The 914,217-nt window shown below is 62.5% G+C and carries 845 protein-coding genes, 7 tRNA genes, 3 pseudogenes and 7 riboswitches (1 of these 862 only partly in view); of the genes and pseudogenes, 477 read left to right on the top strand and 378 right to left on the bottom strand.

Going from position 1 to position 914,217, the window contains the following annotated elements:
* The first annotated feature begins 107 nt into the window (after positions 1 to 107).
* Genes F0M17_RS15840 through F0M17_RS15830 form a run of 3 tightly spaced genes read left to right on the top strand, consistent with a single transcriptional unit; the run spans position 108 to position 4,184 of the window.
* A complete protein-coding gene (locus tag F0M17_RS15840; protein ID WP_149597530.1) occupies positions 108 to 1,604 on the top strand; it encodes a 4-hydroxyphenylacetate 3-hydroxylase N-terminal domain-containing protein in 1,497 nt (498 codons plus the stop codon).
* A 7-nt stretch (positions 1,605 to 1,611) separates the two neighbouring features.
* Positions 1,612 to 3,042 carry an MmgE/PrpD family protein gene (locus F0M17_RS15835; protein WP_149597529.1) on the top strand — a complete coding sequence of 477 codons (1,431 nt, stop codon included), beginning with the start codon at positions 1,612 to 1,614 and terminating at the stop codon, positions 3,040 to 3,042.
* On the top strand, positions 3,039 to 4,184 hold the full coding sequence (locus F0M17_RS15830) for a flavin reductase (RefSeq protein WP_149597528.1): 1,146 nt from the start codon (positions 3,039 to 3,041) through the stop codon (positions 4,182 to 4,184). The genes F0M17_RS15835 and F0M17_RS15830 overlap by 4 nt, the downstream gene beginning before the upstream one ends.
* A gap of 85 nt (positions 4,185 to 4,269) precedes the next feature.
* Here F0M17_RS15830 and F0M17_RS15825 read toward each other — a convergent pair whose 3' ends face one another.
* The gene (locus F0M17_RS15825) at positions 4,270 to 4,656 is read right to left on the bottom strand and encodes a nuclear transport factor 2 family protein (protein WP_168202042.1); all 387 of its coding nucleotides are present in this window, start codon (positions 4,654 to 4,656) and stop codon (positions 4,270 to 4,272) included.
* A 179-nt stretch (positions 4,657 to 4,835) separates the two neighbouring features.
* Between F0M17_RS15825 and F0M17_RS15820 the strand changes: the two genes are divergently transcribed.
* On the top strand, positions 4,836 to 5,378 hold the full coding sequence (locus tag F0M17_RS15820) for a hypothetical protein (RefSeq protein ID WP_149597526.1): 543 nt from the start codon (positions 4,836 to 4,838) through the stop codon (positions 5,376 to 5,378).
* A gap of 319 nt (positions 5,379 to 5,697) precedes the next feature.
* Here F0M17_RS15820 and F0M17_RS15815 read toward each other — a convergent pair whose 3' ends face one another.
* The 4 genes from F0M17_RS15815 to F0M17_RS15800 all read right to left on the bottom strand — a co-directional run bounded on the left by F0M17_RS15815 (position 5,698) and on the right by F0M17_RS15800 (position 10,898).
* Positions 5,698 to 6,720, bottom strand: a complete 1,023-nt coding sequence (locus tag F0M17_RS15815; RefSeq protein WP_246857088.1) for an MBL fold metallo-hydrolase — start codon at positions 6,718 to 6,720, stop codon at positions 5,698 to 5,700.
* A gap of 99 nt (positions 6,721 to 6,819) precedes the next feature.
* On the bottom strand, positions 6,820 to 7,950 hold the full coding sequence (locus F0M17_RS15810; protein WP_210416663.1) for an ABC transporter substrate-binding protein: 1,131 nt from the start codon (positions 7,948 to 7,950) through the stop codon (positions 6,820 to 6,822).
* A 69-nt stretch (positions 7,951 to 8,019) separates the two neighbouring features.
* Positions 8,020 to 9,159 (bottom strand): ABC transporter ATP-binding protein, encoded by a 1,140-nt coding sequence (locus F0M17_RS15805; protein WP_149597523.1) that lies wholly within the window; start codon positions 9,157 to 9,159, stop codon positions 8,020 to 8,022.
* A gap of 11 nt (positions 9,160 to 9,170) precedes the next feature.
* Positions 9,171 to 10,898: an iron ABC transporter permease gene (locus F0M17_RS15800; protein ID WP_210416662.1), complete on the bottom strand. Its 1,728-nt coding sequence runs from the start codon at positions 10,896 to 10,898 to the stop codon at positions 9,171 to 9,173.
* A 397-nt stretch (positions 10,899 to 11,295) separates the two neighbouring features.
* Between F0M17_RS15800 and F0M17_RS15795 the strand changes: the two genes are divergently transcribed.
* Positions 11,296 to 12,357 carry a sugar diacid recognition domain-containing protein gene (locus F0M17_RS15795; RefSeq protein ID WP_149597521.1) on the top strand — a complete coding sequence of 354 codons (1,062 nt, stop codon included), beginning with the start codon at positions 11,296 to 11,298 and terminating at the stop codon, positions 12,355 to 12,357.
* A 291-nt stretch (positions 12,358 to 12,648) separates the two neighbouring features.
* Positions 12,649 to 14,010: a GntP family permease gene (locus F0M17_RS15790; protein ID WP_149597520.1), complete on the top strand. Its 1,362-nt coding sequence runs from the start codon at positions 12,649 to 12,651 to the stop codon at positions 14,008 to 14,010.
* A 107-nt stretch (positions 14,011 to 14,117) separates the two neighbouring features.
* Here the strand turns inward: F0M17_RS15790 and F0M17_RS15785 are convergent, their stop codons facing one another.
* Entirely contained in the window at positions 14,118 to 14,474 is a 357-nt protein-coding gene (locus F0M17_RS15785) for an SdpI family protein (RefSeq protein ID WP_149597519.1), read from the bottom strand.
* Between the two features lie 216 nt (positions 14,475 to 14,690).
* Positions 14,691 to 14,781: riboswitch (SAM riboswitch) on the top strand.
* A gap of 54 nt (positions 14,782 to 14,835) precedes the next feature.
* Here F0M17_RS15785 and F0M17_RS15780 point away from each other — a divergent pair.
* The 3 genes from F0M17_RS15780 (at position 14,836) to F0M17_RS15770 (ending at position 18,341) form a co-directional block, all read left to right on the top strand.
* On the top strand, positions 14,836 to 16,068 hold the full coding sequence (locus F0M17_RS15780; protein ID WP_246857087.1) for an acyl-CoA dehydrogenase family protein: 1,233 nt from the start codon (positions 14,836 to 14,838) through the stop codon (positions 16,066 to 16,068).
* A 25-nt stretch (positions 16,069 to 16,093) separates the two neighbouring features.
* Complete coding sequence (locus F0M17_RS15775; RefSeq protein ID WP_073707087.1) at positions 16,094 to 17,323, top strand: acyl-CoA dehydrogenase family protein; 1,230 nt, start codon at positions 16,094 to 16,096, stop codon at positions 17,321 to 17,323.
* A gap of 91 nt (positions 17,324 to 17,414) precedes the next feature.
* Positions 17,415 to 18,341 (top strand): LysR family transcriptional regulator, encoded by a 927-nt coding sequence (locus F0M17_RS15770; protein WP_038993412.1) that lies wholly within the window; start codon positions 17,415 to 17,417, stop codon positions 18,339 to 18,341.
* 35 nt (positions 18,342 to 18,376) lie between these two features.
* Here F0M17_RS15770 and F0M17_RS15765 read toward each other — a convergent pair whose 3' ends face one another.
* Both F0M17_RS15765 and F0M17_RS15760 read right to left on the bottom strand, forming a co-directional pair.
* Positions 18,377 to 19,726, bottom strand: a complete 1,350-nt coding sequence (locus F0M17_RS15765) for an MFS transporter (RefSeq protein ID WP_073707086.1) — start codon at positions 19,724 to 19,726, stop codon at positions 18,377 to 18,379.
* A complete protein-coding gene (locus tag F0M17_RS15760; protein ID WP_149597518.1) occupies positions 19,723 to 20,769 on the bottom strand; it encodes an MBL fold metallo-hydrolase in 1,047 nt (348 codons plus the stop codon). The genes F0M17_RS15765 and F0M17_RS15760 overlap by 4 nt, the downstream gene beginning before the upstream one ends.
* Positions 20,770 to 20,918: 149 nt before the next feature.
* Between F0M17_RS15760 and F0M17_RS15755 the strand changes: the two genes are divergently transcribed.
* From F0M17_RS15755 to F0M17_RS15740, 4 genes are all read left to right on the top strand, one after another.
* A complete protein-coding gene (locus F0M17_RS15755) occupies positions 20,919 to 21,302 on the top strand; it encodes a YidH family protein (protein ID WP_066143268.1) in 384 nt (127 codons plus the stop codon).
* Complete coding sequence (locus F0M17_RS15750; protein WP_149597517.1) at positions 21,299 to 21,631, top strand: DUF202 domain-containing protein; 333 nt, start codon at positions 21,299 to 21,301, stop codon at positions 21,629 to 21,631. The genes F0M17_RS15755 and F0M17_RS15750 overlap by 4 nt, the downstream gene beginning before the upstream one ends.
* Before the next feature lie 151 nt (positions 21,632 to 21,782).
* Positions 21,783 to 22,193 (top strand): DUF6069 family protein, encoded by a 411-nt coding sequence (locus tag F0M17_RS15745; RefSeq protein WP_233125334.1) that lies wholly within the window; start codon positions 21,783 to 21,785, stop codon positions 22,191 to 22,193.
* 98 nt (positions 22,194 to 22,291) lie between these two features.
* Positions 22,292 to 22,729: a DUF6069 family protein gene (locus tag F0M17_RS15740; protein ID WP_038992912.1), complete on the top strand. Its 438-nt coding sequence runs from the start codon at positions 22,292 to 22,294 to the stop codon at positions 22,727 to 22,729.
* Positions 22,730 to 22,823: 94 nt separating this feature from the next.
* Here the strand turns inward: F0M17_RS15740 and F0M17_RS15735 are convergent, their stop codons facing one another.
* From F0M17_RS15735 to F0M17_RS15705, 7 genes are all read right to left on the bottom strand, one after another.
* Positions 22,824 to 24,125 (bottom strand): MFS transporter, encoded by a 1,302-nt coding sequence (locus F0M17_RS15735; RefSeq protein WP_149597516.1) that lies wholly within the window; start codon positions 24,123 to 24,125, stop codon positions 22,824 to 22,826.
* Positions 24,126 to 24,280: 155 nt separating this feature from the next.
* Positions 24,281 to 24,817: a hypothetical protein gene (locus F0M17_RS15730; RefSeq protein ID WP_073707081.1), complete on the bottom strand. Its 537-nt coding sequence runs from the start codon at positions 24,815 to 24,817 to the stop codon at positions 24,281 to 24,283.
* A gap of 33 nt (positions 24,818 to 24,850) precedes the next feature.
* Positions 24,851 to 25,651 carry a CoA ester lyase gene (locus F0M17_RS15725; RefSeq protein ID WP_073707080.1) on the bottom strand — a complete coding sequence of 267 codons (801 nt, stop codon included), beginning with the start codon at positions 25,649 to 25,651 and terminating at the stop codon, positions 24,851 to 24,853.
* On the bottom strand, positions 25,644 to 26,168 hold the full coding sequence (locus F0M17_RS15720; protein ID WP_149597515.1) for a MaoC family dehydratase: 525 nt from the start codon (positions 26,166 to 26,168) through the stop codon (positions 25,644 to 25,646). The genes F0M17_RS15725 and F0M17_RS15720 overlap by 8 nt, the downstream gene beginning before the upstream one ends.
* On the bottom strand, positions 26,165 to 28,213 hold the full coding sequence (locus F0M17_RS15715; RefSeq protein ID WP_149597514.1) for a biotin carboxylase N-terminal domain-containing protein: 2,049 nt from the start codon (positions 28,211 to 28,213) through the stop codon (positions 26,165 to 26,167). Before F0M17_RS15715 ends, F0M17_RS15720 begins: the two co-directional genes overlap by 4 nt.
* 15 nt (positions 28,214 to 28,228) lie before the next feature.
* The gene (locus tag F0M17_RS15710; RefSeq protein ID WP_149597513.1) at positions 28,229 to 29,833 is read right to left on the bottom strand and encodes a carboxyl transferase domain-containing protein; all 1,605 of its coding nucleotides are present in this window, start codon (positions 29,831 to 29,833) and stop codon (positions 28,229 to 28,231) included.
* Between the two features lie 4 nt (positions 29,834 to 29,837).
* A complete protein-coding gene (locus F0M17_RS15705; RefSeq protein WP_149597512.1) occupies positions 29,838 to 30,473 on the bottom strand; it encodes a TetR/AcrR family transcriptional regulator in 636 nt (211 codons plus the stop codon).
* Positions 30,474 to 30,702: 229 nt separating this feature from the next.
* Between F0M17_RS15705 and F0M17_RS15700 the strand changes: the two genes are divergently transcribed.
* The 3 genes from F0M17_RS15700 (at position 30,703) to F0M17_RS15690 (ending at position 33,489) form a co-directional block, all read left to right on the top strand.
* Positions 30,703 to 31,485 carry a carbonic anhydrase gene (locus F0M17_RS15700; RefSeq protein WP_149597511.1) on the top strand — a complete coding sequence of 261 codons (783 nt, stop codon included), beginning with the start codon at positions 30,703 to 30,705 and terminating at the stop codon, positions 31,483 to 31,485.
* Positions 31,486 to 31,624: 139 nt separating this feature from the next.
* Positions 31,625 to 32,845, top strand: coding sequence for an MFS transporter (locus F0M17_RS15695; RefSeq protein ID WP_149597510.1), 1,221 nt, complete (start codon positions 31,625 to 31,627; stop codon positions 32,843 to 32,845).
* Between the two features lie 50 nt (positions 32,846 to 32,895).
* Complete coding sequence (locus F0M17_RS15690; protein WP_149597509.1) at positions 32,896 to 33,489, top strand: GNAT family N-acetyltransferase; 594 nt, start codon at positions 32,896 to 32,898, stop codon at positions 33,487 to 33,489.
* A gap of 129 nt (positions 33,490 to 33,618) precedes the next feature.
* Here F0M17_RS15690 and F0M17_RS15685 read toward each other — a convergent pair whose 3' ends face one another.
* The 6 genes from F0M17_RS15685 to F0M17_RS17720 form a co-directional block, all read right to left on the bottom strand.
* Positions 33,619 to 34,374, bottom strand: a complete 756-nt coding sequence (locus F0M17_RS15685) for an ABC transporter ATP-binding protein (RefSeq protein WP_038992921.1) — start codon at positions 34,372 to 34,374, stop codon at positions 33,619 to 33,621.
* A complete protein-coding gene (locus F0M17_RS15680; RefSeq protein ID WP_052253974.1) occupies positions 34,371 to 35,405 on the bottom strand; it encodes an iron chelate uptake ABC transporter family permease subunit in 1,035 nt (344 codons plus the stop codon). Before F0M17_RS15680 ends, F0M17_RS15685 begins: the two co-directional genes overlap by 4 nt.
* Positions 35,406 to 35,409: 4 nt before the next feature.
* Complete coding sequence (locus tag F0M17_RS15675; RefSeq protein WP_143181085.1) at positions 35,410 to 36,390, bottom strand: ABC transporter permease; 981 nt, start codon at positions 36,388 to 36,390, stop codon at positions 35,410 to 35,412.
* A 93-nt stretch (positions 36,391 to 36,483) separates the two neighbouring features.
* The gene (locus F0M17_RS15670) at positions 36,484 to 37,470 is read right to left on the bottom strand and encodes a siderophore ABC transporter substrate-binding protein (protein WP_121867596.1); all 987 of its coding nucleotides are present in this window, start codon (positions 37,468 to 37,470) and stop codon (positions 36,484 to 36,486) included.
* 336 nt (positions 37,471 to 37,806) lie between these two features.
* Complete coding sequence (locus F0M17_RS15665; RefSeq protein ID WP_223308824.1) at positions 37,807 to 38,340, bottom strand: DUF488 family protein; 534 nt, start codon at positions 38,338 to 38,340, stop codon at positions 37,807 to 37,809.
* A gap of 34 nt (positions 38,341 to 38,374) precedes the next feature.
* Positions 38,375 to 38,587 carry a hypothetical protein gene (locus F0M17_RS17720; RefSeq protein WP_038992925.1) on the bottom strand — a complete coding sequence of 71 codons (213 nt, stop codon included), beginning with the start codon at positions 38,585 to 38,587 and terminating at the stop codon, positions 38,375 to 38,377.
* 176 nt (positions 38,588 to 38,763) lie between these two features.
* Here F0M17_RS17720 and F0M17_RS15660 point away from each other — a divergent pair, with 176 nt between their 5' ends.
* The 12 genes from F0M17_RS15660 (at position 38,764) to F0M17_RS15605 (ending at position 52,518) form a co-directional block, all read left to right on the top strand.
* Positions 38,764 to 39,450, top strand: a complete 687-nt coding sequence (locus F0M17_RS15660) for an SDR family oxidoreductase (protein WP_149597508.1) — start codon at positions 38,764 to 38,766, stop codon at positions 39,448 to 39,450.
* 85 nt (positions 39,451 to 39,535) lie between these two features.
* On the top strand, positions 39,536 to 40,219 hold the full coding sequence (locus F0M17_RS15655) for an HD domain-containing protein (protein WP_149597507.1): 684 nt from the start codon (positions 39,536 to 39,538) through the stop codon (positions 40,217 to 40,219).
* A 132-nt stretch (positions 40,220 to 40,351) separates the two neighbouring features.
* Entirely contained in the window at positions 40,352 to 41,179 is an 828-nt protein-coding gene (locus tag F0M17_RS15650; protein ID WP_052253976.1) for an IclR family transcriptional regulator, read from the top strand.
* A gap of 132 nt (positions 41,180 to 41,311) precedes the next feature.
* Positions 41,312 to 42,613, top strand: coding sequence for a cytochrome P450 (locus F0M17_RS15645; protein WP_038992926.1), 1,302 nt, complete (start codon positions 41,312 to 41,314; stop codon positions 42,611 to 42,613).
* 2 nt (positions 42,614 to 42,615) lie between these two features.
* Entirely contained in the window at positions 42,616 to 43,695 is a 1,080-nt protein-coding gene (locus F0M17_RS15640; RefSeq protein WP_038992927.1) for a PEP/pyruvate-binding domain-containing protein, read from the top strand.
* A gap of 56 nt (positions 43,696 to 43,751) precedes the next feature.
* Positions 43,752 to 45,617: a PEP-utilizing enzyme gene (locus F0M17_RS15635; protein ID WP_149597783.1), complete on the top strand. Its 1,866-nt coding sequence runs from the start codon at positions 43,752 to 43,754 to the stop codon at positions 45,615 to 45,617.
* Between the two features lie 98 nt (positions 45,618 to 45,715).
* Entirely contained in the window at positions 45,716 to 46,462 is a 747-nt protein-coding gene (locus tag F0M17_RS15630; protein ID WP_149597506.1) for an SDR family NAD(P)-dependent oxidoreductase, read from the top strand.
* A 51-nt stretch (positions 46,463 to 46,513) separates the two neighbouring features.
* Positions 46,514 to 46,834, top strand: coding sequence for a 2Fe-2S iron-sulfur cluster-binding protein (locus F0M17_RS15625; protein WP_066143457.1), 321 nt, complete (start codon positions 46,514 to 46,516; stop codon positions 46,832 to 46,834).
* A gap of 2 nt (positions 46,835 to 46,836) precedes the next feature.
* Positions 46,837 to 48,132 carry an NAD(P)/FAD-dependent oxidoreductase gene (locus F0M17_RS15620; protein ID WP_149597505.1) on the top strand — a complete coding sequence of 432 codons (1,296 nt, stop codon included), beginning with the start codon at positions 46,837 to 46,839 and terminating at the stop codon, positions 48,130 to 48,132.
* 7 nt (positions 48,133 to 48,139) lie between these two features.
* Positions 48,140 to 48,808: an HD domain-containing protein gene (locus F0M17_RS15615; protein ID WP_149597504.1), complete on the top strand. Its 669-nt coding sequence runs from the start codon at positions 48,140 to 48,142 to the stop codon at positions 48,806 to 48,808.
* Positions 48,805 to 50,298 carry an aldehyde dehydrogenase family protein gene (locus F0M17_RS15610; RefSeq protein ID WP_149597503.1) on the top strand — a complete coding sequence of 498 codons (1,494 nt, stop codon included), beginning with the start codon at positions 48,805 to 48,807 and terminating at the stop codon, positions 50,296 to 50,298. Before F0M17_RS15615 ends, F0M17_RS15610 begins: the two co-directional genes overlap by 4 nt.
* Positions 50,299 to 50,634: 336 nt before the next feature.
* A complete protein-coding gene (locus F0M17_RS15605; protein WP_149597502.1) occupies positions 50,635 to 52,518 on the top strand; it encodes an FAD-dependent monooxygenase in 1,884 nt (627 codons plus the stop codon).
* Positions 52,519 to 52,850: 332 nt separating this feature from the next.
* On the opposite strand, the gene F0M17_RS15600 is transcribed toward F0M17_RS15605, so the two are convergent.
* The 3 genes from F0M17_RS15600 to F0M17_RS17780 form a co-directional block, all read right to left on the bottom strand.
* Positions 52,851 to 53,597 carry an aspartate/glutamate racemase family protein gene (locus F0M17_RS15600; RefSeq protein WP_038992932.1) on the bottom strand — a complete coding sequence of 249 codons (747 nt, stop codon included), beginning with the start codon at positions 53,595 to 53,597 and terminating at the stop codon, positions 52,851 to 52,853.
* An 8-nt stretch (positions 53,598 to 53,605) separates the two neighbouring features.
* Positions 53,606 to 55,099, bottom strand: coding sequence for an NCS1 family nucleobase:cation symporter-1 (locus tag F0M17_RS15595; RefSeq protein ID WP_246857195.1), 1,494 nt, complete (start codon positions 55,097 to 55,099; stop codon positions 53,606 to 53,608).
* A gap of 182 nt (positions 55,100 to 55,281) precedes the next feature.
* The gene (locus F0M17_RS17780) at positions 55,282 to 55,407 is read right to left on the bottom strand and encodes a hypothetical protein (RefSeq protein ID WP_255372330.1); all 126 of its coding nucleotides are present in this window, start codon (positions 55,405 to 55,407) and stop codon (positions 55,282 to 55,284) included.
* Between the two features lie 366 nt (positions 55,408 to 55,773).
* Between F0M17_RS17780 and F0M17_RS15590 the strand changes: the two genes are divergently transcribed.
* The 7 genes from F0M17_RS15590 (at position 55,774) to F0M17_RS15560 (ending at position 62,762) form a co-directional block, all read left to right on the top strand.
* Positions 55,774 to 56,577, top strand: coding sequence for a hydroxypyruvate isomerase family protein (locus F0M17_RS15590; RefSeq protein WP_149597501.1), 804 nt, complete (start codon positions 55,774 to 55,776; stop codon positions 56,575 to 56,577).
* Between the two features lie 24 nt (positions 56,578 to 56,601).
* Positions 56,602 to 57,513 (top strand): 2-hydroxy-3-oxopropionate reductase, encoded by a 912-nt coding sequence (locus F0M17_RS15585; RefSeq protein WP_256370186.1) that lies wholly within the window; start codon positions 56,602 to 56,604, stop codon positions 57,511 to 57,513.
* A 317-nt stretch (positions 57,514 to 57,830) separates the two neighbouring features.
* Entirely contained in the window at positions 57,831 to 59,624 is a 1,794-nt protein-coding gene (gene gcl, locus F0M17_RS15580; protein ID WP_149597499.1) for a glyoxylate carboligase, read from the top strand.
* A 151-nt stretch (positions 59,625 to 59,775) separates the two neighbouring features.
* Positions 59,776 to 61,158, top strand: a complete 1,383-nt coding sequence (gene allB, locus F0M17_RS15575; protein ID WP_149597498.1) for an allantoinase AllB — start codon at positions 59,776 to 59,778, stop codon at positions 61,156 to 61,158.
* Between the two features lie 254 nt (positions 61,159 to 61,412).
* Positions 61,413 to 61,727 carry a hypothetical protein gene (locus F0M17_RS15570; protein ID WP_073707052.1) on the top strand — a complete coding sequence of 105 codons (315 nt, stop codon included), beginning with the start codon at positions 61,413 to 61,415 and terminating at the stop codon, positions 61,725 to 61,727.
* Between the two features lie 104 nt (positions 61,728 to 61,831).
* A complete protein-coding gene (locus F0M17_RS15565) occupies positions 61,832 to 62,362 on the top strand; it encodes an ASCH domain-containing protein (protein WP_038992938.1) in 531 nt (176 codons plus the stop codon).
* 103 nt (positions 62,363 to 62,465) lie between these two features.
* Positions 62,466 to 62,762 carry an antibiotic biosynthesis monooxygenase gene (locus F0M17_RS15560; RefSeq protein ID WP_149597497.1) on the top strand — a complete coding sequence of 99 codons (297 nt, stop codon included), beginning with the start codon at positions 62,466 to 62,468 and terminating at the stop codon, positions 62,760 to 62,762.
* Between the two features lie 71 nt (positions 62,763 to 62,833).
* Here the strand turns inward: F0M17_RS15560 and F0M17_RS15555 are convergent, their stop codons facing one another.
* Together F0M17_RS15555 and F0M17_RS15550 are read right to left on the bottom strand one after the other, a co-directional pair.
* A complete protein-coding gene (locus F0M17_RS15555) occupies positions 62,834 to 64,231 on the bottom strand; it encodes an MFS transporter (protein WP_038992940.1) in 1,398 nt (465 codons plus the stop codon).
* Complete coding sequence (locus F0M17_RS15550; RefSeq protein WP_149597496.1) at positions 64,228 to 64,662, bottom strand: MarR family winged helix-turn-helix transcriptional regulator; 435 nt, start codon at positions 64,660 to 64,662, stop codon at positions 64,228 to 64,230. The genes F0M17_RS15555 and F0M17_RS15550 overlap by 4 nt, the downstream gene beginning before the upstream one ends.
* Before the next feature lie 319 nt (positions 64,663 to 64,981).
* Here F0M17_RS15550 and F0M17_RS15545 point away from each other — a divergent pair, with 319 nt between their 5' ends.
* Positions 64,982 to 65,605, top strand: coding sequence for a cyclodeaminase/cyclohydrolase family protein (locus tag F0M17_RS15545; RefSeq protein WP_168202041.1), 624 nt, complete (start codon positions 64,982 to 64,984; stop codon positions 65,603 to 65,605).
* A complete protein-coding gene (locus F0M17_RS15540) occupies positions 65,602 to 66,489 on the top strand; it encodes a bifunctional 5,10-methylenetetrahydrofolate dehydrogenase/5,10-methenyltetrahydrofolate cyclohydrolase (RefSeq protein ID WP_149597494.1) in 888 nt (295 codons plus the stop codon). Before F0M17_RS15545 ends, F0M17_RS15540 begins: the two co-directional genes overlap by 4 nt.
* Before the next feature lie 299 nt (positions 66,490 to 66,788).
* On the opposite strand, the gene F0M17_RS15535 is transcribed toward F0M17_RS15540, so the two are convergent.
* Both F0M17_RS15535 and F0M17_RS15530 read right to left on the bottom strand, forming a co-directional pair.
* Positions 66,789 to 67,154: a hypothetical protein gene (locus F0M17_RS15535; RefSeq protein WP_149597493.1), complete on the bottom strand. Its 366-nt coding sequence runs from the start codon at positions 67,152 to 67,154 to the stop codon at positions 66,789 to 66,791.
* 213 nt (positions 67,155 to 67,367) lie between these two features.
* Entirely contained in the window at positions 67,368 to 67,817 is a 450-nt protein-coding gene (locus F0M17_RS15530; RefSeq protein ID WP_149597492.1) for a hypothetical protein, read from the bottom strand.
* A gap of 174 nt (positions 67,818 to 67,991) precedes the next feature.
* On the opposite strand from F0M17_RS15530, the gene F0M17_RS15525 reads away from it, so the two are divergent.
* Entirely contained in the window at positions 67,992 to 68,516 is a 525-nt protein-coding gene (locus tag F0M17_RS15525; RefSeq protein ID WP_246857086.1) for a MarR family winged helix-turn-helix transcriptional regulator, read from the top strand.
* Positions 68,517 to 68,605: 89 nt separating this feature from the next.
* On the opposite strand, the gene F0M17_RS15520 is transcribed toward F0M17_RS15525, so the two are convergent.
* Genes F0M17_RS15520 through F0M17_RS15510 form a run of 3 tightly spaced genes read right to left on the bottom strand, consistent with a single transcriptional unit; the run spans position 68,606 to position 73,872 of the window.
* A complete protein-coding gene (locus F0M17_RS15520) occupies positions 68,606 to 71,125 on the bottom strand; it encodes an FAD-dependent oxidoreductase (protein ID WP_149597491.1) in 2,520 nt (839 codons plus the stop codon).
* Between the two features lie 54 nt (positions 71,126 to 71,179).
* Entirely contained in the window at positions 71,180 to 72,571 is a 1,392-nt protein-coding gene (locus F0M17_RS15515) for a flavin reductase family protein (RefSeq protein ID WP_149597490.1), read from the bottom strand.
* Positions 72,568 to 73,872 carry an SRPBCC family protein gene (locus tag F0M17_RS15510; protein ID WP_149597489.1) on the bottom strand — a complete coding sequence of 435 codons (1,305 nt, stop codon included), beginning with the start codon at positions 73,870 to 73,872 and terminating at the stop codon, positions 72,568 to 72,570. The genes F0M17_RS15515 and F0M17_RS15510 overlap by 4 nt, the downstream gene beginning before the upstream one ends.
* A 152-nt stretch (positions 73,873 to 74,024) precedes the next feature.
* Here F0M17_RS15510 and F0M17_RS15505 point away from each other — a divergent pair, with 152 nt between their 5' ends.
* The 3 genes from F0M17_RS15505 to F0M17_RS15495 all read left to right on the top strand — a co-directional run bounded on the left by F0M17_RS15505 (position 74,025) and on the right by F0M17_RS15495 (position 78,399).
* On the top strand, positions 74,025 to 74,963 hold the full coding sequence (locus F0M17_RS15505; protein WP_149597488.1) for a LysR family transcriptional regulator: 939 nt from the start codon (positions 74,025 to 74,027) through the stop codon (positions 74,961 to 74,963).
* A gap of 130 nt (positions 74,964 to 75,093) precedes the next feature.
* A complete protein-coding gene (gene fdhA, locus F0M17_RS15500) occupies positions 75,094 to 76,308 on the top strand; it encodes a formaldehyde dehydrogenase, glutathione-independent (protein ID WP_149597487.1) in 1,215 nt (404 codons plus the stop codon).
* Positions 76,309 to 76,509: 201 nt separating this feature from the next.
* Positions 76,510 to 78,399: a BCCT family transporter gene (locus tag F0M17_RS15495; protein WP_149597486.1), complete on the top strand. Its 1,890-nt coding sequence runs from the start codon at positions 76,510 to 76,512 to the stop codon at positions 78,397 to 78,399.
* 27 nt (positions 78,400 to 78,426) lie between these two features.
* Here F0M17_RS15495 and F0M17_RS15490 read toward each other — a convergent pair whose 3' ends face one another.
* Positions 78,427 to 79,095: a GntR family transcriptional regulator gene (locus tag F0M17_RS15490; RefSeq protein ID WP_149597485.1), complete on the bottom strand. Its 669-nt coding sequence runs from the start codon at positions 79,093 to 79,095 to the stop codon at positions 78,427 to 78,429.
* A 438-nt stretch (positions 79,096 to 79,533) separates the two neighbouring features.
* Between F0M17_RS15490 and purU (F0M17_RS15485) the strand changes: the two genes are divergently transcribed.
* Positions 79,534 to 80,406 (top strand): formyltetrahydrofolate deformylase, encoded by an 873-nt coding sequence (gene purU, locus F0M17_RS15485; protein ID WP_149597780.1) that lies wholly within the window; start codon positions 79,534 to 79,536, stop codon positions 80,404 to 80,406.
* A gap of 92 nt (positions 80,407 to 80,498) precedes the next feature.
* On the opposite strand, the gene F0M17_RS15480 is transcribed toward purU (F0M17_RS15485), so the two are convergent.
* Positions 80,499 to 82,037 carry a PucR family transcriptional regulator gene (locus F0M17_RS15480; protein WP_149597484.1) on the bottom strand — a complete coding sequence of 513 codons (1,539 nt, stop codon included), beginning with the start codon at positions 82,035 to 82,037 and terminating at the stop codon, positions 80,499 to 80,501.
* A gap of 165 nt (positions 82,038 to 82,202) precedes the next feature.
* On the opposite strand from F0M17_RS15480, the gene F0M17_RS17775 reads away from it, so the two are divergent.
* The 4 genes from F0M17_RS17775 (at position 82,203) to F0M17_RS15465 (ending at position 85,516) form a co-directional block, all read left to right on the top strand.
* The gene (locus tag F0M17_RS17775; protein WP_256370183.1) at positions 82,203 to 82,331 is read left to right on the top strand and encodes a hypothetical protein; all 129 of its coding nucleotides are present in this window, start codon (positions 82,203 to 82,205) and stop codon (positions 82,329 to 82,331) included.
* A complete protein-coding gene (locus F0M17_RS15475) occupies positions 82,328 to 83,875 on the top strand; it encodes a sodium/proline symporter (protein ID WP_149597483.1) in 1,548 nt (515 codons plus the stop codon). The genes F0M17_RS17775 and F0M17_RS15475 overlap by 4 nt, the downstream gene beginning before the upstream one ends.
* Complete coding sequence (locus F0M17_RS15470; RefSeq protein WP_149597482.1) at positions 83,868 to 84,362, top strand: hypothetical protein; 495 nt, start codon at positions 83,868 to 83,870, stop codon at positions 84,360 to 84,362. Before F0M17_RS15475 ends, F0M17_RS15470 begins: the two co-directional genes overlap by 8 nt.
* Positions 84,363 to 84,439: 77 nt before the next feature.
* The gene (locus tag F0M17_RS15465) at positions 84,440 to 85,516 is read left to right on the top strand and encodes a M14 family zinc carboxypeptidase (protein WP_246857085.1); all 1,077 of its coding nucleotides are present in this window, start codon (positions 84,440 to 84,442) and stop codon (positions 85,514 to 85,516) included.
* 138 nt (positions 85,517 to 85,654) lie between these two features.
* On the opposite strand, the gene F0M17_RS15460 is transcribed toward F0M17_RS15465, so the two are convergent.
* From F0M17_RS15460 to F0M17_RS15450, 3 genes are all read right to left on the bottom strand, one after another.
* Entirely contained in the window at positions 85,655 to 86,620 is a 966-nt protein-coding gene (locus F0M17_RS15460) for a YeiH family protein (protein ID WP_246857084.1), read from the bottom strand.
* A gap of 189 nt (positions 86,621 to 86,809) precedes the next feature.
* Positions 86,810 to 87,427: a Fic family protein gene (locus F0M17_RS17770; protein WP_149597480.1), complete on the bottom strand. Its 618-nt coding sequence runs from the start codon at positions 87,425 to 87,427 to the stop codon at positions 86,810 to 86,812.
* A 332-nt stretch (positions 87,428 to 87,759) separates the two neighbouring features.
* Positions 87,760 to 88,728, bottom strand: a complete 969-nt coding sequence (locus F0M17_RS15450; protein WP_149597479.1) for a GGDEF domain-containing protein — start codon at positions 88,726 to 88,728, stop codon at positions 87,760 to 87,762.
* 239 nt (positions 88,729 to 88,967) lie between these two features.
* Between F0M17_RS15450 and F0M17_RS15445 the strand changes: the two genes are divergently transcribed.
* Both F0M17_RS15445 and F0M17_RS15440 read left to right on the top strand, forming a co-directional pair.
* On the top strand, positions 88,968 to 89,408 hold the full coding sequence (locus F0M17_RS15445) for a YiiX/YebB-like N1pC/P60 family cysteine hydrolase (RefSeq protein ID WP_149597478.1): 441 nt from the start codon (positions 88,968 to 88,970) through the stop codon (positions 89,406 to 89,408).
* Between the two features lie 75 nt (positions 89,409 to 89,483).
* Positions 89,484 to 90,653: a hypothetical protein gene (locus F0M17_RS15440; protein ID WP_149597477.1), complete on the top strand. Its 1,170-nt coding sequence runs from the start codon at positions 89,484 to 89,486 to the stop codon at positions 90,651 to 90,653.
* Between the two features lie 263 nt (positions 90,654 to 90,916).
* Here the strand turns inward: F0M17_RS15440 and F0M17_RS15435 are convergent, their stop codons facing one another.
* The 5 genes from F0M17_RS15435 to F0M17_RS15415 form a co-directional block, all read right to left on the bottom strand.
* Entirely contained in the window at positions 90,917 to 92,017 is a 1,101-nt protein-coding gene (locus F0M17_RS15435; protein WP_246857082.1) for an AI-2E family transporter, read from the bottom strand.
* A 432-nt stretch (positions 92,018 to 92,449) separates the two neighbouring features.
* Positions 92,450 to 92,836, bottom strand: a complete 387-nt coding sequence (locus tag F0M17_RS15430; RefSeq protein WP_073707028.1) for a hypothetical protein — start codon at positions 92,834 to 92,836, stop codon at positions 92,450 to 92,452.
* A 369-nt stretch (positions 92,837 to 93,205) separates the two neighbouring features.
* Positions 93,206 to 93,526: a hypothetical protein gene (locus tag F0M17_RS15425; protein WP_149597475.1), complete on the bottom strand. Its 321-nt coding sequence runs from the start codon at positions 93,524 to 93,526 to the stop codon at positions 93,206 to 93,208.
* Between the two features lie 289 nt (positions 93,527 to 93,815).
* Entirely contained in the window at positions 93,816 to 94,298 is a 483-nt protein-coding gene (locus F0M17_RS15420; RefSeq protein WP_149597474.1) for a hypothetical protein, read from the bottom strand.
* Positions 94,299 to 94,432: 134 nt separating this feature from the next.
* Positions 94,433 to 94,912 carry a hypothetical protein gene (locus F0M17_RS15415; protein WP_149597473.1) on the bottom strand — a complete coding sequence of 160 codons (480 nt, stop codon included), beginning with the start codon at positions 94,910 to 94,912 and terminating at the stop codon, positions 94,433 to 94,435.
* A 175-nt stretch (positions 94,913 to 95,087) separates the two neighbouring features.
* Here F0M17_RS15415 and F0M17_RS15410 point away from each other — a divergent pair, with 175 nt between their 5' ends.
* Together F0M17_RS15410 and F0M17_RS15405 are read left to right on the top strand one after the other, a co-directional pair.
* A complete protein-coding gene (locus F0M17_RS15410) occupies positions 95,088 to 95,636 on the top strand; it encodes a MarR family winged helix-turn-helix transcriptional regulator (protein ID WP_073707025.1) in 549 nt (182 codons plus the stop codon).
* 247 nt (positions 95,637 to 95,883) lie between these two features.
* The gene (locus F0M17_RS15405) at positions 95,884 to 96,183 is read left to right on the top strand and encodes a hypothetical protein (RefSeq protein ID WP_149597472.1); all 300 of its coding nucleotides are present in this window, start codon (positions 95,884 to 95,886) and stop codon (positions 96,181 to 96,183) included.
* Between the two features lie 88 nt (positions 96,184 to 96,271).
* Here the strand turns inward: F0M17_RS15405 and F0M17_RS15400 are convergent, their stop codons facing one another.
* A complete protein-coding gene (locus tag F0M17_RS15400) occupies positions 96,272 to 96,532 on the bottom strand; it encodes a GlsB/YeaQ/YmgE family stress response membrane protein (protein WP_066142438.1) in 261 nt (86 codons plus the stop codon).
* Positions 96,533 to 97,144: 612 nt separating this feature from the next.
* Between F0M17_RS15400 and F0M17_RS15395 the strand changes: the two genes are divergently transcribed.
* Positions 97,145 to 97,639, top strand: a complete 495-nt coding sequence (locus F0M17_RS15395) for a pyridoxamine 5'-phosphate oxidase family protein (RefSeq protein WP_246857081.1) — start codon at positions 97,145 to 97,147, stop codon at positions 97,637 to 97,639.
* Positions 97,640 to 97,886: 247 nt separating this feature from the next.
* Here the strand turns inward: F0M17_RS15395 and F0M17_RS15390 are convergent, their stop codons facing one another.
* Positions 97,887 to 99,053, bottom strand: a complete 1,167-nt coding sequence (locus tag F0M17_RS15390) for a hypothetical protein (protein ID WP_149597471.1) — start codon at positions 99,051 to 99,053, stop codon at positions 97,887 to 97,889.
* A 284-nt stretch (positions 99,054 to 99,337) separates the two neighbouring features.
* Here F0M17_RS15390 and F0M17_RS15385 point away from each other — a divergent pair, with 284 nt between their 5' ends.
* The gene (locus F0M17_RS15385; protein ID WP_168202039.1) at positions 99,338 to 101,224 is read left to right on the top strand and encodes a glycerophosphoryl diester phosphodiesterase membrane domain-containing protein; all 1,887 of its coding nucleotides are present in this window, start codon (positions 99,338 to 99,340) and stop codon (positions 101,222 to 101,224) included.
* A 10-nt stretch (positions 101,225 to 101,234) separates the two neighbouring features.
* On the opposite strand, the gene F0M17_RS15380 is transcribed toward F0M17_RS15385, so the two are convergent.
* Positions 101,235 to 102,464 carry a glutaminase gene (locus F0M17_RS15380; RefSeq protein ID WP_149597469.1) on the bottom strand — a complete coding sequence of 410 codons (1,230 nt, stop codon included), beginning with the start codon at positions 102,462 to 102,464 and terminating at the stop codon, positions 101,235 to 101,237.
* A gap of 350 nt (positions 102,465 to 102,814) precedes the next feature.
* On the opposite strand from F0M17_RS15380, the gene F0M17_RS15375 reads away from it, so the two are divergent.
* Both F0M17_RS15375 and F0M17_RS15370 read left to right on the top strand, forming a co-directional pair.
* On the top strand, positions 102,815 to 104,161 hold the full coding sequence (locus tag F0M17_RS15375) for a hemolysin family protein (RefSeq protein ID WP_128469491.1): 1,347 nt from the start codon (positions 102,815 to 102,817) through the stop codon (positions 104,159 to 104,161).
* The gene (locus F0M17_RS15370) at positions 104,158 to 105,201 is read left to right on the top strand and encodes a hemolysin family protein (RefSeq protein WP_073707019.1); all 1,044 of its coding nucleotides are present in this window, start codon (positions 104,158 to 104,160) and stop codon (positions 105,199 to 105,201) included. Before F0M17_RS15375 ends, F0M17_RS15370 begins: the two co-directional genes overlap by 4 nt.
* 88 nt (positions 105,202 to 105,289) lie before the next feature.
* Here F0M17_RS15370 and F0M17_RS15365 read toward each other — a convergent pair whose 3' ends face one another.
* Positions 105,290 to 106,510: a CynX/NimT family MFS transporter gene (locus F0M17_RS15365; RefSeq protein ID WP_246857080.1), complete on the bottom strand. Its 1,221-nt coding sequence runs from the start codon at positions 106,508 to 106,510 to the stop codon at positions 105,290 to 105,292.
* A 228-nt stretch (positions 106,511 to 106,738) separates the two neighbouring features.
* Entirely contained in the window at positions 106,739 to 107,173 is a 435-nt protein-coding gene (locus F0M17_RS15360) for a hypothetical protein (protein WP_073707246.1), read from the bottom strand.
* A gap of 331 nt (positions 107,174 to 107,504) precedes the next feature.
* Here F0M17_RS15360 and F0M17_RS15355 point away from each other — a divergent pair, with 331 nt between their 5' ends.
* Both F0M17_RS15355 and F0M17_RS15350 read left to right on the top strand, forming a co-directional pair.
* Complete coding sequence (locus F0M17_RS15355) at positions 107,505 to 108,545, top strand: iron-containing redox enzyme family protein (protein ID WP_168202038.1); 1,041 nt, start codon at positions 107,505 to 107,507, stop codon at positions 108,543 to 108,545.
* A complete protein-coding gene (locus F0M17_RS15350) occupies positions 108,542 to 108,757 on the top strand; it encodes a CDGSH iron-sulfur domain-containing protein (protein WP_038992980.1) in 216 nt (71 codons plus the stop codon). Before F0M17_RS15355 ends, F0M17_RS15350 begins: the two co-directional genes overlap by 4 nt.
* 45 nt (positions 108,758 to 108,802) lie before the next feature.
* Here the strand turns inward: F0M17_RS15350 and F0M17_RS15345 are convergent, their stop codons facing one another.
* The gene (locus tag F0M17_RS15345) at positions 108,803 to 109,177 is read right to left on the bottom strand and encodes a metalloregulator ArsR/SmtB family transcription factor (RefSeq protein WP_128469487.1); all 375 of its coding nucleotides are present in this window, start codon (positions 109,175 to 109,177) and stop codon (positions 108,803 to 108,805) included.
* Positions 109,178 to 109,333: 156 nt separating this feature from the next.
* Here F0M17_RS15345 and arsB point away from each other — a divergent pair, with 156 nt between their 5' ends.
* The 3 genes from arsB to F0M17_RS15330 are packed head-to-tail and all read left to right on the top strand — an operon-like array spanning position 109,334 to position 112,293.
* Positions 109,334 to 110,389, top strand: a complete 1,056-nt coding sequence (arsB, locus tag F0M17_RS15340) for an ACR3 family arsenite efflux transporter (protein ID WP_256370182.1) — start codon at positions 109,334 to 109,336, stop codon at positions 110,387 to 110,389.
* A gap of 11 nt (positions 110,390 to 110,400) precedes the next feature.
* The gene (locus F0M17_RS15335; RefSeq protein ID WP_066142401.1) at positions 110,401 to 110,814 is read left to right on the top strand and encodes an arsenate reductase ArsC; all 414 of its coding nucleotides are present in this window, start codon (positions 110,401 to 110,403) and stop codon (positions 110,812 to 110,814) included.
* Positions 110,815 to 110,856: 42 nt separating this feature from the next.
* The gene (locus F0M17_RS15330; protein WP_149597467.1) at positions 110,857 to 112,293 is read left to right on the top strand and encodes an FAD-dependent oxidoreductase; all 1,437 of its coding nucleotides are present in this window, start codon (positions 110,857 to 110,859) and stop codon (positions 112,291 to 112,293) included.
* A gap of 9 nt (positions 112,294 to 112,302) precedes the next feature.
* Here F0M17_RS15330 and F0M17_RS15325 read toward each other — a convergent pair whose 3' ends face one another.
* The 4 genes from F0M17_RS15325 to F0M17_RS15310 are packed head-to-tail and all read right to left on the bottom strand — an operon-like array spanning position 112,303 to position 117,067.
* Complete coding sequence (locus F0M17_RS15325) at positions 112,303 to 114,108, bottom strand: ABC transporter permease subunit (protein WP_149597466.1); 1,806 nt, start codon at positions 114,106 to 114,108, stop codon at positions 112,303 to 112,305.
* A 14-nt stretch (positions 114,109 to 114,122) separates the two neighbouring features.
* Positions 114,123 to 115,643, bottom strand: coding sequence for an ABC transporter substrate-binding protein (locus tag F0M17_RS15320; RefSeq protein WP_149597465.1), 1,521 nt, complete (start codon positions 115,641 to 115,643; stop codon positions 114,123 to 114,125).
* Positions 115,644 to 115,685: 42 nt separating this feature from the next.
* Positions 115,686 to 116,360: an ATP-binding cassette domain-containing protein gene (locus F0M17_RS15315; RefSeq protein ID WP_149597464.1), complete on the bottom strand. Its 675-nt coding sequence runs from the start codon at positions 116,358 to 116,360 to the stop codon at positions 115,686 to 115,688.
* On the bottom strand, positions 116,357 to 117,067 hold the full coding sequence (locus tag F0M17_RS15310) for an ATP-binding cassette domain-containing protein (RefSeq protein ID WP_149597463.1): 711 nt from the start codon (positions 117,065 to 117,067) through the stop codon (positions 116,357 to 116,359). Before F0M17_RS15310 ends, F0M17_RS15315 begins: the two co-directional genes overlap by 4 nt.
* A 179-nt stretch (positions 117,068 to 117,246) precedes the next feature.
* Between F0M17_RS15310 and pstS the strand changes: the two genes are divergently transcribed.
* Positions 117,247 to 118,389, top strand: coding sequence for a phosphate ABC transporter substrate-binding protein PstS (gene pstS, locus F0M17_RS15305; RefSeq protein ID WP_246857079.1), 1,143 nt, complete (start codon positions 117,247 to 117,249; stop codon positions 118,387 to 118,389).
* 53 nt (positions 118,390 to 118,442) lie between these two features.
* On the opposite strand, the gene nhaA is transcribed toward pstS, so the two are convergent.
* The 5 genes from nhaA to F0M17_RS15285 form a co-directional block, all read right to left on the bottom strand.
* Entirely contained in the window at positions 118,443 to 119,720 is a 1,278-nt protein-coding gene (nhaA, locus tag F0M17_RS15300; RefSeq protein ID WP_149597462.1) for a Na+/H+ antiporter NhaA, read from the bottom strand.
* An 85-nt stretch (positions 119,721 to 119,805) separates the two neighbouring features.
* Positions 119,806 to 119,967 carry a hypothetical protein gene (locus F0M17_RS17505; protein ID WP_168201907.1) on the bottom strand — a complete coding sequence of 54 codons (162 nt, stop codon included), beginning with the start codon at positions 119,965 to 119,967 and terminating at the stop codon, positions 119,806 to 119,808.
* 100 nt (positions 119,968 to 120,067) lie between these two features.
* Positions 120,068 to 120,316 carry a ferredoxin gene (locus tag F0M17_RS15295; protein ID WP_149597461.1) on the bottom strand — a complete coding sequence of 83 codons (249 nt, stop codon included), beginning with the start codon at positions 120,314 to 120,316 and terminating at the stop codon, positions 120,068 to 120,070.
* A 46-nt stretch (positions 120,317 to 120,362) separates the two neighbouring features.
* Entirely contained in the window at positions 120,363 to 121,409 is a 1,047-nt protein-coding gene (locus tag F0M17_RS15290) for an acyl-CoA desaturase (RefSeq protein ID WP_210416661.1), read from the bottom strand.
* 332 nt (positions 121,410 to 121,741) lie between these two features.
* Complete coding sequence (locus tag F0M17_RS15285) at positions 121,742 to 122,371, bottom strand: GntR family transcriptional regulator (protein WP_246857077.1); 630 nt, start codon at positions 122,369 to 122,371, stop codon at positions 121,742 to 121,744.
* 32 nt (positions 122,372 to 122,403) lie between these two features.
* On the opposite strand from F0M17_RS15285, the gene F0M17_RS17765 reads away from it, so the two are divergent.
* Both F0M17_RS17765 and F0M17_RS15280 read left to right on the top strand, forming a co-directional pair.
* Positions 122,404 to 122,538, top strand: coding sequence for a hypothetical protein (locus tag F0M17_RS17765; RefSeq protein WP_256370181.1), 135 nt, complete (start codon positions 122,404 to 122,406; stop codon positions 122,536 to 122,538).
* A 142-nt stretch (positions 122,539 to 122,680) separates the two neighbouring features.
* Entirely contained in the window at positions 122,681 to 123,235 is a 555-nt protein-coding gene (locus tag F0M17_RS15280; RefSeq protein ID WP_149597458.1) for a type 1 glutamine amidotransferase domain-containing protein, read from the top strand.
* A gap of 356 nt (positions 123,236 to 123,591) precedes the next feature.
* Here F0M17_RS15280 and F0M17_RS15275 read toward each other — a convergent pair whose 3' ends face one another.
* From F0M17_RS15275 to F0M17_RS15265, 3 genes are all read right to left on the bottom strand, one after another.
* A complete protein-coding gene (locus F0M17_RS15275) occupies positions 123,592 to 124,059 on the bottom strand; it encodes a DUF4383 domain-containing protein (protein WP_149597457.1) in 468 nt (155 codons plus the stop codon).
* Between the two features lie 154 nt (positions 124,060 to 124,213).
* Positions 124,214 to 124,912, bottom strand: coding sequence for a hypothetical protein (locus F0M17_RS15270; protein ID WP_073707005.1), 699 nt, complete (start codon positions 124,910 to 124,912; stop codon positions 124,214 to 124,216).
* Positions 124,913 to 125,090: 178 nt separating this feature from the next.
* Positions 125,091 to 125,885, bottom strand: a complete 795-nt coding sequence (locus tag F0M17_RS15265; protein ID WP_149597456.1) for a YsnF/AvaK domain-containing protein — start codon at positions 125,883 to 125,885, stop codon at positions 125,091 to 125,093.
* Positions 125,886 to 126,305: 420 nt separating this feature from the next.
* On the opposite strand from F0M17_RS15265, the gene F0M17_RS15260 reads away from it, so the two are divergent.
* Positions 126,306 to 127,391 (top strand): YbdK family carboxylate-amine ligase, encoded by a 1,086-nt coding sequence (locus tag F0M17_RS15260; protein ID WP_073707003.1) that lies wholly within the window; start codon positions 126,306 to 126,308, stop codon positions 127,389 to 127,391.
* Positions 127,363 to 128,007: an MFS transporter gene (locus F0M17_RS15255; protein WP_073707002.1), complete on the top strand. Its 645-nt coding sequence runs from the start codon at positions 127,363 to 127,365 to the stop codon at positions 128,005 to 128,007. Before F0M17_RS15260 ends, F0M17_RS15255 begins: the two co-directional genes overlap by 29 nt.
* Before the next feature lie 498 nt (positions 128,008 to 128,505).
* On the opposite strand, the gene F0M17_RS15250 is transcribed toward F0M17_RS15255, so the two are convergent.
* Positions 128,506 to 129,336 (bottom strand): hypothetical protein, encoded by an 831-nt coding sequence (locus tag F0M17_RS15250; RefSeq protein WP_143181082.1) that lies wholly within the window; start codon positions 129,334 to 129,336, stop codon positions 128,506 to 128,508.
* Between F0M17_RS15250 and F0M17_RS17865 the strand changes: the two are divergent.
* The 5 genes and pseudogenes from F0M17_RS17865 (at position 129,281) to F0M17_RS15220 (ending at position 136,729) form a co-directional block, all read left to right on the top strand.
* A pseudogene (locus F0M17_RS17865) lies at positions 129,281 to 130,444 on the top strand (ABC transporter ATP-binding protein/permease). The gene F0M17_RS15250 and the pseudogene F0M17_RS17865 overlap by 56 nt on opposite strands.
* Positions 130,445 to 130,489: 45 nt before the next feature.
* Complete coding sequence (locus F0M17_RS15235) at positions 130,490 to 132,103, top strand: amino acid ABC transporter ATP-binding/permease protein (protein ID WP_149597455.1); 1,614 nt, start codon at positions 130,490 to 130,492, stop codon at positions 132,101 to 132,103.
* A 578-nt stretch (positions 132,104 to 132,681) separates the two neighbouring features.
* Entirely contained in the window at positions 132,682 to 133,689 is a 1,008-nt protein-coding gene (gene sbnA / locus F0M17_RS15230; RefSeq protein ID WP_149597454.1) for a 2,3-diaminopropionate biosynthesis protein SbnA, read from the top strand.
* Positions 133,686 to 135,314 (top strand): FAD/NAD(P)-binding protein, encoded by a 1,629-nt coding sequence (locus F0M17_RS15225; RefSeq protein WP_083586723.1) that lies wholly within the window; start codon positions 133,686 to 133,688, stop codon positions 135,312 to 135,314. Before sbnA ends, F0M17_RS15225 begins: the two co-directional genes overlap by 4 nt.
* A complete protein-coding gene (locus tag F0M17_RS15220; RefSeq protein WP_210416660.1) occupies positions 135,311 to 136,729 on the top strand; it encodes an alanine racemase in 1,419 nt (472 codons plus the stop codon). Before F0M17_RS15225 ends, F0M17_RS15220 begins: the two co-directional genes overlap by 4 nt.
* A 152-nt stretch (positions 136,730 to 136,881) precedes the next feature.
* On the opposite strand, the gene F0M17_RS15215 is transcribed toward F0M17_RS15220, so the two are convergent.
* The 5 genes from F0M17_RS15215 to eat are packed head-to-tail and all read right to left on the bottom strand — an operon-like array spanning position 136,882 to position 142,804.
* Positions 136,882 to 137,682, bottom strand: a complete 801-nt coding sequence (locus F0M17_RS15215; protein ID WP_073706995.1) for a 3-oxoacyl-ACP reductase — start codon at positions 137,680 to 137,682, stop codon at positions 136,882 to 136,884.
* A 55-nt stretch (positions 137,683 to 137,737) separates the two neighbouring features.
* A complete protein-coding gene (locus tag F0M17_RS15210) occupies positions 137,738 to 139,138 on the bottom strand; it encodes an aldehyde dehydrogenase (RefSeq protein ID WP_073706994.1) in 1,401 nt (466 codons plus the stop codon).
* The gene (locus tag F0M17_RS15205) at positions 139,135 to 139,905 is read right to left on the bottom strand and encodes a gamma-glutamyl-gamma-aminobutyrate hydrolase family protein (RefSeq protein WP_246857075.1); all 771 of its coding nucleotides are present in this window, start codon (positions 139,903 to 139,905) and stop codon (positions 139,135 to 139,137) included. Before F0M17_RS15205 ends, F0M17_RS15210 begins: the two co-directional genes overlap by 4 nt.
* A gap of 19 nt (positions 139,906 to 139,924) precedes the next feature.
* Complete coding sequence (locus F0M17_RS15200) at positions 139,925 to 141,316, bottom strand: glutamine synthetase family protein (protein ID WP_210416659.1); 1,392 nt, start codon at positions 141,314 to 141,316, stop codon at positions 139,925 to 139,927.
* A gap of 51 nt (positions 141,317 to 141,367) precedes the next feature.
* Positions 141,368 to 142,804 (bottom strand): ethanolamine permease, encoded by a 1,437-nt coding sequence (gene eat / locus F0M17_RS15195; protein WP_149597453.1) that lies wholly within the window; start codon positions 142,802 to 142,804, stop codon positions 141,368 to 141,370.
* Positions 142,805 to 143,032: 228 nt separating this feature from the next.
* On the opposite strand from eat, the gene F0M17_RS15190 reads away from it, so the two are divergent.
* A complete protein-coding gene (locus F0M17_RS15190; protein WP_246857074.1) occupies positions 143,033 to 143,704 on the top strand; it encodes a FadR/GntR family transcriptional regulator in 672 nt (223 codons plus the stop codon).
* A gap of 231 nt (positions 143,705 to 143,935) precedes the next feature.
* Positions 143,936 to 144,148, top strand: a pseudogene (locus F0M17_RS15185) (IS110 family transposase); the annotation flags it as partial.
* 17 nt (positions 144,149 to 144,165) lie between these two features.
* Here the strand turns inward: F0M17_RS15185 and F0M17_RS15180 are convergent.
* Positions 144,166 to 145,833, bottom strand: coding sequence for an alkaline phosphatase D family protein (locus tag F0M17_RS15180; RefSeq protein ID WP_149597452.1), 1,668 nt, complete (start codon positions 145,831 to 145,833; stop codon positions 144,166 to 144,168).
* 107 nt (positions 145,834 to 145,940) lie between these two features.
* Here F0M17_RS15180 and F0M17_RS15175 point away from each other — a divergent pair, with 107 nt between their 5' ends.
* The 3 genes from F0M17_RS15175 to F0M17_RS15165 all read left to right on the top strand — a co-directional run bounded on the left by F0M17_RS15175 (position 145,941) and on the right by F0M17_RS15165 (position 150,787).
* The gene (locus F0M17_RS15175) at positions 145,941 to 146,387 is read left to right on the top strand and encodes an SRPBCC family protein (protein ID WP_083586722.1); all 447 of its coding nucleotides are present in this window, start codon (positions 145,941 to 145,943) and stop codon (positions 146,385 to 146,387) included.
* 886 nt (positions 146,388 to 147,273) lie between these two features.
* Positions 147,274 to 149,583 (top strand): AAA family ATPase, encoded by a 2,310-nt coding sequence (locus F0M17_RS15170; protein WP_143181080.1) that lies wholly within the window; start codon positions 147,274 to 147,276, stop codon positions 149,581 to 149,583.
* Positions 149,584 to 149,596: 13 nt separating this feature from the next.
* Positions 149,597 to 150,787: an McrC family protein gene (locus F0M17_RS15165; protein ID WP_149597451.1), complete on the top strand. Its 1,191-nt coding sequence runs from the start codon at positions 149,597 to 149,599 to the stop codon at positions 150,785 to 150,787.
* Positions 150,788 to 151,172: 385 nt separating this feature from the next.
* Here the strand turns inward: F0M17_RS15165 and F0M17_RS15160 are convergent, their stop codons facing one another.
* Both F0M17_RS15160 and F0M17_RS15155 read right to left on the bottom strand, forming a co-directional pair.
* Positions 151,173 to 152,150, bottom strand: a complete 978-nt coding sequence (locus tag F0M17_RS15160) for a hypothetical protein (RefSeq protein WP_073706987.1) — start codon at positions 152,148 to 152,150, stop codon at positions 151,173 to 151,175.
* A gap of 1,126 nt (positions 152,151 to 153,276) precedes the next feature.
* On the bottom strand, positions 153,277 to 153,804 hold the full coding sequence (locus F0M17_RS15155; RefSeq protein WP_210416658.1) for a hypothetical protein: 528 nt from the start codon (positions 153,802 to 153,804) through the stop codon (positions 153,277 to 153,279).
* A gap of 302 nt (positions 153,805 to 154,106) precedes the next feature.
* Between F0M17_RS15155 and F0M17_RS15150 the strand changes: the two genes are divergently transcribed.
* The 6 genes from F0M17_RS15150 (at position 154,107) to F0M17_RS15125 (ending at position 162,729) form a co-directional block, all read left to right on the top strand.
* The gene (locus F0M17_RS15150; protein WP_149597448.1) at positions 154,107 to 157,259 is read left to right on the top strand and encodes a DUF3427 domain-containing protein; all 3,153 of its coding nucleotides are present in this window, start codon (positions 154,107 to 154,109) and stop codon (positions 157,257 to 157,259) included.
* 74 nt (positions 157,260 to 157,333) lie between these two features.
* Positions 157,334 to 158,431: a nucleoside hydrolase gene (locus F0M17_RS15145; protein ID WP_246857073.1), complete on the top strand. Its 1,098-nt coding sequence runs from the start codon at positions 157,334 to 157,336 to the stop codon at positions 158,429 to 158,431.
* A 116-nt stretch (positions 158,432 to 158,547) separates the two neighbouring features.
* The gene (locus tag F0M17_RS15140; RefSeq protein ID WP_149597446.1) at positions 158,548 to 159,354 is read left to right on the top strand and encodes an ECF transporter S component; all 807 of its coding nucleotides are present in this window, start codon (positions 158,548 to 158,550) and stop codon (positions 159,352 to 159,354) included.
* A gap of 7 nt (positions 159,355 to 159,361) precedes the next feature.
* The gene (locus F0M17_RS15135) at positions 159,362 to 160,120 is read left to right on the top strand and encodes an energy-coupling factor transporter transmembrane protein EcfT (protein WP_073706982.1); all 759 of its coding nucleotides are present in this window, start codon (positions 159,362 to 159,364) and stop codon (positions 160,118 to 160,120) included.
* Entirely contained in the window at positions 160,117 to 161,511 is a 1,395-nt protein-coding gene (locus F0M17_RS15130) for an ATP-binding cassette domain-containing protein (RefSeq protein ID WP_073706981.1), read from the top strand. Before F0M17_RS15135 ends, F0M17_RS15130 begins: the two co-directional genes overlap by 4 nt.
* 144 nt (positions 161,512 to 161,655) lie before the next feature.
* Positions 161,656 to 162,729 (top strand): alkene reductase, encoded by a 1,074-nt coding sequence (locus tag F0M17_RS15125; protein WP_073706980.1) that lies wholly within the window; start codon positions 161,656 to 161,658, stop codon positions 162,727 to 162,729.
* Positions 162,730 to 162,814: 85 nt separating this feature from the next.
* Here the strand turns inward: F0M17_RS15125 and F0M17_RS15120 are convergent, their stop codons facing one another.
* The 4 genes from F0M17_RS15120 to F0M17_RS15105 all read right to left on the bottom strand — a co-directional run bounded on the left by F0M17_RS15120 (position 162,815) and on the right by F0M17_RS15105 (position 166,869).
* Positions 162,815 to 163,477, bottom strand: coding sequence for a GntR family transcriptional regulator (locus F0M17_RS15120; protein ID WP_073706979.1), 663 nt, complete (start codon positions 163,475 to 163,477; stop codon positions 162,815 to 162,817).
* A gap of 123 nt (positions 163,478 to 163,600) precedes the next feature.
* A complete protein-coding gene (locus tag F0M17_RS15115) occupies positions 163,601 to 164,593 on the bottom strand; it encodes a transketolase family protein (protein WP_149597445.1) in 993 nt (330 codons plus the stop codon).
* A complete protein-coding gene (locus F0M17_RS15110; protein ID WP_073706977.1) occupies positions 164,594 to 165,478 on the bottom strand; it encodes a transketolase in 885 nt (294 codons plus the stop codon).
* A 53-nt stretch (positions 165,479 to 165,531) separates the two neighbouring features.
* Positions 165,532 to 166,869: an MFS transporter gene (locus tag F0M17_RS15105; RefSeq protein ID WP_038993016.1), complete on the bottom strand. Its 1,338-nt coding sequence runs from the start codon at positions 166,867 to 166,869 to the stop codon at positions 165,532 to 165,534.
* Positions 166,870 to 167,114: 245 nt separating this feature from the next.
* Here F0M17_RS15105 and F0M17_RS15100 point away from each other — a divergent pair, with 245 nt between their 5' ends.
* Positions 167,115 to 167,888, top strand: coding sequence for an SDR family NAD(P)-dependent oxidoreductase (locus F0M17_RS15100; RefSeq protein ID WP_073706975.1), 774 nt, complete (start codon positions 167,115 to 167,117; stop codon positions 167,886 to 167,888).
* 104 nt (positions 167,889 to 167,992) lie between these two features.
* Here F0M17_RS15100 and F0M17_RS15095 read toward each other — a convergent pair whose 3' ends face one another.
* The 7 genes from F0M17_RS15095 to F0M17_RS15065 form a co-directional block, all read right to left on the bottom strand.
* Positions 167,993 to 168,832, bottom strand: a complete 840-nt coding sequence (locus tag F0M17_RS15095; RefSeq protein ID WP_210416657.1) for a transporter substrate-binding domain-containing protein — start codon at positions 168,830 to 168,832, stop codon at positions 167,993 to 167,995.
* A gap of 68 nt (positions 168,833 to 168,900) precedes the next feature.
* Positions 168,901 to 170,439, bottom strand: a complete 1,539-nt coding sequence (locus F0M17_RS15090) for an ABC transporter ATP-binding protein (RefSeq protein WP_073706973.1) — start codon at positions 170,437 to 170,439, stop codon at positions 168,901 to 168,903.
* The gene (locus tag F0M17_RS15085; RefSeq protein ID WP_073706972.1) at positions 170,432 to 171,283 is read right to left on the bottom strand and encodes an ABC transporter permease; all 852 of its coding nucleotides are present in this window, start codon (positions 171,281 to 171,283) and stop codon (positions 170,432 to 170,434) included. Before F0M17_RS15085 ends, F0M17_RS15090 begins: the two co-directional genes overlap by 8 nt.
* A complete protein-coding gene (locus tag F0M17_RS15080) occupies positions 171,276 to 172,229 on the bottom strand; it encodes an ABC transporter permease (RefSeq protein ID WP_246857072.1) in 954 nt (317 codons plus the stop codon). Before F0M17_RS15080 ends, F0M17_RS15085 begins: the two co-directional genes overlap by 8 nt.
* 1 nt (position 172,230) lies before the next feature.
* Complete coding sequence (locus F0M17_RS15075; RefSeq protein ID WP_073706971.1) at positions 172,231 to 173,775, bottom strand: ABC transporter substrate-binding protein; 1,545 nt, start codon at positions 173,773 to 173,775, stop codon at positions 172,231 to 172,233.
* 216 nt (positions 173,776 to 173,991) lie between these two features.
* Positions 173,992 to 175,275 carry an MFS transporter gene (locus F0M17_RS15070; protein WP_149597444.1) on the bottom strand — a complete coding sequence of 428 codons (1,284 nt, stop codon included), beginning with the start codon at positions 175,273 to 175,275 and terminating at the stop codon, positions 173,992 to 173,994.
* A 74-nt stretch (positions 175,276 to 175,349) separates the two neighbouring features.
* Positions 175,350 to 175,952: a very short patch repair endonuclease gene (locus tag F0M17_RS15065; protein ID WP_349362301.1), complete on the bottom strand. Its 603-nt coding sequence runs from the start codon at positions 175,950 to 175,952 to the stop codon at positions 175,350 to 175,352.
* A gap of 117 nt (positions 175,953 to 176,069) precedes the next feature.
* Here F0M17_RS15065 and F0M17_RS15060 point away from each other — a divergent pair, with 117 nt between their 5' ends.
* A complete protein-coding gene (locus F0M17_RS15060; RefSeq protein WP_073706968.1) occupies positions 176,070 to 177,131 on the top strand; it encodes a 2,3-butanediol dehydrogenase in 1,062 nt (353 codons plus the stop codon).
* A gap of 60 nt (positions 177,132 to 177,191) precedes the next feature.
* Here F0M17_RS15060 and F0M17_RS15055 read toward each other — a convergent pair whose 3' ends face one another.
* The 6 genes from F0M17_RS15055 to F0M17_RS15030 form a co-directional block, all read right to left on the bottom strand.
* Positions 177,192 to 177,866, bottom strand: coding sequence for a hypothetical protein (locus tag F0M17_RS15055; RefSeq protein WP_149597443.1), 675 nt, complete (start codon positions 177,864 to 177,866; stop codon positions 177,192 to 177,194).
* The gene (locus F0M17_RS15050; protein WP_066142563.1) at positions 177,863 to 178,273 is read right to left on the bottom strand and encodes a DUF4383 domain-containing protein; all 411 of its coding nucleotides are present in this window, start codon (positions 178,271 to 178,273) and stop codon (positions 177,863 to 177,865) included. Before F0M17_RS15050 ends, F0M17_RS15055 begins: the two co-directional genes overlap by 4 nt.
* A gap of 322 nt (positions 178,274 to 178,595) precedes the next feature.
* Positions 178,596 to 179,978, bottom strand: coding sequence for a deoxyribodipyrimidine photo-lyase (locus F0M17_RS15045; protein WP_210416656.1), 1,383 nt, complete (start codon positions 179,976 to 179,978; stop codon positions 178,596 to 178,598).
* 156 nt (positions 179,979 to 180,134) lie between these two features.
* Entirely contained in the window at positions 180,135 to 180,713 is a 579-nt protein-coding gene (locus tag F0M17_RS15040) for a DUF3618 domain-containing protein (RefSeq protein ID WP_066142303.1), read from the bottom strand.
* Complete coding sequence (locus F0M17_RS15035) at positions 180,710 to 181,129, bottom strand: phage holin family protein (RefSeq protein ID WP_066142299.1); 420 nt, start codon at positions 181,127 to 181,129, stop codon at positions 180,710 to 180,712. Before F0M17_RS15035 ends, F0M17_RS15040 begins: the two co-directional genes overlap by 4 nt.
* A gap of 9 nt (positions 181,130 to 181,138) precedes the next feature.
* The gene (locus F0M17_RS15030) at positions 181,139 to 182,011 is read right to left on the bottom strand and encodes a hypothetical protein (RefSeq protein ID WP_073706966.1); all 873 of its coding nucleotides are present in this window, start codon (positions 182,009 to 182,011) and stop codon (positions 181,139 to 181,141) included.
* Between the two features lie 431 nt (positions 182,012 to 182,442).
* On the opposite strand from F0M17_RS15030, the gene F0M17_RS15025 reads away from it, so the two are divergent.
* Positions 182,443 to 183,819: an NAD-dependent succinate-semialdehyde dehydrogenase gene (locus tag F0M17_RS15025; protein ID WP_073706965.1), complete on the top strand. Its 1,377-nt coding sequence runs from the start codon at positions 182,443 to 182,445 to the stop codon at positions 183,817 to 183,819.
* Positions 183,820 to 183,964: 145 nt separating this feature from the next.
* Here the strand turns inward: F0M17_RS15025 and F0M17_RS15020 are convergent, their stop codons facing one another.
* On the bottom strand, positions 183,965 to 184,288 hold the full coding sequence (locus F0M17_RS15020) for a hypothetical protein (protein WP_233125320.1): 324 nt from the start codon (positions 184,286 to 184,288) through the stop codon (positions 183,965 to 183,967).
* 622 nt (positions 184,289 to 184,910) lie between these two features.
* On the opposite strand from F0M17_RS15020, the gene F0M17_RS15015 reads away from it, so the two are divergent.
* Entirely contained in the window at positions 184,911 to 185,990 is a 1,080-nt protein-coding gene (locus tag F0M17_RS15015) for a YbdK family carboxylate-amine ligase (RefSeq protein ID WP_073706963.1), read from the top strand.
* 105 nt (positions 185,991 to 186,095) lie between these two features.
* Here the strand turns inward: F0M17_RS15015 and bcp are convergent, their stop codons facing one another.
* From bcp to F0M17_RS15000, 3 genes are all read right to left on the bottom strand, one after another.
* Positions 186,096 to 186,572 (bottom strand): thioredoxin-dependent thiol peroxidase, encoded by a 477-nt coding sequence (bcp, locus tag F0M17_RS15010; RefSeq protein ID WP_073707239.1) that lies wholly within the window; start codon positions 186,570 to 186,572, stop codon positions 186,096 to 186,098.
* A gap of 393 nt (positions 186,573 to 186,965) precedes the next feature.
* Positions 186,966 to 187,223, bottom strand: coding sequence for a DUF4235 domain-containing protein (locus tag F0M17_RS15005; RefSeq protein ID WP_022875705.1), 258 nt, complete (start codon positions 187,221 to 187,223; stop codon positions 186,966 to 186,968).
* Positions 187,224 to 187,262: 39 nt separating this feature from the next.
* Positions 187,263 to 189,761, bottom strand: a complete 2,499-nt coding sequence (locus F0M17_RS15000; RefSeq protein WP_073706962.1) for an ATP-dependent DNA ligase — start codon at positions 189,759 to 189,761, stop codon at positions 187,263 to 187,265.
* Positions 189,762 to 189,917: 156 nt separating this feature from the next.
* On the opposite strand from F0M17_RS15000, the gene F0M17_RS14995 reads away from it, so the two are divergent.
* Positions 189,918 to 190,943: a Ku protein gene (locus tag F0M17_RS14995; protein WP_371737251.1), complete on the top strand. Its 1,026-nt coding sequence runs from the start codon at positions 189,918 to 189,920 to the stop codon at positions 190,941 to 190,943.
* Between the two features lie 4 nt (positions 190,944 to 190,947).
* Here the strand turns inward: F0M17_RS14995 and F0M17_RS14990 are convergent, their stop codons facing one another.
* On the bottom strand, positions 190,948 to 192,120 hold the full coding sequence (locus F0M17_RS14990) for an alcohol dehydrogenase catalytic domain-containing protein (protein WP_073706961.1): 1,173 nt from the start codon (positions 192,118 to 192,120) through the stop codon (positions 190,948 to 190,950).
* 41 nt (positions 192,121 to 192,161) lie between these two features.
* A complete protein-coding gene (locus F0M17_RS14985) occupies positions 192,162 to 192,347 on the bottom strand; it encodes a hypothetical protein (protein WP_149597442.1) in 186 nt (61 codons plus the stop codon).
* A gap of 244 nt (positions 192,348 to 192,591) precedes the next feature.
* Between F0M17_RS14985 and F0M17_RS14980 the strand changes: the two genes are divergently transcribed.
* Positions 192,592 to 193,686: a hypothetical protein gene (locus F0M17_RS14980; RefSeq protein WP_073707237.1), complete on the top strand. Its 1,095-nt coding sequence runs from the start codon at positions 192,592 to 192,594 to the stop codon at positions 193,684 to 193,686.
* Between the two features lie 39 nt (positions 193,687 to 193,725).
* On the opposite strand, the gene F0M17_RS14975 is transcribed toward F0M17_RS14980, so the two are convergent.
* A complete protein-coding gene (locus F0M17_RS14975) occupies positions 193,726 to 194,742 on the bottom strand; it encodes an SDR family oxidoreductase (RefSeq protein ID WP_083586717.1) in 1,017 nt (338 codons plus the stop codon).
* 311 nt (positions 194,743 to 195,053) lie between these two features.
* On the opposite strand from F0M17_RS14975, the gene F0M17_RS14970 reads away from it, so the two are divergent.
* Genes F0M17_RS14970 through F0M17_RS14965 form a run of 3 tightly spaced genes read left to right on the top strand, consistent with a single transcriptional unit; the run spans position 195,054 to position 195,776 of the window.
* The gene (locus F0M17_RS14970; RefSeq protein ID WP_028268631.1) at positions 195,054 to 195,320 is read left to right on the top strand and encodes a Rho termination factor N-terminal domain-containing protein; all 267 of its coding nucleotides are present in this window, start codon (positions 195,054 to 195,056) and stop codon (positions 195,318 to 195,320) included.
* A gap of 24 nt (positions 195,321 to 195,344) precedes the next feature.
* Positions 195,345 to 195,500 carry a hypothetical protein gene (locus tag F0M17_RS17500; protein ID WP_158024677.1) on the top strand — a complete coding sequence of 52 codons (156 nt, stop codon included), beginning with the start codon at positions 195,345 to 195,347 and terminating at the stop codon, positions 195,498 to 195,500.
* A gap of 27 nt (positions 195,501 to 195,527) precedes the next feature.
* A complete protein-coding gene (locus tag F0M17_RS14965) occupies positions 195,528 to 195,776 on the top strand; it encodes a hypothetical protein (RefSeq protein WP_066142266.1) in 249 nt (82 codons plus the stop codon).
* 114 nt (positions 195,777 to 195,890) lie between these two features.
* Here the strand turns inward: F0M17_RS14965 and F0M17_RS14960 are convergent, their stop codons facing one another.
* Positions 195,891 to 196,307: a CBS domain-containing protein gene (locus F0M17_RS14960; RefSeq protein ID WP_073706959.1), complete on the bottom strand. Its 417-nt coding sequence runs from the start codon at positions 196,305 to 196,307 to the stop codon at positions 195,891 to 195,893.
* A gap of 199 nt (positions 196,308 to 196,506) precedes the next feature.
* Here F0M17_RS14960 and F0M17_RS14955 point away from each other — a divergent pair, with 199 nt between their 5' ends.
* Genes F0M17_RS14955 through F0M17_RS14940 form a run of 4 tightly spaced genes read left to right on the top strand, consistent with a single transcriptional unit; the run spans position 196,507 to position 197,901 of the window.
* The gene (locus tag F0M17_RS14955) at positions 196,507 to 196,716 is read left to right on the top strand and encodes a hypothetical protein (RefSeq protein WP_073706958.1); all 210 of its coding nucleotides are present in this window, start codon (positions 196,507 to 196,509) and stop codon (positions 196,714 to 196,716) included.
* Positions 196,717 to 196,756: 40 nt separating this feature from the next.
* Positions 196,757 to 196,963 carry a hypothetical protein gene (locus F0M17_RS14950; protein ID WP_073706957.1) on the top strand — a complete coding sequence of 69 codons (207 nt, stop codon included), beginning with the start codon at positions 196,757 to 196,759 and terminating at the stop codon, positions 196,961 to 196,963.
* A gap of 3 nt (positions 196,964 to 196,966) precedes the next feature.
* On the top strand, positions 196,967 to 197,572 hold the full coding sequence (locus tag F0M17_RS14945) for a cysteine hydrolase family protein (RefSeq protein ID WP_073706956.1): 606 nt from the start codon (positions 196,967 to 196,969) through the stop codon (positions 197,570 to 197,572).
* Entirely contained in the window at positions 197,563 to 197,901 is a 339-nt protein-coding gene (locus F0M17_RS14940; RefSeq protein ID WP_073706955.1) for a hypothetical protein, read from the top strand. The genes F0M17_RS14945 and F0M17_RS14940 overlap by 10 nt, the downstream gene beginning before the upstream one ends.
* Positions 197,902 to 197,980: 79 nt before the next feature.
* On the opposite strand, the gene F0M17_RS14935 is transcribed toward F0M17_RS14940, so the two are convergent.
* Together F0M17_RS14935 and F0M17_RS14930 are read right to left on the bottom strand one after the other, a co-directional pair.
* Positions 197,981 to 198,436 (bottom strand): DUF421 domain-containing protein, encoded by a 456-nt coding sequence (locus tag F0M17_RS14935; protein ID WP_073706954.1) that lies wholly within the window; start codon positions 198,434 to 198,436, stop codon positions 197,981 to 197,983.
* Positions 198,436 to 198,972, bottom strand: a complete 537-nt coding sequence (locus F0M17_RS14930) for a hypothetical protein (protein ID WP_073706953.1) — start codon at positions 198,970 to 198,972, stop codon at positions 198,436 to 198,438. The genes F0M17_RS14935 and F0M17_RS14930 overlap by 1 nt, the downstream gene beginning before the upstream one ends.
* A gap of 184 nt (positions 198,973 to 199,156) precedes the next feature.
* Here F0M17_RS14930 and F0M17_RS14925 point away from each other — a divergent pair, with 184 nt between their 5' ends.
* The 11 genes from F0M17_RS14925 (at position 199,157) to F0M17_RS14875 (ending at position 213,489) form a co-directional block, all read left to right on the top strand.
* Complete coding sequence (locus tag F0M17_RS14925; protein WP_073706952.1) at positions 199,157 to 199,807, top strand: 4a-hydroxytetrahydrobiopterin dehydratase; 651 nt, start codon at positions 199,157 to 199,159, stop codon at positions 199,805 to 199,807.
* A gap of 145 nt (positions 199,808 to 199,952) precedes the next feature.
* Positions 199,953 to 201,191, top strand: a complete 1,239-nt coding sequence (locus tag F0M17_RS14920; RefSeq protein ID WP_233125319.1) for an amidohydrolase — start codon at positions 199,953 to 199,955, stop codon at positions 201,189 to 201,191.
* Between the two features lie 64 nt (positions 201,192 to 201,255).
* Entirely contained in the window at positions 201,256 to 202,725 is a 1,470-nt protein-coding gene (locus tag F0M17_RS14915; protein ID WP_149597440.1) for an MFS transporter, read from the top strand.
* Between the two features lie 76 nt (positions 202,726 to 202,801).
* Positions 202,802 to 202,914: riboswitch (SAM riboswitch) on the top strand.
* 54 nt (positions 202,915 to 202,968) lie between these two features.
* Positions 202,969 to 203,547, top strand: coding sequence for a hypothetical protein (locus F0M17_RS14910; RefSeq protein ID WP_143181077.1), 579 nt, complete (start codon positions 202,969 to 202,971; stop codon positions 203,545 to 203,547).
* Between the two features lie 260 nt (positions 203,548 to 203,807).
* Positions 203,808 to 205,541 (top strand): ABC transporter ATP-binding protein, encoded by a 1,734-nt coding sequence (locus tag F0M17_RS14905; protein ID WP_149597439.1) that lies wholly within the window; start codon positions 203,808 to 203,810, stop codon positions 205,539 to 205,541.
* The gene (locus F0M17_RS14900; RefSeq protein WP_149597438.1) at positions 205,542 to 207,626 is read left to right on the top strand and encodes an ABC transporter ATP-binding protein; all 2,085 of its coding nucleotides are present in this window, start codon (positions 205,542 to 205,544) and stop codon (positions 207,624 to 207,626) included.
* 112 nt (positions 207,627 to 207,738) lie between these two features.
* Positions 207,739 to 208,650, top strand: coding sequence for a LysR family transcriptional regulator (locus tag F0M17_RS14895; RefSeq protein WP_149597437.1), 912 nt, complete (start codon positions 207,739 to 207,741; stop codon positions 208,648 to 208,650).
* Positions 208,651 to 208,771: 121 nt separating this feature from the next.
* Positions 208,772 to 209,830, top strand: coding sequence for an FUSC family protein (locus F0M17_RS14890; RefSeq protein WP_083586715.1), 1,059 nt, complete (start codon positions 208,772 to 208,774; stop codon positions 209,828 to 209,830).
* A 132-nt stretch (positions 209,831 to 209,962) separates the two neighbouring features.
* Positions 209,963 to 211,312 carry an SH3 domain-containing protein gene (locus F0M17_RS14885; RefSeq protein WP_158024676.1) on the top strand — a complete coding sequence of 450 codons (1,350 nt, stop codon included), beginning with the start codon at positions 209,963 to 209,965 and terminating at the stop codon, positions 211,310 to 211,312.
* A gap of 203 nt (positions 211,313 to 211,515) precedes the next feature.
* Complete coding sequence (locus tag F0M17_RS14880; protein ID WP_073706946.1) at positions 211,516 to 212,286, top strand: CPBP family intramembrane glutamic endopeptidase; 771 nt, start codon at positions 211,516 to 211,518, stop codon at positions 212,284 to 212,286.
* Between the two features lie 3 nt (positions 212,287 to 212,289).
* Positions 212,290 to 213,489 (top strand): MFS transporter, encoded by a 1,200-nt coding sequence (locus tag F0M17_RS14875; protein ID WP_073706945.1) that lies wholly within the window; start codon positions 212,290 to 212,292, stop codon positions 213,487 to 213,489.
* 42 nt (positions 213,490 to 213,531) lie between these two features.
* Here the strand turns inward: F0M17_RS14875 and F0M17_RS14870 are convergent, their stop codons facing one another.
* Positions 213,532 to 214,365, bottom strand: a complete 834-nt coding sequence (locus tag F0M17_RS14870) for a hydrolase (protein WP_246857071.1) — start codon at positions 214,363 to 214,365, stop codon at positions 213,532 to 213,534.
* Positions 214,366 to 214,555: 190 nt separating this feature from the next.
* On the opposite strand from F0M17_RS14870, the gene F0M17_RS14865 reads away from it, so the two are divergent.
* The gene (locus F0M17_RS14865) at positions 214,556 to 215,860 is read left to right on the top strand and encodes an MATE family efflux transporter (protein ID WP_073706943.1); all 1,305 of its coding nucleotides are present in this window, start codon (positions 214,556 to 214,558) and stop codon (positions 215,858 to 215,860) included.
* An 88-nt stretch (positions 215,861 to 215,948) separates the two neighbouring features.
* On the opposite strand, the gene F0M17_RS14860 is transcribed toward F0M17_RS14865, so the two are convergent.
* On the bottom strand, positions 215,949 to 216,584 hold the full coding sequence (locus F0M17_RS14860; RefSeq protein ID WP_073706942.1) for a GntR family transcriptional regulator: 636 nt from the start codon (positions 216,582 to 216,584) through the stop codon (positions 215,949 to 215,951).
* Between the two features lie 124 nt (positions 216,585 to 216,708).
* Here F0M17_RS14860 and F0M17_RS14855 point away from each other — a divergent pair, with 124 nt between their 5' ends.
* The 6 genes from F0M17_RS14855 (at position 216,709) to rraA (ending at position 222,426) form a co-directional block, all read left to right on the top strand.
* On the top strand, positions 216,709 to 218,028 hold the full coding sequence (locus F0M17_RS14855) for an MFS transporter (RefSeq protein ID WP_073706941.1): 1,320 nt from the start codon (positions 216,709 to 216,711) through the stop codon (positions 218,026 to 218,028).
* Positions 218,029 to 218,061: 33 nt separating this feature from the next.
* Positions 218,062 to 219,282, top strand: a complete 1,221-nt coding sequence (locus F0M17_RS14850) for an alpha-hydroxy acid oxidase (RefSeq protein ID WP_073706940.1) — start codon at positions 218,062 to 218,064, stop codon at positions 219,280 to 219,282.
* A 56-nt stretch (positions 219,283 to 219,338) separates the two neighbouring features.
* Positions 219,339 to 219,932, top strand: coding sequence for a DUF308 domain-containing protein (locus F0M17_RS14845; protein WP_073706939.1), 594 nt, complete (start codon positions 219,339 to 219,341; stop codon positions 219,930 to 219,932).
* A 38-nt stretch (positions 219,933 to 219,970) separates the two neighbouring features.
* Positions 219,971 to 220,264, top strand: a complete 294-nt coding sequence (locus F0M17_RS14840) for a hypothetical protein (RefSeq protein WP_223308794.1) — start codon at positions 219,971 to 219,973, stop codon at positions 220,262 to 220,264.
* Between the two features lie 90 nt (positions 220,265 to 220,354).
* The gene (locus tag F0M17_RS14835) at positions 220,355 to 221,866 is read left to right on the top strand and encodes an amino acid permease (RefSeq protein WP_143181074.1); all 1,512 of its coding nucleotides are present in this window, start codon (positions 220,355 to 220,357) and stop codon (positions 221,864 to 221,866) included.
* An 83-nt stretch (positions 221,867 to 221,949) separates the two neighbouring features.
* A complete protein-coding gene (gene rraA / locus F0M17_RS14830; protein ID WP_073706937.1) occupies positions 221,950 to 222,426 on the top strand; it encodes a ribonuclease E activity regulator RraA in 477 nt (158 codons plus the stop codon).
* A gap of 16 nt (positions 222,427 to 222,442) precedes the next feature.
* Here the strand turns inward: rraA and F0M17_RS14825 are convergent, their stop codons facing one another.
* Both F0M17_RS14825 and F0M17_RS14820 read right to left on the bottom strand, forming a co-directional pair.
* A complete protein-coding gene (locus tag F0M17_RS14825) occupies positions 222,443 to 222,751 on the bottom strand; it encodes a hypothetical protein (protein WP_038993088.1) in 309 nt (102 codons plus the stop codon).
* A 112-nt stretch (positions 222,752 to 222,863) separates the two neighbouring features.
* Positions 222,864 to 223,433, bottom strand: coding sequence for a CGNR zinc finger domain-containing protein (locus tag F0M17_RS14820; protein ID WP_073706936.1), 570 nt, complete (start codon positions 223,431 to 223,433; stop codon positions 222,864 to 222,866).
* 114 nt (positions 223,434 to 223,547) lie between these two features.
* On the opposite strand from F0M17_RS14820, the gene F0M17_RS14815 reads away from it, so the two are divergent.
* The 4 genes from F0M17_RS14815 to F0M17_RS14800 all read left to right on the top strand — a co-directional run bounded on the left by F0M17_RS14815 (position 223,548) and on the right by F0M17_RS14800 (position 227,811).
* Positions 223,548 to 224,525, top strand: coding sequence for a DMT family transporter (locus F0M17_RS14815; RefSeq protein WP_073706935.1), 978 nt, complete (start codon positions 223,548 to 223,550; stop codon positions 224,523 to 224,525).
* A 130-nt stretch (positions 224,526 to 224,655) separates the two neighbouring features.
* Positions 224,656 to 226,179, top strand: a complete 1,524-nt coding sequence (locus F0M17_RS14810) for a GMC family oxidoreductase (RefSeq protein WP_149597436.1) — start codon at positions 224,656 to 224,658, stop codon at positions 226,177 to 226,179.
* A 154-nt stretch (positions 226,180 to 226,333) separates the two neighbouring features.
* Positions 226,334 to 226,786, top strand: coding sequence for a MarR family winged helix-turn-helix transcriptional regulator (locus tag F0M17_RS14805; RefSeq protein ID WP_073706933.1), 453 nt, complete (start codon positions 226,334 to 226,336; stop codon positions 226,784 to 226,786).
* Complete coding sequence (locus F0M17_RS14800) at positions 226,783 to 227,811, top strand: FUSC family protein (RefSeq protein WP_143181073.1); 1,029 nt, start codon at positions 226,783 to 226,785, stop codon at positions 227,809 to 227,811. The genes F0M17_RS14805 and F0M17_RS14800 overlap by 4 nt, the downstream gene beginning before the upstream one ends.
* A gap of 13 nt (positions 227,812 to 227,824) precedes the next feature.
* On the opposite strand, the gene F0M17_RS14795 is transcribed toward F0M17_RS14800, so the two are convergent.
* Entirely contained in the window at positions 227,825 to 228,148 is a 324-nt protein-coding gene (locus tag F0M17_RS14795; RefSeq protein ID WP_083586714.1) for a 4a-hydroxytetrahydrobiopterin dehydratase, read from the bottom strand.
* A gap of 161 nt (positions 228,149 to 228,309) precedes the next feature.
* Positions 228,310 to 229,812, bottom strand: a complete 1,503-nt coding sequence (gene cycA, locus F0M17_RS14790) for a D-serine/D-alanine/glycine transporter (RefSeq protein ID WP_073706932.1) — start codon at positions 229,810 to 229,812, stop codon at positions 228,310 to 228,312.
* Between the two features lie 319 nt (positions 229,813 to 230,131).
* Positions 230,132 to 230,230, bottom strand: a riboswitch (glycine riboswitch).
* Positions 230,231 to 230,651: 421 nt separating this feature from the next.
* Here cycA and puuE point away from each other — a divergent pair.
* Positions 230,652 to 231,578 (top strand): allantoinase PuuE, encoded by a 927-nt coding sequence (puuE, locus tag F0M17_RS14785; protein ID WP_038993093.1) that lies wholly within the window; start codon positions 230,652 to 230,654, stop codon positions 231,576 to 231,578.
* A gap of 408 nt (positions 231,579 to 231,986) precedes the next feature.
* On the opposite strand, the gene F0M17_RS14780 is transcribed toward puuE, so the two are convergent.
* From F0M17_RS14780 to F0M17_RS14760, 5 genes are all read right to left on the bottom strand, one after another.
* Complete coding sequence (locus tag F0M17_RS14780) at positions 231,987 to 233,216, bottom strand: amidohydrolase (RefSeq protein WP_149597435.1); 1,230 nt, start codon at positions 233,214 to 233,216, stop codon at positions 231,987 to 231,989.
* A 56-nt stretch (positions 233,217 to 233,272) separates the two neighbouring features.
* Positions 233,273 to 233,947: a hypothetical protein gene (locus F0M17_RS14775; protein ID WP_223308793.1), complete on the bottom strand. Its 675-nt coding sequence runs from the start codon at positions 233,945 to 233,947 to the stop codon at positions 233,273 to 233,275.
* 118 nt (positions 233,948 to 234,065) lie between these two features.
* Complete coding sequence (locus F0M17_RS14770; protein WP_149597434.1) at positions 234,066 to 236,312, bottom strand: cation-translocating P-type ATPase; 2,247 nt, start codon at positions 236,310 to 236,312, stop codon at positions 234,066 to 234,068.
* Positions 236,313 to 236,375: 63 nt separating this feature from the next.
* Positions 236,376 to 236,690: a heavy-metal-associated domain-containing protein gene (locus tag F0M17_RS17700; RefSeq protein ID WP_083515604.1), complete on the bottom strand. Its 315-nt coding sequence runs from the start codon at positions 236,688 to 236,690 to the stop codon at positions 236,376 to 236,378.
* Positions 236,691 to 236,750: 60 nt separating this feature from the next.
* Entirely contained in the window at positions 236,751 to 237,080 is a 330-nt protein-coding gene (locus tag F0M17_RS14760; RefSeq protein ID WP_038993099.1) for a metal-sensitive transcriptional regulator, read from the bottom strand.
* 96 nt (positions 237,081 to 237,176) lie between these two features.
* Between F0M17_RS14760 and F0M17_RS14755 the strand changes: the two genes are divergently transcribed.
* Complete coding sequence (locus tag F0M17_RS14755) at positions 237,177 to 238,319, top strand: peptidoglycan bridge formation glycyltransferase FemA/FemB family protein (RefSeq protein ID WP_149597433.1); 1,143 nt, start codon at positions 237,177 to 237,179, stop codon at positions 238,317 to 238,319.
* A gap of 13 nt (positions 238,320 to 238,332) precedes the next feature.
* Complete coding sequence (locus F0M17_RS14750) at positions 238,333 to 239,607, top strand: carbamoyl-phosphate synthase (RefSeq protein ID WP_149597432.1); 1,275 nt, start codon at positions 238,333 to 238,335, stop codon at positions 239,605 to 239,607.
* Between the two features lie 10 nt (positions 239,608 to 239,617).
* Here F0M17_RS14750 and F0M17_RS14745 read toward each other — a convergent pair whose 3' ends face one another.
* Complete coding sequence (locus F0M17_RS14745) at positions 239,618 to 241,042, bottom strand: DUF4232 domain-containing protein (protein ID WP_149597431.1); 1,425 nt, start codon at positions 241,040 to 241,042, stop codon at positions 239,618 to 239,620.
* Between the two features lie 109 nt (positions 241,043 to 241,151).
* On the opposite strand from F0M17_RS14745, the gene F0M17_RS14740 reads away from it, so the two are divergent.
* The 4 genes from F0M17_RS14740 to F0M17_RS14725 all read left to right on the top strand — a co-directional run bounded on the left by F0M17_RS14740 (position 241,152) and on the right by F0M17_RS14725 (position 245,142).
* Complete coding sequence (locus tag F0M17_RS14740; RefSeq protein ID WP_149597430.1) at positions 241,152 to 241,610, top strand: GatB/YqeY domain-containing protein; 459 nt, start codon at positions 241,152 to 241,154, stop codon at positions 241,608 to 241,610.
* Between the two features lie 429 nt (positions 241,611 to 242,039).
* Complete coding sequence (locus F0M17_RS14735; protein ID WP_149597429.1) at positions 242,040 to 242,381, top strand: YciI family protein; 342 nt, start codon at positions 242,040 to 242,042, stop codon at positions 242,379 to 242,381.
* 297 nt (positions 242,382 to 242,678) lie between these two features.
* Positions 242,679 to 243,494 carry a dihydrofolate reductase family protein gene (locus tag F0M17_RS14730; protein ID WP_317628468.1) on the top strand — a complete coding sequence of 272 codons (816 nt, stop codon included), beginning with the start codon at positions 242,679 to 242,681 and terminating at the stop codon, positions 243,492 to 243,494.
* A 403-nt stretch (positions 243,495 to 243,897) separates the two neighbouring features.
* The gene (locus tag F0M17_RS14725) at positions 243,898 to 245,142 is read left to right on the top strand and encodes an MFS transporter (RefSeq protein ID WP_223308792.1); all 1,245 of its coding nucleotides are present in this window, start codon (positions 243,898 to 243,900) and stop codon (positions 245,140 to 245,142) included.
* Here F0M17_RS14725 and F0M17_RS14720 read toward each other — a convergent pair.
* On the bottom strand, positions 245,139 to 245,903 hold the full coding sequence (locus tag F0M17_RS14720; RefSeq protein ID WP_168202035.1) for a DUF2786 domain-containing protein: 765 nt from the start codon (positions 245,901 to 245,903) through the stop codon (positions 245,139 to 245,141). The genes F0M17_RS14725 and F0M17_RS14720 overlap by 4 nt on opposite strands.
* Before the next feature lie 409 nt (positions 245,904 to 246,312).
* Entirely contained in the window at positions 246,313 to 246,978 is a 666-nt protein-coding gene (locus F0M17_RS14715) for an IclR family transcriptional regulator (RefSeq protein WP_038993108.1), read from the bottom strand.
* Positions 246,979 to 247,145: 167 nt separating this feature from the next.
* On the opposite strand from F0M17_RS14715, the gene F0M17_RS14710 reads away from it, so the two are divergent.
* The 3 genes from F0M17_RS14710 (at position 247,146) to F0M17_RS14700 (ending at position 250,789) form a co-directional block, all read left to right on the top strand.
* The gene (locus F0M17_RS14710) at positions 247,146 to 249,044 is read left to right on the top strand and encodes an FAD-dependent monooxygenase (protein WP_149597426.1); all 1,899 of its coding nucleotides are present in this window, start codon (positions 247,146 to 247,148) and stop codon (positions 249,042 to 249,044) included.
* Positions 249,045 to 249,156: 112 nt separating this feature from the next.
* Positions 249,157 to 249,873, top strand: coding sequence for an AAA family ATPase (locus F0M17_RS14705; RefSeq protein WP_149597425.1), 717 nt, complete (start codon positions 249,157 to 249,159; stop codon positions 249,871 to 249,873).
* Positions 249,874 to 249,961: 88 nt separating this feature from the next.
* Positions 249,962 to 250,789, top strand: a complete 828-nt coding sequence (locus tag F0M17_RS14700) for a PspA/IM30 family protein (protein ID WP_149597424.1) — start codon at positions 249,962 to 249,964, stop codon at positions 250,787 to 250,789.
* 120 nt (positions 250,790 to 250,909) lie between these two features.
* Here the strand turns inward: F0M17_RS14700 and F0M17_RS14695 are convergent, their stop codons facing one another.
* Together F0M17_RS14695 and F0M17_RS14690 are read right to left on the bottom strand one after the other, a co-directional pair.
* On the bottom strand, positions 250,910 to 252,394 hold the full coding sequence (locus F0M17_RS14695) for a mannitol dehydrogenase family protein (RefSeq protein ID WP_149597423.1): 1,485 nt from the start codon (positions 252,392 to 252,394) through the stop codon (positions 250,910 to 250,912).
* A gap of 39 nt (positions 252,395 to 252,433) precedes the next feature.
* Positions 252,434 to 253,765: an MFS transporter gene (locus F0M17_RS14690; RefSeq protein WP_149597422.1), complete on the bottom strand. Its 1,332-nt coding sequence runs from the start codon at positions 253,763 to 253,765 to the stop codon at positions 252,434 to 252,436.
* Positions 253,766 to 253,939: 174 nt separating this feature from the next.
* Here F0M17_RS14690 and F0M17_RS14685 point away from each other — a divergent pair, with 174 nt between their 5' ends.
* Positions 253,940 to 254,755 (top strand): DeoR/GlpR family DNA-binding transcription regulator, encoded by an 816-nt coding sequence (locus tag F0M17_RS14685; protein WP_073706916.1) that lies wholly within the window; start codon positions 253,940 to 253,942, stop codon positions 254,753 to 254,755.
* Entirely contained in the window at positions 254,752 to 256,140 is a 1,389-nt protein-coding gene (gene xylB / locus F0M17_RS14680) for a xylulokinase (RefSeq protein ID WP_038993115.1), read from the top strand. The genes F0M17_RS14685 and xylB overlap by 4 nt, the downstream gene beginning before the upstream one ends.
* Positions 256,141 to 256,272: 132 nt before the next feature.
* On the opposite strand, the gene F0M17_RS14675 is transcribed toward xylB, so the two are convergent.
* The 3 genes from F0M17_RS14675 to F0M17_RS14665 are packed head-to-tail and all read right to left on the bottom strand — an operon-like array spanning position 256,273 to position 259,039.
* Positions 256,273 to 257,136 (bottom strand): DUF4097 family beta strand repeat-containing protein, encoded by an 864-nt coding sequence (locus tag F0M17_RS14675; protein WP_149597421.1) that lies wholly within the window; start codon positions 257,134 to 257,136, stop codon positions 256,273 to 256,275.
* Complete coding sequence (locus F0M17_RS14670) at positions 257,133 to 257,822, bottom strand: response regulator transcription factor (protein WP_149597420.1); 690 nt, start codon at positions 257,820 to 257,822, stop codon at positions 257,133 to 257,135. The genes F0M17_RS14675 and F0M17_RS14670 overlap by 4 nt, the downstream gene beginning before the upstream one ends.
* Entirely contained in the window at positions 257,810 to 259,039 is a 1,230-nt protein-coding gene (locus F0M17_RS14665; protein ID WP_246857070.1) for a sensor histidine kinase, read from the bottom strand. The genes F0M17_RS14670 and F0M17_RS14665 overlap by 13 nt, the downstream gene beginning before the upstream one ends.
* 188 nt (positions 259,040 to 259,227) lie before the next feature.
* On the opposite strand from F0M17_RS14665, the gene F0M17_RS14660 reads away from it, so the two are divergent.
* Together F0M17_RS14660 and F0M17_RS14655 are read left to right on the top strand one after the other, a co-directional pair.
* Entirely contained in the window at positions 259,228 to 259,836 is a 609-nt protein-coding gene (locus tag F0M17_RS14660; protein WP_149597418.1) for a GNAT family N-acetyltransferase, read from the top strand.
* Positions 259,837 to 259,907: 71 nt separating this feature from the next.
* Complete coding sequence (locus F0M17_RS14655; RefSeq protein WP_149597417.1) at positions 259,908 to 260,747, top strand: SGNH/GDSL hydrolase family protein; 840 nt, start codon at positions 259,908 to 259,910, stop codon at positions 260,745 to 260,747.
* A gap of 4 nt (positions 260,748 to 260,751) precedes the next feature.
* On the opposite strand, the gene F0M17_RS14650 is transcribed toward F0M17_RS14655, so the two are convergent.
* Together F0M17_RS14650 and F0M17_RS14645 are read right to left on the bottom strand one after the other, a co-directional pair.
* The gene (locus F0M17_RS14650) at positions 260,752 to 261,174 is read right to left on the bottom strand and encodes a VOC family protein (RefSeq protein WP_149597416.1); all 423 of its coding nucleotides are present in this window, start codon (positions 261,172 to 261,174) and stop codon (positions 260,752 to 260,754) included.
* Positions 261,175 to 261,373: 199 nt separating this feature from the next.
* Complete coding sequence (locus tag F0M17_RS14645; RefSeq protein WP_073706909.1) at positions 261,374 to 261,796, bottom strand: acyl-CoA thioesterase; 423 nt, start codon at positions 261,794 to 261,796, stop codon at positions 261,374 to 261,376.
* 209 nt (positions 261,797 to 262,005) lie between these two features.
* Between F0M17_RS14645 and glsA the strand changes: the two genes are divergently transcribed.
* The 7 genes from glsA (at position 262,006) to F0M17_RS14610 (ending at position 267,385) form a co-directional block, all read left to right on the top strand.
* Positions 262,006 to 263,034 (top strand): glutaminase A, encoded by a 1,029-nt coding sequence (gene glsA / locus F0M17_RS14640; RefSeq protein ID WP_149597415.1) that lies wholly within the window; start codon positions 262,006 to 262,008, stop codon positions 263,032 to 263,034.
* A gap of 338 nt (positions 263,035 to 263,372) precedes the next feature.
* Entirely contained in the window at positions 263,373 to 263,927 is a 555-nt protein-coding gene (locus tag F0M17_RS14635) for an alternate-type signal peptide domain-containing protein (protein WP_149597414.1), read from the top strand.
* Positions 263,928 to 263,952: 25 nt separating this feature from the next.
* On the top strand, positions 263,953 to 264,528 hold the full coding sequence (locus F0M17_RS14630) for a hypothetical protein (protein ID WP_149597413.1): 576 nt from the start codon (positions 263,953 to 263,955) through the stop codon (positions 264,526 to 264,528).
* Positions 264,525 to 265,112 carry a signal peptidase I gene (locus F0M17_RS14625; protein ID WP_149597412.1) on the top strand — a complete coding sequence of 196 codons (588 nt, stop codon included), beginning with the start codon at positions 264,525 to 264,527 and terminating at the stop codon, positions 265,110 to 265,112. Before F0M17_RS14630 ends, F0M17_RS14625 begins: the two co-directional genes overlap by 4 nt.
* Positions 265,091 to 265,756: a hypothetical protein gene (locus F0M17_RS14620; RefSeq protein ID WP_149597411.1), complete on the top strand. Its 666-nt coding sequence runs from the start codon at positions 265,091 to 265,093 to the stop codon at positions 265,754 to 265,756. The genes F0M17_RS14625 and F0M17_RS14620 overlap by 22 nt, the downstream gene beginning before the upstream one ends.
* On the top strand, positions 265,753 to 266,328 hold the full coding sequence (locus F0M17_RS14615) for a SipW-dependent-type signal peptide-containing protein (RefSeq protein ID WP_149597410.1): 576 nt from the start codon (positions 265,753 to 265,755) through the stop codon (positions 266,326 to 266,328). Before F0M17_RS14620 ends, F0M17_RS14615 begins: the two co-directional genes overlap by 4 nt.
* A 1-nt stretch (position 266,329) precedes the next feature.
* Positions 266,330 to 267,385 carry a signal peptidase I gene (locus F0M17_RS14610; RefSeq protein WP_149597409.1) on the top strand — a complete coding sequence of 352 codons (1,056 nt, stop codon included), beginning with the start codon at positions 266,330 to 266,332 and terminating at the stop codon, positions 267,383 to 267,385.
* A 38-nt stretch (positions 267,386 to 267,423) separates the two neighbouring features.
* Here F0M17_RS14610 and F0M17_RS14605 read toward each other — a convergent pair whose 3' ends face one another.
* On the bottom strand, positions 267,424 to 268,032 hold the full coding sequence (locus tag F0M17_RS14605; RefSeq protein ID WP_149597408.1) for a TetR/AcrR family transcriptional regulator: 609 nt from the start codon (positions 268,030 to 268,032) through the stop codon (positions 267,424 to 267,426).
* Between the two features lie 143 nt (positions 268,033 to 268,175).
* On the opposite strand from F0M17_RS14605, the gene F0M17_RS14600 reads away from it, so the two are divergent.
* Both F0M17_RS14600 and F0M17_RS14595 read left to right on the top strand, forming a co-directional pair.
* Positions 268,176 to 269,153: a nitrilase-related carbon-nitrogen hydrolase gene (locus F0M17_RS14600; RefSeq protein WP_149597407.1), complete on the top strand. Its 978-nt coding sequence runs from the start codon at positions 268,176 to 268,178 to the stop codon at positions 269,151 to 269,153.
* A complete protein-coding gene (locus F0M17_RS14595; protein ID WP_210416655.1) occupies positions 269,146 to 270,189 on the top strand; it encodes an agmatine/peptidylarginine deiminase in 1,044 nt (347 codons plus the stop codon). Before F0M17_RS14600 ends, F0M17_RS14595 begins: the two co-directional genes overlap by 8 nt.
* Here F0M17_RS14595 and F0M17_RS14590 read toward each other — a convergent pair.
* On the bottom strand, positions 270,182 to 271,345 hold the full coding sequence (locus F0M17_RS14590; protein ID WP_246857069.1) for an FAD-dependent oxidoreductase: 1,164 nt from the start codon (positions 271,343 to 271,345) through the stop codon (positions 270,182 to 270,184). The genes F0M17_RS14595 and F0M17_RS14590 overlap by 8 nt on opposite strands.
* A gap of 126 nt (positions 271,346 to 271,471) precedes the next feature.
* Here F0M17_RS14590 and F0M17_RS14585 point away from each other — a divergent pair, with 126 nt between their 5' ends.
* Positions 271,472 to 272,209: a sulfite exporter TauE/SafE family protein gene (locus F0M17_RS14585; protein ID WP_073707233.1), complete on the top strand. Its 738-nt coding sequence runs from the start codon at positions 271,472 to 271,474 to the stop codon at positions 272,207 to 272,209.
* Positions 272,210 to 272,288: 79 nt separating this feature from the next.
* On the opposite strand, the gene F0M17_RS14580 is transcribed toward F0M17_RS14585, so the two are convergent.
* Both F0M17_RS14580 and F0M17_RS14575 read right to left on the bottom strand, forming a co-directional pair.
* Positions 272,289 to 272,969, bottom strand: coding sequence for a cation transporter (locus tag F0M17_RS14580; protein ID WP_073706900.1), 681 nt, complete (start codon positions 272,967 to 272,969; stop codon positions 272,289 to 272,291).
* The gene (locus F0M17_RS14575; RefSeq protein ID WP_073707232.1) at positions 272,966 to 273,325 is read right to left on the bottom strand and encodes a helix-turn-helix transcriptional regulator; all 360 of its coding nucleotides are present in this window, start codon (positions 273,323 to 273,325) and stop codon (positions 272,966 to 272,968) included. The genes F0M17_RS14580 and F0M17_RS14575 overlap by 4 nt, the downstream gene beginning before the upstream one ends.
* 145 nt (positions 273,326 to 273,470) lie before the next feature.
* Between F0M17_RS14575 and F0M17_RS14570 the strand changes: the two genes are divergently transcribed.
* Together F0M17_RS14570 and F0M17_RS14565 are read left to right on the top strand one after the other, a co-directional pair.
* Positions 273,471 to 274,646 (top strand): hypothetical protein, encoded by a 1,176-nt coding sequence (locus tag F0M17_RS14570; protein ID WP_149597405.1) that lies wholly within the window; start codon positions 273,471 to 273,473, stop codon positions 274,644 to 274,646.
* Between the two features lie 60 nt (positions 274,647 to 274,706).
* A complete protein-coding gene (locus F0M17_RS14565; protein WP_149597404.1) occupies positions 274,707 to 275,369 on the top strand; it encodes a GPP34 family phosphoprotein in 663 nt (220 codons plus the stop codon).
* 36 nt (positions 275,370 to 275,405) lie between these two features.
* Here the strand turns inward: F0M17_RS14565 and F0M17_RS14560 are convergent, their stop codons facing one another.
* Complete coding sequence (locus tag F0M17_RS14560; RefSeq protein ID WP_168202033.1) at positions 275,406 to 276,071, bottom strand: GntR family transcriptional regulator; 666 nt, start codon at positions 276,069 to 276,071, stop codon at positions 275,406 to 275,408.
* A 165-nt stretch (positions 276,072 to 276,236) separates the two neighbouring features.
* Between F0M17_RS14560 and F0M17_RS14555 the strand changes: the two genes are divergently transcribed.
* From F0M17_RS14555 to F0M17_RS14530, 6 genes are all read left to right on the top strand, one after another.
* Positions 276,237 to 277,358 carry a type III polyketide synthase gene (locus F0M17_RS14555; protein WP_149597402.1) on the top strand — a complete coding sequence of 374 codons (1,122 nt, stop codon included), beginning with the start codon at positions 276,237 to 276,239 and terminating at the stop codon, positions 277,356 to 277,358.
* Positions 277,355 to 278,071: a methyltransferase domain-containing protein gene (locus F0M17_RS14550; RefSeq protein ID WP_073706895.1), complete on the top strand. Its 717-nt coding sequence runs from the start codon at positions 277,355 to 277,357 to the stop codon at positions 278,069 to 278,071. The genes F0M17_RS14555 and F0M17_RS14550 overlap by 4 nt, the downstream gene beginning before the upstream one ends.
* Entirely contained in the window at positions 278,064 to 279,197 is a 1,134-nt protein-coding gene (locus tag F0M17_RS14545; RefSeq protein ID WP_168202032.1) for an NAD(P)/FAD-dependent oxidoreductase, read from the top strand. The genes F0M17_RS14550 and F0M17_RS14545 overlap by 8 nt, the downstream gene beginning before the upstream one ends.
* Positions 279,198 to 279,438: 241 nt before the next feature.
* Entirely contained in the window at positions 279,439 to 280,035 is a 597-nt protein-coding gene (locus tag F0M17_RS14540; protein WP_143181072.1) for a hypothetical protein, read from the top strand.
* A gap of 111 nt (positions 280,036 to 280,146) precedes the next feature.
* Positions 280,147 to 281,445, top strand: coding sequence for a 23S rRNA (adenine(2503)-C(2))-methyltransferase RlmN (rlmN, locus tag F0M17_RS14535; protein ID WP_073706892.1), 1,299 nt, complete (start codon positions 280,147 to 280,149; stop codon positions 281,443 to 281,445).
* A gap of 94 nt (positions 281,446 to 281,539) precedes the next feature.
* Positions 281,540 to 282,025 carry a carboxymuconolactone decarboxylase family protein gene (locus F0M17_RS14530; RefSeq protein WP_073706891.1) on the top strand — a complete coding sequence of 162 codons (486 nt, stop codon included), beginning with the start codon at positions 281,540 to 281,542 and terminating at the stop codon, positions 282,023 to 282,025.
* A gap of 57 nt (positions 282,026 to 282,082) precedes the next feature.
* Here F0M17_RS14530 and F0M17_RS14525 read toward each other — a convergent pair whose 3' ends face one another.
* Positions 282,083 to 282,340: a hypothetical protein gene (locus tag F0M17_RS14525; RefSeq protein ID WP_073706890.1), complete on the bottom strand. Its 258-nt coding sequence runs from the start codon at positions 282,338 to 282,340 to the stop codon at positions 282,083 to 282,085.
* A 100-nt stretch (positions 282,341 to 282,440) separates the two neighbouring features.
* The gene (locus F0M17_RS14520; RefSeq protein ID WP_073706889.1) at positions 282,441 to 284,336 is read right to left on the bottom strand and encodes a metallophosphoesterase; all 1,896 of its coding nucleotides are present in this window, start codon (positions 284,334 to 284,336) and stop codon (positions 282,441 to 282,443) included.
* A gap of 239 nt (positions 284,337 to 284,575) precedes the next feature.
* On the opposite strand from F0M17_RS14520, the gene F0M17_RS14515 reads away from it, so the two are divergent.
* Together F0M17_RS14515 and F0M17_RS14510 are read left to right on the top strand one after the other, a co-directional pair.
* Positions 284,576 to 285,772: a pyridoxal phosphate-dependent aminotransferase gene (locus F0M17_RS14515; protein WP_073706888.1), complete on the top strand. Its 1,197-nt coding sequence runs from the start codon at positions 284,576 to 284,578 to the stop codon at positions 285,770 to 285,772.
* 105 nt (positions 285,773 to 285,877) lie between these two features.
* On the top strand, positions 285,878 to 286,234 hold the full coding sequence (locus F0M17_RS14510; RefSeq protein WP_066141960.1) for a DUF2695 domain-containing protein: 357 nt from the start codon (positions 285,878 to 285,880) through the stop codon (positions 286,232 to 286,234).
* A 3-nt stretch (positions 286,235 to 286,237) separates the two neighbouring features.
* Here the strand turns inward: F0M17_RS14510 and F0M17_RS14505 are convergent, their stop codons facing one another.
* Positions 286,238 to 286,912 carry a DedA family protein gene (locus F0M17_RS14505; protein WP_369826776.1) on the bottom strand — a complete coding sequence of 225 codons (675 nt, stop codon included), beginning with the start codon at positions 286,910 to 286,912 and terminating at the stop codon, positions 286,238 to 286,240.
* A 40-nt stretch (positions 286,913 to 286,952) separates the two neighbouring features.
* Positions 286,953 to 287,198: a hypothetical protein gene (locus F0M17_RS14500; protein WP_073706887.1), complete on the bottom strand. Its 246-nt coding sequence runs from the start codon at positions 287,196 to 287,198 to the stop codon at positions 286,953 to 286,955.
* Positions 287,199 to 287,257: 59 nt separating this feature from the next.
* Here F0M17_RS14500 and F0M17_RS14495 point away from each other — a divergent pair, with 59 nt between their 5' ends.
* Genes F0M17_RS14495 through F0M17_RS14480 form a run of 4 tightly spaced genes read left to right on the top strand, consistent with a single transcriptional unit; the run spans position 287,258 to position 290,680 of the window.
* Positions 287,258 to 288,175, top strand: coding sequence for an ABC transporter ATP-binding protein (locus F0M17_RS14495; RefSeq protein WP_149597400.1), 918 nt, complete (start codon positions 287,258 to 287,260; stop codon positions 288,173 to 288,175).
* Positions 288,172 to 288,927 carry an ABC transporter gene (locus F0M17_RS14490; protein ID WP_038993179.1) on the top strand — a complete coding sequence of 252 codons (756 nt, stop codon included), beginning with the start codon at positions 288,172 to 288,174 and terminating at the stop codon, positions 288,925 to 288,927. Before F0M17_RS14495 ends, F0M17_RS14490 begins: the two co-directional genes overlap by 4 nt.
* The gene (locus F0M17_RS14485) at positions 288,924 to 290,078 is read left to right on the top strand and encodes a sensor histidine kinase (protein ID WP_149597399.1); all 1,155 of its coding nucleotides are present in this window, start codon (positions 288,924 to 288,926) and stop codon (positions 290,076 to 290,078) included. The genes F0M17_RS14490 and F0M17_RS14485 overlap by 4 nt, the downstream gene beginning before the upstream one ends.
* Positions 290,075 to 290,680, top strand: coding sequence for a response regulator transcription factor (locus tag F0M17_RS14480; protein WP_073706883.1), 606 nt, complete (start codon positions 290,075 to 290,077; stop codon positions 290,678 to 290,680). The genes F0M17_RS14485 and F0M17_RS14480 overlap by 4 nt, the downstream gene beginning before the upstream one ends.
* On the opposite strand, the gene F0M17_RS14475 is transcribed toward F0M17_RS14480, so the two are convergent.
* The gene (locus tag F0M17_RS14475) at positions 290,677 to 291,177 is read right to left on the bottom strand and encodes a DUF456 domain-containing protein (protein ID WP_073706882.1); all 501 of its coding nucleotides are present in this window, start codon (positions 291,175 to 291,177) and stop codon (positions 290,677 to 290,679) included. The two genes, F0M17_RS14480 and F0M17_RS14475, sit on opposite strands and share 4 nt — an antisense overlap.
* A gap of 120 nt (positions 291,178 to 291,297) precedes the next feature.
* Here F0M17_RS14475 and F0M17_RS14470 point away from each other — a divergent pair, with 120 nt between their 5' ends.
* Positions 291,298 to 292,092 (top strand): enoyl-CoA hydratase/isomerase family protein, encoded by a 795-nt coding sequence (locus tag F0M17_RS14470; RefSeq protein ID WP_073706881.1) that lies wholly within the window; start codon positions 291,298 to 291,300, stop codon positions 292,090 to 292,092.
* A 6-nt stretch (positions 292,093 to 292,098) separates the two neighbouring features.
* On the opposite strand, the gene F0M17_RS14465 is transcribed toward F0M17_RS14470, so the two are convergent.
* A complete protein-coding gene (locus F0M17_RS14465; RefSeq protein WP_073706880.1) occupies positions 292,099 to 293,658 on the bottom strand; it encodes a long-chain fatty acid--CoA ligase in 1,560 nt (519 codons plus the stop codon).
* A gap of 191 nt (positions 293,659 to 293,849) precedes the next feature.
* Here F0M17_RS14465 and F0M17_RS14460 point away from each other — a divergent pair, with 191 nt between their 5' ends.
* A complete protein-coding gene (locus F0M17_RS14460) occupies positions 293,850 to 294,620 on the top strand; it encodes a VOC family protein (protein WP_073706879.1) in 771 nt (256 codons plus the stop codon).
* 10 nt (positions 294,621 to 294,630) lie between these two features.
* Here the strand turns inward: F0M17_RS14460 and F0M17_RS14455 are convergent, their stop codons facing one another.
* The 8 genes from F0M17_RS14455 to F0M17_RS14420 all read right to left on the bottom strand — a co-directional run bounded on the left by F0M17_RS14455 (position 294,631) and on the right by F0M17_RS14420 (position 301,152).
* A complete protein-coding gene (locus tag F0M17_RS14455; RefSeq protein ID WP_073707231.1) occupies positions 294,631 to 295,437 on the bottom strand; it encodes a GNAT family N-acetyltransferase in 807 nt (268 codons plus the stop codon).
* Positions 295,438 to 295,628: 191 nt separating this feature from the next.
* Positions 295,629 to 296,687, bottom strand: a complete 1,059-nt coding sequence (locus F0M17_RS14450) for an LLM class flavin-dependent oxidoreductase (RefSeq protein ID WP_073706878.1) — start codon at positions 296,685 to 296,687, stop codon at positions 295,629 to 295,631.
* A gap of 30 nt (positions 296,688 to 296,717) precedes the next feature.
* Positions 296,718 to 296,924 (bottom strand): tautomerase family protein, encoded by a 207-nt coding sequence (locus tag F0M17_RS14445; protein ID WP_149597398.1) that lies wholly within the window; start codon positions 296,922 to 296,924, stop codon positions 296,718 to 296,720.
* Positions 296,925 to 296,937: 13 nt separating this feature from the next.
* On the bottom strand, positions 296,938 to 298,422 hold the full coding sequence (locus F0M17_RS14440) for an aldehyde dehydrogenase (protein ID WP_073706876.1): 1,485 nt from the start codon (positions 298,420 to 298,422) through the stop codon (positions 296,938 to 296,940).
* Positions 298,419 to 299,171, bottom strand: a complete 753-nt coding sequence (locus tag F0M17_RS14435) for an alpha/beta fold hydrolase (protein WP_073706875.1) — start codon at positions 299,169 to 299,171, stop codon at positions 298,419 to 298,421. Before F0M17_RS14435 ends, F0M17_RS14440 begins: the two co-directional genes overlap by 4 nt.
* 34 nt (positions 299,172 to 299,205) lie before the next feature.
* Positions 299,206 to 299,757, bottom strand: a complete 552-nt coding sequence (locus tag F0M17_RS14430) for an amino acid synthesis family protein (protein ID WP_073706874.1) — start codon at positions 299,755 to 299,757, stop codon at positions 299,206 to 299,208.
* Positions 299,754 to 300,422, bottom strand: a complete 669-nt coding sequence (locus F0M17_RS14425; protein ID WP_084084077.1) for an amino acid synthesis family protein — start codon at positions 300,420 to 300,422, stop codon at positions 299,754 to 299,756. Before F0M17_RS14425 ends, F0M17_RS14430 begins: the two co-directional genes overlap by 4 nt.
* 31 nt (positions 300,423 to 300,453) lie before the next feature.
* Complete coding sequence (locus F0M17_RS14420; protein ID WP_141356368.1) at positions 300,454 to 301,152, bottom strand: GntR family transcriptional regulator; 699 nt, start codon at positions 301,150 to 301,152, stop codon at positions 300,454 to 300,456.
* A 128-nt stretch (positions 301,153 to 301,280) separates the two neighbouring features.
* Between F0M17_RS14420 and F0M17_RS14415 the strand changes: the two genes are divergently transcribed.
* The 7 genes from F0M17_RS14415 to F0M17_RS14385 all read left to right on the top strand — a co-directional run bounded on the left by F0M17_RS14415 (position 301,281) and on the right by F0M17_RS14385 (position 311,101).
* The gene (locus F0M17_RS14415; RefSeq protein WP_149597397.1) at positions 301,281 to 302,255 is read left to right on the top strand and encodes a flavin reductase; all 975 of its coding nucleotides are present in this window, start codon (positions 301,281 to 301,283) and stop codon (positions 302,253 to 302,255) included.
* 44 nt (positions 302,256 to 302,299) lie between these two features.
* Entirely contained in the window at positions 302,300 to 303,967 is a 1,668-nt protein-coding gene (locus F0M17_RS14410) for a BCCT family transporter (protein ID WP_073706872.1), read from the top strand.
* Positions 303,968 to 304,086: 119 nt separating this feature from the next.
* Entirely contained in the window at positions 304,087 to 305,523 is a 1,437-nt protein-coding gene (locus F0M17_RS14405; RefSeq protein WP_149597396.1) for a cytosine permease, read from the top strand.
* Positions 305,523 to 306,110 (top strand): cysteine hydrolase family protein, encoded by a 588-nt coding sequence (locus F0M17_RS14400; protein WP_073706870.1) that lies wholly within the window; start codon positions 305,523 to 305,525, stop codon positions 306,108 to 306,110. The genes F0M17_RS14405 and F0M17_RS14400 overlap by 1 nt, the downstream gene beginning before the upstream one ends.
* Positions 306,111 to 306,254: 144 nt before the next feature.
* Complete coding sequence (gene fdhD, locus F0M17_RS14395) at positions 306,255 to 307,082, top strand: formate dehydrogenase accessory sulfurtransferase FdhD (RefSeq protein WP_149597395.1); 828 nt, start codon at positions 306,255 to 306,257, stop codon at positions 307,080 to 307,082.
* 58 nt (positions 307,083 to 307,140) lie between these two features.
* Positions 307,141 to 309,462: an FdhF/YdeP family oxidoreductase gene (locus F0M17_RS14390; RefSeq protein WP_149597394.1), complete on the top strand. Its 2,322-nt coding sequence runs from the start codon at positions 307,141 to 307,143 to the stop codon at positions 309,460 to 309,462.
* A 157-nt stretch (positions 309,463 to 309,619) separates the two neighbouring features.
* Complete coding sequence (locus tag F0M17_RS14385; RefSeq protein WP_149597393.1) at positions 309,620 to 311,101, top strand: nucleobase:cation symporter-2 family protein; 1,482 nt, start codon at positions 309,620 to 309,622, stop codon at positions 311,099 to 311,101.
* Between the two features lie 70 nt (positions 311,102 to 311,171).
* Here F0M17_RS14385 and F0M17_RS14380 read toward each other — a convergent pair whose 3' ends face one another.
* On the bottom strand, positions 311,172 to 312,062 hold the full coding sequence (locus tag F0M17_RS14380) for an SPFH domain-containing protein (protein ID WP_149597392.1): 891 nt from the start codon (positions 312,060 to 312,062) through the stop codon (positions 311,172 to 311,174).
* A gap of 134 nt (positions 312,063 to 312,196) precedes the next feature.
* Here F0M17_RS14380 and F0M17_RS14375 point away from each other — a divergent pair, with 134 nt between their 5' ends.
* On the top strand, positions 312,197 to 313,186 hold the full coding sequence (locus F0M17_RS14375) for an aldo/keto reductase (protein ID WP_149597391.1): 990 nt from the start codon (positions 312,197 to 312,199) through the stop codon (positions 313,184 to 313,186).
* Between the two features lie 22 nt (positions 313,187 to 313,208).
* Here F0M17_RS14375 and nirB read toward each other — a convergent pair whose 3' ends face one another.
* Positions 313,209 to 315,824 (bottom strand): nitrite reductase large subunit NirB, encoded by a 2,616-nt coding sequence (gene nirB, locus F0M17_RS14370; protein ID WP_149597390.1) that lies wholly within the window; start codon positions 315,822 to 315,824, stop codon positions 313,209 to 313,211.
* Positions 315,825 to 315,972: 148 nt separating this feature from the next.
* Here nirB and F0M17_RS17695 point away from each other — a divergent pair, with 148 nt between their 5' ends.
* Entirely contained in the window at positions 315,973 to 316,560 is a 588-nt protein-coding gene (locus F0M17_RS17695) for a nitrite reductase (NAD(P)H) small subunit (protein WP_244213498.1), read from the top strand.
* Positions 316,561 to 316,968: 408 nt separating this feature from the next.
* Positions 316,969 to 317,511, top strand: a complete 543-nt coding sequence (locus tag F0M17_RS14360) for a dihydrofolate reductase family protein (RefSeq protein WP_149597389.1) — start codon at positions 316,969 to 316,971, stop codon at positions 317,509 to 317,511.
* Between the two features lie 42 nt (positions 317,512 to 317,553).
* On the opposite strand, the gene F0M17_RS14355 is transcribed toward F0M17_RS14360, so the two are convergent.
* Genes F0M17_RS14355 through F0M17_RS14340 form a run of 4 tightly spaced genes read right to left on the bottom strand, consistent with a single transcriptional unit; the run spans position 317,554 to position 322,832 of the window.
* Positions 317,554 to 319,044 (bottom strand): FAD-dependent oxidoreductase, encoded by a 1,491-nt coding sequence (locus F0M17_RS14355; protein WP_149597388.1) that lies wholly within the window; start codon positions 319,042 to 319,044, stop codon positions 317,554 to 317,556.
* Positions 319,041 to 321,179 (bottom strand): molybdopterin oxidoreductase family protein, encoded by a 2,139-nt coding sequence (locus F0M17_RS14350; protein ID WP_149597387.1) that lies wholly within the window; start codon positions 321,177 to 321,179, stop codon positions 319,041 to 319,043. Before F0M17_RS14350 ends, F0M17_RS14355 begins: the two co-directional genes overlap by 4 nt.
* A gap of 1 nt (position 321,180) precedes the next feature.
* On the bottom strand, positions 321,181 to 322,557 hold the full coding sequence (locus tag F0M17_RS14345) for an MFS transporter (RefSeq protein ID WP_149597386.1): 1,377 nt from the start codon (positions 322,555 to 322,557) through the stop codon (positions 321,181 to 321,183).
* Positions 322,558 to 322,574: 17 nt separating this feature from the next.
* A complete protein-coding gene (locus F0M17_RS14340; protein ID WP_149597385.1) occupies positions 322,575 to 322,832 on the bottom strand; it encodes a hypothetical protein in 258 nt (85 codons plus the stop codon).
* Positions 322,833 to 322,993: 161 nt separating this feature from the next.
* Between F0M17_RS14340 and F0M17_RS14335 the strand changes: the two genes are divergently transcribed.
* From F0M17_RS14335 to F0M17_RS14310, 6 genes are all read left to right on the top strand, one after another.
* Entirely contained in the window at positions 322,994 to 323,479 is a 486-nt protein-coding gene (locus tag F0M17_RS14335; RefSeq protein ID WP_149597384.1) for a nucleoside deaminase, read from the top strand.
* Between the two features lie 13 nt (positions 323,480 to 323,492).
* Complete coding sequence (locus F0M17_RS14330) at positions 323,493 to 324,995, top strand: NCS2 family permease (RefSeq protein WP_149597383.1); 1,503 nt, start codon at positions 323,493 to 323,495, stop codon at positions 324,993 to 324,995.
* A 271-nt stretch (positions 324,996 to 325,266) separates the two neighbouring features.
* Positions 325,267 to 326,769, top strand: a complete 1,503-nt coding sequence (locus F0M17_RS14325; RefSeq protein ID WP_149597382.1) for a xanthine dehydrogenase small subunit — start codon at positions 325,267 to 325,269, stop codon at positions 326,767 to 326,769.
* Positions 326,766 to 329,099, top strand: coding sequence for a xanthine dehydrogenase molybdopterin binding subunit (gene xdhB / locus F0M17_RS14320; protein WP_149597381.1), 2,334 nt, complete (start codon positions 326,766 to 326,768; stop codon positions 329,097 to 329,099). Before F0M17_RS14325 ends, xdhB begins: the two co-directional genes overlap by 4 nt.
* 2 nt (positions 329,100 to 329,101) lie before the next feature.
* Positions 329,102 to 329,974 (top strand): xanthine dehydrogenase accessory protein XdhC, encoded by an 873-nt coding sequence (xdhC, locus tag F0M17_RS14315; RefSeq protein ID WP_149597380.1) that lies wholly within the window; start codon positions 329,102 to 329,104, stop codon positions 329,972 to 329,974.
* 102 nt (positions 329,975 to 330,076) lie between these two features.
* A complete protein-coding gene (locus tag F0M17_RS14310; protein ID WP_149597379.1) occupies positions 330,077 to 330,814 on the top strand; it encodes a hypothetical protein in 738 nt (245 codons plus the stop codon).
* 54 nt (positions 330,815 to 330,868) lie between these two features.
* Here F0M17_RS14310 and F0M17_RS14305 read toward each other — a convergent pair whose 3' ends face one another.
* Both F0M17_RS14305 and F0M17_RS14300 read right to left on the bottom strand, forming a co-directional pair.
* Positions 330,869 to 335,323, bottom strand: a complete 4,455-nt coding sequence (locus tag F0M17_RS14305) for an FtsK/SpoIIIE domain-containing protein (RefSeq protein WP_149597378.1) — start codon at positions 335,321 to 335,323, stop codon at positions 330,869 to 330,871.
* Positions 335,320 to 336,366: an RDD family protein gene (locus tag F0M17_RS14300; RefSeq protein ID WP_149597377.1), complete on the bottom strand. Its 1,047-nt coding sequence runs from the start codon at positions 336,364 to 336,366 to the stop codon at positions 335,320 to 335,322. The genes F0M17_RS14305 and F0M17_RS14300 overlap by 4 nt, the downstream gene beginning before the upstream one ends.
* A 144-nt stretch (positions 336,367 to 336,510) precedes the next feature.
* Here F0M17_RS14300 and F0M17_RS14295 point away from each other — a divergent pair, with 144 nt between their 5' ends.
* The 7 genes from F0M17_RS14295 to F0M17_RS14265 all read left to right on the top strand — a co-directional run bounded on the left by F0M17_RS14295 (position 336,511) and on the right by F0M17_RS14265 (position 341,187).
* Positions 336,511 to 336,798 carry a WXG100 family type VII secretion target gene (locus F0M17_RS14295; RefSeq protein WP_038993214.1) on the top strand — a complete coding sequence of 96 codons (288 nt, stop codon included), beginning with the start codon at positions 336,511 to 336,513 and terminating at the stop codon, positions 336,796 to 336,798.
* Positions 336,799 to 336,916: 118 nt separating this feature from the next.
* Positions 336,917 to 337,240, top strand: coding sequence for a hypothetical protein (locus F0M17_RS14290; protein ID WP_073707728.1), 324 nt, complete (start codon positions 336,917 to 336,919; stop codon positions 337,238 to 337,240).
* Between the two features lie 123 nt (positions 337,241 to 337,363).
* Positions 337,364 to 338,704, top strand: a complete 1,341-nt coding sequence (locus F0M17_RS14285) for a hypothetical protein (protein ID WP_149597376.1) — start codon at positions 337,364 to 337,366, stop codon at positions 338,702 to 338,704.
* A gap of 5 nt (positions 338,705 to 338,709) precedes the next feature.
* Positions 338,710 to 339,366, top strand: coding sequence for a hypothetical protein (locus F0M17_RS14280; RefSeq protein WP_143181140.1), 657 nt, complete (start codon positions 338,710 to 338,712; stop codon positions 339,364 to 339,366).
* 11 nt (positions 339,367 to 339,377) lie between these two features.
* Positions 339,378 to 339,929, top strand: a complete 552-nt coding sequence (locus F0M17_RS14275; RefSeq protein ID WP_149597375.1) for a hypothetical protein — start codon at positions 339,378 to 339,380, stop codon at positions 339,927 to 339,929.
* Positions 339,930 to 339,961: 32 nt separating this feature from the next.
* Complete coding sequence (locus F0M17_RS14270; RefSeq protein WP_149597374.1) at positions 339,962 to 340,564, top strand: hypothetical protein; 603 nt, start codon at positions 339,962 to 339,964, stop codon at positions 340,562 to 340,564.
* 32 nt (positions 340,565 to 340,596) lie between these two features.
* Positions 340,597 to 341,187: a hypothetical protein gene (locus tag F0M17_RS14265; RefSeq protein ID WP_149597373.1), complete on the top strand. Its 591-nt coding sequence runs from the start codon at positions 340,597 to 340,599 to the stop codon at positions 341,185 to 341,187.
* Between the two features lie 28 nt (positions 341,188 to 341,215).
* On the opposite strand, the gene F0M17_RS14260 is transcribed toward F0M17_RS14265, so the two are convergent.
* A complete protein-coding gene (locus tag F0M17_RS14260) occupies positions 341,216 to 342,583 on the bottom strand; it encodes an FAD-binding oxidoreductase (RefSeq protein ID WP_149597372.1) in 1,368 nt (455 codons plus the stop codon).
* A 108-nt stretch (positions 342,584 to 342,691) separates the two neighbouring features.
* Here F0M17_RS14260 and F0M17_RS14255 point away from each other — a divergent pair, with 108 nt between their 5' ends.
* Entirely contained in the window at positions 342,692 to 343,375 is a 684-nt protein-coding gene (locus F0M17_RS14255; RefSeq protein WP_149597371.1) for a GntR family transcriptional regulator, read from the top strand.
* An 87-nt stretch (positions 343,376 to 343,462) separates the two neighbouring features.
* On the opposite strand, the gene purB is transcribed toward F0M17_RS14255, so the two are convergent.
* Complete coding sequence (gene purB, locus F0M17_RS14250) at positions 343,463 to 344,872, bottom strand: adenylosuccinate lyase (protein ID WP_066141859.1); 1,410 nt, start codon at positions 344,870 to 344,872, stop codon at positions 343,463 to 343,465.
* Here purB and F0M17_RS14245 point away from each other — a divergent pair.
* Both F0M17_RS14245 and F0M17_RS14240 read left to right on the top strand, forming a co-directional pair.
* Complete coding sequence (locus F0M17_RS14245) at positions 344,853 to 345,284, top strand: hypothetical protein (protein WP_149597370.1); 432 nt, start codon at positions 344,853 to 344,855, stop codon at positions 345,282 to 345,284. The genes purB and F0M17_RS14245 overlap by 20 nt on opposite strands.
* Before the next feature lie 155 nt (positions 345,285 to 345,439).
* The gene (locus tag F0M17_RS14240; protein WP_149597369.1) at positions 345,440 to 346,636 is read left to right on the top strand and encodes a hypothetical protein; all 1,197 of its coding nucleotides are present in this window, start codon (positions 345,440 to 345,442) and stop codon (positions 346,634 to 346,636) included.
* A gap of 162 nt (positions 346,637 to 346,798) precedes the next feature.
* Here F0M17_RS14240 and F0M17_RS14235 read toward each other — a convergent pair whose 3' ends face one another.
* Positions 346,799 to 347,185 carry a phage holin family protein gene (locus F0M17_RS14235; RefSeq protein ID WP_073707738.1) on the bottom strand — a complete coding sequence of 129 codons (387 nt, stop codon included), beginning with the start codon at positions 347,183 to 347,185 and terminating at the stop codon, positions 346,799 to 346,801.
* Positions 347,186 to 347,267: 82 nt separating this feature from the next.
* Here F0M17_RS14235 and F0M17_RS14230 point away from each other — a divergent pair, with 82 nt between their 5' ends.
* The 8 genes from F0M17_RS14230 to F0M17_RS17495 all read left to right on the top strand — a co-directional run bounded on the left by F0M17_RS14230 (position 347,268) and on the right by F0M17_RS17495 (position 357,700).
* On the top strand, positions 347,268 to 348,377 hold the full coding sequence (locus F0M17_RS14230; protein WP_052254042.1) for a histidinol-phosphate transaminase: 1,110 nt from the start codon (positions 347,268 to 347,270) through the stop codon (positions 348,375 to 348,377).
* Positions 348,378 to 348,504: 127 nt separating this feature from the next.
* A complete protein-coding gene (gene pdhA, locus F0M17_RS14225; RefSeq protein WP_038993236.1) occupies positions 348,505 to 349,647 on the top strand; it encodes a pyruvate dehydrogenase (acetyl-transferring) E1 component subunit alpha in 1,143 nt (380 codons plus the stop codon).
* Positions 349,648 to 350,625 (top strand): alpha-ketoacid dehydrogenase subunit beta, encoded by a 978-nt coding sequence (locus F0M17_RS14220; protein ID WP_038993237.1) that lies wholly within the window; start codon positions 349,648 to 349,650, stop codon positions 350,623 to 350,625.
* Positions 350,626 to 350,645: 20 nt separating this feature from the next.
* Entirely contained in the window at positions 350,646 to 352,061 is a 1,416-nt protein-coding gene (locus F0M17_RS14215; protein ID WP_149597368.1) for a dihydrolipoamide acetyltransferase family protein, read from the top strand.
* Between the two features lie 134 nt (positions 352,062 to 352,195).
* Positions 352,196 to 352,636, top strand: coding sequence for a carboxymuconolactone decarboxylase family protein (locus F0M17_RS14210; RefSeq protein WP_038993240.1), 441 nt, complete (start codon positions 352,196 to 352,198; stop codon positions 352,634 to 352,636).
* Between the two features lie 29 nt (positions 352,637 to 352,665).
* Complete coding sequence (locus F0M17_RS14205; protein ID WP_141357337.1) at positions 352,666 to 353,562, top strand: sigma-70 family RNA polymerase sigma factor; 897 nt, start codon at positions 352,666 to 352,668, stop codon at positions 353,560 to 353,562.
* A gap of 59 nt (positions 353,563 to 353,621) precedes the next feature.
* The gene (locus F0M17_RS14200) at positions 353,622 to 355,127 is read left to right on the top strand and encodes a hypothetical protein (RefSeq protein WP_149597367.1); all 1,506 of its coding nucleotides are present in this window, start codon (positions 353,622 to 353,624) and stop codon (positions 355,125 to 355,127) included.
* Positions 355,127 to 357,700 carry a hypothetical protein gene (locus F0M17_RS17495; RefSeq protein ID WP_168202028.1) on the top strand — a complete coding sequence of 858 codons (2,574 nt, stop codon included), beginning with the start codon at positions 355,127 to 355,129 and terminating at the stop codon, positions 357,698 to 357,700. The genes F0M17_RS14200 and F0M17_RS17495 overlap by 1 nt, the downstream gene beginning before the upstream one ends.
* A gap of 233 nt (positions 357,701 to 357,933) precedes the next feature.
* On the opposite strand, the gene F0M17_RS14190 is transcribed toward F0M17_RS17495, so the two are convergent.
* Together F0M17_RS14190 and F0M17_RS14185 are read right to left on the bottom strand one after the other, a co-directional pair.
* Positions 357,934 to 359,145, bottom strand: coding sequence for a hypothetical protein (locus F0M17_RS14190; RefSeq protein ID WP_210416654.1), 1,212 nt, complete (start codon positions 359,143 to 359,145; stop codon positions 357,934 to 357,936).
* A gap of 467 nt (positions 359,146 to 359,612) precedes the next feature.
* The gene (locus F0M17_RS14185) at positions 359,613 to 361,622 is read right to left on the bottom strand and encodes an alpha/beta fold hydrolase (protein WP_149597364.1); all 2,010 of its coding nucleotides are present in this window, start codon (positions 361,620 to 361,622) and stop codon (positions 359,613 to 359,615) included.
* Between the two features lie 254 nt (positions 361,623 to 361,876).
* On the opposite strand from F0M17_RS14185, the gene F0M17_RS14180 reads away from it, so the two are divergent.
* The 3 genes from F0M17_RS14180 (at position 361,877) to F0M17_RS14170 (ending at position 364,562) form a co-directional block, all read left to right on the top strand.
* Entirely contained in the window at positions 361,877 to 362,653 is a 777-nt protein-coding gene (locus F0M17_RS14180; protein ID WP_141357329.1) for a hypothetical protein, read from the top strand.
* A gap of 325 nt (positions 362,654 to 362,978) precedes the next feature.
* Positions 362,979 to 364,325 (top strand): TRAP transporter large permease subunit, encoded by a 1,347-nt coding sequence (locus F0M17_RS14175; RefSeq protein WP_073707747.1) that lies wholly within the window; start codon positions 362,979 to 362,981, stop codon positions 364,323 to 364,325.
* A 9-nt stretch (positions 364,326 to 364,334) separates the two neighbouring features.
* Complete coding sequence (locus F0M17_RS14170) at positions 364,335 to 364,562, top strand: hypothetical protein (RefSeq protein WP_066141823.1); 228 nt, start codon at positions 364,335 to 364,337, stop codon at positions 364,560 to 364,562.
* Here the strand turns inward: F0M17_RS14170 and F0M17_RS14165 are convergent.
* On the bottom strand, positions 364,559 to 365,284 hold the full coding sequence (locus F0M17_RS14165) for a GntR family transcriptional regulator (protein ID WP_066141818.1): 726 nt from the start codon (positions 365,282 to 365,284) through the stop codon (positions 364,559 to 364,561). The two genes, F0M17_RS14170 and F0M17_RS14165, sit on opposite strands and share 4 nt — an antisense overlap.
* Positions 365,285 to 365,392: 108 nt before the next feature.
* Here F0M17_RS14165 and F0M17_RS14160 point away from each other — a divergent pair, with 108 nt between their 5' ends.
* Positions 365,393 to 368,305: an FAD-binding and (Fe-S)-binding domain-containing protein gene (locus F0M17_RS14160; RefSeq protein WP_246857068.1), complete on the top strand. Its 2,913-nt coding sequence runs from the start codon at positions 365,393 to 365,395 to the stop codon at positions 368,303 to 368,305.
* A 71-nt stretch (positions 368,306 to 368,376) separates the two neighbouring features.
* On the opposite strand, the gene F0M17_RS14155 is transcribed toward F0M17_RS14160, so the two are convergent.
* The 8 genes from F0M17_RS14155 to F0M17_RS14120 form a co-directional block, all read right to left on the bottom strand.
* Positions 368,377 to 369,855, bottom strand: coding sequence for an amino acid permease (locus F0M17_RS14155; protein WP_149597363.1), 1,479 nt, complete (start codon positions 369,853 to 369,855; stop codon positions 368,377 to 368,379).
* 14 nt (positions 369,856 to 369,869) lie between these two features.
* Positions 369,870 to 371,285: an aspartate ammonia-lyase gene (locus F0M17_RS14150; RefSeq protein WP_149597362.1), complete on the bottom strand. Its 1,416-nt coding sequence runs from the start codon at positions 371,283 to 371,285 to the stop codon at positions 369,870 to 369,872.
* A 47-nt stretch (positions 371,286 to 371,332) separates the two neighbouring features.
* Positions 371,333 to 372,328: an asparaginase gene (locus F0M17_RS14145; protein WP_246857067.1), complete on the bottom strand. Its 996-nt coding sequence runs from the start codon at positions 372,326 to 372,328 to the stop codon at positions 371,333 to 371,335.
* Positions 372,325 to 373,029 carry a FadR/GntR family transcriptional regulator gene (locus F0M17_RS14140; protein WP_149597361.1) on the bottom strand — a complete coding sequence of 235 codons (705 nt, stop codon included), beginning with the start codon at positions 373,027 to 373,029 and terminating at the stop codon, positions 372,325 to 372,327. Before F0M17_RS14140 ends, F0M17_RS14145 begins: the two co-directional genes overlap by 4 nt.
* A gap of 68 nt (positions 373,030 to 373,097) precedes the next feature.
* Positions 373,098 to 374,126 (bottom strand): TIGR03086 family metal-binding protein, encoded by a 1,029-nt coding sequence (locus tag F0M17_RS14135; protein WP_256370214.1) that lies wholly within the window; start codon positions 374,124 to 374,126, stop codon positions 373,098 to 373,100.
* A gap of 48 nt (positions 374,127 to 374,174) precedes the next feature.
* Positions 374,175 to 374,591 carry an SRPBCC family protein gene (locus F0M17_RS14130; RefSeq protein WP_073707754.1) on the bottom strand — a complete coding sequence of 139 codons (417 nt, stop codon included), beginning with the start codon at positions 374,589 to 374,591 and terminating at the stop codon, positions 374,175 to 374,177.
* Positions 374,588 to 374,935, bottom strand: a complete 348-nt coding sequence (locus F0M17_RS14125) for a helix-turn-helix transcriptional regulator (RefSeq protein ID WP_210416652.1) — start codon at positions 374,933 to 374,935, stop codon at positions 374,588 to 374,590. Before F0M17_RS14125 ends, F0M17_RS14130 begins: the two co-directional genes overlap by 4 nt.
* Before the next feature lie 106 nt (positions 374,936 to 375,041).
* Entirely contained in the window at positions 375,042 to 375,992 is a 951-nt protein-coding gene (locus tag F0M17_RS14120) for a beta-ketoacyl-ACP synthase III (RefSeq protein ID WP_141357319.1), read from the bottom strand.
* A 250-nt stretch (positions 375,993 to 376,242) separates the two neighbouring features.
* On the opposite strand from F0M17_RS14120, the gene F0M17_RS14115 reads away from it, so the two are divergent.
* Together F0M17_RS14115 and F0M17_RS14110 are read left to right on the top strand one after the other, a co-directional pair.
* Positions 376,243 to 377,073: a metallophosphoesterase gene (locus F0M17_RS14115; protein ID WP_149597359.1), complete on the top strand. Its 831-nt coding sequence runs from the start codon at positions 376,243 to 376,245 to the stop codon at positions 377,071 to 377,073.
* A 64-nt stretch (positions 377,074 to 377,137) separates the two neighbouring features.
* The gene (locus tag F0M17_RS14110; RefSeq protein WP_149597358.1) at positions 377,138 to 377,698 is read left to right on the top strand and encodes a histidine phosphatase family protein; all 561 of its coding nucleotides are present in this window, start codon (positions 377,138 to 377,140) and stop codon (positions 377,696 to 377,698) included.
* Positions 377,699 to 377,836: 138 nt separating this feature from the next.
* Here the strand turns inward: F0M17_RS14110 and F0M17_RS14105 are convergent, their stop codons facing one another.
* From F0M17_RS14105 to F0M17_RS14090, 4 genes are all read right to left on the bottom strand, one after another.
* Entirely contained in the window at positions 377,837 to 379,006 is a 1,170-nt protein-coding gene (locus F0M17_RS14105; RefSeq protein WP_141357313.1) for an acetyl-CoA C-acyltransferase, read from the bottom strand.
* The gene (locus F0M17_RS14100; protein ID WP_038993255.1) at positions 379,003 to 379,653 is read right to left on the bottom strand and encodes a CoA transferase subunit B; all 651 of its coding nucleotides are present in this window, start codon (positions 379,651 to 379,653) and stop codon (positions 379,003 to 379,005) included. The genes F0M17_RS14105 and F0M17_RS14100 overlap by 4 nt, the downstream gene beginning before the upstream one ends.
* A gap of 2 nt (positions 379,654 to 379,655) precedes the next feature.
* A complete protein-coding gene (locus tag F0M17_RS14095) occupies positions 379,656 to 380,360 on the bottom strand; it encodes a CoA transferase subunit A (protein WP_149597357.1) in 705 nt (234 codons plus the stop codon).
* Between the two features lie 163 nt (positions 380,361 to 380,523).
* Positions 380,524 to 380,979, bottom strand: a complete 456-nt coding sequence (locus tag F0M17_RS14090; protein WP_121867382.1) for a VOC family protein — start codon at positions 380,977 to 380,979, stop codon at positions 380,524 to 380,526.
* Positions 380,980 to 381,083: 104 nt separating this feature from the next.
* Here F0M17_RS14090 and F0M17_RS14085 point away from each other — a divergent pair, with 104 nt between their 5' ends.
* Together F0M17_RS14085 and F0M17_RS14080 are read left to right on the top strand one after the other, a co-directional pair.
* The gene (locus F0M17_RS14085) at positions 381,084 to 381,872 is read left to right on the top strand and encodes an IclR family transcriptional regulator (protein ID WP_066141779.1); all 789 of its coding nucleotides are present in this window, start codon (positions 381,084 to 381,086) and stop codon (positions 381,870 to 381,872) included.
* A 108-nt stretch (positions 381,873 to 381,980) separates the two neighbouring features.
* Positions 381,981 to 383,081 carry an alanine racemase gene (locus F0M17_RS14080; protein WP_149597356.1) on the top strand — a complete coding sequence of 367 codons (1,101 nt, stop codon included), beginning with the start codon at positions 381,981 to 381,983 and terminating at the stop codon, positions 383,079 to 383,081.
* Positions 383,082 to 383,132: 51 nt separating this feature from the next.
* Here F0M17_RS14080 and F0M17_RS14075 read toward each other — a convergent pair whose 3' ends face one another.
* Positions 383,133 to 384,131: a DNA topoisomerase IB gene (locus tag F0M17_RS14075; RefSeq protein WP_149597355.1), complete on the bottom strand. Its 999-nt coding sequence runs from the start codon at positions 384,129 to 384,131 to the stop codon at positions 383,133 to 383,135.
* Positions 384,132 to 384,338: 207 nt separating this feature from the next.
* Here F0M17_RS14075 and F0M17_RS14070 point away from each other — a divergent pair, with 207 nt between their 5' ends.
* From F0M17_RS14070 to F0M17_RS14060, 3 genes are all read left to right on the top strand, one after another.
* On the top strand, positions 384,339 to 386,027 hold the full coding sequence (locus tag F0M17_RS14070) for a long-chain-fatty-acid--CoA ligase (RefSeq protein ID WP_149597354.1): 1,689 nt from the start codon (positions 384,339 to 384,341) through the stop codon (positions 386,025 to 386,027).
* Positions 386,028 to 386,132: 105 nt separating this feature from the next.
* On the top strand, positions 386,133 to 386,414 hold the full coding sequence (locus F0M17_RS14065; protein WP_038993261.1) for a type II toxin-antitoxin system RelE/ParE family toxin: 282 nt from the start codon (positions 386,133 to 386,135) through the stop codon (positions 386,412 to 386,414).
* Positions 386,389 to 386,703, top strand: a complete 315-nt coding sequence (locus F0M17_RS14060) for a HigA family addiction module antitoxin (RefSeq protein WP_121867377.1) — start codon at positions 386,389 to 386,391, stop codon at positions 386,701 to 386,703. Before F0M17_RS14065 ends, F0M17_RS14060 begins: the two co-directional genes overlap by 26 nt.
* Before the next feature lie 535 nt (positions 386,704 to 387,238).
* Here F0M17_RS14060 and F0M17_RS14050 read toward each other — a convergent pair.
* Entirely contained in the window at positions 387,239 to 387,484 is a 246-nt protein-coding gene (locus tag F0M17_RS14050) for a type II toxin-antitoxin system prevent-host-death family antitoxin (RefSeq protein WP_073707765.1), read from the bottom strand.
* A gap of 59 nt (positions 387,485 to 387,543) precedes the next feature.
* Here F0M17_RS14050 and F0M17_RS14045 point away from each other — a divergent pair, with 59 nt between their 5' ends.
* On the top strand, positions 387,544 to 388,164 hold the full coding sequence (locus tag F0M17_RS14045) for a M23 family metallopeptidase (RefSeq protein WP_149597353.1): 621 nt from the start codon (positions 387,544 to 387,546) through the stop codon (positions 388,162 to 388,164).
* Positions 388,165 to 388,370: 206 nt separating this feature from the next.
* Here F0M17_RS14045 and F0M17_RS14040 read toward each other — a convergent pair whose 3' ends face one another.
* The 5 genes from F0M17_RS14040 to F0M17_RS14020 form a co-directional block, all read right to left on the bottom strand.
* A complete protein-coding gene (locus F0M17_RS14040; RefSeq protein ID WP_149597352.1) occupies positions 388,371 to 389,966 on the bottom strand; it encodes an ABC transporter ATP-binding protein in 1,596 nt (531 codons plus the stop codon).
* Entirely contained in the window at positions 389,963 to 390,760 is a 798-nt protein-coding gene (locus F0M17_RS14035) for an ABC transporter permease (RefSeq protein WP_121867374.1), read from the bottom strand. The genes F0M17_RS14040 and F0M17_RS14035 overlap by 4 nt, the downstream gene beginning before the upstream one ends.
* Positions 390,757 to 391,689, bottom strand: coding sequence for an ABC transporter permease (locus F0M17_RS14030; protein WP_149597351.1), 933 nt, complete (start codon positions 391,687 to 391,689; stop codon positions 390,757 to 390,759). The genes F0M17_RS14035 and F0M17_RS14030 overlap by 4 nt, the downstream gene beginning before the upstream one ends.
* Before the next feature lie 6 nt (positions 391,690 to 391,695).
* On the bottom strand, positions 391,696 to 393,360 hold the full coding sequence (locus F0M17_RS14025; RefSeq protein WP_149597350.1) for an ABC transporter substrate-binding protein: 1,665 nt from the start codon (positions 393,358 to 393,360) through the stop codon (positions 391,696 to 391,698).
* Between the two features lie 131 nt (positions 393,361 to 393,491).
* On the bottom strand, positions 393,492 to 394,100 hold the full coding sequence (locus F0M17_RS14020) for an NAD(P)-dependent oxidoreductase (RefSeq protein ID WP_149597349.1): 609 nt from the start codon (positions 394,098 to 394,100) through the stop codon (positions 393,492 to 393,494).
* Between the two features lie 84 nt (positions 394,101 to 394,184).
* On the opposite strand from F0M17_RS14020, the gene F0M17_RS14015 reads away from it, so the two are divergent.
* Entirely contained in the window at positions 394,185 to 394,553 is a 369-nt protein-coding gene (locus tag F0M17_RS14015) for a helix-turn-helix domain-containing protein (protein WP_038993270.1), read from the top strand.
* On the opposite strand, the gene F0M17_RS14010 is transcribed toward F0M17_RS14015, so the two are convergent.
* The gene (locus tag F0M17_RS14010; RefSeq protein WP_038993271.1) at positions 394,550 to 395,059 is read right to left on the bottom strand and encodes a GNAT family N-acetyltransferase; all 510 of its coding nucleotides are present in this window, start codon (positions 395,057 to 395,059) and stop codon (positions 394,550 to 394,552) included. The genes F0M17_RS14015 and F0M17_RS14010 overlap by 4 nt on opposite strands.
* A 118-nt stretch (positions 395,060 to 395,177) precedes the next feature.
* On the opposite strand from F0M17_RS14010, the gene F0M17_RS14005 reads away from it, so the two are divergent.
* Complete coding sequence (locus tag F0M17_RS14005) at positions 395,178 to 396,314, top strand: acyl-CoA dehydrogenase family protein (RefSeq protein WP_038993272.1); 1,137 nt, start codon at positions 395,178 to 395,180, stop codon at positions 396,312 to 396,314.
* Positions 396,315 to 396,327: 13 nt separating this feature from the next.
* Here F0M17_RS14005 and F0M17_RS14000 read toward each other — a convergent pair whose 3' ends face one another.
* Entirely contained in the window at positions 396,328 to 397,032 is a 705-nt protein-coding gene (locus F0M17_RS14000) for an NUDIX domain-containing protein (RefSeq protein ID WP_052254047.1), read from the bottom strand.
* 248 nt (positions 397,033 to 397,280) lie between these two features.
* Between F0M17_RS14000 and F0M17_RS13995 the strand changes: the two genes are divergently transcribed.
* Together F0M17_RS13995 and F0M17_RS13990 are read left to right on the top strand one after the other, a co-directional pair.
* Entirely contained in the window at positions 397,281 to 398,051 is a 771-nt protein-coding gene (locus F0M17_RS13995) for a 3-hydroxybutyrate dehydrogenase (RefSeq protein ID WP_149597348.1), read from the top strand.
* Between the two features lie 64 nt (positions 398,052 to 398,115).
* Positions 398,116 to 399,048: a LysR family transcriptional regulator gene (locus F0M17_RS13990; protein ID WP_149597347.1), complete on the top strand. Its 933-nt coding sequence runs from the start codon at positions 398,116 to 398,118 to the stop codon at positions 399,046 to 399,048.
* A 69-nt stretch (positions 399,049 to 399,117) separates the two neighbouring features.
* Here the strand turns inward: F0M17_RS13990 and F0M17_RS13985 are convergent, their stop codons facing one another.
* Positions 399,118 to 400,458, bottom strand: a complete 1,341-nt coding sequence (locus F0M17_RS13985; RefSeq protein ID WP_121867369.1) for an MFS transporter — start codon at positions 400,456 to 400,458, stop codon at positions 399,118 to 399,120.
* A 152-nt stretch (positions 400,459 to 400,610) separates the two neighbouring features.
* On the opposite strand from F0M17_RS13985, the gene F0M17_RS13980 reads away from it, so the two are divergent.
* Genes F0M17_RS13980 through F0M17_RS13970 form a run of 3 tightly spaced genes read left to right on the top strand, consistent with a single transcriptional unit; the run spans position 400,611 to position 404,123 of the window.
* Positions 400,611 to 401,483: a shikimate dehydrogenase gene (locus tag F0M17_RS13980; RefSeq protein WP_073707776.1), complete on the top strand. Its 873-nt coding sequence runs from the start codon at positions 400,611 to 400,613 to the stop codon at positions 401,481 to 401,483.
* The gene (locus F0M17_RS13975; protein WP_141357277.1) at positions 401,483 to 403,333 is read left to right on the top strand and encodes a bifunctional sugar phosphate isomerase/epimerase/4-hydroxyphenylpyruvate dioxygenase family protein; all 1,851 of its coding nucleotides are present in this window, start codon (positions 401,483 to 401,485) and stop codon (positions 403,331 to 403,333) included. The genes F0M17_RS13980 and F0M17_RS13975 overlap by 1 nt, the downstream gene beginning before the upstream one ends.
* A 19-nt stretch (positions 403,334 to 403,352) precedes the next feature.
* Positions 403,353 to 404,123, top strand: a complete 771-nt coding sequence (locus F0M17_RS13970) for an IclR family transcriptional regulator C-terminal domain-containing protein (RefSeq protein ID WP_073707778.1) — start codon at positions 403,353 to 403,355, stop codon at positions 404,121 to 404,123.
* 108 nt (positions 404,124 to 404,231) lie between these two features.
* On the opposite strand, the gene F0M17_RS13965 is transcribed toward F0M17_RS13970, so the two are convergent.
* From F0M17_RS13965 to F0M17_RS13950, 4 genes are all read right to left on the bottom strand, one after another.
* The gene (locus tag F0M17_RS13965) at positions 404,232 to 405,182 is read right to left on the bottom strand and encodes an intradiol ring-cleavage dioxygenase (protein WP_073707779.1); all 951 of its coding nucleotides are present in this window, start codon (positions 405,180 to 405,182) and stop codon (positions 404,232 to 404,234) included.
* A gap of 114 nt (positions 405,183 to 405,296) precedes the next feature.
* Positions 405,297 to 406,538 (bottom strand): PLP-dependent aminotransferase family protein, encoded by a 1,242-nt coding sequence (locus tag F0M17_RS13960; RefSeq protein WP_121867364.1) that lies wholly within the window; start codon positions 406,536 to 406,538, stop codon positions 405,297 to 405,299.
* A gap of 151 nt (positions 406,539 to 406,689) precedes the next feature.
* A complete protein-coding gene (locus F0M17_RS13955; RefSeq protein WP_149597346.1) occupies positions 406,690 to 407,547 on the bottom strand; it encodes a hypothetical protein in 858 nt (285 codons plus the stop codon).
* On the bottom strand, positions 407,544 to 407,933 hold the full coding sequence (locus F0M17_RS13950; protein ID WP_066141726.1) for a helix-turn-helix domain-containing protein: 390 nt from the start codon (positions 407,931 to 407,933) through the stop codon (positions 407,544 to 407,546). The genes F0M17_RS13955 and F0M17_RS13950 overlap by 4 nt, the downstream gene beginning before the upstream one ends.
* A 380-nt stretch (positions 407,934 to 408,313) precedes the next feature.
* Between F0M17_RS13950 and F0M17_RS13945 the strand changes: the two genes are divergently transcribed.
* Together F0M17_RS13945 and F0M17_RS13940 are read left to right on the top strand one after the other, a co-directional pair.
* Complete coding sequence (locus F0M17_RS13945; protein WP_038993290.1) at positions 408,314 to 409,489, top strand: NADP-dependent malic enzyme; 1,176 nt, start codon at positions 408,314 to 408,316, stop codon at positions 409,487 to 409,489.
* Positions 409,490 to 409,626: 137 nt separating this feature from the next.
* Entirely contained in the window at positions 409,627 to 410,121 is a 495-nt protein-coding gene (locus F0M17_RS13940; protein WP_073707783.1) for a DUF4262 domain-containing protein, read from the top strand.
* 217 nt (positions 410,122 to 410,338) lie between these two features.
* On the opposite strand, the gene F0M17_RS13935 is transcribed toward F0M17_RS13940, so the two are convergent.
* Positions 410,339 to 411,820, bottom strand: a complete 1,482-nt coding sequence (locus tag F0M17_RS13935; RefSeq protein WP_149597345.1) for an amino acid permease — start codon at positions 411,818 to 411,820, stop codon at positions 410,339 to 410,341.
* A 608-nt stretch (positions 411,821 to 412,428) separates the two neighbouring features.
* Here F0M17_RS13935 and F0M17_RS13930 point away from each other — a divergent pair.
* Positions 412,429 to 413,274: a CoA ester lyase gene (locus tag F0M17_RS13930; RefSeq protein WP_038993294.1), complete on the top strand. Its 846-nt coding sequence runs from the start codon at positions 412,429 to 412,431 to the stop codon at positions 413,272 to 413,274.
* Between the two features lie 86 nt (positions 413,275 to 413,360).
* On the opposite strand, the gene F0M17_RS13925 is transcribed toward F0M17_RS13930, so the two are convergent.
* The 4 genes from F0M17_RS13925 to F0M17_RS13910 all read right to left on the bottom strand — a co-directional run bounded on the left by F0M17_RS13925 (position 413,361) and on the right by F0M17_RS13910 (position 417,220).
* A complete protein-coding gene (locus F0M17_RS13925) occupies positions 413,361 to 414,851 on the bottom strand; it encodes a sodium:alanine symporter family protein (protein WP_038993296.1) in 1,491 nt (496 codons plus the stop codon).
* A 228-nt stretch (positions 414,852 to 415,079) separates the two neighbouring features.
* A complete protein-coding gene (ykgO, locus tag F0M17_RS13920) occupies positions 415,080 to 415,202 on the bottom strand; it encodes a type B 50S ribosomal protein L36 (RefSeq protein ID WP_149597344.1) in 123 nt (40 codons plus the stop codon).
* Positions 415,192 to 416,253 (bottom strand): GTP-binding protein, encoded by a 1,062-nt coding sequence (locus F0M17_RS13915; RefSeq protein ID WP_149597343.1) that lies wholly within the window; start codon positions 416,251 to 416,253, stop codon positions 415,192 to 415,194. The genes ykgO and F0M17_RS13915 overlap by 11 nt, the downstream gene beginning before the upstream one ends.
* Positions 416,254 to 416,362: 109 nt before the next feature.
* The gene (locus F0M17_RS13910) at positions 416,363 to 417,220 is read right to left on the bottom strand and encodes a fumarylacetoacetate hydrolase family protein (RefSeq protein ID WP_149597342.1); all 858 of its coding nucleotides are present in this window, start codon (positions 417,218 to 417,220) and stop codon (positions 416,363 to 416,365) included.
* A 219-nt stretch (positions 417,221 to 417,439) separates the two neighbouring features.
* On the opposite strand from F0M17_RS13910, the gene F0M17_RS13905 reads away from it, so the two are divergent.
* From F0M17_RS13905 to F0M17_RS13890, 4 genes are read left to right on the top strand one after another with little or no spacing between them, the layout of a single operon-like run.
* On the top strand, positions 417,440 to 418,081 hold the full coding sequence (locus F0M17_RS13905; protein ID WP_149597341.1) for an ABC transporter permease: 642 nt from the start codon (positions 417,440 to 417,442) through the stop codon (positions 418,079 to 418,081).
* A 52-nt stretch (positions 418,082 to 418,133) separates the two neighbouring features.
* The gene (locus F0M17_RS13900) at positions 418,134 to 419,336 is read left to right on the top strand and encodes an ABC transporter ATP-binding protein (RefSeq protein WP_052254082.1); all 1,203 of its coding nucleotides are present in this window, start codon (positions 418,134 to 418,136) and stop codon (positions 419,334 to 419,336) included.
* Positions 419,333 to 420,061, top strand: a complete 729-nt coding sequence (locus F0M17_RS13895; RefSeq protein ID WP_038993301.1) for an ABC transporter permease — start codon at positions 419,333 to 419,335, stop codon at positions 420,059 to 420,061. Before F0M17_RS13900 ends, F0M17_RS13895 begins: the two co-directional genes overlap by 4 nt.
* Positions 420,058 to 421,035, top strand: a complete 978-nt coding sequence (locus F0M17_RS13890; protein WP_038993303.1) for a glycine betaine ABC transporter substrate-binding protein — start codon at positions 420,058 to 420,060, stop codon at positions 421,033 to 421,035. Before F0M17_RS13895 ends, F0M17_RS13890 begins: the two co-directional genes overlap by 4 nt.
* A gap of 149 nt (positions 421,036 to 421,184) precedes the next feature.
* On the opposite strand, the gene F0M17_RS17490 is transcribed toward F0M17_RS13890, so the two are convergent.
* Positions 421,185 to 421,343 carry a hypothetical protein gene (locus F0M17_RS17490; protein WP_158024707.1) on the bottom strand — a complete coding sequence of 53 codons (159 nt, stop codon included), beginning with the start codon at positions 421,341 to 421,343 and terminating at the stop codon, positions 421,185 to 421,187.
* A 222-nt stretch (positions 421,344 to 421,565) separates the two neighbouring features.
* Here F0M17_RS17490 and F0M17_RS13885 point away from each other — a divergent pair, with 222 nt between their 5' ends.
* On the top strand, positions 421,566 to 422,114 hold the full coding sequence (locus F0M17_RS13885) for a YceI family protein (protein WP_073707789.1): 549 nt from the start codon (positions 421,566 to 421,568) through the stop codon (positions 422,112 to 422,114).
* Positions 422,115 to 422,225: 111 nt separating this feature from the next.
* Here the strand turns inward: F0M17_RS13885 and F0M17_RS13880 are convergent, their stop codons facing one another.
* The 3 genes from F0M17_RS13880 to F0M17_RS13870 all read right to left on the bottom strand — a co-directional run bounded on the left by F0M17_RS13880 (position 422,226) and on the right by F0M17_RS13870 (position 425,989).
* Positions 422,226 to 422,669, bottom strand: coding sequence for a DUF4190 domain-containing protein (locus F0M17_RS13880; RefSeq protein ID WP_141357255.1), 444 nt, complete (start codon positions 422,667 to 422,669; stop codon positions 422,226 to 422,228).
* 125 nt (positions 422,670 to 422,794) lie between these two features.
* Entirely contained in the window at positions 422,795 to 423,913 is a 1,119-nt protein-coding gene (locus F0M17_RS13875) for an MFS transporter (RefSeq protein ID WP_233125396.1), read from the bottom strand.
* 162 nt (positions 423,914 to 424,075) lie between these two features.
* Complete coding sequence (locus F0M17_RS13870; RefSeq protein ID WP_073707791.1) at positions 424,076 to 425,989, bottom strand: FAD-dependent monooxygenase; 1,914 nt, start codon at positions 425,987 to 425,989, stop codon at positions 424,076 to 424,078.
* Between the two features lie 170 nt (positions 425,990 to 426,159).
* Between F0M17_RS13870 and F0M17_RS13865 the strand changes: the two genes are divergently transcribed.
* The gene (locus tag F0M17_RS13865; protein WP_149597340.1) at positions 426,160 to 426,954 is read left to right on the top strand and encodes an IclR family transcriptional regulator; all 795 of its coding nucleotides are present in this window, start codon (positions 426,160 to 426,162) and stop codon (positions 426,952 to 426,954) included.
* Positions 426,955 to 427,047: 93 nt separating this feature from the next.
* Here the strand turns inward: F0M17_RS13865 and F0M17_RS13860 are convergent, their stop codons facing one another.
* Genes F0M17_RS13860 through F0M17_RS13850 form a run of 3 tightly spaced genes read right to left on the bottom strand, consistent with a single transcriptional unit; the run spans position 427,048 to position 429,910 of the window.
* Positions 427,048 to 427,680, bottom strand: a complete 633-nt coding sequence (locus F0M17_RS13860; protein ID WP_038993305.1) for an LUD domain-containing protein — start codon at positions 427,678 to 427,680, stop codon at positions 427,048 to 427,050.
* Positions 427,677 to 429,128, bottom strand: a complete 1,452-nt coding sequence (locus F0M17_RS13855) for a LutB/LldF family L-lactate oxidation iron-sulfur protein (protein WP_149597762.1) — start codon at positions 429,126 to 429,128, stop codon at positions 427,677 to 427,679. Before F0M17_RS13855 ends, F0M17_RS13860 begins: the two co-directional genes overlap by 4 nt.
* A 17-nt stretch (positions 429,129 to 429,145) precedes the next feature.
* Entirely contained in the window at positions 429,146 to 429,910 is a 765-nt protein-coding gene (locus tag F0M17_RS13850; RefSeq protein ID WP_073707794.1) for a (Fe-S)-binding protein, read from the bottom strand.
* A 146-nt stretch (positions 429,911 to 430,056) separates the two neighbouring features.
* On the opposite strand from F0M17_RS13850, the gene F0M17_RS13845 reads away from it, so the two are divergent.
* Together F0M17_RS13845 and F0M17_RS13840 are read left to right on the top strand one after the other, a co-directional pair.
* Positions 430,057 to 431,733: an L-lactate permease gene (locus F0M17_RS13845; protein WP_149597339.1), complete on the top strand. Its 1,677-nt coding sequence runs from the start codon at positions 430,057 to 430,059 to the stop codon at positions 431,731 to 431,733.
* Positions 431,734 to 431,757: 24 nt separating this feature from the next.
* Positions 431,758 to 432,465, top strand: coding sequence for a FadR/GntR family transcriptional regulator (locus F0M17_RS13840; protein WP_149597338.1), 708 nt, complete (start codon positions 431,758 to 431,760; stop codon positions 432,463 to 432,465).
* 90 nt (positions 432,466 to 432,555) lie between these two features.
* Here the strand turns inward: F0M17_RS13840 and F0M17_RS13835 are convergent, their stop codons facing one another.
* Positions 432,556 to 433,101, bottom strand: a complete 546-nt coding sequence (locus tag F0M17_RS13835) for an OsmC family protein (protein ID WP_038993311.1) — start codon at positions 433,099 to 433,101, stop codon at positions 432,556 to 432,558.
* A gap of 31 nt (positions 433,102 to 433,132) precedes the next feature.
* Positions 433,133 to 433,254: riboswitch (SAM riboswitch) on the bottom strand.
* 140 nt (positions 433,255 to 433,394) lie between these two features.
* On the opposite strand from F0M17_RS13835, the gene F0M17_RS13830 reads away from it, so the two are divergent.
* Positions 433,395 to 436,610, top strand: coding sequence for a DEAD/DEAH box helicase (locus F0M17_RS13830; RefSeq protein ID WP_149597337.1), 3,216 nt, complete (start codon positions 433,395 to 433,397; stop codon positions 436,608 to 436,610).
* A gap of 63 nt (positions 436,611 to 436,673) precedes the next feature.
* On the opposite strand, the gene F0M17_RS13825 is transcribed toward F0M17_RS13830, so the two are convergent.
* Genes F0M17_RS13825 through F0M17_RS13815 form a run of 3 tightly spaced genes read right to left on the bottom strand, consistent with a single transcriptional unit; the run spans position 436,674 to position 439,373 of the window.
* Entirely contained in the window at positions 436,674 to 437,117 is a 444-nt protein-coding gene (locus F0M17_RS13825) for a MarR family winged helix-turn-helix transcriptional regulator (RefSeq protein WP_073707797.1), read from the bottom strand.
* A gap of 10 nt (positions 437,118 to 437,127) precedes the next feature.
* Positions 437,128 to 438,099: a 2-hydroxyacid dehydrogenase gene (locus tag F0M17_RS13820; protein WP_149597336.1), complete on the bottom strand. Its 972-nt coding sequence runs from the start codon at positions 438,097 to 438,099 to the stop codon at positions 437,128 to 437,130.
* Positions 438,093 to 439,373: a glucarate dehydratase family protein gene (locus tag F0M17_RS13815; protein ID WP_149597335.1), complete on the bottom strand. Its 1,281-nt coding sequence runs from the start codon at positions 439,371 to 439,373 to the stop codon at positions 438,093 to 438,095. Before F0M17_RS13815 ends, F0M17_RS13820 begins: the two co-directional genes overlap by 7 nt.
* A 103-nt stretch (positions 439,374 to 439,476) precedes the next feature.
* Here F0M17_RS13815 and F0M17_RS13810 point away from each other — a divergent pair, with 103 nt between their 5' ends.
* Positions 439,477 to 440,406, top strand: a complete 930-nt coding sequence (locus F0M17_RS13810; RefSeq protein WP_149597334.1) for a LysR family transcriptional regulator — start codon at positions 439,477 to 439,479, stop codon at positions 440,404 to 440,406.
* A 298-nt stretch (positions 440,407 to 440,704) separates the two neighbouring features.
* On the opposite strand, the gene F0M17_RS13805 is transcribed toward F0M17_RS13810, so the two are convergent.
* A complete protein-coding gene (locus F0M17_RS13805; protein ID WP_246857066.1) occupies positions 440,705 to 441,697 on the bottom strand; it encodes a 2-hydroxyacid dehydrogenase in 993 nt (330 codons plus the stop codon).
* A gap of 280 nt (positions 441,698 to 441,977) precedes the next feature.
* On the opposite strand from F0M17_RS13805, the gene F0M17_RS13800 reads away from it, so the two are divergent.
* The 6 genes from F0M17_RS13800 (at position 441,978) to F0M17_RS13775 (ending at position 448,643) form a co-directional block, all read left to right on the top strand.
* Positions 441,978 to 443,555, top strand: coding sequence for an ABC transporter substrate-binding protein (locus F0M17_RS13800; RefSeq protein WP_208644105.1), 1,578 nt, complete (start codon positions 441,978 to 441,980; stop codon positions 443,553 to 443,555).
* Between the two features lie 30 nt (positions 443,556 to 443,585).
* The gene (locus F0M17_RS13795; RefSeq protein ID WP_149597332.1) at positions 443,586 to 444,629 is read left to right on the top strand and encodes an ABC transporter permease; all 1,044 of its coding nucleotides are present in this window, start codon (positions 443,586 to 443,588) and stop codon (positions 444,627 to 444,629) included.
* Positions 444,626 to 445,615 (top strand): ABC transporter permease, encoded by a 990-nt coding sequence (locus F0M17_RS13790; protein ID WP_246857065.1) that lies wholly within the window; start codon positions 444,626 to 444,628, stop codon positions 445,613 to 445,615. The genes F0M17_RS13795 and F0M17_RS13790 overlap by 4 nt, the downstream gene beginning before the upstream one ends.
* Positions 445,612 to 446,646: an ABC transporter ATP-binding protein gene (locus F0M17_RS13785; protein WP_149597331.1), complete on the top strand. Its 1,035-nt coding sequence runs from the start codon at positions 445,612 to 445,614 to the stop codon at positions 446,644 to 446,646. Before F0M17_RS13790 ends, F0M17_RS13785 begins: the two co-directional genes overlap by 4 nt.
* Positions 446,643 to 447,716 carry an ABC transporter ATP-binding protein gene (locus F0M17_RS13780; protein ID WP_149597330.1) on the top strand — a complete coding sequence of 358 codons (1,074 nt, stop codon included), beginning with the start codon at positions 446,643 to 446,645 and terminating at the stop codon, positions 447,714 to 447,716. Before F0M17_RS13785 ends, F0M17_RS13780 begins: the two co-directional genes overlap by 4 nt.
* 129 nt (positions 447,717 to 447,845) lie before the next feature.
* Positions 447,846 to 448,643 (top strand): dioxygenase, encoded by a 798-nt coding sequence (locus F0M17_RS13775; RefSeq protein WP_141357227.1) that lies wholly within the window; start codon positions 447,846 to 447,848, stop codon positions 448,641 to 448,643.
* An 82-nt stretch (positions 448,644 to 448,725) separates the two neighbouring features.
* Here the strand turns inward: F0M17_RS13775 and F0M17_RS13770 are convergent, their stop codons facing one another.
* From F0M17_RS13770 to F0M17_RS13745, 6 genes are all read right to left on the bottom strand, one after another.
* Positions 448,726 to 450,675: a S8 family peptidase gene (locus F0M17_RS13770; RefSeq protein ID WP_149597329.1), complete on the bottom strand. Its 1,950-nt coding sequence runs from the start codon at positions 450,673 to 450,675 to the stop codon at positions 448,726 to 448,728.
* Positions 450,676 to 451,125: 450 nt separating this feature from the next.
* Positions 451,126 to 452,067 (bottom strand): AEC family transporter, encoded by a 942-nt coding sequence (locus F0M17_RS13765; protein ID WP_038993315.1) that lies wholly within the window; start codon positions 452,065 to 452,067, stop codon positions 451,126 to 451,128.
* A gap of 122 nt (positions 452,068 to 452,189) precedes the next feature.
* Positions 452,190 to 453,518, bottom strand: coding sequence for an enolase C-terminal domain-like protein (locus F0M17_RS13760; protein ID WP_149597328.1), 1,329 nt, complete (start codon positions 453,516 to 453,518; stop codon positions 452,190 to 452,192).
* A gap of 3 nt (positions 453,519 to 453,521) precedes the next feature.
* Positions 453,522 to 455,123: an aldehyde dehydrogenase (NADP(+)) gene (locus tag F0M17_RS13755; RefSeq protein WP_149597327.1), complete on the bottom strand. Its 1,602-nt coding sequence runs from the start codon at positions 455,121 to 455,123 to the stop codon at positions 453,522 to 453,524.
* 49 nt (positions 455,124 to 455,172) lie between these two features.
* Positions 455,173 to 456,111 carry a 5-dehydro-4-deoxyglucarate dehydratase gene (gene kdgD, locus F0M17_RS13750; protein WP_149597326.1) on the bottom strand — a complete coding sequence of 313 codons (939 nt, stop codon included), beginning with the start codon at positions 456,109 to 456,111 and terminating at the stop codon, positions 455,173 to 455,175.
* Between the two features lie 139 nt (positions 456,112 to 456,250).
* Positions 456,251 to 457,141, bottom strand: a complete 891-nt coding sequence (locus F0M17_RS13745) for a LysR family transcriptional regulator (RefSeq protein ID WP_149597325.1) — start codon at positions 457,139 to 457,141, stop codon at positions 456,251 to 456,253.
* Positions 457,142 to 457,293: 152 nt separating this feature from the next.
* On the opposite strand from F0M17_RS13745, the gene F0M17_RS13740 reads away from it, so the two are divergent.
* The 5 genes from F0M17_RS13740 to F0M17_RS13720 all read left to right on the top strand — a co-directional run bounded on the left by F0M17_RS13740 (position 457,294) and on the right by F0M17_RS13720 (position 462,652).
* Complete coding sequence (locus F0M17_RS13740; protein WP_128469213.1) at positions 457,294 to 458,292, top strand: tripartite tricarboxylate transporter substrate binding protein; 999 nt, start codon at positions 457,294 to 457,296, stop codon at positions 458,290 to 458,292.
* 50 nt (positions 458,293 to 458,342) lie between these two features.
* Complete coding sequence (locus F0M17_RS13735; protein ID WP_149597324.1) at positions 458,343 to 458,927, top strand: tripartite tricarboxylate transporter TctB family protein; 585 nt, start codon at positions 458,343 to 458,345, stop codon at positions 458,925 to 458,927.
* Between the two features lie 24 nt (positions 458,928 to 458,951).
* Positions 458,952 to 460,481 (top strand): tripartite tricarboxylate transporter permease, encoded by a 1,530-nt coding sequence (locus tag F0M17_RS13730; RefSeq protein WP_121867336.1) that lies wholly within the window; start codon positions 458,952 to 458,954, stop codon positions 460,479 to 460,481.
* The gene (locus F0M17_RS13725) at positions 460,478 to 460,870 is read left to right on the top strand and encodes a universal stress protein (RefSeq protein ID WP_121867335.1); all 393 of its coding nucleotides are present in this window, start codon (positions 460,478 to 460,480) and stop codon (positions 460,868 to 460,870) included. Before F0M17_RS13730 ends, F0M17_RS13725 begins: the two co-directional genes overlap by 4 nt.
* A gap of 423 nt (positions 460,871 to 461,293) precedes the next feature.
* The gene (locus F0M17_RS13720) at positions 461,294 to 462,652 is read left to right on the top strand and encodes a gluconate:H+ symporter (protein WP_149597323.1); all 1,359 of its coding nucleotides are present in this window, start codon (positions 461,294 to 461,296) and stop codon (positions 462,650 to 462,652) included.
* 74 nt (positions 462,653 to 462,726) lie between these two features.
* Here F0M17_RS13720 and F0M17_RS13715 read toward each other — a convergent pair whose 3' ends face one another.
* Together F0M17_RS13715 and F0M17_RS13710 are read right to left on the bottom strand one after the other, a co-directional pair.
* Positions 462,727 to 463,443 carry a FadR/GntR family transcriptional regulator gene (locus F0M17_RS13715; protein ID WP_121867333.1) on the bottom strand — a complete coding sequence of 239 codons (717 nt, stop codon included), beginning with the start codon at positions 463,441 to 463,443 and terminating at the stop codon, positions 462,727 to 462,729.
* 60 nt (positions 463,444 to 463,503) lie between these two features.
* Positions 463,504 to 464,637, bottom strand: a complete 1,134-nt coding sequence (locus F0M17_RS13710; protein WP_149597322.1) for a mandelate racemase/muconate lactonizing enzyme family protein — start codon at positions 464,635 to 464,637, stop codon at positions 463,504 to 463,506.
* 171 nt (positions 464,638 to 464,808) lie between these two features.
* Between F0M17_RS13710 and F0M17_RS13705 the strand changes: the two genes are divergently transcribed.
* From F0M17_RS13705 to F0M17_RS13670, 8 genes are all read left to right on the top strand, one after another.
* A complete protein-coding gene (locus tag F0M17_RS13705) occupies positions 464,809 to 465,738 on the top strand; it encodes an N-acetylglucosamine kinase (RefSeq protein ID WP_149597321.1) in 930 nt (309 codons plus the stop codon).
* 96 nt (positions 465,739 to 465,834) lie between these two features.
* A complete protein-coding gene (locus F0M17_RS13700) occupies positions 465,835 to 466,152 on the top strand; it encodes a bifunctional 3-phenylpropionate/cinnamic acid dioxygenase ferredoxin subunit (RefSeq protein WP_038993327.1) in 318 nt (105 codons plus the stop codon).
* Positions 466,153 to 466,161: 9 nt separating this feature from the next.
* Positions 466,162 to 467,286 (top strand): NAD(P)/FAD-dependent oxidoreductase, encoded by a 1,125-nt coding sequence (locus tag F0M17_RS13695; RefSeq protein ID WP_210416650.1) that lies wholly within the window; start codon positions 466,162 to 466,164, stop codon positions 467,284 to 467,286.
* A 7-nt stretch (positions 467,287 to 467,293) separates the two neighbouring features.
* Complete coding sequence (locus F0M17_RS13690) at positions 467,294 to 468,550, top strand: MFS transporter (RefSeq protein WP_149597319.1); 1,257 nt, start codon at positions 467,294 to 467,296, stop codon at positions 468,548 to 468,550.
* 152 nt (positions 468,551 to 468,702) lie between these two features.
* Positions 468,703 to 469,191 (top strand): Lrp/AsnC family transcriptional regulator, encoded by a 489-nt coding sequence (locus tag F0M17_RS13685; RefSeq protein WP_052254055.1) that lies wholly within the window; start codon positions 468,703 to 468,705, stop codon positions 469,189 to 469,191.
* Between the two features lie 199 nt (positions 469,192 to 469,390).
* Positions 469,391 to 469,636, top strand: a complete 246-nt coding sequence (locus F0M17_RS13680; RefSeq protein WP_073707819.1) for a hypothetical protein — start codon at positions 469,391 to 469,393, stop codon at positions 469,634 to 469,636.
* A gap of 359 nt (positions 469,637 to 469,995) precedes the next feature.
* Entirely contained in the window at positions 469,996 to 470,367 is a 372-nt protein-coding gene (locus F0M17_RS13675; protein WP_073707820.1) for a hypothetical protein, read from the top strand.
* A gap of 164 nt (positions 470,368 to 470,531) precedes the next feature.
* Positions 470,532 to 470,720: a hypothetical protein gene (locus F0M17_RS13670; protein ID WP_038993331.1), complete on the top strand. Its 189-nt coding sequence runs from the start codon at positions 470,532 to 470,534 to the stop codon at positions 470,718 to 470,720.
* Here F0M17_RS13670 and F0M17_RS13665 read toward each other — a convergent pair.
* A complete protein-coding gene (locus F0M17_RS13665; RefSeq protein ID WP_149597318.1) occupies positions 470,717 to 470,926 on the bottom strand; it encodes a DUF1049 domain-containing protein in 210 nt (69 codons plus the stop codon). The genes F0M17_RS13670 and F0M17_RS13665 overlap by 4 nt on opposite strands.
* Positions 470,927 to 470,928: 2 nt before the next feature.
* Positions 470,929 to 471,576, bottom strand: a complete 648-nt coding sequence (locus F0M17_RS13660) for a TetR/AcrR family transcriptional regulator (RefSeq protein WP_038993333.1) — start codon at positions 471,574 to 471,576, stop codon at positions 470,929 to 470,931.
* Positions 471,577 to 471,681: 105 nt separating this feature from the next.
* Between F0M17_RS13660 and F0M17_RS13655 the strand changes: the two genes are divergently transcribed.
* The 3 genes from F0M17_RS13655 (at position 471,682) to F0M17_RS13645 (ending at position 475,662) form a co-directional block, all read left to right on the top strand.
* A complete protein-coding gene (locus F0M17_RS13655) occupies positions 471,682 to 473,109 on the top strand; it encodes an NAD(P)/FAD-dependent oxidoreductase (protein ID WP_149597317.1) in 1,428 nt (475 codons plus the stop codon).
* Between the two features lie 3 nt (positions 473,110 to 473,112).
* Positions 473,113 to 473,985 (top strand): universal stress protein, encoded by an 873-nt coding sequence (locus tag F0M17_RS13650; RefSeq protein ID WP_073707823.1) that lies wholly within the window; start codon positions 473,113 to 473,115, stop codon positions 473,983 to 473,985.
* 153 nt (positions 473,986 to 474,138) lie between these two features.
* Complete coding sequence (locus tag F0M17_RS13645) at positions 474,139 to 475,662, top strand: APC family permease (protein ID WP_149597316.1); 1,524 nt, start codon at positions 474,139 to 474,141, stop codon at positions 475,660 to 475,662.
* 123 nt (positions 475,663 to 475,785) lie between these two features.
* On the opposite strand, the gene F0M17_RS13640 is transcribed toward F0M17_RS13645, so the two are convergent.
* Positions 475,786 to 476,034, bottom strand: a complete 249-nt coding sequence (locus F0M17_RS13640) for a hypothetical protein (protein ID WP_149597315.1) — start codon at positions 476,032 to 476,034, stop codon at positions 475,786 to 475,788.
* A 168-nt stretch (positions 476,035 to 476,202) separates the two neighbouring features.
* Between F0M17_RS13640 and F0M17_RS13635 the strand changes: the two genes are divergently transcribed.
* Both F0M17_RS13635 and F0M17_RS13630 read left to right on the top strand, forming a co-directional pair.
* The gene (locus F0M17_RS13635) at positions 476,203 to 476,607 is read left to right on the top strand and encodes a low molecular weight phosphatase family protein (protein ID WP_141357174.1); all 405 of its coding nucleotides are present in this window, start codon (positions 476,203 to 476,205) and stop codon (positions 476,605 to 476,607) included.
* A gap of 53 nt (positions 476,608 to 476,660) precedes the next feature.
* Entirely contained in the window at positions 476,661 to 477,815 is a 1,155-nt protein-coding gene (locus F0M17_RS13630) for an MFS transporter (protein ID WP_210416649.1), read from the top strand.
* Between the two features lie 74 nt (positions 477,816 to 477,889).
* On the opposite strand, the gene F0M17_RS13625 is transcribed toward F0M17_RS13630, so the two are convergent.
* A complete protein-coding gene (locus F0M17_RS13625; RefSeq protein WP_038993339.1) occupies positions 477,890 to 478,372 on the bottom strand; it encodes an Lrp/AsnC family transcriptional regulator in 483 nt (160 codons plus the stop codon).
* 227 nt (positions 478,373 to 478,599) lie between these two features.
* Here F0M17_RS13625 and F0M17_RS13620 point away from each other — a divergent pair, with 227 nt between their 5' ends.
* A complete protein-coding gene (locus F0M17_RS13620) occupies positions 478,600 to 478,806 on the top strand; it encodes a helix-turn-helix domain-containing protein (protein ID WP_149597313.1) in 207 nt (68 codons plus the stop codon).
* Between the two features lie 47 nt (positions 478,807 to 478,853).
* Here F0M17_RS13620 and F0M17_RS13615 read toward each other — a convergent pair whose 3' ends face one another.
* Positions 478,854 to 479,645, bottom strand: a complete 792-nt coding sequence (locus tag F0M17_RS13615) for a MerR family transcriptional regulator (protein ID WP_149597312.1) — start codon at positions 479,643 to 479,645, stop codon at positions 478,854 to 478,856.
* Positions 479,646 to 480,148: 503 nt separating this feature from the next.
* Between F0M17_RS13615 and F0M17_RS13610 the strand changes: the two genes are divergently transcribed.
* From F0M17_RS13610 to F0M17_RS13575, 8 genes are all read left to right on the top strand, one after another.
* Positions 480,149 to 480,958, top strand: coding sequence for a hypothetical protein (locus tag F0M17_RS13610; RefSeq protein ID WP_149597311.1), 810 nt, complete (start codon positions 480,149 to 480,151; stop codon positions 480,956 to 480,958).
* 512 nt (positions 480,959 to 481,470) lie between these two features.
* Entirely contained in the window at positions 481,471 to 481,818 is a 348-nt protein-coding gene (locus F0M17_RS13605) for a cupin domain-containing protein (protein WP_141357165.1), read from the top strand.
* 70 nt (positions 481,819 to 481,888) lie between these two features.
* Positions 481,889 to 482,542 (top strand): peptidyl-tRNA hydrolase, encoded by a 654-nt coding sequence (locus F0M17_RS13600; RefSeq protein WP_149597310.1) that lies wholly within the window; start codon positions 481,889 to 481,891, stop codon positions 482,540 to 482,542.
* Between the two features lie 145 nt (positions 482,543 to 482,687).
* Positions 482,688 to 484,643, top strand: a complete 1,956-nt coding sequence (locus F0M17_RS13595) for an SH3 domain-containing protein (protein ID WP_149597309.1) — start codon at positions 482,688 to 482,690, stop codon at positions 484,641 to 484,643.
* A gap of 78 nt (positions 484,644 to 484,721) precedes the next feature.
* Complete coding sequence (gene hutG, locus F0M17_RS13590; protein ID WP_149597308.1) at positions 484,722 to 485,687, top strand: formimidoylglutamase; 966 nt, start codon at positions 484,722 to 484,724, stop codon at positions 485,685 to 485,687.
* A gap of 112 nt (positions 485,688 to 485,799) precedes the next feature.
* On the top strand, positions 485,800 to 486,756 hold the full coding sequence (locus tag F0M17_RS13585; RefSeq protein ID WP_149597307.1) for a metal ABC transporter substrate-binding protein: 957 nt from the start codon (positions 485,800 to 485,802) through the stop codon (positions 486,754 to 486,756).
* Positions 486,753 to 487,508 (top strand): metal ABC transporter ATP-binding protein, encoded by a 756-nt coding sequence (locus F0M17_RS13580; protein ID WP_149597306.1) that lies wholly within the window; start codon positions 486,753 to 486,755, stop codon positions 487,506 to 487,508. The genes F0M17_RS13585 and F0M17_RS13580 overlap by 4 nt, the downstream gene beginning before the upstream one ends.
* Complete coding sequence (locus tag F0M17_RS13575; RefSeq protein ID WP_149597305.1) at positions 487,505 to 488,380, top strand: metal ABC transporter permease; 876 nt, start codon at positions 487,505 to 487,507, stop codon at positions 488,378 to 488,380. Before F0M17_RS13580 ends, F0M17_RS13575 begins: the two co-directional genes overlap by 4 nt.
* Positions 488,381 to 488,477: 97 nt before the next feature.
* Here the strand turns inward: F0M17_RS13575 and F0M17_RS13570 are convergent, their stop codons facing one another.
* Both F0M17_RS13570 and F0M17_RS13565 read right to left on the bottom strand, forming a co-directional pair.
* Positions 488,478 to 489,440: an HNH endonuclease family protein gene (locus F0M17_RS13570; RefSeq protein WP_149597304.1), complete on the bottom strand. Its 963-nt coding sequence runs from the start codon at positions 489,438 to 489,440 to the stop codon at positions 488,478 to 488,480.
* Positions 489,441 to 489,633: 193 nt separating this feature from the next.
* On the bottom strand, positions 489,634 to 490,314 hold the full coding sequence (locus F0M17_RS13565) for a metal-dependent transcriptional regulator (protein ID WP_149597303.1): 681 nt from the start codon (positions 490,312 to 490,314) through the stop codon (positions 489,634 to 489,636).
* Positions 490,315 to 490,553: 239 nt separating this feature from the next.
* Here F0M17_RS13565 and F0M17_RS13560 point away from each other — a divergent pair, with 239 nt between their 5' ends.
* From F0M17_RS13560 to F0M17_RS13530, 7 genes are all read left to right on the top strand, one after another.
* The gene (locus F0M17_RS13560) at positions 490,554 to 491,588 is read left to right on the top strand and encodes a LacI family DNA-binding transcriptional regulator (protein ID WP_038990901.1); all 1,035 of its coding nucleotides are present in this window, start codon (positions 490,554 to 490,556) and stop codon (positions 491,586 to 491,588) included.
* Between the two features lie 21 nt (positions 491,589 to 491,609).
* Positions 491,610 to 493,124: a sugar ABC transporter ATP-binding protein gene (locus F0M17_RS13555; protein ID WP_149597302.1), complete on the top strand. Its 1,515-nt coding sequence runs from the start codon at positions 491,610 to 491,612 to the stop codon at positions 493,122 to 493,124.
* Positions 493,124 to 494,092, top strand: a complete 969-nt coding sequence (locus F0M17_RS13550) for an ABC transporter permease (protein WP_038990903.1) — start codon at positions 493,124 to 493,126, stop codon at positions 494,090 to 494,092. Before F0M17_RS13555 ends, F0M17_RS13550 begins: the two co-directional genes overlap by 1 nt.
* A gap of 51 nt (positions 494,093 to 494,143) precedes the next feature.
* Positions 494,144 to 495,079, top strand: a complete 936-nt coding sequence (locus F0M17_RS13545) for a substrate-binding domain-containing protein (protein WP_066141556.1) — start codon at positions 494,144 to 494,146, stop codon at positions 495,077 to 495,079.
* Between the two features lie 76 nt (positions 495,080 to 495,155).
* A complete protein-coding gene (locus F0M17_RS13540) occupies positions 495,156 to 496,079 on the top strand; it encodes a ribokinase (RefSeq protein WP_149597301.1) in 924 nt (307 codons plus the stop codon).
* 36 nt (positions 496,080 to 496,115) lie between these two features.
* On the top strand, positions 496,116 to 496,499 hold the full coding sequence (gene rbsD, locus F0M17_RS13535; protein ID WP_149597300.1) for a D-ribose pyranase: 384 nt from the start codon (positions 496,116 to 496,118) through the stop codon (positions 496,497 to 496,499).
* 78 nt (positions 496,500 to 496,577) lie between these two features.
* The gene (locus tag F0M17_RS13530) at positions 496,578 to 497,402 is read left to right on the top strand and encodes an oxygenase MpaB family protein (RefSeq protein WP_149597299.1); all 825 of its coding nucleotides are present in this window, start codon (positions 496,578 to 496,580) and stop codon (positions 497,400 to 497,402) included.
* Here the strand turns inward: F0M17_RS13530 and F0M17_RS13525 are convergent.
* On the bottom strand, positions 497,391 to 497,876 hold the full coding sequence (locus F0M17_RS13525) for a DUF6328 family protein (protein WP_038990906.1): 486 nt from the start codon (positions 497,874 to 497,876) through the stop codon (positions 497,391 to 497,393). The two genes, F0M17_RS13530 and F0M17_RS13525, sit on opposite strands and share 12 nt — an antisense overlap.
* A gap of 168 nt (positions 497,877 to 498,044) precedes the next feature.
* Between F0M17_RS13525 and F0M17_RS13520 the strand changes: the two genes are divergently transcribed.
* Together F0M17_RS13520 and F0M17_RS13515 are read left to right on the top strand one after the other, a co-directional pair.
* A complete protein-coding gene (locus F0M17_RS13520) occupies positions 498,045 to 498,410 on the top strand; it encodes a hypothetical protein (protein WP_141357145.1) in 366 nt (121 codons plus the stop codon).
* 53 nt (positions 498,411 to 498,463) lie between these two features.
* Positions 498,464 to 500,917 carry an excinuclease ABC subunit UvrA gene (locus F0M17_RS13515; protein ID WP_149597298.1) on the top strand — a complete coding sequence of 818 codons (2,454 nt, stop codon included), beginning with the start codon at positions 498,464 to 498,466 and terminating at the stop codon, positions 500,915 to 500,917.
* A gap of 7 nt (positions 500,918 to 500,924) precedes the next feature.
* Here the strand turns inward: F0M17_RS13515 and panD are convergent, their stop codons facing one another.
* From panD to F0M17_RS13490, 4 genes are all read right to left on the bottom strand, one after another.
* The gene (gene panD, locus F0M17_RS13510; protein ID WP_022876070.1) at positions 500,925 to 501,347 is read right to left on the bottom strand and encodes an aspartate 1-decarboxylase; all 423 of its coding nucleotides are present in this window, start codon (positions 501,345 to 501,347) and stop codon (positions 500,925 to 500,927) included.
* Between the two features lie 110 nt (positions 501,348 to 501,457).
* Positions 501,458 to 502,999, bottom strand: a complete 1,542-nt coding sequence (gene hutH, locus F0M17_RS13500) for a histidine ammonia-lyase (protein WP_073707844.1) — start codon at positions 502,997 to 502,999, stop codon at positions 501,458 to 501,460.
* A 179-nt stretch (positions 503,000 to 503,178) separates the two neighbouring features.
* Positions 503,179 to 503,730, bottom strand: coding sequence for a DUF3060 domain-containing protein (locus tag F0M17_RS13495; protein ID WP_149597297.1), 552 nt, complete (start codon positions 503,728 to 503,730; stop codon positions 503,179 to 503,181).
* A 282-nt stretch (positions 503,731 to 504,012) separates the two neighbouring features.
* A complete protein-coding gene (locus F0M17_RS13490) occupies positions 504,013 to 504,378 on the bottom strand; it encodes a hypothetical protein (protein WP_149597296.1) in 366 nt (121 codons plus the stop codon).
* Between the two features lie 381 nt (positions 504,379 to 504,759).
* On the opposite strand from F0M17_RS13490, the gene F0M17_RS13485 reads away from it, so the two are divergent.
* Complete coding sequence (locus F0M17_RS13485) at positions 504,760 to 505,269, top strand: Dps family protein (RefSeq protein WP_038990915.1); 510 nt, start codon at positions 504,760 to 504,762, stop codon at positions 505,267 to 505,269.
* Positions 505,270 to 505,351: 82 nt separating this feature from the next.
* Here F0M17_RS13485 and hutU read toward each other — a convergent pair whose 3' ends face one another.
* From hutU to cobA, 5 genes are all read right to left on the bottom strand, one after another.
* On the bottom strand, positions 505,352 to 507,028 hold the full coding sequence (hutU, locus tag F0M17_RS13480; protein ID WP_149597295.1) for a urocanate hydratase: 1,677 nt from the start codon (positions 507,026 to 507,028) through the stop codon (positions 505,352 to 505,354).
* Positions 507,029 to 507,207: 179 nt separating this feature from the next.
* Positions 507,208 to 507,981 (bottom strand): IclR family transcriptional regulator, encoded by a 774-nt coding sequence (locus F0M17_RS13475; protein WP_149597294.1) that lies wholly within the window; start codon positions 507,979 to 507,981, stop codon positions 507,208 to 507,210.
* Between the two features lie 204 nt (positions 507,982 to 508,185).
* Positions 508,186 to 509,094 carry a carbohydrate kinase gene (locus tag F0M17_RS13470; protein ID WP_149597293.1) on the bottom strand — a complete coding sequence of 303 codons (909 nt, stop codon included), beginning with the start codon at positions 509,092 to 509,094 and terminating at the stop codon, positions 508,186 to 508,188.
* A gap of 46 nt (positions 509,095 to 509,140) precedes the next feature.
* Positions 509,141 to 510,241, bottom strand: coding sequence for a uroporphyrinogen-III synthase (locus F0M17_RS13465; protein WP_149597292.1), 1,101 nt, complete (start codon positions 510,239 to 510,241; stop codon positions 509,141 to 509,143).
* On the bottom strand, positions 510,241 to 511,227 hold the full coding sequence (gene cobA / locus F0M17_RS13460) for a uroporphyrinogen-III C-methyltransferase (protein WP_149597291.1): 987 nt from the start codon (positions 511,225 to 511,227) through the stop codon (positions 510,241 to 510,243). The genes F0M17_RS13465 and cobA overlap by 1 nt, the downstream gene beginning before the upstream one ends.
* A gap of 290 nt (positions 511,228 to 511,517) precedes the next feature.
* Here cobA and F0M17_RS13455 point away from each other — a divergent pair, with 290 nt between their 5' ends.
* Positions 511,518 to 512,192 (top strand): alpha-ketoglutarate-dependent dioxygenase AlkB, encoded by a 675-nt coding sequence (locus F0M17_RS13455; protein WP_149597760.1) that lies wholly within the window; start codon positions 511,518 to 511,520, stop codon positions 512,190 to 512,192.
* Here F0M17_RS13455 and F0M17_RS13450 read toward each other — a convergent pair.
* Complete coding sequence (locus F0M17_RS13450) at positions 512,189 to 513,130, bottom strand: endonuclease/exonuclease/phosphatase family protein (RefSeq protein ID WP_038993717.1); 942 nt, start codon at positions 513,128 to 513,130, stop codon at positions 512,189 to 512,191. The two genes, F0M17_RS13455 and F0M17_RS13450, sit on opposite strands and share 4 nt — an antisense overlap.
* A gap of 145 nt (positions 513,131 to 513,275) precedes the next feature.
* Here F0M17_RS13450 and F0M17_RS13445 point away from each other — a divergent pair, with 145 nt between their 5' ends.
* Positions 513,276 to 514,502 (top strand): MFS transporter, encoded by a 1,227-nt coding sequence (locus tag F0M17_RS13445; RefSeq protein WP_149597290.1) that lies wholly within the window; start codon positions 513,276 to 513,278, stop codon positions 514,500 to 514,502.
* Between the two features lie 9 nt (positions 514,503 to 514,511).
* Here F0M17_RS13445 and F0M17_RS13440 read toward each other — a convergent pair whose 3' ends face one another.
* The gene (locus F0M17_RS13440; RefSeq protein ID WP_066142508.1) at positions 514,512 to 514,937 is read right to left on the bottom strand and encodes a VOC family protein; all 426 of its coding nucleotides are present in this window, start codon (positions 514,935 to 514,937) and stop codon (positions 514,512 to 514,514) included.
* A gap of 189 nt (positions 514,938 to 515,126) precedes the next feature.
* On the opposite strand from F0M17_RS13440, the gene F0M17_RS13435 reads away from it, so the two are divergent.
* Positions 515,127 to 515,202, top strand: a tRNA-Ala gene (locus F0M17_RS13435).
* A 129-nt stretch (positions 515,203 to 515,331) separates the two neighbouring features.
* Positions 515,332 to 515,904 (top strand): dihydrofolate reductase family protein, encoded by a 573-nt coding sequence (locus F0M17_RS13430; RefSeq protein WP_149597289.1) that lies wholly within the window; start codon positions 515,332 to 515,334, stop codon positions 515,902 to 515,904.
* 16 nt (positions 515,905 to 515,920) lie between these two features.
* Here the strand turns inward: F0M17_RS13430 and F0M17_RS13425 are convergent, their stop codons facing one another.
* From F0M17_RS13425 to F0M17_RS13385, 9 genes are all read right to left on the bottom strand, one after another.
* Positions 515,921 to 516,508, bottom strand: coding sequence for an NADPH-dependent FMN reductase (locus F0M17_RS13425; protein WP_149597288.1), 588 nt, complete (start codon positions 516,506 to 516,508; stop codon positions 515,921 to 515,923).
* A gap of 57 nt (positions 516,509 to 516,565) precedes the next feature.
* Positions 516,566 to 516,982, bottom strand: coding sequence for a cupin domain-containing protein (locus F0M17_RS13420; protein WP_149597287.1), 417 nt, complete (start codon positions 516,980 to 516,982; stop codon positions 516,566 to 516,568).
* 2 nt (positions 516,983 to 516,984) lie between these two features.
* A complete protein-coding gene (locus F0M17_RS13415) occupies positions 516,985 to 517,758 on the bottom strand; it encodes an IclR family transcriptional regulator (RefSeq protein ID WP_149597286.1) in 774 nt (257 codons plus the stop codon).
* A 31-nt stretch (positions 517,759 to 517,789) separates the two neighbouring features.
* Positions 517,790 to 519,142 carry an MFS transporter gene (locus F0M17_RS13410; protein ID WP_084083831.1) on the bottom strand — a complete coding sequence of 451 codons (1,353 nt, stop codon included), beginning with the start codon at positions 519,140 to 519,142 and terminating at the stop codon, positions 517,790 to 517,792.
* 194 nt (positions 519,143 to 519,336) lie between these two features.
* A complete protein-coding gene (locus tag F0M17_RS13405) occupies positions 519,337 to 520,590 on the bottom strand; it encodes an aminopeptidase P family protein (protein WP_038991777.1) in 1,254 nt (417 codons plus the stop codon).
* Between the two features lie 295 nt (positions 520,591 to 520,885).
* A complete protein-coding gene (locus F0M17_RS13400) occupies positions 520,886 to 522,613 on the bottom strand; it encodes a BCCT family transporter (RefSeq protein ID WP_149597285.1) in 1,728 nt (575 codons plus the stop codon).
* Position 522,614: 1 nt separating this feature from the next.
* Positions 522,615 to 523,409 carry a creatininase gene (locus F0M17_RS13395; RefSeq protein ID WP_066141492.1) on the bottom strand — a complete coding sequence of 265 codons (795 nt, stop codon included), beginning with the start codon at positions 523,407 to 523,409 and terminating at the stop codon, positions 522,615 to 522,617.
* Between the two features lie 243 nt (positions 523,410 to 523,652).
* Positions 523,653 to 524,117: a nucleoside deaminase gene (locus tag F0M17_RS13390; protein WP_210416647.1), complete on the bottom strand. Its 465-nt coding sequence runs from the start codon at positions 524,115 to 524,117 to the stop codon at positions 523,653 to 523,655.
* 83 nt (positions 524,118 to 524,200) lie between these two features.
* Positions 524,201 to 525,811 carry a cytosine permease gene (locus tag F0M17_RS13385; protein ID WP_149597284.1) on the bottom strand — a complete coding sequence of 537 codons (1,611 nt, stop codon included), beginning with the start codon at positions 525,809 to 525,811 and terminating at the stop codon, positions 524,201 to 524,203.
* A gap of 190 nt (positions 525,812 to 526,001) precedes the next feature.
* On the opposite strand from F0M17_RS13385, the gene F0M17_RS13380 reads away from it, so the two are divergent.
* A complete protein-coding gene (locus F0M17_RS13380) occupies positions 526,002 to 527,534 on the top strand; it encodes a PucR family transcriptional regulator ligand-binding domain-containing protein (RefSeq protein ID WP_149597283.1) in 1,533 nt (510 codons plus the stop codon).
* A 216-nt stretch (positions 527,535 to 527,750) separates the two neighbouring features.
* On the opposite strand, the pseudogene F0M17_RS13375 reads toward F0M17_RS13380, so the two are convergent.
* Together F0M17_RS13375 and F0M17_RS13370 are read right to left on the bottom strand one after the other, a co-directional pair.
* Positions 527,751 to 527,939, bottom strand: a pseudogene (locus F0M17_RS13375) (IS1380 family transposase); the annotation flags it as partial.
* A gap of 120 nt (positions 527,940 to 528,059) precedes the next feature.
* Positions 528,060 to 528,719: a GntR family transcriptional regulator gene (locus tag F0M17_RS13370; RefSeq protein ID WP_038991784.1), complete on the bottom strand. Its 660-nt coding sequence runs from the start codon at positions 528,717 to 528,719 to the stop codon at positions 528,060 to 528,062.
* Positions 528,720 to 528,869: 150 nt separating this feature from the next.
* Between F0M17_RS13370 and glyA (F0M17_RS13365) the strand changes: the two genes are divergently transcribed.
* The 6 genes from glyA (F0M17_RS13365) to purU (F0M17_RS13340) all read left to right on the top strand — a co-directional run bounded on the left by glyA (F0M17_RS13365) (position 528,870) and on the right by purU (F0M17_RS13340) (position 536,247).
* Positions 528,870 to 530,186 carry a serine hydroxymethyltransferase gene (gene glyA / locus F0M17_RS13365; protein ID WP_128469153.1) on the top strand — a complete coding sequence of 439 codons (1,317 nt, stop codon included), beginning with the start codon at positions 528,870 to 528,872 and terminating at the stop codon, positions 530,184 to 530,186.
* Between the two features lie 2 nt (positions 530,187 to 530,188).
* Positions 530,189 to 531,406 carry a sarcosine oxidase subunit beta family protein gene (locus tag F0M17_RS13360; RefSeq protein WP_038991586.1) on the top strand — a complete coding sequence of 406 codons (1,218 nt, stop codon included), beginning with the start codon at positions 530,189 to 530,191 and terminating at the stop codon, positions 531,404 to 531,406.
* Between the two features lie 11 nt (positions 531,407 to 531,417).
* The gene (locus tag F0M17_RS13355; RefSeq protein WP_038991587.1) at positions 531,418 to 531,717 is read left to right on the top strand and encodes a sarcosine oxidase subunit delta; all 300 of its coding nucleotides are present in this window, start codon (positions 531,418 to 531,420) and stop codon (positions 531,715 to 531,717) included.
* Entirely contained in the window at positions 531,714 to 534,611 is a 2,898-nt protein-coding gene (locus tag F0M17_RS13350) for a sarcosine oxidase subunit alpha family protein (protein ID WP_149597282.1), read from the top strand. The genes F0M17_RS13355 and F0M17_RS13350 overlap by 4 nt, the downstream gene beginning before the upstream one ends.
* Entirely contained in the window at positions 534,604 to 535,212 is a 609-nt protein-coding gene (soxG, locus tag F0M17_RS13345; protein WP_149597281.1) for a sarcosine oxidase subunit gamma family protein, read from the top strand. The genes F0M17_RS13350 and soxG overlap by 8 nt, the downstream gene beginning before the upstream one ends.
* Positions 535,213 to 535,386: 174 nt before the next feature.
* On the top strand, positions 535,387 to 536,247 hold the full coding sequence (gene purU, locus F0M17_RS13340) for a formyltetrahydrofolate deformylase (RefSeq protein ID WP_149597280.1): 861 nt from the start codon (positions 535,387 to 535,389) through the stop codon (positions 536,245 to 536,247).
* Here purU (F0M17_RS13340) and F0M17_RS13335 read toward each other — a convergent pair.
* Both F0M17_RS13335 and F0M17_RS13330 read right to left on the bottom strand, forming a co-directional pair.
* A complete protein-coding gene (locus tag F0M17_RS13335) occupies positions 536,244 to 536,477 on the bottom strand; it encodes a hypothetical protein (RefSeq protein ID WP_038991591.1) in 234 nt (77 codons plus the stop codon). The two genes, purU (F0M17_RS13340) and F0M17_RS13335, sit on opposite strands and share 4 nt — an antisense overlap.
* A 4-nt stretch (positions 536,478 to 536,481) precedes the next feature.
* Positions 536,482 to 537,663, bottom strand: coding sequence for a S8 family serine peptidase (locus tag F0M17_RS13330; RefSeq protein ID WP_149597279.1), 1,182 nt, complete (start codon positions 537,661 to 537,663; stop codon positions 536,482 to 536,484).
* A 257-nt stretch (positions 537,664 to 537,920) separates the two neighbouring features.
* On the opposite strand from F0M17_RS13330, the gene F0M17_RS13325 reads away from it, so the two are divergent.
* The 3 genes from F0M17_RS13325 to F0M17_RS13315 all read left to right on the top strand — a co-directional run bounded on the left by F0M17_RS13325 (position 537,921) and on the right by F0M17_RS13315 (position 541,632).
* Positions 537,921 to 539,804 (top strand): BCCT family transporter, encoded by a 1,884-nt coding sequence (locus F0M17_RS13325; protein ID WP_073707881.1) that lies wholly within the window; start codon positions 537,921 to 537,923, stop codon positions 539,802 to 539,804.
* A 120-nt stretch (positions 539,805 to 539,924) separates the two neighbouring features.
* Positions 539,925 to 541,136 (top strand): NAD(P)/FAD-dependent oxidoreductase, encoded by a 1,212-nt coding sequence (locus F0M17_RS13320; RefSeq protein ID WP_149597278.1) that lies wholly within the window; start codon positions 539,925 to 539,927, stop codon positions 541,134 to 541,136.
* A gap of 46 nt (positions 541,137 to 541,182) precedes the next feature.
* The gene (locus F0M17_RS13315) at positions 541,183 to 541,632 is read left to right on the top strand and encodes a universal stress protein (RefSeq protein ID WP_052253793.1); all 450 of its coding nucleotides are present in this window, start codon (positions 541,183 to 541,185) and stop codon (positions 541,630 to 541,632) included.
* Here F0M17_RS13315 and F0M17_RS13310 read toward each other — a convergent pair.
* Positions 541,629 to 541,982 (bottom strand): CHY zinc finger protein, encoded by a 354-nt coding sequence (locus F0M17_RS13310; protein WP_038991595.1) that lies wholly within the window; start codon positions 541,980 to 541,982, stop codon positions 541,629 to 541,631. The genes F0M17_RS13315 and F0M17_RS13310 overlap by 4 nt on opposite strands.
* 171 nt (positions 541,983 to 542,153) lie before the next feature.
* Between F0M17_RS13310 and F0M17_RS13305 the strand changes: the two genes are divergently transcribed.
* Positions 542,154 to 543,533, top strand: coding sequence for an MFS transporter (locus tag F0M17_RS13305; protein WP_121867293.1), 1,380 nt, complete (start codon positions 542,154 to 542,156; stop codon positions 543,531 to 543,533).
* Positions 543,534 to 543,725: 192 nt separating this feature from the next.
* The gene (locus F0M17_RS13300; RefSeq protein WP_149597277.1) at positions 543,726 to 544,268 is read left to right on the top strand and encodes a hypothetical protein; all 543 of its coding nucleotides are present in this window, start codon (positions 543,726 to 543,728) and stop codon (positions 544,266 to 544,268) included.
* Here the strand turns inward: F0M17_RS13300 and F0M17_RS13295 are convergent.
* The gene (locus F0M17_RS13295; RefSeq protein WP_168202024.1) at positions 544,265 to 545,194 is read right to left on the bottom strand and encodes a LysR family transcriptional regulator; all 930 of its coding nucleotides are present in this window, start codon (positions 545,192 to 545,194) and stop codon (positions 544,265 to 544,267) included. The two genes, F0M17_RS13300 and F0M17_RS13295, sit on opposite strands and share 4 nt — an antisense overlap.
* Before the next feature lie 140 nt (positions 545,195 to 545,334).
* Here F0M17_RS13295 and mmsB point away from each other — a divergent pair, with 140 nt between their 5' ends.
* The 5 genes from mmsB to F0M17_RS13270 all read left to right on the top strand — a co-directional run bounded on the left by mmsB (position 545,335) and on the right by F0M17_RS13270 (position 550,176).
* A complete protein-coding gene (gene mmsB / locus F0M17_RS13290; RefSeq protein WP_149597275.1) occupies positions 545,335 to 546,279 on the top strand; it encodes a 3-hydroxyisobutyrate dehydrogenase in 945 nt (314 codons plus the stop codon).
* A gap of 2 nt (positions 546,280 to 546,281) precedes the next feature.
* The gene (locus F0M17_RS13285) at positions 546,282 to 547,400 is read left to right on the top strand and encodes an alcohol dehydrogenase catalytic domain-containing protein (RefSeq protein WP_149597274.1); all 1,119 of its coding nucleotides are present in this window, start codon (positions 546,282 to 546,284) and stop codon (positions 547,398 to 547,400) included.
* Between the two features lie 9 nt (positions 547,401 to 547,409).
* A complete protein-coding gene (locus tag F0M17_RS13280) occupies positions 547,410 to 548,474 on the top strand; it encodes an ROK family transcriptional regulator (RefSeq protein ID WP_073707889.1) in 1,065 nt (354 codons plus the stop codon).
* Positions 548,475 to 548,544: 70 nt separating this feature from the next.
* On the top strand, positions 548,545 to 549,354 hold the full coding sequence (gene ppgK / locus F0M17_RS13275) for a polyphosphate--glucose phosphotransferase (protein WP_038991604.1): 810 nt from the start codon (positions 548,545 to 548,547) through the stop codon (positions 549,352 to 549,354).
* 6 nt (positions 549,355 to 549,360) lie between these two features.
* Positions 549,361 to 550,176, top strand: a complete 816-nt coding sequence (locus F0M17_RS13270) for a Cof-type HAD-IIB family hydrolase (RefSeq protein WP_149597273.1) — start codon at positions 549,361 to 549,363, stop codon at positions 550,174 to 550,176.
* 83 nt (positions 550,177 to 550,259) lie between these two features.
* Here the strand turns inward: F0M17_RS13270 and F0M17_RS13265 are convergent, their stop codons facing one another.
* The 3 genes from F0M17_RS13265 to F0M17_RS13255 are packed head-to-tail and all read right to left on the bottom strand — an operon-like array spanning position 550,260 to position 552,955.
* Positions 550,260 to 551,468: an amidohydrolase gene (locus tag F0M17_RS13265; protein ID WP_149597272.1), complete on the bottom strand. Its 1,209-nt coding sequence runs from the start codon at positions 551,466 to 551,468 to the stop codon at positions 550,260 to 550,262.
* An 11-nt stretch (positions 551,469 to 551,479) separates the two neighbouring features.
* On the bottom strand, positions 551,480 to 552,199 hold the full coding sequence (locus F0M17_RS13260; protein WP_073707892.1) for a hypothetical protein: 720 nt from the start codon (positions 552,197 to 552,199) through the stop codon (positions 551,480 to 551,482).
* Between the two features lie 9 nt (positions 552,200 to 552,208).
* On the bottom strand, positions 552,209 to 552,955 hold the full coding sequence (locus tag F0M17_RS13255) for a DUF5058 family protein (protein ID WP_073707893.1): 747 nt from the start codon (positions 552,953 to 552,955) through the stop codon (positions 552,209 to 552,211).
* A 236-nt stretch (positions 552,956 to 553,191) separates the two neighbouring features.
* On the opposite strand from F0M17_RS13255, the gene F0M17_RS13250 reads away from it, so the two are divergent.
* Both F0M17_RS13250 and F0M17_RS13245 read left to right on the top strand, forming a co-directional pair.
* A complete protein-coding gene (locus tag F0M17_RS13250; protein WP_210416646.1) occupies positions 553,192 to 554,148 on the top strand; it encodes an Lrp/AsnC family transcriptional regulator in 957 nt (318 codons plus the stop codon).
* Between the two features lie 246 nt (positions 554,149 to 554,394).
* Positions 554,395 to 557,130 (top strand): aminotransferase class I/II-fold pyridoxal phosphate-dependent enzyme, encoded by a 2,736-nt coding sequence (locus F0M17_RS13245; protein WP_149597271.1) that lies wholly within the window; start codon positions 554,395 to 554,397, stop codon positions 557,128 to 557,130.
* A gap of 170 nt (positions 557,131 to 557,300) precedes the next feature.
* On the opposite strand, the gene F0M17_RS13240 is transcribed toward F0M17_RS13245, so the two are convergent.
* From F0M17_RS13240 to F0M17_RS13220, 5 genes are all read right to left on the bottom strand, one after another.
* The gene (locus F0M17_RS13240) at positions 557,301 to 558,536 is read right to left on the bottom strand and encodes a serine hydrolase (protein WP_149597270.1); all 1,236 of its coding nucleotides are present in this window, start codon (positions 558,534 to 558,536) and stop codon (positions 557,301 to 557,303) included.
* On the bottom strand, positions 558,526 to 560,151 hold the full coding sequence (locus F0M17_RS13235; RefSeq protein ID WP_073707895.1) for a biotin carboxylase: 1,626 nt from the start codon (positions 560,149 to 560,151) through the stop codon (positions 558,526 to 558,528). Before F0M17_RS13235 ends, F0M17_RS13240 begins: the two co-directional genes overlap by 11 nt.
* A 226-nt stretch (positions 560,152 to 560,377) precedes the next feature.
* The gene (locus F0M17_RS13230) at positions 560,378 to 561,781 is read right to left on the bottom strand and encodes an NAD-dependent epimerase/dehydratase family protein (RefSeq protein WP_149597269.1); all 1,404 of its coding nucleotides are present in this window, start codon (positions 561,779 to 561,781) and stop codon (positions 560,378 to 560,380) included.
* 171 nt (positions 561,782 to 561,952) lie between these two features.
* On the bottom strand, positions 561,953 to 563,458 hold the full coding sequence (gene putP, locus F0M17_RS13225) for a sodium/proline symporter PutP (protein WP_149597268.1): 1,506 nt from the start codon (positions 563,456 to 563,458) through the stop codon (positions 561,953 to 561,955).
* Positions 563,459 to 563,594: 136 nt separating this feature from the next.
* Positions 563,595 to 564,557 carry a LysR family transcriptional regulator gene (locus F0M17_RS13220; RefSeq protein WP_038991612.1) on the bottom strand — a complete coding sequence of 321 codons (963 nt, stop codon included), beginning with the start codon at positions 564,555 to 564,557 and terminating at the stop codon, positions 563,595 to 563,597.
* Positions 564,558 to 564,791: 234 nt separating this feature from the next.
* Here F0M17_RS13220 and F0M17_RS13215 point away from each other — a divergent pair, with 234 nt between their 5' ends.
* Positions 564,792 to 568,310: a bifunctional proline dehydrogenase/L-glutamate gamma-semialdehyde dehydrogenase gene (locus F0M17_RS13215; protein WP_149597267.1), complete on the top strand. Its 3,519-nt coding sequence runs from the start codon at positions 564,792 to 564,794 to the stop codon at positions 568,308 to 568,310.
* Positions 568,311 to 568,384: 74 nt separating this feature from the next.
* Here the strand turns inward: F0M17_RS13215 and F0M17_RS13210 are convergent, their stop codons facing one another.
* A complete protein-coding gene (locus F0M17_RS13210) occupies positions 568,385 to 568,984 on the bottom strand; it encodes a hypothetical protein (RefSeq protein ID WP_149597266.1) in 600 nt (199 codons plus the stop codon).
* A gap of 95 nt (positions 568,985 to 569,079) precedes the next feature.
* On the opposite strand from F0M17_RS13210, the gene F0M17_RS13205 reads away from it, so the two are divergent.
* The 4 genes from F0M17_RS13205 (at position 569,080) to F0M17_RS13190 (ending at position 574,285) form a co-directional block, all read left to right on the top strand.
* A complete protein-coding gene (locus F0M17_RS13205; protein ID WP_149597265.1) occupies positions 569,080 to 569,988 on the top strand; it encodes a LysR substrate-binding domain-containing protein in 909 nt (302 codons plus the stop codon).
* 162 nt (positions 569,989 to 570,150) lie between these two features.
* Entirely contained in the window at positions 570,151 to 571,497 is a 1,347-nt protein-coding gene (locus F0M17_RS13200) for an MFS transporter (protein ID WP_246857064.1), read from the top strand.
* Positions 571,498 to 571,532: 35 nt separating this feature from the next.
* A complete protein-coding gene (locus F0M17_RS13195) occupies positions 571,533 to 572,816 on the top strand; it encodes a M20 family metallo-hydrolase (RefSeq protein ID WP_121867283.1) in 1,284 nt (427 codons plus the stop codon).
* Positions 572,813 to 574,285: an amidase gene (locus F0M17_RS13190; protein WP_149597264.1), complete on the top strand. Its 1,473-nt coding sequence runs from the start codon at positions 572,813 to 572,815 to the stop codon at positions 574,283 to 574,285. Before F0M17_RS13195 ends, F0M17_RS13190 begins: the two co-directional genes overlap by 4 nt.
* 57 nt (positions 574,286 to 574,342) lie before the next feature.
* Here F0M17_RS13190 and F0M17_RS13185 read toward each other — a convergent pair whose 3' ends face one another.
* From F0M17_RS13185 to F0M17_RS13170, 4 genes are all read right to left on the bottom strand, one after another.
* Complete coding sequence (locus tag F0M17_RS13185) at positions 574,343 to 575,515, bottom strand: ABC transporter permease (protein ID WP_149597263.1); 1,173 nt, start codon at positions 575,513 to 575,515, stop codon at positions 574,343 to 574,345.
* Positions 575,512 to 576,393 carry an ABC transporter ATP-binding protein gene (locus F0M17_RS13180; RefSeq protein ID WP_149597262.1) on the bottom strand — a complete coding sequence of 294 codons (882 nt, stop codon included), beginning with the start codon at positions 576,391 to 576,393 and terminating at the stop codon, positions 575,512 to 575,514. Before F0M17_RS13180 ends, F0M17_RS13185 begins: the two co-directional genes overlap by 4 nt.
* 79 nt (positions 576,394 to 576,472) lie before the next feature.
* Positions 576,473 to 577,138 carry a response regulator transcription factor gene (locus F0M17_RS13175; RefSeq protein WP_128469126.1) on the bottom strand — a complete coding sequence of 222 codons (666 nt, stop codon included), beginning with the start codon at positions 577,136 to 577,138 and terminating at the stop codon, positions 576,473 to 576,475.
* The gene (locus F0M17_RS13170; protein ID WP_168202023.1) at positions 577,135 to 578,505 is read right to left on the bottom strand and encodes a sensor histidine kinase; all 1,371 of its coding nucleotides are present in this window, start codon (positions 578,503 to 578,505) and stop codon (positions 577,135 to 577,137) included. Before F0M17_RS13170 ends, F0M17_RS13175 begins: the two co-directional genes overlap by 4 nt.
* A gap of 150 nt (positions 578,506 to 578,655) precedes the next feature.
* Between F0M17_RS13170 and F0M17_RS13165 the strand changes: the two genes are divergently transcribed.
* Entirely contained in the window at positions 578,656 to 579,207 is a 552-nt protein-coding gene (locus tag F0M17_RS13165) for a thioesterase family protein (RefSeq protein WP_121867277.1), read from the top strand.
* Between the two features lie 23 nt (positions 579,208 to 579,230).
* On the opposite strand, the gene F0M17_RS13160 is transcribed toward F0M17_RS13165, so the two are convergent.
* The gene (locus tag F0M17_RS13160) at positions 579,231 to 579,839 is read right to left on the bottom strand and encodes a phosphoribosylanthranilate isomerase (RefSeq protein ID WP_149597260.1); all 609 of its coding nucleotides are present in this window, start codon (positions 579,837 to 579,839) and stop codon (positions 579,231 to 579,233) included.
* A complete protein-coding gene (locus F0M17_RS13155) occupies positions 579,836 to 580,822 on the bottom strand; it encodes an acyl-CoA thioesterase (RefSeq protein ID WP_149597259.1) in 987 nt (328 codons plus the stop codon). Before F0M17_RS13155 ends, F0M17_RS13160 begins: the two co-directional genes overlap by 4 nt.
* Positions 580,823 to 580,942: 120 nt before the next feature.
* On the opposite strand from F0M17_RS13155, the gene F0M17_RS13150 reads away from it, so the two are divergent.
* The 3 genes from F0M17_RS13150 to F0M17_RS13140 are packed head-to-tail and all read left to right on the top strand — an operon-like array spanning position 580,943 to position 586,269.
* On the top strand, positions 580,943 to 582,682 hold the full coding sequence (locus F0M17_RS13150) for an ABC transporter ATP-binding protein/permease (protein ID WP_149597258.1): 1,740 nt from the start codon (positions 580,943 to 580,945) through the stop codon (positions 582,680 to 582,682).
* The gene (locus F0M17_RS13145; RefSeq protein WP_149597257.1) at positions 582,682 to 584,442 is read left to right on the top strand and encodes an amino acid ABC transporter ATP-binding/permease protein; all 1,761 of its coding nucleotides are present in this window, start codon (positions 582,682 to 582,684) and stop codon (positions 584,440 to 584,442) included. The genes F0M17_RS13150 and F0M17_RS13145 overlap by 1 nt, the downstream gene beginning before the upstream one ends.
* Before the next feature lie 60 nt (positions 584,443 to 584,502).
* Positions 584,503 to 586,269 carry an FMN-binding glutamate synthase family protein gene (locus F0M17_RS13140; protein WP_149597256.1) on the top strand — a complete coding sequence of 589 codons (1,767 nt, stop codon included), beginning with the start codon at positions 584,503 to 584,505 and terminating at the stop codon, positions 586,267 to 586,269.
* Here F0M17_RS13140 and F0M17_RS13135 read toward each other — a convergent pair.
* The 4 genes from F0M17_RS13135 to F0M17_RS13120 all read right to left on the bottom strand — a co-directional run bounded on the left by F0M17_RS13135 (position 586,266) and on the right by F0M17_RS13120 (position 589,214).
* On the bottom strand, positions 586,266 to 587,330 hold the full coding sequence (locus tag F0M17_RS13135) for an enoyl-CoA hydratase/isomerase family protein (protein WP_149597255.1): 1,065 nt from the start codon (positions 587,328 to 587,330) through the stop codon (positions 586,266 to 586,268). The genes F0M17_RS13140 and F0M17_RS13135 overlap by 4 nt on opposite strands.
* Positions 587,331 to 587,389: 59 nt before the next feature.
* Positions 587,390 to 588,295, bottom strand: a complete 906-nt coding sequence (locus F0M17_RS13130) for a LysR family transcriptional regulator (RefSeq protein WP_038991624.1) — start codon at positions 588,293 to 588,295, stop codon at positions 587,390 to 587,392.
* A gap of 46 nt (positions 588,296 to 588,341) precedes the next feature.
* A complete protein-coding gene (locus F0M17_RS13125; RefSeq protein ID WP_149597254.1) occupies positions 588,342 to 588,605 on the bottom strand; it encodes a hypothetical protein in 264 nt (87 codons plus the stop codon).
* Positions 588,606 to 588,740: 135 nt separating this feature from the next.
* Positions 588,741 to 589,214, bottom strand: a complete 474-nt coding sequence (locus F0M17_RS13120) for an Lrp/AsnC family transcriptional regulator (protein WP_174520626.1) — start codon at positions 589,212 to 589,214, stop codon at positions 588,741 to 588,743.
* A gap of 218 nt (positions 589,215 to 589,432) precedes the next feature.
* Here F0M17_RS13120 and F0M17_RS13115 point away from each other — a divergent pair, with 218 nt between their 5' ends.
* Both F0M17_RS13115 and F0M17_RS13110 read left to right on the top strand, forming a co-directional pair.
* Entirely contained in the window at positions 589,433 to 590,698 is a 1,266-nt protein-coding gene (locus F0M17_RS13115; protein WP_371737250.1) for an MFS transporter, read from the top strand.
* A 21-nt stretch (positions 590,699 to 590,719) separates the two neighbouring features.
* Positions 590,720 to 591,199, top strand: a complete 480-nt coding sequence (locus F0M17_RS13110) for a hypothetical protein (RefSeq protein WP_038991626.1) — start codon at positions 590,720 to 590,722, stop codon at positions 591,197 to 591,199.
* Here the strand turns inward: F0M17_RS13110 and F0M17_RS13105 are convergent.
* From F0M17_RS13105 to F0M17_RS13095, 3 genes are all read right to left on the bottom strand, one after another.
* Positions 591,186 to 592,178, bottom strand: a complete 993-nt coding sequence (locus F0M17_RS13105) for an LLM class flavin-dependent oxidoreductase (RefSeq protein ID WP_149597253.1) — start codon at positions 592,176 to 592,178, stop codon at positions 591,186 to 591,188. The two genes, F0M17_RS13110 and F0M17_RS13105, sit on opposite strands and share 14 nt — an antisense overlap.
* A 127-nt stretch (positions 592,179 to 592,305) precedes the next feature.
* Positions 592,306 to 592,509: a cold-shock protein gene (locus tag F0M17_RS13100; protein WP_013349999.1), complete on the bottom strand. Its 204-nt coding sequence runs from the start codon at positions 592,507 to 592,509 to the stop codon at positions 592,306 to 592,308.
* Between the two features lie 292 nt (positions 592,510 to 592,801).
* The gene (locus tag F0M17_RS13095) at positions 592,802 to 594,319 is read right to left on the bottom strand and encodes an MFS transporter (RefSeq protein WP_149597252.1); all 1,518 of its coding nucleotides are present in this window, start codon (positions 594,317 to 594,319) and stop codon (positions 592,802 to 592,804) included.
* A 134-nt stretch (positions 594,320 to 594,453) separates the two neighbouring features.
* Between F0M17_RS13095 and F0M17_RS13090 the strand changes: the two genes are divergently transcribed.
* The gene (locus F0M17_RS13090) at positions 594,454 to 595,008 is read left to right on the top strand and encodes a TetR/AcrR family transcriptional regulator (protein ID WP_038991629.1); all 555 of its coding nucleotides are present in this window, start codon (positions 594,454 to 594,456) and stop codon (positions 595,006 to 595,008) included.
* Between the two features lie 17 nt (positions 595,009 to 595,025).
* Positions 595,026 to 596,282, top strand: a complete 1,257-nt coding sequence (locus F0M17_RS13085; protein WP_149597251.1) for a CynX/NimT family MFS transporter — start codon at positions 595,026 to 595,028, stop codon at positions 596,280 to 596,282.
* Here F0M17_RS13085 and F0M17_RS13080 read toward each other — a convergent pair.
* Positions 596,279 to 596,935, bottom strand: coding sequence for a trimeric intracellular cation channel family protein (locus F0M17_RS13080; RefSeq protein ID WP_038991632.1), 657 nt, complete (start codon positions 596,933 to 596,935; stop codon positions 596,279 to 596,281). The two genes, F0M17_RS13085 and F0M17_RS13080, sit on opposite strands and share 4 nt — an antisense overlap.
* A gap of 60 nt (positions 596,936 to 596,995) precedes the next feature.
* Positions 596,996 to 597,535 carry a DUF1697 domain-containing protein gene (locus F0M17_RS13075; RefSeq protein WP_073707914.1) on the bottom strand — a complete coding sequence of 180 codons (540 nt, stop codon included), beginning with the start codon at positions 597,533 to 597,535 and terminating at the stop codon, positions 596,996 to 596,998.
* Positions 597,536 to 597,610: 75 nt separating this feature from the next.
* Here F0M17_RS13075 and F0M17_RS13070 point away from each other — a divergent pair, with 75 nt between their 5' ends.
* Positions 597,611 to 599,560: a prolyl oligopeptidase family serine peptidase gene (locus tag F0M17_RS13070; RefSeq protein ID WP_149597250.1), complete on the top strand. Its 1,950-nt coding sequence runs from the start codon at positions 597,611 to 597,613 to the stop codon at positions 599,558 to 599,560.
* Here F0M17_RS13070 and F0M17_RS13065 read toward each other — a convergent pair.
* Together F0M17_RS13065 and F0M17_RS13060 are read right to left on the bottom strand one after the other, a co-directional pair.
* On the bottom strand, positions 599,557 to 599,967 hold the full coding sequence (locus F0M17_RS13065) for an RNA-binding S4 domain-containing protein (RefSeq protein ID WP_073707916.1): 411 nt from the start codon (positions 599,965 to 599,967) through the stop codon (positions 599,557 to 599,559). The genes F0M17_RS13070 and F0M17_RS13065 overlap by 4 nt on opposite strands.
* Before the next feature lie 44 nt (positions 599,968 to 600,011).
* Positions 600,012 to 600,314 carry a hypothetical protein gene (locus F0M17_RS13060; protein ID WP_223308772.1) on the bottom strand — a complete coding sequence of 101 codons (303 nt, stop codon included), beginning with the start codon at positions 600,312 to 600,314 and terminating at the stop codon, positions 600,012 to 600,014.
* A 126-nt stretch (positions 600,315 to 600,440) separates the two neighbouring features.
* Here F0M17_RS13060 and F0M17_RS13055 point away from each other — a divergent pair, with 126 nt between their 5' ends.
* The 3 genes from F0M17_RS13055 to F0M17_RS13045 all read left to right on the top strand — a co-directional run bounded on the left by F0M17_RS13055 (position 600,441) and on the right by F0M17_RS13045 (position 604,332).
* Complete coding sequence (locus F0M17_RS13055) at positions 600,441 to 602,873, top strand: Tex family protein (protein ID WP_371737249.1); 2,433 nt, start codon at positions 600,441 to 600,443, stop codon at positions 602,871 to 602,873.
* 145 nt (positions 602,874 to 603,018) lie between these two features.
* The gene (locus F0M17_RS13050) at positions 603,019 to 603,519 is read left to right on the top strand and encodes a ferritin (RefSeq protein WP_038991642.1); all 501 of its coding nucleotides are present in this window, start codon (positions 603,019 to 603,021) and stop codon (positions 603,517 to 603,519) included.
* Positions 603,520 to 603,618: 99 nt separating this feature from the next.
* Positions 603,619 to 604,332 carry an SH3 domain-containing protein gene (locus F0M17_RS13045; RefSeq protein ID WP_143181157.1) on the top strand — a complete coding sequence of 238 codons (714 nt, stop codon included), beginning with the start codon at positions 603,619 to 603,621 and terminating at the stop codon, positions 604,330 to 604,332.
* Between the two features lie 16 nt (positions 604,333 to 604,348).
* Here the strand turns inward: F0M17_RS13045 and F0M17_RS13040 are convergent, their stop codons facing one another.
* A complete protein-coding gene (locus F0M17_RS13040) occupies positions 604,349 to 605,014 on the bottom strand; it encodes a LuxR C-terminal-related transcriptional regulator (RefSeq protein ID WP_149597249.1) in 666 nt (221 codons plus the stop codon).
* A 407-nt stretch (positions 605,015 to 605,421) separates the two neighbouring features.
* On the opposite strand from F0M17_RS13040, the gene F0M17_RS13035 reads away from it, so the two are divergent.
* The 3 genes from F0M17_RS13035 to F0M17_RS13025 all read left to right on the top strand — a co-directional run bounded on the left by F0M17_RS13035 (position 605,422) and on the right by F0M17_RS13025 (position 610,662).
* A complete protein-coding gene (locus F0M17_RS13035) occupies positions 605,422 to 608,529 on the top strand; it encodes a choice-of-anchor G family protein (RefSeq protein ID WP_149597248.1) in 3,108 nt (1,035 codons plus the stop codon).
* Between the two features lie 190 nt (positions 608,530 to 608,719).
* Positions 608,720 to 609,523: a DUF5819 family protein gene (locus tag F0M17_RS13030; RefSeq protein WP_149597247.1), complete on the top strand. Its 804-nt coding sequence runs from the start codon at positions 608,720 to 608,722 to the stop codon at positions 609,521 to 609,523.
* A complete protein-coding gene (locus tag F0M17_RS13025; protein ID WP_149597246.1) occupies positions 609,520 to 610,662 on the top strand; it encodes an HTTM domain-containing protein in 1,143 nt (380 codons plus the stop codon). The genes F0M17_RS13030 and F0M17_RS13025 overlap by 4 nt, the downstream gene beginning before the upstream one ends.
* A 67-nt stretch (positions 610,663 to 610,729) precedes the next feature.
* On the opposite strand, the gene F0M17_RS13020 is transcribed toward F0M17_RS13025, so the two are convergent.
* The 3 genes from F0M17_RS13020 to F0M17_RS17485 all read right to left on the bottom strand — a co-directional run bounded on the left by F0M17_RS13020 (position 610,730) and on the right by F0M17_RS17485 (position 613,902).
* Positions 610,730 to 612,112 (bottom strand): NAD-dependent succinate-semialdehyde dehydrogenase, encoded by a 1,383-nt coding sequence (locus F0M17_RS13020; RefSeq protein ID WP_149597245.1) that lies wholly within the window; start codon positions 612,110 to 612,112, stop codon positions 610,730 to 610,732.
* Positions 612,113 to 612,384: 272 nt separating this feature from the next.
* Complete coding sequence (gene mgrA, locus F0M17_RS13015; protein ID WP_305794198.1) at positions 612,385 to 613,446, bottom strand: L-glyceraldehyde 3-phosphate reductase; 1,062 nt, start codon at positions 613,444 to 613,446, stop codon at positions 612,385 to 612,387.
* A 294-nt stretch (positions 613,447 to 613,740) separates the two neighbouring features.
* Positions 613,741 to 613,902 carry a hypothetical protein gene (locus F0M17_RS17485; RefSeq protein ID WP_168202021.1) on the bottom strand — a complete coding sequence of 54 codons (162 nt, stop codon included), beginning with the start codon at positions 613,900 to 613,902 and terminating at the stop codon, positions 613,741 to 613,743.
* A 150-nt stretch (positions 613,903 to 614,052) separates the two neighbouring features.
* On the opposite strand from F0M17_RS17485, the gene F0M17_RS13010 reads away from it, so the two are divergent.
* Both F0M17_RS13010 and hrpB read left to right on the top strand, forming a co-directional pair.
* Entirely contained in the window at positions 614,053 to 614,838 is a 786-nt protein-coding gene (locus F0M17_RS13010; protein WP_149597244.1) for an alpha/beta fold hydrolase, read from the top strand.
* Positions 614,835 to 617,393 carry an ATP-dependent helicase HrpB gene (gene hrpB, locus F0M17_RS13005; RefSeq protein ID WP_149597243.1) on the top strand — a complete coding sequence of 853 codons (2,559 nt, stop codon included), beginning with the start codon at positions 614,835 to 614,837 and terminating at the stop codon, positions 617,391 to 617,393. The genes F0M17_RS13010 and hrpB overlap by 4 nt, the downstream gene beginning before the upstream one ends.
* A 66-nt stretch (positions 617,394 to 617,459) precedes the next feature.
* Here hrpB and F0M17_RS13000 read toward each other — a convergent pair whose 3' ends face one another.
* Both F0M17_RS13000 and F0M17_RS12995 read right to left on the bottom strand, forming a co-directional pair.
* A complete protein-coding gene (locus F0M17_RS13000) occupies positions 617,460 to 618,692 on the bottom strand; it encodes an acyl-CoA dehydrogenase family protein (RefSeq protein WP_149597242.1) in 1,233 nt (410 codons plus the stop codon).
* Between the two features lie 101 nt (positions 618,693 to 618,793).
* Positions 618,794 to 619,483 (bottom strand): TetR/AcrR family transcriptional regulator, encoded by a 690-nt coding sequence (locus tag F0M17_RS12995; protein WP_073707925.1) that lies wholly within the window; start codon positions 619,481 to 619,483, stop codon positions 618,794 to 618,796.
* A 161-nt stretch (positions 619,484 to 619,644) separates the two neighbouring features.
* Here F0M17_RS12995 and F0M17_RS12990 point away from each other — a divergent pair, with 161 nt between their 5' ends.
* Together F0M17_RS12990 and F0M17_RS12985 are read left to right on the top strand one after the other, a co-directional pair.
* Entirely contained in the window at positions 619,645 to 620,076 is a 432-nt protein-coding gene (locus tag F0M17_RS12990) for a DoxX family membrane protein (protein ID WP_100339263.1), read from the top strand.
* A 94-nt stretch (positions 620,077 to 620,170) separates the two neighbouring features.
* Positions 620,171 to 620,353 carry a hypothetical protein gene (locus F0M17_RS12985; protein ID WP_066141310.1) on the top strand — a complete coding sequence of 61 codons (183 nt, stop codon included), beginning with the start codon at positions 620,171 to 620,173 and terminating at the stop codon, positions 620,351 to 620,353.
* Positions 620,354 to 620,424: 71 nt separating this feature from the next.
* On the opposite strand, the gene F0M17_RS12980 is transcribed toward F0M17_RS12985, so the two are convergent.
* The 3 genes from F0M17_RS12980 to F0M17_RS12970 form a co-directional block, all read right to left on the bottom strand.
* Positions 620,425 to 621,876 carry a DHA2 family efflux MFS transporter permease subunit gene (locus F0M17_RS12980; RefSeq protein WP_149597241.1) on the bottom strand — a complete coding sequence of 484 codons (1,452 nt, stop codon included), beginning with the start codon at positions 621,874 to 621,876 and terminating at the stop codon, positions 620,425 to 620,427.
* A 60-nt stretch (positions 621,877 to 621,936) separates the two neighbouring features.
* Positions 621,937 to 622,935 (bottom strand): PhzF family phenazine biosynthesis protein, encoded by a 999-nt coding sequence (locus tag F0M17_RS12975; RefSeq protein WP_246857063.1) that lies wholly within the window; start codon positions 622,933 to 622,935, stop codon positions 621,937 to 621,939.
* Positions 622,936 to 623,030: 95 nt separating this feature from the next.
* Positions 623,031 to 623,576 (bottom strand): hypothetical protein, encoded by a 546-nt coding sequence (locus F0M17_RS12970; RefSeq protein ID WP_149597239.1) that lies wholly within the window; start codon positions 623,574 to 623,576, stop codon positions 623,031 to 623,033.
* Positions 623,577 to 623,787: 211 nt separating this feature from the next.
* Between F0M17_RS12970 and F0M17_RS12965 the strand changes: the two genes are divergently transcribed.
* A complete protein-coding gene (locus F0M17_RS12965) occupies positions 623,788 to 624,882 on the top strand; it encodes a mechanosensitive ion channel family protein (RefSeq protein ID WP_052254100.1) in 1,095 nt (364 codons plus the stop codon).
* 71 nt (positions 624,883 to 624,953) lie between these two features.
* Here the strand turns inward: F0M17_RS12965 and F0M17_RS12960 are convergent, their stop codons facing one another.
* Both F0M17_RS12960 and F0M17_RS12955 read right to left on the bottom strand, forming a co-directional pair.
* Entirely contained in the window at positions 624,954 to 625,598 is a 645-nt protein-coding gene (locus F0M17_RS12960) for a YqaJ viral recombinase family protein (protein WP_246857062.1), read from the bottom strand.
* 64 nt (positions 625,599 to 625,662) lie between these two features.
* On the bottom strand, positions 625,663 to 625,923 hold the full coding sequence (locus F0M17_RS12955) for a thioredoxin family protein (RefSeq protein WP_052254101.1): 261 nt from the start codon (positions 625,921 to 625,923) through the stop codon (positions 625,663 to 625,665).
* 132 nt (positions 625,924 to 626,055) lie between these two features.
* Between F0M17_RS12955 and F0M17_RS12950 the strand changes: the two genes are divergently transcribed.
* The 3 genes from F0M17_RS12950 to F0M17_RS12940 all read left to right on the top strand — a co-directional run bounded on the left by F0M17_RS12950 (position 626,056) and on the right by F0M17_RS12940 (position 629,370).
* Positions 626,056 to 626,799 (top strand): ABC transporter ATP-binding protein, encoded by a 744-nt coding sequence (locus tag F0M17_RS12950; protein WP_149597238.1) that lies wholly within the window; start codon positions 626,056 to 626,058, stop codon positions 626,797 to 626,799.
* Positions 626,796 to 628,121, top strand: a complete 1,326-nt coding sequence (locus F0M17_RS12945) for an FtsX-like permease family protein (protein WP_149597237.1) — start codon at positions 626,796 to 626,798, stop codon at positions 628,119 to 628,121. Before F0M17_RS12950 ends, F0M17_RS12945 begins: the two co-directional genes overlap by 4 nt.
* Positions 628,122 to 628,311: 190 nt before the next feature.
* Positions 628,312 to 629,370 (top strand): ABC transporter substrate-binding protein, encoded by a 1,059-nt coding sequence (locus F0M17_RS12940; RefSeq protein ID WP_038993742.1) that lies wholly within the window; start codon positions 628,312 to 628,314, stop codon positions 629,368 to 629,370.
* A 7-nt stretch (positions 629,371 to 629,377) separates the two neighbouring features.
* On the opposite strand, the gene F0M17_RS12935 is transcribed toward F0M17_RS12940, so the two are convergent.
* Positions 629,378 to 630,163 (bottom strand): MBL fold metallo-hydrolase, encoded by a 786-nt coding sequence (locus F0M17_RS12935; protein WP_246857061.1) that lies wholly within the window; start codon positions 630,161 to 630,163, stop codon positions 629,378 to 629,380.
* A 35-nt stretch (positions 630,164 to 630,198) separates the two neighbouring features.
* On the opposite strand from F0M17_RS12935, the gene F0M17_RS12930 reads away from it, so the two are divergent.
* Genes F0M17_RS12930 through F0M17_RS12920 form a run of 3 tightly spaced genes read left to right on the top strand, consistent with a single transcriptional unit; the run spans position 630,199 to position 634,265 of the window.
* Entirely contained in the window at positions 630,199 to 631,248 is a 1,050-nt protein-coding gene (locus tag F0M17_RS12930) for an iron ABC transporter permease (protein ID WP_149597235.1), read from the top strand.
* Positions 631,245 to 632,354, top strand: a complete 1,110-nt coding sequence (locus tag F0M17_RS12925; protein WP_246857060.1) for an iron chelate uptake ABC transporter family permease subunit — start codon at positions 631,245 to 631,247, stop codon at positions 632,352 to 632,354. The genes F0M17_RS12930 and F0M17_RS12925 overlap by 4 nt, the downstream gene beginning before the upstream one ends.
* Positions 632,355 to 632,357: 3 nt before the next feature.
* Positions 632,358 to 634,265, top strand: coding sequence for an SIP domain-containing protein (locus F0M17_RS12920; RefSeq protein WP_149597234.1), 1,908 nt, complete (start codon positions 632,358 to 632,360; stop codon positions 634,263 to 634,265).
* A 72-nt stretch (positions 634,266 to 634,337) separates the two neighbouring features.
* Here the strand turns inward: F0M17_RS12920 and F0M17_RS12915 are convergent, their stop codons facing one another.
* Positions 634,338 to 634,814 (bottom strand): MarR family winged helix-turn-helix transcriptional regulator, encoded by a 477-nt coding sequence (locus tag F0M17_RS12915; RefSeq protein WP_149597233.1) that lies wholly within the window; start codon positions 634,812 to 634,814, stop codon positions 634,338 to 634,340.
* A gap of 106 nt (positions 634,815 to 634,920) precedes the next feature.
* Here F0M17_RS12915 and F0M17_RS12910 point away from each other — a divergent pair, with 106 nt between their 5' ends.
* The gene (locus tag F0M17_RS12910; protein WP_149597232.1) at positions 634,921 to 636,765 is read left to right on the top strand and encodes an ABC transporter ATP-binding protein; all 1,845 of its coding nucleotides are present in this window, start codon (positions 634,921 to 634,923) and stop codon (positions 636,763 to 636,765) included.
* Here the strand turns inward: F0M17_RS12910 and F0M17_RS12905 are convergent.
* Positions 636,762 to 637,247: a MarR family winged helix-turn-helix transcriptional regulator gene (locus F0M17_RS12905; RefSeq protein ID WP_149597231.1), complete on the bottom strand. Its 486-nt coding sequence runs from the start codon at positions 637,245 to 637,247 to the stop codon at positions 636,762 to 636,764. The genes F0M17_RS12910 and F0M17_RS12905 overlap by 4 nt on opposite strands.
* 141 nt (positions 637,248 to 637,388) lie before the next feature.
* Between F0M17_RS12905 and F0M17_RS12900 the strand changes: the two genes are divergently transcribed.
* Both F0M17_RS12900 and F0M17_RS12895 read left to right on the top strand, forming a co-directional pair.
* On the top strand, positions 637,389 to 637,964 hold the full coding sequence (locus F0M17_RS12900; protein ID WP_149597230.1) for an NADPH-dependent FMN reductase: 576 nt from the start codon (positions 637,389 to 637,391) through the stop codon (positions 637,962 to 637,964).
* 124 nt (positions 637,965 to 638,088) lie between these two features.
* Positions 638,089 to 639,198, top strand: a complete 1,110-nt coding sequence (locus F0M17_RS12895; protein WP_149597229.1) for a glutathione S-transferase C-terminal domain-containing protein — start codon at positions 638,089 to 638,091, stop codon at positions 639,196 to 639,198.
* Positions 639,199 to 639,269: 71 nt separating this feature from the next.
* Here the strand turns inward: F0M17_RS12895 and F0M17_RS12890 are convergent, their stop codons facing one another.
* The gene (locus F0M17_RS12890; protein ID WP_100339262.1) at positions 639,270 to 639,578 is read right to left on the bottom strand and encodes a hypothetical protein; all 309 of its coding nucleotides are present in this window, start codon (positions 639,576 to 639,578) and stop codon (positions 639,270 to 639,272) included.
* A 117-nt stretch (positions 639,579 to 639,695) separates the two neighbouring features.
* Here F0M17_RS12890 and F0M17_RS12885 point away from each other — a divergent pair, with 117 nt between their 5' ends.
* Entirely contained in the window at positions 639,696 to 640,604 is a 909-nt protein-coding gene (locus tag F0M17_RS12885; protein WP_149597228.1) for an RNase H family protein, read from the top strand.
* Positions 640,605 to 640,672: 68 nt separating this feature from the next.
* Here F0M17_RS12885 and F0M17_RS12880 read toward each other — a convergent pair whose 3' ends face one another.
* Positions 640,673 to 642,121: an APC family permease gene (locus F0M17_RS12880; protein ID WP_149597227.1), complete on the bottom strand. Its 1,449-nt coding sequence runs from the start codon at positions 642,119 to 642,121 to the stop codon at positions 640,673 to 640,675.
* Positions 642,122 to 642,384: 263 nt separating this feature from the next.
* On the opposite strand from F0M17_RS12880, the gene F0M17_RS12875 reads away from it, so the two are divergent.
* The 10 genes from F0M17_RS12875 (at position 642,385) to F0M17_RS12830 (ending at position 656,307) form a co-directional block, all read left to right on the top strand.
* Complete coding sequence (locus tag F0M17_RS12875; RefSeq protein ID WP_149597226.1) at positions 642,385 to 643,557, top strand: serine hydrolase domain-containing protein; 1,173 nt, start codon at positions 642,385 to 642,387, stop codon at positions 643,555 to 643,557.
* Positions 643,558 to 643,592: 35 nt separating this feature from the next.
* Positions 643,593 to 644,381, top strand: a complete 789-nt coding sequence (locus F0M17_RS12870) for an SGNH/GDSL hydrolase family protein (RefSeq protein ID WP_223308767.1) — start codon at positions 643,593 to 643,595, stop codon at positions 644,379 to 644,381.
* 102 nt (positions 644,382 to 644,483) lie between these two features.
* A riboswitch (glycine riboswitch) is annotated at positions 644,484 to 644,581 on the top strand.
* Between the two features lie 164 nt (positions 644,582 to 644,745).
* Positions 644,746 to 647,592 carry an aminomethyl-transferring glycine dehydrogenase gene (gene gcvP / locus F0M17_RS12865; protein ID WP_149597225.1) on the top strand — a complete coding sequence of 949 codons (2,847 nt, stop codon included), beginning with the start codon at positions 644,746 to 644,748 and terminating at the stop codon, positions 647,590 to 647,592.
* Positions 647,593 to 647,605: 13 nt separating this feature from the next.
* On the top strand, positions 647,606 to 648,733 hold the full coding sequence (gene gcvT, locus F0M17_RS12860) for a glycine cleavage system aminomethyltransferase GcvT (RefSeq protein WP_073707939.1): 1,128 nt from the start codon (positions 647,606 to 647,608) through the stop codon (positions 648,731 to 648,733).
* 60 nt (positions 648,734 to 648,793) lie between these two features.
* Positions 648,794 to 649,174, top strand: a complete 381-nt coding sequence (gcvH, locus tag F0M17_RS12855) for a glycine cleavage system protein GcvH (RefSeq protein ID WP_038993761.1) — start codon at positions 648,794 to 648,796, stop codon at positions 649,172 to 649,174.
* A complete protein-coding gene (gene glyA, locus F0M17_RS12850) occupies positions 649,174 to 650,496 on the top strand; it encodes a serine hydroxymethyltransferase (protein WP_149597224.1) in 1,323 nt (440 codons plus the stop codon). The genes gcvH and glyA (F0M17_RS12850) overlap by 1 nt, the downstream gene beginning before the upstream one ends.
* Before the next feature lie 188 nt (positions 650,497 to 650,684).
* Positions 650,685 to 652,094: an L-serine ammonia-lyase gene (locus F0M17_RS12845; RefSeq protein WP_066141240.1), complete on the top strand. Its 1,410-nt coding sequence runs from the start codon at positions 650,685 to 650,687 to the stop codon at positions 652,092 to 652,094.
* Positions 652,095 to 652,511: 417 nt separating this feature from the next.
* Positions 652,512 to 653,867: a magnesium transporter gene (gene mgtE, locus F0M17_RS12840; protein WP_149597223.1), complete on the top strand. Its 1,356-nt coding sequence runs from the start codon at positions 652,512 to 652,514 to the stop codon at positions 653,865 to 653,867.
* 59 nt (positions 653,868 to 653,926) lie between these two features.
* Positions 653,927 to 655,036 carry an NADH:flavin oxidoreductase/NADH oxidase gene (locus tag F0M17_RS12835; protein WP_073707991.1) on the top strand — a complete coding sequence of 370 codons (1,110 nt, stop codon included), beginning with the start codon at positions 653,927 to 653,929 and terminating at the stop codon, positions 655,034 to 655,036.
* A 140-nt stretch (positions 655,037 to 655,176) separates the two neighbouring features.
* Positions 655,177 to 656,307 carry a hypothetical protein gene (locus F0M17_RS12830; protein WP_073707992.1) on the top strand — a complete coding sequence of 377 codons (1,131 nt, stop codon included), beginning with the start codon at positions 655,177 to 655,179 and terminating at the stop codon, positions 656,305 to 656,307.
* A gap of 89 nt (positions 656,308 to 656,396) precedes the next feature.
* Here the strand turns inward: F0M17_RS12830 and F0M17_RS12825 are convergent, their stop codons facing one another.
* Entirely contained in the window at positions 656,397 to 657,527 is a 1,131-nt protein-coding gene (locus F0M17_RS12825; protein WP_073707993.1) for a CPBP family intramembrane glutamic endopeptidase, read from the bottom strand.
* A 196-nt stretch (positions 657,528 to 657,723) separates the two neighbouring features.
* Here F0M17_RS12825 and F0M17_RS12820 point away from each other — a divergent pair, with 196 nt between their 5' ends.
* From F0M17_RS12820 to F0M17_RS12810, 3 genes are all read left to right on the top strand, one after another.
* Positions 657,724 to 658,977 carry a YibE/F family protein gene (locus F0M17_RS12820; protein WP_073708013.1) on the top strand — a complete coding sequence of 418 codons (1,254 nt, stop codon included), beginning with the start codon at positions 657,724 to 657,726 and terminating at the stop codon, positions 658,975 to 658,977.
* Positions 658,978 to 659,045: 68 nt separating this feature from the next.
* Entirely contained in the window at positions 659,046 to 660,050 is a 1,005-nt protein-coding gene (locus F0M17_RS12815; RefSeq protein ID WP_168202020.1) for a metal ABC transporter solute-binding protein, Zn/Mn family, read from the top strand.
* 109 nt (positions 660,051 to 660,159) lie between these two features.
* A complete protein-coding gene (locus tag F0M17_RS12810; RefSeq protein WP_158024712.1) occupies positions 660,160 to 661,188 on the top strand; it encodes a CDP-glycerol glycerophosphotransferase family protein in 1,029 nt (342 codons plus the stop codon).
* 9 nt (positions 661,189 to 661,197) lie between these two features.
* Here F0M17_RS12810 and F0M17_RS12805 read toward each other — a convergent pair whose 3' ends face one another.
* The 5 genes from F0M17_RS12805 to F0M17_RS12785 all read right to left on the bottom strand — a co-directional run bounded on the left by F0M17_RS12805 (position 661,198) and on the right by F0M17_RS12785 (position 667,157).
* Entirely contained in the window at positions 661,198 to 662,688 is a 1,491-nt protein-coding gene (locus F0M17_RS12805) for a gamma-aminobutyraldehyde dehydrogenase (protein ID WP_073707996.1), read from the bottom strand.
* Between the two features lie 20 nt (positions 662,689 to 662,708).
* Entirely contained in the window at positions 662,709 to 663,077 is a 369-nt protein-coding gene (locus F0M17_RS12800) for a cupin domain-containing protein (RefSeq protein ID WP_149597221.1), read from the bottom strand.
* A complete protein-coding gene (locus F0M17_RS12795) occupies positions 663,077 to 664,522 on the bottom strand; it encodes an FAD-binding oxidoreductase (protein WP_149597220.1) in 1,446 nt (481 codons plus the stop codon). Before F0M17_RS12795 ends, F0M17_RS12800 begins: the two co-directional genes overlap by 1 nt.
* 276 nt (positions 664,523 to 664,798) lie before the next feature.
* Positions 664,799 to 665,251: a hypothetical protein gene (locus tag F0M17_RS12790; RefSeq protein WP_149597219.1), complete on the bottom strand. Its 453-nt coding sequence runs from the start codon at positions 665,249 to 665,251 to the stop codon at positions 664,799 to 664,801.
* On the bottom strand, positions 665,235 to 667,157 hold the full coding sequence (locus F0M17_RS12785; protein WP_149597218.1) for a primary-amine oxidase: 1,923 nt from the start codon (positions 667,155 to 667,157) through the stop codon (positions 665,235 to 665,237). The genes F0M17_RS12790 and F0M17_RS12785 overlap by 17 nt, the downstream gene beginning before the upstream one ends.
* A gap of 142 nt (positions 667,158 to 667,299) precedes the next feature.
* On the opposite strand from F0M17_RS12785, the gene F0M17_RS12780 reads away from it, so the two are divergent.
* The 4 genes from F0M17_RS12780 (at position 667,300) to F0M17_RS12765 (ending at position 671,887) form a co-directional block, all read left to right on the top strand.
* Positions 667,300 to 667,881, top strand: coding sequence for a TetR/AcrR family transcriptional regulator (locus F0M17_RS12780; protein ID WP_210416645.1), 582 nt, complete (start codon positions 667,300 to 667,302; stop codon positions 667,879 to 667,881).
* 105 nt (positions 667,882 to 667,986) lie between these two features.
* Positions 667,987 to 668,910: a helix-turn-helix domain-containing protein gene (locus F0M17_RS12775; protein WP_038990270.1), complete on the top strand. Its 924-nt coding sequence runs from the start codon at positions 667,987 to 667,989 to the stop codon at positions 668,908 to 668,910.
* 108 nt (positions 668,911 to 669,018) lie between these two features.
* The gene (locus F0M17_RS12770) at positions 669,019 to 670,449 is read left to right on the top strand and encodes an APC family permease (RefSeq protein ID WP_149597217.1); all 1,431 of its coding nucleotides are present in this window, start codon (positions 669,019 to 669,021) and stop codon (positions 670,447 to 670,449) included.
* Between the two features lie 25 nt (positions 670,450 to 670,474).
* On the top strand, positions 670,475 to 671,887 hold the full coding sequence (locus F0M17_RS12765; protein WP_149597216.1) for an aldehyde dehydrogenase family protein: 1,413 nt from the start codon (positions 670,475 to 670,477) through the stop codon (positions 671,885 to 671,887).
* Positions 671,888 to 671,961: 74 nt separating this feature from the next.
* Here F0M17_RS12765 and arr read toward each other — a convergent pair whose 3' ends face one another.
* The gene (gene arr / locus F0M17_RS12760; RefSeq protein ID WP_073708002.1) at positions 671,962 to 672,372 is read right to left on the bottom strand and encodes an NAD(+)--rifampin ADP-ribosyltransferase; all 411 of its coding nucleotides are present in this window, start codon (positions 672,370 to 672,372) and stop codon (positions 671,962 to 671,964) included.
* A gap of 141 nt (positions 672,373 to 672,513) precedes the next feature.
* Here arr and F0M17_RS12755 point away from each other — a divergent pair, with 141 nt between their 5' ends.
* Positions 672,514 to 673,329 carry a shikimate 5-dehydrogenase gene (locus tag F0M17_RS12755; protein ID WP_066141203.1) on the top strand — a complete coding sequence of 272 codons (816 nt, stop codon included), beginning with the start codon at positions 672,514 to 672,516 and terminating at the stop codon, positions 673,327 to 673,329.
* Between the two features lie 92 nt (positions 673,330 to 673,421).
* On the opposite strand, the gene F0M17_RS12750 is transcribed toward F0M17_RS12755, so the two are convergent.
* From F0M17_RS12750 to F0M17_RS12730, 5 genes are all read right to left on the bottom strand, one after another.
* Positions 673,422 to 673,898: an HtaA domain-containing protein gene (locus F0M17_RS12750; protein WP_149597215.1), complete on the bottom strand. Its 477-nt coding sequence runs from the start codon at positions 673,896 to 673,898 to the stop codon at positions 673,422 to 673,424.
* Between the two features lie 92 nt (positions 673,899 to 673,990).
* Complete coding sequence (locus F0M17_RS12745) at positions 673,991 to 674,428, bottom strand: hypothetical protein (protein WP_149597214.1); 438 nt, start codon at positions 674,426 to 674,428, stop codon at positions 673,991 to 673,993.
* A gap of 38 nt (positions 674,429 to 674,466) precedes the next feature.
* Positions 674,467 to 675,825 carry an FAD-binding oxidoreductase gene (locus F0M17_RS12740; protein ID WP_149597213.1) on the bottom strand — a complete coding sequence of 453 codons (1,359 nt, stop codon included), beginning with the start codon at positions 675,823 to 675,825 and terminating at the stop codon, positions 674,467 to 674,469.
* A 60-nt stretch (positions 675,826 to 675,885) separates the two neighbouring features.
* Positions 675,886 to 677,250, bottom strand: a complete 1,365-nt coding sequence (locus F0M17_RS12735) for an aspartate aminotransferase family protein (protein WP_149597212.1) — start codon at positions 677,248 to 677,250, stop codon at positions 675,886 to 675,888.
* Positions 677,251 to 677,255: 5 nt separating this feature from the next.
* A complete protein-coding gene (locus F0M17_RS12730) occupies positions 677,256 to 678,758 on the bottom strand; it encodes a CoA-acylating methylmalonate-semialdehyde dehydrogenase (protein ID WP_121867842.1) in 1,503 nt (500 codons plus the stop codon).
* A 111-nt stretch (positions 678,759 to 678,869) separates the two neighbouring features.
* Between F0M17_RS12730 and F0M17_RS12725 the strand changes: the two genes are divergently transcribed.
* Positions 678,870 to 680,396 (top strand): PucR family transcriptional regulator, encoded by a 1,527-nt coding sequence (locus tag F0M17_RS12725; RefSeq protein WP_121867224.1) that lies wholly within the window; start codon positions 678,870 to 678,872, stop codon positions 680,394 to 680,396.
* A 62-nt stretch (positions 680,397 to 680,458) separates the two neighbouring features.
* Positions 680,459 to 682,204, top strand: a complete 1,746-nt coding sequence (locus F0M17_RS12720; RefSeq protein ID WP_149597211.1) for an HNH endonuclease signature motif containing protein — start codon at positions 680,459 to 680,461, stop codon at positions 682,202 to 682,204.
* On the opposite strand, the gene F0M17_RS12715 is transcribed toward F0M17_RS12720, so the two are convergent.
* The 4 genes from F0M17_RS12715 to F0M17_RS12700 form a co-directional block, all read right to left on the bottom strand.
* Positions 682,201 to 684,123: an acyl-CoA dehydrogenase family protein gene (locus F0M17_RS12715; protein WP_149597210.1), complete on the bottom strand. Its 1,923-nt coding sequence runs from the start codon at positions 684,121 to 684,123 to the stop codon at positions 682,201 to 682,203. The two genes, F0M17_RS12720 and F0M17_RS12715, sit on opposite strands and share 4 nt — an antisense overlap.
* Positions 684,124 to 684,203: 80 nt before the next feature.
* Positions 684,204 to 685,262, bottom strand: a complete 1,059-nt coding sequence (locus F0M17_RS12710) for an ImmA/IrrE family metallo-endopeptidase (protein WP_038990281.1) — start codon at positions 685,260 to 685,262, stop codon at positions 684,204 to 684,206.
* A 157-nt stretch (positions 685,263 to 685,419) separates the two neighbouring features.
* Entirely contained in the window at positions 685,420 to 686,799 is a 1,380-nt protein-coding gene (locus F0M17_RS12705) for an aspartate aminotransferase family protein (protein WP_149597209.1), read from the bottom strand.
* A complete protein-coding gene (locus F0M17_RS12700; protein ID WP_066141175.1) occupies positions 686,796 to 687,263 on the bottom strand; it encodes an Lrp/AsnC family transcriptional regulator in 468 nt (155 codons plus the stop codon). Before F0M17_RS12700 ends, F0M17_RS12705 begins: the two co-directional genes overlap by 4 nt.
* 210 nt (positions 687,264 to 687,473) lie before the next feature.
* Here F0M17_RS12700 and F0M17_RS12695 point away from each other — a divergent pair, with 210 nt between their 5' ends.
* From F0M17_RS12695 to rpsN, 8 genes are all read left to right on the top strand, one after another.
* Complete coding sequence (locus F0M17_RS12695) at positions 687,474 to 688,697, top strand: PotD/PotF family extracellular solute-binding protein (protein ID WP_149597208.1); 1,224 nt, start codon at positions 687,474 to 687,476, stop codon at positions 688,695 to 688,697.
* A 117-nt stretch (positions 688,698 to 688,814) separates the two neighbouring features.
* Entirely contained in the window at positions 688,815 to 689,948 is a 1,134-nt protein-coding gene (locus F0M17_RS12690) for an ABC transporter ATP-binding protein (protein ID WP_149597207.1), read from the top strand.
* Positions 689,945 to 690,868 carry an ABC transporter permease gene (locus F0M17_RS12685; protein WP_052253594.1) on the top strand — a complete coding sequence of 308 codons (924 nt, stop codon included), beginning with the start codon at positions 689,945 to 689,947 and terminating at the stop codon, positions 690,866 to 690,868. Before F0M17_RS12690 ends, F0M17_RS12685 begins: the two co-directional genes overlap by 4 nt.
* A 1-nt stretch (position 690,869) precedes the next feature.
* The gene (locus F0M17_RS12680) at positions 690,870 to 691,667 is read left to right on the top strand and encodes an ABC transporter permease (protein ID WP_038990285.1); all 798 of its coding nucleotides are present in this window, start codon (positions 690,870 to 690,872) and stop codon (positions 691,665 to 691,667) included.
* 341 nt (positions 691,668 to 692,008) lie between these two features.
* On the top strand, positions 692,009 to 692,509 hold the full coding sequence (locus F0M17_RS12675) for a MarR family winged helix-turn-helix transcriptional regulator (protein ID WP_149597206.1): 501 nt from the start codon (positions 692,009 to 692,011) through the stop codon (positions 692,507 to 692,509).
* A 328-nt stretch (positions 692,510 to 692,837) separates the two neighbouring features.
* Positions 692,838 to 693,074 carry a 50S ribosomal protein L28 gene (gene rpmB, locus F0M17_RS12670; protein WP_013349911.1) on the top strand — a complete coding sequence of 79 codons (237 nt, stop codon included), beginning with the start codon at positions 692,838 to 692,840 and terminating at the stop codon, positions 693,072 to 693,074.
* 2 nt (positions 693,075 to 693,076) lie between these two features.
* Complete coding sequence (rpmG, locus tag F0M17_RS12665) at positions 693,077 to 693,247, top strand: 50S ribosomal protein L33 (protein ID WP_013349910.1); 171 nt, start codon at positions 693,077 to 693,079, stop codon at positions 693,245 to 693,247.
* 3 nt (positions 693,248 to 693,250) lie between these two features.
* Complete coding sequence (rpsN, locus tag F0M17_RS12660) at positions 693,251 to 693,556, top strand: 30S ribosomal protein S14 (protein WP_038990287.1); 306 nt, start codon at positions 693,251 to 693,253, stop codon at positions 693,554 to 693,556.
* A 61-nt stretch (positions 693,557 to 693,617) separates the two neighbouring features.
* Here rpsN and F0M17_RS12655 read toward each other — a convergent pair whose 3' ends face one another.
* Positions 693,618 to 694,199, bottom strand: coding sequence for a DUF1992 domain-containing protein (locus tag F0M17_RS12655; RefSeq protein ID WP_149597205.1), 582 nt, complete (start codon positions 694,197 to 694,199; stop codon positions 693,618 to 693,620).
* 219 nt (positions 694,200 to 694,418) lie between these two features.
* On the opposite strand from F0M17_RS12655, the gene F0M17_RS12650 reads away from it, so the two are divergent.
* From F0M17_RS12650 to F0M17_RS17855, 12 genes are all read left to right on the top strand, one after another.
* Positions 694,419 to 695,387, top strand: coding sequence for an SDR family NAD(P)-dependent oxidoreductase (locus tag F0M17_RS12650; protein ID WP_121867216.1), 969 nt, complete (start codon positions 694,419 to 694,421; stop codon positions 695,385 to 695,387).
* A 174-nt stretch (positions 695,388 to 695,561) separates the two neighbouring features.
* Positions 695,562 to 695,846, top strand: coding sequence for an HU family DNA-binding protein (locus F0M17_RS12645; RefSeq protein ID WP_013349906.1), 285 nt, complete (start codon positions 695,562 to 695,564; stop codon positions 695,844 to 695,846).
* Between the two features lie 274 nt (positions 695,847 to 696,120).
* Positions 696,121 to 696,405: an HU family DNA-binding protein gene (locus F0M17_RS12640; protein WP_013349906.1), complete on the top strand. Its 285-nt coding sequence runs from the start codon at positions 696,121 to 696,123 to the stop codon at positions 696,403 to 696,405.
* Between the two features lie 157 nt (positions 696,406 to 696,562).
* The gene (locus tag F0M17_RS17480; RefSeq protein WP_168202017.1) at positions 696,563 to 697,171 is read left to right on the top strand and encodes a hypothetical protein; all 609 of its coding nucleotides are present in this window, start codon (positions 696,563 to 696,565) and stop codon (positions 697,169 to 697,171) included.
* A 43-nt stretch (positions 697,172 to 697,214) separates the two neighbouring features.
* Complete coding sequence (locus F0M17_RS17475) at positions 697,215 to 697,805, top strand: copper resistance CopC family protein (RefSeq protein WP_168202016.1); 591 nt, start codon at positions 697,215 to 697,217, stop codon at positions 697,803 to 697,805.
* Between the two features lie 76 nt (positions 697,806 to 697,881).
* Positions 697,882 to 698,397, top strand: a complete 516-nt coding sequence (locus F0M17_RS12630) for a copper chaperone PCu(A)C (RefSeq protein WP_083586557.1) — start codon at positions 697,882 to 697,884, stop codon at positions 698,395 to 698,397.
* Positions 698,384 to 699,520, top strand: a complete 1,137-nt coding sequence (locus F0M17_RS12625; protein WP_121867214.1) for a Dyp-type peroxidase — start codon at positions 698,384 to 698,386, stop codon at positions 699,518 to 699,520. The genes F0M17_RS12630 and F0M17_RS12625 overlap by 14 nt, the downstream gene beginning before the upstream one ends.
* A 65-nt stretch (positions 699,521 to 699,585) precedes the next feature.
* Positions 699,586 to 701,637 carry a cytochrome c oxidase assembly protein gene (locus tag F0M17_RS12620; RefSeq protein WP_149597203.1) on the top strand — a complete coding sequence of 684 codons (2,052 nt, stop codon included), beginning with the start codon at positions 699,586 to 699,588 and terminating at the stop codon, positions 701,635 to 701,637.
* The gene (locus F0M17_RS12615; protein WP_149597202.1) at positions 701,630 to 702,385 is read left to right on the top strand and encodes a hypothetical protein; all 756 of its coding nucleotides are present in this window, start codon (positions 701,630 to 701,632) and stop codon (positions 702,383 to 702,385) included. Before F0M17_RS12620 ends, F0M17_RS12615 begins: the two co-directional genes overlap by 8 nt.
* A gap of 149 nt (positions 702,386 to 702,534) precedes the next feature.
* Positions 702,535 to 704,442, top strand: coding sequence for an NHL domain-containing thioredoxin family protein (locus F0M17_RS12610; protein WP_073705797.1), 1,908 nt, complete (start codon positions 702,535 to 702,537; stop codon positions 704,440 to 704,442).
* A gap of 154 nt (positions 704,443 to 704,596) precedes the next feature.
* On the top strand, positions 704,597 to 705,301 hold the full coding sequence (locus tag F0M17_RS17860; protein WP_371737248.1) for an MFS transporter: 705 nt from the start codon (positions 704,597 to 704,599) through the stop codon (positions 705,299 to 705,301).
* An 8-nt stretch (positions 705,302 to 705,309) separates the two neighbouring features.
* On the top strand, positions 705,310 to 705,834 hold the full coding sequence (locus F0M17_RS17855) for an MFS transporter (RefSeq protein ID WP_371737247.1): 525 nt from the start codon (positions 705,310 to 705,312) through the stop codon (positions 705,832 to 705,834).
* Here the strand turns inward: F0M17_RS17855 and F0M17_RS12600 are convergent.
* The 8 genes from F0M17_RS12600 to F0M17_RS12565 all read right to left on the bottom strand — a co-directional run bounded on the left by F0M17_RS12600 (position 705,831) and on the right by F0M17_RS12565 (position 712,533).
* Positions 705,831 to 706,853, bottom strand: a complete 1,023-nt coding sequence (locus F0M17_RS12600; protein ID WP_149597201.1) for a hypothetical protein — start codon at positions 706,851 to 706,853, stop codon at positions 705,831 to 705,833. The two genes, F0M17_RS17855 and F0M17_RS12600, sit on opposite strands and share 4 nt — an antisense overlap.
* A gap of 66 nt (positions 706,854 to 706,919) precedes the next feature.
* Complete coding sequence (locus F0M17_RS12595; RefSeq protein ID WP_149597200.1) at positions 706,920 to 708,458, bottom strand: helicase HerA-like domain-containing protein; 1,539 nt, start codon at positions 708,456 to 708,458, stop codon at positions 706,920 to 706,922.
* A gap of 18 nt (positions 708,459 to 708,476) precedes the next feature.
* A complete protein-coding gene (locus F0M17_RS12590; protein WP_149597199.1) occupies positions 708,477 to 709,244 on the bottom strand; it encodes an amino acid ABC transporter ATP-binding protein in 768 nt (255 codons plus the stop codon).
* Positions 709,231 to 709,896, bottom strand: coding sequence for an ABC transporter permease subunit (locus F0M17_RS12585; RefSeq protein WP_038990297.1), 666 nt, complete (start codon positions 709,894 to 709,896; stop codon positions 709,231 to 709,233). Before F0M17_RS12585 ends, F0M17_RS12590 begins: the two co-directional genes overlap by 14 nt.
* Before the next feature lie 72 nt (positions 709,897 to 709,968).
* Positions 709,969 to 710,790, bottom strand: a complete 822-nt coding sequence (locus F0M17_RS12580; protein WP_038990298.1) for an amino acid ABC transporter substrate-binding protein — start codon at positions 710,788 to 710,790, stop codon at positions 709,969 to 709,971.
* A gap of 86 nt (positions 710,791 to 710,876) precedes the next feature.
* Positions 710,877 to 711,806, bottom strand: a complete 930-nt coding sequence (locus F0M17_RS12575; protein ID WP_038990299.1) for an AEC family transporter — start codon at positions 711,804 to 711,806, stop codon at positions 710,877 to 710,879.
* Between the two features lie 66 nt (positions 711,807 to 711,872).
* Positions 711,873 to 711,943: transfer RNA gene (locus F0M17_RS12570), tRNA-Gly, on the bottom strand.
* Between the two features lie 104 nt (positions 711,944 to 712,047).
* The gene (locus tag F0M17_RS12565) at positions 712,048 to 712,533 is read right to left on the bottom strand and encodes an SseB family protein (RefSeq protein ID WP_038990300.1); all 486 of its coding nucleotides are present in this window, start codon (positions 712,531 to 712,533) and stop codon (positions 712,048 to 712,050) included.
* A 111-nt stretch (positions 712,534 to 712,644) separates the two neighbouring features.
* Between F0M17_RS12565 and F0M17_RS12560 the strand changes: the two genes are divergently transcribed.
* Positions 712,645 to 714,351: a fumarate hydratase gene (locus F0M17_RS12560; protein ID WP_073705802.1), complete on the top strand. Its 1,707-nt coding sequence runs from the start codon at positions 712,645 to 712,647 to the stop codon at positions 714,349 to 714,351.
* Positions 714,352 to 714,478: 127 nt separating this feature from the next.
* Here the strand turns inward: F0M17_RS12560 and F0M17_RS12555 are convergent, their stop codons facing one another.
* Positions 714,479 to 715,339, bottom strand: coding sequence for a D-alanyl-D-alanine carboxypeptidase family protein (locus F0M17_RS12555; RefSeq protein ID WP_073705803.1), 861 nt, complete (start codon positions 715,337 to 715,339; stop codon positions 714,479 to 714,481).
* Between the two features lie 190 nt (positions 715,340 to 715,529).
* Between F0M17_RS12555 and dcd the strand changes: the two genes are divergently transcribed.
* Positions 715,530 to 716,111, top strand: a complete 582-nt coding sequence (gene dcd, locus F0M17_RS12550; RefSeq protein WP_038991749.1) for a dCTP deaminase — start codon at positions 715,530 to 715,532, stop codon at positions 716,109 to 716,111.
* Positions 716,112 to 716,193: 82 nt separating this feature from the next.
* Here dcd and F0M17_RS12545 read toward each other — a convergent pair whose 3' ends face one another.
* A complete protein-coding gene (locus tag F0M17_RS12545; RefSeq protein WP_149597198.1) occupies positions 716,194 to 717,513 on the bottom strand; it encodes an MFS transporter in 1,320 nt (439 codons plus the stop codon).
* Positions 717,514 to 717,739: 226 nt separating this feature from the next.
* On the opposite strand from F0M17_RS12545, the gene F0M17_RS12540 reads away from it, so the two are divergent.
* From F0M17_RS12540 to mnhG, 6 genes are read left to right on the top strand one after another with little or no spacing between them, the layout of a single operon-like run.
* Complete coding sequence (locus F0M17_RS12540; protein ID WP_149597197.1) at positions 717,740 to 720,709, top strand: Na+/H+ antiporter subunit A; 2,970 nt, start codon at positions 717,740 to 717,742, stop codon at positions 720,707 to 720,709.
* Complete coding sequence (locus F0M17_RS12535; RefSeq protein ID WP_038991744.1) at positions 720,706 to 721,155, top strand: Na(+)/H(+) antiporter subunit C; 450 nt, start codon at positions 720,706 to 720,708, stop codon at positions 721,153 to 721,155. The genes F0M17_RS12540 and F0M17_RS12535 overlap by 4 nt, the downstream gene beginning before the upstream one ends.
* A complete protein-coding gene (locus tag F0M17_RS12530; protein ID WP_121867201.1) occupies positions 721,152 to 722,753 on the top strand; it encodes a Na+/H+ antiporter subunit D in 1,602 nt (533 codons plus the stop codon). The genes F0M17_RS12535 and F0M17_RS12530 overlap by 4 nt, the downstream gene beginning before the upstream one ends.
* An 8-nt stretch (positions 722,754 to 722,761) precedes the next feature.
* Positions 722,762 to 723,391, top strand: a complete 630-nt coding sequence (locus tag F0M17_RS12525; protein WP_083586559.1) for a Na+/H+ antiporter subunit E — start codon at positions 722,762 to 722,764, stop codon at positions 723,389 to 723,391.
* Positions 723,392 to 723,393: 2 nt separating this feature from the next.
* Complete coding sequence (locus tag F0M17_RS12520) at positions 723,394 to 723,660, top strand: monovalent cation/H+ antiporter complex subunit F (RefSeq protein ID WP_038991741.1); 267 nt, start codon at positions 723,394 to 723,396, stop codon at positions 723,658 to 723,660.
* A complete protein-coding gene (gene mnhG, locus F0M17_RS12515) occupies positions 723,660 to 724,061 on the top strand; it encodes a monovalent cation/H(+) antiporter subunit G (protein WP_038991739.1) in 402 nt (133 codons plus the stop codon). The genes F0M17_RS12520 and mnhG overlap by 1 nt, the downstream gene beginning before the upstream one ends.
* Positions 724,062 to 724,121: 60 nt before the next feature.
* Here the strand turns inward: mnhG and F0M17_RS12510 are convergent, their stop codons facing one another.
* On the bottom strand, positions 724,122 to 724,373 hold the full coding sequence (locus tag F0M17_RS12510; RefSeq protein WP_038991737.1) for a DUF4235 domain-containing protein: 252 nt from the start codon (positions 724,371 to 724,373) through the stop codon (positions 724,122 to 724,124).
* 75 nt (positions 724,374 to 724,448) lie between these two features.
* A riboswitch (TPP riboswitch) is annotated at positions 724,449 to 724,569 on the top strand.
* Between the two features lie 62 nt (positions 724,570 to 724,631).
* On the opposite strand from F0M17_RS12510, the gene F0M17_RS12505 reads away from it, so the two are divergent.
* Positions 724,632 to 725,240 carry an ECF transporter S component gene (locus F0M17_RS12505; protein ID WP_066141114.1) on the top strand — a complete coding sequence of 203 codons (609 nt, stop codon included), beginning with the start codon at positions 724,632 to 724,634 and terminating at the stop codon, positions 725,238 to 725,240.
* Complete coding sequence (locus F0M17_RS12500; RefSeq protein WP_149597196.1) at positions 725,237 to 727,564, top strand: ATP-binding cassette domain-containing protein; 2,328 nt, start codon at positions 725,237 to 725,239, stop codon at positions 727,562 to 727,564. The genes F0M17_RS12505 and F0M17_RS12500 overlap by 4 nt, the downstream gene beginning before the upstream one ends.
* Here the strand turns inward: F0M17_RS12500 and F0M17_RS12495 are convergent.
* Entirely contained in the window at positions 727,561 to 728,436 is an 876-nt protein-coding gene (locus tag F0M17_RS12495) for an aminodeoxychorismate lyase (RefSeq protein WP_038991732.1), read from the bottom strand. The genes F0M17_RS12500 and F0M17_RS12495 overlap by 4 nt on opposite strands.
* A gap of 165 nt (positions 728,437 to 728,601) precedes the next feature.
* On the opposite strand from F0M17_RS12495, the gene cls reads away from it, so the two are divergent.
* A complete protein-coding gene (gene cls / locus F0M17_RS12490; protein WP_256370177.1) occupies positions 728,602 to 730,098 on the top strand; it encodes a cardiolipin synthase in 1,497 nt (498 codons plus the stop codon).
* Between the two features lie 10 nt (positions 730,099 to 730,108).
* Here cls and F0M17_RS12485 read toward each other — a convergent pair whose 3' ends face one another.
* From F0M17_RS12485 to F0M17_RS12470, 4 genes are all read right to left on the bottom strand, one after another.
* Positions 730,109 to 732,034, bottom strand: a complete 1,926-nt coding sequence (locus F0M17_RS12485; protein ID WP_246857059.1) for a chorismate-binding protein — start codon at positions 732,032 to 732,034, stop codon at positions 730,109 to 730,111.
* A 73-nt stretch (positions 732,035 to 732,107) separates the two neighbouring features.
* The gene (locus tag F0M17_RS12480) at positions 732,108 to 732,617 is read right to left on the bottom strand and encodes a low molecular weight protein-tyrosine-phosphatase (RefSeq protein ID WP_038991730.1); all 510 of its coding nucleotides are present in this window, start codon (positions 732,615 to 732,617) and stop codon (positions 732,108 to 732,110) included.
* 139 nt (positions 732,618 to 732,756) lie between these two features.
* A complete protein-coding gene (locus F0M17_RS12475; RefSeq protein WP_066141102.1) occupies positions 732,757 to 733,380 on the bottom strand; it encodes a LysE family transporter in 624 nt (207 codons plus the stop codon).
* 9 nt (positions 733,381 to 733,389) lie between these two features.
* Positions 733,390 to 733,887, bottom strand: a complete 498-nt coding sequence (locus F0M17_RS12470; RefSeq protein ID WP_038991728.1) for a MarR family winged helix-turn-helix transcriptional regulator — start codon at positions 733,885 to 733,887, stop codon at positions 733,390 to 733,392.
* Positions 733,888 to 734,060: 173 nt separating this feature from the next.
* Between F0M17_RS12470 and F0M17_RS12465 the strand changes: the two genes are divergently transcribed.
* The 3 genes from F0M17_RS12465 to pulA all read left to right on the top strand — a co-directional run bounded on the left by F0M17_RS12465 (position 734,061) and on the right by pulA (position 744,105).
* The gene (locus F0M17_RS12465) at positions 734,061 to 736,157 is read left to right on the top strand and encodes an MMPL family transporter (protein WP_168202071.1); all 2,097 of its coding nucleotides are present in this window, start codon (positions 734,061 to 734,063) and stop codon (positions 736,155 to 736,157) included.
* Positions 736,158 to 736,458: 301 nt separating this feature from the next.
* A complete protein-coding gene (locus tag F0M17_RS12460; protein WP_149597193.1) occupies positions 736,459 to 738,033 on the top strand; it encodes a DEAD/DEAH box helicase in 1,575 nt (524 codons plus the stop codon).
* Between the two features lie 297 nt (positions 738,034 to 738,330).
* Complete coding sequence (gene pulA / locus F0M17_RS12455) at positions 738,331 to 744,105, top strand: pullulanase-type alpha-1,6-glucosidase (protein WP_149597192.1); 5,775 nt, start codon at positions 738,331 to 738,333, stop codon at positions 744,103 to 744,105.
* Positions 744,106 to 744,282: 177 nt separating this feature from the next.
* Here the strand turns inward: pulA and F0M17_RS12450 are convergent, their stop codons facing one another.
* Positions 744,283 to 744,591 (bottom strand): PLD nuclease N-terminal domain-containing protein, encoded by a 309-nt coding sequence (locus F0M17_RS12450; protein ID WP_168202015.1) that lies wholly within the window; start codon positions 744,589 to 744,591, stop codon positions 744,283 to 744,285.
* Between the two features lie 173 nt (positions 744,592 to 744,764).
* Between F0M17_RS12450 and dnaK the strand changes: the two genes are divergently transcribed.
* From dnaK to F0M17_RS12430, 4 genes are all read left to right on the top strand, one after another.
* The gene (gene dnaK / locus F0M17_RS12445) at positions 744,765 to 746,618 is read left to right on the top strand and encodes a molecular chaperone DnaK (protein WP_149597190.1); all 1,854 of its coding nucleotides are present in this window, start codon (positions 744,765 to 744,767) and stop codon (positions 746,616 to 746,618) included.
* A 13-nt stretch (positions 746,619 to 746,631) separates the two neighbouring features.
* Positions 746,632 to 747,213, top strand: coding sequence for a nucleotide exchange factor GrpE (locus tag F0M17_RS12440; protein ID WP_073705814.1), 582 nt, complete (start codon positions 746,632 to 746,634; stop codon positions 747,211 to 747,213).
* Positions 747,214 to 747,298: 85 nt separating this feature from the next.
* Positions 747,299 to 748,270: a DnaJ C-terminal domain-containing protein gene (locus tag F0M17_RS12435; protein WP_038991724.1), complete on the top strand. Its 972-nt coding sequence runs from the start codon at positions 747,299 to 747,301 to the stop codon at positions 748,268 to 748,270.
* A gap of 113 nt (positions 748,271 to 748,383) precedes the next feature.
* Positions 748,384 to 748,812, top strand: a complete 429-nt coding sequence (locus F0M17_RS12430; RefSeq protein ID WP_038991723.1) for a heat shock protein transcriptional repressor HspR — start codon at positions 748,384 to 748,386, stop codon at positions 748,810 to 748,812.
* Here the strand turns inward: F0M17_RS12430 and F0M17_RS12425 are convergent.
* Together F0M17_RS12425 and trmB are read right to left on the bottom strand one after the other, a co-directional pair.
* Positions 748,809 to 749,435, bottom strand: coding sequence for a GNAT family N-acetyltransferase (locus tag F0M17_RS12425; protein ID WP_198934338.1), 627 nt, complete (start codon positions 749,433 to 749,435; stop codon positions 748,809 to 748,811). The genes F0M17_RS12430 and F0M17_RS12425 overlap by 4 nt on opposite strands.
* Before the next feature lie 47 nt (positions 749,436 to 749,482).
* A complete protein-coding gene (gene trmB / locus F0M17_RS12420; RefSeq protein ID WP_038991722.1) occupies positions 749,483 to 750,340 on the bottom strand; it encodes a tRNA (guanosine(46)-N7)-methyltransferase TrmB in 858 nt (285 codons plus the stop codon).
* 126 nt (positions 750,341 to 750,466) lie between these two features.
* On the opposite strand from trmB, the gene F0M17_RS12415 reads away from it, so the two are divergent.
* The gene (locus F0M17_RS12415) at positions 750,467 to 750,877 is read left to right on the top strand and encodes a YccF domain-containing protein (RefSeq protein WP_038991721.1); all 411 of its coding nucleotides are present in this window, start codon (positions 750,467 to 750,469) and stop codon (positions 750,875 to 750,877) included.
* Positions 750,878 to 750,946: 69 nt separating this feature from the next.
* On the opposite strand, the gene F0M17_RS12410 is transcribed toward F0M17_RS12415, so the two are convergent.
* Both F0M17_RS12410 and F0M17_RS12405 read right to left on the bottom strand, forming a co-directional pair.
* Positions 750,947 to 752,131: a TerC family protein gene (locus F0M17_RS12410; protein WP_038991720.1), complete on the bottom strand. Its 1,185-nt coding sequence runs from the start codon at positions 752,129 to 752,131 to the stop codon at positions 750,947 to 750,949.
* A 382-nt stretch (positions 752,132 to 752,513) separates the two neighbouring features.
* Positions 752,514 to 753,008 (bottom strand): DinB family protein, encoded by a 495-nt coding sequence (locus F0M17_RS12405; protein WP_038991719.1) that lies wholly within the window; start codon positions 753,006 to 753,008, stop codon positions 752,514 to 752,516.
* Between the two features lie 170 nt (positions 753,009 to 753,178).
* Here F0M17_RS12405 and clpB point away from each other — a divergent pair, with 170 nt between their 5' ends.
* Positions 753,179 to 755,767 carry an ATP-dependent chaperone ClpB gene (gene clpB, locus F0M17_RS12400; RefSeq protein ID WP_128471269.1) on the top strand — a complete coding sequence of 863 codons (2,589 nt, stop codon included), beginning with the start codon at positions 753,179 to 753,181 and terminating at the stop codon, positions 755,765 to 755,767.
* A gap of 72 nt (positions 755,768 to 755,839) precedes the next feature.
* On the opposite strand, the gene F0M17_RS12395 is transcribed toward clpB, so the two are convergent.
* On the bottom strand, positions 755,840 to 756,511 hold the full coding sequence (locus F0M17_RS12395; protein ID WP_149597189.1) for a septum formation family protein: 672 nt from the start codon (positions 756,509 to 756,511) through the stop codon (positions 755,840 to 755,842).
* Positions 756,512 to 756,733: 222 nt separating this feature from the next.
* On the opposite strand from F0M17_RS12395, the gene F0M17_RS12390 reads away from it, so the two are divergent.
* Together F0M17_RS12390 and F0M17_RS12385 are read left to right on the top strand one after the other, a co-directional pair.
* Positions 756,734 to 756,952 carry a DUF3073 domain-containing protein gene (locus F0M17_RS12390; RefSeq protein WP_038991764.1) on the top strand — a complete coding sequence of 73 codons (219 nt, stop codon included), beginning with the start codon at positions 756,734 to 756,736 and terminating at the stop codon, positions 756,950 to 756,952.
* A 191-nt stretch (positions 756,953 to 757,143) separates the two neighbouring features.
* A complete protein-coding gene (locus tag F0M17_RS12385; RefSeq protein ID WP_149597751.1) occupies positions 757,144 to 758,034 on the top strand; it encodes a Sir2 family NAD-dependent protein deacetylase in 891 nt (296 codons plus the stop codon).
* 99 nt (positions 758,035 to 758,133) lie between these two features.
* On the opposite strand, the gene purM is transcribed toward F0M17_RS12385, so the two are convergent.
* The 4 genes from purM to F0M17_RS12365 form a co-directional block, all read right to left on the bottom strand.
* Complete coding sequence (purM, locus tag F0M17_RS12380; protein ID WP_149597188.1) at positions 758,134 to 759,276, bottom strand: phosphoribosylformylglycinamidine cyclo-ligase; 1,143 nt, start codon at positions 759,274 to 759,276, stop codon at positions 758,134 to 758,136.
* Positions 759,277 to 759,355: 79 nt separating this feature from the next.
* The gene (gene purF / locus F0M17_RS12375) at positions 759,356 to 760,879 is read right to left on the bottom strand and encodes an amidophosphoribosyltransferase (RefSeq protein WP_073705820.1); all 1,524 of its coding nucleotides are present in this window, start codon (positions 760,877 to 760,879) and stop codon (positions 759,356 to 759,358) included.
* Positions 760,880 to 760,984: 105 nt separating this feature from the next.
* Complete coding sequence (locus F0M17_RS12370; protein ID WP_190263852.1) at positions 760,985 to 761,263, bottom strand: hypothetical protein; 279 nt, start codon at positions 761,261 to 761,263, stop codon at positions 760,985 to 760,987.
* 52 nt (positions 761,264 to 761,315) lie between these two features.
* A complete protein-coding gene (locus F0M17_RS12365) occupies positions 761,316 to 761,696 on the bottom strand; it encodes a sterol carrier family protein (protein ID WP_084083820.1) in 381 nt (126 codons plus the stop codon).
* A 278-nt stretch (positions 761,697 to 761,974) separates the two neighbouring features.
* Between F0M17_RS12365 and purD the strand changes: the two genes are divergently transcribed.
* The 3 genes from purD to F0M17_RS12350 all read left to right on the top strand — a co-directional run bounded on the left by purD (position 761,975) and on the right by F0M17_RS12350 (position 764,654).
* Entirely contained in the window at positions 761,975 to 763,261 is a 1,287-nt protein-coding gene (purD, locus tag F0M17_RS12360; RefSeq protein ID WP_149597187.1) for a phosphoribosylamine--glycine ligase, read from the top strand.
* A gap of 15 nt (positions 763,262 to 763,276) precedes the next feature.
* Positions 763,277 to 764,182: a phosphoribosylaminoimidazolesuccinocarboxamide synthase gene (locus tag F0M17_RS12355; RefSeq protein ID WP_121867187.1), complete on the top strand. Its 906-nt coding sequence runs from the start codon at positions 763,277 to 763,279 to the stop codon at positions 764,180 to 764,182.
* 109 nt (positions 764,183 to 764,291) lie between these two features.
* On the top strand, positions 764,292 to 764,654 hold the full coding sequence (locus tag F0M17_RS12350; RefSeq protein ID WP_073705824.1) for an iron chaperone: 363 nt from the start codon (positions 764,292 to 764,294) through the stop codon (positions 764,652 to 764,654).
* An 11-nt stretch (positions 764,655 to 764,665) separates the two neighbouring features.
* Here the strand turns inward: F0M17_RS12350 and F0M17_RS12345 are convergent, their stop codons facing one another.
* The 4 genes from F0M17_RS12345 to F0M17_RS12330 form a co-directional block, all read right to left on the bottom strand.
* The gene (locus F0M17_RS12345) at positions 764,666 to 766,474 is read right to left on the bottom strand and encodes an ABC transporter ATP-binding protein (protein WP_149597186.1); all 1,809 of its coding nucleotides are present in this window, start codon (positions 766,472 to 766,474) and stop codon (positions 764,666 to 764,668) included.
* Complete coding sequence (locus F0M17_RS12340; RefSeq protein ID WP_371737246.1) at positions 766,471 to 768,306, bottom strand: ABC transporter ATP-binding protein; 1,836 nt, start codon at positions 768,304 to 768,306, stop codon at positions 766,471 to 766,473. The genes F0M17_RS12345 and F0M17_RS12340 overlap by 4 nt, the downstream gene beginning before the upstream one ends.
* A gap of 162 nt (positions 768,307 to 768,468) precedes the next feature.
* Positions 768,469 to 769,440, bottom strand: coding sequence for a metallophosphoesterase (locus F0M17_RS12335; protein ID WP_149597184.1), 972 nt, complete (start codon positions 769,438 to 769,440; stop codon positions 768,469 to 768,471).
* A gap of 120 nt (positions 769,441 to 769,560) precedes the next feature.
* Positions 769,561 to 771,768, bottom strand: a complete 2,208-nt coding sequence (locus F0M17_RS12330; protein ID WP_246857058.1) for a transglycosylase domain-containing protein — start codon at positions 771,766 to 771,768, stop codon at positions 769,561 to 769,563.
* Positions 771,769 to 772,095: 327 nt separating this feature from the next.
* Here F0M17_RS12330 and F0M17_RS12325 point away from each other — a divergent pair, with 327 nt between their 5' ends.
* Together F0M17_RS12325 and F0M17_RS12320 are read left to right on the top strand one after the other, a co-directional pair.
* Positions 772,096 to 772,572 (top strand): RidA family protein, encoded by a 477-nt coding sequence (locus F0M17_RS12325; RefSeq protein WP_073705829.1) that lies wholly within the window; start codon positions 772,096 to 772,098, stop codon positions 772,570 to 772,572.
* Between the two features lie 61 nt (positions 772,573 to 772,633).
* A complete protein-coding gene (locus F0M17_RS12320) occupies positions 772,634 to 773,548 on the top strand; it encodes an NUDIX hydrolase (RefSeq protein ID WP_038991698.1) in 915 nt (304 codons plus the stop codon).
* Between the two features lie 70 nt (positions 773,549 to 773,618).
* On the opposite strand, the gene F0M17_RS12315 is transcribed toward F0M17_RS12320, so the two are convergent.
* Positions 773,619 to 774,296 carry a Crp/Fnr family transcriptional regulator gene (locus tag F0M17_RS12315; RefSeq protein WP_022874282.1) on the bottom strand — a complete coding sequence of 226 codons (678 nt, stop codon included), beginning with the start codon at positions 774,294 to 774,296 and terminating at the stop codon, positions 773,619 to 773,621.
* Between the two features lie 204 nt (positions 774,297 to 774,500).
* Here F0M17_RS12315 and F0M17_RS12310 point away from each other — a divergent pair, with 204 nt between their 5' ends.
* Positions 774,501 to 775,691: a MarP family serine protease gene (locus tag F0M17_RS12310; protein ID WP_038991697.1), complete on the top strand. Its 1,191-nt coding sequence runs from the start codon at positions 774,501 to 774,503 to the stop codon at positions 775,689 to 775,691.
* Between the two features lie 9 nt (positions 775,692 to 775,700).
* On the opposite strand, the gene aroQ is transcribed toward F0M17_RS12310, so the two are convergent.
* Positions 775,701 to 776,153, bottom strand: coding sequence for a type II 3-dehydroquinate dehydratase (gene aroQ, locus F0M17_RS12305; protein ID WP_038991696.1), 453 nt, complete (start codon positions 776,151 to 776,153; stop codon positions 775,701 to 775,703).
* Between the two features lie 130 nt (positions 776,154 to 776,283).
* The gene (gene acs / locus F0M17_RS12300; RefSeq protein ID WP_121867181.1) at positions 776,284 to 778,260 is read right to left on the bottom strand and encodes an acetate--CoA ligase; all 1,977 of its coding nucleotides are present in this window, start codon (positions 778,258 to 778,260) and stop codon (positions 776,284 to 776,286) included.
* Positions 778,261 to 778,463: 203 nt separating this feature from the next.
* On the opposite strand from acs, the gene nth reads away from it, so the two are divergent.
* Positions 778,464 to 779,258 carry an endonuclease III gene (gene nth, locus F0M17_RS12295; protein ID WP_149597182.1) on the top strand — a complete coding sequence of 265 codons (795 nt, stop codon included), beginning with the start codon at positions 778,464 to 778,466 and terminating at the stop codon, positions 779,256 to 779,258.
* Positions 779,255 to 779,932: a CoA pyrophosphatase gene (locus F0M17_RS12290; RefSeq protein ID WP_149597181.1), complete on the top strand. Its 678-nt coding sequence runs from the start codon at positions 779,255 to 779,257 to the stop codon at positions 779,930 to 779,932. The genes nth and F0M17_RS12290 overlap by 4 nt, the downstream gene beginning before the upstream one ends.
* A 6-nt stretch (positions 779,933 to 779,938) precedes the next feature.
* Here F0M17_RS12290 and F0M17_RS12285 read toward each other — a convergent pair whose 3' ends face one another.
* On the bottom strand, positions 779,939 to 781,588 hold the full coding sequence (locus F0M17_RS12285; RefSeq protein ID WP_149597180.1) for a bifunctional 3'-5' exonuclease/DNA polymerase: 1,650 nt from the start codon (positions 781,586 to 781,588) through the stop codon (positions 779,939 to 779,941).
* Positions 781,589 to 781,735: 147 nt separating this feature from the next.
* On the opposite strand from F0M17_RS12285, the gene F0M17_RS12280 reads away from it, so the two are divergent.
* The 7 genes from F0M17_RS12280 (at position 781,736) to F0M17_RS12250 (ending at position 786,292) form a co-directional block, all read left to right on the top strand.
* Entirely contained in the window at positions 781,736 to 782,800 is a 1,065-nt protein-coding gene (locus tag F0M17_RS12280) for a hypothetical protein (protein WP_121867177.1), read from the top strand.
* Entirely contained in the window at positions 782,797 to 784,038 is a 1,242-nt protein-coding gene (locus tag F0M17_RS12275) for a TadA family conjugal transfer-associated ATPase (RefSeq protein ID WP_149597179.1), read from the top strand. Before F0M17_RS12280 ends, F0M17_RS12275 begins: the two co-directional genes overlap by 4 nt.
* 3 nt (positions 784,039 to 784,041) lie before the next feature.
* Positions 784,042 to 784,716, top strand: a complete 675-nt coding sequence (locus F0M17_RS12270; RefSeq protein ID WP_149597178.1) for a type II secretion system F family protein — start codon at positions 784,042 to 784,044, stop codon at positions 784,714 to 784,716.
* The gene (locus F0M17_RS12265) at positions 784,713 to 785,252 is read left to right on the top strand and encodes a type II secretion system F family protein (protein ID WP_149597177.1); all 540 of its coding nucleotides are present in this window, start codon (positions 784,713 to 784,715) and stop codon (positions 785,250 to 785,252) included. Before F0M17_RS12270 ends, F0M17_RS12265 begins: the two co-directional genes overlap by 4 nt.
* Before the next feature lie 126 nt (positions 785,253 to 785,378).
* Complete coding sequence (locus tag F0M17_RS12260) at positions 785,379 to 785,561, top strand: DUF4244 domain-containing protein (RefSeq protein ID WP_038991688.1); 183 nt, start codon at positions 785,379 to 785,381, stop codon at positions 785,559 to 785,561.
* A gap of 3 nt (positions 785,562 to 785,564) precedes the next feature.
* Complete coding sequence (locus F0M17_RS12255) at positions 785,565 to 785,900, top strand: TadE family type IV pilus minor pilin (RefSeq protein ID WP_052253803.1); 336 nt, start codon at positions 785,565 to 785,567, stop codon at positions 785,898 to 785,900.
* Positions 785,897 to 786,292, top strand: coding sequence for an Rv3654c family TadE-like protein (locus F0M17_RS12250; protein ID WP_149597176.1), 396 nt, complete (start codon positions 785,897 to 785,899; stop codon positions 786,290 to 786,292). The genes F0M17_RS12255 and F0M17_RS12250 overlap by 4 nt, the downstream gene beginning before the upstream one ends.
* A gap of 14 nt (positions 786,293 to 786,306) precedes the next feature.
* Here F0M17_RS12250 and F0M17_RS12245 read toward each other — a convergent pair whose 3' ends face one another.
* Both F0M17_RS12245 and F0M17_RS12240 read right to left on the bottom strand, forming a co-directional pair.
* Entirely contained in the window at positions 786,307 to 788,637 is a 2,331-nt protein-coding gene (locus F0M17_RS12245; RefSeq protein ID WP_149597175.1) for a DEAD/DEAH box helicase, read from the bottom strand.
* Positions 788,638 to 788,735: 98 nt separating this feature from the next.
* Positions 788,736 to 789,392: a GNAT family N-acetyltransferase gene (locus tag F0M17_RS12240; protein WP_038991682.1), complete on the bottom strand. Its 657-nt coding sequence runs from the start codon at positions 789,390 to 789,392 to the stop codon at positions 788,736 to 788,738.
* Between the two features lie 165 nt (positions 789,393 to 789,557).
* Between F0M17_RS12240 and F0M17_RS12235 the strand changes: the two genes are divergently transcribed.
* Positions 789,558 to 790,457 carry a rhodanese-related sulfurtransferase gene (locus F0M17_RS12235; protein WP_038991681.1) on the top strand — a complete coding sequence of 300 codons (900 nt, stop codon included), beginning with the start codon at positions 789,558 to 789,560 and terminating at the stop codon, positions 790,455 to 790,457.
* 51 nt (positions 790,458 to 790,508) lie between these two features.
* Here the strand turns inward: F0M17_RS12235 and F0M17_RS12230 are convergent, their stop codons facing one another.
* Entirely contained in the window at positions 790,509 to 791,087 is a 579-nt protein-coding gene (locus F0M17_RS12230; RefSeq protein ID WP_038991680.1) for a GNAT family N-acetyltransferase, read from the bottom strand.
* Positions 791,088 to 791,160: 73 nt separating this feature from the next.
* Here F0M17_RS12230 and F0M17_RS12225 point away from each other — a divergent pair, with 73 nt between their 5' ends.
* The 6 genes from F0M17_RS12225 to proC all read left to right on the top strand — a co-directional run bounded on the left by F0M17_RS12225 (position 791,161) and on the right by proC (position 799,140).
* The gene (locus F0M17_RS12225; protein WP_149597174.1) at positions 791,161 to 792,750 is read left to right on the top strand and encodes a methyltransferase; all 1,590 of its coding nucleotides are present in this window, start codon (positions 791,161 to 791,163) and stop codon (positions 792,748 to 792,750) included.
* A 23-nt stretch (positions 792,751 to 792,773) separates the two neighbouring features.
* Positions 792,774 to 793,424: a helix-turn-helix transcriptional regulator gene (locus F0M17_RS12220; protein WP_038991753.1), complete on the top strand. Its 651-nt coding sequence runs from the start codon at positions 792,774 to 792,776 to the stop codon at positions 793,422 to 793,424.
* A 149-nt stretch (positions 793,425 to 793,573) separates the two neighbouring features.
* Complete coding sequence (gene topA / locus F0M17_RS12215; protein ID WP_038991676.1) at positions 793,574 to 796,363, top strand: type I DNA topoisomerase; 2,790 nt, start codon at positions 793,574 to 793,576, stop codon at positions 796,361 to 796,363.
* A 32-nt stretch (positions 796,364 to 796,395) separates the two neighbouring features.
* A complete protein-coding gene (locus F0M17_RS12210) occupies positions 796,396 to 797,415 on the top strand; it encodes a Ppx/GppA phosphatase family protein (RefSeq protein WP_038991675.1) in 1,020 nt (339 codons plus the stop codon).
* A 53-nt stretch (positions 797,416 to 797,468) separates the two neighbouring features.
* Positions 797,469 to 798,293 (top strand): sugar phosphate isomerase/epimerase, encoded by an 825-nt coding sequence (locus tag F0M17_RS12205; protein WP_038991673.1) that lies wholly within the window; start codon positions 797,469 to 797,471, stop codon positions 798,291 to 798,293.
* A gap of 4 nt (positions 798,294 to 798,297) precedes the next feature.
* Positions 798,298 to 799,140: a pyrroline-5-carboxylate reductase gene (gene proC, locus F0M17_RS12200; RefSeq protein ID WP_149597173.1), complete on the top strand. Its 843-nt coding sequence runs from the start codon at positions 798,298 to 798,300 to the stop codon at positions 799,138 to 799,140.
* Positions 799,141 to 799,214: 74 nt separating this feature from the next.
* On the opposite strand, the gene F0M17_RS12195 is transcribed toward proC, so the two are convergent.
* Together F0M17_RS12195 and F0M17_RS12190 are read right to left on the bottom strand one after the other, a co-directional pair.
* The gene (locus F0M17_RS12195) at positions 799,215 to 799,871 is read right to left on the bottom strand and encodes a TrkA family potassium uptake protein (protein ID WP_038992348.1); all 657 of its coding nucleotides are present in this window, start codon (positions 799,869 to 799,871) and stop codon (positions 799,215 to 799,217) included.
* 7 nt (positions 799,872 to 799,878) lie between these two features.
* Positions 799,879 to 801,312 carry a TrkH family potassium uptake protein gene (locus tag F0M17_RS12190; protein ID WP_038992320.1) on the bottom strand — a complete coding sequence of 478 codons (1,434 nt, stop codon included), beginning with the start codon at positions 801,310 to 801,312 and terminating at the stop codon, positions 799,879 to 799,881.
* A gap of 205 nt (positions 801,313 to 801,517) precedes the next feature.
* Here F0M17_RS12190 and F0M17_RS12185 point away from each other — a divergent pair, with 205 nt between their 5' ends.
* The 5 genes from F0M17_RS12185 (at position 801,518) to F0M17_RS12165 (ending at position 805,478) form a co-directional block, all read left to right on the top strand.
* Positions 801,518 to 802,687 (top strand): acetoin utilization protein AcuC, encoded by a 1,170-nt coding sequence (locus tag F0M17_RS12185; protein ID WP_190265208.1) that lies wholly within the window; start codon positions 801,518 to 801,520, stop codon positions 802,685 to 802,687.
* A 95-nt stretch (positions 802,688 to 802,782) separates the two neighbouring features.
* Positions 802,783 to 803,226, top strand: a complete 444-nt coding sequence (locus tag F0M17_RS12180; protein WP_083515560.1) for a helix-turn-helix transcriptional regulator — start codon at positions 802,783 to 802,785, stop codon at positions 803,224 to 803,226.
* A 190-nt stretch (positions 803,227 to 803,416) separates the two neighbouring features.
* Positions 803,417 to 804,760 carry an NADP-specific glutamate dehydrogenase gene (gdhA, locus tag F0M17_RS12175; protein ID WP_038992317.1) on the top strand — a complete coding sequence of 448 codons (1,344 nt, stop codon included), beginning with the start codon at positions 803,417 to 803,419 and terminating at the stop codon, positions 804,758 to 804,760.
* 255 nt (positions 804,761 to 805,015) lie between these two features.
* Complete coding sequence (locus tag F0M17_RS12170) at positions 805,016 to 805,240, top strand: helix-turn-helix domain-containing protein (protein ID WP_013349804.1); 225 nt, start codon at positions 805,016 to 805,018, stop codon at positions 805,238 to 805,240.
* 139 nt (positions 805,241 to 805,379) lie between these two features.
* Entirely contained in the window at positions 805,380 to 805,478 is a 99-nt protein-coding gene (locus F0M17_RS12165) for a 30S ribosomal protein bS22 (RefSeq protein ID WP_005504750.1), read from the top strand.
* Positions 805,479 to 805,580: 102 nt separating this feature from the next.
* Here the strand turns inward: F0M17_RS12165 and F0M17_RS12160 are convergent, their stop codons facing one another.
* Entirely contained in the window at positions 805,581 to 806,387 is an 807-nt protein-coding gene (locus F0M17_RS12160; RefSeq protein ID WP_038992316.1) for an HAD family phosphatase, read from the bottom strand.
* A gap of 62 nt (positions 806,388 to 806,449) precedes the next feature.
* Between F0M17_RS12160 and F0M17_RS12155 the strand changes: the two genes are divergently transcribed.
* Together F0M17_RS12155 and F0M17_RS12150 are read left to right on the top strand one after the other, a co-directional pair.
* Positions 806,450 to 806,695 (top strand): glutaredoxin family protein, encoded by a 246-nt coding sequence (locus F0M17_RS12155; protein WP_307723203.1) that lies wholly within the window; start codon positions 806,450 to 806,452, stop codon positions 806,693 to 806,695.
* A 27-nt stretch (positions 806,696 to 806,722) separates the two neighbouring features.
* Positions 806,723 to 807,397 (top strand): redox-sensing transcriptional repressor Rex, encoded by a 675-nt coding sequence (locus F0M17_RS12150; RefSeq protein WP_223308761.1) that lies wholly within the window; start codon positions 806,723 to 806,725, stop codon positions 807,395 to 807,397.
* Positions 807,398 to 807,502: 105 nt separating this feature from the next.
* On the opposite strand, the gene F0M17_RS12145 is transcribed toward F0M17_RS12150, so the two are convergent.
* Complete coding sequence (locus F0M17_RS12145) at positions 807,503 to 808,282, bottom strand: hypothetical protein (RefSeq protein ID WP_210416643.1); 780 nt, start codon at positions 808,280 to 808,282, stop codon at positions 807,503 to 807,505.
* 171 nt (positions 808,283 to 808,453) lie between these two features.
* On the opposite strand from F0M17_RS12145, the gene F0M17_RS12140 reads away from it, so the two are divergent.
* Genes F0M17_RS12140 through ccsB form a run of 5 tightly spaced genes read left to right on the top strand, consistent with a single transcriptional unit; the run spans position 808,454 to position 813,197 of the window.
* A complete protein-coding gene (locus F0M17_RS12140; RefSeq protein WP_038992310.1) occupies positions 808,454 to 809,116 on the top strand; it encodes a histidine phosphatase family protein in 663 nt (220 codons plus the stop codon).
* Between the two features lie 5 nt (positions 809,117 to 809,121).
* Positions 809,122 to 809,745, top strand: a complete 624-nt coding sequence (locus tag F0M17_RS12135; protein WP_038992308.1) for a TlpA disulfide reductase family protein — start codon at positions 809,122 to 809,124, stop codon at positions 809,743 to 809,745.
* Positions 809,746 to 809,753: 8 nt separating this feature from the next.
* Complete coding sequence (locus F0M17_RS12130; RefSeq protein ID WP_073705841.1) at positions 809,754 to 810,509, top strand: cytochrome c biogenesis CcdA family protein; 756 nt, start codon at positions 809,754 to 809,756, stop codon at positions 810,507 to 810,509.
* Complete coding sequence (locus F0M17_RS12125) at positions 810,509 to 812,137, top strand: cytochrome c biogenesis protein ResB (protein ID WP_038992306.1); 1,629 nt, start codon at positions 810,509 to 810,511, stop codon at positions 812,135 to 812,137. Before F0M17_RS12130 ends, F0M17_RS12125 begins: the two co-directional genes overlap by 1 nt.
* Positions 812,130 to 813,197 carry a c-type cytochrome biogenesis protein CcsB gene (ccsB, locus tag F0M17_RS12120; protein ID WP_038992305.1) on the top strand — a complete coding sequence of 356 codons (1,068 nt, stop codon included), beginning with the start codon at positions 812,130 to 812,132 and terminating at the stop codon, positions 813,195 to 813,197. Before F0M17_RS12125 ends, ccsB begins: the two co-directional genes overlap by 8 nt.
* A gap of 267 nt (positions 813,198 to 813,464) precedes the next feature.
* Here the strand turns inward: ccsB and F0M17_RS12115 are convergent, their stop codons facing one another.
* On the bottom strand, positions 813,465 to 813,908 hold the full coding sequence (locus F0M17_RS12115; RefSeq protein ID WP_121867167.1) for a PLD nuclease N-terminal domain-containing protein: 444 nt from the start codon (positions 813,906 to 813,908) through the stop codon (positions 813,465 to 813,467).
* Positions 813,909 to 813,961: 53 nt separating this feature from the next.
* Between F0M17_RS12115 and F0M17_RS12110 the strand changes: the two genes are divergently transcribed.
* Positions 813,962 to 814,252, top strand: a complete 291-nt coding sequence (locus tag F0M17_RS12110) for a DUF4229 domain-containing protein (RefSeq protein ID WP_038992302.1) — start codon at positions 813,962 to 813,964, stop codon at positions 814,250 to 814,252.
* Positions 814,253 to 814,385: 133 nt separating this feature from the next.
* Here F0M17_RS12110 and F0M17_RS12105 read toward each other — a convergent pair whose 3' ends face one another.
* The 3 genes from F0M17_RS12105 to F0M17_RS12095 form a co-directional block, all read right to left on the bottom strand.
* The gene (locus F0M17_RS12105; protein WP_121867166.1) at positions 814,386 to 815,270 is read right to left on the bottom strand and encodes a 1,4-dihydroxy-2-naphthoate polyprenyltransferase; all 885 of its coding nucleotides are present in this window, start codon (positions 815,268 to 815,270) and stop codon (positions 814,386 to 814,388) included.
* Between the two features lie 75 nt (positions 815,271 to 815,345).
* A complete protein-coding gene (locus tag F0M17_RS12100; protein WP_149597170.1) occupies positions 815,346 to 816,473 on the bottom strand; it encodes an AMP-binding protein in 1,128 nt (375 codons plus the stop codon).
* 27 nt (positions 816,474 to 816,500) lie between these two features.
* Entirely contained in the window at positions 816,501 to 817,463 is a 963-nt protein-coding gene (locus F0M17_RS12095) for a 1,4-dihydroxy-2-naphthoyl-CoA synthase (RefSeq protein ID WP_174787668.1), read from the bottom strand.
* 184 nt (positions 817,464 to 817,647) lie between these two features.
* On the opposite strand from F0M17_RS12095, the gene F0M17_RS12090 reads away from it, so the two are divergent.
* The gene (locus F0M17_RS12090) at positions 817,648 to 819,087 is read left to right on the top strand and encodes an amino acid permease (protein ID WP_149597169.1); all 1,440 of its coding nucleotides are present in this window, start codon (positions 817,648 to 817,650) and stop codon (positions 819,085 to 819,087) included.
* A gap of 75 nt (positions 819,088 to 819,162) precedes the next feature.
* Here the strand turns inward: F0M17_RS12090 and F0M17_RS12085 are convergent, their stop codons facing one another.
* Positions 819,163 to 820,590 carry an MFS transporter gene (locus tag F0M17_RS12085; RefSeq protein WP_210416642.1) on the bottom strand — a complete coding sequence of 476 codons (1,428 nt, stop codon included), beginning with the start codon at positions 820,588 to 820,590 and terminating at the stop codon, positions 819,163 to 819,165.
* 336 nt (positions 820,591 to 820,926) lie between these two features.
* On the opposite strand from F0M17_RS12085, the gene F0M17_RS12080 reads away from it, so the two are divergent.
* Genes F0M17_RS12080 through F0M17_RS12070 form a run of 3 tightly spaced genes read left to right on the top strand, consistent with a single transcriptional unit; the run spans position 820,927 to position 823,822 of the window.
* Positions 820,927 to 822,150 carry a thiolase family protein gene (locus tag F0M17_RS12080; RefSeq protein WP_073705847.1) on the top strand — a complete coding sequence of 408 codons (1,224 nt, stop codon included), beginning with the start codon at positions 820,927 to 820,929 and terminating at the stop codon, positions 822,148 to 822,150.
* 2 nt (positions 822,151 to 822,152) lie between these two features.
* Positions 822,153 to 822,947: an enoyl-CoA hydratase/isomerase family protein gene (locus F0M17_RS12075; RefSeq protein ID WP_149597168.1), complete on the top strand. Its 795-nt coding sequence runs from the start codon at positions 822,153 to 822,155 to the stop codon at positions 822,945 to 822,947.
* Between the two features lie 2 nt (positions 822,948 to 822,949).
* On the top strand, positions 822,950 to 823,822 hold the full coding sequence (locus F0M17_RS12070; protein ID WP_038992296.1) for a 3-hydroxyacyl-CoA dehydrogenase family protein: 873 nt from the start codon (positions 822,950 to 822,952) through the stop codon (positions 823,820 to 823,822).
* Between the two features lie 54 nt (positions 823,823 to 823,876).
* Here F0M17_RS12070 and F0M17_RS12065 read toward each other — a convergent pair whose 3' ends face one another.
* Both F0M17_RS12065 and F0M17_RS12060 read right to left on the bottom strand, forming a co-directional pair.
* Positions 823,877 to 824,131 carry a LuxR C-terminal-related transcriptional regulator gene (locus tag F0M17_RS12065; protein ID WP_149597167.1) on the bottom strand — a complete coding sequence of 85 codons (255 nt, stop codon included), beginning with the start codon at positions 824,129 to 824,131 and terminating at the stop codon, positions 823,877 to 823,879.
* 145 nt (positions 824,132 to 824,276) lie between these two features.
* The gene (locus F0M17_RS12060; RefSeq protein WP_066140929.1) at positions 824,277 to 825,179 is read right to left on the bottom strand and encodes a serine protein kinase RIO; all 903 of its coding nucleotides are present in this window, start codon (positions 825,177 to 825,179) and stop codon (positions 824,277 to 824,279) included.
* Between the two features lie 140 nt (positions 825,180 to 825,319).
* Between F0M17_RS12060 and F0M17_RS12055 the strand changes: the two genes are divergently transcribed.
* The 4 genes from F0M17_RS12055 (at position 825,320) to F0M17_RS12040 (ending at position 830,807) form a co-directional block, all read left to right on the top strand.
* Complete coding sequence (locus F0M17_RS12055) at positions 825,320 to 826,048, top strand: tyrosine-protein phosphatase (protein ID WP_223308760.1); 729 nt, start codon at positions 825,320 to 825,322, stop codon at positions 826,046 to 826,048.
* Between the two features lie 31 nt (positions 826,049 to 826,079).
* Positions 826,080 to 826,448, top strand: a complete 369-nt coding sequence (locus F0M17_RS12050) for a VOC family protein (RefSeq protein ID WP_149597166.1) — start codon at positions 826,080 to 826,082, stop codon at positions 826,446 to 826,448.
* Positions 826,449 to 826,581: 133 nt separating this feature from the next.
* Positions 826,582 to 828,705, top strand: coding sequence for a phenylacetic acid degradation bifunctional protein PaaZ (gene paaZ, locus F0M17_RS12045; RefSeq protein WP_121867160.1), 2,124 nt, complete (start codon positions 826,582 to 826,584; stop codon positions 828,703 to 828,705).
* A 326-nt stretch (positions 828,706 to 829,031) separates the two neighbouring features.
* Positions 829,032 to 830,807: a carbohydrate-binding module family 20 domain-containing protein gene (locus F0M17_RS12040; protein WP_246857057.1), complete on the top strand. Its 1,776-nt coding sequence runs from the start codon at positions 829,032 to 829,034 to the stop codon at positions 830,805 to 830,807.
* Between the two features lie 57 nt (positions 830,808 to 830,864).
* Here the strand turns inward: F0M17_RS12040 and F0M17_RS12035 are convergent, their stop codons facing one another.
* The 6 genes from F0M17_RS12035 to F0M17_RS12010 form a co-directional block, all read right to left on the bottom strand.
* Complete coding sequence (locus F0M17_RS12035) at positions 830,865 to 831,578, bottom strand: nicotinamide mononucleotide transporter (RefSeq protein WP_143180981.1); 714 nt, start codon at positions 831,576 to 831,578, stop codon at positions 830,865 to 830,867.
* 214 nt (positions 831,579 to 831,792) lie between these two features.
* Positions 831,793 to 832,410, bottom strand: a complete 618-nt coding sequence (locus F0M17_RS12030; protein ID WP_038992289.1) for a TetR/AcrR family transcriptional regulator — start codon at positions 832,408 to 832,410, stop codon at positions 831,793 to 831,795.
* 32 nt (positions 832,411 to 832,442) lie between these two features.
* Positions 832,443 to 833,762: a phenylacetate--CoA ligase PaaK gene (gene paaK / locus F0M17_RS12025; protein WP_073705856.1), complete on the bottom strand. Its 1,320-nt coding sequence runs from the start codon at positions 833,760 to 833,762 to the stop codon at positions 832,443 to 832,445.
* Between the two features lie 32 nt (positions 833,763 to 833,794).
* The gene (gene paaI / locus F0M17_RS12020) at positions 833,795 to 834,241 is read right to left on the bottom strand and encodes a hydroxyphenylacetyl-CoA thioesterase PaaI (RefSeq protein WP_038992287.1); all 447 of its coding nucleotides are present in this window, start codon (positions 834,239 to 834,241) and stop codon (positions 833,795 to 833,797) included.
* A gap of 116 nt (positions 834,242 to 834,357) precedes the next feature.
* Positions 834,358 to 835,371: a GNAT family N-acetyltransferase gene (locus F0M17_RS12015; protein WP_121867158.1), complete on the bottom strand. Its 1,014-nt coding sequence runs from the start codon at positions 835,369 to 835,371 to the stop codon at positions 834,358 to 834,360.
* Between the two features lie 20 nt (positions 835,372 to 835,391).
* Positions 835,392 to 837,545 (bottom strand): S9 family peptidase, encoded by a 2,154-nt coding sequence (locus tag F0M17_RS12010; protein ID WP_149597165.1) that lies wholly within the window; start codon positions 837,543 to 837,545, stop codon positions 835,392 to 835,394.
* Between the two features lie 202 nt (positions 837,546 to 837,747).
* On the opposite strand from F0M17_RS12010, the gene F0M17_RS12005 reads away from it, so the two are divergent.
* From F0M17_RS12005 to F0M17_RS11965, 9 genes are all read left to right on the top strand, one after another.
* Positions 837,748 to 839,214 carry an amino acid ABC transporter substrate-binding protein/permease gene (locus tag F0M17_RS12005; RefSeq protein ID WP_121867156.1) on the top strand — a complete coding sequence of 489 codons (1,467 nt, stop codon included), beginning with the start codon at positions 837,748 to 837,750 and terminating at the stop codon, positions 839,212 to 839,214.
* On the top strand, positions 839,211 to 839,966 hold the full coding sequence (locus F0M17_RS12000; protein WP_038992283.1) for an amino acid ABC transporter ATP-binding protein: 756 nt from the start codon (positions 839,211 to 839,213) through the stop codon (positions 839,964 to 839,966). The genes F0M17_RS12005 and F0M17_RS12000 overlap by 4 nt, the downstream gene beginning before the upstream one ends.
* Positions 839,967 to 840,164: 198 nt before the next feature.
* On the top strand, positions 840,165 to 840,614 hold the full coding sequence (locus tag F0M17_RS11995) for a DoxX family protein (RefSeq protein ID WP_149597164.1): 450 nt from the start codon (positions 840,165 to 840,167) through the stop codon (positions 840,612 to 840,614).
* Positions 840,615 to 840,755: 141 nt separating this feature from the next.
* Positions 840,756 to 841,742, top strand: a complete 987-nt coding sequence (gene paaA / locus F0M17_RS11990; protein WP_038992281.1) for a 1,2-phenylacetyl-CoA epoxidase subunit PaaA — start codon at positions 840,756 to 840,758, stop codon at positions 841,740 to 841,742.
* Position 841,743: 1 nt separating this feature from the next.
* Positions 841,744 to 842,034 (top strand): 1,2-phenylacetyl-CoA epoxidase subunit PaaB, encoded by a 291-nt coding sequence (gene paaB, locus F0M17_RS11985; protein WP_038992280.1) that lies wholly within the window; start codon positions 841,744 to 841,746, stop codon positions 842,032 to 842,034.
* Positions 842,031 to 842,891 carry a 1,2-phenylacetyl-CoA epoxidase subunit PaaC gene (gene paaC / locus F0M17_RS11980; RefSeq protein WP_038992279.1) on the top strand — a complete coding sequence of 287 codons (861 nt, stop codon included), beginning with the start codon at positions 842,031 to 842,033 and terminating at the stop codon, positions 842,889 to 842,891. Before paaB ends, paaC begins: the two co-directional genes overlap by 4 nt.
* A 36-nt stretch (positions 842,892 to 842,927) precedes the next feature.
* Positions 842,928 to 843,425, top strand: a complete 498-nt coding sequence (gene paaD, locus F0M17_RS11975) for a 1,2-phenylacetyl-CoA epoxidase subunit PaaD (RefSeq protein ID WP_038992277.1) — start codon at positions 842,928 to 842,930, stop codon at positions 843,423 to 843,425.
* Positions 843,422 to 844,582 carry a 1,2-phenylacetyl-CoA epoxidase subunit PaaE gene (paaE, locus tag F0M17_RS11970; RefSeq protein WP_149597163.1) on the top strand — a complete coding sequence of 387 codons (1,161 nt, stop codon included), beginning with the start codon at positions 843,422 to 843,424 and terminating at the stop codon, positions 844,580 to 844,582. The genes paaD and paaE overlap by 4 nt, the downstream gene beginning before the upstream one ends.
* A gap of 18 nt (positions 844,583 to 844,600) precedes the next feature.
* Positions 844,601 to 845,386 carry an enoyl-CoA hydratase/isomerase family protein gene (locus F0M17_RS11965; protein ID WP_149597162.1) on the top strand — a complete coding sequence of 262 codons (786 nt, stop codon included), beginning with the start codon at positions 844,601 to 844,603 and terminating at the stop codon, positions 845,384 to 845,386.
* Between the two features lie 69 nt (positions 845,387 to 845,455).
* Here the strand turns inward: F0M17_RS11965 and F0M17_RS11960 are convergent, their stop codons facing one another.
* Entirely contained in the window at positions 845,456 to 845,908 is a 453-nt protein-coding gene (locus F0M17_RS11960; protein WP_038992273.1) for an Lrp/AsnC family transcriptional regulator, read from the bottom strand.
* Between the two features lie 225 nt (positions 845,909 to 846,133).
* On the opposite strand from F0M17_RS11960, the gene pdhA (F0M17_RS11955) reads away from it, so the two are divergent.
* From pdhA (F0M17_RS11955) to F0M17_RS11940, 4 genes are all read left to right on the top strand, one after another.
* Complete coding sequence (gene pdhA, locus F0M17_RS11955; protein ID WP_052253880.1) at positions 846,134 to 847,297, top strand: pyruvate dehydrogenase (acetyl-transferring) E1 component subunit alpha; 1,164 nt, start codon at positions 846,134 to 846,136, stop codon at positions 847,295 to 847,297.
* A gap of 1 nt (position 847,298) precedes the next feature.
* Positions 847,299 to 848,381: an alpha-ketoacid dehydrogenase subunit beta gene (locus tag F0M17_RS11950; RefSeq protein ID WP_038992271.1), complete on the top strand. Its 1,083-nt coding sequence runs from the start codon at positions 847,299 to 847,301 to the stop codon at positions 848,379 to 848,381.
* Entirely contained in the window at positions 848,382 to 849,803 is a 1,422-nt protein-coding gene (locus tag F0M17_RS11945; RefSeq protein ID WP_073705862.1) for a dihydrolipoamide acetyltransferase family protein, read from the top strand.
* A 242-nt stretch (positions 849,804 to 850,045) separates the two neighbouring features.
* Positions 850,046 to 851,074 (top strand): hypothetical protein, encoded by a 1,029-nt coding sequence (locus F0M17_RS11940; protein ID WP_149597161.1) that lies wholly within the window; start codon positions 850,046 to 850,048, stop codon positions 851,072 to 851,074.
* A gap of 37 nt (positions 851,075 to 851,111) precedes the next feature.
* On the opposite strand, the gene F0M17_RS11935 is transcribed toward F0M17_RS11940, so the two are convergent.
* Positions 851,112 to 851,768, bottom strand: coding sequence for a phosphatase PAP2 family protein (locus F0M17_RS11935; protein WP_168202014.1), 657 nt, complete (start codon positions 851,766 to 851,768; stop codon positions 851,112 to 851,114).
* A 287-nt stretch (positions 851,769 to 852,055) separates the two neighbouring features.
* On the opposite strand from F0M17_RS11935, the gene F0M17_RS11930 reads away from it, so the two are divergent.
* The 3 genes from F0M17_RS11930 (at position 852,056) to menD (ending at position 857,117) form a co-directional block, all read left to right on the top strand.
* Positions 852,056 to 853,051, top strand: a complete 996-nt coding sequence (locus F0M17_RS11930) for an o-succinylbenzoate synthase (protein ID WP_149597159.1) — start codon at positions 852,056 to 852,058, stop codon at positions 853,049 to 853,051.
* A gap of 125 nt (positions 853,052 to 853,176) precedes the next feature.
* Positions 853,177 to 855,270 carry a PhoX family phosphatase gene (locus F0M17_RS11925; RefSeq protein WP_149597158.1) on the top strand — a complete coding sequence of 698 codons (2,094 nt, stop codon included), beginning with the start codon at positions 853,177 to 853,179 and terminating at the stop codon, positions 855,268 to 855,270.
* Between the two features lie 155 nt (positions 855,271 to 855,425).
* Positions 855,426 to 857,117 (top strand): 2-succinyl-5-enolpyruvyl-6-hydroxy-3-cyclohexene-1-carboxylic-acid synthase, encoded by a 1,692-nt coding sequence (gene menD, locus F0M17_RS11920; RefSeq protein ID WP_246857189.1) that lies wholly within the window; start codon positions 855,426 to 855,428, stop codon positions 857,115 to 857,117.
* An 85-nt stretch (positions 857,118 to 857,202) separates the two neighbouring features.
* Here menD and F0M17_RS11915 read toward each other — a convergent pair whose 3' ends face one another.
* From F0M17_RS11915 to F0M17_RS11900, 4 genes are all read right to left on the bottom strand, one after another.
* Positions 857,203 to 857,985 (bottom strand): amino acid ABC transporter ATP-binding protein, encoded by a 783-nt coding sequence (locus F0M17_RS11915; RefSeq protein WP_066140860.1) that lies wholly within the window; start codon positions 857,983 to 857,985, stop codon positions 857,203 to 857,205.
* A gap of 13 nt (positions 857,986 to 857,998) precedes the next feature.
* Positions 857,999 to 858,790 carry an amino acid ABC transporter permease gene (locus F0M17_RS11910; protein ID WP_073705867.1) on the bottom strand — a complete coding sequence of 264 codons (792 nt, stop codon included), beginning with the start codon at positions 858,788 to 858,790 and terminating at the stop codon, positions 857,999 to 858,001.
* 99 nt (positions 858,791 to 858,889) lie between these two features.
* The gene (locus F0M17_RS11905; RefSeq protein WP_038992261.1) at positions 858,890 to 859,678 is read right to left on the bottom strand and encodes an ABC transporter substrate-binding protein; all 789 of its coding nucleotides are present in this window, start codon (positions 859,676 to 859,678) and stop codon (positions 858,890 to 858,892) included.
* Between the two features lie 167 nt (positions 859,679 to 859,845).
* Positions 859,846 to 861,183, bottom strand: a complete 1,338-nt coding sequence (locus F0M17_RS11900) for an isochorismate synthase MenF (RefSeq protein ID WP_149597156.1) — start codon at positions 861,181 to 861,183, stop codon at positions 859,846 to 859,848.
* 292 nt (positions 861,184 to 861,475) lie between these two features.
* On the opposite strand from F0M17_RS11900, the gene F0M17_RS11895 reads away from it, so the two are divergent.
* The gene (locus F0M17_RS11895; protein WP_066140850.1) at positions 861,476 to 862,573 is read left to right on the top strand and encodes a polyprenyl synthetase family protein; all 1,098 of its coding nucleotides are present in this window, start codon (positions 861,476 to 861,478) and stop codon (positions 862,571 to 862,573) included.
* 94 nt (positions 862,574 to 862,667) lie between these two features.
* Here the strand turns inward: F0M17_RS11895 and F0M17_RS11890 are convergent, their stop codons facing one another.
* From F0M17_RS11890 to F0M17_RS11880, 3 genes are read right to left on the bottom strand one after another with little or no spacing between them, the layout of a single operon-like run.
* Complete coding sequence (locus tag F0M17_RS11890; protein ID WP_149597155.1) at positions 862,668 to 863,180, bottom strand: HIT family protein; 513 nt, start codon at positions 863,178 to 863,180, stop codon at positions 862,668 to 862,670.
* Positions 863,180 to 863,614, bottom strand: coding sequence for a hypothetical protein (locus F0M17_RS11885; protein ID WP_038992256.1), 435 nt, complete (start codon positions 863,612 to 863,614; stop codon positions 863,180 to 863,182). Before F0M17_RS11885 ends, F0M17_RS11890 begins: the two co-directional genes overlap by 1 nt.
* 18 nt (positions 863,615 to 863,632) lie before the next feature.
* Complete coding sequence (locus F0M17_RS11880) at positions 863,633 to 865,036, bottom strand: PucR family transcriptional regulator (RefSeq protein ID WP_066140841.1); 1,404 nt, start codon at positions 865,034 to 865,036, stop codon at positions 863,633 to 863,635.
* Positions 865,037 to 865,150: 114 nt separating this feature from the next.
* On the opposite strand from F0M17_RS11880, the gene F0M17_RS11875 reads away from it, so the two are divergent.
* From F0M17_RS11875 to gabT, 3 genes are all read left to right on the top strand, one after another.
* Positions 865,151 to 866,758, top strand: a complete 1,608-nt coding sequence (locus F0M17_RS11875; protein WP_073705871.1) for a sodium-dependent transporter — start codon at positions 865,151 to 865,153, stop codon at positions 866,756 to 866,758.
* 2 nt (positions 866,759 to 866,760) lie between these two features.
* On the top strand, positions 866,761 to 866,904 hold the full coding sequence (locus F0M17_RS11870; RefSeq protein WP_073705872.1) for a methionine/alanine import family NSS transporter small subunit: 144 nt from the start codon (positions 866,761 to 866,763) through the stop codon (positions 866,902 to 866,904).
* A gap of 206 nt (positions 866,905 to 867,110) precedes the next feature.
* Entirely contained in the window at positions 867,111 to 868,454 is a 1,344-nt protein-coding gene (gene gabT / locus F0M17_RS11865) for a 4-aminobutyrate--2-oxoglutarate transaminase (protein ID WP_038992253.1), read from the top strand.
* A gap of 94 nt (positions 868,455 to 868,548) precedes the next feature.
* Here gabT and rarD read toward each other — a convergent pair whose 3' ends face one another.
* Positions 868,549 to 869,487 (bottom strand): EamA family transporter RarD, encoded by a 939-nt coding sequence (gene rarD / locus F0M17_RS11860; protein WP_038992251.1) that lies wholly within the window; start codon positions 869,485 to 869,487, stop codon positions 868,549 to 868,551.
* Positions 869,488 to 869,725: 238 nt separating this feature from the next.
* Here rarD and htpX point away from each other — a divergent pair, with 238 nt between their 5' ends.
* Positions 869,726 to 870,604, top strand: a complete 879-nt coding sequence (htpX, locus tag F0M17_RS11855; protein WP_073705873.1) for a zinc metalloprotease HtpX — start codon at positions 869,726 to 869,728, stop codon at positions 870,602 to 870,604.
* A gap of 182 nt (positions 870,605 to 870,786) precedes the next feature.
* A complete protein-coding gene (locus F0M17_RS11850; protein WP_038992248.1) occupies positions 870,787 to 871,380 on the top strand; it encodes a hypothetical protein in 594 nt (197 codons plus the stop codon).
* 118 nt (positions 871,381 to 871,498) lie between these two features.
* On the opposite strand, the gene F0M17_RS11845 is transcribed toward F0M17_RS11850, so the two are convergent.
* Positions 871,499 to 871,987 (bottom strand): YajQ family cyclic di-GMP-binding protein, encoded by a 489-nt coding sequence (locus F0M17_RS11845; protein ID WP_038992247.1) that lies wholly within the window; start codon positions 871,985 to 871,987, stop codon positions 871,499 to 871,501.
* A 182-nt stretch (positions 871,988 to 872,169) separates the two neighbouring features.
* Here F0M17_RS11845 and F0M17_RS11840 point away from each other — a divergent pair.
* A tRNA-Tyr gene (locus tag F0M17_RS11840) sits at positions 872,170 to 872,251 on the top strand.
* Positions 872,252 to 872,391: 140 nt separating this feature from the next.
* Complete coding sequence (gene trxA / locus F0M17_RS11835) at positions 872,392 to 872,766, top strand: thioredoxin (RefSeq protein ID WP_038992246.1); 375 nt, start codon at positions 872,392 to 872,394, stop codon at positions 872,764 to 872,766.
* 25 nt (positions 872,767 to 872,791) lie between these two features.
* On the opposite strand, the gene F0M17_RS11830 is transcribed toward trxA, so the two are convergent.
* Complete coding sequence (locus F0M17_RS11830) at positions 872,792 to 873,754, bottom strand: DNA-3-methyladenine glycosylase (RefSeq protein ID WP_149597154.1); 963 nt, start codon at positions 873,752 to 873,754, stop codon at positions 872,792 to 872,794.
* Positions 873,755 to 873,891: 137 nt separating this feature from the next.
* On the opposite strand from F0M17_RS11830, the gene F0M17_RS11825 reads away from it, so the two are divergent.
* Complete coding sequence (locus tag F0M17_RS11825; RefSeq protein ID WP_038992244.1) at positions 873,892 to 875,256, top strand: pyridoxal-phosphate dependent enzyme; 1,365 nt, start codon at positions 873,892 to 873,894, stop codon at positions 875,254 to 875,256.
* 27 nt (positions 875,257 to 875,283) lie between these two features.
* Positions 875,284 to 876,441 (top strand): cystathionine gamma-synthase, encoded by a 1,158-nt coding sequence (locus F0M17_RS11820; protein WP_038992243.1) that lies wholly within the window; start codon positions 875,284 to 875,286, stop codon positions 876,439 to 876,441.
* 90 nt (positions 876,442 to 876,531) lie between these two features.
* Here F0M17_RS11820 and F0M17_RS11815 read toward each other — a convergent pair whose 3' ends face one another.
* Complete coding sequence (locus F0M17_RS11815; protein ID WP_149597153.1) at positions 876,532 to 876,948, bottom strand: hypothetical protein; 417 nt, start codon at positions 876,946 to 876,948, stop codon at positions 876,532 to 876,534.
* Positions 876,949 to 877,256: 308 nt separating this feature from the next.
* Here F0M17_RS11815 and F0M17_RS11810 point away from each other — a divergent pair, with 308 nt between their 5' ends.
* The gene (locus F0M17_RS11810; RefSeq protein ID WP_149597748.1) at positions 877,257 to 879,149 is read left to right on the top strand and encodes a DEAD/DEAH box helicase; all 1,893 of its coding nucleotides are present in this window, start codon (positions 877,257 to 877,259) and stop codon (positions 879,147 to 879,149) included.
* A gap of 90 nt (positions 879,150 to 879,239) precedes the next feature.
* Here F0M17_RS11810 and thiC read toward each other — a convergent pair whose 3' ends face one another.
* Positions 879,240 to 880,982, bottom strand: coding sequence for a phosphomethylpyrimidine synthase ThiC (thiC, locus tag F0M17_RS11805; protein WP_149597152.1), 1,743 nt, complete (start codon positions 880,980 to 880,982; stop codon positions 879,240 to 879,242).
* Positions 880,978 to 881,085: riboswitch (TPP riboswitch) on the bottom strand. (Overlaps the previous gene by 5 nt.)
* A gap of 277 nt (positions 881,086 to 881,362) precedes the next feature.
* Positions 881,363 to 881,434 (bottom strand) — tRNA-Thr (locus F0M17_RS11800).
* Between the two features lie 551 nt (positions 881,435 to 881,985).
* Between F0M17_RS11800 and F0M17_RS11795 the strand changes: the two genes are divergently transcribed.
* Together F0M17_RS11795 and F0M17_RS11790 are read left to right on the top strand one after the other, a co-directional pair.
* Positions 881,986 to 882,057: transfer RNA gene (locus F0M17_RS11795), tRNA-Thr, on the top strand.
* Between the two features lie 47 nt (positions 882,058 to 882,104).
* Positions 882,105 to 882,181: transfer RNA gene (locus F0M17_RS11790), tRNA-Met, on the top strand.
* Positions 882,182 to 882,274: 93 nt separating this feature from the next.
* On the opposite strand, the gene F0M17_RS11785 is transcribed toward F0M17_RS11790, so the two are convergent.
* Positions 882,275 to 883,051: a GTP pyrophosphokinase family protein gene (locus tag F0M17_RS11785; protein WP_052253876.1), complete on the bottom strand. Its 777-nt coding sequence runs from the start codon at positions 883,049 to 883,051 to the stop codon at positions 882,275 to 882,277.
* A gap of 240 nt (positions 883,052 to 883,291) precedes the next feature.
* On the opposite strand from F0M17_RS11785, the gene F0M17_RS11780 reads away from it, so the two are divergent.
* The 7 genes from F0M17_RS11780 (at position 883,292) to F0M17_RS11750 (ending at position 888,474) form a co-directional block, all read left to right on the top strand.
* On the top strand, positions 883,292 to 884,233 hold the full coding sequence (locus tag F0M17_RS11780; protein ID WP_246857056.1) for a DUF2797 domain-containing protein: 942 nt from the start codon (positions 883,292 to 883,294) through the stop codon (positions 884,231 to 884,233).
* Positions 884,234 to 884,317: 84 nt separating this feature from the next.
* On the top strand, positions 884,318 to 884,593 hold the full coding sequence (locus F0M17_RS11775) for a hypothetical protein (RefSeq protein WP_038992239.1): 276 nt from the start codon (positions 884,318 to 884,320) through the stop codon (positions 884,591 to 884,593).
* 101 nt (positions 884,594 to 884,694) lie between these two features.
* Positions 884,695 to 885,141 (top strand): MaoC family dehydratase N-terminal domain-containing protein, encoded by a 447-nt coding sequence (locus tag F0M17_RS11770; RefSeq protein ID WP_149597151.1) that lies wholly within the window; start codon positions 884,695 to 884,697, stop codon positions 885,139 to 885,141.
* Between the two features lie 2 nt (positions 885,142 to 885,143).
* On the top strand, positions 885,144 to 885,584 hold the full coding sequence (locus F0M17_RS11765) for a MaoC family dehydratase (protein WP_038992237.1): 441 nt from the start codon (positions 885,144 to 885,146) through the stop codon (positions 885,582 to 885,584).
* 2 nt (positions 885,585 to 885,586) lie between these two features.
* Entirely contained in the window at positions 885,587 to 886,789 is a 1,203-nt protein-coding gene (locus tag F0M17_RS11760; RefSeq protein ID WP_121867140.1) for an MFS transporter, read from the top strand.
* Positions 886,790 to 886,844: 55 nt separating this feature from the next.
* A complete protein-coding gene (locus tag F0M17_RS11755; RefSeq protein WP_149597150.1) occupies positions 886,845 to 887,906 on the top strand; it encodes a UDP-N-acetylmuramate dehydrogenase in 1,062 nt (353 codons plus the stop codon).
* Between the two features lie 43 nt (positions 887,907 to 887,949).
* On the top strand, positions 887,950 to 888,474 hold the full coding sequence (locus F0M17_RS11750; protein WP_149597149.1) for a GNAT family N-acetyltransferase: 525 nt from the start codon (positions 887,950 to 887,952) through the stop codon (positions 888,472 to 888,474).
* 84 nt (positions 888,475 to 888,558) lie between these two features.
* Here F0M17_RS11750 and asd read toward each other — a convergent pair whose 3' ends face one another.
* The 9 genes from asd to F0M17_RS11705 form a co-directional block, all read right to left on the bottom strand.
* Positions 888,559 to 889,677 carry an aspartate-semialdehyde dehydrogenase gene (asd, locus tag F0M17_RS11745; RefSeq protein WP_141356541.1) on the bottom strand — a complete coding sequence of 373 codons (1,119 nt, stop codon included), beginning with the start codon at positions 889,675 to 889,677 and terminating at the stop codon, positions 888,559 to 888,561.
* Between the two features lie 112 nt (positions 889,678 to 889,789).
* Entirely contained in the window at positions 889,790 to 890,017 is a 228-nt protein-coding gene (locus tag F0M17_RS11740; RefSeq protein WP_038992232.1) for an NF038396 family protein, read from the bottom strand.
* 7 nt (positions 890,018 to 890,024) lie between these two features.
* Positions 890,025 to 890,600 (bottom strand): dihydrofolate reductase, encoded by a 576-nt coding sequence (locus tag F0M17_RS11735; RefSeq protein WP_149597148.1) that lies wholly within the window; start codon positions 890,598 to 890,600, stop codon positions 890,025 to 890,027.
* Complete coding sequence (locus tag F0M17_RS11730; RefSeq protein ID WP_149597147.1) at positions 890,597 to 891,406, bottom strand: thymidylate synthase; 810 nt, start codon at positions 891,404 to 891,406, stop codon at positions 890,597 to 890,599. The genes F0M17_RS11735 and F0M17_RS11730 overlap by 4 nt, the downstream gene beginning before the upstream one ends.
* Positions 891,407 to 891,515: 109 nt before the next feature.
* On the bottom strand, positions 891,516 to 891,848 hold the full coding sequence (locus F0M17_RS11725) for a GNAT family N-acetyltransferase (RefSeq protein ID WP_066140787.1): 333 nt from the start codon (positions 891,846 to 891,848) through the stop codon (positions 891,516 to 891,518).
* 139 nt (positions 891,849 to 891,987) lie between these two features.
* Positions 891,988 to 892,995, bottom strand: a complete 1,008-nt coding sequence (locus F0M17_RS11720) for an NUDIX hydrolase (RefSeq protein ID WP_246857055.1) — start codon at positions 892,993 to 892,995, stop codon at positions 891,988 to 891,990.
* The gene (locus F0M17_RS11715; protein ID WP_038992229.1) at positions 892,995 to 895,211 is read right to left on the bottom strand and encodes an RNA degradosome polyphosphate kinase; all 2,217 of its coding nucleotides are present in this window, start codon (positions 895,209 to 895,211) and stop codon (positions 892,995 to 892,997) included. The genes F0M17_RS11720 and F0M17_RS11715 overlap by 1 nt, the downstream gene beginning before the upstream one ends.
* 84 nt (positions 895,212 to 895,295) lie before the next feature.
* On the bottom strand, positions 895,296 to 896,252 hold the full coding sequence (gene mshD / locus F0M17_RS11710) for a mycothiol synthase (RefSeq protein ID WP_121867134.1): 957 nt from the start codon (positions 896,250 to 896,252) through the stop codon (positions 895,296 to 895,298).
* A 52-nt stretch (positions 896,253 to 896,304) separates the two neighbouring features.
* Entirely contained in the window at positions 896,305 to 896,973 is a 669-nt protein-coding gene (locus F0M17_RS11705) for a response regulator transcription factor (protein ID WP_073705886.1), read from the bottom strand.
* Positions 896,974 to 897,099: 126 nt separating this feature from the next.
* Here F0M17_RS11705 and F0M17_RS11700 point away from each other — a divergent pair, with 126 nt between their 5' ends.
* The 3 genes from F0M17_RS11700 (at position 897,100) to F0M17_RS11690 (ending at position 899,806) form a co-directional block, all read left to right on the top strand.
* A complete protein-coding gene (locus F0M17_RS11700; protein ID WP_210416641.1) occupies positions 897,100 to 897,840 on the top strand; it encodes a hypothetical protein in 741 nt (246 codons plus the stop codon).
* A gap of 266 nt (positions 897,841 to 898,106) precedes the next feature.
* Entirely contained in the window at positions 898,107 to 898,721 is a 615-nt protein-coding gene (locus F0M17_RS11695; protein ID WP_149597145.1) for an FABP family protein, read from the top strand.
* A 2-nt stretch (positions 898,722 to 898,723) separates the two neighbouring features.
* A complete protein-coding gene (locus F0M17_RS11690; protein ID WP_121867132.1) occupies positions 898,724 to 899,806 on the top strand; it encodes a folate-binding protein YgfZ in 1,083 nt (360 codons plus the stop codon).
* A 74-nt stretch (positions 899,807 to 899,880) separates the two neighbouring features.
* On the opposite strand, the gene F0M17_RS11685 is transcribed toward F0M17_RS11690, so the two are convergent.
* The 4 genes from F0M17_RS11685 to F0M17_RS11670 all read right to left on the bottom strand — a co-directional run bounded on the left by F0M17_RS11685 (position 899,881) and on the right by F0M17_RS11670 (position 903,025).
* On the bottom strand, positions 899,881 to 900,909 hold the full coding sequence (locus F0M17_RS11685) for a 6-phosphofructokinase (protein WP_038992222.1): 1,029 nt from the start codon (positions 900,907 to 900,909) through the stop codon (positions 899,881 to 899,883).
* 254 nt (positions 900,910 to 901,163) lie between these two features.
* Positions 901,164 to 901,406 carry a PspC domain-containing protein gene (locus F0M17_RS11680; protein ID WP_038992221.1) on the bottom strand — a complete coding sequence of 81 codons (243 nt, stop codon included), beginning with the start codon at positions 901,404 to 901,406 and terminating at the stop codon, positions 901,164 to 901,166.
* Positions 901,407 to 901,441: 35 nt separating this feature from the next.
* Positions 901,442 to 901,690: a hypothetical protein gene (locus F0M17_RS11675; RefSeq protein WP_141356555.1), complete on the bottom strand. Its 249-nt coding sequence runs from the start codon at positions 901,688 to 901,690 to the stop codon at positions 901,442 to 901,444.
* Positions 901,691 to 901,702: 12 nt separating this feature from the next.
* Positions 901,703 to 903,025 (bottom strand): PspC domain-containing protein, encoded by a 1,323-nt coding sequence (locus F0M17_RS11670; protein WP_149597144.1) that lies wholly within the window; start codon positions 903,023 to 903,025, stop codon positions 901,703 to 901,705.
* Between the two features lie 150 nt (positions 903,026 to 903,175).
* Here F0M17_RS11670 and F0M17_RS11665 point away from each other — a divergent pair, with 150 nt between their 5' ends.
* Positions 903,176 to 904,405, top strand: coding sequence for an ATP-binding protein (locus F0M17_RS11665; protein ID WP_210416640.1), 1,230 nt, complete (start codon positions 903,176 to 903,178; stop codon positions 904,403 to 904,405).
* 4 nt (positions 904,406 to 904,409) lie between these two features.
* Positions 904,410 to 905,078, top strand: a complete 669-nt coding sequence (locus F0M17_RS11660) for a response regulator transcription factor (protein WP_038992217.1) — start codon at positions 904,410 to 904,412, stop codon at positions 905,076 to 905,078.
* A gap of 79 nt (positions 905,079 to 905,157) precedes the next feature.
* On the opposite strand, the gene F0M17_RS11655 is transcribed toward F0M17_RS11660, so the two are convergent.
* Entirely contained in the window at positions 905,158 to 906,357 is a 1,200-nt protein-coding gene (locus F0M17_RS11655) for a pyridoxal phosphate-dependent aminotransferase (protein ID WP_073705892.1), read from the bottom strand.
* Between the two features lie 268 nt (positions 906,358 to 906,625).
* Here F0M17_RS11655 and F0M17_RS11650 point away from each other — a divergent pair.
* The 8 genes from F0M17_RS11650 to F0M17_RS11615 all read left to right on the top strand — a co-directional run bounded on the left by F0M17_RS11650 (position 906,626) and on the right by F0M17_RS11615 (position 912,190).
* Positions 906,626 to 906,698, top strand: a tRNA-Trp gene (locus F0M17_RS11650).
* 114 nt (positions 906,699 to 906,812) lie between these two features.
* Positions 906,813 to 907,061 carry a preprotein translocase subunit SecE gene (gene secE, locus F0M17_RS11645; protein WP_038992215.1) on the top strand — a complete coding sequence of 83 codons (249 nt, stop codon included), beginning with the start codon at positions 906,813 to 906,815 and terminating at the stop codon, positions 907,059 to 907,061.
* A gap of 71 nt (positions 907,062 to 907,132) precedes the next feature.
* Positions 907,133 to 907,951: a transcription termination/antitermination protein NusG gene (gene nusG, locus F0M17_RS11640; RefSeq protein ID WP_210416639.1), complete on the top strand. Its 819-nt coding sequence runs from the start codon at positions 907,133 to 907,135 to the stop codon at positions 907,949 to 907,951.
* A 129-nt stretch (positions 907,952 to 908,080) separates the two neighbouring features.
* Entirely contained in the window at positions 908,081 to 908,512 is a 432-nt protein-coding gene (gene rplK / locus F0M17_RS11635; RefSeq protein WP_038992213.1) for a 50S ribosomal protein L11, read from the top strand.
* Positions 908,513 to 908,647: 135 nt separating this feature from the next.
* Positions 908,648 to 909,349, top strand: coding sequence for a 50S ribosomal protein L1 (rplA, locus tag F0M17_RS11630; protein WP_038992212.1), 702 nt, complete (start codon positions 908,648 to 908,650; stop codon positions 909,347 to 909,349).
* 554 nt (positions 909,350 to 909,903) lie between these two features.
* On the top strand, positions 909,904 to 910,425 hold the full coding sequence (rplJ, locus tag F0M17_RS11625; RefSeq protein ID WP_038992211.1) for a 50S ribosomal protein L10: 522 nt from the start codon (positions 909,904 to 909,906) through the stop codon (positions 910,423 to 910,425).
* Positions 910,426 to 910,498: 73 nt separating this feature from the next.
* On the top strand, positions 910,499 to 910,873 hold the full coding sequence (gene rplL, locus F0M17_RS11620; RefSeq protein WP_038992210.1) for a 50S ribosomal protein L7/L12: 375 nt from the start codon (positions 910,499 to 910,501) through the stop codon (positions 910,871 to 910,873).
* A gap of 147 nt (positions 910,874 to 911,020) precedes the next feature.
* A complete protein-coding gene (locus F0M17_RS11615; RefSeq protein WP_149597141.1) occupies positions 911,021 to 912,190 on the top strand; it encodes an acyltransferase in 1,170 nt (389 codons plus the stop codon).
* Here the strand turns inward: F0M17_RS11615 and F0M17_RS11610 are convergent.
* The gene (locus F0M17_RS11610; RefSeq protein ID WP_073705895.1) at positions 912,144 to 912,641 is read right to left on the bottom strand and encodes an aminoacyl-tRNA deacylase; all 498 of its coding nucleotides are present in this window, start codon (positions 912,639 to 912,641) and stop codon (positions 912,144 to 912,146) included. The genes F0M17_RS11615 and F0M17_RS11610 overlap by 47 nt on opposite strands.
* 613 nt (positions 912,642 to 913,254) lie before the next feature.
* Between F0M17_RS11610 and F0M17_RS11605 the strand changes: the two genes are divergently transcribed.
* Positions 913,255 to 914,217: the 5' portion of a DNA-directed RNA polymerase subunit beta gene (locus F0M17_RS11605; RefSeq protein ID WP_073705896.1), read on the top strand. The gene runs 2,544 nt beyond the window's last position; 963 of the gene's 3,507 nt are visible here — the first part of the coding sequence; its start codon is at positions 913,255 to 913,257; its stop codon lies beyond the right edge, outside the window.

Here is a 914,217-nt window from a genome sequence, read left to right as displayed (position 1 = left end):
ATTTCTTCAGCGAATGACTTGATCTGAATCACAGAGGTTATATAAACTGATGCACAGAATATATTTTTGAACCCGCTTGGCGGGACGCCCGATAAGGAGCAGCAAAGATGAGTGCACGCACTGGAGAGCAGTACCTGGCAGGGCTCAAGGATTCCCGCGAGGTCTGGCTGGGAGATCAGCGCATTGACGTCACCGAGCATCCGGCTTTTGCCGGCTCGATCAACGGCATGGCAGCGTACTTCGACTACCAGCACAAGTATGCAGATGACTGCCTGATGGTCGATGAAGAGACCGGCGAGCAGCATAACGTCTCGCTGCTTCGTCCGAAGAACGCGGAAGACATCGCACGCCGCCACCGCGCATTCGACCGCCTGGCCCGCTACTCCAACGGCATGCTCGGCCGCACCCCGGACTATGTGAACGTCGTGCTGGCCGGCCATGCCTCGCGCCCTGACATCTTCGCGAAGTCCGGGGACCCGGTCTACTTCGAGCGCCTGCAGAACTACTGGCGCCTGGTCCAGGAGAAGGACCTGGCCCTGACCCACACCATCGTGCATGCGGCCATCGACAAGTCGGTCGGCGAGCTGCAGGGCATCAATGAAGAACTGACCCTGCGCGTGGTGGACCGCACCGAAGAAGGCCTGATCGTGCGCGGCGCGAAGATGCTCGCCACCCTGGGCCCCATCGCCGACGAGCTCTACGTCTACCCGGCCGTGCCGATCCAGAAGGGCTTCGAGGAATACGCGCTGTCCTTCGCCATCCCGGTCGCCACCAAGGGCGTGGTTTCGGTATGCCGCGACCACTACGGCGTGGACCAGCCAGTGGTGGACAAGCCATTCTCCTCGCGCTTCGACGAGCAGGATGCGGTCATCATCTTCGACGACGTGCTGGTTCCGTGGGACCGCGTCTTCATCGACGGCCAGCTGGATGTCTACAACTCCCTGAATGCCGGCACCGCCACCGGAAACACCCAGCAGCAGACCGCCATCCGCGCGTCGGTGAAGCTGGAATTCGCTTATGACCTGTGCGTGCAGATGGCCAAGGTCACCGCCACCGATACCAAGCCGGACACCGCTGCGATGCTCGGAGAAATCTACTCCTACCTGCGCATCGCCCGCGCCGTGATCCACTCGGCCGAGGTCAACGCCTCGGAATGGGGCGGCGGAGCGTTCTTCTGCCACGATGACATCTCCGCGCTGCGCACCATGATGCCAATCTGGATGGCACGCGTGAACGACATCATCAAGTCGATGGGCTCGCACAACCTGCTGGCCACCCCGACCGCGTCCGCCTTCGAGGATCCTCGCCTGGGCCCACTGCTGAAGAAGTACCTGCCAGGGGCCAACGGCATTGCGCCGGAGGAACGCGCCAAGATCTTCCGCACCGCGTGGGACTTCGCCGGATCCGCGCTGGGCAGCCGCATCGAGCTCTACGAGCGCTTCTACCTGGGCTCGGTGGGCCGTGCCCGCGGCCTGGACCACCGCAAGGCCCAGATGAAGGGCGAAACCGGTGCCTTCGAGGCGATGTTCGCGGAGTTGGGCATCGACCCGGTTCTGGCAGAGCAGTCCGGACTGGACCTCGACGCCGCGGCAACGCGCGCCTGAGGAAATCATGGCTAACCCGACGCCCGATGTGTTCGATGCGCTGCTGGAGCACTTGCTGGAAACCCAGTACGCCCAGCTGCCGGAGGAAACGATCCAGCGTGTGAACCAGCGCCTGCTCGACTCCGTGGGAGTCGGGGTAGCAGGCCACCGTGCCGATGATGCGGCGGGCCTCATCGAGGTAGCCAAAGCCTGGGGCAGCGGTGAAGAAGCCACCGTGCTGGGGACCGGAATCAAGCTTCCGGCCACCTCGGCGGCCTTCGTGAATGGTGCCTTGATCCGGTCTTTCGACTTCGAGCCGGTGGAAGCCGAAGGCCCAGCCGGCAAGCAGGTGGCAGCCCATATTTCCGGCACCACTGTGGCCGTCGTGCTGGCCCTGGCCGAAACGACCGGGGCGAGCGGCGAAGAAACCTTGGCCGCGCTGGCGCTGGGTGATGACCTGGCAGCCCGCTTGGCCATCGCCGGCGGCTTCGATGTGTACTCGGGGCAGGACAATACCGGTACGCTCAATACCCTGGCAGCCGCGTTCATCGCCAGCCGAATGCTCGGGCTGACCAAGGCCCAGGCGCGGCATGCAACAGGCATCGCGGTGAACCAGGCCGCGGGCAACGTGGCCGCCATCTTCGATGGCGCCAACGGCTTCAAGCTGCCCATGGCCTTCGCCGCGCGATCCGGAATCGCCGCCGCGCAGCTGGCCAAGGCCGGCCTGGAATCAGCCGCTGACCCGCTGACCGGCAAGCACGGCTACTTCCAGCTGTTCGGCATCGACGCGCAGCCGGAACTGGCAGTTCAAGGTCTGGGCGAAAGCTTCCATGGCGACTGCACCATCAAGCCGTATGCCAGCTGCCGGGCAGCGCAGCCCTCGCTGCAGGCCTGCGCAGAACTGGTGGCCGATGGCTCGGTGGACTACACGGACATCGAATGCCTCACCGTCCACCTGAGCGAGCGGACCTTGAACGGTTTCGTGGGGGCGCGCTTCGCGGCGGGGGATACCCGCACCGTGGCAGCGCTGTTCTCGGTGCATGCCACCGCGGCGATCGCCCTGATCCACGGAACCGTCCGCCCGGAGCACCTGACCGCCAGCGCGCTGGCCGATCCGGAACTGGCGCAGATGCTCGGACGGATCGAGCTGGTGGCCTCGCTGCCCAACAGCCAGCGCCTGACCGCTGAAATCACCGCACGGCTGCGCAACGGCGAAATACGCCACGTGCGCGTGGAACATCCGGACGGAAACATCCTGCGCACGCCCCTGGAGCATGACCAGGTCGTTGAGAAGTTCTCGAAGAATCTCGAGTTCTCCCATCCTGAGCTGGCAGCACGCAAAGACGCGTTGCTGCACCAGCTCGAACACCTCTCCAGCGCCCGCGATGTCAGTGAACTGATCGCAACGCTGGATCCTTCTAAAAACTTCACCCCGAATTACCAGGAGCAACTCTCATGAGCATCACCAACCTTGAATCGGTCACCCCGGTAGACATGAATATCTTCCGCAATGTCGTGGGGCACTTCGCCTCCGGCGTCACGGTGATCACCACCGCTGTGGACGGCCAGCTCTACGGCACCACCGCTTCGGCCGTGTCCTCGCTGTCGATGGAACCGCCCATGATGCTCGCCTGCCTGAACCGCTCCAGCTCAACCCACGACCGGGTGGTGGAAGCCGGCGTCTTCGGCATCAACATCCTGGCCGAGGACCAGGGGGCGCTGGCCTTCCACTTCGGCCGCAAGGGCGAAGACAAGTTCGCCACCGTGCCGCATACCCTCTCCGAGGAAGGCATCCCGCTGATCGACGGTGCCTTGGCCACGATCGTGTGCCATGTGGCAGAAACCCCGACCGGGGGTACCCACACGGTGTTCCTCGGCTTGGTCAGCCACGCTGAAGCGCATGACCGCGAACCGCTGGCCTACTACCGCGGAACCATGGGGCGCCTGGAGCCAACCAAGGAACTGGCCGCCTACCAGGCCACCCGCAACTGGGTGCTGCTGCGCACCAGCCCGCTGGGCGAGGACCTCGACATCGACGCCATCGCCGCGGCTTCCCGCGCCGAAGCAGATCATGTGGCCAACGCGCTGGTGAAGCTGGAAAGCGAGCACCTGGTCTTTCGCACCGAAACCGGAAAGTACCAGCCCAAGCCGATCACCGCAGAGCTGACCGACTCGGCCTATGATTCGCGTGCCACCATCGAATCCGGTGTGATCGCCTCGCAGCTGGGCAAGATCTCCGATCAGACCATTGCCACCCTGCGCGAAATTACCGCGAAGCTGGCGGACCTGCGCGAGACCTCGGAATCCGACCTGGAAGAGTTCTTGGCTTTGAATGTGGCCTACCACGATGCACTGGTTGGCGTTGCAGGCTCCAGCCAGCTGGTGGATTCCTTCCGTCGTCTGGGAATTGGCACCGTGTGGCGCCAGGCCCTGACCCCTGAACAGTGGTCGCGCCAGCTGGATCACCGCCACGTCGCAGAGCTGACCGAAGCGCTGGCCGCCGGCGATGCCCCAGCTGCCCAGGCGGCACTGGCGGCCCACACCGAGTTCGGCAAGACCCTGGCGCGTGAAGTAGTGGCACGCCATGGCGGCCAGGTCTAGGATCCGGTAAGTACTCACGTCAGCGGCGGCAAGCTGGAATCATCCAGCTTGCCGCCGCTGACGTTTAATTCCTTGCGCAGGCGCCCTATGCGGTTTTGGACCCAACAAAGAGCCGCAGTTTCCACTGTCCATCGGTGCAGGCCCACACCGTGCGATTGGCGGTTTCCAGCTGCTTCTCAACGCCGCCCGAAACCAGACGCATCGTCATGGTGCCTTCGACCACCGCCACCTCGCCTTCCTGGGTGATCGAATCGAAGTCGTGGTTGAGCGCCAAATATTCGACGGCCCCGGAACCCAGCAGTTCCAGCAACGAGTCGCGGTTATCGACCCGACCGTTGGAATGGGTGTACTGCAGTTCAGGATCCAGCAGGGTCTCCAAGGTTTCGAGGTCGCCTGCCAGCATGGCCGAGAGCCGTTGGCCTTCGGCTTCGCGCAGCTGCGCTTCCAGTTTCACCGGATCGAAAGTGCTCATTGGTGTCAGCTCCTTAAAAGGGGTCGAATTTGCAGGTGATTCGCCACGGGCAGGCAGCGAATCGTGGTTTCGGGTTGAGGCCATGGGGTGAATCCCTCAGACGAGGGGATGAGCAGGGCGCAGGACAGTTACCTCGCATCGCTGATGTCCAGGGCTGCTGATCTTTCTACGCTGTAACCATGCTCAAGAAAAAGTATCTCTCTGCCGGCGCGCTCGCCCTTCCCTTTGCCCTGCTGCTCACTGGATGCAGCGCTTCTGACCTCTTTGCCGACAAGTACGATGAATCCACCACGCGAACTGCCGAAACGTCGGCGCAGGCGGTTGCCGATGGCCTGCTGCCCGATTGGGTTCCCGCCGGCGGCACCGACGTGCAACTGGTCCAGCGCAACACCGGTGCCGAACGCATCTTCACGATGAAATACGACGGAAAGCTGGATAGCGGGCAATGCACGGCGCTGAAAACAGCAGGAGATCCAACCGCGGCGGAACTGGCCAAGGCTTATGCTTCAGATCCGCGCACCGAGAACTTCGAGCCTGATGAGATCTCAGATACCCGCACCTTGGATGCCGACTGGTGGCCAGCCGATGGCCAGGACAAGACAACTGACCTGTGCGGACGCTTCTGGGTGCATCAGTCAGATGGCGTGCTCTATGCCTTTGCGCCGGACAGAGTCTCCACCGTCCACGCTATAGAAAAGGAACGGGCGAAGCCGAACGGCTAGCGCGAGCCGCGCAATCCGGTTATTGGCTAGCCTTCGGAGTCACACGAGTTGCGTAGAAAACGCAGGCGGCCAGTCCGAGGAGACTGAAGACTACGGCCGCAATTCCAATCAAGGCCGGAAGGTACTGGGTCCAAGTCATGTTCAGGGAGACTAGCAGTGCTACCAGGAATCCGCCGGTCAGATAACTGATAGCTGAACTCATTATGAACCTTCCACGGGTGAAACTTGTTCCTGCGAGCCTAGCATCACCTGCGGCCTGCACCAAGGATTTGCCGGCATGTTCGACCGACTCGAAGGCTGCTTCGAGGTTCGCATCGTGCTATCCGTTCTCGTGATGGGACACCACCCCTGCATTGATCTCGAAGCTGTCGCCATCGCACGGAACGAACAGGTTTCCACCAAATTGCTCCTTGGCGCCTTGCCATGTTTCGGCAGGCGAACCAGCAGGGACCAAATGGTGCAGCGCAAGGTTTGCGGCGTTTGCCTGCTGTGCGATGGCGCCTGCATCCTGCGGTGTCGTGTGCGCCCGCCGATGATGTCCCATGCTGGCCTCGAGCTCTGCCGGGGTGGCGTTCGGGTAGCTGCGCGCCACAGCTTCGAGATCGATGGCTTCATGGAATAGCAAGTCACAGTGCTCGGCCAGCCGTACCAAGTTCTGGCTCGGTGCGGTGTCGCCCGAAACCACCACGGAACCGTAGGCGCTGTCGATACGGAACGCGAAAGCCGGAGCCACCGGACGGTGCTGTACCAGAATCGCAGTGACCTTCACGAGCTCGTCGGCATACACCTCGAATGGCTGCATCTGCGGGTGATTGGCATCGTTGGGGTGATAGCCGGCCTCGGCAGGAATTTCGATGTCCTCCCCAGTGAAGATCTTGGAGATATCCGGTGCGCCGGAGTCCCTGCGGCGGTCATTGAGGTCGGTGGCGTGTGCCTGTAGCAGCCGCTGGACCATTTCTGCTGTCCCAGGGGTTGGCGACTGCGGGAAGATCACCTCGACGTCTTTGTCGGCGTGCTGCACTTCGGGCAAGGCGCCGCGGTCTGCGGGACCGAACACGCGCACCCGCAGATCGGGCTTGCCCCGAAACGCCAAGCCGCCGAGCACCATCAGGGAGTTCAAATCGATGACGTGGTCGGAGTGCTGGTGGGTAATGAATACGGCGCGCAGGCTGGTGGGTGCCAGCCCGGCTTCAGCAAGGCCCAGCCCGACCCCGTGGCCGCAGTCGATGAGGTAGGTGTGCCCGTCGACCTCCACGGCAGTGGCGATTCCACGCCGGTGGCCGTTGGCGATGCCTCGGCGCAGCAGCGGTCCGCCCGCTGTACCCAGGGCATGGATTGTCATTCCGCTCTTCATCGGCGCGATCGCTTTCTATGGGAGGGATCCGATATGGAAAAACGATGGTGGGCATCGCCAGGCGATGCCCACCATCGTTGCAGGGTCTTATTTGTTGAAGACGCTGCTGACAGCCTTCTGTCCTTCGCGCTGGCGCTCGGTCACGTCGACAAGGTCAGGACGTGGGAACAATGGGACCTCTGCCGGGTTTTCAAACGGCAGATCCAGTCCTTCGGCATTCACGATCGGGCCGTGGCCGGCCTTGGCCTTGACTTCATTTGCCTCTGGGGAATTCAACCAGGAGACGAACAGCTCAGCCGCCTTGTTGTTCTCAGCTTCCTTGATGACGCCGGCATACCAGTAAGTCGCCCAGTTGCCGCCCTCGACCGGGTAGGAGATCCCCACCGGAGCACCGTCGTTGGTCAGGGTCAGGTAGTTGCCCATGGCGCCCATCAAGCAGACATAAGCTCGGCCCTGGACTACTGCGTTGTGGCATTCGGCCGTGCTGGAAGAGAAGATCGGATCCTGCGCGGCCAGCTTCTCGAGGTATGGCTTGCCCAGCTTGTCCGCATTCAAGACCAGGTCTGCCCACTGCATGCCGCCGCCGTCGGTGGTCGGGTCGGTCATGGTGATCTTGCCCTTGTAGGCAGGATCCAGCAGGTCATCCCAGCTGTCCGGGGTCTGGCCCAGATCCTGGCGGGTGTCGTAGATCAGGCCGCGAGGCGAAGCCGAGACCGCGGTCAGGGTGCCGTTCTCTAGCGAGAACTGCGGATCGCTGGTGACCTTCTCTGCATTTGCCGGGCGGTATTCCTCGAAGTAGTCGCGGTCCGCGAGGGAGACGGCGCCTACATCGCCGGTGATGACGATGTCTGCAATGCGCTGCCCGGAGGACTGCTCCTGGGAGATCTTCGTATCCAGTTCCGCGCCGACGATCTGCAACGGCGCAACCTCGATGCCAGGGAAGCGCTCGCCGAACGCTTCGAAGACCGAAGGCCAGGTGGCGGTCAACGGAGTGTAGATATTCAGGGACTCCTGGCCCGCTTCCAGGGCGGCCGCATACTGTTCTTCAAATTGGGCTTTGGCTTCTTCGCCGCCCAGGGCTTCAACGGTGTCGATGCCCTCGCGTTCGCCCAGGCCGTCAGCGCTGGCGGCGTCGTTGCCGCCACAGGCGCTGAGCAGGAGCAGGGACGACAGTCCCAGGGCTGCAACGATGGTTGCCTTGTTCTTCTTGATCCCCATGGTGGTGCCTTTCATTGTGATGGTCGAAAATAGCGTCTTGGCTGGTGTGGTGCCCGGCTGCGTCGTGTCTCAGGCCATGGCCGGGACGTTGGCATGCAGAGCAGGCAGGCAAGCCAGGGAGTCGGGCGAAATGGCGCCGGAGATGGTATCGCCGACTTTCGGTGCGCCGGTTGACCAAATGTTGGCGACCTCGGCGGTGCGAATGGAAACGGTGACCTTATGCGGGCCGAGCTGCAGCTCGTAGATGAAGTCATCGCCTAGGTACATCACGTCGGTAATCAGCCCCTCGAAGGCATTCGGCTTGTCGGCCGCGGGTGGGCCGAGAATGACCGAGGAGGAACGGACAGCGACATCGACACGCTGGCCCTCATGCACATCATTGCGCGGTGGGCAGACCAGGCGCATTTCGGTGCCTTCCAGCAGAACCTTGACTCCATATTGGTCGGCGCCGACAACGGTGCCTTCGATGAAGTTGTCGTATCCAACGAAATCGGCCACAAAGTGGGAGACCGGGTGCCAATAGATTTCGCGCGGGCTGCCGACCTGCTCAATCGCGCCCTTGTTAAGCAGCACGATTCGGGTGGACAGCGAGACCGCCTCTTCCTGATCGTGTGTGACGTAGATGGAAGTGGTGCCGACGCGCTTGTGCATTTCACGCAATTCCGAACGCATGTCTTGGCGCAATCGGGCATCCAGATTGGACAGCGGCTCATCGAAGAGCAGCAGCTGAGGGGTCGCCACGAGGGCCCGGGCCAAGGCAACGCGCTGCTGCTGGCCGCCGGAAAGATCGGTGGCCATGCGGCTGGAATATTCTGACAGGCCCACCATGTCCAGTGCTTCGCGGACGCGGCGTGCGCGTTCGTCGATGCCGATTTTGCGCATCTTCAGCGGGTAGGCGACATTGGAGGCCACCGACATGTGCGGCCAGAGGGCGTAGCTCTGGAAAACCATGCCGATGTCACGCTTGTCCGGCGCGATGTGGGTGCGGTGCGCCGGGTCGTCCACGACCTTGCCTCCGATGGAGACGCGGCCGCCGGTGGGGCGTTCCAGGCCAGCGACGCAGCGCAGGGTGGTGGTTTTGCCGCAGCCGGAGGGGCCGAGCAGGGTCAGGAATTCGCCTTCCTTGATTTCCAAGTCCAGTGATTCCACTGCAGCTGGCGCTTTGGGCGAGTACTTTTTTTCTAGCGACTCAATACTGACGTGTGCCATGGAATTTCCTATCACTTGGAAACGGAGGTCGGGACTCGACGCAAGGTGGTTGGATCGTTGTCTGCTTCGAGGGCCTTGGAAAGTGCTGGATCGAAGGTATCGGTGGGTGTTGCGGTATCGACAAGGCGTCCGCGGCGGGTGGTCCTGCTCTCGTTGGCCTTCTTGAACAGTGCGCCGATGGCCATGAGGAGACCGCCACCGACCGCGAGCAGGGCCAGCAGCAACAGCAGCAACGCTGCGGCAGTGGAGCCGTTGCCCAGTTGCGTGTAGTAGTTGTAGACCAGCAGCGATACAGTTTCTGTCTTGGCGCTGGAAAGCAGGATCGGAATATCCAGGCTGCCCGCCGCCATCACGCCGGTGATGAACCAGGAAGCCAGGAAGGTCGGGCCGATCAGCGGCACCACGATGGTCAGCAGCATCCTCGGCGCGGAAGCGCCGCAGATGCGGGCTGATTCCTCCAGCTCGACGCCCAACTGGCCCACCGGGCCTGAAGTGGCGCGCTGCGCGATGGGGGTGACCACGATGACCAGCGCAATCAGCACGATCCAGATCGAGCCATAGAGGCTTTTCAGGCCCGGGATGCTGAGGTATGCCCACGTGATGGCCAAGGCGAGGACGATGCCCGGCACCGCGACCACGGCCCAGACGATGAGTTCTGGCACCTGTGCCCAGCGGCTCTTGCTACGCAGGGCGACATAGGTAATCAACACGGCCAGGATTGTTGCGAGGAGCCCGCCGACAACACCCATGATCAAGGTATTTTCCAGTGCCCGGACGACTTTCGAGGACTCGAACAGTCCGATGTAGTGCTTGAAAGTGAAGCCGGCAACTCCCAGCACCGGTTGGAAGGAGCCGATGATCAGCTGGAGCAGCGGAAGCACCAGTGCGACACCGACGTATCCGATGAACAGGCTGAAGCCGACCCATTTCCAACGGCCGATCTCTTCCTTCTCAATGCGGAAGGCTTTGCCGGTCACAGTGATGAAGTTGCGGTTGCCGATGGCCTTGGAGCGGATGGCCACCAGAATGTAGATGACGGCGATCAGCAACAGTGCCAACGCGCTGGCCGAGTCGTAGCGGATGGGCGTTGTCGCCAGGAAATCATAAATCTGAGTAGGGAAGACATAGATTGCCGCTGGAACGCCGAGGATCAGGGCGACATCCAGCTGGCCTAGGGAGTTAACGAATCCGAGGATGGCCAGACCGGACAGGGTCGGCAGCAGAATCGGGATGTTTACATCCAGGAAGAGCCGGACACGGTTGGCACCAGAGAGCAGTGCGGCTTCTTCGAGCGAACGGTTCAGCGCACGAACCGGACCGAGCAGCAATAGGTACATCACCGAAAATGCCTTCAGCCCGCTGACGATGATCAAACCGGCCCAGGAATACGCATCCAGGCGTGGCGAGCCGTCTGCGGAGACACCGAAGAATTGGGTCAGCAAACCGGTAGGCGAGGTCATCATGCCCCAGCTGATCGCGAAGAAAAGCGTCGGTATGGCAAAAATGGTGACCATGACGGGGGTGATGGCCTTGCCGGCAGGAGTCTTGGTCCGCATGGAAATCCAAGCAAAGATGAATCCGCCAATGATGCCAATGGACTGCACCGCAACGGCATAGATGACCGAGGCCCACAGGGTCTCCCATGTCGCGGGATCACCGTAGGCATCGACGATGCCGGCGAGGCCGAACGAGCCTTCGGTGCCCGGTTGTCCGCTGCGGAAAGTGCCGTAAATGAGCATTGCCAGCGGATAACCGAAGAAAGCGCAGATAAACAAGAGAAAGAGGGCTAGCAATGCCCCGGACGACCTGATTTTTCTCACAACTTCTACTCCCCATGTCTTCTATCCGGGCAAGCGCAACAAATATCCGAGATGCTGTTTGGCCGAAAGCTTATAAACATATTGCGTGTGATCTAATGCACTGTCAAGCAATAAATGTATTTTCTGATTTGGAAAATTTTCTAGCTTTACCGCGGCGCATCGGTTCCCGCTGCTGGTGATGGCGATCACATGTCTGTGACTGCGGGTGGTTTATTGATGATGCTTCGAGTAACTGTTGCTGTCAGCCCGGAACCTTGATTGCTTGTGTGCGCTTATGTTTCATGTTGGTGCACTCCCGAGCCGATAGGATGAGCTCATGAGCGAAAAGGAGCAACCGCGGCTGGCCAGCGCATTGGCGCAGAAAGTTGTCGACACGATTGCTCCGACCATCAACCGCAACGTGAACATCATGAATGCTCACGGGGTCATCATCGCTTCGACCGATGCCGCGCGAATCGGCACCCACCACGACGGCAGCGCCGAGGCAATCAGTCGCAACGCCATCATCCGGGTCAGCCAGGCTGACGGTTCCGCGGGAACCCTGCCAGGGGTCAATGTCCCTCTGACCCTGAACGGCCAGCTGTGCGGAGTTGTCGGCGTGACCGGTGCTCCGCATGAGGTGGAGCCGCTGGCCGGCCTGATTGCCTTGACGGTGCAATTGCTCTTCGCCCAGGACTACGAGCACTCGCGCAGTGCGCGCCGCGAGACCGAGGCCCGAGACATCATTTCTGCGCTGATCGCAGGCCGCGTGGCCCCCGAAGTCATCGACCGCTCGCTGGCTGCCCATGGCTTGCGCGGGCCGAAGTGCATCGAAGCATGGCTCCCGCGAAGCGTCGAGGATCCGTTGCTCGAAGAACCCGCCAAGGAGCACCACCGCACGTCTTGGATCAGCCTGTCCGGTGCGTACTGGAGGCTGCGCGCAGCCCACGAGACTGCTTTCGCTGAAGAGCTCTTGAACGAGGAACGTTTCCTTGTGTCCATGCCGGTGGAAACTGCGGAGGAGCTCATGGCCGAAACCGAAGCGCTGCGCGTGCTGCTGGGGTACCCGTCGCTCGTGCCCCGCCATGCCCAGCGCGGAATGTGGAGCCGGGAAATTGCGGTGGCTATCGCCCGCACCCCAGCGCGCAGCCTGGAATATGCTGCTGCTCCGGCGCAACAGCTCAACGGGGAACAAGCCAAAACCCTCTTGGTGGTTTCGACGGCTGCATCGATGAGCCAAGCCGCCTCGGATCTGCATATTCACCGCAACACCTTGGTGCAACGGCTTGAGCGGATCAGCCAGATCACCGGTGTGGACATTCGGCAGTCCAGCGAGTCACTGAAACTCCAGCATGCGATTTACGCGAGAGAGGCCTTGGGGCAGCTGCATATTTTCTAGGACCCGGGAACTGGGTTGCGGTGACAGTTGTGGCAGTAGCCGGATATTTGCACACATTGACCCAAATCGAAAGTGGGCAAATATGGTCGTGTGCCCATAGGTAATCGGTGCGGGTTTTTCTAGTATTGGCAGGATGATCGATCTTTGCGCCCGAATTCCGTGGCGGCACGGAGGCATCTAGTCCAACAGCCAAGGCTTTGAGCAGCTTTGCCGACGGGGCGGATCCACCGGTTGTGCCATCGTGGGCCAGGCGCAGAGCACTACCGTTATTGGCAAAGGAGCCAACCCGCCGTGTATGAACTGCTTGTTCTGCTGATCCTTGTCGTGGCCATCGTGATGGTCACGGCACGCTTGAAGATCAGCCCATTCCTCGCCCTCATTGGCGCCGCCATCTTGGCCGCTTTCGCCTACCGGATTCCGTTGGCCGATGTGGCCTCGACGGTCACCACGGCCTTCGGCAGTACCATGGGCAACATCGGTCTGGTGATCCTGTTCGGAACAATGATTGGCGTCATCCTGGAGAAATCCGGCGCCGCGATCTCCATGGCAGATGCGCTGATCAAGGTGCTGGGCACGCGGTTCCCCAACCTGACGCTCTCAATCATCGGCTACATCGTTTCCATTCCCGTCTTCTGCGACTCCGGGTACGTGGTGCTCAACTCGCTGCGCAAAGCCATCACCCTGCGCACCGGAGTTTCCGCGCTGGCGACATCCATCGCATTGATGACCGGCCTGTACGCAACCCACACCATGGTGCCTCCGACTCCGGGACCGCTGGCCGCAGCCGAGAGCATCGGCGTTGCCGACAACCTGGGCCTGATCATCGCAGTCGGCTTGCCAGTTGCCGCCATCTCGGCGCTGGCCGGCTTGGCCTACGCCAGCCGTTTCAACAAGTCCAAGTGGACTCCGCTGCCCAGTGAAGGCGAAGACGACCTCTCCGAACTCGACTACGAGCAGCTGCGCGCAAGCTTCGGCAAATTGCCCCACCCGGCGTTGGCCTTCATGCCGATCCTGGTTCCGCTCGTGCTGATCTGCGCCGCCTCCATTGCGAAGCTGCCTTCGCTCCCGTTCGGCGAGGGCATCGCCCTGGAAATCCTTTCTTTCATCGGTACTCCGGTGATCGCGCTGATTTTCGGCTTGATCTCCTCGGCCTTCCTGCTCAGCGGCGACAGCAAGCTGTCGGTCTTCAACGAGCAGATGCATGAAGCCGTGCGCACCGCTGCCCCGATCTTGCTGATCACCGGCGCCGGTGCCGGTTTCGGCGCGGTGCTGGCGGCCTCGGATCTGACCACAATTCTTTCGGATTCGCTCAGCGGCCTGGGCTTGGGCCTGGCGGTGCCGTTCCTGATCGCCGCTGCGCTGAAGTCCGCGCAGGGTTCCTCCACCGTGTCCATGGTGACCACCTCCGCGCTGGTCGCGCCGATGCTCGGCTCCTTGGGCCTGGGCTCGGAACTGGGCATGGTGCTCACGGTACTGGCCGTCGGTGCCGGTGCGATGGTTGTCTCGCACGCCAACGACTCGTACTTCTGGGTTGTTTCGCAGCTCAGCCGCATTCCGGTGATTACCGCATACAAGACCTTGAGCGTGGCGACCGCCATTCAGGGTACCGCCGCCTTCCTGACGGTATTGCTCCTGGGAGCCGTGCTGCTGTAGCAGGACGCTGGCCCAGCAAGCAATGGATCGCACCATCTGCCGATGGCGCGATCCGTTGCTTTAAGGATGTGTCTGAAAGCGGTAGCCGAAGAGCGACGTCCTGCCCGCTAGATGCCTCGCGCGGCCTGGTTCGCTTTGGCAGCCGAGACCATCAGCAACACGATAATGGCCAGATAACCTGCGCCGGTCGTGGCGAAGGCGAAACCGAACTGGCCCAGCACGCAGAGGATCGCTGCACCGGACAACATGGCCCAGCCGGCCCAGGAAGCCGCGGCCACCAGCGGCGCAGCCCGCCGATGCCCTGCCAACCAGGCCTCGTTGCTGGCCAAGGTGTGGCGCGTCCTGATGCCGATGGCCGCATTGCGCGCGAGCTTTCCATCCCGGGCCATGGGTGCGAGGAGCGCTGCCACCAAAGTGATGGCCAGCAACCCGAACATGAAGGAGATGACGCTTGCTGGATCCACGTTCCACCTATCCTGCCTATTCGCCGTGAACAGCCATCCTATTCGGAAGCTGCGCAGTTCCCGAGTTCAAATTTCGTCATGCAAGTGTCATATGAAGGCCGCGCAGCCATCGATCAGGCAAGCAGGTGGCTCGAAGATGACGTATTTTGTCCTGCCGTTCCCTCGCATGACAGTGCCCTTCCGTGACTGCTGCCGGCAGTGGTTGACTCGGAGCACAACCCATCCAGAGCGGCTGAGAGACCTGGCTCCGCGACGCCGCAGCAAGCCTGCATCCCGCAGGTAGTGCTAACGCCAGGATCGATGGAATCGCAGGGACCCTGCGTCCTTCGGAACCTGCAACGCAAGGGAGAAGAAGATGACAGTGCAAGATACCGTACAAGACACCGGACTACGCCGAGTTCCCTACTATGGGAACGCCAGCGAAACCGAGCTGGAGCAGTGGCGCGAAGTTGCCCAGCAGGTGGCAGGCACGCTCGCACAAGACGCCCTGGAACGCGACCGCAAGAACCAGCAGCCATTCGCCGAGGTGCAGCTGCTGCGCGAAGCCGGCTTGCTGAACCTTTTGGTGCCTGCAGAATTCGGCGGAGCAGGAGCCCACTGGGAAACGGCATTCGACGTGGTCCGCATCCTGGCGGCGGCCGATGGATCCATCGCGCAGCTGCTGGCCTACCACTACATCAACCAGTCGGGCATTGCCTTCTATGCTCCGGCGGGGGCGCAAGGCAAGTGGTGGCAACGCACCGTGGAAGGCGGGTGGCTCTGGGGCGATTCGGTGAATCCGGTTGACCCGGATCTGACGCTGAGCGTCGAAGGGGATGGGTACCGGCTGAACGGGGCCAAGCGGTTCTCCACTGGTTCCGGTGTTGGCGAGGTCATCGTCATCAACGCGCTGGTCCAGGGCGGGGAATACGACGGGCAGATTCTCGCCTTCGTGCTGCCCCGCGACATCGAAGGACTGGAAATCGTTGACGACTGGGACTACCTGGGCCAGCGGCTCAGCGCATCCAACTCGCTGAAGTACCACAACGTCAGGCTTGAAGCCGAGGACTTGCTCGGATTCGTCACCGACGAACCGGTGTCCACCTTGCTCACCCCGGGCATCCAGCTGGCTTTCGCCAATTTCTACCTGGGCATTGCCGAAGGAGCGCTGGAGCGTGGCAAGCAGATCCTGCTGGGCCGCAAGAACGCCTGGCTGTTCTCGCAGGCCGACACCTACGCCCAGGATCCGATTTTCCAGCGGATCGTCGGGGAGCTCAAGGCCCGCACCGCCGCGGTGGCGGCGCTGACCGAGAAGCTCGGCCGGAAATTCGATGCCTTGCTGTCGAAGGCCGGAGACGTCACCCAGCCCGAGCGGGCCGCGCTGGCAGTGGAAATTGCCGAAGCCAAGGTGGTTTCCACCGAGGTGGGCGTCGAGGTGGCGAACCGGATCTTCGAGGTGACCGGATCATCCTCGACCGCGAGCTCGGTGGGCCTGGACCTGTATTGGCGCAATGTGCGCACCCACTCGCTGCATGACCCGGTGGACTACAAGAAGATCGAGGTCGGCGCGTACTTCCTGCGCGGAGAATCCCAGCCGCTCTCGCTCTACACCTAGAAATTCCCACGGATTGGACTGAACGATGACTGTACTTGCAACTGGCACTCGGCTTGCAGGGCTCAAAGCCCGTTTTGCCCCGCTCTTCGCGGACATCGCGCAGGGAGCTGCCGAACGCGACCGCACCGGCGAACTGCCCTACCAGGCAGTCGCGGACCTGGCTGCCGCCGGCTTCGGCGCAATCCGGGTTCCGGAATCGCACGGCGGGGCCGGGGCGACCCTGCCTGAGCTCTTCGAGCTGTTCGTGGATCTTGCGGCCGCTGATTCCAATATCGCCCAGGCGCTGCGCGCGCACTTCGCCTTCGTCGAGGATCGGCTGGTGGCAGAGCCGGGTCCGGGTCGTGACAAGTGGCTGGCCCGCTTCGCCGCCGGGGAACTGGTGGGCAACTCGTGGACCGAGGTTGGAACCGTGAAGGTCGGCGACGTGATCACCAAGGTCACCCCGGACGGCGAGGGAGGGTTCAAGATCAATGGAACCAAGTACTATTCCACCGGCTCAATTTTCGCTGACTGGCTGGACACCTATGCAGAGCGCACCGACACCGGAAAACGCGTGATCGCCGCGGTCAACCGCCACCAGCCCGGTGTCGAGCTGGCCGATGACTGGGATGGCTTCGGCCAGCGCACCACGGGTACCGGAACCTCCACGTTCACCGATGCGGTGGTGGCCGAGGAAGACCTGATCGACTTCGACACCCGTTTCAAGTACCAGACCGCGTTCTACCAGCAGGTGCTGCTGGCGGTCCTGGCCGGCTCCGCCAAAGCGGCAGAGCGGGACTTCGCCGCCGAACTGAAAGCGCGCAAGCGGACCTTCAGCCATGCCGCAGCCAATGTGGCGGCCGAAGACCCGCAGCTGCTGCAGGTGATCGGCGAGGTCTCTGCTGCATCCTTCGCCGCCGCGGCAACGGTTCAACGCGTTTCGGCGGCGTTGCAGGGAGCCTACGAAACAGCGCTGGCGCTGCACACCGGCCAGGCGAGCGCAGAAGAGGACGAAGCGGCCAATGATGCGGCCGAGTTGGCCAGCGCGCAGGCGCAGGTGGTGCTCACCCCGCTGGTGCTCAATGCCATCACACATGCCTTCGATGCGCTGGCTGCCAGCGCGACGAGCGTGAGCAAGAACCTTGATCGGCACTGGCGCAATGCCCGAACCGCGGGCAACCACAACCCTTGGGTCTTCAAGGCGCGGTTGATTGGCGACCTGGCGGTCAACGGCACCGAGCTTCCACGCGTGTGGGCGATCGGCGCCTCGAAGTAGCTTCCATTTCCGTAGCAGGCCCAGCATTCTTTGCCGATGCTGGGCCTGTTGTTTTGCGCCTGCAGAATCGCCCGCTGGCTAGACTGTGTGGGTGATAAATTACACCCTGCGCCAGCTGCAGTACTTCGTCGCCGTCGCGGAACTCGGCTCCATTTCCGCGGCGGCGAAGCAGTGCCATATTTCCCAGGCCGCCATGTCGCAGTCGATGGACGAGCTGGAGCGCGCCGTCGGCTCCCAGCTGCTGGTGCGCCGCCGGGCGCGCGGGGTGGTGCTCACCGCTGTCGGCACCGACTTCCTGCTGGATTCGCGGGCGCTGGTGCGCCATGCCGAAGAGGTGCAGGACCTGATTGTCGAACGCCAGACCAAGCTCTCGGGCCCGCTGGTGATCGGCTGCTATTCCTCGCTGGCAGCGTTCTGGATCCCGGTGATCTGCGAACGCTTCACCAATGTCCACCCGGACCTGCAGGTGACCTTGGTGGAAGGCGATGGCGCCGAGCTGCAAGAACGCATGCTCAAGGGCCACCTGGATGCGGTGCTCACCCATACCCGCCACCTGCTGCCGCAGGTTTCCTGGCGCCGGGTGATGTCGGGCCGTCCCTATGTGCTGGTGGGCGGGAACCACCGGCTGGCGGACCGCACCTCGGTTGCGCTCGCCGAGCTGGCCGATGACGATTTCGTTTCCCTGGACATTCCCACGGTGCGCGATAACCAGCTGGTGAACCTGCGCATGTCGGGTTTGGACCCGAAGGTGCGCTGGAGTTCGCAGAGCTTCGAGGCGGTACGCGGGATGGTGGCCCGCGGACTGGGCTACACCGTGCTGGTGCAGCGTCCGCCGGTCAACCTGAGCTATGACGGATTGCCGCTGTCGGTGCTGGAGATCGAAGGCGAGGTCGGGGTCAGCGACATCTGCGTGGCCTATACCGCCTCGGAACGCCTGAGCCTGCGGCTGCGCGCGTTCCTGGATTTCTGCGAGGAAACCGGTGCCGAGAAAGAGCGCGAGGCCGGCCGGAACCCATAGGTTCCAGCCGGCTCCGCGCTCCAGGCACCAAGGTTCTAGTGGCTCATCTCCTCGGCTTCGAGGTCGGCATCGCGGCCTTCCTTGATGCCGCGCATGGCCAGCGCGGCGACAATGAACGCGGCAGCCCAGACGGCGCCGGCGATCCACAGCGATCCGCCGCCCAGCAGCACCAGGCCGGCGACGATCATCGGGGTGAAGCCTGCGCCCACGGTGGAGGAGAGCTGGTAGACGAGCGAGGCGCCGGTGTAGCGGATGCGGGTGGGGAACAGTTCGGCGGTGAACGCGCCGAACGGCCCGAAGATGAACGCCTGGATGATGCCGTTGGCCACGAACAGGGCGATGGCGAACAGCCACAGCTGGCCCAGTTCCAGCATCCACATGATCGGCAGGGCGGCCACGGCGCCGGCGAGGATGCCGACCATCATGACCGGGCGGCGGCCCAGCTTGTCGGAGTAGCGCGAGGATACCCAGATGCCCACCACGGTCAATGCGGCACCGATGGCCTTGATGTTCAGCACCGCGGTGCGGTCCAAACCGACTTCCTCGACCACGTAGGAGATGGCCCAGACGGTCATCAGGCCCTGCACGGTGTAGGAGCTCATGCCCACCAGGGTTCCGCGGATGACCGACTTCGGGTACTTCGTGATGACCTCCATGAACGGGGTCTTGCGCTCTTCGGCCTTGTCTTCCAGGGCCAGGAACAGCGGGGATTCGGTGACCTTCAGGCGGATGACCAGCCCGATGCCCACCAGCGCGATGCTGATCAGGAACGGAATGCGCCAGCCCCAGGCCAGGAACTGCTCATTGGGCATGATGGAGACGGCGGAGACCGCCAAGGTAGCCATCACGGCGCCGGCCGGGCCGCCCATGTTCGCGAAGCTCGCGGCGAAGCCGCGGCGTTCCTTCGGCGCGTGCTCGAGAGCCATCAGCATGGCGCCACCCCATTCGCCGCCCACGGCCAGGCCCTGGACGATGCGCAGGGTAATCAGTGCGATCGGGGCCAGCATGCCGATCTGGGCAGTGGGAGGCAGCAGCCCGATCAGCGTCGAGGCGCCGCCCATCATGGCCATCGAGGTGATCAGCACGCCCTTGCGCCCGATCTTGTCGCCGAAGTGGCCGAAGATGATGCCGCCCAGAGGGCGGGCCAGGTAGCCCACGGCCAGGGTGGCGAAAGAGGCGAAGATTGCCACGCCTGGGGTCAGTCCCACGAAGAAGACCTTGTTGAAGACCAGCGAGGCCGCGGTGGCATAGAGGATGAAATCGTAGAATTCGATCGCGCTGCCAATGAAGCTGGAGGCCAGGATCCGGCGCATCTGCGGGGAGTTCAGCGAGGGGACCTTCATTGGCGCCTCCACGCTGCTGTGGTTATTCAGGGTGCTGCTCATCGTGCTGCCGCCATTTCACTAGTGACGCGGGAAAAGGATATCGTGTCCAGATCGTTGGGCACGCGGTAGTTGCCGGAGAATTTCTCGGCGTGGGCCTCCCAGACTTCCAGGGGTGTGGTTCCGGGGACCAGGTGGTGCAACGCAAGGGTGCGCGCCCCGGCTTCGTGGGCAATCGCGATCGCCTGTTCCGGCGAGGTGTGCGAAGCGCGGTGGTGGTCCATCGAGGCTTGGGCTTCCAAGGTGCCCACCGAACCGTACGCACGTTCCACCCAGTCGAAGTCAATGGCCTCATGCAGCAGCAGGTCGGTGTCCCGGGCCAGGGCCACCAGGTTCCGGCAGGGCGCGGTGTCCCCGGAAATGGTCACCGAGCCTTCGGCGGTGTCGAAGCGGAAGGCGAAGGCCGGGGCGATCGGCGGATGCTTGACCAGGGTTGCGGTCACCGTGACCAGCTCGTCGTGGTAGATCTCGAATGGCGCGAAGTCCGCCGGGGTCGGGTTGGCATTGGGGTGGTACCCGGTGCCGGCAGGGATTTCGATGTCCGAGGCGATGAAGTGGTCCAGCGGGGAGGGGCGCAGCGCGTCGATCACGCGGTCATTCAGGTCAGTGGCGTAGGCCTGCATCAGGTGCTCGAACATCGAAGCGGTGCCCGGGGTCGGGTTCTGCGCGAAGACCGGCTGCGGTGCGGTGGTGGCGCGTGGCGACGCTGGCGGCAGGGCGCCGCGGTCGCCCGGGCCGATGATGGAGATCGGGGCCTTGCCGGCTGGCAGGGTGAACATGCCGAAGATGGCCAGCGACGCCAGGTCGATGGTGTGATCCGAATGCAGGTGGGTGAGGAAGATGCCGCGAAGGTTAGCCGGGGTGAATCCTGCCTTCATCAGCTGGTTGCCCACGCCGGTTCCGGCATCCACCAGATAGACGCTGTCGCCCACGACGACGGCGGTGGAAATGCCTGCGCGCTTGCCGGCGTTCTCGCCGGTCCACCAGCGCGGACCGCCGGCGGTGCCCAGCGTCACGACGTGGGGATTGAGATTGGTGGAGGCCATGGAATGCGCCCTTTCTTTCGTTCAAGTGCTGCATTCAATTCTTATGCGCTGGATCACATCCGTAAAACTGTTTTTATCAACCAGCTAAATAGGTTTCACCGATGATTGGTTGGGTATGCTCATAGCATCGACGTACACCAAGGAGGGTCATGTCCGAGCCAGAACGCAGCCGGATCTCACGCTGGCTACTGCCGCACGGCAGCGAGCCCGACCCGCGCTTCACCCTTGCCAACGAGCGCACCTTCCTGGCCTGGGTCCGCACGTCATTGGCGTTCCTTGCCGGCGGCACCGCGCTGGAGGCCTTCGCCGCCGAGGCCTTCCCGTCGCCGCTCCGCACCTGGCTGGCGGTGCTGGTGATCGGCGTCGGCATCCTGATCGCCGCCGGGGCCGCGGTGCGCTGGGTCCGCGTGGAACGCAGCATGCGCACCGGCCGCCCGCTGCCGATTCCCGCCATTGTCCCGCTGCTTGCCTTCGGCGCGGTGGTCGCCTCGCTGGCGGCCATCGTCATGATCTTCTGGTCGCTCGGCTCGTGAAGAACGAACCCGTCGAGATCGCCGATGCGGGCCTGCAGCCCGAGCGGACCATCTTCGCGTGGAATCGCACGATGGTTTCCTTTCTTGTGGTCTCGGCCGTTTTCCTGCGCTGGCTGCCGCACTACGGCATCGGCATGATCCTGCTGATCGCGGTGTCCTCGTCGATGGCTCTGGGAATCCTGGTCTCGCAGCGTGCGCGCTATCGGCGCATGGCCCTCGGGGTGAAGCACGAGAAGGTCCAGGCGGACGTGGTGGCGGTGCTGATGACCACGCTGGCGCTCTGTGCGCTGGGCGGATATGCGCTGTTCCTGGTGCTCGGCCCGAACTAGGCAGGGCGCGGCCGTGTGCACGTGATGCCTGAAGCATCGGAAAATTGGCGGATCCATTTGCCGCCAGCGGGCGTACAGTGGAACTACCGGTTCAGCTCGAATTCGCCGTAAAAGGGGATGATTTGCGATGCAGGCTGAGGCTAGATTCAAGATGCCGTTCAATTTCGCCCAGGTGGTGATTGCGGCTTTCGGGGCCATGTCGCTGAGTGTCTTGGCCTACTTCATTGCCAGGGTCATCGGCGCATCCATGGAGTACTCCGGCGGCTTGTTCCAGAACCTGGACTTCATCCATATCGTGCGCTTTACCGCTCCGCCGATTCTCGTTCTCGGGTTTCTGACCTTCTTGATTGGCCGGGCCAAGCCGGGGTTCTGCCGCATCGCCCAGGTCATCGGCGTTGCAGTCGTGCTGGCCTCGGCGGTGGTGCAGTGGTTCTTCGCCGAGGACTGGGGGACCGCGTTGGCGGTGACCATCATGCACCTGGTGGTCGCGGCGTCCTGGTATATCGCGGTGAACTACTCGAACAGGAAGTTCAACGAGATCGCGGAGCTGGAAAACATATAGCCATGCTAAGTGTCGCGGTTCTCACGGGTTATTGAGAGCCGCGGCACAGGCGGTCAGGAATAGAATGGTTGAGAACTTTCAACAATTCTAGGAGTGCCATGACGGCTCAGGGACAGCCCAACAGCCCATTCAATTTCATCCAAGTGATTATCGGGGCGCTGGGCACCAGCTACCTGAACGTCATCATTTTCTTCCTGGCTGGCGCCGCTGGAGCATCCCGCCGGATCGGTCCGAATCCAACCGATGTTGTCGCCTTCGACCACCTGCTTCAGTTCACGTTGATCCCGATCCTGTTCTTCGGCCTGGTGGTATTCCTGATTGGACGGGCAAACAAGGGCATTTGCAAGATCGCGCAGTGGGTCGGCCTGGTTATAGCTGTCGCATCGATCGCCTTCCCGATCATGCACGCAGCGGATGCCGCTACCGCAGTGGGCCTGAGCCTGATCCATATCGTGACCGGCATCGGCTGGTTCTTCTCCGTGCACTACGGCAACAAGAAGCTGCACGTTCCTTCCAAGGACGTAGCAGTGGCTTGAGCCTGATGCGCAAAACCTCGCAGAACGATCAGCAATGATCTGCTCTGCGAGGTTCTTTGCGTTAAACGGATGTGCCCAAGTGTTGCCGTGAGGGCTATACCCGGACTTCCTCGAGCTGCGGATCCTCGTAGGCCTTGCGCATGCGCGGCAGGAACAGCAGGCTCACGGCCGCCGCGAAGCACAGCACCGCGGCGGTAATCCATGCGGCCAGGTAGCTGCCGGTGGTTTCCCGCGACAGCCCCGCGGTCAGCGAACCTGCGCCGGCACCGATCATGTGGAAGGCGAAGACCCAGCCGAAGACCACGGTGGCCTTGACCGGACCGAAGTACTGGCGGCAGAGCACCACCGTAGGAGGCACTGTGGCCACCCAGTCCAGGCCGTAGAAGATGATGAAGATCCACAGCAGCGGCTCGACGGTGGGACCCATCAGCGAATGCAGGAACAGCAGCGAGAGCCCGCGCAGCGCGTAGTACACCGCAAGCAGCAGCCACGGGCGTACGCGGTCGGTCAGCCACCCGGAGAACACGGTTCCGAGGATGTCGAAAATGCCAACCAGCGCCAGCAACCCGGACGCGGTCGTGGCCGGCATGCCGTGGTCGTGCGCCGCAGGGATGAAGTGCGTCTGCACCAGGCCGTTGGTTGACCAGCCGCAGATCCAGAAGGTCATCGCCAAGACCCAGAATGCCGGGTATCGCGAAGCCGAGAACAGGGCTTTGAGCGTCGCGGCGGCCATCGAACCCTGCCGGGGTTCGGCCTCCGGCGTGTCCACGGCATCGGTTGCGCCATAGGGCAGCACTCCGGCTTCGGCAGGGGAGTTGGCAAAGGGCCAGCGCAGCAACGGAATGATCAGCACCGCGAAGACGGCAACTACCAGGGCCGCGATCCGCCAGGAGTACTGCTCGATGATCACCACGATGCTTGGCAGGAACACCAGCTGGCCGGCGGCGTTCGCGCCGGAGAAGATACCCATCACCAAGCCGCGGCGTTCGGAGAACCAGCGGTTGGCCACCACGGAACCGAATACCAGAGCCATCGCCCCGGTTCCCAGACCAACCAACACGCCCCAGAGTATCCATAACTGCCAGATTTGGCTGATGAACACCGATAATCCGGCGCCAGAAGCCACCAGCGCCAGGGCAATGGCAGCCACCTTGCGCATGGAATAGCGTTCCAGCAAGGTCGCGGCGAAAGGTGCTGCCAGGCCGTAGACCACCAGGTTGATGGTCACCGCGGTTGACAGCTGGGAGCGGAGCCAGCCGAATTCGGATTCGAGCGGTTCGAAGAACGCGCCGGTGGTGGAGCGGAATGCCGCCGTGGCAACGAGTGCCAGTGTGGTCACGATGGCAACCAGCCACGCTCGGTGGATCCGCGATGGCTTCCGGGAACTCAATCGCACGCTCCTTATAGACGATGCTTAAAGCATTGCACCGGGGCCAACAGGCGTCGAAGTTCATGACACCCGCGGAACAAATATTGACTCCCCCGGTTGTGGAGCGCCTTGCATTACCGGGACTTGCTGCACTTGCCGAAGCGCAGTGGACGCAGGGTTCGCTAGGCGGGGTCGTCGCCTTTGCCGGAGTTCTGGCGCCGGTTGCGAGGACGCCGGTCCTGCGCGGGCAGTGCACCCAGCGCCTGCCGCGGGAAGGTTTTCGGCTTGGACCCGGAGGGCAGCTCATCCTTGCCCAGCGGATCCGCCAGGTCCGTCGGGCCAGCTGATGCGTGGCTTACTGGGCTCGTCTCGGAAGTCTGGGCGGTGACCGGGGCATCGCGGATCACCGGCATCCTGCGTGGAGGCAGCGGGCGTTGGTGGTGCACCAGATAGATCAGCATTGCCAGGGCCTTGTGCATGACCACGATGGTGAAAATCGCCGCTCCGGCATAGCAACCCCAGGCGACCAGGTGCAGCGTGGTCACGTTCAGGACGTTCAGCTCCAACGTGCCGTTTAGCATCATGACCGCGCCGATCTGCCCGATCACCACACCGAGCACGGCTAGTGAAATCGCAAACCAGAAGTACACCAGGGCATCGGCACCGGGTTTCTTCACCACAGCCATGTGAACCTCCGTTGGCCAGCTGTCGGCGGTCATTGCTACACACTTTAGTGCATGGCGGAAAACGGGTTATCTGCCCAAGGTGGCCCGGGCTTGGCGCAGCAGCGGTTCGTCGACCATCTGTCCCTCGAAGGCAAACACCCCCGGATTCTCCTTGGCCGCGTCAAGGATCCGCCGTGCACGATCCAGTTCCGCTTCAGTGGGCGCGAACGCCTCGCGGATGACCGGCATCTGGTTGGGGTGGATCGAGGCCTTTGCCGCGAATCCCGAGGCCTTGGCGTCGCGGGACTCTGCGCCCAGGCCTTCCAGGTCGGGGATGTCCAGGTACACGGAATCAACGGCGGCTTTGCCGTGGGTGGCCGCATGCAGCAGCACCTGCGACCGCGCGAACCGCGCCACCTCGCGGTAGCTGCCGTCCTCGCCGCGTGAGGAGGTGCCGCCGAGCGAGGCGATCAGGTCTTCGGCGCCCCACATCAGCGCGACGACATTCGGCGCCTCGGCAATCTGTCCGGCATTGGTGATGCCCTTGGCAGTTTCGCATAGCGCCAGCACGTCGTATCCGGCCAACGCGGACGGATCCTCCGCCGACTCGCACTTGGGCAGCATCACGGTGCGGTAGGCGGTCTGCTCCAGCGCTTCGAAGTCCTTGGCGAAGTGCTCGCTGTCCACCGGGTTCACGCGCACAATCACCCGTTCGGGATCCAGCGGGGTCTCCACCAAGGCTCTGCGGGCAGCGTCCTTGTTCGCGGGGGCCACCGCATCTTCCAGGTCGATGATGACCGCGTCGGCGCGCTGCGCCGCCTTGGCATAGCGCTCGGGCCGATCGGCCGGACAGAACAGCAGGGAAGGGCCCATCAGGAAGCTAGCCATTGGCATTTTCCCCCTTGGCTTCCAGTGAGTCCTGATGCGCTTGCCTGGTCCACATCAGGCAGGTGCGGGTGGCGGTTGCCACGACCTCGCCGTGCTGGTTGCGGCCCGTGTGCGTCATGGACGCCAGCCCCTGGCCGGGGCGCGACTTGGATTCGCGCAGCGCGGTGATCTCGGTTTCGGTGTAGAGCGTATCGCCGTGGAACATCGGGTGCGGGAACTTCACGTCGTTGATGCCCAGCTGCCCCACGATGGTGCCTTCGGTCAGCTGGCCCACCGACTGGCCGATCATGGTGCTCAAGGTCAGCAGCGAGTTGACCAGCGGCTTGCCGAAGGGCTGGGTGGAAGCCCACGCGGCGTCCAGATGCAGGCCCTGGTTGTTCATGGTCATCGTCGTGAAGGCGACGTTGTCCGCTTCGGTCAAGGTGCGTCCGGGCTTGTGCACGTAGGTGGCGCCGAGCTGCAGCTCGTCGAAGTAGAGGCCGCGCTGCTCGACGCGGGTGGGGGTTTTCTCGCTCATGCGTCCTGCTCCTGATGCTTCGCTTCGGTACTCTGCATTGCTTCCACGGTGGCCACGACCTGCTTGGCCTTGACCAGATCCCCGGACTTCAGGCCGGTCATCCGCACGATGCCATCGGCGGGGGATAGGAGCTGGTGTTCCATTTTCATCGCCTCGATGCTCAGCAGCAGCTGGCCGGCGGCGACCTCATCGCCATCGGCAACCTGCACGCTGATCACGGTGCCGGGCATGGGGGATTCGACATGCGGGGACAAGGTCCCGGACTCGATGGCGAGGGTGGCCAGGTGGCGTTCGAGGACTTCTTCGCGGGAAAGCTTGCGCACCGCCGCGGTCCACCCGTCCTCGCACAGCCACAGCGTGCCGTCTTCGGCGAAGGCATGCTGGAGTGCTGTGCGCTGGCCGTTGACGGACAGGGTTCCATCCGGCTCCTGGCGCACAGTGAAATCCTCGCCGCCTACTCGCACCAAGCTGGCATCCTGCTCCCTGAGCAGCGCGGTCTTGCCCTCGGCCGCCTCGGCATCGAAGTACTGGATGCTGGCCCGGCGATGCTGGGCCCGCCAGCCATCGCGCAGGCCCCAGGGTGTTTTCGCCGCAGGAATCCGCTGGTCCTCAAGGTGCGCCGCCAGTGCCAGTTCGCGCTCGCTGATCTGGCGGAAGGCGAACTGGTCCAGCTTCCGCTCGATCAGGTTGGTGTCCAGGCGTCCGGCCGCCACATCCTCGTCCGCCAGCAGCAGCCGCAGGTACTCGCTGTTGGCCAGCACGCCCAGCACCACGGTGCCGGCCAGCGCCTGATCCAGCCGGACCAGCGCCTCGGTGCGGTCCTCGCCCCAGGCGATGAGCTTGGAGAGCATCGGGTCGTAGTGGGCGCTGATCTCCAAGCCGTCGCGCAGCGAGGAATCCACGCGGACATTCTCCGGCTCGCTCACGCGCAGCACGGTGCCCACCGAAGGCAGGAAGCCCGAGGACGGGTCCTCGGCGTAGAGCCGGGCCTCGATGGCATGGCCGCACAGCGCCACCTGGTCCTGGGTGAAGTCCAGCGCCTGGCCGGCCGCGATGCGCACCTGCCACTGCACCAGATCCAGTTTTTCCCCGTTGACCCGTACGACTTCCTCGGTGACCGGGTGCTCCACCTGCAGGCGGGTATTCATTTCCATGAAGAAGAACTCGTCGGGGTTCTGGTCGCTGACCAGGAACTCGACGGTGCCCGCGCCGACGTAGTCCACGGACTGCGCGGCGGCTACCGCGGCGGCGCCGATGCGCTCGCGGATCTGCGCGCGGTGCTCCAGGTTCTCGAACAGCGGGGCCGGGGCTTCCTCGATGACCTTCTGGTGGCGGCGCTGCAAGGAGCATTCGCGTTCGCCCAGGTGCACGGTGTTCCCGTGCTTGTCGGCCAGGATCTGCACCTCGATATGACGCGGATTGCGCACCAGCCGCTCGAGGAACAGGGTGTCATCGCCAAACGCGCTGCGCGCGGTGCGCCGGGCGCTGGCCAGCGCCTCGGGCAGCTGCTCGGCGGATTCCACCGCGAACATGCCCTTGCCGCCGCCACCGGCCGAGGGCTTGATCAGCAGCGGGAAGCCGACTTCCTTGGCGGCCGCGAGCAGCTGCTCGTCGCCCAGGCCGGGTTCGGCGATGCCGGGAACCACCGGCACCTGGTGGGAGAGCACGTGGTTCTTGGAGCGGATCTTGTCGCCCATCAGGTTGATCGAGTTCACCGGCGGTCCGATGAAGGTGATGCCGGCGGCTTCCAAGGCGCGGGCGAAGTCCACGTTCTCGGAGAGGAACCCGTAGCCCGGGTGGACCGCCTGGGCGCCGGTTTGCCGGCAGGCGGCGATCACCGCGTCGATATCCAGGTAGCTTTCATTGGCCGGGGCCGCGCCGATGCGCACCGCGCGGTCGGCTTCGGACACGTGCAGGGCCCCGGCGTCGGCATCGGAGTACACGGCGACGGATTCGATGCCCAGGCGGCGCAGGGTGCGGATGATGCGCACCGCGATTTCCCCGCGGTTGGCAATCAGGACGGTATCAAAGAGCTTGGCAGTCATGGTTCTTTCCTCGCACTACATCCGGAAGAGGCCGAAGCTGGTCTCCGGCAGTGGCTGGCGGGCGCAGACATCCAGGGCCAGGCCGAGCACCCGGCGGGTATCGGCCGGGTCGATGACCCCGTCGTCCCATAGTCTGGCGGTGGAATAGTAGGGGTTGCCCTGGGTTTCGTATTGCTCGCGGATTGGCGCCTTGAACGCTTCCTCTTCCTCATCGCTCCAGTTGCCGCCGGCCGCCTCGATCCCGTCGCGCTTGACCGTGGACAACACGGATGAAGCCTGGGCCCCGCCCATCACCGAGATCCGCGCGTTCGGCCACATCCACAGGAATCGCGGGGAGTAGGCCCGGCCGCACATCGAGTAGTTGCCGGCGCCGAAGGAGCCGCCGATGATCACGGTCAGCTTGGGAACCCGGGCGGTGGCCACCGCGGTGACCATCTTCGCCCCGTGCTTGGCAATGCCATCGGCCTCGTAGTCGCGGCCCACCATGAACCCCGCGAGGTTCTGCAGGAAGAGCAACGGAATGCCGCGCTGGTCGCACAGCTCGATGAAGTGCGCCCCCTTCATCGCGGATTCCGAGAACAGCACGCCGTTATTGGCGATGATGCCCACCTGGTGGCCATGGATGTGCGCGAAGCCGGTGACCAGGGTGGTGCCGTATTCGGCCTTGAACTCGTGGAACTTGCTGGAATCGACAATGCGGGCGATGACCTCGTGCACGTCGTAGGGCGCGTTGACATCCACCGGCACCACACCTGCCAGTTCGCTGCCCGGGTACAGCGGCTCGGCCACCTGCTCCTCGATGCTCCAGGCAGGGGCCGGGTTGGCCGGCAGGGTCGAGACGATATCGCGGATGATCATCAGCGCATGCTCGTCGTTCTCGGCCAGGTGGTCCACCACCCCGGAGGTCTTGGCATGCAGGTCGCCGCCGCCCAGTTCCTCGGCCGTGACGATTTCCCCGATGGCCGCCTTCACCAGCGGCGGGCCGCCGAGGAAGATCGTGCCCTGGTTGCGCACGATCACCGTCTCGTCGCTCATCGCCGGCACGTAGGCGCCGCCGGCAGTGCAGGAGCCGAGCACCGCTGCCAACTGCGGAATCTTGGCCGCCGAAAGCTGCGCCTGGTTGTAGAAGATGCGCCCGAAGTGCTCGCGGTCCGGGAACACCTCGTCCTGCATCGGCAGGAACGCTCCGCCCGAATCCACCAGGTAGATGCACGGGAGCTTGTTCTCCAACGCGATTTCCTGGGCGCGCAGGTGCTTCTTGACGGTCATCGGGAAGTAGGTGCCGCCCTTGACTGTGGCGTCATTGGCGATGACCAGCACGTGCCGCCCATGCACCAGGCCGATGCCGGCAATTACTCCGGCACCGGGGCTCGCGCCGCCGTACATGTCCTCGGCGGCCAGCGGGGCGATTTCCAGGAAGGGCGAACCGTCATCCAGCAGCGCGTCTACCCGCTCTCGGGGCAGCAGCTTGCCGCGATCCACATGCCGCTGCCGGGATTTCTCGGAGCCGCCGCGCGCGGCGCGTTCGAGCCGTTCGTGCAGTTCGGCCAGCAGCGGAGCCTGGTCCGCGGCGTTGCGCTCGAACTGCTCGGGGTTCAGTTGGGAGGAAAGGGTCTTCACGAAGTCAGTCCTTGCTGGTCGGTTCGCTGGCGATTACCTGGGGTACGGGCAGCTGCTGCGGTGGCAGCGGGAATTCGACGGGCACGGCGAGGATGCGCATGGCCAGGGAAATGAAATTCAGCTGTACCTCGGCCAGCGAGAGCCGGCCATCTGGGCGGTACCAGTGCGAGACGCCGGTGCCCATTTCCATCAGTGCCAGGCGTGCGATGCCCAGGTCCGCGGTGCTGAAGCTTCCCTGGCGCTCGCCGGCCTTCAGCGTGACGGCGAAGAGCCGCTCGTATTCGTCGCGCAGTGCCTGCATCTGCTCGCGGGATTCGCCAGACAGGGCACGCATCTCATATTCGGTGACGCGTGCGGTGCTGGGGTTGGTGGCGGTGAATCCGACGTGGAAGGCCACGAGCAAGGCGAGCTGGCGCACCGGGTCGGTGCTGCCGTCCAGCGCCTGCTTGGCGCCGGAGATCATGGCGGTCAGGCAGTCGTTCATGATGCCCAGCAACAGGTCTTCCTTGCCGCCGACATAGTGGTAGAGGGTGGCCGAGTTCAGCCCCACCGCGCTGCCCAGTTCGCGGATGCCCGTGGCGGCGAAGCCGCGCTGGGCAAAGCAGGCTACGGCTGCTTGCTGGACCTTTCCCAGTTCCATGAACACCACCCTGTGCCTCAAGAATCAATCGATCGATTGACAGTGTCCATACAACCGAAGAAAAGTTGTGGTGTCAATCACAGCCTCCTGTTGCCGGCATATTAAAACTCGCCGAAATATGACGCCTGCTATTCATGAATCAAATGCATAACAATAGACTGCTTGATGTTATTTACTGACAAGCTATAGATAATCCGGCTTTTCAGCTCATCAGACGCCACAGGAAGGCATGATGCCGCAACCCGAATCAGCAACCCCCAAATGCAACGATGCAACCTCGACCGGCCCTTCGCGCCGCGGTCTGCTCGCCGGCGCTTCCGGGTTCCTTGCCCTGGCCGGACTGGCAGCCTGCGCTTCGCCGCAAGCCCCCGACGCGGATCGCGCACATCTGGCCGAACCGCCGCAGACCCCCGACGAAGTGCTGCAGGTGCTGCGCGCCGGAAACCGGCGCTATTGCGCCGGCAAGCCGGAGCACCCCAATCAGGCACTTGACCGGCGCAGCGATCAAGCCGAGCACCAGAGCCCCTTCGCATTGATTCACGGCTGCGTGGATTCCCGCGTCACCCCCGAGCTCCTGTTCGACCAGGGGATTGGAGACCTGTTCGTCACCCGGACAGCCGGTGCCGTGCTCGATGACACCTTGGTGGGCAGCATGGAATTCGCTGTCTCCAGTCCGTATTCGGCACCGCTGCTGGTGATCCTCGGGCACACCGCCTGCGGCGCGGTGACGGGCACGCTGAAGGCGATGGAGAAAGATGCCGGGAACCCGCAGTTGCCCGGGGAGATGGAAGACTTCGCCGCACAGATTGCACCCGTAGCCCGCACAGCAGGAGTCGAGGGATCGGGAAGCGAAGCGGTGGACACGGTGGTGCAGGCCAATGCCCGAGCCGTGGTTGAGCAGCTGCTCGAGCGCTCTGCCATCATCCGCAAGGCGGTGGAAGAACAGCGGACCCGGGTGGTGCCGGCGGTCTACGACCTGGAGACCGGAGAGGTGAGCTGGCTGGAGGGCTGACCATCCGGAGAAATCCAACTCCCGGGCTTATCGGCACGGTGCCGCCATGCAGCCGCAGCGGCACTGGTACTCTCGACGCTGGATGCCATTGCAGCATTCGCCAGTGACCAGTCCGCAGCCAGCTGCGGTGAAAGGCCCCATGACAGCCACCGAACCCAGTGCAAACTCCCGCGCCCGTGCAGCAGTCGCTGCCCTGTTCCTCACCAATGGAGCGCTTTTTGCCAATATGGCGCCGCGTCTTCCCGAGTTGAAGCGGGAACTGGGATTGGACACCGCAAGCTACGGCTTGCTGGTTACGGCGTGGCCCGTCGGGGCGATCCTTGCCGGGTTGGCCGCCGGTGCGCTGGTGCGCCGATTCGGTTCCGCGCAAGTTGCCGTCTTCGGCACGATGGCTACCGGTGCGGCATTGCTCGCCGCCGGCAGCGCCCCGGGGGTGCTCTGGGTGGTGCTGGCTTTCGCCGTGGGCGGTGCCATGGACTCGATTACGGATGTCGGGCAGAATGCGCACGGCTTGGTGGTGCAACGGCGTTATGGGCGTTCGATCTTGAACTCCTTCCACGCCTTGTGGTCTGTCGGAGCGGTGCTTGGCGGCTTGATGGCCGCCGGGGCGATTCGGCTGAACCTGGCGCTGCCGGTGCATTTGGGCATATCGATGGCGCTGTTCGCCGTGGTGGCGCTGATCGCATTGAAATTCTGCCTGCCCCGGTCCGCTGAGCAGGCGGCCATCGAACCCGTTGAGCCGCCGGCTGCCGAGGCCATCCGGACCGCGCGCCCAGCAGGGTCCCGCGGCCGGCTGCTGCTGATGATGAGCGCCTTGGTCTTGATCTCCGTGGCTGGAGTGATGGTCGAGGATGCCGGAAATTCCTGGTCGACACTGTATCTGGGTGAGCTCGGGGCACCAGCGGCACTGGCGGCCAGCGGGTTCATCGCCTTGGTTGGCGCCCAGTTCGTTGGCCGGATCCTCGGCGATGGGATGGTCAACCGCTTTGGCCAGCGCAGCATGGCCCAGTTAGGCGGCGCGCTGATAGCGCTCGGCATGGGCTTGGCTTTGCTGTTCCCCAGTGTGCCGGGCACCTTGCTGGGTTTCGCGGCGGCTGGATTCGGCTCGGCAACTCTGGTCCCGGCGGTGATGGACCAAGCCGACAAGCTGCCGGGCCTGTCCCCGGGAACCGGGTTGAGCATTGTCTCCTGGCTCATGCGATTGGGCTTCTTGCTCTCGCCGCCACTGGTCGGATTCCTTGCCGGGAATGTCGGGTTGCGGCTGGCCCTGCTGGTTTTCCCCATTGCGGGTCTGGTAGTGCTGATTTGCTCGCCGGTGCTGCGCGGAAAGAAATCACCTGAGGACGGGGACGTGCAGTAAAGCGGTCGCGACTAGCGCTCATCTCGAATACCTGCGGATAGGCTTGGAGCATGGAAGATGCGCTGAAGAAGATCAGCTGGCCGGTACGCACCGAGCGGCTGAGCTTGCGCCGGGTGACGCCGGATGATGTGGAAGCGCTCTGGCGCTACCGGCAGCTTGCCGAAGTTACGCAGTGGATCACCGCTGGCCCTGAATCACTGGAAGATTTCCGCGCCATGTTCATTGCGAAGGACTATCCGCTGAAGGACCTGGCGGTGGAACTGGATACCGGCCAGGGGACTGAGCTGATTGGCACGGTCATGCTGAATATCGTCGATGGCTGGGGGCAAAGCGAAATTGCGCAGCACGGCAAGGGCGTTGAAGGCAACCTCGGCTGGAGCTTCGACCCGGCCTACGGCGGCAAAGGCTACGCCACCGAAGCGATCCGTGCTGCCATCGGCCTGTGCTTCGGCCCTCTTGGCTTGCGCCGGATTACTGCCGAATGCTTCGCTGCCAATGAGCCATCGTGGAAATTGATGGAGCGCGTGGGGATGCGCAAGGAATTCTACGGCCGCAAGGACAGCCTGCACCGCAACGGGGAATGGATGGATTCCATGGCCTATGCGCTGTTGGCCGAGGAATGGACGGACTCGACTTCCTGCTGAAGGGGCTCTTCGAGTTTTAGCATGGGAACCTCATCAAAGTTGCCGAGACACAGCAAGACCCCGTGACCACTGACGGTCATGGGGTCTTGCTGTGCACATGGGGTCTTGCTGTGCAGAAGTTGCGCGGGCTCAGTAGTACACCGCCAGCGGGCCGCTGGGGCCCGGAACGACGTTGACCGGAGTCTCGAAAACTTCGCTGAGGATTTCGTCCTGCATGATCTGCGTCGGGGTGCCGAAGTGCACCACCTTGCCCTGCTTCATGGCGCAGATGTAGTCCGCGTAGTGCCCGGCGAAATTGATGTCGTGCAGCACGATCACGATGGTTCGGTTCAGCTCGCGGGCAGCGCGCTGCAGGTGCTGCATCATCACTACCGAGTGCTTCATGTCCAAGTTGTTCAGCGGCTCATCTAGCAGCACCGTGTCGGTGTCCTGAGCCAGAACCATGGCCACGTAGGCGCGCTGGCGCTGGCCGCCGGAAAGCTCATCCAGGTAGCGGGCTTCCAGTTCGCCCAGATCCAGGAAGTCGATGGAGCGCGAGATGATCTCTTCATCGGCCTGGGTCAGCCGGCCCTTGGAGTGCGGGTAGCGGCCGAAGCCCACCAGCTGGCGCACGGTCAGGCGGGTGACGAAGTGGTTCTCCTGTCGCAGGATCGAGACGATCTTGGCCAGGTCCTTGGAATTGGTCTTGGACACGTCGTAGCCGGAGACCTCGATGGAGCCCTGGTCGATGCCCAGCAGGCGCCCGACCATGGTGAGCATGGTGGACTTGCCAGCTCCGTTCGGGCCAACCAGCGCGGTGATCCCGCCGGTGGGGATTTCCAAGCTGACCGGGCCGATGGAGACCGTGGAGCTGTACTGCTTGCTGACGGAATTGAGGGTAATCACAGCCGGCCCTTTCGCAGGATGAAGATCAAGAAGGTAATGCCGCCGACGGCTTCGATGATGATGCCAACCACGCCTTCGGCGTAGAAGACGTTCTTCATGATGAAGTAGGCGCCGGCCAGGACCACGAAGCCGATGAGGAATGACATCGGGTAGATGAAGCGGTGGTCATAGGTGTCGGCCAGCTGGTAGGCCAAGGTGGCCACCAGGAAGCCGAGGAAGGTCAGCGGGCCAACCAGCGCGGTGGTGACCGCCATGAGGATGGAGATGAAGAACAGGGACTTCATGACTTCGCGGCGGTGGTTGATGCCCAGATTGATGGTGGTTTCCTTGCCCAGGGCGAGGATGTTCATCTTCTTGGAGGACAGCACCAGGTAGCCGCCGGCGATCAGCACCAGCGGGATGGCCACCGGCATGTAGCTCATGTCGGCGTTGGCCATCGAGCCGAACAGGCGTGCGGTGAGCACGTCGAATTCGCTCGGGGTCAGCAGGCGCTGCATGAACGTGGCGATGGAACCCAGCCCGGTGCCGATGATGATGCCCACCAGCAGCATGATCTGGATGTTGCCCAGCTTGCCGGACAGCAGCCAGCCGTACAGCGCCACCGACAGGCCCACCATGATCGCCACTTGCAACACGAACTGGCTGACCCCGGTAAAGAAGGTCACGCCGGCCACGCCCAGCACGAAGACCGCGCCGGTCTGCACCACGCGGTACAAGGCTTCGAAGCCCATGATCGATGGGGTGATGATGCGGTTGTTGGTGACCGTCTGGAAGGCGACGGTGGCGATGGCCTGGCAGGCCGCCACGATCACCATGGTCAGGATGTTGCTGGCGCGCAGCTTGGCGATGATCCAGAAGCCGTCGGAGCCGAAGGGCATGGGGTTGTCCCATGCGAGCAGGCCGATGCCGAAGAACAGGGCCAGCCCGATCATGATGGACAGGGTGATCCAGTAGCGCTTGCGGACCTGCTTGGTGGGAAGCGGGCCTGCCGAGCGTCCGGCGTGATGGGTGCCCAAGGCGGGGTGAGTCATGAGATTAGCCAATTTTCCGCTGCCTCAGGAGCAGGAAGATGAAAACGACGGCGCCGAGCACGCCCAGGATCAGCGAGACCGGAACCTCGAACGGCATGATGATGGTGCGGCCTACAAGATCGCAGATCGTGGTGATCGCGATGCCCAGCAGGCAGACCCAGGGCAGGTTGCTGCGCAGGTCGTCGCCGCGGACCATCGAGACGATATTCGGCACGATCAACCCGAGGAATGGCAGATTGCCAATCACCACGGTGACCACGCCGGTGGCGACCGCGATCAGCGCGGTGCCCAGCAGCATCACCTGGCGGTAGTTCAGGCCCACGTTGGTGGCGATTTCCTCGCCCAATCCGGCCACGGTGAAGCGGTCGGCAACGATGTAGATGGCTACTGCCACGATGGCCACGATCCACAGCACCTCGTACTGCCCGCGGATCACCGAGGTGAAGGAGCCGGCCAGCCAGATGCCCATGGACTGCAGCTTGTCGGTGGACAGGGCGAAGAAGGTGGAGAAGGCGCCGACGACGGAGCCGAGCATGATGCCCACGATCGGCACGGTCAGCGATGCCTTGAGCGAAACCCGCTGCAGGAACAGGAAGAAGATCATGGTGCCGATGAAGGCGAAGGCAATCGCCACGCTCATCTTGGCCAGCAAGGTGGCGGTGGGGAAGAAGACCAGCATGGTCAGCAAGCCCAGTCCGGCCCATTCGGTGGTGCCGGTGGTGGTCGGCTCCACGAAGCGGTTCTGGGTCAGCAGCTGCATGACCAATCCGCTCATGGCCATGGCGGCACCGGCGAGCACCAGTGCGATGGTGCGCGGAATGCGCGTGACGGCGAACATCATCGCGCCGTCGTCCTTGCCGAAGATGTCGTAGACGCCGGTGAACAGCGAGAACGCCAGCAGCACCAGCACCGCGAGGATGCCCAGTGCGAGTTTGCCGGTGAGGACCTTGCTCTTGGTCCGGGCCGGGAGGGTCGTGCTTGTCATAATGCCGCCGTGGAAATATGTGGTGGGAATGCGCCTCTAGTGGCGAAGCCGGAATCCGGCTTCGCCACTAGAGGCCAGGGGAGTTCAAGACGCTTACTTGGCAGCTTCCAAGGCGTCAGCGAAATCATTCAGGAACTCGGTGTAGGTCTGGATGCTCTCGTTGGTGTATGTGTCAGCCGGCATCACGATAACCTGGGCTTCCTTGGCAGCAGTGACGTTCTGCAACGCTTCGGAATTCTCCAGCAGTTCCTTGGCAGGCTGGTAGTCGGCACCATCAGCGGCAACAGCTGCGTCGCGGTCCATGACGATGATCCAGTCAGGGTTCGACTTGGCGATGGCCTCGACCGAAACGTCGTCGCCCTCGTGGTCGGTGGAGGACTCTTCGAGCTCCAGGGCCGGGGTCAGGCCCAGGAAGTCGAACATCGGGCCGACGGTGCGGCCGGTGGTCGGAGCCGAGTAGCCCAGCTCGCCGCCCGAGGCGATCAGGCCCATGACGGTCTCGTCCTTGTTGTAGGCATCGGTTACGCGCTTCTCGGCGGCCTGGAAATCCTCAACGAGCTTCTTGGCCTCGGCCTGCTTGCCGAAGATTTCGCCCAGGGTGGTGACCTGGCGTTCCAGCTCGGTGTTGAATGGCTCGCCTTCGCGTGGGTCGAGGGAAACGATGGTGGCCTCTGGTGCCAGTTCCTTGAACTTCTCGGCGTGCTGGGTGTAGCGCTGGCCGTTGATGATCAAGTCAGGGTCGACGGTGACTACCGATTCCAGGTTTGGTTCCTTATGGCTTCCCAAATCCAGGATCTTCTCGTCCTTGGTGTAGGAGATGGTGTCCGGCATCAGGGACACGGCGCCTGCGGTCAGCTCGATGCCCCAGGAATCGAGGGTCTCGAAGGTGCGGTTATCGGTTGCAACGACAGACTTTGCGGGAACCGTGATGGTCTTCTCGCCTTCGTTGTCGGTGATGGTGACAGTCTTGGCATCGCCGGCCTTGGCCTCGGCAGCGGTATCGGTTGCGGAACCGCAAGCGGTCAGGGACAGCGCGGCGATGCTCAGCAGTGCGGCAGCGCGAAGCTTCATGGAGGACATGTATTCCTTCTTCGAACAGCAACCGGCGTTGGTTGCGCTATTGAGTGATCTCATAATTAGCTTAGCCTTATCTGAGCGAATTAAGCTAAGCCGCCCTTATGTTAGGTAAATCACCCGAATGCCCGAACTACGCGCGGGGCACAGCAGGAAAATTTGGCACTTTCCGAGGTTGCCCCTAGTTGACTGGGCGATTTCCGGGGTAAATAACGACCGTCCACCTTGTTTAATTAGTCCATATTGCTTCGACGGCCGCGTCAGGGAACGTCATGAATTGCACCGGTAACGATTTCCATGACGGAATAAAGGGCATTATTGCCTAATCTTTCCCGCCGCGTATCAGGCGGCCGGGTAGGTAATCCTCAGCTGCGGGCCAATCACGGCGCCAGGGCTCAGCTCAGCGGCCTTGGCCTCGGGTCCATCAATGATATGGAGGACTTCGGCGCCGCGGGCCAAGAGGTAATCGGCAATGATTCGGCGGTGGCAACGCCACCACACCGCTTCGGCGCACATGATCGCAATCTTCTGGCCGACGGCCCGCTCTTGGAGTTGCTGGATTGCGTGGAGGAAATCATCGCCGAGTGCGTGGTCGGCGTAATTATGGAAGCTGCGGTTCCTCCACCACGCGTTGACCTCGAAATCGACGCTCTGGCTCACCGGGCGCCTGCCGGCCAGAGCCTCCTCGCGATGCAGGCCGATTCCTGCCGCTTTCAACGAGGCTTGCAAGGCATCGGAGTTGAACTGCGGGAACTTGCGGGATCCGGCCAGCTTGCGAACGTCCACCACCTGCATGATTCCGTGCTGCATCAACAGAGCGAGGAAATCCTCAATGGATCTTGTTGAGTGTCCAATGGTGAAAATCCTGGCGGGCAAAGTGCTGGCTCCCTGGAAGAGAATAGGAAACGGGCTAGTGCTGTTCGTGCTTGGCGGAGCTGAGCACCAGTTGTAGCAGCTCCTGGACCTCGGCAGCGCGCGACTGCCAGTAACCGGTATCGAGCCCGAAACCGAGGGACGCTTCATCGGCACGTTTCTTGAAGTAGTCCCGGTGGTCTTCCAAGGCATTGGCCAAATCTGCGAACTGGTCGTTGCTGAGTTCCAAATTCAGGGTTTTATGCTTCATGAGCTTCATCCTCGGTTGAGTGCGAATGCTATAAAGCAGAGAATACGCCGATTGCCAGCAAGAATGCTGTCAATTGAGCTGCCACTCAGGAAGAGGTCGGCGGCGCGGGTAAAGGGAATAGGCTCAAGGCAGGCCTCGTTGTGCCAGATACGAGCATCAACCAGAAGGAGCAATTCATGGCTGAAGGAAATCGAGTAGTACTCATTGGCGGACACGGGAAGGTCGCCCTGCTGGCGGCTCCCAAGCTGGCTGATCGCGGCTACGCGGTCGATTCGCTGATCCGCAACCCCGAGCACGCCGCCGACATCAAGGCAGCAGGTGCCAAGCCGGTGGTCCTCGATATCGAGAGCGCCGAGGTGGACCAGCTGGCGGAAGCCTTCACCGGTGCCAGTGCCATTGTGTTCTCGGCGGGAGCCGGCGGCGGCAACGAGCAGCGCACCCGCGCCGTGGATTACGAGGCGGCAGTGCGATCCATGAGGGCTGCCAAGCAGGCCGGGGTGGACCGTTTCGTGATGGTCTCCTACAGCCGTGCGCTGGTCGACGTGGATAACCTGGACCCGTCCAACTCCTTCTACCCCTATGCCAAGGCCAAGCACGACGCGGATGCCTTCCTGCGCGGCACCGACCTGGACTACACGATCCTGGGCCCGGGCGCGCTGACTTTGGAGCCTGCAAGCAAGCATGTGGTGCTGGCCGATGAGGCGGGGAACCTCAAGGATTCGGACGCTGACGGCGAGGGGATGCAGACCTCCCGTGAGAATGTCGCGGAAGTGATCACCCATGTGGTGGCCAACAATGCGGCGCGCCGGACCACGGCGAACTTCTACGACGGCAAGATGCCGATCGTCGAAGCGATCCTCTAGGGCGAGTGCGGGATAGAGGTCCGCGGCTTCCACTGAGTGGATGCCCGGGCTTCTGCCCGCGGACAACCGGTGGGATCATGTGACCATGACCAAACTAGAACCTGCAGCGAACCACTACGGACGCGATGTCTCGGCCAGGATTGGAAGCGCGGCTCCCAATCTGTTCGAGCAGTACCCGTTGCTGGAGGCGCTGTGGGAGGACGCCAAGGACCTTCTAGCGGTCCGGAGCAATGACACCCACACGCTGTATTCGGTGTCCATTGCCCATCAGCTGCTGGAGCACCACCCGCATGCGGAGGCCAAAATCGTGTTGCCGGCCATGCTGCTGCACGACATCGGCTGGTCTGCCGTTGATCCGGACCTCGTGCTCAGTGCGATCGCGCCGGGTGCGGGCAACCCGGAACTCGTGCTGCAGCACGAAAAGGAAGGCGCCAAGCTGGCGGCGCGGCTGCTGGAAAAACATGATGTGGCACAGGAAGATGTCGAGCGCATTATCCATATCATCGACGGACATGACTCCCGCGCCGAATCCACCAGCATCGAGGATTCCCTGGTCAAGGACGCGGACAAGCTCTGGCGGCTGACCGGCCATGGGCTGGACACCATCATGGACTGGTTCGGCCTGACCCGCGCCCAGGCGTTAACCCTGGTGGAATCACGGGTTGCCGGACAGTTGTTCACCGAGCCGGCCCGGAGCATGGCCAGCGGATTCATCGCGGTCCAGCGCGCCAGCATGCTGTCGCAACGGCTCGTGCTCGACGGGCAGTAGCCGCCCGAACCGCGGCGAGCCCGCAGCAGTGCGCCCGGCCGGTTGCCCAAGAGCGACCATGCCGGAGGGCTACTGTTGGGTTGTGCCAGCGGATTATGCGAGGGCATGAACAGATTTCCAACAGGAGGCATAATGGCCGGTGGCAGTTCGCAGCCGGGGCGCAGCGTCACATCGAAGATCCTCGCGATCCTTGCCGCCTTCGAGACAACCAGAAGGTCGCTGAGCCTGACCGAAATTTCCGCCGCGGCCGACCTGCCGCTATCCACCACCCACCGGCTGGTGGGCGAACTGGTGGATGCCGGGATGCTCAGCCGCTCCGCCAACGGCGGCATCCAATTGGGCCTGCGCCTCTGGGCGATCGCCCAGAACACCGGCCGGCAACTTCGCGACACTGCCCGCCCTTACGTGCAGGACCTGTTCTCCTTGACCGGCGAAACCAGCCAGTTGGCCATCCGCGACGGGAACATGTCCCTGTACATCGACCGCGTCTACGGCACCAAGCGCATTGCCCGGGCCTCGCGGGTCGGCGGGCGACTGCCGCTGCACGCCACCGCCGTGGGCAAGGTCATTCTCGCTTTTTCCGAATCGTGGGTCGCCGACGCCTATCTGGAACTGCCCCTGCAGCAAATGACCGCGCATACCCGCAGCAACCCCAAGCAGCTGCGCGAGGAGCTGGAGCGGGTCCGCGAGAAGGGGTATGCCACCACCAATGAGGAGGTCCGGCTGGGCACCTCGTCGATCGCGGTGCCGGTCTTCCACACCGGCCGCCTGGGCTGTTCCATCGGCCTGGTTATCCCGACCTCCCATGCCGCGAACATGGACCGTTTCCTGCCCGTGCTCCAGGGGACGTCCCGGCGGCTGGAAGCCGCGACCGTGCATATTCCGCTGGAAACCTTGCTGGGCATCGTATCCGGCCCCGACATGAATGTTCCCGAGGAAGATCCGTCGGAAGAAGGATAGCTGGGCAGGAAAGACAGCTTCCACTGGATGGAAGTTCCCGCTATGACGCGGGGTGTGGGATAGGTAACACTTGGGTTAGTGAACGTGGCGCGGAGCACACCGTGCCCCATCGATTTCCCAAGGAGCAGTTCCATGACGAGCACCCCAGCCATCTCGGGCGGATGCCCAATGGGCTTCGGCGCCGAAGCGCCGGCCGGCCATCACGGGTACGAGCCGTTTGCAATGGAGAACCCCTTCCCGTCCTACGCGAAGATGCGCAGCGAGCAGCCGGTCATGTTCGACGAGCGAACCGGCCTGTACGTGCTCACCCGCTATGACGACGTGAAGGCGGTCTTCGAAGACTGGGAGACCTTCTCCTCGGAGAACGCGCAGGCTCCTGTCCGCAAGCGCGGCCCGCAGGCCACCAAGATCATGAATGACGGCGGATTCACCACCTACTCCGGCCTGTCCGCCCGCCGCCCGCCGGAGCACACCCGCATCCGCGCGATTGCGCAGAAGGCCTTCACCCCGCGCCGCTTCAAGGCGCTGGAGCCGATGATCCGCGAGAACGTGCGCAGCGCCATCGAGCAGATGCTCGCCCGCGGCGACGGGCATGCGGAAATCGTGGCGGACCTGGCCTACTCGCTGCCGACCATCACCATCGTGACCCTGATCGGCGCCGACATCTCCAAGGTCGACACCTACAAGCGCTGGAGCGACTCCCGTGCGGCCATGACCTGGGGCGACCTCAGCGATGAAGAGCAGATCCCGCACGCCCACAACCTGGTCGAATACTGGGACGAATGCCAGAAGCTGGTCGCCGAAGCCCACGCAACGGAAGGCGACAGCCTGACTGCCGACCTGGTCAAGGCGCAGAACGAAGGTGCGGAGATCACCGATCACGAGATCGCCTCGCTGCTCTACTCGCTGCTGTTCGCAGGCCACGAGACCACCACCACGCTGATCTCCAACTGCGTGCGCGTGCTGCTTGAGCACCGCGACGCCTGGGACGCGCTGGTTGCCGAGCCCAAGCAGATCCCCAAGGCCATCGACGAAGTGCTGCGCTATTCCGGCTCCATTGTCGGCTGGCGCCGCAAGGCGCTGAAGGACACCGAGATCGCCGGCGTGCAGATCCCCCAGGGTGCAGAACTATTGCTGCTGATGGGATCGGCTAACCGCGACGAATCCCGCTTCGAGAACGGCGAGGACTTCGACATCACCCGCGCCAACGCCCGCGACCACCTGTCCTTCGGCTTCGGCATCCACTACTGCCTGGGCAATATGCTCGCCAAGCTGCAGGCGAAGATCGCGCTGGAGGAACTGGCCAGCGCGCTGCCGAACCTCCAACTAGTGGATGGCGATGCCATCACCTTCCGCAAGAACATTTCCTTCCGCGTCCCCGATTTCGTGAACGTCACGCTGAACGCGGATGCCGATTCGCTGAAAGAGGCCTAGAGATGAGCAACAACGAATTCATTGAGTTCTTCGACGGCGGCAAGGAACCGACCCTCGACTCGCTGGGCGGCAAGGGCGCCTCCCTGGTCACCATGACCGCAGCCGGCATGCCGGTTCCCCCGGGATTCGTGGTCAACACCGAAGCCTTCCGCACCTTCATGCACTCGGGCCTCTCCGAAGAGATCGCCGAGCAGCTCAAGGGACTGGACCCGGAGGACGTGCAGGCCGCTGACGCCGCCAGCGCGGCCATCCGCGAAATGATCATCTCCCGTCCGGTCCCCGAAGAGCTGGGCAACGCGACGAGGGAGGCCTACGCGCAGTTGCAGTCCCGCTTCGAGAGCGAGGTGCCGCTGGCGGTGCGTTCCTCGGCCACCGCGGAGGACCTGCCCGACGCCTCCTTCGCCGGCCAGCAGGACACCTACCTCTGGCTCAACGGCTACCGGGAGGTGGCAGACCATATCCGCGCCTGCTTCGCCTCGCTGTACACCACCCGTGCGATCATCTACCGGATCAAGAACCAGATCCCCGACGAAGGCTTGTGCATGGCGGTAGTCGTGCAGAAGATGGTCAACGCCAAGAGTGCAGGCGTGGCCATGACCCTGGACCCCACCAACGGCGACCGCTCCAAGATCACCGTGGACGCCTCCTGGGGCGTGGGCGAAATGGTGGTCTCGGGAACTGTCACCCCGGATAACATCCAGCTGGACAAGGTCACCCTGGCAGTGATCCACGAGCATATCGGCGACAAGCATGCCGAGATGGTCCCCGACGCGGCAACCAACACCCTGGTGGAACGCGACGTGGAGGAAGCACGGCGCACCGTGCGCTGCCTGTCCGATACCGAACTGGCAGCCGTGGCCCAGCTGGCCAAGCGCGCCGAGAAGCACTACAAGGCGCCGCAGGATATCGAATGGGCCATCGACGCCGACCTGCCCGAGGGCGAAAACCTGCTGCTTCTGCAGGCCCGTCCGGAAACGGTCCATTCGGCCAAGACCCCGGAAGCCAAGCCCAAGAGCACCGGCTACTCCTCATCCCTTGGATTCGGATCCATCACCGCATCGCTGACCAAGATCAGCGGCTAGCACGCATCGCAATTCCCACCCGAGCCTTCCCTTACCCCTTGAAAGGGTGCATGACCATGACAATGAAGTCGTTCCCCAAGCCATCCGATTTGCCGGTGCCAGCAGGTGCCGAAGGATGGGAAGAGATCTACCCGTACTACCTGGTGTTCCAAGACGAGCTCAAGGAGCAGGAAGACGCCAAGTTCTGGTTCTGCGACTCACAGCACTGGCCAACGGTCTTCAAGCCCTTCGAGACCATTGGCGGCGAATTCGCGGTCAAGTGCCTGGGCCAGTACAACGCCCGCCACCTGATGATCCCGAACGCCAACGGCATCGACTTCCGCATCCACCAGGGCTACCTGTACATGTCCCCGATCCCGGTGCCCGATGAGCAGATCGCCGCGCGCGTCCCCGAATTCGAAGCACGCATCGGCCACTACTTCGGCGACTGGGAGAACAAGCTGGCCGCCTGGCACACCAAGGTCAAGGGCACCATTGCCGATATGGAAGCGCTGCGCTTCGACCCGCTGCCCGAAATCGTCCCCTTCGAGGACATCGAGAACGGCGTGGGCAAGGACGGCTCGCAGGTCCTGCTGGAGAACTACGACGAGCTGATCTCGCTGACCTACCAGAACTGGCAGTACCACTTCGAATTCCTGAACCTGGGCTACATCGCCTACCTGGACTTCTTCAACTTCTGCAAGGAAGTGTTCCCCAACATCCCGGACCAGTCCATCGCCACCATGGTGCAGGGCGTGGACATGGAACTCTTCCGCCCGGACGACGAGCTCAAGGCGCTGGCGCTGCTGGCAGTCGAGCTCAAGCTGTCCGAGCTCTTCTCCAACACCGACGACCCGGCCGCCACCCTGGCCGCCATCGCCGCCGCACCCGGCGGAGAGCGCTGGATCGCGCAGTGGGAAGAAGCCCACGAGCCATGGTTCAACTTCACCATCGGCAACGGCTTCTACGGCCACGACAAGTACTGGAATGAGCACCCGGAAATCCCGCTGGGCTTCATCGCCGACTACATCCGCCGCGTCGAGGAAGGCGCGCAGATCCTGCGTCCCACCGAAAAGCTGATCGCGGAGAAGGAACGCATCGTCGAGGAATACGCCGACCTGCTCGACGGCGAGACCGCACAGGTCTTCGAGGCCAAGCGCGCGCTGGCAGCCACCGCCTACCCGTACGTGGAGAACCACAACTTCTACATCGAGCACTGGACCATGGGCGTCTTCTGGCGCAAGGTCCGCGAGCTCTCCCGCATGCTGGCCGATGCAGGGGTCTTCGAGGATCCAGGGGACCTGCTCTACCTGGGCCGCAACGAGGTGCGCGACGTGCTCTTCGACCTGGTCACCTCCTTCGGCATCGGGGCCGGCGAGCCGATCGCCGCGGTGGCCCTGCCCAAGAAGATCGCCAAGCGCCGGCAGATCGTCGACGCGCTGAAGACCGCGCGCCCGGCCCCGGCGCTGAACACCCCGCCGGAATCGATCACCGAGCCATTCACCCGCATGCTGTGGGGCATCACCACCGAACAGGTGCAGTCCTGGCTGGGCAATGACGAGGACGCCCAGGAGAACGTGCTCAAGGGCATGGCCGCCTCGCCAGGCACCGTCGAGGGCGTGGCACGAGTGGTCATGCACGCCGACGAGCTGGGCCAGATCCAGCCGGGCGAAATCCTGGTGGCGCCGATCACCGCGCCGAGCTGGGGCCCGATCTTCGGGAAGATCAAGGCCACGGTCACCGATATCGGCGGCATGATGTCGCACGCGGCGATCGTCTGCCGCGAATACGACCTGCCTGCGGTCACCGGTACCGGCAGCGCCTCGACCACCATCAAGACCGGCGACCGCCTGCGGGTGGACGGCGGCAAGGGAACCGTGGAAATCCTGGTGGACAGCCCCGTGCTGACCGGGCCTTCAGCCCATTCCCACAACCACGGCTAATTCCGTCCCGGTACCCCAAGCCGGGATCACCCCGGGTGCCGGCCCGTCCCAGGGCCGGCACCCGCCCAAGAATCTCCAACTGACGAAAGGCACGATCCATGAGCAGCTCACCTACGGTGCTGATCACCGGGGCCGCCGGCGGACTGGGCCGGGCCTTCGCCCTCGGGTTCGCCGAACGCGGCTACCAGGTAGCCGCCGCCGACATCGATTTGGCAGGCACCGAGCAAACCGTGCAGCTGGTCCGCGAAGCCGGCGGGCAGGCGCAGGCCTTCGAAGTGAATGTCACCGACCCGCAATCCACCGAGAAGATGGCGGCCGGCGCCGCGGAATTCGCCGGCGGACGCATCGACGTGCTGATCAACAACGCGGCGATCTACGCCACCGTGACCCGCTCGCTGTTCGAGGACATCGACCCCGGCGAATGGGACAAGGTCATGGGTGTGAACCTCAAGGGACCATGGATGGTCACCCGCGCGGCCTCCCCGTTCCTGGCCGCCGGATCCCGCGTGATCAACCTGGCCAGCGCCACCGTCTACTCCGGCTCCGAGCAGTGGGCCCACTACGTGGCATCCAAGGGCGGAGTCATCGCCCTGAGCCGGGTGATGGCCAAGGAACTGGGGCGGCGCGAGATCACCGTGAACACCATCGCCCCGGGGTTCACCCTCACCGAAGCCAGCCTGGGGCTGATGGAAGACGCCGCCAGCTACGGCGTGGACCGCGGAGCGCTGAAGCGGGCCAGCCAGCCGGCCGACATCGTCGGCGCCGCGCTCTTCCTGGCCGGCCAGGACTCATCCTTCATCACCGGGCAGACCCTCGTCGTCGACGGCGGACGCCAATTCATCTGACAACACGCTTCAACCCACAATACTTCAATCACTTAAAGAGGAGTGATCATCATGGCGACAGTCAATTTCACCGATTTCGAAGGCAACGCACGCAGCGTTGAGGCCAACACCGGCGATTCGGTGATGGAAACCGCTGTGCGCAACGGGGTCGAAGGCATCGTCGGCGAATGCGGCGGTTCGCTGTCCTGCGCCACCTGCCACGTCTTCGTTGCCGACAGCGATCTGGAATCGCTGGAGCCGATGAGCGAAATGGAAGACGAGATGCTCTACGGCACCGCGGTAGACCGCGAAGAGAACTCGCGCCTGTCCTGCCAGATCAAGCTGTGCGAAGGGCAGAGTATCAACGTCACCACCCCGGAAACGCAGGTATAGCCATGAACACCGCCACCGCAGTCTCCACCGCCGGCGCCCCGGCCCCGGCGGCGCACACCGCCACCGGCCTGCTGATCATCGGCGCATCCCAGTCCGGCGTCCAGCTGGCGATCTCGCTGCGCGCACTGGGCTATACCGAGCACATCACGCTGCTCGGGGACGAGGGCCACCGCCCTTACCAGCGCCCGGCGCTGTCCAAGGAATTCCTGCAGGACAAGATCGGCAGCGAGTCGCTGATCTTCCGTTCCAACGACTACTGGGACGAGCACAACGTCACCCTGGTCAAGGGCGAACGCATTCAGGACATCGACTCCAACCCGGATGGCTCCGGGGTTGCCGTGGGCAGCTCCGGCATCCGCTACCCCTACACCCGCCTCGCGCTGGCGGTCGGCGCCCGCCCCCGCCGCTTCGAGGCTGAAGGCAGCGACCTGCACGGCGTGGTGTACCTGCGCAACGCCGATGACGCACTGCATCTGAAGGACCTGGCCCCGAATGCCACCGATGTGGTGGTCATCGGCGGCGGATTCATCGGACTGGAAGCGGCCAGTTCGCTGCAGGCCATGGGCAAGAAGGTCACCGTGCTGGAATACGGCCCGCGCCTGGTCGGCCGTGCGGTCGGCGAAGACACCAGCGGCTACTTCCTGCGCAAGCACCGCGAACGCGGGCTCGACATCCATCTGGAAGCCCGGGTGCGCAAGATCCATGGCGCCGACGGCCAGGTGAGCGCCGTCGAGCTGGAAACCGGAGAGGTGATCGACGCGCAAATCGTGCTGGTCGGCATCGGTGTCATCCCGAACACCGAACTCGGCGAGAAGCTCGGCCTGGACATCGAGAACGGCATCGTTGTCGATCACGCGGCCCTGGCCTCGGATGGCCATACCCTGGTGGTCGGCGACGTGGCGAACATGCCCAACCCGGTCCCCTCAGCGCCCGAGGGCGAACGCATCCGTTTGGAGTCGGTGAACAACGCCGTGGAGCACGCCAAGGTGGCAGCCTACGCCCTGATGGGCCAGCGCGAAGCCTACGCCGGCATCCCGTGGTTCTGGTCAAACCAGGCCGACATGAAACTGCAGATCGCCGGCCTGTCCTTGGGCTTCGACTCCACCGTGAAGCGCGAAGTCCCGGAGAAGGGCAAATTCACCGTGCTGTACTACCGCGACGGCCGGATCATCGCCGCCGACTGCGTGAACGCGCCGCTGGACTTCATGGCAGTGAAGCAGGCTTTGGCCGCCGGGAAGAACATTGACCCGCAGGCCAGCGCCGATCCTGCCGTCCAACTCAAGACCCTGATTGCCTGAGGACATCATGACTACTTTGAATGACACCCGGCCACTGCCCGCGCAGGGCACCATCAACACCTCGCCGATTGCGCTCGATGAGCACCTCGACGGCGAGCTGGATGCGATCTGGGCCGCAGTGGAACCCGAAACCCGGGCCCGCGGCAACGACATCCACCTGCCGATTTCCCTGTCCTTCGCCCGCCGCCTGTGCGACGCCTACCCGGACGCGGACCGCACCCTGGTGCTGGTCTCCACCTTGCTGCACGACACCGGCTGGGCCCACGTGGATGAGGACAAGATCATCTCCGACGGCTTCCGCGGGGACTGGCGCAAGGCAGATATCCGCTTCCAGCATGAGCAGGAGGGCTGCGCAGTGGCCAGGCGCGTGCTGCCGCCGCTGGGCTATGACGCAGAATTCGTCGAGGCGGTCTGCGCGATCATCGACGGGCATGACACCCGTGCCGAGGCGTATTCGCTGGAGGACGCGCTGATGCGCGACGCGGATCGGCTGTGGCGCTTCGACCATGCGGGCATTGCGCTGGCTTCGGGCTGGTTCGGCCAGGACCCGAGCACCTACACCGACCGGCTGGAAACCGAGATCATCCCGGAGCTGATCACCGAGGCTGCGGTCGCCATGGCAACCGCCGACCTGGCCCGTTCCCGTTCGCTGCTGCGCACGAAGGTGCTGCGATGATTACGGCCGCAACCACGCGCGAGCAGCTGGCGATCCCGTACCGCCACGTCGACACGCATTTCATTGACGGTCAATGGGTCCGCTCCGCCGGAACCGAACGCATTGAAGTCACCGACCCGGCTACCGGGAAAGTCTGGGGTTCGGTGCCTGCAGGCAATACCCGGGATGTCGAGCGCGCGGTGGGAGCCGCGCACTCAGCCTTCCACGGCGAGCAGTGGCGAAGCTATTCGCCGTCGGACCGTGCGGCGCTGCTGCTGCGCATCGCCGAGGAAGTCGAAGCCCGGGCCACCGAGCTCTCGCTGACCAATACCTTGGAGAACGGCTCCCCGGTGTCCGAAACCGGTGGAGCGGCGGCCAATGCCGCTGGCATCTTCCGCTACTTCGCCTCGCTGGCACCGATGCTGGAAAACGAGGACTTGCGGCCCTTCCCGAACGGGGCAGGGGAGTCCCTGGTGCGCCGCGACCCGGTTGGGGTCTGCGCGCTGATTGCCCCGTGGAACTTCCCGATCAACCTGATGGTGATCAAGCTGGCTCCGGCGTTGCTGGCCGGGTGCACCGTGGTGATGAAACCGGCGTCGCCCACGCCGCTGTCCTTCCGCATCATCATGGATGCGATGGCTGCCGCCGGGGTGCCGGCAGGCGTGGCGAACCTGGTCACCGGGCCGGGCCGGATGGGAGATGAACTGGTCCGCCATCCGCTGGTCTCCAAGGTGGCCTTCACCGGGTCCACCCCGGTGGGGCGCAAGATTGCCGCGGCCTGCGGTGAGCTGCTTCGGCCGGTCACCCTGGAACTGGGAGGCAAGTCCAGCGCGCTGGTGCTGCCGGATGCGGACCTGGACGTGCTCAGCTCGCGGCTGATCCGCTCATGCATGCGCAACACCGGGCAGACCTGCTACATCTCCACCCGGATCCTGGCTCCGGCGCAGCGCTATGGCGAGGTCGTCGAGGCGGTGCGTGCAACGATCTCCGGCGGAATCCAGGGGGACCCGCTGAAGCCGGACACGGTGTTCGGCCCCTCGGCCAACAAGAGCCAGTTCGAGACAGTGCTCGGCTACCTTGAGGCAGGCCATGCCGAAGGTGCGCAGGCGGTCACCGGTGGACGCAAGGCCACGATGGGCGGAGACCTGGCCGGTGGCTACTTCATCGAGCCGACGGTCTTTGCCGACGTCACCCCGGATATGAGGATTTCCCGCGAGGAGATCTTCGGGCCGGTGATTACCGTGCTCAAGTACCAGGATGAGGCCGAGGGCATTGCGCTAGCGAACAACACCGAATTCGGGTTGGGCGGACTGGTCTTCAGTGCCGATGAGCAGCATGCGGTGCAGGTCGCTGACCGGATCGATTCAGGCAGTGTGGGCATCAACTTCTTCGCTTCGAACCATGCGGCGCCATTTGGCGGCCGGCACGACTCGGGCCTGGGCGCCGAATACGGTCCCGAGGGTCTCTCGGCGTACCTGAGCTACAAGTCGATTCATCGCGAGGTCCGCTAGCAAAACACCTACCGGAAAGCATGGCGGCAGGACGTTTCAGGCCCACTGGGTCTGAGGCGTCCTGTTGCCATTTTCGGGTGCTGGAACCGAATCGCGGATACCTGCGAAAATCGACAAAATTACAGGTCAAATACCATAAATGCGGTTTGCTAAGAGGGCTTCCGCTGGGTGGAAGATTGCCATGGTGCTTCGGCGTGGAAGGAAGCAGGATTGCTGTTAGCCCTCAACGTGTCCCGCATCACAATGACGCGTGGATGAGGAAACTTTTCCGGATCATCGGCAGCGACAGCGCAGTTGACGCTCGAAGATCACGCCACCCAGCTAAGGAGCCCCAGGATGCAGTACCACCACGACGGATATGTCGGCCGCAATCCCCGGATCAGGAATGCAGAAGGAACGGGCCTGAATCGCAGCGCCGAACTGCCTGAGACGATGGATGTGCTCATCGTCGGCGCCGGGCCGGCCGGCATTGTCCAGGCTGCCCAGCTGACCGAATACCCCGAAGTCCACACCCGCATCATCGAGGCCCGCCCCCAGCGGCTGGCCGCAGGCCGTGCCGATGGACTGTTCCCGCGCAGCTGCGAAACCTTCCAGGCCTTCGAGTTCTACGACGAGATTGCCCACGAGGCGGCGCATATGCGCGAGATGAGCTTCTGGGGACCGCACCCGGAGAACCCGGCAGAAATTGCCCGTGGAGCCCGCGCCGATGACCCGCCGGCCTATGTCAGCGAATTCCCGATCCTCACCGTCAACCAGGCCCGCGTCATCGACTACTTCGCCGAGCGCGCCGAAAACGGCCCGGCTCGCATCAGCATCAACTACGGCGTGGAGTTCCTGGACCTGGTGGTCCACGAAACAGGCGAGTACCCGGTTCAGGTGCGCATCAACGACGAGCACGGCATCGAACGCACCGTGCGCGCCAAGTACGTGGTCGGCTGCGACGGCGCACGCAGCAAGGTGCGCAGCTGCATCGACGTCGAGGTCGTCACCGACCCGGCCGACCAAGCCTGGGCGGTCATCGACATGCTGGCCAACACCGACTTCCCCGATTTCCGCACGCGCAGCGGCATCCAGTCCGACAAGGACGGATCGATTCTGCTGATACCCCGAGAAGGCGGCTTCCTGACCCGCTTCTACGTTTCGCTGGAAACCCCGAACGACGAAAACCGGGCACGGATCCGCGCCACCACCGCAGAAGAAGCCATCGCCCGCGCCAACCGCATCCTGCATCCATACTCGGTGGATGTGCGCGAGGTGACCTGGTTCAGCATCTACGAGGTGCGCCACTCGGTGGCCCAGAGCTTCGACGATGTTGCCGCGAAGAACGACCCGTCGCTGAACCCGCGGGTGTTCATTGCCGGGGACGCCTGCCATACGCACAGCGCCAAGGCTGGCCAAGGCATGAATGTCTCCATCCAGGATGGGTGGAACCTGTCCTGGAAGCTGGGCCAGGTGCTGACCGGGCGCAGCGACGAGTCCCTGCTGAAAACCTACAACGAAGAGCGCCAGGACGTTGCGCAGAAGCTCATCGACTACGACAAGGAATGGTCGGCGATGATGTCGCGCAGCCCGGAGGAAATGGAGGGCCCGCACGAGATCGTCGACTTCTTCGTGAATACCGCCAACTTCCCGGGCGGCTTCGACACCAGATACGAGCAGTCCTCGCTGACCGGCGGCACCGATCACCAGAAGCTGGCCGAAGGCTTCCCGGTGGGCATGCGCTTCAAGTCCGCGCAGGTCTCCCGCGTGTGCGATACCACCACGGTGCACCTGGGGCACCACTTCCGTGCCGATGGGCGCTGGCGGCTCTACGCCTTTGCCGACGAATCGGGGCAGGAGGTTGCCGCGCTCGCCGACTGGCTGGAGCATTCCGCCGATTCGCCAATCACCGCGTACACCGCTGAGGGCCAAGATATCGACAGCGTTTTCGATGCCAAGGTGATCTACCAGCAGGATTACCACGACGTGGACATCAACAAGGTGCCGCGGCGGTTCCTCCCGAAGGTGGGCCAGGCGCAGATCATGGACTGGGAAAAGGTCTACACGGCGATCGGGCACCAGGACATCTTCACCGAGCGCGGGATCGACCGGGCAGGTGCCCTGGTCGTCGTCCGCCCGGACATGTATGTAGCCCAGGTGCTGCCGCTGGCTGCCCGTGCGGAACTGGCCGAGTTCTTCGCGCAGAACATGGCATCGCCGAAGGTGCCTGAATTCTCCTGATCTTCGCCCGGCTGTGCAGCAGCAGGTTGCCCCGGTGTCCCTAGGGCCCGGGGTAACCTGCTGTCCAGAACATGTCGGGACTTCTTGGCGGCGTGGCGGTTGAAGATGACTGTTGCAGTGCGGGCAGATGCGTCTCCAGCGAGCAGGATGCAGGGGCTACTTCGTGGCAGTGTGCGGCCGGGGGCTGGGAAATGGTCCGAAAATCAAGGAAACCCCGGTGCCGAAGCACCGGGGTTTCCTTTTGTCATCACTCGCACCTTCATGAGGTACTTATTACTCTAGAACGGCTGACTGTGAGCTCGCTGGGTTGAGCCTGCCATTTGGCTTGGCATTCAGCGGCTCGCCAGGCCGGCGGTCGCCGGGACCATCGGAAAGCCGGTTACGGTCTTGGGCCGCGGGGGAGCGTAGGTGCGCACCTTGGAGGTGCTCAGCCCCATGCGAACCAGTGATTCGGCGATGGTTACCGCCGCACGCACGCCATCGACAATCGGCACGCCGGTGGCCAGCCGCACCTGGTCCTCCAGCTCGGCCATGCCGCCGCAGCCCAGGCAGATCACTTCGGCCTTGTCCTGCTCGACCGCTTGGCGGGATTGCTCGACAATGGCCGCCACCGCGCGCTGCGGATCGGATTCCAGTTCCAGCACGCCCAGCCCGCTGGCACGCACCGAGGCGAGCCGGTCGGTCAGGCCAGCCAATTTCAACCGGTCCTCGATCAGCGGCACCGTGCGGTCCAGCGTGGTAACCACCGAATACTTGTGGCCGAGGAATTGGGCGGTGGAGGCGGCGGCTTCGGTGATGTCCACAACCGGGACATCCAGCAGCTCCTGCAGGCCCTCGCGGCCGTGCTCCCCGTAGCCCGCCTGGATGACCGCGTCGAAAGGCTCGGTGTAGCGGACCACCTTGTCCATTACGGCGATGGCGGCCAGATAGCTTTCGAAATTGCCTTCGCAGGAATCGGCCCCGAAGTCCGGGGTCAGTTCGACGATTTCCGTGCCTGGCGAGGCGACCTGCCGGGCGGAATCCCCGATGGCGCGGGTCATGGATTGCGTGGTATTGACGTTCAGGATCAGAATGCGCATGAGTAGTCCTAGTGGGTTGGTGCCACGGCGATCGGCTCGCCATCGATGTCTGCCAAATCGTGCTGGCGCTTGGCCAGGGCCAGGTAGGCCAGGGCGCCGGCGCCCGAACCCAGGAACCAGGCGAACGGGCCAACAACGTGCAGGGCGGGAACGAAGGCCAGAACCAGTGCGATGATCGAGCTGATCACCAGCGCTCCGACGGCCCGGTAGTTCACGCCGCGGGTGAAGTAGTAGGTGCCATCGGCATCCGAGCGGTACAGGTCCATGACGTTGATCCGGGCTTTGCGGATCAGCCAGTAGTCGGCCATGATGATGCCGAACAGCGGGCCGAGCAGCGCGCCCAGGCCGCCCAGGAAGTAGTTGATGATCTCGGGGGAGTTGTACAGGTTCCAAGGCAGGATGACCAGTCCGATGACCCCGGAGATCAGTGCGGCGGCACGGAAGTTCAGCTTCTTCGGGAACAGGTTGGTCAACGCGTAGGTCGGTGCGACGAAATTGGCCATCAGGTTCACCGCGATGGTCAGCACCAGCAGGGCGGCGGAGGCCAGCAGCAGCAGCACGGTGTTCGGGATGGCTCCGACGATATCCGATGGCGAGGTGATGACCTGGCCGTTAATGGAGAACTGCGTGCCGGTGAGCACCACCACGATGGCACCGAAGAACAGCATGTTCAGCGGAATGCCGAAGAAATTCCCCTTGACGATGGCTTTCTTGGAGGATGCGCCGCGGGTGAAGTCGCAGAAATTCAGGACGAAAGTGCCATAGATCGAAACCCACAGGGCGGCCGCACCGAACATCGCGGTCCACATCTCGACGCCGGACTTCGGCTCGCCGGTGCTCATCGACACGTTGAAGCCGGATTCGAACAGCATCCAGATAGCCAGGCCCAGGAAGGTGACCAGGATGACCGGGCCGGCGAAGGCCTCGTACTTGCGGATCATTTCCATGCCGTAGCTGACGATCACCAGCTGCACGGCCCACAGGAACACGAAGCAGATCCAGCCAAGCGTATTCAGCCCCAGGAAGCTGGTCTGCTCCAGGGCCGCGGAGCCCGGCGCCACGGCGATCACCATGACCGAGAGGACCTGGGCGGCCAGGTAGGTCTGGATGCCGAACCAGGCGATGGCCACGGCCCCGCGCAGCAACGCCGGGATCTGGGCGCCGGTGATGCCAAAGGCGATGCGGCTCATCACAGGGAAAGGGACGCCGGTCTTCTCGCCCATGAACCCCGAGAAATTCAGCAGTGCGAAGAGCAGGACCGCTCCGATGCCCAAGGCGCCGAGGATCTGCCAGCCGCTCATGCCCAATGCGAAGAGCCCGATGGCGAAGGTGTAATTGCCCAGCGAGTGCACGTCGTTGGCCCACAGGGTGAAGATGCTGTAGGAGTTCCAGGTGCGTCCCTTGCGGGTGGCTGGTGCCAGGTCCTGGTTGTAGAGCGAAGCGCTCAGTTCGAAGGGATTGACCCGGTCGATAGCGGGCGGGTTTTCCTGCGGTGCGTCCATGGGCACCATTTCAGGGGTCTTTTGCGACATGATGGACATCCTTGTCAAAGGGTCATGAATCCGGGCACGGCGCATCCGGGCGCACTGCAGCAGGGAAAATGACAAATCTGGGGGAAGCGGAACGTTGAGTGCAACGGCCCGTGCCTGCCGTGCGGGGGCGCAAGGCAGCGAGGCGGGCCCGCTTACGGGTAGATCGGCTGTCCGAAATTAGCGTAGAACTCGGCCGGCGAGCCGAGAAGCGGCATGGCCGGGCGTGGTGCCGCGGCGAGCCGCTGCACGCTGTGCGTGAAGCACGATGGATAAAGCATGGCTGCTCCTGAGCTAGGTAGTCACTCCGAGATATGTGCCAGGTGAGTACCGACCACTGTATGCGCTGGATCACATTATCGCAATAGAAGATGATAATTTCGCAGGGCGATATTTCATGGGATTTCCGGAACACTCTTATTGATTCCGCAAACCCGCAGGTGGGCGACGCTTTGCCCGGGTTGCGCAGAATCCCGCGACCGCGAGAACGCTGTGAATTCAGGCTTTTGCGTACCTTTTTTACGCAGTGGCAAATTGCCGGGAAACCTTCTTGACAGTGATCGGCGTCTCGTTCTAGAGTTTTCATAAAGCAAAAGCTAACTTCCATAAAGCGGAATTATTGGAAGGCGTTCTTGAAGGGAAATCCAGTGTCCTACACTCTGAACTGCTCGATCCTCCTCACCGAGTTGCCCCTGCTGCAGCGCGCGGATGCCGCCAAGCAGGCAGGTTTCGACAGCGTCGAATTCTGGTGGCCATTCAACGAAGCAGCGCCTTCCGATAAGCAGATCGACGAATTCGTCGCCTCGCTGGCCAACGCCGGCGTCCAGCTCGACGGACTGAACTTCTTCGCCGGCGACATGCCGGCAGGCGACCGCGGCCTGGTTTCCTGGCTGGGACGCGAAGCCGAATTCAAGGACAACATCGATGCCGTAGTGGCCATCGCCGAAGCAACCGGCTGCAAGGCCTTCAACGCCCTGTACGGCAACCGCATCGAGGGTGCCGACCCGGCGGCCCAGGACGCACTGGCCTTGGAGAACCTGGTGGCCGCGGCCCAGGGCGTGGCCAAGGTGGGCGGCAGCGTGCTGATCGAGCCGGTCTCCGGCACCGAAGCCTACCCGCTGAAGACCGCGGCCCAGGCGCTCGCTGTCGTCGACGCCGTCAAGGCCCAGGGCGAAAGCAACATCGCGCTGCTGGCAGACTTCTACCACCTGTCAGTCAACGGCGATGATGTGCCCGCCGTCATCGAGGCGCATGCCAAGGACTTCGGCCACATCCAGATCGCCGACGCGCCAGGCCGCGGAGCTCCGGGCACCGGGAGCCTGCCGCTGCTGGACTGGATCGCCCGCTCCCGCGAGCTGGGCTACAGCGGCAACGTCGCCCTGGAATACAAGCAGGACGCCGCCACAGCCTTCGACTGGATGCAGACCGCCAGCAGCAACGCAACCGCCTAGAGAACACCTTTCGCACAAGACTTTTTGGAGAATCACATGTCGCAGAACATCGCCTTCATCGGACTGGGAATCATGGGCCTGCCGATGGCAAAGAACTTGGTCAACGCCGGCTACAACGTCACCGGCTACAACCGCAGCGACAAGGCCGGCAATGAGCTGGCAGCCGCTGGCGGCACCAAGGCCGCATCGATCGCGCAAGCAGTGGCCGACGCCGACGTCATCATCACCATGGTCCCGGACTCCCCGGATGTCCAGGACGTCACCCTCGGCGCGGAAGGCGTCTTCGCCAACGCGAAGCCCGGCGCCCTGTGGATCGACAACTCCTCGATCCGCCCGGACGTCGCAGTGCAGCTATCGGACGCGGCCCGCGAAGCAGGCGTGCGCCCGCTGGATGCCCCGGTCTCCGGCGGCGAAGCAGGAGCCATCGAGGGCGTGCTGTCCATTATGGTCGGCGGCGAGCAGGCGGACTTCGACGCCGCCAAGCCGGTACTGGAAGCAGTGGGCAAGACCATCGTGCTGGTGGGCCCCTCGGGCTCTGGCCAGACCGTCAAGGCGGCCAACCAGCTGATTGTCGCCGCCAACATCCAGGCATTGAGCGAAGCGGTGCTGTTCCTCGAAGCCTACGGCGTGGACACCGACGCCGCAGTCAAGGTCCTCGGCGGCGGCCTGGCCGGCTCCAAGGTGCTTGACCAGAAGGCCCAGAAGATCCTGGACCGCGAATTCACCCCGGGCTTCCGCCTGGCCCTGCACAACAAGGACATGGGCATCGTGACCTCCGCCGCCCGCGAAGCCGGCGTAGTGCTTCCGCTAGGTGCACTGGTGGCCCAGCTGGTTACCTCCACCGTCGCCTCCGGTGACGGTGCACTGGATCACTCCGGGCTGTTCCGCGGAGTGCAGCGCCTGGCCGGCAAGGTCGAGGCCCCGGTTCCTGCCTAGGGAATACCACCCCAGGGCACACTGACTTCCTGCGGCGGGGAGGCCAAGGTATCTCCGCTTCCTCGGATGCTGGCCGCGCAATTGCGGGCCCGGCCGATGCAGGCCGCTTGATGACACGGCAAGCTGCCAACGCAGGCCCCGCCCGCCGCGCAATGGGCTTTGTTCCAGCTCATTGCCGGCATCCGATGCTCAAGGAAACGGCGTTGTGGTGACTCATGCACCTTCCGCCCCGCCGCAGGTTTCCTTATCTTTCTCCCAAGCTTTCTCCCAAGCAACCCACCTGCACCCTTGCCGGTGCTCCTAAGGACGTGACTGAAATGCCAAAGATGCGCGCAGTAGATGCCATCGTACAGATCCTGCAGAAGGAGGGCGCCACCGAGGCCTTCGGCCTGCCCGGCGCCGCCATCAACCCGCTGTACTCGGCCATGAAGGCCCACGGCGGCATCCGCCACACCCTGCACCGCCACGTCGAGGGCGCCAGCCACGCGGCCGACGGCTATTCGCGGGCCACCGGCAAGATCGGGTTGTGCCTGGGCACCTCGGGCCCGGCCGGCACCGACATGATCACCGGCCTGTACGCCGCGATTGCCGACAGCATCCCGATGCTGTGCATCACCGGACAGGCACCCACCAGCGTGCTGCACAAGGAGGACTTCCAGGCAGTGGACATCGAGTCCATCGCCAAGCCGGTCACCAAGTACGCCTCCACCATCCTGGAGCCGGGCCTGGTGCCGGGCACCTTCGCCAAGGCCTTCCAGATCATGCGCTCGGGCCGTCCCGGCCCGGCGCTGATCGACCTGCCGATCAACGTGCAGATGGCCGAGATCGACTTCGACATCGACGCCTACGAGCCCTTGGCTTCATCCAAGCCGCAGGCCACCCGCGGCCAGGCCGAGAAGATGGTGGATTTGCTGCTCGGCGGCAAGAAGCCGATCATCATCGCCGGCGGCGGAGTGATCAACGCCAACGCGAGCGACAAGCTGGTCGAGCTGGCCGAAGAGCTGAACATCCCGGTCTCCCCGACCCTGATGGGCTGGGGCGCCATCCCTGATGACCACCGACTGCAGTCGGGCATGGTGGGCATCCAGACCCACACCAAGTACGGCAACGCGACCTTCCTGGAATCCGACGTGGTGCTGGGCCTGGGCAACCGCTGGGCCAACCGCCACACCGGCGACCTGGAGACCTACCGTGCCGGGCGCAAGTTCATCCACGTGGACATCGAGCCCACGCAGATCGGCCGTGTCTTCTCCCCGGATCTGGGGATCACCTCGGATGCCGGCGCCGCTATCGATGCCATCCTGGAAGTGGTGCGCGAGCGCAAGGCCGCCGGCACCCTGCCGGACTACTCGGCGTGGGCCGATGAGGCCACCGCCCGCAAGTCCACCGGGCACCGCAAGACGAACTTCGACAACATCCCGATCAAGCCGCAGCGCGTGTACCAGGAGATGAACGCCGCGTTCGGCCAGGACACCACCTACGTGTCCACCATCGGCTTGAGCCAGATCGCCGGCGCGCAGATGCTGCACGTCTACGGCCCGCGCAAGTGGATCAACGCTGGCCAGGCCGGCCCGCTGGGCTGGACCGGACCGGCCGCCCTGGGCGTGGTGCGCGGCAAGCCGGGCGAGAAGGTCGTGGCCCTCTCCGGCGACTACGACTTCCAGTTCATGATCGAGGAACTGGCCGTCGGCGCGCAGTTCAAGCTGCCGTACGTGCACGTGGTGGTCAACAACTCCTACCTGGGCCTGATCCGCCAGTCGCAGCGCGCCTTCGAAATGGATTACCACGTGTCGCTGGGCTTCGATAACATCAACTCCCCGGAAACCAACGGCTACGGCGTGGACCACGTGAAGGTCGCCGAAGGCCTGGGCTGTAAGGCGGTGCGCATCGAGGATCCAAGCCAGCTGGCTGCCGGATTCGCGCAGGCCAATGCGCTGGCCGAAGAGCACCAGGTGCCGGTCGTGGTGGAAGTGATCCTGGAAAAGGTCACCAACATCGCCATGGGCGCGCAGCTGGATGCCGTCAATGAATTCGAAGACCTGGCCCTGGATGCCGCGGATGCGCCCACCGCGTTGGTTCCGCTGGCAACCTCGGCCGCTGTGGGTGCCTGAAAGGGAAGTCGTCGCTGACCTGCACCCCGTAACGTTGGGCGCGAGGCACCGGTTCACCATTTCGGGTGTGCCTCGCGCCACAACAATCCAGGTTCGGCATAGAGCTGCCGAGCACCAAGAAACCTGAGCTATCAACGAGTAGGAACGCCTCATGAGCATCAACGAAGCTGTCGGACGCGCATCGACCCAAGACACTACCGGAACTATCTTTGACCTGGTGCTGCGCGGGCAGCAAGTGCTGGCCGGGCAGGACATCGCGCCGCGCGAAATCGGCGTGCGCGATGGGAAGATTGTCGCCGTTGAGCCCTACGGCACCGGTCTGTCCGGTACCCGCGTGATCGAGGTGGCCGCCGACGAGGTGCTGCTGCCCGGGCTCGTTGATACGCATGTGCACGTGAACGAGCCAGGGCGCACCGAATGGGAAGGCTTCGAATCGGCCACCAAGGCCGCGGCCGCCGGTGGCGTGACCACCATTGTGGATATGCCGCTGAATTCCATCCCGCCCACGGTGAACCTCGAAGCGCTGGAGATCAAGCGCGAGGCCGCTGGCAAGAACGCCTACGTGAATGTCGGCTTCTGGGGCGGCGCCATCCCGGGCAACAAGAAGGACCTGCGCGAGCTGCACGAAGCAGGGGTTTTCGGCTTCAAGTGCTTCCTGCTGCACTCGGGAGTGGACGAGTTCCCGTCCTTGAGCGTTGACGAGATGGAAGAGGACATGGCCGAACTGGCCTCCTTCGACTCGCTGATGATCGTGCACGCCGAGGACGCCGAGATCATCGACAACTCCCCGCAGCCGGTAGGCGGCAAGTACGCCGGATTCCTGGATTCGCGCCCGCGCGATGCCGAGAACACCGCCATCGCCCAGGTGATCGAACGTGCCCGCACCACCGGGGTGCGCGCCCACGTGCTGCACCTGTCCAGCTCGGATGCGCTGGAAATGATCCGCGAGGCGAAAGCCGAGGGCGTGAAGCTCACCGTGGAAACCTGCCCGCACTACCTGACCTTGCTGTCGGAGGACATCCCCGACGGGGCCACCGCTTTCAAGTGCTGCCCGCCGATCCGCGAGAATGACAACCGCGAGCTGCTCTGGAAGGGCCTGGAGGAAGGCGTTATCGACTGCATCGTTTCGGACCACTCGCCATCGACCATCGATCTGAAGGACGTGGAGAACGGCGACTTCGGTGTCGCCTGGGGTGGCGTGGCGTCGCTGCAGCTGGGCCTGCCGCTGATCTGGAGCGAGGCGAAGCAGCGCGGACTGAAGCTGGAACAGGTTGTGCAGTGGATGGGCGTCAACCCGTCCAAGCTCGCCGGCCTGGGCGCCAAGGGCAGCATCGAGGAGGGCAAGGACGCCGACTTCGCGATCTTCGCTCCAGAGGACACCTTCGAGGTGGACGTGCAGAAGCTTCACCACAAGAATCCGATCTCCCCGTACCAGGGCAAGACCCTGCACGGCGTGGTGCGCCGCTCGATCATTGCCGGCAATGACGTGGACTTCCAGACCCCATCCGGCCAGCTGATCCGCCGCGAGCACTAGGCACTGGGAAATGGCTTCGGCATCCTGCAAAAGGGCAGGATGCCGAAGCCTCTTTTGCGGGGAATTCCTAGTCGATCAGGCGCGACGCAACACCGGTGTTTGGCACGTATTCATCGCGTGGTTGCTGGGCGTCCGGGAAGTCCGTAACAAACGCATATCGATTGCCGTGTCCTGGCCCATTCCAACAACGCAGCCCATAGACTGGCAGCCACGCGGGGATGAAGCAGACGCAACTCTAGATACAGGAATTGGGTATGGACACGATTACTGTTGCATCGGTGCTGACCCAGGAAGTCGAAGACCTGTCCTTGGGCGAGGTTGTCCAGGCGTCGGTAGTCCTCGGCCTCGTGGTCTTGGCAGTGTTGCTGGCCTTCGGCATCAAGACCTATGTCCACTGGCGTCGCCAGTTGAAGAACGCCAAGCGTATCGGAGTTGCCCCGCCAGCTGGTTTCACTTGCCCCGGCAGCAAGGGGCATCAGCATCGGGCACCGCGACTGGACGTGCTCTCAACCCTCGGGGATCTGCGTCGGCCGGAAACCTTGAAACGCAGTTTCGAGGATGGCAAATGACGCCAGCGGTCCGGCCTGCCGCAACGCGGTGGTTAGCCAACGGCGGGATTGGCGACGGCCAGTTCATCGTCACGTTGGATGCTGTCCGCGGTTAGGATCTAGGCATGGCAGAAAATTCCGTTCCTGACTTGCCTCCTGTCAATGCTGAAGCTGCCCAGAAGATGTGGTCCGAGTATCTGGGGAGCAAGGGGATTCCGCTGGCTGATGCGCCGCATCATGTAGCCGAATCGTTCGGGGATAACCCTGCGCTTGCCGATGAGCTGCTACACGAAATGCTGCACGGAACCAAGCGGGCGACTTCATCTCTGGCTAGCGACTACGCCTATTACAACGAACGCGTCCCGCAGCCTGAAGACCACTGCATCGTTTGCGACGGCGACGGTCAGCCGCGAGCAATCTTGCGCGTGCTGTCCGTCGAGCGCGCATCGTTCTTCGAGGTGGATGCCCAGTTTGCCGCAGCTGAGGGCGAAGGTGATCTCTCGTTGGAATACTGGCGCGCAGAACATGAGAAATTCTGGCGCCGAACGCAAAAATCAATTGGTGTCGATTGGAAACCTGAAGACACGCTCCAACCCGGGGGAGAGCTGGTCCTGGAACGCTTTGAACTTTGCTGGCCAATGGAGCATGCCGACTAGCCGGACCAAGTTCGTCACGCCGGCCTGCGGTGAAGAATGCGCAGGCGTAGGGTGGAAGCAGAGGGTTTCCCTATCGTCGAAACCCGGTCACGAAAGGTTGAACATGTCGATTGCCGTCATCAATGCCCTATCGGTTCCCGGCGAAGCCGGACCGGAACTGGAGAAGCGTTTCGCCGCTCGCAAGCATTCGGTGGATTCTTCGCCGGGCTTCGAGGGGTTCAAGCTGCTGCGTCCGGTCAACGGTGGAGACAAGTACTTCGTGTACACCCAGTGGGCCACCCGCGAGGACTTCGAGAACTGGCGCGCGCAGCGCGCGGATGCGGCGCATGCCGGCAACGATGCCAAGAAGCCGGTGGCCACCGGCGCTGAACTGCTGGAATTCGAGATCGTAGAACTTTAGGCACTCCCGAATCCAGAAACGTCTCGATGCCATTGCGGTATCGGGGCGTTTTCTGCCTCCAGGATCGGCGACTATCTTTTCCACTTTTCCTGGCGCCGTGCGGAATCGGCCAGCAGTGCCACGCCGAGTCCGATGCACAGCAGGGCACCGAGCAGGAAAGTCATGTTGATGCTTTCGGGACTGGCCTCGCCGTTGAGTCCCGGGTGGGTGGCGATGATTGCCGCGGAAATCGCCGTGCCGAAGGAAGAGCCCACGGTACGCAGCACCTGGTTGAAGCTTACGGAGCTGCCCAGTTCCTGGGTCGCCACGCTGCGGGCAATCAATGCCGGCATCGCCGCGTAGCTTGCGCCCATGCCGATGCCGAAGACCAGCATGCTCAGCAAGATCTCCCAGAGCTCCGCATGGAGCAGCCAGAGCATGGTTCCAGCAGCTGCCATGATGATCGCCCCAATGGGAAGCATGACCTGCATGCCAACGCGCTTTGCCAATACCCGAACCGTGCGGTTGGCGGCCAAGCTGCCTACCGAGAGCGGGAAGATCACAAATCCTGCCCAGAAGACCGGGAGGCTCAGCCCGTATCCTGTTGCGGTATCCGCTTGGGCTACCAGTGACGAGACGGACATGGCGATATACAGTGCCGCGCCCAGGGCGATGGCCGAGATATTGGCCAGGAGGACTTCGCCCTGCTTCAGTGTGCGAAGGTTGATCAAAGGGTGGTCCAGGCGGATTTCCACCCGTACCCAAAGGGCCAGCACGATGATTGAAAAAGCGGCCAGTGCGAGGGTGGTCCCAGAGACCCAACCCCATTTGGGTCCCTCGGATATGGTCAGCAGCAGGGAACCGAGCCCCACCGCCAGCAAGCAGGAGCCGGCGAAGTCGAAGGGGTGCTGCTCTGCGCGGCCATCGGGGCCCGAGGGGACGACTTTCCATACAACGAAGATGGTGGCCAGCACGAATACCGCACCAAACCAGAAGGCGAAGGAGTAGTCGAAAATGCCGGCGATGATGCCGGTCAGCGGATAGCCGATGCCGATTCCGGAGGCAACGGTCACCGACAGGGTAGAGATGGTGTTCTGCGCGTGCTCGGGAGGCACGTAGCGCCGGGCAATGGCGATGGTGACAGGGACAATGCCGTAGGACAGGCCCTGGAGCACGCGTCCGGCAAGAAATACCCCGAAGGTTGGCGCGGCCGCCGCCATGACCGAGCCGACGAACATGGTTGCAAGCGAAGCGAGCAGCAGCCGCTTCTTATGCGGTCCATCGCTGAGTCGTCCCATGATGGGTGTTGCCACGGCGCCGGCCAGGAGATTCACGGTGAGCATCCACTGGGCGGTGGCAACGTCGACGTCGAAGCGCTGGGAAATCGAGGGGACCAGCAGCATGCCCAGCGAGGAGACGATGGCAGTGGCGAGCGCGGCAAAGACCAGCGTCGGCACCAGCGGATTTCGGGCGGTTGCGGTGCGATTCATGGGCGGACCGCCGTGTTGATCTTCTTCAGTGCAGGCAAGGCGGCACGGATCAGGGAAATCTCTTCATCGCTCAGGTTCTCGCCGATGGCTTGCATCAACGCTCTCTGGCCCAGCTGGATTTCATGCTCCAGCTTTTGCCGGCCAGCATCGGTGAGCTTGAACCAGAGCTTGCGCCGGTCGGCTTCATCCCGGTGCCGCTCAATCAGCCCGAGGCCTTCCAACTCCTTGGTGGTCAGCGAGATGGCTTGCTGGCTGACCCCGATGGCCTGCCGCATCCGGGCGGCACTTGCCCGGCCTTCGGTGGCCAGGGTGTGCAAAATGCCCAGCTTGCCCGGGGAAATGGACCGGGCTGTGCGTATCAGGCTCAGCAGCGGCGACAACGCTTCATACAACTGCTCTGGAAGGTCTGACGACTCTTGCTCAAATTCCATAGGTACAGAATACAATTAACTTGTACAAGCGTCTTGTGAAACTATTCGTGAGATAGGGCACCGCGTCCTGGGCTCGGGCAAACGCCTTCCAGATCCTGCGCATTAACGAAGGGGTGGCGCGAATGGGGTAGTCGCAAAACAGGGCGGCAAAAAATCCTTGACCCGAGTTCGGGAGGTGCCCTAAGCTTCAAGATAACCTGATATACCAGTCGGATACCAAGGGTTTTTGATGGCCCGGACCTGGCTTCTGCGCGCCTCGACATCCTGCCGAACGGTACAGGGACCACCTGCCACGTGTCCCGAGCGAGGGGAAATCCCATTGATCTCCAACGAAACCGTCATCAGCTATCTTCAGCGACTTGCCTCTGGCGCCCCGACGCCGGGCGGAGGCGCGGCCGCAGGATTGCATGCGGCGCAGGCCGCGGCCCTGGTCTCGATGGTTGCCGAATTCACCTCCGGGCCGCGGTATGAAGCAGTCCGGGAGCAAGCACAGCAGATTGCCCGGCAGGCCAAGGAGATGATGCGCCAAGGGCTCAGCGCCGCCGAGGAGGACGAACGGCTGTTCGGCGCCTTGGGCGCGGCCTACAAGCTGCCCAAGGACAACGCAGAGCAGAAGTCGCTGCGCAGTGCGGCGATCCAAGACGCCACCATCGCCGCGGCAGCGCCACTGGCGACCACCGTCGAGGCCTCCATTGAGGTGATCAAGCTGGCCCAGCGGCTGCTGCCCATTGGCAACCGCTCGGTTATCAGCGACGTGGCCGCCGCTGCCGAAGCCGCGCGGGCGGCCCTGGCCACCGCGCTGGCCACCTTGGAAATGAACATTGGCGCCATCAACAATATCGCCCAGCGGGACCGGCTGGTGCAGGTGGCCAACCAGGCCAGCGAGGCAATCGCCCGCGCCGAAGAGCTCAGTGCCAGCGCCCGGACGGCGGTGGCCGCATGACGGCACGGGACCTGTCCGGAGCGCCGGTGGCCGAAGCGATCCGCCAGCGCACCACGGAACTGGTGGGGCGCCTGGCCGGTGCGGCGGTCACCGTCCGTGTCGCGGTCGTGGTGGCCACCGGCAACGAGGCCACCGCCTGGTATGTGCGCTCCATCGAGCGTGCCGCCGCGCAATTGGGGGTGGAATGCCAGGTGGTGGACCTGGCCGGTGCAACGCACCAGCAGCTGGCCGAAACGATCACCGCATTGAACGAAGATGCCTCGGTGCACGGCATCATCTTGCAGACCCCCTTGCCGCCAGCGGTGGATGCGGCGGCGCTGGTGGCGCTGATCGATCCGGCCAAGGATATCGACGGGGCGAACCCGCTGAGCCTGGGACGGCTCAGTGTTGGGCAGCCGGCATTTGCCCCGGCTACCGCGCGCTCGGTCATCGAGATCCTGGAGCACTACCGGATTCCGCTGTCCGGGCAGCATGTCGCAGTGGTAGGGCGCTCCGCGGTAGTGGGCAAGCCGCTGGCCCAGCTGTTGCTGCACCGTGATGCCACGGTGAGCATCTGCCACTCCAAGACCGCCGATCTGGCACGAATCACCCAGTCCGCCTCGGTGATCGTGATGGCCGTGGGCAAGGCGAACCTGCTCACTGCCAACGAGGCCGGGGAAACTTCCGTGGTGATCGATGTCGGAACCAATGTCAATGCCGAAGGCAAGCTGGTGGGAGACGTCCATGCGGCCTCGGTGCGCCCACTGGTGCGGGCCCTCAGCCCGGTCCCCGGCGGGGTCGGCACGGTCACCACGGCATTGCTGGTACTTCATGCTGCGCAGGCCGCGGAGGCCAGCTTGCAACTGGACCCGGCGAAAGGAGCGCACATGGCCGGACGCCGGTAGCTGGCTGGCCGGCGTTCCGGGATCCGCGGCAGGCAAGCCAGCGTGCAGCGGGGGCCGGGATGGCGGAACCGCAATTGCCATGGCGAAGCGATACACGGGCACGGTGCATGCCGGCGGGGAACAAGAACTGGGATCTGCCGCCGGCTGGATGCACCGGTGCCGCCGCCGCATCATCGATAGGAGTGTCGACGATGCGGCGGCTTTCTCGTGCTTGCTGTGTTGAAGGCCCATGCTAGAACGATCTGGCCGCGGCTCCCTTCTCCGGTAGCGGCGGCCAGATGATCAGCAGACTTGCCCGGTCAGGGGAGCGCGACCGCTTGGACGCTGGTTGCAGGCGGCTGCTTGACCCGTGGGAAGCAACTGCCCCGGGAATCATGTCCATGCATCATGGCGGCGCACGGCGGGACCAGGTGCGCCACGGCAGTATGCTTCCAGAACTTGACGCGCAATTCGATGATCAGCGCCGATGCCAGCTGCTCGAACAGGTCGCCCATGGTGCGCCCCGGCGGGGTGGCTCCGACCTTTTTGAGTGCCGCCTGCGGGGTGGTCACATGGAGCATCCGCAGTTGCCCGGTCACCGGGTCGAGCATTGCCACCAGGGCGGCGCGTGAATGGATCGAGACCATTCCCATCGCGTCATTCACCGATTCCGTGGCTCGAGTCATCACGATGGGCATTCCGGGAGCCCACCCATACTGTGACAGGTGCGCTTTGCCCTCGCGCGTCTCGATGAAATCCGCAACTCTGAGAGCCGTTTCAGTTCTGGCAATCCTACCGGCCATTTCAGGTACTTCCCTTTCTTGCGTTGGGCACGAAAACAATGAAGTTCGCAGGGATCCGTCCCCCAAGAAGCGGATCCTGTGGCTGGCGGAGGCTGGCTAGATCAGTGCCAGATCCGTGCCGGCGCCCTGTGGGCCAGCATCGGCCGCAGCGGCCGGATCGGCAGATGGCTGCTTCAGCCAATTTATGGCGCCCGGGGAGCCATCCGGTTGCCCGGGCAGGGCTGCCGGAGTTTCCTTGCCGGCAACGGAGAATTGGAGGTTCCGTGTCTCGAACTGGACGCCGAGCGACTTCTCCATTTGCGGAAGCAGCGTGTCATTGACGTAGAGCATCATCATCGGGACCTGCGCTTCGGCCGTTGCGGTGCAAGCGAGATTCACGATGAGCTCGCCAGGGGATCCGGAAATGCTGCAGGCTGCCGAGTGGATGGCATCCTTCTGGCGGCATTGGCGGGTTGCCAGGTCAGCGACCTGCCTTATCCGGTTATCCCATGCCGGGTGGTGAACCGGACGTGCATCGGCGGGAACTGCCAAGGGATCTTTCATCATCTGCTCCGCTGCTTTGAGGTGTTTCGTAGTAGAATCTATTTAGACAAGCTAACTATTAGACAGGCTACATTTTTTTCTGCGATTCAGGCAAACGAAATGATCCACAGCAGCGACGAAAGGCCAATGGAGCCAGCGAGAACTACTGCCGTGTCCGGCGAAAGGGAATCCATGGGCATGGATAAGCCAACCGGCTACTGGTACGGCGAAGGCAAACCGGCACCTGAAGCTGTTCACCTGTTGGAATTGCTGCGCAGGTATGGCCAGGCCGAGCGAAAAATGCGCGCGGAAACCCGCGGGTCCATGGGGATGAATGAAACCGACCTGTCGGCCTTGCGTTTCCTGCTCGGCGCCCATCGAAGGGGCGTGGTGCCTCGGCAACGAGACGTCGCTGACGAACTGGGAATCTCCCACGCGTCGGTCTCGGCGTTGATCGACCGATTATGCCGCGGCGGGTACGCCGCGCGCGTAGCGCATCCCTCCGATCGCAGGTCGGTGGGCATCGTTCCGACGGAATACAGCGATGCGCAGGTCAGGGCAACGCTGCAGGACATGCACGGGAAAATGCTGGATGCGGTGAGCGCCCTGACGGCAGAGGAGCGGATTGCCGTGGCGAAGTTCTTGGAGGCCATCATCAACAGCGTCGAGCCCCAGGCGCCGCAGCGCGTGGGGCAGCAGGCGACGGACGCGAGCGGGCGCTGAGGCCGCGGCGAGCGCTGCGCGCCAGATGGCAAACGGCCGGGCACCGCTTCAATGAGCGGTGCCCGGCCGGTGCGCGCTGCGGTGTGGCGCTAGCTGGACGAGGTGGCCAGCGACAGTCCGCGCAGCCGTTCCATCTGCGGATCGTACAACGGATCTTCCACCACGGTGGCGGCGATGCGCTGGCCGAAGTACTCGATCGCCACCGCGTCCCCGGTTTCCACCGTTGTGGGCAGCCAGGCGTAGGCAATCGGCTTGCGCACCGTGTAGCCGTAGGCGGCGCTGGTGACGTAGCCGGCGGCCTGGCCGTCCACGTAGACCGGCTCCTTGCCCAGCACCACGGAGGTGCCGTCGTCAACGGTCAGGCAGCGCAGGCGCTTGGTGGCCGTCGCGGCGCGTTCGGCCAGGGCGGCCTTGCCTACGAAGTCTGCGGTCTTGGCGGCCTTGACCGCAAAGCCCAGTCCGGCCTGCTCGGGTTCGTGCTCGCTGGTCATGTCGGTGCCGAAGGAGCGGAAGCCCTTCTCCAAGCGCATGGAGTTGAACGCCGCGCGGCCGCCGGCGATGATGCCGTGCTCCTGCCCGGCCTCGAAGAGCACGTCCCAGAGCTTGGCGCTGACATCCGCTGACGCGTAGAGCTCCCAGCCGAACTCGCCGACATAGGACAGGCGCATCGCGGTAACCGGAATGCCGGCGATGGAGATCTGCTTGGTGCGGAAGTACTTCAGGCCCTCATTGCTCATGTCATCCGCCGACACCTTGGCCATGACCTCGGATGCCAGCGGGCCCCACAAGCCGATGCAGGAAGTGCCAGCGGTGATATCGCGCACCGCTGCCCACTTGCCCGGGTTGGCGGCATTGAACTTCTTCGCTTCGCGGTTCAAGTAGGCGACATCCACATTCGAGTTGATGCCGGCCTGGTAGACCTCGTCGGAAAGCCGGGCCACGGTGATGTCGCTGGTAATGCCGCCGGCGGCATCCAGCAGCAGGGTGTAGCTGACCATGCCCGGGGCACGCAGCATGTTGGCGGTGGTCAAGCCCTGCAGCAGCTCGCCGGCTCCGGAGCCGGTGACCTCCACGCGCTTGAGCGGAGTCATGTCGAACATGGCCACCGCGGTGCGGGTCTTCCAGGCTTCCGCCGCGGCGATCGGCGAATGGAACTTGGCGGACCAGGCATCGCGTTCCGGTCCGGCCCATTCGGCAGGCATTTCGTCGAGCAGCGCCGCATTGGCTTCGTACCAATGCGGGCGTTCCCACCCGGTGCCTTCCAGGAAGAATGCGCCCAGTTCCTGCTGGCGGGAGTAGAACGGGGAGGTGCGCACGGCGCGCGGCGTGGTGCGCGGTTCCAGCGGGTGGCGGACGTCGTAGATTTCCACGAAGTTCTGCTGCGAGGTCTCGCTGACGTATTCCCTGGTCGTCTGAACGTCCTCGAAGCGGTTCAGGTCGCAGTCGCCCAGGTCCGTCGTGGAGGTGCCGGTCGCGATCAGCTCGGCCACGGCCTTGGCGATGCCCGGCGCGTGGGTGACCCACACGGCTTCTGCCACGAAGAATCCGTCGACCTCGCGGGACTGGCCCACCAGCGAGCCGCCATCCGGGGTGAAGGAGAAGATGCCGTTGAAGCCGCGCTGGATCTCGGTGCTGCGCAGATCCGGCAGCAGTTCCTGGCTGGTCTCCCACTCGGCCGCGAAATCCTCAGGGGTGAAGTCCAGCGAGGAGGGCATGCGCTCATGGGTGATGTCCTCTGGCCGGTAGGCCGGCAGGGTGTCCAGGTCCACCGGCATCGGGCGGTGGGCGTAGGAGCCGATGCCGATGCGGTCTCCCCACTCGCGGTAGTAGAGGTCGCGGTCCTGGTAGCGCAGGATCGGGCGGCTGGCGCCGTCCGGGAGCTCGTTGACGCCGGCCAGCGATGGCACCGGGGTGCTCCAGGCGAACTGGTGGGCCAGCGGCAGCAGCGGAATCGGCGTGCCAACCATCTCGCCGATCTTCGGTCCCCAGAATCCGGCGCAGGAAACCACGATATCGGCCTCGAAGCGCTCGTCGCCGCAGAGCACCGCGGTGACCTTCCCTCCGGATTGCTCGATGCCGGTGACGATGGTGCGGTCGCGGAATTCAACGCCGGCGGCCTTGGCGCGTTCCATCACCAGCGCGGTGCCCTTGGCCGCCAGCGCGAGCCCGTCGCCCGGGGTGAATAGCCCGCCCAGGACCTTCTCAGGGTTGAGCATCGGGAATTTCGCCAGGCAGTCGGCCGCGTCGATGACTTCGGCCTGAACGCCGTAGGAGCGGTTCCATCCGGCGCGGCGGTGCAGGTCGGCCAGCCGCTCATCGGTGGTGGCGATTTCCAGTCCGCCCACCGGGAGGAAACAGCCGCGCCCGTCGGCACCGACCAGGCTGGTCAGCTTCTTGATGGTGTACTGCGCGAATTCGGTCATGGACTTGGACGGGTTGGACGAGAAGACCAGGCCCGGGGCGTGCGAGGTGGAGCCGCCGGGAAGGCCCAGCGGCCCCTGCTCGATGACCAGGGTATTGGCGTGGCCCAGGGCGGCCAGCTCATCGGCGAGGTTGGCGCCGACGATGCCGGCGCCGATGATGATGATCCGTGGGGAAAGACGGGACATGGGGGACTCCTTTTAAAGGCGTGTGGTGTGGTGGGGCGGAAGGGTGCGTGGCGGCTAGGCGTCGATGACCAGATCCGAGACGGCGGTGGAACAGCAGGGCAGGAACTTGCCTGCCTCGATTTCACGGGCGCGGATGCCGCCCTGGTGGTTCATCTCCACGTCGCCGTCGAGCTTGACGACCTTGCAGGAGCCGCACATGCCTTCCTGGCAGTTGGCGCCGATGCGCACCCCTGCCCGCTGCGCGACGCCCAGGATCCGCTCTTCGGAGCTGATCCGGACATTGAGCGCGGAGCGCAGGAAGGTCATGGTCAGCTCGCCGGTGCCCACGGTGGGGAAGGAACTGGCATCGGCGGCCGGGGAACCGGTGTCCGGCGCAGGCTCCGGGGCCAGCGGCGCGGCGGAATCGACGGCGACCAGCGGCTGGCCGGTAGCCTCGATGGTGCCGGTCTCGTCGTAGTCCGGTTCGTAGATGGCAAGTTCCGGCGGCTGGCTTTCGTAGAACTCTTCCACCGATTCGGCCACCTCCTCGGCGATGCCCTCGGCCAGCGAGATCTCCTGCTGGTATTCCAGCAGCGTCTTGCGGTCCCCGGAGAAGAACTCCATGAATACCGAGGTGTCATCCACGCCAACCTGGCGCAGCAATTCGGTGGCGGAATTCAGGTAGCCTTCCGGCCCGCAGGCAAAGACCTTCCGTCCGTTGGCATCGGGGGCCACCGCCTCGATCATCGCGGCGGTCAGCCTCCCGGAGAAGCCTTCCCAGTCCGCTGGCTTCTCGCGGTCGCCCAGCGAATAGAAGACCTGGATGCGCGAATCGACCTGCGCGATGTATTCCAGCTCGGGCCAGAAGGCGAAGTCCCCGGGCACCGTGCCGTGGCAGAGCACCACCACATCGGCCTGGCCGGGCAGCGAGTGGATGGTGCGCACCATCGACATGATCGGGGTGATCCCGGCACCGGCGGAAAGGAACAGGTAGCGGGCGCGGCGATCGGAATCCCCCAAATGGAATGCCCCGACCGGGCCGAGCATGTCCAGCACCATGCCCGGACGCAGGTTCTCATGGGCCCACCGGGACACCAGCCCCTTCGGGTCGCGCTTGATCCCGATGCTGAAGGTCCAGGGCACGGTCGGAGCGCTGGAGATCGAGTAGCTGCGGTCCACCATTTCCGCATCCTCGCCGTGCACCGGGAAGGCGATGTTCAGGTATTGCCCGGCGCGGAACGCCAGCGGGGCGCCGTCGAGGCGGCGGAAGACGAAGGTCATCAGCCCGCCGGCCTCCTCGATGGTCTGCACGCATTCGGCGAGGAATTCCTGCGGATGCCACGGGCCCAGGGCGCGGGCGGCGCTCGCCGGGCCTTCCTGCGAGCTGAGCACGCGGTTCCACGGCATTTCCATTCCGCGGATGCGCTGCGCGGCAGCGGTGCCGGCCTGCGTGGTGCCAGTGCTCATGCCAGGTGCTCCAGCACACGCTGGGTGTACCAGTTGATGAACGCCTCCACCTGGTATTCGCTCTTCATGTACGGGCCTGGCTGGTAGGCGGGGCTGGCCGCGCCCTTCTGGCACAGCTCCACAAACGCCTTGTCCTGCAGGTTGGTCTGCTTCCAGGTGTGGGTCAGCTGCTCCAGGTCGTAGTCGTCGCCTTCCACCGCGTCATCGGCCACCAGCCAGGTGGTGCGCACCAGGGTCTGGTGCTCGTTGATCGGGTAGGCGGAGAAGGTGATCACGTGGTCGGATTGGAAGTGGAACCAGCTGTTGGGCTGCAGGTGCATGGAGCAGCGGCCCAGCCGGAAGTCGCGCAGCTCGCCGAGCAGCTTCTTGGACAGGCGGTGCCCGTCGGCCGAGAAGGATTCGCCGTCGCCGTCCAGCGACTCGCGGGAAATGCGGATGCCCGCCACACGGGTGTCCAGCTGCTCGACGACCTCGTAGGGCATGCCATAGCGGCGGCAGCGTTCCTCCAGATCCGCCTGGGCCTTCTGGTTGCGAGCCCAGACCTCTTCCAGATGCGGCGGGACGGTCTCATCGCTCAAGCCCCAGGTGGGGAACAGCGAGCAGGCCAGCTCCGGGTGCCCGTCGCAGTGGTAGCACTCGCGGTTGTTCTCCATCACCAGCTTCCAGTTGCCTTCCTCGATGATGTCCTGCTGGTAGGCGACCTTGGTGCGGGAGATGTCGTGCGGGGCGAGGTAGGGCTGGAAGATTTCGGCGACCTCGTCGAAATCCGCCGGCGGCTCCTGGGCCAGGGACACGAAGATCAGCCCGGCGTGGATCCGTCCGTGGGCGCGCTTGAGCGCGAAGCAGTTCTTGTCGAAGTCGCCTTCGCCCGGGGCCGACGCGTGGATCAGGTCCCCCTCGGGGGAGTAGGTCCATGAGTGGTAGCCGCAGACCAGGTTGCCGGTGCTGCCCGAGGCGGCGGTCAGCACGCGGGCGCCGCGGTGCCGGCAGACGTTGTGCAGCACGTTGACCCCGCCGTCGTCGGTGCGCAGCACGATCAGCGAGTGCGGGCCGTAGTCCAGGGTCACGTAGTCCCCCGGCTCCGGGATTTCGGCGATGCTCGCGGCGAAAAGCCAGTGGGTTCCGAAGATGGCCTGCATCTCGACGTCGAAGATCGAGCGGTCGGTGTACAGCGGGGCTTCAAGCGAATAGCCCGTGCGCCGATTTGCGAAGAGCTCGGTGATCTCGGCGAGCTGCTCGTGGCTCATCGATGAAGCAAGTTTTCCGCGCGTGGTGTGCGGCGCGCTGGCCGAAGCGGTCATCTGGTACTCCTAGGGACAAGACGCGCCAGGCGTCCTCGGGATGTGGATTTTCGGTGAACTTGTGAGGCGAGTCACCGCATGAGTCGAGACTAGGAAGAAACCCCCTGCAAGAAAAGCGCAAGAAATTGGATCAAACCGTGCACAATTAGTGCATGATCGATCCACGCTTCTCCACCCTGCGGGTTTTCTCCTCCACGGGCTCCGTGGCCCGCACCGCGGAACTGACCGGATACTCGCCCTCTGCCGTCTCCGCCCAGCTGCGCGAACTGCAGCGCTCGCTGGGCATCAAGCTGATCGCCAAGGAGGGGCGCGGGGTGCGGCTGACCTCTGCCGGCCAGCAGCTCGTTTCCGGAATCGACTCGATTGTGACGCAGTGGGAGCTGCTGGCCGCCTCGGCGCGGTCCGCCTCGGGCCAGCTGCAGGCGCATTTCGGCCTCGGTGGATTCTCCACCGCGGCCGCGCAGCTGCTCGCCCCGCTGGCCGCGACCCTGCGCTCCACCCGGCCGGAGGTGGAGGTCCAGCTGATCGAGGCGCAGCCGCAGCGCTGCCTGGATCTGCTGCTGGCCGAGCGCATCGACCTTGCGGTGATCGTGGCCAGCCAGGCCCCGGGCGGCGGCGGTGCCAAGGACCGCTTCGAGCAAACCGTGCTGCTCGATGACCCGCTGGATGTGGTGCTGCCCGCGTCGCACCGGCTGGCGCAGCGCAAGTCCGTGGCCCTGGAGGACCTGGCCGATGACCCGTGGATCTCCGAATCCGGGCAGTCGGTCTACCGGGCACTATTCGTCGCGGCCTTCACCTCGCTGGGGGTCACCCCGCACATCGCCCACGAAGCGGTGGAATGGGAAACCATGATCGCCTTCATCGGCGCGGGCCTGGGCGTGGGGCTGCTGCCGCGTCTGGCGACCCTGGGCCACGCGGATGACGTGGTGCGCCGCCGGATTTCCGGGGCGGCCAAGCCCTCGCGGCGCATCGTCGCGGTGACCCGCAAGGGCAGCCGCGGTTCGCCGCTGATCGAGGAATCGCTGGAAATTTTGCAGCGCACCGCCGAACGCATCATTTCCCAGCGTTCTGCCGAGGAATTGGACGGGTAGCGGGCGCCGCAAAAGCCTGCCGGAGGGGGAGGGATTTCGAACCGGGCTATTGACATGGATCACACTCCATGCGCAGACTTGGGCACATCCAATTTGGTATCCAACTGATATTTCAAGGGAGAAGTGCGCCATGGGCAACTTGGCAGTGAGCTACGCCGGAGCCGGCAAGGTCGAATTGATCGACACCCCGTACCCCGAATTCGAATTGAAGGACGGTCCCGGGGTGCACCCGGCGAACGTCGGGCGGCAGGTGCACCACGGGGTCATCCTGCGCACCATCGCCACCAACATCTGCGGCTCGGACCAGCACATGGTGCGCGGGCGAACCACCGCCCCGGTGGGCCTGGTGCTGGGCCACGAGATCACCGGCGAAGTGGTGGAAGTAGGCCGTGACGTGGAGTTCCTCAAGGTAGGCGATGTCGTTTCGGTGCCCTTCAACATCTCCTGCGGCCGCTGCCGCAACTGCAAGACCGGGCAGACCGGCATCTGCCTGAACGTGAATCCCGACCGCCCGGGCTCGGCCTACGGCTACGTGGACATGGGCGGCTGGGTGGGCGGCCAAGCGGAGTACGTGCTGGTGCCCTACGCGGACTGGAACGCCCTGAAATTCCCTGACCGCGACCAGGCCATGGAGAAGATCCTGGATCTGGCCATGCTCTCGGACATCTTCCCCACCGGCTACCACGGGGCGATCGGCGCCGGGGTCACCGTCGGCTCCACGGTGTATGTGGCCGGAGCGGGGCCGGTGGGCCTGGCCGCCGCCACCTCGGCACAGCTGCTGGGGGCTGCCACGGTGATCGTCGGGGATTTGAACGCCGACCGGCTGGCCCAGGCGCGCAGCTTCGGCTGCGAAACCGTGGATGTCTCGCTTGGCGATCCTGCCGGGCAGATCGAGCAGATCCTGGGCGTGCCCGAGGTGGACTGCGGCATCGACGCGGTGGGCTTCGAGGCCCGCGGCCACGGGCATGATGCCGGGAAGGAGCAGCCTGCCACGGTGCTCAATTCGCTGATGGAAATCACCCGTGCCGGCGGCAGCCTGGGCATCCCGGGACTCTACGTCACCGGGGATCCGGGCGCCACCGACGAGGCGGCGAAGGTCGGCTCGCTGTCCATGCGCTTCGGCCTGGGCTTCGCCAAGTCCCACACCTTCGTCACGGGCCAGTGCCCGGTGATGAAATACCACCGCGGGCTGATGCAGGCGATCCTGGCGGACAAGGTCTCGATTGCCAGGAACGTCAACGCCACGGCCATCGGATTGGACCAGGCCCCGCAGGGCTACGCGGCCTTCGACGAGGGCGCCGCGCAGAAGTTCGTGCTCGACCCGCACGGCCTGATCAGCGCCTGACCGGCCGCGCAACCGCTGCCCGCCCGGCGGACCGGGAACCATTCCCGGCCCGCCGGGCGGCCTACCGGCCTTGGCCTTGAGCCAGGCCATCTCGCCGGCCCCGGCACCATTTAACGAGCAACCCCGGGACCCCGGCTGATTCGGCGCGCCCGCATGCCGTTGCCTGCGTGCCTCCTCTTGCCTTGATTGAAGGAAATCCACATGAAACGCACTGAGCAACCCGTGAACGATCTGGTCAGCGAGCTGCACTCGGCTCGCCGGCGCCGCCCTCGAAGGTATCTGGCTTCCGGCACCGACTACTGGGTCTTCGGCATCGCCGGAGTCCTCGCACTGGCCTTCATCGCCTGGGGCTTCGCCTCGCCCGCCGGACTGGGCTCCGCGGCAGGAAAGGCCTTGGACTGGGTCATCACGAATACCGGCTGGGTCTTCGTGATCGCCGCGACGGTGTTCACCGTCTTCGTGCTGGTGGTCGCGGCCAAGAGCTTCGGACGCATTCCGCTGGGCAAGGACGGGGAGAAACCGCAGTTCAGCACCGTCTCCTGGATCTCGATGATGTTTGCCACCGGCATGGGCATCGGGCTGGTCTTCTACGGGGTGGGCGAGCCGCTGTACTTCTACATGTCCCCGCCGCCGGAAACCGTGGGCGGGCAGACCTCGGCAGCGGTGGGCACAGCCATGGGCACCACGATGTTCCACTGGACGCTGTTCCCCTGGGCGATGTACGCGATTGTCGGGCTGGGCATGGCCTACAGCAGCTTCCGGCTGGGCCGCCCGCAGCTGTTCTCCTCGATGTTCAGCTCGATCTTCGGCGAGAAGGTGGTGCACGGCTGGGGCGGGAAGACGATCAACATCCTTGCCATCCTGGCCACGCTCTTCGGTTCGGCCTGCTCGCTGGGCCTCGGTGCGCTGCAGATCGGCGGCGGGATCCAGTCCGTCGGGCTGCTGCCCTCGGTGGGTTCGGGGATCCTGGTGCTGATCATCGCGGTGCTCACCGCCATGTTCGTGGCCTCGGCTGTGTCCGGAATCGAGCGCGGCATCCAGTGGCTGTCGAATATCAACATGGTGCTTGCGGTGATCCTGGCCCTGGTCGTGTTCATTGGCGGTCCGACGCTGTTCATCCTGAATGTCATCCCCAATGCAGTTGGTTCCTTCATTGCAGACCTGCCGGAAATGGCATCGCGGACCGCTGCCTCCGGCGACGGGGACATGGCCGCCTGGCTGTCTTCCTGGACGATCTTCTACTGGGCATGGTGGGTTTCCTGGACCCCGTTCGTGGGCCTGTTCATCGCGCGGATCTCGCGCGGGCGCAGCATCCGCCAGTTCGTCACCGGCGTGCTGCTGGTTCCTTCCACCGTCACGCTGATCTGGTTCGCGATCTTCGGCGGCGGCGCCATCGGCCTGCAGGAGCGGGCCGAGCGCAACGGGGACATGGGCCAGGCGCTGGCCAGGATGGTGGACGGGGCACCTGACATCGACTTCGACTCGGTGCTCTTCGAGCTGCTCGGCGCGCTGCCGTTCCCCGAATGGTTCTCCATTGCGCTGATGGGGCTGACCGTGGTGCTGATTGCCATCTTCTTCGTTACCGGGGCGGACTCGGCATCGATCGTGATGGGCGCGCTCAGCGAGCGCGGCGCCGAGGACCCGTCGAAGAAATCGGTGGTCTTCTGGGGCGTTTCGGTGGGCGCGGTGGCGGCGGTGATGCTGCTGGCCGGCGGGGACCATCCGGCGGAAGCATTGAACGGGCTGAAGAACATCACGATCGTCTCGGCGCTGCCATTCGTGCTGGTGATGCTGCTGCTCTGCGTGGCGCTGTGGAAGGACCTGAGCCGCGACCCGCTGGTGCTGCGCGGCAAGGTGGCCATGGAGGTGCTGGAGCAGGCAGTGGATGACGGCATCGACCGCCACGAGGGCGAGCAGTTCTGCTTGATGACCAGGGAGAACTCGATTGTCGCAGCCTCGGCGCCGGAAGCCGAAGCAGAAGAGCCGGAAGCACCTGCGGATGAGCCGGCGGACGATGGGCAACAGGCCGAGGTGCGCGAAGCCCGCCAGCACCCCGATGCGGATCTGGAACCCGAGGGTGCCGGACGCTAGCGTGACTGCCGCGTCCCGGAGCTGCGGCTACGGGGCGCGGCGCAGTGCCTGCTCGAAGTGGGCCACATGCTCGGAGACCAGCCGCGAGGCCAGCTCAGCGTCCCCGTCGAGGATGGCGCGCAGCAGGGCAGAGTGCTCGGAAATGTGCTCGGCGATGGGCGGCATCTGGTCGATGACCAGGCACCAGATCCGGGTCACCAGGTTATCCAGGCGCACCAGGGTTTCCTCCAGGTGCTTGTTGGCCGCGGCCTTGTAGATGAGCCGGTGGATGTGCACATCGAGCAGCAGCAGCGAACGCTGGTCCAGCGTAGGGTCCAAGGCATCGATTTGCTGCAGGGAGCCGGCCAGCTCCTCGCGGATCAGCGGGTCCTTGTTGGCCGCCGCGTTGCGGGCGGCCAGCGGCTCGAGCACCTGGCGCATCTCGGAGATGTAGTTCAGCTCGTGGAAATCCACGGCCGTGGCGAAGGTGCCGCGACGCGGATAGGACACGACCAGGTGGTCGGTTTCCAAGCGCTTGAGTGCTTCGCGCATCGGGGTGCGCCCGACGCCGAGCTCCTCAGCCAGCTGCGGCTCGTGGATCGGATGGGTCGGCGCGATTTCCAGCAGCACCAGCCGGTCGCGAAGTGCGTTGTAGGCGCGATCGGCCATCGAGCCTTGCTCCGTGGCGGTGCTGGTCAATCCTGTGGGCCTTGGCATATCGCTCTCTTCATTGCTCAAAAATCATTTGCCGACACACAAAGAGTATCGCCCCGGCTCCGAATTGGGCGCTTTTCCCGCGCAAATGCGCCTAATGCGCCGTGCCCCGCCGGTCGGCAACAGAGCTGAAAACCTGTTTGGAACCCTGCAGAAATACGGCAGGAAAATTCATTGACGCTGTGCTGGGGCACACATAGTATTGTGATCAGCAACTGATATATCAGAGACTGTCCAAGGGATGCCGGGCATGCCAGCATCCACTTTGAAGGACAGTGCAAGGCGCGGATACCCGGCAGGAAAACCCCTGGCCTGGCGGCCCGGATTCCGCGGGGCAACGCGGGCAAGCGGGCGCATTGCGCGACCGTATTCCTTTCATCTGAAAACCACACGAGCCATGGCGAAGCTATAGCCATCTCGGCGAAACCAAGGAGCGGCATGATGACCGAACCGAACAACAAATACGTCCTGACCCTCACCTGCGCCGAGCGCCCGGGCATCGTGCATGCGGTCACCGGTCTGCTGCTCAAGCACCACGGCGATATCCGGGAGCTGAAGCAGCATGATGACCAGCGTTCGGGAACGCTGTTCATGCGCATCGAGTTCGAAGTCGCCGAGTCGAAGGAAATTGCCGCGGAGGTCGCGGAGCTCGAAGCGAGCCTCGGCCAGCTTGCCGAAGAGCACGAGGCTACCTGGGGGCTGCGCCCGACGGGCCAGAAGAAGCGCGTGGTGGTGATGGTCTCCAAGTTCGGCCACTGCCTTCACGACTTGCTGTTCCGCGCCCGGATGGGGGAGCTGCCGGTGGAGATCGCGGCAGTTGTCTCCAACCACCCCGATCACCGCCAGCAGGTCGAGTGGAACGGGATCCCGTTCTTCCATATTCCGGTCAGCGCGGAGACGAAGCCCGAGGCCGAGTCCAAGCTGATGGACCTGGTGGAGCGCTTCGAGGTGGATCTGGTGGTCCTCGCCCGCTACATGCAGGTGCTCTCCGATGACCTCAGTCGCAAGCTCACCGGCCGGGCCATCAACATCCACCACTCATTCCTGCCCTCCTTCAAGGGCGCCAAGCCCTACCACCAGGCGTTCGAGCGCGGCGTGAAGACCGTGGGCGCCACCGCGCACTACGTGAATTCCGAGCTGGACGAGGGCCCGATCATCACCCAGCGGGTCCAGGAAGTGGACCACAGCTTCGAGCCCGAGCATCTGGTGGCCGCCGGCCGCGATACTGAGTGCAAGGCGCTGTCCGACGCGGTGCGATGGCACTGCGAAGACCGTGTCTTCCTCAGCGGCTCGCGCACCGTCGTGCTGCGCTAGCGGCGGCAATTCCTGGAAGCCAGCCACGTTGCCATCGCGACGTGGCTGGCTTTCTGTGCCAGGGGTCTTCTTGTGGCCGGCAGACCGGGGACTCAAGCTGACACGTTCTGCTGGTAGACGGCCAGGCCCAGCGACAGGACGGTCAAGGATTGGGCATCATTCAGATCCATGTCCAGCAGGGATTCGAGCAGTCCGAGCCGCTGGTAGAACACCGACCGGGAGAGCTGGCAACGGGTAGCCGCCTGGGATCGGTTGGTCGGTGAAGCCAAATAGGCCTTCAGGACCCTCAGGCATTCGGTGCGCCGGGCAGGATCCAAGGCCAGGATTGGCGCGAGCACCTGCTGCGGCAGGCGCTGCATTGCCGGTTCATGGCGCAGTTCATGGGCAAGCAGTGCCAGTGGATACTCCTCGGCCAGCACAACTGGCTGGTTTGCAGCCAGGGACAGTTCGCATCCGCCGATGGCTTGCCTGATGGAATCTGCCAGCAGGCCGAAGTCATTGACGGCCGCACCCAGATAGAGCGGTCCGTCAAAATATCCGGCCACCTCATCCAGGTGCAAGGTCTGGGGCCAGTCTGGCGGCAGTTTGCCGGGGATAGCGGAGAAGAAGCCGAAGAGCTTGGACGCGGGCGCATTCCGGGCACCGATCACCGGACGCAGATCCTTGCCGATAGTGCGCTCGATCTGCCTGGCTGCTGCTCTCAGGTCGGCGCACGAGTCCAGCGGGATCGCGAAACCACGCAGCTGCCGGTGGCGCACCGGGAACCCGGAGGCTTCGAATTTCCCGGCGAGCAGGTCCGAGTCCGCGTCCTTTCGCAGCATCAGGTCGTCAAGCAGTTCGCAGGCCGTATCGAAAGCCAACGAGGCAGGTTCCTGCTTGCGCAGGAGCTCGGTGCCCAGCGCAATGCCCGCCATTGTCAGTACATGCAGGGATCCTGCCGGATGAGTGGCAGTGTCCGGGGCGATCAAAGAACCGAAATGCCTGCCATGGATCTGCACCGGGATCACCTGGCGTCCAGCATTGCCTGTCACGTGCAAGCTGCGGGAACGGTCTTGCCAGTGCTCGAAGAAGTCCGCGGGCACCGGAACGGCGCTGGCATGGCGCAGCACGTTGTAGCCTGAATCCTCCAGCACCACCGTGGCATTCAGCAGCCTGGCGCAGTCCCGGAGTATGGTTTCGGCCGGAGCGCCGAGCTGCATCAGCGCGGTGAAATGGGCGGTGACCTCGCCGCCGGCCTCGATGCGCCGGGTCTGGGAGGAGAAGAGCAGCTGGTGCAGTGCCTCGGTGATCTCCACAAAAGCCACTGGTTCGTGCAATGCCACCAGCGGGAAGCAATGCTCCTTGCAGGACTGGATGAGCGCCGCCGGAACTGCGGGGCAATGGTTGCCGAGCTCTAGCAGCAGGCCGGCGGATTCCAGCTCGACCAATTCGGCCACATACTTCTCGAAGCAGGTTTCTGGACCCCACCCGATGCCAGTGGTCAGTACCAGTTCCTGGCCGCGCAGGTAGGTCCTCGGATCCGAGTTTTCCAGCACGTGGACCCAACCAATGTGACGGTTCAATGACGACTGATCGGCAAAGACCTGCGGATTGCCGGCCAGTACTGCGGGCAGCTGGAGCAGCTTTTCCATAGTGGCAATCGACTGCTCCGGACAGTCTGTCCGGACATCGCGTGTTTTCCCGACAAGTGTCACTGTTGATCGGCCTCCAGCTATGCAAAACTGTCAATCACATGGATCTATAGTGATTCGCTTCACACAATACAGAGTGTTTGGCTTTTAGGGGGGAATGCGTCGATGTTTGGACTTCCGGCGTTCACGACCATGGTCATCATCGGGGTTCCGGCCCTCTGGGTGATCTATACCGGAGTTTTCCTGTGGCTCAGCCGCGGCTGGAAGCATGAGGATACGGAGGAGCAGCGATGAGCATCGAGATCCTGTTCCTGGTCATCTACTTCGTCGCCATGGCAGGCATCGGTGTTTGGGCGATGAAGCGCGGAAAGCAGGATGCCGAGGGCTTCCTGCTGGGCGGACGCAGCCTCGGCCCGGGAGTCACCGCACTTCGCCTGCAAAGCTCCTCCATGTCCGGCTACATGTTCATGGGAGCTGGATCCATGGGCTACACCCAGGGCTATTTCAGCATGTGGTATGCGCTGGGTGACCTGGGCGGCGGCATCCTGAACCTTTCGGTCCTTGGCCGGCGCATGCGCAAGCTGTCCCAGATTCTTGGTTCCATCACATCCATCGAGTATCTGGAGCACCGCTACCCCTCGAAGTGGATCCGGCTCATTGCCGCTCCCGTGGCGTTGTTCTGCATGTTCTTCTACGTCCTCGCGCAGTTCATCGCCGGCGGCCGCGGACTGGAGATGGTCTCCGGAGTTTCCTTCCCGGTAGCCCTGGCCATCGCCATCGGCGTGATTGTCCTCTACACTTTCCTCGGCGGCTACCTGGCTGTGGCCTACACCGACTTCGTCCAGGCCATCATCATGGTGGTGGGCATGGTCTGGATCCTGGTTGCCACGCTGATGGCAGTGGGTGGTTTCACCCAGGGCAATGAAGCCGTGGGCGAGATCAACCCGAACCTGCTGACCATGTGGGGAGCGGACCTGGGCTACCAGGGCCAATGGGGAGTCATCCTCGGGGCGTTGCTGGTCTTCTCGATCGGCTACATGGGTTGGCCGCACGTGGTGGTCAGCCATATGGCCATGAAGAAGCCGTCGGTAGCACGCACCGCAGGTGTCTACTCATTGATCTTCAACCTCCTGTTCATCCCCGGCCCTTACCTCGTGGGCATGTTCGCGCTGATCTTGCTGCCGAATTTGGCCAACCCGGAAACCGCAATTTTCGAGGTTGCCGATGCGGTGCTGCCGACCTTTGCCGTAGGCGTCGTCATGGCCGCCATCATGGCAGCGATCATGTCCACCGCTGATGCGTTGCTGCTGCAGGCGGGAACCATTGCCAGCCAGGACATTTATGCCCGGTTCATCAACAAGAAGATGAACGATGCGCAGATGGTCTGGGTCTCGCGGATTACCGTGCTGGCCCTGGCCATTGTCGGCTATGCCATTGCCGCCTTTGACCCGCCCGCCGTGGCCGCAGTGGTCATCTTCTCCACCACCGTGCTGGGCAGCGCCTTTGTTCCTTCCTACATCTGCGCGGTGTGGTGGAAGAAGGCCAACGCTGTTGGAGCTGTTTCTTCGATGATCGCCGGGACCCTGGTTTCGGTGCTCTGGCAGGTTTCCGGGGCTCCTGATGCCACCGGCATCGATCCGATGGTCACCGGCATTCTGGCCTCCACCGCGGCCATGATCATTGGCAGCCTAGCCAGCCAGAAGTCGCATCCGGTGCCGGAACATATCGGACGGGCGCTGGATGAGACCGCGAAGATCGGGCCGATTCCGAAGAAGATGCTGATGGGCCAGGACGCCCTGCTGGCCAGCCAGGCTGAAATGGCGGGACGCCATGAGTGAACTTGTGCTGCGCACGCTGGTCGATGGCCAGGATGCGCAGCGCATCCTCGCCACCAAGGCGCCGGAGCTGGCGGTCACGTCGGCCAAGCTGCGGCATCACCCCTTCGCGGGGTTCGTCTTCGAGGTTCCGCAACTGGCCGGGCGAATCGCGCAAGCGCATGCTTTGGTGGACTACTACTCGGGCAAGGCCTTTGTCACCGACCCGTGGCAAGTCCAGGACGCCCAAGCTGGCCAGCGAATGGACCTCGTGGCGGATCCGAAGTGGAACACCATCGATTTCGACACTGCTCGCGAGCGGGCCAAGGCTTTGCTGTCCACAGCGGCGCTGCGCCGTGCCCGACTGGCCTGGCGCGGTGGAATCCGCGAAAAGAGCAGTATCGCCAAGGTCTGGAAACCCAACTGGGTGATCGAAGCGAAGCTGGAAGGAAAGTCCTACCGCATCATGGTGGATGGACTGAACGGCGGATACTTCTTCATCGGAAGTTGAAACCGGAAACGGCGCGCATCGGCGTCGAGACCCAAGAATCCACCCCCACCCCATCACAGGAAGACACTGGAGATTCAATGAAGAATGATTCACAGCAGTTCCCCGTCCGGATGCTGAAAAAGGGCACCTGTATCGTTGCCGGCTCGGCACTGTTTCTCGGCTTGGGGCTGGTCCCGGCCAACGCCGTGGGCAACGGACCCGATTACAACGGAAACGAAACCATCAATACCTCGATTCTGCACACGCACGAATCGATGGCCGCCGAACTGGAAAAGCAGGATGCCAAGCAGCCGGCGATGGAACTTGAAGTCATCGGCCAATCGGTCAAGGGGCGCGATCTGTTTCTTGCCAAATACTTGTCCGATCCGGACAACCCGACGATCATGTTCCTCACCCAGCAGCACGGCAACGAGCAGCTGACCACCGAGGGAACTCTGGAAGTCATCAAGCACCTGGGCAGCGGCCGGATGAAGGGCGTGCTGGAGAACGTCAACATCCTGATTGTGCCGATGCTGAACCCGGATGGCGCCATGGGAGATGTGGATTTCCCGCTCGATGACTACATCGCTTCGGGTGACCGCCACCTGACTCGTTACAACGCGAATAACCAGGACATCAACCGGGACCACGTCGCCAAGACCCAACCTGAAATCCAGGCGCTGCACAACAACGTGCTCTCCACTTACGACATCGACTACATGATCGACCTGCACCACCAGGGCGCTCGCTCGGGGGTGGACGGCAAGCTGGTTTCCGGCTCGATCCTCTACCCGACAACTCCGGATGTTTCTGAAGAAGTCCGTGAAGGCTCCAAGCGGCTGGGCGCAGTGGTCTACCAGAATGTGGACCGGACCGGTTGGGGGCATTTGGGCAAGTACGTGGGCGGAACCGCGAACACCATTGCGCGCAATGGCATCGCGGCCGAATACGGAATTTCCACGTTGCTCTTCGAAATGCGTGGAATGAGCGACCACAGCAATCCGGATTATGTGCTGGGGCAGAAGTCGAATGGCTATCTGCGTCAGCAAACCATCCTGACCTTGGAAAGCACTATCAAGGCGGTAGCCGACGGTTCCGTGGAAACCATCGATACCTCGATGTGGGACAGCTTGCCCGAGCAGGAGCGTCTGCCAGGCGAAGCGGACGACGAGTAGCTGGAACGGCCAATGGCGGACCCTTGAAGGTCCGCCATTTGCCTGTCTGGAGCAGGTTATCTAGTTGTAGTTCGGCCGATTCCAGCTTTGAAGATCAGAACCGTTCCCCGCGAGCGGAACGGCTGGTTGGCTTGCCGCTTACAGCGGGCGGTAGAGCAGCGCGCCGACCACCGCGATGACCAGGATGACCAGCGTGGACAGCAGCGCCAGGACCAGCGAGCGGCCACCGGATTTCACGATCCACTTCAGGTGCACGCCCAGGCCCAGAGCGAACATGGCGGCGGCCAGCAACACGGTCTGTGCGGTAGAGGCCAGCTGCAGCAACGACTCGGGCATGATGCCGGTGGTGCGGATCAGCATGGCGACCAGGAACAGCGCCACGAACAGCGGGATGATCGGCGGGCGCTTGCCGCCTTCGATGTTGTGCTTGCGGCTCATGTAGAGAGTCAGGCCAGCCATGATCGGGGCGAGCATGACCACGCGTGCCAGCTTGACCGTCACGGCCACGCCCAGCGCGGTGGCGCCCACGGCGCCGCCGGCGGCGACCACCTGGGCCACCTCGTGGGTGGAAGCGCCGATCAGCACGCCGATGCTGGTTTCACCCAGGCCCAGCAGTGCGCCCAGCGCTGGGGTCAGCGGGATCATCAGGGTGCCGAAGAGCACCACCAGGCCGATGGCCGTAGCCACCTGGTCCTGCTTGGCGCGGGTTGCGCCCTCCGCACCAGCCACGGCAGCAGCACCGCAAATGGAGAAGCCGGCGGCGATCAGCAGGCGCTGCGGCAGCTCAATGCCCATGCGTCCACCGATCCACATGGTGGCCAGGAAGGTCACGCCCACACAGAGCACCACGATGGCCAGCACGCCCGGGCCCAGGGCCAGGATGGCGCCGAGCGAGAGCTGGAAGCCCAGCAGCACGATGCCTGCGCGCAGCAGCTTCTTCGCGGAGAACGCCACGCCCTGCGCGAAGACTGCGGGCACCGGCGCCAAGTTGCGCCATAGCGCGCCGAGCAGGATGGCAATCAGCAGCGCGCTCATCCCGGGGATGAGCTTCGCCGCGGCCAGTGCCACGCCGCCCATCACCAGGCACAGGAAGATGCCGGGCATGAATCCGCCTACACGCGTCGACAGTGACGGCTTGGGCTCGCCGGAAGTCGGGGTTTGGGTTCGCTGTGAATGTTCAGGGGCCATGCTTTTGACTCTTCCATGACTGGCCAGTGAGCAGTGAGGCCCTCTTGGCTATCACTGTCATATCACATTCATATGGCCCGAGGCTTGTCGTATGGGCATCCGGGCTTAGTGCACCGAGTCCCGTCGAATCGTTGCTGCGTAGTCGTCCAGAATGCGCAGGATGTGATCATGCTGCCAGACGCGCTTTTTGCGCAATCCTGACTTCTCTTTCAGGACCCCGCGGTCGTTCAACGTTGCAAAGGCTCGGTGCGCGACGGCATCTGTGACACCCAAGGATGTTTTCACATAGTTGGAGCTGATCACGGGTTGCGCTATGAGCAGGGGGAGCAACTTGAACGCCGTCGAATTCGACCGAAGCCCCTGCAAGCGGTTGCGTGATTCTTCCAGCTCATCAGCGAGGGCATGCAGCAGCGCTTGACCCGTAGCAGCGGCATAGATCGAGACATCGATGAAGATCTTAACGATTGCAAGGGCGTTGCCTTGCCGGTAGGCAGTCAGCGCGTCGAAACAGCCAGGGATATCCCTCAGGATTCTCGCGGAGATCGGTGCGGTCGAATGGATGGTCACCTTGCGATGACGGAGCATTGCGTGGGCGGGGGCGCGCCCCGTTCTGCCGTTCCCGTCCACAAACGGATGGGTGCTCTCGAATTGGGCGTGTGCGACAGCTACCTGGATGAGAGTGGGGAGGTCATCGCGGTGGATGAACGCTTCAAGGTCAGCCAAGGCAGAGGGATCAGTTCATGCTGGGTCGCAACATGGTTCGCTCCGCGAGGTCCGGCGAAAATTTTGTAGCCGATCCATACGAGTTCTTGCCTGAACTTCCCAGCCTCATCGGCAACGTTGTCCTAGGTCCGTGCTTGCTCAGTCAGCAGCGAATTAGACGCTAGGAAATAACGACGGGTTGGTCGCAGATGAACAGGAAACACAATACAAGTAGCATTCGGCTAAAGAACCGTTTGTCCCTCAGTGAGCACAACCTTCGATCTCGAGATCTTCATGACAAGAGCGCATTTAGATGGATATAGCTCTTTAGAAGCCGTTGCAAGGATAGCCTGTTAGCTATTGTTATTGGAGCGAACGCGACGCTGATATTTCTGCTCATACATTAAAGCATCGGCCGCGGCAATACACTGATCAATGTTGGTACTACCTGGCTGAGCTGAATAGAATCCCATGGCTGCAGGAATCCCTGCTTCTTCCAAAGCCTCTTTGAATACTGAGAAATAAGCCTCTGTCTGGGATGGGGCTACTCCGTTGGCCAAAATCATGAACTCATCACCCCCGTATCGAGCGACGCGGCAGGACTCAGTGCTTTTACCTCTCAGGATCTCACCAGTGCGCTGCAACAATAAATCTCCAGCTGCATGACCTTGGCTGTCATTGACCTGCTTAAGCCCATTGAGGTCTATCACTGCAACCGAGACAGAATCGCCAAAAGCGTCGAGGCGTTCTTGCGCATCATTGGTGATCTTATCCCAGCCGCGTCGGTTCAACAGACCAGTTAAAGCATCTGTTTGCGCCAAGGCATCGGATAGCTCGCTATTTCTCCGTTCTCGATCAGCTACTCTTGCTAGCTTCAATTGGGCAGATAGAAGTGAACTGATAAGAGCAACGAGATCTTCATCTATTATTTCTCCTTCAGTGAGCGGATCGGTGCGCACGCCGCATAGGACCCCAAACATCTCATCCCGATCATCATTGATGGTGTACCCGGCATAGGCGCCCACCTTGGCTGAAGATCGCATACGCGAATAGTCAGGGTCTAGCTGCGTATTCTCCACAACATGAGCAGCACCTCTGGCCATTCGACTGCATAAAGATTCCTCCCACTCAACACGCTGACCAGTTTTGAGCAACTGACCCTGCTGCACGTGCAAATGGACCTGTTCTCCATCGATTACGCGAGAAACTGACCAATCCGTCAACGGAGTATGCCTTTTGAGGTAAGAAATAGCATGTTCGGCCGAATCGGTGAATATCTGAGCACCGTTAAACAACTGTGCATCTTTCGCAATGCGTGTCATCTTAGGCTCTAACCTCCGTGCAGCTCAGGCGATAATGCACTCAGAGCACAATTCGAAATTAAACAAACGTAAAATCCCCATGAGAACAGGAATCTTGTGCGAAACCGTTTCCTGATAAACAGGATAACAACCAGGTTCTGATTTGCTGAATGTTCTCTCTATATCCCACCAGAACCGTTTGGGTATTGGACGAATGATCGCGAGTTCATTGAGCCAAACATCGGCAAAGATTCAAAACTTTGGCATGTATCACTACCCCGTATTCGCTCTTAGCGGTCGCTACGGCACCCACTAGGATTTTCGTTCAGCATGGTCACACAGGAATTTACTACTCAACCGCAACCATTGTGGAAGCTCCCGGCACTGGAAAGAACAGTCGATCGATCGCTGGCAGCTCGGTGAAGGTAGGCAAGGGTGCAGTGAAGCAGTACGTATCGACTACATCGACCAACAGAGGCAAGGCTGCCAATCATGCCTTCAACAAATTGCGCGGCAAGGGATATAACTCCAACTTTGCCGTGAACAAGTCGACGACCGGTTCGAAGGTGAACTGTTCGCAGTTGGTGTGGGCGGCTTACAAGGCGGCGACGGGGATTGATCTGGACGGCAACGGCGGTTTGGGCGTTTATCCTTACAACATCAAGGATTCCTCAAAGACGGTGACGTACAAGACCCTCTAAGCGTACTGGAAAACTAGTATCTGGGCCGGCCTGAAATTGGGCCGGCCCAAACTCTGCACCAGAATGGAACATTCCATGATTCACACCCGTCGTATCATCACCGCAGCGGCAGTGGCGGCCACTGTTTTTACCCTGGTTAGCTGTTCACCAGCGGATCCCTCACCCCAAAAAACCGAGGCTCTAGGCGAGGCCACGTACGCACTGTGCTTCAGTGCTGCGAGCAGTGACATGGATGGGGAAAGCCAAGACGGAAAGGTTGTTCTGTTAAAGGATGATGGTGCTTTTACAGAGGTACAGACCTGGGGCATGGACATGTGCTCGATGAAGTGGACTGAGAAGGGGTTGTTCTTCAGTGATATGAAGACCGACTATCTGATTGATGGTGCCGGTTTGAAGAGTTTTGAGAATGCAAAAACTGATAGCCAATACGCCATGCTAGCCACAGCAGCGGATACTGCAGTGGGACTTTATAATCTGGGCTTCAGCGACGTGGGGTATACGACTCAGGTTGTGACCACTACCAGTTCCGGAACCTCTTTAGCCGAGGTTGAAGGTAGCTATTTCATTGCTGCTCAGTGCGAGGGGGAGGTCTTCGGAATTGGTTTGGCTACCGGCCCGTATTCGAAGACGGGGGATCCTGATACGGAGCCCATGGTTCTCAGCCAATTGACTGGCACGGAGGACGGCAAGGAAAAAGTTGTCGGCAGCAGTACACGGGCTAGAGAGGGCGCGGTACTCAATGATGCGCCATGCCATGATGGAAAAATCTACTACATCTCTGATGAGAGACGAGGTGGATTGGATGTTGCTGCTAAGGCCGTCTTATCGATATGGGACACCAAGACCGGTAAGTATGAGAGCAAGGCACTGATCTCAGATGAAGCGACTGAGCCTTTCATCAGTGAAGATGGTACGGGCCTTCCCCAGGTAACCCGCCAGTCGCTGAAGGACGGAAAGCTTGAATGGTACGGGGTTAAGGACTTGATCATGTCTACGGACATTCAGACGGGACAGACAGAACGCAAGTTTACGGTGGAAGCGTATAGCGATAATTCGGCTTCATCGAAGGCGATCTTCACTGATGCCGACGTTGTCATCATGGCGGATAACAATGATGGTTCTCCGTACAGGGTTTTGCGTTATGACCGGCACACCGGGGAAGAGGTGGGGCGGGCCGTGTTGGATGACGATCCCGCAAACCTCAGCAGTGGTTTCTTCTTTAGGGGATTTGCGGTGAAGCCGTGAGGGTCTACTTTGTTCTCGTTTAGCCGATTGTTTTGGTTGTGGAATTTCATTTCTCTGGTTGTGATGACCCGGGCTGATGACGGCTGGTTCTTATCGAGTTAGATCGACTTTCTGTGTAGATGACCAGCTTTTTCGTGTGATATCGACCTTTACGCAGCGGCCGGGGATAGCCGTCTCGCGGCAGGCTACCCTTCAGGGGCGACGCAGGTTGGTAGGGAACGGAAAATTGGCTCGGAGTCATAACGCCAGGACTCTGAACAAACCTAGTGATCAAGAACTGGCCGATGGCGGTTCGAGAAGCGATCACTGAACCATATTCTGCCGATGGCCCAGCTGACGGCCGCCAGCGGCACGGCAAGGATCGCCCCGATAATTCCAGCGAGCACGGCCCCGGCGCTTAACGCGATCAGAATAACCAGAGGGTGGATATGGAGGGTTTTCCCCATCACCAGCGGTTGGAGAAGGTTGCCCTCTAGCTGATTCACAGCGAAGCTGACGCCAATGATGATCAGTGCTGCCGTTGGGCCATTGGCCACGAAAGCGACCAGAGCGGCAAGAAGTCCGGTGGTGGTGGCGCCGAGTATTGGGATGAAGGCACCGATGAAGACCACGACAGCCAGAGGAAGCGCCAGGGGTACCTGCAAAATCCATAAGGCAAGGCCGATCAGCACGGAGTCAACCAGAGCTACGATGGCTGTGCCACGTACGTATCCGCCTAGCACCTCTATACCGTGTATTCCGGCGAGCCGGGCTTTTGCCAATTGTCGCCCTTTGAGAGGTATCAAGCAGAATGCCCACAACTTCTTGCCGTCTTTGAGGAAGAAGAACAAGATGACTGCCATGAGGATGAAACCAGTGAAGACCTGCGTGGCAACGAAGATGCTGTCTACCGCGGTGTTCCCTGCCGCCTTGCTGGTAACGAAATCGCTCGCCGCGTTGCGGGCATCCTGGATCATGGAATCATCTACGGGCAATGGTCCCTGTGCGATCCAGGCGTACAAACGGTCAAATTTTTTCACCGCCTGATCCACAAGTTCCGCCCACTGAGCACGGATGGTTACGACGACCCCGGCGATGACAGCCGCGAAACCGGAGAGTACGAGAATGTAGGCCGTCCCGCTAGCCACCGTGTTAGGCCACCCCTTGCCACGCAACCAATTCACCAGCGGTGCGATGGCTGCTGCCAGAATTACGGCCAGCAAGAATGGGATGACAACCAAAGTGACCTTGTGCAACCCGTAGACCGCAACCACAACCAAGGCAAGCAGCCATAGTATCTGGCGGGAGCGTTCACCAGCCCAGCTGAGGCTGTCGGGCCAGCGCATGCCCTCGGCCGGGTTCCGTTCATTATTTATCGTCTTCACGCGGGTCTCTTTTCTTGGGCAAGCTGCAGAAGGCCTCGTCAATTGCATTCAACTGCCCACGGCCGGTGCAAGATCTATGTTTCTTCGGGCGGGTAGCAGTGGTGCATGCTCCGCAGTTCTTGCAGCGCCAGAGGGTGCGGGCGGCACTGGTTTCGCCGTCTTGACGAACTTGTTTTCGCGTCCACCACAGCGGGGTTGATGCACAATTGTTGACCCGAGCACAGGCTTTCAAAGCATCTGCTCGTGGCGGTGTTGCTAGCAGGGAAGTGTTTCAGATGGATTCTATACATCTTTGGGCACTGGACTTGCGTTGGGTGAGCTGGCTGTCAGCATTAAACACTGAAGCATCCCGCGATGTCCATGGGATGCTTCAGTGCGAATAGGCTGATTTTCAGTTATACACAAGACCAGCTTAACTCTCCGCACCGCAGGTCAGTCAGCAAGTTCAGGATCATCCAGGGAATCTTCAGCTTGCGATTTACCTACTGCACCGAGGTGCGTGTTGTACGAGGTTCGATGTTCTAGGTCGCTGCACACGTAACAGGGGATTTCAAAAGTGATGGCACTGTGTGCCCAGTACCTGAACCGGAACGTTCTCGCCCCGTCAGGTGTGCCATGGGCGATGAATTCCCCCACTGTCTGGCCTTGTGGTTCGGCCAGTACGTTTTCCAATGCCGGGTTTGGCAGAAAGACGTACCAGAAGCTCAGGTGGTCCTCGGGTTCATCGTAGATCGCGACCACTGCGGATCGTCCGTGGATGGAGACCAGTCCCATGACGTCATCGAGTCGTTCGTGGGGTTCTGCCAGGACGATGGGCATCCCTTCCCTTCAGCCGTAGGAGGCCAGATGGATGCGGGCTTGGCGGGAGCCAAGAATATGCTTGACGTGTTCAGCGGTGTGGGATCTTGGGCTGTGGATGGACATGGCGGGCCTCCGCTCCTGCGGCTCTTGCGGTATTTCCAGTTAGAGCCATGCCGTGATGCGTTGTCGTGGATGGTGCAGGTGCCAGGTTTGCCACGGGTACTATCGCGGAGTGTTCTTCCGACGGTACGCGCAATTCCCTCATATGGATACCCGACAGTTGAGTGTTGCTCTAAATGAAGAGCTAGTTCGCGGGTGATAGCCCAAAGAATGATCAGCTTATTCTGAAATTCCTTCGCGGAGAAGAATCGAGCAAGGCTCGTGCTGCTAGTTATTATCGGTCACGTTCGCGGAGTTCAGCCAGGCTGCGTCAACCATGTCGAGCAGCCGGCGCATGCTGTGCAGTTCGGGCTGGTTTTGCTGGTCCTGTGCTGAAAGGTATCGAAGGTAATGCTGGAGCGCCTCGAAGAGGAAGTAGCTGTCTTCTTCGCGGTCGATATCGAGCACAACTCGGTAGGGGATAAAGGTTTTCGCTGAGCTCATCCAATTCATCCTGAAATGCCCAACTGCCGACATTGCGATGAAAGTCGGCAGTTGATTGAAGCGGATGCTGCGTCCCAGGCAGCTTTCCGCGCTGATGGTGAGCATTTCCTAACGCCTTTCACGAGAAGACGTCATTGAGAGGGGACTGGCAGGCAGCAGAGTCCGGTTCGAAGGCTACGAAGGGGGAGCGTCCTCGCTTCATGGGTGATGCCAACACGGTTTCGGGGCCTGTTTCTGGCCGCTGAGTTGTGACGGGTCCTGGTATCCGCAAACCTGGATAGAGGACCGAGGCCAACAACTAGCCCCCGACGGCGCCCGGTTCTGGCTCGCCAGCCGTTCCACGGGGTATTGGCTGGCTGGCCAGGGGAATGAGCCAGAACCGGGGTTAAGGTGTTTACCTGCTAGTGCCCGCCGCGACGCGCTCGGCTCCAGATTGGTGTGCTGGCATCGGGTATCGAGCCGATGAGGTGGTTCGCGACTGCATCGCGGGGCAGGCCGGGATCTTGTGGGCGACGGCAGTGTTCTTCCAGAATTTCACGCGGAACTCAGCAATGAGCTCGGTCGACAGGCGTTCGAAGAACTCTCCCATGGTGAGTCGATCGGCGCAGGCCTTGGTGACTTTCAGTGCTGCTTGGGGGACGGTGACGTGCATCATGTGCAGTTCCTCGGTCTGCGGATCGAGCATGGCCACCAGCACTGCGCGGCCATGGATCGATGCCATTCCCATGGCATCGTTGAGCGTTTCGGCCGGCTGGGTCATGACGATCGGCATTCCCTGCGCCCAGCCGTAGTCGGACAGGTGGGCTTTGCCTTCACGGGTGGCGAGAAAATCAGCGACTCTGACTGCGGTTCGGGTTCGTACGATTCGACCTGGCATTTTAGATACTTCCCTTTCTTGCACTGCTCATGAAAATAGCGATATTGACGTAAGGCTCCGCAGCGGGATGCGCTTTGGAAAGGTTCTTTCGTTTTGGTGCTGCCGCTCTTGGTGGGCGGCGGGTGCTGCAGGTCCTAGGCCATGCTCAAATCTGCATGGGATGCACCTGATTGACTTCCCGAACTGGCGGGTTCGAGACCTGACCCGGGGGTGGGGGTCTGCTTCGGAGCGGCGAAAGGCTGATCGAGCCAATGCGCGGGGAGTTCGGCCTCGGGTGCGTGCTCTGGTGCTGCGAGAAGGCTCTCCTTGCCCGCGACGGCGAACTGCAGATTCTTCACCTCGAAGCGGACACCGAGCGCTGTTTCCATCTGCGGCAGGAGGGTGTCGTTGACGTACTGCATCAACTCGGACACCTGGTCTTCGCTTTTTGCCGTGCATGCCAAGTTGATGACCAGCTGCTCTGGGGAGCCGGTAATGGTGCATATTGCTGAATGCACGGTATCCCGGCTCTGGCACTGTTCAGAGGCGAAGGTGGCGATCTTCTGGATTCGCGTGCTCCACGCGTTGCCTTGCTGCGGGGAGGTTTCTACGGGAACTGCTAAGGATTTTTTCATCTTTCACTCCGGTACTGATAGCTGTTTCGTAGTAGAATATCTTTAGACAGGCTAACTATTAGCTAGGTTACATGAATTTTTCGGTGTTGGGCAAGCTGGACCTCGCGGAAAAGGGCATTGGAAGCCCCGGGGGTTGCGGGCATGGCGTTCGTATCCGGCGGAAGGAGTTCTTCTCATGAGCAGCTATCAAGCCAGCGGGTATTGGTATGGCGAGGGCGGTTCGGTGCCCGAGGCAGTGGATTTGTTGAATCTGATGCGCAGGTACCGTGAGGCTGAGCGTAGGATGCGAGCTGCGACCCGCGGCTCGATGGGGATGAACGAGACCGATATGTCCGCGCTGCGATTCCTGCTCTCCGCGCACCGCAAAGGGGTGACTCCCCGCCAGCGGGATTTTGCTGAGGAACTGGGGATCTCCAATGCTTCGGTGTCGGTATTGATCGACCGGTTATGCCGCGATGGGTATGCCGAGCGTGTTGTGCATCCTGCGGATCGGCGGTCTGTGGGAATTGTGCCCACGGATTACAGTGATACGGAAGTTCGTGGAACGCTGCATCGGATGCATGAGCAGATGATGGATGCCGTAGGCACGCTCTCCGAGGACGAGCGGGTTGCGGCAGCCAAGTTCCTGGAGGCTATGATCCGCAGTGTCGAGATCGATGACGAGCCAAGCCGGCCGTCCGCGGGGAGGGGCGCGGTGAGGGAGAGCGCCCTGCCTTCGCGGTAGGCACAAGGCGCAGGGCATGTGATTCGCCCATGGTGCGCAGCGTGGCTGCCGGCTTGACTGCCAGCCTTGCCGCGGGGCGGTCCTGGCTGGTCGGCTAAGGCATTTATCGGGCGAGTGCCAAATGCGCGAAAGAGCCCATTTCCGGGTTTCTGGGGAAAAGCTTATGGCTACTGCCATGGATAACCCAGGGCCGTAGGGTGGGGGCAGCAAAATTATTTAGCCGGTCTAACAAGTTAGGATGATGCAAATGCGACGAAAGCACCTTGACGTCAGTGTCAGCCATGACGAGTTCGAAGATCTGAATAACGCTCTGGAGGACCATCGAGATGGTTTCAAGAGGATGGCCGAAGAGGCGGCCAATGGCTTCGGCTTGGAACCGGAATACTGGGAAGGGCGAGCTGCGGAAGTCGAGGGTCTGCGCGAGACGATTCACGAGCACAGTACTGACGAGCTCGAACAGGGCGAGTCTTCCACCAAAGAAGCGGACACTGGCCCCGAGGTCGATTCGGCTCGGGATCGGGACTTCGAGTCTGATTCTCGTCAATGAACATCCGGCGCAGGCATGCCAGATGCGCTTCCTCGCACGGCAACGGTCCACCGCGATTCCGTGGTGGACCGTTGCTCCGCGGGTGCAGTTAGGCACGCTTTCGCGTGAGCACTCCCCAAATGACCAGTACGATCAACGAACCGCCGATGGCCAGAAGCCAACTGGACAGGGACCAGAACTGATCCACTCCTTCACCGAAGACGGCTGAGCCGATCCAGCCACCTACGACCGCGCCGACGATGCCCAGCAGTAAAGTAGCGAGCCATCCGCCACCCTGCTCTCCGGGTTTGATGGCCTTGGCAATAGCACCGGCTATCAGTCCCAGAACGATCCAACCTAAAATACCCATGAGCTCTCCTCCATTATTTTGTATCGGGTCTTGTTCGTCGTCGGCGACACTCGCCCCTTGTCCCGTAAGCTACCCGCAAGTAAGAGCCACTGGCTGATTGCTGGAAGATTCCTGATGGCTGAGGGAATGCGATAGGGGCGAAAACGCCATTGCGTACTACCACGTTCAGAGGGTGGGAGGCAAAAGTCCTCACGCTGCAAAAAGAGCAACATGACCCGGCTGCCGGGCTAGCAGGACGCTATCTGGCTTTATCGGAAAAGAAAAGCACTGTGTGAGCCTGAGAATGATTCATAAAGAAGAATCCTGGCAGGCATGCTTTGATAGGTGGCCGATGCCGGGGGAACGATCACTGGTGCATGGAGGGAAAAATCAGCTCGCCCCTGTTCCTCGAGGGTGTTGCGTGCAAGCACCAACGCCGTTGACAGTTACACCTGGTCTGATGCCTCAGCATGAGTTGAGGCTAGCTTACTGCTTTCGACGCCGTTCCAGTGACTGATAGAAGTTCCGGTCCGGTACGAGAACCTGCGTTTTCGCTGGAAGTCCGTTGCGCGGTGCCAAGGGCCCGGTAGCGTGGCGTGTGTACCTGATGGACAAGTTGAACGGGAGATTGCCGTGGAGCACGATAAAGCAGCACACATTGATGAAGTGGAAAAGCTTGTGGAAACCATCAAGGACATCAAGATTGCGATGCTAACGACTCATGGACCGGACGGGTTGGAAAGTCGTCCGCTGAGTGTCACCGAGGTGGGCAACGACGCGGACGTGTGGTTCTTCACTGCTGCTTCTTCGGATGTTGCCGAGCAGGTCTCCAAGGACCAGGAAGTTAACGCCGCGTTCTCGAACGACAAGTTCTGGGTGTCGCTCAGCGGCAAGGCCAATCTGGTCACGGACGTTGCCAAGAAGAAGGAACTGTGGAATTCGGCGGTGGCAGCCTTCTTCAGCCAGGAGCCCGAATCCCCGGAGGTTGTGCTCATCCAGCTGAAATCCGACTCCGCGCAATACTGGGAAAACCCCGGCGGGGTACTGAGCCTGGCCGCCAGTTGGGTCAAGGGCAAGGTAACCGGAGAAGCCGCCCATCCCGGGGATTCGGCAACCGTAGATCTGTAGCCGTGAAGGTGTGAGCGACAAGGGCGCGGAATTCGCATGAACTGCGATTTGCGTGCCCTTGGCCGTTGTATGATGTTGCGGCTATGCGGACGGCTGTCTTTCGCTTTCGACGACCTATCTGCGGTTGGGCACCTTCATGCCGGATGTACCCCGCCGGGTATCAGGGGAGTGTATCCGAGGGGCAATTCAGGAAACGTGAACGGTAGGTTGCAAGGCATCTCATTGAGCCCAGGTCCCCCAAGAAACATTAGAGGAGATCTCGGCTAGTTTTCGCATTGCGGCCGGTTGCCGGCGCCAGCCTATCGCGGCACGCGCGGGTGGCGGTCTTGACCAGCATGAGCACGAGCAGCAGGATGCCCACATAGCCGTTGACCACGTACACCACGTTGACCATCTGGCTGAACGGCACCAACAGGCCGATGACGGTTCCAAGAACCGCGAGGCCGACGGTGCTGTAGCGGAATCGAGGAGTGTTGTCCGCGAAGAAGCGCGAGGAGACCGTCCACAACAGCGGAACCGCAGTTGTGTAGATGCCAGCGAGGATCATCACCGAGATTCCGGAGGCGAGCACCGGGCTGATATCGGTGGCCAGCACCAGCATCGGGATCTCGGTCCCGGCTACCTTGGTGATGTTGGCCAGCAGGCCCAGGCCCACGATGATGCATGCCAGCGAGAAGGCGATGGCGCCCAGGCTTCCCCCGGCGACCGCTTCCTTGCGGCTGCGCGCCGTCTTTCCCAAGGCAGTCAGGAACGCGGCCAACCACAGCATGCAGAACCCGACGTAGGACAGGGCGGAGAGCACCCAGTTGCTGGAAGCCTGGGTGACATCCAGGCCCGGCAGCAGCGCATTGCCCGCGCTGATGCCGTCGCTGCCGCGGACAATGCCCATGATGCCCAGGGCAATGGCAATCACGACAATGAGCGGGCCGATCTTGCCGATGATGTCCACCAGCGAGCGCAGGCCGAACCAGACGCTGGCACCGACCACGATGGCCAGGGCGCCGCCGCCGATGAAGCGCGAGAGTCCGTAGTGCTCCTCGAACACTGCGCCGGCGCCGGCGACCATGACGGCAAAGCTCAGGAAGACGAAGAGAATCGAGAAGTAGTCGAAGAAGCTGCCCAGGTGCTTCCCGCAGTAGTAGTGGAAGATCTGCGAGGGCTTGTCGAATTTCTTGGCTTGGCCCACCACGAAGAGCTCGATGATGACGTAGGACATGAGCGCCAGTACCAGGGCGCCGGTGCCGAAGATTCCCCAGTAGCCGTAGGACGTGAAGTACTGCAGGATTTCCTGGCCGGTGGCGAACCCGGATCCGATCAGGAAGGCAATAATTGCCCCCGCGAATGTCAGGACGCGCTTGGGGCTCAGCCTGCGGGTGCTGGCTCCGAGCGGTTGCACTGCGGTTCTGTCTGTCATGCTGAATCCGACCTGCCTTCTTCTAGTTGACTGGGGATATTGATTAATATCTTATTGATATATCAGTGATCTAGTTCACACAGTAGGGAAGATCGAGCTAGCGGTCAATGGGTCTGCGGAAGATTACGCGCAGGTGGTGCCAGCAGGGGAGGCGGCTCCCGCAGGCAGGGTGGCCTGGCCGTTCAGCTTCCATCCAGCAGGCGCACAGCGAACGGAAGATGGCGGCGATAGAATTGCAATTAGCCGCCGAAGCGTTCCCGGCGGACGGAAAGGCAAATCAAGCAGTGGCCCCCAGGATTCCATCGAGCAAGCACAGTGCGAACTTTCCTGCCGCTGCGCTGCCCTCGGGCCGCGGGTTGCCCTTCCTGAAGCAGATTTTCAGCTTCCTGCTGCGCGTGCTGAAGCTCAGCCACGTGCGCGTGCTCCGCTACCTCGCGGTGATCACCACTTTGCAGGCAGTTAACGGCCTGCTGGTGATCCCCGCGATCAAGTACCTCTTCGGGCTGGCGCTGGAAAATAGCAACCTGGGCAACGTCACCGACCGGACCTACACCGCGCTGCTGGCCCACCCGGTCTCGGTGCTGCTCCTGGTTGCCATTGCGGTGCTGGCACTGGGTGCGGTGAGCGTGCAGTTCGTGGCGCTGATAGTGATGGTCAACCGCCAGCAATCCGGGCAGCCTCCCAATCTTCGGGCGATATGCCGCGAAACCGCCTTCTGCCTGCGCCGGATGCTGTCCTATCCCTCGCCGCTGATGATGGCGTACTTCTTCCTCGCCCTGCCGCTGGGCGGCCTGGGCCTGTCGTCCGTGCTGATCCAAGGTGTGGGCATCCCGCCGTTCATCACCCGCGAATACCTCAAGGCGCCGTTGAGCACGGCCCTCTACCTGCTAATGATCGGCGCGATCATCTATGCCAACCTCCGCCTGGTGCTCACCTTGCCGCTGCTGGCCGTCGGCCCGAAGAAGCCGCTGGCCGCCCTGGGCGCCAGCCTGAAAGCCACCCGCCGCAACAGCCTGCGCTACCTGCTGCTGATCGGGATCCCGCTGGGTGCCAGCGCCTTATGCGCCTCGCTGCTGGTCGAGGCGCTGGTATGGATCTCGGATCTGGCCACCGGGCTGCTTAGCGAGCAGGATTCGGCGCTGGTGGCGACCCTGTGCATCGGCGTGGGCCACACGCTGGGCTTTTTGCTGATCGGGGCCGCTACCGTGATGGCGATCCAGGTCGTGGTGGCCCTGGGCCGCGAACACCTGCAGTTGCCGGTCACCCTGCAGGAACGCTCGCAACGGCATCGCCGGGCTCAGTCCCTCGTGCTGAAGGCAGCGGCCGGATCCGCGGCCGCCGCACTGGTGCTTTCGGGCAGCCTTGCCGCCTCCCCGGCCCTGGGACAGACCGCAACCGGAGCCGGGGAGGCCAAGATCCTGGCCCACCGCGGCTATTCCGCCGGCGGGGTGGAGAACACGCTGGCCGCACTGGACGCCGCGGCAGCGCATCAGGCCGATATCGTCGAGGCTGATTTCCAGGAAACCGCGGATGGGCATTTCGTCGCCAGCCATGACACCAACCTGCTGGTGGTGGCCGGGGTGAACCAGAACATCCATGAGATGACCCTGGCCGAAGTCCGGAAGGTCACGGTCCGCGAAGGCGGCTTCACCGGGCGCATCCCCACCATGCAGGAATATCTCCAGCGCGCCGAGCAGCTGGGCATCCAGGTGCTCGTGGAACTGAAGGTCACCGGACATGAATCCAAGGACTATCTCACGCGCTTCCTTGCGCAGGCCGCCGCCGCCGGAACCGCCACGGAGAACATCTACCATTCGCTGAACCCCCGCGCGGTCAAGGAAATCAAGCAACGGCGACCCGAGTTGCGGGTCGGGCTGACCGTGGCGATGAGCATGGGCGGACTGCCGAAGACGAAGGCCGACTTCTACACGCTGGAGCAGGCCTCCTTCACCCGCGAGTTCCTGGCCCAGGCCCATGCGCTGGACCGCGAGGTGCATATCTGGACGGTGAACGACGAGTCGACCATCCGCGAGCTGCTGGGCGCCGGCGTGGACGGCATCGTCACCGACAACGTCGAGCTGGCCATCCGCGACCGCTACCTGGTGGCCAACCACCCGGCCGCGGACTACCGCGTAGGCTCCACGCTGGCCTACTTGGACATCTTCCGCTAGCCTCCGCTGCTCAGGGTGTCTCCGGGTAGGTGCCATCACCCAGATCCGGATCTGCCAGGGACTGCAGCGGATCATGCAAGAACACCCGGCGCCCCTCATTGCGCAGCCGGCGCAGCCCCTCCAGGGTCATGCGGGCCACGTCGGTGAAGGAGAACACCCGGGAGATATCCACGTGCACCGGCCCGTCGAAATCCGATTCGGCGAACAGGTCGAGCAGCTCGGCGGCGGCGGTGAACTGCACATTGCCCTGCAAGGTGAACGTCTCGCGGGTGCCCCCGCGCCGCACATCGATGACATCGAGCCGTCCATGGCTCGGGGCCAGCAGGTGCATGCCCATATCCGTGGACAGCCGTTCGAAGGCCCGCCGCGACCGCTGGCTGTTGCCGTGCGGATCCAGCCGAGGCGAGAAGGCGCCGATGCCCACCTGGTTCGGCAGCACGCCCACCAGCCCGCCGGCCACCCCGCTCTTTGCAGGAATCCCGACCCGGGTCAGCCAGTCGCCGGCTCCGTCATACATGCCGGCCACCGCCATCACCGACATGACCTGCCGGGCCGTGTCCTCATCCATGATCCGCTCGTGCGTGCACGGCTGCACCCCGCCGTTGGCCAGGGTGGCGGCCATCGCCGACAGGTCGGCCACGGTGACCAAGATGGAGCACTGCCGGGTGTAGCCGGCCACCACCTCATGCGGGTCATCGGCAATGATCCCGTGCTTGCGCAGCATATGGGCCATGGACAGGTTGTGGTCGGCGGTGCCCAGCTCCGAGTTGAAGACCGCCTCGTCGATGCGCAGCTGCCGTCCGGCCAGTGCCGAGAACAGCTCAAGCGCCCGGGCGACCCGCTGCTCGCCGGTGGCGTCGGCACCGACCAGCAGCCCGTGGGCGGCGATGGCCCCGGCATTGATCATCGGGTTCTTCGGCCGGTTTGTGCTAGCCTCCAGCGACAGCTCGTTGAAGGCTTCGCCCGAGGGCTCCACCCCGATGCGCTCCAGAACCTGCTCCAGGCCGCGGTCCATGATGGCCGCGGCGTAGGCGAAGGGCTTGGAAATCGACTGGATGGTGAACTCGATGCCTGCATCCCCGGCGGTGTAGGTGCTGCCCATGGCGGTGGTCACGGCCAAGGCGAAATAGTCGGGATTGGCTTCGGCCAGCTCGGGAATGTAGCCGGCGCGCTCGCCGCTGGTGTCATCGCGCAACGCGTCGAGCACTTCGCGCAGGTAATCGGGAATCGGATTCTGCATGGGTGCAATCCTCAAGATCGAATCGGACGTCAGCTCCAGCGGTACCGGTGCTGACTCCAATCTAGCCGCCCGAGGCGGGTTGCGCGGTGTTCTCTTTGCTGAACCGGGAATCGGATGCGCCGCAATCTTGTGAAATTGCTATGCGGAGGCCGGGATCTGGCAAACAAATGGAACTTTCAAGCAAAATGGGCAGCAGCATGCTGGACAATTATTGGAACACAGCAGATCGGAGGAAGATACTCCGATCGGAAGGGAATGATGGACGCTTCAGGCGACAGTAGATCTCATAGTTCCAGCCCTCTGCCCGGCAGGATTGCCGGCCAGGCTTCGAAGGACAGGGGGTGCAGATAATGGAATGGATTTCTCTGGCTTTGGCCGTGCTCCTCATTCTCGGATGCGGGCTCTTCGTAGCCGCGGAATTCGCGTTGATCACGGTTAACCGAAATCAAGTCAAGCAGGCCGCCGCCGATGGCGACCGCCGCGCCCAAGGCGTGCTCAAGGGCATGAGCACCCTGTCCACCCAGCTTTCAGGTGCCCAGCTGGGCATCACCCTGACCAACCTCGGCATCGGCTTCCTGGCCGAGCCCGCCATCGCCGCCCTCGTGGTGGGCCCGCTGCAGGATGCAGGCCTCGACGCGGCCCTGGCCCGCACGGTCTCCGTTGCCATCGCGCTGGTGCTGGCCACGATCCTGACCATGGTCTTCGGCGAGCTGGTCCCCAAGAACCTGGCCATTGCCAAGCCCTTTGCCACCGCCAAGGCGGTGGTGGGCTTCCAGCGCGGCTTCAGCACCGTCACCAAGCCTTTCCTCTCATTCTTCAACGGCAACGCCAACTGGATTGTCCGCCGATTCGGCATCGAGCCCCAGGAAGAACTGGCCTCCACCCGCTCCGCCGAGGAACTCGTCGCGCTGGTGGGGCACTCCGCCCGCGAAGGCGTGCTGCCCTCGGAAACCGCGGAGATGCTGCGCCGCACCGTGGCCTTCGGCAACCGCCGTGGCCACGACGTGATGACCGCCCGTTCGCGGATGGCCACCGTGACCGCGCAGCAGAGCGTGGAAGACGTGCTGCAGCTGGCCGCGCAAACCGGCCATTCGCGCTTCCCGCTGGTGGCCGAGGACGGCCACCGGGTGCTGGGACTGGTGCATATCCGCGCCTTGCTCGCCGTGCCTTTCGAGCAGCGCGCGCACACCGCGGTGGGGGACTACGCCCAGGATGCACTGCTGGTCCCGGACACCATCGAGCTCGACGAGCTGATGGACCAGCTGCGCAGCGGCGGCATGCAACTGGCGGTGCTGATCGACGAGACCGGCGACGTCGCCGGCATGCTGACCCTCGAAGACCTCGTGGAAGAGATTGTCGGCGAAGTGCGCGATGAGCATGACCCGCAGGACTCCAGCGTCCAGGTTCTCTCGGAGAATGCCTGGCGGCTGGATGCGGCGCTGCGACCGGATGAAGCCAGCGAGCTGCTGGGCTGCCAGATCCCCGAGGACTCGGACTACGAGACCTTGGCCGGGTTGCTGACCGTGCAGCTGGGACGCTTCGGCCAGGTCGGCGACGTGGTCACCCTCGTGGTGCCCGGCGTTCCCGGCGGGCCGGACAAGCAGCTGGTATTCACCATCCACGCCACCGATGAGCAGCGGATCGCGATCGTTGACGTGGAAGTGTCCGAACTTGATGAGGAAGAGGCCGGGCGATGAGCGATCTTATCGGAATTCTTGTGACGGTCCTGCTGCTTGCGGCGAACTTCTACTTTGTCGGCGCCGAGTTCGCGCTGATCTCTGCGCGCCGAAGCATCATCGAGCCCAAGGCGCTGGCCGGCAGCCGCAGCGCCAAGCTGACCCTGTGGGCCATCGAGAACGTCTCGCTGGTGATGGCCGGCGCCCAGCTGGGCATCACCGTGTGCTCGCTGGCACTGGGCTACGTCACCAAGCCGCTGGTGAAGTACGCGGTAGCAGGTCCCTTCGAGGCCATCGGGATTCCGGAGGGCATGATCGATGCGCTGTCCTACGCGATTGCGCTGATCGTGGTGACCTACCTGCACGTGGTGCTCGCCGAGATGGTGCCGAAGAACATGGCCCTGGCCGGTCCGGAACGCATGGCGCTGATCCTGGGCCCGAGCATGGTGGTGCTGGTGAAGATCCTGCGCCCGGTGCTGTGGCTGATGAACGCCATGGGCAACCTGGTCCTGCGGATCTTCGGGGTGGCCCCGAAGAACGAGGTGGCCAGCACGTTCACCCGCGACGAGGTTTCCTCCATGGTGGCCGAATCCCGCGAGGGCGGTGTCCTGGATGAGCAGGACGAGCAGCTGCTGATGGGCGCCCTGCACTTCGATGCGCGCAGCATCGAGTCGGTGGCGATCAGCTTCGATGAGGTGCAGACCCTGCCGGTGGATTGCACGGTGGCCGGCATCGAGGCGGCGGCCGCGCATGGCTTCTCCCGCTTCCCGCTGGTGCAGGCCGATGGCACTCCAGTGGGCTATGTGCACGTGAAGGACGTGCTGGGTGCCGATGCGCAAACCCGCGAGCGCCCGCTGCAGCCCAGCGGCATCCGCGAGCTGCCGTCCTTCGCCCCGCAGCAAAGCGTGCGCACCGCACTGCAGGAAATGCAGCTCTCCGGTGCCCACTTGGCGCTGGTGCGCGAGGGCGGAACCGGAAAGGTCACCGGCATGGTGACCTTGGAGGACATGCTTGCCGAGCTGGTCGGCCAGATCAGGGACGAGCACCGCAGCGCGCACTAGCGGCGCAACGCAGAAAGAATGCAGGGAAATGGGGCTGGAGGCAGGACGGGAAACCGTTCAGCCTCCAGCCCCTTGCTGGTAGAGGGCGTCAGCGCGTTGTGGCGAACGGCGAATTCCGGCGCGAAAGCACCAGCGTCAGCGCCGCTCCGAGCAGTGCGAAGAACGTGGTCAGCCACCAGGTGGCATTCCAGCCTCCGGTCAGTGTCGCCGTGGCGGCCAGCAGCATCGGGCCGGTGAAATTGCCGATATTGAAGATCTGCTGGGTCAACCCCATCGACGCCGGCGCCGAGCCGCCGGGCGGTGCCAGGTCGACCACCACGCGGGTCATGGTGGTCGGGATGGTGGCCCCGGCCAGCGAGAAGAAGCCGACGCAGACCATCTGGATCAGCAGCAGCTCCGTAGGGTAGTCGATGGCGAAGGTCAGGATGGAGGTCAGCGACATCAGGGCGAAGCCGGTAAGCAGCAGGGTGCGCCCGTTGACCCCGCGCTGGAGCAGCCCGCCGCAGATGATCGCGCCCACCGCATTCAGCCCGCCGATCACGGCTGAGGCCAATCCACCGGCCACCGGATCCAGGCCGAATTCCTCGTAGATCGTGGGCAGGAACCCCACTACTGCCATCCATTGCACCGTATAGCAGCCGAAAATCAGCCCGCTGATCCACACGCGCGGTGCCCGGGCGGTGATGGCAATGCGCCGGGCAGCTTCGCGCAGGGCCGCTGAACCCGAGGGCCTGTCCGCTGCCACGAACTTCAGTATCAGCGGAATGGGCAGCAGGGTGATGAAGGCGAGCAGGCCCCACCACAGGTGCCAAGACAGGTGCTGGAGCACCAGTGCGGTGGAGAAGACGCCGATGAAGGTGGCCATGCCCATGTAGGCGGCCCACCACCCCACGGCCATGTTCAGGTTCCTGATCGGGGCATGCAGGCGCACGAGTCCGGGCCCCATGACGGTGGCCATGATGACACCCGCGCCTTCCAGGATGCGGGTGGCCAGCAGCAGCGGCGCGCTGGGGGATAAGGCGCCCAGCGTGCTGCCCAGCACCAGCAGCAGCAAGCCGAGGATCAACGTGCGGCGCTGGGAGATGACTTCCGAAAGCAGGGAAACGGCCAGGCCGCCGGCCATGCCGGCCACCTGGACCACGCCCAGCAGGACGCCGGAGAAGATCAGCGAGAACCCCAGTTCGTCCTGGATCACGGTCAGCGCCGGGGCGAGCTTCCAGATGTGCAGGCCTGCCACGACCCCGGAGGCCACGATGATGATCCAGGCCGCGTTGGTCCGCTGCTGGACCTGCTCCATGTTGGCTTGCACTGCTGCCGATGCCTCCTTGCCTCGGGCGCGCCGGCTGGTTCCGGGCGTAACTCTCCACTTCGGATTGTGGCACGGGCAGGGCAGCGAACGGGCATTCGTGTCATTGAACGGGAATGACCGTGCAGGGCGTTCCGGCCTGGACCCGGTAGCCCGGGGCGGAATCAGCAATCAGGCTGGCGCGTGGCGGGAGGGGAGTGCTCCGATGGCGGTCCGGGCTGGCCCGCCGAGCTAGCCGATGTCAGTCGTCGACCGGGTTGCCTGGACAGGCCTGTCGTTGCGGACAAAGCAGGGAATTTCGTGGAGTGCCGCGCTATGGGACCAAAAAGCTACGCGAAACGGCATCAATTTCTCCGTGCGGTGCATGTTGCACAGTTCGCTGATTGTGGTTCCTGCTGGCAGTGGCGGAACTTTCGGAAAAAGCGGGCTGGGCACCGTGATGTGCCATAGCTGCAGCTCATCGGTTTGGCCGTCATCGACAACCATGAGCACTGCCCGTCCATGGACCGATACGAAGCCCATGACTTCATCTACTGGATCGGCGTATTGGGCGAATACCACCGGCGTCCCCTCGAACCAGCCGTACGAGGTGAGAAGGGTTCTTGCCTCAGGGCAATGCAAAAGTTCTTCGACGCGTTGCATGGCGCGAATACGGCGTTCGGGCATGTTCATATAATCCTCCGCTGATGGCAGCTCTCCGAAAGGGGACCGCCCACGAAACCCTGTGGCGCGAAGCCGAGGGATCCCCGGGTTTCGCCATTGGCGCTCGGTGATCATCGTGGAGTGTTCTTCTGAGAATACCTCATGACAAGCAGGTAGACACGAATTCCGCGGAGCGCAGCCGCACCCGACTAGGTCGCAGAGTCCAATTGATTGCCTGCCTTGGCGGCTTACCTTGGCCTTTCCTCCTAATGGTGGTGATATCCGGGGGATGCTGGCACGATCATCCTCAAGCCGCTATTGCCGGCTATGCAACCAGCGACACCGAAGGAGCGTCATGCATTTGCCCGTACCCCGCGGAGACCTGTCCCGAGAGCTGGCCAACGCGTTGCTGTGCAATCCCTCGGGAGAACACGCAGCCTACCTGGCAACGGTCGCGACGGGACGGTTGGCTTCGGCTTCGGATGTGCTTGACGACGGGGACCTGCAATTGAGCCTTTTCATGCTCTATGAGCTGCACTATCGGGGATTCGCAGGCGTCGATGATCGCTGGGAATGGAACCCTGGGCTGATTTCGCTTCGGGCCCAGATCGAGGAGGCTTTCGAGCAAGCACTTCGCGAGGCTGCAGGCCCGGTTCCAAGCGTGGAACCCAGCTCCTCCGAGGTGGCCCAAGCCCTGTTCGCGCTCGCTGCGAGTGAAGCGGGGCCGTCAGTATCGAAATTCATCCAGCGCAAGGCCAATGCCGCCCAGGCCCGCGAATTCTTGATTCTGAAGTCGATCTACCAGCTGAAGGAAGCTGACCCGCACACCTGGGCGATCCCGAAACTCCAGGGACGTGCAAAAGCTGCAATGGTGGAGATCCAGGCCGATGAATACGGAAATGGGCATCTGCCTCGAATGCATAGCGAGCTGTTCAGGCAGACGATGAGGGGGATGGGCCTGCGTGATGACTTCGGCGCCTACATCGACCGCATTCCGGCGGTGACGCTGGCGGCGGTCAACATGATTTCGTTCTTCGGCATGCACCGGCGCCATCGGGGAGCCATCACTGGGCACTTGGCGCTGTACGAGATGACTTCCTCGATACCCCAGGCGGCTTATGCCCGCGGCTTCCGGCGCCTGGGCTATGGATCCGCGGTCACCGATTACTTCGATGAGCATGTGGAAGCTGATGCGGTCCATGAGCAGATCGCTGGCCGCGACCTGGCCGGGGGACTGGCCGAAGACGAACCGGAGCTGGTCCCCGGCATACTGTTCGGAGCCCAAGCCGCGGCGGCCGTTGACGCGTTGGCCGGCGCACAGTATCTGGACGCGTGGGAAGCTGGCAGCTCGGCGTTGCTTGCCGGGGCCGGGGCCGGAGCTGGGGCAGTCGCATGAGCGGCGGGGACTGCGCCTCGGAAGCGGCCACCATTACAGTGTGCCCGCAGGGACCATTGCTGCTCAGGGGAGATTTTGAAATCGTTGATGCCGAAGGGCAATCCATCGAAGCCCGGCAAGGGCCCGTAGCGCTATGCCGCTGCGGGGGCTCCGCCATCAAGCCCTTTTGCGATGGCACGCACAAGCTCATGAAGTTCGAGCGCCCGAAATAGGGCACTCGCCCGTGCCTGCAAGCAAGGGCCGCGTGGCAAACCCGCCTAGGGCTTAGGCGCCAAGCTGGCGCCCAGGGATTCCAAGGCGCCGGGGACCACGGAGAAGTAGGCCCAGACCCCGCGCTTCTCGCGGTGCAGGATCCCGGCATCCACCAGGATCTTCAAATGGTGCGAGACGGTGGGCTGCTTGAGGCCCAGCGGCTCGGGCAGGTCGCAGACGCAGGTTTCGGCAGACACGCTGCTGGAGACGATGGACAGGATGCGCAGGCGGTTGGGGTCGCTCAGCGCCTTGAATCGCAGTGCCAGCAGTTCGGCTTCCTCGGCGCTCAGGATTGCCTCCCCGGGGGATGGCACGCAGCAGGCATCGGCAGCCGGCGCGGTGCAGGTGCCGTCGGCAGGATTCGCGGTGGCTGTGCTCATGGACCTCGGCTCTTTTCTTGTCTTGGCGTCTTGGCCGGCGCCAGAGATTGACAAACGTCGATATGTTTCATCATACTCAAAACATCGATAATCGTCGATGTCAATTCTTGGAGTGATGATTCAGTGGCACCTGCCCCTGCGCTAGACACGGCCCCCGTGGCGGCCAAACTTTCCTTCCTGGACCGCTACCTGGCCTTGTGGATCCTGCTCGCCATGGCCGTCGGCCTGGGCCTGGGCCGTATCTTCCCGCAGCTCGGCGCCTTGCTGGACCGCTTCACCGTGGCCGGGGTGTCGGTGCCCATCGCCATCGGCCTGCTGGTCATGATGTACCCGGTGCTGGCCAAGGTGCGCTACAACGAAACCGGCCGCGTGCTGGCCGACAAGAAACTGATGGTCACCTCGCTGGTGATCAACTGGATCCTCGCCCCGGCATTCATGTTCGTGCTGGCCTGGATCTTCCTGGCCGACCTGCCGGAATACCGCACCGGGCTGATCATCGTGGGGCTGGCCCGCTGCATCGCCATGGTGTTCATCTGGAATGACCTGGCCTGCGGGGACCGCGAAGCGGCCGCCGTGCTGGTGGCCATCAACTCGGTATTCCAGGTCATCGCCTTCGGTGCCCTGGGCTGGTTCTACCTGCAGGTGCTGCCTTCCTGGCTGGGACTGGAAACCACCAGCGCGCAATTCTCCATTGCCGCGATCACCGCCTCGGTGCTGGTCTTCCTGGGCATCCCGCTGGTGGCCGGCTACCTGACCCGCACGCTGGGCGAAAAGGCCAAGGGCCGCGACTGGTACGAGGGCAAATTCCTGCCGAAGATCGGCCCGTGGGCGCTGTACGGATTGCTGTTCACCATTGTCCTGCTCTTCGCGCTGCAGGGGGACAAGATCATCTCCAAGCCGCTGGATGTGCTGCGCATGGCGATCCCGCTGCTGGTCTACTTCGTGGTGGTCTTCGGCGCCGGCATGCTCATTGGCCACTGGCTGAAGCTGGGGTACCCGCGCACCACCACCTTGGCCTTCACCGCGGCAGGGAACAACTTCGAGCTGGCCATTGCGGTGGCCATCGCCACCTTCGGCGCCAGCAGCGGACAGGCCCTGGCCGGGGTGGTCGGCCCGCTGATCGAGGTGCCGATCCTGGTCGCCTTGGTCTACGTGGCCCTGTGGGCCCGGAAATTCTTCCCCGCATCCAGCACCGTCACAACTTCTGCCTGAGGAAAATAACCATGACTGCAACCGAGAAGCCTTCAGTTCTCTTTGTCTGCGTGCACAACGCCGGACGCTCCCAGATGGCCGCTGCCTTCCTCTCCCACCTGTCCGAAGGGCGGATCGAGGTCCGCTCGGCCGGCTCGGCTCCCGCTGATTCGGTTAACCCGGCGGCGGTCGAGGCCATGAAGGAAGTCGGCATCGACATGTCGGCGGAAATTCCCAAGGTGCTGACCACTGAAGCGGTGCAGGACTCCGATGTGGTGATCACCATGGGCTGCGGGGACGCATGTCCATTCTTCCCGGGCAAGCGCTATGAGGACTGGAAGCTGGAGGACCCTGCAGGCCAGGGCATCGACGGTGTGCGCCCGATCCGCGATGAAATCCGCACCCGGATAGAGCAGCTCATCGCCGAATTGCTGCCAGCCAGCTAAGCGGCACCCGCCACCCGGATTCCAGCAGCAAAGGAGAAATCCATGAACCAGAACCTTCCAGTGATCGTCATCGGCGCCGGTCCCATCGGGCTGGCCACCGCAGCCAACCTGCGCGAGCGCGGGCAGGACGTGCTCGTCCTGGAAGCCGGGGACAGCGCCGGCGCCGCCATTGCCCAGTGGTCCCATATCAAGCTTTTCTCCCCATGGCGCTTCAATATCGATGCCGCGTCCCGACGGCTGCTGGAAACCCCCAGCGAAGGATATGCCGGGGATTGGGAAGCGCCGCGTATCACCAAGCTGCCCACCGGTGCGGAACTGGTCAGCGAGTACCTGCAGCCGCTGGCAGCCCACCCGGAACTGGCACCGCGCATCCGCTACGGCCACCGCGTGGTGAAGATCAGCCGCGTGCTGGCCGACGGCCGCGGCGCCGACAAGGCCCGCACCGCGAACCGCGACGACGCACCGTTTTTGGTGCGCACCGAAACCCCTGGCGGCCTGGTGGATCTGCTCGGCCGCGCCGTAGTTGACGCCAGCGGCACTTGGAACCAGCCAAGCCCGGTTGGCCGGGGCGGCATCGAGGCGATTGGCGAAGCCGAAGCGCGTGAGCAGGGTTTCATCACCGGCGGGCTTCCCGATCCACTGGGCGCTGATGAGCAACAGCTGGCAGGAAAGGACCTGCTGGTGCTCGGCGCCGGGCATTCGGCGGCGAACACCATCATTGCCCTGGGCCGGTTGCAGAAGCAGTACCCTGATACCCGCATCCGCTGGGGCCTGCGCGGGGACGCCAACCCGATCCGGATCTACGGCGGCGGAGCGGCCGACCAGCTTCCGGCCCGGGGCCAGCTGGGCACCTCGCTGCGCCGGCTGGTGGAAAACGGCCACGTGGAACTGCTGGAGAATGTCTCCGTCGCGTCGATGAACGCAGGGGAGCAGCTGGCAGTCGTGCTGGCTGATGGCCGCAAGCTGGCCGTTGACCGCATTATCGCCGCCACCGGTTTCCGCCCCGATCTGCAGATGCTTTCCGAACTGCGCCTGGAGCTGGACGAATGCGTCGAGGCCCCGCGCCAGCTCGGTCCCTTGATCGATCCGGAGTTCCACAGCTGCGGAACGGTCAGCGCGCACGGCGCCAAGGAACTGGCGCACCCGGAAAAGGACTTCTACATCGTTGGCATGAAGAGCTATGGGCGGGCCCCGACGTTCTTGATGGCTACCGGCTACGAGCAGGTGCGCTCCATTGCCGCCGCCCTCTCCGGTGATGCGGAGGCGGCCGGCCGGGTGGAGCTGGAGCTGCCGGAAACAGGTGTTTGCTCAACGGACCTGGGCGGCTCCTGCGACGCTCCGGCCAGCGAAAACTACTGCGGAACGGAACCGGCCGAGCCTGCCGAATCCAGCGGCTGCTGCAGTTCGCCGCAGCCGGTGAGCCTTGGGCTGTCCACCGGAACGCTGCACGGCAATAGCGAACTGGCGGCGGGACGGTAGTCCCGCCGTTCAGCTCACCGGCACCTGGGAGCTCCCGGACTGCGCCTCCAGCTTCTTCGAAGGGCCGCGGGAACCGGCACGCCGCGGCGCCGGAATCCCTGCCACTGCCACCGCGCACACGGAGGTCAGCACCAGTGCGGCAGCCGGGGCGATGGCTGTGAACGGAGCCCGCTCGACATAGCCGATGCCTTCGGCCAGCAGCAGACCCCACTCCGGGGTGGGCGGTTGCGCCCCGAGCCCGAGGAATCCCAGGGCAGCCAAGGCCAAAGCCACCCCGGGCAGCCGCAGCATCCCGTGCCGCAGCAATGCGGGAATCACCGCCGGCAGCAAATGCTGGATCCAGATCCTGCTCCGCGGCACCCGCGAGAGCGGAAGCCAGCGGATATGCGGCATGGCCCGCGCCTCATCAAGCAGCGAGGCCGCATGGGTGGCCAGCGGAGGCCAGCTCACCCAGAGCACGGCCAGCGCGGCACCGCCCACCGACGGGCCCATCAGGGCCGCGATAACCACCCCGGCAAGAATCGGCGGCGTCGCATTGGCAATCACCGCCGGCCCGCGCGAGATCTCGCCGGCCGCCGCCAGCAGCAGGCCGAGCAGGATCGCGCCGGCCACGATCAGCAGTGCCGGGCCCACCGTGCCCAGGGTTCCGTGGGCTACCCGTGCCAGCAGATCCCTTCCGCTGGCATCCGCGCCGAAAGGCAGGCCCGGTTCCGGGGCCTGCAGCCGCCCGAATGCAATGGCATAGGGATCGCGCGGCAACCCGGAAGCCAGGATGGCCAGCAGTGCGGCGCAGGTGATGCCCGCGGTCCAGCGCTGGATCCTGCCGGTGCCGCGGGCCTCGGGCGGGACCGGCAGCGACCCGGGCGGCAGGGCGCCTCCGCGCAATGCGCCCCGAGCCGCCGCGGTGAGCGCCCCGATCAGCACGGCCGAGACCGCCATCAGCAGCAGGCCTGCCTGCAGGGCGGGAATGTCCTGCGCATTGGCGGCCCCGAGCAGGTAGCGGCCGAGCCCGGGGATCGCGAAGACCTGCTCCACGGCCACCGCGCCGCCGAGCAATCCGATGAACGCCAGGCCAAGCTGGTCGATGATCGCGGCCGCGGCCCGGCGCAGCACCCCGGAAAGGATGGCCGGCGCCGGCGCCCCGGCAAGGTGCCAGATCCCGACCCAGCGTTCGCCGGCCACCGCGGCAATGGCATCTGCCAGCAGCCGGCCCAGCAACCCGCCGGCCGGGATGCCCAGCGCCAGCGCGGGCAGGATTGCGGTTTCCAGCCCGGTCCACCCATAGGGCGGCAGCCATTGCAGCTGCACCGCTACCAGCACCAGCAGCATGCTGGCCAGCAGGAATTCCGGCAACGAGGTCAGCGCCACGCCCAGCGGACCGGACCCGGTCTGCCGCTGGTTGCGCAGCACGCGCAACGCCGCCGGCAGCACCAGTAGCAAGGCCACGGCCAGTGCCACCAGGACGGCGAAGGCGGTGAGCGTGGCGGAGACCGACAGGGCCCGCCAGGCTCCGGGTGCGATCGGCGCCCCGCTGACCCAGGAGCTGCCCAGATCCCCGTGCAGCACCCCGGACCACCAGTGCCAGCTGGTGGCCAGCGGTCCGCGGTCAAGGGCCAGCTGCGCGCGCACGGCGGCCAGCGCCTGTGCGGTGGGTTCCAGTTCGGCATAGCGGGCACGGAGCACCGCCGCGGCCGGATCGGTGCGCGAAAGCCAGGGCAGGGCGCCAGCCACCAGCAGCAGCGCCAGCGCGCTGAGCAGGCAGGAGGCGAAGGACGCCCAGGCGCCGCGCCGCCAGTGGCGGGAGAACCAGTTCATCGGCAGCCCGGCCCCTACTCGGTGCCCAGGCGGGTCTGCGCGGTGACCAGCTCGCGTTCGCGCGGATCCTGCGCGGCGCCGTGCACGGCAGGGCTCTCGCCCTGGATCACCCGTTCGTGCAGCAGCGGGATGGCCGCGTCGGTGCCCAGGATGCGGGCCTCGGCGAGCATGATCTGCTGCTGGCGCTGCTCCCCGGCATCGGTTTGCGCGGCCCGGTCGATGGCCTGCTCCACGTCCTTGTCGCAGAGCTGGGCGATGGCGAAGCCGCCCTCGCAGGTGAAGTCCGAGGCGAAGTACGCCACCGGGTCCCCGGAATCGAGCACGGTGGCGCGGGAGAGGATGAAGGCATCGAAGGCCCCGTCCAGCGCATCGGCTTCGATGTACTGGTACTCGCGCACATCCTGCTTCACGATGAATCCGGCGGCTTCCAGCTGCTGCTGGAGGATCACCGCAACCTCTGGCAGTTCGGCGCGGTCGGTGAAGGTGCCCAGGGTGATTTCCACGTCCTGGACCTTCGCGGGTTCGGCGCGCTGGGCCAGCAGCTGCCGGTATTCTTCCGTTTCGCGCAGCCCGGCGGCGTAGGGCAGGGCCGGGCCGAGCAGGCCGTCGGCGCGGTCCGCCCGGTTCTCGTACACGGATTGGATGATGGCGGCCCGGTCAATGGCTTCGCGGGCCGCGGCGCGTACCGCCGGGTCGGCGAAGGGACCCTTGGCGGTGTTCAGGTACAGCGTATTGGTGCGCGGCATCGGCACTTCGGTGAGCAGCTCCTGGTCCACCGAGGCGGCCTGGCCGGCCGGGATGGCCTCGACGATATCCGCTTCCCCGGTGCGCAGCGCGGCGGTGCGCGCGGTGCCATCGGGCACGAACTTCACGTCGATGCCGGCAGCCGCGGCCTTGTCGCCCCAATAATCCTCGTAGCGATCCAGCGTGGCCCCGGACATCCCGTCTACCCCAGTGATCTGGAACGGGCCGGTGCCGTGGCCTGCCGGGTCAACCCCGCTGTCGGTGTAGGCCTCGGGCGCGAAGATGGCCAGCTGCGGGCTGGAGAGCCGCTGGGGCAGCAGCGGGTCGGGATTCGCGGTGGTGATCCGCAGCCCGTGCTCCCCGAGCACCTCGACGTCCAGCGCGGTGCCGTTCAGGATGCGCGGCACCGGGGTGGAATCGATGGCCCGCTGCAGGGAGTTCGCCACCGACGCAGCGCCCAGCGGCTGCCCGTTATGGAACGTGACGCCCTCCCGGATGGAGAATTCCCAAACCAGGTCATCGATGCGTTCCCAGCTGGTCGCCAAGGCCGGCTGGGCATCCCCGGACTCATTGAGGGTGACCAGGGTTTCGGCGGTGGACCAGCGCGAGAGCTTGAACGCGTCATCGCTCAGCGGGCTGAGCCCGGAGCGGGGAGGCTGCATGTGGGCCACGGAGATGCGGCCGGTGCTGCCGGCCTGCTCGGCCGCCGCGGAGAAGCAGCCGCTGAGGGCCAGCGTCCCGGCCAGCGGGATGGCGAGCAAGGCCAGTGTTTTCTTGCGGAGTCGATTCATGGGTGCGGTGTCCTTGGAAGATAAGGGGAGCGGTCAGGTGGCTTATTGGGCGGGCGGTTGGATGCTGATGGTGCGCGCGCAGCACGCCGCCAGCTGCGGGTCATGGGTGATCAGCAGCAGGGCAATGCCTGAAGCTGCGGCGGTGGAAAGCAGCTGGCCGGCAACGGCCTGGGCGGTGCCAGGATCCAGGGCGCTGGTCGGTTCATCAGCCACGAGCACGCACGGCTTCACCGCCACGGCGCGGGCCAGCGCGGCCCTCTGCAGCTGCCCGCCGGAGAGCTGATGCGGACGGCGGTCCAGCAGCCCGGGGTCGAACTGGGCCAGCTCGGCGGCCTCGGTAATGAGCGTTGCCGGGTGGGCGGAGGGGAGCAGCCGGGTGATGGCGTGCTGCAGCGAGGTGCGGATGCTCCAGCGCGGCACGAAGGCGGCGGCGGGATCCTGCGGCACGCCCTGGACCAGCCGGCGGCGTGCCGCCGCACGGCTGCGTTTCGGTGCGCTCCACGGCTCGCCCAGCACCCGGATTTCCCCGGAGTCCGGCAGCCCCAGGCCCAGCACGATGTCGGCCAGGGTGGATTTGCCGGCGCCGGAGGGCCCGGTGATGGCCACGGCTTCGCCGCGGGCCAGCGTGAATCCAATGGGATCCAGGACCAGGCGGCGGGCTTCGCCGTGCCCGCGCCGTGCGCTGAGGTTGGATGCTTCCAGTGCGGGGATGCTCAAGCTGGAACTCGTTCCCCGCGCGGTGCGCTCGCACTGGCACTGGCGATCTTTCCGGAGTCCAGAACGAGGTGCCGGGTGGCCAGTGCCCGGGCTGCGGCCGCGTCATGGGTGGACAGCACCAGAGCCTGCCGTTCATCCAGGACCGTACCCAGCAGGTCGAGGACCAGATCGCGGGAGCGGTCATCAAGTGCGCTGGTTGGTTCATCGGCAATGATCACCGGGGCCTCGCTGAGCACTGCCAGCGCTATGGCGGCGCGTTGCGCCTGCCCTCCGGATAATTCAGCGGGACGCCGTGCGAGCAATGACGGATCACCAAGTCCCACGGCGTCCAGCGTGCTGGCAACCTGCTGCGCGCTGGCGCCGGTGGCCTTGCGCAGCTGCCGTCCCAGCGGCAGCAGGGGGTGCAGGGCATCTTGGCCGCGTTGCGGTATGCAGCCAATGCGGGGCGAGCCGGCAATGCGGGTGCCGGAGAATTCCAATTCGGGTGCCCAGTGTCCGGTGATCATGGACAGCAGCAGCGACTTGCCAGCACCCGAGGGGCCGGTGATGACCACGCGCTCGCCGGGAAGAAGCGTGAACTCCTCGATTTCCAGCAGAGCGCGGTTCTCCGCGCGCAGTCCCAGGCGTGCGTTGCGCAGGCGGAACACCGGAGCAGGCGGCTGCTGGGCGCCAGGCTGGCCGGCCGATGGGGAATTCACATAAGTCATAATGAGAATCATTATCACTTAAGCTTTTGCGGCGAGGCAAATCACCCGAACCGGCGTAAGCGGCTGGGAATGCGGTGGGATAGGTGCCGACGGGTTTGAGAAGCGCAAAAATGTTGGGATGATGTTTGACTGGAGTTTACGAACTAGTTGAAATGCACCCCGATAACCCAGGAGCTGTTGTGCGCCCCACCCGCTTTGCCCCTCATTCACTTGCCCGCCGGGCAGGAGCAATCACCGCTTCCAGCCTTGGCCTGGCCTTGCTGCTCTCGGGCTGCGGTTCGGATTATCCGTTGGGGGAGGAGCAGCGCAAGGCCGCCGAAGCGAATACCTCCAACCTGGAAGGCACCCTGACCGGAGGCGGATCCACCGCGCAGAACTCGGCCATGAATGCCTGGAGCACCGAATTCTCCACCCTGCACCCCAAAGTGCAGGTGCAATACGCTTCGGTGGGATCCGGCGCCGGACGCGCAGGACTGCTGGCTGGCGGTACCGAGTTCGCCGGATCCGATGCGTATCTGAAGGACGAGGAAGTCCAGCGTTCCATCGAAACCTGCGGGCCGCAGGGCGCGATCAATATTCCGGCATATATTTCCCCGATCAGCATCGCCTTCAACCTGCCGGGCATCAAGGAATTGAATATGGATGCCGAAACGATCGCCCGGATCTTCTCCGGCGAGATCCGTTCCTGGCAGGACCCTGCCATCGCCAAGCTGAACCCCGAGGTTCAGCTGCCCGACATCCCGGTAACCGGGGTCGCCCGTGCCGATGACTCGGGCACCACGGAGAATTTCACCGAATACCTGCATAGCGTGGTTCCCGAGGTATGGACCCATGAGCCCGACGGCGGCTGGCCGGATGCCACTGGCCTGGAGCAAGCCCAGGGCAATGCCGGTGTGGTGACCACCGTGACCCGCGCTGTCGGAGCGGTCACCTACGCCGACGATTCGCTGGTGGATCAGTCGCTGGGCAAGGTGAAGCTGAAGGTCGGAGATGAATTCGTGGCCGTCAGCGGGGAAGCCGCGGCCAAGGCCGTGGCCGAATCCGAGCGTGTCGAAGGACGCGGGGAGCACGATATCGCCCTCGAACTTGACCGGAAGACCACCACTGAAGGCGCCTACCCGATGGTGCTGGTCTCCTACCTGCTGTTCTGCAGCGGCTACGAGGATCCGCAGACGGTGGAACTGGTCAAGACCTTCGGGCAGTACGTAGTCAGCGATCAGGGGCAGAAGACCGCAGCCGACTCGGCCAAGAGCGCGCCCATGCCGCAGCAGCTGGCGCAGGATGCCCGCGCAGCCATCGAATCGATCACTGCGCGCTCATAATTACGGCAAGCAGTCCTGCTGCATCCGCCCGGCGGGCGGTGCAGCAGGAACTGCTACGCGGAGGACTTGGCCGCCGCGCGGTACACGCGATTACGCGCCCCGAGGAGTATCGCGCCAATGAACGCGGCCAGCACAGAACCGCACAGCACCCCGACCTTCACGTACTGCGCTTCATCCCCGCCTTGGCCGAAGGCCAGCTCGCCGACCAGCAGGGAGACGGTGAAGCCGATGCCGGCTACGAAGGACAGGCCCAGCACGTCCGGCCACTTGATGCTGCCATCCAGACTGATTCCGGGAATCCTGGTGACCAGGAAGGTGGCGCTGGTGATGCCAATCGACTTGCCCAGGACCAGCCCGGCGATGATGCCCAGCGCAACCGGGCTCAGCAGCGATTCTCCCAAGCCGGCCAGGCCCCCGACGGGAACTCCGGCAGCGAAGAAGGCGAACACCGGAATTGCGAGAATCGATGAGGGAATGGACCAGCGGTCCGCGAAATGAGCGGCCAGGCCCTCATGGATGGCTTCGCCCCGCTCGGTGGTCCCGACACGTACATGGGCCCGCCCGGTAGCTATTACCGGAACCATGAAGCCCAGCAGCACGCCGGCCACCGTGGCATGGATTCCCGAGGCATGCACCAATGCCCAGACCGCGACCCCGAGCGGGATGAGGATCCACCAGGCGCGGACCCCGCGTTGCACGGCAATGGCAAACGCGGCCAGCGGCAGCAGCGCGAGGAGCAAAGGCAGCCAGGATAGATCCTCGGTGTAGAAAATGGCGATGATGGAAATGGCCAGCAGGTCATCGACCACCGCCAGCGTGAGCAGGAACGTGCGCAGGGCCGGGGGCAGGAACTTGCCCACCACGGCGATAACGGCAATGGCGAAGGCGATATCGGTGGCCGCGGGAATCGCCCAGCCATTGATTGCGGAGCTGCCTGAAGCGGAGACGACAAGGACGTAGAACAGTGCAGGCAATGCCACGCCGCCGATCGCGGCGGCGACCGGAACTATCGCGGTGCGCGGATTGCGCAATTTGCCGACAACGAATTCTTCCTTGAGCTCCAGGCCGACGACAAAGAAGAAAATGGCGAGCAAGCCATCTGCGGCCCAGGCACCGACCGAGAGATCCAGGTGCAAGAACTCGGGGCCGAAGCGGAAATCGCGTAGCCCCTCGTACCAGGGAGCTGCGGGGGAATTGGCCAGGACCAGGGCGGCGATGGTCGCGCAGAGCAGCAGCAGTCCGCCCATCGAATCCTGCTTGAGGGTTTGGTGGATTCCGCGCCAGATGGCGTGGGGTGCTTGGCGGGATACGCCAGGTGAAGGATATGGCAAAGTAACGGGTCTTTCTGGGATCCGGGAAAAGGGCACGAGGGCGCGCGGAATCCACTGGAGAAAGATCAGGAGGTGGGCCGCGCAACTAGTGGCGCGGTGGCGGGCAACCGGCGATCTCGCCGTGGGCGTTGGTTCCCCAGGAACTCAGCCACCCGTTGGTGCCGCTGGCTCGTTTGGTCAGCAGTTTCCCCTTCGGGAAAACGGCAGCGAGAAGCCGCTGCGCATGCGTTGAAACGACCAGATCCATGCCTCCAGTCTACCGTTTGGGGGTTCCCGGGTCTAACGCGGATTGCAGGCACCGGCAATAAAGCGGTGCGTAACCGTGCCGGTCCAAAAAAGCACTGGAACTAAGTCGTCTTGCCGGCCATGCCGTCAGTGGTTTTCCGCGCTGGTATCCGATGCTTGTCGAGTTGGATGGTCCCGGAGGGGCAAAGGTACTCGGCCTCCTGGACAGCCTGCAGGTCTGCTTGATCCGGATGAGCTTGCAGCAACTCGACGAATCCGCCATTCTCCTCGCGATTGCGGAAAACGCGGGGAGCAACCAGTCCGCAATTCCCGGAGGCGACGCACATGGCCTGGTGCACGGTGACTTTCATTGCTCCTCCTTGATTCCATCCTCATATTCTGCAGCGTTCCGGCGGTTCAACCTCGGTACCTGCGCACCAGCGGGCATGCATAGGGATCCGTGTATTTCGAGCCCACCTGGTTGAGGTAGGACACCACGTGGATGAATGCCTGGGCCAGGGTCCTTTCGGTGTATTCGATGCCCAGTTCGGCGCAGCGCCGGCGGACAATTTCCTGCACCTCGGGCAAGTTCGGCCGCGGAACCACAGGGAACAGGTGGTGCTCGATCTGGTACTGCAGGCCGCCCATCAGGAACCGCACCAGCGGACCGTCGGTGATATTGCGGGACATGACCACTTGCCGGCGCAGGAAATCCAGATGCACGTCCGTCGGCACAGTAGGCCGGCCGATATGGTTCAGCGCGAAGGCCCCGCCGAGCATGATCCCGAACACCCCGATCTGCACTCCGAGGAACGCCACGGCTTTTCCCGGAGTCATCACGGTCCACAACAACACCGCATAGGCGCTGTGCCGCACGGCGATCATCAGCAGCTCGATGAACCGGTGCTTCAATCTGGGCGTGGAAAGAAGCATCCGCACGGACGCAACATGCAAATTCAGGCCTTCAAGGCTCAGCAACGGTATGAAGAACCAGCCTTGGAGCCGGGAAATCCAGGCCGCCAATCCCTTGCGCCTGGCGTTGGCATCAGGGGTGAGCACCAGCACGGTGGACTCCACGTCCGGGTCCACGCCTTCCTTGTTCGGGTTGGCGTGGTGGGAGTTGTGCTTGGCCATCCACCAGTTGTAGCTCAGGCCCATCAAGAGTCCGGAGATGCACCGGGACACCCATTCATTCCAGGTCCTCGAGGCGAAGATCGTGCGGTGGGCTGCATCGTGGGACAAGAATCCCAGCTGGGCCATCACCAGGCCAATCAAGCCTGCGGGAATCAGCTGCAGCCACGAGTTGCCAAGCGCCCCGACGGCCACCAGCAAGGCCGCCAGCGCCAGGATCCATCCGATGATCCGAGTCGCAAAATACAGGTATCGTCGGCGAGCCAGCCCAGCATCATGGATCTCTGCGCTGAGCCGGCGATAGGCTTCGGCAAATTGCTGGGATTTCATCATGAGCCTCGATACGCAATGAAACTGCCATCCTGTTTCCGGGGCAGGCCCGGGGTCCATAAGGCCAGCATAGATGAGCAAGGTGCCAAGGCAACAGGTCTTTCTGGCGGCATCCCGGAGGACCCAACCAAGACGAAGAGGGGCACGCGCCGCGCACAGGGCTTTGGAAAGCCAACTGGAATACCGGATGCATGGAATCCAAAGCAGCCACGGAGCGTTCCGGGCAAAGCTGATGCACTACGTTTCTGGATCGGCGCGGAGGAAGGGGCTGGAACTGCGCGCTGGCAAATCAATATGCTTGATTCCTGGGGCCATCCACTGAGGACAGTACTTGGCTAATGCGTCAGGTTGGCGAACATCTTCAATCGCAGTGCCTTGGCGGTAGCCATATGGGCCTGGATGAGTCCGCTGGCCTTCGCGCTGTCGCGCTCGCGGACGTTGTCCACAATGCACTGGTGCTCGTCCAGGGAATCGGCCCAACGCGAGCCGATGGACAGCGTGGATGATGGGGCATGGATCTGGTGGGTGGCCAGGCGCTCGAGCAGATCTTCGAGTACCGGATTATGCGCAGCGCGCCAGAGCGCGCGGTGGAATTCGATGTTGGTGGCCAAACGGGTGGCATCATCCGGCTCGGCAAGTGAGCGGTCCCGGTCAACCAACGCCTGCAGGCGCATCAGGTCCACTTCGGTGCGCACCGAGGCGGCTTCCTGCGCGGCCTGGCCTTCCAGCAGAATGCGCAGGTCGTAGACCTGCATGATCTGCTCGGGGTCAATTTCCTTGACGAAAAGTCCACGGGCACGGCGCTCCAGCAACCCTTCATGCAGCAGTCGGGTCAAGGCTTCGCGCACCGGGGTGCGGGAAACTCCAAAGCGTTCGGCCAAGGCAACTTCGCGCAGGGCGTCTCCGGGCTGGAATGCGCCTTGCAGCAAGTCGTCCTTGAGCTGGGCATGAACTGCGCCGTGCACTGACCGTATCGGAAGGCGATATTGGAATCCTGGTGGACAGCTCCATCACGGTCATCCTCTACACCATCCTCGTGCTGGCCCTGGCATTCACCGGCATCAAGCACATTTGCGAGAAGAAGGAGGCCAAAGCCCTGGCCGAGGAGCAGGGCCAGCCGGCCAACGCCTGAGCATCCTATGCCCTGCGCAGCAGGCCTTGCACCAGGCAACCTTCCCCATTCGCAGCCGGCAGCTGGATGCTTCCTGAGCGCGGCTTGCCTTCGTTGGTTGCGCAAAGCACAGTGGGCAGTGGTCGATGAAAGGAGCATGAATATGCCAGATCTAGCAGGCAAGAAAGTCCTTGCGGCAGTTTCCAACCGCGGAGTCGAGCAGGATGAGCTGAAGAAGCCAGTGGAGCACTTGCGCCAAGCCGGTGCTGAGGTGGTGATCGCGGCCCCAGAGGCCGGCCAGGTCAAGTCGCTGGTTGGCGATTGGGATCTGGGGGAGGTCTTCGAAGCCAGCGAAGCATTGGGGGCAGTGGACGAGCAGGATTTCGACCTGCTGCTGATCCCCGGCGGAACGCTGAATGCCGACAACCTCCGCTTGGACGCCGACGCCCAGCGCATTGCCAAGTCCTTTGCCGGTTCAGGCCGGCCGATCGCTTCCATCTGCCATGGGCCATGGCTGCTGGTGGAAACCGGATTGGCCAAGGACAAGACCTTGACCTCGTACACCTCGATCAAGACCGATGTGGTCAATGCCGGCGGCATCTGGAAGGACGAACAGGTTTTCCGCTGCCCGGCGAACGGCTACGTGCTCATTACCTCGCGTAATCCGGACGACCTCGACGCGTTCAGCAGTGCCATCGCCGAGGAGCTCAGCTCCTAGCAATTGGCGGCCAGCCGGTCCAGCCGCCGTCCGAGCCAGCTTTCCGGACGGCGGCTTGGCTGTGCTGGGACCAGGGCCCGGCATCCAAGTTTTTGGTGATCCAAGGGCACGGAACCGCCGTCGAGGAAGATCTGAGTATTGAAATCCTCCCGCAAACAGCAGGTGAGTTCCGCTGCGCCTGCTGGAAATCCGGCGACAGCGAACTCGCTTGGATTCCTGGGATTTCCGGTGTCTGGCGGTCTCGGCTTTTCGAACCGTTGCGTGTAGCGAAGGCGCTGAGGGCTTTGCCATGAACTGCATTGACGAAGCGGGCACCCCGCATGCCGGGGTGCCCGCTTCGGCAATTCATCGTCTGGTCATGCCGCGTACGGGTCCCGAGGCTGTCCGGCCGCCTTGCGGGAGAGGAACAATCCCAAGGCAATCATGAGCGCACCGAGCCCGAGATGCAGCCAGTTATCTGCATCATTCAGGGGAATGAAGTTGGCGGCACTGTCGAAATCAATGACCAGCCCGTAGACCCACAAGACCAGGTAGATGATTCCGCCGCCGACGAGGTAGCTGCGGGCAGCAGGCACGGTCCGAGCCATCAGGTAGCCGGCGACACCGAAGAGCAGATGCACGGCATTGTGCAGGTACGAGACCTGGAAGATTCCCAGCAGCTTGGCGTCGGAGTGGTGGCCGGCACCTGAGAGCGATGCGTAGTTGGTGGTGATTCCCGGAATGAATCCGAGGACGCCGACCAGGAAGAACACGATGCCGACCGCTAATGCGGCCTTTTGCACCAGCGGACGTGTTGCTATGACAGGATCTTTTGGATGTTCCATGATCTTGCTCCTTCATTCTGGCTGTTGCGATCGGAAGGAAACGTTGGCCAGGCATGCTGGCCGCCGTCATGCAAGCCACGCTAGGGGATTGCCGACTGGATGGCACGCGAATCTTCCAGTACCTAGGGAACGTCCAGAATCGGTGGTGCGCAGATCACTGGTGCCGCGGTGCGTGATCCTCGCTCTTCGCTTCGTCTTGCGTCTGGAGGAAGAACGCGCCGAGTGAACCTGCCAAGGTAGCGAACACCACCACGGAGTAGCTCGCCAAGATCAGCTGCAGGGCTTTGGAGAACGTATCCGTGCTGGTGATCCCGGAGCCGGTAATCGTTGCCATGGCGGTCTCGTACAGTGCCGAAGAATAGTCGCTGGTCGATTCCATCGCGTAGAGCAGTTGGCTGGAGGCAAGGATGACCACGGCGGTCACCGCAGCCAGCCAGCCGATGCGGCCGCTGAGCAACCTGCCTGCGGAGCGCGAACCGCGGACCCCTGCCGAGAGGATGCCGCTCACCCGGGCGGCACGGCCCACCCGCAGCAGGCGGGAGGCCTGGAAAGCGCGCAGAAAACGTAAGAAAGGGAACAGAAGGAACAGCACCTGCCACCAGTTGCGGCGCCAGAAATCAGCTTGGGACCTGGCGATGATCGCCCGCAAGGCGAATTCAGCAGCGAAGATTGCCCAGAAAATCCATCCTGCGATGGCCAGCGTCCGGGTCCAGAACGGGTCGGTCACCAGCAACTGCCCGAGAACCACAAAGACGAAGATCACGCCGAGCATCCCCATGGGACGGTCCAGGCGCGTGGCAAGCAGCTCGGCCTGTTCCCACCGGTAGATCCGGTGTCCTTTTTGCTTCGCCATGGTGCTTGCCTCCTTGGATCCCGAATCTAATCGGGTGCGGCAATGGATTCGAGGGCAACGGCGGATACCCAGCATGCTTCCGGAAAACGGATCGGGGCGGAACCCGGCACCCGCCTGATTCCGCCCCGATCACCGCTGCGTGCAGGTTCAGCTCCTGCGCTAAGCCAGCGCGCCGGCGCTAGCGGGTCTGCCGGCCGCCTTCCCAGCCCTCGGCTTGCGCCTGTTCCATGCGCAATTGCGCTTCGCGGCGCTCTTCCTCGGTGATTGCTTCCTCTTCCAGGCTGACTCGCTCGACCGGATCAACAGCCTTCTTTGCAGCGGGGCGTTCCTCGTCCAAGGCCACCTTCTGCTCGTCCCCAGCCAGTTCGCCGCTTGTGCCGGCGGCTGCGGCATCCGTGATGGGCTCGCGCTCATGCCGCGCTTCCCCATGGCTTAACGGCACGGTGGTTGCCGCATCCCGGGTGACCACGTGCTTTCGCAGGCGCACTTTGCCGGTTTCCACGTCTTCGGTACCCACCTGCGGCTGCTCCTCGGAACGGACGGCAGAGGCCCTTGGAGTGCCGGCTCCCGGACCGCGCACGTCTTCCCGCGAATACTCGGCGCGGGCATCGGTGTCCGGGACGCCCGGCTGCACGGCGGCCTGGTCCGCTTCATGATAGGACAGGCTGTAGTAGTGGTAGAGCTCCTGCTCCTGCTCTGGCGTGAGCTGGCCCTCGGGGTCGATGTTCGGGGCGTCCTTGACGGTCTGCTTGTCATAGGGCACCGAGAGCGTATCGCCTGCGACGGTCGCCTGGCTGAGCGGGACGAAGCTCTCGGAGAGGCCGAAGAGTCCGGTGCGGACCGTCGCCCATTCCGGTTGCCCGCTGCGGTCATCAAGGAAAATCTGGCCGAATTTGCCGATCTTCTGGCCGTCGGGGCCAATGACGGTGCCGCCAATTGCGCTGAGTTCCTGAAGCTGTTCTGTGCTGATCATGGCTCTGTCCTCCTGCTGCGTTCGACTTCGGATCAATCCAGTAATCTCGATCCGGCTGGCCAGTAGCCGGCCGGGTGAAGCTGCGCCTCCAAATGGGCGTGACGGCCCGCAACTCTGCGTCTTGCGGTGCTTTGCCGAGCCGCGGTGAATCGATCGTCGCACACTACGCAAGCGCCCGCGCCGGGGCTTGTACTTGCATGGCCGCAAGCTCGGTAGCAGCTGTGAAAAGCAGGCAGCAGGTGCCCGGGGCAGCCATCGGGCGTAGGGCCAGGAGGGTGAACGGGTGCCTGTGGACAGCCGCGTGCGTCGCTGCGGCGAAGCTGGAAAATCGCTGGGCTTCGTGCCTGGAACGGCCGTCCCGGCTAGCTGCGGTCTAATGTTCAGTTCGTACTGCTGCCCAAGGAAGGCGAACCAGCATCCATGAATAGGACCTTTGGGATCGAGGAGGAATTCTTCCTCGTGGATCCGGCAACTGCCGCCCCGGTGCCGATGCCCGATCCGCTCAGCTCCCAGCTGCTTGGCCTGGAACTACCGGGCACCACGGTCCACCGTGAACTGCTGGCCAGCCAGCTGGAAATCGTCACCGGAATCTGCGCCTCCGCGGGCGAAGCCCTGGAAGCGCTGGTGCGGCGACGCGCCGCCATTGAGCGGATATGCCGCGAACACCAGGTGCTTCCCTTTGCTTCTGGAACGGCGCTGCAGCTGCCGAGCGCTACGGACTTCACCAAGGGCCAGCGCTACGCAACCATCCACGAGTTCGTCCCGGGGATCGCCCGCGAGCATTTCATCAACGGACTGCACATCCATGTGCATATCCCGGATGCCGAAGCCGGAGTCCGGGCGCTGAATGCCTTGCGCGGCTGGTTGCCGCTGATTGCGGGAATTGGCGCGAACTCTCCCATCTGGAACGGGGAACTGACGGGTTTCGCGTCATGGCGGACGGTGCACTACCGCAGATGGTCTGCGACAGGCATTCCGCCGGCTTTTGCGACAGTGCATGAATACCAGCAGCGGGTGGAGGACATGATTGCTTCCGGGTCGCTGCTCGATCCGGGCCACATTAGCTGGGTCGCCCGCTTGTCGGTGAACCATCCGACCATTGAAGTCCGCGCTGCGGACACGCAGATGACAGCCGGCGAATCCGTGGCCCTGGCCCTGCTCATCCGGGCCATTGTGGATACCGCCTCGGAAACTGACGGCTCTGCCGTCACGGCAGCATCCGAAGTGCTTGACCTGGGCCTGTGGCAAGCGGCGAAATCGGGAGTGGATGGCACTTATTTCGATAGCGAATCCAGGACCTCCGTGCCTGTCAAGGCCGTGATCCAGCGGGTGCTCGACTATACGGGCCGGGCATTGCATCGCAATGGCGATGAACAGTTCGTAGCCAATTTCCTGGACTCGCTCGCCACTTTCGGAAATGGAGCCACGCGCCAACTCGAGAGCTGGAACCAGGGCGGTGCGAAGCAGGTAGCCGCTGATGCCGCCAAGCTGTTCGCGCAAGCCTGACAAGTACGGCCGCCGAGCGGTACTGATCGTCACACTGGTCCTGGTGGGCCTGCTGCCCACCTACGCAACCATCGGCGTGTGGGCTCCGATTCTCTTGATCTTCCTGCGCATCGTCCAGGGCTTCTCCGCCGGTGGCGAGTGGGGCGGCGCGGCATTGATGGCAGTTGAACACGCACCTGATGATGCCCGCGGCAAGTTCGGCGCCTTCCCACAGCTCGGGGTTCCGGCAGGCATGCTGCTGGCCTCCGCGGTCAGCGCGATCATTGCCGCTGTGGTCACCCCGGAGCAATTCAACGCCTGGGGCTGGAGCACGTCGTTCCTGCTCAGCTCCGTGCTGATCCTCATCGGCTACTGCATCCGCCGGCACGTGGAGGAGTACCCGGTCTTCGAGGAAATGGCCAAGACGAAGCAAACCGAGCAAACCGAGCAGACCGAGTCAGCCCCGCTGTCCACGCTGTTCAGCAAGCATCCGAAGAAGGTCATTCAGGCCACCTTGGTTTTCATGAGAAACAACACGGCAGGCTACATGCTCACCGGCGGTTTCATCCTGGGCTACGCGACAAACAAGCTGGGACTGCAAGCCGGAGACCTTCTGAGCATCATCACCATCGGCTGAGTGCTGCTGCTGGTCTGGATCTTCCCGCTGTTCCTGCTCATCGAGACCCGGAACCTGGTCTGGGTTAGCGTGTCCCTGGTGGTCTTCGGCGCGTTCTTAGGCTTCTCCTATGGCCCGTTGCCAGCGCTGTATGCAGAGTTTTTCCCGGCCCGCATCCGCTTGAGCGGTTCTTCGATCAGCTATGCCCTGGGCTCGGTGGTTGACGGCGCATTTGCTCCGACCATTGCCGTGGCGCTGGTGGGCAAGTTTGATGCCACTGTTGCGGTCTCCACGTACCTGTCCATCTGGGTGGGCGCTTCGCTGATCGCGACGCTGACTTTGAAGGACCGCACCGGTGCGAATTCGTATCCGCATGACCGGGCAGGCAGCGGCGAACGGGCGAGGATGCAGGGCCGGAACAACAGCGAATGGCTGTGGCGCCCGGCGCCTGCGCACCGCACGGAGGCTGGGCCGTCCAGCCCGGGCCGAACGTATTGCCAACCTCAATGCGCTATGCGGCTAGCCCACATGCACCCATGGTCGGCGTTGCAGATTAGGTTCTGCTTCGCGCAGGACCTCACGGGTCAGCGGAGCGATTTCTCCTTGTCCAAGGAAGATGAACTTGGCCAGGTTCAGCAATGGATTGCCTTCGGTCCAGCGGAAGTAGATATGCGGCATGACCTCATACTGGTCCCGGATGGCCATGGACAATGCGGCAATGGCTGTTGATACCGAAGGCGCGGTTGCTTCAAGTACCCATTGGCTATGCCGGGTGACGCCGCGAACGTCAATGTCCTGCGCAAAATCGGAGTAATCGCTGACCCGGACTTCCAGGAAGACCACAGGTGCATGCACGGGAATGTGGCTGGCGAGAATCGCATGCTCGTGTTTATGCACGTAGCGTTCCTTGGACGTGTTCACCGGTTCGTGGGCGATCAGGCGAATCAGCCCAGCGCTGGTGGCCTGCTGGATGATGTTCTGCGCTTGGGTGTCGAACATGACCGAGGTGGCTCGAAGCTCAGTGGAGCGGCGGAACCTCGACAGCAGCGACACCAGGAGAACTGCGGCAATGAAGAAGGCCGCAATTTTCAGGCCGTCCGGGCGTTCAACGCGGTTCGCGATGGTGGTGTAGATGAACACCAAGCTGACACAGGAAAAGAGAATCGTCTTGCCTCGTTCACGCTGTCGACGAGCAGAAATCGTTACCGCTATCGCCGCGGAACTCACGAGAACCAGCACGCCGGTGGCATAGGCAGCGCCCTGCGCATCAACGCTTGCCTCGAAATGAACCGTGATGCCCAGGGCTACCAGGACGACCACGAGTACCAGCGGGCGCACCGCGCGTTTCACCAGGCTGTCCTCCGCCTATGTCGAGGCCCTGCAGAACATCGAGCTGCTGCGCGCCTTCGGGGCCGCCGAGCGCCAGGCGGCCCGCTTCGCGCGGGAAGCTGACGGCCTGGCGGACTGCACCATGCGCCAGCTGCGCCTGTCCCTGGTCGACACCGCGCTGGGCGCGTTGGCCATGCAGCTTGGCACCGTGCTGGGCTCTCTGGCCGCCGGGCCCGCTGGGCCGCTGGGCACGGCGCCTGCGGTCATGGTGCTGCTGCTCGCCCGGGAGTGTTTCCGCCCGGTGCAGGACCTGGGCACCTACTGGCATGCCGGCTATCTCGGCCTCACCGCGGTTGACGGGCTCGACCGGCTACTCGGCGCGCAACCGATGGGCGAAGGCCGCCACAACCAACCAGCCACGACCGGATCCATCGAGGTCCAGGGCGTGTCCTACCTGTATCCCGGGGCTTCCACGGGCCTTGCCGGGTGCACCTTCCATGTCGCGCCGGGCCAGACCTTGGCGATGATCGGGCCGTCGGGCTCGGGAAAGAGCACCCTGGCACGGCTGCTGGAACGATATATCGATCCGGACGCGGGCACCATCCGCATCGGCGGCACCGACCTGCGGGACTTCACCGCGCCGGTCAGGGCGCGCAGCGTGGTGGTGCTCCCGCAGGATCCGGTGCTCTTCGCCTGGACCGTGGCCGAGAACCTGCGGCTGTACCGGCCCGAGGCGAGCAACGCCGAGCTGGAAGCCGCCGCGCGCACCGCGCGCATCGACGAAGCCATCACCGCCCTTCCCTAGGGGTATGGCACCGTGCTTGCGGAGAACGGCGAGCAGCTTTCCGGCGGCCAGCGGCAACGGCTCGCGATTGCCCGTGCGCTGCTCTCGCCTGCCCCGGTGCTCGTGCTCGACGAGGCCACGTCCGCGCTCGACCCCGGCACCGAGCGGCAAGTGGTCGATTCCCTCGCCGAAGCCACCGGTGGCCGCACGGTCATCATCATCGCCCACCGCGCCTCGGCCTGCGCCCATGCCACCGGCTGGATGGCGCTGCGTGGCGGCCGGATCGCCGCCACCGGCACCGGGGCACCCGCCGATGGCGCCCTATCGAGGAGGCAAACCCCATGAGGACGATGCTGCGCCTGCTGCCGCTCATCGCCACGCGGCGGGGCCTTGTTCATCGAGACCGTCGCGTGGAGCGCTGCCACCCAGGCCGCGGTGCTCGGGATCGCCCTGGGCCTGGCCTGGATGGGCGGGCAGCTGCTGGCCGGCCAGGACTTCCCGATCGCCCCCGCCGGGGTCGCCCTGGCCGGATTGGCGATCTTCGCCGCGCTGGCCGCATGGCGGGAATCCTGGGTGTCCCACGACCTCGCCTACCGGCTGATCGCCACGCTGCGCGGCCGCGTCTTCGATGTGCTGCGCCGTTCGCTGCCCGCCCGCACCGATTACCGGCGCACCGGGGACCTGTCAGCCACCGTGGTCGCGGATATCGAGACCCTGGAATGGCTCTATGCCCACACCGCCGCCCAGGCGCTCAGCGCACTGCTGGTGCTGGGCATCAGCACCGCCGTCTCGCTGCTTCTGAGCCCGCTGCTGCTGGTGTGGATCCCGCTGCTGCTCATCGGCGCCATCGTCCCGTGGCTCACCGCCCGCCGCGCCCGGCAGGACGGCACGCTGCTGGCGCAGGGGTCCGCCGCCCTCCGCTCGGAATTGCTCGATACGCTGCGCGGCCTGCGTGAACTGGCCGGCTCCGGGGCGCTTCAGCAGCAGCTGGACCGGCTTAGCGGCAGGACCCGCAAGCTGGCGCGCACCCAGCTGCGCGAGGCACCCCGGCTCGGGGCCGAACGCGGCATCAGCGACGCCGCCCACGCCCTCGCGGCCCTGGGCTGCATCCTCATCATCCTCCTGGACCGCACCGCGATCGCGCCGCAGGACATCCCGCTGGCCATCACCGTGGCGGTCGCCGGCCTCGGGCCGGCAGCCCAGATCGCCGACCTGCTGCGCAACGCCGGCACGCTCAGTGCCGCCACCGAACGCATCACCGGCGTCCTCGAGCACCCGCCCTCCATCCGGGGCACCGGCAGCTGGAGCTCCGGCGGACTAGTGCAGGAGCCCGGGTTGGTGTTCGATGGCGTCGGCTTCGCCTACGCCGATGGCCGCCGTGTCCTCGACGGGTTCTCGATGCGTGTCAGCCCAGGGGAGATCGTTGCACTCACCGGGGCCTCGGGCGCGGGCAAGACCACCGCCGCCCGTCTTGCGCTGCGCATCTGGGATCCGGATGAGGGGAGCATCCGGATCGACGGCGCTGATCTGCGCGGGCTGCCCGACGCGGACCTGCGCCGGCTGGTCTCCGCCGTGCCGCAGTCCTCGCCGTTGCTGCGAGGCACGATCCGCTCGAATATCACCCTCGGCAACCCTGGCGCCACCGATGCCGCAGTCCGCCAGGCCGCATCCGCAGCCGGCCTGCTCGATTCTGCTGCAGGGATCCCGGGCGGGCTGGATACCCCGGTGGGCGAGCACGGGAGCGGCCTGTCGGGAGGCCAGCGGGCCCGGGTTGCGATCGCGCGGGCCTTGCTGGGGAACCCGCGCGTGCTCATCCTCGATGAACCAACCGCTTCGCTCGATCCGGATGCCGACAACGCCGTCATGGATATCCTGAGGCAATCCCGGGACCGTGCGATTCTCCTGGTCGCCCATCGTCCCGCGACAATTGCCCAAGCCCACCGCACGGTCCAGCTGGGCAGCGACGGGCGGGTGCAGGACCTTTCTCCGCTCGGCGGCAGATGAGCCGCTGCGCTCGTCGGAGAGGGGCAATATTCGAAGCTGGGATCGGTGCCCAAGCAGCTCTCCTGGTCTTCTGCCGGGGCCTCGCACAGTGATTAGGGGAGCTTCGGTACCCGGAGGAACTCCGTTTGGGCGGGCTGGTTGGTGCAGGCCTGGGCTTCGGTTCGCCGGAAACCCGCGCCAGGTGCGAGACCGCATTTGAAACGGTATGGCGGGGATTGCTGGCAGTCCCATCCCACTGGATTCTCCCTGTGCTGCGTGATGCTTCCTGGAGGATTAGGTTGTCCCGGAAGCGTCCCGCAATGCTGGAGTCCTTCAAAGCCGGGTAGCTGAATCTGCTGGCGGCGCATCCAGGGTTGCGCGGTTGCGCGGTTGCTCTGTTGCTCTGTTGGTTCCATGTCCGGCAAATATCCGGCGACACTCGCTGGGAACTCCAGTGAATTCGCTTTGAGCCTGCCAAGGAATCCTTGAATATCCTAGGCAGTTCGGCATTGCGCACTTAGACTTGCCGAAAATGCGATGAAATGGATTAAATCCCTAATCGCGCATGAAGAGCAGTTTTCCGTAATTGCCACACCTGAATGCGAGCGACGAACATGGATAGTGCAGGAACTCTTAGCCCGTTCAATTCCCCTGTCGTGAAATTGGAACGCCTTTTCGACAGTCCGGATATCGAAATATTTGCCAAATTGGATTTGCTGCAGCTCTCGGGCAGCACCAAGGAACGCACTGCAGGAAGCCTGATTGAATCCTTTATGGAATCCGGCCAGCTGCAGCCCGGAGGGATGGTCATCGAATCAACCTCCGGCAACCTGGGTATCGCCTTGTCTCGGCAATGCGTGGTGCGGGGCATCAAATTCGTGGCAGTAGTCGACGAGAACGCCAACAAATCCGCCTTGGACATCATGCGCGCTTATGGGGCCGCCGTTGAGTTGGTAGTCAACCAGCCCGATGGGAACAAGCTGGCTGCCCGCCGGCAGCGGGTGCAGCAGCTACTGGCCCAGAACCCGGGCGCAGTGACCACCAATCAGTACGGGTCCCCTGATAATCCCAAGGCGCATTACTCATCCACCATGCCCGAAATCGTGGACGCGCTGGACGGAAAAGTGGATATGCTCTTTGTCGCGACCAGCACCACGGGCACAATTCTCGGATGCCAGAAGTACATCCGGGAGCATGGCTTGAACACCAAGCTGGTCGCCGTGGACGCATTGGGATCCGTGCTCTTTGGCGGAGAATCCGGGAACCGCCGCTTGCCCGGTTTGGGAGCAGGCATCGTTCCGGAGCTGGCCTTGCAGGCCGAACCCGATCATGTGTTCCGCATCCGCGAGATTGACATGGTTCGCGGCTGCCGAATGCTTGCCCAGCGTGAGGGAATCCTGGCTGGCGCGTCTACCGGTGCCATCGTTTCCGCCATGAGCCAGATGCTGCCGGAGATTCCTGCAGGTTCGCGGGTAGCCTTCCTGGTCCACGACTCCGGAGTTCCTTATCTGCATAGCGTCTATGACGATGATTGGGTACGCGAGACCTTGGGCGAAGAACCCGAGGCAGACGGCACGGCGAACCTTGTAGACCAGCAGGTGCGATGACACGCATTGCAATGATCGGCGGTGGGCCGAAGTGCTTATATGCGTTGCTTGAACTCAACGATTCGCTGCCTCCGCATCTAGCCGGAGAATTACAAGTGGATGTTTATGATCCCTACCCGCCCGGGGCCGGGCGAGTATGGAACACCGCGCAACCGAGGGAACTGAAACTCAACGTCAACCCGCGCATTATCGACGCGTCCTCCAACTTGTGTTCCCAGGATTTCAACCGATGGCAGGAGGCAAGGAATATTGCTTCAGCTGATGGATCTTTCCCTGCCCGCGCGCTGGTTGGGGAATACCTGCGTGAGCAGTTCGAACGGCTTGCAGAACACGGGTCCCTGCCAGTTGCCCATCGTTCTTGCGTAGTCGACGGAGTGGCGCGAAAGGGCCCGCACTGGGAGGTCCGTACCGTGCACGGTACAGAACTCTATGACGAGGTAGTTCTTGCTACCGGGCATGGCTTGGGCGGCTATCGGGCAGAGGATTCACCGCGCGGTTCAATATCGGCTGCAGCGTTGACCGTAGAACATGACCAGGCTGAAGACGATACTGTGCTGGCCGGAAGCAAGGTTGTGATCAAGGGAGCCGCGCTGACTGCCTACGATGTCGTGTTGCGATTAACCGAGGGACGCGGGGGACGCTGGGAGACCACAACTTCAGATGGTTTGGAATTCCTGCGCTATATTCCAAGCGGAGAAGAACCTGTTTCCATAACCATGACATCTCGCAGCGGCATTCCCATGACACCCAAGCCCAACACCCGACCTGCCAGCGTAGACGAAGTCCTTGATGGCTATCGAGATCAGGTGCGCCAGTGGGGGATCGAACGCCATGGAACGGCAACAGGTGGAAAGCTTCTGCATCCGGGGTTGGATGAGCTGTGGCAGATCCTGCTGTCCTGTGCGATGGAATGCGCCAAAGCCAGCGGTTCGGAGACTGACCAGGATGCCTTGTGGAAGACCTTGCGGGATGGAAAATTGGAACAGATGGCAGAGAGGACATCCGCTGCCGAAGAGCTACGTGCCAGTGTGCGCATCAATCATGGCTTGGCGGCTCCCAGCACACAGTGGGTATGGGGAACCGTTTGGTCGGGTCTGTATCCGCAGCTGGTTGACGCGCTGACGCGGATCAGCTGGAATGCGGATGAGCGAGAGCAATTCAAGACCCTTGCCGCGAATCTTGAGCGGATGGCCTTCGGCCCGCCTGAACCTACGGCCCTGAAGCTGCTGGCGCTCTTCGAGGACGGGCTATTGCACCACGAGCAATCCGATTTATCGGTTTTTGCTGGAGCAGCCCTCACGATAGATGCTGTCACCGCGCCTGCCGGGGTGCTCTATGCCTCGTCCTCTGGAGGTGACAGCGCGTCCAGCTTGTTCAGCGATCTACTCGCCGAGGGCGAGGTGCAAGTTCGGGCAGGGGAGCGTGGACTGCTCACTGATACCGACGGCACTTGCCTGGACTCAACTGGCGAACGCAACGAGTCCCTCACGGCACTAGGCCGTCCAACAGAAGACCCCACGTTGGGTCATGACACCTTGAATCGTGGCTTGCACCTTGAATACCGAGGTTGGGCACGTCGCATAGCGCGGCAGGTGGCCGCCTCCCAACAGAAAGTAGCCCAGTGACTCAACCCCTGATGCACGGAACCATTCCGTTGACGGCACGGCTCGAACCCTGGATGGATTCCCTGATTGCAGATCCCAAGCTCTGCCAGGAGCTGATCAAGCAGTACGGTTCTCCATTGAATCTGCATGATTACTCTTCGATGAGCCGGAACATCGCTGAGCTGCGGGAGGCAGCAGATGAGCACGGGATTGATTTCGAGATTTATCTGGCACGCAAAGCCAACAAGACCCTCGGAGCAATTGACCATGCTGTAGCCGAAGGCTGCGGAATTGATGTGGCCAGTTTCAATGAGCTGGACCAGTGCCTCAAGCGGGGAGTGCCAGCGGATCGGATCATTGTCACCGCGGCAGTGAAATCCGTGGCCCTGCTGAGGCTTGCGGTGGAACATGGTGTCGTTCTGAGCCTGGACAACTTGGATGAGACGGCAGAGCTGCAAGCGATTGTGCAGGAGTCCGGGAAACCTGCTGCCGTCGCACTGCGCCTGGCATCGGATAACCCATCCATCCCGCCGACGCGATTCGGTTTGCGGGCTGGAGAATGGCTCACTTTCCTGGATCAGGCGGATAAGCCTGAAACCCTCAAAGTTGAAGGAATCCACTTCCATCTCAACGGATATGACGGTGGGCAACGAGCGCAACTGGCCTTGGAAGCGCTGGCGCTGATCGATGCGCTGCGGGACCGCGGGCACGACCCAAGCTTTGTGGATATGGGCGGAGGCATTCCGATGTCCTACCTGGATGACGGAAAGCAATGGGCAGGGTTCTGGGAAGCGCTCGCCGAACTCCCCGAGGGCGATGAGTCATTGACTTGGAAATCAGATCGTCTGGGAGCCACGGGGCCTGAAGCCAGTATCGCTCTGTACCCGTACCACCAGAAACTGATCCGCGGCGAATGGTTGCGGAAAGTTCTGGCAACAGAAGAAACCACTACTCGAAGGACCGTCGCCCAGATGCTTATCGAGCGGGGGATCCAGCTTCGCTGCGAACCGGGGCGTTCACTTTTGGATGGGTGCGGACTGACGCTTGCTGAAGTGGCCTTCGTCAAGAACCGCAGCGATGGAGCACCATTGGTTGGCCTGCATATGAATAGAACCCAATGCCGTTCAACTTCCGCCGACTTCTTGCTGGATCCGTTGCTGATTCCCACAGGGCCGAAAGTGCAGGATCGGGCGCCATACGAAGGATTCCTGGTGGGTGCCTATTGCATTGAAGAAGAATTGATCCTGCGCAGGCGGTTCGAGTTCCCGGCAGGTGTGGCCAAGGGAGATCTCGTCGCTTTCCCGAATACCGGCGGGTACTTGATGCACATTATCGAGAGCGCTTCGCACCAGTTGCCGTTGGCGAAGAACCTCGTCATTGATGGCGTTGATTGGATCCTCGACGGCATCGATACTGCTGACTTGCTCGTGGGGTAAAGGCACCGTGCTGACAGCCGGCTAGAACTGGCTGATCCCGCGCCACAGGCAATCCGCCGGGAATAGTGACAGGAAAGCCCCGAAAGCAAAAACACTCCCCTGTATGTAGGCGAATGCCAGATCCAGGGGAGTGCTTGAGTGGGTCCTATCCCTTACAGCGGGGTCACGTAGGCTCCAGCGATGCCGCCGTCCACCAGGAACTGGCTCGCGGTGATGAAGGAGGAATCGTCGGAGGCAAGGAAGGCTACCGAGGCCGCCAGTTCATCCGGTTCTGCGAACCGACCAAGCGGCACATGCACCAAGCGGCGCGCGGCGCGCTCCGGGTCCTTGGCGAAGAGCTCCTTTAGCAGCGGGGTATTTACCGGGCCGGGGCAAAGCGCATTGACCCGGATGCCCTGCCGGGCGAACTCGACACCGAGTTCGCGGCTCATGGACAGCACCCCGCCCTTGGAAGCCGAGTAGCTGATCTGGCTAGTCGCCGCACCCATGACAGCGACGAAGGAAGCGGTGTTGATGATGGAGCCCCGGCCCTGTTCCTGCATGTACGGCAGCACGTGCTTACAGCAGTAGTACACGCTGGTCAGGTTGACCTCCTGGACCTTGCGCCAGGCGTCGATGCCGGTATCCAGGATGGAAGCGTCGTCTGCCGGGGAAATCCCCGCGTTGTTGAATGCGATATCCACCGAACCGTAGGTCGACTTGGCTGTGGCGAACAAGTTCTTGACGTCTTCCTCATTGGTAACATCGGTGCGGACGAAAAGCCCGCCGACTTCTTCGGCGGCTTTCTGGCCGATTTCCTCGGCGCAGATATCGCCAATGACCACCTTGGCGCCTTCATGGGCCAAGCGCTTGGCGGTGGCCAGGCCGATGCCGGAGGCGCCGCCAGTAATAGTGGCGACTCGTCCGGCAAGCCGATTGGTGACCAAGCCGTTGTACGGGGCAGTTTCGCTCATTTGATGGTTCTCCTTGCTAGTGATTTGTTTTAGTTGGATGATGCTTTGCGGTAAATCAGCTTTCGGTGTCAATGAAGACGTTCTTGACCTCGCTGAAGGCTTCGAGGGCATCTGGTCCCAGCTCGCGGCCGAGTCCGGATTTCTTGTAGCCGCCGAAAGGAGTGGAATAGCGCACCGAGGAATGGGAGTTCACCGACAGGTTCCCGGCCTCGACCGCGCGGGCCACGCGCAGGGCACGGCCCACATCCCGTGTCCAGATGGATCCGGAGAGCCCGTACTCCGAGTCATTGGCAATGCGGATGGCATCGGCCTCGTCCTCGAATGGGATCACCGCGACGATCGGGCCGAAAATCTCTTCGCGCAGGATCCGGTCCTGCGAATCTTCGGGAACCACGACCGTAGGCGGGAACCAGAAGCCCTCGCCCGGGGGAACCTTGCCCTGGTAGGCGATATCCTTGCGGCGATTTCCCTGCTCATCGAGCAGGAAGGAAGACACCGTCTGCAATTGCTTGGCGGAGACCAAAGGGCCCATCACCGTAGCTTCGTCGCTCGGATCCCCGACAGTAACCGCCGCGACAGCCTGGGTGAATCGCTCCATGAACACATCCAGAACGCTGCGCTGCACCAGGATCCGGGAGCGGGCGCAGCAGTCCTGTCCGGCATTGTCGAAGACACCGCCCGGTGCCTGGGCGGCTGCCTTGTCGAGGTCGGCATCGGCGAAGATGATATTGGCGCTCTTGCCGCCCAGCTCCAGGGTGACACGCTTCAGCTGGTCCGCGCATCCGCGCATGATGCCCTGGCCCACTTGGGTGGAACCGGTGAAAACAACTTTGCGGACGTCAGGATGGGTGACAAAGCGCTCGCCGACTACCGAGCCCTTGCCCGGGATGACGGTGAAGACACCCTCGGGGATACCGGCCTCGCGGGCCAACTCGCCCAGGCGGATGGCGGTCAAGGGTGTCAGTTCCGCTGGCTTGAGCACGACAGTATTGCCCGCAGCCAGTGCTGGGGCGAACCCCCACCCCGCGATCGGCATGGGGAAATTCCATGGAACGATGATCCCAACGACACCCAGCGGTTCGTGGAAGGTAACGTTCACTCCGCCTGCGACGGGAATCTGCTTGCCGAAGTTCCGTTCCGGGGCTGCTGCGTAGTAGTTCAGCACATCCCTGACGTTTCCGGCCTCCCAGCGGGCGTTGCCGATGGTGTGCCCGGCATTGAGCACTTCCAGCTGGGCCAGATTCTCCAGATCGCGGTCTACTGCGGCCGCGAATCTGCGCAGCAGCGCGGCGCGCTCAGCAGGAGCGACCTGGCTCCAGGCGGGAAAAGCCTCGGAGGCCCGGGCAATTGCGGCATCCGCCTCCGCGGTATCAGCCAGCGCGACATCCTGGACTGCTTGCCCCGTCGCCGGGTTGATCACGGTAAAGGTGTCTTTCACTGCGGTATCAGTGCTCATAGCGCTTCCTGTGGTGTCGAAATAGATTTGCTGGTGGCGTAGTCATGCGCAGCCTGGACGAAAGCCTGCATGAGCCGGATGTCTTCCAAGTTCTCTTCCGGGTGGAATTGCGTGCCCAGAACCCAGCCTCGGGCCTGCGGCATTTCAACGATTTCCACCGTCCCGTCGCTGGCGCGGGCGGTGACCTCCAGACCTTTGGCTACCTCCTGCAGGGACTGGTGGTGGTAGCACGGAGCGCTGGCCTGGTTGCCCAGGATCTGCTCCGCCAGAGAACCATGCGCGGTGGTGAAATCCACTGTGCCGAAGACGCCGGGAGCTGGCTGGTACTTTTCGGCAGCATCCGGAAGCAGATCGGGCAGGTGCTGGTTCAGGGTTCCGCCTTGCTGCACGTTGAGCACTTGGGCGCCACGGCAGATGGCGAACAGCGGAACGGCCCGCTCCAGCGCGGCGGCGGCCAAAGCCATGTCGTGCAGGTCCCGCTCCGGCTGTGCCGCCGTGCGCGGGTGCGGTTGATGCCCGTAGTTAGCAGGATCCACATCCACGCCGCCGATGACTATCAGCCCATCCAGGACGTCCAAGACGGAGGCGTCGGTGGCAACCGGTGGCAGGAGCATTGGCGTACCACCGGCCGCAACCACTGACTTGATGTACTTGCCTGGGACAATGGCCGCGGTTCTTTCCCAGACACCCCATTTGGCTTCCTGCCAGTAGGTGGTCAGCCCGATGCGCGGCCTGCGCTGCGTTGCTGGGTCCGATGGATAGTTCACTTGTAGTTGTCCTTCGTGATCAGTGGCGTTCGAAACCACGGGAAACTTCCCAGTCGGTGACCGCGGCGTTGAACTGCTCGATTTCCACGTCCGCGTAGCGGGTGTAGTGTTCCACTACTTCCTTGCCGAAGATTTCTAAAGCGATTTCCGAGTTCGCGAAGAGCTCTCGGGCCTCGGCCATGGTTTGGGGCACATGCTGGGATCCGGAGTCGTAGGCGCTTCCGGTCACCATCTCGGGCAGTTCAAGCTTCTTCTCCATGCCATAGAGACCGGCCGCCAGCATGGCGGCCATGGCCAGGTACGGGTTGGCGTCCGCTCCCGGCAGGCGGTTCTCCATGCGCGCGCCGTATCCCTTGCCTACCAGCCGGACCGCGCAGCTGCGGTTGTCCAGGCCCCAGGCAACTGCGGTAGGTGCGAAGGACCCCTTGGCGAATCGCTTGTAGGAGTTGATATTCGGGGCGTAGAACAGGGTGAACTCCCGCATCGTGGCCAAGACTCCGGCGATGAAGTGGTTGTACATTTCCGTGCGTTCTCCGCGGGCTTCGTCCCAGAAGGCCAGCGAGCCATCAAGCTTGCGCAGCGACATGTGGATGTGGCAGCTGGAACCTTCGCGCTGGTTGGGCTTGGCCATGAAGGTGATGGATTGCCCGCGCTGCGAGGCCATGTGCTTGGCCGAGAGCTTGTAGAAGGTGTGGTTATCGCCTGTGGTGACCACGTCGTCGTATTTGAAAGCGATCTCGTGCTGCCCGAAGTTGCACTCGCCCTTGGCCGATTCGACGATCATACCCGATTGGTACATGGCGTTGCGGATATCGCGCAGTAGCGGTTCGACGCGCATTGAGCCCAGGATCGAGTAGTCGACGTTGTGCTGGTTGGCAGGGGTGAGGTCCCGGTAGCCGCGCTGCTGCGCATCTTCGTAGGAGTCGTTGAAGATCAAGAACTCCAGTTCCGTACCTGCCATGGCGCGCAAGCCCAACGCAGCGGCTTTCTCCTGCTGCGCCTTGAGCAGGGACCGCGGGGCCACTGGAACCGGACGTCCGTCCGTGGTGGCCAAGTCGGTCTGGATCAGCGCCGTGCGTTCCAAGTACGGAACTGGGCGGATGGTGTCGTAATCCAGCACGAACTCCATGTCGCCGTAGCCGGTGTCCCAGCTGGTCAGCGAATAGCCTTCCACGGTGTTCATTTCGGTATCCACTGCCAACAGGTAGTTGCAAGCTTCGGTGCCGTGATTCAGCACGGTGTCCAGGAAGAACTGGGCATGGACGATTTTTCCCTGGAGCCGGCCCTGCATGTCGGTGAAGGCGAGAATGACCGAATCATAGACTCCGGTGCGGATGCCCTCGGTCAACTGTTCAACGCTTAGCATGCGTTCGTTCTTGGAGGCCTTGACGAGTTCTTGGATGTCTTGCATGGAGAATGTTCCTTCGATTGTCGGGGATTGGTTCTGTGGCCTGGGACCGGTTTACTTCAGGGCATTTTCTTCGGACTCCAGGATGGTGAATTCTTCTTCGGGCGCGCTGGCAACCAGGCGATGCCTGCTATAGAACCAGAAGTACGCGAGTGCCAGGACGAAGACTCCTGCGGTGATTCCTGCGGCGAGGATGTCCACGACGAATGTTGCGATGAGGGCAATGACAGCCAGCACCAGCGCAATGGAAGTGGTGACGATACCGCCCGGGGTGCGATACCCGCGGGGCAGGTCGGGTTCCTTGATCCGCAAGACAATGTGGCTCAGATTCAGCAGCACGTAGGAGACGGTGGCGCCGAAGACTGCGATATTGATCAGCTGGTCGCCATTGCGGATGACTGCTGCCAGGATGAATCCGATGGTGCCTGGAACCAGCAGGGCCACCCATGGTGTATGGCGGGAGCCGGTCAGCGAGAGAACCCGGGGCAAGTAGCCGGCACGGGACAAGGCGAACAGCTGCCGGGAGTAGGCATAGACGATAGAGAAGAAGCTGGCCACCAATCCTGCCAGGCCCGCATAGTTCACGAAGTTCGCCAGCGCTGAATTCTGCCCGTAGGCTTCGCGCAGCGCCTCGGGAAGTGGGGAACCGGAGACGCTCATGGCTTCGGCTCCCGCGACTCCGGGCACCAGGATGAGCATGGCAGCACCGGAGAAGACCAGGAAGATTACTGCGGTAATGATGCCCTTGGGCATATCGCGTTTCGGGTCTTGCGATTCCTCGGCGGCCAGTGGGACCCCCTCTACTGCGAGGAAGAACCAGATGCCGAAGACCAGCGCGGCAAGGGTTCCGGAAATGCCGAACGGCATGAAGGCTGAGGAGCCGGCCGAACCGTCTGGCACGATGTCGAAGAGGTTGCTTGGCTCAAAGTGCGGTATCAGGCCAAAGACGGTGACTACCAGCGCCACAATGGCGATAGCGGTGATGCCGAACATCAGCTTGAGTGCTTCGCCTACGCCCCACATATGGATGCCGATGAAAACAATGTAGGTGATCAGGTAGACGGGCCACGAATTGGTCATCCCGAACAGGCCGAGGGCCTCGATGTAGCCGCCGATGAAGGTGGCGATAGCGGCAGGGGCCACGGCGTACTCGATGAGCACTGCCATGCCGGTGGCGAAACCGCCCAGTGGTCCCATGGCCCTGCGGGCGAAGCCGTAGCCCGCACCGGCTGTGGGTAGCGTCGAGGACATTTCTGCCAGGCCGAACACCATGCAGGTGTACATGATGCCCATCAGCACGAAGGCAATGAGCAATCCGCCCCAGCCGCCAGCGGCCAAGCCGAGATTCCAGCCTGAAAAATCACCGGAAATGACGTAGGCAATACCCAAGCCGGCAAGCAGGATCCAACCTGCGGCGCCTTTCTTGAGCTGCCTATGTCGTAGATAGTCTTTGTCGACCGATGCGTAGTCGATGTGTGAATTCTTGGTCATGTGAGCTTCCTCGGTCCATGAGTCCTGAATCTAATGGACTGAAATCAGTCCTTTGCATGCGCTCAACTGTGGCAGGGGTCACGGAGCAAAGTCAATAGGTTAGTTTGAAAATTGAGCTGGTAAGAGAAAATGAAAGGTGTTTTCTTGAACCAAATTGTGTGCCATTCTTAGATCATGGCCGAAACTAAACCATTGGATTCCCGGGATGGGATGAGGTTCCTTGGGCAAGTGCGCCGGGGAAACGTCTTCGAGGAGACCCTCGGGCAACTGTTGCGCGCCATGAGGCTAGGCGTCTTCCCGCCCGGCGAAAAATTGCCTGCGGAGAGGGAGCTTGCCGAGGCCCTGGGTGTTTCACGAGCTACATTGCGCGACTCATTGGCGGAATTGCAGAGCGCAGGCTACTTGCAGGTCCAGCGAGGTCGCTACGGTGGAACGGTTGTTGCTGCTCATCCGAAGTCGCATGAGAATCCATTGGATGATTCGGACCGTGCACGCATTGAGGATGTGCTTGCATTCAGGTCGGTCGTGGAACCTGCCGCAGCTGAATTGGCCGCGGGGGCATCGCTCACTGCAACCCAGCGAAATAATTTGATGCTGGCGCACGAAGCCGTCAATTCGGCCGACGCGACGAACTACCGGCCGCTGGATGCCCGGCTCCATGTCATGATCGCCGATTTGTCAGCTTCGAGCATGCTGGCAAAAGCGGTTGCAGAGGCGCGCGACGCAACCAGCGAGCTGCTGGATCGGATTCCGTTCCTGAAGCCGAATATCGCGCACTCCAGCCGCCAGCACGAGGACATCTTGAACGCCATCCTCCGCGGCGATGGAGCCAGCGCAAAGAAGCTGATGCAAGAACATCTTGATGGCACTGCGACTCTCTTGCGCGGTTTCTTGGACTAATTGTTGCAACTGTGCGGCAGTTGCGAAGTTCTGGATTTTTGCCTTGAGGTCGCCTCGGGATCCGTGATCGTTCTACGCAGTAATGCGTTCCATGCATGGATTTGCCGAAAAGCGATGAAATGAATCGATTCCCTGTTTCACATGAAAATCAGTTCTGCTGGATCTGATACTCCTGGAGGCGAGCAATGACTAAAGAAAGCGCAGGAACTCTTAGCCCTTCAATTCACCCGTCGTATCGATGCGAAGCTAAAGAAACATGGAGCTCAACGGCATAGCGCATAGGCGGCGGCCATGATGGATGCGTTAGACGAGCAAAGCGTCATTACTAACGGTACCGATGCAATCGGGTTAGTCATTCCGCCGATGGTTCGGCAGCTGTTTTTCTTGCACGCCAAGCGTGCTGACGTCGCCACTCACCTCGAAGCCATGGTGGAGACCCACCCCGATACCTGACGGTCGCGTCATTTCTCGCGCGGTTCGATCGCTGCCACTACGACGGTTTCCAGCCTTGGGTGCAGGTGGTCTCCGTGCTCAACCACCCCCGTGACCCAGCTGACCACCAGCCCGTCTTCGGTGTCCTGAAGGATGGCTAGGTTGTTGTCGAACCACGGCCCCTTGATGCCGTTCCATCGAAAAGGCGGGTCTGGCACATGTGCCCTGCGCGCCATCCAAGCCCCGAACGGAACGGCCGGCCCCAAGGCCAAGGCTGCGGCAAAGTAGCGCATCAACCGGGGCAGTGGGTTGCGGATGGGCGAACACACAGCTTGCAGGATCCTGCTCCCGTTCTCGCGCTCGACTTCGGAAACGTAGGAGAAGTGCACGTCGCCGGAGAGGAACGTGACGGACTGCGGAGCGGGGCCGCGCTGCCCATCGGCGACCTCGGTGGACCACCGGGCCACGTCCTGGAAGCTTTGTTGGAACGCCGCCCAATGCTCAAGGTCCACGGCCCGGCGCAGTCGTTCCCCGAGCCACGCCCGGACCTGGCCGCGTTCCCCTGAGGAGTAGACCTCGTTCCACGCTTCCACATGATGCAGGCCCATGGGCAGCAGGAAGGGCAATGAGGTAGCGACCAGCAGGTGGCGGAATCCGCCTTGCATCTGCTCGTCGAGCCACGCATTTTCCGGTGGATCGAGCAGGGCACGCGCTTCGGTGTCGAGGGTGCGGGAGGCACGGGAGTCCACCACGATCAGCCGCACCGTATCCCAGTCGCGGCAGTAGCTCCAGCGGTATTCTTCCGGTGCAGCATCGACGCGCTCGGCGAACCGGTCCAAGTCGGCAGTGATGTCCAATTCGTCGAGGCCGGTGTGGGCCGCGATGCGTTGCCACAGTGGATCTGCAGCCCGCTCGTCGGGGGAGAGATTGCCGAGGTGCTGATAGATCCAATATGAGCCGAGGCCCGCAACAATGCGTTCGTGCCACCAGCTGGTCTGCTCCATGTCCTGCTTCCAACTGCGCGAGGAGTTCCAATCGTCGCGGATGTCGTGGTCGTCGAAGATCATGGCGCTGGGCAGGGTGGAAAGAAGCCAGCGGTTGGCCGGGTCCGACCAAGCCAACCGGTACAGGTGGGCGTATTCCGCGAAGTCCTTCAGCTCAGCCCCGGGTTCGTCCCTGATATCGCGCCGGCTGCGGATGAACTCGCGCATCTGGTCACTGGTGGAGTCCGCATAAACCTGATCGCCGAGGAAGAGCATCAAATCCGGCCAGGGTCCGTGCGCCGGGCCCGCCATGGACAGGGCATAGGCGCGCATCGCGTCAACACCGTGCTTGCGGTTGCCCGCCGCGTCGTGCGGGATGCTGGTGCGGCAGGACCCGAAGGCCAGCCGTGGATTCTTGGCGGGGTCGATGGTGGCGATCATGGAATCGGGGAAGCCATCCTCGCGCGGCCAGATCGCTGTCCCCTGAAGATGCACGCTGTAGGGATTGACGCTTCCAACCTCCAGCCCCGTCACCTCAACTAACGCATAGTGGTGGCCGTGGGCACCAAAAGTCGGCGCACTCCATGTGCTTTCACCGCAACGGATCTCGACGGTGCCAGACCGAGCTGTCTCCACCCAGATACTGGCGGAGGTGGCATCCACGTGGCGGAGCATCGGGCCAAGTACAAGGTCCTGATCGTTTCGGTGGCTCATCGATTTCCCTTCCTGATGGTGCAGGTCAACCAAGAATGGCACAATAACATCGTTGCGGATAGGCCCGGCTGCCGGGCACGGGATCAGATGCTGCCTAGGATGGGCTGATGAGTCCATCCCCGTATCTGCAAACCCGCCGCCGCTTCGTGGCTGCCGCGCCCCGAGAGATCTTCGAACTGCTCAGGGATCCGGCCATGCACCCGGTCATCGACGGCTCCGGAACGGTGCGGTCCTCGAACGCGAAGGGAAGTAAGCTCAACCTGGGCAGCGAGTTCGGCATGCAGATGCGTCTGGGTGTCCCGTACCGGATCAGCAATACCGTGGTGGAATTCGAGCAAGACCGGCAGATCGCCTGGCGGCACTTCAGCGGGCATCGGTGGCGCTACGAGCTGGAAGCTGTCGGGTCAGGGACGCTGGTCAGCGAAACCTGGGACGCGAGCCGGGTGCGGCACCAATGGCTGCTGAGGCTGATGGGCTTCACCCGGAGCACCGGGCCCAATATGGAACGCACCCTGGAACGGCTGACCGCGCAGTTCCTCGACGCCACCGGGTAAGGGCCTTTTGCCCTGAGCAGCTCGTCGATGACGAGTGTGCCTTGCCGAGTCGCCGGATGGGCGCAGCACGACAGGCTGAATGCCGCAGCTGGTCTTTCAAGCGTGTTTGGACGCGGTGAAACCACCATCGATGCCATGTTCCATGCCGCAGACTAAAAGGAACTCTAGGTTTGAGACTTCGCACGATTCGGCCATGTTGCGCAGCAGAACTTACACAGCAATGCCGCTGGAGTGCTGGTGTTTTTCGAATTGGACTACCGTGCGGCACTGTGGAGTGAAGAAAAGCCGGGGTGGCCTACTGGGCGCCATCCTGGCCAAGGCAGGCATTGTTTTTGCCGGGGATGAGGAAGCAGCCATCGCCGTGGGGCCAAGCGACGACCCTATGGAGTTGGCGGGTCGGATCGCCGAGCTAGGACCATGACAAGTCATCATCAGGCTGGCCGAAGCCGAGGTGACCTTCGTCCTGGCACTGGAATCGTCCGCATCTTCCAAGGTCTCGATCAAGGTTGGGGCGCTCGAAGCACGAATAGCGAAGGGTTCAAGTTCGCACGGGTGCATCACGGCTCATTTGGACTTGGACGCTCCAGAGTTGAGGGTTACCAATGTTCAGTGAATAGCGATAGCCGAGAGTCGGAATCTACCTAAGTTGGAATCGTGTGCGAAGCGGTCATCGGAGCAGAATCCGCCGCAGGTAGCGACGTATTCGACTTGCCGACCACCGATCCAGAGTGGTCGAGACATTAGAACGGCATGGAACCTCCTAGTCGTATTGATTTGGCTCACGCACACCGTAACCGATGCTCCGCGTTCTCGCTGAGCCAGCTGTTTCCCTGCCATATAGTGTTTCTCAAGACCGCAGCGCCAAGCTAGTAACCAGGGAGACATCTTGAATGAGTTCAGTGCCGATGAATCGATGATGACGAACCGAAGGGGGCCCGCGCCAGAACTGGAATCAGCTGGCCAAATGATCCTCGAACGAGGCCTGCGTGGTGAACCTTCTCCATTCTGGAACCAGACGACGTGGACTGAACACAACGCGACGGAACTGCTCCGCAGGACTTTCGACAACTATGACGGTGGCACGGGCAATTTCTTGGTCAAGCTGCAAGCCCAGCTGGAAGGGGCCGAAACCGCCGTTATTGTTCTGGCTGCCGAGCTGATGACCCTCACTCAGCTGCCGCTCGTCAATGTTAGGAGTGATACCAAGCAGGACCACATCGAATTGATTCTGTCTTGGGTGAATGCCGATACGCAGATACCTGATGAAATCCTCAAGGGGATGAAATCTTCTGGGGCTTTCAACGGCGGGCGGGGCTACAGCAGCCGGAAATGGCATAATTTCGTTTGGCTTGCCCGCTTCGTGCTGCAGGTGCGTGCGCAGCCCCAAAAAGTATTGGAAGAAGCCCTGGCTGGCCCGGATGCATTCGGCGCAATCACCGACGCGGTGGACGATCGGATACAAGGTGTCCGTTTTGCGGTCGAATACATGATGTGGCCGAACTTCTTCGAACCGGTGGTTAGCCAGAACCATCGAAAATTACTTCTCGAGGCATACGCCTGGGAAATTGGCGGTCAAAGTGGCTCGGATCAACGATCAATTGCCAACGATCTTGCTGCTATCCACAAGATCCACAATTCCAAGGCAGGCCACCGTGTTGATTGGTATGGAGAACTATTCATCAACGACTGGCTGAGGAAGTCGTCGACGAAGGCAGGACAGAGGGCCTGGCTGGTTCGGCAACAGCAGGGGAGCCAGCAGCTCTTAGACGACTGGTTGGATCGCGGGGAGATCTCTCTGCAGGCGACTCACCTCGGCGAAGTGGAACCGGGAAGTACTTTGCCACAGATTCAGCGCGCCGTGGAATTGGGGTATGACCACGTTGATTATGCGGAACGGAAGCAAAGCGCCCACGCATTCCACCGATTCCTGACCTTGATGGGGGTGGGGGACGTGGTATTCACCCGTCGCGGTGATGAACTATTTGTTGGAATCGTTGAGTCCGAAGTCCGTTTTGTTGCTGACGAGCCGGCGCATCTGGCCTGCGACGTGGACTGGCAACTAGTAGAACTCCCTGCTGACCGTGCAGGTAAGCTCGTCCTTGGAATTTTTGACGAACGGGGACCGTTTGTTGACGCGACGGCGGCACTATCTGACTTGACGGTTTTTCTCTCCGAAACCGGCGAAGCGGAAGAATCCGAGGAACCTGAAATCCCGATTGCACAAGAGCCCGCCACGCAACCTGAACTCCTGTCCGAGATTGACCAGACGTTTGCCGCTTCAATCCACATCGAGAGGGATCAGCTGCAAGAGGTCGTGGAGATGTTGCGTACTCGCAGACAAATTGTTCTTTATGGCCCACCGGGAACGGGAAAGACCTTCCTCGCGGGCAAACTTGCCAGGTTTTTGGCGACGGGGGAACACTCTGACCATGTCCAGGTCGTCCAGTTTCACCCTTCCTACGCCTATGAAGACTTCTTTGAAGGCTATCGTCCGTCTGCCGCCGACAACGGCCAATTGGGATTTGCTTTGGAGCCTGGACCACTGCGACGCATTGCGGCAGAAGCATCAGCAGAGGGGAACCGGAACAAGCCTTTCTTCTTGATAATTGATGAGATGAACCGCGGCAATCTGGCCAAGATCTTCGGCGAGCTTTACTTCCTGCTTGAATACCGAGACCAGAGCATCAACCTTCAATACAGTCCCGGATCGACATTTAAGCTTCCACCGAATCTATTCATCATTGGAACAATGAATACCGCGGATCGATCGGTAGCGATGATCGATGCGGCCATCCGCCGTCGTTTCGCCTTCATTGAGTTGCATCCCCAGGATGGCCTAATTGAGGGAATGCTCGATCGATTCCTTCAGGCTACGGGGCAACCTTCGTTGCGGGCTGATCTGCTCAGGGCGTTGAACTTGGAAATCGAAGGAACGGACCGTGATTTGATGATCGGTCCGTCGTACTTCATGGGGAATCATGCCGAGAGTGATGTTGGCTTGGAACGGATCTGGAAGTACGAACTCTTGCCCTTGCTGGAGGAACACTACTTTGGACGATTCAGTCGAGACGAAGTACGCAGTCGGTTCGGTCTGTCCAGCATCCGCAAGAAAGCCAGGAAGCTCGTCGCGAGCGATGAAGACCGCGAAGTTTCTGCCGTCGAGTCGACAGTAGTAATTGAAGAAGGCTTGAGCTGACGTGTGTACACCCATGACATTTCACGAGCTCGAAACCACACCTCGATCCGTGGAACTAAGCGAGGACGACGCTGAAATGCTGCGGGCCTCGAAGTTGGTTAATGTTTCTCGTTCCTGGTGCGGCGGCTGGGACATCAGCCCGACGGGAATGGTGGGCGCCGTGCAGGTGGGGGAACTGCTGATTGAGGTTCGTCCCAAAGATAAGGTGGGCCTGAGTCGGCTGATGTTCATGCTCGGCTACGCTGCTGACCCGGGCTTTAGTGAAGCGGACACGGACGCGGTGGAGGAACCAGATTTTTTTGCGGCGATCGCACATTCTTTTGCACGACAATGCGAGAGAGCCCTGCAACGCGGGCCGCTCTCTAGCTACGTCACCGTGGAGGAGTCACTGCGAGTGCTTCGTGGCAAGATCCGTGTTGGAGACCAGATCTCACGACACCTTGGACTTCCCATTCCGTTGGAAGTCACCTTTGACGATTTCACGAAGGACATCGCCGAGAACCGGATACTTCGGACCGCAATAAGAATCGTTCTCGATCTTACCGCGGTGCCTCCTGCGGTGCGGGAACGTCTCTCGCGTTTGGACCGGAACCTCGATGGTGTGAAACTTCTCCCTCGGGTTGCTCCATGGCCGCAATGGCAAGAAAGTAGGGCCAACGCCCACTATATTCCGGCGCTTCGTATGGCCGCCCTGATTCGTGATGGACTATCTGTAGAGTCGGGCAAGGGACGCAGCAGGATGAGCTCATTTGCTGTGGACATGGCGAAGGTATTTGAAGATTTCGTGACGACAGCGATAAAGGAGTCCATGCGTTTCTTTCCGGGGACTGTTCACGCTCAGTTCGAAGCTCATTTGGATGAGCCCAGACAAGGGGAAAGACCACGTACGACCATGTACGTTGATGCCGTCTATTGCGAGGCTGGCATACCCCGGGTTGTATTCGACGCCAAATACAAAGCTTCACAGTTCGGTAGCTACTCAAACGCAGATGAGTACCAGATGCTTGCGTACTGCACTGCTTTGGACGTGCCGAGGGCATGGTTGCTTTATGCAGGTGCTGGAAGCCCCAGAATCGTGAAAGTCAGAAATACAAACAAGGAAATCGTGCACTTTCCGTTGGACCTGTCATTGAGTCCAGAACGGCTGTTGGAGCGGGTGCAGAATGTCGCTAACTTGGCCCATGCTCGAAAAAATTCTGTATAAGTCACACACTTTTCCATGACGTCGTGGTCAGTATCTTGGTGGCGCAACTCTTCGAGACCTTCCCAAGGCTTGCGATTGGGAGTCGCAAATCGAAAATTACAAGAAGGCCGAGAACTGACGTGGCGGACTCTACCGACCGTTTACCAGATCGCCTAGACAATCGGCGAGTAGGGACCGGCGGTCGTCGACGAAAGCCAGCTGCATGCCGGTCCGGGGATCCGCATCCGGGACGCGCTAGACATGCTCAATCGATGACCAGCAGGCGCGCAGTCCACCACGGATCTAACGCAGAGCCCTCAGCCGCAACGGGAGCCGGCGCCACGAGATTTGAATGGCCGCCGTATGGGGGAAATAGCCGAGGAAAAGGTCGGCCAGTAACGCCATGTTATTCAATTGGGGCTGACAGTTCCTTGAATTCAGGGAACCAAACTCGGATCATTGCATCACGGCGACCGCCCGAAAGCTTCAGGTGACCGGAAGCTTCGTCCAGAAGATCCATAAGATCATCGAAGCTTTCCGTATCCGTGACGTACCGAGGCGAAAATCCTGATCGCTTCAGGACCCTCATCCCCTTGCTTCTCTGCTGAGTTACCTGCCCCATTCTCGATTCTTCGTCGTTTACAAAGACCACGCCGCTGTCGATTTTGATCGGTGGATAAATGTACATATCGTCGCAGAATATGACGATGTCTCCACACTTGTACGCGTCGTCGGCGTTCTCGATTTGCATGACGTCAAGGTTGAAGCCGGTGGGTCTCGTTGTGCCGGTGAGGATCTCGTCCTGCTCTTCTTCCGTTAGGTCTGCGTCGTACCTCGTCACCAAATACACGTTCTCGACCGCCCATGGGAAGCCTGTAACCAGTGGCTTCGACGTGTTGACTCCGGTGATTCCGGATATTGCTTTCCCTTCTTTGTACAGACGCTTGAGATCTGCCAGCTTCTCCTGGGTTATTTTCATTCCATGGTCATCGATCTCGCGGAGAACAAACTCCTTGACGCTTCTACGATTTTTTATGCTGTCAGTAACGATGATGGCTTCAGAGGATCGCGCAGAGCTTGCGGAGGCATTGGCTGATCCGACGATAGCGTGCTTGTCTGTCGCAATTACTTTGGCATGAAGGCGTTCTGAGCTGTAAACCTTGACGCCTCGGTCGATGTATCGCTCGATTGCGAATGGGCTGGTGGCTCGTGAAGATACATTGTTGGCCCGTGCATTGACCAGCAGTACATCGCCAGCCTTGAGTGGTAGTCGGTCCGGTGCGTCGTTCCCCAGGAATGCAATCGCGGCGTGAATCTTGCCGGAGCCGTCAACAATTTCGGTGATGTGCGGCCAAACATCTTCTGAGTAGAAATCCATTTTCATGGTTTCTATCCAAGCACCTGGAACGGCATGTTCGTGCACCGACTTACGTTGTAGCCGGAATTCTTAGCTGGCCGCGGGATGGCCTGCGAAACGGTCCGTCCAGCGGCATTACCCGGATGTTGCGCGCCTGACCAGTATGGGGAAATGACATTCATCGGCTCGGTCAGCGACGCGGTCGTTATTCGCATGTTCGGAAGCAGTCAGGCCGCTGATCGCTGTATCGTCAGGAACTAGCGGTCTTCGAGGAGACTCCCGAAGAGTCTCTGGGACGGCACCTTGGCTTTAGGGTACTTGAGGCCCACGGTTTCGCGGGCGAATTGCGACGGGCTAACTTCCAACCAGCGGTTTTGATCCACGTCACCTCCATACTTTATGCCCCTCGTATCGCGTAGACACCATTTCGCTTTAGTAACCTTGCTTCTCGCTCTGAAGATAACCACATGGTCACATTTGGTGCCTACTGGCCACCATAGATCTGGTGGCTCGAAAGCTTGCCGATCCATGTGTCTTCCTCACAATCGTCCAAGCTGCGAGCCGAGCCGACTCGACCCGCCGCCCACTCCTGTCGATGTGGCTAAGAATTGCCATAACTTCTCGGGGGAACGGCAAACGAAAGTTCTCTCCGAGTTGCCCGGTGCTCTGGTGGATTATCTTTTGGTGCTCATCCATTGAAATGATTTCAGCGCCCTCGAAATCGGACCGAAGCTGCTGGACTCGACTTGGAGGTAGAGGAGATTCGAGACTTGCTGCAGGCGCCAGTTCGGCGCCCGGCAAAACGAAATGGCCATCGTGCGGCAGCGTGACCAATCCTGGGATCGGAACAGACGTCAGTTGATATTCTGTCCGTGCAGGCCGGCTTATGGTTACTTACGCAAGATGGTGTAGATTCTATTGTTGACATTGATCTGAAGCGGCTCGTCGCTCTCCCGCAGTCTTCGCATGTACGCAGCGCCCACTCCAATAGTTCCGGAACGAGACCCATTGGGCCGCCAAAGGACATCGACGTGCACACCATCGAGGACGACCTGGAGCTTGGTAGTCACATCAGGAAATGCATGTTTGGCTTCGAAAGGAATACGAAGTTCGCTCCGCATGCGGTCCTTGTCTGTCACTGGTTGCGACTGGACTATTGATTCGGCAGACGAACCATCAATGGGTTCTGTGTAACCAACGATTGACGCTGATTACGCGGGACCTTGTAGTTCGACAAGCCATGGCGCTTATGGAGGCCGTTGCCTACGTCGATATTGGCAAATGGTGCCACCCTCTCATTATCAAACAGATGACGGCGATGCCCGGGATCGATGCTGGTGGCAAAGGCAGCGAGCATGGACTGTTCACGAGTCGAGACCTCGTCGCAAGATGCGAAATGCACGTACAACTGATCAAGACTTTCAAGAGTCTTTAACCACCAGCCACCAGCGTGTGGTGCGCGAGCGCCCAACTTGGTCGAGTAGTACTGTCCAACTCGGGTCCGGATTGAAGTGCCAGCCATGCCGATGTAGAGGACTGGTTCGTTAGGGATCCAGAAGCGTCCAATCCGTTCGGTCAATGTGCTTGGCGTCGCGAGAACGCCATCAACGGATGTCCTGGGACAGACTGACAATAGATCGGTGTAGGCCGACGCCGAAGGAACACAAATATCTCTGTTCACGCGTGTGGCCTCCGCATCGACGGACCAACTGACACAGTAAACACCCGGAACGTTTGGAAGAGCCAGCTCGCCCCATTGGACCACGCCGGATGGATTTAGATCTGCAGCGGCAAAGAGCTCGCGAATAGATAGTGGCACGTTGATAATTTATCGCAAGATTCCTGCCTCGCGGTCTAATCTCGATCGTAACTACTGCAGTTTCACTCCTATCCAGTTGAAACAGTGCTAACGGGGAGTGCAATAGCCACGGAGTGCAATCTTCAGTGCCGCAAATCGTCCTATGAGTCGAGTAACCTGGCAACATGGACATCGGGGAAGAGCTAAATACGTTCGACTTGGGTGAAGGAATCTTCGAGATTCTTATTACCGACCACCTAGCAGGGCGACTTCAGGCATTGTCCGGCTACAAGCGGACAGTGGAACCGATTGTTCCCGAGAACGCCCCGGGTGAACTGGCCCGCTTTCTTGGGCGCGCGATTGAGAAGCGGTTGGGCGCGCTAACGCCGGATCAAATGATTGACCTGTCCAACCAGATACTTGACATGGTTGGTCATTCACAGGATGTTCTACCGGGCCCGAAAAAACTTTTGGAGTTGCAACGCGACGATGCAATTCGGATGCGGTCATTCAAACGACCGCAGACCTCGCTAAGCTCGGCTGCCCTACTCACGAATAGCCGCGAAGACCCGCAACTGGCTGCCGAGCTGAGAGCCGAGTTATCTTCGGCCGATCGAGTCGATCTGCTGTGTGCCTTCATCAAATGGGAAGGTCTCCGGTTGCTTTCCGATTCGCTGGAGACACTCAAGGATTACGGCATTCCGATCCGGGTCATCACCACAACATATATGGGTGCCACCCAACGTCACGCAATCGACGAATTGGTTCGCCGTTTCGGTGCCGAAGTTCGCATTAACTACGAGACCAATGCGACCCGGCTTCACGCCAAGGCCTGGATGTTCCACCGGAATTCAGGGTTTGACACTGCATACGTTGGAAGCTCCAACCTGAGCCGACCGGCACTGCTCGACGGCCTTGAATGGAATGTTCGACTCTCTGGCGTGGCAACTCCAAGTCTGTTGCAAAAATTCTCGATGACCTTCGACAGCTATTGGGAGGACGACGCCTTCGTTCCATACGATCCCGATACTGACGCAGAGCGACTTGACGCTGCACTGAAACGGGCGGGCGGAACGACGGCGGAACGAATGCTCGGATCCACCGGGCTGGAAGTGCTTCCGCTGCTGCACCAAAAGGAAATGCTCGAAGAACTCGAAGCCGCCCGCACAAACCGCAACGAGCACCGAAACCTGGTGGTTGCTGCAACGGGGACCGGCAAGACCGTACTCGCGGCGCTGGATTACGAGCGACTGTGCGAAGCTGCTGGCCGGGACCTTACCCTTTTATTCGTGGCTCACCGCAAGGAGATCCTAGAGCAATCGCTCAAAACGTATCGCAAGGTACTGGGGAAGGGCTCCTTTGGCGAGATGTTCGTGGATGGACAAAAACCGGAAGCCTGGAAGCACGTGTTCGCCAGTATCCAGTCCTTAGCCGCTTTCGGACTTTCCAGGATCGACCCGCAGGCATTCGATGTGGTGGTGATCGATGAATTCCACCATGCCGAAGCATCTTCATACCGCAAGCTCATTGAGCACCTGAAGCCCATCGAACTGCTGGGACTCACTGCAACACCCGAACGTGGCGACGGCGTCAATGTGGCTGACACCTACTTCGGCGGTCGAATTGCCGCGGAACTGCGCCTGTGGGATGCCTTGGACGCAGACCTCCTGGTTCCTTTCCACTATTTCGGGGTGGCAGACGACGTCGACCTCACCGCAATCGAATGGAAGCGCGGTTCCTACGACCTGGAACAGCTGAGTAATGTTTACACAGGTAATGACATGCGTGCACTGAAGATCATCAACGAACTGCGCGACAAGGTGGTCAGCACGTCCGCGATGCGTGCACTGGGTTTCTGTGTCTCGGTCCAACACGCGCATTACATGGCCAAGGTTTTCAACGAGGCAGGAATCCCTTCGGTAGCGGTGTCCGGAATTTCAAGCACCGAGGAACGCGAGGGAGCGCTAGCCAAACTACGTGCCCGTGAACTGAACTGCATCTTTGCCGTCGATCTTTTTAACGAGGGCCTCGACGTTCCGGAGATCGACACCATTCTTTTGCTACGTCCCACTCAGAGTTCCACGATCTTCCTGCAACAGCTCGGCCGTGGACTCCGGCGCGCAGACGACAAGGCAGTACTTACGGTATTGGACTTCATCGGCCAACAACGTCGGGAGTTCCGTTTCGACGTGAAGTTTCGTGCCTTGCTGGATGTTCCGCGCAAAAAATTGGAGCACATCATTGATGACGGTGCGCCCGGACTTCCCTCGGGGTGCCAGCTAATGCTCGACCGCGTGGCGCGCGCGATCGTGCTAGAGAACATTCGATCTCAGTTAAAGCTCACCAAGCCGGCATTGGTAAATGAAATTAAGTCGCATGGGCTGACTGCCATGGACGACTACCTCGCCGCGTCCGGACGAGATGTCAAAGATATTTACCGCAAAACGGGAGATTCGTGGACTGAATTGGTTCGTCGAGCAGGACTGATCTCATCGCGTTCTCCTTGGGAAGAAGAGTTGAACCGAATCGGTGTCGACCAACTAAATGAAGAACATGAACTTCTTAAACGGGTAACTCGTTTCCTCCATGTTGACGATGCAGAGCGCGCTGATGCGTACTCGGCGCTGCTTTCAACTAGCGCCCCACGTTATGCCGACTTGGAACCGCGAGTGCAAATATTTGCTCGGATGCTGTTCTATACCTTCTGGGATAACGGAGGCGGGTTTGAAACCTACGACCAGGGACTAGATCGCATTCGTGCAAACGGATACCTGGTTGAAGAGCTGCGAGCTGCCTTTGCGAGAGGTGTGGACCGCGGAGCGCACGCACCAAGGGGACTCCCGCTCGGACTGCAGCATATCCCGCTGTATTCGCATGCCACATACTGGCGCTCTGAGATTCTAGCAGCACTTGAATACGGATCGTTGGAACTTGGCAAGGGAGTCAACCACCGTGAAGGGGTCGCATGGTGTTCACAGGCAAATACCGACGCGCTCTTCGTAACGCTGGACAAGGACGAATCCGTCCACAATCCAAATACCCTATACAAGGACTATGCGATCAGCCCGCAATTATTTCACTGGGAATCACAGAACGCCACCAGCCCAACCAGCCCTACCGGCAAACGCTACTTGAACCGCAAAGAGCATGCTTCGCATATCTTGCTTTTCACCAGAGACGCCGCGAGGGACATTGACGGGCTGGTATTGCCGTTCACATGCTTGGGCACAGTCGATTATGTGAAACACGAAGGTTCCAAACCCATCGCCATCACGTGGAAGTTGCATCGAGAGATGCCGGTCAGCGTATTCACATCAGCGAATGCAGTTGCTCGTTGAGAATGTGGCGGTTATTTCCATGACAGTGAGAACTATCTGCTTAGATCTTTGCAGTGAGGAAGATGAGGAATGACGTGCCGGGAAAGCTCGAAATTGCAGACGAGGCCTACCAACGGCCGTCGAGTCGACTCCTGATCGACTGCGACACCGGGATAGATGATGCCTTGGCGCTGGCGTACCTCTCCTCGCTCGACCATATTCGGATAGAAGCTGTCACCTGTACTCCGGGCAACATCGATGTCGGGCAGGTCGCAGCGAATAATCGTGCCTTGCTTACGCTCTGCGCAAAGTCGGACATTCCAGTGCTCATTGGTGCGCGCGAACCGCTAGAAATTCCTTTGGTGACTACGCCGGAAACTCATGGTCCGCAAGGCGTTGGCTACGCGACCCTTCCAGACCCAATGTACCCAGAGCCCATGGCTCTCGACGCCATCGATTATTGGATCGAAGCTGCAAGGGGCAACCTGGGCGAACTGACTGTCCTCCTCACCGCGCCACTGACCAACTTCGCCCTTGCGCTTCGCCGCGAACCACGACTTCCCTGGTTGCTGCGCAAGGTAGTAATCATGGGCGGTGCCTTCTACTACCAGGGCAACACCACGCCTACGGCCGAATGGAACACTCACGTGGACCCGCATGCCGCAAAGGAAGTCTTTGCTGCGTACACTGCTGCCGCTGAAGAAGGATTGGATTCCTCGAAATTGCCGATTGTCTGCTCTTTGGACACTACGGAGCGCTTTGAAATGCAGCCCGACTTTCTGAAAAAGCTCTCCAGTGAATCTGGATGCGCTGAACCGGAAATTGTCCAGGCTAGCGATCCAGAAGGGACATTAAGCAAGTCCTCGAATCCACTGGTGCGCTATCTCTCCGACGCCCTGCGTTTCTACTTCGAATTCCATCGCCAATACGACCAAGGTTACATCGCTCACGTGCACGACTTCTTTGCCGCTGGCGTTGCCGCCGGCACGCTGGACTACGAGACCCGCCCCGCAACGGTGGACGTAGAAACAGATTCACCATTGCTCTTTGGTACGACAGTGGCTGACTTCCGCGGGCTGTGGGGCAAACCGGCGAATGCACAAGTGGTCGTGGCAAATAATCCCGAGGCGGGATTTGCCGAGCTGGTCCAACGACTCGGCGCGCTGGCAAGAAAACTCAATGAGAATTCCTGAGCGCAAGCAGGTGGGCTAGACTCGTCTACCGGGTCGAGGTGACATAGACCCGCCATTCGCGCGTTGCGGGAGCAATCCTGCGCGCAATTAACTCGTATCCCCAGGATTGCCTCATCATGTCACCGAATCTTCTCTTGCCCGAAGCATCACCGACCCAGCTCCTGCGCCGCCGGGTGCTCGGCGCCGCTGGAACCCTGCTTCTCGTTGGAACCTACCTGTTTCTGGTCATCACCCAACCAACGGGAATCGTCGAAGGGCTGGGCCAGGGAGTTGCTCTGGCAACTTTCGCCGCTTACCTGATCGCTGCCATCCTGCTGCTGCTCGCAGTCCTGCCGGATCTGCCAGTTTCTGCCCTGACGCTGATCCCGGTCGCCCTGGCATTGAACATCATCCTGGGCCAATTCGTCGGATCCGTCATGGTCCCGCTCTACCTGGATTCCATCGGCACCGTATTGGTAGGCTTCCTGGCCGGACGCCGTGCCGGCGCCGCCACCGGTGTGCTCAGCACCCTGATCTGGTCGCTGTTTGCACCTACCGTATTGCCATTCGCAGCTGGAGCCGCGCTGGTCGGTTTCCTTGCGGGAACCGCCGCCCGCTACGGAGCCTTGCGCCGGCCATACCTTGCCCCAATCGCCGGCCTGGTTTCCGGTGTGCTGGTTGGTGTGGTCTCTTCCCCGGTAGCCGCGTTCGTCTACGGCGGCACCTCGGGAGTCGGTACCGGCGCAGTAGTTGCAGCCTTCCGTTCCATGGGTGATTCGCTGCTCTCCGCAGTCACCAAGCAGGCCCTGATCTCCGATCCGGGAGATAAGGCCATTGTCTTCCTTATCGCGGCACTGCTGGTCTTCGCCCTGCCGAAGCGCCTGAGCGGTTCCTTCGAATTCATCCGCCGCTACAAGGTGCTGGGCAAGAGCGGAAACAAGTAGTACACCGATGAAGCGCCGCATCACCGGGTTGCACCCCTTTACCGTGCTTTGCCTCGCCTTGTTCACGGTTGCCGTAGCCACGGCTACCAACGTATGGTGGCTGAGCTGCGCGGTGATAGTCCTCTGCGTGGCCATTGGCGCGGTGGCCGGCAAAGCCCGCAAACTCGCGGCGCTTAGCGGTGCAATCATGCTTCCAACCCTGTTGTCCTTGCTGATGATCCATGGACTGGCATCCCGGGATTCGTCTCCGGTGATCGCCTCGTGGGGGCCAGTAAGCCTGACCCTTGGGGGAGTGGAGATTGCCACGGCCTTGGCTTTGCGCACAGCGGTGCTGGTGGTGGTTGGCTTGCTCTGTGGTTTGCTGATCGACAAGCACCAGCTGGTGGCGGCCATCGACTTGTCGCCAGCTCCGCCGCAGGCGGGGTACCTGCTGGCGTCCACCTTGTTCCTTCTTCCGCAGATGATGGAAAAGCAGCATGCCATTGGCGAAGCCCAAGCTTTGCGGAAGGCAGGAACCGGCCGTGGCTTGGCCGGCTGGCTGCAGCGCCTGAGGCTACGAGCGGTGCCGCTGGTGCTCTCCTCGGTGCAGGATGCCCATGACCGTTCGGTTTATCTGGAGGCACGCGGTTTTCCAGCCCGCGGCGAGCACAGCAGATTGCGCCAGGTCGCAGACTCGCAAATACAGCGAGGAGTCCGCTGGGTTGCCCTGCTGTGTTCGGTGGTGGTGCCGGTAGCGATTCTGGTGCCATTCGGAGGTGCCGCATGATGGACGTGGAACACCGTGCACCTGTCGAAAGCACGTCGGTGCTGCACCTCCGGTTGGGAAGCTTCCGCTACGCAGACGCGGATCACGATACCTTGCGCGCAATCGAGCTGGAATTATCTCCGGGGTCCTTGACGGTCATTTCCGGCGACTCTGGATCCGGGAAATCCACATTTGGCGGGGTACTCGCTGGTATGCTCCCGCGGCAGGGAACCGACAGTTGTGAGGGAACATTTATCCTGGCGGGGCAACGGATCGATTATTCTCCGGAGCATTCGCCACGAATCGACGTAGCCGGCTGGGCCAGGCATGTGGGATTGTTGCCCCAGGATGCTGGTCTCTACCTTTCGAGGATTCGCCAGACGGTTGCAGAAGAGCTGGTCTTCGCGAGGGAGAACGAAGGAATGCCCCGCGAAGAGATGGCCGAGCTCATCTCCGAGCTTTCAGCACGGCTGTCCATGGAGCATCTGCTGGAACGCGATCCTGCCAAGCTTTCAGGAGGCCAAGAACGCTTGGTCGCCCTGGCGGCGCTGTCAGCAGCCATGCCTACCATCATCGTGCTGGATGAACCGCTGGCAGGCTTGGATTCCAAGGCAATCGAAGCAGTGACGGAGATGGTCACCCGGCTGCGTGCCGCCGGCACCGCGCTAGTGGTGTTAACCCGTACCACTGAAGCATGGGAAGCCGAAGCAGATGCCCTGTGGAATTTGGCGGACGGAACTTTGCGGCCTGCGGCTGAAACCGCCAGAACTACTTCGTTGTCTTCCAGTCCGACTCGAGCATCCGTCGCACTAGCCTTCGCAAAGCCCCTGTTGGCCTTTGCCGGAGTGCAACTCGGATACAAGGGCGCGAGTGCCCCGGTCATCTCCGACCTCGATCTCGAAGTCCTTGCAGGAGAATGCGTGGGGCTTGCCGGTGCCAACGGAACAGGCAAGACTACACTGCTCAAAGCCGCCGCGGGCCTGCTCAAGCCAATTGCCGGCAAGTTGCGGGTGGCAGCCGATTCCGGGATGCTCCTGCAAAATCCTTCGGACCAGCTCTTCGAGCGGACGGTAACCCGCGAGATTGCCTTTGGCCTTCCCAAAAAGGGCATTCAGCGCGCCCGGGTGCCGCGAATTCTTGAGCAACTGGGTTTGGCATCCTATGCCCAGACCCATCCTTATGAGCTGCCTGCTTCGGCCCGACGGCTTGTTGCCTTGGCTACCGTGCTGGTGCGCGAACCACGGCTGCTGCTTCTTGATGAACCAACCGAGGCGCTGGATTCGGCGGGGCTTCAAATCCTGAACGAGGTCATCGATTCGATGCTTGAACGCGGGGGAGCGGTGCTGTTCTCTTCCCATGATGAGCGATTCATCGCGCGTACTGCCCATCGGGTGCACAGAATGCCGCGATAACAGCGGGGAAACTGCTCACTGGACCTTGTTCAACAGACTGCCCTGGCCGTTAGCCAGCTCATATTTGCAGCCGAACTGGAATACGTCAACGGAAAACCTAGTTGGACTATGCAAGTACAAATTCCACTTCAGGAGTCTTATCCCATGGATCTGTTTTCCCCTCTCGCCCTCGGCGACCTCAAGCTGTCCAACCGCTTGGTCATGGCACCGCTCACCCGTTCCCGTTCGGGCAAGGACGGCGTGCCCAACGCAGATGTAGTGGAGTATTACCGCCAGCGTGCGTCCCTGGGCCTGATTGTCAGCGAGGGCACCTACCCGAGCTTTGCCGGCCAGGGATTCGTCCGCCAGCCGGGCCTAGTCACCGAGGAGCAGATTGCCGGCTGGAAGAAGGTCACCGACGCGGTGCACGCCGAAGGCGGCCTCATCGTCGCCCAGGTCATGCATGCTGGCCGCGTCACCCACCCGGAAACCACCGGTGTCGACTACGTCGAAGCACCCAGTGCCATCGCGGTTGAGGGCGAGTCGCGCACCTACACCGGAAAGCACGCCTACCCGGTTCCGCATGCACTGGGTTCTGAAGAACTCCCACGGATCATCGAGGAATTCGTGACTGCTTCGCGCAACGCCATCGCCGCCGGATTCGACGGCGTGGAGCTTCACGGTGCCAACGGCTACCTGTTGCACGAGTTCCTGGCACCTTCGGCCAACACCCGCACCGATAACTATGGTGGCTCCCCGGAGAACCGGGCCCGCTTTGTCATTGAAGTAGTGACCGCGGTTGCCAATGCCATTGGCGCCGGGAAGACCGGCCTGCGCATTTCGCCGGAACACAATGTCCAGGGTGCGCTGGAAAACGATCGCGCGGATGTGCTGGCTACCTACACCGCGCTGGTTCGGGGCATCGCGCCACTGGGGCTGGCCAACCTGAGCATCCTGCACCATGACCCAGCCGGCGAGCTGGTCCAGTCGCTGCGCAAGGCCTTTGGCGGACCGGTGCTGCTGAACACCGGCTTCGCAGAGATCACCACCTATGAGGAAGCCGCCCGCGTGGCTGCCGAAGGCTGGGGCGAAGCCGTTGTCGTGGGCCGCCCTGCGATTGCCAACCCGGATTTGGTGCGCCGCTGGAAAGAACAGCTGCCGCTGAACGAACCGGATTTCGCGACCTTCTACACCGAAGGTCCCAAGGGCTACATCGACTACCCGTTCTGGGAGAACTGATCACGCCAGCTGAATAGCAATGCCAGCGGCTCCGTCCAACCTGCATTGGATGGAGCCGCTGGCTTTTGCAATATTTGTGGTGGCCCTACGAGCCCATCAGAGTCTCGGCGGCAATGCGCATATGCTCGGAGATTTCCGCGCTAACCGCGGCGCTGTCGCCAGCCTCGATGGTGTCCACCAGCTTGAAATGGCGTGCGACATCCATATTGCGCACCCCACGTTCGTAGCCGCCGAACATGATTGACATGCGGATGGAGCCCTCAAGCTGCTCCCACGCATGCAGCAGGGTGTCATTCTCGGACAGCCGGCACAGAGTGCGATGGAATTCAAGATCCGCTTCAATGCGATCCTCGATTTCATCGTCCGTGAGTTGCTCCATGTTGCTTACCGCGGCGCGCAACTGCGCGAGAGCGTCCGAAAGGTCTTCGCGCTGAAGCAGCGTCGTTGCCGCCAGAGTCTCCAGTGAGGCCCGGACCGCGAAGATGTCCTGGATTTCCTTGTTGTCCAAGTGGCGAACTGACAGCCGTCCGCGTTCTCCAGCGGAGACCAAGCCCTCCTGCTCCAATTGGCGCAGTGCTTCTCGCAGGGTGCCACGGCTGATTTGCATGGAGGCTGAAAGCTCGGTTTCCACCAAGTGGGTTCCCTGTTGCAATTCGCCGGTAGTGATGGCCCGGCGCAATGCGATCAATGCCTGCTCGCGCAGGCTCTTCTTGCGAAGGCCTACCAAGGAAGAATCGGCGATGGCCATGGAACACCCCTAGTAATTGGAAATCAACTGTCGATTGTTAACTGTTGATCTTAGCGCCTTGGGCGGGTGCAGTGCGAGCACTGCGCCCGCCCAAGGCAGCACATCAAGATGATCAGGGCACATCTAGTCGAGCTCAGCCAGGACCTTGGCGACGATCGCGCTGATCGACAACCCGTAGCGGTCATGGAGTGTCGGCAAAGCTCCTGCGTCAAGGAACTCGTCAGGCAGGCCGATGGGAACGACCTTCGAGGAAATCCCGCCACGGACCATGGTCGAGGCCAGGGTTTCGAACAACCCGCCAATCACCGAATGATTTTCCAGCGTGACCACCAGACGGTCCCCGGCCACCTCCTTCAGAACCGTTTCCGAGTCGAAGGGCTTGATGGTGGGGGAGTGCACCACGGAAACATCTACGTTGTGCCTGGCCAGTTCCATCGCGGCATCCAGCGCGCGCATGGTCATCAGGCCGCTGGATACGAAGACGACGTCGTTTCCACCGCGTAGTACTTTTGCCTTGCCCAATTCGAAGCTGTAGTCGTATTCATCCAAGACGGTAGGCACCTTGCCGCGCAGTAGGCGCAGATAGGTTGGCCCTTCGCAAGCTGCTAGCTGCGGCACCGATTGCTCGATATCCACCGAGTCGCAGGGATCCACAATGGTAAGGTTCGGCATCCCGCGGAAGATGGCAATGTCCTCGGTGGCCTGGTGGCTCGGGCCGTAGCCGGTGGTCAGTCCTGGCAGACCTCCCACGATATTCACATTCAGGTTCGGCTCGGCAATATCCAAGCACAAGAAGTCATAGGCTCGTCGGGCAGCGAACACCGAATAGGTGGAAGCAAAGGGGATCATGCCGGTTTCGGCGAACCCCGCGGCCGCTCCGAACAGCAATTGCTCGGCCATGCCCATCTGGAAGAAGCGTTCAGGGTGCTGCTGGGCGAAGATGTGCATGTCCGTGTACTTGCCTAGATCGGCGGTCAGGCCTACGATGCGCGGATCCTTCTCGGCCGCCTTGGCCAGGGCATGGCCGAAAGGGGCTGGCGCGGTCTTCTGGCCGGGCTCTGCGAAGGAGGCGATCATGGCCGAGGTTTTCAGTCGTGGTTTGGCGGTGGCAGACATTTAGGAGTTGCTCCCTTCGAAGCCTTCGGTGAGTTGGTCGCGGCAGATCTGCCATTCGTTGTCTTCAATGCGCATGAAGTGGGCTTTCTCGCGGTTTTCCAGCAGTGGAACGCCACGGCCTACCTTGGTGTCGCACAAGATGACCGACGGGCGCGAGGTGAGGGCCGCTTGGGCCGCGATGTTGTCGAAAGCCTGCAGCAGCGCTCGCGGGTCATTGCCGTTGATCCGCTGGGCGTACCAGCCGAAAGCTTCCCATTTCTCGGCGACCGGTTCGGTGCGCAGTACCCCGGCCGTAGCACCATCGGCTTGCAGGGCATTGATGTCCACCATGGCAGTCAGCTGGCCCAGCTGGTGGTGGGCGGCACCCATGGCCGCTTCCCAGGTGGAGCCCTCATCCAGTTCGCCATCGGAGAGGAAGTTGATCACCCGCTGGGTCCTGTTCTGGTGGCGCAGGCCCAGGGCCATGCCGACCGCGATGGACAGGCCGTGCCCCAGGGAGCCTCCGGAGATTTCCATGCCGGGGGTATAGGTGGACATTCCGGACATCGGGAGCCTGGAATCGTCCGAACCGTAGGTTTCCAGCTCTTCCACCGGGATGATGCCCGCTTCGGCCAGCGCGGCGTAGAAGCCGATGGCGTAGTGGCCGGTGGAGAGCAGGAAGCGGTCGCGGTCTTGCCAATCCGGTTCTGCCGGGCGGAAATTCAGCTGGTCCACGTAAATGGTGGCGAACATGTCTGCCGCACCTAATGCCTGCCCTACATATCCTTGGCCCTGCACCTCGCCCATATTCAGTGAGTGGTGGCGAATGCGGTACGCGGCGCCGCGGACCCTTTCGGTGCGCTGGTCCAAAGTCAACGTTTGATTTTCGGTGGCTGCGATTGCCATAGGTTGTCCTCTCGAGAATTCAACGGGTCGGTGTTCGGGGTTGCTGCCCGGGATCAGACGCAGCTTTTCTGCGGATTCGCGGCGATGGCCTGGTCGGCCAGACGGCGTTCGCGTGCGCCCCAGGTTTCCTTGGTGACCAGTGCCGCCCACAAGCCGATCAGCGCGTAGCCGATGAAGAGCGCGGCCGGGCCCATCCAGCCGAACTGCATGAAGAGCAAGGTGGTGATGAACGGTGTGAAACCTGAAACCATGGCTGAGATCTGGTAGGCCAGCGATGCGCCGGAGGAGCGGGTCTTTGCTTGGAAGAGCTCGGGGAACCAGGCACCCTGGGCGCCGGCCATGGAGTTCTGGCAGATCGCATAGGAGATAACGATCGTGGCGATGATCATCAGGAACGAGCCGGTATTGACCATCAGGAACATTGGAATGCCGAAGAGCGCGGCAAAGGCGCAAGCGAACAGGTAGACAGTGCGCCGTCCGACGCGGTCGGTGAGCCGGCCCCAGCGATAGGTCGCGAAGATGCCAACGGCCGAGGCGATGCTCAGAGCGGTCAGCGTTTGCCAGTTCGCCGCCAAGCCTGTGGTGTGCAGGTAGGAGATCATGTAGGTGATGGAGACCGCGTAGCCTGCGGTCTCGGCAATGCGCAACCCGATGCCGCGCAGGATATTGCGCCAGTCGGTGCGGATGACATCCATAATCGGCGATTTGACGATCTGCCCTGAATTCTTGACATCGTCGAACACAGGCGACTCCGGGACCTTCGAGCGGATGACCAGTCCAACGATGACCAGCAGGATGCTGGCAAGGAATGGAACACGCCAGCCCCAGTCGCCAGGCAGTTGCACGCTGAGCAGGAACACCAGATTGGCCAGCAGCAATCCTACTGGGAATCCGGACTGGACGATCCCGGTGAACCTGCCCTTTTGCTTCCATGGTGCGTGTTCATAGGTCATCAGGATTGCCCCGCCCCATTCAGCGCCGAAGGCCAGTCCTTGGACGATGCGCACAAAAACCAGGAGCGCTGGAGCGAGCACGCCAACTTGCTCGTAGGTGGGCAGTAAACCGATGAAGAAAGTGGCCAGGCCCATGACGATCAGCGAAGTGACAAGTACCGGCTTGCGCCCGATCTTGTCACCGAGATGGCCGCCGATAATTCCGCCGAGCGGCCGGGCGGCGAAGCCTACGCCCAGGGTGGCGAATGATGCCAGCGTTCCGAGCAGTGGATCGGTGCCCGGGAAGAATGCGTGGCCGAAATACAGGGCGGCAGCGGTGCCAAAGCCGATGAAATCGTAGGTTTCAATGGTGGCTCCAACGCTGGAGCCTATCGCGACGCGCTTGGCGTCCTTGGTGCCGTGAATCGGGCCACGCATTTCTAGAGTTTCGCTGCTCATGGGTGGCTCCCTTCGTGAGTTGTTGGATACGGGCAACTTTCATTGTTGACAGTCAACACTAATAGAAGTGTGAGCGACTGCACAAGGTCTGTCAATAGAAAATTTAACAGTTGACTGTCAACAGTAAACAAAACTATCGTGGTGTGCACCACAAACTCTTGGTGCGCTTGTCCAAGGCAGGGCACCATAACCACTAAGTTCGCCTCATTGTTATTAGGGCGAGCCGAATTGAAAGCAGGAATCCGATGAAACAAATCCAGCGCACTGCTGTACTGACAGGTGCAACCTCGCCCCAGGGGATCGGCATCGAAACCGCCCGGCACTTAGCCCGGGAAGGCTGGGGCATAGCGATTCTGGATCTGGACCACGCCGTATCCGAGCGCGTAGCCGCGGAGATTGCTGAAGAATTTGGCGTGCCGGCATTCGGCCACGAGATCGACGTCGCCGACGAGTCCTCGGTCGCCACGGCGCAGGCGGCAGTGGCAGCGCGCGTCGCCGCACAGGAGCTGCCTCCCACCGGCGCCGTAGTGAATATCGCGGGTATTACGTCCCCGGTGGATTTCCTGGATACGACTTTGGATATCTGGAACAAGATCATGAACGTCAACGCCACGGGCACGTACTTGGTTACCAAGGCATTCCTGCCGGAAATGATCGACAGTGGATGGGGACGAGTAATCAACATGTCCTCCGTGTCAGCCCAACGTGGCGGCGGCGTCTTCGGCAAGGTTCCTTATTCCTCGGCGAAAGCGGCAATCCTTGGCTTCACCAAGGCGCTGGCCCGTGAGATCTCGGCCAGCGGCGTCACCGTCAACGCGATTGCACCAGGCGCTGTGGATACCAATATCCGTGTTGGCAGCACCGACGAGCAGGAAGCGGCCATTGCCGCGGGAATCCCCATTGGGCGCACCGCAACCACTGGAGAAGTCGCATCGGTCATCGGCTTCCTGGCATCCGAAGGTGCTTCCTACCTCACCGGCACCACTATTGATATCAATGGTGGCAGCCACATGCATTAGCAGTTCGAGGTCCGGGCAAGTTCGAGGAAAAGAGGAAGCCAGCGGCCACGCTCCGATAAATTTCGGGTCGTGGCCGCTGGCTTATTGTCATGTTCTGGCGGCCGTTACCCGAACCAGGGCTTCTCGGCCGCGGCGAGCGTCCCGTCGTTCTTGGCCATGTTCAGCCACTGGTTCACGTACTCCTGGAACTCGTCATCACCCAGCGGCAGCAGGTAGGCCTTCTGGGAGAAGTTGAACGGCTTGTCCGGGTGCACTGCGCACAGCTCGGGATGCTCACTGGCCACCCACCGGGTTTCCGAGGCATCGGTGGTCATTACATCCGCCCGTCCGGCAATGATCTCATCGAAGATCTTGTTGTTGTCCTCGAAGCGGATGATTTCCCCGTCGGGATAATTCGCGTCTGCGAATTTCTCGTTGGTGCCGCCGATCGGGGTGATGGAACGGACCCCGGGCTGGTTGATTTCCTTGATCGTGTCGTACTTCTCCACGTTCTCGCACAGGGTGATGGGTGTCTTGCCCTCGTCCAGTGTGGCTTCGCTGTAGTAGGCCTGCTGGGCACGTTCCATGGAAATGGAAACCCCGCCTACTGCCATGTCGCACTTGGAGAGGAAGTCCGGCATCAAGTCCTTCCATGAGGTCTGGATGAACTCGGGTTCGACGCCCATGGACTCGGCAAGATCCTTGGCCATCGTGATGTCGATTCCCGACCATTCCCCGGTTTCCGGGTCGAGGTAGGTGAACGGCCGGTAGTCCCCGGTGGTGCAGACCTTCAGCGTTCCGGCTTCAATTACGCTGGCCAGCCGGGTGCTGTCGGAAGCTGGCTTCTGGTCGTCGCCGGATTCCGGGGCTGGAGCCGAACAGCCTGAAAGGAACAAGGCCGCGCATAGGAACAGCAATGGCAACCGGCGGGTGATGGACGGATTCTTCTGTGAACTGTCGGTCATAGTCCATCAATCTATAAGCCGTCCGAATCAGGGCACAAGACTTCCGGGTTTTCTTGCGGAAGCGGAAATCAGCTGGCGGAAGGAACCGCAGCGGTGATGTCCAGCGCGGCCACGAGGTCCTTGCTGTGCTGGTGTTCCGGGTCAGCCAGGAAATCGTCGAGGGGGCGATGCTCCACCAGCTCGCCCTCGTAGAACACTGCCACGTCATCACTCACATAGCGGATCACGTCCATGTCGTGGGAGATGACCACGAGGCTCAGCCCCATTTGCTCGCGCAAATCAAGCAGCAGGTCGAGGATGTGGCGCTGGGCTACCGAATCCAGTGCCGAGGTGGATTCATCGCAGATCAAAACCTGCGGCTCGGTCAGCAGCGCACGTGCGATAGCCAGTCGCTGGAGCTGGCCGCCTGAACACTGGCCCGGCCTGCGATCCAGCAATTGCTCGGGCAATCCCACCTGGGCCATGGCTTGCGCCATGCGCTCGCCGGCCTGGATTGCCGGCAGCCGGTGCACCGCCGCGCTCATCGAAGTGCGGATGGTAAGCCGGGGATCGAAGGAGGAATACGGTTCCTGGGCAATGACCTGCACCCGGGTTGCTTCGCCATTATGGTGCGCATGAATGATCCGACCGGTGGTTGGCTGTTCCAACCCGGCCAGCAGCCTGGCAAAGGTGCTCTTGCCGGAACCTGAGCGGCCCACCACCCCCAGGACTTGGCCACCGTGCAGGCGCAAGCTCGTGGGGTTCAACGCTGCCGGGCCTTTTGCGCGGCGCGTATAGTTCTTGCCCGCGTCCACCGCCTCGAGCAAGCATGCCGAATCCGTCGCACGGAGCGTGCGCAGAGGAGGCAAGCTGGCTTCGACCAGCTCGCGTGTCTTGGAGTGGCGGTCCTTGGAGAAGATCAGCGCGGTAGGGCACTGGTCCACAATCTGACCGTCGCTGACTACTACAACGCGATCCGCGATGTGCTGGATGCTGGCGATGTCATGGGTAACGAACAGGACGCCTACGCCGCGCTCCTGCTGCTTGCGGCGCAGCAATTGCAGCACCTCGGACTTGAGGATCGAATCCAAAGATGATGTCGGTTCATCGGCCAGGATGAACTCCGGATCAGCGGCTAGGGCGATGGCAAGCATGGCGCGCTGGGCCATCCCGCCGGAGAGCTGGTCCGGGCGTTTGCCGGCAATCTGCTTGGCGGGAGACAGGCCTACTTCCTCGAGCAAGGACAGCACCCGATCCTCATGCTGGCGGGCTTTGCCCCAGCCGTGGGCTCCCAAGGCCTCGAGCAGGTGCGCGCGGATGGTCAACCGCGGGTTCATCACGCGCTTAGGCTGTTGGAACAGCATGCTGATGCGTCGTCCGCGCACCGAGTCCATGGCTTTCTCGTCCAGCTGGTCAAGGCGCTGGCCATCAAGCAGGATCTTCCCCTCAGCACGCAGCTGCTGGGGCAGCAGGCCGATAATCGCCTTGGTGAGCAGCGTCTTGCCGGAACCGGAACGCCCTACCACCGCCACCAGTTCGCCGGCTCTCAAGGCGCCACGTGCCTCGGAAAGCAACCGCTGATCGCCGGAGCTGACCGAGAGATCAATGAATTCAAGTTCTCTAGTCATGGATTTCCGCCTTGGCCTCGGTAGCAAGCACGTCCTGCCCGCCCAGCACGTGGGTGATGCGATTGCCCAGCAGGGTAACGCAGAAGCTGACCAGGAAGATGGCTGCGCCCGGTGCAATCATGCCCCACGGGGAGCGGATCGCATGAGGCTGGGCCTCGGCCAGCATCGAACCCCAGTCGGACTGCGGCGGCTGGACTCCGATGCCCAGATAGGACAATGAGCCGAGCAATACGAGCAACAGGCCGAAGCGCAAAGCGGCCTGGGCCAGCACCGGACCCGCGACGAAGGGCAGGACATGATGGCGCAGGATGAACCAGCGTGAAGCGCCCACATGCTTGGAGGCCTCGACATGGTGGGTGCTCAATGCCTGGGCCGCCATGGATCGCACCAACCGTGCCGTGGGGGTCCATGCCACGACGCCCACGGAAAGCACCATGGTGGAGAATCCGGGACCCATGACCGCGATGATCAGCAGCGCAATCACGATTTCGGGCAACGCGAGCAGCAAGTCGTTCACGCGCAGGAAGAGCTCATCCAGCCAGCCGCCGCGCACCGCGCTGAGCAGGCCCAGTGCGGTGCCCACCAGCAGCGAGAACAGCGTGGTGATCAGTGCTACCGATAGCGAGAACCGGCCACCATGCAGCACCCGGCTCAAGGTGTCACGGCCCAGGGCATCGGTGCCCAGCAAGTGGGCCAGGCTGGGTGCCTGCAACCGGTCCGCCAGGCTCTGGGCGTTGGGATCATAAGGGGAAATCCACGAGGCGGCGATGGTCAGGATGACCACTGCCAGCAATATGAACGCGGGAGGTGAAAGCAGGATTTCCCTGGAATGAGTCCTAGCCATGCCGTACACCAATCCTCACATTGGGGTCACTGATCTTGTGCACCAGGTCAACGATTCCGGTCACCACCACGGCACAGGCCACGACAACCACCACGCCGCCCTGGGCTACCGGGATATCAGCATCAACGATGGAGTCGAAGATCAGCCTGCCCATGCCGGGAATGGCAAAGATGACCTCCACAATGACTGAGCCGCCCAGCAACCCGGCAAACCAGACACCGACCATGGTCCACAATGGCAGCAGTCCGTGGGGAACCACATGGCGAACCAAAGCCTGGGTGCTGCTCAGCCCGCGGGCACGAGCCGCCAGCACATGTTCGGAGTCCAAAGCCTGGCACACCCCCGAGCGCACCGCGACGGTGAAGAAGCTGATGGGGCGCAAGGCCAGAATGAAGACCGGGAGCACCAACGAGGCAGGGGAATCGAACCCGGCCGAGGGCAGCAGCGAGACGCGCACCGCGAAGAGCAGCACCAGCAGCGGAGCCAGCGCGTATTCAGGGATCGCAATGAGCGCATGGGTGATGGAGGTGATGAGCCTATCTGGCCATTGCCCGGCGCGGGTTGCCGAAGCGACGCCCAAAAGGCTGGAGGCCACTATGGCCACCAGCAGGGCGCTGCCGGCCAAGGATAGGGTGACGCCAATGGCCGGGAGCACCTGGTCGGCTACCGGGGTACCACTGATATGCGAGATGCCCATGTCTCCGGTGGCGAACCGGCCCAGCCACCTTCCGAATTGCACCAGCATCGGGTCATGCAGGCCGAATTGCTCCGCGTAGGCCTGCACCGTTGCCTCATCGGCAGCCCCGATGTCCATGCGTGCGCGCAGCAAGGACCGCACGGGGTCCCCGGGGGAAACAAAGGGGACCAGGAATACCGCGAAGGATGAAAGCAGAACTGCCGCGCCGAGTCCAAGGACCCGGCGCAGCATGGTGGTTAGAGGAGACACGCTAGCTGGTCTTCGCCAGATCCTTGGTCAGCACGTAGCGGGTCAGCGGGTCCTGGACGTAGCCCTGGACCTTGGCTCCCACGGCGTCAATTGCCTGCTCGTTGACCAGCCAGACGTTCGCGGCGTCTTCGGCGAGGATATCGCCTGCCTTGCGGTACAGGTCGTGGCGCTTGGTTTCATCCTTCTCCACCAGTGCCTGGCCGACCAGCTTGTCATAGTCCTCGTTGCAGTAGTGGCTCAGGTTGTAGCCGCCCTCGCAGGTGTAGTCGGACTGCAGGAAGCCGATCGGATCAGCGATGTCGATCATCCGGTTGCGCTGGCTGAGGATCATGTCGTACTTGCCGGCCAGCACATCGGGCTCCGCGGCGCCGTAGGACTTGGTCACTACGTTGGCCTGCAAACCGATCTGCTTGAACTGCTCCTGGATGATGGCGCCTACCCCGGCGAACTCCGCGCGTTCGGTGATCGCAATGATTTCCAGCGGCTTCTCCTGCTGGTATCCCGAGGCTTCCACCAGCTTCTTGGCTTCTTCGATATTCACCTGCGGTACGGCCAGGTCAGGGTTGGCCCAAGGCTCGCTCGGGGCAAAGGGGCCGGTGGCAGGCTGCGCTGCACCTTCGTAGATGCTCGCGGCCATGGCCGGCAGGTCCAAGGCCATGGTGGCGGCCTTGCGCAGCTCCGGGTTGTCGAATGGAGCGCGCGAGTTGTTCAGGTACAGGGTCGAGGTGCGGGGCGAATCGGCCTTCAGCACGCTGATCTTGTCATCGGCCTCCAGGGTAGCCAGGCTGGTGGCCGGGATGGACATCGAGATGTCCGCTTCGCCGGTCTGCACCTGGGTAGCACGGGTGGCGCCTTCGGTGATGTAGCGGATTTCTCCGCCAGCCAGCTTCACTTCGCCGTCCCAGTAATTCTCATTGCGGTCCAAGGTCAGGGACTGCCCGGCTTTTTCGGAGACCGGGGCGAAAGGCCCGGTGCAATGATTCATCGGATCGATGCCCTTGCCGGTGTACGCGGCAGGGGAGAGCACACCTGCGTTCACGCTGGCCATGCGGTAGGGCAGCAGCGGATCCGCGCCGGGGGTGGTGACCCGCACGGTATCAGCGTCGAGGGCTTCGACCTTCTTGATGGTCTTGGGGTTCACCGCACGGGCCGGTGCGGTCGCCTTGAGCACATGGTTGAGTGAAGCGGCTACGGCCTTGGCATCCATGATGGTGCCATCTTGGAATTCCACGTTCTTGCGCAGCTCGAAGTCCCATTCGGTGTCCGAGGACTGCTTCCAGGAGGTAGCGAGCATCGGTTCGACGGTTTTGGTTCCCTGGTCGTATTTGGCCAGGGTTTCCAGGCAGCCGGCGATGGAGAGCACGTAGGCGTCGTCGCTTTCCAGCGCCCAATTGGAGACCGGGGCACGGAAGTTGGCCACGACTACCCGGGCCTCCGGGTCCGCTGCTTTCTCCGGAGCGGAGCTGGCGGAGGTGGAGCTGCAGGCGGCCAGCGCGAGGGCAAGGGCCGCGAATCCTGCGGCAGCGCTCAATCGTCCAAGTTTCATGGAAATCCTTCGGCATTACGTGATGGATTGGCATCTAATGCAATAGTGCCTTGGTAAGCGTACCCTAATTAGCGGCCTTGTCTTGCTGATAATTACCCCGCTTGAAAACCGGAAGGAAAGCACCCGTGCAGCGTTCTGTAAGAGTTGAAGCTGAGTAGTGCAAAGTTGGGGTGCCGTATGGAAATTTTTCGCAGATTAAGCGTCATGTGTCGCAGTTCATGCACCCTGGGCAAGGACACCTGAGCGTCGCACGAGTAATGCGGCGAGCCAAGCAGCAAGGCCCAAGGGGAGCATGAGGAAAAGCCAAGGCAGGAAGCCGGGGATGAGATTCTGGCCGGCCTGCGCCAGCAGCCACCCGACCAGCATGTTCCCCACCAGCACAGCCAGGCCGCCGCAGCTGGCGAGCAGGCCGAAGTAGGATCCAGTGGCGCGGTGCCCGGCGAATTTTGGAACCAACGACAAGGCCGTGGGATGAACGCTCATATGCCCCAAAGCCAGCAGAGTGACCGCGCACAGAATGCGGATCGGACCAGTCTGCTCGCCGAAGGCAGAGGCCGGGAGAAACGCCAGCACGCCAAATCCCAAAACGCTCGAGAAGTACCCGCAACGCAGGGTCGCCGCCGCGCCGATCCGTGCAGCGATCCAGGCGACGGGCAATTGCAAGCCCAAGGTCAGTACAGAGATCCAAGCGAATACCAGTCCCAGCCACTGGGTGGGCATGCCAGTGCGTTGCAATTCCAGGGGAATGGCCAAATAGAGCTGGTTATATGCCAGCAAGTCCGAGGCATGCAAGGCGCAGAACGCCACGAACTTCCGGTCTGCAAGGCAGCGCCGCAGGCTGCCGGGCTGGTGCTTCGGCTGTGCCGGGCTTTCCGAGCGATCGCGCGAATAACTGTCGGGGGCGGGACGGCGCAAGGCTGCAGCGAGGAACAATCCGATGGCGATGAAGAACAGCGCCCCGAAGCCTGCAACTGTTGCGAACCCCCAGCCCCACAGTGCTGCCCCGACCAGCGGTCCGGTCACGGCGCCGATCTCTCCGGTAATGCTCAGCCAGGCAAACAGGGAGGCCCGTTTGGCTCCTGTGGCCTGGCCCCTGTCGCGAGCGGTCTGGGCCGCGCCCACCAGGATGCTCAGGCCAGGGGAGAAGAGCGCTCCGCCGAATCCGGTGAGCAATGTGCCGAGGATAAATAGCCAGAGCTGCGGGTCGCCCAAGGACAGCGATGCCGCCAGTGTGGAGAACCCCGCGGCGCGTACCGCGCAACCAATGAGAATCATGCGCCGGGCGCCGAAGCGATCGGCCAGGCTGCCTCCGGCCAGGAACAGCCCTTGCTGGGCGAAGGTCCGGACACCCAGGATCAGGCCCACCGCGGTACCTGCCAGCAGGAAGTCGTTGGCTAGCACTACAGCAAGGAAAGGAACCACAGCGTAGAAACCGATATTGAACAGCGTCTGTGTTCCCAGGAGCACCGGGACTTCGAGGCGGGGGGCGCTGGATTTCATGGACCTCGGGGAACGTGTTGGTTCGGCTAGCCGCTACCGGCGGCCTCGATATCGGCAGGGTGGACTCTCCGATCTTAGCCAACGCCGGTGCCCTGGGGCGGCTCCTGCGCGGTGGCGCCACGCGGCAGGATGCGCGCGGGGCCGAGGAAGCTTGCTGCCCTGCGCAGGACGTCATCCATGGTTTTCAGTTCGCACTCCCAGAGCGTCAGCGATTCCCAGCCAAGCGCGGCCAGGTTATCGAGGTTGCGCTGGTCCCGGGCGATATTGGCATCCAGCTTGGGATTCCAATAACCCGTATTGGATGCGGGGCGGCGCTGGCCCACCGGGCAGTCGTGGCCGTGCCAGAAGCAGCCGTTGACGAAGATCGCCTTGCGCCGGGCACTGAAGACGAGGTCCGGGGAACCGGGGAGCTTCCCGCCCCGCAACGGGATCCCGGGATGCAAAGAGCGCAGCTGGGCAACTTGCTGTGCAGGCAGGATGCCGTGCACGCGGTAACGGTACCCGGCGGCATGCAGCAATCGGCGCAAGGCCAGTTCCGGCCCGGTGTTCTTGCTGGAAATGCGCGACATGAGCCGCGAACGCTGCGCCGCCGACATGATGTCCATAGTCCATTGTGCGCCGCTAACCAGGCCGTGCGTTGCTGGCTGGGCATTGACTGGATGGCTTGCTGAGGCCATCGGGTGAAACCTCTTGCAACGGTTCTCAAATCCTGGCGGCCGCAGTAGCTTGGGTGCTGGAAGCACCGATCGGCATTGGGCCGGTCGGGAACAGGCAGGAAGATTCGAGGGGGAGCCATGCGAGCAGCACGGTACTACGACCAGAAGGACATCCGGATCGAAGACATCGATGAGCCGGTGCTGAAGCCCGGAACGGTGGCCATCGATGTTGCCTGGTGCGGCATCTGCGGCACCGATCTGCACGAGTACCTGGAGGGCCCGATCTTCATCCCGCCGGCCGGGCATCCGCACCCGATCTCGGGGGAGAGCGCGCCGGTGACCATGGGCCATGAATTCTCCGGAACCATTACCGCCCTGGGCGAGGGTGTCACCGGTCTCGAAGTCGGCGAGAACGTCGTGGTGGAACCCTACATCATCCACGAGGATGTGGACACCGGCGAAGGCCAGCAGTACCAGCTTTCCCGGGACATGAACTTCATCGGCCTGGGCGGCCGCGGCGGCGGGCTATCGGAGAAAATCGTCGTGGAACGCCGCTGGGTGCATCCCATCGGCAAGATCCCACTGGATGAAGCCGCGCTGATCGAGCCGCTGTCGGTGGCCCACCACGCCTTCGTCCGCTCGGGCGCCCAAGCCGGGCAGGTGGCCATCGTGGGCGGGGCCGGCCCGATCGGCCTGCTGACCGCAGCGGTGCTCAAGGCGAAGGGCCTGGAAGTCTACATCTCGGAGCTCTCCGAGGCCCGCAAGGCCAAGGCACGGGAAACCGGGGTTGCCGACGAGGTTTTCGACCCGAGGGACGGGGACGTGGCCGAGAAGGTGCGCGAAGCTACCGGTGGCCGTGGTGCGGATGCCGGATTCGAGTGCTCCTCGGTCCCGGCGGTGCTGGACATGCTCCTGGACGCGGTGGCTCCCGGCGGGGTGATCGTCAATGTCTCGATTTGGGGGCATAAGCCTGAAGTGGACATGCCCAAGCTGGTGCTGAAGGAGATCGACCTGCGCGGCACCATTGGCTACGCCAATGACCATCCGGACACCATTGCATTGGTGCAAAGCGGCAAGCTGGATCTGGCACCGTTCATCACCGGGCGCATCGGACTTGATGAGCTTATTTCCGAAGGCTTTGACCAGCTGATCAACAACAATGAGGAACACGTGAAGATCATCGTTGATCCGCGGGCCTAGCCAGCAATCCTCGGCTATGGGGGGCCAGTAGGATACCTGGCACTGGCCCCCGGGCTGCGGCTAGTGGTGGTGTTCTGCCTGTTTCATCTTTTGAATGATTCCCGGGTCGATGTCTCCCGAATGGTGAATGCCGTGTTCGGAATGAGGTACCGCCAGTTCTCCGGCGGACGAAGCTGCCAACCCCAAACTGGCAACCGCCGCAACCGCAACTGAACCGGCAAACATGCTCCCGAGGACAACTAGGCTGCTGGACCGCACTGTCCGGTGCGGATAGTTCTTCCCCCGCTTGCGCTGCCACACGAAGACCACCAGCACCGACAGCTCAAGCAGCAGCAAGGAAGCAATAGTGAGATCCATATTTTTCGCTCCCTCCGGGAACCCCCAAAGACCAGGAGCAATGCTGGCTAAATGCACGGAGGAGACGAGCGCCAGGCAGGGGACCGCAAACTTCACGGCAGGTGCCGCTGCCTTCAGCAGGCTGGCAACGGCGTACACCAGCGCCATCCCGGCCCAGGCCGCGGATGCTATCGCGCCGAGCCACGCCCACCACGGTGCCGGGGCGGACCCGACCCCGAATGCCGATGCCAGGCTGGCGGAGGAGGCCGCGGCCAGCGCCGCGACTCCCAGTCCGGCGATCCCGGCATAGAGGCCGCCGAAGGCAACGGAGCCCGCAACTGCATCTCGCCCTTGCGTGGCAGGTTCGGTGGCAGGCTCCATGGCCTCGTGGGAAATCATGATCGTGCGGTATGGGCTGCTGGCGTCCGGTCCTGGGACAGCCCTACCGACAGCAGGAGAATCGCGCTGGCTAGGTGCAGGACGTTATCCGCACCGTTCAGGGCAATGATGTTCAACGCTGTCGAGGCCAAGAAGAGGCCGAGAATGCCAACCAGGAGGTAGACGGCGCCCACCGTGGTGTTGGTGAGCTTGGAAGCACGCACGGATCCGAGCCCAGCGATGAGCAGTGCAGCGCCGATGGCCAGGTGGATCACGTTGTGAAGTGGGTTGACCTCGAAAATGATCAGCTTCCCGCCCTCTGTTGCGAAGAAGTCCACGCCGGCAGTGACAAGGAACCCGAGCAGGCCGACAAGGAGGTACACGGCCCCGAAAATTGTTGCGAGCAAGCGGTTAGGCGAAGTGCGCATTGCAATCAGTCCTTCCTGGGACACGGATTCTATTCCGCGTCGAGTTCTGCGGGTTCCGGGAGGAGCCCTGTAATGGTTCTTCGGAGGAGGATGGAAGGCGGATTGGTCTTGGTTGGACTTATTTGCAGGCATCGGAGGCACGCAAGTGAGCGGGTAGGCGTTTTCGCATTGGTGTTCGGTTGAGGATGCTCTGGATCCCTCGGCAAGGAAGCTGATGCGTTGAGACAGCGAGCCGAAGATGCGTTGGGCCGAAACATCGAATAGCAGTTGAAGATCATCTGGATCAGCGGGCTTCATCTTCCCGCTGCCAGACGCTTCGCGACTATGAGATGAGTTTCATCTGCTCGTAAGCATCCAATGCAGCCTGCCGCGATTGCTTCAGGTCCACAATGGGCTCCGCGGCCAGCGGCGCGTATCGAGCCACATAGCTTCCCTGGGGATCGAATTTCTTGGCCTGCAGTTCCGGGTTGAAGACCCGGAAATATGGGGAAGCGTCGGCTCCGCTGCCGGCGACCCATTGCCAATTGGCCGAATTGCTGGCGAGATCCGCATCAACCAGGGTGTCCCAGAACCACCGCTCGCCGACCTTCCAATGCACTTGCAGGTTCTTGACCAGCAGGCTGGCTGCCACCATCCGCACTCGGTTATGCATCCAGCCGGTCTGCCAGAGCTGCTGCATGCCGGCATCGACCAGCCCGAAGCCGGTGCGCCCCTTCTGCCAGAGCCGCACCTGGTCGGCAGCGTGCGGGTCCTGCTCAGGCCAGGCCCAGTCGAAGTGGTCGAACTGCGCACGCAGATTCCGCTCCGGAAGTTGCGGGTGATGGTAGTACAGGTGCCAGCAGAAGTCCCGCCAGGCCAGTTGGCGCCGCATTGCGGTGGCTCCTGCTGCAGCTTTGGGATTTTCGGCGGCAAGGCGGCCTAGGGCATCCCACATCTCGGGCGCACTCAGATGTCCCCAGCGCAGAGCGGGGGACAAAGCCGAGGTGCCGTCCAGATCGGGGCGGTCATGGTGCTCCGCGTAGCCTTCGGCGATTGATTCCAGCACCTGCTCCAGGCGCTGGCGGGCAGGCGCTTCTCCGGGTCCCCATTGCGCGGCGAGTCCGTCAATCCAGTCCAAAGCCGGCAACAATCCCAAGCTCTCCAATTCGTCGCTGGCGGGAAGATTAGTGTCCGGGAGAGGTTCTTGTGCCTGTGGCGCGGGCAACGGAGGACGGATCTCGTCGTCGCGCAACGCATTATAGAAGGGCGTGAAGACCTTGTAGCCGGTGTCGTTCTTGGTAAGCAGCTCCCAAGGCTCATGCAGGAGCGTCCCGCTGTAGCTGTGGGCGTGGACGCCTCGGGCCTGCAGGTCCTGCTTGATCTGCATGTCGACGGCGCGTTCAGCGTGGCCGTAGCGGCGGTTCCAGTGCACTGCCTGCACACTGCCTTCGTGCACGAGTTCGTCGATGATCCCGGCGGCCGGGCCTTGGCGCAGGATGAGCGGGATTTTCAATTGCCCAAGCGATATGCGAAGGTTCGCCAGCGCGTGGTGCAGCCACCATGTGGCCGCGCCGCCCAGCGGGCGGATGCCGGCAGATTTCTGGTCCAGGACATACACCGCGATCACCGGACCGGAGGAAAGAGCGGCATTCAACGCTGGGTGGTCGCTGGTGCGCAGATCATCGCGGAACCAAACCAGCTGGGTAGGCAAGGCCGAATGAGTCATTTGGAATTCTCCATGGAACCATTCTAGTGTTTATTTAGCTTGGCTAGCTAAATTATGGTGGATGGTCCGTCTAGCTCGGCGGCTACCGGGCATAGCAAAAGGCTGGTGGTTCCAATCAGTGATTGCACGCACCAGCCTCTTACCGCTACCCGGGGATCAGGAGCCGTTATTCATGCCCTTGGCCGTGTCCTTGGCTTCGCTTTGCAAATGCTCGGCTTCGGAGCTGGCTTCGGATTTTACGGTCTCCACGGATTCCTGGGCGGAATCCCGCAGGTCCTCGGCGGCCTGTCGCGCAGGCTCCCGAAGGTCTTCGGCAATCTGCTTCGCCGCATCCTTGGCCTCTGCGGCCAGCGGTTCTGCCTTGTCCTTGACCCGCTGGACCAGCTCGGCTTCTTTCTGGGTCCCCGGAAGCAGCGACGAGGCCAGCAATCCTGCCCCGAAGGCGATGATTCCGGCGGCCAGCGGATTGCCCTTGGTCTGCTCCGCCACCCTGTGCGGTGCCTCCCTGACGGCTTCCGCGGCGTCTTCACTGTAGTGGTGCAGCTGGTCACTCGTTGATTCACCGGTTCCCATGACGGAGTCCTTCACCTTCCTGAATGAGTCCTTGACCTTTTCGGATTGTCGGTGGGCAATGTGGCTGGGACTGACCCTGTCGGCAATCGCGTCCACATCCTGTTGCAGGTCGCCTCGTGTCTGGGCGATTTCCGCGCGGAGTTCTTCTGAATTCTTGCTCATGGTGCATCATCCTTCGGAGTAAAAGCTGACGGAATCCTCTTGACTGTCTCGGCCGTATTAGGCAGTCCCTTGATCTCTTGCATCTTCTTCTTGGCCGCGCTAGCCAAGACCAGACCGATCACCGCCCAGAGGGCGGCGACCACCAAGGCCGAGAAGCCATAGCCAATCCAGAGCGACAATCCGAAGAAAGCCGCAACGGAAAGGAACAGCAAGACGAAATGGCCGGCAACACCGGCACCGGCATACATTCCCGCGCCCTTGCCGGCGGAGCTGGCCGACTCCTTCAACTCCGTCTTTGCCAGCTCGATCTCTTGGCGAACCAGCAGCGATACATTCTGGGTCAGGTCATTGAACAGGGCGCCGAGGGAACTGCGTTCATGTTCTGCGGAATCGGGATCTGGCGTCGTGTGAGTCATCGAATGCTCCTAGCGGTAGTCGGTGCTGCGCGGATCCCCAGGAGGGTAGGAGCGCAGCGGGTCCACATCCACCGAATCGGCATGCAGCGGGTTGCCTGCCGAATCCACGCGGGTGGTTCCCTGGAAGGACGGGTTAACCCGCACCGGACCTGGCCCGTCACCGGACGCGGCGTTCGGTGCGCTGGTGGTGCCGGGGCGCGGTTCCTGATCGCGGTGCCCTGTGCCTTCCTTCGGCTCGCTGGCATTCCGGGTCATGCGTCCTGCCAGCAGGCCGGCGCCCAGCGCCAGCCCCAAGAAGGCGGCTGGGCGTTTGCGTGCAAAGCCCTTGACCTCATTCAGCAAGTCGTGCGGCTCGCGCTGTTCGAGCCAATCGGCGGCCTGGCCGCTGTGATGCGAAGCCTGATCCACCAGCATGGACGCGGTTCCGCTCGCGCTGGACTGGTCCAGCATGGCGCGGAACTCATCGCTGATGTCGCGCAGGTTGGCCGCGACCTTCCGCTGCTGCGCGGAGGTCTGCTCCTTCAGGTCGGAGCCGAGTTCATCCCACAGGTGGGTGGCCTGGTCCTTGGCCTGCTCAGCGAGCATCGAGGCTTCCTGCTTGGCGCTGTCAAGCACGTGGGTGGCGGATTCCTGGCCCTCGCGCGCCAGATCCTGGGCTGCCTGCGCTTTGCCCGACGTACTGCCGCTTTCTGCGGACTGCAGGTCACCGGAATCATGCGCGTCGGCCGGCACCGGTTCGACAGTGCCCGAAGGGAACAGGTCGGTTTGCGGCTCGGTCAATGGATCCGGATCGTTCAGGCCGTGGCGGACGGTTCCGGGTTGCGGGGTGCTGCGCGGGTCATCGGGGAATGGATTCGAACTGGTGTGATCGTTGGTGCTCATGTCTTCCCTTCCTCTGCTGCTGTCGTCAGCTGCGGGTGGCGCGGCGGGTGGCCGCGCATCCGGCTCCGCAGTCCGTGCGGAGCGCTGCTGGTTGCATACGACGCTAGGCAAGAGCGCGCCGCAGGTCACGGATCGCGGCCAATCCGCAGGAAGCATTCAGGTTCGATGGCGAGAGCTCGGAGCTTCCAGGAAAGCAGGAGGCAAGCGAGTAGGATCGAGCCGGATCCCGAGCGTCCAGCGCATCACCCGGCGCAGCTGCGAGGAGTCCAGCAGTACTGCAATCCCTGCTGCCGGCCCAGTCTGCGACTTTGGAGGAACAGCGGCAGTTTCCGCGGCGAACACGCCAATAGCCGAAGAGTCCGGGGAATTGGCGACGGGAGCTGGAAGACTGGGCGCTAAGTGTCCAAATAGCGAATCGTCGAAGGAGCACCATGTCCACTTATGCTGTTACCAACCCTGCCACCGGCGTCGTCGAGGCAACCTACCCGACCGCCACCGATGAGCAGATCCAGGAAGCCATGGCCAAGGCGCACCACGCCTACACCCAGTGGTCGGTCTCGGCGCTGGAGGAGCGCGTTGCCCTGCTCGAACGCGTGGCCGACATCTACGAGGCACGAGCCCAGGAACTGGCAGCGATCATCACCCGCGAAATGGGCAAGCCCATCAAGCAGGCGCTGGGCGAAATCGGCATCGTAGCGGCAATCTACCGCTACTACGCCAAGAACGGACCGAAGTACCTGGAGGACGAAGAGCTGGAAATCGCCTCCGGCGGCACGGCGCTGGTGCGCAAGGAAGCAGTGGGCGCGCTGCTGGGCATCATGCCGTGGAACTTCCCGTACTACCAGGTGGCCCGCTTTGCCGGACCGAACCTGATGAACGGCAACACCATCCTGCTCAAGCACGCTCCGCAGTGCCCGGAGTCGGCGCTTGCCATGGAAGAGATCTTCCGCGAAGCCGGTGCGCCCCAGGGCGCGTACGTGAACATCTTTGCCACCAATGAGCAGATCGCGGGCATGATCGCGGACCGCCGGGTGCAGGGCGTCTCGCTGACCGGTTCGGAGCGTGCCGGCGCCGCTGTTGCGGAAATTGCCGGACGCAACCTGAAAAAGGTCGTGCTGGAGCTCGGCGGCTCGGATCCATTCATGGTGTTCGAAGACGCGGACGTGGCGCGCACCGCCAAGCTGGGCATGCGTGCACGGTTCGGAAACACCGGGCAGGCCTGCAATGCCGCCAAGCGCTTCATCGTCGACTCCTCGGTCTACGAGGACTTCTCCAAGGCACTGGTAGAGCAGGTTTCCGGGATCACTGTGGGTGACCCGTCCCAGCCAGAGAACTTCCTCGGCCCGCTGTCTTCCGCCGCAGCCCGCGACGGACTGGCCGCCCAGGTGCAGGATGCCATCGACAAGGGTGCCCAGGTGCTGGCCGGCGGCAAGCCGATCCAGGGCGATGGCGCATTCTACGAACCGACCGTGCTGGCCGGGGTGACTCCCGAGATGCGTGCGTTCTCCGAAGAGCTCTTCGGCCCGGTCGCCGTGCTCTACAAGGTGGACGGCGAAGAGGAAGCCGTGGCCCTGGCCAACAACACCGACTACGGGCTGGGAGCTTCCATCCACACGCAGGACATGGAACGCGCGCAGCGCGTGTCACAGCAGCTGCAAAGCGGCATGGTGGCCATCAATGAGCCTTCCGCTTCCTACCCCGAGCTGCCTTTCGGGGGAGTGAAGCGCTCGGGCATCGGGCGCGAGCTGGGCAAGTACGGCATGGACGAATTCATCAACCACAAGCTGGTGAAGATCGCCGGCCGCTAGCCGTCCGCAAAACGACAACGGTCCTGCCTTCCGTAAATCGGAGAGCAGGACCGTTCTCGTTTTGGCGCCTTAGGCTGCAATCGGTGCCCAGCGGTATGGCGCAAGCCTGTCATTCCCGGCGGGCGTACGTCACGCAGTTCGGGATTTATCTGCGCAGCATTGTCATTTGCACCTGTTCTTTCGGAGTGAAGTCCGGAAGGACGTTTGCGACAGCAGTGTGCGCCCAGTACCGGACTCGGAACTCCAGCATGCCGTGTTCCTCGGCTAGCTCGAAAAGAGAGCAGATCGGGTGGTGCGCCGGGGTTTCTTCAACTATTTCGAGAGCATCATTTGGCGGCGAGACATGCATGAAACGAAGCCGGTCACCCCGGTTGTCGAGTATTGCCACAAGAACAGGGCAATTGTGAACGGAAACGAGACCCATGACATCGTCAACCGGCTCGTTGACTTGTGCAATGATCACCGGCATTCCCCGGATCCATCCATGCTCGCTCAGATGGGAGCGTCCCTCTCGGGATCCCAGAAGTTCCGCGACACGTTCAGCAGTTTTCGACCTGACCATACGACCTGACATTGGTACTACCTCCACTTTGTTCGTAACTTTCGAGTTATCCCCATAAGTCACGCCACTTCGCAAATTGCAGGTTGGCTTGCTGGCAGGGCATAGTTCGCCGTCAATGAGAAGCGGAGTGTGCTTCAAGCGTAAGGTATTTGGCTTGGGCGTGGGCGGGAATCAATCCGCACCCAGCCTATTGCCAGCGCGAGTTTCCCTACTAGTCAGTAGCTGGTTCGCAGGTTCCGCAATATCATCCGAACTTCGCCGGATTCACGCGGGCGAGGACACTGCAGCGCATCAATTCCACGTCCGGGCCTGTTTCAGCCTTCGTGTTCGATTCATGTCGGATTGATGGGAGGTCCATGGGAATCCCTGCCTCAACCGGGTGCATCCAAGCCATGCGAACTAGTGTTTCAAAAGCCGCACGCGCAATAGCGCAAACAACTGATGCGGGTGGTCCTGCGGCGACCTGGAAATTCGAGGCTGGCCAGTTGCTAGCTTGGCGCCCAAGCAAACCCATTCCGGGAGGCATGAGATGAGTACCTTTGGCATTGAAGAAGAATTCTTCATGTTTGACGCAGAAACAGGATTGCCTGCCAGCGTGGATCAGGAGCCGTTCCGGCAGGCACTGGATTCGCAACGCGATGGGGAAGTGCAAAATGAGTTTCTAGCTTGCCAAGTTGAACACGCGAGTTCCATCTGCGAAGACCGGGACCAGGCGTTGCACGAGTTGGGAAGCTTTCGCAGGGCCCTGGCAAGCAAAGCGGCCTCTAGCGGTCTGCTGGTCGCGGGCATAGGTTCGGCGCCAATGATTCCCCAGCAGCCTCCGGCATTTACCGATAACGCAAGGTATCAGGAAATCGGCAAATTCATTTCAGGAATAGCTGCCGAGCACTACATGTGCGGTTTGCACGTCCATGTCTCGGTCCCTGATCCGGAAGCCGGCGTTCGTGCACTGAACTTCTTGCGCGGCTGGCTGCCCCTTCTTTGCGCATTAGGCGCGAATTCACCATATTGGCGAGGCGTCGACAGCAGCTTCTCATCGTGGAGAACCATTCATTACCGGAAGTGGTCTGTCCAGGGAATCCCGCCATACTTTGCAGATTTCCGGGACTATGAGTCGCGTCTTGCGCGCATCAACGGCACCGCTGCTGTACCCGACCCCGGGCATATCGGATGGTCCGCACGGCTGTCGGAAAAGTATCCCACAGTCGAAATTCGTGTCGCCGATTCGCAGCTCAGAGCGCAAGATTCGGTCTTGCTTGCCGTGCTGCTGCGGGGGCTTGTCGAAACTGCCGTGGCCGGTGAATTCGAAGCTGTCGAGTATCTTCCCGAAGTCCTGGATCTGTCATTGTGGCAAGCGGCCAAGAATGGAATCACCGGAGAGCAAGTGGATACGGAAACCGGCGCACCGATTGCGGTGAAAGAGCTGGCTCGCAGGCTGCTGCGTATTGCCGAGGACGCACTGCGAGCTCATGGGGACTACGACTTCGCCGTGATTTCCCTGAGAAATATGCTGGAGACGGGCAATGGCGCGGTCCGGCAGCGAGCTGCATTCGACCGTGGTGCTTTCATGCATCTTTTGGCCAACGCCCATGCCGAAATGCAGATATAGCTTGACGGTCCCAACACGGGCTGCAGAGCACAGCCGGGGCCAGACGAAGCTGGCCCCGGCTGAAGCATCACTACTGGCGCAGGAAAGAACCGGATGTGAAATCCTCTAGATTCCCAGCGAGTCACGGAGTCGGGCTACATGTCCGGTGGCATCCACCGAATATTCGATTTGCTGGATGCTGCCATCTTCATTGATGACTGCAGTGGAGCGCAAAGTGCCCACGATCGTTTTTCCACCGATGGTCTTTTCGCCGTAAGAGCCGTAGGCTGTCGCAACTTCATTTCCAGGATCGGAGAGGAGCGGGAAGTTCAGCGATTCGTCGTTGGCGAAGGCTGCCAGCTCTTCCGGTGCGTCCGGGGAGATGCCCAGTACGGAGTATCCTGCCGCTTGCAACGAATTGAGGTTGTCGCGGAAATCGCAGGCCTCGGTGGTGCAGCCTGGAGTTGCGGCCTTGGGGTAGAAATAGACGATAACCTTCTGACCTGAATAGTCGGAGAGGGAAACTGTTTCCCCCTTGGCGTCCTGCAAGGAGAAGTCCGGAGCTGCCTGGCCTGCGGCTAGGGGAGAAGACTGGATGGACATGGATTCCACTTTCGTATAGTGATATTTTCTTTCCATTCTAAGTCCATGATTGCCCAGATGCCAGAGGAGTCGGTGATTTTGCCGCGAGTTGCATCGCTGCACTTTTGCCCTTCGATCTCGTCGAGATTGCCGGCCAGTCCGAAGCTGCTTTTGCCTGCCCTCGCAGATCGCCACGCGTAATGGCTACGGCATGGATCTTTCCGCCGGCGGATATGAATCTGCCGGCCAACTGATCGCCGCTCGTATCCCAAAGGGCTTCAGGTATCCGTAATTCATCACTGCGGTGGATGCACCGAGAGCAACCATTCCGCAGGGCCGGGCAGCAGCGAGTCGGGCGACTGCATAACAGCTGCCCGACCCAGTGCATCCGGGTTTCTGCCTGACTGCGGCCAGCTACCGGCCCGCTGCCTTGGCTTCTAGGGAACGCGTCCACCGTTTGGCCAGAGCCTGGATGGCGGAAGCGCTTGCTCCTGAGATCACGGCGAACGCCAGCACCTTGCCTACGGCTGCCTGCTGTTGCTTATCGGGGTTGGCCAGTGACGGCGGTTCTTCGCCCATGGCCTTGTGCCAGATCCCGGAGACGAGCTTGGCGCCAAGCCAGCCTGCGCCGAGCGAGACCAGGGTTCCGAAGATCTTTGCCAGCAATTTCATGTTTTGCTCCTTGTCTTAGCTGTCATTTGCGGTTCGGTTTCAGGAAGGATCCGCTGTTTCCCAGTGGACCTCATCCGGATGCTTGTCGTCGCGCCAACCGCGCCACACTGGATGGCGCAGAAGGCGCTCCGAGGTCAGTTCGCTGTATCGGACTTCTGCCACATATTTCGGGCTTACCCAGCGGGCATCGCGCCGATGCGCTGCGGGAATGTCCTTGGCCGGGGGAGTTTTGCGCTCGATCTTCTCAAGCCGTTCGCGGATCTCGGCAAGTTGCGTGTCGCTGAATCCGGTGCCCACCCGGCCGGCGTACTCCAAACCGCCATGTCCCGGAATGGCCAGCAGCAGCGACGCCAGGCCGCGGCTGCGCGACCCCTGCCCTGGCCGCCAGCCAATCACCACGGCTTCCTGATGCAGCTGGTGCTTGAGCTTCAACCAGCTGCCGCTGCGCCGGCCCAGCTCGTATGCCGAGTCGCGTTCCTTGGCCACCACGCCTTCCAGGCCTAGCTCGCGGCTGGTCCCGATGGCTTGTTCCAAGGTCCCGGTGTGGGCCGGGGGAACCTGCACGTACTGGTGGTCGATATCCAGGCCCGCAAGCCGCTGGCGGCGTTGCTCGTAGGGCAGCGCAGTCAGATCCTCTAGCCCGGCGCCTTTGCCGGCAGGCAACTGCAGCACGTCGAAGAGCATGTACTGGATCCTGATGGCCGAGGCCTGCTTCGTGCGCTTCTTGCGCTGGTGGGACACCCGTTGCTGGAGCAGCGAGAAATCTGGGCGGCCCGTAGAATCCAGGGCAACGATTTCCCCATCCACTACGCAGCGGTCCGGCAGCAACGAACCGAGAATTCCGAGTTCCGGGAAGTCGCCGGTCAGGTCATGGCCGTTGCGGCTGAGCAGCTTGGTTACGCCGTCACCGACTACTGCAAGTGCTCGGTAGCCGTCCCATTTCATTTCAAAGCTCCAGTCCTGCTCAACGCCGAAGTCCCCGGCCGTGCCAGGCGTGGCCAGCATGGGGCGCAAGGGTTGGCCAGACAGGTCAGCCACGGCCTGCTTGGCGCTGGGCTCGCGAGCTGCGTCCGGTCCTGCGCCACTGGAATCAGCGGAGGCCCCGCCCTCGGCTGCCGAAGGCTGGTCCTTGGCCAGTTGAAGCAGCCAATTGTCCTTTCCGCCCATCCCTGCGGCCTGGATCAGCACGAAACGCCGTGGCACGCCGCCCAGTCCTCCTGCTGAATCACCGGTGAGTACCGCGATGACTTCTTTGCCTTCGCGCCATTTCTCGATCACGCACCGGCCCGAATCCCAGATCGATACTTCCCCGGCGCCGTATTGCCCCTTCGGGATGCTGCCTTCGAAACTTGCGTAGGATAGCGGATGGTCTTCGGTCATGACTGCCAGGCGCTGGACTCCGGGTTCCAGCGGCGGGCCCTTGGGCACTGCCCAGGAGACCAGCACTCCCTCGTGCTCCAGGCGGAAATCCCAATGCAGCCGGCGGGCATGGTGTTCCTGGATGACGAAAGACAACCCGGTGCCGTCGCTTCCGGCCTGAACGGACTGTGCCTTTTCAGCCTTCCCGGACTGCTCCGGCACCGGTTCGGGTGTCAGCGACGCATTGCGCTTGGAGCGGTAGGCCGCCAGGCGATCCGGGTCCTGCCGTTGCGCCGAGGCCAGTTGCGCCAGGGGTTCCATTCCATCAGCAATGCGCTCCAGCACCTCGTGGAAGTCCAGTTGCGCCAACCCCTGCGCTTCGATTTCCTGCCAGGTCCGCGGGGCCGCGACGGTGGGCCGGGCGCGACCCCGCAGCGAATATGGGCAGACAGTGGTTTTCGAGGCATTGTTCTGGCTCCAGTCCACGAGCACCTTGTTCTCGCGCAGCGAGCGCTTCATGCTGGAGAGAACCAGTTGCGGGTGCTCCTTCTCCAACGTCGAAGCCAGTTCCTTGGCCACCTCGTTGATCTGGTCTGAGGTGTATTTGCCATCCAGCCCGGCATAGAGGTGGATGCCCTTGGAACCAGAGGTCACTGGGAAGCTGGGCAGCTCCATGCCGTCGAGGATCTCCCGGCAGATCAGCGCGACTTCAGCGCACTGCTCCAAACCGGCACCGGGACCGGGATCGAGGTCCAGAACCAGCCGGTCCGGGTTGGCAGGTTCCAGCGACGAATCGAAACGCCATTGGGGAACGTGGATTTCCAGCGCTGCCATTTGGGCCAGCCAGGCCAGCACCGCCTCGTTATTGACCAGCGGATAGGTATTCGCATGGGTCTTGTGCTGCAGCTTGGCGGAGGGAACCCAGCTGGGGGCGGAGTCTTCAAGATCCTTGCGGAAAAACACCTTGCCCGGTTCTTCGGCAGTGCCCACCCCGTCCACCCAGCGCTTGCGGGTAGCGGGGCGCCACGCGGCATGCGGAATCAGCGCCGGAGCCACTTGCTGGAAGTAGTCCATGACTTCTCCCTTGGTGGTTCCGGTCTGCGGGTACAAGATCTTGTCCAGATTGCTGACCTTCAGCGTGTGCCCCGCGACTTTCACGGTTTGCTCCCTGCGTGCCATGCGCTGTCCTTTGCTTTTCCGTATGCGGCCAATCTTCCCGAGCAGCGCCGGGGAATCCAGCGTTCCAAGCAAGCTTTGCGTTTTGCGCTGCTGAACCTCCGTGCAGCCTGCCAGTCTCATCCGGCCAGTGACGCGCGGCCGGAAAGATGCTTCACTATGCCCATGCGAGCTATCTGGACTGGATCAATTGCCTTCGGCTTGGTGAACGTGCCGGTCAAGGCCTACGGCGCCACCGAAGACCACGACATCGACCTGCATCAGGTCCATGACAAGGACGGCGGCCGAATCCGCTACGAACGCCGATGCGAAGTCTGCGGGAAGAAAATCGCCTACAAGGATCTGGACAAGGCCTATGAAGACGGGGAACGGACCATTGTGCTCACCGATGAGGACATGGACGCTCTGCCTGCGGAGAAAAGCCGCGAAATCGAGGTAGTCCAGTTCGTCCCGGCAAGCCAAGTCGATCCCCTGATGCTGGAGAAGAGCTACTACCTCCAGGCGGACTCGAAGTCGCCCAAGGCGTACGAGCTGTTGCGCCGGACACTGGAAAACACTGAGAAACTGGCGGTGGTGCGCTTTGCCCTGCGCCAGAAGACCCGGCTGGGCATCTTGCGTGTCCGGTCCAAGGTGATGGTGCTGCAAGCGGTCATGTGGGCGGACGAGCTGCGCGACGCCGAGCAGGTGGCACCGGAGAAATCACCGCGGATCAGTGAGCAGGAACTGAAGATGTCTGCTGCCCTAGTGGACCAGTACAGCACCGATTTCACCCCGGAAGAATTCCAGGACGACTACCAGCTCCAACTGCAAGCGCTGATCGAAGCGAAAATCGAGCAAGGCGAGGAACTGGATACTGAAGCGACCTTCGGCTCCGAGGAGCACGGAAGCGACTCCGGGGAGGTCATCGATCTGATGGAAGCGCTCAAGCGCAGCATCGAGGGCCGGAAGTCAAAAGCCGGGAGCAAAGCGGCGAAGAGCAAGGAACCGCCAGCCAAGAAGGCGCCGGCGAAGAAGTCCGCGGCGAAGAGCAAGGAACCGCCAGCCAAGACAGCGCCGGCGAAGAAGTCCGCAGCCAAGAAGCCGGCTGCTGCCAGGAAACCAGCCGAGAAGAAGGCGACGGCAAAGGAGGCCTCCTCCTCGCCACACAAGAAGAAGGCCTCCGGTTCCGGGAAGAAAAGTGCCTAGCTTGCTACGGCTTGAGCACCACCTTGATGCACGCATCCTGCTTCTTCTGGAAGGTCTCGTACATCTGCGGACCGTTCGAGAGCGGCTGCTCGTGCGTGACAAGGTCGTCCAGGCCTAGCGGATCGGCTGCATCCTCGGCCAGCGGCAGCAGCTTCCGCGTCCATGAGCGCACATTGCATTGGCCCTGGCGGATCTGGATCTGCTTGTCGAACAGCTTCACCATCGGCATCGGTGTGGCTGCCCCGGCATAGACGCCGCTGATCGACAGGGTGCCGCCACGCCGCACCGCATCAATGGCCGAATCCAGCACGCTGGTGCGGTCCGCGGAGACGTTCTCCATGGCCAGCTGCGCGGCCTTGTCCGGCAGCAGCCCGGTGGCTTGCTGGAACATAGAGGAGACCGGGGAACCATGGGCTTCCATGCCCACTGCATCGAGCACGGCATCGGGGCCGCGCCCGGTGAGCCCGCGCAGTTCGCCCACGGTGTCCTTGGTGAAGTCCAGGGTCTGGATCCCGTGGCGCTCGGCCATGGCGCGGCGTTCGGCTACCGGGTCGATACCCAGCACCTCATAGCCCAGATGGCGGCCGATTCGCGCGGCGAGCTGGCCCACGGGTCCGAGCCCGTAGACCGCGAGGGTTCCGCCGTCCGGGACGCTTGCGTACTCCACGCCCTGCCACGCGGTGGGCAGGATATCGGAGAGGAACAGATAGCGGTGGTCGGGCAGCTCGTGGCCAACTTTCACGGCACCATAATCGGCATGGGGCACCCGCAGGTATTCGGCCTGGCCGCCGGGAACCTGTCCATAGAGTTCGGAGTACCCGAAGAATTGGGCGCCCTTGCCGTGCTTGCGCACCTGGGTGGTCTCGCACTGCGACTGCAGGTCATGCTGGCACATCCAGCAGTGGCCGCAGGAGATGTTGAACGGGATGACTACCCGGTCGCCCACCGACAGCTTGGTGATGCCGCTGCCAACTTCCTGGACAATCCCCATGGTTTCGTGGCCCAGCACGTCGCCAGCATGCATGTAGGGTCCAAGCAGCTCATAGAGATGCAGGTCTGATCCGCAGATTGCGGTGGAAGTGACCTTGATGATGATGTCCCCGGGATCCTGGATCACCGGATCCGGGACGTCGCTGAATGCGACCTTTCGCTTGCCTTGCCATGTCAGTGCCTTCAAATCATTCTCCTCCGTGCTTCGTTTCCCGTTATCGACAGCAGTCAGTCGGTATTGAACCGGTCGGTGTCCACCGCGTCTGGGTCCTGGTCTTCCGCCGGCTGCTCGAAAGCATCCTCATTGCTGCCAACCGGATTCTGCTTGTCCTTCGCGGGATCCTTCCCTGAGTGCTCATCGCGCAGCGGAGGGTTCCCCTGGCGCGTCTCTTCTTCTGGCTGATTGGAGTCCATGGTCTTTCCTTCCTGTACCAGATGGGCGATGGCACCGACCCTGCCACACCGGGCCGCAGGCAACAAGGGAAGTTTGATGGGCATTGCCTGTGAGTCAGGAATCCGTGGAATCCCGGGGATCAAGGGTGCAGTGCCGATGCTGGTTTCTGCAAGGTTGCTGAACGGCACTGCATGCCATGGCACAACTTCCTAGGGTGTGCTGTGGGAGCGGCTCAAGCTGCTGCCGGAGAGCTGCGAGGTGCTGATGAGCGTGCAAGATCCCGAGATGCGCACGATAGGAATAATTGCCGATCCCGGCATCGCCGATGCCATGGCCAATCGGGTAGCTGCGCGGTTGGAAGGGGTCTTGGAGAAGTTGCAGGAGCAGGAGCACCGGTGGGACGTGCAGGTGGCTCCGTTCTCCCTGCCATTGGGGGAGAGCGGACGGGTGGCGTTGAATGACAAGGTGCCGAAGCTGCGGGAGAAGCACGGCTGGGACTTCATCATCTACCTGACCGATGCACCGCACTATGTGCAGAACCGGCCGGTGCGTTCGGTGATTTCCGTCGAGGATGCTTCGGCCGTGCTTTCCATGCCCAGTCTCGGGATGGCCCGGCCGCGCACGGTGGCACGGGAATTGGCCGAACTGGTCAGGGAATTGGCTACCGGCAAGCAGCCCGCCCCGCCGCCCACCCCGCTGGGCCGGGCAATGAGCGTGCACGCCAGCCGGCAGGACGGGCAGAACGAGCAGAACCGCATCACGAGCATCGAGGGCCTGCGCGGGCGGCTGCTGCTGGTCGCCGGAATGGTGCGCAGCAACCAGCCGTGGAAACTGGTGCCGCGGCTTTCCTCCGCGATGGCAGGTGCGGTGGCCACCGGAGCCTTCGGCGTGTTCTACACGAGCATCTGGTCAATGGCCGACTACCTGCCCGCTACGCGGCTTGCGCTTATCACGCTGTCAAGCATTCTGATCCTCACGCTCTGGCTGCTGCTGCACAACCGGTTGTGGGAGAGGCCCCAGGGCAACCGCCGCCGCGAGCGGATGGTTATCTACAACGCGGCCACGGTGCTCACGGTCGGGTTTGCAGCGACGGCCATGTACCTGCTCTTATTCCTGGCGCTGCTGGCGGGTGCACTGATTGTCATTGACCAGGAATACCTCGCCTATCAGCTGCGCCACAATGTGTCGCTGGCCGAATACGTCAATCTCGCCTGGCTGGCATCCTCGCTGGGAACCATGGGCGGGGCCATCGGCTCCAGCTTCGACGAGGTCAAGGAAGTCCAGCGCGCTACCTTCAGCCAGCGCGAGTACGAGCGGAGGAACATGGAATTCACCATCAGCAAGGACGAGGTGGATTGATCCCCGGACCCCTATCCGCCCGGGGACAAATACACAGTCCTACGGCTGGTTCTTCCCCCCGTTGACGTGCACCGTCGATCCGACAACATACGAAGCCTCGTCGCTGGCCAGGAACACATAGGCTGGAGCGAGTTCCACCGGCTGACCTGCCCGGCCCAGCCAGGTATCGTGGCCGAACTTCGGCAACGCCTCGATGGGCTGGCCATCCGAGGGTTGCAGCGGAGTCCAAATGGGACCGGGAGCCACCGCATTGACCCTGATGCCCTGCTTGGCGGCCTGGGAGGCCAGCGTCTTGGTGAAGTTGCTGATCGCCCCCTTCGTTGAGGCGTAGTCCATCAGGTGATCCGAGGGATCGAAAGCCTGGATGGACGTCGTATTGATAATGGATCCGCCTGCCGGGATCACCTTCAGCGCATCCCGGCTCAGGGCGAACATCGCGAAGATATTCACATCGAAGGTCGCCTCAATCTGCTCATCGCTCAGCTCCTCCAAGGATTCGACACTGATCTGCTTGCCGGCGTTGTTCACCAGGATGTCAAGTCCGCCGAGTGCGGCCACCGCCTTGTCGACCAGCGAACCGCGGTACTCGCGGTCGCGCAGATCCCCGGGCAGCAGGTGCACCTCGACGCCGGCCTCTTCCACGAGCCCGGCGATGGCATCCGCATCCGGCTGCTCAGCGGGCAGGTAGGCCAAGGCGACGCTGGCCCCTTCGCGGGCGAAAGCGATCGCCACCGCCGCTCCAATACCCGAATCGCCACCGGTGATCAGCGCGCGTTTTCCGGCCAGCCGATCCCGTCCCTGGTAGCTTCGCTCGCCGTGATCCGCCTTCGGCTTCAACTCCTGATCCAGGCCGGGCTCCGGCTGGCGCTGTTCGGGAGGGCTGATCTTTTCCTTGCCAGCACGCTCGGTTTCCGCGGAATCGCTGGTGCGCGAATCCGGGTGGCTGCCGGTGCCCACCGGCTCATCTGCTGTACCAAGATCCGGCAACCCGGTGCTGCTCGAATCGCTGGCAGTGCCTACTGGCTCATTGTGGTGCGGGGGATTCTTCCCGGGCATGGCTTTTCCTCCTTCAGTTGCTGGAAGACGCCGTCGCGAGAGCGCCAACGGCGTCAGGGACACCTCCCAGTGTTCTTCGCGGGGCACCGGCGGTGAATAGCACGGTGCCCACTTGGCGGCAACGGCCAGAGAGCTTTCGGGCAAGCATCAGTTTCGCGGCTGCTGCCAGAAAATGTGCTAGCGCCGAAGTCTGGGATCCAGCATAAAGTCCGGGGGTTGCCCTGTCGCCCGTGGCCGCAGGTAGCTAGCGTGGGACGCACAGTGCTGGTTATCCGAAGGCCAGCTGGCGAAGCGTGAGAGGGAGGAAACCCATGGCAGGCAAGGGCAAGAGCCGGATCAAGGATGAGGAACTCTACGAAGAGCTGCGCGAGGAGGGGAACTCCAAGCAGAAGTCGGCGCGCATCGCCAATGCCGCCGCCCGAGATGGCCGCTCCGAGGTGGGCAAGCGCGGCGGCAAATCCGGGGACTACGAGGACTGGACCGTCGAGGAATTGCAGGACCGGGCCAAGGAAATCGGGGTTGAGGGCCGTTCGAAGATGCGCAAGGCCGAGCTCATCGATGCCCTGCGCAATTCATAGCCGATCGCCACGACAGGAGAAGCAATGAGCGACCGAGACAAGCCCGAGAACCTGGCACGCACCACGCAGCCGGATGGCGAAGCAGAACCCGGCGACGAGCGTGTGGCCCGCCGGGGGAGCATCAAAGAAAATACCGAGGATACGTCTGAGGAAAGCGAAGACCGCTTTGACGCGGGTTGAGCTTTCCTTCCAGGAAAGGATGAAGACATGACGGACAAACCGATTAATAGGGCTCACGGCCGTCGGCCCGGCCTGTGGCTCACGATTGTGGGCGGGCTCGTGGCCGTAGGATTCGCCATCTACGCGCTGCTCGCGGCGCCTGACAGCACCTCGGGACCACTGTGGATCGTGGCAGGCTGGGGCGCATTGCTCTTCATCTACGGCGTGTACCGCCTGGTTCGGGGACCAAGCTCGTTGGATGACCCGAGGGGAGGCACGGACGCCAACGGACGGTGACGCGGCAACTGCCGCGAAAAATCGCCAAGAGCAAGAACAGAGCTTCCGGGAAAACCGTGGTTTGCCCGGAAGCTCTTCCTTGTGCTGCTGCCGGCGGCAGGTCCTGGTCTGGTCCTAGTCTTGGGAAATCCCTTCGACCAGGCTTCCGGTGCTCTGCTCGTCGTAGTAGCGGGCAATGTCCGCCTGGGCGAGCATTCCCACCAGCTTATGCCCGTCGATAACGGGAAGCCTGCGCACCTGGTGCTCCTGCATGGTGCGGATGGCTTCCTCGATGGAATCGTCGGCGCCAATGGTCACCGGCTTGCCCTGGGCATAGTCGGCGACCTTGGTGCTGGAGGTGACCACGCCGTCGGCTACGGCGTTGATGACGATATCGCGGTCGGTGATGGTGCCGGCCAGCCGGTCATCCTTGCCGCAGATGGGCAGCATGCCGACCTGCAGGTCCTTCATCAGCTGGGCTGCGACCTGGACCGAGTCCTGTTCCTTGACGCATTTGGCTGGCGAGGTCATTAGTTCCTTGGCTGCAACCATGATCGTGCTCCTTTCGCGTTTTCCTGCGGGGACGCTCCCCACGTTCCAGCACCGCAAGCAGGCCTTCAATCATTGCCAGCGTCCTTGCAGGCTCGCCCGGGGCGAAGCTGGCAACAGCCGATTAACCATGTACGCGGGGCACGCTTCACTGGTATTCGGTTAGAGGACCGTATCGGATCAATCCGGAAGGACAAGAACCATGGGACTCATCGACAAGGCCAAGGAAGCCATTGCCCACGCCGCAGATCGGCTGAAGGACCCGGACCAGGATCTGGTCGAGAAGACCTGGCCGCTGGGCCAGCCGGATGACGAGCACGTTCCCGCCCCGGCCCACGAGGCCGAGGGCATCGACCCGGATCTGGATGATTCGACCGAAGACCAGTACCGCGAGGATGACGAGGAACGCTAGCCGCAAAGGGGAACACTCAGCAGAAGACAGGAGAGAACCAATGCAGACCTGCGATTTGTGCGGAAACGACCAGGACCCGCTGTTCATGCTCAGCAGGGATGGGCGTTCAGGCCAATACGACAGTTTCGAATGCGCCATCCAGGACATGGCTGAGCGGTGCGCGCACTGCAATTGCGCCATCCTGGGCCATCCGGTGCGCCAGCAACAGGACGTGTTCTGCTGCCAGCACTGCGCGGCGCACAGCTGAGTCATGGGTGCTACGGATTCCACGAGCGACTTCAGGCACCCGGCCCTGCTGCTCATCGATCTGCAGCGCGGCTTCTTCGCAGACCCCGGGCTGGCCGCATCGAGGCAGCAGATCACTGCCAACTGCAATCGGCTGGCCGCGGCGGCGGCACGGGACGGGGTGCCGGTGATCAGCGTGCGCACCGTGCACAATGAAGACAGGTCCACCTGGACGCTGAACATGCTCGAGGATGGCCAGGGCTACCTCTTCGAAGGCACGGCGAAAGCCGGGTACCTGGAGGAGCTGGAGCTGGCCGGGGCCATCGAAGTGGTCAAGCGCCGGGACAGCGCCTTCTGGAACACGGAGCTGACGACGCTGCTGCTGCAACGCCGCGCCAGTTCCCTGGTGCTGGCCGGGGTCGCCACCGATACCTGCATCCGGGCTACGGCATCTGACGCGTTTGCCGCGAACCTGCCGGTTGCGGTCGCCACCGATGCCTGTGCGTCCCCGGACCCGCAGGCAGGGCAGAACGCACTGGAATACATGAGCACCCAGCATCGGCAGAAACTGATGGACACCGAAGAAATCATTTCCCTATTGACAAGGAAAGAGGAGCGCAAATGTCACTGAACAATGAAGAATTCGAGAATGTGCGCAAGGACCAGGACATCGACGAGCCGCTGGATGGCCGCGACAGCCAACCGGCCGAAGGCTCCTCGGATGCGCCTGCGCAGCTGGATGCGGATGACCCGTTGCGCGGGGCAGAGCGCATCCTGGCCGAACGGGACGAGGACCCGCTGCTGCTGAATCCCGAAACCACGCTGGTCGAACCGCTGGACGGGGAACGCGCTGTCGATGACACGCAGCTCGATGAACCCGAAGAGTTCGAGGACCCCGGGCTGGACGCGGAGCGCAGCGCCAACCTGCCCGATCAGCGCGAGACCCCGGAAGAGCAGTAGCGGACCGAGCGCACAAAGCGAGCGGTGCCAACCTATCTGGTTGGCACCGCTCGCTTTCCCGCATTTCCGGCAACTGTGCTCAGGATCGGGACTGGGCTTCCTGGGTGAAAAAGGAAATCTTGCCGCTGGCTTCCAATATGGCCAGCCGGATGCTGCTGTAGTTCTCGATGCCGGCTTGGCGGGCCAGCATGCTCAACTCATCCAGGCCAATGCGCTCAGCATGCAACGCCTTGCGGTCAAGCACCCCGTCGCGCACCAGCACAATGGGCCTGCCCTGCATCAGCTTGCCCAGCTTGGGCCATCGCATATTTGCATAGTTCAGGATCGCTGCGAGCACGATCATGGTGAAGGCCGCCAGCAAGCTGCCGACCAGCGAACGGTCTTCCATGGTGATGCCTTGCTGCACCAAATCGCCCAGCACCACGAAGAGCACCAGCTCGAATGAACTGAGCTCGCCGAGGGTGGACCGTCCCGCGGTGCGGGTGGCCAGCCACAGGATGATGAACGCGACGGCAGCGCGGATGACGATATCCATCAGGGGATCCTCCAGGTTCTGATCTCTAGTTCCGTTGTATTGCCCTTCACCTCGATGCCCAGCACCCCGCCGGTGCTCGGGGACCACTGATCCGAGGCGCGGCCGGTGAGCGTGGCGACCATTTGCCTGGACCCTGGCACCGGGGCCACCTCGAATTGGATGGTGCCACCTGCGCCGCTTGCTACGGACTCGGGTTCGGGAAAGGCCGAGAAGTCCTCGAAGAGCATCAGGTAGTCCTCGTTCAGCTCCAGGGTGATGGTCTCGGGCAACGGCTCGGCAGCGGTGATTTCAATCCTCAGCTCGATTTCATTTCCGGCTCTGATCACGGTGGGGAGCTGCACTTCGGCCGTGAAGCTGTCGCCGTCCTTCACCACGGTCTGCTCCTGGTCGAACAGGCCGAGCAAGGCAGCCACGACGATGACCGCAACCGCCAGGACAGCGGCACGGCGCAGCCGCCGGCGCTTGCGATTGCTTTGCGCAGACTTGATGTCATCCAGCGTCGAATCATTGATCTCGGCTTGGAAGATGTTCAGCATGGAATTCTGGCCTCCTTGCGCTTTGCCATCGAGGCTAGGCCGTCCCGCCCGCGTACGGACAGGTGGCGCATCAGTTCACAGGAGACATCCAGATCGCTGGCACTGATGGAAACCTGTGCATTCAGGAAATCTCCTTGAGGCGAAGCGGCACCGGTGCCATCGTGTTTTCAAGGAGGAGATACGCATGGGCAGCAACGACATTCTCAGTGACCAGCAGATCAGCGACTATCTGGAGGACCTGCCGCATTGGCGGGAAATCCCCGGCGGCATAGCCGCCGTTTTCCAGACCAAAACAGCGGCATCCGCCATCGAGCTCTTCAGTGATATCGCCGGAGCCGCCGAAATGGACAACCACCACCCGGACGTGGACTGGCGCTACAACCGCGTCTTCGTCACCACTACTTCCCATGACGCCGGAGGGCGGGTGACCACCCGGGATATCGCCCTGGCACGCAGGATCTCCGAACAGGCCCGGGCACTTGGCGCCACTTCCCGCCCGGAATTGATCCGCACGTTGGAAATCGGCATCGATACAGCCGACCCGCAGCAGGTCGCCGCGCAGTGGGCTGCCGGCCTGGGATACCAGCAGCAGGAGGACGGCAGCCTAGTTGACCCGAACCACCGCTTGCCTGCCATCTGGTTCCAGAAAACAGAAGACCCCAACCCTAACCGGCTGCATTTGGATGTCTGGGTCCCGTTCTCGGAGAGCCAGCCGGTACTCGAAGCGCTGGGCAGCGAAGGCACGGAACTTGATAGCCAGTACGCTCCGAGCTTCACCGTGGCGACGGATCGGCAGGGCAACAGGTTCTGCATCTGCACCGAGCAGGACCGCTAGCGGCGCGGGCGCTCGCCGAAGTTGCCGAATATTGCATTCAACCGGTTGCTGGACTGCTTGGCCAGCCGGGGGATAGATTGAAATCACCGGAGCCAGCTGGGCCATGTCGGCTAACCGCAGCTCGGCGCGAAGAGAGGGGGACCCAGTGGGCACTGCACAGGAAATCACCGCTTCGATCGAGGAACAGCTGTCATGGCAAGAAGAGCTCTACAAGCATTTCCACCGCAATCCCGAGCTGGGGCTGAAGGAGCATGAAACCTCGGCGCGGATCTGCGAGGAACTTGAAGATCTTGGCTATGAAGTCCAGCTGATCGGCGGCACCGGAATAGTGGGCGTCCTGCGCAATGGCGAGGGCCCGGTAGTCCTGGCTCGCGCCGACATGGACGCGCTGCCGGTCACCGAGGACACCGGGCTGGAGTATTCCTCCGAGGTTCCGGGCGCCATGCACGCCTGCGGCCACGATATGCACATGGCCACCCTGCTCGGTGCGGCAAAGTATCTCGCCAGGAACAAGGAGGCCTGGTCCGGCATCTACATTGCCCTGTTCCAGCCGGCCGAGGAAACCGCTGCCGGCGCCAAGGCGATGGTGGAAGACGGGCTGGTGGACAAGATCCCCACGCCCGAGGTGGCCTTGGCGCAGCATGTGATGCCTGCCGAAGCCGGAATGATCGGGACCACCGCCGGGCCGATTCTCTCTGCCGGGGATTGCCTTCGGATCACTGTGCATGGACGCGGAGCCCATGGCTCGATGCCGCACAACTCGGTGGACCCTGTGGTGCTGGCCTCCTCCATTGTGCTCAAGCTGCAGACAGTGGTTTCCCGCGAAACCCAGCCCGGGCACTTCGCGGTGCTCACCGTCGGGTCGCTGACCGCGGGCACCACCGCGAACATCATCCCGGACCGCGCTCAGCTGCTGCTGAATATCCGCACCTACGAGCCAGCCATCCGCCAGCGCGTCATCGATTCCATCCACCGGATTGTGCGCGGCGAATGCCAGGCTGCCGGCTCGCCCAAGGAACCGGAGTTCGAGTTCTACGACCAGTTCCCGCTCACCAGCAATGACGAGACGGCCAACGCCAAGATCACCGCGGCTTTCGAAGCCCATTTCCCCGAGGGACAGGTCTACCATGCAGACCCGGCCACCGCCTCGGAGGACTTCAGCACCATTCCGGATGCCTTCGGCATTCCCTATGCCTACTGGACGGTGGGCTGCGTGGATCCGCAGAAATACAAGGATGCGGTGGCCGCGGGAACCGTCGCCTCCGATATCCCTGCCAACCACTCGCCGTTCTTCGCACCGGTGATCCACCCAACCCTCCAAACAGCAACCAGCACCCAGGTGGTGGCCGCACTGGCCTACCTGGACAACGGAGCACAAGAGTAGGGAGCAGACGATGTCCGCAGCACCAACCACGGGCGCCACTACCTAGCAGCCCACCGACAAATGGCTGCTGGGCATCGTCCTGGCAGTCATCAACTTCTGGCTTTTCGCCCAGACCCTGCTGAACGTCATTCCCGGGATCCGCGGACAGCTGGGCGTCGAAGAAACGTTGGCCGATCTGGCGGTGTCCATCAACTCGCTGTTCTCCGGCATCTTCATCGTGGTCGCCGGCGGACTGGTCGACCGGCTGGGCCGGGCGAAAATCCTTTACCTGGGCATCTGGCTTTCCATCGCCGGCTCGCTGCTGATCGCCCTGACCCCGGAGAACCTGGGCGGGCTGACCAGCGCCATGCTGCTGGGCGGCCGCGTGGTCCAGGGCCTGTCCGCCGCCTGCATCATCCCTGCGACCATGGCCTTGGTGAAGACCTACTACGAGGGGAAGGGCCGCCAGCGGGCCCTGTCCTACTGGTCCATCGGCTCCTGGGGCGGTTCCGGGTTCTGCGCACTGTTCGGCGGGCTGATGGCCACCAGCTTCCTGGGCTGGTGTTCGATCTTCTGGACCTCCATCGTGCTCTCGGTGCTGGCGCTCTTCCTGCTCAAGGGCACCCCGGAATCCAAGGCCGAGCAGGATCCGGCAGCCGAGCGCCGCGTCGACTTCACCGGCCTCATCTTCTTCATCGTCATGCTGGTCTCCATCAACGTCTACATTTCCCAGGGTCCGAATATCGGCTGGCTGAGCCTGGGAGGCATCGCGCTCGTGGCGATCTTCGTGGTCACCGGGCTGCTGTTCTTGCAGATCGAGGTGCGCAGCCGCAATCCCTTCGTGAACCTGAAGCTGTTCTCCAACGGCACCTTCACCGGCGCCACGCTGTCCAACTTCCTGCTCAATGGCGCGGCAGGCACGCTGATTGTCTCGCTGGGCCTGGTCCAGGTGGCGGCCGGGATGTCCTCGCTGCAGTCCGGCCTGCTGACCTTGGGCTATCTGGTGGCCATCCTTGCCACGATCCGCGTGGGTGAGAAGCTGCTGCAGCGCTTCGGGCCGAAGAAGCCGATGCTCTGGGGATCGATGATCACCGGTGTGGGCATCCTGATGTGCTCGATGACTTTCCTGTATATCGACCAGTACATCTTGCTCTCCGTGATCGGGTTCACGCTGTTCGGCATCGGCCTGGGCTTCTATGCCACGCCGTCCACCGACGCGGCGCTGTCCAATGTCCCCGACAGCGAGGTGGGTTCCGCGTCCGGCATCTACAAGATGGCCTCGTCACTGGGCAACGCCATCGGCGTGGCCATCTCCGCGGCCCTGTATGTGGCTGGACAGGCCATGGATCCGGCACTGATCCAGTCCTGGGGCCTGTTCATTGGCCGGCAGGACAATGTGGCGTTGCGCTTCGGTGGCGCCATCGGCCTGTTGTTCAACGTGCTGATGGTGGTCATCGCCATCGCGTCGATCATCGTGACTGTGCCTTCCGAAAAGCAGAAGGACAGCGAGAAGACCAAGCACGACGAGGTGGCGCCGCCGCCAATCGGGAACTGATCGAATCGCTTGCTGGGCCGGTGCTGCGCACCGGCCCAAGCCGAACTGTCGGTGGTGCCCAGTACTATCGAACCAAGCTCACAGAATCGCGGCGCTAAGTACCTGGCTAGCCGCGTGGCAACCCTCCTCATCGAGCGGGGTGCCCCAGGGGAAGAGCCGGTCCGGGAAGCCATCCCGGGCAAGTCGATCGGTGGTGCTGATCCTTCAAGATGCTGCGCCGCCTGGACGGAACGCGAGGATGACATGGGCGCCAATCATGAATACACAACAGGGAATCCGCAAGGAACCGACGGCGAGCGGAAGTGGCACAGCGTGCTGCTGGACTATCCTTTCCACGCAGGATCGAGCACCCTCCAGTCAGGGGGATTCCTGGCCTTCGAAGCCGAGAAGCAGCGAGGTGGACTGCTGTGCCTGAATCTTCCCCACATCCACGAATACGTGGCCCGCTGGATTGCCGCCGGATTCACCCCGGAACTGTACTGGGCTGTCAACGCAGGGCTGAAAGCCGCGCTGGACCATGCCCGCCGGCTCTGCAGAAATGTCGGGGACCAAGAACTCCTTGGGCGACGGCTGGAACTGCTCGGGATCACCGCCAAAAACCCGCAGGCTGGCCAGAGATATCTGCGGGTGACCGGCAAGGACCCGATCACTGGCCGAAGCATCATGGAAGAGCGGACGCGCCCTGAGCACATTGTGCAGCTGGTGCCCGAAGCCTGGGCGGAATTCCCGCGGCTGCTGGGCTTCGAACGCCCGTCCGTGGCCCTGTCCAAGTACATCCGAGGGAACTGCGCCAGCGAGGTTCCCGGCAGCGTGCAGGCGTAACTGGGGCTTGGTTTCCGGTGGATGAAAATCCGCCGGAAACCAAGCCGCTTTGCGTTAATTCCATAATCTATGATTAACGCCACCATCCCCGGAATCTTGAGGTTAATCGGGCGTTAATCACTGGTTGGCAAATATCAATCGGAAGGATGATACTAAGTGTCCAAGCGGAGCGCTAGACTGGCAATCGCTCTTCAATCACGCTGCCCTTAATCCGAAGGTCCAGCATGCCGGAGAGCGTGATGCCAGCGAGGATTTTCCACATGCTTCTCAAGCTCATCTTGAAACACTCCAAACCCTATGCCGGGTGGATTGCCGCAGTAGTCATATTGCAGCTGGCCACCACCATGGCTACGCTCTACCTTCCCAGCCTGAACGCCAAGATCATCGATGTCGGCGTGGTCAATGCCGATATCGACTACATCTGGCGCACCGGCGGACTGATGCTGGTGGTGGCCCTGATCCAGGTGGCCACCGCCGTCGCCGCCGTCTACTTCGGCGCCAAGACCTCCATGAGCGTCGGACGCGATGTCCGCCAGGCGGTCTTCGAGAAGGTCGCCACCTTCTCCGCCCAGGACGTCAACAAGTTCGGTGCCGCTACCTTGATCACCCGCGGCACCAATGACGTGCAGCAGATCCAGATGCTCACCCTGATGGCGCTGAACTTCATGATCACCGCGCCGATCATGTCCATCGGCGGCGTGATCATGGCGATCCGCGAAGACCCGGGGCTGTCCTGGCTCGTCTGGGTATCCGTGCCGCTGGTGCTCATTGTCGTCGGCCTGCTGGTCATCAAGCTGATGCCGTTGTTCCGCGACATGCAGACCCGCATCGACGGGATCAACGGCGTGCTGCGCGAGCAGATCACCGGCATCCGCGTGGTGCGCGCCTTCGTGCGCGAAGAGCATGAAACCGAACGCTATGCCGATGCCAACCAGAAGCTGACCGACCTGGGCGTGAAGGTCGGCAACCTGTTCGTGCTGATGTTCCCGGCGATCACCATGATCCTGCACCTGTCCACCGCCGCCGTGCTCTGGTTCGGTGGTCACCGCGTGGACAACGGCGACGTGGAGGTCGGTGCGTTGACCGCGTTCCTGCAGTACCTGCTGCAGATCCTCATGGCAGTCATGATGGGCACTTTCATGGCCATGATGGTCCCGCGCGCCATGGTTTCCGCCGACCGCATTGCCGAGGTGCTGGACAGCGAGCCGAGCATGCTCGACGCCGCCGAAAGGCAGATCGAGCTGCCCACCCCGGGCATCGTGGAATTCAAGAACGTCACCTTCGGGTACCCGGGGGCCGAGGCTCCGGTGCTCTCGGACATCTCCTTCACCGCGAAGCCCGGGCAGACCACTGCCATCATCGGGTCCACCGGTGCTGGCAAGACCACCTTGCTGAACCTGATTCCGCGGCTCTACGACGCCACCGAAGGGGAGATCCTCATCGGCGGGGTGCCGCTGAAGGACCTGGGCCGCGACACCATTTCACGGAACATCTCCGCGGTGCCGCAGCGGCCCTACCTGTTCTCCGGAACCATCGCGAGCAACCTGCGCTTCGGCGCCCAGGAGGCCACCGAGGACGAGCTGTGGGAAGCGTTGCGGGTCGCCCAGGCTGAAGGGTTCGTGGCAGAACGCGAGGGCCAGCTGGACTCCAAGATCTCCCAGGGTGGCACCAACGTCTCCGGCGGACAGCGCCAGCGCCTGTGCATCGCACGGGCCTTGGCCGCCAAGCCGAACACCTATCTCTTCGATGATTCATTCTCGGCGCTGGATGTGAACACCGATGCCAAGCTGCGTGCCGCCCTGGCCGAACCGACCAAGGACGCCGCGGTGATCATCGTGGCCCAGCGCGTCTCGACGATTACCGGTGCAGACCAGATCCTGGTCCTGGACCATGGCGAAATCGTCGCCCGGGGAACCCACGAGCAGCTGCTCGAAACCTCGGAAACCTATCAGGAAATCGTTGCATCCCAGCTGAGCGTGGAGGAGGTGGCCTAAGTGGCGAAGAAGCAGAAGAATATCGATTCGGCGCAGCTCGACAGCGAGCTCGCAGACGTCAATGAATTCGAAGCCGCGGCGGGAGCCGACGACTGGTCCGGCGGCGCCCCGGTGCGCAAGGCCCAGCACTTCTGGCCATCGGCCAAGCGGCTGATCGGGCTGATGTCCCCATACAAGCTGGGCATGGTGCTGGTCTTCGCCCTGATCACCGTATACGTGGTGCTCTCGGTGATCGCCCCGCGGATCCTGGGCAAGGCCATGGACGTGATCTTTGCCGGGCTGATCGGCAAGAACATCCCCGAGGGCACGCCCGCGGAACTGGTCATTGCGCAGCTGCGCGACTCCGGGCAGGACACCCAGGCCGACATGCTCTCGAAGGTGGACTTCGTCCCCGGGCAGGGCATCGACTTCACCCAGCTCTCGCAGTACATCCTGATTGTGCTGTCCATGTACTTCATCGCCTCGCTCTTCTCCTGGGCCTCGGGCTGGCTGCTGAACAGGCTGGTCATGCGCGTGGTCTACAACCTGCGCAAGGACGTCGAGGACAAGATCAACAAGCTGCCGCTGAACTACTTCGACACGCGCCAGCGCGGCGACCTGCTCTCGCGCGTGACCAACGACGTGGACAACATCCAGAACGCGCTGCAGCAAGCGCTGAGCCAGCTGGTCTCCTCGATCATGACGGTGCTGGGCATCGTGATCATGATGTTCGTGGTCTCCTGGCAGATGGCGCTGATCGCGCTGGTGGCCCTGCCGCTCTCGGCAGTCGCCGCGGGCGTCATCGGCACCCGGGCGCAGAAGCTGTTCACCGCGCAGTGGAAGAACACCGGTGCGCTCAACGGCCAGATCGAGGAATCCTTCTCCGGCCACGAGCTGATGAAGGTCTTCGGCCGTGAAGAGGACATGGTAGAGCGCTTCACCGCACGCAACGAGGAGCTGTACAAAGCCAGCTTCGGCGCCCAGTTCGTCTCGGGCATGATCATGCCGGTGATGAACTTCGTTTCCTACCTGGCCTATGTGGGCATCGCTGTGGTGGGCGGCTTGCGCGTGGCCTCGGGCACCATGAGCCTGGGCGATGCCACCGCGTTCATCCAGTACTCGCGCGAGTTCACCCAGCCGCTGGGCCAGATTGCCGGCGTGGCCAACATGCTGCAGTCCGGCGTGGCCTCGGCCGAGCGCACCTTCGAGCTGCTGGATGCCGAAGAGCAGGAGCCGGACCGCGCGCAGGACACGCTGCCTGCCCGTACCGATGGCCATGTCTCCTTCGAGAACGTGTCCTTCTCCTACAGCGAAGACAAGCCGCTGATCGAGAACCTGTCCTTCGATGCGGATCCTGGCCACACGGTGGCCATTGTCGGGCCGACCGGCGCCGGCAAGACCACGCTGGTGAACCTGGTGATGCGCTTCTACGAGCTGAACTCGGGCAAGATCATGCTCGATAACCGCGACATCACCGAGCTCTCGCGCGCCGACCTGCGCTCGAAGGTGGGCATGGTGCTGCAGGATGCGTGGCTGTTCGGCGGAAGCATCATGGAGAACATCCGCTACGGCCGGCTGGATGCGACCGATGAGGAAGTCATCGAGGCGGCCAAGGCGACCTTCGTGGACCGTTTCGTGCGCGCCCTGCCCGATGGCTATGACACCATCATCGACGAGGAAGGCACCAACGTGTCGGCCGGTGAGAAGCAGCTGATCACCATCGCCCGCGCGTTCGTGGCGAACCCGTCGCTGCTGATCCTGGACGAGGCGACCAGCTCGGTCGATACCCGTACCGAGCTGCTGGTGCAGCAGGCCATGGCCGCGCTGCGCAGCGACCGCACCAGCTTCGTGATTGCCCACCGTCTGTCCACGATCCGCGATGCCGACACCATCCTGGTGATGGAGGCTGGACGGATTGTGGAGCAGGGCAACCACGAGTACCTGCTGGGAACGAAGGGCGCCTACTACCGGTTGTACCAGTCCCAGTTTGCCGGCCCGGCCGAGGACGTGGATGCGAACCCGGATACGGCTGCGGTGCCTGCTACCGGCGGAATGCCGCTGACCGATGCGCCGGTTCCCGAGCCAGGGACGAACCTCGACTCATAGGAACTAGCGGTATCAGAGCCGCGGCTGGACTGGACCTTGGTCCATTCCAGCCGCGGCTTTTTGCATGCCCCGACCGCGTGACCCGAGGTGAGCGTGGTGCAATGGACAGGTGATGTTTAGGCAGTTGGAATACTTCGTTGCCCTGGCCCGGGAACAGCATTTCGCGCGGGCCGCCCAGGAGTGCCGCATTTCCCAGCCGGCGCTGTCCGAATCCATCAGGAAGCTTGAAGCCGGGCTCGGGGTGCCGCTGGTGCGCCGCGGGCACGCGTTCCAGGGGCTGACCGCGGAAGGCGAAACGGTGCTGCGCTGGGCCCAGCGCCTGCTGGCCGACCGCGATGCGCTGGCCCAGGAGGTGGCGGCGCTGCAATCCGGGCTGACCGGCACGCTGCGCCTGGGCGTGGTGCCCGCCGCGTCCTCCACGGTCGCGCAGCTTTCCGATGCCTTCGCCCGGGCCAATCCGAATGCAGCGATCCATGTCCAGAGCAGCCTGCGCTCCACCGGCATCATTGCCCAGGTCCGCGGCTACGAACTCGATGCGGGGCTGGTCTACGCGGATCCTGCGCAGTTGGGTGGACTGCTCGCGCTGCCCTTGTACCGTGAGGAGCACGTGCTTCTCACCAAGGCAGGGATGTTCGCTGGCGAGGGGCAGCCAACCGCCGTGGACGAGGTGCTCTCGCTGCCGTTGTGCCTGCTGGATTCCTCCATGCGCGGCCGCCAGCTGCTGGACGAGGTGCTGGCTTGCCACGGGCGCAGCGCCGAGCCGCGCATCGAGTGCGATTCGATGATCACGCTGCTGGCGCAGGTGGCCACCGGCCGCTGGGCGAGCGTAGTCCCGAAGCAGTGGCTCGAACCCCTGGGCGAGCTGCCGGGCCTTGTCCAGACGCCCCTTGCCGGTCCCCGCATCACCAGCCAAATCAGCTTGGTGATGACCGGGCACCAGCCGCTGCCGCTCATGTTACGCGCATTGCTCTCTGCGACGGGCGACCTGTATCCATCCGTAACAAAGGATCTTGACTTGGCTTGATAAGTTAGACCGATTGAAACATCAGAAATAATGCTTGGACATGATCAAAGTGTTGATGCAACTCTGAAGTGGTAGAACCGCTCCTTTTTGCAGGAAGCTGGACGACCCGCAAGGAGCGATCATGGCGAATTTCCGGAATGTGCCGGCCGAGCCGGCCAGAATCCCGAAAACGGGAAGCCTGGCCCCGGCGTTGGCCTCCGCGGCGTGGCGGGGTTTTGTGCTGTCCCACAGCCCCGAGATCCGCCCCGCCCTGCGTGTCGGCTTCGGATTGGCGATTCCCGGCGCCGCACTGCTGTTGCTGGGGCGGGTGGACCTCATGGTCTACGCGGTCTTCGGTTCGGTGGTCGGAATGTACGGCCGCAGCCCGCACCGGGTGCAGCGTCTCAAGGACCAGGCCCTGGCCGGAACCATGATGCTGTGCGCCGGCATATCCGGCATCGTCATCGCGCCGTGGGGACTTGACGGATGGGCGCTGCTCGCCGGAGGCATTTTCTGGGCCTGCACTAGTTCGCTGGCCGCGGACCGCTACGGGCTCAAGCCCGGCGGCTCGTTCTTCCCGCTGTTCGCCTTCGGGGCGCTGGCCAGCCTCCCGGTGGGGCAATCGCCGTCCGTGGCGGGTTTGGCGGCGTTCGTGGTCACCGCACTGTTCTGCATTGCTGTGGGACAGACCGCCACGTTTGGAGCTGCGGCAAGCGGATATCCCGGGCATGATCCGATCGGCTGGCCGGAAGCGCTGCGCCGCGCCGCCTGCTACGCCAGCGTGGTGATGCTGGCAGGAGCCCTGGCCATCGGGCTGCACCTGGAACACCTGCAATGGGTCATGGCCGGTTCGGTGGTGCCGCTGGCGGCGGGCAACGCCCGTGGCCGCCTGGGCAGGGGACTGCACCGTGTGACCGGCACCGTGGCCGGACTGGGGGTGCTTCTGGGCATCTACCATCTGCAGCTGCCCCAGCTGGCCCTGGGGCTGGTGATCATCGTGCTGATGTTCCCCACCGAGGGCTACATGACCCGAAACTACGGGCTGGCGCTGAGCTTTTTCACTCCGCTGATCATGCTGATGCTTGAGCTCGCCGACCCGAGCGTCAATGCGGATGTCCTTTGGGAACGCGCCGCGGGCAACCTGTTGGGAGTGCTCGCTGGCATCGTCGGTGCGCAGCTCTTCGATCGCAAACCCCGCTGACGAAGTACCGGATTTGGCCTGGACGTTGCATGATTAACTAGGTCAGGCGTCGAATCGGCAATCTCGCTCGCATCGGGAACGGCTTTGCGCAGGACACCATCCAATCCGTGCCCAATGGAAGATTCCACCGCCGTGAAAACACAGTTCAGTTCTCCGCGACGATTCGCCGTTTCAACTGCCAGCGCACTGCTGGCCGGTGCGCTGGCCTTGGGCGGCCTGGTGCCGGCCGGCGCCGCGCAGCCGCACCCGGTTACACAGCAAGCTGCGTCTGCCCAGCCTTCCGCGTCGCTATCGGCCCCCGGAGCACTGCAGGTGCCTGCCGCCAACCGTGTAGTGCAGGTCAAGACCACCAGCAACCTGAACATGCGCTCCGGTTCCAGCACCAAGCACCGCGTCATCCTAACCATCCCGAAAAACAAGACGGTCACGGTCAAGTCCCAGGCTTCCAACGGCTGGTACCAGGTCACGTACAACAAGAAGACCGGTTGGATTTCCAATGAATACGCCAAGGTCACCAAGACCTCCGGCACCGGCAAGACGCCGAAGCGGGTGAAAAGCGTGAAGCTCTGGGTCACCCCGGAATCGACGATGAATATCCGCAAGGGGGCGGGAACCGGGCACAGTGTCGTCGGGAAGATCAGCAAGGGCCAGCCGGCCTACGCGACATCCAAAGCAGCCAACGGCTGGTACAAGATATCCACCCAGGGCAAGACTGGGTGGATCTCTGGCGCATACGTCACGACCTGCTCCAAGGGCTGCGCCATCGATGCCGGCCCGTACACCACCAACCGCGCAGGCCTGACGGACCGCTACTTCGCCAAAACTTCCGGCGCAGACCTGTTCGCCTCGGTCAAGGGCAAGAAGCGCATCGGCGACATCCCGAAGAACTCGATCGCCTATCGCGACAAAGCGTGGGAAAAGAAAGCCGGCCCGGTCTCCGGCTGGTACTACATGCGCACCCAAGGGGCAGATGGCTGGATGAAAGCCTCGGCACTGAAACGCAGCACCAATGCCAAGACCAGCAACTCCGCGAAGACCACCCGGGCCACAGTACTGAAGCAAGCCAATGGGAAGCTGCCCTCCTCGATGCTGGTGGCCCTGCACTGGGACAAGGAGAAAACGCTGATCGCCGCCCCGGCCGCTGCAGACCTGGGCAGGTTGAACGCCGCCTTCAAGAAGAAATTCGGGAAGAACCTGGATATCGATCTGGCCTACCGCACCCTGGATACGCAGAAGCTCCTCTATCAGGAGCTCGGCCACTACATCGCGGCCAAACCGGGCACCTCGAACCACGGTTGGGGATTGGCCATCGACGTGCCTGAGACCTTCAACTACTCATTCAAGGGCAAGTACTACAAGTGGCTGAAGGCCAACTCCAAGAAATACAACTGGATTCACCGGAAAAATCTGGAAGAATTCCGCGCCAACGGAAGCAGGAATCCGTACGCCGAAGCATGGCACTTCGAATATGCGGGCAACTGAACTCAGCAGCATGAGCCATCATGACGCATTCTTGATCTTGGATGCCTGGCCAAGATCACTGCCGAATTCCGCGGAACATTTGTCCTGGAGCTCGGCCCGCTCCGCTCGTTCACTGACCACACCTGCGAGGTCTTCGGTTTCGCTTGCGTGCGTCAAACCCCAAACACAACGGATCCCCAGCCGAGGCAGATAGGCTAGGGGATATGCATCAGCTGCCTGACTACCCGAACTATCCTGTTGTTCCCCGACGCAGACAGCGTGTATTCGATGCAGGACCGTTCACCAAGGGCGACCTCTGGACAGTCATTGCCTACCTCGTCTTCTTTGTCGGCGGCGCGGCAGCCCTCATCGGCTTGATCCCCGGCTACATGAGTGCCTTCTCGACCCAGGAACAGGCGTTGTTCGGGATCAACCTGATCCTGTACGTCACCTTCTTCATTCTTGCGATGATCCAGTGCGGGGCGCAGTTCTTCGAATCGTTCAAGACCATGCGGTACCACCCCTGGGCCAAATGGCTGATGCTGCCCGGAGGCTGGTTGTTGACCATCATGGTCAACGGGATCATCGCCGCCTTGACTGGCCAGGTGGTCACCAGCGAGAACCAGGCAGCCCTGGAATCCATGGCCGGAACCGTGCCGCTGCCGGTCATGCTGGTAGTGACCGCGCTCTTCGGCCCCTTCGTCGAGGAATACCTGTTCCGCCATCTGCTCATCGGCAAGCTGTCGCGCAAGCTGAACGTCTGGCTGTGCGCATTGATCTCCACGGTGCTGTTCGCCAGCATCCACTTCATTGGGGCCGGCATCGGATCCTGGCTTGAAGTGGTGCCGTACTTCATGCTGGGCGTCATGATGGCCGTCGCATACATCCTCAGCGGCAAGTCGCTGGCCTACTCCTACATGCTGCATGTCATCAACAACACCGTGGCGCTGCTGGTGGTCTACCTGATCTACCCGCTGCTTCCTGCCGGGGTCTAGGCAGTGGCATTTACCGGGCTCGAACCGAATACCCCCGCCTACCGCGGCATGCTGCTGGCGCTTTTTGCCGGGGGTGTCGCCACCTTCTCCCAGCTGTATGCGGTGCAGGGGCTGCTGCCCGTGATCGCCAGCTACTTCGAGATCACCTCCTCGCGAACAGCGTTGGCCGTGTCCTCGGCAACCCTGGGGCTGGCCTTGGCGGTGACTCCCTGGGCGATCATCTCCGACAGGGTCGGGCGCCGCAAGGTCATCAGCATCGCCCTGGTCTCTTCGGTTGCCCTGGGAATGCTCAGCTGCCTGGCGCCAAGCTTCGAGTTCCTGGTGGCGATCCGCTTCTTCGAAGGCATCGCCCTGGCCGGAGTGCCCGGTTCGGCACTGGCCTTCCTGGTCGATGAGGTCAATCCGCGCGCCGTTGCGGTGGCCAGCGGCACCTATATTTCCGGCACCACCCTGGGCGGGCTGGCCGGCCGCCTGGTTGCCAGCTTTGTCGCAGACCCTGCGGGGTGGCGCTGGGGCATCGCTGCCGTGAGCATCATGGCCGGCCTGGCGACGCTCTTCTTCCTGCTCAAGGCTCCCAGCGCGCAGGGCTTCGCTCCCATCCGGGACCAGAACTTGGGCAGCATCGCCAGGAAATTCGCGCAGGCGTTGCGCGGCAGGATGGCGCTGGTCTATGCACAGGGCTTCCTGCTCATGGGCGGCTTCGTCGCCGTCTACAACTACCTGGCATTCCGGCTGGAAGCACCGCCCTACCTGATCCCGGCCTCGTGGGCGGCACTGGTCTTCCTGGCCTACCTCTCGGGGACCTACACCTCGGTGGCCAGCAGCAAGCTCGTGGCCAAGGCCGGACGCCGCAATACGCTGCGCATCAGCATCCTGCTCAGCGCAGTCGGCCTGCTGCTGACGCTGGCCGGGAACCTGGTTGTCATCATCGCCGGGCTGCTGATCTTCACTGCCGGCTTCTTCGCCGCCCACGCGGTGGCCAGCGGGTGGGTTCCGGTGCTGGCAACCGGGGCCCGCGCCCAAGCCTCCAGCCTGTACAACCTGTTCTACTACGTCGGCTCATCGCTGCTGGGCTGGCTCATCGGCATCCCGTTCCTGCACTACGGGTGGGCCAGCGTGGTGCTCTGCGTGGGAGCACTGCAGGTGGTTGCCCTGATCCTGGCCTCCTTGCTGTCCAGGACGGATCCATCCCTGCGCCGGTAAATCATATTCCGCACACGGAATACTCATTTTCTTCGCAGATGATCAGGTCAGATGGTCGAATTCTCCAGATGCCCAGCGTGCATAGCGTTCGGCCGAGAACTGCACTACCCGGTGCGCATCGGCCCGGATGCAGGAAGCGAAGTTGTTGTAGAGGCGGTCGAATCTTTCCGGCGCCAGCGTCGCGGCCAAGCGCCGAACCACAGCAGCCGAGAGCGGAATCCGGTTGGGATAGCTGCGCAGGAACGTCACGTTGCCATCGGCCACAGGAAAAATCGCGTCACCGGCCAGCATGACGCCACGGCCATCGGCACCTGCTTCCCAGATGGCCACCGTGCTGCCCGGGAAGTGGCCGCCGAGCTGGATCAGCTTGATCCCGGGCAGCACGTCAAAGGGTTCGGACCAGGTAGTGATCGCGTCCGATGAATACTGGACCCACGCCTTATCCTTCTCGGCGACGAAGATCGGCGCATCGCCCAGCGCCTGGCTGTACTGCTGCTGCACCCCGTACATATGCGGATGGCTTGCCACAATCGCCGCGAGCTTTCCGCGGCTCCTGAGCCAGTCAATGATCTCGCCGGTAATCAGCCCCGGCACATCGAAGAGCAGGTTGCCATCGGTGGTCTCCACGAGCAGCGAGCTTTGGCCAATGCCGATCTCCGGAGAAGATATGGCGCTCAGCCCCGGTTCGAGGGAGGTGATGGTCAGTTGGTGCCCGGCCGCTGCCAGCTCTTCGGTGCGCACCCAGCGCTGGGTGCCGCCGGGAATGTATTGGCGTTCATCGGCGCAGATGGGGCACGGGCCGGCAGGTGGAGCGCCCGGCGGGAACTCCACGGCGCAGCCTGCGCATTGCCAATGGCCGATCTGTTCTTCTCCCATGGATGAATCCGTCTTCTATTGATGGTGATGGTTGCGTCTTGCTTGCCATCCAACCTAGTGCCAGCCCCGGATGCAGGAAAGAGGACGGCATCTGCAATCTCCGCACCCGGGACGCAAATGGTGAAACTGCACGCCGCTTCGTAGAGTTGGGGTTGTGAATCCTTCAACCCCCACCGAATCCCCGCGGAGCATGGGCCGGCAGATCCTTGCCCTGGCCGTTCCCGCGCTGGGTGCGCTGATTGCCGAGCCGCTGTTCCTGATGGCTGACTCGGCTATTGTCGGCCACCTTGGCGTGGCCGAGCTGGCCGGCGCCGCCCTGGGCACCACGGTGCTGCATACGGCGGTGGGGCTGATGATCTTCCTGGCCTACGCCACCACCCCTGCAGTGGCCCGCGCCCTGGGTGCCGGCGATCCGGGCAAGGCCATGGCCGCAGGCCGCGACGGCATGTGGTTTGCCGTCGTCCTCGGCCTGGTGCTGTCGCTGGCCGGATACTTCGGTGCCGGGAGCCTGGTGCGTTTGATGGGCGGCGAAGGGGAAACCGCGCAATTCGCCGTGGACTACATCAACTATTCGATGCCCGGCCTGACCGCGATGCTGCTGGTCCTGGCAGCCACCGGCGTGCTGCGCGGCATGCAGGACACGAAAACGCCGCTGGTCGTGGCCACCGTCGGCTTCGGACTGAATATCGTCCTGAACTTCATCCTGGTCTACTGGGCCGACATGTCGGTAGCGGGTGCCGCGCTGGGAACTTCGATTGCCCAGTGGATGATGGCACTGGTGTATTTGTGGATGATCCTTCCAAGGGTCAGGGCTCAAGGGATCTCCCTGGCACCGAGCTGGTCCGGGTTCATTTCCACCGGGCAGGTCGGCTCCTGGCTGATGCTGCGCAACCTGAGCATGCGCGCGGCCTTGCTGCTCACCGTTCTGGTGGCCACCAATGCCGGCGACCAGACGCTGGCCGCGCACCAGCTGGTCTTCACCATCTTCAGCTTCCTGGCCTTCGCGCTGGACGCTTTGGCCATCGCGGCCCAGGCCCTGATTGGCCAGGAGCTGGGCCGCGGGGATGCCGAACAGGTCCGCAAGCTTACCGGCATCATGAGCCGCTGGGGCATCTACTTCGGCGTGGCCACCGGCATCCTGCTATTTGCCACGTCGTGGGTTTTCCCGATGATGTTCACGCAGGATGAGCAGATCCGCCAGCTGACCACCATCGGGCTGTGGGTGCTGGCGTTGTCCCAGCCGTTGTGCGGCCTGGTGTTCGTCCTGGACGGGGTGCTCATTGGAGCCGGCGATGCCCGCTACCTCGGCTTGGTCGGTGTGCTGAACCTAGTGGTCTACGCACCGATGCTCTGGGTGATCCATGTCTTCGCGCAGGACGCCACCTCGGCGATCTTGTGGATCTGGGTAGCCTTCGCCCTGGGCTACATGGCGGCTCGCGGTGTGACCCTGTCGCTGCGCGCCAAGAACACCGCATGGATGCGGCTGGGCAGCTGATGGCCGGCCACCTGGCCACCCGATGCCGGTTGCTCCGGGAGCTGCGGCTCCCGGTCAAAGTCCGTTTGGCAGTCGGTGGGCTCGGCGGCTAGTGCTGGCCGAGCATGGCGGTGCGGATGGATTCCAGGTGCAGCGCCATGGCCTCGGTGGCCGCGGCTGGATCTGAATTCTGGATGGCGTTGAAGATCGCCCGGTGCTCGGCCAGCTCGTCCGATTGGGACATGTACGGCTGCATGGAAGGCAGTACGTAGTGGGCGCGGGCGGTTTGCGCGAAGCAGTTTTCCAGGCTGGCTACCAGGCGCGAATTGCGCGAGGCCGCCGCCAGTTCGCTGTGGAAGCGCTGGGCCGCATGCATGGAGGCGATGGGATCGCTGACCGACAGCTTCTCCTGGGCCTCCAGATGACCGGCCAGGGACACGACGAGCGCCGCCGAGTGCATGCTGGCCACCTGTCCGGCCACATGCGGTTCGAGCAGGCTGCGCAGCTCTAGGACTTCGTAGACATCGTTCAGCGAAATGGCGCACACCAGATAGCCCTTCTTGGGCAGGATCTGCAGCAGGCCTTCGCTGGTGAGCTGGCGCAGGGATTCGCGTACCGGGGTTTTGGAGACGTCGAATTCCTGGGCGAGGGCCGGCTCGATGATCAGGGTGCCTGGGGCGAGCTCCCCGCGGTTGATGCGTTCGCGCAAGGTGATGGTGAGCTGTTCGGAGAGTGAGCTGGCCATGATTCTCCGATTCTCCTGCGCGTAATGTAGCTACCTGATCTAGGTGCCGTTCTGGGCAACACTCTAGTCTTGGATGAAATATATTTCAGGAATCTTACGGGAACACTACTTCATCGCAAGGACTATGACTGTGCCGATCACCCAGAACCCAGCCAGCGGGCAGCAAGCGCGCAACCGGCGTCGAGCCCTGTTCGCCTCCGTCTTCGGCACGGCCATCGAATGGTATGACTACGCGCTGTATGGCGCGGCCGCGTCGGTGGTGATCGGCCCGCTGTTCTTCTCCGGGGCCGGTGGCTCGGCGGCCTCCATCGCCTCCTTTGCCACCTTCGCGGTGGGCTTCGTGGCCCGCCCGCTGGGCGGAGTGGTCATCGGGCATCTCGGGGACAAGTTCGGCCGCCGCCCAGCGATGCTGCTCTCGGTCATCCTGATGGGCGTCGCCACCGTGGGCATCGGCCTGCTGCCCACCGCAGCCAGCTGGGGCGTATGGTCCGTGGGCCTGTTGGTGCTGCTGCGCCTGATCCAGGGCTTCGGCGCCGGCGCCGAGCTGACCGGGGCAATGACCCTGGTAGCCGAATACGTGGAGCCGAAGAAACGCGGCCTCTACACCTCGCTGGTGCTCGCCACCCCTCCGCTGGGCATTGCTCTGGCCACCGTGTGCTTCTTCCTGGTCTCGCTGGCCGGCGACGAGGCCTTGCTCGGCTGGGCCTGGCGCATTCCCTTCCTGATCTCGGCGCTGCTGTTCGTGGTGGCCATCTACATCCGCAACAAGCTGGAGGAAACCCCGGACTACGCCGCCGCCATGGCCTCGGCCCGCGCCAGCCAGCAGCAGGCCAAGCTGCCCATCGTGCAGGTGTTCGCCGGGCACTGGCGCCGGGTTATCCTGGGCTTCCTGGCCATCACCGGGCACAATGCGGTGAACTACATCCTCGCGGTCTTCGCGCTGAGCCTGATGGTCACCAGCGGCATGGAACGCAGCCAGGCGCTGCTGGCGGTCACCCTGGGCTCGCTGGTCTCCGTGGTGCTCACGCCGGTCGGCGGCTGGCTGGCTGACCGGTTCGGCGCCTCCAAGGTGCTGGCTGCTGGAAACATCTCCGGCCTGGTCCTCGCCTTCCCGATCTTCGCGATGGTCTCCACCGGCGAATTCGCCTACGGGCTATTGGGCATCGCCGCCGGCTACGCACTGGTGATTCCGTGCACCTCAGGTGCCCAGGGCGCCTTCCTCACCGAGCTGTTCCCCGTTTCGATCCGCTTCTCCGGGATCGCCCTGGCCCGCGAACTGAACGGCGCCATCGTCGCCGGACTCTCGCCGCTGATCGCCGCCGCGCTGCTGCAGGCAGGCAATGGCTCCATCGTGATGCCGGCCGGCTACCTGGCCCTGTGCTGCCTGTCCTCGGCCGTGGCGATCTTCATCGGCACCCGCGCGAGCACGCGCAACCTGTACTGAACCAACGCATTTCCACCGAAGAAGGAACAACCAATGGGTAACCTCAAGCGCCAGCTGCCGGACGTCGCCGAACTGGTCAGCCTGATGAAGTTCAAGCTCCCCACCACCGATCGCCGGGCCGCCCGCCTGGCCAGCGCCGCTGACCTCTGGGATCTGCGCAGGATCGCCAAGCGCCGCACCCCCGCCGCGGCCTTCGACTATGTCGACGGCGCCGCCGGCCGCGAGATCACCGCGAGGCGCGCCCGCGAGGTATTCGACAACGTCGAGCTGCTGCCGCGCATCCTGCACGGCACCGCGCACTCGGACCTGTCCACCGCCATTGCCGGTGCGCCATCGGCGCTGCCTTTCGGCATCGCGCCCACCGGTTTCACCCGCTTCATGCACTCCGAGGGAGAAATCGGCGGATCCAGGGCTGCCCAGAAGGCCGGGATTCCCTTCAGCCTGTCCACCATGGGCACCCGCTCCATCGAGGAAGTCGCCGCGGCGGCACCGGAGGGGCGCAAGTGGTTCCAGCTCTATCTGTGGAAGGACCGCGAGAAGTCCAAGGCGCTGGTGGAACGCGCGGCCGCGGCAGGCTTCGACACCCTGCTGGTCACCGTGGATACCCCGGTAGCCGGCCAGCGCCACCGCGATGCCCGCAACGGCATGAAGATCCCGCCCGAGCTGACGCTGAAGACCGTCTTGGATGCCTCCTACCGTCCGGAGTGGTGGTACAACTTCCTGACCACCGATTCGCTGAAGTTCGCCTCGCTATCCGATACCTCGGCAGACCTGCCGACCATCATCAACTCCATGTTCGATTCCTCCTTGGACTTCGACGACCTGGAATGGATCCGCGAGCTGTGGACCGGCCAGCTGTTCGTCAAGGGCGTGCTCACCCGCGAGGACGCCGCCAAGGCAAAGGCTGCCGGTGCTGACGGCCTGGTGGTGTCCAACCATGGCGGACGCCAGCTGGACCGTGCGCCGATTGCCTTCGAAGCGCTCAGCGAGGTGCGCGCCGAAGTCGGTGAGGGCATGGAAATCATCATGGATTCGGGCATCATGTCCGGTGCGGACATTGTCGCCGCACTGTGCGCCGGAGCCGATTTCGTGCTCATTGGCCGCGCCTACCTCTACGGCCTGATGGCTGGCGGCGAGGAAGGCGTCAGCCGTGCCATCGAATTGCTGGCCAAGGAAGTGGAAGTGAATATGCAGCTGATGGGCGCTGCCAGCATCAAGGACCTGGGCGAGTCGCTGATCCGCCGCCGCCGCTGACGTGATTAACTCCGGGCGAAGTGGCGGTTAGTTCTATGAGCGGTAGAATAGAGATTGTGCCTGCACCAAAAACCACCCCAGTCCAAGCTTCAGATGTCTTCCGCCCAGTGTTCCTGCGCGGTCTGGCAGCCCTGGCCTATGCCCTGATGTCGATTTTCTGGATCGGCGCAGATGAGAAGGTCGTGACCTACTCGACGGCAGCGTTCCTCGTTGTCACTGGCGTATTCATGTGGCAGTACGTATCGGTGGAAAGCGCTCCTGAGAAGTCGCGCGCCCCCTACGCACTGGGTGCTGGGCTGATGCTCATGGCTGGCATCGCAACCATCTTCGTCAGCTCGATCACCTGGGTTGGCTACGTGGCAGCGTTCGCCTTCCTGGCAGCCGGCATTGCCGAACTCGTGGTCTTCGCCAAGCTCCGCGAGGCCTTCCCGCCGTTCAGGAACCAGCTGGTGACCGGCGCGGTGGGCGTGATCTTGGCCATTTCGCTGTGCTTCAGCGGCGGCCTGGATGCACACGCATTGTTCGGCCTGATTGGCGGCGGCACCATTGTTCTCGCGGTCTTCGCGCTGATTGCAGCCTTCGGCCATCGCCACGAGATGAAGGCGGCCGCACCGGCCACGAACAATACCCCGGACCAGGGCAACAACTAGTCCTCAGGTCAGCAGCAAGAGTAGAAACGGAGTTTCTGGTGGGAAACAATAAGAAGAAGCAACCGTGGAGCCAGTCAATCAAGGGCCCACTGAGCTTCTCGCTGATCTTGGGCCTTGTCTCCGGCGTGGTCGGCCTGATCAGCTCCACCGGCGGATCGCAGAATCCACTGCGCTTCGACATCGGCTTGGCGGCCTTCGGCATCGCCTTCGTTGCCAGCCTGCTGGTCATCTCGGTGTTGACCATGGCAGCCAAGGAAAATGATCCTGACCTTGGAAAGGGCACCGGGGTCAACCGATCCTCTGCCAATCCGGACAAGAAGTTTGAAGACTGATAATAAAGCTTAGCCACGCGGCATGACGCGCTGGGACTGTCCATCCACAGATAGTCCCAGCGCGTTGTCGTTTGCCGGGTCGGCCAATCGATGCGAAACGCCTCCAGCACGCACCAAGGATTTCGAGTGAGCAGCACGAGCAACACAGAGCAGCACAGCCATACCCCATTGGGCACGCAGCTGCGGCGGCGCAAGTCCATCCAGGCGATGGCCAACGATGCGGTGGACAACACCGGACTCGGAACGCTCAAGCGCTCGCTGGGCGTCACCCAGCTGGTCATGATCTCGGTTGGCGCCACCCTGGGTACCGGCATCCTGGTGATCCTCGGATCAGCCGTTCCGGTCGCCGGCCCGGCGATCTGGATCGCCTTCGTGCTGGCCGGCATCACCGCGCTGCTCTCGGCGGTGTCCTACGCCGAAATGGCCGGCATGGTCCCGGTCTCCGGCTCCAGCTACTCCTATTCCTATGCCACCTTGGGCGAAGGCATGGCCTGGGTGTGCGGCTGGTGCCTGGTTCTGGAATACGCGGTGTCCGCGGCCGCGGTGGCGGTAGGCGCCGGGTCCTACGTGAACCAGACCCTGGAGATTTTCGGCCTCGCCTTGCCGCAAGCACTGGCCGCCGGCCCGGGCGAGGGCGGCATCATCAACCTCTCGGCACTGATTGTGGTCATCTTGGCCACCTTGCTGCTGGTCCGCGGTGCCCGTGAATCGGCCTTGGCCAACACCGTCATGGTGATCGTGAAGATCGCCATCCTCGTCTTCTTCGTGGTCGTCGCCTTCACCGCTTTCAATGCCGGCAACTTCGCGCCGCTGCTGCCCATGGGCGCCGCGGGCGTGACCGGTGCTGCCTCCATGGTCTTCTTCTCCTACATCGGCTTCGATGCCGCCTCGACCGCTGGCGAGGAAGCCAAGAACCCGCAGAAGGATCTGCCGCGGGCCATCATGATCGCCATGGTGATGGTGACCGCCATCTACGTGCTGGTTGCCGTGGCGGCCATCGGCGCCCGGGAATGGGAGTGGTTCGCCGATTCGGAAGCCGCCCTGGTGCAAATCGTTTCAGAGATCACCGGGCAGAAGTGGATGGTCCTGGCCTTCGCCCTGGCCTCGGTGATCGCGATCGTTTCGGTGGTGCTCACCACCCTGTACGGCCAAACCCGCATCCTGCTGTCCATGGGCCGCGATGGCCTGATCCCGCGCTTCTTCGCCAAGATCTCGCCGAGCACCCGCACCCCGGTCATCGGCACCTACGTCACCGGCGCGGTCGTGGCCATTGCCGCCTCGCTGATCCCGTTGGGCCAGCTGGCCGAAGCGACCAGCATCGGCACCCTCTTCGCCTTCTCGCTAGTGGGCGTCTCGGTGATCTACCTGCGCAAGACCCAGCCCGATATCCCGCGCACCTTCCGCGTCCCGCTGTATCCGGTGACTCCGATGCTGGGTATCGCTGCCTGCCTGTTCCTGATGTTCAATCTGGCCGGGATCACCTGGCTGGTCTTCGGAATCTGGATGGCCGTGGGCGCCGCGATCTATTTGGCCTATGGCCGGCGCAATTCGCGTCTGGGAGCGTTGGACTCCAAGGCGTATGAGGCGGAGCTGAACCTCTAAACCTTTTGTCATGCTCTGGGGTTGCGTGCGCTGAGGGCTAAGCTGTGTGGTGGACCACTATCGCAGCTCACGAAGGAAGCGACATGCACCAGGAACCGATCAGCACCGCCGACCTCTACGACCAGCATGGAGATGCGCTGCAGTCCGTCTCCTTGCAGTTCCAGGACTTTGGCGGGCGGCTGTCCTTCTACGGGCCGGCACGCACCGTGAAGTGCCATGAGGACAATGGCCTGGTCAAGGAAATCCTGAGCTTCCCGGGCAACGGCGCGGTGCTCGTGGTCGATGGGGGAGCGTCCCTGCGCTACGCACTGATGGGCGACATGATTGCAGAGAGCGCTGAAGCCAATGGCTGGGCCGGGGTCATCATCAGCGGCGCCGTGCGCGACCGGGCCGCACTGGCCGAACTGGAGCTGGGCATCAAGGCGCTGGGCAGCAACCCGCGCAAGACCGTCAAGCGCTCGCATGGCTCAGTCGACGAAGCCATCAGCATCGGGGACGTGAACATCCGTCCCGGCGCGATGGTGTACGCGGATATCGACGGGATTCTCGTCGAGCACTGATCGCCGACCGGCGCGGCTAGGACTTGTCGCCGGCGCCTTCCCACTCCGCCTTGAACTCGTCGGTGCTCAACGTTTCCAGGTCCTCGCGGATCTGGACGACCAGACGTTCAGCCTCCTCGAGGCTGGAGGTCGTGATGCGCAGGACTACCGAATCGTCTTGGCGCGAATGCACGACAACCTGCGGCTCATTCGCTTCGTATTCGGCATCGCCCAAGGCTGCCGATGCCAGGGCTACAACCCAGCGGGCGGCGGCTTTCAGCGGGCCGCTCTCAGCAGCTTCGATCCGAGCCTCGTAATCATCCGAAGCGTGGGTTTCCTGAGTCATGGCCTGCCCCTTCCACTACTGCAACTGCCGGTGTCCCGGTTGTGTGTTCATCATATGGCCCGCGCAAGGCAAAAGGCGAGGAGCATCGCCCAACTCGATCCAGGCCGGACGCTCAGCGGTCGGGCAGCTGCTGGCCCGAGCGCTTTGACGCCTTGCGCGCACGGTAGGCGCGCACATGCTCGCGGTTGGCACAGTTGCGGGTATCGCAGTACAGCTTGGAACGGTTGCGCGACAAATCCAGCAATGCCGCCTCGCAGTCCTTGGAGGCGCAGATGCGCAGCCGCTGCAAACCGCCGGAACGGATCACCTCGGCCAGCGCCATCGCGGCATCCACCGCCATCCGGTCGTAGAGCGGGGTGCTGTTGGTGGTGGCGTGCAGGTGGTAGCCCAGCGATTCGCTCTTGATCAGCTGCGGCTGGGCGTTGGCGTTGCGCAGGATGGCATTGACCCGGAACACCGATTCTTCTTCGGTGCCGATCCAGATGTTCTTCAGCTGGGAACGCAGCTGGCGGATGGAACGCAGCTCCGCCTGGTTGTGCGCGCGTGAGCCGTCGAAGTTCTCCGCGTCGAGGAACTCATCGAGATCAGCGACGGTGGAGAGCATATCCACGATTTGCACCTCGGTATTCAGCAGATTCACCACGGTCTTCAGCGACGCTTCGATATCTGGGGCAAAGGTCATAATTCGTTCCTGGAGGGTGGGTGGATTGACTGCCACTCAAGCCTAACCGTATCGTCATGCTCATACCCCCATTTGCCCCTGAACGGGGCATGAAATTCTGCGCGAAAGACCCTCATGAGCGACCTGCCTACCCCCGGTGCGCCTGCAGCTTCCACCTACGCTGCGACCAGCCATCCCAGCCAATCGAAGGGCATTTGGATTGCACTGGCCTCCTCGGCCGCCTTCGGGTTGTCGGGCTCCTTCGCCAAGGGGCTTTTCGAGGCCGGTTGGAGCCCTACCGCCGCGGTAGCTGCCCGCATGGCGGGCGCGGCGCTGGTGCTGGCCATCCCGGCGCTGCTGGCGATGCGCGGACGGTGGGTGCTGCTGCGCACCAACTGGGTATCGATTGTGCTCTTCGGACTCTTCGGGGTGGGCGCCTGCCAGCTGTGCTATTTCCTGGCGGTGCAGCGATTGGATGTGGGCGTGGCCCTGTTGCTGGAGTATCTGGCGCCGGTGCTGATTGTGCTGGTGCTGTGGGCCAGGCACCAGAAGCGCCCGTCCGTGGCGACCATCGCCGGAACCCTGCTGTCGCTGGCTGGGCTGGTAGCGGTGCTCGACCTGACCGGTACGACACGTATCGATCCGATTGGCGTGCTCTGGGGACTGGGCGCGGCCATCGGGCTGACCGTCTACTTCTTCATCAGCGCCAAGGTTGATGGAGCGCTGCCGCCGATCATGCTCTCTGCTGGGGGCATGGCAGTCGGTGCGCTGACCATGCTGGCCGTGGGAGGACTGGGCATCCTTCCCATGCACTGGGCTCCCGGCACTGGCTCTTTCGCCGGCTTCGAGACCCCGTGGTGGCTGGCGCTGACCGGGCTGATCCTGATCGCCACCGTGTTCTCCTACACCACCGGCGTGATGGCCGCGAGGGAACTGGGATCCAAGGTGGCAAGCTTCATCTCATTGACCGAGGTGCTCTTCGCGGTGCTCTGGGCCTGGCTGCTGCTGGCCGAGCTGCCCGGTGCGGTGCAGCTGTTCGGCGGCCTGCTGATCGTGGGCGGAGTGGTCCTGGTCCGCATCGACGAATTGCGAGCGGCCCGGATCCGCAAATAGCCGAAGCGGCCCCAAGCGGATACTGCGCACGCGTTGCCAATTGCTGTGCGCACGATGACAATGGAAAACCTGCTGACCTGTACAGACTGGGTAAATACATTTCGCAGCACCTCAAGGTGGAGGAGTTTCCATGGGCAGCAAGTCGGTCATTGTCGTCGGAGCAGGTTCAGCAGGTGCGGTCGTCGCGCGCCGGCTGGTGGACGCGGGAGCGCATGTGACCTTGTTCGAAGCCGGGTCCGAAGACACCAACCCGGCCATCCATGACCTCTCGCGCATGGGCGAACTGTGGCATAGCAAGGACGACTGGGATTATCACACGGTCCCGATGGCAGGGGCCGCCAACAAGCCGATGCACTTGCCTCGTGGCAAGGTGCTCGGCGGATCGCACGCGCTGAACGCAACCATCTGGGTGCGCTGCGCACCGCAGGACTACGACGACTGGGCCAAGGACTGCGGCGAGCAGTGGGCCTGGAAGAACGTCTTGCCGATCTACAAGGATATCGAGAACTTCTCCGGCGGCGCCAGCAAGTTCCACGGCACCGAAGGGCTGGTGCCGGTGGACAACGACTACGAGCTGGATGAAATCCAGCAGTCGATCATCGACGCGGCAGTGCAGTCCGGCATCGAGTTCAACCCCGACTACAACGGTGAGCAGCTGGACGGCGTGTCCAAGGAGCAGATCAACGTCGTTGGCGGCGAACGCATCAACACCTGGAAGGCCTACCTCAAGCCGGTGCGCGAGCGTCTTGAGATCATCACCGACGCCGAAGTGCACTCGGTGATCCTGGAATCCGGCACCGTGGTGGGCGTGCGCTATCAGAAGGGCGGGCAGCTGCAGGAGCTGCGCGCCGATGAGGTGGTGCTCAGCGCCGGCGCCTTGGGCTCCCCGCAGATCCTCCTGCGCTCCGGAATCGGTCCGGCGGCCGAGCTCCAGGCCGTGGGTGTCGAGCCGCTGCATGAGCTGGACCAGGTGGGCAAGAACCTGCATGACCACCTGCTCGCCCCGGTCATCGCCGAAACCACCACCCGGGACATTCCTGCCCCGCGCACCGGGGTCTCGGTCTCGCAATCGCACATGTTCTCCCGCTCCCGCGCAGACCTGGACCGCCCGGACACCCAGCCGATTTTCTTCGCCGTGCCAATGTACTCCCCGGGCATGGAACCGATCGAGGGCACTGCATTCACCCTGCACTCCGGAATCGTGACCCCGCACAGCCGTGGAGAAATCACCCTGAGCGGACCTGGACTGGAAGATCAGGTGAACATCGATTTGAATGCCCTGGATGATCCGCGGGATCTGGAGGCGTTCGTGTACTCGATGAAGCAGTGCCGAGCGATGGTCCAGCAGGACGCCTTGGCCCAGGACTGGGGTGCCCGGGAGGTGTACCCGGGCAATGAGGTGAAGAGCGATGAGCAGCTGGGGGAGTACATCCGCAACAACGTGGTGACCTACCACCACCAGGTGGGTACCTGCCGCATGGGCACCGATGCGCAGGCAGTGGTGGATCCGCAGCTGCGCGTCCGCGGCCTGGCCGGCCTGCGCGTCATTGATGCGTCGATCATGCCGAAGATCACCACCGGCAACACCAACGCCCCGGCCATCCTCATCGGCGAGATGGGAGCCAAGTTCCTGGTGGCAGACCTGGGGCTCTGAACGGCGGGGAGGCCAAGCCAAATCGTCCACCCGTCCCGCTGGATGGTGTTTGAGCAGAACGGGTGGGCGATGATGGCCGTCATTGCCATGTGAGATTCATCGATAAAACGCTTCTTTTTGAAATCGTTTCGAAATGAAATGATATTTTGGGGGAATGGCTGAACACCAGATTCCCCAGTTCCAATGGAACTCTCTGAGCTATCTCACTGCCCGCGCCGGACGCATCGGCACCCAGGAGCTGACCGAGCTGATGGAATCCGAGTCCTTGACCAGGCATCATTTCACCATAATCTGCGCGCTGGAGGAGTTCGGCGGCATCTCGCAGAATGACCTGGCGGCACGCTCGAATCTGAACCGTGGCCACCTGGTGGCCTACCTCGACCAGCTGTCCAGTCGCGGCATCCTGGAACGCAACGTCGATCCGGAAGACCGCCGCCGCAACCTCATTACGCTGACCGCCGCAGGCAGGAAGTTCGCTGCCCGGGCGATGGCCGCCGCCGAGCACAGCGAGGCCAAGGTGTTTGGCGCCTTGGATGCGCAACAGCAAGTCCAGTTGCGCACCTTGCTCCAGCTGGTCGCCGCCCAGGACGGGGAAGCGCAGCAGTGAAACGCCATCTGAAGGAAGTCATGCGGCGAAGCGTCATCGTGGCCCCGCACCGCCCGTCGCTCATCCCGGCATCCAAGGCGACGCTCAGCCTGGCCGTGCCGCTGATCCTCGTGGCAAGTGCTGGCCGGCTGGACTGGGCAATGTACGCCGCATTCGGCGCTTTCTGCGCGGTCTTCGGCCGCTTCGATGCCTATGCGCCGCGTTTCTGGCAGCAGCTCTCGGCAGGCATCGTGCAGCTGCTCGCCATGCTGCTGGGCACCTACTTCTCGCTCATCGATGCGCCGTTCCTGGTGCGCGCGCTGGTGCTGGCAGTTATCGGCTTCGGCGCCAACTACGTCTCGCATGCCGCACGCTGGATGCCGCCAGGACCAATCTTCGCGGTCTTCGCCGGCGGAGCCTGCCTGAGCCTGCCGGCTACCGTGGACAACTTCACCGGGGTGCTGCTGGCCGGCGGCGGCACGATGGTCTTCAGCATGCTGCTGATGCTGGGCCTCTCGCTGCGCAAAGCGAACCTGCGCCATACCCTTGGCTCCGGATTCAACTGGGCTCCCAGCGACCGTGCCATGCCGGAGTCGCTGCAGATGGGTTCGGGCGTGCTGCTCGCTGCAGTCATCGCCTGCCTGGTCGGCGACGGCCACTGGTACTGGGCCAGCCTCGGCGCGATCGCTGCGGTCACCGGCATCGATGCCTATGCGCGCGTGGCCCGTGGGCTGCAGCGCTGCGTGGGCACCTGCCTCGGGGTGGCGCTGGCTGCCGTGGTTTTCGCCTTCGATTCCCCGCTCTGGGTGGTCCTGGCCGCCGCGCTGGCCTCGCAGTTCATCATCGAGCTGGTGATCCTGCGCAACTATGCGGTGGGCATGGTCTTCATGACCATCTCCGCGCTGCTCATGGTCCACCTGGTCAGCCCGGAACCGCCTTCGTCGCTGCTCATCGACCGGATATCCATGACGGCGCTCGGCGCCGCTGTGGGTGCGGCGCAGAGCATCATCATTTCCTCGATCGTGTCCCGCCGCCAGCGCAGATGAACGGGGGAAGCGGCTACTGATTCCCGGTGATCACCTGGGCATCGAGCTTGCTGGCTTCGATGGAGATGTGGCGGGCCAATTGCATCTCGGGCGCTGAGAGCCGCTCAGGCTGGTTGGGCGCCAGACGCAGCTCCACGGTGGTGATCCGCCAATCCAGATGCGGATGCCGGTTGTCTTGCTCGGCACGCAAGCCCACCTGGACTATGAACTGCAGGGCAGTGCTGGAGGAATCGAAGCGGTAGGCGGCCCGCAGCCCCCGGTCATCACGCATCCAGTCGGGCAAGTCCGCCGGCACCTGGCCGGATTCGATGCGCGGCAATGGACCCGTTGATGTCATGGTTCTTTCCTCCTGAGGCAGCTTTTCGAAGGTAGCCAGCGCTTGCTGGCTGAACCAATGATGGCATCAATCCTGCAAGCCTCAATAGCGATCCCAGCGAGCACGCAGAAAGGCCCCGGCAAGATGCCGGGGCCTGGGCTGCGCAGCCGGTGCGTGCAGTGCTACTGGTGCACGTTTTCGTTGGCCCGCGGGGCAGCTTCCTGCTCGTGATTGGCGAAAGATTTCGCGTCACGGTAGGCGGCCGCTTCGTAGCGTTCGTGCGCCACCTTGGCCAGGTGCGCGGCGCGCAGCTCCTGGTGCTGCGGGTTGCGGCGGATGTACAGGTAGCCGGCGCCCAGGACCAGGAACCAGGCCGGGGTGATCAGCAGGGCGGTGAAGGTATCGGCCTGGGTGGTCAGTGCCCAGATGATGAAGCCGAAGAAGCCGAGCACCACATACGGCATGAGAACTCCGCCTGGCACCTTGAACTTCGAGGCATCGTGCAGGTGCGGGCGGCGGGCCCGGAAGACCAGGTAGCTGAGCAGGATGATGGTCCACACGAACATGAAGCACAGGGCCGAGACGGTGGTGACCAAGGTGAAGGCGCCCATCACCGAGTCGCCGCTGTAGAGCAGGGCGACGCCGGCCAGCAGGAACATGCAGGAGAACATCAGCGCGTTCTTCGGGACCTTGCGTCCGGAGAGCTTGGCGAAGCTCTTCGGGGCATCGCCTTCCAGGGACAGGCCGCGCAGCATCCGCGAGGTGGAGTAGATGCCGGAGTTGGCGCTGGAGGTGGCGGAGGTGAGCACCACGAAGTTGATGATGCCCGCGGCGCCGGCCAGGCCGGCCAGGGCGAACATGCCCACGAACGGGGAATTCTCGGCGGAGAACAGGTTCCACGGCTCGACCATCATCAGGATCAGCAGGGCGCCGACATAGAAGAACAGGATGCGCGCGGGAATCGAGTTGATCGCCTTGGGCAGCGTCTTTTCCGGGTCCTTGGTTTCGGCTGCGGTGGTGCCCACCAGCTCGATGCCCACGAACGCGAACACGGCGATCTGGAAGCCGGCGACGAAGCCCATGAAGCCGGTGGGGAACATGCCGCCGTGCGCCCACAGGTTGGCGAAGGAGGAAGTCGTGCCGTCGTGCTGGAAACCGGTGATGATCATGACCAGGCCGACCACGATCAGCGCGCCGATGGCCACGATCTTGATCAGCGCGAACCAGAATTCGGTTTCGCCAAAGGCCTTCACGGTGGCCAGATTCAGCACCAGCAGCAGTGCGATGCATGCCAGGGCCGGGATCCACAACGGGAGGTCGCCCCACCAGAAGGCGACATAGTGGGCGATGGCCACCACATCGGCGATGCCGGTGACTACCCAGCAGAACCAGTAGGTCCAGCCGGTGAAGAAGGCGGCCCAGGGACCGAGCAGATCTCCGGCGAAATCGGCGAAAGTCTTGTATTCGAGGTTGCTCAGCAGCAGCTCGCCCATGGCGCGCATGACGAAGAAGAGCATGAAGCCGATGATCATGTAGACGAAGATGACCGACGGGCCGGCGACCGAAATGGTCTTGCCGGAGCCCATGAACAGGCCCGTGCCGATAGCGCCGCCAATGGCGATCAGCTGGATGTGTCGATTGGAGAGCCCGCGCTCGAGAGTGGGGTCAGAACTGGTGGTACTCATGCTGGTTGCCTTCCAGGAGTGTGGCGTGGCGCCCCGAAGCTGATCTGCCTCCAAGCCGGGTTGGCTTGGAGCGCAGTCTCGCTTCGATGAACACTTCCGTTTCGGAGCAGTCCAGCAGGCTTGCCCGGGACGCTGCGCAAAGAGCAGGGACCAGGCCAGCCACGGGGAGTACCTCGAATCCGGTGCGCTCGGTGCGGCACTGTTCTTGGTCCCTCCCCAATCTGTATGTCGACCTGAGAGTTTTCACTTCGGCCCGATTACTGGGCGAAGCTTGCTCCTTCGGTGAGTGCGGCCGTGCCGCACTGCTTTCCAGATTTGCCTAGTCGTGGCGGTACGGGTGCCTGAGAGTTTCCCGGGGAGGAAATTGCTCCTACGGCGCCCGCCCATGGTGTGGGCGGGTCTCTCCCGCCACGCATCAGCGGCATATGTGGTGATTGCCATCACAGTATGCGCAGAAACCTCAACGTGGTGCAAGTCGTATTTTCACATTTTGGGCCGACAGCAACCGCGCAATCCCCGGGAACAAGAGATCACCTGCCGGAAATCAAGGATTTCTTGCTTCGTAACGAATAGCGGGCTTTCCCATGGTGCGTGCATCGGGGCCACGGCGGTGTTGCTGCCATAGGCACGCGACTGCCGATCCAGCAGAGGGCGAGGCCGGGGTGCTTCGGGTTGGGGAGACGTTTCACAATTCACCGTCTGCGGCAGGGTGTGGCAGGATGCACAATACAAACTTCCAGTCCGGGCCAGTCCGGTCTTCCGGCAGCGCGAGAAGCACTGCATCATCATGTATTTCCGAGCCTGCCATGCGTGCGGAGTGAACAAAGAAGGGACCATCCATGGGCGAATCTGAGCAAAAGAACGGCAATCGCGACTTCGTGGGCTACGGCCGCAAGAGCATTGACCCGCAGTGGCCCGCAGGTGCCAAGGTTGCGGTGCAATTCGTGGTCAACTACGAAGAAGGCGGCGAAAGCTGCGTTCTTGACGGAGACCCCGCTTCCGAGCATCTGCTCTCCGAAATCGTCGGTGCCGCGCCGTGGCCAGGACAGCGCAACCAGAATATGGAATCGCTCTACGAGTACGGCTCGCGCGCCGGATTCTGGCGTCTGCATCGCGAATTCACCGAGCGGAACCTTCCGGTTACCGTCTTCGGAGTGGCTGCCGCAATGGCACGCAATCCCGAAGCCGTGCAGGCCATGAACGAGGCCGGATGGGAAATTGCCAGCCACGGCTACCGTTGGCTGGAATACAAGGATTTCGATAAGGAAGAGGAACGCCGCCACATCCATGACGCGGTGAAGGTTCACACCGAAACGGCCGGTGAACGACCCTATGGCATGTACCAGGGCAAGCCTTCGGACAACACCTTGGAACTGGTCATGGAAGAAGGCGGATTCCTCTATTCGGCCGACAGCTATGCAGACGATTTGCCTTATTGGACCCAGACGAAGGAAGGCAAGCCGTTCCTGATCGTTCCTTACACCCTGGATGCCAATGACATGCGCTTCGCGACGCCGCAGGGATTCAACTCCGGTGACCAATTCTTCACCTACCTCAAGGATGCCTTCGATACCCTGTATCGCGAAGGCCAGGAAGGCTCGCCGAAGATGATGAGCATCGGATTGCACTGCCGCTTGGTGGGCAAGCCGGGCCGCATCGCCAGCCTGCGCCGCTTCCTGGACTACATTTCCGGGTTCGAGGACATCTGGGTAGCCCGCCGCGTGGATATTGCCAAGCACTGGTACGAGAACCATCTGCCGATGTAGTCGCCAAAGCAGGCAAGCACGGCCCTGCGGCGTCCAGGCGGCAGCGGTGCCGTGCTTGCCTGCCCGGCGGGGCACCAGCGGGGCGGTTGTCCCAAGCACGAGATCGTCTAGTGCCGAGCGTTCTTCGTGATCCATGGATCACGCCCGGTGGCATTCAGCAGGCTTGCCGGTCGCTTCGCCACCTCGTGACTCCGCCCGGCCAGGGAATCCCGGTACGCCAAACGAGGAGCCCAACTGGAACTAAGAAGGCCGAAGGCGCACAAATTCCTGCAGTTCGCGGCAACCAGCCCGATGGATGCCGACGGCTTCACCAGCCAATGCGAAGTGGTGGACTCCGTCGCGGCCCCGATCCCTGTCGGCTCCAAGGCCAGCGCCAGGATGGCCCCCGGGGCAAGTGGCAGTCCTTGTTCACTGCTGGCCAACCTTTGAGTACAGGGCACGCACGGCGGCCCGCACACCGGTGGCCAGCGTTGGATCGGTGATCGGGGCGAAGAACGGCGAGTGGTTGGCCGGGGGAGCCCCGGCGGCCAGGGTTTCGGCGCTGTTGCCGCCGAAGAACCAGAACACGCTCGGCACCCCGATCGCTGATGCCAGCGCGCCGAAATCCTCGCTGCCCATCACCGGAGTGCCTTGCACGACCTTCTCTGCACCGAATTCCCCGCGGAACTGCTCGGCGAGCTTCCCGGCTTCCTCCGGGTCGTTGTACAAGGGCGGGAAATTGGAGATGTCCTCGATGACCGGCTCCGGTGCTCCCGAGGCCAGTGCCTCGTGGGCAATGATCCGGCGCAGGGAATCCAGGACGGTGCGGCGCACCTTGGGATCGAAGGTGCGCACATTGATCGTGAAGACCGCGCGATCGGGAATCACATTCTCCTTCAGCCCCGCATTGAAGGAGCCGATGGTGAGCACAGCTGCCGACTGCGGGGCCACCTGGCGGGAAACAACGGTCTGCAAGCGCATCACCATGGCGGCTCCCAGCACGATCGGGTCAATTGAATGCTCCGGCATCGAGCCGTGCGAGCCCTGGCCCATCACCGTCACCCGGAAGGAATCAGCGGTGGACATCGCCGCCCCACCCATCAGGGTGACGGTGCCCGCCAGCCCGCCCATGACATGCTGGCCGTAGACCACCTCGGGCTTGGGCGCCTTGTCCCACAATCCGTCCTCCACCATGGCCTTGGCCCCGGCAGCGGTTTCCTCGCCCGGCTGCAGAATGAAGACCAGCGTGCCCGCCCACGCATCGGTTCCCCGGGCAAACAGCTCGGCGGTTGCCAGGGCCACGGCCATGTGCGAGTCGTGGCCGCAGGCATGCATCACCGGCACCTCGGTGCCATCCTCCAGCACACCGGTAGCTTCGCTGGCATAGTCCAGGCCGGTGTCCTCGAGCACCGGCAGCCCGTCGGTATCGGCCCTGAAGGCCACCACCGGGCCTGGCCCGTTGCGCAGCACCCCCACCACTCCGGTGCCGCCGCAGCGGAAGACCTCCAATCCCGCGTCGCCCAGCCTGCGGGCCAGGAAATCCGCGGTGCGGTGCTCCTGCATGGACAGTTCGGGATGGGCATGCAGATGCTTGTAGGTGCTGATCAGCTCTGCCGCGGATGCGGTGGTGAGCTGCAAGGATGCTGGGATGCGGGTCATTTCCGGTTCTGGCCTTCCAGTCGATGCGGTGGCGGGGTAGTTGGCGGCATCCGGTCCTAGTAGACCGGGCCCTCGGGCGGATTGCCGTGCTCATCGGGTTCCCGGGCCGCGGTGATGGCCCGCTTGTCGCGCAGGAACCAGGCGATGACCGCCGAGCCGATAACCGCGATGGCGGTGGAGAACAAGCCCATCTGCGGGGAGAGCGGAACCAGCCCGAAGACCACGATCAGCGAGACCACCAGCGCAATGATGGCCGCGCGCGGGGCCTTCTGGCTGACGATGGCCTGCACGACGACAGCACCCATGACGGTGGGCAGGATATAGGTCTGCACGGTGGTGATCAGGCCGGCGGGAATGACGCTGACCAGCCAGGTGCCCATCAGCCCGACGAAGATGAACAGCGAGGCCAGGTGCACTGCGGCCGCGCCGCAGATCGCCGCCACCGAAGCCAGCTCGCCCTTGCGCGTGCCCGGTTTCACCCCGATGGTGGACTGGGCGATCATCGCCGCCGGCAGCAGCTTGTTGGAGATGTTGCCGATCATGAACGCCTGGTACATCGAGGAGGCGCCGAGGATCGGGAAGTAGGTCAGCGGTTCGACGATCCAGATGACTCCGAAGACCGCGGCCAGTGCGCCGAAGGCTGCGAGGATGCCGGAGAGCGGGATGTCCAGTCCCGAGAAGAAGACCAGATAGGCGGGGGCCGCGAGCGAAAAGGCCAGGCCGATGAGCATGGTGATCCGTCCCCAGCGGGAGGTGGTCCGGTTGGAATGGCTAGGGGATTGCAGAACGCATGGGGCGTGCCGCGCAATTTCTTGCGCGGCACGCCCCATGAGTTGTACCTAGTTCCTGCTATTGCTTTCCGAAACGGCGCAGCCGCAGCGAGTTCAGCACCACCAGCACGGAGCTGGCGGCCATGGCGGCTCCGGCGATCATCGGGTTCAGCAGGCCCAGGGCCGCCACCGGGATGCCGGCGGTGTTGTAGGCGAAGGCCCAGAACAGGTTCATCTTGATCGTGGACAGGGTCTTGGCCGACAGGTCGATTGCCTGTGTCACCTGGTGCAGGTCATTGCCCATCAAGGTAATGTCGGCTGCCTCGATGGCCACGTCGGTGCCCGAGCCCATCGCGATGCCCAGGTCCGCCTGGGCCAGTGCCGGCGCATCGTTCACGCCGTCGCCCACCATGGCCACGACCTTGCCCTGCTCCTGCAGCGTGCTGATCGCCTTGGCCTTGTCGGCAGGGAAGACGCCGGCGAAGACATCTTCTTCCTTGATGCCAACCTGCCCGGCCACCTCGGCGGCCACCGACTTGTTGTCGCCGGTCAGCAGCACGACGCGCAGGCCACGTTCCTGCAGTTCGGCAATGGCCTTCGCGGAGCTGTCCTTGATCTTGTCTGCCACAGAGATCACTGCCTGGAACTGCTGGTCCACCGCGACCAGGATGGCGGTCGCGCCGGCCTGCTCGGCCTCGTGGAGCATCTGCCGGGCGGATCCGTCCAGCATGACGCCCTGGGATTCGAGCCATGAGGGGCGCCCGACGACCACCAGCTGGGTGCCTACGGTGCCCTTCACGCCGCCGCCTGGCTCCGCATGGAAGCCGGTGACCTCGGCCAGCGGGGCCTGGGCGGACGCCGCGGCGGCGATGGCCTGGGCGATGGGGTGCTCGGAGTGGTGCTCCACGGCTCCGGCCAGCGCCAGTGCGGTGGCCTCGTCGACGCCATCGACGGTGCGGGTTCCGGTGTGCGCCATGACGCCGGTGGTGACGGTGCCGGTCTTGTCCAGCACGATGGTGTCCAGCTTGCGGGTGTCCTCCAGAACCTGGGGTCCGCGGATCAGGATGCCCATTTGGGCGCCGCGGCCGGTGCCGACCAGCAGGCCGATCGGGGTGGCCAGGCCCAGGGCGCAGGGGCAGGCGATGACCAGCACGGCGACGGCTGCGACGAAGGCCGCGTAGGTATCACCGGTGACCAGCCACCAGGTGAGGAAGGTGAGCACGGCGATGCCCAGCACGATCGGCACGAAGACCGCCGAGATGCGGTCAGCCAGCCGTGCGATCGGGGCCTTGCCGGACTGGGCCTCCGAAACCAGCCGGCCCATCTGGGCCAGCGTGGTGTCCGAACCGACGCGGGTGGCCTCGACGACCAGCCGCCCGGAGGTGTTCAGCGTCGCACCGGTGACGTTGGTTCCGGGCTGTGCCTTCTGCGGCACCGATTCGCCGGTGATCAGCGAGGTGTCGATGGCGCTGGTGCCGGAGATGACCACGCCGTCGGTGGCGACCTTCTCACCCGGACGCACCACGAAGTGCTCCCCGATGCGCACCTGGTCGGCCGGGATCTTCACTTCCTGGCCCTCGCGCAGCACGGTGGCGTGCTTGGCGCCCAGGTTCAGCAGCGACTTGAGCGCATCGGAGGCCGAGGACTTGGCCCGGTGCTCAAGATAGCGCCCGAGCAGCAGCAGTGTGGCCACCACGCTTGCGGTCTCGAAGTACAGCTGGTGCTCGCTCATGGCCATGCCGGTATGGGCGGTCATCTGCGGATCGAGGAACAGCTGGATGGCGGAGAACAGGTAGGCGGCCAGCACGCCCAGCGACACCAGCGTGTCCATGGTGGAGGCCAGGTGACGCGCGTTGATTGCGGCCGCCTTGTGGAATGGCCAGGCGCCGTAGAGCACCACGGGGGTAGCCAGTGCGAAGGCTACCCAGCCCCAGTGCGGGAACTGGGCGGCCGGAACCATCGAGATGATGAACAGCGGAATGGTGAAGACCGCGGAGACCACCAGCCGGCGCAGCAGGTGGTTGGGCACCAGATGCTCGTGCCCGCCGTGCTCATGCTCTTCGTGGTGCACGGGGGCCTTGGCCTCGGGCTTCAACGAGGCGCCGTAGCCGGCGGCCTTGACCGTGCTGATCAGCTCGTCATCGCTGATCCCCGCGGGGACCTGGACCTTGGCGCTTTCCAACGGGAGGTTGACCGAAGCGGTCACCCCGGGCAGCTTGCCCAGCTTGCGCTCTACGCGGCCCACGCAGGAGGCGCAGGTCATGCCCTGGATGTCCAGGTCTACGGTGCGCAATTCGGGGGAGTGGGTGGGGGTTTCGGAAGTCATGATGAAAATACCTTGAACTTTCCCGCCGCCGCCGGCGGCGCGGGTGCCTGTGCCGTGCGGTGGCTAGGCGTTGATGGCTTCGACGGTGTAGCCTGCCTCATCGATAGCCTGGCGAATGGAATCCTCGGCGAGCGCCGAGGCGGAAGTGACCTTCACGGTGGAGATTCCCTGTGCGTCCAGTGCGACGTCCACGGAATCAACCCCGGCGATCTCCTTGAGTTCTTCGGTGACCGAAGCGACGCAGTGCCCACAGGTCATGCCCGAGACCTTGATTTCGGTCTGGGTCGGGGCCGCGGCGATGTCGGTGCGCGGCTGGATCTGCAGGCCCTGGTTGGAGTTCTTTTCCGAGGAGCATCCGCAGTTGCAGTTGTGGCTCATGATCTTGCTCTCTTTCGATGAATTCTGTGTGAATTGGAAACTTGGTGCGTGGGCGCGGGCTTAGCGCACCAGGCGGGATATGGCGGCCGTGGCCTCGGCAATCTTGTCTTGCACGATGGACGGGTCGCCCTGCTCGATGGAGGACTTGGCCGCATCAACCACGCAGTGGCCGATGTGGTCATCGATGAGCTGCACGCTGACCTTGTGCAATGCCGCGTTGATGGCGGAGATCTGGGTCAGGATGTCGATGCAGTACTTGTCGTCATCTACCATCTTGGCCACTCCGCGCACCTGGCCCTCAATGCGCTTCAAACGTCGTTCCAGAGCGCTTTTGTCCGCGTGGTAGCCGTGGTGCTCGGCTGTTTCATGTGGCGTGTGGTTGGTATCCATACTTCGATAATACCCCCTAGGGGTATTAAGTCAAGTACCCCCTGGGGGTATCTTGCGTCCCCCAATTCGGCAGGGAAGCACGGTAGGATTTCACCCGTGAGCCACAACGAACTTCATGTGCGTCCGATATCCGGTACCGAGCACTCAGCATTCCTTGAGACCGCCCACGACGTCAGCTTCCTGCAGCGTCCCGAATGGGCTCAGGTCAAGGGCGGCTGGAGGGGTGAATCCCTCGGCTTCTTCGAGGAAGACGAACTGGTAGGAGCCGCGCTGGTGCTGCATCGTGCGGCCCCGGTCATCAAGAAGACCCTTGCCTACCTGCCCGATGGCCCGGTTATCGACTTCGGTGCCTACGCACCGGCAGCGGTCATCCGCCCGCTGGCCTCCTACCTCAAGAACCGTGGCGCCTTCCAGCTGAAAATGGGCCCGGGGCTTGCAGTACGCACCTGGGGTGCCGCCGCCGTGCGCAAGAACCTGGGCAAGGAAGGCTTCACCCAGCTGAAGGACCTGGAAACCAAGAGCACGTCGAGCACCGCACTGGCACTGAATGACGCGCTGCTGGACCTGGGATTCACCAAAGAAGACGTGGGCCTGGACTTCGCCGCTGGCCAGCCAGAATACGTGGCCCGCGTGGCACTGCAGGATGAGCAGGGCAACCAGCTGGATAGCGAGCAGGTCATGGCCAGCTACTCCTCGACAACCCGCAATGAGACCCGCAAGGCGCTGAAGAGCACCCTGGAAATCGAGATCGGCGAAACCAAGGACATGGCCCGCTTCCATGCCCTGTACAACCACACCGCCGACCGCCAGGAGTTCACCGGCCGCCCGCTGAGCTACTTCGAGAAGATGCACACCGTGCTCAACGAAGCGGTGCCGGGCTCCTGCACCCTGTACCTTGCCAGCAATGAAGGCGTGGACCTCGCGGCCGCCATTGTCATCCGCTCCTCGAACCTTGCCTGGTACCTGTACGGAGCCTCCTCCTCGGAGCAGCGCAAGCTGTTCGCCCCGAAGGCGATCATGCACCATATGGTCAGCGACTCCATCGAGGCCGGCTGCCGCTACCTGGACCAGGGCGGCGTGAGCGCAACCCTGGACAAGGAGCACCACCTCTCCGGGCTGACCAAGTTCAAGACCAACACCGGCTGCGACATCGTGCAGACCAACGGCGAATGGGACCTTGCGCTGAACAAGCCGCTGGCCTGGGCCTTCGAAAAGTACATGAACTGGCGCAAGAAGTAGGGAAAGCACCACTGTGGCAATCGATCCAACCCAGCCCTTTGTCCCCGTCATCCTCGGCGGAGATATCGGCACCTACACCCTGGCGCGCGAATTCTACGAGGCCTACGGCGTGCGCTCGGTGGTCCTGCCGGCCGCCGGCAACGGCGTCATCGAGCACTCGGTCGCCATCGAGCTGCGCCCCATCGGATCCATGGCCGACGAGGGACGCGTGGTCGCGGCCCTGGCCGAGCTGGCCGATGAGCTGAAAGCCGCGGGGGACCGGCCGCTGATGCTCTTCGGCTCGCTGGACTTCCACATCATGCTGATCGCCAAGCACCGCGCGCAGCTGGAAGGCCAGTACGTCATCCCGTACCCCGAGCTGGAAACCATCGAGGGGGCGGCGCTGAAGGAGAACTTCTACGCGCTCGCCGAGAAGCTGGGCATCGCCCACCCGCGCACGGCCGTGTACTACCCTGGATCCGAGCTGGAATCCCTGGTTGGCTCCTTCGACTACCCAGTCATCGGCAAGCCCTCGAGCTCCGCGGCGTGGATTGCCGCCAAGTTCGAAGGCAAGCAGAAGATCCACACCATCAACAGCCGTGCGGACCTTGAAGCGCTGCTGGCAAAGATCGATGGCAGCGGCTACGACGCGGGCTACATCCTGCAGGAATACATTCCCGGCGGCGATGACGCGATGCGCCTGTGCACCTACTTCGCCACCCAGGAAGAAAAGGTCATCTTCGCAGGCTACGGCGAAGTGGTGATCGAGGAGCACGCCCCGCTGGTGCTGGGCAACTCCGCCGCCATCGTCACCGGCCGGAACGACCAAATGGCCGCGGATGGAGCCCGCATGCTCGAGGAGCTGGGCTGGCGCGGGATCGCCATGATCGATGCCAAATACGACCACCGCGATGGCCAGATCAAATTCTTCGAGATCAACCCGCGCCTGGGCCGCAACCACTTCTACCTGACCGCGGCCGGGGTGAACCCTGCCCGTTTCTACGTCACCGAGTTCCTCGGCGCGCAGTTCGACAATTCGGACCCGGAAACGGACGCCGTGGTGGAGACCGGGGCAGGGGTGCTGCAACTGTCGCGCCAGCGGCTGTTCACCGTGCTGCCGCACCATCTGCTGCGCCGCTTCTTCGATAGCGATACCGGACGCAAGGCCGAGACGCTGCTCAATGCCGGCAAGGTCTCGAACCCGTTGAAGTTCTCCGCCGAGAAGCACCCACGCCGCAAGCTCTACCTGCTGCTGAACGCGGTCAACCACTACCGCAAGTACAAGGCATTCCCGCCACGCGAGCAGTAGGCAACCTCGCCTAGGGCCTTGGCCGGGCAGGGGATTGCTGGGCGAAAGCGCCGGATGGAACTGTCCACCCGTCGCGGGCCTGGACCCACGGGCTCTGCGTGATCCGCGCGCCATCCAGGATGTCAAGGGTTGTGGGCTGGCCGTCGACGGCCGGTGCGAGCTCGACCGGTGTCATGCCCCTGGCCGCGGCAATGCCCAGCGCAACGGTTTCATCCGGATCCAGGGATGTCGACATGGCATTCCACTCCAAAGTCGAGATCACCGCTTCGCCCGCAGGGATGGTGACGCGTTCAAGGAGGATGCCCGGTTCGGGCTGCAGCTGGACATCCGGTTGGGCGTCTCCATCCGCGTTGAGGAAAGCGATCTGCGGGTAGGAGCGCAGCGCGCACGGGCCGGCAGAAGTGTTCTTGGCAAACACCGGCAGGTACCGGGAACCGGCAGCCGCGTCGGGTGTTCCCAAAGCAATTTCCACATCGCCCTCCGCACACCATGGGGCCGACGGGTCTTGCGGCCAGCTGGTGACGTTATCGGGAAGAAGCACCGGTTTGGGAATGAGCGACTCGGGTTTCTTGCCGCCAACCCAGCCTTCGGCAAGGACCTCGTATCCAGCCGAGAACAGCTTGTAGGGCATGGCCTCGTCAAATGCTTCATGCTGCCCCAGCCACACGTGGGTTTCCTGCTCGGCTGCTGCTGGCGCCTGGTTGCCAAGGGTCAGGTTCAACCCGGAATTATCAATGCTGGCGTTCTGGAAGATCCCCCGCTTGGCTGCATCGGCAAGGAGCTGGAGCTCGGACATATCGGTGCGATCCGTGGCCGAATAGCGCACGCTGTGATCGGCGAGGACCAGCTCGGCCGGGTGCTTGGCTTGGGCCGTGAATTCTCCCAGCTTCAGCAGCTGCTGCAGATTGTCCGCCGTGGCCGAGCCATTGATCACGCTGGCCGCGCCATGGTGGCCCAGGCCGAAGGCGAAGGCTGCCTTCTCGCCAAGCAAGGCAGGTTTCGCTTGTTCGTCAGCGGCGGCGGGGGAGATAATTTCGCTGACTTCCAACGGGTAGGCCTTGGTCTTCGACCCCTGGATTTTCCGCGAGGGGCCGGCAACGAAAGACAGGTGGAATTCATTCATTTCCAGCGCCGGGGCTCCGGCCTGGATGTCTTGGGCCATCTGGGTGACGGCTTCTCTGGCTTGCCCGGGGGCGAGCTGATCTGAGAGCTCGAATTGCACGTCAACTGGCAACTCCGGTGCGGCCAAGGCATCGCGCTCCGACACCCTGGAGGACACCTGGGAGCCCAAGACGCCATCTCGATCCGCGACGGTTGCCAGGAAATCGCACACGTCATCGGGAGCATCGCAGGAGTCCCATGGTTTCCAGACCATCAGGAGAACTGCGATCAGCGCCAGCGCGGCAACGATGGCGCCAGCGCGCAGTGGTTTCATCTGGTCACTGTATCAAAAGCGTGTCCGTGCATCCGGGATGGCCCAGTGGAAAACAGCGTGGAAGCTATGCGAGTAAAATTTCAAGCACACGAAGTGAAAGGCAGTTCCCATGAGTTTGAAAGATCGCCTGCGCGATGACAGCATCGTCCACCTGAAGGCCGGCAACGAGCTGGAGAAGACGACCCTGCGCAATATCCTCAGCGCCATCGGCACCAAGGAGAAATCCGGGAAGAACCCCACGGAACTGAACGACCAGGACGTGGAGAACCTGCTGCGCAAGGAAGTCAGCAACCGCGAGGAAACCGCTGTCCTGGCTGCCAAGGACGGGCGTGCCGAACACGCCGAACGCGAGCTGGCCGAAGCCGCCTTCATCTCCACCTACCTGCCGAAGGCGCTGGGCGAAGCAGAAGCCCAAGAGATTGTCGACCGCGTCATGGCCGAGCTGGCCGCCGACCACGAGCTGACCATGAAGGACATGGGCCAGGCAATGAAGCTGGTTGGCGCCGAAATCGCTGGCCGCTTCGACGGCAAGGCGCTCTCGCAGATGGTGCGCGCCAAGCTGGGCTAGTTCCAATGCCGTTTAGTTAAGCCTTTGCCCCGACTGCCAACAACTCACCAGCATCCATGATCTCGATGCCGAGCGTTGCCTTGGCCGACAGGGCACGTGGTTTGCTGCGTCTGGCTTGGTACTTCGAGATTTCCCGCGTCACCGTTCTGGACCGGGTGCACAACCTGTGCGATGGCAGCAACGGCGCCAGCGGCTGCTGGCGCCGCCGGCCACCAATCCCAGAACCCTGGCCTGGGGGATCCGCTACTGCCGAGCAGGGAGGACTGCTGACAGTATGTGAGCAGGATCTGCATGGCGTCCGGCACGGTCAGGGCGCCGAGACCCAGTTCCCTGAATGCCGCCGGTGGTGCTGGACGGGTAGCACATCCTTTCCTCGGATGCTGTGACGGGAGTAGCCTGCAACTACCGGGTCGCAGAGTAGGAGCGCTCATGCCGCAGTACATTATCTACTTCAACCAGCAGTGGGTTGGGGAACATAGCGAGCAATGGTTCAGCGAACGTGGCCCGCTAGCCATGGCGGTCGTAGAGGAAATCCGCACGGCTGGCGAGTACGTTTGTGCCGGAGGTGTCGACGAAGACCTCGATAATGCCATCACCGCCGACGCCACCAGTGGAACTCTGGAAATCACCGACGGCCCCTTTGCACGCGAGGAACAATACATCGGCGGGCTTACTATCGTCGATGTCGCCGATGAAGCTCGGGCCCGTTACTGGGCGGGACGAATTGCGGAAGCGTGCGGCTGGCCGCAGGTGGCGCGCCGTCTCTATTGATAGCGTCGACTGCTTCCTACCACTCGATGTTCGCCGGCGTGAAAACACTCCTTGCCCAGTCGTTCCCCCGGACACAGACATTGAGCAATGGGAAGCGGCCCGTTTCTGCCCTCTGGGATCCATATGGTTCTCTGAGCCGGGATCAAAGCGTCGAAGCTATGCGGGAGTTGGCTCAAGCATGCCCGGCCTCAGATGGACGCGCCGTTTTTTGGCTGGCCGGCATGCACGATTCGACGGGATTTGAATCCGAAGCAGGTGGAGACACGGATTGAGCTGCTACGTCAATAGGTTCCGGACTTGGGGTTCATTTGTGGTTCACTAGAAGCCGCTCATGTCGGTAGCAATCATTCCCTAGATATTGAATTCAAGATCGGCACGATCTTAAACTGGGTCCACCTTCCCGAACCGGCGATCGTCCGCCCGCCGGCAGACACCACCGAACCCGATATTGGAGTTGTCATGGCCAAGGTCTGCGTCAACAATCTCTTCATTTCACTCGACGGCTTTGCTGCCGGAGAATTCGTCACCTTCGACCAGCCGATCGGGGACGCACAAGCCCTGTTCTCATACTTCGACGGGCGAGTGATCGAGGGTGTTCACCAGATCAATGACGCGGTCACCGCTGACCGAGCCTTGTTCGCAATGTGGGGTCAGGGCATAGGCGCAGAGATCATGGGCCGAAAGAAATTCGGCCCGCAGTCAGGACCGTGGCCCTCAGATGGTTGGCGAGGCTGGTGGGGAGACGAGCCGCCGTTTAAAACCCCGTGCTTTGTCCTCACCCATCATCCACGCGCTCCCATGAACTTCGACAACGGTACGAGTTTCCATTTCATTGACGCCGCACCAGAGGCAGCCTTCGAAATGGCAACAGTTGCCGCAAACGGCAGAAATATCCGTATCGGTGGTGGACCCTCTACTGTCAAGCAGTTTCTTGCAGCGGGCCTCATCGACTTCATGCACCTAGTCATAGTCCCTGTCACCTTGGGCCGTGGAGTCTCACTATGGGACGGTCTGGAAGGTCTCGAAAAGGACTTCACGGTCGAATCCGTCACCACGGCGAGCGGACTGACTCACCAGCTGTGGAACCGCCGCGTCGAGGGTTCAAGCGCATGAAGCGTTGAGCCAAGACGCCAGCTCGCTAGGCCGCGGGCTTCCTCCATGGTTCAATGGCCTGCATTCGCCATTGCTCACGGCGGTCCAAACAATGGCGGATCAACGTGTCTGGCGACGCTACCTGGATGAGTCCGTCAAAACGAGCGTCTTCGAGGGCAATCAAGAAAAGTTCTCCCTGAACCCAAAGTCTGCGATGACAGCCTAATATCTTGCACAGAAGTGAGTCCGATTTCTCGCTGGAAATCTAAGTGGCCACGGTTCATGCTTAGCTAATCGGCAATGGGCTAGCCTCATAGGATTTCCACGCGCGACGAGGCCGTCCCGTTTTCCGGGGCGGCCTTTTAGCGTAGTGAAGGCAACGGATATGGGATCCGTGAATTGAAGCCGATAGTCTGTGGATATCATGCCTGACTTCCCGAAAAACCACGTCACCCTATCCAAGGGGTTTGGCGCCTTGCTGATCCTCGCGATCATCCTGGCCTCGCTGAATCTGCGGCCGGCCGTCACCTCCCTGGGATCGCTGCTCGATCTGGTGATCGAGGACCTGCAGATGAATGGGTTCGTGGCCGGAATGATCACCGGCATCCCCCCGTTGTGCTTTGCGCTGATGGGCCCCTTGGCTCCGCGGCTGGCGGGCAAGCGCGGCCCGGAACTGGTGGTGGCCGCGGCCATGGCAGCCGTGCTGCTGGGCATCGCCCTGCGCGCGGTCGCGCCGGGGACCGGGTTCTTCCTGCTGTGCACCGCTTTGGCTCTGGCCGGCATCGCGGTCGGCAATATCCTGATGCCGGTGCTGGTCAAGCGCTGGTTCCCGGGAAAGATCGGGATTGTCACCGGCGCCTACACCACGGCGGTCGCCTTGGGCGCGTCCGGGGTGGCTGGGATTGCCGTGCCGGTGAACCAGATGCTTGGCGGGAACTGGCGCCTGGGCCTGGGCTTCTGGGCAATCTTGGCATTGCTGGCCCTGATGCTGTGGCTGCTGGTGTACTTCGGCATGCGCAACCAGATCGCGGCCCAGCAGCAGCTGGCCGGCAGTGCAACTGACGGAGCCGGCATCGGGCCGATGCGCAAGAATGCCACCGCATGGTGGGTGGCGTTGTTCTTCGGCGGCCAGTCCGCCGTCGCCTATATCTTCATGGGGTGGCTGCCCAAGATTTTCATCGACTTCGGCGTCTCTCCCGCGTTTGCCGGATCCCTGCTGGCGATCCTGCTGGGTGTGGGTGTCCCATTGTCCTTCGTGATGCCAGCGCTGGCTGCCAAATTCTCCAACCAGACTCCATTGGTGATCTTCAACGGCGCCGTGGGCATCATCGCGATCATCGGACTGCTGCTCGCTCCGGTCCAGGGCGCGGTGCTCTGGGCGGTGCTGCTGGGCATTTGCGGTTCGAACTTCCCGCTGGCGCTGACCATGATCGGGTTGAAGGCCCGCACCGCAGCCGGGGTGTCGAAGCTGTCCACCTTCGGCCAATCGGCCGGCTACCTGATGGCCTTTCCCGGTCCGTTCCTGGTCGGGGTGCTCCACGAAATCTCGGGTTCATGGGTTGCCCCGATCTGGCTGATCGCCGGCCTGATTGTCTTCCAAACCCTGGTTGGCATCATGGCCGGGCGTCCGCGCTACATCGAGGACACCCAGCTTCGGGAAGTGCGCTAGCTGGCGACCTCGCCCGGAGAGGCCGAGTCGACGTGCTTGCCGAAGCCGAGATCCGCCTGGAATCCTGCCACGCGTCCGGCCAATGAGGCGTTGGCGCTCCCGGAGGCGGCGCGGTTCCTGCTGCGGCGCAGGAACGGGTAGTTGCTGCTGACGTAGTCGTCCACCTGCTCCTTGCGGCTGGCCAGCACCAGTTCGGTCCCGCTTCCGTTGTGCACGCTTTCTTCCTGGTACAGGTTGGCGATACGCGAGGCGACCTGCAGGTAGAAGCTGCGCTGGAATTCGCGGCGCTCAATGGTCTTCTCCGAGTCGGTGTACCAGTTCGTGTAGAGCCTTCCCTCCTGCGCCCACCAGTGGGCCATGGCGGCGGTGGCCTGGACCACCAGGGAAGCGAACAGGTTCTTGACCGTGGCGACATCCGATTCGTGGCCGATGATGTACAGCCTGCACGAGTTCGAGTAGTTGCTTTGCAGCATCGACACCGTGCGGAAGGCCCGACCCACCGCGGACAGTCCGTCGCGCTGGCCCAGCCGGTAGACGCCGCGCATATCGAAGTGCTCCTCGATGATGGGTTCCTTCTTCTTGCCCCGGTCGGCCGAATCCGCGTCCAGCTCGGCGCGGCCGATGCCGTAGCGCACCATGAGCCGTTCGGCATGCTCCTGAAACGCCTGCGCTTCATGCGGGAAATTGGTGTTCTCCGCCTTGTTCAGCAACAGGGTGATGCGTTCTTTCAAGCGGTGCAGCTTCTGCTCTGAGGTGCTCATGGCTTCTTCCTTGGTAGCGGTCCTGCGGTGGTGAAACGGTGCTCTCCGGTTCTCTGCCCTAGTTTGCCACGAGGTGGCCGAGCCTGCTGGCGGGGCTGTGGGTAACGGGTTGCGGCAGACCCTAGCCGGTTGTGTGTTCCGCGCGTAGAGTGAAGGCACCAAGCAGGTCCAGCAGGCCGTGAACGTCGCTTCGCGGCCGGTCATCGGGAGGTTGTGATGGGTGATTTTCGGGCATACACCATGGAAGAGCGGTCCACGTACCTGGCTCCTTCGTGCGAGCGCTGCGGGCAGCATCGCCACGTCGTGTGGGAACAGGTAGAGGGAACCGACACCTACCTTCCACGCGATGCAGGGTGCTCCAATGAGGCTTGTACCGCGTAGCTAGCGCAGTCAGCCAGCCGGCGCCGCGTCAGGAGCGGACGCCAAGGCTTGCCGAGATGCGCGCCGACGCGGCCGCGAGCACGTCAGCAATATGGTTGCGGTCGCGTTCCAGTGGCGGGTAGATCACGGCAATGGCCGCTGGCTTGCCCTGCGGAAGCAGCAGCGGAACGGCAATCGAGGTCAGCCCCGGGATCACTTCGTCATGGCTGAATTCGAAATCCTTGGCCGGATATTCGTCGGGATTGAGCATGGAGCGGATGACCCGTCCCGGTGCCCCGTTGTCGATGGGATGGCGGGTGCCCGGGCGCTGGGCCACGGTGGCATCGGCCAGCCGGGGTTCGGCGGTGCTCAGCGTGACAGCCGCTTCGCCGTCGAAGACCACCAGAAGCGCGGTCATCTGCAGCTCATCGGAGATGGTGGCCAAATGCGGTGCGGCCGCGGCCTGCAGGGACTTGGCGACATTGCGTGCCAGCGCGCCCAGGCGTGCTCCCAATTCAAGCTCGCCTGCCGGGTTGCGTTCCACGAAACCGTACTGCTCGAAGGTCTTGACCAGCCGGTAGGCCATGGAGCGGTGCACGCCCAGCAGCCCTGCGAGTTCCGAGACGCTCAGCGGCGCCGCGGATTCCCCGATCAGGGTCAGTGCTTCTAGCCCGCGACCCAGGGTCTGCGAACCGCCTTCGGTGGTTTTGCTCATGATCCAATCATTTCATCTGGCATGCGCGGATGCTTCCCGCGCTGTTCCCGGTGTGACGTACGTCTTGCCTCCAGCCTACGTGAAAGCTACGATTGTTTCTATAGTTACAACAGTGTCGCAACTATAGAGACAGTAGAGGGTCGCGGCACAGCACAAGGAGTCAGATAATGCAGATTCACCACAGGGGATACGTCTCCGGAGACCCGCGCGTCAAGGAAGCCGCCGGCTACGGTATCAACCGCGCCGAGGAAATCCCCGATGAAATGGATGTGCTGATCGTTGGCACCGGTCCGGCCGCCGCCGTGGTGACCGCGCAGCTCTCTCGCTTCCCGAGCATCAACGCCCGCGCCATCGAGATGCGCCCGGGCCGCCTGGAAGTGGGCCAGGCCGACGGCATCCAGGCCCGCTCGGTGGAGACCTTCCAGGCCTTCGGCTTCGCCAATGAAGTCATCGAAGAGGCTTACCGCAATGTGGAGATGTGCTTCTGGACCCCGGACCCGGAAAACCCTGCGAACATCAAGCGCCACTCCCGCGCCGCTGACGACTCCACCGGGATGAGCGAATTCCCGCACATCTACGTGAACCAGTCGCGCATCCTCGACTATTTCCTGCGCGACGCCGAACGCGCGCCGGGCAAGATCACCCCGGACTACGGCGTGGAATTCCTGGACTGCGAGATCGACCCGTCGGCCGAATACCCGGTCACCGCGCACATCAAGTACGTTGCCGGGGAACGCGCCGGCGAAGAACGCACCGTGAAGGCCAAGTACCTGGTCGGCGGCGACGGGGCGCGCAGCCAGGTGCGCCGCTCGCTGGGCCACAAGCTGCACGGCGATGCCGCGCTGCACGCCTGGGGCGTCATGGACGTCATGGTCAACACGGACTTCCCGGACATCCAGGTCAAATGCTCCATCCAGTCCCACGACCAGGGCAATATCCTGCTCATCCCGCGCGAGGGCGGCTACCTGGTGCGCTTCTACGTGGATCTGGGCGAACTGACCCCCGAGGACGCCGGCGCCATCCGCAACACCCCGGTCGAGCAGATCGTGGACACCGCCAACCGGATCATCCACCCGTACACCATGGATGTGAAGAACGTCGCTTGGTTCTCGGTCTACGAGGTGGCGCACCGCATCACCGATGGCTTCGACGACGTCCCGGACGAGGAACGCGGCACCCGCAGCCCGCACGCCTTCATCATGGGCGATGCCTGCCACACCCACTCGGCCAAGGCCGGCCAGGGCATGAACGTGTCCATCCAGGACGGGTTCAACCTGGGCTGGAAGCTGGCCGCCGTGCTCGAAGGCCGGGCTCCTGCCGCGCTGCTGGACACCTACGCCGAGGAGCGCAAGGTGATCGCGCAGAACCTGATCGACTTCGACAAGGAATGGTCCACGCTGATGGCCAAGTCCGTCGAGGACTGGACCGACCCGGACGAGCTGGAGAAGTACTACACCCAGACCATGGAATTCCCTGCCGGGTTCATGACCCAGTACACCGATTCCTCGATCACCACCGGCCTGGAGCACCAGGATCTGGCCCCGGGCTTCCCGGTCGGCAAGCGCTTCAAGTCCGCCGAGGTCATCCGCCGTTCGGATAACCGCTGGCGCCACCTGGGCCACTTCCACGAGGCCGATGGCCGTTGGCGTATTTACGTCTTCGCCGACGCGGCCGCCCCAGCGCTGGAAGGCACCAAGATGGCCGACTTCGCCACCTGGTGGGCCGAGGACGCTTCTTCGCCACGCAACCTGTACACCCCGGCCGGCGGGGACGAGGATGCGGTCTTCGACCTGAAGGCCATCTACCAGCAGGACTACACCGAGGTCGAGCTGCATGACGTGCCCAAGGCCTTCCAGCCGCTGAAGGTTCCGTACGGCCTGCACGACATCAACCAGGTGTTCGCCGCCGGCCACGGCCGCGACATTTTCCGCGACCGCGAGATCAGCAAGGACGGCGCCATCGTGGTGGTCCGCCCGGACCAGTACGTCGCAGGCATCTTCCCGCTGGATGCGCGCGAGGAACTGTCCGAGTTCTTCGCCGGGAACATGCTCCCGGTCAACCCCTAGGAAACCGCATGGGCCCCGTGGCCGCACCCTGCTCATGCAGTGGCGCGGCCCCGGGGCCCAGTGCTGTTCTGCGGGTGCCGGGCTGTCGCGGGCTGCTGATAGCCTCAGATTCATGAACGCACCTTTCGACACGTTGCCGGTCCGCCGGATCACCGAGCACCCCAAAGAGCCGATGGATCGCTCCGACTGGGCCGCCCAGATCCCGGCAGTCAGGCAGCTGCTGGACGAGGGGCTGGAACTTGGGCAGCTGACCGTGCTGGTCGGGGAGAACGGCGCCGGAAAATCAACGCTCGTCGAAGCGATCGCCGCGGCTTTCGGGCTGAATGCCGAGGGCGGAACCAACCACAGCATGCACCAGACGCAGGCCACCGAATCCGGGCTGTCCTCGCACCTGCAATTGGAACGCGGAGCCGGGGCGTCGAAGGCAGGAGTGTTCCTGCGCGCGGAAACCATGCATGGGCACTTCGCCTATCTTGGATCCATCGGCTCGCACGGAAAGCACAATTTCCAGAGCCACGGTGAATCATTCATCGAATTCTTCACCGAACGCTCCGCGGTGAACGGGTTGTGGGTCTTTGACGAAGCCGAGTCCGCGCTGTCCTTCAACGGCTGCCTGATGCTGCTCTCGCATATTGCCGATCTGCTGCGTGCCGGTTCCCAGGTGCTCCTCTCCACCCACTCGCCAATTCTCGCTTCCCTTCCGGAGGCGAAAATCTATGAAATCGGGGAATGGGGAATCCGCGAATCGGACTATGACGACTTGGACATGGTGCGCAACTGGCGGCTTTTCCTGGACGCCCCGTGCCGGTACCTGCGCCATTTAACGTAGGCAGTTTCCCGACGCAGAAGGATCTCTGGTTAGAGCGCCACCGCTCATTCCCCTAAGCTTTAAGCAACGGAAGACGAAGGGACGCACTATGGCTCAGAAACGCTCAATTTGGGCTCGGATTTTCGGTATCGGCAAGGCTAACGCCAACGCTGCCTTGGATGCCCTGGAGGATCCGAAGAAGATGCTGGACCAGACGGTCCGCGATTACACCAACAACATTGCTCAGGCCGAGCAGGCTGTCGCCCAGACCATCGGCAACCTGCGCATGGCCGAGGATGACCACGCCAAGTTCCTGCAGGAAGCTGCGGACTGGGGCGGCAAGGCGCTGGCCGCGTCGAACAAGGCTGATGAATATGCCGCCGCCGGCGATTCCGCTAACCAGCAGAAGTTCAACCAGCTGGCCACCGTGGCGATTCAGCGCCAGATGGACGCCGAGAAGCGCGCCAAGAACCTGGAATCCACCATCTCTACCCAGCGCGAAGTGGTGGACAAGCTGAAGACCGGCTTGAACACCATGCAGACCAAACGCCAGGAACTGGTGGCAAAGCGCGATGAGCTGGTAGCTCGCGCCCGCAATGCCAAGACCCAGAACCAGATGATGGACACCCTCAAGGCTTTGGATATCAACGACCCGACCAGCGAGATCAGCCGCTTCGAGCAGAAGATCCGCCAGGACGAAGCCAAGGTCCGTGGTGCGCAGGAACTGGCCGCATCCTCACTCGATGCGCAGTTCGCGCAGCTCGATGACCTCGGTGCGGCCACCGAAGTCGATGCGCGCTTGGCGGCATTGAAGGCCAGCAACGCTCCGCAGGACATCCTGGAAGAAGCCGACGGCGCCGCGCAGATCGAAGCCGGCGAAGCGCAGGTTTCCGAGATCGAAGCACGACTGGCTGCTCTGAAGAAGAACCAGGCCTAGGCCCCGGCCAAGCACGGCAAATTCCCCCGCGGACTTGCCCCGCAGCAGGCTGGCAGCAATTCTTGCCCAACGAGCGAAAGGGACAGCTTCTCGTGAGAGAAGCTGTCCCTTTCGCTGTTTTCAGGCGGAGAGCTCGGCGCTCATGATCGTTTCCAGGGTCTGCATGGCGCCGTGGACGTGCAAGGAATCCAGCGCCCGCAGGTAGGGCGCGGTGAATCGCTCGTCTTCCACCAGATCCCCGAAGAGGTCGCGCTGGCGGAGGAAGGCCAGCGGGTCCTGTCCCTGGCGCGCTGCCGCGGCGCGCACTTGATCGGCCAGGCGGTCCACCACCTCAATCGGCTCGCCGTTTTCATCGACGCCTTCGGCGTAGCGCGCCCAGCTGGCAACGATCGCGGCGGACAGGGCCACCTCGCCTCCAGTGGCGAGGTTTTCGCGAATTACCGGCACCAGCCACTTCGGGATGCGGTCTGAGGAATCGGCGCACAGCCGTGCAATGGTATCTGCCACATGCTCGTTGCTGTAGCGGGCGATGAGCTTGTTTTGATAGGCATCCAGATCCACGCCGGGCAGGGGGCGCAAGGTCGGCTCTGCCTCGGTCTTCATGTAGCGCAGAAGGAATTGCGCGAACAGCGGGTTGCGGGCCGCATCGTGCACGGCACGGTAGCCGGCCAGGTGCCCGAAGTAGCACAGGCCCTGGTGGGTGGCGTTCAGCAGACGCAGCTTCATCAGCTCGTAGGGGACCACGTCATCTACCAGCTGGACCCCGGCCTCCTCGAAAGGTGGCCGGCCGCTGGTGAACTTGTCCTCCAGGACCCATTGCGCGAAGTCCTCGCAGACCACCGGCCAAGCATCGACGATGCCATAGCGTTCTGAAACCTCGGCGCGATCGGGCTCGGTCGTCACCGGGGTGATGCGGTCCACCATGGAGTTGGGGAACGGGACATGCCGCTGAACCCAAGCGCCGAACTCCGGGTCAGACGCGGAGGCGAAGGCGCCGAACATCTTGCGTGCGACCTCGCCGTTGCCCTGGATGTTGTCGCAGCTCATCACGGTGAACGGAGCAATGCCCCGTTCGCGGCGCAGCTTCAGTGCCGCGCAGATCAGCCCGAAGGTGGTCCGCGGCTCTTCGGGGTTGGCCAGGTCATCGAGGATGGCCTGATTTTGCTGGTCGAACTCGCCGGTGACCGGGTTGACGTTGTAGCCGCCCTCGGTGACGGTCAAGGACACGATGCGGATCTGCGGGTCTGCCAGCTGCTCAATGGCCCGCTGCAGGTCATCGGGGGCGTAGATGAAGTCCAGGATGGAACCAATGACGCGGCCCTCGACGCTGCCGTCGGGGTGCTTCACCATCAGGGTGTACAGCCCGTCGCTCTCGGCAAGGACATCGCGCATGCGCGCATCCGAAGGCATGACGCCCATGCCGATGATGCCCCAGTCAAGGGCCTTTCCCTCGTTCATGAGCTGATCGAGGTACATTGCCTGGTGCGCTCGATGGAATCCGCCTACTCCGAAGTGCACGATGCCTGCGCGCAGCTTGCTGCGGTCGTAGCGGGGGAGCTCGGCGTCGGTCTGGAGGTTGGCCAGCGCGTTGTTGGACAGTTTCACGGTTTCACAACTCCTAGGAAGTGGGAGGTCGGGGGATGTTTAGGCGCGCTGGGCGGCTTCGCTGAGTGGCGCAGCTTCCGCACGGGGCTGGGTTCCGCGCAGGCTATGGGACATCAGGGCTGCCACCAGGTAGAGGGCCGCGAAGAGGTACACCATGCCGGCAGCGCCCAGCAGGTTGTAGAGCAGGGCGACCAGCAGTGGACCGGCGAAGACTGCAGCACCGATGCCCAAGTTGTAGGAAGCCATGGCAGCGCCGGGGTTCTGCGGCGCGAGGGAGACCGCGATGGCTGACAGCGGCACGAATCCGGCCAGTCCAATGCCGAACACTGCACCGCACAACAAGGTCAGTCCGTAGGCGAAGTCCAGGCCGTTGTCCACGGCCCATGCCGGCACCAGGTAGAGCGAGAGCATGGAGATGGCGCACAGCACCGCACCGAACCACACCACGGTTTTGGACCAGCCGAGCTTGTCGCCCAGCGCCCCGAAGACCAGGTTGAAGGGGATGTTCACTGCGTAGATCACCGTGGTCAGGATGAGGAACTGGCCAACACTCCAGCCGAACCGGTCAACGAACAATGCCGGGAAGAAGATTGCCATGCCGTAGGTTGGCACGGAGTTAATGGTGCGGGTGAGCATCACCATCATGGCCTTGCGGTTGGTGACCAGCAGGCGCAAGCCGAAGCTCATGGTCTGCCAGACCTGTTCGGGGTTGTCGACCAGCGGCGCGCGTCCGGTTTTCTCCTTGACTCCGATCAGGGCTACCGCGGCACCGATGACCACCAGGGCCAAGGACAGCCACAGGGTCTGGTAGTAGCCCAACCCGAACAAATCGATGGATGCGCTGGCGGTCAGTGCACCCAGCGTTGGCAAGCCGGAGCTGAAGGCCACGTAGAACCAGCCGATGGCCACCGCCAGGCGCTTGGCATTCGCCGTCGCGGAGATCCACACCAGGAAACCGTACGCGAAGAACGGATAACCGAAACCGCGCAAGCCGTAGGTGATGAAGACCAGCGCGGTGCTGGACGAGTTCAGTGCAACCCCGAGGAACAGCACTTCGAACACGATCCACGTGGCTGCGCCGATCAGCATGACCTTGCGCGGGCCCCATAGATCCGAGAGCGAAGCGGACAGGAATGCGGCCGCGGCCACCGCCACGCCGTAGACCGTGACCAGGGTGCCGGCCAGCGGGATGGAGAAGCCGTGCTCGCCGGTCAGGTACGGCGCGAGGATATTGGTTTCGACGCCATCGCCGATCATGAAGATCATCAGGCCGACGAATCCCCACAGCAGGGGACGGGGCAATCCCATTCGATCCAGCAAGGATTCCCGGGGCGAAACGCCTCCCGGTGCGGTGGACTGGGGGATGGACATCGTATGCGCTCCTTTGCGGCCGGACTGCCTTCTCTGCTTTGTGCTGGAATCAATCTAACACCAAAAAACACAAACTCAACATGAAAAGTGTTAAATTATTTGTCTGAGGTCCAGTCTTTTGCGACTCAGTGCACAGGACATATCATCGAAATTGTGAAAAATGGGGAATCCAGAGTGGGAACAGCTGCTGCCGAAGATGTCGCGGGATTGTCTCCTGACGACCGGCGTGATGAGATCACCGGTTACGTCAATCGCATGCAGCGTACGCGCGTCGAGGAGCTGGCCGAGATTTTCGGCGTCAGCGCAATGACGATCCACCGGGACCTTGACCACCTGGCCAAGGACGGCCGGCTGGAACGCATCCGCGGCGGAGCGCGGGCAATTACCGCACGCCTTGCTGAGCGGGACGTGAAACTGCGCCGGCACCTGCATGCCGAGATCAAGCAGGAGCTGGCCGCCACGGCCGCAACGCTGATCGAGCCGGACGCTGTCATAGCGTTGGACGACTCCACTACCGTGGGGGCACTGGGCGCGCACCTTGAAGCCCGGCAGCCATCCACCGTGATCACGCACTCGCTCGCGCTGATGGGGATCGTTTCCTCGCTGCCGAACATCGCCCTGGTCGGCCTGGGCGGGCAGTACTACCAGGAAACCGACTCGTTCCTCGGATCCATCGTGGTCGAGCAGGCGCAGCGCCTCACCGCTGACGCGGTCTTCGTGTCCACTACCGCGATCAAGAACCATGCGCTGCTGCACCCGGACGCGGAAGCCGCCCTGACCAAGCGAAGCCTGCTGAAAATGGGCGGGCGCAAGATCCTGGTCGTCGATTCCACCAAATTCGAATCTTCGGGCATGTACCATGTGATGGATCTCGGCGAATTCGACGACATTGTGGTCGATGACGGGCTCGACGCCGCAACGCGCACCGAGCTGCAACGCCTGGGCCCGCGCATCCATATCGCCACTACCTCGACGAAGGCCAACTCATGACCCCTACCCATGTCCTTGGAATCGATTCCTCGACGCAATCGTGCAAGGCGCTGCTTGTCGACGCAGCCACCGGCGAGATAGTGGCAAGCAGCCGCCAGCCGCATCTGCCGGGCACCCAGATCAATCCCGAACGATGGATCGAAGCCTTGGAAGCCAGCGCTGGCGGATTGATCGACCGGGCCGCTGCGTTGTCCGTGGCCGGGCAGCAGCACGGGATGGTGGCTCTAGATGCCCGGAACGAGCCGGTGCGCGATGCGATGCTCTGGAATGACGTGTCATCGGCACCGCAGGCCGCGCAGCTGGGCGGTGAACTGGGAGGTGCCCAAGCTACCGCCGACAAGGTCGGCAGCGTCTTGGTGGCGTCGCTGACGATCACCAAGCTGCGCTGGCTGCGCGAACACGAACCGGCGAACGCCCGGCGCACCGCCCGCGTGGTGCTTCCCCACGACTACCTCACCTGGCACCTGGGCGGGCGCAAGGAATTCGTCACGGATCACGGAGATGCCTCCGGGACCGGCTATTACTCAACGGCCGAGCGGCGGTTCCTGCCCGAGCTGGCGGAGCAGGCCCTGGGGCATCCTGTTCAGCTCCCGCGGCTTGCCGCCGCCAATGAACTGGTCGGGCAGACCGCGCAGGGAGCCAGGATCGCGGCCGGAACCGGTGACAACATGGCTGCCGCATTGGGGCTGGACTTGCAGCCGGGCGATGTGTGCGTGTCCATGGGCACCTCGGGCGTGGCTTCCGCGCTGGTCGAGCGCAGCGTGCATGATGGCAGCGGCATGGTCAGCGGCTTCGTGGCGGCCGGCGCGAACTACCTGCCGCTGGCCTGCACGCTCAATGGCGCGCCGGTGCTGGATTTCGGTGCGCGCATGCTGGGCGTGACCCAGCAGGAATTCTCCGATCTTGCCCTGGGTGCCGAACCCGGATCCGGCGGTGTCACCCTGCTGCCGTATTTCGGCGGCGAACGGACCCCCAACAGGCCCGAATCCACGGGCGTGCTGCGGGGGCTGCGCACGGGCACCACACGCAATGAGATGGCTCGCGCCTACGTGGAAGGCCTGCTGTGCTCGATGAAGGATGCGGTGGCAGCCCTTGAAAATGCCACCGGGGTGGCGACCCGCAGGATCCTGCTGATTGGCGGCGGCGCCCAATCCGAAGCCGTGCGGCGAATTGCCCCGCAGGTCTTCGGCGTCGCCGTGGACGTTCCGCAGCCCGCGGAATACGTGGCGCTGGGAGCCGCCCGGCAAGCGGCCTGGGCACTGAGCGGCAAGGAGGAGCCTCCGCACTGGGATATTGCCGCGCCGACTCGTTTCGAGGCGCAGCCGCGTCCGGAAATCTATGCCCGCTATGCAGAACTGCGCGAGGCGACGGACGGCTGGACCTAACGGGCAGCATCTTCGGCCGGTCCGCACGCCGGGGTCTGGCCACTGCCAGCAGAACGAAACAGCGTCCCTTCCTTCGATCAGCGTGAACTGATCAAAGGAAGGGACGCTGTTGCTTGTCCGGGAAAACCGGCACTAGCGGTCAGTCGATTCCTTGTCGGTGCCTTCCGGGTACAGGATGGCATTGCCGGCAGCCACCTGGATGGTGATCTTATGCGGCGAGTTCGGATCGGTTGCAAGCTGGTTCTCAACCGAACCGGCGGCCGTATTCTGCCGCAGGTCGTAGGTGGTTTCGGGCAGCTGCAGCTCCAGCGAGCCGGCGCTGACACTGCCGTCGATGCTCTTGGGCGCCTCGCCCGACAGTTCGCCGATCAGTTCGCCGGCCGAGATGTCGAACCGTGCGCTCTCGACATTCTCCAGGCGGACCGTTGCTTCGCCGGCACCCAGATCGACATCGGCGGTGTGCGCGCTGCCGGTGAGTTCCAGGTCCCCGGCGCCGACCTCCACCACGACATCCTTGTAGTTGCCAACGGCATTGAAGGATCCGGCGGACAAATCGAAGTCGGCATCCAGGGTTCCGTTGTTCAGGGATTGTGGAAGCACCAGCGTTGCCTCATTTTCGTCAAATCCGCAGCCGAAGAAGCAGAAATTGTCCCAGGCGTTCGGGGCATCGACAACGAGCCGGTTGCCTTCGCGGTGCAGCTTCCAGCTGGCGGCCTTGGCGCTTCGCACTTCAAGGCTTGCCTTCTCGGTGTCTGCGAAGACCAGATCGAAGCGTCCCGAGCTGGCCGAAACTTCCAAGGCGGTCACCCCGGAGACCTCGGCTTCGTGGATCGAATGCTCCCGGGACACCGAAGCGAAAGCGCTGCGTGCCGTGGCGATGACCAGGGTGAGAATGACCAGCCCGCCTAGCACCGCGAGGATGATGTTCAGCGGCTTGCCGTTGTTGGAGGGAGCTGGAGGGGTTGGGGGTAGCGGCATGGTGTGCGTGGAAGTCATGATCCTGTCCTGTCTGTGCGGTTGGTGCCCAGGGTTTCGATATGGGCCAGGGCTGCCAGCACGCGCCGGTTGCCCGTTCCGTCGGCTTCCAAGCCGAGCTTCTGGAAGATGGAAGTGATGTACTTTTCAACGCTGGCTTCCGAGAGGAAGAGCAGCGCGGCGATCGCCTGGTTGGATTTTCCTTCGGCCAATGCGGCCAGGACTGTGCGTTCCCGGTCGGTCAGGTTCTGCATGCGGTCATCGTGATTTCGCCGGGTCAACAGCTGTGCCACCACTTCCTGGTCCAGGATTGTTCCGCCACCTGCAATCTGCTCCAGCGAAGCAATGAACTCGCTGACATCCGCAACACGGTCCTTGAGGAGGTAGCCGATCGCTGAGGACTGGGTGGAGATCAGTTCAGAGGCGTAGCGTTCCTCCACGTACTGGGAGAGCACCAGCACCGGCAGATCCGGATACTTCTTGCGCAGTTCCAGCGCCGCGCGGATGCCTTCATCCGTGTAGGTCGGCGGGAGCCGGACATCCAGGATGCAAATCTGCGGGAATTCCTCCGCAGGGGCGGTCTCCAGGAAATCCATCAGCCCGCTGGCCTCTGGCAGATCCGCGACCACCTGGTGGCCGCTGTGCGCCAGCAATCTGACCAGTCCTTCGCGCAGCAGGACCGAGTCCTCGCATATCAGTACGCGCATGGCACGTTCACCTCCACTGCGGTTGGCCCGCCGGCCGGGCTGTCCAGGGTCAGGGTGCCGCCGGCGGCGAGAACCCGGTTGTTGATTCCATCCAGGCCTCCGCCGGGGGTGATGCGCGCCCCGCCGGTGCCGTTGTCCTCGATGCGGGCCCACAGGCTCTGCTGGCCTTCATGCTCCCGCACCCTCACGGTGACCTGGCAGCGCTGGGCCCGAGAATGCTTGGCCGCGTTGGTCAGTGCCTCGGCGATGGCGAAGTACACCGCCGCCTCCGCCACCCGCGGGTAGCGGCCGTTGAGCTGGACATCCAGGCCAACCGGGATGTGCGAGCGGCCTGCGATGGCCGAGAGCGCCGCATCCAGTCCCCGGTCATCGAGCACCGAGGCATAGATTCCGCGGGTGAGCTGGCGCAGTTCGGTAATTGCCGACTTGGTCGAAGCGTGGGCTTCAGCCACCAGATCCTTGGCCTGCTGCGGATCGGAGTCGATCTGCTGGTGCGCAAGGCCGAGGGTCATGGCCACGGAAACCAACCGGGGCTGGACCCCGTCGTGCAGGTCGCGTTCGATGCGGGTACGCTCCACCTCTGCGGCCCGCACGGCTCCTTCGCGCTGCACCGCGGTGGTGCGAACGCGTTCCACCAGTGCGCTCTCGCGGGCAATCGAGCCGACGATTCCCACGGTGACCATGCGGTGCAAGAAGACGAGGCCGACAACTACTGCCAGTCCCAGCAGGGTAGCCAGTAGCAGCCACGGAGCCTGGCCAACCGGGATCTGGAAGCCCCACAGCCCTCTAACGCTCGCCAGCGGATCGGCCTGACCCGATTGCAGGACCGGAGCGAAGGCGACGATGCCGGTGCGGACTGCCAGCTCCATTGCGCTGAGCATCAGCGAACCGGCCAGGCAGGAGAAGAGCAAGCTTCCCAGCAGGGCCCACATGCGTCCGTTGGCCAGGTTGCGCCCCAGCGAGCGGACGTATTCGCCGAAACCCTCGCGGCGGCGGGACCGCCAGATCAGGGCAGTGACGTCCATGTCGTAGAGGTTGCTGACTCGCATGAGCTCGAAGCGGGCGATGCCGAAGAGTGCATAGACGAGGCCGGCCAGGAAGAGCAGGCCCAGGCCGAGCAGCGGGGTCAGCGCGATGCCGAGCGAGAGCCATCCGAGCAAAAGTGAAAACATGATCAGGCCGGCGGAACCGAGCAACGCCATTTGCAGCAGCGTCATGCCTAATCTCAGCGGGGGACGGGCCGGTGCGGTGCCCGGTGAAACCTTAGGTGTCGAAGTCATACCTCAACACTAGAGCTCGCAGGTCAGCGCCAACACCGAGGGAACCGGAGTTCTTCATTATGGAAAACCCGAAGAATTTTCCGCCGGGGGTGCCATTGCGGCCGTTCGAAGCGCAGGATGGACAGATGGACACGAATCAGGAACTGCAGACCGCCCGACCAGCGCCCATCGAGGTCAGGCCCCTGACCGAGGAACGCATGGAAGACTTCGCCACGGTTGTGAATCCGAACCATCGCGAGAATCACTGCTGGTGCTTGTCGCACCGGCTCAGCGCCACCGAAATCAGGGAACGCGGCGCAGGGGACCGTTTCGAAGCCATGCGCTCGCTGAGCGCCGAGCCGATTGCCCCGGGTGTCATCGCCTATCGTGGCGGTGAACCGGTAGGCTGGTGCAGCATCTCCCCGCGCTCGCAGATCCCGCTGCTGGAGAGGTCCAAGCTGATCAGGCCCGTGGATGACGTGGAGGTCTGGAGCATCATCTGCATGGTGGTGCGCGGCGGCCACCGCCGCCAGGGCGTGAACCGGGCCATGCTCCACGGCGCAGTGGAGTATGCGCGGGAGCTCGGGGCTCCAGCGGTCGAGGCCTACCCGGTGGATCCTGAAGGACGCATGGACTTGACCATGGCCTTCGTTGGAACGCGGAAAATGTTCGAGCAGGTCGGGTTCGAGATCGTCGGAGTCAGCGACGCCCAAGCCAGCAAGATGCCGCGGCTGATCATGCGCAAGGCTTTCTGAACTGCCAGCGTTTGCCAGAAATTCAACAGCAAGCTTCCTGCTAGGAACTTTCGGCTTCTAGCGTCGGTAGCATGGGACGGCTGTTTATGGCGATCGGGGATTCCTTCACCGAAGGCGTGGGGGACTGGGAACCCAGGCTGCCCAACGGGGTGCGTGGCTGGGCTGACCGCGTGGCCAAGCAGCTGTCCAAGGCGGATCCCGAATGGCAGTACGTGAATCTGGGCATCCGCAGCCGCCGGCTGAAATCGATCATCGACGAGCAGATCCCCGTTGCTTTGGAGCTCAAGCCGGAGGTGATTACCTTCTATGCCGGAGGCAACGATATCCTCGAATTCCGTAAGGACATGAAGGAGTTCCTGGCGCAATATGCCCGAGCCGTCGACGCTCTGGTCTCCACTGGCGCCAAGGTTTTGCTGTTCACCGGGTTCGATATCCCGGTGCACCCGGTGCTCGCCCCGTTCAAGCGGCGCAACTGGCGCTTCAACGAGTGCGTGCGCCAGCTGGCCGAACGCTACCCGGATTCGGTGGTGCTCGTTGATTACTGGAACTGGGATGCCTACCGGGACAAGCGCATGTGGGATATCGACAAGCTGCATATGAACCGTGCAGGCCATCGCTATATGGCCATCCGGATCCTGGAGATCCTCGGATATCCGCACCAGCTGGTTTTCGATCCCTTTGGCGCCGCGGACCGGGTCGGATTCTGGCAGGCCACCCAACGTGATGTGGAATGGCTGAGGCAATGGGTGCTGCCGATGTTCGGGCGGCGCATGCGCGGCATTACCTTAGGCGACCAGCTGCAACCTCGCTGGCCTGAACCGATGTATCCGGCACAGGGGATGAAAAAGCAGTTCCGCAGGCGCCGTAAATCAGAAGAGTCGCGGCACCTGCGGAATTCCGAGCTTGGCTAGCAGGTCAGCCGGCAGGGTTTTCCATTGCTTCGGGGCTCATCCACGCGATTTCCCAGACGTGCCCGTCGGGGTCCTGGACGGCTGCCTGGTACATGCCCGGGAAGGGCTCATCCGCCGGGCGGTAGACGTTGCCGCCGCCGGCCTCGGCACGTGCGACAAAATCGTCGACGCCTTCGCGAGTTTCCGCAGAGATGGCATTGAGCGTTTCGCGCACGCCATTTCCGAGTGCCGGTTGATCGCCATTGACCAGGAAGCTGGAGAAGAACTCCTGGCGCAGCACCATCACGAAGATGTTCTCGTCGATGATCCAGGAGGTGGCGTTCTCATCGGAGAACGTGGGGTTCTTGGTAAAGCCCAGAGCCTCGTAGAACTTGTCGGCTCTTGCTAGATCTGCGGTCGGCAGGTTGACGAAAATCATTTGTCCCATGGGTGGCTCGCTTCTGCGTAGGCGGGAATTCCTCGGTGCAGAATCAACTTTGCTGGACGCAAGAACCCAGTGCAAGAGCTTGTGGTGAATTGCCTGCAAATAAAGCAAGGTCCCGCCGGGGCACGCAACGAGGTGCGGCCGAGCGGGACCTTGAATCTAACCCTTGGTTTAGTGAGGGCTTCGGGCAATCGAACAGAGGCTAGATCAGAGCCTTGGTGATTTCCAGCGGGATGCGATCGCGGGTGTAGGTGATCTGGTCGTAGCCGTGAGGCTGGGGCTTGCCGTCCGTGCCCATGTTCACGAACACCAGCTTTTCGATGGTCAGGATCGATTCCTGGGTGAAGATGTTGCGCACCTCTGCGCGCAGGGTGATCGAGGTCCGGCCGAAGTCGATGGCGGTCAGGCCCATCTCGATCAAATCGCCTTCCTTTGCGGAAGCGATGAAGTTGATCTCGGACATGAACTTGGTGACAACGTGCTTGTTGCCCAGCTGGATGATCGAGTAGATCGCAGCTTCTTCATCGATCCAGCGCAACAGGCTGCCGCCGAACAGCGTGCCGTTTGCGTTCAAGTCTTCTGGGCGAACCCACTTGCGCGTATGAAAAGTAATACCCTTAGCCATACACAAAATGCTAAGTCAGGCGGAGGACTTTGCGCTGTTAGTTGTTCCACAATGTCGGGGAAAACACAGGGGATTCTCGAGTTGAAGGTCCGCGGCGAGCGTGATTCTGTCCGCTTCGAGGTTGACGCGAGGTGCCAAGCGCCGGAGCTGTTGATAAGGTCAAACCAAGCAGCATGGATCAATGGACTCAGGATCAGAGGCAGGTGAAAATGACCTATCCTTCGGAAGGGAATAACGAGACTATTCCTACCGACTTCGACGATGTCGTTCAGCAGGTTTCCACCGGTGAGCTGGAGCATGATCGCATCGATGCCTTGCTCAAGGAAGCCCATGAGCGCTATGCGGATGTCGATGAGGGATTGCTGGCCCACTACATTCCGATTTTGGGTCAAGCCGATCCCGACCTCTTTGGCATCGCCATGTCCCATGTGGGCGGCTCGGTCCACACGGTGGGCGATTGCACCTACCTGTTCTCCATCCAGTCGATCTCCAAGATGTTTGTCTATGCCCTGGTTGTCCAGGAACATGGCCGCGAGGTGGTCCGGGACCGCATCGGCGTGAATAACACCGGCATGCCGTTCAACTCGGTCATGGCCGTGGAATTGAACAATGGCCTGCCGATGAATCCGATGGTCAATGCCGGTGCCATCGCCACTACCTCGCTGATGCCGGGAAAGACTGCTGCCAAGAAATGGGAGAACGTGCGCGAAGGACTATCCGCCTTCGCGGGCCGGTCCTTGAGCCTGGACGACGAGGTCTACCATTCCGAGTCGTTGGCCAACGAGCGGAACAAGGCCCTGGGGCATTTGCTCAAGAGCTACGGCCGGTTGGATGGCGACCCCTATGATGCTGTGGATGTCTACACCAAGCAGTGCTCGCTGAACATCAACGCTCACGATCTGGCCATCATGGGTGCGACATTGGCTGACGGCGGCGTGAACCCGGTGACGGGGAAGCGTGTTGTGGATGCTGATGTTTGCCGTGACACCTTGGCGACGGTTGCCTCCAACGGTTTGTACGAGCGCTCGGGTGAATGGCTGTTTGAAATCGGTATCCCGGCGAAATCAGGTGTTTCCGGCGGCATCGTCGCGGTGGCTCCGGGCAAGGGTGCAATTGGCGCGTTCTCGCCACCATTGGATATGGCGGGGAACTCGGTGCGGGCGCAGCTTGCCATCGGTCAGCTTTCGCGCGCCATGGGCCTGAATCTCTTTGCCTCGGCCCCTGACCGGGACAGCTGATTCCGGGAATTTCGTAGTTTAGCCAATAAGGTGGAATGATTCGCTAACTAGCTAGGGTTTCATGGGCAAGCGGCTAAACCTTGCCGGCTACTAGCCTTCATCCGGCATCAGGGCGTTGCATGGGCTGGAAATTTCACATTGAAAATGCTGGCCAACTACAGATTAGGCAGAACTGCCAGTATCCTGTGTGCGCTCGTCAGCAGAAGCTGCAGTGCCCAGTTTGCGGGATCTGACGGTCGCAACGACAAGTGGCGTGCAGGGGTTGAAAAACCTACTAAACAAGCTTTACTTAAAGTGTGTGTCACTGGGGGCACGTGAACTTTGAGGATGCGTATTTCATGAAGAAAGTAACCAAGGCAACCATCGCCGCAGTCGCTGCCGGAGCGCTGCTCCTCGGCGGTGCCGGCACAATTGCACGCTGGCAGGCACAGCAGACCATCGATGCAGGCACTGTCGAAACCGGTCATTTGAATTTGACGACGAGCGGATCCGGCACCTGGCAGGACGTCAGCAATCCAGTTGCGCCTGAGCCATTCGACCCGACGACCCAGCAGATCGTTCCTGGCGACGTCGTTGCGTTCAGCCAGACCGCCACCATCGATGCCGAAGGCAAGAACATTGCCGGATCACTCAGCGTCGACCAGGCGGCAACGAATCTCGGTGCGCTGGAAGGGTATGCGACCGTCGACCTGCAGGTCGATGCGTCAGCTCCGGGTATCACTGAAGAAGCCGACGGAACGCTGACTTTCGCCGAGCCGGGTACCTACACGGTTCCATTCCTGATCACGATCACCTTTAACGAAGGCGGAGTGGGAGACACCCCGCCATCAACCTACGACCAGCCGCTGGATCTTGAAGCCTTGACCTTGACCCTGGATCAAGTCCGCGCGTAACCGCGGAACGTGGATCGGCCGGTGCATGCCAAAACCCCTGAAGTTCGCTTTGGTCGCGGCCGTGCTCTTGCTGCTGGGTATCAGTGCGCAAGGGACGGCCGCTACGTGGCGCGCAGAAATCACGGTGGATCCGCCAAGCTTGAGGACGGGATCGCTGGCATTGCTGGCCGGTGGCGAAACGGAGCACCAGTTCGCCAATCTCTCCGGCAGCGAGCTGATCCCCGGAGCATTCACGCAGGCATCACTGGTGATCAGCAATGCAGGCACAGTTGATTTGTCGTATCAGCTGGACGGAGCGGTGAATGCGACCACTTCGCCCACCGCTGCTGATCGGGCGCTGTCCAACGCATTGCAACTGAGCATCTACTCCGGCATGGACCGGAAAGCCTGCGACGATGACCAGCCGTTGTCCGGGGAGCAGCTGTACACCGGTTCTCTGGGCGCCTCCGCTTCTTTCGCAGCGCCCAGAGTGCTGCGCGCAGAACCTGCAATGGCGACGGAGACCTTGTGCGTTCGTGTTTCTCTTCCTTCCGGGGCACCGGAAGCAGCTTCCGGCGGGAAAATGGCGCTCGAACTGGGGTTTGCGGGGCAGCAGCGATGACAGCAGGCAACCGTATCCGGAATAGAGGACAGCAGGAGCGCACCGGGATCTGGTGGTGGTGCGGGCAGGTGCTTTCCTGGCTGGTGCTGTTCATCGTCCTTGCCTTGATTGCCATCATGATCGTGGTTCCGAAATTGGGCGGGGCGACAGCATTCACGGTGCTGACCGGATCCATGAGGCCGCATTTGCCTCCCGGGACTTTGGTAGTGGTGAAGCCGATTGATCCGGAGCAGTTGCGCATCGGCGATGTTGCTACGTACCAGCTGGAATCGGGGGAGCCGGAAGTCGTAACGCACCGGGTGTCCGCCATCGGCGCGAGCCTGGGCAGAGGAGCACAATTCATCTTCCGCGGGGATGCAAACAACACCGATGACGAGCCGGTGCAACCCGAGCAGATCCGGGGCAAGCTCTGGTATTCCGTCCCCTACCTCGGATATGTGAACAGCGCCCTGTCAATCCAGCAGAGAACCTGGTTGACCTGGATCGCAGCGGGTGGATTGATCGCGTATTCGCTGGTGATGCTTGCCGGGGCGTGGCATGACCACCGCAGGGAGAAGGCATCATGTCGTTCGACGCACCGGTGAAGACCATATTATCCATCGCGCTCGCCTCCGGTTTACTGAGTGCTGGCAGCTTTGCAGCCCATGCTGCAGGAATGGACTCGCGAGGACTGAGCTATAGCGTAAACGGTGGTGATTTCCGTGCGAGTCCAGGCGAACTGTTTGGCGGAGAATTTCAGCTCGTCCCGGGGGACCGATTGACTGAAAAGATTACCATTCGCAATGACCGTCCGCATCCAATAGCGGTCACATTGAAACCCATGGTTGCTGCACCGGCCAACGGGCTGCAGTTCGAGGTGGCGGGTGATTCCGTGGCGCGGCTTGCCCCGAAACAGAATGCCGACTTTGCGTTGGAAGCCCGGCTTCCCGCTTCCGCAGGAAATTCATCGGAGGGCCTGGTGAGATCGCTGAGCCTGGAAATCAGCGCGGTAGAAGTCATCGGCGGTAATCCACAGGAACCCGAATCGCCGGAAGTTCCACAGCATCCGGAGAATCCCGATCCCCCGGACGCGGACGGAGAACAGCAGCCCGACGAGCTGAAATCCACGGGCTTCAGCGGCTGGGCCGTACCGCTCGCGCTGGGAATGGCCGGAGCAGGCGCCGCACTTTATCTACTTTCGAAGCGAAACAGTGTCCACGCACAGGCACATCGAGGAGATTCTCAATGAGCAGACGATCGGTACAGATCAAAGCGATCCTGTCGATGGGAATACTGGTGGGTCTTGGTGCAGTATCCACGTTGGCGGCTTGGACAGGAACCGCCACTGCAACCTCCAGCATTACCGCGGCGAAGGTGTCGCTCGGCGTCGGTGCGACGGCTTCCGGTGCAACCAGCGCAAGCTACACCGTGCCGCTCTCCTCAGTGAACTGGTACCCGGGAGTCAGCGCCGCGGCGCTAGTTGTGGTGAAAAACACCAGTTCCGTTCCGCTGCCGTATTCCATCAAGGGAAGTATCACCGAAAGCGGTGTCGTGGAACTTGGCAAGGCCATGGCGGTGGTGGTGAAAATTGGCTCAACTGTCAGCGGGACGGCACCGAATGCCACGTGTTCTGGCGGGACAACCCTAATTACCAAGGCTGCTGGATCCGCTTTCGGCGCCGATGTCGTCCGTCCAGTCTTGGCCGCGGACGCCTCCGAAACGTTCTGCGTGCAATACTCTCTGCCCACGACCGCGGCCAACAACCTTCAAGGTGCCACGACGAAGCTGGACTTGACCTTCACCGGAACGGTGGGTTCCTAAGGTGGCGAATAAGAATCGAAACGAGCTTGGCACGCGTAAACGCAATCGGGTACAGAACATTGCCCTAAACGGCGGGGCGATTATCGGTTCGCTGTGCCTGCTCATGACTCTTGCTGCATTGCTGTTTGGGCTGAAGCCACTGGTTTTCGCCAGCGGTTCCATGGGCCCCGTGATCCCCACCGGTTCATTGGGTTTGGCAGTTCCCACCCAGGTTGAGGATATCGCCGTAGGTGATGTGGTTTCGGTGGTGACCAGCGACGAGGTCCGGGTGACACACAGGGTTGCCGAGATGACCGAAGCAGGGCTGATCCTTAAGGGAGATGCGAACCCCGTCGCAGACCTGCAGCCGTACGCGGTAGACAGCGTCGACAAGCTGCTGGCCAGTGTGCCGTTCCTGGGCTACGTCGTGACGTGGCTGTCCCAGCCATGGGCCTATTTCCTCGGGGGGCTACTGTGCGCATACCTGCTCTACGTCGCGTTCGGCAACGACAAGTCGGTTAGTAATGGGAAATCCGACAGCGCTGGCCATTCGGGGACTCCAGTTTTCCTAGGAGCAGCCATGGTCGTGTCGCTGGCAACGGCTGCGATTCATCTCCACCCCCTGGTTGAGCCAACGCATGCGGCATTCAGTTCAACCGCGAAGGCCACATCGTCCCTCCAAGGAGCGGTAATGCAACCGGCGAAAATACTGTCTTGCAGCAATCGAACGGCAGCGAGCAATAACAAAGTCATCGACTTCCGGTGGCAGGCTCCGTCGGCCCAGAACGCGTCTCTTGCAGGCTATAAGGTATCGGTTCAAATCAATGACGGGGAAGAAAAACTTTCTAGTCTCCTGCCAGCCAGTACAACCACATACGCTGTCGATATTTCACGATCCAACGGCTTGTTGGGTCTGCTGATAGACCTTCTTGGAAATCTGCTGGGAACGACGTTCAACGTGAATTTCCGCGTTTATGCGGAATACGACAACGGGTGGACGTCTGCTCCTAGCCTGTACTCAAACGCTAAAGGATCCATCACGCTGCTTGGCCTTGACCGAACCCTCCGCTGTTCATGATTGACAGCAAACTCCGTAGCGCATTGTTCCACCGGAGGCTATCGAGTGAATCGAGTCGTGAGTCCGTCCAGGATCAAATTGATTCCCATCACGAAACTCGTGCGTGCGCGGTCCTTCTCTTGTAGGCCCGCTCCCAGCGCTTCGCTGAATGCCTGGCCAGAAGAATCGTCTGCTTCCCATACGGCTTCGGGCGCAGCCGCATCGAGCGCAGATCCCAGTACGAATGAATCGATGATCGTGATTGCATGAAGCCGTGTTCCGGGTTCGAAACCGGCGTGTTCCAGCACCTCGGCCAACGCGTCATAGACCCGCAAGGTGGTGTGGTCCCGCACGGTATGGCTAGTGAGTAGCGGGATTAGCCGCGGGTGCTTTGAATACGATTCCCAGTAGGACGTGGCAATTTGCTGTACGGTCTCCTGCCAGTTGCCGGAATCGATATCCGGCAGGCTGATTGCGGACATGGCGCGGCCTCTCATCAGCTCGATGATCTCGTCCTTGCCTGCCACGTGGTTGTAGATCGAGGATGCCGTCACGGACAGGGAGTTGGCCAGTTGCGGTAGCGTGAACTCACCATGCTTGTCGACCAATTTCAACGCCGCGGTAGCGATCGCATCGAGGCTGAGTTTGGGTTTCGAAGGGCGTGCCATGATATCCACTGCTTTCCTGCTGGGTTCTTCCACCTGAGCATATCCGAATTAAACGAAAACCATTCGTTTACCTCTTGTGCATGACGAATGAAGCTGCCTATCCTGTAAACGAATAACATTCGTTTTATCGATGGAGCTCAGCCATGAAGGAAGTAGTCGCCTTGACTCCGCCGGCCTCTTTGGCCCGCGTGGACGCCGCCGAGCGCGGCGAGGTCACCATCGCTCTGGTCCAGCACCGCTGGCACGAAGACCCGCAGGAGCTGCGCGGCGAACTGGAGAGCGGCATCGCCCGTGCGGCCAAGCATGGCGCGCGCATCGTTTTCCTGCCAGAGCTGACGTTGAGCAAGTACCCGGCGTTCGTAGTGCCGAACCCGCTAAGGGCTGATGAGTCCGCCGAGGAACTTGAAACCGGACCAACGGTCGCGTTCGCCAGGGACATGGCCACCAAGTACCAATTGCACGTGCACATCTCGCTGTTCCGCAAGGCCCCGGCCGCCGACGGGCTGGGACTGAATACCGCGGTGGTGCTCTCTCCGGAGGGCGGGATTGCCGCGCTGACCAACAAGCTGCACATCCCGCGCACCGCCGGATACTACGAGGACAAGTACTTCCGCGAGGGACCCAACGCGGATCCCTACCCGGTCCACAAGATCGAAGCCCTGGACGGCCTGGCCATGGGCCTGCCGACCTGCTGGGACGAGTGGTTCAGCGAGCCGCCGCGCATCTATTCGCTGGCCGGGGCGAACCTGCTGGCCTATCCGACGGCCATCGGTTCCGAACCGGACCATCCGGATTTCGACACAGAACCGCTGTGGCGCCAGGCCATTATCGGCAACGGCATCGCCAACGGGCTGTTCATGGTGGTGCCCAACCGCTGGGGCGACGAGGGTGCACTGACCTTCTACGGCTCATCCTTCATCTCCGATCCGTACGGCCGCATCCTGGCCCGCGCCCCGCGCGACGAATCCGCAGTGCTGGTGGCGACGTTGGATCTGGATGCCCGCCGCGACTGGCTCACGCTCTTCCCGTTCCTGCGCACCCGCCGCCCGGAAACCTACGGCGCGCTCACCGAAGCCCGCACCGAGTCCGGCCTGGGAGAACTGGGGCGCTCCCATGCCTGAGTTCTTCATGCCCGCGGAAACCGATCCGCATGAACGCATCTTCATGGCTTTCCCCTCCGGCGGCTACACGCTGGGCGAGAGCGAGGAGCGGGCCGAAGCCGCCCGGTCCGCGTGGAGCGCAGTGGCCCGCGCAATCAGCGCCTTCACCCCGGTCACGATGGTGGTGGACCCGGCCAGCGAAGCCGCGGCCCGGCGCCACCTGGGCGATGCAGTCAGCTATGCCCTGCACCCGCTGGATGATGCCTGGATGCGCGACTCAGGCCCGAGCTTCGTGCGCACCCCGGACGGCCAGCTGGCGGCGGTGGACTGGAACTTCAACGGCTGGGGCGCGCAGGAGTGGGCCAGCTGGGACAACGACCGGCTGGTAGCAGGCCACGTCGCGCAGCTTGCAGGCGCGGCGCACGTGCGGGCCTCGATCACCAACGAGGGCGGCGGAATCCACGTGGACGGGGAAGGCACGGTTCTGGCCACGCGCAGTGTCCAGCTCGATCCGGGCCGCAATCCGGGGAAGACCGAAAAAGACATCGAGGCCGAATTCGCGCGTCTGCTGGGCGCCCGGAAAACCATTTGGCTTGATCGCGGGCTGAGCCGTGACAACGAGGAATTCGGCACGCGCGGGCACGTGGATATTGTCGCCTGCTTCGCCCGGCCCGGCGTCGTGCTCTACCACGACCAGCAGGATCCGCGGCACCCGGACCATGCCATCTCCCAGGCGGTGCGCGCACGGTTGGAGCAGTCAACCGATGCCCAGGGGCGGAGCCTGGAACTCATTGCCGTGCCGGCCCCCAGAGTGCTGCGCGATGCCGAGGGTTGGGTGGACTATTCCTATATCAACCATCTGGTGACCAATGGCGGGGTAGTCGCCTGTAGCTTCGATGACCCCAACGACCAGCAGGCTGCTGGCATCCTGGCCGCCGCATATCCCGGCCGCCAGGTGGTTGGCGTGGATGCGCGCGAGCTGTTTGCCCGTGGCGGCGGAATCCACTGCATCACCCAGCAGGTGCCCGTAGCTGCACGGGAACAGGCGGCTAGCTAATGCCGGCCGCGCGGCGGCGCTGCAGGAAGACTGGCTTCGCCACCGTGCGGTTCGCCGAGAACTTCGGTTCGGCCGTGCGCCGGCCCAAGGCCAGCTCGGCCAGGTGCTCGCCGATGGCGGGCACGAACTTGAATCCGTGGCCGCTGAACCCTGCGCCGACGGTGATCGGACCAAGCGAGTCGAGGATGAAGTGCTCGTCCTCGGTATTGGCGTAGGTGCAGGACACCGTCTCATAGCGCGAGGGATCGACCCCTGGAAGCCAGCGTTCCGCGTAGTCCTGCAGCCCGCGCAGCTGTTCCTCGCAGGCTTGGTGCGGGCGGTGCTCTGGATCAATGATCTGCCCGGAGCCGTGCCAGCCCACCTTGATGCCTTCGCCGGGGGTGCGCATCCCGTAGATGGGGCCGAAGATCCGTGAACCGATTTCCCGGTTCGGGTCCAGGATGTGGTTGAATCCGGGCCAGTGCGCAGGCAGGTCCTTCTGCGCGAAATGCACCGGATGCTCTTCGGTGACGTGGATGGCCGGCAGCCTGAGCGCATCGCCGAGCAGCGACCGGGTCCAGGCGCCCGCGGCGACAATGGCATGGCGGGCCCGGATGCGCGAGCTGGTTCCCCGGTGCTGGGCATGGACCTCGACACAGTCATCGGCAAGCACCTGAACGCTTGCCATCTGGTGCCCATGCTCCACGGACGCACCCTCGGCAACTGCCAGCTGCTGCAGGGAGGAAACTGCGAGGTCGGCGTTGATCTGGCCGCCGGAAGGGATATGCAGGACTTCGGTCTCGAACTTCATACCGGCGAAACGCTCTTCCGCAGCTTCAATGGACAACAGCTCGCTGTCGAAACCTGCCTGGCCCAGCACCTCGTGCATGGCGCGCTGAGCTTCAACGATTCCGTGATTGACCAATCCGGTGCGCGTCAGCAGCGCAGTGCCGCAACGCTGCGAGATCTCATCCCACAGGGTGTTGGAACGCTGCAGCAGGCGCAGGTACTCGGGTTCGGCATAGGCCGGATTGAAATTGCGGGTGGCCCCGTGCGATGCGCCTTCCTGATGTCCCGGAGCGAAGCGTTCAAGCAGCAGCACCTCGTGTCCGCGAGCGGCTAGGGACCACGCGGCTGCCGAGCCCATAGCCCCGCCGCCAATTACCAGGAAATCCACGTCATTGCGCATTCCTACAGCGTAGAACTCCAGCTGAAGCGTGCTCCATTCAAATGACTCATTGGCCGTGGACTAACGTAATAGTGGACAGCGACGAGGGATAGCGGAGGCAGTGTGGAGCAGGGCGTGCAATTAGCGGCGATCATTGGCTTGGCGGCCGCAGTCTTCGTGGGTGCCTCCACACAGCGTATTTCCGGCATGGGATTCGCACTGGTTTCCTCGCCCTTCCTGGTGATGGTGCTGGGGCCGCACGAAGGTGTCATGCTGGTCAACTTGCTCGGCGCCTGCAGCAGCCTGCTGATCTTTGCGCAGGTCTTTCGGCAAGTCGAATACCGGAAAGTCGCTTTCATGCTCATCCCCGCCATGCTCATGACCATTCCCGGGGCGTGGGTGGCGAACTTGCTGGATGGGCCATGGCTGAACATCGGCATTTCCTTCATGGTGATCCTCGCGCTGTGCTCGAGTTTCATGATCCGGAACCTCGCCATGGCCCAAAGCAGGGGATTGGCGATTGGCGCCGGGGCTGTCTCCGGTTTCATGTCCGTGACTGCCGGGGTCTCCGGTCCGGCCATTGCCGGATATGCGGTAGCCAGCCGCTGGCCGCAAGCCCAATTCGCCATATCCGTCCAGCTCTATTTCCTGGTGCTGTCCTTGACGTCGCTGATCGCCAAGGGCGGCATGCCGCAGTTGCATTGGCAGCAATGGGGCGCCTGCTTCGGCGCGATGGTGCTGGGCATCGTGCTGGGCAATTTTCTGGCCCCGAGGATTCCGCAGAAGTTCAGCCGCGCTTTCGTGGTGCTGATTGCCTTCAGCGGCGCGGTGAGCCTGATGGTCAGCGGCTTGCTCGCGTTGCCCTCGAACTAGTGCAAGGACCTGTTCCGCGGAGTTCGGCTGCGCCGCAAGGGCACACGAATCTGCTGGTGGTCCGCTTCACCCGTGGCGGCTAGGAACAGCAGCCGTCAGTGCATTTTGCTTCAACCCGTTCACCAGTCAGCGCGCTGATGGGGGTGGCGCAGCAGGCGTCTCCGCGCCATGCTTCAACGCCCTCGCGTACTGCAACTACGGCAATAATCAATGCCGCAGCTGAATCGGCCCATGCCCACCCCAGCATGCTATTGAGCAGCAACCCGGCCAGCAGGGCCGCTGAAAGGTAGGAGCAAATTAGTGTTTGCTTCGAATCGGCCACCGCCGAGGCTGAACCAAGCTCACGTCCGGTTCTGCGTTCAATCAAGCTCAAAAACGGCATGACCGCCAGGCTCAACGCGGCCAGGACGATACCTACCGTGGAATGCTCCGCTTCGCGAACACCTGTCAACGACAGTACGACATCTACGGAAACATATGTGGCCAATGCGAAGAACGAAATAGCTATGATCCGCAAGGCAGTTTTTTCACGTCGCGCTGGATCGGGCGCAGCGAATTGCCAGGCGACGGCCGCTGCGGAGAGCACTTCAACTATGGAATCCAGACCGAAGCCCACCAAGGCGGCTGACGATGCGGCTCCACCAGCGATCAACGCGATAACAGCTTCAATGATGTTCCAGGTGATAGTGATGGCGACAATCAGCCGGATTCGTCGTTTGAGGATTGCTGCGCGCGCGGGGGTTGCCAATGCCAGATTCATGAGACTTCCTTTGGATTGCAGCAACCTGGAACGGTGCAGGTCGAATCCATGCACGGGACATTCTCATCGACCGCTAGCGTCACTTCCACTAATGCCAACAGCGCTGCAGCTATATGCGGGTCGCTGATTTCGTAGCGAGTCTGTCGTCCTTCCTGTTCCGAAATAACGATTCCGCACCCGCGCAGGCAAGCAAGATGGTTGGAGACATTCGTCCGCGACAACTCAAGATTCCGTGCCAGCTGGGCGGGATATCCGGGTTCTTCCAACAGGGACAAAAGTATTCGTGATCGGGTTGGATCGGCTAGAGCGCGCCCGAGCCTATTCATCACTTCCACACGACTCGAAATGGTCAGCATATGATGAATATACATTATTCGCTGACCTATTGACAGGTGTCTTGAGTGCCATCCACCTCTTGAACTTCAGCAGCGCGCCCCTGCTCCCGGAAAGCAACAGCAACGACTGCCGACGTTCTTCAATGAAAATGAGAGAATGTACTACGTGCATTCCCAATATCCCGATGTCACTCTCAGCAAGCGAGTCACCGAACTGGACATCGAGCGCCGTGCCCTATGGGCCGGCCTGATCTGTTCCCTCTTCGGGCTGGTTGTCGGGCTCATCATCTTCGCCGGTGAACGTCCGCCGCTCTTTGGCGATCTGTCGGTAGGCATTGTTTCAGCCGTCTGCGGTGCCGTCTCGGCCGGAACCAGCAGCGCCTATGCGTTCCGCGCCATGCTCCGGGCCCGCGAGACGTGGCTGAAGAGGATTCCCGCATGGCGCCAGATGGTTACTGCCCTTGGCCTCGTCTTGGTGCACGTAGCCAGCACCATCATGATCATGCTGGTCGTGTTCCACCTGCTCCAGCAGGCTTTCTACGGGCTGCATCTGGACGTGCTCGCAGGGGCGCTGGCAGTCAGCGTAGCCACGGGCATCAGCGCCTACCTGTCCCTGGAGGCCACCGCGCGGATCAATGCGGAGTCCCTGTCAGTGGTGCTGGGGATCTTCATGTGCGCCGGTGTGCTGATCAGCATGCTGCTGGCCGAAGACCAGAACTGGTGGCGGAGCATGTTCTCGTCGCTGGGGACCACGCAAGCCGGCATGGGGTCCTTCTGGACTTTCAATCTCACCCTGGTGATTTCCGGCTTGGTGCTCGCTGCCTTCACCGAGTTCCTGACCCGCGACCTGGTCCGCCTGGCACAGACCTACCGTTGCCGCCCGGCGTTGGAACGCTACAAGATTGCACGCATGGTGCGTCCTCGTCCGAAGCTGGTGCGCTGGTGCCTGCTGCTTGTCTCCATGGGCATTATCGGCATCGGCTTGGTCCCCTTCGACGTGGCCATGGAGGTGCATTCGGCCTTCGTGCAGATGGTCTCGGTGGCCATGATCTTCCTGCTGCTGGGCACTATCGTCCTGCTGCCGGGCTACCCGGTGGTGTTCCATCTGCTGTCCTATGCGGCTATCGGCGCGATCTGGGGCGCCTTCCAGCTGTGGACCAAATGGTCCTATTACAACCTGACCGGTTTCGAGCTGTCGGTGGTGGCCATCATGTTCAGCTGGATCTCGGTCTTCATCCGCACCACCTCGGCCATGACGCAGGATCGCTCCGAACCCCGGACCACCCATTCGCCATCCGAACTGGCCAAGGCCAAGAAGAAGCCCACGGCCAAGGGCGACTGAACCTGAATATCCGTCGCAAGGCTGAAGATCTCCTCCAGTGCGGGCCGGTAGCCTGAGAACATGTTGATCGCAGAAAAGCTCTACTTGCTCATGGCCGATGACTCCGAGAAACCAGAGGCTGTTGTATCAGCTACGGGATACGGCATGAACGCCGCCATCATCACCGACCTGATGATTGCCGGGCGTGTGGCGCTCAGCGAGGATGAGCATCGTCAGATCCAGCTCATCGGTGCCGGGCCCTGCCCGGATCCAGTGCTTGCCGCGCCATTGGAGCAGCTGGAAAGGCGGGGCAGCCTGAGCCTGGATGACGCGGTGAAGATCAATTCCCTGTGCGATGTCCGGTTGCTGACCGATTCCCTGGCCAAGGGCGGAATTATCGAATACGGCGAACGCACGATGCTGGGCTTGGGAAAGCAGCGGGTGCGCATCATCAACCAGCAGATCCAGCGCCAGATCAGAACCGACCTGCACGGTGCCCTTCACGGGCAGAAAATCCCTGGAACCAGCGATACCACCGTGCTCGCAATCCTTCAGGCCGTAGGCCTGGTGCACCCTGTGCTGGAGGAAGAGCTGGCGCCCATGACTTCGGCCCAAGCGCAGTCCCGGATAGCGGAACTCGCGCAGGATTCACCGGCAGCGGATTCGGCACAACGAGCAGTGGCAGCGATGAACGCCGCCATTGTCAGTGAGCGCGTCATTCCGCCTGCGCCAGGCAAGAAATAGCCGACGGCGCACGCCACCAACGACGTGCCAAAGGGGTCAACGCAGGGTGCTCAACCCAGCATCAATGACCACCTGGACGGTGGAACGGTAATGGTTCCCGAGCAGCTCTCCGAGCAGGACGGCATCACGAGCCATAGCGGCATCCAGGATTTCCTGGTGCTCCTTCTCGACGTTGCGCTTTCCTGCCGCCTTCGACGGGGCAGCCCAGCGCCGGTACAGCTCGGTGAAGTTCGAAAGGTCGGCAGACAGCTTGAGCATCGGCTGGCAATCGCAAGGCACCAGCAGAGCATGGTGGAATTCGCGGTGCGCTTCGGACCACGCAGGGTTGAGAGTGCCAGGTTCCTCCGGCAAGCGGCGTGGGGTGCGCGAGAGCTTGTGATGGGCCGCAATCACCTTGGATTCCCACGCGACATCTCCGCGCTCCACTGCCAAGCGGGCGGCCAGCGCTTCGGTGGAGCAACGCAGCTCGGTGATATCTGCCAGTTCGCGAAGGTCCAGATCCGGTACGAAGAAACCGCGATTCGGGCGGATAACCACCAGATTTTCACCAGCCAGCCGGGTCAGCGATTCGCGGATCACCGTCGTGCTGGTTTCGAACTGCAGTGCTAATGCGGTCGGCTGCAGGCGATCTCCGGGGGACCAGAAGCCATCAAGGATGGTCCGGCGGATACCCTCCAAGGAATGAACTGATGCCTTTGCCACGGGGCCTCTTCCTGCGCGATCGATTAAATCTGACGTTAATAACAATAATCATATTCTTCGCCGAGGATAGATAATCCACGCGCGGAGGGCAACGGATCATCGGGTGAATGCTGGCAATTCGCCGAAGCTGTTTACCATCGCTGGCAACGGCCCTAGGCTCGGGGCATGCCAGTGAAGATCCGCACGATCCAGACCGCAGTTCCCGCGACGCAACTTGCCCAGGACGAAATCCGTGATGTTTTCGCCAGCCAGCCGAATCTGAGCCGGCTGGGCGAACGACTCATCGCCACCTCCTTCAACTCCGCCGCGATCAGCACCCGGTACAGCTGCGTCGACGAATTCGACCTCTCCCTGCCCGAGCCCGAAACGCCGCTGTTCTACGACCGGGGTCAAGGCCGCTTGCTTTCCCCGAGCACCGCCGAACGCAACAACGTGTACGCGAAGCAGGCCGGGGCGCTCTTCCGAGACGCCGCGAAGAAGGCGCTCGATGCCTGCCCGGATCTGGCGCCAGAAGACATCACCCACGTCATCACGGTCTCCTGCACCGGGTTCTACAACCCGGGCCCGGACTACCAGATCGTGCGTGCGCTGGGGCTGGCTCCGAGTACGGTGCGCCATCACCTGGGGTTCATGGGCTGCTACGCGGCCTTCCCGGCGCTTCGCGCCGCCCGCGATTTCTGCCTGGCCGACCCGAACGCCACCGTGCTGGTGGTCTGCGCAGAGCTGTGCACCTTGCATGTGCACAGCTCCAATGACCCGGACACCATCATGGGCTCGGCTATCTTCGCGGACGGGGCGGCCGCGGTGATCGTTTCGGCAAAGGGCAGCGGGCCGCTGCAGATGGACGGCTTCGAGACCGTGCTCACCCCGGTAGGCGAAGAAGCGATGGCGTGGAATATCGGTGATCACGGATTCGAGATGGTGCTGGGCACCTACGTCCCGCACATCATCGACGAGCACATCACCGCGGCATTGCAACCGCTCCTGGACAAGGACACCGACTCGGAACTCTCGGTTGAGAAGATCCAGCACTGGGGACTGCATCCCGGCGGCCGGGCCATCCTGGACCGGGTGCAAAACCGGCTGGGCCTGGATGATCGGCAGCTGGAGCCGGCCCGCGCGATCCTGGATCGCTATGGAAACATGTCCAGCGCCACGGTGCTTTTCGTGCTCAAGGAAATCCTTGATTCCGCAGAACCGGAGAACGGGGAACGGATCTGCTCCATGGCTTTCGGTCCTGGATTGACCGTTGAAACTGGGCTGTTCACCGTATCCAGGAGAGAATGATGCTCCGGCTGGAGCGGGATACGGCAGCCATCGAGGAAATGGACCGGCCGGATTGCGACCCGGTGCTGCTGCACCGCACCTACGCCCAATTCCCCTTGGTGAACCGGGTCGTGGCGGGCTGGCGGAGCAACTATCTGGAATGCATCCGCCCGTTGCTGGTGCAGCGGGCACGGGCCAAAATCCTGGATGTGGGCTGCGGCGGCGGGGATATCGCGGCGAATCTGGCCCGGTGGGCGCTCGCCGACGGATTCGAAGTCGCAGTGCACGGCATCGACCCGGATCCGCGGGCGATCGGCTACGCCAGGCAAGCGCTGCACCGCAGCAAGCTGCCTGCCGGGGTGCTGGAATTCCATGAAACTACAAGTACCCGGCTGGCGGCCGCCGGCGAGCAGTACGATCTGGTCCTTTCCAACCACCTGCTGCACCACCTGTCACCGGATGAGCTAATGCAGTTGCAGGAAGACACCGAGCAATTGTGCACCGGGGTCGGGCTGCACAGCGATATCCGGCGCTCGCCGATGGCGCTGGGACTCTTCGGCCTGGCGACCCTGCCCTTGGCCGGCAGCTCGCTGATCCGCCGCGACGGCCTGACCTCCATCAGGCGCAGCTATGTGCCCGAAGAACTGGAGCAACTGCTCCGGACCGGGTGGGAAGTGCGCACGCAGCGCCCGTACCGCAACCTGCTGTGCTGGGACGCTGGACGCCGTGGATGACGTCGCGATCATCGGTGCCGGACCGGTGGGCTTGGCCTTGGCCATCCTGCTCGCCCAAAACGGGCGCAGCGTCCGAGTCTTCGAGCAGCGCAGTGTGCCGGCAGCCCACTCGCGGGCCTTTGGCCTGCACCCTCCGGCACAGCAGGTCCTGGATCAGCTCGGAGTGGGGGAGACCGCGCAGCGCCACGGCGTGCAGATCCGCGGCGGGCTGGGGATCTCGCGCGGGCGGAGCATCGCCGCGATGGATTTCGCCAAGATTGGCGGACCTTACCCCTATGTGCTGTCCTTGCCGCAACAGTCCACCGAGCATTTGCTGCGCGAGCGGCTGGAGCGGTTGGCACCGGGGTCGCTGATGCCCGGTCGCGCTTTCGAGAAGGTACTGGGGCAGTCCGAGCAATCCGTGGAGTTCGCAGCCGGCGGCGCTGCCTGCCGGGCACGATGGCTGGCCGGTGCCGACGGGGTCCGCTCCGCAGTCCGCACGGATCTCAGGGTGGATTTTGCCGGTTCTGCGCATCGCGACCGGTATCTGATGGGGGACTTTCCCGATACCACGGGACTGGCGCATACGGCGGCGTTGTTCCTGCATCGGCAGGGGATTGTCGAATCCTTCCCGTTGCCCGGTGCATGGCGGCGCTGGGTGGTGCGCGTCGAACAGAAGCTGGACAATGATTCGCCGGGAATCTTGACCGAAATGATTATGGACCGGACCGGATACCTGCTTGACCCCGGGGCCTGCACCATGACCAGCTATTTCGGCACTGCTACCCGAATGGTGTCCTCGATGGTCCACGGGCGGGTGGTGCTGCTCGGGGACGCGGCCCATCAGATCAGCCCCATCGGTGGCCAGGGGCTGAGCTTGGGGCTGGCTGATGCGCAGGCAATAGCCGACCTCATTGCTGCCGGTGCACCAGCTGGTTCACTGGATGATCTGCGGCTCGCGGCCGCCCGCAGTGCTGCCCGGCGTGCGCAGGTCAACATGCTGCTGGGGCGGGCCCTGCCGAGCTGGTCCGTCCCGCTGCGGGATACGGCGATTTCAGCATTGGCTGCCAGTGGCTGGTTGAAGCAGAAGGTCGCGCGCAGTTTCACGATGACTTCGCCCGGGCAGAGGACTATTCCCGTTGCATGACGAAATGGCAACGTTTCGGTTGCTGGTTGCGTGATTGCATCAATCAGTGCGATACCCGGCGACGCGGACAGCGCAGGTCGTGGCAGAAGCGTGACGGCCTGGCCGGATCTGTTGCCTGCGAGCTTGCATTGAGCTCAGATAACTTTTATGTCCATCTGTTGAATTAACGGGCTGGGTGACTGCACACTGGTCGGGTTCACTTGCGCATGCAGCGAGGCATGCGCAGCGGAAAGGACCCATCATGAGGATAACTACCAGTGCCGTGCTATGCGGCGCAAGTACCGCCCTTCTGGCGCTCACTGCGCTTGTCCCCGCTTCGGCGGCGCCCCCGGAAAAGACCGACAGTATCTGGCTCTCGGGCGAGGTGGCCCATGTCGGCGAGCTTGACGGTTTTGCCGGCAACGCACACCTGATCAGCTTCTTCGCACGCACCACTGGTTCGGGTGATGCAGCTGTGGTGAACTTCGACTGCCCGGCAGGCGAACTGCCGTCGTGGGATCCGGACAGCGGATGCGAGACGCTGGACATCGTGGGAATGTACGGTGACGCGCTTGAAGTGCATATCGACAAGCAGCTGAAGAACGGCTCGGTCAGCGGATCAGTCAGGGCATACCAGGGCGAAGACGAAAACGGCGAGCCGATCTGGGGCGAGACCTACCAGCTGGAGGCAGTCATGGCTGGCACCGGTGACGCGGTGATCACCCGCGAGCACCAGGAAGGGTTCCGCCACTGGAGCAAGGACCGCCCTGCAGCTGCCACCAGCGGGCAGCTGGGGGACATGGACCTGGCCGGGGCCGTGGGCAACATTGGCCACCTGAAGGAATCCTTCAAGTACTGAATACCCGTATGCAGCAGTGCCGTACCGCCGGTAGATTGGCGGTGCGGCACTGCTTGCGCGTGCCCAAACTCACCGCCAAACTCTCGCGGATACATGAAACAATAGGTAGCAATGACTTCCATCGATTCCACCCCACTTTCCGCTGAAGAACGCAAGGCGCTGCGCAACGAGCAGGCCGCGGCCCAGCGCGCCCAGCAGCTGCGCATCTCCAAGTCCCGAGCCGAAGCCGAAGGCCGTGCCCAGGTCGTGCCGACCGCCGAAGGCTGGAAGCAGGAGATGGGTGCCGATGGCCGTCCGGAGCTGCAGTTCTCCACCAAGCGCCGCGTCTCCCAGCCGCCAACGCACCTTGCCGACCTGTCCCTGGCCGAACGCCAGGCCAAGCTGAAGGAACTGGGACTGCCGGGCTTCCGCGCCAAGCAGCTCTCCGTGCACTACTTCCAGCACTACACCACCGACCCGGCGCAGATGAGCGACCTGCCGAAGAACGGCCGCGAGGAACTCGCCGAGGCGATGTTCCCGAAGCTGCTCACCGAGGTCAAGCGACTGGAAACCGATGACGGCAAGACCATCAAGTTCCTCTGGCGCCTGTTCGACGGCTCGCTGGTCGAGTCGGTCTTGATGCGCTACCCGGGCCGCATCACCCTGTGCATTTCCTCGCAGTGCGGCTGCGGCATGAACTGCCCGTTCTGCGCCACCGGCCAGGCGGGTTTGACCCGCAACATGTCCACTGCTGAAATCCTTGACCAGATCGTCCAGGCCAACCGAGTGATCGCCGAGGGCGGACTGGGCGGACGCCAGCACCCTGATGAGCGCGTGGGCAACATCGTGTTCATGGGCATGGGCGAACCACTGGCCAACTACAAGCGCGTGATGAACGCCGTGCACCGCATGGTCGCCGAGGCCCCGGAAGGCCTGGGCATGAGCGCCCGTGGCATTACCGTTTCCACCGTCGGCCTGGTTCCGGCGATCCGCAAGCTGGCCGACGAGAACGTCCAGGTCACCTTCGCCCTGTCGCTGCACGCCCCGGATGACGAGCTGCGCGACGAACTGATCCCGGTGAACTCGCGCTGGAAGGTCGACGAGGCGTTGGATGCCGCCTACGACTACTACGTGAAGACCGGACGCCGTGTCTCGATCGAGTACGCGCTGATCAAGGACATGAACGACCACGAGTGGCGCGCGGAAATGCTGGCCAAGAAGCTCAACGCCCGCGGCCGCGGTTGGGTGCACGTGAACCCGATTCCGCTGAACCCGGTGCCGGGCTCCATCTGGACCCGCAGCGAACCTGACATCACGTCGAAGTTCGTGCGACGCCTCGATGAGCTGGGCGTGCCGACCACGCTGCGAGATACCCGCGGCAAGGAAATCGACGGCGCCTGCGGCCAGCTCGCAGCCGACGGCGACAAGTAGCAAACTTCGTGGAGACCAGCTTTCGCTGGTCTCCACGGTTCTTTACCCGGATGCCTTCGAGCAGGAGGGCTGCACGTCGATGTATGGTTCAACTATGGCCGTTTCAGACCCGATGTTCCTCGACAAGACCAATCCCGAGCTTTGGAACTCGATTGGCAGATTCTCCAAAGATGTCGCCAAGTCCTATCGCGCCGCCGGGATCAGCGACCGCACCGCTGAGCTGGTCAATTTGCGCGTATCGCAGATCAATGGCTGCGCCTTCTGCCTGGACCTTCATGCGCGCAAGGCGCTGGATGCCGGCGAGAGCCTGCAGCGGATCACCCTGCTGCGCACCTGGGATGAATGCGGAGGGCTATTCACCGAAGAAGAATGCGCCGCATTGGCCATCGCCGAAGCTACCACTGACCTTCCGAACCCCGAAGAGCGCATAGCTGCGGTGGCTTCGGCCCGGCTGGTGCTGAGCGATGAGCAGGTGGCCGCGATCCAATGGATCGCCATCGCCATGAATGCCTTCAACCGGATTTCCATCCTTTCGCGCCACCCGGTCAAGGAACGCGAACTGGACACCACGGGCAAATAGCCAGAGGCCGCCGTGCCACTTGGAGACACGACGGCCTCTGCCGTGGATGCGTGCTGCCTACAGCTTTTCCTGCGGGCTTGTCGCGCGCACGGCTTCGGTGAAGCGGCGCTCGAATTCACCCGCGGAAACCAGTTCGCGCTCGACACGGAACGAGGATTTCTCGATGCCGAGCACCGCTGCGATCAATGAGCGGGTGTAGAGGGAGATCTTGCGCGACTTGCGGGTGGAAGTCACATGATCCAATTCGGGAATCCAGATGTTCCACCAGCCGGCTTCCTTGGCGACTACTGCCTTGAAAACGCGCTGTTCACTCATGTCTTGTCCTGCTCCCTGCGCTGCTGCGCTCAGTGGCCTTTGCTCACTTCAATAGTCCACTACCTGCAGCCATGGCGACAAGTCGCCTGATCCGCCATTGCTACTTTGCCAGTGGCACCCCGTCCTTGCCTACCGCGAAGCGCACGACATCGTCATAGGCCCGCCGCTCGGTCTTCTCCAGCTGGTACTGCGAATCCAGCAGCGGGAAGATATGCACGGGGGTCAAGGTCAGCTCGGCGCCCTGCGCGGTATTGGCCACGTCGATCAGCAGGTGCCCGTAATGCAAGCCGCCGGAGACCAGCTGCGGAACGCCGTTGGCATCCTCGGCCCAGGTTTCCGGTTCATCGGCCGGGGCCGACCACTGCGAATGCGAGTTGAAGCGCAACGGCCCGTACCCGCCTTCGGCGTTCTGCACCAGCTTCTCACCGCGCAGGCCATCGGCTGCCACTCCGACGTCATAGGAGTGGAAACCGCGTCCGTCGCCGTTCTCATCCACCCAGGAACGCTCGAACATCTCATCGTGGCCGGAGATCACCGCTGCCACGCCGTGCTCCTCGAACATCGGAGTGTAGGCGCGCATTGCGGTGCCCGACTGATTATCCGGGTGCTCATGGTTGGGCGGGGTGCCGTGCACGCCGTTGGAGTAGGCCGCGTGGTGGAACTGGACCAGCACGATCTGGCCCTTGGCGCGGGCATCGGCCAGCTGCTTCTCGGCCCAAGCCCACTGCGCCGAAGCGGCATCCATGTTCGGCAGGTCCACGTCCTTATCGGTGGATCCGGGGAACAGCTCCTTGAAGCCCTGGACGTAGGACTCGAAGGTGAACTCGCCCTGGGTATCGGTGGACAACTTCCCTGCGTCCATATTCGTGTCATCGCCCGAGAACTTCTCACCGGACAGCTGGCCGGTCTTGGTGTTCTCATCCGGGCGGCCGTTGGTGGAATCCAAGGTCAGCACGGTGACCGGCCCGTGATCCACCCGGTAGTAGGAGCCCTTGTACTCGGGGTGCTGCGGATCCCGCGGCAGCGAGAAGTAATCCAGGAAGCGGTTGCGCGAAATGACCGCCGGGGTGCGGCCGGCATCCGTGCCGTAGCCGCCGTTCAGCGCGGCATAGGTTTCCCAGTTGCCCAGCGACGGAAGCAGCGGGACATTGGAGGCCAGGTCCGAATGCTCCCCGGCCACATGGCTGAAGAACTCATCCCAGGCCGGCTGGTAGCCCGAACCCTGGGTGAGGTCGCCAGCCATCATGACCAGGTCCGGATCGGCGGCCTGGATGTGCTTGAGGTTCTCGTTGAAGGCGGTGGACTGGTCCAGCGGGTAGCGCAGGGTCGGCTGGCCGTAGCGGGTGGTCATGCCGAACTCCTGGTCCCAGGCAGATCCGGCACCCGGGCGCTGCAGCGAATCCGCGGTGTAGCCGTTGACCGGAGAGAGTTCCCATTCGCGATGCTCGGTGCGTCCGCGCGGCTCGGTCTCGGAATCGGAGAACGCAATGATGCGCACGTTCTTCCAGGCGTCGCCCTTCGGCGCCGTCTTGAAAGCCGCGCTGTGGGTTTCGCCGGACTGGGTCACCGTGTAGTTGTAGGTCTTTCCCGGCTTGAGATCTTCGAAGGTCACCGAGTGCTTGTAATTCGAATTCGACTTCAGCCACGAGCCCTGCTCCAAGCCAGCGATCTGCTCATCGAGCTCGGCCTGGGTGTATTCCATGAGATCCAGGTATGCCGGCTCGCTGCTCTGCTGGCCGGACTTGCCCAGGCCCGGTCCGCTCATGCTGATGGTGCCCGGCTCATCGGTTTCGCTGATCCAGTTGATGGTCATCGAGGTGGAAGAAGGAGCTTGCAAATATGGCAATACGCGGAACCCCGGTGCGGGGTCCTTGGCAACTGCCGCCGGAAGGGCGGCAGCCGCGGATGCAGGCGAGGCTGCCGCTCCGGCGGTTGGCGCCAGGGCCAGGGGGAGCAATACTGCGGCGGCCAGGGCGGCTGAGAGTGGCTTGTTCATGGTTCGTTCTCCTGTGCGAGGTGTCGCCTGCAATAGGCGGATACTTCGAGGATGCTCGGGGCGGATGCCCCAAGGGTGGACGGGAGGCAAACGGAGGGTGAACCGGGGCAGTGAGCCTGCTCACCGGCTTCCGGTGGGCGCAATGCCACGCTGGAGCCGATAGCCTTGAAGCAGATAGCGCAGAAGGCCGCGGCGAGGATGCTGCGGTTCTTCGATGCCTGCGGAAAGAAGGATAAACAGTGCAAGCTTCCCAGCGTTCCAAGGTAGCTCCCTTTGAAGTGATGCAGATCGTTGACCAGGTCGCCACGATGCGTGCCGCGGGGCACGACGTGATCTCCTTGTGCGTCGGAGAACCCGGCGGCGGTGCGCCAGCGGCGGTCAATGAGCTGGCCGCCCAGCTGCATGCCGGGCACGCCGACTTCGGGTATACCTCCACCGCGGGCCTGCTCGAAACCCGCCAGGCTCTGTCCCGGCACTACCTCGATACCTATGGGGTGCAGATTCCGGCCAAGAACTTCGTGATGACCACCGGGTCCTCCGGAGCCTTCCAGCTCTCGTTCCTGGCGGCCTTCGACGCTGGAGACGTGGTGGCGCTGGCCCGCCCCGGCTACCCGGCCTACGCCAATATCCTCCGGGCCCTCGGGCTGGAAGTGGTGGACCTGCCCACCGGTGCGGCACAGCGTTTCCAGCCCACCGTGCAGCTGCTCGAAGCGGCCAAGAAGGAGCATGGCCGCCTGGATGGTCTGGTGATCGCCTCGCCGAATAATCCCACCGGAACCATGTTCAGCGCCCAGGAGCTCTCGGAGTTGGCCAGCTGGTGCGAAGCCAACGGCGTGCGGCTGGTCAGCGACGAAATCTACCACGGCATCGAGTTCGTCCCTGACCGCAGGGGGCACACCTCGTGGGAGTTCTCCCGTACCTCCATCGTGGTCTCCTCTTTCTCCAAATACTGGGGGATGACCGGTTGGCGTCTGGGCTGGATGATCGTGCCCGATGACCTGGTGGCCACCGTTGACGCGCTGGCTTCGAACCTGGCGCTGTGCGCTCCGGCGCCGGCGCAGCGTGCGGTGGTGGCCGCTTTCGAGCAGCGGAGCCTGGATGAGGCCAATGAGCGTGTGGCCGAGTTCGCCCGCACCCGGGCCCACGTGCTGGAGCACCTGGGCAGCCTGGGGATCAGCGAGGCGGCTCCCGCTGATGGGGCCTTCTACCTTTATGGCCGGTTGGCTCCCGAAGTCCTGGAGCTTTTCGGTTCAGCGGGCCAGTACTGCCAATCAGTCTTGGAATACGCGCATGTGGCGCTGACCCCGGGAGGCGACTTCGATCCGTTCGAAGGGCACCTGTTCATCCGCTTGTCGTTCGCTGCAGGATACGAACGAGTGACAGAAGCAGTGGAACGCGTAGCGGCATTCCTCCGCCAGAGCCTGGCAGGCAGCTAGATATCCACAGCTGGTGAGCTTGGCGCGGTGCGCGGTGCTTGAACCACAGACAGTTGAAGGCAGTAGCGAAACACTACTGCCTTCAACTGCTTTAAGGAGCCACCCATGCCCGCGGTACTCGAACCCGTCGACCATGAATGCCTTGCCTGCTTCCTCTACCGGGCCCTGAGAGCCCAAGGATGCGACGGGACCCATCTCTTCCTGCTGGCCTATCGCGACGAGAGTGCCCCGCGGGCGACCGCGGTGGAACGGAAGATGCAGCTGCTGGGCGGTTACTGCGATTGCGAAGTGCTGGCCAATGCCATCCGCCCGATCACGCGCGAGGCAAGCAACGCCTTGGAAGACGAGGTGGATCTTGTCTGCAAAGGAGTACGCCGCGGCACAACCCAACCTTGTGAACATTGGTTGATGCGCCGCGGCGTACAGTGGGGTGGCGGACAATTCCGCCGGAGAAGTGCTTGAAAATCAGTCTTCGATGGTCTTGCTCTTCGGCTTGCGGGCCTTGAGCAGTTCGACACCGATGGGGATGACCGAGATGAGGACGATCAGGATGAAGATCAGGTCGATGTTCTCTTCGATCCACGTGAACTGTCCCAGCCAGTAGCCCAGCAGGGTGACGCCGATGCCCCACAGGGCAGCGCCGATCAGGTTGTAGAAGACGAAGGTCTTGTGGTTCATCTTCGCAACGCCAGCGATCACCGGGACGAAGGTGCGGACGATTGGCACGAAGCGTGCAAGGATCACCGCGCGGCCGCCGAACTTCTCGAAGAATTCGTGGGCGCGTTCAACGTTCTGCTGCGAGAAGAAGCGGGAATCCGGCTTCTTGAAGATGGCAGGACCAGTTTTCTTGCCGATGATGTAACCGGTCTGGTCGCCGGCGAAAGCGCAGACGAAGATCGCTGCGCAGAAGAGCCACAGCGGGATGTGGATGGTGCCGGTGGCGATGAGCATGCCAACGGTGAAGAGCATCGAATCACCAGGCAGGAAGAATCCCACCAGCAAGCCGGTCTCAGCGAAGACAATGGCGCACACCAGCAGCAGAACCCATGGGCCGAGCGCAGGGTTGTTCAGGAAGACGGCAGGGTTCAACCAGTCGGGCAGGAATGCCGCGCCCATGGTCGGGGCCGCGTAATCGGTCACAAGGGAAAGAAACGAAGAATGATCTAGCACAGCAAAAATCCTACGGGAATACGCTGTGAGTTTCCCAGAGAGGAATCCGTAAAGCCTGATGCGGGATAACCCGACCACAAGGGAGGAAATCTCCAATTTGTTCGTTGACCCGGTGGATCATGGCTTTTCGCAAGGCCTGCATCATGTGGCCAGGGCGCATCGCGCAGCGGCGAGTTGCCAAGCTCACAGCAGGTTTCCGAGCAATGATCAGCATAGTTGCGTCGAGCAACTGGTATTGGTCCATGACAACGGTCATGGGCAACCCATGACTTTCTGCTCTTCTGCCTACCTGGCAAACGGAGAAAACTGGGAGTCATGGAAACGCTGACTAAAACCAATGCAGTTTCGCTCAGCGGCTTGAAGAAGACCTTCTCAACGCCGCGCAGCAAGGTCGAAGCCGTCAAGGGCATCGACCTGCAGATCCAGACCGGTCAGATCGTGGCCTTCCTAGGGCCCAACGGAGCCGGAAAGACAACAACCGTGGACATGATCCTCGGGTTGACCCAGCCCACCGAGGGATCGGCCCAGATCCTCGGCTTGGACCCGCGCCAGGCGGTGTTGGCTGGCAGGGTCTCGGCAGTGCTGCAAACCGGCGGGCTGCTGCGCGACATGACTGTCAGGGAAACGGTGTCGGTCATCGCCCACATGCATGAGCAGGCCGATCGCATCGGTGCGGTCATGGAACGCACCGGACTGGACAAGATCGCCAAGCGGCGCGTGGGCAAGTGCTCGGGCGGCGAGCAGCAGCGCATCAAGTTCGCGTTGGCGTTGCTGCCGGATCCGGATGTGCTGATCCTCGATGAGCCTACTGCAGGGATGGACGTGATGGCCCGCCGGGATTTCTGGGCCGCAATGCGCGTCGAAGCCACCGAAGGACGCACCGTCATCTTCGCCACGCACTATTTGGAAGAAGCGCAGAACTTCGCAGAACGCACCGTGCTGATGAACCACGGGCGCATCGTCGCCGACGGCGCCACCGAGGATCTGCGCAAGCTCATCTCCGGACGCACCGTCAGCGCTACTTTCCCCTCGGCCGAGCATGCCGAACGGGCCGCCGCCTCCAGCGATTCGGTGCAGGTGGCTGAACGCAATGGCTTGCGCTTCGCCTTCCGCAGCTCCGACTCCGACAGCTTCGCAGCCGCCCTGCTGACCGAGTACCAAGGCTACGACCTGGAAATTTCCTCGCCGAGCCTCGAGGACGCTTTCATCCAACTGACCAAGGACCCATCATGATGAGCACCTACATCCGCGTGGAATTCGCGCGGCACTTCCGCGATGGATACAACCTGATCTTTGCCCTCCTGCTGCCCGCGGCAATGTACATCCTGTTCGGCAGCATCCCCAGCTACACCGAGTTCGAGCTGGGAGCCGGTAATGTGAAGTTCTATCTGATGATTTCCATGGCGGCCTACGGAGCGGCAGTCAGCACCGTGGCCATCGCTGGCACCGTGGCCACCGAGACCATGCAGGGGTGGGGCCGGCAAATTTCGCTGACAAAAATGCCGCCGAGCATGTTCGTCAGCAGCAAGATGATCGTCGCGGCCACCGTTGCCGGCGCCTCGGCAGCGCTCGTCTTCGCCCTCGGCGCCGCTACCGGAGCCGAAGCGCAAGAAGGCTGGATCTGGGCCGCGAGCTACCTGATCATCCTGCTCGGTGCCATGATCTTCGCCTGTTACGGGATCGGGGTGGGCATGGCGTTCAAATCCGAATCGGCCCTGGGCCTGGCCTCGGGACTGATGGTGTTCTTCGCCTTCTTCGGCAACGTGTTCATGCCTCTGGAAGGAGGCATGCTCGACGCGGCCCGCTTCACCCCGATGTATGGCTACGTCGCGCTGGCCCGCTACCCATTGCTCAAGGACATGCCTGCCGGGGTCGATATGGCACCGGATGCGTTGTGGATCCCAACCGCTAACCTAGTGGCATGGGCACTCATCTTCGTTCTCTTCGCGGTCTTCGCCACCCGCAAGGCCAAGGCGCGCCAGTGAGCCCACGCCAGCCTGGCTCCGCGCCGGTGGACGACCCGCTCTGCGGCCTCGACGAAGACCAGAAATTCTGGGATCGCCGAGGCTGGCTGGTGGCCGGGGTCTGGGTGATCTTCCTGGTCTTCCCGGTGCTGGACCTGCTCGTCGAGGACTATTCGCTGCCCACCCGGATCATCGGCTTGGCGCTGATTGCCCTCTTCGCCGCCGTGTATTTGCAGTCCTATTCGAAATTCTCCTCGAAGATCGGGCAGGGCGGAACCAGTGCTCGCCGGGCGCACGTGAACTTCCTGGTGCTCTGCGCGATTATTGTGCTGGGCATCCCGGTCGTCGGGTTGACCACCATGGGGCTTTTCCCTTTCATCACCTCCTTCGCGATCTTCCTGCTGGGCAGGAGGTGGGCCATCGCGGCCTACTCGGCGGTGCTGGTGCTCAGCTTCGCGTTGCCAATCATCTACGGCCAGTTCATGGACGCGATCTTCCTGATCGGCCTGAACCTCGTGCTGATGGTGGTGTATGCGATCACCGTGGCGGCCATCCGGCGCTCGACCGAAGCCGAAAAGATGCGCAGCGACTACCTGCTGGTCGCCGAACAGGAACGCGTTGCCCGGGACGTGCATGATGGGATCGGCCATTCGCTCACCGCATTGAACCTGAAGGCGCAGCTGGCCCTGCGCCTGCTGGACCAGGAGCAGTACGCCCAGGCCCGCGGCGAACTGGAACAGCTCAGCGCCTTGGCCGTGGATGCGCTGGATTCGGTGCGCACCACGGTGCAGGGGCTTAGCCGCCAGGATCTGGCTGCGGAATTAGCTGAGCTGCGGCAGGCCTGCAACGACAACAACCTCGAATTCACGGTGGCCGGATCCGCCGAGCAGGTCCCGATGCAGCTGCGTTCGCATGTGGCATGGATCCTGCGCGAAGCGGTCACCAATGTGCTGCGCCATGCGCACGCCAGCAGGATCGTGCTGCAGCTGGAACCCGGACACGTCAGCATCGAAGATGACGGCGACGGGCTGCAGGCCAGCACGCCCGGGCACGGCATCCGCGGAATGCAGGAGCGTGCCAAGCAGTTCGGCGCCAGTTGCACGGTGGGGGGCTCGCGGCTGGGCGGAACCAGTGTGCAGGTAGTCTTTGCGGCAGAGGGGAACGCCCGATGATCCGGATACTCATTGCAGATGACCAGCATCTGGTGCGCGGCGCGCTGGCTGCCTTGCTGAATCTCGAAGAGGACATCGAGGTCGTTGCGCAATGCGCCGACGGAGACGAAGTTGCCGCGGCGCTGGATGCGCATCGGGCCGATATTGCATTGCTGGATGTGCAGATGCCGCGGCAGGACGGGCTGAGCACCGCGGCAGAACTGAAGGACAGCCACCCCGAGGTAAAGGTGCTGATCCTGACCACCTTTGACCGTCCCGGGTACTTCCGCCAGGCTTTCGAAGCCGGAGCTCATGGTTTCCTGGTCAAGGATTCTCCGCCTGCCGAGCTGATTGCCGCCATCCGCAGGGTCTATGGCGGGGACAAGGTGGTGGATCCGCAGCGAGCGATGCTCAGCGTGGAGAGCCGCAGCAACCCGCTGACCGGGCGCGAACGCGAGATCCTGGCCTTGGCCGCGTCCGGTGCGCCGGTCTCGCAGATCGCCTCGACGGTGCACCTGTCGGTGGGCACCGTGCGCAACCACCTGTCCAATGCGATCGGCAAGACCAGCACGGCCAACCGCATCGAGGCCGCGCGCTACGCCAGGGAGATGGGCTGGATCTAGCGCATCACGAAGTGCATGATCATGCCGATGACCCAGATGGAAGACGCCAGCAGCACGCAGCCGAATTCCACCACGATGCCCAAGCCCATGGCCTTCAGCGCAGCCCAGGATGAGCCGAACGCCCCGGAGACCTCGCGGCGGCGCACGCTTTCACCGGCGAACAGGCCCACCGCGAAACCGATGAACATGCCGACGACCGGGATGATGAACGCGCCGGCGATGGCACCGACGACCGCGAAGAGAATGGATCCCTTGGGGATCTGATGTTCCTTGAGCTTCTTGCCGGTCAGGATTGCTGAGGCCGACCAGCCCAGCAGGGCGATCGCCATGCCCAGTCCGGCCGCCCACCAGGAGGCGCCGGATCCCAGCAGCCAGCCCCAGGCCAGGAGCGTGCCGATGGTCAGCAAGGACCCGGGCAGCACCGGGAAAATAGTGCCCAACGCCGAGACGACGAGCAGCAGCCCGGCGATGATGGTGTAAATAATCTGTGCATCCACACGCCCAGTTTCGCACACGTTTCCATCGGCCCGGAGGCAAGCGGAGCGTGGAGAGGTTCCGCAGGCTGGCCGATTCGCGATAGATTGCCTAGGACGCATGATGAATCGGGGAGGATCCTGATGGGCAAGGACAATAATGCACGGGTCGGCGTAGGGATTGCCGGGTCCACCGCCGTGGTGCGGCTGGAGAATCCGGGCCAGTTCAATGCGCTCACCAAGGACATGTGCCTGCAGCTGGTGGGTGCCTTTGCCGGTCTGGCGACCAATGACGAGGTCGCTTCCATTGTGGTGCGCGGTGCCGGAGGGAACTTTTGCGCCGGGATTGCCATCGATGAAATGGACCAGGTGCTCTTCGACCGGGATGAGGACGGGGAGCTGATTAACCACTTCGATCTGCTCGACAAGATCATCATGGGCTGTCCGAAGCCGACCATTGCGGTGGTGGAAGGCAATTGCTTCGGCGGTGCCTGGCAGCTGGCTTCGGCCTGCGACATCCAGCTGGCCTCGGATAATGTGCGCATCGCGATCACCCCGGCAAGAATCGGCTTGGTGTTCCCGCGCCCGGGCATCGAGCGGCTGGTGCGTGCCGTGGGGGAGCACCGGGCCAAGTACCTGCTGCTCTCCGGAGCGGAGGTGTCCATTGCCGAAGCCGAACGCTGGGGCATGTTCACCAAGGTGGTTTCCCATGGGCAGCTCGAAGAGCAGCTGGACGCCTTGCTGGGCCAGCTGGCGGCGAACTCGCCGTATTCCATTTCGCGCACCAAGGAAGCGATCAACCTGGTGAGCGCTGGGGAAGCCACCGACAGCTGGTGGGAAACGCTGTGGGAAGAGAACGGGGCGAACGCGGACCTGGCCGAAGGCAGATCCGCGTTCCTGGCACGCCGTACCCCGGACTACAGCGGGCTGCGCAAATAGTGCCAGCTAGCGCTGCTCTGCGGTGAACTGGGCGACCAGTTCGCGCTTGAGGATTTTCCCGCTGGGACCCAGCGGGAACTCGGTGACGATCTCGATCAGCCGCGGGTACTTGTATGCGGCCATCTGCTCGCTGGCCCACGCCACCAGGTCCTGCGCGCCTAGTGTGGAGCCAGCCTCCAGGGTCACCGAGGCGGCGATCTCCTGCCCGTGGGTTTCATGCGGCACCCCGTACACGGCAGCGTTGGAAATCTCCGGGTGGGACACCAGCACCTCCTCGATTTCGCGCGGGTACACGTTGTAGCCGTTGCGCAGGATCATGTCCTTGGTCCGGTCCAGGATGCGCAGGTAGCCATCCTCGTCCTTCGTGCCCAGGTCCCCGGTGCGGAACCAGCCATCGACCACCGCTTCGGCCGTGGCCTCGGGCCGGTTCAGGTAGCCGGAGAACAGGTTATGCCCGCGGACCACCAGTTCGCCCAGCTCGCCGCGCGGCAGCAGCTGGATCTTCTCCGGGCTGGCCGGGTCCGCGATTTCCACATCCACGCCCCAGACCGGGGTGCCGACGGTGCCGGGCCGCGGCTCGACGCCCACATGGTTGAAGCAGGCCACCGGAGAGGTCTCGGTCAGCCCGTAGCCTTCGTGGATCCGCGCGCCGAAGCGCTGCTCGAAGGCGGTCAGGATGGATACCGGAAGCGACGCTCCGCCGGAAATGGCGTAGCGCAGCTTCTGGGGCGTCTCCGTGCGGTGCTTGCCTGCTTCGAGAAGGGCCACATACATGGTCGGCACCCCGAAGAAGACATCGATGCCCGCGTCCAGCAGCAGCTCCAGGGCGCCTTCGGCGGTGAACTTGGGCAGCAGCATCAGCTCGGCGCCCACCCGCAGCCCGGTATTGAGCACGCAGGTCTGGCCGAAGGTGTGGAAGAGCGGCAGCCCGCCGAAGAGCTTGTCGCCGCGGCGCAAGTCCATGGTGTTCAGCAGCGTGGTGTGGGTCTGCTCAATCAAGGCAAGGTGCGTGCCCAGGGCACCCTTGGGCTTGCCGGTGGTGCCCGAGGTATACAGGATCGTGGCCAGGTCTTCCGGGTGCCGCGGCTGGTAGGTGGCAATCGGCGTAGCCGCCCGGGCCAGGTCTTCGAGCCGGTCGGTACCCGAGTCTTCCGGCGCCAGCACGCTGAGCACCGGGACGCTTGTAGCGGTGGCTCCGGCAGCACCCTCGGCGAGCAGCGGCGCGGCACAGATCATCAGCTTGGCCTCGGAGTCCTCCAGGATGTAGGAGATTTCGCGGGCCTTGAGCAGTGCGTGCACCGGCACCACCACGGCGCCCAAGGCCAGGACCGCATAGTAGGCGCGGGCGAAGTCAGCGACATTGGGGATGAGCAGAGCCACCCGATCACCCGCCGTGATGCCGTGGGCCTGCAACGCCCCGGCATAGTTCCGCGTCTCATCCCATAGCTGCCTATAAGTTGTGCTGTGGCCATCGACGGTGATGGCGTTCAGTTCGCCGTAGCGGGCGGCCCCTTCTGCGAGAATTGCTGCCACTGAAACTGTGAGATTGGATGTGGGAACGCTCATGGTGAACTCCTCGGGTGAACCAACGATGCCTGTGTGCTGTGTCACATTAAAGCATAGTGAAACTGCGGTTCATCGCAAGGCATCCAGTTCCGTAATATCTTGGGTGGCAGCAAATTTTCCGTTGCTGATCTGGATGGAAAGGACATAGACTCAGCCCAAGCGAGCTGGATGAATTGTGGAATGGGGAAGCGATGCCGGCACCAAGGGATCCACGAGCCGAACCCTGCTGGGTCGATCTGCTCACCAGCGACATGGAAGGCTCCGCCCAGTTCTATGCGCAGCTATTCGGATGGGAAATGCGCCGGAACGCGCCAGATACAGACGAAGGATATGCCGAGGTCTATCTCAACGGGTCGATGGTCACCGACTTCATTGCCAATGACCCGGACTCCGAGGTTCCGGACTGCTGGACCACCTACCTGAATGTCACCGATGTGCACGCTGCCGCCTACGCCACCAAGCTGCACGGCGGCAAGGTCTATCTCAAGCCCATCGAGGTTCCCGGACAGGGAACCATGGCCATCATCGGGGATCCAGCCGGCACCGGCGTGGGACTCTTCCAAGCCTTCGCGCCAGCGGGAACGGCCACGAGCCGTGCACCGGGCACACGGATCTGGAATGAACTGCACACCAAGCACTTCGAGCCGGTGGCCCGCTTCTACCGCGAGGCCCTGGGCTGGAACTTGTCCCCGGTCTCGGACACGGACGAGTTCCGCTACCACACCTATGGCCAAGGGCCCGAGGCGGTGGCGGGCATCTTCGACATTTCCGGCTACCCGGACTCGAAGTCCGGCTGGCGCGCCTACTTCGCGGTGGCGGACACCGATGAAACCGTGGCGCTCGCCGAGCGGCTCGGCGGCACGGTTATCCATGAACCGCATGACTCCTACTTCGGCCGCATGGCAGTGCTCGGCGATGTCACCGGAGCCGAATTCGCGGTCATCTGCCCGCCGAAAGGCTAGCTGGAAGCGGCTAGCTTCCGGTTGCCGCGCGCTTCCAAATGTAAGGGGTCGTGGTGGAAACCTTGACCAGGCCCTGGCGTTCAAGGATCGGACGGGAATACTCTGTGCTGTCGCTGTGCACGTACTTGCAGCCCATGGCGATCGCGCTGCGTGCCCGGGCATCAACCAGGGCCCGGTAGACACCTCGTCCGCGGTATTCAGGCAGCACGCCGCCTCCCCAGAGGCCTGCGAATTCGGTGCCGGCCACCGGCTCCAGACGGCCCGCACCCGCCATTCGCCCCTCCAGCCAGGCGACCCACAGTTCCATGCCGTCATTGCGTCCCATGCGTGAAATCAGGGCTTGGGCGGTGGCTGGGTCGTAGGGTTCGCCGAAGGCCTGGTTGACCATGCGGCACATTTCCTCAATTTCTTCTGCAGCGCTCACACGCCGTAGTTCCAGCCCGGCCGGACCGGGGTCGCCACTGAGCAATGCCTGCAGCGGTCCGATCATGATTGATTCGCCCTCCTCGGCATTGAATCCCAATGCTTGCAAGCGCTCGGGCAGGCCGGGTGCATGGTCGTGTCCGCGGGTCTTGAATTCCACCTCGGTGATCCGCGGCTGCGCCGCGAAATGCTCCAGTGCTGCTCCAGCCAGCTGGGCCAAGGTCTGCGGTTCATTCCCGCTGAAGTGCGGATAGGTGATGAATCCGCGCCCATTGGCGTAGGAGGCCAAGCGCAGCGGACCGAGCCGGGTAATGGACTGGGCACCTGGCGTCTCGGCCTCGGTGCGCAGCTGCTCGTCGTAGAGCCTGAGGAAGCGGTCGCGGTCGGTATCCATCTGCATAGTTTACGGCCGCTGCCCCTCCACTTTGCCTCCTCCGGTCAACGATGCCACTGATGGGGAGGAAAGCAACAGTCGGGGCCAAGACATGTTTCGCGAGTCGAGCTCCGCCGAGCAATCAAGGATCTGGAGCCTGACGGCGAAGGCCGCCGGCTCCGGAGAACCGGATGCACGGCGGCCGTGGGTCGTTACAGCGCTGGCTGCTTCGCGAAATGCGGCACGACTTCGTCGATGAACAGCTGCAGCGAGCGCTTCTTCTCCTCGTGGCTCAGCGCGTTGTCGCTCCAGAAGCTGTATTCGCTGACGCCCAGCTCCTCATAGTGGCGAAGGCGCTCGATAACCACGTCCGGGGTGCCGATCATTGCGGTGCGATGCAGGGACTCGGGCGTGAATTCCTCGCGTCCGGCGAACTTCTCCTCTGGGCTCGGATCGATGAAACCGTTGAGAGGCTCCACCTTGTTGCCGAAGACCGCATCGAAGGTGCGGTAGAACTTGTTGATGCCTTCGGCCGCCGGGCGCCAGGCTTCCGGCTCGTCAGCGGAGTGCAGGTACGTGTGGCGAAGCACCATGATGTCGGGGCGCTGCTGCACCTCGGGGTGGGCCGCGATGGCCGTCTCGTACTTCTCGACCAATGACTCGACTTCTTCGTCGCCCTTCATCAGCGGGGTCACCATGACATGGCACCCGTTGGCCACAGCGTAGTCGTGCGACTCGGGGCTGCGGGCGGCAACCCAGACGGGGATCTGCTTCTGCGCGGGCTTCGGGACCGAGGTGGAGATCGGGAACTGCCAGACCTCGCCGTCATGGGCGTAGTCTCCCTCCCACAGCTTCTTGACTGCCGGGATGAGCTCCTGCATGGAGGCTCCGCCGTCAGTGGCCGTCATGCCATCGGTCATGCGATCGAACTCGAACTGGTAGGCTCCGCGTGCCACGCCCAGTTCGGCACGGCCATTGCTGATGACGTCGAGCAGCGCGAGTTCGCCGGCTGCACGGATCGGGTTCCAGAAGGGAGCGATGATGGTGCCGGCTCCGAGCCGGATGGTGGAGGTCCGGGCAGCCAGGTATGCCAGCTGCGGAATCGGGTTCGGGGAGACGGTGTACTCCATGGAGTGGTGCTCGCCGATCCAGACGGTGGAGAAGCCTCCGGCTTCGGCCATTTGCGTCAGCTCGACGAGATTCTCGAAATGCTGTGCGTGGCTGATCGAGTCGTCATAGCGTTCCATGTGGATGAACAGTGAAAAGCGCATGCCTATCCTTCTTTCGGTGCTCTGCTGCCCTTAGGCAGTTGCCTGGCTGTTATTGCGTTCGGCGATGGTTTGGTTGGTCCGGGACCAGTGCTCATGCTCGATTTCGCGCACGATGACCGTGATGTTCTCTGGTGCGGCATCTACGGTGTCTTCGGCCGCTTGGTGCAGCGCGGAGATCAGGGCGCGCAATTGCTGCGGGCTGCGGCCCTTGGCGATGGAAACGTCAATCAATGGCATGGGTGCCCCTTCCTTATCCGCGCATCACAAACGGATCCGCGACGGGGGATTCGTCGGTGTTGATCCATACGCTCTTGAGGCGGGTGTACTCGTTCATGGATTCGATGCCGTGCTCGATGCCGACGCCCGAGTTCTTGAATCCCTGGCGCGGGGACATCGGAGACATCGCCCGGTAGGTGTTCACCCAGATCGTTCCGGCATCCAGCTTTCGGGCCATGCGGTGGGCACGGGCCAGGTTCTGCGTCCATACGCCAGCGGCCAGACCGTAGTCGGTGTCGTTGGCCATGGCCAGCAGCTCGTCTTCGTGCTCGAAAGGCATGATCGCTGCCACCGGACCGAAGATCTCCTCGCGGACCACGCGCATGTCGTTGTTCACGTCGGTGAGCACGGTGGGGGAGAAATAGTAGCCCGGAAGGTCCATGCCTTCGGGGCGGGCGCCGCCGGCCAGCACCTTGGCACCCTCGTCTGCGCCGATCTTCACATAGGAAGCGACCTTCTCCAGCTGGTCGGCGAAGGCCAGCGGGCCCAGCTCGGTGGAATCCGCCAGCGGGTCTCCGATGATGATGGACTTGGCACGTTCTGTGACCCGTTCCAGCAGCTCGTCGTAGACCGACTTGTGGGCGAAAACCCGGCTGCCGGCAATGCAGGTCTGGCCGGCAGCGGCGTAGATGCCTGCCACCACGCCCATGGCCGCGTTGGCGACGTTGGCATCGTCGAAGACGATATTCGGGCTCTTCCCGCCCAGTTCCAGGGTGCAGCCGATGAAGCGGCTGGCCGCCTGGGCGGCGATCGAGGAGCCGGTGGCGGTGGAACCGGTGAAGGAGATCTTGGCCAGCAACGGGTGGGCCACTAGTGCGGCTCCAGCCTCGGCTCCGAAACCGGTGACCACGTTGATGACGCCCGGAGGGAATCCGGCTTGGTCGGCCAGCTCGGCCAGCAGCAGCACCGTGCGCGAGGTGTATTCGCTGGGCTTGATCACCACGGTGTTGCCGGCGGCCAGTGCCGGGGCGATCTTGGATGTGGTCAGAGTCAGCGGCGAGTTCCACGGGGTGATGGCACCAACCACGCCCAGCGCCTCGCGCTGGGTGTAGTTCAGGATCGCCGGGTTCATGCTCGGGATCTGGGAGCCCTGCACCTTGTCGGCCAGCCCGGCATAGTAGTAGAGGTATTCGGGCAGGGTGGCCAGCTGGCCGCGCATTTCGCGCAGCAGCTTGCCGTTGTCCAGGGATTCGTAGCGGGCCAGCTTCTCGGCATTCTCGCCGATCAGATCGCCCAACCGGCGCAGCAGGTGTCCGCGGGCGGTGGCGCTCAAGGTGCTCCACGATGGAGCGGTGAAGGCCTCGTGGGCGGCCTTGACAGCGCGGTCCACATCTTCGGCATTGCCACGGGCGGCCTCGTAGAGCTCGTCGAGAGTCGCCGGGTTGGTGCTGGTGAAGAAACGATCTTCGCTGGGAGCGACGTGCTCGCCGTTGATGAAATGCATGTATCGCTCGCTCATGCCTGTTTCCCTTCGTTATCGCTGAAAAAACTGTTCAATTCCGTGGCCAAGGCCTGTGGATTCTCCACCGGGAGCATGTGCCGTGCTCCGGGGATGATGCGCAGCCGCCCCTGCGGTACGGCGGCAATCAGCCGGCGGGACATCTGCGGGGTCGAGCCGGGATCCAGCTCGCCAGTGATGGCCAGCGTCGGCTGCTTGATCGCCCCGAGCTCGCCGGCAATCTCCCGGTCGCCCCGGGCGAAGACCGCGTAGGCGTGCAGGTAGGATTCGAGGTCGTTACCGGCCATGGTTTGCCGCGTAGCCTCGATGAGCTCCGGATCCACGGTGGTGGACGGCGCCGGGAACCAGCGTTCGATGGCCCGGTCCACTCCCTGGGAGAAGTTCGTGCCGGCGGTAGCCAGGCGTTCCTCCACTGCGGCGGACTCTTCGCTGGTGCGCTTGCATACGGAGTTCACCGCGGACAAGGTCAGCACGCGTTCGGGAGCGAAGCGCGCAAGGTGCTGGGCAACCAGCGCACCGAGGGAGAATCCCACAAGGTGCACCGGCTCCCGGATTTCGATCCGTGCGAGCACATCGGAGGCCAGGCTCGCCAGGCTCTGCTCGCCTCGCAAGGGCGGGCGCAAACCATGCCCTGGCAGATCCAGTGCCACCGATTCGCGTCCCAGCTGCTCGCGCAGGGGCTTCCACATGGTCCGGTCCAATCCGACTCCATGCAGGAGGACAACCATTGGCTGGTTGGTGCTTGTCATGCGTGCTTCGCTCCGTTCCGGCTGATGCGTCCTGCTACTGTTCGGTGGACAGCGGGGCCAGGCGCTGCTGCGGGCGGCCAGTGGTGGAACCGGCCAGCGCAATCAGGATTTCGCCGGCATGGGGAGCATCGGCGATCCGTGCCTCGATGCTCTGGTGGTGCGAACGGATCGTGGCGTCGGTGAAGTGCTTGAGCGGGATGTCGAACTGCACCCCGGCCGGTCCGCGCTTTTCCACGGCCGGCAGCAAGGTGGTGGCGTTGGCCGCGTCGCGGAAGTGGTTGCCGAATTTCAGGGTGTGGATCAGGGCCGAACCATGTTCGATTTCACCGTCCAGGCCCACGATGGCTGCTTTGCCGTAGGCCTCCAGCGGGGCGCCCAGCGCTTCGATTACGCGGGGAGCCAGCAGGGCGCCCAGATCCGAGGCGACCTTGTCGATGCCTTCGGTCAGGTCTTCCACGAAGCCCTGGCCTGCCCAGGGATTGTCGAAGACGGCGGCCACAATGACCACCTTTGCCGCCGGCTCGACTGGACGGCCGCCTTCGGAAGCGGTTTCCTCGACGATGGTGACAAGCTTGCGGTAGTTCATAGTTGGATTCCCTTCAGGATTTCGGAGGTGATGACTTGGTCGGTGGTGCGGTCGCCGATGCGGGCGTGCGGACGCGGGCCGGTAGATGCCGCGGCGATCACGGCGATCTCCCCGGCATGCGGGGCGTCGGGCAACGACAGCTCCAGGGTCTGGTAGTGGGTTCGGGTGGCTGCTGCGGTCTTGTGCCACATCGGTACGCGCAGCGACTCACCGGGAACGCCTCGGCCATCGACAAAGCAGATGATCGAGGTGCCCCCGAGAGCTTCGCGCAGCAGGTTGCCGAAGAAAGGAGTGTGGATCAGCGCGCCGGCGTGCTCCAATTCCCCATCGCTGCCCACCAAAGCGGCCTTGCCGAAAGCTTCGACCTTCTCGGCTCCGCCCAAGGCATGGAGCAGGCGATCCGAGAGCAGCTTGGCCAGCAAAGGAGCGATGGCTTCGGTCCGCTTGGACAAGTCCTGCGACGTTCCGGTGCCCAGCCATGGATTGGGGATTACAGCGGTGGCCGTCGCACGGGTGATGGCCCCCAGTTCGTGGTGGGGAAGTTCTTCCACCGTGCACGAGATCTTGCGCAAGCCGATGGCCCGGGCCAAGTCCTCGTAGGCATCGAGCGTTGATCTGTTGCTCAAATCGATGAGCTGGGACGGCTGGGCCAGTGGAGAATTCATCTGGTTATTCCTTTGCAAGGCTATTGTGGGGCTAACCCGGTTGTTCTTCGTCTTCTTCTTTCATTGCGGCCAGGGCAGCCGACTGGCTTGATGCTGCAACATGCCTGCGCATCACAAGTTCTGCGGCCAATGGATCCTTGGAGCTGATGGCGTCGATGATTGCCTGGTGCTCGTCTTTCGAATTCTGCAAGCGCCCAGGCAAGCTCAGGGTCTGCGAAACAATGCGATGGTAGGCCAGCTGGTTCATCAGCAGGTCATAGTGCTCGGATAACTTCCTGTTGTCGGCTCCTGCTACCAAGGTGCTGTGGAATTCATGGACCAATTGCGAATAGAGTTCGGCGTCGCCGCGTTCGACGGCCTGCTGGCTGCGTGCAACGTTTTCCTTGAGCTGGTCCAGTTCAGGTACGGCCCCGCGCCTGGCCAGCAAGCCAGCGGCCAATCCCTCAAAGGCTTCCTTGAGCGAAAACATCTCGTGGATTTCGCGCTGGGTAGGCTTCCTGACGAAAGTTCCGACCCGCGCTCGCACCTCAACCAAGCCCTCGCGCTCCAGCTGCTTCAAAGCTTCCCGGATCGGAGTGCGGCTGACCTCGAAATCTTGCGCGAGGGCAGTCTCCGCCAATAGGTCCCCGGGTTGGACAACTCCGGTGACGATCATCTGACGGAGCCTGCCGAGCAGCGGCGTCTCCGGGTTGCTTCTGGCTTTTGATTCCACGATTGAACTCTCTTGCATACAAGAACTCTATCCATAGATACCCTTGTATGCAACAGAAACTTAGTCGATCGGCATGAAATCGCTAAATTAAAGAGAATTTTTTGAAATGTGTTGACTCCATCACAACCTTTGCTAGCATTTCTTGCATGCAACAAATTGTAAATTCACTCCAGCCTGTCAAGGAATCGCTCGTCAATGCTTGGGAAGCGGCTTGGGACCGAGGGCAGGTCGAAGCCCTGGACGAGATCTTCCACGCGGACTTCCGGAGAATCAGCAACAAATCCAAGAACGTCGCCACCATTGGCGAACTGAAGCAGGAGATCCTGTCCGTTCGGGATGCTTTCCCGGATCTGGTGACAAGAATCGACCACCTGCTCGTTGATGAGCAGGAGCAGTCCATCGCGATTTTCTGGCACACCACCGGGACCTTCATCAACGATCTGCAGGGAGTGCCGGCTACTGGCAACACCGTGGAAACCCGTGGTTCCAACCTGATGAAGATCCAGGATGGAAAGATCATCTCCGAGCAGGTGACGTGGGACCAGAGCGAGCTGCTGGAAGATGTGGGAGTCCCTTCGCTCAAGTCCGCATTCGAACCTGCCGGCGAAGGCGTGGTCGTGGATGATTTGAGCGGGGTGCCGAACCTCGACGCACTCAAGGGATTCAACCGCCAGTTCGTTACCGGCGTGACCGTCGTGACCACCATGGACGAGCAGGGCAAGCCCCGCGGGCTTGCCGCGAATTCCTACGTGTCCGTTTCGCTGGAGCCGCCGCTGGTGCTCGTTTGCGTGCAGAAGACCACCAGCACCTATGCGTCGCTGTTCAAATCCACCCATCTGGGCATCAACATCATGAGCAACGGACAGCGCGACACCGTGGGCACGTTCGCAGCCAAGGGCGATGACAAGTTCGCCAACCTCGAATGGCACCAAGGCCCGAACGGCAGCCCGCTGATCGACGGTTCGGCCGCGTCCATCGAAGCCGAAATCAAGGAGCGCTTCCAGGCCAAGACCCATACCGTATTCATCGCCAAGGTCAAGCATTCCGAGGTCGCCCAGCTTGAGCCGATGGTCTACAAAGCCGGCCGGTTCTACGACGGCGCCGAATTGACCGCGCTGTAGCCCGGCGCTGGCAGAATCCTCCAAGACAACGAAGTGTGAGAGCCATGAAAACCGAAACCAACGAAATGCAGGGCAATGGGCCACGCGGAGGGCCTACGCTCACCGGCGGCAAATTGCGCCGGGCTGCGGACAAGAACGAAGCGAAACAGGTCTACAAGCAGCTCCAGCGCCCAGGCAGCGTCCTCTTCCTTTCGCTGGCCCTGGTCGTGGTCTTCGTGCTGTGGGCGGCTTTTGCACCGGAGCGGCTCAATACACTGATGTCCGGGGCGTCCAGCTGGTCGGCGCAGTACATTGGCTGGAGCTACCTGCTGGTGACTCTCGGCTGCATCGTGCTGATGCTGTTCCTGGCCTTTTCGCGCTACGGGGGCATCAGGCTGGGCAAGGACGCGGACCGGCCTGAATTCTCCACTTGGGCATGGATCGCGATGATCCTCGGTGCTGTGATGGGCATCGGGCTGATCAGCTATGGGGCTGCTGAGCCGATGAGCCACTTCATGGTGCCGCCGCATGGCCGGGCCGAGCCGGAAACCATGGATGCCGCAGTTCTGGCCTTGCAATTCTCATACTTCGACTGGGGACCAAATGCCTGGGCGCTGTTCGGCGTATTTGGCCTTGCCATTGCCTATTCGACACACCGCCGGGGCAATTCGGGCCTCGTCTCGGTGATGCTCAGGCCTATCCTCGGAAAGTCGATGGACGGATGGTTGGGGAAAATCATTGACGTGTTCACCGTGCTTGCGACGCTCTTCGGCACGACCACTTCCCTGGGGTTGGGTGCTTCGCAGATCGCCGAGGGGCTGAACAGCCTGATCGGGATTCCCACGGATTTGTTCGTCAAGATCGTGATCATCGCCGGCGTGACCATCGTCTTCACCCTCTCGGCGCTCTCCGGCGTGGGCAAAGGCATCAAATGGCTCAGCCAGGGCACGATGATCGGTGCCGCCGCTATTGGCGTCTTCGTCCTGGTATCCGGCCCCACCGGATTCATCTCCAACATCTATTTCCGTTCCATGGGGCAGTTCCTGGGCGAATTCCCGGCCGTGGCGCTGTTGACGCCCTCGGGAGCGGAGGACTTGCAGTGGATGCAATGGTGGACCTACTTCATGATGGCCTGGTGGCTGAGCTGGGGTGCTTTCGTCGGCATCTTCCTGGCGCGCATCTCAAAGGGCCGGACCATCCGTGAGTTCGTTTTTGCGGTCATGGGTGTCCCGTCGCTGGTCTTCAGCGTGTGGTTCAGCATCTTCGGCGGCACCTCGATCCACCAGGAGATGAACGGCAGCTCCGGCATCGGCCAGGCGACGCTGGAGGACACCAACAGCACTTTCTTCGCCATGCTGGCCGAGTTGCCGATACCAGAAGTGACCTCGGCCTTCACGGTAATCCTCGTGGTGCTGTTCTTCATCACCGGTGCTGATTCCAATACCTATGTGCTGGGCACGCTGACCTCCGGCGGAAACATGTACCCCAAGCGCCCGGTCCTGGTGGTCTGGGGACTGCTCACCGGCGTCTGCGCGATCGTGCTGCTGCTCGTGGGTGGGCTCGAAGCGCTTCAACAGGCGGCCATCCTCTCCGCGGTGCCGTTCACAGCGATTGTGACGCTGCTGGGGATGTCGCTGATGAAGGAGTTGCGCTGCGACACGCGCCTGCCGGCAGTGACCGTTCCACAGGCTACCGCTGATCAGCGAGAAGCAACGACTGCATCCGCCCGATAGGCACAAGGCTCGGCGTAGTCCGTGCCAGCAGTAACTACCGGCTCAATGCACGCCGAAAGCGGCGATTTTGGCAGACATGGGGTCTGTCGCGCCGAACACACTCGAGAAATGGAAATACGATGTTAGAGCAGGATAATCCCACGCCAGCTTACGGTGCGTCGCTGACCAAAGCGGAACCCTACGCAACTGAGCAGATTCCGGATGCCGAACGGCATGGGCATCCCCGCAGCCAGTTCACGCTGTGGTTCGCGGCCAACATGGTCCTGGCGGTCATGGTCTCGGGCTTCTTCTCCTCGCTCTTCGGGCTTTCCGTGGCCCAAGGGTTGAGCGCGGTCGCAGTAGGCACCTTGCTGGGCGTGGTGGTTATGGGCGTGTTGGCAGGAATCGGTACGAAGCTCGGTGTGCCTCAACAGGTCCAAGGGCGTGGGCCGATGGGTTTCTACGGCAACTTCCTGCCCATCACCTTGCTTACTATCGTGTCCGCCATCGGTTGGACGGCTGTAAATACCGTTTTCGCCGTCATTGCCTTGCAGATGCTGGTCAATGTCCCCTTTACGCTAGCAGCAGTGGCCATTTTCGCGGTGCAATCGGTCTTCGCCATCTGGGGACATAATCTCGTGCATCTGGTGAACAAGATCGCCACGGTCGTGCTGACCGTCCTCTTCGTCATCATCTCGGTCCTGTCACTGGGCCGAGCGGACTTTTCCGTGGGGATCGATACCAGCGCGCCGCTGTACATGGGTGGCATGGGTGGTTGGGTCACCTTTGCAGGATTCTTCTTCGCCTATGTGATGACTTGGACCCCATTCGCTTCTGACTTCTCGCGCTACCTGCCGCGCAGCACCTCACATGCCAAAGTCGTGGGATACACCGCTGCCGGCAGCTTCATCGCCATGGCTTGGCTGGGCAGCATCGGCGTGCTGGTTTCAAGTTTCGCCGGAGAACTGGACGCCATTCCGGCCTTGGCTGAACTAACGGGTTCTTGGGCTCCGGTCGCCATGCTCACTGTGGTACTTTCCACGATTCCAGTCAGCGCCATGAATCTCTACGGCGGATCCCTGTCGCTGCTGACCGTCAAAATCCCGGTTAGCCGCATCGTTGGAGTGATCATCGTGGCTGTGGCTAGTCTGGGGATGACATTGCTGATGCAGACCAATCCGTACGGCGGATTCTATGACTTCTTGTCTTTGCTTGCCTATCTGGTCGTCCCCTTCAGCGCTGTGCTGTTGCTGGATTATTACCTGCGCATGCGCAAGAATATCGCTTCTTCGGTCGCGGAACTTTTCAATACCGGCCGCCGCGTTGAATGGGGCTTCTTCGCCTGGATTATTGGTTGCCTGGTGTCAAGTCTATTCTGGAACACCAGCCTCATTGTGGGTCCGTTCGCATCGACCTCGGCCTTATTCGGGGATCTCGGATTCGTCGCCGGTATTGTGGCTGCCACGGTCGCCTACATGGCAATGTGTAGGTTAGCCCCGCTGCCGGGGATGCGTGCAACAGAGCGTCCGGGGATCAGCGAATTGCGTGTTGACCTAGAGAAAAAAGTGAATAAATAATGACAGCGGTACCGTTCTCGATACCCGTCGCTTCTGCAGCGCTGGTGCTCATCGACATGCAGCGAATTTTCCAGGATCCTGAAAGCCAATGGTTCGTTGCGAACTACGACCAGGCGGCGGCGCAGGTTGCGCGGTTGCGCACGAAGTTCGACGACGCAATCTGGACGCGCTTCGTCAGGGATGCCAGAGAGCAGGGGGCGTGGCAAGACTACTACGATCGCTGGGATCAATGCCGCCAAGGCCCTGACTCCCCGCAATGGGACCTCACTCTTAAACCTCAGCCCGATGACGGGATCTTGAGCTTGCCGACCTTCTCCAAATGGGGTCACCAGCTGGCCGAACTCACCTCGAGCAGCGAGCACCTGGTCATTGCAGGCGTGGCTACTGACTGTTGCGTCTTGGCGACCGTACTTGGGGCTGTGGATGCCGGAAAGCGCGTCACAGTGGTCACCGATGCTTGCGCTGGCGCTACCCATGCTGCCCACCAGCAGGCATTGGGGCTCATGGAGTTGCTGAACCCCATGGTTCAAACCGTCTCGGTCGAGCAGGTTGAAGCGTTGTTGCAAGCAGAGAAAGCCACGATGTAGTTCCCTTGGATTCTGCGTAAGCGTTTAGGGACCAGAGGAGGGGCGACGGGCCCGGTGCGACTTACGGCCGCCGCACTTCCGCTTTGCCTCCTATGGCCAAGGGTGCCACACTCAGGGGAGAAGAGCAGCAGGCAGGAGAAGCACATGGGCCGCAAGATCGCGCGCCGCCGCATCGTCAGGGCAACGCTGGAGGGTTCGCGCGTCCGCGAGGAGAAGCTGGCCGGCGAGGAGCCGCTGGAGATCCGCTTCGGCCACACCTCCTACACCACCTCCATGCGCACGCCGGGCCACGACTTCGACATGGTCACCGGCTTCCTGGTGGGCGAGGGCATCATTTCCGCCCCCGAGCACTTGGCCTCCCTGCGCTATTGCGCCGGCACCGACGAAGCGGGCAACCAGACCTACAACGTCATCGAGGTGCAGCTGGGTCCGGGAGCAAAGCATCCCGATCTGCTGGCCGCCCGCAATGTGGTCACCAGTTCCGCCTGCGGGATCTGCGGGACCAATTCCATCGACGAGGTGCGCAAGAAAGCCGCCTTCGCGCCGGCTCCGGACGCCGGGCAGGTGGAGCTGGAAACCCTGCTGGGCCTGCCCGACACCCTGCGCGAATCGCAGCAGCTGTTCTCCGCCACCGGGGGAGTGCACGCGGCCGGGTTGTTCTCCGCCTCCGGGGAGCTGCTGATCCTGCGCGAGGACGTAGGGCGTCATAATGCGGTGGACAAGGTCATCGGGGCTGCCCTGCGCGAGGGGTTGCTGCCGCTGGGTGACGCCGTGCTGCAGGTTTCCGGACGCGCCTCCTTCGAGCTGGTGCAGAAGGCCGCGATGGCCGGAATTCCGGTGCTGGCGGCGGTCGGCGCGCCCTCGTCGCTGGCCGCGGATTTGGCCGAGGAATCAGGCCTGACGCTCGCCGCGTTCTCCCGCGGACGCAGCGTGAATATTTATACACATGCGCATCGGGTGATCACAGCGTAGCCTTGTAATATGTGAGCTGGATATCAGTTCCGCGCGCGCCACCAACCAGGAGGGTCTCATGCATCGCTCGGCACCCAAGAAAGACATCAATGAAGATGAGCTGAAGGTCAGCGAACCAAAGCACGCCGCCGCCGGCCTCAAAGCCGTGATGGTGTCCATGGAGCGCGGTTTCGCCGAAGCCGGCCCGTCGCGCACCCTTCGCTCGATGCTGCGCGTCAACCAGCACGACGGTTTCGACTGCCCGGGCTGCGCCTGGCCCGAATCCATCACCGGCAAGCGCAAGCCCGCCGAATTCTGCGAGAACGGCGCCAAGGCCATCGCCGAGGAAGCCAGCGCCCGCACCGTCACCCCGGAATGGTTCGCGCAGCACTCCATCGAGGACTTGCGCGACAAGACCGAATACTGGCTGGGCTCGCAGGGCCGGATCACCACCCCGATGATCATCCGCGAAGGGGACACCCACTACTCGCCGATCAGCTGGGCCGAGGCCTTCTCGACCATTGGCGCGCACGTCAATGCGACCACCCCGGACAAGTGCGTGTTCTACACCTCCGGGCGCACCGCGAACGAGACCGCGTTCATGTACCAGCTGCTGGCCCGCAGCCTGGGCACCAACAACCTGCCCGACTGCTCGAACATGTGCCACGAGTCTTCCGGAACGGCGCTGAACCCGACCATCGGCATCGGCAAGGGCACCGTGTCGCTGGAAGACTTCGAGCATACGGATCTGATCTTCGTGGTGGGGCAGAACCCCGGCACCAACCACCCGCGCATGCTCTCCGCGCTGGCCGACGCGCGCAAGCGCGGCGCCCGCGTGGTCGCGGTGAACCCGCTGCCGGAAGCCGGCTTCTTCGGCTTCAAGGACCCGCAGACCGTGGGCGGCATGCTGGGCAAGGCGGACCCGATTTCCAGCGACTTCCTGCAGATCAAGGTCGGCGGCGACCTGGCCCTGTTCCAGGCCTTCGGCCACCTGTTGCTGGAAGAAGAGAAGAAGCATCCGGGCACGGTGGTGGACCACGAGTTCATCGCCGCGGTGACCGACGGCTTCGAAGCCTACAAGGACGCGCGCGCCACCTTGGACTGGGACGCCACGGAAAAGGCCACCGGCCTGACCCGCACCCAGATCACCGAGATCGCAATGCTGCTGGCCAAGTCCAAGGCCACCATCATCTGCTGGGCGCTGGGGTTGACCCAGCAGCCGCACTCGGTGCCGACGCTGAAGGAAATCATCAACCTGCTGCTGCTCCAGGGAAACTTCGGCAAGCCCGGCGCCGGCGCCTGCCCGGTGCGCGGCCACTCGAATGTGCAGGGCGACCGCACCATGGGCATCTGGGAGAAGCCCACCGAGCAGCTGCTCACCGCCTTGGACGCCGAATTCGGCATCGAATCCCCGCGCGCCCACGGCTACGATTCCACCGAAGCGCTGCACGCCTTCGAAAAGGACGAGGTGGATGTGTTCGTGTCCATGGGCGGCAATTTCGCCCTGGCCAATTCGGACACCGAAGCCCTGGAAGCCGGCATGCAGCGCGCCAAGCTGACCGTGCACATTTCCACCAAGCCCAACCGCTCGCATGTGGTGCACGGCAAGACCTCGCTGATCCTGCCGACCCTGGGCCGCACCGACAAGGACGACAAGCACCCCACCGGTGCGCAGTTCCTTTCCGTGGAGGACTCCATGTCGGTGATCAAATCCACCCGTGGCCGGCTCACCCCGGTCTCGGAGCACCTGCTGGCCGAACCGGTAATCGTCGCGCGCATGGCCCAGGCCATCCTGGGGGATCACCACCCGGTGAACTGGCGGGCGATGGCCGAGGACTACGACGTGATCCGCGACCACATCGAACGCGTGCTGCCCGGCTTCGAGGACTTCAACCGCCGGGTGCGCGACAAGAACGGCTTCGTGCTGCCCAACCCGCCGCGCGACACCCGCTCCTTCGCCACCGATATTGGCAAGGGTCGCTTCACGGTTTCGGAATTCGAGGCCTTGGAAGCACCCGAGGGACACCTGATCCTGCAGACCATGCGCAGCCATGACCAGTACAACACCACGTTCTACGGGCTGGATGACCGCTACCGCGGAATCAAGGACGGCCGCCGCGTCATCCTGATCAACCCGGAGGACCTGGCCGAGACCGGATTCAGCGACCGCGACCTGGTGGACGTTATTTCCACCTTCGCCGGCACCGAGCGCCGGGCCAACCGTTTCCGCTTGGTGTCCTACCCGACGGCCAAGGGGTGCGTGGCTGCCTACTACCCGGAAGCCAACGCGCTGGTGCACCGCGATCTGGTGGCTCGCGAATCCAATACGCCGGGCTTCAAGGCGATGATGGTGCGCTTCGTCGAGCACACCCAGCAGCCCGGGCGCACGCTGGATAGCTGAACCAGAGGAACGCTAAGCGCTTGACGTAAGGCACCTCGCAGCCATTCGGGCCTTGCCGGTTGTCCATCGGGCGCCCCGGTACGGGAGAATTGACGGCGGGGCGCATCCGAACGCATGGGATGCGCCATTCCGCAGTCCACCGAAGAGGAAATTCCCCATGAGTGCTGCCCGCAGCCAAGCCGCTGAGAGCATCAGACCAGAAGACGAACGCCTGCCTGCCCATAAAACCGTGGCCTACGGTTTCCAGCATGTGCTGACCATGTACGGCGGCATCATCGCACCGCCGCTGGTGATGGGTGGCGCCGCGGGCATGGACACAGCCGAAATGGGTGTGCTCGTTGCCAGCTGCCTGTTCATCGGCGGCCTGGCCACCATCCTGCAAACCCTGGGCGTGCCGTTCTTCGGCGCCCAGCTGCCGCTGGTCCAGGGCACGTCCTTCTCCGGCGTGGCTACCATGATCGCCATCCTCAACGGCGGGGGAGGCATGCCGGCAGTATTCGGCGCGGTGCTTGCCTCGGGCGCCATCGGCATCATCATCGCCCCGTTCTTCGCCAAGCTGCTGCGCTTCTTCCCGCCGGTGGTCACCGGCGTGGTGATCACGATTATCGGCGTCTCGCTCTTCCCGGTCACCGCCGACTGGGCCATGGGCGGTGCCAGTGCCGGGGATTCCTACGGCTCGCTGAAGAATATCGCGCTGGCCGCTATCACCCTGCTGATCCTGCTGGCCTTGTCCAAGTCCGGCGTCCCGGCGCTTTCGCGCCTGTCGATCCTGCTGTCCATCGCGCTGGGCACCCTGGTGGCAGTGTTCCTGGGCATGGCTGATTTCTCCCAGGTGCTCACCGGCGACATCTTTGCGGTTCCCACGCCCTTCGCCTTCGGCGCCCCGGTCTTCGAAATCGGTGCCATCATCTCGATGATGATCGTCATCCTGGTGACCTACACCGAAACCCCCGCGGACATGCTGGCGGTGGCCGAGGTGACCGGCTCCAAGGTGGATTCGCGGCGCATCGCCAACGGCCTGCGTGCCGACATGCTCTCCTCCACCGTCGCCCCGATCTTCAACACCTTCACCCAGTCGGCCTTCGCGCAGAATGTGGGCCTGGTGGCGATTACCGGTGTGAAGAGCCGCTTCGTGGTGGCCGCCGGCGGCGGCATTCTGGTGGTCCTCGGCCTGCTGCCGGTGCTCGGCCGAGTGGTCGCCTCCATCCCCGCCCCGGTGCTGGGCGGTGCCGGCGTGGTGCTGTTCGGCTCGGTGGCAGCGGCAGGCATCCGCACCTTGGCCAAGGCCAAGGACGACAACATGAACATGCTGATCATCGCGACTTCGCTGGCCTTCGGCTGCATCCCGATGGTCAAGCCTGATTTCTACGCCGAATTCCCCGCTTGGGTCGGCACCATCTTCCAATCCAGCATCTCCTCGGCCACCATCATGGCCGTGCTGCTGAACATCATCTTCAATGAGCTGAACTGGGGCAAGCAGGAAACCTCGTTGCGCACCGTCTACAAGTACCAGCTGGCCGGCCTCGAAGACGGCGACCGCCTGATCGATGGGAAGCTGTACGACTCGAAGGGCCTGGAAATCCAGGTCATCTCGGAGCAGCCGGGCCACGCCGGCGACCGGCCGATGCCGCAAGGCTAGCGGCAGCGCCCATCACCAAAAGCCAAACGCCCCAGTTCAATGAACTGAGGCGTTTTGGACGTGAGTGGCTTTACTGGCTGGAGTCCTTCTGCTTGTCACCGGTCATGGTGATCGGCTGGACGCCGGAATTGGGGAAGCAGCCGATGGGGCTCTGGCCGGACTCGGCCACGATATCCAGGCATTTGGATGTCAAGGTCTCCGGGGTCAGCGAGCGTTCCAGGATCTTGTTGGCTTCGGCTTCGGCCTCGCTGGTCTGTTTGCGCTGCTGGGCCACGCGGGTCTTGGCGGTTTCCGCCTGCAGCTCGTTGATGCGGTTCTGCGTCGGCTCATCGAAATTGATGATCGGCAAGGTGACCGAGCGGATCTCGATCTGGGTCTTGACCTTGGCCTGCATCTTTTCCTGCACGGACTTCGCCAGTCCTTCCAGGTCCTGGCCGCCGCTGGCGGGTTCGCCGTATTCCAGTGGATCGTAGGTGGCCATGACCTCGTTCAGCGCGGCACGGAAGTTGCGGTCGACCAAATTGGACTGGATGCCCTCGAAGGTGCGGTAATCCAGGAAAACATCCATGGCATCATCGGTCTTCAGCTGCCACTGGATGGACGCATCCACATTGGCGCGGCCGTTGTTGCCCAGCCGGACCGGGATGGCACTGTCGGCTGAGTAGACATCGTTCTGCACCGACCCATCCAGCTTTTCGACCTTTTCCCATGGCCACTTCAGATGGAAGCCGTTGCTGACCACGGAGGTCGGCTTGCCCAGCGCGACCTTCACGCCGACGGTGCGTGGCTGCACGATGGTGGTGGACATGATGGCCAGCACGATCAGTGACACGATGAAAACGGTGATTCCGGTGAAGCGGGTGGCGGCACGATTCTTGTTTTCCGGTTTCATGGCCTTTCCGGCAAGCAAGACAAGCAATCCTGCGATGGCGCAAAGGACGGTAATGATGGTGGGGAACATGATCTCCTCGATGACGTGATGGTATTCAATATTCTATCGTTTAGATAATTGAGAACCGTTTTGGACACGGCAACGCGGCGAAGGAGATTTTGCCATCCCAGGGAAATCGTGCTGCGCAAACTAGAATTGTTGGCATGCAACAACGAGAACTTGGACGTACCCACCGCAACGTATCGGCCATTGGCCTGGGCACCTGGCAGCTCGGCGCCGACTGGGGGTCAGTCGATGAAGCCGACGCGCTGGCCGTGCTCGATGCCGCCTATGACGCCGGGGTGAACTTCTTCGACACCGCCGACGTGTACGGGGATGGCCGTAGCGAGCAGCTGATCGGCACCTGGCTGAAGGCCAACCCGGATGCGGACATTACCGTCGCCACCAAGATGGGCCGCCGCGTGGAGCAGGTGCCCGAGAACTACAACCTGGACGCCTTCCGTGCGTGGAATGACCGTTCCCGCAAGAACCTCGGCGTGGACACCCTGGACCTGGTCCAGCTGCACTGCCCGCCCACCCCGGTGTACTCCAGCGATGAGATTTACGATGCGCTGGACAGCATGGTGGATGAGGGACGTGTGGCGAACTATGGCGTTTCGGTGGAAACCGTGGACGAGGCGCTGACGGCGATTGCCCGCCCGAACGTCGCTACCGTGCAGATCATCATCAACGCTTTCCGCCACAAGCCGCTGGACACCGTGCTGCCGGCAGCCCGCGAGGCCGGGGTAGGCATCATTGCCCGCGTGCCGCTGGCCAGCGGACTGCTGGCCAACCGCTACACGCTGCAGACCGAGTTCGCCAAGGATGACCACCGCAACTTCAACCGCGACGGCTCCTCCTTCGACGTCGGCGAGACCTTCTCAGGCGTGGACTATGCCACCGGGCTTGAAGCAGCTGGCGAGTTCGCGAAGCTGGCCGCCGCCGAGGCGCCGGCGGCAACCAGCGCGCAGGTGGCTTTGGCCTGGCTGGCGGCCCAGGACGGGGTGAGCACCATCATTCCCGGCGCCCGCTATGCGCAGCAGGCCCGCGCCAATGCGGCAGCCGGTTCGCTGCAGATCTCCGAGGGCTTCAATGCCTCGGTCCGCGATCTCTACGACGCCAAGCTGCGCGAGCAGATCCACCCGCGCTGGTAGCAGCGCGGGTGGGAGACAGCTCCTAGGTTCGCGGCGCCCCGACCGGGATGCTGGCACCTAGTGCCACCGGCTCGGCGGGGCGCTGCTGCCCCCGCTCGGAAATGTATTCCAGTTCGGTATCCGGTGCGGCGGTGTTCACGAAGGAGCGGAAGCGCTTGAGCTTGACCGGGTCGGCCAAGGTGGCAGCCCACTCATCCTCGTAATTGGCCACGTGGGCTTCCATGGCAGCTTCCAGCTCTTCGGCCAACCCCAGCGAATCCTCGATCACCACCTGCTTGGCGCGCTCCAGCCCGCCGTCCAGGTCCTGGAGCCAATGCGCGGTACGCTGCAGCTTGTCCGCGGTGCGGATGTAGTACATCAGGTAGCGGTCGATGTACTTGAACAGCGTCTGCTCATCCAGGCCGCCGGCGAGCAGCTGGGCGTGCGCCGGGTTGGCGCCGCCATTGCCGCCCACATACAGGTTCCAGCCATCGGTCGTGGCGATGACGCCGATATCCTTGGCGCGGGCCTCGGCGCATTCGCGGGCGCAGCCGGAGACGCCCATCTTCAGCTTGTGCGGTGCGCGCAGGCCGCGGTAGCGCAGCTCCATCTCGATGCCCAGCGCGGTGGAATCGAGCATGCCGTACCGGCACCAGGAGGAACCCACGCAGGTCTTCACATTGCGCAGCGACTTTCCGTAGGCTTGTCCGGATTCGAAACCGGCATCCACCAGCTCGCGCCAGATCTCCGGCAGCTGCTCCAGCCGGGCGCCGAACATGTCGATGCGCAGGCCGCCGGTGAGCTTCGTGTACAAGCCGTACTTCTGCGCCACCGCCGCAATCACGCCTAGCTTTTCCGGGGTGATCTCCCCGCCCGGGATGCGCGGGACCACCGAGTAAGTGCCGTCCTTCTGCATATTTGCCAGCACGCGGTCGTTGGTGTCCTGGGCGCCGGCAAGTCCTGCGTCCATCGGGTGCACGCTGGTCTGCGAGGAGAGGATGTTGGCGATGACCGGCTTGCAGATATCGCAGCCCTTGCCGGTGCCGAAACGCTCCATCACCTCGCCGAAGGCCTGCAACCCGGCCACACGGATGGCTTCGTAGAGTTCCGGGCGGGAGAAGGAAATATGCTCGCACAGGGCGGTGGATACTTCCGCACCGTCCTTGAGCATCTGTGCTTCCATGACCTTCTTGAGCATCGGAACGCAGGAGCCGCACTGGGTGCCGGCACGGGTGCACCCCTTCAGCCCGGAAACGGTGGTCACCGGCGCTTCGCCCTCGAAGCAGCCGCAACCGGAGACGGCATCGCGGATGGTGCCGGCGGTGACCGAATTGCAGGAGCACAGCGTCGCGTCATCGGGCAGTTCGCCCTCCGGCGCTTCGCCGCCCAATGCGCTCAGGTAAGCGCCTGGTTCGCCGGGCAGTTCCCGGCCGAGCAGCGGACGCAATGACTGGTACGGGGTGGCATCTCCCACGAAGATGCCGCCGAGCAGGGTCTTGGCGTCGGAGGACACCACGAGCTTCTGGTACAGGCCACGCGGGGCATCCGCGTAGACCACTTCCAATGCACCCTCGGCTCGGGCGAAGCCGTCGCCGAAGCTGGCAACGTCCACCCCGGAGAGCTTGAGCTTGGTGGCAGTGTCGAAGCCGGCGAATTCGGCCTCGCCGCCGGCCAACTGCTCGGCCACGATTTCAGCCATGGCGTTGGCCGGCGCGACCAGGCCGATGCAGAATCCCTCGTAGTTCGCAACCTCTCCAATGGCCCAGATGTGCTCGATATCCGTGGCGCAATGCGAATCGATGACCACGCCGCCGCGCGGACCCATGCCGAAGCGGGGCGCTTCGCTGCCGGAATCGTCCAGGGCCGCGTTGTAGTTGCGGATCAGCTCATCGCGGGGTCGTACGCCGATCGACACGATGACCATGTCGGCTTCGATCACGCGTTCATCTGCCATCAGCACTCCGGTAACTACTCGGCTGCCGGAGCCCTGGCTGGTCAGGATCTCCTGCGGGAAGACCCCGTTGTGGACGGTGAAACCTGTCTGCTCAATGAGCCGGCCCATGGCTTGGCCAGCACCTTCATCCAGCTGGGTGCCCATCAGCCACTTGCCGCCGTCAATGACGACAGCTTCGGCCCCCAGCGCCTGGGCACCTGCGGCGGCTTCCAATCCAAGCAGCCCGCCGCCGATGGTGGCCACCACCGGGGCGCGGCCGAGCGTGGTTGAAAGCTCCTTGACCTTCTCAGCGATGGACCAGACATCTTCCAGCGTGCGATAGACGAACGTGTGCTCGTTGCCGGCGATGGGCAAGGTGGCAGCGTTGGATCCGGTGGCGAGCACCAATTCGTCATATGCGAAGCTGCGTCCATCGGCGGTGGCGACCGTGCGCTGTGTGCTGTCGATAGCCACGGCCTTGGCGTTGGTTTCCAAGGTGACATGCTCAGCTTCCCAGAGCTTCGGATCGCCGAGGGTGAGATCCACCCCGGGGTTGGTCAACGCTTGGGAGAGGGCCACGCGGTCATAGGGTAGGTGGCTTTCCTCGGTCAGTACCGTGATGTGCAGATCTTGTGGTGCGCGGCTGGCCAAGGCTTCGGTGAAGCGGTGGGCCGCGGGGCCGCCGCCGATGACCAGGATGTTGCGTGCAGTGTGTGTTGTACCCATGATCTATTTCGACTTTCGCTGGGAAACGGTGAGTTTCTGGCTGATGAGACCACTGTAGAAAGTTCGTTTTGCACGGCAATTACCCTTGTGTTTCGGTCGGCGCAATTCTCTCCACCATGAGTCAATTCCGTAGTGAAGGCGCTGAAACATGAACGAATCATTCGGCCAGGAATTCGATTTCTCCAAGGGAAGGCAACATCAAAATCCGGCGGAATTCCGGCAGGATTTTCGATTCACGTCGATCGAAATTGCTGTTAGCGATGCTTTACCGACCAGCAATCGCGTTGGGCATCGAGCGAAACATGCGGCTTCTAAGCTCGATTTGTCAGCGAAAACCAAACACGAAGGACTGGGAATCATGAGCACGCAAATCGAAGAAGACACAAGTGAAGCTACGTTGAGCTTGGAGCCGCTGTGCCGCAGCGCAGAGCTGGAGCGCGGATGGGGAGAAGCGCTCTGGCTCGAGACCACGCAGCTGGCCCTTTTCCGCACCGAAGAAGACGCCTTCTTCGCAACCTCGCATCATTGCCCGACCAGCGGCGCGAAGGTCATGGCCCGTGGAATTCTGGGGGACACCGTGGTCGATGGCGATTCCGTGGCCACGGTAGCCTGCCCGCTGCACAAGGAAGTGTACCGACTGGATACCGGGGAATGCCTGAACGCCGATTCGCTGCCGCTGCCGGTGCAGCGGCTCATGGAAATCGAAGGACAGCTATGGATGGAGCAGATCAAATGAGCATCAAATCTGAGTGCAGCCTGAACGTGGAACATTCGGCCTGGCAAGGCTGGTTCGAAATCCTCGACGAGACGGAATCGCTTGCAACCAATTAGCTCCAGTCAGCGTACCGTCCAGCAACGGGGCGGAAGACCAAGACAACCCGCATCATCAACTAATCGCAGGGACGAAAGCCAGAGGCTTTCGTCCCTGCGTCATTTGGCAGCGTGCAGCATCCGGCTAGGAGCAAAGATGCCAGCAGGGTGGGGCCACGGACGTAGGCAGCCACAGCTGCGTGATGCTCCGCAACGGGGGTCTAGCCAGCGCACCAGCGGCTGCCCTAGGGTGGCACGTAGCAAGGCGGTCGGCTCGCTGGATTCCTGGCCGATTATCGTTGACAGCCTTTCCCTGGTGAAAAGGAACGAAGCTATGGCCACTGTGATTATCCATGCGACCATCACCCTCGATGGGTTTCTCGCCGATGCTGAGGGTGGGGTGGACTGGATGTTTGGCCGTCCCTCCGCCCCCGAAGATGATGGGGTCGTTGCCTTGGTCATGGAGAAGATCGGAGCCATTGTCGGCGGTGCGAATCGGACGCAAACGATCGAGGAGGGCGAAATCCCTTATGGAGGGATGCTTCAGGTCCCGGTATACCTGATGACTCATACAGCCACTGAGCCGGTGGTACGCGACGGCATCACCTACACCTTCGTTGTTGATGACATTGCCGGCGCAGTGGAATCAGCCACGCAGGATGCCAAAGGCGGTTTTGTCAGCTTGCTGGGCGGGAAAATATCGCGGCAGTGCCTTGCCCTGGGATTGGTCGACGAGCTGCACCTGGATATCGCCCCGGTATTGCTTGGCGGTGGCATATCCTTGTTCGAAGGTTTGGGGCAGCATATCGAGCTGGAACGCATTCAGACTTCGGCTTTCGCTAGCGAAGTGCATCTGGCGTACCGGGTGCTTAGCTGATCAGCTCTGCAACGTACCAGGAGCCGACAGCCCTCAGGGTCGTTATGCCACGGCGGGAGCGTTGGCCAGCAGTTCCTCGATTTTCGCTTTGCACCCTCCGCATCCGGTGCCTGCGCGGCAGCTTTCGCCCACCTGCGCGATGGTGGTGCAGCCAGCGCCCACCGCATGGGCCACTTGGCCATAGGTGGCACCCGAGCATCGGCAGAGCTGGTCTTCATCGCTGGGGATCGCAGAGATCTGTTCAGTTGCCGGATCATCCAGCCGCAGCAAGGTCGAACGATCTTCAGGAAGCGCGGTACCGCGCTCATAAGCCAGCGCAAGTTCTGCACTGGCTTGCGGCAAGCCCATGGCCAGGAATCCGGTGACCGCATCCTGCCGGGAGACGATCTTGAGATAGCGTCCGCGCGCAGGATCCGCGTAAACGGTTGCCTGCAGGTCTGAGTCGTCCCAATACCCGGCGCTGATATCGCCGGCCGCGGTTACCTCGATGCCTTGTCCCTTGAGCATCAGCACATCGGACGCGGAGAAGTCCGGGGCAGGAAGCGGTTCGGCAGGTCCCGAACCGAACAGCTGCGAAAAGTACTGGGACAGCCATGCGGCCTGGGCCCACCCCGGGGCCAGCAAGCCAACCGGCGGCCGCCCGGCAACTTCGGCGCAGTCACCCACGGCAAAAATTCGTTGCTCGGTGTCGGCGCAGAGGAATTCGTCGGTCTTGATGCCACGGCCTACGGTCAAACCGCAGCCGGTGGCTAGCTCGGTTCTCGCCCGCACACCGGTGGAAATGAGCAGGGCGTCAGCTTGGACCAGTCCGTGGGTGGAGGTCATCAGCCCGGCGAATTCTTGCTCATCCTTTTGAATGCCAGTGGCCTTCACTCCGGAGATCACCTCGACGCCGGCGTCGCGCAGATTCCGTGCCAGCAGCGCCCCGCCGTCTGCGTCCACGACCCGTCCCAAGGGTGCTGGGCCATGGTGCACCAGCACCGGTTGCGCCCCCGTAGTGGCAATGGCCAAGGCGGCTTCGATACCCAGTACACCGCCACCCAGAACTGCAATGCGCCGGCCGGGCCCGAGCGATTCCCGCAGCTGATGGGCATCATCCACCGTGCGCAGGGCAAAGACCCCGGCAGGCAGGGAAGTTTCCGCATGCGGATCGAAGTTCAGGCCGTTGAGCGTCGGGACTACAGCCCGGGCACCGGTAGCGAAGACCAGACGGTCATAGGAAATATGGCCAGCGTCCTGCAGATGGACCCGGCGCCGCGAACGGTCGATGCCGGTGGCCCGCACACCCAAGCGCACCTCGACTCCGGCATCTGCCAGCCGTTGGGGATCTATCATGCCCAGATGCTCGAGCTCGGCGGCGCCGACGGCCAGCTCAGCGAGCAGCACGCGGTTGTAGGCCAGATGTTCTTCGGCGCTGATGATGGTGATGGCGCATTGGCCGGCCGCCGCGGCCGGGAGCAGCCCCTCGACGAGGGATGCGGCGACGGGGCCGAAGCCGATGATGACGATGCGTTGCGGGCGTTGCTCGGTCATTGTTCCTCTTCCACAGCGTTCAGCGAAACATGGGCGTGCTTGAATTCAGGCATCCTGCTGTGCGGGTCAACCTTGGCCTCGGTCAGCAGGTTCGCGGTCCCCGCCCCCGGGTAGTGGAACGGCAGGAAGACCGTGTCCAGCCGGGCATCAGCGGTCAGCAGGGCTCGGGCGGTCACCTCACCGCGTTCATTGCTGATCACGACCTTCTGCCCCTGGGCAATCTGGTGGGACAATGCGGTTGCCGGATGGATTTCCAGCAGTGGTTCCGGTGCGGCTTGGGCCAGCTCGGCAACCCGGCGAGTCTGCGCGCCGGACTGGTAGTGCTCCAGCAGACGGCCGGTCACCAGGGAGACGGTAGCGCTGGTATTCTTCCGGGGTGCCGGCTGGAATGCCACTGGAACCAGCACTGCACGCCGGTCGGCATGGGCAAAGCCGTCAAGGAACAAGCGAGGGGTGCCATTGCGGACGCCGGGCTCGGCCCGCACCTCGGTGCCTGCAGGGCACGGCCAATAGATAGCGGCACCGGCATCCAAGTCATCCCACCGCACCCCCGAGTAATCCGCCAAGCCGCCGGCTGACGCTTCTTTGAGTTCTTCGAAGACTTCCCGTGGGGCGGGGGAGAAGCGGCCGGGAGCGTCCAGCCGCTGGGCGAGCTGGGAGAGGATCCACAGTTCGCTGCGCGCATTTCCCGGTGCCTCCAAGGCGGCGCGGCGGCGCAGGATCCGGCCCTCCAAGTTGGTCATGCTGCCTTCCTCTTCGGCCCATTGCAGCACCGGCAGCACCAGGTCTGCCTGGGCTGCAGTTTCCGATAGGAAGAAGTCACAGACCACGAGGAAATCGAGGCTGGCCAGTGCCCGGCTCACCTTCGAGGCATCGGGTGCGGAGATCACCGGGTTGGCCCCGTGGATCATCATCATGCGCGGACCGGTTGGGGTGCCCAGCGCTTCGAGCAGCTCAACGGCAGGTAGCCCGGGACCGGGGATGATTTCGGGTTCCACGCCCCAGACTCGGGCCACCTGTGCACGGTGTTCCGGGTCGGTGATCTTGCGGTAGCCGGGAAGCTGGTCGCACTTCTGCCCGTGCTCCCGGCCGCCCTGCCCATTGCCCTGGCCGGTGATGGTGCCGTAGCCGCCGGCCAAGGTTCCCGGCAGGCCGAGCAGCAGGGCGAGGTTGATTGCGGCGGTGACCGTATCGGTGCCGTTGGCATGTTGTTCTATGCCTCGGCCGGTGAGGATGTAGACGGGCTTGCCGCCGGCCTTCGCTTCGCTAGCCGCCTGGGCCAGGGCCCGGGCGGTGCGCCGGATCTGCTCGGCGGGAACGCCGGTGACCTGGGCGGTTCGTTCGGGCCACCAGCCGGCCAACGAGGCTTTCACCGCGTCGAAACCATTGGTGCGGGCGGCCAGATAACCGGTGTCGACCAGGGACTCCGCCACCAGCACGTGGGCTAAGCCCAGCAGCAGCGGCAGGTCGGTGGCCGGGGTGGGCTGCAAGTGCCAGCCGGCATTATCTTCGCAGAGCTTGGCGGTTGCCGAACGCCGCGGATCAACCACCACCAGCCCGCCGTTCTCACGCGCCCCGGCCAAATGCCGGACAAAAGGCGGCATCGTGTCGGCGACGTTGGAACCGAGCATCAGGATCATCCCCGCCTCATCCAGATCCGCCAGCGGGAACGGCAAACCGCGGTCCAGGCCAAAGGCGCGGTTGGTGCCCGCGGCAGCCGAGGACATGCAGAACCGGCCGTTATAGTCGATGCGCGACGTGCCCAGGGCCAGCCGCGCGAACTTGCCCAGCTGGTAGGCCTTTTCGTTGGTCAGCGATCCGGAACCGAAAACCGCCAGCGCATCAGCACCGGATTCGGCCCGGATAGCCCGGGCCTTGTCTGCCACCAGATCCAATGCCTGCTCCCAGCCGATCGGTGCAAGGCTGCCATCGGCTTGGCGGAGCATAGGTGCCTGCAGGCGTTCGGGATGATCCAGCAGCGTCGCGGCGCTGTACCCTTTCCGGCACAGCGCCCCGCCGTTGGTTTCGAAGTCGCGGCCCTTCAAGCTCACCGGCTCAGGGGATTCGGCCTGCGTGCTGCGTTCGAGGGTGATGCCGCACTGCAGGGCGCAGTAGGGGCAATGGGTGGCGGTCATCCTAGACTCCGTGCTTCGCGAAGCGGGTGCCGGGCCGCGCATAGGTGAACCATGCGGTGGCCATGAGCAGCAGGTAGGCGGCGATGAAGATGATGAATGCCGCGGTGTAGGCTCCCGTCGTGGAAACGGACAGGCCCAAGGCTTGCGGAATCAGGAAGCCGCCGTAGGCGCCGATGGCCGAGATCAATCCGAGCGCGGCAGCAGCCTTGCGGGAAGAATCCACTTGTCCGGCCTGCTGTCCCTGGCCGCTCAGGGCAAAGACTGCCGGGATCATGCGATAGGTCGAGCCATTGCCGATGCCGCTTGCGGTGAAGAGCAGCAAGAACAAGGCGAGGAAGACCCAGAAGTTCGCCCGGGGCAGGCTGAGCACCAGCGCGGCGGTAATCACGGCCATGGCGGCGAAGGTGGCCACGGTGATGCGTGCGCCTCCGAGCTTGTCGGCGATCTTACCGCCGTACGGGCGGGCCAGCGATGCGACCAGCGGGCCGAGGAAGGCCAAGGTGATGGTGGCGGTGCCCAGCGGCAAGGCAGCGTATTCCGGGAAGGTGTCAACGATCAGCTTGGGGAAGACTGCCGAGAATCCAATGAAGGAGCCGAAGGTCCCCACATACAGCGCCGAAATGATCCACAGGTGCTTTTCCCTCAGGCAGGCTACCGCGCCACGGATATCCGAGCGTGCCGATGACAGATTGTGCATGTACTTCCAGGCGCCCCACGCGGAGAGCAGAACCAGCGGGATCCAGAGCAACCCAGCCAGCGGGAGCTGCAGCGCCCCGGCGGCGAACACCGTGACAATGACCGGCACGAGCAGCTGGGCGACGGCGGCGCCGAGGTTGCCGCCGGCAGCATTCAGGCCCAGCGCCCAGCCCTTGCGGGCGGCGGGGTAGAAGTAGGTGATATTTGCCATTGACGAGGCGAAGTTGCCTCCGCCGAAGCCGGTCAGTGCCGCCAGGCTGAGCATGACCCAGAACGGCGTGGACGCATCGGCCAGCGCGAGCGTGATTCCGCCGGCAGGAATCAGCAGGAGCAATGCGGAAATCACTGTCCAATTGCGTCCGCCGAACCGGGCGACCATGAACGTGTAGGGGATGCGCAGCGTCGCTCCGACGAGGCTCGGAATGGAGATCAGCCAGAACAGTTCGGTGGTGCTGTAGCTGAATCCGGCGGCCGGGAGATAGACCACGATGATGGCGAAAAGCTGCCATACGCTGAAACCGAGGAACTCGGCGAAGATGGACCACCTGAGGTTCTGGCTGGCTACCGCTGATCCTGTGTGCTTCCAGAAGGCAGGATCCTCCGGGGTCCAATTGCTGACCCAGCGTCCCGGCTGGATGTCCAGTGCCTGCGATGTGCCAGATGCTTCTAGCTGTGCGCTCACGCTACCCGATCCCTTCTCTAGCGTTTGTTGCTTCTGAGCTTTTCAAACAGGTATTTCACCGAGGTGCTCAGGTTGTTGCGCCGAAGGGAACTTAATTTCACCCGGGCGATCGGGGAGCCGATAGGCGGCTGTAACGTGTTGGAAACCCGGGTGGAAAGGCCGGTATCCAGTTGGGGTTTTGAGGTGCTGGCAGCAACGGGGTTGCTTGTAAACACTGCCGCTTTTTTGTTCAGGATGCGAAAAAGCGATTTCAAAAAAAGTGTTGCGTGCGTCACATGCCGTTGGTAATCTCGTAGCTGTCTATGGCGGGCACCCACCTGATGGGTCGCTATCTACCGGGCATGCAACTGATCGATTTCAGGTGACAAGCGCAACCGGAAGCTAGCGCCAAGCAATGCGCTGCGGTGGTCTTGTCCAAAGCATGAGGAGCTGCGCGATGAGCGTTACTACCACTGGCCAAGACTATCTTTCGATGGCCATCGATATTGCCACCACAAATGTCCACAACTCCGGCGGGCCCTTTGGCGCCGTCGTGGTCACACCCGATGGACAGGTCTTCGAAGGGGTCAACCGCGTCACAGCCAACAATGATCCTTCGGCCCACGCCGAGGTGGTGGCCATCCGCACCGCGGCCGCTGCGCTAGGGACCTTCGATTTGAGCGGCTGCGTGCTCTACAGCAGCTGCGAACCCTGCCCGATGTGCCTGGCCACCTCGCTGTGGGCCCGCATCGGCAAGGTCTTCTTCGCGGCCAGCCGGCATGATGCGGCCGCGGCCGGATTCGACGACGCGGTGTTCCACGACTACTTCGAGGCGAAATCCAACCGCTCGCTGATGCCGGTGAACTGCTTCCAGTCCGAAGGCAACGAGCATCTCAAGCCGTTCACGGCCTGGGACGCCCAGGAAACCCGGACCGACTACTAGAAGGCCCGGGACCATGACCACGACAAGCCGATTGCGGGCTGGCCCCAAGGATGCGCCGCGTGGTGCGAACAAGCCGCGTCCGGGCACGCCGGGCAGCCTGCTGGACAAGTTCTTCAGCATCTCCGAACGCGGATCCACGCTGGCGCGGGAATTGCGCGGCGGGATCGTCACCTTCTTCACGATGGCCTATATCGTGATCCTCAATCCGCTGATCCTCGGCGGATTCAGTGCCGATGCCGCGCCCGTGGACGTGGCAGGCAACTGGCTTCCGGCCGCGCAGGTCGGAGCCATGACCGGGCTGACCGCCGGGGCGATGACCATCCTGTTCGGGCTGGTCGCCAACCTGCCCTTCGGCCTGGCCGCCGGGCTGGGCATCAACTCCTTCCTGGCCGTCTCGGTGATCCAGGACGTCACCTGGCCCGAGGCCATGGGACTGGTGGTGATCAACGGCGTGCTGATCGTCCTGTTCGGGATGACCGGGGTGCGTACCGCGATCTTCCGGGCGATCCCCAAGGACCTGAAAGCCGCCATCACGGTGGGGATCGGCCTGTTCATCACCTTCATCGGGTTCGTGGACTCGGGCTTCGTCACCCGCACCGCCGGCGGGCCGCCGGTGCAGCTGGGCGATGGCGGGTCGATCGTCTCGCTGCCGACCATGGTCTTCGTGGTGGGCCTGCTGATCATGGGCGCGCTGGTGGCCCGCGGAGTGCAGGGCGCGATCCTGATCGGGATCGTGATCTCCACGGCGCTGGCGGTGATTGCCGAATTGGTCTTCAAGATCGGTCCGGCCAGCACCAGCAATCCGCATGGCTGGCACCTGAACATGCCGGTGCTGCAGGGCAACATCGTCTCGCTGCCGGACCTGTCGCTGGCCGGGGACTTCGACCTCTTCGGCTCCTTCGGCCGGATTGGCGCGCTGGCCGCGACCATGCTGGTGTTCACCCTGGTGTTCACGAACTTCTTCGATGCCATGGGCACGATGACCGGTCTGGCGAAGAACGCCGGGCTGGCCCGCAAGGACGGCACCTTCCCGCGGCTGAAGGCGGCCTTTGTCGTCGAGGGCCTGGGTGCGGTGGCCGGAGGCATGGGCTCGTCCTCCTCGAATACCGTCTACGTGGATTCGGCCGCAGGCATCGGGGAAGGTGCGCGCACGGGCCTGGCCTCGGTGATCACCGGGGTGCTGTTCCTCGGCTCGATGTTCTTCACGCCGCTGACCTCGGTAGTTCCCATCGAGGTTGCCGCCGTGGCACTGGTTCTGGTGGGCACTTTGATGTGCGCGCAGATCCGCGAGATCAACTTCAAGCGGTTCTCCAGCGCCATGCCGGCGTTCCTCACCTTGATCACCATGCCGCTGACCTATTCCATTGCCAATGGCATTGGCGCAGGGTTCATCGCGTGGGTGGTGGTGAATACCGCAGCCGGGCGGCACGCCAAGATCCACCCGTTGCTGTGGGTGGTGGCGCTGGGCTTCCTGGTGTACTTCGCCCGAGGGCCCATCACAGCCCTACTGGCCTGAGCCGATACGGGCTATAGTGAGGATCCATCGAGGTGGGCTGGCTCACTTCGACGGTTTGGATGCATGCAGAAAATCCGAAATATGGAGGGCAATCATGGGCGGATGCCTCGCCTGGTCCAAGGGCCAGATCGCGCACGGACACTGACCGCGCCGCAGCACGCGGCGGCACCTTGCCGAGCCTTGAATCGCCGGCAGGGAGCCAGATCCCGACCATCATCCAATTCATACATGGTGCGTCCGGAGATACCCGGGCGCAGGAGGTGTCAGCGGCATGAGCGCCGAGGCAACGCAAGAGACAAAATGCCTGGTTACCGTCAACGGGACGGTGCGGGAATTCGACGGACCGCCGCATGCCAACGCGCTGGACTTCCTGCGCGGACAGCAGCTGATCGGATGCAAGGAAGGCTGCGCCGAAGGCGAATGCGGCGCGTGCTCCATCCTGGTGGCCCGCAGCGACGGGGAGGGCAGCAGGTGGACCGCGGTCAACGCCTGCCTGCTGCCGGCCGCCTCGCTTGACGGCCAGGAAGTGATCACCGCCGAGGGGCTGGGCGGCGTCGCGGACCTGCATCCGGTACAAGCAGAGGTGGCCAATCGCGGAGGATCCCAATGCGGATATTGCACTCCAGGATTCGTCTGCTCCATGGCCGCCGAATACTACCGCCCCGAGCGCACCGCCAGCCCCGCAGTCAGTGCGGAGGCCAGCGGCGAGCACGAGTGCGGACCCAATGGCTTCGACCTGCACGCACTGTCGGGCAATCTCTGCCGCTGCACCGGATACCGTCCGATCCGCGACGCCGCCTACGCGCTGCCCGAGCCCGGGAGCGATGATCCTCTGGCTGCCCGGGTGCGGCGTGGCCCCCCCGACCCGGTAGCCACCGACATCCAGCGCGCCGACACCCCCACCGGGGAAATCGGCCGTTACCGCCGGGCCACCGACCTGGACCAGGCCCTGCAGATCCTGGCCGCCGAACCTGGCACCGTACTGGTGGCCGGGGCCACGGACTGGGGCGTGGAAGTCAACATCAAGGGAGCCCGCGCACGGTCGGTGCTGGCCATCGACCGGCTGCCCGAGCTGCGCCAGATCCACTGGGGCGAGCAGTTCCTGGAACTGGGCGCAGCCTGCACGCTCAGCGAGCTGGAACGCCAGCTCGCCGGGCGCGTTCCGCTTTTGGGCAAGCTCTTCGGGCAGTTCGCTTCCCGGCTGATCCGCAATAGCGCCACCCTGGGCGGAAACCTGGGCACCGGCTCGCCCATTGGCGACACCCCGCCGGCGCTGCTGGCCCTGGAAGCGCAACTGGTGCTCTCCAGCATCAGGGGCAACCGGGTAGTGGCGCTCGCCGAGTACTTCACCGGCTATCGGCAGACCGTGCGGGAGCCGGGGGAGATGATCACCGCGATCCGCATACCGCTGCCGCTGGCCGAACTGACCAGCTTCCAGAAGATCTCCAAGCGTCGCTTCGACGACATCTCATCGGTGGCCGTCGGCTACGCGGTCACGGTGGAAGACGGCGTGATCTCCAAGGCGCGGATCGGGTTGGGCGGCGTGGCAGCAACCCCGCTGCGCGCTAAGGCTACCGAAGAGATGCTGGAAGGAAAGGAATGGAACCTGGACACCATCCGGACCGCCGCAAGCATCATGGGCGAGGAAGGCACCCCGATGGATGACCACCGGGCCAGCGCCAGCTACCGCAAGGCCATGCTGGCCTCTTCGCTGGAACGGTTCTACGCCGAGCAGCTGTCTCGCTCGGGTGCAGGGCAGGAGCAGAACTCATGAGCCAGCTATCCCAACGCCCCGATAACGCAGTGGTCGGCCAGCGCCACCGCCACGAATCCGCCGCCGCGCACGTCACCGGTACCGCACTGTATACCGATGACCTAGCGCAGCGCCTGGCCGGGGTGCTGCATGCCTACCCGGTGCAGTCCACCTGCGCCCACGCGAAAATCCTGGGCCTGGATGCCAGTGCGGCGCTTCAAGTGCCCGGAGTCGTCCGGGTGATTACCGCGGCGGATATTCCCGGAGTCAATGACCAGGGCGCCAAGCATGACGAGCCGCTGCTGCCGGTGGACGAGGTGATGTTCTTCGGACAACCCGTAGCATGGGTCTTGGGCGAAGACCTGGAAGCGGCGAAGGCCGGAGCCAAGGCGGTGAACGTCGACTATGAGCAGCTGGATTCTCTGATCACCATCAAGGAGGCCATCGCGGCCGGCAGCTTCCACGGCATCCAGCCCGAGATCGCCAAGGGGGACCCGGAGGCAGGCTTCGCGCAGTCGGCCCATGTCTTCGACGGAGAATTCGAATTCTCCGGACAGGAGCACTTCTACCTGGAAACGCAGAACTCGCTGGCCATGGTGGATGAGAGCGGACAGATCATGATCCATTGCTCCACCCAGCATCCCACCGAAACCCAGGACATTGTCTCGCATGTGCTGGGCATCAGCGCCCATGAGGTGACCGTGCAAGTGCTGCGCATGGGTGGCGGATTCGGCGGCAAGGAAATGCAGCCCCACGGCTACGCCGCGCTGGCGGCCCTGGGTTCGGTGCTTACCGGGCGTCCGGTGCGGGTGCGGCTGGACCGCACCCTGGACATGACCATGACCGGCAAGCGCCACGGTTTCCATGCCACCTGGAAAATAGGCTTCGACGAGCAGGGCAGGATCCTCGCCCTGCAGACCCAACTGACAGCTGACGGCGGGTGGAGCCTGGATCTGTCCGAACCGGTGCTGACCCGCGCCATGTGCCATATCGACAATTCCTATTGGATCCCGAACGTCAAGGTTTCCGGACGCATCGCCAAATGCCATAAGACCTCGCAAACAGCGTTCCGCGGCTTCGGCGGTCCGCAGGGAATGCTGGTCATGGAAGACATCCTCGGCCGGGTGGCCCCGCAGCTGGGATTGGATCCCAAGGAACTGCGCCGGCGCAACTTCTACACAGAAGGGCAGGACACCCCGTATTACCAGCCGGTGAGGCATCCCGAGCGGCTGGAAGCCGCCTGGAACCAAGTGCTCGACTCGGCAGGCATCGCCGCACGCGAACAACAAATTGCGCAGTTCAACGCCACCCATGAGCACGCCAAAAGGGGATTGGCCTTGACCCCGGTGAAATTCGGAATCTCCTTCAACCTCACCGCCTTCAACCAGGGCGGGGCCCTCGTTCTGGTGTACAAGGACGGTTCGGTACTGGTCAACCACGGCGGTACCGAGATGGGCCAGGGCCTGCACACCAAGATGCTGCAGGTGGCCGCCACCGCGCTGGGCGTGCCGCTGTCCATGGTGCGCAACGCGCCAACGCGCACCGACAAGGTGCCCAACACCTCGGCCACCGCGGCCAGCTCGGGCAGCGACCTGAACGGCGGGGCGGTCAAGGATGCCTGCGAGCAGATCCGGGACCGGCTGGCGCAGGTGGCCGCCGGCATGCTCGGGGTTCCAGCCAAGGATGTCCGCTTCGGCGGCGGCCGGGTCACCGTGCTGGGCAAGGACGAAACCCTGGAATGGACGGACGTGGTCAAGACCGCGTACTTCCAACGAATCCAGCTCTCAGCTTCCGGTTTCTACCGCACCGAGGGGCTGCATTGGGACCTGTCGCGGATGACCGGCAGCCCGTTCAAGTACTTCGCCTACGGGGTGGCGGCCAGCGAGGTGGAAGTCAGCCGCTTTGACGGCTCCTACGTGCTACGCCGCGTGGATATCGTCCATGACGTCGGGGACTCCCTGTCGCCGCTGGTGGATCTGGGGCAGATCGAAGGCGGATTCGTGCAGGGCACCGGCTGGCTGACCTTGGAGGACCTGCGCTGGGACACCTCCGATGGGCCGGGCCGGGGTCGGGTCGCCACCCAGGCCGCGAGCACGTACAAGATCCCGAGCTTCTCCGAGATGCCCGAGATCTTCAACGTCAGCCTGCTACAGAAAGCGCATGAGGAAGGCGCAGTTTACGGTTCCAAGGCTGTGGGGGAGCCTCCGCTGATGCTCGCCTTCTCGGTGCGCGAGGCAATCCGGCAGGCAGTGGCCGCATTTGGGCCCGCCGGCCGCTCCGTGCAGCTGGCGTCCCCGGCAACACCGGAAGCGGTGTTCTGGGCGATCGAATCGGTGGGGGAGGGGCAGTAGCCATGTTCTCGTGGATTGAAGCGGTCACCGCGCTGCGCAATGAGCGGCGGCCGGGCGTGCTGGCAACCGTCACCGCGGTGCGCGGGCATGCCCCGCGCGAGCCGGGCGCAAAGATGGTGATCTCCAGCCAGGAAATCTTCGGGACCATTGGCGGGGGCAACCTGGAGATGGCGGTGATGGAACGGGCCCGCCAGATGATCGCCGTGGGCGAGGGCCAGCCGCAGAGCATCAGCATGAAGCTCAGCGACAAGGCTCCAGCCAAGTTCGGCCGCCAATGCTGCGGCGGCGAAGTCACGGTGCTGCTGGAGCCACTGCCGGTTGTTGCCACGGTGGCGATCTTCGGGGTGGGCAATGTGGGCATGGAATTGGCCCGCATCCTCTCCCGCCATGACCTGGAATTGCATCTGGTGGATTCGCGCCCGGAATTCCTGGAGGAACTTCCCGTGCTTGAACCCAGCGTGGCGCAGATCCAACCGGCGGTGGCGGTGCTCGGGGAGCAGGTGCTCAGCGCCCTGCCCGACGGTGCCCACGTGCTGATCATGACCCATGATCACGCCGAGGATTTCCACCTTTGCGATGCCGCCCTGCGCCACCCGGGCTTGGGGTCGATCGGGCTGATCGGGTCCAGCGCCAAGTGGGCGCGTTTCCGGAAGAATCTGGGCGCCAGCGGCTTCAGCGATCGGCAGATCGCCGCGATCCAGTGCCCCATCGGGATCGAGCAGGTGCGCGGCAAGCAGCCGGCGGTGATTGCCGTGTCCGTGGCTGCCGAGCTGCTGGCGCGCATCACGGATGCCGCGAAGCAGCCGGTGCCCGACGCAGAACCCGCGCAGAACCCGCGCAGAACCCAGAGCCTGCGCGGAGCGAAGCGAAGATGAGAATAGTCTAATGCGGGGAACAAGGAGCACTGCTGGGGAGTTTAATGATGTGAGAGCGGTGCCCCAGCGCACCGCGCCCGCAAAGCCTAGGAGGCCGATTTCATGTCCATGTTCGACAAGCTGCTGCGCAAGGGCAAGCAAATGGCTGGCCAGTATGTCCGGGAACAGCTCAGCCAGCGCAGCTCCAGCAGCGATCAGCGCGGTTATGATCGCGACCAGCGCGGTTACCAGCAGAACACTTCCGGCTACCAGCAGCAGCGCCAGGACTACGGCAACCGCGGCTACAGCAATCCGCAGGCTTCAGCCCCTTCGCGCGAAGACCAGGCGGCGATCGAGAAGTACCGCTACATGCTGCGCACCGCTCCGCCGCAGGATATGGAACGCGCTCATGCCGAAGCCTTCGCCCGGCTGACCCCGCAGCAGCGAGAACTGCTGCACCACGAGCTGAACGAGCAGCTGCCGCCGGCAGAACGCCCGAGGACCCAGGATCCGCGGGACCTGGCCCGCTCGGCAACCCGAGCGGAAATCTCGCGTCCCGGATTCATGGACAAGCTCCTGGGCTCCGGCGGCAAGGGCCGCGGTCTGGGCATGGCTGCCGGGGCGGCCGGCGGCCTGGGCGTTGGCCTGCTCGGCGGCGTGGCAGGCGCGTTCATCGGCACCGCCATTGCCGGGCCGCTGCTTGACGGCTTTGCCGGCATTGGCGAAGAATTCGGTTCCATGGCCGATGGCCTGGGCGAAACCGTGGCCGGTGCCGGGGAACAGCTCGGCGGCCAGGCCGAGGGCATGTTCGGCGACTTCCTCGGCGGAGCCGGCGGAGACTTCGGCGACTTCGAGTTCTAGCCCCAGCACAGCGAAGCCGGCAGCAACTGCACGTTGCTGCCGGCTTTTTCGCGCCTACTGCTCCACGAGCGGAAGGTGCACCAGGGTGCGTTGTCCGTTTTGCACCATGAAACCGCGGCCCGGCGGGAATTCGTGGCGCTTGACCCGCGGGAACGGCACCTTGAACAGCGAGTCCCCGTCGTAGGCGTCGGGCTTGAGCGCGATGCCGTGGCGGTTGGACTTCAGCTCGCCGAGCAGCCCGAAGCTGGAGGAGAACGAGTTGATATCCCCATCGGCAATCAGGAAATGATCCGAGCGGTTGATGGCCTTGAGCAGTTCCTTCATCGGACGCTCCGCATCCGAATCGGCGAACTCGGTGAAGTTCTCCACGACAAACACCATCTTGCCCGGCATGGAATCATCCGAGACCAGATCCAGCATGTCCTTGGCGAACTGCCGGGTCTCGGCCGGGCCCGAAGCGGTGCCATTCCACTGCCGCCAGCCGCGCAGCTCGGCGCGCCGGCCGCCGAGGTGGAAGAACTGGGTGGCCGGGTTGGCGCGTTCCAGCGCGGTGACCATGGCGCGCATCGCGTTGGTCTTCCCGCTCTGCGGCGGGCCGGCGATGACGAAGGTGCCGATGGACTCGAAGCCGCACGGACCCAATGTGGTGTCGGACAGGCCGATGGCCGGCAGCCCGTTGACCGTGTCGGGCAGCGACGCCGCCGCGAATTCCTGGGGCAGGGTTTCGACACCGGCCGCCTGCGGGGCACCGGAAGCCGTGAGCTCCTGCGCCCAGCTGGTGGTCAGCGCGGTTTGCTCGGCCACGTTGGCGGTGCCGCCAAGCACCGCAATCTGCGCCTCGTGGCCCTTGATGATGGCCCGGCCGGGCACGCTGCGCTCATTGAGCACATCCTTGGCCACGCCCAGCACGTTGTACGCCTGCTCGTCGGCCATGCGCAGCACCACGCGCTGGGTGATGTTCGCGCTGATCGCGGTGGGCACCGCGCCGAAGCGGTCAGCGGTGGCCACCACGTGGATGCCCAGCGGGCGGCCCTCGCCGACGATGCGCATGAACACCTGGTAGAACTCGCCGCGGCCGTGGCCCAGTTCCCAGTCGTTGCGGAACTGGCCGAAACCGTCGATCAGCAGGAAGATGCGCGGTTCGGACAGGTTGCCGGTCACCTGGCGGTACTCGCTCAGCGAAGCGGCATTCGCGTCCGCGTACCGGGTCGAACGCTCATCGAGGTGCTCGGCCAGGATGCGGAAGACGCGCTGGATGCGCTCCACATCATCGCCTCCGATCACCGCGCCGAGATGCGGCAGCGGTTCAAGCGAGCGCAGCGAGCTGGTCCCGAAGTCCAGCGCGTACACCGCCGCCGTGCCGGCCGCCGGGTTGGCTCCCGCGGCGATCGCGATGCTGCGTAGCGCCGCGGACTTGCCCGCGCCGGAGGTGCCGTAGACCAGCAGGTGGCCGTCGGTGTCGGGTTCGAACCAGGCGGTTTCCTGGGCCTGGTGCTCGGGGATGTCGGCCAGCGCCAGCGGGATCCGGCTGTCCGAATCCGGGGCGAGCTCGCGCAAATCCACGGTGGCCGAGAGGTCATCGAGCCATGGCCGGCGCGGGGCCGGGATCCCGGCGCCGTTCGAGGCGGCGATGAAGCTGGAGACCAGGCGCTTCTGGTCGTTCGGGCCGCTGTTCTCCTCGATGTCCGGCGAGCCGGATTCGGGCTGCTCCCAGACGCGCGCCCCGCCGAAGCGCAGGTCCTCCACGCGCACTTCGGCGGCTTCGGGCTCGTCGGTGGTCCAGCCGCCGGCGTACCCGGACTGGAAGGGCACCAGCCGGCCCGGGCCGGTCTTGGCGATGCCGCGCCCGGGCAGCGACGGGTCGAATCCGGCGGCGATCGGGTCCTCCACCACGTCGTTCGAGTCCGCGGCATCGGCCATGCGCAACGCCACGCGCAGGTTGGTGTTGGCGCGCAAATTGTCCTTGATCACGCCCGCAGGGCGCTGGGTGGCCAAGATCAGGTGGATGCCCAGGGAGCGGCCGCGCTGGGCGATGTCCACCACGCCGTCCACGAATTCCGGAACCTCTCCGGCCAGGGCGGCGAACTCGTCGACCACCAGCACCAGGGCCGGCGGGGTTTCCGGGTCCTGGCGCTTTTCCAGTTCCAGCAGGTCCTTGGCCTTCTTGCGGTGGAAGAGCTTCTCGCGGTGGTGCAGCTCGGCGCGCAGGCTGGTCAGCGCGCGGCGGACCAGATGCGGGGAGAGGTCGGTGACCAGCCCGACGCAGTGCGGCAGCTCCACGCAGTCGGCGAAGGCGGAGCCGCCCTTGTAGTCCACGAACAGGAAGGTCACCCGGTCGGGGCTGTATTCGGCGGCCATTGCCAGCACCCAGGCCTGCAGGAATTCGGACTTGCCCGAGCCGGTGGTGCCGCCCACCAGGGCGTGCGGGCCCTGGGTGCGCAGATCCAGGCTCATCGCATCCGGGGTGCCCTGGCCGATGAAGGCGCGCAGCGTCCCGGCGCGCTTCAGCCGCGGCCGGGGGCCGGTGGCGGCGCGGTCGATCACCGAGTTGTTCTGCTTCCAGCGTTCGAGCACCGCATCCGGGGATTCAGCCAGGTCCGGGCCGAGGATGCGCAGCAGCGACACCGAATCCGGGATGTCCGAGGAATCCGGGACCAGCGAGCTGGAGTCCACGATCGGGGCCAGCCGGCGGGCGAAGTGCTCGGCATGCTCGCGCGAGACCCCTTCCACCGACACCTTGACGGCTTCCTCGCCGGCACGCACCCAGCCCACGCGGGCATCATCCAGGCCGTCGGTGACGTCCACGAAGGTGCGGCAGGCGGCGGGCAGCGACTGCACGGTGGGGGCCACGAAGATCGTGTAGATGCCCACGGCTGGCCCGCGCTCGATGATCTGCGAAAGCCGGGCGCGGTCCACCGGGGCGTCGTTGGTCACGAAGAGCACCAGCGAAAGGTCCTTGGCGGTCGGCACGCCGGTGGACTGCTCGCCGGCTTCCCTGCCCAGCTCCATGGAGGTGTGCCGGGTGGACAGCGGGCCCAGCCGGTAGGCGGACGGGTCGTTGCGCCGGGCGATGAGCTCTTCGAGCGCGTTGACCAGCACGGTGCCGGAGGTCTGCGTATCGGCCAGCGCCACCTGGGCCAGCGGGGAGCGCGGGCCGGTGGTGTGCGGCAGCCATTTGAACCATTCAAGGTCCTCGGTCCAGGCCGGGTCGATGATCGCGGCGGTGCACAGGTCATTGGGCGCGTGCAGGCCGAATAGCTGCACCGCCAGCGCGCGCAGCGCATCGGCGGATTGCAGCCGCGGCCCGGCAATGCCGATGGCGCCGGCCGAAGGCAGCAGCTCGATGATCGGCACATCCTCGATCATCCGGTATTGCGCGGTGAGCTCGTCGACCCGTTCCACATATTCCTGCATCCCGGTCCGGTCGGCCAGCTCGGCGACGGTGGTGCGGCTGCGCGCGGTTCCCGAGCCCAGCCGCAGCGAGAGGAAGTTCCAGTGCTCCGGGCGACGGGTCCACAGCAGCGGGCCCAGCGATTCGGCCTGCTCGAAGACGGTCGCAGTGGCCGGGGCCTCGCTGCGCCGGTGCGCGCGTTCGGCCTCCTCCCCGGCCAGCAGGCTATCTTCCAGCGCCTCGAATTGCCGTTCGAAGGTCTCGATTTCCAGGCGCAGCTTGTTGTTGCTCTGGGTGCGCTGGCCGATCAGGTTGCCCAGCATCATCAGCGGCGAGATCAGCACCACGATCAGCGACAGCGCGCGTTGGGTGAGCGAGAAAATTGTCAGGCCCATGATCAGCGGAGCGAAGATCATCGGCCAGGGGAAGAGCTTGGGGCTGGCTTCCTGCGGGATCGCCGGGCGCGGCAGTTCCTCGCCGGGGTAGCGGACCTCCACCCGCGGGGAACGGTTGAAGAGGATCGAGCCGCCCTTCTCATAGACCGGGGAATGGCCGGTGGCGGTCCCGGGCAGCAGCTCGAAGAAGACCTCGGTAGCACCCAGGGTGATCAGCTGGCCGGGGATCACCGCGACGCGCTGGGCCAGCCCGCCATCGACCAGGATGCCGTTGGCGGAGTTCAGGTCCACCAGCTCGATCTTGCTTCCCACCTCGATGCGCGCATGCCGGGTGGAGACCATGCGGTCGTTGAGCACCACGGTGGCTTTCTCCGATCGCCCCACATAGGAGGTGCCGGCGGGCAGCGCGAAGGCCATGCCCGCATCCGGGCCGTTGGCCACGCGCAGCACCGCTGCCGCCGAGCCTCCCGAGACGAAGGCATCGGTGGTCGGCACGACCTCGATGCTGAAGCCCGAACCCAGTTCGGCCTCGGCCAGCGGGGTGTGCGGATCGAGCTGCACCGGTGCGGTGCCAGCGGCGGTGGCCAGCAGCGTGGGATGCTCGGGAACCTGTTCCCCGGCCAGGGCGCGGGCTGCATCTCCCACGGTGGCGGTGGCATCGCAGGTCAACACCACGTCGATGGTGCTGGTGTCCGGTCGCCTGAGTGTGGCCTTGATTTTCACTTCGCGGTCTCCTGGAAGGTAATGCGGAAGGTACGGCTGCCTATCTGGACGACATCCCCGTCATTCAGATGCAGGCGGACATTGGGTGGTGCATTGCGCGGGGCGCGGGAGGCGGCGGTGACCTGCGTGCCGTTGCTGGAACCCAGATCCATGATCCAGGCATTCGCCCCGTCGCAGCCGAAGGCCAGGTGCGTTTTGGACAGCAGCCGTTCCGGGTCCTTCAGCGCGACCAGCAGCTCATTGCCGGACTCTTCCGTGGCCTGGGGCGCACGCCCGATCAGCCCGGATTCCGGAACGGGGAGATAGGACCCGTCGTCAAAGGCGAAGGCCGCGCGGCGGACGGTTCCCGTCTGCGGCGCAGCTGGCGAATGCCAATCGCTGTTCTGCGCTCCGACGATGCCCGCTGTGGATCGGGGACGCGCGGGCACTGCGGCGTCATCGTATATGTCGTCCTCGGCGGACGTGCCCAGCGATGGCAGATGCTCGGAAATGTCCCGGTCCGGGCGGGAGAGCAGGTATTCGGTGCGGGCCAGCGCCCGCGAGTTGGTCGGATCCAGGCCCTTGCGGATATCAACCACGTAGGTTTGGGCGATCTTGTCCAACCAGCTGCGGCGGTGGTCCCGGTCGAAGAGGCAGGAGAGCAGCATCAGCAGCGGGCCGATGACCGGGATCAGATGGCTGAGCAGGAAGACGAACGAGGCAAGGAGGATCCGGCCGAAACCCGGGGCGGCGAATGGATCCAGCCGGGTGGCGCGCAGGCGCATCGCGGCCTTGCCGGGCGAGGAGCCCTTCCGGCTGTTCATCATGAGCAGGACCACCAGGTAGACCAGCAGCAGCAGTGCGCTGACCCCGGACAGGACCAGCGGGACCGTGGAGTAGTGCCCGGTCACCAGGAAAATGATGTATCCGATGCCGGCGGGCAGCAGCGTTGCCAGCGAAACGGCGTAGTCGATGAGGTAGGACCAGATCCGCAGGCGTGCTTCGGCTGGATGCATTCCGAGCATGGAGGATCTGGCGAGTGCTGCTGCTGAAACTACGTCCATGGGATCTTTCTACTTCAGTTCGATGCCGGCTTGCCACGGGGAGTTCTCCCCATTGAGAGCAGGTCGGCTGCCACACTAGTCTAGTCTGTGGACGAAAAAAGTGGCCCGGCAGCCGGGCCAGTCGACAAGTTGAGGAGCATTGTTGTGACTGATTTCAAGGCTAATTATGGCGAAATGGAAGCCATGGCATCGAAGCTTGACACCGGGCGCGAGGACTTGGACGGCGTGCTTGAGCAGCTGCAGTCCGGCGTGGACAAGCTGCTCGGCGAGGACTTCACCACTGAGCACGCTTCGGGCCAGTTCGGCGAAGGCTACAAGGACCTGAACGACGGCTTGAAGACCGCGTTCGATGGCATCAACGACATGGCCACCGCGCTGCGCGACATGATGACCCAGATCCAGGACACCGACCGCGGCATGGCCGGCCAGTAGCCGGACGCAATTTTCCGGCTGATGTGGTCGCCTCGTTATTCACGAGGCGACCACATTTCTGATCATGCTGCGTGCATGAGTCGAAGTGGACGTTTGGATTTTAAGGAGTCGTTGCCCCGTGGCCGATGAGATATACCTGGCTCGCCTTGACGAGATCGTGACCAACCTGCACACCGGCATCCAGGAATTCAAGGATGCCTCCGACATCGCCAAGGGCATCGCCGAATCCGTAGGCTCGCCCATGGGAAAATCCGATCTCAAGGATCGCGTCAGGGACTTCGAGAATGACTGGAACAAGAACCGCGGTGAGCTCGTGGATAATCTCACGACCGTTCATGATCATTTGAAGGACATCAAGGAGGGGTTCGAAAAGTGGGACGAGGACACCATGAAAGCTTTCCTGAACTCCGCCGCTGATGATCAACCCAAACCCAAGAAGTAGACGGGAATTGCATCGAGAATGAGCTTGCAGTCACCATATACCCAGATCACCCTCCAGCTCATTGAGGGGGACGCCGGTAGCCTCCTGACAAGCGCACAATCCCTCATAGAATCGGGCGAACGGATGGACGTCTCCGCCAACCGCCTGGAAGCGATCAGCGAGGGAACTGGCGACCTGAAGTCAGACGCGGTGGACAAGGTTCGCGAGGCTGCGGGTGAGGTGTTCCCGGATCTGCGCAAGGCCGCAGACCGCTACCGCCTCACTGGCACGGCGCTCGAGAAGTATGCCAAGAAACTCGATAATGTCCAGAACTCGATGAATGGCGAATCGACCCCGCGGGGCGGCGCGGACTGGTACCCGTCCATGAGCTCCTTGATCAACGCCATCGAAGAAGCCAACCAAACGGCTGAGAACAAGAGGGACGCCGAGGAGACCGCACAAGATTCCGTGGATGATGCCGACGGAGGGCTCTTCGGCATTGGCGAGGGCACCGATGAGGAAAAAGAGCAGGCAGCCAGTGACCTGACCACGGCCACCACGGCGCGTGAGGAGGCTGAATCCAAACTCAACAAGCTCTGGGGCAAGTTCGATGGCCGAGTTTCCTACTGGGAAGACGCCTTCGACGATGCGGTGTCCGATATCGAGAAAGCGTTCGAGATCGCTGACAACCAGGACAAATGGTACGACCACCTGGCTGATGCGCTGAGCATTGCCGGCTTGGTCCTGTTCGTTGTTGCGATTGTGGCGACCGGGCCGTTGGCCCTTGTAGCAGCCGCTCTGGCCTTGGTTGTCGGGATCGCGGCGCTGGGCATCGAGATATACAAAATGGCTATCGGCGACGGCGATTGGACATCATTGATCATCGCGGCAGTCTCGATTATCCCCTTTGGCAAGGCTGGGGGCGCGCTTTTCAAGTTCGCCAAGACGCCAATCAAGTCACTTGTCAACGGCTTTGGCAAAGCCAAGGGGCTACCCAAGGCCATCAAGAACTTGAGCTTCAAGGATTTGAAGGGCTTCGCCATGCCCTTCTCGAAGGCCAAGGGGATCGTGCGCAACTCGGTCGGCGATGCCCTCCCGGTGGCCTACAAGAAGCCGACGGGAAGCACATGGAACAAGGTCAAAACAAGCTTCTCGAATTCTTGGAGTGAGATGGTGCACCCGTACCGGCAGCGGCAAGCCGGCCGGGAATTCATCGAGGGCTACCAGCACAAATTCCAGAACCGCCAGTTCACCGAACGATTCACGGAAAACATACTTGTGGGTTACAAGGACTCGCGGAACTATGTGCTTGCAGATTACATCGTCGAGAATTCGAAAATTGCCGGTCCGGAAGCTATTGAATGGGCCACGAAAGTCCGCGGAGGTCGCGACGAAGCATTGCTCACCGGTACTGTTGATTTCTTGGGTGGCACCTTCTTCACCGTTTACGGAACAGGCCAAACGGCCAAGAACATGACGGTGTAACGTTCATGAAGCATCCGGAGCAGGCTCGAGGAAAGGACACGATGACTGGACCGACGCCCAAGAACAATCGCGGAATCGGATATGGAATGCTCTATCCCAAAGGCTGGCGTGAGTATCCAGTTACCGTGGAGGGTGAAGCGCAGCTGGCCAAGGTCGCGACTGACAAAGCCAAGAAGCTAGGTCGGGCCGATATCGTCCTGCTCATTCGCCGGAGCGTCCACGACACGTTCGAACGATTGCGCCGGCAGGGGGCGATTTCGACCGTCGTGCCCACTGAGACCATCAGCGAGAATTCGGTCATTCCGTCGTCCTTGATCATCACACCGGTGCGTGCCAATGCAGGCACGAGTCTGGCGGCGGCAGTGGCCAGGGCGGCAATGGGGCAGCACGTCGCTACCGAGGAGATTGACGGAGCGCAATGGTTCCACTGGCTTGGTGCCGAAAAAAGGCATGAAGATGGCCAATTCGTGCAGGCGGAAGTGAATTTTGTTGTGCCGCGGCCTCGACAGGACGGCTCCATTGACCCGGCACCCGAGGTTGGCCTGCGCATCATCTACACCTATGGATTCCTCGAATCCCAACGCGGCTCGGAGGAGATCGAGTTGCTGCGAGACCTTGGCTACGGAATTATCGGCACGTTCAAGTGGGTGGGGCTCGAATGACAAACTACACGGTGGAGCCGAATCTGGCTGATTGGATTCCCCTTCCCGGGGTGTTCCCGAACGAAACGTGGCAAACTCCTGAAGAGTGGGCGTCCTCGATCGCGGAAGCCGCGATCAAGGACGACGAGGAAACCCGAGGGCTGTTCAGGAAGTACGCAATCGATGTTATCCAGCATCGGAATGACCAAGCGGATCATTCATTCTGGTTTGCTCCCGAAGATGGCAGCAACATGGGCGTGGCAACCTTGAATGTCTATCTCGACGAACCCGGCATGACACTTGAAGAGGTCGTCGCACCGCCTTATGAGTCGTTGTCCCGCCAGCAACTCGATTCGGTCGCCTCGGAAACTTTCGGCGAGATCATCCAGTCGTTCACAACTTTTTCCACGGAGCAGATCGTCCCCGGCGAACCGGCGCGGTCGGTGGTGGGGCATATCAGGATGGCAGGACGGGCAGGGCGCGGACTCTTCGTGCTCAATGCCTTCGATTCGGACACGGTGACATTGGCATTCATGGTGGATCCAATGGTGGAGTTGCTCGAATCGATCACCATCACCTCATGACAGCAGATCTGCCACCTACCGAAAGCCGATTAGTGAAATTCATCAGTACCCCGCAACTGCATGCCAAACGCCTGAAGCGCGGAATCATCCTGACGGTCCTAGGCCTGGCCTCGGCCGCCGCAGGATTCTGGATCCTGGGCCAGAACATCCGGGTCGGCGAGAGCAGCATTGCCACCAACTGGCTGAACTACGGCCTGATCGTGATCGCCGTGGCGCTGCTGACCTTCGGCATCGTGGGCATTGCCACCGGACGGCAGGGCACGAGCCGCAGCGCCGGCGATGACTCGATCGACGTGATCGTCACCGAGCAGGGCCTGGTGACCCGCGGCGGACGGGAGGTGCCGTGGTCGAATATCGGCCGCGCCGAAGTCATCCGCTATATCAATGACTCGATGGTGCCGCTGCTTTGGGACTACTCGGTGCTCAACCGCGTGGTGCGAATCAGCCTGCTGGACAACTCCGAGATCGACCCGAATTCCCCCGGAGTGCGCGGGCGCGCGCCAATGCATTATCTGGAGATCGACCTGCGGCGCTACCCGATGGCCGAATACCAGGAGCACCTCGATGCACTGGTCGCCACGCTCAAGGAACGCCGCTTCCACACCAAGGAACGGTTCAAGCACAAGCAGTTCTGAATGGGACCCGACGACGTCAGGAACGCACACTCATGGCCCACGGCCGCACTCGGCGCAAACTGCCCAAGCACTTCATCACCGCCAAGGCCCACCATTGGCCGCGGGTGCAACGCAGTTCTCAGCTGCTGATGATGGCCTGGATCCTACTGCCGCTGGGGCTGTATCTCGTGGCCAACGACCTGCCCGAGACCTCCGTCCGGCGTGCGCAACTCATGGCGAGCTGGACGCCGACGTTCTTCGGTGCCATTCTGCTGCTCTTCGGTGCCTGGGGCGTGGGGACCGCGGTGCTGGCCATGCGCCGCAAGGGTGTCGATGCCATCGATGCGAAGATCCGCGCGTCCGGGCTCATCCTGCGTGGCGGGCGAAAGGTGGCCTGGGAAGAAATCGGCTCGGTGACCGCGATCAGCTTCCAGAACGATGCCAAGGTGCAGCTGCTCTGGGACCGGGCCGAACTGCACCGCCGGCTGGAGGTGCAGTTGAAGCAGCCGGAAACCGGGACGCTGCGCATCGACCTGGTGCGCTATCCGGCTGTGGACTACCTCGGGCTCTATGAGTCGCTGCTGGACGAGTTCGAGCGCCAGCGCATCCCGGTGAAGCACCGGAAGAAGTGGATGCAAGCCTAGCCGGAGGGACTGGTCCCCGCCCTGCTCGCTACAGCGAGCGCCCCGGAGTGAGGATTCCTGCCGGATCCAGCGCGGCCTTGACCGCCAGCTGCGCCGCACGGGTCGGCTCGTCCAGCTGCCAGGACAGCTCGTGCTGCTTGACCTTGCCGATGCCGTGCTCCCCGGTGATGGTGCCGCCCAGCGCGAGGGCCAGCCGGGTGATCTCATCGATGACCTTTTCGGCGGCCGCATGGCCTTCGGGGGTGTCCTCCGCGTCTACGGTCGGGTGCAGGTTGCCGTCCCCGGCGTGCGCCACCACGGAGATCATCCGCCCGGTGCGCTGCGCGATCTCGTCGATCCCGCGGAACACCGCGGCCAGCTCGCCCACCGGAACCCCCACATCGCAGGAGACCCGCAGCCCGTGGGCGCTGAGCGCCGGATTGGCCAGCCGCCGCGCTTCCAGCAGCGAATCGCCCTCGCCGATCACGACGTCCGCTGCGCCGAAGCCGCGGCACAGCGCGGCGACCGACTGCGCGGCCTGCAGCGCATGGCGGCCGGTGAACTGGCCGATCAGCAGCGTCTGCCCGTCCACCGGCAGCCCGGAAGGGTGGAAGGCCTCGATGACCTGGACGCTGTGCGCGTCGAGCAGTTCGAGCACCTCCGGAAGGTACTCGCCGTTGACAATTGCCGTGACCGCGCGGCCGGCGTCCTCGACGGTGCGGAATCCTGCGCGGAAGGTCTGCGCGGCGCCCTCGGGCACCGGCTTGAGCCGCACCGTGGCCTCGGTGATGACCCCGAGGGTGCCCTCCGATCCGACGAACAGGCTGGTCAGGTCCAGACCGACGACGTTCTTCCGGGTGCGTGCCCCGGTGTGCACGACGCGGCCATCGGCCAGCACCACGGTCAGTGCCGCGACCGAGTCGCGGGTGACCCCGTGGTTCAGGCAGCGCAGCCCTCCGGCATTGGTGGCGATGTTGCCGCCCACGGTGGAGATCCGCGCACTGGCAGGATCTGGCGGGAAGAAGAGGCCGTGTCCCCGAGCCGCCTCGTCGAGGTCCGAGTTGATGACCCCGGCCTGCACCACGGCCAGGCGGTTCACCGCGTCGATGTCAACGATCCGGTTCAGCCGTTCCAGGCTGATGACCAGCCCGCCCGGGTAGCCCGCCGCACCGCCGGAGAGCCCGGTCCCAGCCCCGCGCACCGAGACCGTCACGCCGTGGCGGTGCGCCCAGGCCAGCGCCTGCGAGACTTCGTCGGTGGATTCGGGGAAGACGGCCGCTGCCGGGCGCCCCTCGGGCTGGTAGCGCGACTGGTCGCGGGCCACGCGGTCCAATTCATCCGCTGCGGTGCTCAGCCGGGGACCGAAGACGGCGGCCAGTTCATCGAGCGGCAGCGTCGGTGCTGCGTGCTGGGTCATGGGTGCTCCTTTGCATGCGCGGTCCGGCAGGGGAGCCGCTGGGTGATTCCCGTTACACACTTTATATTATAAAATCTGAGGGTCAACCCGCGAGTGAAAGCAGGAACCATGACGGCAAGCCAAGCGCAAGCGGAAAGCAAGCGCGGCCGGAGCAAGGCCGATCTGGCCTACGACTACCTGCGCAAACAGGTGCTGGACGGCGCGCTGGCACCGCGCCAGCGGGTGCTGGCCGGGCCTATTGCCGCACACCTTGAGATCAGCGCCGTGCCGGTGCGCGAGGCAATCCACCGGCTGGCCGCCGAGGGCCTGCTGCAGATCGAGCGCAACGTCGGCGCGCGGGTCGCCGAACTCGACGAGCGCGCCTACCGCGAGGGCATGGAGGCGCTGGCGGTGCTCGACGGGTCGGCTACAGCGCTGGCCGCGCTGGCAGTGGGTGGCGCCGCGCTTGATCGGGCGGAACAGATCAATGAGCAGCTCGCAGGTCTGTTGGGGGACTTCGACCCGGCCGAATACACCCGGCTGAACACCAAGTTCCACGCGGTGCTGCATGCCGGGTGCCCGAACGCGCGGCTGCGAGAGCTGGTCGAGGCAGAATGGCGCAAGTTCTCCGCACTGCATGCGGCGGAGCGTGCGGTGGATGCGGAGCGGGCGCACGCCGCTGTGGATGAGCACCGCGAACTGCTGCGGTTGATCCGCGACGGCGCGCCCGCGGCCCGCATCGAACAGGCCGTCCGCGACCACGTGCTGTCCTCGTTGCATGCGCGCACCGGATTCGTCAGCCAGCTGCGCTAACGCCGTAGCCCGGTGGCTGTTCCTTAACTGGAAAGCCGGGCCCGGTACGTCGAACTCGACGTACCGGGCCCGGCTTGTGCCGTACGGCTACTTCTTCAGGTGGTCCACCAGCTGCGAAGCGATGCCATTGTAGGTGCCCGGGGTCAGGGACTGCAGGCGGGCTTCAGCATCGGCCGACAGGCCCAGCTCGCCAACGAATTCCTTCAGGCGGGCTGCATCCACGCGGTGGCCGCGGGTCAGGTCCTTCAGGCGCTCGTACGGGTTGTCCATGCCCTCGACACCGGCGATGGCCTCGGCGCGCATGACCATCTGGATGGCCTCGGCGAGGACCTCCCAGTTGTGGTCCAGATCCTCGGCCAGCACGGCCTCGGCAACATCCAGGCGGTCAAGGCCCTTGGCGACGTTGGAGATCGCCAGCACCGAGTGTCCGATGGCGGTGCCGATGTTGCGCTGCGAGGAGGAGTCGGTGAGGTCGCGCTGCCAGCGGCTGGTGACCAGGGTGGAACCCAGGGTGTTCAGCAGGCCGTTGGAGATCTCCAGGTTCGCTTCTGCATTCTCGAAGCGGATGGGGTTGACCTTGTGCGGCATGGTCGAGGAGCCGGTGGCACCTGCCACTGGGATCTGCGCGAAGTAGCCGATGGAGATGTAGCTCCAGACATCGGTGCACAGGTTGTGCAGGATGCTGTTGAAGCGGGCGATGTCTGCGTAGACCTCTGCCTGCCAGTCGTGGGATTCGATCTGGGTGGTCAGCGGGTTCCAGGTCAGGCCCAGGTGCTCGACGAAGTCCTTGGCAACCTTCTGCCAGTCGGCAGTTGGAACCGAAGCATAGTGGGCCGCGTAGGTGCCGGTGGCACCATTGATCTTGCCCAGGTACTCGGTCTTCTCGACACGGTCCAGCTGGCGGGTCAGGCGCCATGCCAGCACTGCCAGTTCCTTGCCCAGGGTAGTCGGGGTGGCTGGCTGGCCGTGGGTGCGCGAGAGCATCGGCACGTCGCGGGAATCCTCGGCCATCTTGGACAGCTGGGCCACCAGGTCGCGGGCTGCTGGAAGCCATACCTGCTGCACGCCGCCCTGGACGCCCAGCGCGTAGGACAGGTTGTTGATGTCCTCGGAGGTGCAGCCGAAATGCACCAGCGGCTTGAGGTTGCCGATGCCAATTGCTTCCAGGCGGTTGGCGATGTAGTACTCCACTGCCTTAACGTCGTGAACGGTGACAGCTTCGATCTCTGCCAGTTCCTTCACCGAGTCAGCATTGAAATCGGTGACGATCTTGCGCAGTGCCGCCTTCTGGTCCGCAGTAAGCGGGGAGGTGCCTGGAAGAACGGAGTTGTCGGTCAAATGGATCAGCCATTCAACTTCGACGTGAACGCGGTCGCGGTTCAAAGCCGCTTCGGAAAGGTAGTCGACCAGTGGTGCCACGGCGCTGCGGTAGCGTCCGTCGAGGGCAGTCAAAGCCAGTGGTTCATTAGCAAGGGAAGTGCGCGCAATCTCAGCCATGCTCATATTCTTCCATCCCCGGCGCTACATCACATCTTTTACACCGTTCCTGTTTCCACAACTGGGCCCAAATCCTGCTGGCACCGAATCGCGGCTGTCCATGATGGTGGACAAATTCACAAGGATGCGGAGCAGGAAAATGATGTTTCAAGCGACGCTGCTGACGGTGGCGAGCCAACTCGATGACGCACGGAAAACCACTCAATTCGCCATCGCGCAGTTGGGATCAATCCATTCATTGACTTGGAATTCCAAGGCAGGCAAGGCGTTTTTGGAGAATGTCGACGAGCTGAGCCGCCGGCTGGAAATGCTCAACAGCGAGCTGGGCGACGCGGAGGAGTACGTAGGGGTAGCCATGCGGGAGATCCAGAACCTCGAAGCACAAATCATGAACCAGCGAATGGCCTCGTAGCCATGGGATATGAAGTCAATTACAACTCGCTGGATTACGCCGAGGCAGGGGAGATCTGCCAGCGGGTTGCCAACGATATCGATGGCATATCCGAGGTACTGCTCAAAGCCGCGCAGGCAGCTGATAGCTGCCAGCGCGACCTGGATCTGCAGTGCATGGTGTCAGGCATCGGTGCCAGGGGGTATAAAGTCGGGCTGTTGGGCGACTTGATCAGGGACGCCTATCAGCAGTCCAGAGAGGGGCAAATTGCAGCGTTCGATCTGACCGCAAAAGTCTCCGAAGCCATGCGGAACTATGAAGTTGCCGAGTCCGCTGCTGAACGGATGGTGCTAGCCAGCACGGGAGCCGTGCTGGTGGGAGACTTCATTTCCGAGACCCGCGACAACGGCTGGCGTCCGCCTTTGGAAAGCATGGAAATGTTCCTGCGCTTGATGTTTTCGTACCTGCCGCGCTGGCCCTTTGGATCGAACCTGACGCTGACCGAGCAGATCGAAGGTGCAGCCGAGGATCTGTCGGGCTTTATCCGGCGGCTGGGAGCAGATCGCAATACCGAAATACAGCTCACTGGGCAGGATCCAACGCAAACGGTTGAAGTCGATGGAAAGATGCAAAGCTATTTCCAGTTGCACCAAATGCTGGAAGGCGAAGGGACGGAGAATAACGGGAAGATCATGATCGTGAAGGCTGATGAGGATACGTACATTGCGATCTTCCCGGGTACACAGAATGACTCAGAAGTTCCTTCGCCTTTTGGCCCGGAAGGCATCGCCGACGGGTTCGGGGTGGAATCCGAGAACTTCGCGAAACCGCTTGATGAGGCACTGGAGATCAGCGGAGCGAAAGAGGGCGATGAGCTCATCCTCTCCGGGTATTCGCAGGGGGGCATTCATGTGGCCCAGCTGTCGAAGAACAAGTTCTTGAAGCACAAGTACAAGCTGAATAAAGTCCTGACCCTTGGATCGCCCATCGGCACGATTGACCTGCCAGAAGACGTACGCAGCCTGTCGGTTGAAGACCAGAAGGATATGGTGCCGGGTACCGATGGCGGGCCCAACCCCGGCAAGGGGGAGCATTACACGACCACCTTCCCGGGCCCGCGGGAGCACATGGAAGACATCTTGCCCGACGAGGGCATCTTTGGCGCTCCGCATAACCTCAAGAATTACGGTGACCACCTTCTGGAACTCGATGAGAATCCGAAGCTGGAAATCAGGGAGCATCTGGAGAAGTACTACCTCCCCGAACCACTGGTGAAAATCCGCATGTTCAAGCTGGAGCGGAAGCCGAAAGAACCTCGGCCCATCACGGAAGAGGAGAAGCGTCGGCTCAAGCATGTGGCGCCGCCCCATTAAGATGCCCAAAGCTGCAGCGCGCTATCCAAGGCCAGTATCTTCCGACGCCACAGTAAAAGGCAGCGGAAACGGGGAGATGGCCGGGCCGGCCAATTGGGAACTAACCAAAGAAGACGGCACCTGCCGGTTGCCGTCTTCTTTCAGCCGTGAGCGGTAGTCCGCTTAGTCGCGATCGCTCTTGACGAATAGTCCGAGGACCGCCGAGACAATGGAGATGATGATCGTGCCGGCGATGGCATCCCACCAGAACTGCTCGATGACCAGCTCGATGGGCGTGAAGGTCGTCAGCCATGACGTCAGCAAGAGCATCAGGGCATTGATCACGATTGTGAACAGGCCCAGGGTGAGGCAGGTGATCGGCAAGGAGAAAAGCTTGACGATTGGACGGACCAAGGCGTTGACCAAGCCGAAGATGACTGCAACGACCAGATAGGCGATGACCGTGCTCATGGTGCCTTCGCCTGCCGCGACGATCTTGAGACCGGGCACCACCCAAACGGCGGCGGCGAGGGCAAGCGCATTGACGATGACTCGAATCAGAAAGCTCATGGCTTAACTTTGGCACAGAAATCTGGGATTCGGATGAACCTCGGATATCGCTAAACCCATAGTGAGGACTAGGCTTTGAGGTATGACTGAGAACCCGGTGACCCAAGATCAGGTGCAGCCACGCTCTGTAGTTGCACGTTTGCCAAAATACGCTGCGGGCAAGCCGCCTGCTCCAGTTGAAGGCGTCCAAGCTTACAAGCTGTCATCGAACGAGATTCCCTTTGGCCCGTTGGACGCTGTGCATCAGGCAGTCGTCGAGCAGGACAGCCTGAATCGCTACCCAGACCCGCTATCGACCAAGCTTCGCATGGCCCTCGCCGATTACTTGGACGTGCCGGCTGAAGATATCGTGACCGGCGCCGGTTCCCTCGGCGCGCTGGTGCAAATCCTGAATACCTTCGCGGGCCAGAACGAGGACGGCATCCAGGATGAAGTCATCTATGCGTGGCGTTCCTTCGAGGCCTACCCGATTCTCGTGCAGACCGCCGGTGCGCTGCCGGTGGAGATTCCACTGCTGGAAGATGGGCGCCACGATCTGGAATCCATGATCGCCGCGGTGAACGAGAACACCTCAGTGATCTTGCTGTGCACCCCGAATAACCCGACCGGACCGGTACTCACCCAGGCCGAGGTCGATGATTTCCTGGCACGCGTTCCGAAGAACGTGCTGGTGGTCCTGGATGAGGCCTACATCGAGTTCGTCCGTGATGAGAAATCGGTGGATGGCATTCACACCTACAACGAGAACGAAAATGTCGTTCTGCTGCGCACCTTCTCGAAGGCCCACGGCCTGGCGAATCTCCGGGTCGGCTACTCGGTGGCCCATCCGCAGATCACCGAGAACATCCGCGTGGTCGCCACCCCGTTTGCCGTCTCCAGCGTGGCCGAGGATGCCGCGGTCGCTTCGCTGGCTAATATCGACCTGGTGCTTGAGCGTGTCGAGGGGCTGGTGGCCGAACGCGAACGAGTGGCGGCGGCCTTGGCCGAGATGGGCTGGAAGATTCCTTCCACCCAGGCGAACTTCGTCTGGCTGCCGCTGGGAGAAAAGACCGGCCAGTTTGTCGAGCGGGCCAACGCCGTGGCGTTGTCTGTGCGCGGCTTCTCGAACGAGGGAGTGCGGGTCTCCATCGGCGAAGTTGAGGCAAACGATCGCTTTATTGAACTGTGCAAGGAATCACTCGACCTGGCATAGGGGTAACGGGCGCTGATTTCTCGCGTTTTAGCGGTCAAAGCCTATAGGCTTAGGAACTGGACAAGCCGTATATGTCCCATGCGGAATGTATTCCGCGTGGGGCATATTTATGACCGAAGGATGATAAATGACGCGAGCTGCGACCGAGGCGACGGAGCCGGATCTGATTCAGATCCTGACTCCGGACGGCCAGCGTCAGTCCCATGAAACGTACGATGCGTATCTGGGCGACGTTGATGATGACATGCTTCGCGGTTTCTACCGCGACATGGCATTGACGCGTCGATTCGACCAAGAGGCCACAGCTTTGCAGCGCCAGGGACAGTTGTGCCTCTGGGTCCCGCTGCGCGGGCAGGAAGCGGCGCAGATCGGTTCCGGCCGCGCCACCCGCCGAAGCGACTACATCTTCCCCACCTACCGCGAGCACGGCGTAGCGCTGACCCGTGACGTCTCCTTCTCGGAAATGCTGCGCTTGTTCCGCGGCATCTCCGGCGGCGGCTGGGATCCCCGGGAAAACAACTTCCACATGTACACCATGGTGCTGGCCGCGCAGATGCCGCATGCCGCCGGCTACGGCATGGCGTTGAACATGGAGCAGCGCGGATGGGATGAAGCCCGCCGTGCCAAGGAAGGCAATGCTGTTGTCGCCTACTTCGGCGATGGCTCCTCCACCGAGGGCGAAACCCACGAATCCATGGTCTTCGCCAGCTCCTTCAATGCACCGGTGGTCTACTTCTGCCAGAACAACCAGTGGGCGATCTCCGTGCCTTTCGAGGTCCAGTCCAAGGTGCCTCTGGTCAACCGAGCCGCTGGCTACGGCATGCCCGGAGTCCGCGTCGACGGCAACGACGTGCTGGCAGTCTTGGCCGTCACCCGCTGGGCGCTGGAACACGCACGCAGCGGCAAGGGGCCGGTCCTCATCGAAGCCGTCACCTACCGTCTCGGAGCGCACACCACCGCCGATGATCCGACCAAATACCGCATGAGCGAAGAAGAAGCCCAGTGGGCTCCGAAGGATCCGCTGATTCGCCTGGAAACCTACCTGCGCGATAACAACCTGGTTGATGACACCTTCTTCGAGCAGCTGTCCGCCGACGCCGACGCAATGGCTGCCAAGGTCCGCGAAGACGCCATGGCCTTCCCAGTCCCGCCGCTGGCCAAATCGTTCGAGCAGGTCTACGCCGAAGCGCATCCGCTGATCCAGGAAGAACTGGCCTGGCATCTGGAATACGAAGCAGGATTCGCCGATGCGGCTGAGGGAGAGCACTAAATGACCACCACGATGACCCTGGCCAAGGCCATTACCAGCGGCCTGGACAAGGTGCTGGAAACCAACGACAAGTCCTTGCTGATGGGCGAGGACATCGGACGCCTTGGCGGCGTATACCGGATTACCGACGGGCTGATCGACAAGTACGGCGAGCACCGCGTCATCGACTCGCCGCTGGGCGAGGCAGGCATCGTCGGCACCGCCGTGGGCATGGCCCTGCGCGGCTTCAGCCCGCTGGTGGAAATCCAGTTCGACGGCTTCGTCTTCCCTGCCTTCAGCCAGATCACCACCCAGCTGGCCAAGATGCACGCCCGCTCCGAAGGCCGGCTGACCACTCCGGTGGTCATCCGCATCCCGTACGGCGGCGGCATCGGCTCCATCGAGCACCACTCCGAATCCCCGGAAGCGCTGTTCGCCCACACCGCTGGCCTTCGCATCATCACTCCGTCCAACGCGCATGACGCCTACTGGATGATCCAGCAGGCAGCCAGCTGCCAAGATCCGGTGATCTTCTTCGAGCCCAAGCGCCGCTACTGGCTCAAGGGAGAAGTGGACACCGGGACCCCGGCCCTGGATGCGTTCAAGGCGCAGGTGGTCCGTCCGGGCACCGACGCGACCATCGTGGCCTACGGCCCGCTGGTGCCGATCGCCCTGGCCGCCGCGGATGCCGCGTTGGAAGACGGACGCTCCATCGAGGTCATCGACCTGCGTTCGCTCTCGCCGATCGACTTCGACACCATCACCGAATCGGTGCAGAAGACCGGACGGCTGATTGTCACCCACGAAGCGCCGACCTTCGGCGGCCTGGGTGGCGAAATCGCCGCCCGCATCACCGAGCGCGCCTTCCTCTCGCTGGAAGCCCCGGTGCTGCGCGTGGGCGGATTCCACATGCCGTACCCGATTTCCAAGGTGGAATCCCAGTACCTGCCGGATATCGACAAGTTGCTTGAAGCCCTCGACCGGTCCTTCGCTTACTGAGCGGAATCCAAGGAGTAGAAATGACAGTCTTTAATCTCCCCGATGTGGGCGAAGGGTTGACCGAAGCGGATATCGCTTCCTGGAAGGTCAAAGTAGGGGACACCGTTGAGGTCAACCAGATCTTCGTCGAGATCGAAACCGCCAAGTCGCTGGTCGAGCTGCCCTGCCCCTTCGCCGGGGTGGTCACCGCATTGCACGCGGATGAAGGCGACACCGTGCTGGTGGACAACCCGCTGATCACCATCGACGAGGAAGGCGGCAAGCCGGCCCCGACCGGCACCCCGGAACCAGCCGAGGCGCTGGCCACCGCGGCGCCGCAGGCCAGCGAGGAACCCGGCCCTCTGGTCGGTTCGGGCCCGACCGCTGATTCCTCTGTGCGCCGCAAGCGCACCAGCCGCCCCGCACCTTCGGCAGCCGGTGCCCGCACCGCAGCGGTCCGTGCCTCCGGCTCCGCTTTGGCCGAGACCATCTCGCGCCGCGCGCAGTCCCTGGGTACCGCCGTGACCCGCGAAGTGGATCGCCGCAAGCCGGCGATGGCGAACTTCGTTGACCGCGTGCTGGCCAAGCCGCCGGTACGCCGGCTGGCCAAGGAGCTGGGCATCGACATCAACGATGTGGTGGGCACCGGCACCCAGGGCGAAATCACCCGCGAAGATGTCAACAGCTACCAGGCCCAGCGCGAAGCCGAGCACGCAGCGGCGCCAACCTACTGGGCCCACGGCCAGCTGGCCGACGCCCGCATCGAACGCACTCCGGTGCGCGGCGTGCGCAAAGCCACGGCCAAGGCCATGGTGGACTCCGCGTTCACCGCACCGCATGTCTCGATCTTCGTGGACGTGGATGCCAGCCGCACCATGGAATACGTGGCACGGCTGAAGAAGTCCCGCGACTTCGAAGGCATCAAGGTCTCGCCTCTGCTGGTGCTGGCCCGGGCTGTGATCTGGGCTGCCGCCCGCAACCCTTCGGTAAACGCCAGCTGGGTGGAAACCGAGAACGGCGCGGAGATCCACCAGAAGCGCTTCATGAACCTGGGCATCGCCGCAGCCACCCCGCGCGGCCTGCTGGTGCCGAATATCAAGGACGCGCAGAACCTGAACATGAAGGAACTGGCCATCGCGCTGAACGAGCTGGCCACGACCGCGCGTGCCGGCAAGACCCGACCGGAAGACATGCGCGACGGTTCGCTGAGCATCACCAATATCGGTGCGCTGGGCATCGACACCGGCACCCCGATCATCAACCCGGGCGAGGTGGCCATCGTCGCCTTCGGCACGATCCGCCAGAAGCCGTGGGTTGTCGATGGCGAAGTGGTTCCGCGCTGGATCACCACCCTGGGCGGATCCTTCGACCACCGCGTGGTTGACGGCGATCTCTCGGCCCGCTTCATGGCCGATGTAGCATCAATTCTGCAGGAACCAGCCATGCTGCTGGACTGAGCTGCGGATAACAGCACCCCGGAGAGAACTTCTGAAAAAAAGTTCTCTCCGGGGTGTCACAGTTTAAGCTCCGGTTTCGACGTACTTTTGAAGGGCAGGAACCTGCCTGGAAATCGAATGACAGGAGACACGCCATGCGCATGAATTTGAGCAAAACGCACAAGAAGGGGTACGCCGCCGTACTGGGACTGGAAGCCTACGCCAGCCAGTCGGTGCCCAAAGAGCTCTACGAGCTGGTGAAGCTGCGCGCTTCGATCCTCAATGGCTGCTCCTTCTGCACCGATATGCACTCCCACGACGCCATGGAGATGGGCATGTCCACCGCGAAGCTCTTTGCCGTGGCTGCCTATAACGATTCCCCGCTGTTCACCGACGCCGAGCGCGCTGCCCTGCGGCTGACCGATGCGGTGACCCGGCTTGATCCTGCCACCGGGGTCAGCGACGAAGTCTGGGACGCGGCCGCTGACGAATTCAGCGAGGAAGAAATCGGCAACTTGATCCTGGCGATCGCCACCATCAACGTCTGGAACCGCATTGCCATCCCGACCCAGCTCGAACCGCCAGTGCGCGACTAGTGCCGGGAAGCGCAGGTAGAATCTGGCGCGTGGAGCAACCAACGGAATCTGCAGCGCTGGCGCAGTGGGACGCCGAGAAGCGCCGGTTGACCGTCCTGGCCTACAACATGCTCGGCGTGTGGGCGCAGGCCGAAGACGTGGTCAGCGAAGTGGCCGAGCAGCTGCTCAAGCTCACCCCGGCAGCCACCGAACAGGTGCGGAACTGGCCGGCGTTCCTCACCACGCTGGCCACGCGCCGGGCGATTGACGTGCTGCGCTCGGCCCAGCGCCAGCGGACCGACTATGTCGGGGAATGGCTGCCCGAGCCGGTAGGCCAGCTGGCGCTTCCCGAAGATGAGGCCCTGACTGGATCCATGCTTCGCCTCGGCGTGCTCTTCCTCCTCGAAGAGCTCTCGCCCCAAACGCGGGCCGCCTACGTGCTGCACCATGCCCTGGGCTACAAGGCTGCAGAGATTGCCGAGGTGCTGGAGGCCTCGCCGGCCGCGGTCAGGCAGCTGCTGAGCCGGGCCGGCAAGAAACTGGGGCACACCGAAGCGCCCAGCAGGGAAGCAAGCGAAATATCCTCATTGCTGTCGAAGGTCGTGGCAGCCATACGCCATGGCGACGCCGAGGAACTGGTCCAGTTGCTGGCCAAGGATGCGGTGCTCTACTCCGACGGCGGAGGCAAGGCCCGGGCCGCGTTGAACCCGGTGCTTGGCGCGCAGCGCATTGCCCGCTTCCTGGTTGGCGTTGAGCGGAAAAATCCAGGGCGAAGCGTCTTCTTGGGAGAAATGAATCAGGCGCCTGCACTGCTTTTCAAGCTGGCGGGCCGGCAGGACGTGGTGGCGATCGAGGTGGCCGCAGGACACATTCAAACCATCTTGCTGGTGTCCAACCCGGACAAGCTTTCCCACGCCAGCGCGCAGTGGACCATTCTGGACGGGTAGCGGAAGACTGTTTCACGTGGAGCGGAGTTGTTCAAATCCCTGTTGATACAGTAGTTTCCATGAATCGACCCCGCAGCTTTGGTCCGTTGGCACTGGGCAGGATCCAGTGTGCGTGCCTGCTGGCCGCCGTTGTGCTCGGCCTCGGCACCGCAACCGTCCCAGCCCACGCGTCTGCCGCGGCCACGGAATCCGAAGCACCGGCACCCGTGTACCCCTCGGCGACACCCAGCGATGGCGCCGAAGACGAGGGCACGGTCCTCATCCCGTCGGTGACATCCCAGGAAGGCAACTTCTACCTTGCGGTGACCGACGCGGCGCTCGACGACGTGGATTCGGAAAGAATCATGGACCAGGTCCGGCAGGCCGTGGGCGAGCAGGATGCGAAGATCCTGCTCGGGGTGGACCAGGAACCGAACAACCTCAAGGGAGCCGCGCAGCTGGTGCGCGGGATGCTGATGTTCGGGGACAGCGACGCGCTCAGCGATGACTGGCTGGAGAACGGAAAGACCCTGGGCTACGTGGGCAAAGGGTGGATTGCCGTCGGGGTGATGCTGCCAGAGGACCCCGCCGATGAGGTCGAGGTCTTCGTGGATCCGGGGCGCGATATCAGCGAAACGGACCCCGGGTCCAGCCAGAAGATCCTGGCAGCCGGCGACGAGGCATTTAGGGCGGGGGACTACACCGCAGGCATCACCGAGGTCGCGCTGGCCACGACCCAGCAACTGCAGGCGCCGCCGGACCGGACGCTGTCCAAGGTGATCGCCGTGGGCGTGCTCGCTGTGGCAATCGTCTTCATGCTCGCCTGGGCGTGGCGCGCCAAGCGCCGCAAGGCCAAGAAGGCTGCGGCTGCCGAACGCCTCAAGCAGGCCGAACTGCTCGAATCGCGGATCCAGCAAGCCAACCGCTACCTCGGCCGCAAGCCGGTGCCCGACTTGGGCCTGCCGGAACAGGGCCGCTTGGCCGAGGCGATGGCGGAACTGGAAAAGCAGCGTGCCGGCACCCAGCATGGTACCCAGCACGCACAGGACCTGGATCCGGGAATCGCCGTCCAGGAGCAGGTCTCCGAAAAGCAACTGGCAGTTCTGCGCCACCGCGAACGCGAACTCTCGCTGCTGCGCGGCGCGGTCCAGCTGGCCCACGACTTCGCAGGACGGCCACGGGATTCTCGCGAATCCTGGGCATCGATTTTCGAATACCACCGTGAGCGGCTGGAAGACCTGGCGCTGTTCCTCGATCTTCCCGGTGCAGGGCAGCTGGGCTGCGCCCAGGCCGCGCGCACCGTGATCATCACCCATACCGATGAGCTGCAGCTGCTGCGAACCCGGGTGGGCCGGCGGAACACCGGAGCCCAGGATGCTCCGGGCATTCTGGACCGGCTTTGGGAGTTGCGCGACGAGCTCGATGGCGTGCTGCGCGATGCGCTGGCGCAAGCCGGGCAGGCGCGGCTCAAGGTTCCGCAGGGGCTGGGTGAGCGGATGGCAGGCAGGCAACCGGCTGACGCTGCGCTGGAAAATGATCCCATTGCGCTGCTCAGGAATTTCCTGCCGGGAAGCGAGGCCCGCTGATGCCTGCCCGTTTGATGCATGATTCCACCGGACGGCGCTTGCGCCGCCCCTTCCACTGGACCGCCATCGCTGCCATTTTCATGGCTTTGGTGACCACGGCCCTTGGCGTACGCGCCGTGCTTGCGGTGCAGGCAGCCAACGTCCCTGCACCCTATGAGGTCACGGTAGTGGTCCAGGGGGAGAACGGCTTCAACATCACCCAGCAGACGGTGGACGCCGAGCTGGCCCGGCACCCGGTGCGGGCCACGGCCCCGCTGGAACTGGTCATTGCCGACCGCTGGCTAACGGGCGATGAACTGCTGCGCGGGGAAGTGCCCGAAAACCAGATCATCGTTTCGACCAAGATGGACAACCGGGATTCCGGGCAAAGCGAGGCCGAGCAGCGCTTCTCCGGGGTGGGTGTGGACCGGAATCTGGTCGCCTCCGACGACGCGCATGACGACCTGCGCTTCGATATCGAGAATGCCTTCATCAAGAACATCTCGGTAGGCCATGGCCCCAAGGCTGCGGTGGCCGCCGCGCATACCGCCGCCGTGCTGCTGGATGATTCGCCCAGCAACTCGGCGATCTTCTGGTTCGCCGTAGTGGGCGCCAGCGCCATGGTCACCGCGGCGCTGCTAGCCAGCGCCCTGCGCTTCCGCTCCCGGTGGGCTTCCCGGCACCGGCGGCTGGCCGCGGCCCAGCGCAAGCTGGCCCGCGTGGTCCTGGATCTCGAAGCGTTGGAAGCCACCTACCAGGCAGCTGATCCGGGGCACCGCCCGGCCGGCTTCACCAAGGCCTGGCGGCAGCTCGAAGCGCTCTCCCTTGATGCCGCCCGGCGCGAGGACCCCCTGGTGCGCCTGATCTTCGACCGCGCCGCCTGCCTGGACAAGAAGACCGGTCAGCAGCTGGCCGCCTTCGAGGCCGATGCGCGCACGCTGACCGAACTGGCCGACTCCCTGATGGGCGCCGGCTCGGTGCATGCCCACCTGGCTGGCACCGGATCCACGTTCGACAAGCTCAGCGCCCCGATCAACGATGCCGCCACGGCGCTGCTCATCCGGCTGGAAACGGCCCCCGGCACCATGGTTGCCGGCAAGGACCTGGAGGATTTCCGCGGCGCCTTGGGCGAACTGCTCAACGCCGCCCACGGCGACACCGGCCAGCGCACGGCCGTAGAGCGCTGGGCCGACGCCGAAAAGCAGCTGGCCAAGCTTGCCGCGAAGATCTCCACCCGGTTGCGCCGGTATCCGCGGGGCCAGAAGCAGGAGGTGCCGCCGATTGGTGCCCAGCACAATGAGCTGCGCGCCAGCCTGGGGCTGCCGCCGGTCACCAAGCAGAGCGCTTTGCAGCAGATCGCCACGGCGAATGCGCTGGCCCGCGGGGTGCTCGGCGACACGCTGCAGACCGACCAGGCCGCTGGAGGGACCTCGGGCGAACCTGCTGGCTGGCAGCGCATGCTGGCCCGGCTCGCCAGCACCCGCAAGGCAGCTGGCGATGAACCGCCGAAGCTGCGCCGGGCGTGGAAGTTTGGACTGCTTGCGGCCCTGCTGGTGGGCAGCCTGATCGCCTCGGGGCTCATTGTCGCCTCGATAGCCAACGAACCCGAACGCACCTATGAGGGGTCCGGCCGGGGAATGGAACTTGAAATCGATGACCAGGGCCAGCTGGTTGACGAGTCAGAGATCCGCCGGTACATGGAAGAGGACTTCGAGACCACACAGCGGATTCTGGTCGCGGTGCGCGACGCGGAGGCCTACCTGGATCTCAACGAGGTCGAAGGCTATGACTTCCGCGAATCGACACCCGAGAGCGTGCGCACGGCGATCTTGCGGATCAAGGACGAATACTCAGATCGCGCGGACCCTGCCAACGGGGAGCTTCCCGAGGACTTGACGATCATTCCGCTGCTGATCACGGATGAAGGCAAGGGCATCATGCCAGGGCTGATTTCCGGTGCGGTCATCAGCGGAACCGCCTCGTGGGGAACAACCGGCGGGTGGGAGCACGGAAGCATCTACGAGTCGAACTATCCGGCGATGGAAGCGGCCGGTGCGGCCGAGGACTTCGCCGTGGTGCTCAAGCGGGCCGGCTATGAGCAGCCGGACTACAACACCACCTTGCTCTACTGGATGCTCGTGTTCATGCTGTTCTTCACGGTCATCAACGTTCTCCAGGTGATCCAGTACCTGCTCGGGGCCAGCACGCAGCTGACCCGGTTCTCCCGCGGTTCGCGGTCGGTGCAGCAATCACGCCGGCAGCTGGAGCAGCTGGCCATGGGCCTGGAGGATTCGCAGATCAATGCGGTGGCAGTGCTCGGTGCAAGCGAGGCGGGGACTGCCGACGAGGCAGGCCAGCGCTTATTCGAGCGCGCCCTGATGATGGCGTGGCGCGAGGCCGAGGAATTGTCCTCGATGACCTTGGGACAGCGCCTGCAGGCCGGCTATGCCCAGCGTGCGGCGCATCTGGCCCAGCTGGTGGCGTTGCTGGGCGAACGCGATGCCGATGTGGCGCGGCGGGCCAAGGCGCTGGTGCTGGCCAGCCGCGGTGCCGGCGGGGATGCGCCGGCGGAAGTCCAGCTGCCGGGAGCATAATTCAATGCTTCCGAGGTCAGAATGCTAGTGGCGATGCTTGAGTTTTCCGAATCAATACAGTCAATGAGTAGACGTGCTTGGAGTCGAAAAAAACTAGCTGACTCGAAAACAATATGTAGTGCGCATCGATAATGCTGGTAACGCTGCCAGAAATGCTCAACGGCCAGCAAAAATAGATTGGGCAACGGCTATGTACGCTAATCCACGTTCTGAAGGCTTGGCATGAAGGTTTATCAGTAACCAAAGTGCCAAGCTCTGGCCCAGGAGTAAGGTAATTGAGCAGGACAACAATGCAGGCAAAAGGAAATAGTTCCAATTTCAGCGGTAGATTCAATTTTCCCGACGATGCCACCTAGAAATTTTTGCCATTTGAGCCTTTTTAAATGTTCACGGCCATTTTGAGCAATCATGAGCTGTGTTTTCGGGAAGTACTTGATGAATGTTGAGCCAGGTGCTTGAGTTCCATGGTGCGGGGCCAGAACTACGCTATAAACCTGATCTTTCCCAGAAGCATTCTTTAACCCGCCCTGTCTGAGAAGTTGATTCAGCCCCCACTTTTGTAAGTCCCCGAAGCTCAGAAATTGCATATTTTCATCTCGAATTACAAGACTGAGCTCATTATTAAGTCGCTGAACTCTCCGACGATTACTGATCAGTTCGTTCCGAATGTTTGCGGGCGCTCCGGCAAAATCATTACCAATGAAGATTTGTGGACCCGTGGTTGCGTCACCAAACAGATCATAAGACTCATCTGCTGTGTCCTTTGGCAAGTCGTCGAGTTCTAAGGCTGGACGAGATTCGAATACTTCGTCGTCTCCTTCGAAGCGGGCAAATACTGAGCCAGCATCCTCATCCGGCAGCATCCAAGGCGATTCGTAGGCCCAGTCCAAAGCCCTTTTTAGTGGTGGATATTGTTCAGCGAGCTCTGCCGTACGATTCGCAGCATCGGTAAAAACTTTGCTGACTGAATTAGGAAGTTCTTTTGGAGGCCAAAGAATTTCCCACACTGTGTCTAAGGCTTTGAACTTTCGACCCGCAAAGCCGGCGTTGCGAACAGGAGCTGCTTTATCCTCAAGTGCCTTGAAAAGATCGAACAATGAACGTTCTGGTGTAGTAAGGGCGAGGAATTGGTATGCCAGATACGCAGCTTGCACTGGTTTAGCGACGCTGGGGAACCTTGGATATATTAAGTCAATTCTTTTACCTGGCTCTTTTGACGCTTTCTGTGCAAAGGACTCTAGTCCCTTCCAATGATCTTGATCGAAGTGGGAGACAACTATCGTTTCTGGAAGTGGCGCCACTTCCCCGAGCGTGCCCCGCAAAAGCATTCCTGGTAGTTTTCCGTCTCGCTCGTGCAACGACCCACAATCCATCACCATGGTCTGCTGGCCATTCCGAAATACCGTACATGCTCCATCGCCTACGTTTACAACATCGACCCACATATCAATCCCTATCCGTTCTCAGTCAAACTCGAAGAATAGTCAGAGAATATGCGTGAAAGTTGGCACCGCATCTTTGCGACTCGAATATTGCAGGAAGATTTCTTGGCCCCCTGATTGTTGGGGGCACTCAATAGCAGTCTTTTGAAGCGAGGCCCAGCTATCGAATATTCGTCTGATGGAGTTCCCTCGACTTCCGTCTTCAAAATTTTTATAAGCTCGGCTCGCTTATTCCTAAGTTGGATGATTACAGCGGTCGTATGCGATCAATTAGGGCTTGGAATTATTCAATCGGGCCGGAGCCTAGTTAGATATTCAGTAGTTCGAAGGCAATCAGTTTTATCAGGAGTATGGATGCTCTGGGAACTCCGGGTTCGATGTCCGCAGGGCACGGCTGGCGGAGATGAAACGAGTTTCGCGGGCGCAGGTACCGATGACAGCACCCGCGCCCTGTCTCGCTCAAGAAACGTTTAGCCCAGCAGCTCGGGCAGTTCCTGCGCCTCGTTGCCCAGCACCTTCTGCGAGAGGAACTCGGTGACGACCTGGTACCAGATCTTGGCATGCTGCGGGGTGAGGATCCAGTGGTTCTCATCCGGGAAGTACAGGAACTGGTGCTCGGTGCTGCCGTCTTCCTTCTGCGGCAACCCCGAATCGGCCAGCAGCTCGTACCATAGGCGAAGTCCCTCGCCGATGGGCACCCGGTAGTCCTTGTCGCCGTGGATGACCAGCATCGGGGTGACAATGCTGCCCACCGAATGATGCGGCGAGTTCAGCTCGCGCATTTCCGGGCTCATCTCGCGGGTCCAGTAGAACGCGGCGTCGGTGGTCTTGCCGAAGCCTTCCAGCGCCCACAGGCTGGCGTGCGTGACGATGGCCTTGAAGCGGTCGGTGTGCCCTGCCACCCAGTTGGCCATGTAGCCGCCGAAGGAGCCGCCCATCGCGGCGGTGCGGGTTTCATCGATGTCAGCGCGCGCCTCGGCGGCATCGGTGATGGCCAGCAGATCCGTGTACGGTTCCTGGCCCCAGCGGCCCCAGCCGCGCTGGATGAACGCCTGGCCGTAGCCGGTGGACAGGGCGGGATCCGGCAGCAGCACCGCATAGCCCTGGGCTACCAGCAGCCATGGGCTCCAGCGCCAGCTCCAGGCGTTCCACGAGCCCAGCGGTCCGCCGTGGATCCACAGCAGCAGCGGCGCCTTGTTGGTGGCAGAAGCTGATTCCGGCAGGGCCAGCCAGGCACGGACGCTCGATCCGTCTTCGGCCGTGGTGGTCACCTCGGTGAGCGTGCCCGGCAAGGCAGGTCGGTCAACCGGGGAGCGCAGCTCGGTCAAGGCGGCGAATTCGCCCGGCTCCAGGTCGCCGGTGTGCGCCAGGTCGATGGCTACCGGTTCGGCCGGGTGCAGGTAGCTGGAGCGCAACGCGTAGGCGGTGCGCGAGTCGCTGCTGATGACCACGTCGGTGAACGCTCCGTCTTCGGTGAGCCGGGTGATCTTGTCGTTGTACAAGCTCAGGTGGAAGACCGGGGCATGGCCGTTGTCGTCCGCGACCAGCAGCAGCGAGCGTCCATTGGGAACCCACTGCAGGTCGCTGACCCAGCGGTCCCAGCCGGCGGCGATCCGATGGGTGGCGCCGTCGGCCAGGTCCATCAGCCACAGCTCGAAGACCGGGGCGGTTTCGGCGGTGGAACGCTCCCAACGTGCATAGGCCAGCTGGGTGGAGTCCGGGCTGATCTTGCCCAGCGTGTATTCGTACGTGTCGTCCGGGGCCAGCAGCATTTCGTGGGCGCCGGTGTGCAGGTCGATCCGCATCAAGCCCGGGGCCGAGGAGGCCCGGCCTTCGGGAACCTGCCATTCGGTGATCAGGAAGGCCCCGTTGGCAGCGACATCGTAGTAGGTATCCTCCAGGTTCGCGCCGATGCCCGGGGTGAGATCGGTGAGCTGGGTGCCGCTGGTGTCCTGGGGGTCCGGCAGGGAGCCGGTGTAGAAGTGCGGGGTGGACGGGCCCAGGTCTTCGTCCCAGAAGCGCACCGGGTAGCCGGTGTGCAGGATTGCCGAGACCTTCTTGTCCTTGCGGCCGGTGCGCAGTGCCGCTTCGGCCTCCAGGTCCTTGGCGCGGCTGAAGGCCGAGGTGCGCAGCACGATGCTCTGCGGTGACTGCTTGCAGATCCGCAAGGACTGCACCCCGGCCGGGTGGGAGATCACCGAGCGGGCTTCGCCTCCTGCCACCGGAAGGATCCATCCTTCGGCCTTGGCGTCTTCCTTGGATGAGCGCTTGGACACGAAGAGCAGGTCGCCGTTGGCGGTGAACTGCGGCTGCGATTCGCCGTGCTCGCCGAAGGTCAGCCGGCGTGCCGGTTCCTGGCCTTTGGGGTCCAGCGACCAGAGGGCGCTTTCGTATTTCGTCTCATCCTCGGACAGGGTGCTGAGGGTGGTGACGAGCTTCGTGCCGTCGGGGGAGAGCGCCAGGCCGCTGAGCCGGCCCATGCCGATAAAAGAATCTAAATTATGAAATGAATGCTTAGAGTGTTCCACTTCACATATCTTGCCACTGTTCGCGGCCGGGCACTACCGAATATCGAAAATTACGCGGCATCGGAACGAAAGGCCGGTGCAATTTGCAACCAAGGAGTTATGGCACAGCTATTGGAAAAACCTGCAAGGCCGTGGAGGATGGGTTCCATGGGGGAGCTCGCGATGTCAGCTGCATGACCGGATAATCGATCAAGGAGTTGGAAAAGATGAACCGTGCCAGAACCCGTCTTGGGGCGCTCCCGATGATGTGCGCGGCAGCGCTGATGCTGGCTGCCTGCCAGGGAGCCGAGCCGGAACCGGCCGAAAGCCAGAGCGCAGGACCAAGCGGAACGTCGCCATCGGCAAGTGCCAGCGCGCCGACCGCTTCCAGTCCCGAATCCAGCCCAACGCAAAGCACCGCAAGCCCGGATGCGCCAAGCTCGGCGGCGCCAGAGCTGAGCCAGGTGCATGAAGTGCATGGCATCCGCTTCTTTACCCCGGAACAGTGGACTGCCGCCGGGGATGACTGCGACGGCGAATGCACCGAATGGGACGAATGGGAGATCAAGGACGCGCAAGGCAAGCACGTGCTGACCCTGATCCCCACCACGGCAACCTCTCCGGATGGAGACATGGCGCTGTATGAACGGGAGCTGCTTGATCGCAAGGAACTTGAAAATCCCGGAGCGGATACCGGATTCCGCCCGACGAGCCTGATTGCCGAGTTCTGGGAATCGACGGACCAGGAAGACGGCGAGAAGGATTCAGGATTCGACATTGCCCTGATCGATGACGAAGAGCTCGGCAAGCGCGATGAGAACCCGGACCTGAACTTCTTCAGGATCGGCGAGCAGTCACCGATGATGTGGGTTGAAGAGGATTATCTGGAAGACCATGGTGTTCCTGACGACCCGACCAAGCAGCAAGCGCAGCAGTTCCTGGGCACCGGGCAATACGCGTTGGTGCGCGACATCTTGCTCAGCGTGGAACCTGCCGTCGGCTAGCCAAGCCGGAACATAGGAAAGGCAACAGAAATCAGGCAATCGCCCTGGCTTCTGTTGCCTTTCTTCACGCCTCAAAAAACTGCATTCCGCGCAAGGGCGCGAAAGTGGTGCAGATGCTGAAGGCCGAGGAAACGGGCAGGAGAAATTGCCGCTGAGCAGCGAAGCTGCAGGGTGCACTGGAAGCCTCTTGGCCACGACAAGCAGGCTTGGCTGTGCCGTTCGAGCGGTGTAACCAAAGCCCTAAAAGACTCCTCTGTCACATTGTGTGGCCTGTAACATGCTACTGTGTGTAGGCACACAAAGTCATAACGTGAAAGGTGCACACATGGGCGTGCTGGCACTGGGCGTATTCATCGCCGTGACAGTCATAGTTAACGTCGTACTGAAACGGCGTATTTCAGAGGCGCTTGTACTAGCGCTGATAGCTTGTTCGCTGGTCGGCGGCGCGGATGCGCTGAACCTGTTGAGCGCAGCCGTAGTTGACGGCTTCCAATCAGACGTGACCTTCGCGGGCATGGCCTTTGTGTTCATGGGAGTGATCGTCTCGGCGACAGGCCTGATCGAGCGCCTGATCCATATCCTGAATTCGATGTTCGGGCGCGTTCGCGGTGGATCGGCCTACGTCTCGACCCTGGGCTCGGCCGCAATCGGGCTGGTGGCAGGATCTACCGCAGGCAACACGGCGACGGTCGGCTCGGTAACCATTCCGTGGATGAAGGAAAATGGCTGGTCGTCCAATCGCGCCGCAACGCTGGTAGCGGGAAACTCCGGCTTGGGCGTCGCGCTCCCGCCGAACAGCACCATGTTCATCCTCTTGGCCATGCCGGCCGCCGCTGGAATTTCTGCTGGCGACGTATATGTTGCACTGGCCATTGGCGGTGCTTATTGCGTGCTCTACCGCATGATCCTGGTGTTCACTTGGGCTCGTGCCGACGGCATTCCCGTAGCGAATCGGGAGGGCATGGCGACGTTAGGGCAAGCGCTGCGCGAAGGATGGCGCTCGCTACTGATCTTCCTTGGCATCGCGATCCCTGTTGCACTGACCTTCGGCCCGCTGTTTGAATTCCTGTCCCGCCCGGAGTTGGTGGGCAAGGACTCGATGGGCTCGATCTCCATCATTGTTTGGGTTCCGATTCTCATCTCGGCGATCGCATTGATCGAGGGCCGAAAGCGGATCTTCGCGCCGGATTCGAAGTTCAAGGTGATCCTGAATCGCGAGCTGCCGCAGTTCGCCACTGTTGGTGTTTCGCTGTTCGCTGCGCTGAGCGCTTCGAACATCATGGAAGCGCTGGGCGTCGGTCCGCAGCTTTCGGATTTCCTGGGTTCGCTGGATATGCCAAAGGCGGCGATTGTCGCAATCGTCTGTGTCATGGCCGTTGTCGTAGCCACCCCGCTGTCCTCGACGGCAACCGCCGCGGCCGTGGGTGCGCCGGCAGTGATGGCGTTGACCAGCGTGGGTATCGATCCAGTCATCGCCGTGGTGACGGTCCTGTTGTGCACCTCGACAGAGGGTTCTTCTCCACCGGTCGGTGCGCCGATCTATCTGGCTGCCGGCTTTGCCGAAACCAATCCAACCAAGATGTTCATGCCATTGCTGGGCTATTTCGTGCTGCCAATGATCGTCATTGCCTGGCTTGTCGGCATGGGCTGGCTGCCGATTCCGATTTCGTAGGAGAAAAACATGCGACTCATGAAAATACTATTCCTGGTCTTCTTGGCGCTGTTCATGATCGGCGGCACTGCAATCGTCGGTACCCAGCTGGCCGGTGTGCTGTCACTGAATGGTGATCTGGTCAGCGGAGCCAAGCAGATCCTGTATCCGTGGACCTTCAGTTTTGCGACCGCGTGCGCACTGTGCGCCTTCGTGCTGCAGTATTCAAAGGAATACAAGGAAGACGAGCAGGACTAGTAGCCAGCTGTCAGTTCAGTCCACAAGTTTTCAGGGTCAAGGTCCAAGCCTTGGCCCTGAACTGCTTGTACAAGCAGTAGCTTTCCTGTCGCGACCAGGTGCTGGCGCATGGCAAGCGCAGCCGCCGGGGCATTGCCGCTGGAGATGGCGGTGATGATCGGTTCATGCTCGGCCATGATGTCACCCAGGGTGCGCTGCTTGCCTGCGGTGGAAACACCAAGCAGCCGCGTTGCGACACGAAGGCGGTTCACGATGTTGCGCCCGCGGTTCGACTGCGCGACCTCAAGGATGAAGTCGTGCAGCTGCTGGTCCAGATCGAAGAACTCTTCGGTCAGATCCGCTTCGGCGCATCGGGCCAAGCCGGCTACGATGTCATTGAGCCGCGCCGCGATCTGCGGGGTGCAGGCCTGCGCGGCCCTGAATGCGGCGGGAACCTCCAGCGCCAGCCTGAGCGAGAAAATTTCTGCGACATCCTTTGGCTGGGTCGGAATGATGCGGAAGCCGCGATTACGAGCAAATTCAACCAAGCCGGCTTCCTCCAGGCGCAACAAGCCATCGCGCACCGGTGAGCGGGATATCTTCAGGCGATCAGCCAGCTGGTAGACGCTGTAGAGGGTGTCGGTCTTCAATTCCCCAGAAATGACAGCTGAACGGACGTAGTCCATCACTTGTTCGGTCAATGTGCGCCCATGTTGGGCGGGGACTTGGAGATCGGAGGTCATGAACTGATTCTCTCATTGAAATCTCCTGCGGAGTTTTCACGTAATCAAGAAACTAAACAGTATGTAACATGTTACTCTGGTGGGACGAATCAACGAGAGGCGCTCACCATGTCAGCTCAGTCGAGCATCCAGACCCTGACCCCTGAGGCAATTGAGATGCGGGAACGGCTACGGACCGATCTGACGACTCGGGCTGCATATATTTCCGATGCCTCGATTTTCCGCCGGGTGCCGCAGGCTGTACTTGAAGTGCGCAGTGAGGCCGACATCGCCTTGGGCATCGAGTATGCCAAGGCCGAAGGCCTTTCGATCACGTCGCGAGGTGGAGGCACCTCGGTTGCGGGCAATGCCATCGGCGAAGGTCTGGTGCTGGACACCTCCCGCTATTTCAATAAGATCCTCGACATCGATCCCGAGGCGAAGACCGCGCGCATCCAGCCTGGGGTCATCTGCGACCAGCTGCGTGATGCTGCTGCGCAATACGGGCTGACCTACGGTCCGGATCCGTCGACCCATAGCCGCTGCACCGTAGGCGGCATGGTGGCCAACAACGCCTGCGGATCGCACTCGCTGGCGTGGGGCACCGCCGCGGACAACGTTGTGTCCATGAAGATCATGCTCGGCGACGGATCCGTGGTCGAGGTCAATGCCGACGGAACCAACAGCGATGAGCTTGACGGAAAGCTCAAGGCGCTGCGCGATGCGAACCTCAAGGAACTGCGCACAGAACTGGGCCGCTTCGCGCGCCAGGTCTCGGGCTACGGCATGCACTATCTGCTCCCGGAAAACGGGTTCAATGTTGCCAAGGCGCTGGCTGGGTCCGAAGGCACCCTCGGGGTGATCACCGAGCTGGTGGTGCGCCTTGTCGAGAAGCCGAAGCATACTGCGCTGGCAGTCCTGGCTTTTGAAACTGTTTTCGATGCCGCGGCCGCGGCAGCATCCCTGCGCCGTCCCGGTCTTGCCACTGCGGAAGGCATGGGCGGAGATCTGCTCGATGCGCTGCGCAGCCGCCCCGGTCAGCAGAGTGCCGGATCCAATCTGCCTGGCATGGGTGCCGCCAACCGCGGTGGCGTCGCCAAGGCCGGCGGCTGGCTCTTCTGCGAGACAGCCGGGCAAACCATCGAACAAGCACGAAGCATCGCCGATGAGCTGGTGCAGTCAGCGTATGATGCAGCGGCCGGGGCCGCGATCGATGCCGTGGTCGTGACGGACCATGCCGAGGCCCGCACGCTGTGGAAGATCCGCGAAGCCTCCGCCGGTATTGTCACCCGCCTGCCAGATGGCGGCGAGGCCTGGCCGTCCTGGGAAGATTCAGCCGTACCGCCGGAGAATCTTGCCGGATACCTGCGCGATCTGTACGCGCTCATGGACGCCCATGGACTGCGCGGCATCCCCTTCGGGCACTTCGGCGAGGGTTGCGTCCACGTGCGCATCTCCTTCGACTTGGGCACCAATGAAGGCGTGGCGATCTTCCGCCAGTTCATGGAACAGGCCGCCGACACCGTGGCCAAGCATGGCGGCTCCCTGTCCGGCGAACACGGGGACGGCCGGGCCCGCTCGGAATTGCTCACCCGCATGTACAGCTCGAAGATGATGAAGGCATTCGCCAGCTTCAAGGCGGCCTTTGACCCCGAGGGCCTGTTCAACCCCGGGGTATTGGTCAATCCGGAACGCATCGATGAGTCGCTGCGTCCCGGACCCGGGCAGCGCAGCTTCGAGCTGACGCCGGTTCATGCGCTCTCGCGCGACAAGGGTTCCTTGGTCAACGCGGTCAACCGCTGCGTGGGCGTAGGCCTGTGCCGTTCGGACGAGGGGGCCATGTGCCCGTCCTTCCAGGGCACCCATGACGAGGTCAACTCCACGCGCGGCCGTGCCCGGGTGCTTTCCGAGATGTTCCGCGGCACCACCTTGCCCGATGCCTACAAGTCCGAAGAGGTGAAGGACGCCCTGGACCTCTGTCTGTCCTGCAAGGCCTGCGCTTCCGAATGCCCGGTCAATGTGGATATGGCGACCTACAAGTCGGAGTTCCTGCACAAGTTCTACGAGGGTCGCATCCGCCCGATGGCGCACTACACCATGGGGTGGCTACCCAAGCTCACCCACTGGATGCACAAGGTGCCAGGTGCGGCATCCTTGGCCAACACGGTGCTGCGCATCGACGCGGTGCAACGGCTTGTCAAGAAGGTTGGCGGCATTGAACCGACACGCAAGATGATCACGTTCTCGGGCGAATCGCTGCAGCGCTGGGCGGCCAAGCGGAAGGAAACAGAAGCCGAATCGCCGCAGGGCACCGTGGTGCTCTGGCCAGATTCCTTCAATAACCACCTGGATACCGGGCCGGGCCAGGCGGCAGTCGAAGTGCTCGAAACCCTCGGCTACCGGGTAATCATTCCCGAAGGATTCGTCTGCTGCGGTTTGACCTGGCACTCAACCGGCCAGCTGGATACCGCGCGCAAGGTCATCAAGCACACCTTGGACGTCATGGAACCCCTGGTCAAGGCAGGCTACCCGGTGATCGGCCTGGAACCGTCATGCACGGTTATGCTCGGCCACGAAATCACCGAGCTGGTTCCCGAGGACCCGCGCGCGGCTGCGCTGTCGGCAGCCGTCGTGCCGTTCGCGGATCTGATCGCCAAGCACGTTCCGGCCGATGGCAAGCCCAGCGCCGGCTGGCCCTTCGAACAGCTGAATGTCGGCGCGGTGTCGCAGGTCCACTGCCATGAGCGTTCGCAGGGCGACCATGGCTCGTCCTCGGCCGTGCTGCGCAGCATCGGCATTGACGAGCGCGAAATCGAAACCGGTTGCTGCGGCTTGGCCGGCAACTGGGGATTCGAACCCGGACATGCGGAACTATCCCGCTCGCTGGGCGAACGCGAGCTCTTCCCGGCCATCCGCAATCGTGCGCAGGACGATGTGGTGCTCGCCGACGGATTCTCCTGCCGCACGCAGATCGCCGAGGGCACAGAGGCCCGCGGAATGCACCTGGCGCAGGTGCTGCTCAAGGCCAAGATCACCGGCTAGACAGGCTCGGAACGCAGAAAACCGGCCCGGAAGCAGCGCGATGCTGCATCCAGGCCGGTTCTGCGATCCTGCTACGGCTGGTTGGCCGGCTGCTCGTTGCGCAACCGAGCCTCGGCGATCTCGTTGATCCGTCCGCGGCACAGGTACCAGCCGCCGATGATCAGCGGGATGATGATCACCAGCGAGGCAATGGTCCAGGTGCCCACCGGATTGTCGAAGGCCATCATCACCAGCACCAGGGCAAGGAAGCCCAGGGTGACCCAGCCGGAAACCGGGGCGAATGGCATCCGGAAGCTCGGGCGATCCTGCTCCCCGCGCTTGGCCGACTTCATCAGGGCGATCTGGCACAGCACGATCATCGCCCAGGAGGCAATGATGCCGATGGCAGCGAAGTTCAGCACGATCTCGAAGGCCTTGGCCGGGACCACGGCGTTGAGCACGACGCCGAGCACTGCCACCACGGCGGTGATCACGATGCCGCCGTAGGGCACCCCTGCCTTGTTCATCCGTCCGGCGAATTTCGGTGCCGACCCGTTCAACGACATGGAGCGCATGATGCGCCCGGTGGAGTAGAGCCCGGCGTTCAGCGAGGACAGCGCCGCGGTGAGCACCACCAGGTTCATCACCACGTCCATGCCCTGCACGCCGATGGATCCGAAGAAGGTCACGAACGGCGATTCCCCGGCGCTGTAGGCCGAGTAGGTCAGCAGCAGCGAGAGCAGCACCAGCGAGCCGACGTAGAACACGGCGATGCGGATGATCACGGTATTGATCGCCTTCGGCATGACCTTTTCCGGGTTTGCCGTTTCGCCTGCGGCGGTGCCGATCAGCTCGATGGATGCGTAGGAGAAGACCACGCCCTGCATCAGCACCAGCACCGGCAGCAGGCCGTTGGGCAGCAGCCCCCCATTAGCGGCCAGCAGCGAGAAACCGACCTCATGCCCGTCCAGCGGCGTGCCGAAGATGACGAAGTAGCAGCCGACAACCAGGAAGGCCACCAGAGCCACGACCTTGACCAGCGCGAACCAGAATTCCATCTCGCCGAAGGCCTTGACGGAGATCAGGTTCATGGTGAGCACCACGGCCAGCGCCACCAGCGCCCAGAGCCACTGCGGCACCGAGCTGATCCACCCCACATATTTGCCGAAGAAGCCCATGTACAGGGCGACCGCGGTGATGTCCACGATGGCCGTCATCACCCAGTTCAGCCAGTACAGCCAGCCGGTGGCGAAGGCCGCCTTCTCGCCGTAGAACTCGCGGGCGTAGGAGACGAAGGAGCCGGTCGACGGACGGTGCATGACCAGTTCGCCCAGCGCCCGCAGGATCAGGAAGGCGAAGAAGCCGCAGACCGCGTAGCTGATCACGATGCCCGGGCCAGCCGCATCCAGGCGCCCTCCGGCGCCCATGAACAAGCCGGTGCCAATCGCTCCGCCAATGGCGATCATCTGCATCTGCCGGGAGGACAGGCCCTTGTGGTAATCGTTGTCGCCGGCAGTCAGCGCGGCATCGGGGACGTGCGCCGCGGTGGCGTGCGGGGTGGAATTATCCATAGGATTCCTTGGATCTAGTCGGTGAGGTTGGCGAGCCGCTCGGGGGAGAGCAGCTCATTGAGGTCTTCGGCTGAAAGCAGGCCGCGTTCGAGCACCAGTTCGGCCACGCCGCGTCCGGTGTGCAGCGCTTCGAGCGCCACCGAGGTGGACGCCGCATAGCCCAGGCGCGGGTTCAACGCGGTGACCAGGCCGATGGAGTTCTCCACTTCGCGGCGCAGCGACTGCTCGTCCACGGTGATCCCGTCGATGCACTTGTGTGCCAGTGTCAGGCAGCCGTTGGCCAGGTGCTTGAGCGAGAGCCCGATCGAGTGGGCGATGACCGGCTCGAAGGCGTTCAGCTGCAGCTGCCCGCCCTCGGCGGCCATGGTCACGGTCAAATCGTGGCCCACCACCTGGTAGGCGATCTGGCTGACCACTTCCGGGATCACCGGGTTGACCTTGCCGGGCATGATCGAGGAGCCGGACTGCACGGCCGGCAGCTGCAGATCGTTCAGGCCAGCGCGGGGTCCGGAGGAAAGCAGGCGCAGGTCGTTGCAGATCTTGGAGATCTTCAGCGCCACTCGCTTGAGCACGCCCGAGAGGTGCACGAAGGCGCCCACATCGCTGGTGGCCTCGATCAGATCCGGGCTGGTAGTCAGCGGCAGGCCGGTCAGCTCGCGCAGGTGGCGGCAGGCGGCCTCGGCGTAGCCGGCCGGGGCGTTCAGCCCGGTGCCGATGGCTGTGGCGCCGAGGTTGATCTCGGTGACCAGCGACAGCGATTCCTCCAGCCGTGCCCGGTCCTCGCCCAGGGTCACGGCCCAGCCGCGGAACTCCTGGCCTACGGTCATCGGCACGGCATCCTGCAGCTGGGTGCGGCCCATCTTCACCACGGTGCGGAATTCTGCGGCCTTGGCATTGCAGGAATCCTGCAGCACCTCGATGGCCGCCAGCAACGGCTGGGTGGCGAAGTGGGTGGCGATGTTCACCGCGGTCGGGTAGGCGTCGTTGGTGGACTGCGACAGGTTCACATGGTCGTTCGGGTGCAGGCGCTGGTACTCGCCCTTTGCATGGCCGAGGATCTCCAGCGCCAGGTTGGCGATGACCTCATTGGCGTTCATGTTGGTGCTGGTGCCAGCCCCGCCCTGGATCGGGTCGATGATGAACTGGTCATGCAGCTCGCCGGCGGCGATGCGCTCGCAGGCTGAGTCGATGGCCGCGGCGCGCTGGGCGTCGAGCAGGCCGAGCTCGTGGTTGGCCCGGGCGGCAGCCTGCTTCACGCGCGCCAATGCGCGGATCAGGTGCGGGTTGCCGGACAGCGTGGTGCCGGTGATGTCGAAGTTCTCCTTGGCGCGCAGGGTGTGCACGCCCCAATAGGCTTCCGCCGGGATCTCGCGGTCGCCGATCAGGTCATGCTCGGTGCGGTACTCGCCGCTGAGCAAGGTATCAGGCATGGTGGATTCTTCTCCAGTGTTCATTGAATGGGTGGGAACGGGAAACTTCACAGTGCGGCCAGCAGGCCTACGGGCTGTCCGCCGCCGAGGGCCGGGCTGGTGGCCAGCGGCTCAAGGGCCAGAGCCGCTTCGGAGCCAAGGTGCTCGGCGAGCAGCTTGGCGGTGATCGGCATTCGGGCGCGGTCCGAGCCATCGGCGATCTTCACGGCCAGCGCGCTGCCATCGGGCAGGCCCACGGCCTGGATGCCTTCGAAGCCGTCCTTGGCCACGGCGCCGGGCAGCACGCGCATCAGCTCGGTGACATCGCGGCCCTCGCCTGCCACCAGTTCCGGGTAGCCGGACATGGCCGCGGCCACGCGGTGCTCGGCGGTGCCTTCGGCGGCGCTGGCCAGCTTGCCGAAGGCGCGGGCCAGTCCGGCCAGGCTCATCCGGTATACCGGGGTGCCGCAGCCGTCGGCGCTCACCCCGCTGATCTCTTCGCCGGCCAGCTCCTCGACGATGTCCTGCAGCAGATCCAGCAGGCGCTGGTCATTCAGGTAGTCTGCGGTGTCCCAGCCCTTGAGCTGGCATAGGGCGGCCAGTGCCGCGTGCTTGCCCGAGCAGTTCTGCGCCAGCTGGGTGGCCTTGCCGCCGGCGGCCAGGTGGCGCTGGCGCTCGGCGGCGCCGTAGGGCAGGTCGGTGGAGTTGCGCAGCGCGTGCTCGTCCAGCCCGGCCGCTGCCAGCGTCGAGGCGGCAACCTGCTGGTGGCGTTCTGCTCCGGAGTGGCTGGCCGAGGCCAGGGCCAGCTGCTGGTCATCGAGCTGCAGCCCGGCGCGCAGCATTCCCACGGCGAACAGCGGCTTCAGCGCCGAGCGCGGGTAGAACACGGCCTGGGCATCGCCGCGGCTGGCGGCGATGGAGCCGGAGGCATCCAGCAGCACTGCCGAGCCGTAGTGGATGGACTCGACGGCGTCACCGCGGGTGGCGATGACAAGCGGTTCGTGCTGGGGCAGTGCCTGATTGGCCAGCGATGCGCGCAGGGTCTGGGGATCGGCGGGGGTCACTTCTTGCTCCTGACTATGGTGGATACTGCGTGCTGCACTGCGTTGAGGTGCTTGGCCATGGCAGCGGTTGCGGCTTGCTCATCCTGTGCTGCGATGGCCTGGTAGATCTCCTGGTGCTCCGTGTTCGAGGGCGCGCGGCGGCCGGCGACCAGGTTCACGGTCTCGGACTGGCGGGCCATGGCCTCGCGGATGTCGGCGACCACCTTGGTGAACACCGAATTGCCGCTGGCCTGCGCGATTGCCGCATGGAAGGCGGCATCCAGCTCCACCCAGGCGGCCGGGTCGTCTTCCTGCTCCATGGCCTCGATCAGGCCGCTGATCCGCTCCAGATCCTCGGCGGTGCGCCGGGTGGCGGCGAAGGTGGCGGCCGGGATCTCGATATGCGGGCGGGCCTCGTGCAGGTCATCGGAGGAGAAGCTGCCCAGCTTCAGCTCGCGGTTGGGCCGGTGGGAGACCACGAAGGTGCCGCGGCCGGTTTCGGTGCGGGTCAGCCCCAGGGCCGCGCAGGAGCGCAGGGCTTCGCGGATGACCGAACGGCTCACGCCGAAGTCGGCCGCGAGGGCTGCTTCGGATCCGAGTTTCGCGCCAATGGCGATTTCCCGGGCTTCAATGGCTAGGCGGAGTGCATGGAAGACGCCTTCGGCAGCGGATCGGCGTTCGATCGGCTGTTGTCCGGGTGTCCAGCTGTCTGACAGGTTCACGTGTACCAGTGTGCGACTGTGAGCCACTTAACGTCAAGTCGAGTTTTTGGTGACTGGGAACACTCAAGTCAGCGACGGAGTGCAGGAATGGAGCGCAGGAGAAAAACATCTGCATCCCCGGCCTGGCTGAGCGTTGTCCTGCCTCCAGGACGCGCTTGAGCATCCGCAGATCGGCGGTCTTCGCCCGGCGCATCATCGGGGGCCATCAGCGGTGCCAGCAGCTTGCTGAATCCCGAGGGCCGCCCGTCATTGCGCAGGTGCACCCGGGTGCGGGCGCCATCCACCGCCTTAAAGCGGTAGCTGGTGCGCATCGGGAACGGTCCTTGCGCGGTGGCCATGACCAGCAGCCGGCCGGGCACATATTCCTTGAACACGTAGGTGTAGGACAGGGCCCGGCCCCGGAAGCGGGCTTCGAAGGCGGCACGCGCTCCGATGCCGAAGTTGCCCTCATCGAGCCGGCGCGCGGTGCTGATGTTCCGATACCACACCGGGGCATTGAGCGGATCCATCGTGGAGCCGGCCACCTCGTGCAGCGGCCGGCGGATCACGATGCTGGTGGCGGCATCAACCATCGGTGCCGCTCGGGCGCCGGCCGGCACGCGGCCGGTGAAGGCGATCAGCCGTTCCAGGCTGCCGGCGGATTCGGCGATGGCCGTCTCGGGGCCGAGTGAGCCCGAAGCGCGCTGCTGTTCGCCAACCGTGGCCCGCGCCAGTTCCAGGACGTACTCGGCCAGGCCCGGATCCACGTCGAATTCCTGGCTCGTGGCCTGGGCCAAATCCCAGCCGTGGACCATGGATTCGAGGTTCAGGATGCCGGACAGGACGCTGGCCGGAACCTCTGCGAAGCCCAGATCGAGCGTGCCCTCCAGCCCACGTGCGGAGAAGGACTCCAGGGCCGCCTGCGCGAGCTGGGCAATGCGCGGTTCCGGTGCCAGCGACGGGTCATCTGCTTGTTCAGAGCCCATCGCCTTGCAAGCCAGTGCGAGGTTGCCGGCCAAGTGGTCCACGAGCTGGCTGACGTTGAACTCCGTGCAGGGGGTTGGGCGCTGCAGGTCCTTTTCCTGAAGGTGGTGCAGCACCAGCTGCAGCGCGGCCAGGGAGGCCTCGGCCGCGGTGATGGCATCTGCGGGTTCCGGCGTGGCGTTTCATTCATCGGGGACGGCATGGCCGATTTTCGCGAAGGGCACCAGGCGGTCCAGGAAGTGGTTCCAGCCCTCGGCATGGCCGGAGGGCTGCCCGGCGTCCAGGCCTTCGTGGCGCAGGGTGAGCGCGGTGCCTTCCGCATGCGCTTCCATGGTGATGTAGAGGGCGGAATCACCGGGAGGCACCGCGTCGGAGCATTCCCAGCCCCAGCTGAGCACCAGCCGGCGGCCTGGCTCGATTTCGGTGACTGTGCCTGCGGCATGGAGGCCGGGGCCCATGGTGAATCGGTAGCTGCCACCGACCCTCAGGTCCATGCGGCAGGCGACAGTTTGCCAGCGGCGCAGGCGTTCGGGATCGGTGACCAGGGTGAAGGCGGTGTCCGGGTTAACAGGGAGGATGACGGTTCTCTCGGAGCTCATGGCTGTTCTCCTGGGTGTGCCATCGGGGAAGCGGTGGGCTGCCCGCCGGCGGCCAGCTGGCTGGCCTCGGCTGCAAGCAGATCCAATTCGGTATTCCAGAACGACTCGGTTTCTTTCTTGAGCCGGGCGATGCCTGCACGGGTAAGCGAATAGTAGCGCTGGCGCCCGTCCTTCCGGGCGTCGAGCAAACCGGCTTCGATCAACAGCAGCAAATGTTGGGAGATTGCGGACCTGCTGACCGGAAAATGCCTGGCCAGCTCCGTCACCGTTCGTTCACCGGAGCCGAGCAGCTGTACCAGGCGCTTGCGCGTCGGTTCAGCGGCGACCTCCAGCACTTCGAGCATGTGCAATGCGCTAGCCGTTGCTACGCATTGCATAAGGTCTGCCGGGAAATTAACCGCAAAAGGCGCACGGGCAGATTGCCGGTGCGCCTTTCGCGAAGAAGGAAGCCTAGGGAATGGTGATGATCTGGCCTGCGTAGGCCAGGCCGCCGCCGAAGGCGAACAGCAGCGCCTTGGATCCCGAAGGCAGCGGCTCATCCGAAGCCATCAGCTTGGACAGCGCCAGCGGCACCGAAGCAGCCGAGGTGTTGCCGGAGTAGACCACGTCGGTGGCCACACGCGCATTCGGGGCGCCGATCTTCTCAGCCAGCGGCTCGATAATGCGCAGGTTGGCCTGGTGCAGGACGATGGCATCCAGCTCTTCCGGCTTCATGCCCGCACGCTCGATAATCTGCGAAGCGATCTTCGGCAGCTGGGTCACGGTCCAGCGGTAGACGCTCTGGCCGTTCTGCGCGAACTTCATGTCGTTCTCGGCCTCGATGCGCACGGCATCGGACAGCGACGGGACCGAACCCCAGACGACTGGCGAAATGCCATTGTCTTCCGAAGCGGTGATCACGAAGGCGCCAGCGCCATCGGCGGTGAGCACGCAGGTGGTGCGATCGGTGAAGTCGGTGTAATCGGTGAGCATTTCGGAGCCGATAACCAGAGCGTTGGTGGCGGTGCCTGCCGCGATAGCACCTTGGGCGATGCCCACTGCATGGGCGAAGCCAGAGCAGGCCACATTGACATCCATGGTGGCAGGGCCCTGCTCCATGTTCAGTGCATCGGCAACACGGGCCGCCATATTCGGCGAGCGGTCGGTGGCGGTGCAGGTCGCGACAACAATCAAATCGATATCTGCTGCCTTGATGTCTGCCGAATTGCCGAAAGCCATCTCTGCGGCCTTGATGGCCATGGAGTCGACGGTTTCAACACCGGTGCCCCAGCGGCGTTCCTCGATGCCGACGCGGCGGGTAATCCACTCGTCGCTGGTTTCCACCAGCTTTTCCAGCTCGGTATTCGGGACGATGCGCTCTGGCTGGAAGTGGCCAAAGGCGACGACTTTGCTGCCGGTCATGGATATAGCTCCTCGGTGGATTCAAAACTTCTCTCTTCAAGGTTAGTCGTTTTGAATGCTACTCGCTGTTCATATGCGCCAGAAAGCATGTAATACGGGGTTTTCCCTGTCTTGGATAGCCCATTTGTCCGGTAATCGAGGAACCTTGATTCTTCAGGACTTCATATGGCGTCGGCGCCCTGTTCACCTGCTGGCCAGACCTCCGGCGTTCAATGGGATGAAATGCAGCAGCCGCACGGGAGGGAAGAAGATGGAGCCTCTGACGATCATCCAATTGAGCGACACCCACCTGCAACCCGAAGGGCAGCTGCTTCACGGGACCATTGATTCGTGGCAGCGCACCGAGCAGGCGCTGGAAGCGGTCGCGTACCTGGAGCCGGATGCCATCGTGGTGACCGGCGATATCGCCGACCGCGGTTCGCCCATCCATGAGCGGGCCGCCGAGCTGTTCAACCGGACGCAGCGTGTACTGGATTGCCCGGTCATCAGCGTGCCGGGCAACCATGACCCGTTGGGAACGGTGGGGGAATCCTTCAACACCAGGCGCCTGTCCACCGGTCCCCGTCCAGCCGACACGGTGCACGAGGTCCACGGGCTTCGAATCGTCGGCCTGGACAGCGGGGGATTCCAACTGGCCCAGGGGAACCTTGAATGCGAGCAGCTCGATTGGCTTTCCATGCTCCTGGCGGCGCCAGCACCGCGCGGATCCCTGCTGCTGTTGCACCATCCTCCGGTGGAGGCCACCAATGAGGCCCGTGCCGGACGTGGACTGCAGAACCCCATGGAGCTGGCGGCCATTACCGCCGGTAGCGATATCCGTGCAATCCTTTGCGGCCACTACCACCAGGCGTCCACCAGCCAGCTGGTGAACACCCCGGTGTTCATGGCTCCTGCAGTGTCCTACAACATGAATCCATTCGCCCCGACCCAGATCGTTGCCGAGCCAGCGGCGGCATTCAACGTCATCAATGTCGGGGCAAAAACAGTGGACGCGTTCGCTGCGTCCAGCGACCAGTGCTCTGCGCTGAACGAAAGCCCGGCGCTGCCCGCGCCAGTCAAGAGTTCGCAGACCAGCAACTGACTCGGAGAACAGAACTGAGCACCGGGCGCGTGTCGCTGCGGTGCAAGCCAGAAAGAAGAAGACGATGAGTGCACAGAAACTAGTACTGATCCGCCACGGACAGACCGAATGGAACAAAGCAGGACGACTGCATGGACGCAGCGACCTGCCGATGAACGACACGGGCATCCGCCAAGCCCAGCAGCTCGCCGCCGAGCTGGCACCTCAGGGACCGTGGGATGCAGTGTATTCCTCCCCGCTGTTCCGTGCCCGCCAAACCGCGCAGATCATTGCCAACAGCATGGGCATCCGCGCCCTGCACGAGAACCCGGAACTGATGGAGCAGGACTTCGGCAATCTGGAAGGCACCCTGGTTGCCAATGGTGCCGATGAGCAGCGCCAGCTGCTGGTGGGCACCGGCGAAACCGAAGAGCACCTGGTGGGCCGTGCAGTGAACGCGTTGTTCAAGATCTGCCATCAGCATCCGGGACAGAATGTCCTGGTAGTCAGCCACAGCGCCTTGATCTGCTCGGTGATTGCCGCGCTCACCGCAGAAAGCAACCCGCGGATGGCCAATGGAACCTATGTCGAACTGGACCCGCAGCTGCTGATCAACCACGTATCGCGTGAGCCGCTCTGGCATTAGAAACAAAGCGCAAGGCACAGCATCGAAACATCAAGCGGTCAGCTCGAGAATTCTTGCTCTTGATCCACTGGGACAACGAAAAAGCCGGTGCGGCCTGATCCCAGCAGGACCTGGCCGCACCGGCTTGTTAGCAGGTGGCTACAGCGAGCGCAGGACCAATGCGGTGCCCTGGCCGCCGCCGCCGCAGATGCCGATGGCACCCAGCGAACCGGCAGGCAGTTCATGCAGCTGACGGGCCAGGGTGCCAACGATTCGTGCACCGGAAGCACCGATCGGGTGGCCCAGGGCGATGGCACCGCCATGCGGGTTCACGATGGAGGCATCCAGGCCGAGCGCCTTGGTGGACTGCACCGACACGGCAGCGAAGGCCTCGTTGATTTCCACCGCCTTCAGATCCTTCGCTTCGGCACCTGCCTTTCGCAGGGCTGCGCTGATTGCGTTGGATGGCTGCTCGTGCAGGGTACGGTCCGGACCGGCAACAAAAGCATGAGAGAGGATTTCCGCCAGCGGCTTCAGACCCAGTCGCTCAACGGCCGCGTCGCTGGCCAGCACCACTGCCGCGGCGCCATCGGTGATCTGCGAGGAGTTGCCTGCGGTGATGGTGCCTTCCTTGGCGAAGGCAGGGCGCAGCTTGCCCAGGGACTCCACTGTGGTGTCTGCGCGGACGCCGTCATCTTCGCTGATGGTGGTGTCGCCACGACGGCTGGAAATGGTGAAAGGCGCAATCTCGCCGGCTGCGAAATCGCGGGAAGCGGCAGCGCGCTGGTGGGAAGCGGCCGAAACCGTATCCTGGGCCTCGCGGGTCATCGACAGCTTGGCGTTGTGCTCCTCGGTGGAAGCACCCATCGAACGCTTCTCGGCGGCATCGGTCAGGCCGTCGTATTCCAGGGTGTCGATCATTTCGATGGCACCGTACTTGGCGCCGGCACGGGCGCGCTGCACGTGCGGAGCCAGCGACATCGATTCCTGGCCGATGGCCAGGACGACATCAGCTTCGCCGCTGTTGATCAAGCGGGCACCTGCCACCACTGCTTCGGCACCCGAAAGGCACACCGCATTCACCGCAATGGCCGGAACATCCAGTGGAACACCGGCGCCCACAGCGGACTGGCGGGCCGGATTCTGGCCAGCGCCGCCCTGCAGCACCTGGCCGACGACGACCTGCTGCACCTCGCTGGGTGCTACTCCGGCGCCTTCCAGTGCCGCCTTGGCGGCGTGCGCGCCCAGCTCGGTGGCGGGAACCGCGGCGAAAACGCCATTGAACTTCACGAACGGGGTGCGGGCGTAGCCCACGATCTTTGCGGTCATGCTTTCAGATCCTCCACAATATCCACGGCAAATTCCGCTGCCGTGATTTCCTTGATGCTTTCCACGCTTTCCCCCGGGGCTACTGCACGCAGGGTCAAGCTCGAGTTCTCTATATCAAACACTGCTCGATCGGTGATGATGCGGTTGACCACGCCGACTCCGGTCAGCGGCAGGTCGCATTTCTCCACGATCTTCGATGTTCCGTCCTTGGCCACGTGATCGGTCAAGACGATCACGCGCGGGGTGCCGGCGACCAGATCCATGGCGCCGCCCATGCCCTTGACCAGCTTGCCCGGGATGGTCCAGTTGGCCAGATCGCCGTTGGCGGCCACCTGCAGGGCTCCGAGGATCGCGGTCTGGACGTGGCCGCCGCGGATCATGCCGAAGGAGGTCGCCGAATCGAAGAAGCTGCCGCCGGGCAGGATCGTCACGGTCTGCTTTCCGGCATTGATCAAATCAGCGTCTTCTTCGCCTTCATAGGGGAAGGGGCCCATGCCCAGCAGGCCGTTCTCGCTCTGCAGCTTGACCGATACGCCGTCCGGCAGGTTATTGGCCACCATGGTGGGGATGCCAATGCCCAGGTTCACGTACTGGCCATCTGTCAGCTCGCTGGCGGCGATGGCCGCCATTTCATCTCGAGTCCACATGTTCAGGCCTCCTCTCGGCTGCGCACGGTGCGCTGTTCAATGTCCTTGACCTCATCGGCCTGGACCAGGGTCTGCACGAAAATTCCCGGGGTTTCCACCAATGACGGGTCCAGGTAGTCATCGAGGATTTCTTCGGCCTCGGCGAAGGTGTGCCGGCCGGACATGGCGGCCAGCGGGTTGAAGTTCTTCGAGGTCATCCGATAGCGCAGGTTGCCTTCCGCATCCGCCTGGTGCGCCTTGACCAGGGCGATGTCGGCGGAGATGCCGCGTTCCAGGATTGCCGGCTTGCCATTGAATTCCATGACTTCCTTGCCTTCGGCAATCGGCGTCCCCACGCCGGTTGGCGTGAAGAACGCGGGGATGCCGACACCGCCAGCACGCAGGCGCTCGGCCAAGGTGCCTTGCGGGCAGAATTCAACTTCCAGATCTCCATCAAGGAACTGCTGGGCGAACAGCTTGTTCTCCCCGACGTAGGAGGCCAGGACCTTGGAAACCTGCTTGTTTTCCAACAGGACGCCCAGCCCCTTGCCATCCACGCCCATGTTGTTTGAAACGATCGTCAGGTTGGTTGCTTTCGAGTCCCGCAACGCGGTGATCAGCCGGTTTGGGATGCCGGATAGGCCGAATCCGCCTACTGCGATGGTCATGCCATCCTTGACGACGGCAGCCAAAGCAGCGGCTGCGTCATCCTGAAACTTCGTTGTCATCGATTCCTCCATGTGTCCACTATGTGGAGCTCGGATCTGCTTAGTCCCTAACGTACGTAGTCGCAGGTGAGCATGCAATAGGCCCGGAGATTTGCCGGTGAATTGGTCGGATGGTGAGGAGAAGTGGACACCCTGTCCATATCATGGACGCGTATGACGGGAGCTAGACGATGTCGAACTCGTTGCCTTCGATATCGAGCATGCAAATGGCGAAATGGCCCATCTCGGGCATGTCGTGAACGGTCTGGACCGTTGCCCCCAAACCGACTAGGCGCTCTGCCTCGTCGGTGATGATCTGCCGGCGCTGCTCGAAGCGGACACCGCGGCCGCCGCTGACCAGCAAATCCAGATGCAGGCGGTTCTTGACGTGCTTGGCTTCCGGCACCTGCTGGAACCAAATCCGGGGACCACCACCGTGCGGATCGACCAGAGACTCCGGAGCGTCGCCGGCGCCGGGCGGCAATTCATCCTCGGGCACACCCATCGACCGCCAGTAGGCGCGCCAGGTCGGATGCCCATCAGGAGCGGGCTCGGGAACGTAGCGCAGCGCCTCGGTCCAGAACCGGACCATCGCTTGCGGCTCAGCGCAGTCGATGACGATCTGCCATGTCTTTTCCATGTGCCAAATTATCCGCCGATCGGCCCCACTGCAACAGGGGTGCGGCGACAAAGTATGAAGCCGAAATTTACCCGGCCCGAACCCCCATCGTCCATAATGTGGTCATGAGCAATTCCCCGGCTGGAACCCAGGTCGTCGGACGGCTGGCCGCCGTGCTGCGCGCCGTGAGCACCTCCATGCCCGAGGGCATCACCACGACGCAGGCCGCCCGGAGCACCGCGTTGGCCCGCCCCACCGTGCACCGGCTGCTCAGTGCGCTGGCCACCGAAGGATTCTGCGACCACGATAACCGCACCGGCCGCTGGCTGCTGGGCCCCGAGCTCTACCTCATGGGCGCGGTGGCGGCCGAACGCTACGACATCAGCGAACTAGCCCGCGAACACGTGGCAGCGCTCGCCGAGGCCACCGGAGAAAGCGCGTTCCTCTCGGCCCGCCGCGGGGACGAAACCGTGTGCCTGCTGCGCCAGGACGGGGCCTTCCCGATCCGCTCCTTCGTCCTGTATGAAGGCCGGCGCTTCCCGCTCGGTGTCGCCTCGGCCGGCATCGCCATTCTTGCGTTCCTGCCCGAGCAGGGGATCGAACGCTACCTGCGCAACGCCGACCTGGAGCCGGAATACGGGCCGGCGCATTCGCGCGACGAGCTGCGCAAGAAGGTCGCCGAAACCCGCCAGCTGGGCTATTCGGTCAACCCCGGACTGATCGTCGAGGGGAGCTGGGGCATGGGCGCTGCAGTTTTCGACAACTCCGGGCAGCCCGCCTGGGCGCTGAGCCTGACCGGAATCCACACCCGCTTTGAAGAAGGCCGCCGTCAGGAACTGGGCAACCTCTTGCTGCACCACGCCCATGAGCTGTCCACCAAGCTGTCCAGCCGGCCAGGCACGCTGCCGCGCTAGTTCTTCCTTCCCCTATACAAAGCTTCCTGCGGTAGTCTTTCAGATCGGCGGGAATGCAATTCCACAGGTTCCCAGCGACGCAGTACACGTGCAAGAAGGACAGAAAATTTGGGCATTATCCCGGCCGGCATCAACACCCCGCAGATCATCGTTGACGTAGCGAAGCTCCAGCAGAACATCGACCGGGTGGCCCATCGGGTGGCAAGCCAAGGGCTGAAACTGCGCCCGCATGCCAAGACCCATAAGATGCATGAGATCGCCGAACGCCAGATGAACGCCGGTGCCGCCGGACTCACCGTGGCCACCGTGGGCGAAGCCCTCGCCTTCGCGTTGCACGGGGTCGCCAAGATCTTCATCGCCTACCCGCTGTGGGTCAATGAATCCCAGGCAGAGCGGATCATGGAGCTGATGCGGCGGGCCAAGCTGAGCATCGGCACCGATTCGGTCGAAGCCGTCCAGCAGATGGCCAAGATGCTGGGGGAGAAGGCCTCCAAGGTCAAGCTCATCATCGAGATCGACAGCGGCCATCACCGAAGCGGCACCAGCCCGCAAGGCGCAGTCGAGATTGCCGAGGTCGCCCGTGCTTTGGGGATGCGCGTGCACGGGATCTTCACCTTCCCCGGCCACAGCTACTCGCCGGACGGCATTGACGCGGCATTGAACGATGAGCACAAGACCTTGGCCGAGGCGGCTTTCCTGCTGCGCGAGGCAGGGCATAAGATCAAGCGGATCAGCGGCGGTTCCACACCGACGGCGGAACTCAGCGACAACTCGGTGCTGACCGAGGTGCGTCCCGGGGTCTATGTCTTTGGCGATGCGCAGCAGTTCGAACTAGGGCGCGTGCGCTGGGAGGACATTTCGCTTTCTGTCGCATCTACCGTGATCAGCCGGCATGAAGGCGATGCGCAGATTCCCCGGCGCATTGTGCTGGACGCGGGCAGCAAGGTGCTGGGAGGCGACCGCCCGGCTTGGGCTACCGGCTACGGGCGCATCGCCGAATGCCCGGAAGCCCGGATCAGTGCGCTGTCCGAGCACCATGCCACCGTGCTGTGGCCCGAAGACCAGCCGCTGCCGGCCCATGGCCAGCAGCTGCAGGTCATCCCCAACCACGTCTGCGTCGCAGTAAACCTGGTTGATACCGTGCTGGCCGTGCATGAGGACGGCACCAGCGAAGAATGGGATGTGGCGGCCCGCGGGCTGAACTTCTAGTTTCCGCAATCTGATGCCAGGCAGCTGCACGAGCTGATTCCGAGCCGTCGCCTACCCGGTCCTTTCAAGAAAACGCAGCATGCAACGCGACGCAGGATCCAAATGGTTCTTGGTCTTGAGCTGGCTTTTGGAACGGCGCAGCGACGACAATTTCCCAGGATCTTCCGCCAATGCCAGCACCCGCGGGTCGATATAGGATCCGGCGGCGATTTCGGGAGTATTGCCCAGTTTTCTGGCGGCTTGCTCGACGGCCAGCTTACGCAGATTCGTTGCATCTTCGGCCGCCATCGCTGAGGCGGGAGCCTCAAGCAATGCCTCGAACGCTGCCAAGCTGCCGCCCCAGGTTCTGAAGTCCTTGGCCGTGAAATCGCCATCCAAATGCTCGGCGAGGTACTGGTTGATCTGTGATGGCTGAAGCAAGCGTGACTTCCCATCTTCGTCCAGATAGCGGAAAATCTCATAGCCCGGTTGATCGCGCAATTCAGCCAGTACTTTTACCAGTCGTCGGCTCCTGATTTTCACATGCTGCTCCTGGCCGCTCTTGCCAGGAAAATCGAGGGTGGCGCAATGCCCTTGGACCGCCAGATGCTTGGATCGCAACGAAGCAGCCCCGAAGGATTCGTTGGCATGCGAGTATGCATGCGTGCCGATGCGCAGCAGGTGAAGATCCAGCAGCATTATCACGGCCGCAGTGACCTTGTTCTTGTCGCTGCTTCCCCGGCGCAAATCCCGCATCAGCTGACGGCGGAGATTCGGCAGCGCACGGCCGAACGCTGGCAACCGGTCGAATTTGGCGGCATCCTGGCGATCACGGAATTCCGGGTGATAAATCATCTGGGTGCGTCCTGCCGCATCTATTCCGCGAGCTTGGACCTTGGCCCGCGAACTGGCCGCGATCTGGACCTGTTGCCAAGCCGGCGGAATCGACAATTTCCTGATCCGCTCCAGCAGGCGCGGGTCCTTAACGGAGCGCGAGCCTTCCAGATAGAAGAAGCCGGTTCCTGCGCGTCGGCGCGTGATGGGAAGCCGCGAGGTTCGCCGTGCCGCCATGGCAGCCTCCTGTTGGTTTAGTAGCCGTGGAATCACGGACACACTACCGCCGATCCTTTCACGGAACCGGGCGTTCGCAGGAAAATCCCAGCCCTCCCGCGCCGGATGCGCATCACCGGCGGGTGGACCGGGGGCCTGCAGCGGGTTGATTGCGCCTGAACCGCCCTGGAATCGCGCCAGTGGCCGCAACAAGGCATGATTGGAGATATGGAAAATAGTGCTGCGCCCGCATGGGTGGCGAATTACCAGCCCGGAGTCCCTGCCGAAATCGAGTTGCCCACCGAACCGCTCAGCCGCATGTTCGAGCGCTCGGTTCGCGAAGCCGGCCAAAGCCCGGCCACCGAGTTCTTCGGCCGCCGCACCAGCTACGCCGATCTGGGGGACCAGGTGGCAAAGGCCGCCGAAGGCTTGCGCAGGCTCGGCGTGCGTGCCGGGGACCGCGTGGCACTGGTCCTGCCCAACTGCCCGCAGCATGTAGTCGCTTTCTACGCGATCCTGCGCCTTGGCGCCGTCGTGGTGGAGCACAACCCGCTGTATACCTCGCGCGAACTGCGCCACCAGTTCGAAGACCACCAGGCGCGCATTGTGATTGCCTGGGACAAGGTCGTGGCCAACCTCCAGGAATTCCCCAAGGACGTGCAGCTCGACTCGATCGTCTCGGTCAACCTGCTCGAAGCTTTCCCTGCGGTCAAGCGCCTGGCGCTGAACCTGCCGGTGAAGAAGCTGCGCGAGACCAAGGCATCGCTCACGGCCCGCACCTCGGGCACCGTGGCTTGGAAGGAGCTGCTCTCCGGGCCGGCACTGGATGAAAGCCACCCGCATCCGGATGTCAATGACCTGGCGGTCATCCAGTACACCTCGGGCACCACCGGGCACCCCAAGGGCGCCATGCTCACCCACTTCAATCTGTACTCCAACGCCCTGCAGGGCGAGGCTTGGATGCTCGGTGCCAAGGAGCGCGAGGAAATCCTCTACGCGATCCTGCCGATGTTCCATGCCTTCGGCATGACCCTGTACCTGACCTTCGGCGTGAAGAAGCAGGGCCTGCTGGTGCTCTTCCCGAAATTCGACCCGGACATGATCCTGGATGCCTGGAAGAAATCCCCGGCCACCGTGTACTGCGCGGTGCCGCCCATCTACGAACGCACCGCACTGGCCGCCAAGGAACGCGGGATGTCGCTGAAGAGCGCCAAGTACTGCATCTCCGGGGCAATGAATCTGCCGGACCACGTGGTGGAGCTATGGGAATCGATGTCCGGCGGCCTGCTGGTGGAAGGCTACGGGATGACCGAGTCCTCCCCGGTGGCACTGGGCAACCCGTTCCACCCGAGCCGCCGCACCGGCACCATCGGCGTGCCCTTCCCCTCGACGCTGATGAAGGTCGTCGATGTGGAGGATCCCTCCCGCGAAGTGGCCCAGGGCGAACCGGGTGAATTGCTGGTCAAGGGCCCGCAGGTGTTCCAGGGCTACTGGAACAACCCGGAGGAAACTGCCAAGGCCATGACCGGGGACGGCTGGCTGCGTTCGGGAGATGTGGTCACCGTGGACGAGGACGGCTTCGCCCAGGTGGTGGACCGCGCCAAGGAACTGATCATCACCGGCGGCTTCAATGTTTCACCGACCGAGGTGGAGATCGCGCTGCGCCAGCATGCCGATGTTGCCGATGCCGCAGTCTTCGGCAAGCCATTGGCCCGTGGCGGCGAAATGGTGGTTGCCGCGGTGCAGCTCGAAGAAGGCGCCGGGCTGAACGAGGACGCGTTGCGCGCCCACTGCCGCGAGCTGCTGGCCGCCTACAAGGTGCCCAAGCGCATCGTGCAGATCGACGAGATGCCGCGTTCGCTGCTGGGCAAGATCCTGCGCAAGCAGGTCAAGGACCAAATGTCGGACCTGGTCTAGGGACTCAGAGCCTACGGGTAGTCGTGAGTGGCGGGAGCGCGGTTGAGTTCCGGTTTAACGTATAGCGTTATTGACGCATCGCGTTAAGCGTGGCATGCTGTAGGTGTGATCAGATCCTTCGCCGACAAGGCGACTGAGCGACTTTGGCATCGCGATAAGGTGCCGTCGGTCGATCCCCGTGTCCAGAAGGCAGCCATTCGAAAGCTGACGCAGATCCATGCCGCTCGATTCCTCGACTCGCTGCGCGTGCCACCTGGCAACCGGTTGGAGTCGCTGAAAGGCGACCGTGTGGGACAGCACAGCATCCGGGTCAACGATCAGTGGCGAATCTGTTTCAGCTGGACAGAAGGAGGTGCCGAGAATGTCGAACTCGTCGACTACCACTGAGAAGTGGGATCCCGTTCATCCAGGTGAGGTTCTCATGGAGGACTTCATCGAAGCGTTCGGGATCACCCAGAACAAGCTGGCTGTATCTATCGGCGTGCCGCCACGCCGCATCAATGAGATCGTGCACGGCAAGCGTGCGATCACTGCTGACACGGCGTTGCGCCTTGGGCGCTACTTCGGGATCGACCCGCAGTTCTGGCTCAACCTGCAGTCGCACTATGAGCTGGAGCTAGCCCGGGACCGGGTGTCTGAGCAGATCGAGGCGATCACACCTCTAGCCGTCGCCTGACCAGTACAGGATTCGTTGTTCGGCGCGACCGGCAGGCGCCTGAGGACGTCGCGAAGTTGCTCGCCACGGTCCCCGAGTGATTCGCGCGGCCGGATTCCAACGAGGATTGCATCGAGGCAGCTCACTCCAAGGAGACGTGGGCTATCCGAAGCAGTGAGGGGACGGTCGTCGACGTCACGCTGATCGATCGCCATTTTCCGCGTGTCGCTGAAGTGCACCTCACTGTCGTCATCGGGGCTGCTGTAGGCGGGTTTTGCCGAGGGCCGAGTGCTTGCCCCTCGCGAATTGAAGTCGTTGGTGCCCACCGTGAAGCGAACTGTCCAAGTCCCGTACTATAAGGTCCCAATCGGTGCCTTTGGCCTCCACGCTGGGGCTCGAGTGCGTGAGATCTGCATTGGGATCGAAGAGGAACCATCGCCGCTCATCGATTGACCTTTCGACGGTGCCCGCGCCTGAGGATCAACACAACCAGTTCATCGTCCACGACGTCATGAACGACTCGGTAGTCACCGGTTCCGATGCGATACGCCACGAATCAGTGGCCGACCTCGGCGGCCAGATCCTCGTGGGAGATGGGTTCGGTCTCTTGGCGCGCGGCCGCCGCGGCACGAATGTCGGCTTGATCTTCCAACGCCTGGAGCGCGCGATCGCAGAACTCCGGAGATACGACGACTGCGCGTCGACCAGCCCCGCGGGAGGTGATCACGACAGGCTCACGCTGTGCTGTGGCGATGAGATCGGCCTGGCGGTTGCGGACGTCGGCGAGGGCTACGGAAATCATGAACCCATGGTAGATCTTGTACAAGAAGGCAACATGGGTTTTGGCTTACAGGGGTTGTTATGAGCGGCGGCAATGCGGTGCACCTGCACTATCCCTTCACCGGGCTCTGGCTGGTCCAGAACAGCCCGGCGGACCGGGTGCCCAGCCACGGAACAACCCTGTTCGCCTCATCCTACGCCATCGACTTCGTCCAGGTCGATGAGCAGGGAGGGTCCGCGCCAGTGACCGCCAGGACCTGGTTAGGTACGGAGGAGCCGACGAGCTTTTTCGGTTTCGGGGCGCCCATTCTGGCGCCATGCGCCGGGACCGTGATCGCGGCGGACGCCTCGATGCCCGACCATCGCGCCCGACGCGGGCTGGCATCAGTTGGCTATGCGCTGACCCAACGCCAACGGCTTGCCCACGGGTGGCAGGCGCTCGCCGGGAACCACGTGATGATCCAAACCGGTGCAGCGGTCGTTGCGCTATGCCACCTGAAACAGGGAAGCCTCGAAGTTGGCGTCGGAGACCACGTCGCGCTTGGGGATCTCATTGCCGCATGCGGCAACTCCGGCAACAGCACCGAACCGCATGTTCATGTGCAGGCTATCGACAGGCTGCCCGTGCACGCAGCCGAGGCGGTGCCGATGCTTTTCGACGGCCAGCTGCCGCGCAACGGCAAGATTCTGGAAATTCCTTGAACGGCCCAAGGGCCGTCAAGCCAAGTATGGATGCCAGCATACTTAGCACGGGAGTCTAATGTGTGAAACACATTATCCAGTTCCAGAGATGTTTCGATTCGCAGCAGAACAAGCACACAACACATACTCGCACTGATGGTGTTGGTGTGTGAGTAGCTCCAGTAACACGAATGGCCCAAGCGATACTGGGACGCGGTTAGAGGCGCTCAGCGCAACCGCGGCATCGCCGAGAGCAGCAGCTTCGTGTATTCCTGCTGCGGAGCTGCGAAGACCTGGGCTGTCGCACCCTGCTCGATGATCTTGCCTTGATGCATTACCGCGACGTTATCGCTCATATGCTCGATGACCGATAAATCATGGCTGATGAACAGGTAGCTGGTCCCGGTCTCGACCTGGATCCTATCCAGCAGATCCAGCACGGTGGCCTGGATGGAAGCATCCAAGGCGGAGACCGGCTCGTCGAGGACCAGCACCGATGGCTTCGGTGCCAGCGCACGGGCAATGGACAGGCGCTGGCGCTGCCCGCCGGAGAGCTCGCGCGGATTGCGGTCCAGCAAACCAGGGGATAATTCAACCTGTTCCAGTAGTTCGGCGACCGGGACCCGGTATTCGGCAGCGCGCTTGGACTTGCCCCGGCTCAGCGCATCGGCCAGCAGCTGGCCCACGGAATAGCGCGGGTCGAAGGATCCCAGCGGGTTCTGGTAGATCGCGCCCATCTGCTCGCGCAGCTTCCGGCGCTGCGGCTCATGGGCCGGGGCGAAGCGTTCGCCTAGCAGCTCGACGGTGCCGGCATCCGGTGGCTGCAAGCCCAGGACCATGCGGGCAGTGGTGGTCTTGCCCGATCCGGATTCGCCAACGATGCCCAGGGTCTTGCCGCGGGGTACCTCGAAGCTGGCCGACTCGACGGCCGTGTGCTTGCCGAAGCTCTTGGACAGCCCGTTGGCCGACAGAGCGCTGGAAGCCGGCGCGGGATCTTTCTGCATCGGTGCGGCCAAAGGCCTGCTGGATGCCGACAAGGGCGCGAAGCGCGGCACGCCCGAGGGCACTGCGCGCAGCAGCTGCCGGGTGTACTCATGCTGCGGGTTGCCCAGGATCTGTGCGGTGACTCCTGCCTCGACAATCTCGCCTTGGCGCATCACCGCGATGTCATCGGCCAGGTGGGCGACCTGGGCCAGGTCGTGGCTGATCATCAGCACGCCGCGGCCCTGCTCCTTCAGCTCGCGCAGCTGCGCGAGAACCAAGGCGGTCAGCGCCGAGTCCAGCGCGGTGGTGGCCTCATCGGCGATGACCACCTGCGGGTTGCCGGCCAGGGCCTGGGCAATCAGCGCGCGCTGGCGCATGCCGCCGGAAAGCTCGGTGGAACGCTGCCTGGCGCGGCGTTCGGGTTCGGGCATGCGCACGGACTCAAGCACCTGGATGACCCGCTGCTGCCGCTCGGCCCGGGGAAGCTTGCCGTGGGCCTTGAGCGCGTCGCCGATTTCCCTGCCCACTGGACGCAACGGATCCAGCGCCATCAGCGCATCCTGCAGGATCATCGAGACGGAATTGCCGCGGATCTGCTGCCAGCTGCGCTCGGACAGCGACAGGGCATCCTGCCCGCAGACTTCCAGCGCGTCCGCGGTCGCAGTGCCGCCGGAGAGTCCCAGCAGGCTGCGTGCGGTCACGGATTTGCCGGAGCCGGATTCGCCCACCAGCGCCAGGCAGCGTCCGGCTTGGACGGTGAAGGAAACGTTCTTCACCGCCACGGTGGAACCGAAGCTGACCGACAGGTTCTTGGCGGTGATCAATGCTTGCCCGTTCATGCGGTCCTGGCCTTTCCGCCCAGCGCGCGGCCGATCAGGGTGGCGCCGGCGGCCACGAAAACAATTGCCAGACCGGGGAACAGGCTCATCCACCAGGCCAGGTGCAGGTAGGTGCGCCCGGCCGAGAGCATGGCGCCCCATTCAGGGGCTGGGGGCGGGGTGCCCAAGCCCAGGAACGACAGCGCCGCGGCCCAGATGACCGCCTGGCCAATCCCGAGGGTCACCAGTGCCAGCAGGGGCTTCAGGGCGTTGGGGACCAGGTGGTTGCGCACGCGCAGCCAGGTGCCGCGGCCCAGCACGGTGGCCGCTTCCAGCATTTCGGAGCTCTTCAGCGTGCGGATCTGGCTGCGCACCAGCCGGGCATAGCCCGGTGCGGTGGACAGGCCTACCGCGACGATGGCTGGTCCGACTCCGGGACCGGTGAAGGCGATGATCAGCAGTGCCATCAGCAGGGAAGGAATCGCATACAGCGCTTCGAGCACGCGCAGGATGATCTCATCGAGCCAGCGCGGGGACAGCGCCGCGACGGTGCCCAAGACGATGGCCAGACCCATGCCCAGCGCGGTGGCGGCCAACCCGATGGCCAGCGAGTCGCGGGCGCCATGGATGACGCGGGTATAGATGTCGCGGCCGGATTCGTCGGTGCCGAAGAAGTGCGTGGTGCCGGGCGCCTGGAATGCCTCGGCCGGGTTGACGGCCAACGGGTCGCCCGGGGCCAGCACCGAAGGGGCAAGAGCGATCAGCGCCCACAGGGCGATGAAGGCGATGCTGAGGATCTTCGCGGTGCGGCTCATGAGCTCGCTCCTGCCGGGTCGATGGCGCGTTCAAGGCCTTCGGTGATGGCCATGACCACGATGTACACCAGTGCGGAGAACAAGGCGATGCCGGTAACCATGGGAATGTCGCGCGCCAGCACCGCAGAGAGCAGCGAGCGGCCAAGGCCCGGGCGGGCGAAGATCGCCTCGACCACCACTGCCCCGGAGAGCAGCGAGGAAAAGGCCCACCCGGTCAGGCCCAGTGCTGGCAAGGCGGCATGGCGTAGGCCATGGCGCCAGAAGACTGCCAGCCGGCTCTCGCCGCGCGCCCGGGAGGCCAGCGCGAACTGGCTTGACATGGCGTCGGAAAGCGAATCGCGCATCAGCTGGGTGAGGAATCCGGCTAGCGGCAAGGCCAGGGTCAGCACCGGAAGGACCAGGCCCTGGGTCGTGCCGTTGTCCACCGCCGGCAGCCAGCCGAGCATCGAGGAGAAGAGCATGATCAGCACCGCGCCAAGCCAGAAGTGCGGCACCGCGGCGGCAATGATTTCCACGATATTCCCCACCCAGGCGCCCACCCGGTTGGCGCGCATGGCCAGGGCGGCGAAGCACAGGGACAGCACCCACGCGGCGGCCAGGGCGAGCAGCGCCAGCCAGAGGGTGTTGGGCAGGACCTCGCCCATGATGCCGATCACCGGCTGCTTAAGCGAATAGGAGGTTCCGAAATCGCAGGTGGCCAGCTTGCCCAGGTACATCAGGTACTGGGCGATGAGCGGCCGGTCCAGTCCATACTCGGCGCGGGCAGCGGCCAGCGCTTCGGCCGAGGCCTGGGAGCCGGGGCCGCCCATGATTGCTTCGGCCGGGTCGCCGGGGATCAGCCGGATGGCGATGAAGATGGCGGTGGCGACCAGCCACAGCACCACCAGCGCGCCGCCGATCTTGCGCCCGGCCCAAGCAATCGTGCCCACCGGTTGCTACTCGGTGATGAAGGTGTCGTAGTAGATCGGCGAGGACACGGCGGTGGTGGCGCCGACTCCGTGCACGTTCTTGCCGTAGAGGAAGTGGTTCTGCTGGTCGTAGAGCGGCAGCACGTAGTAGCCCTCGAGCACCAGCTTCTGCGCCTGCTCGTACAGCGAAGCGCGTAGCGCCTCGTCATTGGTCTGCTCGGCCTCGGCCAGGATCCCATCCAGCTTCTCGTTCTTCACCTGCGCGTTGTTGGCAAAGTAGCCCGATGGCGCAGGCACGGTCGAATTGGAGTGGTAGAGGATGCGCAGCACCGACGGGCCGACCTTGGTGTACGGAGCGGAGACCAGGTTGTATTCATGCTTGGCCAGGGCGCCGTACCAGCTGGACAGATCCAGTAGCTGGATCTTCACCTCGAAGCCCACGGCCTTGGCCTGAGCCTGGAACTGCTCGAACAGCGACTGCTCGGCGGGAACCGACTGGTTGGTGGAGACCGGGAAGTCCAGGGACAGGCGCTTGCCGTCCTTCACGCGGTAGCCTTCGGCGTCGCGTTCGGTCCAGCCAGCTTCATCGAGCAGCTCATTGGCCTTGGCCGCATCGGTGCCGAACAGCGACTCGTCGGAGTAGCCCAGCGGCTCCACGGAAGAAAGCAGCGAGTAGCTGCGCTGCGCGGTGCCGAAGTAGAGGGCGCTGATGCCGGAGTTGGCATCCACGGCGCGGATGAACGCTTCGCGCACGCGCTGGTCATCGAATGGCGCCTTGGAGCTGTTCAGCTCGATGCGGTTGGAAGCGCCCGGGCGCGGTGCATCCAGGTGGCCCAGCGAGTTGTCCTTCGTCGCGGTGGCAATGGTGTCCGGCTGCGCGTTGTCGATCACGTCGACCTCGCCGGACTGCAATGCGGCGTAGCGGGTGGCGGCCTCCGGGATGAAGCGCCAGGTGATGCCATCCAGATAGGCCTTGTCATCGGCACGCGCCGTGTCGCCCACCGGCAGCACGTAGTCGTCGTTGCGGACCAGGTTCACTGCCTTCTGGTGCTCCCAGGACTCGACCTTGAACGGGCCGGTGCCTACCGGGGAGGCGCAGTTGGTGGCCTGGTCGCGTTCCAGCGCCTTGGGGGATTCGATGGCGGTCCACGGCATGGACAGCGATTCGAGCAGCGCGTTATCCGGGGAGGAGAGCGTCAGCTTGGCGGTGAGCTCATCAACAATTTCGATGTCCACTACCTTGCCCACGGCCAGGTAGCCGGTGGAGGAGGCGGTATTCGGATCCTTCAGGTGCTGGATATTGGCCTTGATGGCCTCGGCGGTGAGCTTGGTGCCGTCGGTGAAGGTGATGCCGTCGCGCAGGGTGATGGTGCGGGTCAGGCCGTCCTCGGACACTTCGGTGCTTTCGGCAAGCCACGGGATGATCTTCCCGTCCGCATCCTTGGTGAACAGGGATTCGAGGTACTGGCTAGCCACCAGGGCCTGCGGGTAGTTGCCGCCCACATGCGGGTCCAGGCAGGACGGCTCGGCATCCCCCGACGCGTAGACCAGGGTGCCGCCGGCTACCGGCTTCACATTCTCTTCGGTGGAATCGGATCCGGCTCCCGCCGAGCAGCTGGCCAGCAGGGATCCAATGAGCGGGAGCGCGATAGCGCAGCCGAGGATCCGGGATGCGCGCGAGTTTCGTTGCATGGGGAAGTGCTTACCTCGATGAACTAGTGGTGATGACCAAACCAACTCTAGTCATCCGGAACGCATTCGTCAGATCGGAGCGTCCCGCTCCGATCTGGCGAATGGCGGGCAGTGGCAGTCTGCGAAGCGGACTACTTTTCGCTGGCTACGGTCATGCGGCGGTTCTCGTGGACCGGGGTTTCGATCTCATCGAGGATCGCTACGGCGAAGTCCTGGGAGGAAACGAAGTCGCCAGCCGGCGAATCGGCGCCCAGGGTGTAGCTGCCGGTGCGGCGCGCTGGCATGATGACCGGGGCCGGGGCCACGACGGTCCAGGTGATGCCGGACACCGAGGTGAACATGTCGTAGACCTCGGCGCTGGTGGTGGCCTCGGCCTTGTATTCCTCGGGGAATCCCGGGGTGTCGACCAGGCGCACGCCCTCGACTTCGGTGGCGCCGGCGCCGCCGACCACCACCAGGCGGGCTGGAACCAGGGTTTCGGTGATCTGTTCGAAGGCATCCAGGTATTCCTGGTGGTCGCCGCCGGTGCGCGATGGCGGCACGGCGATGACGATTACGTCGTTGCCCTTGCCCAGATCGCGGTAGGCCGCGCCGTCGCCCAGTTCGGCTGCCACTGCGGTGGTGCCTTCGACGTCCTTGCCCGAACGGGTGACCGAGGTGACCTCGTGGCCGCGGGAAATGGCTTCGGCAACAACTTCCGAGCCGACCATGCCGGTCGCTCCGTATACTGCAATCTTCATGGTGTTCTCTTTCTTTGAGGGAATTGGCTTCGACACAATGGTATCCTTTAGATACCGACTACTACAACGAAACTAGGTTTCCTCATGGATAGCCATGAACCTTTCGACGTGTTCATGCAGGAATGCCCGTCACGTGAAATTATGCAGCGTCTAGGCGATAAATGGACACCGCTGGTGCTTCTGGCGCTGGCGGGCGGACCGCAACGTTTCTCTGCGTTACGCGAACGCATCGGAGCTGTCACGCCCAAGGTGCTCACCAATACCTTGCGCAATCTGGAGCGCGATGGGCTGGTGCAGCGCACCGTGTTCGCCCAGGTGCCGGTGCGGGTGGACTATGAACTGACCGATTTGGGCCAGGGGATCCTGGAACCCATGGAAATCCTGCGGCTGTGGTCAGAGGAGCATGTGCCTAAGGTGCTCGCCGCCCGCGAGCGGTTTGACGCGCGCGGCTAACGCCCAGGCGACGCGGCCGGTTCCAGGGGCAGGAACATGAAGTGCAGGCCCACCAGCCCCTTGGCCGGATGATTGAAGGCTCCCGGGATGGTGCCCAGGATCGTGAAGCCCAGCGATTGCCACAGGTGCACTGCCGCCTCATTGGTTTCGACAACTGCGTTGAATTGGATGCCGTGGTAGTTTTCCTGCCGGGCCCACTCGATCACGTAGCGGCCCAGCGCTCGCCCCACGCCGCGGCTGCGGGCTTCCGGGTCGACCAGGAATGAAGCGGTGGCGATATGGGATCCGGCTCCGGGCTTGTTCGGGCCCATCTTCGCTGAACCGATGATCCTGCCCTCATCCACGGCGACCGCCGTTTGGCCTGGCGGCTCTTCCATCCACCACGGACGGGCTTCCTCAAGGGACTGGCCCTGCGGGAAAGCGTACGTTTGCCCTTCATCCATGATCTTGCGGTAGAAGCCGTAGATCTCAGGCCAATCCTCGGCGGTGCTAGTGCGGATCTGCATGCGGGTGAGCCCAACTTTTCGAAATGGATGCTTCGGAATTCAACTGATACGCCCCAAGTGTATCTTGCGTCACATAGACTGAGGTCAAAGACGCAAGGTGCAGGCAAAGGAGCCGGTGTTGTTTGAAGTAAGCGATGACCAGAAGTCGTTGATCGAGATGGTTCATGATTTCGCCGAGACCAGGATTGCTCCCAACGCCCTGAAGTGGGACCAGGAACAGCACTTCCCGGTGGATGTGCTGGCCGAGGCCGGCCAGCTGGGCATGGGCGGCATCTATGTTTCGGAAGACCATGGCGGATCGGGCCTGACCCGCAGCGACGCTGTGCTGGTCTTCGAGGAACTGGCCAAGGCCGATCCGACATTGGCCGCCTATATTTCCATCCACAACATGGTGGTGTGGATGCTGGACACCTTCGGCAATGACGAGCAGCGTGCCGCCTGGCTGCCATCGATGACCACGATGGAAGACCTCGGCTCCTACTGCCTGACCGAGCCGGGCGTCGGCTCCGACGCGGCGGCCCTGTCGACCCGGGCCCGCCGGGACGGGGACGAATATGTGCTCAGCGGGGTCAAGCAGTTCATCTCCGGCGCTGGCAGCTCGGCGCTCTACATCGTCATGGCCCGCACCGCCGATACCGGTTCGCGCGGCATCAGCGCCTTCCTGGTCCCCGGAGATGCCGAGGGCCTGAGCTTCGGGCCGAACGAGAAGAAGATGGGCTGGAAGGCGCAGCCCACCCGCCAGGTGATCATGGAAGGCGTGCGCATCCCCGCCGGCAATCTGCTGGGCACCGAAGGGCAGGGATTCTCCATGGCCATGCAGGCGCTGAACGGCGGACGGCTGAACATCGGTGCCTGCTCGCTGGGTGGCGGGCAGAGCGCGCTGGAGAAATCGGCGCTGTACCTCAAGGAACGCCAGGCCTTCGGCGGGCCGCTGACCAGGCAGGAGGCCCTGGTCTTCAAGCTGGCCGAGATGGACATGGAACTGGAAGCCGCCCGCTCGCTGCTGCGCCGTGCCGCGGCCGCCCTGGACGCCAAGAGCCCGGACCGGGTGCGGTTGTGCGCGATGGCCAAGAAGATGGCCTCGGATGCCGGCTTCAATGCCGCCAACAGCGCGATCCAGCTGCACGGCGGCTACGGCTACCTGGCTGACTACGGGATGGAGAAGATCGCCCGGGACCTGCGCGTGCACCAGATCCTGGAAGGCACCAACGAGATCATGTCGCTGATCGTCGGGCGCTCGCTGCTGGAATCCTGAGCCAGGGCGGCGGCTAGCCTCTGGGTTGCCGCTCCGAGTCCCGCACCGGGTGTGACGACTGCGAATCCTCGGGATTCGGGTGGACTGGGGAAATCACCGGCTTGCTGGACATGATCTGCTCGATGCTGCCCAGCTCCATCGCATCCAGCAAGGTGCGCTGGGTGGGACGCATCATTTTGACCTCGCCGCGCTCAAGCGCAGCGAACAGCGCTTCGGGGCTGGTCCACTTGGAAATCACCGCTTCGGTGGTCTGGTGGATCGGTTCCTGGCCTGCGCGCAATGCAGCGACGAAGAAATAGGTGTCGAACCGCCGAGGGAATCCGGCTGGGGTGACCCAGTTGGCCCATGGATGCAGTTGGCCAGGATCCAGCAGCAGGCCGGTTTCCTCGAAGACTTCGCGCCGGGCTGCGAAGAGGACCTCGCCGGCCAGGTGCGGCGCGCGTTCCCGGCCTTCGGCAAGGACCGAGGTGTGCGCCCAACGCTGGACGTGATCGCTGAGCACTGCCGGATCCATTTCGGCCTCGTCTGCCGCCTGTCCGTCCTGGAGATCAACTCGTCCGCCGGGATAGACCACCATGCCTGCCGCGAAGTCCATCGTGTTCACGCGGTGCTGGACGAATACTTCGAATCCGGCGGCTGCCTCGCGCAGCAGCAGAACGCTGGCTGCCTTGCGGATGGGGACCTCAGCGGGGGTCGGAGGTATCGGGGAAGTCGTCATTGCTTACCGTGTCCTTGGCTCGTGGATTGCGAAATAGCCTTTGAATGCCAGCTTAGCTTCTGGCGCACAGCCAACGCAGATCCAACGGTAATCACTGTGCAAGCCTGCACATTTGCCTGCGGAATCTGCACAGCCAATGCCGTTGACCGGTGTCCTTGCCGGAGCTTACGTTGAAACGAAGGGCGGTGCACGCAATTGCGGCCAGCGCACCGGGACGATCCAGTGGAGCTAAGCAGAGGATGGGCCACATGGCTGAAGAGAACAGGCAGGGTCCTGAAGGGCTGGCCGGGCGCCGGGCCTTGGTTACCGGTGGCGCGTCGGGCATCGGCTTGGCCAGCGCGACGGCATTGGCCCGCGCCGGTGCGGATGTGACCATTGCCGATGTGGACGAGCAGGCGGCCGGGCAAGCGGCGAGGGCACTTGGCGGGAAGGCGTGGGCCGTGGATCTCTCGGATACCAAATCCTTGGAAGAGCTCAGCCTGGATATCGACATCCTGGTCAACAATGCCGGCGTGCAGAGGGTGGCCCCGATCCATGAATTTGATCCCGAAGCCTGGAGGCTGATCCACCGGCTCATGCTGGAATCTCCCTTCCTGCTGATCCGTGCGGCATTGCCGGGCATGCGCGAGCGCGGCTTCGGGCGCATCATCAATATTTCATCCATCCACGGCCTGCGGGCCAGCGCTTTCAAGAGCGCCTACGTGGCGGCCAAGCACGGGCTGGAAGGGCTGTCGAAGGCCACGGCGCTGGAAGGAGCGGACTTCGGGATCACCAGCAACTCCATCAACCCCGGGTATGTGCGCACGCCGCTGGTCCAGAAGCAGATTGCCGATCAGGCCAAGGTCCACGGCATCGAAGAATCCGAGGTGGTGCAGAAAATCATGCTGACCGAGGGGGCGATCAAGCGGATGGTGGAACCCGAAGAGGTGGCGTCCCTGGTGGCTTGGCTGTGCGCTGATGCGGCGGGCATGGTCACCGGAGCGTCCTACGCCATGGACGGCGGATGGAGCGCGAGGTGACGGCGACGCCATCGGCAGGCGGCCAGTCCGTCCTATCGAGCCGCCGCAGGCATATGATCGTGATATGGAAAGCGATTCGCCCTCATCGAAAAGCCTGTCCCACTGGCTGCAGATCTCCTCTCTGGAACTGCTGGTGGGCATTGCCGACCACGGCAGCCTGAGTGCCGGGGCCCGGGAGGCCGGGATGGCGCAGCCCAATGCCTCGCGCGCCTTGAAAGCCCTGGAACGCCGCTTGGGATATTCCCTGGTCACCCGTAAGACCACCGGCTCCACGCTGACCGCCGAGGGCGTGCTCACCGTGCAATGGGCCCGGGAAGCGTTGGCCAGCTTGGAAGCCTTGGCTGCCGGTGCCAGGTCGCTGGCTGATGCAGGGGGATCCGAGCTGCAATTCGGGGCGAGCATGACGGTGGCCGAGTACTTGGCGCCGCAGTGGATCGGCCGGCTGCACCAGGTGCTGCCGCAGATCACGCCGCGCATGCGGATCATGAATTCGCAGGATGTCATCCGTGCCGTGCAGCAAGGCGAGGTCGGCCTCGGTTTCGTGGAAACCCCGCATATACCGTTGGGACTCAAGAGCAAGCCGGTGTTCCGCGACGAGATGCTGATTGTGGTCGCGCCCGGGCATGAATGGGCGAAGCGCGATCAGCCGCTGACTTTGCACGAGCTGCAGAGCACGGCGCTGATCGAGCGCGAAGAAGGCTCGGGCACCCGCGCGTTCCTGGACTATATCGCCCATGCCCAGCGGCCCAAACCGGTGGCCGAATTCAACAGCAATGCGACCATTTGCCAGTGCGCGGCCGGCGGCATGGGGCCGGCGGTGCTCAGCCAACTGGCGGTGGAAAGCCAGCTGGCGGCCGGAACCCTGGTGGAGATCGCCTTTGACGGCCCCGCCCTGCTGCGCGAGCTGCACGCCATCTGGCCGGCGGCGCAGGTGCTGGGCCGCACCGAGCAGACGCTGCTGCAGATCGCCGCGGATCACGAGTCCCACTCCGCCTGAAGCAGGAAACCGGGCAGCTGCAACTGCAGCTGCCCGGTTTCGGCTGGGGCCTGTGGCAGGGTCTTGCCCCTAGCTGGAGACCCTTTCGACCTTGCTGCCCAGCTCCGTGGTGGGCACCCGGTAGGTTTCGCGCGCGGTCATCGCCGCGACGGAGGCGATCAGCGAGATCGCCGCGGTGAAGATGCTGATCTGCACCCACCCATTGGCTTCCAGGCCGCCCAGGGCGGCGACGATGGACGGGGCGAACCCTGCCATCAAGAAGCCGATCTGGGTGCCGATGGCCAGGCCGGAGAAGCGGACCTGGGAGGAGAACATCTCGGCGTAGAAGCTCGGCCAGACAGCATTGGCCGCGGCGTAGGCGCAGGAGAAGACCAGCACCGAGAGGCCGAACTGCGCCAGCGCGTTATCCGTTTCCATGGAGCGCAGGTAGAACGGCATGAAGGCCGCGGAGCCCAGTGCGCCGTAGATGAATACCGGCTTGCGCCCGATCTTGTCCGCCAGCATGCCGAACAGCGGCTGGGTGAACAGCGCGCCGATGTTGCCAGCTACCACCAGCCATAGGGTGATGGACTCGTCCATGTTGCCGATCGTCTTGCCGTAGGAGATGGCCAGCGTGCCGTAGACGGTGGACACCGCGGCGATGAAGGCGCATAGGATGACGCGCAGCACGTCCTTCCAGTGGAACTTCAGCAGCACCGCCAGCGGGAGCTTGGCGATCTCGTTGTTCTTCTTGGCTTCCTCGAATTCCGGGGTTTCGTGCAGCGAGCGGCGGATGAAGAAGGTGACGATCACGACGAGGGCAGAGAGCCAGAACGGGATGCGCCAGCCGATGCCGTACTTGATCTCATCGGGCAGGGCGACCACCGGGATGAAGATCAGCGCGGCCAGGATCTGCCCGCCCTGGGTGCCGGTCAGCGTCCATGAGGTGAAGAAGCTGCGGCGGTGGTCCGGCGCATGCTCCAGCGACATGGAGGAGGCCCCGGCCTGCTCGCCGGCAGCCGACAGGCCCTGGCACAGGCGGGCGAAGACCAGCAGGATCGGGGACAGCCAGCCGACCTGGTCGAAGGTGGGCAGGCAGCCGATCAGGAAGGTGGAGGCGCCCATCAGGATCAGCGTGAACATCAGCACCTTCTGCCGGCCGACGCGGTCGCCGAAGTGCCCGACGAAGATGGCGCCGATGGGGCGTGCCACATAGGCGAAGCCGAAGGTCGCCAGCGACATCACCGCTGCGTTGGTGGAAGTATCCGGGAAGAAGATATGCGGGAAAATGAGCGCGGCGGCGGAGCCGAAGATGAAGAAGTCGTAGTATTCAACGGCGCTTCCCATGAAACTGGCGACGGCCGCCTTGACTGGAGTGCGCTTGGGGCTTCCGGTGCCGTCGGGCGCCGTTGCCTGGTGTGCAGCTTGCATCGGGATACTCCCTGATCGAGTGGTTTGGAGGGGAACTCGTCCTAAGTGTGCGCATTCCGTACACTTGTTCGGAATGTGTTCATTGGTTTACAGTAGATGCAAATCACAAACAGGGCAAGACCTGATGCCAATTTTGAAGGGCAGCGACGAAAATGAGTACACCCAGCGAGTCGTTCCTGGTGGGACTGATCGGCGAGGGCGTGATGCCTTCGCTCACGCCTCCCATGCACGAGCATGAAGCCGACGCGCAATCCCTGCGCTACCTGTACCGGCCGATCGACCTCGCGGTGCTGCAACGGCCCGGGCAGGATGTCGGGACGCTGCTGGCCGCCGGAGCCGAGCTGGGCTACAACGCCTTCAACATCACCCACCCCTGCAAGCAGCTGGTGCTCGAGCACCTCGACGGGATCTCGGACAGCGCGCGGAAGATCGGCGCGGTGAATACCGTTCTCATCGAGGACGGCAAGTTCTACGGGCACAACACCGACGCCTCCGGCTTCGCCCGCGCCCTGGCCACCGGGCTGCCCGGAGCCAACCTGGCCAAGGTGCTGCAGCTGGGAGCCGGCGGCGCCGGAGCCGCCGTGGCCTACGCGCTGCTGGACTCGGGCACCACCGAGCTGCACATCGTGGATTTGGACGCGGAGCGGGTCGAGCACCGCGTGGCCGAGCTGCGCAGCCACTTCCCGCAGGCGCAGATCTTCGCCGCGACCCCGGATGAGGTGCCGGGCCTGCTGCCTGGCAAGGACGGGCTGCTCAACGCCACCCCGATCGGCATGCACCACCACCCGGGCCTGCCGCTGGATATCGCGGCGCTGACTGCGCATCACTGGGTGGCCGACTGCATCTACCGCCCGGTGGACACCGAGCTGATCACCGCCGCCCGCGCGTTGGGCTGCCAGGTCCTGGACGGCGGGCACATGGCCGTGGGCCAGGCGGTGGACGCTTTCGAAATCATTACCGGAATCAAGCCGGATGCCGCGCGGATGCGCGCGCACCTGCTGGCCATGCTGGAAGAAGGACGCTGATGCGCACATCAATCGCCACCGTATGCCTGTCAGGAACACTGGAAGAGAAGATGCTGGCCTGCTCCAAGGCCGGATTCGACGGGATCGAGATCTTTGAGCAGGACCTGCTGGTCAGCCCGATGTCCCCGGAAGAAGTCAGGGCCATGGCCGACCGGCTGGGGCTGGGCCTGGACTTGTTCCAGCCCTTCCGCGACTTCGAGGGCGTCACCGAAGCGCAGCTGCAGGCCAACCTGCATCGCGCCGAAGCCAAGTTCCAGCTGATGAACCGGCTGGGCATGGACCTGGTGCTGCTGTGCTCCAACGTCGCCACCGCCACCATCGATAATGATGAGCTGTTCATCGCGCAGCTGCGCCAGCTGGCCGAGCTGGCCGCCGGCTACGGCGTGCGCATCGCCTACGAGGCGCTGGCCTGGGGCAAGTACGTGAACACCTACCAGCATTCCTGGCGCATCGTGCAGGGTGTGGACCGGCCGAACTTCGGGCTGTGCCTGGACAGCTTCCACATTCTCTCGCGCGGGGATGACCCGGCGCAGATCGCGCAGATCCCCGGCGAGAAGATCTTCTTCGTGCAGCTGGCCGACGCTCCGGTACTGTCCATGGACATCCTCTCCTGGTCGCGGCATTACCGGCTCTTCCCGGGCCAGGGCGGTTTCGCGCTGGATGAGTTCATGCTCCACCTGGTCCGATCCGGCTATGCAGGCATTGTCTCCCTGGAGATCTTCAATGACGTCTTCCGCCAGTCCAATGTCGAGCGGACCGCAATCGACGGACTGCGCTCGCTGAAGTGGCTGCAGTCCCAGGCCGCCGGGCTGCTGGCCGGCAGTGGCCAGCATTCGGCCCTGGAGCTGGAGGCGCTGCCCGGGGCCCAGGAAGCCACGGCTTTCGACTTCGCCGAGATCCGAACCGAGGACCCGGAGCGCGTGGCAGGGATGCTGGCGCAGCTGGGCTTTGCCTTCAAGGGCCAGCACCGGCGCAAGCCGGTGCAGCTGTGGGCTTCGGGCGAAGCCCGGATCATCATCAACTCCCAGCGCAGCCGCGGCGTCGAAGCGGCGGTCTCCGGCTTCGGCGTGCAGGTTCCTGATCCGGGCGCTGGGGGCGCACGCGGCACGTCGCTGCTGGCCACCAAGGTCCCGCGCCAGCAGACGCACCACGAGCAGGAGCTGCCCGGCTTCCTGGCACCGGATGAAACCGAGGTCTTCTTCAGCTCCCCAGCTAATACGCGCAACTGGGAACGCGAATTCCTGGACGCCGGCGAGGCCGCGCCGGAAACCGGAAATCCTGCGGTGGACGGTATCGACCACATCAACCTGGCCCAGCCTTGGCAGTGCTTCGATGAATCGGTGCTGTTCTACAGCAGCGTGCTCAACCTGGAAATGATGCCGGGCACCGAGGTGCCCAGCCCCATGGGGCTGGTGCGTTCCCAGGTGCTGCGCACCGCCGACTCCTGCGTCCGGCTGGCCTTGAACATCGTGCCGCAGGGGCTGGAAAAAGCCATCGAGCGCCATCACGAGTACCCGGAGCATGTGGCCCTGCGCACCGGCGACATCGTTCAGCTGGCGCGTTCCGCCCGTGCCCGGGGGATGGAATTCCTGCCGGTGCCGGCCAACTACTACGAGGATCTGGCCGCCCGCTTCGAGCTGGACGGGCAGCTGCTGGCTACGCTCAAGGAGCTGAATCTGCTCTATGACCGGGATGAGCAGGGCGAGTTCCTGCATTTCTACACCAAGACGCTCGGGAACATGTTCTTCGAGGTGGTTGAGCGCCGTGCTGGCTACGATGGGTACGGGGCGCCCAATGCGCCGGTCCGGCTGGCTGCGCAATTCGAGAGCAACCGCTGGAGCAGGAACTAGGAACACGGGGGACCGTCGAGTGGAACAGCGGCCGGATTATTTCGTTAAATCCACGGAAAAGACCTTGGCCGTGCTGCTGGCATTCAATGCCGGCGCCACCGAGCTGACGGTCTCCCAGGTCGCGGCCGCTACGGACCAGACCCGGGCCTCGGCCCGGCGGTTCCTGCTCACCTTGGCAGATCTCGGGTACCTGGAAGCGCAGGGCAGCACCTTCCGGCAGACCCCGCGGGTGCTGGACATCGGAGCTTCCTACCTCTCCGGGCTCACGCTGCCCCAGGCGGCCACCGCCCACCTGCAATCGCTGGCGCACGAACTGGAGGAGACCTCGTCCCTGTGCGTGCTCGAAGGCCAGGACATCCTCTATGTGGAACGCGTCGCCGCGCCGCGCCTGCATTTGATGAACGTGTCCATCGGCAACCGGCTGCCGGCCTGGGCGACCTCGATGGGACGCGTGCTGATCGCGCAGCTGGCCGAGGCCGAGCAGGAATCCTTCCTGGAGCGCGTGCAGCTCCAGCGGTACACCGAGCATACGGTGGCGGACCTGGATGCGTTGCGCAGGGAACTGGACACGGTGCGCGAGCAGGGCTGGTCCCTGGTCAACCAGGAACTCGACGAGGGGTTGCGCGGTCTGGCCGTGCCGGTCTACCGCAAGAACCAGCTGCTAGGGGCGCTGAACATCTCGGTCCAGGCCGGGCGCAACAACCCCGAGGCCATCAAGCAGATCCTGCTGCCCAAGCTGCGCGAAGCCGCCACGGCGATCGCAGACGACTTCGGCGGCCGGCTGGCCTGAGCATCCCTCCGGTTCAGCCGCCGCGGCGACGGGAGCACCGTCACCGCTACGGCCAAGCTGGCAGGCACACCGTGGCGCTGCACCACGATGGGGTGCGGCCCACGACCGCTACGAGCCGGACGGTGCCGGAGCTGTCGGGGCGTTGCCCGGCCGCTGCCCATCAGGCATTGCCGGGGCGTTGCCGGGAGGCATGCCTCCCGGAGCCCCGCCACCGGCAGGTTCGGTGTTCGTATCCACATTGACCGTGAGGCTGACGGTGTAGCCGGAGCCGGTGTTCCCAGTGACGGTTGCCAGTTGGGCGGCTCCCGAATCCTCGCCAAAGACATTGTCCGAGTCCAGGCCCACCCCCTGCATATTCTTCACCGACTGCTCGTAGCCGGTGGTTGCGTACACCGCGGTGCAGGTCTCCTGCGGCAAGGCGACCTGCGAGGTGGCGATCGCTGTGGTGTGATCGGTGATCGAATCGGTATCCGGGTACACCTCGAAGTGGATGTGCGGCCAGCGTCCGGCATAGCATGCCGGGAAGATGCTGGTGTAGCGTACGATGCCGTCGGCATCGGCCACCTGGACCCCGCGCAGGTAGTTCTCATCTTCCAGTCCGCTGGAGTACATGGAGTATTCCCCGGACCGGTCGCAGTGCCACACGTACACTGCCACACCGGCGAAGGGCTGGTTGTTATTGGCCATGTCCACGATCTTCAGCTCAAGGGTCATTTCGATGCCCTCGGCCGTGGTGGTGCTGGTGCCGAAGCTGGAACGGATGTCGCTGCGGACGATTCCGCTTTGCTCCAGCACGTCCGGACCATTGGACCCGTCGCCCGGGTAGGGGCCGGCCGTCTCGTCAGGGATCTCCGCAGCGGTGGAGGACGAAGCGGTGCCCTTGCTGCCGGTGGGGGAGCAGGCGGCCAGGGCGAACGCGAGCGTGCCCACGCCCACACCGGCCAGAACCTTGCGCCGCTCGATCAGGGTGCCGACGTCGAAGGACAGCCCCTGGTCCTCGAGATCTTCTTCGGGCCTCGGCAGCGGCCGGTTTCCGAACCAGCGCGGTGGGGGATTCATGGTGCACTCCTTGAGCCAGGTGAAATGGGGCTGTTTGCCGTGTTCACTACCGTATGCAGACGGATCATGGCCCAGCACAGGAGGCACTGTGGGTATTCTGAGAAGGGTTGGCCGCTAGCCTTGGTTGGAGGCGATGGCCTGCTCAAGCAGCAGCGAGAGCCGGCGCACGCCCTCGGCGATGGTTTCCTCGTCGACCGAGCAGAACGCCAAGCGCAGCTTATTGCTGGCCTCGCCAGAGGGGCTGAAAGCGGCCCCAGGAATGAAGATGACCCCTGCCTTCACGCCCTGCTGGAGCAGCGCGTAGGTGTCGATGCCTTCGGGCAGGGTCAGCCAGATGAAGAATCCGCCCTCGGGATGGGTGTGGGTGACCCCAGCAGGCAGGTACTTGGCCAAGGCGGCGAGCATCGCATCGCGGCGCGAACGGTACAGGTCGTTGTACTTGGTGATCTGCCCTTTCCAGTCATGCTCGTTGAGGTAGGCGCTGATGATCATCTGGTTCAGGGTCGGCGGGCACAGGGCTACCGCTTCGCCGGCCAGGTAGAAGCGGCGGAACAGGTGGGTGGGCACCGCGGCCCAGCCGATGCGCAGGCCCGGTGCGAAGATCTTGGAGAAGGAACCCATGTAGATCACGTTCTCCGGATCCAGGCTGCGCAGCGTGGGCGCCGGGGTGCCCTCGTAGCGCAGCATCCCGTACGGATTGTCTTCCAGGATCAGGATGCCGGCTTCGCGGCAAATCTCCACGATTTCCTGGCGGCGCTCGGCAGCCAGCGTGATGCCCGAAGGGTTGTTGAAGTTCGGGATGGTGTAGAGGAACTTGATGCGCTCGCCGGCCGCGCGCAATTCGGCAATGCGCTCGCGCAGGGCAGCGGGAATCAGCCCGTTCTCGTCGGTGCCCACCGGGCGGGCGGTCACCTGGTAGGCCTCGAAGGTGTTCAGCGCGCCAACATAGGTCGGGTCTTCGCAGAGCACCGTGTCGCCGGGATTGCAGAACACCTTGCAGGCCATGTCCTGGGCCGATTGGGAGCCGTTGGTGACCACGACATCCTCGATGCCCACATTGGTGATGCCCTCGGCTGCCATGACGTCGATGATCTGCGCACGCAGTTCGGGGGTGCCCAGCCCGGAGCCGTACTGCAGTGCTTCGGGGCCCTGCTCGACGATGATGCGCTGGGCCATCTCGCCGATCTTTTCCAGCGGGAGCAGCTGCAGGAAGGGGTTGCCTCCGGCCAGGGATACCAGCGAAGGGTCCAGCGACAGCTCGAACACGTCGCGCACCGCAGATTGCTTGATTCCCGCCGCGCGCTCGGAAAGCAGGGACTCGTGCAAAGTAGTCAGCGATTGTGATGCGGTGGTCATGGTTCTCCTCGGCCGGGGCTCCCGCTGGCGGGAGCGTGATTCCTGCGCTGGGTGCGGCACAAGAATTGTTTTCAAATAGAATACTTTGGTATTCCAGCAGGAAATTCAGGGCTTGGCAAGACCTGGGCATCCAGCAACGCGATTCCGTGCCTCAGCTCGAGGCATGGCGCTCCTCGATGGCCAGCTGGGCCAGCGCCGCGTTCACGCGATTGTGGAGTTTCTCCGCAAGATTCCGGGGCTTGCTCCCCGCCAGCCAGCACTGCGTGGCCAAATGGGCCAGCAGCTCGACGCAGTCCGCAGAAGCACGGAAATATCCGGACCGGGACAGGGCGATGGCAGCATCGATGATCAGCAATGACGCATCCAGTGCGCTATCGGCGGCTTGCGTGGCGCGCTGCCCGCTGGGTGCGTGGCGTTCGCGCATCACCAGCTCGCGGATCTCCGTGAGCTTTTCGGGAATGGAAACCACCGCGCGGTGCGCCCGGTTCTGCACCCCCATGAGCTGCAACGGCCTGATGGCGGCCAGCAGCATGCCGACCATGGCGAACGCCGACAGGCCTGCAACGCCGAGCTTGGCCAGCAGAATTCCTGCGGCGATGGCCAACCCTGCCACCCCGAGAATGATGAGGAAGATCGCCAGGCTGCCGAAACGCGGCTTTTTCGGTTCCGGGCGAAGCGCACGGGTCCTGGTGAGCCGGTCGAGGCTCGCGCGGATTTCGGACAGGTCGGGAACGCCCAACCTGCCTTGTGAGATCCGCTGGGCGTCGCGCCACGCCTGGGTGCGCCGGCGGCTGCGCAGGACCTGGAAGATTTGCCACCCGGCCAGCAGGGGAAGGGCGAGCGTGAAAAAGAGCAGCGCGGCGGTGCCCAAGCTGATGTCGCCTGCCTGGTGCATGCCGTAGGCGCCCATCCAGGCGAACAGCGAATACCCGGGAACCCGGATCAGCAGACGATCCCACCAGGCGACTTCCTGCGGAGTGCTGGCGGATGAACCGGCCGGCTTGCTCATTTTCCGGTTTCGCCTCGCGAATCCAGCCACGCTTGAATGGCGCTCGGGCGGATGCGGCGATGCGTGCCGCGGTATTCCACCGGGATGATCCCGGAATCGGCCAGCTTGCGCAGATAGCTGTTGGAGATGCCTGCCATCTGGGCCGCCTGGGAAGTATTGAGCAGCAACTCGGGCGTGCCGATGCTGACCGACTCGCCATCGGCGAAGCGCGACAGCACCTCGATCAGCGCCTGGTGGGCTTCCTTGGGCAGCTGCAGGGCAGTGCCGTTGACGAATACTGTCGTGTCATTCGACTCGTCCAACGCACGGCGCAATCGCACCGTGGTCTTCTCGTCCAACGCTTCGAAAGTGCGGACCCTGCCTAGTGCTGAAGTCGGTGATGCCATGGCCCCAATTTTGCCCGAGATGCTCCTGAACCGCACCTCATGACGCTGGGCCTCGGCAACGTGCGGCGCTTGAATTGTGACGCGCATACGACGAAAGGGGGTTGAATTGCGCCAAACGGTTCCCGTATGGTGGAAAACGTAGGTCTAAAGAAAGTACTGACCAGCCATCTTCCGGCACACCATGACGGATCCTTCAGCCTCACCCGGCGTAGCCCGATTGGGAATTGTGTACATGGAAGCCTGACACCCTCCTTAATTGCCTGTGGGTCACGCTCCGTTGCGGTCGGATGAATGGTCATGCGCGTTCCTACGCTCTGCCACCAATTTCGTGGGTACTGCGTTTTCGTCAATCAGAACTTTCTTGAAAGAAGAGCTATTCAATGTCTGTTGAATCCACCAAAGACCTGTCCACCATCACCGACGCAGAGATTTTCGACGCCCACCTCGGCGGCAAGCTTTCCGTCTCCTCGCAGATGCCGCTGAATACCAAGCGCGACCTGTCCATTGCCTACACCCCGGGTGTAGCCAAGGTGTCCCAAGCCATTGCCGATGATCCGGCCAAGCACGCCACCCACACCTGGGCTTCCCGCCTGGTCGCTGTGGTTTCCGACGGCACCGCGGTGCTCGGCCTGGGCGATATCGGCGCCGCCGCCTCGCTTCCGGTCATGGAAGGCAAGAGCGCGCTGTTCAAGGAATTCGGCGGACTGGATTCGATTCCGCTGGTGCTAGACACCACCGATGTGGATGAAATCGTCGAGACCGTCATCCGCCTGCGTCCGAGCTTCGGCGCAGTGAATCTGGAAGACATCTCCGCCCCGCGCTGCTTCGAAATCGAGAAGCGCCTGATCGAGGCCCTGGACATCCCGGTCATGCACGATGACCAGCACGGCACCGCCGTCGTGGTGCTGGCAGCGCTGATCGGTGCGGCCCGCCAGACCAACCGCGACATCAGCTCGCTGAAGGTTGTCATCTCCGGCGCAGGTTCGGCCGGCGTCGCCGTCACCAACCTGCTGCTTTCGGCCGGCGTGGATGATGTCATCGTGCTCGACTCGCGCGGCACCATCCACCGCGAACGCGACGACCTGAACCCGGTCAAGGCCGACCTGGCGGCGCGCACCAACCGCGAAGATGTCATGGGCGGCTTGGCCGAGGCCCTGGATGGCGCCGACGTCGTGGTAGGCCTTTCCTCGTCGACCTTTGCTGAGTCTGCGGTGGCGAAGATGAACAAGGACGCCATCATCTTCGCGCTGTCCAACCCGACCCCGGAGATCATGCCGGATGTCGCCGCGAAGTATGCAGCGGTCGTAGCCACCGGACGCAGCGACTTCCCGAACCAGATCAACAACGTGCTGGCCTTCCCAGGCATCTTCCGCGGAGCCCTCGACTCGGGCGCCAAGAAGATCACCGAAGGCATGAAGGTCGCGGCGGCCCACGCCATTGCCAACCTGGTCGGCGATGACCTGGCTCCGGGCTACATCATTCCTTCGGCAACCGACGATCGCGTAATGCCTGCCGTGGCTGCGGCTGTGGCTGCGGAAGCCGAAAAGAACCAGTAGATATTTCACGCGAAAAGCTGCCTGCAACCTACCGTTGCAGGCAGTTTTTTCGTGCCCGGCACCCCTGGATGCGTTGGGCGAAGTTATCCACAATCGCGAAAGATTCTGCTGCGGGTGATGAATGAGCGCAAAACTGGATGGAACCGAATCATTCCAGGAGGGACACCATGCTAGAACCTACAGACTTCCGCCTCACTGTGCGCAGCTCATTGCCCGACACGGTCCTGCTAAGCCTCGTCGCTGCCTATGAAACAGAGGAGAAAGGCTATGCCATCGTGCTCTGCGGTTCAGCCAAGCACCAGCAGGCTATTGGGTACACGCTGGGCTTGACCACGATTGGGCATCCTGAAATCACCAGTGTTGGGGGAGACGGGGATGATGTTTTCGCCTTGCTCTCCCATGTTGCAGAGCAAGTCGTTGATCACGGGCAGGTCTTTTCGGAAGGCCAGCACAGTACGTCTTTGTTCAGCAAGCTCACCTTCAAGGAGTCTTCGGCCGCATTGCCTGAGCTTCCCATCTCGCGTCTGATTATTGGTAAGGCCCCAGTTTCGAGGCTCCAGTGCATGATGCCGTTGGACTTCGTCAATATCCAGCCGCAGACGCTGTCCGCGGATCTACGCCGCGTCGCTTGATCTGGAGCAAGAGTCCGCGAGGTGCATATCTGGGCGCGAGATGAGCTTTTTGTTGTGCTGGGTCGGACTAGCTAATGCTTGAATTGCACAGAAGGCCTGAATTGGATGGTCCGTCCGGCCCTCATGCGGCGCATGCTGGATGGTACCGGCAGATGCCCGAGGGTTTCGAGCCTCAGTACTGGAGCGCAATTCGTCGTAGGAAATTCTTGCGGAGCATCTAGCTTTCCCGGTAAATCGCCGCTGCCTCGTTTTCAGCGAGAACTTTTGCCTGATGCGCTGCACGCAGCGCCTGGTGGCTATCGGACTTGCGCACCTTGAGGTAGGACAGTCCAACGACGAGGAACCACAGCGGAGTAGCCAGCAACGCGGAGCGCGTATCAGCCTGCGTGGTCAATGCCCACAGGATGAAGATGAAGAAGGCGAGCACCATGTATGGGGCTCCCATCCCGCCTGGAACTTTGAACTTCGAGGCATCATGCAGGTGCGGGCGACGCTTGCGGAAGGCCAAATAGCTGATCAGGATCATTGACCAGACGAACATGAAGCACAACGCAGACACCGTGGTGACCAACGTGAACGCCTGGGCCACCGAGTCGCCCGCGTACAGCAGGACCACGGCGGCAAGCAGGAACATGCAGGAGAACAGCAACGCATTGCGCGGTACCTGCGTGGTCGACAGCTTGCTGAACTTCTTCGGAGCATCTCCATCTTGGGACAGGGCGTACAGCATGCGGGAGGTGGAGTAGATTCCGGAATTGGCGCTGGAAGCCGCCGCCGTCAGGACAACGAAATTAACCAGACCCGCAGCTGCAGCCAAGCCGGCCATCGAGAACATGCCGACGAATGGCGATTCATCAGCGGAGAACTTGTACCAGGGCGTGACGGCCATCAGGACGGTCAACGCACCGACGTAGAACAGGATCACGCGCAGCGGAATGGAATTGATCGCCTTGGGCAGATTCTTCTCAGGGTCCTTGGTCTCGGCCGCTGCAGTGCCAACCAATTCAATGCCAACGAACGCGAAAACAGCGATCTGGAAGCCAGCGACAAAGCCCATGAAACCGGTGGGGAACATGCCGCCGTGCGCCCAGAGGTGGACGAAGGACGCGGTGTCTCCCTCTGATGAGCTGAAACCGGTGGCGATCATGGCCAGTCCGCAGACAATCAAGGCCAGAATGGCGACGATTTTCACCAACGAGAACCAGAACTCGGTCTCGCCGAAGGCCTTGACAGTTGGCAGATTCAATCCGGCCAATAGCAGGATGCAGCACAGCGCAGGAAGCCACAACGGGATCTCGGACCACCAGTAGGCGACGTACTGGGCGATGGCGACTACGTCGGCAATGCCGGTGACAACCCAGCAGAACCAGTAGGTCCAGCCGGTGAAGAAGGCGGCCCAAGGCCCCAGCAGGTCTCCGGCAAAATCTGCGAAAGTCTTGTAGTTCAAGTTGCTGAGCAGGATCTCGCCCATGGCGCGCATGACGAAGAAGAGCATGAAGCCGATGATCATGTACACGAATATGACCGACGGTCCGGCTGCCGAGATGGTCTTGCCGGAGCCCATGAACAAGCCGGTGCCAACTGCTCCGGAGATCGCCATGAGCTGGATATGCCTGCTGGACAGGCCGCGCTCAAGTTTCGTTCCGGAGGAATCGGTTTTCAGTTGCGTGGAATCGTTCGCCACGGCTGCACCTTTCATGAGCAGATCCCTTCGGTTTTTCGAAGGAGACGGCCCGCTGGGAGGAAGGACTAGACCGCAGAACGAGGTTATCGCAGATGCATTGACCGACTATATTTGGCCGTCAACGCAGAGTGCGAGCAGGCTTAACAGTTGTGAAATTCGTTATATGCACCTGGCTCAAAGGATGCTGCAAGCTGCTTCGCACAATAGCTGGGGGAGCAGGCCTGGCCCTTGGGAGCGATTAATCGAAGTGGCCAGTCGCAAAGCTGGCAGGAATGGGCAAGGAAGAAAACCAATCGAATATCCATGAAGGAATTTCTCCGGTTCCGGCGAATGGAATTAGCGTGATGCGCTTGATTAGCTGATTCAGAATTATCGGTGATCATTTCCAGCTTTGTGCACGTTGCCGTCGGATATCGGAAACGGCAGATCCAGTAAAAGGGGAACATCAGGATCACCACGAAATCCAGGCGCACTTTTCACTGCAGAACAGCCAGGCTGGCGCACAGGAGCACCACGAAACCCGGTTGCTTTTGCGTTGTATTTCTAGGCAACCGGTTCACTTGAAGCAAATACTGTACATGGCCAGTGGAAGCTATGCGTGGCAAGTGAGTAGTGTAGGACTTATGGCATTCCGAAATCGTCGAGCTGCGGCTCTTCCTGCAAAATTGTCCCGTTCCTGGCTCTTGGTCAATGCTGCCAAGGAGGAAACTTTCGCCCCTTCACTAGCATGTGAAGCGGACTCGGTGATTTTCGATATGGAAGCTGCCGTTCCTGATGATCAGAAGATCCAGGCTCGCGACAACGTGGTACGCGCCCTGTCCAATGGCATGACTGCCTGGGTGCGCGTCAACGGCATTGACACCGATTTCTGGGCCGATGACCTTGCCGCATTGTCCGGCGCCCCCGGCCTGCGCGGAATCATGCTGGCCATGACCGAGCAGCCTGAACAAGTGACCTACAGCGCGATGCGCCTGCGCGCGGGCACACCGGTACTGGCCTTGATCGAAACCGCCTTGGGCATCGAGAATGCAACGAAGATCGCTTCGGCTCCAGGCACCTTCCGCCTGGCATTCGGCATCAACGACTTCCGCAAGGACACCGGCATCTCCGATGAGCCGATGGCCCTGGCCTACGCACGCGGCCGCCTCGTCATCGCTTCGCGCGTCGGCAAGCTGCCCGGCCCAATCGACGGGCCACCGCCAGCAGGTGCCGACGCGGCCAAGGTGACCGAGGAAACCCGCGTTACCGCTTCCATGGGCATGACCGGCAAGCTGTCCCTGTCCGTTGACCACGTTGATGGCATCAACGCCGCACTGGCACCAAGCGAAGACGAACTGTCCTGGGCCATGGAACTGCTCGAAGCGCATGCCGCGGGCGCATCTGTGGGCGACGGCTCGTACCTGCCTCGCTTGGCCCGTGCCCAGAAGATTGCCGACCTGGCCGACTCCTACGGCTTGTGGAACGCCTAAGGTACTAACCTTCTTCCAACAGCAAAGGACCCGTCCGGCGTCTGGATTCAACCAGATGCCGGACGGGTCCTTTTCGCTAGCTGCGCCTATGCCTCGTGGGCACCGCGGTTGCGCGAGGAGCCGACTACGTCGCCGGCCTTCCACTCGGCCCAGCCGGGACGATCGATCATGAAGTCCTCGATCTGCGCCTTGCTCGCTTCCAGCTTCGGGTCATGCTTGAGGTACCAGCGGGTTTCGCGTGCCACCATGCCCGACAGGATCAGCAGGCCGATCAGGTTCGGCAGGGCCATCAGGCCGTTCATCATGTCCGAGAAGTTCCACACTGCGGTCAGCTCGGTGGTGCAGCCTACGTAGACGACCAGCGAGAACACGACGCGGAACGGCATGACCAGCTTGCGGCCGAACAGGCGCTCGATGTTGCGCTCGCCGTAGTAGCTCCAGCCCAGGATGGTGGAGAAGGCGAACATGACCAGGCCGATGGTCACGATCCAGTGGCCCCACTCGCCTGGCAGGCCGTGGGTGAAGGCCTGTCCGGTCATCAGCGCGGCGGAGATCTGCTCGCCGGTGGCCTCGTCGATCAGGTTCCAGGTGCCGGTGGTGATGATGACCAGGCCGGTGCAGGTGACCACGATGATGGTGTCGATGAAGGTCTGGGTCATGGAGACCAGGCCCTGGCGAACCGGGTGGGTGGTCTGCGCCGACGCGGCGGCGATGGCGGCCGAGCCCATGCCGGACTCGTTGGAGAAGATGCCGCGGGCAACACCGTACTGGATGGCGATGATGATGGCCGAGCCGGTGAAGCCGCCCACAGCGGAGGTGCCGGTGAAGGCATCGGTGAAGATGGTAGCGAAAGCTGCAGGGATGCCACCGACGTTGGCGACCAGGATGTAGATCGCTGCGGCCACGTAGAAGACGATCATCACCGGAACGAAGCCAGCGGTCACACGGCCGATGGACTTGATGCCGCCAACCAGCACCGCGATGGACAGCACGGTCAGGACCACGCCGGTGACCCATGGGGCCACGCTGAAGGAGTTCTCCAGGTTCAGGGCGATGGAGTTGCCCTGGGTCATGTTGCCGATGCCGAAGCAGGCCAGGGTGGCGGCGATGGCGAAGAACAATGCCAGGAACTTGCCGAAGGGTCCCTTGATGCCGCGTTCGAGGTAGTACTGCGGACCGCCGGACTTTTCGCCGGCGGCGTCAGTGCCGCGGTAGCGCACGCCGAGGTAGGCCTCGGTGTACTTCGAGGCCATGCCGAGCAGGCCGGTGACCCACATCCAGAACAGGGCGCCCGGGCCGCCGATGCCGATGGCCGTGGCCACGCCGACAATGTTGCCGGTACCGACGGTAGCGGCCAGCGCGGTGGTCAGTGCCTGGAACTGCGAGATGTCGCCCTCGGCATCAGCGTCCTTGCGCTTGAGCAGGCCAAGGCGCAGTGCGGCGGCGAGCTTGAAGAACTGCAGGCCGCCCAAGCGGATGGTCAGGTACAGGCCGGTGCCCAGAAGCAGCGGGATGAGGACAAACGGTCCCCAAATGACGGAAGAGATATCCCCGAAGAGAGTGCCCAAAGCGTCCATGGATTCAATATCCTTATGTGCGAGTGACTGATGATGAAGAGTCTCAGGCGAGAAGCCGATTCCCTTATGTGAGTGCCATCATATGGCACTCGGGAGAGGTGTGTCACAAAGCGCGCTGGTTCGGGGCATGTCCAGTTCATTAACTTATTTTCACCAATGGATCAGCTGTTTGGGCCGAAAAGGCTCCGCCGGCATCCACTGCGGTGGATGCCGGCAAGCTGCGGGGCTTCAGCCCTGCCGCACTTTCATGCGCGGATTCTTCTTGTTGATCACGAAGACGCGGCCGCGTCGTCTGACCACTTGCGATCCCGGTGCCTTCTTCAGTGCACGGATGGAATTCCTAACTTTCATGCCATTCACCTCCCTCGTGATTTGCGGAGTTGAACAGCCCCTTGAGCTCTTCCTCGGTGACCTGGCACTGCTCGAAAACCGTTTCAATCTGCGAAGCTTCATGCTCGGATCCGTAGAGCAGCAATTCTGAAACGGCGATATGCGAATGCCAGGCCCCGGTGTTCTCCATCCAGATGCGCGGACCGGCTCCGCCGATGGCAACGCGCTCGCTCAGCGCGCTGGCTACCCAGAGGACGCCGCGGATGCAGGTGCAGGACTCAGCCAAGGATGGCAGGGCTTGGCGGAAGCGCTCGGGGTGGAGCGGACGTTCCGCGTGCAGGCGGATCGGCGCACTGCTGGCATCAAGGGGTGTTCGCGGCAGATGCCCGGCGCTGGTGCGCTGGCGTGCCGCGGCGGGGTGGAAGGATCCGAGTTCCCCTTCGTGCACGCAGATTTGCGCATGCGGCGCCATCTGCCGTGCCAGGCCGAGACCGGCTTCGTAGCGGATGCCGCCAGCACGCCGCGGACCTGCAGCATCCTCAAGCAGCTGGGCTTCCAGGCCTTCAACCGGAATGAGCGTATCTGCCTGCATCAGTTCGGTGAAGAAGAACTCTCCGGCAGTCCGCGCATCGTGCTCCATGGCGTTGAATCCCGATTCCCAGAGGGTATGCCGATCCCACATCTGGTTTTCCAATTCGGCTGGATCCAAGGCCAGCGCGATGCTGCTGATCTGCAGATCCAGTGGTTCGAGTTGTGTTTCGAGCATCTGGAGCACCGAGGCGCTATGCCAGGTGGAAGGCAGCCCCAAGACCATGGTGGTTTCGGAATCCTGGGGTGCCAGGCGCCTGATGGTCGGCAGGATCTCGAATTTCGTGGCACAGCCAATGCAGGGATGCTCAAGCACTGCATCAGCGCGTTCGGCGGTCGCCGATCCAAAGACATGGCGCACCAGCCGATTGCCGTCGACGAAGTCATAGCGCAGGAAGATGGCATCGGGGTGGTGGCGTCGCAGGTGCTCCAAGCCGGTGTCGCGGCTGGAGGTGTCAAGTGCGGAGAGGACAATGAGGTTCACGCATCACAGCTTATATGAGAATGAGACTCAATAACAAAAAGAAAAGCGGTGCTTAACGACCAGTGGCCTGCCCGCCGATGCGGACAGGCCCCGAGAAGCAGCGGGAATATCAGTGCTGCGGCGCGTGGAAAACTACCGTCGAGGTACCCAGGCCCTCAATCGAGGTCTCCAACGCGTCGCCGTGCTTGAGCCACGGGTGGCGCCCATTCTCGTCCCGGCGACCCAAGGCGACACCGGAAGGCGTGCCAGTGAGGATGACGTCGCCCGGCCGCAATTCATTGAACGTCGAAAGGTAGGAAACCAACTCATCCGCCGAGAAAATCAGGTCATCGATCTGCTCGTCCTGCACCACCGCGCCATTAACCTTGCTGCTGATGCGCGCCGAAGGATTCAGCTCATCAGGGGTCACGAGCCAAGGCCCCAGGGGAGTGGAGTGGTCCCAGATTTTGCCCTGCAGCCATTCCTGGGTACGGCCCTGATAGCCGCGCATCGACACGTCGCTGGACACCGCATAGCCAGCAATATGCGCTGGCGCATCTTCTTGGCTGATGCGACGGCCAGGCTTGCCGATAATAATGGCCAGCTCTGCTTCGTAGTCCACTCGATGGTCTTCAACGGGAATTTCAATCGAGTCATTGGCACCGCAGAGGGTGGAGGCGAACTTCGCGAAAACCGTCGGATACTTCGGCAGCTCTTCGCCGACCTCGGCCGCGTGGGTCTTGTAGTTCAAACCGATGCAGTAGATTTTCTCCGGCTTGGGAATCAGCGGAGCGTAGTCGGCTTCGCCCTCGGCAATGGAATCGCCCACCAGGGCCCGGGCAATGACTTCCTGCTGGACGGTTTCCTCAAGCCGCAGGAAACGCTGCACCGAATCGATGTTGTCCAAATAATAGGCACGGCCATCTTCAATGACAGCCGCGGTGGTATGGCCTGGTTCGCTGGCGAGGCGGAGCGTGGCAAGTTTCATGAATCTATCTCACTACACTTCCGACTGAAAGTGCACCATATTTCGTACCTGCCAGGAGATTCCCATCCGCGCTGAATACGGCCAAGCCAGAGTTGTGTTATCGAAACGTGGCTTGGTCAGGCTACAGCAACCCGGCTAAACTCAGGGCATGCTCGGGTCCCAGTGACCAGTCCTGAAACAAAGATCTAGATACGAAACTAAAGTGAAGCAGGTTTTAATGTGGGTGACTTTATTGGCGAGAGATCTCGCCATATCCTCTTCGCCTCCTGGCAGCATTTCTCGCTCGTCGCGCAGTGCCTGATCCTGGCGACAATTATTTCTGTCCTTATTGCCGTACTGGTTTACCGCAATAAGTCCTTATCCGGTTTGGCCAACGGCATTAGCGCCATCGGCCTGACCATTCCATCCTTCGCCTTGATCGGTTTGCTGATTGTTCCCGTCGGCTTCGGCGTCACGCCGGCCGTCATCGTGGTGACGTTCTTCGCGGCCTTGCCGATTCTGCGCAATGCGATCGTAGGCCTGAACAACATCGAGCCAACCATTATCGAATCGGCACGCGGCATCGGCATGAGCCGGCTGAAGACGCTGCTCGCCGTGGAAATACCGATGGCGTGGCCGGTGATCCTCACGGGCATACGCATTTCTGCCCAGATGGTGATGGGCGTTGCCGCAGTGGTCTCCTACGCCCTGGGCCCAGGCCTTGGCGGATTCATCTTCCAGGGACTGTCGCGTCTAGGCGGCGCGAACTCCCTGGAATCCGTGGTTACCGGCGTCGTTGGCGTCGTTATCCTGGCGCTCATTCTTGACTTGATTTTGCTCGGCATCGGCCGACTGACTACCCCGCGAGGTATCCGTGTCTGATAATAAGATTTCCGAAAACGCCGTGGCCCAGAATGTCACCGGCGCTTCGATCATGCTCGAAGAAGTAACCAAGACGTATCCGGGGCAGAAGAAGTCGGCCGTCGGCGGCCTGACCCTCGAGATCCCCGCAGGATCCATCGTGATGTTCGTCGGGCCATCCGGCTGCGGCAAGACGACCACGCTGAAGATGATCAACCGGCTGATCGAGCCGACCAGCGGCAAGATTGTCATTGACGGCGAAGATGTCACCAGCATGAACGGCGACGAATTGCGCCGCCGCATCGGCTACGTGATCCAGGCCGGCGGCCTGTTCCCGCACATGACCGTGGCCGCAAATATCGCCATGGTGCCGAAGATGCTGGGCTGGCCCAAGGAGAAGATTGCCGCCCGCGTGGACGAGCTGCTGGAGCTGGTCTCGCTGGACCCGGACCTGTACCGGAACCGTTTCCCCAAGGAACTCTCAGGCGGCCAGCAGCAGCGCGTGGGCGTGGCCCGTGCGCTGGCAGCGGATCCTCCGGTGTTGCTGATGGATGAGCCATTTGGTGCGGTCGACCCGATTACCCGCCAGCGCCTGCAGGATGAGCTGCTCAATATCCAGTCCGAGGTCCAGAAGACCATCGTGTGCGTGACCCACGACTTCGATGAAGCGGTGAAGCTCGGCGACTGGATAGCGATCTTCAACGAAGGCGCGCAACTGGAGCAATACGATTCCCCGGAACGGATCCTGGCCAATCCGGCCAGCGAGTTCGTGGAGAACTTCATTGGCTCGGGTGCGGGCCTCAAGCAGCTGACCCTGACGCGGGTGAACGAAGTGGAGCTGGAAGACGCGCTGACCACCACCCCGGGCAAGAACGCTTCGGATGTGCTCTCGCAGCTGCAGGGTGCCGGACGCAAATACGCTGTGGTGCTTGATTCACGCGGACGTCCGCTGCGCCGGCTGGACCGCAGGCAGCTGTCGCGTGCCCAGATCATCGAGGGGACCTACGACGAAAACATGCCGGTAGTCGGCGAGCAGGCAACCTTGAATGACGCATTGGACACCATGCTGGTGGCCAGTTCCGAGTCGGCCCTGGTGACCGGGCGCCGTGATGTGCTCACCGGTGTCATTACCGTGCAGACCGTCATGGAGGCGATCGCCGCCGCCAACAATGCCGAGGATGCTGACCATGAAGCTCCGGTGGGCCTGAATTCCGGTGCCATCAATGTCGTGGACATCGACGGTGCCGCCGCCGGGCAGGGTGGTGAATCGGCATGAGATCCGAAACCCGCAGCTTGATTTGGCAAATCGCCGGAATCGCAGCTGCTTTTGCCATCCTGATGGGTTGGCTGGTGACAGCCGATCTGACCGAGACCGAACGGCAAACGCTGGATCCGGCAACAATTTGGGGCTATACCCTCGACCACCTGAAGATCACGGTCATCGCGGCGGTCATCGTCCTGCTGATCGCCATCCCGCTGGGCGTGCTGCTGACCCGTCCGGGACTGCGCAAGGCCGCCCCGGCGGTACGCGCCATAGCCAATTTCGGCCAGGCGGCACCCGCCATCGGCGTTATCGTGCTCTTGGCGTTCTGGCTGGGATTCGGCCCGAAAACCGCAATCATCTCGCTGGTGATCTACGCGATCCTCCCGGTGCTCTCCAACACCATTGTCGGCCTGCAGCAAGTTGATGCGCGTCTGGTGGAAGCCGGACGGGGAATCGGCATGAGCCAGATGGCGGTGCTGTTCAAGGTTGAACTGCCGTTGGCCGTCCCGGTGATGCTTTCGGGCATCCGCACCGCACTGGTGCTGCTGGTCGGCACCGCGACGCTGGCCACCTTCATCAACGGCGGCGGGCTGGGCATCCTGATCACCACGGGTGTGAACCTGAATCTGAATGTGGTGCTGATCGCCGGTTCGTTGCTCGTGGCCTTGCTGGCCTTGACGGTTGACTGGCTTGGCCGCGTCGTCGAACAGGTGGCCCGACCGAGAGGACTTTCGTGAACCGCAAACTGAAATTCGCTGTCCTGTCCATGGCCGCGCTGATCGGACTGACCGGCTGCGGGCTGAGCCCCTCGACCGGCACTGTGCCCCCAGCCGGCCCGGCCGAGATCAAGCCGCTGGTCGACAATGCTGCAAGCACGTCCGTGACCGTGACATCCAAGGCGTTTACCGAGCAGCTGCTGCTGGGCAAGATCACCGTGATCGCACTCGAAGCCGCTGGGTATGATGTCACCGACCTGACCAATGTTCCCGGGTCCCAGCCGGCGCGCCAGCTGCTGCTTTCCGGCGACGCGAGCGTGCTCTGGGAGTACACCGGTACCGCCTGGCTGACGTACTTGGGCCATGAGAAGCCTGTCGTGGGCGAGGAGGAGCAGTGGCAGGCGGTGCATGATGAGGATGTTGCCAACGGAATCGTCTGGGGGAACCCGGCTCCGTTGAATAACACCTATGCGTTGGCGATGAACGAGGAAACGACCAAGCGGCTGGGGATTACCAAGCTTTCCGAGCTGCAGAAGCTGGATCCCGACGAACTGACGTTCTGCGTCGACCCGGAATTCAACTCCCGTCGCGACGGTCTGACACCGATGCTGGAGCATTACGGCATCGACCGCGGCTCTGAGGTGAGCGAGGACAATATCGGTTTGTACGATGTTGGTGCCATCTACCAGGCGACCGCTAATGGCGCGTGCAACTTCGGCGAAGTCTTCACCACTGACGGACGCATCAAGGCGTTGAACCTGACCGTCCTGGAAGATGACCGGAAGTATTTCCCGAGCTACAACGCTGCCCCGGCTTTCAACGGAGAATTCCTTGACGAGCACCCGGAGATCCAGCAGATCATGGACCAGATCGCTCCATTGCTGACCGATCAGGTCTTGATGGAGCTGAATTACCAGGTCGATGTCGTTGGACGTGAACCAGCCGATGTTGCCTTCGAATGGATGGTTGGAGAGGGCCTGGTCTCCGAACCCTGATCCCGGCAACTCAAATTGCAGGCAATAAATACTGGATCCCCGGCATCTCGATGCCGGGGATCCAGTTTAATGTTGCCGAGGATTCACTGGGGATTAGTTCCGCTCCGATGGTTTTGCTTGCGGGATGGAGATAGGTGGATGCCCTCTGCCTACGGCTGATCACGGGTGCCGAGCTCGCCGTCGACTTCATCGGCGATTTCGGTGCTGGCAGCGGTAGTGATGGATTCTTCCTGCCAAATTTCCTCTAGCTCTGCAGATAGCTCGGCTTCCTCTTGGACATGATTGGGGTCTGGGTTATTTGCGTTCATGGCCTCAGTCTAGCTATGAACGTGCAGGAGTAAAGGGGTGATTGAAAAATAATTTCATCGGAAACTTTCCTAGTCAGATTCAAAAAATGAACCTTGCGACGATCCGGTTTGAACTTTTCTTGCGAAAAGTGGTTGACGCTTCAACTTCATTAGTGTCATACTGGTACCAGCAAAACAAATTGAGGCGTCAACTACTTGGCGGCCCGACGAAAGGATGTAGACATGACTGCAACTGCACTGACCACCGGAACCTGGAACCTCGACGCATCGCACTCCGAGATCGGCTTCTCGGTTCGCCACGCAGGCATCTCCAAGGTGCGCGGCAGCTTCACCGAGTTCGATGCAACCCTGACCACCGGCAAGACCCTGGCCGACTCTTCGGTTGAGGCAACCGTCCAGATCGCATCGGTCAACACCAAGGATGCCAACCGCGACGCTCACCTGAAGGGCGAGGACTTCTTCAACGCTGAGCAGTTCCCAACCATGACCTTCAAGTCCACCGCAGTCAAGGGCGACGCCGGAGAGTTTGTTCTCGTTGGCGACCTGACCATCCGCGGCGTGAGCAAGGAAGTTGAATTCGAAGCTGAGCTCGGAGGCGAAGCTGTTGACGCCTTCGGTGCAACCCGCGTTGGCTTCTTCGCATCGACCACCATTTCCCGCAAGGAATTCGGCATCACCTGGAACGCAGCACTGGAAGCCGGTGGCGTTCTGGTCAGCGACAAGGTCAAGATCGAAATCGACGCTTCGTTCGTACTGCCAACCGCAGAGTAATAGTTTCCCGAAAGCCGTCATGGGGATGACGGCGTAAGGGCCGATACCGGAAAGCCCCGGCTCACGAAAGTGAGACGGGGCTTTGCCGTTAAGAGCGTAATTGCGAGGTGCCTAGAACTCGCTGAATGAAGGTTCCATGGAAAAGGCGAGCAAGCCGAGGAACATGAAAGCGAAATACGCAACCCAAAGGATGCCGAAAATGGTGCCGATCCAGCCGGTCACCTTGCCGACCGTGGCTGCCGTGTTGAATTCCCTCTCGGCTTTGTTGGCTTTGGAAATAGCAATCGGCCCAAGAATCACGCCTGCAACGAAAAGGGACAAGATGCCAAGAATCATCGAAGTCTGCGCCAACTGGGCGCCTTCGAAATGGGCTGCAGGCGGATAGCCGAAGTTGCCCGGGGGATATGGGCCCGGCTGGCCGTGAGCCTGCTGGTTGTAGTACGGCTGCTGAGGCACCCCATTGAGCTCGTAGTAGCCAGGTTGCTGGTACTGCTGGTTCTGCCCCTGCTGTCCCGAAGAATAAGGGTTTCTCGGTTCTTCGCTTGGACTGGTCATGACAACCTGCTTTCCGTTCGTGAAGCTCATGCGCCTAGTTCAAGATTCTCTCATGCAGATGGCCAAAGCGCCTGAGCAATAGGAACTTTCCGCAACGAAATGAAGGCTCGAACCTGCCAGGATGCCTAGCTTGCAGGATGCTTTCGGCGCCAGAGCGCATGGGTGCCGGTGGCCAACGCCACGAGCAGCAGGCTGAATGCCAACCCGAAGCCGAAGATCTGGCCGTAGCCGCCATGCTGCGCCAGATCCGCGGTGAGGTAGGTCGCCGCAGAAGCTCCGGCAAACAGGGCAAAGACGAAGAGCGAAACGGTGGTGGCCCTCGCGTCTGGCGAGATATCGGTTGCCCAGCCCTGCATGGACGAGTGCATGATGGCATTCGTGGCGCCCAGCAGGAATGCCGTGACGGTGTACGAGGCAGGGTATGGTGCGAATGCTGAGGGGAGGAACGCCGCGCAAAGCACCAGTCCGCCAGCGCCGATAAGCCACGTTCGGCTGAAACGTGCCACCAATCGGCGCATCAAGCGCGCGCCCAAGATGACTCCCACAGCGAAAGCGCAGCCCAGCGCTCCGGCCAGGCCGATGGAGACACCTGATTCCTGCAAGGCCGGGACGATATAGGTCAGCAAGCCCATCAGCAGGCCGCCTTCGAGGAAGACGATGCCGTAGAGGGCCAAATTCATTGGACGCAACGCGGCACGGAAATTGAACCCGGACCGGGAACGCTCCGGCTCCGCGGACTTCCGCAGGGAATACAGGGCAGCAATGCAACCGAGTGCAGGCAAGAAGAACACCAGCCGCCAATTGGCATAGGACGCCAATGCTCCCGAAGCCAACGTCGCCAAGGTCGTGCCCAGCGAGGAATAGACCTGCAGATCGGAAAGGCCCCGGGCGCGTTCTACACCGGTGCGGGTATCGCCCAACAGCGTCAAAAGGGTCGGGTACAGCGCTCCGAACATGAGTCCGGAGATGGAGCGGGCAATGAGCAGCGGCAGGTAGTTGGTGAACAGGATGCTTGCGATTGCGGCCAGCGCGGCTCCGATGAGCGCAGCACGCAACACCGCCAAGCGCCCGAAGCGGTCACTGAGCATGCCCCAGATCGGCTGGCCAATGGCATAGAACAAGGCATAGGACGCTACCAGTTGGACCGCTTGCGCGAAGCTGAGCGAGGTGCCGACCGACAAAGCGACCAGCATCGGCGGGGTGCCATAGCGGTCGAAGAAGGAGAGGAAGCCTATGAAGCGCAAAGCAGAATCGGGAACGCCATGTGCCCGAGACTGGAGGTCCTGATCTTGCCGCATTCCGGCCTTTCGCTTCTATTTCTTCTGCTTACCTACCCATGTAAGCAGAGTGCGCCCTGCACAACTGCCATTCATGACAGTGGTGCAGGGCACAAGACGAGCTGCAAGTCAGGCAGTCACCACGGTTCCGGCCATGAATCGGGCGAAGAACTCCGTCAGAGCCGAGGTGCCATCCAATGGGAGCACCATGGACACGTACTGGTCCGGGCGAACGACCACCAGCGCCCCCGCAACGCGGTCGATGCCGCGAACCTCGTAGATTTCCTCCCCGCCATCAACCAGTTTCGAGGCAAAGGCCTTTTCATAGTCGCGCAGGCCGTACTTGCCCTTGGCCGGAACCAGCAGCGCCGGCAGATCCGCAACGGTGGTCTCCGTGTGCGAACCCTGGTGCACGCCGCGCAAGTCGAACACCGCGTCGACATCAGCGCCTGCAGGCGTGAAGCGCCGCAGCGGCGAGTCCGGATCCTCGACCAGGAACTGGATCAAGGCATCATACTTCGGCGAAGCACCTTGGGCATCGCGGTCCGCGAATGCGTACAGGCGCCACCGTCCATCTGCCTGGGCGGTGTGGCCCAAACCGATGCGCTGCGCATCGGCAATGCGCGTGACATCCGAAGAGTGGAAGCGCTCGCCGACGGGGAAGCCGGCAGCCAGATGCTGGTGCTCGGTGCCGCCAGTGAGCAGGGAGGGCGTGTAGCGGGTGCCGAAGCCCGCGGTGAACTGGCCACCGCACTGGAATTGCTCCTGGACCTGGTTTGGATCCAGCCCGCCTGCTTCGGGCTTGCCGGGATCCTTGGGCGCGGTCGACATGGTCTTGGACCAGCGGGTGTCGAAAAAGATCAGTTCCCGGGCGATGGCCTGGCGTTCTTCGGAGTAGGTGCGCAGCAGCGAGCTGTGGGCGCGGCCCTGCAGCACGGCTGCCAGTTTCCAGCCGAGATTGAAAGTGTCCTGCATGGAAACATTCATGCCCTGGCCGGCCTTGGCCGAGTGGGTGTGGCAGGCATCCCCGGCGATGAAAATGCGCGGTGACGCATCAGGGGCCGCATTGGCATCCAGGTCATCGAAACGGGCGGCCACGCGCTGGCCGACTTCATAGACTGACCACCATGCGATTTCCTTCACGTCCAGCGAGTAGGGGTGGATGATCCGCTGCGCGGTGGCAATCAGCTGGTCCGAGGTGAAGCGGCTGCGCGCCTCGCGGTCTTCTGGGTCCAGGTCTCCCATGTCCACGTACATGCGGACCATGTATCCGCCCTCGCGTGGGATCAACAGGATGTTGCCGCCATCGGCGGACTGGATGGCTGCCTTGAAGCGGATGTCCGGGAAGTCGGTGGTGGCCAGAATATCCATGACGCCCCACGCATGGTTGCGGGCATCGCCTTCGAGCTTGATGCCCAGGGACCGGCGCACAGCGGACCGGGCACCATCGGTGCCCACCACGTACTTGGCCTGGATCTGCTGCTCTTCGCCGTTGCGCCGGACGGTGGCCGCCACAGGATAGTCCCCGTCATTGGTGTTTTCCACGGAGATCAGCTCTACTCCATAGTAGGGAGCTGTACGGCTTGGGCTCTTGGAGGCCTTGTCGAAGAGGAAATCCTGGAGGCGGGCCTGGTTCACGATCAGGTGCGGGTATTCGCTCAGGCCTTCGGCAACGTCCTTGACCCGGCTATTGCGCGTGATCTGCGAACGGTCTTTGGCATCAGGGCCCCAGAAGACGGTCTCGTTCACGCTGTAGCCTTCGCGCAGCAGGCGGTCTGCCAGGCCGAAGGCGTTGAACATTTCCACCGTGCGGCAGGCGACGCCATCGGCGTGGCCCATCAGGAGCGGTTCGCCATTCTTCTCGATGACCAGGGTGTGCAGGTCGCCGAACTCGGCGAGCTGCGCAGTCAAGATGGCCCCGGCCGGACCGGTTCCCGCGATGAGCACATCAACCTGAGTGGGGAGTACCTCCGGGTCGTGCTCGCGCTGCGCTGGCTGGATATCGGGGCTTCCGGTGCGGAAGCCATTGAGGTAGTACTGCATGTTCGGCCTTTGCAGGTTGACAGCGCCGTGATGCCGCTGTGGAAAGGTAAAAGGATTGCCTTGAGGCTATTGCTTTCCCGCGATCTCAGGCCATGTTGTTCTGCAGAGCAGAATCCTGGGCCATGCGGCGCACTTCGGAGCGGGCCGCATGCAGCGCGTAAGCTCGGAGCATGCAGTTCAAGAGATACCGCCGGAAGCGGCCGTCCTATCCCATTGCCTCGGTGGATAATGCCTTGGCCCTGCTTGAGTTGCTGCGCGATTTCGGCACCCTGCGCCTGAGTGATGCGGCGCTGGAATTGGGCATCTCGCGCTCCACGGCCCACCGGCTGCTGGCCATGCTGGTGTACCGCGGTTTTGCCGACCAGGATGCCGCTCATCGATACATTCCCGGCCCGGCCTTGGGTGTGGCTCCGGCGGGAATGAGCTGGACGGCAGAGCTGCGTCGCCGCGTGCATCCGCACCTGCAGGCACTGAGCGATGAGCTGGACGAGACCGTGAACCTGATGGTCCGCGCGGGCACGCAAGTGCGCTTCCTGGCCACCGTACAAGGCTCGCGCGCCGTGCGCGTGGGGGACCGGCAAGGCGAGGTGATGCCGGCGCATTCCGCCTCGGCTGGGAAGGCAATGCTCGCCCAACTGGGTCTCCCAGCGGTCAAGGACCTGTACCTTCTCGAATCGAGGATCAACGGCACCGACTTCCCGCAGTCCTGGTTTGCCGGTTTCGAGCAGGAGCTTATTACGGCCAACCGGCGGGGCTTTGCCGTGAACTTGGAAGAGACCGAAGTCGGCGCCAACGCATTGGGCGTGGCCATGCGGGACGGGGCCGGCGAGGTGGTCGCGGGACTGAGCGTTTCCATCCCGCCGGTGCGCTTCCGCCAGATGTTCGAGGCTGGGCTGCCCTCGGCGGTCTTCGCGGCGCGTGAGCGCATTGAAGCCAGCTTGGAAGATTTCATTGCCGGGCAGTAACCGGCAATGGCAGCTGGAAGGCATTAAAAACTCGCGGCCGGTTCCCTGGAGGTTTAGGAGGGGAACCGGCCGCGATAGCTTGGTGAGCTGGCCTTAGAGGCCGCGGACCATCAGGACGTCCAGCGTACGCGGGCCGTGTACGCCTTCGACGCGTTCCAGCTCGATATCACTGGTGGCCGACGGACCGGAGATCCAGGTCTGCGGACGGGTGATCGTCAGCCGAGGCATGGCTTCCGGAAGCAGGCGCACGATCGAGGAAACCGGCACGATGCACACATGGTGATCTGGCACCAGCGAGATCGCGCGGCGTCCCTGGTTCGGCTCGCCATCAAGGATGATGGTGCCCGATTCGGCAACCGACACTGCCGAGGAAGTGACCACGGCGCTGGTTTCATCCAGCTCGGCGATGCCCAGGCGTGCGCCCGGGGCATCCACGCGCTGCTCAACGCTCTCGCCCAGCGCGGAGAGCCAACTGGTGTCCAGTCCGTGCGGGTAGACGACGCTGGAGGCGCCGGCCAGCTTGGCGGCCACGAATTCCGGGATCTGCGCGGCGTCGATGACGTCCACTCCGGCCTTGTAATCCACCAGGCGGTCGACCAGCAGCTCGATGAGCTCGGCTTCGCCCATGTCCGAGGTCTTGCGGTATTCGCGTGGAACTTCGGGCGCGACGGGCGCATCGGCTAGCGCCGAGCGGATCCGCCCGAGGATTTCGTCTTTTGCGCTCACTTGGACTCCTTTTCGTCGCTCCACCAGTCGCGGAAGGACTTGCTTGGCGGGGCTGGAATGTCGCGGCTGGCGGTCCAGCCTGCGGCGATGCCCGGAAGCTTCTTGATCTTCTTGTCCTTGCCGGACACCAGCCGGCCCAGCGGCAGGGCTTTCTCGAGCAGGCCAATGTTCTTGCCCTTGCCCAGTGCCCAGGAGCCGCCCTTCATCAGCAGATCCATTTGGGTAGGGATCTTGTGCTTGTCGCGGTTGGCATCCACATCGTCGCCGCGCAGGTGCACGAGGATTTCAGGGATGTTGATCTTCACCGGGCAGGCGTCGTAGCAGGCGCCGCACAGCGAGGACGCGTACGGCAGGGAGCCGTTCTCCTCGACCTCGATGCCGGTCAGCAGCGGGGAGAGGATCGCGCCGATCGGGCCCGGGTAGGTGGAGCCGTAGGCGTGGCCGCCGGTGCGCTCGTAGACCGGGCACACGTTCATGCAGGCCGAGCAGCGGATGCAGTTCAGTGCGGTGCGGCCGAAACGGTCGGCCAGGGCCCGGGTGCGGCCGTTGTCCAGCAGCACGATGTGCACGTTCTGCGGGCCGTCGTCTTCGCTGACCCCGGTCCACAGCGAGGTGTAGGGGTTCATGCGCTCGCCGGTGGAGGAGCGCGGCAGCAGCTGCATGAAGACCTCGATGTCTTCCCAGTGGGGGAGGACTTTCTCGATGCCCATGACGGTGATCAGGGTTTCCGGCAGGGTCAAGCACATTCGGCCGTTGCCCTCGGATTCCACGACGCCCAGGGTTCCGGTGTCGGCCAGCGCGACGTTCGCGCCGGATATGGCGACCTTGGCGGCGAGGAACTTCTTGCGCAGGTGCTTGCGCGCGGCCTCGGCCAGCTTGGCCGGCTCATCGGTCAGGTTCGGATCCACCACCGGCATTTGGCTCAGGAAGATGTCGCGCACCTCGGTGCGGTTCTTGTGGATGGCCGGAACCAGGATGTGGCTTGGCTTGTCGTTGCCCAGCTGGACGATCAGCTCGGCGAGGTCGGTTTCGTACGCGTCGATGCCCTCGGTTTCCAGGTGCTCGTTCAGGCCGATTTCCTGGGTGGCCATGGACTTGACCTTGACTACCTCATTCGAGCCGGTGGCCTTGACCAGCTCGGTGACGATCTTGTTGGCTTCGGCCGCGTCACGGGCCCAGTGGACGACGCCGCCGCGGGCGGTGAAGTTCTTCTCGAACTCCTCCAGCCGCTCTTCGAGGTTGGCCATCGTCAGGTTCTTGATGGCGCTGCCGGCGTCGCGCAGCTCTTCCCAATCAGGGAGCTCGCCGACGACGTTCAGCCGCTTGTCGCGAATGGTGTGGGTGGCGTGGCGCAGGTTCTTGCGCATCTGGGTGTTGCCCAGTTCGCGGTGCGCCGCCTTGGGGAATGGCTCGGTCTCGAACAGGTTGCCCTGTCCGCCGGCAGGCATGCCGAGGAATACCTGGGTCACAGTGACACCGTCTCTTCCATGGTGCTGGCCAGGATATCGGCCAGGTGCAGGGTCTTTGGCTTGGCTCCGGTGCGCGAAAGGCCGCCGCCGATGTGCATCAGGCAGGAGGCGTCGCCGCCTGCGCAGGCCGAAGCGCCGGTGGAACAGATGTTCTTCATCTTGTCTTCGAGCATCGCCGAGGAAACATCGGAGTTCTTGATCGCGAAGGTGCCGCCGAAGCCGCAGCACTGGTCGGCTTCCGGAAGCTCGTTGACGGTGATGCCGCCAACGGTCTTGAGCAGATCCAGCTGGCGGTCGCCGAGCTTCAGCGAACGCATGCCGTGGCAGGAAGGGTGGTAGGTGATGGTCTGCGGGAAGTAGCTGCCCAGCTGCTCTGCCGCGTTGGTGATGCCCAGGACATCCACCAGCAACTGGCTCAGCTCATAGGTGCGCTTGCCGACGGCAACTGCGCGGTCCTTCAGCTCGGGCTTGCCCAAGCGCTCGGCCAGATAGGGGTGCTGGTGCTTGACCGAAGCGACGCAGGAACCCGAGGGGGCGACCGCGACGTCATAGTCTTCGGTGTCGAAGGCGTTGATGTGGTTTTCGACAACGGGCAGCGCTTCAGGCATATAGCCGGAATTCATATGCATTTGCCCACAGCAGGCTTGCGCCTTCGGGAAAATGACTTCATGGCCCAAGCGTTCCAGGATTTTCACGGTCGACTTGGCGGTTTCCGGATACATAGCATCCACAATGCACGTGGCAAAGAGAGCAATTCGCATAATAAATGACTCTTTCAAAGTGTGGTCAGACCATACTATTCCACACACTTCTTGATAGTCAAGACTTGTTGTGATGGCTCTCACCTTGTACTCTTGGTGGTCGGACCACATATGGTCAGACCATCTAGAGTAAGGACGCCCACACCGTGTTTACACCCACCACGGATCCAATTGCGGGGAGCATTGCTGTCTCAGCGCTCGTCGCGCTGATACCGCTTCTAGCCTTCTTCGTGCTCCTCGCGGTGATCAAGGTCAAGGCCCACTGGGCCGGCCTCGGCTCGCTCGCCGTTGCCATCATCGTTGCGATCTTCGGCTGGAACATGCCGGTTGGATTGGCACTGAACTCCGGACTGATGGGCATAGTCTTCGGCGCCTTCCCGATCGTCTGGATCGTTGTCATGGCGATCTTCCTCTACCAGGTCACCGTCAAGTCCGGCCGCTTCGAAGATCTCCGTCGTGTATTCGACGTCATCGGCGGCGGCGACGTGCGCATCCAGGCCGTGCTGATCGCCTTCTGCTTCGGCGGCCTGCTTGAAGCGCTGGCCGGATTCGGCGCACCGGTGGCGATTACCGCCACCATGCTGCTGGCACTGGGTCTGTCCCCGCTGCGCGCTGCCTGCGCCGTGCTGATCGCCAACACCGCCCCGGTAGCCTTCGGCGCCGTGGCCATTCCGATTACCACCGCCGGCGCGCTGACCGGCATCCCGGCTGCCGACATCGGCGCCATCGTTGGCCACCAGTCCCCGCTGCTGGCACTGTTTGTCCCATCGATCCTGGTGCTGATCCTCGATGGCTGGCGCGGCATGCGCCAGACCCTGCCGGCAACGCTGACCATCGGCATTTCCTTCGGTGTCGCGCAGTGGCTGTGCTCCACCTACTTCTCTTACGAGCTGACCGATATCGTCGCTTCGCTGATCGGCCTGGCCGCTGCAGTAATCCTGCTTCGCTTCTGGACTCCAAAGGGCGCCGACGAAGCACGCCAGCGCGTACTGACCGCTGAAGCCGCTGCGCTTCCGCACGAAGGCAACACCAAGCTGCACGCAGGCAACACCTGGATGGCTCTGTTCCCATACCTGCTGGTCATCGTCATCTTCGGCGTGGCCAAGCTGTGGAAGCTGGGCGTCGACATTCCTGCATGGCTGGCAAGCACCGACATCAAGTTCGGCTGGCCAGGCCTGGACGGCAAGATCCTGAACGCCGAAGGCGAAGCGGTCACCTCCACCATCTACAACTTCCAGTGGCTGTCCTCCCCGGGCACCCTGCTGCTGATCACCGGCCTGATCGTGGCCCTGGTCTACTCGAAGAACGACGGCAATGGCGTCTACAAGATGACCTTCGCCGAAGGCGCTGCCGAAATCGGCAAGACCATCTACAACATGCGCTTCGCGGCACTGACCATCCTGTCGGTCCTCGGCCTGGCCTACGTGATGAACCTGTCCGGCCAGACCATCACCATCGGCACCTGGCTGGCGGGAACCGGCGCGTTCTTCGCCTTCCTCTCGCCAATCCTGGGCTGGATCGGCACCGCAGTGACCGGCTCGGACACCTCGGCCAACGCGCTGTTCGCTAAGCTGCAGCAGACCGCTGGCGTCAATGCCGGCATCGATCCGAGCCTGCTGGTTGCCGCCAACACCTCCGGCGGCGTGGTCGGCAAGCTGATCTCCCCGCAGAACCTGGCCATCGCCGCCACCTCGGTGAAGATGGAAGGCCAGGAATCGGTGATCCTGAAGAAGGTCGCCGGTTGGTCCGTAGGCATGCTGCTGGTGCTGTGCTGCTTGGTTTACCTGCAGTCCACCCCGGTGCTGTCCTGGATGCTGCCATAGTCTTGACCGGCTAAAATAGATCCGATGTCAATGAACCCAGCTCCGCGTGCGTACCAGATCGTTCTCCAGGCAATTGAAGAAGATCTGCGCACAGAGAAGCTATCCGTAGGCGACCAGCTTCCCGGCGAGCGTGCGCTCGCGGAGCGGCATGGGATTTCGCGGGCTTCGGTCCGCGATGCCATCCGCATCCTTGATGTGATGGGCATTATCAAGACGTCTACCGGCTCCGGGCCCAACTCCGGAGCGGTGATCATCTCCAACCCTTCGGCCGGCATTTCGCAGGCCTTGCGGCTGCACTTGGCGGCCAAGGGCATCAACGTCCGCGAGATCGTCGAGTCGCGCATTCTGCTGGAAACCTGGGCCGCGCAAATGAATCCCCGCGACCCGGTCTACGCCCAGCAGGTGATCGACCGCACCGCGGTGCTGATCATGCGCATGGACGACCCGCAGCTTTCGCGCGAAGCTTTCCACCGCATTGACGCCGAGTTTCATGTGCTCCTTGCTTCCATGGCCGGCAATTCGGTGGTTGAATCCATGATGGAATCGCTGCGCAATTCGATCAGCGACTATGTCTCGGACTCGGTGCCCAGCGACGAGGCCTGGCAACCGGTGGTGCGCATGCTGCGCCGCCAGCACAAGGCCATCCACCACGCCTTTGCGACGAATCAGCGCGAACGGGCAGCCCAGCTGCTCGAAGAGCACATCAACTGGTTCTACTCGCAGACGCGGTAGGGATAAGCAAGATTTCAGCATGCGCATGGCGCCCCGGATAACGGTTCGGAAATTTTCCGATCCGGCCCCGGGGCGCCATTGCCGCATCTGCTAGCTGGCGATGCTCACCGCAGTGGTCACCGGTACCGGGTTGGCGAACAGATCCAGTACCGGGCAGTGGGCATCCACTGCCTGGCGCAGTTCTTCATAGCGTTCGGCCGATTCGGGGCCGGTGATCTGGATGTCCAGTTCCACCGACGAGAAGCCCGGGCGGATGGACTTGTCAATGCCAAAGAGGCCACGAACATCGAGGTGGCCGTTGGCCTGGATCTTCACCTCGTCCACCTGGATGCCGAGGTTTTGCGCGTACAAGCGGTAGACCACAACCTGGCAGGAGATCAGCGCGCCGAGCGCATATTCCACCGGGCTTGCCGCGGCATCATTGCCGCCCAGGGCAGCTGGTTCGTCGACCTGGAAAGTGTGCTTCCCGGAGACAATGTTGCTGGCTACCGAATCGAACCCCTCGCCCTCGACGGTAAAGGTCAATTTGGCGCTTTGCGGGGCCGCCGAGATGCGTTCGCCCCAGCCCTTGCCTGCTTCCTGCAGGCGCTGTGCGCGGTCTTCGGATACGGTCAGGGTAGATGCTGCATTAGACATGAGGAATTAATCCCCTTTCTGGCGCAAGGGGCGCCATCGCTTACGCACCTTGGCGTTCAAGATGCGTCGAATCTTCACCTGGGGCACCCCGCACAATGACGCAGGAGGGTTGCCGTCCACTCAGCCAGGGCTCAAAGAGCGGAACTCGTGATTCTGTGGTTCTTTTCTATCGGCTGACGTGCCAGCGCGTAAAGGGCAGGGGTAACTTTTCGTCATCGGGCAACTTGTCTGGCTGCTCGCTAAGATGGAATCGAGCTCTCGGGCACCCACTGCACGAACAATGAACGGCGAGTATGGAATTCCAGCTGACACTTTCTGCGGCCCAGACCTTGGTGACCGAATCCGAATACAACCTAGGCCAGTTCCTCTGCGATTCCGGAAAAGTGGAGATCGTCCACCGGGACATGAAGCCGGGATTTTCCCGCATTTCCGCAATGGTGCTGCGCGAATCGGTGATGGCCGAGCTGCAAATCAACCGCGGCAATATCAGCTTCACCAGCTTCTGCAGCAAGCATCCGGGCGTTCAATCCTGCGAGGATGTCGCCGCCTTGCTCATTGAAGTCACCACCGAAGAAGACCAGGGCTTCTTCGTCTCCGACTCCGGGGTGGACCCTTTCGCATGGAAACGCAACAGCAAGCCGCAGTGGGAACGAACCCTGGACCGTCTGCTTCCAGCAATTCCAGATGAGCAACTGGTTGACGAGGAACCGCTGGGATTGATCCTGAAAGTGGTCAGCGAACCCCGTTACGGAGGCGCGGACGCGCTGACCTTGCAGGCGCGGCCGGCCCGCCGGGGCACCAAGAGCCCTTGGGTCCAGACTGGAGTCAGCTGGCGCAACGTCGCCTTCGATGAGCGCTTCTCCAAGAAGCAGCGCCGAGCGGTCGTTGAACTGGACCGGCTGCGTGAACACGTAGAACAGAGCACCTACCGGCATTCGTGGGATCCCAAGGACTGGATCTCGCTGATGGATCTGCCTGGCCAGGACCTGCTGGATGCCTTCGAGGCTCTGCGCGACGCCGGAGTGCAGATCGTCAACGGCGGTTCCGCTGCCAAGCTCCCGGTGGAATTCAGCGAGATACCAGCCATGGCGCACGTGGATGTGCGCCGCACTGAACAGGGCCTGCGCATGGAAGGCAAGCTGCGCGGGCCGCGCGAAGAGCACCACCACCTCTTGCCGATCGGTACGCCACCGAGCCTGCTGGCCTACGCCTCCAGCCCCTTGCCGAAGGCCAAGGAACTCGGATTGGCGCAGTTCGCTGAACCTGTCACGAAGGAACTGGCGGCGTTCATCGAATCCGGTGCGCACATCATTCCGGATGGAGCCATCGAGCTTTTCGAGACCCAGCATCTGGACCGATTGCGCGTGATGGCGCCGCTGAAGAGCGAAGATGGCAGCTACCGCATCCCGGTTCCCGCGCGCCCCAGCCTCAAGCTGTCCTTGGAAAGCATCCAAGCCCCGCTGACCGTGCGCTATTCCTGGGAGTACTCATCTAAGGGGCCTCGCCAGCATGCCGTGGAAAAGGAAATTGCCGCTTCGGTGCAGGACAAGCTCGGCGAGCTGGGTTCGCTGGGGCAACTGACCTCATCAGGAATCTTCCCTCCGAAGAAATTCAGCACCTCTGAGTCCATCGACTTCCTGGTCCACGCACTTCCGCTGCTGGAAGAGCATCCCGATGTCATCATCGAGGAGCAGAACCGGCTGCCGAAGTACCGGATCAGCGATGCCCCGGCGACGGTCAGCGTCGAAGCGGGTGAAAGCACGGGGGACTGGTTCGACCTGTCCGTGGAAGTGCTCCTCGGCGAGATCAAAGTGCCGTTCGCGCTGCTGCTCGAAGCCCTGACCAAGCAAGATGAATACCTCATCCTCGATGACCTGACGGTGATCCCGATTGATGGTGCGGATTTTGCCCAGCTGCGCCAGCTGATCTCCGAAGCCGAGGAGCTGGGCACGGTGCAGGGCGATACGATTCGCATCCACAAGTTGAGCATCGACTGGTGGCAGGAACTGGTGGATCTGGGAATTATCGAAGCCCAGCACAACCAGTGGCTGCAGACCATGAAGGCATTGCAAAGCGGCGAAGAGATGAAGCCTGTTGAGCTCTCGGATACCTTCAATGCGCAGTTGCGCCCCTACCAGAGCCACGGCCTGTCCTGGCTGGACTTCTTGCGCACCCACGGCCTGGGCGGAGTCCTCGCCGACGACATGGGTCTGGGCAAAACCGTCCAGCTGCTGGCCTGCCTGGAACAGGCGCGCATTGAAGATCCCAGCCAGAAATTCCTGGTGCTTGCCCCTACCTCGGTGGTGGGCAACTGGATCAATGAGGCGCAGCGTTTCGCCCCGCAGATGAGCGTCACCGGCATCACCTCAACCGCAAAGAAAAGCGGCCAGGATATGGCTGCGCAGATCGGTGATGCGCAGCTGGTGGTGACCAGCTATACGATCTTCCGCTTGGCCTATGAGGATTTCGAGGCCGCTGGATTCAACGTGATGATCATGGACGAGGCCCAGCAGCTGAAGAACCACGCGTCCAAGGGCTACAAGCAGGCCCGGCAGCTGCCGGTGCCGTGCAAATTCGTGGTCACGGGCACGCCCATGGAGAACAACCTCATGGAACTGTGGGCGTTGGTCTCGCTGGCCGCACCTGGCCTGCTGGGTGGTGCGAAGTCCTTCAAGGACAACTACCAGAAGCCAATCGCCGACGGGGACCAAGAGCGGATGGAACGCTTGAAGAACCGTCTGCGACCATTCGTGCTGCGCCGCACCAAGGAACAGGTCGTTCCCGAGCTGCCGGCAAAGACTGAACAGGTCCTGGAAGTCGAGCTGGAGCCAGGGCACCGGAAAGCCTATGACCGACGCTTCCAGCGCGTGCGGCAAGAAGTGCTGGGCCTGGTTGGCGATATCGATTCGAATCGCTTCCAGATTCTCCAGTCGCTCACCTTGCTGCGCCAGCTGGCTTTGGATCCCTCGCTGGTGGGCGAAGGCAATGCGCCCAGCGCGAAGCTGGAAATGCTGCGCGAGCTCATGGGGGATGCGGTTTCCGAGGGACACAAGATCCTGGTCTTCAGCCAATTCACCAGCTTCCTGTCCAGGGCACGCGACGTCGCCGAGGAATTGGGCATTGAGCACGGTTACCTTGACGGCTCCACCAGTGGACCGCGGCGCAAGGAACTGATTGACGGTTTCAGCGAGGGGGATTTCCCGGTCTTCTTCATCTCGCTGAAGTCCGGAGGATTCGGCATCAACCTCACCTCAGCGGACTATTGCATCCTGCTTGACCCGTGGTGGAACCCCCAGGCCGAAGCACAGGCGATTGACCGTGCCCATCGCATCGGGCAGACCCGGCCCGTCTATGTGTATCGTTTGGTAGCCAAGGACACCATCGAATCCAAGGTGCTCGCGCTGCAGGCCAAGAAGACGCAGCTGTTCAACGATGTCTTGGGCGACACTGCCGAGGGGGCTCAGAGCGCCGCGCTTTCTGCCGATGATTTCTTGGCACTGATGGATTGATGCTTAAAAAGCTGAAGCCTTGGAAACTGTAGGGTTTCCAAAGGCTTCGGCTCCTCTAGCGGTTTAGAGAATTTCGTCAAAGCTGTGGTTGAGGCGGTGCAGGAGATCTCCGAAGTTCTTCAGTTCGGATGCTTCCCATTCCTTGAGCTGGCGGCGCAGTTCCTGACGCAGCGTGTTGCCGCTCGAACGCCATTTTTCCTTGGCTATATCTGTTGCCGAAACCAGCTGGGCCCGGCCATCGGAAGGATCCTGGGTACGGGTGACAAGGTCCAAGGATTCAAGGTGCTGCACGAGGCGCGATATGGTTGCCTTGTCCAAGCGCAGCTTCTCTGCGAGCGATCCCTGCTGCTGGGCCTCGTCACGGATGACCACTGCAAGCAAGCGGTACCCTGGGTCCTGCAGATCCGGGTGGATGATCTTGGCACGGCGGATCAGCATCTGGCGGGCACGCAATAAGATGGCGGTGAATTCTTCTTCGACCGTCTGCATCAATTCTTCTTCTTGCATATCTCCTATTCTAATCAGCGTTTCGCACGGGCAGGCAGTTCGCGTAGCCATCGATATTCGCACAGATCTCCTGCACCCGGCGTGTGAAGGTGTCGTTCGAATGGCCTGAATAATGCGGGGTAGCGATGACTCGGGGATGGTTGGCAAGGCGCCGGGTGTCCTCCGGTGCCTGCATACCCTCCGGAGCCTGCCACCATACATCCAGCGCCGCGGCACCCAAGCGGCCCGAATCCAGCGCCTCGTGCAACGCAGCCAGGTCCAGCACCGGGCCACGGGCGACGTTGACCAGCACTGCCCCGGGGCGCAGTGCGGCTAGTTGCTCGCTGCCGATCAGCCCGGTGGTCTCATCGGTCAGCGGCACGCACAGCACCAGCACGTCTGCCTCGGACAGCAGGCGTGGCAATGCATCCATGGTGCCCACCCAGGCCGCACGGGGCGGGAGCTCCTCCGGGACGGTGCGTCGCACGGCGACGCAGCGGGCACCCAGGCTGCCGCAGAGTTCAAGAGCCTGCGTGCCGATGGCACCGAGCCCCACGAAGCCGATGGTCAGCTCGGCGAGCGTACGGTGCAGCGGCGTTTGCGGATCGGTGGCCAGGGTCTGCCAGCTGCCAGCGCGCAACTGCGCGGTGACCTCAAGCAGGCGGCGCTGCGCGGCCAGGATGACCATCAGGATGTGCTCGGCGATGGCCCGTTCGTGATGCGCGGTGCGCGCCACCGTGGTGCCGGAGGAGAGCCGGTCGAGTGCCAGCCGGTCGGTGCCGGAACCGGTGACATGAACCAGCCCGGCGCGGGTAGCCGCGGCCTGCTCGGCACTCAGCCGGGCGCAGACCAGCACGTCGGCCTCGGCTATCAGTTCCAGTTGCGGTGCCGGCGCCATCGAGGCGGCAAAGTGCCAGTCGTGGTGCGGGGACAGGCTGCGGAACAGCGGCTCGAAGCGGGCGACGATGGGGTCGGTGACGACCACCCGCAACGGCGCTACCATCGGGGGCTCGCCAGCTCGAAGGTCGGGTCGATGCGGCGCATGTAGCCGGTGTCGTCGCGTTCGCGCAGCCCGCAGTCCAGGTATTGCTGGTGCAGCCGTGCCAACCCCTCCGGGTCAAGCTCGATCCCCAGGCCCGGTGCCTCGGGCACCGCGACGGCGCCGTCCGCCAGTTCCAGCGCCCCGGGGTGGATGACATCCTCGTCCGGGCGCTTCCACGGCCAGTGGGTGTCGCAGGCGTAGTCGATGTTCTCGGTCGCCGCAGCCAGCTGCACCATCGCCGCAAAGCTGATGCCCAGATGCGAATTCGAATGCATGGACAGCTTCAGGCCGAAGGTGCGCGCGATGCCGGCGAGCAGCGCGGAACGGCTGAGTCCGCCCCAGAAGTGGTGGTCTGACAGGACGATGTCTATGGCTTTGCGTTCGATCGCTCCGGGCAGGTCATTGAAGGAAACCACGCACATGTTCGTCGCCAACGGCATCGGGATGGCCCGGCGCACCGCGGCGTTGTCTTCCGCGCTCAGGCACGGATCCTCCAGGTATTCCAGCACTCCGTCCAGCCGCCGGCCCACCTCGATCCCGGTAGCCACATTCCACACCCCGTTGGGGTCCAGACGCAGCGGCGTTCCGGGGAAGGCCTGGTGCAAGGCTTCGATTGCGGCGGCCTCCTGCTCGGGCGGGAAGACCCCGCCCTTGAGCTTCAGCGCCTTGAATCCGTAGCGTTCGACCATGGTGCGTGCCTGGCGCACGATGCCCTCGGGGTCCAGCGCCTCGCCCCAGGCATCCGGCTCATGCCCCGGGTGGCGGTCCCACTTGTAGAACAGGTAGCCGCTGAAGTCCACGCGCTCGCGCACCGCCCCGCCCAGCAGCGTGCTCACCGGCAGTCCCAGGATCTTGCCCTGCGCATCCAGTGCGGCGACATTGAAGGCGGAAAGCACCCGGTCGGCCAGCGAGGTGGTGGTGACCATGCCGCCGGTGCCGTGCCCGCCCTGGCCCTGGTCCCCGCGCAGCGAGTCCTCCACGAGCTCGGCGATCTGGTTGAGCTTGAACACGTCGGTGCCGCGCAGGAACCCGGCGGCGCGTTCCAGCCGGGCCAGGTGCGCGCTGTCTCCATAGGTCTCGCCCAGCCCGTAGTGGCCGGATTCGGTGTGCAGCACCACGATGGCGCGCAATGCATACGGTTCGTGCACTCCCACGGAATTGAGCAGCGGTGGATCGGCGAAGGCGACAGGAGTGATCTGGATATCGGCGATTCGGTGGGATTGGGATTGCGTCATGGGGGTAGCTCCAGTCGGTAAGGGACGTTTAGAATCACCCTAGAAAGTGAATCGATACCTGTCCAAGCTAAAATTGGCAACCAACAATTCAAGGAGTGAATTGATGTTCTCGCTGATCCAGCTGGAATCTTTTGTGGCCGTGGCCGAGGAGCTGCACTTCGGCGCCGCGGCGGAGCGGCTGAATATGACCCAGCCCCCGCTCAGCCGGCAAATCCAGCTGCTGGAACGCGAATTGGATGCCAAGCTGTTCACCCGCACCTCGCGGCAGGTGGCGCTGACCGCGGCAGGACAGGTGCTGCTCCCCAACGCGCGGCGCATCCTGGATCTGTGCCAGAAAACCAGTTTGGAAGTCTCCAAGGTCGCCACCGGGGAATCGGGCACCGTGATCCTCGGCTACACCTCGGTAGCCGGCCAGTCGGTGCTGCCGCAGCTGCTCGCGCTGGCGGCCCGCGAACTGCCGGAGATCACGCTGGTGCTGCGCGAGGGTGTATCCATCGACCAGCTCGATGCGCTGAGCAAGGGACAGATCGACCTGGGGCTGCTGCGCCCGGCGGTGCACCGGCCGGGCGTGCAAACCCACCTGGTCAAGAAGGACCGGCTGGTCGTCGCGCTGCCGGCCGGGCACCACCTGGAAACCGGCAAGGGGGTGCTGATCAAGGAACTGGTCGGCCTGCCGCTGATGATGTACTCCACCCACGAGGCGCGCTACTTCTACGATCTGGTGCTGCGGCTGTTTGATTCGGTGGGTGTCAGCCCCACGGTCACCCAGGTGGCCAGCCAGATCCCAGCGCTGATGGCGCTGGTCTCGGTGGGCTTGGGCGTCTCCCTGGTGCCAGCCAGTGCCCGCGACTTCGCCCCGCCGGGGGTGGTCTTCGAGGAGCTGGTGGGTCCGGGAGGGATGGAGGAGCTGAACCACTCGGACATCTTCCTGGCGTGGGAGTCCGAGGCCGGGAATCCCGCGGCGCAGCGATTGCGCGAACTCTACCTGGCCGAATTGCAGGGGAATGATGCGACCCCCTCGGAAAGCGGGTGACGGCAGCAGCGCAGGGAAATAGGCAACGGGTTTCGCCAGTTGCCAGCCGGGGCGGCGAACGAAGGCGGCCCGCCCGGCAACAGCCGGCAGCAGTGCCAGCGCACTGCTTTTGAGAGCTGTGCCGGGTTCAGCAATATCTGCTCTGGATGCCAATGGAAGTTCGCTGCGCTGGGAGCTTGTTGATTCTCCTACCGAAATCCGCGGCGAGCGGCCGGCCTTGCATGGCAAAATCGGCCGCTCGCCGCGGCTTCGGCAGAAGTGGTGATGCCGGTGAGCCGGCATCGAGCTGGGGAACCGATCAGGAGATCGGAGTGAGCAGCGTGCGATCCTCCAGATAGGAGCGCAAATTGCCCAGGGTCAAGGCTGCCATGTCGGCGCGGGTTTCGTAGGTTCCGCTGCCCACGTGGGGCAGCAGCACGACATTGTCCAGGTTCATCAGTTCGGCGGGGACGCTCGGTTCCTTGGCGAAAACATCCAGCCCTGCCCCTGCAATGTCCTTGTTGGCCAGGGCCTGGACCAGCGCTGGTTCGTCGATGACCGAACCGCGGGCAATGTTGATGATGAATCCGCGCGGACCGACGGCTTCGATGACCTCGCGGTCCACCAGTCCAGCGGACTGGGGTCCGCCGGCCGCGGCGATCATCAGCACATCGGTGGCCTCAGCCAAGGCGCGGGCCGAGGGATGGTAGGCATAACGGCTATCGGGCTTTTCCGAGCGGTTGTGATAGTGGATTTCACACCCAAAGGCTTCCAGGCGGTTTGCGATTGCTTGGCCGATGCGGCCCAGGCCAAGGATGCCTACCTTCGTGCCGCTGGCCCGGGTGGCCAGCGGGAAATTCTCTCCGGCAGCCCAGGCACCCGCACGCAGGAAGCGTTCGGCAGCGCCGAGCGAGCGCAGCGTCGACAGGTAGAGTCCCAGCGCAGTATCGGCCACGCACTCGGTCAGCACGTCCGGGGTATTGCTGACTACGATGCCGCGGGCCTGGGCCTGGGCAACATCGGTGGCGTCGTAGCCCACTCCGAAATTGATGATCGCCTCGAGATTTGGCAGGCGCTGCATCAGCTCCGAGTCCACCCCGATGCGTCCGGAACAGACGGCCACACGGATCTGCGTTCCGTGCTCCTCGAGCAGTGCTTCGCGTTCTGGGCCTGGCTCGGGCAGCGCCTGCGCGCCGAGGTCGGCCTGCAGGGCCTGGGCCACCTCTGGATTCACCGGTCCCACGCGCAGAATGGCGTCGCCGGTGATGGGGGAGTTCTTTGAGTGCGTCATGGCGCTGGTATTTGTGGGCATACCAGCATCCTAGGAAGACCAATCAATTCACGTCCAACACGCAGATTGGATGGATCAATGCTGTTGAGGCATTGATCGTCAAATAACCCCGAAATGTCGCGCAAGTCACATTTGCCAAAGGCGCGGATCGCCACTGCGGCGCTCGCCGGGCGCCACCGAAGGGACCTGTTTTCCCTTGACCATGCGGGTTCATCGGTCAAAGCTTTTGAATCAACGCCGGCAGTCCTGCCACGCCGGATGCTCCACTCACTGAACCCATCACTCTTCGCGAAGGATCACAATGATGTTGACCAACCACCCCCGCACCCGCAGGCTCTCACTGGCCGTCGCCGCCTCCGCCCTGCTGGGCACCACCGCCCTGTCAGGCTGCTCGGTAGCCAACTCGGAACAGGCTGCCGGCGCACCTGCCTCCGGCACCGCCAGCGACACCCTGCGCGTGGTGTTGCAGCAGGAACCGCCCACGCTGGAAGCTTGCGAATCGAACCTGACCAGCACCGGCGTGGTGGTTCGCTCGACCATCACCGAGCCGCTGATCGAACGCAACCCTTCCAGCGGTGAGCTTGAGCCGAAACTGGCCACCGAGTGGTCCAGCGACGATGACCAGACCTGGACGCTGAAGCTGCGCGAGGGCGTGAAATTCCATGACGGCTCCGACTTCACCGCCGCCGATGCCGCCGCCACCATTGACCGTGCGGTCAACTCCAAGCTGGGCTGCAACGTTGAAGGCTATGTCTTCGGAGACGATGACCTGAAGCTGAAGGTCGTGGACGACTACACCCTGGAAGTCACCGCGGTGAAGAAGGACCCGATCCTGCCATTGCGCCTGTCCTTCCTGGAAGTCGTCCCGGAGGAAACCTCCGCCACCGAGAAGGTGCGCGAACCAATTGGCACCGGCCCCTATCAGATTGATGACTGGAAAGCCGGGCAGTCCATCGATGTCTCCGCCTATGCCGACTACTGGGGCGAAGCCCCGTCCTTCGCCAAGGCCAACTACCAGTGGCGCTCCGAAGGCAGCGTCCGCGCGGCCATGATCACCTCCGGAGAGGCGGATATCGCCACCGGCCTGAGCCCGGAAGACAACATCGGCGAGCTGGGCGTCTCCTACCCGAACAACGAAACCGTGGCGCTGCGCATGCACAATGACAAGGCCCCGCTCAACGACGAGCGCGTGCGCCGGGCCATCAACTACGCCATCGACAAGGAATCCATTGTCGCCTCGCTGTACGGCGGACGCGACAAGGCCGCCGCCCAGCTGGTCCCCGCCGGCGTGGTGGGACACAGCGAAGACCTGCCAGTCTGGGAATACAACCCGGAGAAGGCCAAAGCGCTGGTCGAAGAAGCCAAGGCCGCCGGCGAGGACGTCTCAGCCCCGATCAACATGATCGTGCGCACCGCCCAGTTCCCCAAGATCCAGGAGCTGGCCCAGGTGATCCAGGAACAGCTCTCCCAGGTCGGGCTGACCGTGAACCTGAAGATGCTGGAGACCAGCCAGCACCTGACCTACCAGGTCCGCCCGTTCCCCACCGATGAGGACGGGGCGATCATGCTGATGACCCAGCACGGCAACCAGGCCGGCGACGCCGCCTTCACCGTGGACCAGTACATGACCACCAAGGGCGCCCAGTCGGCCTTTGGCACCAAGGAGCTCGACGAGCTGATTGCCACCGCTGATGCCGCCACCGGCGAAGACCGCCAGGCGGCCTTCGAGAAGGTCTTCAAGTACCAGAATGACGAGGTGGTGCAGTTCGCGCACATCGCCCACCAGACCGGCATGCTCGGGGTCGCGGCGAATATCGACTACACCCCGAATTCCTCGACGGGCGACGAGCTGCGCCTGGCCGAAGTCTCCAGCAAGTAGGCACCGCCATGAGTGAAACGAGGATGTGAGATGCTGACCTATTTGCGAAAGAGGATTATCTCCTCCGCGCTGCCCCTGGTCGTCGTGGTCATCGGCGTCTTCGCGCTGGCCCGCATGACCGGCAACCCGGCTGCGCTGTACCTGCCGCTGAACGCGACCGAGGCGATGCGCGAGGACTTTGCTGCACGCAACGGCCTGGACCAGCCGATCTGGGCGCAGATGGCCCAATATTTCGGCGGACTGCTGCGCCTGGACTTCGGCGCATCGATGCGCACCGGGGAAGACGCCGCAGCCATGGCGTTGCGCGCCTTCCCGGCAACACTGCAGCTGGCGGCGATGACGATGCTGCTGGCCATCGTGCTGGCGGTGGTGGTCGGCTCGATTGCCGCGCTGAAGCCCAACGGGCTGCTGGACCGCTTTGCGAGCTTCACCTCGATGATCGCCGCATCCATCCCGGACTTCTGGCTGGCTATCGTGGGCATCTGGGTCTTTGCGATCAGCTTGGGCTGGGTGCCGACCTCCGGGGTGGTCGGGGCGGCCGCCTGGTTCCTGCCGGTGGCCACGCTGCTGATGCGGCCCTTCGGCACGCTGGTGCAGGTGATCCGCGGGGCCATGGTCTCGGCCCTGTCCGAACCGTATATCAAGCTGGCGCGTTCCAAGGGCGCGACCCAGCGCCGGGTGATCGCCGGCCATGCGCTGCGCAACGCCGCGGCACCTGCATTGACCGTGGCCGGGGACCTGACCGTGGGACTGGTCAATGGCGCGGTGGTGGTGGAAACCATCTTCGGCTGGCCTGGCATCGGCAAGCTGATGATCGATTCGATCCTGCAACGCGATTTCGCGGTGCTGCAGGCCTGCGTGCTGCTCACCGCGGTGGCGATCTTCGCATTGAACATCCTGATCGACCTCGGCTACGCGCTGCTCGACCCGAGGGTGCGGCCCAGCGCCGGCAAGCGGGCGCGGCGCAGCGCCCGGCGCGATGCGTCCCGGCATCGCCCGTCGCAGCCGGCACCGGCCGTTGCCGCTGAGCGCGCCGACGCCACGGAGCACGAGCTGACAAGGAGCCTGCCATGACGCAGACGATGAACCCCCAAGGCCCGCAAGCCGAGGAACCGCACGCCAAGCAACCGCGGACCAAGCTGGCGCGCGGCAGCAAGCCGAGCATGCTGAACCTGCTGCTGCGCGACAAGGTCGCCACCGTAGCGGCCGTAGTCCTGGCAGTGGTGGCGCTGACCGCGATCTTCGGTCCGCCGTTGATGGGCGAGCTGGCCACCAAGCAGGATTTGATGTTCATGAACAAGCCCCCCTTCGACCCGGCCAACGGGTGGGCCTACATCCTGGGCTCGGATTCGCTGGGCCGTTCGGTGCTCGCCCGCATTGTGGTGGCCACCCGCACCACGATGATGGTCGCGATCCCGGCGGTGGCCATTGCCTTGCTGATTGGCTCGCTGTGGGGTGTGTGGGCCGGTTATCACCGGGGCCGGCGCGAGTCCGTCTCGATGCGCATCGCCGATGTGATCATGTCCTTCCCCTCGCTGCTGCTCGCCGTGGTGGTGCTGTTCGTCTTCAGCCCTTCGGCAGCGAATATCGTGCTGATCCTGGCGATCACCCGCATCCCGATCTACCTGCGTACCGCCCGGGCCGAGGCCGCTGAGCTGCAGTCGCGGACTTTCGTGGATGCCGCCCGCACCTTCGGCACCAAGCCCAATGCGATCATTGCCCGGCATGTGATCCCGGTGGTCACCCCAACCCTGCTGACCTTGGCGACATTGGAATTCTGTTTCGTGATGCTGGCCGAATCCTCGCTGTCCTTCCTGGGCATCGGGATCCAGCCGCCGGAAGTTTCCTGGGGTCTGCTGGTGGCCCAGGGCCGCCAGTATCTGCAGACCGCGTGGTGGCTCTCGATCCTGCCGGGCCTGGCCATCGTGATCACCGCGGTGGCGGCCAACGCGCTGGCCGCGTGGCTGCGGATCGCCACCGACCCGGCCCAGCGGTGGCGTTTGACCTTGGATAAGCGTTCGGCCAAGGCGCTGAAGACCATAGTAAAGGATGCAAAATGAGCACCATCACCGATCAAGCCGTGCTGCAGGTCCAGAACCTGGATGTCGATATCCGTACCCCGCAGGGCACCTTGCGGGTGGTCAACAACGTGGGGTTCACCGCCCGCAGCGGCACCACGTTGGCCCTGCTGGGGGAGTCCGGGTGCGGCAAATCCATGACTGCCAAGGCGATCGCCGGGCTGCTGGACCCGGTCGCCCAGGTATCCGGCGGCAGCGCCGAGCTGCTGGGCGAGGACTTGAACCAGATGAGCAGTTCACGGCGCCGCCAGGTGGCAGGTCCCGGGCTGGGTATCGTCTTCCAGGATGCGCTGGCGGCGCTGAATCCGGTCTATACGGTGGGCACCCAACTGGGCGAAGCCTTCAGGATCCACCGCGGCATGGGCAAGAAGCAGGCCAAGGCCGAAGCCGTGGATTTGATGCGCCGGGTGGGAATCCCGGAGCCGGAAACCCGGGTTAACTCCTATCCGCACCAGTTCTCCGGCGGGATGCGACAGCGCATCTTGATTGCGATGGCGGTGGCGTTGAACCCGCGCCTGCTGATTGCAGATGAGCCGACCACGGCCCTGGATGTGACGGTGCAGGCGCAGATCATGGCGCTGCTCAAGCGCCTGCGTACCGAAACCGACATGGCGCTGGTACTGATCACCCACGACCTGGCGGTAGTAGCCGAAGAAGCCGATGACGTGTGCATCATGTATGCCGGCAACGTGGTGGAACAGGGCAGCGTGCGAACGGTTTTCGCCAATCCCACCCACCCCTACACCAAGGGCTTGCTGGAATCGGTGCCCGGCCAAGGGCAGCGCGGGCAGGCGCTGTCCTCGATCCCGGGCAGCCCTCCGGAGCTCAGCCGCATCCCCGCCGGGTGCGTCTACCAGGACCGCTGCCCGCTCGCGTCCCAGCTGTGCCGGGCAGAACGCCCGGCGTTGCGGGAAACCGGTCCGGGCCAACGGGCAGCCTGCCACTTCGCCGAGCAGGTGCCGCACGCCACCGTCAGCCAAACCGGCTCCACCGAGAAGGAGATTCCCGCATGAGCACCGCAACTATCCAGCGCTCGGATGCCGTGCTGCAGGTCAAGGATCTGAGCAAGGTCTTCCACGTTTCAGCCGGCGCGTCGGGCTCCCGCGAACTGCGCGCCCTGGACGGCATCAACCTGAGCATCAAGCGCGGCGAGACCCTGGGCCTGGTGGGCGAATCCGGGTGCGGCAAGTCCACGCTGGCGCGCACCTTGATGATGCTTGAAACCCCGGACGCGGGACAGGTGCTCTTTGACGACAAGGATCCTTTCGCCCTGCACGGCAAGGACTTGCTGACGTGGCGGCGCCGGGTGCAGATGGTCTTCCAGGACCCGTTCGCCTCGCTGAACCCGCGGATGAGCGCCGGGCAGATCATCACCGAGCCCTTTGCTACGCACCGCGATCTGTATCGCGGGGCTGCCAAGCAGCGGCGGCTACATGAGCTGCTCGATTTGGTGGGGTTGCGCCGAACCGATGCGGACAAGTCCCCGCAGGAGTTCTCCGGAGGGCAGCGCCAGCGATTGGGCATTGCACGGGCATTGGCATTGAACCCGGAGCTGATCATCCTGGACGAGCCGGTGTCCGCGCTGGACCTCTCGGTGCAGGCCCAGGTTCTGAACCTGCTCAACGAGTTGCAGCAAGAGCTGGGTGTCAGCTACCTGTTCATTTCGCATGATTTGTCGGTGGTGCGGCATGTGACTGACCGGGTGGCGGTGATGTATCTGGGCAGGATCATCGAGACCGGGACGACCGAGCAGGTGTTTGATTCGCCGTTGCATCCGTATACTGCTTCGTTGCTGTCCGCATCGCCGAAGCTGGATCCGGCGCAGCGGCCGGCCGAGCGGATTGTGCTTCGCGGTGAGCTGCCCTCGCCGTTGGATCCGCCTTCGGGGTGCCGTTTCCGTACCCGGTGCTGGAAGGCGCAGCCGGTGTGCAGTGCCGAACGGCCCCAAGTGCGGGTGCGTGAGCAGGGAGGAACTATTCGTTTGGGGATGCCTGGCGATGGTCCGGTGCAAGGATTGCACAGCACCGAATGCCACTTCCCGGTGGAAGTGGTTGAGTCCGGGCAGAGGGGCCGGGGAGCCTAGTGCCCCGGGTGCTGGGGCCTTCGCCCATGAGTTATGGACGATGGCCCCAGTGCGCAGTAGGTTGGAGGCAGGAACGGCAAACGATTCCAAAAGGTTGACGCTTCAACTAATGATTGGTAGCTTTGAATTATGACTCAGCGATCCGATACCCCTCCCGTCCTCTTCCTCAGCCACGGTGCTCCGCCGCTGGCCGATGACCAGCGCTGGACCAGTGAACTGGCCGATTGGTCCGGCACCTTCGAGAAGCCCAAAGATATTCTGATGATCTCCGCGCACTGGGAAAATGCCCCGGTGACGCTGAGCGCGACCCGGCAGAAGAACGAATTGGTCTACGACTTCTGGGGCTTTGACCAGAAGTACTACGACGTCCGCTACGACGCGCCCATGGCACCGGAACTGGCCAATGAAGTCGAGCGACTGACCTCCGCCTACGGGCACCACGTGGAGCGCGATGAGTCCCGAGGCCTGGACCACGGCGCCTACGTGCCGCTGAAGGAAATGTTCCCGGATGCCGACGTGCCGGTGGTTCAGATGTCCATGCCGACCCTGGATCCCTCGGGGCTTTTCGATTTGGGCAAGTCCTTGGCCCCCTTGCGGGATAGGGGAACCCTGATCGTCGGCTCCGGATTCACCACCCATAACCTGCGCTGGTTCAACCCGGCCGGTGGGCCGGACGTAGCCCCGCCAACGGCCTCCAGCGAGTTCGACCACTGGGCCGAAGAGGCCATGGCCCGCGGCGACGTGGACTCCATCCTGGACTTCCTGCACAAGGCTCCGGCAGCGCGCGAAGCACATCCGCGCTCGGAACACTGGGCTCCGCTGTACGTTGCGCTGGGAGCTGCCTACGCCTCGGGCGGCATCGATGCCAAGACCGCTATTGACGGTTTCTGGTATGGGCTGTCCAAGCGCTCCTGGACCTTGAGCTGAACAGTCTTGCTTAACGCGGCAAACGCGGCACCGATGGGTGCCGCGTTTACTGTGTTAATAGGGATCTATTTGGTTTGAATAACTAGCTGGTGGCTACCGCTGCATCATCGATGCGGAACAAGGTGGCCTGCGAGCTGTCTTCCATGCCCTTGAAGCGCAAGGTGACGGTCTTGCCGCGGAAGTTGCCCAGGTCAACGGTCTGCAGTTCGTAGTTCGAGCTGGCGTCCAGGTTGGACCAGGTCCCCATGTTGTAGGTTCCGTAGCCGTCCAGGACCTGTACGGTCAGCTTGTCATACTGGCTGTACGCAGTGGTTTCGTTGGTCAGCACATGCAGGTAGAACTCCAGCTGCGCAGCGGAGGCATCTGCCGGGATGGTGACCTTCTGGTCCAGGGTGTAGGTGTTGGAGTTGCCCCAGCCATTCAGGCCAGCCAGGCCGTTGCCGGAACGGGCAGCCGAGCCGGTCTCGAAGGTGTCGGCGCGGTTAGCAGTCCAGTATTCCGAACCATTCTCGAAGCCCGCGTTCTTCAGCAGGTTGCCGCTAGGCTCCGGATCCGGGGTTGGCGTGGGGCCGGTGCCTTCCATGGCGCTCATGATCTTGGCAGCATCCACCAGACCGGCACCGCAACCGATGCTGCAACCGCCTGGCATCGCGCGGGTTCCCTGCTTCAATGCAGTTTCAATGGCAGCCGGGGACATTGACGGGTTTACCGACTTCATTAGCGCGACCATGCCCGCTACGTGCGGGGTAGCCATGGACGTGCCCTGGTAGAAGGTGTAGCCCTGGCTGGACGGGGTGGTGGTGCCGGTGTTGATCGTGGACAACACGCCCTGGCCCGCGTAGCGGGTGTCGCCGCCTGGCGCGGTGACGTCAATGGCCGAGCCGTAGTTGGTGTAGTACGACGGAGCGCCCGATGGGTTGCTTGCCGCTACGGTAATGACGTTCTCGCAGTTGGCCGGGCGGGAATTCGAAGCGTTCTGGCTTTCGTTGCCGGCGGCAACAACCACCGACGTGCCACGGGACACCGCCGAGTTGATGGCTGCCTGGTAGGTGGATCCGCACGCACCTCCACCGCCAAGCGACATGTTGATGGTGTCGGCCGGAGTCGGGTTGTTCGGAACGCCAGGGACCGAACCGCCCGAGGCCCAAACAATGGCATCGGCGATGTCGGAGAGGCTGCCGCCGCACTTGGCCAGGACGCGCACCGGCTGGATCTTGGCATCCGGAGCAACACCGGCTACGCCGCTGGAGTTGTTGGTGACCGCGGCTACGGTGCCGGCCACGTGGGTGCCGTGCCAGGAAGAGCTGCCCGAGTAGCTGCCGCCGCATTCGCCGGCGGCGTACCAGTCGCCTTCATCCTGCGGGTTGGCGTCGCGGCCGTTGCCGTCGCGGGCCGAGGCGGAGCTGGAGACGAAGTCGTAGCCGGAAATGACGTTGGCATTCAGGTCGGAATGCGAGGTGATGCCGGTATCCAGGACAGCGACGATGCTGCCTTCGCCGGTGGCGACGTCCCAGGCCGACGGCAAGCGCATGCCGTTGGTGCCGCTGTAGTGCCACTGCTCGCCGTAGCGGGTGTCGTTGGGAGTCATGGAGATCTTCATGATGGCATCTGGTTCCACCGATTCCACGAGGCCGGACTGCGCGATATCGGCCATGAACTCCTTGGCACTATCGCCCTTGAGTTTCTTGTCGGCCTTCACCACGAAGCTGCCGGTGGCCATGGCGCGCATTTCCTTGACGGACACGCCGGCTGCCTTGGCTGCTTTGCCCCAGGCCTTGGCGCGGGAGGACTTGCCCGCTTCCTTGGCTGATGCCTTGTAGGTGACGATGAACTTGTCGTAGGCTTCGCCTGATTCAACCGAACCGATCTTGACCTTGTTGTCTGCGCTGGCTTTGGGGAGGGACTTTTCAGCGGGAATCGGAACGGGGGAGGCGGTGGCCGGCAAGGCGCCAATGCCGAAGCCGCTCATGCCGATCACTACGGCCGCCGAGACGGCCAAGGTCCTCCGAAGAGGGGTGGAAAAACGTGCCATTGATGTTCTCCTTATTGGGGTTTTTGGGCGCACAAAAGTCGGTGATCAATCGATGTGGTGTGTGCCGGTAGGAGCCTAACTGCTCTCCAACTCCTAAAGGAAGTACTTCTCAAATAAATCTTTTATATTTGCACATGTACTAAAAAGGTGTTTCACATATTTCTGTGCGTCGATCCCGGCGGACTCGCGGATTCGGAAAATGAATGATGGTTATCTGCGACTTCAGCAAGTGCAAAATTTTCAGATCCGAGCTGACTAAGTCAAACGCGTAATTATTCGCATGATGTCATCAGCCTTGAGTAGCTACTTGGCAGTAGTCGATGATTTCTGGTCACGGCTTTGCGAGCGTTGGATCCTGCGCGAGGAACTTCAGAGAGGCAAGGCTAATTCTTTGAATAAAAAGTTTCGCTCCGGGTTCGGCATTCCGCGGCTGCCCGGAGCCGCGCGTGCCTAGCTCAGCAGGAAGGCGATGACCAGTACGCTGGGGAATGTCAGCAAGGTGCTTGCCAGGACCACTTCACGTGGCACAGCGACAGGCAGCTTGAATTGCTGGGCGAACAGCAAGACGTTCTGCGCGGTGGGAAGTGCCGCCATGATCACCACTCCGAGGAGTTCGATTCCGGAGAGGCCAAAAGCGAAGCGGGCTGCGAGCCAGGCGATCAGCGGCATGAAGAACACCTTGAACGCGGTCGCCAGGTAGATTTCACCTCTCAGGTCCTTGTCTGAAAACGGGCGTTGGCCATAGAGCGCCATGCCGAAGGACATCAGCAGCAGGGGAATGGACGCGTCGCCGATCATTTGCACCGGTGCATGAATGACTTCAGGCAGTTCCAAGTCGAAGAAGGAGAACACCGCACCGAGGAAGGTCGCAATGGTGACCGGATTGGCAATGGATTTGAGGATCATTTTCGCGCCGTGCGAGCGATCCGTGGCACCGGATTTGGCCCGGGAGAGCACCGCGAACATGCACAGGTAGACCGGAGCGATAATCAGCAACTGCGCGATGAGCACCGACACGACGGGACTGGTGCTTCCCACCGCGTACAGTGCCAGTGGCACACCGATGTTTCCGGCATTCACATAGCTCGTTGACATGGCAGCAGCCGGCAACCGATGAGCTGGAGTCTTGAAGACCAGCCGCGCGACCAAAGCATAGGCGGCGCCGGTCACCACGGCAACCAGCAAGGCTATCGGGGTGAAGACTCCAACGACCGCGCGCAGATCGGTGCTGGCAAGCAGCGTGAACATCAGGGCGGGGTTGGTGATGTAGAAGATCAGCGGGGTCAGCCCCTGGGCAATCGCCGCGCGTTTCCGAGGCAGGGCGATGGATGTCAGTAGGCCGATGCCGATGAGGATCAAGACAACGGAGAACCCCTGTAGAACTCCTTGCATATTGCCTTTCCCGCCCGGAACTGGTGAATCCATAACCGGGGCTTATCGAAGCCGTGGACGGTTAAGCGGCAAAAGCCCACTCAACCGTCCACGGCGCAGTATTCAGATTACGTCGCGACCCATTAGCGAACCAGCGCGGGACTCTTCGAGTCGAAGGTCCAGCCGGGAATCAGGTATTGCATGGACACCGAATCGTCGCGCGAACCCAGCCCATGCTCAAGATACAGCTCATGGCCCTCGGCGACGCGATCCATGTCCAGGGTGACACCCAGACCGGAGCGCTGCGGAACCTTGATCTCCCCGTCCCGGATCACCAACGGCTCCTCGGTCAGGCCCTGGCCATCCTGCCAGATCCAGTGGGTATCGAGGGCAGTGATCTCGCCCGGAGCGGCGGCGCCGACCTGGGTGAACATGGCCAGCGAGATATCGAAGTGGTTATTCGAGTGCGACCCCCAAGTCAGTCCGAACTCGTTGCACAGCTGGGCAACGCGCACCGAACCCGACATGGTCCAGAAGTGCGGGTCCGCCAGGGGGATGTCCACTGCATTGGTGCGCACCGCGTGCGCCATTTCGCGCCAGTCGGTGGCAATCATGTTCGTCGCGGTAGGCAGCCCCGTCGCGCGGCGGAATTCGCTCATGACCTCGCGCCCGGAGAAGCGGCCCTCGGGACCGCAAGGATCCTCGGCGTAGGCCACCACTGCGCGCATGCGCTTGCCAAGCCGGATGGCGTCTTCGAGCAGCCAGCCGCCATTGGGATCCAGGGTAATGCGTGCGTCAGGGAAACGTTCCTTCAAGGCGATTACCGCGTCGACTTCCGCGTCGCCTGACTGGACGCCGCCCTTGAGCTTGAAGTCCTTGAATCCGTAGCGGGCCTGTGCCGCCTCGGCCAGGCGCACCACGGCCTGAGGAGTCATGGCTTCTTCGCGGCGCAGGCGCTCCCAGTCGTCCTTGCCCTGCGGTTCGCGCAGGTACGGCAGGTCCGTCGTGTCCGGGTTGCCCACGTAGAACAGGTAGCCGAGCATCGGCACCGCGTCACGCTGCTGCCCGTCGCCGAGCAGCTCGGCCACCGGCACGCCGAGGAACTGGCCGTGCAGATCCAGCAGCGCCGATTCCAGTGCGGTGACGGCGTGCACGGTGGTGCGCAGGTCGAAGGTCTGCGCACCGCGGCCGCCCGCGTCGCGGTCCGCGAAGCGGGCAGAGACCTGGCGCAGCAGCGAACGGTAGATGGCGACCGGGGCACCGGCCAGCAGTGCACCGGCTTCCTCGATGGTGGAACGGATCGCCTCGCCGCCAGGCACTTCGCCCAGGCCGGTGCGGCCCTCGGAGTCGGTGACGATGGTGATATTGCGGGTGAAGAACGGCCCGTGCGCACCGGAGAGGTTCAGCAGCATGGAGTCATGCCCGGCAACCGGGATGACCTTCACCGAGGCAATGGTGGGTTGTGCAGCCATGGATTATTCGCCTTTCGCCTGCAGGACGCCGTCGATACGGCGGGTCAAGTTCCACGGGTTGCCTGCCGCAATCGGCTTGGGCAAGAGCGCCTCCGGGAAGTTCTGGTAGGCAACCGGGCGCAGGAAGCGCTCGATGGCCAGGGTGCCCACCGAGGTGGTGCGCGGGTCGGAAGTGGCGGGGAACGGGCCGCCGTGGACCATCGCATGGCCCACCTCGACACCGGTCGGCCAGCCATTGACCAGGATGCGGCCCACCTTGGTCTCCAGGGTCGGAATGACCTGGGCCGCGGTGGCGTGGTCCGCCTCGGTCAGCTGCAACGTGGCGGTCAGCTGTCCTTCCAGGCGGGAGAGCGCGGTGGCCAGTTCCTCGCCGCTGCCGTAGCGGATGACCAGCGAGGCGGCGCCGAAGATCTCGTCCTGCAACACCGGGTTCTCCAGCAGCTGGCTGATGCCGGCGGAGTAGACGACCGGGGCCGGGGCGTTCTCGGTGGCCCCGTCCGTGCCACGGCCTACAAGCTCCACGCCTTCCTGGGCGGACAGGGTCTCGGTGCCCTTGACCCACGAGCGGTAGATTCCTTCGGTGAGCATGGTCTGCCCGGAAGTCTCCGGTGCCTGGCCGCTGATGGCGCGCACAAATTCGTCGCCAGCCTCGCCCTCGGGGACGAAGACCAGGCCCGGTGCGGTGCACAGCTGTCCCGAGGAACCGGTGACCGATCCGAGGTAGGCGGCGACATGCGCTGCCGGGTCCTCGGCCAGTGCGCCGTCGAAGAAGATGACCGGGTTGATGGAGCTCATCTCGGCGTACACCGGGATGGGCTCCGGGCGGGCAGCGGCGGCGGCCATCAGTGCGGTACCGCCGGCGCGGGAACCGGTGAAGCCCACGGCCTTGATGGCTGGATCCTTCACCAGCGCCTGGCCGATGGAAGCACCCGGGCCGTAGACCAGGGAGAAGACTCCCGGATGCAGGCCGGCATCCTTGACCGCCTTGGTGATCGCCTGTCCCACGATTTCGCTGGTGCCCGGGTGGGCATTGTGCGCCTTGAAGACCACCGGGCAGCCGGCAGCCAGCGCCGAAGCGGTGTCGCCGCCGGCGGTGGAGAAGGCCAGCGGGAAATTCGATGCGCCGAAGACCGCCACCGGGCCTACCGGGATCTTGCGCTGGCGGATGTCCACGCGCGGTGCCGGGGCGCGCTCGGGCAGTGCCGGGTCCACGCGCACGCCGTGCTGGTCGCCCTGGCGGATGACCTGGGCGAACAGCCGCAGCTGCCCGGTGGTACGCCCGCGCTCGCCGGTCAGGCGCGCCTCGGGCAGGCCGGTCTCGGCCATGGCGCGGGCTACCAGTTCGGTGCCCACTGCCTCGATGTTCTCTGCGATGGCGTCCAGGAAGTCAGCGTGCTTCGCCGGTTCCAGACAGCGGAAGGAATCGAAGGCCTCGGCCGCGGCAGCGGTGGCAAGCTTCAGCTGCTGCTCATCGATGAGGCTGTAGCCAGGTTCCAGCGGCTCGTTGGTCGCCGGGTTGTAGCCGTTGACCTTCTTGCCGCTGCCTACGGTGCTGGTTCCGGCAAGGATGGACTGGCCAGCCAGGTTCTGCGTTGTGGTGCTCATGAATTACTCCTGAGTCGAATACTTGGTGTGCCTGAAGTGCGAATGCCCGTTAGAGGCTTGCACCGGCAGGAACGATGCCTGCCTTCTGGATCAGCGCGGACAGGTCCGCCAGATCCTGCTCGGTCAGATCCTGCAGCGGCGGGCGCACCGAGCCGGAGTCGCGGCCGATGGCCTTCAACCCGCCCTTGACGATGGACACGCCATAGCCCTTGACGCGGTCGCGGATCTCCAGGTACGGCAGCACGAAGCGGTTCAGCTTCTCGTTGACCGCCTGCAGGTCCTGGGCACGCACGTCCTTGTAGAAGTCCAGCGCGAATTCCGGAACGAAGTTGTACATGGCCGAGGAGTAGGTGCTCATGCCCAGCTGCATCAGCGGCAGCGCGAAGGTCTCGGCGGTAGGCAGGCCGCCCAGGTAGAACAGGCGGTCGCCGTTCTTGGCGTAGACCTTGGTCAGGTGCTCGATATCGCCCAGCGCGTCCTTGAAGCCGATGAAGTTCTCGTGGTTATCTGCCAGCCGGGTGACGGTTTCTGCCGAGTAGATGGCATTGGCACGGTTGTACACGATCACGCCGGTCTTGGTTGCGGAGCAGATGGCCGATACGTGCTGGTAGAGGCCTTCCTGGTCGCATTCGGTCAGGTATGGCGGCAGCAGCAGCAGGCCTTCGGCGCCGGCGGCCTCGGCATCCTGCGCATTCTGGATGGCCTGCTTGGTGGAGCCGCCGGCCGAGGCAAGTACGGGAACGCTGGTTCCCGCTTCCTCGACAGCCAGTCGGACCACCCGTGCTGCTTCTTCCGGGGTCAGCGTGAAGCCTTCGCCGGTGCCGCCGGCGGCAAACAGGCCAGCGACGTCGAAGCTGGACTGCCAGGCCAGGTGATTGCGGTACGCGGCCTCGTCGATTTCCAGATTCGCGTCAAACGCGGTCACCGGGAAGGACAGCAGGCCGTCCTTGAGCTTGGCGGCAAGTTCGGCGGGGGTGTACTGGGCCATGATTCGTTCCTTTGACTGGGTTCCCGCATCATGCGAGGCGGGAAAGCTGGGGGTAGTGCATTGGTATTACCCTCAGCCTAGGAACCGGTAGTGATGCCTGTCCAAGCCCATATTTGTATTGTTTGATACCCAGCGCGCATCATTCGGCGTGCAGTGCGTGGCGCACGATCGATACCACCCGCCCCAGCGCGGGATTGCGCGAGGACTTGCTCCAGATGGCGTGCAGCTGCACCGGATCGTCGGTGACCTCGCCCAGCCGCAGGTAGCTGACCCCGCCCACGCCGAGCAGCTTGGCGCTCTCCGGGACGAAGGCGATGCCTCGCCCGGCAGAGACCAGCGCGATCATGGTCAGCACCTGGCTGACGGTATGGCGCACGTTCTTGTGCTCGATCTCGACGCGGCGCACCACCAGGTCATAGAAGTAGCGGGCCTTGGTGGGGGAGTGCATGATCAGGGGCTCGTTGCGCAGGTCCTCGAATAAGACATCTCGCTGCAATCGGGTCAGCCGGTGGCCGGACGGCACCGCGACATAAAGACCCTCGGTCAACAGCAGTGCGGACTCGAAGAGGTTCTCGTCGAAGGGCGGACGCGCCAGGCCCAGGTCGATGTCGCCATCCAGCAGGGCGTCGACCTGTTCGCCGGTGACCATTTCCGCCAGCTCCAGATGGACCTGCGGCATTTGCGAGGAGATTTCCCCCAGCAGCGAGCCGAGCAGGCTGAAGCCCGAGGCCGCGGTGAAGCCGATGCGCAGCTCGCCCAGCTGGCCCGCGGCGATGCGGCGGGCATTATCGGGGGCGCGTTCGGCGGCCACGACCAGCCGCCGGGCATCCTGCAGGAAGGCGTGGCCTGCCGCGGTGAGGGCCACTCGGCGGTTGTCGCGCTCGAGCAGTTCCACCCCGACGGTGCGCTCTAGTTTCTGGATCTGCCGGCTCAGCGGCGGCTGGGTCATGTTCAGCCGCTCTGCCGCCCGGCCGAAGTGCAGCTCCTCGGCAACCGCAACGAAACTGCGCGCCTGGTCCAGAGTAAACATTTGATACCTTTCCGGAATCATTCTATGCACATTCAACCTTGGACATGCATCACTTCAAGTTTCTACGCTTGACCCCAAGGCCTTCAAGGTGAGCTGTCTCACGAAATAGCTTGCCCCAGGTCACACACACTCGATTATCAGGAGAACTTCCCATGAAAAACCGCTTGACTCGTCGTTCGCTGCTCGCCCTCTCGGCCGCCGGCGCGGTGCTGGCCCTTTCCGCCTGCGGCGGCAACGTCGGAGGGGGCTCGGCCTCCGCCGAATTCCCCAGCGGCCCCATCACCCTGACTGTGGGCCAGGCACCCGGCGGCTCCACCGACCTGATCGCGCGCGCCGCGGCCGATGGCATGGCGGACTCCCTGGGCGTTGCCCTGCCAGTGGTGAACAAGCCGGGCGCCAACGGCGCGCTGGCCACCGAAGAGGTGGCGGCCATGGCCCCGGACGGGCAGAACCTGGTGCTGCTCAACGCCTCGCTGATCACCATTACTCCACTGGCGGTTTCCGAGGAGGAAGCGGTCTCGCTCGATGACCTCGATGTGCTCATGGGGCTGAGCCAGGACGACTACGTCATGGTGGCCAGCACCAAGTCGGGCCTGAAGAACTTCGACGATATCAAGAACAGCGACAAGAAGCTGTCCTTCGGCACCACCGGCGTGGGCACCGGCTCGCAGCTGGCCCAGGAACTGATCCTGGCCCAGGCGGATGTCGAGGGCACCACGGTTCCCTTCGATTCGGGATCCCCGGCACTGACCGCCGTGATGGGCGACCAGGTGCAGGTCTCAACTGTGCAGCTGGGCGAAGCCAAGCCGCAGATCGATGCCGGCACCGTCACCCCGATTGTGGTCTTCTCTGCCGAGCGCAATGAGTTCCTGCCGGACGTTCCCACCGCCATCGAGGCAGGTTATGAAGTCCCGGTCTCGCAGTACCGCGCCATCGCCGCTCCGAAGGGCCTGAGCGATGACGCCAAGCAGAAGCTGGTGGCCTCCATCAAGGACGCGGTAGCCACGGACGCCTACAAGTCGTTCAACGAGAAGAACATGCTGACCCCGAACGAGATTTCCGGCGAAGAGGTCACTACCGAGTGGAATGAGCTGGCCGCGAAGTACAAGGAACTGACCGACGAGTACGGCATCTCGCTGGCCGGCAAGTAGCCCGGCGGCAGCCAGCTGACCAGGAACACTTCAAGCACAGGACGAACATCATGCAAGCCAAACACGCTGAACGCCCGCCGGTGCCCGCCGCGTCCCCCGCGGATCCCGGACCGGTGCAGTCCGAGAACGACGAGTCGCCCGAGGCGCTGACCCCGGAAGAACTCGCCGCCCAATGGGAAGCCGAAGCCCCGGAACGGGCTGGGGGCGTGGCGAACCTTGCCTCCAGCCTGGTGGTGCTGGGACTGGGCGGCGCCGGCATGGCGCTGTCCGTTGGCCTGGGACTGGGCACCCCTGCGGCGCCCAGCGCCGGGATGTGGCCCTTCATCGTCTCGCTGATTGCAGCGGTCATGGCCGTGGTGCAGCTCATCGTGGGCCGGCGCGGCGGGAAGGACGGGGAGAAGTTCAGCGCCATGAGCTGGTACACCGTCATCGGCTTCGCCACCCTGATCCTGATGGTGGTGCTGATGCCGCTGATCGGCTTCGAGATCCCGGCGCTGCTGCTGTGCTTCGTCTGGATGCGCTGGCTGGGCGGTGAGCGCTGGCGCTCGGCGGTGCTGTACTCGGTGCTGGTCGTCGTGGCCTTCTACGCCATCTTCATCGCCGCGCTCGGCACCACGATTCCCCGGCTTTTCTAAGCCGCAACCAAAGGTTGACCCATTATGGACTTCTTCGGACCAGTTCTGGACGGCTTCGGCACCGTCCTGGACCCCACAAACCTCCTCTACTGCCTGCTCGGCGTCGTCATCGGCATGCTGATCGGCGTGCTGCCGGGCCTCGGCCCGGCAGCCACCATCGCGATCCTGCTGCCGCTGACCTATGGCGTCGAGCCGGTCACCGCGATCATCATGCTGGCCGGCATCTTCTACGGCGCCCAGTACGGCGGCACGATCACCTCGGTGCTGCTGCGCCTTCCGGGCGAAGCCAGCTCCGTGGTGACGGTCTTCGACGGCTATGTCATGGCCAAGCAGGGCCGGGCCGGCACCGCACTGGGCATTGCCGCCATCGGCTCGTTCATTGGCGGCACGATCGCCATTGTCGGGCTGACCTTCCTGGCGCCGCTGGTGGCAAGTTTCGCCCTTGACTTCGGCCCGCCGGAGTACACGGCGCTGGCGCTGCTGGGCATCCTGCTGGTGGCCACCATTTCCGGCGGCTCCAAGATCAAGGCGATCATCGCCGCCGCGGTGGGCCTGTTCCTGGCCACCGTGGGACGCGATGGCTTCACCGGGGCCGAGCGCTTCACCTTCGGCAACCTGTCGCTGGCCGACGGCATCGACTTCGTGCCGATCGCCATGGGCCTGTTCGGCGTGGGCGAGATCCTCTACAACCTGGAGGAGCGGCACCGGGCGGTGTCCGCCCCGCTGAAGGTGGCCAATGTGTGGCCGGCTGGCAAGGACATCAAGCAGGCCTCCGGGGCGATCGGCCGCGGCTCGGTGCTCGGCTTCTTCCTGGGCATCCTGCCCGGCGGCGGCGCGACGATCTCCTCGCTGGCCTCCTACGCGCTGGAGAAGAAGACCGCGAAGGATCCTTCGCGCTTCGGCAAGGGCGCGATCGAGGGCGTCGCCGGACCTGAAACCGCGAACAACGCGGCGGCGACCAGCTCGTTCATCCCGCTGCTGACCTTGGGCATCCCGGCCAATGCGACCATGGCGATCATCTTCGGTGCGCTGCTGATCCAGGGCGTCACCCCGGGACCGCAGCTGATCTCCAATGACCCGGAGCTGTTCTGGGGCGTGGTGAACTCGATGTACATCGGGAACATCCTGCTGCTGATCATGTCCATCCCGCTGATCGGCGTGTTCGTGCGGATCCTGCGCATCCGCGCCGCGATCCTGGCACCGATCACCGCGTTGATCACCCTGCTGGGCGCGTACACCATCCGCAACTCGATGTTCGACGTGATGCTGGTGGTCATGTTCGGCGCGGTGGGCTACTTGATGAAGAAATTCGGTTTCGAGCCCGGCCCGCTGGTGCTGGCGTTCGTGCTGGGCAGCCTGCTGGAATCCAACCTGCGCCGTTCGCTGCTGGTGCTGGAAGGCGACCCTTCGGGCTTCCTGACCCGCCCGATCTCCGCAACGCTGCTGGTGGTGTTCGTCTTCGTCGCCGTGTGGCCGATGGTCAAGTCGGCCATCGACCAGCGCAAGAACCGCTCGATGGCCGTGCAGGCCGTGAAGGAAAAGGAAAACGCATGAGCATCATCGTGGGATACGTCCCTACCCCGGTAGGGCAGGCAGCGGTAGACGCGGCCATTCGCGAGGCGAAGCTGCGCGAGGAGCCGCTGCTCATCGTGAACTCCTCGCGCGAGGGGTCGCTGGTGGACAAGCACACCGCGTCGCCCGAGGACCTCGCCCGGGTGCTGGCAGCTGCCACCGCGGCGGGTATCGAGGCCCAGATCGTGGAATCGAGCTACCGTGATGACCTGACCGAGGAGTTCCTGGGGCTGGCCGAGAAGCACGAGGTGTCGCTGATCGTCATCGGGCTGCGCCAGCGCAGCCAGGTGGGCAAGTTCATCATGGGCTCCCATGCCCAGCGCATTCTGCTGCAGGCGCAACATCCGGTGCTTGCCGTCAAGGCCGGCTGACCCGCTACCGCACCGCAGCCCAAGGCCGCGGAAGGCTTCAAGCGAAGCTTTCCGCGGCCTTGGCGTGTCTGCGGACCGGTGGCTCCTGGATAGTTGCAACATGCCAACCATTGTGAGCCTCGTCACCAAATGCCCTATTCTCGGTGAGCGGCGCAATGCTGCGCGGAATACCCCGCGGCGCGTGGATCGCCGGAATTTCGCGGGATCGCGGGATTTGCCGCCGTACGGGTGATCCAAGTGATGCTGGCTGGGTATCAAAACATGCGGATCGAGTCTTGGACGGGGACAATGCGGGCTTACTAACGTGATTGCAGGCACACGGCGCTATGCGGCACCTCACGTGATTCGAGGCCCCGCCACCGCCCGCACTGCCGAGATTCAACCCCCCTTTTTCCGAAGTACTCCCCAGATCGGAGCCCCTCTATGCCCCTGCTTGTCGTAGCGCTGGCGGTCATCGCGCTGCTGATCCTCATGATGAGGTTCAAGCTCAACGGATTCATCGCCTTGATCCTCGTAGCCACCCTCGTGGCCTTCTGGGCCGTCGCCACCGGATCGCTGACCGTGGACGGCGAGCCCGCAGGCATCGCGGACATCCCGGAGATCATCACCGATGGCCTGGGCGGGCAGCTGGGAAGCACCGCCATCGTCATCGGCCTGGGCGCCATGATCGGCCGCGTCATGGGCGATGCCGGGGCGGCGCAGCGCATCGCCCGCAAGATCCTCTCGGTCTTCGGCGAACGCGGCGTGCAGTGGGCCATGGTCATATCCGCGATGCTGATCGGCGTGACCATGTTCTACGAGGTAGCGTTCGTGATCCTGGTGCCGGTGGCCTTCACCCTGGTGCGCGCCACCAAGGTCAACCTGCTATGGGTCGGGCTGCCGATGTCCATTTCGCTGTCCACCATGCATTCCTTCCTGCCGCCGCACCCGGGGCCGACCGCCGTGGCGGGACTGTACAACGCCTCGGTCGGGCTGACGCTGGCCTACGGACTGCTCATTGCCATCCCGGTCGGGGTGGCCATTGCGATGGTCTGGCCGCGGCTGGCCTTCGTGCGGAAAATGAACCCGCAGATGCCTTCGGGGCTGCTGGCGGAAAAGGACTTCGCCGATGAGGAACTGCCCTCGGCCGCCCTGTCGTTCCTGGTGGCGCTGCTGCCCATCGCGCTGATTGCAGGTTCCGAAATCATGCGCATGACCATGGCACTCAGCCAGGGCGCCGAGGACGTGCTGGCGCTGCTGGGATCCGCGGAAGTGGCACTGCTCATCGCCCTGCTCGTGGCAATTGTGGCCTTCGGTCCGCTGCATAACCGCTCCATGGCGCAGGTCGCCAAGTCGATGAGCGAGGCAGCCCGGGCCATGGCCATGATCCTGCTGGTCATCGGCGCCGGCGGCGCCTTCAAGCAGGTGCTGGTCTCGGCAGGCATCGCCGACTACATCGCGGACACCACCGCCGGCTGGAACCTCAGCCCGCTGTTCCTCGCCTGGATCATCGCGGTGATCCTGCGCATTGCGCTGGGCTCGGCAACGGTGGCGGTATCGACCGCGGCCGGCATCGCCGCCCCGCTGGTCGCTGCCACCGGAGCGTCCCCGGAACTGATGGTGCTGGCCACCGCCTGCGGCTCGATCGCCTTCAGCCATGTGAACGATCCGGGCTTCTGGATGTTCAAGGAATATTTCAACCTCAATGTCGGGCAGGCGCTCGCGGTGCGCACGACCTACACCACGACGCTGGCGGTGCTCGGGCTGGTTGGCGTCTTCGCGCTGGACCTGGTGATTTCCTAGATCCCGCACTCAAAGATGAGGAAAGACCCTCGGAGGCCCGGCGTTGTGCTCAATTCCAGGCAGCCGAGGGTCTTCTACATGCTGCGGCTGCGTGCCCCGGCTTCGGCCTGCAGTCGCAGGATTGAATTTCCCAGGTGCAGGCGCATGGCCGCGGCGGCCATCTGCGGATCGCCGGAGGCAATGGCGTCACGCACCGCGCGGTGCTCGGCGGCTACCGAGCCCAGCCGGTCGGCGGTGATCGCGTCAGCAAAATCCAACCGGCCGCGCGGCATCGCGATCATGGAGGGGCCGAAATTCTGGACTGCCTGTCCGAAATACGGGTTGCCGGTAGCCCTGGCCACGGCCAGGTGGAATTCGAAATCGCAGCTCATGCTCACTGCGGCGTTGCCCGCCGCGGCCTCGAAGCCCCGCAGCGCCTGGTCCATTGCTGACAGGTCAGCCTCGGTGCGGGTGCTGGCCGCTGCGGCGGCGGCCTCGGTCTCGAACCCTACCCGGTACTCGATCAGCTGCCGGCGTTCGGCGACGGTCCGCGGAACCAGCGTTTGAGCGGCGGGCTCGGTAGGAGGTGGCGGGGTCAAGGCGAAGCTGCCGGCACCGCGCCGCGTGTAGACCAGGCCTTCGGCCTGCAGCCGGGTGATGGCCTCGCGGACCACGGTGCGCGATACCCCGTGCTCGGCAATCAGCTCATTCTCGCTGGGCAGCTTCTGTCCCGGAGGGATGGCACCGCCGCTGATCTGCTCGCGCAGGTGCCTGACGAGGGCCGATGCCAGATTGGGTTTGTCGCTGTGCATGGTTAAAGGATAAGCGCCGGAACCGCCTAGCAGGCGGTTCCGGCGCGGGAGTCCAGGCACTCAGGCGGTGCCGAATTCAGCGGTTTCGGTGGTCCAGGCGCGGGCCTGGTCGCTGAGCGTGAAGCCCAGCCCTGGACGCGGCGGTAGCAGCATCCGGCCGTCCTTGGTTTCCAAGTGCTCATTGAACAGCGGGTCGAGCCAGTCGAAGTGCTCCACCCACGGTTCGCGGGGGTAGGTCGCCGCCAGGTGCAGGTGGATTTCCATGGCGAAGTGCGGTGCCAGGTCCAGGCCGGCCTGGTCGGCGAGGGTTGCCAGCCGCTGGAACTGGGTGATGCCGCCAACGCGCGGAGCGTCGGGCTGGATGATGTCGCAGGCGCGTGCTGAAATCAGGCGTTCGTGCTCGGATACGGAAGCCAGCATTTCACCGGTGGCAATCGGCGTATCCAACGCGGCGGCCAATGCTGCGTGTCCCTCGGCATCGTAGGCATCCAGCGGTTCCTCGATCCAGACGAGGTTGAATTCTTCGAGCCGGCGCCCCATGCGCAGTGCGGTTGCCCGGTCCCATTGCTGGTTGGCGTCGACCATGAGCGGGACATCCGGGCCGATGTGCTCGCGGACCGCGGCGACGCGGCGCAAGTCCTCGGCGTTGTCCGGCAGGCCGACCTTGATCTTGATGCCGCCGATGCCTTCCTCGATGGACTGGGTCGCCCGATCCTTGACCTCTTCTATGCTGGCGTTCAGGAAACCGCCGGAGGTGTTGTAGGTGCGTACCGAGTCGCGGTGCGATCCGAGGAACTTGGCCAGCGGCAGTCCGGCGCGCTTGGACTTCAAGTCGTAGAGCGCGATATCCAGCGCCGCCAGCGCCTGGGTGGCCACGCCGGAGCGACCCACCGAAGCGCCGGCCCACAGCAGCTTGGTGTAAAGCTTGGCGATGTCGTTGGGATCCTCGCCGATCATCGTCTGGGCGACTTCCTTGGCGTGGGCATACTGTGCTGGTCCGCCCGCCCGCTTGGAGTAGGAGAATCCGAAGCCTTCATGCCCTTGTTCGGTCAAGATCTCGGCAAAGAGGAAGACCACTTCTGTCATGGGCTTCTGGCGGCCTGTGAAGACCTTCGCATCTGAAATGGGGGTGGCCAGTGGAAGCCGTGCTGTGGACAGCTTGACGTGGCGGATGGCGTCCGGGGTGTAGCTCATGGTTTGACTCCTGCGAGTGGTCTGGGCGAAACGTGGCATAAGTTATGTTACAAGTTTAAAACTTGTAATACAAGATATTGAATTACCATCGTTTGCCGGTTTTCCATGTTCAGGATCCTGTACGTTCCAGCGCCGAAGTAGGCTGAAGGCAAGCGCAAAGGGAGAACATCAATGGTTCAAGAAGTGTTGGCAGTAGATGGCGGTCAGACCGGGATCAAGATCCGCTTCGAACACCGCGGCGAGATCAAAGATCAGCGCTTTCCCGGCGTGCAAACCAACGAGCCGGTCCTGCCGCAACTGGCACGAGCTATCCGCCACGCGCTGGCCGAGACCCCCGGAGTAATCACGATGATTGGTGTCGGCACCACCGGCCTGGTGAAAGCCGAACACGACGCACGGCAGCTCTTTGAACTCATCGGATCCCCAGAGATCACTGATATTGCGCTGGCGCATGATTCGGTGACCAGCTATCTCGGAGCACTGGGCGACCGCCAAGGCGTGGTTGTTGCCGCCGGAACCGGCGTTGTCTCACTGGCAGTGGGCCCAGACTCGGTAGCGCGAGTCGATGGCTGGGGCTACATCATGGGAGATGCCGGCAGCGGCTATTGGATAGGCCAGCAGGCAATGAGCGCCGCCATGCGGGGCTTCGACGGCAGAGGGCCAGCCACTGCGCTGACCGACGAACTCGCGCAGCTCTGGCCCGACCTGACCGAGGCTTATATCGACCTGCAGGCCATGCCCAACAGGGTGGCAACAGTAGCCGCCTTCGCCCAGAACGTCGCCCAGTTGGCGGCCACCGATGACGTAGCCGCCCAAATCTGCGCGCGGGCTGGCGAGGAATTGGCTTGCTCCGCCGTGGCGGCAGTGCGCCGCGCGGGACTGGAACAGGACGCCGGTCCGCTCCCGGTGGCGGCCATAGGGGGAGCACTCGCCGGGGAATACGTCAGGAACAGCTTCGTGCAGCAGCTGCAGCTGCTCATCCCCGCTGCGCATGTCCAGGACTCGACGGGCGATGGGCTGGATGGGGCCCAAGGTCTGGCGCTCTTGCCGGATGAGCATCCATTGCATCAGCTCGTATCGCGCTTTCGTGCGCAACAGTAAGTCGTGGACAGCGGTGAACACGGGCCATCAAATAGGTGCTGGCAAACAATAAGTGACAAGATTAGCTCAGAACCTAGTGATTATTAAGGAGTCATCGTGAGTTTCCGAGTTGGTCCCGTAGATCTTGTCCCAGAAGGCGAATCGCTGCTGGTTGAAGCCAAAGACAGCGGCGCAAGCGAAGACATTGCGATCTTCCACGCCGAAGACGGCAACTTCTATGCCCTGCAGGATGAATGCACGCACGAAGTCGCGTCGCTCTCCGATGGCTGGATCGAAGACTGCACGGTGGAGTGCCCATTGCACTCATCGAGCTTCGACTTGAAGACCGGCAAGGTGCTGTGCATGCCAGCTACCGTAGATGCCCGGACCTACACGGTGAACGTTGTGGATGGCTTCTTGGAGCTTGAAGTCTAGATGCCTTCCGTGCACATTATCGGAGGCGGGGTCGCCGGATACACCCTGGCCCGGCATCTGGTGCAGCAGAACTACCCCGGATCCATCAAGATCAGCGATGCCCAAGGCCTGCCCTATGACCGCCCTCCGCTGAGCAAATCCCTGCAGTTTGAACCGTTTGCACCGCTGTCCTGGTACCAGGGCAATAATGTCGGGCTGATCCAGGAAGAGGTGGAGCGCCTGCAGCTGCCTCAGGCGGCCGATGACTGGATGGTGCTGGCGACCGGCACCCGGCCCAAGGCATTGGAGATCCCCGGCGGGCACCACGCGCGCAGCCTGCACAGCGCGGCCGACGCGGCCTGGATCTCCGAGGTCCTGGAATCCGGGATGTTCGGCCAGAGAGTGCTGGTCATCGGAGCGGGACTGGTCGGGGCCGAATTCGCTTCCACCGCCAAGATGCTCGGAGCGCAGGTCACCCTGGTTTCCAACTCCAACGCGCCGCTGGCCCATGTGCTGGGCCAGGAGCTTGCCGAACAGCTGCACGCAGACCATGCCAACCACGGCATCACCACCGTGACCGGTGCGGTCACGGAGCTCGGTCCGAACCATGCCCTGGTCAACGGCCAGCGCCATGAGGCAGAGCTGATCGTTGCTGCCATCGGAGTCGAACCTGAAACCGCGCTCGCCGAGCAGCTGGGCCTGGAGGTGGATGACGGGATCCTGGTGGATGCGCAGCAGCGGTCGCTCAGCTGCCCGCAGGTGCTGGCCATCGGCGACGCCGCCCGGGAAGAAAACCAGCCGCGCACCGTGCATTGGGAAGCCGCGATGGAAGATGCAGCCCAGGCGGCGGCGACGATCATGGGCACTGCCGCTGTGCAACGATCGGTACCGTGGTTCTGGAGCGACCGCCACGAAATGCACGTGGAAACGGTCGGAGACTTCAGCCAGGCCGCCAGCACCGTGACCCGCCTGAACCGGCGAGGCAAGATCCAGATGGTCTTCGGTCTCGATGCCAATGGCTCATTGGTGTCAGCCTCGATGATCGATGGAGGCCTGATGGCCAAGGCAGTGAAACGGCTGATCGCCAAGCCAGCCACTCCAAGCATTGAACAATTGAAGGACCCAACCGTGGGTCCGCGCGAGTTAGGCCGGTAGGAAACTTATGAGTGCAGCCGAACCGATGGACGTTCCCGCGGCCCTGCGGACGCCCATCAAACGAGTTGGCCCCGGCTGGATCGCCGCGGTGGTCATTGTCCACATCGGCATCAATGTCGGCTTCTTCGCACCGATCCAGGTGCTGCTCGGCTTGCACGCCGAACAGCTGGACGCCAGCCAGAAGAATGCGATCCTTTCGCTGGTCACCGGTGTCGGCGCGGCCGTCTCGCTGGTAGCCAACCCGCTGTTCGGCGCCCTGAGCGACCGCAGCACCTCGAAATTCGGGCGGCGCATTCCGTGGGTGTTCTTCGGAACAATCTGCGCTGCACTGGCCCTGCTGCTGATGTCGACAGCGCACACCGTCAGCACGCTGGTCATCGGCTGGGCGCTGATGCAAGCGGCCGGCAATGCAGCATTGGCAGCGATCTTCGCGGCCATCCCGGACAAGGTGCCGGTGGAGCAGCGCGGCATGGTTGGCGGGCTGGTGGCCCTAGGCCAAACCTGCGGTTCGCTGATCGGTGCAGTGATCGGCATGGTCGCTGCCAGCAATCTGGTCTTCGGCTACGCGATTGTCGCAACCGCCGTGGCGATTTGCTCCATCCCTTTCGTGCTGATGCGCCAAGACGTCGCGCTGCCCAAGGGCGCGCTGGAGCCGCTGAAGCCGCTGGAATTCCTGCGCAGCTTCTGGATCAACCCGGTCAAGCACAGCGATTTCGGCTGGGCCTGGCTGACCCGCTTCCTGCTGTATCTGGGCTGCCAGCTCTGCCTGGTCTACCTGCTGTTCTTCCTGCAGGACGCCATCAAGCATCCGGAGCCGGCCCGGGGAGTGCTGGTGCTGACGGCGATCTACGCCTTCTGCGTCATCTTCTCCTCGGTGATTTCCGGCAAGCTGTCGGACAAGGATGGCAAGCGCAAGAAATACGTCATCCTCTCCTCGGTGATCGTGGCCGCCGCGGCAGGCGTGCTCACCTTCGCTACCTCGTTCACCACCGCCATCATCGCCGCAGTGCTCCTGGGCATCGGCTTCGGCGCGTATCTGGCGGTGGACTTCGCGCTGCTGACCCAGGTTTTGCCGAATGCCGATTCTCGCGGCAAGGACCTGGGCATGATCAACATTGCCAACTCCCTGCCTCAGGTGGTCGCGCCGCTGATCGCCTGGCTGACGGTGACCTGGTTTGGCGGCTACCCGACCCTGTTCCTGTGCTCGGTGGTGATCAGCCTCCTCGGCGCCGTGCTGGTACGCCAGATCAAGAGCGTTCCGTAAATCCTGGGCCAACCAGCTTGCGGCATCGTGCAGCCCACCGGCAAGGAAGCTGCGCGTCGCCGGGAACTGGTGGGGAAAAGCGCCAAGGGGCGCCATCCGAGGTCGTATGATGAATCCAGCGATCCGCAATAACGAGGAGCAGGTGCGGCCGAATGCCACTGAACGAACCAGGACGGGAAAGCCGGGCGACGCAGCTTGACGGCATTGACCGCAAGTTGCTGGCGCTGCTGGCGAAGAACTCGCGGCGGACCAACAACTCCCTGGCCGAAGAGCTGGGCATCGCGCCGTCGACCTGCCTGGCGCGCTTGAACGCCTTGCGTGATTCGGGAGTCATCTCGCGCTTCACCATTGAAGTGGACCCGGCGGTGCTGGGCCGCGAATTGGAAGCGCTGATCTTCGTGAAGATCCGGCCCGGAGCCCGTCACCTGATGTCGAACTTCGCCAATGACATGCGAAGCAAGCCCGGGGTGCGGCAACTGTTCTTCCTCGGTGGTGCCGACGACTTCGTCCTGCACGTCGCGGTGCGCAACTCCTCGGACGTGCGCCAGTTCGTGCTCGACAACCTTTCTGCGAATCCCGCAGTCGCGACGACGCAGACCTCGCTGGTGTTCGAACACGGACACGGCAGCGGAGAGTTCTGACCCGCATTCTTGCCGTTTCTCGACCGTTCGATGTTCGCAGGAGCGGTCTGCCTCACGGCATTGCTCGAAGAAACATGCTAAACTTGATGTTCTTCTCTTAGCATGGCTGCGGCCCGTTGGCTGCTGGGGACCGGTTCTCCAGCACGGCAGTGGAACCTGCCGCAGCTGCGACTGAATGAATGGGGAGGTTGAGAAGTCCATGAATTTTGACGCAACTCTGATCACCGCAGTGGTGACGTTGATTGTTCTGGCCGTTGCAACTGCTGTGCTGGTCATCCGGTACAAGCGCACTCATCAGGCGGAAATCCGCCAGGCGCTGATTGCCAAGGCCCGCAAGCGCGGCGTTGCCTCGCCGGAAGACCTGTCGAACCACGACCTGGCATTGCAGATCCGCGCAGCGAAGCGCCAGCGCAAGCAGGACGGCAAGGATCTGAAGACCGCATAGGGTTTGGCCCTTTGCGCTGATCGTGCCGAGCCCCAGTCCACTTTTGGACTGGGGCTCTGCCGTGCCGCCAACCATTTCACGCGCTGGTCTGCGCATTTATCGACGACGAATAATCCATGAAATGTCATCAGTCGCAATTCCCTGTGACCTACGAAATACCAGCCAATAACTAACCCGGAACAATTATTGGAAACTATGCTCCCCGTCACCAGAAAAGTCGATTTAGCCCCAGAATCATGCGGATTGCATCACAAGGTCGTGTGGGCTTCTGAACAAACCACTTCTCAATAGATAAATGGTCGGAAATGATGGATATGACTGGAAATGCGCAAAATGATAATTCTTTAGGAGCAGCAGCAATGGCCTCGATCCCACTCGGTGAAGACATCCTCTTGGCACGCCACGGCGCCAACATCGTCAAGCTTCGCCAGGATCGCAAGAACCGCATGACTGTTGCCTATTTGCGCAGCGGGGCAATCGACACTGCCTCGAATCTGCTCACCGCTCCGGTTCCCGCATTGACCCCGGCAGCCAGCTTCACCGAAGGCGCAGCTCGCTACCTGAACGATGAAGCCGAGATCAGCCGCGGCGAGGTCCGTTCGCTGGTCAAGATCTCCCTGGGCTTTTCTGCCCTGATGGGCGTCGTGTTCGGCGGCCTGGTCCTGGCGTTGTACAAGGTCGGCGGCAACGAAGCGCTCCAGTCGCTGAGCTACATGAGCGCTGTACAGTAGCTTTCCCAAGCATTTTCAGAAGACGGGATCCCGGGGCAACTCGGGGTCCCGTTTTTCGTGCGTCCCCGATTGGCATCGGTTCTGCCTTGGGACTTGCGGCAAGTCTCGTATTTCTGGCCTTGCGGGCATAGGATGGCGGCAACCGACAAGGATGGGAGCAGGCCATGCGTTTTGTTTTGGAAGTCAACTTCGATACCGAGAACATGCAGCTCAAACCGTTGGAAGAGCTGCAGAAGATTCTGCGGGACTGGTCGACGAACATCACGATGTATCCGATCGTTGCCGGCGCCCAGGAGGACGTCTACGACTCCGACAACGAGCAAGTAGGGGAGTGGGCCATCCTCGACGACTAGTTCCGTCGCTTGGAGAACCGCCCGATGGCGTAGCCTGCCGCCAAGGTGATCAGCAGGATCAGCCACAACGGCGCGGAGGTGTGGAAGAGGAAGAATTCCACGCGCACATAGGTCAGGTTCTGCAGGATGAAGACCAGCGCAATAGCCACCAGTGCAATGGAAGCCCACTGCTTGCCGGTGATCCGCGGCTTCGGCTCTTTATCCATGATCAGCTTCCGTTGGCCAGCAGGCCGGATACCAGAGCCGCGAGCCCGCGCTGGAACGAATCATCGCTGGTATCGAGCTTCGAGCGGCGTTGCGCCGCCACGGCCCGGGTGAAATGCGGAGTCAGATCCTGGTGGTTGCTGGTATCGAAAATGTCATGGGGCGCGGCGGTGTCCATGGCCGAGCCGAAAATGAACGACTCCAGTGCGACAATCGTCGGCACAATCTCGTTCTCCGCCATGCCGAAGTCCGCCAGTGCTTCGGCCACGCGCTCGTACATGCCCAGGGTGCGCGGTGAATCGGTGACCGGCAGGACCGCAATGACCGGGATCAGCGGAATGTGCCGGGCGAAGACGTTGCGGTAGCTCGTAGCCCACTTCAGCAGCGCTTCCTTGATGCCCGCCTCATCGAAGACCGACGTGTCGATATCGGCCATGACCCATTCCTGGATCCACTGCAGCAGGTCGTGCTTCGAATCGACGTGGTTGTAGAGCGCCGAGGGCGAGACGCCGAGGGACTTTGCCAGCCGCTGCATGGTCAGCGACTCGTAGCCGTCCCCGGAAACCAGTTCCAGCGCATGCTCGGTGATGCGCTCCCGGTTCAGCACCGCCTTGCGTGGGCGGCCGGCTCGTCTCGCTTCCGTTTCGCTCATGCGGACCTCTTCCTGACGTGGGGTGCTTCACAACTGGATGTTCGTACCCTATGCTATATGACAGGTAAATGAACCATATTCATTTAATTGTGCAAGGGAGCGATCATGGAACATCTCGAACGCGACGTCGTCGTCATCGGTGCGGGACCCTCGGGGCTGACAGCGGCCTATGAGTTGAGCAAGGCAGGCAAGTCCGTCGCCGTGCTCGAAGCCCGCGACCGCGTGGGCGGCCGCACCTGGACCGAGCAGATGGACGGGGCGACCATCGAAATCGGCGGCCAGTGGATCAGCCCCGACCAGACCGGACTCTACTCGCTGATCAACGAGCTGGGCATCGAGACCTTCGAACGCTACAAGGCCGGCAAGAGCGTCTACCTCACCGAGGACGGCGAACGGATCGCCTACGAAGGGGAGGACTTCCCGGTAGCCGCCAGCACCGTAGCCGAAATGGACAAGCTGGTAGCGCTGATGAACGAACTGGCCGCTGGCATGGATCCGGACAGGCCATGGGAGCACCCGCAGGCCGAAGAACTGGACAAGATCTCCTTCCACCACTTCCTGCGCCAGCACTCCGCCGACGAACTGGCCTGCAACAACGTGGGACTGTTCATCGCCGGGGGCATGCTCACCAAGCCGGCGCACACCTTCTCCGCGCTGCAGGCGGTGCTCATGGCGTCCTCGGCCGGCTCCTTCGACAACCTGGTCGACGAGGACTTCATCCTGGACCGGCGCATCGTGGGCACCATGCAGGGCGTCTCCAAGACCCTGGCCGAAAAGCTGGGCGAGGACATCGTCTTCCTGGGCAACCCGGTGCTCAAGCTCGAATGGTTCGACGGCGGCGTGGTGGCCCACGGAAGCAGCGTAACCGTCTCGGCCAAGAAGACCGTGCTGGCGGTGCCGCCGAACCTGTACTCGCGCATCTCCTACGTTCCGGCGCTGCCGCGCAAGCAGCAGGTCACCCACCAGCACCAGTCCATGGGCCTGGTGATCAAGGTGCACGCCGTCTACGGCACCCCGTTCTGGCGCGAAGAGGGGCTCTCCGGCACCTGCTTCGGTCCGGCCAACCTGGTCCAGGAAATCTACGACAACACCTACATCGGCGAAGAGACCGGCACCCTGGTCGGCTTCATCTCGGATCTGAAGGCCGACGCCATGTGGGAACTGGACGAGCAGCAGCGCCGCGCGGAGATCCTCAAGTCCATGGCCGGCTACTTGGGGGAGAAGGCCCTGGATCCCAAGGTCTTCTACCTCTCGGACTTCGCCGCCGAGGAATGGACTCGCGGAGCCTACGCCACCAGCTACGATTTGGGCGGCCTGCACCGCTTCGGCCCGGCGCAGAACGAGAATGTCGGACCGATCTACTTCTCCTCCTCCGACCTGGCCGGCGAAGGGTTCCAGCACGTGGACGGCGCGGTGCGCATGGGCCGGCGCTCGGCCGCACGCATCATTGCCGCACTGGACGGCACCGATTACGACCAGAGCTATGACGGGGTGGCCACGCTGACCGGTGCCAAGGAAGAGGCGAACGCCTAAGCCATGAAATTGCTTGTAGGCTACACCGCTGACCAGCGCGGTGCCGAAGCCATCGAACTGGCCAGCGCCCTGGTGGCTGGCACCCGCGATGCATCCTTGAAGATCGCCATCGTGCTGCCAGCCTCCACCCCGTTCAATGCGGTCTACCCCGGCGGGGATCATGGATTCTCCACCATCCTCTCCGCCCAGGTGGACCGCTGGGCGGCCGAAGCCCTGGCCCTGGTGCCGGAGGGCATCGCCGCCTCGGCGGTAGCCCGCTCGGTGCCCTCGGTGGCCGAGGGGCTCATCGCCCTGGGCGAGGAATTCGGGGCTCACGGGATTGTGCTGGGCGGGCGCAAGCGCCACCGCGCCGGCTTCTTCAGCCCCGGGGCGATTGCCAACGCGCTGCTGCATTCATCGCCGATGGCAGTATTCATGTCCTCGCCGGCGTCGTTGGCCACGCTGCGCGCGGCCAACGGGAAGATCACCCGGCTGACCGCCTTCGTCGGGGACCGGCCCGGCGCACGCGAGGTCATCGGCCTCTCGGCGCGGATCGCCGCCGCCTGCGCTTTGCCGCTGCGCGTGGCCACGCTCATCTCCCAGGCGGAGCTGGCCAACTCCGAGCAAGAGCTGGGCGACCACCTGGCCAAGACCCGCAGCTATCTGGAGGAACTGACCGAGTCCCTGGGCCTGGATGCGGCCATCGAGGTGGTCTCCGGGCAGGGACTGGATGAAGCCACGGCCCAGCTGTCCTGGCAGGACGGGGACCTGGCGCTGCTCGGTTCCGCCCGGCTGGCCGCTCCGCGCCGTCTATTCATCGGGCCCAAGGCCCAGCGGATACTCGGCCAGCTCAACGTGCCCATCGGCGTCATCCCGACCCTTGATGCGGCCCGCTAGGAAACACCGCAAAAATCCTGCACCACCCCTTATATTCCCCGGACGCCTGCCGCGAAACTGCGCGGACGGCGCCTCACTGACCCCTGACGGAAGGTGGCTCGGTACTTGTAGCCGACGCACGCACACCCCGCTGAAAGTTTGAAGGTAACCACCATGTCGCAAGACCTGAGGCAGGCATCGCCGCCTGCACGCTCCGAGAGCGGACTGCACGAAAAAGGACTGCCCAAGGGCACCGTGGGCGTTCTGGGACTTGTCGTTATCGGCATCTCCTGCATCGCCCCGGCCTACACCCTCACCGCGGGGCTCGGCGCCACCGTGGCCGAAGTCGGCACCAGCCTGCCGGCGATCCTGCTGGCCGGCTTCCTGCCGATGCTGCTGGTGGCCCTGGGCTACCGCGAGCTGAACAGCGCCATGCCGGATTCGGGCACCTCCTTCACCTGGGCGACACGTGCCTTCGGGCCGATGATCGGCTGGATGGGCGGCTGGGGCCTGATCGCCGCGACGGTGATTGTGCTCTCCAATCTGGCGGCCGTGGCCGTGGACTTCTTCTACATCCTCCTTGCCCAGCTCACCGGGCAGGATTGGATTGCCGAGCTGACCACGAACTTGTGGATCAACATTCCCACCACGCTGGTGTTCATTGCGGTGGCCGCCTGGATTTCCTATCGGGGCATGAACGCCACCAAGGTCTTCCAGTACGTGCTGGTCGGGTTCCAGGTCGCGGTGCTGCTGCTCTTTGCCATCATGGCGCTGACCTCCAGCCAGCCCAATGATCCGACGCCGATTACCTGGCAGATGTTCAACCCCGCCGGCATCGATACCTTCTCGGCCTTCGCCGCGGGCATCTCGCTGTCCATCTTCGTCTTCTGGGGCTGGGATGTCACGCTGACCATGAACGAGGAAACCACCGATCCGAAGAAGGTTCCCGGACGCGGTGCCACCTGGACAGTGCTGGTGATCATCGCGCTATACCTGGCCGTGTCGCTCGGGGTGATCTACTGGGCCGGCGTGGGCACCACCGGTTTGGGCGCAGGCAACCCGGAGAACCAGGAATCGATTTTCGCTGTGCTTTCCGGTCCGATCATGGGCCCGCTGGCCATGCTGATGTCCCTGGCCATCTTGTCTTCCTCGGCTGCCTCGCTGCAGTCCACTATGGTCTCGCCGGCGCGCACCTTGCTGGCCATGGGCTACTACAAGGCGCTGCCCTCCAGTTTCGCGAAGATCTCCGCGCGCTTCATGTCCCCGTCGGTGGCGACCTTCGCTGCCGCCGCGGCAGCTGCCGGCTTCTATGTGATCACCCGGCTGCTTTCGGAGAACGCGCTATGGGATACCATCACCGCACTGGGCCTGATGATCTGCTTCTACTACGGGCTGACCGCGTTGGCCTGCGTCTGGTACTTCCGCGGTGAGCTGTTCGATAATGCCCGGAATTTCTTCTGCACGTTCTTGGCGCCGTTGATCGGCGGCATCGTGCTGCTGGTGATGTTCTTTGCCACTGCCATCGAATCCATGAATCCGGAGTACGGCTCGGGCTCCGAAATCGGGGGAGTAGGCATGGTGTTCATCCTCGGGGTTGGCGTGCTGCTGCTCGGCGTGGCCATCATGCTGTGGATGCGCCTGCGCAACCCTGCATTCTTCAGGGGTGAAACCATCAGGACCCGCAAGCTGCTGAAGTAGCACAAGAGCCGCAAACCCAATGGCCCGCCCATGAGCAGATCATGGGCCGGTCATTGGGGTTGCTGCTTGAGGGCAGCAAACTACCGCAGTTCTAGGTTCCGCGAGCTCAGGCCAGCAACGGGACTAGACGTTGGATTTGGCCCCGGCCATGTGCAGGGCTACTCCGATGGCTGCCAGCACGGCGCCAAACGGGGTGAGCGCGTTACTGATCAATGCGTTAATGAGACTCAGCGGGACGCTGGCCAATAGGGTTCCGCCATAGCCGGAATTCAGGCCCCACGACATCAAGGCCGGAATGAAGCTGCTGAGGAGAACACCAATCAGCATCACGACTACGCCGGTGACAATGATCTTCTTATGCGCTGCGAGCATCTTTTCCTCCTGTTGCCGTGGGCTGAGTAGTCATAACCGTAGCCACATCCACAGCTTTTAGCCATAGCGGCAGGACAACGATCTTGCGTAATGGGGCGCGGCACGGCACATTTCGCAACCTTCCCGTTGAAAGGCCACCAACCTGCGGGTCAATGGTTCAATAGGTTCATGGCTAACTCGGTACTTTTCATCTGCTCCCGCAATGCCGGCAAATCGCAAATGGCCGCCGCATTGATGGACTACATTTCTGAGGGGAAGGTGACCAGCTACTCGGCTGGAACCAACCCAGGTTCGGGCATCAACCAGGAAGCGGTTGAATCGCTCTCGCAGGCCGGCGCCGACATGTCCCAGGGCACGCCCAAGGCCATTGATCCGCGCGTTGTCGAGCAAGTCGACCGCGTGGTGATCCTTGGAACCGACGCGAATCCGCAGTTCGATCCGTCGATTAAGACCGAACGCTGGGTCACCTATGAACCCAGCGAAGACGGCATCACCGGTGCGGAACGGATGAACATGATCCGCGATGAGATCGCCGACCGCGTGCGTGAACTGTTCCACGAGATGGAGCGGTAGAAATTACTGTTCTCGATGCTGCCCGTAAGACGACTCCGTGGTGGCTTCCCGGCGTGTGCCTGGTGCTTACCGGATGGTGCGCCAACCAGTACGTTTCGCTGATCAGCTGGTATCAGCAATTCCGCGAACTCAGCGAGTTCGAGGCGATGCTGGTCATGGGCAGCTACCTGGCAGGCATGATCCCTGCCTTGGCATTCGGCGGCCCCTGGGCCGACAGATACGGACGCAAGCCTTTCTCGCTGCTCGCCCTGGCCTGCTCGATTCTGGGATCCTTCGGGCTCATGGTCGGATCGCTTCACGAGTCCGGCCTCTATGCGGGCCGCATCTTCACCGGCTTCGGCATGGGCTTGGCCATGGTCGCCATCACCAGCTGGGTGAAATTGCTCAGTCCCGGCGCCGCCGGTGCAACGCGCGCCGCGCTGTGCACATCGCTGGGATTCGCCCTTGGCCCGGTCATTTCAGGGGCCATCGTCGGAGCCAGCGGCAGCCCGGAACTGGCTTATATCGTTCATGCCGCCACCGCCTTTGCCTGGCTGCTGCTGATGTTCACAACCCGTGAAGCTCCTGCGCTTGAACCAGCAGGGCGCAGTTCGCGGGGTGAAGCGACAACCACCGCAAACCTCCAGCGGTTCTACCGTGTTGTCCTGCCCGCAGCCCCATGGGTCTTCGGCATGGCAGCGACAGGCTTTGCGGTAGTCCCCGCGCTGAGCAGTGGTGCGGGCGAGTCCAGCCTGTTCTACACCACCTTGGCTGTCGCGGTCACCATGGGCATGGGCACAGTGATCCAGCCATTCGTCAAGAGATTCAACGACCTGGGCAAGATCAGGCTGATCATGGCTGGGCTGGCTACCTCGCTGGCGGCGCTGCTGTTGATGATCGCCGTGTCGCTCAGCGGTTCAGAAATCCTGGGAATCATTGCCTTCGCCGTGGCCGGTTCTGCCAATGGCATCTTGCTGGTTGCCGGGCTGAGCCAGGTCCTGGATCTTGCCGGCAGCGCGGACGTTGGCAAGCTCACCGGCAGGTTCTACATGTGCTGTTTCATCGGTTTCACTTTCCCGACATTCTTTGCACTCTGGCGGACGGTCGCGCACCCGGCGTTATTCATCTCGATGCTTGCTGTGCTCTGCGTGCTGTCAATGCTGCAGGTGCTCCGCTCGGCGAAATACCTGCCCGCTGCCAAGCTCCAGGAAGTGCCATCCTGCCCATGAAAACAAACGCCGTTGCCGGCGACCTTTCGGTGCCGGCAACGGGATTGGCGATTCTGCCCGTTACTCGCTTGGATTCAGTCCTTGCTCAGCTTCTTGAGCAGCTCGGTGGTGCGGAACGGGATGACATCGCGCAGGATCATCGAGGTCGAAGTGCGGGTTATGCCCGGGCACAAGCGGATCTCTTCGCTAACACGGTAGAGGTCATCCGGGTCGGTCGCGGCCACGCGAATCAAGAGGTCGGTATCGCCGGCAGGAGCGACGCACTCGAGAACTTCAGGGATCTGGCGCAGCGCGGCGATGGCCTCATTCAAGCTGGCCTGGTTCAACTCGGCGCTCACGAAAGCGCTGACGCCTCGGCCCATGGCCGCTGGAAGGATTCGCGAGGTGTTCGGACGCAAGGCACCTGAATGGGCCAGGCGTTCCAAACGCGTCTGCACAGTGCCGCGGGCAAGGCCCAGCTGCTGGGCCAGCATCATGATGGGCACACGCGGATCCGCATCGAGTGCCAGAAGGATACGCCGGTCGGTTTCATCGAGCTGATACGTATCCGAATTCATGTGGTGGTCTCCTGGGACAGGTTGTGTTGCGCGTGCATAGGTGCCAACCTAGATTTTAGTCAAAATGACCAGTGGATCCCAAATGTGTTGCGCGGATTGGCTGATATTGTTGCGCGCGACTCGGCTACTGCGGCCACTAGGGCGAATGGCCGGGTGGAATGCCTTCCTTTATCCACAAATTCAGCAGGCTGGGATCAAATGGACGCTAATCACAGTAACCTGTTGATATGAGGTTTTTGCGGTTGGAAGACGTGGCAGAGGAACTGAATGTGAAGCTGCCGCAGGTTCGGGCTCTCGTGAAAAGTGGCGAGCTGCCGGCCATCCAAATAGGCGGGCGCGGCATGTGGCGCGTGGAACGCGTCGCCTTGGAGAACTATATCCAGGAGCGGTACGCGCAGGCCCGCGAGGATATTGCGAACGAACCCCATAGCTGACAGCGCTGGCCGCGGCTGTTCCCGAGCGCATCGGGAACAGCCACGGGCTAGTCGAGCTGGATAGTGCGTTCGGCAAAAATCTGCAACGCATCGCGAACGAGTTCGGCATATCCGCCGTAGTTCTTTGCAAACCGCGGATCAGCCACATACATCTCGCCGAGATTGCAGATATATGCCTTGCGCTGGACCGGATCACCGGAATCCAGCGGGGTGCCCTTGGCGCTCTGAAGCCAGCGCACATGGCGAGCGGCTAGTTCCTGGGCTTCGACGCTGTCTGCTGGGACGGAATTCTTGCCCGCCTCGATCCAGGCCTGGTTTATGATTTTGACCTCTTCCATGAATGCGCTTTGCTCGTCTCCTGACTTGGAGCGCCACCAGCGATTAGATGTTTCGTAGGCGTCGGCGCCCCAGCGTGCGGATACCTCGTGCTTGTACTGCTCGTTGAAGCCGTCAAAGCTCTTTTCCGGTTCCATTGTTCCTCCCGTAATTAGTGTTGAAATGCTGTGATCCAGGGCCGCGATTTGCCGGTCCAGCGCCTCACGTTGCCTGTGGAGCTGTTCCTTGTGGGTGCGCAGCGCGGCTAATTCAGTGCGTTGCTCGTCCAGGATTTCAGCGATGGTTTCCAGCTTCATGCCCAACTGCTTCAGCAAGAGAATCCGCTGGAGCCGGACCAGCTGCCTGTCGGTATAGAAGCGATACCCGTTGGCGGCCACGTGATCAGGTTCCAGCAAGCCGATCTGGTCGTAGTGCCGCAAAGTGCGGCTGCTGACTCCAGCGGATTTCGAGACCTGTGCGATCGAGTGGCGGACTTGTTTCCGACGGCCAGTTGAATCGTTCATGGCTACCACGCTACTGGTTGACGTTACGTCAAGGTCAAGTGCTTTGCTGGCAGGTTCAAACTGATTTTTGTGATTCAGCTCTCACGGCAAATTGGCGAATAATCGCGATATATTTCTTGTCCAGTTGATCATATTGACTAACTGCATGCTTGCCTGTTGCACACGGTGATCTATGTGTTGTTCACTGGAAGTAGAGAAAGTTGAACGGGTTACCGCCGAATTCAACGAAGACCGCCTGATTACGTAAACCACCTGCATTTACGCAATCCAGGAGCAGTGGCCACCCACGCCAAGGCACGGTGAAAGCAGTAGTCCAGATGGCTCGTGGGCATTCCAGTTGGGTGGAATGCGCACGGGCCATCTGGCGTTCCCGGCACAGTTCCCGGTGCGGGAGTCTGCTGTCTGGAGCAACTTGGGGGAAACGCCTGCCGGCATTCGCGATGCTCCGCGCTGGCTCTGGAACAATGAGCGCGTAGGAACACTGAGGAGTAAGAGTGGGTTCAATGAGACGCATCTGGCACAACTGGTGGATGCAATTGGTCGCTGGATTGCTGATCACTGCGATCGTGGTGTTGCCGTGGTTGTGGATTGGGGAAGAAGACCGGTCGATTCTCCCGCATGCCAGCGACGACGCCCAAGGGCTGTTGGTAGTTTTCTCCGTCATAACCCTCTGGGGCAGCTGGTTTGCCCGGCGCATTGGGTATGGGCGTACAGCGTTCACTGTCGTGACAGCCGTGGGCATGTTCCTGGGGCTTTTGGGTCTCGGATTCCAAGGCCTTCTCGCATTTGAGCCCGGGCTCTTGGGCGGGGAACTGTCCTCAGCATCCATCCGGCATCTTTGGGTATTCGGGGGCCTGCTGCTGATCAGCCAAGCCTGGTACTTCCTGGCTACTAAATTGCGGCTGCCCATAGCGGTGCTGTTTTATGCGACGCTAACGGTGGGTGTGAGCTATTGGCTGCAGATCATTGCTTCGCTCGTTGCCGGCGCCCAGTCCTACTATGTCTACCTCTGGTATGCCGGGCCGCTGCTCCTCGGCCTCATTTTGGGCTTCGTCGGATTCTTGAGAATCATGAACCTGCTGATGTGGGTCTTCGCGCTGGCGATCCAATGGGTCATGCCGGCCGTTGTGGAAAGCACCGCTCGAGTTATCGAATCGAAGGCAACAGGCTGGGATTCTATTGGCTGCTTTTGGAAAGAATTCACCGGGAGCGTTCTGGATGTTCCGTGGCAGACTCCTCTTCTGGTCAGTTTGGCCACTGCCATGCTGACCAGCGTCGTGCTGCTGATCGTGCGCAAAGTTCGGCGACGCTAGGAGGCTCCCGGCAAACGACGGTGCGGTCGCTGAGTAATTGGGTGTTGCGATCCCTCGGAAGTGGCAAGCATGTGTGTTCTATGACGGGAATACTGAAATACTGACGCTAGCGAAGTCTCGAAATTTGCTACGCATGCCAGGAGCAACGCCGAGGCATGATGCGCGCCTGACACTGCCTTTACCTTGGCAGGAGAGAGCCCGACGGCAGCTTCCAAGGCCAAGACGAGAATCTCTAGACTGCGAACCAAAGTGAGCGACTCTGCAATGCGAGAAGGTGAAGCAGCGTCTTGATTCGAGCGCGGATCTTGGTAGGAACCCGGCACGCCGTGGGCCTTGAATGAGTGTCACTGCGTCGAGATGAATACGTTGCTTCTATTGGCGGCTGTCGACACGACGGGCAGCAACGCAAAGGGCGATAGGAATCAAGCGGCAGTTGGCTCCCGGATCGAAAAAGGAGCATGCTGGTAGTTAATTCGACGTGGATTCAATCACACCGGAAGACGGGAATTGCCTTGACTGAAAATATTATGGGCGGAGAATTCGAGCTGATATCGTTGTCAGCTGCGGGCAATGCCGAACGCAATCCAATCAAGCCAGGAAAGTATTCGGCCAAGAGAATTTTTGCCGGCGAGAAAGCACAGATTACGGAAATAGCTTTCGACTCAAATGTTGAGCTGAAAGAGCACGTAGCGCGCACCCCGATCATCGTTTCTGTAATTGAAGGGGAAATCGAGTTCACGGTGGAGGGATGCAATTACCCGTTGGCTGTTGGGGGTAGCATCTTCGTTGAAGCCAACGTCCTTCACGCGGTGTACGCGCAGATCCCGGCGCGCATTACGGTGACCTTCCTCAGCGCATAGTAGTTAGAGTTGCAAGCTGAAGCTTTGCAGTCCGAAAATTCGGTTCTCTCATTCGCCATAGAATAAAACCATGACTGAACTGCGCGATCGCGACCCCGGGGAATTGGTACAGCCCATCATCCTGCGAATCGACAAGGAGGATCCGTCGAGCGAGGATGAGGGCCTCTCGGCGGTGGCCCGCGCAGCCGTGATTGCCTACCTGCAAGATCCGCAGAACCCGGATTGGCAGCAGTGGGCTTCACAGGCATTCGCCAAGTCGGTGCGCCGGGCCAATCCCAAGATGTTCGCCAAGGTGCTGGAGATGTTCCCCGAGCAAATGGTCAGCGAAGTGGGCAAGGCGCAAGCTGTAGGCCTGCCCCCATTGCCGGCCGCCGACTTGCCGAAGCTGATCGCCAAGCTCCAGGTCTCCGGCACGCAGTTGCCAAAGGCCGATGAAGTCCTGGACGCGAAGATCAACATCGTGCTGAACAAGTCCTTGGAGATGTCCACCGGAAAGGCTGCCGCGCAGGCAGCACACGCGCTGTTCGCATGGCTGACCGAGGCCACCGCCGAATCTGTCGAAGCGTGGCTGCAATCCCATGCACCGGTAGGCATCAGGCACCTGCCGCGCAAGGACTTCGAGCAATTGTCTCGGCAGGCTGCCGGGCCTGTCATCCAGGACGCCGGACGAACCGAAATCGAGCCGGGTTCCGTGACTGCTTTCGTCATGTCCAAGGCGAGCTAGCTTCTTCGGATCACGGCAGGGCGAAATCGCCATTGCTGTGTCATTATTTTCTTGGCGATCGCAATATCGCCGCCCACAGCGGAATGCCTTGGACTTCTGCTGACCGCAGGAATCGGCAGTTTGCCCTTGCTCGAAAGCACCCACATTGAAATATACGAATCGCGTCCTGGGCCTGCTGCTGGCCCTGCTCCTGGCCTTTGGCACCGCAGCTGGCGCCAGCGCATCAATGCAGGCTCCAGCCGGTGTCGCCCAGCTTGCTGCGGCTCCTGCGGCAGTCGCCAAGCAGACCACCGCCAACTTGAATCTGCGCAAATCGCCATCGGTCCACTCCGCGTCGCTGCTGGTCATTCCCAAGGGCGCCAAGGTTCTCGTCTCCGGGGGTTCTTCCGGCTGGGTGCAAGCAACCTACAAGAAGAAGTCCGGCTGGGTCTCGGCCAAGTACCTGACCTCGCCCGCAGCGCCGGCCAAGCCCAAGAGCTCAGCCACCCGCTATCTGCTTTCCTTCCAGCCGGTCCGCAAGAAGGCAACGTCCGTCTCTCCGGCCCTGGCTGGAGCCATGCGCAAAGCCAAGGTGCAGCGTCTGGGCGCAACTGGCTCCTGGAGCCGGATCAAGATCGGCAAGGTCACCGGTTTCGTGCCAACAAGCCAGCTGTCCAGCTCACTGCCGGCACCCGTGCACCGGTATTCGAAAAGCGCCCAGGTCCTGCGGAAGTCCACCTCGGCCAAAGCGGCACGCGTGGCAAGTGTTCCGGCGGGAGCCAAAGTCGAGTGGCTGCGCACCTCAGGCTCGTGGAGCTATGTAGTTACCGCCGGGAAACGCGGATGGCTCCCTGCCAAGCAACTGTCTACCCAGCCTGTAGCAACCCAAAAGACGATAGGGAACCGTTGGCTGCTCAGCAGCAGCGTCCTGCGCCGATCGAATCACAGCTCCTCGGCTTCCCTCGGACGTCTCGCGCCGGGCGAGAAAGTCGGCTTGTACACAACCAGAGGTTCCTGGTCCCAGATCAAGTCCACCCGTGGCATCGGCTGGGTGCCAACCGCCATCCTGTCCAGCACCGCCTATAAGCCTGCCCACCCAGCACCACGCTGGATTCTGTCCAGCACCGCCGTGCGCGCCAGCGCTTCGGGAACGTCCAGGTCCTTGGGAACGGTAGCCGCCGGATCCACGCTCACCCTGCACGGAACATCGAACGGCTGGGCTAGGGTGAAAACCTCCAAGACGACTGGGTGGGTTCCATCCAGCGCATTGGTGGCCAAGGCCTACACGCCGCTGAAGGCTGCCAAGCGCTGGACAACTGCCAATGTGCACCTTCGCTCCGGGTACTCCACCGGCTATAAATCGCTGGCGGTTATCTCCAAGGGGCAGCAGGTCAGCCTCCTGGGTACGGCCAACGGTTGGGCACGCGTATCCACAACGAAGGGCACCGGATGGATCAGCAATGGCTATCTGGCTACCAGCAAGCCCCAGGCACCGCGACCGGCACCGGCCCCGACCACCGAATACCGCTGGACCACGGCCAACGTCAATCTGCGGGCCGGCGCGGGAGTCAGCCACCGGAGCAAAGCCGTGCTGCCAGCCGGGCAGAAGGTCACCTTCATGCGCAGCGATGCTGGCTGGGCCGAAGTTTCCGCGCCTCAAGGACGCGGTTGGGTCAGGGAAACCTACCTCTCCAAGAGCCAGCCGGGCGTCTTGCAGCCCGATGCGCAACGGGTCATTGCCGCGCTGAAGGGGAGAACCGGCGATACCGTCAGCGCCATCCACACCATTCGAAGCGGTTCGTCCGGGCACAGCTCCGGAAAGGCCGTGGACCTGATGATCCGCGATTACAAGAACCGGGCGCGCGTCGCCCAAGGCGATAAATTGGCTCAGTTCCTGTTGGATAACCGCATCCAGCTGGGGATCTATTACCTGATCTGGCAGGACCGGATCTGGCTTCCCACCACTGGCTGGACCCCGTATTCCGATTCCGGGAAGTACGGAAACCAGTTCACCGGCAACTGGAATGACACCACCCGGCACATGGATCACATCCATGTTGAGGTCTACGGCAATGCGGCCACGAAAGGGCCGCTGGACTACCGCGCGCTGAGTGCCCGATAAACGTCTTCTGTCCGGTGTTTCAGACGGAGAACCGCAGAAGGCATGGCGCGCTCGGGGTGCATCTGGTCAGCTGGAAGCATGGAGAATTTCGAGCCGCAGCTGGCGGTTGACCGGGCACCTGCTATCTGGATTGGACGCAATGACGGCACCGGCGAGCAGCATTTGAGATGGCACCAGCACGTGAACCGCCAGCCTGCTGGCACCCCCAATGGGCGGTGGCCTGCTGCGTTGCTCGGTTTCGCATCTGATGCGGGCGTGCTGCGCAACGAGGGCCGGGTTGGTGCCGCCCGGGGGCCGCAGGCGCTGCGCGCCGCCCTGGGCTCGCTGGCCATTCACGAGCCGCGCCCGCTGGTGGATGCTGGCGATATCGAGGTGCTTGGTGACGAGCTCGAATCGGGGCAGGAGCGACTGGCGCAGTCGGTGAGCGCATTGCTCGCTGGAGAAATGCTGCCAGTGGTGCTCGGCGGCGGCCACGAAACGGCCTATGGTTCATTCACCGGTCTGTTCAAGCACTTCAGGGACGAGCCGGAAACCCGGTTGGGCATCTTGAACCTGGACGCGCATTTCGATTTGCGCAGCGCACCGCGCCGGACCAGCGGCACGCCGTTCTTGGACATCGCCCGGGATCTGCAGGCCGAAGGGCGCGATTTCAACTACGCGGTAGTGGGAATCAGCAAGCCGAGCAACACACCGGTGCTCTTCGAACGGGCTCGCAGCTTGGGCGTGCGCTACCTGCTTGACGAGCAGTGCACGGCAGGTCAATTACCTGCCGTCCTGGGATTCGTCGAGGACTTCCTGGCGGGCATCGACAAGCTGTATCTGACCATCGATCTCGATGTGCTGCCTGCGTCGGTGGCTCCGGGGGTCAGTGCCCCTGCCGGTTTCGGGGTGCCCCTGGAAGTGATCCACGGGCTTTGCGCATTGCTGGCGGGCAGCGGCAAATTGGCATTGATTGACGTGGTGGAGCTGAACCCGGGATTGGATATTGACGGGCGTACCGCACGCACTGCCGCCCGTCTTGTCAATACCCTGCTGGGGGTCTGAGACAGCACCCACAGCGAAATCCGCCGACGCGAATTTGCAATGTTCGACCCATCAAACATTATGATTGAGGGGGGCGAACTAATCGCCAGTGCGAGAATCGGAATGGTGTGCAATGGTGCAAACGGCGAAACGTCGATCAGGCGCGGGGCAACGCGTGGGGCTGCTGGCCGCCGTCCTGGCCTGCCTGCTCGCCCTCGCTGGTTGCGCGTCCAAGCCCAACACTGAGCCCGCAGCCAGCCCGGACGACCGGCCGGTGGTGCTGACAACCTTCACGGTCTTGCAGGACATCGCCCAGAACGTCGCGGGCGAGCATTTGCGCGTTGAATCAATTACCCGACTTGGCGCAGAGATCCACGGATACGAGCCGACACCGGATGACTTGCGCCGCGCCTCCCATGCAGACCTCATCCTCGATAACGGCTTGAACCTCGAAGCCTGGTTCCAGCAATTCGTCGAAGACAATGACGCCCCGCACGTAACCGCCAGCCGGGGGATTGAGCCGATCGATATCGTCCAGGAAGAAGGGGCCGGAAAGCCCAACCCGCATGCCTGGATGAGCCCGCTGAACGTCAAGATCTATGTAGAGCGCATCGCTGAGGCCTTCAGCGAACTGGATCCGGCCAATGCATCCAGCTATCGGGAGAACGCCAGGGCCTACCAGGCCAAGCTTCAAGACGTGCATGACGAGCTCGAGGCGGCGCTGGAGGAAATCCCCCAACGCCAGCGTGTGCTGGTGACCTGCGAGGGAGCCTTCAGCTACCTGGCGCGCGATGCCAACATGGCCGAAAAGTACCTGTGGGCGGTCAACGCGGAATCGCAGGCCACGCCGCGCAAGGTCGCCGCGGCCATCGACTATGTCAGGGACAACGATATTCCCGCGGTCTTCTGCGAATCCACGGTCTCCGATGCAGCCATGCAACGAGTCGTGGAATCCACCGATGCCGTCTACGGCGGAACTCTCTATGTTGACTCGCTCTCCGAACCTGGCGGTCCGGTGCCCAGCTACCTGGACCTGATCACGCATGACACCAGAACCATTGCCCGTGCTTTGAAAGGCGAAACACCATGAATGCGAAGCAAAGCACCGCCATGGCCATCGACGTAACGGGCGCGACCGTCCACTATGGCCCCGTGCTGGCCTTGGACCACGCCTCATTGCAGCTGGGCCGCGGACGGGTCTGCGGACTGGTCGGGATGAACGGCTCGGGCAAGTCGACACTGTTCAAGACCATCATGGGGCAGATCAAGCCAGACACCGGTAGCGTGCGCATCAACGGCACCGACCCGCTGCAGGCACGGAAAAGCGGCCAGTTGGCCTATGTACCGCAGAGCGAGGCCGTGGATTGGAGCTTCCCGATCTCGGTGCGCGAGGTCGTGATGACCGGACGCTACGGGCAGATGGGATGGACCCGGCGAGCCAAGAAGAAGGACCACGCCGCCGTGGACGAGGCCCTCGAACGGGTGGAGCTGGCCAACTTCGCCGATCGGCAGATCGGCCAGCTCTCCGGAGGCCAGAAGAAACGCGCATTCGTGGCCCGATGCATCGCCCAGGGCGCCAGCATCATGCTGCTCGATGAGCCTTTTGCCGGCGTGGACAAGCGCAGCGAAGCGACCATCACCAAGCTCTTGCGAGAGGTAGCCGATGACGGCGGCAGCGTGCTGATCTCCACCCATGACCTGCATGCGCTGCCGGAACTGGCCGATGAAGCGGTGCTGCTGATGCGCAAGGTCCTGATGCACGGAGATCCGGACGTGGTGCTGCAAGCGGAGAACCTGGCCCTGGCCTTTGGCCTGGATCCCATGAAACGAGGCGGGAAATGAACCTCATTGAATTGCTGGCCGAGCCCTTGGGCTACACCTTCATGGTGCGCGCCCTGCTGGTGACCATCATCGCCGCTGCCCTGTGCGCGGTGCTGTCCTGCTGGCTGGTGCTCATCGGCTGGTCGCTGATGGGCGACGCGGTCTCGCATGCCGTCTTGCCCGGGGTAGTGCTGGCCTACATCGCCGGCGCTCCCTTTGCCCTGGGCGCCCTGGTCTTCGGATTCCTCGCGGTGGCATTGATCGGGGGAGTGCGCGACACGACGAAGCTGAAGGAAGATGCGGCCATCGGCATCGTCTTCACCACGCTCTTCTCCATCGGGCTGGTGCTGATCTCGGTCACCCCGAGCCATGTGGATCTGAATCACATCATCTTCGGCAATCTGCTGGGTGTCTCGGCCAGCGACCTGTGGCAGGTAGTGCTGCTTGGCGCGATCACCTTCGCCATCCTGGTGCTCAAGCGCAAGGACTTCACGCTCTTTGCCTTCGACCAGACGCACGCCCATGCTTTGGGAATGAGCCCGCGGCTGATCGGTGCCGTGCTCTTGGGGCTGTTGGCCATGACCTCAGTGGTGGCGCTGCAGGCTGTCGGCGTCATCCTGGTCGTCGCCATGCTGATCATTCCCGGCGCCACGGCCTACCTGCTGACCGACCGCTTCGGGAAGATGCTGGTGATCGCACCGGTACTGGCAACCTGTGCCGGAATCCTGGGCGTCTACGTGAGCTACTACCTCGATGCATCAACCGGTGGAATGGTGGTGCTGGCCCAGGCAATGATCTTCGCAATCGCCTATCTCTTCAGCCCGAAGCAGGGGCTCATCGCCACCCGCCTGGCCCGCAAGGGACGGCGCAAAGCGCTGGCCGCCCGAGTGTAGGCGAACTGCAGAAGGCCCCACGGGCGGGAAAGGATCCGCCCGTGGGGCCGCACTGGCTGGTGGATCAGCAGACTAGACGAGAACCTGAAATCGGTCGCTAGACTCGCCAGCGCAGCTTGCCATTGGCATCGGTTTTGCAGGTGTAGTACTTGCCGGCCTTGGACTTGCCGCGCTTACCCTGATCCGCCTTCTTGCAGTAGGCGCCCGGATGCACGGTGCCCTTGACCACCGAAGGCGCCTTCTTCACGTCCTTCTTCGGCGAAGCCTTGGGCTTGGAACCGGCTGGCTTGATCGGGGTGACCTTTGCGGCCTTCTGGTTGCGGCACGTCTTCAGCACCTTGGCCATCGCATTCTTTTCCGCCTTGGTCACCGACAGCGCGTACTTCTTCTTGACGCTGATCTGGGTTGCCACGTACTGGCACCGGAAGGACTTGTTCTTCGGGAGCCACTCGGCGGTGTTCTTGTCGCCCTTCTGGCGATTGGCTGAGGCGCTGGACGCCATCAAGTTCAGCGGGTCATTGGCCAGGGCCTGGCGCTGGGCCTGCGACAGTTTCTGGCCGCCGGAAATCCACGCGTTCTTCAGGGAAACCACATGGTCGATGTCGACGCTGCCTGACTTGACCTTCCAATTGATCTTCTTGCCGGTGTAGCTGTCATGCAACGTGCCCGAAGCTACGGTGCACTTCTTGCGGTCCTTGAACTTCACCTTGGACATGTCCCGGGACAAGGTGTCCTGGCGCTCGTCGCACTTGTCCTTGTCGAAGTCCTTCCAGCCATTGCCGAATTTCTTGTTCCGGTTGTATCCGGTGGCTGCTGCCTTGCCCTTCACCGGCAAGGTCGCCAGCATTGCGGTGGCTTTGGGACCATTGAGCTTCGCCCCGGGCTTGACCTTCTTGCTGCTGGTGGCAACCCGTTCCACCTGCAACGGCTGGTCTGTTGCCAACAGGTTGTCGGCCTGTGCGAGCTGATTGATCTGAAGTGCAGAAGGATCTGCCGGTGCGCTGCATCCAGCAAGCACCAATATTGCAGCGCAGAGCGCAGCGAAAAGTTTTTTAGGCAAGGCGGAGTCTTTCAAATGAAACGCGAACTGATGGATGGCCAAGGATGCCGCAATGCACCCCCATGTAAAACTTGTACATTGCAGTATCCCGGGCTAGTCAACACTGTAATCCATGAAACGGACAAATTATCTGTTGGCGTTGAAAGGTGACGACGCCGCCAGTTCAATGAGCCGAGGGCATGGAACGGAAAGGCTATTCGGAGGAACGCGAGACCCACACCGCGGCAGCCGCACGCGAGCCCAAGCGCAAGGTTTCCCCAGTCGCGCAGACCTGGACATTCACCGTCTCGGAGAACTGCTCGCCGGGCGTTACCTGCAGCTGCGCGCCGACAACGATCCGGTGATCGGAGAAATACTGCAGCAGCTGCGAATCATCATCGGCAATGCGCTCGACCTCCACCCGGGCGTCATCGACGGCTTCGCCCAAGTTGAAAGCCTGGGGAATGGAAATGCGGCCTTCGGCGGTCGGGATGGGGTCGCCATGCGGATCGCGGGTGGGATGCTCCAGCAGGCTGTCGATGCGTTCGATCATGAAGTCGGATACGGCATGTTCCAGGCTCTCGGCCTCGTCATGCACCTGGTCCCAGCGGTAGCCAAGCATTTGCACCAGGAATGTTTCGATCAGGCGGTGGCGGCGGACCATGGTCAGCGCATACTCGCGTCCCAGCTTGGTGAGCGTCACGGCTCCATAGGGCGCATGGTCGAGCAGGCCCTGCTGGCGCAATTTGCTCAAGGCGCCGGACACCGTGGAGAGCTTCATTCCCGATTTGCTGGCAATGATGCTCGCGGTGACCGGATCACTGGACCACTCGGTGAGGCCGAAAATGATCTTGAGGTAATTCTGCGCGCTATCTGAAAGCTGGTTGACCGACACAAGAACCATCTTAGCGACCGCTGCGCTTGCTGGCTCGACGTGACTTTGGTTATGGGACGTTTGGCCTTGAACTCCCGAGGCAACTTAAAGCAACTAGTCACCAGCCCGAAAAAATATAGTCGCTGGGTAGGGATTATTGATAGGCAAGCGCAGTGTATTGACTTAATTTTCTTTGTGCGGAAAACTGTGTAATCGATTCCATGGAATCGATTACACAATAAGCAAAGGGGCTTATCGCCATGAACGCTGTCACCATCAAAGATGTGGCGCTTGCAGCCGGAGTTTCCTCCGCTACTGCCTCGCGCGTTCTCTCAGGCCACCCCGCCACTTCGGCCGCTTCCCGGGAAAAGGTGGCAGCCGTCGCCAAGGAACTGGGATTCGTTCCCAACGCCCAGGCCCGCTCCCTGCGCTCCACCAAAACCGACACCATCGCGCTGCTGATCTCCGATGTGCGCAACCCCTACTTCTCCGATCTTGCCCACGCTGTCGAGCAGCAGGCGCACGCCGCGGGAATGATGACCTTCATCGGCAACGCCAACGAAGACACCGAGCAGCAGGACCAATTTCTCGCAGCGATGCTCTCGCGCCGCGTCGACGGGCTGATTGTCGTGCCCCAGGGCCTCGACGAAGACGCCGACCGGCCCAGCCCGATGATGCAGCGCATCATCGCCTCGGGAACCCCGCTGGTCTTCGTGGACCGGACCCTTCCAGAGCAGCGCATCCCCTCGATCACCGCCTCCAGCACCGGCGCCCTGGAAGAAGCCATCGCGCAGCTCAAGCTCCTGGGCCACACCAGCATCGCCTTCCTCGGCGGCCCGGACCACGCCTCCACCGCCCGCGAACGCCACAGTGCCTTCGATTCGGCGATGGCGGCCAACGGCCTGAGCATCAATCCCGCCCTGCATTTTGCCGGCGACTTCCGTGCCGCCTCCGGTGCGGACGGCGCCCGCTGGCTGCTGGAGCATGAACTGCAGCCCACCGCGGTGGTCATCGCTGATGCGCCGATGGCCATTGGCGCGCTGACCGTGTGGCGCGAAGCCGGCATCCGGATCGGAAAGCAGCTCTCGGTGATCTCCTTCGACGAGGTGGATGCGATGCTCATGCACGATCCGCCGATTTCCACGATCAGCCACGACCTGACCAGCATGGGCCGCGCCGCGGTCACCGCGCTGCAGGAAGTGATGGCCGGCAAGAGCCCGGAGCCGCAAGAATTCATCAGCCGATTCACCGCGCGTGAGTCGCTGGCCCCAACGCAAGCAGCCACCGGCGCATAGGTGAGGATGGAAGGAACGAGAATGGGTAATGACGCTCTGCTGGTCCTGGACAAGGTCTGCAAGTCCTTCGGCCCGGTACAGGTGATCGACGAGGTCACCGTCGAGGTGCACGCGGGCAAGGTCTCCGTGCTGCTCGGCGAGAACGGCGCAGGCAAGTCCACGCTGATCAAGATGATCGCCGGCGTGCACGAGCCGGATGCCGGCCGGATCCTGATGGACGGCAAGGCCGTGAAGATCCCCAACACCAAGGCCTCCGAAGCCCTGGGCATCGCTACCATCCACCAGGAACTGAACCTGGTGCCGTCGATGACCATTGCCGAGAACATCACCCTGGGCCGCGTGCCGCGCAAGTTCGGCATCATCAACCGCCGCGCCATGCGCCAGATCGCCCGCGACGCGATGGGCAAGCTCGGGCTGAAGCTGGATGTGGATACGCCGGTGGGCGAGCTGGGCCTGGCCCAGCAGCAGCTGGTGGAAATCGCCAAGGCCCTGAGCCTGGACGCCCGCGTGCTGATCCTCGACGAGCCCACCGCGGCCTTGACCAAATCTGAAATTGCGCACCTGTTCTCGGTGGTCAACACGTTGAAGGCGCAGGGAGTCGGCATGGTGTTCATCAGCCACCACCTCGATGAGATCGCCGAAATCGGCGACTTCGTGAACGTGCTGCGCGATGGCAAGTTCATCGCCACCGTCCCGGCCGGCACCGAGGAGAACGAACTGGTCAGGCTCATGGTCGGCCGCGACATCGACGCCCAGTTCCCGCGCGTGGCCACCGAGCCGGGAGAGCAGCCGCTGCTGAGCGTGAAGAACCTGTCCGACGGCATGCTCAAGGACATCTCGCTGGAGGTCCGCCCCGGCGAAGTAGTGGCCCTGGCCGGCCTGATGGGTGCCGGGCGCACCGAGCTGATCCGCGCGATCGCCGGAGCGGACAAGTACTCCAGCGGCAGCGTGGCGGTGAACGGCAAGAAGCTGGCCAGCTTCGACGTCGCGGCAGCCACCCGCGCCGGCATCGGCCATGTGCCCGAGGACCGCAAGACCCAGGGCCTGGTGCTGGATGCCTCGGTGGCCGAGAACATCGGCTACGCCACGATGGCTTCCACCGCCAAGAGCGGCTTGGTCGACCGCAAGGGCCAGAAAGCCCGCGCGCAGCAGGTCGCCGAACGCCTGCGCATCCGCATGGGCAGCATCGACCAGCCCATCCGCTCGCTCTCGGGCGGCAACCAGCAGAAGGCGGTCTTCGGCCGCTGGTTCACCGCAGGAGCCAAGGTGCTGCTGCTCGACGAGCCGACCCGCGGCGTGGACGTGGGCGCGAAGGTCGAAATCTATGAACTGATCAATGAGATCACCGCCTCCGGAGGCTGCGTCTTGATGGCCTCCAGCGAACTGCCCGAAGTGCTGGGCATGTCCGACCGCGTCCTGGTCATGAGCCAGGGACGCATCGCCGGGGAACTGGCTACCGAAGAAGCCACCCAGGACGCCATCATGTCCCTGGCCGTCAGCAATGTGCACCGCGAAGAAGAAATGGGAACCAAGTAATGAGCAGCGTAGCTACAGCCCCGAAGAAGGGGTTCGACTTCAAGGCATTCCTTGCCAATAACGGAGCCTTGGTGGGCCTGGTCATCCTGTGCCTGGCCCTGTTCATCGCCACCCCGCGCTTCTTGACCGGGCCGAACCTGCTGAACATCGGCATCCAGGTCTCCACCATCGCGGTGATGGCCTTTGGCATGACCTTCGTGATCGTCGCTGCCGGCATCGACCTGTCCGTCGGCTCTGTGGCCGCGCTCTCGGCGATGGGCTCCTCCTACGCGATCACCACCGCCGGGCTGCCCGACGGGCTGTCCATCCCGATCGGCCTGGCCGTGGGCGCGCTGTGCGGCTGGGTCACCGGCGCGATGAGCGCCTACGGCAAGCTGCCCACCTTCATCGCCTCGCTTGCGATGCTCACCGTGGTGCGCGGGCTGACCCTGGTGATCTCAGACGGCCGTCCGATCTCCACCAGCTCCTCGGTATCCTGGTTGGGCGATGACCTCGGCCCGATCCCGATGCCGATCGTGATCCTCGTGGTCTCCGGCCTGCTTGCAGCCTTCGTGCTCAACCGCACCGTCATCGGCAAGAACGCCTTCGCAGTCGGCGGCAACACCGAAGCCGCGCGGCTCTCCGGCATCCCGGTCAAGCGCGTGCTGGTCACCGTATTCGTGATTTCCGGCGTGTTCGCCGCGCTGTCGGGCATGATCCTGGCCGGACGCCTGGACTCGGCCCAGCCGACCCTGGCCTCCGGCTACGAGCTGGATGCCATCGCCGCAGTGGTGATTGGCGGCGCCTCGCTCTCCGGCGGCGTCGGCCGCATCTCCGGCACGCTGATCGGTGCGCTGGTGCTGGCAGTGATCCGCAACGGCCTGAACCTGCTCTCGGTCTCCGCGTTCTGGCAGCAGGTAGTCATCGGCGCCGTGATCGCGATCGCCGTCGGCTTCGACGTGCTGCGCCGCAAGAACGTCAAGCACTAGATTTTCCACCCCGAACCCAATAATCCAACAGCAGTTCAAAGGAGAACCCCCATGAAGAACATCGTGCGCAAGACCGCAGCCGTCACCGTCGGCCTGGCCCTGGTGCTGGGCACCGCCGCCTGCAACCGCGGCGCCGAAGCCGAAGCCGGCTCGGCCACCTTGGCAGTGTCCACCCTGAACAACCCGTTCTTCGTCGACCTGCGCGATGGCGCCGAAGCCGAGGCCGAAGCCCAGGGCATCGACCTGTCGGTGGTCGACGCGCAGAACGACTCCGCAACCCAGGCCAACCAGCTGGCCACCGCCGCAACCAACGGTTCCGCCGGCCTGATCATCAACGCCGTGGACACCGAAACCGCCGAAGCCGGCCTGGCCCCGGTTGTCGAGGCCGGCCTGCCAATCGTTGCCGTGGACCGCGCCGTAGGCGACACCAAGATCGCTTCCTTCGTGGCGTCGGACAACGTGGCCGGCGGCGAGCAGGCAGCCAAGGCGCTGGCCGAGTCGCTGGACGGCAAGGGCAAGATCATCGTGCTCGAAGGCGTTCCCGGCGCTTCGGCAACCAACGAGCGCGGCGAAGGGTTCGACAAGGGCCTGGCCGAGTACAAGGACATCGAGGTCGTCTCCTCGCAGACCGCCAACTTCGACCGTGCCGAAGCCCTGGACGTGGTCACCAACCTGATGCAGGCCAACCCGGATGCCACCGGCATCCTGGCGATGAACGACGAAATGGCTTTGGGCGCCATCCAGGCGCTGGGCGACAAGGCCGGCAAGGACGTCAAGGTAGTCGGGTTCGACGGCACCGAAGATGGCTTCAAGGCCGTCGAGGACGGCACCCTGGTTGCCACCATCGCGCAGAACCCTGCCGAGCTGGGCAAGCAGTCGGTGCAGATCCTGGCCAAGGCCATCAAGGGCGAGGAAGTCGAAGCCAACGTGCAGGTTGCCGTTGACACCGTCGACGAGAAGAACATCGCCGAGTACGCAGGCGAGTAATCTGCTTTCATAGCAGGAATCAAGCAGGACACCGGCACCCATCGGCCGCCGGGCAACGAGAACCAGGGGAATAACCATGCAGCAGCACATCCAGGTCACCATTGTGGGCTCAAGCAACGTGGACATCACCGCGTTGATGGCCCGCCTGCCCGGACCGGGAGAAACCGTGCTGGCAGATTCCTACCAGCTCTCGCCCGGCGGCAAAGGTGCCAACCAGGCGCTGGCCGCGGCCCTGGCCGGCGCCACCACCGAATTCATCGGCGCGGTCGGCAACGACTCGCACGCCGGCATCGCATTGGGACAGCTTGAGGAAGCCGGCGTCAAGCTGGATCGCGTCACCCGCGCCAGCGAGCCGACCGGCGTCGCCATCATCCAGGTGGACTCCGCTGCGGAGAACTCCATCGCCGTGGTCTCCGGAGCCAACTCGACGGTCACCGGTGAGGCAGTGCAGGCCGCCGGGAGCATCGAGGGCATCCTGGTGCTGCAGGGGGAAATCCCTGCCTCGGGCATCAAGGCAGCCATGGATGCCGCCACCGACCGCATCGTGCTCAACCTGGCGCCGGTGATCGAATTGGACCGCGAGTACCTGCTCAAGGCCAACCCGCTGGTGGTCAACGAGCATGAGGCAGAGGCAGTGCTGCAGCAGCTGAACCCGCAGCTGAACCTGGAATTCGCGGGCAAGTATGAGCGCCTCGCCGGGTTGCTGGTCGAAGAAGGTATCGACAGCGTGGTGATCACCCTCGGCGCCAACGGCTGCCTGGTCGCCGACCGCGCCCCCTTGGAAAACGGCGGAGCGCAGGTTCGCGCGCTGCCCGCGGTAAAGGTCAAGGCCGTGGACACCACCGGTGCCGGCGACGCGTTCACCGGTGCGCTGGCCGCCCGCCTGGCCAATGGGGACGACTTGGCGCAGGCAGCGGAATTCGCCGGCAAGTTCGCGGCCCTGACGGTGCAGGCCCACGGAGCCCAGGCTTCCTACCCGCGTTCCCTGCAGAACCTCTAAGCCCCCTTATTCGAGCAAGACCTTAAGGAAGCCTCTGTGCTGAAATCCGAAATTCTCAACGCTCCGCTGCTGGCCGCCTTGGCCACCTGCGGGCATACTGACACCGTGGTGATCGCTGACTGCGGACTGCCGCTTCCGCACGGCCCGCAGGTCATCGACCTGGCCCTGGTCCAGGGGGTGCTCAGCTTCGAGCAGGTGCTCGATGTCCTGTCCCGCAACCTGGTGATCGAGAACAGCACCTTGGCATCTGAAGCAGAGAATGGCCCCGTGCAGGAACTGTGCCGCACCAAGGGCCTGGATCCCCAGTTCATCTCCCATGATGAGCTCAAGGCACAGCTGCCCCAGGCCAAGGTCATCGTGCGCACCGGCGAGGCGACCCCGTACGCCAACGTGATCCTGCACTGCGGTGTAGCTTTCTGACCAGCCAGCCGTGAGCCGGTGCCCGCCGCAAGTGCGGGCGCCGGCTTTCGCGTCCCAGCGGCTGCCTAGAATGGGATTATGGAGCACAGGAACCAGTCCGGAGAAAATGGCGAGCTGTTTTCCCGGATCGCGCCGGAAGCCGGGCTGCTGCTCGGAGCCGGCCGCGCCATCCTGCTCCAGTTGGCCCACCCGCAGATCGGACGGGCTATTGCCGAGCACTCGGGCTTCGCGGCCAACCCGCTGAGCCGCCTGGTCCATACCCTCGGGTACATCTATGCGCTGAGCAACGGCACGGCAGCACAGCAGCGAACCATCATCGATTACGTCAACGCGGCGCATCGGCCCGTGCGCGGAACGCGCTCGAACGGCATGCCCGCCTATTCAGCGCTGGATCCGAAGCTGCAATTGTGGGTAGCGGCCACGCTCTATGATTCGGCACGGACCATTGCCGGCCAGATCCTGGAAGAAAGCAAGAACGAGCAGGAAGAGCTCTACTCGCAGTACGCGCGGCTCGGCGATGCCTTGCAGATGCCGGGAGATTACTGGCCCAGGAACCTGAGCCGATTCGATGAATACCTTGCGCAGAACCTCGCCACGCTGCACGTCACCGAGCAGACCCGGGCGCTGGCCCGCGAGCTTTTCGAAGCCCGCAACACTCCGTGGTGGATCCGGATGGGCATGCCGCTGATGCGGGATGTGACCATCGCGCAGCTGCCGGCCTCGGTGCGCGAGGACTTCGGCTATCGCCTCACCGGTACGGCCGCGAAGCGCAACGCCCGAGTGATCGCTGTTGCCAGGGTGGCCACGCGGATTCTGCCGCGGTTCATCCGGCATGCCCCGATGCGCCTGGTCTTGCGACGGGTCGAGAAAATGGCCCGTGCCGGCGGAAACTCACGTCCCTGACTTGTCCTGTGCATGGTCCGGGATCAGGATCCGTGGCAGCGCCAAGAGCAGGAACAAGGCCACCAGGATCAGCGGCCCGCCGACCCACGCCCCGATCTGCCAGCCGAAAAGAACTTGCAGCACAAACCAGACGCAGCCCGAGACCAGCAGTCCCACGCCAATGCCCACGATCTTGACGATGACATGTCCCAGGTTGACCGTCTGCTGCTTCAGCCGCTGGCCGAAGAAATAGCGGTGCACTGCCACGGGCGTGATCAGCAGCAGAATCAGCAAGGTGGCAGCGACCAGCAGGATGATGTAGACGATTTCGTCGGTGCGGCTGAGCATCTCGAATCGTGCCTGGAACGGCAGCACCACGAGGAAAGCTGCAAGGATCTGCACACCGGTTTGCATTACGCGCATCTCCTGCAGCAGCTCATTCCATTGCCGGTGCGGTGCGCCATCGCTGGTATCGGGGTGGGAACGCCCGGTCATAACTGTTCTCCTTGGCCTCAATCCGTCGGCTGGCTGAACCTGCCGACCCAAAATGACTATGCCAAGCAAAGCCGTTGCGGGCAAGAGGCTTTTAATCCACCGAGCCAAACTGTAGGCCGCGGCCAGTACATTGGGGAGCCCAGCCAGACTTGAACATTGGAGGACAAGATGGAAATCGAGAGCTCCGCTGGGAGCAGTTTCGACGTGTGGTCGATGCCCAGCCGCGGCTTGGCCTGGTGCGATTGCGGCAAAGGCCATGAACTCACGGAAAGCATCGTGTACCGGGCCTTCGGTGAAGCCGGATACGAACCAAGCAGGCCGCTGACGCACGAGCAGCTGGTCGACCTGATTGCCCAGGTGTGGCACTACTCGGAAGTCTGCCGGTTCTTCCACTTGGCAGTCGAGCAGGCGGCAACGCGCATCCATGGCAAAGTCGATGCGTACTACCCGCTGGACCACAGCATCGACATCGTTGGGTTATTCTCGAAAACCTGGCAAGGCTGCCCGGATGCGGCCTGCCAGGCCGAAGGGTGAGCCAGCGGCCGGCGAATTGAGCCGAGCGTGCACGGGCGCATAGTGTGGGGAAGATGAACAGCTTTGCATCCTCCCGGGCCCCTGCCGAGCACGACGGATTCATCCATGTGCGGGGCGCCAATGAGAACAACCTGGACAATGTCGAGGTGCGTATCCCGCGCGATGCCATTGTCGCCTTCACCGGGGTTTCCGGTTCCGGGAAATCCTCCCTGGCCTTCGGCACGATCTTCGCCGAATCCCAGCGCCGGTTCCTGGAGTCCGTGGCGCCCTACGCCCGAAGGCTCATCGCCCAGGGGCACACGCCCAAGGTGGAATTCATCTCCGGACTTCCACCGGCCGTGGCCCTGCAGCAACGGCGTGGCTCCGCCAGTTCGCGGTCCACGGTCGGAACCCTGACCACGCTGTCCAACTCGGTGCGCATGCTGTTCTCGCGCGCCGGCGACTACCCCGACGGGGCAGCACGCCTGGATTCGGACGCCTTTTCCACCAACACCGCAGCGGGTGCCTGCACGCACTGCCACGGTGCGGGGACGGTGCATTCGGTCAGCGAGGCCTCGCTGGTTCCAGATCCCTCACTGAGCATCAGGGACGGGGCCATTGCCGCCTGGCCGGGGGCCTGGCAGGGCAAGAACTTGCGGGACATCACCACGCACCTTGGCTACGACATCGACGTCCCGTTCCAGCAGCTGCCCGCTGAGGCACGGCAGTGGCTGCTGTTCACCGAGGAACAGCCCGTAGTGGAAGTGACCCCGGAACGCGACCGCGTGGCCAAACCCTACAAGGGACGGTTCTGGAGCGCCGAACGCTATGTCCGGCACACGGTCGCAACCTCTAAAAGCGAAAACTTGCGCACCAAGGCGCTGGCGTTCATGCATTCGCAGGATTGCCCGGAATGCTCTGGGACGGGCTTCCGCCCCGACGCCCTGCAGGTCACCTTTGGCGGCCTGGATATTGCGCAATTCAACCGCAAGCCGCTCAGTTCGCTGGCGGGGCTCTTGCGCCCCTTCGCAGCCGAGGCCGGGACTGAAGCGCAGGCCGAAGTAGTGAGCACCATCAGCGCCGACCTGCTGGGCAGGGTCGAAGTGCTGGTGGAGCTCGGGCTGGGCTACCTGAGCCTGGACCGTGGCACGCCGACGCTGTCGCCGGGGGAGATGCAGCGCTTGCGTATTGCCACCCAGCTGCGCGCAGGCTTGTTCGGTGTCATCTACGTGCTCGATGAGCCATCCGCAGGGCTGCACCCGGCCGATGTGCAGCCGCTGATCGAGGTGCTCGATGCGCTCAAGGCCGAAGGCAACTCGGTGTTCGTGGTGGAACACAACATGGATGTGGTCAGCCGTGCGCAGTGGATTGTCGACGTCGGGCCGGGTGCGGGCAGCAACGGCGGGCAGGTGCTCTACAGCGGAGAAGTCGCCGGCCTGTCCGAAATCGAAGCATCCGTGACCCGGGGTTTCCTGGATCCGGGGCCGGCGCCGCGGCGCGAGCAGCGTGAACCCGGTGGATGGGTGCGCCTTCGCGGAGTGGAACTGCACAACCTTGCGGGAGTGGATGCGGCGTTCCCGCTGGGAGTCTTCTGTTCGGTCACCGGTGTGTCCGGCTCCGGAAAGTCCAGCCTGGTCTGCGGGGCCCTGGCCCAGGCTGCGGGCGGCCCAGTAGCCGAAGCGGAAGAGCTTGAGGTGGCAACGGAACGCGCGGTGATCGCCGAGGTGACCGGGGCACAGCAGCTCAGCCGGGTGGTGCTGATGGACCAGAAACCCATCGGACGCACCCCGAGATCCAATGTCGCCACCTACACGGGCCTGTTCGATGCGGTCCGCAAGGCGTTTTCCGAACTGCCGCTGTCCAGGGAACGCGGCTACAGTGCTGGCCGGTTCTCCTTCAATGTCGCCGGCGGACGCTGCGAAACCTGCCAAGGCGAAGGCTATCTGGAAATCGAGTTGCTCTTCCTGCCCGGGACCTATGGGCCATGCCCCGAATGCCACGGAGCCCGGTACAACGAGCAGACCCTTGAGGTCGAGTACCGGGGCAAGAACATTGCCCAGATCCTTGAGCTGGATGTGAGCGAAGCCGAGGAATTCCTCTCCGGGATTCCTGCGGCGGCGCGGGCGCTGGCTACCCTGCGCGAAGTCGGCCTCGGCTACCTGCAGCTAGGCCAGCCAGCTACCGAAATGTCAGGTGGCGAGGCCCAGCGCATCAAGCTGGCCACTGAGCTGCAGCGGCAGCGCCGTGGGCACACGCTCTACCTGCTCGATGAACCGACCACCGGTTTGCACCCTGCCGACGTGCAGCTGCTGGTATCGCAGCTGCAGCAGCTCGTCGACCAAGGCAACACCGTTATCGTGGTGGAGCACCAGATGGATGTGGTGGCCGCCAGCGACTGGGTGATTGACATGGGACCTGCCGGCGGAGATGGCGGCGGGCGCATTGTTGCCGAGGGGACCCCGACGCAGGTGGCGCACAACAAGGCCAGCCGGACTGCGCAATATCTTGCGCGCCGGCTGGCCTTGTGAAGCTGGATTACTTGCTGTTCAGCAGTGCGTGCGGCGGGGTCTGCACCCCGTCGGCCACTGCCTCGGCAGGGTCATCACCCAGGTGGATGATCCGGTTATCGGCATCCACATGCACCACGCTGGGCACGTAGCTGCGCGCCTCGGCATCTTCCATCTGCGCGTAGCTGATCAGGATGACCAGATCCCCTGGGTGCACCAGGTGCGCGGCCGCGCCGTTGATGCCGATAACCCCGCTGCCAGGCTCGCCGGCAATGGTGTAGGTTTCCAGACGTGCGCCGTTGGTGATGTCGACGATGCTGACCAGTTCACCGGGCAGGATATCCGAGGCTTCGAGCAGCTCGGAGTCAACGGTGACCGAGCCTACGTAGTGCAGGTCAGCCTGGGTGACAGTCGCCCGGTGGATCTTGGACTTGAACATGGTGCGTTGCATTAGATGATTCTTTCACGCGAGGTAAGTGGTTTCCCGGTATCCAAGTTTACGCCCCTTGCCCGCAGAAGCCCCAGCAATGTCCGGCACCCCACACAGTTGTCCTCGAACAGCTACTTCGCCAGATGGGTTTCCAGCACGCGATGCACTTCGCCGGTGGCCAGCAATTCGCAGGCCGCTTCCAGCTCGGCAGAGAGGAAACGGTCTTCGCCTGGACCTGCGACCTTGGTGCGCAGCAGCTCCAGCACGGCACCGGTGGCCGGCCCCGGCTGCAATGGCTTGCGCAGGTCCAGCGCACGGCCGGCAATCAGCATTTCAATGGCGAGGATGCGGCGCAGGTTGCCTACCGCGGTGCGCAATTTGCGGGCCGCATGCCAGCCCAGGGAAACATGGTCCTCCTGCATTGCCGATGACGGGATGGAATCCACGCTCGCCGGTACGGCCAAGCGCTTATTCTCGGCAACCAATCCCGCCTGGGTGTACTGGGCGATCATCATGCCCGAGTCCACGCCCGGGTCATCAGCCAGGAAAGCCGGCAGGTCGCGGGACCGGGCAGGGTCGAGCATGCGGTCGGTGCGGCGTTCGGCGATGGAGCCCAGATCGGCAACCGCGATGGCCAAGAAGTCCAGGACATAGGCGACCGGAGCGCCATGGAAGTTGCCGTTGGAGGTGACCTCGCCCGAAGGCAGCACGACTGGGTTGTCGATGGCCGCCGCCAGTTCGCGGGTGGCAACCAGACGTGCGTGGGCGATGGTGTCGCGCACGGCGCCGGTCACCTGTGGTGAGCAGCGCAGCGAGTAGGCATCCTGCACCCGGCCGTCGCCTTCGCGGTGCGAGGCGACAATGGGGGAACCGGAAAGGAAGTTGTACATGTTCGCCGCGCTGCGGCCCTGTCCCGGGTGCGGGCGCAGCGGCTCGTGCAGTTCGGCGCGGAAGACCTGGTCGGTGCCCATCTGGGCTTCGACGCTCATGGCGGCGGTGGCATCGGCAATGTCTGCGAGCTCTTCCAGATCCGCCAACGCCATCAACAGCTGGCCGAGCATGCCGTCCGTGCCGTTGACCAGCGCCAGGCCTTCCTTCTCCGCCAGTTCCACAGGTTCCAGTCCTGCTTCTGCGAGGAGTTCCGGCACGGGGCGCTGCACGCCCTCGCGGTCGGTGGCTTCGCCTTCGCCCATCAGCACCAGGGCACAGTGGGAGAGCGGGGCAAGGTCGCCCGAGCAGCCCAGCGAACCGTATTCGCGCACTACCGGGGTGATGCCGGCGTTGAGCAGTCCAACCATGGTCTCCAGCACGACCGGGCGTACGCCGGTGCGGCCGGAGGCCAAGGTCTTGGCGCGCAGGAACATCAGCGCACGCACCACTTCTCGCTCCACCGGTTCCCCCATGCCGGCTGCATGCGAGCGGATCAGCGAACGCTGCAGCTTGGCGCGGTCCTCGGGCGCGATATGGCGGGTAGCCAAGGCGCCGAAACCGGTGGAAATGCCATAGACCGGGGTGTCGGCCGAGGCGAGGGCATCGATGTGGGCGCGAACCGTGGCCAGTTCTTCGAGGACCTGTGGCGCGATGCGGATCTGCGCGTTGTGCCGGGCTACCGCAATCACGTCATCGGCGGTTGCTCCAGTAAGGTCCAGGGTGACGAGTGGGGAAGCAGTCATGATGTTCAATCCGTTCTCTGCGCTGCAATGAGGTCTCTAATTTCCATTGTTCGGCAGATCGGGATGGCACGGCATCGATAATCGGGTCATCTGTCCGAAATGCCAGACAGTGCCACGGAGACAGAAGGGAACGGACTGCAATTGGCATGCCAATCGCGGTCCGTTGAAAATTCCGGGATCTAGAAGGTGATGCCTTCGAAGGCGTCCTCGCCGAACTTGTTCGACGAACCGTTGTCAGTGAACTTGGCGTTCTCGTTGAGGGATGCGGCCGAATTGCCGATGCCGCTAAAAGCTACCTGCTTGATGTTCTTGACCGCTGCGATATTTCCGTTGCCGCTTAGCTCGAGGTTCGTGATGTGCGGAGCGACGATCATGTTTCCGTCTCCAGAGACGGTCACGTTTTCACAATCACCGACGAGCTTGAGCATTTGGCCCATGTCGGCGATATCCATGCTGCCCGTGCATCTGACTTCGGTCGCTTGCGCATCGAGGAAATCATAGACGGACTGGAACGTGCTGTCCGCAGGTGATTTCGGAACATTAGGCGTGCCGGTAGCCGCGCCTTCCGAGGCCTTGGCGCTTGGGGTGACGGTACCTTCGATGGGACCAGCGTTCTCCGGAGCACTGGTTTCTTCGTTGGAGGATTCAATGCTCACGCAACCTGACAGCGCGACGGCAAGGAATCCAACCGCCAGCGGGCCAGCGAAGCGTTTGGCAATTTTCGAGAACATTTACATCCTGTCAGTCGAACCGGCCAGCACATTTGGATAGACGGTGCTTATATCCATTCTGCGTCGAACAGCAATTAATAACCAACGAAAGCGGCAGGGGAACGAACGAATATTCAGGCCTGGGAGGCTCAACCCGAGAAGATTTGGTGGCGATTCTGCGCCGCAAAAAGAATAATCGCTTCACCACTTGCCCAATGCAAGCGGTGAAGCGATTACAAGTGCCCAACTGCAGAATGGGCCACAAATCTGCCTAGCAGGAGGACCTGCCAAGCTGCAAGCTCCCTAGAACTCTTCGTCCTGTTCTTGGGAACCAAACTGGCTTTCTTCGTTGCCGTACGCCTGGCCAGACTGGCTATCGCCCAAGGATTCCTGCCCCGAGTTGCTGCTGCCGTAAGACTGGCTCTCGTCATTTCCGAATGATTCCTGGCCGGACTCTTCATCGTGACCGTAGGATTCTCCTTGGATTTCGCCGCCGTATGATTCCTGGCCGGATTCGTTTCCGCCTCCAAAGGACTGCTGTTCTGACGGCTGTCTTTCAAATCCGCCATTGCTTCCTGAATCGAAATCTGAATTGGACTGGCTCTCGTAGCCTTCAGATTCGTTGTTGTCGAAGTTCCCGAACTGCTCGTTTGCATCCTGCTCAGACATGTCGTCCTCCGTGGATCGGTGATTCCTGACGTGCCTAGGACTAGGTGCCTGAAGGTGCCTGCTCAAGCTTTCCGGGAAGCTCTGAGCAGCTGGCAACCTGCAGTTAATGCAATCCCCATGCAACTTGCAGAGACAGGTCAACATCCACCAAGTTGTGCTGCGACTGGAGCTGGCTCCAGCCAATTCCGTGAATCCGAATGGCAGGCAGCATGGCTCGCGCTGGGATTGCAGGAGAATCTCGGCACGAGAGAAGAGAAAGCTGGACGTTGCCCGAGAGAAAGATCCACCCGTTCGGAATCGGGGTCCCAAGTCGATAGTGTCAAAAACGGGACACCGAGAAAGGTCTTGCCCCAAGCGTCCATGACAACGTAAGGAGAAGCATTGGCTAATTCGAAGAATACTCCAGCGAAGAAAACCGATCGCGAGAACGCAGAGAATGGCTTCGTGGCACCGGAGGTGCTGCGCGATTCCTTGCAGACCGTGCTGGTCCAGCTGCTGGATCTGCAGTTGGTAGGTAAGCAGATCCACTGGAATGTTGTCGGTCCCAACTTCCGCGACCTGCATCAGAACCTTGACGAAATCGTTGATATCGCGCGTCGCGGTTCCGACGAAATCGCCGAGCGGATGCGCGCATTGCATGCCACTCCCGATGGACTGGCGGCAACGGTCACAAAGTACACCAAGTTGGAACAACCGGTGAACACCGAAATCCTGACGACTAATGCAGTGGACATGGTTGTCAAGGCGTTGCAGACAACCGTGGGCGTCATGCGCGAGGTCCATGATCCGGTAGACGAGGCGGATCCAACTACGGCCGACATCCTGCACCAGTACATTGCGGATCTGGAACAGCAGGCATGGTTCATCAGTGCCGAAACCCGCAAGCCATAGTGCCGGAAGTAATGACCAGCAATTAGATGACAATAGCTTGAGGCGCCACCTCGGTGGCGCCTCAAGCTGATTTAAAAGGGTGCTACTTCTCCTGCGCTGCCATCGGAATGCGCACTCCGCGCTCGGCGGCGACCTCGGCGGCACGTTCGTATCCGGCATCCACGTGGCGGATGACGCCCATGCCCGGATCATTGGTGAGCAGCGCTTCGAGCTTCGCGGCAGCCAGTTCGCTGCCATCAGCCAAGGAAACCTGGCCGGCGTGGATGGAACGGCCCATGCCGACGCCGCCGCCATGATGGATCGATACCCACGAGGCACCGGAGCTGGTGGCGGTCAGCGCGTTCAGCAGCGGCCAGTCGGCCACGGCATCGCTGCCGTCCTTCATGGCCTCGGTTTCGCGGTATGGCGATGCTACCGAACCTGAATCTAGGTGGTCGCGTCCGATCACGATAGGTGCGGACACTTTGCCTTCGGCCACCAGCCGGTTGAACAGCAGGCCCGCCTTGTGGCGCTCGCCGTAGCCCAGCCAGCAGATGCGTGCCGGCAGGCCTTCGAACTCCACATGCTTCTCGGCGGCATCGAGCCAGCGGTGCAGGTGCTCGTTCTCCGGGAACAACTCCTTCAGCGCCTGGTCGGTGACCTTGATGTCTTCCGGATCTCCGGACAACGCCACCCAGCGGAATGGACCCAGTCCCTCGCAGAACAGCGGGCGGATGTAGGCCGGGACGAAGCCCGGGAATTCGAAGGCGCGGGTGAAGCCGCCCTTGCGAGCCTCGTCGCGGATCGAGTTGCCGTAGTCGAAGACCTCGGCGCCTGCATCCTGGAACCCGACCATGGCCTCGACATGCGCGGCCATCGCGGCCTGCGACTTCTTGGTGAAGCCCACCGGATCGGCTTCGGCCTCGGCGTGCCACTGCTCCATGGTGAATTCCACCGGCAGGTAGCTCAGCGGATCGTGGGCGCTGGTCTGGTCGGTGACGATGTCGAAGGCGAATTCACCGGCTTCGTGGCGCTTGAGCAGTGCCGGGAAAACCTCCGCGGCGTTGCCGACGTAGCCAACGGACAGCGGACGTCCCTCGGACTTGGCCGCCAGCACCTTCTCCAGCGCCTTGTCCAGATCCAGCTCGACCTCGTCGAGGTAGCGCTTGGATGCACGGCGGCGCAGGCGGGTTTCATCGACGTCGACAATCAGCACGGCACCGCCATTGAGGGTTACCGCAAGCGGCTGGGCGCCGCCCATTCCGCCGCAACCGCCGGTCAGGGTCAAGGTGCCGGCCAGCGTGCCGTTGAAGCGCTTCTTGGCGATCGCGGCGAAGGTCTCGTAGGTGCCCTGCAAGATGCCCTGGGTGCCAATGTAGATCCAGGAGCCGGCGGTCATCTGTCCATACATCATCAGGCCTTCTGCTTCGAGCTTGCGGAAGTGCTCCCAGTCGGCCCAGTCGCCCACGAGGTTGGAGTTGGCAATCAGCACCCGCGGCGCCCACTTATTGGTCTTGAAGACGCCCACGGGCTTGCCGGACTGCACCAGCAGCGTTTCGTTCTCTTCCAGGTCCTTGAGCGTCTCGACAATGGCGTCGAATGCTTCCCAGGAACGAGCCGCCTTGCCGGTTCCGCCGTAGACCACGAGATCCTCGGGTCGTTCGGCGACTTCCGGATCCAAGTTGTTCATCAGCATGCGCAGTGGGGCCTCGGTGGCCCAGGATTTGGCGGTCAGTTCGGTGCCGCGCGGGGCGCGGACGACACGTGGTTCGTGGCTCATGGCAATTCCTTACGATGTAACGTAGCTAACTGATTCCATCATTGGCCATGAGCCATGGGTTGGACACCGGAGAATCGGCAGAGCTGTCCGGTATTTCAGAATTGCAGGAATTTACGGGTGCGTCCAGCTGCTAGCTGGTTCAGATCAGAGCCAGCGCGCTGCTCTCGATCTCCTGCGGTCTAGGCAGGACGCTTGCCCTGCACCCGAGCGGTGATCGCCGCCGCGGTGGCGCGGATCTGGGCCAGCAGGGCCTCCCGCTGCACTTCGGGAACCCGGTCAGCCAGGAAGGTGACGGCCACAGCAGCCACCGGCCAATCATTGGAGTCACGGATTTCCACCGCCAGCGAGTGGAAATCCGGGGTGACATCCCCGCGCTCCACTGCGTAGCCGCGCTGCGTGCTCTGCTCCAGCTCGCGGCGCAATTGCGCGTAACTGGAGATCGATGATTCGGCCACGCGCCCAGAGAAGGTGGCGGCGCTGGGGTAGAGCGCACGCACCTGCGATTTGGGCAGCGCTGCGAGAATGGCCCTGCCTGAGGCGGTCAGATGCGACGGCAGGCGGACACCCACATCGGTGACCAGCGATGGGCGGCCCTTGGCGCGTTCCTCGACGATGTAGAGCACATCCGAACCGTGCAGCACTGCCAGGTGCGCGCTTTCGCCGACCTTGTCGACCAGCTGGGCAATCAGCGGAGCACCCAGCCGGGCCAGCGGCTCCTGGCGGGTGTAGGCGCTGGACAGCTCGAACGCGGAGACCCCCAAACCGTAGGACTTGTCCTCTGGATAGTGGCTGATGAATCCGTGTTCCAGCATTACGTTCAGCAGCTGGTAGACGCTGGAGCGGGGAAGCTCCAGCAGTGTGGCGATCATCGCCGCCGGGGTAGGGGTCTTCCGGCTGGCCAGCAGCCTGAGGATGCGCAAGGTATTGTCGGCGGCTGGAACCTTGCTCCCCATGGGGCCTCCTCGGTGAATTGGGCACAATGCTCTGCTAGCGAACTCTAGCAACCTGATCTGCAGTTTTCGCCCTGCATCCAAGCCGCCCCGGCAGAACACGCCAGCGAAACACCTTCATCCACAACGAATGAAATAAAAAGCCGCTGGGATCAGCGCCTTTTTCAGTTGCAGATCCCAGCGGTGATTTGCCAGAACCGGAAGGTGCTAGCGCGTCGTGGTGCTGAGGAACTGGTTGAGCTCGTCTAGCGTTGGCGGGTTGGCGCCGGCACGCGAAACGGTGATTCCCGCGCACACCGAAGCGATCTGCATGACCTTCTCCAGCTCCGCGCTGTCCAATTCCGTGCCATCGCGCAGCGACTGGGCCAGCGAGCTGTCCAAGATGGCGTACAGCAGCCCGGCCATGAACGCATCGCCCGCGCCAACCGTATCTTCGGTGCGCACCGAGATCGAGGGGACCATGACTTCGGTGTGCTTGGTCCGGGCCTCCGCGCCGCGGGCACCGAAGGTGATGACCGCCAGGGATGCCCCGCGATCCAGGAAGTGTGCCAGGATGCGGTCGGCATCCCAGCCCGGGTAGAGCCAGAGGGCGTCCTCGTCGCTGAGCTTGACGATATCCGCCAGTCCGGCCAGCTTCTCGATCTGCTTGACCGATTCCGCCCGGTCCTCAACCAGTTCCGGGCGCAGGTTCGGATCGAAGCTCAGGATCTGGCCCGCAGGGGACGCTTCGAACGCCTCATGGATCCGCGCGGCGCTGGGGCCCTGGAACGCTGCCACGGAACCTGAGTGGAACAGTGCGGCCTGGGTTGACGCCATGCTCTGCAAGGTGCAGTTGAGCTGGAACTCGTAGTTGGCGTCTCCGGACTCGTCGAGCATCACGGTGGCACTGGATGTCTGCGCATCTGTGTGCGATCCGGCGGCGAGCTGAACGCCAGAGGCCGCCACATGCTCGGCGATCAGCCGGCCATGCTCGTCATCGCCAATGTCCGTTTGGAGCAGGACGTCGTGGCCCAGCCGGCCCAGTCCAACAGCAACATTCATCGGAGAACCGCCGGGATGCGCCACGCCATCGACAATGTCGACCAGCGCTTCACCGGCAACCTGAATAGTAACCATGACACCGATCCTACGTAACCCGACGGGAAAAATCCCATTCGGGCGATCAAACGTTCAGCCGATACCCGCGTTTGATGACCGTGGCGATGATTTCCGGCTGGGGCAATGCCTTGCGCAGACGGCTCAAGGTCATGTCCAGGGCATGCTTGGAACTGGCTTCGGGCAGGGCCGCACCCAGCTCCTCGCGGGAGAGCACGCTGCCGCCAGCCTCGATCAGCGCCCGCACCAGCTCGGCTTGCCCGGGAGTCAGCTCGCAGTCCTCGTCCTGGACCGTCAGGGTGCGACCGCGCAGCTGCACCTGGCCGTGGATTGTCTGCGCCTGCAAGGTGCCCAGCGAATCCAGATGCTCCACGAGCTGCCCGATCATGGCACCCATGCGATAGCGCTCGGGCACGAGCGGGCTGATGCCAGCATCGATCAGCGGGGCTGCGGTCACCGGTCCAACGGTGGCCACTACGACGCGATCGGCCAGGGAGCGCAGCAGCGCGGGCAGGCGGTTGCGGGCCTTGGCGGCAGCGAACAGCGCGTGCACGCTCGGCGCGCTGGTGAAGGTCACCGCGTCGAAGCGGGCAGTGCACAGCCCTTCGACCAGGGCGGAGATCCCGCTGTCGCTGCTGGTGTCCTGCCAACGGTAGGGTTCCACCGCCAGCACCCGGCGAGCGCCGAGCTCACGCAGGCTTTGCGGCAGGCCGTGATCGGAATCGGCATGCAGCTGCAGGGCGACGGTGGCCCCGTCGAGCTTGCCTTCAAGCAGCTGGAGCATGGAGGCGCTGCGCCCGTCCGCGGCGACGGCCGCCGGTTCCAGGCCCAGTGCCTTGACGGCGCCGTGGGCCTTGGCGCCGCGGACGTAGAGCCGCGCCTGGCCGAGCGCATTCAGCAGCTCGTCGCCGATGCCGGCCGCTTCGGAGGTTTCGACCCAGCGGCGCAAGCCGTAGGCGGTGGTGATGACCACTGCCTGCGGGCGCAGCTCGATCAGCTTGCGGGTTTGCGCGATCAGCTGCTGCTCATCGTCCAGCGGTGCCAGCTGCAGCAGCGGGGTATGGGTGACTTCTGCTCCGCGGCGCTCGAAGGCCTCGATGAGTTCGGCCGAACGCCGGTCGCTGGTCACTGCCAGCCGGAAGCCGGCCAGGGGCTTGGGGGTGCCCATCAGGCCACCTCCAATTGCTGTGCCAGCAGGCTGGCCGGCAGCCCGGCAACCTCGCCGATGACGATAACCGCAGGGTTTGCATGGCCGCGGGCGGTGTCGGCCAGTTCGGCCAGCCGGGTGCAGCTGGTGCGCTGGATGTCGGTGGTGCCGGATTCGATGATGGCGCAGGGCATGCGCGGGTCCATGCCGACCCGGCGCAAGCCAGCGGCGGTCTGCTCGACGGTGCCCATGCCCATGAGGATCACGATGCTGCCGCCCAGCTTGGACAGGTGCTCCAGCTGCGCATCGCTGAGCGGGTCGTGGGCCGAGACAACCGTGAACATGGTATTCACGCCGCGAGCGGTCACCGGGATGCCGGCCGCTGCCGGAACGGTGATGCAGGAGCTCAGCCCGGGGATGACGCTGACCGGGATGCCGGCTGCGGTCGCGGCGGCGACTTCCTCGAAGCCGCGGCCGAAGACGAAGGGATCTCCGCCCTTGAGCCTCACTACTCGTGCTCCGCCGCGGGCGGCGTAGATCATCTGGGCTTCGATGTCCCGCTGGGTGAGCTTGTGGTGCCCGGGGCGCTTGCCTACGTCGACGATGTCAGCTTGGGGCGCGAGCTCCGGCAGGTGCGCTGCGGGGCCGAGCCGGTCGGCGAAGACGATCTCGGCTTCGGCGAGCGCCCGTACCCCGCGCAGGGTGAGCAGATCCAGTGCGCCGGGCCCGCCGCCGAGCAGCGTGATGGATCCGGATGCGGGTGTGGGGCGCAGGCGAATCACTGGGATGCACGCTGCTTGCACCAGGGAGGTGAAGCGCATCGGGTCGGCATCGCAGATCACCAGCAGGCTTGCCTGTTCCAGCAGCTGTATTGCCTCGAAGGGCTCCTCGGCGGCGAGCACCGTGGCGCCCTCTGCTTCGAAGCGTTTCGCAGTATTCTTGCTCCCGGATCTACTTCCGGCGAGCAGTATCGTGCATTCGTGCAGTTCGAGGTCGATGCCAATCATGGTGTCCTTGATTCTGCTTGAGTTTCTCGGGGTGACATGGGGTTCTCCTTGAACTAGTGGATGCACTCAGCTTAGGTGCCCAGGTTTTCCCAGAGGTATCGCAATTGTTTCAAGCGCAATAAATCGAATAAAGGTTAACCTTTTCGAAATCTTTGCGGGGGCAAGACGAAACACAAAGTCACTATCGTCAATATTGTTGAAAGGCACCGTGCCGGCTTATCCTGCAAAGTTCAGTGAGCGAATACGCAGGAGACTTGCCGAGCCCTGCCCGCAACGGGCACGCTGGAAGCATGGAGTCGCTTTTCGATGACAGTGCATTGCCCCGCACCGGGGGAGCGGTGCGCCCAGGCGCCTGGCACTTGCCGGGATGGCTGGACGCGGCTGCGCAGCAGTGGATCGTGCGGCGTTTCTTCGAGTGGGGCAGCGGGCCGGTTCCGCCGCACCGTACACGCATCAACGGGCATCCGATGAGCGTGCAAAGCCTGTGCCTGGGCTGGCATTGGAGCCCGGGCAGCTATTCAAGGACCGCTGACGACTTGGGCGGCCAAACCGTGGCGCCCATGGAAGACTGGTTGGTCCGCCTGGGCAAGCAGGCGGTGGCCGAAGCTACCGGGGATCCGCAGCGCGCACAGGAATACCAGCCGGATGCCGCCATTGTGAACTACTACGATGCGCACGCGGTGATGGGCATGCACCAGGACGCCGAAGAGCGGGTCAACGCGCCGGTGGTTTCATTGTCCATTGGCGATTCGGCCACGTTCCGCCTGGGCAATACGGAGAACCGCAACCGGCCGTGGCAAGAGATCCGGCTGGCCTCGGGGGACCTGTTTGTCTTCGACGGACCGTCACGCTTCGCCTATCACGGGGTGACGAAGATCCACGCCGGGACCGCGCCGGCAGGCCTCGGCCTTGGCGGCGGGCGGATCAACATCACGCTGCGCCAGACCGGGCTGGAAGCGGTCTAGTTTCCCAGATCGATGGTGGCCGCTAGCGCGTAGTGGTCGGAATCGGCGATCTCCAGCCGCTCCAAGCTGGCTGATTCGACTCCGCGCAGCATCACATGGTCTATGCCGAGCATCGGGAACAGCGTCCGCGGCCAGGTCAGGGCCAGTCCCCAGTCGCTGTAGTGGGCTTCCTCCAGCTGGTTGGCGACCGGTGCGAAGTGGCGGTCGGAACTGGTGGCGTTGAAATCGCCGGCCGCTACGATCTTCGAAGAATCGTCTTCGGCCAAGTAACCGGCCAGCGAACTGAGCATCATGTCCCGCTCGTGGTGCCCTGTGGGCCTGGCCGACGCCGCATGCACCGCATATAACCGCACATCCCCGCTGCCGCTGGCCACGTCAACCCGCAACGCGCGGTCCCAGCCCAGGCCCAGGTCCAGGGGTTCCGGGTTTTTCAGCGGATAGGCGCTCCACACCCCGACGGTGCTGACCATGTAGCGGTAGGGGTGGGTTTCGGCCAGCTCGGCGGTGATCTCAGGTTCTTGGCCCTCGCCGATTTCCTGCAGGGTGATGACCTGCGCTCCGTGCGCGGCCAGCTCGCGGGCGGCTTGCACACCGGCGGACTCGTGGACGTTTTGCGTGCCGACCTGCAGCGAAGCTTCCGGGACGCGCTGATCCGATGGCAGGAACGCCGGTCCGAAGAGGACCGCCCAGACGACCATGGGCACGAGCAGCGCGATGAAGCTGATGCGCCCGCGCACAACCAAGGCCATCAGCAGGAGCACTGGAATACCCAGTCCCATCCACGGGGCCAGATTGTCGACGATCAATCCAAGGCCCATGACATCGGGGATCTGCTGGTGGAACACCATCAGCCCGGCCAGCGCGAGGCAGAGCAGGGCAAAGAAGAACCTCGCGATAATTCGCGAGGCAGACAGGCGTTGATGCGATGAATGAGCCATAGGACTTAATAGAGTGGCACAAAATACTGTGGGAATCGTAATTTTCGGCTTGGGGATTGCCGGTCTCGCCCGATGCAGTCACTACGATGGGTAGGAGCGCCGAGGGAGCCGCGTCCCAAGACCCTGCCACGAATTGAGAACTTGAATGACTGCCTACTTATCTGGCGGAAAACTGCTGCTGGCAATCCTCGCCTTGGCCATGGGCGGCGTCGGCATCGGCGTTACGGAGTTCGCCATGATGGGCCTGCTCCAAGAAGGCGCTGCCGATCTTGAGGTGAGCTATGCGCAGATGGGCCTGATGATCAGCGCCTACGCAATTGGCGTGGTGGTGGGCGCCCCGGTGCTCACCGCGCTGGCCGCCAAGATTCCGCGCAAGCGTGCGGTGCAGCTGCTGATGCTCTTCTTCACGCTCGCCAATCTCTCCTCGTTCTTCGCCCCTGACTACAACACCATGCTGGCGACCCGTTTCCTCGCGGGCCTGCCGCACGGGGCCTACTTCGGGTTGGCTGGTGTGCTAGCCGGCAGCCTGGTTCCTGCCACGATGCGCGGACGCGCCATCGCCTGGGTGATGCTCGGGCTGTCGGTGGCCAATGTTGCCGGTGTCCCGCTGGTGACCCGCCTGGGCCAGGAATACGGCTGGCGTTCGATGTTCCTGGTCGTCACCGTGATTGGCATGTTGACCGCCGTGCTGATCAGCGTGTTCGTGCCATGGCGCAAGATTGAAGCCGGGGCGAGTATCCGCCGCGAGCTGACCGCCTTGCGCAGCGCCCAGGTCTGGTTGGCGATGCTCACCGGAATCGTCGGGTTCGGTGGCTTCTTCGCGGTGTACTCGTACATTTCGCCGACGCTGACCGAAGAGGCCGGCCTGCCGATCGAGCTGGTACCGCTGGCCTTGGCGCTCTATGGCGTGGGCATGGTTGTCGGCTCGCTGGCCGGTGGCAGGCTGGCCGACTGGTCGATCTTCGGCGCGATCAAGCTGTCATCGGTCTTCATGATCGCGACCATGCTGATTTTCGCTGCCGTGACCAGCTGGGTGGTGCCGACGATGATCATGGTATTCGTGATGGGTGCGGTGGGTTCCCTGCTGATCCCTGCCTTGCAGACCCTGCTGATGGATTCGGCCCCGCATGCGCAGTCGCTGGCTGCCTCGCTGAACCACTCGGCGCTGAACGTCGCCAACGCGCTGGGCGCCGCCTTGGGTGCCGCGGTGATCGCTGCCGGCTATGGCTTCCGCGCCCCGTCGGTGGTTGGTGCCGGCCTGGCCGCGTTGGGCCTGCTGATTGCGTGGATCACCCAGATCCGCGCGAAGAAGGTGGGCCTGCTCGTGGGCCGCGAAGCCTTGGAAGCCCGCGAGCAGGCACGCACCCACTAGCTGCTTGGGCTAGCTCGCTACCGCGGTGATGTTGAACATCCAGATCACGCCGAACTTGTCGCGCAGCTCGCCGAAGGAGTCGCCCCACGGAGCCTGCTCCAATGGCATATTGATCTGGCCGCCCTCGGCCAACCCTTCCCACCACTTGGTGAGGGTTTCCGCGTCGGCTCCTGAAGTACCGTCGCTGCTAAGCGCCATCACGCCATTGCCTCGGACGTCCATTTCAGGTGGCGTGTCCGAGGCCATGAGGTGCAGGCCGCGCTCGACGAATAGCGAAGAGTGCATGATCAGGTCGGCAACGGCCGGATTGCTGTCATTCATGCCTTCCTGGAAGGTCATCATGGAAAGCTCGCCACCTAGTACCTGGTGGTAGAACTCCATCGCTTCTTTGGCGTCTCCGGCGAAACGCAGGTATGGGGTCAGTCCGATGCTCATGGAATTGCGCCTTTCGAAGGAAGTGGCGGGGCCGGTAGGTCCCGCCCACATTCTTCCATTGCGAGGCCATCGTGTGAATAGCCGAATGTGATCAGCGTCTCGAGTTCCCGATTTGGTGTTTTCGATAATGCTCCGGTAGAGTTTTATCTCGGTTCAGGAGTTGTTCAAGCTGCTGAAACCGCCTCATTTGGGGGTATGGCGCAGTTGGTAGCGCGTCTGCATGGCATGCAGAAGGTCAGGGGTTCGAATCCCCTTACCTCCACCAAATGAAAAAACCGGGAAGCATCCAAAAGATGCTTTCCGGTTTTTTGCATTCTCCCCAGCTCGCGCTCGCCAGTGCTGTAGGGTTGGTCCAGAATTCACCTGGCCTCCGGCCATGAGCCAAGGGAGAAGAATGCGTGAACTGACCTACTTCGTTGCAATGAGCCTGGACGGATATATTGCCGGTCCGAACGGCGAATTCGATGCTTTCGCAGTGGAGGGCGAGCACGCAGCGCCCATCTGGCAGCGCTATCGCGGCACGGCGCCGACCCAACTGGCGGAGGCAGCCGGACTGCCCATCGAGGGGTGCCCCTTCGACACGGTGCTGATGGGTTGGAATACCTACGCCGTCGGCTTGCCGGCACTGCCCAACCCCTATGCGCATCTGAAGCAGATAGTCTTCACGAGAGAGCACTCGTCACCCGAGGGGAGCGAAGCGGTGCAGTTCACCAACGCGGATCCGAGGGATGTCATCCGCGATCTCAAGGCCCAGCCAGGGGAGCGCATCTGGCTGTGCGGCGGCGGGCAACTGGCGGCCAGGCTGCGCACAGACATCGACCGGCTGGCGTTGAAAATCCAGCCGGTGATGTTCGGGTCGGGAATCAGGCTCTTCGGGGACACCGGATATGCCCCAGAGAGCTGGAAGCTGGAAAGCATGCAGTCCTTTGCCTCTGGTGTTTCCCTTGCCGAGTATTCGCGGGCCTAGCGGCCGTTAGCGGCGACTACATACCTTCGTCGCCGATGTGGCCCGCTGCGGTTGAATCGAGCACGCGCTCTACGAACGCCGCATACTCGCCCATGTAGTGGGCCAGGAACTTCTCCGTGTCAGGGTTGCTGATGCTCCCGTCCTCGCCGAAGTCCTCGGGACGGTACTGCAGATAGACCTCGGGGGAGTTCAGCTGCGGGGCATCCAGGAAGCTGAGCACGCTGCGCATGCTGGACTGCATGACCGCGGTGCCGATGGCTCCGGGTGAGGCGCCGAGCAGGCCGGTGGGTTTGCGGGCGAAGGAATTGGCTCCCCAGGGCCGGGAACCCCAGTCGATGGCATTCTTCAGCGCACCGGGAATCGACCGGTTGAACTCCGGGCTGATGAACAGCAGCCCGTCCGAGCCTTCGATGGCCTTCTTCAATGCGGTCCCTGCTTCCGGGTAGTCGGCATCGTAGTCAGCACTGTACAAGGGCAGGTTGCTGATCTGGATTTCCGTGAAGCTGAGGTTTTCGGGTGCCAAGGCAATCAACGCCTTGGACACGACGCGGTTGATGGAGTTGGAGGCGAGCGAACCAACGAAATAGCCGATGTTGTAACTCATGGAACCACTTCAGCACCGGGCATGCACCCGGCAAAAGAACCTTGGGCAAACTCCCAGTTAAGCCACGCCGCCGGCCCGGGCCCGTTGCGCTAGCTGGTGCGAACCGAAGGCCGAGAAGTCGGCATCGCCCGGAGGCCCCCAAACGACTAGGACTCGCAGGGCATCCGTGCCGGTATTGCGCAGGTCGTGGTCCACCCCTGCATCGGCCAAGATGCTGTCGCCTGGGCCCAACTCGTATTCGCGCTCGCCCACCCGCATCGTCGCCTGGCCCTCGAGCACCTGGTAGAACTCCTGCAACGCCGCCTGTCCCTCGTGGCGGTGGAAGCCCTCGAAGCCGCCTGGTTCAATCAGCCAGGTCTGGATGGCCACCGGCATCCCGGTGTGCCCGGCGAAATGGTGGCTGACTTTCATGGCCGAGCCTTCGTGCATCCGGTAGTCGAAGGCGTAGGTATCACGTGCTTCGAACGGGTCCATGGCTATCCTTCCGTGTGGTATCCGAGCCTGGTGCTGATGCGCCGTGCCGTGATTCGGGTGCTGGAGCACAGCTGCTCCAGCTCATCGGCGCCGATGCGGTAGTACGGGGCGGCAGTCATGGCGCAGGCGACAAGCTCTCCGCGGTGATCGAGAATTCCTGCGGCCACTCCGACTTCCTCTGCGGAGGTCTCGCCGTAGTTGACCGCATAGCCGCGTTCGCGCACCAGATCCAGGCGTGCCTCGTATTCAACGGGGGGGATGCCGGCCAGATCGATCTCGCCGCTGGAGATCAGCTCCGCGCGGCGCGTTGGTTCCTCGTTGGCGAGGAATACCTGAACGGTGGCGCTCAGCCCCGAACGGTACCGGGATCCCATGACCGAGGTGTGCTTGACCGGATGGGTGGATGACAGCTGTTCCACGGAAATCGACTCGCTGCCGTCCCAGATGTTCAGCACTGCGGTCTCGCCGGTCGCTTCGCGCAGGTCTTCCAGTAGGGGGTAGGCCACTTGGCGCACGTCCAGATTGGCCAGCAATGGACCGGCGATGGCAATCAGTCCTACTCCCAAACGGTACTTGCGGGTTTCCTCTTCCCTATCCACCACGCGTTCCTGCTCGAGCGTGTTAAGGATCCGCGAGACGCTTGACTTGTGAAGGCCCACTTGCTCAGCGATTTCGGTGACGCCGACTACCGGATGCTCAACGGTGAAGCATCGAAGCACATCGAGCACGTTGACGATTACCGAGGCACCTCGTGTCTCGCTACGGGTTTCAGTCATTTTCCCTCCTGAGTTGCTACTATCCTACGGCTCATGCCAACGGTTTGCGGCTGGTTTCCACTGAGCAGGCTACCGCCACGAGCGAAACAACGGCTGCAGCCATCAAGTACCAACCTGGAGCCAGGACATTGCCGCTGGTGGCAATCAGCAAGGTTGCGACGAATGGCGCGGTTCCGCCAAAGAGCGCATTCGAGAGATTGAACGAGACCGCGAAGCCCGAGTAGCGGACCTTGGTGGGGAACATTTCGGCAAGGTAGCTCGGAAGGGTGCCATCGTTCAGCGTGAGCATTGCGCCGAGCAGAATCTGGACCAGCACGATGACCAGGAAGTTTCCCGATTCCAAGGCCATGAAGGCTGGCACGGTGAAGAGGACGAACAGGACTGATGCGCTGATCAATACCCGCCTGCGGCCGAAGCGATCCGAAAGCATGCCGGTGAGGAAGATGAAACCAACATAGGTCAGCAGTGCAACGGTGGTGGCCAGGTAGGAACGAGTGGCGTCCAGTCCGAGTTCCTCGGACAGGTAGGTCGGCATGTAGGACAGGATGACGTAGAAGCCGACGGCGTTCAGCAAGACCGCACCAGCAGCCTGGACCAGCTGGCGCCAATGGTTCTTCAGCAAAGACCCGACGGGGGAGCTCTCGGGTGCACTGGACTCGGATGCTTCAACGAAGGCCGGCGAGTCTTCCAGCTTGGTGCGGATATAGCGGCCGATCAGCCCCAGGGGAGCCGCCAGCAGGAACGGGATGCGCCAGCCCCAGGACTCCAGGTCCCCGCTCGACAGCAACCCGGTTAGCCCGGCGGCCATCAGCGAACCGAAGAGCAGGCCGGTGGCGGTGCTCGCCGGAACGACTGCGGCATACAGGCCGCGCCGGTTGGCGGGCGCATACTCGACCAGGAAGGCCGAGGCTCCGGCATACTCGCCGGCGGCGGAGAAGCCCTGGACCAGCCGCAAGGCCAGGAGCAGCAGCGGTGCTCCGAAGCCGATGGACGCGTACCCGGGAAGCAGCGCGATGCAGAAGGTGGCGCCGGTCATCAGCAGAATCGACCAAGACAGGGCCTCGCGCCGACCGATCTTGTCGCCCAGATGCCCCCAGATGAACCCGCCCACGGGGCGGACCAGGAAGGAAATGGCGAAGACTCCGAAGGTCATCAGCAGACCTGCCTGCGGATCGTCGCTGGGGAAGAATACAGCGGCGATGGTGACAGCCAGATAGCCGTAGGCCGCGTAATCGAACCATTCCACGAAGTTGCCAATGAAGCTGGCAGCGATCACCTTGCGGCGCGTCTTCGAATCAATGGTACGGGACGTAGCTGTGCCGGTGGCCGGCGCGGCCGCGGTTGCGTCAGTGGCTTGCAGTGGGGAGTTGCTGGAATGGTTCATGGTGTGAAACCGCCTCTGGAGGGTAGCGGCTTGGGCCAGTCCTGGCTTCTTTGCCGCTGGAATGATGAAGTGTTCCTATGGACCAGGTAGGTGGTCCTCGGTTCTTGGCGCAGCCCCCGTGCATGACGCGCATCAGTTGGTTAAGGCAACCGTGGGGCGGGGTTCGGGCCCCGCCCCACGGTTATCGCTCGCCTTTAGGCGTCGATGATGTTGTTCTCCGGACCGAAACCGAACTTGGTGATGTTCTCAACGGTGTTATCCTCGCCGATGACCAGGATGTCGTGCTCGCGGTAGCCGCCGGCACCTGGCTCGCCGTCCATGACGGTGATCATCGGTTCCATCGAGACGACCATGCCTGGCTCCAGGACAGTCTCAATGTCCTCGCGCAGCTCCAGACCGGCTTCGCGTCCGTAGTAGTGCGAGAGCACGCCGAAGGAGTGGCCGTAGCCGAAGGTGCGGTTCGGCAGCAGGCCGTGGGCGATGTAGATCTCGTTCAGCTCGGCGGCGATGTCCTTGCAGACGGCACCTGGCTTGATCAGCTCCAGGCCGCGCTTGTGCACCTCGACGTTGATGTTCCACAGTTCCAGGCTGCGGGCATCCGGCTCGCCCAGGAACAAGGTGCGCTCCAGAGCCGTGTAGTAGCCGGAGGTCATCGGGAAGCAGTTCAGCGACAGGATGTCGCCGCGCTGAAGCTTGCGGGTGGTGGCCCAGTTGTGGGCGCCGTCGGTGTTGATGCCGGACTGGAACCAGACCCAGGTGTCGCGCACTTCGCGGTGCGGGAAGGTCTTGGCGATCTCGTGCACCATGGCCTCGGTGCCGATCAGTGCGACCTCGTATTCGCTGATGCCTTCGCGGATCGCTGCCTTGATGGCTTCGCCGCCCAGGTCGCCGATGCGTGCACCGTGCTTGATGACCTCGATTTCCTCGGCGGACTTGATCATGCGCTGGCGCATGGCGTCCTGCGAGACATCCACCAGGGTTGCGCCGTCGAAGGTGTCGGCGATCTGCTGGCGGGTGCGGCCCGGCAGGAAGTCGTCTTCCACGCCGATCCGGGTTGCCTTCACGCCGTCGCGCTTAAGTGCTTCCTGCAGGCCGTAGAAGAAGTTGTCGCGCTTCCAGTCGGTGTACACGATGTTGTCGCCGTAGCTGGTGCGCCATGGCATGCCGGCATCGATGTTCGCGGTGACGGTGGTGGAGTTGCTGGCGGTGACCACCAGCGCGTAGTTGCGGCCGAAGGTGGTGTACAGGAAGTCCGAGTAGTACTTGATGCCGTGGTAGCTGGTCAGGATGACCGCGTCCAGCGACTTCGCGGCCATGATCTGGCGCAGGCCGGCCAGGCGGCGCTCGAACTCGGCATCCGAGAAGGTCAGCTGCTCCTTGGCGCCGTTGTGCAGGGTCTTCAGTCGGGCCAGTTCGGAAACATTGGTGGCGATATTGGCGGTAGTCATGGTTTTGGCTCCTTGTGGGAAATCAACTGTCAAGGGAGGCCGGCCCAATCAGATGGATTGCGAGGATTCATGGGAATCGCCGGAGAAGAAGTACGTGTTGCGCTCACTGCAACGCCGTTGCATTTAGATTATGTGTGCCCCGCGTCACTGTCAAGGGCGATTGTGAAAACTTTTTCTGCAGAGCGGTAAATCTGGAATGATCTGCATGAATCCCGGAAGTGACCGGAAAATGCGAAGGCCGCGGAACTCAATATGACGAGTTCCGCGGCCTTCGTTCCGATGCCGGATCCACTGCCTAGGTGTGCCGTTCCTGTCCTGGGAGCTCCTTGAGGATCGCACCATCGCCGTCGGGGTCAGCGACGAAAACAAGATTCGGGTCGGGATTGTTGATGTCCTTCTCCAGCTGCTTGATTGCCTTGTCGCGCTTGATCAATCGCCGAATCAGGTTGATGATCATCAAGATGATCACGAAGGAGAACGGGAAGGCTCCGATGATGGTGCCCGTCTGGACCGTATCGACCACCGCCGTGCCGCCCAGGGTGAGCAGCACCGTGGCGACGGTGGCGATGCTCAGCACCAGCACCACGCGGAAGACCGGTCCGGACTTGTTTGGCGCCGAGACGAACTCGCTGAGCGCATAGATCCCGGAATCCAGCGAGGTGACATAGTAGGTCGCGACCAGGATGGTGGAGACCACCAGCAGGATCGTGCCGACCAGCGGAAGGTGCTCGAGCATCGCGAACAGGCCGGCCGAGGTGTCCGCGGACACGGCATCGCTGATGCTCCGGTTGCTCGCATCGTCATAGTAGATCGCGCTCGCCCCGATGACTCCGACCCAGACCATCACAATGAGCGTGGGGATGATGGTCACGCCGATGACGAATTCGCGGATGGTGCGGCCGCGCGAAATCCGCGCGATGAACCCTGCCACGAACGGCGAAAAGGCGATGACCCAGCACCAGATGAATACCGTCCACCAGCCATTCCAGCTGTCCTGCCAGCTGGCCAGGGGGCTGGAGGTGATGCTGGCATCGGTCCAGAGGCTCATATTCACGAAATTGGCCATGAAGCTGCCAAAGGTCTGCGAGAGCATCGAGACGATATACAGCGTCGGGCCGAAGACCAGCACCGCACCGACCAGCACAATGCTCAGAATGGAGTTCAGGCTGGAAATGCGCGCCATGCCCTTGCTGATGCCCACGATGGCGGAGATGCAGGTGATGCCGGCGAAGATCGCGATGACGACCAGCCACAGTGCAGGACTGGACGACAGGCCGGTGAACGAGGAAAGCCCGGAAGTGAACTGCAAGGCGGCGAATCCGAACGAGGTCGCCAGGCCTAGCACGGTGGCGATGATGGCCAGCAGCTCGATGACCACGCCCGCACCGCGTCGCGACCAGCGGGGCAGGAGGTCCACGGTGGCTTCGCGGAAGGTCAGCGTCTTGCCCAGGTTGTGGTGCGAATAGGCCAGGCAGACCGCCACCACGCAGTACATGGCCCAGGCGGTCAGTCCCCAGTGGAAGTAGGTCCACACGATCCCGCCTTCGGCTGCGCCGGCAGGCGTGGTGGATGGGATGACAGGGTTCTCGTCGCGCAGCATGATCGGTTCTGCGACGGACCAGAAGATCAGGCCGATGCCCTGGCCGCATGCGAAGAGCATGGAGTACCAGGCGAACTTGCTGTGCTCGGGCTTGGCCTTGGGCCCGCCCAGGCGGATTCTGCCGACCTTGCTCATCGACAGCCAGAGGCACATCACCACGGTGAAGACCGAGTACAGGATGAACAGCCAAGTGAATTTCCCGGTGACAAAGGTGCGCATCTCGGAGATGGCCGCCGATGCCTGCTCGGGGGAAAGCAGTACCCAGAGCAGCACCGCGACGATCAATGCGGGCGGGATAATCCGGATGAGCAGGCGATCCAAGGGCGGGATCACGCGTCCCATGAAACGGGGCACTTCGACGGGCGCCTGGCTTGAGCCCTCGCCCTTCCGGGCGTTCTTCCGTTCGGTTTCGTTGAGGGACATGCTACTCGACCTCCACCTGGATGGATCCCAGGAGCAGCTCGCCCTGGAGCGAATCGGCTACGGCAGCCGTGACCGCATCCAGCAGCAGTTGGCCCTTTTCGGCGCTGGCGCCGGCGGCGCTGGAGAGGCAGCCGGTAGGCGGGGTGCGCGCGGGATCCTCGGGGAAGATGTCGTACGGGGTCAATTTGGCCGGCGGGTGGTCCACCACGCGGGTCATGTCCACTTTCTGCGGATGCAACAGGAGCATCAGCGAGGTCTCAAGCACCCCTCCGTGCTCGATATCCCATCCCAGGAAGCCGTCAGGGAATACCTTTTCCAACGTTGCCTCGTCGACGAAGTCCCAATAGGACAGCAGTACGGCACGGGATTCGGACCCCGTGGCGCGGGCGCGGGCGACGGCGTTGTCAAGGCCCTCGTAGATGAACTGGTAGTTCTCGAAATGGCCGTTGAGCACGACTACGTTCGTGAAGCCCTGGGCGATTAAGGACGTGACCACGTCGTCGACCATGCCAGTCAGGGCCGCGGCGCCCAGACTCGTCGTGCCGACCCGGTGGTTGCCGCCGCCGGAACGCGGCTGCGACTTGTATCCGTAGGAGAAGACCGGAGCTACCAAGGCTCCGATCTTCTCGGCCACGATGCCGGCGATGGCCCTGGACAGCATGGCGTCCACGCCTAGTGGCATGTGCGGGCCGTGCTGCTCGGTGGCTCCGGTCGGGATGATGATGGTCGAGCCTTCGCGGGCCACCATTGTGGCGTAGGATTCCGCGTCAAGTTCTTCGATGAACACAGAGGGCATCGTTGCCTCCTAGGTAGTGACAGCAGTTGGGGCGAAAGAATTATCGCCATGCGAGATTCTGGATCATTTAGTTGCGATGCATGCAACACTGTTGCACTGAATCATTCCAGTGGTGCATGTCACAGTCAAGAGTGTTAATTGCCAATAACTGCTGAATTCCTTTCGCGACCTGCGGCCCCGCGGTGGAGAACTCCGCCGCGGGCCGCCAGTGATCGCCCGAACTTGCGCGGCGCGATGAAGCGGTCAGCTTCTGGCTGGTCCCTCGGCAATATCTTCGTTCCAGATTTCGGGGTGCTCGGCGATGAAGCGCTCCATCAGCGCTTCGGCGCGCTGGTCCTGAAGGACCTCGACCTGCACGCCGCGCTCGCGCAGCCAGGCGATCTCCCCGCCGAAGGTGCGGTCCTCGCCGACGATCACCCGCGGGATCTTGAACAGGACAATGGCCCCGGAGCATAGGGCGCAGGGAGCCAGCGTGGTGTACAGGGTCAGGTCGCGGTAGCTGCTGCGCCGCCCGGCCGCGCGCAGGGCGTCGATCTCGGCATGCGCGGTCGGGTCGCCCTGCTGCACCCGCCGGTTGTGCCCGGCCGCGATGACTCCTTCCGCTCCGGCCAGGCTGGAGCCGATCGGCACGCCGCCTTCGGCAGCGCCGGCGCGCGCAGCCTGCAGGGCCGCCTCGTAGCCGGCCTTGTCCATCATTTCCTGGGTCATCGTGTCGTCCTTTCTATCAACGTGCCTGGCGCCGCTTCCGGGATTCCGGAAGCGGCGCCAGGCGATTATTCTATTCCAGCAGGTTAGCTGCCGACCGGGGCTTTATCCGGCGCGGCATCTGGTTCGGGACGGGCAGCCGGCCTGCTGGCCGGGAGCTGCTCGCCGGCCACGCGCTGCTCCTTGCGCAAGTCCTCGGCGCTGCCGAACTCCTTGATGAATTCACCCTCGGGCAGGTCCATCTTGAGCCCCAGCGGGACCCCGGCGTTGATCCGGGCGCGGAAGCGCGGGTAGCCCAGGGCGAAGTAGACCGCGGCGCTGGTGAGCGTACCGCCCAGCCAGGAGAAGTCGATGCCTCCCACGGCGCTGGCGATCGGGCCCTGCAGCGCGGGAACCGAGCCGTACATGCACATCCAGGTCATCACGATGCCGGCGGCGAAGGCGACGAACGCCGACCAGTTGACCGACTTCAGGCGTGAGGACTTCGGATCGAGGAACAGGTAGGAGAAGTCCTTGTGCTTGCGCTCGAAGATGAAGTAGTGCACCGCCATGATGCCGCCCCAGGTGGCGACCCAGGCCGCAATGGAGGCGATGAAGTTGTGCAGCAGTTCGGCGAAATCATGGGCGTAGAGGAAGGCGATCACCGCACCCATGGCCAGCACGCCGACCAGGATGGAGATCTTCTTGCGCGAGACCTGGATGTCCAGGGCCTGCACGGCCACGCCGAAGGTATACATATTGATGATGTTCGTGGCAATCGGCCCGTGGATGACCAGCAGGATCACCGGGATGGACAGGGCGCCGAAGCTCTCGACCACCAGTTCTCCCGGATCGGCGGTGCCGTGCTTGGTTGCCAGCGAGGCGCCGAGCACGCCGAGCCAGACCACGGGCAGGAACTGGCCGAGCACCGAGACGATGTACAGCTTGTGCGGCTTGATGCTCTTGGAAACGAAGCGCGAGTAGTCTGGAGCGTAGGTGAACCAGCCGATGCCCCAGCCAATGCCGATGGCGGTCATGATCGAGCTCATTGCGGCAATGCGCGGCATCCCGGTCAGCACGGCGCCTTCCGGGCCGGCGTAGCCCCAGTCGATGTCCAGCTGGGTCCAAGCGATGATCGACATGGCAATCAGCACGATCACGGTCGGCGGCATGGTCAGGCGTTCGAAGCGCGAGATGGCGCGGTAGCCGCGGTAGCAGATGATCACCTGCAGGGTCATGATCACCGCAGCGACGGCGATGCGGATGAGCATGTTTTCCTGCGCCGGATCGACCCAGCCGATCTTGCCGAAGAGTGCCAGCACCAGGTCGAGGATGACCCAGGTGTTGATGGCGGACCAGCCGATGGCGATGACCGCTTGGATGGCCGCCGGCAGGTAGGCGCCGCGCCGGCCGAAGGCGCCTCGGGCCAGCAGCATGCCGGTCGCGCCGGTCTTCTGGCCGAGCAACACGAAGCAGCCGAAGCCCAGCATGCCGATGACGTTGCCGACAACCAGCACGGTGACGGTATCGGCGAAGCCCAGCCCGAGCTGGATGCCCAGGGCTCCGAGGATCCAGTTGATCGGTGCCACGTTGGCGCCGGCCCAGATCCAGAATTGGCCCGAGAGCTTGGTGGTGCGCACCGATTCCGGGATCGGCTGGAGGGAGTCCTCGACCTCGTGGGTGGCTTGTTCGGAACCTTGCGGATGTTGCGAGTCCATATCGCCTCTTTTCAGGCTGCTGCGAGCGTGCGGCAGTTCTAGGTGGTTCGAAGTGGGGTCATTCAAAGCCTAGAGATCGAGTGTGATTGGCGATACATTCAATCTGTCCTGTATTTACCGAATTCGGGCGACGAACTGTCGCCTCAGTGAAATCCGTCTAGTCAACCTGCCCATCGCCAAAGGAGCTCCGATGCTGGTCCCGCTGTCCGCTGTCGTGGATGACCATTTGTTTCGCAGCGCCAAGCCGAAGCTGCTGGCCGGTGCACAGTCCGTCCAGTCCGCCCAGGTGCGGTGGGTGCATCCCAGCGAGGTGGTGCAGATTGCCGGCCTGCTGCACGGCAACGAGCTGCTGCTCACGACCGGGGAAGCCGTTTTCCACCTGAAGCCCGAGGCGCAGCTGGCCTATCTGGATTCGCTGTCCGAGCGCGGCGTGGCGGCGCTGGTGCTCGAGCCGCTGGTTCCGGAAACCAGGATCCCTGAGCGGTTCATCGAGCATGCCCAGCAGCTCGGGCTGCCGCTCTACCGGCTGGAGGCCACCGTGCCCTTCGTGGAGCTGGCCGAGAAGATCAACCGCCGCATCGTCTCCGAACAGGCCTCGGCGCTGCAGCAGGCCGACGAGATCTCCCAGCTGCTGGCCAAGCACATGGCCTCGGCTGGACCCAACTTGCGGCAGCTGCTGGAAATGATCGAGAAGGCGCTGGGATCGCGCGCGGTGCTGGAGGATTTGGGCGGCCGGATGATTGCCGAATCCAGTCCGGCGGCCGGGGCCGGCGCGGCGCAGGCCGAAGTGATTGAGGTAGCCACGGACCTGTTTGTCGGCAGCGATACCGCGGCCCGGCTGGTGCTCGCCGGCTCCGAGTCGGTGTCCTCCGAGCGGCTGGAGCTGGTGGCCGAACGGCTGGGCAGCATCGTCGGCCTAGCCTATGCCCAGCACTACCGGCCGAGCGCGGTGCAGGTGGCCAACACGTCGCTGCTGCAGGCCATCGTCAACGGCGCCGGCGGGCACTTCGTGGCTGACTTGGCGCGGCAGGCGCAGATCGGCAGCGACGAGCCGGTGATGCTGCTGGTGTTCCAGAGCTATGACATGGCCAGGATCCGCGGCAGCATCGAGCGCCAGCTGCACCAGGCGCTGCCCTCGATCCGCACCTACCTGGAAAGCGGGCGGCTCTATGCGCTGCTGGTGCTCGCCCCAAGCGATCCGCGCGGGGCCCGGCGGGAAGCAATCGCCAGCCTGCGCCGTTGCCTGGCGGGACTGTCGGTTGAATGCTGCGCTGGCCCGGTGGCCGAAGGGATCTGGCGCGCGCATTGGTCCCTGGCTGAGGCGCTGGTCTTGGAATCATTTCCCGAATTCACCCCGGACCAGGGCAGGGTGCGCGATGCATCGGACTATGCGCTGGAACGCCTGGCTGCGAAGTTCGGGCACCAGGAGGATCTGGAGCATTTCATTGCGGAGCAGGTGGGGAACCTGCTGCAGCACGAGGACCAGCGCGGCAGCGTGCTGCTGGCCACGCTGCTGGCGTGGCTCGATGCCGGATGCAATACAACGCATGCCGCCCATCAGCTTTATCTGGAGCGCCAGACGCTGCATAAGCGCCTGGCAAGGATCTTTGCGCTCCTCGGCGGCGACCCGCGTGAAGGCGGCCGGCTCCTGCAGGTGCATTTGGCCTGCCGGCTGGCCATGGGGAGGCCGCAGCACGGGCGTGCGCCGCGGGTGGCGACCTAGCCCAAATTTTTCATCAGCCATCCAACGTCCACCGAAGTCCTCTACCATGGATTCCCGGTGGCCGTTCCTGACTCTGTCCACGCCGAAGAGCGACGAAGCCACCTGCGCGGATCGCCAGGCTCCACGCACCCGGACCAAACAGAGTCCTTTCAGAACTTGAGAAATAAGAGAACAGGAACCACCCATTCAAGCGGCCAGCTCACCATGCCGCCATACGCCAAGGATTTTTCCTGGCCGGTGGGTTGCGGTGGCTTGCCCGAACTGGCTGAACCGGTCCTCGCAGAGCCTGCGGAAAATCAAGGCGTCTAGGAAACTGGTCAGCACTGTCAGTCCTGCGTGGGAGACCAGGTCTTGGCCGGTGAGTTGGGTCGGAAAGGCAGGGAAAAGTTGGGTGGGAGGGTTCACGGAAGATGTGATCCTTCGATCCGGTGATTTAGAGCTTCAATAACTCCTGTTTCCCAGTTCAGGGCACCTCTTCTTCCTTTGAGTCAGTTTATGGCCGGCATCGTCATGAAAAACCCCGGGCTAGAGAACGGACCGAACCGACTTCTCGAAATGGACGATATGCTCCCGGGCCAGTTCTTGCGCGCGTTGCGCGTGGCCATCGAGAATCGCCTGGAGCAATGCTACGTGCTCGCCGATGTGCTCATCGATACTGGGCAGGCGATCCAGCGCCATGCACCAGATACGAGTGGCCAGATTATCCAAGCGGATCAGCGTCTGCTCCAGATGATGGTTGCCGGCTGCCTGGTAGATCAGCCGGTGCACTTCGAGGTCGTTTTCCATGAGCGTACGTCGCAGATTTTCGCCCGAGAGCTGCTGGACCGCCTCCAGGCTGGCCTGGATGCCAGCCCGCGCGCTGCCTCCCTGGAGCGTGGCGGCTTTGGCCGCGGCCAAAGGCTCGAGGGCCTGCCGGACTTCGGTGATATCAGCTAGTTCGGTGATATCCACGCGGCTAGCGAAGGTGCCGCGGCGCGGGTAGGACTGCACCAGGTGGTCGACCTCCAGGCGCTTGAGCGCTTCGCGTAGGGGAGTGCGACCGATTCCGAGCTCGGCGACCAGCTGGGCTTCGTTGATCGGGTCACCGGGGGCGATGTCCATCATGATGAGCCGGTCGCGCAAGACCTGGTAGGCGCGCTCAGCCATCGATTCGGCACCCAGGGGGAGCTGCGTGGTGATTGTCATCCTGACTCCGATTTCTTTGCTCTGTTCCGCAGGGTTACTGCGTGCTGAAATATTTTCGGTTACCCATTGACCGGGGTGTGAGTTCCATCATACAGTGAATTGCAGATTGATATATCAGTTGTCGGCAATTCATACATTTAGGAATGGGCAATGGCACAAGCTTCAACACTCGCGGCAGATTCCCTGACCGCAGACCTCGCGCATCTCGACCCGGAGGTGGCGCAGCGCATTGACGCTGAGCTGGCTCGCCAGCAGCGCGGCCTGGAAATGATCGCCTCGGAGAACCACACGGCCCAGGCCATTATGCAGGCGCAGGGTTCGGTGCTGACCAACAAGTACGCCGAGGGCTACCCGGGCCGCCGCTACTACGGCGGCTGCGAGGAAGTCGACGTCATCGAGACGTTGGCGATCGAGCGCCTCAAGGAGTTGTTCGGGGCGAAGTTCGCGAACGTGCAGCCGCATTCCGGTGCGCAGGCCAACGCCTCGGTGTACCACGCGCTGGTGCGCCCGGGCGATACCGTCCTCGGGTTGAACCTGAACCACGGTGGCCATTTGACCCACGGGATGAAGCTGAACTTCTCGGGCCGCTTGTTCAACATCGTGCCTTACGGCGTGGATGAGGAAACCTACCAGGTGGACATGGATGAGGTGGAGCGCCTTGCGGTTGAGCACCAGCCGAAGATGATTGTTGCCGGCTGGTCGGCGTACCCTCGCCAGCTGGATTTCAAGCGCTTCCGCGAGATTGCCGACAAGGTCGGCGCGTACCTGTTCGTGGATATGGCGCACTTCGCTGGCCTGGTGGCCGCCGGGTTGCACCCGTCGCCGGTGCCGCATGCCCACGTGGTGACCTCCACGACGCACAAGACGTTGGCTGGTCCGCGTGGCGGCATCATTCTCTCGAATGATGCGGAGATTGCGAAGAAGCTGAATTCGGCGGTGTTCCCTGGCCAGCAGGGTGGTCCGTTGGAGCATGTGATCGCGGGCAAGGCTGTGGCGTTCAAGATTGCTGGGTCGCCGGAGTTCAAGGAGCGCCAGGAGCGTACCTTGGCTGGGTCGAAGATCTTGGCTGAGCGTTTGACCCGGGAAGACGTTGTTGCCAAGGGCATCAGCGTGCTGACCGGTGGCACCGATGTGCACCTGGTGCTGGTGGATCTGCGCAACAGCGAGTTGGACGGCCAGCAGGCTGAAGACCTCTTGGCGCAGGTGGAGATCACCGTGAACCGCAACTCGGTTCCGTTTGATCCGCGTCCGCCGATGGTCACCTCGGGCCTGCGCATTGGTACTCCGGCATTGGCGACCCGTGGCTTCTCCGAGGCTGCGTTTGCTGAGGTTGCGGAGATCATTGCACAGACCCTGATCGCTGGTGCCGACGGCAATACGGCTGCACTGCCAGAGCTGAAGGAACGTGTTCTGGCGTTGGCTGAAGCCCACCCACTCTACCCGAATCTCAAGAAAGTAGCGGAATAATCATGGCTGATTTGCTCCCAGAACACCCGGAATTCCTCTGGAACAATCCGGAACCGAAGAAGTCCTACGACGTAGTCATCGTCGGCGGCGGCGGGCACGGCCTGGCCACCGCCTACTTCCTGGCCAAGAACCATGGCATCACCAATGTGGCGGTACTGGAAAAGGGCTGGCTGGCCGGCGGGAACATGGCCCGCAACACCACCATCATCCGTTCCAACTACCTCTGGGACGAGTCGGCAGGCATCTACGAGAAGTCACTGAAGCTGTGGGAACAGCTGCCCGAGGACCTGGAATACGACTTCCTGTTCTCCCAGCGCGGCGTGATGAACCTGGCCCACACCCTCGGGGATGTGCGTGAATCAGTGCGCCGCGTGGAGGCCAACAAGCTCAACGGCGTGGACGCCGAATGGCTGGACCCATCGCAGGTCAAGGAAGCCTGCCCGATCATCAACGTGAGCGACAACATCCGCTACCCGGTCATGGGCGCGACCTGGCAGCCGCGCGCCGGCATCGCCAAGCACGACCACGTGGCCTGGGCGTTCGCCCGCAAGGCCAACGAAATGGGCGTTGACATCATCCAGAACTGCGAAGTCACCGGATTCATCAAGGATGGCGAGAAGGTCACCGGCGTGAAGACCACCCGCGGCACCATCAATGCCGGCAAGGTCGCTCTCGCCGGTGCCGGGCACTCCTCGGTGCTGGCCGAAATGGCAGGCTTCGAGCTGCCCATCCAGTCCCACCCGCTGCAGGCCCTGGTCTCCGAGCTGTTCGAGCCGGTGCACCCGACGGTGGTCATGTCCAACCACATCCACGTCTACGTCTCCCAGGCTCACAAGGGCGAACTGGTCATGGGCGCGGGCATCGACAGCTACAACGGCTACGGCCAGCGCGGCGCGTTCCACGTGATCGAGGAGCAGATGGCCGCCGCGGTGGAACTGTTCCCGATCTTCGCCCGGGCGCACGTGCTGCGCACCTGGGGCGGCATCGTGGACACCACCATGGACGCCTCGCCAATCGTCTCCAAGACCCCGATCCAGAACCTGTACGTGAACTGCGGCTGGGGCACCGGCGGGTTCAAGGGCACCCCGGGCGCCGGCTTCACCATGGCGCACACCATCGCCCACGACGAGCCTCATGAGCTGAACAAGCCGTTCAGCCTGGAGCGCTTCGAAACCGGCCACCTCATCGACGAGCACGGCGCAGCAGCCGTCGCACACTAGGAGCAACCGCCATGATGCTGATTGATTGCCCGAACTGCGGGCCACGCAACGAGAACGAATTCAAGTACGGGGGAGAAGCCCACGTTGCCTACCCGGAGGATCCGAACGCGCTGAGCGACAAGGAATGGTCGCGCTACTTGTTCTACCGGCAGAACAAGAAGGGCATCTTCGCCGAACGCTGGGTCCACTCCGGCGGCTGCCGCAAGTGGTTCAACGCCCTGCGCGACACCGTCACCTATGAATTCAAAGCCGTCTACCGTGCCGGCGAAGCACGTCCAGAAATCCAGGCCACCGAAGGAGGCACCCGATGAGCAAGTCCCAGCGCATTGCCGCCGCGCACAGCGCCGGCGCCCGCATTAACCGCGAGGAAGCACTGGCCCTGAGAGTGAACGGGCAGCAGCTTTCCGCCTTCCGCGGCGACACCGTGGCCAGCGCAATGCTGGCCAACGGGATGCGTTCATGCGGCACCTCGCTGTACCTGGACCGCCCGCGCGGCATCTTCGCCGCCGGCGTCGAGGAACCCAACGCGCTGATCACCGTCGACGCCCGGCACAGCCAGGACATCGCCGAGTCGATGCTGCCAGCCACCACCGTCCCGGTCACCGAATCGCTGAACGCCACCCTGCTCTCCGGACTGGGCGTGCTGGATCCGAACGAGGACCCCGCCTACTACGACCACGTCCACGTGCATACCGACGTGCTGGTGGTCGGCGCCGGGCCTGCAGGCCTGGCCGCTGCCCGCGAGGCCTCGCGCTCCGGCGCCCGGGTAATGCTGCTCGACGAGCGTGCCGAAGCCGGTGGCACCCTGCGCGATGCGGCCGGCGAGCAGATCGACGGCGTGGACGCCGCGGCGTGGATCGACACGGTCGCCGCCGAATTGGCAGCCGCCGAGGAGACCACCCACCTGCAGCGCACCACCGTCTTCGGCTCCTACGATGCCAACTACCTGATCGCCGCGCAGCGCCGCACCGTGCATCTGGACGGGCCGGCCGGCGACGGCATTTCCCGCGAACGCATCTGGCACATCCGCGCCCAGCAGGTCGTGCTGGCCACCGGCGCCCACGAGCGCCCGATCGTGTTCGAGAACAACGACCGCCCGGGCATCATGCTCGCCGGCGCGGTGCGCAGCTACCTGAACCGCTACGGCGTGCGCGCCGGTCAGCAGATCGTGGTGGCCACCACTAACGACTCGGTCTACCCGCTGGTCTCCGAGCTGGCAGCCACCGGCGGGGTGGTTGCAGTGATCGACGCACGCACCACCGTCTCTGCGGCCGCCGCGGAAGCAGTGGCCGCCGGGGTCACCGTGCTGACCGGCTCCGTCGTGGTGGACACCGAAGCGGATGCCTCCGGCGAGCTGTCGGCAGTGATCGTCGCCGAGCTGGACGAGCAGCGCAACCTCGGCGCGCCGCAGCGCTTCGAGGCCGACGTGCTGGCCGTGGGCGGCGGCTTCAACCCGGTGGTGCACCTGCACTCCCAGCGCCAGGGCAAGCTGGACTGGGACACTGCGATCCACGCCTTCGTCCCGGCCGCCGCAGTGGCCAACCAGCACCTGGCCGGCGCTGTCACTGGCCGCTTCGACACCGCCAGTGCGCTGAGCACCGGGGCCGCCACCGGCGCCGCGGCAGCCAGCGCAGCAGGCTTCCAGCGCATCGCAGAAGTTCCGCAGGCGGTAGCCGTCCCGGCCGGGGAGACCCGTCCGGTCTGGCTGGTGCCGTCGCTGAACGGCGACGACGCGGCGAACTACAAGACCCACTTCGTGGATCTGCAGCGCGACCAGTCCGTGGCCGACGTGCTGCGCGCCACCGGCGCCGGCATGCAGTCCGTGGAGCACATCAAGCGGTACACCTCGATCTCCACCGCCAACGACCAGGGCAAGACCTCGGGCGTCGCGGCAATCGGCGTGATCGCCGCGGTGCTGGGCATCGAGAACCCGGCACAGATCGGCACCACCACCTTCCGCGCGCCGTACACCCCGGTGGCCTTCGCCGCCCTGGCCGGACGCACCCGCGGGCAGCTGCTGGATCCGGCACGCATCACCCCGATGCACTCCTGGCATGTGGAGCACGGCGCCGAATTCGAGGACGTCGGGCAGTGGAAGCGCGCCTGGTACTACCCGCAGCCGGGCGAGAGCATGGACGAGGCGGTCTACCGCGAATCCGCCGCGGTGCGCGCTTCGGTGGGCATGCTCGATGCCACCACGCTGGGCAAGATCGAGATCCGCGGCAAGGACGCCGCCGAGTTCCTCAACCGCATCTACACCAACGGCTACACCAAGCTGAAAGTCGGCATGGGACGCTACGGCGTGATGTGCAAGGCCGACGGCATGATCTTCGACGACGGCGTGACCCTGCGCCTGGCCGAGGACCGCTTCCTGATGCACACCACCACCGGCGGCGCCGCCGACGTGCTGGACTGGCTGGAAGAATGGCTGCAGACCGAATGGCCTGAACTGGACGTCACCTGCACCTCGGTGACCGAGCAGCTGGCCACCGTCGCGGTGGTCGGGCCGAAGTCCCGCGAGGTCATCGCGAAGCTGGCCAGCTCGGTGGACGTGTCCAACGAGGGCTTCAAGTTCATGGCCTTCAAGGACGTGGTGCTGGACTCCGGGATCGAGGCGCGGATCAGCCGCATCTCCTTCTCCGGCGAACTGGCCTTCGAGATCGCGATCCCTGCCTGGCATGGGCTGCGCGTCTGGGAAGATGTGTACGCCGCCGGCGAGGAATTCAACATCACCCCGTACGGCACCGAAACCATGCACGTGCTGCGCGCCGAGAAGGGCTTCATCATCGTCGGCCAGGACACCGACGGCACGGTGACCCCGCAGGATGCAGGCATGGAATGGGTGGTCTCCAAGCTCAAGGACTTCGTCGGCAAGCGCTCCTACAGCCGCGAGGACAATGTGCGCGAGGACCGCAAGCACCTGGTTTCGGTGCTGCCGGTGGACTCTTCGCTGCGCCTGCCCGAAGGCGCCGCGCTGGTTGCCGCCGACGCGCTGGCCACCGATGGCATCACCCCGATGGAAGGCTGGGTCACCAGCTCGTACAACTCGCCGGCCCTGGGGCGCACCTTCGGCCTGGCGCTGATCAAGAATGGGCGCAACCGCATCGGCGAAGTGCTCAAGACCCCGGTCGGCGGCCAGCTGGTCGACGTCCAGGTCTCCGAACTCGTTCTCTTCGACCCGGAAGGAAGCCGCCGTGATGGCTAACGACACCCTGATTGACACCGACGTGCGCCGCTCGCCGGCGCAGCACCTGGCAGCCCAGATGGACGCGGCCAGCGTCGCCGGCCGCGTGTCCCTGCGCGAAATCGCCTTCACCACCCAGATCTCGCTGCGCAGCGCACCGGGCGGGGCAGCCCACGCGGCGCTGTCCGCGGCCACCGGCGTGGGCCTGCCCGCCACGGTGGGCCAGGTGGCCGGCGACGTATCGGGCACCGCGGTGCTCTGGCTGGGCCCGGACGAGTTCCTGGCCACCAGCCCGGAGAACGCCGAACTGGCAGGTGCGCTTGCCGCCGCCCTGGGCGATGAGCCCGGGCAGGTGGTCGACCTCTCGGCCAACCGCTCGGTGCTGGAACTGGAAGGCCCGGATGCGCCGCTGGTGCTGCGCAAGAGCTGCCCGGCGGACCTGCACCCGCGAGCCTTCGGCGTGAACCAGGCGATCACCACCTCGCTGGCGAACATTCCGGTGCTGCTGTGGCGCACCGGCGAAACCAGCTGGCGGATTTTCCCGCGCGCATCGTTCACCGAGCACACCGTGCACTGGCTGATCGACGCCATGGCGGAGTTCGCCGTACCACCGGTGGCCTAGCCGCACCGGCTGATCCGGCCCCGTCCCGACGCCGGGGCGGGGCCGGACTGGCCTGTATCAGCAAACACGCAAGCACAAGCATGCACAGCAACAATCCGGCCAGTTCGTGGCGTTCGGACACCGGCTCTGGCACAGTGCTGTCTAACCCGCTAGCCGAAAGGACCTGAAGCAATCATGAGCGAGCAAATCCGCTACGTGCTGACCCTGCAATGCCCCGAGGGAATGGGGATCGTCAACGCGGTCACCGGATTCCTGCTGAAGCACGAACGCACCATCGTCGAGCTCAAGCAATTCGACGACATGGCGGCCGGCCGGCTCTACCTGCGCGTGGACTTCGCCGGCGAGGGGCAGGCCGACCTGCTGGAGCAGATGCGTGCAGAATTCGCCGAGGTCGCCCAGCAGTTCGAGATGGACTGGCAGCTGCGCGAACGCGGTGAGAAGACCAAGGTGCTGATCATGGTCTCGAAGTTCGACCACTGCCTCAACGACCTGCTCTTCCGTGCCCGCACCGGCGAATTGCCGATCGAGATCGTCGCGGTGGTCTCCAACCACCCGGACAGCCGGTCGCTGGTCGAGTGGCACGGCATCCCGTACTACCATGTGCCGATCTCCAAGGAGACCAAGCCGCAGGCCGAGGCGGAGCTGCTCTCGCTGATCGCCAAGCACGAAGCGGAGCTGGTGGTTTTGGCCCGCTACATGCAGGTGCTCTCCGACGAGCTCTCGCGCGAGTTGACCGGCAAGACGATCAACATCCACCACTCCTTCCTGCCTTCCTTCAAGGGCGCCAAGCCATACCACCAGGCCTGGGAGCGCGGCGTGAAGACCGTGGGCGCCACCGCCCACTACGTGAACTCCGAGCTGGATGAGGGCCCGATCATCGCCCAGCAGGTCGTCGAGGTGGATCATACCTTTGGCCCGCAGGACCTGGTGGCCGCCGGCCGCGACACCGAGTGCAAGGCGCTGTCCAATGCGGTGCGCTGGCACTGCGAGGGCCGGGTCTTCCTCTACGGAAACCGCACGGTCATCCTGCGCTAGGCATCATCATCCAAGGCCCGGTATTGCTGCTGGGCATCAACCGATTCCACCGCCGATATGCCGCGCAACTTCTCGGCAACATCCTCGCTGCCCTCGCCAATTACCTGGCCGAGGGCGGCGAGCACCTGCTTAACTTGCAATCCGCGGGACTGCAGTTCGCTGACCACCGGTTCCAGCGGATGCTGGGTGGAAATGGTGATGACATAGACGTGCACTTCGGCGCCGGACATGCCGCTACGCTTCCTGTGAGGCCGGGGCCTGGACCAGCCCGGCTCCGGCATCCTCGGCCGGCAGCGGGATATCGCGGGAGGTGGACAGCAGCTTGTCCCACAGCTCCTGGGCACGCAGCCCGGTGGATTCGGCCAGCAGCGCTGCCACGCCGGCCACATGCGGGGTGGCCATCGAGGTGCCGCTGATGGTGTTGTACCGCTTGGCGCCGGGCCACGAAGAGTAGATAGCAACGCCGGGGCCTGCAATATCCACCTCGCCGCCGTCGGTGTCCAACGCCTGGGCCGAGAAGTCCGCCACGGCCAGCTTCGAGTCCAAAGCCGCTACGGCCATGATGTACGGGCTGTTGGCCGGTGCGCCGACGAATCCCGGGTTCCCGGCAGAGCGCTGTGCATTATTTCCGGCGGCCGCCACGATCAAGGAGCCCAGCTCCAAGGCGCGGCGTCCGGCAGTGACATAGGGTGGGTGCACAGTTCTCACATCAGCACCAAGCGACATGGAGATGACCTCGCACTTGTTTTCCAGTGCCCAGTTGATGCCGGCCAGGATCGTGGAGTCCGAACCTGAGCCATCGGCGCCCAGCACCTTTCCAGCGAATATATTGGCTTCCGAGGCGACCCCGTAGCCCGGACTCTGCTGCGGTTCGCGCGGACCGCAGGCGCTGCCGATGCAGTGGGTGCCATGTCCATGGCCGTCAGTGGCGTCCTCGCCTGCGACAAAGGACTTGGCGGTCACCGTGCGGCCTGCGAAGTCCGGATGCGCACTGTCAAAACCGGTATCCAAGACGGCCACGTTGATGCCCTTGCCGGTGTAGCCCGAAAGCGAAGCGCCTACGGCCTGCAGGCCCCAGGTGAGTTGGCCGGTGTCCGCATAGGAGTCCGTAGCGGCCGGGGCGTCGGGCAGGATCCGGTAGACCAGCTCGGGTACCACCGAGGCTGGCAGCTTGTGCCCTGCGCAGCGCTGGCGGAAGTCCTCAAGCTGGTCAGCCGAGCTGGTGACCACAGCGATGCCCAGCATCGGGAAGTACTCGGTACTGGAATAGCCCTGTTCAGCCAGCAGCTGCGGAAGTTCTGATTCGCGCTGGGCTGCTGCGATGCCCGGGGCTCCGGATTCCTGCCGGTCGAAGACCAAGACGTAGCGGTTGGGAATTTCGGCGACGGCCGCTTGACGGATCTGGTTGCTGTACATGACGGGGCTCCTTACTGGTTCCGAGAGGCTTTCATGCCAAGGCCTACGAGGTACCTCGCACTGTACCCGGCGGCATGGACAAACTGCCATGCTTGGCAACAAGCACCTATGCAGCGCACAGCAACCGCGGCGCACGGCCCGGCGATGCCCGACGGGCAGAAAGAAGTCACTATTCTTCGCTGGCCACTTGAATCTTCGCGGCGAAAGAACAAGGGTGGAAGTCCTAGGGCATTTCTCTGAGTGAAGGAGCCTGGACCATGACGAAGAACATTGACGAAGTTGAACCTCCCGAAGCAGATAATGGGCAGCACGCAAATGCTGTGCTGGAAGCATCCCCGCATACCGCGCCGATCCCGGTGCACATGCACATTGCCGAGGACGACACCGACGAGCAGATCACCGCGAAGCTGCGCCGGCAGGGCGTGCGCCTAGGCAAGGGCGGGATCGCCCCTGCGGTCTTCTGGCCGGCGCTGCTGGTGATCCTGGCTGTGGCGGTCTTCGCGATCCTCGCGCCCAATGCGGCGGACACGACTTTCAACGCCGTGCAGAACTGGATCGTAGCCAACCTGGGCTGGTACTACATGCTGATCATCGGCGGCTTTGTGGCGCTGGTGATCGCCATCGGCTTCTCCAAGCTCGGGCGGATCACCCTGGGCAATGACGGAGAGAAACCCGAATTCGGCTTGTTCAGCTGGTTCGCGATGCTCTTCGCCGCCGGCATGGGCATTGGTCTGGTCTTCTACGGGGTCGGCGAACCTCTGATGTACGCCACCGTGGATCCGAAGCCGGGTTGGGAAGGCAGCGAATCGGAGCTGGCCGGACTGGCCATGGCGCAGACCTTCATCCACTGGGGCCTGCACCCGTGGGCCATCTACGCGGTGATCGGCTTGGCTTTGGCCTACGCGATCCACCGCCGCGGGCGCCCGGTGTCCATCCGTTGGGCGCTAGAACCGATCCTGGGAGATCGGGTCAAGGGCTGGCTGGGAGATGTGATTGATGTACTGGCCATCTTCGGCACGGTGTTCGGCGTGGCCACCTCGCTGGGCCTGGGCGTGCAGCAGATCAGCTCGGGCATGAAGGCGATCGGACTGGTCGGTTCGGTGGATAACACGCTGCTGGTCATCCTGATCGTGGTCATCACGTTCCTAGCCACCATGAGCGTGGTCAGCGGCCTGGGCGCCGGGATCAAGTGGCTGTCGAACATCAACCTGTCCATGGCAGGCCTGCTGATGATCAGCGTGCTGCTGCTGGGCCCGACGCTGTTCCTGTTCCAGAATTTCGTGCAGTCCCTGGGCGTGTACCTGGCCAACTTCATGAACATGACCTTCGACGTGGGTGCCTTCCAGCAGGGTGAGGAATCGGCCACCTGGTTCTCCAGCTGGACGGTCTTCTACTGGGGCTGGTGGATCGCCTGGGCACCGTTCGTGGGCATCTTCATCGCCCGCATTTCGCGCGGGCGTACCGTGCGCCAGTTCGTCACCGGCGTGCTGCTGGTGCCGACCATAGTCGGTTTCCTCTGGTTCTCGGTCATGGGCGGCTCGGGGCTGTACCGCCAGTTCTTCGGCGCCGGGGATATGGTCGAGGATGGCGCGGTCTCCGCGGAGGGGTCGCTGTTCCAGGTGCTTGAAGCCTTGCCGCTGGGTTCGATCCTGTCGGTGGTGGCGATCTTGCTGGTCGCGATCTTCTTCATCACCTCTTCGGACTCCGGCTCGCTGGTGGTCGACATGCTCGCCTCCGGCGGGCACCCGAACCCGCCGACCTGGTCCAGGGTGCTGTGGGCGGTGCTCGAAGGCGTGCTGGCCGCTGCCTTGCTGGTGGCCGGCGGGCTGCAGGCGCTGCAGGCCGGTTCGCTGGCCACGGCCTTGCCATTCAGTATCATCATGATCATGATGTCGGTGGCCACGATCAAGGGGTTGCGCCATGAAAGCCGGGCCTTGGAAGTCATCGAGCAGAAGCGCCGGCTGGCGCGGGTCACCGAGCACGTCTCCGATGAGCTGTGGGGCGCCTTGGACGAGCAGCCCGAACTGCGCCGCTACGTCGATGACCGTATCGACTACCGGGTCTCGCGCACGCGCGGGATCTTCGGCAAGCGCGTGGAATCAGAAGCAAAATCCCGGCACGTGAAGCCAAGTGACGACTAGGTCCGTGGCCTGGCCCCCGATGCCTTGCCAAGCAGGGCATCGGGGTGTGAGGATCAAGGTGACAAGCACTATCCACTGGCCGCGGGCCGTCACCGCGGCGGGAAGCAGAGGGGTTATTCCATGGACCAGGAGTCGATAGTCATCGTTGGTGCCGGGCTTGCCGCCGCCAGTACGGTGGCAGCACTACGCGAGCGGGGACATGCCGGCCCGATCACCCTGATTGGCGAGGAATCGCACCTGCCCTATGAGCGTCCGCCCCTGTCCAAGGGCTTCTTGCAGGGCAATGACGAGCCAGAAGACTTCACCGTGCATGACGCGCAGTGGTACGCAGCGCAGGAGGTCACCCTCCGGCTGGGAACCGCCGCAATCAGCGCGGAGACCGGCAAGCAGCAGGTGCTGCTGGCCGATGGCAGCGCGGTGGACTACGACCAGCTGGTTTTGGCGACCGGTTCGCGGGCCAGTGTGGGCGGCGAGAATCCGATGCCCGGCTATGACCTGCCAGGCGTGCACGTGCTGCGCACCCTGGCAGATGCGAAGTCGCTGCGCGCAGAACTGACCGAGGGCGCGCAGGTGGCGGTCATCGGTTCGGGCTGGATCGGCATGGAAGTCGCTGCCACCGCACGCCAGCGCGGTGCGCGCGTCACCGTTTATTCTCCCTCCGAGGTGCCACTGGCCAAGGTCTTCGGCGAACGCTTCGGGCACTACCTGCTGGAACTGCACCAACGCCATGGCGTGGATGTGCGCACCGCGCGGGCCCAGGGCATCGAGCAGGTTGACGGGCACCTGCAGGTGCTTTCCGATGCCGGGTCTTCGCGTGCCGACGTGGTGCTGCTGGCCATCGGCGCCCGCCCCAACCTGCAACTGGCCGAGACTGCCGGGCTGGAGGTGGATTCGGGAGTCATCGTGGATGCGTCGCTGCGCACCAGCAACTCCAAGATTCTCGCGGTGGGGGATATCGCCCAGGCTTTCAATACCAGGCTGCGCCGGCAGCTGCGCGTGGAGCACTGGGACAATGCGATCCGCCAGGGAAAGCTCGCGGCCGCGACGCTGATGGGCGAGGAAGAATCCTACGACTGGCTCCCGTATTTCTTCACCGACCAGTTCGATCTGGGGATGGAATATGTGGGACACAATTCGCCCGATGACACCTCGGTCGTCCGCGGCTCTGTGGAGAGCGGGGAATTTTTGCTGTTCTGGCAGGACGGCGAACGGATCACGGCGGCAGCCAATGTGAACATCTGGGATGTCAATGATCAGCTGCGCGAATTGGTGGGCCGCGAGATTCCAGCCGAACGCCTGGCGGATACGGGCATCGAGCTTGGCGATCTCTAGGATTTTTCAGCAAGGAATGGACCGATTAGGAAAGCAGGAATAGCTGATGAGCACCATGGTCGTGGGCGTGGAAAAAGGCATGTCGCCGGCGGTATTGGCGGCGGCCGCCTCGCTGGCTCGCGGACTGGACGCACGATTGGTGTGCATCCATGCAGATTACGGACGACTGATTACCGACAAGCTGTCCGAAGGCGACTTGCTGGCCTCGGCAGATCCCGTCTCCGAGGAGCTCGCTTGGGAAATCGCTTCGGTGGTGACCGGCGTGGAGTTCGAGAGCTATACGGTGCCCGGTGAACCGGCCAAGGTGCTGGCGGCGGTGGCGGAGCAGCTGGATGCGCAGATGATCGTCATCGGCACCCGCCGTCCGGGGATCCGCAGCAAGATGGCCCAGCTGCTCGACGGCTCGATTGCCGTGGCGCTGGCCCACAAGCAGCATCGGCCGGTGCTGGTGGTTCCGCAACAGCCTGCAGAGGAGAACGAGCTGCCGTGGGACTAGGATCCTGAATCCGCCTCGAAGTACAGGTGCCGATGCGCCTTGCAGCCGGGATTGAACAGAGCCTGGCAGTTCGGGCAGGAATCGGCTTCCAGATATTGGGCGGGGCTCAGCTGCGTGCTGCAGACCCCGCAGAGCACCGCAGGCTCATCGAATTTGTCCGCCGGCCACGGCATGGCCTCGTGGCCGGCCAGTTCGCCATGGCATAGGTGGCAGGGATAGTAGATGCCGCAGCAGTGGTGCTTCAGCGCAATTACATCGATCAGCGAGTGGTAGTGGGCGCAGCGGGTGTGCGCATCCATGCGCACGCCGCGCAACGCGACCTGGTGCCCTGCGTTTTCCCAAGCTGTCATCGTCAACCCTTCCGCGAGTGGCCATGCCATGTGCAAAAATGCACGCTGAATGTGCAGAAACTGCCTCCAACTATGCCTCTTTCCGCCTATCTTTCGCCATGTGATCTAGGCCATACTCGCTGATGAAGCTGGTCCCGCAGGGGGTACCGGCGCAGGCGGAAGGAACGCACAGTGGCAAGCGAAACGTCATCGAAGGCCGAGCGCAAGGGATTGCGCCGGGTCGTAGCAGCCTCCATGGCTGGCACCGTCGTCGAATGGTATGAATTCTTCCTCTACGCGACTGCGGCCACCCTGGTCTTCAACAAGATCTTCTTCCCGGATACCGGCAACGACCTGGACAATATCATCAAGGCCTTCCTGACCTACGCGGTCGGCTTCATTGCCCGCCCGATCGGCGGCATCGTCTTCGGCCACTTCGGCGACAAGTTCGGACGCAAGCACCTGCTGCAGGTGGCGATCGTGCTGGTTGGCGCAACCACCTTCCTGATGGGCTGCCTGCCCACCTTCGATTCCATCGGCTACGCCGCACCGATCCTGCTGATCGTGCTGCGCTTCGCCCAGGGCTTCGCCGTTGGCGGGGAATGGGGCGGCGCGGTGCTGCTGGTGGCCGAGCATGCGCCGAACAAGGAACGCGGCTTCTGGTCATCCTGGCCGCAGGCGGCAGTGCCGGTGGGCAACCTGCTGGCCACGGTGGTGCTGCTAGTGCTCTCGGCAACGCTCAGCGAGGCTGCCTTCCTGGCATGGGGTTGGCGCATCGGCTTCTGGCTTTCGGTGGTCATCGTGGTAGTGGGCTATTACATCCGCACCCGTGTTTCCGATGCCCCGATTTTCAAGGAAGCCAAGGCGGAGCTGGAACAGAACGCGGCCGCCGGCTATGGCGTGGGCGAAGTATTCAAGCGCTACCCGCGCGGGGTGTTCACCGCCATGGGGCTGCGCTTCGGCGAGAACATCATGTACTACATGGTGGTCACCTTCTCCATCACCTACATGGCCACCCAGCTGAAGATGGACACCTCCACAATTCTGGGCCTGATGCTTGTGGCACACGTCTTCCACGCCATCCTGGTGCCAATTGTTGGACGCTTCACCGACAGCCGCGGACGTCGACCGGTCTATGCCACCGGCGTGGTGCTCATGGCAGTGTGGGGCGTGGCAGCCTTCCCGTTGTTCAACACTGGAAACGATGCGGTCATCCTGGCCACCATCATGCTGGGACTGTTCGTGCATGGCCTGATGTATGCCGGGCAGCCGGCCATCATGGCGGAAATGTTCCCGACCCGCATGCGCTACTCGGGTGTCTCGCTGGGCTACCAGGTCACCTCGATTGTTGCCGGTTCGATGGCACCGATCATCGCAACCTTCCTGCTGAAGGTCTACGGATCCTGGGTACCGGTCGCCGGGTACATTGTCTTCGCCGCAGCAGTCACCATGGTGGCGGTGTACTTCATGAAGGAAACCAAGGGGCTGGATCTCGGCGAGATCGACGAGGCTGACCGCTTGGCGGTCAACGGCGGGGCCGCTTCGAGCGCCGAAATGAAGATGCAGAAGTAAGTCGGAGGAGCGAACATCAAGCCGGAGGCCAGTTCCGTTGCAGGGACTGGCCTTTGGCGTGCCCGCATCCAACGGGCAGAGAGATTGTTTGTCGGGACTGGTTCGATCTGTAATTCTGGTAGCCACATGCTGCTGATGGCATCGGAGCCATCGGGAGAACAATGAGAAAGCAGCCAGGCAGGGGAGCTCCAGATGAAGCAGTGCAGGCTGAATATCTTCGGTGCCAGCGGCAGTGGTACGACGACACTTGCCCGTGCCGTGGCGAACGCCTGGTCAGTTCCGCACGCCGATAGCGACGACTATTTCTGGGTACCCACCGACCCGCCCTACTCCCAGCAGCGAGCGCCAACTGAACGCTCCAAGCTCATGCATGAGATCTTCGTGCCACGCAGCGCATGGGTGCTTTCAGGATCCACGCAGGGGTGGGGGAATGATGTGCTGGCCGAATGCGATGCCTTCGTGTTCTTGACGCTGGATCCCGGCGTGCGCCTGCGACGGCTTGCCGAACGCGAGCAGCTTCGGCAGTCCGGGCAAGCCCTGGATCCAAAGGCTGTGGAGCGATTCATGTTGTGGGCGGCTGGCTACGATGACCCGGACTTCGCCGGACGCAGCCGCGCGCACCACGAGGCATGGTTGCAGAACGAGTCCCGTCCGGTGCTCCGACTGGACAGCGCGCAATCAACGGCACAGATGTGCCAAGCCATCATGGATTGGGAACCAGTCCGAACACCTTAGCTTCCGGAGGCGCTCGGCATGGGGAACGGCGGAATGAACCAGTCGCCGGCGGCGGCCGCATCATTCAGCGCGCGCACCGTTTCCTGGACCGCACGGCTGCGCAAAGCCTCGTCGCGTCCCACCAGCCAATATTCGGAGTGGAAGGTGAACTCCTCGTGGAGCACCGGAATCATGTTGGGATAGTGCCGGGAGAGGAATGTTGGCAGCAGCCCGATGCCGGCATGGTTCATGGTGGCCGCGTATTGCACCGCGATGCTCGTGGAAGAAATGGAGCGGCGCATCGGTGGCAGGGCGCTGGTGGCGTCATCGAGCTTGTCCACCGTCAGAGCGGTATCGATGTAGTAGTTCAAGTTATGCCCTGCCAGATCCTCGATGGATCTTGGCGTGCCATGGCTTTCCAGGTATTCGGCAGTGGCGTAGAGCCGCAACTCGTAATCCATGAGTTTCATCGAGGCGGCCTTGCGGACATGGGGTTCGCCGATGACAATCTCCAAGTCCATGCCGGTACGCGTCTGCCGTGCACGGGTGGTTTCGGAGACGATCTCGAAGACCAGTTGCGGATGCTTTACCTGGAGCTTGGCCAGTGCCGGGGCAGCGAGGTGCGCGCTGAATGCATCGGGGGCAGCGACGCGCACATGGCCTGCCAGCGCTCCGGAGTCCTTCTCGGCGCCGATGGCCTCCACTGCCTGCTCGATGGTTTCCGCGCTGGCCATCGCCCGGCGTCCCAGATCGGTCAGTTCCCAGCCGTTGGGGGTGCGCGTGAGCAGGTGGCCGCCCATCGCCTTTTGCAGTGCGTCGATGCGGCGGGAAATCGTCGAGTGGTTTACCCCGAGGACGTTCGCGGCGGCGGTGTAGCGGCCCAGTCGTGCAACGGTCAGCAGGGCAATGAGTGATTCGAGATGGCGGTAATCGATCTGACGGTCCATAGTCCACAGTCTGCCATGGACGGTGTGCGCTAGCGCACACCGGGCTTGCGCAATTGCCGTGCCGGGGTGCATTGAGTCCGGCGCGACCGGCATCCTACGCTGGCCTGAAAGGACGGTACGCAACGACGAGGGGTGTGCAGATGAGCACGTACGCATGGATTGGCCTGGGCAACATGGGCGGACCGATGACAGCGAATCTGGTGGCCGCCGGGCACCAGGTGCGCGGCTACGACCTGGACGCGGAGGCCTGCGCCGCCGCGGCGGGAGGCGGGGTGCAGATCTCCGGCTCGGTGGCCGAAGCCATGGAGCATGCCGATGCTGTATTCACCATGCTGCCCAAGGGCGCGCACGTGCGCTCGGTCTACGAGGGCGAGGCAGGCATCTGGGCCAACGCCACCAAGGACATGCTCCTGCTGGATTCCTCCACGGTGGACATTGAAACTTCCCGCTACATCCACGCAGGCTCCGCGGAGCGTGGACTGCACTTCGTTGATGCCCCGGTATCCGGCGGCATCTCCGGCGCAGCGGCGGGGACCCTGGCCTTCATGCTCGGCGGTGAGCCGGAACTGATGGACCGGGCCAGCGGATTCATCGCCCCGATGAGCGGCAAGACCATCGTCGCAGGCGGGCCCTCCATGGGCATTGCCGCCAAGATCTGCAACAACATGATGCTGTTCATCGACCTGATGGCCAGTGCCGAGGGTTCCCAGCTGGCCGAGGCATTGGGCCTGGATCCCGAGGTCTTCTGGCAGATCGCCTCGGTCTCCTCGGGCCGTTCCTGGGCGCAGCAGACCTGGTACCCGGTGCCGGGCATCATCGATACCGCTGCGGCAAACAACAACTTCGAAGCGACCTTCCGCACCGACCTGGCCCGCAAGGATGTCGGGCTGGCCTTAGATGCCGGAGAAAGCAACGGCGTGCGGCTGCCGGCAGCCAGCTTGGCCCGCGAGCACTTCGACGAACTGATCGAGCAGGGGCTGGGGGACAAGGACTGCTCGCTGATCGTGAAGAACCTGCTGCCTGATGGCGCCGTGCGCGGGTGGAGCCCGGAACCGGCCAACGCCAACCAGCCAGCTGCCGGCTGAGCATGCGCCAGATCCAGGCAGCGGTGCTGGAGCATCCGGAGAACCAGCGGCCCTATGCCAAGCATCGGCCGCTGGCGATCCGCCAGCTGAAGCTTGGCGACCCCGGCCCCGGGGAAGTGCTGGTGCGCATTACGGCTGCCGGACTCTGCCATTCGGATTTGTCGGTCATCGACGGGAACAGGCCCCGTCCTCTCCCGATGGTGCTCGGGCATGAATCGGCCGGCATCATCGAGCAGGTTGGCGAAGGGGTTCAGCTGGACATCGGCCAGCAGGTGATCTCGGTCTTCCTGCCACGCTGCGAGAACTGCGCAGCCTGCGCCACCGGAGGCAAGCTTCCGTGCAGCGCCGGCACCGCGTCCAACACCGCTGGAACCCTGCTGACTGGCGCTCGCCGGCTGATGCTCGATGGCAAGCCGGTCCACCACCACCTGGGCGTCTCGGCCTTTGCCGATTATGCGGTGATGGATGCGCGCAGCCTGGTACCGGTGGGCGCGGATGTGCCGGCCGAGGTGGCCGCGGTGCTGGGGTGCGCGGTGCTCACCGGCGGCGGCGCGCTGCGCAATGCCGCCAAGGCAACAGGTGCCGAGGATGTGGCCATCATTGGACTGGGCGGAGTGGGCATGGCCGCCTTGCTGGTGGCCGCAGGGCAGCGGACTACCGGCAGGATCTTGGCCATTGACGCCAATGATCAGAAGCTGGCGGCCGCGCTGGCCTTGGGTGCCGATGAAGCCTGCACGCCGCAGGAGCTGGGGCAGCGCAGTGCGCAGATCGTGGTTGAGGCCGCCGGTCATCCGCGGGCCTTCGAAACCGCATTGCAGGCCACAGGCGTGGGCGGAACCCTGGTGACCGTGGGGCTGCCGGCCCCGGGCGCGATGAGCAGCATCGAGCCATTGGCCCTGACCGCCGGCGCCCGCACGATTATCGGCAGCTATATGGGCTCTGCGCTGCCAAAGCAGGATATCGGCTACTACGAGCAGCTTTGGCGCTCAGGCAGGCTCCCGGTAGAGAAGCTGGTGGAGACCAGGCCGCTGGCGCAGATCAACGAAGCCCTCGACGATCTGGCTGACGGGCGCTCGGTACGCCAAGTTCTGCTACCCGGAATCGGGGCGGAAGCCCAGTAGGATTGGTGGGTGACTGATTCCACTGCGGGGCCCCGTGCCCTGGCAACCCTGACCGACATCCGGGTCTTCGACTACCTCTGCAAGGCCCCGGCGACACGGACCCGGATCGCCGCGGATCTGGGCATCTCCAAGCCCACCGCATCGCAGGCGATTTCGCGCCTGCAGGAGAACGGGTTGGCGTTGGCCATCGAGCGGGAAAACGAGCCCAAGCGCGGACGCGTACCGGAGCACTATGCGCTGGACAGCAGCTTCGGCCACCTGCTGGCCCTGTGCCTGCAGGCTGAATTCCTGCAGGTCCGCGCCACCGACCTGGCCGGGCAAACCCTGGTGGACCGCCTCTACCCGCTCACCGCGCAAACCACTGCAGCGGAAGTAGCGCAAATGGGTGCCCGGGAGATTTCGCGCGTGGCCGCCGAGCTCGGCTCCCCGCTGCTGGCCGCGGCCGTGAGCCAATCGGCCCCGGTGGAGCGCGATGGCGAGCTGCGCGTGCTGGCTACCCCGATTTTCCCTTCCTCCGGAGCTGACCTTGCAGGCCAATTCGCTGACGGTGTTCCGGTGCTGCTGGATAACGACGTGAACTGGATGGCCCTGGCCGAAGCGGGCGAGCAGGCAGACTCCTTGATGATGATCTATATCGGATCTGGCCTGGGCGCAGGACTGGTCATCGACGGTGCGCTGCACCGCGGCAAGCACGGCACCGCTGGCGAGCTGGAGACCCAGGTGGTGGGCGGGACAAACCTGCGCGAAGCGCTCGCCGAGGCGGGGATGTTCCAGACCCGCGTGCTCTGGGAGAAGCTGGCCGACGAACGGAACTGGCCGGCATTCCTTGCGCCGTTCGGCCAGGTCCTGGCGAACTTGATTGGCTTCGTCGATCCGCAGCGGGTGGTGGCCATCGGTCCGGGCCTGACCCCTGAATTGTGCGCGGCATTGGAGAGCGAGCTGAATAGGTTGCTGCCCAAGCCGGTCCATGTGCAGCTTTCCGCATTGGGAACCGAAGCCGCGGCACGCGGGGCTCTGGCTGGTGCCCGGGAGCTCGCCTTGGGCAACTTGTGGGAAAACTACCGGGCACGTTGACCAAAGTGATCCAAGCTATATATTGTAAAGAGTCCTTAAAATTCTATTTGCATCACCGGGGAGACCACTGATGGCACCATCTGACGCATCGGCATCCACGTCGCAGTTCGCTGCCATCGGCCTTGATCTGGGCGGCTCGTCCATCAAGTACGGATTGGTTGGAACCGACGGCAAGCTCGTTGAGAGCACCTTCAGCAAGGCCGCCACCCCAGAAGGCGCGCATCCGGAGGCCGTCGCCCAGGTGATGACAGGAATCATTGCCGACCTGCAGGAGCTCACCGGCGATGAGCTGGCCGGGATTCCCGCCGGTGTCACCGTGCCCGGCATCGTCATCGACGGCGTCGTGCACTCGGCGGCCAATATCGACAAGGCCTGGATCGGCTTGGATGTCACCGCCTCGTTCAGTGCGCTCCTGGGCCGCGACGTCTTTGTGCTCAATGACGCGGATGCCGCCGGCGTCGCCGAGGTTTACGCGGGTGCGGGAGCCGAGAATGGCAAGCCTGTCAAGGGCAGCACCTTGCTGCTGACCCTGGGCACCGGCATTGGCTCGGCCTTCTTCCGCGACGGAGTGCTCTTCCCTAACGTCGAATTCGGCCACCTCGAAATCGACGGCTTCAATGCCGAGAGCAAGGCCGCCGCGCGAGTCATGCACGAGGAAAACCTCAGCTGGGAACAGTACATCGCCCGCCTGCAGCGCTACCTGTCCCACGTGGAATTCCTCTGCAGCCCGGATCTGATCATCATCGGCGGAGCGATCTCCGAAGACCACGAGAAATTCCTGCCGCAGCTGGAACTGCGTGCCAAGATCGTGCCCGCCCGCTTCAACAACGCCGCCGGGGTATTGGGCGCCGCGCATCGCGCGCTGAATCCCGGCAACTAGGAACCTATGCATACGATTGACCCGAACGCCCAGATCAAGCTCGTCGCCGTTGACATGGACGGCACCTTCCTGGACGGCGAGGGCCAAATTCCGGAGGCATCCTGGGCGCTCATCGACCGGCTCCAGGAACGCGGCATCAAGTTCGTGCCGGCTTCCGGGCGCCAGTTCGCCACCCTGCGCGAGCAGTTCGCCCCCTTGGGCGAGATCGCGATCATTGCCGAGAACGGCACCGTCGTGATGCATGGCGAGAACGAGATCTACTCCAACATCATCGGTAAGTCCTCGGTTGACGCGATTATCCAGGCCGTCCGCGCGCAATCTGCGCTCGATGCCGGATTGGTGCTGTGCGGACGCCGCACCGCCTATGTGGAGCGCGCCGATGATGCGTTCGCCGCCGCGATTGCACCGTATTACCGTGCAGTGCAGGTGGTGGACGACCTGGCTTTGGTCGAGGACGAGATCATCAAGATGGCAATCAACGTCGGCACCGGTGCAGTGAAGGAGATGGCGACGGCGCTGGAAGTTCCGCTGCAGGTGGTGATCTCGGGGAGCCACTGGGTCGATGCGATGAATCATGGCGTGCACAAGGGCTTGGCCCTGAATGCGCTGCAGGAGAAGCTGGGAATCAGCGCCGATGAAACAGCAGTTTTCGGCGACTACCCCAACGACCTGGAAATGATCAAGGCCGCCACCTACTCTTTTGCGATGGCTAATGCCCACCCCGTGGTGGCAGAAGCCGCGAATTTCACTGCGCCGTCCAACCTTGATCACGGCGTGCTGCAGGTGCTCGGCGCCTACCTCGACGGGCGCGCCCAGCTCTGACACGCCGGGGGAGCTGAAACAGCTCAGGGCCTGGGTGAAGGAAATTTTCCTTCACCCAGGCCCTACGCGCTCTTGTTGGCTAGTTAGGCGCCGAGATAATGGCGAATTCCGGCCAAGGCTGCGCGCACGCCGGAATCCAACGCTCCACGGTACTCAGGCAGGAAGAACGGGGAGTGGTTGCCAGCCGGTGCCGGGTCCTGCGGGTCGGCGCCGCCGAACATCCAAAACACATACGGCACGCCGATGGCATCGCCCAGCGAACCGAAGTCCTCGGATCCCATCAGCGGCGGCACCAGACGGACCTGCTCCTCGCCGAACTCCTGGCGCAGCGCGCCGACGACATTGCCGGTGTGCTCCGGGTCGTTGTACAGCCGCGGGAAGGTGTAGAGCTGCTCGATCTTCGGCTGCGGTGCTCCCGAGGCATCCGCCTCGGCATTGATGATCCGGGTGACTGCTTCCAGGACCTTCTCGCGCACCGGCTCGGTGAGCGTGCGGATGTTCAGCGTGAATACCGCGGTGTCGGGGATGATGTTTTCCTTCAAACCCGCGTGGAAGGAGCCGCAGGTGACCACGGCCGAATCCAGCGGATGCAGCTCGCGCGAGGTGATGGTCTGGAGCCGGGTGATGATATTGGCTCCGAGCACAATCGGGTCGATGGAATCCTGCGGCTGGGAACCGTGGGCCTGCTTGCCGTAGAGGGTGACCTCCAGCGAGTTGGCCATGGCCATCGCCGATTCCGGGGTGATATGGATGGTGCCGGTGGCAAAGGGGAATACGTGCTGGCCGAGGACCGCCGTTGGCCGCGGTGCCCGATCCCACAGGCCGTCGGCGAGCATTGCGGCGGCTCCCGCGCTGGTTTCCTCGCCGGGCTGGAAGATGAACACCACGGTGCCGGCCCACACATCGGTGCTGCGCACCAGCACCCGGGCCGCGCCCAGGGCGCTGGCCACATGGGTGTCGTGTCCGCAGCCGTGCATGACCGGGACCTCGGTGCCATCTGCCAAAAAGCCCTTGGCGGTGGAGGCGTACTCCGCCTTGGTGTCCTCGGCAATCGGCAGGCCGTCGCTGTCGGCGCGGAAGGCCACCACCGGGCCCTCGCCGTTGCGCAGGATGCCCACCACGCCGGTGCCGCCGCAACGGAAGTGCTCGATGCCCAGTTCGCTGAGCTTGGATTCGATGAACGCAGCGGTGTTGTGCTCCTGCATGGACAGCTCCGGGTTACGGTGCAGGTGCAGGTAGTCCTCGTGCAAGGCCTGGGTTTCGGCGTCGGTGAGTCCGTAGGTGTTCAGCATGCGATGATCCTCTAGCTTTCTGAAGTGTGGATTTTCTTGCGGTCGCGCAGGACCCAGGAGAAGACAATGGAGGCGATGACCACGATGGCGGTGGCGAACATGCCGATGGCCGGAGCCATCGGGACAACGACGAAGTTCATCACCAGGGCCAGCACGATCGCGATGACCGTCGGGCGCAGGGACTTCATGGCCACGATGCATTGCACGAGCACCGCGCCCATCAGCGACGGCAGGATGTACAGGCGGGCCACATCAATGACATCGGCGGGGATCATGGACACCAGCCAGGTGCCCAGCAGGCCGACGAACAGCAGCAAGCTGGTCAGGTGGACGGTGGCGGCACCGCAGATGGCCATCACCGCGGCCAGGTCGCCGCGCTTGGTTCCGGGCCTGGCGCCAATGGTCGATTGCGCCACGATGGCCGCGGGCAGCAGCTTGTTGGAGATGTTGCCGATCATGAAGGCCTGGTACATGGCGGCCGAACCCAGGATGGGGAAATAGGTCAGCGGCTCGACGAACCAGAGCACCCCGAAGGTGCCGGCTACCGTCAGGAAGGCCACCCAGATCATTGTGCTGGTGATCTCCAGCCCGCTGAAGAAAGCGATGTAGATCGGGCCGATCAGGGACAGGACCAAGCCGATGAGCATCGTGATGGACCCGTAGCGGGAAGTCTGCTTCTCGAAGCGCGCCATCGAAGCGTCGGCGCTGGACAATTGGGATGTCGTAGTCATGATCGGTCCTTAGGCGGTGTGCAGGAAGTAGGCGGCGACGATGGAGATGACGATCGAGATGCCCAGGGCCCATTCCTTCAGCCACTTGAGCTCCAGCACCTTGGCCAGGTAGAGGCACAAGCCCATGGCCGCAGCGGAGATGCCGACCAGGATCAGGTGCACATTGGACTTGGGCAGCTCGGCGATGGTCAGGGCGGAGAAGGCGCCGAGCAGGGCGGCGGCGGGGATCAGCGCCATCACTGCCGGGTTGCGCTTGGCCAGCGTGGAGCCGCCCTTCTTCAGCAGCGGTGTCATGATCAGCGTGCAGATCATCCACATTGCGCCGGACAGGCTCATCGCCATGAATGCGACGCCGAAGACCTGCTGCGTGTAGCTGTCGCCGCCCAGCTGGGCGCCCATGGTGCCCGCGGCGATGCTGGCCGAAGCAGTTTCGGCCGCGGCAGAGCCGATCAGGCCGATGCGCACCAGCACAGCCGGAGTGCCGAACAGGGCCAGCAGGGCAATAGCCACGAGGACCACGGCCAGCGAAGGCCCGATGGAGGCTACCGCGCCAGCGCGGAAGGATTCCTTGACCTCATTGATTGGCATGTCCACGTGCGGGGCGGCCTTCTTCGCTGCACGCGAGTACAGGATGCACTGGACGAAGATGACCGCGAAGACGCCCAGAGCGCAGATCCAGAGAACGGGGGAGTTGGCGACAGCCCAGATATCGGTTGAACCAGGATCACCTGCCGCCATGACGAGTTGCGGATTCATTTGCGCTCCTAGGGTCTGAAAATCAATGTGAGGTGGATCTCTTTTGGGTTCAACGATCCGGGATTAGAATGCTTCTGGCAAGATATGGATAGATTGGCCATAATTCTGGCTAATTCCTCCAAATCGACCCGAATCGCATCCAAGATATCGGGGATTTCGACGAATGAATTGGGCGTTCTTTCGTATAGTTCGCAAAAGTACCGGCGATGAACGACGGTTGTGGCCTGAAAGTAGGAATGATGAAAGATTTGACCGAGCTCAGCGACCTGGAACGCCGAATTATTGTCGCGTTGCAGGTGGATGGCAGGGCAACGTGGCGCAAGATCGCCAGGGTGATTGGCGAACCGGAACGCACCGTAGCCCGCTACGGATCAGCGATGCTTGAGCAGGGCAAGGTGAAGATCGCGGCCATTTCCCATCGAGCCGGCGCTGTCATCGCTTCGCTGAGCTGCGCGCCGGGAACGATCCCGGTTGCCAGCCAGGCGCTCTCCGCGCGAACCGACACCAGCTTCACCTATATGGTCACCGGTGAGAGCGACGTCGTGAGCGAACTGCACTATGACGGCGGGCTGCAGGACATCCTCACGCTGCAGCTGCCAGCGACACCGGGCCTGAGCAATATCCAGATCTACCCGATCCTGAAATACTTCAAGACCATTCGCGCCTGGCGCGGCGGGGAGCTGAGCCAGGGGCAGGAAGCGGCGTTGTCTCCCAGCGCAGGAGGCGAATTAATTGCATGGAACCCTATCGGGGAGCTAGGCGAAAGCGATCACCTCATAATCGACGTGCTGCGCAAGGACGGACGCGCCAGCATCGAGGCCATTTCGCGCCAGGTGCGCATGAGCGAAACGTCGGTCTCCCGCCGAGTCGACTGGCTGTTGCGCGGCGAGCACATCAGCATCCGTGCACTGGTTGACCCGGCACTGATGGGGTTCAAGGTCGAAGCGCTGCTCTGGGTCCAGGTCTCCCCTGCCGATGTGGATGCGCTGGGAACCCTGCTCGCTGGATTGCCGCAGGTCAGATACGTTGCAGCGGTGGCCGGTGATGCCCAGCTGCTGGTCGATGTCACGGTGCCAACCCAGCGGGATCTCTATGAATTCATTGCCAAGACCAACTGGGGCGAAATGGTCCAGCTGCGCACCTCGATGGTGCTCGGGGCGCGCAAGCGCGGCGGGCAGCCCGCGGAATCCTGAGCGGTCGGCAAGGCAAAAGAATTCAGCGATAATTCACCGGTTTCTGGCTCTTGCTTCCGGTTCATTCCACCTGCGGTAAACGCTGGGTGAACACTTCATCGAATGACGAAAATAATGCGTAATATCGCCGAAACGGTTCGAAACGGTTCCGGAAGTGGCATAGTCTCTCGATACCGAGCGGGGCAGCTGTGCTCGCGCGGTTAACAACCAGTTAACTCTGCAGGGGCGAAAGGAAGACCGGCAACCGTGAGCAAGAGGTTGACCTACGGGACGAACCAAGGAACGGCGACGCCCGAAAGCGCGTGGCGCAAGCGCAAGGATGCGTGGGAGCACTTGGGTTATGTACTCAGCGAGATTTCTTCTGAATACCAGGAGGAAGAACGCCGCACAGAACATGAGCTGGAAGCCGGCCGGTTGATGGGGCTACTGGCAGCCATCGAACCGTACTGGGCGAATCCCGGCATCGACTACTTCAACGAGGTTTCCCGGCTCATGTCCGGCGGGCAGTATGAAGATGCCATGAAGCTGGTCTACCAAGCGAACCAGACCTTCAGGAACCAGACCCAATATGTGGACATGGACGGCCATGAAGGGGCGGAAGCGGATCCGGCCCAGCTGGGCAATGTCGCACCGGGCCCCGGCAAGGCACAGGTCCCGATGGTGGAAATCCTGCTGGTGGACAATGGGCCTGCGGAAGAAATTGAGCGTTTCAAGGACGAAATCGCCGAACAGCGCCAGCATACCGATCCTTTCCACTACAACTTCGTGGTGGTGCCCAGCGTGGAAGACGCCTTGGCCGCGATCCTGATCAATCCCGGCATCCAGGCGGTCGTGCTGACTGCCCGCTTTGATGTCTGCACGCGCCGCCGGCTCTCCTCGACGCTCAAGAATTTCATTGCCCGGCGGATGGAGAGCTACTTCCAATCCACCAAGCAGATCCGCGGCCTGCTGGATTTGGAAAACATCCTTGACCAGTTGCGGCCCGAAGTTCCGGTGTACCTGATCGCGGGAGTTGCGTTGGAATCCATCGCCCACGAAATCACCGGGCGCTTCCGCAGGATCTTCTCGCGCAACGACCGGATGGACCTGCACCTGTCGATTGTCTCGGAAGTGCTCGAACGGTACCAGACCCCGTTCTTCAATGCCCTGCAAAAGTACGCCAAACGGCCCGGTGGAGTCTTCCATGCCATGCCGATTTCCCGTGCCGGATCGGTGCAGAACTCCCCGTGGGCACGGGACCTGGTGGACTTCTACGGCAAGAACCTGCTGCTGGCAGAAACCTCGGCCACCTCCGGTGGGCTCGATTCCCTCTTGGATCCGCAGAGTTCCATCAAGAAGGCCCACGAGCTGGCGGCCCGCGCTTTCGGCAGCCACCGCACCTACTTCGTCACCAACGGCACCTCGACGGCCAACAAGATCGTGCACCAGTCGATCCTCGCGCCGGGGGACATCGTGCTGGTGGACCGCAACTGCCACAAGTCGCACCATTATTCCCTGGTGCTGGCCGGAGCGAACGTGAGTTACCTGGAGGCCTACCCGCTCAACGGGCACTCCATGTACGGGGCGGTGCCGCTGGAAGAGATCAAGGGACGGCTGCTGCAGTTGCGCCGCGAGGGCCTGCTGCACAAGGTCAAGATGCTGACGCTGACCAACTGCACCTTCGACGGGATCATCTATGACCCGCGCCGGGTGATGGAAGAATGCCTGGCGATCAAACCCGATTTGGTATTCCTCTGGGACGAGGCCTGGTTCGCCTTCGCTGGGTTCCACCCGGTGTACCGACGGCGCACCGCGATGACCGTGGCTGGGGTGCTGGAAGCAGAATTGGACAGCGCCGAATACCGCGAGCGCTACGCCGCGCAGCAGCTTGCGCTGCCGGAACCGGGCACCATTGCGCACCCGGAGAATGACCAGGCCTGGCTGGACACCCGGTTGATTCCGGATCCGGAGCAGGTCCGCCTGCGCGTGTATTCCACCCAGTCCACGCACAAGACACTGACCTCCTTGCGCCAGGGCTCGATGATCCACATCTATGACCAGGATTTCGCGGTGCGCAACCTCAACGCCTTCCGTGAGGCCTACATGACCCACACCTCCACCTCGCCGAACTACCAGATCCTTGCCTCGCTGGATATCGGCCGCCGGCAGGCAGAGCTGGAAGGCTATGCGCTGGTGCAGCGCCAGGTCGATTTGGCGCAGTCGATTTCGCGGGCCATGGCGCGCAACGAGCTGCTGGGCAAGTATTTCAAGATCCTGCACTCGACGGATCTGATTCCGCAGAAGTACCGTCACTCCGCGACGCAGAACCCGGTGCGCGACGGCCTGGCGGCTTGGGACGAAGCCTGGGCGGCAGACGAGTTCGTGGTGGACCCCTCGCGCTTGACCTTGGACATCAGCCGCACCGGCGTGGACGGGGACACCTTCAAGCACGAGTACCTGATGGATGGGCACTCGATCCAGGTCAACAAGACCAGCCGCACCTCGGTGCTGCTGATGACCAATATCGGCACCACGCGTTCCGCAGTGGCGCACCTGATCGAGGTGCTGGTGAAGATCGCCGAGGAACTGGACCGCAAGCGCCGGCTGGATGGCCGCGTGCTGGCGCTGGGGAAGAAGCCTGCGACCGAAGAGATTCCACTGCCGGACTTTAGCGCCTTCGCTCCTGAATTCTCCCGAGGCGGCGGAAGCGGCGACATGCGCTCGGCCTACTACCTGACTTACCAGGATCCGGCGACGCATTTCCTGTCCTCGGCGCAGATCCGTACCCAGCTGCTGGCGGGGGACCGCGTGGTCTCGGCGGTGTTCGTCACCCCGTACCCGCCGGGCTTCCCGGTGCTGGTTCCGGGGCAGGAGATCACCTTGGGCATCTTGGACTACATGGACCGGCTCGATACCCGCGAGATCCACGGGTACCACCAGGACTTGGGCTACCAGGTATTCACCTGCGAAGCCCTGGAACAGGTCGTGGCGCAGCAGTCCTGAGCGTGCAGAGCGGCTTGAGCTGAACACAGTGCGAATCCGCCCGGTTTTGCCGGGCGGATTCGCGCATCAGTTGTGCAGGGACTGGAGCGCAGGATGGCCGCCGGCACAACGTCCTAGGCCCTGGTTCGCGCACGATGCGCAAACCAAGGCCTTGGCCAGTGGCCTGGAGGCTATATTTTCCGTTCCGCCAGATGCGCCGAGATCGCCTCGAACGCGCGAATGGTCGGGAACAGCTTGGAAGCGTCCTGCGGCAGCGGCCAGCTGGAGAGCTTGACCGCGACCAGCTTGGTCGCCGGATCCATGTAGATCATCTGTCCATGGATGCCCAGGGCCACCGCGGCCCCGGTGGCAGGGTTCGGGAACCAGATCTGGTTCCGGTAGTGCCCGCCGGGCATCATGTTATCGCCCGGCGATTGGGAAAAAGCCTGGACCAGCGCGGGATCATCGATGAAGGTATCGGCAATCCATTCCTCGGAGAGCACCTGCTTGCCGGTCAGCGCCCGCCCGCCATTGACATAGAGATGGCCGAACCGCGCCAAATCGCGCAGGCAGGCGTTGAAGCCGCCATCGAACATGCCGGTGCCGAACTGGTCAACACCCATCACCAGGTCTTGCTGGGCCCCGAGCTTCGACCAGACATAGTCTGAGAGCAGTTCCTGCATCGGGGCGCCGCCGGCGGCTTCCAGCACCCAGCCGAGGGCATCTGTTTCGCAGGAACGGTATTCGAACACCGAGCCGTGCGGTCCCTTGGCCTCCAAGGTCAGCAGGAACTCGTACATCCCGATCGGGCCGATGTCGCCACGCTGCGGCGCCCAGCCGATGGCTTCCTCCAGCTGGCGCACCTCGGCCTGCGGATCCAGGTACTCCTCGGAAAACCTGATCCCCGAACGCATATCCAGCAGGTCGCGCACGCGGGCGCCGGCATAGCCGCTGCGCTCCAAGGCCGGCACGTAGGTGGTCACCGTCTGCTCGGTATCGAGCTTTCCGGCATCCACCAGCGCACCGGCCAGGGAGCCCACCAGGGTTTTGCTGACCGACATCAGCAGATGATCGGTCAACGAGGTCATGGTGTTGTAGTACTTCTCCCAGAGGATCCGCCCATTGTGCATGACCAGCACGGCATCGGTATTCGTCGCGTGCATTACCCCGCGCACGGTCAGTGCAGGGTCGGTAATGCTCGCTTTGGCAACTTCCAGCTTGCCCAGCTTCTCCTCGGCCAGGTGCAACCTGACGATCGGGCCGTCTCCGCGCGAAACCTTCACGGTGGGATGGATCCGGGCGATGTTCTGGAAAGAGCGCTTGATGTTCTGCGGGTACTGCCAGGTGGCGATGTTCAGCGCCTTGCTGGGAGGACCTGCGAGGTTAGTCGCCATGTGCCCGGCGGCATCAGTCGCTTCAGTTGCCATGCTCTGCTGGCGGAACGTCAATTCCCTTGTACTGGGATCGGATGCAGGAGATGAAGTGCTTGGCATCGATGCTGAGCTTGGTTTTCTTCTTGCCTTCGTACTGCAGCTTGGCCTTGGTGACCAGGACCCCAAGATCGGCTCCCTTCCATCGGTAATCCTCAACGCCGTAGATGCGCAGGAAGAATGCTTCCTTGTGGGTCTGCAGCTGGTGCCAGTCCAAGGCGGAACGGGAGAACTGCAGCTTGCCCCGCGAGTCGAGGTAGTAGTTGCCAGTGCGCGGCGCGTGGGTGATGTACTGCAGGATGTCATCGGTTTCCTTGATGATCATGTGGCTCCAGACATCGGCCCCGCTCATCTCTTCCCAGCGGGCGTTGATCTCGTCGACATCCAGCTCGAAGTCCACATCGAGGTATTCGAGCAGGTGGAAGAGGAACAGCGGCACGTCGGCGTAGGCGCCGGCGGTGACGTTGGTGATGGCGCTGGCTCCGGAAATGCGCGGGTTCAGCTCGCCGAGGTACACCTCGTCGGTGTCGGTGTCCACCAGCACGTCCACCTCGAAGAACCCGCGGTAGCCGGTGTCCTTCAGGCCGTTGCCCACCTTTCGCACCAGGTCGATGGCACGCGATCGCTGGGAATCGGTGACCACATCCGGATGCATCTCGTTGCCGCACCAGCCGCCCTTGTACGGGGTCAGCTCCTTGTATCCTGCCAGTTCGGTCAGGATCGGACCGACCACGGTGCCGCATTCGGTCAGCACCGCTTCGACGGCCACCGGCTGGTTGTTGATGCGCTTCATGATCTTCAGCTGCTCGCCGATGATGTTCTTGGAGTGCTGCTTGAACTGCGCCTTGGAATCGATGAAGAAGGTCGTCTTGCCCGAATCGCCGTACGGGGTTTGCACCACCAGGTCATCGCCCAGGCCGGCTTCCTCGGCTAGTTTTATGAGCTCCTCGTAGCTATCGGCGGTGCCCAGCACGTTGGGCACCGATGGGGCGCCAGCCGCATTGCCCAGCTTGGTGGTGACGATCTTGGAATCCAGTTCGGTGCGCAGTGCCGCCGAAGGCAGGATCAGGTCGTAGCCCAGCTCCTCGCAGATCGCTTCGGTTTCCTCGTCGAAGAAGACCATCGCGATCTTCGGGCGCGGACCGCCCGGGGTGCACTGGGAATCGATGTATTCGCGGACCTCGGAGTTCTCCAGCAGCCAGTTGTTGATCTCTTCGGCGCTCTGGAAATCGACATAGGGCTTCTCGGCGGGGGTGAAGACCCGCGGGTGATGGCCATCCCAGCCGTCGTAGTAGGTGATGTAGCTGAACTTGCGGACCCAGCGGTCAAGACCCAGCAGGTTGACCGGGGTGGCGCCGAGGAAGAAGATCGGGGTGGTGTTGGTACGGAAGAAATGGCGGACTTCGCTCATGTTCTTCAGCTTGCGGTCCATGCGCAGGACCTTGGCCGGGAGATTTGCCGGTTCGGACTCGTTGTAGGCCGCGTCGACCGCGACGTTGGCGCTGAGCTGATCGGTGACGGTGCGTGCCTTGTGGCGCAGCTTGTCGAGATCGCTGGGTTTGGGCATGCGGTGGCGAGAAGCCGGGGCGTGGGCTTCAAGAATGTTGGCCATGATGTGGAGATGTCCTTTGAAACTGTCCGAAGTAGGGCAATGGCACGGCGCAATGCGTGACAGTTTCATGCTCAGGGCTCTTTGCAAGCACCGGCACACGTTCTGCTTAACGGGTGGTGAACATTGCGCCAGCACCCGCTGTTGCAGCTTGTGACTTGGCATGCAACGGCGGGCGCGGGATCAATGCGCGGTGAAGATTACTCCTTATTGCAGCAGGGCATGGACGCTAGCTGGATACCGTGGCCGCGAAATCCAGCTGCTGGAACTCGAATCCTGCCTGCTGCAGGACTTCGCTGGTGACCTTGCGTCCGGTCAACGCGACCCGGGCGTTGGAGCCCATGACCGCGGCGCCGACCTTCGGAAGCACCGAACCGGTGGGCAGGCCAGGCAACCCGGCGATGGAGCGCAAGGCTGCCATGACCTCGGCATTGCGCAGCGGTTTCGGGCAGGCTGCATGCACCAGGCCGGCAGGGATGGCCGGCTCCTCGAAGCCGAGCAGGCAGCGGATCAGGCGCAACCAGTCTTCCAGCCCGATCCAGCTGAACCACTGCTTGCCATCGCCCATCGGACCGCCCAGGCCGGTATTCACCAGCAGGTTCAGCGGGCCGAGCAGCGGAGCGTCGGGGTGCATCACCAGCGAGGTGCGCAGCAGGTAGCGCTGCTCGGCATTGACCTCGGCCCCGGTGAAGGCCTGTTCCCAGGCGGAGGCGACCCCGGTCATTTCCGGCAGGGCGCGCTGGTCGGTGGGAACCGGGCTGGATTCGGTCAGCTCCTCTTCGCCGGCATCGCCGAAGATCGCGGTGGTGCTGGCCTGGATCCAGGTGGCAAGCTTCGGTGCCGCCGCAGCGGCTTCGGCCAAGGTCTGGGTGGAGGCCACGCGCGAACCGGTGAGCGCCGCCAGGTTTTCCGGGGTGTTGCGCTTGTCGACGCGCTCGCCGGCCAGGTTGACCAGGTGCACCGGATGCTTGCTGGCCAGCACATTGGCCCAGGCACCCTGGTGGACTCCGTCCCAGCTGTACTGCTCGGCAGGGAAACCATCCTCGGGGTTGCGCGTCAGCACCGAAACCGAGAGTCCGCGGCAGACCAGGTCCGCGACCAGGTTGCGGCCGAGGAATCCGCGTCCGCCGGAGATGACCACCTGGGCATCGCGCTTGCGGTGCGCGCTCGGGGCGATGATCCGGTAGAGGCGGGCCGCGGCGATGGCGAAGTCCTTGCACAACGCGTTGGCCACGGTGAATTTGAAGGCGGTGGTGCCCGGGCCGTTGAGCTCAACGGTGAAGCGCAGCACGCAGCCGTGCTCGTGCGGCTCGACTTGCCAGCGCAAGACCATCTCGCCGGCGGGCTGCGGCTGGGTGAACTCCACCATCAGGGTGTCCTGGTTGCGCCGGGTGATGGAACCCGAGGGGGCGGTGCTGCGGTGCAATGGGCCGAAGAGCTTGCCCGGCGGCAGCAGGTCGACCTTGGTGCCCACCCCGCGCTGGTCATCGTGCACGATGAAGCCGTCGAAGCTCTTCATCCACTGCCCGGTCTGCGACAGGTTGCCCACGATCGAGTAGACGGCTTGCGGGTCAGCGGCCAGGAATTGCGACTCGGTGCGCTGCCAGTGCGTGAACTTGCTCGTGGTGCTCATCTTGGAATCGTTCCTTCCAGCTCGGTTGCTCGGGCATAGCTCTAGGCTACTGTGCCCGGTGCGCTTCGGCTGGCAGGAGCTGAAAGCCTGGCCGAACTGTTACACCGGGTCCTGCAAGAGGAAAGCTCCCCTGGCCCGGATGGCCAGGGGAGCTTTGCACGGGAATGACGGCTAGGCGGTGACCTTCGCGCCGACTTCCTGTTCCATTTCGGTGAACTCGGCTTCGATCTCCGCGTTCGGGCGGTAGGTGGCCTTCGAGACCAGCCACGCGACCACCAGGGCGGCGAGGAAGCCCGGAACGATTTCGTACATGGCCGAGGCCAGCACGTCCACGTTGCCCCAGACGAAGACCACGACGGCACCGGTGACCATGCCGGCGAAACCACCCACGGCGGTCAGCTTGCGCCAGTACAGGGCCAGCAGCACGATCGGGCCGAAGGCGCCGCCGAAGCCTGCCCAGGCGAAGGAGACCAGCTCCAGGATCGAGGAGTTCGGGTTCAGCGCCAGCAGCGCGGCGATGATCGCGATCAGCAGCACGCCGCCGCGGCCAAGATTGACCAGCGCCTTCGGCGAGGCCTTGCGGCCAGTGATGTTGTACAGGTCCTCCACCAGTGCGGAGGAGCAGACGATCAGCTGCGAGGACATGGTGGACATGATCGCGGCCAGCACCGCGGCCAGCACCAGACCGGCGATCAGCGGGTGGAAGAAGATCTGGCTGAGCAGCAGGAAGACGGTCTCGCTGCTGGCCTTGTCCAGCGGCTCCTTTGCGAAGTAGGCGACGCCGATGAACGCGGTGGCCACGGCGCCCAGGGTGGTCAGGAACATCCAGCCGATGCCGATGCGTCGTGCGGTCTTGGCCTCGGCGGGGGTGCGCAGCGCCATGAAGCGCACGATGATGTGCGGCTGGCCGAAATAGCCCAGGCCCCAGGCGGCGGTGGAGAAGATGGCCACGGTGGCAAGGATCGCACCGTTGTCATTGAAGGAGGAGAACAGGTTGAAGGCTTCCGGATTCACTGCGGTGATGCGCGAGCCCAGGGTTTCGATATCGCCAATCCGGATCACTGCCACAATCGGCACAGCAATCAGCGCCGCGAACATCAGCACGCCCTGGACCATATCGGTCAGTGAAGCTCCGAGGAAGCCGCCGAACAGGGTGTAGAGCAGGGTGATGACTGCGACGAAGAGCATGCCCGCAAGGTACTGCCAGCCGAAGGATGCCTGGAAGAACTTGCCTGCGGCCACCATGCCCGAGGAGACATAGAAGGTGAAGAACACCAGGATGATCAGCGAGGAGCCGATGCGCAGCAGGTGCGCCTTGTCCTTCAGGCGCTTTTCGAAGAAGCTCGGGATGGTGATGGCGTTCTGCGCGATTGCGGTGTAGGAGCGCAGGCGCGGGGCGACGAACTTCCAGTTCAGCCAGGCGCCGATGAGCAGGCCGATGCCGATCCACGACTCGTGCAGGCCGCCGAGGTAGATGGCGCCGGGCAGGCCCATGAGCAGCCAGCCTGACATGTCGGAGGCGCCGGCGGACAGGGCGGCAACCCAGGGCTTCAGGCCGCGGTCGGCCAGCATGTAGTCGTCAATGTTGTTGGTGCGGCGATATGCAATGTAGCCGATGCCAAGCATCGCGGCCATGTAAATTGCGATCGCAATCATCTGGAAAGTCTGGTCGGACATTTTTCCTCATTACCGTTTGTGCCCGCGGCTATTCCCAGCCGCCAAAGGCGCGGATTTCTGTGGTGCGAGTCACCACTATGGCACTATTTCCCGGGTTTGTCGCCGGGTGCCATTCGGTCTGTGATCTATCTGTTATCTAGTCGACCGTATCGAAGTCTGCAGGTGTAGCCAAAATCGCCGAGTTGCTTGCATCACTCATTCCGGGCTGGGCATGCAGCGATTTGCGTACCGCGCGGATGGCCGGAGACTGGACGGAAGAATGCCGCATGGCGGTGAAGATCGTGCGCTCGGGAGCGCCGGGAAGATCCACCGTGCGCAGCGCGTGGCGCTGGTCGCGCAGCACCAGATCCGGGAGCATCGCCACGGCATTGCCCGAGGCGACAAGCTGCACGTGAGCCTGCAAATCAGCGGTTTCGTAGCGCAGGTCAGGCTCGAACCCGGCCAGCCGGCAGGCCTGCAGCGCCCAGTGCCGGCTGGCGGCCCCGTCGGGCTCGACCACCCAGGGCAGGGATAGGGCATGCTCCAGGTGGTGCACCCGGTCGAATTCGGCGTTCCCGGCTCCGCCTCGCGCCGGCAGGGCCAGGCGGATCGGATCGTGAGTCAGAACACGCCGGTCGAGGTTGTCGTAGTGCGGCGCCGAGTGCCCCGAGTACTGCTCGGCGACCACCAGATCGAAGTTGCGGCTGCTGGTTTCATTCAACGCATCGGCTGGTTCCTGCTGGCTCATTTCCACCCGCAGGTTCGGGTGCTTGGTGCGCAGCTCGCGCAGCACCGGCGGCATGAGACGCAGCATGGCGGTCTGGAAAACTGCCAGCCTGACGGTGCCTGACACCGTGGACATGGCCGCGGACAAATCGGCTTCGGCACGTTCCATCGAGTCGAGCAGCTCTTCGGTGTGGGCCACCAGGATCTGCGCCTGCGGGGTGAGCTTGAGCGTGCGCCCGGTGCGCCGCAGGAGCTCCACCCCGGTTTCCGCTTCCAGCTGGCTCAGCTGCTGCGACACCGAGGAGGGCGAGTAGCTCAGCGCATCGGCCACCTCGGCAATGGTTCCGCGGATATGCAGCTCGCGAAGCAGGCGCAATCTTCTCAGTTCAAGCAAGGTTTTCCCGCCATTCAGTTAATGCGGACTCACGGAGCCCGAATACTTTGGCAAAACCGAACGATTATCTTCGGCTTTGTTCACTTTTGCTTAAGACAATAAGGGTTCATACTCGATCTTGCACACAGCTTTTTCTTGCGCTCCGCCGGCAACGGCCAAACGCCAGGACAAGCCATAACGACATCAGCGTTCGGTGCCGAACCACAAGTACGAATTGCATCGAAGGGACCACCAGTGTCTTTCACCCATACCCAGCAGGCAGTGCCAGCCGCACTGGATGCCGACGGCAACCCGCTCACCTCGCCGGCCGAACTTGCTGACGACGTCATCAAGCTGGTGCGCCGCTGGCTCACCGAAGCCTCCGACTACCCGGTGGATGCCGCCGCCGCCCGCCTGGCCGGCGTGCTCAAGGATCCCAAGGGCCTGGACTTCACCGTGGGCTTCGTCGACGGCGTGATCCGCCCCGAAGACCTGAAGGTCGCGGCGGCCAACCTCAAGCAGCTGGCCCCCATGGTTCCAGGCTTCCTGCCCTGGTACATGCGCAAGGCCGTCGCCGTCGGCGGCGCCCTGGCCCCGGTTATGCCGCAGGTAGTTGTCCCCATCGCCCGCAGGGTCCTGCGCGAAATGGTGGGCCATCTGATCATCGACGCTTCGGATGCCAAGCTCGGCGGCGCGATCTCCAAGATCAAGCGCGAGGGCGTGCACCTGAACGTCAACCTGCTCGGCGAGGCCATCCTCGGCGAAGGCGAAGCCGCCCGCCGGCTGGATGGCACCACCAAGCTGCTTGAACGCGATGACGTGGACTACGTATCGATCAAGGTTTCCTCCACCGTCGCCCCGCACAACCACTGGGCCTTCGACGAAGCAGTGGAGCACATCGTTCAAAAGCTGCAGCCGCTGTACCAGCTGGCTGCCAGCAGCCCGAAGAAGAAGTTCATCAACCTGGACATGGAAGAGTACAAGGACCTGGAGCTGACCATGGCGGTCTTCACCAAGATCCTGTCCAAGCCGGAGTTCAAGGAGCTGCCAGCCGGCATCGTGCTGCAGGCCTACCTGCCCGATGCCCTGGGCGCGATGATCCAGCTGCAGGAATTCTCCGCGGCCCGCGTGGCCGACGGCGGCGCGCCAATCAAGGTCCGCGTGGTCAAGGGCGCCAACCTGCCTATGGAAACCATGGAAGCGGACATCCACGGCTGGCCGCTGGCCACCTGGCACACCAAGCAGGACTCCGACACCAGCTACAAGTCGGTGCTGGAATACGCCCTGCGCCCGGAACATGTGGAGAACATCCGCATCGGCATTGCCGGGCACAACCTCTTCGATGTCGCCCTGGCCTGGCTGCTGGCCAAGTCGCGCAACGTCACCGACGGCATCGAGTTCGAAATGCTGCTGGGCATGGCCACCGGCCAGGCCGAAGCGGTGCGCAAGGAAGTCGGCTCGCTGCTGCTCTACACCCCGGTGGTGCATCCGCAGGAATTCGACGTGGCCATCGCCTACCTGATCCGCCGCCTCGAAGAAGGCGCCAGCCAGGAAAACTTCATGTCGGCAGTCTTCGAGCTGGCCAAGAACGAGGAATTGTTCGAACGCGAGAAGAACCGCTTCCTCGCGTCGCTGGAAACCATGGCCAATGTGGTTCCCGCCCCGCACCGCGTGCAGAACCGCCAGGTCCAGGACCCTGAGCTGGGCGCCCGCGTGGCAGGTTTCGCCGACGGCACCACCAAATTCTTCAACACCCCTGATACCGACCCGGATCTGGCGCAGAACCGTGCCTGGGGACGCGAGATCCTGTCCAAGATGCAGGACTCGCCGCTGGGCAAGGACCTGGTGAAGGGCAATACGCTGAACAGTGCCGGCGAGCTCGACGAAGCCATCGCCATGGGCGTGGATGCCGCCGCCGGCTGGCAGCAGCTGGGCTCGGCCGAGCGTGCGCAGATCCTGCACCGCGCCGGCCTGCTCTTCGAGGAGCGCCGCGCCACCTTGCTGGAGGTGCTGGGCTCCGAATGCGGCAAGACCATCGACCAGGGCGATGTGGAAGTCTCCGAAGCCATCGACTTCGCGCATTACTATGCCGAACTGGGCCGCGAACTGGATGCCGTGGACGGCGCGAAGTTCGTCCCCTCGAAGCTGACCGTGGTGACCCCGCCATGGAACTTCCCGATGGCGATCCCAGCCGGCTCCACGCTCTCGGCGCTGGCTGCCGGGTCCGCGGTGATCATCAAGCCTGCCACCCAGGCCGCCCGTGTGGGTGCCGTCATGGTGCAGTGCCTGTGGGATGCCGGGGTGCCCAAGGACGTGCTGCAGCTGGTCTTCGTGGGCGACCGCTCGCTGGGCCAGCAGCTGGTTGCCGATGAGCGCGTTGACCGCCTGATCCTCACCGGCGGCTACGAGACCGCCGAGCTGTTCCGCTCCTTCCGCAAGGACCTGCCGCTGCTGGCCGAAACCTCCGGTAAGAACGCCATCATCGTCACCCCGAACGCGGACCTGGACCTGGCCGCCCGCGATGTCGTGGCCTCGGCCTTCGGGCACGCCGGCCAGAAGTGCTCGGCCGCCTCGCTGGTGGTGCTGGTGGGTTCGGTGGCCGAATCCCGCCGCTTCAACAACCAGCTGATCGACGCGGTGAAGTCGCTGAAGGTCGGCTACCCGTGGAACCCGGAATCGCAGATGGGCCCGCTGATCGGCGAGCCGGGCGAGAAGCTCAAGCGCGGTTTGACCACCCTGGGCGCCGGGGAGCGCTGGGCCATCGAGCCGAAGCAGCTCGATGATTCGGGCAAGCTCTACTCGCCGGGCGTGCGCTACGGCGTGGCCCGCGGCAGCGAATACCACAAGACCGAATACTTCGGTCCGATCCTCGGCGTGATGACCGCCGCTACGCTGGAAGAAGCGGTAGAGATTGTCAACGAGGTGGACTACGGACTGACCTCGGGCCTGCACTCGCTGGATTCGGCGGAGATGGGCTACTGGCTGGAGAACATCCAGGCGGGCAACATCTACGCCAACCGCGGCATCACCGGCGCCATCGTGCAGCGCCAGCCATTTGGCGGCTGGAAGAAGTCGGCCATCGGCGCAGGCACCAAAGCCGGCGGACCGAACTACCTGGTCGGCATGGGCTCGTGGGCCGATGCCCCGGCCAAGCAGGGCGCGGCGCTCTCGGCCTTCGACGAACGCCTGCTGAACACCGCCGAACTGGAAGCCGATCAGGCGCAGTGGCTGCGCTCCGCGCTGGCCAGCGACAAGCTGTGGTGGAACAACGAGTTCAACCAGGCCAAGGACCGCTCGGGCCTGCTCGCAGAACGCAACATCCTGCGCTACCGTCCGGTCGATGTGACCGTGCGCTTCGAGGAAGCCACCAGCGGCCACGGCCTGGCCGAGGCGCTGCGCGTCATCGCCGCCGGCGTCACCGCAGGGTCCCGCGTGCTCTTCTCCGCTGATGAGCCACTGCCGCTAGGCGTGCGCAACCTGCTGGCAGAGAACTCGGTCACCGTGGTGCGCGAGGATGCCGCGGCCTTCGCCGCCCGCGCGGCGAAGCTGGCTGCGAAGACCGGCCCGGATTCCGCTGCCCGCATCCGCCTGATCGGCGGCTCGGTGAAGGCGGTTGCCGAGGCGACCAACGGCAAACCGGACGTGGCCGTCTATGCTTCTCCGGTAACCGCTGCCGGGCGTGTGGAAATGCTTCCGTTCCTGCATGAGCAGGCGGTATCCATTACCGCGCACCGCTTCGGCACCCCTAATCACCTCAGCGATGAGTTGATCTAGCGAGTAAGCACATATGGCTGTGGCCAGCATCCAGGTGAATGGATGCTGGCCACAGCCTTTTTCTTGAGAACTATCTACTTCTTGCGTTCCTTGAGCTTGGCGGCCAGGAAATCGGCCGCGGCGGCGAGCAGCGCAGGAACAAGGTAGCGCGCCAAGGTCGCCAGGGTGAAGGCGAAGACGGATCCGCTGGCTGAACCTGCAACCGACAGGGCAACGAAGCCCAGGCCCACCGCGGAGAGCAGGCCGACAATCCAGCCGGCGAGCTTGCGCGGACGCAGGATGAACCAGCCGGCCAGCGACAGCACCGGGAGCACGATGCCCCACACGGTGAAGTAGCCGGTGTACATGCCGGTCAGATCCAGCGCGGAGACCAGGAACCAGTCGCCGTACTCCACGGTGTCCAGCACTGGCAGCTTCAGCAGGATGTCCAGGACCAGCGACAGCAGGACCAGCAGCATCGCGAAGATCTTCGTGTCCTTGCGTGCTTCGAGCAGCCAGAAGCTGCCGATCGCCACGAGCCTGATCACCCAGAGGGCAATCAGCGAGAACAGGCTGCCACCGGTGACATAGTCGGCGGTGGACAGCAGCGTGGATCCGGTAATGCCAACGATCAGCACCAGCCAGACAATGATCAGGCGGGCCGGCAGATGCAACAGTGGTTTTTCTTTGCTCACTTGTTCAAGTCTAGTGACGCTGGCTGTGCAACGTCTTGGTCTCGCTTCGCTGGTGTACCGATTAGTAGGCCACTGGAATGGCTAGGATGACTTGCATGGCGCGTACATTCACTCTGATCCAATTGCGGTATTTCATTGAAGTGGCTCGATTCGAGAACATGCGCGCCGCAGCGGCATCCCTGAATGTTTCACAATCTACTTTGTCAGCCTCGATCAACCATTTGGAACGCGACTTAGGCGTGCAGTTGTTCCTGCGTTTGCCAAACCGTGCCTTGAACTTGTCCGAGGAAGGGAAACGACTTGTGGCCGGCGCCCGGAACCTTCTGGAAAGCGCGGAGATTTTGCACTCGTCATTAAGTGGAGCGAGCCATGAACTGGGCGGAAAGCTGCGCGTCGGAATTTTCGCGCCGTTGGCACCATTCGTTGCACCGCGGTTGCTTGCGGAATTCAAAGCGAAGTACCCCGGTATTGAATTGCAATTCCTCGAAGGCGAGCAGCAACAAGTCCTTGATGCCTTGCGTAAGGGGGAGTGCGAAATAGCGCTCATGTATGACCTCGGAGTCGGAGCGGAATTTTCAATGGAGCAGGTCGACGGACTAGGTGCCCACGTCATCGTGGCCCAAGAGCATCCGCTCGCTCAAGGCAACGGAACTGTGTCTCTCAAGGACATAGTTGACCAGCCGCTGGTTCTGCTTGATCAAGAACATTCAAGGGAGTACTTCCTCAAGCTTTTTTCTTCATTGGGGCTGCAACCGAATGTGGCTTATTGGGTTTCTGGATATGAGACCGTCCGGTCCTATGTGGCCATGGGTTTGGGATACTCGGTTCTCAATCGGCGGCTGCCGCATGACCTGACCTATACCGGCAAGTCCGTAGTGCCACTGCAAATCAGTGATCCGGTCATTCCAATTTCCATTGTGGTTGCCTATCCGAAGGAAGTGCTGATGACGCGAAAAGCACGAGCGTTTGCGGACCTGGCGGGCGAGATACTGAACGACGGGTAATTGCTGATCGTTTTTGACGATCAAGCTAATAAATCTTTTGCGTTGGACGATATGGCGTGGATCACAGATCGTTGACTACTAAGAAGCCGGACTGCTCGTCCGCTCCTTCCACAGCAGCTTCCCGAGGATTCGGCGGAGCTTAGCCCGAAAGAAGGCAGACTCGTGACCCTGAACAGCATTGATGCCAGCGCTGTGCCGTCGACGGCGCAAACCGACATGAAACAGAAACGTCGAGTGCTGGCCGGCGGCAGCATCGGCCAATTCATCGAATTCTACGATTTCACACTCTACGGATTGTCGGCAGTCACGCTGTCCGCACTCTTCTTCCCTTCAGAAAGCCCGCTGGCTGGCCTGCTCGCGACCTTCGCGACCTTCGGCGTCGCCTTTTTCGTTCGGCCACTGGGTGGCATGTTCTTCGGAGTACTTGGAGACAAGATCGGCCGGCGCAAGGTCCTGTTCATCACGTTGATGACGATCGGACTGGCGACGTTCGCAATCGGACTGCTGCCGACGTTCGCGCAAATTGGTGCTCTGGCTCCGGTACTTCTGGTTTTGTGCCGACTGATCCAGGGATTCTCGGCCGGCGGCGAATCTGTCGGTGCACCAGCATTCGTCTTCGAGCATGCACCGATGGACAGACGTGGCTTCTGGCTGAACATCACCCTAGCGGCTACAGCCCTGCCGTCGGTGCTAGGCGGCACCTTGATTCTGGCGCTGTCCACGACAATGGATCCTGCGAACTTCGAGTCCTATGGCTGGCGCATACCATTCCTGCTCGCCCTCCCTCTAGCACTTTTCGGCCTTTGGATTCGGTCCAAGACCGAAGAATCTGAGGCATTCCAGCAGGTGCTCAAGAAGAACGAGCACAAGGAATACAGCCCCTTGCGCCAGACCTTCGCCCAGAACAAGCTTCGGATGGTTCAGGTCATCTTCGTCATGGCGCTGACTGCAATGGGTTTCTATTTCCTTTCCGGATACTTCGTCTCCTATGTCCAGGTAACCGGAAACCTGAGTTTGGAAATGTCCTTGGTAGCCAACGCCGTAGCGATGGCCAGCTACGCTGTTCTGCTTCCTATCGGCGGACGGTTCGGTGACCGCTTTGGACGCAAGCCGATGCTCATCGCAGGTTCAGCGGCGCTCATGATACTCAGTGTTCCATGCTTCATGCTGGTCACCAGCGGCTCGCTGACCCTGGCAATTATCGGCCAACTGCTCTTTGTGATCCCCATGTGCATCTACGGTGGCGGTTGCTACACCTTCTTCGTCGAAATCTTCACTACTCGAACCCGGTACACCTCCTCTGCCATCAGCTACAACGTTGCCTATGCGATCTTTGGCGGTACAGCACCATTTGTCGGAACCTGGCTAGTGTCGGGCACCGGGATTGCGATGATCCCAGGTGTGTACATGGCCGGAGCCGCATTGGTCGTGCTATGCCTGCTGGTTTTCACACCCGTGCCAGAAACCCACCCCTTATACGCAAAGTCTTCTCCAACCACGGGCCAGTAAGACATCGAACTTTGTAACACAGAAAGGAATTCACCATGCATAACGAATTTCTCGTTGACTTCCACCACGTTGCCGAATTCGGTGCAACTGACAAAAACGGTGTTGATCGGCAGGCAGCAACGCCCGAGGACAAGCTGAGTCGGGATTGGTTCGCGCAATTCACTAAAAAACAGGGCTGGGAACTTCGTGTCGACACTATTGGCAATATGTTCGCCTTGATCGAACTGACGCCAGGCGCCCCGTATGTACTGCTGGGATCGCATTTGGATTCCCAACCATTGGGCGGACGCTTCGATGGGGCCTACGGAGTCATTGCAGGCCTGCACGCTGCCAAGGCCATCGAGTCACGGCTGAAATCGGAATTCCAGCAGCCAGTCTTCAACATCGGGGTAGTCAATTGGTTCAATGAAGAAGGCGGCCGCTTCGCCCCGTCAATCATGGGCTCGTCGGTGTTCGTTGGCTCCATGGACGAACAGCAGATGCTCGAAACCCGCGATCTGGAGGGAGTCAGCGTAGCAGAAGCCCTCGAGGCCATTGGATACCTCGGCCGCGATGTACGTCCAGAAGTGGCAGGCTACGCGGAGATCCATATTGAACAGGGACGCATCCTGGAACGAGAATCGATCAACATCGGAGCCGTCGACTTCTCGTGGCACACGCAGAAGCTGGACGTCGAGGTGCTCGGGGAACAATCCCATACCGGTGCAACGGCCATGGCCGATCGACATGACGCACTCGTGGCTGCGAGCAAGGTGATCTTGAAAGTCCACGATGTTGTCGAGCACTTTGCAGAGGGCAGTATCGTGTCCTCGGTCGGGCAAATGACGTTGGAACCGAATTCTCCAATTGTTGTTGCCCGTCGAGTCCACTTGGTTGCTGATCTTCGAGCCGAGGAGAAAACGGACGTCCTGCGGGCGCGAGAGATTCTGATTGAGCAAATTGCGGAGATCGCCCGCGAAAACGACATACGGATCAACGTCAATGATTTCGACGTTCGCGAGATTCAGTACTATCCAGAATCCGGGCTAGAACTAGCCGAGAAAGCGACCGCTAATCTGGGCAAGAGCGTGCGCCGTATCCGCACGATGGCTGGACATGACTCGGTAGCTATGAACCGCATCGTACCGACGGTCATGCTGTTCATTCCTTCAGTCGACGGTGTCAGCCATTGCGAGCGCGAATTCTCTACTGACGACGACATGATTCATGGGTTGGAAGTCCTCACCGAAGTCGGGTGGGAAATGATCTTTGGTGCCTTGGAAGAGAACGCATCGCTAGCTAGCAATGAGAACGACGTGATTCAGGGGATCTCCGCATGAAGCATGAACTAGCTTTCCTCAGCGCAACAGAACAATTGTCAGCTTTCAGGAATGGGGACTTCACTCCTACGGAGGTGCTTGAAGCACAGCTTGAATTGGTCACTGCCGACCGGGAGCGCAAGGACGAGAGAATCAACGCGCTGTCCGAAATTATGGAAACCGAAGCTCGTGCGGGAGCTGCCGTTGCCACGGAAACGTATGCCAAGTCCCGTCGGGCAAAACACGCGCAGCAACTGCCGCCATTGCTTGGCATCAGTGTCGTGGCCAAGGAGAAACACGGACTTGCGGGACGCAGCCTTTCGATGGGGCTGCTTTCCCAGAAGCACGCTGTTGCTGAATCAGACCATCCGATCATCGAACGGCTGCGGGCAGCTGGAGCCATCCTCCACGGGCGTGCTACTAGTCCCGAATTCAGCTGCGCTACGGTAACGCACTCGCCGATCTGGGGAGTCACGCGTAACCCCTGGAACCCCCAAATGTCACCAGGCGGTTCTTCTGGCGGATCGGGGGCAGCGTTGGCGGCGGGCTTCTCCACGTTGGCTACCGCTTCCGACATTGCAGGGTCGACCCGTATCCCGGCGGCTTTTACCGGAACCGTCGGGTATAAGGCACCATACGGAAGGATTCCCGGGGCTGGGGAACTGGCCTCTGATCGCTACCGAGGCGATGGGCCGATGGGGCGAACCGTCACCGATGTCCTGCTCATGTCATCTATTATCAGCGGAACGCACCCTGCCGATTCGAACTCATGGGGACCGAATAATCAGAGCCCACTGACTGAAGAGGCGTCCTTGGCCGAATTGAGGATTGGCATATCCCTGGAGCTGGGCAATTATCCTGTAAGCCAAACGGTGGCCGAGGCGTTCTCCTCGACAATCCAGCAGCTGCAGGACCTGGGCGCGAACATTGTAGAAGTAGACTTGCCATGGACGACTGATCAAGTGAGGGAAACAAGCTTTGCCCACTTCGGACAAATTCTTGCGCCAGCGATGGCCCAGATCATCGGCGATTCACAAGCTCCGAGAGCCGCCTATACCGACCGGTTCATTGCCGACGCCATGGCCCACGCAGAATCAATGTCGATGATCGATTCCCTGCGCTTGGATGCACTGTTCAATCAGCAATTGAATACGGCTATGTCTGAAGTAGACGTCCTGCTTTGCCCTACGAATGCAGTCGACTGGCTACGGGCTGACGGGGACTATCTGGATGGGCTCTCGATATCAGGTCGGCAGTTGAAGCATTATTGGGAAGGGCATATGACCAGTCCTTTCAACATCGCCAATCATCGCCCGGTGATGAATCTTCCGTGCGGCGTGGGTGAGGCCAACATTCCGATTGGCTTGCAGATCGTCGGCCAGCCGTGGGATGAAAAGACCGTATTCCAAATGGCTCTCGCAATGGAACGAATTATCCAATTTTCAAATGGCAATCCATACCCAGCATTGGCCGGAACGCTGACCAGGTAATAGAAGGGAAGGTGGGAACCAGTTCACGGAACCGGTTCCCACCTTTTCTTCACCGGCTCAGACCTCGAGCTTCAGTGCCTTGCGCAAGGTCAGCGCGCCACCGGTGTGCATTACCGCCCGGCGGTAGATCCGCTCCGCGAACAGCAAGACGAGCCAGCAGGCGGCCAGCAGGATGGCCAGGGAAAGCACCGGTTCCCAGATCGCTACTTCGCCGGAGAGCAGGCGGATGGGCATCGCCGCCGAGGAGACGATGGGAATGTACGAAGCGACCACCAGGAAGCTGCCCTTGGCATACAACCCGATGAACAGCACCGCCATCAACAGCCCTACCACCGGCCCGCTGGACTGCTGCAGATCCTCGGTGCGGGTAGCCAAGGACCCCAGGGCCGCCCAGATCCCGGCCAGGAGCAGGAAGCCGCCGAAGAAGAACACCACGAACCATCCGGCCACCTGGGTGACGATTCCGAGGAACGGGATCTGGATCGGGGAAATGTAGGCGGCCAGCAAGCCGATGCTGAGGAAGGCCAGCAGCTGGAGCATCGCCAGAATGACATTGCCGATGATTTTTCCTGCCAGCAGCTGGCGCAGGCGGATGGTGCTGGCCAGGATCTCGACCACGCGGTTCTGCTTTTCCTCAATCACCGAATTGGCTATGGGCATGCCGAAGAGGAACGCCGCCATGTAGAAGAGGAAGGAGAAGACCAGTCCCATGACACTGGCCATCGCCGCCCGTTCGGAGTCGCCGTGAAGCTGGTCGGTGACCAAGTCGTCATTATCGGGCAGGCTGGATGATTCCAGTCCGGCCTCGGCGAGTAGTTGATCGGTCATCACCGATTTCATCGCCTCGCGGACCAGGGAGCTGAGCTCCTGGTCAACCTCGTTGAAACCGGTCAACGTGAATTCCTGTGCGTCATCCGAAGCGGACAAGATGGCGCTCAGCTGCTCGGCGGAGAGCTGCTGCTTGGCATTCTCTGGAGTAAGCCGTGAAATGCTCAATTCCACATCGTCGGGGCGATCCTTGATCACCTGCTCCAGCACCTGGTAACTCGTATCGTCGGTGGCTGCCACGGTGAAATGCGAGGTGCGATTGCCCAGGACGCCGGTAATGGCCACCGAGCCGACGATGAACAGCAAGGTCACGATGGTGCTGATGATGAAGGCCTTGTCGCGCAGCTTCGTTTCGACTTCGCGCAGGGCAACGATGAGCCATGGGGCTGTGGAAGCGTTCACTTGATGATCTCCCGGTAGATGTCGGCCAGCGAAGGGCGGTGGACCGCGAACTCTGCCACCGGGCCGCGGCTCATGGCGGTGGCCAGCACGCGTTGGGCATCTGATTCGGAATCGAAATTCACCAAAGCCTCGTGGCCCGAAATATCGATGACGGTGACGCCAGGTTCGCTGCGCAGCCACCCGGTGTCGGAACCCAGGGAGAGCCGGTGGCGGGAAGCCTGGGTTGCACGGAGCTCATCAGCCGAGGAATCAGCCAGGATCCTGCCGTCCTGGATGATCACCAGATGATCCACTAGCACATCGAGCAGATCCAGCTGATGCGACGAGAAGAGCACCGGAACGCCGCGCGCCGCATAGTCGCGCAAGATCGAACTCATCGCATCAACGGCGATGGGGTCGAGGCCGCTGAAGGGTTCGTCGAGGATGAGCACATCGGGTTGGTGCAGCAGTGCCGCGGTGACCTGCACGCGTTGCTGGTTGCCCAGGGACAGCGATTCGAGCTTCGACTTGGCTCGGTCATCGAGTCCGAAGCGGGCCAGCAGTTCCATGGCGCGTTTGCGCGCACCGGAGCGGGAGAGGCCATGCAGCTGTCCGAGGTAGACCAGCTGGTCGATGACGGGCTGCTTGGGATACAGGCCGCGCTCTTCGGGCATGTAGCCGAAGTTGGGGCGCGTAGCCCCGGTCAGCGGCTGGCCGTTGAGCGTCACGGAACCCGAATCGGCGCTGAGCAATCCCATGATGATGCGCATGGTGGTGGTCTTGCCGGCACCATTGGCGCCGACGAATCCGGTCAGCGCCCCGCCCGGTACGGTGAAGCTGATGTCGTTCAAGACTGGATTCTGCGCGAATGACCGCGACACATGATGAAGCTCAAGCATGCTTTCCTCTGCCAGATATTGTTCCTGGTCATCAGCTTAGGAAAAGACGGAGCATTTGCGCTCCCTCTGGGGAATGAAACTATTGGATGAGTCCGGCGCGGTGGGCGAAGAGGACACCCTGCACCCGGTCACGCAGGTGCAGTTTTGCCAACAGGTTGGACAGGTGGGTCTTCACCGTGGCTTCAGACAGCGAGAGCACCGCAGCGATTTCCTGGTTGTTCTTGCCCTGGGCCAGCTCGGACAGGACCTGGCGTTCGCGTTCGGTGAGCGTCTCAAGCCGTTGCGCTTCGGCAGATGGCTCTGCCGAATCCGCGCCAGCGCCAGCCCTGGTGCCACGCTGGATGAGCTTCAGCGTGACTTCGGGGGAGAGCAGGCCATGGCCGGCGGCGACCTGGTGCACAGCGGTGACCAGCATTTCAGGTTCGGCATTCTTCAGCAGGAAACCGCTGGCGCCGGCATCCATGGCGTCAAAGAGGTAGTCGTCGCGGTTGAAGGTGGTCAGCACGATGACCTTGGTCTGCGTGGTGCTGGCGATGAGCTTGGTGGCTTCGATGCCGTCCATCTGCGGCATCTGGATATCCATCAGCGCCACCGTGGGATTCAGCTCGCGGACCAGGTCCAGGCCCGCTTGGCCGTTCTCTGCCGTGCCGATGACCTGGATCTGCGGGTCGGTTTGCAAGATCAATTTCAGCGACGACAGGATCAGGGACTGATCGTCGCAGATCACCACGGTAATTTTGCTCATGATGACAGTGTAGTTGCCGCGTCGGACACCACCCGCAACCGGGCTCGGGTGCGCCAGCCGTGCGGAATGCGCGGGCCGATTTCCACCAGCCCGTGATGCAGCTTGGCGCGTTCGCGGATGCCGCGCAGGCCGTAGCCGCCTCCGGCTGAATCAGGCCGGGGACGGCCGCTGTCGGTGACTTCGACTTCTACCCATGCGCCCTCCGCATCGGTTCCCGAACGCAGCGACAGGGTGGCGGTGCGGGCAGTGGAATGCGTACGGACATTGGCCAAGGCCTCGCCGCTGATGCGGTAGAGCGCGAGCGACAGGCCGGCTGGCAGGGAAGAAATGAAACCGGGCTGGTGCTCATCGCACGAGAGCTGGATGCCCAGTCCCTGCCGCTCATTCGTGGCGATCAGCTCGTCGAGCTGCGCCATGGACGGTTCGGGGTTCCGTGCGCCCTCGGCCGAGCCCGGCACATCATCCGGGTCGTCATGTTCGCGCAATACGCCCAGCAGGGCCCGTGTTTCGCTGACCGCGCTGCGCGCCGAGGATTCGATGCCGCGCATCAGCTCGATTGACTGCTGGGGATCCCGGTCATGCACCATGCGGGCGGCCGAAGCCTGGACGCCCACCGAGGCGATGTGGTGGGCGATGACATCGTGCAATTCGCGGGCAATGCGCAGCCGTTCCTGGTTGACCGCGCGGTCTGCCAGCTGCTGGGACTGCTCGGCAATGCGCTGCGCCTGGATTTCGACGATCTGGCTGGCATAGGCATTGGTCCAGCTGACCATGCCAAGGAAGATCGCACCTCCGAAGAACATCAGGTTCATCAGCAGGTTGTAGAGGACGAAGGCCGTGGTTGTGGGCAGGACGCCTGCCGGTTCTTCGACCATGGAGGTGCCGGTCGCCTTGAACAGGTCCGAGGAGAAGAAGGAAATGATCAGCCAGGTGGCCATGAACAACAGCACCACGCTCATTGCCGTCCACAGGCCCCGGCGGTTCTTCGACCAGGTAACCGCCGTGTAGATGCCAATGAAATAGGCCAGCTGGGCGCAGAGTTCCATGCCGACCCGGTAGGTGTTCTCGTTACCTGCGCCGAAGAAGGCAGCCGAGCCGATGAGCATCATCGAAATCGGCCAGCGCCGGCGGAACATCAGCGGCACGATCAAGGACGCCAGCACCAGGTAGGAGAGCAGGCGATCTGGCGCGTCCTCCCGTTCGGTCAGGGACTGCATGAGTTCGTGCATGGCCAGCGCCAGCAGCAGGAAGCCCGCGGCAACGATCACATCTCGGCGCAGTCCCTTCCGATCGGGAGCGGGGCGTTCCCAATCCACCGGAGGCAGCGTGGGGAGCCGACGGTGAACTAGCTCGGGCAGTCGGCGCATGATGTTCCTTGTTTGTTGCGTTGGCCAGGCATTGGAACCGATTTTACCGTTTTGCGCTGTTCCGGGCATGAGCCTGGAGGCTTAGTCTCGATGCTGAGCTGGGAAGGACATGATCTAGGAATAAAGGTTACTAACGAGTAATGTGATGGTATGCACATGATTTTCCGAATTCTCATGGTCTACCTGAAAAGCAAGAAGGCTTCCAAGCTGACCTTGTTCGACACCAGCTCAGTGGACATGCGCGCCACGCTGACCGATATCGACTTTGCCGGCCACATCAACAACGGCATGTACTTCTCCATCTTCGACCTCGGGCGTTTCGATCTGATGTTCCGCTCAGGCGTCTGGGACATCATGTCCAAGAACAAGTGGGTTCCGGTCGTGCAGACCGAGACCGTCACCTTCCGCAAGTCGGTCCGCCTGGGAACCAAGTTCTCGCAGGAAACCCGGCTGATCGGCATGGACGACAAGTGCATCTACTTCGAGCAGCGCATCGTGGTGAAGGGCGAGATCTACGCCCGCGCCTACATTGCCACCCGCATGACCTCGAAAAAGGGCGCGGTGCCCAATGAGGAAATCCTGGCAGCTGTCGGCTTGGAAATGCCAGAAGACCTGGTCCTGCCTCAATGGCTGCACCAATGGCGAGAGGACGGTGCGCTGCCCAGCACCCGCAAGCCCGCCCCGCATAACTGGATCCGCTGATTCAGCTGTCGCGGGGAGCTTGGCTAGGCCTTGGCCGCTTCGATGAAACTGGCGATCAGCTTGGGTTCCTTGACCCCGCGAGCTGACTCCACGCCCGAGGAGACATCGGCGCCGAAAGCGCCGGAGGCGGCCAAGGCTTCAGCCACATTCTGCGCGGACAGCCCGCCGGCCACCAGCCAGCGGCGTCCCGCGGCCAGGTCCTTCACCGCCGCATAGTCCCAGCTTTCGCCGCTGCCTGGAACCGAGGCGTCGATGAGCAGCAGCTCCTCGCCCCAATCGGCGAACTGCTCTTCGGGGTCATTGCGGCGTACCGCACGGATGACCTTGAACCCCGCCTCGTGAGCGGCTGCCACATCCGCGGCCGTGCGCTGGCCATGCAGCTGCACCCAGCCCACGCCGGCCTGTCCGGCCCGCTCCAGCACCGTGCCGATGTCCTCGCCGCGGAAGACTGCGACGGTGGCAATGCCGGCGGGAACCTCCTTGACCAGTTCGGCAGCGCGCTGGACCGGAATTTCGCGGACGCTTTCGGTCAGCACGAACCCGACGGCATCGGCGCCGTGGGCCACGGCGACGTCCACGTCCTGGGCTGTGGAGAGGCCGCAAACCTTGACGAATGGCTTATCTGTGCTCACTTGGCGTTCTCCTCGGCCAGATGCACTGGGGTGTAGCCGCCGGGCGCGTTCGCGCGGATGGCCAGCAGGTCGCGGGCGTGATTCCAGAGCCGCCGGTCCTCCTCGGAGACCGGGACCCACGGCTTGACCGGAACAGCAGTCCCGGTTTCATCCCGCGTGACCATCACGGTCAGGCAGTAGGTTGTCAGCTGCATGTTGGTGGTCTTCGGATCGCCCGAACGCACATGCACGGCAATGTGCATGCCCTTGTTGCCGGTATAGACCAGGCGGGCTTCGACCTCCACCAGATGGCCGATCAGCAGCGGCCGGTAGAAGCGCACCCCGCCGGAGAACACCGCAACGGTTTCCTGCTGGCAGTAGCGGGCCGCGCACAGCTCCGCGGCATCATCGATCCACTTCATCACGATGCCGCCGTGCACCTTGCCGCCCCAGTTCACATCGGTCGGCGCCGCCAAAAAGCGCAGGACAACCCGCTCGGCGGTGCCTTCATCGGTGTAGACCTGGCCATTCATGGACGCGACAATCTGCTCGCGGATCTCGATGCGTGCCAGCGCATTCTCGCGCATGGCGATTTCCTTGGCCGTGCCCGGGGTGAACGTTGGAACCGGTGTCGGCTTGCCCTCCTCGTCCACCGCTACGAAGATCACCAGGCAGCTGCTGGATTTCACCGGCCGCAATTCGCGCGGATCGCTGAAGGACACCTCGGTATGGATATGCATCGAGCTGGTGCCGGTGTACACCACCGAAGCGGTGACCTCCACCAGGTCGCCGGAGTGGATCGGGTCCTCGAAGTGGATGTTGCCGACATAGGCGGTGACGCAATAGCTGGAGGACCACCCCACCGCCGCGGCGTAGGCGGCCTTGTCGACCCATTCGAGAACGGTGCCCGCAGCCACGATCCCGGTGACATCGACGTCGGTCGGCGCGGCAAGGAACCGCAGCGTGACAGAATGCGGACGTTGTTTCAGCTCCGGAGTGCTCATGCACTCCAGTTTCGCGCACTTCGCAGGCCACGGGCAATGTATGACGCTTCAACGGCCCGCGCCTTGACGGCACATTCCGCGGCGGGAGGCTGCCGGGTGGCTCTGGCCTAGGATAGGAGGGTGCGTAGGGTCTTTGGAATTTTTTCGGCGTCAACAGCCATCGTGGTGGCACTGAGCCTGATTGCCGCGGCCGGAACCGCCGGCCTGGTAATCGTCGTGGGCCAGGGCCTGGATGAGCTCTTGTCCGATCGCCGGCTGGGCACCCAATGGTATTTCAGCGCCGTCGGCGAGCTGCTGGCCATGGCCGTCGCCACCTTCTTGATTCCCGTGGTGATCTCGCGCAACAGCCAAGACCTCACCGAGCACCACCGCATGAAGCTGCTCAAGCACTATCTGTCCATCGGCCCGCTGGCAGTGCGTGCCGCAGGCGAGGGGGAACTGGTCCATGCTGCCATGGATTCGGTGGAACGGTCGGTGAAGTACCGTTCAAGCTTCATCGGCCCGGCCGTCTCCGCGGTGGCCACCCCGGTGTTGATCCTGTGCTTCATCGCCTTTGCCATTGACCCGCTCAGCGCACTGCTGATGCTGGTTCCCACCGCACTGGTTCCGGTCATCGTGCTGGGCTTCCAGCGGCGCTTCGGCGCCTCGAACGGAGAATACCGCCGAGCCCAGGGCATCCTCTCGGCGACCTTCCTTGATGCGCTGCGTTCCCTGGGCATGCTCAAGCTCAACGGCGGCAGCCGCTGGATGGGGGCCCGCATCGAAAAGGCCACCGAACGGGTACGGCAGCAGGTGATGAAGCTGCTGGCCCGCAACCAGCTGATCCTGCTGGTCATCGATTCAAGCTTTGCCGTGCTGCTGCTCGCCACCGCCTGCCTGCTGGCCTGGTGGCGCGCCGGCTCCGGGGCGATCTCCCCTGGCGCAGCGCTGTCCCTGGTGATCCTGAGCTTCTTGATGCTCGCGCCGGTGAACTACGTGGGCAGCTTCTTCTACATCGGGATGACAGGGAAAGCCGCCGAGAAGAAGCTGGCAGAGGTCGCCGGCATCCCGATGCACCGCTCCATGGCCAACCCGCTGGACGTGGACCTGCGCCACCGCGATCTGATCCTGGACGGCGTCAGCGCCGGCTACGACAGCGGACAGCAGGCGCTATCCGGCATTTCCTGGCATTTCCCGGCAGGCTCGCGGACCGCCATCATCGGGCCATCGGGCAGCGGCAAGACGACCCTGCTGCGCGTGCTCCAGGGCCAGCTCGAAGCGTCGGACGGCACCATCCGCGATGCCCGCCAGGCAATGGGCCCGGCAACCCTGAAAGCCAGCACCGCCGTGGTGGAACAGCAGGCAACGCTCTTCGGCATGAGCCTGCGCGAGAACCTCCTGCTCGGTGCGCCAGGCGCCAGCGACGGCGAACTGCTCCACACGCTGCGCCGGGTCGGGTTGGGACCGTGGTTCGAGGGGCAACCCGATGGATTGGACCAACGCCTGGGCGAGGGCGGGTCACGCCTCTCCGGCGGCCAAGCCCAACGCCTGGCGCTCGCCCGGGCCTTGCTTGCGCAGCGTCCGATACTGCTGCTCGATGAACCGACCAGCGCCCTGGATGTGCAGAGCGAAGCGGAAGTGCTCGGGACCCTGCGTACCCTGGACCGCAGCACCACGGTCATTACCGTCACCCACCGGCTGGGTCTGCTCGCCGACTACGACTATGTGCTGGTCATGGACCAGGGACAGCTCATCCAGGCCGGAAGCCGCGAAGAACTGCTGGCCACCGATGGCTATCTCAAAGAGGCAATGGACGGATTCCGCCACCGCGCCGAAGCCCTGCACTCCGGCGGCCGGACCGAAATGGGGGAGGGGAACTAATGCATACGCAGAAAACCTCCACGCTCAAGACCGTCGCCTGGCTGCTGGGCAGCACCAGGGATCTGCTCCCGCCGCTGCTGCTGGCCTGCGTGCTCGCCTGCGCCACCCGGCTGGCGTCCCTGGGAATCTACGTCATCGCCGGCCTCGGCCTGGCCAAGGCTCTGCAGCTGGACACCGGGTTGCTGCCAGCCGGCACCGGCTGGGGCATGCTGGCAGCCGCGGTCATCGTCCTGGGACTGGCCAAGGGAGCACTGCGCTACCTGGAACAGTATGTTGGCCACCGGGTGGCGTTCCTGTCGCTGGCACGATTGCGCAACCGCATGTACGAGGCCTTCGAACGCCAAGCGCCGTTCACCGCCGGCACCAAGAATTCCGGCGGGATGCTCGCCAAGACCACCAGCGACATCGACAAGGTAGAGGTGTTCTTCGCGCACACCCTGCCCCCGGCCGTAGCGGCCGTAGTTGTCAGCGCCCTGGCAACCTGGGGCACCTGGTCGCTCTTCGGCAGCGAACCGGCCCTGGTGCTGCTCGCCGGATATGTGCTCATTGGCGTGCTCATCCCAGCCATCGGCGTCGGCTCCCTGCGCTCCAGCGCCCGGAGCACCGCCGCCGCCCGCGGCGTCCAGAATCAGCTGCTGACCGACACGCTGGCCGGCATCGACGTGATCCACGGCTTCAACGCCGGCAAACCGGTCATGGAGAGCCTGCGCGGCAGCCTGCAGCAGACCAGGCAGGCCGCCCGCTCGACCGGTAGCTGGACCGCGGTACGCGCCACGCTGACCCAGCTGGTGATCTGGGGCAGCCTGCTCACGCTCTTTGTCCTGCTGGGATCCGCCAGAGAATTCGGCACGCTGCTACTGCTGTGCTGCGCCCTGGTCCCGTCCTATGAAGCGGTGCGCGCCGTGGACGGCTTCATCCTGGGCCTGCAGGACTCGCTGGCCAGCGCTCGCCGGCTGCATGCCACCGCGGCAGCCAGCCATCCGGTGCATGAAACAGCCAACCCGGTGCCACTGCCTGCCACCGGCACCTTGCGCGTTTCGGATCTCTGTGTTGAATTCGAAGGCTATCGCGCAGTTCGGGGCGTGGACTTCGACCTCGAATCGGGATCCTTGATCGCCCTGGTGGGCGAGAGCGGCTCCGGCAAGTCCTCGATCGCCGCCGCCCTGGTGCGGTCGGTGGAAGCGGAAGGCATGGCGAGCTTTGCTGGCGTGCAGCTGGAAGACGCGAGCTTGGCGCAATTGCGCCAGCGGATCATCCTGGTCTCCCAAGAGGCGGTGATGATCCGCGGCACGCTGCGCGAGAACCTGCTGCTCGGTGCCGAGGGGATCAGCGACGCGGCGATGGAAGCGGTCCTTGAAGAGCTGGGAATGGGGCCATGGCTGCGCAAGCAGAAGGACGGTTTGCAGACCCGGCTGGGGGACCGCTTTGCACGGCTTTCCGGCGGCCAGCGGCAGCGGGTGGCCCTGGCCAGGGCGCTGCTGCGCCAGCCTGCGGTGCTGATCCTCGATGAATCCACCAGCGCGCTGGATGCCAGCAGCGAGCAGCTGGTCCTGGATGCCGTGGAGCGCAGGCGCGCCGAAGGGATGGCGGTGCTGATGATCAGCCACCGGCTCTCGATCCTGAAGCGGGCGCAGAGCGTACTGGTGCTCCGCGATGGCCAGGTGCGCGAACGCGGTGCGGCGCAGGAGCTGCTGGCCGACGAGCAATCCTTGTTCTCCCGCATGTCGGTGCGCGAAGCAGACAGGATCCTGCCAAGTTGATTCATGGGCCGCTGGCTTGAGGGGACTGACAAGCTGGCAGGGACGTACTAGGCTCGCAATATGATGCGAATAGTGGTTCTCCTGTTCCTGGCAGTCCTATTCACTGGCTTCGTGGTGACGGCGATCCTTGCCGGCACCTCCGGAGAATGGGTCTGGTGGATCCTTGTCGTGCTGACCGGCTTGCTGGTGCTGCTGGGCATCAGGGACCTGTCGCAGAAGAAGCACGCGATCCTGCGCAACTTCCCGATCGTCGGGCACGCCCGCTACCTTTTCGAATTCATCCGCCCCGAGATCCAGCAGTATTTCATCGAGCGCAATACCGATGGACGTCCCTTCAGCCGCGATACCCGCTCGCTGATCTATGCACGGGCCAAGGGCGCAGATAGCCACAAGGCCTTCGGCACGGAGCTGAACGTCAATGAAGTCGGCCACGAATACCTGCTGCACTCGGCGGCCCCGGTGGCCCCGTCCACCTCGCAGCACCGCGTCCGGGTGGGCTCCAGCCAGTGCTCGAAGCCCTATGAGATTTCGCTGATGAACATCTCCTCGATGAGCTTCGGTTCGCTGTCCGCCAACGCCGTGCTGGCGATGAACAAGGGAGCGGCGATGGGCGAGTTCGTCCACGAAACCGGCGAGGGCGGGCTGACCAATTACCACCTGGAATACGGTGCCGACCTGTTCTGGGAAATCGGTTCGGGCTACTTCGGTTGCCGCACCCCGGAAGGCCGTTTCAACCCTGAAACCTTTGCGGCCAAGGCGAGCCACGAGAACGTCAAGGGCATCACCATCAAGCTCTCCCAGGGCGCCAAGCCCGGGCTCGGTGGCGTGCTGCCAGCTGCCAAGGTCACCGAAGAGATCTCCGCGGCTCGCGATGTCCCGATGGGCGTGGACTGCATTTCGCCCGCAAGCCACGCAGAATTCTCCACCCCGCGCGAATTGATGCATTTCGTGGCGAAGCTGCGCGAACTGAGTGGAGGCAAGCCGGTGGGGATCAAGTTCTGCGTCGGTTCCCGCACCGATGTCATGGCCTTGTGCAAGGGCATGCTGGAAACCGGAATCCTGGTGGATTTCATCACCGTTGACGGTGCCGAGGGCGGCACCGGCGCCGCCCCGCTGGAATACGAAGACCATGTTGGCGCGCCGCTGACCGAAGGCTTGATGCTGGTGCACAACACCTTGGTGGGTGCCGGGTTGCGCGATGAGATCCGCCTCGCCGCCGCGGGCAAGGTCGCCAACGGCTCGGACATCATCAAGCGGCTGATCCAGGGGGCGGACTTCACCTTCTCGGCACGCTCCATGATGATGGCCACCGGCTGCATCCAAGCCCAGCAATGCCACACCAACCACTGCCCGGTTGGCGTGGCTACGCAGAACAAGCGACTGATGCGCGCACTGGATGTGGAGGACAAGGGGCACCGCGTCTACAACTACCATCGCCTGACCGTCACCGAATGCGCGCAGATCATAGCATCGATGGGGCTGACCAGCCCGGAGCAGCTGAACACCAGGATGCTGCGCCGCCGGGTGAACCTGCAGTCCACCCGCTCCTACGCTTCGCTGTTCCAGTGGCTGCGTCCCGGCGAGCTGCTAGAGGACATTCCAAGTTCCTGGAAGAAGGATTGGGATGAGGCGGATGCGGACCACTTCGGCGAGCATGCGCCGCTGGACTATGCAGCACCCAGGAGCGTGGACATCACCCCGTCGACGGTCCACGAACCAGAAGATGCGGTGAGCGCGCCGCGCATCGAGCCGAGGGAATCAGCAAAGGTGCGCCCGGTGCATGCAGATGTCACCCGGCCCGAGGGCAAGCCCGGGGCCGATAGCTAGTCTTCGGAACCAGCAGCCAGGGACCGCAAGGCTGCGTGGTCGACGTCGTCCAGCGAAGCCGGAATCCATGCGGGATTGCGGTCCTTGTCAATGACCTGGGCGCGGATGCCCTCGGCAAGATCCGGGCGGTGCATCAGGTAGCGGGCCGAGCGCAGCTCGCGGTCCAATGCCGAACGCAGGTCCTGCTCAGCACGGGCGGCACGCACGTTGTAGAACGCGCTGGCCATGCTGGTGGGGCAGTTCGCCGCCAGCAGCTGCGCCGCGCGCTGCGCCGCGGGATGGACCATCTGCCCCAAGCGCTCGATGACTTCCTGCGGGGAGCCGGCGCTGAAAGCATGGTCGATCCAGCCGCGATCCATCTCCAGTGCGAAGGACTCCGGGGCTCCGTGCATGACCTCGATGGCCGCCGCGATCTCGCCGGCATTCAGCCCGGCGAATTCCTCGAGCTCATCGAGGATGTTCGCGGCGAATTCCTCGGTGACCACGACGTCGGCGAAACCGAGAAGCACTGCATCTGCTCCGGTGAAGGACTGCGCGCTCATGGCGTAGTACTCGCCGAAGTGTCCCGGTGCGTTGGCCAGCAGGTGGCTGCCGCCCACATCAGGGGTGTAGCCGATCTTCGCTTCGGGCATTCCCATGGTGGCGTTCGGGGTCACCAGGCGCACCGGTGCGTGCGAGGCCAACCCGATGCCTCCGCCCATGGTGATGCCGTGGGCCAAGCTGATCAGCGGCTTGGGGTAGGCGGAGATCAGATAGTCGAGCTCGAATTCGGTGGAGAGCAGATCGGCAAAATCTTGGTGCCGTCCGGTGGTTACCGCTGCATGGAAATCGGCAATGTCGCCGCCGGCGCAGAAGGCGCGTTCGCCGCGGCCGGTGAGCAGTACCAGGGAAATCGCCGGGTCCGCGGCCCAGGCGCGCAGCACCCGGCTCAGCTCGGTGAGCATCTGAAGGGTCAGTGCGTTGAGCTTGCTGGCGCGGTTCAGCTGGATGTGGCCGATGGGGCCATGCACGGCCGCGATGACTACGCTGTCACTGGAAATTGCAGGGCTTGGGTTCTCCACCGGGGAATTCCTCTTTCTTGGGACTCAGGCGGCCATCGCTGGGGCCGCGGCGCAATGAATTAGCGGGAGAGGACCTGGGCGAGCCGGTCCAAGACCAGCGCTGCCTTCGGCTTCTTCGAATTCTCCGGCTTCAGCGCGAAGATGGAGCGGGCCAGGCGGATCTCTGGTGCATCCACAATGCGGATGCCTTCCGGAGCGTTGGCCATGGCCAGATCGGGGACCAATGCGGCTCCCAGACCCGAGGACACCAGGCTCAGCGACGCATTGAAGTCATCGCAGTAGGCGGCCACCTGCGGGTGGATGTTGTAGGACGAGAACAAGCGGGAAATCAGGGTGGCGTCCGAGGTGCCCGGGTGGTGGAAGATCCATGGCCATTCGGCCAATTGGTCCACGGTCAGCTGGGAGTCTTCGGCGATGGGCCAGGATGCCGGGATGACCACGCGGAACTGGTCATCGCCCAGCCAGGTGCGTTCAAGGGATGCCGGCCAGGACAGCCCTCCGGGTCCCACCTGGAAGATCAGTGCGAGGTCGAGGTCGCCGCCGGTACCAAGGCCCGCGACAGTCTGCTGGGGTTCGCCGATCCACAGGCGCAGGTTGATGCCCAGGGAGGACCAATCCGGGGCCTTGAGAATTTGCGGCAGTGCGTAGGTGGCCAGCGACGGGAAGATGCCAAGCTTGATTTCCTCAAGGTCGGTAGCTTCGGTGGAGATCGTGGCGACGTCCGCCATGAGCGCGTCGAGGTCGGTCAGGACTCGTTTGGCGTGGCGCACCATGCGCAGCGCGCCGGGCGTCGGGGTAATGGAGCGTGCGCCGCGCAGGAACAGCGTGGTTCCGGTGCTCCGCTCCAATGCTGTCATCTGCTGGGAGACAGCGCTGGCCGTGTAGCCCAAGCGGGTTGCGGCCGTGGCAAAGGAACGATGCGCCACCACTTCGAGCAATGTGCGCAGATGAACTGGATTAATCACTTCTAAAGTCTATGGCCTTTAGCCCAAGAATTGCTTAGCCCGCGGACTAGAGTTCATCCTCCAGATCAACGAGCTCCGAACTTTCCCCGTCCTCGCCATCTTCTGAGGCGAATTCGTTGTCCAGATCATCCTCGGTTTCCAGATCATCGTCATAGAGGTAGTGGCGTTGTGCCAGCGGGTCGAGATTGCGCATCGTCTCGGGCATGTCGCTGGAGCCCTCGTAAGCCTGGGAATCCCGTCCGTCATCCGGTTCGTAGATATCGTTGCCGTATTCCGGCGCAAATTCTGGGGTGTCGAAATCCTTGCTCATTGCGTACTCCTTCGTCGAATACGAGGGATCCGCCGGAAGCCGGGGATTTACCTCGTGACTTCTCGTATTCCCAGAGTAGGACCCGAATACTCGAAACGAAAGACTTGTTTTCTGCAGTGGAAAGTGAATGACTTCCTAGTGGTCATGTTCCGCATAATGCTCCAGCAGGGGAGCGGCGCGGTAGGCCAAATGCGTATGGAGCGCGAAGGTTGTTTCCGAACGGGTGACCCCCTTGATGCGCAGGATCTGGCGCAACGCCGATTGCAGCTGGTGGGTGTCGGTGGCGATGAGCCGCACCCAGACATCGCCGCGTCCGGAGGTCTCATGGATTTCGAGCACGTTGGGGATCTGGCGCAGTGCGGTGATGACCGAATCCAGGTCGCGGTGGTTCACTTCCAGGGTCACGAAGGCCAAGACGTCATAGCCGAGCTTGCTCAAATCGATGTCGCGGCCGCCATCACGCAGGATTTCGGCACGCTGCAACCGGCGCAAGCGCGACTGCGCTGTGTTGCGCGCAACACCGACCTCATCTGCGAGTTCAGAGATCTGGATGCGGGGATCCTTGATCAGCGCGAGCAGCACTTTCAGGTCTACATCATCTAATCGCACTATATGCTCACTCCGGGTCAACTACGGGGCCAAATTTTTGAACAAACTGCTCAAATTCTAGCAAGAAATATCCCTGGTTGCTTCTGGTGAGCGGATATTAGTGATTGAACGATCTGTTGCAGTAGACAAACGCAAGCAGAACGCTCAACTCACCGGTGGGGCAGCGAGTGGCCCCACCGGTAAAAACTCTTCCGGGCACCTTTCTTGCCCAATTGGTAGTGGCTACTTTGATTCTGGGAGTGAATTTGTCGGTCATCAGCGAGCTGCGCATGCAGCCCATGAACCATCGCGTCATCTCCTGGAACCCGGGGCTCACCGCCCGGCTGGTGATCACCGTGGCAGTCAGCTTCCTGCTGCTGCTCGGGGCCAACCTGGCCACACCGTTATACCCGGCGCTGCAGGCCGAATTGCACCTGGGCGCCATGGGAACCACAGTGGCCTTCGCAAGCTATGTCTGTTCGCTGATGATCTTCCTTTCCACGGTGGGGCACTGGTCGGATCATATCGGCCGCCGTGCAGCTCTGGTGGTAGCAGTCGTCGTCTCGATCGCCGGTACGCTAGTGTTCGCTTCGGCCAGCAATCTGCTGGAACTGTGCCTTGGCCGTGGTCTGCAGGGCACCGGGGTCGCCTTGGCTACCGGCGCCAGCGCAGCAGCGCTTCGCGAGCTGCTTCCATCCCGGCCAGAGTGGGCCTCGCGCTTCACGTTGCTGGCATCTTCTGGAGGTGTCGCCTTCGGTCCGGTTCTCGGCGGCGCGCTAGCGGATCTGCCCGGTGGACGCCACACAGTGTTCGTGGTGCAGGCATTCTTGCTGCTGCTGGTCTTGATTCCCTTGAGCACCCTGCAGGCACGTCCCGCAATCGCACTGGCCGAACGCGGTCAGCGGAGCAAAGCACTGGCCCCACGCCGCTTGGGCATCCCCAGCTCGGCGCGGGAGCAATTCTGGCTCGCTGCCCTGGTCGGCTTCTTGAGCTTTGCCATCTTCGGGTTCGTGCTGTCGTTGGCCCCGGGCTATTTTGCCGGTGCCTTCGGCTTGGAATCGCTGTTGGCCATTGGCCTGATCGCCGGCCTGCCCTTGGGCATCTCCGCCCTGTCGCAGCTGGTGGTGCGTGGCGGGAAGAGGCTCCTGCCGATTGGACTGGGGCTGATGGCAACCTCCACCGTAGGGTTGGCGGTGGCCGCCGAGCATCGCCAGCTGGCCTGGGCGATCGCTGCCTTGGTGCTCCTTGGCCTGGGCCAGGGCATTGCTTTCCGCACCGCATTCGCCTCCGCTGTTGATGCGGTCAGCGACCAGCAGCACGCCCAGACGGTGTCCACCATCTACCTGGTGACCTACCTGGGCAGCGCTGTTCCGGTCATCGCGCTGGGCTGGGCCGTGGGAGCCTTCGGACAGCAGCAAAGCATCTTAGTCTTCTCCCTCTTCTGCTCCGCGGTGGCCGCTGCGCTCACGATCTGGGCATGGATGGGACTGCGCCGAGCACGCTAGGCTCCGGCGTACTGTGGAAGCATGACTAGTTCTCTGCAGACCCCCTCCACGGGCGCCAAGTGGGCTGTGGCCGCACGGATCTACATTCCTGCACTGTGGCTCGGGCTGATTATCGGCATCTCGTTCATTGAGGCGCCACTTAAATTCACCGCACCCGGGATTACCATTCCCTTGGGTTTGGGCATTGGCCGCCGGGTCTTTTTCGCCATGAACATGGTCGAGATCCTGTTCTTCATCGCCCTGCTGGCCGGTTCGCTCAAGCATGGTGCCGGCAAGGCATGGAGTTGGGGCGTAGGGCTGGTCGGACTGATGCTGCTGCTTAAAACCGCAGCGATCCGCCCTGGACTTTCGGCGCGTACCGATGCGGTACTTGCTGGAAATTCGGATGGCGGATCGCTATGGCACTATGCCTATATTGGCGTCGAGTTCTGCTTGACCCTCGCCCTGGTGGCGCTGCTGGTGATGGCAGCAAAGCGCTGGATCGGAATTACTGGGCGATAGCCAGCTGGCAGGCCTCGGCGGTAGTCATCACCGAATCCAGCCGGGCCTGCTCCTCGGTGGGGTAATGGATGGTGATCAGTTCATCCGCCTGCGCTGCCGAAGCGAAGTGGCGCAAGTATTCAGCTACCTGCTCCCCGGTGCCCACTGCCGTGTAGCGCATCATGTCCAGGATCTGCTGCGCCTGCGGAATATCCATGAGCATATCGATCTCCGCTTCGGTGAACTCCTTCTTCGCCGAGCGGCCGATGAAGCTGGCCACCCGATGGCGCTGGGCAACTTCCAGCAGTTCATGCGCGCGCTCGGCGGTTTCCGCAGCCAGTACGCCTACTCCAGCAATCACATACGGTTCAGCTAGCTGCTCTGATGGGGTGAATTCCTCGCGGTAGATGCGGATTGCCTCATGCAACGCCGCAGGTGCGAAATGCGAAGCGAAGGAATATGGCAGACCGAGCTGGGCTGCGAGCTTTGCGCCGAAGAGCGAAGAACCCAAAATGTACAGCGGGACGTTGGTCCCTGCACCCGGGGTTGCCGCCACTGTGGGAACCCGGGAATCGCCAGCCAGGTAAGCCTGCAGTTCCAGCACGTCATGCGGGAAGGAATCTGCAGCCGAGGGATCACGGCGCAAGGCGCGCAAGGTGGTCATGTCGGTGCCCGGGGCGCGGCCCAAGCCCAGGTCGATGCGGTCGCCGTAGATTTCGGCCAGCGTGCCGAACTGCTCGGCGATCACCAGCGGGGAGTGGTTTGGCAGCATGATGCCGCCCGAGCCCAGCCGGATGGTTTCGGTATGGTGGGCAATGTGGCTGATCAGCAACGAGGTCGCACTGGAAGCGATGGTGGGCATATTGTGATGTTCCGCGTACCAAACGCGTTCATACCCGTGGCGTTCTGCGGTTTGCGCCAGGCGGACGGAGGACTTGAAAGAATCGGAAATCGTTGACCCGGGTGCAACCGGTGCCAGATCCAGGATAGAAAGCTTCACATCCGGTACAACCGCCGATGGCTAGGAAATATTCCTGCAATTTCTGCCGCAGACGCAGGAAACGGCTACCCGCTGTGCGGATAGCCGTTTCCTAGGCTAAGTCTGGCGTAAGTGCCAAAGCCCTGCTTTAGAGAGCGCGAATGTCTGCAGCCTGCAGACCCTTTGGACCCTCAACGACTTCGAACTCCACCTTCTGGCCCTCGTCCAGGGTGCGGAAGCCCTGGGTCTGGATTGCGGAGAAATGTGCGAAGACGTCTGGATCGCCGCTGTCTGGAGCGATGAAGCCGAAGCCCTTTTCAGCGTTGAACCACTTGACGATTCCGGTTGCCATATTCTTATTTGGTCCTTTCAGACGTTTCTCGCCGTTTAGCTGGCGAGCTTGGTTGTAATCTACGCACCGTTCGGCATCCGGGAAGGATGGCGAATGATGCGAAGCAGCCAAGTCATTCACTTCACGTCTAGAAGGGGCTCGCGTCAACCGAGGTGGTAAGACATTCACAAACTTCTAACGGGTACTTCGCGAATTACTTTGGAACTACATTGCCTAGCCTACGTGTTTGCTGGCGACAAATGAACAACTTTGAACCAATTAATCAAAAATTTGGGTAACTGGTTCGCCGAGTTCATCGAAATGCCGGTTTGATAACGCGGAACACCACTGCGGCGGCGATCAGCGACAAGACGGCGGCAATGCCTGAGGTGAGCACCACGCCGTGGTCGAAGGCCAGCGCGGCGGCGTCCAGCAGGGCTTGCGCGTCGGCAGGCTGCAGCGAAGCGGCCACCTGATGTGCACCACCCAATGTCTCACCTGCCAGCTGCGCCTGGGTGTCGGTGAGCGAGCCTGGAACCAGCAGCCGAGAGGTGTAGACGGTATTCAAGATGGTTCCCAGTACCGCGACACCCAGCACCGATCCCACCTCGTAGGCGGTTTCGGAGATGGCCGAGGCCGCGCCGGCCTTGGAGGCTGGAACCGCGGCGAGCACCATGTCATTGGACAAGGTCTCGGTCATGCCGATGCCCGTGCCCAGGACAGCGAATGCGGCCAGCAGCAAGAAGGTGTTGGAGCCTTCTCCTGCCATGATCACCATGAGGTAGGCGACCGCGGAGAGGATCAGGCCAATGGCCATGACATTCGGCGTGCCGAAACGGCGGGACAGTGCCACCGAGAGCAATCCGAAGCCCATGGTCAGCACCAGGCCGGGTGTCATCCAGAGCCCGGCCTGGAGCGGGGAGAACCCTGCAATGAGCTGCAGATGCTGGGAGACGAAGTAGATGAAGCCCACCAGCGAGAAGATGCCGATCAGGTTGACCATCAGCGCGCCCGAGAACAGCGCGTTGCTGAATAGGCGGACATCGAGCATCGGCTGCTGGGACTTGAGCTGGCGGCGCACGAAAGTAACGCCGCACACAATGGCGAGGACGATGGCCGCGGCTGAGAAGTACCACGGCGCGCTGACCGCGGTCTTGATCGCGTAAACGAAAGGCAGCAGGGTGAAGACGACCAGCAGGATCGAGAATGGATCCACACGGCCAGGGTTCGGGTCCTTGGATTCGGGAACAAGGATCATGCCGCCGATCAGCAGGGGAAGCAGCATTGGCACGGCCATCAGGAAGACCGAGCCCCACCAGAAGTGCTCCAGCAGCACGCCGCCGACAATTGGGCCCAGCACTGCGCCGCCGGAGAATGCAGCCGCCCAGACCGCAATGGCGGTGCGGCGTTCAACATCATCCGGGAAGATGTTTCGGATCAGCGACAGCGTGGCCGGCATCAGCATGGCGCCGAAGATGCCCAGCAGGGCGCGGGCTGCGACCAGCTGTGTGGCGTCCGTGGCGAAGGCTGCCAGTGCCGAGACCAGCGCGAAGCCGGTAGCGCCGATCAGCAGCAGCTTGCGCCGGCCGATGCGGTCGCCCAGCGAACCCATCGGCACCAGCAATCCGGCCAGGATCAGCGGGTAGATGTCGATGATCCACAGCAGCTGGTTTCCGGTTGGGGACAGCGCTTCGGTGATTGCCGGCACCGCGAAGGAAAGCACGGTGTTGTCGACGGAAATGAGCAGGACGGGGAACAGCAGGACAACCAGCGCCGCCCAACGGCGCGGCTTGCTGAGCATGAGTGCGCGTTCGGAGATATTCGAGGTCATGACGTTCGCCCTTGGGTAGGAAGTGGAATGCGCGGTTCTCTGCCGCAATTAATAACTGTACCGTCTAGACGGTATAGTTACAATTGTTGGTAAAGTCAGATCGATCACGAACTATGCCCTGGAAAAGGAGAACTATGGCTCGCCCACCCGCTGCCCGCGGCAAAGTGCTTGACGCCTACATCGCACTATTGTGCGAAGAAGGGGAGCGGGCTGCCACGCTGGACGCCACGGCCGCACGCGCTGGAGTCTCCAAGGGAGGGCTGCTGTACCACTTCGCCTCCAAGGAAGCCTTGGCCGACGCAGTCATCGAAGCCGCGGAGGAGCATGTTGCCCGGGATGCAGAGTCGATGCGCACCGCGGCGGAGGGCGCGTCGGTTTATTACGTGCGCACCAGCGCGGAAGTCGATACCGAACTGGACCGGCATCTGGTGGCCCTGCAGCGCCTGGCCCAGGCCGGGGTCAAGGCGGCGACGGAGAAAATCGAGAGCACCAATGAGCGGTGGTACCGGTGCATTCTGGATGAAGTCGGCAGCAAGGACATCGCGCATCTGGTGATGCTTGCCGGCGAGGGGCTCTACGCAAACCTGGCCCTGCCCGGGACTTGGTACGAGCGTAATTTTGATGGTGAGCTCGATCGCTTACTAGAGTTGGTTTCGAAAATAAAAAAGTTGGGAAACCTCAACGAATAGCGAGCAGGTAGAAAACAATGAAGAACCAGAGCGTTGCTTCTCCAATCAGAGGACGAGTTGGAGCGCTGCTTGGCATCCTGCTGCTGGCGCTCTCGCTCCGCGCCGCAGTGGTCTCCGTATCCCCACTGCTCTCCCGCATTGAGTCGGACATCGAATTCACGGAGTTCACCACCGGCCTGCTGGCCATGCTCGCACCCATTGCGTTCGCGGTCTTCGGGTTGCTCACCCCGCGGCTGATCAAGGCGTTCGGTCTGGAAAAAACCCTGATGATCTCGCTGGCATTGGCAGTCATCGGCCAGGTCGCCCGGGTCTTCATGCCCGGGGTCTACTCCTTCCTCGCCCTGTCGATCATCACCTTGGCCGGCTACGGCATGGGCAACGTGGTGCTGCCGCCATTGGTCAAGAAGTACTTCCCGGACCGCATCGGCATGGTCACCAGCGGCTATGTCACGATGCTGGCCGTCGGCACCTGGATGGCCCCGCAGTTCTCTGTCCCGCTGGCCAACCTCAGCGACTGGAAGGTGTCCATCGGCTCCTGGGCCGCCCTGTCTGGCATCGTCCTGGTGCCCTGGCTGGTGCAGCTCGTCGCCGACCGCGGGACGCAACGCCCGGATAACCCGGTGCACCCCAGCGGGATCGCGCAGCCGATCGCCAAGATCAACCCCTGGAAGTCCAAGGTGGCATGGGGCCTGGCAATTTTCCTGGCCGGAAACTCGGCACAGACCTACGTCTACTTCACCTGGCTTCCGCCGTACCTGCAGGACCGCGGCCTGGACGAACTGGCCGCCGGCAACATGCTCGCGCTCTTCGCCATCCTCGGCCTGCCGGTCAGCCTCCTGGTCCCGCTCTGGGTGCCACGCCTGAAGCACCCGATCATCGCAGTGCTGGTCTTCACCGCCTGCTGGATCTCCGGGCACCTGGGCATCTACCTGTCGCCAACGCAGAACACCGCGCTGTGGATCTGCCTGGCCGGGCTCGGGCAGGGCACCTTTGCCGTCGCCTTGCTGATGATGAATCTGCGCTCGCGCACCACCTACGGCTCGGGGGTGCTCTCCGGTTTCGCCCAGGGCCTGGGCTATGCAGGCGCTGCGGTGGTTCCGATGCTCTTCGGCGTGGTGCAGAAGGCCACCGATTCGTGGGGAGCCGCCTTCTCCATGCTGGGCGGCTGCGTCGTGGTGATGCTGATCGGTGCGATCATCATCAACCCTCCGCGCACCATCGAAGACGATTCGCCAGGCACCGAAGAGCTGGGCAAGCTCGAGCGCATCGACTAGTAGTGGCGCTGGGGGCCATCGTTGCTCCCAGGCGCGGGATGGGATCGATGCCAATGGCCCGCGGCCAACGGCACCGACCAGCTGAAGCGGATGGACGCGACGCGGATGGCAAACGCCAAGGCGGCAATGCCCGCACCGACGGGAACGTTCATCACACCCAGATGCCATGCCACGGCGGTAAGCGCCGCACCCACCATTGCGGCCAGCGCATAGATGTCGCGCGGGTTGAACAAATCCGGGGTCACATTGGAGATGACATCGCGCATCAAGCCGCCGCCCACGCTGGTGATGACACCGAGCAGGACCGCGGTGACCGGATTGAAGTCGTTTTCAAGGGCCTTGAGCGTACCGGTGACGCAGAATAGGCCCAATCCTGCCGCATCGAAGAGCTGGACCAGCCGGTGCAGCTTCTGCACCGCGGGGGTAAATGCATAAACGCAAAGGGCAGCGAGCACCGGAGGCACAAAGTAGACCGGGTGCTCGAACGTCGCTGGTGATTGATTGAGAATCAAATCCCGCACCACTCCGCCGCCCAAGCCGCAGACTCCGCCGAGGAAGGCCGAGCCGAGCAGGTCGAAGCCGCGGCGCGCAGCCATCAAGGAACCCGCGACGGCGAAGAAGAAGATGCCAATGAGTTCGATCAGGATGTACATTCCGGAGCCTTTTGCAGGTCAATCAGGGGGACAAGGCTCAATTATTGCTCACCGGAGATCTCAGCCAAGAATCTTTGCGACCTTGACCAGGGTGTTGTGGTTCCGGGTCGTCACCAGCCGGTGCTTCGCCTGGGCGTCCATGAGCTTCCCGATGGGATTCGTGGTGCTCTGCCCCTTGCGGACAATCCATGCCACGGCACGGTCCTGGACCAGATGGGTTGCAGGTTCAGCCAGGTCCTGGATGGCAGCGCCCAACGCCTGGGCATCCGCAGCTGATTCGCAGAGCGTGAAATACCCGTGGTGCTCGCTGGCCGGTTCAGGCAGGGGCAGCGGGAAAGGCTGGGACAGCCGCTGGACCTCCTTGACGGTGCAGACAATCGTGGGAATCGGTCGCTGGTAGTGCTCGGCCAGGACCGCATCGCATTTTTCCTTGACGGCCAGCGGGTCATCGGTGCGTGCGCTGAGCACGGCATTGCCACTGGCCAATAGTGTTTTCACGTCGGTGAAACCAGCATCTTCTAGCAGATGGACCAGGTCTTTCATCAGGACTTTGACCCCGCCGACGTTCACACCACGCAGGAAAACTGCATATCTCGTCATGGATCAATCCAAGCGCACCGAATTGATGCTTGTCGAGGGTCGTGATGAATCGCAAAGATCGCTAGGATCAAGAATATGCCTACGCACTTGCCCTTTGGATCCTGGCCATCATCGATTTCCGCGCATGACGTTGCAGCAGGAACCAAGCCGCTGGGCGGTGCCTGCTTCTACGGGGACAAGCTGATTGTCCAAGAAGGCCGTCCCGCCGAGGGCGGGCGCATCACCCTTATGGAATACGGCACCGACGGCACGCCCGGCGCAGAACTCATCCAGGCCCCGTACAACGTGCGCTCCCGAGTCCACGAATACGGCGGCGCCAGCTGGATGCTCATTGAAGGCAGCACGCCGGCCATTGTCTTCGTGAACTTCTCTGACCAGCGGGTGTACTCCCAAGCCGCAGGCACGCACAACCCGACGGCACTGACTCCGGCTAGCGGCAACGGCGCAGATCCGCAGCTGAGATTCGCAGAATTCACCGAAGGCCCGGAAGATTCCATCCTGGCCATCATGGAAGACCTACGAGCAGAACCGGTACGCCATATCGTGCAAATCCCGCTGGACGGCAGCGCGGCCGAGGACCTGGACAAGATCCGCCTGCTCAGCGCCCCGGCACGATTTGTCGCAGCGCCTCGGATGAATCCAGCTGGAACGCGGTTGTCCTGGATCAGCTGGGAACACCCGAATATGCCGTGGGACTCCACCGAACTGCACCTGGCCGATTTCGCTGGCGAAGGCGAACTCAAGGACACTGTCATTGCCGGTGGAGCAGATATCTCGGTCATGCAGCCAGAGTGGCTTGATGATGACCAGTTGGCCTTCATCTCCGATGCCAGCGGCTGGTGGAACCCTTACCTCTACCAGGACAGCTCGGCGCGCATCACCCGGCTGGTTGACCGTCCCGCAGAATTCGCTGGCCCGCTCTGGCAGGTAGGTACCGGGTGGTACCTGGCAGAAAGCGCCCGCACCATGCTCTGCTCCTACGGCACCGGCACCACCAGACTGGCACGTCTGCACGCGGATACCGGTGGACTGGAGGACTTCGACCTGCCGTTTACCCGCATCCGCCCCTTCGCTGTGCGTGAGGGCTGGCTGCTCGCCGGCACGTCATCGATGACCCAGGGCGAAGAGATTACCTTGATCAACCTCGATACGCTGGAGCATCACGCGGTGACCCGTGCGATCGCCCAGCTGCCGGACCCAGCGATGCTTCCAGACGTCGAGGAATTCGAGTGCAAGAACCTCGCGGGACAATCCGTCCATGCCCTGCTCTACCGGCCATCCCAGGAAGGCTATGCAGGAATGGAGGGCGAATTGCCGCCATTCGTCACCTTCGTGCACGGCGGGCCGACCAGCCAGGCTTCGCCGACGCTCAGCGCCACGGTGGCCTACTACACCTCGCGCGGAATCGGCGTTGTCGACGTGAACTATGGCGGCTCCACCGGCTACGGCCGTGAATACCGCAACCGCCTGCGCGGTGCCTGGGGCGTGGTCGATGTGGCCGATACTGTCGCCGTGGTCAATGCGCTGGTGGCGCAGGGTATCGCCGACCCCGCACGCATCGGCATCGAAGGCGGCAGCGCTGGCGGGTGGACCGTGCTGTGCGCACTGACCTTCTCGGATGCCTTCACCGCAGGCATCAGCCGCTATGGCGTTTCGGATCTGGTGGGCCTGGTGCAGGACACCCACGACTTCGAATCGCAGTACATGTTCTCGCTGGTGGGACCGTACCCGGAAGCCGCTGAACTGTATGAGAAACGCGCGCCAATCAACCACGTGTCCAAGATTTCCTGCCCGGTACTGCTGCTGCAGGGCGATGAAGACAAGGTGGTGCCGCCGGCGCAGTCGCAGGTGGTGGCTGACGCGCTCGCCGAACGGGGCATCGACCATGCCTACATCCTCTTTGAAGGGGAACAGCACGGTTTCAGGAAGTCGGAGAACATCATCAAGGCGTTGGAAAGCTCCCTGGCTTTCTACGCGCAGATCTTCGGATTCACCACCGACGTTCCGGCGATAGAGCTGTCCTAGAACAGATCAGCATCTGGCGCTGGGGCCTGCCAGGAATCCCGCAAGCGGTCCATTTCGCGGCGGTCTTTCTTGGTGGGCCGGCCGGCGCCACGCTCGCGGATCGGTACCTGTGGAATGACCAGGCGCTCGCGGGGCGGGGTGTGGTCGATGTAGCACTTGGCGGCAACGGGCGCGCCAACACGCTTCGAGATCAGCCCGCTGACTTCCAGATCGCGGTCGAAACCGTCTTTGCGCACACGGATGCGATCACCGGAAACCACAGCTTGAGAAGCCTTTACCGGGTCGCCGTTCAAGCGGACGTGCCCGGCGCGGCAGGCGGTGGTCGCAGCCGAACGGGTCTTGTAGATGCGCACCGCCCACAGCCATGCATCGAGACGTACTTTGCCGCTTGTTGGAATTTCGACCATGAGAAAAGTCTAGATCAGCCGATACTTGGTGCGGCCAACGGCGGCTAGTTGGAAATTGTCGCTTCGTCGCAAATCTCGACCAGGCGCTGCTGCAGGGCTTCAGGTGCCTGGTCTCCGGAGTTCGCCAGCTCTTGGAGCACATCAACCAATTCCTGTGGCAGGCCGCCGCCTTGAACTGATTTCACTATGGATGAGAGGACGCGAAGTTCGCTTGCGTCGATCGTGCCGTCCTGGACGGGAGCGCAGGCCTGGCGCACGATTTCCTTGGACGCTGCATCAGTCAGCTGGTTGGCTGCATCGGCCGCAGTGTCCTCGACAAATGCGCATCCGCTGCTCAAAAGCGCCATGCTTGAAATAGCAATTAGCGCCGCTGACTTTCGAACTTTCACAATCCCCATAACAACAAATCATAGCTACGGAGATTGAGTTTCTGCTGAATGCCAACCGAGTCGATCATCAGAAGATCGGACCGCATGATGCACAATGGATCGGTGACTAGCGAGCAGAAGAACACCGCAAAAGACAGCGCGACCGGGCAGCACATCATTGCCCAACTGGCCAGGGAACTTTCCAGCGAATCCGCTGTGGCACCATGGCAGATCAAGGCAGCGATCGAGCTCTTGGACTCCGGATCAACGGTTCCCTTTATTGCCCGCTACCGCAAGGAAGTCACAGGCATGCTCAGCGATAGCCAGCTGCGTTTGCTCGAAGAACGTCTGCGGTACCTGCGCGAGCTGGAGGACCGCCGAGCGGCTGTCCTTGAAGCCATTGCCGAATCCGGAAAGCTGACAGACCAGCTGGCCCAGGCCATTCGTGCGGCCAGCACCAAGGCGGAGCTCGAAGACCTTTACCTGCCATTCAAGTCAAAGCGCCGCACCAAAGCCCAGATTGCCCGCGAAGCCGGATTGGAACCCCTGGCTGATCTGCTGCTCTCTGATCCATCGACGGATCCGGTGCAGGCAGCTGCCGGCTACCTGAACACGGAGGCAGGTTTTGCCACCGATGCCGATGTGCTGTCTGGCGCGCGTTCCATCGTGACCGAGCGGGTATCCCAAGACGTTGTTCTCGCTGGGGAATTGCGCGAACGCCTGTGGAAGACCGGAAAAATCGGTGCCAGCGTCGCCGCCGGCGCGACCGCGGAAGGACAGGGAAAGTACTCCGATTACCTGGACTACGTGGCAGATCTTGATCGCCTGCCCTCGCACCGGGTTCTTGCCCTGTTGCGCGGCGAACGTGAAGGGGTGCTGAATCTGCAGCTTGCCGAAGCTGACCCACGGGATGAACAGGCCTTGGCCGAAGCCCGCAGCGGGTTCGAGAATGCCATTGCCGCTTCGCTGGGGCTGAATGTGCCTTCCGATGCGCCTGCTGCCAAATGGATTGCGCAGACCGTGCGGTTGGCGTGGAAGGCCCGCCTGCTGACCCGTTTCGAATCCGACCTGCGTTCGCGATTGTTCGAAGCCGCCGAAGATGAATCGGTGAAGATCTTCGCGGCGAACCTGCGCGACGTCTTGCTGGCTGCGCCGGCTGGCAACAAGGCCGTGCTGGGCTTGGACCCAGGCCTGCGCACCGGTGTGAAGGTTGCCGTGGTGGACCTGACCGGCAAGTCGGTGGAAACCGCGACGATCTATCCGCACGCACCAGCCAATAAGTGGAATGAATCCATCGCAGTGCTGGCTAATCTGGCAAAGAAGCACGGCACGACGCTGATTGCGGTGGGCAATGGCACGGCCGGGCGTGAAACGGACCGACTGGCGGCTGAAGTCATCAAGGCGCTGGGCGGCGAGGGCATCAGCAAGGTCATCGTTTCGGAAGCTGGCGCTTCGGTGTACTCGGCCTCGGAACTGGCCAGCCAGGAACTGCCGGATATGGATGTGTCGCTGCGTGGCGCGGTATCGATTGCCCGCCGCTTGCAGGACCCGCTGGCCGAGCTGGTGAAGATCGATCCGAAGTCCATCGGCGTGGGGCAATACCAGCATGATGTCACTGCCTCGAAGCTGGACCGCGCGCTGGATGCGGTGGTCGAGGACTGCGTGAATGCCGTGGGCGTCGATGTGAATACCGCATCTCCGTCGCTGCTGGCCCGTGTGGCCGGCGTGGGACCGCTGCTCAGCCGCAACATCGTGGATCACCGCAACGCCAACGGACCGTTCGCCACCCGCAAGGATTTGCTGAAGGTACCGCGTCTGGGAGCCAAGGCTTTCGAGCAGTGCGCGGGATTCCTGCGCATCACCGGAGGCAAGGAGAAGCTCGACGCGTCCTCGGTGCATCCTGAAGCCTACGCGTTGGCCAAGACCCTGCAGGCCAGCGCCGAGGCCCAGGGCCGCCGGCTTGAGGAGCTGAACCCGCAGGACTTCGCCACTGAGCAGTTTGGCGAGCCAACCATTCGCGACGTGATCGCCGAGCTGCGGCGGCCTGCCCGTGACCCGCGCGGTGAGTTCGTGACGGCTACGCTGAAGGAAGGCGTGGAGACCATCAAGGATGTGAAGCCGGGGATGATCATGGAAGGCACAGTCTCCAACGTCGCGGCTTTCGGTGCATTCGTGGATCTCGGTGTCCATCAGGACGGCCTGATTCACGTGTCGGCCATGAGCAACAAGTTCATTTCGGATCCTCGCGAGGTGGTCAGCTCCGGCCAGATTGTCAAGGTCAAGGTGCTGGACGTAGACGTTGTGCGCAAGCGCATCTCGCTGACCCTGCGCCTGGACGATGAACTGCCCGTTGCCGGAGAAGTGGGCAAGAATTCCGGGCCGCGCGAGCGGAAGGGGCCGAGGGCTGGCGGTTCGGCACGACCAAGCCAGAATCGGAATGGGCAGAATCGCAATGCCCGGTCCGCCCAGGGAAAACCTGCTGCACCGGGCAACACCGCGATGGCTGAGGCACTGCGTCGGGCAGGGTTGGGCAAGTAGATTGCGAGCGGTTCGGTTGACCTAACCTAGGTTAGTATCGGCTATGTTAACTTGATCCCAACTTGGGATGATTCCCTAATTCAGGTTGGACTAAGTGAGTCCAAACTTCGGTGACAAGGCCCTTGTGCAGGGTTATTCTGTAGGCATGGAACTTACAGGAAAACTGGCAGAAGCCTTCAGCACCCAGGTAACTCTCGAACTAACCGCAGCCACGGTTTACCGTCAGCTGGCAGTTGAAATGGACGTTTTGAGCCTCCCAGGCATTGCTGGTTGGTTCCGCGCCCAGGCTGGCGAGGAAATCGTGCACGCGGAAAAGTTCATGACCCACATGACCGACCGTTCGGCACACCCGAAGATTGGCGAGCAGCCTGCACCGACCGTGAACGTGAACAGCGTTGCCGACGCGTTCGCTGCCTCGTTGGCGCACGAGCAGAAGGTCTCCGAAGCAATCCGCGAGCTGTACCGCTTGGCACAGACCGAGGGAGACATCGACTCCATGCCGTTGCTGCACTGGTTCATCGACGAGCAGGTGGAAGAGGAAGCCACCGTTAGTGAAATCCTGGACCGCGTCAAGATGATCGGCAACGACGGAAGCGGCCTGCTGCGACTGGACGCAGAGCTCGGCTCGCGCTCTTCCGCATCCTAAGAGGTTGCGAAGCACGCATCTTCTAAATATGGAATAAACTTAGGGAAGCAACCGGTGGTTGCTTCCCTAAGTTTTTCAGTTGAGGTGGTCGTGAACCAGGTGGGCTTTCCACATCAGTCGGCGCGGACGTCGTCCGTTGCCAATACCCACCGGACGACTGCCTCGCTCAAGCTGCGCAAGGGCGCCGGCCGCCACTATGTAGTGCAAAGCCATCTGGAGCAAGGCACCGAGCTGGTGCTGATCGAGGTCAAGGGCTCGTGGGCGCACGTTCTCGTGCACCATACGTATGGTTGGTTGCCGAATATCTATCTTGAACCGATTCCAGCGGTATTCGACGAGCCGGCAGTTGCAGAAGACGACGACGAACTGGCCGAGCCGGTTCTTTCACGTTATTCATTGATCGAAGCCACCCATGTGACGACAGCTACTTTGAATCTGCGCAAGGGCAGCGGCACAGGTTATCCGGTACTCAAGGTCATTGACCAGGGTTCCAAGGTCCGGTCGATGCTCCAGCAGGGACTATGGTCCCAAGTGCAGTGCGGCAAATTGCTCGGCTGGGTTCCAAGCATGTACTTGCAGGAGATTCCATCGCGTCCAGCCAAAGGCGGATTGATTGCCGTTCCCAACCAGCGTGCGCTGACCACCATTGGCTTGAACGCGCGTCGCGGTCCTGGCGATCACTATTCGTTGGCGCGAATCCTGCCTGCAGATACTGCGGTTGTCATTGTGGCCCGACAGGGCGCGTGGCGGCGGATCGACCGTGACGGCGAAGAAATGTGGATCCCCGCCAGCCAACTACGCACGGTGTACTAACGGCCGTGCCCTTTCGCTAGACGATTTGCAGATCTGCTGAAGTAACTAGACCGCATTCCGTAGCAATGACCGCAAGCTGCACCCTATTGGTCACGTCCAGTTCCTCCATGATGCGTGCCAAGTGGAGTTTAACGGATCCTTCGGAGATGTGCGCGATGCGTGCGATCTGCGAATTCGTAAGGCCAGCCGCGACCAAGCGTGTAAGGCTGCGATCACGTTCACTGAGTTTGCGTACGGCAGTTTGCTGCGTTGCTCGGCGGACAATACTCGTTGTCGGCTCCCAGCCATCTTCGGGTTGGGCAAACAGCTGGTACCCGGCGATTAGCATCCGCAAGGCACTGGGCAATTCCGAACTGATGGAACTTTTCGAAAGCAGCGCCGAACTGCCTGCATCGTAGGCCTGTGTGATCTCGTCGCGACGGTATCGGGTAGCGAGCACGACAATCTTGGTAGTTGGTGTCTGTTCGGCGATTTCCCGGATCGAGCTGAGCAGGTCAGTCCCGTTCAGCGATGATTCCATAATGACAACATCTGGCTTCAACTCGCTCGCCGCTTCAACAGCCGCTGACATGCAATCCGAAACATGTTCGATCTCCATGTCTTTGGCCTCGGCTAGGACGCCAGCAACCCCGGCCCGAGAAAAATGGTCACTATCGGCCAGATGAATACGGATATGCGACATACAAGAATCCTCAGTGCTTAAAACCCACAGTTATCCTTGCCAAGCCTTTTCAACACATCCACGTGTGCGGCGAGCTAGCAGGTGTTTCACAGTCTATGGTCAACTGGCCTAATTCGTTAGCTTGACAGGTAGCATTACAAGGCTATTGTCACATTGTTACTTTCCTGTTCAGGTAAATTTTCAGGTCAGAATCCGAAAGTAGATTATTTACTCTAATGGCATGAACTTAAATTACTAGTCAGTATTACCTGCTGGTCATTGATTTTGGCCGTCTGGCTAAGAAGTTTGACCTGAGTATGCAAAGAAATGGCTGAAAGAAACCTGTGAGCCGAAGTTCATCCAACATAGGGTCAAATATGGAGCTCTTTGGAGTTCCCTAGATCACAACCAACTTTTGGAGGATAGTGGTGCAAGCAGATAATTTGCCACCAGCTAAGGGCGGGAAGCTCAAGGCGGCCCGTCCGGTGCTCGCTGGCGCAGTCATCGCGAGCCTGTTCGTGGCTCCGACCGTAACCGCAGCATATGCAGCTCCTGAGGATCATTCAGAAGCATTCGGCCAGGTCATCAATGTCGACGGACTCGGGCTAGAAGTAGCTGACGCCGGCTACTCATTCTCGGCCAACCCGAGCTCGCCTGAAGCCCAGGCAAACCCATTGAACGTTGCGGCGCTTAACGGTCTTCTGAACGTAGATTTGGGCACCATCAACCTTCCGGTAATCAGCGAAGACGGAACCGGACTCCTTGACCTAGGCCAGGCCGGCGCACTGTCCTCCTACGCGATCGCTGACACCCCAACCCATGCCAAGGCTTCGGCTGGCGTGCTGGGTGCGGACGGTGCACTTGCGGTCGATACGGCTCCAGGCGACATGGCTACCATTGACTTGACCAAGTTGTTCGGTCAACTCGGCCTGACCGACGCAACCGAAGGCGTGCTGAGCACCGCTGAATTGCAGCTGGGTGCACTTGCTTCGAGTGCCGAGCGTAAAGAGGGTGGCCAGACTGAACTCGTTTACCAGCTTGCTGGCGCAACAGTTGAACTCGAAAGCCCGCTAGTCTCTGAGCTTGGCGGAGATTTGACAGCCGCAACTTCGGATGTAGCAACTCTGCTGGAGTCAATTACCTCAGATGCAGGTCTTCTGGGCCAGCTCTCCGAAGCCCTGAGCACTGTTAATGTGACTCTTGAAGATCCACTTCTCGGTACTACTCTGGCTCAGCTTGGACTTTCGAATGTGCAGGTTACTGCTGAAGGTTTGCCAGCCGCAGTTGAGAAATTGAATACCCTGATTTCAAATGAACTGGTGTCAGAGGACGGCCTAGTCTCTGTAAACCTCGGTAACGGAACCATCAGCGTTGACCTGGCTCAAGTGGTCGAAGGTGATCTCAACGAGCAGGGACCAAATACTCCTCTTCTTGACGACGTAATTGCTCAGAAAATCTCCGCATCGCTCACTGGTTTGCTGAATGATGTGACTGTAAAAGTTTCTGCGGCAGTGACGGGCATCTTGAACGACGTAACCGTGACTCTGTCGGCGGACGCAAACGCTCAAGTTGGTGAACTCGATCTGGTCGACGGCGGTCTCGACATGAGCGGTACTCTCGGCGAACTTCTGAGTGGCGATTTCACGTTCGCCAATGACATTGCCCTTACCGGGGTATTGAGCGCTATCCCAGTTGGTCCAGTAGTCAATACGCTACTTGAGCTAACCACGGGTGCGATTGCTCCAGTGCTGGCTGCGGCTAATGACACAGTGACTGGCTTGGGCACGAGCATTGACGGACTAGTTGACGGGGTAGTTGCTCCGTTGATCGATGGCGCTATTGAGCCACTTCTCCTCGGAGTAGCCGAGATCACCATTAACGAACAAGGTACTTTGGCAAGCACGGAAGTCACTGTTCCAGCTACTGCTGGGGTTGCCTCCCCTGCAGGAACAACTTTGGTTGACCCAGCGCCTGAGGGAGAACTGAACTACGTTACGGCTTTGGCTATTGACGTTTTGCCTGATGACGCGGCGGTTGCAGTTGGCGTTGATCTGGGTACCTCGGCAGTACGTGCAGCAGCCGAAGCTCCGGCAGTGGCCGTTGTCGATATCCTGACTCCGACCGAAGGCGAAGAACTTCCTGTTGGCCCCGTTGACGTGACTGGTACCGGTGAGCCTGGTACCGAAGTAACTGTCTCGATCCCGGGACAGGATGATCAGGTGACCACTGTTGGCGAAGACGGTACCTGGACTGTTACGTTCCCTGACGTGCCAGCTGGTGACCACACCGCTACTGCAACGGACGAGAACGGTTCCACCGATGTAGTGAACTTCGTAGTTGTTGAAGAGGCAGCTGCCGATGCGACTGCTGACGCTACTGCCGATTCGACTGCTGACGCTACTGCCGATGCGACTGCTGACGCGACTGCCGATTCGACTGCTGACGCGACTGCCGATGCGACTGCTGACGCGACTGCCGATGCGACTGCTGACGCGACTGCCGATGCGACTGCTGACGCGACTGCCGATGCGACTGCTGACGCGACTGCCGATTCGACTGCCGATGCGACTGCTGACGCGACTGCCGATGCGACTGCTGACGCGACTGCTGACGCGACTGCCGATGCGACTGCTGACGCGACTGCCGATGCGACTGCTGACGCGACTGCTGACGCGACTGCCGATGCGACTGCTGACGCGACTGCTGATTCGACTGCCGATGCGACTGCTGATTCGACCGCTGACGCGACTGCCGATGCGACTGCTGATTCGACCGCTGACGCGACTGCTGATTCGACTGCTGATTCGACCGCTGACGCGACTGCTGATTCGACCGCTGATGCGACTGCCGATGCAACTGCTGATTCGACCGCTGATGCGACTGCCGATGCAACTGCTGATTCGACCGCTGATGCGACTGCCGATGCAACTGCTGATTCGACCGCTGATGCGACTGCCGATGCAACTGCTGACGCGACTGCCGATGCGACTGCCGATGCAACTGCTGACGCGACTGCCGATGCAACTGCTGACGCGACTGCCGATGCAACTGCTGATTCGACCGCTGACGCGACTGCTGACGCGACTGCCGATGCGACTGCCGATTCGACCGCTGACGCGACTGCTGACGCTACTGCCGATGCGACTGCTGACGCGACTGCCGATGCAACTGCTGACGCTGACGCTACTGCTGACGCTACTGCCGATGCAACTGCTGACGCTGAAGCTGACGCTACTGCTGACGCTGAAGCTGACGCTACTGCCGATGCAACTGCTGACGCTGAAGCTGACGCGACTGCTGACGCTACTGCTGACGCTGACGCGACCGCTAACGCTGAAGCTGACGCAGCATCCGCAGGCGATTCTGCATCGAATGGATCTGACGAAGACTCCAGCTCCAACGGTCAGAACGATGGCAAGAACGATGACAAGCTGGCTGATACCGGCGCATCGGGTGTTCTCCTGGCAGGCGGTGCAGCAGTACTGCTGGCGCTGGCTGGTGCGGGCATCATGATTGCTCGTCGCAAGCGTGCCTAGTAGCTTGACCTTGTAATAAATACGGCAAGCCGGGCTGACCCGAGGGTCAGCCCGGCTTATCGTCTATTCTGTGCTTAATATGTTGGGTGCAAAACCCCAAATAGGAAATGAAATTGAAGATTGGCTACTCGTAGAATGACGATCCATTCTACGAGCGAAAATCGGATTCCCGAACGGACAGGAATGGGAAATGACGGTATCTTCTGGCGCCGCCAAGAGTAGGAAATATCCGTTATGGCTTCGGCTAGTTGGATTCGTCTGTGTCTTGCTCACTGCTTGGCATATTTTTGCGACGTTCCTCTGGGTGGCTCCCGCAAATGAGATTCGCAAAATAGTTCCAGACAATGCGTTGCGCAACTACATGATGCCCATGTTTGGACAAAGCTGGTCGGTATTTGCTCCCAAACCGGTCGATGGCGACTATTCCTTCGAAGTTCGTGCCAGCATCGTGGATGATGCAGGCGAAGAACGCACCACGGCATGGATTGATCCTGTGAAGCGCGAAATGGACATGATCCATCACAATCTCTTCCCGCCGAGGGCCGCGCTAGCGGGAGACCGGCTCTCAAGCGTTTACCAGAATTCATGGCGAAAACTAAACGACAATCAGCAAGAATCAGTCGAGCTCAGTTACTTCAAAGGTGATGACTGGACTCAACGCATGACTAACCGCCTCAATAGCCAAATTACGAAGAACTCGAGCAATTCGAAAAATAGAACGGCTGATTTCCTGGTCGCAGAAAAGCAGGCAAGTGCCTACGCCACTCAAGTTGCAAAGGCGGTCTGGGGCGATGAAGAGATTACTAGAATCCAGTTCAGGGCGGGTCGCCAAGGAGTCATTCCTTTTTCGCAGAGGAATGATGAAAATGCGAAACGGCCAAAGCCTGTCACCATCGAATCAGGTTGGCGTGGAATGACGGTAATGGATGGTCAAAGCCAAGAAAACTTCGCCAAGGTCTTCAACTCGTTGGAAGGGGTGAATGCAGGTAAATGAATATAGCTTCGAAGGTTTTGACCGCGATTGCTCGCATATGGTCCGCATTCTGGCGTGAGGGTCCACCGTACTTCCTCAATGTTTGCAAGAACGTAGTTGCTACCGTAGAGGGCTGGCTGTATGACCAGAAACGCGCTCTCTACGGCATCGCTGTGGCTCGTATCCTGTTCGGGTCGGCTGCATTAGGCTTGCTGCTGACTAATTTCAACACCCGTCTCTACACCTATGGAAGCGGTGCCGCTTGGTCCGGGCAACTTGAAGAACCAATCAGCTCATTCGGCAAAAGCGGCTTTTTTGACTTCTTCTTCTCGATCGCGAAGAACGATACCTCGGTGACCATCTTCTTCCTAATGATGATGGTATTGGCCGTAACGCTCATAATTGGCTACCGCGCACGTATCTTGCTTCCAATATTCTTGTGGCTATGGATCGGGTTCATTGAAACCCCGTTCTTTGGCAGCGACCAGGGGGACAACGCGATGCGCATTGCCATGTTCCTGATGATGTTCACTGATCACTCGGCTCGATGGTCGCTTGATGCACGCCGTCGTGCACGAAATGCCGACTTCAGCGGCAACGTGTTCCAAAAGCTGTGGAATGGTGCCCATGTATTGCCTGCCCCGTTGACCGCTCTTTGGCATAACCTGGCCATTATCGCCTTGGCCTGCCAGGTATTCATGATTTATGTTTCGGGTGCCTTGTTCAAGTCCACCGGTGAACCGTGGCAGGAAGGAACGGCTGTCTATGGTCCGCTGCACACTATGCGCTTTGGACCGTGGCCCGAAATCAGCGAACTGATAACCACTATGGGATGGTCTGTGGCCATCGCGAGTATTGGATCCATCATTCTGCAAGTCAGCTTCCCAGGGGCACTGCTATTCCGGTGGACACGAATACCTGTGCTGTTCGCGATGGTTTCCTTCCATATTGGTATTGCCATCTTGATGGGCCTTCCGTGGTTCTCTTTGGCAATGGTTGGCGTAGATGCCATCTTCATCCGTGACGTCACCTGGAGCCGCTTAGCGAATTGGTTCAAGAAGGCAGCCAAGGATGCGCCTGCCGATGTGGCCGCTCCAGAAATGAAGACGGTTGTGGGCGATAAACGGAATGAAGAGCTGCACGAAAAAGTCAGCGTCTAGTACCCGATAAAACCGAGGGGCTGTCTCCTGAATAATCAGGAAACAGCCCCTCGCTGCGTTTGGCGGACTATTCGCCTACGTAGAACAGGCGCTTGTTCACGAACTCGTCCATGCCCAGCGGGCCAAGTTCGCGGCCGAAGCCTGAACGCTTCACGCCGCCGAATGGCATTTCTGCACCCTCGGCGCTGGCTACGTTCACGTTGGTCATGCCGGACTGCAGCTTCTGCGCCACCTTGGAAGCGCGCTCGACGTCGGTGGAGTGCACCGAACCTCCCAAGCCGTAGATGGTGTCGTTAGCCAGCTCGGTGGCTTCCTCGTCGCTGGATACCTTGTAGACCACGGCTACCGGGCCGAACAGCTCCTCGTAGTAGGCACGCATGTCCTTGGTGACGCCGCTCAGCACCGCAGGGGAGTAGTACGCGGAAGGGCCGTCGTGCAGCACGCCGCCGGCATGCAGGGTTGCGCCCTTGGAGACCGCATCCTGCACCTGTGCGTGCAGATCCTCGGCGGCCTTGCGCGAGGACATCGGGGCGAACGTGCCTTCCTCTTCCTTCATCGGGTCGCCGGCCTTCAAGCCCGACGCACGCTGGGTCAGCTCGGCAACGAAATCATCGAAGATGTCCTCCATGACGATCATGCGCTTGTTCGAGTTGCAAGCCTGTCCAGTGTTGTCGATGCGGAAGCCCCACGCAGTCTCGGCAATGCCGGCGACGTCGTCGGAGTCGAGCACGACGAATGGATCCGATCCGCCCAGCTCCAGCACTGCCTTCTTCAGGTTCCGGCCTGCCTGCTCGCCGATGATAGCGCCCGCGCGTTCCGAACCGGTCAGCGAAACGCCCTGGATGCGGGGATCAGCGATGATGGTCGAGATCTGATCGTGGGTGGCGAACAGGTTGTTGTAGACGCCTGCAGGCACGCCGGCCTCATCCATGATTTCCTGGATGGCCAGAGCCGAGCGCGGGCAGGACTCCGCATGCTTCAAGATGATGGTGTTGCCCAGCATCAGGTTAGGCGCCGCGAAGCGGGCTACCTGGTACAGCGGGAAGTTCCACGGCATGATGCCCAGCAATGGGCCCACCGGACGCTTCTGCACGACGGCCTTGCCGCCGGAGAAGGACTTGATCTCCTGGTCCGCAGCCAAAGTGGGGCCCTCGGTGGCGAAGTACTCGAAGATTTCCTGGCAGAATTCTGCTTCGCCCACGGCCTCGGAAAGCGGCTTGCCCATCTCGGTGGTCATGATCTTGCCGAGCTCTGCAGCGCGCTCGGCGAAGAGCGCTCCGACCTTGGAGACAATCTTGGCGCGTTCGTTGATGTCGACGTCCTGCCATGATTCGTAGGCGGTCTGCGCTGCAGCCAATGCCTGCTCGACTTGCTCGTCGGTTGCTGCGTCGAACTCCTCGACAACTTCACCGGTAGCCGGGTTCAAGACCTTGTAGGTTGGGGCGCTCATCAATGCTCCTGTCGTTTGCACAAAAGTGGCCAGCGTAAGCCGCGTGGCCCTAACGTTAGCGGACTCCACGCAATAAATGAATGTAATTCACTTCATATTGCGTCTACTCCGAGCTTATCCGCAGAAACAAGTTTCAGCCACTAAGGAACAGCAGGAATTTCGATTGCGAAAAAGATGCAGACAGAAGCGAGCGAAAAAGCCGTGGTTTCCAAGTCATGTCTTGGAAACCACGGCTTGAGAGCACAGATAATTACGCTGTGATCAGTGGATCGCTAGCTGATAGCGGAAGTTCGCCACCAATCGATTCCTGCATCGCCCTGGGCAATCGTGGCAATCTGGGCCAATTCAGCCTCGGAGAAGTCGAGGTTCTCCAGCGCACCAAGGTTCTCGTCCAGCTGCTTGGTGGACGAAGCGCCAATCAGCACCGAGGTTGCCGCACCTTCGCGCAGCAGCCAAGCCAAGGCCATCTGTGCCAGCGACTGCCCGCGCTTCTTGGCGACCTCGTTCAGGTTGCGGATCTTGGCGAGGTTCTCATCGGTCAGCTGGGCTTCGAGCGAACGGCGTCCGCCCTGGCGCACCACATCGGTGGTTTCCAGGTACTTGTCGGTGAGCAGGCCTTGGGCCAGCGGGGTGAAGGCAATGGTGCCCATGCGTTCCTTTTCCAAGGTCTGCAGCAGGCCGTGCTCCACCCAAGGGTTCAGGATGTTGTACGACGGCTGGTGGATGACCAGAGGGGTCCCCAGGTCCTTGGCGATGGCGGCGGCTTCAGCAGTGCGTTCTGCCGAGTACGAGGAGATGCCCACATAGGTGGCCTTGCCTTGGCGAACTAGGGCATCCAACGCGCCGATGGTTTCGTGCAGGGGAGTCTTCGGATCGAAACGGTGCGAATAGAAGATGTCCACGTAGTCCAGATTCATCTTCTTCAGCGAAGCCTCGCAGGAGGCCAGCAGGTATTTGCGCGATCCGAAGGTGCCGTGCGGGCCTGGCCACATGTCGTAGCCGGCCTTGGACGAAATGACCAGCTCGTTGCGGTAGGGCTTGAAGTCCTTGAGCATCATGCGGCCGAAGTTCTCTTCGGCTGAGCCTGCCGGAGGGCCGTAGTTGTTGGCCAGGTCGAAGTGGTTGATGCCGTGGTCGAAGGCATGGCGCAGGATCTCGCGCTGCGTGTCGAAGGGGCGGTTATCCCCGAAGTTCCACCACAGACCCAGGGATAGCGGCGGCAAGCGCAGGCCGGATTCGCCCACGCGGCGGTAGCCGAAATGCTCATAGCGGTCTGCGGCAGCGGTGTAGGGGCGGTGCAGTTCAGGGATGGACGGGAGGCGTTCGTATTCCACGAGGCACCTTTCTGCCAGGCCAAGGGCTGGCGTGCGGAAATCGATGTGAAGTCAATTTCCACAATAGGCCAGAGCCTGAACTAAACAAATAGAGCCCAGGTGAATCCGCTGTGTGCGTAAAGGATTAGCGGATCGCGTTAAATGATGAACCGACCCGCCAGGCCAAGGAGGTAACGCCTGTGCGGATCGGTTCATCTAGATCACTCGCACCTTGAGAAGGTATTAACCACACTAGGAGCTGATTCTTGTAAAAAGCTGAACACTACGTGTGCGGTCTCTCAGGAAAAGTTGTTGCTAGTAATTCGAGGGCGGATCCGAAGCGGGGAATGATTCGTCTTCCCGCTCTTCGACGAGCGCTTCATCGTGCTCGTCATGGTGCTTCTTTTCCTCTTCGGCAAGTCGCAGCTTTTCCTCTTCAACGCCATCGGGCTGCCCAGCAGCTGATTGTTCAGGCATGCTCTTCCTCCCAACTTCCGTGGGCCACCCCCAGCGGGTGGCCTGACCCTGTGTCTTCAGTGTTCACCTATTCGACGCGGTTGTCGAGGGCGGGACGGAACTCTGATTTCGACTTCACCGCCGCTACAGGATTTAATCGGAGGCATGCCGATGATCAATAATCCCGCAGACGGTTCCGAAATCTTCTTTGACGATGACGGGGCCGCCGGGGAACCGATTCTGTTCCTCCACGGCTCCGCCCTGTCCCGCTCCATCTGGAGAGGGCTCGGCTACACCAAGGCGCTCGGCGAGAACCACCGCACCATCCGCATGGACCTGCGCGGACATGGGAAATCAGCCAAATCCCACGACGTAGCCGATTACGCCATGGACAAGGTGGTCAGCGACATCCACGCCGTCATGGATCATCTGGGCATCAAACGCATCCATATCGTCGGCTACTCCTTCGGCGCACGTACCGGCCTGCACATGGCCATGCACCATCCCGAGCAGGTGATTTCGCTGATCATGCTCGGCGGCACCTATGAAATCACCCCCGGCGAAATCGGGAAGCTCTTCTTTCCTGGTTACCTTGGTGTCCTCCGCAACGGCGATATCGAAGGTTTCGTCACCGGGCAGGAAAAGAATGGGCGTCTGGATCCAGCCACCCGACTGGCCTTCAAGTCCAACGACCCGCTGGCGCTGGCCGCCTACTACGAAGCTGCCGAGACCCTGCAGAACATCGAGGTGTCCGAGCTGGCGAAGATCAGGATCCCGACCCTGCTGCTGATCGGCACCAGGGACCAGCCGCGCTTCGACCAGAACAAGATCATGGTCCGCACCTTGCCCAATGCGCGCATGGTGGCCTTGCCAGGCCGGACCCACGGCAGCACCCTGTACCCGATTGAACCGGTAGTGAGCGCCATCAAGTCCTTCTGGTCAGGTCGCCAGGCATGAGTTTTGCCCCCTTCGACCTGAACCGGATCTCTTCCGGCCTGGCCTTCGGGCCCAGCAGGGAAGAGCTCTTCGCATCCGTGGCGGCCAATCCCGCGCAGCCGCTGGTGATCCAGGCTCCGCCGGGATCCGGCAAGACGACCATCGTTCCGCCCACGGTAGCCAACGCGCTGCATCAGGCCGGGTTGGGCGGCAAGGTCATCGTGACCCAGCCGCGCCGTGTCGCCGTCCGCGCGGCAGCCCGCCGCCTCGCCCAGCTGGATGGATCGGCGGTAGGGCAGCGCGTCGGCTTCGCCGTGCGAGGGGAACGCAAGGCGTCGGCGCAGACCCGCGTGGAATTCGTGACAGCCGGCCTCATGCTGCGCCGGCTGCTGGCGGATCCGGATCTTGGCGGTGTCAGTGCGGTGATCATTGATGAGGTCCATGAGCGGTCGATTGATACCGATTTGCTGCTGGCCATGGTCAACCAGGTGAGCGAATTGCGCGATGACTTCTCGCTGATCGTGATGAGTGCTACCTTGCATGCCAGCGAGCTTTCGGAGCTGATGGTGCGCGATACGGCAGCACCGGTGCTCAGCGCGCAGACCGCCCAGTTCGAGGTAGAAGAAGCCTTCGACAGTTTCGCGGGGATCAGGAATGCCGAACGCGGGCTGAACGACGACTACTTGCGCCATGTAGCGTCCGTCGCGGTACGCCATGCGGCGGAAGCCAATGCGGCCAGCGACACCCCGGTGGACACGCTGGTCTTCGTGCCCGGCGTTCGGGAAGTCGAACGCGTCTGCTCGCAGATCGCAGCCGCAGGCGTGCCGGTCTTTGCCTTGCACTCGCAGATTTCTTCCAAGGAACAGGACCGGATCCTGGGCGAACCGGAACCCGGCAGCGACCCGCGGATCATCGTCTCCACCTCCATTGCCGAATCATCGGTCACGGTGCCGCGGGTGCACCTGGTCATCGATGCCGGCTACGCCCGCGAGCCGCGCCGAGACAGCTCGCGCGGCTTCTCCGGGTTGATGACCGTGGTGGCCAGCCGTTCCGCAGCCACCCAGCGGGCGGGCCGTGCAGGACGCCTTGGGCCGGGCAAGGTGGTGCGCACCCTGGATCCGAAATCCTTCGCCGCCGCACCAGCGCACTCCACGCCGGAAATCCGAACCGGAGATCTGGTGGCCGCGGGCTTGTCGCTGGCGGCGTGGGGGACCCCGCGTGGCGAGGGGCTTGCCATGTGGGAGGCTCCGCCGACTGGCGCCATGGCCAGCGACGAACAGGTCCTGCGCAGCCTGGACGCGGTGGATGAGGCAGGCCAGATCACCTCGCTGGGCAAGCAGATGATGAAGATTCCAGCGGACCCGCGTGCCGCCCGCGCGCTGCTGGAGGGAAGCCGGATCTTCGGTGCCCGGGCTGCTGCGGATGCTGTTGCCTTGCTGGCCAGCTCCGAGCGCATCGCCAGCGCGGACCTGAACGAGCTGCTGGTCGCGGTGGCCCGGAATTCGCATCCGGCGCACCGCGCCTGGAAGCATGAAGCGCAGCGCCTGGAAAAGCTCGTGGGAGCTGCGGGGCCGAGCACCGGAAGGCAGGCTGGATCGGCAGCCACGGCATTGGCAGGGGTGTGCGCGTTGGCGTACCCGCAATGGATTGCCCGCAAGACCGGGCCGGACGAGTACCTCCTGGCCTCGGGAACCCGGGCCACGCTGCCTCGGGGCAGCGCGCTGATGCATGAAGAATTTCTCGCGGTCGCCGAGGTGTCCCGCACCGGATCCAAGGCCATGATCCGGCGGGCTATCGGCATTGACTTGGAGACGGCCATAGACCTGCTGCCGCAGATGCACCAGATGCGTGAGGTGACAGAAATGTCCGACGGCAGGATCACCGCCCGCCGGATCGAAAGCTTCGGCGAGATCGAGCTGGCAGCCCATCCGATCAAGGCCACCGAGGAACTGGGGATGCAGGCTGTGGCCAGCGCCCTTGCCACGCAGGGCATGCGCTTCTTCGGTACCCACGAGAAATTCGATGCCTTGCGTCGGCGCATGGCAGTGGCCCGCGGTTTGCTCGGGGAACCTTTTGTCCGGGTTGACGACCAGAGCCTGGTTGACGCTGCAGATCATTGGCTGCAGCCGGTACTGCGGAAGATTGCTTCCGGCACGAATGCGGCCAAGGTCGACCTGTATTCGGCATTGCGGACATTGCTGCCCTGGGAGCATGCCCATGATTTCGATTCCCTGGTGCCCGAGCGGCTCCAGGTTCCTTCGGGATCGAGAATTTCCGTGGCCTACCCCGAGGTCGGTGAATCTGGTCCTGCGGTTGTCGCGGTGAAACTGCAGGAATGCTTCGGGCTGGAGGACTCGCCCCGCCTGGTCAATGGCAAGCTGCCGGTGCAATTCCATCTGCTGTCGCCGGGTGGCAGGCCGCTGGCGGTGACCGATGACTTGGTGAGTTTCTTCAATGGACCCTATGCCCAGGTGCGTGCTGAAATGCGCGGGCGCTACCCGAAGCATCCCTGGCCGGAGAATCCGTGGGATCACGTGGCCACCGCAAAGACGAAGAAGCGCTTGGGGGAGCAATAGAAAAAGCACGCCCGGACCGCGGCTCAGATTGAGCCAGGTCCCGGCGTGCTTTCCTGCGTCCTGGTACTAAGCGAAGGTGGAGAAGCCGGTGATGTCGCGGCCCATGATCAAAGCCTGCACGGTTTCGGTGCCTTCATAGGTGTGGATCGCTTCCACATCGGCGAAGTGGCGGGCCACGCGGTTGCTGGTCAGGATGCCGTTGCCGCCGAGCAGGTCGCGGGCATTCGCCGCGATGGAGCGTGCGGTGCGGGTGGCGGTGTACTTGGCCAGCGAAGCCTGCGGCCCGGTCAGCTCACCGGAGGTTTCGCGCTTGGCCGCCTGCATCACCAGAACCTGGATGGTGGCCAGCTCGGACTGCATGCGCGCCAGCCGTTCCTGGACGATCTGGCTGGCAGCCAGCGGGCGGCCGAACTGCACGCGCTGCTTGGCATAGTTCACTGCCGACTCGTAGCATGCGGTCGCGTGGCCTACGGCAGACCAGGCGACGCCCAGGCGGGTGGCGAAGAGGACACGGGAGGTGTCCTTGAAGCTCTTGGCTTCCGGCATCACATCCTCATCCGGAACGAAGACGTTGTCCATGCGGATATGCGCCTGCCAGATGGCGCGAAGGGACAGCTTGTTCTCGATGGTGGTGGCCTTGTAGCCCTCGGCATCCTGGTGGACGATGAAGCCGCGGACCTTGCCCTCGTCATCACGAGCCCAGACGATGCTCACGCCGCCGATCGAGCCGTTGCCGATCCATTTCTTCTCGCCGCTCAGTCGGTAGCCGCCCTCGACCTTGGTTGCGCGGGTTTCCAGCGACACCGAGTCGGAACCGTGGGTGGGCTCGGTCAACGCGAAGGAGCCTGGGAGCTCGCCGCGCAGCATGGGGATGGCGTACTTCTGGATCTGCTCTTCGTTGCCGCAGTACAGCACCGAGCGAAGGGCCAGGCCGCCCTGGACGCCGACAATGGTGGAGACGGAGCCATCGCCACGGGCCATTTCCATGTTGACCAGACCGGCAGCCAGCGGACTCATTTCCGCGTAGCCCTCGGGATTCAGGCCATCGCGCAGGAGATCTGCGTCGCCAAGCTTCTTGATCAGGTGCAGCGGGTAGTCGGCCTTGTCCCAGTACTCGTGGATGTCGTGCTTGACCTCATCGAGGATGAACTTGCGGGCCTTGGCGCGCCAAGCATTGTCCGCTTCGCCGACTTCGGCAAAGACTCCGGTCGGGTCGGTGTTGACGTCCTCCGACCACAGGTCGTATTCGGGTTCAACAACGCCTGCGGGAAATTCGAATTCGGTCTCCAGCTGGGACATTTCAGGTGCTCCTAATAGCTAGGGTGAAAAAGTTTCACTCACTAGACTAGTGGAACGCAGTGCCATGTCAAGAAACTAGGTTTCAAGGTGTGGGGGACAGCTTACTTTCCGTGCTCTTTAAGTGCGCGGGAGACCGCTTGGAGAATATCCTTCTCCTCGGCGGCGGCGTCCAGCACCGAGACCACCACGCTGGGGGCCGCGGGCTTGGCAGGGGTTGCCTTCTGGTCCGGGTCGAGCAGATCTGCGAAGCGGTTGAGGAACTGGCGTACGTCGTTGGCCAGCTTGGTGCGGTCAGTGCTGTGCGCATCCTTCAGCCAGCTGCGCAGATGGTCATTATGGATGGCCACCAGACCGGCGCTGACGCCTAGGCACAGCGACTTCTCCGATGCGGTCTTCGCCAAGTCGCGGCGCTTCAAGAATCCATAGAAGGCGCGTTCGTATCGGTGGGTGGAAACCAGCTCGCGCTCGCGCAACGATGGCACCGAGGAGAGCAGCTTGTGGCGCAGCGCGGCTCCTTCGGGATTGACCGTGTACTGGTCGAAAACTACATGCGCTGCATCGATGAGCGTAGTGATCGCATCAACCGACGAGGCTGCCAGCGTGGTCTCGACGTGCGCAATGATCATTTCCTGGTCGGCAAAGACCATGTTCTCTTTCGAACCGAAACGGCGGAAGAAGGTGGAACGGGAAATACCGGCGGCAGCTGCCAGCTCGTCGACGCTGGTGGCATCGAAGCCCTGCGTAATGAGCAGATCTAAGGCTGCTGGGGGAACTGCGGAAGAAGCGATCATGATTCACGAATTTAGCATGATTCAAGCTGGGAGATTCTTGGGTTCAGCTTTGCGCGCCGCCCAAATGATTGTGAACTACTGCGCCCATGACTACGCTGAACATCAGGGCGTTCTATAGAAGATCGCCATTTCTGGACTAAAAGAAAGAGAAGTGAGGGCCCATGGGAATCTCGATTGCAAACGCCGCGCTACGTTTGGTCAGTGGCGCGTTCATTCTCAACAGCGGCATCAACAAGTTGCGTATCGATGAAGCGAGCGCGGCAGGCCTGCAGCAGATGGCAGCCAACGGCGTGCCGCAGCTGGCCGAGCTGGAACCAGCAGTTTTCGGCAAGGCTGTCTCCATCAGCGAGATCTCGCTGGGCAGCGCCCTGCTGCTTCCGCTGATTCCATCGCGTCTTGCGGGCTTGGGCCTGGGTGCCTTCTCCGGCGTGCTGCTGGCTTCCTACCTGCGCACCCCGGGCATGACGGAATCCGATGGCATCCGCCCCACCGCAGACGGCACCGCCCTGGCCAAGGATGTCTGGCTGGCAGGTATTGCGGTGGCCCTGATCTTTGGCCGCAAGGCAGCCAAGAAGATCAAGAAAGCGAAATAAACGCTTGAGCAAAGCGCTCAGCTGGCCTTAAGTTGATCTTGAAGACTGCGGTTTTCAGCGGCCATATTTGAACCACAAGCTAAGAGGAGAACCAATGGGTTTCTTAGATGATGCAAAGAAGAAGCTGGGCGAGGCAGTCGAAAACGCGAAGGAATTCGCCGGAGACGCCAGCGAGAACATCAAGAGCTTCGCAGCTGATGCCCAGGAGAAAATCGGCGAGAAGGTCGACGAGTTCAAGCACGGCGACAACGAAGAAGATCCTGAAGACAAGGTCTAAGGGCCATAAGGCAAGCGCCTGATCCACCGACGTTCACGTCATGGATCAGGCGTTTGCCTTTGACGCGTTGCCTAGCGCCGGGCCTTCTGGCCGTCGCTGAGGAACGCAACAACCAGCACGGCGGCCACGGCGATGAAGCCTGGCAGCATCAACGCCTGCCCCAAGCCGACAGACATGGCTTCCATGATCACCGCAGGATCCTTGGAGTCCGCCTGCGCGATCTGCGCCGAAACACGGGCATCCATCATCACCGCGATCAGCGCCGACCCAAGGACCGAACCGATTTGCCGGGTGGTGTTGTAGATTCCCGAACCGGCACCGGCATCACGCGCGGTCAGGTCCTTGGTGGCCGCCAGCGACAGGGACGGCCAGATCATGGCTGAACCGACGCCTTGGACCGCCGAAGGGATCAGCAGGGCCCACAGCGGGATATCGGCGTGCATCAGGAAGGCATAGGCCACCGTGGCACCGCCAAACAGGAAGAACCCGGGCACAGCCAGGATCCGCGGACTGAGCTGATTGACCTTCTTGCCCAGCTGCGGAGCGATGAAGATCGCCACCAGGGCCATCGGGGAAATCATCAACGCGGATTCGGTCGGACTCAGACCGCGCACGTTCTGCAGGAAGAACACCATAGGCAGGGCGATGGTCGCGATCGTCAGGCCCATGAACGTGATCGCGACATTGGCCAGCGAGAAATTGCGCACTGTGAACAAGCGCAGTGGAACCAGCGGCTCGGATTTGGTCTTCGACTGCCACCAGACGAAGGCACCCATCAGCACAATGCCGATGATGATCAGATGCCACGAATTCAGCGGGCCAATAAATGGTTCCCAGTTGGTGGCGTCGCCTTCCTGGATGCCGAAGACCAAGCAGAACATGGCCAGCGCCGAGAGGAAGACTCCGAACCAGTCGAAGGAATGCGCATGGGCTTCAAGCGCGGGAACGAACTTGAAGACCATGGCCAGGCTGAGAACCGAGATGGGCAGGTTGATGAAGAAGATCCACTCCCAGCCAATGGAGTCCACCAGCAAGCCGCCGGCAATCGGTCCGATCAGCGAGGCGATGCCCGCCACCGCACCCCACAATCCCATGGCCGCGCCGCGGTGCTGGTACGGGAAGAGCCGGGTAATCAGCGTCATGGCCTGCGGGGAAATCATCGACGCGCCCAGGCCCTGGACGGCGCGTGCTGCCACCAGCGAACCGAGGGAATCGGACAGGCCGCACCACAGCGAGGCCAGCGAGAAGACCACCATGCCGATGAGGTAGATGTTGCGCGGACCAAAGCGGTCGCCGAGCCTTCCGGTGACCAGCAGCGGCACGGCGAAGGTGAGCAGGTAGGCGCTGTTGACCCACAGGATGCTGGAGATGTCGGCACCCAGCGACTTCATGATGGCAGGCATCGCGGTGGACACGATGGTGGTGTCCAGCAGGATCATGAAGAAGCCGATGACCAATGCCCAGAGGGCTCGCCACGCGGCTTTTCTATCGAAGTGTGATTCGGGATTCGCAGTATCAGGCACCGCTCAAGGCTATTCCCTATTCGCCGGATGCGGAACCGATAGCGAACCTATGAAGGATAATCAGTCGAAGCTCACATCACCGGAGATGCGGGTGGCGACATCGCCGCTGACCCAAACACCGCGTTCGGTCGCTTCGATATGCAGGATCGCTTCACGACCCAGGCGGGTGCCCTGGCGTACCGTATAGCGCTGCGGCGCATACCCGGATTGCGTCAGCCAGGTGCCGAACGCGGCGTTCAGCGAACCAGTGGCAGGGTCTTCAGGAACGGCCTCGCCGGGGATGAAGGCACGCACCTCATAGTCGGCGGGAGGCTGGAGCACCACATTGCGGAAACGCTCCTCGGAACGCTCGAAGTCAGAGAAGTCCAAGGGCCGCAGTTCTTCACGGGTCCCGGAAATCCGCGGGATGACCGATCCGCGCGGTTGCCATACGCTCTGCGAGACGCTGGAGGCCGTGTAGGGGCCGATGACGCCGACTTCCAACCCCTGGAGCGCCACGTAGTCCGGTTCGATGCCCAGCACGATATCGGCGTCACGCAGCACCAGGCCGGCAGGATGCGGGCCGTTGACCAGCCACTGGTGGTCCACCACGTCTTCCTCGCGAATGCCCAGACCGGCAATCGCCCACTGCAGGACATCCGGTTCCAAAGGACCGGAGCGGGTGAGCGGGGGAGCGAGGAAAGCCAAGCGCCGCGAGTGCCGGTCGCTGCTCTCGCGCTCCACGCGCACCGGGATCAAGCCGGCGCCGCATTGCTGGATCAGATGGCCGGCCGGGCCGGCTTCCCCGCCGGATTCCAGCCAGGCATGGGCAGCGCCAAGGGTGGGATGGCCGGCAAAGGGAAGCTCGGTGCTCGGGGTGAAAATGCGGATGGCATAGTCGGCTTCCTCGTCGCTCGGTTCGACGAAGAATACGGTTTCAGCAAGATTCATCCACTGCGCAAAGTGCTGCATCTGGTCATCGCTCAGGCTGTCAGCATTGAACACGACTCCCAGGCCATTGCCGTTGAAAGCAGTGGGTGCAAAGACGTCAACCTGCTGATAAGAGAATGTGCGCGACATACTTAGCATGGTGGCACATTAACCAGCAGGTTGACCCGGTGTTACGTGTTAGGTCACGCAAAAAGTTGCGAACGCATCATGCAAGCGGACCTTCCTTACCAATGGTGCGCAACATCGATGACCAAGCGTGAACCGTCGCCAGGTCCAGCCAGGGTGAACACGCGCATCGGAAGCCGGGCCCTGGTGGAGATCCCCACCTTGGTCTGGCCTTCAAAGCTGCCCAGCCAGACCAACTGGCGGAACGTCGTATAGCCCAGATTCTTCACCTTCGCTCCGGGATTGAACCCCGGAGCTGTTGGTGCCTGCACCAGGATTTCCAAGTTGGCCCCACCCGTGGTGGCCACCGGCAGTCCGGAACCGATTCCAGTCAGTTCGCTGACATACCTTGCCGAGTAGCTGGCAGCCGGTCCTGCCAGATCAATGACCAGCCGGTCAAAGCACAAATGGCGTCCGGTACGCAGATCCTGAACCGTGGAATGCGTGGACAAGGAACCGGTTTTGGCCAAAGAACCCCAATAGACCGTTGGACAGGAAGTGGATGCCTGCGCGGCCGGCGCCGGAGCCGCCGCCGAAGCCGGCGTCACCACGAGCAAGGCCGCCGCCACCGCGCCCAGCGCGATTCCAATTTTTCCGTGGAGCATAGGGATCACCGTCTTTCTTGGTTTGCGCCTGCTGGCAGAGCATACTGCCAGTGAATCTACTAAAGGCCTGGAGCACGTGAAGCACAAGGGCAAAAAGGAATTGGAACCACACTGAGACGGTTCTGCAATGGTGCTGGAAACCTCCCGAACCATATGGTGGGACGAAGGTTCCGCACAGCATTTATTTAGCGCCATATGACATGCTTAAAGCATGTCTCCTACCCCCGTTGAACCTCTAGACGAAACCGTCGAGGAAGTCATTACAGCATCAAGCTTCCTCCCCGAATCGTTGCAATTCTGGGTTGTCCTGCTGATTGGTGCGCTCGTAGCCGCAATCTTGGCATTCGTTTTCAGCGGCGTGGCACGCCGCGTGCTGCGCCGGATCGGCGTGGATGAAGCCGATGTGAAAGCCACCAGATTCCCGTTCTTCGGCATGGTCACATCGATCATCGCGAAGTCGGCCTTCGCGGTTTTCTATAGCGATCGTCCCTGGTACAACCCCTGGCAGTTCGCCATCCTGATCGTTCTGGTTTTCTTCCTCACCTGGTTCATCATCAAGCTGGTGCGCGTGATTGAAGCCGGCATGATGGCACGCTTCGAGTCGAGATTCGGCCCAGGACGCAGGCTTGCCAAGGTCCAGACGCAGGTCGGCCTGATGCGCCGCGTGCTGATCGCGGTGCTGTGCATCCTTGCCGTCGCCGCGGTGCTGCTGACAATCGAACAGGTCAGGGCGCTGGGCGCCGGCCTGTTGGCTTCGGCCGGTCTGGCATCGGTGGTCGTCGGCTTGGCCGTGCAATCAACCTTGGCCAACGTCTTCGCCGGCTTGCAGGTCGCGTTTACCGACTCCATTCGCGTGGATGACACGGTGGTGGTCGAAGGGGAGCGCGGCACCGTCGAGGAAATCACCCTCTCCTACGTCGTCGTGCACCTGATCGATGGGCGCCGGATGATCCTGCCATCGACCTACTTCACCACCACGCCGTTCGAGAACTGGTCGCGGCGCAGCACCGAGATTTCCGGAAATGTCGCACTGCAACTGAAGCTCAATGCGCCGATTGCCTACCTGCGCCAGCGCAGCACCGAACTGCTTGAGTCCTCCGACTGGTGGGACGGCCGGGATAATGAGCTACTCGTGACGGATGCCCAAAATGGCTTGCAGACAGTGACCATTTATTTATCTGCGCGCAACGCCGGGGACCTGTGGAACCTGCGCAACATGCTGCGGGAGAAGCTGCTCGCCGAGCTGGTGGAAAACTACCCTGACTGCCTGCCAGATCCCCGGATGATCCCGAGCAACCCGGTCTGATGGCAAAGAGATAGCCACTGATTCCAGTCCTTCGAACTGGTTTCAGTGGCTATTTCCGTTTCCCGGTGAAATCAGAGCCGCAACGCCGCCGGCCCGTAGTCTTTGTAGCGCTCCTGGCGGGCCGTCGCCTCGCGCAATGCGTCGATCAGCGACTCGGCCTTGCCAATCAGATCGCTGATCAAATCATCGTCCCGTTCCACCCAAAGGTATTCGGGAACCGCGCGCACCGGCACGAAATTGTCGTGCTCTTCCCAGACGAACAGCGTGCGTTCGGCACCGATCACGTGCTGCTGCCACAGGATCTGGCGCAGATAGTTCTTCGGGATTTTCTTGAACGGCTTATTGGTGGTCTTGATTTCAGCCAATACCGGAACCCCCGAAGCGTCAAATCCAAGGCCATCGGGAGTTGCCAGATGCAGCTTCGATTGCTGCGAGTGGAAGAGCTGGGTGGAAGGAAAAATATTGAAATTCTCTTGGACCCAGGCGGCAATGACCGGTTCGCGCTTGCGTCCATGGTCGGTGTAGGGATTGCCGGAGAAGCCATTGCCGTACAGCTTGTCCCACGCGGCATTCTTGATGGACTTCTCGGTGGACAGCTTGGCCACGTCCGTTGCCGTGATGCCCTGCGCTCGTGCCCGCAGCCACTCGATGCGGTTGGAAGAGTCAGCTAAAACACGTTCGAAGCATTCATGGTGGACGCCGGGCACAGTAATCACTTGATCTATTCTTCCCCATGAAGGGGCAAGAATCGTGCACCTTGGCCTCGCAGCCGGCGTGAGACTAGTCGCTGGCTCCGGCGATAGCGGTCAACAGCTGATTGATAGTCGGCGTCTCACTGGCACGGAATTTCTCTGTGCCGTCCTGCAATAGCCGGATGACCGGGGTGCTGGTGATTCCCAATTCCTCGCCACGGGCCACCTGCTCCACGACGTTGATCTCTTCGACCTCCAACGCGGGCAGCAATTCCTGCACTCGGGCCACGGTTTGCCGGGTGCGGACGCATGGCGCGCAAAATGGCTGCGTATACAATTCCAGCTTCATTTGCCGCTGACTGCTCCTGCTGTAGTTGTGAACAAGGCGCCGGCAACTCCTACCGGGGGATGAGCCCGGCCGGAGGCGACTTGGCCCCCTGCGCCGATGCGCGTAAGGGCACACGATTGAAAACATTGGGTCATGCTTGAAAATTCCCTTGGCCATCCACCCGTCCTCGACGCTCGCAGACTCTACCGCAGCTTCGGCTCCACCACCGCATTGAACGGCATCGACCTGCAGATTGCACTGGGCCAATCGCTGGCCATCATGGGTCCCTCGGGGTCCGGCAAATCCACGCTGCTGCACGCACTGGCCGGTATCGAACTTCCAGACGCCGGCAGCATCATGCTGAACCTCCCGGGCCGGGCACCGGTGGATATCCAAGGGCTCAAGGACAAGGCGCGCACCAAGCTGCGCCGCGAATCCTTCGGCTTCGTCTTCCAATCCGGACTGCTGATTCCCGAGCTTACCGCCGAGGAAAACGTGGCCATGGCCCTGATGATCAACGGGGTGCCACGCAATGCCGCCATTGCCAGCGCCGGATCAGCGTTGGCCGAACTGGGCCTGGCGGGGATGGAGCAACGCCGCATCGGCCAGCTCTCCGGCGGGCAGCAGCAACGCGTTGCCATAGCCCGCGCACAGGTCACCGGGGCCATGGTGGTCTTCGCCGATGAACCCACCGGCGCCCTGGACTCGACCACGGGATTCGAGGTGCTCGATACCTTGCTGCGCTGCACCGTCGGCGCCGGCAAATCACTGGTGATGGTGACCCACGATCCCAACGTAGCCGCACGCTGCGACCGCATTGTGCAGCTGCAGGACGGCCAGCTGACCAGCGACAGCCTGCACCCGGCGCATGCCGCGAAGGACGGTGCCCAGCAGTGAATATCCTGCACCTTTCATGGATGCTCGGCCGGCCGGAGAAATCCCGGCTGGCACCGCAGATCCTGACCGCCAGCGCCTACGCCATGGTCAGCGCGATCCTGCTGATCGTGCTCGGCGGCGCCTACTCCTTCACCAGTTTCGAGCTCGAAGCCCAGGGAACCTATCTGCCCTTGGCCATCTTCGCCGTGGTGCTGCTGGTGGTCCCGCTGCTGGTGCTCGGCTCGGCCGCGGCCCGGCTTTCCGCACGCTCCAATGACCGGGCCCTGTCATCTTTGCGCTTGCTCGGCGCCACCGGTGCGCAGATCAGCCTCGTGGCAGTGCTCCAGGCAGCAGGCACGGCACTGGCCGGTGCGCTCGCCGGTATCGCGCTGTACTTCCTGGCAGCCCCGTTGGCTTCCTTGATTCCGTTCCAAGGTGCGCCGATCGGCTCAGCCATCTACTTGCCGCTGTGGGTGCTGGCGGTAGCGGTAGCCGCTATCGTGCTCCTCTCGGCGGGCAGTGCAGCTGCCGGCCTGCGCAAGCTGGTCATCACCCCGCTGGCAGTGGCAACCCGCAGCACGGTGCCCACCCCCAGCTGGCTGCGCGCGGTGATCTGTATCGGCGGCATCCTGCTGCTGTACGCGCTGTTCTCGAACATGGGCCAGTTCATGCAGTCCATCGCCGCGATCATCGCAGTGATAGCGGGCGGATTCGGCCTGGGCTTGCTGGTGATGAACCTTCTCGGCCCATACCTGGTGGCCAAGGTGGGCAAGGGCAAGCTGCGCAAGGCCAGCACTCCGCAGCAGCTGCTGGCCGCCCGCATGATCCTGGAAAGCTCTGCCGAGTCCTGGCGCCAGGTCTCCGGGGTGGCCATGGCTTCCTTCGTCGCGGTGGTGGGCGGCAGCGGTGCCGCCCTGATGGCATCGCCCGGCAATGAATTCGGCCAGGGCACCTGGTTGGAGCATGTGCCGGCAGATATCGTCACCGGCGTGCTGGTGACCCTTGCCATCAGCTTCATCTGCGTGGCCGCCTCGGCAGCGATTTCGCAAAGCGCCAGCACCTTGGACCGTGCCCCGCTGTATCGCGGGCTGAACCGCTTGGGCATGCCCTACACGACGATGAACGCCGCGCGCACCAAGTCGATCATGATCCCGGCGCTGACTGCCTCGATCGGTTTCGCCATCGCCTCCACAATCCTCGTGCTGCCCCTGGCCGGGGCCGCCGTCCTGCTCCAGCCGCTGACAGTCATTACGGTCATTGCCTGCGTCGCGCTTGGATTGCTGCTGGTGCGAACGGCAATTTCGGTTGCCGATCCGCAGAAGCTGCTAGCAAGTAGAGAATAAATTCTCTGGTCAGCACGCCGAAATAATGGCCCGATTTGGTTAGGGTCACTTCCGGGCCGGTGATTAGAGACGTTTCGTGTTGCGTAATGCTGACAAAAACGCGTATTGTGGCATACGGCCCGGATAGGCTTGCCTAACCTTGCTGACCGATACGCTTACAGTACCTCGCATAGTCTGGAATTACCGACCCATGAAAAATTCACGTCGCGCCGGAATTTTCGCCGCATCATCCGTCATCCTCGCCCTCGGCCTGACCGCCTGCGGCGCGTCGAGCAACTCGGCGGATCCATCGGCTGACACCTCTGCCAAGGCTGCAGAAGACTTCACCCCGGTCACCATCGAGAACATCTATGGCGAGACCACCATCGAAGAAGTCCCAGAACGCATTGCGACCATCTCGTGGGTCAACGCCGACACCCTGCTGGCACTGGATACCGTGCCGGTAGGCATGGACACCGACACATACGGCATGAACGAGAACAACTCCACCGCGTGGAAGGACGCCGCGCTTCAAGAGCAGGGCGCCGCCATCGGCTCCGAGAACGCTCCCGTGCAGTACAAGGTGGGCGACGACATCGACTACACCGGCATCGCCGCCAGCAAGCCGGATGTCATCTTCGCCCCATACTCGGGCCTGAAGAAGGAGCAGTACGAGAAGCTGCAGGAAATCGCCCCGGTCGTTGGCCCGATTGAGCCGAACTACCTGACCAGCTGGGAGCAGGCTACCGAAGCTGCCGGCCAGATGCTGGGCAAGGAAGAAGAAGCCGACGCCCTGATCGAAGAGATCGAAGGCAAGCTGGCCAAGGTCGGCGAAGACAACCCAGTGCTGAAGGACACCACCTTCATCGCCGCCGACCTGTCCGCTCCGGACACCGCCTATGTCTATTCCGAGGGCGACACCCGCCCGCGCTTCCTGAGCGCGCTGGGCATGACCCAGGCCGAGTACGTGCAGGAGAACGCCGCCAAGGACACCTTCTTCTTCACCGTTTCCCCTGAAAAGGTCAACGAGTGGGATTCGGACATCGTCTTCGCCTCGGCAGTTGCGGGCAACACCATGGACGACATCATCAAGGGCCAGCCGCTGTACGGCCAGATCCCTGCCGCGAAGAACGATGCAGTGGCACTGCCAGGCACCGACGAGGCAACCCTGGCCATCTCCGCGGCATCGCCGCTGTCCATCGAATGGGCACTGGAGAACGTGGTTCCAGGCATCGTGAAGGCTGCCGAAAACGCGGCTGCCGCGAAGTAGCTTCGGGCTAGGGATTCACTGACAGATAGTGCAATTGCGCTTCCAGGGAATGGGTAGCCGCGCCCACCAGGCGCGCATCGAGGTCGGGGTAGACGTGCTCCAGCAATTCTGCTGGCTGCGTGTCGGCCCCGGCCTTGCCGAGTTTCCGCAGCGCCGCGCGCACTTGGTCCAGCCGGGACTGGCGGTGCTCGATGTACATCTGCAGCAGCGGATGCGAGGAGTCGTGCTGTTCGCCGTGTGCCGGATGCAATGCCATGTCGGGCAGCGCCAGCAGCCGCTGCAGGGAGTCCAGGTAATCGGCCAGCGTGCCATCGGGATGCTCCAGGATGGTGGTGCCACGGCCCAGCACGGTATCCCCGGTGAACAGGTGGGCGCGTTCGCCCTGGCGGATGAAGCACACCGAGTCCGAGGTGTGTCCTGGGGTGGAGAGCACCTGGATGCTGGCCCCGGCCGCATGGATCACCTCGCCATCGGCGAGGACCGGCGTATCCCGGCAGTACTCGGGGAGCTTGGCGCGCACCGGCGCCGCGGCCATCCGGCGCAGCGCATCGATGCCTCCGGTGTGATCGGCATGCCGATGGGTAATGAGCACCAGCTGGATGTCGAACACCGCCAAGGCCTGCAGATGCTCTTCGAGCTCGGGGCCCGGGTCGATCAGCACCACCGGTGTTCCCGGCGCGAGTTCGCCCGCAGCCGGGTCGAACAGCAGATACGAATTAGTCCCGTCCAAAGTCATTTCAGAAGGATTCGGCGCGCACAGCACGCCAATACCGGGGGCGATAATAGTGGGCAAGGGAAGAAGAGCCATAGCAATGAGTGTAGGAACCAATGACCGCGACTGAAAGCGTGACGCGCCAGTCACCGGGGGCCGCATCGGCAAAAACCACCCGGAAGCTCGGCGCCGTGCTGCTGCTGATCGCGCTGCTCGCCCTGGCGCTGTTCGCCTCGCTGCTATTGGGCGCGCGCAGCGTCTCGATCGGCACCGTCATCGATGCCATCTGGAATTTCGACCCGTCCAACGGCGACCAGGGCGTGGTCGCCTCCCGCTTTGCCCGCACCGTCGGGGCCATCGTGGTTGGCGCCGCCCTGGGCTTGGCCGGGGCCGGCCTGCAGGGGCTGACCCGCAACCCGCTGGCCGATACCGGCATCCTGGGCCTGAACGCCGGATCCTCCATGGCAGTGGTGCTGGCGATCGCCTTCCTCGGCGTCAGCTCGCTGGGCGGAATCATGGTCGCCGCCTTCATCGGCGCCGCCGGGGTGATGGCGCTGGTCTACCTCGTGGCGAACGTGGGCCGCGACGGCGCCACCCCGATCAAGCTGGCCCTCGGCGGTGCCGCCATGGCGGTGGGCGTCGGGGCGATCACCAACGCGATCCTGATGATTTCCGATGCCACCGTGGACCGCTTCCGCATGTGGCAGGTGGGCACCCTGTCCAGCAGCGGCATCGACATCTTCCTCGGCGCCATTCCCGTGGTGGCCGCCGGCGCGCTGATCGTGCTGTCAACCGCCAGGGCCTCCAATGCCGTGTCCATGGGCGATGACACCGCGATCGCCCTGGGTTTCAACCTGAACCGCGCCCGGCTCATCGGCTCCATCGGCGTGGTCATTCTCGCCGGCACAGCTACCGCTGTGGCCGGGCCCATCGCCTTCGTCGGCCTGATGATCCCGCATGCGGTGCGCCTGCTGGTCGGTTCCGACTACCGCTGGCTGATGCCGGCATGCCTGATCGCCGGTCCGATCCTGCTGCTGGTCGCTGACACGGTGGGACGGATCATCGCCCCGCCCAGCGAGATCCAGGTAGGCGTCATGTGCGCCATGCTCGGCGGACCGATCTTCATCATCATGATGCGCAGCGGCATGAAGTCGGTGAGCCTGTGAGCACGAGCGAAATGGAAGCAACCACCATGGCCCAGCCGACCAGTACCGGGGACGCGGACGTGCCGGCGAAGCCGCCGGCTGCCGCCCAGTCCGGCACGACGCTGGCGGCCCGGCGCCGCTCCCGCGTGCGCCGCACCGCCCTGTGGATGGTCGTGGCGCTGGTGCTGGCCATCGCCGCCTACCTGTTCTGGGGACGGGACCGACTTCCGGCGGCCGAGGTGTTCCAGGTGCTTGGCGGCGAGAAGGTGCCGGGCACCAGCTTCATCATCATGTCCGACCGCCTGCCGCGCATCGCCGTGGGCGTGCTCGCCGGTGCTGGCCTGGGCATTTCCGGTGCGCTGTTCCAGCGCTGGCTGGGCAACCCGCTGGCCAGCCCCGACGTGATCGGCGTGGGCTACGGCGCCTCGGCGGCCGCCGTCTTCGCCATGATCATCCTCGGCTACACCGACTGGAAGCTCAACGCCTTCTCGCTGGCCGGCGGGCTGCTGGTCGCCGCGCTGATCTATTGGCTCTCGGCCGCGGGCAAGCGCACCGGGTCCCGGCTGATCCTGGCCGGCTTGGCCATCGGCGCAATGCTGCAGGCGCTGATCCAGTACCTGCTCACCCAGGCGCAGGTGAACACCGCCAGCGATGTCATGCACTGGTTGACCGGTTCACTGGCCAGCAGCAACTGGGAGAACGCGCTGCTGCTGCTGGTCTCCCTCGGCGCCATCGGCATCTTGCTGCTGCCGCTGGTGCTGCGCCAGCTGAAGATGCTGGAGCTGGGCGAGGACGCCGCGGCGGCCCTGGGCCTGCATGTCGGCTGGGCCCGTGCCCTGCTGGTCTTCTTGGCCGTGGCCATGGGCGCCCTGCCGATCGCCGTCACCGGGCCGATGGCGTTCGTCGCCTTCCTGGCCGGCCCGATTACCGCCGCGCTGACCCGCGGACCGATCAACATCCTGCTGGCCGGCCTGACCGGTGCCACGCTGGTGACCATCGCCAATTTCTTTGCCGCGAACTTGTTCGCGGACCTGTCGCTGCCGGTGGGCGTTATCACCGGCGCATTCGGTGCACCCTTCCTGATTTGGATTCTGGTGCGCGCCAACTCAACTGGAAGCGGGGCATAACCCATGGCCACTTTGCAGGCTAGCGATCTGACCTTGGCCTATGACAAGGTCACCATCGTCGACGAGCTGTCGCTGGATATCCCCACCGGGCAGGTGAGCATCGTCGTCGGAGCCAACGGCTGCGGCAAGTCCACCCTGCTGCGCGCCCTCTCCAGGCTGCTGAAGCCGGCCGGGGGGCAGGTGCTCCTGGACGGCGCGGATATCCACTCGAAGCCGGCCAAGGTAGTCGCCAAGACCCTGGGCCTGCTGCCGCAGTCGCCGACGGCCCCGGATGGCATTACCGCCCGCGAGCTGATCAGTCGCGGCCGCTACCCGCACCAGGGCCTGTTCAAGCGCTTCTCCGCCGAGGACGAGGCGGCGGTGAACCGCGCCATGGAACTGACCGGCACCACCGAGCTGGCCGACCGCTCGGTGGACGAGCTCTCCGGCGGGCAGCGCCAGCGCGTCTGGATCGCCATGGCCCTGGCCCAGGAGACCGACCTGCTGCTGCTCGATGAGCCGACCACCTTCTTGGACGTGGCGCACCAGCTCGAAGTCCTGGATGTGGTCAGCGAGCTGAACCGCAGCCGCGGGATCACCGTGGTGATCGTGCTGCACGATCTGAACCTGGCTGCCCGCTACGCCGACTACCTGGTGGCCCTGCGCCACGGCAAGATCTACGCCGCCGGCCACCCCAACGACGTGGTCACCGAAAAGACTGTCAAGGATGTCTTCGGCATGCCAAGCCGCGTGATCCCGGACCCGGTGGGCGGCACCCCGCTGGTGCTGCCCATTGGCCGGCACCGCGTGCTGCGCACCGAACAGGTCCTGGCCACCAAGGGGATCTACCGCAGCGAAGCGTCGGCGCGGGACACCGTGGCGAAGCAGGCCGCCAGCGTGAAGGAAGCCGCCGAAGCCGCGGCCCAGCTCGATCCGCAGGCCATGCGCCCGGCCCATGAGCATGTGCCGACCTTGGCTTTCGACACCACGGTCGTCAAGAGCCAGCAGCTGGCCCCGTCCTTCCGCCGGCTCACCGTCAGCGGCGAGGACCTGGAATACTTCGGCACCAACAGCCACCCTTTGGATATGCGCATCAAGCTGCTGCTGCCGCCGGCCGGCGGAACCGCGCTGACGGACGAGATCGCCTCTATGCGCCCGGAGGCGCTGACCAGCCCGGCCGAGCAGCAGGGCTGGTACAAGCGCTGGCTGTCCATTGATCCGGACACCCGCGGCTACATGCGCACCTATACGGTGCGGGCCTTCCGCGAGGCAGGGCACCGGGACAATATCGGGGCCACCGCGGAGCTGGACATCGACTTCGTGATGCACGGGCATATCGTGGACGGCCAGCTGCAGGGCGGACCAGCGACGGAATTCGGCGACCGGGCCAAGGTCGGCGACCAGCTCTTGCTGCTGGGCCCGAACAAGACCCTGAACGACTCCACCTACGGCGGCATCGAGTTCCGCCGCGGCGAGGCAACCCGCGTGGTGCTGGCCGGCGACGAAACCGCCGCCCCGGCGATCTGCGCGATCCTCGAAGAGCTGCCGTCGAACGTCACCGGCCATGCGCTGATCGAGGTTCCGGAGACCACCGACATCCTCGGTGCTTCCACCCGCTCGGGCGTCTCGGTGCAGTGGCTGACCCGCGGCAGCCACGAGCATGGAGAATTGCTGCAGGCCGCCTTGCGCCAGGTGGTCGCGATTCCGGCCGCCGGAGTGGTGCATACCAATGCCGAGCCGGAAGATATCGATGTGGATGCCGACATCCTGTGGGAGACCGGCCAAGCGAACACCGCGCCGTTCTACGCATGGATTGCCGGCGAGGCCGGCACGGTCAAGGAAATGCGCCGTTATCTGGTGCGCGATGCCGGCGTGGACCGCAAGCAGGTGGCCTTCATGGGCTACTGGCGCCGCGGAAAGACCGAGAACTAGGCGGCAGCGTCAACCAGAACCAGGGCCCCGGCACACTGTGCCGGGGCCCTGGTTCGTTCTGGCAGCGGTCCGCTATTTTTCTTTGGCCGGGTTCTGGCACGCGCCGCGTGCAGGCCGCGGGTTTTCGCGGTCGAGGATTGCCAGAAGCCGGGTGAGCTCGGCGCGATCCTCGTCGTCGAGTTTGTCGAAGTAGCCATCCATGCTGGAACGGCGCAGCTCGGCAAGCTCCCCGAGCTGGGCGCGGCCCGTGTCGCTGAGCGCGATCAGCGTGGCCCGGCGGTCCGCTGGATCCGGGGTGCGCACGACCAATTTCTTGGCCTCCAGCTGGTCGACCACCTCAGTGGTCGAGCGGGCGGCAATATGCAATCGTTCTGCAAGCTGCGAGTTGCGCAGCCCTGCGTCTTCGGCGCGGGCCAACAGGGTCAGCACCCGTGATTGGTGCGGGGTGATGCCCAGGGGAATCAAGCTGTCCCTCCACCTGCCGCGAAGCATGCGCGAAGCGTGGAGGAAAAGATCTGCCAAGTCAGGCTTGGACTCGTCGTTCTGCATGTTTTCAAGAATAGTGTGTTTCTGCGGACATTTTCAAGATGCAACCACATAGTGAGGTTCCCTCTGTTATTCTGGACTTGGGAAATCCAGGACAAGGAGAGGGCTTATGAGCGCTATGGGAATGCCAGGTCCGCATCCAGGCGGTGGCGGACGGGGCCGGTCCGCGGATGCCGCAAAGGACAAGCAGTGGCTCTCCGAGCATCCGGTGTCGCTCGCACGCATCGCCGGGCTCTTCCGTCCTCATCTGGGATCGGTGATTGCGGTCATGCTGCTGATCGTGGCATCCTCGATCATCGGCTTGGCCCAGCCGTTCATCATCCGGGAACTCATTGACGACGCCATTCCCCACAGCAACGTCCGATTGCTGCTCTGGGGCGCCGGGGGACTGGTGCTGATCGCCTTGGCCACCGCGATCCTGGAAGTCCTCCAGACCTGGCGGGCAACCCTGATGGGCCAACGTGTCATGCATGGACTGCGGACCGGGCTGTTCACGCACCTGCAGAAGCAATCCCTGGGTTTCTTCACCAACTCCCGCTCCGGGGACGTGCAGTCCCGCCTGGTCAACGACGTGGGGCAGATGCAATCGGTGATCACCAATTCGGCCACGAGCATTGCCTCGAACCTGACCACGGTCGTTGCCACCGCCTGCGCGATGGTGGCGATTTCGTGGAAGCTGAGCCTGATCTCCCTGGTCGTCCTGCCGCCAGCAGTGCTGCTGGCCAAGCAAACCGCGAAGCTGCGCCGCGCCGTGACAGGAAAGCGCCAGCGCGAGATGTCCAACTTGACCTCGCTGATCGAAGAACGCCTGAGCATCTCCGGGGTCCGGCTCTCCAAGATCATGGGCACCGGTACCGCCGATGCCCAAGCTTTCGGAGACTCCAGCCGCAAGCTCATCGACCTGGAAATGAAAAGCGCCTTGGCCGGGCGATGGCGCATGGCCACGATGAGCATCATCTTCGCTGCCATCCCCGCGGTGCTCTACATCGTGGCAGGCCTGCCCGTGACCGGGCAGGGCATGAGCATCGGCACCCTGGTGGCCTTCACCGGGTTGCAGGCCGGGATCTTCCGCCCGGTCATGGGCCTGATGCAGATTTCGGTCCAGTGGATCTCGGCCATGGCCCTGTTCAGCCGCGTCTTCGAATACCTCGATACCGACCAGGCGCTGCCGGTAGCCGAGCATCCGCGGGCGGTTGAACCCGCGAAGCTGCGCGGCGAAGTGGAGTTGCGCAATGTCAGTTTCCGCTACCCCGAAGCTGATCGCGCCACCCTGGATCAGCTGAATTTGGAGCTCGAAGCCGGGACCATGACCGCGGTGGTTGGCGCTACCGGCTCGGGCAAATCCACCCTGGGATCCTTGCTGCCCCGGTTGCTTGATCCCACCGAGGGCCAGGTGCTGCTCGACGGCATTGACCTGAAGGAATTCGAACCCGAGGGGATCGCGCAGGCGGTCTCCGTGGTGGCTCAGGAAAGCTACCTGCTGCATGCCTCGATTCGTGAGAACCTCTTGTGGGCGGCGCCGGAGGCAACGGAAGAAGAGCTCTGGGATGCATTGGAAGCCGCGCAGATGGCGCGACTGATCCGCAGCCTGCCGCACGGCCTGGAAACACAGGTGGGGCAGCGCGGGCACCGCTTCTCCGGTGGCGAGCAGCAGCGACTGGCCATTGCCCGCACCATGCTGCGCAAGCCGAAGGTGCTGGTGCTCGATGAAGCCACCAGTGCGCTGGATACCGTCACCGAGGCGCTGGTGCAGCGGGCGCTGGATGAGCTGGCGATGGGGCGCACAACCTTGCTCATCGCGCACCGGTTGAGCACGGTGATGCGGGCGGACCGCATCGTGGTGCTGGAGGATGGACGGATTGCCGAATCCGGTACCTTTGATGAACTGGTCCAGCGCGGGGGCCAGTTCGCCCAGCTGGTAGCCAAGAGCGAACTGGCCCAGAGGACCAGCTAGCACTCGTCCGGTTTCAGGCCCTGCTGCTCCAGGGAGGCCAGGATCTTGGGCAGCGCCGATTCGAAGGCGGTGCGCTCGGACGGCTCCAGCGAGTCGAAGATGGTTTCACGCACGAAGCTTACGTGGCTTGGCGCGGCCTCTTCGATGGTTTGGCGCCCTTGGGCGGTCAGCGTGATCTGGTGCCCGCGGCGGTCGGTTTCATCCGAGCAGCGGCTGATCAGGCCCTTGGCTTCCATGCGGCGCAGCAGGTGGGAGAGGCGGGAGCGATCCCAGCGCAATGCGGTGGCCACGTCGGCCGGGCGCAGGCTCGGCTCGGCCGTTTCCGAGAGCACGGCCAGCACCGAGTATTCGCCGGACTGCATATTCGAATCGCGGAGCATCTGGCGGTCCATGGCGCTGGGGAACTGCCAGAGGAATTCGCGCAGGGTACGCCAGAGGTCCTGCTCGCTATCGGTGAGCCAGCGGGTCTCTTCGCTCTTCATTCTCTTTCCTAACCATGTTCTGCCCAACGGGGATGCTGAAATATTGTTGACGCATCAATTATCTCCTGTATAGTGGGATTTGGCAAGAGATGATGACGTGTCAACTAAAGTGGTTGGCCGCAGAGCTCCAAGGAGATTGAATTGTCGAAGATCGCTATCGTTACCGGTTCCACCCGTCCAGGCCGCGTCAACCAGTCTGTCGCGCAATGGGTGCTGGCCAAGGCCGAGGAATTCGGCGGTGCCGACTATGAGCTGGTGGACATCGTGGATTTCAACCTGCCGATTCTCGATGAGCCCTTCCCGGCCGCCTACCAGAACTACCAGAACGACCACACCAAGGCCTTCGCCGCCAAGATGAGTGAATTCGACGGCTACATTTTCATTGTTGGCGAGTACAACCACTCTGTCCAGCCTGCCTTGGCCAACGCGCTGAGCTACCTGAATGCCGAGCTGAACAACAAGGCCGCAGGCATGGTCGGCTACGGCTCCGCCATGGGTTCGCGCGCGGTGGAGCACCTGCGTGGAATCCTCTCCGAACTGCAGATCGCCCATGTGCAGAAGACCGGCATGTTCTCGCTGTTCACCGACTTCGAGAACTTCTCCACCTTCGCACCGACCGAGCAGTCCGCTGGCAGCGTGCAGCCGATGTTAGAGCAGCTTCTGGCCTGGAGCAAGGCCATGGCGACCGTGCGCGACAGCGCCTCGGTCAACGCCTAAGGAAGATCGAATATGGCGGGGTGCTGGCAATCGGCACCCTGCCATTTCCAAACCTGTCCAACTGCCATAGTCTCGACATGAATGGTTTATGCATGGGACCGCAAAATTCTTTGGAAGGAATGCGATGAGCGACGAATACTCGACCAAGGGCTCCTACGTCACCGGCGGAGAATTCACCCGGGACACCAACTACATCCAGGACCGCATCGTCGCTGATGCCAGCGCCGAGCACTATGGGCACAAGGACAGCCACAGCAAGATCGGGCATCCCGACGCAGGGCTGTCCGAAGGCGCCCAGCTCTGGCCGGTGGAGGCCGGCCGCTACCGTCTGGTGGCCGCCCGCGCGTGCCCATGGGCCAACCGGACCCTGATAGTCCGCCGCCTGCTGGGCCTGGAAGACGCGCTGTCCATCGGACTGCCCGGTCCCACCCACGATGCGCGCAGCTGGACCTTCGACCTGGATCCGGAGGGCAAGGATCCGGTGCTGGGCACCGAGCGGGTCCAGGAAAACTACTTCAAGCGCTTTGCCGATTATCCACGCGGGATCACCGTTCCGGCCATTGTCGATATCCCCACCGGCGCGGTTGTCACCAACGACTACCCGCAAATCACCTGGGACATGTCCACGCAGTGGAAGGAATTCCATCGTGAAGGCGCACCGGATCTCATTGCCCATGACCAGCTCGATGAGATGCTGCCGCTGATCAAGCGGATTTTCACCGAGGTGAATAACGGCGTCTACCGTGCCGGGTTCGCGGGGGACCAGAAGTCCTACGACGACGCCTACGACAGGCTATTCACCACGTTGGACTACCTCGAAGAACGGCTATCCACCCGCCGCTTCCTCATGGGCGATTACATCACCGAGGCCGACGTGCGGTTGTTCACCACCTTGGCGCGATTCGACCCGGTCTACCACGGCCACTTCAAGGCCAATCGCAACAAGCTCATCGACATGCCCAACCTCTGGGGGTACGCCCGGGATCTGTTCCAAACCCCAGGCTTTGGCGACACCATCGACTTCGAGCAGATCAAGGCCCACTACTATGTGGTCCACGAAGACATCAACCCGACCGGGATCATTCCGAAGGGACCGGATCTGGCGAACTGGCTCGAAGCCCCGGACCGGGAAGAACTGGCAGAGCACGGCCCGTTCCTGAACGGCACGGCACCGGGCGAAGTCCGTGCCGAGGAACGCGTCCAGGCAGGACACAACCCGCTGTACCCTGCCTAGGCTCCGGAAGAACCAGCCTGGCGGCCCAGGAGCAGCTCCATCCCATGGAGCGGATCCCGGGCCGCTGCGCTTTATTCGAAGTCGAAGCCCTGGGCTTCGCACGCCTCCTGGAATGCTGCCAAGTCGGTGATCTTCGGCGTGCCGGCGTCATCGGTGGCCACGGCAGCGCTGATTTCTCCGGTCGTGGCCTTCGCCCCGTGCTCAGCGGCTTTCGCCATGTTCGTCGCGCCCATGCCCTCGGGGTCAACCATGCCCCCGCCAAAGTGCACGCACGCGGTATGGCCCTGCGGATCCTGCTCGCGCAGCTCATCGATCGACGGGCCGCCGCAAGCGGTGAGCGCCAAGGCTAGGGTGGCCAGTACAGGCATAATTTTCTTCACAACCCAATCCTAGGCATGGATCCGCTGGGATGCTGTGTTCCGCTCTGCAGGAATTCGCTGGCGACATGGCCCTATGCCTGGAACCCCGCGGTGCGGTGAACGTGGCAGGATTAAACCATGACAATCATTGCAGCGGCGGATGGATCAGCCCTAGGGAATCCCGGACCAGCAGGTTGGGCCTGGTACGTGGACCAGGACAACTGGGCCGCTGGCGGTTGGGACCACGGAACCAACAACATGGGCGAGCTCCAGGCGGTGCTCGAGCTCTTCCGGGCTACCGAGCACCTGCCAGACGAAGAACTGAAGATCCTGTGCGACTCGCAGTACGCGATCAACTGCATCAGCAAATGGATGCCAGGGTGGAAGAAAAAGGGCTGGAAGAAGGCCGACGGCAAACCGGTACTGAACCAGGACATCCTCAAGGAACTGGATCAGGCCATTTCCGGGCGCAAATACACTTTTGAATGGGTCAAGGGCCATGCCGGCCATGAGCTGAACGAGGCAGCAGACGGACATGCCCGCGCGGCTGCCACCGCGCACCAGCAGGGCACGGCAGTAGAGGCTGGACCCGGCTACACTGCCGGTGGATCAGCCTCGTCCGGCTCTCCGGCTGAGACGGAGGCGGCACCAGCACCGGCGGAAGAAACCGCTGCCACGCCAGAACCCGGCATGGACATCGCGGCCGCCGCCTATGAGCTGGAGCAGGGTTTTCTCGACCCGCAGATCCGCGCCAGCTTCGCCGAGCTGAACGACTTCCTGCACCCCGGCTATCAGGAAGTGACCCGGCATGGGGGCCTGCTGGACGTGGCCACGGTCCGATCCATGCTGGAATCCGGGGTGGCACTGCCAAGCACCGGTGCGGTGCAGGTGCTTGCGGCGCGCGAAGTGGATGCGCAGATGGTGCTGCTCGCCTACCGCATGAAGCCCGCGGATTCCCCGGTGCTCGTGGTCTCGTCGTGGTGGCAACGCACCGAACGCGGCCTGAAGCTTCGTTTCCGCCAGGAAACCGTTGAGCAGGCGGCGTAGAAAACGCGCTTAACGCAGCAATGCCCGCCGAATCAATCGGCGGGCATCGCTGCATTAAGAGCTAGGGATCAGTACTGGCCCGGGCGGGTTTCAATGACGCCCTTCTTGTAATTGATCCGGTTGATCAGCCAGGTGACTGCCCACAGCACGATGCCGATCACCAGCAGCAGGCCGGCAATCTCGTACTGTACCCAGTCCTCGCGGGAACGAGCCCAAGGGCCGGCAAGGAACAGGCAGAAGACCACGCCGAGGATCGGGATGATCGTTGGCGCGCGGAACGCGCCGGGCTCCGGCTTGTCGCGGCGCAGCACCAGCAGGGCGACGTTCACGACGGCGAATACGCACAGCAGCAGCAGTGCGGTGGTGCCGCCCAGCGAGCCGACGATGCTGCTGCCGGTATCCAGGTTCACGTAGGCAACCAGTGCGATGGCCAGCGCGGTGCTGAACAGGATCGCAACCCATGGGGAGCGCCGGGTCGAGTGCACCTTGCCCAGGAACTGCGGAAGCACGCCCTGGCGGGCCATGCCGTAGAGCAGCCGGCTGGCCATCAGCATGTTCATCAGCGCCGTGTTGACCACCGCGAAGACGGTCAGGAACGGGAAGATCGCGTCCACCGGCAGATTCGGCAGGCCAATGCGCACCACATCCAGCAGGATGCCGGCATCCGGGTTCTTCGGATTCAGCAGGTCACCGGTGGGGATCACCATGATGACGGTGACGGCCACCAGCATGTAGATCACGGCGCAGATGCCCAGGCCGATGAGCATGATCTTCGGGAAGTCCTTCTTCGGGTTCTTGGTTTCCTCCACCAGGTTCACCGAGTCCTCGAAGCCCACCATGGCGAAGAATGCAATGGCGGTGCCCATGGTCATGGCGGCGAAGACGCTGCGGTCGGTCGGGGTCTCGAAGACCACCAGGCGGGAGATGTCTCCGTGGCCCGAAGCGATCACGGCGAAGCCGATGCCGATGATCGCGGCCATGATCGCCAGCGACACGACGGTCAGGAAGAGGTTGAACTTCACGCTCTCGCCGACGCCGCGGAAGTTGATGATCGCGAGGATGACGATCACCGCAATAGCCGCCCACATGCCCGCTTCAGGCGTGTTGGGAACGCCCTCGACGAACTGGCCGATGCCAATCAGCAGGTTCCGCCCGACCAGGGTGGCCGAGGTGGCGGCGCTGGTAATGCCGGAGCAGGCAACGGTGAAGGCCACCAGGAAGGTCACGAAGTGGATGCCGAACGCCTTGTGGATGTACAGGGCGGCACCTGCTGCGTGCGGGTACTTGGTGACCAGTTCGAGGTAGCTGAAGGCGGTGAGGGTCGCGATCGCGAAGGCGATCAGGAACGGCAGCCACGCGGCTCCACCCACCTGGCCGGCAACCTTGCCGGTAATGGCGAAAATGCCGGCGCCGATGATATCGCCCATGATGAGGAATAGCAGCAGCTTCGGGCCAATCACCCGGTGGAGTTCTGTTTCTTTGCCGTCGGTAACGGCCGTGTCACTGTTCACAGTCATGCGATCGAGATCATCTCCTTCAAATTTGTAGGCAAACGTTACAACTTTAGGGTCAGCGCATGAAGTGGGCAAACCGGGCTCTGAGCTGGCTCGCAGAATCGCGAGACGAACGGCATTATTACGTCGGCGAGTGGCTTAATCGCTTCAAAGGTGTGAGCTGACCTACCTATATGCTGGGTGGTGGACAGCATGTGGAACCTTCGGGAAATGGGAGCACTGCGGTTAGGGTTGGTTGTTGAGGAACAAGCACTTTAAGGATTTAGATGCAATCGGTGATCACTGAGGATTTCGCGCCCCTGGCCCAGGCTTTGGAAGCGCGTGCCGCTGAGGAAGAAGGCTACTCGGCGCAGCTGGCCGTATACCACCGCGGAGAACTGGTGCTCAGCCACACCGTCGGAGAGCACCTCTCGGGCGACGCGTTGACCTGTGTTTTCTCCTGTACCAAGGGCCTGGGCGCGCTGGTCGTGGCACTGCTCGTGCAAGATGGCCTGATTGATCCGAATGCGCCCATGGCCACCTACTGGCCTGAATTCGGCGAGAACGGGAAATCCAGGCTCACCGTCGGCGAGGTGCTCAGCCACCAGGCCGGCGTGCTGGGCGTTCCCGGGGGCGTGCCCAGCAAGATCCTCCTTGACTCCGCCGAGTACGCCAAGGTGCTCGCTTCCATGCCCAGTGTCTGGCCGCTGGGGCAGAATATCGTCGGCTACCACGCGATCACCATGGGCGTGCTCATGGAAGAACTGGTCCGCCGGGTCACCGGCAAGGAGCTCAAGGAGGTCTTCGAGGGGCGCATCCGCAAGCCGCTGGGCGCCGAGGCCTACATCGGCCAGGACCCAGCGCTGGAATCGCGCTACCGCGATGTGCTGCCAGCAGCCGAAGCTGCCACCGAATTCTTCGACCCGTTTTCCCCGGCCGGACTGGCGGTGAATTCGGCCTCCGGGTTCGCGCTGGAAACTGGCCCGGTCTACAACTGGCACGAACTGGCCAATGCGCCGCAGGTGCGCGAACTGGGCCCGGCATCCATGGGAGCGGTGGCCAACGCCCAGGGCCTGGCCGCCATCTATGCCGCCTCCTTCGGTGCAGTTCCGGCACTGGGAACCACGCGTGGTTTCCTTTCCGCCGACACCTGGTCCCAGGTATCCACCGAACTGGTCTACGGCCATGACCGGACCAATGGACTGCTGCAGGCCTTCGCCCTGGGATTCATGAAGGCCACCGCGCGCAACAATTACGGCTCGATTTTCGCCTACGGCCATGACGGTGCGAACTCCTCGCTGGCCTTCGCCGATCCGGCCCACCAGCTGGGCTTCGGATTCATCCCCTCGCGCAATGAAGGTCTCAAGGAGACCTCCACCGGGGTGAAGCTCAGCCAGCTGGCGCGCCAGCTGATCATGCAGAAGAACATGGCGGCCCAGGCTGCCGGCAACAACGCATAGCCGCCCCACCGGGCAAGGAACGAAGCAGGAGCGAAGTGAAGAAGTTTGTGGCACTGGGTGACTCGTTCACCGAAGGCGTTGGCGACGCGGATCCGGTCCGCCCTAACCAGGTGCGCGGCTGGGCGGACCGGGTGGCCGAGGTGCTCTGCGCCGAAGGGGAATGGGAATACGCCAATCTGGCCGTGCGCGGCAAGAAGATCGGCCAGGTGATCAACCAGCAGCTGGACCAGGCCCTTGCGTTGGCCCCGGATCTGGTCTCCATCTACGCCGGCGGCAACGACATCCTGCGGCCCAAGGCCGACCTGGATGCGCTGATGCGCGGCTATGCCGGCATGGTGCGCCGCTTTTCCGAAGCCGGAAGCACGGTGCTGCTGTTCACCGGTTTCGACACCGTGGACTCGCCGCTGTTCTCCAAGACCCGTCCGCGCACTGCCATCTACAACGAGAAGGTCCGCGAAATCGCGGACGAATACGGTGCGCTGATCGCCGACTACTGGCGATGGCGCGAATTCTCTGACCTGCGCTACTGGGCGCCGGACCGGCTGCACATGAACGAGCTGGGCCACACGCTGATGGCCTCCAAGGTCCTGGACGTGCTCGGCGCCGGGCAGATCACCAAGGAGAACTGGTCTGCGAAGATCCAGCAGCCGTCGCTGCCGGAGCTGGCGGTGAACTCGCGCGGCGAGAAACTGAAGCAGGAATTGGGCTGGGCCAGGGAGCATTTGGCTCCGTGGATCAAGCGACGGCTCACCGGCACCTCGTCGGGAGATTCCTTATCAGCGAAGTATCCCGATTACATCCGTTTAACTGCAGGCGCAAACTGAACGCGTTTATGACTTTTCCTGCCACCGTTCCTGTTTGACGTTGGGGGCGAGGCGGGTAACATGGTGGTGTGCTGCAGGCCTCCGGCCGGCAGCACACGCCATAGACGGATGGCGGGAGAGTCCCGTTCACACCATGGACGGGCGCCGTAGGAGCAATTCCTCCCCAGGAAACTCTCAGGCACCCGTACCGCCATCATGAGGCAACTCTGGAAAGAAACCGGCCCGTTCCGGTTCACCGAAGGTGCAAGTACCCGGCTTGGTTTGCTGGATGCGTAAAACTCTCAGGTTATGCAACAGGGATGGGGAGGTAAAAAGACCTTCCTTTGGCATGCGCCAAGACAGATCCCATGGAGATACCCGCACCATGACCATCACGCAGACTTCGGCACCAGCGAATACTGAATTCGTCTCCCGCCATATCGGCCCGCGTCCTTCCGACGTTGCCACCATGCTTCAGAGCCTGGGCTACGACAGCCTGGAAGCACTGATCGACACCGCCGTTCCGGCAGATATCCGCCAGGACTCCGCACTGGATATCCCTGATGCGCTGAGCGAAACCGAAGCCTTGGCCCACCTGCGTGCGCTTGCCTCGAAGAACGTCATGAAGACCCAGATGATCGGCCAGGGCTTCTACGACACCATCACCCCAGCCGTAATCCGCCGCAACATCGTGGAAAACCCTGCCTGGTACACCGCCTACACCCCGTACCAGCCAGAAATCTCCCAGGGCCGCCTCGAAGCCCTGCTGAACTTCCAGACCATGGTCATGGACCTGACCGGCCTGCCGATCGCCAACGCTTCGCTGCTGGACGAATCCTCGGCCGCCGCCGAAGCAGTGCTGATGATGCGCCGTGCCAACAAGAAGAAGGCCAAGGGCAAGACCGTCCTGGACTCCAACATCTTCCCGCAGACTTTGAAGGTCGTGCAGGGCCGCGCCGACGCGCTGGGCTTCGAGATCGAGGTCGCCGACCTCTCCGCAGGCCTGCCCGAGGGCGACATTTCCGGCATCGTGCTGCAGCAGCCGGGCAATGACGGCTCGATCGCCGACCACGCCTCGATCATCGCCGCCGCCAAGGAAGCCGGCGCCATGGTGACCGTGATCGCCGACCTGCTGTCGCTGACCATGATCACCCCTCCGGGCGAGCAGGGCGCCGACATCGCCGTGGGCAACACCCAGCGCTTCGGCGTGCCGCTGTTCTTCGGCGGACCGCACGCAGCCTACATGGCTGTTGCCGATGGCCTGACCCGCTCGATGCCAGGCCGCCTGGTGGGCGTCTCGGCCGATGACGCTGGCGTTCCCGCCTACCGCCTGGCGCTGCAGACCCGCGAGCAGCACATCCGCCGCGAGAAGGCCACTTCCAACATCTGCACCGCGCAGGCCCTGCTGGCCATCTGCGCATCGATGTACGCCGTCTACCACGGCCCGGCCGGGCTGAAGCAGATCGCAACCCGTGCCAACAACCACGCCCGCGTGATCGCCAGCTCGCTGGTCGCAGGCGGCTTCACCCTGGCCTCGGATACCTTCTTCGACACCGTTGTGGTGAACGTCGAGAACGCCGATGCCATCATTTCCAAGGCCGTCGAGGCAGGCATCAACCTGCGCAAGGTGGGCGAAACCCAGGTGGGCATCTCCACCGACGAAACCACCACCTCCGCAGTGGTCAAGACCCTGCTTGAGGTCTTCGGCGTGCAGCTCTCGGCTCCGGAAGGCTTCGAGCTGCCCGAGGCCATGGTGCGCACCAGCGACTTCATGACCCACCCGATCTTCAACTCGATCTCCTCCGAGACCCAGATGATGCGCTACCTGCGCCGCCTCTCGGATCGCGACCTGGCGCTGGACCGCACCATGATCCCGCTGGGCTCGTGCACCATGAAGCTGAACTCGGCCGCCGAGATGGAATCCATCACCTGGCCTGAATTCGCGTCCATCCACCCCTACGCACCTGCCGCGCAGACCGCCGGCTGGCGCGAGCTGATCACCGACCTGGAAGGCCGCCTGACCGCCATCACCGGCTACGCAGGCGTCTCCATCCAGCCGAACGCCGGCTCGCAGGGCGAGTACGCCGGCCTTCTGGCCATCTCGGACTACCACCGTTCGCGCGGCGAAAGCCAGCGCGACCTGTGCCTGATCCCTGCATCGGCACACGGCACCAATGCCGCTTCGGCGGTGCTGGCAGGCATGCGCGTGGTCGTCGTGAAGACCGCGGCCGATGGCACCATCGACGCCAATGACCTGGATGCCAAGATCGAGGCCAACAAGGGCGTCCTTGCCGCCATCATGATCACCTACCCATCCACGCACGGTGTCTACGACGCCGACGTGCGCGAGGTCTGCGACAAGGTCCACGCCGCCGGCGGCCAGGTGTACATCGACGGCGCGAACATGAACGCCATGGTGGGCCTGGCCCAGCCGGGCAAGTTCGGCGGCGACGTGTCGCACCTGAACCTGCACAAGACCTTCTGCATCCCGCACGGCGGCGGCGGTCCGGGCGTTGGCCCGATCGGCGTGGGCGAGCACCTGCTGCCGTTCCTGCCAGGCGACGCCTCGGGCACCTACTCGGAGCGCGACGGCGTGCCGGTCGTGGCAACCGCCTTCGGCTCGGCCGGCGTGCTGCCGATCTCCTGGGCCTACATCGCGATGATGGGCGGCGACGGACTGACCGAAGCCACCAAGCACGCGATCCTGAACGCGAACTACATCGCCAAGCGCCTGGGCGAGCACTTCCCGATCCTGTTCACCGGCAACCAGGACCTGATCGCCCACGAATGCATCCTGGACCTGCGCGAACTGACCGCCAAGACCGGGGTCACCGCCGAGGACGTGGCCAAGCGCCTGATCGACTTCGGCTTCCACGCGCCAACCCTGTCCTTCCCGGTCGCCGGCACCCTGATGGTGGAGCCGACCGAGTCCGAGGACCTGGCCGAGATCGAGCGCTTCATCGAAGCCATGATCACCATCCGCCAGGAAATGGACGAGGTGCTCTCCGGTGCGTACAGCATCGAGGAATCCCCGCTGCGCAACGCTCCGCACACGGTCTCGGCAGTGGTCAACAGCAACTGGGACCGCAAGTACTCGGTGGAGCAGGCAGCCTTCCCGGTAGCCAGCCTGAAGTTCGACAAGTACTTCCCAACCGTGGGCCGCATCGACGGCGCCGGCGGCGACCGCAACCTGATCTGCTCCTGCCCGGCTCCTGAAGCCTTCGAAGACTAAGGAAGAGTTAGAGATGACTGAGACTACCCAAGCACTCAAGCGCACCGCACTGCACGCCCAGCATGAAGCTTTGGGCGCGAACTTCACCGACTTCGGCGGCTGGGACATGCCGCTGAAGTACGGCTCGGAACTGGCAGAGCACAAGGCCGTGCGCTCCACCGCCGGCCTGTTCGACCTGTCCCACATGGGCGAGGTCTACCTCACCGGACCGGAGGCCGGCGTCGCGCTGAACACCGCGCTGGCAGGCAACCTGAGCATCATGAAGGTCGGCAAGGCGAAGTACTCGCTGATCCTGAACGCCGAGGGCAAGATCATCGACGACCTGATCGTCTACCGCCTGGAAGAGGAGAAGTTCCTCGTCGTGCCGAACGCCGGCAATGCCCCGGTGGTCGCCGCCGAGCTGGCAGCCCGCGCCGCTGATTTCGATGTAGTCGTAGATGACGCATCGGGCCGCCAGTCGCTGATCGCGGTCCAGGGCCCGAACGCCGAGGCGATCGTGAGCAAGCTGGCCGCCGACGAGGCAACCGCCCAGGCCGTCGCAGAGCTGAAGTATTACGCGGCTGTGAAGCTGGTGCTCGGCGGTATCGACGTGCTGCTGGCCCGCACCGGCTACACCGGCGAGGACGGCTTCGAGCTGATCATCGAGAACGAGGATGCGTCAGCCCTCTGGGAGAAGACCGTTGAAGCCGGCAAGGACCACGAGCTGGTTCCTTGCGGCCTGGCCGCCCGCGACTCGCTGCGCCTGGAAGCCGGCATGCCGCTGTACGGCAACGAGCTGTCCCTGGAACGCAACCCGTTCGACGCGGGCTTCGGCCCGGTGGTTTCCTTCAAAAAGGAAGAGAACTTCGTGGGCCGCGAGGCACTTGAAGCGCTGCGCGGCACCACCCCGCCACGCAAGCTCGTGGGCCTCAAGGGCCTGGGCAAGCGCGCCGGCCGCGGAGGCTACTCCATCGTCAAGGACGGCACCGCCATTGGCGAAATCACCTCCGGCCAGCCATCGCCAACGCTGGGCTATCCGGTGGCGCTGGGCTACGTGGATGCCGAATTCAGCGCAACCGGAACCGAGCTGGAGGTCGATCTGCGCGGTAAGACTTTGCCATTTGTCGTAGTCGAACTGCCGTTCTACACCCGAGCCAAGTAACGTTAAACATCAGTAGGGCTAAGCTAAGCGCCCGCTAATTCCCTTGGGAGAGGAAATACCGTGAGTAAAGTTCTTTCGTCATTGCGCTACTCGGCTGAGCACGAGTGGATCGATGCATCGTCCCCAGCAAAGATCGGCATCACCCAGGTTGCCGCTGACGCCCTGGGCGACGTGGTCTACGTCGACCTGCCAGAGGTTGGCGACACCGTGACCGCAGGCGAGACCTGCGGCGAGGTCGAGTCCACCAAGTCGGTCTCCGACCTGTACTCGCCAGTGACCGGCACCATCGTTGAGGTCAACCAGGAAGCCGTGGACAACCCGGCCATCCTGAACGAGGATCCATACGGTGCCGGCTGGCTGTTCACCGTTGAGGTCACCGAAGAAGGACCGCTGCTCTCGGCAGCAGATTACGCAAGCGCGAACGGTGGAAACGTCGAGTAATGAGCAACCAGACTTTTGAAACCGTTGCCTCGAGCTCGCTGACCCAGTCGCTGGCATCGCTGGACCCGGAGGTGGCGCAGCGCATTGACGCTGAGCTGGCTCGCCAGCAGCGCGGCCTGGAAATGATCGCCTCGGAGAACCACACCGCGCAGGCCATCATGCAGGCGCAGGGTTCGGTGCTGACCAACAAGTACGCCGAGGGCTACCCGGGCCGCCGCTACTACGGCGGCTGCGAGGAAGTCGACGTCATCGAGACGTTGGCGATTGAGCGCCTCAAGGAGTTGTTCGGGGCGAAGTTCGCGAACGTGCAGCCGCATTCCGGTGCGCAGGCTAATGCGTCGGTGTACCACGCGCTGGTGCGCCCGGGCGATACCGTCCTCGGGTTGAACCTGAACCACGGTGGGCACTTGACCCACGGGATGAAGCTGAACTTCTCGGGCCGCCTGTTCAACATCGTGCCTTACGGCGTGGATGAGGAAACCTACCAGGTGGACATGGATGAGGTGGAGCGCCTTGCGGTCGAGCACCAGCCGAAGATGATTGTTGCCGGCTGGTCGGCGTACCCTCGCCAGCTGGATTTCAAGCGTTTCCGCGAGATTGCCGACAAGGTTGGCGCGTACCTGTTCGTGGACATGGCGCACTTCGCTGGCTTGGTGGCCGCCGGGCTGCACCCGTCGCCGGTGCCGCATGCCCACGTGGTGACCTCCACGACGCACAAGACGTTGGCTGGTCCGCGTGGCGGCATCATTCTGTCGAATGATGCGGAGATCGCGAAGAAGCTGAATTCGGCGGTGTTCCCTGGCCAGCAGGGTGGTCCGTTGGAGCATGTGATTGCTGGCAAGGCGGTGGCGTTCAAGATTGCTGCGTCGCCGGAGTTCAAGGAGCGCCAGGAGCGTACCTTGGCTGGGTCGAAGATCCTGGCTGAGCGCCTGACCCGGGAAGACGTTGTTGCCAAGGGCATCAGCGTGCTGACCGGTGGCACCGATGTGCATCTGGTGCTGGTGGATCTGCGTGACAGCGAGTTGGACGGCCAGCAGGCTGAAGACCTCTTGGCGCAGGTGGAGATCACGGTGAATCGTAATTCGGTTCCGTTTGATCCGCGTCCGCCGATGGTCACCTCGGGCCTGCGCATTGGTACTCCGGCATTGGCGACCCGTGGCTTCTCCGAGGCTGCGTTCGCTGAGGTTGCGGAGATCATTGCACAGACCCTGATCGCTGGTGCCGACGGCAATACGGCTGCACTGCCAGAGCTGAAGGAACGTGTTCTGGCCTTGGCTGAAGCCCACCCACTGTACCCGGACCTGCCAAAGGTTTCCGAGTAGCAGCAAGCTAGTGAAGATGCGGGCCCGGAAGGTGGAATTAGGCGCTTTTCGGGCCCGCAGTCTCTCACCATCCAAAGTTCCACCAGCCGCCGCGATACCTGCGGCGGCCCGGGGGGAGTTTGGAACCACACTTCATAGTTCCGGAGCCCAAGCTCTCGGATTACCCAAGTTCTAAGGATGTGACCCGCATGGCGGTTAGCGTATTCGATCTTTTCTCGGTTGGCATCGGACCATCTTCCAGCCATACCGTGGGACCAATGCGTGCAGCGCACGCATTCATTGCCCAAGTAATCCGAGAAGGCCAACTGGACGCACTGGAAAATATCCGTGTGGACGTCTATGGATCCCTGGCCGCTACCGGCCGCGGCCACGGTACCTTCACCGCCATCATGCTCGGGCTCGAAGGCTTCGAACCTGAAACGGTGCTGCCAGCACAGGTCGATGAGCGCCTGGCAGACATGGAAGCCACCGGCGTGCTGCGCTTGGCCGAACAGCTGGGCCAGCGCAAGGACCTGGACTACAAGGTCGAGGACATGATCCAGCACCCGCTGACCGTGCTGCCGCGCCACACCAACGGGGTAAAGTTCATTGCCCTGGATGCCGAAGGCAATGAAATCGTCAACGAGACCTTCTTCTCCGTCGGTGGAGGCTTCATCGTGCGCGAAGGCGCCGAAGACCGCATCGAGAAGAACCTCGAGGAGAAGCTGAACAAGCAGCCCTACCCGTTCACGACAGCAGCCGCACTGCTGGAGCATGTGAAGGAAACCGGCCTGTCCATTGCCGAGATCATGATGGCCAACGAGGAAACCTATCGCACCCGCGAGGAAATCCGATCAGGCCTCATCCACATCTACGAAGTGATGGAAGGCTGCAAGGACTCCGCGCTGGAACGCACCGGCGTGCTGCCCGGCGGCCTGAAAGTCCGCCGTCGCGCCCCGGAATGGCATGAACGCCTGCGCAAGGAAGACAAGGACCGCGATCCGGTCTACTGGCAGGAATGGATCAACCTCGTCGCACTGGCAGTCAATGAGGAGAACGCCTCCGGCGGACGGGTTGTCACCGCCCCCACCAACGGCGCCGCCGGCATCATCCCGGCAGTGCTGTTCTACGCCACCCACTACGCGCCAGGCGCGAAGTACTGGAACGAGGACGAAAAGCACGACGCAGTCGTACGCTTCCTGCTCACTGCAGGCGCCGTCGGCGTGCTGTACAAGGAACAGGCATCGATTTCCGGAGCGGAAGTTGGCTGCCAGGGCGAAGTCGGTTCGGCCTCCTCGATGGCCGCCGGTGGCCTGGCCGAAATCCTTGGCGGCACCCCAGCCCAGGTGGAGAACGCCGCGGAAATCGCAATGGAACACAACCTGGGACTGACCTGCGATCCAATCGGCGGCTTGGTCCAGATCCCATGCATCGAACGCAACGCCATTGCCGCTTCGAAGGCAGTGAATGCGGCGAAGATGGCACTGATGGGCGACGGCGAACACCACGTCACCTTGGACGAAGTCATCATCACCATGCGCGAAACCGGCAAGGACATGAGCGACAAGTACAAGGAAACTGCCATGGGCGGCTTGGCCGTGAACGTGGTGGAATGCTGATTTCATAGCACCGCGAGAACCAAGTCCAGGAGGCCTGCACCGCAGGCCTCCTGGACCATTTAAACGTGATATCGATCCCCAAAGCGGGCATTTCCCAGCCATTGCTGATAGAACTTGGTCAAGGCCCGATGCGCGTGAGCGCAAACCGATTTCGAGGAGGTGAGCGTCGTGGACGACAGTTCAAGTCGATCTATGCCCACGAACTCACCTGGGCGCTCATAGCCGAATCTGCCGAATAGGGCTGCATCCTGCCATGGGAGTCCCATGAGTTCGTGACACCTGCACATGTCACCGGCGCAGAAACCTGCACGCAAATACTGACTGATTTATCTCCCTGTATTCACGGGGTGCTCCAGCGGTGAGAATTTGCTGGCAGGCTTGTATTCCTGCGACAAATGAACCATTTGGACGCACATCATGATTTCTCCAGAAAAGGTAGACTTCTCTACTATTTCGCGCTCCTTGAGCTCCCACCTCAACCACGGCGAATTCCAGCAAGCAGCACGGCTGCTGGGGGAGCTGCATACCGCTGAGGCTATCGAGCACCTTGAAGCGCTGGATGCCACCGAAGCAGCCTTGGCCTACCGCCTGCTCGACAAGCAGGCCGCCGTGCTTCTCTTCAAGGACCTCGACGCTGAGGTGCAAGCCGAACTGATTCGGGCGCTGCAGTCAGAAGCAGTGGTCGATGCCTTCTCCCAGCTCTCCGCCGCACAACGGGCAGCACTGCTCGATGAGTTGCCAGCCATCGTGGCAACGAAACTGCTGGCAGGTACATCGAAGGCCAAACGCCAAGACATCGGAGCCCTGCTGGGCTATCCCGAAGCAAGCGCCGGCAGGGCGATGTCCCCGGACTTCATCGCCACCCATCCGCAGCTAACCGTGGCAGAATCCCTGGCACGCATCAGCAAGCGTTTCGCGCATTGCAAGGACGCGCAGCACATCTTGGTGATCGATGATGAACGCAGGCTGCTTGGCACCATCACGCTCAGCGAGCTGCTCGCCGAACCGGGCACGATGACGGTCGCAGAATTGTGCACCCCTGGCCCCAGCGTCCAAGCCTGCGAGCCGGAGGAAAGCGCAGCACGATTGGCCGTGGGGCGGAAGGCAATGGTGCTCCCGGTACTTGATCAAGAAGACCGCCTGCTGGGCGTGCTGACCTTGCCCATGGCGCTCGGGATCCTGGAGGATGCCGAGGAGCGACGCACTGCGTACGATCCCGGGGCGGAACCGCTCGTCCGCCCGTACCTGGGTACGCCGCTGCGCCACCTGGTGAAGGCGCGGATCATCTGGTTGCTGGTCCTTGCGATTGGTGCCACCTTGACCGTCAAGGTCCTCGCCAGTTTCGAGCAGACGCTTGAATCGATGGTGGTGCTCAGCTTGTTCATCCCGCTGATTGTGGGCATTGGCGGGAATACCGGAAACCAGGCGGCGACTACCGTTACGCGTGCGCTGGCGATGGGGGAGGTGCGGGGCCGCGACTTTTGGCGGGTGCTGATGCGTGAGGTGCGTATCGGGGCGATCTTGGGATTGGGCCTTGGCCTTGTCGCCCTGTTCTTGGCCGGGCTCATTTTCGAACCCAGCATCGGATTGGTGATTGGCACCAGCCTCGTGGCGCTATGCAGCATTGCGGCCGCTGTTGGCGGGGTGATGCCGATCATCGGAAAATTCTTCAAGGTCGACCCTGCGGTATTCTCCAATCCCTTTATTTCAACGTTCGTGGATGCCGCTGGGCTGATTGTCTACCTCTCTGTGGCGGTACTGATTCTCGGCTAGTTTGACCTGGCACTGGGGGTGCGCGGAATAAATTCGCGCACGCCAGCGTCGTAGCTGGTATGCCTCAAAGCAAGCTATTTACTGAAATTACCGTTCCAACCCGCAGCGGCGAAGGCCTGAAGCTGCGCAATCGCGTGGTCCTCCCGCCGATGTGCCAATACTCCGTGGAAAAACACGACGGCGTTCCAACGACCTGGCATCTGGCTCATCTGGGATCCATGGCGCATGGCGGATACTCCCTGGTTATCGCCGAAGCAACAGCGGTGGCAGCTGAAGGCAGGATCTCGGACCGCGACACCGGTTTGTGGAATGACGAGCAGACTGAGGCCTGGAAGCCGATTACAAAGTACATCCGCTCACATGGTGCAGCCGCTGGAGTGCAGCTTGCGCATGCTGGCGCGAAAGCCTCGACCTATGGTTGGCTCAAGGAGTTCGAAGAGGCCGGAAAAATTGGCAGCATCAGCGATGAAGAAGGCGGCTGGGAAACCTTCACTTCCACTCCAAGCGAGCTCTATGGACTGAAGCCGGCTACCGAGATGACCGTTGAGCAGATCCAGGACTCGGTGCAGAATTGGGCTGACGCGGCCAAGCGCGCAGACGAGGCAGGATTCGACCTGATCCAGATCCATGCGGCCCACGGCTACCTGGTGCACCAGTTCCTCTCGCCGCTGTCCAACAAGCGCACGGATGAATACGGCGGCAGCTTCGAGAACCGCACGCGGTACCTGCGTGAAATCATCAAGGCGGTGGCAGCCGTGTGGCCGGAAAACAAGGTCTTGGGCATCCGCTTCTCGGGAGAGGATTGGGTAGACGACGGATGGGGTATCGCTGACACGATTCGAATCGCCAAGGAGCTCTACGGCTACGGTGTTCGCCATTTCGATCTGTCCAGCGCCGGCATCGGCAAGTTCAAGGGTCCCTCTGGTCCCGGATACCAGGTGCCGTTGGCCCAAGCAGTGAAAGACTCACTGCCGCAGGACGCCTTCGTCACCGCGGTGGGCGTGATCACCGAGCCGGTGCAAGCAGAGCACATCGTCGTGACCGGGCAAGCCGACGGCGTGAGCATCGGACGCGCCGCTCTGGGCGACCCGCAGTGGGCCAACCGTGCGGCGAAAGAACTCGGAGCGCCGATGGCATTCCCTGCCCAATATTGGCGCGGCCACTGGTAAACACTTGCTGTCATGCTGATTTCATCCAAACAACGACATAGTTTCTGGTTACCTCTTCCAGCCACTGAATAGTGATGTTAGGTTAGTGCCACGGATCTAGTCGCACCGCGGCCAAGGCTCGCGTGCGGAAGGGAGTCAGCATGGCACTACGCGCGGATTCTAACGGAATCGACGCTTCGCTTTATCGGAGAAACGGCTCGTGGAGCACCGCCCTCGTGGACGCATCGTTGGGAACCACTGCGGCCCAAGAAGCCGCAGATCGGCTTCCGGACGACGTAGCCAAGCTGCTCAAGAGCCAGCAGGCACAGCCGGACGATGTCCAAGCACTGATCGGCGCACTGGAACCAGCCGAGGGCTTGCGAGCACCCGTAGCAAGATTCGTCGCCGTTCATGACGGCGAAGTCGTGCTCAACGAAATCATCCCAGGACTCAAGGTCCAAACTCCATCGGTGGATGTGGGTCCATTCCCGAACTTCACAGCGCTGGCTCGCGCGCGTGGCGGATCGTTCTCCTACCTCGTAGCCGAAGTCAGCAAGGACGGAGGTGAAGTGCACCTCTATAACACGGCGTCCCCTGAACGCCTCGGCAGCCGTGGCATAGTCGGATTGCCCGAGGAAATCCACCATGCGCGCAAGGTGCCCGGCGAATATGACCAGCCGAAAGCCCAGGCGGCCGCCGATGAGATGGTACGTCGAAATGCTGATGAGGTCGCCGGCCTGATCAGCGAGATGTCCGCCGAGAACTACGTTCGTCTGGTCATTCTTTCCGGCGATATCAAGGCTCGTGAAATAGTGCTCGGGGCACTTCCGGTGGCACTGAAGGAATACGTAGAAGTCATCGACTCGCATACGCGTACCGGAGGTGCGGACGCCAAGCAGGTCGATGCCCAGATCACCAAGCTGGTGGAGGAGGTCAAAGCCAAGGATCTGGCTGAATTGGAGTCGAAGGTTGCCGCCCAGTCCGGCAACGGCCGAGCGCAACTGGCTGTCGGATTGAATGAAGTCGTCACTGCACTCCAATCGGCGCAAGCCGAAATGGTGCTGGTTGGCCAATATCAAAGCGAGCATACCCTGCGCGCCTTGAGCGCAGAACCGTGGATTGCCCATCAAGATGGGGATGACCATGCAGAGTTGGTGGTCGGCGAGTGGCCAGCGCCGGAAGTGCTATTGCGCGCAACCGCGCTGACGGACGCCAGCATCCGATACGTACCGGAATCGATGATTCCTGACGGAGCAGGAATCGCGGCCTTGCTGCGCTGGGCCAAGTCCTGAAGAAGCGCACTAAATGAAATTGCAGTAAACGAAACGATCCGCACAGGAGCTCCTGTGCGGATCGTTTTTGCGCTTGAGCCGCGTGAATCCTAGCGGTCCGACGGGTCGGGTGCCCGCGGCGCTGGTGGGGAATCCACCGGCGGATTGCCGGCGTGTGGCTGCTGCTCTGGCTGATATGCCGGAGGAGCCCAGTATGGCTGGTTAGGGCGAAGCGGTGGCTGGTTCATTTGCCAAGGTTGCAGCAACGGCCGGCGGTCTGCAACCGGGATTGGGCCCGCCGTACGAGCGATGCCCTGCCTATCGGCAAGCTTCACCAGCATGAAGGTCAACAGGGCCATGAAGCACACCGAGAAGACTAATGAAACCGGGTTGGATTCCGTGGCGTTCAGATCGACAAGGCCGACTGCGCCGAGCAGGAACAAGAACGTGTTGTTGATGATGTGCATGGCCATCGCCGCTTCCAGGCCGCCGGTGCGCCACGTCAGATAGCCTGCCGCGATAGCGAAGGCTGCCACATCGAGAAGCCCCCAGATATCGTAGAGGTGGCCGATGGTGAACAGCGGCACCGGTAGCAGAATGGCGAACAAGGGATGCTTCAGCCAGCTGCCGATGACCTGCATGAACGCACCGCGGAAGACGAGCTCTTCGGCTGCGCACTGGAACGGTGTCAAGAGGATAACCAGCAGCGCATAGAACAGCGGATCCGTGGGCAGGCTGCTGGCAGGAACCGGCTCGGACGCGCCAATTCCCACTGCGCCCAGCCCGAAATTCACCCCGAAATACAAGGCGAACAAAACGGCGCTGGCAGCCAACGCCAGGCCGAACCATCGCCAGCGCAATTTGCCGGTGACCGAAATCAACTGGCCGACAGGCTTCGGTCCGATAAGCAAATAAGCGAAAAAGACCGCAGGGATCATGATGATCAATGAGGCCATGGTCATCGAGAAGTCCGTCGCCGAAGCCATATTCAGCATTGGATCCATGAGGAATTGGTCGGGGGCCTCTTCCGGATTATCGGCAGCCCACGTCATCGGGTTCATGAGCAGTGCGGCGAACATCGCCAGCATTGCAATGAGCAAAGCTGCGAGGTAGAAGCCAATGCCGACGCCGGAGAACGCCAGCGGACGCCACCAGCGATAGTTCGCACTGCGTCTCATCAGGCGATGGAACGGATAGCTCATTTCACCTTCGGCGCCCTGCGGCGCGGGTGGCAAATTCATTGGCAAGCTCATGGCTCAATTCTCCCGTTCCGCGATGCTGGAAAGCATGAACCTTGCGGAGGATTTATCGCGTCATCCTTTTGAGCGTCCACGAACAGCGCGGGAAGACGCGGACTGCGTCCATATGAAACTCCCAGGGGCAAGCTCTTAGACTTGGTACGGACGATTCGCCTTTATTGATTTGGAGCAGCGCCACGTGGGCCATCATCACCATGACGAACCGATTTTGCAGGATCCCAAGCGCCGGCGGCGTGCCTCGATCATCCTTTGGGCTCTGCTTGCGCCCATAGGTGCTTTGGCCATGGTCATGGTCATCCTGTTGTGGCCGCAAGGCAACTACGACAAGTTCGCCCTCAACGGAGCCATGGATACTACCGGCGGAGCGACGATGGAAGTTGGCACAGTTACGCGCAGCGCCATCCAGGATTGCCCTTCGTCCCAAGGATTGGAAGAAGTAGGCGGCAAGGTGCTCGAATGCCAGGTCACCTATGTGATGCCTGAATCCGGTGGCGCTGAAATCCAGTTGGAGATCCCGCCGGAAATGCTGCAATCACGGGATGCGCGCGCGGGCGACAGCATCCGCTACCTAGATCTTTCCGCGGTCGACACCACCAGCGGAAGCCCGTACGTGTTCGTTGACTTCGTGCGCACGTTGCCCATGGCACTGCTGGCCATCGCCTATGGCGTGGTGGTGGTGCTCGTCGCCGGTTGGCGCGGCACCCGGGCCATGATCGGCCTGATCGGCGGCATCGCCTTCATGATCGTCTTCATGGTTCCGGCCTTGCTCGAAGGCGGCAATCCGGTCTTGGTGGGACTCACAGGCTCTACCGCCATCATGTTCGTCGCGCTGTATTTCGCCCATGGACTGAACGCGAAGACATCCACAGCGCTGCTGGGAACGCTCTTCGGTCTTGCGGTGACTGCAGGGATGGTGCTCTGGCTGACCGATGCGGCCGCGTTGACCGGGGCCAATGATGAATCGGCAATCACCTTGTCGACGGTGGCCCCGCAAATATCCTTGCCCGGCTTGCTGATCTGCGGTGTCCTGGTCGGCGGCATGGGTGTGCTCAATGACGTGACGATCACCCAATCGGCCACCGTGTGGGAACTGGCAGAGAGCACGCCGAAGTCCTCGGCCAGGGAATTGTTCTTCCGCGGAATGCGCATCGGCCGCGACCATATCGCTTCGACCGTTTACACCATTGCTTTCGCCTATGCTGGTGCGGCCCTGCCAGTCCTGGCTATTGCCGCATTGAGCAACCAGAGTTTCGGGGTCACCCTGGGCTCCGGCGCCATGGCCGAAGAGGTCATCCGCATTCTGATCGGCTCCATTGGATTGGTCCTGGCAATTCCGGTAACGACCGCAATTGCGGTCATGGTCGTGAAGGCGACCGGCACCGGCGGGGCCCACGGCAAACGCTCCTTGCAACGCGTGGGTTCCGACGCCTAGGTGCGAACCATTCTCATATGTAATGTAGAATAGTTCTCAATAGCGATCCGATTTAGATGGAGACACCCATGAAGAACCACCGCTCGCTGCTCGCAGCAGCTGTAGCCCTGCCTGCTGCTGGACTGATCCTCGCCGGATGCGGTAGCAGCACGGCCAGCGAATCAACGGAAGCGGATTCTGCTGCGATCAGCGTAGTGGCCACGACGAACGTCTACGGACAGATCGCCCGTGCCATTGGCGGAGAGAGCGTGGAGGTCAGCGAGATCATCACTTCGGCCGCACAGGATCCGCATTCCTACGAGCCAACAGCCCGAGATAAGCTGGCGATCTCCAATGCCACGCTGGTGCTGGCCAATGGCGGAGGATATGACCAGTTCATGGACTCCCTGGTTTCCTCGATTCCAGAAGGCAAGGCTGGCGAGATCACGCTCGTGCACGCAGTGGATTCCTCGCCGGTAGCTGAGGAATCGGAAGCAGCCGGGCATGAGGGCGAAAGCGCTGAAGAGCATGCGCAGCACGCCGAAGAGGATTCGCATGAAGGCCACGACCACTCGGCCTACAACGAGCACATCTGGTATGACCTGGAATCCATGGGCGACCTGGCTGATGCGCTGGCTGAATCCTTCGGAAAGGCCGATAGCGCCAACGCCGAGCAGTACCAGCAGAATGCGGCTTCCTTCAACGAAGGAATCGACAAGCTGGAGCAACAGCTCGAAACCGCGAAGCTGGATGGCAAGAGCTTCGTGATGACCGAGCCGGTACCATTCCACCTGCTGCATGCTGCAGGCATGGAAGATGCCACCCCGGAAGGGCTGAGTGAAGCCATTGAAGAGGGCGAAGGCATTGCACCGATAACCATGAAGAAGGCCGAAGACCTGCTTTCCGCAGGCGATGCCGACATGCTGGCCTATAACGTGCAGACTGAAGGCAGTGAAACCAAGGCGCTGAAGAAGAGCGCAGAGCTGGGGCAGATCCCCGTGGTTGACTTTGCAGAAACCATCCAGGATGACTCCAGCTACCTTGAATGGATGGAATCCAACATTTCCGACTTGGCTTCCGCGATCAACGGCTAAACCTACGTAGACTAAATGCATGGCATTGTTCTCTTCCCAGATAACTCAAGCGACAGGCAAAGCACGCTCCCTCCTCGCGGAGCGGTCTGTCCGAGCAGAAATCGCCCACTTGGACCGGGGAATCGAACAAGCCGACCATGTGCTGTTCTTCGCCGAAGGCCCCGGCCAGTTCTACCAGCTCGGAGTCTGGCTGGGGACCTTCGAGCGGTTGGCTGCCCAGGGCCTGAGCATCGGAGTGGTGCTCATGGATGCCCTGAGCGCACGCCATGCGCTGGAAGCGACGACTCTGCCGATCATGTTCTCGCGTTCCATGGAACAGATCGAGAACAACCTGCGCGAGTGGGATGCCAAATCCATCAACTACGTGAATAACGCCCAGCGGAACTTCACGATGCTGCGTTTCAATGGGCCAGCGCACATTCACCTGAACCACGGTGAAAGTGAAAAGACGTCGATGGTCTCCAACCAGCTCAAGGCCTACGACTTCGCCTGCGTGGCCGGTGCCGCTGCGGTCGAGCGCATCACCGAAAGCATTGCCCGTTTCGACCCAACGCATCTGGTGCAGATCGGGCGCCCGCAGCTGGACAACCTGGAATGGCCCGAGCCATCCGAGAAGATCCGCGTGCTCTACGCGCCGACGTGGGAAGGCGATTCCCAGGCCATGGCCTACTCCTCGGTGGCGACCCTGGGGGAGCGGATTCTCGCCCAATTGAGCAACGATGAGCGCTTCGACGTGCGTTTCCGACCTCATCCGAAGACCGGAGATGTCTCCGCTGAAGCGAAGAAGGCAGTTCTGGGCCTGAAGAGCAATTATGCCGCCACGCTGGACCCGATCGGCGATGCGGCGCAGTCATTGGTGTGGGCGGACGTGGCCATCTGCGACACCTCGGCGATGGCCTATGACGCGGTAGCGCTGAACATCCCGCTGCTGCTGTCGGGGGATCCCGAAAGCAAGCTCCATGCCGGGCTGCCGTTGGACCAGCGGCTGGGCAACGCGAACGGCTTGGCCCAGCGGGTAGCCGACCTGGCCGCCTCGCCAGTGGCAGGGGCGCAAAAACAGCTGGCCCAGTACTTCTTTGCCACCACCGAACCAGGGGTGGCAACCAAGAAGCTGAACCAGCTGCTTTCCAGTCTCTAGTTTTCGCGCCTAGCGGTGCTTGAAGACCGTGTCCTGCCATTCACGGTGGGCAGCGGGATCATGGGAGATCATCACGTGCTTGACGTTGGTGTACTCATCGAAAGAATACTGGCTCATGTCCTTGCCCATGCCGGAAGCCTTGTAGCCTCCATGCGGCATGTCGGAAACGATCAGGATATGCTCGTTGATCCACACGCAGCCGGCCTGGATCTCGGCGCTGGCACGCATCGCCCGGTCCACGTTCTTGGTCCATGCGCTCGCCGCCAGCCCATACGGGGTATCGTTGGCCAGTTCGATGGCCTCATCGTCAGTGCTGAATGGCAGGGCCACCAGAACCGGTCCGAACACTTCCTGCTGCACGATCTCCGAATCCTGGGCAGCTCCAACCACCAAGGTGGGACGGTAGAAGAAGCCATCGCCCTCAAGCTGATGGCCGCCCGCCAGCACCTGAGCTCCTTGATCCTTGGCCCGCTGGACCATCGAGGAGACCTTCTGCAGGTGCTCCTGGCTGATCATCGAGCCCATGTCGGTTTCGGGGTCGGTGGGATCTCCCACCACCATGGCCTCCATCAGCTCGGCCACACGGCTGGTGAACCGCTCGAAAACCGAGGAATGCACGTAGGCGCGGGTGGCCGCGGTGCAATCCTGGCCTGAATTGATCGTCGAGCCGGCTACCGCACCGTGCGCGGCGGCTTCGATATCCGCATCATCGAAGACCACCAACGGTGCCTTCCCGCCGAGCTCCAGATGCACCCGGGTACCGCTCTCGGCGGCCATGGACATGATCTTCAGGCCCACCGCGGTGGAGCCGGTGAACGAGGTCATCTTCACCAGCTGGTGGCGCACCAATGGCGCACCGACGCTGGGACCGTCGCCAACCACAATATTGATCACCCCGTCCGGGAGCCCTGCATCCTTGGCAGCCCGGGCAAAGAGCACCGAGGTGCCCGGGGTCAGCTCGCTGGGCTTGAGCACAATCGTGTTGCCGGCGGCGATCGCGGGCAGGATCTTCCATGCAGCCATCTGCAACGGGTAGTTCCAGGGGCTGATCGAGCCGATCACGCCGATGGCTTCGCGGCGAATCATCGAGGTGGTGTTCCCGGCATAGTCCCCGGTGGCCAAGCCCTGCAGGTTGCGTGCGGCGCCAGCAAAGAAGTTCACGTTGTCGATGGAACCGGGCACATCGAACTGGGTGGACATGCGGATGCTCTTGCCGGTCTGCGCGGTCTCCACGGCGGCGATCTCATCAGCATGCTTCTCAAGTTCGCGGGCGAAGGCCAGCAGGTGGTCGGCACGCTCGCCCGGGGTGAGCTTGGACCAGGTTGTGAAGGCCTCGGCGGCCGCGTGCACCGCCTGGCCAACCTGTTCGAGGCTTGAGGTATCGACGTCCAGCAGCTTCTTCCCGGTGGCAGGGTTCACGCGTTCCAGCACCGGGCCGAGCCCGCGGACTTGCTGGCCGTTGATGAACTGGTGTCCGAGGGAACTATCGTAGTAGGCCATGTGGATTCTCCTAGGGATGCTCAGAGGGTGAAATAGAACTTGCGCAGGGTTTCGGTGACAGTCCACTGTGTTCTCATGCCAGCATGAAGCCTGGCAATGCTGCCCGGAACCAGCCGGAGTTCCTGGGCGCCGAAGCCGTCGGCTTCCAGGATCTGCACGGTGGCGAGGCCGGAAAGCACAGCGAAATATTCGTCGGATTCGATATCCCGCATGGCTCCGGCAGACATTTCCCAGATGCCGACTTCCGCATTCCCGAGGGTGCCCAGTTCCGCATAGCCTGTGGTCGCGGGTTCCTGTCCGTCAGCCCGCTGGTCTTCGCCGATCGGTTCGTGGCTCAGCTCCACGTCGCCGGCCTGGACGATACTGGCTCGAAGATCTTTGGACGGCATCAGGAATCGAACCCCATTCCGATCTTGTCCATCAGCTTCAAGAAGGCCGAGCGCTCGCCGTGATTGCGGTCGGCTTTGGCCAGCTGGCTGGTCATGAGTTTCACGCCCACCCATGCGGCAGGCTCGGGAGGGAAAGGGATCGGCTTGGTGCGCACTAGTTCCAATTCGGTCAGCTCCGTCTTCTTTCCCGAGAGCAGATCCAGCATGACCTTGGCACCGAACCGTGTGGCACCCACACCGAGGCCGGTGAAGCCTGCGCAGTAGGCGACCTTGCCGCCATAGGCCAGATCGAAGAACGAGAAGAATCGCGAGCAGGTATCGATGGCGCCACCCCATGCGTGGGAGAACTTCACATCCATCAGGTCCGGGAAGCTGCCGAAGAAATGCGCGGCCAGCTTTTCGAAGGTCCGCTGGTTGGTGTCGTAGCTGGAGCGCACCTTGCCGCCGAAATGGTAGACCGCGTCGTAGCCGCCGTAGAGAATGCGGAAGTTCCCCTCGGCATCGATGGTGGGGCGGGCATAGTGGAAGCGGTTATTCAGATCTGCAAGGCCCACCATGTCCGCCCAGCCGATGGCTGCGCGCTGCTGGGCTGTGAGCGGTTCGGTCATCAGCGCGTAATCGTAGACCGGGATGACGCGTGCGCGGTGGCGCTTGAGCAGCGAGGGGAAGACGTTGGTGGCCAGGGCTACGCGCTGGGTGGTGATTTGGCCGTCGGCGGTGAGCACCTGGACCTGCGTGCCGGTATTCTCCATCTCCAAAGCGTGGGTGTGCTCGTAGAATTCAACGCCCAGTTCGCGGCACACGCGGGCCAGTTCCCAGACGAGCTTGGCCGGGTGGATCAGCGCGGTGGAATGATTGTCGCGGGAGCCGGCCAAGAAATCCGGGGAGTTGATCAGCTGCTTGACCGCGTCGGCGTCCAGGTAGTCGACGCCCGGGGCTTCAGCTTCCTCGGCCACCCAAGCGATCTGATGCTGCTCGGTGGCCACGTTGATCGAGCCTTGGCGGATGAAGTCCACGTCCATGGCGTAGCGCTGCACCGTTGCTTCGAACTCGTCGAGGTTCTGCGCCCCGAGCTCGGCGAGCAGCTCGTTTTCTTCCGGCAGGTGGTTTGCGCCGTTTGCTTCGCCGTGGACCAGCGATGCTTCGCAGAAGCCGCCATTGCGCCCCGACGCGGCCCAGCCCAAGCGCTGGCCCTCGATCAGCACCACTTTGCGGGAAGGATCCCGTTCCTTGGCTTGCAGCGCGGTCCATAATCCGGTGTAGCCGCCGCCGATAACCAGCAGGTCGGTGGCGATTGACCCGTGCAGTGCCGGATGTGGAGTGGGACGCTGGCTATTGTCCAGCCAGTAGCTGGTGCGTTTGGCATCTGCCAGTGCCCGGGCGACCAAGGCGGGGGAGACTTCGGCTTCATGCCTGTCAAACGTCAATTCATTGTTGGTGGCCATTGGTACTTTCCTCGAAGATAGCTGATTCGGTGGACGCTATCGATGCAGGGGAACGACCAATGGTCCTTGAGGCTTTGCGGTCTGCTGGGCACCGAGGATGCCAGATGAGTGCCTGTCGGCGGTCAAGGCTATCCCTCTTCTCGGAAAAGTTGAACACAAATTGAATGTGATTCATTACTCATCTAAGCCCGTGCAACTCGGGGTTGTCAAGATCCGGAAGCAGGCAGAAACCCGGCCTTGAGAACAGCGGAGTGCTGCATTCAAGACCGGGTCTGGCTAGGCGGGAAGAGACGCGGGTTCTGAGCTATCCGGTTGATCGGCACTGCGTGGGACGCTGCCTGCGGTGTGGCGGCTGAGCCAAGCGGCGCCGAACATCAGGAGGAATTCGGCAGCCGCGATGCCCAGCATGATCGGCGCATGGTGCCCGTCATGCACCGCGTGCGCGCCGTGGTGGCCGGCGAACCATGGCATTCCGATCACCATCGCCACGTGCGAAGCGCCCATCAGTGCACTCATGGCCAGCAAGCTCATGGGTGAGCCGCCGCGCAGCACGCACCAGGAGCATTTGACGCACCAGAAGGTCATTGCCAGCAAGGCCAGGGTCCACCACAGCGTGTGCGGCAGCGCTGCCAGCACCAGCAGGTGGGCTGCCGCCAGGCATAGCGAGGCGATGCCGAGCGCGCGATGCCTGGCAGGGGCACTCGTCGTGAGCCTAGTCGCCGCTGCCACAGCAGCCGTCGGATTCCGTAGTGGCACAGCAGCCGTGCTGGACCGGGGCTGGAACGTCAAGCACAGGGGAGCGGTCGAAGAAACCTTCGGGGCGGATGGTGAATCCGACCTTGTCCACGGGCATCATTGGCCAGTCCTCGGTGCGCGGGAAGTGGGTCAGCGCGAACGTGTGCCACAGACTGATTTGCTCGCCATCGATGTTCTTGTCGTCCTCGATCCAGGAGCCGATGCCGTCAACGCCAGGGTTCTGGTTCACGAAGTCACCGGTGGGGTAGCGCTGGCCATCCTCGCGCTTGGTCACCCACAGCGCCTTGGAAGCGAATTCCGCGCGGCGGTGGATGGAGGATCCCTCGGCGGCCAGCAGGGTCGGGAGTCCCTGGGACATCAGCTTGTAGCCTACCGGCTTGCCCAGGTAGTTCTGCTTCTCGGGGTTGGTGACCACCCAGGTGCGCCCGGCCGTCGGGTTGTTGTCGCGCACCGCCTGCTTCTCGGTGGCCAGCACGGTGTGGCTGCGGGTAAAGGCGTTGCCGCGCGGATTCTCCTTGCTGATCGGCAGGCGGACTGCTTCTTCCTCGATGACGCGGCTCGGGCCGCCATCCAGCGCGAAGTCCAGGCGGGCGCCGAAGATGTGCTGGTGGAACGGCGCGGTCAGCCCCGGAGCCATCTCGGAGGAGAAACGCTCGTCGCCCATGGCCGAGGTGAAGACGATGCCGGTGGCCTTGGCCTCGAATTCGATGGTGCCATCCAGGTAGAGGTACCAGTAGAAGCCGTAGTCGTAGTTGCCCACGGTGGTGAAGAAGCTGATCACCAGGCGACGGTTGCGCCGGGTGTACTTCACTCCGGACCAGTCATCGGCATGCTTGGAGAGGATCGAGGCGTCCTCTTCATGCATGCAGATGCCGTTGGCGATCGTCTGCGCATTGCCATCGGCGTCGGTGACTACCGGGGAGATGTAGTGGATTTCGCCCAGGCAGTCGCAGCCGAACTCCAGGGAATTGGCCAGGCGCCCGATGAGGTATTCGCCGGTGTCGAAGTAGTTCTGCCAGCTGCGTACCGGGGACGGATCCCCGTAGGGCACGACCATTTCCGCGATGGAGGCGCGGTCCAGGATCCGGCGTTCCACGCCCTTGTCGTTGAAGGCGATGTTGTAGAGCACCAGGCCCTCGCGCATGTCGAAGCCGATGTCCAGCGACCATTTCTCCCACTCGACATGGTTGCCGGCGCTCACCGTGAAGCTCGCGCCTTCTGGCTGGGTGATCTCGATGGGCTTCTGGGTGGTGCGTAACGGGCCCGTGAGTTCCGGGTCGGTGTAGTTGCCGTGGGTTTCGGGCACCGGAACGATGCCCAGATCCAGCAGCTGGTCGATTTTCCCGGCGATGGTGTCGATGTAGACCACCAGTCCGTCAACCGGGTGGGCCCACGCGGAGTCTTCGGCGAAGTCCTGGCGGAAGGCCAGCCCGCGCAGGATGCGGCGCCCTGATTCCTGCGGGTACTCGTCGTCGTACACACCTGCGGACAGCGGGGCCACGCGCACCTGTTCTGGCTTCAGTCCGCGCTTGGCCAAAGCGGCCGCCCACTGCGGGTCGTCAATCAGGATGGACTCGACCTTTTCGAATTCCTCCAGCAGCACCGGCATCTGCCCCACCTTGGCCGGATCCAGATCGACGCTTGAGTGCACGCTCTGGGCGCCCAGGTCCAGGACGACATCCTTGGGGGAGTTGGCCAGCTTGTCCATGAGCATCACGCGGACAAAGCGGCCGGGGCGGTCGGCGCGCGGGTCTTCCAGGCCCATGTAGGCGATGCGGGTGTTCTCGGTGAACAGCTGGTTGCTGACCAGCAAGTCCTTGGCGGCGGCAACCTCTGCTTCGCTGAGCAGGGTGAAATCCGTGGCGGTGGTGGTTGGCATGAGACCGGCTCCTTTAGTGCTGAAATGTGATCTGCAGCATTTATTATTCTCTGGTTGTAGAGAATACGGGCGGACTCGCAAAGGCGCAAGCCTTTGGCGGAAATAAATGATTTATCGCTAATCTTGAGGCATGCCGAAAATCGTGGACCATGATCAGCGTCGCCGGGAGATCGTCGAGGTCACGTGGAGATTCATTGCCCGGGAGGGGATCGAGAAACTCAACCTGCGCGACCTGGCCGCGGCTGCCGGATATTCCAACGGCGCCTTCAAGCCCTACTTCCCAACCCGCGATGCGCTGCTGGTAGCGACCTTCCGCTATGTCGCCGAGGCGACCGACAAGCGCATTGCCCGCAAGTGCCAGGGGCAAACGGGAATCGCGGCCATCGAGGCATTTGCACGGGAAGTGCTTCCGCTCGATGAGCTGCGGCGAAATGAAGCGCGCATCGCGGTGCACTTCTGGCATCTGGCCCTCGGGGATCGGGCGCTGGCGGCGGTCAATGCGGGAACCATGGACCGCTGGCGCACGCTGGTTGACCAATGGCTTGAGCAGCTCCTCGGCCCCGACCACCCCACGGCACCCGTGGCGCGCGACTCGATGATCAATTTCCTGATGGGCGCGCAAACCAGCAGCGTGCTCGACGAAGCAGTCAATACCGCCGACGCGCTCGAAGCGCAGCTGCAGTACCGCCTGGAGGCCTTGCGCAGCCTGCGCGCAGCGGAGTAGCTGGATATTCTCCGCACGACGAAAAAAGTGACTTTTCGGCGCGCTCGGCGTACTCTCATTCGTGATGCCCGACACAGTTCCTTGGGCTTCGATGGGGAGGCAGGCATGTATCAACTTCAGCACGTCGATTCGTTCACCGCGTGGTCGCGGCTCATTTCCGACGCCTTCGTGAAGCTGCGCAGCGAGCAGATTTCCAGCGGACATTTCACCGCTACGCTGGGTGCCAACATGCTCGGAGAGATCGGCTTGATGCGCATCCATGCCAAACCCCACGCGGTGAAGCGAACCGAGGACCTGAGCGCCAGCGGCGACGGGGATTTCTACAAGATCTCCTACCAGCTCGATGGCTATGGGCTGCTGATCCAAGATGGCCGCGAAACCTTGCTGGCACCCGGGGACCTGGCGATCTACGATACCCAGCGCCCGTACACTCTGGCCTTCGAGAAACCTGCATCGGTGCTGGTCACCTTGGTTCCGCATGATCTTTTCCGCTTGTCGCAGCAGCAGGTCGGCCAGCTGACCGCGGTTGCGCTCAAGGAATCGCACCCGTTGTCGGGGACCGTCGCACCGCTGCTGCGCCACCTCGGATCCAACCTTTCCCAGTGGGATGAATTCGGCGGCTACCAGCTGGCCCGCAACACCGTGGATCTGCTGGCCACCGCACTGGGCGGCGCGCTCGGCGCCGAATGCCATGGGGACGCCAAGTTGCGCCAACGCGAATTGGTCACCGGCTACATCAACGCGCACCTGGACGACGCCGATTTGGGACCGGCCCGCATCGCGGCCGCCCACTTCATGTCCGTACGCAGCCTGCATGCGCTGTTCGAGCACCAGCCGCTCAGCGTCGCCGCGCTGATCCGCCATCTCAGAATGCGCGAAGCAGCGCGCCTGCTGCGCGACCCGCTCATGGCCGACCTGCCAGTGCAGGCCATCGGATCCCGGGTGGGAATTGCCGATGCCGCGGGCTTCAGCCGCATGTTCTCCAAAGAATTCGGTTCAACCCCGGGCAAATACCGCGACGCCGCCTGAGACGCAGCGGAAGTGCACGCGGTGCCAATGGTCCTGCGCTCAATGCCAACGAAAAGTTCGAGGACTCCGGGATGCTGATATCCAAGAACTCGGATAATGGGGGATCGAATGGGACTCGAACAACGCACGCTCACGGTGCCGGCTCTGGTCGTGATGATCATTGCCGCCAGCGCACCGCTCACCGCCGTGGCTGGCGGCGTGACGACCAACTACGCGGTGACCGGCATGGAATCGGTGCCGCTGTCCTTCCTCATCATCGGTGCCATACTGCTGGTCTTCAGCATCGGCTACACCGCGATGAGCCGCTACATACCGAATGCCGGAGCGTTCTACGCCTACATTGCCCAAGGCCTGGGCGGAGCAGCGGGCGTCGGCGCCGCGATGGTCGCGCTGCTCAGCTACAACCTCATGCAGATCGGCATCTACGGAATGTTCGGGTTCGCCGCCGCATCCTTCGCCAACGCCTCCTTCGGCACCGCCATCCCGTGGTGGGCCATGGCGCTGGTGGCCTGGGCAGTGGTCGGCTTCCTCGGCATGAACCGGGTCGACTTCTCGGTCAAGGTGCTGGGCATCGTCGTCGCCGCTGAATTCCTCGTCGTCATCATCTACAACATCATGGCCTTCGCCTTCGCACCCGAGGCGCCGCAGCCGGCCGCATCCTTCAACGTGGCCGACGCTGTGGCGCCGGGAATGGGCGCGGTCATGGCCTTCACCATCGCCGCATTCATGGGCTTCGAATCCGGAACCATCTACAACGAAGAGGTGAAGGATCCTGTCCGCACTGCCCGGCGTGCCACGATGATCGCGGTCGTCATCATCGCCTGTTTCTACGCGTTCTCGGCCTTCGCCGTAGCCGTCGGCGAAGGTGCCTCGAACGTCATCGGCGCTTCGGCGGAACTCGGACCTGACCTGATCTTCGCTTTCTTCGGCGCCAACGCCCCAGCATGGTTCGTCGATTTGGCCAACATCCTGTTCATCACCAGTTTGTTCGCCGCGCTGCTGGCCTTCCACAACGTCATTGCCCGCTACTTCTACGCCATGGGCCGCGGCGGGGCCCTGCCGAAGTTCCTTGCCATCACCTCGCGCACCACCCACGCGCCGGTGGCCGGCTCGCTGGCGCAGTCAACCCTCGGCCTGGTTGTCATCGCCATCTTCGCGGTGATCTCGCAAGGCAAGGACCCGATGTACGTCGTGTTCACGATGTTCACCTGGATGACCAACTCGGCGGCCTATGGCCTGGTGCTGCTGATGGCGCTGACCTCCTTTGCCGTCATCGGATACTTCAAGCGCAAGCAATCCTCTGAATCCCTGGCCACCCGGGTGATCGCCCCGCTCGTCTCCGGCATTGCGCTGGCCTACGTCTTCGCGCAAATCGTCATCAACTTCGACATCTTGCTTGGCATGGAAGAACCGGGAATGCTCGGTTATGTCCTGCAAGGCATCGTGATCCTGCCCGGCGTCATCGCCTGGGTACTGGCACTGGTCGTCCGCTCGTCGACACGGCGTGCGCCCATGGCCGATGAACTTCCCGTCAGCTAACCACCTAGAACCAAGGAGCTCAAAGATGGCTTACGCAAACGCCCAAGAACTGCTGGACGCGATCCAGCCGGCAACCGGTGGCACCGAAATCCTGGACCCGGCAACCGGTGAACTGGTTGGCCGTGTCGCCGAGCAAAGCGCCGCGGACCTCGACGCCGCGGTCGCCGCGGCAAAGGCCGCCCAACCGGCATGGGATGCCCTGGGCCATGAGGAGCGCAAGCGCCTGCTGAACGCCGCGGCCGACAATATCGAAGCCAATGCCGAGGCACTGGCCGAACTGCTCTCCCGCGAGCAGGGCAAGCCGCTGAACGGCCCGAACGCCCGCTTCGAGGTCGGCGGAGCGGCCGCCTGGCTGCGCGCCGCCACCGCCTATGAGGTCGAGCCGGAAGTCGTTGTGGACGACGGCGAAACCTACGCCGCCAAGCACTACCGCGCACTGGGCGTCGTCGGCGCCATCGGCCCGTGGAACTGGCCAATGATGATCTCCATCTGGCAGCTGGCCCCGAGCCTGCGCATGGGCAACACCGTGGTGATGAAGCCCAGCGAATACACCCCGCTCTCGGTCCTCGCGCTGGTCCATGTGCTCAACGAAGTGCTGCCGGCCGACGTGCTGAACATCGTCGCCGGCGGACGCGAGGTTGGCGAGAAGCTCTCGGGGCATCCGGACATCGCCAAGATCATGTTCACCGGTTCCACTCCTACCGGCAAGGCCATCATCCGCTCCTCGGCCGATACCGTGAAGCGCCTGACCATGGAACTGGGCGGCAACGACGCCGGCATCGTGCTGGAAGACGCCGACCCGCAGGCCATTGCCGAAGACCTGTTCTGGGGTGCCTTCATCAACACCGGCCAGACCTGCGCTGCGCTCAAGCGCCTGTACGTGCCGGAATCGATCTACGATGCGGTTTGCGACGCGCTGGCCAATGTGGCCGCGAAGATGCCGATGGGTGTGGGCCTCGATGAGAACAACGTCCTCGGCCCGCTGCAGAACAAGGCCCAGTACGACATCGTTGCTTCACTGGTCAAGGACGCCGTGGATTCCGGGGCGAAGGTGCTGCTCGGTGCCAACCCGGACGAGAACGCCTCCGGCTACTTCTACCCGACCACGCTGATTGCCGACATCGACCCGTCCAACCGCCTCGTGGTCGAGGAGCAGTTCGGCCCGGCCCTGCCGATCATCAAGGTCAAGGACACCGCCGAAGCGATCAAGCATGCCAACGCCCTGGAAGTAGGCCTCGGCGCCTCGGTGTGGAGCAGCAACCGCGAGCAGGCACTGGAAGTTGCCGCGCAGATCCAGGCGGGCACCGTGTGGATCAACTCCCACGGCACCATTGATCCGCGTATTCCGTTTGGCGGCGCCAAGCAGTCCGGCTATGGCCTGGAATTCGGCCTGGACGGCTTGAAGTCGCTGGCCCAGCCGCAGATCATCAAGGGCTGATATAGGCCAGCCGATCCAACGTCCATGGGCGGTGCCCGGTGCCGATCAGGCATCGGGCACCGCCCATGCAGGGGCTAATTGATGATCTCGGCTGTTGGATCATTCGTGAGCCGTGCGATGCGTTCACGCCAGTCCTGCAACGCTTCGGGCGACAAGCGTGTCCAGCCATGGACCTCACGGATGACACGGACCGGATGCGCACTGCGGTAGGACCGGGTGGGATTGCCCGGAAATTTCTTATCCGTGACATTCGGGTCATTTTCAAATGGCCCGGTCGGCTCCACCTCATACACGTGCGCAGTGCCGTCCAATGCAGCGATTTCGGCTGCCAATCCTGCGCCATCGGCTAATGCGGTGAAGTAGATGTGGTTCATGATGACTTCGGGCCGATAGTTCGAGGGGAAACCGGGAGATAGCAGATCCCCGGGGCGCAATGCTGCCTTGGTGCCGTGGAAAAAAGGTCCTTGGTCAAGATCCTGGATCATGCGCACTGAGCTTAGCCGATGCACTGGCAGAGCGAAAGAGCAACCCAAGCGTGCCCTGATTGCCGTTGCGGCTTTGCGGGATGCACCAGTCAGTGCACGTATATTGGAGGTGAACCGGCCACCACCACTGGAGATCCCCGCGTGCCCATTTTGAACAAAGACATGTCCCTCTGCATTTCGCTCTCCGGGCGTCCATCGAATATCGGGACGCGTTTCCACAACTACCTGTATGACGAGCTCGGCCTGAACTTCATCTACAAGGCCTTCTCCACCGAGGACCTGCCAGGAGCAATCGCCGGGGTACGTGCCCTGGGCATTCGCGGCTGCTCGGTCTCGATGCCGTTCAAGGAGGAAGTCATGGAACTGGTAGACGAAATCGAGCCTTCTGCAGCTGCCATCGATTCGGTCAACACGATTGTGAATCACGATGGCCGGCTCGTGGCATCGAATACCGACTTCGAAGCGATCGCCGCCCTGATTGACCGCCATGGATTGAATGCGCGCAGCAGCGTCCTGGTGCGCGGTTCCGGCGGCATGGCCAAGGCAGTGGTTGCCGCTTTCCGCGAGGCCGGATTCAGCGACGTGACGGTGCTGGCACGCAATGCGCACGCAGGCAAAGCGCTGGCCGACAAGTACGGCTACCGCCACGCCTCGGCAGATCCAGTTCCAGGCCACCAGATCCTGGTCAACGTCACTCCATTGGGCATGGATGGGGAGAATGCCGAAACGCTGTCGTTCACCGCTGAGCATATTGCTTCGGCACAAAGCATCTTCGACGTGGTCGCCTTCCCCAGCGAAACGCCGCTGATACGTAACGCACGAGACGCTGGCAAGCAGGTCATCACCGGAGCCGAGGTCATCGCGCTGCAAGCCGCGGCGCAGTTCGAGAAGTACACCGGGCACCCGCTGACCGAAGAACAAGTTATGCGCGCGTCGGAGTTCTCGCGCGAATCCTGAATCAGGGGGTGACCAGCCACTTGGCTGGCGCGGCAACCTAACACAGTGAAGGCCCGGCACTTGCGCGCCGGGCCTTCACTGCTGGTCAGCTGCTAACCGCGCAGCACAACCTCAACTTCTTCCATCTGCTGTCCGGCAGGATATTGGCCGTTGAACAGCTTCGAGCCAGCCTCGGTGAGCACCGCCGAGAAACGGGTCTTGACCAAGCCAAAAGCGTTCGAAACGCTGGTTTCGGTAAGCTCGGCAATGGCTACGCGCTCGCCGGCCTCGTCAATGGTGAGGGTGATGCGGTCATCGTGGTTCACGATGCGCGGCTCAATGAGATCCAGCTTCATTATGCCTCCGTGCCCGGAGAAGGAAACACGGCCGTTGAACCAGATTTCATTCTCCGGAACCTCGGTAGCGGGGGAGACTGGGAACGCCAACGCGTTGCCTGCCTGCCACACCCCGTTGGCGGCCTCGATGCGTCCGTCGGCGAGGGAAGAAATGTAGCTCACGAACGAAGCCTTCAGGCCCCATTCAAGATGCGGCTGGAACGGATCGCCTGCTGGCGCGCCACTTCCGATCATGGTCTTTTCCCTCCACAGGATACTGGCGTGAATAAATGCTGTGGCCAGTATTTCACACTGAAGTCAGATCCGGGTTCGCAGTTCTCTGCCAGCTAATCCTTCGTCATCTTGGGCTCGACGAGCGGGCGGTATTCGGCCTGCATGGAGATCTGGGCGTCCTTGTAGCTGGTGCCATCGGGGAGGGTGATGTCCGCAGTGGCCCACGACCCGTTCCAGTACTTGATATCTAGCTCGGTCGGCGAGTATTCCTTGTGGATGTTCGCTTCGAGATTGCTCATCGCGGTGCTGTAGCCGGTGATCCCCAAGACCAGGAAGACGGCTGTCGCGACTGCTGCAAGTCCGGCTGAAATGAACTCGGTGCGGATGGACGAGCGCCGGGCATAGGTCTGCTCCCCGTCACGCAGGCCGGCGAACGCCCTGCGGCGGATCAGCGCGTGAACAGCCAAGGGTACCGCGATCAGCAGGAGGACCACGGACAGCGCCACGGACATGAGCGGAAGGCCGAAGGCTACTGGTAGATACTCATCCATGTACTTACCCTACCCACGTCAGCGCCTGACTTCCAGAGTCAGATCGCCTTCCCCGGGTTCAAGATGCCCTGCGGATCGAACACCGCGCGCAGCCGCCGTTGCAATGCCAGCGAGGTCTCGCCCAGCTCCTCGGCCAGCCAATCCTGCTTGAGCAGGCCGATGCCGTGCTCGCCGGTCAGCGTGCCGCCCAGCAACTGGGCAAGGTGGAACATGTCGCCCAGCGCGGCTTTCGGCGCGCCACTGGTGATCGACTGTCCTTCGGGCACCACGATGATCGGATGCAGGTTGCCGTCGGCGGCATGGGCAATGGTGAAGATCGAAACTCCGCGCTCGTCCTCGATGCGCTGCAGGCCGGCGAACGCCTCGGCCAAGCGGTGCCGCGGCACGCCGATATCGCAGATCGAGGCGGTGCCCAGCAGCTCCATGCTCGGGATGGCCTGGCGCCTCGCTTCGATGAGCGCCTGGGCTTGTGCCTCATCGCGGGCAATCTCGATATGCCCGGCCAGCGGGGCAATCGCCTCCTGCAGCGCCTGCATTTCCAGGTGCGCGCCGTAGCCATCGGTCTGCGCGAGCAGCAAGGCGCCGCCGAGCGACTGGTGATCCGTTCCCAGCGCCGCATCCACCGCCTTCAAGGTCTTGCCGCACATCAGCTCCAGCACCGAGGGAGTCAGCCGTTCGGCGATCACCGCCGAGGCGGCCTTTGCCGCGGCATTTTCATCGGGGAAATAGGCGACCAGGGTGGAGGTGTGCTTGGGCTTGGGACGCAGCCGCAGCAGCGCCTCGACCACGATGCCCAGCGTGCCTTCCGAACCGATCATCAGCGCATTCATGTCGTAGCCGGCCACGCCCTTGATGGTCCGCCGCCCGGTGCGCAGCAGCTGCCCGTCGGGCAGCACCACCAGCAAGCTGAGCACCGACTCGCGGGTCACCCCGTACTTGGCGCACCACATGCCCCCGGCGTTGGTGGCGATATTCCCGCCGATGGAGCAGATCGCGGTGCTGGCCGGATCTGGTGCATAGAACAGCCCATGCTCGCCGGCCGCATGGTTCACCGCCGCATTGATCACCCCGGGCTGAACCACTGCGGTGGCTTCCACCGGATCAATCTGAAGGATCTTGTCCATCCGGGACAGATCGAGCACGATCTGCCCAGCCTGCGCGCTGGAACCTGCCGCCAGCCCGGTACCTGCCCCGCGCGGCACGATTATGGCCCCATGCTCATGGGCGAGCTTCATCGCGAGCACCACATCGTCGATGTCCTGCGCGAAGATCACCCCGTCGGCATAGGTTTCGGGCACATAGCCCGAGCGGTCCACGCTGGCCTGCCTGCGATCCTGCTCATCGATCGAGGCCCGGGGATGGGCGTCAAGCACGGGACTCGTTGCGAGGGTGGTCATCTCGATCTCCTTGTTAATGCGCAACTGGCAGGACAGCTGTGCTGTCCTGCCAGTCAGGTGCTATTGAACGAACGTGTCGGCGACGTCCAGGGCCTGCTCGAGGCGATCCAGCGCCTCGATGAGCACCGCATCCGCGATGTTCATCGCAGGCACCACGTGCAGCCGGTTGAAGTTCGCGAAGGGCAGCAGCCCTGCGGCCTTCGCGGCGGCAACCACCTGGTTCATCTCCGGGCTGCTGCCTCCGTAGGCGGCCAGCGGCTCGCGGGTGTCCCGGTTCTTCACCAGCTCGATCGCCCAGAACACGCCGGTTCCGCGCACTTCGCCCACGCTCGGGTGATCGGCGGCGAACTGCGACAGGCGCGGCCCGATGATCTCTTCTCCCAGCCGCTTGGCGTTTTCCACCATGCCCTCGTCCTCCATCGCGGTGATGGTGGCGACCGCGGCCGCGCAGGCCAGCGGGTGGCCCGAGTAGGTCAGCCCGCCCGGGTAGGCCCGCTCGCGGAAGGTCTCGAAGATTTCCGGGCTGATCGCCACGCCGCCCAGCGGCACGTAGCCGGAGTTCACGCCCTTGGCGAAGGTGAGCAGATCCGGGACGATGTCCCAGTGGTTGACCGCGAACCATTCGCCCGAGCGGCCGAAGCCTGCCATGACCTCGTCGGCGATGTGCACGATGCCGTACTTGCGGGTCAGCTCGCGCACCCCGGCCATGTAGCCGGCCGGCGGCAGGTAGATGCCTGCGGTGCCCGGGATGGACTCCAGGATCAGCGCGGCAATGTTCGACGGGCCCTCCAGGATGATCGTGTCTTCCAGGTGCTTCAGCGCGCGCTCGGTCTCCTCGGCCTCCGTTGCCGACCCGAAGTAGGAGCGGTACGGGTAGGCCGGGAAGAAGTGCACGATGCCGTCCGCGCCATGGTCCGAGGCGAAGCGCCGCGGGTCGCCGGTGATGTTCACCGCCAGGTGCGTGCCGCCGTGGTATGAGCGGTACGCGGAGAGCACCTTGTGCCTGCCGGTGTGCAGCCGCGCCATGCGCACCGCATGCTCCACCGCATCCGCCCCGCCGTTGGTGAAGAAGATCTTGTCCAGCTGCCCCGGGGTGTGCTGGGCGATCAGCCTGGCCGCCTCGGAGCGCGCGACGTTCACATGCTGCGGGGCGATCGTGGCGATCCTGCCCGCCTGCTCCTGGATCGCTGCGATGACCTTCGGGTGCTGGTGGCCGATGTTCGTGTTCACCAGCTGGCTGGAGAGGTCGATGAGCTTGTTGCCCTCCCCGTCCCACACGTACGAGCCCTCGGTCTTGAGGATCGTCATCGGGGTGAACGGGCCCTGGGCCTGCCAGGAGTGGAAGACGTGCTCGCGGTCCAGCTCGTAGGCGCGCTGGCCTGCAGCGATCTGGTCGCTGGTGATGTCGCTGATTTCGGTAGTCATGGTTCCTAGTCGTTCTGCGGGAAGCCGAGGTTGATGCCGCCGTGGCTTGGATCCAGCCAGCGCTTGGTGATCACCTTGTTGCGGGTGAAGAACTTGAAGCCCTCCGGTCCGTAGGCGTGCTGGTCGCCGAACAGCGAGGCCTTCCAGCCGCCGAAGGAGTGGTAGCCCACGGGGACCGGGATCGGCACGTTGACCCCGACCATGCCCACCTGGATCTCGTCCTCGAAGCGGCGGGCCGCGCCGCCGTCATTGGTGAAGATCGCGGTGCCGTTGCCGTACGGCGAGGAGTTGATCAGCTCGATGCCCTCGTTGAAGCTGTCCACGCGGACCACCGAAAGCACCGGGCCGAAGATCTCCTCGGTGTAGATGGACATGTCCGTGCCGACCTTGTCGAACATCGTCGGGTGCAGGAAGAAGCCCTCGCCATCGGCGTCCACCATGCCGGTGCGGCCATCGAGCACCAGCTCGGCGCCGGCGGCAATGCCCGCATCGATGTAGCCGGCCACCTTCGCCTTGTGCTCGCCGGTGATCAGCGGGCCCATGTCGCAGCCGCGGGTGCCATCGCCCACGCGCAGCGTCTTGGCGCGTTCGGCGATCTTGGCGACCAGCTCATCGGCGATGGTGTCGAGCGCGACGACCACGGAGATCGCCATGCAGCGCTCGCCGGCCGCGCCGAAGCCCGCATTCACCGCCATGTCGGCGGCCAGGTCCAGGTCGGCATCCGGCAGCACCAGCATGTGGTTCTTCGCGCCGCCGAAGGCCTGCACCCGCTTGTTGTGGGCGGTGCCGGTGGAGTAGACGTACTGCGCGATCGGGGTGGAGCCCACGAAGGACACCGAGTTCACCCGCGGATCGGTCAGCAGCGTGTCCACCGCTTCCTTGTCGCCGTGCACCACGTTCAGCACGCCCTCGGGCAGACCGGCCTCGGTGAACAGCTCGGCCAGCCAGTTGGCGGCCGACGGGTCCTTCTCCGATGGCTTGAGCACCACGGTGTTGCCGGCGGCGATGGCTACCGGGAAGAACCACAGCGGCACCATGGCCGGGAAGTTGAAGGGGGAGATGATGGCCGAGACGCCCACCGGCTGGCGCAGGGACTGCACGTCGATGCCGGTGGAGGCGTTCTGCGAGAACTCGCCCTTGAGCAGGTAGGGGGCGTTGCAGCACAGCTCGACGACCTCCAGGCCGCGGGCCACCTCGCCCAGCGCGTCATCCAGCACCTTGCCGTGCTCGGCGGTGATGATCGCCGCCAGCTCGCCCTTGCGCTCGGCCAGCAGCTGGCGGAAGTTGAACATGATCGCGGTGCGGCGGGCCAGCGAGGTGTCGCGCCAGCCCGGGAAGGCTGCCGCGGCGGCGGCAATCGCGTGCTCGGTGGTGGCCTTGGAGGCCAGCGCCACGTGGCGGGAGACCTCGCCGGTGGCGGGGTTGTAGACCTTGCCGGTGCGGTCATCGGCGGAGTAGCTGGCGTTGTTGATCCAGTGCTGCAAGGTGTCGGTCAGCGTTGCGGTCATCGTATCGGCCTTTCGAAGTTGGGTGCCTGCATTCATCATGGGTCATGGATGTGAGGGGCAACACCATCACTGTGTCATGATTTAAGCACTATCGATGACGGAGTGTAAAAAATGCTAACGGTGAACGACGTGCTGCACCTGCCGGTGGTGCAGGCCGCCGACCCCCAGGTGCTCTGCGCCGCCGGGATGGACGCGCAGCTGCGCTGGGTGCACGTCACCGAATCCACCGAGAACATCGACCTGTTGCTGGGCCGCGAGCTGATCCTCACCACCCTGCGCAACGTGAGCGATGTGCGCGCCTTCATCACCGCGCTGCGCGAGGCCGGAGCGGTCGGGGTGATCATCGAGGACTTGTCGGGCGCCGAGCTGGATGTCGCCGACCTGGGCCTGCCGGTCATCGCCCTGCGCACCACCACCCGTTTCGTCTCGATCACCGAGGTCATCCACCAGAAGCTCGTGGCCGAGCAGCTCGAGGCCGTGCAGTTCTCCCGCACGGTGCACGAAATCTACACCGGGCTCTCGCTGACCGAGGCCGACGAGGCGCAGATCGTGGCCCGCACCGCGCAGCTGCTCTCGGCCCCCGTGGTGCTCGAAGATGTCCGCCACCATGTGCTCGCCGAGTCCGGCGCGCAACTGGAAGACTGGATCACCCGCTCCCGTTTCGTCGGCTACCTGGAGCACACAGGGCGCGCCACCGGCGCCGAGAACTGGCTGCAGACCCCGGTCGGGGCGGTGCGCAGCCGGTGGGGCCGGCTGATCGTCCCGGCCGTGCTGGATGACGACGACCGCGCCGCCCTGGTCCTGGAACGTGCCGGCCAGGCGCTGACCATCGCCCGGCTTTCCGGCCGCGACCAGCGCGAACTGCTCTACCAAGCCCGAACCTCCACGCTGCACGAACTGCAGTCGGGGCACAGCTACAGCGACAAGGACATCGCCATCCGCACCCAGGCCCTGGGCCTGGCCGCCGCGCCCTACTACGTCCCGGTGGTCATCTCGCTGGCCGGATCCGGCACGCCCACCGAAACCCAGCTGGCCGACCGCGCCCTGCTCGAAGTGCTCGACCAGCTCGCCGACGCCCAGCACCTGGGCATCCTGGCCGGCTCGCTCAAGCCCGGGTATCTGGGGCTGATCCTGCCGCTGCGCGCCCGCGAACTGGTGGACTCCACCCTGCAGGGCTTCACCCGGCGGCTGGCCGAGCAGCTCACCGCCCCGGTGGCCATCGGCGTGGGCCCCGAAGGCACGCTGGCCACCAGCATCGCCGGTCTGGAAGAGGCCGCGCACGTCGCGCAGATCGTCCCGCACCTGCCCACCCGCGCCCAGCCCTATTACCGCTTCGCCGACCTGCGCCTGCGCGGGGTGCTTTCGGCCATGGGCGGCGACCCGCGGATGCGTTCCTTCGCGCAAGCCGAGCTCGCCGGCCTGCTCAACCCGGTCGATCACCAGGGACTCGACCTGCTCGATCTCTACCTGGCCCACGGCGGGAACAAGACCGCACTGGCCAAGGCCGGCTACCTTTCGCGGCCGACCCTGTATTCCCGGCTGGCCAAGCTCGAAGCAAAGCTGGGGGTGCAGCTGGACTCCGCCGAATCCCGGGCCTCGCTGCAGGTCGCGCTGCTCTGGTACCGCATGCACGGCTGAGGTTTTCCACATTCCGCCCCGGCGTACCAGCGGCATGGCGTTTCGGGCGCAAGCTGGTTTCCATGAGCACAGACATCGCGCAAGCACTGAAGGACCTGGCCAACGCCAAAGCGTTGGCCGCTTCAGCGACCCGGCGCCTGGCCCACGCGGGTCTCACCGCAGGCCACGCCGCCTATTTCGCGCTGCTCACCGAAGACTTGGCCCAGGAACTCACCCGCACCCAGGTCCACGCAGCTGCCGCACTGCGCAGCACCGGCGCCCACAAGCTCGACCAGGAATCCTTCCAGGCCATCACCGACCTCGGACCCGACCCCAGCATCGAGGAAATCGACGAGGCGAAGGGGCGCACCACCACCGGGCGCACGCATTTCAAGGATGCCAAAGGGCTGATGACCGGCTGGCTGGATATCCCGCGCAGCACCGCGGCCGCCCGGCTGGTGCAGGCCGACTGCCTGCTCGGCGGCGTAGACGAAGCAGGGCAACCAACTGCTCCGTGGCTGCCCGAGCTCGCCGCCCAGTTCCAGGACCCGAACATCGATCCGCGGCTGGTTGCCTCGGCGGCGATGAAGCTGCATTCGGTGCGCAAGGACCTGGGCGAAGGCAATGCGGCCGAAGTGAAGAAGCAGCAGCTGCAGGCCGAGTCCGCGGCGTTCCTGCGGTCGGAGCCGAAGTCGGCGCGCAAGCACATCAACGACCTGGTCGCGCAGGTCAAGGCCGGCAAGCGCCCGCTCAAGGCCCTGCTGGACGGGATCGGGATCTTCAAGCGAGGCATGCGCAAAGGCCTGGTGGAATACCTCTTCCGTGTTCTTCCCTCGCAATCCGCATACATCGATGCGTATTTCGCGAATCTGGATAATCCTTCCACGGTTGCCGGCAACCGGCAGGGCTTGAAGGAGGTGGATGCCCAGTTCACCGGTGAGGAAACCAGTGGCTGGGATGATGAGGGCAGCAAGCCCGACTGGGCGAAAGACAGACCCGGTGACGAGGACGTCGAGGATGACCCGCCAGAAGAAGGACTCAATCCAGACGCAGAGGATCCCCATTCCCAAGCGGACGATCATCGGCCAGAAGGCGAAGACGAGGAGCACCAACCAGAAGGTGATAGTTCCGAACCGGAGCCGGCAAGCGGTGAATGGGAAGATCTGAAACCCGAGCGGCGGCGGCTTGTCGGTTTCATGGCTTTGCTGATGAGCGAACGGAAACCGAATGGCAGCCCGCCGGACCAGCAGGCCGGGCTGGCCAGCTCGCAGGTGAGCATCATTCTGGATTGGGAGAAGCTGCAACGGAAAATGGAGGATTTCGCGGTGACTTCCTCGGGGATCCTGCTCTCCCCGGGCGAGGCCAGGACAGCATTGTGCACTGCGGGAATTCTCCCGGTGGTGCTCAACGGCAAGAGCCTGCCGTTGGATCTGGGACGGACCCAGCGGCTGTTCTCCAAGGCGCAAGTGCGTGCTTTGCGGGCAGCCTATCGGGGGTGTTCGTATCCTGGGTGCAGCATGCCTGCACAACGATGCGAAGCGGATCATCTGGATCCGTGGGAGAAGGGCGGACGGACCGATATCAAGTCTGCGGTGTTGAATTGCTTGATTCACCATACGGCCAGGCATTGCGGGTTGTTCCAAGCGGTGAAAATCCCTGGCAGCCGGCCGATGGTACTGCTGCCGCCGGAGTTGGATCCAGAGCAGAAATTGCGCGTCAACACGTATTTCATGACGCCGGCCGAGGCGTTGGAGGCTGAGGCGTTGGCGGAGGAGACCACTGCGCGGTGGCGTGCGGGATTGCTGGACGTCGAAATCGCCGAGCCTTAAGACTCCTTCCCATACGGCCAGCGCACATCCTCGCCAACCTCATCGGACCACTGGGCGATCCAGACACCGGTGCCTTCAGAGGCATCGCGGACCCCTTCTTCCAGCCACTGGAACTTGCCGTCCAGCAGGTCGGCGGCGAGCTGCCCGTCGGAATGCGTCGTGTTGTTCCAGAGCTTCTCGAAGTGCATCTCGCAGCGTTGCGCAGCTTGCTCGCAGAAGGCCAGAGCAAGGCGCTGCGCCGAGTCGCGCTGTGCAGCAGGAGACTGCGGCAGCGCGGTGGTCTTGGCAATCACGGCGGACATGGCGAACAGCTCCGCGCCGATATCCACGATATGGCCGAGGAAAACCTGCTGCTTTTCCATGCCTGCCTGCCAGCGTGCCATGCCGGCGAACGTCTGCCGAGCGAGCCGGCGCGAGGTCCGTTCCACATAGCGCAGATGCTTCGCCAAGGGGCCATGCCCGGAATAGGACGTCGGCACCGAGCCTGCGCCCACGGCGAGCTTGGGCAGCCAGCGGGCATAGAATCCCGACGCGGATGCCGCGGCCCGAGCCTTTTCCTCCATGCTCGCCCCGGCACGAGCCAGGTCTCCCGCGGCCTGCAGGTGGGTATCCACCGCCTCGCGGGCAATCAGCAGGTGCATGATTTCGGTGGAGCCCTCGAAGATGCGGTTGATCCGCAGATCGCGCAACAGCTGCTCCACCGGCACCGCCCGCTCGCCGCGCGCCGCTTGGGACCGGGCGGTCTCGAAGCCGCGGCCGCCACGGATCTGCAACAGCTCATCGGCGATCGTGCACGCGACCTCCGAAGCCCAGAGCTTGGCCAGGGCCGCTTCGATGCGGATATCCTTCGTGCCGGCATCGGCCAGCCGGGCCGAAACCTCGAAAACCGCTTCCAGCGCATAGCTGCTGGCAGCAATGTAGGCGAGCTTGCCGGCGACGGCCTGGTGCTTGCCGACCGGCTTGCCCCACTGCACTCGCGCCGCGGACCATTCGCGGGCAATCTTCGTGGACCATTTGCCGGCCCCGGCGCACATCGCCGGAATGGACAGGCGCCCGGTATTCAAGGTGCTCAGCGCGATCTTCAGTCCCGAGCCTTCCTTGCCCAGCCGGTTGGCCACCGGGACGCGCACCTCGCGGAAGCGTGTCACCCCGTTCTCGATGCCGCGCAGGCCCATGAACTGGTTGCGGTTCTCCACGACGATGCCCTCGGTATCAGCCTCGACGATGAAGGCGGTGATTCCTCCGCGGCCCGCCGGCTCTTCACCCGCGGCCTCGTGCGGCTGCACCGCGGCCATCACCACCAGCAGCTCGGCGACCACCCCGTTGGTGGTCCACAGCTTTGCGCCGTCCAGGAGATAGTGGGTGCCGTCGTCGCTGAGCCGGGCCGTGGTGCCCAACCGGGCAGGGTCCGAACCGACATCATTCTCGGTGAGCAGGAAGGCGCTGATTGCTCCGGCCGCGCAGCGCGGCAGGTATTCGCGTTTTTGCTCCTCGGTGCCGAAGGACTTCACCGGCTCGGGGACGCCAATGGACTGATGGGCCGAAAGCAGCGCGCCGAGCGCGGGGCACACCACGCCGACCCGCATGAGTGCCCGGCCGTAGTCCAGCAGGCTCAGCCCCAGCCCGCCGTATTCAATCGGGATCTTCATGCCGAAGGCGCCGATGCAGCGCAGCTGGGCAATGTGCTCATCGGGGATGCGTGCCTCGGCTTCGATGCGTTCCGGGTCGATGGAATCGAGCACCGCTTCGAGCTGCGGCAGGAAGGCCTGGCCGCGTTCCGGGTGCACGGCTCCCGGCAGCGGTTCGATCAGCGAGAAGTCCACTGCCCCCATGTACAGGCCCTTGGCGAAGCTGGGGCGGTTGAACTGCTCGCGGGATTCCTCGGCGATTTGCCGGGACGTGTCGGCGTTGGCTTGCATGGCGATCCCCTTTTGGCTCGGCGATCGGCCGCGGCGCCATCGCCTGGTGGCACCAGCGTAGCCCCGAATCCGCGGGGTTGCTAGAGCGCGCGCAGGTGGCCGCGGATTCCCTCGCCGGCTTGATGCAGGTTCCCGCCGTCGAGCACCACGTAGGCCTGCCCGAAGGTGAGCTCATGGATCTGCGCTGCGGTCTGCCCCAATTCGCGGGCGATCCGTGCGGTGCTGGCCCGATGATCGAGCTGCAGCGAGGGGAAGACCAGCGAGAACACCCGGGAGACGAGTTGCTGGTGCCCTGCGGCCGGTTCCAGAGCCAGCTCCTGGGACAGCCAGCGGTAGGTGCCGTCGCCCAGCAGGCCGCAGGCCCGGGCGTGGGCCAGGATCGCCGTGGCAGGTGCCCCGAAGTGCTCTTCGAGAACCAGCAGCTGCGGGATCTGCAGCGAGTCCGAAACCCTGACCTGCAGGGACAAGGAGGGCAGCAGCAGGCGTGCGGCGAATTCATCGGCCTCGCGCTCGGCGGTGGCCATCTGCTCGCGGTTCTCGCCCAGCGAGGAGTGCATCAGCAGATGCCCAAGCTCGTGGGCCATGTCCAGGCGTTGCGCATTGCGGCTGCCGGCGGCCAGGAAGATGAAGGCCTGTCCGTCTTCCCAGAAGCTGAAGGTCTTGACCGCGTCCAGCGAGGCAGGCAGGCTCAGCACCCGCACCCCGTGGGATTCGAGCAGGTGCAGCAGATCGGGCAGCGCGCCGCAGCCCAGATCCCATTCGGTGCGCAGCTGCGCTGCCGCATCTTCCGGGGTGAAGCCGCACAGCTCGGGGATCTCGGTTTGCGGGAGCCGGAAGTTCCGCGTGATCAGGTGGTAGAGCTCCACGCCGTTGCGGCCCAGGGCGGCGGCTGCCACCTTCTGCGCGGTGCTGGTGCGGCGAGGGGAGCGGAAGAAGATCCGTTCGGTGTCGATGCCCCGGGTGGCGGGAAGCCGGAAGTACTGCGGCGCGCAGTCCAGCGCATCGGCCAGCGCAAGGGAAAGATCCTCGGGAGCACGAGCTAGTTCGCGCTCGCAAATGCCCAGCGAGGCGGCCAAGGCGGACCGGCTCAGCGCCGCACGTTCGCGTGCCAGCCTGATTCTGGTCGGTTCCAAAGTCATGAGGTTCCTGCAATCTTCCAAAAGGCGATCTTAATCGTCTAATGACCTCAGACTAGTGGCCTATGCCACAAAGTACCAATTGGGCGTAGCTTCGTGAAGTAACACGCTCTGACTAGTGCAAAAGGCCCGCAGGCGATGCCTGCGGGCCTTGTCGCACCTAGATCCTGCTGGCCGCTTCCTGCAGCACGGTGCGCAGGATGGATTCGATCTGGTCGAACTCCGGCTGCCCGATGGTGATCGGCGGAGCCAGTTGGATGACCGGGTCGCCGCGGTCGTCGGCGCGGCAGTACAGTCCGGCCTCCCATAGTGCCGGGGTCAGGTACCCGCGCAGCAGGCGTTCGGACTCGGCGTCGTTGAAGGTTTCCTTGGTCGCCTTGTCCTTGACCAGCTCGATTCCGTAGAAGTACCCGGCACCGCGCACATCGCCGACGATATCCAGGTCGGTGAGCTTGGAGAGCGTGGACTTGAACGCGTCGGCATTGTTCTTGACGTTCTCGTTCAGGCCCTCGCGTTCGAAGATGTCCAGATTCGCCATCGCCACCGCTGCGGCCACCGGATGCCCGCCGAAGGTGTAGCCGTGGTAGAACGTGGTGTCGCCCTTGGTGAACGGCTCGAACAGCTTGTCGGAAACGACCATTACGCCCAGCGGGGCATAGCCGCTGGTCAGCGCCTTGGCCGAGGTGATGATGTCCGGGACGTAGCCGAAGTCATTGCAGGCGAACATGGAGCCGATGCGGCCGAAGGCGCAGATGGTCTCATCGGAGACCAGCAGCACGTCGTGCTCGTCGCAGATTTCGCGCACCCGGTCGAAGTATCCAGGAGGCGGCGGGAAGCAGCCACCGGAGTTCTGCACCGGTTCCAGGAACACCGCTGCCACGGTGTCGGGGCCTTCGAACTCGATGGCTTCGCGAATACGCTCTGCGGCCCACAGCCCGAAGTCCTTCTCGTTGTCGGCGAACATCTCCGGGGCGCGGTAGAAGTTCGTGTTCGGCACGCGGAAGGTGCCGGGCACCAGCGGTTCGAACGGGGTCTTCATATCCGGCAGCGAGGTGATGGCTAACGCGCCTTGCGGGGTGCCGTGGTAGGCCAGGGCGCGGGAAATGACCTTGGTCTTGCCCGGCTTGCCCTTCATCTTGAAATGCTGCTTGGCCAGCTTGAAGGCGGATTCGACAGCTTCGCCGCCGCCGGTGGTGAAGAAGACGCGGTTCAGATCGCCCGGCGCATAGATGGCCAGGCGTTCGGCCAGGTCGATCGCCGGCTCATGGGCGTAGGACCACAATGGCATGAAAGCCAGCTTCTCGGCCTGCTTGGCCATGGCCTCGGCCAGTTCGGCGCGGCCGTGCCCGGCGTTGACCACGAACAGCCCTGCCAGGCCGTCGAAGTATTCGCGACCGGCATCGTCGTAGATCTTGTGCCCCTCGCCGCGCGAGATGATCGGCACCTGCGCACCGTTGGAAATTCCGGAGTGCCGGGCCATATGCATCCATAGGTGATCGCGAGCGGCCTGCTGGCGATCGGTACCACGTGGTGTGTTCATCGTGTTCCCCAGTTGTATTCCTGTTTTTTGAGTGAAAGGTAGGTGTACGTATTGGTGCTGACCACGCCTTCGAGCCCGCGGATCGTTCCGATCACGCGCAGCAGGTCTTCATCGTTCGAGCAGATGACCTCGGCGAGGATGTCCGAGCTGCCGGCAGTGACCACGCAGTAGTCGACCTCCGGCAATTCGGCGATCCGGTCGGCGGTGCCGCTGATGTCATTGGCGGCGACGATGCCGATCATGGCCTGGCGGGTGAAGCCCAATTCCAGCGGATTGGTGACTGCGACGATTTGCACGACGCGGCTCTCGACCAGCTTCTGTACGCGCTGGCGTACAGCCGCTTCGCTCAGGCCGACTGCCTTGCCGATGGCGGCATAGGAGCGCCGGCCATCCTCCTGCAGCTGCTCGATGATCTCCTTGGAAATTTCATCAATGGCCTGCGCGGTATGCGAGGGCAGCGTCATATCGACCTCCTAGGTCTAAGGGACTTTCCACAGACCCTACCTTCACTGAATCAGTTGCGAAAGAGGTATTTTCAAAAGATTTCAGTTTTCGTAACGCAATTTTTACAAGGAAACTTGCGTTCAGGTCTTGTTGCACCTGCGCATTGCTGGCAGGATGAACGTCAACACTCTCATGTGTGGCCGATCACATTCGTCGTTAGGACTCCAGCCATGTCGCACTCGCAACGCCGACTTCCGCAAGACCCGCAGATCCGCGCACTCGTCCAGGCCATGAGCCAGCGCAGCTACTCCCGCCGCTCGGTGCTTTCCGCCGCCGGCGCCCTGGGCCTGACCGGGCTGCTCGCGGCCTGCGGCACCGGTGGCAGCAGCACGCAAGCAGCCCCGTCGATCAAGGACATTTCCGAAACCGATCCGACGGTCAACTGGGCCAACTGGACCCTGTACCTGGATTACGACGATGAGAAGAAGACCTATCCGACCCTCGATGCCTTCACCAAGAAGACCGGCATCGCGGTGAACTACCGCGAGGACATCGACGGCAACGACACCTACTACGGCAAGGTGCAGGGCCAGCTCAAGGCCGGGCAGGACATCGGCCAGGACATCGTCACGCTGACCGACTGGATGGCCGGGCGCATCATCCGCCAGGGCTACGTCCAGGAACTGGACCTGGCGAACATCCCCAACTCCGCCAACCTGCTGCCGAGCCTGAAGGAAGTCGACTTCGACCCGGGGCGCAAGCACTCGCTGACCTGGCAGTCCGGATATGCCGGCATCGCCTGGAACAAGAAGGCGTTCCCGAAGGGCCTGAAGTCCGTCGAGGACCTCTGGGATCCGAAGCTCAAGGGCCGTGTCACCGTGCTCGACGAAATGCGCGACACCATCGGCCTGCTGATGATGCAGAACGGCGTGGACATCGCCGGCCAGTGGGGCGAAAGCGAATTCGGCGCCGCGACCGACGTGCTGCGCGAGAACATCGACAACGGCCAGATCCGCCAGGTCAAGGGCAACTCCTACAAGGAGGACTTCGTTTCCGGCGATGCGCTCGCCGGCATTGTCTGGTCCGGGGACATCGTGCAGATGAACTTCGAGAACGACGACCAGTGGGAGTTCGTGCTCCCCGAAGCAGGCGGCACCCTGTGGAGCGACAACCTGATGGTTCCGGTCGCTTCGCCGCGCAAGGCCAACGCCGAGAAGCTCATGGACTTCTACTATGACCCGGCCGTGGCCGCGGAGGTCGCAGCCTACGTGAACTACATCTGCCCGGTGGTCGGCGCCAAGGAAGAAATGGAGAAGATCGACCCGGAACTGGTCAGCAACCCGCTGATCTTCCCGACCGACGCCGATCTGGCCAAGGCGCACGTCTTCCGCTCGCTGGAGGCGGATGAAGAGACCACGTTGAACTCTGAATTCCAGAGTGCCATCGGCGCCTAGAAGCGGGAATTCCATGAGACAACGAGCCGACATCTGCACGCGCAGAGGCGCAGTCCAGGCGCCTCGCCGTTCGGCGCCAACCGTTGACCAGAACCAGTTCCAGGAAGTGATAGGGGCATGACAATCTTGGCACCGCGTACTGAAACCACTGCCACCGGTGCGGACCTGCACCTGTCGGGCATCACCAAGCGCTTTTCCAGCTTCGTGGCGGTCAAGGAGCTCGACCTGGTGGTTCCATCGGGCACCTTCTTCGCCCTGCTCGGTCCGTCGGGCTGCGGCAAGTCGACCACCCTGCGCATGATCGCCGGCCTGGAAGCTCCCAGCGAGGGCAGCATTTCGATCGGCGGGCAGGACGTGACCGGGTTGGCCAGCCACCAGCGTCCGGTGAATACCGTGTTCCAGTCCTATGCGCTGTTCCCGCACATGAGCGTGCTGGAGAACGTGGCCTTCGGGCTCAAGCGCAAGAAGGACAAGCAGGCTATGGACAAGGCGAAGGCCGGTCTGGAGCTGGTGGAGCTGGGGCATCTTGCAAACCGCAAGCCGATCCAGCTCTCCGGCGGCCAGCAGCAGCGTGTGGCCCTGGCCCGCGCGCTGGTCAACCGCCCGCAGGTGCTGCTGCTCGATGAGCCGCTCGGTGCGCTGGACATGAAGCTGCGCCGGCAGATGCAGCTGGAGCTGAAGAACATCCAGACCGAGGTGGGCCTGACCTTCATCCACGTCACCCACGACCAGGAAGAGGCCATGACCATGGCCGACGTGGTCGCGGTGATGAATGGCGGGCGGATCGAGCAGATGGGTCCGCCGCGCGAATTGTACGAACTGCCCAAGACCGCGTTCGTCGCGAACTTCCTGGGCAAGTCCAACCTGATGCGCGGCACGGTCACGGGCCAGGAGGCAGGGATTCTCAGCGTCCTGGTCAATGGGCAGAGAATCCTGCTGCCGGCTGACCGAGCGGTGCAGACTTCGGGCGAAGTGGTCGTCGGCGTGCGCCCGGAGAAGATCTCGATCTCGCGCGAGGAGTTTGCGGGGGAGAACCGCCTGACAGGCACCGTGATCGACGTGTCCTTCACCGGCACCACCACCGAATACCTGGTCGAGGTGGACGGGATCGGCACCATCGGGACCTTCGCGCAGAACCGCGGCCAGCAGCCGGCCGCCGAGGGCGACACCGTGCACCTGTCCTGGGAGGCGCAGCACTCCTTCGGCTTGGCCGGCGCCGAGCATGAAGACGCGGGGGTGGACCAGACATGACGCTGATGACTAGGAAGGGGATCGCCGACCTGCGCAGCCGCGAGGAGATCCGGGCGGAACGGCGCAAGGGGCGCACCGGCGTCTACCTGATCGCGCCTGGCATGCTGGTGCTCGCCCTGTTCTTCGCGCTTCCGGTTCTCGTGCTGCTGGCGATGAGCCTGTATGTGAAGCCCGAAGGCGCGGAAATCGGCGAGTTCGTGCCGGGCTTCGAAATCGGCAACTACGCCACGGTACTCGCCGCCTACTGGCCCGAGCTGCTGCGCTCCTTCGGCTTCGCGCTGATCGCCACCGTGCTGGCCCTGCTCATCGGCTTCCCGATGGCCTACCTGGTGGCGGTCCGCCTGCGCGAGAAATCGCTGCTGCAGGGCATCTTGCTGGTGCTGCTGATCGCCCCGTTCTTCTCCAGCTTCATCCTGCGCACCCAGGCCTGGAAGCAGATCCTGGCCGACGAGGGGTTCATCGCGCAGACACTGAAGTTCCTCGCGATCCTGCCGGCCGACGGGCACCTGACCGCCACGCCGATCGCGGTGGTTGCCGGCCTGACCTATAACTTCCTGCCCTTCATGGTGCTGCCGATCTACGCGAACCTGGGCAGGCTGGACACCCGGCTGCTCGAAGCCTCGGGGGACCTGTACGCCAGCCCGATGACCTCGTTCTTCAAGGTGACCCTGCCAATGAGCGCCCCTGGCGTCTTCGCCGGCACCCTGCTGACGTTCATCCCGGCCGCCGGCGACTACGTCAACGCGGCCCTGCTGGGCAATAACCGCAATACGACGATGATCGGCCAGGTCATCGACTCCAGGTTCTTCAAGGTCATTGATTACCCGGGCGCCTCGGCCCTGAGCTTCGTGCTGATGGTCTCGATCCTGATCCTGGTCACGATCTATATCCGCCGCTTCGGCACCGAGGAGCTGATGTAGCATGAAGCAGAAAATCGGACGCTGGTTCATTCCCGCCGTCGGCGGGCTGGCCTTCATCTACCTCCTGGTCCCGATCGCCTACATCTTCGTGTTCTCCTTCAACGATGCAGGCCGCACCAACCTGGAATGGCGAGGCTTCACCCTGTCGAATTGGCAGAACCCCTGCGGCGCTCCGGCAGTGTGCGAGTCGCTGGTTCACTCGCTGCAGGTCGGCACGGTGGCCACCATCGTCGCCACCGCCCTGGGCACGCTGATCGCCATCGGCCTGGTCCGCTATAAGTTCCGTTTCCGCAAGCTCACCGACGTGCTGATCATCCTGCCGCTGGCGACGCCGGAAGTGGTGCTCGGCGCGTCGCTGCTGGCGCAGTTCCTGAACCTCGGTTGGGAACTGGGCTACACCACCATCGTGATCGCCCACATCGTGTTCTGCATGTCCTTCGTGATCGTCACGGTCAGGGCGCGGGTTTCCTCGCTGGACCCGCGACTGGAGGAAGCGGCCGCCGATCTCTATGCCTCGCCGCGCACGGCTTTCTGGAAGGTCACCTTCCCGCTGCTGCTGCCGGGCATCGTGGCCGCCGCGCTGTTGTCCTTCGCGATGAGCTTCGACGATTTCATCATCACGAACTTCAACTCCGGCACCTTCCAGACCTTCCCGAAATTCATCTATGTGGCAGCGACCCGAGGCATTCCGGCCCAGGCGAATGTCATTGGCTCGGCGATGTTCATCCTTGCCCTGCTGGTGGTGGTCATCGGGCAGGTAATCAGCTACCGCAAGAAGAAGCAGCTGGAAAATTCCTAGCTGCCCCGAGGTCATGCCAATGGCCCGCGCTCCAGAAGCGCGGGCCTTTGGCCTGCCCTGCGTGCCGGTCCGCCAAATTCATGAGGGCATTAAGGATCCTGGTACGGACCGGGCCAAGCGCTTAGGCCGGTGGCAGTTCTTCCGCTTCAACGCAGGAAGCGTGCCAGCGGGAAGCGCCCGAGACGAGAGCCCATTAGGATGGCTAGCGGATGGAAATGTTGGTACAGAGCTGAATTATGGGCATCTGACATATAGTAAATACTTAGCTTTACAGTACGTACCCTACTGTTTGATACATTCCCAACCCGATAATTGCAGTTCTCGAAACGATTGGAAACTTCATGAGTGATAAGCCAGTTTGGCTCTCTCAGCCTGAACGCGACGCCTGGCTTGGACTACATGCAGTCATGACTTTGCTGCCGGCTGCCCTGGATTCCGATCTGCAGGGCCTGGACGGCATCACGCTTTTCGACTATCACATGCTCGCCATGCTCTCCGAGGCCAAGGACCACCAGCTGACGATGACGACACTGGCCTCGCATACCAGCGCCTCGCTGTCACGGCTGTCGCATGTGGTGAAGAAGCTGGAGAAGCGCGGCTGGGTAATCCGCGAGCAGTCTGCGGAAGACGCCCGTGTGAAAATCGCCTCATTAACGCAAGAAGGGTGGGAAGCTGTGCAGCACATGGCGCCTCATCACGTCGCCTCGGTGCGCGGGCTGCTCTTCGATACCCTTGATGACAAGGATGTTAAAGATCTCACGCGGATCACGCGCAAGATCACGACATCGCTCGATGCCGATCATTGGATCTTGAACTCGGAGATTTCCGATTTGGAACACTGAGAAATTCTCGATAAGCTAATCAGGCGTTAATCGCGTGTGTTGCTATGCCGTCTAACGGCAGAACAACTGCGCGTTGCCCGTAATACCGAATATCGTGGCCAACTGAGTACGGGGAAATTGCTCGACCGGTTGCGAAGTTCACCGACTTACATACTTTAAGGCTCTTCGGTTGGTTCTCACCCAGCCTGGTTACCTTCCTAGTGTGCAGTATTAACGGTGTTTCACTGGTTGGCGGGACTCATAACGCATCAAGCCGTGTCGATATTTAGGTATGGGCACTGTGCGCGAGTACCGCCGAATTTTACTACTAACTAACTGAGGAGTGATCATGGCAGCTGTTTGCCAGGTAACCGGTACTACTCCGGCCTTCGGACATAGCATCTCCCACTCGCACCGTCGCAACAAGCGTCGTTTCGATCCGAACATCCAGAAGAAGACCTACTACGTGCCTTCGCTGCGCCGTAAGGTGACCCTGACCCTGTCGGTCAAGGGCATCAAGGTAATCGATGCTCGCGGTATCGACGCTGTTATTGCTGACCTGATTGCGAAGGGTGTGAAGCTCTAAACATGGCAAAGAAGGATAAGGACGTACGTCCGATCATCAAGCTGAAGTCCACCGCTGGAACCGGTTTCACTTACGTAACCCGTAAGAACCGTCGTAACAACCCTGACCGCATGGTCATGAAGAAGTACGACCCGGTAGTCCGCAAGCACGTAGAATTCCGAGAGGAGCGCTAAGACATGGCCAAGAAGTCCAAGATCGCAAAGAACGAACAGCGCAAGGTCATTGTCGAGCGTTACGCTGCAAAGCGCCTCGAACTGAAGAAGACCCTGGTTGATCCAAACGCAACCGACGAAGCTCGTGAAGCTGCACGCGTAGGCCTGCAGAAGCTTCCACGCAACGCTTCCCCAGTGCGCGTCCGAAACCGCGACGCCATCGACGGTCGCCCACGCGGTACCTTCCAGAAGTTCGGCATCTCCCGTGTTCGCTTCCGCGACATGGCGCACCGTGGTGAGCTTCCGGGCATCACCAAGTCTTCCTGGTAAGACCTGCAAGTCTTTTGACTTAGCAAGCCGCCTTCCCGTTTCGGGAGGGCGGCTTCGCCATTTAAAGCATCCACCACCGGCGTTTTGGCGGTGCACTCTCTTCCACTGGCGACGGTTTCTCCGCGCGGCGCTGTTGCCAGCCAAGCACCTCGGCAGTGGAATCGCGCAACGCGGTGATCACCGGGGGTCCGCCCAGCAGCTGGCGCCGTGCCTCAATGATGCGGGCGTTGAAATCCTCGATATGCTCCCGCACGGCACGCTCGGTGGGCAAGCGGTCCAGAGTTTGCTCCATCTGCTCATCTTCAACCCGCAAGGTCAGCGCAGGTGGTCCTAGACCGGTGAGCTGCTCGCGGCGCATCATCGACTTCAGCCACCAGTCGGGATCATCGTTGCTGGTGATGTGGTCGATCTTCTGTCCGGCGAGAGCCAGATTGTCGAAGTCGCCGCGGGCGAAGGCCTCATCGAGCACCGAGTTGGCCACCTCCCAGGCTTCGTCCTCGGCATGCAGCTGCAGGGGAGTCTTCTGCTTCTCAACGGGAGCCATCCCGGTGGCCTGCGCATACTCATCCACGGGCAGCGGCCCGCTGTCCTGCTTCATCTTGTACCGGGCCGCATTCAGCGCGGCATCCTCGTTATGCTCCATCTTCCAATGATCCCACCGCGGGCTGGAACCCGGCAATGCGCGTGCAGGCTTTCCAGAGCAATCCACGCAGGAGCTGGGCGAATAAAATCAATCCCCGCGGGTCCGCGTGGATCGCCGAAGATCATGGGCACCACGTGCTGCTGCGAGGTGTCTGGGGGTTTGGCTCAATTGCCATGTCCCACCGGCATTCGAGGGCCCGCCCTGTAGTAGCGTGTAACCATGAAGCCAGCGACCCCCTACCCGCAACCCGCAGCCGACATCTACGCGAACCGGAAGCGGTGGGCGACACTGGGTCACGGCAAGACCGTCGTAGTGACCGGCGCGAATAGCGGCCTCGGCTTCTTCGCCAGCCTCGGCTTGGCGCAGGCCGGTGCTCAGGTCATTCTTGCCTGCCGCAACCAGAGCCGCGCAGAACATGCGATGGGGCAGATCCGGCGGCGCGTGCCGGAGGCCCGTGTCGAATTCATGCAGTACGACTCCTCACGCATTGAATCTGCCATGGGGCTGGCGGCAGAGCTGCGCAATCGGCCACTGGACGCGCTGATCGCCAACGCCGGGATCATCCGGGCGCCGCGGGAACGCCAAGGGGGCCTGCTCGGTTATGAGCTCACTATGAGCACCAACTTCATCGGACACGCACGATTGGCCGGCGAACTCGCCGACCGCTTCAGCCAGCCGATGCGGTTCATCGGCCTGGGGTCGATGTCCACACGTATGCTGGCCACCGATCCGCAGAATCTGGCCTTGGCCCGCGATTACCATCCCTACCGCGCCTATGTGCAGTCCAAGGCGGCAGTGCAGGCGTTCACCCTGGCCCTGGACCACCGGCTGCGCCAGCTGGAACTGCCGGCTCGTGCGCTGGCGATCCATCCGGGATATGCGCTCTCCGGGCTGTCCCCGCAGGTGCCCAGCATCAATGAGCCGGACTACGCCAAGCGGCTGATCGGCCAATTGCAGGCTGGTTTCGCGCAGGGCAAACACGAAGGAGCGGTGGCCTTGGTCGAAGCGGCCTTGGCACCTGAATTGGATGCCGCGCCACGAGGCTGCTACCTGGGGCCGAAATTCCTGACGAAGGGCCCAACGGTACTGGCCAGCCCGGCGAAAGCGACCCGCGGCAAAGAGCTGCAAGGCAAAGCCTGGGAGCTGTTCGTGAAGGCAAATGAGGGCCTCGATCCGTTCGCGCTGTAGGTCCCGGGTGAACTTTCACACCTTCGATTTGGCTAAAAATTCAGCAGAATCCGCATGATGATGCACTTTTTGTCGCCGCCAGCTGGTAAGTTCAACTCTTGATAAGTCCGTGCGACCGCGCGGCGTCCGGGCCCGGAAGAGGGTCTTGGATCACTAGTCCAGGAGGACCATACATTGGCTATGAACCGTAGCGAACTTGTTGCTGCTGTTGCAGCGAAGACCGAAAACTCCCAGGTTGCCGTCAACGGTGTTCTGGATGCAGTCTTCGAGGTTTTCGTCGACCAGATTTCCAAGGGTGAGAAGGTGTCGATCCCAGGTTGGTTGGCTGTAGAGCGCACCGATCGTGCAGCTCGTACCGGCCGCAACCCGCAGACCGGTGAAGCAATCCAGATTCCTGCTGGCCACTCGGTCAAGCTGACCGCTGGTTCGAAGCTGAAGGCTGCTGTAGCCAAGAAGTAAGCTTCCTGTCGAGCTTTGCGCAAGGCCCGCCAACCGTCCTCGGTTTGGCAGGCCTTGCCGCGTTAAGCAGCGTTGCAATAGCTTTCATTCAGCTCGTAAATGGTGCCGTTGAGCCAAGAAAACTGCAATTAGTTGAAAAAATCCCGGTTTTCCGCCCGTTTTCCAGTGTTTCGGGGCAAAACGTTTGATATGTTCTCACTGATAAGTCCGTGCGACCGCGCGGCGTCCGGGCCCGGAAGAGGGTCTTGGATCACTAGTCCAGGAGGACCATACATTGGCTATGAACCGTAGCGAACTTGTTGCTGCTGTTGCAGCGAAGACCGAAAACTCCCAGGTTGCCGTCAACGGTGTTCTGGATGCAGTCTTCGAGGTATTCGTCGACCAGATTTCCAAGGGTGAGAAGGTGTCGATCCCAGGTTGGTTGGCTGTAGAGCGCACCGATCGTGCAGCTCGTACCGGCCGCAACCCGCAGACCGGTGAAGCAATCCAGATTCCTGCTGGCCACTCGGTCAAGCTGACCGCTGGTTCGAAGCTGAAGGCTGCTGTAGCCAAGAAGTAAGCTTCCTGTCGAGCTTTGCGCAAGGCCCGACCCGCTCCGGAGAAATCCAGGAGGCAGGGACGGGCCTTTTGCGTTATCTGGCACCATTTGAGGCATACTTCTACTTCGCGTAGAATCAGCCATGATTGAAGATTTCCACTAAGAATGGCTGTCCACCGTGTCACAGAAACCCGCTACCCGCGTACTGCGCGGCTGGTTAGCGGCAAGCGTGTGCACCTGGACAGCTTTTGCCGCCCACGCCCACAGCGCGCCCACTGCGCTGTCGGTCGTGGCCATGGTGCTGATTACCTGCGTTTCCGCGGCGATCAGTGTTGTGCTGGTTGGCCGTAAATTCTCCCTGTGGGCAACCAGCCTGGTCGTGCTGCTCAGCCAAGGGCTCTACCACTTGAGCCTGTCGGTGATGAGCCACCCGAGCGGCGATGTTTCCGGCATGGAGCACGTCCATCATGCGGGACGAAATCTGGAGCTGGCGCAGAACATCACCGCGCAGTACGCCAACGTGCATACCGAATCGATGCTCTACGCCCACGTGCTGGCCGCGATCGCCAGCGTTGTGGTGCTCAACGGCGGTGAACGCCTGCTCAAGGTCTTGGGCAGCTGCCTCACACTGTCAACGGCCCGGCGGATCCTCGCGCGCATTCGCGTGCAGGCTCCTGCTGCCGGGCCGCTCCGCGCCTACTTCCCCTTGCGCTTCCAACTCAAGCTGGCGCAACTGGGAAGGCTGCCGGAGCGCCGCGGTCCTCCCTGCTTCATTCTTGCCGCCTGAGAAAAGAATCGAAGCGCCCCGACAGGGGCTTGGAAGGAAAACCATGACCGTAGCAACCAAGAAGATCTCGCGCGTGATCGCCGTATTGGCGTTCTCCCTGCTGGCCTTTGCCGGCTCGATTAGTGCCGCGAACGCCCACGACCAGCTGATCGGCTCCACCCCCAAGGACGGGGCAACCGTCAAGCAGGCCCCGGAAGACATCACCCTGGAATTCTCCGGTGTGCTCCAGAGCTTATCCGGCGTGGACTCCACGGTGGTCTCGCTGACCCTTGATGGGGAAAAGATCGACGCCGAAGCGCAGACCAAGGGCACCAAGGTCACCGTCACCCCGGCCCAGGAACTGGCCGACGGAGAGTACCAGCTGGCCTACCGCGTGGTGTCCTCTGACGGGCACCCGATCGAGAACAAGATCGGCTTCAGCATCGACGCGCCGCAGGCCGAACCGACCCTGGCCAGCTCCAGCGAGCCAGCCGCTCCAAGCGAGACTGCCGGCTCCGCTGACGAGGAACGAGGCCAGAACCCGGTCCAGGAACTGGGCAGCTCGGTGAGCCCGGTCATCTGGGTGATCATCGGCGTGGTCATCCTCGGCGGTGCGCTGGGCGTGCTAGCCAAGTTCATGCGCCAGTCCAAGTAACCCCCACTCTTCCGGTGCGCCAGAGGCCACCGCAGCCTTTGGAGCGCCTGCACACCGATTTTGAAAGCTTGAGAACATGAAATTCCAAAAGACTTCTGCACTGGCCTTGGGCCTCACACTGCTGCTGGCCGGCTGCGCGCAGGGCGCCGGCTCACCCGCACCGGGCAGCGAGCAGCAAACCGTCCGGCAGGCTGAAGCGCTGACTACGAGCGAGACGTGGGCAAAGGCCGCCGAATCAGGCATGAGCGCGGCCTTCGGCATCCTGCACAACTCGTCGGGCACCCCGATTGCACTGCACCAGGTCAGCAACGCGCAGGGCGACGAGATCCAGATCCACGAAATGCGCGGCACCGGCACCGGGATGACGATGGCGCAGCTCGAAGGGGACCTGGTGATCGAACCCGGGAAGGACGCGGTGCTGGCACCGGGCGGAAACCACTTGATGTTCATGGACCTGCAACAGCCGCTGGTGGCCGCCCAAACGGCGAGGCTGACGCTGGAGTTCGCCGACGGGTCGAGCACCGAGGTCGATTTCCCGATCCGCAACTTCGACGGAGCCAAGGAAAGCTACGACGAGCATGCCGGGCATTAGTGTCGATCGCCGGGCGCTGCTGGGCACCACCGCGGCCGCCGCGCTGGGCGGGATGCTCACCGGGTTCGGCACCGGCAAGCTCAGCGTGCCAGCGGCCAGCGCCGCTGAGCCTGGCTACCGCCCGTTCTACGGCAAGTACCAGTCGGGTATCCTCGATCGCCAGCAGGCCCACGCGGTGTTCGCCGGATGGGATCTGCACTGGCGCGAAGGGTCGAAGAAGGACCAGCTGCGCGCGATGCTGCAGATGATCACCGGTGATGCGGCCAGGCTGGCCAGCGGCCGCGGAGTGCTGGCCGACACCGAACCGGAAATGGCGCAGCCCGGATGCGAGCTGACGCTCACCGTGGGGCTGGGCCAGAGCCTGCTCGATGTAGCCGGGCACGGGCAGATCGGCACGTTGCCGCATTTCGCCGGCGACCAGCTCGAACAGCAGTACGGGCAGTGCGATCTGCTGATCCAGTTCTGCGCGCAGGATCCCACGGTGCTGCAGCATGCAGTGCGGGCGGTATCCAAGAACCTGCGCGGCCTGGCCTCCCGGCGCTTCGCCCAAACCGGGTTCGCAAGCCCTGGCGTGCACGGGTTCCGCAACCTGTTCGGCCAGCTGGACGGCGTCAACAACCCCGAGGGGGAGGTGCGCGCGGAAGCTGTGTTCGGCCAGCCGGGCTGGATCGAGAACGGAACCACGCTGGCGCTGCGCAGGTTCGAAATGGACCTGGATGGCTGGGACGAGGTGGACACCGCAGGACGCGACCATGCGCTGGGCCGGCGGCAGGCCGACGGCTCGCCGCTGTCCGGCGGCAGCGTCGATGACCCGGTGGACCTCGCAGCGGTCAATGGGCTCGGGCTGCCGGCGATCGCGGCCAACGCCCACGTGGCGCTGGCCAGGCCGGGCAGCGCCGATGAAGTCATGCACCGGCGGGGCTACAACTTCGCCGGGCAGGCTTCGGGCCTGCTGTTCGCCAGCTACCAGCGCGACCCGGCAACCAGCTTCATCCCGGTGCAGCACCGGCTGGCGGCCGCGGATGCGCTGAACACCTGGCTGAAGCCGGTGGGATCAGGGCTGTATGCGATCCTGCCCGGGGTGGCTGAAGGCGGCTATCTGGGGGAGCAGCTTCAAATGTGAGATGCGCCCAACCCGCCCGGCCGCACGGTGACCGGCCGGGCGAAGAATGAGATGATGAGAAGGTTATGGATACACAGCGTACGGTTTCAGTTGCCCGCTTCATCCTGCCCGGAATCCTCGCTGCGGCGGTGGCCTTCCTGGCGGCGGTGTTGTTCACCGGGATCGCCCGGCCGGCGGAATTGGCCGATCCCGGGGCGTTCGTGCGCTGGTCGCTGCCCATCGCCCGGGCCATCCACCACGCTTCGATGGCGCTGAGCATCGCAGCACTGGTGTTCGCCGCGGCGATCATCCCGCGGGCCGCCAAGGTGACCCGCGATACTGAAGGGGACGCCCATCCGGCATTCACCCGCACGATGAATATCGCCGCCGGGGCGGCGGTGGTGTGGACCCTGTCCGCGGCCACCGTCATGCTGCTGACCTTCTGGGACCTGGCAGGCATCCCGATGAGCCTGGACCCGCAGTACTCGGCAGCGATCCTGGACTACATCCTGTCGATCACCACCGGACGGGCCTGGGCCTGGATGGTGGTGATCGCCGCGATCACCAGCTCGCTGGCGCTGGCAGTGCGCTCCAAGACCACGGTGGGGCTCAGCGCCCTCTTCTCGCTGTTCGGCATCCTGCCGCTGGCGTTCATCGGCCACGCGGCCGGGGGAGACGACCACTTCGCCGCGGTGAACTCCATCGGCCTGCACCTGCTCGCCGTGGTCCTCTGGTTCGGCGGCATCATGGTGCTGGCCCTGCTCGCCCCGACGCTGGGAGGCGAAGCGCCGGGCCGGGCCCGCGGGCAGGTGCTGGCCGGGGTAGTGCTCAAGCGCTATTCTGCGCTGGCCACCTTCGCGGTATTCCTGATGATCGGCTCCGGTCTGGCTTCCGCGGTCATCCGCATCACCGACTGGGACCAGTGGCTGACCCCCTACGGAACCCTGGTGATCGTGAAGCTGCTGATCACCCTGGCACTGGGCATGCTGGGCCTGTGGCACCGGCGAATGGTGATTCCGAAGCTGCTGGAGGGCAAGTTCACCGCGCTGCGCGCGGCCTGGCAGGTCGTGGCCGCGGAAGTCGTCCTGATGGCCGCAGTGATGTCGGTGGCCACCGTGCTGGCGCGCACCGCCCCGCCGACTTCCGACGCCCCGCCGGCCGAAGCGACCCCGGCGCGCCTGCTCACCGGCTATGACCTGCCACCGGCTCCGGACACGGCCGCCTGGTTCACCACCTGGCGGATGGACTGGATCTGGGTGGCGGTCTGCCTGTTCGGCCTGGCCGTGTACCTGTGGGCGTTCATCAAGCTCGCCCGCCGCGGGGACAAGCCCAGCGTGCTGCGCCTTGCCAGCTGGATCGTCGGCCTGTTCGCGCTGTTCTACGTGACCAGCGGCGCGGTGGCGGTGTACGGCAAGATCCAGTTCTCCACCCATATGGTCGACCACATGTCGCTGACCATGATCGTGCCGATCTTCCTGGTCCTGGGCACCCCGGTCACGCTGCTGCTGCAGGTGCTGCCTTCGCGCGCCGATGGCACCCGCGGCCCGCGTGAATGGATCCTCTACCTGGTGCACGCGCGCTACTCGAGGGTGATCACCCACCCGATCTTCGCGGCCGTGAACTTCGCCGGCTCGATTGTGGTCTTCTACTTCACCCCGCTGCTCGAACCGGCCATGCGCTACCACGCCGGCCACGAGCTGATGAACCTGCACTTCCTGCTCACCGGCTACCTGTTTGCCCTGTCGCTGGTGGACGCCGACCCGGTTCCCAAGCGCTACCCGTACCCGATGCGCTTGGTGGTGCTGCTGGCCACCGTCGCCTTCCACGCCTTCTTCGGCGTCGCGCTGATGAGCACCGAAACCCTGCTGGCCCCCGACTACTTCGGGAACATGGGCCGCACCTGGGGCGGCACCGCGCTGGAGGACCAGGTGGTGGGTGCCGGGGCGATGTGGGCGATCGGCGAGGTGCCGACGCTGGTGCTGGCGATTTTCGTGGTCATCTCCTGGCTGCGCCAAGACAAGAAGGACACCAAGCGCTACGACCGCCAGGCCGAGCGCGACAACGATGCCGAGCTGGCTGCCTACAACGAAATGTTCGCCCGCTACAAGCAGGCCGACCGAAGGGACCCCCGTGCCTAGCACCAAGAAGATCCTCGCCTCCTCGCTGCTGGCCTGCGCGCTGCTCGCTGCCACCGCCTGCTCCGCGGAGCAGGAGATGCCGCAGGACAAGACCCACAAGATCGCCGTGCAGGGCACCGCGACGCCCAGCGCCTCCGAGAAAGCTGAAGAGCCTGCGGAAATGACCACCGCTCAGGTGGCCACCACCGCCGGGGCAGTGATGGCCGCCGAGCTCGGCTTCCCGGCCAGCGCGAAGATCCAGGGCAAGGACCTCGAATCCCTGGCCACGCCGCCCACCGACACGCTCAAGGACATCGTGGTGCTGCCGGCCCAGTGCTCGGCCCCGATCGAGGATTTGAACTGGTCGCCGGTGCAGCTGGGCACCGAGGCGGCGCGCACCGACTTCACCAACGAGAACCAGTCGATCACCGGTTCGGTGGAGGTCGCCAAGCTCGGCGACCAGGCGGCGAAGTTGGCGGCGCACAACAAGAACGTGGCGACCATCCTGGACGAATGCAAAACCGTGAAGCTCAACGGCCTGGATTACCGCGAGACCCTGAAGTTCTCGGATCCCGGCGTGCCGGAAGCCGATTCGGCGCTGTACTACAGCCGCGACGGGCAGTATGCGCAGGATTCGCTGGTGCTGATCAAGAGCACCGAGCAGTACGCGGTGATGGTTTCCTTCATGTCCGCGACCTCGCTGCAGGATGCCACCTTCAACAAGGTGGCCACCAGCATCATGGACACCGTGCTCGCGCAGCTGCCCTAGCGGGAATACCCGGCCCGGGCCGGTGGTTGCACCAGCAAGAACTTCACACTTTTCTCAATGTTGCTTAACACCGTTCGCCCGTTCGGGCGGCGGTGGCAGATAATTGAGGTTCGAATTGCCGCAGCCGCGGCGACAGCGAAAGGACCACCATGAGCACTTCCGAATCCGTCCGCGCCAATTACAAGGTGCGCGCCAGCGAGCTGCTGGGCCGGAACTGGCTGAATACCGGCGGCAAGCAGCTGGATCTGGACGCCCTGCGCGGCAAGATCGTGATCCTGGACTTCTGGACCTTCTGCTGCATCAACTGCCTGCACGTGCTCGACGAGCTGCGCCCGCTGGAGGCGAAGTACTCCGACGTGCTGGTCACCGTCGGCGTGCATTCGCCGAAGTTCGAGCACGAAGCCGATCCGGACGCGCTGGCCGCAGCCGTGGAACGCTATGAGATCCACCACCCGGTGCTCGATGACCCGGAGCTGGTCACCTGGCAGGCCTATGGGGCGCGTGCCTGGCCAACCCTGGTGGTGCTGGATCCCGAAGGCTACATCGTCGCCCACCTTTCCGGCGAGGGCCACGCCCAGGGCCTGGGCTCGCTGATCGAGGAACTGGTGGCTGAGCACGAAGCCAAGGGCACGCTGCACCGCGGCAACGGGCCGTACGTGGCTCCCGAGGCCCGCGAAGGCGACCTGCGCTTCCCGGGCAAGGCCATCGCCCTGGCCAACGGCAACTTCCTGGTGGGCGACTCGGGCCACCACCGGCTCGTCGAGCTGGCCGGGGACCTGTCCACCGTGGTGCGCACCATCGGCGCCGGGGTGAAGGGCTACGCCGACGGCGACGCGGACACCGCCCAGTTCAACGAGCTGCAGGGCCTGGCCGCACTGCCGGCCGAGCTGGCCGCGGAACTCGGCTACGACGTAGTCGTTGCCGACACCGTCAACCACCGCCTGCGTTCGGTCAACCTGGCCACCGGGCAGGTGGGCACCCTGGCCGGCAACGGCGTGCAGCGCCTGCTGGACTCAGAGAACGCCCGCCAGGAAGTCCAGCTAACCGAGCTGGGCACCGACGCGCTGAACATCTCGCTGTCCTCCCCATGGGATGTGCTCTACCACCCTTCGGGCAAGATCATCATCGCAATGGCCGGCACCCACCAGATCTTCGCCTTCGACCCGCGCACCAGTGCGGTGTCGGTCTTCGCCGGCACCGGCCTGGAAGGGCTGGCCGACGGGGCACCGGACCAGGCCTGGTTCGCCCAGTCCTCGGGCTTGGCCCTGGACGGGGAGAACGTGTGGATCGCCGACTCGGAAACCAGCGCCCTGCGCTGGATCGAGGTCGAAGACGGCCAGGCCCAGTCGGTGCACACCGCGGTGGGCACCGGGCTGTTCGACTTCGGCTTCCGCGACGGCGACGCCGAGGCGGCGCGCCTGCAGCACCCGCTGGGCGTTGCGGTGCTGCCTGACCACTCGATTGCGATCGCCGACTCGTACAACGGCGCGGTGCGCCGCTTCGATCCGGCCACCAAGACCGTCTCCACCCTGGCCAAGGGGCTGAAGGAACCGGCCGACGTGCTGGTTGACAGCTCGGTGGACGGCGACCCGGTGCTGCTGGTCGTGGAGACCAACACCCACCAGCTGGTGCGCATCCCGATTCCTGCCGAGGCCCTGGTGGTGGACGAAGGCGCCAGCCAGACCCAGCGCCCGAAGACCCGCGTGCAGGCAGGAAAGCACGAGATCCTCGTGCGCTTCGCAGCGCCGAAGGGGCAGAAGCTCGATGACCGCTGGGGCGATCCGACCCAGCTGAAGATCTCGGCCAGCCCGGAGGAGCTGATCCTCGACGGGGCCGGCACCTCGGTGGGCCTGACCCGCACCCTGGAGCTGAACCCGGAGGTGGCCGACGGCGTGCTGCACATTACCGCCCGCGCCGCGGCCTGCGACGGAGAGCCGGGCGGCGAGATTCCCGATCACGCGGCCTGCCACCTGTACCAGCAGGACTGGGGCATCCCGGTCGTGCTTGATGCGGACGGCGAGAACGAGCTGCTGCTGGATTTGCGCGGCGTGAACTAGAAAAAGGCGCACCCGAGGGTGCGCCTTTTCCATGCCCGGCGAAAGATGGCATCACAGCGATAATCTGAGGAAACCTCAGCATTTTCCTGCCCAAGTAGCTAGACTGGAGGGCGGGAGGAGCCGGAGGGATCCGGCGATAAGTATGGCGTCGAAAATGTTCCGTGCACTGGAAATACCAAATTACCGGTTGTGGGTGATCGGCGCGCTGGTCTCCAATATCGGAACCTGGATGCAGCGCGTGGCCCAGGACTGGCTGGTGCTCACCGAGCTCACGGACCACGATGCGGTGGCCACCGGCATCACCACCGGCCTGCAATTCCTGCCGGTGCTGCTGCTGGGCCCCTATGCCGGTCTGATCGCCGACCGCTTCAACAAGCGCCGGCTGCTGATCCTCACCCAGAGCTTCATGGGAGCCTGCGCCCTGATCCTCGGCCTGCTGGTGGTCACCGGCACCGCGCAGCTCTGGCACGTCTACGTGCTGGCCACGATGCTGGGCATTGGCGCCTCCTTCGACGCGCCGGCACGCCAGGCGTTCGTCTCCGAAGTGGTTCCGGGCACCCACCTGGCCAACGCGGTGGCGTTGAACAGCGCCAACTTCAACCTGGCCCGGCTGGCCGGTCCGGGCGTAGCCGGTGCGGTCATCGCCCTGGTCGGCACCGGGCCTGCCTTCCTGCTCAACGGCGCCTCCTTCCTTGCGGTGATCTCCTCGCTGGTGTTCATGCGCAAGGACGCGCTGAACCCCTCCAAGCCGGTAGAGCGGGCCAAGGGGCAGGTGCGCGAAGGCATCGCCTACGTGAAGAACCGCAAGGACCTGCTGCTGATCTTCTTCCTGGCCGGGGTGATCGGCACCTCGGGCTGAACTTCCAGATGACCAACGCGCTGATGGCTACCGAGGTTTACGGGGTGGGCGCAGGGGAGTACGGAATCCTGGGCTCCATCATGGCCGTGGGCACCTTCGGCGGCGCGCTGCTGGCGGCACGGCGTTCGGCTCCGCGTTGGCGCTACTTGATCGGCGGCGGCGTGTTCTTCGGCATCGCCGGGGTCGCCAGCGCATGGATGCCCAACTACATCGCGTTTGCCCTGGTGCTGATCCCGGTGGGACTGGGGTCGCTGACCTTCCTGAACAGCTGCAACACCATGGTGCAGACCTCGGTGCCGCCGCAGTACCGGGCGCGCGTGCTGGCACTGTACCTGATGGTGGTGATGGGTGGAACGCCCATTGGCTCGCCGCTGATCGGCTGGTTCGCCGAACTGTTCGGGATCCAGATCGCCGTGACCATCGGGTCCGGGCTGTCGCTGGCCGCCAGCCTGGCGGCGCTGCTGGTCTGGCAGAAGTTCAAGACCAACGCGGTGCCGCTGCGCAGCCAGTTCCGCGAACTGCTCGGGCGCTAGCCGGCCACCTGTTCGCCGCCGGCCACCGGGACCACCGACACTTCGGTGGTGCTGGTTGTCAGCTGGGCAGTGAAGGAGTAGTCCTCCTTGACGGTCTTCTTGGCCTTGGCACCGGTGCGCAGATCCTGCTCGGTCAACGTCAAGGTGGCGGTGGTCTTCAGCGGGGAGAGCACCCAGGCGCCGTTGTAGTAGTTCACTTCAATGGTCGGGTACTTCGAAATGGACCAGTCGATGGTTGCCGGGTCCACGCGCGCAGAGGTGTTGTAGGCGAACGGGCAGCCGGACGGCATCAGCACCTGCTGTTCGGCGCAGTCGTTGAGGTACTTCTTCACCTTGGTGTTGATGGCTGCGATGAATTCCTTGGTCGGCTCCGTCTTCAACGCGATCTCCACCGGTTCCTCGGCAGGCGCCGTGACCACCATGCCGCGGGTGTCGGCCGCGAAGTTCTTGGTGCTGAAGCTCGCGTCGAGGATCGCAGGGTAGAACACCGGCAGGGTGCTCACGCCGGCGGACAGCGGGATCTTCTGCTCGTTGACCGTGACTTCGTTGACGGTGTTGGCCTTGATCTTCACGCTGGGCAGGGTGCTCGGCTCGAAGGCCCACTTGTCGAACAGCAGCCAGGATTTGCCGGCATGGCGCAGCGTGTAGGCGGATTCCTTCTCCACACCGTGGGCCTTGTAGTGCGCGGTGACGGTGCGCAGCTGCTCATCGCCGTCGACCGGCTGGGCCTTGTCCGTGGTGAACTCCGTAATCCCGGCCTGGGTGCGCTTGAGCACGTCCCCGTCCAGGGCCACCGCGTCGCCCTCCGGGACCTGGGCCTGCATCAGGCCCAAGGCCTCGGCGCCTTCGCCCTTGGCCAAATGCTGCTGCAGCGCCTTCACCTGGTGCTGCGGGGAGAAGAGCGTGCGGTTGGCGGCAATCGACCCGGCAATGACCAGGACGATGACTGCCGCTGCGGCCATGGCCCAGCGAAGCGCCAGGCGGGCAGCGGAGATCTGCATGGAATTACGAGTGTTCATCAGTAGCTAGGCTATCTGGTTTCCGGGCCCAGATAGTAAACGGCGTGCTGGAATGAGCGGGTAATATCACCGGCGACGGCGCTTGCGGTTGCCGAAGAAACCGCGGATCAGCTCGCGGCCAATCACCTTGGCGGCATCCATGGCCATGTCCATCATCGGGTTCGCTTCCTGCCGCTCCCGGCCCTGGCGTGGTGTACTTTCCCGAGACGGTTCCGGCGCCGCCTCGGGAACCGGAGCCGCGGCCGGCTGCGCTGCCTGGGCTTTGGCGTCGAGCATTTCGCGGGCAGAATCACGATCCATCGCGGCCGAATATTGCGACGCCAGTGCCGAGCTGCCGCGGACCTGCTCTAACCGCTCGGAGGAGGCGGGGCCGATATTCGAGCCCGGCGAGAACATCTTGGTCCATGCGACCGGGGTCGGAGCGCCCTTTTCGCCCAGCACGGTCACCACCGCTTCGCCGACCCCGGCCTGGGTCAACGCCTCCTGCAGGTCCAGCTCGCCGGAGGGGAAGGTCTTGATGATCTGCTTGAGCGCGCTCTGGTCCTTGGCGGTGAAGACACGCACCGCATGCTGGATGCGATTGCCCAGCTGGCCGAGCACCTCGTCGGGCAGGTCGGTGGGGGACTGGGTGATGAAGAACAGGCCCACGCCCTTGGAACGGATCAACCGCACGGTGCTGATGATCGCGTCGGTGAAGGCCTTGGTCGCATCCTTGAAGAGCAGGTGGGCCTCGTCGAGGAAGAACACCAGCTTGGGCTTGTCCAGGTCTCCGGCTTCTGGCAGGTCCTCGAACATGTCGGCCAGCAGCCACATGAGGAAGGTGGAGAACAGCATGGGCTGGGAGCTGACCGAGGGCAGTTCCAGGATGTTGATGACGCCTGCGCCGTCGCGCACCTGCAGGAAGTCCGCGGTATCGAACTCGGGCTGGCCGAAGAACTGGTCCAGGCCCTGGGTCTGCATGATGGTGATGCCCCGCAGGATCACCGACGCAGTGGACGAAGACACCCCGCCCAGGGCTTCCAGTGCCTTGGCACCGCCGTCGCTGAGCAGGAAGCTGATGACCGCCTTCAGATCGCTCAGGTCATCGAGCGGAAGCTTGTTGGAATCGGCGTAGTGGAAGATCAGCTGCAGGCATTCTTCCTGGGTCTCGTTCAGTTCCAGGACGCGGGCCAGCAGGATCGGTCCGAAAGCGTCCACGCTGGCGCGCACCGGGACGCCCTCGCCCTTGCCTCCCAGGCTGAGGATTTCGACCGGATTGGTGCGCGCAGTGAACTCGTGGCCCAATTCGGCCAACCGGGCTGTGAGCTTGTCCGACGGCTCGGCAGGCTGCGCCAGGCCGGTCAGATCGCCCTTGACGTCGGCCAGGAATACCGGAACGCCGGCCACCGAGAGCTGTTCTGCCATGGTCTGCAGGGTGACCGTCTTGCCGGTGCCCGTGGCGCCGGCAATCAGGCCGTGGCGGTTGAGCATCTTCAACGGCAGGCGGACCTGCGCAGTAGGCTCCGGCCTGCCGTCGATCAGTGCGGCCCCGAGCTCCAGGCACGCGGATTCGAAGGCATAGCCTTCAACGAGGCTGTTCAGCAAAGTATTCGTTTCCTGGGTCATGGCATCACTCTATTGCTTTTAGAACGGGTGCAAAAGACGCTGGACGAAACTTCGCGTGCGCGCGTTGGCAGGCGTGCCGAGCACCTGGGCGGCCGGGCCGGTTTCCACGACTACCCCGCCGTCCATGAACACCACGGTGTCAGCCACATCCCGGGCGAAGGCCAGCTCGTGGGTCACCAGCACCATGGACCAGCCCTCCTGGGCCAATTCCTTGATGACGGTGAGCACTTCGCCGACCAGCTCGGGGTCCAGCGCGCTGGTGGGCTCGTCGAAGAGCAGCAGGTCCGGCTGCTGCATCAGCGCGCGCACGATGCCCACGCGCTGCTGCTGTCCGCCGGACAGCGAATTCGGGTAGGCATCGGCCTTGGCTTCCAGGCCGACGCGGGCCAGCAGCTTCTTCGCTTCGGCCAGCACCTGGTCCTTGGGGCGATTCTGCACCTCGATCGGGCCGATGCTCACGTTCTGCAGGACCGTCAGATGCGGAAACAGGTGGTGTCCCTGGAACACCATCGCCGAACGATTGCGCAGGATCTGCGCGGACTTGGGCTTCATCCCGGGGCTGAAGGACACCTCCGGGCCGCCGGCGAATCCGACGGAACCGGCATCGGCGATTTCCAGGCCGTTCAGGCAACGCAGGGCGGTGGTCTTCCCCGAGCCGGACGGGCCGATCAGCGCCAGCACCTCGCCGGAATGCACGGTGAAGTCGATGCCCTTGAGCACCTGGTTCGCCCCGAAGGCCTTGTGCAGGCCGGAGACTGCCAGCAGCGGGGAATTACTTGGCGACATACTTTTCAAGCCTTCCTTCAACAGAGTTTTGCAGGGCCGAAAGCACCAGGCAGATCACCCAGTAGATGGCCGCGGCTTCGCAGTAGAGCAGCAGGAACTCATAGGTGGAAGCCGTGATTTCCTGGGCCTTGCGGAACATTTCGGTGACCAGGATGGTGGAGGCCAGCGAGGTGTCCTTGACCAGTGAGATGAAGGAGTTCGACAGCGGCGGCACGGCCACCCGGGTGGCCTGCGGCAGGATCAGCCGGTACAGGGTGCGTGTGCGCGACATGCCCAGGGTGTAGCCGGCTTCCCATTGGCCTTGGGGGACCGAGAGGATTGCCGCACGGATGATCTCAGCGGCGTAGCCGCCGATATTCAGGCTGAAGGCGATGATGGCGCTGGGCCACGGGTCGATGACCAGGCCCACCGAGGGCATGCCGTAGAAGATGACGAACAGCTGCACCAGCAGCGGCGTGCCGCGGATGATGGAGATGTAGATCCGGGCGATCGAGGAGACCACCCGGTTCTTGCTGATCCGCATCAGCGCCATCAGCAGGGCGATGACCAGGCCCAGGGCCATGCTGATCAGGGCCAGCGGAATGGTTGCGGTGATCGCACCTAGGGCCAACGGCCCGAGCGAGTCGAGGAATAACTGCCATTTCGGATCCATGGGCTACCTTTGCGCAAATGAAACTGGCTCCACGCGTTTCCACGTGTGGAGCCAGTCTACTGATAGTGCTTGCTACTTGCTGACGTCTTCGCCGAAGTACTTCTCGGAGATTTTCGCCAGTTCCCCGTCGGCGCGCAGCTCGTCCAGGGCGGTGTCGATCGCCTTGGCCAGTTCGGTGGAATCCTTGCGCAGGGCGACCGCGGATTCGCTCTTCTCCTCGGACTCGGCAGCGATCTTGATGCTGTCATCCGGATTGGTCTTCTGCGCATCAAGGAATGTCAGCTTGTCGTTCACGGTGGCATCGACGCGGCCCTGCTTGAGCAGGGTGATCGACTGGGCCCAGCCTTCAACCGGTTCGACATTCGCACCGGCATCCTTGGCGGTCTCGTAGAAGTTGCTGGTCAGCGACTGCGCGGTGGTCTTGCCCTTGAGCGTGGCGAAGGACGTGATGTCGGTATTGTCGCTCTTGGTCACCACCACGCCGGTGGAGACGGTGTAGGGCTGGGTGAACAGGTACTTCTCTTCGCGTTCAGGGTTGATCGAGACCTGGTTGGCGATGACATCGAAACGGCCGGCATCCAGGCCAGCGAAGATCGCGTCCCACTGGGTCTCCTGGAACTTGACCTCGACGCCCATCTTCTCGCCGACGGCTTCGATCACCTCGACGTCGTAGCCGGTCAGCTCGCTGCCCTCGTGGTAGGAGAAGGGGCGGTAGGTGCCTTCGGTGCCCACGGTCAGCACGCCGGAATCCTTGACCTTCTTCAAGGTGTCGCCGGTTTCGGCCGTGGCACCACCCGATGCGCTGGGGGAGGCCGGCGAGCCGGAGGACCCGCAGGCGCTCAATGACAGGGCGATGATTGTGGCGGCAGCCAGCAGGGGTGCAGTGCGCTTCATGATGACCTCACTAGGGGAGCGGATAGAACCAGTAGTCCATAGAACACTCTAGTGATGATCGCTTATTCCTGCGGCGCGAAGTTACCTCAGATTCCGAGGATGATCGCCAGCAGCATCATCAGCGGGATCGCGCAGATGGTGGTGACCAGCACGGTGTCCTTCGCTACGACCACCCCGTGGTCGTAGCGCATGGCCGTTACGAAAATGTTCTGTGCGGTCGGCAGGCCGGCCATGATGACCGAGGCCACCAGCAGCTCTCCACGCAAATTGAAGACCCAATAGGCAAGTACCCAGGCCAGGAACGGGTGCAGGAGCAGCTTGGCAGCCGTGGCGATCAGCACGTCGGCGCGGCGGCCGGTTTTCTTTTCCAGCGGCTTGGAGCCCACCAGCGAGATGCCGAAAGCCATGAGCATGGCGGGAATCGAGGCGCCGGCAATCAGATCGATGGGTTCAAGCACCATCGAAGGCAGCTCGATGCCGGTCAGCGCCACCAGCAGGCCGAGCAGCGAGCCGATGATCATCGGGTTCTTCGCGGTAGCCAGCAGCAAGGCGATCGGGGTGGTGCGGTGTCGAGAGGTGGTGGCATCCAGCATCGCCAGATTGACCGGCTGGTAGAGGGCCAGCTGGAAGAGGATGATCGGGGCCGCATAGGACATGTCGCCGAGCACGTACAACGCGATGGGCAGCCCCAGGTTCGCGGAGTTCACCGTGGAGGCGGACATCGCGGCGATGATGCTCTCCGATGCCGGGCGCTTCAGCGTCCGCACCGTCGCCAGGTAGTAGATCGCCGCAGTCAAGGCCGCGGACAGGGCAGCCACCCAGAGCAGCGGCCCGAGCACGGAGACCGGATCGGACTCGGCCAGGGTGGTGAACAGCAGGGCCGGGCTGGCCACGAAGAAGGTGACCCGGCTGAGCACGTGGCGGCCCTGGTCGCCGAGGACCCCGGTGCGGCCCACCAGATAGCCGACGAGAATGACGACCCAGATGATGGAGAAGCCTTCGAGGACTCCGGTCATCGTGCTCCTTCGCTGGCTGCAGGGACAGAAACGCCGGAGCACCATTGGTGCCCCGGCATTCGCTTGAGCGGGCGACGGGAATCGAACCCGCGTATCGAGCTTGGGAAGCTAGCGCTCTACCATTGAGCTACGCCCGCAGTGCTCCGAGCGGCCTATTGACGGCCCGGGCATCAAAAGCATATCCCACGAATCTTGCGCACCGGCAAACGGCACGGGAAATCGTGGCAAAAGTTACGAAATGCTATTCCGGACGCTTCTCGTTGAGCAGCTGTTCACGCAAAATCGCCACCCCATCAGCGGGGACTTCGAAGCTGAGCTCGTCGCCGGGGTTCACCACGAAGCCGGTGTTCTCCAATGCGCGCACCACGGTGGCGCCCTGGACCTTCACACCGTAGGGTGCCATGTCGATGTACGAGGAAGGGATCCGCTCCAGGGTGGTGAACACCGCTACCACCGCTTCGCCCGAAGGGTTGGTGAGCATCATCGGCTGGGCGTTCTTGTTCTCCCCGGTGACCTCTTCGCGGGAGAGGAAGTACACCTCCGCACTCATGAACGCGCCGATGACCGAACCGGAGAGCTCGGGTTTGTTAAGCCCGGCCTGCAGCATCATCTCGAAGTGAGTTTTGGGCTGAGCCCGCTGCTTGTCCATCGGGGTTTCGATGATCGCATCTGGGCCCGGGGCAGGCTTTTGGTTCTCGTGCGCTTCGGAGGCGTTCTCGTTGCTCATGTATTACAGCATGTCGCGATAAACCTTCAGGTGCAAACGGCGAATGCGGTTAATTCGGGGTAAAGGCCTAAAATGGCAGATGAGCACCCACGATTGAATCAAGGACTGAGCATGCCTGAATTCCGTTATGAGGATCTTCTGCCCATTGGCGAAGACACCACCAAATACCGCAAGATTTCCTCCGAAGGCGTCGAGGTAGTCGCCGGTCCGGACGGGAAGAACTTCCTGAAGGTCGCGCCGGAAGCCTTGGAGCAGCTGGCAGAAACGGCGCTGCACGATATCTCGCACTACCTGCGCCCGGCCCACCTGCAGCAGCTGCGCAACATCCTCGACGACGAGGAAGCCAGCCCGAACGACAAGTTCGTGGCGCTGGACCTGCTGAAGAACGCGAACATCGCCGCCGGCGGCATCCTGCCGATGTGCCAGGACACCGGCACCGCGATCGTGATGGGCAAGCGCGGCCAGCGCGTGCTCACCGAAGAGCAGGACGAGATCTCGCTCTCGCGCGGCATCTACAATGCCTACACCCGGCTGAACCTGCGCTACTCGCAGCTGGCTCCGATCACCACCTGGGAAGAGAAGGCCACCGGCAACAACCTCCCGGCGCAGATCGACCTGTACGCGAACACCAAGGACGGCGCTGACACCAGCTACAAGTTCCTGTTCATGGCCAAGGGCGGAGGATCGGCCAACAAGTCGTTCCTGTACCAGGAGACCAAGGCGATCCTCAACGAGAACTCGATGCTGAAGTTCCTCGACGAGAAGTTGCGCTCGCTGGGCACCGCCGCGTGCCCTCCGTACCACCTGTCCATCGTCATCGGCGGCACCAGTGCCGAGATGGCATTGAAGACCGCGAAGTACGGTTCGGCCAAGTACCTGGACTCGCTGCCCACCGAGGGCGCGATGACCGGCCGCGGCTTCCGCGACACCGAACTGGAAGAAAAGGTCCTGGAACTGACCCGCCACTTCGGCATCGGCGCCCAGTTCGGCGGCAAGTACTTCTGCCACGACGTGCGCGTGGTGCGCCTGCCGCGCCACGGCGCCTCGATGCCGGTGGCCATCGCCGTATCCTGCTCGGCCGACCGCCAGATGCTGGCCAAGATCACCGAGGAAGGCCTGTTTGTCGAGCAGCTGGAAACCGATCCGGCCCGCTTCATGCCGGACGAATCCCACCCGGCCATCGCGGCCCACGACCACGAGACCGATGGCGTCACCGGCACCGGCGGTTCTTCCGTGGTGAAGATCGATTTGAACAAGCCGATGGATGAGATCCTGGCCGAGTTGACCAAATACCCGGTCAAGACCCGCCTGTCGCTGACCGGTCCGCTGGTTGTGGCCCGCGACATCGCGCACGCCAAGATCAAGGAGCGCCTGGACGCCGGCGAAGGGATGCCGCAGTACCTCAAGGACCACCCGGTGTACTATGCAGGTCCTGCCAAGACCCCTGAGGGCATGGCCTCGGGTTCCTTCGGCCCGACCACCGCAGGCCGCATGGACTCCTATGTCGACCAGTTCCAAGCTGCCGGCGGCTCGATGGTCATGCTGGCCAAGGGCAACCGCTCCAAGCAGGTCACCGATGCTTGCAACACCCACGGCGGCTTCTACCTGGGCTCCATCGGCGGCCCGGCCGCGCGCCTGGCCCAGGATTGCATCAAGAAGGTCGAGGTGCTCGAATACGAGGAGCTGGGCATGGAAGCAATCTGGAAGATCGAGGTCGAGGACTTCCCTGCCTTCATCGTCGTCGATGACAAGGGCGAGGACTTCTTTGCCGAGACGCTGAAGCCGACCTTCACCGGCATCCCAGTGCGTGCGAAGTAGGACTTCAAGCTAGTAGGAGCCGCCAGCTGAAAGTTGGCGGCTCCTTTTCCTGTTCGGGCCGCTTTGTCCCGTCGCCGGGAACGAGGAACCAGGTCCGGGCTTGGCAGTGAATCCTGCCCCGGGGTGGCTACTGGGTGAAGCCGAAGCCCCAGTCGCGGTACGGCGGAAGGAAACGCAGGACCAGCAAGTCCTCGTCGACGACAACATCTTCGCCAGCCTTCTGGGATTCTTCCTTCGGCTTTTCTTGCTTGGCCTTTGCCGGTTCCTTCTCGATGGCAACCTCAGCTTCGCTCTGCTTGGCGCTCTCAAGCGAGTCGGCGAGCATCTGGTGGTACTCTTCGAAGGTTTCTGCGCCGGAAGCCAGCATCGCTTCGGCATGCTCGGTTCCGATGTAGCGCACATGCCATGGCTCGTACTTGTAGCCGGTGATCTCTTCCTTGCCCTGTGGATAGCGGATGACCAGGCCGTACTCCACCGCATGTTCGGCGATCCACAAACCGGCCGGAGTCTGGCCGAACTCTGCCTTCAATTCGGCACGGCTGTTGGTGTAGCCCAGGTCTGCGGCCAAACCGAGCTGGTGCTCGCTGGTCCCGGGGCGTGCAGAAATGCGTTCGGCATAGGCAGTGCCGTATTTGGCTTGGTACTGGTTGAACAGCACCGCCTGGCGCTCGTAGGAACGGTAGGCGCTGAGCAGCTTGATCGAGTGGCCGGCGGCGCGTGCGTCGGCAATGAGGGCTTCGACCGCCTTGGCGGCTTCTGGACGCAGGGTCATCGAGCTGCCGGCAACACTCACCAGCTTGCCTGGAACGTAGTCTTCTGGCGAAAGCTTCGTGCTGGGGTTGATCAGGGCCAGGGGGCTCGATGCCGTCGTCAGCTGCGAGCTCTCCACCGCAGGCAGGTCCTCAGCCGGCGCAGCGAGTGCGGCGGTGCCGGAGAGCAGCAGTGCCGAGGCGAGTACGGTGCCAGTCAGCGCGTAGGCTAGACGCATGTTGAATAAACCCTTGTGTTGCGGAGCGATGATGGGAAAAACCCAACTTAACGATAGCTGGAAACACTGGGTATTTGGTGAGAAATCCGCCACCGGCGGGTGAACAGGAGGCGCCTGCGGGAATCGACTCGCCGTACATATTTGGCCCAATAGTTCGGCTGCCGGGGAAAGTCAGGATAAATTTATATCCGTGTTGTATTCAGATGGTGATATTCGTCGAGAAATAGCGTCCGGTGAGATTGGGCTGGAGCCCTTTGAACCGGCGATGGTCCAGCCCGCATCCGTGGATGTTCGACTTGACCGGTTCTTCCGGCTTTTCGACAACCACAAGTATGCGCACATCGACCCTTCGGTGGAGCAAGACGAGCTTACCCGCCTGGTCGAGGTCGACCCCGATGAGCCATTCATCCTGCACCCGGGCGAATTCGTGCTCGGCTCAACCTATGAAGTGGTGACCTTGGGCCACGGCGTGGCAGCCCGCCTGGAGGGCAAGAGCTCGCTGGGACGGCTCGGTCTGCTTACCCATTCCACCGCCGGCTTCATCGATCCGGGCTTCTCCGGACACGTGACCTTGGAACTGTCCAACATGGCAACCCTCCCTATTAAGCTGTGGCCCGGTTCGAAGATCGGCCAGCTGTGCTTCTTCAAGCTGACCTCGGACACCGAGCACCCTTATGGTTCCGGCCCTTACGGCAACCGCTACCAGGGCCAGCGCGGCCCAACGGCTTCGCGCAGCCACCTGAACTTTCACCGGACGAGCATCGAGAACTAACGGCAGCACGCCTGGTCATCTCGCAAACGGCGCTGGCTCCCAACGATTGTTGGGAGCCAGCGCCGTTTGCACTCGGGTTGGCTCAGGCGGCCTTCTTCGGCGCGCGGATCGGCAGGAGCAGCAGCAGGCCGAGAGCCAAGACCACCAGGATGCCCAGGATGCCGTAGCGCTGAGCTTCACCGGATGCCACCAGCGGGGTGGCGATGGCGATGGCCCCGGCGAACAGTGCAGGTGCCAAGAAGGACACGGCGCGGCCGGTCGTCGCATACAAGCCGAAGAGTTCCCCTTCGCGCCCTTCGGGAATCAAGCGCGAGAGGTAGGAACGTGAAGCTGCCTGTGCCGGTCCGACGAACAGGCACAGCAGCAGGCCGAAGATCCAGAAACCTGTGGCTTCGGGGGAGAAGAAGACGCCGGCGCCGGCCACCAGCAGGCCGATGAGCGAACCGACAATGACAGCCTTCGGTCCCGCCCAGTCATCGACCCGGCCGCCAAGCACGGCACCCAGGGCGGCAACCACGTTGCCGACGATCGCGAAGATGATCACTTGGGTCAATTCGAAACCGAAGGTGCCGGCGGCAATGACCCCGCCGAAGGTGAAGATCGCTGCGAGCCCGTCGCGGAAGACGGCCGACGAGCACAAGAAGAACAGCAGGTTGCGGTCGCTGCGCCACAGTTCCTTGATGTTGTTGAACAGCACCTTGTAGGTCTGAACCAACGGGATCTTCTTCGACGTGCTCGGCGGTGCTTCAGGGATCACGAAGAACAGCGGCAGCGCGAAGAGCAGGCACCATGCGGCCGAGAATATTGCCACCCAGCGCAGGTTCAGGGATTCATCGGTATTGGCACCCGGCCATTCCACAATGGGCTGCACGAAAAGGAAGAGCACCAAGGCGAGGGCGAGGATGCCGCCGACATAGCCCATGCCCCAGCCGAAGCCGGAGACCTTGCCGACCGTTGCCTTGGTGGAAATCTGGTTCAGCACCGCGTTGTAGTTCACGCCGGCGAATTCGCCGACGACAGACATGCCCGCGATAAGGATAGCGCCGAACCAGAGGTAGGAAGGGTCGGGGTAGACGAAGAAGCAGGCCGCGCAGATCACCACGAGAATCAGCGTGTTGACCACGATCCACAGCTTGCGCCGTCCGGCAACATCGGCCCGGAGCCCGGTGACTGGCACCAGCAGGGCGATGGCCAAACCGCCGACGGCCAGTGCCTGCGAGAGCACCAATGAAGCATGATCGGTATCGCCAAAAAGCTCGCTGGTCAGATAGACGGTGAAGACGAAGGTAATCATTACCGCGTTGATCGCCGCTTGGCCCCAGTCCCAGCTGGCCCAGGCCCATGTGTACCTATTAAGCCACTTTTCACGAATCGCTGACGGTTCGACCTGATTGATTCCCATGCTCGCATCGTACCGGCAACTGGTAATCAGGGAATGAATAGGAACGACTTTTTAGAAAATATCGAGCGATTCAGAAAATCAGCTGGTTGCGGAAAACGCGGGGAATATTCATTAAACGACACATTCCTGCAATGGCAGGCAGCTGCTGGCTGATAAAATTACAGATGCAGACGCTTTTTGCGGCGTTCTGGATACTCTGCCCACCACCAGCCGACAGAGGAAATGCGTGCTAATAATTCTCACTGCGCTGTTTGTGACCGCTCTTTTATGCCCACTGATATTCAGGGCCCTGAAGCGTAACGGTTTCTACGTTGTGGCGGTCGTTCCTGCAGTGGGATTCATTTGGTTGCTGACCCGCATGCCTGCGGTGCTTTCCGCTGACAATTCACTGGCCAATGGTGCGCCAAATGCGCCGCCATCAGTTCAGATGGAATGGATTCCCGGGCTGAACATCGCCCTGAATTTCCGCATGGATTCCTTGGCCGCGACAATCCTGCTGCTGATCCTGGGCGTGGGCGCGCTGGTGCTGTTCTATTGCGCCCGCTACTTCAAGAATGATGATCCTCAGATCGGCGGCTTCGCGGCGAAGATGGTAGCTTTCGCCGGGGCCATGACCGGCCTGGTGACGGCAGATGACATCATCATCATGTTCATTTTCTGGGAAATCACCAGTGTCCTTTCCTACTTGCTGATCGGTTTCAGCCAGGCCCTGATCACCGCGCGCCGTTCGGCCATGAACGCCCTGATCATCACGACCCTCGGCGGTCTGGTGATGCTCGCCGGCATCCTGATGCTCGGCGCGGCGGCCGGCAGCTACCAGCTGTCGGAAATCATGGCGTCGGCCGATGCGCTGGTGGCGCTGGGGACCTTCACCGATGTTGCGGTGGCGCTGATCATCGTCGGTGCGATCTCCAAGTCGGCCCTGGTGCCCTTCCACTTCTGGCTGCCCGGTGCCATGGCGGCCCCGACTCCGGTGTCCGCGTACCTGCACGCGGCGGCCATGGTCAAGGCCGGTGTCTACCTGATCGCCCGCCTGGCCCCCGGCTTTGCCGAGACCGCGCTGTGGGCACCCATGACCGTGGGCATCGGCATTCTGACCATGCTCATCGGAGGCTACCGGGCGCTCAAGCAATACGACCTCAAGCTGATCCTGGCCTTCGGCACGGTCTCGCAGCTGGGCTTCATCATCGCGGTCTTCGGCTTCGGCACGCCCGAAGCCGCCTTCGCGGCGCTGGCCATGACGCTGGCGCACGGCCTGTTCAAGGCGACGCTGTTCTTGAGCGTGGGCATCATCGACCACAACACCGGTACGCGCGATATCCGCAAGCTCACCGGTTTGGGCCGGGCCATGCCGATCCTGGCCACGACCACCGGCATTGCCGCGGCCTCCATGGCCGGCGTTCCGCTGCTGTTCGGCTTTGTCGCCAAGGAGGCTGTCTACGAGGCGGCCCTGCACCTGGATACCGGGTGGTCGCTCGCGGCACTCATCGGCATCCTGCTAGGCGCAGCGCTGACCATGGCCTATTCGCTGCGCTTCTTCTTCGGAGCGTTTGTCGTGAAGAAAAAGAAGCTGCCCGCGCTGCAGTGCAAGGCCCCGACGCTGATCTTCCTGGCCCCCTTGCTGGTTCTTTCGGCGGCGACGCTGTTCCTCGGCCTCTACCCGCAGCTGGTGGAGCCGTTGGCCATCCACTGGTCGGCCGCGCAGGGCGGCCCTGGCAAGATGCACCTGCTGCCCTTCGCCGGCTTCAACGCGGCCCTCGGGCTGAGTGCCATTTCCGTGGGCCTGGGCCTGTGCTTCTTCTGGCTGCGCCACCGCACCGACACCGGCGCCCCGCTGCGCCGGATGATCACCTCAGCCGAGGAGATCTATCGCATGTCGGTGAACGTGCTGGACAAGGCGGCCATTTGGATCACCGGCCGCACCCAGCGCGGTTCGCTGTCCTTCTACCTGGGTGTCATCCTGGTCGTGGTGCTGGTGATTCCGCTGGCCATCGCGCTGACCGTCTACACCCCGTGGCCGACGAACTGGATCATTGCCGACCATCCGGCGCAGCTGCTGATCGGTGCGGTGATCATCGCCGGTGCGGTGGTTGCCATTACCGCGCCGAAGCGCTTCATGGCGGTGCTGATGGTTTCGGTAACCGGCTATGGCATGGTCGCGATCTTCGCCCTGCAAGGTGCCCCCGACCTGGCACTGACCCAGCTGCTGGTGGAGACCATCGTGCTGGTCTCCTTCGTGCTCGCCCTGCGCGCCTTGCCCAAGCGGCTGTGGGTCGGGCTGACCAAGATCAAGTGGGGCCGGGCGATCTTGGCGATCTCCCTGGCCTTGATGGTCGTCTACATCGCCATCGCGATGATGGCCGCGCGCACCGAGGCACGCATTTCCCTGGCTTGGCCCGATCTGGCCTACTACGACGGATTCGGCAAGAACATCGTCAACGTGGCCCTGGTGGATATGCGCGTGTGGGATACCTTCGGCGAAATTACCGTGCTGGCGGCGGCAGCCACCGGTGTGGCGTCGCTGATCTTCGCCGGACGAAGCTTCGGCAACCGGGTACGCGCCCACCACGTGGCTCCAGGCAGCATCGACGCCGGCTCCGAAGCCATCGGCACCAAGGACTCGAAGGAAACCGAACTGCGCATCGCCCGGCGTTTCGCTTCCAGCTCCAACCAGGACTGGCTGATGGCCGGCAACACGCTCGTCGCTGAACGCCGCTCGATCATTTTCGAAGTTGTCACCCGGCTGATGTTCCACACCGTGCTGATCATGTCGGTGTACACGCTGCTGACCGGGCACAACACCCCAGGCGGCGGCTTTGCCGGCGGGCTGATTGCCGGCTTGGCGCTGACCATCCGCTACCTGGCCGGAGGCCGCGTGGAACTGTCCGAGTCGATGCGCATCGCTCCGGGCATGCTGATTGGCGGCGGCATTGCGCTGGCCGGCCTGGCCGGCATCGTGCCGCTGCTGCTGGGCGATGGAATCTTCACCACTTATGCCCTGGAATTCTGGTTCTTCGGCGAGCACAAGTTCGTTTCCTCAACGATTTTCGATATTGGAGTGTATCTGGTGGTCCTTGGCCTTGTGCAGGATGTGCTGCGTTCCCTGGGCAGCGAAATCGATTCGCTGTCCGAGGGCCGCAGCCCGGTGGACCGCCACGATGAAATCCAGGCATCACGGACAGGAGTTGGCCGATGAGCGTGAATATCACCTTCCTCGTCGTCACCGGCGTGCTGCTGGCTGCCGGCTTCTACCTGGTGCTCGAACGCACCCTGACCCGTGTGCTGCTGGGCATCATGCTGCTGGGCAACGGCATCAACCTGCTGCTCCTCACCAGTGGCGGCCGCAAGGGAGCGGCACCGCTGTTCAACCCCGAGGTGCCCGCGGACGAGTATTCCGATCCGCTGCCGCAGGCGCTGATCCTCACAGCGATCGTGATCACCTTCGCAGTGACCGCGTTCCTGCTCGCGATGATCTACCGGTCCTGGACCTTGACCAGCGCCGATGAGCTCACCGATGACACCGAAGATATCAAGGTGTCCCAGAAGACCGCCTACGACGAGGAAGAGGACTCGCCGGTGGCTGAGGACACGACCGAATTCGTCGATGAAGAAGGCCGCCCAGTGCGCGAGGGGGAAGAGTGAATTTCCTGGATCTAGCCCCGTTGGCTGTGGTGCTGCCGATCTTCGGCGCCGGTGCCGCGTTCCTGGCCCGCCGCCAGGTCCGCATGCAGCGCATGATCACTATCGGCATCCTCACTCTGACCCTGGTGCTCGAAGCCGGGATGCTCGCCGCCGTGTGGGGCGGGGAAAGCTACGCCATCCACATTGGCGGCTGGGACTCGCCTTTCGGCATCGCGCTGATGGTCGACGGGTTCAGCTCGTTCATGCTGCTGGTCTCCACGGTTGTTTCGCTCGCCGTGCTGCTCTTCGCCACCAGCCAGGGCCTGGCCGATGGCGATGAGCCCGGACCGGTGTCGATTTTCCATCCGGCCTACCTGATCCTGCTCGCCGGCGTGTCCAACGCCTTCCTGGCAGCCGACCTCTTCAACCTGTATGTCGGATTCGAAATCCTGCTCACCGCCAGCTATGTGCTGCTGACTCTGGGCGGCACCGCTGAACGCATCCGCGCCGGCACCACCTATGTGGTGGTATCGGTGGTCTCCTCGGTGATCTTCCTGATGGCCATCGCGATGATCTACGCGGCCACCGGCACGGTGAACATGGCAGACCTCGCGGTGAAGCTGCCTGAATTGGGCCAGGGCCCGCAGCTGATCCTGCATGTGCTGCTGCTGATCGCCTTCGGCATCAAGGCCGCGGTCTTCCCGCTGTCGCTGTGGCTTCCGGACTCCTACCCGACCGCGCCGGCACCGGTCACCGCTGTGTTCGCCGGGCTGCTGACCAAGGTGGGTGTCTACGCGATCGTCCGCACCGAAACCCTGCTCTTCCCGGGCGGCTCGGTCAACGCCGGCCTGCTGGTGGTGTCCGCGCTGACCATGGTCATCGGCATCCTCGGTGCGCTGGCGCAGACGGACTTCAAGCGCATGCTCTCCTTCACGCTGACCAGCCACATCGGCTACCTGATCTTCGGCGTGGCAGTGGGCGGGCCGCTGGCTATCGCCGCGACCATCTACTATGTCGGCCACCACATCATCGTGCAGACCTCGCTGTTCATGGTGGCGGGCCTGATCGAACGCCGTGCCGGCAGCTCGAATGTCACCCGGCTCGGTTCGCTGGCCAAGCTGTCCCCGGCGCTCTCCCTGCTCTTCTTCATCCCGGCCATCAACCTGGGCGGCATCCCGCCATTCTCCGGGTTCCTGGGCAAGTTCGGGCTGCTGCATGCTGCCGCGCAGGACGCCGACCCGCTGACCTGGGTGGTGATCGGTGCCGGGCTGCTGACCAGCCTGCTGACCCTGCTGGCGATCATCCGCGTGTGGGCCCGCGTGTTCTGGCGCCGTGCCGCCGATGCCGAGGTGCCCAACCAGGAGCTGGTGGCCGAAGCGACGCAGGTCGCCGACGAGACGCTGGCCGGCGGTGCGCAGAACCCGCGCCTGGGCTTGAAGCTGGCCAAGCAGCTGGAAGCCGACTCCTTGCCCTGGGGCATGCGCTATGCCACCGGTTCGCTGGTGCTGGCGGGCATCGCCCTGACCGTCTTTGCCGGGCCGATCTTCGAATTCTGCGAGCGGGTGGCCGCTGAGCTGATCGCCCGCGAACCATATATCAGCTCGATCTTGCCATTCTGATTGGAGGGATGATGCCGAACAAGAACTTTGAACCGCGCGACCAGCGCATCGATGATGCGCTGGATACCTCCGGCGTGCGCCACCGTGCGACACTCAAGCAGGAGTGGCCGCTCCTGCTGCTGCTGCTCTTCGTCTGGGGCGCCCTCTGGCAGGACTTCTCGCTGGCGAACATGATCTTCGGGGCGGTCATTGCGCTGGTGATCGTGAACCTGTTCCCGCTGCCGCCGGTGGTCCTTTCGGGCCGGATCAACCTCTGGTACTGCGTGAAACTGTTCATCTGGTTCCTCGGGCAGGTTGTCGCGGCCAGCGTCCACGTGGCCTGGCTGGCAATGGTCCGCGGGAAGAACACCCGCAGCGCGATCATCGCCGTCCCGCTGCGCACCGGCTCGGACCTGATCGTGATGACCGTGGGCCACGTGCTCACGCTGATCCCGGGATCCTTCGTGATCGACGTGGACCGCAGCTCGTCGACCCTGTACCTGCACTACATCGACATCCAGTCGCCGGAGGATGTGGAGACGGCACGGGCAGCTATCCGGGACATCGAACGCCGGCTGATCATGGCCATCGGCAGCCGTGACGAGTACGAGGCGATCAAGAGCGAATGCGGACCGGACTTCGCTGCGAGGAAGGGGTAAACATGCTGGATATCGTCATCTGGATCTGCGGCATCATGCTCGGGCTGGGTGCCATCGCCTGCCTGATCCGGGTTGCCAAGGGGCCATCAATCCTTGACCGGGTGCTTGCCCTGGACGTGATGCTGCTGATCATCTCCGCCGCCCTGTGCCTGGAGATGGTGCTGCACAAGCACACCGACTACCTGCTGTTCGTGGTTGCCGCGTGCATGCTCGGCTTCATCGGCTCGGTGACCGTCTCACGCTTCGTCTCGGATCAGAGGAATGCCTAATGGAACTCTTCCTCGATATCCTCGTCGCCATCCTGCTGATCCTCGGCTGCCTGATGTCCTTGATCGCAGGCATCGGCTTGCTCACCTTCCCGGACATGCTCACCCGCATGCACGCGGCCACCAAGCCGCAGGTGCTCGGCTTCCTGCTGATCTTCGCCGGGTTGGCCATCTACCTGCGCAGCTGGGCGGTGATCCCGGTCCTCGCGTTGGCTTGGGGCATGCAGCTGCTGACAGCGCCGGTTTCCGCCCACATGATCGGCCGTTCCGGCTACCGCACCAAGCACGCGGCCAAGGAAACCCTGTTCTCCGATGAGCTCAGCCTTGTGGTCAACAGGGTCAACGGCGCACCGCCCACCGGAGCAACACCGATGTCCAAGGCCGAAGCGCCAGAGGACAAGTAATGCGAAAAGAGCGGGAGCAGTTCAGCTGAACTGCTCCCGCTCTCGGCTTGCCGCCGAAGCCTATTTGGTGAACTTGGCAACAACCTTGTTGGCGCTGCGGTCGGCCACGGTCTGCATGATCGCTGCCACCAGGGCCGAGACGATCGCGAAGCCCAATGCGCGGCGGAAGGACGCTTCAGCCGCTTCCTCGGTGCCCTTGCGTGGCGCTTTGCTGCCGGTTGCCTTCAACCAAATGAAATCAACCAGCTTGCCACCGAGCATGCCCGCGCCAACGGTGATGCCGGTAGTGACAAGTTTCTGCACTTTATCCATTTTTTCCTCGCGATCAAGCTCGTGACACATCGTTCCTCTGCCCAGCATACCTGCGGTATGGTGGGGGAGCAGTAATTATTCCGACAGGGGAGCGTCAGACTTCTACGAAGTCGCAGGACGCTGAGAGTGCGATGGATCGCAGACCCTCGAACCTGCCCCGGCTAGTACCGGCGAAGGAAGTCGAGCATCTCGGATGCGGATAGGCGCAGCATGCCCTCATTCCGTGCATCCCCCCTCCTTTCCACAGGAGGACCAACAATGAACGAAACAATTTCGAAGCATCGTACCGGCTGGCGTGTCGTCGATATCGTCGTGGCATCGGTGATCGCCGTGGCTTCAGGAGTCATTTTCTGGGCATGGAGTGCCGGCTACGGCCTGTTTTCGCTGGCCTTCGCGGCTTTCCCTCCAGCCACCGCGCTGCTCACCGGCATGTGGCTGTTCCCCGCGGTGCTCGGCGCATTGATTATCCGCAAGCCTGGCGCCGCGCTCTACTGCGAGCTGCTGGCCGCCGTGGTTGAAGCGCTGCTCGGCTCGCACTATGGGTTGACCGTGCTGATCTCCGGCCTGGTCCAAGGCCTGGGCGCGGAGCTGGTCTTCGCGGCATTCCGCTACCGCAAGTGGAACCTGGGCGTGGCACTTCTGGCAGGCCTGTTCTCCGGCCTGTTCGCCGGCATTACCGAGGCATACATCCTGGCCTACTACGTCGAGTACACCGCCGGGATGAAGATCTTCCACGTGATCGCCACCGGTGTTTCCGGTCTGGTCATCGCCGGGCTGCTGTCCTGGCTGGCCACGCGCGGACTGGCGAAGACCGGTGCCCTGAGCGCACTGGCGAGCCGGCGTGCACACCTGGAAACCGCAAAATGAGTTCAGTTGCCAATTCCGATGCCGCCTCTCTGACCCAGCGCGGGGCGTCAATCACCGCAACTGGTTTCGGCTGGCAGCACTCGGAGCGGCAGGAACCTGCCATCTCGGGGCTGGATCTGCAGATCCACGCCGGTGAAAAGGTGCTGCTGCTCGGTCCATCCGGTGCCGGCAAGTCGACGTTGCTGCATGCAATGGCCGGGCTGCTGGAAGCCGATGAGGATCAGCAGCTTGCCGGCCAGCTGCTGATTGATGGCAACGATGCATTCAGCCGGAGCCACCCGGTGGGCTTGATGCAGCAGGACCCGGAAACCCAGGTCGTGCAAAGCAGGGTCGCCGATGATGTGGCCTTCGGAGCGGAGAACCTCGGGATGGATCCGGGCGTGATCCGCCAGCGGATCCCCGAAATGCTGGACGCGGTCGGATTGGGCGCGCTGTCCTTCGACCACCGCACCCAGCAGCTCTCCGGCGGGCAGAAGCAGCGCTTGGCCCTGGCTGGCATCCTGGCCATGGAACCCGGCCTCATGCTGCTCGATGAACCGACCGCCAACGTGGACCCGCAGAGCATCGGGCCGTTGCGCGATGCGGTGCTGAACGCCGCGAAGCTATCCGGTGCCACGCTGGTTGTGGTCGAGCATCGGCTCGAAGCCTGGGCAGAGCATATGGACCGGGTTATCGTGCTGGAACCGGGCGGGGGAGTCGCGCACGACCTGGATCCGCGTCAGCTGTACACCGAAGAACCCGTGCGCCAGGAGCTGGCTGCCGCCGGGCTATGGGTTCCCGGATATGTTCCGCAGGTGGCACCGGCCGAGAACCTTGCCGGAGCTATGCTGCTGGAAGCGCGGCAGCTGGTCTGCGCCCGCACGGCTACCGCGCCGCATACCCAGGCGGTGGATATGGAAGTGCAGGCGGGCACCGCCACGGTGATTCTCGGCGAGAACGGCGCCGGCAAATCGACGCTGGCCCTGGCCTTGGGCGGTTTGCTGGCCCCGGCCAGCGGTGAGCTGACGGCCACCGCGCAACTGGCCGACGGCCTGGGCAATTCCCCGTTTGCTTGGAAAGCCGGTGCACTGATCGGGCGGATCGGCTCGGTCTTCCAGGAGCCCGAACACCAGTTCGTGACGCAGAGCGTCCGCGAAGAGCTGGCTTTCGCACCCAGCCGTGCGCAGGCGAGCAGCGCCAACGCGCCGAAGTACGACCCGGCCCAGGTCCAGGCGCGCGTCGATGCGTTGCTTGAACGCTTGGGGTTGGCGCATTTGGCTGAGGCGAATCCGTTCACGCTATCCGGCGGAGAGAAGCGCCGGCTGTCCGTGGCCACCGTTTTGGCAGCCTCGCCAGAGGTGCTGATCCTCGACGAGCCGACGTTCGGGCAGGATGCGAACACCTGGCGGGAGCTGGCCGGGTTGCTGGTCGAAGAGCTGCAGCAGGGCACTGCGATCATTGCAGTCACCCACGATGAGCATTTTGCCTCGGTGCTCCAGGCCAACCAGCTGGTGCTCGCTTCCGGCACCCCGGATGCTGATGCCCCGCGCCAAGGGCCGGTGCTCGATGCGCCGGTAGGGCACAGCTGGCTGGCGAAGATCAATCCGCTGGCCAAGCTGGGTGCGGTGGCCGCGGCAACGCTGCCGCTGATCACCACCTTGGATTGGGTCTCGGCACTGGTGATTATCCTGGCGACCGTGGTGTTCTTCCCGCTGGCCGGGCTGAGCCTGCTGAAATTCCTCAAGCGTGCGTGGCCGTTGCTGCTTGCCGGGATCTTCGCGGCCTGGGGCATTGCCCTGGTGGGCCAGGACAGCGGCATGGTGTACGCACAATTCGGCGCCTTCAGCATCACCGAGGGATCGGTAGCCGGCGGCATCGCCACCGGACTGCGCGCCTTCGCACTGGCCATCCCGTGCATCTTGCTGCTGGCCACCACGAACCCCAGCGATTTGGGCGGGGCGCTGTCCCAGCAGCTGAAGGTCCCGCACCGGTTTGTGCTCGGGGCGCTGGCAGGCATGCGATTGCTTGGGCTGATGGTGGAAGAATTCACCACGCTCACCCTAGCCCGGCGTGCTCGCGGTGTCGGAAACTTCGGCACCGTGGGCCAGCGCATCAGGGCAACCCTCGGCCAGGTGCTGGCGTTGCTGGTGCAGGCGATACGCCGCGCCGGACGGCTGGCAACCACGATGGAGGCCAAGGGGTTCGGCACGGCCAAGCGCACCTGGATTCGCACGGCCACCTTCACCTGGCGTGATGGCATGGTGCTGGCAACCGGAATCCTGCTTGGCACGACCGCCATGGCTGCGGCCGTGCTGGCAGGGACCTACAACCTGGTGTGGTCCTAGCGGATTGCGTCGCTCAGGGCGCTGAGCTCCTCATGGAGCTCGGCGTCCAGCCGCAACGGCTTGGCATCGATGGTGCGCACCGGGGTGAGCAGGCGGATCGATGACACCAGCCACACGCCGTCGGCCTGGTACAGGTCTTCAGGGCGAAGCGGGCCATAGCCCAGCTCCCAGCCGTCCTGCGCCGCCGCATCGAAGATCGCGCTTTGCGTGGTGCCTGGCAGAATGCCGGTTTCCAGCATCGGGGTGAGCAGCCGCTTGGTCTCGCCATCGCGCTGGGCAACCAGCACGGTTGAGGTCGGAGCTTCGAGGATGATGCCGTCAGCCGAAGTGAAGATGACGTCATGGGCGCCGTGCTTGTGCGCGTAGCGCAGGGCGGCCATGTTGATCGAATAGGAGAGGGTCTTGGCGCCCATCATGAGCCATGGTGCGCGTTCTGCCAGCTTCGAGTCGTAGCCGCGGTCCAGCAGCAGGACATCCACGCCGGTTTCGCGCTGTTCCTTGCCCAGCGCCGGTGCCGGGGTGACGGTGACCCAGCAAATGGCGGGATCGTTGTCGTGCTCGCCGCGTGCAGCGACCAGCTTCACCACGGCCTCTTCGGCGCCGCCGGTGGCGTCGAAGTCGGCCACCGCGGTGTCGACCGCGGCATACCAGCTGCGCGAATCGGGGATGGCCAGGTCTGCGACTTCAGCAGAGATTGCCAACCGTGCCAGATGCGCTTCGAATTTGCGGACGGCCTGGTTGGTGTAGAGCATCGATTCGAAGATGCCATCACCTCGCGTGACTCCCTGTGCAGTGACCAGAAGTTGCGGTGCGGTGATATCGGCAAGACGTCCGGCCGGATAGGCAGGATCCAAGAATACAAGTGAGCTCATAAAGACAGATTATCGAACCCCAGCGTCTTCTGCGTGATTTCTGCGGGCGGAGATTCAGACAAGCAGGAGATTGTTCGATAAGCTAATCGAAGGATTTTGGCCTGTATATCGCAGATCAGAGGCCGAAATGCCAACTTCGAGTGTATAGCCAAAGGGGGTGCCTACGTGTGGCCGAGCAATGAAGTCTTCTTGCAGATCGGCGGTGTTCTCTGGAGCGTGCTGGTCGCGATTGAGCTTGCGGTCCGCTACTTCATGATCGGCATCGTTCCGGGCAACCGGCGCCCCACCACCGCAATGGCATGGCTCTTGGCCATCTTCTTCCTGCCCGTGGTAGGACTTGTCGCCTATTGGCTATTCGCCAATCCACGGCTGTCGCGCAGCCGGTTGGAAAAGCAGCGGCGGGCTCACGATGAAATCATGAAGGCCACGAGCCACATGCAGCTGCCCGAAGAATTCCATTCCCAGGAGGAATGGGTCGAATCGGCGGTCATGCTCAATCGCAACCTTGGTGCCATGCCGCTGGAAGGCGGAAACCAAGTTGAGGTCCTTTCCGATTACCGTGCCTCGCTTGACGCAATGCGACTGGAAATCGAAAAGGCCACCCGTTATGTGCACATCCAGTTCTACATCATGGGCGATGACCCGGACTATGTTGGGCCGGTACTCGATGCGCTGGAAGCGGCAGCGGATCGCGGCGTGCACGTCCGATTGCTTTTCGACCACTTGGGGACCTTGCGCGTCAAGGGCTACAAGGATTTCAAGAAGCGCCTGAAGAAGTCCAATATCAACTGGCACCCGATGCTGCCCATCGACTTGATTGGCCGGCGCTGGCGACGCCCGGATCTGCGCAACCACCGCAAGATCCTGGTGGTTGACGGCGAGGTGGCTTTCACCGGAAGCCAGAACCTGATCGAACCTGGCTACAAGCGCGAGTCCGCCCACAAGGTTGGCCGCGAATGGGTTGAAATGATGTTGCGCGTCGAAGGCCCGCTGGTGCGCAGCCTGGACGTCACCTTCGCTACCGACTGGTGGCAGGAGGACGACGACCAGGAAGTGCTGATGGACATGGCCGAGGCCCGCCACCCGCTGGCCTACGAGGAACGCCCTGGCTCCACCCTGGCGCAGCTGCTGCCCAGCGGCCCAGGCTACGGGACCGAGAACAACCTTCGGCTGTTCAATACGCTGATCTATTCGGCCTCCGAACGCCTGGAGATCACCAGTCCCTACTTCGTTCCCGACGATTCGCTGCTCTACGCCATCACCACTGCCGCACAGCGCGGGGTGGAAGTCGAGTTGTATGTTTGCGAAGAAGGCGACCAGTTCCTGGTGCACCATGCACAGCAGTCGTATTACCAGCAGCTGCTGGAAGCCGGCGTGCGCATCCACCGGTATCCGGCTCCCATGGTGCTGCATACCAAGTGCTTCACCGTGGATAACGAGGTGGCGGTGGTGGGATCCTCGAATATGGATATGCGTTCGTTCAGCCTGAACATGGAAATATCCGTGATGCTGCTGGGCCAGGAAATGGTCGATGCGGTCAACCAGGTGCAGAACCACTACCGGGAGATTTCTTCGGAAATCACCCTGTCGCAGTGGCGTCGCCGGCCGCGCATGCAACGTTGGATCGACAACGTCGCACGCCTGACGGCCACCTTGCAGTGACGCTGAGCGCTTAGGATTTGTCCGGGAAGCTGGCCCCCAGCGCCTGGAGCACACCACGGGATTTGGTGATGACCTCGTCCCATTCGTCGGCGGGTACCGAATCTGCGGTAATCGCTCCGCCCAAGCCCAAGCTCAAGCGCCATGACTGGTCAGCCAGCTGGTCGCAGACCAGGGTGCGGATCACCACTGAGAAGTCGGCAGCGCCATCAGCACCCAAATAGCCCACCGCCCCTGAGTACAGTCCGCGGGCACGATGGTCTTCCAGCTCATCCAGGATATTCATTGTGGACAGCTTCGGTGCACCGGTCATGGAACCGGGAGGGAACGCTTCACGCAGGGCCTCGGCGGCCAAGTGCGGGGAGGACAGCGTGGCGTCGATGGTCGAGACCATCTGGTGCACCGTCGCATAGGATTCCACCGCGCACAGCCGGGCTACCTTCACCGAACCGGGAACCGCATGGTGCGACAGGTCGTTGCGCAGCAGGTCGACGATCATGATGTTCTCGGCCCGGTCCTTGGGATGCGTAGCCAAATCATGCTTCAAAGCGAGATCCGATTCTTCATTCTCGCCGCGCGGACGGGTGCCCTTGATCGGCTCGGCCCGCAGCTGCCCGTCCTTGGACAGCGCGAGGAAGCGTTCCGGCGACATGCTGGCGATCTGCAGATTGGCGAAGCGCAGGTAGTGGGCAAAGGGTGCCGGGCTGGAGCGGCGCATGCGGCAATAGGCTTCGAATGGATCGAACTGTTCGGCATGGGCGGTCAACTCGGTGGTCAGGCACACTTCGTAGGTGTTGCCTTCATAGATCTCCCGTTGAGCTTTGCGGATCTTGTGCCTGTAGCCGGTTGCAGTATCCGCGCAGCTGAATTCCGGGATGGGCAATTCCCGCCCGCTGCGCAGTTCTGGCGGGTTGCCCAATAGGATGCTCACTGCCGCTGCGGGCTCGGCAATGCTGTGCAGATGCATCTGCTCTTGGTGATGGTCGATGACCACCACGGTGTCCGGCGCGAAGAACTGGGCATCCGGGCGTACCCGTCCGGGTTCAACCACAGCCTGCAGATCTGCTGCGCCGACCTCGCGTTTCAGCTCATACCCGAGATACCCCACCCATGCGGGCAACGGATAGCCGGTTTTCGCATCGATTGGCGAGCCAGGCCAGCAGCCAGCCAGGGCGCGGAAGAAATCTTTGCCCAGCCGTACTTCAGCGCCGGGCAGTCGGATGCTCGTGCCGTGGCTGGTAGCGCTCAGCAACGGCGGCTGCTGAGCAGTGGAGAGAGCAAGCACCGAATAGCGATTGCGTCCCAATGGGTCGCTGAGCTTGTGGCTTGTCGATTCCAATAACGCGGCATGCGGAAGGGCAGCGGCCAGTTGCTCGAAAAGCGAGGCCGCATCACCTGGCGCCTCGTAGCTCTGGCGGAATTCCAGGACGCTGGGAGCCGTGTTGGGGCCTGCGCACCGCTGGCGTATTCCGGCGGGCAGGTATGGGCAGGCCAGTGCCCAGATTTGCATGGGATCGCGGTCGCTGGCGGCGTCCATCACCAGGTCGGCCGCGTGGTGCGGGTTATGGGCCTTCAGGTACCGATCTTCCTGCTCGGCCCACATGTCCCAGTACGGGCGGTAGGTCTCGCCGTCGCGGGCCAGGGCCCGGTCGCGGCGGCAGTTTTCCGGGGCCTCAAGCCAGATTCCGAGGTCGAGGTACTTCCGGGCTGCGCCATGGAGCGCGCCGACGCCTTCAACGATAACGATCTCGGCAGGCGAGAAGTTGCTGGATTGGCCGAGGGTACTCGATTCCCAATCCCAGGTGGGGAATGTAGCGGTGAGCCCTGCTGCCAGCTGCGGCAGGATCCGTTCATACAGCTCGAAGGAACTGTGCAGTCCATCCCAACCGTGGTAAAGGTCTTCAAGGCGCAAAATAGCTACGGAGGCTGTGGCTTCCAAGTATTCCGCTAGGTCTGTTGCAAAGGTGCTTTTGCCGGATCCGGAACGCCCGTCAATGGCAATAAGTGTTGGTCTAGCGGTTTCCACGAGAGGTGATATTACTCCGCACGTAATCTACAAGGGCAGGCAGGGAAGCAGAAATGAGTTTCCAGGTCTCGCGGAAATCTCCCGCGTCACCGTACCAAGGGTCGTAAATGCCCTGCTGGTCGTGCGGGGAGCTCGCGGTTCCCGGATCGAAGGAACGGAACATCCGCAGCTGCGGGCGTTCGCTCGGATCGATCTCGGCCAATTCAGGAACGAGATCCTCGAAGTGGTCGGTGTCCATTGCCAGGACAAGATCCATCTTGGCAATTTCGTCCGAGTCGATCTGGGCGGCAATGTGCTCAGCAGCATCAAGCCCATGGCTGCGCAGCGTACTGGCGGCCCGCTCATCGATGCGCTTGCCGACTTCACCATCGGTGATGGCTCGCGAAATGACCTCCACCTGCGAGACCTCGGCGTCCTTGAGCGCATTCTTGAGCATGTACTCGGCCATGGGGGAACGGCAGATATTTCCCGTGCACACGATCATTATCCGGAACATGGCATCAGTCTATGGGCACAAGGCGATTCGATCGATAGCTACGCGCCCGTTTCCCGGCAACAAAACGGCAACGATTCGGTGCGCAGGGCCATGAATGGGTTACGACTAGGGGTTCAAGACGGCTTTGAGGGAGAAAAAATTAGTGGATCAGCAACAGCAGCGCGGCGACCAGGATGAATAGGATGCCGAAGAGGATGTTCAGCAGCTTGGCACCCCGGTAGGTGGCGGTGAAGCGTTGGAAGGTACGGGCGGTGCCGGCAAAGAAGAAGAACATCACCAGGATGTCCACCACGATGACCGTGCCGATGAAGATGGCGTATTGAGCCAGGAGCGGCTGGTCGGCGCGGATGAACTGCGGGGTGAAAGCCAGGAAGAAAACTATGGCCTTGGGGTTGAGCAGGTTGACCAGGATGCCGCGGTTGAGCATGGCCCAAGGGGTCAGCTTGTGCCCGCTGCTGGATCCGTCGGAGGCGACCTCGGGTTTGGACAGCAGCATCCGGATGCCCAGGTACACCAGATAGGCAGCTCCGGCGTAGCGGATGATGGCGAAGAGCAACGGCGAGCTGGCCACGAGCAGCCCGACTCCGGCTGCGACGATGACCACATGGATCAGCAGGGCGATCTGCTGCCCGAGCACGCCCCAGATGGAAGCGCCCCAGCCCTGCCTCAAGGAATTGCTCATGGTATTGATCGCACCGGCACCGGGGGTGAAGCTGATGACGATGCAGGCGCTGAGAAGGGAAAGCCAGAGTGAAAGGGTCACTGCTTAATGCTAGGTTGCCGGGATGCTGCGGGCTGATTCGTTGCGCGCTGTTACGGCTTCTTCGCGAGCACTGTCCACCCCGGCAACCGCTTCGGCCATGAAACGGGCTATGACCTGCAGCTGCTGTTCGTCGTAGTGGCTGATCACTTCGCGCATTTTGATGCCCAGCGGCATGAACATTTCCCTGCCCTTGCCTCGTGCTTTGGCGGTCATGGCAATGCGGATGACACGGCGGTCCGCATCCGAGCGCTGGCGCTCGATCATGCCCAGTTTTTCAAGGCGGTCGAGCATGGCGGTGGTAGCTGGGGAGCTCAGCTGCAGTTCGCGGCTCAGGTCGCGGGGAGAAGGCAGCTGGCCGCGTTGCTCGTGCTTCATGATGATCGACAGCGCATTCATGTCCGTGCGATGGGTTCCGTACAGTGCTCCGGTGGACTCAACGTACCGATCTGAGGCCTGGCCGAATTCCTGCAGGAGCATGACCAAGCGGTGCTGTTCTCTGGCGCTCATAAGCGCAATCCTAGTCTGAAAAACTCAATAGCCTAGGAAGTATTTCGATAATGGAAATACATCTTGTAGTATTGCGTTCGGGATCGCTGGTCGATCCACCGGCAGCAAATACGAGTGAGGACGGATCAGTGGCGCATCTAGCGAAAACCGGCCAGGCACCGGGCAAGAAGCGAATGAACAAGAAGAACGTCGGCATCAGGGCGGGAATCTATGCCCTGGTGATCGTCCTGTGGCTGGGTGTCGCCGGAATTGGAGGCCCGACCTTCGGCAAGCTTTCAGAGGTCCAGACCAATGACCAGACCTCATTCCTCCCGGCTACCGCGGAGGCAACCGAGGCCCTGGAATGGCAGAACAAATTCCGCTCCACCGATGCAATTCCAGCGGTCGTGCTGCTCACCAGCGATGCCGGGGTCAGCCGGGAAAGCGCCGCGCTGGTGGGCGAAGCGCTCAACGGCTTCACGCATCTTGACGGCCAGATCACCGGCCCCTTCCTCTCCGAGGACGGCAAGGCCGCTGAATTCATTGTTCCGGTCTCCGGCGAGGTGAAGGCCAACGAGGGAGTCGACGAACTGCGTTCGCTCCTGGCCGCCGAGAAGCCCGAGGGCGCCAGCGCCTATGTCACCGGCCCGGCCGGCTTCAGCGCCGACCTGGTCGAAGCCTTCGGGGGCATTGACGGAGTGCTGCTGGGCGTGGCGCTGGCCGCCGTGCTGGTGATCCTGCTGCTGGTCTACCGCTCGCTCCTGCTTCCGTTCACGGTGCTGCTGACCTCGGTGGTGGCGCTCTGCGCGGCAATCGTCGCGGTGTACTTCATGGCATCCGAAGGATGGATCCGCCTGGACGGCCAGGCCCAGGGCATCTTGTCGATCCTGGTCATCGGCGCGGCGACGGACTACTCCCTGCTCTTCGTGGCACGGCACAAGGAAGCCCTCGTTGCAGGTGAGGACAAGTGGCGGGCTGTGGCATCCGCGTGGAAGGGTTCGGTGGAACCGATTGCCGCTTCGGGCGGCACCGTGACGGTGGGCCTGCTGTGCCTGCTGTTCTCGGATCTGAACTCGAACAAGGCGCTGGGCCCCATCGGCGCCTCGGGCATCATCTTCTCGATCATCGCCGCATTGACATTCCTGCCGGCGGTGCTTGGCCTGCTGGGCCGGGCCGCCTACTGGCCATTCCCGCCCAAGCCGGCGGCCGCGGATGCCCAGGGCCAGCAGAAAGAAGGCCTGTGGGGCCGCATTGCGCGTTTTGTCGCCAATCATCCGCGCCCGATCTGGATCATCACCGCGCTGGTGCTGGCCGTCGGAGCGCTGGGCATGACCCAGCTCAAGGCCCATGGCGTGCCGCAGAGCGAGCTGGTGGTGGGCGCTTCCGAAGCGCGAGATGGCCAGATCGCCCTGGGCGAGCACTTCCCTGGCGGATCGGGCTCCCCGGCCACGGTGATCATCGATGAAGCTGAAGCACAGACTGCCCTGGAAAAGGCCCTCGATGTCACCGGCGTGGATTCGGCCTACCTGCAGGCCGAAGACGGGGGACCGGCGATGGCCGCCCGAGGAGCCGAGCCGTACAGCGTCGAAGGCCGCAACCTGATATCGGTGACCCTGTCCGATGCGGCGGACTCGGATGCCGCCAAGCAGACCGTAGTCGAGCTGCGCGAGCAGATGCACGCGCTCGATGCCAACGCCCTGGTCGGCGGCACCACTGCGACCCAGCTCGATACCAACGAGACGGCGATTGCCGACCTGTTCAAGATCATTCCGATTACGCTCCTGGCCATCTTGCTGATCCTGATGCTGCTGCTGCGCTCCATTCTGGCGCCGGTGCTGCTGATCCTGACCACTGTGCTTTCCTACGGCACCGCCATGGGCGTCAGCGCGCTGGTCTTCAATAACGTCTTCGGGTACGTGGGCGCAGATCCGTCCGTGCCGCTGTTCGGCTTCGTCTTCCTCGTGGCGCTGGGCGTGGACTACAACATCTTCTTGATGACCCGTGTGCGCGAGGAATCCTTGAAACGCGGCACCCGCGAGGGCATGCGCGTGGGCTTGAAGGTCACCGGCGGCGTGATTACCTCCGCCGGCGCGGTGCTTGCCGCGACCTTTGCCGCATTAGGTGTTGTGCCGATCATGTTCCTGGGCCAGCTGGGCTTCATCGTGGCCTTCGGCGTGCTGCTCGATACCTTTGTGGTCCGCAGCCTGCTGGTTCCCGCGCTGGTTGAGGAAATTGGACCAAAGGTCTGGTGGCCCTCGAAATTGGCGAAGAAGAAGTTCGAATTGAACTAGCAAGAAGTTCGCAGAATCCGGGAGTGCAAGTGGTGAACATCTCCCGGCATAGCAGTGCAAATCGGGGCCGCTCACAGACGTGCCCCGCTTGAGCACTGTAGTATGGATCTTTGTGCGTCACCGGAAAATTCTGTGGCGTATGCGTCGACAGTTTAGATTTCCCCTCCAGTAGATCGCCCGGACAACCTCCGCCGGTTCACTTTTGGTAGCAGGCCATGGCCTTGCACGTTGCGGACTTCCTCCTGGCTCGGCGAAACCCAACGCCTGCATCAGGCGTGCGAATCAGAGAGAAAGTTTGAATATGTCCGTAACTTTTAGCGCCCTCGGTGTGCCCGAATACCTTGCCAAGGTCCTTGCCGACAGCGGAATCGAATCCGCCTTCCCGATCCAGGAAGCGACCCTGCCTTCGACTCTCGCCGGCGGCGACGTCCTGGGCCGCGGCCAGACCGGTTCCGGCAAGACCCTGGCTTTCTCGCTTCCACTGGTAGCGCGTTTGGCAGATCGCCCGCAGCGCCGCAAGGCTCGTTTCCCCCGTGCGCTGATCATGGCTCCAACCCGCGAACTGGCAACCCAGATCGCCAAGACCGTTGAGCCTTTGGCGAAGGCTGCCGGCCTGCGCACGACCGTGATCTACGGTGGCGTGGCCCAGAGCCGCCAGGAAAAGGCCATGAACGAGGGCGTTGACATCGTCATCGCCTGCCCAGGCCGCCTCGATGACTTGATCAAGCAGAAGATCGTCGACCTGTCCCAGCTGGAAATCTCCGTGCTGGACGAGGCCGACCACATGGCAGACATGGGCTTCTTGCCTGTAGTACGCCGCATCATGGACCGCATGCCAACCGGCATCCAGCACATGCTGTTCTCCGCCACCTTGGATAACGGCGTGGACAAGGTAGTCAAGCGCTACCTGAGCCACCCGACCATTCACTCGGTGGATGCGCCCGAGGCCGCTGTGAACACCATGGAGCACCACGTCTTCGTCATCGGCAACGATGATAAGAAGGACCTGATCCGCGTCCTGGCTCAGGGCACTGCCCGCCGCATCATGTTCATGCGCACCAAGCACCACGCCAAGAAGATGGCGCTGACCCTGTCCAAGGCTGGCGTTCCAGCAGTGGACCTGCACGGCAACCTGTCGCAGAATGCCCGTGACCGCAACCTTGCTGCTTTCGCTTCAGGCGAGGCGAAGGTGCTTGTCGCTACCGACGTTGCCGCTCGTGGCGTGCACGTTGATGGTGTGGAACTCGTGGTTCACATTGATCCACCTGCGGAGCACAAGGCTTACACCCACCGTTCGGGCCGTACCGCACGTGCCGGTTCGGATGGAACTGTAGTGACCATCTGCACCCCTGATCAGCAGGGCGACGTTGCTTCCTTGCTGAAGCAGGCCGGCCTGAAGGTACCTTTTGAAAAGGTCAGCCTGGACTCGCCAGTTGTTGCCAAAGTAGTCGGCGAAGTTGCTGAACATGTTCCTTATGTCGCACCAGTACAACAGAAGCGTAACCCAGCGAAGAAGAAGCCTGCTGGCGAATCTTCGAACGCACGCGGTGGGCGTGGCGGCGGACGAAATGCTCGTGGTGGGAAGCCTGCCGGTGAGGCACCTGGCCGCGGTGGAGACCTTCGCCGTTCAGATCGTTCCGGTGCATCGAACCAGTCGGAGCGTCCAGCACGCGAATCACGCGGTGCTAACGCTGAGCGTCCTTCACGTGGTCCCAACACCGAGCGTCCTTCACGTGGTGCCCGCGGTGCTAACGCGGACCGTCCAACAAACTCCTCGCGCTCAGCACGATCCGGTGGTCGCAATGCTGCAGGTGCCGCAGGTGGCCGCTCACGTGGACCACGCCGTGCATCAAGCCCTGCTACCGGCAGGCGCTAAGAACTAGTACCCAAAAGAAGCTCCAGACAGCCAAAAGCTGTCTGGGGCTTCTTTTTGGTGGTGGGGTTGCGAGCGGATCGGAAAATGAGAATCGGGACTTTTACACCAGAATGTGCAAGCGTTTCCCATGTAATAAGTTGGAAAATTACTGAAAATTTTGATGTTTTACCTGCATCCGAGTGTAAATGTTGGAAACGCTTGCACTTGATGGAATTCGCTCAGTAGTGTGGGCTGAATCACTGGCAAGCCACCTAGTGTGGCCTGCCGCTCGCACCTTCGAATTCAATGGAGCATTTCATGAACAGCCGAAACGCTGCTTCCTCCGTGCGCAGTCAGTCACTGCCACCAGGCCTTCATAAACGTAGTTGGCGTCGTTGGGTCGCCGCCTTGGCCGCGACCCCGATGCTGGCGCTCGCACCCATGGCGCCACTGGCTAGTATTCCTGCCGCGGCAGATGAAACTTCTGTGACTCTGGCCGGTTCTTTTCAGTCGTTGTTGGGATGTTCCGCTGACTGGATGGCTGACTGTGAAGCTACCAGTCTGCAATCCACGGACCAGGAAGGGCAATACAGCCTGGAAGTGGAGGTTCCGGCGGGGAACTATGAATACAAAGTAGCGTTGAACAAAAGCTTTGACACGTCTTATGGACTCGACGGGGGCGAAGAGAACATTCCCCTAGCACTGAGCGCGGATAGCCGATTGCGCTTCACCTTTGATACGGCTACGGGGCTGACGCAGGTTGTACCACTGGACCTTCGCGGAGAATATTCCGATACTGACGCCGATTTGGTCTCTGCGCCGGTCAGGCAAGCCGGCTCTGGTGAGCAGTTTTATTTCGTTATGACAGACCGCTTTGCCAATGGGTCAAGGGCTAACGACACCGGCGGTTTGGAAGGCGATCGGCTAACCACCGGGTTTGATCCGACGAACAAAGGATTCTATGAAGGCGGTGACATCGCAGGCCTACGCTCCAAGCTTGACTACATTCAAGGCCTTGGCACCAGCGCCATCTGGCTCACACCCAGTTTTAAGAACATGCCGGTTCAGGGTAGTGGTGATGATGCCAGCGCCGGATACCACGGCTATTGGGTCACCGATTTCACTCAGATCGACCCACATCTAGGCACCAATGAAGAACTCTCCGAACTGATCGATGACGCCCACAAACGTGGCATCAAGGTGTATTTCGACATTATCGTGAACCACACCGCAGATCTCATCGATAATAAGGAAAAGAAGTATTCCTACGTTGAGCAATCTTCCGTTCCTTATAAGGATGCTCAGGGCCAAGCCTTTGACCCGGCGGACTACGCAGGCAGTGATACCTTCCCAGAGCTAGATGCTTCCAGTTCCTTCCCCTATACCCCGGTTGTTTCTGATCAAGTCAAGAAGGTTCCCGACTGGCTCAATGATCCAACGCTCTATCACAACCGCGGGGACTCAACATGGGAAGGCGAGTCGGTCACCTACGGCGATTTTCAAGGTCTTGATGACCTCATGACCGAAAATCCTAAGGTCGTCAACGGTTTCGCAGAGGTCTACAAAAACTGGGTGGACTTGGGAATTGATGGCTTCCGCATAGACACCGCAAAACATGTGAATTTCGAATTCTGGGAACAATGGACCAAACAAGTTCAGGACTATGCACGAGCCCAGGGTAAAGACGACTTCTTCATGTTTGGCGAAGTTTATGATGCCGATGCAAAAAAGCTATCGCCCTACGTGCGTAAGACGGAAATGAATTCCGTCCTTGATTTCACGTTCCAATCTGCGGCTGCCGGTTTCGCGGGAGGAAATTCAGCCAAAACGCTAAGCACGCTGTTCTCGGCGGATGACTACTACACCACGGCAAACACCTCAGCTGATGCCTTACCAACCTTCCTCGGTAATCACGATATGGGACGCATTGGGTACTTCCTGAACAACAGCAATCAGAAACTCAAACGTGTTGAACTGGCCCATGAACTGATGTTCCTGACCCGTGGCCAGCCGGTGGTTTACTACGGTGACGAACAAGGATTTGCCGGCACCGGTGGAGACAAGGATTCTCGCCAATCACTGTTCGCTTCTCAAGTCTCGGACTATCAGAACCAAGAATTGATTACTGGAGAAAAGCTCGGAAACCAAGATCGTTATGACAGTGATTCTCCGCTGTATCAGCACATCGCGGCCCTCTCTAAACTTCGCGGATCAAACAAAGCGCTGAAGGGAGGGGCGCAAGTAGAGCTATACGCCCAAGATTCCAAGGGAGTTTATGCTTTCTCGCGTGTGGACCGTGACGAGAAAACCGAATATTTGGTGGCCCTGAACAATTCGGAAGAATCCGCTGATATTGAGTTGTCGACTCTGACCTCCGACGCAAGTTACTCAGCGCTCTATGGCGCGGAAGGCAAACTCAGCAGTGCTGCGGACGCTAAACTCAACGTGACGGTGCCAGCGCTATCTGCGGTGGTTTATAAAGCTGACAAAGACGTAGACAGTGCTGCCTTCACACCTGAGATTTCCGCTCCAAAATCTGGGGCAGGGCTCAGCGGCGTATCACCCGTATCCGTGGATCTAGGCGAACAGGCGTGGGCTGAGACAAGCATGTCGTGGCGTGAAGTAGGCACCGAGAAGTGGCACCTACTGGGCGTGGCAGAAGGCCACACCCCACGAGTCTTCCACGACGTTTCATCGCTACCACAAGGCACCTTGGTGGAATATCGTGCGGTGAGTACCAATGCCGCAGGTGAATACAGTGCCGCTTCCACTTATGCTTCCGTGGGCAACGATGTATCCGGGTTCGCGAAGGAAAAACCGGTTGAATCGGACATCTCCATGGTCACCGTGCCAGGAAGCCATAACATCGAAATGGGTTGTGTCACGGACTGGGATCCGGCCTGCGAGGCCGCCAAACTTACTGAACAGCCTGGCGGGGTCTACTCTGGTGAATTCGAAGTCCCGGCAGGGGACTATGAATACAAGGTAGCCATCAACGGATCATGGGATCTGAACTACGGCGTTGGTGGCGTTGCCGGTGGTGACAACCTCAAATATTCTCACGAAGGCGGGTCCGTCAAGTTCTTCTTCGATCCACGCAATAACATCGTACAAAGTGATCAACAAGGTCCCATGATCACCTTGCCGGGAAGTTTTCAAGATGAGTTGGGCTGTGCTTCCGACTGGGATCCAACCTGTTTGGCAACTTTGATGGCTGACCCAGATGCTGACGGTACCTACGAATTCACTACGGAGAAAATTCCGGCCGGCACCTACGAGTTTAAGGTGTCGCATAACTTCGGGTGGGAGGAAAATTATGGCGTTGACGGTGCTGCCGGAGGTGCTAACTACAGTCTCTCGGTGACCGAGGGGAAGCCGGTGAGCTTCAGCTATGACTCGAAGACTCACCTGCTGCAGATTGGTTCTGACACCCAAACAGTCGACGGCGTTGGTCAAATGAAAGCGCAGTGGATTTCTGCAGATACGATTGCTATTCCCCGTGATCTGGGTAGTGGCGAAAGCTATGCCCTCTACGCTGCCAAGGACGCCGGCTTGAAATTGGAGGGAAACGAGATCTCCGGTGCGAAGCCACTTGAGCTCAAAGAAGTTATTGGCGGGTTGAGTGCAGAGCAACGTAAGAAGTTCCCGCATCTTGCTGACTACCGTGCTTTGCGTATTGACCTTAAACGTGAGGACGTAGCCTCTGCATTGCGCTCACAAATGGCCTTGGCACGATTCGACGGTGAAGGAGATTCCAAGAAACTCACCGCCTTCACCGGAGTCCAGAGTGCTGGTGTTATCGATGATCTCTATGCCAAGGCGCTTGAAGATGTAGAACTCGGCGTGAGTTTCACCGGGAAACGCCCTACTTTCAGGCTCTGGGCACCCACGGCCCAAAACGCAACACTGCTGATTACTGACAAGAAGGAGAAGACCACACGATACGCTGCTAGCTATTCGGAGGACAGCGGTGTGTGGACGGTCAAGGGCAAGCCTCAGATGGCTGAGGCGAAGTACCGGTGGGAAGTCCAAGTCTTTGTCCCGGAAACCGGCAAGATTGAAACGAACATCGTGACGGATCCTTACTCGGTAGCACTCACGACTAATTCCACCCACTCGGTGGCTGTGAGCTTGGAGGATCCTCACCACCAGCCAAAACAGTGGCGTAAGGCCAAAGCCAAAAACGTCGAAAAGGACGTGGACCGCAGCATCTATGAACTGCAGATCCGTGACTTCTCGATTTCAGATGCTTCGGTGCCCGAGAACCTGCGGGGCCGCTACGGAGCGTTTGGAGCCAACGGAGCCGGAAGCAAGCAGCTCAAACAGCTCTCCGAGGCTGGCCTGACTACCGTTCACCTGCTGCCAAGTTTTGATATCGCCACCATTGAGGAGGAACAGTCTCAACGTGTTGAGACGGACTGTGATCTGAAGTCGCTGCCGGCAGCCTCGAGCAAACAACAAGAGTGCGTTACCGCTCATGGTGATGAGGACGGATTCAACTGGGGCTATGATCCCTTCCATTTCATGGCTCCGGAAGGTTCATACGCAACGAACCCTGAAGGCGCTAATCGGGTGGAAGAATTCCGCTCAATGGTCGGTTCTTTGCACAGCATGGGGCTAGAAGTAGTGCTTGATCAGGTGTTCAACCACACGGCAGCCTCAGGTCAAGCCGATCGCAGTGTGCTCGATAAGATCGTGCCCGGTTACTACCACCGGCTTGATGCTACTGGGAAAGTCGAAACTTCGACCTGCTGCCAGAACCTGGCCACGGAACATGCTGCGGCGCAGAAACTGATGGTTGATGCCCTGGTGGTGTGGGCCAAGGACTATAAGGTTGATGGATTCCGTTTTGACCTCATGGGCCACCACTCTCGAGAAACTATGGAAGCTGTACGTAGCGCACTGGATGAACTGAAACCGGGACGCGACGGAGTGGATGGCAAGTCCATTTACCTGTATGGCGAAGGATGGAACTTTGGTGAAGTGGCGGACAATGCTCGCTTCTACCAAGCGACTCAGGGGCAATTGAACGGTACCGGCATCGGGACCTTTAATGACCGACTGCGCGATGCCGTTCATGGTGGCAGTCCTGTTGATTCATCCTCAACATTCCGTCAGGGCTTTGGTACCGGCTTGGGCACGGATCCCAACGGTAATAAGGCCAATGGGAGCACCGAGGAAGCGTTGAAAGATCTCGGGCACGAAACCGACCTGGTGAAGCTCGGCTTGGCTGGCAACCTGGAAGGGTTCGAGTTCCTCACTTCGGATGGCAGCGTGCATCGTGGTGATGAGTTGGATTACCGCGGAGCGAAAGCGGGCTATGCCTCGCAGCCGGGGGAAGTGATCAACTATGTTGACGCGCACGATAACGAAACGCTCTACGACCTCACTGTGCTCAAGTTGCCACGAGATACTTCCATGGAAGATCGAGTGCGAATGAATACTCTCTCGCAAGCAACCGTGATGTATTCACAAGCTGTTCCGTTCTGGCATGCCGGAACCGAGTTATTGCGTTCAAAGTCTTTGGACCGAAATTCCTATAACTCGGGGGACTGGTTCAACCGCATCGACTTCTCCGGCGTGGAGAATACTTTTGGCTCCGGGCTTCCACCCAAGGCGGACAACGGTGAGAAGTGGGATCTGATGGCTCCACTATTAGAAGACCCTGCGCTCAAGCCCGATGCAAAGGCCATGACTGATGCTGAAGGCGCTGCTCTGGACTTGCTGCGGACTCGTAAAGAGGTAGGTCTCTTGCGTTTGGGCTCAGCTGATCTCATCGAGCAAAAGGTGAGCTTCCCGCTGGGTGGGGCCGAAGCCGAACCAGGAATTATCGTGATGCGTATCGACGATACCGTGGGCAAGGATGCTGATCGTAAGCATGATGGGGCCTTGGTGCTCTTCAATGCCTCGCCGAAGGAGAGCACGCAGACCCTTGAGGAATTAGTAGGTCACGATTATTCGCTCGCCAAGTCTCTTGCGAAAGGCAGTGATGACCGGGTGAAGTCGACTTCGTTCGACAGTGCCACCGGTGAGCTGACTATTCCGGCGCGCACTGCGGCGGTGTTGGTGGAACCTCAGGGCTCGGTTAGGTAGTAGATGGGAGCATTCCTGATGGATCATCTGTCGCGATTATCCGCAGGAACATTGTTGGCAGATGAACTGATCGAGCCAGTGCGGCAATCGAGGTTTTCATTGCCAAGGCGTCCACGCTGACAGCGAACAACCCGTTCTCGTTTTCGCGAGAGCGGGTTGTTCCATTGTGTCTGTAAATCAGTTTTGAGGGTCTTTGCGACGACCAAAAATGAAGTAGGAAAGGCTTCCCAGTACGTTGAGGCAACTGACCACGGCCCACAGTGGTTTTGGCCCTCTCACCAGCTGAACGGGGCGTCGACGTAGATCCCGCAATGCTGCAATCATCAAAGTCAGTTCGATAATTCCAGCGGCGACTACAGCAATTTGAGTTCGGCGATCCAGCTCCCGGAAAGACCGTTTTTTCGGTAGGTTAAGGCGCCGGGAGCGCAGGGTGGATTGTCCTTGAGTGCCTTGCGTGTCCTGTGTCTGAAAATTATTTTTCGGCATGGGAATCATTCTTGCACTTTGTTCGTTGAACAAGACAGAACGCAAAGTTGAGTGAGGTTGGCTCAAGTTAATTTGACAGTCGAAAGCGGCTGAGTAAACTTGAGTCCAGAACGCTCAATCAGGATAAAAATCCTCAGCGTTAGTACTTTCAACCAAGGCAAAGGAGAGCCATTATGTCGCGTGCCGTAGGTATCGACCTAGGAACCACCAACTCCGTAGTTTCCGTGCTCGAAGGTGGTGAGCCAACCGTTATCGCAAACGCGGAAGGCAACCGTACTACCCCGTCGATCGTTGCTTTCTCGAAGAGCGGCGAAGTCCTGGTTGGCGACATCGCCAAGCGCCAGGCAGTGAACAACATCGACCGCACCATCTCATCGGTCAAGCGCCACATGGGTACCGACTGGAGCATCGAGGTCGACGAGAAGAAGTACACCGCACAGGAAATCTCGGCTCGTACCCTGATGAAGCTGAAGAACGACGCTGAGTCGTACTTGGGCGAAAAGGTCACCGACGCTGTGATCACCGTTCCTGCATACTTCAACGACGCAGAGCGCCAGGCCACCAAGGAAGCCGGCGAGATTGCCGGCCTGAACGTCCTGCGCATCGTCAACGAGCCAACCGCTGCCGCACTGGCCTACGGCCTGGAAAAGGGCAACGAGGACGAGCTCATCCTGGTCTTCGACCTCGGTGGCGGCACCTTCGACGTGTCCCTGCTGGAAGTCGGCAAGGACGACGACGGCTTCTCCACCATCCAGGTCCGCGCAACTGCAGGCGACAACCGCCTGGGCGGCGACGACTGGGACCAGCGCGTTGTCGACTGGCTGCTGGCCCAGGCCAAGGCCAAGGGTGCAGACCTGTCCAAGGACAAGATCGCCCTGCAGCGCCTGAAGGAAGCTGCTGAGCAGGCCAAGAAGGAACTGTCCTCGGCTACCAGCACCAACATCTCGCTGCAGTACCTCTCGGTCACCCCAGAGGGCCCAGTGCACCTGGACGAGCACCTCTCGCGTGCCAAGTTCCAGGACCTGACCAAGGACCTGCTGGAGCGCACCCGCAAGCCATTCAATGACGTCATCGCAGAAGCAGGCGTCAAAGTTTCGGACATCGCCCACGTGATCCTGGTTGGCGGTTCCACCCGTATGCCAGCAGTTGCCGAACTGGTCAAGGACCTGGCCGGCAAGGAAGCCAACAAGGGCGTGAACCCTGACGAGGTTGTCGCCGTGGGCGCAGCCCTGCAAGCCGGCGTGCTGAAGGGCGAGCGCAAGGACGTTCTGCTCATCGACGTCACCCCACTGTCCCTGGGCATCGAGACCAAGGGCGGCGTGATGACCAAGCTGATCGAGCGCAACACCGCCATCCCGACCAAGCGTTCGGAAACCTTCACCACCGCTGAAGACAACCAGCCTTCGGTTTCCATCCAGGTCTTCCAGGGCGAGCGCGAGTTCACCCGTGACAACAAGGCTCTGGGTACCTTCGAGCTGACCGGTATCGCACCGGCTCCTCGCGGCATCCCACAGGTCGAGGTCACCTTCGACATCGACGCCAACGGTATCGTGCACGTATCCGCTAAGGACAAGGGCACCGGCACCGAGCAGTCGATGACCATCACTGGTGGCTCCTCGCTGTCCAAGGAAGACATCGAGCGCATGGTTCAGGAAGCTGAAGCACACGCCGAAGAGGACAAGGCACGCCGCGAAGCTGCTGAGACCCGCAACGCTGCCGAGCAGGCAGCCTACTCGGTGGACAAGCTGATCAAGGACAACGAAGACAAGCTGCCAGAAGAGGTCAAGACTGAGGTTCAGGCCGACGTTGACGCACTGAAGGCTGCTCTTGAGAAGCAGGACAACGACGACGAGGTCAAGGACGCGTTCGAGAAGCTGCAGGCTTCGCAGACCAAGCTGGGCGAGGCAATCTACGCCAACGCCCAGGCTGAGGGAGCTGCTACTGGCGAAGGCGAGCAGGCACCTAACGCTGATGAAGACATCGTCGACGCCGAGGTCATCGACGAAGACGAAGCCGACAAGAAGTAGGGAGTTTAGGAATATGTCCGAGGCAAAGGACCAGAACGAGAACTCCGGCCAGGAGCCGGAGAACCAGCCCGAGGCCGCTGACCAGCAGCCAACTGCTGACGCCCTGGGTCAGGCCGAGGCGATCCTGAACGAAGCTGCTGCTGGCGCTGAAGCCGATGCGGAGCAGCCGGAAGATGCCGGTGCGGTGGAAACCGAACTGCGCAACGACCTGCTGCGCCTGCAGGCTGAATACGTCAACTACCGCAAGCGTGTGGAACGTGACCGGGCAGTGGCGCGTGAAAACGCCGTCCAGTCCGTGCTCAACACTCTGCTTCCGGTGCTTGACGACATCGATGCGGCACGAGCCCACGGCGACCTCGCCGACGGCCCGTTCGCGTCGATCGCCAACAAGCTGGATGGCATTCTGGCTCAGCATGGCCTGGAACGCATCAACGAGGCCGGCGTGGAATTCGACCCGAACATCCACGAAGCCCTGCTTCGCCAGGCTGTTCCGGAGATTCCAGCCGACCACGTGGGACAGGTGCTGCGCACCGGTTACCGCAAGGGAACCAACATCCTGCGCGCAGCCCAGGTGCTGGTAGCCACCGGCGAATAGCCACGAATAGCACAATCGATACTGCCCACTGCCGAGTCCTCGTCAGTGGGCAGTGTCGAATTGGCACTGAAAGGATGGGGCCCTGATGGCAAGTCAGGACTGGATCGAAAAAGACTTCTACGCCATTCTGGGCGTCTCCAAGGACGCCAGCGAGGCGGACATCAAGAAGGCGTACCGCAAGCTTGCACGCAAGTACCACCCGGATACCAACCAGGGGGACGCGGCCGCTGAAAAGAAATTCAAGGACATCTCCGAAGCCAACTCGGTGCTTTCGGATAAGGAAGAACGCGAGCAGTACGACGCGATCCGCGCCATGGGCGGCGGAGCGCGGTTCTCTGCGGGTGGCGGACCGGGTGGCCCAGGCGGGCAGGCCGGCTTCGAGGACATCTTCTCCAACCTCTTCGGAGGTGGCGGAGGCGGCGCTCGCGGTCGTGGCGGACAGCCGGACTTCTCCGACCTGTTCGGAGGCGGCGGCGGTTTTGGCGGCGGCTTCGGCCAAAGCGCACCGCCGCGCAAGGGTGCTGACCGCACGGCCAGCACCACGATCTCCTTCTCCGGATCGATCAAGGGAACCACCATTGGCCTGCGCGAACAGAACGGCGAGGTCATCGACGTGCGCATCCCGGCGGGAATCAAGGACGGGCAGTCGGTGCGCGTGCGTGGCAAGGGCCAGCCAGGAGCTGCCGGCAACGGCGACCTGCTGGTCAAGGTCAAGGTCAGCGAGCACCCGTTCTTCAAGCGCGAAGAGAACAACATCCGCATCCACGTGCCGGTGACCTTCGATGAAGCGGTGCTTGGAGCAAAGATCCACGTACCGACCCTGGACGGGGAATCCGTTGCGGTGAAGGTGCCTGCCGGATCCAACTCCGGACGCACCTTGCGCTTGAAGGGCCGCGGAGTGAAGACCTCCAAGGCCACCGGCGATCTGCTGATCGTCCTGGATGTCGCGATTCCGCAGAACCTCTCGGATGCAGCAAGGAAGGCCGTGGAGGACTTCGCTGCAGCCACGGAGGGCGAGGACCCGCGAGCGGACTTGGCAGCCCACGCCAAGCTCTGAACCCAATAACCTGTTTTCCCTGTCCTGGCATCGAACTGGCAGGGCGGGGAAGATAGACTCAAAGGCAAAAGGGCCAGTATCGTCGGCCCTTGCAGAAAGGTGGTAGAAGCAACGTGAACGGGGAGTACCTGCGACCTGTCTTCGTCATTTCCGTCGCCGCCCAGCTTGCAGACATGCATCCGCAGACGCTGCGCCAATACGACCGCATCGGCTTGGTTTCGCCCAGCCGGCAAAGCGGAAAGCAGCGCCGCTACTCGCAACGCGACGTCTCGCTGCTGCGCCAGGTGCAGTCATTGAGCAAGGAAGGCGTCTCGCTGGAAGGCATCAAGCGCATCCTGGATCTGCAAGATCAAGTCGCGTATCTGCAAACCGAAGTCAATGGGCTTCGCCAAGAACTGTCCGCCGTTCGCCAGGGCCAATCGCGCATCTTCGCCGCGGGCACCGCTGGAGGCGACATCGTTTCGCTGTCCCGGGGCATGCGTCCGGAACGACGTGAACCGACCGTGTCGCTCTTCCCTGTACGCCGCGCCATCGGCCGCTAGATCCGTCCGTGCCTCGCCAGGCGCGCTTCCAACTGGGTGCGCACGGCAGGCCACTCGTGCGGGAGGATCGAGAAGACTACGGTGTCTCGAAGCGTGCCGGTCTTCGGATCATATTTGTGATTGCGCAGCACGCCATCCTGTTTGGCGCCAAGCCGTGCAATTGCTGCGCGTGACGCAGTGTTGTGCCAGTGCGTGCAGAAAGCCACTGAATAGCAATCCAACTCCTCGAAAGCGCGGCGCAGCAGCATGAACTTGGCCGCCGGATTGATCCCGGTGCCTTGGGCGGGCACGGCCAAGAATGTCGAGCCGATTTCCACGCGATGGTTGGCCACGTCGATATTCAGGTAGCTCGTAGCCCCCACCGCTTGGCCGGTGGACAGGTCGATGATGGCGAACGGAGCCATCGCTCCAGTTTCCTGCAACGCCAGACGGCGCTCGATATCCGCCTGCATGGATTCGGCCGATGGGGTGGTGGCAAACCATGCTTCATCCAGCTGGCCGTTGGCGGCGAGCTGGATCAGCTCCGGGGCATGGTCCAATGACAGTTGTTCCAGCCTCACCCCGGCATATTCCATGCTCGGGGCTTGGGAGTAGAACTGGTTCTGAGCAGAAAAGGAGGCCATGAAATCCATCCTAGGGATTCCATGGCCTCCTTGATGCATTTCGGCCGCTAGCCGATGCGCGTGTACGCCAAATCGAAGACCAGGCGTCCAGCCTTCAGCGCCTTGCCCTCGAAGCTGGTGAGGATTCGTCGCTCGAAACGCGGTGCCCAGCCGCCCTGGACGTCAATGAAGTCAGGCTCGGGGTCAAAGCCTTCCATGCCATCGCGGCGCACCTTGGTCAAGTTGCTCTCCTCGCCGGAGAGGTTTCCGGGATGCTGGTTCTCGAAATCAGGGTGGGCTTCGAGGACCTCGCGCATCTGCTCCGCATAGTTCGACCAGTCGGTGGCCAAGCGCAGGGTGCCCCCTGGCTTGAGCACGCGGGAGACCTTGTCCAGGAATGAGGCCTTGATCAGGCGGCGCTTGTGGTGCCTCGGCTTGTGCCACGGATCGGAGAAGAAGATCCAGATCTCGTCCGCGCTGTTCTCATCAAGCATGACGTCGAGCACCTCAGGGGCATTGGCCTGCACGGCGCGGACGTTGGTGATGCCGAAGGATTCGACCTTCAGCATCAACTGGGCCAGGCCTGGACGGTAGACCTCAACGGCGAGGTAGTTGCGCTCGGGATCGTCCTTGGCGGCGTTGGCGATGCATTCGCCCAGGCCGGTGCCGATCTCCACGATCAGCGGTGCCGTGCGGCCGAAGGCCTCGGCGGGATCGAGCTGGAAGTCGTCAGCAACCGAGGTGTCGGCAATCTTGCGGGGCGGCTCGATGACATACTGCTCGGCATTGCGCTCCCAGGCGCTGGCCCGGCGGCCCTGCAGGCGGTTGCCGCGACGCACGAAGGACACCGGCTCGGCACGGAAAAGGTCTGGGTTCCTGGGGGCAGAGCCATGGGGTGGACGCTGCTGCTCGCTCGATTCGCTCATGATGATTAATCCTAGCCGAGCAACCTGCATCGATGCGTGCCGAACGGTGGGGGATTGGACACCCCTAGGGGGAATTCGGGGTGATCCCCGATGGAGCATGAGAGGTAAAAGAAGGAGAATGTAGCCATGACTGATTTAGTGCGCGGTATTCTCAACATTATCTGGCTGCTGTTCGGCGGCCTGTGGCTGGCCCTGGGTTACGTGCTGGCAGGCATCATCTGCTGCGTGCTGATCGTGACCATTCCCTTCGGCATCGCCTCGTTCCGCATTGCCGGCTATGCGCTGTGGCCCTTCGGCCGCACCGTAGTCGACAACGGACCGGTCGGCGCGTTCTCCACCCTGGGCAACATCATCTGGATCATTTTTGCCGGCATCTGGATTGCCATCGGGCACGTGGTGACCGCGATCCCGATGTTCGTATCGATTATCGGCATCCCGCTGGGCATCGCCAACCTGAAGATGATCCCGGTGTCCCTGATGCCCTTGGGCAAGGTCATCGTGCCTTCGGACAATTACATCGGCAACGTTCGCCGCTAGGCAGCACCAAGACGGCAATGGCTGCCAACTCCAATGAGTTGGCAGCCATTGCTCTAAGCCTGAATCGGATCAGCTCTTCAGGTACTCATCGTGCTGGCGGTGCGCCTCGGCGACCTCGACGCGGATCTTGTCCACGTCCTTGGCCTTGTCGCGGTATTTCTTCTCCATGGTCTTCACATACGCTTCTTCTTCCACCAGGGCGCGGTAGATGCGTTCGCGTTCGTTTGGATCCGAGGTGTAGCTCAGGTCGTTGTAGCTGCTCGCATGGCGGCGCAGGTTGCCAATGGCGGTTTGTGCCTTGCCAGCCTTGCTGAACAGCGAAGCGAGAATGGTCAGCACGAGGACGCCGATGATCACGCTCAGCGACAGCCCGGTGCTGATTTCGATGACCATCACGTGCTCGCCGTCATTGATGAATGGCAGGTTGTTCTCGTGCAGCGCGTGCAGGATCAGCTTCACGCCGATGAACGCCAGGATCGCTGCCAAGCCATAGGACAGGTAGATCAAGCGGTCCAGCAATCCATCAAGCAGGAAGTAGAGCTGGCGCAGGCCCATGAGCGAGAACGCGGTAGCGGTGAACACGATGTAGACGTTCTGGGTGAGTCCGAAGATCGCTGGGATGGAATCCAGGGCGAAGAGGATGTCGGTTCCGCCGATGGCCACCATGACCAGCAGCATCGGGGTCAGGACCTTCTTGCCGTCAATCATGGTGAACAGCTTGTCGCCGTCGTACTTGTCGGTGGTGTGGAACAGCTTCTTGGCCAAGCGGATGATGAAGTTGTTGGCCTCGTCGGATTCGTCGTCCTTCTTCAGCAGGTTGCCTGCGGTGAGCAGCAGGATCAGGCCGAACAGGTAGAAGACCCAGGCGAACTGGTTGATCAGCGCCGCGCCGACAAAGATGAACGCGGTGCGGGCGATCAGCGAGAAGACGATGCCGAAGAGCAGTACTTTCTGCTGGTCTTCGCGGGGGACCCTGAAACTGGCGATGATGATCAGGAAGACGAACAGGTTGTCGACGGACAAGGCCTTTTCGGTGATGTAGCCGGCGAAGTATTCGGCGCCCATGTCGATGCCGCCGAAGATGAGCACCAGCACACCGAATATGAGGGCCAAGCCGACATAGATGCTGGACCAGATCGCTGCTTCACGCAGGGATGGAACGTGGGCCTTGCGGATGTGGAAGAAATAATCGAAGGCCAGTAGGGCGAGAATCACGACAATCGTGATGCCCCAAATCAAAGGGGAAGCTCCCATAGGGATTCCTGCTTTCGTAAGTTGCGCGCGGACGCGTCCGAGTAAGTCTCTTCACCGACACTGTGGTTGGCCGTAAAACCCGGCAGGACCATGAAGTCCTGCGTATTGACGGATTCAACGATTGTGAATACTCCCTTACGTCCTTTAATCCTAACCCGAAGCGGTGCTCCTGGAAGAATTCTGGTTTACGGATGTCATGTTGATCTGTAATGTACTTCGACTTTGCCCAGTTGGGTAGGCGTCATATGCAATTCGAAGGATGCGGTGGACGAAGTGCTCGAGTGAATTCTTCGGCCCAGGTCTCGGGTCGCCTTGGAAATCCTCGCAGGACTCGGAGCGCTGGCAACAGCATGCGCGGTACCTGCCGATGATGCGTGGCCGGCTAATTCCGTGCGGACAGGATTTGCTCACGCAGGATATCGGCGTGCCCGCAATGCTGCGCCAATTCGCGCAGCATGTGCAGCTGGATCCAGCGCAGCGGCAACGACCCGCGCCGATTGCCGGAGAAAACGTGATCCCCGGTCTTGCCCTTGACTACTTCACGTGACAGTTCGATGGCCTGGGCATAGTCACGCCGAATGGATTCGATGGTGTCGGACGCGGACAAGTCGAAGGACTTGCTGGGCGACGACGCAATGCCCAGTTCGGCCCGGCTCTTGCCGGTGGCTGCTTCGCCAAACCAGACACGTTCGACGAAGATCGCATGTTTCACCAGCCCGAGCAACGTGGTCTTGGATTCAACCAGCTTCAACCGCGCTTCGTCTTCGTCCAGCCCGTCGAGGCTGGAAAGCAGCATCTGCCGGTGCTGATCGATGAATACCTGGACCATCTCATCGTGGGGCAGGGAAAAAATATCTTGGGAATCCGGGTTGGCCATGCCTCATCCTAAGACTGCAAATCGCGCTCCACAAGGGGTTTTGCCGCCGAGGCAAAGGGAAGAAAAAATATCTCGAGAATCTTGCTCTAGCTGGAATACTAGGACTAGGAGTAGAGTTGAGTTAAGTACACTCAAGTTTATGGGTTCACTCCAATAGAGAAAGGATGCGCGTGGACACGAAACTCACCACTAAGAGCCAAGAAGCTCTCTCAGCTTCCGGGATGAACGCTTCAACCGCAGGCAATCCGCAGATTGAACCTGCGCACCTGCTGAAGGCATTGCTGGACCAGCGAGAGTCCGTCGCAGTGGCCTTGCTGAAGACTGCGGGGTTGGATGTCGACGCGCTTTCCGTCAAGGCGAGCGCTGTCATCAACGCGTTGCCCTCCAGCTCCGGTACTTCGGTTGCCCAAGCTCAGTACTCCCGGCAGTTGCTGCAGGTCGTGAGCAACGCCCAGGCGGCCGCCGCGGAAATGGGGGACACCTACGTCTCCACCGAGCACCTGCTCATCGCCCTGGCATCAGACCAGACCAAGGCGGGTGAAGCCCTGCGCGAATTCGGCGCCACCCGCGAACTGCTGGTGGGCACCTTGCCGACCATCCGCGGCGACCGCAAGGTCGATAACCCGGATCCTGAGGCAACCTTCCAGTCCCTGGAGAAGTTCGGCACCGACATGACCGCCCTGGCGCGCTCGGGCAAGCTGGATCCCGTCATCGGCCGCGACCGCGAGATCCGCCGCGTGGTGCAGGTGCTCTCCCGCCGCACCAAGAACAATCCAGTGCTGATCGGTGAACCCGGCGTGGGCAAGACCGCTGTGGTCGAGGGCCTGGCCCAGCGCATGATCGCTGGCGACGTCCCGGAGTCGCTGCGCGGCAAGACCTTGATCTCCTTGGATCTGGGTGCCATGGTCGCCGGTGCCAAGTACCGCGGCGAATTCGAAGAGCGGCTGAAGTCGGTGTTGGAAGAGATCAAGGCTTCGGATGGCCAGATTGTCACCTTCATTGACGAGATCCACACCGTGGTCGGTGCTGGCGCCTCCGAGGGTGCGATGGACGCCGGCAATATGCTCAAGCCGATGCTAGCCCGTGGCGAGCTGCGCCTGATCGGTGCCACCACGCTGGACGAGTACCGCGAGAACATCGAGAAGGACCCGGCCCTGGAACGCCGCTTCGCCCAGGTATACGTGGGCGAGCCGAGCGTGGACGACACCATCGCCATCCTGCGTGGGTTGAAGGAGCGCTACGAGGCGCACCACAAGGTCTCCATTGCCGACTCCGCACTGGTGGCTGCTTCCACGCTGTCCAACCGCTACATCTCCGGACGCCAGCTGCCGGACAAGGCCATCGACCTGGTCGATGAGGCCGCCAGCCGGTTGCGCATGGAGATCGATTCGGCGCCGGAGGAGATCGACGAGCTGCGCCGCGAGGTGGACCGATTGACCATGGAAGAACTGGCTCTGTCCGATGAGACGGATCCGGCTTCGGTGGAACGCCTGGATGCCCTGCGCAAGGACATGGCTGACAAGAAGGAAAAGCTGGATGCGCTGAATTCCCAGTGGGAAGCGGAGAAGGCTGGCCTGAATCGCGTCGGCGATCTGAAGGTCAAGCTCGATGAACTGCGCAGCCAGGCCGACAAGGCCCAGCGCGAGGGTGACCTGGAGAAGGCATCGCGCCTGCTCTACGGGGAGATTCCGACGCTGCAGCAGGAGCTGGATGCGGCGGCCGCCGCCGAAGCCGACAAGGCCGAGACGCACACCATGGTCGCCGAGGAAGTCACCGCGGATGACATTGCGGAAGTCATTTCGGCCTGGACTGGCATCCCGGCTGGTCGCATGCTGCAGGGCGAAAGCCAGAAGCTGCTGGAGATGGAAGAGATCATCGGGCAGCGCCTGATGGGCCAGAAGCAGGCGGTCGCCGCGGTATCCGACGCCGTGCGCCGTACCCGTGCCGGCATTGCCGACCCGAACCGGCCCACCGGTTCCTTCCTGTTCCTCGGTCCAACCGGTGTCGGCAAAACCGAGCTGGCCAAGTCGCTGGCCGACTTCCTCTTCGATGACCCGCGCGCGATGGTGCGCATCGACATGTCCGAATACTCGGAGAAGCACGCGGTGTCCCGCCTGGTCGGTGCCCCTCCGGGCTACGTGGGATACGAAGAGGGAGGGCAGCTCACCGAAGCTGTACGCCGCCGCCCGTACTCGGTGATCCTGCTGGACGAAGTGGAGAAGGCGCACCCCGAAGTCTTCGACATCCTGCTGCAGGTACTCGATGACGGCCGGCTGACCGATGGCCAAGGGCGAACGGTGGACTTCAGGAACACCATCCTGATCCTCACCTCCAATCTGGGTTCCCAGTTCCTGGTGGATCCAAGCTTGGAAGACGAGGCCAAGAAGTCAGCGGTGATGAACGTGGTCAACGCTTCGTTCAAGCCGGAATTCTTGAACCGCCTGGATGAGGTCATCCTCTTCGATCCATTGAGCATCGAGGAGCTGGGCAGCATCGTCAAGCTGCAGATCGACTTGCTCGCGCAACGCCTCGCCGATCGCCGCCTGAACCTGGAGGTCGACCAGGCCGCCAGCGAGTGGCTGGCCCTGACCGGTTATGATCCGGCCTACGGCGCCCGTCCGCTGCGCCGCTTGGTGCAGCGCGAGATCGGCGACCGGCTGGCCAAGGAGATCTTGGCTGGGGCGGTGCAGGATGGCGACACCGTGGCTGTCACCCTGGACGAGGTCGGCGACAAGCTCAAGGTGGCCAAGAAGTCCTAGCAACTGGCAACGGCGAGGGCGTGAACAGATGGAAATCCGTTCACGCCCTCGCCGTTGCTGTACTCAAGCTGCCTAGCTGTCGGTGGTCTCCCGGTCGTTGGACTTTTCGTCGGCCGGCTTTTCGTCCTCGGATTTCTTCTCTTCGGAGCTATCGGCATCTTCATCGTCGGCGCCCTCGGGCAGCAACGAGCTGCGGACGGTGCCCTCCGAAAGACTCAGGAAGCAGGAAACGGTGCGGTCGCCCTGGGCCCAGGTGCTCTCCGATGGGCGGGAGAAGTGATAGGTCCAGGTGGAATCCAACCCTGCACGCGGGTCCAGCGAGACCGACTTGCACAGGTCTTCGGACTGGGTGAGCAGCACGTTGGCACCGGGATACTCCTCGCCGTTGACCTGGAAGATGCCGATCACCTGAGCGTTGTGGGAGGAATCACAGGTCACGACGGTCTGCGGATCCAGTGGCGACGTGAATCCCCGCAGGCAATCGCCTTGCTCCAGCTGCGTAGGCGGCATCCCGGTGGCAATGATGCCGTCGAGGCCTGGATTCTCATTGCGTTCCACATTGTTCGCAGTTGGCGAAGCAGGTGGATCCACGAGCCTCAACACCACGAAAACCACTGCAGCGGCCAGCGCCAGAACGGCGACAATCATCAGGGCCCATTGGGCACTCTGCCGCTTCGGCTTCTCCGGTTCTGGCTGCAATGGCGGCAAAGCCGCCTGCGGCTCGGGCAGATTGTTTTCCACCACCTGTTGAGCTCCTTCGTGGTTGGGTCGGGCGATCGCTCGCCGGCTCAATACATAGTCGTTGGACTAATCCACAGTCTAGCTGTTTCGTTGGGTGTTGCATTCAGCGCTCGCCGGTGAATCGTGTTAACCTTTAATTACGAAAGAACTGATCACATATTCGGGGGCCTTCACCTTTCACAGGTGGACCACCTCCCGACTCTACTGAAAAGAGGGGGTCACGCCATGGGGCGCGGCCGTCAAAAGGCTAAAGCACAGCGTCAGGCGCGAGATATCAAGTACTACTCGCCATCCACTGACCTTTCGGCACTTGAACGCGAGTTGGGCGTTCGGTCCGATCATCATGCTCAGAATTCTGAGCGTAATGATTCATCGTATGACGACGAATACTCGGAATACGACGAGCTGACTAAGAAGTACTCGGGAGATGACGAAGACGAGTAGCCTCGTCTTCTGATGCCGGGAGTCCTTGGCTCAGAGTGCCACACCTTGAGCATTGAGTGGTACAGCTCTTCAGTACATTTTGCGACAAGCCGCAGCGACTAAGCTAAATTAGCTTTTAGTCGCTGCGGCCTTTGTCGTGCCCAGCAATACTAAGGTGGAACGTGAGCACTCCAGAAGAACTGTCGATCCAGATGGCGCATCATTCGGCGATCCGCTCCATGCAGCGCATTGTGGAGCAGCAAGCGGCGCCCTCGCCGGAAAACGAGGCCCGGGACGGAGTCCAGCGGATGCTGGATGCCGGGAATGTGCTCGTAGTGACTGGCGCCGGCGTATCCACGGATTCGGGAATCCCGGATTACCGCGGCCCCAATGGCTCATTGCAACGCCACCGGCCAATGACCTATCAGGAATTCCGCTTCCGTCCAGAAGCCAGGCAGCGCTACTGGGCTCGCGGCTACGTCGGCTGGCGGCATATGGACAAAGCCGAACCCAACCGCATTCACCGGCGCTTGGTGCAGTGGGAAGAACAGGGGAAAATCAGCGGCATCATCACCCAGAACGTGGACGGGCTGCACCAGCAGGCAGGATCCAAGCGCGTGATTCCGGTGCATGGCGATCTGTCGATTGTCCGCTGCCTGGACTGCGGGAACAGTGAGCATCGCATTGACTTCGATCTGCGCCTCCAGGCAGCCAATGAGGGATACCTGGAGGCCGTGAAGATCGATCCCGGCGCGGTGAACCCCGACGGCGATGTGGAGCTGCCCCAGTACCTGGTGGACCGGTTCAACATGGTGGCCTGCTTGCGCTGCGGATCGCTCGCGCTGAAACCTGACGTGGTGTACTTCGGCGAGAGCGTTCCAGCCGACCGCAAGGAGCGTATCGCGGCACTGGAAGCGGAATCCACGGCGTTGCTGGTGATGGGCTCCTCGCTTGCGGTCATGAGCGGCTACAAGATCCTGTTGAACTTCGTCAAGCGGGATCTGCCGGTGGCGCTGATAACCAATGGCCACGTCCGCGGCGAGCAGAAGGCCACCTGGCGCTGGCGGGTGCCGTTGGAAGACGCGCTGAAGCAATTGGACTAGCGGGAGAATATTTCGCTCCGCAACGCCATCATGGTTAAAACCCGATGCGCCGCACTGGAATCAGTGCGGCGCATCGGGTTTATAGGAGCTTTCGGCGGCCTACTTGGCGTAGTTGCCGGTCAGCAGCACTGCGCCGCCGTCCACGCCCTTGGCGCCCTGGACGAAGTCCAGTCCGGCATCGGCAGCCGACGGATCGATGTTCTCGACTCCGCCCATGACCCACGCGCCCATGCCCGCAGCGTTCAGCAGCTCGACTGCACGATCAGCGACGGCAGGATCAACGACAGCAACCATGCCCACGCCCAGGTTCAGGGTGCGCTCCAGATCAGGCTGCGGCACGTTGCCCAGCTGCGCGATGGTGGAGAAGACTGCTGGCAGCGTCCAGGTGGAGCGGTCCACGCGGGCCATCAGGCCCTGCGGCAGTACGCGGGCCAGATTGGCAGCCAGGCCGCCGCCGGTGACGTGGCTGAAGCCGTGCACGCCGAAGTTCTCGCCGTCGTTCAGCGCGCCGACCAGATCAAGGCAGGCGGTGGTGTAAATGCGGGTCGGAACCAGCAGTTCCTCGCCCAGGGTGCGGCCGAACTCGGCGACCTCGCGGTCCAGCTCCCACTTGGCGTGGGCGATGACGCGGCGCACCAGCGAGTAGCCGTTGGAGTGGATGCCGGAGGAGGCCATGCCGATGACCACGTCGCCGGCCTGCACGCGCTCCGGGCCGAGCAGCTGGTCGGCCTCGATGACACCGGTGGCGGCACCCGCCACGTCGTACTCGTCCTCGGCCAGCAGGCCCGGGTGCTCGGCGGTCTCGCCGCCGACCAGCGCGGTGCCGGCCAGCTTGCAGCCCTCGGCGATGCCGCGCACGATGTCCGCGATGCGCTCCGGGACCACCTTGCCGGTGGCGATGTAGTCGGTCATGAACAGCGGCTTGGCACCCACCACGACGATGTCATCAACCACCATGCCGACCAGGTCGTGGCCGATGGTGTCGTGGATGTCCAGCTTCTGGGCGATGGCCACCTTGGTGCCCACGCCGTCGGTGGAGGTCGCCAAGTACGGCTTCTTGTAGCCGGTGAGGAACGATACGTCGAAGAGCCCGGCGAAGCCGCCGACCCCGCCCACGACACCGGAGGTGTGGGTTGCCTTGATCGCGCCCTTCATCAACTCAACGGCACGGTCACCGGCCTCAACGTCAACGCCGGCACCGGCATAGGTGATGGAAGTTGGCTGCTGATCATTGCCGCTCATGGCAGTCGGTTCCTTTTCTGTTCGGGGCGCCGTTTTCCAGCGCCCTTTGCAACGGGATGGTTGGGGATCGTGAAGGAGATTAGCTGTTGATTTCGAACTCGGCATCAGGGCCCGGCTCGCAGCCGGCCTGGTTGCTGCGCTCCAGCAGGTTCTTGCCGCGGCGCTCCTCATTCGGCAGGGCGATCGGGTAGTCGCCGGTGAAGCAGGCGGTGCACAACCGTTCGCGCGGCTGGCGGGTTGCTTCGATCATGCCGTCTTCGGAAATGTAGGCCAACGAGTCGGCGCCGATGGAGGTGGCGATCTCGTCCACGGCCGCGCCGTTGGCGATCAGCTCGGCCCGCGAGGCGAAGTCGATGCCGTAGAAGCAAGGCCACTTCACCGGAGGCGAGGAGATCTTCACATGCACCTCGGCGGCACCGGCCTCGCGCAGCATGCGCACCACGGCACGCTGGGTGTTGCCGCGGACAATCGAATCGTCGACCACGACCACGCGCTTGCCGCGCAGCACTGTTTCCAGGGCGTTGAGCTTGAGCTTGATGCCCAGCTGGCGCAGGGTCTGCGACGGCTGGATGAACGTGCGGCCCACGTAGGCGTTCTTCACGAAGCCGTGGGTGAACGGGATGCCGGATTCTTCGGCGTAGCCGATGGCGGCCGGGGTTCCGGACTCCGGCACCGGGATCACGATGTCCGCTTCCGCGCTGTTCTCGCGGGCCAGCTGGCGGCCCATTTCCACGCGGGATTCGTAGATCGAGCGGCCGGCGATGGCGGCATCCGGGCGGGCCAGGTAGACATACTCGAAGACGCAGCCCTTGGGGGTGGACTCGGCAAAGCGGGTGGAGCGCACGCCGTTCTCATCGATGGCGATCATTTCGCCTGGCTCGATTTCGCGGATGAACGAGGCGCCGACGGTAGCCAGTGCAGGCTGCTCGGAGGCAACTACCCAGCCGCGATCCAAGCGGCCCAGGACCAGCGGGCGAACGCCGTGCGGGTCGCGGGCCGCGTACAGGGTGTCCTCATTCATGAAGACGAAGCAGAAAGCGCCTTCGATTTTCGGCAGCAGCTCCAGAGCGGTGTCCTCCAGGCTCTGGCCTTCGGAACCAGCCAGCAGGGCGGTGACCAGAGCGGTATCGGTGGTGTTGCCCTGGGCGAGCTCGCCGCGCACCTTGCCGCCTTCAGCCTGCTGCTTGGCAGAGACCATGTCGGCCAGGTCGGCGGAGTTGGTCAGGTTGCCGTTGTGGGCCAGCGCGACGGTGCCGGTCCGGGTCGGGCCCAGGGTCGGCTGCGCATTGGCCCAGTGGCTGGCACCGGTCGTCGAGTAGCGGCAGTGGCCAATGGCCAGCTGGCCCGTCATGGAGTTCAGCGTATTCTCGTCGAATACCTGGGAGACCAGGCCCATGTCCTTGTAGACGTTGATGCGCGCGCCATCGCTCGTGGCGATGCCGGCGGATTCCTGTCCGCGGTGCTGCAGGGCATACAGGCCGTAATAGGTGAGTTTTGCGACCTCTTCGCCAGGAGCCCAAACGCCGAAAACGCCGCATTCATCCTGCGGGCCCTTGTCGCTTGGAAGCAGGTCGTGATTTAAGAATCCATCGCCACGCGCCATGTTGGTTATTCTCTCATGTTCCGGTTGGTCGACACCGACCAAGAATGTGGTGGGTGGCGGCCAGGTGCGCGGCCGCCTGCTCTTCTAATTCAGGAGAAAAGCTGCCTAGCCTTGTTGTCCGCTGGAGTCAGTGTCCTCGGCCAGAGGAACTGCCAGATGCTTGGTGGTTTTGCGTGAGGTCACGCGGTCAACAATCACATATGCCAGTGCGCCGATGCCTACGCCCAAGCCTGCGCCGAAGATTGCAAAGAATCCGGAGGCCGAGGCACGGGTGTATTCCTGCGACGGTTCGCCCAGCAGGCCGATGATGAGGCCGACTAGCGCGCCGAAGACCGCGAAGGTCAAAATGAACGGCCAGAACTTGGGCGATGCGTGAATTTGCACTTCAACGCCCTGATCGGCAGGCGACGGTGTAGCGGGGTGTTGCTCCATGCCTTTAAGGGTACTCAATAAGTGGTAGGTGTGCTGACAAGTCTGCCCTAAGTCCCGAAGCGTGCAATTGCCCAGTTTGCAGGGCTTCGGCCCAACTTATGCGGCCAGTAGCCAAGGAAAGCCAGAGTTCAGCAGGCATTTCGACCACATTCGGGGGAGTTCCGCGGGTATGCCGAGGCCCGGCTATGCACTGAGTCACACCGAAGGGCGGAACACGCACCTCGACCGAATTGCCCTCGGCGCGGGAAGCCAGCTCCTCCAGCGAGAACCGCACTGCCATGGCGAGCACGGGCCGGGCTGTTTTTCCTTGTCCCTGCGCGGTTGAGGACCATTCTCGCAAGGCCGCGCGGCCAGCGGTTTCATCAACGCGCCGTTTGATTGCCATGGGTCGATTCCACTTTCTCTCAATGACAGAGAAACGTCATATTCCTCTGTTCGGGATCCCTGTCGCGTATCCGGGAAAACCGTATATCCAGCCATGCCAACTCTAGTCCAGCTCGCCGAACGCCAGCTGACAGCTTCGAAGGTGCTCAGGTGCAATACCGGAAGCGAAATCGCCCGGCGTGCGGGGATCCGGCAGCCGTTCGAGTGCAGGGCTGGGCGCTGGCCATGCGTGCGTCATAGACGCGGTTGGCCCATGGATTCTCCGGTAAACTCGACCGCGTGAAGGTACTGGTTATTGGCCCAGGCGGCCGTGAACATGCAATTGTCCGTGCACTGAGTGCAGACCCCTACGTCAACGAAGTTCATTGCGCCCCCGGCAACGCCGGTATCGCACAGGACGTCACCACCCACGCAATCGACGCGCAGGACCCTGCAGCAGTCGTCGCGCTGGCCCAGGAACTGGGCAGCGACCTGGTGGTTGTCGGACCCGAAGCGCCACTGGCCACGGGCGTCGCCGATGCCCTGATCGCCGCGCAGATCCCGGTCTTCGGCCCGACCCAAGCCGCCGCGCAGCTCGAAGCCTCCAAGGCTTTCGCCAAGAATGTCATGGCTGCCGCCGAGGTTCCCACCGCGATGGCCCATGTGGCCACCACCCGCGAGGAAGCCGCCAATGCGCTGGATGACTTCGGTGCGCCGTACGTGGTCAAGGACGACGGCCTGGCCGCCGGCAAGGGCGTGGTGGTCACCAGCGATCGCGAAGAAGCACTGGAGCATGCAGATGCCTGCTTCGCGGCCGGCGGCACTGTCGTCATCGAGGAATTCCTCGACGGCCCGGAAGTGTCCCTGTTTGTCATCTGCGATGGCAAGCATGCCGTCCCGCTGTCCCCGGCACAGGACTTCAAGCGCATCTTCGACAATGACGAAGGCCCGAATACCGGAGGCATGGGTGCCTACTCGCCGCTGGAATGGCTGCCGGAGAACTTCGTCGACGAGGTCATGGACCGTGTCGCCTACCCGACCCTGCGCGAAATGGAAAAGCGCGGCACGCCGTTCACCGGCGTGCTGTACTGCGGCCTGGCCATCACCAAGCGCGGCATCCGCGTGATCGAGTTCAACGCGCGCTTCGGCGACCCGGAAACCCAGGCTGTGCTTGCACGCCTGAAGACCCCGCTGGGCGGGGTGCTGCTGGCTGCCGCCACGGGACGGCTCGATGATGCCGAGCAGCTGACCTGGTCCGCGCAGACCGCGGTCGACGTGGTCATCGCCGCCGAGAACTACCCGGACACCCCGGTCAAGGGCGCGGTGATCTCCGGCCTGGACGCAGCCAACGCGATCGAGGGCGTGCACGTGATGCATGCAGGCACCTCCGCCGATGCGGACGGGAACATCATCGTTTCCGGCGGCCGCGTGCTGGCCGTGGTGGGCCTGGGCGATGGCCTCGCAGCGGCCCGCGCCGCCGCATACGCCGGGGTCGCCGAGATCAGCTGGGATGGCGCCCAGTCGCGCACCGACATTGCGTTGAAGGCCCAACGCGGCGAAATCGTCATCGCCAACGACAGCAAATAGAGGACTGAAGAACTCATGGCAGGATTCCAGACCGAAGTGCTCGACCTCGAAGGTTGGGACCATTTCTACTCGGGCAAGGTGCGCGACCTGTACGTGCCTGCAGGAGCCAGTTTCGAGCAGACCGACCGGGTCCTCGTGGTGGCTTCCGACCGCATCAGCGCCTACGACTTCGTGCTCTCCAGCGAGATCCCGGACAAGGGCAAGGTGCTCACCCAGCTCAGCCTCTGGTGGTTCGAGCAGTTGGGCGGCTTCGCCAACCATGTGATCTCCACCGATGTGCCGGCCACCGTGGCCGGCCGCGCGATGGTGTGCAAGAAGCTTGGGATGTACCCGATCGAGTGCATCGCCCGCGGCTACCTGACCGGTTCGGGCCTGGCCGAATACAAGGTCTCGCAGACCGTGTGCGAGCTGCCCCTGCCAGAGGGGCTGGTGGATGGTTCGCGCCTGGAGCCGGCGCTGTTCACCCCGTCGGCGAAGGCCGAAGTGGGGGAGCATGACGAGAACATCTCCTTCGCCCAGACCGTGGACCGCGTGGGCACCGAGGTCGCCGAAGCGCTGCGCGAGAAGACCGTGGCCCTGTACGAGCAGGCAGAGAAGATCGCCCGCGCACGCGGCATCATCCTGGCCGATACCAAGGTGGAATTCGGTGCCGATCCGGCCACTGGCGAGATCACCCTGGGCGATGAGGTGCTGACCCCGGATTCCTCGCGTTTCTGGGATGCCGAAACCTACCAACCGGGCCAGGCGCAGGCCAGCTTCGACAAGCAGTTCGTCCGCGATTGGCTGACCTCGGCCGAATCGGGCTGGGACAAGAACTCGGGCGAAGAGCCGCCGCAGCTGCCAGCGGAGATCATCGAGAAGACCCGTGCCCGCTACATCGAAGCCTACGAACGGCTGACCGGACAGGCCTTCAGCGCCTAGCCAGATGCCCAGCAACAGGACCCCGCACCGCCGATTACGGCAGTGCGGGGTCCTGGGCTTAAGCCGAGCCCGCTGGCGGCGGTTGGAAACGGGTGGCTAGACTCGAGGCATGGCGGGCAAAGCGGAAACAGTAGAAGAGTATCTCGGTGCGCTGGAACCGGATTTCCGGGCGGAACTCGAAAGGATTCGGGCCCTGGTGAAGGAGCTGGTTCCGGAAGCAGAAGAAACCATGAGCTATTCAATGCCCACGCTGAAGTACAAGCAGCGTGCCTTGGTTTACTTCACCGCCTCGAAAAAGCACCTGAGCTTCTACCCATCCCGCTGGGCCATTGAGGAGCTGGACGACCGGTTGGCTGGCTTCAGCAAGACCGTCCATGCAATCCGATTCACTCCGGCCGCGCCGTTGCCCGACGACCTGATCAGGGACCTCGTGCTCGTCCATGTCCGGGAGATTGACGCAGGAAGGCAGTAGCCGCCGCCAGGCTACACCAGCGAGTCCTTCCATGCCTTGTGCAGGGCCGCGAAGCGCCCGTCATCGGCAATCAGCTGGGCCGGGGTGCCGTCCTCGGCGATCTTGCCGTCGTGGACCACCAGCACCCGGTCAGCGATCTGCACGGTCGACAGGCGGTGCGCGATGATCAGCGCGGTGCGGTTGCCCAGCAGGGTCTGCAGTCCGCGCTGCACTGCCCGTTCCGAAGGGATATCCAAGGAGCTCGTGGCCTCATCCAGGATCAGCACCGCAGGATCGGCCAGGAAGGCGCGGGCGAAGGATATCAGCTGGCGCTGGCCGGCCGAGACGCGTCCGCCACGCTTGTTCACGTCGGTGTCATAGCCTTCGGGCAGGTCCATGATGAACTCGTGGGCTCCGACCGCGCGGGCCGCATCCTGGATCTGATCCAGCGAGGCACCCGGACGGCCCAGCGCGATATTCTCGGCGACCGAGCCGGAGAAGAGGAAGGCCTCCTGGGTGACCATGACGACGTGCTGGCGCAATTCCTTGTTGGACAGTTCGTTGATCGGCACCGAATCCAGTTCCAGGGTGCCCGAACGAAGGTCGTAGAAGCGGGCAATGAGCTTTGCCAGCGTGGACTTGCCGGCACCGGTCTGGCCCACCACTGCCACTGTTTGCCCGGCGGGGATCTGCAGGTCGAATTCCTCCATGATCACCGGGCCGTCGCCGTAGCCGAAAACTGCGTCCTTGAAGACCAGCTCGCCGGCCACCTTTCCGATGCTGCGCGGGGCAGCAGGCTCGCGCACGCTCGGTTCCTCCTCCAGCAATCCCGAAACCTTCTCCAGTGCGGCGGTGGCCGACTGCAGCGAGGAGTAGAACATCGCGATCTGCTCGACTGGCTGGAACAGGCGCTTGGATGCGAGCAGGATGGCCACCATCGCGCCGACCTGCATGGTGCCGTCGATGATGCGGAACCCGCCGTAGGCCAGCAGCGAGGCCACCGTCAGGTTGCCGATCAGCACCAGGCCGGGCTGCAGCACGCCGAAGAGGTTGAAGGAACGTACCGAGTTCACCCGGTACTGCTCGGCGAGATCCGAGTAGTTCTCGTCGTTGGCTGCCTCGCGGCGGAACGCCTTGACCGCGCGGATGCCGGTCATCGTCTCCACAAAAGTGGAGATGACCCTGGCCGACACCACGCGGGATTCGCGGTACAGGAGCTCGGAGCGGCGCTGGTACCAGAAGAACAGCAGCGTGACCGGGATGGCGGCCACGCAGACCACCAGCCCGCTGCGCCAGTCGAGGAAGAAAATCGAGGCCAGGGTGAAAACCACGAACACGCAGGAGGAGGCTAGTTCCGAAACGCCCTGGTCCAGCAGTTCGCGCAGCGTTTCCAGATCAGAGGTCTGCCGGGAAATGATCCGCCCGGACGTGTAGTTCTCGTGGAATTCGAGGCTCAAGCGCTGGGTATGGCGGAAGACCTGCTGGCGAAGATCCAAGAGCATCGCCTGGGAGATCCGTGCCGCGCTGGTGATGTACCAGGAGAGCAGCACGCCGCTGAGGATCGCACCGAGGATGTAGCAGGCACCGGTCAACCCCAATGCGCCCCAGTTGCCTTCGCGCACCTGCGGCAAGGTCCAGTCGATGGCGAAGGCGATCAGCACCGGAAGCAGCACGCGCGCCGCATTGGATACCAGCACCAGCACCACGGTGAGGATGAAAAGCTTCTTCTGCGGCATGGCCAGGGCGGCCAGCAGCCGGAAGGAGCGCTGGCGCACGACCTTGCGTTCGGCCGCAGAGAGCTTGATGGCGTCTTCATTGGCAACGCCCAGGGGCTTGCTCATCGGGAAACCTCCGAAGTGGCTGGCTGCTCTTCGTCGTCCAGGCTGGCGATGACGAAACGGTAATGCTCATTGGTGCTCAGCAGATGGGTGTGGCTGCCCACCGCATCGATGCGGCCATCGCGCAGCAATGCGACCCGGTCGGCGAGCATCACGGTTGAGGGCCGATGCGCCACGATCAGCGTGGTGGTCCCGGCCAGCACGTCGCGCAGCCGCTCGGTGACCAGTTCCTCGGTGCGCACATCCAGGGCCGACAGCGGGTCGTCGAGGACCAGGACGCTCGGGCGTGCCGCGATGGCACGGGCCAGGGCGATGCGCTGGCGTTGCCCTCCGGAGAGCGAAAGGCCCTCCTCGCCGATCAGGGTGTCCACCCCGTCGGGCAGGGCATAGGCGAACTGCGCCTGGGCGACGTCCAATGCTTCTGCAAGCAGCGCTTCGCGCTGCCGCTCATCGAGGTGTTCCGGTGCGCCGAGCAGCACATTGCCGCGAATGCTGGTGGAGAACAAGGTGGTGTCCTCGAAAGCCACGGCGATTTCCGCTCGCAGCTGCTCAAGGTCCCAGTCCTTGACGTCCTGGCCATGGACCAGCACCTTGCCGGCGGTGGCTTCGTGCAGGCGCGGCACCAGGTTCAGCAAGGTGGACTTGCCCGAACCGGTGATGCCCACCAGGGCCATGGTTTCCCCGGGGCGGATTTCCAGATTGATGTCGGCCAGGATCGGCCGGTGGGTGCCGGCGGTATCAGGGTAGGCGAAGCGCACATGCTCCAGCTTCACGCTGCCATCGCGTTCTGCCGGGATCTGCGGCTGTGCGGGGGAGGCGATGTCGTTGATTGAATCCATCACTTCGAAATGCCGGTCCAGGGCAGTTTTGGTGCTCAGCGTCATGCCCAGCAGCATGCCCATGCCTTCGACGGGGCCGGCGATGACCGCGGCGATCGCGAAATAGGCCACCAGCGAGCCGACGCTCAACGTGCCGTTGGCGACCTGGGCAAGGCCGATGACCAAGCCGATGCCCAGAATGGTTTCGGGGACGGCAACGACGGTGAGCAGGAAGCTGGCCAGCGTCTTGGCCTTGGTGATTTCGGTTTCCTGCAGGGACTTGGCCTGGGCGTTGAAGCCCTCGTAGACGTGCGGCCCGCGGCCAAAAGCCTTAATGACCCGGATGCCGTGCACGGATTCTTCCACGGCGGTGGCCAGATCGCCGGCCTGGTCCTGGCTGCGCCGGCTGGCGGCCCGGTAGTCGTTGCGGAAGCGGTAGGCCTTGATGGCAATCGGGATGGAACCCAGCAGGTAGAGCAATCCCAGGATCCACGAATGGGTGAACATCAGCACCAGGCCGGTGACGACGGTGACGGTTTCAACTACCAGCATCATCGCGCCGAAGGCGAGCCAGCGGCGCAAGAGGGACAGGTCCGACATGGACCGGGAGAGCAGCTGTCCCGAGCCCCAGCGTTCGTGAAATGCCACAGGCAGACGTTGCAGGTGCTTGTAGAAGCGGATGCGCATCTGCGCTTCAAGGCCTGCTGCGGGGTTCAGCACGAATTGGCGGCGCAGGAAGATCAGCAGCGCTTCGACGAAGCCCAGCGCGGCGATGATGCCGACGGAAATCCACACTTCCGAGGCCGCTCCATCACGCTGCAGCACGACGTTCACCAGCCAGGCGAGGACCTGTGGGATGGCCAGGGCGACAATGCCTGCTCCGAGCGCGCAGAGGAAACCGCAAAAGAGCCGAGGGAAGATCGGCTTGACGAAGGGAGCGAGACGCTTCAGTGTTGCAGTGAGCGGGACCGGATCATTGGATCCATTCGGTTGAGCCTGAGCCACGGTACCCCGCATTCATCCAGAAGTTTGACAGAGCTACAGACTACCGGCAGTAGTTGGGATAATTCAATCAATACGCCACTTTGGGAAAGAAGTGCTTCACAATGGATGCGAATAATCCCCGGCCGAGCACCAGCAAGGTGCTAGACCGGGGATGATCTGGAAGAATTTCCTGCTTTAGCCGCGGGCCGCCAGGGTGACCAGCACGGCCTCCGGCGGGCAGGCAAAGCGGATCGGGGCGAAGCGCGAGGTGCCGATGCCGGCGGAAACATTCAACGGAACGGTGTTGCCGTTGTAGTCCCAATCGGTCAAGCCACGGGCACGCCAAGTCGGCAGGTCGCAGTTGGAGACCAATGCGCCGTACCCGGGGATGCAAACCTGGCCGCCATGGGTGTGGCCGGCGAAAATGACATCGGCCTGCGCCTCGGTGAATTGGTCCAGGACCCGCTGGTAGGGCGCGTGGGTGAGCGCAATCCGCACGTGGGGAGCCTGGTTGCTGGAGGAGGACCCGCGCGGCCAGCCCGCAAAGTGGTCGAGATCGAGGTGCGGATCATCGACTCCCGAAAGGTCCAGGCGCAGGCCGTTGAGCACGGTGGAATGCGCGCGGTTGGACATATTGATCCAGCCGGCGCTGCCGAAGGCACGGTGCATCTCTTCGAACGGCAGCTTGTCGCGGGAGGCTGGACTGGGGGTTCCGGTTGAGGGAGCCAAGTACTTGAACGGGTTCTTCAGCTTCGGAGCGTAATAGCAGTTCGAGCCGGGAACGAACGCGCCGGGGAAAGCCATCAGCGGTTCCAGCGCCTTGATCAGGGCCGGTACGCCCTTTTGATGGCTGAGGTTGTCGCCGGTGTTGATGACGAAGTCGGGCTCCAGATCTGCCAGGCTGCGCAGCCACCGGGTTTTGGCTTCCTGCCCCGGAACCATGTGGATGTCCGACAGGTGCAGGACCTTGATGTCGCCGTATCCGCGCGGCAGGACCTTGAGCGTCTCATGGCGCAGCCCGAACTTCTGGGCCTCCAGCATGCCGTAGCCCACCAATGCGCCGCCGATGGCCAGGGCGCCGCCGATGGCCAGGGCGCCGCTGGCGGCAAGGGCCGCCGTGCCACTGGCATGGCGCAACGCCGAAACGAAATTATTCTGTTCAACCATGACTTCTATGCCATCGTCCTTTCAAGCCCTGCGGCCACTTCTGCTGAAGTTCTCCTATGCCAATCTAAACCGGAAGGCCGCGTTCAGCCAAAGCTGAACGCGGCCTTCGCAGCTCACTAGCTAGTCGTCGGACTTTTTGCCGTTTCCGTTGCCATTCCCATTGCCGTTGTCGTTTCCCCGGCCAATGTCCCGGGAGTCAGGCTTCGAGGTGGATTCTTCCTTTGGCTTGGAATCGTCCGTCGACTCTTCCTTGTCATTGTCCTTCTCATCCGAGTCGGACTTGGATTCCTCTTCTTCCTTCGGCTTCGGCGGAGGCGGCTGGCGGCGGGCCGAACCGAAGCTGTTGCGCTCGTATTCGTGCACAGCCTCTTCCATGAAGTCGACCCAGAGCGGGGCGGCGTAGGTCGAGGAGTCGACCATCCATGGCGCCTTTTCGTCGTTGATCATCGCACCGTGCATCTCGTTCTTTTCGGTTGCGGCCTTGCCTTCCAGGCGGCCTACCCAAGCAGCGGTGGAAATGCCGGTGGTGTAGCCGACGAACCAGGTCGAGGTGGCGTAGTCGTTGGTACCGGTCTTGCCGGCGATCGGACCGTCGACCCGCCCCTTGGACACGCGCTTGGTGGCGATCTTCTGCAGCGTGCCGTTCAGGTCGGCGATGTAGGTCGGGTCGACCTGCTGGGAGCAGGTCTCCTTCTTGACCTTGTATTCGTTGCCGTCCTTGTCGGATACACCGGTGATGGCGCGTGGTTCGCAGTACTCGCCCTTGTTCGCGAACGCCGCAAAGGCTGCAGCCTGGGACAGCGGGGTGATTTCTGCAGAGCCCAGGATGAACGACGGGTTTGCTGGGCTGATTGGAGCTGGTCCGCCCTTGGCACCATGATCGAGCAGTCCCAATTTCTTGGTGTAGTCGGCGATGGTGCACAGGTCGGTCTTGTACGCTTCCTGGACGGTCGCGGTGTTAATCGACCAGTACAGGCCGGTGTCCACAGTCATCGAGCGGTAGAAGCCGGGGGAAGCGTTCTTCGGGGTCCAGTCAGCGGTGTAGGTGGTGCCGCCGGGCAGGCAGGAGGCCTTCCACTTGTTGCCGGCAGTGAAGTGCTGCTTCTTGGCATTGATCTTCTCGTACATGCGGTTGCCTTCAGCAAGCCAACCCAGCGTGGTATACGGCTTCATGGTCGAACCGCCCTGGAAGCCGCCAGCACCGCCGAGCGCACGTGGTACTGCGAAGTTGTAGTAGGTGTTCTTGCCCGAGTTCTTGATTTCCGGACCGTAGGTGGTGTTCTGCGCCATGGTCAGGATCTTGCCGGTGCCCGGCTCGACCGAAACGATGGAGGAGTAGATGTCAGTGTTGGACTTGGCATCGGGGTCAATGGCCTTCGCAGCGTCCTTGGCGGCCTTCTTGTTCAGCTTGCTGTTCAGGGTGGTCTTGACGGTCAGGCCCCCGCGGTACAGCAGGTTTTCGCGATCTTCCTTGGTCTTGCCATAGGTGTCATCGGCAAGGATCAAGTTGGTGACGTAGTCGCAGAAGTAGGCATTTTCCTTGGCCGCGGTGCAGCCGGAAGGCGAGATGCTCGGATCCAGTTCAAGATCCGACTTGACTGCCTGGTCGTATTCCTTTTTGGTGATCGCGCCGGTGCGGTACATGTTGCCCAGCACCTTGTTGCGGCGATCGATGGAACGCTCAGGGTTGTTGATCGGGTTGTAGACGTTAGGCAGCTGGACCATGCCGGCAAGCATGGCAGACTGCTGCAAGTTCAAGTCCTTGGCGTCGACCGAATAGAAGCGCTGAGCGGCAGCCTGCACGCCATACTCGCGACCCGAGAAGAGGACCAGGTTCAGGTAGCCCTCCAGGATCTCGTCCTTGGACATTTCCTTTTCGATAGCCACCGCGTACTTCAGTTCTCGGATCTTGTCTGCATAATCCTTCTGGCCGGAGACGGTGGATTCTTCCGCACCAGTGAGCACCTGGTTGTTCACCAGCAGGTTGTTGACGTACTGCTGGGTCAAGGTGGAAGCGCCAGAGCGGCTCGAGGAGGTGAGGTTGCCGACAACTGCACGGGCGATGCCCTTGGGGTCGATGCCCTTGTGCTCGTAGAAACGCTCGTCTTCCACCGAGATGATCGCCTTGCGCATGTTCGGCGAGATGTCATCTAGCTTCACAGGCTGGCGATTTTGCTGGTAGAAGGTCGCAATCGTCTTGCCATCCGCGTCAAGGATCTTGGAAGGCTCTGGGATAGGGAGCTTCTCGAACGAGCTCGGGAGCGCGCTGACGATGTTGTTACCAGTGGTCAAACCGGTTTTAGCGATAGCTGCAATGGGCACGAGCATGCCTGCTGCGAGCACACCACACAGGGCACTGATTCCGAAGAATGCAACGACTTTTCCCAGAGTGGTAGCTGTATCAAAAAAGGGGGACTTCTTGGCTGCCATACCCACTAGTTTACAAGGACGCGCTAACGTATCGAGTATGACTAAATGGGAATACGCCACTTTGCCGCTTTTGATTCACGCTACGAAGCAGATTTTGGACCAGTGGGGTGATGACGGCTGGGAGCTGGTAACCGTCGTTCCTGGCCCCAATGGCTCATCTCCAGTGGCCTATATGAAGCGTCCGAAAGCCTAACGGGCAACAACATCTACTGAAGGAGAAATCCCATGCAAGAAGCTACTTCCTCGCGTGTCGAGGCTCGCCTGGCCGAGCTTGGCCATGCCTTGCCAGCCGTGGCAAAACCGGTTGCGGCGTATCTGCCTGCCGTTACTTCCGGCAACTACGTTTACACCTCCGGTCAGCTTCCGCTGATTAAGGGTGAACTCACAGCGGTTGGAAAGGTTGGCGCCGAAGTTTCAGCCGAGGAAGCAAAGGCCCAGGCACAGACCGCCGCGCTCAACGCGCTGGCAGCCATCAAGGCGGAAATTGGTGATCTAGATCGCATTAAGCGCATCGTGAAGGTTGTCGGTTTCGTGTCGTCGGCACCGGACTTCACCGGACAGCCAGGAGTCATCAACGGAGCCTCCGAATTCTTCGGTGAAGTTCTCGGCGATGCAGGACTGCATGCACGTTCGGCCGTCGGCGTAGCCGTACTGCCGCTGGATGCACCTGTCGAGGTTGAGGTCATCGCCGAATTTGAGTAATTCAGGCCAGTTTCCCGCTGCGCGGTCCCGACGGGCTTTCCCGTCGGGACCGCGCAGCGGCATGGTTCGACGGCTCTTCGACCTGCCGCCGCATCAGATTGCCACCGCCGAAAACTGGTTCTCTTTCGGTTCGCGCACCCCGCGTACCCCGCGGCGAGCGTCCTCTGTGTGCCTTGTGAGGGATTCCTCCCACGGTGTGGAAACCTACCTGACTTATCGCCCCGGGGGCTCTCCTCTGGGCAACGTAGCCTTCCCGGGCGGCAGCCATGAGACGAGCGACCGTGCCACCTACCAATGGTTCGGCCCGAGCCTGTCCCAGTGGTCCAAGCGCATGGACTTGCTGGATCAGCAGCTGGTCCAGGCCTATCTGGTTTGCGCCATTCGCGAGCTCTTCGAAGAGACCGGGATCCTGCTGGCCGGAACCGACGAGCAATCCGTCGTTGAAATGACCGATGCCGAAGACTGGATGACCGCCCGCGAAGCCATCGCCGGACAAGATCTTGCCTTTGACGAATTCCTGCGCCGCCGCGGACTCGGTTTGCGTACCGACCTTCTGCGTCCTGTATCTCACTGGCTCAATCCGAACTTTGCCCTGCGCCGCTTCGACACCTGGTACTTCACCGCCACCGTGCCGAACCGCCAGGAAGCCTCATTGCTTCGTGGAAAAGGAAAATGGGGACGTTGGTCTGCTGCCGGAGACATTTTGGCAAAGCGCGGCACCAGCGAGCTGGGGGACAGCATTGGCCAACCCAACACGGTGAACCTCACGCTCTCGGAGATCAGCTACCCGGCGGTGGAAATGATCCTGGAAGCCATGGCGGAAGCCAACGGAGTGATCGCCTACCTCTCGCGGGCGCGATCGCTGAACCTCAAGCATCCGGATCTGCTGGTGCGCGATGGAATCTACTATCTGGAAGTCCTGGGATCCATCAGCGCCGAGTCCTCCCGGCCGTGGCAGACCACTGCCGGGCACTGAGCACACTGCTTAAAACACAACAGGCCGAAAATCCTCTGAGGATTTTCGGCCTGAAATGCTTTGTCGTGCTTTAGCGCGAACGCTGGCGCAGGCGCTGGATGTCCAGGATCACGACGGCGCGTGCTTCCAGGCGCAGCCAGCCGCGCTGGACGAACTCGGCCAGAGCCTTGTTCACGGTTTCGCGGGAAGCACCAACCAGCTGAGCCAGCTCTTCCTGAGTCAGTTCGTGGGCAACCAGGATGCCGTCGGTAGCCGGGCGGCCGAAACGGTCAGCCAGGTCCAGCAGCGCCTTGGCAACGCGGCCAGGAACGTCAGAGAAGACCAGATCGGCCAGGGACTCATTGGTGCGACGCAGACGTGCTGCCAGAGCCTGCAGCAGCTGGATCGAGACCTCAGGGGAGTTCAGGATAGCCTTGCGCATGTTCTCGTGGCTCAGGCCAGCCAGGCGGGTCTCCGACACGGCGGTGGCGGTAGCGTTGCGTGGGTGTGGATCGAACAAGGCCATTTCGCCAAACAGTTCGCCCGGGCCAAGAACAGCAATCAGGTTCTCGCGACCATCCGAAGAGGTGCGGCCGAGCTTGATCTTGCCAGAAACGATGAAGTACAGACGGTCACCCTGATCGCCTTCACGGAACACCGATGCACCGCGGGACAGATCAACCTCGGTCAATTCTTCGGTTAGCGCGGCGAAAACTTCATCACCAAGCGACGCAAACAGTGGCGCGCGACGCAGTACCTCGATATCCATTAAATCTCCTGTCAACAGTAGTAGGCGCTTACTTCATTGTGCCGTATTCGGTAACAATGTGACAGTTTCCACACGTGGTTTAACCAAGAAAATGTTGAAAATCACGCACATTCGACTAAAACTCGCGAATCTGCTCGCAGAAATCCATCAGCTTCTAAGGGTACCTTGGGTCTATACGAACTTTATGAATGAACTGGGGTCTGGGTGCTGGGAATTTTCAGCTGGCTCGATGTAGTCATCTGCGCTGTATTGCTGATGTTCTTCATCGTTGGAGTTCGCCGAGGTTTCCTGCTGACAGTTGGCGACATGCTCGGCCTGCTCGTCGGTGGCGTCGCCGCATTCTTCGCGATCCCCCTGGTCTCCACCTTTGCCACGAACCCCTGGTGGCGTGTCGGTCTGATGATCGCCACCGCCGCGGTGCTGATCATCCTCGGCCAAGCGCTGGGACGGGTGATCGCGACCCGGATCAGGCACTGGATGAATGTCGATTTCCTGCGTGCCGCAGACCGCATCGCCGGTGGCGTGCTGTCGGTGTTCATCACCGCAACAATCATTGGTGGCTTGGCCTTTTCCACGGCAAGCATGGGTATCCCGAGGCTTTCGCTGGAGATCAGCAAGTCCAAGATGATCGACACGATTCGCGGCCTGACACCCGAGTTTGTCGATGCGGCCATATCCACCGCACGCTCCAAGGTGATCGCTGAAACCCTGCCCGCGTTCCTGGAGCCTTTCGCCCCTCCGGTGCAGGCGCCAGTGGACACCGAATGGGCCGCCAACGACCTGCAGCTGGCAGCCGCGCAATCGGCGGCCAAGATCTCCGGCACCGCCGTGCAATGCGGCGTTAACCTGACCGGTTCGGGCTTCGTTGTCGACCACGAATTGGTCATGACGAATGCACACGTGGTGGCAGGATTGAGTGCTGCAACCGTGGAGGTCGGCGGTGACGAAGTTCACCGCGGAAAGGTAGTTTATTTCGACCCGCAGGCCGACATCGCGCTGCTTTATGTCGAGGGACTGCAGGCAGAGCCCATCGACCTGGCGGCCGAGGACCTGATGCGTGGCGACCCGGCAACATTCGTCGGCCACCCGGCGGGCGGACCGCAGCAGATCCGCGGAGCGCTGATCGCCTCGCGCGCCTTCGTCTCCATCGCCAACATCTATGGCGAAGACCCGTCGCGGATTTCGGTCTACCAGCTCACCGCGGAAGTGGCGCAGGGCAATTCCGGCGGACCGCTGCTGGATGAATCCGGCGACGTGGTGGGTCTGATCTTCGCCAAATCCCGCAGCGATGACGAGGTGGGCTTCGCCCTGAGTCTCGAAGAGATCGAGCAAGCCTTGGAACTTGGCAGCCAGCGGCGCACCAGCATCAAGACCGGCGACTGCGTTTCCGGCTGATGCCTGCGGCTACTTGCCGAGCAAATGCGCGAGCTGCTGCACCGCAAGCTTGTAGCCATGCACGCCCGCACCGATGATGATCGAGCTGGCTACCGGCGAGATATAGGAATGGTGGCGGAAGGCCTCGCGCTTGTGCACATTGGAGATGTGCACCTCGATGGCCGGCAGCTGCACGCCGCTGATCGCATCGGCCAGCGCTACCGAAGTATGGGTGAAGGCGCCAGGATTCATGATGATGCCGGCCGCGGTCGTGCGGGCCTCGTGGATCGCGTCGATGAGCACGCCCTCGTGGTTGGACTGCACCGCACGCACCTCGAGCCCGTAGGCGGCGGCGGTGTCACGGGCCAGCTGCTCGACATCGGCCAGCGTGTCGTGGCCATAGATTTCCGGCTCCCGAGTGCCCAGCAGATTCAGATTGGGGCCGTTGAGCAGCAAGATGGTGTTCGATGCGTTCTCAGTCATGAACCCAAATCTATTACACTGCAGGCATAATCCAGCGTCGTTGCGCTGGCTCCGTAATACAAGAAGCCGCCGTTCTGCCGCACCAGCGGTGCGGCAGAACGGCGGCTTCTTTCGGCAGTGCGTGCAGGGGCTACTTGCCCATGGACTGCGCGATCTGGCTCATGACGGTCGAATCCGAGAGCGTGGTGGCATCGCCGACCTCGCGGCCTTCGGCCACGTCCTTGAGCAGGCGGCGCATGATCTTGCCCGAGCGGGTCTTGGGCAGCTCGGGAACCACCAGCACATGCTTCGGCTTGGCGATCGGACCGATGTCCTTGCCCACGTGGTTGCGCAGGGTCGCCACGACATCCTCGCCCTCTGCAGGCTCGGTCTGCAGGATCACGAACGCGACGACTGCCTCGCCGGTGGTCTCGTCCTTCGCGCCGACCACCGCGGCTTCGGCCACGTACGGGTGGGCGACCAGCGAAGACTCGATCTCGGTGGTGGACAGACGGTGGCCGGACACGTTCATCACATCATCCACGCGGCCCAGCAACCAGATGTCGCCGTCGTCATCCTTCTTCGCGCCGTCGCCGGCGAAGTACATGTTCTCGAAGCGGGACCAGTAGGTGTCCTTGTAGCGTTCCATGTCGCCCCAGATGCCGCGCAGCATGGCCGGCCATGGTTCACGGATGACCAGGAAGCCGCCTTCGCCGTCGGCCACGGATTCGCCGGCCTCGTCCACCACGTCAATGGCGATGCCCGGCACAGCCACCTGGGCAGAACCCGGCTTGGTGGCGGTGACGCCCGGCAGCGGCGCGATCATGTGCGCACCGGTTTCGGTCTGCCACCAGGTGTCCACGATCGGGGCCGGATGCTCCTTCTTCTCGCCGTTCTTGCCATTGTTGGAGCCGATGACATCGCGATACCACATCCAGGCTTCCGGGTTGATCGGTTCGCCCACCGAACCGAGCACGCGCAAGCTCGACAGGTCATAGCCGTCCGGGATCTCCCGGCCCCACTTCATGAAGGTGCGGATGGCGGTCGGCGCGGTGTACAGGATGGTGACGCCGTACTTCTCCACGATCTCCCACCAGCGGCCCTGGTGCGGGGTGTCCGGGGTGCCTTCGTAGATCACCTGGGTGGCGCCGTTGACCAGCGGCGCGTAGGTGACGTAGGAGTGGCCGGTGACCCAGCCGATGTCTGCGGTGCACCAGAAGACATCGGTTTCCGGGTGCAAATCGAAGGTGTCGCGGTGGGTGACCGCGGTCTGCGTGAGGAAGCCGCCGGTGGTGTGCACGATGCCCTTGGGCTTGCCGGTGGTGCCGGAGGTGTAGAGCACGAACAGCGGGTGCTCGGAGTCGTGGGCCACCGCGGTGTGCTCAGTGGCGGCGTTGCCGACCACGTCATCCCACCACTTGTCCAGCGCGCCGAATTCGGTAGGTTCGCCGTTGCGCTTGACCACCAGCACGTTTTCCACGGTGTGCCCCGGTGCTTCCAGGGCGGCATCCACTGCAGGCTTCAGCGGGCTCGGCTTGCCGCGGCGCCAGGTGCCATCGGCGGTGACCACGAGCTTGGCGTCGGCATCATCGATGCGGCTGCGCAGCGCGTCGGCGGAGAAGCCGCCGAAGACCACCGAGTGGATGGCGCCGATGCGGGCGCAGGCCAGCATGGTGATCACCGCTTCGGGGATCATCGGAAGGTAGACGGCCACGCGGTCGCCCTTGGCCACGCCCAGGGACTCGAAGGCGTTGGCGGCCTTCTTCACTTCCTCGGCCAGCTGCGCATAGGTGTAGCTGCGGGTATCGCCCGGCTCGCCTTCGAAGTAGATGGCCACGCGGTCGCCCCGGCCGTTCTCCACATGGCGGTCCAGTGCGTTATAGGCCGCGTTGAGCTTGCCGCCGACAAACCACTTGGCAACCGGCGCTTCAGACCAGTCGAGGGTTTCGGTGAAATCGGTGTCCCAGGCCAGTACCTGGCGGGCCTGGTCCGCCCAGTAGCCCAAGCGGTCTTCCTTGGCTGCGTCGTAACGGGCCTGGGTGGCGATGGCTTGATCACTGAAGTCCTTGCTTGGGGCAAAGGAGCGGGTCTCGGTCGACAGATTGTCCAGGGTTTTCGAATCACTCACTGTGTTCGCGTCCTTCCACGTAGTCACGAATGTTTCTCTGTGATCAAAGTTACAGCCTCTGAGGATGAAGATGTGCTTTGTGTCACTGCGATAGCGGAAATCGGGTAATCTGTGCGCCAAACGGTGGATTGAACGCGATGAACAGCATGCCGGGGCAGTGTCCCGGGGTGAAAACCCTGCGCGCTCATGACACGATCTAAAGCGTGGCGAAGAAACTTGAGAATGAAACCGAGCTGGGGCTGAAGCGCCGGGCTCGCAAGATCAACCGGGAACTGGCACAGGCCTATCCCTACGCGGTGCCCGAGCTGGACTTCGAGAATCCCTTCGAACTGCTGGTAGCCACCGTGCTCTCGGCGCAGACCACCGATGTGCGGGTCAATGCCATAACCCCAGCGCTCTTCGCCCGTTTCCCCGACGCCCTCGCAATGAGCCAAGCCGAGCGTGCCGAGCTTGAGCAGCTGATCCGCCCCACCGGCTTCTTCCGCGCCAAGGCCGATTCCCTGCTCGGGCTATCCGCTGCGCTGGTGGAACGCTTCGACGGCGACGTGCCAGCCAAGCTCGACGAGCTGGTGAAGCTTCCCGGAGTGGGACGCAAAACCGCCAACGTCGTGTTGGGCAATGCCTTTGGCGTTCCCGGAATCACCGTGGACACCCATTTCGGGCGGCTGGCCAACCGCCTGGGCTGGACCGCTGAAACCGACCCGGTGAAGGTCGAGCACGCGGTGGGGGAATTATTCGAGAAACGCGACTGGACGATGCTCAGCCACCGGGTGGTTTTCCATGGCCGGCGCGTCTGCCACGCCCGCAAGCCCGCCTGCGGAGCCTGCGTCATCGCCAAGCTGTGCCCGTCCTTCGGCATCGGCGAGGAAATACCGGCCAAGGCGAAAGCGTTGCTCAAGTATGAGCTTGCACCAGGACGGGAAGAGCTGCTGGCGAAAATGATCGCCGGAGCAACTCGCCGCGAGCTGAGGACTGAAGGATACGGATTGGACGCATGAGCGCACGCTTGGAATTGGAACAAGTCATCGCCCGCCATACGGCGCAGGTCGGGGCAACGCAGCGGCTGCCCAACGAATGGGTGATGAACGAGATGGAGCTCGGAGCCGCGCGCCGGGCCGCGGTGCTGATCCTGTTCGGCGCGGCCGGCGAGGCGGCGCTGGAACCGCAGTCCCAGACGGACGACCTGGACCTGTTGTTCGTGGAGCGGGCAGCGACCCTGCGCAAGCATGCCGGGCAGATCGCTTTCCCCGGCGGCGGCATCGACCAGGAAGATCCGAGCGTTGCCAGCGCCGCTCTGCGCGAGGCATGGGAAGAAACCGGCGTGGATACCGCCGGCATCGAAGTGCTGGGTACCTTGGGGGAAACCGAGCTGCCGGTGTCGAACTTCCTGGTCACCCCGGTGCTCGGGTGGTGGCATACCGAATCCGAGGTGTATCCGGCGGACCCGGAAGAAAGCGCTGGGGTATTCCGCGCCCCGGTGGCGCACCTGCTGGATCCGAGGAACCGCTTGACTGGCGTTGTGCATCGCGGCACGCGGAAATTCAAGTCCCCGGCCTTCGATTTCGAAGACCGGATCATCTGGGGCTTCACCGCGATCGTGCTGGACCGTCTGTTCAACGAGCTGGGGTGGACCCGTCCGTGGGATAATCGGCGCGAACTGCGCATGGCCTGAGGCCCGCTATTTCGCGTCCGCGTAATTCCCTGAAATCGCAACACTGACCGGGAAACGCGGCGAGGCCTGGCCGAACAGCGAGCGTCCGGCCAGCATCGCCGCGTGGCGGATCAGCTCCCGCAGCTGCCCAGCCAATTCGGTGGGGCATTCGAAGACAATTTCGTCATGGACGAAGAACACCTGGCGGCAGCTGCGGCTCCACCCAGCCTGATGGATCAGGTGCCGCGCGTGGCCCATCCACACCAAGGCCCACTCGGCCGCGGTAGCCTGCACGACAAAATTCCTGGTGAACCGGCCACGGGCCCGCGCCGCGGAGTCAGCGGCCCGCTGCGATGCCTCATCGCTGGTGGCCCGCTGCGCCTGCAGCCACTGCTCATCTGCGGGAGGGCAGCCGCGGCCAAGGAAACTGCGCACGCCTCCACCCTGTTCGCCAGCCTGCGCCGCCTGTTCGACAAAACGCATGGCAGTGGGAAAGCCGCGGGTCAGCGCCGCGCCGACGCTGCCCGAAGCACCGCCACCTCCGCCATAGATGACCGAGAGCATGCCCAGTTTGGCTTCATCGCGCGAGGCGACAAGCTTGGCATCCAGCAGCCACTGGTACAGGTCGTCTTGCTGGCCAGCCTTTTGCAGCTGCTGGTCATGGGAAATTGCCGCCAGGATGCGCGGTTCCAGCTGCCTGCCGTCGGCCACCACAAAGGTCGACCCCGCCGGGGCGCGAACAACCTGCCGGATGGAATGCGGCAATTGGAGCGCACCGCCGCCTGATGCCGCCCAGCGTCCTGAAATGACGGTTCCCAGCACGTAGTGCGGATGGAACCTGCCATTTTCCACCCATTGATCCAGCCAGGCATCGCCGTGGGTGCTGGCAAGGCGTGAGAGCTTCTTGTATTCGAGGACCTCGGTAATCAGCGGATGCTTGATCTGCTCAAGTTCCCATGCCCGCACCGAACCCACTGCGAAGCCGGCCTTGTGCAGGGCGCGCAGCAGTTCTTGCGGCGAATCGGGATTGAGCCCGGGACTGCCCAACGCCTCAGCCAGCTGCTGGGCCTTGGCAGCCAGCTTGGGAGGCCGTCCGTATTCGGAGACGCGCTCGCCCAATTGCTCGCGCAGCAGGGCGCGGTGCCCGGGTTCATCCCACGGCAAGCCGGCCGCTTCCATCTCGCAGGCAATCACGGCGCCCACCGATTCGGCATGGATCAATAATTCCAGTCGACGGCGGGCATCGGGTTCTTGCGGCAGTGCGTCGCGTTGGGCCAGGTACATGGCGATCAGCTCAGGCAGCGACTCGCCGGTGACAGGCGCGGAGAAGAGCGCATCCTGGTTGGCCCATTCCCTGCCCTGGGGTGGCGGTTCAAGGTTGAAATCATCGAGCGCCTTCGCGCTCAGCGGGGAGCGGTGCAGGATGCGCTGCGCCAAGGAGAGAATGTAGGCCTTAGCCAGGAAAACCCCGGCTGCCGCCAGCGGCTGCATCCACGGGGTGGTGCGGAGCATGGCCCAGCGGGGCGAATGCCGTGCTTCGGTTTCGGCGACAAAGCCAGCCAGCTCTTCGCGGGATACCGAGGAAACCGGTTGCAGCGAGTTGCCAGTGTGCTGGTCGCGAAGGTCAATGAGGGCATAGCCATCCGGGTCGGCGGCAAGGAAGGCGATGGCACTCATGGATCTATTGTGCCGTGCCAGTGGACGATATCCCCAGCCGGTTGGCTGGCTGCACGCAGATGAATGGATGGATGCCACGCTCGATGCATGAAATGGCTATCAGAATCCCCATCGGCTAAGCCGCTGAAGAATGCACAACGATTTGTGATGACAGAATCGGATTTCGAGCAGTTGCCGCAGAAGGGAACCAGCGCGCCAGCGGCTGGTGAACGCACTGCGGATGATGAACCGATCTGCACCATCGTGAGCAACGACACGCGGATTATCGAGCGATGCGCGGTGATCGCGGTCGGCGCGGCTGTGCGAATCAACCAATGCGCAGACCCGCAGTTGTTGCCCGGCGATGGTTCGGGGCCGGTGCTGTGGGGCAGCGACATGGCAGCCCTGGCCGAAAACCCGGGCCGGCCGGTAGATGTGCTGGTCGGCTTGGAGGATAGCGAGGCCCTCATCTGGTCTCTGGCCAGCAGGATTCCCAAGGCGCGGGTGGCGGTTCTGCCGTCGGCAAGCCAATGGCTGGGCGAATACCTCGGCCTTTGGGCCATGCGGGCAGGGCATGGGCACACGCTGGCGCTGAATTCCACGGCCGGAGGGTTGGGGACGACAACCCTCTCCCTGCTGCTGGCGCACGCTGGAACACTCAGCGGACTGCGCAGCGCCATGATTGATTTGGATCCGCATTCCCAAGGAGCGTGGCCGCTGGTGTGCGCGCAGCCGCCTATCGGAATCGGCTGGGAGGAATTACAGCAATCCGGCGGTGCGCTGGCGGCCCATCAACTGGCCGAAACTTTGCCGAAACTGCGCGATACAGCCATCCTGACCTGGTCCCGCGCCAACCGAACGCAGGAGCTGGAAGACCAGCTGGTGATTCGGTTGCTGGCTGCGGCCCGGCAAGGGTTCGACCTCGTGGTGGTGGATGCCGGCCGCGCACCGCATCCGCAACGGCTGGCGATGAACCAGTTCATCGACCGGAATATCGCCACCGCCAGTTCCATGACCTTGCCGGCTTCAGGGGAAGTGGTGCTGTGCGGGGAGCAGAAACTGCGCTGCACCCCTCAAGGCTTTCCGGAGATACTTGGTGCCGTCCCTGTCCTTTCGCGGATCAGCAAGGCCCTGGAGCGCGGCCAGCTCTTCGACAGTTTCAAATCCCGGGCACTGCGCCAGCACCTGTCCAACCTGTGCCTGATTCCGCAGGTGAAGGAGCAGCACCCATGAGCCCGGGACGGCACAGCCACAATGCCAGCCCAGCAATGGGCGGGCCCGTGCTCGATGCCAAGATTCTCGAATCAGTGCGTGAACGGGCACTGCTCACCGGCGGGCAGCTCGACGCGATTGCCTTGGCCGGAGCCGTCCACGACTCGGGCGTGGCCCTGGGATCGCAGGGCGCCGCCCAGTCATTGGAATCGCTGCAGCACGAAGTGGCAGGATTGTCTGTCCTTGAGCCTTTCGCCCAGCGGCCCGAAGTCACCGATGTCCTAGTGGACGGTCAGGGGAGGGTCTGGACCGATTCTCCGGCCGGACTGGAACCCACTGAATTCCGGTTTTCCTCCCCGGAACAGGTGCGGACGCTGGCCGTGCATCTGGCGACCCTCGCTGGACGACGGCTGGATTCAGCGAGCCCATTCATGGACATGAGCTTGAAGAACTACCGGGTCCACGCCGTGCTGCCGCCAATTGCCACGGACGGTCCGTTGATCTCGATTCGAGTCAAGCGCAGTGCCCAGCTTGAACTGGGCGCGGTTCTGGAAGGATCCAAGGGCTTTTGGCTGCCGCTGCTCCAAGCCATTGTCCAGCGCCAGATGAACTTCCTGATTACCTGCGGTACAGGCAGCGGAAAAACAACCCTGCTGCAAGCCATGCTGGCCGAGACCAACCCGCAGCACCGTTTGGTCATCGTCGAGGACTCGAAGGAGCTGCAGGTGCCGCACCCGCATGTCGTGTCCTTGCAAACCCGTTCGGCCAACGTCGAATCCGCCGGCCAAGTGGAACTGAAGGATCTGGTTGTCCAGGCCCTGCGCATGCGTCCCGACCGCTTGGTCGTTGGCGAATGCCGCGGGTCGGAGATACGCGATTTCCTGGCGGCGATGAACACCGGGCATCAAGGAGCCGCGGGCACCATGCACGCCAACAACCCGCAGTCGGTTCCGGCACGCTTGGCGGCGTTGGGTGCGCTCGCCGGATGGAGTGTGCAGGCAACCGCGTTGCAGGCCTCCAGCGCACTGGATCTCGTCATTCACATGAACAGGGGCAGCCATGGGCAACGTGGACCGGTGGCACTGGGCAGCTTGGAGACCGGTAGCGACGGCCAGATGCAGATGAGGCACCTGATCGATCTGGAGGGTGCCGAACCGCTTGCCGAATATGGCCGACGCTTCTTGGCGGACAGGTTCGGCCAAGCACTCGCACGCACCGTCGCCACGGCGCTGGGTAACGAAAGCAACAAGGAGCATTGAACCATGCTGATCCTCATCTTGGGCGCGTTGGCCTTATGGCTCTGGATTCCCGCGCACCCGGCCAGCAAAAGGGCCCCGGGCTCATCGCGCAGACGGTGGAACCGCGGGGCAGAGCGCCACCAGGCAGGAGAGCAGCTGCTGAGCACCGACGCACGCATCATCCGTGAATTATCGGCGCTGCTCCGAAGCGGACTGGGGTTCCATCCAGCTGTTGATGCGTTGCTTGAAGCTGAAGATGACACCGGGGACATCATCTGTGCGCTCAAGGATCTCCAAGCAACGCATCGGCTCAGCAACAGCGTACCCGGACCAGATGCAGCACAGGGGCAGGTGCCGGCGGTGCAACGGCTGCACTGGTGCCTGGAACTCTCCGAACGCAGCGGGGCCAGTCTTGCCGACGTCTTGGAACGACTTGCCGAAGACCTCGAAAGCGCACTGGTAGCCCAACGGGCATTTGACGCGGCCATGGCAGGACCGAAAGCAACCACCAAATTGCTGACCTGGCTGCCGCTGGTGGGGTTTGGATTCGGCCTGCTTCTGGGCATTGACGTGCTGGGCACGATAGCGCAATCATGGGCGGCGCAACTCAGCGTGCTCATTGGGGCAATGCTCTGGATCGCCAATCGGATTTGGTGCCAGCTGCTCATGCAGGCAATCTCTAGCCAGGCATTGTCATGATCCTCTTGATTCTGCTCTTTGGCGCCCTCGCCATCGCATTGGCACTAGGGCCGTCCACTGCGCGAACAAGCGGCGAAGGCAAAGCAGCCCAATGGCTTTGGAACAGACGGCAGGACAACGACAAGCCAATCGAGCTGGTCCTGGACCTCAGCGCCAGTCTGCTGGATTCGGGAATGCCCATCACCGAGATCTTGGATCTGCTCGGAAACAGCATTGAACAGTGCGCGGTCCTGCGCAGCGTCGCGCGCTGCCTGGAAATGTACATGGCGTGGGACAAAGCCTGGGAAGCCGTGCCTGCCTGGCTCGCGCCGCTGAGGAAGGCCCTGCACTTTGCGCACAGGACGGGCGCTCCGGCAGCCAACCTGCTGCGCAATACTGCGATTCTGCAACGCCGTGAGCATACGCAGAAAGTTGCACGCCTCGGCGCGCAATTCGGTACCCGCCTTGTGCTTCCCCTGGGGGCCTGCGCATTGCCGGCCTTCATCGCCTTGGGCGTCGTTCCACTGATCATCGCGCTGTTCCCAAGTTTCCAGTAAATCCCGGTCGAAGGTTATGCCCAGCTCGCAAGAAACCGATCTCTGCGCCGTCTGCGCTCGCCGAAGGTAGTAGCACAAGGTCCCCGGCATCGGCGCCGGGGACAGGTATCCAGAAAGGAAAACACAATGAACCGACGGTTCCGTGAAATCAGGGATCTGCTCCAGGAAGAGCAGGGATCCACCACAGCCGAATTCGCTATGGTCACCCTGGCTGCCGTAGCCTTTGCGGGCCTGCTGATCAGCATCCTGTCCAGCGGCGACGTACGCGGCATGCTGATGGGCCTGATCACTAAAGCATTGTCGCTGTAGGCCATGAGATTCAGTGATGAATCTGGCAGCAGCACCGCAGAATTTGCGGTGCTGCTGCCAGCAGTTGCGATCATGCTGTCCTTGGCTCTGTGCTTTGGTGTCGTTGGGATCCAACAGATTCAAGTTCAGCAGGCGGCCGGGGCCATGGCCAGGGAATTGGCCCGCGGCGAGGATGATGCCACCGCTCGCGCCAGCGGGGTTCGGCTAGCAGGAAACCAAGCCCGATTCTCGCTGTCAACATCCAGCGGCTACTCGCAAGTGCACGTTAGCAAAACCGTGCGGCTTCCAATTGTCGGCAGCCTGCAGGTCCACGGACAAGCCAGCGTGGCAGTCGAATGAGCAAGCTGCAACGCCTCCGAAACGAACAGGGCAGCGGGACGGTCATGGCGACGGCGCTCGTCGTTGTTGCGCTGCTTATCGCTGGAGCGGTCCTGGCATGGGTTGCAGCAACACGAGCTGCGATGCAGGCAGCCAGCGCTGCAGACATGTCGGCGCTGGCTGCCGCAGATACGGCCCGTGGGCTGCGTCCCGGCGAACCCTGCACCGTAGCTGCGCAGCTTGCGCAATTCAACGGTGCGCAGTTGGCATCATGCACGGTGGAACCCGGTGGCGAGTCGGTGCGTGTAGCAACCTATGTTCCTGTCGGATTCCGTGCCATGGGCGTGGAACTGTATCAGGCCGAAGCCCGGGCGCGGGCCGGAGCGCCACCGCTGGATGCTCCGATGCCCTGAGCAGGCACATGGGTTCAGCGGTGGTGGGCTGGTTCCACGTCATCGAGCACGGCGGTCAACAGCAAGATGGCGCCAGCCTTGTCCAACGGATTATTGCGGTTTCCGCACTTGGGGGATTGCACGCAGCTGGGGCACCCGTGCTGGCATTCGCAAGCCTGGATGGCATCTCGGGTGGCCCTGACCCAATCGGTGAAGCGCTCGAAACCGCGCTCGGCAAACCCTGCACCACCGGGCTGGGCGTCGTAGACGAAAATTGTCGGATGCCCGGTATCCATATGCAGCGCGGTGGATACTCCGCCAATATCCCAACGGTCGCTCGTGGCAACAAGGGGCAGCAAGCCGATCATGGCATGCTCAGCTGCATGCAAGGCTCCGGGGAATTGGTCAACCGCCAAGCCAGCTCGCAATAGCCGCTGCTCGGTCAGCGTGAACCAAACGGACTTGGTGTTCAGATCCCTGGCTTCAAGTTCCAGGGGCTCTTCTGAGAGCACCTCGTTGGAAGCCACCGACTTGCGCTGGAAGGAAACGACCTGGGTGGTCACCGTCACTTCGCCGAAATGAATCGTCAGGTCCCGATGGTTGCGCTCGCGTTCCTCGGATTCGATGGCGACCGTGGTGAGATCGCGTGCTGTGGTGTAGTAGTCGGGATTGACCCGGGTCACGATCACCACGTGGTTCTGCTCGTCAAGTTCTTCCACATGGTAGCTCGCACCCTGGTGGACATAGATGGCTCCTGGATGCGCCTGATAATGCGTTTGCGGGGAATCCATGGTGCCGAGCAAGGCGCCGGTTTCCGCATCGATGATGTCAACTGGTCCACCGCCATCGGCGCGGATGGAGAACATCGCCGACGCATGCTGCGGATGTGTCCAAAACCATCCGGCAGGGCGTCGGCGCAAGTATCCGCGTTGCACCAGCGAATCCAGAAGCTGCTCGGTCTGTGGACCGAAAAGTTCGAGCTCTTCAGGGCGCAGGGGAGATTCTTGCGCGGCCGCGCAGAGATGGCCGCTGAGCACATACTTGTTTTGCGGATCAAAGACCGTTGCTTCAACTCCCAAATCGAAGATGGCTTCGGGGTGATGCGCCAGGTAGGTATCCAACGGATCTTCGGCCGCGACAAAGATCGCGAGCGCATCCTGGCCGGAACGTCCGGCACGGCCGATTTGCTGGAAGAACGACGCGCGGGTACCCGTCCAGCCAGCCACCACAACGGCGTCCAGACCAGCAATGTCGATGCCCAATTCCAGCGCCGAGGTCGAGGTGACGCCCAGCAGCTCGCCGCTGCGCAATTGCTCCTCCACCGCTCGGCGCTCATTGGGCAGGTAGCCCGAGCGGTAGGCCGCAAGCCGGACGGATAGTTCTGGAGCAAATTTTTCCAGATGCTTGCGAGTGAGCGTTGCGATGGTTTCAGCGCCCCGGCGAGACTTGATGAAGACAATGGTTCGAACATGGTCGGCCATCAGGTCGGTGAGGATCGAGGCGCTTTCGGCAACGGCGGTGCGACGTACTGGCGCACCGTTTTCACCTCTGTGCTCGCTCATCGGAGGTTCCCACAAAGCCATCACCAGTTCGCCGCTGGCAGAGAAATCATTGGTTACCGCTTGCGCTGGTGCTCCGATGAGGCGACCGAAGGATTCTTCCGGGTCTGAGCTCGTAGCGGACGCACCGATGAACACCGGGTAATTGCCGTAATGGGCGCAAACGCGTCGCAATCGGCGCATCAGGTTGGCGACATGCGCGCCGAAGACTCCGCGGTAGGAATGCGCCTCATCAATGATGATGTAGCGAAGGCGCTTGAAGAACCGGGACCAAGCCGGATGGTTGGGCAGGATGCCGCGATGAAGCATATCGGGATTGGTGAAAACGAAGTTGGCATGCTGGCGTACCCAGGCACGCGTTGCCTGATCGGTATCCCCATCGTAGGGAGCGGCTCGGACACCGGGAACCTTCAAGGATTCCACTGCGGACAGCTGGTCGGCCGCCAGCGCTTTGGTGGGGCAGATATAGAGCACCGATGCTCCGGCATCGGCATCGTTGAACCCGCTGTCCTTGGCTCTAAGCAATTGTTCCAAGCTCGGCATCAGGTAGGCCATGGACTTGCCCGAAGCGGTTCCGGTGGAAACGATGGTGTGATGGCCAGAGTGGATGAGATTAGCCGCCTGGGCTTGGTGCAGCCATGGCTGCTGGATGCCCAGGCCCTGGAAGATCTCGATGAGCTCGGCGCTGAGCCACTGGGGCCATGGGCTGGTGATCTCGTCCTTGGCAGCCCTGGTGCGGCGGTGCACCACCGCGTCTGGATCATTGGTCCGGTCGAAGGGATCTAAGAGAGAACGCACTGACTTCACGAGGACGCCTTCCGGACCGGGAACTGCTGGAGTTAAAGACTATCGCCGTGCTTGACGCGGATACGTCAAGCACGGCGATGAGAGCGACTGTGAAGGAGCTAGGCCTTGAACATGACAACCTTGCCCAGCGAAGTCCAGCCCAGTGAAGCATAAAGCTGCTGGCCATCGACGGAAGCGATCAGCAGGCCTTCATCAACATCGTGTTCCTGGGCCAGCGAAGCCAGCGCACGCATGATCAAGGTGCCGAGGCCCTGGCGGCGGAAATCGGCGCCGGTGATGATGCGGTCGAAGATCGCATATCCGTCGACTGCCGAGACGTGGCCGGAGGCGGCAACTACTTCCTGGTTGTCTTCAGGATGCAGCGACACATAGGCATGCGTGCCATCGCGTTCGATCTGGAAAATGAAGCCGTCTGCAGGCAGCGGGACCTCGACGTCGTGCACGGCTAGTTCAGTGACCATCAGCGCTTCGTCGTCGGCGGTGACCTGCAGGCCAACTTCGGTCGCCATTGCGACCAGATTTTCGGCGGAGTCGTCGAATGCCGTCAGGCGGCGGTTTGGGTGCTTCGCCAGAGTTTCGGCGACTGCTGCAAGTTCCTCTTTGGAAGGGCCATAGATGACGTATTCCCAGTCTTCTGTGGTGTCGTGGCGCAGCGCAGCGTGGACTCGTCCTTCGTTACGAGTTTCATAACCACGAGCCCCAGCCCAGCCTGCTACCCAGGTGCCAATCAGTTCATCGCTTGCGTTTGATGCCATAATTTGACCCTACCTTGTCTTTCCTAGGAATTAGCTGACATTGAACTAATCGTTGCCTACTTGAAACTATCGCACTGTCCGAGAGCCCGATATTCCCGGGGAAGATCAATGTGACATTGCTCTTTTCCTCGGCGTTTCGCGGCCCGAAGCTACTAACATTGTAGGGTGGCCATTCATCGCATAGTTCTGTATTACGCTTTTACTCCGCTCCCAGATCCAGAGGCAATCCGCCTTTGGCAGCGCTCTCTGCTGGAGCGCTGGGGCCTGCGCGGACGCATCATCATCTCCAAAGACGGCATCAACGGCACCGTGGGTGGCGAGATCTCCGCAGTCAAGGCCTACGTCAAGGCCACCCGGGAACTTCCCGCATTCAAGAAGATGGATATCAAGTGGTCTGAAGGCTCGGCTGAGGACTTCCCGCGTATCTCCGTCAAGGTTCGCGACGAGATCGTCACCTTCGGCGCCCCTGGGGAACTCGAAGTCGACGAGAACGGCGTGGTAGGTGGCGGCACCCACCTGCGCCCCGAAGAACTGCACGAACTGGTGGACAGCAGGAAGAAGGCCGGCGAGAAGGTGCACTTCTTCGATGGCCGCAACGCCTTCGAAGCGCAGATCGGCAAATTCAAGGACGCGATCGTTCCTGACGTGGAGACCACCCGTGATTTCGTTGCAGAACTGGATTCGGGCAAGTACGACCACCTGAAGGACCAGCCGGTGGTCACCTACTGCACCGGCGGCATCCGCTGCGAGGTGCTCTCTGCTTTGATGGTCAAGCGCGGCTTCCAAGAGGTGTACCAGATGCAGGGCGGCATTGTCCGCTATGGCGAGAAGTACGGCGATGCAGGACTCTGGGAAGGTTCGCTGTACGTTTTTGACAAGCGCATGCACACAGAATTCACCGAAGACGCGGTGACTATCGGTGAATGCGTTGGCTGCCAGGGCCCGACGAACAAGTTCGAGAACTGCTCGAACCCAGCCTGCCGCAATCTGCGCCTGTTCTGCGACGACTGCGCGAAGGATGAAGAGCTGCGCCGCTGCCCAGAGTGCAGCACCGTGGACGCCTGATCACCGCATGGACCAACTGCGGCCCGGACTGTCGAAGTCCGGGCCGCAGTCCTATATTGCCGTCGCCGGCCACAAGCCGGTCGAGGCGTCCTTGACCTCGGTCTGTTCCACCTCGGTCCGGTAAATCTTCAGCCCGCGTGCTTGGTAATTCGGCAGCGCCGCCGGCCCGTCCAATGAACACGTATGCAACCACACCCGGCTGACCGCAGGCAGCTGCGTCCAGCGCGAGCCCAGGGCCCAAGCCTGCCGCAGTGCTTCGCTGAGCAGCACTCCGCCGAGGCCGCGACCGGTAGCTTCAGGAAAGAGCCCGAAGTAGAAGATCTCGACTTCGCTGCCGGCTTCCACGACTTCCGTGACGAGCTCTACGTATCCCTTGGGAGCACCCTGCTGGTAGAGCACCCACGTTTCAGAGCCGGGACGTCGGAGCACTTCGTCCCACTGCTCGCGTGTGGAACCCAGGCGGTCAGCCCAGTTCAGCTCGCTGCCGACGCTTTGGTAAAGGAACCGCGAAAATTCCGGGGTGATCTCGTCGGCCAGTTCAATCCGGGCGTCCTCGGGCAGGGATTTGGACGAAGAGATGATCTCCGCAGGATTGAGCTGTTGCAGATAGGTCACGGTTACTTGGGTCATGCCCACATCATAGGTCGGGCCAAGTTGACTAGCCTAGCTCCCGCCGGTTGCGTTACTCGGTAGACTTGGCGTTGTGAATGCTGCTGAATTTTCTTCCATTGATGACGCTCCGCAGAGCCATAATCAACTGCTCATCGATTCGCTGGCCAAAGACCTGACTGCTGTCGGGTACAACTATGAAAATGTCGAGGGGCTGCTGGGCGAGGAAGCCGCCGCAGCATTTGCTCGCGACCAGCTGCACCCTGCATTGCGCAATCTGGATCGGCGCGGGGAGGATGCCCCTCTGGCTTGCGTAGTCCGCCTCTTCCAATTGGGCCAGACCCAGGAAGAAGCTGCCATCAATGCCGCCTTCCCGACGCTCAAGACTGACGGCCTGCTCAAGCTGGGGCTCGTCGAGTCCTGGGCCAGCGGTTACCGTGCCAAGATCGCCTTGGCACTGCATTCATCGGATGCCGATGGCGAATTGTGGGTGGCCCACGACTTGGGCGCACACCAGCGCCCCGGCGTGCTGCGCACCGACCATGTGCTTGGCATTGGCCAGGCTTCGCTGACCCTGGCGCAGATCACGATCCGCGAAAAGGTCGAGCGCGCGCTGGACTTGGGCACCGGCTGCGGCATCCAGCTCTTCCACCTGCTCTCGCATGCGGAACACGTCACCGCCACGGACCTGTCGGCCCGAGCCCTGGGATTCACCCGGTTCAACCTGATGCTCAACCACCAGGCCTTGGCACTGGATCCAGAGAACCTCGATTCTCGAGTCACCTTGCTCCAGGGAAGCCTGTTCGAGCCGGTGGCAGGATCCACGTTCAATTTGATCGCCAGCAACCCGCCGTTCGTCATCACCCCGCGAAGCAGCACAGAGCGGGCCAAGGACCGTTTCACCTACCGTGATGGGGGAATGGCTGGCGACACCTTGGTGAGCACCCTGATCGAGCAGGCCCCTGAATTCTTGGAGCCGGGTGGTTCCATGCAAATGCTTTCAAACTGGGAGATTCCTCTTCTAGACGATGAATCGAACCAAGCATGGGATGCCCGGGTGCGCCAGTGGTTCGGCGACAAGCTGGACGTATGGGTGATTGAGCGCGAACAGACGACCCCAAGCGGCTACGCGGAAACCTGGTTGCGCGACTCTTCGCAGACCGAAGACAGCAGCTCGTATGTCTCCGCCTACAACGCGTACCTCGATGACTTCGAGTCCCGCGGCGTGGGGGCCATCGGCTTCGGCTTGGTGTACCTCCGCCGCCCGGTTGCAAGCCGCCCAGTCCTGCAACGCTACGAGCAGATCTCGCATCAGGTGGAACAGCCGCTGGCCCCGACATTGCAACGCGATATCGCGATGGCTGACCAGCTGGCAGCGGCCGGCGAAGGATACAAGGATTGGCTCCTGCTGGTGCCTGAGGATGTCACCGAGGAGCGCCACCAGCGTCCGGGGGCAGAGTACCCGGGCGTGATCCTGCTGCGCCAGGGTGCTGGCCTGCGCCGAACTGAATTGCTTGATACTGCGCAGGCAGGATTTGTTTCCGCCTGCGATGGTGAATTATCTGTATCGCAACTAGTCAATGCGCTGGAATCGCTGATAGGCGAGGGGAAGGAAGACTTCTCGGACGTGCTTTATGAAGCAGTGAAGCGGCTCTTGCGACATGGCCTGCTTCAGAAAATGTGAAACAAGCGCTAAAGTTTTTCCCTATGACACGGAACACAATTGAGGAACAAGGTGGAGCCGCCTCGCAAGATGCGGCAAAAATTCCACAAGTTGTCTCGATCACTGACCCCCAAGCGATTCGAGCGTTGGCGCATGACGCTCGACTGATCGTCTTGGATGAGCTCTTTGCTTCGCAGACCACCCGCACCGCTACGGAACTTGCATCGCTGTGCGCGTTGACCCCCAGCGCAATGAGCTATCACCTTCGAGCTCTGGAGAAGTACGGATACGTTATTCGTGCCGCCAGCGAGGGTGATGCACGCGAGCGCCGCTGGCGTGCGGCCGGTGAACGGCTTGAACTGAACACGCAGATCGACTCGGCCAACGCCAAGACCGCGTACTTGAATGTGCAGTTGAACGCATTCCGCACGCGGCTTAATGCCGAAGTCCAACGCCGCGAGGCAGAAGCGAAGGCCGGAATCGCTCCGGAGCCTGACCGCCCGCCGATGCTGACCAGCGGTTTGGTCTTCCTCTCAGAGGCCAAGCAGCGCGAGTTCAACCGCCGGATGCTGGATCTCGTGTACGAATACGAGGCACAGGCAACAGCTGAGGAACGCAGTATTGATTCGCGGCGTATGTTCTACTTAATCTCATTGCTTCCCGAATACCAGAGCATGGGGGAGGCGACATCATAAGCATGCCCGGCTCAGGGAGCGCAGATCCTTCGGTGTAAGATCATCGAGAAATGTGCTTATAGAGTAGGCATGAAGAACGAAGCTGCGATGGCGGATCGAGCAAGGCCCGGGAATGGGTGCCGAAGGTCCGTGTTGTCTAAAGGAGTGCTGTGCCCCCCAAGGCCAAGGAAAAGACTGGTAAGAAACTCGTAATCGTGGAGTCTCCTGCCAAGGTGAAGTCGATCGCCAAGTATTTGGGCGAAGGCTTTGACGTGGATGCCTCTGTGGGCCATATCCGCGACCTTCCGCAGCCCTCGGAACTGCCAACCGAGCTGAAGAAAACCTCCGTAGGCAAGTTCGCTGTCGATCTGGACAACGACTTCGAACCGTACTACATGGTCTACCCGGACAAGAAGAAGCGCGTTTCCGAACTGAAGGCGAAGCTCAAGGAAGCTGACGAACTTTACCTCGCAACCGATGCGGACCGCGAGGGCGAAGCCATCGCGTGGCACCTGCTGCAGGTCCTGAAGCCAAAGGTTCCGGTACGCCGCCTGGCCTTTACCGAAATCACCAAGGAAGGCATCGCCCGCGCCCTGGAGAACATGCGCGAACTGGATACCGACCTCGTCGACGCCCAGGAAACCCGCCGTGTCCTGGACCGCCTCTACGGTTACGAAATTTCACCGGTGCTTTGGCGCAAGGTGGCCCGCGGCCTGTCAGCAGGCCGTGTGCAGTCCGTGGCAACCCGTCTGGTCGTTGAGCGCGAACGCGAACGCATGGCCTTCATCCCCGCCGGATACTGGGACGTGAAGGGCAACTTCGCTACCAGTGACGGCGAAGCTTTTGCGGCAAAGCTGTCGGCAGTGGACGGCGCCCGTGTCGCCTCCGGCCGCGACTTCGATGACCGCGGCCAGTTGAAGGCCACCCGCAACAAGCTGGCTCACCTTGACCAGGAATCGGCCCAGTCGCTGGTGGCGAACCTGTCGAAGACCGACTTCGAGGTGACCTCTGTCGAGGACAAGCCGTACACCCGTCGTCCGGCAGCGCCGTTCACCACCTCCACGCTGCAGCAGGAAGCATCCCGCAAGCTGCGCTGGAGTTCAAAGATCACCATGCAGATCGCCCAGCGCCTGTATGAAAACGGCTACATCACCTATATGCGTACCGACTCGGTCTTCCTCTCGGGCGAGGCAGTGACTGCCGCGCGCAAGCAGGCCACCGAACTGTACGGAGCCGATTCCGTTCCAGCCAAACCACGCGTCTACAAGGCGAAGAATGATGCGGCCCAGGAAGCCCACGAAGCGATCCGACCGGCAGGTGACATGTTCCGCCGCCCGAAGGACGTTCGCTCCTCGCTGTCCAAGGACGAATACACGCTCTACGAGCTGATCTGGAAGCGCACCGTCGCCTCGCAGATGGCCGATGCCAAGGGCTTCACCGCCACCATCAAGCTGCAGGGCACCGCCAGCGATCAGCGGGTGGCAGAGTTCTCGGCATCCGGCACCGTCATCACCTTCCGCGGTTTCCTTTCCGCCTATGAGGAGGGCAAGGACGAGCAGGCTGTAGAAGCCGCGGCAGAGAATGCCGAAGCGCGCCTGCCGCAGCTGGCCGTGGGCCAGCAGCTGGCTGGCGACGAGCTGACCGCACTAGGCCACGAAACCACCCCGCCAGCCCGCTACACCGAAGCTTCCATCGTGGCTGAGCTTGAAAAGCGCGAGATCGGCCGCCCGTCGACCTACGCGCCAACTATCTCGACCATCATGGACCGCGGCTACGTCACCAAGCGCGGCGGCGCCCTGGTGCCGAGCTGGATCGCGTTCTCGGTGATCCGCCTGCTCGAAGAGCACTTCGCGAAGTACGTGGACTACGATTTCACCGCCCGGCTGGAAGACGATCTCGATGAGATCGCCAACGGCCAGCGTGCCCGCACCGACTGGCTGAACCTGTTCTACTTCGGCAAGGGCGCGGATGCCGAGACCGAGGGCCTGAAGCATGTGGTCGACAACCTGGGCGATATCGACGCCCGGGCGATCAACTCGATCAAGGTCACCGACGACATCACCTTGCGTGTGGGCAAGTTCGGCCCGTATCTGGAACGTGCCATCCCGGAAGGTGCCGAGGAAGGGACCGAGCCGCAGCGCGCCAACGTGCCTGAGGACCTGGCCCCGGATGAGCTGACTGCCGAAAAAGCCGAGGAGCTCTTCGCCAATTCGCAGGTCTCGGAAAAGGACCTGGGCAATGATCCGGAAACCGGTCGCAAGATCGTGGCCAAGGATGGCCGCTACGGCGCCTACGTCACCGAGATCATTCCGGAACCGACCGCGGAGGAATTGGCGGCGCTGCCGGTCGAGTACTACAAGAATGGCAAGCCCAAGCCGCCGAAGAAGCCAACCAAGGTCAAGCCGCGCACCGCGTCGCTGTTCAAGTCCATGACCGTGGAATCGGTGACCTTGGAAGAGGCACTGAAGCTGATGAGCCTGCCACGTGTGCTGGGGGCTGATGCCGAAGGCGAAGAGATCACGGTGCAGAACGGCCGCTTCGGCCCGTACCTGAAGAAGGGCAGCGATTCGCGCTCCATCGAGAGCGAAGAGCAGATCTTCACGATCACGCTGGACGAGGCGCTGGCGATCTACGCGCAGCCGAAGCAACGCGGCCGGCGTGCCGCGGTGCCGCCATTGGCCGAGTTCGGCGTCGACCCGACCAGCGAGAAGAACATCGTGGTCAAGGACGGCCGCTTCGGCCCGTACATCACCGACGGCGTCACGAACATCACCGTGCCGCGCGGCACCTCGCTGGAGGAGCTGACCCGCGAGCAGGCTATCGAACTGCTTGCGGACAAGCGTGCCCGCGGACCAGTGAAGCGCACGGCAAAGAAGGCGCCGGCCAAGAAGCCGGCAGCCAAGAAGGCCCCGGCGAAGAAGGCAACGGCCAAGAAGACCACCGCAAAAAAGACTGACTAGTCTTTCTTGCCAGGCCTAACGAGGAGCGCACCATGAGACTCGGTGTATTGGATATCGGTTCAAATACCGTTCACCTCTTGCTCGTCGACGCATATCCGGGCGCACGCCCGGTTCCCTATGCCTCGCACAAGCGACCCCTGTCCCTGGTGCGCTACCTCAATGAGTATGGCGCCATCACCGAGGAAGGCCAGCTCGAGCTGATCTCCTTCATCAAGGAAGCTGCGCAGTTTGCAGAAAACCACCAGGTCGAGGACTTCATGGCTTTCTGCACTTCCGCGATCCGCGAATCCTCCAACGGCGCTGCCGTGCTGGAACGCGTCGAAGCCGAGACGGGCGTGAGCCTGATGGAACTGACCGGCGAGGAAGAAGCCGGCATGACCTTCTACTCGGTACGCCGCTGGTTCGGCTGGTCATCTGAATCCATCTTGAACCTGGACATGGGCGGCGGCTCGCTGGAACTGGCCCTGGGCGTTGACGAGTTCCCCCAAACCGCATTCTCCGTGCCCCTGGGCGCCGGCAGGCTGACCCGCGAATGGCTTCCCAACGATCTGCCGTCGATGAAGGAAGTCAAGGAACTGCGTACATACGTACGCGATGTCCTCGCCGACCCGACCACTGAACTGCGCCAGTACGGCAAGCCCACCTTGGCCACCGCGACTTCCAAGACTTTCCGTTCCCTGGCGCGCATCACCGGCGCCGCGCCGAGCACGGAGGGTCCTTACGTCAAGCGTGTGCTCCATCGGGATGCACTGAAATTATGGACCAACCGCTTGACGGCGATGAGCTGGGCAGAACGTGCAGAATTGCCCGGCGTTTCAGAGATCCGCGCCCCGCAATTGCTCGCTGGCGCGATCGTAGCCCACGAGGCGATGAGTGCCCTGAAGCTGAAATCTGTGCGAATTTGCCCTTGGGCTATCCGTGAAGGCTTGATGCTGAGACGATTTGATCACGTGATGTTTGACTCTGCGACACCGCTCAGTAGTAGCGTGGGAGTTGGGGAAGTAGCGCTGGACAACGAGAAGTACAAGTTTCTCGCCAAACCCAGCAGCTAACCTTCTTGGCTAAACGGTGCCTGCAAAGTGGGCACGGTAACAGGAGGCAAGGCATGGAAGACCAGAAGAGCACAATGAAGGTGCCAGTCACCCTCTCCAGCGCGTCAGTTTATCCGCTGACCGTCCATGATGCCTTCGCTATGGCCAAAGACGTGGGATACGACGGGCTGGAAGTGCTGATTACCGGCAATGCGGCCAGCCAATCTGCCACCGCGCTCAAAGCCTTGATGGACAAGTACCAGCTGCCGATCCTGGCCATTCATGCTCCGACACTGCTGCTCACCCAGCAGGTGTGGGGCTCTGCCTGGGCAAAGATCGAACGCTCGGTCATCCTGGCTCAAGCCGTCGGCGCCAGCGTGGTTGTCGCCCACCCGCCATTCAGGTGGCAAGGTTCCTACGCCGAGGAATTCGCCGAAGGCGTGCAGCGGCTGACCGACACCACTGGGATGAAAATCGCCGTGGAGAACATGTATCCGTGGCGTGCCCGGGGCCGAGAAGCCAAGATGTATCTTCCGCACTGGAACCCCGTCCCGCAGCACTACCAGAATGTGACCTGGGATTTCTCCCATGCCGCCATCGCCAATATGGATTCACGCCAAGCAGTCGAGGATCTGGGCCAGCGACTGGCGCACGTGCACCTGTGCGATGGCCTGGACAACGGCAAGGACGAGCACCTGGTGCCAGGCCTGGGAACCCAGCCGGTGGCCGAAACTCTGCAATACCTGCGCGATGCCAACTGGGACGGAACCATAGCCGTCGAGGTGTCCACCCGCAAAGCGCGCAATGCGGGACAAAAGGAAGAATGGCTGGGAAAGACCCTAGAATTTGCCCGCCAGCACTTAACAGTCGGCAGTGACCCCAAGCCAATGACACAATAGCCATATGAGTGAAGCAACAAAGAATCTGTCCCTGTCCTTCCTCGGTGCTGGCTCCATGAACGGCGCCATCCTGCGTGGCATCATCGGATCAGGCCATGATCCGAAGCTCATCACCGCCACCGTCCGCAGCGGCAAGCGAGCTGCAGAACTGCGTGAGCTTGGCATCAACGTCCTGGTCAGCGAGGACGACCCAGAATCCAACCGCAAGGCCGCGGCCAGTGCCGACATCATTTTCCTGGGAGTGAAGCCGGTCGGCATCACCGACCTGTGCGAAGAGATTTCCGGATCCCTGGACGCGCAGAAGGTCGTTGTTTCCGTGGCCGCCGCAATCACCCTGAACAGCATGCAGGCACATCTGCCGCAGGGCCAGCCGGTGATTCGCTCCATGCCGAACACCCCGTTGATGGTCGGTGCAGGCGTTGTGGGCATCAGCCCGGCTGAAAGCGTCAGCGAAGAGCAAACCCAGCTGGTCACCGACCTGCTCTCCGGCTCCGGCGATGTGCACGTCATCGGCGAGGATCAGCAAAACGCGCTCTCCGCAATTTCCGGTTCCGGCCCTGCCTATGCCTTCTACCTCGCTGAAGCCATGGCCAACGCCGGTGTGGCCATGGGCTTGGACGAGAAGCTGTCCATCGCGCTGGCCCGTGCCACCGTGGCTGGCGCAGGCAAGATGCTCTCGGACCCTGATGCGGATCCGGCGGCCCTGCGCAAGGCAGTGACCAGTCCAAAAGGCACCACCGAGCAGGCCATCGCCACCTTCGATGAGCACGGCATTCCAAAGATCATTGCTGCCGGAACCCAAGCGGCAGCGGCTCGTGCGGCCCAATTGAGCGACGAGCTCGGCTAGACCCCAACACGTGAAACGGCGGTGGCCGGCAACCAACTGGATGCCGGCCACCGCCGTTTTCGAATCCTTTGGCCCTAGGGGCGGGCCGCGAACCGCTCCAGCAGATCCACGTGTCCCGAGACGATCAGGACATCTCGACGCGTCACCATGGTATCGGGGATTGCGTAAGTGAAATCCTCACCAGGGGACTTCACCCCGACAATGGTCACCCCGTACTTGGAGCGGACCTGGGACTGGGCCAAGGTGAAGCCCTGGGTCTCCTTGGGCGGGTACATTTTCACGATGGCGAAGCCGTCATCGAATTCGATGAAGTCGAGCATGCGACCGCCGACCAGGTGCGCGGCACGCACCCCGGCATCGGCTTCCGGATAGATGACATGGTTGGCGCCGATGCGCGTAAGAATCTTTCCATGGGACGGAGTGATGGCCTTGACCCACAGGTGCTCGATGCCCAGATCCACCAGGTTGACGGTGATCAGCACCGAGGATTCGATGGAAGTGCCGACGCCCACGACAGCAGAGGAGAATTCCTGGGCGCCGAGCTGGCGCAGCGCATCGATGTTGGTTGCGTCGGCCGCGACAACGTGGGTCAGGGTGCTGGCCCACTGCTGGACGAGCTCCGGGCTGCGCTCGATGGCCAGCACTTCGCGGCCCTGCTTGACCAGCGTCTCGGCAACAGAGGCACCGAAGCGGCCCAAGCCGATCACCAGCACCGGGGCATTGTGGTCCATGTTCTTGTCAGCCAATGAGAGGCCTTTCTTCTGGAAGTCTGAACAACGTGTTGCGGTGGCGCATGGTCAATGCGCTGGCGAGTGTAATGCTGCCGATGCGTCCGGCAAACATCAACGCGCTGAGCACATATTTGCCAGCCGGAGGCAGTTCTTGCGATACGCCGGTGCTCAGCCCCACGGTAGCAAAGGCCGAAATCGACTCGAACAGGGCACGCGAGAAGCCCACTGATTCATCAATGGTCACCAGTGCCCCGGTAGCGACCATCACCAGCGAAGCGCCCATGGCGACCACTGAGATGGCCACGCGCATGGTGCCCTGAGGAATCTGCCGGCCGAAGGCCTTCGCGTCCGTATCGCCGCGGACCTCTGCCAGAATGGCCAAGAACATCACGGCAATGGTGGTGACCTTGATGCCGCCAGCGGTGGAAGCTGAACCGCCACCGGCAAACATCAATGCGTCGGTCAGCAGGACGGTCACCTGGTGGATGTCGTTCTGGTCCACCAGATTGAATCCACCGGAACGGGTCATCGTCGAGGCGAAGAATCCATGAATGATCTTGTCGCTCAAGGACAGACCCCCAATGGTCTTGGGATTGGCCCATTCGAATACCAGCCACAGGAAGGATCCGGCAAAGAGCAGGATCGTGGTGGTGAGCATGGTCAGCTTAGTATGCAGGTTCCACTTCTTGATGTTGAACTTGTGCGCCAGGAGCACCATGATGACCGGGAACCCCAAGGAACCGGTGAAAACGCCGGCCATCAAGGGTCCCAGGATCCACAGGTCGGTTTCATAGGGAACCAAACCATCGGAGTGCGGGGTGAAGCCTGCATTGTTGAAAGCCGAGACTGCATAGAAAATTCCGTGCCAGATGGAGGACAGCACGCTTTCGCCCAGAATGTAGAAGCGCGGGATCAAGAACAGCGCGATCACCGCCTGCAGGCTGATCGCCGTGAGGATCACGATGCGCAGCAGCGAGCTGACCTCGCCCAGCGCAGAGGCTCCAGAACTGTTCATGGAGTTCTGGGCCATCAGCTTGGCTCGCACGCCCAGCTTGCGCGATACCGCCAGGGACATGATGGAGGCCAAGGTCAAAATGCCCAACCCGCCCATGAACGTCGCGACCAGCATGATCAGCTGGCCGGCAAATGACCAATGCACCGCGGTGGAGACGGTGGTGAGGCCGGTGACGCACACCGCCGACACCGCCGTGAACAATGCGTCATGCAGCGCGGTGGCTTCTCCGGTGGCCGAGGAAAACGGTGCGGCCAGCAGGGAAGTGAACAGCGTGATGGCCAAGAGGAAAGCGCCAAGAGTCAAGCGCGCGGGGGAGCGCACGGTGAAGTCGGCGACTGCGATGCGAACCGCCAGCCATTTCTTGCGTCGCCGTTCACGCATTTCAGCTGCCCGGGCACTGGGGCCCGGTGCACTGGCTGTGCTCATTTATTTCTCGCCGTTTCCTCGGGAACAGTACTTTGCCATGCGGAATTGAAGTCCTCCTAGTAATTTACGCGTTTCCACCGCTAAACGCTTGCGTTGCCCGCCTGAAGACCCGACAAGCCTCGCAATCTGCCATAAATTCATGAGTTGGATCACTATCGGGTAGCCTGAATTTGTGTTAGATCCGCAGCATGCCCCACGGTCCACCATGGTGATGTGGGATGAACAGTATCTGAAGTACAAATTCAGCGACTGGCATCCGATGCACCCTTCGCGGCTAGAGCTGACCTATCGGCTCAGCGACGAGCTGGATGTTTTCGATGCGCAGAACGTCTCGATCCAGGCGCCAGAAGTTGCCGAGGACGCGGTTATCGGCACGGTTCACGACCAGACCTATATCGACCAGGTACGACGGGTCAGCAACGATCCGGCACTGGTTGCCGAAGAATTCGGCTTGGGCACTGAAGACGACCCGGTATTCGCCGGGATGCATGAAGCAGCCGGGCGCATCGTGGGAGGTTCGGTGATGGCGGCCCAAGCCATCATGGATGAAGATGTTGTCCGTGCAGTGAATTTCGCCGGCGGCATGCACCATGCAGCGAAGAGCAAAGCCAGCGGTTTTTGCATCTACAACGACGCTGCCGCCGCGATCCAGCGCCTGCTGGAACAGGGCGCGAAGCGCGTAGTCTACATAGATGTCGACGCGCATCATGGGGATGGCACCGAATCGATCTTCTGGGATGACGAACGTGTGCTGACAATTTCGATCCACGAATCGGGATTGTCGCTTTTCCCGGGAACCGGATTCGCCAATGAAATCGGCGGCAAGGATGCCCAGGGCAGCGCAGTCAATGTCGCTCTTCCGGCCATGACCGGGGACTCCGGGTGGATGCGTGCTTTCCATGCGATCGTTCCCCAACTGGTGCGCGCCTTCAAGCCGGAAATCATTGTCTCCCAGCATGGATGCGATGCGCACCGTGATGACGACATGACCAATTTGAAGCTGTCGGTCGATGCCCAACGCCAGGCCGCCTTGGATATTTCCCAGCTGGCGGACGAACTGTGCGAAGGCCGTTGGCTGGCTACCGGAGGCGGGGGTTATAACGTCACTGCCGTCGTGCCGCGTACCTGGACCCATCTGACCGCGATTGTCGCCGGCAAGCCGGTGCCGTTGCGCACCTATGTCCCCGAGACTTTCCGCCGCTATGTCCTGGAAAAGTACGGGCGTGCCATGCCTTATCTCATGGGCGACGATGCCCAGTTGTGGTGGCGCAATTGGGAAGTTGGCTATGATCCGGCCGATCCGGTGGACCGGACCATCATTGCTACCCGCAAAGAAGTTTTCCCGCTCTTTGGCCTTGATCCCTGGTTTGACTAGCCTCGGGTCGTTGCGACCACTGGGCGCAGCAACAGGACTTCACAGCTTTTTCGAGAAGGAAATTGATTGCCATTCATTCATATGCCGTTAGGGTTATGAGTGTGGCAATTGATGAAGTATTTTCGGCGTTGGCTGAGCCGACCCGACGCAGGATCATAGAAGCGCTCAAGTCCGAGCCGAAAGCCGTGGGCACCTTGGTCACGGAACTGGAGATTTCCCAGCCGACCGTTTCCAAGCACCTGAAGGTATTGCGCGAAGCTGAGCTCGTGAGCATGGCCGCTGCCGGGCAGAGGCGCATCTACAGCATCGACACCGCTGCGCTCGAAGACCTCGTGCATTGGTGCACCGAATTGGTTCCTGCACCAGCGGTGGACCAGGAACCGGCAACGGCCGAAACCGGAACCGAGGGGCAGCTGGCTGTGGCATCGAATCCGACCGCCCAGCAGATCGGCCGCCGCGTGGGCCAAGGCTTGGAACAAGTTACGGGACGTGCGCAGGAATTCTTCGAGAAACTTCCTCGGTTCGGACGCCGACGCTAGGCGTTGTCCAGTCTTCGACGCTGCAACCGGGCAAAATGGTCAATCTTTTAAGTTACGCGCGCAATCCTGTTTTATAACAAGAAAATTTTGTTCAGAATGCCCAGCATGGCATTCTCGTGTGCGGGGCAGTGACGCCGGCTATGAGGCCCCTCGTGCGCCTGTGCCTGCCCCAAGTGATGAGGAGAAGAACTTGGACAAGCACTTAGCGACGATTCGCGACGAAGTCTTCCGCCGCAATCCCGGCGAAGCAGAATTCCATCAGGCCGTCACAGAAGTATTCGAGAGCCTTGAAGCCGTATCGGTCAAGCACCCTGAATACGCTGAAGCCGCAATCCTGCAGCGTTTGTGCGAACCTGAACGCCAGATCATCTTCCGCGTGCCATGGGTTGACGACGAAGGACGCGTGCAGATCAACCGCGGCTTCCGCGTTGAATTCAACTCGGCACTAGGCCCATACAAGGGCGGTCTGCGCTTCCACCCATCGGTCTACCTTGGCATCGTCAAGTTCCTGGGCTTCGAGCAGATCTTCAAGAACTCCCTGACCGGCATGCCAATCGGCGGCGGCAAGGGCGGCTCGGACTTCGACCCCCGCGGCAAGTCCGATGGCGAAGTCATGCGCTTCTGCCAGTCCTTCATGACCGAGCTCTACCGCCACATTGGCGAATACACCGACGTGCCAGCAGGCGACATCGGCGTGGGTGGCCGCGAAATCGGCTACCTCTTCGGCCAGTACAAGCGCATCACCAACCGCTACGAGTCCGGCGTGCTGACCGGCAAGGGCTTGAGCTGGGGCGGTTCCCTGGTTCGCCCGGAAGCCACCGGCTACGGCGCAGTGATCTTCACCGAAGAAATGCTCAAGACCCGCGGCCAGACCTTCGACGGCCAGCGTGTGGTCGTTTCCGGTTCGGGCAACGTGGCAATCCACGCCATCGAGAAGGCGCAGGCACTGGGAGCCAAGGTCGTCACCGCCTCCGACTCGGCCGGCTTCATCGTCGACGAAGGCGGCATCGACCTGGATCTGCTGCGCCAGATCAAGGAAGTCGAGCGCGGGCGCATCTCCGAGTACGCCGAACGCCGTGGCAGCAAGAAGGTCAAGTACGTCGCAGGCGGCAGCGTCTGGGACGTCGAAGGCACCGTGGCCCTGCCATGCGCAACCCAGAACGAGTTGGGTGCCGAGGCTGCGAAGAAGATGGTCGCCGCTGGCACCATTGCCGTCGCCGAAGGCGCCAACATGCCTACCACCGCTGAGGCAACGTCGATCTTCCAGGATGCCGGAGTGCTCTTCGGCCCAGGCAAGGCCGCCAACGCTGGCGGTGTCGCCACCTCGGCCCTGGAGATGCAGCAGAACGCCAGCCGCGATGCATGGACCTTCGAGCACACCGAGCGCCGCCTGACCGAGATCATGGTCGGCATCCACGACAGCTGTGCTGCCACTGCAGACGAGTACGGCATGCCAGGCAACTACGTCGCCGGTGCCAACATCGCTGGCTTCGTGAAGGTTGCTGACGCCATGCTAGCGCAAGGCGTCATCTAGTAATTCAGTTTGTTGCAATCCGCGTGGATTCATCGGACCCCGGTGAATCCACGCGGATTGTCTCATTCTGGCATCGAAATATGCGATTCAGATGGTCACCGGTGTGTTTCGTGATGCAAAAGTTACAAAAGTGCGATTAGACTAGTACAAAGCGAACGTGAACCTGAACCGCCGATGTTGATCCAAAGTCGTGTAAGTTCATCTTCGCTAAAATAACGCGACGAATTAGAGATCAGCGTCAGGAGAATATCCCGCATGACGGATAAACAGAATTTTGCCGGAGCCCGATTCATGACTGTGGCCGAAGTCGCCGACATGATGCGTGTTTCCAAAATGACCGTTTATCGGCTGATCCACGCCGGTGATCTGCCAGCTGTTCAGTTCGGTCGCTCCTATCGTGTTCCGGAAAACGCCGTGGAATCATATCTGAATGCCGCGGCCATTGATCCGCAGCACGGTACCGGTTCCTACGGTCGATAGTCCGCGCGATGGTCAGAGCATGGCCGAAAAGCGGGTAATCTGTTAAGGAACGTTTAACGTCCGGTCAACCTTGTCCTTGTGCTCGCGCGCAAGCAGGCGTTTGGGGTTGACGCATTTATTTAGTTTGTGAGGAACCACTATGGGCTCTGTTATCAAGAAGCGCCGCAAGCGTATGTCGAAGAAGAAGCACCGCAAATTGCTTCGCAAGACCCGCCACCAGCGTCGCAACAAGAAGTAAATCTGCTTCTGAGCGTTTGCCGCTTGGCAATCATCGCCACCGCTTCACAGTGATACTGCTGAACGGTGGCGATTGCTTTATCCAAAACCGCTCAACGCCCGCCTAAGAGCCGGAACGGCGCACGAATGAACGCCGGGCAGCCCAGAGCGCGCCAAGGACGCCAGCGGCCTTCAGGCCCAGTTTGGCGGCCCGCTGGCCGGTGCGGAAGTCATAGACCTGCCAGCCGCGGCGCTTGGCGTAGGCGCGCAGCCGTGCATCGGGATTGATGCACACCGGATGGCCCACGGCTTCAAGCAGGGGAACATCATTGTAGGAATCCGAGTACGCCCAGGACTTCGATAACGAGATTCCGCGAGCCTTCGCCAGGGAGCGCACGGCCTGGGCCTTTTCCGCAGCATGCAGGATCGGACTGGCCAGCGCTCCGGTGTAGAAACCGTCTTCGCTGGCCACTACGGTGCCCAGTGCGCCGGTAAGTTCCAGGCGATCTGAGATGACATTCGCCACTTCCAGGGGAGTGGCAGTGACCAGCCAGACCTCACGCCCCACCGTCCGATGCTGGCGGGCAATGGCTACCGTCCCGGTCCACAGCTTGGGTTCGATGTATTCGTCATAGATCTCGTTGCCGATCTTCTCGATCTCTGACACCGGAATCCCGCGAACCATCATCAATGCACGGTCGCGGATCTGGTGGATGTCCCCGAGGTGCTCGCCTCGGGCGGCGAAGCGCAGCTGCTTGAGCGCGAACCAGAGGATTTCGCGGAACTGGAAGAAACGGCGCTCATGCAGCTTGCGGGCCAGCAGATACAGCGAGGCGCCGCGCACAAGTGTGTTGTCGACATCGAAAAAAGCGGCGACCGTTTCCGGCGCCAGGGCGGAATTCGGGCTGGGGTGTGGATCGATGGAAGGCATTTGATCCAGTTTATTTCATCGCCAAGTTTAAGCGTGGTTACGGCTCGTGAGATTATAGGCAGGTGAGTACTTTGCATCAGATCCAGCTATTGGTTCGAGAAGGCTGCCACCTGTGCCACGCCGCACGCGCAACCGTGGCCGAGGTGACTGGACGGCTGAATATGGAGTTTTCCGAACTCGATATCGACCAGCACCCTGAACTGCTGGCAAAGCACCACGAAGAAGTGCCGGTGCTGCTCATCGACGGAGCAGTCCGCGACTTCTGGCACATCGACGCACAGCGTCTCGAACGGCTGCTGCGCAGCTAGCCGCGGCGGAATTCATGAATATGCGTTGTGCTCGTCCAGAGCACCGAAAAGTGCGGGAGAACGAAGATGTCAGAGCTTGAAGCCCGGGTCCTGCCTGAGGCCACGCTGGCTCGACTAACCCAATACCTGCGCGCGCTGAACGCCCTGGAAGCCCAAGGCCTGGAACGCACCAGTTCCGGTGTGCTGGCCAAGGAAGCCGGCGTTAACCCCTCCATCTTGCGCAAGGACCTTTCCTGGTTGGGATCCTACGGAACCCGCGGTGTGGGCTATGTGGTCCGCGAGCTGGCAGAACATATCAGCCGCACACTTGGCTTGAACCAGGACTGGCGTGTGGCCATTCTCGGCGCAGGCAACCTCGGCCGGGCGCTCAGCGGCTATGCAGGGTTCAAGACTCGCGGCTTCAACGTCAAGGCGATTCTGGATGTCGATCCTGCACTGGTGGGCAGCGCAGTTGGCGAACTGCATGTGGAAGCCATCGCGGACTTGGCTGCTGTCGTGGAACGCGAGGAAATCAACATTGCCGTCCTGGCCGTCCCCGGAGAAGCCGCGCAGGATCTGGTCTACGAACTGGCCGAGCTGTCGGTCCGCTCGGTGCTCTCCTTCGCGCCGAAGCCGCTGCGCGTACCAGCGGGAATGAATCTGCGGCGCGTCGACCTGTCCACCGAATTGCAGATCCTTGCCTACCTCGCCGTCCAAGGCTGAAACTCCGGCAAGCAGAAAGGCGTAGCCGCATCATCCTCCGATGGGATGACGCGGCTACGCCTTGACTGTTCTTGCGGGGCCTAGCGAAGCTGCAAGGCCAGGGGTTTAGCGGAAGCCCGCGAGGCGGGCCTGGCGGCGCTGCGCAATGTATTGCGAGGACGGGCGCAGCCAGGAGAAGACCACGCCGGCAACGCCCAGCAAGATGCCCACAACGTAGACGGCATTGATGATTCCGGCCTGGGTGTCGGCGAACATGCTGATCATTGGAACGGTCGTCACGAGGTTCAGCAGCGAAATTGCACCGAGGATCGTGGCGATAATGCGCATGGCGCCCACGCCGCGGCCAACGAAGAAGCCCACCAGGAAGTACAGGCCCAAGGTGATGACCATGCCGACAATCACGAAGCTCGACATCATGGAATTGACCTGGGACATGAACGCTTCAGGGCTGGCCATCATCTGCTCGACCAGCGGATCCTGCTCCATGCCAGGAGTGCTCTGCATCTGCTTCTCGAACTCTTCTTGGACCAAGGACCACTGCTGGCCAATCATGTTCGCCATCATGTTGGAGTTGGCCATCAGCCAGCTGGCCAGGGCGCTGAAAATGCCGGCGAGCAAGATCAAGCCAAAGGCGATGGCCAAGGTCCGCGGACGCTCGGTCGGCGGCTGCACGCCAGCGTAGCCGCCCTGCTGGCCATACTGGTCGTAGCCCGAAGCCTGCGGCTGCCCGTAGGGATTCGGATTCTGGCCGTACGGGTTCTGGCCATAGGGCGAGGGCTGCTGGCCGTAGGGGTTTTCACCGTAAGGGTTCTGCGATGACCTCTGGCCCGAAGGGTTCGGGTTATAGGGCTGGCCCGGCTGGTTAGGATCGTAGTCGCTCATCATGCATCCTTCTGGGTCGAACTATCTTATTTACCAAGCGTAGTGGCAGGTCATTGTGAGCAACCCCTCCGAAAGGATGGTTTTTCCATATGGGATTCCAATGCGTGTCCTGTGAATAGTTGACGGTGGCCACAATATGGCTAATTTGCACCGAATATTTGAGACACTGGAATCATGCCATTATCGACTGTCCATTTGTTGCGCCATGGGGAAGTTTTCAACCCTGACCGTATGCTCTACGGCAGGATCCCCGGCTTCGGGCTCTCGGAACTGGGATTCCAGATGGCCGATGGGGCAGGCGAATATTTTGCCAAGCGCCAGGCCGAAGGCGGCAACGTGGTCCGGTTGGTAGCCTCTCCGCTCTTGCGTGCCCAGCAGACTGCCGCGCCGACCTCCAAGGCCTTGGACCTGCAGATCCACACCGACGAACGGGTGATTGAAGCGGGCAACAAGCTCGAGGGCCTGTCCAAGGTCGCAGAGCACCTGCGCCAGCCGAAGTATTGGCCACTGCTGGTCAACCCGCTGAAGCCTTCATGGGGTGAAGCCTACGTCGAGCAGGTAGCCCGCATGCGCCTGGCCATGGACGAGCATCGCAAGGCAGCGGTCGCCGAACACGGCGAAGGCTCCGAGGTCATCATCGTCAGCCATCAGCTGCCGATCTGGGTGACGCGCCGAGCCGCCGAGAAGAAGCGTCTGTGGCATGATCCGCGCCAGCGCGAGTGCACCCTTGCATCCATCACCAGCTTTGATTTTGAGGGAGACGAATTGGTCTCCGTGCGTTACACCGAACCGTGCCCCGAGCTGCTTGCCGGCGCGGCGAATATCCCTGGAGCCTAAAGCAAATGACTGATCCCGTGCCTAATCCTCGCCCGTTGAGCCGCCGTACCATGCTGCGATCGCTGATGGTTGCCGCCGCCGTGGTGCCGCTGGCTGCCTGCAGCGGCAAGGAAGATGCGCTGACCGCGCAAGCGAACAGCGGCGACGGCAAGAACTACATTGCCGGCGACGGTGCAGTGGAAGAATACGAAGTCTCCAAGCGCAGCGAACCGGTGGCCATCAAGGCCACCACGTACCATGGCACGGACATCGACTTCACGCAGTGGCAGGGCAAGCCGGTCGTCATGAACTTCTGGTATGCCGCCTGTGCACCGTGCCGCATCGAAGCGCCGGATCTGAAGGAAATTGCCGAAGAGTTCGGCGAGAAGGTCGAATTCATCGGCATCAACGTACGCGACGAAGCCGAAGCCGCGAAGGCCTTTGAACGCACCTTCGACATTCCCTACGAGTCCGTGCAGGACACTGACGGGGCGATCCAGCTGGCGATGACCAAGTACGTGCCGCTGCAGGCTGTTCCATCCACGCTGGTGCTGGACCGCAAGGGACGTGTCCGTGCCCGCGTGATCGGTGCGGTGGAGCCGGGTACTCTCAAATCGTTGATCAGCACCGCTCTGACCGAAGAGTTGTGAGCTGAGCAGTGACCTCTAATCCCTTTGCCGACATCGTCCTGGACGGGTCGTTGCTCCTGGCCGCACCAGTGGCCCTGCTGGCCGGATTGGTCTCCTTCCTCTCGCCTTGCGTCCTTCCGCTGGTGCCGGGCTATCTCGGCTACGTCACCGGATTGACTGGCGCAGATTTGAAGGACCACCGCCGCGGCCGGGTCGTCTCCGGCGTGCTGCTCTTTGTCCTGGGATTCTCTGTGGTCTTCATTGCCGCCGGCGTGCTCTTCAGCCAGGCGTCCGCATGGCTGAGGTTCAACGGCTCCTGGGTCACCCAGGCGTTGGGGTTGGTCGTGGTCTTCATGGGCATCGTCTTCATGGGCGGATTCTCCTGGATGCAGCGGGACCGCAAGATCCATAAGAAACCGCCTGCCGGCTTGTGGGGCGCCCCGGTGCTGGGCTTGACCTTCGGGTTGGGATGGGCGCCGTGCATCGGACCGACGTTGAGCGCGGTATTGATCATGTCCACCGGAGTGGACGCGAACGTGGGCCGCGGAACCCTGCTGACCGTGTTCTATTGCCTCGGGTTGGGCCTGCCCTTCATCCTGATCGCAATGGGTCTGCAGCGCGGCATGCAGGCGCTGGCGTTCTTCCGCAAGCACCAAGTACTGATCATGCGTTTGGGCGGGGGACTGCTCATCGCCTTGGGCCTGGTCATGGTGACAGGGCTCTGGGGAACATGGGTAGCAGAACTGCAAAACTGGTTTGCCAATGAAGTGAGGTTGCCAATTTAATGGCGAAAAAACAACGGAAGTCCAAGGGAACCGGCGACGTGCCTGCCCTGGGATTCGTGGGCTCCATGCGCTGGATCTGGACCCAGCTGACATCGATGCCGACAGCACTGTTCCTGCTGCTGCTGCTCGCTGTCGCTGCGGTGCCGGGCTCGATTTTCCCGCAGCGCGATGCCAACCCCGAATCTGTCGCCCAGTATCTGGAGCAGCACACCACCGCTGGCCCCTGGCTGGACCGCTTCCAGATGTTCGACGTGTACTCCTCGGTGTGGTTCTCCGCGATCTACATCCTGCTGTTCATCTCGCTGATCGGCTGCATCCTCCCGCGTGTGAAGAAGCACGCCAAGGCCTTGCGCACCCCGCCACCGCGGACCCCGGCGCGCCTGGACCGCCTGCCCCAGTACAGCACGCATGAAATTCTTGAAGGCGAAGCCGATACGCCCGATGACCAGCAGGTCATCGATGATGCGTTCAGGATCCTGAAGAAGCGCGGCTACCGCGTCGAGCGCCGCGAGGATGCCACCGGTGCCTCGGTGGCCGCTGAGCGCGGGTACACCCGCGAAATCGGCAACCTGCTCTTCCACATCTCGCTGGTGGGCGTCCTTGCTTCCGCGGCGATCGGCGGCTCCCTGGGCTACACCGGGCAGCGTGTGGTGGTCGAGGGGGAAACCTTCGTGAACTCGCTGGTCGCCTATGATTCCTTCACCCCTGGCACGAACTTCAATGCCGATAACCTCCCTGGCTACGCAGTGACCCTGGACAAGTTCGATATTGTCTTCGACCGCGAATCCGAATCCCACTTCGGCCAGCCTCTGGACTTCACCGCCCACGTGCAGGTGCGCGAATCGGCCGATGCCGAGCCTGTGAAGCAGGAACTGAAGGTCAACCACCCGCTGCGCATCAAGGGCGCCGACGTCTACCTGGTCGGCAACGGCTACGCGCCGGTGATTACCGTCAAGGACGGCAACGGCAACGTCGCCTACTCCGGCCCGGCGGTCTCCATCCCGCAGGACTCGGTCTACACCTCGATGTTCGTGCTGAAGGTGCCGGATGCTGAACCTTCGCAGCTGGGCTTCCAGGGCTTCCTGCTTCCCACCGCGCTGGTGGACGAGAACGGCTTCGGCATTTCCGGCGACCCCAACGCCATTAACCCGCAGCTGCACCTGAACTCGTACTTCGGCGATCTCGGACTGGACGACGGCAACCCGCAGAACGTGTTCGTGCTGGACACCGACAAGATGGAGCCGCTGAACAGCCGTGATCTGGATGCCGGCGGCATCATCCTCGAAGCCGGACAGACCTACGAGCTGCCCGACGGCAAGGGCTCGATCACCTTCGACGACCTCAAGCGCTATGTCGCACTGGACGTGAACCACGACCCGGGCAAGCTGCCGATCGGCATCTCTTCGGCTCTGGCGTTGATCGGCTTGTCGATCTCGCTGTTCACCCCGCGTCGCCGCGTTTGGGTGAAGCTGAAGAATGAGGACGGCAAGCGTAGTATCGAATACGCATTGCTGGCACGTGGCGAAGATCCGCGTCTGGAACGCGAAGCCGCAGAACTACAAAAGATCTTTGACAAGGCTTGGCCATTGGCAAGCCAGGAGCAGAACCAAGGAGCCGTAAATGGATAACGCAGGGGCATTAGCGCCTATTAATGAAACGCTGGGTGAATACAGCCAGCTGTTCATGCTGCTGGCCGCCATGGTCTATGGGGTCGTCTTCATCATTTTCGCCTTGGACCTGGCAAAAACCAACAAGTCCATCAGCGAAATGGATTCCCAGGCGCTCAAGCGCGACGAGGAACTGCTGGTCAGCGCCGGCAGTGCCGCGGTAGGCACCAAGGCCCGTGCCAGCAGGGGTGCCGCCGCGCGTGCCGATAACGTCGGCGAGCACATCGTGACCGACAAGATGGAATACACCCAGCTGTCATCCAAGCGTCCGATGGCGCGCATTGCCGTGGTGCTGATGTGGCTGGCAGCGGTCCTGCACGGCGGCGCAGTGGTTTCCCGGGCAATGGCAGCGCACCGCGTGCCGTGGGGCAACATGTACGAGTTCCTGTCGACCGGTGCTTTCCTGGTGGCCCTGGTGTACCTGCTGGTGCTGATCTTCAAGGACCTGCGCTTCATGGGATCCTTCATTTCCGGCCTGGTGACCTTGATGCTGTGCGGTGCCACCATCGGCTTCCCCACACCGGTGGGCCACCTCGTTCCCGCTTTGCAGTCGCCATGGATCGTCATCCACGTTTCCATCGCGGTGCTGGCTTCGGCGCTGTTCGCCATCAGCTTCGCCATGAACGTGCTGCAGCTGATCCAGCATGCCCGCATGAACCGCCTGGCCGCTGGCCAGAAGGACAAGTTGCCCTTCATGCGCGTGGTGCCGGGCGCCGGCGCACTGGAGAACTTCGCCTACCGCATCAACACCATCGCCTTCGTGATGTGGACCTTCACCGTGATCGCCGGAGCGATCTGGGCTGAAGCCGCCTGGGGCCGTTACTGGGGTTGGGATCCAAAGGAAGTCTGGTCCTTCGTGATCTGGGTGGTCTATGCAGGCTACCTTCACGCACGCGCCACCGGCGGTTGGACGGGTCCACGCTCGGCCTGGTTGTCCATCATCGGCTTCCTGTGCGTGGTCTTCAACTTCACCATCGTGAACATCTTCTTCGACGGCCTGCACTCCTACGCCGGAGTCTAGACCCAAAAGAAATCGGCACTGCGAGCGGTTTCCCTTTCAGGGGAGGCCGCTCGCAGCGTTTTAACCGCGCAGTGCAGGGCGCCGTGTCCAGCTGAGGCGCAAGTAGCCTGCAAGTGGCCCATTGAGCCCGTCCGGAGCCCGGAGAAGCGGTCCGGGGCTAGTGTCCGGCCACACGGTTGCCCCGGGGCTCCAGGGCACAAATAAAGCCCAGCTGCGCTGGCTAGGCGTGCTGGGCTGGTTGCCGGGAACCCCGGCAGGTCGAGAGGGCTATTCGGAGTCAGGCGAAGCGCTGTCTGAGCCTTCTGGGTTGTTCTCGTGCTCCGCGCTGGGCTTTGGCTCCTTGGCCTCCGGCTTGGCTGGTTTCGCGTCGTCGGCCTTCTGCGCTTCCTCGCGTTTGGTGAGGTCTTGCTCACGCGCCTTCAGGTCGGCTTCACGCTGCTGCTGGCGGCGCCAGATCTCCAGCTGGCGCAGGAAATCCTCGTCATCGTCCGGAGCCATGGACTTCTGCGCCGGGGCATCATGAGATGCTGCAGGGCGCCCCAGGAGGAACCACAAACCGGCTCCGACGAGCGGTAGCAGGATGATGACCGCGAACCACGCAGGCTTAGGCAATGAACGTATGCGGCTGCGTTCTGCACGAGCGCATTCGATCAGGGTGTAGATCGTCAAAGCAACCGAAACCACTGCGGCGAAAATTAAAATGCGGACCATGCTTCCATTCTAGTGATAATCCTGTTCACAGGTTCATCGGTAGACTTAAGACTATGCAGTTCGTGAAATATACCGTTATCCGCCTAGGCGTATTCCTCGCCGTTTTCCTGGGCCTCTGGTGGGGTCTGAGGTGGCCAATCTTCGTTTCCGGAATTATTGGCCTCATCGTGGCCTTCGCGGTGGCCTACCTTTTCTTCAACAAACTTCGTCTACGGGCGAACGAAGATATCCGCAATGCCTTCAACAAGACCTCGGCCAACAAGACCAAGAAGCAGCTGGACGACGAAGCTGTCGAGGATGAATTCGACGAATCGCAGCGCAAGCAGACGCCTCACGCCGAGTAGTTCCCGCTACGCAGGTCAATCGAGAACTGCATGGCCCAGCCAACCACCCTGGCCGGCACGGCAATTAACGAGATGGGCTGGCCGGATCGCATGATCCGGCCAGCCCATCGTCTTATGCAGTCACTGCTGGAGCCTAGGCTAGAACCTCGATGGCGATCGCCAGGGCGAAGAGCACCGCGTAGACCATATTCACAATGCCGGTCTGCTTGAGCACCAACACCAGTTTGGGAAGCCGCTGCTCGCGAAGCATCAGCAGCGATGGCGCCGCCGCAGGAATGAAGGTGATCAGGATCAGCCACATCCACGGGAAGTCGCCGGTGGCCAGCAATGGCAGCAGGATGGCTGCCGCCAGCATCAGCACATAGCTCAGGCGGGCGTTGTGTTCGCCAAGGCGTACCGCCAAGGTAATCTTCCCCACCTCTTTGTCGGTAGGAATGTCGCGCACGTTATTGGCCATCAGCAGGGCGCAGCCGATCAGCCCGGTGCCGATGGCACCCCACAGTGAAGCCATGGTCAGCTGGTTGATCTGGGTGAAAGTGGTGCCCAGGGTGGCAACCAGGCCGAAGAAGATGAAGACGTAGATATCGCCCAGACCTCGGTAGCCATAGGGGTTCTTGCCGCCGGTGTAGCCCCAGGCGGCAAAGATCGCGGCAACGCCGACCAGCAGCAGCGGCCAGGCTGAGGAAAGGATAACCAGGATCAGGCCGAAGGCGGCGGCCAACCCGAAGCACCCGAAAGCGGCATTGCGCACGTTCTTCGGCTCCGTGAGCTTGGAACCGGTCAGGCGCAGCGGGCCGACGCGTTCGTCATCGGTGCCGCGGATGCCATCCGAGTAGTCGTTGGAGTAGTTCACTCCCACTTGGAGCAGCAGGCCCACGAGCAGAGCCAAGATGAAACGGATCCAGTGAATGGTTCCGGTTTCACCGAGCGCGGCCGCGGTGCCGATGACGACCGGGGCAATGACGATGGGCAAGGTGCGCAAGCGCGCTCCGGAAACCCATTGGGAAAGTGTGGCCACTTCCTGTCCTTTCAGGGCAAGTGAAAACTCGTACCCTCTAGTTTCCCGCGATTAGCCGTGCAAGGCGAATTGAGGCTAGTCGCGAATGCCCAGTTCCTCGATGAGCAGCCGCCGGTTGAACTTGCCGTTGGGCAACTGCGGCAAGCCGTGGGGGTAGTGGCGCACGTGCTTTGGCACAGCCTCCTTGCCCAGGGTCCGGCGCACCGCGTCAAAGGCATCGGCGGTGCTGGTCGGGCCCGAATAGGCCAGGCCCACGCTTTGGCCCCATTGCGCATCGGGCAACGGAACCACGATTGCCTGCGTAAAGAATTCCTCCAGCAGCCCTTCGATCTTCGATGCCGAAAGCTTAATGCCACCGGAATTAATCACGTCATCGACGCGTCCGATGATCTTCAAGCGCTGTCCGTCAACCGTGCCCAGATCATCGGTGACATACCAGCGCGCACCATCTCGTTCAACGAAGTGCTCGGCCGTGGCTTCGGGGGCGTTGGCGTATCCGTCGGCCAGCATCGGTCCGGAAACCCAGATGCGTCCCTCATGCTCGGCCAGCTGCACGCCGGGAAGCGCGGTGCCGTTGTAGACCAGGCCGCCGGAGGTTTCCGAGGAGCCGTAGGTCTGGAAAATCTTCAGCCCGTGATGCCGGGCGCGGGTCAGCAGATCCCGGCTGGCTCGTGCCCCGCCCAGGAGGATGGCATCGAAGCGCTTCAGCGCCTGCAGGGTTTCCGGAGCCGGGTTGTCCAGCAGCCGGGCCAGCTGGGTCGGCACCAGCGAAGTGATCCGGCGGGACTCGACCATTTGATTGGCCGCTTCGGTGAAAGCCGTGGCCGAGAAGCTCCCCCTGGTGTCCATGGCCACTGGCTTGGTGCCGGCGAACAAGGAACGGGTCAGCACGCTCAGGCCCGCCACGTAGTGCACCGGCAGGGCCAATAGCCACTGGCCTTCGAAGCCGAGGAACTCGGCCGTGGCCTGCGCGCTGGATGCCAACGCCGAAACGCTGAGCACCGTGCGCTTGGCCCGGCCGGTGGAACCGGAGGTCCGCACTACCGCCATGGGCTGCTCGAAACCCGGCAAGTCCGTTGGGGCCAGGTACTCGATGCGCCATCCGTTGGGGCTGCGCTCATCGAGCAGCACCTCAATGGCCGGGCCCTCGTCATTGGCCGCCTTGGCCAGGGCCGCGAGCAGTTCAGCGAGTTGTGCGTCCATATCCGGTCCTCGTTTCTCCGCGCTGGATTAGAAGTAGTAGGGGTAGTTGGACCAATCCGGGTCGCGCTTGCCCAGGAACGCGTCGCGCCCCTCCACTGCTTCGTCGGTCATGTAGGCCATGCGGGTGGCCTCGCCTGCGAAGACCTGCTGTCCGGCCAGGCCATCGTCGGCCAGGTTGAAAGCGAACTTCAGCATGCGGATGGCCTGCGGGGACTGGCGCGCGATATCGGCTGCATACTCCAACGCCACCTCTTCGAGGCGTTCGTGATCCACCGACTCGTTGACCGCACCCATGCGGACCATGTCATCGGCCGAGTACTCGCGGGCGAGGAAGAAGATTTCGCGGGCTGTCTTCTGCCCGACCTGGCGGGCGAGCAGCGCCGAACCGTACCCGGCATCGAAGGAGCCGACGGTGGCGTCGGTCTGCTTGAACTTGCCGTTCTGCTTCGAGGCGATGGTCAAATCCGAGACCACGTGCAGCGAGTGCCCGCCGCCGGCAGCCCAGCCATTGACAACGCACACCACAACCTTTGGCATGGTGCGCATCAGGCGCTGGACCTCCAGGATGTGCAGGCGTCCGGCACGTGCCGGGTCGATGGACTCGCGGGTCTCGCCCTCGGCATAGCGGTAGCCGTCGCGGCCGCGGATGCGCTGGTCGCCGCCGGAGCAGAAAGCGTGCCCGCCGTCCTTCTCCGATGGTCCGTTGCCGGTCAGCAGCACGGTGGCCACATCGCTGGTCATGCGGGCATGGTCCATGGCGCGGTACAGCTCGTCCACGGTGTGCGGGCGAAAGGCGTTGCGCACCTCGGGGCGGTCGAAGGCGATGCGCACGGTGGGAAGGTCGCGCACGATGCTGCCATCAGCGGTTCGCTCAACCTGGCGATGGTAGGTGATGTCGGTGAAGTCGAATCCCTCGACCACGCGCCAGCGCGTTGGATCGAAGACATCGGAGACCTTCTCGGGCAATGCGGAATTATTCAGGCTACTCACCCTATGAATGCTAGTCGGTTTCGTCCCGAACTCTAAGAAAGGGGGAGTAGACTCTTCACGGCCCGACTGGCGGTTGCGCACGGAATCCCCGCCTCGAAGCCTTGGACCACCCAGTGAGTCACCGGATTCATTTCGCGATTTTGCACGGATCCATTCAACGCTTCCGTAGGTCAGGAGTTCATCTATGCCATCTGCCCAGCATCAACCGGCAGCCCCGGAAATCAGCGCCGAGGGCTACAAGAAATCCCTGAGCCGCCGCCACGTCCAGATGATCGCGATCGGCGGAGCCATCGGCGTGGGGCTGTTCATGGGGTCCGGCGGGCGGCTGGCCTCGACCGGGCCGGCACTGGTGCTGTCCTATCTGGTGGCCGGTGCGCTGGCCTACCTGCTGATGCGGGCCCTGGGTGAATTGATCATGTACCGCCAGACCTCAGGCTCCTTCGTCTCCTACGCCGCTGAGCTCTTCGGCCCGAAGGGCGCCTTCGTCTCCGGATGGATGTACGTGCTGAACTGGATCATGACCGGCATCGCCGAATTGATCGCCATCGGGCTGTACTTCCAGTACTTCTTCCCGAATGTCCCGGTGACCGTGTCCGCATTCTGCGCGCTGCTGCTGCTGGTGGCCATCAACCTGTTCAGCGCCAAGGCGTTCGCGGAGTTCGAGTTCTGGGCGGCCTGCATCAAAGTTGCCGCGATCCTGCTGTTCCTGGCCGTGGGCACCTACATGGTGGTGACTAACGCCCAGGTCGGAGAGCACACCGCATCGGTGGCCAACCTGTTCATCGGCGATGAGAACGGCGAGGGCGGCATGTTCCCGCGCGGCTTCTTCGTCAGCATCCTGGTCCTGAATTCGGTGATCTTCGCCTACAACGCCATTGAACTGGTGGGCATTGCCGCCGGCGAGATGGAGCACCCGGAAAAGGAAGTTCCTTCGGCAATCCGCGCCGTGGTCGTCCGCATCCTGGTCTTCTATGTCGGCAGCGTGTCCCTGCTGGCCATGGTGCTGCCCTGGAACGAGTATGAATCCGGGGTCAGCCCGTTTGTCACGGTCTTCGAGAAGATGGGCCTGGGCTGGGTGGGCAGCGTCATGAACCTGGTGGTGATTACCGCCGCGCTGTCCTCCTGCAATTCGGGCTTGTACTCCATCGGCCGCATCCTGCGCACCATGAGCGGCAACGGGCATGCCCCGCAGTGGCTTTCCAGGATGAACAAGCACTTTGTGCCTTCAGCCGGCATCATCACCGTGGGCGTGGTCTATCTTGCCGGCGTCATCCTGAACATCTGGCTTGGCGATTCCTTCGCCTTCGACCTTGCCTTGAACACCGCATCCATTGGTGTGCTGTTCACCTGGGCCTCGATTTTCGGATGCCAGCTGATGCTGCGCAAGAAAAAGGGCGCTGTGTCCTCGCTGCTCATGCCGGGTTCGCCCATGACCGGCTGGATCGGATTGATTTCCCTGCTGGTGATCACCGTCTTGATTTCTTTCGATACGCTGACCGGGGAGAACGGCGAGGTATTCCCGGTAGGGCTGTACACGATCGCGACGATTCCGCTGTTCGCGGTGCTGCTGTGGGTCGGCTGGCGGTTCGCCCGCAGGCACGCCCGGTCGAGCATCGACTTCTAGCCGCCGGGCTTTCGGCACCAAGCACCAAGGGGGCGCATCTGCACTGCAGATGCGCCCCCTTGGTGCTGTGCTGGCTCAGGACGTCCGGGTTTCGTCCTGTTGCACTGTGGCCAAGATGCCGGTGTCCAGGGCATCGGGGATTTCTGTCCCGCGCAGCGAGGCTCCGGCGGTCTCCGGCATGAACTTGATGGCGATCGCGCCGATGACGCAAGCTGCCATCATGTAGATCGCAGGGAAGAGCAGGAAGCCGGTGGAATCGATTGCCGCTTCGTTGACCATCGCGGCGGTACCGCCGAAGATGGCGGTGGCGACGTTGTAGGTGATCGCGAAGCCCGCGAAGCGCACCTGCGAGGGGAACATCGCCGGGAAGGTCGCGGTAATGGTCGCCAGCTGCGGGATGTACAACAGTCCCAGCACAGCGAAGCCGACAATGGCCCAGGCGAAGGACTGGCCCATGAGCCAGAACATCGGCAGCGCCAGCACGAACAGGCCGATCACCGAGGCGTACCACATCGGACGGCGTCCCACCTTGTCGGAGAGCGAGCCGGCGAACGGGATGACCGCCATCATGGCGACTTCGCCGATCAGGATGGTGGCCAGCGATGCGCTGGAGCTCAGCCCCAGCTGGGTTTCCAGGTAGGTCGGCATGTAGCTGAGCAGCGTGTAGTTGACGACGTTCAACGCGATGACCAGTCCGGTCATGGTCAGCATCGGTCGCCAGTACTGCATGACCAGTTCCTTGAGCGAACCGCCTTGCTGGGCTTCGCCGGCCTCTTCCATCTCCTGGAAGACCGGGGTGTCTTCCAGCTTGCTACGCAGGTACAGGCCGATCAGGCCCATGGGCAAGGCGAGGAAGAACGGGATGCGCCAGCCATAGGCCATCATGGCTTCTTCGCCGAGCATCAGCTGAAGGGCCAGCATTACCGCGGTACCGAGGGCGAAGCCGCCCAGGGTGCCGAATTCCAGGAAGGAGCCGAAGAAGCCGCGCTTGCGGTCCGGCGCGTATTCGGCCATGAAGGTTGCCGCGCCGCCGTATTCGCCACCGGTGGAAAAGCCCTGGACCATGCGCAGCAGCACCAGCAGGATCGGGGCTGCGACGCCAATGGCTTCATAGGTGGGCAGGACACCGATGAGGAAGGTGGCCAGCGACATCATGATGATCGTCAGGGCCAGGATCTTCTTGCGGCCCAGCTTGTCGCCCAGCGGGCCCCAGACCAGGCCGCCAATCGGGCGGACCAGGAAGGAGAGGGCGAAGGTGGCCAGGGCCATGAAGGTGCCGCCCTCGGTGGGGAAGAAGTGGGCGGTGATGTAGGTGACGGCTACGGCGTAGACACCGTAGTCGAACCATTCGGTCATGTTGCCCATGGCCGAGGCGGCAGTGGCCTTGCGAACTTCTTGCCGGCCTTCCTGCGTGTTCATGTCCGGGCCGATGTCGTGGTCCAGGTCGGGTGTGAAACTATGAGAATTCGAGTTGTCGTTTGGCTGGCTATGTTCCGGTTGCATTGCTGCTCCGTTGTTTTCAGCTTTCCGTCGACCGATCGCCCAAGGGCCAGATAGAAATTCATCGCCTTGGCCGCGGTCCACGATCCGAGGGTTTCCCGGAGTCGGTTAAATACCAGAGGCTATTCGAATCATTCTGCAAAATCAAGCACTGACATGGATTTGGTTCCGAGGGTTCGCGGATAAAACGGTAGTTGGCCTGTGGGCTGGCCACGTGGAATAGCAGGCCTGAAAATGTTCAATTGTGAAAAAGCGGCGATCCGCGACTTTATTATTGAACGAATGGTCGGTAAGTTTAGGTGTTGAGGGTCACTAACCATTTCGGCATAAGGAGCACAAATGACCGAGGCATTTCTCGTAGGTGGAGCACGCACGCCGGTAGGCCGCTACGGAGGGACGCTCAGCGCTGTGCGCCCCGACGACCTGGCTGCGCTGACGATCCGCCGCGTCATCGACGACGCAGGCATCGACCCGGCAGACATCGATGAAGTCATTTACGGAAACGCCAACGGCGCCGGCGAGGAGAACCGCAACGTGGCCCGCATGGCTGCGCTGCTGGCAGGACTTCCCATCACCGTTCCTGGCATCACGGTCAACCGCCTCTGCGCCTCCGGCATGAGCGCCATCACCATGGCCAGCCATATGATCAAGGCCGGTGCCGCCGACATCGTCGTCGCCGGCGGCACCGAATCCATGTCGCGGGCTCCCTGGGTCATGGAAAAGCCGGCCAAGGCCTTCGCCAAGCCGGGGGCAACCTTCGACACCTCCATCGGCTGGCGCTTCACCAACCCGCAATTCCTTTCCGGGGAGTACGCCCGCGATGGCAAAGCCACGTTCTCCATGCCGGAAACCGCCGAGGAAGTCGCCCGGGTCTACAACATCTCGCGCGAGGACTGCGACCAGTTCGCCGTCGAATCCCACGCCAAGGCCATCGCCGCCATCGAAGCTGGGCGCTTCCGCGATGAAATCGTTCCGGTGACCGTCAAGGGCCGCAAGGGCGACACCATCGTGGATACGGATGAAGGGCCTCGGCCTGGCACCACCATGGATGTGCTGTCCGGACTGCGCCCAGTAGTCAAGGGCGGCAGCGTGGTCACCGCCGGCAACGCCTCGACGCTGAACGACGGAGCTTCGGCGATCCTCGTGGTTTCCGAACGCGCCATCAAGAAGTACGGCCTGACCCCGCGAGCACGTATCGTCGACGGGCAGGCCGCGGGCCTGGAACCGGAGATCATGGGCATGGGACCGGTTCCGGCGACGCGCAAGGTCCTCGAACGCGCCGGCGTGGGCATCGAGCAGATCGGGGCCATGGAAATCAACGAAGCCTTCGCCAGCCAGTCCCTGGCCAGCATGCGCGAGCTGGGCGTAGACGCCTCAATCGTCAACCGCGACGGCGGCGCCATTTCGCTGGGCCACCCGCTGGGTTCCAGCGGTTCGCGCATTGTCATCACCCTGCTGGGCCGCATGGAACGCGAACTGGCTTCCGAGCAGCGCAAGCTGGGCGTGGCCACCATGTGCGTCGGCGTCGGCCAGGGCACCGCCATCCTGCTGGAAGGCGTCTAGGCATGAGCGATTTGAACAGCGAATTCACCACCCTCAAGCTGTCGGAAACCGATGACCGGCTCTGGGTGCGCCTGCACCGGCCGGATGTGCGCAACGCCATCGACCAGGCCATGGTCGACGAGCTGCACGCCATCTGCGCCTACCTGGAGAAGAACCCCAAGATCCTGATCATCGCCGGCACCCCCGCAGAAGCGCCGAGCGAAGCCAACCCCAAGGGGCGCAAAGGCATCTTCGCTTCGGGCGCGGACATTGCCCAGCTGCGCGAACGCCGTCGCGATGATGCGCTCGCCGGGATCAACTCGGGCATCTTCGACAGGATCGCCAAGCTGCCGATGCCGGTGATTGCAGCCCTCGACGGCTTCGCGCTGGGCGGCGGTGCCGAGCTGGCCTATGCCGCGGACTTCCGCATCGGCACCCCCGAGCTGCGCATGGGCAACCCTGAAACGAACCTGGGCATCATGGCCGCGGCCGGCGCCACCTGGCGGCTGAAGGAGCTGGTCGGCGAACCGCTGGCCAAGGAAATCCTGCTGGCCGGCAAGGTGCTCACCGGCGAGCAGTGCCTGGCCGCCAACCTGGTCACCGAATTGCATCCCGCCACCGAGCTGGATGCGGCGGCCGACGCCTTGGCGGACCGCATCGGAGCCCAGGATCCTCTGGCGGTTCGGATCACCAAGTCGGTCTTCCATACTCCCCGCGAAGTCCACCCGGTCATCGACACCTTGGCCCAGGGCATGCTGTTCGAGTCCCAGGCAAAATTCGACCGCATGCAAGCATTCCTAGATCGAAAGAAGAAGTAAGCATGAGTGCACAGACCAGCTTCACCTCCGGCGCACTGCCGCAGCAGATGGGCGTGCTCGGCGGAGGGCGCATGGGCGCCGGCATCGCCCACGCGTTCCTGATCAGCGGCAGCTCGGTGACGGTTGTCGAACGCGACAGCGAGTCGGCGCAGGCCGCCTATGAGCGCGTGGCAGCATCAGTGGACAAGTCGATCGCCCGCGGCGGGGTGAGCGAAAGCCGCGAAGAGCTGCTGGCTCGTTTCTCCACCAGTACCGATTACGGGCAATTCGCCAGCGCGCAGCTGGTGATTGAAGCAGTCCCCGAAATCTGGGATCTGAAGGTCTCCTCGCTGCAAGCGGTGGAGCAGGCCTTGGGCAGCGATGCCGTGCTCGCATCCAACACCTCGTCGCTGTCGGTCAGCGGACTGGCCGAGGAATTGCAGCGTCCGCAGAACTTCCTGGGCCTGCACTTCTTCAACCCGGTCCCGGCTTCCACCCTGATCGAGGTCGTGATCGGCAAGCAGACCGACCAAGCGCTGGTGGGTGCATCGCGCGGTTGGGTTGAAGGCTTGGGCAAGACCGCGGTCGTGGTCAATGACGCTCCGGGCTTCGCATCATCCCGCTTGGGCGTGGCAATCGCGCTGGAAGCGATGCGCATGGTCGAGGAAGGCGTCGCCAGCGCCGAAGACATCGACAATGCGATGGTCCTCGGGTACAAGCACCCCACCGGCCCGCTGAAGACCACCGACATTGTCGGTCTGGACGTGCGGCTGGGCATTGCAGAGTACCTGCATGAGACGCTGGGGGAGCGCTTCGCTCCGCCGCAGATCCTGAAGGACTTGGTGGCCGAGGGCAAGCTGGGCCGCAAGACCGGGCAGGGCTTCTATACCTGGTAGGACATCGATGAAAAGGGCTGCGCATGCAGCCCTTTTCGCGTTCCGGCAGGTGTTTCAGGCGATCAAGCCGCTGTGGCGCGCACGCAGCACCGCATCGAAGCGATTCGTGGCGACCAGCTTCCGCGCCGCCGGCGCCAGATAGCTCGTGACGGTGCTTTCGGCTAAGCCCATATGCGCGCCAATCAAGGCATTGCACGGGACCAGCGCCAGATGGGAATCCACTTCGAGCTCACGCGGCGAAAGGACAGAGAGGCCGACGCCTTCATTTGCCTGGCCATGGGAGCCTCCAGCGCAAGCACGCTGATTCACGAGCTCGGCGGCTGGCCGGGCCGGATATCACCGCACTCCTGGCCTGGAACGGCTTTTGCCATCGGCGACAACACCACCTGGCGTCGTGCGGTGCTGCCTGTCTGAGCCCAGTGGGCGTACAAACCGGTGGTCGGCAAGCGCCGGCTCAGAACAGATGGCTCAGCAACGAAGAAAACAACTCATCCGGGTCATTGGGCAGTCCCTTGGAAGCGAACCACTCGCAAAGATTCACGCAATCGCGATGCAAGAAGTCCAAACCGTTCGGGTTGCCGGCGAGATCGACGCACTGCGGAACATCGATCACCACCAGGCGTTCGCCGGATACGAGAAGGTTGTATGCCGAAAGGTCGCCGTGGGCGACCCCGAGTCCGGCAAACCTCTCCAACGCGTCGACGAGCTGGTCCCACAGCGCTGGCAGGCGCGGATCAAAGCGCGAGAGCTGCTGCAACCTCGGAGCCGCCGCATGCTGGTCCTCGGGATCGGCGATGAACTCCATCAGGATTTCGGTGCCGTCGATTTGCACCGGATAAGGGACTGGAATTCCCGCCTCGTAGCAGCGCAACAGGTAGGTCCATTCGGCGTTGGCCCACTGCAGCGCTGCCACCTGCTTGCCGTAGGTGGAGTTGTTGCGGATGGCGCGGTTATCACGCGAACGCCGTGCGGAGCGCCCATCGCTGTAGGCCTGGGAACGGCTGAACTGCATTTGCTCACGTGAACGGTAGCGCTTTGCGGCCAGAAGGCTGCTGCGATCTTCGGTGGCACGTTCCAGCAGGAAGACATCGCCTTCCTTGCCGGTTTTCAGGATTCCCAGCTCCGTGTCAATAGCGGCGGCGTCTTCGATGAGCCAGTGCGGATACGGCTTCGGCCCGCGCAACCCCTTTTCGATAAATGGCCACGTCGAGTACCGTTGGCCGTCATCCGGTTCACCGGTATCGGATTCGTTCCAGACAGGCTTGTGCTTGCTGAATTTCAGTTGCTCATCGGCATCTGCGGAGCCGGCATCGATCAGTGGTGAATGTGCGGCCGCGAGGCCAGCGGGGTAATGCATTGGAAATAGTCCTTGGAAGTAGTGGGGAGTGACGGGTATAGGCGGAAAGCAATCATCGTTACCCCTCCTTCGCTAGACTGATTGACGTTTGTCAATGACTAAAACTCTACAACATGCCAGCGATGTGTTGCAATGGGCCTATGAACCAAAGCCTGAATTACCGCAAGCAAGCCGGAGATCTGGAATGGAACGGAGCCGTCAATGCGCGGCATGTCTGCGGGGCGTTCTACCGCATGGGCAGGCACGAGTGGCTGACCGACCAGGGGTGGCGGCAGCTGCAGGATGACGGCATTGACCGGATCATCGACCTGCGCAACCCGAGCGAGATCAGGCGCCGCGAACATGACCCGGTGGTTGCCGAGCCGAGCATGCGGGGTATCGAGCTGATCAATCTCCCGCTGGAATCCCCAGGTAACGAGCGTTTCGAAGCGGTCGCGGTCCCGTATATGAACCACACCGGGATGTACCGGCTGGTTTGCGAGGAATTCGGGGATCAGCTGGTGGCGGTCTTCGAGAATCTGGCGGCAACCCGCAGCGGAGCGGTGATCCACTGCTCCGCCGGGAGGGACCGCTCGGGCCTAGTGGCGACGCTGCTGCTGGATTTGGCCGGGCTCCGCGACGAAATCCTGGCGCAGGACGAAGCGGCGGTGCGCGGCATCAATGAATGGCATCGGGTCTCGCCGCGCAAGCACCCCCATGAGTCCCACCAGTCTGCCGGTGAGCTGGAGGCTATCATCAGCAGCCGCGCCGCCGAATTGGAGAAGTTCCTGGACTGGCTCGGCTCTGCGGAGGACTACCTGCGCGGCCAAGGCCTGAGCGAGGACAGCCTGTCCGCTGTCCAGGCGCTGGCTCGACTCAATATCCCATGACAGCGCCGCAGCCGCGCTGTAGGCTCGGGGAATGGATGGAATACCGCGGCATCATGCCTTGAACTATGTTGAACTGACCGTCACCGACCTGCAGGCGGCAACGGATTTCTACGCGGCCGCCTTCGGCTGGAAGTTCATCGACTACGGTGACCGGTACGCTGGCATCCTCATGCCGGAAGCGAGCACTGAAGAGTCCGGGGGACTGCTGCTGTCCGACAAGCCGCGGCCTGTTGGCGGGCCCTTCGTGCTGCTGTATTCCGACGACCTGGATTCCACGGCGCGCGCCATCGAGGCCGCTGGCGGATGGCTCGACCAGCCGGCCTATCCCTTCCCCGGCGGTCGCCGGCTGCATTTCACTGATCCCTCCGGCAACGAGCTGGGTGTCTGGGCCAGCCGATAGCGAGCTTCGGCCGGTTGTCGGCGCTGGCGCCTCACCTCGTTCTCTTGCGCAGTCATTCAGGTGTCGTCGATCACGCCAATGCTGATATGGTTAACACTATTACTGACCGACCGTTCAGAAAGGAATTGCGTCGATGACGACAGCCCAGATTGGTGCAGTACCAAGTTTCATTGCCGGCCAATGGCAGACCCCAGCAGCCGAGGGAGGTACCGAAGTCCTCGACGCCAACACAGGCGAGCTGCTCGCCACCGTCACCAAGGAACCCCTTGATGTCGCCGGCGCCGTCGCCTACGGCCGAGAGACCGGCCAGCGGGAACTTGCCAAGCTGTCCCTGCATGAGCGCGCGCTCAAGCTCAAGGAACTGGCGCTGTACCTGAACGAGCGGCGCAAGGACCTGTACGAGGTCTCCTTCAAGACCGGTGCTACCAAGATCGATTCGATGGTGGACATCGACGGCGGCATCGGCGTGCTGTTCACCTTCTCCTCCAAAGGCCGGCGCGAGCTGCCCAACTCCAACGTGATCCTGGATGGGCCAACCGAACCCCTGAGCAAGGACGGCTCGTTCATCGGCACCCACATCTACACCGCGATGGCCGGTGTTGTTGTCCAGGTCAACGCATTCAACTTCCCTGTGTGGGGCATGCTGGAGAAATTCGCTCCTGCCTTCATCGCCGGCGTGCCAACAATCGTCAAGCCGGCGACCCCCACCGGTTACCTCACCGAAGCGGCGGTGCGCATGATGCTGGATTCGGGCATCCTTCCTGAAGGATCCCTGCAGCTGCTCTCCGGATCTGCCCGCGACATCATGGACCACCTGGACTACCGGGACATGTTCGCATTCACCGGCTCGGCATCCACCGCCAGCAAGCTCAAGGCGCACCGCAACGTCATCGACGGGGGTGTCCGCTTCGCGGCAGAAACCGATTCCCTGAATGCGGCCATCCTCGGCCCGGACGCGGTGGAAGGAACCCCTGAATTCGACGCTTTCGTCAAGGTTGTCGTCAATGAGATGACGTCGAAGGCCGGACAGAAGTGCACCGCCATCCGCCGCAACATCGTGCCGGCCGCTCAGGTTGACGCGGTCATCGCCGCCATCGGCAAGCGCATCGATGAACGCGTAGTCATCGGCGACCCGCGTGTTGAGGGCGTCACCATGGGCGCTTTGGCTTCGCTGGAGCAGCTGGCCGACGTGCGCGGGGCCGTCGAGGACATGATCGCTGCCGGCGGCGAGCTGGCCTACGGCCGGCTGGATGCCCCGGCGGTACGAGTGGCTCCGGAAACCGATGCCGTAGCGGAATCCGGTGCCTTCATGTCGCCTGTGGTGCTGCGCTGGAACGACGCGCGCAACCCGATCGTGCACTCGCGCGAAGCGTTCGGCCCGGTCAGCTCAGTCATCGGCTATGGCAGCGTCGAGGAGGCAGTGGAGCTCGCCGCCATGGGCGCCGGATCGCTGGTCGCGACCGTGTGCACCAATGACGCCGAATCCATGCGTGCCCTGTCCCTAGGCATCGCCGCCCACCACGGGCGCGTGCACATCCTGAACCGCGAAACCGCCCGGTCCACCACCGGCCACGGATCCCCGGTTCCGCACCTGGTCCACGGCGGCCCGGGCCGCGCCGGCGGCGGCGAAGAACTCGGCGGCATCCGCTCGGTCAAGCACCACATGCAGCGCACCGCGGTCCAGGGCTCGCCCAACATGATCACTGCGCTCAGCGGAGTCTGGCATACCGGCGCCCAGCAGTCGCTGGCAGGCAGCCCGAAGTTCGGCGGCAAGCCGGAGAACGTCCACCCGTTCCGCAAATCGCTGGCCGAGCTGAAGATTGGTGACGGTTTCGCTTCGGACCTGCGCGAAGTCAGCTTGGAGAAGATCACCGAATTCGCCAACGAAACCGGTGACACCTTCTACGCGCACACCGACCAGGCCGCCGCGGAAGCCAATCCGTTCTTCCCCGGCATCGTGGCCCATGGCTACCTGCTGGTTTCCTGGGCCGCGGGGCTGTTCGTAGAGCCTGCTCCGGGACCGGTCCTGGCCAACTACGGATTGGAATCCCTGCGCTTCATCACCCCGGTGGCTGCCGGAGATTCAATCCGCGTGACCCTGACGGCCAAGAAAATCACGCCGCGAGTCACCGATGAATATGGCGAGGTCGCATGGGATGCGATCTTGCACAACCAGAATGATGAGATTGTCGCGACCTACGATGTCTTGACCTTGGTGGAGAAAGAAAACCTCACCTACGCCAACTTCGAAGGCTAAAACGCAACTTCAGCAAGGGTGGATGCCGTCAACCACGGCATCCACCCTTTTGCGTGCTCGGAGCCAGGACAGCTTTGCCGGATATCTATGAAAGCGTTTCCAATTTTGGCAAGATTTGACGCGGAGTGAAAAAATTTTAGGGCAATTTACGCGGACATTTTCGCGGGTTTAATGTATTTACAGAAATTTACTTATTGGAGAGAGATAAGAAAACGCTTACAGTTGTGTCGCAGGTCACGCGTTGATGGGGAACGTGTGGTTGAGCGATCCCGACGCTGTCGCGTCGAGCTATCGCAGCCCGATCATCACAACAAAGGAGTTTTTCTGTGGGACTTTTGCCATCACGCGCCAAATCAACACAACGCCGGCACGGAGCCAGGACGGTGAAGCCGGTGGCAGCACTCGGCGCCTCGCTCGCCCTGCTCGCCGCACCGTTGTTCGCAGCACCCGCCCAAGCCGCCACCCCATCCAACGACGGCAAGGATGTCATCCTCAACCTGTTCCAATGGAACTGGAATTCGGTAGCCCAGGAATGCGAGTCCAGCATCGGTCCAGCAGGATATGGCTACGTCCAGGTCTCGCCTCCAGCTGAGCACCTGCGCGGCACTGCATGGTGGACCTCGTACCAGCCGGTGAGCTACAAGGTGGACTCGAAACTGGGCAACCGCGAGGAATTCTCCGCCATGGTCAAAAGCTGCAACGACGCAGGCGTGAAAGTGATCGCAGACGCCGTGGTCAATCACATGACCGGAGCCGGGCAGACCGGTACTGGAACCGCAGGCTCGGCTTTCTCCGATGACAACTTCCCAGAGTATTCGGCCCAGGACTTCAACGATTGCCGCACCAACATCACCAACTATGCCGACCGCTGGCAAGTGCAGCACTGCCGCCTTGTGGGCTTGCAGGATCTGAAAACCTCCAGCAGCTACGTCCAGCAAAACATCGCCGACTATCTCGATGACCTCGTCTTGCTTGGGGTATCCGGATTCCGCATCGATGCCTCGAAGCACATCCCCGCAACGGACCTCGAAGGCATCAAATCCAAGATGAAGAACCCCGGCGTGTACTGGGTCCACGAGGTGATCGGGGCGTCGGGTGAACCGATCCAGGAGAGCGAATACCTCGGCAGTGGCGACTCGCACGAATTCGACTATGCGCGGCAGCTCAAGCATGATTTCGACGCGCAAATCGCCAACTTGCGCTTCATCGGCGACGGCAAGCTCACCAGCGACCGGGCCGGGGTTTTTGTCACCAACCACGACACCGAACGCAACGGCGAATCCATGAACTACAAGTGGGGCGCCAAGTACCTGCTGGCCAATGTTTTCATGCTCTCCTGGCCTTACGGATCGCCCACCGTGTATTCCGGATACACGTTCACCGACAAGGATGCAGGCGCTCCGGGCGCCAGTGACGCATCGGTACCCAATGCCGACTGCGACTCCTCCGCCTGGACCTGCGAACAGCGGCAAGATGAAATCACCGGAATGGTGGGCTTCAACAACGCCGTCGGCGACGCGGCTGTCAGCAATTGGTGGGACGATGGCGGCAACCAGATCGCATACGGCCGCGGCAATAAGGGATTCGTAGCCATCAACAACACCTCGGCGGCAACCACCCGCGAATACACCAGCTCGCTGGCCGCTGGCACCTATTGTGATGTGGTGTCCGGAGGCGATTGCTCGAAGACCATCACTGTGGGCGCCGACGGCAAGTTCACCGCGACACTGCCTGCCTACGGTGCCATGGCCCTGCACATCGGTGCCGTATCCGATGGCGGATCAGGAACGCCGGATCCGGTCGAAGACACCGCTGATGTCAGCGTCGAGGTCACCGCCCAAACCGTCTGGGGGCAGAACATCCGCATCGTCGGCAACCAGCCGGAACTAGGCAGCTGGGATCCGGCCAAGGCGCCACAGCTATCAGCTGCCAGCTACCCGAGCTGGAGCGGAACGGTGGACCTTCCGGCAGGAACGCAGTTCGAATACAAGTACGTCAAGTACGACCAGAGCGGCAATGCCACGTGGGAATCAGGGGCCAACCGCATCGCGACCGTGAATGCGGACGGTTCCCTGAACCTGAACGACAGCTGGCGCAATTAGCCACAAAAAAATGATCCCGCCCCAGTTCACACTGGGGCGGGATCATTCTAGGTTCAGCTACTTTTCGGTTTTGGCATTCAGCTTGTCCATGGTTGCCTGCTTGGCTTTTTGCAAGGCCAGCTCTTCCTCGTCCAGCTCGACCTGCACCGGCTCGGCAGCCTGGGCAGGAAGGCCGCGCCACAGGAAGTAGCCGTACGCGGCGGCCAGGGCGATGAAGACGAACAGGCCCATCATGCCCAGCATCGGGGAGATCAGGAAGTAGACAACCAGATCGGCAACGGCAGCCACGGCCAGCACCAGCCAGCCGGCGCGCACGCCGCGGGCAACCATGACAAATGACGCGAAGATGGCCGCATCGGCGAAGTAGAGGACCCAGATTTCCGGGGTTGCGCTCATGAAGCCGCCATTGAACAGGAACGGGCCGAAGCGCAGGGCAACCAGCAGGACCAAACCCACGAACAGGCCGAGCGCGGACCATGGCGTCACGGCAGTGCTCGTGACCACGCGGGTGAATTTGCCCTTGAGCTCGAAGCGGGAGAAACGCCACAGGCCGAAGATGGCGATCAGCAGCAGCGGAACGGCGTAGATCAGTCCCAGTAGATCGAACTGCATCGAGGTAATGACCGGGCCAACGAAGACGCCCAGAATCAGGGTCCACCAGCCCAGGTCATTGCGGTGCGCCAGCAGAGCCGCGGAGACGAAGACAAGCAGCATGCTCGCGGCAGAAAGCAGGATCTGGACAAAGGAACTACTGCTGTCGGCGGTAGCCATGAAAAGGGTTTCTAAGATGGAATCCACAGCGCTCTTCACTTGGTTGATCGAGAATGTCCGGTGCTGGAAGCACCCCTTCGATGCTAGCTGTGAATTCTGTGAGGATGGCAAGATTGCCAGGTTGGATGCGCCACATCCAGGTGCCTCCGCACCCGGTTAACGACATTGGCTCCCACCTGGAAGGCGGGAGCCAACGCGTAGCCTTGCCGTGCAACTAGGCGTTCACGGTATGCAAGCCATTGAAGAGCAGGGAAACGGCTTGCTCTTCAAGTTCGGTTCCGTTGATGGGCCCGTCGGCGCGGTACCAATCCACCACCGAGTTGATCAAGCCGAAAAGCAGCCTTGCAGTTGCCCGTGGTTCCAAATCGGCACGCAACTTGCCATCCGACTGCGCGGCGGTCACCAGCTCCGCCAGCTGGCGGTCCATGGCGCGGCGGCGCTGCAGTGCTTGGCGCTCCAGTTCAGTGTTGCCGCGCAGTCGCAGCAGCAAGGTCACGTAGGAACGCTTGTCCAGCAGGATCCGGAACGTCGCGCGCAGGAAGAATTCCAGGCGTTCATCTGCGGTGCCCTCATGGGAGCGGACCTCGGCGATCACTGCTTCCAGGGGAATCAGCGCTTCGTCCAAGGCCAGCCTCAACAGGTCCTCTTTGGACGGGACATGGTGGTAAATCGCGGATTTGCTGATACCCAGGCGGTCGGCGAGCTTGCCCATGGAGGTTGCGTCGTAGCCGTATTCGTTGAATGCCTCGACAGCAATGCGCAAAACGGCTTCTTGATCGTATCCGGGGCGGCCACGCTTGGCCGGACGGTTGGCAGTATCGGTAAGTCCCATGATTACTTCATTATCCCATGTCCCGGCCGGGACTAGTTGGAGCGCATGTCGTAGATGCGCTTGAGCTTGCCCATGGAGCGTTCCAGCGATTCCGGCTCGACAACGTCAATGGCGCAGGACGAGCCGACATGGATCTTGATGAGCTTGGCCAGTTCCTTGGCACCGTTGGTTGCATCTTCGATGGTCGCCTCGCTGCGGCGCTCCACCTTGACTGCCAGCTGGTCCATGCGATCCGGACGGGTCAGGATCAGCTGGAAGTGCGGCGAAAGGGTCGGCACCTTCAAGATCAGTTCCTCGATCTGGCTTGGGAACAAGTTCACGCCGCGCAGGATGATCATGTCATCGCTGCGCCCGGTGATGCGGCCCATGCGGCGGTGGCCCGGGCGGCTGGTGCCTGGCATCAGCCGGGTCAGGTCATGGGTGCGGTAGCGGATGATCGGCAGGGCCTGCTTGGTCAGCGAGGTGAAGACCAGTTCACCGTGCTCGCCATCTGGCAGCACCTTGGTCTCGTCGAAGGCATCAATGATTTCTGGGCGGAAGTGGTCTTCCCAGATGTGGCTGCCATCCTTGCGTTCTCCGGATTCGCCAGCCACGCCAGGGCCCATGACCTCGGAGAGGCCGTAGATATCGCAGGCGGTGATGTTGAACATCTCTTCCAGCTCGTGGCGCATCTCTTCGGTCCACGGCTCGGCGCCGAGCACGGCCACCTTCAGCGAGGTGGATCGCGGATCAAGGCCCTTGCGCTGCATGGCATCGCCAATGGTCAGCAGGTAGGTCGGAGTGCAGAGGATCGCGTCAGGCTCGAAGTCCTGGATCAGCGAGATCTGCTTGTCGGTCTGGCCTCCGGACATGGGGATGACGGTGGCGCCAAGGTACTCGGCTGCGGCATGCGCACCCAGGCCGCCGGTGAACAGCCCGTAGCCGTAGGCGTTGTGGACCTTCCAGCCTGGCTTGACCCCGGCCATGCGCAGGCAACGGGCGCCGAGCTTGGCCCAGTCTTCCAGGTCCTTCTTGGTGTACCCAACCACGGTGGGCTGTCCGGTGGTGCCCGAGGAAGCATGGATGCGGGCGACCTCATGCTGCGGAACGGCAAACATGCCGAATGGATAGTTCTTGCGCAGATCTTCCTTGTCGGTGAAGGGGAACTTGGCGAGGTCGCTCAGTTCCTTCAGATCATCGGGGTGCACGCCAGCGGCATCGTACTTCGCCTTGTAGTACGGCACGTTGTTGTAGGCATGGTGCAGAGTTTCCTTCAAGCGGGTCAGCTGGATCGCTTCGATCTGCTCACGGCTCATGGTTTCTTCTGGATCAAGCGGATTCGGAAGGCTGTCGCGGTCGGTGTTCTGGGACATGCTGGAACTTTCGTGTCGAGTGGGCTGGGTGCTTAGCGGTTCTTTGGTTTCGGGACGGTGCGCGAACGTCCGCGGAACTCTGCGACGGTTTCGATTGAGCCGTCGCCCGCTGGCTGGGTCACCTTGATGTCGTAGATCCCGCTGCGGCCTTGCTGCGAGACACGGTTGCCGGTGGCAGTCAGCACTCGTCCGGGAATGGCTGGCTTGAGGAAGTTGACGTCGGCACCGGACGCGACAGTGATGGTCTCATCCGAGCCTGCCTGCGGATTGCAGCTCAGTGCGAACGCAGTGTCGGCCAGAGCGAAGATCATCCCGCCGTGGCCAATGCCGAAACCGTTGAGCATTTCCTGCCGGAGCGTCATGGTGATGACAGCGTGGCCGTCGGAGACCTCAACGACTTCGATTCCCATCCACTGCGTGGCGTAGTCATTGTGAAGAATGGCGTGCGGGACCGAATTCTCTACCTGCGTTTCGCTCATCATCTTCCTTCGCCGAATTATTTACCGAACGATCATTAGGTAATAACATTATGTGAGCTAAGTCAAGTTAGGCGAGCGTTTTGGCGGTACTGTTTCAGCGAGGGCAAACAGGAGAACTAGCGGGTGAAAATTCGCTGGTGCACGTCGAGGATGAACGGCTCCTTGATCCGGTTGTAGTCCATGACCAGTCCATTTTCGCCATCGCTCGCAGCCAGCGCACGGGCAGCGTTCCGCTTGACCGAGGCATATGCCAGGCGGTCAGTTTCGTTGTGTTTCAGATGCTCGCGGAAAATCAGGTGCCGCAGGTACTCGGGGCTTCCCGCGCTGAAGACATGGATATTGGCTTCGGGAAGCAATGAACCGGCAACCGGCTTGAGCATGCGGTGGCCGTACCACCCGGGTTCGCGGTGCCAGAGAATGATGCCGGTGGAATCCAGCGCTGGGACGTAGGACGCTTCCTGGTTCGCATCGGGGACCAGCAAGATGATGTCGATGATCGGCTTGGCTGGAAGGCCTGGAACGGACGTGGAACCGGTGTGCTCAATGGCCAGCGCGGTGGAACCCAGTGCATCGGCGATCTGATCGCGCAGGCGGTGGAAGTCCTTGGCCCACTGTTCGGTCGGTTCGGCAATCGCGATCAGTCCGCGCATCAGTTCGCCGCCGACAGCCTCGTATCCCGGATCTTCTTCCGGCTGGCTGGTCAGCAGCGGGTAGCAGGGCAAGGTGCACAGGTACCGCTGGGCCTCCGGCCAGCGCGGGTCGGCAGCCGACGGCGAGACGAGGCAACCGAGCGCACGGTAGAAGCCCACCGCATCATCATCGGTGGTGGCCCAGATGTTCTTCTGATAGGTGTCGCGCAGTCCAGCCAGCAGGGCGGAGCCCAGACCCTGTCCTTGCAGTGCTGGATCGACGGCAAGATATTCGACGCAGATCGCGTAGCTATCGCTGTGCCGGTATGCAGCCAGTGCCGTGACGTCGCCTGAGGCAGTCGTGCTGGCAAGGACCTCTAGTCCTTCGCATTCATCGAGCAGCGTTTCAAGCGCCTGCTCGCTGGCAGGTTCGGCGGCCAGCACCAGCAAGCGGCGTACCGCAGGGTCGTTGCGGTAGTCGCTGATCTTGATGTGGTGCATGGCCGCCGTTCCTCCGGTTGTCAGATTTCTTCAGTACATCCCAGCGCATCCAAGGCGAAGGAATAGTCCCACGCACGGGACTTCCAGGACTCGTAGCGCCCCGACGCGCCGCCGTGCCCGCCATCCATCTCGGTCTTCAGCACAATCGGTTCCTGCCCGGTGCCGATTTCACGCAGCTTGGCCACCCATTTGGCTGGCTCTACGTACAGTACACGGGTGTCGTTCAGCGAGGTGACCGCAGCGATCTTCGGGTAGTCCTGTGCCGTGACATTTTCGTAAGGGCTGTAGGACTTCATGTAGTCGTAGACCTCCTTGCTCTCGATCGGGTTGCCCCATTCTTCCCATTCCAAGGCCGACAGCGGCAGCTCTGGATCAAGGATGGAGGTCAACGCATCGACGAAAGGCACCTGTGCGATGATCGCCGTGTACAGTTGCGGGGCCATATTCGCGATGGCTCCCATCAGCAGTCCGCCGGCCGAACCGCCCAGAGCGGCGATGCGCTGCGGATCGGCCCAGCCGGAATCGAGCAGGTACATGGTGGAATCAATGAAGTCGGTGAAGGTGTTCTTCTTGTGCAGCTTCTTGCCCTGCAGGTACCAGTTGCGGCCGAGCTCTCCGCCGCCGCGCACATGGGCGATGACAAAGACCACGCCGCGATCCAGCACGCTCAAGCGGGGGATGCCGAAACCAGGATCCATGGAAGCCTCGTAGGAGCCGTAGCCGTAGATCAGCACCGGCTGGGGAACCGAGGTATCCAGGTCGGCCCGGCGCATGATGGTCAAGGGAATCCTGGTGCCATCGGCCGCGGTGGCCCACTCGCGCGTGGACAGGTACTTGGCCGGGTCGAAGTTGTTCACCGGAGTCTGCTTGCGCAGCACCAGCGACTGGTCTTCCAGCCACAGGTCGTAGACGCGTGCGGGGGTGAAGTCAGCGGTATAGCCGATGCGGATCAACGGCGCCTCCAATTCGGCGAAGGTCGCCGAGGCGGTGAACAGCTCATCCTCGAAGTCCGGTTCAATGGCCGGCTGCTGGGCTTCGGTGCCCAAGCCGTCCAAGGCAAGCAGCTGGACGCGCTCGCAGGTGTCGCGGCGAACCGAGAGCACCACGTGCGAACCGGTAATTGCCGTGCCTTCGATCTTGACGGTGTCCTCATGGGCCACCACGGTGCGCCACTGGGCGGGGTCGGTGTTCTCTCCCAGCTGGTTCACGGAAGCCAGCGACACCATATTGTTCGGTGCTTCATGGTCGTGGGTGATTAACGCCTGGCCAGCGCCCGGCATCAGATCGATTCCGTGCAGCAGGCGCAAGCTGCGCGGCACCAGCAGGGCTACTGCCGCCGAAGGATCGAGCAGGTCCAGCATGCTGGTTTCGGCGTACTCGGAGTTGCCGCTGGAGATCATCAGCGTCTTGCGGTCCGGGCTCAGATCGAAGCCGAGCCACATGCCTGGATCAGTCTCTTCGAAAATGATCTTGTCGTCCGCTGGGAGGGTGCCCAGCCGGTGGGCGCGGATCTGGTGCGGCCGCCAAGTCTCGTCAACTACCGTATAGAAGATCGTTGAAGAATCCGGGGAGAAGGCCAGCCCGTAGAACACCCCTTCAATGGTGTCTTCCAGCAGCTTGCCGGTTTCCAGGTCCTTGATGAACAGGGTGAACCGTTCATCGCCGGCATTGTCGACGCAGTAGGCGAGCAGGTTGCCGTCCTCATTCAGGGCCATGCCGCCGAGCGAGAAGAACGGCTGCCCTTCGGCCAATGCGTTGCCGTCGAGCAGCACCTCTTCGGCAGGCAGCGCGGTTTCCGGGTCGATGACCGGGGGCGTCCAGTCGGCCACCAGGTCCCCGGTGTCCGAGGCTTTGACACGGCACTGGATCGTGTAGGGCTTGCCTTCGGCCGAACGGGTGAAGTACCACCAGCCGCGGCGGCGCACCGGAACCGACAGGTCGGTTTCAACGGTGCGGCCCTTGATCTCGCTGAACAAGGCATCGCGCAACGGCTGCTGGCCAGCGGTAATGGCGTCGGTGTACTCGTTCTCCGCGGTCAGGTGGGCGATGACCTCCGGGCTGGATTTCTCGCGCAGCCATTCGTAGTTGTCAATGAAGTCGTCGCCGTGGAAGCTGCGGGTGGTGGGCAGCTTCGCGGCACGAGGAGCATTTGCGGTCAATGATTCAGGAGTCATACCACTATTCAATCCCACCGCCGATGCTTGCGGGGGTAGCTATGCTCAGCGCGGACAGAACCGCGGTTTCAAACCGGTAACGATGCAAGTGCAGGCGAGTCGTGGGGTACCGGCTAGGCTTTATTCGTCCTAGGCTTGCAGGCAGAACGTATCATCTGCACCTTGGGCCATTCGCCCTTCAGCACGAGAAAGCGATTCATCAGTGGAAAAGAAAAGAACAGCTGCCCCCGCCGGGCGCCTGGCCAGGTGGATAGCCGCGGCTGCCATCGGTTTGATGGCATTGGTCGTGGGCGCACCGTCGGCCCTGGCCCAAGGCAGTGAAAGCGTCGAGGGCCAAACCTATGTCATCGGCACGGATACGACGTTCGCGCCGTTCGAGTTCCGCCAGAACGGCGAGCTGACCGGTATCGACATGGATTTGCTGCGCGCCATTGCCGAAGACCAGGGATTTGAAGTCGAAATCAGGTCCTTGGGCTTCAACGCCGCGTTGGCGGCCCTCTCCTCCAACCAGGTGGACGGCGTGATCGCCGGCATGTCGATTACCGACGAGCGCAAGGAGATCTACGACTTCTCCGAGCCCTACTTCGAGTCCGGCGTCCAGATGGCTGTCGCTGCGAACAATGACGAGATCACCAGCTATGAGGACTTGAAGGGCAAGACCGTTGTCGCCAAGACCGGCGCCGAGGGCGAGACCTACGCCAAGTCCATTGCCAAGGAATACGGCTTCCAGGTCAAGTCCCTGGATCAGTCGGCCACCATGTACGAATCGGTCAAGGCCGGCTCCGCCGTTGCCGTTTTCGATGACTACCCGGTGCTGGCCTACGGCATCGCCCAGGGCAATGGCCTGAAGACCGTCACCGACAAGGTTCCTGGCGGTTCCTACGGCTTCGCTGTGAACAAGGGCGAGAACACCGCGCTGCTGGCGGCCTTCAATGACGGGCTGGCCGAGCTGAAGGCCAGCGGAGAGTACCAGCAGATCCTGGACTCCTACCTTGCCGATCCGACCGCGGCGCAACCGAGCAACTTCTTCGATCTGCTGGTCAAGTCCATGCCGGCGCTGATGACCGGTTTGTGGCACACCCTGCTGGTGACAGCGATTTCCTTCGCCATCGCGATGGCGTTGGGCCTGATCTTCGGATTCATGAAGATCTCCGGGAACATCGTGCTGCGCGGCATCGCCACGACCTTCGTGAACATCTTCCGCGGCACCCCGCTGCTGCTCTGGGCATTCATGTTCTACTTCGGCCTTCCGCAGGTGACCGGCTGGGAGATCAGCGTCTGGACTGCTGGTGTGCTGACGCTGTCCCTGAACGCCGGCGCCTATGTCGCCGAAATTGTTCGCGGCGGTATCCAATCGGTGGATCCAGGCCAGCTCGAAGCGTCCCGTTCGCTGGGCCTGGGCTACGGGAAGTCGATGCAGAAGGTCGTGATCCCGCAGGCCTTCAAGATGATGACCCCGTCGCTGATCAACCAGCTGATCATCAGCCTGAAGGACTCCTCGCTGCTGCTGGCTATCGGCTTCACAGAGCTGCTCTACCAGGGCCAGCAGATCTACGCGGCGAACTTCCGTGTCACTGAAACCCTGCTGATCGTCGGCATCATCTACTTCATCGCCATCATGGCGCTGACCAAGTTGGCAAATTATGCCGATCGGAGGTTCAACAAGTGAGCACCTCAACCGTGCAAAGCGACAACGTGAAGATCCAGGTCAAGGACCTGCACAAGTCCTTCGGGTCCAACAATGTGCTCAAGGGCATCGACATGGACGTGCGCGAAGGCGAAGTGGTGTGCGTGATCGGACCGTCGGGGTCCGGCAAGTCCACCTTGCTGCGTTGCCTGAACAAGCTCGAGGACATCACCTCAGGCAAGGTCGTCGTGGACGGCTTCGATGTCACCGATCCGAAGGTGGATATCAACGAGGTGCGCCGCCATGTGGGCATGGTGTTCCAGCACTTCAACCTGTTCCCTCATATGAGCGTCGCAGAGAACATCATGCTGGCGCCGGTCGAGCTCAAGAAGATGGGCAAGGCCGAAGCGCGGGAGCGTGCCCTGGAGCTCTTGGAACGCGTTGGCCTGCGCGAGAAGGCCAACGCCCGTCCGGCCTCGCTTTCCGGCGGCCAGAAGCAGCGTGTGGCGATCGCCCGCGCGCTGGCTATGGCTCCGGGCATCATGCTCTTCGACGAGGCGACCAGCGCTCTCGATCCCGAGATGGTCGGCGAAGTGCTGCAGGTCATCAAGGAGCTCGCCGATACAGGAATGACCATGGTCCTGGTGACGCACGAGATGGGCTTCGCACGTGAAGTAGCCGACCGGGTGGTCTTCATGGCTGACGGAGTTGTCTGCGAGCAGGGCGAGCCTGAACAGTTGTTCGGCAATCCGCAGCAGGCGCGCACCCAGGACTTCTTGTCCAAGGTCCTCTAGGCAGCAGCCGCACAGCCGGCCGGAAACCGTGCTGTCCGCAACTAGTTGAATCTGGTTGCGGGCAGCACGGTTTTTTCGTGACAAAGCTTACGCGGCAAATCCCTTCATATTATTGAAGTTTCAACTAATTTTCCAATAGGGTTGGGGCAGTAAATGAATGGGACTTGTCCCGGCATCTCAATCCTTAGGAGTTCACTAATGTTCGCTCTGGAAAATAGCGCAGGCCTGCAGACCGCTGCCCGCACCCTGCTTCGCTTTGCTTTCGGTTTCCTCTTCCTGGCCCACGGCTGGCAGAAGTACTTCCAGTTCACCATTGAGGGGACTACCGCTGCCTTTGGGCAGATGGGTGTTCCTGCCGCCAACCTGCTTGCCCCGCTGGCTGCAACCTTGGAGATCGCTGGTGGTGCCGCGATTATCCTTGGCCTGCTGACTCGCGTGTGCGCAGGCCTGTTGGGGGTGCAGATGATCGTCGCGCTGTTCATGGTTCACGCTGCAGCTGGAGTCTTCGTGGAAAATGGCGGCTTCGAGCTCGTCTTGGCACTGGCTGCCGGCGCGCTGGCGCTGCTTCTGGTGGGCCCTGGCCGGATCTCGCTTGATGCGCTGATCTTCAAGGGCAAGAAGGCGGACAAGGTGCTCGTCAACGCCTAAGCCCCAGCTTTCGCAAACCCCGGGAAATCTTTCCCGGGGTTTTGTTGCGCCTGGAGGCGGGTTCATGTTGACGTGATCGAGCGCACTCTGACATACTGAACGAACGGTCAGTATGTAATTTGTTTTCGATGAGGTGAACCCATGGCCCCGACCACACCGCAGGAGCCGGGACTGAGTGCCGTCCCGAGCTACGAAGAAGAGCAGTCCCAAGCGCGTTTCGACGCCTTGATCGATCAGGACTCCCGCGTCGAGCCACGCGACTGGATGCCTGAGAAGTACCGCAAGACCCTCAGCCGCCAGATCTCGCAGCACGCGCACTCCGAAATCATCGGCATGCAGCCTGAAGCGAACTGGATTACCCGCGCTCCATCGCTGAAGCGCAAGTCCATTCTGATGGCCAAGGTGCAGGACGAAGCCGGTCACGGCCTCTACCTCTATTCGGCCGCCGAGACCTTGGGCACCACCCGCGACGAGTACAACGAGCAGCTGCTCTCCGGCAAGGCCAAGTACTCCTCGATCTTCAACTACCCCGCACGCACATGGGCGGACATGGGTGCTATCGGCTGGCTGGTCGATGGGGCGGCCATCGCCAACCAGGTTCCGCTGTGCCGTGCTTCCTACGGCCCCTACGGCCGTGCCATGGTCCGCGTGTGCAAGGAAGAATCCTTCCACCAGCGCCAGGGCTTCGAGATCCTGCTCTCGCTCTCGCGCGGCACCGAAGCGCAGAAGAAGATGGCCCAGGATGCCATCAACCGCTTCTACGAGCCAGCCCTGATGATGTTCGGCCCGCCAGATGAGCAGTCGCCGAACTCCCAGCAGTCCATGGCTTGGAAGATCAAGCGCTTCTCCAACGACGAACTGCGCCAGCGTTTCGTCGGCATGATCGCCGAACAGGTCAAGGTTCTCGGCCTGACCCTGCCGGACCCGGAGCTGCACTTCGATGAAGAAAAGAAGCAGTGGATCCACAAGGATCTGAACTGGGACGAATTCATGGCAGTGATCAAGGGCAACGGCCCAGTGAACGCGCAGCGCATGGAACGCCGACGCGAAGCGCACCGCGAGGGCGCCTGGGTCCGTGAAGCCGCCGCAGCATACGCAGCAAAACAAGCACAAAGTGAGGTTGCCTAGCATGAGCCAACAGAGCAATTGGCCCCTGTGGGAAGTATTTGTCCGTTCATCTCGTGGACTCTCGCACGTCCACGCCGGATCCCTGCATGCACCGGATGCCCAGATGGCCGTGCGCAACGCCCGTGATCTGTACACCCGTCGCAACGAAGGCGTGTCCCTGTGGGTTGTGAAGTCCACCGACATCATCAGCTCCGACCCTGATGAGAAGGACGCCTTCTTCGAATCCCCGCAGGGCAAGGACTACCGCCACGCGACCTATTACAAGGCCAGCGAGGGAGTGAAGCACCTGTGAAGCACGAAGAACTCGACGAAGCCCTCGACAGCTTCGGTGATGCGCTGGCTTCGGCCACCCGCGTCACCCCGGGCAACGCCTTGCGCCCGGAAGACATCGCTGTGGACGGCGTCAAGCCGAGCGAAGAAGTCGCGCAGTACGCACTGACCCTGGGCGATGACGCCCTGATCCTGGCGCAGCGCATGTCGCACTGGATTTCCCGCGCTCCCGAGCTGGAAGAAGACGTTGCCCTGGGCAACATTGCACTGGACGTCCTGGGCCACGCCCGCTCCTTCCTTACCTACGCCGGGCTGGCGTGGGACAAGACCGAGGACGATCTGGCCTACTGGCGCGAGGAAGAGGAATTCACCTCGCTGTGGATCGTCGAGCAGCCCAACGGCCACTTCGGCGTCACCATCATCCGCCAGCTGATCGTCTCGATCTTCCAGAACCTGCTGTACAAGCAGCTGACCGAATCCAAGGATGAAACCCTGGCCGCCATCTCGGCCAAGGCAGTCAAGGAAGTCGACTACCACCGCGACCACGCCATCCAGTGGACCATCCGCCTGGGCCAGGGCACCGAGGAATCGGCCGCCAAGATGCGCCACGCCCTGGAAATCCTGTGGCCGTACGTCGACGAGATGTTCCGCGATGAAGAAGTTCACCAGAACCTTGAGGGCATCGCCGTGCTGCCTTCCACCCTGCGCTCCGCGTGGGAAGAAGAAATCACCGCGGTACTGGACGCAGCCGGCTTGGAGATCCCTTCCACCGGTCAGGCCATGGCCTACGGCCGCCGTGGCGAGCACTCCGAACACCTGGGCTACCTGTTGGCGGAGATGCAAGTTCTCGCCCGCAAGCACCCCGGTGCCAGCTGGTAATTACGCAACTTTTGCCCGAATAAGGGGGAAGCAGTCTTGAGCAAAACGATCGCTGACGCCAAGGATCTGTTCGCTATCGCGTCCAAAGTGACCGACCCGGAAATCCCGGTGCTGTCCATTGCAGACCTGGGAATCCTTCGTGAAGTGAATATGGCCGAGGACGGAACCGTGCAGGTGGTCATCACCCCAACCTATTCAGGTTGCCCGGCGATGGATGCCATCAATGAAGACCTGTACGCCGTTTTCGGCGATGCCGGATATGAAAAGGTTGATGTCAAGCTGGTGCTGACCCCAGCGTGGTCAACCGATTGGATGACCGAGGAGGGGAAGAGCAAGCTCGAAGAGTACGGGATCGCTCCACCCACCGGCAAGGGCCACGCAGGCCGCGTCACCCTCGGCATGAGCGTGAAGTGCCCGCGGTGCCACTCGCTGAACACGCGTGAGCTGGCCCGGTTCGCCTCGACTTCCTGCAAGGCGCTCTACACCTGCAAAGACTGCTTGGAACCCTTCGACTACTTCAAGGTGCTCTCATGACCGAACAAACCACACCCACCCGACGCCGGGCGTCCTTCCATCGGCTCACTGTCTCGAACGTGCGCCGGCTGACCAAGGACTCAATCGAAGTCACTTTCGCCATTCCTGCGGAACTGAGCGAGGAATACGACTACGTTGCAGGCCAGTACGTGGCGTTGCGCAAGGAAATTCCCAACGCCGAGGGCGAACTCGTCGAGCTGCGCCGCTCCTACTCCATTTGCGCCGCTCCAACCGGGGATGAGATCAAGGTAGCGATCAAGCGCGACCTCGGAGGCCTGTTCTCCACCTGGGCCAACGAATCCCTGGCTGCGGGCGACCAGATCGACGTGATGAGCCCCGCTGGTGCTTTCATTTCCAAGCACAAGCTCACGGAGATCAACGATCCTTCGACCATCGACACCAAAGCCCAGGACCGCTTCGTGGCCGTGGCCGCCGGCTCCGGCATCACACCGGTGCTGGCCATCGCCCGCACGATCCTGGAAGCCAATGACCACACCCGCTTCGACCTGATCTACGCGAACAAGGCAGCCATGGACGTCATGTTCCTTGAGGAACTGGCTGACCTGAAGGACCGCTACCCATCGCGTCTGGCGCTGCATCACGTGCTCAGCCGCGAGCAGCGCATCTCGCCGCTGCTCTCCGGCCGCATCGACGCACAGAAGCTCACCACGTTGCTGACCAGCGTGGTCCAGGCGCCGAACGTGGACGAATGGTTCCTCTGCGGCCCCTTCGAGCTCGTCCAGCTGGTCCGCGACCAGCTAACAAGCCTGGACGTTCCCGCGGAAAAGGTCCGCTTCGAGCTGTTCACCACCGGTGAGCCGACCAAGCCGCAAGGGCATATCGGCCGCCCGGTCGAGGTGGACGAGAACGAGGAAAGCTATGAGATCAGCTTCAACCTCGATGGCCTTAAGGGCGAAGTCAAGTCACCGGTGCGCGCCAACGAAACCGTGCTGAACGCCGCACTGCGCGTCCGCCCGGACGTTCCGTTCGCCTGCGCCGGCGGCGTGTGCGGCACCTGCCGTGCCAAGGTCACCTGCGGCACGGTCACCATGGCCGAGAACTACGCGCTGGAACCCGAGGAAGTCGAGGCCGGCTACGTGCTGACCTGCCAGTCGCACCCGACCAGCGAGAAGCTGAGCGTCGACTTCGACGCCTAGAAAGGCCAGGACGAATCCATGATCGAACTGACGATTGCCGATTCAATCGCACGCGTGGTGCTCAACGCGCCGCAGAAGATGAATTCCCTGGACGAGGTGGCGCTGGCCGAATTATCCGAGGCCTATGACAAGGCCGCGGCCGCCGTGGACACCGGAGAGGTCCGCGCCCTGGTGCTTTCCGGCGAAGGCCGCGGTTTCTGCGCCGGACGCGACATCTCAGGAGTCAACCCGGCAGATGACGACGTCATCGGCTACCTCGACGGTAAGGTGCAGCCGCTGCTGGAGAAGATGTCCAGCTTCCCGGCTCCCACCTTCGCCCTCGTGCAGGGCGCTTGCCTGGGTGTCGGCCTCGGCCTGGCTGTGGCCACCGACGTGGTGTACGTTGCGGAGAACGCCAAGATCGGCTCGCCGTTCGCCAACTTGGGCGCGACCTTGGACTCCGGGGGACACTGGCTGTTCACCGAGCGGCTCGGGGCTCACCGCACCTTGGACATGATCTACACCGCCGAGCTGATTTCCGGTGCCGAAGCTGTGCGTTCGGGCCTGTTCTCCCGCGCCTTCCCGGCGGAGGAATTGGCCGAGCGCGGCGAGGAGATTGTCGCCAAGGTGGCCCAGGGGGCCACCCAGGCCTTCGTCGCGTCCAAGCAGCTGGTTGCGGACATCCGCGACCAGCGGGTAGGCCTGTGGAACTCGATGCGCACCGAAAACCGGGCGCAGGCAGCCTTGTGCGACACCGCTGATTACGCCGAAGGATTCAAGTCTTTCCAGGAGAAGCGCAAGCCGGTGTTCACTGGCAAGAAGTAGTCTCCCAGCAAACACGAGAAGAGCACCTGGTGGCATCCAGGTGCTCTTCTCGTGCGTTAAACGAGCCGGCTATCGGGTGTCGGTGTCTTCGAAAATCAGCAGGGTCTGCGTATCCAGAACCGTTGGCAATGACTGCAATTGCTCAAAGACCACACGGCGCAGGTCCAGATTGTCTTTGGCGCGCACCAGCAGGATCACGTCGAAATTGCCGCCGACCAAGCCCACATGGTGCACCTCGGGAATCGATGCCAGATGGTCACGCAACTCGCGCCAGGAATGCTGGCGGAGTTTCAATGTCACGTAGGCGCTGGCCTTGAGTCCCGCCTTGACCGGATCAATCACCGCCGTATACCGGGTAATCACCCCGGAATCCTGGAGCTTTGCGATACGCGAGTAGGCGTGGGCCCGCGATACGTGCACCTTTTGCGCCACGGTCGTGACCGACTGGCGTCCGTCGCTGGTCAGCTCCGCGAGGATCGCATGATCGACATCATCGAGTTTTAGCTCCGCTTCCGCGGCCATTGATTCTCCTTGTTGACGTGCCGGACGTCTCTATTCCAAACACAATCTATTGACACTTTTCGTCTACGAGTATACGGATACTATTCGCAACTTTCCACGATTCCCCGCCGGACTGGATACAGAATGCCACTCATACCCATAATTGATTGCAAATGATGTTTAGGTGAAGTGAGTCACAAGCTGTTGTGCTCATGGACCAGCCAGAACCACGAAAGGTGGGAGAACATGAGCACTGAAGCGCATGCGGATCGCATCTCTGAGGTCAGCAAGAAATTCGGGATTACCCCTGAAGACTACATGCTGCCAGCACGCCACATGATCAACCTGTTGAACCCGGACGGAACCCTGCGCCCAGAGGATCAGCAAGGCACTGAGCCGGGCCACGAGTACCCGCTGCCGAGCCCGGCCCGGCTGCTCGAAGCCTACGCTGCCCTGGTCACCGGCCGACGCGTCAACGACCAGAACTCCGCGCTGGTCCGCCAGGGCCGCATGGCGGTCTATCCCTCCAGCCATGGACAGGAAGCCTGCCAGATCGCGGCAGCATTGTGCCTGGGCGAGAACGACTGGCTCTTCCCGACCTACCGCGACACCGTAGCGGTGCTGACCAAAGGCGTTGCACCCATGGAAGTCATGACCAGTTTCCGCGGCGAATGGCACTGCGGTTATGACCCGAAGGCCTATAACTGCGCACCGATGTCCACTCCGCTCACCACCCAGCTGCTGCACGCAGTGGGTGTTGCACACGCTGCCAAGCTGCGCGGCGAAGACACCGTTGTCGTGGCGATGTGCGGCGATGGCGCCACGAGCGAGGGCGACTTCCACGAAGCGCTGAATTTCGCAGCGGTCTTCAACCTGCCGGTGATCTTCTTCGTGCAGAACAACAAGTACGCCATCTCGGTTCCGCTCTCGCAGCAGAGCGCAGCCCCATCCTTGGCTCACAAGGCTGTCGGCTACGGCATGGCCGGCGAGCGCGTGGATGGCAACGACCTGATGGCCTTGATGGCCATCATGACCCGCGCGGTGCGCATGGCCCGCGAGGGCAACGGCCCGCTGCTGATCGAGGCCCACACCTACCGCATGCAGGCGCACACCAATGCCGATGACGACAAGCGCTACCGCGAGGACTCCGAAGTCCAGGAATGGATCGCCAAGGATCCGGTGACCCGGATGAAGGCATACCTGGATGATGCAGGTCTGTTGACCGATGAGACCGTCGCCAAGATCACTGCGGATGCCGAAGCCGTTGCCAAGACCCTGCGCGATGGCATGAACCAGGAAGCTAACACCGATCCACGCGAGCTGTTCGAGCATGTGTACTCGGCCAAGAGCCCGCAGCTTGCGGAACAGCAAGCCATTCTTGTCGACGAACTAGACCGTGAGGAAGCCTAGGATGACTGCCACTACTTCGCGCGTGAACCCGAACGTCAGCGCTGCCACCGCACGAGCCGCGGCAAAGGCTGCCAACGAGAACCAGCCGGTGACCTTCGGCAAGGCGCTGAATACCGCCTTGGCCGATGCGCTGGTTGCCGATGACTCGGTAGTGATCTTCGGAGAGGATGTGGGAACCCTCGGCGGTGTCTTCCGCATCACCGATGGCCTGACCGCACGCTTCGGCTCCGAGCGCTGCTTCGACACTCCGCTGGCCGAATCCGGCATCGTCGGCATGGCCGTAGGCATGGCCATCAACGGCATGCGACCGGTCATCGAGATGCAGTTCGATGCGTTCGCCTACCCGGCCTTCGAGCAGATCGCTTCGCATGTTGCCAAGATGCGCAACCGCACCCAGGGCAAGCTGAACCTGCCAATGGTGATCCGCATTCCTTACGCCGGCGGCGTCGGCGGCGTGGAGCACCACTGCGATTCCTCGGAAGCCTACTACGCGCACACCCCGGGCCTGAAGGTCTTCACCCCCTCGTGTGTCGAGGACGCCTACCTGATGCTGCGCGAAGCCATCGATTCGGATGATCCGGTGGTCTTCTTCGAGCCGAAGAAGCTGTACTGGTCCAAGGAGCAGGTTGACCTTGCGCAACTGGCCGAACAGTACGAGTCAAAGAAGAGCGCCACGACCGAGGGGCAGGCACGCATCGCCCGCCCGGGCAGCGATGCCACGCTCATCACCTATGGTCCAAGCGTTTCCACCGCAATGGAAGCCGCCAAGCTGGCAGCCGAGGAAGGCATCAGCCTGGAAGTAGTGGACATCCGCAGCATTGTGCCATTCGATGACGAGACCGTCTGCGCATCGGTCCGCAAGACCGGTCGGGCCATCGTGGTCGCCGAAGCCCAGGGCTTCGCCTCGGTAGCCAGCGAAATCGTAGCCCGGGTGCAGGAACGCTGCTTCCACTCGTTGGCGGCTCCGGTGCTCCGCGTGACCGGATTCGATATTCCTTATCCGGCACCAACGCTGGAGAAGTTCCATCTGCCAAGCGCCGAACGAATTCTCGACGCAGTTGACCAGCTTCAGTGGGAGGCGTAAATGAGTATCAAGACTTTCCTCTTGCCAGACCTTGGCGAAGGGCTGACCGAAGCCGAGCTGGTGCGTTGGATGGTTGCCGCCGGTGACGTCGTTGCGGTCGACCAGCCCATTGCAGAGGTGGAAACCGCGAAGTCGCTGGTGGAAATCCCTTGCCCATTCGAAGGTGTCGTCTCCACCTTGCATGGGGATGCCGGCCAGATGATGCTGGTGGACGAGCCTTTCATTTCGGTGAACACCGGCGGTGAAGACGCTGCGGCCCCTGCCGGCGAAGAAGCCGAACGTGCCCAGTCCTACCGCGAGGAAGAGCGCGCCGGCACCCAGGTTCCTGCCGAGGATGATGCAGAATCCGATGAAGGCAGCGGAAATGTGCTCATTGGCTACGGCACCTCCTCTGCCCAGCGCAAGACCAGCCGCCGGCGCAAGCCGCGCTCAGGGGTCGCGTCGGCCGCGGTCCAGGCACCAGCTGAAGCGGTGCGCGTGATCAACCCGCTGGTACGCAAGCTGGCTCGTGACAACGCATTGGACATCACCACGGTTAAGGGCACCGGTCCAGAAGGGCTGATTCTGCGCACAGACGTGGAAGCCGCCTTGTCAGCCGATGCGGTGCAGCCTGAACCGGCAACACCTGCAGCGCCGATGCCAACTCCCGCAGCCTCAGCTTCGGCCTCGGTTGCGGTGCCGGTGGCCCAAACTGGGGAAGCTGATGCGAAGACCGGCCTGCCTGTAGCTTCCTCACAGGTGCTTTCGGGCGTGCGCAAGACCATCGCCAACGCGATGAGCACGTCGCGCCGGGAGATCCCCGAAGCGACCGTGTGGGTGGATGTCGACGTCACCAAGCTGCTGAAACTGCGTTCGAAGATCAAGGAGGCAGACGGCCAGGCCCCGAGCGTCATGGCGCTGGTCGCCCGCTTCGCTGTGGCCGGATTGCAGCGTTTCCCGGAACTGAACAGCCGAATCGACGTTGAGGCTGATGGTGGATTGCGCCATACCCTCTTCGAGGGCGTGAACCTTGGCTTCGCCGCCCAGACCGACCGCGGCCTGGTTGTGCCCAATGTGCGCGATGCCCACAAGCTGAATGCCAAGGAACTGTCGGCCGAGTTCGCTCGGCTGGCTTCGGTGGCGCGCGAGGGCAAAGCGGGCGTTGCCGACCTGTCCGGCAGCACCTTCACCATCAACAACTATGGCGTGTTCAATGTTGACGGCTCCGCGGCCATCATCAACTACCCGGAAGCTGCCATCCTGGGGCTTGGGCGCATCGTCGAGAAGCCATGGGTGGTCAATGGCAAGATCAAGGTCCGCTCCATCTGCGAGATGACACTGAGCTTCGACCACCGGGTTTGCGATGGCGGAACTGCGGCCGGCTTCATGCGCTATGTCGCTGACGCGATGACAGATCCAAAGGCCGCGCTGGCGTCGCTCTAGCGTCCACAGTGCCCAGTTCTCGCTCTTGCGAGTGACCATGGTGCCCGTCGAACCTCGCGAGGAACGGCGGGCATCATTCTTTTTGCTGGCATTCTGTCAATGCTAGACGATTTATTCCCATGTCAAATACTAGTTGATAGAGTTAGATTGATAATCATTTCTGTGCTGGAAATAAGTTGTGCCCGTCTGCTTGCTTGGAAAGTGGGCCAACCGGCACAAAGCAGCGAGAGCAGGGGATTGGGATGGCAATCGCAGGGACCGGAATCAGGAATCGGCCGCTGACCTGCCTGCTGCTTCTTCTCCCAGCAGCTCTTTCGGGTGCCACCTATGCGCTGCTTGCTGGCGACCTGCCGGAAATGACCGCCACGCACTGGAGCTCTACCTACCCGGACGGGTTCACCCGAACCGCCGTCTTTGTCCCGGTCTGCATCGGGCTGACCATCGTTGGTGCCATCACCGGGATGTTCTCCTTGAAGCTGCGCAACAAACCGGCTTTGCTCATGATGCTGCTCTTCGCCGGTGGCCTGCTCGCGTGGAGTGCAGCTGGCGTTTTCGTCAGCTCGGCGGTATCGACAGCGCTCGCCGAAACACCTGAAACGGCAGTGCTGGGCGGCATGATGGTTTTGCTTATTGCCTGCGCGTTGCTGGGCATAGCGCCGCTGTGGGCCAGCGGCACCTACCAGCAGTACACACGGCAATTCAACGAGGACCGCCAGCAACGAATCGATGCAGCCCAAGGCGTACAGCGGACTGACGCGGCGGAGGCATTCGCCGAGCCACAGCCAGATTCCAGGCAAGCGGAGTTCAAGCAAACTATGGCCGCACCATGGTGGATGTGGATGCTATGCCTCGTGCTGTTCGCAACACTGATCGTTGCTGTAGTGCTGCCCTTTCTGGCCGGTGGAAGCCACGACGGCAGCTTGGCGAGCGTCATCCTTCCCGTGGCCCTGTCAGCCGCAGTCTGCGTGCTGATGCTAGGCGTGATCTGGATCCGCGTATCCATCATCGGCGATCGTTTCCGGGTATCTTCCGCGCTCTTGGGGATCCCAATGCGAACTATCAAGATCACTGACATTGAATCTGTGACCAGCGAAAAGATCGATCCCATGATGTGGGGAGGCTGGGGCTGGCGGATCATTCCAGGCGGTTCGGCCATCGTGATGAAAGAACACGAAGGCCTCGTTTTCGACCTCAAGAACAAGAAGCGATTCGCCGTGACCATTCCGGACTCAAGGCAGGCTGCGAACGTTCTCAATGCCCGCATGGGCTAGGCGGAACAGCAGCCTGCTTGATTCCTGTGCCGGTGCCCTATTTCTTCAAGGTGCGCATGGGGCCGATAACCACCGAGCGCAGCACTAAGCCGGATACCAGCGACGCGGCCACGACATGGATAATCCCCAAGGCAGCGTAGGCCAATTGCAGGAACTCCGGAATTTTCTGTATGTGCGGGTGCGGCAGGACGAAGGACAATCCGATGACAGCAGCCCAGAGAACCAAGCTGCCCGCCCCGACATGCCTCGACCAGGATCCCTTGGGAACTTCGTGGCTCAGCGGCTGGATGCGCTGGAGCACTGCCGAAGCCAGAACCAGCCAGAATCCTGCCACCACGAAACCAGCGGCAATGTCGCTTGGGCGGTGCCAGCCGCAGATCAGGGTGGCCAGTCCCGTCACCGTGGCGAATAACCAGGCAATCGGTTGCACCACTGGACGCAGCTTCGGTGGCGACACCAAATACATCAGTCCCATGGCGGCAGCGGCGGCGGTGGTATGCCCCGAGGGGAAGGAATTTCCTGTAGTGCCGAAATTGAAATCCGGGCGGGTCAAGACCTCGTGCTTCAGAAGCTGCGTGGTGCCGGCTGCGGCTGCGGCCGCGAGGATCGCTACGATGGCCCTAAGGAAATGGCGGTCGCGAATCACCCGATACAGCAGGAATACTGCAGCAATCGCGCCACAAATTGCTGGCAAGAGATCCAGGAATTCGCGGACCGGATTGAGCAAGTCGGTCCGGGGCCACCATTGCGACCACGCGATGAATCCTGCCTGATCCGCCCATTGCCCACTGCGTTGCTGAACGAAAAATATGTACTCAAGACAGAAAAGCGCAACCAGCAGCAGCAAGGCCCACCACCACCTGATATGGTGCGGGCGCGTGGAGGCTGAATGGCGTGGCATATCTCTAGGGTGTCATATCCGGCAGGCGGAACGGCACCGTTCAGGCATGTAACCATGCCCACGCTCGCTAGGCTTGGACTATGAGCTTTGAACTACCGCCCCTTGAAGAATTGCTGGCGCATTCCCATGTTGTCCGCCTTCCGATGCGCGTGAAATTCCGCGGTGTCACCCAGCGCGAGGCCCTGCTGATCGAAGGGCCGGAAGGCTGGGGCGAATTCTCTGCCTTCACCGAGTACGGAGCTGCGGAAGCCGCACGATGGCTGGCCGCCGGAATCGAGGCCGCCTACCAGCCGTTCCCCGAACCGCTGCGCACCAGCATCCCGGTCAACGCCACCCTGCCAGCGGTTGCGGCGAAGGATGTAGGGGCGGTTCTTGAACGCTACGACGCGCCGCACACCATCAAGATCAAGGTGGCAGAACAGGGCCAAGGCCTCGACGAAGACCTGGCCCGCGTGGCTGAAACCCGGCGACTCTACCCGCAGGCAGCGCTGCGCGTGGACGCCAATATGGGGTGGGATATCACCCAGGCGGTTCCCGCACTGAAAGCACTGAGCGAGTACGACCTGCAATACGCAGAGCAACCGGTGCCTGGCATTACCGGGCTGGCGGAAGTCCGCGAGCAACTGCGCAACGCCGGAAACCCGTTGAAGATCGCCGCAGATGAAGCGGTACGCAAGCACACCGACCCCCTGGAAGTCTCGCGGTTGGGCGCGGCGGATCTGATGGTCATCAAGGCCCAGCCGCTGGGCGGCATCAGCGCTGTGCTGGACATTGCCAAGCACGCGGAACTGGATGTCGTCGTCTCCAGCGCACTGGATACCTCGGTAGGCCTGGCCCAAGCGGCGGCATTGGCCAGCGCACTGCCAGCATTGCCCTATGCCTGCGGCCTGTCTACCGGCACTTTATTCGCCGAAGACGTTTGTGCCGAGCCGTTGCTGGCTACCGCCGGATATTTGCCGGTGCGCCGCATTGAGCCGGATCACCAGAAACTGGAGAGCCTGCGTCCAGAAGAGACGCGCGTACGCTGGTGGCGGCAGCGGCTGGAATCCTGCTATGCGGAACTGGCTAGGGCATAGCACTACTCAGGAATCTGTTTCCCTGGCGTTCACCTTTGCGTTGCATTTAGAACACTTCCAAGTGAAAACCTCAGTTCGAGTCATTCCCCTGACGATGAGCCACATACTGAGGAAGTGAGCGGATCATGAATCCAACCCGTACCCTTTTGCCAATGCTGGGCCACACCCGCGGCGGCCGTTCTGCAGCTACTTGCCACTTCAAGTGCGCTGACGCCTGCACCAAGCCGGATTGCAACACTTCGTCCAATGGCTACTTCAAGGACATCGCCGACAAGTCGATGTCCCGCCGCAGCATGCTGGGCCTGGGCGCCGTCGGCGCCTCGGCACTGGTCATCGGCCCGCAGCTCTTCGGCGCTGCTGACGCGACCGCGGCGCCACTGGTGCCAATGAAGCCAGGCAAGGGCGGGCACCTTTCGTTCGACGCCATTGAGCCGGTGTCGCGTTCGGTAGATACCGTTTCAGTTCCTGACGGCTATGACTGGAACGCCATCATCCGCTGGGGCGATCCGCTCTTCAAGAACACCCCGGCATTCGACGCCTCCAAGCAGTCGGCCCGCAAGCAGGCAGAGCAGTTCGGCTACAACTGCGACTACCTGGACATCATCGTCGACAAGTACTCGGGCCGTACCGGCGTACTGGTGGCCAACCACGAATACACCAATGAAGACATGATGTTCGACGCTGCCTGGTTCGAAGCGAACAAGGACGAAGCCCGCAAGATCGCGATGAACGCCCATGGCTTCTCGGTCGTCGAGGTCAAGCGCAAGAAGAACGACAAGAAGTGGAGCTACGTGCAGGGTGGCGAGCGCAACCGCCGCATCACCGCCAGCACCGAATTCCTGGTCGACGGCCCAGCGGCAGGCAGCGACCTGCTCAAGACCGCTGCTGACCCAACCGGAACCAAGGTCCTTGGCACCCTGAACAACTGCGCCGGCGGCACCACCCCGTGGGGCACCGTGCTCTCCGGCGAAGAGAACTTCGACCAGTACTTCCGCGGCAAGGGCACCGCTCAGGAAGCCCGCTACGGCATCGGCACCGGCGCGACCGACCGCGGCTGGGAAGACATCGACCCGCGCTTCGGCCTGCACAACGACGGCTACGAGAACGAGGCCAACCGCTTCGGCTGGGTCGTCGAAATCGATCCGCAGGACCCAACCTCCACCCCGGTCAAGCACACCAACCTGGGCCGCTTCAAGCACGAAGGCGCCAACGTGCGCATTGCCAAGAACGGCAAGGTCGTTGCGTACTCCGGCGACGACTCGCGCTTCGAATACCTGTATAAGTTCGTCTCGAAGAACACCTATTCCAAGCACGATCGCAAGCACAACATGGGCTTGCTTTCCGAAGGCGACCTGTACGTTGCGAAGTTCGCAGGCAACTCGCCAGCAAGCGAAATCGACGGCAGCGGCGCTGTCCCGTCCGATGGCGCCTTCGACGGCATGGGCACCTGGCTGCCGCTGGTGAAGAACGGCGAATCCAAAGTCGATGGCATGAGCATCGACGAGGTGCTGGTCTACACCCGCCAGGCAGCCGACAAGGTCGGGGCCACCAAGCTGGACCGTCCGGAAGATGTCGAGCCGAGCCCGGTCTCCGGCAAGGTCTACGTGGCGCTGACCAACAACACCGACCGCGGCAAGGAAGGCAAGGAAGGCGCCACCGAAGTCAGCCCGCGCGTCCGCAACCGCGACGGCCACGTACTGGAAATCACCGAGGCCGGAAACGACGCCACCGCGGCGAAGTTCACCTGGAACATCCTGCTGGTGGCCGGTGACCCCAATGTGAACGGATCGACCTACTTCTCCGGCTACCCAGCCGACAAGGTCTCGCCAATCTCCTGCCCGGACAACCTGGCCTTCGACTCCAAGGGCAACCTGTGGATCTCCACCGACGGCGCCCCCGGCACCATCGGCTACTCCGATGCACTGCACAAGGTCACCCTGACCGGCAAGGACCGCGGCCGCGTCGAGCAGTTCCTGGCCGTGCCAACCGGCGCAGAGACCTGCGGCCCGCTGATCCATGACAAGGACAACTCGGTCTTCGTTTCCGTGCAGCACCCGGGCGAAGGCGGCAGCTTCGCCAGCCCTACCTCGCTGTTCCCGGATTTCGTGAAGAACGCGGCAGATGCAGGCAAGGGCCAGTTCTACGGTCCACGCCCATCGGTAGTCCAGGTCTTCAAGGAAGACTCGAAGCCGGGCAAGGGCAAGGGCCGCAACAAGTAGACGCAGCCAGCCCGAGCCCCCAGGGCGCCGGCAGGATCCATCAGCGGATCCTGCCGGCGCCCTGGCGCATTCCAAATCGGTTCTCCGGCAGCCCAAGGCATAGACTTGGATAATTGCCTTCAGCTATGGAATCTAAGGAGTCATGCCGCGTGGGAATGCAGCAACCTGACGAGCAATGCGCCATCACCACCGCTCGCCACGTACTCTCCGCAGTGATCCGCGCGGGAATCAGGGATCTGGTGATTTCTCCCGGTTCACGCAGCGCCCCATTGGCCTACGCCGCGGCCGAGGCCGCCGCTGCCGGGATCCTGGATATCCACGTGCGCATCGATGAACGCTCTGCCGCCTTCATGGCCCTGGGCCTGGCCCAAGGCACCGGGCGGCCGGCAGCAGTGGCCGCCACCAGCGGCTCTGCCGTCGGGCAGATGCTGCCGGCGGTGATGGAAGCCAACCATACCGCGACACCGCTGCTGGTTCTTTCTGCTGATCGCCCCGATGAATTGCACGGCACCGGGGCAAGCCAGAGCACCCGCCAGAAAAACCTCTTTGGCGAGCACGTGCGCCTGGCGGCCAATGTCCGTGCCGGTGCTGACCCGCAGCATGAACTCGCACAGGCCTTGGCTGCCTTGGCCGGCAACGAGCAGGATCCGGCCGGCCCGGTCCAATTGAACCTGCAGTTCCGGGATCCGCTGACTCCAGCACCCCAAGAGCGCATCGAGGAACAACGCTGGACTGCGATTGAACCCGGGCAATGGCCGGCACCGCGCCAGCCGGATATGTCGACCCTGCCCGTCCAGCAGCTCAAGCCACGCCGGAGCGTGGTCGTCGCCGGGCATGGGTCTGGCGAGGAGGCGCAGCAATTCGCCCAGGACCTGGGGTTGCCATTGTTCGCCGAGCCATCGTCCAACGCACGTTTCTCGGCCAATGCCATAGGCCACTACCGCCCGCTGATCACCGTGGGCCTTGAGCGCATTGAACGCGTGGTGCTCTTCGGCCGCCCGACCCTGAGCCGCCCGGTGGGCAAGCTGCTAGCCGACCCGGCGATCGAATCGGTGATCTGGCAGCCGGTGCCGGTGGCATGGTATGAGCAGGGCCGGCGACGCGAGACCCCGGTCAGCTCGTGGAACGAACTGCAGGAATTCGCCGGCTCTGGTGCACCGGGCTGGCTCGAAGCGTGGCAGCAGCTCGATACCCAAGCCTTGTCGGTGCGCCAGGATCTGGGCCGGGAGTCGGCGGCCAATGGGCCAGCTGTCGCCGAGGCCATCTGGGAGCACGCACCGGAAGTGCTCCTGCTCGGCTCTTCGAACATTATCCGCGACTTCGATTTGGCGGCCCGCCCGGCACCAGCACGAACCATGACCGTGCACGCCAATCGCGGCCTGGCCGGAATCGATGGAACCATCGCCACCGCCCTGGGCCTGGCCCAGGGCAGCAAGCGTCCGACACTGGCGGTGATGGGGGACATCACCTTCGCCCATGACGCCAGCTCGCTGTCCTGGACTCCGGGTGAAGAACAGCCCGTGGTGGACATCGTGGTCTACAACGACGGGGGAGGAGCAATCTTCTCCACCTTGGAGCACGGTGAAGTAGACGCTTCGGGCCGCTACGCCAATGCGGTGGAACGGCTCTTTGCCACCCCGCAGCGGCTGAGCCTGCCTGCGCTCGCCGAAGCCTATGGCTGGCAGTACGCCAAAGCAGAAAGCAAAGAAGAGCTTGGCGCCGTCCTGGCCGCACGGCGCACGGCGAACCTGCGGCTGATTGAAGTGCCGGCCTCGCGCAGCAACCTGCGCGCCGAGACGCTTGAGCTGAACCAGGCGATCGGGCAGCTGTCCTGGCCAACCCCCTGAAGGCCGCTGCGAGGCAAAAAGGAATCCCCTGCGCTGCCAGTACATTTCACTGGCAAAGCAGGGGATTGCTGATGCGCTGTGGTGCTTAGATGTCGACGTGCGTCGGATCGAGCACGCGGCGCAGGAAGTCCTGCGTACGCGGCTGCTGCGGATTGCCGATGACATCCGCTGCCTTGCCTTCTTCCACCACGACCCCGCCGTCCATGAAGAACACCCGGTCTGCAACTTCCTTGGCGAATGCCATCTCGTGGGTGACCACGAGCATGGTCATGCCCGCCTGGGCCAGGTTCTTCATGATGGACAGCACCTCGCCTACGGTTTCCGGGTCCAACGCACTGGTTGGCTCATCGAAAAGCATCAGGGTCGGTTCCATGGACAGCGCGCGTGCGATGGCTACGCGCTGCTGCTGGCCGCCGGAAAGCTGATCGGGGTAGCGGTCGCCGAAGTCGCCCAGCCCTACGCGTTCCAGGTGGCCCAAGGCGATTTTCTCCGCCTCGGCCTTCTTGCGCTTGAGCACCTTGATAGGCGAAACGGTGCAGTTTTCCAGCACCGTCAGGTGCGGGAACAGGTTGAACTGCTGGAAGACCATGCCTACTTGCTGGCGCATCTTGTCCAGGTTCACATCGGGATCGGTGGCGTTGAAGCCGCCGACCATGATGGTGCCGCCATTTGGCTGCTCCAGCAGGTTCACGCAGCGCAGCAGGGTGGACTTTCCCGAGCCGGAAGGACCGATCAGGCAGACCACCTCGCCCGGAGCAACATTCAGGTCAATGCCCTTGAGCACTTCGTTGCTGCCGTAGGCCTTGCGCAGTCCGGTGATTTCCACGCCCGAAGCATGGACTGAAAGCTTATTGGTGTCGCTCGACATTTCCAGGTCCTCTCTATCGCTTGGTCTTTGCGGCGCGGGATTCGAACTTGCGGGCCACCAAGCTCAGCGGGATGGTGATCACCAAGTAGAACAGGCCGGCGACAACCAGCGGGGTGATGCCGGCATCGATTTGCGAGATGCCGTCGCGGCCGAACTTGGTCATTTCGTACTGGGCCATCGAAGCACCGAGGATGAAGGCCAAGGAGGTGTCCTTGGTCAGCAGGATGATTTCGTTGGTCATCGGCGGCAAGACGATCTTGAAGGCCTGCGGGATCACGATGGTGACCATGGCGCGCCATGCTGGCATGCCCAGTGAACGAGCGGCTTCGGTCTGCCCCTTGGGCACTGCCTGCAAGCCTGCACGCAGGGTTTCTGCAATGTATGCTGCCGAGACCAAGCCCAGGGCGCACATGACGTTGACCGGCTGCGGCCACTGTGTTCCAAAGGCCTGCGGCAAGCCGAAGCCGAAGGCCAAGAGCACCAGGATTGCCGGGACGCCGCGGAAGAATTCAATGAATGCGGTGGCGAACCAGCGGTAGGGCGCAAATGACGCCATTTTCATCAGTGCCAGAAGCAGGCCAAGGACCAAGCCGAAGGCGAAGGAAATGATGGTGTAGAAGATGGTGTTCTTCAGGCCCACCAGGATCATGCCTGGGAACATTGGCCCCAGCTTGTCGAAGGAGAAGAAGGCGTAGACTGCCTTGTCCCAGTCGACTGCCAAGACCAATGCGATGATCGCGATGATGAAGATGGCGATCTGGATGGTCTTGCTCATGCGGGCGCGCTGACGGGTGGTCATTGCCATGCTTGATTACCTCTCATGCAGGAAGCGGAGGCAGGGCTGCCAACCTGTGGGCGCAGCCCGATGCCCCCGCTTGCCTTGAAATCAGATGATGCTCGAGAATTACTTCTCGCCGAACCACTTCACGGTCAGTTCTTCCATGGTTCCTGCATCGGTCAAGCGCTTGAGGGTGCCGTTGACCAATTCCAAGGTCTTTGGCTGGTCCTTTGGAACTGCAACGCCCAGCTGCTCGCCGGTCTTGAAGTCGGCAACAACGCTGAAGCCTTCTTTGTCCTTGATGGAGTAGCCGAGTACCGACTGGTTGCCCAGCAGCGCGTCGACCTGGCCAGCCAGCAGTGCCTGGGTCTGCAAGCCGGCATCCTCGAAGCCTACGATGTTGGTCAGGCCCTGTTCCTTGGCGTACTTCTCACCGGTGGTCGCCTGCTGGACGCCGACCTTCTTGTCCTTGGCGGATTCAAGATCCTTGATGCCTGAACCGTCTGCCGAAATCAGCACCAGGTCGTCATCCATGTACGGGGTGGAGAAATCCATCTTGGCCGAACGCTCTTCGGTGATCGAGATGGAGGAGATCGCTATATCGCACTGGGTGTTGAACAGGCCGGATTCGATGGAGTCGAAGCTGGCGTCGATGACGTTCAGATCCAGTTCTGCATCCTTGGCAATCTCAGCTGCGATGTCCATGTCGAATCCGACGTTCTTGCCATCCTTGACGAACTCGAATGGCTCGTAAGGAATATCTGAGCAAATGGTGAGCTTGCCTTCGTTCAGCGGGAATGAACCAGCTTCGGCTTCACCTTCAGAACCGGAGCCGGAACCGCAGGCGGTGAGCGCCAGCAGTGCAACGGAGGTGACAGCAACTGCGGAGGCGAACTTCTTCTTGAGACTACGCATAGGATCAGAACCTACTTTCGGGTAATGCGAGTGGATCATTGCGTAGCCATAATCATAACCACGCCAGCACTAGGCTGAGATGCACCTCACACATGACGCGCCGAGAGTAAGGATTGTTTATGCTCAACCGGGTGCTACCCGGCCATCGTCCCTCGCACGGACTGGGCCTACTCGGCTCCCAAGGCCTGGCGCATGGGACGCATCTTGGCCCACGACTCGGCTAATTCATCTTCCGGCACCGAGCCGGGGACAATGCCGCAGCCGGCGTACAGGCGCATCAGCTTTTCGTCTTCCAGGATTCCGCCGCGCAAGGCGATGCCGAATTCGCCATCTCCACGGCTGTCAACCCAGCCGACCGGACCTGCGTACGGGCCGCGGTCCATTCCTTCCAGTTCGCGCAAGAGCACGCCGGCCTTCTTGGTCGGGGTGCCGCATACGGCTGCGGTCGGATGGAAGATCTCGGCAACATCCAGTGCGGTAGGCAGGGTGCCGGCGGCATCTGCGCGCAACTGGGCACGGACGTCGCTGGCCAAATGCCACACATTGGGAAGCTGGAGAATGAATGGTTCCTCCGGGGCATTCATGCCGTGCGAAATGGGATTCAAGGACGCGGTGAGCGAATCGATGGCCAGCTGGTGCTCATTGCGCTGCTTCGGATCCTCAAAGAGGTTGCGGTGTGCGAAGTCGGGATCCTCGGCACCAGCGGCAGCGCGGTCCAGGGTTCCTGCCAAGACGCGGGCCTCGGCCAAGCCGCCGGTCACGCGCACCAGCATCTCCGGGGTGGCGCCTACCAAGCCGTCAACAGAATAGGTCCAGCAATTGCCATACTGCTCGGTTAGCGCATCGACGATGCGGGCCAAGTTGATCGGGGTGGAACTATGCGCCAACACGTCACGGGCCAGCACCAGTTTGGAGATTCCGCGTTCCTCGAAATGGCCCAGCGCATGGTCCACGGCTTCAAGGTAGGAACCGGCGGTCAGTTGTCCGCTGGTCAGCTCGATGCTGCCCGTTTCGGCTGCCGGCAAGGACGCATCTGCCATCGCTGATTCGGCGCGTGCCAGGGCCTGCTGGTAGGTCAGTCCGTTAAGTTCCTCGGCGCTGCCGGTAACGGTGATCCATGACTTCTCCTCATCGCGGCCGATAACCAGCTGGGGGATGACCAAGCGCGATTCGAAAACGCTGGTGAAGGAAAATGCGAAAGAGCCAAAAGACACCAGGCCGCTGCCCGGGCGGGAGATCGGGTCGATGATCCGAGCCTGCTCGATGACCTGTGCGAACCATGCGCGTGCACGCGCAAAGCGCTCTTCACCGTGCGTGTGCAGGCGGGCGGCAGTGCCGAAGCCGACCAAGCCGTGGCCGTTGCGGGTCCATACCAGGCTTCGGTGACGCAATGAGTCGGCCAGCAGTGTTTCGGGGGCATCGAGGTATTCGAAGGTGATGCTGGTGAGAACAGGAGCCGACGGCTGATGAGCGCTGGCGCTAAGAACGGGCGAATCTGCAGACATGATAAGGCTAAGCCTACCGCGCAATGCCGGGGAAAAAGGCTTGCGGGTGTCCGTGGTCACCCCTGTGAGATCGGCCGGGTCGGGTGAGAAGTGCAGGGGGAACCCGGTAAACTCTAAATCGACCTCTCAGGTCGCTGGTACCAGACCGGTAGGCCCGGCTCCGGCCATGCCAGCAATGTGCAGTTGAAAGCATCGGCTAGAGTGAAGAGATGTTTGCGTGCATCTTGCAGGCAAGATTGCCTTCGCACACCGCGATGGCCAACCCGATGAAAGATAAGTAAGCCGTAGAACAGTGACTGATTCGAAGAGCAACTGGACCGCAGCCGGACATGACGTGTCCGACTCGATTGAGCTGAATCCTGAAACCGCTGCATTAGCTGCGGCCATCAATCTTCCCTCGGGCTTCGCTTTGCTGGCCGAGGATCCGGACTTCGGTCCGGCTATTTCCATGGGCATGGCAAAGGTGGAGAAGCTGCTGCGCGATGCACTGGCCAACTCCGACCCCTTGATCGACGCATCCAGCCGCCACCTTGTCGAGGCCGGGGGCAAGCGCGTACGCCCGCTGCTGGTGCTGCTGACCTCCCTGCTCGGCGAAGGCGTCAACGATGAGGTCATCAAGGCGGCGGCTGTCGTGGAACTTACCCACCTGGCCACCCTGTACCACGATGACGTCATGGACTCCGCTCCGATGCGCCGCGGCGCACCGACCGCACACGAAGTGTGGGGAAACTCCGTTGCCATTCTCGCCGGCGACCTGATCTTCGCCCGTGCCTCGGTGTTCGGCTCCGAACTGGGTCCAGAAGCAGTCATGTGGCAATCACGCACCTTCGAACGCCTGTGCCTGGGACAGCTGCATGAATCCATCGGCCCCCGCGAGGGCGATGATGCCATCGAGCACCACATCCAGGTGATCAGCGACAAGACCGCATCGCTGCTTTCGACCTCCGGCGCTTTCGGCGCGCGTTTCGGCGGTGCGCCTGACTACATCGAGGTGCTGCGCGAGTACGGCGAGAAGGTTGGCATTGCCTTCCAGGTCGCCGATGACGTGATTGACCTGGCGTCCAAGGAAGCCGATTCGGGCAAGACTCCGGGCACTGATTTGCGCGAAGGCGTGCCGACCCTGCCGATTCTGCTGCTTCGCCAGGCGGCTGCGGACGGCGACACCCAAGCACAGCAGGCTGTCGAACTGGTCGATGCGGACCTGACCAGCGATGAAGCCCTGGCGGCTGCTGTAGAAGCAGTGACCGCCCATCCGGCAATCCACGAGGCCTGGAAGGCCGCGCGCAAGTGGGCCGATGATGCGATTGCCGTCCTGGCTCCGCTGCCAGAAGGCACCGTGAAGCAGGCGCTGATCTCCTTCGCCGATGCGGTGGTTACCCGCGAAGCCTAGACGGGATTGAACAAGCAAACCCCGGAAGACTGCGAAAGCCTTCCGGGGTTTCCTTGTGCTCGGGGCCTGCTTCTGCCCACATGCATGCTCCTGCTTATCTGATGATATCCTCGCGGGTCAGCGGCTGCGGATGTTTGGGGGAGAAGAGCGCCAGGCGCAGCTGTTCCGCTTTGCTCGCCCGCTCCTGGATTGAAACCCGGTGGCGCAGCTGCCGATAAAGCTCGTCATCGGCGTAGCGCGGGAAAACATGCTGGTGATAATGCCACACGTGCTGATTGCCCGCCGGCTCATTATGCTGCCGGGTACTCGTGCCTTCCGGATCCCAGGCTAGCTTCATCGCCAAGGCGACGCGCTTGGTCTCGCGCATGACCGCGGCACCAGTGGCCTCATCGAGGTCATAGAGCGCCTCCAGATGCGCGGTAGGAATGATCATCACATGACCGCCGTAGTTCCCGAACCCATCACAAGCCATGATCGCTGCCACAAGTTCGGTCTGATAGATCAGATCTGTGGGCGCGCACAAGTTGTCCTGACTGAAGGGCAGGTCGTTGACCAGCTCGCAGAAAGGGCACGCGTAATTGGCTGGTTCATGGGAACGGTGGAGCACTAGTCCTCCAATTCGGCGGCCAGCTCTTCGAAGACCCAGGCGAACATGTCCAGGGTGAATTCGCTGAAGGTGCCTTCCTCGCTGGTCCATTTGCCCTTGGCATTGTTGCGGCGGTAGACGATTGGATCGGGAACATCGAGCTGGGACGCCTTGAAGCCCCAGACGAACTTCTCTTCCTCGTCTTCCAGGAACAAGAGGTAGCCGTCTTCGATTTCCAGTTCTTCCGGATCGAAGAAGTAGTGGTAGGCCTCCATGAAATCTTCATTGTTGCCCAGCGCACGATAGAACTCTTCAAGGACGAAGGGAATTGGCACCTCGGACTGCGCCAGCCCTTCGCGCAATTCTTCGGCGCTCAGGCCATCGGCCTCGTTCCACTGGTCTTCCAAGTACTTGGGAACCAGGGAACAGAACTTCTCTAGAAACATGTCTGCCATGTCTTTATCCTATCGAGATTAGCCCAGCTCAAGGGCGCTCAACGCGATCCAGAGCTGGACTCGGTCGCTAGTCACATTCGGGTCGTAGCCGGAAAGGTCTGAAATCTGCTGGATCCGGTAGCGCACCGTGTTGCGGTGCAGGCCCATGGACTCTGCCACCGCGCCCACCGAGCCATCGCGGTTGAGATACTCGCTCAACGTCAGCAACAGGTCGGAATCGTGGGAGGCATCGAACTCCTGCAGCGGCCCCAGCACTTCGATGGCCAAATCCTGCAGGGGAACATCGTGGGCGGCGAGCAGGAGCGAGGTGAGTGACAGCTTGGTAGGCTCGTTGACCCGTTCGCCGTGGCGCAATGACTCCAGGGCCTCGAAGTAGCTCCAGCGGATGCCGGTGGTATTCGGGTAGCGTCCGCCGTAGCCCACGCGCGCCGGAATGCCGGCCGCGAGCAGATACTCATCGAGGTGCTTGACCGACAGCTGCACCTTGCTATGCGCAACGATGATTGCCAATCGGCCATCGATGATCGCCGAAACCTGCGAGGAGAGATCGGAAGGCAGCGGCAGGGTTTGCAAGCGCTCGATCTGGCTTGGAGCCTGGACTAGGATGACCGAGTGCTCGCGCTGGGTGTTCAAGCCCAGAGCGCCCAGGCGTCCAGCCGCATCGGCGCCGACCAGGGCGCCGCCGGCGAGGTCTTCGAGCACTTGGCCGTTGGCGTGGCGCTGCGAAGCGCGCAGCCGGGACTTGTTCGCCAGTTCCAGGCCGATCAGCGACTGCGCGTAGTCGACTACTTGCTGGTGGACGTAGGGCTCGGCAATATGCAAGGTGCACTTGTCGCGCAGCCCGGTGGCCACCGGGCGTTCATGCCAGGAACGCGCCGGATCATAGTCGCCGCTGATCACTTCTCCGTGCAGGGTCAGTGCCACTTGGGTGCCGAGCATGCGTTCGAGTTCCTCGAGCATGCTGTCAAGATCCGAGGAGAGCAGTGTCTGGGCCAGCTTCTGGTGGGACTTCAGCAGGCTTTCAACGCGCTTGAGATGATCGGAGTTCAGTGCTTCGGCAATCAGCCGGGTGATCGCAGCAAAAGGTATCTGATAGGGAACCTCGAAGACGGGAAGTCCTACTTCGCGGGCGGCGTCAACGGTCGCCTGCGGTACCGAATCGTGCTCCAGTCCTGTGCCAAAACCCAAAGCTACGGCATCATTGGCCGCAAGGACATGGACGAACTGCCGTTGCGCGGCTTTGGTCTTCTGGCGAACGCCCGTGGTCAAGACAATTTCTCGTCCGGTCAAGAACTGCGAAGGGTCGAGTAGTTCGGTCACCGCACCCCAGGTGATGACCATGCCATCGCGGTGACTGTGTTCAGTTAGCGGCCGAAGATCGAGCTCGTCATGTTCCAGAAGACCGCGTAAACTAATTGCCATATAGTCATTCTAGTGGGAGAGCGAAAAGTTCCCGATTTAGCAAAATGCTCAAAATGTGGACACGCAAGCTCTAGAAATGACCACAATGTGAAAGTTTTGCAGTAGCTTAGACACATGAGCACTCCATCTTCATCGCAGGGCGCTCCACTCGCAACAGAGAAGCGTGAGACTTTCAGCTCCCGAAAGTTGTTCATCCTCTCAGCGATTGGTTCGGCCGTTGGTCTGGGAAACATCTGGCGTTTCCCCTATGTCGCCTACGAAAACGGCGGCGGCGCATTCTTGATCCCGTACCTGGTCGCAATTCTCTGCGCCGGCATCCCGCTGCTGTTCCTCGACTACTCGATCGGCCACCGCTACCGCGGCTCCGCCCCGCTGGCGTACCGCCGGGCTAACCGCAAGGCTGAGGTCCTGGGTTGGTGGCAGGTACTGATCTGCTTCATCATCGCCATCTACTACGCGGCCATCATTGCCTGGGCCGCCATGTACTGCTGGTTCTCCATCACCAAGGCATGGGAAACGAACGCAGACGGCGCCTCCGGCTTCTTCATGAACGACTTCCTCAAGGTCTCGGACAACGTCAATGTCGGGTTCGACTTCGTGGGCAACATCTTCATCCCGATGTTCTTCGTCTGGCTGGTCACCATCGTGATCATGGTCGCCGGCGTGAACAAGGGCATTTCCCGAGCCAACGCGGTCTTCATGCCGCTGCTCATCGTGATGTTCCTGATCCTGGTCGTCCAGTCGGTCTTCCTGCCAGGCGCCATCGACGGCCTGAATGCATTCTTCACCCCGGACTTCGCGGCACTGTCCAACCCGGCGGTGTGGGCTGCAGCCTTCGGGCACATCTTCTTCTCGCTGTCCGTTGCCTTCGGCATCATGGTGACCTACTCGTCGTACATGAAGCGCAAGAGCGATCTGACCGGTTCGGGCTACGCTGTCGCCTTCGCCAACTCCAGCTTCGAACTGCTGGCAGGCATCGGCGTCTTCGCCGCTCTGGGCTTCATGGCCTACAACGCCGGCAGCTCCGTGGACGAGGTTGCCACCTCCGGCATCGGTTTGGCTTTCATTGCCTTCCCGACCATCGTGTCCGAAGCGCCGCTGGGCTCGCTGATCGGTGTGCTGTTCTTCGGCTCGCTGGTCTTCGCAGGCCTGACCTCGCTGATCTCCATTCTTGAGGTGATCGTGGCGGCATTCCAGGACAAGCTGGGCTGGAAGCGCGTCCCAGCGACCCTGGTCGTGGGCATTCCGGTTGCAGTGATTTCGCTGGTGCTGTTCCCGACCACCACTGGCCTGTACCTGCTGGACACCATGGATGCCTTCGTCAACCAGTTCGGCATCCTGGCCTGCGCCCTGGTCCTGGTAATCGTCTTCGGTGCCGGCCTGGGCATGCTGCCGAAGCTGGCCAAGCACCTGAACCGCCATAGTTCCATCAAGCTGGGAACCGGTTGGAAGGTCCTGGTTGGCGGCATCGGACCAGCCGCCCTGGGCTACATGCTGATCAACGAATTGCAAAGCAAGATGGCCGAGTCCTACAGCGGTTACCCTGTCTGGTTCAACGGCATCTTCGGCTGGGGCATGGCCGGTGCGCTGATCGTTGGCGCGATCGTGCTCTCGCTGATTCCATGGAGCAAGAACTCGAAGATCGATGACCCCGAGTTCGACCAGCATCGTGCGAATGTCGAGGCCGAGGAAGTTCCTGAAGCCGCTGGAAAGGAGTACTAGCCATGAGTGCCATCGCGATTGTCTTCATGATTATCTCCATGCTCACCATTTGGGGCGGCCTGGCCGTCTCACTGATCAACCTGAGTCGTCATCCTGAAAAGCAGGACGACGATGTGATTGAGCCAGCTGGCTCGGCAGGAAACTAGAACCTGCACGCAGCATCAGGTTGGAGGCCTCTGGGCTTCAAGCTACGGCTTGGAACGCAGAGGCCTCTTTCTTGTGCAAATGCACTGTGCGACACGGAGTGCGTTGTGCCATTCAGCGTAGTCCGCTGGTGGCCAGGAGAATACTCTCTAGTTATAGAGAAAACTGGGCAAGCGAGCTCACCAACAAGTTCTGGAAGGACAAGCACATGGACGTTACCTACCGCATTGATCAGAAGCGCAAGATCAACGGTCCGTTCCCCGGCCCGAAGTCGCAGGAGCTGACCGCCCGTCGAGCCAAGGCAGTTGCCGCAGGCGTGGCTTCCAGCCTGCCGGTATACGCCGCAGAGGTGGATGGCGGCATCATTGTCGATGTCGACGGCAACCAGCTGATCGACCTGGGATCCGGCATCGCGGTGACCACCGTTGGCGCTTCGAATCAAGCGGTAGCCAAGGCCGTCGCCGAGCAGGCAGCCCGCTTCACGCACACCTGCTTCATGGTCGCCCCTTACGAGAACTACATCGAGCTGGCCGAGAAGCTCGCTGCCATCACCCCGGGCAACTTCGAGAAGCGTGCGGTCTTCTTCAACTCCGGTGCCGAAGCGGTAGAGAACGCCATCAAGGTCGCCCGCATTGCCACCGGCCGCCAGGCAGTGGTCGCCTTCGACCACGCCTACCATGGCCGTACTAACCTCACTATGGGTCTGACCGCCAAGGCAGCTCCATACAAGCGCGGCTTCGGACCGCTGGCACCGGAGATCTACCGCATGCCAATGAGCTACCCGTTCCGCGAGGAAAACCCGAACATCTCCGGCAAGGAAGCTGCCGAGCGCGCCATCCTGGCCATGGAGAAGCAGATCGGTGGCGACCAGATCGCGGCGATCATCATCGAACCGATCCAGGGCGAGGGCGGCTTCATTGTTCCAGCCACAGGCTTCCTGCCGCGCATTGCCGAGTGGGCCAAGGAAAACGGCATCGTCTTCATTGCCGACGAAGTCCAGGCAGGCTTTGCCCGCTCCGGCGCATGGTTCGCGTCGGATATCGAGGGCATCGAGCCTGATATCGTCACCCTGGCCAAGGGCATTGCCGGTGGCATGCCGCTGTCGGGCATCATCGGCCGCGCCGAACTGCTGGACTCTGTGCACGGCGGCGGACTGGGCGGCACCTACGGCGGCAACCCGGTAGCAGTGGCCGCAGCCCTGGAATCCATCAAGTTCATGGAAGAGCAGGACCTGGCGGGCCGCGCCCGGCAGATCGAAGAGAAGTTCTTCACCCGCTTCGGAGCGCTGCAGAAGGACATCAAGGAACTGGGCGACATCCGTGGCCGTGGCGGCATGGTCGCGATGGAATTCGTCAAGGCCGGGGGCAAGGAGCCGGATGCCGCACTGACCAAGGCGATCGCCGACGAATGCCTGGCCCAGGGTGTGCTGATCCTGACCTGCGGCACCTACGGCAACGTGGTGCGCCTGCTGCCGCCGCTGGTCATTGGCGACGAGCTGCTCGAAGATGCGTTCAACGTCCTGGAAGACGCCATCCGCAAGGCTATCGCCTAAGCAGCTGCGATCTAGGCCGAGTACGGCGAAAGCCTCGAATCTCCCTTCGGAGATTCGAGGCTTTCGCTTACTCAGTTCTCATGCCAACCGGTGCTCAGCCCAGCTTCTTCGGTTCGGGCATGGAACCAGTGCGAGGAATTCGCATCATGTCCACGAGTACGAAGATGACTGCAACCCAGACCAGTGCGAAGCCAACCCAGCGTTCAAATGGCATGTGCTCGCCGAAAACCAGCAGCCCCAGGATGAACTGCAAGAGCGGGGCGAGGAATTGGAGTGAGCCCAGCGTGCTCAATGGCAAGCGGCGAGCCGCACCCCCGAAGAGCAATAGTGGAACAGCGGTGATGATGCCGCTTCCGGCCAGGAGCAGGAGACCCGGAACGTCAGCCGAGAACAGTGCCGACTGATCGGCAGCAGCCAGCCAGATCAGATAGCCGAAGGCCAACGGGGTCAGCCAGACGGTTTCAATGGTCAAGGATCCCAAGGCGGTGCCGCTTTGGCCCACCTTGTTCTTCACCAGACCATAGAAGCCAAAGGAGAATGCCAGCCCGAGGGAAATCCACGGAACCCGTCCCAGTCCGACGGTCAGGACAACCACGGCAACAGTGGCGACGCCGACGGCGATCCACTGCAGGCGACGCAATTTTTCCTTCAGGACCACGACGCCCAGGAGGATCGCCACGATTGGGTTGATGAAGTAGCCCAACGATGCTTCCAGCACATGCCCGGTCAAGACAGCCAGCGCGTAGAGCGTCCAGTTGGCCGCGATCAGCACACTGGCCAGTCCCAGCTGCCACATGGCCTTGGCGTCCCTGAACATGGCCAGGAACTGCTTGAACTGGCGGGTGAATGCCAGCAGAAGCAGGCAGAAAACCAGCGAGAAGATTACCCGGACGCCAACGAATTCGAGGGCCGAGATGGCAGGCAGCAGTAGGAAGTAAGCCGGGAGCATGCCCCAAATCAGGTATGCGGAGGTGCCTTGGATCAGCCCATAACTATGTTCCGAGCGGATCGGTTTGGCAGTACTTAAGGACATGCAGGGCGCACACTTTCAGAATCGCAATAGGTCGGAGGAACGGGCTAGCCGGAAATAAGCTGTGGCACCGCATCTTAAAACTACAACGTCCAGCCTCCCGGTATATTCCCCTGCCCTGCGGGTGCCTGCAACCGGGGGTGCCGATGTGATCTTCTCACCGGAACATATTTGGAATTCCAGTCGTTGACTAGACTAGAGAACACCAACTTGGTTTGCTTCATTGAGGGAGTGCATCGCCGTGCATGGACATAACAACGGACTCAAAACCGCCTTTTTGATGGGTGGAATGTTCGCCCTGTTGCTGGCCATCGGCTCGCTGATTTCCGCGGGTACCGGCCGTTCGATGTTCATATGGATCTTCGCCTTGATCGGCCTCGCAAGTACCGCCTACAGCTATTGGAATAGCGACAAACTGGCCCTGCGCTCAATGCATGCCTACCCGGTCATCGAAGCGGAACAACCGGAAATGTACCGCATCGTTCGCGAGCTTTCGATGAACGCGCAGCAGCCGATGCCGCGCCTGTATGTTTCCCCAACCACTTCGCCGAATGCCTTTGCTACCGGCCGCAACCCGCAGAACTCGGCGGTGTGCTGCACCGAAGGCATCTTGCAGCTGCTTAACGAACGCGAGTTGCGCGGCGTGCTGGGCCATGAACTGATGCACGTCTACAACAGGGATATCCTCACCTCATCGGTGGCCGCGGCCATTGCCGGCGTGATCACTTCGGTGGCGCAGTTCCTGATGTTCTTCGGAGGCGGCAACAGCAACGACAACCGCGGGGTGAACCCGATCGCTTTGATTGCCTTGTCGCTGCTGGCACCATTGGCTGCGTCCATCATCCAGATGGCTGTGAGCCGCACCCGCGAATACGACGCCGACGAAGATGGTGCCAAGCTGACCAATGATCCCCTGGCGCTGGCAAGCGCGCTTCGCAAATTGGAATCGGGGATCTCCCACGCTCCGCTGGCGTCGAATGACCAGAAGCTGGTCAACAGCTCGCACCTCATGATCGCCAACCCCTTCGGTTCGCGCCTGAAGCGCATGTTCTCCACCCACCCTCCGATGGAAGATCGCATCGCGCGGCTTGAAGCAATGGCCGGCGGCCGCGGGTACTAAGCCGAATGCGCTGGAGCAGGTGACCGCTCCTGCGGATCGACCTGTTGTAGCAGCGCTCCATGGGCGATCGGAGACTCGCGTCTGCGGGAAGTTGAAGCCCTGGGGGGGAAGCCTCAAAGGCGTTAACCCAGAACCGTGATCGCGGCATGCTTCTCATCAACAGACCACGAGGAGAAAGAAAAATGACCGACAGCGAAATCCGTTTTCCTTCGCTGGGTGATGCGATTGCTGGCCGGTTGACGACAGGTGTGGTGAAGGGAGCGGTTGCCCTCCTGCTCGCGTGGATCATTACGCTGTTCATCGATGTCGACATGGCGTTTGACAGGATCGCGGTCGCACTAGTTCTTGCGTTTGTCCTATCCGAGATTGCGGGCGCAGTCATTGAGCGGCCCATCGTGCTCCGCGATCGCAGGCCCAATCCCGGCGGGTTTGCCTACGTTTTCCTGCCGTTCACGGCGTCAATAGTGATCAGTTTTGTTGCTTCTTACGCTCTCCACCGTTCCATAAGTGCCAGTGCAGTGGTGACGGCTGCAGTGGCAATCTGCAATTTGGCAGAGCTGCTCTGGATGAAAAGTTGGATTCCTGGGCCGACTCCTGAGGAAGAGCAGGCCACGATCGATGAATTCACGGCGATGACGAAGGAGCATTTTGCCGACGATGTGGAGGAGATCAAGCGTGGTGCCAGGGAGAGGACCCGCGACAGGTACTACAAGAAGAAGGCCCGTGACGAGGCCAAGGCGCAAAAACGCAAAGGCGATGGCAAACGGACACGTTGAGCAGTCGGACGAGAGTTTTCGGTAATCCAGCAAAAAGCCGGGGGCAGTTACCCATCCACCACGGATGGGTGACAGCCCTCGGCTCTTGCGAAGTACGTCTAGCAGGCTGAGATGAGCCCTACCGGAAGTTCACGAACTGCAGGTCTGCTTCTTCGAAGTCGCGCAGCAGAGCCATGGTGGCCTGAAGATCATCGCGGGACTTGGACGAAACGCGCAGCTCATCGCCCTGGATCGTGGACTTGACGCCCTTAGGTGCCTCATCGCGGATCAACTTGTTGATCTTTTTGGCGACGTCCTGGGCGATGCCCTCCTTGATGCTCGCTTCGATGCGGTATTCCTTGCCCGAAGCGAAAGGGTCACCGGCATCCAACGACTTCAGCGAAATGCCGCGCTTGACCAGTTTGGACTGGAAAACATCCAGTACAGCGTTGACGCGCTCTTCCGAGTTGGCCTTCATCAGGATCTTCTCGCCGCTGAAGTCAATTTCAGCGCCAACGCCCTTGAAGTCGTACCGCTGGGCGATTTCCTTCTGAGCCTGGTTCATCGCGTTGGCGACTTCCTGGCTATCAACCTTGCTTACGACGTCGAATGTGGAATCACTAGCCATGTGAGTACTCCTAGTTGAAACGGGTCTGATTCGCTTCATAGCCTACCGGTTTTAACATTCAAATTCGGGGTGTGATCAGGCTTACAGCAAAAATGCCCCTCTCGATTTCACAACTCCGGAAAACTCCTGTAGAGTTATTTCTCGTTCCGACAAGAGCAAATGTTCTTGAAGCGAACATACTCGGCAGATTACCCGAGCGGCCAAAGGGGGCTGACTGTAAATCAGCTGGCAACGCCTTCACTGGTTCGAATCCAGTATCTGCCACAAAATAACTCCCGGATCCCAGGATCCGGGAGTTTTTTGCATATGGAGAACTTGCGCGGCCATCGGGTTGGTTTTATTCCCGTGCTCAACCAAGATCACCTTTCTACGTATTTCAAATAAGGATCGGCTACCGTATAACCATGGCAACGAAAAATGTGAGCGAAGACGAATTCGCGCAGCTGATTGATGAGAACGACATCGTCCTGGTGGACTTCTGGGCTGCCTGGTGCGGTCCATGCCGCAATTTTGCGCCGGTGTACGAGCAGACTTCCGAGAAGTTCCCCGATGTAGTGTTTGCCAAGGTGGATACCGAAGCGGAACAAGGCTTGGCCCGCGCTGCGAACGTCACCTCGATTCCGACCATCATGGCGTTCCGCGAGAATGTCCTCGTGTTCTCGCAGGCTGGTGCGCTGAACCAGACCCAGCTCGAAGACCTTGTTACCGCCGTCAAGGGCATTGACATGAGCGAAGTGCATAAGCAGATCGCAGAGGAAGCCGCGCAGGCAGACTCCTAGGAATTCCCATAGACTTCGGGCTCCCTTACCGCCGCCGGTGATCCAGCGGTGCGTATCGGGGCCCGAAGCTTTGTTTTCTCTGCCCTGAAAGCTGCAGTAAGCGGACCACGCGTTGCCGATGCGGGGCATAGGGCGCCAGTAGGTCAAGCATCTGCGCATCGCTGATTCTTGAACCGGCAAGCACCTGTCCAACGAAATCTGCCAGATGGAAATCTCCGACGGAAATGTGATCAGCAGATCCATGGGAACGCTGCAGCGTCTCGGCAATGGTCCATGGTCCGATGCCCGGCACCGACGCCATCGCCGCTTCCAGGGTTCCCGGTGCCATTGCCTTGGGCTTTGGCTGGTTTATCGGCTTATCCGCCCACCACTGCAAGCTGCTGGCAACCCGCACCACGCGCGTCATCGTGGTGGCCCGCTGCCCCTCAACACGCGCTGCTTGCCAGTCCCACCGCTTCATCGTTGCCAATTTCTGCGGACCGGGGAAAATCATCAGGCCCTCGGGCGCCGGGCCCGGGGCCCGGTGGCCCAGATGGCGGATCAGCCAGCGCCACGCGTAATTCGCTTCGATCCCGGTGACCCGCTGTTCCAGGATCGCCCCGGCCACGTGCTCGAAGATCCTGCCGGTGCTGGGCAGAATGAAATCCGGATGAACGAAGCGGGAGCGCGCGATGATCTCCGGGAACTTGCCTTCTTTGACTCCCGCGTCGAAATCGGTCCAGTCATCTTTCGCACCCAGCAAGTTCGGTGCCGATTCCATGGCCCACTGGGCGCCAGGACCCCAGGCCTGCAATGCGGCTGGCGAGCTCGGGGAGGGCTTATGGATATGCAAAGTTGCATCCCCGAGCGGCGTCGCAAAGGCCAGCCACGCCTCGGTCTGCGACAGGCGGATCGTCGGATCGCCCAGGCCGCGGCGCAAGATGCCCAAGGTCTTGGGCAGGGCCACCGGACGCTGCGGATCGTAGCTGGCGGTCAACGACTTCTCCATGAAACGCATCCTATAACTTCGTGCTCGGGATTCCTGGGCCAGCATCGCTATCACCAGAGAAAAGCGTGCGTCCACTGCGTGACGTTTCGCTACGCCTCGGAACGACATGTGTGACATCCGCCGGTAAAGTTCTTGACATGAAGTATGCGTCCACAGTTCTAGACCTGATCGGCAATACCCCTTTGGTGAAGCTCAACCGAGTCACCGACGGGATCAAAGCCACCGTACTGGTAAAGCTCGAGTACCTGAATCCGGGCGGTTCCATCAAGGACCGCATCGCATTGAAAATGGTCGAGCGTGCCGAGGAATCCGGCCAGCTCAAGCCCGGTGGAACCATCGTGGAACCGACCAGCGGCAACACCGGCGTCGGCCTGGCGATGGTAGGCCAGCTCAAGGGCTACAACACCATTTTCGTCACCCCCGATAAGGTGGGCGAGGAAAAGCGCGACGTGCTGCGCGCCTACGGTGCCAAGGTAGTAGTTACCCCAACCGCGGTGGCTCCGGATTCGCCCGAGTCCTACTACGGCGTATCCGACCGCCTGGTCACCGAAATCGATGGCGCATACAAGCCCGACCAGTTCTCCAACCCGGGAGCGCCTGACAGCCACTTCGAGACCACCGGCCCGGAAATCTGGAATGACACCGACGGCAAGCTGACCCATGCGGTCATCAGCGCAGGAACCGGCGGCACCATCACCGGCACCGGACGCTACCTCAAGCAGATCTCCGCTGACCGCGCTTCCGGCCCGGTGAAGATCATCGCCGCTGACCCGGATGGCTCGGTCTACTCCGGCGGCACCGGACGCCCCTACTTTGTCGAAGGCGTCGGCGAAGACATGTGGCCGGGAAACTACGACCCCTCCGTGCCGGATGCCGTGGAGCCGGTCACCGATGCCGAAGCATTTGAGATGACCCGCCGTCTGGCCAAGGAAGAGGGCCTGCTGCTGGGTGGTTCCTCGGGCATGGCTGTCGTCGCCGCGTTGCGCGCCGCCAAGGATCTGGGCGAAGACGACGTGGTTGTCGTGATCGCACCGGATGGCGGCCGCGGCTACCTGGCCAAGATCTTCAACGACCAGTGGATGCTGGACCAGGGTTTCACCACCGATGAATACTCCGCGCTGGACTTCATCGGCGAGGCGCTGGCCAAGCAAGGCACCGCGACAGTGCCATTGGACACTACCCTGGCCGAGGCGGCCAAGGCGCTGCGCGAGCAGGGCGATGACGCGCTGGTCGTAGCCACTGCACCACTGCCTGCGCGAATCGGCGAGATCCGCGGCGTAATCGGTGCCAGCGACATCACCGACGCGCTGCTGGCCGGTGCAGAACCAACCAGCACGCTGGCAGATCTGGGCGACCTGGCAATGCCATTCATTGGCACCGCAGACACCCCGGAGCATGCGCAAGACTTGCTCAAGAGCCACCCGGCCGTGCTGCTGACCAAGGGCGGCGAAGTGATTGCCGCGGCCACCGCAGCCGACCTTCTGGCCTACACCACCCGCTAGAGACTTCACCACAAAGGATTGATATCGATGACTGAAAACCATCAGGGCGCAAACACCCGCTTTGTCCACGCGGGCCAGGAATTCGAACCGGTTACCGGCGCGGTAGTTCCGCCGCTGCACTTCTCCTCCACCTACGCGCAGGACGGCATTGGCGGCCTGCGCAACGGCTACGAGTACGGCCGCGGCACCAACCCGACCCGCGACTCGCTGCAGGCGCAGCTGGCCGGCGCCGAATTCGGCAACTACGCTTTCTCCTTCAGCTCGGGCCTGGCCGCCGAGGATTCGCTGATCCGCGCCATCCTGCGCCCGGGCGACCACATTGTGCTGGGCAACGACGCCTACGGCGGAACCTTCCGCCTGATTGACCGCGTCCTGGGTGCATGGGGCATCGGCAACACCCCGGTGGACATGGGGGACGAGGCGGCCCTGGCCGCTGCCATCGAGAAGAACAAGGCGAAGCTGGTGTGGGTGGAAACCCCGTCCAACCCGATGATGAAGATCACCGACATCGCGAAGGTCGCAGAGATTGCGCATGCTGCCGGCGCACTGCTGGTCGTGGACAACACCTTCGCCAGCCCGTTCCTGCAGCAGCCGCTGACCCTGGGGGCCGACATCGTGGTCCACTCGACCACCAAGTACATCGGTGGCCACTCCGACGTGGTGGGCGGCGCGGTGATCGTCAAGGACGCCGAGCTGGCCGAGAAGATCGGCTTCATCCAGTTCGCCGTGGGCGCCGTTTCCGGTCCCATGGATGCGTTCTTGACCACCCGCGGCCTGAAAACCCTGGGCGTGCGCATGCGCACCCACTCGGAGAACGCCGCGCAGGTGGCCCAGTGGCTGCGTGAACGCAGCGAGGTCGAGCGCGTGCTCTACCCGGGCTTCGAAGACCACCCGGGCCACGAGATTGCCAAGAAGCAGATGTCCGGCTTCGGCGGCATGGTCTCCGTGCAGTTCAACGGCGGGGAATCGGCAGCCCGCAAGATTGCCGAGAGCACCAAGCTGTTCACCCTGGCTGAATCCCTGGGCGGCATCGAGTCGCTAATGAACTATCCGTCGGAGATGACCCACGCTTCGGTGAAGGGCACCGAACTGGCAGTTCCAGTGAACCTGCTGCGCCTGTCGGTCGGCATCGAAGACCCTGCAGATTTGATTGAAGACCTGGAGAAGGCCTTCACCAACCTGTAAATGCGCATAACGCAAAGGACCTGGGTTCTGCTGCCCGCCAAGGGCAGCAGAACCCAGGTCCTTCGTGCATTGAACCGGGTTCGGGTCCGGCTACCGGCGGCGCTTGGCCGGCTTGGGATCGACGATCTTGAAGTACCTGTTGCTCGCCGGCATCCACATCAGCACCACGCTGAACATGATGATGGCGGCCAGCAGCGAGTAGCGTCCGAACCGCAGCAGCAGCGGCAGTGCGGCAATCAGTCCCAGCCAGGACAGCTGGGCGCGCGCTGCCCGGTCGCCGGTGAACAGCCGGTATCCCAGCACGCCGCAGGCGATGCCCGCTGCGGCGAAAAAGACCATCAGCGCAATGCTGCCGAAATCCAGTGTGGAATCCCGGCTCTGCTCATAGGCCAGGAAGCCGCCGAAGCCGAGAAAAAGCACTCCGGCCAACAGCCAGAGCATCTGGGCGACGAACAACCCGCCGGGGGTGGGCTCATCGGGACGTCGTGGAAAAAGTGGTTTCTTCACGTGCTTAACCCTACGTGCTCTGGCGCGGTGCCCGATCTCACACGGCTTCGGCACTGACAACTCAGTGCCGTTCAAGCTAGCATTAAGTGTTCGCGAACATCAGGGTATCCCTCTCGCATCCAGCCCAATTTTTGAGGCTGGAGCCTTCTCGTGTTGTATTTTCCGCAAAGTGTGTGCGGGTCTTTATGTCATAGGGGAGCGCTTGATGAGCGTGACTTGTATCTGACTGTGCAGCCTATACGTCGTTTCTTTGGGGACGGCCAAGGCCTATCCCCAAACGAATGAGGTAATTCTTCGTGTCTTCTGACATGCCCGTAAACACCAACGACAACCAGACCCCGGAAGAGCCAACCGTGCTCTTCTCCGAGCTTGGCCTGGATGCCCGCGTGCTTGCATCGCTTGCCGACCTTGGCTACGAGAAGCCATCGCCAATCCAGGCAGCGACCATTCCACTGCTCCTCGAAGGCCGCGACGTTGTCGGCCTGGCCCAGACCGGTACCGGCAAGACTGCTGCTTTCGCACTGCCTGCCCTGTCCCGCATGGCCGAACTGGCTGACACCAATGGCCCAGCCAAGACCCCGCAGATCCTGGTCCTGGCTCCAACCCGCGAGCTGGCCCTCCAGGTCGCCGAGGCCTTCACCTCCTACGCCAAGTACCTGCCGAACTTCACCGTTCTGCCAGTGTACGGCGGCTCCCCATACGGCCCGCAGCTCAACGGCCTGCGCCGTGGCGCACAGGTCGTCGTGGGCACCCCAGGCCGTGTGATCGACCACATCAACAAGGGTTCCCTGGACCTGTCGAACCTGCAGTACGTGGTGCTGGACGAGGCCGACGAAATGCTGCGCATGGGCTTCGCCGAAGAGGTCGACAAGATCCTCGAAGCGACTCCGGAAGAGAAGCAGGTTGCCCTGTTCTCGGCCACCATGCCACGCACCATCCGCCGCATCGCTTCGGAATACCTGCGCAACCCGCAGGAAGTCGCCGTGAAGTCCAAGCAGTCCACCGGCACCAACATCACCCAGCGCTTCCTGCAGGTCATGGGCGCCCACAAGCTGGACGCCATGACCCGCATCCTCGAATCCGAGGAATTCGACGGCGTGATCACCTTCGTGCGCACCAAGATGGCTACCGAAGACCTGGCCGACAAGCTCAAGGCCCGCGGCTTCACCGCTGCCGCCATCAACGGCGACATCCCGCAGCAGCAGCGCGAGCGGACCGTAGAGAACCTGCGCTCGGGCAAGATCGACATCCTGGTGGCTACCGACGTGGCGGCCCGCGGCCTGGACGTCGAGCGCATTTCGCACGTGATCAACTTCGACATCCCGCATGACACCGAGTCCTACGTGCACCGCATCGGCCGCACCGGCCGTGCCGGCCGCAAGGGCGACGCGATCCTGTTCATGACCCCGCGCGAGAAGTACCTGCTGCGTGCCATCGAGAAGGCGACCCGCCAGCCGGTGACCCAGATGCAGCTGCCGTCGCTGGATTCGGTCAACGACCGCCGCATCCAGAAGTTCACCGACCGCATCGACAAGACCATCAGCGGCCAGGACCTGACTACTTTCCGCGAGATCGTGGAGAAGTTCGCTGCCGAGCACGAGGACCTGGACCACCTGGAAATCGCGGCTGCACTGGCTTTGATGGCCCAGGGCGGACGCCCGCTGCTGATGACCGAACCGGTCATGTCGCCTGCGAAGAAGGCCCGCATGGATCGCCCGGAGCGTGGCGAACGCGGTGAGCGCGGTCCACGTGCCCGCAAGACCGCTGCCGAGGGCAACGCCATGTACCGTCTGGCAGTTGGCCGCCGCAACCGCGTGCAGCCAGGCTCGATCGTTGGCGCGCTGGCCAACGAGGGCGGCTTCGATTCTTCGGAAATCGGCGGCATCGACATTCGTTCGGACCACACCCTGGTGGAGCTGCCAGCAGAGCTGAGCAAGGACCAGTGGCGTGCACTGTCCAAGACCCGTATTGGCGGCGAAGCCATCGATCTCCAGCTCGACAGTGGCCGCAGCCCGCGCCGTGACGACGATGGCGACCGCGGTGGTTTCCGTGGCAGCCGTGGCGGCTACGGTGGTGGACGTGGCGGCCGTGGTGGATTCGGTGGCGGACGCAATGGCGGACGTGGCGGATTCGGCGGCGGACGCGGTGGCAAGGACCGCTACAGCGATTCGAACCGCAGCGGTGGACGTCGCGACTACTAAGCCTGCAGCGCACAGCTGAATAGCACTGGATAACGCCCTTGGGGCAAGCCGAAAGCTTGCCCCAAGGGCGTTTTCGCATGCCCGGGCTAATTACTCGGCAGGGGTCCCGACGGGGATCTCGTCCCCGAGATAGACCGTGCCCCCGCTTTCCAGGAACTGCCTGCTTTTCTGCGCCATCCCGGCCAATGCCGCCTGCGCCTCGGCCGAGCCGTATTCGTCGCGGATATCCTGGGAAATGCGCATGGAGCAGAATTTCGGCCCGCACATGGAACAGAAGTGGGCAGTCTTCGCAGGCTCGGCCGGCAGCGTCTCGTCATGGAATTCCTGCGCGGTGACCGGATCGAGGGACAACGCGAACTGGTCATTCCAGCGGAATTCGAAGCGAGCCTTGCTCAGCGCATCATCCCGTGCCGTGGCACCCGGATGCCCCTTGGCCAGATCTGCCGCGTGCGCCGCGATCTTGTAGGTGATCACCCCGGTCTTCACGTCATCCCGGTTGGGCAGCCCCAGATGCTCCTTGGGGGTGACATAGCAGAGCATCGCGGTACCGTAGCGGGCAATCTCCGTGGCGCCGATGGCGCTGGTGATGTGGTCGTAGCCCGGCGCAATATCGGTAACCAGCGGGCCCAGGGTGTAGAACGGGGCCCCGTCGCACAATTCCTGCTGGCGCTCCACATTCTCGCGCACCAGATGGAAGGGGATATGCCCCGGGCCCTCGACCATCACCTGCACATCGTACTGCCAGGCGCGCTTGGTCAGCTCGGCCAGGGTATCCAGCTCGGCGAATTGCGCTGCGTCGTTCGCATCCGCGATGGAGCCCGGGCGCAGCCCGTCGCCCAGCGAGAAGGCCACGTCGTACTGAGCGAAGATCTCGCACAGCTCATCGAAGTGGGTGTAGAGGAAATTCTCCTGGTGGTGCGCCAGGCACCATCCGGCCATGATGGAGCCGCCGCGCGAGACCATGCCAGTGACCCGGTTGGCGGTCAGCGGGATGTAGCGCAGCAGCACACCGGCATGGATGGTCATGTAATCCACGCCCTGCTCGCACTGCTCGATGACGGTGTCGCGGAAAATCCCCCAGGTCAGCTTGTTGGCTTCGCCATTGACTTTCTCCAGCGCCTGGTAGATCGGCACGGTGCCGATGGGCACGGGGGAGTTGCGGATGATCCATTCGCGGGTGGTGTGAATGTCCTCTCCGGTGGACAGGTCCATCACCGTGTCGGCACCCCATTTGGCGGCCCACTGGAGCTTGGAGACCTCTTCAGCGATGGAGCTGGTCACCGCCGAGTTGCCGATATTCGCATTGATCTTGACCAGGAACGCCTTGCCGATGATCATCGGTTCGGATTCCGGATGGTTGATGTTTGCCGGGATGATGGCTCGTCCGGCGGCGAGCTCGCTGCGCACCAGCTCGACATCGCATTCCTCGCGCAGCGCCACATAGCGCATTTCCGGGGTGATGACCCCGGCGCGCGCATAGTGCATTTGCGTCACGCGGGCTCCTCCAACGGCCCGCAGCGGAGGGGCCGAACGTCCAGCCCATTCCGCGCTGGCCGTGCCGCGGCGGACCGCTGAGCGCCCGTCGTCGTGCAGATTGCGCTCGCGGCCGGCATAGGTTTCCACATCCCCGCGCTCCCGGACCCATCGCTCGCGGAAGGGTGGCAAGCCCTGGGTCGGTTCGCTTCCCGGTCCGCTGGTGCGATACACCGACAGCGGCTCGTTGGGCTTTCCATTGGGGGAGTCTGCCAGATGGATCTGCGTGACGGGAACAGAAATTCCCGCAGATTCGCGGTAGGCAAGGGTGTGGGCAGGGTGCTGTTCAAATTGTTCCACTTGGAAACTCACTTCCTTCGCCGGCATTACCCGGACAGGTTCAACGGTCGCGGACGGCGATAGCCCGATCTCAGCCCTTGCCAGGGCACCCGTGTGGTCGCGAACAACTTAGCACGCTTGGGAGGAGGAAACGCAAATCCAGTGGTCAGAACAGTGACATCAAGTCAGGATGCGGGCACTGGCCCCGGCGGCAGGAGATAGTTTCTGGAAGCGATCAGTCTCTTGCGGCGCGAATCCGGAATCTGGGAAAAAGGGCGTGGCAGATAACTGGCGAAGCAGCGCGGGCGCAGGCTGAAGCGATGGCCGCGCGATGGGGCACTGAGAGCGGTAGATAAACGAAAAGAGAAGCAATCTGGAACCAGATTGCTTCTCTCATTTCGAGCCCCCTGCCGGAATCGATCCGGCGACCTCGTTCTTACCAAGAACGCGCTCTACCACTGAGCTAAGGGGGCAACAGGTAAATACTTTACACAGGTTTTCGAGGTTTGCAAAATCTGCCGGGGATTTGTTGCTGACATCACAATGTTCCTAATCAAGGCGGAAATGGAGGTCGGTGAACCTAGGGGGATTCTGTGCCCGCAATAGCTTGCCTTCATGCCACTGAATTCCGGTTGCCGCACGTGGTGGAGAGTTCACCCACCGGATGTCGCGCACCCAGCCGGATGTCGCGCACCCTTCCGGACGACCCGTGGCCCTGGAGTTCGGGGGCAGGGGGAGTGTTCTCTTCTGGAGTATTTGTGTTGGAGGATTTGCCGGCTACCTCAAGGGAATTCGGCGCGGAACTCTATCCTGTAAGCCTGAGCGAAGCGGCGATTGACCGCGAGGGGCAACCCAGTGAGCATCGTCACCAGAACACTTTTTGTCCCAGCCTTCGTCCCTGATTGCCTTCAAGGTCTGGCTAAAACCGTTTTGACTAGCAGTTTTATGGAAATCCCCGTGCGCTTTCCAGATCGGTTTGCCGATTTTTCTTTGCCGGGAAATGCGTGTAGAGTATTTACTCGTTGCCCCCTTAGCTCAGTGGTAGAGCGCGTTCTTGGTAAGAACGAGGTCGCCGGATCGATTCCGGCAGGGGGCTCTGAGTGAGAAGCTTTCTTGGCTTCTACTGGATTGTTTCTCACTTGTGGCGGCGTAGCTCAGCTGGTTAGAGCGCACGACTCATAATCGTGAGGTCCCGGGATCGAGTCCCGGCGCCGCTACCAAATCAAAGATCCTCAGCTTCGGCTGAGGATCTTTTTTGGTTTCCGGGTTCGAAACGGTCTTCAGCGGACCTTGAGCGCTAAAGCCATTAAGGCTTAGTTGTCGGCACACTTTTCGGGGCCTCTGGTGCTGGCTTGCTGTGCCAGCGACAGCAGTCCTTGGAAGGCCTTCGTATCGAAAGTCGCCTCGTGGCCTGCTTGGTCATTGGCATCATGGCCGTGTACTTCGGTATGCAACCGTTGCATTTGCATATCGAGTTTCGTTGCAACAGCTGCCGCATCGGCGAGCTCCTGTACCAGATGCTCTGGAACCTCGCCCTCGTACTTGTAGAAAATCTTATGTTCCAGGCTTGCCCAGAAGTCCTGGGCGATGGTGCGGATCTGCAACTCCACTACAACGTCGACAGGGCCGTCGGACAAGAAGACCGGAATTTGCACAATCGCATGAACACTTTTATAGCCGCTAGGCTTCGGGTTCTTGATGTAATCCTTGATCTGGATGACCTTCAGGTCATTTTGAGCGGTCAAGGTGTTCAGGACCTTATAGATGTCCTTGACGAAACTGCAGGTGATGCGCACACCCGCAATATCGCTGAGGTTCTCGCGTATGGCAGTAAGAGACGGTGCGATATTCCGGCGGGCAACCTTGCGCATGATGCTCTCCGGAGTTTTCACCCGGGAACTGACATGTTCGATTGGATTGTATTTGTGCAAGTACAAGAACTCTTCGCGCAAGATCGAGACCTTGGTCAGTACTTCGTCCACCGCAAACTGGTATTCCATCATGAAGCGCTGGAAATCATGGTGGAAGGCCTTCGTCAATCGCTGCAACTCAGCCGGGGAAGGGGTAGTTCCAGCAGCTGAGATTGCCACTGCACGCGTCTCGTCATCAAATGGGACAGAAATCCTGGATCACCTCAACAGATTGTGGCCCGGCCCGCGGTACGTTTCCGGTGCAGGTTCAGCCTACGGGCATCTCCTAAGAATTAGGTCAGAACCAATCGGGAATTTGTTCAGCTAACTTTCGGACTTTGTGTATCGGCCAACCTGTCCGCCGGACCTGGCCATCTGCGGTGAACTATCGTTGGGAGGGGAAACTTCAGAAAGGTCCTGATGGAATTCGCTTCAGCTACCCGGCAGCTATGCCACGGCATCAGCTTCGCAGAACATGAACCCGCCCCGATGCTCCGGCTGCGCAGCGGCGAAACCTGGGGTACCGAGTACCTGGAAGCGGGGCGTTCACTGGCCCTGGAGATCGGAGAACTGAAGTTCTGCCTGGGCTACATCACGATGAAGGCCGACGGCTCGCGCAATACGCTGCCGTGCCCCAAGAACCAGGCCCTGCGCACCGGTACCCAATGCGAGAGCTGCCGCCGGCTGGACCAGTCGAAGTTCATGCACCATTTCCACAAGACCGGCGAAGCCCCCGAAGGCCTTCGCAAGTACCTGGAACAGCCGCACTTCTTGTATATAGCCAGCTTCGCCCACGGCGCGACTAAGGTCGGCACCACCTCGACCAGTAGCAAGTGGACCCGGCTGGCGCAGCAGGGCGCGGTCATTGCGCGTTATGTCGCCCGCGCCAACGACGGGGCGGCCATCCGGGTGCTCGAAGACCTGGTCACCGAGCATGTGGGCCTGAGCCAGCAGGTGAGGCAGAAGTCCAAGGTCAAGGGCTTGGCTAGCTGGGAACTGGACTACGCCCAGCTTGATCAGATCAACGCCGACGCAGCAGGCAGGGCCCGGGACTTCCTCGGCGCGCAGCGGGGCTTGGAGGCCTACGGCGTGCAATTGCGCGACGAGCTGTGGGAGCAGCCGGCTTTCGCCCGCCCAGTCATTGGCGCCTGGGATGCGCATGCGCTGCATGCCTGGACCACGGCCCTGCCCGGAAGCACCGTGAACCTGCGCATCCGCGGCGTGCTGGGACAGAGCATCCTCGTCGACAGCGGCGATGGCACCACCCTGCGCGTGCTGGATGCCGCCGAGCTGAAAACCCGCGAGGTCGCGGTGGTGGAGCAGCGCGGGGACTTCAAGGAAGAGCAATCCGCCTTGTTCTGAGACCAGAATGCTGTCGGGGGAGTCACGCGGAAATGCCCCGGCGGCAATGAGCGCTCCCGGCCCGGGCTGAACTAGACTTGAGCCATGACCAACACTCCTTGGGAATCCGCCTCGCCGCGCTACAAGAAGCTCGTCTTCGCCGCCATGGGCATCATGGGCGTGGGCATCATCCTGGCCATCATCGGCGCCAACATTCCGTCCCTGCCCACGGTCTACACCGCGATCGGCATCATGGTCATCGGCATGCTCTGCCACATCGCCAGCCTGGTTGTCCGGGCCAAGGACGCACGCCAGTGGCGCATCGAGAATGGCCTTGCCGCACCACGGACCAACAAGCGCCCCTCCGACGGGCAGAACTAGGCTCCCGCAAGAATTCCACAGTGTGACCGGGCAGCTGCGCCCGGATTTCTTATCCGGCGGCATCCACGCCCGGCCACGTCCAACAACGTTCAGGAGAACCCATGGGCATCAACCCTGACCTGGTAGGGCGCATCTACCCTGCCGGCGAGTCCTACCAGGTAGGCCGCGAGAAGATCCGCGAATTCGCCGCCGCCACCAAAGCCGCCAACCGGGCGCACTACGACGTGCAGGCAGCCCGCAAGCTGGGCTACAGCGACGTTGTCGCCCCGCCGACCTTCGCAATCATCATCGCACAGCGGGCCGATGCGCAGCTGATCTCCGACCCGGCCAGCGGCATCGACTTCTCCCGCGTGGTGCATGCCGACCAGCGATTCACCCACCACCGACCGATCGTGGCGGGTGATGAACTGCTCGCCGAGCTCTACGTGGACCAGGTCCGCGAGATGGGCGCCGGCGCGATGATCACCACCCGCGCCGAAATCACCACCGCGGCCGGCGAGAAGATCGCCACCACCGTTTCATCGCTACTGGTACGAGCTGAGGACTAAGCATGATTGAATTCGACAGCCTCGAAAAGGGACAGGTCATTGGATCGCACACGGTGCAGGTCAACCGCGCGGACCTGGTTCGCTATGCCGGAGCTTCGGGCGACTTCAACCCGATCCACTGGAATGAGCGCTTCGCCAAGGAGGTGGAACTGCCTTCGGTGATCGCCCATGGCATGTTCACCATGGGTTCGGTCATCGACCTGGTCTCGCAATGGGTAGGGAACCCGGGCGCCATCATCGACTACCAGACCCGCTTCACCAAGCCGGTCGTCGTCGAGGACCCGGAAGGCTCCAACCCATCGGAGCATGAAGGCACCACCATCTCGGTGGAAGGCAAGGTCGGCGCCTTGGACGCCGAAGCCCGCACCGCCCGCATCGACTTGGCAGTCTCGGCCGATGGAGCCAAGGTGCTGCTCAAGTGCCAGGCAGTGGTGCAGCTCTAGGCATGCAGCTTCCAGGTGATGCGCAGCGGCCGGCAACCCAGTGGCGCAATGCGCTGATGGCCGCCTACCTGGCCAGCGGCCTGCTGATCTCGGCCCTGGTCTCGCGCTTGCCGGCGGTGCGCGACGCCCTGGCGCTGGACCACGCCAGTGTCGGCCTGCTGCTGCTGTGCCTGAGCGCAGGGTCCTTCCTGTCCGTGTCGGTCTCGGGGCAGCTGGTCCTGCGGCTGGGCGCCACCAGCGTCATGCGCATCGCCGCGACCCTGGCCGGCGGCTCGCTGATCCTCGTCGGCGTCGGTGCCGGGATCTTCGGCAGCGTCGTCATCTGCGGCATCTTCCTCTTCGCCCAGGGACTGGGCACCGCCTCATGGAATGTCGCCTCCAACGTCCAAGGCGCGGCCATGGAACGGGCCCTGGGCAAGAGCATCATGCCTGCCCTGCACGGCTTCTTCTCCATTGGCACGGTAATCGGCGCCGGTGCCGGCGCGCTGGGCGCACGCCTGCAGATCCCGCTGCAGTACCACTACGGCTTCATGGGCCTTCTCATCATCGCCACGGTCCTGTTCAGCGCACGATTCTACGGCGAAGACTTCAGCCGGACCCCGCGCACCAGCAGCAACGGGTCCTCGCTGAAGAAGGCCTGGACCGAACCGCAGACCGTGCTCCTGGGCGTGCTGGTGCTGGGCATGGCCCTGGCCGAAGGCGCTGCCGGAGACTGGGTGGCCATGGCGCTGGTGGACGGATACCAGACGAAGGAAGGCGTGGGCGCCATCGGCTACGGCGTCTTCGTGGCCGCCATGACCCTGACCCGCCTGCTCTCCGGCGATTTGATCCTGCGGATGGGCAGGGTTTTCATGATCCGTGCCAGCGCCATCAGCGCGCTGGTTGGCGTGCTGCTCTTCGCCTTCGGCAACAATCTGCCCCTGGCCTTCGTGGCCTTGGCCATCTGGGGCATGGGCGTGGCCCTGACCTTCCCGTTGGCCATGAGCGCTGCCTCGGATGATCCGGTGCATGCCGCGACCCGCGTCTCGGTGGTGTCCACCATCGGGTACGGCGCGTTCCTCGGCGGCCCGCCCCTCCTGGGTCTGCTGGCCGAAGTCATCGGGCTGCTGCCGGCCCTGGGCTCCATCTCCATCCTGGTGGTTGTGGCCTTCTGCCTGTCCTCGAATGCCGCCGGAAGCCGTGCCGGCGGCGAGCCCAAGGCCTAACTGGCCGGGCAGGAAGCCCACCCCTACCTCCTCATACGGAAAGTAAACTGAAGCAATGCTGAAGAACCTGACCACGACCCGCGTCGGCGGGCCAGCCCGGCAAATGGTGACCGCAACCAGCGAAGCTGAACTGGCTCACGCAGTAGCCGCCGCGGATGCCGCAGGGCAGGACGTCCTGCTCATTGGCGGGGGGTCCAACCTGGTGATCTCCGATGAGGGCTTCCCGGGTGTTGCCGTGCAGATTGCCACCCGTGGATTGCACCTGGACGAGCAGCCGAATGGCAAGGTGCTGCTGCGTGCCGCAGCCGGCGAGAACTGGGACACGACCGTTGAATACAGCTTGGCTGAGGGCCTGAGCGGGCTGGAAGCGCTCTCGGGCATCCCAGGGTGCACCGGTGCCACCCCGGTGCAGAACGTTGGAGCCTACGGTGCAGACGTGTCCCAGACCTTGGCGTGGGTGCGCGCCTATGACCGCGAGAGCGACCAGGTGCTCAAGCTGGATAACGCCGAGCTTGAATTCGCCTACCGGGAGTCGCTCATCAAGCGCACCAGCACCAATGGGTCCCCGCGCTATGTGGTCCTCGAGGTGGCGTTCCTGCTGGCCCGCGAGAACGAATCGGCTCCGATCCGCTACGCAGAGCTGGCCCGCCGGCTCGGGGTTGAAGCGGGAGACCGCGCCAACGCGCTCCAAGTGCGCCAAACAGTGCTCGAATTGCGCCGTTCCAAGGGCATGGTCTTTGATATCAAGGACGCTGACTCGCATTCCACCGGTTCCTTCTTCACCAACCCCATCGTTGAATCCAGCGTCCTGGACAAGCTTCCGCCGAACGCCCCGAACTACCCGGTGGAACAAGCCGGCTTCGTGAAGCTGTCCGCTGCGTGGCTTATCGACCAGGCCGGTTTCTCCAAGGGCTACGGTTTGGAGGGGACCGGCGGATTCGCGCTCGCCGATGGCCGCGCCTCGCTGTCCACCAAGCACACGCTGGCCATCACCAACCGCGGGGAAGCCACTGCCCAGGACATTTTGGCCATCGCCCGCTCAGTACGTGCCGGCGTGCAGGAACGTTTTGGAATTGAACTGGTCAACGAGCCGTTGCTGATTGGCGAAGTGCTCTAGGTGAAATGCTTCCCGGCGGTTGCCGGGGCAAGGAAGGAATGCCTTGGCGGAAGTATCCCTGCGAAAGCTCTGTCCAGCAGATATCGACCTGCTGGAGGTGAACTTCCAATCCGTCCAGGGCGCCGGCGAAGCCCAATGGTTCGGCTTCTGGGATACCAGCAAGCTGCGCAACCGCGTGGCCCAAGACCAGATGATCGGCAGCGCTGACGGTGCGCTGGCAGTTTGCCTGGGAGAGCAGGTCATCGGCAAAGCCGATTGGTTCACCGTCACGTCGTGGGGCCGGGCCAACACCTCTGCCTGCTGGGAAATCGCCATCGGCATCTTTGCCGAGTTCCGCGGCCTGGGCCTTGGCACCCGAGCGCAGGAGTTGCTTGTCGATTACTTGTTCTCCCATTACCCGCGGCATCGGATTCAGGCCACGACAGCCGCTGAAAACCTGGCTGAGCAGAGGTGCCTGGAGAAGCTGGGGTTCACCCGCGAGGGTGTAATCCGGCAAGCGCAGTGGCGTGCCGGTGCGTGGCATGACCAGCTGATCTATTCGCTGCTCAGGAATGAGTTGGCCCGCTAGCGCTCACCTGCAGGAAAATGGCACACAGCCCGGAACAGAAATCCTGTTCCGGGCTGTGTGCCATGGTTTGCGCTTCAGGGATGGCTAGAGGCGGCCCTGGGCAATAGCGAGCATGCGGCGCAGCGGCTCCGCTGCGCCCCACAGCAGCTGGTCGCCGACGGTGAAGGCCGAGATGTATTCCGGGCCCATTTCCAGCTTGCGGATGCGGCCTACCGGGATGTCCAAGGTGCCTGAAGCCGCGACCGGAGTCAGCTGGTCCACGGTCGCTTCCTTCTCGTTCGGGATGACCTTGGCCCACTCGTTGTCGGCTGCCAGTAGCGACTCGATTTCGGAGACCGGCAGGTCTTCCTTCAGCTTCAGCGTCAGTGCCTGCGAGTGCGAACGCATGGCGCCAATGCGGACGCACAGTCCGTCCATGATGATCTGCTGGTCGCCGGAAGTCTGCAGGATCTTGTTGGTCTCAACGCCTGCCTTCCATTCCTCGCGGGACTGGCCGTTGCCCAGATCCGCGTCGATCCATGGGATCAGCGAGCCGCCCAGCGGTACGCCGAACTGGGAAGCGTCGAGGTTTCCGCGCTGGGTTTCCAGGACCTTGCGGTCGATTTCCAGGATGGCGCTTGCCGGGTCAGCCAGTTCGCTGCCCACCGATGCGTTGATGTCGCCGAACTGGGTGAGCAGTTCGCGCATGTGGCGGGCTCCGCCGCCGGAAGCGGCCTGGTAGGTCATCGCGGTGCCCCACTCGACCAGGTTGTTCTTGAACAACCCGCCCAAGCCCATGAGCATGCACGAGACGGTGCAGTTGCCGCCGATGTAGTCCTTGGTGCCAGCGGCCAGTGATTCGTCGATCACCGAGCGGTTGACCGGGTCCAGGACGATGACGGAATCATCGTTCATGCGCAGCGAGGATGCGGCGTCGATCCACAGGCCGTCCCAGCCGGACTTGCGCAGCTCGGTGTGGACCTTGGTTGTGTAGTCGCCACCCTGGGCGGTGACGATAATCGGCAACTTCGACAGCGTGTCAATGTCGAACGCGTCCTGCAGCGGGCCGGCGCCCTCAGCGAATGCCGGGGCGTTGCCGCCAGCATTGGAAGTCGAGAAAAATACCGGGTCGATCTGGGCAAAATCGCCTTCGTCTAGCATGCGCTGCATCAGCACGGATCCAACCATGCCTCGGTAACCTACAAAACCAACAGATGAAGTCATGTCTCCATGGTAGGTGCGATGATCGGGCAGAGCCCGGTTCGTTACAAGAGTTAAAGCAGAATCACACCCAAGCCCCAGCAGGGTTCAGGTGTGATTCGGTACAGCGAAAGTTTTACTTTTCCTCAAGCAGCAGCTTGCGGTTCTTGATCGCCCACATCGCCGAGAAGATGAAGATCTGCGTGGGAACCAGCAATAGGATCAGTCCGAAAATCTTGTGGCCGCCCAGAACCATGAAGAAGCCGAGTACGGCCACTACCAATGCCAGCAGCGGGAAGAGCATGTATCCGAGAATGAAGAGTGCCTCGGGGTGCTGCTTGAGCTCTCCGATGTATTTTTTCATGGTCGTTCTAGTCCTTTTGGCGAAGCCAGGTTTCAAAGCGGTAGCGGGTACCGGTGGAGGAAGTATGCCAACGGGCAGCTTCCGATTCTTGGGATGGATCGCAAGCACCCAGAGCGAAGTCGGCGGTGAGCGCGGGTGCAGAGGTGTCTCCTTCGGGGGAGACATCAAGCTTGGTGACCACTGCGAGGTCCAGCAGGTCCAGTGCCTGTGCGTAGACCTTGCCGCCGCCAATGATCCAGACTTCTTCGCCGCCTTCGCTGCGCTGTGCCAGGGCAACGGCTTCTTCCAGGCTCGAGACGGGTACTGCGCCATCCTCGCTCAGTTGCCCATGGGCATCGGCCTGAGTGGTCAGCACGATGTTGGTGCGGCCTGGCAGGGGGCGGAACTTCGCCGGGAATGAGTTCCATGTGGTGCGGCCCATGATTACCGGATGGCCTGCGGTGGTGCGCTTGAAATGGGCCAAGTCCTCGGGAACATGCCATGGCATAGCACCGCCAGCGCCAATGATGCCGTTCTCGGCTTGGGCCCAAATGGCGCCAATTAGCGGTTGCGCTTCGTGCGCGTGGCGCGGATTGGAGGTCATACGGCTACGGTTCCCTTGATGGTCGGGTGGTGCTGGTAGTCGTTGACGCTGAAATCTTCCAGCGTGTAGTCGAAGATCGACTCTGGCTTGGAATTGAAGCTGAGCGTCGGGTATGGGTAGGGATCGCGGGAGAGCTGTTCCTTTACCTGTTCCAAGTGGTTGGTGTAGATGTGCACGTCGCCGCCGGTCCAGATGAACTCGCCTGGTTCCAGGTCGAGCTGGTGCGCCAGCATGCGGGTGAGCAGGGCATAGGAGGCGATGTTGAAAGGCACGCCCAGGAACATGTCTGCACTGCGCTGGTAAAGCTGGCACGAGAGCTTGCCTTCGGCGACGTAGAACTGGAAGAACACGTGGCATGGCGGCAGCGCCATGTTGTGGATTTCTGCGACGTTCCACGCCGAGACGATATGGCGGCGGGAGTCAGGGTTGTTGCGCAACGAGTCGACCAGCTGGGAAATCTGGTCAATGTGGCCGCCGTCGGGAGTTGGCCAGCTGCGCCATTGGACGCCGTAGACCGGGCCGAGTTCGCCGGTCTCATCAGCCCATTCGTTCCAGATGCGAACGCCTTGGTCCTGCAGCCACTTCACGTTGGACTCGCCGCGCAGGAACCACAGGAGCTCGGCAGCCACAGACTTGAAGTGCACCCGTTTGGTGGTGATCAGCGGTAAAGAATCCTTCAGATCGAAGCGGATCTGGCGGCCGAATACCGACAGGGTTCCGGTTCCGGTGCGGTCTTCCTTGGAGGCACCGTTTTCCAGCACGTCTCGAAGCAGATCTTCATAGGGGGTCGCTATTGAACTCGTCATCATACCTGTCGTGCTGGTGGTCGGCGCTGGCTTATTCACACGTTCCAGTTTAGATCACTCAGGATGCTGCCGGAACAAGGCGCAAGGATGACCCTGCTCGCATTCGAGGCTAGCTGGCGGAAACCACCATGTCGTTGTATTCCGGGTAGCGGTGCAGGTAGTCCTGGACGTAGCTGCATTCGGGAATGATCTTCAGCCCTTCGTCGCGGAACTTGTCCAGAACCAGGGTCACCAGGGCACGAGCATATCCGCGGCGGCCGAATTCCTCATTGACGATGGTGTGCTGAATCGTGGCGATCCCGTCTTCTTCGTGGTAGCCGAGGAAGCCGACGAAAGTGGAACCGTGCCACAGAGAATAGCGGCCACGGCTCGCGTCGTGATCCAGACGCAGGCCATGGTGCACAATCTTCTCGACTGGCTGGTGCGGCTGCTTGGCAGTCATGGCATTACCTCATTCTCGGCTGTGACGTGTGTCCTATTTACAGTCTTATCCCTAATCGGAGCCAGATGCAACGGGTTGCGCCAAGCCATGAGAGAACACCTATGCACGGCATGCATTGGACGGGCAGCGGCCGCCGAGGCTAGTCGTGGTACGGCGTGTGGATCTCGAATGAGACGATGCGCGGCTTGCCGGCTTGGACCTGCTGTGCAACGATCAAGGATCCTGGTTCCAAATAGGGATCTTGATCCGGCAGCGCCTGGGCCAGTTCAGCGGTGGAGTTCTTTGCGAGGACCTCCAGTACGAAGGGCAGCACCGGCCGATGCGTGCAAATGACCTGGGAACGGTACTTGTCGAACAGCTTCTGCACGGCCTTGCGGGCTCGCTCAGGCTTGCGCGTGGCAGCATGTTCGGTCAGTGCCTTGATGCTCTTGAGGCTCAACGCGTGCAAGGCTGCGTAGGGCGTAATCGTCTGTACGCAACGCATCCACGGCGAAGAAGCCACGTGCATAGGCTTCCACGCTTCGAGCATCCGCGAAACAGCCTGCGCTTGGCGCCGTCCGGTCGCCGCCAGCGGGCGGTCGCCCTCGGCGCGCGTCCATTTGCCACGCGGCTTGGCCTTGGCATGGCGGACGATCAGCACCGGGTGCGTATCGAGCACGCCAGCGTCATGGGCCCGCACCAGGTCGTCCAGCGGCTGGTTGTCGGTGGCCGCGGACAGCATCCTGGCAGCTTTCTTGGGGCTGACCCAGCGCGTCTCGTCGCATTCTGCGCCGTCGGGTTCGATCACCGTCTGCGGATCGGTCTTGGCCGCCCAGTAGTAGACGACCTTGGTTTTCTGCCCGACTGTGTAGGCAGTGGCCGAAAGCGGGATGCCCAAGGTTATGCGCAACCCGATTTCCTCGCGGACCTCGCGCAACGCGCACTCTGCGATGGATTCGCCCTGGTCCAGCTTTCCCTTGGGCCAGGACCAGTCGTCGTACTTGGGACGGTGGATCAAGAGAACTTGCAGTTTGCCGTCCTTCAGCCTCCAGGGGATCGCCCCGGCAGCCACGATGTCGTATTCGCCAAGGCGGATTTCCTCGGCGTCTGCGGATCGGATGATGTCACGAGCCCTGGTGCGGGTATCGCGCAGCTCTGATTCGTTCACTAGCTGTTACGTCCACTGTTCCGTCGGCGGGCATGTTCTTCTACTAGCCAGAACTGGACATCGGAGAGCGGCTTGCCATCCTCGTCCTGGTAATGGCGGATCCATTCTCCATCGGAGTTCAAGTGCCAGGAAGCGGTCTTGTCATCCATGTAGCGGGCCAGCAGCGTGATCATGCGATCGATGTCTTCCGGGTTGCGCAGCGAAACCAGGGCTTCCACGCGCCGGTCCAGGTTGCGGTGCATCATGTCGGCGGAGCCGATGTACACCAGTGGATCTCCGCCATTTTCGAACATGAACACGCGGCTGTGCTCAAGGAAACGGCCAAGGATGGAACGCACTTCGATGTTCTCGCTCAGTCCGGGGACACCCGGGCGCAGGGCGCAGATGCCGCGAACAATGACTTCCACCTTGACGCCTGACTGGCTGGCCCGGTACAGCGCATCGATGATGGCTTCATCCACGATCGAGTTGACCTTGATGACGACCTTCGCCGGCTTGCCCGCGGTGGCGTTGACGATTTCCTTCTCGATGTGCGCCAGCAGTCCGGTGCGTACCGAACGCGGAGCAACCAGCAAACGGTTGTATGTCGAGCGCGGGGCGTAGCCCGAGAGCTGGTTGAAGAGCTTGGAGATATCCTCGCCAACCTCGTCGTCGCAGGTGAGCAAGCCGAAGTCCTCGTAGTAGCGCGCGGTGCGCGGGTGGTAGTTTCCGGTGCCGATATGGCAGTAGCGGCGCAGCTTGTCGCCTTCGCGGCGAACCACCAGGGAGAGCTTGGAGTGGGTTTTCAGGCCAACGATGCCGTAGACCACGTGCACTCCGGCCTGCTCCAGCTTGCGAGCCCAGGAGATGTTGGCCTGCTCGTCGAAGCGCGCCTTGATTTCCACCAGGGCCAGGACTTGCTTGCCGGCTTCTGCCGCGTCGATCAGCGCATCGACAATTGGCGAGTCGCCGCTGGTGCGGTACAGGGTCTGCTTGATGGCCATGACCTTCGGGTCAGCTGCGGCCTGTTCCAGGAAGGCCTGCACGCTGGTGGAGAAGGAATCATAGGGATGGTGAAGCAGGATGTCGCGGCGGCGTACGGCCGCGAACACATTGGCGGCCTTGGCAGTTTCCGATTCGTTCAGGTAGTTGGAAGTATGGCCGACATGCTTGGTGTAGTGCAGCTCGGAACGATCCAGCGATGCGATGACACCGAGGCCGCGCAGGTCCAATGGGGTGGGAAGCTTGAAGACCTCGTCCTCTTCCACACCTAGTTCGCGCGTGAGCAGTTCCATGATTTCGGGGTTGATGTCATCGGCGACCTCCAAGCGAACCGGTGGACCGAAGCGGCGGCGCAGCAATTCCTTCTCCAGCGCCTGCAGCAGGTTTTCTGCATCGTCTTCTTCAACTTCCAGGTCTTCGTTGCGGGTAACGCGGAAGAAGTGGTGCTCAACGATTTCCATGCCGGGGAACAGCAGCTCCAGGTGTACCGCGATGAGCGCTTCGAGCGGGATGAAGCGGGCGGTGCGCAGCGACGAGTGCGCAGCGCGGGTGCCGTCGATGCTGATCAGGCGGGCGATGGTGTCCGGCACCTTCAAGCGGGCGAAGAGTTCTTTGCCGGTCAATGGGTTGCGGACTACCACAGCCAAGTTCAGCGAGAGGCCGGAAATGTAGGGGAACGGGTGGGCGGGGTCAACGGCCAGCGGGGTGAGTATCGGGAACACCTGGGAAACGAACCATTTGGAAAGCAGTTCTCGTTCGGAGGCCGAAAGGTCTTCCCATGTGGTGATGCGGATCCCTTGCTCGGTCAAATCCGGGTAGACCGAGTCGGCGAAGACCTTGGCGTGGCGGGTCTGCAGTGCGTGGGCCGAGGAGAGCAGCAGCTCCAGCTGGTCTACCGGGTTCATGCCGTTTGCCGCTGGCACTGCCAGTCCTGCGTGGATGCGGCGCTTCAGCCCGGCAACGCGAACCATGAAGAACTCATCGAGGTTCGAGGCGAAGATGGACAGGAAGTTCACACGTTCCAGCAATGGCAGATCGGTGTCTTCGGCCAGTTCCAGTACACGGGCGTTGAAGTGCAGCCAGCTGAGCTCGCGGTCAAGGAAACGTTCATTTTTGAATCCGCCATCAGGATGCAAGTCCGGCAGCGAATCGGCAGGTTCTATGCGGTCCTCGTTGACTTTCGAAGAAGGGACATCGCGTAGTTGAGTACCAGTTTCCTTGGGGTAGCTATTCATCTGCTGAACTCACTTCTTTCCTGCAAGTGGACGCTAAAGACACCGCTAGTGGCAGTCCCGAAATAATCGGAACTGCCGATACCCCTAGTCTATCTTCTGCGGACCGTACATGATGTCGGCATCCCAAAGTGTGAAGCCCAGCGAGCGGTAGAGCTTCACCGCTACCTCATTATCGGCATCGACGTACAGGATCACCGCATCAACGCCCAATTCAAGCAGGTAGTTGACGCCGGTGGTGGTCAAGGAACGGCCCAAGCCCAGTCCCTGCGCCTCGGGAACCACCCCGACAACATAGACTTCGCCGGTGGGACGTGCCGCGTCAGCGGAGGCAGGATGGATCTTGGTCCAGTGGTAGGCGAGCAGATTCTCCTCCGCATCGAATGCGAGGAAGAAGCCGGTTGGATCGAACCAGTCCTCGGACATGCGTGCTTCGAGGTCGTCGAGGGTCAGCGAGCCCTGCTCGGGATGGTGGGCGAAGGACTTGGCGTTGGCTTCCAGCCACTGCGGCTCATCCTCGCCAACGCGGAACGTGCGAACCGTGATGCGGCGGTCAATCGGGGATTCTTCCAAATAATCGGTGCCTTCGCGGCGCATCCGGAACAGCTCGCGTACGCGGTTCAGTCCTACGCCGGCGGCCAGCTTCTTGGCCGCCTCGTGGTCGCCGTGCGCCCACGCCTGGATTTGCGAGAGGTCCAGCAGCTCGCCGAGCTTGCCCAACAGGGCGCGGCCAATACCGGCCCGACGATGCTCAGGGTGGACCACCAGTTCCAGGACCCAAGGGTGCTCCTCGGATTCCCGAACCGCGACAGCCACACCGGCCAACGTGGAATCCGCACCTTCACCGGCTTCAGCGAGCAGTGCAATTAGATTTCCGTTTGACTCATCGGCTGCCAAGGCCACCAGGGTCTGATCGCTCAACGGCGGATTGCCATCGGCTTCCTGCGCATCGAGTGCTAGTTGACGCACGTCGGACAGCACCCGTTCATCAAGCTCACCGGGGACGTGCTGAATGGAAACAGTGTTCTGTGGCAGTTCGCTCATGCATTTCACGATAGTCGCAAAATGTGGGAAGTGGGTAGGAGTTATCCGAAAGTTATGATTCGGTGTGGAAGCGGTAGCCGACGTTGCGCACCGTTCCAATGAGCTGCTCATGATCGGTGCCGAGTTTCGCGCGCAAACGGCGCACATGCACGTCAACGGTACGGGTGCCGCCGTAGTAGTCGTAGCCCCACACCTCATGCAGCAGCTGCTCGCGGGTGAAGACCCGACCGGGAAACTGCGCGAGGTACTTGAGCAGTTCAAACTCTTTGTATGTCAGGTCCAGCATGCGGTTATCGATACGGGCGGTGTAGCTCAACTCATCGATGCGCAGGCCCGAAGAGCTTTCGGGCTCGACCTGCGCCTGGGCAGGCGCCGATGCGCGTGAGAGCATCAGACGGATGCGTGCATCAAGTTCGGCAGGAATCGCGGAAGGCAGCAGGAAATCCGTCGCGTGCCAGTCCGAATTCAAAATGCCCAGTGCGCCCTCGCTGACAACCAGCAGCAAGGGGAGATTCAAGTTGGCGTGCAAGAGCTGTGCCAAAGAGCGAGCCGGAATCAGATCGGTGCGGGCATCGAGAATGAGCGCATCGCATTCCGGGAGTTGGCTCAGCGACTCTGTGGTTGCAGGGAAGAATGAAATCTCGTGCATCAACAGTTCAAGTGCCGGAAGAACTTCAGCGGCATTTTCGGCATGATTACTTAGGAGCAGTAGGTGAGCCAATCGGTCTGCCTCCTGCCAGATAGTTGCGAAAAAATCACTTTTACGTGTCACAGTATAAGGAATGAATCAGTTGAAGCACGCATGTGAACACGCAAGTGCGGACACATTACCGTCAGGAATCGGAATTTGAGAATCAAGGTTTTATTCAGTGGGCTCGTTGCAGCAGCACTGCTTGTCATTGCCGCAAGTCTGGATTCGATGAGCTGGCTGATGGGTGTGCTCACCGCGGTATTGCAGCTGATTTTCGCCTATACGTGGCCCCGCATGGTTCGCTCCGATGCGCCATGGCCGATCACCATCATCTTGGCGCTATGCTCGTTGGCTGCCACGGCCTTGGCCATGTTCCTGCCGGGCGGGTCGATGATGTCACATAGCGTCGAAGTCATCGCGGTTGGCGTGCTTCTGGTATTTATCAGCCAAGTATTGCGCGGTGCAGAAGCCGAAGGCCGGTTGGCCGGCGTGGTTTCCGGTGTCACTGGCATTGTCCTGGGCGTGCTCGGTTCTGCCTGGGCCGCCAGCGCTTACGCGCCATACGGCTTTGGGTTGACCGTGATCACCGTGGTCGCGCTGCTCGGGGCCGGCGCGGTGTCTGCAACCCGACTTCCGAACCGGATGACGATGATTCTTGCGCCGGTGGTCGCTGCCGCATTGGGCGCGGCGTCCAGTGCGTTGCCCATGGATCTGCTTTGGTACCAGGGTGCGATCCTCGGGATGCTGGCAGGACTGCTGGTTGGTTCGTTACGCGCCTTGGCTTTGGTCAGCCGCAGCGTGCGCAATCTGAGTGGAATCCTGGGCTTGGCCTGCGCCATCTTGCTGATGAGCGGTGCTGTCAGCTGGTATGCGATGGAAGTTCTGGCATTCATTTAACGGTGAGCGGTTCAAATATGATGCAAGCTGCGTCACGCGTGTCGAAGTTGTCCGGGCTCGCACGCTAAGATGAAGCCATGAATGAAAATTACCTTGCAATCGAAATTTTCTTCCAGGCACTTGTAGTGATCGCCGGTCTCGGAATGGCCGGGTTCGCGGGCCTGGTAGTGAAGCGCCTCTTCCAGGGCCAGAAGTAGAAACAGCGCACACAACAACGTGTGCGCTGTTTTCTTTTCATCACTAACTAAATTAGGAGCGAGTAGTCCATGGCCTTTGACATACCTACGGACCTCACCCCGGAACTTGTACCTTTCGCTTGGCTCATTGGCACCTGGGAAGGTGCCGGCCGTCTTGGCGAAGGCGAAGCCGAGGACGAGTACTTCTGGCAGCAAGTCATCTTCCGCGACCTTGGCGGCCCTTACCTTGAATACCGCAGCGAAGCCTGGTTGACAGAAGCCGATGGCACGAAGCTGCGCATCCTGGCGGTTGAATCCGGATTCTGGTCGCTGGACCGCGAACAGCAGGATACCGATGCGGGTCCTGGCATGGTGCCGGGGGATATCTTCCCGGTATTGCGTTCGGCTGACGATGTGCAGAAGCTGCACACCGAGGACGGCTTCAAGATCCAGGCGCATATCGTCCGGCCTGATGGCATCTCAGAGCTGTATTACGGCCTGATTGATGGGCCGCGTATTCAGCTTGCCACCGAGAGCCTGCTGCGCAGCAAGAATGCCCAGGCTTACGCATCGTCCACTCGCATCTACGGTCTGGTCAATGGCGAGCTGTTCTGGCGCTGGGATGTCTCCAAGGGCAATATGGACCTCCAGGCGCACGCCTCCGCGGCGCTCAAGCGTGTCACGGCCGAAGGGACGGCGAACTGATCATGGCCGCTGGATACCGTTCAGTTCTGCTCGATCGCGCTGGGGCTGTGGAAGCTGGCGGTGTTGATGCCGGTGTCGCAGCCCACTACGGCGCGCCGACCCGTGAAGCACGCAAGCTCGCCGAGGGCCAGGCAGTTGCCGATCTGAGCCACTTCGACGTTGTCGAGATTCGGGGCGAGGATCGGCAGAGCTGGCTCGATACGCTCAGCAGCCAGCGAATTTCCCATCTGAACCCAGGGGGCAGCACCCAGGCGCTGTTGCTTTCGGTCCAGGGTCGCATTGAGCACGAGATGAAGGTGCTCGCCGCCGAAGACCGATTGCTGCTGATTGTTGAACCGGGCGCCGGGGCAGCGTTGGAGCAGTTCTTGAACTCGATGCGCTTCATGCTGCGCGTTGAGGTCAATGACCTTTCCTCCAGCTATGGCGTGCTGGCAGCTACCCGCAAGATCGGCACCGCTGGATCGCTGGTCTGGGAGAACCCATGGCCAGGCATTACCGAGGGCGGGTGGGCCTATTCCCGCGAAGACCACCCAGGCAAGGAACGTCCATGGTTCTTGCACATCGTGGAGCTGGAGAATCTGGCCGAAGCCGTAGGTGACGAAGAACTAGCCGGCATGATGGCTGTCGAAGCCTTGCGCATTGCCGCGTGGGAACCGCGTTTCGGCGCTGAGATCGACGACAAGACCATTCCCCACGAGCTGGACTGGCTGCGTACCTCGGTGCATTTGAACAAGGGCTGCTACAAGGGCCAGGAAACGATTGCCCGCGTGCACAACATTGGCCACCCGCCGCGCCGACTGGTGTTCTTGGACCTTGACGGTTCCATGCACACGTTGCCTGCCGCCGGCGCCGAAGTGAAGCTGGGAGAACGCACGGTAGGCCGGATTACTTCCGCGACCTTGCATTATGAAGCCGGGCCCATCGCCTTGGCCGTGGTCAAGCGCAACGTCGATCCGGAAGCGGAATTGGCCGTGATTGATGGTGAAACGAGCTATCCGGCGACGCAGGAAGTCATTGTGGCTACCGATGCCGGCCAGGTCGCTGGGCGCTTTACCGGGTTCCTGAGGACTCCGCCCCAAGGCTAGAAGCGTACGACAAGGGCGTGGGGTGAAATGCTTTCCAAGGCATTTCACCCCACGCCCTTGTTGCGTCTCCAGGATCAGCCGAAGAGCACAGCGGCTTCTTCGTAGCGTTCCATGGGCACGCGCTTGAGGTTGTTCAAGGCGGCCCGCAGAGGCACGCGCAGCACCTTGGTGCCGTGCAATGCCACCATGGTTCCCCATGCCTCGGCGTGAATGGAATCCACAGCTGCCATTCCCAAACGGGTGGCAAGGACACGGTCGAAAGCCGTAGGCACGCCGCCACGCTGAATATGCCCCAGCACCGTTGCACGCGTTTCAATGCCGGTACGTTCCTCGATCACTGGCGCGAGCATCTCGCCAATGCCGCCAAGGCGAGCACGGCCGAAGGAGTCGAGGCCGCGTACCGAGAAGGCCTCTTCCATGCCTTCGGGCACGAAGCCTTCGGCGACAACCACCAATGGGGCGCGTCCGCGTTCATGGGCTTCGTTCACCCACTGGCAGATCTGCTCCATGGTGGTGGATACCTCCGGGATGAGTACGGCGTGCGCACCGGATGCCATGCCCGCGTGCAGGGCAATCCAGCCCACGTGCCGGCCCATCACTTCAGCGACCATACAGCGGTGGTGCGAGTCGCCGGTGGTGCGCAGGCGGTCAATGGCTTCGACGGCGATCTGGTTGGCGGTATCGAAACCGAAGGTGTAGTCCGTGGCGTCCAGGTCATTGTCAATGGTCTTGGGGACGCCAACGATAGGCAGGCCCGCCTCGCAGAGGCGCTGGGCGCCGGCGAGCGTGCCTTCGCCGCCGATGGCGATCAGCGAATCGATGCCATTGGACTTGAGGACTTTGGAAATGTTCTCGGCGCCACCGAGATCACCCTCGAACGCATTCGTGCGCGAGGTGCCTAAGATGGTGCCGCCCTGCTTGGCGATGCCGCGCACAGCGGTTCGGGGAAGATCAAAGTAGTCGCCTTCCTTGACGCCACGCCAGCCGTCGCGGAAACCGACGAACTCGTAATCGTAGCTTTTGATGCCGTTCAGTACCGCTCCGCGGATAACAGCGTTCAAACCTGGGCAGTCGCCGCCCGAGGTCATGATTCCAATGCGCATTGGCCCTCGCTTAGTAAAGGGAAAGCCTTGTGCAGCAGCTGGAGCAAGCAGGCTCCCGATATAGCTGCGACAATAAGGATTTCCATTCGGATGTCATTCAATATCCGCGCGCCATTGAGCATCTACTCTGCGTGCCATTGTACGTGCTTAAAGCCACTAGGGCGAGTCTCACGTCACGGATGTGCGTGAGACCCGCCCTAGCCGGATCATGGCGCCAAGCCTCGTTCGCCGAGTTGGCCGGTCGGGACCAGAACTTAGAATTTGCGCAGCCAGTTCTGCAAGATGATGGTGTTGTCCTGTGCCGGGATCAGGATCCACGCCAGAATATATGCGGCAATGCCCATGACCGGGAGCAGGAACGAAAGCAGCAGCGCAATGCGCACCAAGGTGACATCCCATCCGAACTTGTCGGCAATGCCTCCGGCGACGCCGCCGGCCAAGCGGCCTGGTCCGCGGCGAAGCGGCATGGAACGAAGCGAGTTGAAGAATGCGTCCATCAGATAACTCCTAATAGTTGGAAAAGCGTGGAAACTTAGAGGTTGGGGTCCGTGGGCAGAGGTGGTTCAGCTGCGGATTTCCGGGCCTTGCCGGCCGCGGCCAGACCGGAGAAGATCATGGCAACACCAGCCAACGCGACGATGGTGATGAAGAACAACGGCATGTCGAAACTCCATTGCAGAACCAGTCGGCTGAGCGATGCCAGGGCGACAACGATCATGATCAGCCCGAAGACCAAGGTTCCGGTAGGGAATTTTCTAGCTGGAGTGGAAGAAGAATTCATGAAGCTCAGTCCTTAGAAATCCTTGTTGCTGGGGTTCAGGATGGTGGGAGTATCGACGCTGGTGGAGAAGGAGGAAAAAGCGCCGTCGACTTCAACGGTCAGCGTTGGTGCATCGCCGGGCAAGGTCCGCAGATCCTGAGGCAGCTCCAAGTCCATGCCGGATAGGAACGCGCCTTCGGTTTGTACCTTCACCGGAACATTCTCCGGCAGGAGCAGGTCCAGCTTGGAAAATACGGAGTCGATCTCTACCGTAGTGGGCTTGGTAATCGTGCCCAAATGGGTCAGGTCTACCGTGGAGCTGCTGAATGCTGCACTGTACTGGCTGTCGTCTCCGGTTGCCGAGCGAACGAACCCGCGGGTTGAATCACCGAAGGACGTTACAGAGAAGATCACTGTCAACACCAGCAGAGGAATTGCCAAGCCCAAGAGGCCTCCACTGGTGCGCCCGGAAAGGGCGGCCAGGACTATGACGAGCCCAACCAGCAGCAGTCCGCAAGCCAAGGCCACCGTCCAGCCCGAACCAGGCAAAGCAACGATATCCAAGTAATCGGCCAGCATGACCACAGCGATCACCAGCACGGTGAGGCCGAAGACGGTCGTTCCGAGCCATCCCGGAATCGGGTGGCTGACCGTCTTGCGATTCACCTTGGGGTTGTAGGCCTTGGTGTATGCAGGATCTGGTGAGTAGCTATTCTCGTGCTGGCGTGTGGGGCCAGAATCATCTGAACTCATGGGGTGCTCCTTGGTTGGCGCATCTGGATTACCGGCCGCGAACCGGTTCGCCGCGCTTGCATTGAAACTCTGGGTGCCATCTCCACGCCATGGATGCTCCAGCGCCGTGGTCTTGCTGGCAGGCTTGGGCGAGGCGGCAGGACTGGTACCGGTTGGCGCCGTCTTTCGGGCCCCGTCCGGCCGCGCAAATCGGGTGTTTTTCCTGCTGAAGATGATGAATGCGATGGCCGCGACAATTGCCACGGGCCACAAGATCGGTGCCAGCGAATCCAGGAACCAGGGAGCCGGGAAGATGCCAAACGCAAAGATGATGACTGCGCCGGTCATGCCGCTGGTCCAGTTGCGATTCACTGCACTTTCCAGATGCATCTTTCCAGCGGCATCAGGCAGCAATGCCCAAGCCAGACCGTAGAGCACCATGCCCAAGCCGCCGAGGACACCGAGCACCACGAAGATGCCGCGGATCAGGACCACATCGACCTTGAAATAATCGGCCACGCCAGTTGCGACGCCGCCGAGCCACTGCGAGTCCTGGCGGGTGACCGGTGATTTGCGCAGCTGTTCGTATATGCCGCGACGACGTTGAGACCCTTCGTTATTCATAGTTCAATGTTCTCGCGTTGCCGGGGTCCAGCGCTATGAGGGGATACCCTGAACTTCCCCTAGGGGTGCCCCTAGATCCGGTGATCAACCGCGAAGAATCGCCAAGAACGTGCTTGACTTAGAACCATGGAAAGTCCTGAACGACGTTTGATGGTTCGCAGCGAAAACCGGCTCGTTGCTGGTGTCTGCGGCGGCCTCGCGGAGCATCTGAATCTGCCGCTGAAGTACGTCCGGCTGGGGTTTCTGGGACTGTCCGTTTTAGGCGGCGTCGGCATACTGCTCTATGCCTGGCTCTGGGTATTCGTCCCGAGCGCAGAAGAAGCGCACGCGGACGAGCTCCGCTCCTGGGGCACCAGGTCTCGCAGCCTTGCTGAAGAGATGAACCGAGTGCAGCAAGGCATTTTCCGGCCACGCGAAGGGTGGGAAAGGAACTCCACCTGGCGTGACACGCTAATCGGTGCGGGTTTGCTGGCGCTCGCCGTCCTGGCCTTCGGGCAATGGACCGGCTGGAATATTCGCTGGGATCTGATCTGGCCTTCCTTGTCCATTATTGCTGGCATTGTGCTGGCCTGGATCCAATTCGATGAGGGGATCACCAAGGGCAGGAAACGTCTGGCCCTGCCGTTGCTGCTGCGCTTGGGCTTTGGGCTGGTCCTGGTTATCGGCGGGCTGCTGGCCTTGCTGGGAAACATTGTCGGTGCCGCGGACCTGCTCGGCGGCCTATGGGCGGCTTTGGCGATTATTGTCGGCGCGACCGTTGTCTTGCTTCCTTGGGGCACCCGGCTATGGCGGGATTTCATCGCTGAACGAAGCTCGCGACAGGCTGCGGCCCAACGAGCCGAGTTCGCCGCTCACCTGCATGATTCGGTTTTGCAAACCTTGGCGGTGATTCAAAAACGCAGTGAAGACCCGGCTGCGGTGAGGACCCTGGCACGTGTCCAGGAACGTGAACTGCGCCAATGGCTGTATGGCAACCACGACCTTGATGACGAAGATGTCATCGTTGAGATCCAGCACGAGGCAAGCCACATTGAACAGTTGCTCTTGCGCGATGTTGAAGTCGTTTCGGTAGGCAATGCGCAGGGCTTTGCCGGACAGCAGGCACTGGTGGCCGCTAGCCGCGAGGCCATGATGAACGCGGCCAAGCATGCTGACGGCAAGATTTCAGTTTTCATCGAATGCTCGGCCGCGCAAGTAGAAGTGTATGTGCGCGACCGCGGCACCGGTTTTGACATCGAAGGAATACCGGCGGATCGTCACGGCATCAGGGAATCAATTATTGGCCGCATGGAACGCGCAGGCGGCACGGCGCAGATCCGCAGCGGCGCATCCGGAACTGAAGTGCAGCTGAGCATGCCATTGGACATGGAGGAAGAATAGGAATATGAGCGCAGAAAACGCCTCCGGGCTGTACCGAGTAGTGCTGGTGGATGACCATGCCATCTTCCGCTCCGGATTACGTGCCGATTTGGCCCAGGATATCGAGATTGTCGGCGAAGCCGGCACCGTGGAAGACGCCATTGAGGTGATCAGTGCGCAGCAGCCGGATGTGGTGCTATTGGACGTGCATCTGCCCGGCGGCCGTGGCGGCGGCGGGGCCGAAGTGCTCAAGGGCTGCACCGGGTTGCTGGGATCAACGCGCTTTCTGGCATTGAGCGTTTCCGACGCGGCGCAGGACGTCGTGACGGTTATTCGTTCCGGTGCCCGCGGGTACGTCACCAAGAGCATTTCCGGGGCGGAGATTTCTGATGCGGTGCGGCGCGTGGCCGGGGGAGACGCCGTGTTCTCGCCACGCTTGGCCGGGTTCGTCTTGGACGCCTTTGGCAGCAGCGCGCCGGTGGCGGAAATTGATGAAGAACTCGATCTGCTGTCCGACCGCGAATTGCAGGTCATGCGGCTGATCGCCCGCGGATACAGCTATAAGGAAGTCGCCAAGGAGCTGTTCATCTCGGTGAAGACCGTAGAATCCCATGTCTCAAATGTGCTGCGCAAACTCCAGCTATCAAACCGGCATGAGCTCACCCGTTGGGCTGTTGACCGCAAGATATTCTGAGCAGCACTGGGGAAAACAATGAAGCCGGGAAATCCATGATCGTGGTGGATTCCCCGGCTTCTTGCGTGGTGACTCTCGCTTACTTGGCTTCGCCCAGCAGCTTGGCCATCCGCGCGACGCCTTCTTCAAGGTCTGCATCACCGAGCGCATAGGACATGCGGATGTATCCGGACGGGCCGAACGCTTCACCTGGAACGACGGCAACTTCGGCGTGCTCCAGGATGAAGGCCGCCAGTTCTGCACTGGTGTTGTTCACAACTCCGCGGATCTCTCGACCCAGCAGTCCGCGCACGTCCGAATAGGCGTAGAACGCGCCCTCGGGGGTTGGGCAGTGCAGACCGTCAATTGCGTTCAGCGACTCGACGATGGCCAGCCGGCGGCGGTTAAAGGCGACCTTCATTTCGTTGACTGCATCCAGCGGCCCGGCCACGGCTGCCAAGGCGGCGCGCTGCGAGACGTTGGAAACATTCGAGGTCGCGTGGGACTGCAGGTTGGTGGCCGCCTTGATGACATCCAGTGGACCTGCCATCCAACCCACGCGCCAGCCGGTCATGGCGTAGGTCTTTGCGACGCCGTTGAGAATGACAACTCGATCTTCGAGCTCCGGGACCAAGGTCGCGATGGAGCTGAAAGAGGCATCGCCGTAGGTCAAGTGCTCGTAGATTTCATCGGTAACGACCCACAGGCCCTTGGATGCGGCCCACTGGCCGATCTCGCGGACCTGCTCTGGGGTGTACACCGCACCGGTCGGGTTCGATGGGGAAACGAACAGCAGCACCTTGGTACGTTCGGTCAGCACGGACTCAAGCTGTTCAACGGTCACCTTGTAGCCCTGCTCTGGACCGGCGAAGATCGATACAGCCTTGCCTCCGGCAAGCTGGATGGCTTCAGGATAGGTGGTCCAGAAGGGCGCTGGAACGATGACCTCGTCGCCTGGATCAAGCAGCGTGGCAAACGTGTTGTACACCGCCTGCTTGCCGCCGTTGGTGACCAGAACCTGGTTGGCGTTCAATGCGTAGCCCGAATCGCGCATGGTCTTCGTGGCGATTGCTTCGCGCAGCTCGGGAAGACCGGCAGCAGGGGAGTACCGGTGGTTCTTCGGATCCTTGGCGGCCTTGACTGCTGCTTCAACAATGTAGTCAGGGGTTGGGAAGTCAGGTTCACCGGCACCGAAACCGATGACTGGTCGACCTGCTGCTTTAAGAGCCTTCGCCTTGGCATCTACTGCGAGAGTCGCGGATTCGGAAATTGCGCCGATGCGGCGAGAAATGCGAGACATTGGGGATTCGTCCTGAAATCTATGGGGACAGCTGTTACACCTCAGTTTAGTTTGCGACCCTGCACTTCAGCATCACAATCTTGAAAATGACACAATAAGGTGCAGATCGGGGTCCGGGAATGCGTTCTGCGCCACACCGGAGGTTGTCAGTTCGACATTTCCGATTTCGTTGCGTAAAGTTATTTCTCGTTGCCGAGACATCGCAACGGACAAAGCAGGAAGTTTTATCCGCTAAGATGTTCTAGGTGGGAGCGGTAAAAAGCTCCGAAGGGTAGTGGCGCAATTGGTAGCGCAGCGGTCTCCAAAACCGCAGGTTGCAGGTTCGAGTCCTGTCTGCCCTGCGCAATAGCGATTTATCGCTTAGCGAATTATCTCATCACGGTGTGTTGCAGTCGAATAGACTATGGCACACCGTGATTGTTTCAACTGGCCAAATTTTTGAAACGAGGAAGAACATGACCGAATCTGCTCTCAGCTCCGGTAAGGGTGGACAGAAGTTGGGTTTCTTTGCCCGGATCTTCTTGTTTTTCCGTCAGGTAATCGCAGAACTTAAAAAGGTCGTCACCCCGACCCGCAGCGAACTGGTGAATTACTTCCTGGTTGTTGTCGGTTTCGTAGTCGTGGTGATGCTGATCGTGACGGCCCTGGACTTCGTCTTCGGGCAGGGGTCGATCCTCCTGTTCACCAACAAGGTAGAACAGTAATTTTTTGCCTCGGCGGTATGATTACCCCGAGGCAATTTAGTGTCATTCAGTCAAAGAAAGCAGGAGCTGCAGTGTCCGACAAGGAACTCGAACCGCAGATTAATGACGAGGTCGATAACGAGTTCGTTGAAGCCGCCGGCGATCAGGTAGAGCCAGCTGTTGAAGCTGGCATCGACCCAACCGAAGCACCAGCACAGGACGCTGAAGACGCTCAGGTTTCCGAAGGCTCAGCTGAAGAAGCTGAAGGCGACGACAACGAAGCCGAAGCTGAAGACAACGTAGCAAAGCTCAAGGAAGAATTCCGCGCTAAGCTCCGTCGCCTTCCGGGTGACTGGTTTGTGATCCACACCTATGCTGGCTATGAAAACCGCGTGAAGGTCAACCTCGAGACCCGTATCCAGACCCAGGACATGGATGAGTACATCTTTGACATCCAGGTTCCAATGGAAGAGGTCGTTGAGGTCAAGAACACCCAGCGCAAGATCGTTCGTCGCGTGCGCATTCCGGGCTACGTCCTGGTTCGCATGGAACTGACCGACGCTTCGTGGGGTGTTGTTCGCCACACTCCAGGTGTCACCGGATTCGTTGGCAACGCCCACGATCCAAACCCATTGAACCTTGATGAAGTGTTCTCCATGCTGGAGCACACCATCGTTGATCCGGTAGAGCAGCCGTCGGCTTCGAAGCCAGGCCGTGCTCCAATTACTGAGGTCACGGTTGATTTCGAAGTTGGCGAATCGGTCATCGTGAACGACGGACCGTTCGAGACGATGCCGGCAACCATCTCGGAAATCAAGCTGGATGCCGCTCAGCTGGTCGTGCTGGTTTCGATCTTCGAACGCGAAACCCCAGTGACCCTGAACTTCAACCAGGTCACCAAGATCCAGTAGTATTAAGTCTTCGTGCTCCATATCGGTCGCTTATCGATGTGAGAGCACGGTTGGCTGTCGCGCCACGACAGCCAGATCCCCGTACCACGCTCCTGTGCTGCGGGAAACGCAAGAGTAGAAGGACCCGACATGGCCCCAAAGAAAAAGGTCACCGGACTCATCAAGCTGCAGATCCAGGCAGGTGCTGCTAACCCAGCTCCTCCAATCGGTCCAGCCCTTGGTCAGCACGGCGTCAACATCATGGAATTCTGCAAGGCTTACAACGCAGCGACCGAGTCGCAGCGCGGTAACGTGATTCCAGTTGAAATCACCGTATACGAAGACCGTTCGTTCACTTTCATCACCAAGACTCCGCCTGCAGCTGAGCTGATCAAGAAGGCCGCTGGCATCGCCAAGGGCTCGGGTGTCCCGCACACCAACAAGGTCGCCAACCTGACCCAGGCACAGGTCGAGGAAATCGCCAGCTCCAAGATGGCTGACCTGAACGCCAACGATCTGGCTGCTGCAGCCAAGATCATCGCCGGCACCGCCCGCTCCATGGGTGTGACCGTAGAAGGCTAATTGCGCCTTCCGCTATTCACCTCGTGAACAGCAACAAAGAATTTAATCTAAGGCGTTTCGATCCGTTGATCGATTCGCCCGTGGCAGGACCGGGCGCGGTCCATATGACCACGACTGCATAAGGAGATAACGCAGATGGCAAAGCGCAGCAAAGCATACGTAGCCGCCGCGGCTAAGATCGACGCGGACAAGTTCTACGCTCCAGCCGAGGCAATCGCCCTGGCCAAGGAGATCGCAGGCGACAAGGCAAACTCGACCGTTGAGGTTGCTTTCCGCTTGGGTGTTGACCCACGCAAGGCTGACCAGATGGTTCGCGGTACCGTGAACCTTCCACACGGCACCGGCAAGACCGCCCGCGTGGTTGTTTTCGCTAACGGCGACAAGGCAGAAGCAGCTCGTGAAGCTGGCGCCGACTTTGTTGGCTCGGACGACCTGATCGAAAAGATCCAGGGTGGCTGGACCGACTTCGACGCAGCAGTTGCAACCCCTGACCTCATGGGCAAGGTTGGCCGCTTGGGTAAGGTTCTGGGTCCTCGTAACCTGATGCCAAACCCTAAGACCGGCACCGTGACCATGGACGTGGCCAAGGCTGTCACCGACATCAAGGGCGGCAAGATCGACTTCCGCGTCGACAAGCACTCGAACCTGCACTTCATCATTGGCAAGGTTTCGTTCGATGCAAAGCAGCTGACCGAGAACTACGCAGCAGCCCTGGACGAGGTTCTGCGCCTGAAGCCTTCGGCTTCGAAGGGCCGCTACATCTCTAAGGCAACCATCGCTACCACCTTCGGTCCAGGTATTCCTGTTGACGCGAACGTAACCCGCGTTGAGGCCTAAGCCTAGTAGCTAGCTAGTTTGAGGGAGCATGTCGAAATTCGGCATGCTCCCTCAACTTTAAAGCCAATAAATTCCTTCGCTGCCGGCACACGAAAGCATGTCTGCGTTTCATGCCGGGCGACCGCCGGTGATAAGCTTTGACTACCGAGTATTCGGTCGTCCGCGTATGGATCCCCCAAGGCCCTACGCGGGCGAGGCACGAAAGTTTCCCCAAGACTTTCATGTCGGCGGGGCTTGTTGCCAGCGTTCCCCAAGCGCGGGCAAACGAGTCCCGCCATTCTAATTTTTATCTTCCCAGTGACCAGGATCATGGGGATGCTTCCGGCATTGATTTGCTGTCGCGTCGACTGCTCCTATAAACTGGAACTACCGAAGACCGTCGGTTGAACATCTGGTTTCCATTTGTTCCTAAGGATCCGCAAGGATGACCAACGCAGGTTACATAGATTTTTTGACTTTGAATAAGTTGAAACGCCCTGTGCTCCTGCGCGGGGCTATTTTTATGGCCTCGCCGGTTTTGAAACGGTACCGAACAAATCCCCGGAAGGAGTGTTATGGCAACCCCAAGCAAGACTGCAGCGATTGAAGAAATCACTGCGGAATTCAACGATTCGTCGGCGGCTGTCTTGACCGAATACCGTGGGCTTACCGTTGCACAGCTCAAGGATCTGCGCCGCTCGCTTGGTCAGGAGACCAAGTACGCAGTCGTGAAGAACACCTTGACCGCAATCGCAGCGAAGAACGCTGGCATCGATGCTTTCGATGAGCAGCTTTCTGGTCCAACCGCAATCGCCTTCATCAAGGGCGACGCAGTTGCTGCCGCTAAGAGCCTCACGGAATTCGCCAAGACTAACGACAAGCTGGTCATCAAGACTGGTTGGTTCGAAGGCAAGGCACTGGATCAGAGCGGCATCGCTGCTCTGGCTGCGCTGGAATCCCGCGAAACTCAGCTCGCCCGCGTTGCAGCAGTGCTGCAGGCTCCAGCTTCCGCTGCTGCCCGCGCTGTCGAAGCTCTGCGTGCAAAGCTCGAAGAGAACGGTGGCGAAGCTGCCGAGGAAGCTCCGGCAGAAGCCTAAGCTTTCGAGTTCTCTCGCAACGTAAACCCAAATTCATCGGCCCTCAAGGCCAAAAACCGAAAGGACGCCCATCATGGCGAAGCTCAGCAACGAAGAGCTGCTTTCCGCATTCAAGGAAATGACCATCATCGAACTGTCCGAGTTCGTTAAGGAATTCGAAGAGACCTTCGACGTAACCGCTGCTGCTGTTGCAGTTGCTGGTCCAGCTGCCGGCGGCGAAGCTGCTGCTGAAGAGAAGACCGAATTCGACGTAATCCTCGAATCGGCTGGCGACAAGAAGATCGCAGTCATCAAGGAAGTTCGCGGCATCACCTCCCTGGGTCTGAAGGAAGCTAAGGAGCTCGTTGACGGCGCTCCAAAGGCTCTGCTGGAAGGCGTTGCCAAGGACGCAGCCGAGAAGGCTAAGGAAGCTCTGGAAGCTGCCGGCGCAACCGTCACCGTTAAGTAAGTTCAGCGGTCACTCGCAACTTATTGCCAAAGGTCCACAGACGAAAGTCTGTGGGCCTTTGGCCGTTAAGCTGGGAAATTGATACCAATAGTTTTATAACGTTTCTATTAACAGGGTTCATTCAAGTTCATTGTTTACAGTGAAAATGTGCCAAAAACCGTCGCTACCCAGACCCAGAAGCCAGCACCGCGCCTAGGGCTCCTAGACGCCCTGAGAATCACTGCTGCGCTGATTGTCGTGCTCTACCACTACACCGCATGGGGACACGATCATTGGGGAACGCAAGCTGCCGAGTTCTGGCCGGTGCTTTCCGAATTCACCCGCTATGGACAGCTGGGCGTCCAGCTGTTCTTCCTGATATCGGGCTTCGTGATCCTGATGTCCCTCCAGGGGAAGAACGTCATTGGCTTCATTGGATCGCGTGTCGGAAGGCTCTACCCGGCGTACTGGCTCGCGGTGATCGCCGCGGCAGTACTCTCGCTTCGCATCTGGCCCTCCGGTAACGAAGGCAGGTCAGCCAGCGATATTCTTCCCAATCTGACCATGATGCAGGCTGGATTCGGCATCACCGATATGGACGGCGTTTACTGGACACTATGGGTCGAGTTGCGTTTCTACGTGCTGCTCGCCGTGCTCTTGTCCTTGGGCTTCGTGAAGAACAAGCACATCCTTGTGCTTTCGGCTGTTTGGCCAGCATTGGGCCTGTACCTGCATTTCACCAGCTTGGACAAGCTTCAGGAATGGATCGCAGGACAGTATGCGGCATTGTTCGCGGCCGGTATGGTGCTCTTCTTGATCTATCAAAGCGGCCATAGCGTTCGGCGGTGGTTCATGGTCGCTGCCAATACGGCCATCGCAGCATTCTTTACCGGCATCAAGGGGCGCAATGACGCGGACTTGCTCTCAGGCCTGGATATCCCTGCCTGGCATTTCCAGCTGCTGACCGTATTGTGCGTGGCCCTGCTGGCAGCGTGTACCCTGACCCCGCTCAAGAACGTCCAGGGCAAGTGGCTCGCAGTGGCAGGTTCCCTGACCTACCCGTTGTACCTGGTGCACCAGTTGTGGGGATGGTGGCTGATCGACCAGCTGCACGGTGCCGTGAACAAGTACGTCCTGCTAGCCGGTGTGCTGGTGCTGATGCTGGTCATCGCCTACTTGGTGGCACGCTTCGTCGAGCAGCCATTGGGGCTGCCGCTGCGCAACGCAACGATCAGGGGATTGACTGCAGCGCAGGCCTGGACCAAGAAAATATTTGCCAAGCCTGGGCTGGTTATTCCGGAGTCGAAATATCAGCAATCGTGGCATCAAATCCGCTAACCAAATCCTTGGCGCGAACGAGTAGCCCATGAGCGCGGTCTCCGCTGCCCAATCCGATCTGTTCTGGAACAGGCTCTTCGAAGACGCTGGCATCGACGTAAACCGGCAGTACCGTGTGGGAGCCGAAAGGAGTGATCGTTCCGCTCTCATAGTGCGTGACATCCCAAGCGATATCGGAGGATGGCAGCGAGAGCTTGTTGACTCCCATGACGCCACGAAGCTTCGCCCAATCAAGTTTCCGTCCACCGGGAATGAGCGCGAAGACGAAGGTGCCATCCGCGCGTTTGATCACCAGTGTCTTGAGCAGTGCCGAGGTCGAGATGCCCATGGCGTCCGCTGCCTCTTCCAGAGAACGGACCTTGTCGCGAGGGACAATCTCAATCGGGATGTTCCTGCGCGAGGCGTCGAGGGTGACTCGGGTAAGTGCCTCATCTGATTGCAGCTTATTCACTTCGTCTCCTATCCGTGGATGTTTGCTCGATCATAGCTAGTGGCCATGGAAGAAGCCACCGGACACACGACGGCGTGGACGCTTATTACCTGCTCGGGAAAACAGCAGTCCAATGTCCTGGGATGACCCGGGAAAGTTTTCAGTAACGCTCGCCGGGAGGCTGGAATCGATGATTTTGATCGCTTTCGGAACTCATTGGACGTGGATGTGACAAAACGCATAGCTGTGCTGGATGACCGGAATATGAATCACGCCATCAATGAATCCCAAGCCTTTGCTTTTCTGGGGGATCCACGCAAACTCGGGCATCAGTTGGGAAAATGCGTAGGGTTATCGTGAAACGATGACGCCAGGTTTCGTGCCTGAACTGCGCCGAGGCACCGAATTGGGGGAGCAGGCGAAAATGGGGGCGAAAACTATAGCACGAATTTCTGCACCGAGTATCGACAACCGGATTTTCCTCCGGTAGAGTAGAAATTTGCGCCTTGCTGTTTGCGCGCGCGGCCTTCATATAGCGGTGGGTTCGTGCGGACGAAAAAGAGGAACTGTCCTATGGCAGGAACCTTAGCACGGTAAGCGTTCGGAAACCTGACGGTCTTTGGAAGGATCCATCTTGGTCGCCTCGAGCAACCCTAACAACCAAACCGCTAGTTCGGCTCGCGATGCTGCATACGCTGGCCGACTTTCTTTTGCAAAGATTCACGAACCCCTTGAAGTGCCTAACCTGCTGGCATTGCAGACGGAGAGCTTTGACCGCCTCGTCGGCAACCAGAACTGGGTAGAGCGCCTGGCCAAGGCAGAAGCCGCTGGCGACTTCAGCGTGCCCAACACCTCGGGCCTGGCAGAAATCTTCGAGGAAATCTCCCCGATCGAGGACTTCCAGGACACCATGTCCTTGAGCTTCTCGGATCCGGAGTTCGCTGATCCAAAGTACTCGATCGCTGAGTGCAAGGACCGCGACGCCACCTACGCGGCACCGCTGTATGTCAAGGCCGAATTCATGAACAATGAAACCGGCGAAATCAAGCAGCAGACCGTGTTCATGGGCGATTTCCCGCTGATGACCGAAAAGGGCACCTTCATCATCAACGGCACCGAGCGTGTCGTTGTTTCCCAGCTGGTTCGTTCCCCAGGCGCATACTTCGAGTCCGCGCCGGACAAGACCAGTGACAAGACGATCTTCTCGGCACGCATCATCCCATCGCGCGGTGCATGGTTCGAGCTGGAAATCGACAAGCGCGACCAGATCGGCGTACGCCTTGACCGCAAGCGCAAGCAGTCGGTCACCGTCTTGCTCAAGGCCCTGGGCTGGAGCGAAGAGCAGATCCTGTCCGAGTTCGGCCAGTACGATTCGATGCGCGCTACCTTGGAAAAGGACAGCATCAAGGATCAGAACGAAGCCCTGCTGGACATCTACCGCAAGCTGCGTCCAGGCGAGCCTCCTACGGTTGAGGCTGCCCAGGCACTGCTGAAGAACATGTACTTCGAGCCAAAGCGCTACGACCTGGCAAAGGTCGGCCGCTACAAGCTCAACCGCAAGCTGGGCGTGGAGACTCCGGTCAACGCCGAGAACGCT

Source organism: Glutamicibacter sp. ZJUTW (assembly GCF_008370855.1).
GTDB classification, from domain to species: domain Bacteria; phylum Actinomycetota; class Actinomycetes; order Actinomycetales; family Micrococcaceae; genus Glutamicibacter; species Glutamicibacter nicotianae.
This window is presented reverse-complemented; position numbering and strand designations above follow the sequence as displayed.

Coding starts and splice junctions, on each gene's coding strand:
- F0M17_RS15840 (WP_149597530.1), top strand. CDS start 108: ATGAGTGCACGCACTGGAGAGCAGTACCTGGCAGGGCTCAAGGATTCC.
- F0M17_RS15835 (WP_149597529.1), top strand. CDS start 1,612: ATGGCTAACCCGACGCCCGATGTGTTCGATGCGCTGCTGGAGCACTTG.
- F0M17_RS15830 (WP_149597528.1), top strand. CDS start 3,039: ATGAGCATCACCAACCTTGAATCGGTCACCCCGGTAGACATGAATATC.
- F0M17_RS15825 (WP_168202042.1), bottom strand. CDS start 4,656: ATGAGCACTTTCGATCCGGTGAAACTGGAAGCGCAGCTGCGCGAAGCC.
- F0M17_RS15820 (WP_149597526.1), top strand. CDS start 4,836: ATGCTCAAGAAAAAGTATCTCTCTGCCGGCGCGCTCGCCCTTCCCTTT.
- F0M17_RS15815 (WP_246857088.1), bottom strand. CDS start 6,720: ATGACAATCCATGCCCTGGGTACAGCGGGCGGACCGCTGCTGCGCCGA.
- F0M17_RS15810 (WP_210416663.1), bottom strand. CDS start 7,950: ATGGGGATCAAGAAGAACAAGGCAACCATCGTTGCAGCCCTGGGACTG.
- F0M17_RS15805 (WP_149597523.1), bottom strand. CDS start 9,159: ATGGCACACGTCAGTATTGAGTCGCTAGAAAAAAAGTACTCGCCCAAA.
- F0M17_RS15800 (WP_210416662.1), bottom strand. CDS start 10,898: ATGCTCATTTACGGCACTTTCCGCAGCGGACAACCGGGCACCGAAGGC.
- F0M17_RS15795 (WP_149597521.1), top strand. CDS start 11,296: ATGAGCGAAAAGGAGCAACCGCGGCTGGCCAGCGCATTGGCGCAGAAA.
- F0M17_RS15775 (WP_073707087.1), top strand. CDS start 16,094: ATGACTGTACTTGCAACTGGCACTCGGCTTGCAGGGCTCAAAGCCCGT.
- F0M17_RS15765 (WP_073707086.1), bottom strand. CDS start 19,726: ATGAGCAGCACCCTGAATAACCACAGCAGCGTGGAGGCGCCAATGAAG.
- F0M17_RS15760 (WP_149597518.1), bottom strand. CDS start 20,769: ATGGCCTCCACCAATCTCAATCCCCACGTCGTGACGCTGGGCACCGCC.
- F0M17_RS15755 (WP_066143268.1), top strand. CDS start 20,919: ATGTCCGAGCCAGAACGCAGCCGGATCTCACGCTGGCTACTGCCGCAC.
- F0M17_RS15745 (WP_233125334.1), top strand. CDS start 21,783: ATGCCGTTCAATTTCGCCCAGGTGGTGATTGCGGCTTTCGGGGCCATG.
- F0M17_RS15740 (WP_038992912.1), top strand. CDS start 22,292: ATGACGGCTCAGGGACAGCCCAACAGCCCATTCAATTTCATCCAAGTG.
- F0M17_RS15730 (WP_073707081.1), bottom strand. CDS start 24,817: ATGACCGCCGACAGCTGGCCAACGGAGGTTCACATGGCTGTGGTGAAG.
- F0M17_RS15725 (WP_073707080.1), bottom strand. CDS start 25,651: ATGGCTAGCTTCCTGATGGGCCCTTCCCTGCTGTTCTGTCCGGCCGAT.
- F0M17_RS15720 (WP_149597515.1), bottom strand. CDS start 26,168: ATGAGCGAGAAAACCCCCACCCGCGTCGAGCAGCGCGGCCTCTACTTC.
- F0M17_RS15715 (WP_149597514.1), bottom strand. CDS start 28,213: ATGACTGCCAAGCTCTTTGATACCGTCCTGATTGCCAACCGCGGGGAA.
- F0M17_RS15705 (WP_149597512.1), bottom strand. CDS start 30,473: ATGGAACTGGGAAAGGTCCAGCAAGCAGCCGTAGCCTGCTTTGCCCAG.
- F0M17_RS15700 (WP_149597511.1), top strand. CDS start 30,703: ATGATGCCGCAACCCGAATCAGCAACCCCCAAATGCAACGATGCAACC.
- F0M17_RS15695 (WP_149597510.1), top strand. CDS start 31,625: ATGACAGCCACCGAACCCAGTGCAAACTCCCGCGCCCGTGCAGCAGTC.
- F0M17_RS15690 (WP_149597509.1), top strand. CDS start 32,896: ATGGAAGATGCGCTGAAGAAGATCAGCTGGCCGGTACGCACCGAGCGG.
- F0M17_RS15680 (WP_052253974.1), bottom strand. CDS start 35,405: ATGACTCACCCCGCCTTGGGCACCCATCACGCCGGACGCTCGGCAGGC.
- F0M17_RS15675 (WP_143181085.1), bottom strand. CDS start 36,390: ATGACAAGCACGACCCTCCCGGCCCGGACCAAGAGCAAGGTCCTCACC.
- F0M17_RS15670 (WP_121867596.1), bottom strand. CDS start 37,470: ATGTCCTCCATGAAGCTTCGCGCTGCCGCACTGCTGAGCATCGCCGCG.
- F0M17_RS17720 (WP_038992925.1), bottom strand. CDS start 38,587: ATGAAGCATAAAACCCTGAATTTGGAACTCAGCAACGACCAGTTCGCA.
- F0M17_RS15660 (WP_149597508.1), top strand. CDS start 38,764: ATGGCTGAAGGAAATCGAGTAGTACTCATTGGCGGACACGGGAAGGTC.
- F0M17_RS15655 (WP_149597507.1), top strand. CDS start 39,536: ATGACCAAACTAGAACCTGCAGCGAACCACTACGGACGCGATGTCTCG.
- F0M17_RS15650 (WP_052253976.1), top strand. CDS start 40,352: ATGGCCGGTGGCAGTTCGCAGCCGGGGCGCAGCGTCACATCGAAGATC.
- F0M17_RS15645 (WP_038992926.1), top strand. CDS start 41,312: ATGACGAGCACCCCAGCCATCTCGGGCGGATGCCCAATGGGCTTCGGC.
- F0M17_RS15640 (WP_038992927.1), top strand. CDS start 42,616: ATGAGCAACAACGAATTCATTGAGTTCTTCGACGGCGGCAAGGAACCG.
- F0M17_RS15635 (WP_149597783.1), top strand. CDS start 43,752: ATGACAATGAAGTCGTTCCCCAAGCCATCCGATTTGCCGGTGCCAGCA.
- F0M17_RS15630 (WP_149597506.1), top strand. CDS start 45,716: ATGAGCAGCTCACCTACGGTGCTGATCACCGGGGCCGCCGGCGGACTG.
- F0M17_RS15625 (WP_066143457.1), top strand. CDS start 46,514: ATGGCGACAGTCAATTTCACCGATTTCGAAGGCAACGCACGCAGCGTT.
- F0M17_RS15620 (WP_149597505.1), top strand. CDS start 46,837: ATGAACACCGCCACCGCAGTCTCCACCGCCGGCGCCCCGGCCCCGGCG.
- F0M17_RS15615 (WP_149597504.1), top strand. CDS start 48,140: ATGACTACTTTGAATGACACCCGGCCACTGCCCGCGCAGGGCACCATC.
- F0M17_RS15610 (WP_149597503.1), top strand. CDS start 48,805: ATGATTACGGCCGCAACCACGCGCGAGCAGCTGGCGATCCCGTACCGC.
- F0M17_RS15605 (WP_149597502.1), top strand. CDS start 50,635: ATGCAGTACCACCACGACGGATATGTCGGCCGCAATCCCCGGATCAGG.
- F0M17_RS15600 (WP_038992932.1), bottom strand. CDS start 53,597: ATGCGCATTCTGATCCTGAACGTCAATACCACGCAATCCATGACCCGC.
- F0M17_RS15595 (WP_246857195.1), bottom strand. CDS start 55,099: ATGGACGCACCGCAGGAAAACCCGCCCGCTATCGACCGGGTCAATCCC.
- F0M17_RS17780 (WP_255372330.1), bottom strand. CDS start 55,407: ATGCTTTATCCATCGTGCTTCACGCACAGCGTGCAGCGGCTCGCCGCG.
- gcl (WP_149597499.1), top strand. CDS start 57,831: ATGCCAAAGATGCGCGCAGTAGATGCCATCGTACAGATCCTGCAGAAG.
- allB (WP_149597498.1), top strand. CDS start 59,776: ATGAGCATCAACGAAGCTGTCGGACGCGCATCGACCCAAGACACTACC.
- F0M17_RS15570 (WP_073707052.1), top strand. CDS start 61,413: ATGGACACGATTACTGTTGCATCGGTGCTGACCCAGGAAGTCGAAGAC.
- F0M17_RS15565 (WP_038992938.1), top strand. CDS start 61,832: ATGGCAGAAAATTCCGTTCCTGACTTGCCTCCTGTCAATGCTGAAGCT.
- F0M17_RS15560 (WP_149597497.1), top strand. CDS start 62,466: ATGTCGATTGCCGTCATCAATGCCCTATCGGTTCCCGGCGAAGCCGGA.
- F0M17_RS15555 (WP_038992940.1), bottom strand. CDS start 64,231: ATGAATCGCACCGCAACCGCCCGAAATCCGCTGGTGCCGACGCTGGTC.
- F0M17_RS15550 (WP_149597496.1), bottom strand. CDS start 64,662: ATGGAATTTGAGCAAGAGTCGTCAGACCTTCCAGAGCAGTTGTATGAA.
- F0M17_RS15540 (WP_149597494.1), top strand. CDS start 65,602: ATGACGGCACGGGACCTGTCCGGAGCGCCGGTGGCCGAAGCGATCCGC.
- F0M17_RS15535 (WP_149597493.1), bottom strand. CDS start 67,154: ATGACTCGAGCCACGGAATCGGTGAATGACGCGATGGGAATGGTCTCG.
- F0M17_RS15530 (WP_149597492.1), bottom strand. CDS start 67,817: ATGATGAAAGATCCCTTGGCAGTTCCCGCCGATGCACGTCCGGTTCAC.
- F0M17_RS15525 (WP_246857086.1), top strand. CDS start 67,992: ATGGATAAGCCAACCGGCTACTGGTACGGCGAAGGCAAACCGGCACCT.
- F0M17_RS15520 (WP_149597491.1), bottom strand. CDS start 71,125: ATGTCCCGTCTTTCCCCACGGATCATCATCATCGGCGCCGGCATCGTC.
- F0M17_RS15515 (WP_149597490.1), bottom strand. CDS start 72,571: ATGAGCACTGGCACCACGCAGGCCGGCACCGCTGCCGCGCAGCGCATC.
- F0M17_RS15510 (WP_149597489.1), bottom strand. CDS start 73,872: ATGACCGCTTCGGCCAGCGCGCCGCACACCACGCGCGGAAAACTTGCT.
- F0M17_RS15505 (WP_149597488.1), top strand. CDS start 74,025: ATGATCGATCCACGCTTCTCCACCCTGCGGGTTTTCTCCTCCACGGGC.
- fdhA (WP_149597487.1), top strand. CDS start 75,094: ATGGGCAACTTGGCAGTGAGCTACGCCGGAGCCGGCAAGGTCGAATTG.
- F0M17_RS15495 (WP_149597486.1), top strand. CDS start 76,510: ATGAAACGCACTGAGCAACCCGTGAACGATCTGGTCAGCGAGCTGCAC.
- F0M17_RS15490 (WP_149597485.1), bottom strand. CDS start 79,095: ATGCCAAGGCCCACAGGATTGACCAGCACCGCCACGGAGCAAGGCTCG.
- purU (WP_149597780.1), top strand. CDS start 79,534: ATGACCGAACCGAACAACAAATACGTCCTGACCCTCACCTGCGCCGAG.
- F0M17_RS15480 (WP_149597484.1), bottom strand. CDS start 82,037: ATGGAAAAGCTGCTCCAGCTGCCCGCAGTACTGGCCGGCAATCCGCAG.
- F0M17_RS17775 (WP_256370183.1), top strand. CDS start 82,203: ATGTTTGGACTTCCGGCGTTCACGACCATGGTCATCATCGGGGTTCCG.
- F0M17_RS15475 (WP_149597483.1), top strand. CDS start 82,328: ATGAGCATCGAGATCCTGTTCCTGGTCATCTACTTCGTCGCCATGGCA.
- F0M17_RS15470 (WP_149597482.1), top strand. CDS start 83,868: ATGAGTGAACTTGTGCTGCGCACGCTGGTCGATGGCCAGGATGCGCAG.
- F0M17_RS15465 (WP_246857085.1), top strand. CDS start 84,440: ATGAAGAATGATTCACAGCAGTTCCCCGTCCGGATGCTGAAAAAGGGC.
- F0M17_RS15460 (WP_246857084.1), bottom strand. CDS start 86,620: ATGCCCGGCATCTTCCTGTGCCTGGTGATGGGCGGCGTGGCACTGGCC.
- F0M17_RS15450 (WP_149597479.1), bottom strand. CDS start 88,728: ATGACACGCATTGCGAAAGATGCACAGTTGTTTAACGGTGCTCAGATA.
- F0M17_RS15440 (WP_149597477.1), top strand. CDS start 89,484: ATGATTCACACCCGTCGTATCATCACCGCAGCGGCAGTGGCGGCCACT.
- F0M17_RS15430 (WP_073707028.1), bottom strand. CDS start 92,836: ATGCCCATCGTCCTGGCAGAACCCCACGAACGACTCGATGACGTCATG.
- F0M17_RS15425 (WP_149597475.1), bottom strand. CDS start 93,526: ATGCTCACCATCAGCGCGGAAAGCTGCCTGGGACGCAGCATCCGCTTC.
- F0M17_RS15420 (WP_149597474.1), bottom strand. CDS start 94,298: ATGCCAGGTCGAATCGTACGAACCCGAACCGCAGTCAGAGTCGCTGAT.
- F0M17_RS15415 (WP_149597473.1), bottom strand. CDS start 94,912: ATGAAAAAATCCTTAGCAGTTCCCGTAGAAACCTCCCCGCAGCAAGGC.
- F0M17_RS15410 (WP_073707025.1), top strand. CDS start 95,088: ATGAGCAGCTATCAAGCCAGCGGGTATTGGTATGGCGAGGGCGGTTCG.
- F0M17_RS15405 (WP_149597472.1), top strand. CDS start 95,884: ATGCGACGAAAGCACCTTGACGTCAGTGTCAGCCATGACGAGTTCGAA.
- F0M17_RS15400 (WP_066142438.1), bottom strand. CDS start 96,532: ATGGGTATTTTAGGTTGGATCGTTCTGGGACTGATAGCCGGTGCTATT.
- F0M17_RS15390 (WP_149597471.1), bottom strand. CDS start 99,053: ATGACAGACAGAACCGCAGTGCAACCGCTCGGAGCCAGCACCCGCAGG.
- F0M17_RS15380 (WP_149597469.1), bottom strand. CDS start 102,464: ATGCAGAATCCGATTCCCGATTACCTGCGCGAAGTGCTCGACGCGTTG.
- F0M17_RS15375 (WP_128469491.1), top strand. CDS start 102,815: ATGGAATGGATTTCTCTGGCTTTGGCCGTGCTCCTCATTCTCGGATGC.
- F0M17_RS15370 (WP_073707019.1), top strand. CDS start 104,158: ATGAGCGATCTTATCGGAATTCTTGTGACGGTCCTGCTGCTTGCGGCG.
- F0M17_RS15360 (WP_073707246.1), bottom strand. CDS start 107,173: ATGCCCGAACGCCGTATTCGCGCCATGCAACGCGTCGAAGAACTTTTG.
- F0M17_RS15355 (WP_168202038.1), top strand. CDS start 107,505: ATGCATTTGCCCGTACCCCGCGGAGACCTGTCCCGAGAGCTGGCCAAC.
- F0M17_RS15350 (WP_038992980.1), top strand. CDS start 108,542: ATGAGCGGCGGGGACTGCGCCTCGGAAGCGGCCACCATTACAGTGTGC.
- F0M17_RS15345 (WP_128469487.1), bottom strand. CDS start 109,177: ATGAGCACAGCCACCGCGAATCCTGCCGACGGCACCTGCACCGCGCCG.
- F0M17_RS15335 (WP_066142401.1), top strand. CDS start 110,401: ATGACTGCAACCGAGAAGCCTTCAGTTCTCTTTGTCTGCGTGCACAAC.
- F0M17_RS15330 (WP_149597467.1), top strand. CDS start 110,857: ATGAACCAGAACCTTCCAGTGATCGTCATCGGCGCCGGTCCCATCGGG.
- F0M17_RS15325 (WP_149597466.1), bottom strand. CDS start 114,108: ATGAACTGGTTCTCCCGCCACTGGCGGCGCGGCGCCTGGGCGTCCTTC.
- F0M17_RS15320 (WP_149597465.1), bottom strand. CDS start 115,643: ATGAATCGACTCCGCAAGAAAACACTGGCCTTGCTCGCCATCCCGCTG.
- F0M17_RS15310 (WP_149597463.1), bottom strand. CDS start 117,067: ATGACTTATGTGAATTCCCCATCGGCCGGCCAGCCTGGCGCCCAGCAG.
- F0M17_RS17505 (WP_168201907.1), bottom strand. CDS start 119,967: ATGGATCTGGTCGTTTCAACGCATGCGCAGCGGCTTCTCGCTGCCGTT.
- F0M17_RS15295 (WP_149597461.1), bottom strand. CDS start 120,316: ATGAAAGTCACCGTGCACCAGGCCATGTGCGTCGCCTCCGGGAATTGC.
- F0M17_RS15290 (WP_210416661.1), bottom strand. CDS start 121,409: ATGATGAAATCCCAGCAATTTGCCGAAGCCTATCGCCGGCTCAGCGCA.
- F0M17_RS15280 (WP_149597458.1), top strand. CDS start 122,681: ATGCCAGATCTAGCAGGCAAGAAAGTCCTTGCGGCAGTTTCCAACCGC.
- F0M17_RS15275 (WP_149597457.1), bottom strand. CDS start 124,059: ATGGAACATCCAAAAGATCCTGTCATAGCAACACGTCCGCTGGTGCAA.
- F0M17_RS15270 (WP_073707005.1), bottom strand. CDS start 124,912: ATGGCGAAGCAAAAAGGACACCGGATCTACCGGTGGGAACAGGCCGAG.
- F0M17_RS15265 (WP_149597456.1), bottom strand. CDS start 125,885: ATGATCAGCACAGAACAGCTTCAGGAACTCAGCGCAATTGGCGGCACC.
- F0M17_RS15260 (WP_073707003.1), top strand. CDS start 126,306: ATGAATAGGACCTTTGGGATCGAGGAGGAATTCTTCCTCGTGGATCCG.
- F0M17_RS15255 (WP_073707002.1), top strand. CDS start 127,363: ATGCCGCCAAGCTGTTCGCGCAAGCCTGACAAGTACGGCCGCCGAGCG.
- sbnA (WP_149597454.1), top strand. CDS start 132,682: ATGCGAGCGACGAACATGGATAGTGCAGGAACTCTTAGCCCGTTCAAT.
- F0M17_RS15225 (WP_083586723.1), top strand. CDS start 133,686: ATGACACGCATTGCAATGATCGGCGGTGGGCCGAAGTGCTTATATGCG.
- F0M17_RS15215 (WP_073706995.1), bottom strand. CDS start 137,682: ATGAGCGAAACTGCCCCGTACAACGGCTTGGTCACCAATCGGCTTGCC.
- F0M17_RS15210 (WP_073706994.1), bottom strand. CDS start 139,138: ATGAGCACTGATACCGCAGTGAAAGACACCTTTACCGTGATCAACCCG.
- F0M17_RS15200 (WP_210416659.1), bottom strand. CDS start 141,316: ATGCAAGACATCCAAGAACTCGTCAAGGCCTCCAAGAACGAACGCATG.
- eat (WP_149597453.1), bottom strand. CDS start 142,804: ATGACCAAGAATTCACACATCGACTACGCATCGGTCGACAAAGACTAT.
- F0M17_RS15180 (WP_149597452.1), bottom strand. CDS start 145,833: ATGAGCCACCGAAACGATCAGGACCTTGTACTTGGCCCGATGCTCCGC.
- F0M17_RS15175 (WP_083586722.1), top strand. CDS start 145,941: ATGAGTCCATCCCCGTATCTGCAAACCCGCCGCCGCTTCGTGGCTGCC.
- F0M17_RS15165 (WP_149597451.1), top strand. CDS start 149,597: ATGACATTTCACGAGCTCGAAACCACACCTCGATCCGTGGAACTAAGC.
- F0M17_RS15160 (WP_073706987.1), bottom strand. CDS start 152,150: ATGAAAATGGATTTCTACTCAGAAGATGTTTGGCCGCACATCACCGAA.
- F0M17_RS15150 (WP_149597448.1), top strand. CDS start 154,107: ATGGACATCGGGGAAGAGCTAAATACGTTCGACTTGGGTGAAGGAATC.
- F0M17_RS15140 (WP_149597446.1), top strand. CDS start 158,548: ATGTCACCGAATCTTCTCTTGCCCGAAGCATCACCGACCCAGCTCCTG.
- F0M17_RS15135 (WP_073706982.1), top strand. CDS start 159,362: ATGAAGCGCCGCATCACCGGGTTGCACCCCTTTACCGTGCTTTGCCTC.
- F0M17_RS15130 (WP_073706981.1), top strand. CDS start 160,117: ATGATGGACGTGGAACACCGTGCACCTGTCGAAAGCACGTCGGTGCTG.
- F0M17_RS15125 (WP_073706980.1), top strand. CDS start 161,656: ATGGATCTGTTTTCCCCTCTCGCCCTCGGCGACCTCAAGCTGTCCAAC.
- F0M17_RS15120 (WP_073706979.1), bottom strand. CDS start 163,477: ATGGCCATCGCCGATTCTTCCTTGGTAGGCCTTCGCAAGAAGAGCCTG.
- F0M17_RS15115 (WP_149597445.1), bottom strand. CDS start 164,593: ATGTCTGCCACCGCCAAACCACGACTGAAAACCTCGGCCATGATCGCC.
- F0M17_RS15110 (WP_073706977.1), bottom strand. CDS start 165,478: ATGGCAATCGCAGCCACCGAAAATCAAACGTTGACTTTGGACCAGCGC.
- F0M17_RS15105 (WP_038993016.1), bottom strand. CDS start 166,869: ATGAGCAGCGAAACTCTAGAAATGCGTGGCCCGATTCACGGCACCAAG.
- F0M17_RS15100 (WP_073706975.1), top strand. CDS start 167,115: ATGAAACAAATCCAGCGCACTGCTGTACTGACAGGTGCAACCTCGCCC.
- F0M17_RS15095 (WP_210416657.1), bottom strand. CDS start 168,832: ATGACCGACAGTTCACAGAAGAATCCGTCCATCACCCGCCGGTTGCCA.
- F0M17_RS15090 (WP_073706973.1), bottom strand. CDS start 170,439: ATGACTAGAGAACTTGAATTCATTGATCTCTCGGTCAGCTCCGGCGAT.
- F0M17_RS15085 (WP_073706972.1), bottom strand. CDS start 171,283: ATGGCTAGGACTCATTCCAGGGAAATCCTGCTTTCACCTCCCGCGTTC.
- F0M17_RS15075 (WP_073706971.1), bottom strand. CDS start 173,775: ATGAAACTTGGACGATTGAGCGCTGCCGCAGGATTCGCGGCCCTTGCC.
- F0M17_RS15070 (WP_149597444.1), bottom strand. CDS start 175,275: ATGAAATCCAGCGCCCCCCGCCTCGAAGTCCCGGTGCTCCTGGGAACA.
- F0M17_RS15065 (WP_349362301.1), bottom strand. CDS start 175,952: ATGGCCTCAGCAAGCCATCCAGTCAATGCCCAGCCAGCAACGCACGGC.
- F0M17_RS15060 (WP_073706968.1), top strand. CDS start 176,070: ATGCGAGCAGCACGGTACTACGACCAGAAGGACATCCGGATCGAAGAC.
- F0M17_RS15055 (WP_149597443.1), bottom strand. CDS start 177,866: ATGATTTCCCACGAGGCCATGGAGCCTGCCACCGAACCTGCCACGCAA.
- F0M17_RS15050 (WP_066142563.1), bottom strand. CDS start 178,273: ATGCGCACTTCGCCTAACCGCTTGCTCGCAACAATTTTCGGGGCCGTG.
- F0M17_RS15045 (WP_210416656.1), bottom strand. CDS start 179,978: ATGACTCATTCGGCCTTGCCTACCCAGCTGGTTTGGTTCCGCGATGAT.
- F0M17_RS15040 (WP_066142303.1), bottom strand. CDS start 180,713: ATGAGCAAGAATTCAGAAGAACTCCGCGCGGAAATCGCCCAGACACGA.
- F0M17_RS15035 (WP_066142299.1), bottom strand. CDS start 181,129: ATGACTCACACGACGCCAGATCCCGATTCCGCAGAACATGAACGCAGT.
- F0M17_RS15030 (WP_073706966.1), bottom strand. CDS start 182,011: ATGAGCACCAACGATCACACCAGTTCGAATCCATTCCCCGATGACCCG.
- F0M17_RS15025 (WP_073706965.1), top strand. CDS start 182,443: ATGTCCACTTATGCTGTTACCAACCCTGCCACCGGCGTCGTCGAGGCA.
- F0M17_RS15020 (WP_233125320.1), bottom strand. CDS start 184,288: ATGCCGGTGATCATTGCACAAGTCAACGAGCCGGTTGACGATGTCATG.
- F0M17_RS15015 (WP_073706963.1), top strand. CDS start 184,911: ATGAGTACCTTTGGCATTGAAGAAGAATTCTTCATGTTTGACGCAGAA.
- bcp (WP_073707239.1), bottom strand. CDS start 186,572: ATGTCCATCCAGTCTTCTCCCCTAGCCGCAGGCCAGGCAGCTCCGGAC.
- F0M17_RS15005 (WP_022875705.1), bottom strand. CDS start 187,223: ATGAAATTGCTGGCAAAGATCTTCGGAACCCTGGTCTCGCTCGGCGCA.
- F0M17_RS15000 (WP_073706962.1), bottom strand. CDS start 189,761: ATGGCACGCAGGGAGCAAACCGTGAAAGTCGCGGGGCACACGCTGAAG.
- F0M17_RS14995 (WP_371737251.1), top strand. CDS start 189,918: ATGCCCATGCGAGCTATCTGGACTGGATCAATTGCCTTCGGCTTGGTG.
- F0M17_RS14985 (WP_149597442.1), bottom strand. CDS start 192,347: ATGGACTCCAATCAGCCAGAAGAAGAGACGCGCCAGGGGAACCCTCCG.
- F0M17_RS14980 (WP_073707237.1), top strand. CDS start 192,592: ATGAGCGTGCAAGATCCCGAGATGCGCACGATAGGAATAATTGCCGAT.
- F0M17_RS14975 (WP_083586717.1), bottom strand. CDS start 194,742: ATGCCCGGGAAGAATCCCCCGCACCACAATGAGCCAGTAGGCACTGCC.
- F0M17_RS14970 (WP_028268631.1), top strand. CDS start 195,054: ATGGCAGGCAAGGGCAAGAGCCGGATCAAGGATGAGGAACTCTACGAA.
- F0M17_RS17500 (WP_158024677.1), top strand. CDS start 195,345: ATGAGCGACCGAGACAAGCCCGAGAACCTGGCACGCACCACGCAGCCG.
- F0M17_RS14965 (WP_066142266.1), top strand. CDS start 195,528: ATGACGGACAAACCGATTAATAGGGCTCACGGCCGTCGGCCCGGCCTG.
- F0M17_RS14960 (WP_073706959.1), bottom strand. CDS start 196,307: ATGGTTGCAGCCAAGGAACTAATGACCTCGCCAGCCAAATGCGTCAAG.
- F0M17_RS14955 (WP_073706958.1), top strand. CDS start 196,507: ATGGGACTCATCGACAAGGCCAAGGAAGCCATTGCCCACGCCGCAGAT.
- F0M17_RS14950 (WP_073706957.1), top strand. CDS start 196,757: ATGCAGACCTGCGATTTGTGCGGAAACGACCAGGACCCGCTGTTCATG.
- F0M17_RS14945 (WP_073706956.1), top strand. CDS start 196,967: ATGGGTGCTACGGATTCCACGAGCGACTTCAGGCACCCGGCCCTGCTG.
- F0M17_RS14940 (WP_073706955.1), top strand. CDS start 197,563: ATGTCACTGAACAATGAAGAATTCGAGAATGTGCGCAAGGACCAGGAC.
- F0M17_RS14935 (WP_073706954.1), bottom strand. CDS start 198,436: ATGGATATCGTCATCCGCGCTGCCGTCGCGTTCATCATCCTGTGGCTG.
- F0M17_RS14930 (WP_073706953.1), bottom strand. CDS start 198,972: ATGCTGAACATCTTCCAAGCCGAGATCAATGATTCGACGCTGGATGAC.
- F0M17_RS14925 (WP_073706952.1), top strand. CDS start 199,157: ATGGGCAGCAACGACATTCTCAGTGACCAGCAGATCAGCGACTATCTG.
- F0M17_RS14910 (WP_143181077.1), top strand. CDS start 202,969: ATGGGCGCCAATCATGAATACACAACAGGGAATCCGCAAGGAACCGAC.
- F0M17_RS14905 (WP_149597439.1), top strand. CDS start 203,808: ATGCTTCTCAAGCTCATCTTGAAACACTCCAAACCCTATGCCGGGTGG.
- F0M17_RS14895 (WP_149597437.1), top strand. CDS start 207,739: ATGTTTAGGCAGTTGGAATACTTCGTTGCCCTGGCCCGGGAACAGCAT.
- F0M17_RS14890 (WP_083586715.1), top strand. CDS start 208,772: ATGGCGAATTTCCGGAATGTGCCGGCCGAGCCGGCCAGAATCCCGAAA.
- F0M17_RS14880 (WP_073706946.1), top strand. CDS start 211,516: ATGCATCAGCTGCCTGACTACCCGAACTATCCTGTTGTTCCCCGACGC.
- F0M17_RS14870 (WP_246857071.1), bottom strand. CDS start 214,365: ATGGGAGAAGAACAGATCGGCCATTGGCAATGCGCAGGCTGCGCCGTG.
- F0M17_RS14865 (WP_073706943.1), top strand. CDS start 214,556: ATGGGCCGGCAGATCCTTGCCCTGGCCGTTCCCGCGCTGGGTGCGCTG.
- F0M17_RS14860 (WP_073706942.1), bottom strand. CDS start 216,584: ATGGCCAGCTCACTCTCCGAACAGCTCACCATCACCTTGCGCGAACGC.
- F0M17_RS14855 (WP_073706941.1), top strand. CDS start 216,709: ATGACTGTGCCGATCACCCAGAACCCAGCCAGCGGGCAGCAAGCGCGC.
- F0M17_RS14850 (WP_073706940.1), top strand. CDS start 218,062: ATGGGTAACCTCAAGCGCCAGCTGCCGGACGTCGCCGAACTGGTCAGC.
- F0M17_RS14835 (WP_143181074.1), top strand. CDS start 220,355: ATGCGAAACGCCTCCAGCACGCACCAAGGATTTCGAGTGAGCAGCACG.
- rraA (WP_073706937.1), top strand. CDS start 221,950: ATGCACCAGGAACCGATCAGCACCGCCGACCTCTACGACCAGCATGGA.
- F0M17_RS14825 (WP_038993088.1), bottom strand. CDS start 222,751: ATGACTCAGGAAACCCACGCTTCGGATGATTACGAGGCTCGGATCGAA.
- F0M17_RS14820 (WP_073706936.1), bottom strand. CDS start 223,433: ATGACCTTTGCCCCAGATATCGAAGCGTCGCTGAAGACCGTGGTGAAT.
- F0M17_RS14815 (WP_073706935.1), top strand. CDS start 223,548: ATGAGCGACCTGCCTACCCCCGGTGCGCCTGCAGCTTCCACCTACGCT.
- F0M17_RS14810 (WP_149597436.1), top strand. CDS start 224,656: ATGGGCAGCAAGTCGGTCATTGTCGTCGGAGCAGGTTCAGCAGGTGCG.
- F0M17_RS14805 (WP_073706933.1), top strand. CDS start 226,334: ATGGCTGAACACCAGATTCCCCAGTTCCAATGGAACTCTCTGAGCTAT.
- F0M17_RS14795 (WP_083586714.1), bottom strand. CDS start 228,148: ATGACATCAACGGGTCCATTGCCGCGCATCGAATCCGGCCAGGTGCCG.
- cycA (WP_073706932.1), bottom strand. CDS start 229,812: ATGAGTACCACCAGTTCTGACCCCACTCTCGAGCGCGGGCTCTCCAAT.
- puuE (WP_038993093.1), top strand. CDS start 230,652: ATGGGCGAATCTGAGCAAAAGAACGGCAATCGCGACTTCGTGGGCTAC.
- F0M17_RS14780 (WP_149597435.1), bottom strand. CDS start 233,216: ATGACCCGCATCCCAGCATCCTTGCAGCTCACCACCGCATCCGCGGCA.
- F0M17_RS14775 (WP_223308793.1), bottom strand. CDS start 233,947: ATGCTCATCGGCCTGGCCTTTTCGCTCGCGGCCCCCGCCTATCTGGTC.
- F0M17_RS14770 (WP_149597434.1), bottom strand. CDS start 236,312: ATGACTTCCGAAACCCCCACCCACTCCCCCGAATTGCGCACCGTAGAC.
- F0M17_RS17700 (WP_083515604.1), bottom strand. CDS start 236,690: ATGAGCCACAACTGCAACTGCGGATGCTCCTCGGAAAAGAACTCCAAC.
- F0M17_RS14760 (WP_038993099.1), bottom strand. CDS start 237,080: ATGGATACCAACCACACGCCACATGAAACAGCCGAGCACCACGGCTAC.
- F0M17_RS14745 (WP_149597431.1), bottom strand. CDS start 241,042: ATGAAACCACTGCGCGCTGGCGCCATCGTTGCCGCGCTGGCGCTGATC.
- F0M17_RS14740 (WP_149597430.1), top strand. CDS start 241,152: ATGAGTTTGAAAGATCGCCTGCGCGATGACAGCATCGTCCACCTGAAG.
- F0M17_RS14735 (WP_149597429.1), top strand. CDS start 242,040: ATGCCGCAGTACATTATCTACTTCAACCAGCAGTGGGTTGGGGAACAT.
- F0M17_RS14725 (WP_223308792.1), top strand. CDS start 243,898: ATGCCTGACTTCCCGAAAAACCACGTCACCCTATCCAAGGGGTTTGGC.
- F0M17_RS14720 (WP_168202035.1), bottom strand. CDS start 245,903: ATGAGCACCTCAGAGCAGAAGCTGCACCGCTTGAAAGAACGCATCACC.
- F0M17_RS14715 (WP_038993108.1), bottom strand. CDS start 246,978: ATGAGCAAAACCACCGAAGGCGGTTCGCAGACCCTGGGTCGCGGGCTA.
- F0M17_RS14710 (WP_149597426.1), top strand. CDS start 247,146: ATGCAGATTCACCACAGGGGATACGTCTCCGGAGACCCGCGCGTCAAG.
- F0M17_RS14705 (WP_149597425.1), top strand. CDS start 249,157: ATGAACGCACCTTTCGACACGTTGCCGGTCCGCCGGATCACCGAGCAC.
- F0M17_RS14700 (WP_149597424.1), top strand. CDS start 249,962: ATGGCTCAGAAACGCTCAATTTGGGCTCGGATTTTCGGTATCGGCAAG.
- F0M17_RS14690 (WP_149597422.1), bottom strand. CDS start 253,765: ATGTCCATCCCCCAGTCCACCGCACCGGGAGGCGTTTCGCCCCGGGAA.
- xylB (WP_038993115.1), top strand. CDS start 254,752: ATGACCCCTACCCATGTCCTTGGAATCGATTCCTCGACGCAATCGTGC.
- F0M17_RS14675 (WP_149597421.1), bottom strand. CDS start 257,136: ATGACTTCCACGCACACCATGCCGCTACCCCCAACCCCTCCAGCTCCC.
- F0M17_RS14670 (WP_149597420.1), bottom strand. CDS start 257,822: ATGCGCGTACTGATATGCGAGGACTCGGTCCTGCTGCGCGAAGGACTG.
- F0M17_RS14665 (WP_246857070.1), bottom strand. CDS start 259,039: ATGACGCTGCTGCAAATGGCGTTGCTCGGTTCCGCCGGCCTGATCATG.
- F0M17_RS14660 (WP_149597418.1), top strand. CDS start 259,228: ATGGACACGAATCAGGAACTGCAGACCGCCCGACCAGCGCCCATCGAG.
- F0M17_RS14655 (WP_149597417.1), top strand. CDS start 259,908: ATGGGACGGCTGTTTATGGCGATCGGGGATTCCTTCACCGAAGGCGTG.
- F0M17_RS14650 (WP_149597416.1), bottom strand. CDS start 261,174: ATGGGACAAATGATTTTCGTCAACCTGCCGACCGCAGATCTAGCAAGA.
- F0M17_RS14645 (WP_073706909.1), bottom strand. CDS start 261,796: ATGGCTAAGGGTATTACTTTTCATACGCGCAAGTGGGTTCGCCCAGAA.
- glsA (WP_149597415.1), top strand. CDS start 262,006: ATGACCTATCCTTCGGAAGGGAATAACGAGACTATTCCTACCGACTTC.
- F0M17_RS14635 (WP_149597414.1), top strand. CDS start 263,373: ATGAAGAAAGTAACCAAGGCAACCATCGCCGCAGTCGCTGCCGGAGCG.
- F0M17_RS14630 (WP_149597413.1), top strand. CDS start 263,953: ATGCCAAAACCCCTGAAGTTCGCTTTGGTCGCGGCCGTGCTCTTGCTG.
- F0M17_RS14625 (WP_149597412.1), top strand. CDS start 264,525: ATGACAGCAGGCAACCGTATCCGGAATAGAGGACAGCAGGAGCGCACC.
- F0M17_RS14620 (WP_149597411.1), top strand. CDS start 265,091: ATGTCGTTCGACGCACCGGTGAAGACCATATTATCCATCGCGCTCGCC.
- F0M17_RS14615 (WP_149597410.1), top strand. CDS start 265,753: ATGAGCAGACGATCGGTACAGATCAAAGCGATCCTGTCGATGGGAATA.
- F0M17_RS14605 (WP_149597408.1), bottom strand. CDS start 268,032: ATGGCACGCCCTTCGAAACCCAAACTCAGCCTCGATGCGATCGCTACC.
- F0M17_RS14600 (WP_149597407.1), top strand. CDS start 268,176: ATGAAGGAAGTAGTCGCCTTGACTCCGCCGGCCTCTTTGGCCCGCGTG.
- F0M17_RS14595 (WP_210416655.1), top strand. CDS start 269,146: ATGCCTGAGTTCTTCATGCCCGCGGAAACCGATCCGCATGAACGCATC.
- F0M17_RS14580 (WP_073706900.1), bottom strand. CDS start 272,969: ATGAATCTGGCATTGGCAACCCCCGCGCGCGCAGCAATCCTCAAACGA.
- F0M17_RS14575 (WP_073707232.1), bottom strand. CDS start 273,325: ATGCTGACCATTTCGAGTCGTGTGGAAGTGATGAATAGGCTCGGGCGC.
- F0M17_RS14565 (WP_149597404.1), top strand. CDS start 274,707: ATGTTGATCGCAGAAAAGCTCTACTTGCTCATGGCCGATGACTCCGAG.
- F0M17_RS14555 (WP_149597402.1), top strand. CDS start 276,237: ATGCCAGTGAAGATCCGCACGATCCAGACCGCAGTTCCCGCGACGCAA.
- F0M17_RS14550 (WP_073706895.1), top strand. CDS start 277,355: ATGATGCTCCGGCTGGAGCGGGATACGGCAGCCATCGAGGAAATGGAC.
- F0M17_RS14540 (WP_143181072.1), top strand. CDS start 279,439: ATGAGGATAACTACCAGTGCCGTGCTATGCGGCGCAAGTACCGCCCTT.
- rlmN (WP_073706892.1), top strand. CDS start 280,147: ATGACTTCCATCGATTCCACCCCACTTTCCGCTGAAGAACGCAAGGCG.
- F0M17_RS14530 (WP_073706891.1), top strand. CDS start 281,540: ATGGCCGTTTCAGACCCGATGTTCCTCGACAAGACCAATCCCGAGCTT.
- F0M17_RS14525 (WP_073706890.1), bottom strand. CDS start 282,340: ATGAGTGAACAGCGCGTTTTCAAGGCAGTAGTCGCCAAGGAAGCCGGC.
- F0M17_RS14520 (WP_073706889.1), bottom strand. CDS start 284,336: ATGAACAAGCCACTCTCAGCCGCCCTGGCCGCCGCAGTATTGCTCCCC.
- F0M17_RS14510 (WP_066141960.1), top strand. CDS start 285,878: ATGCCCGCGGTACTCGAACCCGTCGACCATGAATGCCTTGCCTGCTTC.
- F0M17_RS14500 (WP_073706887.1), bottom strand. CDS start 287,198: ATGACCGTTGTCATGGACCAATACCAGTTGCTCGACGCAACTATGCTG.
- F0M17_RS14495 (WP_149597400.1), top strand. CDS start 287,258: ATGGAAACGCTGACTAAAACCAATGCAGTTTCGCTCAGCGGCTTGAAG.
- F0M17_RS14490 (WP_038993179.1), top strand. CDS start 288,172: ATGATGAGCACCTACATCCGCGTGGAATTCGCGCGGCACTTCCGCGAT.
- F0M17_RS14480 (WP_073706883.1), top strand. CDS start 290,075: ATGATCCGGATACTCATTGCAGATGACCAGCATCTGGTGCGCGGCGCG.
- F0M17_RS14470 (WP_073706881.1), top strand. CDS start 291,298: ATGGGCAAGGACAATAATGCACGGGTCGGCGTAGGGATTGCCGGGTCC.
- F0M17_RS14465 (WP_073706880.1), bottom strand. CDS start 293,658: ATGAGCGTTCCCACATCCAATCTCACAGTTTCAGTGGCAGCAATTCTC.
- F0M17_RS14460 (WP_073706879.1), top strand. CDS start 293,850: ATGCCGGCACCAAGGGATCCACGAGCCGAACCCTGCTGGGTCGATCTG.
- F0M17_RS14455 (WP_073707231.1), bottom strand. CDS start 295,437: ATGGATACCGACCGCGACCGCTTCCTCAGGCTCTACGACGAGCAGCTG.
- F0M17_RS14450 (WP_073706878.1), bottom strand. CDS start 296,687: ATGCGCTTTTCACTGTTCATCCACATGGAACGCTATGACGACTCGATC.
- F0M17_RS14445 (WP_149597398.1), bottom strand. CDS start 296,924: ATGCCATTGATTGACGTTTCCATCGCCAAGGGCCGCAGCCCGCAGCAA.
- F0M17_RS14440 (WP_073706876.1), bottom strand. CDS start 298,422: ATGAGCGAGCGATACATGCATTTCATCAACGGCGAGCACGTCGCTCCC.
- F0M17_RS14435 (WP_073706875.1), bottom strand. CDS start 299,171: ATGACAAGCACCAACCAGCCAATGGTTGTCCTCCTGCATGGAGTCGGA.
- F0M17_RS14430 (WP_073706874.1), bottom strand. CDS start 299,757: ATGAACTACCGCAAGCTTGTCACCATCGTCGAGGAAACCGCTTCCGAA.
- F0M17_RS14425 (WP_084084077.1), bottom strand. CDS start 300,422: ATGAATTCTCCACTGGCCCAGCCGTCCCAGCTCATCGATTTGAGCAAC.
- F0M17_RS14420 (WP_141356368.1), bottom strand. CDS start 301,152: ATGCAAGAGAGTTCAATCGTGGAATCAAAAGCCAGAAGCAACCCGGAG.
- F0M17_RS14415 (WP_149597397.1), top strand. CDS start 301,281: ATGCAACAAATTGTAAATTCACTCCAGCCTGTCAAGGAATCGCTCGTC.
- F0M17_RS14410 (WP_073706872.1), top strand. CDS start 302,300: ATGAAAACCGAAACCAACGAAATGCAGGGCAATGGGCCACGCGGAGGG.
- F0M17_RS14405 (WP_149597396.1), top strand. CDS start 304,087: ATGTTAGAGCAGGATAATCCCACGCCAGCTTACGGTGCGTCGCTGACC.
- F0M17_RS14400 (WP_073706870.1), top strand. CDS start 305,523: ATGACAGCGGTACCGTTCTCGATACCCGTCGCTTCTGCAGCGCTGGTG.
- fdhD (WP_149597395.1), top strand. CDS start 306,255: ATGGGCCGCAAGATCGCGCGCCGCCGCATCGTCAGGGCAACGCTGGAG.
- F0M17_RS14390 (WP_149597394.1), top strand. CDS start 307,141: ATGCATCGCTCGGCACCCAAGAAAGACATCAATGAAGATGAGCTGAAG.
- F0M17_RS14385 (WP_149597393.1), top strand. CDS start 309,620: ATGAGTGCTGCCCGCAGCCAAGCCGCTGAGAGCATCAGACCAGAAGAC.
- F0M17_RS14380 (WP_149597392.1), bottom strand. CDS start 312,062: ATGTTCCCCACCATCATTACCGTCCTTTGCGCCATCGCAGGATTGCTT.
- F0M17_RS14375 (WP_149597391.1), top strand. CDS start 312,197: ATGCAACAACGAGAACTTGGACGTACCCACCGCAACGTATCGGCCATT.
- nirB (WP_149597390.1), bottom strand. CDS start 315,824: ATGGGTACAACACACACTGCACGCAACATCCTGGTCATCGGCGGCGGC.
- F0M17_RS17695 (WP_244213498.1), top strand. CDS start 315,973: ATGAACGAATCATTCGGCCAGGAATTCGATTTCTCCAAGGGAAGGCAA.
- F0M17_RS14360 (WP_149597389.1), top strand. CDS start 316,969: ATGGCCACTGTGATTATCCATGCGACCATCACCCTCGATGGGTTTCTC.
- F0M17_RS14355 (WP_149597388.1), bottom strand. CDS start 319,044: ATGACCGAGCAACGCCCGCAACGCATCGTCATCATCGGCTTCGGCCCC.
- F0M17_RS14350 (WP_149597387.1), bottom strand. CDS start 321,179: ATGACCGCCACCCATTGCCCCTACTGCGCCCTGCAGTGCGGCATCACC.
- F0M17_RS14335 (WP_149597384.1), top strand. CDS start 322,994: ATGAGCGTTACTACCACTGGCCAAGACTATCTTTCGATGGCCATCGAT.
- F0M17_RS14330 (WP_149597383.1), top strand. CDS start 323,493: ATGACCACGACAAGCCGATTGCGGGCTGGCCCCAAGGATGCGCCGCGT.
- F0M17_RS14325 (WP_149597382.1), top strand. CDS start 325,267: ATGAGCGCCGAGGCAACGCAAGAGACAAAATGCCTGGTTACCGTCAAC.
- xdhB (WP_149597381.1), top strand. CDS start 326,766: ATGAGCCAGCTATCCCAACGCCCCGATAACGCAGTGGTCGGCCAGCGC.
- xdhC (WP_149597380.1), top strand. CDS start 329,102: ATGTTCTCGTGGATTGAAGCGGTCACCGCGCTGCGCAATGAGCGGCGG.
- F0M17_RS14310 (WP_149597379.1), top strand. CDS start 330,077: ATGTCCATGTTCGACAAGCTGCTGCGCAAGGGCAAGCAAATGGCTGGC.
- F0M17_RS14300 (WP_149597377.1), bottom strand. CDS start 336,366: ATGGACGTAGTTTCAGCAGCAGCACTCGCCAGATCCTCCATGCTCGGA.
- F0M17_RS14285 (WP_149597376.1), top strand. CDS start 337,364: ATGGACGTCTCCGCCAACCGCCTGGAAGCGATCAGCGAGGGAACTGGC.
- F0M17_RS14280 (WP_143181140.1), top strand. CDS start 338,710: ATGAAGCATCCGGAGCAGGCTCGAGGAAAGGACACGATGACTGGACCG.
- F0M17_RS14265 (WP_149597373.1), top strand. CDS start 340,597: ATGGCCCACGGCCGCACTCGGCGCAAACTGCCCAAGCACTTCATCACC.
- F0M17_RS14260 (WP_149597372.1), bottom strand. CDS start 342,583: ATGACCCAGCACGCAGCACCGACGCTGCCGCTCGATGAACTGGCCGCC.
- F0M17_RS14255 (WP_149597371.1), top strand. CDS start 342,692: ATGACGGCAAGCCAAGCGCAAGCGGAAAGCAAGCGCGGCCGGAGCAAG.
- purB (WP_066141859.1), bottom strand. CDS start 344,872: ATGGCTGAGATTGCGCGCACTTCCCTTGCTAATGAACCACTGGCTTTG.
- F0M17_RS14240 (WP_149597369.1), top strand. CDS start 345,440: ATGGTGTCAGGCATCGGTGCCAGGGGGTATAAAGTCGGGCTGTTGGGC.
- F0M17_RS14235 (WP_073707738.1), bottom strand. CDS start 347,185: ATGAGCTTTCTGATTCGAGTCATCGTCAATGCGCTTGCCCTCGCCGCC.
- F0M17_RS14230 (WP_052254042.1), top strand. CDS start 347,268: ATGACTGAGAACCCGGTGACCCAAGATCAGGTGCAGCCACGCTCTGTA.
- pdhA (WP_038993236.1), top strand. CDS start 348,505: ATGACGCGAGCTGCGACCGAGGCGACGGAGCCGGATCTGATTCAGATC.
- F0M17_RS14220 (WP_038993237.1), top strand. CDS start 349,648: ATGACCACCACGATGACCCTGGCCAAGGCCATTACCAGCGGCCTGGAC.
- F0M17_RS14215 (WP_149597368.1), top strand. CDS start 350,646: ATGACAGTCTTTAATCTCCCCGATGTGGGCGAAGGGTTGACCGAAGCG.
- F0M17_RS14210 (WP_038993240.1), top strand. CDS start 352,196: ATGCGCATGAATTTGAGCAAAACGCACAAGAAGGGGTACGCCGCCGTA.
- F0M17_RS14200 (WP_149597367.1), top strand. CDS start 353,622: ATGAATCGACCCCGCAGCTTTGGTCCGTTGGCACTGGGCAGGATCCAG.
- F0M17_RS17495 (WP_168202028.1), top strand. CDS start 355,127: ATGCCTGCCCGTTTGATGCATGATTCCACCGGACGGCGCTTGCGCCGC.
- F0M17_RS14190 (WP_210416654.1), bottom strand. CDS start 359,145: ATGTGGGTCGATGTTGTAAACGTAGGCGATGGAGCATGTACGGTATTT.
- F0M17_RS14185 (WP_149597364.1), bottom strand. CDS start 361,622: ATGGGCCGGCTCAGCGGCCTGGCGCTCTCCCCCGACGGCACGAAGCTC.
- F0M17_RS14180 (WP_141357329.1), top strand. CDS start 361,877: ATGAACCGTGCCAGAACCCGTCTTGGGGCGCTCCCGATGATGTGCGCG.
- F0M17_RS14175 (WP_073707747.1), top strand. CDS start 362,979: ATGGGCGTGCTGGCACTGGGCGTATTCATCGCCGTGACAGTCATAGTT.
- F0M17_RS14170 (WP_066141823.1), top strand. CDS start 364,335: ATGCGACTCATGAAAATACTATTCCTGGTCTTCTTGGCGCTGTTCATG.
- F0M17_RS14165 (WP_066141818.1), bottom strand. CDS start 365,284: ATGACCTCCGATCTCCAAGTCCCCGCCCAACATGGGCGCACATTGACC.
- F0M17_RS14160 (WP_246857068.1), top strand. CDS start 365,393: ATGTCAGCTCAGTCGAGCATCCAGACCCTGACCCCTGAGGCAATTGAG.
- F0M17_RS14155 (WP_149597363.1), bottom strand. CDS start 369,855: ATGGATAATTCCACCCCGCACGCCACCGCGGCGCACGTCCCCGATGCC.
- F0M17_RS14150 (WP_149597362.1), bottom strand. CDS start 371,285: ATGCCTGATACCTTGCTCAGCGGCGAGTACCGCACCGAGCATGACCTG.
- F0M17_RS14130 (WP_073707754.1), bottom strand. CDS start 374,591: ATGAGCTCCGAGAGAACCGTCATCCTCCCTGTTAACCCGGACACCGCC.
- F0M17_RS14125 (WP_210416652.1), bottom strand. CDS start 374,935: ATGCTCGAAGTGCTGGAGGTCGCCGCTGAACCGACGCGCAAGCGCCTG.
- F0M17_RS14120 (WP_141357319.1), bottom strand. CDS start 375,992: ATGACCGGCAGCAAAGTCGTCGCCTTTGGCCACTTCCAGCCAGAGCGC.
- F0M17_RS14115 (WP_149597359.1), top strand. CDS start 376,243: ATGGAGCCTCTGACGATCATCCAATTGAGCGACACCCACCTGCAACCC.
- F0M17_RS14110 (WP_149597358.1), top strand. CDS start 377,138: ATGAGTGCACAGAAACTAGTACTGATCCGCCACGGACAGACCGAATGG.
- F0M17_RS14105 (WP_141357313.1), bottom strand. CDS start 379,006: ATGACCGCAAAGATCGTGGGCTACGCCCGCACCCCGTTCGTGAAGTTC.
- F0M17_RS14100 (WP_038993255.1), bottom strand. CDS start 379,653: ATGTGGACTCGAGATGAAATGGCGGCCATCGCCGCCAGCGAGCTGACA.
- F0M17_RS14095 (WP_149597357.1), bottom strand. CDS start 380,360: ATGACAACGAAGTTTCAGGATGACGCAGCCGCTGCTTTGGCTGCCGTC.
- F0M17_RS14090 (WP_121867382.1), bottom strand. CDS start 380,979: ATGGAAAAGACATGGCAGATCGTCATCGACTGCGCTGAGCCGCAAGCG.
- F0M17_RS14085 (WP_066141779.1), top strand. CDS start 381,084: ATGAGCAATTCCCCGGCTGGAACCCAGGTCGTCGGACGGCTGGCCGCC.
- F0M17_RS14075 (WP_149597355.1), bottom strand. CDS start 384,131: ATGGCGGCACGGCGAACCTCGCGGCTTCCCATCACGCGCCGACGCGCA.
- F0M17_RS14070 (WP_149597354.1), top strand. CDS start 384,339: ATGGAAAATAGTGCTGCGCCCGCATGGGTGGCGAATTACCAGCCCGGA.
- F0M17_RS14060 (WP_121867377.1), top strand. CDS start 386,389: ATGTCGAACTCGTCGACTACCACTGAGAAGTGGGATCCCGTTCATCCA.
- F0M17_RS14050 (WP_073707765.1), bottom strand. CDS start 387,484: ATGATTTCCGTAGCCCTCGCCGACGTCCGCAACCGCCAGGCCGATCTC.
- F0M17_RS14045 (WP_149597353.1), top strand. CDS start 387,544: ATGAGCGGCGGCAATGCGGTGCACCTGCACTATCCCTTCACCGGGCTC.
- F0M17_RS14040 (WP_149597352.1), bottom strand. CDS start 389,966: ATGAACGGGCAAGCATTGATCACCGCCAAGAACCTGTCGGTCAGCTTC.
- F0M17_RS14035 (WP_121867374.1), bottom strand. CDS start 390,760: ATGAGCCGCACCGCGAAGATCCTCAGCATCGCCTTCATCGCCCTGTGG.
- F0M17_RS14025 (WP_149597350.1), bottom strand. CDS start 393,360: ATGCAACGAAACTCGCGCGCATCCCGGATCCTCGGCTGCGCTATCGCG.
- F0M17_RS14020 (WP_149597349.1), bottom strand. CDS start 394,100: ATGAAGATTGCAGTATACGGAGCGACCGGCATGGTCGGCTCGGAAGTT.
- F0M17_RS14015 (WP_038993270.1), top strand. CDS start 394,185: ATGGATAGCCATGAACCTTTCGACGTGTTCATGCAGGAATGCCCGTCA.
- F0M17_RS14010 (WP_038993271.1), bottom strand. CDS start 395,059: ATGCAGATCCGCACTAGCACCGCCGAGGATTGGCCTGAGATCTACGGC.
- F0M17_RS14000 (WP_052254047.1), bottom strand. CDS start 397,032: ATGACGACTTCCCCGATACCTCCGACCCCCGCTGAGGTCCCCATCCGC.
- F0M17_RS13995 (WP_149597348.1), top strand. CDS start 397,281: ATGGCTGAAGAGAACAGGCAGGGTCCTGAAGGGCTGGCCGGGCGCCGG.
- F0M17_RS13990 (WP_149597347.1), top strand. CDS start 398,116: ATGGAAAGCGATTCGCCCTCATCGAAAAGCCTGTCCCACTGGCTGCAG.
- F0M17_RS13985 (WP_121867369.1), bottom strand. CDS start 400,458: ATGCAAGCTGCACACCAGGCAACGGCGCCCGACGGCACCGGAAGCCCC.
- F0M17_RS13980 (WP_073707776.1), top strand. CDS start 400,611: ATGAGTACACCCAGCGAGTCGTTCCTGGTGGGACTGATCGGCGAGGGC.
- F0M17_RS13975 (WP_141357277.1), top strand. CDS start 401,483: ATGCGCACATCAATCGCCACCGTATGCCTGTCAGGAACACTGGAAGAG.
- F0M17_RS13965 (WP_073707779.1), bottom strand. CDS start 405,182: ATGAATCCCCCACCGCGCTGGTTCGGAAACCGGCCGCTGCCGAGGCCC.
- F0M17_RS13960 (WP_121867364.1), bottom strand. CDS start 406,538: ATGACCACCGCATCACAATCGCTGACTACTTTGCACGAGTCCCTGCTT.
- F0M17_RS13955 (WP_149597346.1), bottom strand. CDS start 407,547: ATGAGCAAGCCGGCCGGTTCATCCGCCAGCACTCCGCAGGAAGTCGCC.
- F0M17_RS13950 (WP_066141726.1), bottom strand. CDS start 407,933: ATGGCATCACCGACTTCAGCACTAGGCAGGGTCCGCACTTTCGAAGCG.
- F0M17_RS13945 (WP_038993290.1), top strand. CDS start 408,314: ATGTCTGTTGAATCCACCAAAGACCTGTCCACCATCACCGACGCAGAG.
- F0M17_RS13940 (WP_073707783.1), top strand. CDS start 409,627: ATGGAACCGAATCATTCCAGGAGGGACACCATGCTAGAACCTACAGAC.
- F0M17_RS13935 (WP_149597345.1), bottom strand. CDS start 411,820: ATGAAAGGTGCAGCCGTGGCGAACGATTCCACGCAACTGAAAACCGAT.
- F0M17_RS13930 (WP_038993294.1), top strand. CDS start 412,429: ATGGCATTCCGAAATCGTCGAGCTGCGGCTCTTCCTGCAAAATTGTCC.
- F0M17_RS13925 (WP_038993296.1), bottom strand. CDS start 414,851: ATGGACGCTTTGGGCACTCTCTTCGGGGATATCTCTTCCGTCATTTGG.
- ykgO (WP_149597344.1), bottom strand. CDS start 415,202: ATGAAAGTTAGGAATTCCATCCGTGCACTGAAGAAGGCACCGGGATCG.
- F0M17_RS13910 (WP_149597342.1), bottom strand. CDS start 417,220: ATGAAACTTGCCACGCTCCGCCTCGCCAGCGAACCAGGCCATACCACC.
- F0M17_RS13900 (WP_052254082.1), top strand. CDS start 418,134: ATGCTCGAAGAAGTAACCAAGACGTATCCGGGGCAGAAGAAGTCGGCC.
- F0M17_RS13895 (WP_038993301.1), top strand. CDS start 419,333: ATGAGATCCGAAACCCGCAGCTTGATTTGGCAAATCGCCGGAATCGCA.
- F0M17_RS17490 (WP_158024707.1), bottom strand. CDS start 421,343: ATGAACGCAAATAACCCAGACCCCAATCATGTCCAAGAGGAAGCCGAG.
- F0M17_RS13885 (WP_073707789.1), top strand. CDS start 421,566: ATGACTGCAACTGCACTGACCACCGGAACCTGGAACCTCGACGCATCG.
- F0M17_RS13880 (WP_141357255.1), bottom strand. CDS start 422,669: ATGACCAGTCCAAGCGAAGAACCGAGAAACCCTTATTCTTCGGGACAG.
- F0M17_RS13870 (WP_073707791.1), bottom strand. CDS start 425,989: ATGCAGTACTACCTCAATGGCTTCCGCACCGGAAGCCCCGATATCCAG.
- F0M17_RS13865 (WP_149597340.1), top strand. CDS start 426,160: ATGCAGTTCAAGAGATACCGCCGGAAGCGGCCGTCCTATCCCATTGCC.
- F0M17_RS13855 (WP_149597762.1), bottom strand. CDS start 429,128: ATGCCTGCCGGCGGACAGGGCAACCTGTTCGAGACCGAGCCATTCCCC.
- F0M17_RS13850 (WP_073707794.1), bottom strand. CDS start 429,910: ATGCGAATTGCTCTCTTTGCCACGTGCATTGTGGATGCTATGTATCCG.
- F0M17_RS13840 (WP_149597338.1), top strand. CDS start 431,758: ATGTCAATGAACCCAGCTCCGCGTGCGTACCAGATCGTTCTCCAGGCA.
- F0M17_RS13835 (WP_038993311.1), bottom strand. CDS start 433,101: ATGTCTAATGCAGCATCTACCCTGACCGTATCCGAAGACCGCGCACAG.
- F0M17_RS13830 (WP_149597337.1), top strand. CDS start 433,395: ATGGAATTCCAGCTGACACTTTCTGCGGCCCAGACCTTGGTGACCGAA.
- F0M17_RS13825 (WP_073707797.1), bottom strand. CDS start 437,117: ATGCAAGAAGAAGAATTGATGCAGACGGTCGAAGAAGAATTCACCGCC.
- F0M17_RS13820 (WP_149597336.1), bottom strand. CDS start 438,099: ATGGTAGCGCCGTTGCGGGTGGTCGTCACCGACCCCATCGTCGCCCGC.
- F0M17_RS13815 (WP_149597335.1), bottom strand. CDS start 439,373: ATGACGCAATCCCAATCCCACCGAATCGCCGATATCCAGATCACTCCT.
- F0M17_RS13810 (WP_149597334.1), top strand. CDS start 439,477: ATGTTCTCGCTGATCCAGCTGGAATCTTTTGTGGCCGTGGCCGAGGAG.
- F0M17_RS13805 (WP_246857066.1), bottom strand. CDS start 441,697: ATGCCCACAAATACCAGCGCCATGACGCACTCAAAGAACTCCCCCATC.
- F0M17_RS13800 (WP_208644105.1), top strand. CDS start 441,978: ATGATGTTGACCAACCACCCCCGCACCCGCAGGCTCTCACTGGCCGTC.
- F0M17_RS13795 (WP_149597332.1), top strand. CDS start 443,586: ATGCTGACCTATTTGCGAAAGAGGATTATCTCCTCCGCGCTGCCCCTG.
- F0M17_RS13790 (WP_246857065.1), top strand. CDS start 444,626: ATGACGCAGACGATGAACCCCCAAGGCCCGCAAGCCGAGGAACCGCAC.
- F0M17_RS13785 (WP_149597331.1), top strand. CDS start 445,612: ATGAGCACCATCACCGATCAAGCCGTGCTGCAGGTCCAGAACCTGGAT.
- F0M17_RS13780 (WP_149597330.1), top strand. CDS start 446,643: ATGAGCACCGCAACTATCCAGCGCTCGGATGCCGTGCTGCAGGTCAAG.
- F0M17_RS13775 (WP_141357227.1), top strand. CDS start 447,846: ATGACTCAGCGATCCGATACCCCTCCCGTCCTCTTCCTCAGCCACGGT.
- F0M17_RS13770 (WP_149597329.1), bottom strand. CDS start 450,675: ATGGCACGTTTTTCCACCCCTCTTCGGAGGACCTTGGCCGTCTCGGCG.
- F0M17_RS13765 (WP_038993315.1), bottom strand. CDS start 452,067: ATGCAAGGAGTTCTACAGGGGTTCTCCGTTGTCTTGATCCTCATCGGC.
- F0M17_RS13760 (WP_149597328.1), bottom strand. CDS start 453,518: ATGGCTGCACAACCCACCATTGCCTCGGTGAAGGTCATCCCGGTTGCC.
- F0M17_RS13755 (WP_149597327.1), bottom strand. CDS start 455,123: ATGAGCACCACAACGCAGAACCTGGCTGGCCAGTCCATCCTTGCCGGA.
- kdgD (WP_149597326.1), bottom strand. CDS start 456,111: ATGGCCCAGTACACCCCCGCCGAACTTGCCGCCAAGCTCAAGGACGGC.
- F0M17_RS13745 (WP_149597325.1), bottom strand. CDS start 457,141: ATGTTTACTCTGGACCAGGCGCGCAGTTTCGTTGCGGTTGCCGAGGAG.
- F0M17_RS13740 (WP_128469213.1), top strand. CDS start 457,294: ATGAAAAACCGCTTGACTCGTCGTTCGCTGCTCGCCCTCTCGGCCGCC.
- F0M17_RS13735 (WP_149597324.1), top strand. CDS start 458,343: ATGCAAGCCAAACACGCTGAACGCCCGCCGGTGCCCGCCGCGTCCCCC.
- F0M17_RS13730 (WP_121867336.1), top strand. CDS start 458,952: ATGGACTTCTTCGGACCAGTTCTGGACGGCTTCGGCACCGTCCTGGAC.
- F0M17_RS13725 (WP_121867335.1), top strand. CDS start 460,478: ATGAGCATCATCGTGGGATACGTCCCTACCCCGGTAGGGCAGGCAGCG.
- F0M17_RS13720 (WP_149597323.1), top strand. CDS start 461,294: ATGCCCCTGCTTGTCGTAGCGCTGGCGGTCATCGCGCTGCTGATCCTC.
- F0M17_RS13715 (WP_121867333.1), bottom strand. CDS start 463,443: ATGCACAGCGACAAACCCAATCTGGCATCGGCCCTCGTCAGGCACCTG.
- F0M17_RS13710 (WP_149597322.1), bottom strand. CDS start 464,637: ATGAGCTACACCCCGGACGCCATCCGCCACGTCAAGCTGTCCACAGCA.
- F0M17_RS13705 (WP_149597321.1), top strand. CDS start 464,809: ATGGTTCAAGAAGTGTTGGCAGTAGATGGCGGTCAGACCGGGATCAAG.
- F0M17_RS13690 (WP_149597319.1), top strand. CDS start 467,294: ATGAGTGCAGCCGAACCGATGGACGTTCCCGCGGCCCTGCGGACGCCC.
- F0M17_RS13685 (WP_052254055.1), top strand. CDS start 468,703: ATGCCACTGAACGAACCAGGACGGGAAAGCCGGGCGACGCAGCTTGAC.
- F0M17_RS13680 (WP_073707819.1), top strand. CDS start 469,391: ATGAATTTTGACGCAACTCTGATCACCGCAGTGGTGACGTTGATTGTT.
- F0M17_RS13675 (WP_073707820.1), top strand. CDS start 469,996: ATGGCCTCGATCCCACTCGGTGAAGACATCCTCTTGGCACGCCACGGC.
- F0M17_RS13670 (WP_038993331.1), top strand. CDS start 470,532: ATGCGTTTTGTTTTGGAAGTCAACTTCGATACCGAGAACATGCAGCTC.
- F0M17_RS13665 (WP_149597318.1), bottom strand. CDS start 470,926: ATGGATAAAGAGCCGAAGCCGCGGATCACCGGCAAGCAGTGGGCTTCC.
- F0M17_RS13660 (WP_038993333.1), bottom strand. CDS start 471,576: ATGAGCGAAACGGAAGCGAGACGAGCCGGCCGCCCACGCAAGGCGGTG.
- F0M17_RS13655 (WP_149597317.1), top strand. CDS start 471,682: ATGGAACATCTCGAACGCGACGTCGTCGTCATCGGTGCGGGACCCTCG.
- F0M17_RS13650 (WP_073707823.1), top strand. CDS start 473,113: ATGAAATTGCTTGTAGGCTACACCGCTGACCAGCGCGGTGCCGAAGCC.
- F0M17_RS13645 (WP_149597316.1), top strand. CDS start 474,139: ATGTCGCAAGACCTGAGGCAGGCATCGCCGCCTGCACGCTCCGAGAGC.
- F0M17_RS13640 (WP_149597315.1), bottom strand. CDS start 476,034: ATGCTCGCAGCGCATAAGAAGATCATTGTCACCGGCGTAGTCGTGATG.
- F0M17_RS13635 (WP_141357174.1), top strand. CDS start 476,203: ATGGCTAACTCGGTACTTTTCATCTGCTCCCGCAATGCCGGCAAATCG.
- F0M17_RS13625 (WP_038993339.1), bottom strand. CDS start 478,372: ATGAATTCGGATACGTATCAGCTCGATGAAACCGACCGGCGTATCCTT.
- F0M17_RS13620 (WP_149597313.1), top strand. CDS start 478,600: ATGAGGTTTTTGCGGTTGGAAGACGTGGCAGAGGAACTGAATGTGAAG.
- F0M17_RS13615 (WP_149597312.1), bottom strand. CDS start 479,645: ATGAACGATTCAACTGGCCGTCGGAAACAAGTCCGCCACTCGATCGCA.
- F0M17_RS13610 (WP_149597311.1), top strand. CDS start 480,149: ATGAGACGCATCTGGCACAACTGGTGGATGCAATTGGTCGCTGGATTG.
- F0M17_RS13600 (WP_149597310.1), top strand. CDS start 481,889: ATGACTGAACTGCGCGATCGCGACCCCGGGGAATTGGTACAGCCCATC.
- hutG (WP_149597308.1), top strand. CDS start 484,722: ATGGAGAATTTCGAGCCGCAGCTGGCGGTTGACCGGGCACCTGCTATC.
- F0M17_RS13585 (WP_149597307.1), top strand. CDS start 485,800: ATGGTGCAAACGGCGAAACGTCGATCAGGCGCGGGGCAACGCGTGGGG.
- F0M17_RS13580 (WP_149597306.1), top strand. CDS start 486,753: ATGAATGCGAAGCAAAGCACCGCCATGGCCATCGACGTAACGGGCGCG.
- F0M17_RS13575 (WP_149597305.1), top strand. CDS start 487,505: ATGAACCTCATTGAATTGCTGGCCGAGCCCTTGGGCTACACCTTCATG.
- F0M17_RS13560 (WP_038990901.1), top strand. CDS start 490,554: ATGAACGCTGTCACCATCAAAGATGTGGCGCTTGCAGCCGGAGTTTCC.
- F0M17_RS13555 (WP_149597302.1), top strand. CDS start 491,610: ATGGGTAATGACGCTCTGCTGGTCCTGGACAAGGTCTGCAAGTCCTTC.
- F0M17_RS13550 (WP_038990903.1), top strand. CDS start 493,124: ATGAGCAGCGTAGCTACAGCCCCGAAGAAGGGGTTCGACTTCAAGGCA.
- F0M17_RS13545 (WP_066141556.1), top strand. CDS start 494,144: ATGAAGAACATCGTGCGCAAGACCGCAGCCGTCACCGTCGGCCTGGCC.
- F0M17_RS13540 (WP_149597301.1), top strand. CDS start 495,156: ATGCAGCAGCACATCCAGGTCACCATTGTGGGCTCAAGCAACGTGGAC.
- F0M17_RS13530 (WP_149597299.1), top strand. CDS start 496,578: ATGGAGCACAGGAACCAGTCCGGAGAAAATGGCGAGCTGTTTTCCCGG.
- F0M17_RS13525 (WP_038990906.1), bottom strand. CDS start 497,876: ATGACCGGGCGTTCCCACCCCGATACCAGCGATGGCGCACCGCACCGG.
- F0M17_RS13520 (WP_141357145.1), top strand. CDS start 498,045: ATGGAAATCGAGAGCTCCGCTGGGAGCAGTTTCGACGTGTGGTCGATG.
- F0M17_RS13515 (WP_149597298.1), top strand. CDS start 498,464: ATGAACAGCTTTGCATCCTCCCGGGCCCCTGCCGAGCACGACGGATTC.
- panD (WP_022876070.1), bottom strand. CDS start 501,347: ATGCAACGCACCATGTTCAAGTCCAAGATCCACCGGGCGACTGTCACC.
- hutH (WP_073707844.1), bottom strand. CDS start 502,999: ATGACTGCTTCCCCACTCGTCACCCTGGACCTTACTGGAGCAACCGCC.
- F0M17_RS13495 (WP_149597297.1), bottom strand. CDS start 503,730: ATGTTCTCGAAAATTGCCAAACGCTTCGCTGGCCCGCTGGCGGTTGGA.
- F0M17_RS13490 (WP_149597296.1), bottom strand. CDS start 504,378: ATGTCTGAGCAGGATGCAAACGAGCAGTTCGGGAACTTCGACAACAAC.
- hutU (WP_149597295.1), bottom strand. CDS start 507,028: ATGAGCCACGAACCACGTGTCGTCCGCGCCCCGCGCGGCACCGAACTG.
- F0M17_RS13475 (WP_149597294.1), bottom strand. CDS start 507,981: ATGGGGAGCAAGGTTCCAGCCGCCGACAATACCTTGCGCATCCTCAGG.
- F0M17_RS13470 (WP_149597293.1), bottom strand. CDS start 509,094: ATGGTTACTATTCAGGTTGCCGGTGAAGCGCTGGTCGACATTGTCGAT.
- F0M17_RS13465 (WP_149597292.1), bottom strand. CDS start 510,241: ATGGGCACCCCCAAGCCCCTGGCCGGCTTCCGGCTGGCAGTGACCAGC.
- cobA (WP_149597291.1), bottom strand. CDS start 511,227: ATGATTGGCATCGACCTCGAACTGCACGAATGCACGATACTGCTCGCC.
- F0M17_RS13455 (WP_149597760.1), top strand. CDS start 511,518: ATGGAGTCGCTTTTCGATGACAGTGCATTGCCCCGCACCGGGGGAGCG.
- F0M17_RS13450 (WP_038993717.1), bottom strand. CDS start 513,130: ATGGCTCATTCATCGCATCAACGCCTGTCTGCCTCGCGAATTATCGCG.
- F0M17_RS13445 (WP_149597290.1), top strand. CDS start 513,276: ATGACTGCCTACTTATCTGGCGGAAAACTGCTGCTGGCAATCCTCGCC.
- F0M17_RS13440 (WP_066142508.1), bottom strand. CDS start 514,937: ATGAGCATCGGACTGACCCCATACCTGCGTTTCGCCGGAGACGCCAAA.
- F0M17_RS13430 (WP_149597289.1), top strand. CDS start 515,332: ATGCGTGAACTGACCTACTTCGTTGCAATGAGCCTGGACGGATATATT.
- F0M17_RS13425 (WP_149597288.1), bottom strand. CDS start 516,508: ATGAGTTACAACATCGGCTATTTCGTTGGTTCGCTCGCCTCCAACTCC.
- F0M17_RS13420 (WP_149597287.1), bottom strand. CDS start 516,982: ATGGACCCGTTCGAAGCACGTGATACCTACGCCTTCGACTACCGGATG.
- F0M17_RS13415 (WP_149597286.1), bottom strand. CDS start 517,758: ATGACTGAAACCCGTAGCGAGACACGAGGTGCCTCGGTAATCGTCAAC.
- F0M17_RS13410 (WP_084083831.1), bottom strand. CDS start 519,142: ATGAACCATTCCAGCAACTCCCCACTGCAAGCCACTGACGCAACCGCG.
- F0M17_RS13405 (WP_038991777.1), bottom strand. CDS start 520,590: ATGACTACCGCCAATATCGCCACCAATGTTTCCGAACTGGCCCGACTG.
- F0M17_RS13400 (WP_149597285.1), bottom strand. CDS start 522,613: ATGTCCCTCAACGAAACCGAACGGAAGAACGCCCGGAAGGGCGAGGGC.
- F0M17_RS13395 (WP_066141492.1), bottom strand. CDS start 523,409: ATGCCCTCTGTGTTCATCGAAGAACTTGACGCGGAATCCTACGCCACA.
- F0M17_RS13390 (WP_210416647.1), bottom strand. CDS start 524,117: ATGACCCAGGAAATGATGGACAAGGCCGGCTACGAGGCGGCCCTGCAG.
- F0M17_RS13385 (WP_149597284.1), bottom strand. CDS start 525,811: ATGGACTCGCAACATCCGCAAGGTTCCGAACAAGCCACCCACGAGGTC.
- F0M17_RS13380 (WP_149597283.1), top strand. CDS start 526,002: ATGCTGGTCCCGCTGTCCGCTGTCGTGGATGACCATTTGTTTCGCAGC.
- F0M17_RS13370 (WP_038991784.1), bottom strand. CDS start 528,719: ATGACAATCACCACGCAGCTCCCCCTGGGTGCCGAATCGATGGCTGAG.
- glyA (WP_128469153.1), top strand. CDS start 528,870: ATGGCACAAGCTTCAACACTCGCGGCAGATTCCCTGACCGCAGACCTC.
- F0M17_RS13360 (WP_038991586.1), top strand. CDS start 530,189: ATGGCTGATTTGCTCCCAGAACACCCGGAATTCCTCTGGAACAATCCG.
- F0M17_RS13355 (WP_038991587.1), top strand. CDS start 531,418: ATGATGCTGATTGATTGCCCGAACTGCGGGCCACGCAACGAGAACGAA.
- F0M17_RS13350 (WP_149597282.1), top strand. CDS start 531,714: ATGAGCAAGTCCCAGCGCATTGCCGCCGCGCACAGCGCCGGCGCCCGC.
- soxG (WP_149597281.1), top strand. CDS start 534,604: ATGGCTAACGACACCCTGATTGACACCGACGTGCGCCGCTCGCCGGCG.
- purU (WP_149597280.1), top strand. CDS start 535,387: ATGAGCGAGCAAATCCGCTACGTGCTGACCCTGCAATGCCCCGAGGGA.
- F0M17_RS13335 (WP_038991591.1), bottom strand. CDS start 536,477: ATGTCCGGCGCCGAAGTGCACGTCTATGTCATCACCATTTCCACCCAG.
- F0M17_RS13330 (WP_149597279.1), bottom strand. CDS start 537,663: ATGTACAGCAACCAGATCCGTCAAGCGGCCGTCGCCGAAATTCCCAAC.
- F0M17_RS13325 (WP_073707881.1), top strand. CDS start 537,921: ATGACGAAGAACATTGACGAAGTTGAACCTCCCGAAGCAGATAATGGG.
- F0M17_RS13320 (WP_149597278.1), top strand. CDS start 539,925: ATGGACCAGGAGTCGATAGTCATCGTTGGTGCCGGGCTTGCCGCCGCC.
- F0M17_RS13315 (WP_052253793.1), top strand. CDS start 541,183: ATGAGCACCATGGTCGTGGGCGTGGAAAAAGGCATGTCGCCGGCGGTA.
- F0M17_RS13310 (WP_038991595.1), bottom strand. CDS start 541,982: ATGACAGCTTGGGAAAACGCAGGGCACCAGGTCGCGTTGCGCGGCGTG.
- F0M17_RS13300 (WP_149597277.1), top strand. CDS start 543,726: ATGAAGCAGTGCAGGCTGAATATCTTCGGTGCCAGCGGCAGTGGTACG.
- F0M17_RS13295 (WP_168202024.1), bottom strand. CDS start 545,194: ATGGACCGTCAGATCGATTACCGCCATCTCGAATCACTCATTGCCCTG.
- mmsB (WP_149597275.1), top strand. CDS start 545,335: ATGAGCACGTACGCATGGATTGGCCTGGGCAACATGGGCGGACCGATG.
- F0M17_RS13285 (WP_149597274.1), top strand. CDS start 546,282: ATGCGCCAGATCCAGGCAGCGGTGCTGGAGCATCCGGAGAACCAGCGG.
- ppgK (WP_038991604.1), top strand. CDS start 548,545: ATGGCACCATCTGACGCATCGGCATCCACGTCGCAGTTCGCTGCCATC.
- F0M17_RS13270 (WP_149597273.1), top strand. CDS start 549,361: ATGCATACGATTGACCCGAACGCCCAGATCAAGCTCGTCGCCGTTGAC.
- F0M17_RS13265 (WP_149597272.1), bottom strand. CDS start 551,468: ATGCTGAACACCTACGGACTCACCGACGCCGAAACCCAGGCCTTGCAC.
- F0M17_RS13260 (WP_073707892.1), bottom strand. CDS start 552,199: ATGACTACGACATCCCAATTGTCCAGCGCCGACGCTTCGATGGCGCGC.
- F0M17_RS13255 (WP_073707893.1), bottom strand. CDS start 552,955: ATGAATCCGCAACTCGTCATGGCGGCAGGTGATCCTGGTTCAACCGAT.
- F0M17_RS13250 (WP_210416646.1), top strand. CDS start 553,192: ATGATGAAAGATTTGACCGAGCTCAGCGACCTGGAACGCCGAATTATT.
- F0M17_RS13240 (WP_149597270.1), bottom strand. CDS start 558,536: ATGGCAACTGAAGCGACTGATGCCGCCGGGCACATGGCGACTAACCTC.
- F0M17_RS13235 (WP_073707895.1), bottom strand. CDS start 560,151: ATGGCCAACATTCTTGAAGCCCACGCCCCGGCTTCTCGCCACCGCATG.
- F0M17_RS13230 (WP_149597269.1), bottom strand. CDS start 561,781: ATGAGCACCACGAGCAAGTTCACGCACTGGCAGCGCACCGAGTCGCAA.
- putP (WP_149597268.1), bottom strand. CDS start 563,458: ATGTCCGACCAGACTTTCCAGATGATTGCGATCGCAATTTACATGGCC.
- F0M17_RS13205 (WP_149597265.1), top strand. CDS start 569,080: ATGGCGCGTACATTCACTCTGATCCAATTGCGGTATTTCATTGAAGTG.
- F0M17_RS13195 (WP_121867283.1), top strand. CDS start 571,533: ATGCATAACGAATTTCTCGTTGACTTCCACCACGTTGCCGAATTCGGT.
- F0M17_RS13190 (WP_149597264.1), top strand. CDS start 572,813: ATGAAGCATGAACTAGCTTTCCTCAGCGCAACAGAACAATTGTCAGCT.
- F0M17_RS13180 (WP_149597262.1), bottom strand. CDS start 576,393: ATGCTTGAGCTTCATCATGTGTCGCGGTCATTCGCGCAGAATCCAGTC.
- F0M17_RS13175 (WP_128469126.1), bottom strand. CDS start 577,138: ATGAGCAAAATTACCGTGGTGATCTGCGACGATCAGTCCCTGATCCTG.
- F0M17_RS13170 (WP_168202023.1), bottom strand. CDS start 578,505: ATGCGCCGACTGCCCGAGCTAGTTCACCGTCGGCTCCCCACGCTGCCT.
- F0M17_RS13165 (WP_121867277.1), top strand. CDS start 578,656: ATGCACATGATTTTCCGAATTCTCATGGTCTACCTGAAAAGCAAGAAG.
- F0M17_RS13155 (WP_149597259.1), bottom strand. CDS start 580,822: ATGAGCACTCCGGAGCTGAAACAACGTCCGCATTCTGTCACGCTGCGG.
- F0M17_RS13145 (WP_149597257.1), top strand. CDS start 582,682: ATGCATACGCAGAAAACCTCCACGCTCAAGACCGTCGCCTGGCTGCTG.
- F0M17_RS13140 (WP_149597256.1), top strand. CDS start 584,503: ATGATGCGAATAGTGGTTCTCCTGTTCCTGGCAGTCCTATTCACTGGC.
- F0M17_RS13125 (WP_149597254.1), bottom strand. CDS start 588,605: ATGAGCAAGGATTTCGACACCCCAGAATTTGCGCCGGAATACGGCAAC.
- F0M17_RS13110 (WP_038991626.1), top strand. CDS start 590,720: ATGACTAGTTCTCTGCAGACCCCCTCCACGGGCGCCAAGTGGGCTGTG.
- F0M17_RS13100 (WP_013349999.1), bottom strand. CDS start 592,509: ATGGCAACCGGAATCGTCAAGTGGTTCAACGCTGAAAAGGGCTTCGGC.
- F0M17_RS13095 (WP_149597252.1), bottom strand. CDS start 594,319: ATGACCTCGAATATCTCCGAACGCGCACTCATGCTCAGCAAGCCGCGC.
- F0M17_RS13090 (WP_038991629.1), top strand. CDS start 594,454: ATGGCTCGCCCACCCGCTGCCCGCGGCAAAGTGCTTGACGCCTACATC.
- F0M17_RS13085 (WP_149597251.1), top strand. CDS start 595,026: ATGAAGAACCAGAGCGTTGCTTCTCCAATCAGAGGACGAGTTGGAGCG.
- F0M17_RS13080 (WP_038991632.1), bottom strand. CDS start 596,935: ATGTACATCCTGATCGAACTCATTGGCATCTTCTTCTTCGCCGTCGCG.
- F0M17_RS13075 (WP_073707914.1), bottom strand. CDS start 597,535: ATGACGAGATATGCAGTTTTCCTGCGTGGTGTGAACGTCGGCGGGGTC.
- F0M17_RS13070 (WP_149597250.1), top strand. CDS start 597,611: ATGCCTACGCACTTGCCCTTTGGATCCTGGCCATCATCGATTTCCGCG.
- F0M17_RS13065 (WP_073707916.1), bottom strand. CDS start 599,967: ATGGTCGAAATTCCAACAAGCGGCAAAGTACGTCTCGATGCATGGCTG.
- F0M17_RS13060 (WP_223308772.1), bottom strand. CDS start 600,314: ATGGCGCTTTTGAGCAGCGGATGCGCATTTGTCGAGGACACTGCGGCC.
- F0M17_RS13055 (WP_371737249.1), top strand. CDS start 600,441: ATGATGCACAATGGATCGGTGACTAGCGAGCAGAAGAACACCGCAAAA.
- F0M17_RS13050 (WP_038991642.1), top strand. CDS start 603,019: ATGGAACTTACAGGAAAACTGGCAGAAGCCTTCAGCACCCAGGTAACT.
- F0M17_RS13040 (WP_149597249.1), bottom strand. CDS start 605,014: ATGTCGCATATCCGTATTCATCTGGCCGATAGTGACCATTTTTCTCGG.
- F0M17_RS13030 (WP_149597247.1), top strand. CDS start 608,720: ATGACGGTATCTTCTGGCGCCGCCAAGAGTAGGAAATATCCGTTATGG.
- F0M17_RS13025 (WP_149597246.1), top strand. CDS start 609,520: ATGAATATAGCTTCGAAGGTTTTGACCGCGATTGCTCGCATATGGTCC.
- F0M17_RS13020 (WP_149597245.1), bottom strand. CDS start 612,112: ATGAGCGCCCCAACCTACAAGGTCTTGAACCCGGCTACCGGTGAAGTT.
- F0M17_RS17485 (WP_168202021.1), bottom strand. CDS start 613,902: ATGCCTGAACAATCAGCTGCTGGGCAGCCCGATGGCGTTGAAGAGGAA.
- F0M17_RS13010 (WP_149597244.1), top strand. CDS start 614,053: ATGATCAATAATCCCGCAGACGGTTCCGAAATCTTCTTTGACGATGAC.
- hrpB (WP_149597243.1), top strand. CDS start 614,835: ATGAGTTTTGCCCCCTTCGACCTGAACCGGATCTCTTCCGGCCTGGCC.
- F0M17_RS13000 (WP_149597242.1), bottom strand. CDS start 618,692: ATGTCCCAGCTGGAGACCGAATTCGAATTTCCCGCAGGCGTTGTTGAA.
- F0M17_RS12995 (WP_073707925.1), bottom strand. CDS start 619,483: ATGATCGCTTCTTCCGCAGTTCCCCCAGCAGCCTTAGATCTGCTCATT.
- F0M17_RS12990 (WP_100339263.1), top strand. CDS start 619,645: ATGGGAATCTCGATTGCAAACGCCGCGCTACGTTTGGTCAGTGGCGCG.
- F0M17_RS12985 (WP_066141310.1), top strand. CDS start 620,171: ATGGGTTTCTTAGATGATGCAAAGAAGAAGCTGGGCGAGGCAGTCGAA.
- F0M17_RS12975 (WP_246857063.1), bottom strand. CDS start 622,935: ATGTCGCGCACATTCTCTTATCAGCAGGTTGACGTCTTTGCACCCACT.
- F0M17_RS12970 (WP_149597239.1), bottom strand. CDS start 623,576: ATGCTCCACGGAAAAATTGGAATCGCGCTGGGCGCGGTGGCGGCGGCC.
- F0M17_RS12965 (WP_052254100.1), top strand. CDS start 623,788: ATGTCTCCTACCCCCGTTGAACCTCTAGACGAAACCGTCGAGGAAGTC.
- F0M17_RS12955 (WP_052254101.1), bottom strand. CDS start 625,923: ATGAAGCTGGAATTGTATACGCAGCCATTTTGCGCGCCATGCGTCCGC.
- F0M17_RS12950 (WP_149597238.1), top strand. CDS start 626,056: ATGCTTGAAAATTCCCTTGGCCATCCACCCGTCCTCGACGCTCGCAGA.
- F0M17_RS12940 (WP_038993742.1), top strand. CDS start 628,312: ATGAAAAATTCACGTCGCGCCGGAATTTTCGCCGCATCATCCGTCATC.
- F0M17_RS12930 (WP_149597235.1), top strand. CDS start 630,199: ATGACCGCGACTGAAAGCGTGACGCGCCAGTCACCGGGGGCCGCATCG.
- F0M17_RS12920 (WP_149597234.1), top strand. CDS start 632,358: ATGGCCACTTTGCAGGCTAGCGATCTGACCTTGGCCTATGACAAGGTC.
- F0M17_RS12915 (WP_149597233.1), bottom strand. CDS start 634,814: ATGCAGAACGACGAGTCCAAGCCTGACTTGGCAGATCTTTTCCTCCAC.
- F0M17_RS12910 (WP_149597232.1), top strand. CDS start 634,921: ATGAGCGCTATGGGAATGCCAGGTCCGCATCCAGGCGGTGGCGGACGG.
- F0M17_RS12905 (WP_149597231.1), bottom strand. CDS start 637,247: ATGAAGAGCGAAGAGACCCGCTGGCTCACCGATAGCGAGCAGGACCTC.
- F0M17_RS12895 (WP_149597229.1), top strand. CDS start 638,089: ATGAGCGACGAATACTCGACCAAGGGCTCCTACGTCACCGGCGGAGAA.
- F0M17_RS12885 (WP_149597228.1), top strand. CDS start 639,696: ATGACAATCATTGCAGCGGCGGATGGATCAGCCCTAGGGAATCCCGGA.
- F0M17_RS12880 (WP_149597227.1), bottom strand. CDS start 642,121: ATGACTGTGAACAGTGACACGGCCGTTACCGACGGCAAAGAAACAGAA.
- F0M17_RS12875 (WP_149597226.1), top strand. CDS start 642,385: ATGCAATCGGTGATCACTGAGGATTTCGCGCCCCTGGCCCAGGCTTTG.
- gcvP (WP_149597225.1), top strand. CDS start 644,746: ATGACCATCACGCAGACTTCGGCACCAGCGAATACTGAATTCGTCTCC.
- gcvT (WP_073707939.1), top strand. CDS start 647,606: ATGACTGAGACTACCCAAGCACTCAAGCGCACCGCACTGCACGCCCAG.
- glyA (WP_149597224.1), top strand. CDS start 649,174: ATGAGCAACCAGACTTTTGAAACCGTTGCCTCGAGCTCGCTGACCCAG.
- F0M17_RS12845 (WP_066141240.1), top strand. CDS start 650,685: ATGGCGGTTAGCGTATTCGATCTTTTCTCGGTTGGCATCGGACCATCT.
- mgtE (WP_149597223.1), top strand. CDS start 652,512: ATGATTTCTCCAGAAAAGGTAGACTTCTCTACTATTTCGCGCTCCTTG.
- F0M17_RS12835 (WP_073707991.1), top strand. CDS start 653,927: ATGCCTCAAAGCAAGCTATTTACTGAAATTACCGTTCCAACCCGCAGC.
- F0M17_RS12830 (WP_073707992.1), top strand. CDS start 655,177: ATGGCACTACGCGCGGATTCTAACGGAATCGACGCTTCGCTTTATCGG.
- F0M17_RS12825 (WP_073707993.1), bottom strand. CDS start 657,527: ATGAATTTGCCACCCGCGCCGCAGGGCGCCGAAGGTGAAATGAGCTAT.
- F0M17_RS12815 (WP_168202020.1), top strand. CDS start 659,046: ATGAAGAACCACCGCTCGCTGCTCGCAGCAGCTGTAGCCCTGCCTGCT.
- F0M17_RS12805 (WP_073707996.1), bottom strand. CDS start 662,688: ATGGCCTACTACGATAGTTCCCTCGGACACCAGTTCATCAACGGCCAG.
- F0M17_RS12800 (WP_149597221.1), bottom strand. CDS start 663,077: ATGCCGTCCAAAGATCTTCGAGCCAGTATCGTCCAGGCCGGCGACGTG.
- F0M17_RS12795 (WP_149597220.1), bottom strand. CDS start 664,522: ATGGCCACCAACAATGAATTGACGTTTGACAGGCATGAAGCCGAAGTC.
- F0M17_RS12785 (WP_149597218.1), bottom strand. CDS start 667,157: ATGCCAACCACCACCGCCACGGATTTCACCCTGCTCAGCGAAGCAGAG.
- F0M17_RS12775 (WP_038990270.1), top strand. CDS start 667,987: ATGTATCAACTTCAGCACGTCGATTCGTTCACCGCGTGGTCGCGGCTC.
- F0M17_RS12770 (WP_149597217.1), top strand. CDS start 669,019: ATGGGACTCGAACAACGCACGCTCACGGTGCCGGCTCTGGTCGTGATG.
- F0M17_RS12765 (WP_149597216.1), top strand. CDS start 670,475: ATGGCTTACGCAAACGCCCAAGAACTGCTGGACGCGATCCAGCCGGCA.
- arr (WP_073708002.1), bottom strand. CDS start 672,372: ATGATCCAGGATCTTGACCAAGGACCTTTTTTCCACGGCACCAAGGCA.
- F0M17_RS12750 (WP_149597215.1), bottom strand. CDS start 673,898: ATGATCGGAAGTGGCGCGCCAGCAGGCGATCCGTTCCAGCCGCATCTT.
- F0M17_RS12745 (WP_149597214.1), bottom strand. CDS start 674,428: ATGGATGAGTATCTACCAGTAGCCTTCGGCCTTCCGCTCATGTCCGTG.
- F0M17_RS12740 (WP_149597213.1), bottom strand. CDS start 675,825: ATGACCACCCTCGCAACGAGTCCCGTGCTTGACGCCCATCCCCGGGCC.
- F0M17_RS12735 (WP_149597212.1), bottom strand. CDS start 677,250: ATGACTACCGAAATCAGCGACATCACCAGCGACCAGATCGCTGCAGGC.
- F0M17_RS12730 (WP_121867842.1), bottom strand. CDS start 678,758: ATGACCGCAACGCTGACCGACACCTTGCAGCACTGGATCAACAACGCC.
- F0M17_RS12725 (WP_121867224.1), top strand. CDS start 678,870: ATGCTAACGGTGAACGACGTGCTGCACCTGCCGGTGGTGCAGGCCGCC.
- F0M17_RS12720 (WP_149597211.1), top strand. CDS start 680,459: ATGAGCACAGACATCGCGCAAGCACTGAAGGACCTGGCCAACGCCAAA.
- F0M17_RS12715 (WP_149597210.1), bottom strand. CDS start 684,123: ATGCAAGCCAACGCCGACACGTCCCGGCAAATCGCCGAGGAATCCCGC.
- F0M17_RS12710 (WP_038990281.1), bottom strand. CDS start 685,262: ATGACTTTGGAACCGACCAGAATCAGGCTGGCACGCGAACGTGCGGCG.
- F0M17_RS12705 (WP_149597209.1), bottom strand. CDS start 686,799: ATGAACACACCACGTGGTACCGATCGCCAGCAGGCCGCTCGCGATCAC.
- F0M17_RS12700 (WP_066141175.1), bottom strand. CDS start 687,263: ATGACGCTGCCCTCGCATACCGCGCAGGCCATTGATGAAATTTCCAAG.
- F0M17_RS12695 (WP_149597208.1), top strand. CDS start 687,474: ATGTCGCACTCGCAACGCCGACTTCCGCAAGACCCGCAGATCCGCGCA.
- F0M17_RS12690 (WP_149597207.1), top strand. CDS start 688,815: ATGACAATCTTGGCACCGCGTACTGAAACCACTGCCACCGGTGCGGAC.
- F0M17_RS12685 (WP_052253594.1), top strand. CDS start 689,945: ATGACGCTGATGACTAGGAAGGGGATCGCCGACCTGCGCAGCCGCGAG.
- F0M17_RS12680 (WP_038990285.1), top strand. CDS start 690,870: ATGAAGCAGAAAATCGGACGCTGGTTCATTCCCGCCGTCGGCGGGCTG.
- F0M17_RS12675 (WP_149597206.1), top strand. CDS start 692,009: ATGAGTGATAAGCCAGTTTGGCTCTCTCAGCCTGAACGCGACGCCTGG.
- rpmB (WP_013349911.1), top strand. CDS start 692,838: ATGGCAGCTGTTTGCCAGGTAACCGGTACTACTCCGGCCTTCGGACAT.
- rpmG (WP_013349910.1), top strand. CDS start 693,077: ATGGCAAAGAAGGATAAGGACGTACGTCCGATCATCAAGCTGAAGTCC.
- rpsN (WP_038990287.1), top strand. CDS start 693,251: ATGGCCAAGAAGTCCAAGATCGCAAAGAACGAACAGCGCAAGGTCATT.
- F0M17_RS12655 (WP_149597205.1), bottom strand. CDS start 694,199: ATGGAGCATAACGAGGATGCCGCGCTGAATGCGGCCCGGTACAAGATG.
- F0M17_RS12650 (WP_121867216.1), top strand. CDS start 694,419: ATGAAGCCAGCGACCCCCTACCCGCAACCCGCAGCCGACATCTACGCG.
- F0M17_RS17475 (WP_168202016.1), top strand. CDS start 697,215: ATGACCGTAGCAACCAAGAAGATCTCGCGCGTGATCGCCGTATTGGCG.
- F0M17_RS12630 (WP_083586557.1), top strand. CDS start 697,882: ATGAAATTCCAAAAGACTTCTGCACTGGCCTTGGGCCTCACACTGCTG.
- F0M17_RS12625 (WP_121867214.1), top strand. CDS start 698,384: ATGCCGGGCATTAGTGTCGATCGCCGGGCGCTGCTGGGCACCACCGCG.
- F0M17_RS12620 (WP_149597203.1), top strand. CDS start 699,586: ATGGATACACAGCGTACGGTTTCAGTTGCCCGCTTCATCCTGCCCGGA.
- F0M17_RS12610 (WP_073705797.1), top strand. CDS start 702,535: ATGAGCACTTCCGAATCCGTCCGCGCCAATTACAAGGTGCGCGCCAGC.
- F0M17_RS17860 (WP_371737248.1), top strand. CDS start 704,597: ATGTTCCGTGCACTGGAAATACCAAATTACCGGTTGTGGGTGATCGGC.
- F0M17_RS17855 (WP_371737247.1), top strand. CDS start 705,310: ATGACCAACGCGCTGATGGCTACCGAGGTTTACGGGGTGGGCGCAGGG.
- F0M17_RS12600 (WP_149597201.1), bottom strand. CDS start 706,853: ATGAACACTCGTAATTCCATGCAGATCTCCGCTGCCCGCCTGGCGCTT.
- F0M17_RS12595 (WP_149597200.1), bottom strand. CDS start 708,458: ATGACCCAGGAAACGAATACTTTGCTGAACAGCCTCGTTGAAGGCTAT.
- F0M17_RS12590 (WP_149597199.1), bottom strand. CDS start 709,244: ATGTCGCCAAGTAATTCCCCGCTGCTGGCAGTCTCCGGCCTGCACAAG.
- F0M17_RS12585 (WP_038990297.1), bottom strand. CDS start 709,896: ATGGATCCGAAATGGCAGTTATTCCTCGACTCGCTCGGGCCGTTGGCC.
- F0M17_RS12580 (WP_038990298.1), bottom strand. CDS start 710,790: ATGAAGCGCACTGCACCCCTGCTGGCTGCCGCCACAATCATCGCCCTG.
- F0M17_RS12575 (WP_038990299.1), bottom strand. CDS start 711,806: ATGACCGGAGTCCTCGAAGGCTTCTCCATCATCTGGGTCGTCATTCTC.
- F0M17_RS12565 (WP_038990300.1), bottom strand. CDS start 712,533: ATGAGCAACGAGAACGCCTCCGAAGCGCACGAGAACCAAAAGCCTGCC.
- F0M17_RS12560 (WP_073705802.1), top strand. CDS start 712,645: ATGCCTGAATTCCGTTATGAGGATCTTCTGCCCATTGGCGAAGACACC.
- F0M17_RS12555 (WP_073705803.1), bottom strand. CDS start 715,339: ATGCGTCTAGCCTACGCGCTGACTGGCACCGTACTCGCCTCGGCACTG.
- F0M17_RS12545 (WP_149597198.1), bottom strand. CDS start 717,513: ATGGGAATCAATCAGGTCGAACCGTCAGCGATTCGTGAAAAGTGGCTT.
- F0M17_RS12535 (WP_038991744.1), top strand. CDS start 720,706: ATGAGCGTGAATATCACCTTCCTCGTCGTCACCGGCGTGCTGCTGGCT.
- F0M17_RS12525 (WP_083586559.1), top strand. CDS start 722,762: ATGATGCCGAACAAGAACTTTGAACCGCGCGACCAGCGCATCGATGAT.
- F0M17_RS12520 (WP_038991741.1), top strand. CDS start 723,394: ATGCTGGATATCGTCATCTGGATCTGCGGCATCATGCTCGGGCTGGGT.
- mnhG (WP_038991739.1), top strand. CDS start 723,660: ATGGAACTCTTCCTCGATATCCTCGTCGCCATCCTGCTGATCCTCGGC.
- F0M17_RS12510 (WP_038991737.1), bottom strand. CDS start 724,373: ATGGATAAAGTGCAGAAACTTGTCACTACCGGCATCACCGTTGGCGCG.
- F0M17_RS12505 (WP_066141114.1), top strand. CDS start 724,632: ATGAACGAAACAATTTCGAAGCATCGTACCGGCTGGCGTGTCGTCGAT.
- F0M17_RS12500 (WP_149597196.1), top strand. CDS start 725,237: ATGAGTTCAGTTGCCAATTCCGATGCCGCCTCTCTGACCCAGCGCGGG.
- F0M17_RS12495 (WP_038991732.1), bottom strand. CDS start 728,436: ATGAGCTCACTTGTATTCTTGGATCCTGCCTATCCGGCCGGACGTCTT.
- F0M17_RS12480 (WP_038991730.1), bottom strand. CDS start 732,617: ATGTTCCGGATAATGATCGTGTGCACGGGAAATATCTGCCGTTCCCCC.
- F0M17_RS12470 (WP_038991728.1), bottom strand. CDS start 733,887: ATGAGCGCCAGAGAACAGCACCGCTTGGTCATGCTCCTGCAGGAATTC.
- F0M17_RS12465 (WP_168202071.1), top strand. CDS start 734,061: ATGAACAAGAAGAACGTCGGCATCAGGGCGGGAATCTATGCCCTGGTG.
- F0M17_RS12460 (WP_149597193.1), top strand. CDS start 736,459: ATGTCCGTAACTTTTAGCGCCCTCGGTGTGCCCGAATACCTTGCCAAG.
- pulA (WP_149597192.1), top strand. CDS start 738,331: ATGAACAGCCGAAACGCTGCTTCCTCCGTGCGCAGTCAGTCACTGCCA.
- F0M17_RS12450 (WP_168202015.1), bottom strand. CDS start 744,591: ATGCCGAAAAATAATTTTCAGACACAGGACACGCAAGGCACTCAAGGA.
- dnaK (WP_149597190.1), top strand. CDS start 744,765: ATGTCGCGTGCCGTAGGTATCGACCTAGGAACCACCAACTCCGTAGTT.
- F0M17_RS12440 (WP_073705814.1), top strand. CDS start 746,632: ATGTCCGAGGCAAAGGACCAGAACGAGAACTCCGGCCAGGAGCCGGAG.
- F0M17_RS12435 (WP_038991724.1), top strand. CDS start 747,299: ATGGCAAGTCAGGACTGGATCGAAAAAGACTTCTACGCCATTCTGGGC.
- F0M17_RS12425 (WP_198934338.1), bottom strand. CDS start 749,435: ATGGCCTCCTTTTCTGCTCAGAACCAGTTCTACTCCCAAGCCCCGAGC.
- trmB (WP_038991722.1), bottom strand. CDS start 750,340: ATGAGCGAATCGAGCGAGCAGCAGCGTCCACCCCATGGCTCTGCCCCC.
- F0M17_RS12415 (WP_038991721.1), top strand. CDS start 750,467: ATGACTGATTTAGTGCGCGGTATTCTCAACATTATCTGGCTGCTGTTC.
- F0M17_RS12410 (WP_038991720.1), bottom strand. CDS start 752,131: ATGGGAGCTTCCCCTTTGATTTGGGGCATCACGATTGTCGTGATTCTC.
- F0M17_RS12405 (WP_038991719.1), bottom strand. CDS start 753,008: ATGGCCAACCCGGATTCCCAAGATATTTTTTCCCTGCCCCACGATGAG.
- F0M17_RS12390 (WP_038991764.1), top strand. CDS start 756,734: ATGGGGCGCGGCCGTCAAAAGGCTAAAGCACAGCGTCAGGCGCGAGAT.
- F0M17_RS12385 (WP_149597751.1), top strand. CDS start 757,144: ATGGCGCATCATTCGGCGATCCGCTCCATGCAGCGCATTGTGGAGCAG.
- purM (WP_149597188.1), bottom strand. CDS start 759,276: ATGAGCGGCAATGATCAGCAGCCAACTTCCATCACCTATGCCGGTGCC.
- purF (WP_073705820.1), bottom strand. CDS start 760,879: ATGGCGCGTGGCGATGGATTCTTAAATCACGACCTGCTTCCAAGCGAC.
- F0M17_RS12365 (WP_084083820.1), bottom strand. CDS start 761,696: ATGGCAATCAAACGGCGCGTTGATGAAACCGCTGGCCGCGCGGCCTTG.
- F0M17_RS12355 (WP_121867187.1), top strand. CDS start 763,277: ATGGCAGGATTCCAGACCGAAGTGCTCGACCTCGAAGGTTGGGACCAT.
- F0M17_RS12350 (WP_073705824.1), top strand. CDS start 764,292: ATGGCGGGCAAAGCGGAAACAGTAGAAGAGTATCTCGGTGCGCTGGAA.
- F0M17_RS12345 (WP_149597186.1), bottom strand. CDS start 766,474: ATGAGCAAGCCCCTGGGCGTTGCCAATGAAGACGCCATCAAGCTCTCT.
- F0M17_RS12340 (WP_371737246.1), bottom strand. CDS start 768,306: ATGCGGGGTACCGTGGCTCAGGCTCAACCGAATGGATCCAATGATCCG.
- F0M17_RS12335 (WP_149597184.1), bottom strand. CDS start 769,440: ATGGTTGAACAGAATAATTTCGTTTCGGCGTTGCGCCATGCCAGTGGC.
- F0M17_RS12330 (WP_246857058.1), bottom strand. CDS start 771,768: ATGCTCGTGCCCATTGCAGCTATCGCTAAAACCGGTTTGACCACTGGT.
- F0M17_RS12325 (WP_073705829.1), top strand. CDS start 772,096: ATGCAAGAAGCTACTTCCTCGCGTGTCGAGGCTCGCCTGGCCGAGCTT.
- F0M17_RS12320 (WP_038991698.1), top strand. CDS start 772,634: ATGGTTCGACGGCTCTTCGACCTGCCGCCGCATCAGATTGCCACCGCC.
- F0M17_RS12315 (WP_022874282.1), bottom strand. CDS start 774,296: ATGGATATCGAGGTACTGCGTCGCGCGCCACTGTTTGCGTCGCTTGGT.
- aroQ (WP_038991696.1), bottom strand. CDS start 776,153: ATGACTGAGAACGCATCGAACACCATCTTGCTGCTCAACGGCCCCAAT.
- F0M17_RS12290 (WP_149597181.1), top strand. CDS start 779,255: ATGAGCGCACGCTTGGAATTGGAACAAGTCATCGCCCGCCATACGGCG.
- F0M17_RS12285 (WP_149597180.1), bottom strand. CDS start 781,588: ATGAGTGCCATCGCCTTCCTTGCCGCCGACCCGGATGGCTATGCCCTC.
- F0M17_RS12280 (WP_121867177.1), top strand. CDS start 781,736: ATGACAGAATCGGATTTCGAGCAGTTGCCGCAGAAGGGAACCAGCGCG.
- F0M17_RS12275 (WP_149597179.1), top strand. CDS start 782,797: ATGAGCCCGGGACGGCACAGCCACAATGCCAGCCCAGCAATGGGCGGG.
- F0M17_RS12270 (WP_149597178.1), top strand. CDS start 784,042: ATGCTGATCCTCATCTTGGGCGCGTTGGCCTTATGGCTCTGGATTCCC.
- F0M17_RS12265 (WP_149597177.1), top strand. CDS start 784,713: ATGATCCTCTTGATTCTGCTCTTTGGCGCCCTCGCCATCGCATTGGCA.
- F0M17_RS12260 (WP_038991688.1), top strand. CDS start 785,379: ATGAACCGACGGTTCCGTGAAATCAGGGATCTGCTCCAGGAAGAGCAG.
- F0M17_RS12255 (WP_052253803.1), top strand. CDS start 785,565: ATGAGATTCAGTGATGAATCTGGCAGCAGCACCGCAGAATTTGCGGTG.
- F0M17_RS12250 (WP_149597176.1), top strand. CDS start 785,897: ATGAGCAAGCTGCAACGCCTCCGAAACGAACAGGGCAGCGGGACGGTC.
- F0M17_RS12240 (WP_038991682.1), bottom strand. CDS start 789,392: ATGGCATCAAACGCAAGCGATGAACTGATTGGCACCTGGGTAGCAGGC.
- F0M17_RS12230 (WP_038991680.1), bottom strand. CDS start 791,087: ATGACCCAAGTAACCGTGACCTATCTGCAACAGCTCAATCCTGCGGAG.
- F0M17_RS12220 (WP_038991753.1), top strand. CDS start 792,774: ATGACACGGAACACAATTGAGGAACAAGGTGGAGCCGCCTCGCAAGAT.
- F0M17_RS12210 (WP_038991675.1), top strand. CDS start 796,396: ATGAGACTCGGTGTATTGGATATCGGTTCAAATACCGTTCACCTCTTG.
- F0M17_RS12205 (WP_038991673.1), top strand. CDS start 797,469: ATGGAAGACCAGAAGAGCACAATGAAGGTGCCAGTCACCCTCTCCAGC.
- proC (WP_149597173.1), top strand. CDS start 798,298: ATGAGTGAAGCAACAAAGAATCTGTCCCTGTCCTTCCTCGGTGCTGGC.
- F0M17_RS12195 (WP_038992348.1), bottom strand. CDS start 799,871: ATGGACCACAATGCCCCGGTGCTGGTGATCGGCTTGGGCCGCTTCGGT.
- F0M17_RS12190 (WP_038992320.1), bottom strand. CDS start 801,312: ATGAGCACAGCCAGTGCACCGGGCCCCAGTGCCCGGGCAGCTGAAATG.
- F0M17_RS12185 (WP_190265208.1), top strand. CDS start 801,518: ATGGTGATGTGGGATGAACAGTATCTGAAGTACAAATTCAGCGACTGG.
- F0M17_RS12180 (WP_083515560.1), top strand. CDS start 802,783: ATGAGTGTGGCAATTGATGAAGTATTTTCGGCGTTGGCTGAGCCGACC.
- F0M17_RS12170 (WP_013349804.1), top strand. CDS start 805,016: ATGACGGATAAACAGAATTTTGCCGGAGCCCGATTCATGACTGTGGCC.
- F0M17_RS12165 (WP_005504750.1), top strand. CDS start 805,380: ATGGGCTCTGTTATCAAGAAGCGCCGCAAGCGTATGTCGAAGAAGAAG.
- F0M17_RS12160 (WP_038992316.1), bottom strand. CDS start 806,387: ATGCCTTCCATCGATCCACACCCCAGCCCGAATTCCGCCCTGGCGCCG.
- F0M17_RS12145 (WP_210416643.1), bottom strand. CDS start 808,282: ATGATGAGCGACTACGATCCTAACCAGCCGGGCCAGCCCTATAACCCG.
- F0M17_RS12140 (WP_038992310.1), top strand. CDS start 808,454: ATGCCATTATCGACTGTCCATTTGTTGCGCCATGGGGAAGTTTTCAAC.
- F0M17_RS12135 (WP_038992308.1), top strand. CDS start 809,122: ATGACTGATCCCGTGCCTAATCCTCGCCCGTTGAGCCGCCGTACCATG.
- F0M17_RS12125 (WP_038992306.1), top strand. CDS start 810,509: ATGGCGAAAAAACAACGGAAGTCCAAGGGAACCGGCGACGTGCCTGCC.
- ccsB (WP_038992305.1), top strand. CDS start 812,130: ATGGATAACGCAGGGGCATTAGCGCCTATTAATGAAACGCTGGGTGAA.
- F0M17_RS12115 (WP_121867167.1), bottom strand. CDS start 813,908: ATGGTCCGCATTTTAATTTTCGCCGCAGTGGTTTCGGTTGCTTTGACG.
- F0M17_RS12110 (WP_038992302.1), top strand. CDS start 813,962: ATGCAGTTCGTGAAATATACCGTTATCCGCCTAGGCGTATTCCTCGCC.
- F0M17_RS12100 (WP_149597170.1), bottom strand. CDS start 816,473: ATGGACGCACAACTCGCTGAACTGCTCGCGGCCCTGGCCAAGGCGGCC.
- F0M17_RS12090 (WP_149597169.1), top strand. CDS start 817,648: ATGCCATCTGCCCAGCATCAACCGGCAGCCCCGGAAATCAGCGCCGAG.
- F0M17_RS12085 (WP_210416642.1), bottom strand. CDS start 820,590: ATGCAACCGGAACATAGCCAGCCAAACGACAACTCGAATTCTCATAGT.
- F0M17_RS12080 (WP_073705847.1), top strand. CDS start 820,927: ATGACCGAGGCATTTCTCGTAGGTGGAGCACGCACGCCGGTAGGCCGC.
- F0M17_RS12075 (WP_149597168.1), top strand. CDS start 822,153: ATGAGCGATTTGAACAGCGAATTCACCACCCTCAAGCTGTCGGAAACC.
- F0M17_RS12070 (WP_038992296.1), top strand. CDS start 822,950: ATGAGTGCACAGACCAGCTTCACCTCCGGCGCACTGCCGCAGCAGATG.
- F0M17_RS12060 (WP_066140929.1), bottom strand. CDS start 825,179: ATGCATTACCCCGCTGGCCTCGCGGCCGCACATTCACCACTGATCGAT.
- F0M17_RS12055 (WP_223308760.1), top strand. CDS start 825,320: ATGAACCAAAGCCTGAATTACCGCAAGCAAGCCGGAGATCTGGAATGG.
- F0M17_RS12050 (WP_149597166.1), top strand. CDS start 826,080: ATGGATGGAATACCGCGGCATCATGCCTTGAACTATGTTGAACTGACC.
- paaZ (WP_121867160.1), top strand. CDS start 826,582: ATGACGACAGCCCAGATTGGTGCAGTACCAAGTTTCATTGCCGGCCAA.
- F0M17_RS12035 (WP_143180981.1), bottom strand. CDS start 831,578: ATGGCTACCGCCGACAGCAGTAGTTCCTTTGTCCAGATCCTGCTTTCT.
- F0M17_RS12030 (WP_038992289.1), bottom strand. CDS start 832,410: ATGGGACTTACCGATACTGCCAACCGTCCGGCCAAGCGTGGCCGCCCC.
- paaK (WP_073705856.1), bottom strand. CDS start 833,762: ATGTCCCAGAACACCGACCGCGACAGCCTTCCGAATCCGCTTGATCCA.
- paaI (WP_038992287.1), bottom strand. CDS start 834,241: ATGAGCGAAACGCAGGTAGAGAATTCGGTCCCGCACGCCATTCTTCAC.
- F0M17_RS12015 (WP_121867158.1), bottom strand. CDS start 835,371: ATGCACCACATCAAGATCAGCGACTACCGCAACGACCCTGCGGTACGC.
- F0M17_RS12010 (WP_149597165.1), bottom strand. CDS start 837,545: ATGACTCCTGAATCATTGACCGCAAATGCTCCTCGTGCCGCGAAGCTG.
- F0M17_RS11995 (WP_149597164.1), top strand. CDS start 840,165: ATGTTCGCTCTGGAAAATAGCGCAGGCCTGCAGACCGCTGCCCGCACC.
- paaA (WP_038992281.1), top strand. CDS start 840,756: ATGGCCCCGACCACACCGCAGGAGCCGGGACTGAGTGCCGTCCCGAGC.
- paaB (WP_038992280.1), top strand. CDS start 841,744: ATGAGCCAACAGAGCAATTGGCCCCTGTGGGAAGTATTTGTCCGTTCA.
- paaE (WP_149597163.1), top strand. CDS start 843,422: ATGACCGAACAAACCACACCCACCCGACGCCGGGCGTCCTTCCATCGG.
- F0M17_RS11965 (WP_149597162.1), top strand. CDS start 844,601: ATGATCGAACTGACGATTGCCGATTCAATCGCACGCGTGGTGCTCAAC.
- F0M17_RS11960 (WP_038992273.1), bottom strand. CDS start 845,908: ATGGCCGCGGAAGCGGAGCTAAAACTCGATGATGTCGATCATGCGATC.
- pdhA (WP_052253880.1), top strand. CDS start 846,134: ATGAGCACTGAAGCGCATGCGGATCGCATCTCTGAGGTCAGCAAGAAA.
- F0M17_RS11950 (WP_038992271.1), top strand. CDS start 847,299: ATGACTGCCACTACTTCGCGCGTGAACCCGAACGTCAGCGCTGCCACC.
- F0M17_RS11945 (WP_073705862.1), top strand. CDS start 848,382: ATGAGTATCAAGACTTTCCTCTTGCCAGACCTTGGCGAAGGGCTGACC.
- F0M17_RS11940 (WP_149597161.1), top strand. CDS start 850,046: ATGGCAATCGCAGGGACCGGAATCAGGAATCGGCCGCTGACCTGCCTG.
- F0M17_RS11930 (WP_149597159.1), top strand. CDS start 852,056: ATGAGCTTTGAACTACCGCCCCTTGAAGAATTGCTGGCGCATTCCCAT.
- F0M17_RS11925 (WP_149597158.1), top strand. CDS start 853,177: ATGAATCCAACCCGTACCCTTTTGCCAATGCTGGGCCACACCCGCGGC.
- menD (WP_246857189.1), top strand. CDS start 855,426: ATGCAGCAACCTGACGAGCAATGCGCCATCACCACCGCTCGCCACGTA.
- F0M17_RS11915 (WP_066140860.1), bottom strand. CDS start 857,985: ATGTCGAGCGACACCAATAAGCTTTCAGTCCATGCTTCGGGCGTGGAA.
- F0M17_RS11910 (WP_073705867.1), bottom strand. CDS start 858,790: ATGGCAATGACCACCCGTCAGCGCGCCCGCATGAGCAAGACCATCCAG.
- F0M17_RS11905 (WP_038992261.1), bottom strand. CDS start 859,678: ATGCGTAGTCTCAAGAAGAAGTTCGCCTCCGCAGTTGCTGTCACCTCC.
- F0M17_RS11900 (WP_149597156.1), bottom strand. CDS start 861,183: ATGTCTGCAGATTCGCCCGTTCTTAGCGCCAGCGCTCATCAGCCGTCG.
- F0M17_RS11885 (WP_038992256.1), bottom strand. CDS start 863,614: ATGGCAGACATGTTTCTAGAGAAGTTCTGTTCCCTGGTTCCCAAGTAC.
- F0M17_RS11880 (WP_066140841.1), bottom strand. CDS start 865,036: ATGGCAATTAGTTTACGCGGTCTTCTGGAACATGACGAGCTCGATCTT.
- F0M17_RS11875 (WP_073705871.1), top strand. CDS start 865,151: ATGAGCACTCCATCTTCATCGCAGGGCGCTCCACTCGCAACAGAGAAG.
- F0M17_RS11870 (WP_073705872.1), top strand. CDS start 866,761: ATGAGTGCCATCGCGATTGTCTTCATGATTATCTCCATGCTCACCATT.
- gabT (WP_038992253.1), top strand. CDS start 867,111: ATGGACGTTACCTACCGCATTGATCAGAAGCGCAAGATCAACGGTCCG.
- rarD (WP_038992251.1), bottom strand. CDS start 869,487: ATGTCCTTAAGTACTGCCAAACCGATCCGCTCGGAACATAGTTATGGG.
- F0M17_RS11850 (WP_038992248.1), top strand. CDS start 870,787: ATGACCGACAGCGAAATCCGTTTTCCTTCGCTGGGTGATGCGATTGCT.
- F0M17_RS11845 (WP_038992247.1), bottom strand. CDS start 871,987: ATGGCTAGTGATTCCACATTCGACGTCGTAAGCAAGGTTGATAGCCAG.
- trxA (WP_038992246.1), top strand. CDS start 872,392: ATGGCAACGAAAAATGTGAGCGAAGACGAATTCGCGCAGCTGATTGAT.
- F0M17_RS11830 (WP_149597154.1), bottom strand. CDS start 873,754: ATGGAGAAGTCGTTGACCGCCAGCTACGATCCGCAGCGTCCGGTGGCC.
- F0M17_RS11825 (WP_038992244.1), top strand. CDS start 873,892: ATGAAGTATGCGTCCACAGTTCTAGACCTGATCGGCAATACCCCTTTG.
- F0M17_RS11820 (WP_038992243.1), top strand. CDS start 875,284: ATGACTGAAAACCATCAGGGCGCAAACACCCGCTTTGTCCACGCGGGC.
- F0M17_RS11810 (WP_149597748.1), top strand. CDS start 877,257: ATGCCCGTAAACACCAACGACAACCAGACCCCGGAAGAGCCAACCGTG.
- F0M17_RS11780 (WP_246857056.1), top strand. CDS start 883,292: ATGGAATTCGCTTCAGCTACCCGGCAGCTATGCCACGGCATCAGCTTC.
- F0M17_RS11775 (WP_038992239.1), top strand. CDS start 884,318: ATGACCAACACTCCTTGGGAATCCGCCTCGCCGCGCTACAAGAAGCTC.
- F0M17_RS11770 (WP_149597151.1), top strand. CDS start 884,695: ATGGGCATCAACCCTGACCTGGTAGGGCGCATCTACCCTGCCGGCGAG.
- F0M17_RS11765 (WP_038992237.1), top strand. CDS start 885,144: ATGATTGAATTCGACAGCCTCGAAAAGGGACAGGTCATTGGATCGCAC.
- F0M17_RS11760 (WP_121867140.1), top strand. CDS start 885,587: ATGCAGCTTCCAGGTGATGCGCAGCGGCCGGCAACCCAGTGGCGCAAT.
- F0M17_RS11755 (WP_149597150.1), top strand. CDS start 886,845: ATGCTGAAGAACCTGACCACGACCCGCGTCGGCGGGCCAGCCCGGCAA.
- asd (WP_141356541.1), bottom strand. CDS start 889,677: ATGACTTCATCTGTTGGTTTTGTAGGTTACCGAGGCATGGTTGGATCC.
- F0M17_RS11740 (WP_038992232.1), bottom strand. CDS start 890,017: ATGAAAAAATACATCGGAGAGCTCAAGCAGCACCCCGAGGCACTCTTC.
- F0M17_RS11735 (WP_149597148.1), bottom strand. CDS start 890,600: ATGACCTCCAATCCGCGCCACGCGCACGAAGCGCAACCGCTAATTGGC.
- F0M17_RS11730 (WP_149597147.1), bottom strand. CDS start 891,406: ATGACGAGTTCAATAGCGACCCCCTATGAAGATCTGCTTCGAGACGTG.
- F0M17_RS11725 (WP_066140787.1), bottom strand. CDS start 891,848: ATGACTGCCAAGCAGCCGCACCAGCCAGTCGAGAAGATTGTGCACCAT.
- F0M17_RS11715 (WP_038992229.1), bottom strand. CDS start 895,211: ATGAATAGCTACCCCAAGGAAACTGGTACTCAACTACGCGATGTCCCT.
- mshD (WP_121867134.1), bottom strand. CDS start 896,252: ATGAGCGAACTGCCACAGAACACTGTTTCCATTCAGCACGTCCCCGGT.
- F0M17_RS11695 (WP_149597145.1), top strand. CDS start 898,107: ATGGCCTTTGACATACCTACGGACCTCACCCCGGAACTTGTACCTTTC.
- F0M17_RS11690 (WP_121867132.1), top strand. CDS start 898,724: ATGGCCGCTGGATACCGTTCAGTTCTGCTCGATCGCGCTGGGGCTGTG.
- F0M17_RS11685 (WP_038992222.1), bottom strand. CDS start 900,909: ATGCGCATTGGAATCATGACCTCGGGCGGCGACTGCCCAGGTTTGAAC.
- F0M17_RS11680 (WP_038992221.1), bottom strand. CDS start 901,406: ATGGACGCATTCTTCAACTCGCTTCGTTCCATGCCGCTTCGCCGCGGA.
- F0M17_RS11675 (WP_141356555.1), bottom strand. CDS start 901,690: ATGAATTCTTCTTCCACTCCAGCTAGAAAATTCCCTACCGGAACCTTG.
- F0M17_RS11670 (WP_149597144.1), bottom strand. CDS start 903,025: ATGAATAACGAAGGGTCTCAACGTCGTCGCGGCATATACGAACAGCTG.
- F0M17_RS11665 (WP_210416640.1), top strand. CDS start 903,176: ATGGTTCGCAGCGAAAACCGGCTCGTTGCTGGTGTCTGCGGCGGCCTC.
- F0M17_RS11660 (WP_038992217.1), top strand. CDS start 904,410: ATGAGCGCAGAAAACGCCTCCGGGCTGTACCGAGTAGTGCTGGTGGAT.
- F0M17_RS11655 (WP_073705892.1), bottom strand. CDS start 906,357: ATGTCTCGCATTTCTCGCCGCATCGGCGCAATTTCCGAATCCGCGACT.
- secE (WP_038992215.1), top strand. CDS start 906,813: ATGACCGAATCTGCTCTCAGCTCCGGTAAGGGTGGACAGAAGTTGGGT.
- rplK (WP_038992213.1), top strand. CDS start 908,081: ATGGCCCCAAAGAAAAAGGTCACCGGACTCATCAAGCTGCAGATCCAG.
- rplA (WP_038992212.1), top strand. CDS start 908,648: ATGGCAAAGCGCAGCAAAGCATACGTAGCCGCCGCGGCTAAGATCGAC.
- rplJ (WP_038992211.1), top strand. CDS start 909,904: ATGGCAACCCCAAGCAAGACTGCAGCGATTGAAGAAATCACTGCGGAA.
- rplL (WP_038992210.1), top strand. CDS start 910,499: ATGGCGAAGCTCAGCAACGAAGAGCTGCTTTCCGCATTCAAGGAAATG.